The organism is Streptococcus anginosus (assembly GCF_001697145.1).
In the GTDB taxonomy this organism is placed as follows: domain Bacteria; phylum Bacillota; class Bacilli; order Lactobacillales; family Streptococcaceae; genus Streptococcus; species Streptococcus hominis.
Genome location: NZ_CP012719.1, coordinates 570,858 through 1,493,603, shown reverse-complemented (window position 1 = coordinate 1,493,603; position 922,746 = coordinate 570,858). Strand labels below are relative to the sequence as shown.

At 38.0% G+C, this 922,746-nt stretch carries 834 protein-coding genes, 6 tRNA genes, 1 other RNA gene, 30 pseudogenes, 1 CRISPR repeat array, 3 riboswitches and 4 other annotated features (2 of these 879 running past the window's edge); of the genes and pseudogenes, 477 read left to right on the top strand and 394 right to left on the bottom strand.

Annotated elements, in window-relative coordinates:
* The 4 genes from gndA to SanJ4206_RS07210 all read left to right on the top strand — a co-directional run.
* Nucleotides 1-1,295 carry the 3' portion of an NADP-dependent phosphogluconate dehydrogenase gene (gndA, locus tag SanJ4206_RS07225; RefSeq protein ID WP_003029930.1) on the top strand. The gene continues 130 nt to the left of window position 1, outside the view, so the window shows 1,295 of its 1,425 coding nt (coding positions 131-1,425); its start codon lies off the left edge, out of view; the stop codon is at nt 1,293-1,295.
* An 8-nt stretch (nt 1,296-1,303) separates the two neighbouring features.
* Nucleotides 1,304-1,993, top strand: a complete 690-nt coding sequence (locus SanJ4206_RS07220; protein WP_003029931.1) for a response regulator transcription factor — start codon at nt 1,304-1,306, stop codon at nt 1,991-1,993.
* Between the two features lie 210 nt (nt 1,994-2,203).
* On the top strand, nt 2,204-4,393 hold the full coding sequence (locus SanJ4206_RS07215; RefSeq protein ID WP_003029932.1) for a PTS transporter subunit IIBC: 2,190 nt from the start codon (nt 2,204-2,206) through the stop codon (nt 4,391-4,393).
* A 16-nt stretch (nt 4,394-4,409) separates the two neighbouring features.
* On the top strand, nt 4,410-5,225 hold the full coding sequence (locus SanJ4206_RS07210) for an endonuclease/exonuclease/phosphatase family protein (protein ID WP_003029933.1): 816 nt from the start codon (nt 4,410-4,412) through the stop codon (nt 5,223-5,225).
* 46 nt (nt 5,226-5,271) lie between these two features.
* On the opposite strand, the gene SanJ4206_RS07205 is transcribed toward SanJ4206_RS07210, so the two are convergent.
* Complete coding sequence (locus SanJ4206_RS07205; protein ID WP_022525076.1) at nt 5,272-5,883, bottom strand: hypothetical protein; 612 nt, start codon at nt 5,881-5,883, stop codon at nt 5,272-5,274.
* A 166-nt stretch (nt 5,884-6,049) separates the two neighbouring features.
* On the opposite strand from SanJ4206_RS07205, the gene nrdR reads away from it, so the two are divergent.
* The 14 genes from nrdR to SanJ4206_RS07130 all read left to right on the top strand — a co-directional run bounded on the left by nrdR (nt 6,050) and on the right by SanJ4206_RS07130 (nt 20,858).
* Nucleotides 6,050-6,523: a transcriptional regulator NrdR gene (gene nrdR, locus SanJ4206_RS07200; RefSeq protein ID WP_003029936.1), complete on the top strand. Its 474-nt coding sequence runs from the start codon at nt 6,050-6,052 to the stop codon at nt 6,521-6,523.
* Complete coding sequence (locus SanJ4206_RS07195) at nt 6,524-7,672, top strand: hypothetical protein (RefSeq protein WP_003029938.1); 1,149 nt, start codon at nt 6,524-6,526, stop codon at nt 7,670-7,672.
* On the top strand, nt 7,673-8,572 hold the full coding sequence (dnaI, locus tag SanJ4206_RS07190) for a primosomal protein DnaI (protein ID WP_003029939.1): 900 nt from the start codon (nt 7,673-7,675) through the stop codon (nt 8,570-8,572). It begins immediately after the preceding gene.
* On the top strand, nt 8,569-9,282 hold the full coding sequence (locus tag SanJ4206_RS07185; protein WP_022525075.1) for a nitroreductase family protein: 714 nt from the start codon (nt 8,569-8,571) through the stop codon (nt 9,280-9,282). Before dnaI ends, SanJ4206_RS07185 begins: the two co-directional genes overlap by 4 nt.
* A 338-nt stretch (nt 9,283-9,620) precedes the next feature.
* Nucleotides 9,621-10,931: a ribosome biogenesis GTPase Der gene (gene der, locus SanJ4206_RS07180; protein WP_003029941.1), complete on the top strand. Its 1,311-nt coding sequence runs from the start codon at nt 9,621-9,623 to the stop codon at nt 10,929-10,931.
* Between the two features lie 88 nt (nt 10,932-11,019).
* A complete protein-coding gene (locus SanJ4206_RS07175) occupies nt 11,020-11,358 on the top strand; it encodes a hypothetical protein (RefSeq protein ID WP_003029943.1) in 339 nt (112 codons plus the stop codon).
* 80 nt (nt 11,359-11,438) lie between these two features.
* Complete coding sequence (locus SanJ4206_RS07170; protein WP_003029944.1) at nt 11,439-14,549, top strand: DEAD/DEAH box helicase; 3,111 nt, start codon at nt 11,439-11,441, stop codon at nt 14,547-14,549.
* A 40-nt stretch (nt 14,550-14,589) separates the two neighbouring features.
* Complete coding sequence (locus SanJ4206_RS07165; RefSeq protein WP_003029945.1) at nt 14,590-15,234, top strand: hypothetical protein; 645 nt, start codon at nt 14,590-14,592, stop codon at nt 15,232-15,234.
* 81 nt (nt 15,235-15,315) lie between these two features.
* Nucleotides 15,316-16,647 carry a UDP-N-acetylmuramate--L-alanine ligase gene (gene murC / locus SanJ4206_RS07160; RefSeq protein WP_157622092.1) on the top strand — a complete coding sequence of 444 codons (1,332 nt, stop codon included), beginning with the start codon at nt 15,316-15,318 and terminating at the stop codon, nt 16,645-16,647.
* The gene (locus SanJ4206_RS07155) at nt 16,637-17,170 is read left to right on the top strand and encodes a GNAT family N-acetyltransferase (protein ID WP_003029947.1); all 534 of its coding nucleotides are present in this window, start codon (nt 16,637-16,639) and stop codon (nt 17,168-17,170) included. The genes murC and SanJ4206_RS07155 overlap by 11 nt, the downstream gene beginning before the upstream one ends.
* Nucleotides 17,167-17,676, top strand: a complete 510-nt coding sequence (locus SanJ4206_RS07150) for a GNAT family N-acetyltransferase (protein ID WP_003029948.1) — start codon at nt 17,167-17,169, stop codon at nt 17,674-17,676. Before SanJ4206_RS07155 ends, SanJ4206_RS07150 begins: the two co-directional genes overlap by 4 nt.
* A 98-nt stretch (nt 17,677-17,774) precedes the next feature.
* Nucleotides 17,775-19,379: an endolytic transglycosylase MltG gene (gene mltG / locus SanJ4206_RS07145; RefSeq protein WP_022525074.1), complete on the top strand. Its 1,605-nt coding sequence runs from the start codon at nt 17,775-17,777 to the stop codon at nt 19,377-19,379.
* Between the two features lie 452 nt (nt 19,380-19,831).
* The gene (gene greA / locus SanJ4206_RS07135; RefSeq protein ID WP_003029952.1) at nt 19,832-20,314 is read left to right on the top strand and encodes a transcription elongation factor GreA; all 483 of its coding nucleotides are present in this window, start codon (nt 19,832-19,834) and stop codon (nt 20,312-20,314) included.
* Nucleotides 20,315-20,393: 79 nt separating this feature from the next.
* Nucleotides 20,394-20,858: an 8-oxo-dGTP diphosphatase gene (locus SanJ4206_RS07130; RefSeq protein WP_003029953.1), complete on the top strand. Its 465-nt coding sequence runs from the start codon at nt 20,394-20,396 to the stop codon at nt 20,856-20,858.
* Nucleotides 20,859-20,931: 73 nt separating this feature from the next.
* Here the strand turns inward: SanJ4206_RS07130 and yidC are convergent, their stop codons facing one another.
* Together yidC and SanJ4206_RS07120 are read right to left on the bottom strand one after the other, a co-directional pair.
* Nucleotides 20,932-21,849 (bottom strand): membrane protein insertase YidC, encoded by a 918-nt coding sequence (gene yidC / locus SanJ4206_RS07125; protein ID WP_003029955.1) that lies wholly within the window; start codon nt 21,847-21,849, stop codon nt 20,932-20,934.
* A gap of 79 nt (nt 21,850-21,928) precedes the next feature.
* Complete coding sequence (locus SanJ4206_RS07120; protein ID WP_003029956.1) at nt 21,929-22,207, bottom strand: acylphosphatase; 279 nt, start codon at nt 22,205-22,207, stop codon at nt 21,929-21,931.
* 31 nt (nt 22,208-22,238) lie between these two features.
* Here SanJ4206_RS07120 and SanJ4206_RS07115 point away from each other — a divergent pair, with 31 nt between their 5' ends.
* The 15 genes from SanJ4206_RS07115 to SanJ4206_RS07045 all read left to right on the top strand — a co-directional run bounded on the left by SanJ4206_RS07115 (nt 22,239) and on the right by SanJ4206_RS07045 (nt 32,505).
* A complete protein-coding gene (locus tag SanJ4206_RS07115; RefSeq protein ID WP_003029958.1) occupies nt 22,239-22,979 on the top strand; it encodes a TrmH family RNA methyltransferase in 741 nt (246 codons plus the stop codon).
* Nucleotides 22,980-23,024: 45 nt separating this feature from the next.
* Entirely contained in the window at nt 23,025-23,516 is a 492-nt protein-coding gene (locus tag SanJ4206_RS07110; RefSeq protein WP_003029959.1) for an HDIG domain-containing metalloprotein, read from the top strand.
* 25 nt (nt 23,517-23,541) lie between these two features.
* Entirely contained in the window at nt 23,542-24,225 is a 684-nt protein-coding gene (locus tag SanJ4206_RS07105) for a Bax inhibitor-1/YccA family protein (RefSeq protein WP_003029961.1), read from the top strand.
* A 104-nt stretch (nt 24,226-24,329) separates the two neighbouring features.
* On the top strand, nt 24,330-25,580 hold the full coding sequence (locus tag SanJ4206_RS07100) for a diaminopimelate decarboxylase (RefSeq protein WP_022525073.1): 1,251 nt from the start codon (nt 24,330-24,332) through the stop codon (nt 25,578-25,580).
* Between the two features lie 54 nt (nt 25,581-25,634).
* Entirely contained in the window at nt 25,635-25,883 is a 249-nt protein-coding gene (locus SanJ4206_RS07095; RefSeq protein ID WP_003023631.1) for a YneF family protein, read from the top strand.
* A gap of 93 nt (nt 25,884-25,976) precedes the next feature.
* Nucleotides 25,977-26,771, top strand: a complete 795-nt coding sequence (gene racE, locus SanJ4206_RS07090) for a glutamate racemase (RefSeq protein WP_003029963.1) — start codon at nt 25,977-25,979, stop codon at nt 26,769-26,771.
* Nucleotides 26,768-27,754 (top strand): nucleoside-triphosphate diphosphatase, encoded by a 987-nt coding sequence (locus SanJ4206_RS07085; RefSeq protein ID WP_003029964.1) that lies wholly within the window; start codon nt 26,768-26,770, stop codon nt 27,752-27,754. The genes racE and SanJ4206_RS07085 overlap by 4 nt, the downstream gene beginning before the upstream one ends.
* A complete protein-coding gene (locus tag SanJ4206_RS07080) occupies nt 27,730-28,251 on the top strand; it encodes a metallophosphoesterase (RefSeq protein ID WP_003029965.1) in 522 nt (173 codons plus the stop codon). The genes SanJ4206_RS07085 and SanJ4206_RS07080 overlap by 25 nt, the downstream gene beginning before the upstream one ends.
* A complete protein-coding gene (gene cbpB, locus SanJ4206_RS07075) occupies nt 28,248-28,709 on the top strand; it encodes a cyclic-di-AMP-binding protein CbpB (protein WP_003023640.1) in 462 nt (153 codons plus the stop codon). Before SanJ4206_RS07080 ends, cbpB begins: the two co-directional genes overlap by 4 nt.
* Complete coding sequence (gene xerD / locus SanJ4206_RS07070; protein ID WP_003029966.1) at nt 28,706-29,437, top strand: site-specific tyrosine recombinase XerD; 732 nt, start codon at nt 28,706-28,708, stop codon at nt 29,435-29,437. Before cbpB ends, xerD begins: the two co-directional genes overlap by 4 nt.
* The gene (locus tag SanJ4206_RS07065) at nt 29,437-30,147 is read left to right on the top strand and encodes a segregation/condensation protein A (protein ID WP_157622090.1); all 711 of its coding nucleotides are present in this window, start codon (nt 29,437-29,439) and stop codon (nt 30,145-30,147) included. The genes xerD and SanJ4206_RS07065 overlap by 1 nt, the downstream gene beginning before the upstream one ends.
* Nucleotides 30,140-30,706 (top strand): SMC-Scp complex subunit ScpB, encoded by a 567-nt coding sequence (gene scpB, locus SanJ4206_RS07060; protein WP_003029968.1) that lies wholly within the window; start codon nt 30,140-30,142, stop codon nt 30,704-30,706. Before SanJ4206_RS07065 ends, scpB begins: the two co-directional genes overlap by 8 nt.
* Complete coding sequence (locus SanJ4206_RS07055; protein ID WP_003029970.1) at nt 30,693-31,418, top strand: pseudouridine synthase; 726 nt, start codon at nt 30,693-30,695, stop codon at nt 31,416-31,418. The genes scpB and SanJ4206_RS07055 overlap by 14 nt, the downstream gene beginning before the upstream one ends.
* Entirely contained in the window at nt 31,418-31,672 is a 255-nt protein-coding gene (gene yidD / locus SanJ4206_RS07050; protein WP_003041476.1) for a membrane protein insertion efficiency factor YidD, read from the top strand. Before SanJ4206_RS07055 ends, yidD begins: the two co-directional genes overlap by 1 nt.
* A 347-nt stretch (nt 31,673-32,019) precedes the next feature.
* Entirely contained in the window at nt 32,020-32,505 is a 486-nt protein-coding gene (locus SanJ4206_RS07045; protein ID WP_003029973.1) for an acyl-CoA thioesterase, read from the top strand.
* Nucleotides 32,506-32,869: 364 nt separating this feature from the next.
* Here the strand turns inward: SanJ4206_RS07045 and SanJ4206_RS07040 are convergent.
* The 3 genes and pseudogenes from SanJ4206_RS07040 to trkA form a co-directional block, all read right to left on the bottom strand.
* Nucleotides 32,870-34,105, bottom strand: a pseudogene (locus SanJ4206_RS07040) (aminoacyltransferase).
* A 383-nt stretch (nt 34,106-34,488) separates the two neighbouring features.
* Entirely contained in the window at nt 34,489-35,928 is a 1,440-nt protein-coding gene (locus tag SanJ4206_RS07035; RefSeq protein ID WP_022525067.1) for a TrkH family potassium uptake protein, read from the bottom strand.
* 3 nt (nt 35,929-35,931) lie between these two features.
* Nucleotides 35,932-37,281 carry a Trk system potassium transporter TrkA gene (trkA, locus tag SanJ4206_RS07030; RefSeq protein WP_003030226.1) on the bottom strand — a complete coding sequence of 450 codons (1,350 nt, stop codon included), beginning with the start codon at nt 37,279-37,281 and terminating at the stop codon, nt 35,932-35,934.
* A 362-nt stretch (nt 37,282-37,643) separates the two neighbouring features.
* On the opposite strand from trkA, the gene SanJ4206_RS07025 reads away from it, so the two are divergent.
* From SanJ4206_RS07025 to SanJ4206_RS06990, 8 genes are all read left to right on the top strand, one after another.
* The gene (locus tag SanJ4206_RS07025) at nt 37,644-38,156 is read left to right on the top strand and encodes a tRNA (cytidine(34)-2'-O)-methyltransferase (protein WP_003030225.1); all 513 of its coding nucleotides are present in this window, start codon (nt 37,644-37,646) and stop codon (nt 38,154-38,156) included.
* A 68-nt stretch (nt 38,157-38,224) separates the two neighbouring features.
* Nucleotides 38,225-38,449, top strand: a riboswitch (FMN riboswitch).
* A 148-nt stretch (nt 38,450-38,597) separates the two neighbouring features.
* Nucleotides 38,598-39,161, top strand: a complete 564-nt coding sequence (locus SanJ4206_RS07020; RefSeq protein WP_003030224.1) for an ECF transporter S component — start codon at nt 38,598-38,600, stop codon at nt 39,159-39,161.
* Nucleotides 39,151-39,801, top strand: coding sequence for a phosphatase PAP2 family protein (locus tag SanJ4206_RS07015; RefSeq protein WP_003030223.1), 651 nt, complete (start codon nt 39,151-39,153; stop codon nt 39,799-39,801). The genes SanJ4206_RS07020 and SanJ4206_RS07015 overlap by 11 nt, the downstream gene beginning before the upstream one ends.
* Nucleotides 39,802-39,831: 30 nt before the next feature.
* Entirely contained in the window at nt 39,832-40,158 is a 327-nt protein-coding gene (locus SanJ4206_RS07010; protein WP_157622088.1) for an MGMT family protein, read from the top strand.
* 41 nt (nt 40,159-40,199) lie between these two features.
* Nucleotides 40,200-41,144: a tRNA modification radical SAM protein MnmL/YtqA gene (gene mnmL, locus SanJ4206_RS07005; protein ID WP_157622086.1), complete on the top strand. Its 945-nt coding sequence runs from the start codon at nt 40,200-40,202 to the stop codon at nt 41,142-41,144.
* The gene (mnmM, locus tag SanJ4206_RS07000; protein ID WP_003023670.1) at nt 41,138-41,686 is read left to right on the top strand and encodes a tRNA 5-(aminomethyl)-2-thiouridylate-methyltransferase MnmM; all 549 of its coding nucleotides are present in this window, start codon (nt 41,138-41,140) and stop codon (nt 41,684-41,686) included. Before mnmL ends, mnmM begins: the two co-directional genes overlap by 7 nt.
* Before the next feature lie 12 nt (nt 41,687-41,698).
* Complete coding sequence (locus SanJ4206_RS06995) at nt 41,699-41,953, top strand: hypothetical protein (RefSeq protein WP_106384696.1); 255 nt, start codon at nt 41,699-41,701, stop codon at nt 41,951-41,953.
* An 11-nt stretch (nt 41,954-41,964) separates the two neighbouring features.
* The gene (locus SanJ4206_RS06990; protein ID WP_157622084.1) at nt 41,965-44,019 is read left to right on the top strand and encodes a cation:proton antiporter; all 2,055 of its coding nucleotides are present in this window, start codon (nt 41,965-41,967) and stop codon (nt 44,017-44,019) included.
* Between the two features lie 70 nt (nt 44,020-44,089).
* On the opposite strand, the gene SanJ4206_RS06985 is transcribed toward SanJ4206_RS06990, so the two are convergent.
* The 3 genes from SanJ4206_RS06985 to SanJ4206_RS06975 form a co-directional block, all read right to left on the bottom strand.
* Complete coding sequence (locus SanJ4206_RS06985) at nt 44,090-44,389, bottom strand: DUF1827 family protein (protein WP_003023675.1); 300 nt, start codon at nt 44,387-44,389, stop codon at nt 44,090-44,092.
* 63 nt (nt 44,390-44,452) lie between these two features.
* The gene (locus SanJ4206_RS06980) at nt 44,453-44,902 is read right to left on the bottom strand and encodes an NUDIX hydrolase (protein ID WP_003030217.1); all 450 of its coding nucleotides are present in this window, start codon (nt 44,900-44,902) and stop codon (nt 44,453-44,455) included.
* Nucleotides 44,903-44,977: 75 nt separating this feature from the next.
* Nucleotides 44,978-46,102 carry a PTS sugar transporter subunit IIC gene (locus SanJ4206_RS06975; protein ID WP_003030210.1) on the bottom strand — a complete coding sequence of 375 codons (1,125 nt, stop codon included), beginning with the start codon at nt 46,100-46,102 and terminating at the stop codon, nt 44,978-44,980.
* A 390-nt stretch (nt 46,103-46,492) separates the two neighbouring features.
* Between SanJ4206_RS06975 and SanJ4206_RS06970 the strand changes: the two genes are divergently transcribed.
* Complete coding sequence (locus SanJ4206_RS06970; protein ID WP_003030207.1) at nt 46,493-47,101, top strand: GyrI-like domain-containing protein; 609 nt, start codon at nt 46,493-46,495, stop codon at nt 47,099-47,101.
* Nucleotides 47,102-47,144: 43 nt separating this feature from the next.
* Here the strand turns inward: SanJ4206_RS06970 and SanJ4206_RS06965 are convergent, their stop codons facing one another.
* Nucleotides 47,145-49,427, bottom strand: a complete 2,283-nt coding sequence (locus SanJ4206_RS06965; RefSeq protein ID WP_037582766.1) for an ATP-dependent Clp protease ATP-binding subunit — start codon at nt 49,425-49,427, stop codon at nt 47,145-47,147.
* Nucleotides 49,428-49,665: 238 nt separating this feature from the next.
* Here SanJ4206_RS06965 and SanJ4206_RS06960 point away from each other — a divergent pair, with 238 nt between their 5' ends.
* The 4 genes from SanJ4206_RS06960 to SanJ4206_RS06945 all read left to right on the top strand — a co-directional run bounded on the left by SanJ4206_RS06960 (nt 49,666) and on the right by SanJ4206_RS06945 (nt 52,821).
* Nucleotides 49,666-49,896 carry a DUF1797 family protein gene (locus SanJ4206_RS06960; protein WP_003023686.1) on the top strand — a complete coding sequence of 77 codons (231 nt, stop codon included), beginning with the start codon at nt 49,666-49,668 and terminating at the stop codon, nt 49,894-49,896.
* Between the two features lie 164 nt (nt 49,897-50,060).
* Nucleotides 50,061-50,537, top strand: coding sequence for a FeoA family protein (locus SanJ4206_RS06955; RefSeq protein ID WP_003030197.1), 477 nt, complete (start codon nt 50,061-50,063; stop codon nt 50,535-50,537).
* A complete protein-coding gene (feoB, locus tag SanJ4206_RS06950; RefSeq protein WP_003030196.1) occupies nt 50,534-52,678 on the top strand; it encodes a ferrous iron transport protein B in 2,145 nt (714 codons plus the stop codon). Before SanJ4206_RS06955 ends, feoB (SanJ4206_RS06950) begins: the two co-directional genes overlap by 4 nt.
* Before the next feature lie 8 nt (nt 52,679-52,686).
* Entirely contained in the window at nt 52,687-52,821 is a 135-nt protein-coding gene (locus SanJ4206_RS06945; protein WP_157622082.1) for a FeoB-associated Cys-rich membrane protein, read from the top strand.
* Nucleotides 52,822-53,157: 336 nt separating this feature from the next.
* Here SanJ4206_RS06945 and SanJ4206_RS06940 read toward each other — a convergent pair whose 3' ends face one another.
* The 3 genes from SanJ4206_RS06940 to SanJ4206_RS06930 are packed head-to-tail and all read right to left on the bottom strand — an operon-like array spanning nt 53,158 to nt 56,521.
* Nucleotides 53,158-54,546, bottom strand: a complete 1,389-nt coding sequence (locus SanJ4206_RS06940) for an ABC transporter permease (RefSeq protein WP_003030193.1) — start codon at nt 54,544-54,546, stop codon at nt 53,158-53,160.
* Nucleotides 54,547-54,569: 23 nt separating this feature from the next.
* The gene (locus SanJ4206_RS06935; RefSeq protein WP_003030192.1) at nt 54,570-55,217 is read right to left on the bottom strand and encodes an ABC transporter ATP-binding protein; all 648 of its coding nucleotides are present in this window, start codon (nt 55,215-55,217) and stop codon (nt 54,570-54,572) included.
* An 11-nt stretch (nt 55,218-55,228) separates the two neighbouring features.
* A complete protein-coding gene (locus tag SanJ4206_RS06930; protein ID WP_003030190.1) occupies nt 55,229-56,521 on the bottom strand; it encodes an ABC transporter permease in 1,293 nt (430 codons plus the stop codon).
* Nucleotides 56,522-56,787: 266 nt separating this feature from the next.
* Between SanJ4206_RS06930 and SanJ4206_RS06925 the strand changes: the two genes are divergently transcribed.
* From SanJ4206_RS06925 to SanJ4206_RS06880, 11 genes and pseudogenes are all read left to right on the top strand, one after another.
* The gene (locus tag SanJ4206_RS06925; RefSeq protein WP_003030188.1) at nt 56,788-57,642 is read left to right on the top strand and encodes a bifunctional methylenetetrahydrofolate dehydrogenase/methenyltetrahydrofolate cyclohydrolase; all 855 of its coding nucleotides are present in this window, start codon (nt 56,788-56,790) and stop codon (nt 57,640-57,642) included.
* 311 nt (nt 57,643-57,953) lie between these two features.
* Nucleotides 57,954-58,811 (top strand): NAD(P)H-hydrate dehydratase, encoded by an 858-nt coding sequence (locus SanJ4206_RS06920; RefSeq protein ID WP_022525055.1) that lies wholly within the window; start codon nt 57,954-57,956, stop codon nt 58,809-58,811.
* Between the two features lie 310 nt (nt 58,812-59,121).
* Nucleotides 59,122-59,592, top strand: a complete 471-nt coding sequence (locus tag SanJ4206_RS09965) for a TraX family protein (RefSeq protein ID WP_003030183.1) — start codon at nt 59,122-59,124, stop codon at nt 59,590-59,592.
* Nucleotides 59,593-59,608: 16 nt separating this feature from the next.
* Nucleotides 59,609-59,926 carry a TraX family protein gene (locus tag SanJ4206_RS09960; protein ID WP_003030181.1) on the top strand — a complete coding sequence of 106 codons (318 nt, stop codon included), beginning with the start codon at nt 59,609-59,611 and terminating at the stop codon, nt 59,924-59,926.
* 127 nt (nt 59,927-60,053) lie between these two features.
* Nucleotides 60,054-61,394: an exodeoxyribonuclease VII large subunit gene (xseA, locus tag SanJ4206_RS06910; RefSeq protein ID WP_003030178.1), complete on the top strand. Its 1,341-nt coding sequence runs from the start codon at nt 60,054-60,056 to the stop codon at nt 61,392-61,394.
* Nucleotides 61,372-61,584 carry an exodeoxyribonuclease VII small subunit gene (locus tag SanJ4206_RS06905; RefSeq protein WP_003030175.1) on the top strand — a complete coding sequence of 71 codons (213 nt, stop codon included), beginning with the start codon at nt 61,372-61,374 and terminating at the stop codon, nt 61,582-61,584. The genes xseA and SanJ4206_RS06905 overlap by 23 nt, the downstream gene beginning before the upstream one ends.
* Nucleotides 61,581-62,483 carry a polyprenyl synthetase family protein gene (locus SanJ4206_RS06900; RefSeq protein ID WP_022525053.1) on the top strand — a complete coding sequence of 301 codons (903 nt, stop codon included), beginning with the start codon at nt 61,581-61,583 and terminating at the stop codon, nt 62,481-62,483. The genes SanJ4206_RS06905 and SanJ4206_RS06900 overlap by 4 nt, the downstream gene beginning before the upstream one ends.
* Complete coding sequence (locus SanJ4206_RS06895) at nt 62,449-63,264, top strand: TlyA family RNA methyltransferase (protein ID WP_003030170.1); 816 nt, start codon at nt 62,449-62,451, stop codon at nt 63,262-63,264. Before SanJ4206_RS06900 ends, SanJ4206_RS06895 begins: the two co-directional genes overlap by 35 nt.
* A complete protein-coding gene (locus SanJ4206_RS06890) occupies nt 63,257-63,688 on the top strand; it encodes an arginine repressor (RefSeq protein ID WP_003030168.1) in 432 nt (143 codons plus the stop codon). The genes SanJ4206_RS06895 and SanJ4206_RS06890 overlap by 8 nt, the downstream gene beginning before the upstream one ends.
* 7 nt (nt 63,689-63,695) lie before the next feature.
* Nucleotides 63,696-65,354, top strand: coding sequence for a DNA repair protein RecN (gene recN, locus SanJ4206_RS06885; protein WP_003030165.1), 1,659 nt, complete (start codon nt 63,696-63,698; stop codon nt 65,352-65,354).
* Between the two features lie 46 nt (nt 65,355-65,400).
* A pseudogene (locus tag SanJ4206_RS06880) lies at nt 65,401-66,131 on the top strand (metallophosphoesterase).
* A 62-nt stretch (nt 66,132-66,193) separates the two neighbouring features.
* Here SanJ4206_RS06880 and SanJ4206_RS06875 read toward each other — a convergent pair.
* The 3 genes and pseudogenes from SanJ4206_RS06875 to SanJ4206_RS06865 form a co-directional block, all read right to left on the bottom strand.
* A complete protein-coding gene (locus tag SanJ4206_RS06875; RefSeq protein WP_022525051.1) occupies nt 66,194-67,168 on the bottom strand; it encodes a siderophore ABC transporter substrate-binding protein in 975 nt (324 codons plus the stop codon).
* 23 nt (nt 67,169-67,191) lie between these two features.
* Nucleotides 67,192-67,944 (bottom strand): iron ABC transporter ATP-binding protein, encoded by a 753-nt coding sequence (locus tag SanJ4206_RS06870; protein ID WP_003030160.1) that lies wholly within the window; start codon nt 67,942-67,944, stop codon nt 67,192-67,194.
* Between the two features lies 1 nt (nt 67,945).
* A pseudogene (locus SanJ4206_RS06865) lies at nt 67,946-68,503 on the bottom strand (iron chelate uptake ABC transporter family permease subunit); the annotation flags it as partial.
* 95 nt (nt 68,504-68,598) lie between these two features.
* On the opposite strand from SanJ4206_RS06865, the pseudogene SanJ4206_RS06860 reads away from it, so the two are divergent.
* A pseudogene (locus SanJ4206_RS06860) lies at nt 68,599-69,534 on the top strand (IS30 family transposase).
* A gap of 18 nt (nt 69,535-69,552) precedes the next feature.
* Here SanJ4206_RS06860 and SanJ4206_RS06855 read toward each other — a convergent pair.
* Both SanJ4206_RS06855 and SanJ4206_RS06850 read right to left on the bottom strand, forming a co-directional pair.
* A pseudogene (locus SanJ4206_RS06855) lies at nt 69,553-69,969 on the bottom strand (iron chelate uptake ABC transporter family permease subunit); the annotation flags it as partial.
* On the bottom strand, nt 69,962-70,915 hold the full coding sequence (locus SanJ4206_RS06850) for an ABC transporter permease (protein ID WP_003030155.1): 954 nt from the start codon (nt 70,913-70,915) through the stop codon (nt 69,962-69,964). The gene SanJ4206_RS06850 and the pseudogene SanJ4206_RS06855, both read right to left, overlap by 8 nt.
* Before the next feature lie 230 nt (nt 70,916-71,145).
* Here SanJ4206_RS06850 and SanJ4206_RS06845 point away from each other — a divergent pair, with 230 nt between their 5' ends.
* The 10 genes from SanJ4206_RS06845 to SanJ4206_RS06800 all read left to right on the top strand — a co-directional run bounded on the left by SanJ4206_RS06845 (nt 71,146) and on the right by SanJ4206_RS06800 (nt 80,604).
* Nucleotides 71,146-71,979: a DegV family protein gene (locus SanJ4206_RS06845; protein WP_003030154.1), complete on the top strand. Its 834-nt coding sequence runs from the start codon at nt 71,146-71,148 to the stop codon at nt 71,977-71,979.
* Between the two features lie 128 nt (nt 71,980-72,107).
* A complete protein-coding gene (locus SanJ4206_RS06840; RefSeq protein ID WP_003023726.1) occupies nt 72,108-72,383 on the top strand; it encodes an HU family DNA-binding protein in 276 nt (91 codons plus the stop codon).
* Nucleotides 72,384-72,560: 177 nt separating this feature from the next.
* Nucleotides 72,561-73,022 (top strand): peroxide-responsive transcriptional repressor PerR, encoded by a 462-nt coding sequence (gene perR / locus SanJ4206_RS06835; RefSeq protein ID WP_003030152.1) that lies wholly within the window; start codon nt 72,561-72,563, stop codon nt 73,020-73,022.
* A gap of 140 nt (nt 73,023-73,162) precedes the next feature.
* Nucleotides 73,163-73,855 (top strand): phosphoglycerate mutase, encoded by a 693-nt coding sequence (locus SanJ4206_RS06830; protein WP_022525049.1) that lies wholly within the window; start codon nt 73,163-73,165, stop codon nt 73,853-73,855.
* Between the two features lie 155 nt (nt 73,856-74,010).
* Nucleotides 74,011-76,071, top strand: a complete 2,061-nt coding sequence (gene pbp2b, locus SanJ4206_RS06825) for a penicillin-binding protein PBP2B (RefSeq protein ID WP_003030150.1) — start codon at nt 74,011-74,013, stop codon at nt 76,069-76,071.
* Between the two features lie 10 nt (nt 76,072-76,081).
* Nucleotides 76,082-76,678 (top strand): recombination mediator RecR, encoded by a 597-nt coding sequence (recR, locus tag SanJ4206_RS06820; RefSeq protein WP_003030149.1) that lies wholly within the window; start codon nt 76,082-76,084, stop codon nt 76,676-76,678.
* 132 nt (nt 76,679-76,810) lie between these two features.
* Nucleotides 76,811-77,857 (top strand): D-alanine--D-alanine ligase, encoded by a 1,047-nt coding sequence (locus SanJ4206_RS06815; RefSeq protein WP_003030147.1) that lies wholly within the window; start codon nt 76,811-76,813, stop codon nt 77,855-77,857.
* Between the two features lie 132 nt (nt 77,858-77,989).
* Nucleotides 77,990-79,360: a UDP-N-acetylmuramoyl-tripeptide--D-alanyl-D-alanine ligase gene (locus SanJ4206_RS06810; protein WP_003030074.1), complete on the top strand. Its 1,371-nt coding sequence runs from the start codon at nt 77,990-77,992 to the stop codon at nt 79,358-79,360.
* A 38-nt stretch (nt 79,361-79,398) separates the two neighbouring features.
* A complete protein-coding gene (locus SanJ4206_RS06805; RefSeq protein ID WP_003030073.1) occupies nt 79,399-79,902 on the top strand; it encodes a DUF1697 domain-containing protein in 504 nt (167 codons plus the stop codon).
* A gap of 3 nt (nt 79,903-79,905) precedes the next feature.
* Nucleotides 79,906-80,604 (top strand): YwaF family protein, encoded by a 699-nt coding sequence (locus SanJ4206_RS06800; protein ID WP_003030072.1) that lies wholly within the window; start codon nt 79,906-79,908, stop codon nt 80,602-80,604.
* A gap of 105 nt (nt 80,605-80,709) precedes the next feature.
* Here the strand turns inward: SanJ4206_RS06800 and SanJ4206_RS06795 are convergent, their stop codons facing one another.
* The 4 genes from SanJ4206_RS06795 to SanJ4206_RS06780 are packed head-to-tail and all read right to left on the bottom strand — an operon-like array spanning nt 80,710 to nt 82,903.
* Nucleotides 80,710-81,258 (bottom strand): DUF6036 family nucleotidyltransferase, encoded by a 549-nt coding sequence (locus tag SanJ4206_RS06795; protein ID WP_003030070.1) that lies wholly within the window; start codon nt 81,256-81,258, stop codon nt 80,710-80,712.
* Nucleotides 81,251-81,538, bottom strand: coding sequence for a hypothetical protein (locus SanJ4206_RS06790; RefSeq protein ID WP_003030069.1), 288 nt, complete (start codon nt 81,536-81,538; stop codon nt 81,251-81,253). Before SanJ4206_RS06790 ends, SanJ4206_RS06795 begins: the two co-directional genes overlap by 8 nt.
* A complete protein-coding gene (locus SanJ4206_RS06785; protein ID WP_003030068.1) occupies nt 81,538-81,996 on the bottom strand; it encodes a hypothetical protein in 459 nt (152 codons plus the stop codon). The genes SanJ4206_RS06790 and SanJ4206_RS06785 overlap by 1 nt, the downstream gene beginning before the upstream one ends.
* Nucleotides 81,986-82,903, bottom strand: a complete 918-nt coding sequence (locus SanJ4206_RS06780; RefSeq protein ID WP_003030066.1) for an IS1595 family transposase — start codon at nt 82,901-82,903, stop codon at nt 81,986-81,988. The genes SanJ4206_RS06785 and SanJ4206_RS06780 overlap by 11 nt, the downstream gene beginning before the upstream one ends.
* A 124-nt stretch (nt 82,904-83,027) precedes the next feature.
* Between SanJ4206_RS06780 and SanJ4206_RS06775 the strand changes: the two are divergent.
* From SanJ4206_RS06775 to SanJ4206_RS06750, 6 genes and pseudogenes are all read left to right on the top strand, one after another.
* Nucleotides 83,028-83,678: pseudogene (locus SanJ4206_RS06775) on the top strand (DUF3825 domain-containing protein).
* Between the two features lie 63 nt (nt 83,679-83,741).
* A complete protein-coding gene (locus SanJ4206_RS06770) occupies nt 83,742-84,371 on the top strand; it encodes a YwaF family protein (RefSeq protein WP_003030063.1) in 630 nt (209 codons plus the stop codon).
* A 123-nt stretch (nt 84,372-84,494) separates the two neighbouring features.
* Nucleotides 84,495-84,902 (top strand): helix-turn-helix domain-containing protein, encoded by a 408-nt coding sequence (locus SanJ4206_RS06765; protein ID WP_003030062.1) that lies wholly within the window; start codon nt 84,495-84,497, stop codon nt 84,900-84,902.
* An 11-nt stretch (nt 84,903-84,913) separates the two neighbouring features.
* Nucleotides 84,914-85,234 carry a hypothetical protein gene (locus SanJ4206_RS06760; RefSeq protein WP_003030061.1) on the top strand — a complete coding sequence of 107 codons (321 nt, stop codon included), beginning with the start codon at nt 84,914-84,916 and terminating at the stop codon, nt 85,232-85,234.
* A 248-nt stretch (nt 85,235-85,482) separates the two neighbouring features.
* Entirely contained in the window at nt 85,483-87,027 is a 1,545-nt protein-coding gene (locus SanJ4206_RS06755) for a peptide chain release factor 3 (protein ID WP_003030060.1), read from the top strand.
* Nucleotides 87,028-87,347: 320 nt separating this feature from the next.
* Complete coding sequence (locus SanJ4206_RS06750) at nt 87,348-88,256, top strand: magnesium transporter CorA family protein (protein ID WP_003030058.1); 909 nt, start codon at nt 87,348-87,350, stop codon at nt 88,254-88,256.
* Nucleotides 88,257-88,279: 23 nt separating this feature from the next.
* Here SanJ4206_RS06750 and SanJ4206_RS06745 read toward each other — a convergent pair whose 3' ends face one another.
* Nucleotides 88,280-88,678 carry a hypothetical protein gene (locus SanJ4206_RS06745; RefSeq protein WP_003030057.1) on the bottom strand — a complete coding sequence of 133 codons (399 nt, stop codon included), beginning with the start codon at nt 88,676-88,678 and terminating at the stop codon, nt 88,280-88,282.
* 279 nt (nt 88,679-88,957) lie between these two features.
* Between SanJ4206_RS06745 and SanJ4206_RS06740 the strand changes: the two genes are divergently transcribed.
* Nucleotides 88,958-90,514: a degradosome RNA helicase CshA gene (locus tag SanJ4206_RS06740; protein ID WP_022525047.1), complete on the top strand. Its 1,557-nt coding sequence runs from the start codon at nt 88,958-88,960 to the stop codon at nt 90,512-90,514.
* Between the two features lie 64 nt (nt 90,515-90,578).
* Here SanJ4206_RS06740 and lacD read toward each other — a convergent pair whose 3' ends face one another.
* Nucleotides 90,579-91,529: a tagatose-bisphosphate aldolase gene (lacD, locus tag SanJ4206_RS06735; RefSeq protein ID WP_003030055.1), complete on the bottom strand. Its 951-nt coding sequence runs from the start codon at nt 91,527-91,529 to the stop codon at nt 90,579-90,581.
* A gap of 170 nt (nt 91,530-91,699) precedes the next feature.
* Here lacD and SanJ4206_RS06730 point away from each other — a divergent pair, with 170 nt between their 5' ends.
* On the top strand, nt 91,700-92,446 hold the full coding sequence (locus tag SanJ4206_RS06730; RefSeq protein ID WP_003030054.1) for a DeoR/GlpR family DNA-binding transcription regulator: 747 nt from the start codon (nt 91,700-91,702) through the stop codon (nt 92,444-92,446).
* 135 nt (nt 92,447-92,581) lie between these two features.
* On the opposite strand, the gene lacB is transcribed toward SanJ4206_RS06730, so the two are convergent.
* Entirely contained in the window at nt 92,582-93,100 is a 519-nt protein-coding gene (gene lacB, locus SanJ4206_RS06725) for a galactose-6-phosphate isomerase subunit LacB (RefSeq protein WP_003030053.1), read from the bottom strand.
* A gap of 18 nt (nt 93,101-93,118) precedes the next feature.
* Nucleotides 93,119-93,550 carry a galactose-6-phosphate isomerase subunit LacA gene (gene lacA / locus SanJ4206_RS06720; RefSeq protein WP_003030052.1) on the bottom strand — a complete coding sequence of 144 codons (432 nt, stop codon included), beginning with the start codon at nt 93,548-93,550 and terminating at the stop codon, nt 93,119-93,121.
* Between the two features lie 165 nt (nt 93,551-93,715).
* Here lacA and SanJ4206_RS06715 point away from each other — a divergent pair, with 165 nt between their 5' ends.
* The 11 genes from SanJ4206_RS06715 (at nt 93,716) to SanJ4206_RS09955 (ending at nt 104,610) form a co-directional block, all read left to right on the top strand.
* On the top strand, nt 93,716-94,195 hold the full coding sequence (locus SanJ4206_RS06715) for a PTS sugar transporter subunit IIA (RefSeq protein ID WP_022525046.1): 480 nt from the start codon (nt 93,716-93,718) through the stop codon (nt 94,193-94,195).
* Between the two features lie 23 nt (nt 94,196-94,218).
* Nucleotides 94,219-94,524, top strand: coding sequence for a PTS sugar transporter subunit IIB (locus tag SanJ4206_RS06710; RefSeq protein WP_022525045.1), 306 nt, complete (start codon nt 94,219-94,221; stop codon nt 94,522-94,524).
* Between the two features lie 129 nt (nt 94,525-94,653).
* On the top strand, nt 94,654-96,129 hold the full coding sequence (locus tag SanJ4206_RS06705) for a PTS galactitol transporter subunit IIC (RefSeq protein ID WP_003030049.1): 1,476 nt from the start codon (nt 94,654-94,656) through the stop codon (nt 96,127-96,129).
* 78 nt (nt 96,130-96,207) lie between these two features.
* Nucleotides 96,208-97,140, top strand: coding sequence for a 1-phosphofructokinase family hexose kinase (locus SanJ4206_RS06700; RefSeq protein WP_022525044.1), 933 nt, complete (start codon nt 96,208-96,210; stop codon nt 97,138-97,140).
* Nucleotides 97,141-97,238: 98 nt separating this feature from the next.
* Nucleotides 97,239-97,772 (top strand): isoprenylcysteine carboxyl methyltransferase family protein, encoded by a 534-nt coding sequence (locus SanJ4206_RS06695; RefSeq protein WP_003030045.1) that lies wholly within the window; start codon nt 97,239-97,241, stop codon nt 97,770-97,772.
* A 253-nt stretch (nt 97,773-98,025) separates the two neighbouring features.
* A complete protein-coding gene (locus SanJ4206_RS06690; protein ID WP_022525043.1) occupies nt 98,026-98,862 on the top strand; it encodes a PRD domain-containing protein in 837 nt (278 codons plus the stop codon).
* Nucleotides 98,863-98,872: 10 nt separating this feature from the next.
* Complete coding sequence (gene lacG, locus SanJ4206_RS06685; RefSeq protein ID WP_003030043.1) at nt 98,873-100,273, top strand: 6-phospho-beta-galactosidase; 1,401 nt, start codon at nt 98,873-98,875, stop codon at nt 100,271-100,273.
* 12 nt (nt 100,274-100,285) lie between these two features.
* Entirely contained in the window at nt 100,286-100,609 is a 324-nt protein-coding gene (locus SanJ4206_RS06680) for a PTS sugar transporter subunit IIA (protein ID WP_003030041.1), read from the top strand.
* A 4-nt stretch (nt 100,610-100,613) separates the two neighbouring features.
* Entirely contained in the window at nt 100,614-102,269 is a 1,656-nt protein-coding gene (locus tag SanJ4206_RS06675) for a PTS lactose transporter subunit IIBC (protein ID WP_003030040.1), read from the top strand.
* Nucleotides 102,270-102,381: 112 nt separating this feature from the next.
* Nucleotides 102,382-104,328: a glycosyl hydrolase 53 family protein gene (locus SanJ4206_RS06670; RefSeq protein WP_022525042.1), complete on the top strand. Its 1,947-nt coding sequence runs from the start codon at nt 102,382-102,384 to the stop codon at nt 104,326-104,328.
* A 138-nt stretch (nt 104,329-104,466) separates the two neighbouring features.
* Nucleotides 104,467-104,610 carry an LPXTG cell wall anchor domain-containing protein gene (locus tag SanJ4206_RS09955; RefSeq protein WP_232203600.1) on the top strand — a complete coding sequence of 48 codons (144 nt, stop codon included), beginning with the start codon at nt 104,467-104,469 and terminating at the stop codon, nt 104,608-104,610.
* A gap of 34 nt (nt 104,611-104,644) precedes the next feature.
* Here SanJ4206_RS09955 and SanJ4206_RS06665 read toward each other — a convergent pair whose 3' ends face one another.
* The 3 genes from SanJ4206_RS06665 to SanJ4206_RS06655 form a co-directional block, all read right to left on the bottom strand.
* A complete protein-coding gene (locus SanJ4206_RS06665; protein ID WP_003030037.1) occupies nt 104,645-104,902 on the bottom strand; it encodes a GIY-YIG nuclease family protein in 258 nt (85 codons plus the stop codon).
* Nucleotides 104,892-105,638, bottom strand: a complete 747-nt coding sequence (locus SanJ4206_RS06660) for a tRNA1(Val) (adenine(37)-N6)-methyltransferase (protein WP_003030036.1) — start codon at nt 105,636-105,638, stop codon at nt 104,892-104,894. The genes SanJ4206_RS06665 and SanJ4206_RS06660 overlap by 11 nt, the downstream gene beginning before the upstream one ends.
* Before the next feature lie 105 nt (nt 105,639-105,743).
* Nucleotides 105,744-108,098: a cation-translocating P-type ATPase gene (locus SanJ4206_RS06655; protein WP_003030034.1), complete on the bottom strand. Its 2,355-nt coding sequence runs from the start codon at nt 108,096-108,098 to the stop codon at nt 105,744-105,746.
* A gap of 119 nt (nt 108,099-108,217) precedes the next feature.
* Between SanJ4206_RS06655 and SanJ4206_RS06650 the strand changes: the two genes are divergently transcribed.
* From SanJ4206_RS06650 to SanJ4206_RS06625, 6 genes are all read left to right on the top strand, one after another.
* Nucleotides 108,218-108,958 (top strand): lysophospholipid acyltransferase family protein, encoded by a 741-nt coding sequence (locus SanJ4206_RS06650; RefSeq protein ID WP_037582753.1) that lies wholly within the window; start codon nt 108,218-108,220, stop codon nt 108,956-108,958.
* Between the two features lie 47 nt (nt 108,959-109,005).
* Nucleotides 109,006-109,647 (top strand): DJ-1/PfpI family protein, encoded by a 642-nt coding sequence (locus SanJ4206_RS06645; protein ID WP_003030032.1) that lies wholly within the window; start codon nt 109,006-109,008, stop codon nt 109,645-109,647.
* Between the two features lie 192 nt (nt 109,648-109,839).
* On the top strand, nt 109,840-111,927 hold the full coding sequence (locus tag SanJ4206_RS06640) for a C69 family dipeptidase (protein WP_003030031.1): 2,088 nt from the start codon (nt 109,840-109,842) through the stop codon (nt 111,925-111,927).
* Between the two features lie 188 nt (nt 111,928-112,115).
* A complete protein-coding gene (locus tag SanJ4206_RS06635) occupies nt 112,116-112,343 on the top strand; it encodes a helix-turn-helix transcriptional regulator (protein WP_022525041.1) in 228 nt (75 codons plus the stop codon).
* Nucleotides 112,333-113,034 carry a DUF3169 family protein gene (locus SanJ4206_RS06630; protein WP_003030028.1) on the top strand — a complete coding sequence of 234 codons (702 nt, stop codon included), beginning with the start codon at nt 112,333-112,335 and terminating at the stop codon, nt 113,032-113,034. The genes SanJ4206_RS06635 and SanJ4206_RS06630 overlap by 11 nt, the downstream gene beginning before the upstream one ends.
* A 323-nt stretch (nt 113,035-113,357) precedes the next feature.
* Nucleotides 113,358-114,059 carry a CPBP family intramembrane glutamic endopeptidase gene (locus tag SanJ4206_RS06625; RefSeq protein ID WP_003030027.1) on the top strand — a complete coding sequence of 234 codons (702 nt, stop codon included), beginning with the start codon at nt 113,358-113,360 and terminating at the stop codon, nt 114,057-114,059.
* A gap of 114 nt (nt 114,060-114,173) precedes the next feature.
* Here SanJ4206_RS06625 and nrdF read toward each other — a convergent pair whose 3' ends face one another.
* The 3 genes from nrdF to nrdH form a co-directional block, all read right to left on the bottom strand.
* The gene (gene nrdF, locus SanJ4206_RS06620) at nt 114,174-115,133 is read right to left on the bottom strand and encodes a class 1b ribonucleoside-diphosphate reductase subunit beta (protein ID WP_003030026.1); all 960 of its coding nucleotides are present in this window, start codon (nt 115,131-115,133) and stop codon (nt 114,174-114,176) included.
* A 116-nt stretch (nt 115,134-115,249) separates the two neighbouring features.
* On the bottom strand, nt 115,250-117,409 hold the full coding sequence (nrdE, locus tag SanJ4206_RS06615; protein ID WP_003030025.1) for a class 1b ribonucleoside-diphosphate reductase subunit alpha: 2,160 nt from the start codon (nt 117,407-117,409) through the stop codon (nt 115,250-115,252).
* A gap of 255 nt (nt 117,410-117,664) precedes the next feature.
* Nucleotides 117,665-117,883: a glutaredoxin-like protein NrdH gene (gene nrdH, locus SanJ4206_RS06610; RefSeq protein ID WP_003023812.1), complete on the bottom strand. Its 219-nt coding sequence runs from the start codon at nt 117,881-117,883 to the stop codon at nt 117,665-117,667.
* 397 nt (nt 117,884-118,280) lie between these two features.
* Between nrdH and SanJ4206_RS06605 the strand changes: the two genes are divergently transcribed.
* From SanJ4206_RS06605 to SanJ4206_RS06540, 13 genes and pseudogenes are all read left to right on the top strand, one after another.
* Entirely contained in the window at nt 118,281-118,544 is a 264-nt protein-coding gene (locus tag SanJ4206_RS06605; protein ID WP_003023815.1) for a phosphocarrier protein HPr, read from the top strand.
* Between the two features lies 1 nt (nt 118,545).
* Nucleotides 118,546-120,279 (top strand): phosphoenolpyruvate--protein phosphotransferase, encoded by a 1,734-nt coding sequence (gene ptsP / locus SanJ4206_RS06600; RefSeq protein WP_003030024.1) that lies wholly within the window; start codon nt 118,546-118,548, stop codon nt 120,277-120,279.
* A gap of 151 nt (nt 120,280-120,430) precedes the next feature.
* On the top strand, nt 120,431-122,230 hold the full coding sequence (gene uvrC, locus SanJ4206_RS06595) for an excinuclease ABC subunit UvrC (RefSeq protein WP_022525040.1): 1,800 nt from the start codon (nt 120,431-120,433) through the stop codon (nt 122,228-122,230).
* Nucleotides 122,231-122,336: 106 nt separating this feature from the next.
* Nucleotides 122,337-122,942 carry a nitroreductase family protein gene (locus tag SanJ4206_RS06590; RefSeq protein WP_157622078.1) on the top strand — a complete coding sequence of 202 codons (606 nt, stop codon included), beginning with the start codon at nt 122,337-122,339 and terminating at the stop codon, nt 122,940-122,942.
* Between the two features lie 19 nt (nt 122,943-122,961).
* Complete coding sequence (pepV, locus tag SanJ4206_RS06585) at nt 122,962-124,362, top strand: dipeptidase PepV (RefSeq protein WP_022525039.1); 1,401 nt, start codon at nt 122,962-122,964, stop codon at nt 124,360-124,362.
* 55 nt (nt 124,363-124,417) lie between these two features.
* The gene (locus SanJ4206_RS06580; RefSeq protein ID WP_003030019.1) at nt 124,418-125,275 is read left to right on the top strand and encodes an SDR family oxidoreductase; all 858 of its coding nucleotides are present in this window, start codon (nt 124,418-124,420) and stop codon (nt 125,273-125,275) included.
* Between the two features lie 9 nt (nt 125,276-125,284).
* Nucleotides 125,285-125,866 (top strand): uracil-DNA glycosylase family protein, encoded by a 582-nt coding sequence (locus SanJ4206_RS06575; protein ID WP_003030018.1) that lies wholly within the window; start codon nt 125,285-125,287, stop codon nt 125,864-125,866.
* 241 nt (nt 125,867-126,107) lie between these two features.
* Nucleotides 126,108-126,560, top strand: coding sequence for a MarR family transcriptional regulator (locus tag SanJ4206_RS06570; protein ID WP_003030016.1), 453 nt, complete (start codon nt 126,108-126,110; stop codon nt 126,558-126,560).
* On the top strand, nt 126,557-128,089 hold the full coding sequence (locus SanJ4206_RS06565) for an ABC transporter permease/substrate-binding protein (RefSeq protein WP_003030015.1): 1,533 nt from the start codon (nt 126,557-126,559) through the stop codon (nt 128,087-128,089). Before SanJ4206_RS06570 ends, SanJ4206_RS06565 begins: the two co-directional genes overlap by 4 nt.
* Nucleotides 128,086-128,805 carry an ATP-binding cassette domain-containing protein gene (locus SanJ4206_RS06560; RefSeq protein ID WP_003030014.1) on the top strand — a complete coding sequence of 240 codons (720 nt, stop codon included), beginning with the start codon at nt 128,086-128,088 and terminating at the stop codon, nt 128,803-128,805. Before SanJ4206_RS06565 ends, SanJ4206_RS06560 begins: the two co-directional genes overlap by 4 nt.
* Nucleotides 128,806-128,816: 11 nt before the next feature.
* A pseudogene (locus SanJ4206_RS06550) lies at nt 128,817-129,783 on the top strand (zinc-binding dehydrogenase).
* A 105-nt stretch (nt 129,784-129,888) separates the two neighbouring features.
* The gene (ldcB, locus tag SanJ4206_RS06545; protein WP_003041563.1) at nt 129,889-130,587 is read left to right on the top strand and encodes an LD-carboxypeptidase LdcB/DacB; all 699 of its coding nucleotides are present in this window, start codon (nt 129,889-129,891) and stop codon (nt 130,585-130,587) included.
* 25 nt (nt 130,588-130,612) lie between these two features.
* A complete protein-coding gene (locus SanJ4206_RS06540; protein ID WP_003030010.1) occupies nt 130,613-130,903 on the top strand; it encodes an AraC family ligand binding domain-containing protein in 291 nt (96 codons plus the stop codon).
* Between the two features lie 132 nt (nt 130,904-131,035).
* On the opposite strand, the gene SanJ4206_RS06535 is transcribed toward SanJ4206_RS06540, so the two are convergent.
* On the bottom strand, nt 131,036-131,281 hold the full coding sequence (locus SanJ4206_RS06535; RefSeq protein WP_003041527.1) for a type B 50S ribosomal protein L31: 246 nt from the start codon (nt 131,279-131,281) through the stop codon (nt 131,036-131,038).
* A 103-nt stretch (nt 131,282-131,384) separates the two neighbouring features.
* Nucleotides 131,385-132,323, bottom strand: a complete 939-nt coding sequence (locus SanJ4206_RS06530; RefSeq protein WP_003030008.1) for a DHH family phosphoesterase — start codon at nt 132,321-132,323, stop codon at nt 131,385-131,387.
* A 151-nt stretch (nt 132,324-132,474) separates the two neighbouring features.
* On the opposite strand from SanJ4206_RS06530, the gene SanJ4206_RS06525 reads away from it, so the two are divergent.
* The 8 genes from SanJ4206_RS06525 to thrS all read left to right on the top strand — a co-directional run bounded on the left by SanJ4206_RS06525 (nt 132,475) and on the right by thrS (nt 145,767).
* On the top strand, nt 132,475-132,918 hold the full coding sequence (locus tag SanJ4206_RS06525; RefSeq protein WP_003030007.1) for a flavodoxin: 444 nt from the start codon (nt 132,475-132,477) through the stop codon (nt 132,916-132,918).
* Nucleotides 132,919-133,050: 132 nt separating this feature from the next.
* On the top strand, nt 133,051-134,436 hold the full coding sequence (gene sufB, locus SanJ4206_RS06520; protein WP_003030005.1) for a Fe-S cluster assembly protein SufB: 1,386 nt from the start codon (nt 133,051-133,053) through the stop codon (nt 134,434-134,436).
* Nucleotides 134,437-135,149: 713 nt separating this feature from the next.
* On the top strand, nt 135,150-139,187 hold the full coding sequence (cas9, locus tag SanJ4206_RS06515; protein WP_003030002.1) for a type II CRISPR RNA-guided endonuclease Cas9: 4,038 nt from the start codon (nt 135,150-135,152) through the stop codon (nt 139,185-139,187).
* Entirely contained in the window at nt 139,184-140,053 is an 870-nt protein-coding gene (cas1, locus tag SanJ4206_RS06510) for a type II CRISPR-associated endonuclease Cas1 (RefSeq protein ID WP_176601971.1), read from the top strand. Before cas9 ends, cas1 begins: the two co-directional genes overlap by 4 nt.
* Entirely contained in the window at nt 140,050-140,394 is a 345-nt protein-coding gene (gene cas2 / locus SanJ4206_RS06505; RefSeq protein ID WP_003030000.1) for a CRISPR-associated endonuclease Cas2, read from the top strand. The genes cas1 and cas2 overlap by 4 nt, the downstream gene beginning before the upstream one ends.
* Entirely contained in the window at nt 140,384-141,046 is a 663-nt protein-coding gene (gene csn2 / locus SanJ4206_RS06500) for a type II-A CRISPR-associated protein Csn2 (protein WP_003029999.1), read from the top strand. Before cas2 ends, csn2 begins: the two co-directional genes overlap by 11 nt.
* 91 nt (nt 141,047-141,137) lie before the next feature.
* Nucleotides 141,138-142,890: a CRISPR direct-repeat array (repeat unit 37 nt; unit sequence GTTTTAGAGCTGTGCTGTTTCGAATGGTTCCAAAACA).
* Nucleotides 142,891-143,180: 290 nt separating this feature from the next.
* Nucleotides 143,181-143,822, top strand: a complete 642-nt coding sequence (locus tag SanJ4206_RS06495) for a nucleoside/nucleotide kinase family protein (protein ID WP_003032482.1) — start codon at nt 143,181-143,183, stop codon at nt 143,820-143,822.
* Complete coding sequence (gene thrS, locus SanJ4206_RS06490; RefSeq protein ID WP_003028965.1) at nt 143,815-145,767, top strand: threonine--tRNA ligase; 1,953 nt, start codon at nt 143,815-143,817, stop codon at nt 145,765-145,767. Before SanJ4206_RS06495 ends, thrS begins: the two co-directional genes overlap by 8 nt.
* Before the next feature lie 164 nt (nt 145,768-145,931).
* On the opposite strand, the gene SanJ4206_RS06485 is transcribed toward thrS, so the two are convergent.
* A complete protein-coding gene (locus SanJ4206_RS06485; RefSeq protein WP_003028967.1) occupies nt 145,932-146,483 on the bottom strand; it encodes a TetR/AcrR family transcriptional regulator in 552 nt (183 codons plus the stop codon).
* Between the two features lie 133 nt (nt 146,484-146,616).
* Here SanJ4206_RS06485 and SanJ4206_RS06480 point away from each other — a divergent pair, with 133 nt between their 5' ends.
* The 4 genes from SanJ4206_RS06480 (at nt 146,617) to SanJ4206_RS06465 (ending at nt 152,141) form a co-directional block, all read left to right on the top strand.
* Nucleotides 146,617-147,318 (top strand): ABC transporter ATP-binding protein, encoded by a 702-nt coding sequence (locus SanJ4206_RS06480; RefSeq protein ID WP_022525036.1) that lies wholly within the window; start codon nt 146,617-146,619, stop codon nt 147,316-147,318.
* Between the two features lie 14 nt (nt 147,319-147,332).
* Nucleotides 147,333-150,698, top strand: coding sequence for an FtsX-like permease family protein (locus SanJ4206_RS06475; protein ID WP_022525035.1), 3,366 nt, complete (start codon nt 147,333-147,335; stop codon nt 150,696-150,698).
* Between the two features lie 91 nt (nt 150,699-150,789).
* Nucleotides 150,790-151,626 (top strand): metallophosphoesterase family protein, encoded by an 837-nt coding sequence (locus SanJ4206_RS06470; RefSeq protein ID WP_003028972.1) that lies wholly within the window; start codon nt 150,790-150,792, stop codon nt 151,624-151,626.
* A gap of 65 nt (nt 151,627-151,691) precedes the next feature.
* Nucleotides 151,692-152,141 (top strand): Rrf2 family transcriptional regulator, encoded by a 450-nt coding sequence (locus SanJ4206_RS06465; protein ID WP_003028975.1) that lies wholly within the window; start codon nt 151,692-151,694, stop codon nt 152,139-152,141.
* 93 nt (nt 152,142-152,234) lie between these two features.
* Here the strand turns inward: SanJ4206_RS06465 and SanJ4206_RS06455 are convergent, their stop codons facing one another.
* Nucleotides 152,235-153,011 (bottom strand): glycyl-radical enzyme activating protein, encoded by a 777-nt coding sequence (locus SanJ4206_RS06455; protein ID WP_022525034.1) that lies wholly within the window; start codon nt 153,009-153,011, stop codon nt 152,235-152,237.
* A 132-nt stretch (nt 153,012-153,143) separates the two neighbouring features.
* On the opposite strand from SanJ4206_RS06455, the gene SanJ4206_RS06450 reads away from it, so the two are divergent.
* The 13 genes and pseudogenes from SanJ4206_RS06450 to SanJ4206_RS06390 form a co-directional block, all read left to right on the top strand.
* Nucleotides 153,144-153,887: a DeoR/GlpR family DNA-binding transcription regulator gene (locus SanJ4206_RS06450; RefSeq protein ID WP_003028982.1), complete on the top strand. Its 744-nt coding sequence runs from the start codon at nt 153,144-153,146 to the stop codon at nt 153,885-153,887.
* Nucleotides 153,888-153,905: 18 nt separating this feature from the next.
* A complete protein-coding gene (locus SanJ4206_RS06445; RefSeq protein WP_003028983.1) occupies nt 153,906-154,868 on the top strand; it encodes a sugar-binding transcriptional regulator in 963 nt (320 codons plus the stop codon).
* Between the two features lie 245 nt (nt 154,869-155,113).
* Nucleotides 155,114-155,437: a PTS lactose/cellobiose transporter subunit IIA gene (locus tag SanJ4206_RS06440; protein WP_003023891.1), complete on the top strand. Its 324-nt coding sequence runs from the start codon at nt 155,114-155,116 to the stop codon at nt 155,435-155,437.
* A 20-nt stretch (nt 155,438-155,457) separates the two neighbouring features.
* Nucleotides 155,458-155,778, top strand: a complete 321-nt coding sequence (locus SanJ4206_RS06435) for a PTS sugar transporter subunit IIB (protein WP_003028985.1) — start codon at nt 155,458-155,460, stop codon at nt 155,776-155,778.
* A gap of 2 nt (nt 155,779-155,780) precedes the next feature.
* The gene (locus SanJ4206_RS06430; protein WP_003028988.1) at nt 155,781-157,082 is read left to right on the top strand and encodes a PTS sugar transporter subunit IIC; all 1,302 of its coding nucleotides are present in this window, start codon (nt 155,781-155,783) and stop codon (nt 157,080-157,082) included.
* 167 nt (nt 157,083-157,249) lie between these two features.
* A complete protein-coding gene (locus tag SanJ4206_RS06425; RefSeq protein ID WP_003028990.1) occupies nt 157,250-159,691 on the top strand; it encodes a glycyl radical protein in 2,442 nt (813 codons plus the stop codon).
* A 14-nt stretch (nt 159,692-159,705) separates the two neighbouring features.
* The gene (locus tag SanJ4206_RS06420; protein ID WP_003028992.1) at nt 159,706-160,374 is read left to right on the top strand and encodes a fructose-6-phosphate aldolase; all 669 of its coding nucleotides are present in this window, start codon (nt 159,706-159,708) and stop codon (nt 160,372-160,374) included.
* Between the two features lie 30 nt (nt 160,375-160,404).
* Nucleotides 160,405-161,493 (top strand): glycerol dehydrogenase, encoded by a 1,089-nt coding sequence (locus SanJ4206_RS06415; protein ID WP_003028994.1) that lies wholly within the window; start codon nt 160,405-160,407, stop codon nt 161,491-161,493.
* A gap of 154 nt (nt 161,494-161,647) precedes the next feature.
* The gene (locus SanJ4206_RS06410) at nt 161,648-162,214 is read left to right on the top strand and encodes a GrpB family protein (RefSeq protein ID WP_037582655.1); all 567 of its coding nucleotides are present in this window, start codon (nt 161,648-161,650) and stop codon (nt 162,212-162,214) included.
* Between the two features lie 135 nt (nt 162,215-162,349).
* Nucleotides 162,350-162,629 (top strand): annotated as a pseudogene (locus SanJ4206_RS06405) (CD1845 family protein).
* A 31-nt stretch (nt 162,630-162,660) separates the two neighbouring features.
* The gene (locus SanJ4206_RS06400; protein ID WP_003028998.1) at nt 162,661-162,975 is read left to right on the top strand and encodes a TfoX/Sxy family protein; all 315 of its coding nucleotides are present in this window, start codon (nt 162,661-162,663) and stop codon (nt 162,973-162,975) included.
* Nucleotides 162,976-163,031: 56 nt separating this feature from the next.
* On the top strand, nt 163,032-163,460 hold the full coding sequence (locus SanJ4206_RS06395; protein WP_022525031.1) for a VOC family protein: 429 nt from the start codon (nt 163,032-163,034) through the stop codon (nt 163,458-163,460).
* Between the two features lie 14 nt (nt 163,461-163,474).
* Nucleotides 163,475-163,695: pseudogene (locus tag SanJ4206_RS06390) on the top strand (TfoX/Sxy family protein); the annotation flags it as partial.
* A 124-nt stretch (nt 163,696-163,819) separates the two neighbouring features.
* On the opposite strand, the gene lysS reads toward SanJ4206_RS06390, so the two are convergent.
* From lysS to SanJ4206_RS06365, 5 genes are all read right to left on the bottom strand, one after another.
* Nucleotides 163,820-165,307 (bottom strand): lysine--tRNA ligase, encoded by a 1,488-nt coding sequence (gene lysS, locus SanJ4206_RS06385; RefSeq protein WP_022525030.1) that lies wholly within the window; start codon nt 165,305-165,307, stop codon nt 163,820-163,822.
* An 83-nt stretch (nt 165,308-165,390) separates the two neighbouring features.
* Nucleotides 165,391-166,032, bottom strand: coding sequence for a histidine phosphatase family protein (locus SanJ4206_RS06380; RefSeq protein WP_003029002.1), 642 nt, complete (start codon nt 166,030-166,032; stop codon nt 165,391-165,393).
* A 12-nt stretch (nt 166,033-166,044) separates the two neighbouring features.
* Nucleotides 166,045-166,527, bottom strand: coding sequence for an aminoacyl-tRNA deacylase (locus SanJ4206_RS06375; protein WP_003029003.1), 483 nt, complete (start codon nt 166,525-166,527; stop codon nt 166,045-166,047).
* Nucleotides 166,527-167,369: a DUF368 domain-containing protein gene (locus SanJ4206_RS06370; protein ID WP_003029004.1), complete on the bottom strand. Its 843-nt coding sequence runs from the start codon at nt 167,367-167,369 to the stop codon at nt 166,527-166,529. The genes SanJ4206_RS06375 and SanJ4206_RS06370 overlap by 1 nt, the downstream gene beginning before the upstream one ends.
* A 126-nt stretch (nt 167,370-167,495) precedes the next feature.
* Nucleotides 167,496-168,332, bottom strand: a complete 837-nt coding sequence (locus tag SanJ4206_RS06365; RefSeq protein WP_003029006.1) for a glycoside hydrolase family 25 protein — start codon at nt 168,330-168,332, stop codon at nt 167,496-167,498.
* Nucleotides 168,333-168,612: 280 nt separating this feature from the next.
* On the opposite strand from SanJ4206_RS06365, the gene ftsW reads away from it, so the two are divergent.
* The 8 genes from ftsW (at nt 168,613) to SanJ4206_RS06325 (ending at nt 181,515) form a co-directional block, all read left to right on the top strand.
* Entirely contained in the window at nt 168,613-169,845 is a 1,233-nt protein-coding gene (gene ftsW / locus SanJ4206_RS06360; protein ID WP_003029008.1) for a cell division peptidoglycan polymerase FtsW, read from the top strand.
* A gap of 38 nt (nt 169,846-169,883) precedes the next feature.
* The gene (gene ppc, locus SanJ4206_RS06355; RefSeq protein WP_003029009.1) at nt 169,884-172,583 is read left to right on the top strand and encodes a phosphoenolpyruvate carboxylase; all 2,700 of its coding nucleotides are present in this window, start codon (nt 169,884-169,886) and stop codon (nt 172,581-172,583) included.
* A gap of 58 nt (nt 172,584-172,641) precedes the next feature.
* A complete protein-coding gene (locus tag SanJ4206_RS06350; RefSeq protein ID WP_003029010.1) occupies nt 172,642-173,166 on the top strand; it encodes a hypothetical protein in 525 nt (174 codons plus the stop codon).
* A 146-nt stretch (nt 173,167-173,312) separates the two neighbouring features.
* Nucleotides 173,313-173,783 carry an RNA polymerase sigma factor gene (locus SanJ4206_RS06345; protein ID WP_003029012.1) on the top strand — a complete coding sequence of 157 codons (471 nt, stop codon included), beginning with the start codon at nt 173,313-173,315 and terminating at the stop codon, nt 173,781-173,783.
* On the top strand, nt 173,770-174,834 hold the full coding sequence (locus SanJ4206_RS06340; protein WP_003029014.1) for an anti sigma factor C-terminal domain-containing protein: 1,065 nt from the start codon (nt 173,770-173,772) through the stop codon (nt 174,832-174,834). The genes SanJ4206_RS06345 and SanJ4206_RS06340 overlap by 14 nt, the downstream gene beginning before the upstream one ends.
* A gap of 123 nt (nt 174,835-174,957) precedes the next feature.
* Nucleotides 174,958-176,154 (top strand): elongation factor Tu, encoded by a 1,197-nt coding sequence (tuf, locus tag SanJ4206_RS06335; RefSeq protein ID WP_003023932.1) that lies wholly within the window; start codon nt 174,958-174,960, stop codon nt 176,152-176,154.
* A gap of 156 nt (nt 176,155-176,310) precedes the next feature.
* Nucleotides 176,311-177,069 (top strand): triose-phosphate isomerase, encoded by a 759-nt coding sequence (gene tpiA / locus SanJ4206_RS06330; RefSeq protein WP_003023935.1) that lies wholly within the window; start codon nt 176,311-176,313, stop codon nt 177,067-177,069.
* Nucleotides 177,070-177,135: 66 nt separating this feature from the next.
* Nucleotides 177,136-181,515, top strand: a complete 4,380-nt coding sequence (locus SanJ4206_RS06325; RefSeq protein WP_022525027.1) for a GBS Bsp-like repeat-containing protein — start codon at nt 177,136-177,138, stop codon at nt 181,513-181,515.
* A gap of 201 nt (nt 181,516-181,716) precedes the next feature.
* On the opposite strand, the gene mnmE is transcribed toward SanJ4206_RS06325, so the two are convergent.
* Nucleotides 181,717-183,090 (bottom strand): tRNA uridine-5-carboxymethylaminomethyl(34) synthesis GTPase MnmE, encoded by a 1,374-nt coding sequence (gene mnmE, locus SanJ4206_RS06320; protein WP_143876646.1) that lies wholly within the window; start codon nt 183,088-183,090, stop codon nt 181,717-181,719.
* A gap of 355 nt (nt 183,091-183,445) precedes the next feature.
* Between mnmE and rpiA the strand changes: the two genes are divergently transcribed.
* From rpiA to SanJ4206_RS06300, 4 genes are all read left to right on the top strand, one after another.
* Nucleotides 183,446-184,135 carry a ribose-5-phosphate isomerase RpiA gene (gene rpiA, locus SanJ4206_RS06315; protein ID WP_003029018.1) on the top strand — a complete coding sequence of 230 codons (690 nt, stop codon included), beginning with the start codon at nt 183,446-183,448 and terminating at the stop codon, nt 184,133-184,135.
* Between the two features lie 182 nt (nt 184,136-184,317).
* Nucleotides 184,318-185,127 (top strand): purine-nucleoside phosphorylase, encoded by an 810-nt coding sequence (locus SanJ4206_RS06310; protein ID WP_022525026.1) that lies wholly within the window; start codon nt 184,318-184,320, stop codon nt 185,125-185,127.
* 182 nt (nt 185,128-185,309) lie between these two features.
* Nucleotides 185,310-186,020 (top strand): purine-nucleoside phosphorylase, encoded by a 711-nt coding sequence (gene deoD / locus SanJ4206_RS06305; protein WP_022525024.1) that lies wholly within the window; start codon nt 185,310-185,312, stop codon nt 186,018-186,020.
* Nucleotides 186,020-186,775, top strand: coding sequence for a hypothetical protein (locus SanJ4206_RS06300; protein WP_003029021.1), 756 nt, complete (start codon nt 186,020-186,022; stop codon nt 186,773-186,775). The genes deoD and SanJ4206_RS06300 overlap by 1 nt, the downstream gene beginning before the upstream one ends.
* Nucleotides 186,776-186,922: 147 nt before the next feature.
* Here the strand turns inward: SanJ4206_RS06300 and SanJ4206_RS06295 are convergent, their stop codons facing one another.
* Nucleotides 186,923-189,091, bottom strand: a complete 2,169-nt coding sequence (locus SanJ4206_RS06295; protein WP_373109747.1) for an LTA synthase family protein — start codon at nt 189,089-189,091, stop codon at nt 186,923-186,925.
* 248 nt (nt 189,092-189,339) lie between these two features.
* Here SanJ4206_RS06295 and SanJ4206_RS06290 point away from each other — a divergent pair, with 248 nt between their 5' ends.
* The 46 genes and pseudogenes from SanJ4206_RS06290 to SanJ4206_RS06065 all read left to right on the top strand — a co-directional run bounded on the left by SanJ4206_RS06290 (nt 189,340) and on the right by SanJ4206_RS06065 (nt 239,970).
* Nucleotides 189,340-190,503 (top strand): class I SAM-dependent rRNA methyltransferase, encoded by a 1,164-nt coding sequence (locus SanJ4206_RS06290; protein ID WP_003029023.1) that lies wholly within the window; start codon nt 189,340-189,342, stop codon nt 190,501-190,503.
* Nucleotides 190,500-191,177 (top strand): type I 3-dehydroquinate dehydratase, encoded by a 678-nt coding sequence (aroD, locus tag SanJ4206_RS06285; RefSeq protein ID WP_003029024.1) that lies wholly within the window; start codon nt 190,500-190,502, stop codon nt 191,175-191,177. Before SanJ4206_RS06290 ends, aroD begins: the two co-directional genes overlap by 4 nt.
* The gene (locus tag SanJ4206_RS06280) at nt 191,167-192,021 is read left to right on the top strand and encodes a shikimate dehydrogenase (protein ID WP_003029025.1); all 855 of its coding nucleotides are present in this window, start codon (nt 191,167-191,169) and stop codon (nt 192,019-192,021) included. The genes aroD and SanJ4206_RS06280 overlap by 11 nt, the downstream gene beginning before the upstream one ends.
* Nucleotides 192,022-192,031: 10 nt before the next feature.
* The gene (gene aroB / locus SanJ4206_RS06275) at nt 192,032-193,099 is read left to right on the top strand and encodes a 3-dehydroquinate synthase (protein ID WP_003029026.1); all 1,068 of its coding nucleotides are present in this window, start codon (nt 192,032-192,034) and stop codon (nt 193,097-193,099) included.
* Between the two features lie 33 nt (nt 193,100-193,132).
* Nucleotides 193,133-194,299: a chorismate synthase gene (aroC, locus tag SanJ4206_RS06270; protein WP_003029027.1), complete on the top strand. Its 1,167-nt coding sequence runs from the start codon at nt 193,133-193,135 to the stop codon at nt 194,297-194,299.
* Nucleotides 194,299-195,135, top strand: coding sequence for a sulfite exporter TauE/SafE family protein (locus SanJ4206_RS06265; protein ID WP_003029028.1), 837 nt, complete (start codon nt 194,299-194,301; stop codon nt 195,133-195,135). The genes aroC and SanJ4206_RS06265 overlap by 1 nt, the downstream gene beginning before the upstream one ends.
* Nucleotides 195,132-195,512 (top strand): DUF1634 domain-containing protein, encoded by a 381-nt coding sequence (locus SanJ4206_RS06260; RefSeq protein ID WP_003029029.1) that lies wholly within the window; start codon nt 195,132-195,134, stop codon nt 195,510-195,512. The genes SanJ4206_RS06265 and SanJ4206_RS06260 overlap by 4 nt, the downstream gene beginning before the upstream one ends.
* A 9-nt stretch (nt 195,513-195,521) precedes the next feature.
* Complete coding sequence (locus tag SanJ4206_RS06255) at nt 195,522-196,628, top strand: prephenate dehydrogenase (RefSeq protein ID WP_003029031.1); 1,107 nt, start codon at nt 195,522-195,524, stop codon at nt 196,626-196,628.
* Nucleotides 196,629-196,639: 11 nt separating this feature from the next.
* Nucleotides 196,640-196,978: a YlbF/YmcA family competence regulator gene (locus SanJ4206_RS06250; RefSeq protein WP_003029032.1), complete on the top strand. Its 339-nt coding sequence runs from the start codon at nt 196,640-196,642 to the stop codon at nt 196,976-196,978.
* Between the two features lie 214 nt (nt 196,979-197,192).
* Nucleotides 197,193-198,107 carry an L-lactate dehydrogenase gene (locus SanJ4206_RS06245; RefSeq protein ID WP_003030966.1) on the top strand — a complete coding sequence of 305 codons (915 nt, stop codon included), beginning with the start codon at nt 197,193-197,195 and terminating at the stop codon, nt 198,105-198,107.
* A gap of 118 nt (nt 198,108-198,225) precedes the next feature.
* The gene (aroA, locus tag SanJ4206_RS06240; protein ID WP_157622076.1) at nt 198,226-199,509 is read left to right on the top strand and encodes a 3-phosphoshikimate 1-carboxyvinyltransferase; all 1,284 of its coding nucleotides are present in this window, start codon (nt 198,226-198,228) and stop codon (nt 199,507-199,509) included.
* Nucleotides 199,502-199,978, top strand: a complete 477-nt coding sequence (locus SanJ4206_RS06235; protein WP_003029038.1) for a shikimate kinase — start codon at nt 199,502-199,504, stop codon at nt 199,976-199,978. The genes aroA and SanJ4206_RS06235 overlap by 8 nt, the downstream gene beginning before the upstream one ends.
* Nucleotides 199,975-200,808, top strand: a complete 834-nt coding sequence (pheA, locus tag SanJ4206_RS06230; protein WP_003029040.1) for a prephenate dehydratase — start codon at nt 199,975-199,977, stop codon at nt 200,806-200,808. The genes SanJ4206_RS06235 and pheA overlap by 4 nt, the downstream gene beginning before the upstream one ends.
* Before the next feature lie 12 nt (nt 200,809-200,820).
* On the top strand, nt 200,821-202,158 hold the full coding sequence (locus tag SanJ4206_RS06225; protein WP_003029042.1) for an LCP family protein: 1,338 nt from the start codon (nt 200,821-200,823) through the stop codon (nt 202,156-202,158).
* Nucleotides 202,159-202,233: 75 nt separating this feature from the next.
* Nucleotides 202,234-203,595, top strand: a complete 1,362-nt coding sequence (rlmD, locus tag SanJ4206_RS06220) for a 23S rRNA (uracil(1939)-C(5))-methyltransferase RlmD (RefSeq protein ID WP_003029043.1) — start codon at nt 202,234-202,236, stop codon at nt 203,593-203,595.
* Complete coding sequence (locus SanJ4206_RS06215) at nt 203,592-203,753, top strand: hypothetical protein (protein ID WP_001843395.1); 162 nt, start codon at nt 203,592-203,594, stop codon at nt 203,751-203,753. Before rlmD ends, SanJ4206_RS06215 begins: the two co-directional genes overlap by 4 nt.
* Before the next feature lie 3 nt (nt 203,754-203,756).
* Nucleotides 203,757-204,038, top strand: a complete 282-nt coding sequence (locus tag SanJ4206_RS06210; RefSeq protein WP_025172472.1) for a CD1845 family protein — start codon at nt 203,757-203,759, stop codon at nt 204,036-204,038.
* An 87-nt stretch (nt 204,039-204,125) separates the two neighbouring features.
* A complete protein-coding gene (locus tag SanJ4206_RS06205; RefSeq protein WP_037582660.1) occupies nt 204,126-204,905 on the top strand; it encodes a replication initiator protein A in 780 nt (259 codons plus the stop codon).
* A complete protein-coding gene (locus tag SanJ4206_RS06200) occupies nt 204,902-205,753 on the top strand; it encodes an ATP-binding protein (RefSeq protein ID WP_003029046.1) in 852 nt (283 codons plus the stop codon). The genes SanJ4206_RS06205 and SanJ4206_RS06200 overlap by 4 nt, the downstream gene beginning before the upstream one ends.
* Nucleotides 205,750-206,235 carry a PcfB family protein gene (locus SanJ4206_RS06195; protein ID WP_003029048.1) on the top strand — a complete coding sequence of 162 codons (486 nt, stop codon included), beginning with the start codon at nt 205,750-205,752 and terminating at the stop codon, nt 206,233-206,235. Before SanJ4206_RS06200 ends, SanJ4206_RS06195 begins: the two co-directional genes overlap by 4 nt.
* A pseudogene (locus SanJ4206_RS06190) lies at nt 206,232-206,561 on the top strand (VirD4-like conjugal transfer protein, CD1115 family); the annotation flags it as partial. The gene SanJ4206_RS06195 and the pseudogene SanJ4206_RS06190, both read left to right, overlap by 4 nt.
* 59 nt (nt 206,562-206,620) lie before the next feature.
* The gene (locus SanJ4206_RS06185) at nt 206,621-208,459 is read left to right on the top strand and encodes a recombinase family protein (protein WP_157622074.1); all 1,839 of its coding nucleotides are present in this window, start codon (nt 206,621-206,623) and stop codon (nt 208,457-208,459) included.
* Between the two features lie 80 nt (nt 208,460-208,539).
* Nucleotides 208,540-208,731 (top strand): hypothetical protein, encoded by a 192-nt coding sequence (locus tag SanJ4206_RS06180; protein ID WP_157622072.1) that lies wholly within the window; start codon nt 208,540-208,542, stop codon nt 208,729-208,731.
* Nucleotides 208,732-208,827: 96 nt separating this feature from the next.
* Nucleotides 208,828-209,256, top strand: coding sequence for a VOC family protein (locus SanJ4206_RS06175; protein WP_003031522.1), 429 nt, complete (start codon nt 208,828-208,830; stop codon nt 209,254-209,256).
* Between the two features lie 20 nt (nt 209,257-209,276).
* Nucleotides 209,277-209,596, top strand: a pseudogene (locus SanJ4206_RS06170) (TfoX/Sxy family protein).
* A 62-nt stretch (nt 209,597-209,658) separates the two neighbouring features.
* On the top strand, nt 209,659-210,030 hold the full coding sequence (locus SanJ4206_RS06165; protein ID WP_003030991.1) for an EXLDI protein: 372 nt from the start codon (nt 209,659-209,661) through the stop codon (nt 210,028-210,030).
* Nucleotides 210,031-210,198: 168 nt separating this feature from the next.
* A complete protein-coding gene (locus SanJ4206_RS06160) occupies nt 210,199-210,519 on the top strand; it encodes a DUF3847 domain-containing protein (RefSeq protein WP_157622070.1) in 321 nt (106 codons plus the stop codon).
* A 241-nt stretch (nt 210,520-210,760) separates the two neighbouring features.
* The gene (mobQ, locus tag SanJ4206_RS06155; protein WP_157622069.1) at nt 210,761-212,221 is read left to right on the top strand and encodes a MobQ family relaxase; all 1,461 of its coding nucleotides are present in this window, start codon (nt 210,761-210,763) and stop codon (nt 212,219-212,221) included.
* A gap of 61 nt (nt 212,222-212,282) precedes the next feature.
* Nucleotides 212,283-212,702, top strand: a complete 420-nt coding sequence (locus SanJ4206_RS06150; protein WP_044958353.1) for a nuclear transport factor 2 family protein — start codon at nt 212,283-212,285, stop codon at nt 212,700-212,702.
* Between the two features lie 12 nt (nt 212,703-212,714).
* A complete protein-coding gene (locus SanJ4206_RS06145) occupies nt 212,715-213,332 on the top strand; it encodes an SAP domain-containing protein (RefSeq protein WP_003030821.1) in 618 nt (205 codons plus the stop codon).
* Nucleotides 213,333-213,475: 143 nt separating this feature from the next.
* A pseudogene (locus tag SanJ4206_RS06140) lies at nt 213,476-214,942 on the top strand (VirD4-like conjugal transfer protein, CD1115 family); the annotation flags it as partial.
* Between the two features lie 167 nt (nt 214,943-215,109).
* Nucleotides 215,110-215,421, top strand: coding sequence for a hypothetical protein (locus tag SanJ4206_RS06135; RefSeq protein ID WP_003029062.1), 312 nt, complete (start codon nt 215,110-215,112; stop codon nt 215,419-215,421).
* Nucleotides 215,422-215,424: 3 nt separating this feature from the next.
* Nucleotides 215,425-215,640 carry a Maff2 family mobile element protein gene (locus SanJ4206_RS06130; RefSeq protein WP_000394208.1) on the top strand — a complete coding sequence of 72 codons (216 nt, stop codon included), beginning with the start codon at nt 215,425-215,427 and terminating at the stop codon, nt 215,638-215,640.
* A 19-nt stretch (nt 215,641-215,659) separates the two neighbouring features.
* The gene (locus SanJ4206_RS06125) at nt 215,660-216,523 is read left to right on the top strand and encodes a VirB6/TrbL-like conjugal transfer protein, CD1112 family (protein WP_003029064.1); all 864 of its coding nucleotides are present in this window, start codon (nt 215,660-215,662) and stop codon (nt 216,521-216,523) included.
* A 17-nt stretch (nt 216,524-216,540) separates the two neighbouring features.
* Nucleotides 216,541-216,804 carry a hypothetical protein gene (locus SanJ4206_RS06120; protein ID WP_003029066.1) on the top strand — a complete coding sequence of 88 codons (264 nt, stop codon included), beginning with the start codon at nt 216,541-216,543 and terminating at the stop codon, nt 216,802-216,804.
* 3 nt (nt 216,805-216,807) lie between these two features.
* A complete protein-coding gene (locus SanJ4206_RS06115) occupies nt 216,808-217,197 on the top strand; it encodes a PrgI family protein (protein WP_003029067.1) in 390 nt (129 codons plus the stop codon).
* Complete coding sequence (locus tag SanJ4206_RS06110) at nt 217,109-219,538, top strand: VirB4-like conjugal transfer ATPase, CD1110 family (RefSeq protein ID WP_003029068.1); 2,430 nt, start codon at nt 217,109-217,111, stop codon at nt 219,536-219,538. The genes SanJ4206_RS06115 and SanJ4206_RS06110 overlap by 89 nt, the downstream gene beginning before the upstream one ends.
* Before the next feature lie 4 nt (nt 219,539-219,542).
* Nucleotides 219,543-221,675: a CHAP domain-containing protein gene (locus tag SanJ4206_RS06105; protein WP_003029070.1), complete on the top strand. Its 2,133-nt coding sequence runs from the start codon at nt 219,543-219,545 to the stop codon at nt 221,673-221,675.
* A gap of 12 nt (nt 221,676-221,687) precedes the next feature.
* Nucleotides 221,688-221,921, top strand: coding sequence for a hypothetical protein (locus tag SanJ4206_RS06100; protein WP_003029072.1), 234 nt, complete (start codon nt 221,688-221,690; stop codon nt 221,919-221,921).
* The gene (locus SanJ4206_RS06095) at nt 221,902-223,428 is read left to right on the top strand and encodes a CD1107 family mobile element protein (protein ID WP_003029073.1); all 1,527 of its coding nucleotides are present in this window, start codon (nt 221,902-221,904) and stop codon (nt 223,426-223,428) included. Before SanJ4206_RS06100 ends, SanJ4206_RS06095 begins: the two co-directional genes overlap by 20 nt.
* A 97-nt stretch (nt 223,429-223,525) precedes the next feature.
* The gene (locus tag SanJ4206_RS06090) at nt 223,526-225,232 is read left to right on the top strand and encodes a DNA topoisomerase 3 (protein ID WP_003029074.1); all 1,707 of its coding nucleotides are present in this window, start codon (nt 223,526-223,528) and stop codon (nt 225,230-225,232) included.
* Between the two features lie 81 nt (nt 225,233-225,313).
* Nucleotides 225,314-226,855, top strand: a complete 1,542-nt coding sequence (locus SanJ4206_RS06085; protein ID WP_037582662.1) for an AlbA family DNA-binding domain-containing protein — start codon at nt 225,314-225,316, stop codon at nt 226,853-226,855.
* Nucleotides 226,856-226,932: 77 nt separating this feature from the next.
* Nucleotides 226,933-235,680, top strand: a complete 8,748-nt coding sequence (locus SanJ4206_RS06080) for a helicase-related protein (RefSeq protein WP_037582664.1) — start codon at nt 226,933-226,935, stop codon at nt 235,678-235,680.
* A gap of 44 nt (nt 235,681-235,724) precedes the next feature.
* Nucleotides 235,725-236,384 carry a hypothetical protein gene (locus tag SanJ4206_RS06075; protein WP_003029077.1) on the top strand — a complete coding sequence of 220 codons (660 nt, stop codon included), beginning with the start codon at nt 235,725-235,727 and terminating at the stop codon, nt 236,382-236,384.
* A gap of 152 nt (nt 236,385-236,536) precedes the next feature.
* Nucleotides 236,537-237,634, top strand: a complete 1,098-nt coding sequence (locus tag SanJ4206_RS06070) for an AAA family ATPase (protein WP_003029078.1) — start codon at nt 236,537-236,539, stop codon at nt 237,632-237,634.
* 2 nt (nt 237,635-237,636) lie between these two features.
* A complete protein-coding gene (locus SanJ4206_RS06065) occupies nt 237,637-239,970 on the top strand; it encodes a S8 family peptidase (protein WP_003029079.1) in 2,334 nt (777 codons plus the stop codon).
* 21 nt (nt 239,971-239,991) lie between these two features.
* On the opposite strand, the gene SanJ4206_RS06060 is transcribed toward SanJ4206_RS06065, so the two are convergent.
* From SanJ4206_RS06060 to SanJ4206_RS06050, 3 genes are all read right to left on the bottom strand, one after another.
* Nucleotides 239,992-241,323 carry a relaxase/mobilization nuclease domain-containing protein gene (locus SanJ4206_RS06060; RefSeq protein ID WP_003029080.1) on the bottom strand — a complete coding sequence of 444 codons (1,332 nt, stop codon included), beginning with the start codon at nt 241,321-241,323 and terminating at the stop codon, nt 239,992-239,994.
* Between the two features lie 5 nt (nt 241,324-241,328).
* Entirely contained in the window at nt 241,329-241,679 is a 351-nt protein-coding gene (locus SanJ4206_RS06055; protein WP_003029081.1) for a plasmid mobilization protein, read from the bottom strand.
* A gap of 196 nt (nt 241,680-241,875) precedes the next feature.
* The gene (locus SanJ4206_RS06050) at nt 241,876-242,847 is read right to left on the bottom strand and encodes a helix-turn-helix transcriptional regulator (RefSeq protein ID WP_003029083.1); all 972 of its coding nucleotides are present in this window, start codon (nt 242,845-242,847) and stop codon (nt 241,876-241,878) included.
* A 212-nt stretch (nt 242,848-243,059) separates the two neighbouring features.
* On the opposite strand from SanJ4206_RS06050, the gene SanJ4206_RS06045 reads away from it, so the two are divergent.
* The 37 genes and pseudogenes from SanJ4206_RS06045 to SanJ4206_RS05865 all read left to right on the top strand — a co-directional run bounded on the left by SanJ4206_RS06045 (nt 243,060) and on the right by SanJ4206_RS05865 (nt 290,592).
* Nucleotides 243,060-244,826 carry an ABC transporter ATP-binding protein gene (locus SanJ4206_RS06045; protein ID WP_003029084.1) on the top strand — a complete coding sequence of 589 codons (1,767 nt, stop codon included), beginning with the start codon at nt 243,060-243,062 and terminating at the stop codon, nt 244,824-244,826.
* Nucleotides 244,819-246,567, top strand: coding sequence for an ABC transporter ATP-binding protein (locus tag SanJ4206_RS06040; protein WP_003029086.1), 1,749 nt, complete (start codon nt 244,819-244,821; stop codon nt 246,565-246,567). Before SanJ4206_RS06045 ends, SanJ4206_RS06040 begins: the two co-directional genes overlap by 8 nt.
* Entirely contained in the window at nt 246,554-246,778 is a 225-nt protein-coding gene (locus SanJ4206_RS06035; RefSeq protein WP_022525015.1) for a FeoA family protein, read from the top strand. Before SanJ4206_RS06040 ends, SanJ4206_RS06035 begins: the two co-directional genes overlap by 14 nt.
* Nucleotides 246,779-246,780: 2 nt before the next feature.
* A complete protein-coding gene (feoB, locus tag SanJ4206_RS06030) occupies nt 246,781-248,802 on the top strand; it encodes a ferrous iron transport protein B (RefSeq protein WP_003029090.1) in 2,022 nt (673 codons plus the stop codon).
* Nucleotides 248,803-248,815: 13 nt separating this feature from the next.
* Entirely contained in the window at nt 248,816-249,049 is a 234-nt protein-coding gene (locus tag SanJ4206_RS06025) for a hypothetical protein (protein WP_003029091.1), read from the top strand.
* Nucleotides 249,050-249,281: 232 nt separating this feature from the next.
* Nucleotides 249,282-249,692, top strand: a complete 411-nt coding sequence (locus SanJ4206_RS06020; RefSeq protein WP_022525014.1) for a sigma-70 RNA polymerase sigma factor region 4 domain-containing protein — start codon at nt 249,282-249,284, stop codon at nt 249,690-249,692.
* 668 nt (nt 249,693-250,360) lie between these two features.
* Nucleotides 250,361-252,160, top strand: coding sequence for a recombinase family protein (locus SanJ4206_RS06010; protein WP_003029095.1), 1,800 nt, complete (start codon nt 250,361-250,363; stop codon nt 252,158-252,160).
* 329 nt (nt 252,161-252,489) lie between these two features.
* Nucleotides 252,490-254,103, top strand: a complete 1,614-nt coding sequence (locus SanJ4206_RS06005; RefSeq protein WP_003029099.1) for a restriction endonuclease subunit S — start codon at nt 252,490-252,492, stop codon at nt 254,101-254,103.
* A gap of 12 nt (nt 254,104-254,115) precedes the next feature.
* Nucleotides 254,116-254,895: pseudogene (locus tag SanJ4206_RS09950) on the top strand (ADP-ribosylglycohydrolase family protein); the annotation flags it as partial.
* Nucleotides 254,896-254,904: 9 nt separating this feature from the next.
* Nucleotides 254,905-255,762 carry a type I restriction-modification system subunit M gene (locus SanJ4206_RS09945; protein ID WP_335743665.1) on the top strand — a complete coding sequence of 286 codons (858 nt, stop codon included), beginning with the start codon at nt 254,905-254,907 and terminating at the stop codon, nt 255,760-255,762.
* 59 nt (nt 255,763-255,821) lie between these two features.
* Complete coding sequence (locus SanJ4206_RS05995; RefSeq protein WP_157622068.1) at nt 255,822-256,670, top strand: KilA-N domain-containing protein; 849 nt, start codon at nt 255,822-255,824, stop codon at nt 256,668-256,670.
* Between the two features lie 11 nt (nt 256,671-256,681).
* Nucleotides 256,682-256,963 carry a CD1845 family protein gene (locus SanJ4206_RS05990; protein ID WP_157622067.1) on the top strand — a complete coding sequence of 94 codons (282 nt, stop codon included), beginning with the start codon at nt 256,682-256,684 and terminating at the stop codon, nt 256,961-256,963.
* 73 nt (nt 256,964-257,036) lie between these two features.
* Complete coding sequence (locus SanJ4206_RS05985) at nt 257,037-258,074, top strand: DUF6017 domain-containing protein (protein ID WP_157622066.1); 1,038 nt, start codon at nt 257,037-257,039, stop codon at nt 258,072-258,074.
* The gene (locus SanJ4206_RS05980; RefSeq protein WP_157622065.1) at nt 258,074-258,559 is read left to right on the top strand and encodes a PcfB family protein; all 486 of its coding nucleotides are present in this window, start codon (nt 258,074-258,076) and stop codon (nt 258,557-258,559) included. The genes SanJ4206_RS05985 and SanJ4206_RS05980 overlap by 1 nt, the downstream gene beginning before the upstream one ends.
* Nucleotides 258,556-260,337 (top strand): VirD4-like conjugal transfer protein, CD1115 family, encoded by a 1,782-nt coding sequence (locus SanJ4206_RS05975; protein ID WP_157622064.1) that lies wholly within the window; start codon nt 258,556-258,558, stop codon nt 260,335-260,337. Before SanJ4206_RS05980 ends, SanJ4206_RS05975 begins: the two co-directional genes overlap by 4 nt.
* Before the next feature lie 80 nt (nt 260,338-260,417).
* Nucleotides 260,418-260,861 (top strand): hypothetical protein, encoded by a 444-nt coding sequence (locus SanJ4206_RS05970; protein WP_003029110.1) that lies wholly within the window; start codon nt 260,418-260,420, stop codon nt 260,859-260,861.
* 358 nt (nt 260,862-261,219) lie between these two features.
* Complete coding sequence (locus tag SanJ4206_RS05965) at nt 261,220-261,531, top strand: single-stranded DNA-binding protein (protein ID WP_157622063.1); 312 nt, start codon at nt 261,220-261,222, stop codon at nt 261,529-261,531.
* 3 nt (nt 261,532-261,534) lie between these two features.
* The gene (locus SanJ4206_RS05960) at nt 261,535-261,750 is read left to right on the top strand and encodes a Maff2 family mobile element protein (RefSeq protein ID WP_000345446.1); all 216 of its coding nucleotides are present in this window, start codon (nt 261,535-261,537) and stop codon (nt 261,748-261,750) included.
* 12 nt (nt 261,751-261,762) lie between these two features.
* Nucleotides 261,763-262,626, top strand: a complete 864-nt coding sequence (locus SanJ4206_RS05955) for a VirB6/TrbL-like conjugal transfer protein, CD1112 family (protein ID WP_000466903.1) — start codon at nt 261,763-261,765, stop codon at nt 262,624-262,626.
* A gap of 12 nt (nt 262,627-262,638) precedes the next feature.
* A complete protein-coding gene (locus SanJ4206_RS05950) occupies nt 262,639-262,905 on the top strand; it encodes a hypothetical protein (RefSeq protein WP_000573637.1) in 267 nt (88 codons plus the stop codon).
* Between the two features lie 3 nt (nt 262,906-262,908).
* Nucleotides 262,909-263,307, top strand: a complete 399-nt coding sequence (locus SanJ4206_RS05945; RefSeq protein WP_000542590.1) for a PrgI family protein — start codon at nt 262,909-262,911, stop codon at nt 263,305-263,307.
* On the top strand, nt 263,210-265,642 hold the full coding sequence (locus tag SanJ4206_RS05940) for a VirB4-like conjugal transfer ATPase, CD1110 family (protein WP_157622062.1): 2,433 nt from the start codon (nt 263,210-263,212) through the stop codon (nt 265,640-265,642). Before SanJ4206_RS05945 ends, SanJ4206_RS05940 begins: the two co-directional genes overlap by 98 nt.
* Nucleotides 265,643-265,648: 6 nt before the next feature.
* Nucleotides 265,649-267,730, top strand: a pseudogene (locus SanJ4206_RS05935) (CHAP domain-containing protein).
* Between the two features lie 15 nt (nt 267,731-267,745).
* Entirely contained in the window at nt 267,746-267,976 is a 231-nt protein-coding gene (locus tag SanJ4206_RS05930) for a conjugal transfer protein (protein WP_157622129.1), read from the top strand.
* Nucleotides 267,954-269,549 (top strand): CD1107 family mobile element protein, encoded by a 1,596-nt coding sequence (locus SanJ4206_RS05925; protein WP_157622061.1) that lies wholly within the window; start codon nt 267,954-267,956, stop codon nt 269,547-269,549. The genes SanJ4206_RS05930 and SanJ4206_RS05925 overlap by 23 nt, the downstream gene beginning before the upstream one ends.
* A gap of 98 nt (nt 269,550-269,647) precedes the next feature.
* Entirely contained in the window at nt 269,648-270,247 is a 600-nt protein-coding gene (locus tag SanJ4206_RS05920; protein ID WP_157622060.1) for a DUF6088 family protein, read from the top strand.
* A 2-nt stretch (nt 270,248-270,249) separates the two neighbouring features.
* Complete coding sequence (locus tag SanJ4206_RS05915) at nt 270,250-271,251, top strand: nucleotidyl transferase AbiEii/AbiGii toxin family protein (protein WP_157622059.1); 1,002 nt, start codon at nt 270,250-270,252, stop codon at nt 271,249-271,251.
* An 82-nt stretch (nt 271,252-271,333) separates the two neighbouring features.
* Entirely contained in the window at nt 271,334-273,040 is a 1,707-nt protein-coding gene (locus tag SanJ4206_RS05910; protein WP_157622058.1) for a DNA topoisomerase 3, read from the top strand.
* A 55-nt stretch (nt 273,041-273,095) separates the two neighbouring features.
* On the top strand, nt 273,096-274,043 hold the full coding sequence (locus SanJ4206_RS05905) for a DNA cytosine methyltransferase (RefSeq protein WP_222702862.1): 948 nt from the start codon (nt 273,096-273,098) through the stop codon (nt 274,041-274,043).
* Nucleotides 274,044-275,294: 1,251 nt separating this feature from the next.
* Nucleotides 275,295-282,404: pseudogene (locus SanJ4206_RS05900) on the top strand (helicase-related protein); the annotation flags it as partial.
* A gap of 49 nt (nt 282,405-282,453) precedes the next feature.
* Nucleotides 282,454-283,113, top strand: coding sequence for a DNA-binding protein (locus tag SanJ4206_RS05895; protein ID WP_157622055.1), 660 nt, complete (start codon nt 282,454-282,456; stop codon nt 283,111-283,113).
* A gap of 132 nt (nt 283,114-283,245) precedes the next feature.
* Nucleotides 283,246-283,464, top strand: a complete 219-nt coding sequence (locus SanJ4206_RS05890) for a helix-turn-helix domain-containing protein (protein WP_157622054.1) — start codon at nt 283,246-283,248, stop codon at nt 283,462-283,464.
* Nucleotides 283,465-285,408, top strand: coding sequence for a DNA methyltransferase (locus SanJ4206_RS05885; protein WP_157622053.1), 1,944 nt, complete (start codon nt 283,465-283,467; stop codon nt 285,406-285,408). It begins immediately after the preceding gene.
* Between the two features lie 2 nt (nt 285,409-285,410).
* Nucleotides 285,411-288,011: a DEAD/DEAH box helicase family protein gene (locus SanJ4206_RS05880; RefSeq protein ID WP_157622052.1), complete on the top strand. Its 2,601-nt coding sequence runs from the start codon at nt 285,411-285,413 to the stop codon at nt 288,009-288,011.
* Nucleotides 288,012-288,055: 44 nt separating this feature from the next.
* On the top strand, nt 288,056-289,162 hold the full coding sequence (locus tag SanJ4206_RS05875) for a nucleotidyltransferase domain-containing protein (protein ID WP_157622051.1): 1,107 nt from the start codon (nt 288,056-288,058) through the stop codon (nt 289,160-289,162).
* A 1-nt stretch (nt 289,163) separates the two neighbouring features.
* Nucleotides 289,164-289,829, top strand: a complete 666-nt coding sequence (locus SanJ4206_RS05870; protein ID WP_157622050.1) for a hypothetical protein — start codon at nt 289,164-289,166, stop codon at nt 289,827-289,829.
* Entirely contained in the window at nt 289,804-290,592 is a 789-nt protein-coding gene (locus SanJ4206_RS05865; protein WP_157622049.1) for a hypothetical protein, read from the top strand. The genes SanJ4206_RS05870 and SanJ4206_RS05865 overlap by 26 nt, the downstream gene beginning before the upstream one ends.
* Before the next feature lie 3 nt (nt 290,593-290,595).
* Here SanJ4206_RS05865 and SanJ4206_RS05860 read toward each other — a convergent pair whose 3' ends face one another.
* Both SanJ4206_RS05860 and SanJ4206_RS05855 read right to left on the bottom strand, forming a co-directional pair.
* A complete protein-coding gene (locus SanJ4206_RS05860; RefSeq protein ID WP_157622048.1) occupies nt 290,596-291,927 on the bottom strand; it encodes a relaxase/mobilization nuclease domain-containing protein in 1,332 nt (443 codons plus the stop codon).
* Entirely contained in the window at nt 291,928-292,287 is a 360-nt protein-coding gene (locus tag SanJ4206_RS05855; RefSeq protein ID WP_157622047.1) for a plasmid mobilization protein, read from the bottom strand.
* Between the two features lie 303 nt (nt 292,288-292,590).
* Between SanJ4206_RS05855 and SanJ4206_RS05850 the strand changes: the two genes are divergently transcribed.
* From SanJ4206_RS05850 to SanJ4206_RS05755, 21 genes are all read left to right on the top strand, one after another.
* Nucleotides 292,591-293,496 carry a helix-turn-helix transcriptional regulator gene (locus SanJ4206_RS05850; protein ID WP_000794809.1) on the top strand — a complete coding sequence of 302 codons (906 nt, stop codon included), beginning with the start codon at nt 292,591-292,593 and terminating at the stop codon, nt 293,494-293,496.
* A gap of 53 nt (nt 293,497-293,549) precedes the next feature.
* Entirely contained in the window at nt 293,550-294,164 is a 615-nt protein-coding gene (locus tag SanJ4206_RS05845; RefSeq protein WP_157622046.1) for a GyrI-like domain-containing protein, read from the top strand.
* A gap of 11 nt (nt 294,165-294,175) precedes the next feature.
* On the top strand, nt 294,176-294,718 hold the full coding sequence (locus SanJ4206_RS05840; RefSeq protein ID WP_157622045.1) for a ClbS/DfsB family four-helix bundle protein: 543 nt from the start codon (nt 294,176-294,178) through the stop codon (nt 294,716-294,718).
* Between the two features lie 20 nt (nt 294,719-294,738).
* A complete protein-coding gene (locus SanJ4206_RS05835) occupies nt 294,739-295,614 on the top strand; it encodes an SPL family radical SAM protein (protein WP_000545649.1) in 876 nt (291 codons plus the stop codon).
* A 239-nt stretch (nt 295,615-295,853) separates the two neighbouring features.
* A complete protein-coding gene (locus SanJ4206_RS05830; protein ID WP_222702860.1) occupies nt 295,854-296,267 on the top strand; it encodes an RNA polymerase sigma factor in 414 nt (137 codons plus the stop codon).
* A gap of 103 nt (nt 296,268-296,370) precedes the next feature.
* Nucleotides 296,371-298,125, top strand: a complete 1,755-nt coding sequence (locus SanJ4206_RS05825) for a DUF262 domain-containing protein (RefSeq protein ID WP_157622043.1) — start codon at nt 296,371-296,373, stop codon at nt 298,123-298,125.
* A 498-nt stretch (nt 298,126-298,623) separates the two neighbouring features.
* A complete protein-coding gene (locus SanJ4206_RS09850) occupies nt 298,624-298,779 on the top strand; it encodes a hypothetical protein (protein WP_001035198.1) in 156 nt (51 codons plus the stop codon).
* A 98-nt stretch (nt 298,780-298,877) separates the two neighbouring features.
* Nucleotides 298,878-300,542, top strand: coding sequence for a recombinase family protein (locus tag SanJ4206_RS05820; protein WP_157622042.1), 1,665 nt, complete (start codon nt 298,878-298,880; stop codon nt 300,540-300,542).
* A complete protein-coding gene (locus SanJ4206_RS05815) occupies nt 300,542-302,209 on the top strand; it encodes a recombinase family protein (RefSeq protein ID WP_157622127.1) in 1,668 nt (555 codons plus the stop codon). Before SanJ4206_RS05820 ends, SanJ4206_RS05815 begins: the two co-directional genes overlap by 1 nt.
* Nucleotides 302,202-303,695, top strand: coding sequence for a recombinase family protein (locus tag SanJ4206_RS05810; RefSeq protein WP_157622041.1), 1,494 nt, complete (start codon nt 302,202-302,204; stop codon nt 303,693-303,695). Before SanJ4206_RS05815 ends, SanJ4206_RS05810 begins: the two co-directional genes overlap by 8 nt.
* 95 nt (nt 303,696-303,790) lie before the next feature.
* Complete coding sequence (locus SanJ4206_RS05805; protein WP_050783106.1) at nt 303,791-304,663, top strand: HsdM family class I SAM-dependent methyltransferase; 873 nt, start codon at nt 303,791-303,793, stop codon at nt 304,661-304,663.
* Nucleotides 304,653-306,143, top strand: coding sequence for a type I restriction-modification system subunit M (locus SanJ4206_RS05800; protein ID WP_003029179.1), 1,491 nt, complete (start codon nt 304,653-304,655; stop codon nt 306,141-306,143). Before SanJ4206_RS05805 ends, SanJ4206_RS05800 begins: the two co-directional genes overlap by 11 nt.
* Nucleotides 306,130-306,708 carry a restriction endonuclease subunit S gene (locus SanJ4206_RS05795; RefSeq protein WP_022525012.1) on the top strand — a complete coding sequence of 193 codons (579 nt, stop codon included), beginning with the start codon at nt 306,130-306,132 and terminating at the stop codon, nt 306,706-306,708. Before SanJ4206_RS05800 ends, SanJ4206_RS05795 begins: the two co-directional genes overlap by 14 nt.
* Complete coding sequence (locus SanJ4206_RS05790) at nt 306,708-307,811, top strand: restriction endonuclease subunit S (RefSeq protein ID WP_022525011.1); 1,104 nt, start codon at nt 306,708-306,710, stop codon at nt 307,809-307,811. Before SanJ4206_RS05795 ends, SanJ4206_RS05790 begins: the two co-directional genes overlap by 1 nt.
* Before the next feature lie 3 nt (nt 307,812-307,814).
* On the top strand, nt 307,815-310,730 hold the full coding sequence (locus SanJ4206_RS05785; protein ID WP_003029186.1) for a type I restriction endonuclease subunit R: 2,916 nt from the start codon (nt 307,815-307,817) through the stop codon (nt 310,728-310,730).
* Between the two features lie 55 nt (nt 310,731-310,785).
* The gene (gene xerA / locus SanJ4206_RS05780; RefSeq protein WP_022525010.1) at nt 310,786-311,754 is read left to right on the top strand and encodes a site-specific tyrosine recombinase/integron integrase; all 969 of its coding nucleotides are present in this window, start codon (nt 310,786-310,788) and stop codon (nt 311,752-311,754) included.
* 14 nt (nt 311,755-311,768) lie between these two features.
* A complete protein-coding gene (locus SanJ4206_RS05775; RefSeq protein ID WP_084214271.1) occupies nt 311,769-312,239 on the top strand; it encodes a restriction endonuclease subunit S in 471 nt (156 codons plus the stop codon).
* Nucleotides 312,240-312,267: 28 nt separating this feature from the next.
* Nucleotides 312,268-312,813, top strand: a complete 546-nt coding sequence (locus SanJ4206_RS05770; protein ID WP_051415233.1) for a restriction endonuclease subunit S — start codon at nt 312,268-312,270, stop codon at nt 312,811-312,813.
* A 64-nt stretch (nt 312,814-312,877) separates the two neighbouring features.
* On the top strand, nt 312,878-313,033 hold the full coding sequence (locus SanJ4206_RS09845) for a hypothetical protein (protein ID WP_003029192.1): 156 nt from the start codon (nt 312,878-312,880) through the stop codon (nt 313,031-313,033).
* Between the two features lie 32 nt (nt 313,034-313,065).
* Nucleotides 313,066-314,454: a hypothetical protein gene (locus SanJ4206_RS09940; protein WP_237334561.1), complete on the top strand. Its 1,389-nt coding sequence runs from the start codon at nt 313,066-313,068 to the stop codon at nt 314,452-314,454.
* A 382-nt stretch (nt 314,455-314,836) separates the two neighbouring features.
* Entirely contained in the window at nt 314,837-316,528 is a 1,692-nt protein-coding gene (locus SanJ4206_RS05755) for a phospho-sugar mutase (RefSeq protein ID WP_157622039.1), read from the top strand.
* Between the two features lie 53 nt (nt 316,529-316,581).
* Here SanJ4206_RS05755 and SanJ4206_RS05750 read toward each other — a convergent pair whose 3' ends face one another.
* Nucleotides 316,582-317,550 carry an NAD(P)/FAD-dependent oxidoreductase gene (locus SanJ4206_RS05750; protein ID WP_003029201.1) on the bottom strand — a complete coding sequence of 323 codons (969 nt, stop codon included), beginning with the start codon at nt 317,548-317,550 and terminating at the stop codon, nt 316,582-316,584.
* Nucleotides 317,551-317,676: 126 nt separating this feature from the next.
* Between SanJ4206_RS05750 and SanJ4206_RS05745 the strand changes: the two genes are divergently transcribed.
* The 13 genes from SanJ4206_RS05745 (at nt 317,677) to SanJ4206_RS05685 (ending at nt 334,487) form a co-directional block, all read left to right on the top strand.
* Nucleotides 317,677-320,220, top strand: coding sequence for a M1 family metallopeptidase (locus SanJ4206_RS05745; RefSeq protein ID WP_022525007.1), 2,544 nt, complete (start codon nt 317,677-317,679; stop codon nt 320,218-320,220).
* A 156-nt stretch (nt 320,221-320,376) separates the two neighbouring features.
* On the top strand, nt 320,377-321,120 hold the full coding sequence (locus SanJ4206_RS05740; protein WP_037593189.1) for a DeoR/GlpR family DNA-binding transcription regulator: 744 nt from the start codon (nt 320,377-320,379) through the stop codon (nt 321,118-321,120).
* Nucleotides 321,117-322,028, top strand: coding sequence for a 1-phosphofructokinase (gene pfkB, locus SanJ4206_RS05735; protein WP_003029208.1), 912 nt, complete (start codon nt 321,117-321,119; stop codon nt 322,026-322,028). Before SanJ4206_RS05740 ends, pfkB begins: the two co-directional genes overlap by 4 nt.
* On the top strand, nt 322,025-323,974 hold the full coding sequence (locus tag SanJ4206_RS05730) for a PTS fructose transporter subunit IIABC (RefSeq protein ID WP_003029212.1): 1,950 nt from the start codon (nt 322,025-322,027) through the stop codon (nt 323,972-323,974). The genes pfkB and SanJ4206_RS05730 overlap by 4 nt, the downstream gene beginning before the upstream one ends.
* A 163-nt stretch (nt 323,975-324,137) precedes the next feature.
* Entirely contained in the window at nt 324,138-324,512 is a 375-nt protein-coding gene (locus SanJ4206_RS05725) for a DUF1149 family protein (RefSeq protein ID WP_003024043.1), read from the top strand.
* A 3-nt stretch (nt 324,513-324,515) separates the two neighbouring features.
* The gene (locus SanJ4206_RS05720) at nt 324,516-325,364 is read left to right on the top strand and encodes a DegV family protein (protein ID WP_003029214.1); all 849 of its coding nucleotides are present in this window, start codon (nt 324,516-324,518) and stop codon (nt 325,362-325,364) included.
* A 10-nt stretch (nt 325,365-325,374) separates the two neighbouring features.
* Nucleotides 325,375-326,142, top strand: a complete 768-nt coding sequence (gene dapB / locus SanJ4206_RS05715) for a 4-hydroxy-tetrahydrodipicolinate reductase (protein WP_003029216.1) — start codon at nt 325,375-325,377, stop codon at nt 326,140-326,142.
* Nucleotides 326,139-327,338 (top strand): CCA tRNA nucleotidyltransferase, encoded by a 1,200-nt coding sequence (locus SanJ4206_RS05710; protein ID WP_003029218.1) that lies wholly within the window; start codon nt 326,139-326,141, stop codon nt 327,336-327,338. The genes dapB and SanJ4206_RS05710 overlap by 4 nt, the downstream gene beginning before the upstream one ends.
* Nucleotides 327,335-329,200 carry an ABC-F family ATP-binding cassette domain-containing protein gene (locus SanJ4206_RS05705; protein ID WP_003029222.1) on the top strand — a complete coding sequence of 622 codons (1,866 nt, stop codon included), beginning with the start codon at nt 327,335-327,337 and terminating at the stop codon, nt 329,198-329,200. Before SanJ4206_RS05710 ends, SanJ4206_RS05705 begins: the two co-directional genes overlap by 4 nt.
* Before the next feature lie 305 nt (nt 329,201-329,505).
* The gene (gene pheS, locus SanJ4206_RS05700; RefSeq protein ID WP_003029223.1) at nt 329,506-330,552 is read left to right on the top strand and encodes a phenylalanine--tRNA ligase subunit alpha; all 1,047 of its coding nucleotides are present in this window, start codon (nt 329,506-329,508) and stop codon (nt 330,550-330,552) included.
* A 5-nt stretch (nt 330,553-330,557) separates the two neighbouring features.
* Entirely contained in the window at nt 330,558-331,085 is a 528-nt protein-coding gene (locus tag SanJ4206_RS05695; RefSeq protein WP_003029225.1) for a GNAT family N-acetyltransferase, read from the top strand.
* A gap of 123 nt (nt 331,086-331,208) precedes the next feature.
* Nucleotides 331,209-333,614, top strand: a complete 2,406-nt coding sequence (pheT, locus tag SanJ4206_RS05690) for a phenylalanine--tRNA ligase subunit beta (RefSeq protein ID WP_157622038.1) — start codon at nt 331,209-331,211, stop codon at nt 333,612-333,614.
* A gap of 90 nt (nt 333,615-333,704) precedes the next feature.
* On the top strand, nt 333,705-334,487 hold the full coding sequence (locus SanJ4206_RS05685) for a nucleotidyltransferase domain-containing protein (RefSeq protein WP_003024059.1): 783 nt from the start codon (nt 333,705-333,707) through the stop codon (nt 334,485-334,487).
* Nucleotides 334,488-334,690: 203 nt separating this feature from the next.
* Here the strand turns inward: SanJ4206_RS05685 and SanJ4206_RS05680 are convergent, their stop codons facing one another.
* The 3 genes from SanJ4206_RS05680 to gorA form a co-directional block, all read right to left on the bottom strand.
* Entirely contained in the window at nt 334,691-335,164 is a 474-nt protein-coding gene (locus tag SanJ4206_RS05680; RefSeq protein WP_003029230.1) for a GNAT family N-acetyltransferase, read from the bottom strand.
* 154 nt (nt 335,165-335,318) lie between these two features.
* Nucleotides 335,319-335,855, bottom strand: coding sequence for a biotin transporter BioY (locus SanJ4206_RS05675; protein ID WP_003029232.1), 537 nt, complete (start codon nt 335,853-335,855; stop codon nt 335,319-335,321).
* 696 nt (nt 335,856-336,551) lie between these two features.
* Nucleotides 336,552-337,901: a glutathione-disulfide reductase gene (gene gorA, locus SanJ4206_RS05670; protein WP_003029237.1), complete on the bottom strand. Its 1,350-nt coding sequence runs from the start codon at nt 337,899-337,901 to the stop codon at nt 336,552-336,554.
* Nucleotides 337,902-338,160: 259 nt separating this feature from the next.
* Between gorA and SanJ4206_RS05665 the strand changes: the two genes are divergently transcribed.
* From SanJ4206_RS05665 to SanJ4206_RS05655, 3 genes are read left to right on the top strand one after another with little or no spacing between them, the layout of a single operon-like run.
* The gene (locus tag SanJ4206_RS05665) at nt 338,161-339,315 is read left to right on the top strand and encodes an efflux RND transporter periplasmic adaptor subunit (RefSeq protein WP_003029240.1); all 1,155 of its coding nucleotides are present in this window, start codon (nt 338,161-338,163) and stop codon (nt 339,313-339,315) included.
* The gene (locus SanJ4206_RS05660; RefSeq protein ID WP_003029243.1) at nt 339,299-339,991 is read left to right on the top strand and encodes an ABC transporter ATP-binding protein; all 693 of its coding nucleotides are present in this window, start codon (nt 339,299-339,301) and stop codon (nt 339,989-339,991) included. Before SanJ4206_RS05665 ends, SanJ4206_RS05660 begins: the two co-directional genes overlap by 17 nt.
* Nucleotides 339,991-341,268, top strand: coding sequence for an ABC transporter permease (locus SanJ4206_RS05655; protein ID WP_018543525.1), 1,278 nt, complete (start codon nt 339,991-339,993; stop codon nt 341,266-341,268). Before SanJ4206_RS05660 ends, SanJ4206_RS05655 begins: the two co-directional genes overlap by 1 nt.
* 106 nt (nt 341,269-341,374) lie before the next feature.
* On the opposite strand, the gene SanJ4206_RS05650 is transcribed toward SanJ4206_RS05655, so the two are convergent.
* Nucleotides 341,375-341,545 (bottom strand): DUF3042 family protein, encoded by a 171-nt coding sequence (locus SanJ4206_RS05650; protein ID WP_003024081.1) that lies wholly within the window; start codon nt 341,543-341,545, stop codon nt 341,375-341,377.
* 77 nt (nt 341,546-341,622) lie between these two features.
* Here SanJ4206_RS05650 and miaA point away from each other — a divergent pair, with 77 nt between their 5' ends.
* From miaA to recJ, 9 genes are all read left to right on the top strand, one after another.
* Nucleotides 341,623-342,507 (top strand): tRNA (adenosine(37)-N6)-dimethylallyltransferase MiaA, encoded by an 885-nt coding sequence (gene miaA, locus SanJ4206_RS05645; protein WP_003029248.1) that lies wholly within the window; start codon nt 341,623-341,625, stop codon nt 342,505-342,507.
* Nucleotides 342,500-343,738 carry a GTPase HflX gene (gene hflX, locus SanJ4206_RS05640; protein WP_003029250.1) on the top strand — a complete coding sequence of 413 codons (1,239 nt, stop codon included), beginning with the start codon at nt 342,500-342,502 and terminating at the stop codon, nt 343,736-343,738. Before miaA ends, hflX begins: the two co-directional genes overlap by 8 nt.
* The gene (locus tag SanJ4206_RS05635; RefSeq protein ID WP_003029252.1) at nt 343,731-344,360 is read left to right on the top strand and encodes a hypothetical protein; all 630 of its coding nucleotides are present in this window, start codon (nt 343,731-343,733) and stop codon (nt 344,358-344,360) included. The genes hflX and SanJ4206_RS05635 overlap by 8 nt, the downstream gene beginning before the upstream one ends.
* Before the next feature lie 10 nt (nt 344,361-344,370).
* On the top strand, nt 344,371-345,300 hold the full coding sequence (gene rnz, locus SanJ4206_RS05630) for a ribonuclease Z (protein WP_003029253.1): 930 nt from the start codon (nt 344,371-344,373) through the stop codon (nt 345,298-345,300).
* A 35-nt stretch (nt 345,301-345,335) separates the two neighbouring features.
* The gene (locus SanJ4206_RS05625; RefSeq protein ID WP_003029255.1) at nt 345,336-345,944 is read left to right on the top strand and encodes a histidine phosphatase family protein; all 609 of its coding nucleotides are present in this window, start codon (nt 345,336-345,338) and stop codon (nt 345,942-345,944) included.
* A 9-nt stretch (nt 345,945-345,953) separates the two neighbouring features.
* Nucleotides 345,954-346,709, top strand: a complete 756-nt coding sequence (locus SanJ4206_RS05620) for an SDR family NAD(P)-dependent oxidoreductase (RefSeq protein WP_003029258.1) — start codon at nt 345,954-345,956, stop codon at nt 346,707-346,709.
* A 9-nt stretch (nt 346,710-346,718) separates the two neighbouring features.
* Nucleotides 346,719-347,456, top strand: a complete 738-nt coding sequence (locus SanJ4206_RS05615) for a class I SAM-dependent methyltransferase (RefSeq protein ID WP_003029260.1) — start codon at nt 346,719-346,721, stop codon at nt 347,454-347,456.
* Complete coding sequence (locus SanJ4206_RS05610) at nt 347,434-347,850, top strand: GNAT family N-acetyltransferase (protein WP_003029263.1); 417 nt, start codon at nt 347,434-347,436, stop codon at nt 347,848-347,850. Before SanJ4206_RS05615 ends, SanJ4206_RS05610 begins: the two co-directional genes overlap by 23 nt.
* Before the next feature lie 95 nt (nt 347,851-347,945).
* Complete coding sequence (recJ, locus tag SanJ4206_RS05605; protein ID WP_003029265.1) at nt 347,946-350,180, top strand: single-stranded-DNA-specific exonuclease RecJ; 2,235 nt, start codon at nt 347,946-347,948, stop codon at nt 350,178-350,180.
* Between the two features lie 136 nt (nt 350,181-350,316).
* Here recJ and SanJ4206_RS05600 read toward each other — a convergent pair whose 3' ends face one another.
* The 3 genes from SanJ4206_RS05600 to SanJ4206_RS05590 are packed head-to-tail and all read right to left on the bottom strand — an operon-like array spanning nt 350,317 to nt 352,196.
* The gene (locus SanJ4206_RS05600) at nt 350,317-351,114 is read right to left on the bottom strand and encodes a hypothetical protein (RefSeq protein WP_003029266.1); all 798 of its coding nucleotides are present in this window, start codon (nt 351,112-351,114) and stop codon (nt 350,317-350,319) included.
* A 17-nt stretch (nt 351,115-351,131) separates the two neighbouring features.
* On the bottom strand, nt 351,132-351,827 hold the full coding sequence (locus SanJ4206_RS05595) for an ABC transporter ATP-binding protein (RefSeq protein ID WP_003029268.1): 696 nt from the start codon (nt 351,825-351,827) through the stop codon (nt 351,132-351,134).
* A 3-nt stretch (nt 351,828-351,830) separates the two neighbouring features.
* Complete coding sequence (locus SanJ4206_RS05590) at nt 351,831-352,196, bottom strand: GntR family transcriptional regulator (RefSeq protein ID WP_003029270.1); 366 nt, start codon at nt 352,194-352,196, stop codon at nt 351,831-351,833.
* A gap of 155 nt (nt 352,197-352,351) precedes the next feature.
* Here SanJ4206_RS05590 and SanJ4206_RS05585 point away from each other — a divergent pair, with 155 nt between their 5' ends.
* The 7 genes from SanJ4206_RS05585 (at nt 352,352) to SanJ4206_RS05555 (ending at nt 361,086) form a co-directional block, all read left to right on the top strand.
* Entirely contained in the window at nt 352,352-355,453 is a 3,102-nt protein-coding gene (locus SanJ4206_RS05585) for a DNA polymerase III subunit alpha (RefSeq protein ID WP_003029272.1), read from the top strand.
* Between the two features lie 82 nt (nt 355,454-355,535).
* A complete protein-coding gene (pfkA, locus tag SanJ4206_RS05580; protein ID WP_003042339.1) occupies nt 355,536-356,546 on the top strand; it encodes a 6-phosphofructokinase in 1,011 nt (336 codons plus the stop codon).
* A 58-nt stretch (nt 356,547-356,604) separates the two neighbouring features.
* On the top strand, nt 356,605-358,107 hold the full coding sequence (gene pyk / locus SanJ4206_RS05575) for a pyruvate kinase (protein ID WP_003024114.1): 1,503 nt from the start codon (nt 356,605-356,607) through the stop codon (nt 358,105-358,107).
* 155 nt (nt 358,108-358,262) lie between these two features.
* Nucleotides 358,263-358,820: a signal peptidase I gene (gene lepB, locus SanJ4206_RS05570; protein ID WP_037582678.1), complete on the top strand. Its 558-nt coding sequence runs from the start codon at nt 358,263-358,265 to the stop codon at nt 358,818-358,820.
* Nucleotides 358,821-358,962: 142 nt separating this feature from the next.
* A complete protein-coding gene (locus SanJ4206_RS05565; protein ID WP_003042803.1) occupies nt 358,963-359,604 on the top strand; it encodes an amino acid ABC transporter permease in 642 nt (213 codons plus the stop codon).
* 9 nt (nt 359,605-359,613) lie between these two features.
* The gene (locus SanJ4206_RS05560) at nt 359,614-360,243 is read left to right on the top strand and encodes an amino acid ABC transporter ATP-binding protein (protein ID WP_003029281.1); all 630 of its coding nucleotides are present in this window, start codon (nt 359,614-359,616) and stop codon (nt 360,241-360,243) included.
* A gap of 9 nt (nt 360,244-360,252) precedes the next feature.
* Nucleotides 360,253-361,086 (top strand): amino acid ABC transporter substrate-binding protein, encoded by an 834-nt coding sequence (locus SanJ4206_RS05555; RefSeq protein ID WP_003029282.1) that lies wholly within the window; start codon nt 360,253-360,255, stop codon nt 361,084-361,086.
* A 260-nt stretch (nt 361,087-361,346) separates the two neighbouring features.
* On the opposite strand, the gene SanJ4206_RS05550 is transcribed toward SanJ4206_RS05555, so the two are convergent.
* Nucleotides 361,347-362,549, bottom strand: coding sequence for a cation diffusion facilitator family transporter (locus SanJ4206_RS05550; RefSeq protein WP_022525000.1), 1,203 nt, complete (start codon nt 362,547-362,549; stop codon nt 361,347-361,349).
* A gap of 153 nt (nt 362,550-362,702) precedes the next feature.
* On the opposite strand from SanJ4206_RS05550, the gene pcrA reads away from it, so the two are divergent.
* The 20 genes and pseudogenes from pcrA (at nt 362,703) to radC (ending at nt 382,579) form a co-directional block, all read left to right on the top strand.
* On the top strand, nt 362,703-364,985 hold the full coding sequence (gene pcrA / locus SanJ4206_RS05545; RefSeq protein WP_022524999.1) for a DNA helicase PcrA: 2,283 nt from the start codon (nt 362,703-362,705) through the stop codon (nt 364,983-364,985).
* A gap of 19 nt (nt 364,986-365,004) precedes the next feature.
* Nucleotides 365,005-365,403, top strand: coding sequence for an NUDIX domain-containing protein (locus SanJ4206_RS05540; RefSeq protein WP_003029288.1), 399 nt, complete (start codon nt 365,005-365,007; stop codon nt 365,401-365,403).
* Between the two features lie 24 nt (nt 365,404-365,427).
* Complete coding sequence (locus SanJ4206_RS05535) at nt 365,428-366,327, top strand: helix-turn-helix transcriptional regulator (protein ID WP_022524998.1); 900 nt, start codon at nt 365,428-365,430, stop codon at nt 366,325-366,327.
* Between the two features lie 465 nt (nt 366,328-366,792).
* Nucleotides 366,793-368,562, top strand: a complete 1,770-nt coding sequence (locus SanJ4206_RS05530; RefSeq protein ID WP_003029294.1) for an ABC transporter ATP-binding protein — start codon at nt 366,793-366,795, stop codon at nt 368,560-368,562.
* The gene (locus SanJ4206_RS05525; RefSeq protein ID WP_003029296.1) at nt 368,555-370,294 is read left to right on the top strand and encodes an ABC transporter ATP-binding protein; all 1,740 of its coding nucleotides are present in this window, start codon (nt 368,555-368,557) and stop codon (nt 370,292-370,294) included. The genes SanJ4206_RS05530 and SanJ4206_RS05525 overlap by 8 nt, the downstream gene beginning before the upstream one ends.
* Nucleotides 370,295-370,418: 124 nt before the next feature.
* The gene (locus SanJ4206_RS05520) at nt 370,419-371,693 is read left to right on the top strand and encodes a DUF2130 domain-containing protein (protein ID WP_003029298.1); all 1,275 of its coding nucleotides are present in this window, start codon (nt 370,419-370,421) and stop codon (nt 371,691-371,693) included.
* A 9-nt stretch (nt 371,694-371,702) separates the two neighbouring features.
* Nucleotides 371,703-371,850, top strand: a pseudogene (locus SanJ4206_RS10045) (GNAT family N-acetyltransferase); the annotation flags it as partial.
* Nucleotides 371,851-371,893: 43 nt separating this feature from the next.
* A complete protein-coding gene (truB, locus tag SanJ4206_RS05515) occupies nt 371,894-372,772 on the top strand; it encodes a tRNA pseudouridine(55) synthase TruB (RefSeq protein ID WP_003029303.1) in 879 nt (292 codons plus the stop codon).
* A 25-nt stretch (nt 372,773-372,797) separates the two neighbouring features.
* Nucleotides 372,798-373,730, top strand: coding sequence for a bifunctional riboflavin kinase/FAD synthetase (locus SanJ4206_RS05510; protein ID WP_003029305.1), 933 nt, complete (start codon nt 372,798-372,800; stop codon nt 373,728-373,730).
* A 120-nt stretch (nt 373,731-373,850) separates the two neighbouring features.
* Entirely contained in the window at nt 373,851-374,252 is a 402-nt protein-coding gene (locus SanJ4206_RS05505; protein ID WP_003029306.1) for a Spx/MgsR family RNA polymerase-binding regulatory protein, read from the top strand.
* 1 nt (nt 374,253) lies between these two features.
* Nucleotides 374,254-374,538, top strand: coding sequence for a UPF0223 family protein (locus SanJ4206_RS05500; protein WP_003029307.1), 285 nt, complete (start codon nt 374,254-374,256; stop codon nt 374,536-374,538).
* Nucleotides 374,522-375,295 carry an inositol monophosphatase family protein gene (locus SanJ4206_RS05495; protein WP_003069515.1) on the top strand — a complete coding sequence of 258 codons (774 nt, stop codon included), beginning with the start codon at nt 374,522-374,524 and terminating at the stop codon, nt 375,293-375,295. Before SanJ4206_RS05500 ends, SanJ4206_RS05495 begins: the two co-directional genes overlap by 17 nt.
* Complete coding sequence (locus SanJ4206_RS05490; RefSeq protein WP_157622037.1) at nt 375,296-376,600, top strand: RsmF rRNA methyltransferase first C-terminal domain-containing protein; 1,305 nt, start codon at nt 375,296-375,298, stop codon at nt 376,598-376,600.
* Nucleotides 376,601-376,705: 105 nt separating this feature from the next.
* Nucleotides 376,706-377,572: a phosphate ABC transporter substrate-binding protein PstS family protein gene (locus SanJ4206_RS05485; RefSeq protein WP_003029312.1), complete on the top strand. Its 867-nt coding sequence runs from the start codon at nt 376,706-376,708 to the stop codon at nt 377,570-377,572.
* 21 nt (nt 377,573-377,593) lie between these two features.
* The gene (gene pstC / locus SanJ4206_RS05480) at nt 377,594-378,505 is read left to right on the top strand and encodes a phosphate ABC transporter permease subunit PstC (RefSeq protein WP_003024154.1); all 912 of its coding nucleotides are present in this window, start codon (nt 377,594-377,596) and stop codon (nt 378,503-378,505) included.
* Entirely contained in the window at nt 378,495-379,379 is an 885-nt protein-coding gene (pstA, locus tag SanJ4206_RS05475) for a phosphate ABC transporter permease PstA (protein WP_003024156.1), read from the top strand. Before pstC ends, pstA begins: the two co-directional genes overlap by 11 nt.
* 11 nt (nt 379,380-379,390) lie before the next feature.
* Nucleotides 379,391-380,194, top strand: coding sequence for a phosphate ABC transporter ATP-binding protein PstB (gene pstB / locus SanJ4206_RS05470; RefSeq protein WP_157622036.1), 804 nt, complete (start codon nt 379,391-379,393; stop codon nt 380,192-380,194).
* A 42-nt stretch (nt 380,195-380,236) separates the two neighbouring features.
* Complete coding sequence (pstB, locus tag SanJ4206_RS05465) at nt 380,237-380,995, top strand: phosphate ABC transporter ATP-binding protein PstB (protein WP_003029320.1); 759 nt, start codon at nt 380,237-380,239, stop codon at nt 380,993-380,995.
* Between the two features lie 163 nt (nt 380,996-381,158).
* Nucleotides 381,159-381,812, top strand: a complete 654-nt coding sequence (gene phoU / locus SanJ4206_RS05460) for a phosphate signaling complex protein PhoU (RefSeq protein ID WP_003029323.1) — start codon at nt 381,159-381,161, stop codon at nt 381,810-381,812.
* An 86-nt stretch (nt 381,813-381,898) separates the two neighbouring features.
* Entirely contained in the window at nt 381,899-382,579 is a 681-nt protein-coding gene (gene radC / locus SanJ4206_RS05455; protein WP_003024167.1) for a RadC family protein, read from the top strand.
* Here the strand turns inward: radC and SanJ4206_RS05450 are convergent.
* The 6 genes from SanJ4206_RS05450 to SanJ4206_RS05425 form a co-directional block, all read right to left on the bottom strand.
* Complete coding sequence (locus SanJ4206_RS05450; protein WP_003029325.1) at nt 382,576-383,268, bottom strand: gamma-glutamyl-gamma-aminobutyrate hydrolase family protein; 693 nt, start codon at nt 383,266-383,268, stop codon at nt 382,576-382,578. The two genes, radC and SanJ4206_RS05450, sit on opposite strands and share 4 nt — an antisense overlap.
* A 27-nt stretch (nt 383,269-383,295) precedes the next feature.
* Nucleotides 383,296-383,940 carry a redox-sensing transcriptional repressor Rex gene (locus tag SanJ4206_RS05445; RefSeq protein ID WP_003029327.1) on the bottom strand — a complete coding sequence of 215 codons (645 nt, stop codon included), beginning with the start codon at nt 383,938-383,940 and terminating at the stop codon, nt 383,296-383,298.
* A gap of 172 nt (nt 383,941-384,112) precedes the next feature.
* On the bottom strand, nt 384,113-384,460 hold the full coding sequence (locus SanJ4206_RS05440) for a DUF1831 domain-containing protein (protein WP_003029329.1): 348 nt from the start codon (nt 384,458-384,460) through the stop codon (nt 384,113-384,115).
* Nucleotides 384,461-384,465: 5 nt separating this feature from the next.
* A complete protein-coding gene (locus tag SanJ4206_RS05435) occupies nt 384,466-385,581 on the bottom strand; it encodes a cysteine desulfurase family protein (RefSeq protein WP_022524994.1) in 1,116 nt (371 codons plus the stop codon).
* Between the two features lie 9 nt (nt 385,582-385,590).
* Nucleotides 385,591-386,550 (bottom strand): ribose-phosphate diphosphokinase, encoded by a 960-nt coding sequence (locus SanJ4206_RS05430; RefSeq protein WP_100069430.1) that lies wholly within the window; start codon nt 386,548-386,550, stop codon nt 385,591-385,593.
* 83 nt (nt 386,551-386,633) lie between these two features.
* Nucleotides 386,634-387,194 carry a CYTH domain-containing protein gene (locus SanJ4206_RS05425; RefSeq protein ID WP_003029335.1) on the bottom strand — a complete coding sequence of 187 codons (561 nt, stop codon included), beginning with the start codon at nt 387,192-387,194 and terminating at the stop codon, nt 386,634-386,636.
* Between the two features lie 95 nt (nt 387,195-387,289).
* On the opposite strand from SanJ4206_RS05425, the gene yjbM reads away from it, so the two are divergent.
* The 5 genes from yjbM to mutY all read left to right on the top strand — a co-directional run bounded on the left by yjbM (nt 387,290) and on the right by mutY (nt 391,874).
* Nucleotides 387,290-387,961 (top strand): GTP diphosphokinase, encoded by a 672-nt coding sequence (gene yjbM, locus SanJ4206_RS05420; protein WP_003029337.1) that lies wholly within the window; start codon nt 387,290-387,292, stop codon nt 387,959-387,961.
* Nucleotides 387,945-388,763, top strand: a complete 819-nt coding sequence (locus SanJ4206_RS05415) for an NAD kinase (RefSeq protein ID WP_003029339.1) — start codon at nt 387,945-387,947, stop codon at nt 388,761-388,763. The genes yjbM and SanJ4206_RS05415 overlap by 17 nt, the downstream gene beginning before the upstream one ends.
* Nucleotides 388,760-389,650, top strand: coding sequence for an RluA family pseudouridine synthase (locus SanJ4206_RS05410; RefSeq protein ID WP_003029341.1), 891 nt, complete (start codon nt 388,760-388,762; stop codon nt 389,648-389,650). The genes SanJ4206_RS05415 and SanJ4206_RS05410 overlap by 4 nt, the downstream gene beginning before the upstream one ends.
* Nucleotides 389,651-389,660: 10 nt before the next feature.
* Nucleotides 389,661-390,638 (top strand): phosphate acetyltransferase, encoded by a 978-nt coding sequence (gene pta, locus SanJ4206_RS05405; RefSeq protein WP_003029342.1) that lies wholly within the window; start codon nt 389,661-389,663, stop codon nt 390,636-390,638.
* A gap of 66 nt (nt 390,639-390,704) precedes the next feature.
* Nucleotides 390,705-391,874 (top strand): A/G-specific adenine glycosylase, encoded by a 1,170-nt coding sequence (gene mutY / locus SanJ4206_RS05400; RefSeq protein WP_157622035.1) that lies wholly within the window; start codon nt 390,705-390,707, stop codon nt 391,872-391,874.
* A 114-nt stretch (nt 391,875-391,988) separates the two neighbouring features.
* On the opposite strand, the gene SanJ4206_RS05395 is transcribed toward mutY, so the two are convergent.
* The 5 genes from SanJ4206_RS05395 to SanJ4206_RS05375 all read right to left on the bottom strand — a co-directional run bounded on the left by SanJ4206_RS05395 (nt 391,989) and on the right by SanJ4206_RS05375 (nt 396,416).
* Nucleotides 391,989-392,336 (bottom strand): DUF6568 family protein, encoded by a 348-nt coding sequence (locus SanJ4206_RS05395; protein WP_022526146.1) that lies wholly within the window; start codon nt 392,334-392,336, stop codon nt 391,989-391,991.
* Nucleotides 392,337-392,729: 393 nt separating this feature from the next.
* Nucleotides 392,730-394,448, bottom strand: a complete 1,719-nt coding sequence (locus SanJ4206_RS05390; RefSeq protein ID WP_157622034.1) for a phospho-sugar mutase — start codon at nt 394,446-394,448, stop codon at nt 392,730-392,732.
* A gap of 180 nt (nt 394,449-394,628) precedes the next feature.
* Nucleotides 394,629-395,192 carry an ECF transporter S component gene (locus SanJ4206_RS05385; protein ID WP_070867502.1) on the bottom strand — a complete coding sequence of 188 codons (564 nt, stop codon included), beginning with the start codon at nt 395,190-395,192 and terminating at the stop codon, nt 394,629-394,631.
* The gene (gene coaC / locus SanJ4206_RS05380) at nt 395,176-395,727 is read right to left on the bottom strand and encodes a phosphopantothenoylcysteine decarboxylase (RefSeq protein WP_070867503.1); all 552 of its coding nucleotides are present in this window, start codon (nt 395,725-395,727) and stop codon (nt 395,176-395,178) included. The genes SanJ4206_RS05385 and coaC overlap by 17 nt, the downstream gene beginning before the upstream one ends.
* Entirely contained in the window at nt 395,724-396,416 is a 693-nt protein-coding gene (locus SanJ4206_RS05375; protein WP_070867504.1) for a phosphopantothenate--cysteine ligase, read from the bottom strand. The genes coaC and SanJ4206_RS05375 overlap by 4 nt, the downstream gene beginning before the upstream one ends.
* A gap of 137 nt (nt 396,417-396,553) precedes the next feature.
* On the opposite strand from SanJ4206_RS05375, the gene SanJ4206_RS05370 reads away from it, so the two are divergent.
* The 3 genes from SanJ4206_RS05370 (at nt 396,554) to SanJ4206_RS05360 (ending at nt 399,525) form a co-directional block, all read left to right on the top strand.
* Entirely contained in the window at nt 396,554-398,224 is a 1,671-nt protein-coding gene (locus SanJ4206_RS05370) for a formate--tetrahydrofolate ligase (protein WP_157622033.1), read from the top strand.
* A gap of 103 nt (nt 398,225-398,327) precedes the next feature.
* Complete coding sequence (locus tag SanJ4206_RS05365) at nt 398,328-398,870, top strand: GNAT family N-acetyltransferase (RefSeq protein WP_003029359.1); 543 nt, start codon at nt 398,328-398,330, stop codon at nt 398,868-398,870.
* A gap of 1 nt (nt 398,871) precedes the next feature.
* Nucleotides 398,872-399,525, top strand: a complete 654-nt coding sequence (locus SanJ4206_RS05360; protein WP_022524991.1) for a DNA alkylation repair protein — start codon at nt 398,872-398,874, stop codon at nt 399,523-399,525.
* A gap of 194 nt (nt 399,526-399,719) precedes the next feature.
* Here SanJ4206_RS05360 and SanJ4206_RS05355 read toward each other — a convergent pair whose 3' ends face one another.
* The gene (locus SanJ4206_RS05355; protein ID WP_003029367.1) at nt 399,720-400,412 is read right to left on the bottom strand and encodes a YoaK family protein; all 693 of its coding nucleotides are present in this window, start codon (nt 400,410-400,412) and stop codon (nt 399,720-399,722) included.
* A 347-nt stretch (nt 400,413-400,759) separates the two neighbouring features.
* Here SanJ4206_RS05355 and SanJ4206_RS05350 point away from each other — a divergent pair, with 347 nt between their 5' ends.
* From SanJ4206_RS05350 to rplL, 6 genes are all read left to right on the top strand, one after another.
* Complete coding sequence (locus SanJ4206_RS05350; RefSeq protein WP_003029369.1) at nt 400,760-401,836, top strand: aspartate-semialdehyde dehydrogenase; 1,077 nt, start codon at nt 400,760-400,762, stop codon at nt 401,834-401,836.
* A gap of 54 nt (nt 401,837-401,890) precedes the next feature.
* Nucleotides 401,891-402,772, top strand: a complete 882-nt coding sequence (dapA, locus tag SanJ4206_RS05345) for a 4-hydroxy-tetrahydrodipicolinate synthase (RefSeq protein WP_003029370.1) — start codon at nt 401,891-401,893, stop codon at nt 402,770-402,772.
* 1,077 nt (nt 402,773-403,849) lie between these two features.
* Nucleotides 403,850-404,776 (top strand): hypothetical protein, encoded by a 927-nt coding sequence (locus SanJ4206_RS05335; RefSeq protein ID WP_003029377.1) that lies wholly within the window; start codon nt 403,850-403,852, stop codon nt 404,774-404,776.
* A gap of 87 nt (nt 404,777-404,863) precedes the next feature.
* Nucleotides 404,864-405,706: an AraC family transcriptional regulator gene (locus tag SanJ4206_RS05330; protein WP_003029379.1), complete on the top strand. Its 843-nt coding sequence runs from the start codon at nt 404,864-404,866 to the stop codon at nt 405,704-405,706.
* A 155-nt stretch (nt 405,707-405,861) separates the two neighbouring features.
* Nucleotides 405,862-405,996, top strand: a sequence feature (ribosomal protein L10 leader region).
* 38 nt (nt 405,997-406,034) lie between these two features.
* Entirely contained in the window at nt 406,035-406,535 is a 501-nt protein-coding gene (rplJ, locus tag SanJ4206_RS05325) for a 50S ribosomal protein L10 (protein WP_003029380.1), read from the top strand.
* 70 nt (nt 406,536-406,605) lie between these two features.
* Complete coding sequence (gene rplL, locus SanJ4206_RS05320) at nt 406,606-406,974, top strand: 50S ribosomal protein L7/L12 (RefSeq protein WP_003024225.1); 369 nt, start codon at nt 406,606-406,608, stop codon at nt 406,972-406,974.
* Between the two features lie 186 nt (nt 406,975-407,160).
* Here the strand turns inward: rplL and SanJ4206_RS05315 are convergent, their stop codons facing one another.
* Nucleotides 407,161-408,417, bottom strand: coding sequence for an ISL3 family transposase (locus tag SanJ4206_RS05315; RefSeq protein ID WP_157622032.1), 1,257 nt, complete (start codon nt 408,415-408,417; stop codon nt 407,161-407,163).
* Between the two features lie 261 nt (nt 408,418-408,678).
* Between SanJ4206_RS05315 and SanJ4206_RS10125 the strand changes: the two are divergent.
* The 8 genes and pseudogenes from SanJ4206_RS10125 to SanJ4206_RS05275 all read left to right on the top strand — a co-directional run.
* Nucleotides 408,679-408,807: pseudogene (locus SanJ4206_RS10125) on the top strand (DUF5962 family protein); the annotation flags it as partial.
* A gap of 165 nt (nt 408,808-408,972) precedes the next feature.
* The gene (rimM, locus tag SanJ4206_RS05305) at nt 408,973-409,491 is read left to right on the top strand and encodes a ribosome maturation factor RimM (protein WP_022524844.1); all 519 of its coding nucleotides are present in this window, start codon (nt 408,973-408,975) and stop codon (nt 409,489-409,491) included.
* On the top strand, nt 409,481-410,206 hold the full coding sequence (trmD, locus tag SanJ4206_RS05300) for a tRNA (guanosine(37)-N1)-methyltransferase TrmD (RefSeq protein WP_022524843.1): 726 nt from the start codon (nt 409,481-409,483) through the stop codon (nt 410,204-410,206). Before rimM ends, trmD begins: the two co-directional genes overlap by 11 nt.
* A 143-nt stretch (nt 410,207-410,349) precedes the next feature.
* Entirely contained in the window at nt 410,350-411,273 is a 924-nt protein-coding gene (locus SanJ4206_RS05295) for a metal ABC transporter solute-binding protein, Zn/Mn family (RefSeq protein ID WP_003027927.1), read from the top strand.
* Between the two features lie 8 nt (nt 411,274-411,281).
* Nucleotides 411,282-413,900 carry a pneumococcal-type histidine triad protein gene (locus tag SanJ4206_RS05290; protein ID WP_022524842.1) on the top strand — a complete coding sequence of 873 codons (2,619 nt, stop codon included), beginning with the start codon at nt 411,282-411,284 and terminating at the stop codon, nt 413,898-413,900.
* Between the two features lie 519 nt (nt 413,901-414,419).
* Complete coding sequence (locus SanJ4206_RS05285) at nt 414,420-414,917, top strand: GAF domain-containing protein (RefSeq protein ID WP_022524841.1); 498 nt, start codon at nt 414,420-414,422, stop codon at nt 414,915-414,917.
* On the top strand, nt 414,917-416,581 hold the full coding sequence (gene dnaX, locus SanJ4206_RS05280; protein ID WP_003027924.1) for a DNA polymerase III subunit gamma/tau: 1,665 nt from the start codon (nt 414,917-414,919) through the stop codon (nt 416,579-416,581). The genes SanJ4206_RS05285 and dnaX overlap by 1 nt, the downstream gene beginning before the upstream one ends.
* A 38-nt stretch (nt 416,582-416,619) precedes the next feature.
* Nucleotides 416,620-416,814, top strand: coding sequence for a DUF3272 family protein (locus SanJ4206_RS05275; protein WP_003024260.1), 195 nt, complete (start codon nt 416,620-416,622; stop codon nt 416,812-416,814).
* A 145-nt stretch (nt 416,815-416,959) separates the two neighbouring features.
* Here SanJ4206_RS05275 and birA read toward each other — a convergent pair whose 3' ends face one another.
* Nucleotides 416,960-417,895, bottom strand: coding sequence for a bifunctional biotin--[acetyl-CoA-carboxylase] ligase/biotin operon repressor BirA (gene birA / locus SanJ4206_RS05270; protein ID WP_003027921.1), 936 nt, complete (start codon nt 417,893-417,895; stop codon nt 416,960-416,962).
* A gap of 2 nt (nt 417,896-417,897) precedes the next feature.
* Nucleotides 417,898-418,899, bottom strand: a complete 1,002-nt coding sequence (locus SanJ4206_RS05265) for a LacI family DNA-binding transcriptional regulator (RefSeq protein WP_157622031.1) — start codon at nt 418,897-418,899, stop codon at nt 417,898-417,900.
* Nucleotides 418,900-419,136: 237 nt separating this feature from the next.
* Here SanJ4206_RS05265 and SanJ4206_RS05260 point away from each other — a divergent pair, with 237 nt between their 5' ends.
* From SanJ4206_RS05260 to SanJ4206_RS05235, 6 genes are all read left to right on the top strand, one after another.
* The gene (locus SanJ4206_RS05260; RefSeq protein WP_003027918.1) at nt 419,137-420,315 is read left to right on the top strand and encodes a galactokinase; all 1,179 of its coding nucleotides are present in this window, start codon (nt 419,137-419,139) and stop codon (nt 420,313-420,315) included.
* A 72-nt stretch (nt 420,316-420,387) separates the two neighbouring features.
* Nucleotides 420,388-421,869 carry a UDP-glucose--hexose-1-phosphate uridylyltransferase gene (galT, locus tag SanJ4206_RS05255; RefSeq protein ID WP_003027917.1) on the top strand — a complete coding sequence of 494 codons (1,482 nt, stop codon included), beginning with the start codon at nt 420,388-420,390 and terminating at the stop codon, nt 421,867-421,869.
* Nucleotides 421,870-421,918: 49 nt separating this feature from the next.
* Nucleotides 421,919-422,173, top strand: coding sequence for an NAD-dependent epimerase/dehydratase family protein (locus SanJ4206_RS05250; protein ID WP_371319431.1), 255 nt, complete (start codon nt 421,919-421,921; stop codon nt 422,171-422,173).
* 143 nt (nt 422,174-422,316) lie between these two features.
* On the top strand, nt 422,317-422,451 hold the full coding sequence (locus SanJ4206_RS05245; protein ID WP_003024272.1) for a DUF4044 domain-containing protein: 135 nt from the start codon (nt 422,317-422,319) through the stop codon (nt 422,449-422,451).
* Between the two features lie 57 nt (nt 422,452-422,508).
* Nucleotides 422,509-423,819 (top strand): GTPase ObgE, encoded by a 1,311-nt coding sequence (gene obgE / locus SanJ4206_RS05240; protein WP_003027915.1) that lies wholly within the window; start codon nt 422,509-422,511, stop codon nt 423,817-423,819.
* Nucleotides 423,820-423,833: 14 nt separating this feature from the next.
* A complete protein-coding gene (locus SanJ4206_RS05235; RefSeq protein WP_003024275.1) occupies nt 423,834-423,995 on the top strand; it encodes a hypothetical protein in 162 nt (53 codons plus the stop codon).
* A gap of 32 nt (nt 423,996-424,027) precedes the next feature.
* Here the strand turns inward: SanJ4206_RS05235 and SanJ4206_RS05230 are convergent, their stop codons facing one another.
* On the bottom strand, nt 424,028-424,978 hold the full coding sequence (locus SanJ4206_RS05230; RefSeq protein WP_003027914.1) for a polysaccharide deacetylase family protein: 951 nt from the start codon (nt 424,976-424,978) through the stop codon (nt 424,028-424,030).
* Between the two features lie 178 nt (nt 424,979-425,156).
* Between SanJ4206_RS05230 and SanJ4206_RS05225 the strand changes: the two genes are divergently transcribed.
* The 6 genes and pseudogenes from SanJ4206_RS05225 to SanJ4206_RS05200 all read left to right on the top strand — a co-directional run bounded on the left by SanJ4206_RS05225 (nt 425,157) and on the right by SanJ4206_RS05200 (nt 431,936).
* A complete protein-coding gene (locus SanJ4206_RS05225; protein WP_003027912.1) occupies nt 425,157-426,443 on the top strand; it encodes a homoserine dehydrogenase in 1,287 nt (428 codons plus the stop codon).
* Between the two features lies 1 nt (nt 426,444).
* Nucleotides 426,445-427,311, top strand: coding sequence for a homoserine kinase (gene thrB / locus SanJ4206_RS05220; protein ID WP_003027911.1), 867 nt, complete (start codon nt 426,445-426,447; stop codon nt 427,309-427,311).
* A gap of 345 nt (nt 427,312-427,656) precedes the next feature.
* Entirely contained in the window at nt 427,657-428,586 is a 930-nt protein-coding gene (locus SanJ4206_RS05215; protein WP_003027909.1) for a hypothetical protein, read from the top strand.
* A gap of 140 nt (nt 428,587-428,726) precedes the next feature.
* Nucleotides 428,727-430,054, top strand: a pseudogene (locus SanJ4206_RS05210) (PTS sugar transporter subunit IIC).
* Complete coding sequence (locus tag SanJ4206_RS05205) at nt 430,047-430,889, top strand: alpha/beta hydrolase (protein WP_003027907.1); 843 nt, start codon at nt 430,047-430,049, stop codon at nt 430,887-430,889. Before SanJ4206_RS05210 ends, SanJ4206_RS05205 begins: the two are co-directional and overlap by 8 nt.
* A 199-nt stretch (nt 430,890-431,088) precedes the next feature.
* Nucleotides 431,089-431,936, top strand: a pseudogene (locus SanJ4206_RS05200) (aldo/keto reductase).
* Between the two features lie 774 nt (nt 431,937-432,710).
* Here SanJ4206_RS05200 and SanJ4206_RS09930 read toward each other — a convergent pair.
* Nucleotides 432,711-433,106, bottom strand: coding sequence for a helix-turn-helix domain-containing protein (locus SanJ4206_RS09930; RefSeq protein ID WP_003027902.1), 396 nt, complete (start codon nt 433,104-433,106; stop codon nt 432,711-432,713).
* Between the two features lie 315 nt (nt 433,107-433,421).
* On the opposite strand from SanJ4206_RS09930, the gene SanJ4206_RS05185 reads away from it, so the two are divergent.
* The 3 genes from SanJ4206_RS05185 (at nt 433,422) to SanJ4206_RS05175 (ending at nt 434,989) form a co-directional block, all read left to right on the top strand.
* Nucleotides 433,422-434,381 (top strand): ROK family glucokinase, encoded by a 960-nt coding sequence (locus SanJ4206_RS05185; RefSeq protein WP_003027901.1) that lies wholly within the window; start codon nt 433,422-433,424, stop codon nt 434,379-434,381.
* A gap of 149 nt (nt 434,382-434,530) precedes the next feature.
* A complete protein-coding gene (gene rplS / locus SanJ4206_RS05180; RefSeq protein ID WP_003024326.1) occupies nt 434,531-434,878 on the top strand; it encodes a 50S ribosomal protein L19 in 348 nt (115 codons plus the stop codon).
* A gap of 39 nt (nt 434,879-434,917) precedes the next feature.
* Nucleotides 434,918-434,989 (top strand) — tRNA-Arg (locus tag SanJ4206_RS05175).
* A 73-nt stretch (nt 434,990-435,062) separates the two neighbouring features.
* Here the strand turns inward: SanJ4206_RS05175 and SanJ4206_RS05170 are convergent.
* The 8 genes from SanJ4206_RS05170 to SanJ4206_RS05135 all read right to left on the bottom strand — a co-directional run bounded on the left by SanJ4206_RS05170 (nt 435,063) and on the right by SanJ4206_RS05135 (nt 441,993).
* Nucleotides 435,063-436,205, bottom strand: a complete 1,143-nt coding sequence (locus SanJ4206_RS05170; RefSeq protein WP_022524837.1) for a site-specific integrase — start codon at nt 436,203-436,205, stop codon at nt 435,063-435,065.
* 53 nt (nt 436,206-436,258) lie between these two features.
* Nucleotides 436,259-436,600 (bottom strand): DUF771 domain-containing protein, encoded by a 342-nt coding sequence (locus SanJ4206_RS05165; protein ID WP_003028025.1) that lies wholly within the window; start codon nt 436,598-436,600, stop codon nt 436,259-436,261.
* Between the two features lie 6 nt (nt 436,601-436,606).
* Nucleotides 436,607-437,218, bottom strand: a complete 612-nt coding sequence (locus SanJ4206_RS05160; protein ID WP_003029561.1) for a replication protein — start codon at nt 437,216-437,218, stop codon at nt 436,607-436,609.
* 241 nt (nt 437,219-437,459) lie between these two features.
* Complete coding sequence (locus SanJ4206_RS05155) at nt 437,460-438,041, bottom strand: hypothetical protein (protein WP_003029562.1); 582 nt, start codon at nt 438,039-438,041, stop codon at nt 437,460-437,462.
* Nucleotides 438,042-438,058: 17 nt separating this feature from the next.
* Nucleotides 438,059-439,213, bottom strand: coding sequence for a helicase HerA domain-containing protein (locus SanJ4206_RS05150; protein ID WP_003029564.1), 1,155 nt, complete (start codon nt 439,211-439,213; stop codon nt 438,059-438,061).
* The gene (locus SanJ4206_RS05145) at nt 439,210-439,527 is read right to left on the bottom strand and encodes a hypothetical protein (RefSeq protein WP_373852501.1); all 318 of its coding nucleotides are present in this window, start codon (nt 439,525-439,527) and stop codon (nt 439,210-439,212) included. The genes SanJ4206_RS05150 and SanJ4206_RS05145 overlap by 4 nt, the downstream gene beginning before the upstream one ends.
* 666 nt (nt 439,528-440,193) lie before the next feature.
* Nucleotides 440,194-441,486, bottom strand: a complete 1,293-nt coding sequence (locus tag SanJ4206_RS05140; protein ID WP_003029570.1) for a DUF6161 domain-containing protein — start codon at nt 441,484-441,486, stop codon at nt 440,194-440,196.
* Between the two features lie 177 nt (nt 441,487-441,663).
* The gene (locus SanJ4206_RS05135; RefSeq protein ID WP_022524836.1) at nt 441,664-441,993 is read right to left on the bottom strand and encodes a helix-turn-helix domain-containing protein; all 330 of its coding nucleotides are present in this window, start codon (nt 441,991-441,993) and stop codon (nt 441,664-441,666) included.
* 261 nt (nt 441,994-442,254) lie between these two features.
* Here SanJ4206_RS05135 and SanJ4206_RS05130 point away from each other — a divergent pair, with 261 nt between their 5' ends.
* The gene (locus SanJ4206_RS05130) at nt 442,255-445,323 is read left to right on the top strand and encodes an SEC10/PgrA surface exclusion domain-containing protein (RefSeq protein WP_003029577.1); all 3,069 of its coding nucleotides are present in this window, start codon (nt 442,255-442,257) and stop codon (nt 445,321-445,323) included.
* A 6-nt stretch (nt 445,324-445,329) separates the two neighbouring features.
* Complete coding sequence (locus SanJ4206_RS05125; protein WP_003029580.1) at nt 445,330-446,178, top strand: hypothetical protein; 849 nt, start codon at nt 445,330-445,332, stop codon at nt 446,176-446,178.
* A gap of 107 nt (nt 446,179-446,285) precedes the next feature.
* On the opposite strand, the gene SanJ4206_RS05120 is transcribed toward SanJ4206_RS05125, so the two are convergent.
* Together SanJ4206_RS05120 and SanJ4206_RS05115 are read right to left on the bottom strand one after the other, a co-directional pair.
* The gene (locus SanJ4206_RS05120; RefSeq protein ID WP_003024343.1) at nt 446,286-446,582 is read right to left on the bottom strand and encodes a type II toxin-antitoxin system RelE family toxin; all 297 of its coding nucleotides are present in this window, start codon (nt 446,580-446,582) and stop codon (nt 446,286-446,288) included.
* A complete protein-coding gene (locus SanJ4206_RS05115; protein WP_003029583.1) occupies nt 446,579-446,827 on the bottom strand; it encodes a type II toxin-antitoxin system RelB/DinJ family antitoxin in 249 nt (82 codons plus the stop codon). The genes SanJ4206_RS05120 and SanJ4206_RS05115 overlap by 4 nt, the downstream gene beginning before the upstream one ends.
* A 627-nt stretch (nt 446,828-447,454) precedes the next feature.
* On the opposite strand from SanJ4206_RS05115, the gene SanJ4206_RS05110 reads away from it, so the two are divergent.
* The 4 genes from SanJ4206_RS05110 to SanJ4206_RS05095 all read left to right on the top strand — a co-directional run bounded on the left by SanJ4206_RS05110 (nt 447,455) and on the right by SanJ4206_RS05095 (nt 451,109).
* On the top strand, nt 447,455-447,985 hold the full coding sequence (locus SanJ4206_RS05110; RefSeq protein ID WP_003029588.1) for an alpha/beta hydrolase: 531 nt from the start codon (nt 447,455-447,457) through the stop codon (nt 447,983-447,985).
* A gap of 385 nt (nt 447,986-448,370) precedes the next feature.
* Nucleotides 448,371-448,826: a hypothetical protein gene (locus SanJ4206_RS05105; protein WP_003029592.1), complete on the top strand. Its 456-nt coding sequence runs from the start codon at nt 448,371-448,373 to the stop codon at nt 448,824-448,826.
* Nucleotides 448,827-449,098: 272 nt separating this feature from the next.
* Complete coding sequence (locus tag SanJ4206_RS05100; RefSeq protein ID WP_003024352.1) at nt 449,099-449,773, top strand: response regulator transcription factor; 675 nt, start codon at nt 449,099-449,101, stop codon at nt 449,771-449,773.
* Nucleotides 449,763-451,109: a sensor histidine kinase gene (locus SanJ4206_RS05095; RefSeq protein WP_003024354.1), complete on the top strand. Its 1,347-nt coding sequence runs from the start codon at nt 449,763-449,765 to the stop codon at nt 451,107-451,109. Before SanJ4206_RS05100 ends, SanJ4206_RS05095 begins: the two co-directional genes overlap by 11 nt.
* A 506-nt stretch (nt 451,110-451,615) precedes the next feature.
* Here SanJ4206_RS05095 and SanJ4206_RS05090 read toward each other — a convergent pair.
* On the bottom strand, nt 451,616-453,064 hold the full coding sequence (locus tag SanJ4206_RS05090) for an alpha-amylase (RefSeq protein ID WP_003029597.1): 1,449 nt from the start codon (nt 453,062-453,064) through the stop codon (nt 451,616-451,618).
* A 176-nt stretch (nt 453,065-453,240) separates the two neighbouring features.
* Between SanJ4206_RS05090 and SanJ4206_RS05085 the strand changes: the two genes are divergently transcribed.
* A complete protein-coding gene (locus tag SanJ4206_RS05085; RefSeq protein WP_003029598.1) occupies nt 453,241-454,854 on the top strand; it encodes a M20/M25/M40 family metallo-hydrolase in 1,614 nt (537 codons plus the stop codon).
* Nucleotides 454,855-454,901: 47 nt separating this feature from the next.
* Here the strand turns inward: SanJ4206_RS05085 and SanJ4206_RS05080 are convergent, their stop codons facing one another.
* The 3 genes from SanJ4206_RS05080 to coaA all read right to left on the bottom strand — a co-directional run bounded on the left by SanJ4206_RS05080 (nt 454,902) and on the right by coaA (nt 456,701).
* Nucleotides 454,902-455,411 (bottom strand): DNA topology modulation protein, encoded by a 510-nt coding sequence (locus tag SanJ4206_RS05080; RefSeq protein WP_003029599.1) that lies wholly within the window; start codon nt 455,409-455,411, stop codon nt 454,902-454,904.
* 64 nt (nt 455,412-455,475) lie between these two features.
* Nucleotides 455,476-455,727, bottom strand: a complete 252-nt coding sequence (gene rpsT / locus SanJ4206_RS05075; RefSeq protein WP_020999623.1) for a 30S ribosomal protein S20 — start codon at nt 455,725-455,727, stop codon at nt 455,476-455,478.
* Nucleotides 455,728-455,780: 53 nt separating this feature from the next.
* Nucleotides 455,781-456,701, bottom strand: a complete 921-nt coding sequence (gene coaA, locus SanJ4206_RS05070; RefSeq protein WP_003029600.1) for a type I pantothenate kinase — start codon at nt 456,699-456,701, stop codon at nt 455,781-455,783.
* 95 nt (nt 456,702-456,796) lie between these two features.
* Here coaA and SanJ4206_RS05065 point away from each other — a divergent pair, with 95 nt between their 5' ends.
* The 8 genes from SanJ4206_RS05065 (at nt 456,797) to SanJ4206_RS05030 (ending at nt 464,536) form a co-directional block, all read left to right on the top strand.
* Nucleotides 456,797-457,390 carry a class I SAM-dependent methyltransferase gene (locus tag SanJ4206_RS05065; protein ID WP_003029601.1) on the top strand — a complete coding sequence of 198 codons (594 nt, stop codon included), beginning with the start codon at nt 456,797-456,799 and terminating at the stop codon, nt 457,388-457,390.
* A complete protein-coding gene (locus SanJ4206_RS05060; protein WP_003029604.1) occupies nt 457,387-458,664 on the top strand; it encodes a pyrimidine-nucleoside phosphorylase in 1,278 nt (425 codons plus the stop codon). Before SanJ4206_RS05065 ends, SanJ4206_RS05060 begins: the two co-directional genes overlap by 4 nt.
* An 18-nt stretch (nt 458,665-458,682) precedes the next feature.
* The gene (deoC, locus tag SanJ4206_RS05055) at nt 458,683-459,345 is read left to right on the top strand and encodes a deoxyribose-phosphate aldolase (protein ID WP_003029607.1); all 663 of its coding nucleotides are present in this window, start codon (nt 458,683-458,685) and stop codon (nt 459,343-459,345) included.
* Entirely contained in the window at nt 459,332-459,721 is a 390-nt protein-coding gene (locus SanJ4206_RS05050; RefSeq protein ID WP_003029609.1) for a cytidine deaminase, read from the top strand. Before deoC ends, SanJ4206_RS05050 begins: the two co-directional genes overlap by 14 nt.
* 72 nt (nt 459,722-459,793) lie before the next feature.
* On the top strand, nt 459,794-460,849 hold the full coding sequence (locus SanJ4206_RS05045; protein WP_003024369.1) for a BMP family lipoprotein: 1,056 nt from the start codon (nt 459,794-459,796) through the stop codon (nt 460,847-460,849).
* A 136-nt stretch (nt 460,850-460,985) separates the two neighbouring features.
* Complete coding sequence (locus SanJ4206_RS05040; protein ID WP_003024370.1) at nt 460,986-462,521, top strand: ABC transporter ATP-binding protein; 1,536 nt, start codon at nt 460,986-460,988, stop codon at nt 462,519-462,521.
* Nucleotides 462,514-463,578 (top strand): ABC transporter permease, encoded by a 1,065-nt coding sequence (locus tag SanJ4206_RS05035; protein ID WP_003029612.1) that lies wholly within the window; start codon nt 462,514-462,516, stop codon nt 463,576-463,578. Before SanJ4206_RS05040 ends, SanJ4206_RS05035 begins: the two co-directional genes overlap by 8 nt.
* Before the next feature lies 1 nt (nt 463,579).
* Nucleotides 463,580-464,536 carry an ABC transporter permease gene (locus SanJ4206_RS05030; RefSeq protein WP_003024372.1) on the top strand — a complete coding sequence of 319 codons (957 nt, stop codon included), beginning with the start codon at nt 463,580-463,582 and terminating at the stop codon, nt 464,534-464,536.
* 109 nt (nt 464,537-464,645) lie between these two features.
* On the opposite strand, the gene trhA is transcribed toward SanJ4206_RS05030, so the two are convergent.
* Both trhA and SanJ4206_RS05020 read right to left on the bottom strand, forming a co-directional pair.
* The gene (trhA, locus tag SanJ4206_RS05025; RefSeq protein ID WP_003029617.1) at nt 464,646-465,293 is read right to left on the bottom strand and encodes a PAQR family membrane homeostasis protein TrhA; all 648 of its coding nucleotides are present in this window, start codon (nt 465,291-465,293) and stop codon (nt 464,646-464,648) included.
* A complete protein-coding gene (locus SanJ4206_RS05020; protein ID WP_022525140.1) occupies nt 465,277-465,735 on the bottom strand; it encodes a DUF1836 domain-containing protein in 459 nt (152 codons plus the stop codon). Before SanJ4206_RS05020 ends, trhA begins: the two co-directional genes overlap by 17 nt.
* 113 nt (nt 465,736-465,848) lie before the next feature.
* On the opposite strand from SanJ4206_RS05020, the gene yaaA reads away from it, so the two are divergent.
* Nucleotides 465,849-466,574 carry a peroxide stress protein YaaA gene (yaaA, locus tag SanJ4206_RS05015; RefSeq protein WP_003029621.1) on the top strand — a complete coding sequence of 242 codons (726 nt, stop codon included), beginning with the start codon at nt 465,849-465,851 and terminating at the stop codon, nt 466,572-466,574.
* Nucleotides 466,575-466,621: 47 nt separating this feature from the next.
* Here yaaA and SanJ4206_RS05010 read toward each other — a convergent pair whose 3' ends face one another.
* Together SanJ4206_RS05010 and SanJ4206_RS05005 are read right to left on the bottom strand one after the other, a co-directional pair.
* A complete protein-coding gene (locus tag SanJ4206_RS05010) occupies nt 466,622-467,173 on the bottom strand; it encodes an NADPH-dependent FMN reductase (RefSeq protein WP_003029622.1) in 552 nt (183 codons plus the stop codon).
* A 66-nt stretch (nt 467,174-467,239) separates the two neighbouring features.
* A complete protein-coding gene (locus SanJ4206_RS05005; RefSeq protein ID WP_003029623.1) occupies nt 467,240-467,686 on the bottom strand; it encodes a MarR family winged helix-turn-helix transcriptional regulator in 447 nt (148 codons plus the stop codon).
* A gap of 84 nt (nt 467,687-467,770) precedes the next feature.
* Between SanJ4206_RS05005 and SanJ4206_RS05000 the strand changes: the two genes are divergently transcribed.
* The 6 genes and pseudogenes from SanJ4206_RS05000 to SanJ4206_RS04975 all read left to right on the top strand — a co-directional run bounded on the left by SanJ4206_RS05000 (nt 467,771) and on the right by SanJ4206_RS04975 (nt 473,484).
* On the top strand, nt 467,771-468,259 hold the full coding sequence (locus SanJ4206_RS05000; protein WP_003029624.1) for a cell wall elongation regulator TseB-like domain-containing protein: 489 nt from the start codon (nt 467,771-467,773) through the stop codon (nt 468,257-468,259).
* Complete coding sequence (locus tag SanJ4206_RS04995; protein ID WP_003029625.1) at nt 468,256-469,434, top strand: pyridoxal phosphate-dependent aminotransferase; 1,179 nt, start codon at nt 468,256-468,258, stop codon at nt 469,432-469,434. The genes SanJ4206_RS05000 and SanJ4206_RS04995 overlap by 4 nt, the downstream gene beginning before the upstream one ends.
* Before the next feature lie 48 nt (nt 469,435-469,482).
* Nucleotides 469,483-469,616 (top strand): annotated as a pseudogene (locus SanJ4206_RS04990) (VOC family protein); the annotation flags it as partial.
* A gap of 43 nt (nt 469,617-469,659) precedes the next feature.
* On the top strand, nt 469,660-470,982 hold the full coding sequence (gene asnS / locus SanJ4206_RS04985) for an asparagine--tRNA ligase (protein ID WP_003029627.1): 1,323 nt from the start codon (nt 469,660-469,662) through the stop codon (nt 470,980-470,982).
* A gap of 320 nt (nt 470,983-471,302) precedes the next feature.
* Complete coding sequence (locus SanJ4206_RS04980) at nt 471,303-472,496, top strand: MFS transporter (RefSeq protein WP_003029628.1); 1,194 nt, start codon at nt 471,303-471,305, stop codon at nt 472,494-472,496.
* A 238-nt stretch (nt 472,497-472,734) separates the two neighbouring features.
* Entirely contained in the window at nt 472,735-473,484 is a 750-nt protein-coding gene (locus SanJ4206_RS04975; RefSeq protein ID WP_003029630.1) for a PHP domain-containing protein, read from the top strand.
* An 85-nt stretch (nt 473,485-473,569) separates the two neighbouring features.
* Here the strand turns inward: SanJ4206_RS04975 and SanJ4206_RS04970 are convergent, their stop codons facing one another.
* Both SanJ4206_RS04970 and SanJ4206_RS04965 read right to left on the bottom strand, forming a co-directional pair.
* The gene (locus SanJ4206_RS04970; RefSeq protein WP_022525138.1) at nt 473,570-473,893 is read right to left on the bottom strand and encodes a nuclear transport factor 2 family protein; all 324 of its coding nucleotides are present in this window, start codon (nt 473,891-473,893) and stop codon (nt 473,570-473,572) included.
* A gap of 11 nt (nt 473,894-473,904) precedes the next feature.
* Nucleotides 473,905-474,357 (bottom strand): DUF1694 domain-containing protein, encoded by a 453-nt coding sequence (locus SanJ4206_RS04965; RefSeq protein WP_003029633.1) that lies wholly within the window; start codon nt 474,355-474,357, stop codon nt 473,905-473,907.
* 175 nt (nt 474,358-474,532) lie between these two features.
* Between SanJ4206_RS04965 and eno the strand changes: the two genes are divergently transcribed.
* The 4 genes from eno (at nt 474,533) to SanJ4206_RS04945 (ending at nt 478,215) form a co-directional block, all read left to right on the top strand.
* A complete protein-coding gene (eno, locus tag SanJ4206_RS04960) occupies nt 474,533-475,837 on the top strand; it encodes a surface-displayed alpha-enolase (RefSeq protein WP_003029634.1) in 1,305 nt (434 codons plus the stop codon).
* A gap of 78 nt (nt 475,838-475,915) precedes the next feature.
* Entirely contained in the window at nt 475,916-476,656 is a 741-nt protein-coding gene (locus tag SanJ4206_RS04955; protein WP_003029635.1) for an NAD-dependent protein deacylase, read from the top strand.
* 160 nt (nt 476,657-476,816) lie between these two features.
* Nucleotides 476,817-477,491 carry a SatD family protein gene (locus SanJ4206_RS04950; protein WP_003029638.1) on the top strand — a complete coding sequence of 225 codons (675 nt, stop codon included), beginning with the start codon at nt 476,817-476,819 and terminating at the stop codon, nt 477,489-477,491.
* Nucleotides 477,484-478,215 carry a DUF3307 domain-containing protein gene (locus tag SanJ4206_RS04945; RefSeq protein ID WP_003029639.1) on the top strand — a complete coding sequence of 244 codons (732 nt, stop codon included), beginning with the start codon at nt 477,484-477,486 and terminating at the stop codon, nt 478,213-478,215. Before SanJ4206_RS04950 ends, SanJ4206_RS04945 begins: the two co-directional genes overlap by 8 nt.
* A 42-nt stretch (nt 478,216-478,257) precedes the next feature.
* Here the strand turns inward: SanJ4206_RS04945 and SanJ4206_RS04940 are convergent, their stop codons facing one another.
* Nucleotides 478,258-479,103, bottom strand: coding sequence for a DegV family protein (locus SanJ4206_RS04940; RefSeq protein ID WP_003029640.1), 846 nt, complete (start codon nt 479,101-479,103; stop codon nt 478,258-478,260).
* Between the two features lie 133 nt (nt 479,104-479,236).
* Between SanJ4206_RS04940 and SanJ4206_RS04935 the strand changes: the two genes are divergently transcribed.
* From SanJ4206_RS04935 to nt5e, 4 genes and pseudogenes are all read left to right on the top strand, one after another.
* Complete coding sequence (locus SanJ4206_RS04935; protein WP_003029641.1) at nt 479,237-479,821, top strand: TetR/AcrR family transcriptional regulator; 585 nt, start codon at nt 479,237-479,239, stop codon at nt 479,819-479,821.
* A 16-nt stretch (nt 479,822-479,837) separates the two neighbouring features.
* A complete protein-coding gene (locus SanJ4206_RS04930) occupies nt 479,838-480,305 on the top strand; it encodes a deoxycytidylate deaminase (RefSeq protein WP_022525137.1) in 468 nt (155 codons plus the stop codon).
* A 53-nt stretch (nt 480,306-480,358) separates the two neighbouring features.
* Nucleotides 480,359-480,739, top strand: a pseudogene (locus SanJ4206_RS04925) (tetratricopeptide repeat protein); the annotation flags it as partial.
* 165 nt (nt 480,740-480,904) lie between these two features.
* Nucleotides 480,905-483,058, top strand: coding sequence for a cell surface ecto-5'-nucleotidase Nt5e (gene nt5e / locus SanJ4206_RS04920; protein WP_003029644.1), 2,154 nt, complete (start codon nt 480,905-480,907; stop codon nt 483,056-483,058).
* A 37-nt stretch (nt 483,059-483,095) separates the two neighbouring features.
* On the opposite strand, the gene plsY is transcribed toward nt5e, so the two are convergent.
* On the bottom strand, nt 483,096-483,743 hold the full coding sequence (gene plsY, locus SanJ4206_RS04915; protein ID WP_003029646.1) for a glycerol-3-phosphate 1-O-acyltransferase PlsY: 648 nt from the start codon (nt 483,741-483,743) through the stop codon (nt 483,096-483,098).
* A 182-nt stretch (nt 483,744-483,925) separates the two neighbouring features.
* Here plsY and parE point away from each other — a divergent pair, with 182 nt between their 5' ends.
* The 12 genes from parE (at nt 483,926) to SanJ4206_RS04855 (ending at nt 495,266) form a co-directional block, all read left to right on the top strand.
* Nucleotides 483,926-485,875: a DNA topoisomerase IV subunit B gene (gene parE, locus SanJ4206_RS04910; RefSeq protein WP_003029648.1), complete on the top strand. Its 1,950-nt coding sequence runs from the start codon at nt 483,926-483,928 to the stop codon at nt 485,873-485,875.
* A gap of 16 nt (nt 485,876-485,891) precedes the next feature.
* Nucleotides 485,892-487,001: a hypothetical protein gene (locus SanJ4206_RS04905; RefSeq protein ID WP_022525134.1), complete on the top strand. Its 1,110-nt coding sequence runs from the start codon at nt 485,892-485,894 to the stop codon at nt 486,999-487,001.
* Between the two features lie 294 nt (nt 487,002-487,295).
* On the top strand, nt 487,296-488,030 hold the full coding sequence (locus tag SanJ4206_RS04900) for a DUF6261 family protein (RefSeq protein WP_003029650.1): 735 nt from the start codon (nt 487,296-487,298) through the stop codon (nt 488,028-488,030).
* 19 nt (nt 488,031-488,049) lie between these two features.
* Nucleotides 488,050-488,871 carry an aminoglycoside 6-adenylyltransferase gene (locus SanJ4206_RS04895; RefSeq protein WP_003029651.1) on the top strand — a complete coding sequence of 274 codons (822 nt, stop codon included), beginning with the start codon at nt 488,050-488,052 and terminating at the stop codon, nt 488,869-488,871.
* Between the two features lie 212 nt (nt 488,872-489,083).
* The gene (parC, locus tag SanJ4206_RS04890) at nt 489,084-491,540 is read left to right on the top strand and encodes a DNA topoisomerase IV subunit A (protein WP_003029652.1); all 2,457 of its coding nucleotides are present in this window, start codon (nt 489,084-489,086) and stop codon (nt 491,538-491,540) included.
* A gap of 122 nt (nt 491,541-491,662) precedes the next feature.
* On the top strand, nt 491,663-492,700 hold the full coding sequence (locus tag SanJ4206_RS04885; RefSeq protein WP_080554329.1) for a branched-chain amino acid aminotransferase: 1,038 nt from the start codon (nt 491,663-491,665) through the stop codon (nt 492,698-492,700).
* Nucleotides 492,701-492,803: 103 nt separating this feature from the next.
* Nucleotides 492,804-493,034, top strand: a complete 231-nt coding sequence (locus tag SanJ4206_RS04880) for a DUF2969 domain-containing protein (protein ID WP_022525132.1) — start codon at nt 492,804-492,806, stop codon at nt 493,032-493,034.
* A 52-nt stretch (nt 493,035-493,086) separates the two neighbouring features.
* A tRNA-Tyr gene (locus SanJ4206_RS04875) sits at nt 493,087-493,167 on the top strand.
* A gap of 42 nt (nt 493,168-493,209) precedes the next feature.
* A tRNA-Gln gene (locus SanJ4206_RS04870) sits at nt 493,210-493,281 on the top strand.
* A 161-nt stretch (nt 493,282-493,442) separates the two neighbouring features.
* Nucleotides 493,443-494,642, top strand: a complete 1,200-nt coding sequence (gene rpsA / locus SanJ4206_RS04865; RefSeq protein WP_003029657.1) for a 30S ribosomal protein S1 — start codon at nt 493,443-493,445, stop codon at nt 494,640-494,642.
* Between the two features lie 82 nt (nt 494,643-494,724).
* A tRNA-Arg gene (locus SanJ4206_RS04860) sits at nt 494,725-494,796 on the top strand.
* Nucleotides 494,797-494,861: 65 nt separating this feature from the next.
* A complete protein-coding gene (locus SanJ4206_RS04855) occupies nt 494,862-495,266 on the top strand; it encodes an NUDIX hydrolase (RefSeq protein ID WP_022525130.1) in 405 nt (134 codons plus the stop codon).
* Between the two features lie 130 nt (nt 495,267-495,396).
* On the opposite strand, the gene SanJ4206_RS04850 is transcribed toward SanJ4206_RS04855, so the two are convergent.
* Nucleotides 495,397-496,380, bottom strand: coding sequence for an L-lactate dehydrogenase (locus SanJ4206_RS04850; RefSeq protein WP_003024429.1), 984 nt, complete (start codon nt 496,378-496,380; stop codon nt 495,397-495,399).
* A 199-nt stretch (nt 496,381-496,579) separates the two neighbouring features.
* On the opposite strand from SanJ4206_RS04850, the gene gyrA reads away from it, so the two are divergent.
* Together gyrA and SanJ4206_RS04840 are read left to right on the top strand one after the other, a co-directional pair.
* Entirely contained in the window at nt 496,580-499,027 is a 2,448-nt protein-coding gene (gene gyrA / locus SanJ4206_RS04845) for a DNA gyrase subunit A (protein WP_003029660.1), read from the top strand.
* A gap of 20 nt (nt 499,028-499,047) precedes the next feature.
* Nucleotides 499,048-499,791 (top strand): class A sortase, encoded by a 744-nt coding sequence (locus SanJ4206_RS04840; protein WP_003029662.1) that lies wholly within the window; start codon nt 499,048-499,050, stop codon nt 499,789-499,791.
* Between the two features lie 202 nt (nt 499,792-499,993).
* Here the strand turns inward: SanJ4206_RS04840 and SanJ4206_RS04835 are convergent, their stop codons facing one another.
* Entirely contained in the window at nt 499,994-501,310 is a 1,317-nt protein-coding gene (locus SanJ4206_RS04835) for an FAD-containing oxidoreductase (protein ID WP_003029664.1), read from the bottom strand.
* A gap of 360 nt (nt 501,311-501,670) precedes the next feature.
* Here SanJ4206_RS04835 and fadE point away from each other — a divergent pair, with 360 nt between their 5' ends.
* The 25 genes from fadE (at nt 501,671) to SanJ4206_RS04710 (ending at nt 527,766) form a co-directional block, all read left to right on the top strand.
* Nucleotides 501,671-502,879, top strand: a complete 1,209-nt coding sequence (gene fadE, locus SanJ4206_RS04830) for an acyl-CoA dehydrogenase FadE (protein WP_003029666.1) — start codon at nt 501,671-501,673, stop codon at nt 502,877-502,879.
* A 96-nt stretch (nt 502,880-502,975) separates the two neighbouring features.
* Nucleotides 502,976-503,824, top strand: a complete 849-nt coding sequence (locus SanJ4206_RS04825; protein WP_022525129.1) for a 3-hydroxybutyryl-CoA dehydrogenase — start codon at nt 502,976-502,978, stop codon at nt 503,822-503,824.
* Nucleotides 503,825-503,839: 15 nt separating this feature from the next.
* A complete protein-coding gene (locus tag SanJ4206_RS04820; RefSeq protein ID WP_003029669.1) occupies nt 503,840-505,018 on the top strand; it encodes an acetyl-CoA C-acetyltransferase in 1,179 nt (392 codons plus the stop codon).
* Between the two features lie 299 nt (nt 505,019-505,317).
* Nucleotides 505,318-506,097 (top strand): enoyl-CoA hydratase/isomerase family protein, encoded by a 780-nt coding sequence (locus SanJ4206_RS04815; protein WP_003029670.1) that lies wholly within the window; start codon nt 505,318-505,320, stop codon nt 506,095-506,097.
* 18 nt (nt 506,098-506,115) lie between these two features.
* Nucleotides 506,116-506,838, top strand: coding sequence for a CoA transferase subunit A (locus SanJ4206_RS04810; protein WP_003024444.1), 723 nt, complete (start codon nt 506,116-506,118; stop codon nt 506,836-506,838).
* Nucleotide 506,839: 1 nt separating this feature from the next.
* The gene (locus SanJ4206_RS04805) at nt 506,840-507,493 is read left to right on the top strand and encodes a 3-oxoacid CoA-transferase subunit B (RefSeq protein ID WP_003029671.1); all 654 of its coding nucleotides are present in this window, start codon (nt 506,840-506,842) and stop codon (nt 507,491-507,493) included.
* Between the two features lie 188 nt (nt 507,494-507,681).
* Nucleotides 507,682-508,596: a LysR family transcriptional regulator gene (locus tag SanJ4206_RS04800; protein ID WP_022525128.1), complete on the top strand. Its 915-nt coding sequence runs from the start codon at nt 507,682-507,684 to the stop codon at nt 508,594-508,596.
* Between the two features lie 15 nt (nt 508,597-508,611).
* The gene (locus tag SanJ4206_RS04795) at nt 508,612-509,724 is read left to right on the top strand and encodes an acyl-CoA dehydrogenase family protein (RefSeq protein WP_003029673.1); all 1,113 of its coding nucleotides are present in this window, start codon (nt 508,612-508,614) and stop codon (nt 509,722-509,724) included.
* Between the two features lie 3 nt (nt 509,725-509,727).
* Nucleotides 509,728-510,645 (top strand): MBL fold metallo-hydrolase, encoded by a 918-nt coding sequence (locus SanJ4206_RS04790; RefSeq protein ID WP_003029674.1) that lies wholly within the window; start codon nt 509,728-509,730, stop codon nt 510,643-510,645.
* 119 nt (nt 510,646-510,764) lie between these two features.
* Nucleotides 510,765-511,616, top strand: coding sequence for a ribosome biogenesis GTPase YlqF (ylqF, locus tag SanJ4206_RS04785; RefSeq protein WP_003029675.1), 852 nt, complete (start codon nt 510,765-510,767; stop codon nt 511,614-511,616).
* Nucleotides 511,603-512,385, top strand: a complete 783-nt coding sequence (locus SanJ4206_RS04780; protein ID WP_003029676.1) for a ribonuclease HII — start codon at nt 511,603-511,605, stop codon at nt 512,383-512,385. The genes ylqF and SanJ4206_RS04780 overlap by 14 nt, the downstream gene beginning before the upstream one ends.
* Nucleotides 512,382-513,209, top strand: a complete 828-nt coding sequence (locus SanJ4206_RS04775; RefSeq protein WP_003029677.1) for a PRD domain-containing protein — start codon at nt 512,382-512,384, stop codon at nt 513,207-513,209. The genes SanJ4206_RS04780 and SanJ4206_RS04775 overlap by 4 nt, the downstream gene beginning before the upstream one ends.
* A complete protein-coding gene (locus tag SanJ4206_RS04770; RefSeq protein ID WP_003029678.1) occupies nt 513,199-513,654 on the top strand; it encodes a sugar O-acetyltransferase in 456 nt (151 codons plus the stop codon). The genes SanJ4206_RS04775 and SanJ4206_RS04770 overlap by 11 nt, the downstream gene beginning before the upstream one ends.
* A gap of 82 nt (nt 513,655-513,736) precedes the next feature.
* Entirely contained in the window at nt 513,737-514,579 is an 843-nt protein-coding gene (gene dprA, locus SanJ4206_RS04765; protein ID WP_003042009.1) for a DNA-processing protein DprA, read from the top strand.
* Nucleotides 514,580-514,664: 85 nt separating this feature from the next.
* Nucleotides 514,665-516,758, top strand: coding sequence for a type I DNA topoisomerase (gene topA / locus SanJ4206_RS04760; protein WP_003029680.1), 2,094 nt, complete (start codon nt 514,665-514,667; stop codon nt 516,756-516,758).
* Nucleotides 516,759-516,821: 63 nt separating this feature from the next.
* Nucleotides 516,822-517,319: a hypothetical protein gene (locus SanJ4206_RS04755; RefSeq protein ID WP_003029682.1), complete on the top strand. Its 498-nt coding sequence runs from the start codon at nt 516,822-516,824 to the stop codon at nt 517,317-517,319.
* Between the two features lie 174 nt (nt 517,320-517,493).
* Nucleotides 517,494-518,828: a methylenetetrahydrofolate--tRNA-(uracil(54)-C(5))-methyltransferase (FADH(2)-oxidizing) TrmFO gene (gene trmFO / locus SanJ4206_RS04750; RefSeq protein WP_003042069.1), complete on the top strand. Its 1,335-nt coding sequence runs from the start codon at nt 517,494-517,496 to the stop codon at nt 518,826-518,828.
* A 132-nt stretch (nt 518,829-518,960) separates the two neighbouring features.
* Nucleotides 518,961-519,785 (top strand): alpha/beta hydrolase, encoded by an 825-nt coding sequence (locus tag SanJ4206_RS04745; RefSeq protein ID WP_003029685.1) that lies wholly within the window; start codon nt 518,961-518,963, stop codon nt 519,783-519,785.
* A gap of 34 nt (nt 519,786-519,819) precedes the next feature.
* Complete coding sequence (locus tag SanJ4206_RS04740) at nt 519,820-520,560, top strand: esterase family protein (RefSeq protein WP_003029686.1); 741 nt, start codon at nt 519,820-519,822, stop codon at nt 520,558-520,560.
* A gap of 19 nt (nt 520,561-520,579) precedes the next feature.
* Nucleotides 520,580-521,740, top strand: a complete 1,161-nt coding sequence (locus SanJ4206_RS04735; protein WP_003029688.1) for an ATP-grasp domain-containing protein — start codon at nt 520,580-520,582, stop codon at nt 521,738-521,740.
* 161 nt (nt 521,741-521,901) lie between these two features.
* Nucleotides 521,902-522,870, top strand: a complete 969-nt coding sequence (locus SanJ4206_RS04730) for a thiamine pyrophosphate-dependent dehydrogenase E1 component subunit alpha (RefSeq protein WP_003029689.1) — start codon at nt 521,902-521,904, stop codon at nt 522,868-522,870.
* A 19-nt stretch (nt 522,871-522,889) separates the two neighbouring features.
* Nucleotides 522,890-523,882: an alpha-ketoacid dehydrogenase subunit beta gene (locus SanJ4206_RS04725; protein ID WP_003029690.1), complete on the top strand. Its 993-nt coding sequence runs from the start codon at nt 522,890-522,892 to the stop codon at nt 523,880-523,882.
* A 107-nt stretch (nt 523,883-523,989) separates the two neighbouring features.
* Nucleotides 523,990-525,033 (top strand): dihydrolipoamide acetyltransferase, encoded by a 1,044-nt coding sequence (locus SanJ4206_RS04720; protein WP_003029692.1) that lies wholly within the window; start codon nt 523,990-523,992, stop codon nt 525,031-525,033.
* Nucleotides 525,034-525,064: 31 nt separating this feature from the next.
* Nucleotides 525,065-526,768 carry a dihydrolipoyl dehydrogenase gene (lpdA, locus tag SanJ4206_RS04715; protein WP_003029694.1) on the top strand — a complete coding sequence of 568 codons (1,704 nt, stop codon included), beginning with the start codon at nt 525,065-525,067 and terminating at the stop codon, nt 526,766-526,768.
* Between the two features lie 8 nt (nt 526,769-526,776).
* Nucleotides 526,777-527,766 (top strand): lipoate--protein ligase, encoded by a 990-nt coding sequence (locus SanJ4206_RS04710; RefSeq protein WP_003029695.1) that lies wholly within the window; start codon nt 526,777-526,779, stop codon nt 527,764-527,766.
* A gap of 95 nt (nt 527,767-527,861) precedes the next feature.
* Here SanJ4206_RS04710 and xerS read toward each other — a convergent pair whose 3' ends face one another.
* The 4 genes from xerS to SanJ4206_RS04690 form a co-directional block, all read right to left on the bottom strand.
* Nucleotides 527,862-528,932: a tyrosine recombinase XerS gene (xerS, locus tag SanJ4206_RS04705; RefSeq protein ID WP_022525126.1), complete on the bottom strand. Its 1,071-nt coding sequence runs from the start codon at nt 528,930-528,932 to the stop codon at nt 527,862-527,864.
* A 185-nt stretch (nt 528,933-529,117) separates the two neighbouring features.
* Nucleotides 529,118-530,668 (bottom strand): signal recognition particle protein, encoded by a 1,551-nt coding sequence (gene ffh / locus SanJ4206_RS04700; protein ID WP_022525125.1) that lies wholly within the window; start codon nt 530,666-530,668, stop codon nt 529,118-529,120.
* Nucleotides 530,669-530,739: 71 nt separating this feature from the next.
* The gene (locus tag SanJ4206_RS04695; protein ID WP_003024506.1) at nt 530,740-531,072 is read right to left on the bottom strand and encodes a putative DNA-binding protein; all 333 of its coding nucleotides are present in this window, start codon (nt 531,070-531,072) and stop codon (nt 530,740-530,742) included.
* A 115-nt stretch (nt 531,073-531,187) separates the two neighbouring features.
* Complete coding sequence (locus SanJ4206_RS04690; RefSeq protein WP_003029701.1) at nt 531,188-531,886, bottom strand: GntR family transcriptional regulator; 699 nt, start codon at nt 531,884-531,886, stop codon at nt 531,188-531,190.
* Nucleotides 531,887-532,027: 141 nt separating this feature from the next.
* Between SanJ4206_RS04690 and guaA the strand changes: the two genes are divergently transcribed.
* Entirely contained in the window at nt 532,028-533,587 is a 1,560-nt protein-coding gene (guaA, locus tag SanJ4206_RS04685; RefSeq protein WP_003029705.1) for a glutamine-hydrolyzing GMP synthase, read from the top strand.
* Nucleotides 533,588-533,642: 55 nt separating this feature from the next.
* Here the strand turns inward: guaA and SanJ4206_RS04680 are convergent, their stop codons facing one another.
* From SanJ4206_RS04680 to SanJ4206_RS04635, 10 genes are all read right to left on the bottom strand, one after another.
* A complete protein-coding gene (locus SanJ4206_RS04680) occupies nt 533,643-534,488 on the bottom strand; it encodes an alpha/beta hydrolase (RefSeq protein ID WP_003029707.1) in 846 nt (281 codons plus the stop codon).
* A gap of 189 nt (nt 534,489-534,677) precedes the next feature.
* The gene (locus tag SanJ4206_RS04675) at nt 534,678-535,625 is read right to left on the bottom strand and encodes a 2-keto-3-deoxygluconate permease (protein WP_080554330.1); all 948 of its coding nucleotides are present in this window, start codon (nt 535,623-535,625) and stop codon (nt 534,678-534,680) included.
* Between the two features lie 78 nt (nt 535,626-535,703).
* On the bottom strand, nt 535,704-536,456 hold the full coding sequence (locus SanJ4206_RS04670; protein ID WP_003029712.1) for an SDR family NAD(P)-dependent oxidoreductase: 753 nt from the start codon (nt 536,454-536,456) through the stop codon (nt 535,704-535,706).
* Nucleotides 536,457-536,638: 182 nt separating this feature from the next.
* Nucleotides 536,639-537,241, bottom strand: a complete 603-nt coding sequence (locus tag SanJ4206_RS04665) for a lysozyme family protein (RefSeq protein WP_003029715.1) — start codon at nt 537,239-537,241, stop codon at nt 536,639-536,641.
* Complete coding sequence (locus tag SanJ4206_RS04660) at nt 537,241-538,215, bottom strand: nucleoid-associated protein (RefSeq protein WP_003042638.1); 975 nt, start codon at nt 538,213-538,215, stop codon at nt 537,241-537,243. The genes SanJ4206_RS04665 and SanJ4206_RS04660 overlap by 1 nt, the downstream gene beginning before the upstream one ends.
* A gap of 1 nt (nt 538,216) precedes the next feature.
* A complete protein-coding gene (gene glyA / locus SanJ4206_RS04655; protein ID WP_022525124.1) occupies nt 538,217-539,473 on the bottom strand; it encodes a serine hydroxymethyltransferase in 1,257 nt (418 codons plus the stop codon).
* A gap of 49 nt (nt 539,474-539,522) precedes the next feature.
* Nucleotides 539,523-540,113: an L-threonylcarbamoyladenylate synthase gene (locus SanJ4206_RS04650; RefSeq protein WP_003029723.1), complete on the bottom strand. Its 591-nt coding sequence runs from the start codon at nt 540,111-540,113 to the stop codon at nt 539,523-539,525.
* The gene (gene prmC / locus SanJ4206_RS04645) at nt 540,106-540,936 is read right to left on the bottom strand and encodes a peptide chain release factor N(5)-glutamine methyltransferase (RefSeq protein ID WP_003029726.1); all 831 of its coding nucleotides are present in this window, start codon (nt 540,934-540,936) and stop codon (nt 540,106-540,108) included. Before prmC ends, SanJ4206_RS04650 begins: the two co-directional genes overlap by 8 nt.
* The gene (prfA, locus tag SanJ4206_RS04640) at nt 540,936-542,015 is read right to left on the bottom strand and encodes a peptide chain release factor 1 (protein WP_003029728.1); all 1,080 of its coding nucleotides are present in this window, start codon (nt 542,013-542,015) and stop codon (nt 540,936-540,938) included. The genes prmC and prfA overlap by 1 nt, the downstream gene beginning before the upstream one ends.
* Before the next feature lie 18 nt (nt 542,016-542,033).
* The gene (locus SanJ4206_RS04635) at nt 542,034-542,618 is read right to left on the bottom strand and encodes a thymidine kinase (RefSeq protein WP_003029730.1); all 585 of its coding nucleotides are present in this window, start codon (nt 542,616-542,618) and stop codon (nt 542,034-542,036) included.
* A 103-nt stretch (nt 542,619-542,721) separates the two neighbouring features.
* Here SanJ4206_RS04635 and SanJ4206_RS04630 point away from each other — a divergent pair, with 103 nt between their 5' ends.
* Nucleotides 542,722-542,922, top strand: a complete 201-nt coding sequence (locus SanJ4206_RS04630; protein WP_224785091.1) for a 4-oxalocrotonate tautomerase — start codon at nt 542,722-542,724, stop codon at nt 542,920-542,922.
* 73 nt (nt 542,923-542,995) lie between these two features.
* On the opposite strand, the gene SanJ4206_RS04625 is transcribed toward SanJ4206_RS04630, so the two are convergent.
* The 6 genes from SanJ4206_RS04625 to nox form a co-directional block, all read right to left on the bottom strand.
* Entirely contained in the window at nt 542,996-544,339 is a 1,344-nt protein-coding gene (locus tag SanJ4206_RS04625; protein WP_003029735.1) for an MATE family efflux transporter, read from the bottom strand.
* 99 nt (nt 544,340-544,438) lie between these two features.
* Nucleotides 544,439-545,704, bottom strand: a complete 1,266-nt coding sequence (locus SanJ4206_RS04620; RefSeq protein WP_003029738.1) for a nucleobase:cation symporter-2 family protein — start codon at nt 545,702-545,704, stop codon at nt 544,439-544,441.
* Nucleotides 545,704-546,285, bottom strand: a complete 582-nt coding sequence (locus SanJ4206_RS04615; protein WP_003029741.1) for a xanthine phosphoribosyltransferase — start codon at nt 546,283-546,285, stop codon at nt 545,704-545,706. Before SanJ4206_RS04615 ends, SanJ4206_RS04620 begins: the two co-directional genes overlap by 1 nt.
* 100 nt (nt 546,286-546,385) lie before the next feature.
* Nucleotides 546,386-546,481: riboswitch (purine riboswitch) on the bottom strand.
* The gene (gene guaC / locus SanJ4206_RS04610; protein ID WP_003029743.1) at nt 546,477-547,460 is read right to left on the bottom strand and encodes a GMP reductase; all 984 of its coding nucleotides are present in this window, start codon (nt 547,458-547,460) and stop codon (nt 546,477-546,479) included. Its footprint overlaps the riboswitch before it by 5 nt.
* A gap of 194 nt (nt 547,461-547,654) precedes the next feature.
* Nucleotides 547,655-549,211 (bottom strand): ClC family H(+)/Cl(-) exchange transporter, encoded by a 1,557-nt coding sequence (locus SanJ4206_RS04605; protein ID WP_003029745.1) that lies wholly within the window; start codon nt 549,209-549,211, stop codon nt 547,655-547,657.
* 150 nt (nt 549,212-549,361) lie between these two features.
* Entirely contained in the window at nt 549,362-550,735 is a 1,374-nt protein-coding gene (gene nox / locus SanJ4206_RS04600; RefSeq protein WP_003029747.1) for a H2O-forming NADH oxidase, read from the bottom strand.
* Between the two features lie 284 nt (nt 550,736-551,019).
* On the opposite strand from nox, the gene SanJ4206_RS04595 reads away from it, so the two are divergent.
* The 6 genes from SanJ4206_RS04595 to SanJ4206_RS04570 all read left to right on the top strand — a co-directional run bounded on the left by SanJ4206_RS04595 (nt 551,020) and on the right by SanJ4206_RS04570 (nt 556,528).
* Nucleotides 551,020-551,949 (top strand): FAD:protein FMN transferase, encoded by a 930-nt coding sequence (locus SanJ4206_RS04595; RefSeq protein ID WP_197017584.1) that lies wholly within the window; start codon nt 551,020-551,022, stop codon nt 551,947-551,949.
* Nucleotides 551,950-551,968: 19 nt separating this feature from the next.
* Complete coding sequence (locus SanJ4206_RS04590) at nt 551,969-552,577, top strand: NADPH-dependent FMN reductase (RefSeq protein ID WP_022525121.1); 609 nt, start codon at nt 551,969-551,971, stop codon at nt 552,575-552,577.
* Between the two features lie 19 nt (nt 552,578-552,596).
* Nucleotides 552,597-553,841 carry an NAD(P)H-dependent oxidoreductase gene (locus SanJ4206_RS04585; RefSeq protein ID WP_003029756.1) on the top strand — a complete coding sequence of 415 codons (1,245 nt, stop codon included), beginning with the start codon at nt 552,597-552,599 and terminating at the stop codon, nt 553,839-553,841.
* Nucleotides 553,842-553,990: 149 nt separating this feature from the next.
* Nucleotides 553,991-554,974, top strand: a complete 984-nt coding sequence (locus tag SanJ4206_RS04580; RefSeq protein WP_022525120.1) for an ABC transporter ATP-binding protein — start codon at nt 553,991-553,993, stop codon at nt 554,972-554,974.
* Nucleotides 554,967-555,746 carry an ABC transporter permease gene (locus SanJ4206_RS04575; RefSeq protein ID WP_003029761.1) on the top strand — a complete coding sequence of 260 codons (780 nt, stop codon included), beginning with the start codon at nt 554,967-554,969 and terminating at the stop codon, nt 555,744-555,746. Before SanJ4206_RS04580 ends, SanJ4206_RS04575 begins: the two co-directional genes overlap by 8 nt.
* Before the next feature lie 2 nt (nt 555,747-555,748).
* Nucleotides 555,749-556,528 carry an ABC transporter permease gene (locus SanJ4206_RS04570; RefSeq protein ID WP_003029764.1) on the top strand — a complete coding sequence of 260 codons (780 nt, stop codon included), beginning with the start codon at nt 555,749-555,751 and terminating at the stop codon, nt 556,526-556,528.
* Between the two features lie 27 nt (nt 556,529-556,555).
* Here SanJ4206_RS04570 and SanJ4206_RS04565 read toward each other — a convergent pair whose 3' ends face one another.
* The 9 genes from SanJ4206_RS04565 to dnaG form a co-directional block, all read right to left on the bottom strand.
* On the bottom strand, nt 556,556-558,265 hold the full coding sequence (locus tag SanJ4206_RS04565) for a cache domain-containing sensor histidine kinase (RefSeq protein WP_003029766.1): 1,710 nt from the start codon (nt 558,263-558,265) through the stop codon (nt 556,556-556,558).
* Complete coding sequence (locus tag SanJ4206_RS04560; RefSeq protein WP_022525119.1) at nt 558,262-558,996, bottom strand: response regulator transcription factor; 735 nt, start codon at nt 558,994-558,996, stop codon at nt 558,262-558,264. The genes SanJ4206_RS04565 and SanJ4206_RS04560 overlap by 4 nt, the downstream gene beginning before the upstream one ends.
* Nucleotides 558,997-559,053: 57 nt before the next feature.
* The gene (msrB, locus tag SanJ4206_RS04555) at nt 559,054-560,172 is read right to left on the bottom strand and encodes a peptide-methionine (R)-S-oxide reductase MsrB (protein ID WP_037582730.1); all 1,119 of its coding nucleotides are present in this window, start codon (nt 560,170-560,172) and stop codon (nt 559,054-559,056) included.
* A gap of 12 nt (nt 560,173-560,184) precedes the next feature.
* Nucleotides 560,185-560,748, bottom strand: coding sequence for a redoxin domain-containing protein (locus SanJ4206_RS04550; RefSeq protein ID WP_022525118.1), 564 nt, complete (start codon nt 560,746-560,748; stop codon nt 560,185-560,187).
* A 13-nt stretch (nt 560,749-560,761) separates the two neighbouring features.
* On the bottom strand, nt 560,762-561,472 hold the full coding sequence (ccdA2, locus tag SanJ4206_RS04545; protein ID WP_003029773.1) for a thiol-disulfide oxidoreductase-associated membrane protein CcdA2: 711 nt from the start codon (nt 561,470-561,472) through the stop codon (nt 560,762-560,764).
* A gap of 137 nt (nt 561,473-561,609) precedes the next feature.
* Nucleotides 561,610-562,938, bottom strand: a complete 1,329-nt coding sequence (gene brnQ / locus SanJ4206_RS04540) for a branched-chain amino acid transport system II carrier protein (protein WP_003029774.1) — start codon at nt 562,936-562,938, stop codon at nt 561,610-561,612.
* 154 nt (nt 562,939-563,092) lie between these two features.
* The gene (locus tag SanJ4206_RS04535) at nt 563,093-563,422 is read right to left on the bottom strand and encodes a metal-sulfur cluster assembly factor (RefSeq protein ID WP_003029776.1); all 330 of its coding nucleotides are present in this window, start codon (nt 563,420-563,422) and stop codon (nt 563,093-563,095) included.
* Nucleotides 563,423-563,440: 18 nt separating this feature from the next.
* Nucleotides 563,441-564,553, bottom strand: a complete 1,113-nt coding sequence (gene rpoD / locus SanJ4206_RS04530) for an RNA polymerase sigma factor RpoD (RefSeq protein ID WP_003024631.1) — start codon at nt 564,551-564,553, stop codon at nt 563,441-563,443.
* A gap of 2 nt (nt 564,554-564,555) precedes the next feature.
* Complete coding sequence (gene dnaG / locus SanJ4206_RS04525) at nt 564,556-566,331, bottom strand: DNA primase (protein ID WP_022525117.1); 1,776 nt, start codon at nt 566,329-566,331, stop codon at nt 564,556-564,558.
* A 154-nt stretch (nt 566,332-566,485) separates the two neighbouring features.
* On the opposite strand from dnaG, the gene mscL reads away from it, so the two are divergent.
* A complete protein-coding gene (mscL, locus tag SanJ4206_RS04520; protein ID WP_003029780.1) occupies nt 566,486-566,863 on the top strand; it encodes a large conductance mechanosensitive channel protein MscL in 378 nt (125 codons plus the stop codon).
* Nucleotides 566,864-567,104: 241 nt separating this feature from the next.
* Here the strand turns inward: mscL and rpsU are convergent, their stop codons facing one another.
* From rpsU to SanJ4206_RS04505, 3 genes are all read right to left on the bottom strand, one after another.
* The gene (gene rpsU, locus SanJ4206_RS04515) at nt 567,105-567,281 is read right to left on the bottom strand and encodes a 30S ribosomal protein S21 (protein WP_000048054.1); all 177 of its coding nucleotides are present in this window, start codon (nt 567,279-567,281) and stop codon (nt 567,105-567,107) included.
* A gap of 194 nt (nt 567,282-567,475) precedes the next feature.
* The gene (locus SanJ4206_RS04510; protein ID WP_003024641.1) at nt 567,476-567,814 is read right to left on the bottom strand and encodes an ATP cone domain-containing protein; all 339 of its coding nucleotides are present in this window, start codon (nt 567,812-567,814) and stop codon (nt 567,476-567,478) included.
* A gap of 250 nt (nt 567,815-568,064) precedes the next feature.
* On the bottom strand, nt 568,065-570,380 hold the full coding sequence (locus SanJ4206_RS04505) for a CAP domain-containing protein (RefSeq protein ID WP_003029788.1): 2,316 nt from the start codon (nt 570,378-570,380) through the stop codon (nt 568,065-568,067).
* Between the two features lie 221 nt (nt 570,381-570,601).
* On the opposite strand from SanJ4206_RS04505, the gene SanJ4206_RS04500 reads away from it, so the two are divergent.
* Nucleotides 570,602-571,888: an aminotransferase-like domain-containing protein gene (locus tag SanJ4206_RS04500; protein WP_003029791.1), complete on the top strand. Its 1,287-nt coding sequence runs from the start codon at nt 570,602-570,604 to the stop codon at nt 571,886-571,888.
* Between the two features lie 33 nt (nt 571,889-571,921).
* Here the strand turns inward: SanJ4206_RS04500 and SanJ4206_RS04495 are convergent, their stop codons facing one another.
* The 5 genes from SanJ4206_RS04495 to SanJ4206_RS04475 form a co-directional block, all read right to left on the bottom strand.
* The gene (locus SanJ4206_RS04495; protein WP_003029793.1) at nt 571,922-573,664 is read right to left on the bottom strand and encodes an ABC transporter ATP-binding protein; all 1,743 of its coding nucleotides are present in this window, start codon (nt 573,662-573,664) and stop codon (nt 571,922-571,924) included.
* A gap of 2 nt (nt 573,665-573,666) precedes the next feature.
* Nucleotides 573,667-575,406: an ABC transporter ATP-binding protein gene (locus SanJ4206_RS04490; protein WP_022525116.1), complete on the bottom strand. Its 1,740-nt coding sequence runs from the start codon at nt 575,404-575,406 to the stop codon at nt 573,667-573,669.
* Between the two features lie 95 nt (nt 575,407-575,501).
* The gene (locus SanJ4206_RS04485; protein WP_003029799.1) at nt 575,502-576,173 is read right to left on the bottom strand and encodes an MmcQ/YjbR family DNA-binding protein; all 672 of its coding nucleotides are present in this window, start codon (nt 576,171-576,173) and stop codon (nt 575,502-575,504) included.
* 12 nt (nt 576,174-576,185) lie between these two features.
* Entirely contained in the window at nt 576,186-576,818 is a 633-nt protein-coding gene (locus tag SanJ4206_RS04480; RefSeq protein WP_003029801.1) for a copper homeostasis protein CutC, read from the bottom strand.
* A gap of 51 nt (nt 576,819-576,869) precedes the next feature.
* Nucleotides 576,870-577,736, bottom strand: a complete 867-nt coding sequence (locus tag SanJ4206_RS04475; protein WP_003029802.1) for a GNAT family N-acetyltransferase — start codon at nt 577,734-577,736, stop codon at nt 576,870-576,872.
* A 143-nt stretch (nt 577,737-577,879) separates the two neighbouring features.
* Between SanJ4206_RS04475 and SanJ4206_RS04470 the strand changes: the two genes are divergently transcribed.
* Both SanJ4206_RS04470 and SanJ4206_RS04465 read left to right on the top strand, forming a co-directional pair.
* Nucleotides 577,880-578,404: an ECF transporter S component gene (locus tag SanJ4206_RS04470; protein ID WP_003029805.1), complete on the top strand. Its 525-nt coding sequence runs from the start codon at nt 577,880-577,882 to the stop codon at nt 578,402-578,404.
* Nucleotides 578,405-578,442: 38 nt separating this feature from the next.
* On the top strand, nt 578,443-578,952 hold the full coding sequence (locus SanJ4206_RS04465; RefSeq protein WP_003029808.1) for a transcription repressor NadR: 510 nt from the start codon (nt 578,443-578,445) through the stop codon (nt 578,950-578,952).
* A 58-nt stretch (nt 578,953-579,010) separates the two neighbouring features.
* Here SanJ4206_RS04465 and kphA read toward each other — a convergent pair whose 3' ends face one another.
* The 5 genes from kphA to ligA form a co-directional block, all read right to left on the bottom strand.
* The gene (kphA, locus tag SanJ4206_RS04460; protein WP_003001620.1) at nt 579,011-579,250 is read right to left on the bottom strand and encodes an RNA-binding protein KphA; all 240 of its coding nucleotides are present in this window, start codon (nt 579,248-579,250) and stop codon (nt 579,011-579,013) included.
* Between the two features lie 18 nt (nt 579,251-579,268).
* Complete coding sequence (rpsP, locus tag SanJ4206_RS04455; RefSeq protein WP_003024685.1) at nt 579,269-579,541, bottom strand: 30S ribosomal protein S16; 273 nt, start codon at nt 579,539-579,541, stop codon at nt 579,269-579,271.
* Between the two features lie 118 nt (nt 579,542-579,659).
* A complete protein-coding gene (pulA, locus tag SanJ4206_RS04450; protein ID WP_022525115.1) occupies nt 579,660-581,960 on the bottom strand; it encodes a type I pullulanase in 2,301 nt (766 codons plus the stop codon).
* Between the two features lie 13 nt (nt 581,961-581,973).
* Nucleotides 581,974-582,933, bottom strand: a complete 960-nt coding sequence (locus tag SanJ4206_RS04445; protein ID WP_003029816.1) for a diacylglycerol kinase family lipid kinase — start codon at nt 582,931-582,933, stop codon at nt 581,974-581,976.
* 8 nt (nt 582,934-582,941) lie between these two features.
* Entirely contained in the window at nt 582,942-584,900 is a 1,959-nt protein-coding gene (gene ligA, locus SanJ4206_RS04440; RefSeq protein ID WP_003029818.1) for an NAD-dependent DNA ligase LigA, read from the bottom strand.
* A 304-nt stretch (nt 584,901-585,204) separates the two neighbouring features.
* Here ligA and SanJ4206_RS04435 point away from each other — a divergent pair, with 304 nt between their 5' ends.
* On the top strand, nt 585,205-586,152 hold the full coding sequence (locus tag SanJ4206_RS04435) for a 2-dehydropantoate 2-reductase (protein WP_003029820.1): 948 nt from the start codon (nt 585,205-585,207) through the stop codon (nt 586,150-586,152).
* A 24-nt stretch (nt 586,153-586,176) separates the two neighbouring features.
* Nucleotides 586,177-587,226, top strand: coding sequence for a PTS sugar transporter subunit IIC (locus SanJ4206_RS04430; protein ID WP_003029822.1), 1,050 nt, complete (start codon nt 586,177-586,179; stop codon nt 587,224-587,226).
* A 55-nt stretch (nt 587,227-587,281) separates the two neighbouring features.
* Here SanJ4206_RS04430 and SanJ4206_RS04425 read toward each other — a convergent pair whose 3' ends face one another.
* Nucleotides 587,282-587,791: a QueT transporter family protein gene (locus SanJ4206_RS04425; protein ID WP_003029825.1), complete on the bottom strand. Its 510-nt coding sequence runs from the start codon at nt 587,789-587,791 to the stop codon at nt 587,282-587,284.
* Nucleotides 587,789-587,897, bottom strand: a riboswitch (PreQ1 riboswitch). Its footprint overlaps the gene before it by 3 nt.
* Nucleotides 587,898-587,925: 28 nt before the next feature.
* Between SanJ4206_RS04425 and SanJ4206_RS04420 the strand changes: the two genes are divergently transcribed.
* Entirely contained in the window at nt 587,926-588,369 is a 444-nt protein-coding gene (locus SanJ4206_RS04420; RefSeq protein ID WP_003029828.1) for a GtrA family protein, read from the top strand.
* A 64-nt stretch (nt 588,370-588,433) separates the two neighbouring features.
* On the opposite strand, the gene SanJ4206_RS04415 is transcribed toward SanJ4206_RS04420, so the two are convergent.
* The 12 genes from SanJ4206_RS04415 to SanJ4206_RS04360 form a co-directional block, all read right to left on the bottom strand.
* On the bottom strand, nt 588,434-589,141 hold the full coding sequence (locus tag SanJ4206_RS04415; RefSeq protein ID WP_003042871.1) for a B3/B4 domain-containing protein: 708 nt from the start codon (nt 589,139-589,141) through the stop codon (nt 588,434-588,436).
* A 10-nt stretch (nt 589,142-589,151) separates the two neighbouring features.
* Nucleotides 589,152-589,601 (bottom strand): MarR family winged helix-turn-helix transcriptional regulator, encoded by a 450-nt coding sequence (locus tag SanJ4206_RS04410; protein WP_003029833.1) that lies wholly within the window; start codon nt 589,599-589,601, stop codon nt 589,152-589,154.
* Nucleotides 589,602-589,672: 71 nt separating this feature from the next.
* Entirely contained in the window at nt 589,673-590,581 is a 909-nt protein-coding gene (locus SanJ4206_RS04405) for a YihY/virulence factor BrkB family protein (RefSeq protein WP_022525425.1), read from the bottom strand.
* Between the two features lie 50 nt (nt 590,582-590,631).
* Nucleotides 590,632-591,489, bottom strand: coding sequence for a methionyl aminopeptidase (locus tag SanJ4206_RS04400; RefSeq protein WP_003029837.1), 858 nt, complete (start codon nt 591,487-591,489; stop codon nt 590,632-590,634).
* Between the two features lie 24 nt (nt 591,490-591,513).
* Complete coding sequence (gene spxR / locus SanJ4206_RS04395) at nt 591,514-592,791, bottom strand: CBS-HotDog domain-containing transcription factor SpxR (RefSeq protein ID WP_037582722.1); 1,278 nt, start codon at nt 592,789-592,791, stop codon at nt 591,514-591,516.
* Entirely contained in the window at nt 592,784-593,335 is a 552-nt protein-coding gene (locus tag SanJ4206_RS04390) for a GNAT family N-acetyltransferase (RefSeq protein WP_003029841.1), read from the bottom strand. The genes spxR and SanJ4206_RS04390 overlap by 8 nt, the downstream gene beginning before the upstream one ends.
* A gap of 78 nt (nt 593,336-593,413) precedes the next feature.
* Nucleotides 593,414-594,673, bottom strand: a complete 1,260-nt coding sequence (locus SanJ4206_RS04385; RefSeq protein ID WP_003029843.1) for a UDP-N-acetylglucosamine 1-carboxyvinyltransferase — start codon at nt 594,671-594,673, stop codon at nt 593,414-593,416.
* A gap of 357 nt (nt 594,674-595,030) precedes the next feature.
* Nucleotides 595,031-596,224, bottom strand: a complete 1,194-nt coding sequence (gene metK / locus SanJ4206_RS04380) for a methionine adenosyltransferase (RefSeq protein WP_022525427.1) — start codon at nt 596,222-596,224, stop codon at nt 595,031-595,033.
* 266 nt (nt 596,225-596,490) lie between these two features.
* Nucleotides 596,491-597,768, bottom strand: a complete 1,278-nt coding sequence (locus tag SanJ4206_RS04375; RefSeq protein WP_003029848.1) for a dihydroorotase — start codon at nt 597,766-597,768, stop codon at nt 596,491-596,493.
* A gap of 12 nt (nt 597,769-597,780) precedes the next feature.
* The gene (locus SanJ4206_RS04370; protein WP_003029850.1) at nt 597,781-598,251 is read right to left on the bottom strand and encodes an NUDIX hydrolase; all 471 of its coding nucleotides are present in this window, start codon (nt 598,249-598,251) and stop codon (nt 597,781-597,783) included.
* Nucleotides 598,252-598,287: 36 nt separating this feature from the next.
* Nucleotides 598,288-598,941 (bottom strand): uracil-DNA glycosylase, encoded by a 654-nt coding sequence (locus SanJ4206_RS04365; RefSeq protein ID WP_003029851.1) that lies wholly within the window; start codon nt 598,939-598,941, stop codon nt 598,288-598,290.
* 21 nt (nt 598,942-598,962) lie between these two features.
* Nucleotides 598,963-599,949, bottom strand: a complete 987-nt coding sequence (locus tag SanJ4206_RS04360) for a Gfo/Idh/MocA family protein (RefSeq protein ID WP_022525428.1) — start codon at nt 599,947-599,949, stop codon at nt 598,963-598,965.
* A gap of 242 nt (nt 599,950-600,191) precedes the next feature.
* Between SanJ4206_RS04360 and SanJ4206_RS09840 the strand changes: the two genes are divergently transcribed.
* On the top strand, nt 600,192-600,350 hold the full coding sequence (locus SanJ4206_RS09840; RefSeq protein WP_003042740.1) for a hypothetical protein: 159 nt from the start codon (nt 600,192-600,194) through the stop codon (nt 600,348-600,350).
* Nucleotides 600,351-600,492: 142 nt separating this feature from the next.
* Here SanJ4206_RS09840 and SanJ4206_RS04355 read toward each other — a convergent pair whose 3' ends face one another.
* The 22 genes and pseudogenes from SanJ4206_RS04355 to SanJ4206_RS04245 form a co-directional block, all read right to left on the bottom strand.
* Nucleotides 600,493-601,191 carry a DUF805 domain-containing protein gene (locus SanJ4206_RS04355; RefSeq protein WP_003029857.1) on the bottom strand — a complete coding sequence of 233 codons (699 nt, stop codon included), beginning with the start codon at nt 601,189-601,191 and terminating at the stop codon, nt 600,493-600,495.
* 80 nt (nt 601,192-601,271) lie between these two features.
* Nucleotides 601,272-603,500, bottom strand: a complete 2,229-nt coding sequence (locus tag SanJ4206_RS04350; RefSeq protein WP_003029858.1) for a DNA internalization-related competence protein ComEC/Rec2 — start codon at nt 603,498-603,500, stop codon at nt 601,272-601,274.
* A complete protein-coding gene (locus SanJ4206_RS04345) occupies nt 603,484-604,188 on the bottom strand; it encodes a helix-hairpin-helix domain-containing protein (protein ID WP_003029859.1) in 705 nt (234 codons plus the stop codon). Before SanJ4206_RS04345 ends, SanJ4206_RS04350 begins: the two co-directional genes overlap by 17 nt.
* Before the next feature lie 181 nt (nt 604,189-604,369).
* Complete coding sequence (gene smpB / locus SanJ4206_RS04340) at nt 604,370-604,837, bottom strand: SsrA-binding protein SmpB (RefSeq protein ID WP_003029860.1); 468 nt, start codon at nt 604,835-604,837, stop codon at nt 604,370-604,372.
* Nucleotides 604,800-607,133 (bottom strand): ribonuclease R, encoded by a 2,334-nt coding sequence (rnr, locus tag SanJ4206_RS04335; protein ID WP_003029862.1) that lies wholly within the window; start codon nt 607,131-607,133, stop codon nt 604,800-604,802. The genes smpB and rnr overlap by 38 nt, the downstream gene beginning before the upstream one ends.
* 91 nt (nt 607,134-607,224) lie before the next feature.
* Nucleotides 607,225-607,458, bottom strand: coding sequence for a preprotein translocase subunit SecG (gene secG / locus SanJ4206_RS04330; RefSeq protein ID WP_003024744.1), 234 nt, complete (start codon nt 607,456-607,458; stop codon nt 607,225-607,227).
* Nucleotides 607,459-607,497: 39 nt separating this feature from the next.
* On the bottom strand, nt 607,498-607,647 hold the full coding sequence (gene rpmG, locus SanJ4206_RS04325) for a 50S ribosomal protein L33 (RefSeq protein ID WP_003024746.1): 150 nt from the start codon (nt 607,645-607,647) through the stop codon (nt 607,498-607,500).
* On the bottom strand, nt 607,631-608,836 hold the full coding sequence (locus tag SanJ4206_RS04320) for a multidrug efflux MFS transporter (protein ID WP_003029864.1): 1,206 nt from the start codon (nt 608,834-608,836) through the stop codon (nt 607,631-607,633). Before SanJ4206_RS04320 ends, rpmG begins: the two co-directional genes overlap by 17 nt.
* 16 nt (nt 608,837-608,852) lie before the next feature.
* A complete protein-coding gene (gene coaE, locus SanJ4206_RS04315) occupies nt 608,853-609,446 on the bottom strand; it encodes a dephospho-CoA kinase (RefSeq protein WP_003029865.1) in 594 nt (197 codons plus the stop codon).
* A gap of 3 nt (nt 609,447-609,449) precedes the next feature.
* A complete protein-coding gene (gene mutM / locus SanJ4206_RS04310) occupies nt 609,450-610,274 on the bottom strand; it encodes a DNA-formamidopyrimidine glycosylase (protein WP_003029866.1) in 825 nt (274 codons plus the stop codon).
* A gap of 7 nt (nt 610,275-610,281) precedes the next feature.
* The gene (locus SanJ4206_RS04305) at nt 610,282-610,725 is read right to left on the bottom strand and encodes a GNAT family N-acetyltransferase (protein WP_022525432.1); all 444 of its coding nucleotides are present in this window, start codon (nt 610,723-610,725) and stop codon (nt 610,282-610,284) included.
* An 8-nt stretch (nt 610,726-610,733) separates the two neighbouring features.
* The gene (locus tag SanJ4206_RS04300; protein ID WP_003029868.1) at nt 610,734-611,258 is read right to left on the bottom strand and encodes a mycothiol transferase; all 525 of its coding nucleotides are present in this window, start codon (nt 611,256-611,258) and stop codon (nt 610,734-610,736) included.
* 53 nt (nt 611,259-611,311) lie between these two features.
* The gene (locus SanJ4206_RS04295; RefSeq protein WP_003029869.1) at nt 611,312-611,782 is read right to left on the bottom strand and encodes an NUDIX hydrolase; all 471 of its coding nucleotides are present in this window, start codon (nt 611,780-611,782) and stop codon (nt 611,312-611,314) included.
* Nucleotides 611,783-611,784: 2 nt separating this feature from the next.
* A pseudogene (locus SanJ4206_RS10060) lies at nt 611,785-612,476 on the bottom strand (alpha/beta fold hydrolase).
* A gap of 96 nt (nt 612,477-612,572) precedes the next feature.
* On the bottom strand, nt 612,573-613,472 hold the full coding sequence (gene era / locus SanJ4206_RS04285) for a GTPase Era (protein ID WP_003029872.1): 900 nt from the start codon (nt 613,470-613,472) through the stop codon (nt 612,573-612,575).
* A 67-nt stretch (nt 613,473-613,539) separates the two neighbouring features.
* Nucleotides 613,540-613,944: a diacylglycerol kinase family protein gene (locus SanJ4206_RS04280; RefSeq protein ID WP_003029873.1), complete on the bottom strand. Its 405-nt coding sequence runs from the start codon at nt 613,942-613,944 to the stop codon at nt 613,540-613,542.
* Nucleotides 613,925-614,422 carry an rRNA maturation RNase YbeY gene (ybeY, locus tag SanJ4206_RS04275; RefSeq protein ID WP_003024775.1) on the bottom strand — a complete coding sequence of 166 codons (498 nt, stop codon included), beginning with the start codon at nt 614,420-614,422 and terminating at the stop codon, nt 613,925-613,927. The genes SanJ4206_RS04280 and ybeY overlap by 20 nt, the downstream gene beginning before the upstream one ends.
* Before the next feature lie 118 nt (nt 614,423-614,540).
* A complete protein-coding gene (locus SanJ4206_RS04270) occupies nt 614,541-616,277 on the bottom strand; it encodes an ABC transporter ATP-binding protein (protein ID WP_003029875.1) in 1,737 nt (578 codons plus the stop codon).
* Entirely contained in the window at nt 616,274-618,004 is a 1,731-nt protein-coding gene (locus SanJ4206_RS04265) for an ABC transporter ATP-binding protein (RefSeq protein WP_003029876.1), read from the bottom strand. The genes SanJ4206_RS04270 and SanJ4206_RS04265 overlap by 4 nt, the downstream gene beginning before the upstream one ends.
* A gap of 284 nt (nt 618,005-618,288) precedes the next feature.
* Nucleotides 618,289-618,997, bottom strand: a pseudogene (locus SanJ4206_RS09925) (FAD-dependent oxidoreductase); the annotation flags it as partial.
* Between the two features lie 41 nt (nt 618,998-619,038).
* A tRNA-Thr gene (locus SanJ4206_RS04250) sits at nt 619,039-619,111 on the bottom strand.
* A 144-nt stretch (nt 619,112-619,255) separates the two neighbouring features.
* Nucleotides 619,256-619,825, bottom strand: coding sequence for a GNAT family N-acetyltransferase (locus tag SanJ4206_RS04245; RefSeq protein WP_157622030.1), 570 nt, complete (start codon nt 619,823-619,825; stop codon nt 619,256-619,258).
* A 130-nt stretch (nt 619,826-619,955) separates the two neighbouring features.
* Between SanJ4206_RS04245 and ald the strand changes: the two genes are divergently transcribed.
* Entirely contained in the window at nt 619,956-621,071 is a 1,116-nt protein-coding gene (ald, locus tag SanJ4206_RS04240) for an alanine dehydrogenase (protein ID WP_022525435.1), read from the top strand.
* A gap of 698 nt (nt 621,072-621,769) precedes the next feature.
* Here ald and SanJ4206_RS04235 read toward each other — a convergent pair.
* The 11 genes from SanJ4206_RS04235 to SanJ4206_RS04180 all read right to left on the bottom strand — a co-directional run bounded on the left by SanJ4206_RS04235 (nt 621,770) and on the right by SanJ4206_RS04180 (nt 635,639).
* Entirely contained in the window at nt 621,770-627,496 is a 5,727-nt protein-coding gene (locus SanJ4206_RS04235; protein ID WP_157622029.1) for a Cna B-type domain-containing protein, read from the bottom strand.
* Nucleotides 627,497-628,015: 519 nt separating this feature from the next.
* Nucleotides 628,016-628,342, bottom strand: a complete 327-nt coding sequence (locus SanJ4206_RS04230; protein ID WP_003028022.1) for a TfoX/Sxy family protein — start codon at nt 628,340-628,342, stop codon at nt 628,016-628,018.
* A gap of 2 nt (nt 628,343-628,344) precedes the next feature.
* A complete protein-coding gene (locus SanJ4206_RS04225) occupies nt 628,345-628,845 on the bottom strand; it encodes a GNAT family N-acetyltransferase (protein ID WP_022525340.1) in 501 nt (166 codons plus the stop codon).
* A 131-nt stretch (nt 628,846-628,976) separates the two neighbouring features.
* Nucleotides 628,977-630,041: a PhoH family protein gene (locus SanJ4206_RS04220; protein ID WP_003042311.1), complete on the bottom strand. Its 1,065-nt coding sequence runs from the start codon at nt 630,039-630,041 to the stop codon at nt 628,977-628,979.
* Nucleotides 630,042-630,117: 76 nt separating this feature from the next.
* A complete protein-coding gene (locus tag SanJ4206_RS04215; RefSeq protein WP_003028019.1) occupies nt 630,118-630,333 on the bottom strand; it encodes a YozE family protein in 216 nt (71 codons plus the stop codon).
* Nucleotides 630,330-631,859, bottom strand: coding sequence for a glycosyltransferase family protein (locus SanJ4206_RS04210; protein WP_157622028.1), 1,530 nt, complete (start codon nt 631,857-631,859; stop codon nt 630,330-630,332). The genes SanJ4206_RS04215 and SanJ4206_RS04210 overlap by 4 nt, the downstream gene beginning before the upstream one ends.
* Nucleotides 631,860-632,034: 175 nt before the next feature.
* Nucleotides 632,035-632,664 carry an orotate phosphoribosyltransferase gene (gene pyrE / locus SanJ4206_RS04200; RefSeq protein ID WP_022525342.1) on the bottom strand — a complete coding sequence of 210 codons (630 nt, stop codon included), beginning with the start codon at nt 632,662-632,664 and terminating at the stop codon, nt 632,035-632,037.
* A gap of 10 nt (nt 632,665-632,674) precedes the next feature.
* The gene (locus SanJ4206_RS04195) at nt 632,675-633,001 is read right to left on the bottom strand and encodes an inorganic diphosphatase (RefSeq protein ID WP_003028014.1); all 327 of its coding nucleotides are present in this window, start codon (nt 632,999-633,001) and stop codon (nt 632,675-632,677) included.
* Nucleotides 632,994-633,689 (bottom strand): orotidine-5'-phosphate decarboxylase, encoded by a 696-nt coding sequence (pyrF, locus tag SanJ4206_RS04190; protein ID WP_003028012.1) that lies wholly within the window; start codon nt 633,687-633,689, stop codon nt 632,994-632,996. Before pyrF ends, SanJ4206_RS04195 begins: the two co-directional genes overlap by 8 nt.
* A gap of 192 nt (nt 633,690-633,881) precedes the next feature.
* Nucleotides 633,882-634,823 carry a dihydroorotate dehydrogenase gene (locus SanJ4206_RS04185; protein ID WP_003028011.1) on the bottom strand — a complete coding sequence of 314 codons (942 nt, stop codon included), beginning with the start codon at nt 634,821-634,823 and terminating at the stop codon, nt 633,882-633,884.
* 9 nt (nt 634,824-634,832) lie between these two features.
* Nucleotides 634,833-635,639: a dihydroorotate dehydrogenase electron transfer subunit gene (locus SanJ4206_RS04180; protein ID WP_157622027.1), complete on the bottom strand. Its 807-nt coding sequence runs from the start codon at nt 635,637-635,639 to the stop codon at nt 634,833-634,835.
* A gap of 194 nt (nt 635,640-635,833) precedes the next feature.
* Between SanJ4206_RS04180 and SanJ4206_RS04175 the strand changes: the two genes are divergently transcribed.
* Complete coding sequence (locus SanJ4206_RS04175; protein ID WP_003028007.1) at nt 635,834-636,742, top strand: LysR family transcriptional regulator; 909 nt, start codon at nt 635,834-635,836, stop codon at nt 636,740-636,742.
* A 357-nt stretch (nt 636,743-637,099) separates the two neighbouring features.
* Here the strand turns inward: SanJ4206_RS04175 and SanJ4206_RS04170 are convergent, their stop codons facing one another.
* From SanJ4206_RS04170 to SanJ4206_RS04055, 24 genes are all read right to left on the bottom strand, one after another.
* Nucleotides 637,100-637,540, bottom strand: a complete 441-nt coding sequence (locus SanJ4206_RS04170; RefSeq protein WP_003028006.1) for a cupin domain-containing protein — start codon at nt 637,538-637,540, stop codon at nt 637,100-637,102.
* 24 nt (nt 637,541-637,564) lie between these two features.
* A complete protein-coding gene (locus SanJ4206_RS04165) occupies nt 637,565-638,308 on the bottom strand; it encodes a carboxymuconolactone decarboxylase family protein (RefSeq protein WP_003028005.1) in 744 nt (247 codons plus the stop codon).
* An 85-nt stretch (nt 638,309-638,393) separates the two neighbouring features.
* Nucleotides 638,394-639,272 (bottom strand): LysR family transcriptional regulator, encoded by an 879-nt coding sequence (locus tag SanJ4206_RS04160; RefSeq protein WP_003028004.1) that lies wholly within the window; start codon nt 639,270-639,272, stop codon nt 638,394-638,396.
* 94 nt (nt 639,273-639,366) lie between these two features.
* Entirely contained in the window at nt 639,367-640,605 is a 1,239-nt protein-coding gene (locus tag SanJ4206_RS04155; protein ID WP_003028003.1) for an MFS transporter, read from the bottom strand.
* A 262-nt stretch (nt 640,606-640,867) separates the two neighbouring features.
* On the bottom strand, nt 640,868-644,047 hold the full coding sequence (carB, locus tag SanJ4206_RS04150; RefSeq protein WP_003028002.1) for a carbamoyl-phosphate synthase large subunit: 3,180 nt from the start codon (nt 644,045-644,047) through the stop codon (nt 640,868-640,870).
* Between the two features lie 27 nt (nt 644,048-644,074).
* Nucleotides 644,075-645,163, bottom strand: a complete 1,089-nt coding sequence (locus SanJ4206_RS04145; protein WP_003028001.1) for a carbamoyl phosphate synthase small subunit — start codon at nt 645,161-645,163, stop codon at nt 644,075-644,077.
* A 38-nt stretch (nt 645,164-645,201) separates the two neighbouring features.
* Nucleotides 645,202-646,125, bottom strand: a complete 924-nt coding sequence (locus SanJ4206_RS04140) for an aspartate carbamoyltransferase catalytic subunit (protein WP_003028000.1) — start codon at nt 646,123-646,125, stop codon at nt 645,202-645,204.
* Nucleotides 646,126-646,183: 58 nt separating this feature from the next.
* Complete coding sequence (locus tag SanJ4206_RS04135) at nt 646,184-647,452, bottom strand: uracil-xanthine permease family protein (protein WP_003024843.1); 1,269 nt, start codon at nt 647,450-647,452, stop codon at nt 646,184-646,186.
* A 4-nt stretch (nt 647,453-647,456) separates the two neighbouring features.
* Nucleotides 647,457-647,978 (bottom strand): bifunctional pyr operon transcriptional regulator/uracil phosphoribosyltransferase PyrR, encoded by a 522-nt coding sequence (gene pyrR, locus SanJ4206_RS04130; RefSeq protein WP_003027998.1) that lies wholly within the window; start codon nt 647,976-647,978, stop codon nt 647,457-647,459.
* A gap of 281 nt (nt 647,979-648,259) precedes the next feature.
* Nucleotides 648,260-649,171: a DNA-binding protein WhiA gene (gene whiA, locus SanJ4206_RS04125; RefSeq protein ID WP_003027997.1), complete on the bottom strand. Its 912-nt coding sequence runs from the start codon at nt 649,169-649,171 to the stop codon at nt 648,260-648,262.
* Nucleotides 649,168-650,145, bottom strand: coding sequence for a YvcK family protein (locus SanJ4206_RS04120; RefSeq protein WP_003027996.1), 978 nt, complete (start codon nt 650,143-650,145; stop codon nt 649,168-649,170). Before SanJ4206_RS04120 ends, whiA begins: the two co-directional genes overlap by 4 nt.
* Nucleotides 650,142-651,032, bottom strand: coding sequence for an RNase adapter RapZ (gene rapZ, locus SanJ4206_RS04115; RefSeq protein ID WP_003024854.1), 891 nt, complete (start codon nt 651,030-651,032; stop codon nt 650,142-650,144). The genes SanJ4206_RS04120 and rapZ overlap by 4 nt, the downstream gene beginning before the upstream one ends.
* 151 nt (nt 651,033-651,183) lie before the next feature.
* Nucleotides 651,184-651,606: a nucleoside-diphosphate kinase gene (gene ndk / locus SanJ4206_RS04110; RefSeq protein ID WP_003024857.1), complete on the bottom strand. Its 423-nt coding sequence runs from the start codon at nt 651,604-651,606 to the stop codon at nt 651,184-651,186.
* Nucleotides 651,607-651,684: 78 nt separating this feature from the next.
* Nucleotides 651,685-652,635, bottom strand: coding sequence for a CPBP family intramembrane glutamic endopeptidase (locus SanJ4206_RS04105; RefSeq protein WP_003027995.1), 951 nt, complete (start codon nt 652,633-652,635; stop codon nt 651,685-651,687).
* Complete coding sequence (locus SanJ4206_RS04100) at nt 652,635-653,273, bottom strand: TIGR01906 family membrane protein (RefSeq protein ID WP_003027994.1); 639 nt, start codon at nt 653,271-653,273, stop codon at nt 652,635-652,637. The genes SanJ4206_RS04105 and SanJ4206_RS04100 overlap by 1 nt, the downstream gene beginning before the upstream one ends.
* Nucleotides 653,263-654,036, bottom strand: a complete 774-nt coding sequence (locus tag SanJ4206_RS04095) for a TIGR01457 family HAD-type hydrolase (protein WP_003027993.1) — start codon at nt 654,034-654,036, stop codon at nt 653,263-653,265. Before SanJ4206_RS04095 ends, SanJ4206_RS04100 begins: the two co-directional genes overlap by 11 nt.
* 22 nt (nt 654,037-654,058) lie before the next feature.
* The gene (locus tag SanJ4206_RS04090) at nt 654,059-654,790 is read right to left on the bottom strand and encodes an acyl-[acyl-carrier-protein] thioesterase (protein ID WP_003027992.1); all 732 of its coding nucleotides are present in this window, start codon (nt 654,788-654,790) and stop codon (nt 654,059-654,061) included.
* A 3-nt stretch (nt 654,791-654,793) separates the two neighbouring features.
* Nucleotides 654,794-655,924, bottom strand: coding sequence for a radical SAM family heme chaperone HemW (gene hemW / locus SanJ4206_RS04085; RefSeq protein WP_003027991.1), 1,131 nt, complete (start codon nt 655,922-655,924; stop codon nt 654,794-654,796).
* A 125-nt stretch (nt 655,925-656,049) separates the two neighbouring features.
* A complete protein-coding gene (locus SanJ4206_RS04080; protein WP_003027990.1) occupies nt 656,050-657,690 on the bottom strand; it encodes a hypothetical protein in 1,641 nt (546 codons plus the stop codon).
* Nucleotides 657,680-658,423 (bottom strand): ABC transporter ATP-binding protein, encoded by a 744-nt coding sequence (locus SanJ4206_RS04075; RefSeq protein ID WP_003027989.1) that lies wholly within the window; start codon nt 658,421-658,423, stop codon nt 657,680-657,682. The genes SanJ4206_RS04080 and SanJ4206_RS04075 overlap by 11 nt, the downstream gene beginning before the upstream one ends.
* 129 nt (nt 658,424-658,552) lie before the next feature.
* Nucleotides 658,553-659,098, bottom strand: a complete 546-nt coding sequence (locus SanJ4206_RS04070) for a DUF1697 domain-containing protein (protein ID WP_003027988.1) — start codon at nt 659,096-659,098, stop codon at nt 658,553-658,555.
* Between the two features lie 25 nt (nt 659,099-659,123).
* Nucleotides 659,124-659,687, bottom strand: a complete 564-nt coding sequence (locus SanJ4206_RS04065) for a hypothetical protein (protein ID WP_003027987.1) — start codon at nt 659,685-659,687, stop codon at nt 659,124-659,126.
* Nucleotides 659,688-659,703: 16 nt separating this feature from the next.
* On the bottom strand, nt 659,704-661,692 hold the full coding sequence (uvrB, locus tag SanJ4206_RS04060) for an excinuclease ABC subunit UvrB (protein WP_003027986.1): 1,989 nt from the start codon (nt 661,690-661,692) through the stop codon (nt 659,704-659,706).
* Between the two features lie 90 nt (nt 661,693-661,782).
* Complete coding sequence (locus tag SanJ4206_RS04055) at nt 661,783-662,742, bottom strand: CPBP family intramembrane glutamic endopeptidase (protein WP_003027985.1); 960 nt, start codon at nt 662,740-662,742, stop codon at nt 661,783-661,785.
* 163 nt (nt 662,743-662,905) lie between these two features.
* On the opposite strand from SanJ4206_RS04055, the gene SanJ4206_RS04050 reads away from it, so the two are divergent.
* The 3 genes from SanJ4206_RS04050 to SanJ4206_RS04040 all read left to right on the top strand — a co-directional run bounded on the left by SanJ4206_RS04050 (nt 662,906) and on the right by SanJ4206_RS04040 (nt 667,888).
* The gene (locus SanJ4206_RS04050; protein ID WP_003027984.1) at nt 662,906-665,089 is read left to right on the top strand and encodes an ABC transporter substrate-binding protein/permease; all 2,184 of its coding nucleotides are present in this window, start codon (nt 662,906-662,908) and stop codon (nt 665,087-665,089) included.
* A complete protein-coding gene (locus SanJ4206_RS04045) occupies nt 665,089-665,829 on the top strand; it encodes an amino acid ABC transporter ATP-binding protein (RefSeq protein WP_003024883.1) in 741 nt (246 codons plus the stop codon). Before SanJ4206_RS04050 ends, SanJ4206_RS04045 begins: the two co-directional genes overlap by 1 nt.
* Before the next feature lie 523 nt (nt 665,830-666,352).
* On the top strand, nt 666,353-667,888 hold the full coding sequence (locus SanJ4206_RS04040; protein WP_003027982.1) for an ATP-binding cassette domain-containing protein: 1,536 nt from the start codon (nt 666,353-666,355) through the stop codon (nt 667,886-667,888).
* 20 nt (nt 667,889-667,908) lie between these two features.
* Here the strand turns inward: SanJ4206_RS04040 and SanJ4206_RS04035 are convergent, their stop codons facing one another.
* From SanJ4206_RS04035 to SanJ4206_RS03940, 20 genes and pseudogenes are all read right to left on the bottom strand, one after another.
* Nucleotides 667,909-669,657 (bottom strand): ABC transporter ATP-binding protein, encoded by a 1,749-nt coding sequence (locus SanJ4206_RS04035; RefSeq protein WP_003027981.1) that lies wholly within the window; start codon nt 669,655-669,657, stop codon nt 667,909-667,911.
* Nucleotides 669,638-671,383, bottom strand: a complete 1,746-nt coding sequence (locus tag SanJ4206_RS04030) for an ABC transporter ATP-binding protein (protein ID WP_022525343.1) — start codon at nt 671,381-671,383, stop codon at nt 669,638-669,640. Before SanJ4206_RS04030 ends, SanJ4206_RS04035 begins: the two co-directional genes overlap by 20 nt.
* 172 nt (nt 671,384-671,555) lie before the next feature.
* Complete coding sequence (locus tag SanJ4206_RS04025; protein WP_003027979.1) at nt 671,556-672,263, bottom strand: glucosaminidase domain-containing protein; 708 nt, start codon at nt 672,261-672,263, stop codon at nt 671,556-671,558.
* A 122-nt stretch (nt 672,264-672,385) separates the two neighbouring features.
* On the bottom strand, nt 672,386-672,973 hold the full coding sequence (gene yihA / locus SanJ4206_RS04020) for a ribosome biogenesis GTP-binding protein YihA/YsxC (protein WP_003027978.1): 588 nt from the start codon (nt 672,971-672,973) through the stop codon (nt 672,386-672,388).
* Between the two features lie 11 nt (nt 672,974-672,984).
* Nucleotides 672,985-674,217 carry an ATP-dependent Clp protease ATP-binding subunit ClpX gene (gene clpX / locus SanJ4206_RS04015; protein ID WP_003027977.1) on the bottom strand — a complete coding sequence of 411 codons (1,233 nt, stop codon included), beginning with the start codon at nt 674,215-674,217 and terminating at the stop codon, nt 672,985-672,987.
* A 38-nt stretch (nt 674,218-674,255) separates the two neighbouring features.
* Nucleotides 674,256-674,429, bottom strand: coding sequence for a hypothetical protein (locus SanJ4206_RS04010; RefSeq protein WP_003024903.1), 174 nt, complete (start codon nt 674,427-674,429; stop codon nt 674,256-674,258).
* Nucleotides 674,429-674,941, bottom strand: a complete 513-nt coding sequence (locus SanJ4206_RS04005) for a dihydrofolate reductase (RefSeq protein ID WP_003027976.1) — start codon at nt 674,939-674,941, stop codon at nt 674,429-674,431. Before SanJ4206_RS04005 ends, SanJ4206_RS04010 begins: the two co-directional genes overlap by 1 nt.
* Nucleotides 674,942-675,125: 184 nt before the next feature.
* Nucleotides 675,126-675,965 (bottom strand): thymidylate synthase, encoded by an 840-nt coding sequence (locus tag SanJ4206_RS04000; RefSeq protein WP_003027975.1) that lies wholly within the window; start codon nt 675,963-675,965, stop codon nt 675,126-675,128.
* 87 nt (nt 675,966-676,052) lie between these two features.
* A complete protein-coding gene (locus SanJ4206_RS03995; RefSeq protein ID WP_003027974.1) occupies nt 676,053-677,270 on the bottom strand; it encodes a chloride channel protein in 1,218 nt (405 codons plus the stop codon).
* Between the two features lie 14 nt (nt 677,271-677,284).
* A complete protein-coding gene (locus tag SanJ4206_RS03990) occupies nt 677,285-677,551 on the bottom strand; it encodes a chorismate mutase (RefSeq protein WP_003027973.1) in 267 nt (88 codons plus the stop codon).
* 444 nt (nt 677,552-677,995) lie between these two features.
* Nucleotides 677,996-679,230 (bottom strand): annotated as a pseudogene (locus SanJ4206_RS03985) (aminoacyltransferase).
* 161 nt (nt 679,231-679,391) lie between these two features.
* Nucleotides 679,392-680,335: pseudogene (locus SanJ4206_RS03980) on the bottom strand (IS30 family transposase).
* 303 nt (nt 680,336-680,638) lie between these two features.
* Nucleotides 680,639-681,274 carry a Pr6Pr family membrane protein gene (locus SanJ4206_RS03975; RefSeq protein ID WP_022525347.1) on the bottom strand — a complete coding sequence of 212 codons (636 nt, stop codon included), beginning with the start codon at nt 681,272-681,274 and terminating at the stop codon, nt 680,639-680,641.
* Between the two features lie 8 nt (nt 681,275-681,282).
* Entirely contained in the window at nt 681,283-681,621 is a 339-nt protein-coding gene (locus SanJ4206_RS03970) for a zinc ribbon domain-containing protein YjdM (RefSeq protein WP_003027463.1), read from the bottom strand.
* Nucleotides 681,622-681,820: 199 nt separating this feature from the next.
* Nucleotides 681,821-682,615 (bottom strand): pyrroline-5-carboxylate reductase, encoded by a 795-nt coding sequence (gene proC / locus SanJ4206_RS03965; RefSeq protein WP_037607627.1) that lies wholly within the window; start codon nt 682,613-682,615, stop codon nt 681,821-681,823.
* A gap of 4 nt (nt 682,616-682,619) precedes the next feature.
* Nucleotides 682,620-683,882, bottom strand: coding sequence for a glutamate-5-semialdehyde dehydrogenase (locus tag SanJ4206_RS03960; protein WP_003027472.1), 1,263 nt, complete (start codon nt 683,880-683,882; stop codon nt 682,620-682,622).
* Between the two features lie 13 nt (nt 683,883-683,895).
* The gene (gene proB, locus SanJ4206_RS03955) at nt 683,896-685,005 is read right to left on the bottom strand and encodes a glutamate 5-kinase (RefSeq protein WP_003027476.1); all 1,110 of its coding nucleotides are present in this window, start codon (nt 685,003-685,005) and stop codon (nt 683,896-683,898) included.
* Between the two features lie 86 nt (nt 685,006-685,091).
* On the bottom strand, nt 685,092-685,988 hold the full coding sequence (locus SanJ4206_RS03950) for an RluA family pseudouridine synthase (protein WP_003027479.1): 897 nt from the start codon (nt 685,986-685,988) through the stop codon (nt 685,092-685,094).
* Entirely contained in the window at nt 685,978-686,439 is a 462-nt protein-coding gene (gene lspA, locus SanJ4206_RS03945; protein ID WP_003027481.1) for a signal peptidase II, read from the bottom strand. Before lspA ends, SanJ4206_RS03950 begins: the two co-directional genes overlap by 11 nt.
* The gene (locus SanJ4206_RS03940; protein ID WP_022525349.1) at nt 686,436-687,344 is read right to left on the bottom strand and encodes a LysR family transcriptional regulator; all 909 of its coding nucleotides are present in this window, start codon (nt 687,342-687,344) and stop codon (nt 686,436-686,438) included. Before SanJ4206_RS03940 ends, lspA begins: the two co-directional genes overlap by 4 nt.
* Before the next feature lie 227 nt (nt 687,345-687,571).
* Between SanJ4206_RS03940 and SanJ4206_RS03935 the strand changes: the two genes are divergently transcribed.
* Nucleotides 687,572-687,829, top strand: a complete 258-nt coding sequence (locus SanJ4206_RS03935; RefSeq protein WP_003024959.1) for a metal-sensitive transcriptional regulator — start codon at nt 687,572-687,574, stop codon at nt 687,827-687,829.
* Between the two features lie 370 nt (nt 687,830-688,199).
* A complete protein-coding gene (locus SanJ4206_RS03930; protein ID WP_003027485.1) occupies nt 688,200-688,688 on the top strand; it encodes a prolyl-tRNA synthetase associated domain-containing protein in 489 nt (162 codons plus the stop codon).
* 48 nt (nt 688,689-688,736) lie between these two features.
* Here the strand turns inward: SanJ4206_RS03930 and SanJ4206_RS03925 are convergent, their stop codons facing one another.
* The 12 genes from SanJ4206_RS03925 to SanJ4206_RS03870 form a co-directional block, all read right to left on the bottom strand.
* Nucleotides 688,737-689,033 (bottom strand): rhodanese-like domain-containing protein, encoded by a 297-nt coding sequence (locus SanJ4206_RS03925; protein WP_003027488.1) that lies wholly within the window; start codon nt 689,031-689,033, stop codon nt 688,737-688,739.
* Nucleotides 689,023-690,678, bottom strand: coding sequence for an FAD-dependent oxidoreductase (locus SanJ4206_RS03920; RefSeq protein WP_003027491.1), 1,656 nt, complete (start codon nt 690,676-690,678; stop codon nt 689,023-689,025). Before SanJ4206_RS03920 ends, SanJ4206_RS03925 begins: the two co-directional genes overlap by 11 nt.
* A 22-nt stretch (nt 690,679-690,700) precedes the next feature.
* Nucleotides 690,701-691,006 carry a rhodanese-like domain-containing protein gene (locus SanJ4206_RS03915; protein WP_003024970.1) on the bottom strand — a complete coding sequence of 102 codons (306 nt, stop codon included), beginning with the start codon at nt 691,004-691,006 and terminating at the stop codon, nt 690,701-690,703.
* 191 nt (nt 691,007-691,197) lie between these two features.
* Nucleotides 691,198-698,277 carry a mucin-binding protein gene (locus SanJ4206_RS03910; RefSeq protein ID WP_231466422.1) on the bottom strand — a complete coding sequence of 2,360 codons (7,080 nt, stop codon included), beginning with the start codon at nt 698,275-698,277 and terminating at the stop codon, nt 691,198-691,200.
* Between the two features lie 374 nt (nt 698,278-698,651).
* On the bottom strand, nt 698,652-698,945 hold the full coding sequence (gene rpmA / locus SanJ4206_RS03905; protein ID WP_003032879.1) for a 50S ribosomal protein L27: 294 nt from the start codon (nt 698,943-698,945) through the stop codon (nt 698,652-698,654).
* A 17-nt stretch (nt 698,946-698,962) separates the two neighbouring features.
* On the bottom strand, nt 698,963-699,307 hold the full coding sequence (locus SanJ4206_RS03900) for a ribosomal-processing cysteine protease Prp (protein WP_022525083.1): 345 nt from the start codon (nt 699,305-699,307) through the stop codon (nt 698,963-698,965).
* A 16-nt stretch (nt 699,308-699,323) separates the two neighbouring features.
* Nucleotides 699,324-699,638, bottom strand: coding sequence for a 50S ribosomal protein L21 (gene rplU, locus SanJ4206_RS03895; RefSeq protein WP_003035040.1), 315 nt, complete (start codon nt 699,636-699,638; stop codon nt 699,324-699,326).
* A 34-nt stretch (nt 699,639-699,672) separates the two neighbouring features.
* Nucleotides 699,673-699,744, bottom strand: a sequence feature (ribosomal protein L21 leader region).
* Nucleotides 699,745-699,852: 108 nt separating this feature from the next.
* The gene (gene thiI / locus SanJ4206_RS03890) at nt 699,853-701,067 is read right to left on the bottom strand and encodes a tRNA uracil 4-sulfurtransferase ThiI (RefSeq protein ID WP_022525084.1); all 1,215 of its coding nucleotides are present in this window, start codon (nt 701,065-701,067) and stop codon (nt 699,853-699,855) included.
* A 3-nt stretch (nt 701,068-701,070) separates the two neighbouring features.
* Entirely contained in the window at nt 701,071-702,213 is a 1,143-nt protein-coding gene (locus tag SanJ4206_RS03885; protein ID WP_037593306.1) for a cysteine desulfurase family protein, read from the bottom strand.
* A 112-nt stretch (nt 702,214-702,325) separates the two neighbouring features.
* Entirely contained in the window at nt 702,326-704,245 is a 1,920-nt protein-coding gene (locus SanJ4206_RS03880) for a fructose-bisphosphatase class III (RefSeq protein WP_022525086.1), read from the bottom strand.
* Between the two features lie 42 nt (nt 704,246-704,287).
* Complete coding sequence (locus SanJ4206_RS03875; protein WP_003027505.1) at nt 704,288-705,106, bottom strand: pyruvate, water dikinase regulatory protein; 819 nt, start codon at nt 705,104-705,106, stop codon at nt 704,288-704,290.
* Nucleotides 705,107-705,119: 13 nt separating this feature from the next.
* Nucleotides 705,120-705,749, bottom strand: a complete 630-nt coding sequence (locus SanJ4206_RS03870; protein WP_003027508.1) for a CBS domain-containing protein — start codon at nt 705,747-705,749, stop codon at nt 705,120-705,122.
* Between the two features lie 176 nt (nt 705,750-705,925).
* On the opposite strand from SanJ4206_RS03870, the gene ppdK reads away from it, so the two are divergent.
* Complete coding sequence (ppdK, locus tag SanJ4206_RS03865) at nt 705,926-708,535, top strand: pyruvate, phosphate dikinase (protein WP_003027512.1); 2,610 nt, start codon at nt 705,926-705,928, stop codon at nt 708,533-708,535.
* A 198-nt stretch (nt 708,536-708,733) separates the two neighbouring features.
* Nucleotides 708,734-709,162: a DUF6556 family protein gene (locus SanJ4206_RS03860; protein ID WP_003027515.1), complete on the top strand. Its 429-nt coding sequence runs from the start codon at nt 708,734-708,736 to the stop codon at nt 709,160-709,162.
* A 251-nt stretch (nt 709,163-709,413) separates the two neighbouring features.
* Here SanJ4206_RS03860 and SanJ4206_RS03855 read toward each other — a convergent pair whose 3' ends face one another.
* The 7 genes from SanJ4206_RS03855 to lepA form a co-directional block, all read right to left on the bottom strand.
* Nucleotides 709,414-710,484 (bottom strand): ABC transporter substrate-binding protein, encoded by a 1,071-nt coding sequence (locus SanJ4206_RS03855; protein ID WP_003027517.1) that lies wholly within the window; start codon nt 710,482-710,484, stop codon nt 709,414-709,416.
* Complete coding sequence (locus SanJ4206_RS03850) at nt 710,481-711,254, bottom strand: ABC transporter permease (RefSeq protein ID WP_003027519.1); 774 nt, start codon at nt 711,252-711,254, stop codon at nt 710,481-710,483. The genes SanJ4206_RS03855 and SanJ4206_RS03850 overlap by 4 nt, the downstream gene beginning before the upstream one ends.
* A complete protein-coding gene (locus SanJ4206_RS03845) occupies nt 711,251-712,057 on the bottom strand; it encodes an ABC transporter permease (protein ID WP_003027522.1) in 807 nt (268 codons plus the stop codon). The genes SanJ4206_RS03850 and SanJ4206_RS03845 overlap by 4 nt, the downstream gene beginning before the upstream one ends.
* Complete coding sequence (locus SanJ4206_RS03840; RefSeq protein WP_003027525.1) at nt 712,038-713,195, bottom strand: ABC transporter ATP-binding protein; 1,158 nt, start codon at nt 713,193-713,195, stop codon at nt 712,038-712,040. The genes SanJ4206_RS03845 and SanJ4206_RS03840 overlap by 20 nt, the downstream gene beginning before the upstream one ends.
* A gap of 97 nt (nt 713,196-713,292) precedes the next feature.
* The gene (gene murB / locus SanJ4206_RS03835; RefSeq protein ID WP_003025014.1) at nt 713,293-714,195 is read right to left on the bottom strand and encodes a UDP-N-acetylmuramate dehydrogenase; all 903 of its coding nucleotides are present in this window, start codon (nt 714,193-714,195) and stop codon (nt 713,293-713,295) included.
* Between the two features lie 194 nt (nt 714,196-714,389).
* Nucleotides 714,390-715,034 (bottom strand): hypothetical protein, encoded by a 645-nt coding sequence (locus tag SanJ4206_RS03830; RefSeq protein ID WP_003027527.1) that lies wholly within the window; start codon nt 715,032-715,034, stop codon nt 714,390-714,392.
* Nucleotides 715,035-715,142: 108 nt separating this feature from the next.
* Nucleotides 715,143-716,966 carry a translation elongation factor 4 gene (gene lepA, locus SanJ4206_RS03825; RefSeq protein WP_022525087.1) on the bottom strand — a complete coding sequence of 608 codons (1,824 nt, stop codon included), beginning with the start codon at nt 716,964-716,966 and terminating at the stop codon, nt 715,143-715,145.
* A 136-nt stretch (nt 716,967-717,102) separates the two neighbouring features.
* Here lepA and SanJ4206_RS03820 point away from each other — a divergent pair, with 136 nt between their 5' ends.
* Together SanJ4206_RS03820 and pepT are read left to right on the top strand one after the other, a co-directional pair.
* Nucleotides 717,103-717,918: a Cof-type HAD-IIB family hydrolase gene (locus SanJ4206_RS03820; RefSeq protein ID WP_003027532.1), complete on the top strand. Its 816-nt coding sequence runs from the start codon at nt 717,103-717,105 to the stop codon at nt 717,916-717,918.
* A 133-nt stretch (nt 717,919-718,051) separates the two neighbouring features.
* Nucleotides 718,052-719,275 (top strand): peptidase T, encoded by a 1,224-nt coding sequence (gene pepT, locus SanJ4206_RS03815; RefSeq protein ID WP_022525088.1) that lies wholly within the window; start codon nt 718,052-718,054, stop codon nt 719,273-719,275.
* A 59-nt stretch (nt 719,276-719,334) separates the two neighbouring features.
* On the opposite strand, the gene SanJ4206_RS03810 is transcribed toward pepT, so the two are convergent.
* Together SanJ4206_RS03810 and udk are read right to left on the bottom strand one after the other, a co-directional pair.
* Nucleotides 719,335-720,015, bottom strand: a complete 681-nt coding sequence (locus tag SanJ4206_RS03810) for a YoaK family protein (RefSeq protein ID WP_003027537.1) — start codon at nt 720,013-720,015, stop codon at nt 719,335-719,337.
* Between the two features lie 42 nt (nt 720,016-720,057).
* Complete coding sequence (gene udk / locus SanJ4206_RS03805) at nt 720,058-720,690, bottom strand: uridine kinase (RefSeq protein ID WP_003025034.1); 633 nt, start codon at nt 720,688-720,690, stop codon at nt 720,058-720,060.
* Nucleotides 720,691-720,794: 104 nt separating this feature from the next.
* On the opposite strand from udk, the gene SanJ4206_RS03800 reads away from it, so the two are divergent.
* Together SanJ4206_RS03800 and SanJ4206_RS03795 are read left to right on the top strand one after the other, a co-directional pair.
* Nucleotides 720,795-721,784, top strand: a complete 990-nt coding sequence (locus SanJ4206_RS03800; RefSeq protein WP_003025036.1) for a Gfo/Idh/MocA family protein — start codon at nt 720,795-720,797, stop codon at nt 721,782-721,784.
* Entirely contained in the window at nt 721,768-722,856 is a 1,089-nt protein-coding gene (locus SanJ4206_RS03795) for a DEAD/DEAH box helicase (RefSeq protein ID WP_003027540.1), read from the top strand. Before SanJ4206_RS03800 ends, SanJ4206_RS03795 begins: the two co-directional genes overlap by 17 nt.
* Before the next feature lie 52 nt (nt 722,857-722,908).
* Here SanJ4206_RS03795 and SanJ4206_RS03790 read toward each other — a convergent pair whose 3' ends face one another.
* The 7 genes from SanJ4206_RS03790 to SanJ4206_RS03760 all read right to left on the bottom strand — a co-directional run bounded on the left by SanJ4206_RS03790 (nt 722,909) and on the right by SanJ4206_RS03760 (nt 727,519).
* Nucleotides 722,909-724,273, bottom strand: coding sequence for a polysaccharide deacetylase family protein (locus tag SanJ4206_RS03790; RefSeq protein WP_003027544.1), 1,365 nt, complete (start codon nt 724,271-724,273; stop codon nt 722,909-722,911).
* A 101-nt stretch (nt 724,274-724,374) separates the two neighbouring features.
* On the bottom strand, nt 724,375-724,761 hold the full coding sequence (gene gloA / locus SanJ4206_RS03785) for a lactoylglutathione lyase (RefSeq protein ID WP_003027547.1): 387 nt from the start codon (nt 724,759-724,761) through the stop codon (nt 724,375-724,377).
* A gap of 279 nt (nt 724,762-725,040) precedes the next feature.
* Entirely contained in the window at nt 725,041-725,400 is a 360-nt protein-coding gene (rplT, locus tag SanJ4206_RS03780; RefSeq protein WP_003027551.1) for a 50S ribosomal protein L20, read from the bottom strand.
* 46 nt (nt 725,401-725,446) lie between these two features.
* On the bottom strand, nt 725,447-725,647 hold the full coding sequence (rpmI, locus tag SanJ4206_RS03775) for a 50S ribosomal protein L35 (RefSeq protein WP_003025048.1): 201 nt from the start codon (nt 725,645-725,647) through the stop codon (nt 725,447-725,449).
* A 33-nt stretch (nt 725,648-725,680) separates the two neighbouring features.
* Nucleotides 725,681-726,211, bottom strand: a complete 531-nt coding sequence (infC, locus tag SanJ4206_RS03770; protein WP_003025051.1) for a translation initiation factor IF-3 — start codon at nt 726,209-726,211, stop codon at nt 725,681-725,683.
* A 15-nt stretch (nt 726,212-726,226) separates the two neighbouring features.
* Nucleotides 726,227-726,356: a sequence feature (ribosomal protein L20 leader region), on the bottom strand.
* Nucleotides 726,357-726,382: 26 nt separating this feature from the next.
* Nucleotides 726,383-727,060 carry a (d)CMP kinase gene (gene cmk, locus SanJ4206_RS03765; RefSeq protein ID WP_003027556.1) on the bottom strand — a complete coding sequence of 226 codons (678 nt, stop codon included), beginning with the start codon at nt 727,058-727,060 and terminating at the stop codon, nt 726,383-726,385.
* Between the two features lie 9 nt (nt 727,061-727,069).
* Nucleotides 727,070-727,519 (bottom strand): SAG1386/EF1546 family surface-associated protein, encoded by a 450-nt coding sequence (locus tag SanJ4206_RS03760; RefSeq protein ID WP_003027559.1) that lies wholly within the window; start codon nt 727,517-727,519, stop codon nt 727,070-727,072.
* 45 nt (nt 727,520-727,564) lie between these two features.
* Between SanJ4206_RS03760 and SanJ4206_RS03755 the strand changes: the two genes are divergently transcribed.
* Entirely contained in the window at nt 727,565-727,762 is a 198-nt protein-coding gene (locus tag SanJ4206_RS03755) for a ferredoxin (RefSeq protein ID WP_003040052.1), read from the top strand.
* Here the strand turns inward: SanJ4206_RS03755 and SanJ4206_RS03750 are convergent.
* The 6 genes from SanJ4206_RS03750 to cdaA all read right to left on the bottom strand — a co-directional run bounded on the left by SanJ4206_RS03750 (nt 727,749) and on the right by cdaA (nt 733,283).
* Nucleotides 727,749-728,243: an EbsA family protein gene (locus tag SanJ4206_RS03750; protein ID WP_022525091.1), complete on the bottom strand. Its 495-nt coding sequence runs from the start codon at nt 728,241-728,243 to the stop codon at nt 727,749-727,751. The two genes, SanJ4206_RS03755 and SanJ4206_RS03750, sit on opposite strands and share 14 nt — an antisense overlap.
* Nucleotides 728,244-728,458: 215 nt before the next feature.
* Entirely contained in the window at nt 728,459-729,571 is a 1,113-nt protein-coding gene (locus SanJ4206_RS03745) for a glycerate kinase (RefSeq protein ID WP_003027567.1), read from the bottom strand.
* A gap of 3 nt (nt 729,572-729,574) precedes the next feature.
* Nucleotides 729,575-730,225, bottom strand: a complete 651-nt coding sequence (gene serB / locus SanJ4206_RS03740) for a phosphoserine phosphatase SerB (protein ID WP_003027570.1) — start codon at nt 730,223-730,225, stop codon at nt 729,575-729,577.
* Nucleotides 730,226-730,333: 108 nt separating this feature from the next.
* Nucleotides 730,334-731,686, bottom strand: a complete 1,353-nt coding sequence (gene glmM / locus SanJ4206_RS03735; protein WP_003027572.1) for a phosphoglucosamine mutase — start codon at nt 731,684-731,686, stop codon at nt 730,334-730,336.
* Nucleotides 731,687-731,710: 24 nt separating this feature from the next.
* Nucleotides 731,711-732,439: a CdaR family protein gene (locus SanJ4206_RS03730; RefSeq protein WP_003027575.1), complete on the bottom strand. Its 729-nt coding sequence runs from the start codon at nt 732,437-732,439 to the stop codon at nt 731,711-731,713.
* Nucleotides 732,426-733,283, bottom strand: coding sequence for a diadenylate cyclase CdaA (gene cdaA, locus SanJ4206_RS03725; RefSeq protein WP_003027578.1), 858 nt, complete (start codon nt 733,281-733,283; stop codon nt 732,426-732,428). Before cdaA ends, SanJ4206_RS03730 begins: the two co-directional genes overlap by 14 nt.
* Before the next feature lie 107 nt (nt 733,284-733,390).
* Between cdaA and murT the strand changes: the two genes are divergently transcribed.
* From murT to SanJ4206_RS03710, 3 genes are read left to right on the top strand one after another with little or no spacing between them, the layout of a single operon-like run.
* Nucleotides 733,391-734,734 (top strand): lipid II isoglutaminyl synthase subunit MurT, encoded by a 1,344-nt coding sequence (gene murT, locus SanJ4206_RS03720; protein WP_003027579.1) that lies wholly within the window; start codon nt 733,391-733,393, stop codon nt 734,732-734,734.
* Complete coding sequence (gene gatD / locus SanJ4206_RS03715; RefSeq protein WP_003027581.1) at nt 734,734-735,519, top strand: lipid II isoglutaminyl synthase subunit GatD; 786 nt, start codon at nt 734,734-734,736, stop codon at nt 735,517-735,519. The genes murT and gatD overlap by 1 nt, the downstream gene beginning before the upstream one ends.
* 28 nt (nt 735,520-735,547) lie before the next feature.
* Complete coding sequence (locus SanJ4206_RS03710; protein ID WP_022525093.1) at nt 735,548-735,796, top strand: LapA family protein; 249 nt, start codon at nt 735,548-735,550, stop codon at nt 735,794-735,796.
* Nucleotides 735,797-736,172: 376 nt separating this feature from the next.
* Here SanJ4206_RS03710 and SanJ4206_RS03705 read toward each other — a convergent pair whose 3' ends face one another.
* From SanJ4206_RS03705 to SanJ4206_RS03675, 7 genes are all read right to left on the bottom strand, one after another.
* Entirely contained in the window at nt 736,173-738,071 is a 1,899-nt protein-coding gene (locus SanJ4206_RS03705) for an ABC-F family ATP-binding cassette domain-containing protein (RefSeq protein ID WP_003027585.1), read from the bottom strand.
* A gap of 74 nt (nt 738,072-738,145) precedes the next feature.
* Nucleotides 738,146-738,511, bottom strand: a complete 366-nt coding sequence (locus SanJ4206_RS03700; RefSeq protein WP_003027587.1) for a hypothetical protein — start codon at nt 738,509-738,511, stop codon at nt 738,146-738,148.
* A gap of 1 nt (nt 738,512) precedes the next feature.
* Complete coding sequence (locus SanJ4206_RS03695) at nt 738,513-739,217, bottom strand: matrixin family metalloprotease (protein WP_003034985.1); 705 nt, start codon at nt 739,215-739,217, stop codon at nt 738,513-738,515.
* Between the two features lie 144 nt (nt 739,218-739,361).
* Nucleotides 739,362-740,153 carry an alpha/beta hydrolase gene (locus SanJ4206_RS03690; protein WP_003027591.1) on the bottom strand — a complete coding sequence of 264 codons (792 nt, stop codon included), beginning with the start codon at nt 740,151-740,153 and terminating at the stop codon, nt 739,362-739,364.
* A gap of 97 nt (nt 740,154-740,250) precedes the next feature.
* On the bottom strand, nt 740,251-741,912 hold the full coding sequence (locus SanJ4206_RS03685; RefSeq protein ID WP_003027593.1) for a ribonuclease J: 1,662 nt from the start codon (nt 741,910-741,912) through the stop codon (nt 740,251-740,253).
* 698 nt (nt 741,913-742,610) lie between these two features.
* Nucleotides 742,611-743,897, bottom strand: a complete 1,287-nt coding sequence (locus SanJ4206_RS03680; protein ID WP_003027597.1) for a peptidase U32 family protein — start codon at nt 743,895-743,897, stop codon at nt 742,611-742,613.
* Between the two features lie 130 nt (nt 743,898-744,027).
* The gene (locus tag SanJ4206_RS03675) at nt 744,028-744,957 is read right to left on the bottom strand and encodes a peptidase U32 family protein (protein ID WP_003027600.1); all 930 of its coding nucleotides are present in this window, start codon (nt 744,955-744,957) and stop codon (nt 744,028-744,030) included.
* A 138-nt stretch (nt 744,958-745,095) separates the two neighbouring features.
* Here SanJ4206_RS03675 and SanJ4206_RS03670 point away from each other — a divergent pair, with 138 nt between their 5' ends.
* Nucleotides 745,096-745,389: a DUF3270 domain-containing protein gene (locus tag SanJ4206_RS03670; protein WP_003027603.1), complete on the top strand. Its 294-nt coding sequence runs from the start codon at nt 745,096-745,098 to the stop codon at nt 745,387-745,389.
* Nucleotides 745,390-745,486: 97 nt separating this feature from the next.
* On the opposite strand, the gene SanJ4206_RS03665 is transcribed toward SanJ4206_RS03670, so the two are convergent.
* The 12 genes and pseudogenes from SanJ4206_RS03665 to SanJ4206_RS03610 form a co-directional block, all read right to left on the bottom strand.
* Entirely contained in the window at nt 745,487-745,954 is a 468-nt protein-coding gene (locus tag SanJ4206_RS03665) for a YtxH domain-containing protein (protein WP_003027606.1), read from the bottom strand.
* Nucleotides 745,955-745,969: 15 nt separating this feature from the next.
* Nucleotides 745,970-746,353 (bottom strand): DUF948 domain-containing protein, encoded by a 384-nt coding sequence (locus tag SanJ4206_RS03660; RefSeq protein ID WP_003027608.1) that lies wholly within the window; start codon nt 746,351-746,353, stop codon nt 745,970-745,972.
* An 18-nt stretch (nt 746,354-746,371) separates the two neighbouring features.
* A complete protein-coding gene (lgt, locus tag SanJ4206_RS03655; RefSeq protein ID WP_003027610.1) occupies nt 746,372-747,145 on the bottom strand; it encodes a prolipoprotein diacylglyceryl transferase in 774 nt (257 codons plus the stop codon).
* A complete protein-coding gene (hprK, locus tag SanJ4206_RS03650; RefSeq protein ID WP_003027614.1) occupies nt 747,138-748,070 on the bottom strand; it encodes an HPr(Ser) kinase/phosphatase in 933 nt (310 codons plus the stop codon). The genes lgt and hprK overlap by 8 nt, the downstream gene beginning before the upstream one ends.
* A gap of 106 nt (nt 748,071-748,176) precedes the next feature.
* Nucleotides 748,177-748,698, bottom strand: coding sequence for an NUDIX hydrolase (locus tag SanJ4206_RS03645; protein ID WP_003027623.1), 522 nt, complete (start codon nt 748,696-748,698; stop codon nt 748,177-748,179).
* 50 nt (nt 748,699-748,748) lie between these two features.
* Nucleotides 748,749-749,021, bottom strand: coding sequence for a PspC domain-containing protein (locus SanJ4206_RS03640; RefSeq protein WP_037582545.1), 273 nt, complete (start codon nt 749,019-749,021; stop codon nt 748,749-748,751).
* A gap of 104 nt (nt 749,022-749,125) precedes the next feature.
* Complete coding sequence (locus SanJ4206_RS03635) at nt 749,126-749,575, bottom strand: SprT family protein (protein ID WP_003027629.1); 450 nt, start codon at nt 749,573-749,575, stop codon at nt 749,126-749,128.
* Nucleotides 749,562-751,691 (bottom strand): Tex family protein, encoded by a 2,130-nt coding sequence (locus SanJ4206_RS03630; protein WP_003027632.1) that lies wholly within the window; start codon nt 751,689-751,691, stop codon nt 749,562-749,564. Before SanJ4206_RS03630 ends, SanJ4206_RS03635 begins: the two co-directional genes overlap by 14 nt.
* Nucleotides 751,692-751,890: 199 nt before the next feature.
* Nucleotides 751,891-752,067, bottom strand: a pseudogene (locus SanJ4206_RS09920) (DpnII family type II restriction endonuclease); the annotation flags it as partial.
* Between the two features lie 10 nt (nt 752,068-752,077).
* Nucleotides 752,078-752,512 (bottom strand): DpnD/PcfM family protein, encoded by a 435-nt coding sequence (locus SanJ4206_RS03620; RefSeq protein WP_003027635.1) that lies wholly within the window; start codon nt 752,510-752,512, stop codon nt 752,078-752,080.
* 2 nt (nt 752,513-752,514) lie between these two features.
* The gene (locus SanJ4206_RS03615) at nt 752,515-753,285 is read right to left on the bottom strand and encodes a DpnI domain-containing protein (RefSeq protein WP_003027638.1); all 771 of its coding nucleotides are present in this window, start codon (nt 753,283-753,285) and stop codon (nt 752,515-752,517) included.
* Between the two features lie 73 nt (nt 753,286-753,358).
* Nucleotides 753,359-753,496 (bottom strand): annotated as a pseudogene (locus tag SanJ4206_RS03610) (DNA methyltransferase); the annotation flags it as partial.
* Between the two features lie 142 nt (nt 753,497-753,638).
* On the opposite strand from SanJ4206_RS03610, the gene SanJ4206_RS03605 reads away from it, so the two are divergent.
* The 5 genes from SanJ4206_RS03605 (at nt 753,639) to zwf (ending at nt 758,507) form a co-directional block, all read left to right on the top strand.
* Complete coding sequence (locus tag SanJ4206_RS03605; RefSeq protein WP_003027644.1) at nt 753,639-753,779, top strand: SPJ_0845 family protein; 141 nt, start codon at nt 753,639-753,641, stop codon at nt 753,777-753,779.
* On the top strand, nt 753,776-754,681 hold the full coding sequence (locus tag SanJ4206_RS03600) for a permease (RefSeq protein WP_003027646.1): 906 nt from the start codon (nt 753,776-753,778) through the stop codon (nt 754,679-754,681). Before SanJ4206_RS03605 ends, SanJ4206_RS03600 begins: the two co-directional genes overlap by 4 nt.
* Entirely contained in the window at nt 754,678-755,493 is an 816-nt protein-coding gene (locus tag SanJ4206_RS03595) for a TIGR03943 family putative permease subunit (RefSeq protein ID WP_003027649.1), read from the top strand. Before SanJ4206_RS03600 ends, SanJ4206_RS03595 begins: the two co-directional genes overlap by 4 nt.
* 114 nt (nt 755,494-755,607) lie before the next feature.
* Nucleotides 755,608-756,972 carry an MFS transporter gene (locus SanJ4206_RS03590; RefSeq protein ID WP_003027652.1) on the top strand — a complete coding sequence of 455 codons (1,365 nt, stop codon included), beginning with the start codon at nt 755,608-755,610 and terminating at the stop codon, nt 756,970-756,972.
* A 47-nt stretch (nt 756,973-757,019) separates the two neighbouring features.
* On the top strand, nt 757,020-758,507 hold the full coding sequence (zwf, locus tag SanJ4206_RS03585; protein WP_003027655.1) for a glucose-6-phosphate dehydrogenase: 1,488 nt from the start codon (nt 757,020-757,022) through the stop codon (nt 758,505-758,507).
* Between the two features lie 52 nt (nt 758,508-758,559).
* On the opposite strand, the gene ftsY is transcribed toward zwf, so the two are convergent.
* From ftsY to ccpA, 13 genes and pseudogenes are all read right to left on the bottom strand, one after another.
* Complete coding sequence (ftsY, locus tag SanJ4206_RS03580; protein WP_003027657.1) at nt 758,560-760,032, bottom strand: signal recognition particle-docking protein FtsY; 1,473 nt, start codon at nt 760,030-760,032, stop codon at nt 758,560-758,562.
* A gap of 12 nt (nt 760,033-760,044) precedes the next feature.
* Nucleotides 760,045-760,857, bottom strand: coding sequence for a Cof-type HAD-IIB family hydrolase (locus SanJ4206_RS03575; RefSeq protein ID WP_003027660.1), 813 nt, complete (start codon nt 760,855-760,857; stop codon nt 760,045-760,047).
* Complete coding sequence (locus tag SanJ4206_RS03570; protein ID WP_003027662.1) at nt 760,857-761,651, bottom strand: Cof-type HAD-IIB family hydrolase; 795 nt, start codon at nt 761,649-761,651, stop codon at nt 760,857-760,859. Before SanJ4206_RS03570 ends, SanJ4206_RS03575 begins: the two co-directional genes overlap by 1 nt.
* Before the next feature lies 1 nt (nt 761,652).
* Complete coding sequence (gene smc / locus SanJ4206_RS03565; RefSeq protein ID WP_022525095.1) at nt 761,653-765,186, bottom strand: chromosome segregation protein SMC; 3,534 nt, start codon at nt 765,184-765,186, stop codon at nt 761,653-761,655.
* On the bottom strand, nt 765,177-765,875 hold the full coding sequence (rnc, locus tag SanJ4206_RS03560) for a ribonuclease III (protein ID WP_003027666.1): 699 nt from the start codon (nt 765,873-765,875) through the stop codon (nt 765,177-765,179). Before rnc ends, smc begins: the two co-directional genes overlap by 10 nt.
* Nucleotides 765,876-766,248: 373 nt before the next feature.
* A pseudogene (locus SanJ4206_RS03555) lies at nt 766,249-766,607 on the bottom strand (YbaN family protein).
* 8 nt (nt 766,608-766,615) lie between these two features.
* Complete coding sequence (locus tag SanJ4206_RS03550; protein WP_003027672.1) at nt 766,616-767,419, bottom strand: MBL fold metallo-hydrolase; 804 nt, start codon at nt 767,417-767,419, stop codon at nt 766,616-766,618.
* 2 nt (nt 767,420-767,421) lie between these two features.
* Nucleotides 767,422-768,774 carry a cell wall metabolism sensor histidine kinase VicK gene (gene vicK / locus SanJ4206_RS03545; RefSeq protein WP_003027674.1) on the bottom strand — a complete coding sequence of 451 codons (1,353 nt, stop codon included), beginning with the start codon at nt 768,772-768,774 and terminating at the stop codon, nt 767,422-767,424.
* On the bottom strand, nt 768,767-769,468 hold the full coding sequence (yycF, locus tag SanJ4206_RS03540) for a response regulator YycF (protein WP_003027677.1): 702 nt from the start codon (nt 769,466-769,468) through the stop codon (nt 768,767-768,769). The genes vicK and yycF overlap by 8 nt, the downstream gene beginning before the upstream one ends.
* Nucleotides 769,469-769,752: 284 nt before the next feature.
* Entirely contained in the window at nt 769,753-770,094 is a 342-nt protein-coding gene (locus tag SanJ4206_RS03535; RefSeq protein WP_003027678.1) for a hypothetical protein, read from the bottom strand.
* 26 nt (nt 770,095-770,120) lie between these two features.
* Nucleotides 770,121-771,434, bottom strand: coding sequence for a glycosyltransferase family 4 protein (locus SanJ4206_RS03530; protein WP_022525097.1), 1,314 nt, complete (start codon nt 771,432-771,434; stop codon nt 770,121-770,123).
* A gap of 1 nt (nt 771,435) precedes the next feature.
* Nucleotides 771,436-772,434, bottom strand: coding sequence for an LTA glycolipid anchor biosynthesis glycosyltransferase, IagA/BgsA family (locus tag SanJ4206_RS03525; protein WP_022525098.1), 999 nt, complete (start codon nt 772,432-772,434; stop codon nt 771,436-771,438).
* Between the two features lie 179 nt (nt 772,435-772,613).
* Nucleotides 772,614-773,618, bottom strand: coding sequence for a catabolite control protein A (gene ccpA, locus SanJ4206_RS03520; RefSeq protein ID WP_003027685.1), 1,005 nt, complete (start codon nt 773,616-773,618; stop codon nt 772,614-772,616).
* 263 nt (nt 773,619-773,881) lie between these two features.
* Between ccpA and SanJ4206_RS03515 the strand changes: the two genes are divergently transcribed.
* Nucleotides 773,882-774,964, top strand: a complete 1,083-nt coding sequence (locus SanJ4206_RS03515) for a M24 family metallopeptidase (RefSeq protein ID WP_003027688.1) — start codon at nt 773,882-773,884, stop codon at nt 774,962-774,964.
* A 366-nt stretch (nt 774,965-775,330) separates the two neighbouring features.
* Here SanJ4206_RS03515 and SanJ4206_RS03510 read toward each other — a convergent pair whose 3' ends face one another.
* From SanJ4206_RS03510 to ssrA, 36 genes and pseudogenes are all read right to left on the bottom strand, one after another.
* Nucleotides 775,331-777,796 (bottom strand): LTA synthase family protein, encoded by a 2,466-nt coding sequence (locus tag SanJ4206_RS03510; protein ID WP_022525099.1) that lies wholly within the window; start codon nt 777,794-777,796, stop codon nt 775,331-775,333.
* Nucleotides 777,796-779,463, bottom strand: a complete 1,668-nt coding sequence (locus SanJ4206_RS03505; RefSeq protein WP_003027691.1) for a rhamnan synthesis F family protein — start codon at nt 779,461-779,463, stop codon at nt 777,796-777,798. The genes SanJ4206_RS03510 and SanJ4206_RS03505 overlap by 1 nt, the downstream gene beginning before the upstream one ends.
* A 14-nt stretch (nt 779,464-779,477) precedes the next feature.
* Nucleotides 779,478-780,680, bottom strand: coding sequence for an ABC transporter ATP-binding protein (locus tag SanJ4206_RS03500; RefSeq protein WP_003027694.1), 1,203 nt, complete (start codon nt 780,678-780,680; stop codon nt 779,478-779,480).
* A complete protein-coding gene (locus SanJ4206_RS03495; protein WP_003068657.1) occupies nt 780,680-781,486 on the bottom strand; it encodes an ABC transporter permease in 807 nt (268 codons plus the stop codon). The genes SanJ4206_RS03500 and SanJ4206_RS03495 overlap by 1 nt, the downstream gene beginning before the upstream one ends.
* A gap of 2 nt (nt 781,487-781,488) precedes the next feature.
* A complete protein-coding gene (locus SanJ4206_RS03490) occupies nt 781,489-782,424 on the bottom strand; it encodes a glycosyltransferase family 2 protein (RefSeq protein ID WP_003027697.1) in 936 nt (311 codons plus the stop codon).
* On the bottom strand, nt 782,421-783,569 hold the full coding sequence (gene cps2T, locus SanJ4206_RS03485; protein ID WP_003027698.1) for a beta 1-4 rhamnosyltransferase Cps2T: 1,149 nt from the start codon (nt 783,567-783,569) through the stop codon (nt 782,421-782,423). Before cps2T ends, SanJ4206_RS03490 begins: the two co-directional genes overlap by 4 nt.
* Before the next feature lie 185 nt (nt 783,570-783,754).
* Nucleotides 783,755-785,002 (bottom strand): glycosyltransferase family 4 protein, encoded by a 1,248-nt coding sequence (locus SanJ4206_RS03480; RefSeq protein ID WP_003027699.1) that lies wholly within the window; start codon nt 785,000-785,002, stop codon nt 783,755-783,757.
* A 3-nt stretch (nt 785,003-785,005) separates the two neighbouring features.
* Nucleotides 785,006-786,313 (bottom strand): DUF2142 domain-containing protein, encoded by a 1,308-nt coding sequence (locus SanJ4206_RS03475; RefSeq protein ID WP_003027700.1) that lies wholly within the window; start codon nt 786,311-786,313, stop codon nt 785,006-785,008.
* Complete coding sequence (locus SanJ4206_RS03470) at nt 786,285-789,272, bottom strand: rhamnan synthesis F family protein (RefSeq protein WP_003027701.1); 2,988 nt, start codon at nt 789,270-789,272, stop codon at nt 786,285-786,287. Before SanJ4206_RS03470 ends, SanJ4206_RS03475 begins: the two co-directional genes overlap by 29 nt.
* Nucleotides 789,273-789,295: 23 nt before the next feature.
* Nucleotides 789,296-790,078 (bottom strand): glycosyltransferase family 2 protein, encoded by a 783-nt coding sequence (locus tag SanJ4206_RS03465; protein ID WP_003027702.1) that lies wholly within the window; start codon nt 790,076-790,078, stop codon nt 789,296-789,298.
* Entirely contained in the window at nt 790,068-790,427 is a 360-nt protein-coding gene (locus tag SanJ4206_RS03460) for a DUF2304 domain-containing protein (protein WP_003027703.1), read from the bottom strand. The genes SanJ4206_RS03465 and SanJ4206_RS03460 overlap by 11 nt, the downstream gene beginning before the upstream one ends.
* Nucleotides 790,427-791,143, bottom strand: a complete 717-nt coding sequence (locus SanJ4206_RS03455) for a glycosyltransferase family 2 protein (protein ID WP_022525104.1) — start codon at nt 791,141-791,143, stop codon at nt 790,427-790,429. The genes SanJ4206_RS03460 and SanJ4206_RS03455 overlap by 1 nt, the downstream gene beginning before the upstream one ends.
* Nucleotides 791,144-792,112 (bottom strand): glycosyltransferase family 2 protein, encoded by a 969-nt coding sequence (locus SanJ4206_RS03450; RefSeq protein ID WP_003027705.1) that lies wholly within the window; start codon nt 792,110-792,112, stop codon nt 791,144-791,146.
* A gap of 25 nt (nt 792,113-792,137) precedes the next feature.
* Nucleotides 792,138-793,079, bottom strand: coding sequence for a glycosyltransferase family 2 protein (locus tag SanJ4206_RS03445; RefSeq protein ID WP_003027706.1), 942 nt, complete (start codon nt 793,077-793,079; stop codon nt 792,138-792,140).
* A 5-nt stretch (nt 793,080-793,084) separates the two neighbouring features.
* Nucleotides 793,085-794,335, bottom strand: coding sequence for an oligosaccharide flippase family protein (locus tag SanJ4206_RS03440; protein WP_003027707.1), 1,251 nt, complete (start codon nt 794,333-794,335; stop codon nt 793,085-793,087).
* A gap of 88 nt (nt 794,336-794,423) precedes the next feature.
* Nucleotides 794,424-795,275 carry a dTDP-4-dehydrorhamnose reductase gene (gene rfbD / locus SanJ4206_RS03435; protein ID WP_003027708.1) on the bottom strand — a complete coding sequence of 284 codons (852 nt, stop codon included), beginning with the start codon at nt 795,273-795,275 and terminating at the stop codon, nt 794,424-794,426.
* Nucleotides 795,276-795,395: 120 nt separating this feature from the next.
* Complete coding sequence (locus SanJ4206_RS03430) at nt 795,396-796,604, bottom strand: hypothetical protein (protein ID WP_022525105.1); 1,209 nt, start codon at nt 796,602-796,604, stop codon at nt 795,396-795,398.
* Nucleotides 796,605-796,737: 133 nt separating this feature from the next.
* Nucleotides 796,738-798,222, bottom strand: a complete 1,485-nt coding sequence (locus SanJ4206_RS03425; protein ID WP_003027710.1) for a glucosyltransferase domain-containing protein — start codon at nt 798,220-798,222, stop codon at nt 796,738-796,740.
* Entirely contained in the window at nt 798,219-799,145 is a 927-nt protein-coding gene (locus SanJ4206_RS03420) for a glycosyltransferase family 2 protein (protein ID WP_003027711.1), read from the bottom strand. The genes SanJ4206_RS03425 and SanJ4206_RS03420 overlap by 4 nt, the downstream gene beginning before the upstream one ends.
* 129 nt (nt 799,146-799,274) lie before the next feature.
* The gene (locus SanJ4206_RS03415; protein ID WP_157622026.1) at nt 799,275-799,865 is read right to left on the bottom strand and encodes a class I SAM-dependent methyltransferase; all 591 of its coding nucleotides are present in this window, start codon (nt 799,863-799,865) and stop codon (nt 799,275-799,277) included.
* Nucleotides 799,866-800,184: 319 nt separating this feature from the next.
* Nucleotides 800,185-801,204, bottom strand: a complete 1,020-nt coding sequence (galE, locus tag SanJ4206_RS03410; protein ID WP_157622025.1) for a UDP-glucose 4-epimerase GalE — start codon at nt 801,202-801,204, stop codon at nt 800,185-800,187.
* 33 nt (nt 801,205-801,237) lie between these two features.
* Entirely contained in the window at nt 801,238-802,284 is a 1,047-nt protein-coding gene (rfbB, locus tag SanJ4206_RS03405) for a dTDP-glucose 4,6-dehydratase (protein WP_003039992.1), read from the bottom strand.
* 30 nt (nt 802,285-802,314) lie between these two features.
* Nucleotides 802,315-802,908 carry a dTDP-4-dehydrorhamnose 3,5-epimerase family protein gene (locus SanJ4206_RS03400; RefSeq protein ID WP_003027715.1) on the bottom strand — a complete coding sequence of 198 codons (594 nt, stop codon included), beginning with the start codon at nt 802,906-802,908 and terminating at the stop codon, nt 802,315-802,317.
* 3 nt (nt 802,909-802,911) lie between these two features.
* Nucleotides 802,912-803,781, bottom strand: a complete 870-nt coding sequence (gene rfbA, locus SanJ4206_RS03395; RefSeq protein WP_003027717.1) for a glucose-1-phosphate thymidylyltransferase RfbA — start codon at nt 803,779-803,781, stop codon at nt 802,912-802,914.
* Between the two features lie 200 nt (nt 803,782-803,981).
* Nucleotides 803,982-804,808 (bottom strand): annotated as a pseudogene (locus SanJ4206_RS03390) (ZIP family metal transporter).
* Between the two features lie 18 nt (nt 804,809-804,826).
* A complete protein-coding gene (locus SanJ4206_RS03385) occupies nt 804,827-805,303 on the bottom strand; it encodes an 8-oxo-dGTP diphosphatase (protein ID WP_003027719.1) in 477 nt (158 codons plus the stop codon).
* The gene (locus SanJ4206_RS03380) at nt 805,304-806,401 is read right to left on the bottom strand and encodes an NAD(P)/FAD-dependent oxidoreductase (protein WP_003027720.1); all 1,098 of its coding nucleotides are present in this window, start codon (nt 806,399-806,401) and stop codon (nt 805,304-805,306) included.
* Nucleotides 806,402-806,413: 12 nt separating this feature from the next.
* Complete coding sequence (locus tag SanJ4206_RS03375) at nt 806,414-807,211, bottom strand: Nif3-like dinuclear metal center hexameric protein (protein ID WP_022525108.1); 798 nt, start codon at nt 807,209-807,211, stop codon at nt 806,414-806,416.
* Nucleotides 807,198-807,887, bottom strand: a complete 690-nt coding sequence (locus SanJ4206_RS03370) for a tRNA (adenine(22)-N(1))-methyltransferase (protein ID WP_003027722.1) — start codon at nt 807,885-807,887, stop codon at nt 807,198-807,200. The genes SanJ4206_RS03375 and SanJ4206_RS03370 overlap by 14 nt, the downstream gene beginning before the upstream one ends.
* 93 nt (nt 807,888-807,980) lie before the next feature.
* Nucleotides 807,981-808,655, bottom strand: a complete 675-nt coding sequence (locus SanJ4206_RS03365) for a DnaD domain-containing protein (protein WP_003027723.1) — start codon at nt 808,653-808,655, stop codon at nt 807,981-807,983.
* Nucleotides 808,656-808,663: 8 nt separating this feature from the next.
* On the bottom strand, nt 808,664-809,608 hold the full coding sequence (gene metA / locus SanJ4206_RS03360; RefSeq protein WP_003027724.1) for a homoserine O-acetyltransferase MetA: 945 nt from the start codon (nt 809,606-809,608) through the stop codon (nt 808,664-808,666).
* A 99-nt stretch (nt 809,609-809,707) separates the two neighbouring features.
* Nucleotides 809,708-810,220 (bottom strand): adenine phosphoribosyltransferase, encoded by a 513-nt coding sequence (locus SanJ4206_RS03355; protein WP_003025236.1) that lies wholly within the window; start codon nt 810,218-810,220, stop codon nt 809,708-809,710.
* Between the two features lie 117 nt (nt 810,221-810,337).
* Nucleotides 810,338-811,033: an LrgB family protein gene (locus SanJ4206_RS03350; RefSeq protein WP_003027725.1), complete on the bottom strand. Its 696-nt coding sequence runs from the start codon at nt 811,031-811,033 to the stop codon at nt 810,338-810,340.
* Nucleotides 811,026-811,406 (bottom strand): CidA/LrgA family protein, encoded by a 381-nt coding sequence (locus tag SanJ4206_RS03345; protein ID WP_022525109.1) that lies wholly within the window; start codon nt 811,404-811,406, stop codon nt 811,026-811,028. Before SanJ4206_RS03345 ends, SanJ4206_RS03350 begins: the two co-directional genes overlap by 8 nt.
* Before the next feature lie 147 nt (nt 811,407-811,553).
* A tRNA-Ser gene (locus SanJ4206_RS03340) sits at nt 811,554-811,641 on the bottom strand.
* An 8-nt stretch (nt 811,642-811,649) separates the two neighbouring features.
* Nucleotides 811,650-811,999, bottom strand: a transfer-messenger RNA (tmRNA) gene (gene ssrA / locus SanJ4206_RS03335).
* Nucleotides 812,000-812,135: 136 nt separating this feature from the next.
* On the opposite strand from ssrA, the gene SanJ4206_RS03330 reads away from it, so the two are divergent.
* A complete protein-coding gene (locus SanJ4206_RS03330; protein ID WP_003027727.1) occupies nt 812,136-813,137 on the top strand; it encodes a YdcF family protein in 1,002 nt (333 codons plus the stop codon).
* A 701-nt stretch (nt 813,138-813,838) separates the two neighbouring features.
* Here the strand turns inward: SanJ4206_RS03330 and SanJ4206_RS03325 are convergent.
* The 19 genes from SanJ4206_RS03325 to glgB form a co-directional block, all read right to left on the bottom strand.
* Nucleotides 813,839-815,611: an ABC transporter ATP-binding protein gene (locus SanJ4206_RS03325; RefSeq protein WP_003028080.1), complete on the bottom strand. Its 1,773-nt coding sequence runs from the start codon at nt 815,609-815,611 to the stop codon at nt 813,839-813,841.
* Nucleotides 815,612-815,625: 14 nt separating this feature from the next.
* Nucleotides 815,626-817,365, bottom strand: coding sequence for an ABC transporter ATP-binding protein (locus SanJ4206_RS03320; RefSeq protein WP_003028078.1), 1,740 nt, complete (start codon nt 817,363-817,365; stop codon nt 815,626-815,628).
* A gap of 289 nt (nt 817,366-817,654) precedes the next feature.
* Nucleotides 817,655-818,500 (bottom strand): DNA/RNA non-specific endonuclease, encoded by an 846-nt coding sequence (locus tag SanJ4206_RS03315; protein ID WP_003028076.1) that lies wholly within the window; start codon nt 818,498-818,500, stop codon nt 817,655-817,657.
* Nucleotides 818,501-818,598: 98 nt separating this feature from the next.
* Nucleotides 818,599-818,775: a DNA-directed RNA polymerase subunit beta gene (locus tag SanJ4206_RS03310; RefSeq protein WP_003028073.1), complete on the bottom strand. Its 177-nt coding sequence runs from the start codon at nt 818,773-818,775 to the stop codon at nt 818,599-818,601.
* Nucleotides 818,768-820,048, bottom strand: a complete 1,281-nt coding sequence (gene murA, locus SanJ4206_RS03305; RefSeq protein ID WP_003028071.1) for a UDP-N-acetylglucosamine 1-carboxyvinyltransferase — start codon at nt 820,046-820,048, stop codon at nt 818,768-818,770. Before murA ends, SanJ4206_RS03310 begins: the two co-directional genes overlap by 8 nt.
* Before the next feature lie 38 nt (nt 820,049-820,086).
* The gene (locus tag SanJ4206_RS03300) at nt 820,087-820,317 is read right to left on the bottom strand and encodes a DUF1146 family protein (protein WP_018543445.1); all 231 of its coding nucleotides are present in this window, start codon (nt 820,315-820,317) and stop codon (nt 820,087-820,089) included.
* Nucleotides 820,318-820,425: 108 nt separating this feature from the next.
* A complete protein-coding gene (locus SanJ4206_RS03295; RefSeq protein ID WP_003028068.1) occupies nt 820,426-820,845 on the bottom strand; it encodes a F0F1 ATP synthase subunit epsilon in 420 nt (139 codons plus the stop codon).
* A gap of 10 nt (nt 820,846-820,855) precedes the next feature.
* The gene (gene atpD, locus SanJ4206_RS03290; protein ID WP_003025268.1) at nt 820,856-822,262 is read right to left on the bottom strand and encodes a F0F1 ATP synthase subunit beta; all 1,407 of its coding nucleotides are present in this window, start codon (nt 822,260-822,262) and stop codon (nt 820,856-820,858) included.
* A gap of 34 nt (nt 822,263-822,296) precedes the next feature.
* Nucleotides 822,297-823,175: a F0F1 ATP synthase subunit gamma gene (locus SanJ4206_RS03285; protein ID WP_003028065.1), complete on the bottom strand. Its 879-nt coding sequence runs from the start codon at nt 823,173-823,175 to the stop codon at nt 822,297-822,299.
* 15 nt (nt 823,176-823,190) lie between these two features.
* Nucleotides 823,191-824,696 (bottom strand): F0F1 ATP synthase subunit alpha, encoded by a 1,506-nt coding sequence (gene atpA, locus SanJ4206_RS03280; RefSeq protein WP_003028061.1) that lies wholly within the window; start codon nt 824,694-824,696, stop codon nt 823,191-823,193.
* Between the two features lie 15 nt (nt 824,697-824,711).
* Nucleotides 824,712-825,248 (bottom strand): F0F1 ATP synthase subunit delta, encoded by a 537-nt coding sequence (locus SanJ4206_RS03275; protein ID WP_003028060.1) that lies wholly within the window; start codon nt 825,246-825,248, stop codon nt 824,712-824,714.
* Nucleotides 825,248-825,742 (bottom strand): F0F1 ATP synthase subunit B, encoded by a 495-nt coding sequence (atpF, locus tag SanJ4206_RS03270; protein WP_003028058.1) that lies wholly within the window; start codon nt 825,740-825,742, stop codon nt 825,248-825,250. The genes SanJ4206_RS03275 and atpF overlap by 1 nt, the downstream gene beginning before the upstream one ends.
* Nucleotides 825,743-825,756: 14 nt before the next feature.
* Nucleotides 825,757-826,470 (bottom strand): F0F1 ATP synthase subunit A, encoded by a 714-nt coding sequence (gene atpB, locus SanJ4206_RS03265; RefSeq protein WP_003028057.1) that lies wholly within the window; start codon nt 826,468-826,470, stop codon nt 825,757-825,759.
* A 39-nt stretch (nt 826,471-826,509) separates the two neighbouring features.
* Complete coding sequence (locus SanJ4206_RS03260) at nt 826,510-826,710, bottom strand: F0F1 ATP synthase subunit C (protein ID WP_003025282.1); 201 nt, start codon at nt 826,708-826,710, stop codon at nt 826,510-826,512.
* Between the two features lie 331 nt (nt 826,711-827,041).
* Nucleotides 827,042-829,438 (bottom strand): glycogen/starch/alpha-glucan phosphorylase, encoded by a 2,397-nt coding sequence (locus SanJ4206_RS03255; RefSeq protein WP_003028055.1) that lies wholly within the window; start codon nt 829,436-829,438, stop codon nt 827,042-827,044.
* 24 nt (nt 829,439-829,462) lie between these two features.
* Nucleotides 829,463-830,893 carry a glycogen synthase GlgA gene (glgA, locus tag SanJ4206_RS03250; protein ID WP_003028054.1) on the bottom strand — a complete coding sequence of 477 codons (1,431 nt, stop codon included), beginning with the start codon at nt 830,891-830,893 and terminating at the stop codon, nt 829,463-829,465.
* Nucleotides 830,890-832,029, bottom strand: coding sequence for a glucose-1-phosphate adenylyltransferase subunit GlgD (glgD, locus tag SanJ4206_RS03245; protein ID WP_003028053.1), 1,140 nt, complete (start codon nt 832,027-832,029; stop codon nt 830,890-830,892). The genes glgA and glgD overlap by 4 nt, the downstream gene beginning before the upstream one ends.
* On the bottom strand, nt 832,019-833,161 hold the full coding sequence (locus tag SanJ4206_RS03240; protein WP_003028052.1) for a glucose-1-phosphate adenylyltransferase: 1,143 nt from the start codon (nt 833,159-833,161) through the stop codon (nt 832,019-832,021). Before SanJ4206_RS03240 ends, glgD begins: the two co-directional genes overlap by 11 nt.
* A 3-nt stretch (nt 833,162-833,164) precedes the next feature.
* Complete coding sequence (gene glgB / locus SanJ4206_RS03235; RefSeq protein ID WP_003028051.1) at nt 833,165-835,075, bottom strand: 1,4-alpha-glucan branching protein GlgB; 1,911 nt, start codon at nt 835,073-835,075, stop codon at nt 833,165-833,167.
* 555 nt (nt 835,076-835,630) lie between these two features.
* Between glgB and SanJ4206_RS03230 the strand changes: the two genes are divergently transcribed.
* From SanJ4206_RS03230 to SanJ4206_RS03145, 18 genes are all read left to right on the top strand, one after another.
* Nucleotides 835,631-835,945, top strand: a complete 315-nt coding sequence (locus SanJ4206_RS03230; RefSeq protein WP_037593289.1) for a YdcP family protein — start codon at nt 835,631-835,633, stop codon at nt 835,943-835,945.
* A gap of 16 nt (nt 835,946-835,961) precedes the next feature.
* A complete protein-coding gene (locus SanJ4206_RS03225; RefSeq protein WP_006906982.1) occupies nt 835,962-836,342 on the top strand; it encodes a YdcP family protein in 381 nt (126 codons plus the stop codon).
* Nucleotides 836,343-836,377: 35 nt separating this feature from the next.
* On the top strand, nt 836,378-837,754 hold the full coding sequence (locus SanJ4206_RS03220) for an FtsK/SpoIIIE domain-containing protein (RefSeq protein WP_022525061.1): 1,377 nt from the start codon (nt 836,378-836,380) through the stop codon (nt 837,752-837,754).
* Between the two features lie 210 nt (nt 837,755-837,964).
* A complete protein-coding gene (mobT, locus tag SanJ4206_RS03215) occupies nt 837,965-839,146 on the top strand; it encodes a MobT family relaxase (RefSeq protein WP_418346449.1) in 1,182 nt (393 codons plus the stop codon).
* A gap of 38 nt (nt 839,147-839,184) precedes the next feature.
* Complete coding sequence (locus tag SanJ4206_RS03210) at nt 839,185-839,406, top strand: hypothetical protein (protein ID WP_006906978.1); 222 nt, start codon at nt 839,185-839,187, stop codon at nt 839,404-839,406.
* Nucleotides 839,407-839,421: 15 nt separating this feature from the next.
* Nucleotides 839,422-839,919, top strand: coding sequence for an antirestriction protein ArdA (locus SanJ4206_RS03205; protein ID WP_006906977.1), 498 nt, complete (start codon nt 839,422-839,424; stop codon nt 839,917-839,919).
* An 84-nt stretch (nt 839,920-840,003) separates the two neighbouring features.
* Nucleotides 840,004-840,396, top strand: coding sequence for a conjugal transfer protein (locus SanJ4206_RS03200; RefSeq protein ID WP_006906976.1), 393 nt, complete (start codon nt 840,004-840,006; stop codon nt 840,394-840,396).
* Nucleotides 840,380-842,827 carry a conjugal transfer ATPase TcpF gene (gene tcpF / locus SanJ4206_RS03195; RefSeq protein WP_006906975.1) on the top strand — a complete coding sequence of 816 codons (2,448 nt, stop codon included), beginning with the start codon at nt 840,380-840,382 and terminating at the stop codon, nt 842,825-842,827. Before SanJ4206_RS03200 ends, tcpF begins: the two co-directional genes overlap by 17 nt.
* Nucleotides 842,828-842,829: 2 nt before the next feature.
* Nucleotides 842,830-844,905, top strand: a complete 2,076-nt coding sequence (locus tag SanJ4206_RS03190) for an FUSC family protein (protein WP_022525063.1) — start codon at nt 842,830-842,832, stop codon at nt 844,903-844,905.
* Entirely contained in the window at nt 844,902-845,903 is a 1,002-nt protein-coding gene (locus SanJ4206_RS03185; protein WP_006906973.1) for a bifunctional lytic transglycosylase/C40 family peptidase, read from the top strand. The genes SanJ4206_RS03190 and SanJ4206_RS03185 overlap by 4 nt, the downstream gene beginning before the upstream one ends.
* A gap of 14 nt (nt 845,904-845,917) precedes the next feature.
* Nucleotides 845,918-846,829, top strand: a complete 912-nt coding sequence (locus tag SanJ4206_RS03180) for a conjugal transfer protein (RefSeq protein WP_006906972.1) — start codon at nt 845,918-845,920, stop codon at nt 846,827-846,829.
* Nucleotides 846,830-846,948: 119 nt separating this feature from the next.
* Nucleotides 846,949-847,587: a TetR/AcrR family transcriptional regulator gene (locus SanJ4206_RS03175; RefSeq protein ID WP_006906971.1), complete on the top strand. Its 639-nt coding sequence runs from the start codon at nt 846,949-846,951 to the stop codon at nt 847,585-847,587.
* Nucleotides 847,588-847,621: 34 nt separating this feature from the next.
* Nucleotides 847,622-848,656, top strand: a complete 1,035-nt coding sequence (locus SanJ4206_RS03170; RefSeq protein WP_006906970.1) for an alpha/beta fold hydrolase — start codon at nt 847,622-847,624, stop codon at nt 848,654-848,656.
* On the top strand, nt 848,653-848,850 hold the full coding sequence (locus tag SanJ4206_RS03165; protein WP_472547619.1) for a cysteine-rich KTR domain-containing protein: 198 nt from the start codon (nt 848,653-848,655) through the stop codon (nt 848,848-848,850). Before SanJ4206_RS03170 ends, SanJ4206_RS03165 begins: the two co-directional genes overlap by 4 nt.
* A gap of 338 nt (nt 848,851-849,188) precedes the next feature.
* Nucleotides 849,189-849,611: an RNA polymerase sigma factor gene (locus SanJ4206_RS03160; RefSeq protein ID WP_006906969.1), complete on the top strand. Its 423-nt coding sequence runs from the start codon at nt 849,189-849,191 to the stop codon at nt 849,609-849,611.
* Nucleotides 849,608-849,838 (top strand): helix-turn-helix domain-containing protein, encoded by a 231-nt coding sequence (locus SanJ4206_RS03155; protein WP_006906968.1) that lies wholly within the window; start codon nt 849,608-849,610, stop codon nt 849,836-849,838. Before SanJ4206_RS03160 ends, SanJ4206_RS03155 begins: the two co-directional genes overlap by 4 nt.
* Nucleotides 849,839-850,292: 454 nt before the next feature.
* Nucleotides 850,293-850,496, top strand: a complete 204-nt coding sequence (locus SanJ4206_RS03150) for an excisionase (RefSeq protein WP_006906967.1) — start codon at nt 850,293-850,295, stop codon at nt 850,494-850,496.
* Between the two features lie 82 nt (nt 850,497-850,578).
* Nucleotides 850,579-851,796 carry a site-specific integrase gene (locus tag SanJ4206_RS03145; protein WP_006906966.1) on the top strand — a complete coding sequence of 406 codons (1,218 nt, stop codon included), beginning with the start codon at nt 850,579-850,581 and terminating at the stop codon, nt 851,794-851,796.
* A gap of 475 nt (nt 851,797-852,271) precedes the next feature.
* On the opposite strand, the gene addA is transcribed toward SanJ4206_RS03145, so the two are convergent.
* The 5 genes from addA to SanJ4206_RS03120 all read right to left on the bottom strand — a co-directional run bounded on the left by addA (nt 852,272) and on the right by SanJ4206_RS03120 (nt 861,860).
* Nucleotides 852,272-855,952, bottom strand: coding sequence for a helicase-exonuclease AddAB subunit AddA (addA, locus tag SanJ4206_RS03140; protein ID WP_022525448.1), 3,681 nt, complete (start codon nt 855,950-855,952; stop codon nt 852,272-852,274).
* On the bottom strand, nt 855,949-859,221 hold the full coding sequence (gene rexB / locus SanJ4206_RS03135) for an ATP-dependent nuclease subunit B (RefSeq protein WP_022525449.1): 3,273 nt from the start codon (nt 859,219-859,221) through the stop codon (nt 855,949-855,951). The genes addA and rexB overlap by 4 nt, the downstream gene beginning before the upstream one ends.
* A gap of 120 nt (nt 859,222-859,341) precedes the next feature.
* A complete protein-coding gene (locus tag SanJ4206_RS03130) occupies nt 859,342-860,556 on the bottom strand; it encodes an ABC transporter permease (protein WP_003028048.1) in 1,215 nt (404 codons plus the stop codon).
* Nucleotides 860,553-861,446, bottom strand: coding sequence for an ABC transporter ATP-binding protein (locus SanJ4206_RS03125; protein ID WP_003028047.1), 894 nt, complete (start codon nt 861,444-861,446; stop codon nt 860,553-860,555). Before SanJ4206_RS03125 ends, SanJ4206_RS03130 begins: the two co-directional genes overlap by 4 nt.
* A gap of 201 nt (nt 861,447-861,647) precedes the next feature.
* Complete coding sequence (locus SanJ4206_RS03120; protein ID WP_003028046.1) at nt 861,648-861,860, bottom strand: YdbC family protein; 213 nt, start codon at nt 861,858-861,860, stop codon at nt 861,648-861,650.
* A gap of 87 nt (nt 861,861-861,947) precedes the next feature.
* Between SanJ4206_RS03120 and SanJ4206_RS03115 the strand changes: the two genes are divergently transcribed.
* Nucleotides 861,948-862,289, top strand: a complete 342-nt coding sequence (locus SanJ4206_RS03115; RefSeq protein WP_003028044.1) for a hypothetical protein — start codon at nt 861,948-861,950, stop codon at nt 862,287-862,289.
* 15 nt (nt 862,290-862,304) lie between these two features.
* Here SanJ4206_RS03115 and SanJ4206_RS03110 read toward each other — a convergent pair whose 3' ends face one another.
* Genes SanJ4206_RS03110 through trpX form a run of 3 tightly spaced genes read right to left on the bottom strand, consistent with a single transcriptional unit; the run spans nt 862,305 to nt 864,963 of the window.
* Nucleotides 862,305-863,063: an ABC transporter ATP-binding protein gene (locus tag SanJ4206_RS03110; RefSeq protein WP_003028043.1), complete on the bottom strand. Its 759-nt coding sequence runs from the start codon at nt 863,061-863,063 to the stop codon at nt 862,305-862,307.
* A complete protein-coding gene (locus SanJ4206_RS03105) occupies nt 863,060-863,926 on the bottom strand; it encodes an ABC transporter permease (RefSeq protein ID WP_003028041.1) in 867 nt (288 codons plus the stop codon). The genes SanJ4206_RS03110 and SanJ4206_RS03105 overlap by 4 nt, the downstream gene beginning before the upstream one ends.
* Nucleotides 863,927-863,958: 32 nt before the next feature.
* Nucleotides 863,959-864,963, bottom strand: a complete 1,005-nt coding sequence (gene trpX, locus SanJ4206_RS03100) for a tryptophan ABC transporter substrate-binding protein (protein ID WP_003028040.1) — start codon at nt 864,961-864,963, stop codon at nt 863,959-863,961.
* A gap of 131 nt (nt 864,964-865,094) precedes the next feature.
* Nucleotides 865,095-865,331 (bottom strand) — a binding site (T-box leader).
* Nucleotides 865,332-865,449: 118 nt separating this feature from the next.
* Between trpX and fbp62 the strand changes: the two genes are divergently transcribed.
* Nucleotides 865,450-867,099: an Rqc2 family fibronectin-binding protein Fbp62 gene (gene fbp62 / locus SanJ4206_RS03095; protein ID WP_022525450.1), complete on the top strand. Its 1,650-nt coding sequence runs from the start codon at nt 865,450-865,452 to the stop codon at nt 867,097-867,099.
* A gap of 541 nt (nt 867,100-867,640) precedes the next feature.
* On the opposite strand, the gene budA is transcribed toward fbp62, so the two are convergent.
* The 6 genes from budA to SanJ4206_RS03065 all read right to left on the bottom strand — a co-directional run bounded on the left by budA (nt 867,641) and on the right by SanJ4206_RS03065 (nt 874,773).
* Nucleotides 867,641-868,360: an acetolactate decarboxylase gene (gene budA / locus SanJ4206_RS03090; RefSeq protein WP_003028037.1), complete on the bottom strand. Its 720-nt coding sequence runs from the start codon at nt 868,358-868,360 to the stop codon at nt 867,641-867,643.
* 92 nt (nt 868,361-868,452) lie between these two features.
* On the bottom strand, nt 868,453-870,117 hold the full coding sequence (gene alsS, locus SanJ4206_RS03085) for an acetolactate synthase AlsS (RefSeq protein WP_003028036.1): 1,665 nt from the start codon (nt 870,115-870,117) through the stop codon (nt 868,453-868,455).
* Nucleotides 870,118-870,199: 82 nt separating this feature from the next.
* Nucleotides 870,200-871,429, bottom strand: coding sequence for a tetratricopeptide repeat protein (locus SanJ4206_RS03080; RefSeq protein ID WP_037582577.1), 1,230 nt, complete (start codon nt 871,427-871,429; stop codon nt 870,200-870,202).
* Nucleotides 871,416-872,594 (bottom strand): AI-2E family transporter, encoded by a 1,179-nt coding sequence (locus SanJ4206_RS03075; protein WP_003028033.1) that lies wholly within the window; start codon nt 872,592-872,594, stop codon nt 871,416-871,418. The genes SanJ4206_RS03080 and SanJ4206_RS03075 overlap by 14 nt, the downstream gene beginning before the upstream one ends.
* A gap of 149 nt (nt 872,595-872,743) precedes the next feature.
* Nucleotides 872,744-874,120, bottom strand: coding sequence for a sensor histidine kinase (locus SanJ4206_RS03070; RefSeq protein ID WP_003028032.1), 1,377 nt, complete (start codon nt 874,118-874,120; stop codon nt 872,744-872,746).
* Nucleotides 874,117-874,773, bottom strand: a complete 657-nt coding sequence (locus tag SanJ4206_RS03065) for a response regulator transcription factor (protein ID WP_003028031.1) — start codon at nt 874,771-874,773, stop codon at nt 874,117-874,119. Before SanJ4206_RS03065 ends, SanJ4206_RS03070 begins: the two co-directional genes overlap by 4 nt.
* A 352-nt stretch (nt 874,774-875,125) precedes the next feature.
* On the opposite strand from SanJ4206_RS03065, the gene SanJ4206_RS03055 reads away from it, so the two are divergent.
* The gene (locus tag SanJ4206_RS03055) at nt 875,126-876,139 is read left to right on the top strand and encodes a lactonase family protein (protein ID WP_022525451.1); all 1,014 of its coding nucleotides are present in this window, start codon (nt 875,126-875,128) and stop codon (nt 876,137-876,139) included.
* A gap of 223 nt (nt 876,140-876,362) precedes the next feature.
* Here the strand turns inward: SanJ4206_RS03055 and SanJ4206_RS03050 are convergent.
* From SanJ4206_RS03050 to SanJ4206_RS03015, 8 genes are all read right to left on the bottom strand, one after another.
* Nucleotides 876,363-877,702 (bottom strand): IS3 family transposase gene (locus SanJ4206_RS03050; RefSeq protein WP_115233514.1). Its coding sequence is split into 2 segments (ribosomal slippage): nt 876,363-877,270 and nt 877,270-877,702, totalling 1,341 coding nucleotides; the frame shifts between segments, so codons are not numbered across the junction.
* 86 nt (nt 877,703-877,788) lie between these two features.
* Entirely contained in the window at nt 877,789-879,513 is a 1,725-nt protein-coding gene (gene ezrA, locus SanJ4206_RS03045) for a septation ring formation regulator EzrA (protein WP_003028089.1), read from the bottom strand.
* 87 nt (nt 879,514-879,600) lie between these two features.
* Entirely contained in the window at nt 879,601-881,547 is a 1,947-nt protein-coding gene (gene gyrB, locus SanJ4206_RS03040) for a DNA topoisomerase (ATP-hydrolyzing) subunit B (protein WP_003025329.1), read from the bottom strand.
* Nucleotides 881,548-881,559: 12 nt separating this feature from the next.
* A complete protein-coding gene (locus SanJ4206_RS03035) occupies nt 881,560-882,123 on the bottom strand; it encodes an HAD-IA family hydrolase (protein ID WP_003039960.1) in 564 nt (187 codons plus the stop codon).
* Between the two features lie 128 nt (nt 882,124-882,251).
* On the bottom strand, nt 882,252-882,800 hold the full coding sequence (locus SanJ4206_RS03030) for a DJ-1 family glyoxalase III (protein ID WP_003028095.1): 549 nt from the start codon (nt 882,798-882,800) through the stop codon (nt 882,252-882,254).
* Between the two features lie 12 nt (nt 882,801-882,812).
* Nucleotides 882,813-884,045 (bottom strand): FtsW/RodA/SpoVE family cell cycle protein, encoded by a 1,233-nt coding sequence (locus tag SanJ4206_RS03025; RefSeq protein WP_022525357.1) that lies wholly within the window; start codon nt 884,043-884,045, stop codon nt 882,813-882,815.
* 47 nt (nt 884,046-884,092) lie between these two features.
* Nucleotides 884,093-885,073 carry a YeiH family protein gene (locus SanJ4206_RS03020; protein ID WP_022525358.1) on the bottom strand — a complete coding sequence of 327 codons (981 nt, stop codon included), beginning with the start codon at nt 885,071-885,073 and terminating at the stop codon, nt 884,093-884,095.
* 120 nt (nt 885,074-885,193) lie between these two features.
* On the bottom strand, nt 885,194-887,653 hold the full coding sequence (locus SanJ4206_RS03015; RefSeq protein WP_003028102.1) for a bifunctional DnaQ family exonuclease/ATP-dependent helicase: 2,460 nt from the start codon (nt 887,651-887,653) through the stop codon (nt 885,194-885,196).
* A gap of 136 nt (nt 887,654-887,789) precedes the next feature.
* Here SanJ4206_RS03015 and SanJ4206_RS03010 point away from each other — a divergent pair, with 136 nt between their 5' ends.
* Nucleotides 887,790-888,425, top strand: a complete 636-nt coding sequence (locus SanJ4206_RS03010) for an MBL fold metallo-hydrolase (protein ID WP_022525359.1) — start codon at nt 887,790-887,792, stop codon at nt 888,423-888,425.
* Nucleotides 888,426-888,517: 92 nt separating this feature from the next.
* Here the strand turns inward: SanJ4206_RS03010 and ftsX are convergent, their stop codons facing one another.
* From ftsX to SanJ4206_RS02990, 4 genes are all read right to left on the bottom strand, one after another.
* Nucleotides 888,518-889,444, bottom strand: a complete 927-nt coding sequence (gene ftsX / locus SanJ4206_RS03005) for a permease-like cell division protein FtsX (RefSeq protein ID WP_022525360.1) — start codon at nt 889,442-889,444, stop codon at nt 888,518-888,520.
* The gene (gene ftsE, locus SanJ4206_RS03000; RefSeq protein ID WP_003025346.1) at nt 889,437-890,129 is read right to left on the bottom strand and encodes a cell division ATP-binding protein FtsE; all 693 of its coding nucleotides are present in this window, start codon (nt 890,127-890,129) and stop codon (nt 889,437-889,439) included. Before ftsE ends, ftsX begins: the two co-directional genes overlap by 8 nt.
* A 104-nt stretch (nt 890,130-890,233) precedes the next feature.
* Nucleotides 890,234-891,329 (bottom strand): peptide chain release factor 2 gene (gene prfB / locus SanJ4206_RS02995; RefSeq protein ID WP_100069422.1). Its coding sequence is split into 2 segments (ribosomal slippage): nt 890,234-891,256 and nt 891,258-891,329, totalling 1,095 coding nucleotides; the frame shifts between segments, so codons are not numbered across the junction.
* A 204-nt stretch (nt 891,330-891,533) separates the two neighbouring features.
* On the bottom strand, nt 891,534-892,337 hold the full coding sequence (locus tag SanJ4206_RS02990) for a Cof-type HAD-IIB family hydrolase (protein WP_003028113.1): 804 nt from the start codon (nt 892,335-892,337) through the stop codon (nt 891,534-891,536).
* A gap of 111 nt (nt 892,338-892,448) precedes the next feature.
* On the opposite strand from SanJ4206_RS02990, the gene SanJ4206_RS02985 reads away from it, so the two are divergent.
* The gene (locus SanJ4206_RS02985; protein WP_022525361.1) at nt 892,449-893,306 is read left to right on the top strand and encodes a metallophosphoesterase; all 858 of its coding nucleotides are present in this window, start codon (nt 892,449-892,451) and stop codon (nt 893,304-893,306) included.
* Here SanJ4206_RS02985 and SanJ4206_RS02980 read toward each other — a convergent pair.
* Complete coding sequence (locus SanJ4206_RS02980) at nt 893,303-894,103, bottom strand: DUF2785 domain-containing protein (RefSeq protein WP_003028117.1); 801 nt, start codon at nt 894,101-894,103, stop codon at nt 893,303-893,305. The genes SanJ4206_RS02985 and SanJ4206_RS02980 overlap by 4 nt on opposite strands.
* A gap of 151 nt (nt 894,104-894,254) precedes the next feature.
* Nucleotides 894,255-894,428: pseudogene (locus tag SanJ4206_RS09915) on the bottom strand (winged helix-turn-helix transcriptional regulator); the annotation flags it as partial.
* A 196-nt stretch (nt 894,429-894,624) separates the two neighbouring features.
* On the opposite strand from SanJ4206_RS09915, the gene SanJ4206_RS02970 reads away from it, so the two are divergent.
* Nucleotides 894,625-894,915, top strand: a complete 291-nt coding sequence (locus tag SanJ4206_RS02970; protein ID WP_003028122.1) for a hypothetical protein — start codon at nt 894,625-894,627, stop codon at nt 894,913-894,915.
* Nucleotides 894,916-894,999: 84 nt separating this feature from the next.
* Here SanJ4206_RS02970 and SanJ4206_RS02965 read toward each other — a convergent pair whose 3' ends face one another.
* On the bottom strand, nt 895,000-897,693 hold the full coding sequence (locus SanJ4206_RS02965; protein WP_022525362.1) for a cation-translocating P-type ATPase: 2,694 nt from the start codon (nt 897,691-897,693) through the stop codon (nt 895,000-895,002).
* Between the two features lie 371 nt (nt 897,694-898,064).
* A complete protein-coding gene (locus SanJ4206_RS02960) occupies nt 898,065-898,451 on the bottom strand; it encodes a YwiB family protein (protein ID WP_003028126.1) in 387 nt (128 codons plus the stop codon).
* 208 nt (nt 898,452-898,659) lie between these two features.
* Between SanJ4206_RS02960 and SanJ4206_RS02955 the strand changes: the two genes are divergently transcribed.
* The 5 genes from SanJ4206_RS02955 to SanJ4206_RS02935 all read left to right on the top strand — a co-directional run bounded on the left by SanJ4206_RS02955 (nt 898,660) and on the right by SanJ4206_RS02935 (nt 903,713).
* The gene (locus SanJ4206_RS02955) at nt 898,660-899,979 is read left to right on the top strand and encodes an HD domain-containing protein (protein WP_037582583.1); all 1,320 of its coding nucleotides are present in this window, start codon (nt 898,660-898,662) and stop codon (nt 899,977-899,979) included.
* Entirely contained in the window at nt 899,969-900,778 is an 810-nt protein-coding gene (gene yidA / locus SanJ4206_RS02950) for a sugar-phosphatase (protein ID WP_003028131.1), read from the top strand. Before SanJ4206_RS02955 ends, yidA begins: the two co-directional genes overlap by 11 nt.
* Nucleotides 900,778-901,992, top strand: a complete 1,215-nt coding sequence (locus SanJ4206_RS02945) for an aminoacyltransferase (protein ID WP_003028134.1) — start codon at nt 900,778-900,780, stop codon at nt 901,990-901,992. The genes yidA and SanJ4206_RS02945 overlap by 1 nt, the downstream gene beginning before the upstream one ends.
* Before the next feature lie 12 nt (nt 901,993-902,004).
* Nucleotides 902,005-903,243, top strand: a complete 1,239-nt coding sequence (locus SanJ4206_RS02940; protein WP_003028136.1) for an aminoacyltransferase — start codon at nt 902,005-902,007, stop codon at nt 903,241-903,243.
* Nucleotides 903,244-903,308: 65 nt separating this feature from the next.
* On the top strand, nt 903,309-903,713 hold the full coding sequence (locus SanJ4206_RS02935; protein WP_037582584.1) for an ABC transporter ATP-binding protein: 405 nt from the start codon (nt 903,309-903,311) through the stop codon (nt 903,711-903,713).
* A 91-nt stretch (nt 903,714-903,804) separates the two neighbouring features.
* Here SanJ4206_RS02935 and SanJ4206_RS02930 read toward each other — a convergent pair whose 3' ends face one another.
* The 12 genes from SanJ4206_RS02930 to SanJ4206_RS02875 all read right to left on the bottom strand — a co-directional run bounded on the left by SanJ4206_RS02930 (nt 903,805) and on the right by SanJ4206_RS02875 (nt 919,540).
* Complete coding sequence (locus SanJ4206_RS02930; protein ID WP_022525364.1) at nt 903,805-904,983, bottom strand: TPM domain-containing protein; 1,179 nt, start codon at nt 904,981-904,983, stop codon at nt 903,805-903,807.
* Between the two features lie 17 nt (nt 904,984-905,000).
* Entirely contained in the window at nt 905,001-906,086 is a 1,086-nt protein-coding gene (locus SanJ4206_RS02925; RefSeq protein WP_003028141.1) for a TFIIB-type zinc ribbon-containing protein, read from the bottom strand.
* Nucleotides 906,087-906,135: 49 nt separating this feature from the next.
* Nucleotides 906,136-907,470 carry an SPFH domain-containing protein gene (locus SanJ4206_RS02920; RefSeq protein ID WP_022525365.1) on the bottom strand — a complete coding sequence of 445 codons (1,335 nt, stop codon included), beginning with the start codon at nt 907,468-907,470 and terminating at the stop codon, nt 906,136-906,138.
* Nucleotides 907,471-907,912: 442 nt separating this feature from the next.
* Nucleotides 907,913-910,531 carry an alanine--tRNA ligase gene (gene alaS / locus SanJ4206_RS02915; RefSeq protein ID WP_003028145.1) on the bottom strand — a complete coding sequence of 873 codons (2,619 nt, stop codon included), beginning with the start codon at nt 910,529-910,531 and terminating at the stop codon, nt 907,913-907,915.
* A gap of 54 nt (nt 910,532-910,585) precedes the next feature.
* Entirely contained in the window at nt 910,586-911,068 is a 483-nt protein-coding gene (locus SanJ4206_RS02910; RefSeq protein WP_003028148.1) for an LURP-one-related/scramblase family protein, read from the bottom strand.
* Nucleotides 911,069-911,292: 224 nt separating this feature from the next.
* Nucleotides 911,293-912,231 (bottom strand): peptidylprolyl isomerase PrsA, encoded by a 939-nt coding sequence (gene prsA / locus SanJ4206_RS02905; protein ID WP_003028152.1) that lies wholly within the window; start codon nt 912,229-912,231, stop codon nt 911,293-911,295.
* A gap of 106 nt (nt 912,232-912,337) precedes the next feature.
* Nucleotides 912,338-913,021 (bottom strand): O-methyltransferase, encoded by a 684-nt coding sequence (locus tag SanJ4206_RS02900; RefSeq protein WP_003028154.1) that lies wholly within the window; start codon nt 913,019-913,021, stop codon nt 912,338-912,340.
* A gap of 1 nt (nt 913,022) precedes the next feature.
* Entirely contained in the window at nt 913,023-914,825 is a 1,803-nt protein-coding gene (pepF, locus tag SanJ4206_RS02895) for an oligoendopeptidase F (protein ID WP_003028156.1), read from the bottom strand.
* Nucleotides 914,777-915,808: a competence protein CoiA gene (locus SanJ4206_RS02890; RefSeq protein WP_003028159.1), complete on the bottom strand. Its 1,032-nt coding sequence runs from the start codon at nt 915,806-915,808 to the stop codon at nt 914,777-914,779. The genes pepF and SanJ4206_RS02890 overlap by 49 nt, the downstream gene beginning before the upstream one ends.
* A 284-nt stretch (nt 915,809-916,092) precedes the next feature.
* Nucleotides 916,093-917,262: an MFS transporter gene (locus SanJ4206_RS02885; RefSeq protein ID WP_106382586.1), complete on the bottom strand. Its 1,170-nt coding sequence runs from the start codon at nt 917,260-917,262 to the stop codon at nt 916,093-916,095.
* 78 nt (nt 917,263-917,340) lie between these two features.
* Nucleotides 917,341-918,717, bottom strand: a complete 1,377-nt coding sequence (locus tag SanJ4206_RS02880; protein ID WP_022525369.1) for a DUF1958 domain-containing protein — start codon at nt 918,715-918,717, stop codon at nt 917,341-917,343.
* A gap of 115 nt (nt 918,718-918,832) precedes the next feature.
* Nucleotides 918,833-919,540, bottom strand: coding sequence for a glucosamine-6-phosphate deaminase (locus tag SanJ4206_RS02875; RefSeq protein ID WP_003028166.1), 708 nt, complete (start codon nt 919,538-919,540; stop codon nt 918,833-918,835).
* Between the two features lie 306 nt (nt 919,541-919,846).
* Between SanJ4206_RS02875 and queA the strand changes: the two genes are divergently transcribed.
* Both queA and SanJ4206_RS02865 read left to right on the top strand, forming a co-directional pair.
* Nucleotides 919,847-920,875: a tRNA preQ1(34) S-adenosylmethionine ribosyltransferase-isomerase QueA gene (gene queA, locus SanJ4206_RS02870; protein ID WP_003028171.1), complete on the top strand. Its 1,029-nt coding sequence runs from the start codon at nt 919,847-919,849 to the stop codon at nt 920,873-920,875.
* A gap of 10 nt (nt 920,876-920,885) precedes the next feature.
* Nucleotides 920,886-921,359 carry an arginine repressor gene (locus SanJ4206_RS02865; protein ID WP_003028172.1) on the top strand — a complete coding sequence of 158 codons (474 nt, stop codon included), beginning with the start codon at nt 920,886-920,888 and terminating at the stop codon, nt 921,357-921,359.
* Nucleotides 921,360-921,573: 214 nt separating this feature from the next.
* On the opposite strand, the gene SanJ4206_RS02860 is transcribed toward SanJ4206_RS02865, so the two are convergent.
* Nucleotides 921,574-922,746: the 3' portion of a C69 family dipeptidase gene (locus SanJ4206_RS02860; protein WP_003028174.1), read on the bottom strand. Its footprint extends 537 nt past the window's final position; only the last 1,173 of its 1,710 coding nucleotides appear in the window; its start codon lies beyond the right edge, outside the window; it ends in the stop codon at nt 921,574-921,576.

The window sequence follows — 922,746 nt, the reverse complement described above, 5'->3', positions numbered from 1 at the left end:
CATCTCATCCTGAAAAAAACTTTGTTCCAAGTTACGATGTGGAAAGTTTTGTGAATTCTATTGAAAAACCACGTCGGATCATGCTCATGGTTAAAGCTGGGCCAGGGACAGACGCAACGATTCAAGCATTATTACCGTTCCTGGATAAGGGAGATATCTTGATTGACGGTGGAAATACGTTCTATAAAGATACTATTCGTCGTTCAGAAGAATTGGCAAATTCTGGAATCAATTTTATCGGGACAGGAGTATCTGGTGGTGAAAAAGGTGCGCTTGAAGGTCCATCTATCATGCCTGGTGGACAAAAAGAAGCCTATGAATTGGTAGCAGATGTATTGGAAGAAATTTCAGCGAAAGCGCCAGAGGATGGGGCACCATGTGTAACTTATATCGGACCAAATGGTGCAGGTCATTATGTAAAAATGGTCCACAATGGGATTGAGTATGGCGATATGCAACTGATTGCAGAAAGTTATGATTTAATGCAGCACTTGCTTGGATTTTCAGCAGCAGAAATGGCTGAAATCTTTACTGAATGGAATAAGGGTGAGTTGGATAGCTATCTGATTGAAATCACTGCTGATATTTTGACACGTAAAGATGATGAAGGACAAGATGGACCAATCGTTGATTACATTTTGGATGCAGCTGGAAATAAAGGAACGGGTAAATGGACGAGCCAATCAGCTCTTGATTTTGGTGTTCCACTTCCACTTATTACGGAGTCTGTTTTTGCACGTTATATTTCTGCTTATAAAGAAGAACGTGTTCAAGCTAGCAAAGTTCTTCCAAAACCTACTGCTATTAAATTTGATGGGGATAAGGCTGAATTAATTGAAAAAATTCGCCAAGCTCTATACTTCTCGAAAATCATGTCTTATGCACAAGGTTTTTCACAATTGCGTGTTGCATCTAAAGAGCAGGCTTGGAATCTTCCATTTGGTCAAATTGCTTCTATTTGGCGTGCTGGATGTATCATCCGTGCTCGTTTCTTACAAAAAATTACAGATGCATACGGACGTAATCCAGATCTTGCAAACTTATTGCTTGACGAATACTTTATGGACGTCACTGCCAAATACCAACAAGCTGTTCGTGATGTAGTAGCTTTGGCTGTTCAAGCAGGTGTGCCGGTACCAACGTTCTCTAGTGCAATTGCTTACTTTGATAGCTATCGTGCAGAAAACTTGCCAGCCAATTTAATTCAAGCGCAACGCGATTACTTTGGTGCGCATACGTATGAACGTAAGGACAAAGAAGGAATTTACCACTATTCTTGGTATGATGAAAAATAGGATAGGCTATGGCGAAGCGGATTTTATTAGTTGAGAAAGAAAAAAAGTTAGCACAATTTATTGGCTTAGAACTACAAAAAGAAGGTTATCGAGTTGATCTTTTTGAAACAGGAAAAGATGCTTTAGCGTCTGCGCGAGCGAATCAATACGATTTATTCCTGTTGAATTTTATGCTTGACGATATGACAGGAACAGAATTTGCTGCACAATTAAGTGTGATAAAGCCTGCTTCGGTCATCATTGTATTGGATCATCGTGACAATATTCTACAATATACTGAGGAAATCCAACGCTTTGCTGTTGCTTACATGGTAGAACCATTCATTGTGACGGACTTAGTTGAAAAAATTTCTGCCATTTTTCGTGGACGTGATTTTATTGATCAGCATTGTAGTCAGATGAAAGTTCCAACATCTTATCGGAATCTTCGGATTGATGTGCAAAATCATACAGTTTATCGAGGTGAAGAAGTGATTGCTTTGACTCGACGAGAATATGATTTATTAGCAACATTGATGGGAAGCCATCAAGCTTTAAGCCGTGAACAGCTGTTAGAGCGCGTGTGGAAATATGAAGGAGCTGTTGAAACAAATGTTGTTGATGTTTATATTCGCTATCTTCGTAGTAAAATTGATATAGTGGGGCAAAAAAGTTATATAAAAACCGTGCGTGGTGTTGGTTATGCTATGCAAGAATAACTCTGAGGTGCAGGAAATATCGTTTTTCTGCACTTTTCTAATGGGCGTATTTCCCTAGTCTATTACAATTTGCAAGCAAGAAATAGGAAAAATTTTTAAAATATTATATAAAAACGCTTTACAAAATAAAAATATATGATATAATTAAAGGGTCAAATAAATGCAAACGTTTTCGTAAAACGTTTGTGGAATTTTTATAAGGAGATATGAATGATGAAAGAGACATTCAAAAACATATTCAGTTTCGAATTTTGGCAAAAATTCGGAAAAGCTCTGATGGTCGTTATCGCAGTAATGCCTGCGGCTGGTTTGATGATCAGTATTGGTAAGTCCATTCCAATGATCAATCCAAATGTAGCTGCTCTTGTTACAACAGGCGGTATTCTTGAGCAAATTGGTTGGGGAGTTATCGGAAACCTTCACATTTTGTTTGCATTAGCTATTGGAGGTAGCTGGGCAAAAGAACGTGCTGGTGGTGCATTTGCGGCCGGACTTTCATTTATTTTAATTAACCGTATTACAGGGGTCTTTTTTGGAGTAACTTCAGACCTTCTTACAAAACAAGGAGCTACTGTAAAAACTGTCTTTGGTGGAACCATTAAGGTGGCTGATTATTTTGTAAATGTACTTGAAGCTCCTGCCCTTAATATGGGGGTGTTTGTTGGTATCATTGCCGGTTTTGTTGGAGCAACTGCTTACAACAAATATTATAATTACCGTAAATTACCAGATGCGCTTTCATTCTTTAATGGTAAACGGTTTGTGCCATTCGTTGTTATTTTGCGTTCTACAATTGTGGCTTTGATTCTTGCAGTATTTTGGCCAGTTGTTCAAACTGGAATCAACAATTTTGGTATTTGGATTGCTAACTCTCAAAAGACAGCTCCAATTCTCGCACCATTCTTGTTTGGTACTTTAGAACGTCTTCTTTTACCATTTGGACTTCACCATATGTTGACAATTCCAATCAACTATACTCAATTAGGTGGGACATATGAAGTGTTGACAGGGGCTGCTAAAGGAACGACTGTATTTGGTCAAGATCCATTATGGTTGGCTTGGGTAACAGACCTTGTTAATTTAAAAGGTTCACACGCTGATCAATATCAACATCTTCTAAATAGTATTACTCCAGCTCGTTTTAAAGTTGGGCAAATGATTGGTTCATTTGGTATTTTGATGGGGGTTGCCTTTGCAATTTATCGAAATGTAGATGATGATAAGAAACATAAATACAAAGGGATGATGATTGCAACAGGACTTGCAACTTTCTTAACAGGTGTTACAGAACCAATTGAATACATGTTTATGTTTGTTGCAACACCTCTTTATTTGGTGTATGCTGTTGTGCAAGGGTTAGCCTTTGCTATGGCAGATATTGTTCACTTGCGTATGCACTCATTTGGTTCGATTGAATTCTTGACTCGTACCCCACTTGCAATCAACGCTGGTTTGGGTATGGATATCATTAACTTTATTTGGGTAACAGTTCTCTTTGCAGTTGGAATGTACTTTATTGCCAACTTCATGATTAAGAAATTTAACTACGCAACTCCAGGACGTAATGGTAACTATGAAACAGCTGATGGGGAAGATAGTGATTCATCTGCTCAAGCTGGTGGCAAAGTAGCAGAAGCATCCCAAGCTGTAAATATCATTAACCTTCTTGGCGGACGCGCAAACATCGTTGATGTAGATGCTTGTATGACACGTCTCCGTGTAACTGTCAAAGATGCTGAAAAAGTTGGTACAGAAGAACAATGGAAAGCTGAAGGAGCAATGGGCTTGGTGATGAAAGGCCAAGGCGTTCAAGCGATTTATGGTCCGAAAGCGGATGTTCTTAAATCTGATATTCAAGACTTACTTGACTCAGGTGAAGTGATTCCTGAAACTCTTCCGAGTCAAATGACAGCTTCACAAGCTGCGGAAGTGAGCTACAAAGGTGTAACAGAAGAAGTTGAAACGGTTGCTGACGGTGAAGTCATTGCTATCTCTGATGTGAAAGATCCTGTCTTCTCACAAAAAATGATGGGTGACGGATTTGCAGTTGAACCTGAAAATGGGAATATCTACTCACCAGTAGCAGGTACTGTTACAAGCATTTTCCCTACAAAACACGCTCTTGGTCTCTTGACTGATAATGGTCTTGAAGTGCTTGTTCATATCGGACTTGATACAGTCAGTCTTGAAGGTAAACCATTTGAAGTACATGTTGCAGAAGGACAAAAAGTTGCAGCAGGTGATCTTCTTGTGACAGCTGATTTAGAAGCTATCAAAGCGGCAGGTCGTGAAACTTCAACAGTTGTTGTCTTCACAAATGCACAAGCTATTAAATCTGTAACGGTTGAAACATTCGGCAAAGTAGCAGCGAAAACGGTTGTTGCTAAAGTAGAATTGTAAATAGAAAAGAGAAATCATGGCAAAATTCCTGACTTTAAATACTCATAGTTGGATGGAAGATGAGCAAGAAAAAAAGCTAGATCAACTAGCTGAGCGGATTCTTCAAGAAAAATATGATGTCATTTGCCTGCAGGAAGTCAATCAAGAAATGGAGTCTGAACAGGTTGTTCAGGCTCCATTTTATCATGCGGTAGATGGTGCTATTGCGATTCATAAAGACCACTTTGCACATTGTCTTGTGGAGAGATTGGTAGAGAAAGGTCTTATTTATCATTGGTCTTGGGCTTATAATCATATTGGTTTTGATCGGTTTCATGAGGGAGTTGCTATTTTATCCTTAAATCCATTGAAACCAAGGGAGTTATTGGTTTCAGATGCCAACGATCCAACGGATTATCACACTAGAAAAGTACTTTTGGCGGAAACAGAAGTTGATGGACGGCTTGTAACGGTGGCTTCCTGTCATCTTTCCTGGTGGAATAAAGGCTTCCAAGAAGAGTGGGCACAGATAGAAGAAGAATTGTTACAATGCAACATGCCTTTGGTATTGATGGGAGATTTTAACAATCCTGTCGGTTATGAAGGCTATCAGCACATTTTAAGAAGTCCACTTGCTTTGCAAGATAGTCATGCTGTTGCTGCTACAGTCGTTGGTACAGCAACGGTTGAAGGCGATATTGCTGGCTGGGCTGGAAATAAGGAAGCTCTAAAAATTGATTATATCTTTACAAGTAAAGATTTCAACATTGAAAAATCTGCTGTTGTTTTTGACGGCAAAGCAACACCTGTTGTTAGTGACCATTTTGGGTTAGAAGCAGAAGTTGCATTTTAACAATCAAAAACGGGAAGTTTTATCTTGAACTTCCCGTTTTTGATTGTCATTCTTTAGAGGTGTGGTGTTTTCCAGCATTGATAGCGTCGGCCTCGGTCATGGTGACTACTCTGTCAAACCGTGTATTGCGTGGCATATTATCTAAGTTGTACCAATAAACATCAGCAGTTCCATTACGAGCTACATAAACGGTTCGTTCCTGCTGTTGAGCTTCTTTTGCTGCAGCAGCCTCTTGTTGTTGCTGCGCTTGAGCGGCAGCTGCTTCTTCTTGTTTTCGTTTTTCTTCTGCTTGTCTAGCTATTTCTTGTTCTTTTGCTGTTTTTTCTGCAGCCTCTTTTTCTTGCTTAGCTTTTTCCGCTTCCTTTTTCTTCTTTTCCTCTGCGGCTTTCTCTTTCTTTGTCTGTTCCTCTTTTTTACCTAGAGCAATATATTGCTCGTTTTCTTTTTTGTAGGAGTCAAACTCATTTTTTAATGTTTTGTAGTCTTTCGCGGCTTCTTCATTGCTTTTTGTTAATTTTTGAATCTGTACCTTATATTCTTTCTCGTCCTTCTGCTGGTTTCCCATGGCAGAAAACGATCCCAATAAAAGAACGACTAGCGTTAGAATAGCGATATTCTTTTTGTCTTTAAAAAAGGCAACAGAAAAAAATCTTTTCATCATAATTCTCCTTAAAATGATAACGTTTACAATTTATTATATAAAATTTCTCGAGAGAAGTAAATAGGATAACGGATTATTATATGTTTTCGTGAGGAAGGTCCTATCTTTTGTTATTTCTTAAAACATGGTATAATGAAGTATTAAGAATTCAGGAGGGAAGCAGATGCGTTGTCCTAAGTGTGGTGGTAGTAAATCAAGTGTTATTGACAGTCGGCAAGCAGAAGATGGTAATACAATTCGTCGTCGTCGTGAGTGTGATGAATGTCAGTATCGCTTTACGACTTATGAACGTGTAGAAGAACGGACGCTCGTTGTCGTTAAAAAAGATGGCACGCGGGAACAATTTTCAAGAGACAAGATCTTTAATGGAATCATTCGTTCGGCGCAAAAACGTCCTGTTTCTAGTGATGAGATTGAGGAAATTGTCAGCAGAATTGAGCAAAAAGTGCGCAGCAGCAATGAAAACGAGATCGCAAGCGAGTATATCGGTGGTTTAGTAATGGAAGAGTTAGCGGATTTAGATGAAATTACTTATGTTCGTTTTGCTAGTGTTTATCGTAGCTTTAAAGATGTGAGCGAGCTGGAAAACCTCTTGAAACAGATTACAAAAACAGCGAAAAAGAAAAAGGAACAATAGATGAAACCGAATGATCAATTTTCTTTTGTGAAGAATAATCTGATTAGCCAGGACAGCACCAATTTGATTCGTCTGTATTTGCCAATTTTAGGGCTTGAAGCGACCTCTATCTATCAGTATTTGCTTGCTTTTTGGGACAACGGGAAATCATCTTACACCTTTGGGCACATTTTGAATCATCTCAATCTGGGGATGAATGCCTTGCAAAAAAGTTTAGAAATGTTGTCTGCTATGCAGTTAGTAGAGCTTTATCATACGGAGAATCATTTTCAGGTCTATTTGCAGCCCACATTAGCGTCTGGTGAATTTTTAAGCAATCCTGTTTATAGACGCCTGCTAGAAAAGAAGATTGGTGAAGCTGCAGTAGAAGCTTTGTTGCCTAGTCACCCAAGTGGTGAGAAGCAAGATGTGAAGCTGTCAGAGATTTTTCAAGTGGAAGATGCAAAGGTAGAGCCGCAATCAAAACAGAATCATTTTGACTTGGATTACTTTAAACAATTGATGGCGCGAGAAAACTTGCGTTTTGAAAACGAAAAAGAAGATTTGCTGGTACTCTTTGCTATTTCAGAGCAACAAAATTGGACTTGGTATGAGACCTACTTGTTGGCTAAGGAGACGGCTGTCGGTCATGTGGTTTCAACCAAGCGAATGAAGCAAAAATTAAATCAGAAGCCTGCTGCAAGCGGATTTTCTAACGCTGAACAAACGATTATTCGAGAGGCTAAGAGTAAGTCAGCCATGCAGTTTTTAGCAGAAATCAAAAAAACTAAGCATGCGACAATCACACGAGGAGAACGTCAGTGTTTGCAAGAATTGGCAAATTTGGGACTGTTAGATGAAGTGATTAATGTGATTTTGCTGTTGACTTTTAACAAAGTGGATTCGGCTAATCTCAATGAAAAATACGCTTTGAAAGTAGCAAATGATTTTTCATATCAAGAAGTGACATCAGCAGAAGAGGCAGTTTTGCGAATTCGTGAGCGAAATCAACAACCAAGCAAAAAAGCAAATCAAACGGCTACTTCAAAGAGCAATGTTCCCGACTGGAGCAATCCTGACTATAAGAATGAAACAAGTGCTGAAAAGCAGGCTGAGCTAGAGGAGCAAAAGAGAAAACTTTTAGCGAAATTAGACCAAGGAGGTGACTAGATGGAGAGTGTTGGACAAACGATGGCGCATAGGAAACAAGCTCGTCAATTTAACTATGAAGAGTTGGTGAAGCAAATCGTAGCCGATCCAGATGTAGTGGCTTTTATCCAGTCTGAGCGATTAACACCTGCTGAAATCAAACGAAGCATTTCTAAGTTTAATCAGTATATTTCTGAACGCAATCGATTCTTACTGGGAGATGAAGCGTATATTGCTAAGGGCTATAAGCCAATCTTGGTGAAAAATGAGGGTTATGCGGATGTTTCTTATGAAGAAACTCCAGAATTAGTTGAAGCGCAGAAACAGGCAACCATCAATGCACGTTTAAACTTGATTAGTCTTCCTGCTAGTCTCAAGGAAGCTAGTTTGGCAAAAGTGGATTTGGACGATGTTGGTCGTTACAAGGCTTTTGAGTTGCTGACGAATTTTGTGGCAGATTATCCAAACTACAAAAAAGCGATTTACCTTTATGGTGATTTTGGCGTAGGGAAAAGTTACATGATGGCGGCTTTGGCACATGATTTGTCGGAAAAACGTAGTGTTTCTACGACCTTGCTTCATTATCCTAGTTTTGTTTTGGATGTAAAGAATGCTATTTCTTCCGGTCTAGTTAAGGAAAAGATTGATGAAGTAAAAGTAGCGCAAGTATTGATTTTGGATGATATTGGTGCGGAGCAATCAAGTCCGTGGATGCGAGATGAGATTTTGCAGGTTATTTTGCAGCACCGGATGCAGGAAAATTTGCCAACTTTCTTTACATCGAATTTTAATTTTGCGGATTTGGAACGGCATTTTGCGACATCCAAAAACGGAGATGAAACTTGGCAGGCTCGTCGAGTCATGGAAAGAATAAAATTTTTAGCAGAGGAAGTTCGTCTGGAAGGAGAAAATCGCCGATGAATGAAACGATTGATTTGATGAAAAAACATACTTCTGTTCGTCGTTTTACAGAGGAGCAGATTTCAGATGAGGATTTGAAAGCGATTATTGATGCTGGTCGAGCAGCCTCCAGCTGGAAGAATTTCCAGTCTTATTCGATTATCGTTGTTCGTAGTCAGGAAAAGAAAGCAGCCTTGTTTGATTTGGTGCCTCAGGAGGCTATTCGTCAGTCGTCCGTTTTTCTTCTTTTTATCGGAGACCTCAATCGAGCTGAGAAAGGTGTGGGACTTCACACAAATGCCTTTTACCCACAAGGAGTGGAGAATCTTCTGATTAGTTCTGTTGACGTTAGTCTGGTCGCGCAGAATACTCTTTTGGCAGCTGAAAGTCTGGGATATGGCGGGGTCATCATTGGCTTGATTCGCTATGCTTCTAGGGAAATAGCAGAGCTGTTTAATTTACCAGATTATACGTATCCTATTTTTGGAATGGCTTTGGGAAAGCCAGCTCAGCACCATGCTGTTAAACCACGCCTGCCGTATGAAACAGTCGTTTTTGAGGAAGATTATCAAGAACAGGATGCGTCTGTTATTCAGGCTTATGATCAGATTCAGGCAGACTATGCTGGAGATCGAGCAACTGATACATGGAGCGAGCGGTTGACGAATCAATTTGCTCAAAAGCCCAATCCTGCTAGCCAGAATCTATTACAAGATAAGAAATTATTATAAAGTAAAGGAAGTGAGACCAAAAACAGGCATTTCGAAGCAATTCGATTTTGTTGTTTCACCCCGCACAGATCGAAAGGTTTGGGGAATCTTTCGAAGTTGGAAATAGTCAAGTGAAACTTGACGTCAAAAGAGTTGTAAAAGCTGATTTATCAGCACATTAGCCCCCACTTAGCAGTGATTGATTGGCACTAAGGTGCTAATCAATTGTGCATGGGAAATTCTAAATTGACTAAAGTCAACAGAGTTTCTCCAAATCGCTGCGTCCTGTAATTATAACTACATAAACAAGTGAAGCTGAGCATTTTGTCCCAGCTTCTTGGAATAGAAAGAGGAACACTATGGCTTTACCAACCATTGCCATTGTCGGCCGTCCTAATGTCGGCAAATCAACATTTTTTAATCGGATTGCTGGGGAGCGGATTTCGATTGTTGAGGATGTTGAAGGAGTAACCAGAGACCGTATTTATGCAACGGCTGAGTGGCTGAATCGCAAGTTTAGCATGATTGATACGGGCGGGATTGATGACGTAGATGCGCCTTTTATGGAACAAATCAAGCACCAAGCAGAGATTGCTATGGATGAGGCTGATATCATCGTTTTTGTGGTGTCTGGAAAAGAAGGTATTACAGATGCGGATGAATATGTGGCTCGTATGCTCTACAAGACCCACAAGCCGATTATTCTAGCGGTTAATAAAGTAGATAACCCAGAGATGCGTAGTGAAATTTTTGATTTTTATGCTCTTGGCTTGGGTGACCCTTATCCTGTTTCTTCCGTTCATGGGATTGGCACGGGGGATATTTTAGATGCCATTGTTGAAAATCTCCCTAATGAAGAAGCCGTTGAAAATCCAGACATGATTAAATTCAGCCTTATTGGTCGTCCCAATGTCGGCAAGTCTAGCCTAATCAATGCGATTCTGGGAGAAGACCGTGTGATTGCTAGTCCTGTGGCTGGTACTACTCGTGATGCGATTGATACGGTCTTTACGGACAATGAGGGACAAGAATTTACCATGATTGATACAGCAGGTATGCGCAAGTCAGGCAAGGTCTATGAAAATACAGAGAAGTATTCTGTTATGCGAGCTATGCGAGCCATTGACCGTTCCGATGTAGTACTCATGGTGCTCAATGCTGAAGAGGGGATTCGCGAGTATGATAAGCGGATTGCTGGTTTTGCTCATGAAGCAGGTAAAGGAATTATTATCGTTGTTAACAAGTGGGATACGCTGGAAAAGGATAACAAGACCATGCAAAATTGGGAAGCCGATATTCGCGACCAATTTCAGTATCTCTCTTATGCACCGATTGTCTTTGTATCAGCTCTGACTAAGCAACGTTTGCATCAATTACCAGACATGATTAAGAGAATTAGTCAAAGCCAAAATACCCGCATACCGTCTGCAGTACTCAATGATGTCATCATGGATGCCATTGCGATTAATCCGACACCGACCGACAAAGGCAAACGGCTGAAAATCTTCTATGCGACACAAGTTGCGACCAAACCGCCAACCTTTGTTATTTTCGTCAATGAAGAAGAGCTCATGCACTTTTCTTATATGCGTTTCCTAGAAAATCAAATCCGCAAGGCTTTCGTATTTGAAGGGACACCAATTCATCTCATTGCCAGAAAGCGGAAGTAGGGCGGAGCTAGCTAAATAAGGCTGAACATAAAAATAGTAGAAGTGGTACAGTACAAGATAATCTAATGTACTTATGTGAGAAAGAAATATGAATTGGATAAATATTGCTAAAGTGGTGCTCATTGGAATGGCAAGTGCAGCTTATGTGAATATTCACTATGATGATAGAAAGTACAAACCGTTTGGTTTTCGCTATTGGTTATCACTTTTTAGTCTGATAGTTGTAGGAATTGCACATCTTTTCTTGGCTGCTATAACATTGGGCGTCATTTGGCTTATGATAACAAAATTCTCTATACTTTTACTGGGAATTTGGCTCCTTTTAGTATTCTTAGTAATAGGAAATACAATATTGCTAGTCGGTTTTATGAAAGTGTTGATTGCACGCACTAAGCACTATAAAAAGCTCAACAAGGATATTTTCTAAAAGAAAGCGAGGCGAACCTTGCTTTTTTTCTTTATACTGAAAATATGGTATAATGAATAGATAAAATAAAGGTGGTACTTATGGCAAAATTGATTCCTGGAAAGATTCGGACAGAAGGAATTGCTCTTTACGAAGCAGGGAAAATTGAAATTCTCAAAGTGAAAGATCAGATGATTTACAGCCGAGTGGAAAATCACAATCTGCGATATAGCTTGGATGATGAAGCCATTTTTTGCGCCTGTGATTTTTTTCAAAAAAAGAAATACTGTGCTCATCTAGCAGGCTTAGAATATTTTCTAAAAAATGATCCTGAAGGGAAAGTCGTTTTGGCAAATCTAGAAGAGGAGCAGACAACTTCAGAAGAAACTCAAACGAAGGTCTCATTTGGCAGTCTCTTCTTGGATAAAATCCTCCAGACAGAAGATGTAGCCGTTCGCTATGAACTGTCTGCTGTCGGGCAAGAAGATGACTATACAGGACAATTTTTGTGGACCTTGCGTATCAGTCGTTTACCAGATGAGCGCTCCTATGTTATCCGGGATATTCGTGCTTTTTTAAAGATTGTTGAAAAAGGCGATTATTATCAAATCGGCAAGCACTATTATGAAAAAATGCAATTAGCCGCTTTCGATGAAGCTAGCCAAGAGGTGATTCAGTTTTTACGAGGACTTGTTTCTTATCAGCAAGATCAAGATGCTTCTTTTATCTTGCCAAATGCAGCTAGACATCTTTATTTTCCGTCTAGTCTGTTTGAAGAAGGCGTAAATCGACTCATGAATTTGCCGCATTTCCGCTTAGAATACAGTCTTTATGACTATGACAAAGTTTTTTTTCAAGATTTGCATGCTGAAGTAGGCATCTATGATTTTACAGTAGAGGAAAATTCGGATTATTTTGAGCTCATCATTACAGAGCAAAATTATAAAATCTTATATGGTGGTGACTTTATTTTTTATGGAGATCATTTTTATCAACTGACGGAGCAACAAAAGCGGATGATTCAGGTGATTCGAGAATTACCTGTGGATGCCGATCGCAAAAAACGCCTTCAATTTGATACAAGCGATCAAGCCAAACTGGCTTCAGGACTATTAGAATTTGGTAAAGTCGGTTCTATTCAAGCACCAGAAAGTTTGGTGATTCATACTTTTACTCCGCTGTTTGATTTCGAATTATTGGATACTCAGGAAATTCGTCTCAAAATCCAGTTTGACTATGGAAATTGTGTTGTGGATACTCGTCTTGAGTTGGAAGAATTGCCATTTGCCAGCGATTTCCAGTTAGAACAAAAGGTTTTTCAACAAGCTCTGTCTGCTGGTTTTGAAGCAGATTTCACAAGCACCCGTCCGCCATTGCAACCACAAGAAATCTACTCCTTTTTCACAGTGGCTCTGCCTCATTTTAGACGCTTGGGAAAGGTATCTGTGGCAGAAAACCTGACAGCCTTGTACCAAGTGGAAAGACCAGCAGTTTCTGTTCAGACAAATGGTGGCTTGTTGGATATCGGGTTTGACTTTACAAGTATTGACCAGACAGAAGTGGACGATGCGTTAGAAGCTCTTTTTTCGGCTAATGATTATTTCATTAGTCGCTCTGGTAAGGTGCTCGTTTTTGATGAAGAAACAAAAAGAGTCAGAAAAACCTTACAGGATTTACGAGCTAAAAAAGGAAAAGACGGCATTTTCCAAACGCAGAAGATTGCTGCTTATCAGCTATCTGAATTGTTTAAAGACCAAGAAAAAGTTAGTTTTTCAGAGGAGTTTCGCCATTTAGCCTTTGATTTGACGCATCCAGAGGAGTTTGCGCTACCTACATTAAAAGTGGAAGCAACTTTGCGTGATTACCAAGAAACGGGTGTCAAATGGATGTCTATGCTTCATCGTTACGGATTTGGTGGTATTTTAGCAGATGATATGGGGTTGGGAAAAACCCTTCAAACCATTGCCTTTTTAAGTAGTCAGCTAAAAAAAGAGATCAATGTTTTGATTTTGGCTCCGTCTAGTTTGATTTACAATTGGCTGGATGAGTTTGCGAAATTTGCACCAGAAATGGATGTAGCGGTCATTTATGGATTAAAACCAGTCAGAGATAACTTGATTGCAGAAGGTCATCAGGTGATGATTACAAGTTATGCTTCCTTCCGTCAAGATGTTGAAGAATATAGTCAATTGAACTTCGATTATCTCTTTTTAGATGAAGCGCAGGTCATGAAAAATGCACAGACCAAGATTGCTCATCATTTACGAAATTTTGAGGTCAAAAATACCTTTGCTCTTTCTGGAACGCCGATTGAAAATAATCTCGGCGAATTATGGTCTATTTTTCAAATTGTTTTGCCAGGATTATTACCTAGCAAAAAGAACTTTTTGAAATTGCCTGCAGAAACTGTCGCTCGTTTTATCAAACCATTTGTCATGCGGCGAAAGAAAGAAGATGTCTTGCAAGAATTGCCAGATCTTATCGAAGTGTCTTATCGCAATGAGTTAGCAGATAGTCAAAAGGCTATCTACCTAGCGCAGCTAAAACAAATGCGGGAGCGCGTGCTGACTTCTACAGAGGAAGAACTCAATCGCAGCAAAATGGAAATCTTATCTGGCTTGATGCGTTTACGACAAATCTGTGATACACCAGCGCTCTTTATGGAAGATTATCATGGCGAGAGTGGCAAACTAGAAAGCTTGATGGAACTATTAGAGCAGATTCAGACAGGAAGCCACCGTGTGCTCATTTTTTCTCAATTCCGAGGCATGCTCGATATTATCGAAAAAGAATTGAAAAAGATGAAAATAGAGACGTTTAAAATTACAGGCTCCACGCCAGCAAAAGAACGTCAAGAGATGACAAATGCTTTCAACAATGGGGAAGGAGACGCCTTTCTAATCTCCCTAAAAGCTGGCGGTGTTGGCTTAAACCTGACAGGTGCAGATACCGTTATTCTAGTTGACCTTTGGTGGAATCCAGCAGTAGAGTCTCAGGCAATTGGCCGAGCTCACCGTATGGGACAAGAAAGAAATGTAGAAGTCTACCGCCTGATTACGCGAGGCACGATTGAAGAAAAAATTCAAGAATTGCAAGAAAGCAAGCGCCATCTCGTGTCAACTATCCTAGACGGAACGGAGTCGCGCAGCAGCCTAACCGTTGCTGAAATACGAGAAATTCTAGGAATTTCTCCAGAAACACTTGAAAAATAGCATCAATAGTTTATAATGAAGTGTTGAAAGGAATGTGCTCATGAAAGAAAAAACTTTTCCGTTGATTTCTGACGATGAAGTCATGCTATCAGAAATGCCGCGTATGAACCTTTATGATGAAAGCGATCTTATCAGCAATATTAATGGTGACTATGTCGATAAAAATTATTTAGAATGGGAACCAATTGTAAAGAAAATTGCAGACAGTCAAGTAAAAGAAGGACAGGCAAAGTCTTACCAAGCGACTTCAGTTGTTCAATCTGTCAAAGCCAAAAAGTCTGCTTCAAAAAGTTATGCAGAATTGGCTAGAGAAGAAGCCAGAGCGGATTTGAAAAAGAAACGTTCGGCAGCTTATTTGACATCGGATTTTACTGCTAAAAAGCGCTCCTATCCTGCCGTTATGAATGGTAACACAGCTATTTCACATCAACCAACAGCATTTTTCCAAAAGGAAAATGGTAGTGAACTGGCAAAATACAGTCGGAATTTGAAACAGGATCAATATATTTTAGCAGATATCAGGACGGAGCCTTCTGTACATCAACCAAATGAATTGCCCAAAAAAGCTAAAAATAATTATGACTTTTTAAAGACAAGTCAAATTTACAATAAAAAAGAATTGCAAAGCCAAAGAGAGCGTCGGATAGCGCAAGAACTAAATTTAACACGGCTGGAAGAAAAATAATCGAACGTTGACAAGAGCCAAATATTTTTGTGTGAACTTGGTTTCACTAAATTTAACGCTCTTAGCATTTAAGGAGAAATTATGACAAAAACCTATCATTTTATCGGGATTAAAGGCTCTGGGATGAGTGCCTTAGCATTGATGCTACATCAAATGGGACATCACGTTCAGGGAAGCGATGTGGAGAAATATTATTTTACACAACGTGGCTTAGAACAAGCAGGGATTAAAATCCTACCTTTTGATGAAAAAAATCTTCAAGCAGATGTAGAAGTCATTGCGGGAAATGCTTTCCGTCCGGATAATAATATTGAAATTGCCTATGCCGATGCAAATGGAATTACTTATAAGCGCTACCATGAATTCCTTGGAACCTTCATGCGCGATTTTGTCAGCATGGGAGTGGCAGGTGCACACGGAAAGACATCAACGACGGGTATGTTAGCACACGTTTTGTCAAACATTACGGATACCAGTTATCTGATTGGTGACGGGACGGGGCGCGGCTCTGCAAATGCGAAATACTTTGCATTTGAAGCAGATGAATATGAACGTCATTTCATGCCTTATCATCCTGAATATTCAATTATCACGAATATTGACTTCGACCACCCAGATTATTTCACCAGCTTAGAAGATGTTTTCAATGCTTTTAATGATTATGCTAAGCAAGTTAGCAAAGGGTTATTTGTTTACGGTGAAGACAAAGAATTGCGCCGAGTCACAGCTAACGCTCCTATTTATTACTATGGCTTTAAGGAAGGCAATGACTTTATCGCTCATGACTTACTCCGTTCTACGACAGGCTCTAGCTTTAAAGTCTCTTTCCATGGCGAAGAATTAGGAGAATTTAAGATTCCTAGCTTTGGTCGTCATAATATTATGAATGCAACAGCAGTCATTGGTTTGTTATACACCGCTGGATTTGATTTGAATTTAGTTCGGGAGCATTTAGTCACTTTTGGTGGTGTGAAACGTCGCTTCACTGAAAAAATGGTCAATGGAACGACAATTATTGATGACTTTGCTCATCACCCTACTGAAATCATTGCAACTTTAGATGCAGCTCGCCAGAAATATCCAAGTAAAGAAATTGTTGCGATTTTCCAACCACATACTTTTACTAGAACCATTGCACTTTTGGACGAATTTGCCGAAGCCTTGAATCTAGCGGATGCAGTGTATTTAGCACAGATTTATGGTTCTGCACGCGAAGTGGATCATGGAGATGTCAAAGTAGAAGATTTGGCTGAAAAAATTATCAAAAAGGCAGAAATTATTACTGTTGACAATGTTTCGCCATTGTTAGAACACCCAAATGCTGTTTATGTTTTCATGGGAGCTGGGGATATTCAGACTTATGAATATTCTTTTGAACGTTTGCTATCTAATTTGACAAGCAATGTCCAGTAATCTAATACCACAAGTCACACAAGTTACCCTTCGAGAAGCTGCTTCGGAAGATTGGGAGACAATCGTTGCGATTGAGGAGGCGAATTTCTCCACAGAAGCAGCTGGTGCAGAAACGCTCCAAAAATGGATTGAACAGGGTCAAACGAACTTTTTAATAGCAGAATTAAATGAGAAAATAGCTGGCTACATTGTAGGGTCAGCCGTTTTTTCACGTCATTTGACAAATGAAATGATAGATAATTCGTCAAAACAGCAGCAAGATTCTGATTTTATGACGATTCAGCGCTTGTCCATTCATCCAGAGTTTAAAGGTCAAGGGCTGGGAACTTTGCTTTTAGCTGCTTGCAAAGAAATAGCTGTCGCACGAAATCAGAAAGGTCTTCAGCTGGTTTGTTCAGATGAGTTGATTTCTTACTACGAAATGAATGCTTTCATAAACGAAGGAATTTCTGAAAGGGCAGATAGCCATGCTATTTTATATGAACTTGTTTGGGAAAATCCATATTTTAAGGAGGAACAATGAAGATTAGACAGGCAAATTTAGCAGATTTGGATGCTATTACAACTATTGAATGGGAAAATTTTGGACCAGAAGAAGCTCTGAGTAGAGATATTTTAGAAGCCCATATCCAAAAACTAACAACCAGTTTCTTAGTCGCTGAACGAGACGGTCAGATTTTAGGCTACCTTGAAGGACCTGTTCGTCCTGAGCGCCATTTAGTAGACCAATCCTTTACTTCTGAGGTAGAAGATTATAGTCATTTGACAGACCATTATATTTCGTTGACCAGTTTATCTATTGCTAAAAATGCTCAAAATATGGGGTTAGGTCGAAGTTTGTTAAATGCAATGAAGGATATTGCTGTTCGCGACCAGCGTTTGGGGATCAACTTAACCTGTCATGATTATTTGGTCGCTTACTATGAAAAACATGGTTTTATCAATGAGGGTGTATCCCAATCTACCTATGCAGGTGAAGTTTGGTATGATATGCTTTGGAAAACTCCCAATAGTGGAGAAAAGAATTGATTATTCTGTAGAATGCTTGAAAGAAAGGCATTCTCTTATTGCTTTTATTTACCTTTTAAGATATAATAGTAGGGATATTGAACAAGGAGGTCAACTATTTGGCTGAAGATTCACAAGAAAAAGAAGGGCTGAGTTTTAAAGAGCAGATTCTGCGCGACTTGGCAAAAGCAAAGGGAACTGAACAACCAAAACCTGTAGAAGAATCTAATAACTTGCAGGAAAAGTTAGGTTTGGGTCAATTTGTGCTTCCTTCTGCACAGGAAGAGGAGGAAACAACTGCTTCTGAAACGGATATACCAAAAGTTCAAAAAGAAGAAAGTGGCGAACCAGAGCTAGCTCCTTTAGAAAGTCCCCTTCCAACCGTTGAACAAATAGAAGCCGAAACGGCAGCTAGGGAAGAGAAAGAGTTTAATACTCATACAACGAAAGTTCCTGTTTCTTATCCAACCAATCAAGCGGTTGAAGAAAGTAAAGCTCCGGAAGAATTGGTTCAACCTGCAGTTTACGGAACAGAGCAAGACACAAAGAAACTTTCTCGTTCAAATCGGACTGCTCAAACGATTAACACGAAGAAGCGTCAAAACAAAATTGCCGGAAAAATCGTCAAAACGGTCTTAATTTTGCTACTTTTAGGGATTGGTTTAACTGGTTTCTTTGCTTATCGCTATGTTACATCAGCTTTACAACCAGTTGATGCGAAAAATACAAAGTATGTGACGGTTAAGATTCCGACTGGATCGAGCACCAAAGCAATTGGAACGGTCTTGGAAAAAGCTGGTTTGATCAAAAATGCTCAGATTTTTAGCTATTATGCTAAGTTTAATAACTATGCAGATTTTCAATCGGGTTATTATAATCTGCAAAAGAGCATGAGTTTGGATACGATTGCTAAAAAGCTACAGCAAGGTGGAACGGACACTCCGCAGGATCCCTCAATGGAAAAATTAACCATTCCCGAAGGATATACGATTGACCAAATTGCAAAAACGATTGCGAAGTTGAAGAAAAGTAAATTGTCTTCGGATACGTTCTTAAAGAAAGTGCAAGATGATAATTTTATCACTCAGGAAGTTGCAAAATATCCAAATTTATTAGGCAATTTAGCTAAAAAAGAGAGCGGTGTTAAGTATCGCTTAGAAGGCTATCTTTTCCCTGCTACTTACAATGTGACCGACAGCATAACTGCTGAAACGCTCATTGACCAAATGTTAGCAGCAATGGATAACACCATGTCGCAATATTATGATGTTTTAGCCTCAAAGAACTTGACTGTGCACGATGTTTTGACAATTGCGTCCTTGGTTGAAAAAGAGGGTTCAAGAGATCAAGATCGAAAGAACATTGCAAGTGTCTTTTACAATCGTTTAAATCAAAACATGCCGTTGCAAAGTAATATTGCAATTTTGTATGCTCAAGGGAAGCTTGGTCAAAAGACAACCTTAGCAGAAGACGCTGCGATTGATACTAATATTGATTCGCCTTATAATGTTTATAAAAATACCGGTTTAATGCCTGGTCCTGTAGACAATCCTAGTCTTTCTGCTATTGAAGCGACTGTTAATCCAGCTAAAACGGATTATCTTTACTTTGTAGCTAATACAGAAACAGGAAATGTTTATTTCGCAAATACCTATGAAGAACATGAAAAAAATGTTCAAGAACATGTTAATAGTAAATTGACACAATCAAGTAGTTCAAGTTAAAAAAGCGGGACAAAATCGTAACTTTTAAAACTTGATTTTGTTCTACTTCTGAGCAATGATGTATAAGTCTAAAAAGATTGCTACAAGTGTATTTTAGACTAGATGAAGAATGCACCTTGCAAAGCAAGCGAATATTAAAAAGAAGCTGGGACGAAAGTTTCCAGCTTCAAAGTATAAAGTATATAGTTATAATAAACCCACGACGCAGCTACTGATTGCTCAAAGCATTGCTTTGAGGTGGCGGATAGAACTTGTAAAGCAAATCTCAAAGCTGTTTGCTTTTCAAGTTCGGAAGAACACTTTTGACAAAAAATTTGTTTTCTTTATCCACCACCTCAACAGTCTTCCAGACTGTTGAGCAACCCTGCGGGGGTGAGACTAGGAACTAAAATTTTCAAGATGAGTTCTGTCCCACTCCCTCTTTATTTTAAAAATAGAAAGAAGAAAAAATAATGGCAGAAAAAACTTATCCCATGACCCTTGAAGAAAAGGAAAAACTTGAAAAAGAATTAGAAGAATTAAAATTAGTTCGCCGTCCAGAAGTGGTAGAACGTATTAAAATTGCTCGCTCTTATGGAGACTTATCAGAAAACAGTGAGTATGAAGCAGCCAAAGATGAGCAGGCTTTTGTTGAAGGCCAAATCTCAAGTCTGGAAACCAAGATTCGCTATGCTGAAATTGTAAATAGCGATGCAGTGGCGCAAGATGAAGTCGCTATTGGTAAGACTGTTACAATTCAAGAAGTTGGCGAAACGGACGAAGAAGTCTATATGATTGTTGGTGCAGCAGGAGCAGATGCTTTTGCAGGAAAAGTTTCTAATGAAAGTCCTATTGGACAAGCTCTAATTGGCAAGAAAACAGGCGATACAGCTACAGTTGAAACACCTGTTGGCAGTTATGATGTAAAAATCCTAAAAGTCGAAAAAACGGCATAATTAAAAATGAGTAAGATGAGCCCCCGTGATTGTAATAGTACCACGGGGGTTGTCTCTGCAAAACATAGAGGAGAGAAATATGGCTCGTAAGTCTCAAGTAATTTTAACCAATATGTGTCTGATTGAAGATAATCAAAATCGCATTGTCATGCAGATTCGTGATCCCAAGATGTATTCTTGGTCAGGAGCAGCCTTACCCGGCGGACATATAGAAGAAAAGGAGAGCCTCCACCAAGCAGTTGTGCGTGAAATTTATGAAGAAACGGGACTAACAATCCATCATCCTAGACTGGTTGGTATGAAACATTGGTACACGGCAGAAGGAATTCGTTATCTGGTTTTTCTTTATCGCACAAATGAATTTTCAGGACATCTCCGTTCATCAGAAGAAGGTGAAGTTAGGTGGGTGGCGCGTGAAGAGTTGGACACTCTCGAATTGGCTTATGATTTAAAAAATTTGCTACGTATTTTTGATGACAAATCGTTGTCAGAATTGTTTTATAGTGAACGTTTAGAAAATGATTTTGTTCGCGAATTTTGGTAAGTTTATTTTTGAATGAGAACATTTAAATTGAACGGCAAGCAAAAAGCTGGAATGATTGTTCCAGCTTTTTTGCTTATCTTGAACGTTGTTTTCCAGCGTTACGATTTTTCTTTTTATTTTGTTTTCTATTTTCAATAACGGCCTGTGCTTGAGGTGTCACATCTTTTTTACGACCAGAATTTTTAATGGCTTTAGGTGGATTATTTTTGTATTCTTCAGCTACGCGTTTTCTGAGCTGAGGACGGATGTAATGATTGATAATCAATTGTTGGATAATCATGATGAAACCACCGACTACCCAATAAAGTGTGACACCTGCTGGAGCTGTGAACGAGAAGATGACAATCATGAGCGGGCTCATGTACATCATTTTCTTCATTTGCTCTTTTTGAACTTCGTCAATACCGACAAGGGTCAAAGCAGATTGAATAAAATACAAAACTCCGACGATAACAGTAAGGAGAACGCTGGCTTTTCCGAGTGGAATTCCTAGGAATACACTCTTAGCCACTCCTTCAGTGTATTGAGCAGAGAAATAAAGGGCAGAGAAAAATGGTAATTGAATCAGGAGAGGAAGGCATCCGATACCTCCGAGCATATTGACACCATTTTCTTTTTGAGCAGTCATGAGTGCTTGCTGAGCAGCCAGTTTTTCTTCTTGTGTTTCCGCATTCTTCATGCGTTCTTGGATCGGCTCAAAAATAGGCTTCAAGTAATTCATCTTTTCAGACTGGTAAGTTGATTTCCAAGACTGATAGAGTCCAAGTGGAAGGATAATCAAGCGCACAATCAAGGTGACGATGATAATAGCGACACCAAAACCAAGTCCCATATTATTAGCAAAATACTGAATGGCAAGGCTCATTGGTCTTCCGATAATATCCCAGACAAATCCAGCAGGCTTGCCATCTTTGACTTGCACACAGCCTGAGAGTAGAAGAAGTATAGACAGCCCTAAACCTGAGAATAAAATACGATTTAATTTTTTCACGTGTTTGTTTCCTTTTTCTAAAAAATAATACCTTTCTATTCTACTGTTTTTTTCCTAAATATACAATAGTTCTTGGGACCTAATTTGCAATTTTAAAATCTGAATAGGAATCAAAATTAGCCATTGTGACATCTAAATAGCTGACTTTTGAAAATGGCGTTGGTCCTTTGCGGATTTCTTGGATAAATTTTGCCATGAGGGCAGAATTCTCCGCTTGTGCTAAGATCTCTACAGTTCCGTCTTCATTATTCCAGACACGTCCAGTGATGCCACCGATTTCTGTGGCAAGTGTGTAAACACCCCAACGAAAGCCAACTCCTTGCACGCGACCTTGTGCAATCATTCTTACTTTTTGCATGTGAACCTCCTTTTTGTGATATAATAGTTCTATGAATATTATAACCTCAAAAGCTAATAATGTGGTAAAAAATACCAAGAAATTACTTCAAAAAAAGTATCGGAAAGACTCATACTTAATTGAGGGCTGGCATTTATTTGAAGAAGCAGTCCAAGCACAGGCTGAGTTTCGGAATATCTTTGTTTTAGAAATTTTTTTTGATAAAGTGAAAGATTTTTCTCAAGTTCATGTGGTAACGGCAGATATTTTAGCAGATTTGGCTGATTCCAAAACACCGCAGGGCATTGTGGCAGAGATTGCTTTTGAAAAACAATCTGCTCCTTCATTTCTCAAAGGGAAATATCTCTTTTTAGAAGATGTGCAGGATCCCGGAAATGTAGGAACGATTATCCGAACGGCTGATGCAGCTGGTTATGATGGAGTGTTTATTTCGCAGCATTCGGCAGATATTTACAATCTTAAAACCCTACGCTCCATGCAGGGCAGTCATTTTCATTTGCCTGTTTATCGAGTAAAAACAGCAGATTTTCTTGAGCTTGCTAAACAAGTACAATTACCGATATTAGCAACGACGCTTTCAAAAGATTCGATGGATTATCGAGAGTTAGCACCACTGTCGGATTTTGCTCTTGTGTTGGGAAATGAAGGACAGGGTATTAGTCATGAAATGGCAGAAGCAGCTGATAACCTCATTCATATTTCGATGAAAGGACGAGCTGAGAGTTTAAATGTCGCCGTGGCAGCAGGCATTCTCATCTTCGCTTTAAGCTAAAATTTAGAAATGTATTTATAATTAGAAGCACATGGAGGTGGTTCTATGCTTTATAAAGAAGATAAAGAGTATATGGAGCATGTTGGACAATTGATTGCTCAACCACGCGTCCAGAAATTAAAAACCATAACACACCATATTTATTCCAATCGTTTGGAACATTCGATTCATGTTAGTTATACGAGCTATAAAATTGCTAAAAAATTAGGTTGGGATGCAAAAAGTACCGCGCGTGGTGGTCTTCTGCACGATATGTTTTACTATGATTGGCGGGAAACGAAATTTAATAAAAGCCATGCTTGGGTACACCCTCGTTTAGCAGTACGAAATGCACGGAAAGTAACCAATTTAAATAAAGTAGAAGAAGACATCATTATCAAACACATGTGGGGAGCAACATTGGCGCCGCCACGGTATAAAGAAGGCTATATTGTCACTATGGTGGATAAATACTGGGCAATCAAGGAAGCCATGGCGCCAGTTCGGAAAAGAATGGCTAAAAGAAGACTTTTCCATCGAAAAATGTTAAAATCGTAACATATCATAATAAAGGAGAGAGCTTATGAACAATACAGTTATTCAAGAAAATAGTGGTATCAATAGTTTTTACGCTAAAGTTTATTCATTAGTCGGTATGGGGATTGGCATTTCTGCCCTTGTCTCGGCTTTGATGTTAACAATATTTCAAGATGTGATTTATTCAGTAATAATGGCGAATAGTTGGATTTTTTACTTAGCTATTTTTGCTGAGTTGGTTCTTGTCTGGGTAGCTTCAGGAATGTCTGCCAAAAACAATCCAGCTGCATTGCCAACTTTTCTAGTTTATTCGGCTTTAAATGGTTTTACGATTAGTTTAGTGTTGGCTCTTTACACACAAGCAACAGTTTTAGCAGCCTTCGTTACTTCTTCAGCGATGTTTTTTGCGATGGCATTGATTGGGAAATTTACCAAAAAAGATCTTTCTGGTCTGGGCAGAGCCTTTATTGCAGGTCTGATTGGAGTTATCATCGCTAGTTTGGTGAATATTTTCCTTAGAAGTTCTGGACTAGATTTCATCATTAGCATTATTAGTGTGATTATCTTTTCTGGATTGATTGCTTGGGATAATCAAAGAATCCGCTATGTCTATGAGCAATCAGGAGGAAATGTAGCGGCTGGTTGGGCAGTTTCACTCGCCTTAAGCCTTTATCTTGATTTTATCAATCTGTTCCTCAGCATTCTTCGCATTTTTGGAAGAGATAATTAAAAGTAAGAATTAGAAGTTGGAATAGTTCCAGCTTCTTTTTTATGGCTGTGGATTCTTCTTTTATGATATAATAAAGCAAATGAAAAGAAAGTATGAGACTTGCTATGAAAGAACCATTTCTTAGTCGCGAAAAGTTAGCTGAAATCACAACTCAATTTCCAACTCCATTTCATTTATATGATGAGAAAGGAATTCGTGAGACAGCTCGTGCGCTTCAGAAAGCCTTTTCTTGGAATCAAGGATTTAAAGAGTATTTTGCAGTGAAAGCAACTCCGAATCCGACTATTTTGAAAATCTTGAAAGAAGAAGGTTGTGGAGTAGATTGCGCCAGCTATGTAGAACTTTTGATGAGCCAAAAAGTAGGCTTTTCAGGAAATGACATGATGTTTTCGTCCAATGATACACCCGCAGAAGAAATACAATTTGCGCGTGAATTGGGAGCTACTATCAATCTTGATGCTTATGAAGATGTTGCATTTTTACAGGAAGTGGCGAGCATTCCAGAAATCATTTCTTGCCGCTATAACCCAGGCGGTGTATTTGAATTGGGAACAGATATTATGGATTCTCCAGAAGAAGCCAAATTCGGGATGACTAAAGAACAACTCATCCAAGCATTTAAAGATTTAAAAAAGTTGGGCGTTAAAAAATTTGGGATTCATGCCTTATTGGCTTCTAACACTGTTACGAATCATTATTATCCTGAATTAGCCCGTCAGCTATTTGAATTAGCCGTTGAGATTGTGGCTGAGACCAATGTGGACTTGGATTTTATCAATCTTTCAGGCGGAGTAGGCGTTCCTTACCGTCCAGAAGAAAAAGCAAATGACATTTTAGCGATTGGGCAAGGAGTTCGCCGAGTTTATGAGGAAATTTTAACACCTGCAGGTTTAGGAAAGGTTAAAATTTTTACGGAACTGGGACGTTTTATGCTGGCCCCTCATGGATTATTGGTGACGAAAGTATTGCATAAAAAGAAGACTTACCGCACTTACATTGGTGTAGATGCTTCGGCAGTGAATCTGCTGCGCCCGGCTATGTATGGCGCTTATCACCATATTACAAATATGGATCATCCAGATGGACCGACAGAAATAGTGGATGTGGTCGGCAGTCTTTGCGAAAACAATGATAAATTTGCCATTCAGCGCGAACTTCCGATTACCAATATTGGAGATACTTTGGTGATTCACGATACAGGAGCACATGGTTTTTCAATGGGCTATCAGTATAACGCTAAACTTCGTTCAGCTGAGATTTTGCTAGAAGAAGACGGTGGTGTACGAATGATTCGGCGTGCTGAAATACCGGAGGATTACTTCGCAACTTTGTATGGCTTTGATTTTGAAAAATAGACAATTTTTGATATAATAAGAAGATGTAAAAAGGGAAAAGAGGATTACATATTTATGAATTTACTATTAGCTATTTTGTTGATTATTCTGGCTTTCTTTGGTGGTATGCTCGCTGGAATGTACCTTGTCCGCAAACAAATTGAAAAAGAATTTGCAGACAATCCACGTTTGAATATTGATGCGGTTCGTACAATGCTATCTGCAAATGGACAAAAGCCAAATGAAGCAAAGGTACAACAAGTGTATCGTCAAATTAAAAATCAACAAAAAGCAGCACTTGAAAATGCTAAAAAGAAAAAATAAGCTGTTAAAACAGTATAAAATTTGATTTTTAAAGAGATAAACGAATGGGGATTTGGGACTTGCACCCAGTCCCTTCTTTAGAAAGAAGAACTTATGGATAATCGACCAATTGGTTTTTTAGACTCAGGCGTGGGCGGTTTGACAGTTGTTCGCGAGCTGATGCGGCAGCTTCCACATGAGGAAGTGATTTATATCGGTGATTCTGCGCGTGCGCCTTATGGTCCTCGACCTGCAGAGCAGATTCGTGAGTATACATGGCAATTAGTGCAATTTCTCTTAACTAAAAATGTCAAAATGATTGTTCTTGCCTGTAATACAGCTACTGCTGTGGTTTGGGAAGAAATCAAAGAAAAATTGGATATTCCAGTTTTGGGAGTGATTTTACCAGGAGCTAGCGCAGCAATTAAAGCTTCTCAACATGGGACGATTGGCATTATTGGAACGCCAATGACGATTCAATCAGATATTTATCGTCAGAAAATCGAGCGTCTCTTACCAGAAGTGGAGGTGACAAGTCTTTCTTGTCCCAAGTTTGTACCACTGGTAGAGTCTAACGAGCTGTCGTCTAGCATTACGAAAAAAGTGGTCTATGAGAGCTTGATGCCGTTAAAAGGCAAGGTAGATACTTTAGTGCTAGGCTGTACGCATTATCCTTTGCTAAAACCAATCATTCAAAATGTAATGGGACCAGCAGTGAAACTGATTGATAGTGGAGCAGAGTGTGTGCGGGACATTTCTGTCTTGCTTAATTATTTTGAAATCAATCACAGCAGAGAAGGAGAACTTCCTCAACACCGCTTTTTTACCACAGCAAATGCAAAAAGTTTTGCTGAAATTGCAGAAACGTGGTTAAACAAAGAAATAAATGTGGAGCATGTGACCTTATGAGTAGCAAAATTTATGAGTATAAAGATACCCAAGATTGGTATGTTGGAGAATGGTCCTCTCGTGGCGGAACTTTCCATTTTAAGGATGTTGATTCGGAAGAACTCAGTCGCATGGAAGAAGAGCTCCGTCAATTAGTAGTTGAAGAGCAGTCTTTTTCTGTTGCAGTGATTCAATATAACTCCATGATGTCGTTTGTTCAATTTGTCTTGCAAATGATTAACGAGAACCAAGATTCACAGTTTCAGGCACAATTTCATAAAGGTGCTATTCTGATTACGGAAAAGGGACAGTTAGTTTTAGTGCATTTGCCTAAAAATGGGGTTCAGCTGAATGATTTCTTTTCTCAGAAAGATTTGTCAGGTTTGACAGTCGGAGATACAATCTTAGTCGCTACTCGCAATGAAGGAAAAACTGCTGAATTTCGTAAAATATTTGAAAAATTAGGCTACAAAATTGAAAACCTGAATGACTACCCTGATTTGCCAGAGGTAGCAGAGACAGGAATGACTTTTGAAGAAAATGCTCGTTTGAAAGCGGAAACCATTTCTAAATTGACTGGCAAAATGGTATTGGCGGATGATTCAGGCTTAAAAGTGGATGCACTAGGCGGTCTGCCTGGAGTTTGGTCTGCTCGCTTTGCGGGAAATGATGCAACAGACTTAGAGAACAATGCAAAATTGCTGCATGAATTAACAATGGTTTTCGACTTGAAAGACCGTTCTGCACAGTTTCATACCACTCTGGTAGTGGCAAGTCCTGACAAAGAAAGTCTGGTCGTAGAGGCTGATTGGTCGGGCTATATCAATTTTGAGCCGAAAGGCGAAAATGGATTTGGCTATGATCCTTTATTTTTAGTAGGCGAAACAGGTAAAACATCTGCTGAATTAACAATGGAAGAAAAAAACGCTCAATCACATCGAGCTCAAGCAGTTCAAAAATTAGTGGAGGTATTTCCAGCATGGAAAAACAAACAATCATCGTAATGAGTGATTCTCATGGCAATCGTGCTATTGTGGAAGAGATAAAACATCGTTATCTTGGGAAAGTAGATGCTATTTTTCATAACGGTGATTCTGAGTTGCCTAGTGATGATGAAGTGTGGCAAGGAATTTACGTTGTGGCTGGGAACATGGATTTCTATGGTGGTTATCCAGACCGTTTAGTGACGGACTTAAACGGAACGATTATCGCACAAACTCATGGTCACCTTCAACAGATTAATTTTGGTTTTCAAAAATTGGACCTCTGGGCACAAGAGGTAAATGCAGATATTTGTTTGTATGGGCATTTGCATATTCCAGATGCGTGGATGGAAGGAAAAACACTCTTTTTAAATCCCGGCTCTATCAGTCAACCGCGCGGTGTCATCAATGAGCGACTGTATGCTAAAGTTGAAATTACAGATGATATGTTTAAAGTAGACTATTACACGCGTAGCCATGAACTTTATTCTCGCCTATCAAAGGAGTTTGCTCGATGATTGCTAAGGAATTTGAAGATTTTCTCTTACAGCAAGAAGATACTTTTTTAACACCGGCAGAAAACTTAGCTGTTTTGATTGATACTCACAATGCTGATCATGCTATTTTGTTGTTGAGTCAGATGACCTACTCACGAGTACCCGTGGTGACAGATCAAAAGAAGTTTGTTGGAACTATTTCGCTGACAGATATCTTGTCTTACCAAATGCAGCATGAAATTCCTGATGAGGAATTTATGACAACGGATATTGTTCACATGGCAAAAAAAGATGACCTGACAGTTGGTCCAGATTTTACATTGACAGAAGTGTTGCATAAGTTAGTAGACGAGTCCTTCTTGCCAGTCGTTGATCAGGACAATACATTTCAAGGAATTATTACACGCAAATCTATCTTAAAAGCGGTCAATGCCCTTTTGCATAGTTTTGCGAATGAATACGAGATTCATCCAAAATGAAAGAAGAAATAACAACCTTTTTAGAAGGAAAAAATTTATCTGAGAATTCAAAAACAGCTTATTTTTATGATTTAGAGCAATTCATAGATGTGACCCATGCAAAAATTACAGAGACCAATCTGCGGATTTACCAAGCTTCTATTGCTGACTTCAAACCATCTGTTCAGAAACGAAAACTATCTGCTATCAATCAATTTTTGCATTATTTATACAAGCAACGGTTGATTTCAGACTTTTATCGTTTGGAGTTGCCAAAAGTTGGTATTCCGAAAGAACACGATGCGGAAATTTTGGATTTGTCTGATTTTTATGCAGATACAAATCAATACAACGGTCGCTTGATTGCGCTTCTCATTTTAGAAATGGGGCTTTTACCAAGCGAAATTTTACAGTTGAAAGTAGCAGATGTCAATCTGGATTTTCAGATTATTCGCATTGAGAAAGCAGGTCAAAAGCGCATTGTGCCCATTCCAGACCAGTTGATTGGAGAACTGGAAACAACTCTGGAAGGAACTTATTTGTTAGAAAAGAATGGGAAAAGCTATTCGCGCCAATGGGGCTTTCGTCAATTAGAAGCTTTTTTGATTGAAAAAAATCAAGCTACTTTATCAGCTCAGAGTTTGCGAGAGCAATATATTTTACGTCAGCGAGAGCAAGGTGTTGAATTGTATGAAATTGCGCGCAATTTAGGCTTGAAAACAATGATGACATTAGAAAAATACAGATAATGGACATAAAAATTAAAGATTTTGAAGGCCCATTGGACTTATTGCTTCATTTGGTGTCAAGATATCAAATGGATATCTATGATGTGCCGATTACAGAGGTCATTGAGCAATATTTGGTTTATGTGGCGACTCTTCAAGCAATGAAGTTAGAAGTGACGGGAGAATACATGGTTATGGCAAGTCAGCTCATGTTGATTAAAAGCCGAAAACTCTTGCCAAAAGTAGCTGATAGCTTAGAAGCTGAAGAAGATTTGGAGCAAGATTTGCTTTCTCAAATTGAGGAATATCGGAAATTCAAATTGTTAGGTGAGAAAATGGCGGAGCAACATGAAGAACGAGCTCTTTATTATTCTAAACCTAAAATTGAATTGGTGTATGAAGATGCAACATTGCTCCATGATAAGACAACGATTGATTTGTTTTTGGCTTTTTCTAAATTGATGACGCAAAAAAGAGAAGAATTTGCTCAAAGTCATACAACGATTGTTAAAGATGAATATAAAATCGAAGACATGATGGATGTGATACGAGAGCGTTGTTATTCTCAAGAAAAAATTGCTCTACAAGCCATTTTTTCAGAAACAAAAGATATGAATGAAGTGATTACCTTATTTTTAGCGACATTGGAACTAGTAAAAGTCCAAGAAATCCAAGTAATGCAAGAAGAAAATTTTGGGAATATTTATCTAATAGGAAAAAGAAATGAGTAAGTTAGCAGAGATTGAAGCCCTGCTCTTTGTAGCGGGCGAAGACGGCTTGCGGGTCCGTCAAATAGCAGAGCTCCTCTCTATACCTCCGACAGGTGTGACACAGAGCTTGGAGAAATTGGCAGAAAAGTATCAAAAAGATGAAGATTCGAGTCTTGCCTTGTTAGAGACGTCGAATACTTATAAAATTGTTACCAAGCAAGATTTCGCTGAACTCTTGCGGGAATATTCAAAAGCACCAATCAATCAAAGTTTATCAAGGGCTGCCTTGGAAACCTTATCTATTATTGCTTATAAGCAGCCCATTACGAGAGTGGAAGTGGATGAGATTCGTGGAGTCAATTCTAGTGGTGCGATTTCAAAGTTGCAGATATTTGACTTGATTCGTGAAAATGGAAAAAAAGAAGTGCTAGGGCGCCCAAATCTTTATGTGACAACGGATTATTTTTTGGATTATATGGGAATCAATAGCTTAGAAGAATTGCCAATAGTAGAAGAAACAGAGTTAATAGCAGAAGAAAGTCAGCTATTTACCGAAAGGATAGAGGATGAGAATCAATAAATATATTGCCCATTCTGGGATTGCAAGCCGTAGAAAGGCAGAAGAGTTGATAAAACAAGGGCTTGTCACTGTGAATGGACAAGTTGTTCGTGAGTTGGCAACGACGATCAAGTCAGGTGATCGTGTTGAGGTTAGTGGTCAGCCGATTTACAATGAAGAAAAAGTGTATTATCTCTTAAACAAGCCTCGCGGTGTCATTTCTAGCGTGACAGATGACAAAGGTCGTCCAACGGTGGTTGATTTGTTGCCAAATGTCACAGAGAGAATCTATCCAGTTGGTCGACTTGATTGGGATACGTCGGGTGCTTTGATTTTGACAAATGATGGCGATTTTACAGATGAGATGATTCATCCTAGAAATGAAATTGATAAGGTCTATGTAGCTCGTGTCAAGGGGGTGGCTGATAAAGAAGTTCTCCGTCCCTTGACAAAAGGTGTGGAAGTTGACGGCAAAAAAACCAAACCAGCGGTTTATGAAATTCTGAAAGTAGACCCAGTTAAGAATCGTTCGGTTGTCCAGTTGACCATTCATGAAGGACGAAATCATCAAGTGAAAAAGATGTTTGAAGCGGTTGGTTTGCAAGTAGATAAACTTTCTCGTACGCAATTCGGTCATTTGAATTTAACGGGACTTCGTCCGGGTGAAGCTCGCCGTCTCAATAAAAAAGAGGTCAGCCAGTTACATAACCTAGCTGTGACGAAGAAAAAATGATGAAAAAAATTTTTATCGCACCAGTGCGTTTTTATCAAAAGTTCATCTCGCCAGCCTTTCCACCTTCTTGTCGCTATCAGCCGACTTGTTCAAATTATATGATTCAAGCGATTGAAAAGCACGGTGCTAAAGGTGTCTTAATGGGAACAGCACGTATTTTGCGTTGTCATCCTTGGGCAGAAGGAGGAGATGATCCTGTGCCGGATGTATTTAGCTTGAAGCGTAACTATGCAGAAGACAAAGCAAGAGGTTGAGATGCCTCCTCTATAAAAGGGGCAACCAGAGATTCTTTATAAAATACTATAACTTAATAGTACAAATAAGAAAAACGAACAATTTTGACATTCTAACTAACAGAAAATCAAAATTGCTCGTTTTTTGTATTTCTCGCGGGCCTTTTGTTGCCGGTTCATCTCATACTCAATGAAAATTGAAAAGTTTTAAAGGCATTCGCTGTGTGAAATCTAACTATCTTTTCTATAAAGTCAGCTTAGACGAACGATTAAAATATCTTGAATCTACTTCGTGTTTACTCTTCATTTAAAGACTGATATAATAATCATAAAAGCGCTTATAAATTTAATTTTAAAAAGGAGAACAAATGGTTTTGGAAACAAGAAATATTGCTATTCAAGATACTTATGGTGAGCGATTCCAGCATTGTTGGGGATGTGGTTCTAAGAATGAGTCAGGCTTGCATTTAAAAACTTATCCTAGTTTAAATGGGACTAGTTGTATTAGCAAGATAACACCAGCTCAACAGTATACCGGTGGTGTTCCAGTTAATCTATTTGGCGGTATGATTGCCATGATTTTTGACTGTCATGGTACCGCTTCAGCAGCCTGGTTTGCTCATCAAAATAAGGGCTTAGATTTGACAGAAGAAACGGTCATTGGACGATTTATCACAGCTCGCTTGGAAATAGATTATAAAAGTCCAACGCCCATTGATGAGGAAATTACGGTCATCTCTCGACTTGAAGAACTAGGCCAAAGAAAAGCCATTGTGGCAATGGAGATGACAGTAGCGGGTCAGGTGCGTGCCAAAGCTAGAATGGTAGCAGTCGCAGTGAAAGATAACATGTAGTATGTTTCGAAGATGAGACTATATACTAAATTGTTGTTTCATTTAGTTCCTATACGGTAAACCTTAAAATAGTGCAAAAATGCTTTCTCTATAATATAATCAGAGTGAAAAATTATGGAATGTTAGTTTGTCTCTAACATTCTTTTTGTGTTTAAATAGAATCATCATAGCTTATCTGATAAGAAGTAGATAGTACACTAATCTCAGTGGAGAATGAGTAAGGGTTATTGTTGCTTTTTGCGATAAACATAATAAACTACTAATCACAAATATCTCACTAGGATTACACACCTAATGAAGACTTTATATTGGCTCACATAGTCTTTTAAGCAAGTGTAGCAAAATCATGGAATTTATTTAGGTTTCATCTATTTAAAATTTTTTTAATTATTTGAATAGTTTTATGTTTAAACGGGGAAGGATAATATCTAAAAGTTCCCATTTGTCTAAGGATATAACCATTGAAATTTTGTTTAAAACGAAGTACACTGTCAGAACCATCAAAATGACCAGTAATACCTAAAAGGTTGTAACAGGGAATACCTCGCTTGATTGATTCTCGCATTACATAATCTTGTAGAAGAGCAGGTGCGTAGAATTTGTTAAATTCAGGATAGGATCCAGAAAAGAGATAGGCCGTTTCTTGGGGAGTGTATATAAAAAGACTGCCAGCTAATATTGTACTTTCGTCTCCATGCTTTTTTAATAGTTGGTATGCTTCGTTTTTTCGTATTTCAAACGTTTCAAATTGACTAGATAGTTCTCGAATTTGATTCAACTTTTTTTCAGGAGAGTGATTGTTTTTTTCTAGATAAGCTTGTAGTTGTTTTATTTTTTTTGGATAATTCATTCTGATTAATTTGTAAATGCTCCAGATAATTTTTGAAATTTATGCTCGCTATAATAAATTCTGCATTGCTTCCAAAGCTATCATAAAATTTTTCATAATAATCTAAAGTCTTATCATCATAGTTGCGACGCTCAGAAGTTGATGAAGCAATCTGCTTAAATTTATAAAGCTCATTACGTTTAAGTTTATGCAGTTCTATACCAAATGTTTTAGCCTTTTTGACTAATGATTTTCTTTGTTTAGTAAAAGATTTTAACAACGTTTCTTCTGTTAAGTCATTTAGGTCTTTTACAAAATGCCAATCACCTTCACCTCCAGGATAGTCCTTTTGTAAGCCATCAAATTGGTAATTCAGGTTGGTGAGCATAGATACAAGTTCCTTCTTTTCTGTACTAATAGACTCACCTTTACTATTGAAGACTTGATAAATATCATAAGGTTTTACAACAAGCTCCATAGCCTTTAACTTTCTTGCATAGATTTTTAATTCTTCAAAAAATTTAGGTAAGAACTCATAATTAGTAACAACAGGTCCAGAGTTGATTTCTAGGTATAGACCACCTGCCATTTTTGCACTAAATAATAAGGCTGATACTTGTAATTGATTGTTAGTAAAGAAGCCAATGAACTCAACATTATACCCTCTTTTTTCAATAGAATAGACATTTCTACGGATTGAATAAAGGATTTCCATTTTGCCTTTTGATAATGTTGTTTAAATATTTCTTTAGTAATTATTTCTACAGGCATTGTTCTGTACTCCTTGAGCTTTTGTAGTTTAATAAACAAAGCTGGTGAAGCTACAGAATAAAATTATTTCTTATTTGAAAACGTTTTTATTTTGAACTATTTTATCACCTAGAATTTAACCCTGTCAAAATATTTGCTCTTGAATTTTAACATTGTGAGACTGTTAACTTACAAAATCTTGTATTTATAAAAGAATATACAAACGAAATCCGTAGGAAATTCAGGTTTCTTACGGATTTTATTTATGACTTATCTGATAAAAGAAAATAAAAAATTAGCAAAGAAGCATTTCCACTAAAAAATAAAAGACAAACCTACCAAAATGGTGATTTGTCTACAGTCTGAGATGTTAGTTCTATGACCAGTGAGTTTCAGGTGATATGCTATCGTTTTGACCATGTCTGTGGCATAAAGAGCAGGATCATTGGGTAAATTTCTAAACGCCCTGCAATCATGGCAAGAGAGAGTAAGAGTTTGGAAATAGGACCAAAGATTGCAAAGCTATCAGTTGTTCCTAACATTGGTCCAATGTTGTTGAAACAGCTAAGAACAGCACTGACGACTGTCATCAAGTTATTATTGTCTAAACTGACGATAAAAATGAGAAAGATGATAATCATCGTATACAGAACAAGATATTTTAAGATTTTATGCTGGGTGTCTTTGTCAATGACACTATGATTGACGTGCAGAGTCAATACCCGCTTTGGTGATAGGGTGGACAATACTTGATTTTTAGCAATGCGAACCAGCATTAAGCAACGAACCACCTTTAAACCGCCGGCGGTTGAACCAGCGGACCCTCCTATGCACATGAGAATGAGAAGGATGAATTGAGAAAAGAGTGGCCAAGATGTAATGTCACCAAGCCCAAAACCGGTAGTGGTGATAATGTTAGATACTTGAAAAAGAGAAACTTCTAAGGTCTGGGAAAGATTTTGATAAATATGGAAAACATTGAGACAGATGAATATAGTTGCAGATGTTACAATAATGAGATAAGTTCGCAATTCTTCATCGCCAAAGAATGCTTTAAATTTCCTCAATAGTAAAAAGTAATAGAGATTGAAATTCACTCCAAAGATAAGTACTCCAAAACTGACTAGATACGTAATGAGAGAGCTGTTATAGTGAGCAATACCATCATTGTAAACTGCGAAACCTCCTGTTCCCGCTGTTCCCATGGCAATGATAAAACTATCAAATAAAGGCATTCCTGCCAGATAATAAATCACTACAAAAATAGCAAAAAGTGCTAAATACAGCAAATAGAGAATTTGTGCAGTGTCCTTTAATTTAGAGACAACTTTCCCAAAAACAGGACCAGGGACTTCTGCTCGCATTACTTCCAAATGACCATTTTTATTATTTTCCATAATAGCAAGAGCAAAGACGAGTACTCCCATACCTCCGATTAAGTGGGTAAAACTACGCCAAAAGAGTAAGGAATGTGACAAAACAGAGACGTCTGGTAAGATAGAAGCTCCAGTTGTTGTAAAGCCTGAACTGATCTCAAAGAAAGCGTCGATGAGATGAGGAATTTGTCCTGAAAAAACAAAAGGAAGCGCCCCAAAGAAGGACCAAAGTATCCAGCATAAGGCGACAATCAGGACCCCTTCTTTGGCATAAATGTGATGATTTTTAGGTTTAAAAGAGATACCTAAAAATCCGACTGCTAAGAGAATACCAATTGTGGTGCAAATTGAGAGCAGGTTTTGATTGGGTTCATGATAGATAAACGCTACAATGAGTGGAATTAGCAGTAACCCTGCTTCAATGATTAACAATTTTGAGAGGAGGAAACGAATCATACTTCTATTCATGGCTTACCTCTCTAACAAATCATATATTTGTGTGATATTTTGGATCAGAGTTGTGACGATGATTTGGTCACCGATTTGAATGTGGTCTTCCCCCATTGGGAAAATAGGTTTTCCATTTCGGATAATGGCAGCAATCAAGACACCTTTTTTCAGTTTGAGGCTGGAAAGTGGTCTTCCAGTCATTTTATTTTCTTCCTTTATTTGAAATTGCAGAGTTTCAAGTTGTCCATTGGCAAGGTGGTGCATGGCCTGTAAATCAGAATATTGAGCATTCATACGTCCGCGGACAAAGTGCATAATCGTGTCAACAGCAATTCTCTTTGGTGTTACAATGCTTGAAAATTCCTGACTATCAATGATTTCAAGCAAGCTAGTCCGATTGACTTTCGTGATATTTTTTTGCACACCCACGCTTTCAAGGAACATAGATGAAATGATATTTTCCTCATCGACACCAGTCAAAGTGGCAACAGCGTCATAGTGCTGCGCACTTTCTTCCAGAAGAATATCTTTTGCAGTACCGTCACCTTGAACGATATGTAAATGTGGAAATTCTTGACTAAACCATTCAGCATGCTTTGGATTGATTTCAATCACTTTTAGTTTGATTTTGCTATTTTTTAAAATATTAAGTAGATAGTAGGCGATTTTTCCTGCACCAATGAGCATCAAACTTTTAATGACTTTGGGTCGCACGAAATTATGGAAAAGAATGACTTCCACCCGGTTTCCGGTGACATAGATAATATCATTCTGCAAAATGGTAATTTCACCGTCTGGAATGAGTAATTGTCCATTGCGGTTAATGGCACAAATCAAGACATTGCCAAATTTTTTGCGAAATTGAGACATGGTCATCTGACAAAGGTCACTATTTTGCTTAACTTTAAATTCCATTAAGCTGACGCGTCCATTGGCAAATCGCTCAACAGAGAGCGCATTTGGAAATTCAATGATATTTGCAATATAGCGTGCTGCTAGTAATTCAGGATTGACTATGAGAGAGAAACCAAGGATATTTTTTTCTTTAAAATAAGAATTAGAATACTCTGGATTGCGCACTCGGACAATCGTTTCTTTTGCTCCCATTCTTTTTGCCAACACAGCTGATACCATATTGACTTCGTCATGCTCTGTCATGGCAATGAAAATATCGCAATGCTCTACATCAGCTTGCTCTAAAATTTTAAAATTGGCACCGTTACCAACAATGCCCATAATATCATAACGCTTGGTGATGCGATTCAGTACGGCTTCGTTTTGCTCAATGAGAATCACATCGTGTTTTTCAGCCACAAGTGAACGACAAAGTGCAGAGCCTACTTTACCGCCACCAACGACAATAATTTTCATGTTATACCTCCCAAGTATCCCCCTCTATCATACCCTTTTTTTGCAAAAATTTCATCGTTTTGAAGAAAGAAAAAGAGATATTTTATTCAGAAGAGTCTAGTAATTGAAAATAAAAAGATAAAACTTGAAAATTCGTCATATAAATCTAGAAAATATAAAAAAATAAAGCTTTTTTTGTTGACATGTGCTAAGAAAGTGATATACTAAGAAAGTACCCTCATTGATTTACCTCAAACCTGTTGTGATGTAAGTTAATGAGCCTTAAACCACGCTGTCTGCTGAGCTTGACTCCGGGCAGTGTGGCTATTTTTTTGCTTGGTAGCAATCACAGTTCACTAAGATAGATGAGAAGGCTATAACATATGACAACATTTCAAAATCACATTGTTCTTTTTGAACCACAAATTCCTCAAAATACAGGAAATATCGCACGGACTTGTGCGGCGACTAATTCGCCTCTTCATATCATTTTACCAATGGGATTTCCGATTGATGACCGTAAGATGAAACGAGCTGGCTTGGATTATTGGGATAAGCTGGACATTACTTATTATGACAATTTAGAAGAATTCATGAGTAAAATGGACGGACAATTGTATTTGATTTCTAAGTTTGCGGAGAAGGTTTATGCGGAAGAAAATTTTGCAACTGCTGGAAATCACTATTTCATGTTTGGGCGTGAGGATAAGGGATTGCCAGAAGATTTTATGCGTGCTCATTCTGAAAAAGCCCTGCGGATTCCGATGAACGATGAGCATGTCAGAAGTCTGAATTTGTCAAATACAGTTTGTATGATGGTGTATGAAGCCCTGCGCCAGCAAGATTTTACAGGATTAGATCTAGTACATCACTATGCACATGACAAATTAAAATAGGATTTCTTAAAAGAATGGACGACATCGGATAAAATGCTTGCTCTAGCAGGCTTTTTTTGTTATGATTAAAGGGTCTTCAGGGCAGGGTGAAATTCCCGACCGGCGGTAATTTACAGCCGTTGACAATCTTTTGTTTTTATATAGCGTTGGAGTTTCATGGTATATCTTTGTAGTGCCACTTCATTTAAAAACAAAATTTTTGCCAACTGGATAGCTGTTTTAAGTCCGCGAGCGTAAGCTGATGTGGTGTAATTCCACAACCGACAGTACAGTCTGGATGGGAGAAGACGAAAGGCAATGAAGAAGGTCTAAAATTACAGCTTTTAAATTTTATTTAAGGAGATTTTCTTATACTATTTCAAAGGTTCCGTTGATTTGGAGAAATCGTTCTTCAGCAAGCCTTCCAGCTTCTCTAATTTTTATAAATTGGAGGAACCTGTTATGACACATACACGCAAAATGGCTGTTGTTGCCATTCTTTCAGCAATTTCATTTTTGCTGATGTTCTTTGATTTCCCGATTTTACCGGGGACTAGCTTTTTAAAGCTGGATTTCAGTATTTTACCAATCCTACTGGGATTAGTGGTGCTGGATTTAGGTGGTGCTTTGAGTATTTTATTGGTTCGTTCAGCGCTCAAACTGCTGCTGAATAATCAAGGTGTCAATACTTATATTGGCTTGCCGATGAATATCATTGCGGTTGCTGTTTTCGTAATTGCTTTTGCTTTGATTTGGAAAAAAGAGCAGACAACCGTTCGTTTTCTAATCGCTTCTGTGGTGGGGACGCTCGGATTGACCTTGGCAATGCTGATTCTCAACTATGCCTATGCTATTCCACTCTATGCAACATTTGCTAATTTTGATATTTCAAAGATTCTGGGCGTAGCAAACTATCTATTTGCAATGGTCATTCCATTTAATCTATTAGAAGGTGTGGTTTTTGCAGTTGCCTTCTGGCTCATTCATTTGCTTTTAAAACCGATTTTAATCAAATATGAAAAATAAACAAACTTTTTTAACCAAGGGCTCTTTTGCCCTTTTGCTTTTTGTAATTCTAGGATACGTTGTTAAGTTTCATTCAGGTCAATTAAAAGGAATTGATAGTCTACTTCAAACGACTTTGCGTGGCAATTTGCCACATGCATTGACCGTGTTTTTTTCTAGCTTGACCAGTCTGATCAATACTCCTGTTATTGTAACTTGGGTTGCTCTTTTACTTGGGATTTTCCTTTATAAAAAATGGTGGAGTGAGGCTTTGCTGTTGGGAGGCAATCTGGTGTTAACAGGATTGTTGGTCAAGTTATTAAAGGGCGTTTATCAACGTCCACGTCCTGTACTTCAACATTTAGTGGTAGAAAGTGGTTTTTCTTTTCCAAGCGGACATGCCTTGGCTTCGACTTTAATCTTTGGTACTTTGTTGATTATTGTTAGCCAACGAGTGCAAACCGTACAGACAAAACGTTTATTGCAAGGTTTATTGATTACGATGATTCTTCTCATTGCAATGTCACGTGTTTATCTGGGTGTGCATCATCCGACAGATGTTTTAGGAAGCCCTTTATTAGGAGTGGGGATTTTATATATTGAATTTCCATACTATGATAAAGTGCGCTTCCAATGGCGTTTTGCAGGAAAGCAAAAATAGATTATTAGCAGACAGTTTAGAGGAGGCAGGGTGGTAAAAGTTTTAGATAAACGTCTGATTCTTCAAATTTTGTCAATAGTTGAGCAGATTCCTGTAGGAGAAGTGGCTACCTATGGACAAATTGCACATTTGATAGGGCGAGAAAGAAATGCTCGTTTGGTAGGTCGCGTCCTGTCTCAGGCTGGACTTTATGGGAAGTATCCTTGCCATCGTGTGGTTAATTCCGCAGGATGCTTAGCGCCAGCGTGGGAGGAGCAGAGACATCTCCTTTGGGCCGAAGGAGTGACTTTTAAAACGAATGGCTGTGTGGATTTGAAAAAGCACCAATGGAAGCCAACGGACATTAGTAAAGTGTAAATGGAACTCCGAACGCGAGTTCTGTTTTATTTTGTGGTACAATGAAAGTTATGAAACCATATAATTCGTTAAATGCTTATTATCGAAAACTATTTGGAGAGAAGACCTTTAAAGTTCCGATTGATGCTGGCTTTGATTGCCCTAATCGAGACGGAACGGTAGCTCATGGTGGCTGTACTTTTTGTACGGTATCTGGGTCAGGTGATGCCATTGTAGCACCAGAAGCACCGATTCGTGAGCAATTTTACAAGGAAATTGATTTTATGCATCGAAAGTGGCCTGAAGTCAAGAAATATCTAGTTTATTTTCAAAATTTCACCAATACCCATGATAAGGTGGAGGTCATTCGTGAGCGATATGAGCAAGCCATCAATGAGCCAGGAGTTGTAGGTATTAACATTGGAACCAGACCAGACTGCCTGCCTGATGAGACGATTGCTTATCTAGCAGAATTATCTGAACGCATGCATGTGACGGTAGAGCTGGGCTTGCAGACGACTTATGAAGCTACTTCGCAATTGATTAACCGCGCACATTCCTATGAATTATATGTTGAAACGGTTCAACGGCTGCGGAAATTTCCAAAAATCGAGATAGTTTCTCACTTAATCAATGGTTTGCCTGGTGAAAGCCATGAGATGATGATAGAAAATGTTCGCCGCTGTGTGACAGACAATGATATTCAGGGGATTAAATTACATCTTTTGCATTTAATGACCAACACACGCATGCAACGAGATTATCATGAAGGACGCTTGCAGCTGCTTAGCCAAGATGAGTATGTTTCTATTGTCTGTGATCAATTAGAAATAATCCCTAAACATATCGTCATTCATCGAATTACAGGGGATGCGCCACGAGATATGTTAATTGGCCCTATGTGGAGCCTCAACAAATGGGAAGTTCTCAATGCGATTGAACAGGAAATGAACCGTCGCGGCAGCGTTCAAGGGTGTAAAGCAAAGGAGCAACGATTTATATGTTAAGACCATTACAAATGGCACATGCTTTTTTAGAGGAAGTAGTGACTGATGAAGACATCGTCGTTGATGCCACTATGGGCAATGGGCACGACACGCTTTTCTTGGCACGATTGGCTAAAAAAGTGTATGCTTTTGATATTCAAGAGCAAGCCGTTGAGCAAACTACCAAGCGCTTGGCAGAAGCTAAATTGGACAATGTTGAATTGCTTCTAACAGGTCACGAAAATGTGGATCAATATGTTGCAAGTATTAAAGCAGCTATTTTTAATCTAGGCTATCTTCCGTCGGCAGATAAAACAGTGATTACGCAGCCACATACAACTATTCAGGCTTTGGAAAAATTATGTCAGCGCTTAGTAACTGGCGGTCGGATTGCAATCATGATTTATTATGGACATACAGGTGGCGATGTGGAGCGAGATGCAGTTTTAGATTTTGTCAGTCAATTGCCGCAGCAGGAATTTACTGTCGCCCTTTATAAAACAATCAACCAAATCAATCAGCCCCCCTTTTTAGTGATGATTGAGAAATTAAAAATGACCTAAGTAGGGAGAAAAATGGATAAGCAATATCTACATGAAAAATTGAACTGCTTGCGCAGTCAATATCTAGATTCAACCAATGGAGAAATCTTAGCAAAGCAAGTAAATGATGCGCAGATGAGCAAAAAAATGCTTCGGATTAAGAAAAAATTAGTCAATCTTGAAATGGAGCGCTGTCAAAAAATGATTGAGCATCGCGATTTATCGAAAATAGATCAAAAAATCTCCGAGCAGAAGATGCTTTTTGAAAAATGCTGTAAACAAAAATAAAGAAGGAAAATGTGGACTTACTCCTTTATATTATTATCTTTTTATCTGTTCTGATTGTTTCAAATGCCACCAACAAGCTATTTCCAAGCTTGCCGACGCCACTCATACAAATTTTATTAGGGATTGGCTTGGGATTTTTCATTCCAGTTGGGACGTTTCATTTAGAGACAGAGCTGTTTCTAGCTTTAATCATTGGACCGCTACTGTTTCGAGAAGCAGAAGAAAGCGATATTACCAGTATTCTTAAGCATTGGAAGATTGTTATTTATCTGATTTTTCCAGTTATTTTTCTATCAACTTTGAGTCTTGGTTTTTTATCGCATTGGCTATGGGTGTACCTTCCTCTTGCAGCGTGTATCGCGGTTGGAGCCGCCTTGGGTCCGACTGATTTAGTGGCTTTTGCGTCCTTATCTGAGCGCTTTACCTTTCCAAAACGTGTAGAAAATATTTTGAAAGGGGAGGGCTTGCTAAATGATGCGAGCGGGTTGGTTGCCTTTCAATTTGCCCTGACGGCTTGGACAACAGGGAAATTTTCAGCTCAGGAAGCCAGCACCTCACTTATCCTTTCAATCATTGGCGGTTTTATTGTGGGTGGTCTAACTGCTTTTTTAAATCGTCAGTTGCAAAAGCTGCTGTATACGGTGCGAGCCTCAGACACAGCAGGAGAGTTGTTGTTAGAATTAAGTTTACCGTTGCTGACATTCTTTTTAGCCGAAGAACTCCATGTATCAGGGATTATTGCAGTTGTCGTGGCAGGGATTTTTAAGGCTAGTCGTTTTAAAAGGATTACTTTATTAGAGGCTCAAGTTGATACCGTGACAGATACGATTTGGCAAACTGTCACATTTATGCTGAATGGATCGGTCTTTGTCATTTTAGGAATTGAGTTGGAAACGATAGCTGAACCCATTTTGAAAAGCCCAGTTTATGATAATCTCTGGCTCCTTCTGACGATTCTTTTGCTGACGATTGTGCTATTTGTCATTCGTTTTGTCATGATTTATGGCTTTTATTTCTGGAGAAGCCTATGTTTGAAAAAGAAAATGTCGAAATATTGGAGAGATATTGCTCTGTTAACTTTTTCAGGCGTAAAAGGAACCGTATCCATTGCAACCATTCTCTTGATTCCAACAGCTTTAGAGCAGGAATATCCTCTTTTGCTTTTCTTGGTGGCTGGAGTTACATTGCTTAGTTTTTTGACAGGACTGGTAGTGTTGCCTCGTTTATCAGAAAATAAGGAAGAATCATCAGACTACCTCATGCATATTGCTATTTTAAATGACGTTGTCCAAGAATTAGAAGAAGATTTGAAGCATACCAAAGTCAAAGCTCCGCTTTATGCGGCTATTGATAATTATCATGGACGAATCGAGCATCTTATTCTGGAGCAGGAAGGCAAATCTGTTCAAAAAGATTTGACAGATTTACAATTGCTGATGCTGAGTATTGAAAGTGACGGTTTGGAACAAGCCTACGAAGAAAGAAAAATGAGTAACCGTGCCTATTCCATTTACCAACGTTATTTATGGAATATGGAGCAAAGAATCAACCGCAATCTTGCTTCGCGCTTCACTTATTTTTTGATTAGCTTTTTCAGAATGACTCGCTTATTGCTACATGAGATTGTTACGTTTGGCTCTACTTTCCGTAATTGGCTCAATCAAGATAGAGCAAAGCCTAGTAAGGCTGAAAGAGAAGAGATTGCCGAACTGTATCTAGCCAATACAGAAGTGATTATCGGCAGTTTAGAAAATCTGAAGGGCGTTTATAATACTGCGCTTATCAATTTCTTGCAAGATTCGCGTATCCGTGAGACAGCAATTATTGAAAGCGGTGCTTTTATTGAGCGGGTTATCACGCGTATCAAACCGAATAATATCAAGGAAATGCTGCGAGGTTATTATTTGGAGCGGAAGATTATTTTTGAATATGAACACGAAAAGCTGATTTCAGCTAGTTATGCAAAATTTCTCCGTCAAAATGTCAATAATTTAGAAAATTATTCTCTCAAAGAAACCGCCAATACATTACCATACGACATGATGAACTATGTCAGACAGAAATAAAACGGGAGTGGATTGAGCACTTAGTTGCGAATTCACTCTTTTTTAAACAAAAAAATAAGCCTTGACAGGCTTATTTAGTTGGGATGGATATTTCAATGAGGTTTGTTGAATAGAGTGTCTTAATTCGAGAAGCATCAATCGATTTTGTATCAATTTTTCGTTTCAAAAAAAATTCTCGAATTTTTTCAACTTCTTGTTCGCGAATGGCGCGGTGTTTATTTGAAATCAGAATTTCATAATGAAAAGGTGCTTGCGTAAAGACGACGTCTGTATTTCCAGCGGAAAAAGTCTCAACTAGTGTAGCATCTGTACTTTCTAATTGACTTTGTACAAGGCGTGCATGGCTGTTTGTCGTGTTAATAAGCTTCATCTGACTTCCTCCTATATTCTATTCCTATTATAGCACTTTTTCATAAGAAATGTGAACAATTTCTCATACTTTATGATTCTTTTTCCACATTTCAATTCCCCATTTATGACTGCCACGTTTTAATTTGGAAATAGCTTCTTCGATTGGAAACCAGACGAGCTGATTAAAATCTTCTAAAGGTGCCTGCGATTGCTCATACTGGCTTACTTCATAAATGTAAGCAGGGTTATAAAAATAGGTATCGCGGTGGCGAGAATAAAAATATTCATCTGCTTGTCCGTAATATTGACCGATTTGAGCAGTAAAACCAAGCTCTTCAATCAGTTCACGTTTTAAGGCAGTCAAGCGATCCTCATCTTGCTCAATCTCGCCTCCGGGCAAGAACCAAGCGCCGTTGGGGGCTTGCACTAAAATTATCTTTTCTTGCTTTTCATCTGGAATAACTGCATAAACGCCATAGCGATTCACATATTGAACGTCTTCTTGCTTTTCTCCAAAAGTTGCGACTGTCATATCGTTTCCACTCTTTCTTATATGCTACTAATATCATAATGCAGAAATCAAGTGCTGTCAAGGCTTTCAAGCATTTTAAGGTTCAAATTTGAAAATATCTGCTGTATATAAATTGAGTACTTTTTCAAAGAGAAGACGGAAAAGAATGGCAACGATTGTTGGGATGACAAGCCAAGCTAAGATTGCCAGTCCCATGGGAAGTCCGCCTGTAACAGAAGCGAAGAGTCCAGTCAGACCAACTAATCCAAAACCTGCTGATGCAGGCGTCCCGATAATGGTGAAGAGGGGAACCAATAGTCCAGTTACAACAGAAGTTGCAATGATAGGAACATAAGAGATTGGATGTTCAAAGACATTGGTCATCATCATTTTCATTGAACCAAGGGCGACAGCAGCAGTTACACCAGGTTTATTGACGAAGAATGAATGAACAACAAGTACGATACAAGTTGTTCCGACCCCCATAGCAGAAGCACCGGCAGCGAGTCCATTTAGTCCAATGGCAAGACCGATTGCAACAGTTGAGATTGGAGCCACGATTAAGATAGCAAAAGTAACACAGATGAGAACACTCATTAAGTAAGGCTGAAGATCCGTAAAGTAGATGATTCCTTGCCCAATTAAGCTAGAAATCATTTTGACATAAGGAAGTGTAAATAGCCCCACAGTCGCAAGAAGCGATCCAACGATTGGCAGAAGAACGAAATTAAAGGATTCAAATTTTCCTTCTAGCCAGAGCAATACGAGAACGCTAAGGGCACAAATTAGCATGACATTGATAATGTCCCCTGTACCGGTCGTGTAGAATCCAGTAACCATTTTGTTTGCAGTTGCGGTAATTTCAGCAGGGGCTTTTTGCTTTTGAACATATCCTAATAACTCCGTTGCTCCAGCTAGTTTGCTAGAAGCACCAGAACTAACAAAAGCAATGGCTGTCAGAAGCGCAGCTTTCATTCCTTTGAAATTAAATTCCAAGGCAACCAGCGTTCCAATTACGGCAGATAAAGTGGCTTGGAAAAGAACGTTAGCCACATTCCAAGTTGCAAAGAAAGTATTATTTTTGAAAAAGTCTAAAGAGAAAATAATGGCAAAGATACAGTTAGGCAGCAAGGCTACGATAACACCAATTGCGGTTCCGTTTAGAACTTTATGCAAAAATGATTTAGGGGTAAGTGATACGGTTGTGTTTTCTTTTGTCATAAAAAACTCCTTTATTTTTGAAAAATAAAATCCGCCCTATCCCAAATGAGAATAAGGCGGAGTCATGTAAAAACGGAGATGATTATCCCATTTTAAAACGGTAGCTACGCCTTGATAAAATACTATAAATAATGATAATAATAGCTATCATCAACATAACGTAACTCCTTTTTTATTTTTCTTGTTGTCTATTATAACATCTTATTCCAAAAAAACAATAGAAAAATTGAAATTTTCTGATTATTTTGAAAAAACAGAATATCTATTATAAAAAATATGGGAAAACAGAAGAAAAATCTTCAAATAAATTTTACTTTTATATAAAAGTTGACATCAAGCGACAAGTTTCTTTTGTTATACTCATGATAGAAAAATGAAAGGAGCAAACAAATGAAATATGAATGGAGAAAATTAGATAAAAAACTTTATCAAGTTCCAAAAAATTCTGTGGTCATTGAACACCCTGTGCAGTCATTTATCATGTTAAATGGTCAAGGAAATCCAAATAAAGCTGACTTTTCAGAAAGGGTTTCTGCTCTTTATTCCCTCGCTTATGCGATTAAAATGGAGTATAAAAAAACTGCTCATCATCAGGAATTTACTGATTTTACCGTTTACCCTTTGGAAGGGATTTGGCAGCAAACAGAATCAGAGAAGACTTTGGTAAAAGACGACTTAGTTTATACGATTATGATTGCCCAGCCAGAGTTTATTACAAATGAAATAGTTGAAACAGCTCTCGTAAAAGTAAAAGTGAAAAAACCAAATCCGTTTTATAATGAGATTCGCTTTGAACGAATAAGCGAAGGAAGCAGCGTTGCAATGCTTCATGTAGGACCATTTGACGATGAGCCACAGACCTTCGCGAAAATGGATGCTTTCTGTCAAGAAAATGGGTTAAAACGCTGTACAGCATATCATCGTGAAATTTATTTGAACAATAAAAATCGCACCGCTCCAGAGAGACTAAAGACAATTTTGAGATACAGTGTTCAGTAACTAAAAAGTCACTCCCTAGACTTCTAAGGAGTGAATTTCATGTTTAATTAGCATTGTCATCTGCTGCTGGTGTTTGGATTTCTTTGTTGGCTTCATTTTCAGCTTTTTTAGTTGATTTGATGACAATTTTACCGTTGCTTGTCATGACAGCCTTGAGTTCTTTTTCACTTGGGTGTTCAAGGTAGTAATCAGTAATGGCGTCTTCGATGTGATCTTGGATTGTCCGACGGAGCGGACGAGCTCCCATTTTCGGATCGTAACCCAAATTAACTAATTTTTCTTTGACTTTGTCTGTCACGTCGAGGTGAATGTCATTTGTTGCAAGCCGTTCATTGACATCTTCAAGCATCAAGTCTACGATTTTTAGGAGATTTTCCTTATCAAGGGACTTGAATTCGATAATACCGTCAAAGCGGTTCATAAATTCTGGACTGAAGAAGTTGCCTAATTCACCGAGAACAGAGTTAGTCCGTCCTTCACGCGCTGCTCCAAAGCCAACATTTGCTTCGACTTTGCCAGTACCAGCGTTTGAAGTCATAATGATAATCGTATCTTTAAAGCTAACTGTGCGCCCTTGTCCGTCTGTCAGACGTCCGTCGTCAAGAACTTGCAGGAACATGTGCATGACATCTGGGTGCGCTTTTTCTACTTCGTCAAGTAAAATGAGAGAGTAAGGATTGCGGCGTACGCGCTCTGTCAATTGTCCGGCTTCTTCGTAGCCAACATAGCCTGGAGGTGCTCCAACGAGTTTGGCTACGCTGTGTTTTTCCATATATTCACTCATATCAAAGCGAATCATGCTGTCAGCTGAACCAAAGAGCTCAATCGCTAATTGTTTAGAAAGTTCTGTTTTACCGACACCGGTTGGTCCGACAAAGAGGAAGGAACCAATTGGTCGATTAGGAGAGCCAAGCCCGACACGATTACGGCGAATGGCTTTGGCAATTTTATCAACGGCATCATCTTGACCGATGACATGAGCTTTCAAATCATCAGCTAGACTAATCAGTTGCGATTGTTCCTTTTCTTTTAGATCACCAACTGGGATATTTGTTTTTTGCTCAATGATATGCTCAATGGTTTTTTCACTGATAATAGGTGTATCTTGGTCTGCCATTTTATTTTGCTGCATTTCTTTGTATTTGGCAATTTGGTCACGGAAATAGGCAGCTTTTTCAAAATCTTCATCACGAGTAGCTTGTGCCTTGAGATTTTCAGCTTCTACCAAGCGTTGATCAATAACTTTGGGATCAACAAAATTAAGTGTCAGATTCATTTTAGAACCTGCTTCGTCTAGCAAGTCAATAGCCTTATCTGGCAAGAAACGATCTTGGATATAACGATTGGATAAGACAGCTGCCGCTTCAATGGCATCATCTGTATATTTAACGTGATGATAGTCTTCGTATTTTTTTTGAATGCCTTTTAAAATAGTAATGGTTTCTTCAACCGTTGGTTCATCCACTTTTACTGGCTGCATCCGGCGTTCCAGTGCTGCATCTTTTTCGATAATGCGATACTCATTGAGAGTTGTGGCACCAACTAATTGAAGCTCACCGCGAGCAAGAGCGGGTTTTAAGATGTTGCCAGCATCCATATTGCCATCTCCAGCTGCACCAGCTCCAACGATTTCATGGATTTCATCAATGAATAAAATCACATCCTGACGAGAACGGATTTCTTCCATGAGTTTTTGCATTCGTTCTTCAAATTGACCACGGATACCAGTTCCTTGCACTAGGCTGACTACATCTAAACGGATGACTTCTTTTCCTTGGAGTTTGTGTGGAACATCACCGTCCACAATCTTCTGGGCCAAGCCTTCTACAACAGCTGTTTTACCGACACCGGGCTCTCCTATGAGGACAGGGTTGTTCTTCGTCCGACGGTTGAGAATTTCAATGACGCGGACGATTTCCTCATCACGACCGATGACAGGGTCAATTTCACCGCGCCGAGCAAATTCGGTTACATTGATACCAAATTCTTCTAGGAGGCCTTTAGGCTGTTGCGGAGTTTGCTGGCGTGCACCCCCACCTTGATTGGAACCGTAACCTCCATTGCCGTAACTACCTCCAGATTGAGTAGGAGGGGTCTGCGGTTCTTGATGATTTTGAAAATTCCCTAGATTGCTAAAGAAATCATCAAAAGGGTCTAAATTATTTTGATTGTTCATATTGGTCATGCCACGAAATAAGGCATTATTTGGATCTGTTTTCATGATTTGATAACAATTTTGACAGAGGTCAACTTGGTGTTGTTTTCCATTCACATTCGTGTAAAGGTGAATGGTTGATTCATTTATTTTACAGTTTTGACAAAGCATGTGCTACCTCTTTCTTTTAAAATTTGTTTGACTGATACCAATTGGTCAATAATAGTCAAACTTCTTAGTCTTATTATATCAGTATTCTAAAACATTGCAAGAATAAAGTGTTAAAAGACAGATTTTTGTACTGAAGCGTTTCATTTTGTGTTAAATTTATCAAAAACAGGGCTTTTACTGGTATTTCATCTTTCATTTGTGGTAAAATAGTAACGTATAAATGAATAGGAGAAGGAAAATGGAATCACATTTAGTAAGAATTATCAATCGTTTAGATGCTATGACAAAAGATGGCGGCAATTTGAAACGTAATTTTGAACGTGACGGGGTTGTTGTAGCAGAAGTAGCTTATAGCTATGATGAAGAAAATGGCTCAGTATTCACTCTTCGCGATGTTGCAGCGCGTGAAACCTATACTTTTGATAGCATTGATTTGATTGCTATGGAAATTTATGAATTGTTGTATTAATTTGCTAGTCTCTAATAAGATATCCTCTAGGCACCTGCTTAGGGGTATTTATTTTGCAATAATTTTTGCCTATCTACCTTAGAATTGTCAGAAATTCTTAGAAAAAAGTGGTATACTAATGGTGATAGTAAGCATATTTCTTGACAAACAGAAAAGGAGATAGTATGGATTTATCTCGGATAACATTATTAACAGAATATGAAATTGTCGGAATCGATCTGGAGGAAGCGAGCGTCCGTCATTTAGCAGATTTAGGGATTAAGATAGGCAGTTTTATTCAAATCATTTCAAAAACAAATGATACAGCCATTCTCTTAGTTCGAGCTGCTAGGATTGCTTTGGACAAATCTATTTTGGAAAAGTTGGACGTTGTTCTGAAAGATAGCAATCGCTCAGCTCTTCCTTTATCTGAGTTAGCTGTTGGAGATGTGGCGTATATAGAAGCAATTCATGCAGAGGGTGCTTTAAAACGGAGGCTGATGGACATGGGATTGACGAAAAATACAAAAGTTCAGTTGCAGAAGGTTGCACCATTAGGTGATCCACTAGAAATTAAGTTGAGAGGCTACGATTTGACATTGAGAAAGTCAGAAGCGAGTCTGGTTAGTGTTGTGAAAGGTGAAAAGGAAGCAAAAGGATGAAAGAATTAGCGCTTGCGGGAAATCCGAATAGTGGAAAGACTAGTTTATTTAACATTCTAACCGGTAGTAGCCAGCATGTGGGAAATTGGCCTGGGGTAACGGTTGAAAAGAAAAGTGGGTTATTTCGCAAAAATAAAGAAATCATTATCCAAGACCTACCGGGAATTTACTCCTTGTCTCCTTATACATCAGAGGAAATGGTCAGTAGAAATTATCTTTTAAGCGGTAATGCAGACGGGATCTTGGATGTAGTTGACGCAACCAATTTGGAACGAAATCTGTATTTGAGTTTGCAATTGATTGAGACGGGGATTCCGGTTGTGCTGGCTTTAAATATGAGCGATGTCGTTGAAAAACAAGGAAAATGGATTGATACAGAAAAATTAAGTTACCAACTGGGTGTGCCGGTCGTAGCGACTAGTGCTTTGAAAAAGACAGGGATTGACCAAGTCATGCAGCAGGCCATGCGAGTGATGAACCAGGCAGAGGAGGAAGTTTATCCAGCTTACGACAATCATTTTGAAGCGGCTTTGTCAGAAATTATCCGTATTTTGGGGAATGCAGTACCTCAAAAACAAGCTCGTTTTTATGCCATTAAGCTTTTTGAACGTGATAAAGAATTATCTGAACAGCTGGCATTGTCTGATTTTCAAAAAACAGAGATTGAAGATGCGATTCGGATTACGGAAGAAATCTACACAGAAGACGCAGAGAGTATTGTTGTTAATGCGCGCTATGAGTTTATTGAATCGGCAGTCAAAATGGCGCTGCAAGCCGATGTTACTAAATTAAGTTTGTCGGATAAGATTGACCGTATTGTGACCAATCGTTATTTAGCCTTGCCGATTTTTGCGCTTGTTATGTGGTTGGTGTATTTCCTCTCTATTCAAACGATTGGAACGATGGGAACGGATTGGACAAACGATGTTCTCTTTGGAGAATGGATTCCAAATGGTGTTAAATCATTGCTAGAGCAATTAGCTGTAGCTGACTGGCTTCAATCTTTAATCATTGATGGGATTATCGCAGGCTGCGGAGCTGTGCTAGGCTTTGTGCCTCAGATTTTTGTCTTGTTTGTCTGCTTGGGCATCTTGGAAGACATCGGCTATATGAGCCGGATTGCTTTCGTCATGGATCGTCTATTTAGACGGTTTGGATTGTCTGGAAAATCCTTTATCCCCATGTTGATTTCGACGGGGTGTGGCGTTCCTGGTGTCATGGCGAGTAGAACCATTGAAAATGAACGTGACCGTAGAATTACCATTATGACAACAACCTTTATGCCTTGTTCTGCCAAGTTGCCGATTATTTCCTTGATTGCGGGAGCTTTCTTCCCCAGCAATCCTTGGATTGCACCAAGTGCTTATTTTGTCGGAATGGGAGCCATTGTTTTATCGGGAATTGCTCTGAAAAAGACAACGAGTCTCGGTGGAGCAGTAGCGCCCTTTATCATGGAGTTGCCGAGTTACCACCTGCCACAAGTCAAAACGGTTTTGCGCTATGCAGGGCAGAAGGCTTTGAGCTTCATTAAGCGTGCTGGAACGATTATTTTTGTGACCAATATTTTCATTTGGTTTGCTAGTTCCTATAACTTTGGCTTGCAGGCGGTTGAGACGGAAGATAGTATCTTAGCGGCATTAGGAAAGGGGCTAGCTTGGATCTTTAGCCCTCTTGGCTTTGGAAATTGGCGAGCAACGGTTGCGGCTATTACCGGCTTATTAGCTAAAGAGACGGTGATTTCGACTTTTGGAATCTTGTATAAAGTGACAGACGCGACAGAGACTACCAAAGAGTTGTGGACCAATCTTCAACAGCATTATACGGCACTTTCCGCTTACTCATTCCTTGTCTTTAATCTGCTCTGTGCTCCTTGTTTTGCAGCGATTGGTGCGATTCATCGGGAAATGGGCAATGCAAAGTGGACGTGGATTGCCATATCTTTCCAAACGCTATTGGCTTATAATGTTAGTCTTGTGATTTATCAGTTTGGTCAAGCGTTGCTATATGGAAAAGGAATATCTTTTGGGACTATTTTTGCTTTATTCGTTGTAGCAGTTGGTCTCTATTTCATCTTTAGAAAACCACGGAAAGAAAAAATAGAAGTTATCACTTTAGATAGTCTGACACATCAAACAGTATAGGAGAAACTATGTCAACGATTATTGTATTTGTTATTATTTTATTTCTAGCAGGTGCAGCTATGCACCATATCATTAAGGGAAAAGGAAGTTGTAGCAATTGCGACTGCCAATGTGAAATCAAAGAAAAAATGAGACATAAATAATATACCTGAGTGATTGGGTAAATTAAATCAATATAGTTTCATCTCATCCGCCGAGCTGACGGAGCCAATCAAAACAGTTTCATCCTGTCTGCCGGGTTGATGGAGCAAACCAAAAGTAGTTCATCTCGTCCGCCGGGTCGACGTGGTAAACTAAAAGTTATTTATCTTTTCGACTGGGTCGACAGAGCCAACCAATCCAAAGCGGTTCATTTTATCGACCAAGTCGACAAAGAGAACCTCACGTCATTTCATCCGATAGTCAGTCCAGCTGTCTATAAAATAAATCGGTCCGTCAACTTAGCTGACGGACCGATTTTGTCTGAACTCATTGATCTCTTATTTGCTGTTATCTCCCATTAGCAAGTCTTTTGGTTGCTTACTAAGGAGCGTGATTGAAGCAATGAGGACGGAAACAATGATAATGGCAAGTCCAAAGATGACCACCTTGGTCATATCATCAGGAGATACATGTACATTGAGGCTAGTGAGGGTCTTGTTAAAGCCATCCACTTCAGCCCCGCCTCCAAGATTGGCGCTCTTACCTTCTCGAGCTAGTTTTTCAGCAATACCACTGGTAACTTGTTTTAAAATGCTATTTCCCATCACCTTGCTGACAGCACTACCTGCAAAGTAAGCACCAATGAAGCTAAATATACTTACAAAGAGAACTTCTGTGATAAATTGGAAGAAAATCTTTGTTTTGCTAATTCCCATTGAAAGCATGATTCCCATTTCTTTTCTACGACCATTGATCCATAAGAACAAGACTAGCGTAAGAACAATCGCTCCAAAGATTAGAGTTCCGATTAAGAGGTTTCCAGTAACGCCGTAAATACCGTTAATAGAAGATTGAAGTGCTGGGAAGTTGCTTGTGCTCTTAACAAGGGTGTAGGCTTCCCAATCAATAGATGATATTTCTTTTACTTTCGCCATAACTTTATCAATATCTTGGCTACCGTTTACAAAGAAAGTAGCATCTTGATAAATAGCGTTTTTATCTGTTGAACCTTGTAAAGTTTTAGTCGTTTCTAAGTCTGTGATAAAGGTATTTTCATACAATTCTTGAGGACTAGAAACGCCTCCTTTATTTTTCCCGTCAAAAATTCCGATAACTGTCACTTTAGTAGTTTTATTAGCTTTGCGAATGTTATCATAGTCATAAGTATTCGATTTTATATTAATCGTATCGCCGACTTTAAGTTTGTTCTTTTCTGCAAAATCTTTATGAATTAAAGCAACATTTTTGTCATTTTTGTTGATATGTCTACCTTCAACTAGTTTGAAGGTTTCTGCGGTAAATTTATCATCCTTCGATGAATCGTTGATACCTGTTGCCATAATGGCACGACCGAATTTTTGTTTTCTATCTTCGCTTTCAAAGTCGGTTTCTCCAGATTCAACCAATTGGTGATCAATTAAGTCAGCGACAACATTCATTCGTTTGATGTAGCCAGAGATACCTTTAACTTTTTCCACAGCTTCGATATCTTCGCCTTTAAGATTTCCTGCTCCGCGAGGGGTACCTTGGTTCACTTCGCGGTTAATCTGCATTGAGAAACTGCTAGTGATATTTTTGAAAGTCTCTTTTGAAGCGGCGTCTGTTGCATTTTTAACAGCAATACTGCCAAGTGTTAAAGTAGAGATGGCTAACAGGATTAAAAAGATAATCAGTGTTTTTATTTTTTTGCGCCATACATAGGCAAGAGCGTTCTTTATCGTTAACATATAATTTCTTCTCCTTGGAGGTCTTATTTATAATTCTTAGTGACTTCGACTAAGTTCTTATTGCTTAACTCTAAGACGACGTCTGCTTTATTAGCTAACTCTTTGCTGTGTGTCACCACAATCACACATTTATTTTTTTGTTTAGCTGATTTAATTAGGACTTCAATGATGTCCATGGCAGTACCTTCATCTAAGTTCCCAGTTGGTTCATCTGCTAAGATAATTGGTGCTGTAGATGCAAGAGCGCGTGCAATAGCAACCCGTTGCTGCTGACCGCCTGATAATCGTAATACGTTACGATGGATTTCTTTTTCGTTGAGTCCAAGTTGTAGTAAGCTATCTTTATTTGCTTGAGAATTCACGAGTCGAACATTCTCCATCGGAGTTAAGTAATCGATTAAATTATAATTTTGGAAAACCAGGGAGATTTGTTTCCGTCTGTGATGGTTATAGCCTTTTTGAGCGATGTCTTGATCTTCAAAGAGGATTTTTCCTTTTGTAGGAGTATCAAGTCCTGCAAGAAGGGAAAGTAAGGTTGATTTTCCTGCACCAGATTTCCCTATAATAGCATAAAATTTTCCTTCTTCAAATGAAGCTGTGATTTGATTCAATACATTTTCTTGTAGGCTATTGTATTGGTAACTAACTGAATCCATTTTTAAAATTGTCATGTTTTGTCTCCTTAACTTATATCGGTTAAAATATCTTTTGGTTTTTTATGTAGGATAATAGAAGATGAACCTACTACTGCAAGTAAAATAATGATGAGCAGTATTCCATAAGTCATCAGAATAGTAGAGGTATGTAAGTGCGGAACGATATTTTCAAAAATAGCAGATGAGCTATCTTGTTGTTGACCGCCTTTTATAAACCCTTTGAATACCATAGTGGAAATATAAGAGCCACTAATAGAAGCTAGTGCCATACTAAATACTGATATGATAACCAGTTCCAGTATGAATTGAGAGATAATCATCGCTTTTGAAATACCGAGAGATAATAGTACTCCGATTTCATAAATTCGTTCTCTCAACCAGAACATGAGAATCAAGGAAAGAACGATGATACTTCCAATAATGATACTGAAAGTTAAAACATTAATAATCTGTTTGAAACTGGTAACAGAAGAAGAAACTGCTTCAAAAGCCTTAGAATTTTTAACAAGATCAGTTTGCTTCCAATCAATTTTTGACTTTTTGACTGTATTGATGACTTTATCAATTTGATTTGGATTTGATACGAAATAAACGGCTGCAGATAATTTATAATCAGCTGGTTTGTAGTCCTGTAAGTATTGGCTCGATTCATAGTCCATATAGACAGTATTTTCTGTCGCATCTGAGCTTAAACCTGTTTGTTTCTCTTCTTTTTTTCCAGAGAAGATACCAGCAATTTCAAACTCTACTTCATGGAGTTGTTTAGCATCCTCATCCTTTAAGGAAGCTCCCTTTAGTTTTAGTTTATCTCCAACCTTTAAATGATTCTTTTTAGCTAATTTTTCATGGATGAGAATCTTGGATTTATCGCCTTTACGAATTGGCTTTCCTTGTTCAAGTTTGAAAACACCACTTGCAAAGGTTGTTTCTAGAGTAGAATCACTTGTTCCTAATGCAGCAACCAGATTGTTGAGGACAGGGTTTTGATTGTCTCTTGTGACACCTTGTTTTTTCTTGACAACAGTTTTATCTGTCAAACTTGCTAAAGCATCGTATTTGAAGTTGAATTTTGAAATTTCTTTATTCTCAAGTAATTTTTCTGCTGTTTTTAGTGAAAGTGGTCGTTCAAGTGTTTTGCTAGTTATTGTAAAGCCAGTATTTGATGCGTCATAGATTTTCTTTTCGATATTATTAGTCGTTCCCATAATAGAAAAGCTACTAGTTAAGGCAGTTGAAATGAGAGTAAGTATCAGAAATACAAGAAGAGTTTTAACTCTTTTTCTACTGATGTAATTCAAAGCCTGCTTGGCTATTTGCATAATTTTCTTCCCTTCTATATATTTTAAACTAAATCGGTACCGTGTTCTATGTTAAAGCAGTTACCTTAAAATAGTTTTAAGGTTTAAGGTAATTTTAAGTTTTTTGGCTCCTTTTTTTCTGTTTTTTGTGTAAATTTTCATAAAATGGTAGAAAAAGGGGGAAAGACAAGGTTGGTTTCGCTCTATAACTTTCTATAAAAAAGTCTATAGGGCAAATGAATGAATTTCTGCTATAATAGAATGAAGAAAATAGAAATGAGAGTTATATGGCAAAAATAATTGACGGAAAAGCTTTGGCAGAAAAATTACAAGCACAATTAGCGGAGAAAGTTCGTAAACTAAAAGACCAAACAGGCTTGGTACCTGGACTTGTAGTGATTTTAGTGGGCCATAACCCAGCTAGTCAAATCTATGTGAGAAATAAAGAGCGGTCAGCTTTGGCTGCAGGACTGCGAAGTGAAGTGGTGCGTCTGCCAGAAACAACAACCCAAGAAGAGCTGCTGATTTTGATTGAAAAGTACAATCAAGATCCAGATTGGCATGGGATTTTAGTTCAATTGCCGCTGCCAAAGCATATTGATGAAGAGGCGGTACTGTTAGCAATTGACCCTGATAAAGATGTGGATGGCTTTCACCCAATGAATATGGGACGCCTTTGGAGTGGTCATCCTGTCATGATTCCCTCCACACCTGCTGGCATTATGGAAATGTTTCATGAGTACGGTGTAGAATTAGAAGGTAAACGTGCTGTTGTCATTGGACGGAGTAACATTGTCGGAAAGCCTATGGCACAGCTTTTACTTGCTAAAAATGCAACAGTAACTCTGACGCATTCACGAACACATCATTTATCAGAGATCACAAAAAAAGCTGATATTTTGGTTGTCGCCATTGGTCGTGGTCACTTTGTGACTAAAGATTTTGTCAAAGAAGGCGCGGTCGTGATTGATGTTGGCATGAACCGTGATGAAAATGGTAAATTGATTGGTGATGTGAAATTTGATGAAGTATCTGAAATCGCGAGTCTCATCACTCCTGTACCAAGAGGGGTTGGTCCGATGACCATTACTATGCTCATGGAGCAAACTTATCGAGCTTGCAAGCGGAGTTTGAAAAGATAAGAATGTCATGGGAGTGGGACAGACAGCCATGATTACTACGAATTCCCCCACAGAAAGAGTGTAATCGTGAAAATTACGTATAAAAAATTGGTATTTCGTAAGAAATCAAATTTGTTGTCCCCCCTGCAAGGTTGAGTAGGTTTGTAAAAGCTGATAGCATCAACGTAATAAAGGCCACTCAACTACTGCGTATTGAGTTTTATTTTAGAAAGTAAACGAGTCTGAGACAAAAATGTCCTAGACATGTCTTTTTACCTTTATATAGAATAGAAGTAGACAAAGAGAATAGCAGTATGCAAAAGGAGAAAATAATGGAAATGGTCAATTGTACATTATTGGAAAAGGTCGTTCAGCCACGTGCGCTCAATAGTCACAAGGGAGATTACGGTCGTTTGTTGTTGATTGGCGGGACGTATCCTTTTGGTGGAGCGATTATCATGGCAGCTTTAGCGGCAGTTCATAGCGGAGCTGGTCTAGTGACGGTTGCGACGGATAGGGAAAATATCGCAGCTCTCCATGCTCATTTACCAGAAGCAATGGCTTTTGATGTACAAGATAAAAAGCTATTGACCGAGCAAGTCCAAAAAGCAGATGTAGTATTGATTGGACCAGGTTTAGCTGAAAGTAAACTTGAAAAAGCCACTTTGCGGTTGATAGTGGAACTGGTCAGTGAACATCAAGTCTTCATCATGGACGGTGGGGCTATTTCCCTCTTTAGCCAAGAAACTCTACCATTTTCGAAAGCGCAGATGATTTTTACCCCGCATCAAAAAGAGTGGGAGCGGTTGAGCGGACTAAAGATAGCTGAGCAAACGGTTGAAAAAAGCCAAGAAGCTGTTAATTCCTTTCCTGTTGGAACTATCGTTGTTCAAAAGAAGCACGGAACGATTATTTTCCAAAGTGGAAATGCAGATTATTTCCAACTGAACATAGGCGGCCCTTATCAAGCAACGGGTGGCATGGGAGATACTCTTGCAGGCATGATTGCAGGCTTTGTAGGGCAGTTCAATAGTAGTTCTTTACTGGAACGTGTAACTGCCGCAGTCTATCTGCATTCAGCCATTGCTGAGGAGTTAAGTAAAGAAAACTATGTAGTCTTGCCAACAGAAATCAGCAAAGAAATCCCTAAGTGGATGAAGAAGCTAGCTAAAAATGAAAATATGTTATAATGAAAAAGTCTGCAGAAGCATTTAAAAATTAGAAAATTTAGCTCTTCTTGTCTGCTTATTGGAGTAATGAATTTGATATTTAGCTCATGAGGCTTAACTACAAGTTGAAAGGAAGAATAATCTTTTTCAATATCCACTATCTTATGAAAAACCATTGTATTTAATGAGGTTGAGATTTCTTATCTTGACTTTATTTTTTTGCCTTACAAAAATGTCACTTTTCTTTCTGAAAATGTAAGTTTATGTAATGGAAAGAACGGGAAATTTTCGATAAGATAATGCTTGTTGAAAAAAATGAAATAGAGATTTTATGATGTTACAATCTTTAAAGAAAGTGTCAAATGCAACGAACTTGAAATTTTTAGCTATTTGTCTTATGTTTTTAGATCATATCCACGAAATGTTTAGTGCTTCTGGTGCTCCGATATGGCTAACAATGCTAGGACGCGTAGTTTTTCCTCTTTTTATGTTTCTGGCAGCTGATAGTTTTTATTATACGCATAATCGAAAAGCTTATTTGAAACGGTTGCTCTTTATGACATGGTTTATGATTATTGGGAACATGATTGTCAGTCACTTTTTCACTAATGGTAAAGTTTGGCTGGCGAATAATGCTTTTGGCGCCTTTTTCCTAGCAGGCATATCTATCTGTGCTTGGGATTTGATGGTTGAAGGGGTGAAGGAAAAGAAAGTTCGTCCATTTTGGAAAGGGCTAGGGCTTTTTTTTGCCGATTCTTCTGGCTCTGCCGGTCTTGTTTTTATCGAGTTATCTAACGAGTGAGAATGTACCATCTCTTATGGTTCAGATTATTTCCTTTTTTATCATGGCTATTCCGAACATTCTCGTGGTTGAAGGAGGGTATATCATGGTTTACCCTGGTCTTCTCTTTTATATTTTCCGCAGACACTGCATAGCACAAATGGTGATATTAGCACTAGTCTCTTTATTTGTGCATCTGACAGATCCAATGTCTGTACAATGGATGATGGTTTTTGCGATTGTTCCAATGTATTTTTACAATGGTGAAAAGGGGCGTGGTATGAAGTTGTTTTTCTACATTTTTTATCCTGTGCATATCTATCTTTTGTATATTTTGGCAAGTTTGTTGGGCTAGGCTCTGCTTAAGATATGGGAAACTAGTCTTTCCTTTTTCGTTGAGGGCTGGAAATGATTTTTTATAGATTGTTTGGTATAATAAAAATTATGAATAAAGAAGCATTACAGGAAATGAAAGGAGAGGAATGTCTGAGTATTTATCCGTGTCAACCTTGACCAAATACTTAAAATTAAAGTTTGATAAAGATCCTTATTTAGAACGAGTTTATCTGACGGGGCAAGTTTCTAATTTTCGTAGGCGACCTAATCACCAATATTTCTCTCTCAAAGATGAAAAAGCAGTCATTCAGGCAACAATTTGGGGTGGTGTTTATAAGAAGTTAGGTTTTGACTTGGAAGAGGGTATGAAGATTAATGTCATCGGTCGTGTTCAACTCTATGAACCAAGTGGATCTTATTCTATTATCATTGAAAAAGCGGAGCCAGACGGTATCGGAGCTTTGGCAATTCAGTTTGAGCAGCTCAAGAAAAAGCTAGGCGAGGAAGGGCTTTTTGAGGAGCGCTTTAAGCAAGCTTTACCGCAATTTCCAAAGAAAATTGGAGTAGTGACCAGTCCTAGTGGTGCAGTGATTCGCGATATTATAACGACTGTCAGCCGTCGTTTTTCGGGAGTTGAGATAATTCTTTATCCGACGAAGGTGCAAGGCGAAGGAGCGTCTGCTGAAGTAGCTGAAAATATTCGTCGTGCTAATGAGCGAAATGATTTAGATGTCCTTATTATCGGTCGAGGTGGTGGCTCAATTGAAGATCTCTGGGCGTTTAATGAGGAAGTGGTTGTCCGTGCAATTTTTGAATCTCACATTCCGATTATTTCGAGTGTAGGGCATGAAACGGATACGACCTTGGCAGATTTTGTTGCGGATAGACGGGCTGCAACGCCGACAGCGGCTGCGGAATTAGCAACACCTGTAACAAAGTTGGATCTCCTAGCACACTTGCAGCAGCAACAAAATCGGTTAGCAGCCGCCATGTCTAATCGTCTTACTTACAATCGTGAGCGACTAGCTAAGCTGAGTCAGTCTGTCATTTTTCGACAACCAGAACGACTATATGATAGCTACCTGCAAAAATTAGATCAACTAAATTTACGGCTCAAGCAAAAAATTCGCGAATATTATAACGAGGAAGTGCAACGAGTAAGGCTTTTACAACATCGTTTGGAGGCTCTAGCTCCCTTAAGGCAGGTTCAGATTTGTCAAGAGCGTGTAGCTCAGTTGGAACGGCTTCTGCGCAGCAATATGGCAGTCGTTTATGATCATAAAGTGGCTGAAGTCAAGCGTCTGTCTGATGCTTTGCTCATGCTGGATACTAGCCGAATTGTGGCTCGGGGTTATGCTATTGTCAAAAAAGATGAACAGGTGTTAGAATCTATTGAGAAAGTCAATAAAAAAGATCAATTAACCATTTTGATGCGAGATGGTCAAATAGAAGTTGAGGTAAAAGATGTCGAAAGAAAAGAAATTTGAAGAAAATTTAGCAGATTTAGAAGTTATTGTACAGAAGTTAGAGAACGGAGACGTGGCTTTGGAAGAAGCAATTTCTGAGTTTCAAAAGGGGATGCAACTTTCAAAAGAATTGCAAAAAACACTAGATCAGGCAGAAAAAACGCTAGTAAAAGTTATGCAGGCTGATGGCACAGAAACGGAAATGGAATGAAACAAGACGAAAAATTAGCTAGAATTGGGCAAGCTATTGAGACTTTTTATGCCCAAAAAGCAGTATCTGCTGATTTGATAGAAGCAATCCTCTATTCTGTTAATGCAGGCGGTAAGCGAATTCGTCCTCTTTTGCTTTTGGAATTATTAGAAGGTCTAGGAATGGAACTGACAGAAGCACATTTCCAAGTGGCAGCAGCGCTTGAAATGATTCATACAGGTAGCTTGATTCATGATGATTTGCCGGCTATGGACGATGATGATTATCGTCGTGGTCGCTTGACCAGCCACAAGAAATTTGGCGAAGCAATGGCTATTTTAGCAGGAGATTCTCTCTTTTTAGATTCTTATGCCTTGATCGCAGAAGCGGCACTACCTAGTCAAATCAAGGTAAACTTAATCGCAGAATTGTCGTTAGCGGCTGGAACTTTTGGTATGGTCGGAGGTCAAGTCCTTGATATGCAGGGCGAAGGAAAGGACATCAGTTTAGCAGAGCTACAGACCATTCATGCCAATAAAACTGGTAAACTCCTGACCTATCCTTTTATTGCTGCGGGTTTGATTGCTGAAGTAGGAGAATCACAGCAGGAAAAATTGAAAGCAATAGGTCAGCTGCTGGGACTAGCTTTTCAGGTGCGAGATGATATTTTAGATATCACAGCAAACTTTGAAGACTTGGGCAAGACACCGCAGAAAGATGTGGCAGCAGAGAAAGCCACCTATCCAGCTATTTTGGGTTTGAATGGAGCAAAGAGATTCTTTGAAGAACAGCTAGAGGAAACAGAGCATTTATTGGCAGAAGTAGAAACAGAGCTTGCTTTTTCAGGCGTGGCTATCAGAAAGATAATAGAAAGTTTAAAACTCAATGACGAAAGAAAGAGTAGATGTTCTAGCTTATAAGCAAGGGCTTTTTGAAACAAGAGAACAGGCCAAGCGCGGTGTGATGGCGGGCTTAGTCGTTGCTGTTGTGAATGGTGAGCGTTTCGATAAACCTGGCGAGAAAGTTGATGAGACTATTGAGTTGAAGCTCAAAGGCGAAAAGCTCAAATATGTTAGCCGTGGTGGCTTAAAATTAGAAAAGGCTTTGCAGGTTTTTGAGATTTCAGTTGAAAATCAGGTTACGTTGGACATTGGGGCATCAACGGGTGGGTTTACGGACGTCATGCTGCAAAATGGAGCAAGGCAAGTCTATGCAGTAGATGTCGGCACCAATCAACTGGCATGGAAACTCCGGCAAGATGAACGCGTCATCAGCATGGAGCAGTTTAATTTTCGTTATGCCAAGGCAGCTGATTTTGAGGAGACACCTAGCTTTGCCTCCATTGATGTCAGTTTTATCTCGCTTGGTCTCATTTTGCCAGCTCTGTATAAGATTTTGGCTGAAAATGGAAAAGTTGTGGCTCTCATCAAACCTCAGTTTGAAGCAGGAAGAGAGCAGATTGGCAAAAATGGGATTGTGAAAGATAAAAAAGTGCATCAAGCAGTTTTAGAAAAAGTAACGGACTTTATGGTTGAAGCCGGATTTTCTGTCCAAGGTCTGGATTTCTCCCCTATTCAAGGCGGGCATGGGAATGTGGAATTTTTAGCCTATTTAGAAAAAAGTTCTCACCCAGAAAATCTAGTAAAAACAATGATTACAACGGTCGTAGAGACAGCACATAAGGAATTTAAAGATGAATAAAAAGGAAAGATTAGAAAAAATTAGACATTTTGTGTCGGACTATGAAGTTGGAACACAAGAAGCAATTGTAGAATATTTGAAGAAATCAGGAATTACAGCAACACAGGCAACTGTTTCGCGTGATATTAAAGAATTGGGCATTGTCAAAATTCCGCTGAAAAATAACACTTATATTTATGAACTACCGAAATCAGCTAGTACGAGTTTGAAGTTAGCAGACAATAATATCTTAAAGTTTGAGCTATTGGGAAATATGATCAATCTCAATCTTGTTCCTGGAAGCACAGCTTTTGTGAAGCGACAAATTGTAGAAGATTTCTCTAATGACATTTTTAGTATTTTAGCCGATGATGACACGATTCTCCTTATTTTCCGTAGTGAAGAAATGGCTCATCAGGTATTGGAACAAATCAGGAATTGGTAGATAGCCTATGTTACTTGAAATTTCCATTAAAAATTTTGCAATTATTGAAGAGATTTCCCTCAATTTTGAGCAAGGCATGACTGTTTTGACAGGTGAAACAGGGGCCGGAAAGTCTATTATCATTGATGCTATGAACATGATGCTAGGAAGCCGCGCGACAACAGATGTGATTCGTCACGGTGCATCAAAAACAGAGATTGAAGGGCTTTTTGCAATTGAGCAGAGTAAGGCTTTGGTTGAAATTTTTGAGCAGCAAGGACTTGATATGACAGAGGAGCTGATTATTCGGCGGGAAATTTTTCAAAATGGACGTAGTGTCAGTCGTATTAATGGTCAAATGGTTAATTTGTCTGTCTTGCGAGCCGTTGGACAGCATTTGGTGGATATTCACGGTCAGCACGACCAAGAAGAACTCATGCGACCGCAGCTGCATATTGCCATGTTGGACGAGTTTGGAGATGACGCATTTTTCAAGCTCAAAGCGGATTATCAACAGATTTTTGACCAGTATCGTCAGTTGCGCAAGCAGGTCTTGACGATTCAAAAGAATCAAGAAGAAAATAAAGCGCGGATTGACATGCTGGAATATCAGATTGCAGAGATTGAAGCAGCTAATTTAAAAGCAGGTGAAGATTTAGCTTTAAATCAAGAACGTGATAAGTTGCTCAATCATAAGCAGATTGCGGACACTTTGACCAATGCTTATGCCATGCTGGATGATGAAGAATTTTCTAGTTTAGCAAATGTTCGATCTGCCATGAATGACATGGAAGCTATTGAAGACTACGACGCCACTTACAAAGAAATTGCGACCAACCTTTCTGAATCTTACTATGTGTTGGAAGATGTGACAAAGCGTTTGGAGGATATTCTAGAAGACTTGGATTTTGATGGTGGCCGTCTCTTAGAAGTAGAAAATCGCCTAGATTTAATCTATAGTATTACTCGCAAATACGGCGGTCAAGTAGATGATGTCCTAGCTTATTTTGAGCAGATTTCTAACGAATATGCTCTACTTACTGGGAAAAATCTTTCATCAGATGATTTGGACAAAGAGCTGAAAAAGCTGGAAAAAGACTTGGTTTCTCTAGCAAGCAGTCTTAGTCAGGCTCGGCACGAATTAGCCCAGCAGTTAGAAGCAGAGATTCAGCAAGAACTGCAAGACCTCTATATGGAAAAGGCGAATTTTCGAGTTCAATTTACCAAAGGAAAATTTAGTCGTGAAGGAAATGAACACGTTGAATTTTATATTTCGACCAATCCCGGTGAAGATTACAAACCGCTCGTTAAGGTTGCTTCAGGAGGTGAATTGTCTCGTTTGATGTTGGCAATCAAATCTGCTTTTTCTCGTAAGGAAGGCAAGACTAGCATTGTCTTTGATGAAGTGGACACAGGCGTATCGGGACGTGTTGCACAAGCTATTGCTCAAAAGATTCATAAAATTGGCTCAAACGGACAAGTCCTCGCAATTTCGCACTTGCCACAAGTGATTGCCATTGCGGATTATCAATTTTTCATTGAGAAAATATCTGATGAACATTCGACTGTTTCAATTGTTCGCTTGTTATCAGATGAGGAGCGTGTCGAAGAAATTGCCAAAATGTTGGCGGGTGAAAATGTTACCCAAGCAGCCCTCACGCAGGCTAGAGAGCTCTTGAAAAAATGAAACACCTTTTGGCTTGTGCTAAATGAGTTGTTATCAGGAGGTAATCATGACAAATTATTTTGTAATTGGTGACGTACATGGAAAAGCAAAAATGCTAAAAGAATTACTCAAAAAATGGGATGGAGAAAGCCAACTCATCTTTTTAGGGGATTTGATTGACCGTGGGGAAGATAGCCGCGCTGTTTTGGAGCGTGTGAAAGAACTTGTTGAAAAGCAAGGAGCGATTTGTATTTCTGGGAATCACGAATACATGTTTTTAACTTGGTTGGACAATCCTGAGAGCGGCTATGCTCATTATCGTCGCAATGGCGGAGATACAACAATCAATTCCATTTTGGGGCGACCTTTAGATACTCCTGTTGATGGAGTTGAAGACGCAAAGCGCGTGTCGGAAGAGGCGCCAGACCTCGTGTCTTTTATTCGTCAGATGCCTTTCTTTGTTGAAACAGATAACTATATTTTTGTACACGCTGGAGTTGACTTAACTTTAAAAGATTGGCATGAAACAAGCGATTATCAAAAAGTTTGGATACGTGAGCCCTTTCATCAAGGTCTCAATCAAACAGGGAAAATAATTGTATTTGGGCATACTCCGACTTTTTATCTTTTTTCTGAGATGCCTGGGACAAGTCGCCTTTGGCAAACGCAGGATCAAAAAATTGGTATGGATGGCGGAGCTGTCTATGGCGGTGTTCTCCACGGAGTTTTATTTGGAAATGAGGGAATTTTAGAACATCATTTCATCACAATGATGGTTTCGCGGTAGAAGATGATTAGAAGTTGGGGACAATAAAAGAGCTGAAGGAAATCCATTTAAGGTTTTCTTCAGCTCTTTTATATTATTTCCCAGCTACATTTTTTACATCTTCAATCATCAATTTTGTTGATTCGAGTCCGCCTCCGCTGAGGTACCAAAGGTCAGATGTCAAGTTTACAATAGTTTTATTTTTAGCTGCATTTGTTTCTTGGATCAGTGAGTTATTCAGTAAGTCTTTATTGGCCGAATTGTCCCCACCGATAGCAAGAGTGCGGTTCAGAACAAAGATAATGTCTGGATTGATTTGTTTGATACTTTCAAAGCTGACTTCTTGTCCATGTCTTGATTCCTTAATTTTAGCATCTGTTGGTTTGAACTTCAAAGTGCTGTAAAGAAAAGAAAAACGTGATTTAGCTCCGAAAACGGACATTGCGCCTTCATTCAACATGAGTGTTAAGGATTTTTTGCTTGACTTTTCATTTGCACTTGCAACACTTTGAATTTCTTTATCTAATGTAGCTAATTCACTTTTAGCTTTTTTTGTTCCGTCTTCTCCAAAGATACTTGCTAAAGAAAGGATGTTTTTCTTGGTAGAACCCCAGTAGTCTTTGTTGTCTGTTTGGAATAATACAGTAGGGGCAATTTCCTTGAGTTTCTTGACATATTGAGCTGTACGACCAGAAGCAATAATCAAGTCTGGTTTTAAAGCTGCGATAGCTTCCATATCTGGTTCTTTCATGTTACCTACATTTTTAATGCTACTTGGTAAATTTTTTAAGTAAGTAGGAAGAGTTTTCTTTGGCATACCGACAATGCTGCTTTCTTTACCTAAAGCACGAATGGTATCAGCTGCACCTAAATCTAGTGTTACAATTTTTTTAGGGTTGGTAGGGACTTTCACATCTCCATTTGCTGTTTTGATAGTGACTTCACTAGAAGCAGATGAAGAGTTTGTCGTTTTTGAATTGGACTGTTTATTGTCGCTGCAAGCAGCGAGTAGCACAACTGCAACAGCTGCGAAGAGAGATAGAAGTAGTGTTTTTGTATTCTTTTTCATTAAAATTCCTCCAAAATTAATATTTATAGGTAAATACAAACTTTTTTACCATTGATTTCCCCAAGGGTAATGTCCATTTCATACAATGGATCTAAAATTTCTTTTCTCATGACCTGATTGGTTGTACCTTGATAAAAGACTTTTCCGTCTTTAAAGGCGACAATTTCATCAACATACTGACTGGCAATATTGATGTCATGAATGACAATGATAATCGTTTTTCCTAAGTCATCAACGAGAGAACGCAAGATTTTCATCATAGAAATACTTTGCTTAATATCTAGATTGTTTAGTGGCTCGTCCAAAAGGATAAAATCAGTGTCTTGAGTGAGCACCATAGCGATAAAAACGCGCTGCAATTGACCTCCGGAGAGTGTATCAATAAAACGGTTTCTTAAATCAAGAATGTCCAGATATTCAAGTGCTTGCTCTACTTTTTTGAAATCTTCTTTTGTCAAACGATCCTGACTATAAGGAAAGCGACCGAAAGAAACCAATTCTTCAACCGTTAATTTAGATTGGTAATTGATTTTTTGTTTTAAAATGGTTAATTCTTTGGCGAGCTCTTTTGAGTTCCACGCTTCAATTTCTTTTCCCTTGATACTGAGAAACCCCTGATCTTTCTTGAGCAAACGGCTCATAATAGAAAGCAGCGTTGATTTTCCAGCACCATTTGGTCCAATAAAGGCGGTGAATTTGCTCGGTGAAATATTCAGTTGAATATCTTCTAAGATTGCTTGATTTCCAAATGATTTGCCAACATTTTTTAATTGCATTCTAGCGTTTTGCCTCCTTAGCTAAAAGATAAAAGAAGAATAGCCCTCCGACAAGCTCAATGACCATGCTGACATTGATTTGGAGCTGAAAGACGCGCTCTACCAGCATTTGCCCAGTGGTCAGAGAAAGAAAACCGAGTAAAATTGCTACTGAGAACAACCATTTGTGTTGGTATTCTTTGATTAACAGATAGGCTAAATTGGACATCATAAAGCCGAAGAACATCATAGGTCCAACGAGAGCAATTGTCGTTGAAGTCAGCAAAACAATTGCCCATAGTATCTTTTTTTGCTCTTTTTCAACTTCTACACCTAAAATAGTCGCTGTCTTTTTATCCAAATGAAAAACATTCAAAATAGCGTTCTTCTTTAACAAATACAAACCTGCTAGTCCAATGATGATTGTAGCGACAGATAGAATATCCATATTCATTCGTTGAAAGGAAGGAAAAAGTTTTGTCTGCAGTTTATCATATTCGTTAGGATCCATTAGCACTTGCAAGAATGTACTAGCGCTTCTAAAGAGCGTCCCTAGTGCCATACAAATCAATAAAATAAATGATAATTTGTAAAATCTAGTGCCACAAAAAAACTCATATTGTTTCTTTTGTGTAATCTGTAATTACCCACACAAACAGAACCTGATTAAAAACTTTGAGCTACTTCCATCTTACCATAACTGACCGAATAATGATAGAAACCTACTTGGAATTATTTTTGAAACCTTGCCAAATTTCAAGTAAACTTGTCTTCTATTAGTCTACCATTTCAAGAGAGTTAAGACGATGCCAAAATGGTTATTCCGCAACCTCAGCACAGGAACAGTACGATCACAGGGCTAAGCAAAAAGGTCGGAAGTCTTGTTTGACACCAAAGTTGAAAAAGGAAATTGAGAACGGTTTAAAATCCTCCTGGTCGCCTGAACAGATTTGTGGCCGCTATCAGCTTGAACAAAAGCCAATGGTAGCTTTTAAAACCATCTATAACTGGCTCTATGCTGGTTTGATTGATCTGGATTTGAGCGTCCTTCGTCGTAAAGGAAAAACTCGACAACCCAAAGAAACACGTGGAAGATTTAGGATTGGTACGCCAATTTCCAAACGTCCTAAAGAGGTCCGTAATCGTGAAACTTTTGGGCACTGGGAGCTTGATACTGTGGTGTCTTCCAGAGGCAAAAGCAAGGGGTGTTTAGCGACCTTTCTAGAGCGAAAAACTCGTTTTTACTTAGCTTTCAAGATACCAGATAGAACAGCCAAAGCCATGTTTTCAGCCATCGAAAAACTTTGTAGGCTATTTCCAAAAGAGGCTCTTAAAACCTTCACTTCAGACAGGGGAAAAGAGTTTGCCTGCTATCCTCTGGTAGAGAATTTAGGAATTTCCTTTTTCTTTGCGGATGCCTATTCATCCTGGCAGAGAGGAAGCAATGAAAACGCAAATGGCTTACTAAGAGAATATTTCCCAAAGAAAACAGATTTAGCCACTATCTCTGATGAGGATTTGAACAAGGCTTTATATGATATCAATCACCGACCACGAAAATGTTTAGGTTACAGAACTTCTTGTGAAGCTCTAGAGGATGAGTTCGAATAAATGTTGCACTTATTCTTGCAATTTATAAAATACAAATCCTTGCTGGAGTAGCTTTTTTAATGCAGGTTGCAGGCAGAAAAAGAAGCCGCACTGTATGAGTAAGACTAAGATAAACTCAAGCAAAGGATGACTGGTATTGCCGATGAATTTGCTAGCAAAGAAAAGATAAATCGTCTGCATAAAGACATAGAGAGATTCTATTCCAAGAATGCTTGGTGTTAAAAAACGATTTTCTGTGATTGTTTGAAAGCTGATTGTAGCAAGACTTCCAGCTATGGCGACTAAGAGATAGGCTAGTAACTTTTGCAAGCGCAATTTCATAATAAAACCTGTTAAAGGATAGTCCATTGGCATGAGATATAACAAGCCACTCAAGCTAGCTACCAAAAGCAATAAAAGTAAGCGATTTCTTGTTTGACTCTTCATTTTATTCATGAGCAGCACCTCGCCACAAAAGATACACGAACGCCAAACTACCCAAAATTCCTAAAATCAAGCTGACGGAGACTTCGTAAGGACGAATGACTAGACGCGCTACAATATCACAGGCTAAGATGAGACAGGCACCAGTTAATGCGGTCAGTCCCTTAATGCGCGTGATATGGTCACCATAAAATTTCCGAATGATGTTTGGAACAATGACTCCGATAAATGGAAGAGAGCCGACTGTAATCATCGTCACACTTGTTGTCAATGCAATGAGAAACAACGTCATTCCCTCCATTTGGTAAAAGGAAATGCCTAGATTATGACTGGCGTCTTCCCCTAGATTCATAATGGTAAACGTGGCTGATAGTTTCCATACCGCAATCAAGATGATTAAACTTAAAAACAACCATTCATATTGATGTTTCTGAATCATGGAAAAAGAGCCTTGTGTCCATGAAGTCATGCTTTGGACAAGATCAAAACGATAAGCAATGATTTCTCCAGCTGCGCTAATCACCCCACTATAAATAATTCCGACAAGCGGTAACAACCATTTTTCTTTAAATGAGAATTTTCTGATAAATCTAATAAAAATAATTGTAAAAAAAATAGCAGATACAAAAGCAAATAGCATTTTTTGCGCTAATGTGGCTGACGGAAAGAAAAATAAACTGAGCAACATACCAAATTTCGCAGCCTCGACCGTTCCAACTGTACTAGGAGCAGCAAAATGATTTTGTGTAACAGTCTGCATAAGAAGCCCGGCAATGCTCATACTAGAGCCTGCTAGGAGAATACTAATTGTCCTTGGCAAGCGTGACTCCCAAAATAGCAGACCGGTCTGCTTATCTCCATATAGCAGTTGCCACCACGAAAAGTGGCTAGAACCAACTGTAATTGAAATCATAACCAGAGCAAGACAAAGAATTCCTAAAAATTTTGTCTGTTTCATTTATCAACCCTTTCTTAAAAGCAATTGCTTCAGCAAGATACATCACTAGGCTAACAAAAAAATAAAAGACTGTCAATTATTTTCTGAAAATTTAATAATTATGCCTATTTAGAAAAGTAAGAGGTTCTTACACATCTTTTACATATTTTATCCAGAAAAATTATTCCACAAAAAGTTATTTTTTTGATATAATAAATTAAATAGATAAAATTTATAAAAGTAGGAAAACCATGACAAAAATCAAAATTGTAACGGATTCATCTATTACGATTGAACCGCAAGTTGTAGAGGATTTAGAGATTACAATCGTCCCTTTGTCTGTAATGGTAGACGGTGTTGTTTATTCAGACGCTGACTTAAAAGAAGGAGAATTTCTTCATCTGATGCAGTCAAGTAAAAATCTACCGAAGACCAGTCAACCACCAGTTGGTGTTTTTGCAGAAATCTTTGAAACACTCGGAGAAACTGCCGATAAAATCATATCTATTCATATGTCGCATGCTTTATCTGGAACGGTCGAAGCTGCACGTCAAGGTGCAACCTTGGCAAATGTGGATGTAACAGTGATTGATAGCTCCTTTACGGATCAAGCATTGAAGTTTCAAGTGGTTGAAGCTGCAAAACTAGCAAAAGAAGGTGCAGACTTTGATGCTATTTTAGCAAAAATCGAAGAAGTGCGCGAAAAAACAGAATTGTATATTGGTGTTTCAACGCTTGAAAATCTTGTAAAAGGCGGTCGTATTAGTCGTGTGACTGGTCTTCTCAGTTCGCTGCTTAATATCCGAGTGGTTATGCAAATGAAAAACCACGAATTACAACCGATTGTTAAGGGGCGTGGTGTAAAAACCTTTAAAAAATGGGTCAATGATTTAGCTGAAGGCTTAAAAGATAAAAAAGTGGCTGAGATTGGAATCTCGTATGCAGGGACTGCTGAGTTGGCAAATGAGATGAAACAGGTGTTGCAACAATTTGTGACAGCTCCGATTCCTGTTTTAGAAACGGGTTCTATTATCCAAACACATACTGGGGAAAATGCTTGGGCAGTTCTTGTTCGCTATGAATAAGTTGGATATTTTTGGAAAGATAGAAAAAAGTTCGTTTTGTGCTTGACCTAATAGTAATTTTTAGATATGATAATACTTGTTAGAGTTAGTAACTGCTAACTCATAAAATTTTTTGGAGGATTTGTTAAATGGCTAACAAACAAGATTTGATTGCAAAAGTAGCAGAAGCTACAGAATTGACTAAGAAAGATTCAGCAGCAGCAGTTGACGCTGTATTTGCAGCAGTGACTGAATACCTTGCAGCTGGTGAAAAAGTTCAATTGATTGGTTTTGGTAACTTTGAAGTTCGTGAACGTGCAGCTCGTAAAGGTCGCAACCCACAAACTGGTGCAGAAATCACAATTGCAGCTTCTAAAGTACCAGCATTTAAAGCAGGTAAAGCTCTTAAAGACGCTGTTAAATAATGCAATTTTAAAAAGCCTATTGTATCAACGTTTCGGCGTTGAGCAATAGGTTTTTTTCTTGTAAAAGGGCAGATAAGGAGACTAACTTTATCATTTGCATTTATTTGCAATCATTCTAAATACGCATTTTTCTATTTTCGTGATATAATAAAGGAAAAAATCATGAGCAGGTAGGAAATGAAGTCACATCCTTATTTAGAACTCACGGATCAAGGTGATTATGAAAACGTTATTCAACGATTGAAAACAAAGGGAGTCCGTATTACAGAGACTAGAAAGGCAGTCATTGCCTATATGATTCGGACACATGAACACCCAAGTGCGGAAGCAATTTATCATGATTTACTTCCTGACTTTCCTAATATGAGTTTAGCAACAGTTTATAATAATCTCAAAGTTTTGGTGGAAGAGGGCTTTGTAGAAGAAATTAAGATTAGCCATGATAAAACGACTTATTTTGATTTTATGGGGCACGAACATCTGAATGTTGTTTGTGAAAAATGTGGTCGAATTGCAGACTTTGAAGATGTAGATATACCTGATTTGAAGCGCGAAGCTGAAGAACAAACAGGTTATAAAATTACAAAGACACAAGTCTTGATGTACGGAATTTGTCCTGAGTGCTCGAAAAATAGTTAAGGAATTGATGTATACGCTTGAATAAAGTAAATTATCAAAAATCAAATATTCTCCCATTGATACTGGATTTTTTTGAAAAAATTTTGTAAAATATAGTAGTGACTGTGAGACAGTTTTCAAAAATCAAAGGAGAATTTCTAATGGTAAAATTAGTTTTTGCTCGCCACGGTGAGTCTGAATGGAACAAAGCAAACCTCTTTACAGGTTGGGCTGATGTTGATTTGTCTGAAAAGGGAACGCAACAAGCTATTGATGCTGGTAAATTGATTAAAGAAGCTGGTATTGAGTTTGACCAAGCATACACATCTGTTTTGACACGTGCTATTAAAACAACAAATCTTGCTCTTGAAGCGGCAGATCAACTTTGGGTACCAGTTGAAAAATCGTGGCGCTTGAATGAACGTCATTATGGCGGTTTGACAGGTCAAAATAAAGCTGAAGCAGCTGAAAAATGGGGTGACGAACAAGTTCATATTTGGCGTCGTTCCTATGATGTATTGCCACCAGCTATGGCAAAAGATGATCAATATTCAGCACATACTGACCGTCGCTATGCAAATCTTGATGACTCAGTTATTCCAGATGCAGAAAACTTGAAAGTAACCTTGGAACGTGCTCTTCCATTCTGGGAAGATAAAATCGCTCCAGCTTTGAAAGACGGTAAAAATGTATTCGTAGGTGCACATGGTAATTCTATCCGTGCCCTTGTAAAACATATCAAACAATTATCAGATGATGAAATCATGAATGTGGAAATTCCTAATTTCCCACCGCTTGTATTTGAATTTGATGAAAAATTGAATCTTGTCAACGAATACTATCTTGGGAAATAAGCCCAATAAAATATTGTAAGCTCTGCGCAAGCAGGGCTTTTTAAAGTGTTGCGAGTTTTTTCTTTCTAGTTTGTGTTTTTTCTCAGTGTTTTCCATTTTCCACGACTTCATTTAGGTGGATTTATGGTACAATAAAAGATAGCATTTTGACTAGAATGAGAGATACCATGTCTAAGAAAAAAAGAACATTTAATAACCATTCAATCCCACGACGCTTGAATTTATTATTTGGAATTGTGATTTTACTGTTTATGAGTTTGATTGTGCGTTTGGGCTATATGCAGGTTGTCCATAGAGATTTTTATACAAAAAAATTAGCGACAGCTAGCAAGACTAAAGTGACGACCAGTTCGGTTCGTGGTCAGATTTATGATGCGAGTGGGAAACCGTTGGTTGAGAATACAACCAAGCAAGTCGTCTCTTTCACACGTAGCAACAAAATGACGGCTGCAGAGATTAAAGAAATTGCTCAAAAATTGCTTCCATTGGTTTCTATTTCCAACGCAGATGTTACTGAGCGTCAACAAGTAGATTATTATTTGGCAGACAGCGAGGTTTATAAGAAGGTCGTTAATCAGCTGCCTAAAAATAAAAAATATGGTACAGATGGAAATCGTTTGGCAGAGTCTAAGATTTATAATAATGCCGTTAAGAGTGTTGATGTAGCAAAGTTAAACTACTCAGATGAAGATAAAAAAGCTATTTATTTGTTCAGTCAGATGAATGCTATTTCTAATTTTGAAACGGGAAATATTCGTACGGATAATTTATCAGCTGATCAGATTGCGACAATCGCCTCTAGCTCGAAAGAACTGTCTGGTATCAGTATTACCACCAGCTGGGACAGGAAAGTGTTGGATACTTCTTTGGCTTCTATCATCGGAAGTGTTTCAAGTGAAAAGGCAGGGCTACCCGCAGAAGAAGTGGATACTTATTTGAAAAAAGGATATTCCCTTAATGATCGTGTTGGGACGAGTTATTTGGAAAAACAATATGAGTCTACACTTCAAGGAAAACGCGCAGTCAAAGAAATCAATCTTGATAAAAATGGAAATATGGAAAGCGTGAAAAATATTTCCAATGGTAGTAAGGGAAATAATCTAAAATTAACAACAGATTTAGCTTTTCAGAACGGTGTAGAAGACATTTTGAGAAAGTATTTTAGTGCGGAATTAGCGAGTGGAAATGCGACATATTCTGAAGGGGTCTATGCTGTTGCGATGAATCCTAAAACAGGTGCTATTTTAGCCATGGCTGGTCTGAAGCACGATACCAATACAGGAGAACTAACAACAGACTCTCTTGGAACGATTATGAACAACTTTGTACCGGGTTCTGTGGTGAAAGGAGCTACTTTAACAGCTGGCTGGGAATCTGGAGCCATCACAGGAAATCAAGTCATGACGGATCAACCAATTTCTTTTGGAGGCTCCTCTGCCATCACTTCTTGGTTCACGCAATATGGGGCTCGTCAAATTACGGCTTTAGAGGCACTAGAATATTCATCCAATACTTATATGGTTCAACTAGCTTTAAATATGATGGGAACGCCTTATACGCCCAATATGGCGATTGATTTGACGAATTTGGATTCCTCTATGGACAAATTGCGTAAAGCTTTTGCTCAATATGGTTTGGGAGCATCTACAGGAATTGATTTACCAAGTGAATCAGAAGGTTACACACCTAAGAAATATACGTTTGCGAACTACTTAACCAATGCTTTTGGGCAGTTTGATAACTATACTCCAATGCAGCTGGCGCAATATGCTGCAACGGTAGCTAATGGCGGTACCCGTATTGCACCACACTTAGTAGAAGGAATTTATGACAACAATGAGACGGGTGGTCTTGGAAAGCTGATTGAATCCAAGTTGACCAAAGAGCTGAATAAAGTTGATATTTCAAAAGAGAATATGGATTTGATTCGACAAGGTTTTTATCAAGTAGTTCATGGTACAAGCGGATTTACTACAGGGCGTACTTTGTCACAAGGTGAAGCAGTGCCGATTAGCGCCAAAACAGGGACAGCAGAAACCTTTGCGGGTGGAAAGGAAGCCATTAATACGAATGTAGTGGCTTATGCGCCAAGTAACAACCCGCAAATTGCAGTGGCAGTTGTGTTCCCGCATAATACAAACTTATCGTCAACCGTTAGTCATAGTATAACTCGTGATATTATTAACTTGTATCAACAACAACATCCAATGAATTAGAAAGGATACTATGCTTTATCCAACACCGATTGCAAAATTGATTGATAGCTTTTCTAAATTACCAGGAATTGGTATAAAAACAGCAACGCGTTTGGCGTTTTATACGATTGGTATGAGTGATGATGATGTCAATGAATTTGCTAAAAATTTGCTTGCAGCAAAACGTGAGCTGACCTATTGTTCTATTTGTGGTAATCTAACAGATGATGATCCTTGTGCTATCTGCACCGATGAGACACGTGATCAATCTACTATTTTGGTTGTAGAAGATAGTCGAGATGTATCTGCTATGGAAAATATCCAAGAATACCATGGTTTATACCATGTTTTGCAAGGATTGATTTCTCCTATGAATGGTGTCGGACCAGACGACATCAATCTGAAAAGTCTCATTACGCGGTTGATGGATAGTGAGGTAACAGAGGTAATTGTGGCAACCAATGCGACAGCAGATGGTGAAGCGACTTCCATGTATATCTCGCGGGTGTTAAAACCAGCTGGTATCAAGGTCACGCGCCTGGCTCGTGGATTAGCAGTTGGTTCTGATATTGAATATGCAGACGAAGTGACGCTGCTTCGGGCTATTGAGAATCGCACAGAATTGTAAAAAAGAAAATAGAGCTTTCCTTTAAAAGAAAATGGAAGCTCTTTTTCTATTCAAAAACAATCTAAAATATGATATACTAAAAAGCGATTAAATTTGTAGATTTCTTTTAAGATAAGAAGGTTAGGTATAAAAATGGCAAAACAACAAATTATTCTCCTTTACGGTGGTCGCAGTGCGGAAAGAAAGGTCTCTGTCTTATCAGCGGAGAGTGTCATGCGTGCGATTGACTATGATAAATTCTTTGTGAAGACTTATTTCATCACACAAGCAGGTGATTTCATCAAGACGCAAGAATTTTCAAGCAAACCTACCGACGATGAAAAATTAATGACCAACGATACTGTTGTTGCAAGTCAAAAGATTAAACCAAGTGATATTTACGAAGAAGGGGCAGTTGTGTTCCCGGTTCTGCATGGTCCAATGGGAGAAGACGGGTCTATCCAAGGATTTCTTGAAGTGTTGAAAATGCCTTATGTGGGTTGCAATATTCTTTCTTCTAGTGTGGCTATGGATAAAATCACGACTAAACGTGTATTAGCTTCTGCCGGCATTCCGCAAGTTCCCTATGTAGCAGTGATTGAAGGGGAAAACATAGACGAAAAGATTGCAGCAGTAGAAGCCAATCTAACTTATCCAGTTTTTACCAAACCGTCCAATATGGGTTCTAGCGTCGGCATTTCTAAGTCTGAAAATCAAGATGAACTGCGTTCTGCTCTTAAGTTAGCTTTCAAATACGATAGTCGTGTCTTGATTGAGCAAGGTGTCAATGCGCGTGAAATTGAAGTTGGTTTACTTGGGAACGAAGAAGCCCAAAGCAGTTTACCAGGTGAGGTAGTGAAAGATGTTGCTTTCTATGATTACGAAGCTAAATACATTGACAATAAAATCACTATGGATATTCCTGCAAAACTATCAGAAGATGTCATTGCCACTATGCGTCAATATGCTGAAAAAGCATTTCATGCTATCGGCGGTGTTGGTTTATCTCGTTGCGATTTCTTTTATACTGATAAGGGCGAGATTCTCCTTAATGAGCTAAATACGATGCCAGGTTTCACTCAATGGTCGATGTATCCGCTGCTTTGGGAAAATATGGGCATTTCTTATACGGATTTGATTGAGAAATTAGTCCTTTTAGCCCAAGAAACGTTTACAAAACATGAAAAACATTTGTTGTGAGACAAGATTGAAAGAACCGAAAGGTTCTTTTTTCTATTGTTTTAGTATGTCTTTAGCTAGTATGTGTAAAAGTAGGTTATTCTGTGGTATAATGAGAGAGTTAGAGAAATTTAAGACATATAGGTGAGAAAAATGCAATTAACGTTCTATGAAGTAGCTTCTGTATTGAAAGCCAAAAATGATGTTCATCAATTTCCGAATTGTACATTTAGAAATGTAGAATTTGACAGCCGATTGATTGAAGAAGGGGATTTATTTTTGCCTCTTAAAGGAGCACGTGACGGGCATGACTTTATTGCGACAGCATTTGAAAATGGTGCTGTGGCAACCTTGTCAGAAAAAGAATTGGACGACTATCCTTCTATTTTAGTTGATGATGTATTGGCAGCGTTGCAGCGTTTGGCACAGTATTATCTGGAAAAAATGAAGGTAGATGTCTTTGCGGTCACAGGTTCTAACGGTAAGACGACGACCAAAGATATGCTGGCTCACCTCTTGTCAACAACTTATAAAACCTATAAAACGCAAGGAAACTACAATAATGAAATTGGTCTTCCTTATACGGTTTTACACATGCCAGATGACACCGAAAAATTGGTTTTGGAAATGGGACAAGATCACATGGGGGATATTCACCTTCTGTCCACAATTGCTCAGCCAAAAGTAGGTATTGTGACGCTGATTGGCGAAGCGCATTTAGAATTCTTTAAAAGTCGTCATGAAATTGCAAAAGGAAAAATGCAAATTGCCAACGGCATGAAAGAGGGGGGGCTTTTAATCGTTCCAGCGGACAAGATTATCAATGATTTTCTACCGAGCCAGCAAAATGTAGTCCGTTTTGGTCCAGACGAAGATATTTTCCTAACGAAATTAGAAGAACGAAAAGATAGTTTGACTTTTGAAACCAATTTCTTAGATAACGCCATTGACCTTCCAGTAACTGGGAAATACAATGCAACAAATGCCATGATTGCAGCTTATGTGGCATTGAAAGAAGGAGTAACACAAGATAAGATCCAAAAAGCATTTGCAACGCTTGAATTAACACGAAATCGCACCGAGTGGAAGAAAGCTAAAAATGGTGCGGATATCCTTTCAGATGTTTACAATGCCAATCCAACCGCTATGCGATTGATTTTAGAGACATTTTCAACGATTCCGTTTAATGAAAAAGGTCGGAAACTGGCAGTTTTAGCTGATATGAAAGAATTGGGGGCTGATTCTAAACAAATGCACGGTGCCATGATAACCAGCCTAAATCCAGAAATTCTCTCAGAAATTTTCCTTTATGGAGAGGACATGGCTGCTCTATTTGCCTATGCTAAGGAAATTTTCCCGCCTGGAAAAGCCCATTATTTTGTAAAAAATGCTGAAAAAGATCAATTTTCTGACTTAGTAAAAGCTGTTAAAGAAGCACTCAAACCAACGGACCAATTGCTGATAAAAGGAAGTAACTCTATGAACTTAGCTAGTTTAGTGGAGGAATTGGAGAATGAAGGGTAACAAATAAAGTACAGTATCTTGCCCTCCTTCGTGGTGTGATGCCAACAGGACCAAATCGGATCCCTAAGATGAGTGATTTGGTTCAAATGTTGGAACAATCTGGTTTAGATAATGTTTCAAGTTATATTCAATCAGGCAATGTGATTTGCGAAACAAGCCTACCAGCTGAAGAATTAGCACAACACATGCATCAGGTGATATTGGAAAGCATTGGTGCAAATTTATCCATTATCGTAAAAGAAAAGTCTGATTTAGAAAATGCTATTTTAGGAAATCCCTTTTCTGAGGAGTTGGATTCGTCACGGATTCATCTCGTTTTTACAAACAATCACATTCCAACGGAGCAATTGGCAGAACTACAAGCAATGAACTTTACAGACGAAATATTTGCAGTTGGAGAAGCTTGCCTTTATATGTATTTACCAAGAGATGCCAGAAAAAAGAAGTTAAATAATAATTTTCTTGAAAAGAAGTTAGGTATTGTCGCTACAACAAGAAAGCTAAGTGTTATCAAAGAATTAAGTAATAGGATGGATGAGTAGGAGATGAATCTACAAGAATTTTTTACAAGTCATAAAACGGAGGCCCCTCAATTAACTCCATTTTGGTATGGAATGATGTTTTTAGGAATCATTTATGTCATGTATAGTGCTGTAAAATATCATAAAAACAGGCGCTATCAGAACTTTTTGAAAGCTGTACAAGGTTTACAAATTTTAGTGCTTTATGGCTGGTATATTGTGACCTTGTCACCAATTTCTGAATCACTTCCTTTTTATCATTGCAGATTGGCGATGTTTGCTGTTTTGCTACTGCCTGATTCTTCAACCTATAAACAGTATTTTGCGCTTTTAGGAGTATTTGGACCTATTTGTGCATTGGTATATCCTTTATTTGACCCATTTGCTTTTCCTCACATCACTTTAGTCTCCTATTTGATTGGTCACTATGCTCTTTTGGGAAATTCTCTCACATATTTGCTGAATCATTATGATAGTGAGCAGTTGAATTTACGGCGAATTGTAGAGATTAGCTTTAGTATGAATCTTTTATTGATATTTGTAAATCTGGTGAGTGGCGGAAATTATGGTTTTTTGAAAGTACCACCTTTAGTTGGAAATCATGGAATGATTGCTAATTATATTTTTGTTTCATTGACCTTGATTTTAGCAATTTTCGTGGTTTCTTTGATTTTTAAACAAATTAGACAAGAACAAGAAGAAACAGTAAGACAGGAAAATTAAGCTGTGCTGAATAATTTTTGGGAACTATATACCAGTTTACACTAGGTACAACATATAGTATTCAAGACTATCAAAAAAAGGCGACTTCCAAACGGAAATCGTCTTTTAATAATGTCTAAACTCTTCAGAGTATTCTCTCATATACTCTGCCAACCACTCCATACCATAGGCGATTTCAAAGACTTCTAAAACCATCGAAATATCGGGTTGAAATCCATATTCTTTTAGTTTAGTGATAACATCTTTTATAGAACGAATTTTCACTAGTTTAATAATTTCCCCAGCATCCTGCCTATCTCTATCTCGTCCGCTGTCTAGTTTCATTCCGAGAATGTAAGATAGTGGTGGTACAAGAATAGTTAGATTTGAATAGCTAAATGCCTTCTCACAGATAGACCGTGGCGGTAGTTTATTCATATTTGCAACATTGTTGTTCAGCCATAACTCATCAGGTTCATTTACTCCGAAATCATTACCAACTTTCTCAATAATGCTTCTGATTTTGGCATCTTCTTGATAAAAGGCATCGACATCTTGTGTCCCTCGGAGATTGTAATACTCCAGAACAAACCCACCAACACAGATAATTTCTAGGTCAATATTTTCCTTGGCTAGTTCTGTATTGAGGGCTTCAAATAAAACTTTCTTATCCATAATTCCCCTCTCTAAACAGCTTTAGAATATCTTTGGGCTGACTTTTACGGTTTGCTTGCAAGACATGCTTTCTAGTATGAGTGCCTTCTGTCAAAGCATCCTGAAGAGTTATTTTTTGGAAAGGAGTTAGACTAGGATTTTTCAATAGTTGTTCCACATCCTCATCAGTCAGTTTTGTTTCGTCATCTTGAATAACTTTGTAGAGGTAACGAAACCATAAGTCGCCGTCACTTCCAGCATGTTCGCTGGCTCTTACCATATAATCATACCATGTTATCATTATTGTTCCCCCTTGTTATCTCTAGGGTTATAGTGCATGGCTATCCAGAGTTTCTTATCAAAATCAGATAGTTCTTTTTTCTTTGGATAAACACAGTCACTCAAATCAGGGAATTTCAGACGATACTTTTTCTTGAAAAAGTTCTGAAATTCCTCTTTGCTTTCGGCGACATCAATCAAAGCTTCCAGCTCCGCTATGTGTCTAGCAATTGCTTTTCTATCCACTTTTTTGATGCTTTCTTTCAACGCATCATAAACACAAGTTTTCGTTAGCTGAGCATAAAAAGAGCGATGGTTAGTAACAAAATCAAAACTATACTTTTTATCCCAGAATTTTGTATACTTGTCATAAAATCTATCAGAAAGACTAACTTGATAGCCAATCAGCTTGCTATCAACTCTTCGTGCGATAGACCTTTCTAACTCAAAATGTAAATCGCTTAGTGTATTAGTAGCCATAAATCAGCTCCCTATATTTAGTACGGACACAGACATTTGAAAGTAAAAGATTAAAACGCTGACTATCCGAATAATCACGAGTGTTATAACGGAAAACAAACTCATCTACATAGTCCTGAAGATATTTTTTAGACCATGAGTGATAAATCCCTAATACGCCACGTTTCAATACAGCCCAAAAGCCTTCAATCGTGTTAGTATAGACATCGCTTTGTACATACTCACGAGCACCGTGATTTACAAAGTCATGTTGATACATCTTAGCCACTTTATTATAACCTAGCCATTCGTCCGTGTAAAGTTGTGCAGTCTCTTTGACATATTTGACGATTTGCTCAGTCAATGTTTTCGTTTTTGTATCTGGCACATGATGAGTGTTGACTTTCCCTTGGTGTTGTACCATACCAACTACTGCGGATTTGTCCTTCAGCAAACGTCCTTGTGCATTTTTGACTTTCTTTGAGTTATGACGGTTCTTGTTTTTACCGCCAATATAGGTTTCATCAACTTCTACAACATCATCAAGGCTATTGTTATTTTCAGTACCAAAACATTTGCGAATACGTTCTAACATAAACCATGCCGTTTTTTGAGTAACACCAATATCTTTTGATAGTTGCACTGAAGAAATCCCTTTTTTGTGGGAGGTTACAAGCCAAATCGCCATGAACCATTTACGCAGTTCAATTTTGGTATTGTCAAAAAGAGTGCCAGTCTTGATATTGAAGTATTTGCCAGTATTTTTACAACGGTATTTATTTCCTTTGCACTTATAAACCTTTGAAGTAGCATCAAAAGGGCTGATAATCACATCGCCCCAAATCATATTTTCTAAATGGTCTATGCATGACTGTTCATCAGGAAAAGCTGATTGTAAATCAAATAGTGACTTAAATTCAAACTTCATTACTGGTACTCCTTACTTCTTGATTGTATTATACCGAAAACAGGAATGTTTGTCAATAAAAATGTAAAGTTCTACTACACGAAATCTAAAAATTTTGATATAGATATAATAGAGATATATTAAAATGAAGGAAGTAAACTATATGAAAGCACTTAAAGATTATTTGGCTAAAGATAAAAATTCGGACGAAATGATTTGGAATTTTGCATTTTTAGGAAGACCAGAAAGTTTAAACTCCAAACTTCAAGAATTAAGCGAGTTAGCAGAAAGCGAGAACTGGACTTCAGCTAATTCAATTAAAGAGAACAATATCTTATACAGTTATGTGATACATACATTTAGTAGAGCATTTGAATTAGGAGAGGAATATGTTGTTGTAAATAAGGATGAATCTTATGCTTCTTTTAATACAGGATTGTTAACAGAAAATGGAGAGGATATTATATGTCTTTTTAACACTTTTGATAGTAGCGAAGAGTATTATTAGCATTTATACGGTTTTAGAAAAGTTTCTGATTGGGATTTTTTGAACCATTTTGAAGTAACCCCAAAAGTTCCTCATTTTTTTAGTAATCCTGCTGATATTTATTTTGACCCCAATAGAGAGTTGATTAAAAATTTAGACCATATATTAGATGACAATATGGATAGATTTGAAACCGAGTTGCAAAATAAAGGAAAAGCATATATACATGCACTGTTAAATAATGCACTTGACTTGACAATTGGGAATAATATTTATTACCGAAATTTCTACATATTCTGTTTGGTGTAAACTGGTATATAGTTCCCTAATTTTTTAACAACTCAAAAGACAGCACCACCTCCCATTTCTGCTATGGGCTATGTGACGATGATAGGAATTCTCTTGTTCCTCATTTACATTTCAGTTCACTATGCGCAAAACCCATTGTATCAAAAAACTTTTAAATATTTACAAGCTTTTCAATTAGTTATACTTTATTCTTGGTATTTTGGTTTCCATATTTCATTTGTAAATAATCTGCCTTTTTATCATTGCCGCTTAGCCATGTTTGCCATGTTGCTGCTGCCAGATAAATGCCGAAGCAAGCAGTATTTTGCACTTTTAGGTGTCAGCGGGGCGATTTTTGCCATTGGTTATCCAGTTTTTGACCCCTATGATTTTCCGCATATCACCAGCTTTTCTTTTCTTCTGGGGCATTACTGTCTCTTGGTTAATTCGCTGGTTTATCTTATCAACCACTATGACAAGCAGCTGTTGAAGAAGTATGAGATTGTGGGCTACACATTTGCTTTGGATTTGTTTTTAGTTGGTGTCAATGCCATAACTGGTGGAAATTATGGATTGATGACTCATCCCCCGCTTATAAAAGGAGACCGAATCTGGGTGAACTACGTACTTGTCTCACTGGTTCTGGCTACCACTTTGCTCCTTTTTGATGAATATTTTAAAAGGCGATGGAAAAAGCAATCAAAATTAGTTTAAAGCTTTAAGTATTACATCTTCTGTCAAGTTTATTTGGCAGGATTTTTTCTAAATGTAAAAAAATTTTGCTAGATTTTATAAACGAAAATAGTAAAATAAAGGTAGAAAGATAGGAGAGGGATAATGGAAATTGGGAAAAAATTAAAAGAAGCACGTCAGATGAGTGGTTTGACACAAGAAAATGTCGCAGAAAAATTAAATGTATCTAGACAAACCATCTCAAATTGGGAAACAGAAAAATTTTATCCGGATATTTTGTATGTTTTGCAGTTAAGTGATTTGTATCAGGTTAGTTTGGATGAATTGCTGAAAGGATATGAGCGCATGATTCAGCACTTAGAGGATTCGACAAACGTTGTAAAGAGCAACAAAAAGATTTTGCTGGCCTTTATATGTAATATTTGTTTACTGTTTCTTTTCTTTATTTTTATCACTCCAATCTCTAATAGTTATCTACTGACCTTGTTGGCAGTGGCGCTGGTAACCGGGACAAGTGGGTATATTCTGGTGCAGATTATTCGTAAAATATAGGAGGTTCTACCATGACTTGGTATCTATTGACCTTGATTGGTTTGCTCATCGTAGCAAATGGGCTGTTTGTGTATCAATTGTTTAAACTAGTTGAATTAGACGCTGTGGTTCGCGGGATGAAACATCCTAAATTCTGGGGATTCTTGGCAACTGGCGGTCGAGGGGGAGAAGGATTGATTTTGTACTTATTAAAACGAAACAAGGCTATTTTTTCCATGACATCAGAAGAAAAAGAAGAACTTCAAATGAGGAAACAACGGATTATCTATTTACTGGTTTTAATCATGATATTAGTAATTTTTCTCTTTGCTAGTGTGATTGTGAGATTCTAAAATATAGTTTCTTATATTAAGAAACAGAAAATCGCTCGAACTGAACCGCACCCCAAAAGTTAGACAGAAAAAATCTAACTTTTGGGGTGCAGTTCAAACAGAGCGATTTTTTATATGTTCTAAGCAATTGAAAAAATCCTTTAAATCCGCTATAATAGGTAAGTTGAAACAAGTTAGGAGCAGTCCAATGTAATAAGAATTTTCATAGAAATCGAAAGAAAAAGTATAAAAAAGAAAAAGAGGATATAATGACGATTCAAGATGAAATAAAAAAACGCCGAACTTTTGCAATTATCTCTCACCCAGATGCCGGTAAAACAACTATCACAGAGCAATTGCTCTATTTTGGGGGTGAGATTCGTGAAGCGGGTACGGTCAAGGGTAAGAAGACCGGGAACTTTGCAAAATCTGACTGGATGGATATTGAGAAGCAGCGGGGGATTTCAGTGACCTCTTCTGTCATGCAGTTTGACTATGCCGGAAAACGGGTCAATATTCTTGATACACCTGGGCACGAAGATTTTTCAGAAGATACCTACCGCACCCTCATGGCCGTGGATGCCGCAGTCATGGTGGTGGACTCTGCCAAAGGGATTGAGGCTCAGACTAAAAAGCTCTTTGAAGTTGTCAAACACCGCAATATCCCAGTCTTTACGTTTATCAATAAACTGGACCGCGACGGGCGTGAACCCCTTGATTTGCTGGAAGAATTAGAAGAAGTACTTGGCATTGCCAGCTATCCGATGAATTGGCCAATTGGGATGGGGAAATCCTTTGAAGGTCTCTATGATTTGCACAATCAGCGACTGGAGCTTTATAAGGGTGATGAGCGCTTTGCCAGCATCGAAGAGGGAGAAAAAATATTTGGCAACAACCCATTTTATGCTCAGGTTTTAGAGGATATTGAACTCCTACGGGAAGCGGGAAATGAATTTTCACAGGAAGCTATTTTTAATGGGGAATTAACCCCTGTCTTCTTTGGTTCAGCCCTGACCAACTTTGGAGTGCAGACTTTTCTTGACACTTTCTTGGAGTTTGCACCAGAACCTCACGGACACAAAACCACAGACAATCAGGAAATCAGCCCGCTGGATAAGGATTTTTCAGGATTTGTCTTTAAAATCCAAGCCAATATGGATCCAAGACACCGTGACCGCATCGCTTTTGTCCGCATCGTATCGGGTGAATTTGAGCGCGGCATGAGTGTGAATCTGACCCGTATCAAAAAAGTTGTCAAACTCTCAAATGTCACCCAGTTTATGGCTGAGTCACGTGAAAATGTAGAAAATGCGGTGGCTGGAGATATCATTGGGGTTTACGATACCGGCACTTACCAAGTTGGCGATACCTTGACTGTCGGTAAAAACAAATTTGAGTTTGAACCGCTTCCAACTTTTACCCCAGAAATTTTCATGAAGGTTGCAGCTAAAAATGTCATGAAGCAGAAGTCCTTCCATAAGGGAATCGAGCAGCTAGTTCAGGAAGGAGCCATCCAGCTCTACACCAACTACCAGACTGGTGAGTACATGTTGGGAGCTGTCGGCCAGCTTCAGTTTGAAGTCTTCAAGCACCGCATGGAAAATGAATACAATGCCGAAGTAGTCATGACACCCATGGGTAAAAAGACTGTCCGCTGGATTTCACCAGATGATCTGGACGAGCGTATGTCCTCCAGCCGCAATATTTTAGCCAAGGACCGCTTTGACCAGCCTGTCTTTCTCTTTGAAAATGACTTTGCCTTGCGCTGGTTTGCCGATAAATATCCAGATGTCAAGTTGGAAGAGAAGATGTGAGAGCGTTAAAAATCCGACAGAAAATTAGGAAATCTGACGAAGAAGCGATTGCTTCTAGGAGGATTTATCTATTTTCCGAGGATTTAGTTTGAACTCAGTTAAAGAAAATGTGAGACTTGCACGGCATATGAGCAAAGTTTGAAAATTACGCTATTATTCGAGCTTTCTCATAATAATTTTTGAAACAGAACTGGGTTTTAAGTGAGTTTGTTTGTTAGAATCTTAAGCGTTTAGATAGATAAAGAAGTGTAATAACGATTGGTGAAGAATTGAGCATCTTTTTCAATTCTTTATATTAAAAGTCAATAAAGGAGAAAAGGGTGTTTATTGAAAAAGAATTAAAAGATGGAATGTCTTGGATAAACTTAGATGCAGATATTTTAAGTCAACATCCAGATTCTTATAAGGAATACAATATTGATGAAGAAACCATTGAGTATGCACTGGATAAAAATGAACGCGCCCACATGGACTACAATCGTGAAACAGGAACAGTCGTTTTTATTTTCAACGTATTAAACTTAAAAAGGGATAAGGATTATTATGAAACTATTCCTATGACCTTTATTGTACAGAAAGATAAACTCTTAACAGTTAGCAATAAAGCAAATACTTATGTTGTAGATATGATGAAAAATTATGTCGAACACCATGAGCCTGTAACAGTTTATAAATTTCTATTTGCTAGTTTAGAATTAGTGTGTAATTCTTATTATCCTGTAATTGAAAAAATGGATGAAACAAAGGATAACATCAATAGTCTATTGCACAAAACAACCACTAAGAAAAATCTCTTTGCTTTAGCAGACTTAGAAACTTCCATAGTCTACTTGGTAGCAGCTGCAAAGCAAAATCGTATGCTGTTAGAGCACATTAAAGGACATGCACTTTATCGTCATTTAGATGAAATTGAAAAAGAGCAGTTTGACGATGTCATGATTGAAGCTCGCCAATTAGTAGCAATGACAGACTTGATTTCTCAAGTTCTCAGTCAATTGTCAGGTTCTTACAACAATATTTTGAACAACAATCTGAATGATAATTTGACTGTTTTAACAATCATTTCAGTCCTCCTAGCAGTCCTAGCAGTTATCACGGGATTCTTTGGTATGAATGTGCCACTTCCGTTGTCTAATGATAAAAATGCTTGGATTTATATAGTTATTATCAGTCTTATTCTTTGGATTGTATTGACCAAAGCTTTGAAATGGTTGGCTAATAAAAAATAAAAATGATGTAGCCTTACCCCAATTTAGGACCTAGCTTCATCACTTTTATTTCTTTTTTTGCTTTCCAAATACCAGCCCAGCAGCCGGAGCAGAACCAAAAAATAGTTTTCCAGCCAGCCTAGAAGGTTGGCATTATTAGGCAGTTGTAGGTAGCCTAGCAGATAGTTGGTTCCAAAACCTAGCCCGCCAAGAATTAGTGCTAAGAGTACTAGACGCAGATAAAACCAGTCATATTTAATGAGAACACCAATCAGCAGAGGCAGAAGGGCTAAGTTCCAAAAGTCGATTTCTCGCTGCCAGTAGACGGAAAGACCGTAAGCTGAGTCAGAACCTAAAAGTTGGGGTTGGAAAATTTGAATAACAGCAGCCCCTAGCATGGCTACAATCAGTAGGATAAAGGCAAAGCGTAAAAACTTATTCATAGTGACTCTTTTTTATTTTTTTTTCATTATAAAAGAAAATAGTACATTTTCAAGTTAAATCTTATATCAAAAAAGAAAGTTAGCAGAAATCCTATCTTTTTATCATTCTTTGTGTTATACTAGATAAGTTACAAAATAGTCAGCTTTCTCAGTTGCTTTTGGCAAGTAATTAAGATAAAGTCTTTTCTATTGGAATACTGGTATCAAATTTACTGAATGAGAAAGCAAAATATGTTTTATAAGGTAGCTTCGCACTACCTTTTTAGAAAGAAGAAAAAATTGAAATTTAATGAATTACATTTGTCTGCTGAATTGTTAGCAGAAATTGAAAAAGCAGGCTTTGTTGAAGCCAGTCCAATCCAAGAACAAACAATCCCGCTTGCTATGGCAGGGAAAGATGTGATTGGACAAGCTCAGACTGGTACAGGAAAGACAGCTGCTTTTGGTTTTCCAACTCTCGAAAAAATTAACACAGAAAATCCTGTTGTTCAGGCTTTAGTCATTGCACCAACTCGTGAATTGGCTGTTCAAAGTCAAGAGGAACTCTTCCGCTTTGGTCGAAGCAAAGGAGTGAAAGTTCGCTCGGTTTATGGTGGATCTAGCATTGAAAAGCAAATCAAGGCTCTCCGTTCAGGCGCGCACATTGTCGTTGGAACTCCAGGACGTTTATTAGACCTCATTAAGCGCAAAGCACTGAAACTCAATCATGTAGAAACGCTAATTTTAGACGAAGCGGATGAAATGCTCAATATGGGTTTCTTAGAAGACATTGAAGCAATCATCTCACGCGTGCCGGAAGAGCGTCAGACCCTTCTCTTTTCAGCTACTATGCCAGATGCTATCAAGCGGATTGGCGTGAAGTTTATGAAAGAGCCAACACATGTCAAAATTGCAGCAAAAGAATTGACAACAGAACTGGTGGATCAATATTATATCCGTGTAAAAGAAAATGAAAAATTTGATACCATGACACGTCTCATGGATGTGGAACAACCAGAACTTTCTATCGTTTTTGGGCGTACCAAACGCCGAGTTGATGAATTGACTCGTGGACTTAAAATCCGTGGTTTCCGCACAGAGGGGATTCATGGCGATTTAGACCAAGGAAAACGTCTCCGTGTTCTTCGTGACTTCAAAAATGGTAATTTAGATATTCTTGTTGCAACGGACGTCGCAGCACGTGGATTGGACATTTCTGGTGTCACACATGTTTACAATTACGATATTCCACAAGATCCCGAAAGTTATGTGCATCGTATCGGACGGACAGGTCGTGCTGGGAAATCTGGTCAATCCATTACATTTGTTGCACCAAATGAAATGGGGTATCTTCAAGTCATTGAAAGCTTAACTAAAAAACGGATGAAAGGTATGAAGCCAGCAACGGCAGAAGAAGCCTTTCAAGCTAAGAAAAAAGTTGCACTCAAAAAGATTGAGCGAGATTTTGCAGATGAAAGTATTCGCAACCAATTTGAAAAGTTTGGCAAAGACGCTCGCAAGCTGGCAGCTGAATTTACACCGGAGGAATTGGCTTTATATATATTGACCTTAACCGTACAAGATCCAGACACTCTACCAGAAGTAGAAATTGCGCGTGAAAAGCCATTACCATTTAAGTATGTTTCGGGAGCTAATAAAGGCAATCGTAACAGCAAAAATGGGCGTCGTAGTAATGATCGTCGTGACCGTACTAATGGGCGTGACAATTACAAAAAGGGTGGTCGCCACGATCGCTTTGACAAAGAAAAGCGTTACCGCAAAGACCACAAAAAACCTCGTAATACTTCAAGTGAGAAGAAAACAGGATTTGTCATCCGTAATAAAGGTGATAAGTAATTATACAATAATAAAAAGGCGAATAGAAGTTCGTCTTTTTATGTTTTTATAAGGAGATACAAAGTTATTTAAATACAATAGGCGTAGCAGTCTCTTGGAGAACTGCATCTAATTCAACGATATTTTGTTTACCTATTGTTTCAAGCCATTTAATTGTAGCAGCTTCGCCACCTTCTTGATAGGCTTTGGTAGCACCAGCCCAAGTTGCACGACCGCAAAGGACACCGTTGAAAGTTGAGCCGGATTCCTTAGCAAAGCGAAGTGTATCTTGGAAAAGCTGTGCGGATACTCCAGCAGATAAGAAAATAAATGGAAGAGAAGTGGCATCACTTTGTTCTTTGTAGAAGGCAGCAGCTTCTTCTTTGGTGTAAAGAACTTCATTTTCTGCGAATCCTTCAACATATTTCATATTGACTGGAACTTCAACTTTGAGAACATCTACACCAAATCGTTCTTGTGAGTAAAGCTTCATTGCTTCAATGACTTTGCGAGGTTTGAGTTTAGCATATTCTTTTTCATCCGTCACCTTGGCATCGTAAGAAACTAACTCAAGGAAAAAAGGTATGTCTTCTGCTTTGCATTCAGAAGCTATTCGCTCAATAAAGGCTTCTTTGACGTCATTGACTGCTCTATCTTCGTCAATATCTATATAGAGTAAGACTTTCACAGCATCAGCACCGTTTGCTTTGAGACGTTGGACGGAGACATTTTCGACGAGGTCAGGATAGCGACCGGGAACAGTTTTGTCATAACCTGTTTTTTCATAGGCAACTAATAATCCAGCGTTTTTATCACGAGCTTCCGCCGCTTTCCAACCTAACTCTGGATCAAGAAGGATAGAAGAAGCGTATTTTGTTAAGTATTTCGAAACTAGCACTTTAAAGGTTTCCAATTGCTCAACTGGAGTGTCTTCACCAAGCATACGACGCAAAGCCCCTCGTTGGTCAATAGCCAAAGCGCCGATAATTCTGTTTTTATCACATAAACGTTTTAATTTTTCTTGTTTTGTTGTCATCTTTAGGCTCCTTTTGTTTTGTATAGTTTAATTATAGAACACAAATAAAACAAAGTCAAACAATATTTTACAAAAATCAAAAAAATATTGTTTTTAATTTTTCAAAATGAATAAATTGTTGTATAATATATTTGAGGAATAAAATTATATAAAACTAGAAAGGAGACAAAATGAAAGAAGGACGGCATAGAGTGATTCTCCAAGAATTGGATCAGCAAGGAGTGGTTTCTGTCAAGAAATTAAAAGAGTTACTAGATGTAACGGATATGACGATACGTCGTGATTTGATTGACTTGGAAAAGCAAGGTTTGTTGACTCGTGTTCATGGAGGAGCTCATAAAAAAGTAAAAAATGGCTTGAACGAAGCCTCCCATACTGAAAAAACAATGTTAAATATTGAAGAAAAACGAACAATTGCTCAAAAATGTGCCAATTTGATTTTTTCTGGTGATACAGTTTTTATCGGTTCGGGAACAACGACGGATTTTATCGGAGATTATTTGGCTGATAAAAGTGTGAGTATTGTGACAAATTCGCTTCCTATTTTTGAAAAATTAAAAGATAATCCCAATTGTGACATTATTCTGATTGGCGGTCGTTATCGGGTGAAAACACAAACGTTTGTCGGACAATTTGCTAATAAATTATTGAAAGAAATCAAAGTTTCTAAAGCATTTATTGGCGTCAATGGAATTGACGGTCATAATGTCACGACTGCCAATGAAGAAGAAGGAAATGGCAATGCCATTATCTTGAACAATGCGATTGAAAAGTACATTGTGGCAGATAATAGCAAATTTGACAGCTATTCTTTCTATTGTTTCTATCAGTTGGATGGTTTGGATGCAGTAATTACAGATGATCATATCTCACCAAAGGTCAAGGAAAAGTATAAATCATATACAAATGTTTTATAGTTAATATTTTTATCACCTGTTCATATAGGAGCAGGTGATTTTTGTTTTGTATCTTTCGTGCGGTATTGATACATCCTATTAAAAAACAGGTCTCGTCCATATTAGACTGAGCCTGATTTTCTGAGTATTGAGCTTTTAGTCGTGGTATTCACCGCGAGCCCATTTAGCATTTTCTTCATCGAAAATATGGTCATTTTTAGCGATTTCAGGGCTAACTTCAATGCTATTATCGATTTTTTCAATCAATTGTTTGTTGGCTTCTGTTGGTTCATACTCTGTTTCAAGAAAGACATCAACGATATTGTGAATAAGATTTTGACCAAGAATACGTCCACCAAAAGCGATGATATTTGCATTGAGTTCTTTCTTTGCATAGCGTGCGGTTAGAACGTCACCAACAAGAGCTACACGAGTACCGGGAACTTTGTCAGCAGAAGCAGAAATACCGACTCCTGTACCGCAAAGGGCAATTCCAAGATCAGCTTTTCCTGAAACAACATTTTCTGCAATCAGACGACCAAAGATTGGGTAATGAGTCCGGTGAAAGTCATAGGTTCCGACATCAATGACTTCATGACCGAGGTCTTTTAAATGTTCAGAAATTTTCATTTTTGTATCTGTTACGATATGGTCACAGCCGAGAGCGATTTTCATAATTTTTCCTCCTACCCTTTAACATAATTTATTAAGCATATCAATGCGAACTTGGTGACGCCCAGCATCATAGTCAGCTTTTAAATAAGCTTCTGCACAGGCATTTGCCAATTCTTCACCGAGAATAGCTGCACCGAGAGTGATAATGCGTGTAGAATTGTGGCGAATGGTCATCATGGCAGAATGCTCATCTGAAACAGCAGCACAAATGATCCCACGGTGTTTATTCGCAACCATATAAGAACCAACTGCAAAACGGTCAAACAAAATACCACGGGCAGTATCATCTTTTCGTAATTCTTCAACAAGAGCGTCTGTCGAGTCGACAAAATCAGCAGCACCTTCTTGTTCGTTGAGATCTTTAATGTCATAACCAAGTTGGAGTAAATGAGTTTTTACTTTATTTTTTAACTCAAAACCATCACGGTCTGTACCTAGTATAACTTTCATTGTTATACCTCCTTTTTTTATTTCACAACAACATCATAACATCTCACACAAATATTGTCAAACAAAAAATAACATAAAAAAACAAAATAAACTATTGACACCGTTTACATATAATGATATACTTTGTGCATAAACAAAATAAAACAAAATAGAAAGGGGAATATGATGGAACTTTATCAGTTATTCGATAAAGATTTAGTCTTTTGTCTGCAAGCCGACAGTCAGGAAGACCTTTTTAATCAAGTTGCTGACCTTCTTGAAGATAGACACATTGTAACGTCTTCTTATAAGAATGCCTTAATTGAACGAGAGAAGTCCTTTCCTACGGGGCTGGACATGGAATTTTTAGGGAAAGATTTGCCGAATGTAGCAATTCCGCATACGGATATTGTTCATAATTTAGCAGAAAAAGTGGTTGTAGTCCGCTTGGATCAGCCGGTGACTTTTCATAATATGATTGTTCCGTCAAATGAAGTACAAGTATCGCTTTTGTTCTTCATTATCAATAATTCTAATGCCAGTCAAACGAATATCTTGGCTCAATTGATGGACTTCTTTACTGCTGACGGCAACCTAGAGTCCTTATCCAAGTTGGATGAGGAAGATAAACTATTTCATTATATATCGGAAACAATAAATCATTAAAAATAAAAATGGAGGATTTTACAATGATTAAAATTTTAGCAGCCTGTGGAGCAGGGGTAAACTCAAGCCACCAAATCAAAAACGCTCTTGAAGAAGAATTTTCAAATCGCGGCTATGATGTTCAATGCGATGCGGTAATGGTCAAAGATGTGAATGAAGACTTGATAAAAGGTTATGATATTTTCACCCCAATAGCAGCCACGGATTTGGGATTTGAACCGGGGATTCCTGTTATTGAAGCAGGACCAATTTTATTCCGTATTCCAGCCATGAGTGCACCAGTATATGACAATATTGAAGCAGCTATTAAGGAACATGGACTTAGTTAAAGTAATTCATTGGAAAAAATAAAAAAATGAAAAATTGAAACGCTAGATAAAAACAATTTTTATCTACTGAAATAGTTATTTCACTTTTCGTTCACTATCATTCAAAAAATAAAATCGGGAGGATTTTTTATGAATGTCATTATTGACTTAGCCAATCGCTTCTTTAAACCCATTTTAGATATGGGGGCACCAATTATCATGTTGATAGTCTTAACGGTGCTTGCTTTATGCTTTGGAGTGAAGTTTTCCAAAGCTTTAGAAGGCGGTATTAAACTTGCCATAGCTCTTACGGGGATTGGTGCTATTATCGGTATGTTAAATGGCGCTTTCTCGGCTTCACTTGCGAAATTCGTTGAAAACACAGGAATTCAACTTAATATTACAGACGTTGGTTGGGCACCATTGGCGACGATTACATGGGGTTCTGCTTGGACGCTTTACTTCTTACTCATTATGCTCATCGTTAATGTCGTGATGTTAATTACGAAAAAAACGGATACCTTAGATGTTGATATTTTTGATATTTGGCATTTATCAATTACAGGTCTATTGATTAAGTGGTATGCGGATAATAATGGTGTTAGCCAAGGTGTGTCGCTCTTTGTAGCAACGCTTGCAGTCGTACTTGTCGGAGTAATGAAAATTATTAACTCTGACTTAATGAAACCAACATTTGATGACTTGCTTAATGCGCCTAGCTCCTCGCCAATGACCTCTACTCACATGAACTACATGATGAATCCAGTTATCATGGTTTTGGATAAGATTTTTGATAAATTCTTCCCTTGGTTGGATAAATATGACTTTGACGCTGCAAAATTGAATAAGAAAATTGGTTTCTGGGGCTCTAAATTCTTTATTGGATTTATCCTTGGGATTGTGATAGGGATTATGGGAACGCCACATCCAGTATCTGGCATTGCCGAAGCAGCAAAATGGTCACTTGTTATCAAAGGTTGGTTGTCTCTTGGTTTGACAGCTGGTGTCTGCTTGGAATTGTTCTCACTTATTGGTTCTTGGTTCATCGCGGCAGTAGAACCTCTTTCACAAGGAATTACAAATGTTGCAACAAAACGTCTTCAAGGACGTAAATTCAATATTGGACTTGACTGGCCATTTATCGCAGGTCGTGCAGAAATCTGGGCATGTGCCAATGTTTTAGCACCAATTATGCTGGTAGAAGCAGTTCTTCTTTCCAAAGTCGGAAATGGTATTTTGCCACTTGCTGGTATTATTGCAATGGGGGTTACTCCAGCGCTTCTGGTTGTTACACGTGGTAAACTCATTCGGATGATTGTATTTGGAACTCTATTGCTTCCGCTCTTCCTTCTATCTGGAACACTTATTGCGCCATTTGTTACGGACTTAGCGAAAGGCGTAGATGCATTTCCTAAAGGGGTAGCTAGCACACAATTGATTACCCACTCTACTCTTGAAGGTCCAATTGAAAAATTACTTGGTTGGACAATCGGAAATGCTACAACAGGCGCTATCAAAGCTATCTTTGGTGTTATTGTCTTTCTAGTGTTCTATATTGGTATCTTTGCTTGGTATAGAAAACAAATGATTAAGCGAAATGAAGAATACGCTACAAATGCAAAATAGAATAATAAGATAACAATAAGCTGGACTATTCCTTTTGAAATAGTCTGGCTTTTGATTGAAAAAAAGAAAGGAAGAAATATGATTCATTTAGTTTGTCCAAATCCAGCTTTGGATCGGACAGTTTTACTTAGTCAGTTTAAAGAAGATGTGGTCAACCGACCAAGGCAAGTGCATGAAAATGCTGGCGGAAAGAGTTTTAATGTGGCTTATGTCCTGAATTACGAGAAGGGCGAAGAGCAAGGAAATTTTTGCATTCATACAATGTTAGGTGGCAAAATGGGCGAATATATTCAACAATTAAATGAGGAAGATGGTATTCCGCTTGTTGTGACAGAGGTTGATAAAAATACGCGTACTTGTACAATTATGATTGATACAGAATTAGGAAAGACCTATCTTGTGTATGAAGCTGGATTTGAGCTGAATAAGGATTTATTAGAACAATTCACCACAAATCTTATAAAGCACATTCAACCTGGCGATAGCGTTGTGTTTTCTGGCTCTTTGATGAAAGGGATGCCAGATGATTATATTGCACAAATTGGTCGTCTTTTACCAGAAGATGTGAATTTAGTAGTAGATACAAGTGGTGCAGCACTAAAAGCAGCTTTCACAGCACAGCCTGACATTGTAAAAATTAACGATGAAGAATTGGCAGAATTAACAGGATGTCCAGTTGAAACTGCAGAAGAAGCAGCAAAACTTCTCAAAGAATATACTAAAATTCCTTATTTCATTGTGACAATGGGAGGAAAAGGAGTCGTAGCACGCCTGCAGGATGATATTTTCCAACTGACGTTTCCAGCAATTCATGTCAAAAATCCTATTGCATCAGGCGACTTTTTCCTTGGAAGTCTCTGCCATGCTTTAGAAAGTAGGGGGAGAGTTGATAGAGAAACTGTCATTCGTGCCTGTGCTTATGCAACAGCTAACTGCCTGCAATGGACTCCAAAAGTAGACCTAGCCGATGTAAAACGAATTGTAGACGAAATCGAACTAACAACTTTGTAATTTCTTTCTACAGTTTATATGATATTTTTTGAATGTATTGACTTAGAAAATCCCCTCTTTATATAATAAAATAGATTATTTTATTATAAGGAGGTCGTATGACTTTATCAGGACTTATTATTTTAGCGGTATTTGTATTTCGGTTGGTATTTCTAAAAATATCGATGAAGAATGAGAAAGCGATATTGGCAAATGGTGGGCGCGAATATGGCGTGCAAAATACCAAGTATATCACTATTCTTCACATTTTATTTTACCTTTCTTGCTTTGCTGAAGCTACGATACGTCAGGTTCGGTTTGACGCGCTTAGTGCTATAGGATTTGGACTGTTGCTATTTTCAATGTTTATGCTCTATGTTGTGACACAGCTCTTAGGTGAAATTTGGACTGTAAAATTGATGCTGGTTAAGAATCATAAATTTGTTGATCACTGGCTTTTCCGCTATGTGAAACATCCCAATTATTTCTTGAACATCGTTCCAGAGTTGATTGGTTTAGCATTACTTTGTCATGCACTAATTTCATTTTGTATTCTATTTCCTCTATATGCGGTAGTTTTGTATAATCGCATCAAGGAAGAAGAGAAATTACTCAAAGAAGTCATTATCCCAAATGGTATTGCACAGAAGTAAGCTATTTTTTAAAGTATAGAATGAAAGATTTTAAATTTACACAAATTATCCATTTTGTATAATTTTTTAAAAACAAAGTAAGAAAGGGTTTACAAAAGTTTGAAAATGTGTTAAACTCTATTCATAAAGTAAAATAAAACATGGATTGTAACTAAGAAATTAGGCGAGACCATAAATGACCCAAGTAAAAAATCTTGGTTTGTTTATGGTTTTTTTATGTTTTACAAAAAGATTGTTAGGAAGGAGGACACGAATGTTTCGAATTGTCCAGCCACTAAATAATAATGTTGCGGTGGTCAAAAATGAAAGTGGTGAACAGGCTGTTGTCATGGGGCTCGGTATCATTTTTAAAAAGAAAAAAGGGGATTTGTTGGCAGAAGAACGAGTAGAAAAAGTCTTTCAACTGAAAAGTGAAGAATCGCGCGAAAACTTTTCTGCTTTGTTAAAAGATGTTCCCTTGGACTTTATCACGACTAGTTATGAAATTATTGATTATGGTATTCAACAGTTCCAATTTCCAGTTCAAGAGTACATCTATGTAACCTTGACAGATCATATTTATTGTAGTTATCAAGCGCTGCAAAGAAATACTTATAAAAGTAATCACTTGCCGGATATGTCGGAGCAATATCCGACGGAGTACAAAATTGCTGAGCACGCTTTGGTGATTTTAAAAGAAAAATTGGATGTGGATTTTCCAAAAGATGAGATTGGGCGGTTGGCCTTACAGTTTATCAATGCGAAAGGCGAAGATGTCGTGATTAGTAAAGATGAACAAACACTGATCCGACAAATGATTGCTTTGGTGCAAGAGGAACTTTTAAAACATGGTATTAAGCGGACAAAAAAGAATAGTAATTTTTACGACCGTTTGATGATTCATTTGACATACTTTATTGAGCGTTTGGATCAGGATGACAGTGATTTAAAAGTCTCCATGAAGAATTTAGAAGAACATATCAAAAAGGATTATCCAGAAGCCTATCAAATTGGCGAAGATATTTATGAAGTCATTCGTCAGCATTTGGGTGGAGGACTTCATCCAAATGAAAAGGTATATTTGGTGATTCATATTCAAAGATTATTGTAAAGGAGAAGACATGTTTCAATTACCAGAAGATTTTATTTTTGGCGGTGCGACTGCTGCTTATCAAGTAGAAGGAGCTACAAAAGAAGGTGGAAAAGGTCCGGTCGCTTGGGATGAATTTTTAGAAAAACAAGGACGATTTTTGGCAGATCCAGCTAGTGATTTCTATCATCAATATTCAAAAGATATTGAGTTGTGTGAGAAGTTTGGCGTCAATGGCTTGCGCTTGTCTATTGCTTGGAGCCGTATTTTTCCAGAGGGACATGGCAAGGTCAACCAAGAAGGAGTAGAGTTTTATCATCGTGTATTTGCTGAATGTGCGAAACACCATGTCCTGCCATTTGTTACACTGCATCACTTTGATACTCCGAAAGTTTTGTTTGATCAAGGTGATTTTCTTAATCGAGATACAATTGAAGCGTTTGTGGAATATGCTGAATTTTGTTTTCAAGAATTTCCAGAGGTTCATCATTGGAGCACTTTTAACGAAATTTATCCTGTTGCGACCAATCAATACTTGCTCGGTGTCTTTCCTCCGGGGATTCAGTATGATTTGAGTAAGGTGATTCAATGTCTTCACAATATGATGTATGCGCATGCGCGTGTAGTAAATCTTTTCAAGGAGAAAGGTTACCTTGGTGAAATTGGAGTGGTGCATTCTTTGGAAACAAAATACCCAGCAACAGACAGCAAAGGAGATAAGCATGCAGCTTTTCTGGATGATGCGCTTTCTATTCGTTTCTTGCTAGATGCTACTTATCTGGGATATTATTCTGAGGAAACAATGGAAGCTCTTAAGGAAATTTGCGCTGCTAACAACGCTAGTTATGAATTCCTTGAGAGCGATTTTGAAGAAATGAAAAAAGCTAGTCATCGAAATGATTATCTTGGAATCAATCATTATCAATGTCATTTTGTTAAGGCTTATCAGGGCGAATCAACCATTCATCATAATGGAACGGGTGATAAAGGCACTTCGGTTTATAAAGTGAAAGGCATTGGAGAACGGATTTACAAGGAAGGGATTGAACGAACAGACTGGGATTGGATTATTTACCCAGAAGGTTTGTATGACCTTTTATTGAGAATTAAGAAAGACTACCCACATTATCAAAAGATTTATATCACTGAAAATGGAATGGGCTATAAAGACGAGTTTGACAATGGCATCATTATGGACAAGCCGCGGATTGATTATTTGAAAGTGTATTTGCAATCTTTAAGCAAAGCTATTGATGCTGGTGTTATGGTAAAAGGGTATTTTCTTTGGTCTTTAATGGATGTTTTCTCGTGGTCAAATGGCTACAATAAACGCTATGGCTTGTTTTACGTTGATTTTGAAACTCAAAAGCGTTACCCTAAGGAATCCGCTTATTGGTACAAGCATGTTAGCGAAACAAAAATTGTGATTTAAGGGGGAGATGAAATGAATAAAAACGAATTACAAATGTTGGGATTTGAAATCGTAGCTTATTCGGGAGATGCACGTAGTTGTTTACTGAATTTGCTGAAAGAGGTTCGTCAAGGGAATTTTACAAATGTAGATGCTGCTTTAAAAGAAGCAGATGAAAATTTAAATTTAGCCCACAATTCACAAACGCAGATTTTAGCACAAGAGGCAGCTGGGGAAGATTTAGATTTAGGATTTATCTTTATTCACGGTCAAGATCATTTGATGACGACATTATTGTTAAAAGAATTGATCGTAGATTTTATTGAATTATATAAAAATCAATACAAGGAGGACTAATTCCATGAACGGAATTATCAAACAAATTGAGAAAGGAAAACCTTTCTTTGAAAAAATATCACGCAATATTTATCTTGGCGCTATTCGTGACGGCTTTTTAGCCGCCATGCCTGCCATTTTATTTTCAAGTATTTTTATCTTGCTAGCAGCAATTCCAGAAATTTTTGGATTTAAGTTGCCAAATGATGTTTCCACCTGGCTTTGGAAAGTATATGGCTATTCTATGGGGGTAGTAGCTATTCTCGTGTCCGCTACGACTGCTCGTTGTTTGTCAGAATCAATGAACCGCAATATGCCGACCAACAAGACTATCAATTCGGTTTCTGTTATGTTGGCTTCCATTGTGAGCTTCCTCCTTTTAAGTGTGGATCAAATTGAAAACGGTTTAGCCAATGGCTACATGGGAACAAAAGGGATTTTAGCGGCTTTTGTAGCAGCTTTTATCACGGTGAATGTTTATAAATTCTGTGTATTGAAAGACATTACTATTAAGATGCCAAAAGAAGTCCCTGGAACAATTTCTCAAACTTTCCGTGACGTCTTTCCATTTTCATTTGCAGTATTTGCTGCTGTTTTGATTGATACAATCGTGCGTTATTTCTTTGGGCATTCGTTTGCAGAAGCCGTTATCACACTTCTCCAACCTTTATTTACCGCAGCTGATGGCTATTTAGGAATTTCGATTATTTGGGGAGCAATGGCACTCTTCTGGTTTGTTGGTGTGCATGGTCCTTCAATTGTAGAACCAGCTATTGTCGCGATTATTTATGCAAATGTGGAAACGAATTTACAGTTGGTAAAAGCAGGTCACCATGCTTCAAACGTGTTGACAGTTGGACTTGGAAACTTCGTTGGCACAATGGGTGGTACAGGTGCAACATTGGTTGTTCCATTCCTCTTCATGCTCTTTGCAAAATCTAAGCAATTAAAAGCTGTCGGGAAAGCTTCCTTTGTTCCAGTTTGCTTTGCAGTCAATGAACCATTGCTGTTTGCAACGCCTATTATTTTAAATCCCTATTTCTTTATTCCATTTTTAATCACTCCAATGATCAATGTTTGTGCTTTCAAGTTCTTTGTTGATGTGTTAGGTATGAATAGCTTTATGTATGTCCTTCCTTGGGCAACGCCAGCACCGATTGGCTTGATTTTAGGTACGGGTGCAGGAATCTTATCTATTGTCTTGATGCTGCTGTTGATTGTAGTTGATTCTCTCATCTACCTTCCATTTATTAAAGCGTACGATGATTCATTAGTAGAAGAAGAAGCGAAAAAGGTAGAAGTGATTGAGCTTGAAGAAGCAGCAGAAGCTGAAATAGACGATCAAATTCAAGCGGTTGCAGATGGAAAGCATCATAATATTTTGGTTCTATGTGCCGGTGCAGGGACAAGCGCCATGCTAGCAAATGCACTAACAGAAGGCGCAGCAGAGTTAGGCATAGACCTCAGTTCAACAGCTGGTGCTTATGGTTCGCACTACGATATTATGAAAGATTTTGACATGGTTGTGCTAGCTCCACAAGTCAATTCTTACTATGAAGATATTAAGAAAGATACGGATAAATTGGGCATCAAACTTGTTGCGACAAAAGGTGCTGAATATATCAAATTGACACGTGATCCTAAAGGCGCTGTGCAATTCGTTCTTTCGCATTTTGAATAACTAGCCTTCTTATAAAATGTTCGTTTAAAAACTGATAAAACCTATTTCTTGTTTTATCAGTTTTTTAAAGCGAACACTAAAATATTAAACTAAGTAGAAATAGGAAAACTGTATGAAAATAGGATTAAGATTGTCGCTTGTTTTTGCTGCTAGTCTTTGTTTGCTTGGAGGAGTCATTCCTATTAAAGCTAATGAAAATACTAAAATACGTGTTGATAAAGTAGAAAATTTATCATCTGATTTTATCATGGGGACGGATATTTCAACAGTAATTGCTCAAGAACAAAGTGGTGTAGAGTACAAAGATGAAAATGGGAATGTCAAAGATATCTTTGATATTTTGAAAGAAAATGGTGTAAATTACATTCGCGTCAGAGTATGGAATAATCCTTATGATCATAACGGACATGGTTATGGCGCTGGAAATAGCGATATAGAAAAGGCGATTGAGATTGGAAAACGAGCTACAGCACATGGTATGCGGCTACTAGTGGACTTTCATTATTCAGATTTTTGGGCTGATCCAGGACGTCAAGTTCCACCAAAAGATTGGACAAATATGAATGTGTCTGAAAAATCAGAGGCTTTATATCAATACACCAAAGCTAGTCTTGAAAAAATAAAAGCAGCTGGTGTAAATGTAGGAATGGTTCAAGTTGGTAATGAAACAACGAGTAGTGGGATAGCAGGTGAAGCAGGAGAGGAACGCTATCAGTTGTTTGCAGCAGGCGCCAAAGCAGTGCGAGAAGTGGATGCAACTATATTGATAGCTTTTCATTTTACTAACCCAGATAAAACGGAAACGATACTGAATTACGCAAAAGGTTTATCAGATCACCATATTGATTATGATGTGTTTGCTACTAGTTATTATAGTTTTTGGCATGGTAATTTAGATAATCTGACTTCAGTTTTAAAGACAGTGACCGAAAAGTATGGGAAAAAGACACTTGTAGCAGAGACTTCTTATGCCTATACATTAGAAGATGGAGATGGTCAACAAAATGTTATCCGAACACAAAATCAAATGCTGGTAGGTGGCTATCCTGCCTCTATTCAAGGGCAATCGCATGCCTTACGAGATGTCATTGATGCAGCCAATAAAGCAAGTGCATTAGGCATCTTTTATTGGGAACCAGCTTGGACACCGGTTAGTTCCAAAGGAAAAGAAGTAAATACACCTATTTGGGAAAAATACGGTTCGGGCTGGGCTTCTAGTGCCGTCATTGGGTATGATCCAAATGTTAATCAGGAAAATTACGGTGGCTCTGAATGGGATAATCAAGCATTGTTTGATTTTACAGGAAAAGCTTTGCCATCACTTGCGACATTTAAATATGTTTATACTGGGTTGAATACAAATCTAGAATATGATAAGAATGAAGAAACAGAGCTGCAAGAGAGTTTGTTATCAAATTCTAGCTTTGAGGAAGAAGATCTTTCAGATTATACTTTTAACGATTTTATCAAGCGTAGACAAGACACGCCTAAAACAGGCAAGTATGCCATGAATTTCTACAATGGCACAAGCGATTATACAACTGGCGTTGAAAGAAAGGTAACACTTCCAGCAGGAACTTATCAATTTTCTGCTCAAATTCAAGGTGGTGATACGAATGGCTCTGAAGATATTTATGCTTTTGCTCGTGCTGAGGCAGTAAATGTTCAAAGTGAAAAAATCAAACTAGCTGGTTGGTCAAATTGGCAGATAGCTAAATTGAGCTTTACATTAACAAAAGAGACAGAGGTGACACTGGGAGTATTTGTGAAAGCAAATAAAGGTTCATGGGGAACAATTGACGATTTGCTTTTAACCAAAGAAGGAGTAGATAAGATAAAGTTGGGAACCACTCTTTCTTCGGCAAAAGAAAAATTAGCGGAAACTATGCATTATACAAAGGATTCACTTGCGAACTTAAAAGAACAAGTAGAAGAAGCACAAGTTATTTTACAAAAAGATGATGCGACACAAGCAGAGATTGATGCAGAATGTGAAGCATTACAGACTGCTATTCAAGCCCTTGTACCACTAGAAAATCAATCTTCATCTAATGTTTAGCATGAAGATGATAAAAAAACAAAGGAAAATTCTAATAACAAAGATCAAAAAGGAGAAAACTCCCATGCTGGGTTGACAGATTCTGATTCGTCTAATAAAAATGGAAAGTCTTCTCAAACGAATAGGAACAAGGATACTTTGCCTACTACAAGTGACAAAAAATTAGCTAAAACCAAAGAATTATTACCAAGTACAGGGACTAGCATGTCATATTTAGCTGGTATCGGTGTTGTTTTTCTGAGTGTCTTTATTGCTGTCATTTCTAAGAAAAATAACCAATAAATCATTGCAAAAAAGTAGAAAGACCTCCCGCTTTCTACTTTTTCTTATCTGCAATATATTCTAATTTTTGTTGTCGTGTTTTTCTTTTAAAGAGGGCTTCGGCTGACATGGCAGAAGGTTTGTCGGGAAATTCTTCTTGATATAAAAGAGTAACGGGTAATCGTGTACGCGTGTATTTGGCGCCTTTTCCAGTATTATGCGTATAAAGTCGTTTTTTGACATCGGTCGTGTACCCTGTGTAGAGAGAGCCATCGGCGCATTCCAGAACGTACATGTAGGCTTTAGTTTCCATAGTAAATCTCATGAATTTCTGGAGTGTAGCTGCCATCTTCATTATGAATGAAAAGCGGTGGCAGGATTTTTAACCCGTCACGGGAACCATCTTTGATAGCTTCAATGAGGAGCATATTGGCTTCGCGATTTGCTTTTGGGTAAACAAACTGAATACGTTTTGGAGCTAGATTATGCGCTATCATGGTGTCAATAATATCAAGGAATCGTTCAGGACGATGCACCATTGCTAAACGTCCGTTGGACTTTAAAACTCGTTGGGAGATTCGACAGATTTCTTCCAGATTGGTCGCAATTTCATGACGTGCAAGCAGATAATGTCGGCTTGCATTGAGATTAGAATGTTCATCCACTTTAAAATAGGGTGGATTGCATAAAATCATGTCCACTTTACTACCGTCAATATAGTGGGTGAGATATTTCAAATCATCCTGAATGACCTGCATTTGGTGGGTTAGACCATTTAGCTCAATAGAGCGCTCTGCCATATCTGCCAGTCTCTCTTGAATTTCAACCGCTATGATTTGAGCCTTGGTTCGGGTGCTTGCAAAAAGTCCAACAGCACCATTTCCAGCACAAAGATCCACGATAAGACCGCGCTTAGGTAAGTTTGGGAAACGGGAGAGGAGTACACTATCTACTGAGTAGCTAAAGACCTCTCGATTTTGAATAATTTTGACGTCAGTAGAAAAGAGCTGATTGACTCGCTCACCGTCTTTTAAAAGAATTTCTGCCATATACCCTTATTATATCATGATGTAGAGGAAAAGAAGTAACAAAAATAAGCAGTAAGACAAAAATGTACGGTTTTTCTTACTGCCTGTAGGTATTATTCTTAAGATTTATAAACTTTGCTCCCGTTTGTTCTGTATGTGTGTCACGACAATAAAAGTAATTGTAAAGAGAATCATCAGAATAATGTAGATAGGGAAGCTATTGCTGGTTAGAGTAGCGATTTCAATGTATTTTTGTAGAAGAATGGCTGTTCCAAAGAAGCCTACGAGGGACCAGAGGATCAGCAGAATCCGCCAGAGATTAAGTGGCAGGCAGGCACGAACAACAGATAGAAAGCCGATAGAGCCTAATAAATAATAAAGTAAAGTTGAGATTTCCACTTGTGACCAGCCATGCAGTCCACCAAAAATATTGACAAATAAAACGCTAAAGACGACCATTAGCCCGCTAGGTAGTGCCTTGAAAATTGCTTTTTTAAGGAAATCTTGTTCAACAGGTTTGATATTTCGCTCAAAGGTGAGGACAAAGGGCGGCAAACCTTCAACAAATTGGTCAATCAAGGTGATTTGAATGGGGATAAATGGAAAGACTAAGAGCCATTCTGCTCGTCCCAACAGAATACTAGAAATACAAATGATTGTCAAAATGAACGAATAGGTTGTTTTAATGAGGAAAATCGGTGCAATGCGGGCGATGTTATTAACGACGCGGCGTCCTTCAAAGAGAATTTCAGGAACATCGTTAAAGTCAGAATTGAGCAAAACGAGATTGGCAACTTGTCGTGTTGCAGGATCCCCTTCAGCCATGGCAATGGAACAGTCTGCTTCCCGTAAGGCTAGAATATCATTGACTCCGTCACCAGTCATTGCTGTGGTATGCCCTGCTTTTTTCAGGGTTTGAATGATAAGTTTCTTTTGATGAGGAGAAACGCGGCCAAAAATAGCAGTCGTTTCTATCAGATCAATCAACTCTTGATCCGTTACTTTTGAGCAATCAACATAACTTTGGTAGTTTGAAAAACCTGCCTTTGCAGCAATGTTTGATACAGTAATTGGATTGTCACCTGATATGATTTTTAAGCCAACTTCTTGTGAGCGTAAGTATTCCAAGGTATCAGCTGCCCCGTCACGAATCGGATCTGTAATTTCTAAAATAGCAATAGGTTGAACATTATTAGGTAAGTGAATGTGTTTATGGTCAATGCGTTCAGGACTAATGGCTAAAGCGAGTACGCGCGAACCACGCTGTTGGGCTGCTTGGGCAATCTCAATCTCTTTGTTAAAGAGCATTTCAGGCGCACCGAGAAAGACAGTACCTAAGTCCGACATTTCCATAGCTCCCCATTTACGGTCACTAGAAAATGGAATAGTGTTACTCGTTTGGTAATTAGAAGGACTTGTAAATTGTTTACGGATTGCTTGAGCAGTCGGATTGTTGTCGTCACTTGCAGCGATATAAGCGCTAAGAATTTCAGAGATTGCTTGTTCTGATAAATCTTCTGTGAGCGGGCTGACTGTTTCGACGTGCATTTTTCCTTGTGTAATGGTGCCTGTCTTATCAAGACAGAGCATATCAACACGAGCCAACGTTTCAACGGAGTACATTTCCTGTACGAGGACTTTTCGCAAGCCCAGCTTGATGACTGCTGTTAAAAGCGAGGTAATTGTTAAAAGTGCAATTCCTTTTGGCAACATTCCCAGAAGAGCTGTCGAAGTATTGACAACCGAATCTTTGACAGGCAAGTGTTTTACCAAAAGTGCTTCTAGAAAGAGTGCAATTCCAAAAGGAATAATGATTTTCCCTGTGAAACCTGCAATCTTGTCCATGGATTTCATGATGCGAGAATTGATTGGTTTAACGGTTTTAGCCTCTAGCATGAGCTTAGAGGCGTAATTGTCAGCTCCAACATGAGTAATTTCAGCTATTACATGACCACTGACAAGAAAACTTCCTGAGAGCAGTTGATCCCCAATCTCCTTTTGGACGAGGTCGCTTTCTCCTGTCAGCATAGCTTCGTTTACTTCTGCAAAACCGTCTAAAACAGTTGCATCGCTTGGAATTTGCTCACCTGCGTTCAAACGAATCATATCACCTAGAACCAATTCTTCTGGATTAATAGATGTGGTTTGCCCATTACGGATAACACTAATCTTTTCTTTATTTAAGAGATTGAGCTTATCAACCATGTGCTTGGCGCGCAACTCTGTGACAATACCAGAGAAAGCATTGAAGCAGATAACGACAAAGAAGACCAGATTGCTCCAGGCTTGTACAATAACGAGTGCTACGGCAATGGCAAAGTTTAACGCATTAAATAGCGTAAAAACATTACGCTTGATGATTTGCCAAGTGCTGATACTTGTATTGACTGTAAAATCATTGGTGAGTCCTTGTGAAATTTTTTCTTGGACTTGCTGGTGGGTTAATCCCGTAAATTCTTTCATGTTCATGAGGTTAATCATACCATTTTTTTAGTAAAATTTCTAATAGAATCCATTCAGCTGTAACAGTTTTAAAGCAAAAAAAGTTTGCGAGTAGGCATTGGATAAGGTATAATGAAAAGGATAAGAAGGGAGAGCCTATGTTTTATAGATATTTAAGAAGATTGGTGATGTTGATTTTATGGGCTTTAAATGGTAATGCTCACTACCACCATTTGGAGAACATTCCAGATCAAGAGGAAAATTATATTTTAGTGGCTCCACACCGTACTTGGTGGGATCCTGTTTACATGGCTTTTGCGACAAGACCCAAGCAATTTATCTTTATGGCAAAGAAAGAACTGTTCACAAATCGCGTTTTCGGCTGGTGGATTCGCATGTGTGGCGCATTTCCAATTGACCGTGAAAATCCAGGAGCATCTGCTATTAAATACCCCGTCAAGATGTTGAAATCAAGCAATCGGTCTTTGATTATGTTTCCAAGTGGAAGCCGACATTCGACAGATGTGAAAGGTGGCGTTGCACTGATTGCTAAAATGGCAAAGGTGCGCATTCTTCCAGTTGTTTATGTAGGACCGATGAGTCTGAAAGGTTTAGCAAAAGGCGAACGTGTAGACATGGATTTTGGACAACCTATTGATATTTCAGATATCAAAAAGATGAATGACGAGGGTGTGGAAGAAGTCGCCCGTCGTATTCAGACAGAATTTAATCGCTTAGATGCCGAAGTAGCTGCACTTCAAGTGAAAAAAAATCCAAATATATTATTGCTACTCCTCCGTTTGATCGCTCTGTTACTGTCAATTGTTGTTGGCTTACTAACATTTGCTTTCAGTTTCATCGCAAGTTTCGTTTGGGATCCTGATAAACATAGGAAATAAAAATCTTGTAAAAGAAGCATGTCGCACCTTTTCTAGAAGGAGCATCTATGAAAATAGCAGTTTTGTTGTATCCAGCATGTTCATTGCAGGAAATCACAACTTTGACATCAACACTTTGTCTTTCTTTTGGACAATCTTTGGATTATCTTGCTTCAGAAAAGAAAGTCTATACGAGTGAAGAAGGTTTGCAAGTTATTCCAGATTTTACTTTTGCAGAAGTACAAAATATAAAGTATGATTGTATCATATTGCCAGGCACACTAGAGCCATTTGTTAGCCTTTATGATTCCAGACTAATCTCTTTTTTGGAGAGGGTAGACACAAAGCGGACGATAGTAGCGGCTATTTCCTCATCGCCTATGTTTTTAGGAAAAGCTGGTTTGTTGAGAAGCCGGTATTACACAGGTGGTCTGTATATGGAGTTGGTAGAGTATTTTTCTTTTTTGGAAAAAGAAAATTTTCTCCATCAGCCTGTTGTAAAAGATAAGAATGTTATTATAGCCATTGGGTTTGCTTATGTAGAATTTTCTCAGACCGTTTTGGATGCTTTAGGATTAGAAGTGCCGAGCGATTTCTTTTTGAGAAAAAATTCCTACACTCCCGAAGAGTTAACGTATTATTTAGAGACAGCTGATTATCGAGAAATACTGCAAGAAATTTTACGATATGAACAAAAATTCCAGAAATGATTTTCTGGTTTTTTTACTATGAATTTTGAGATAAAAAGAACCTAAACACACAAAACATACATGAAAGCGCTTGCTAAAATAGATTTAAAATAGTATACTAAATTTAAGGTATACGGTTTAAAAAGGTGATAAGAGTGATGCTCACTCTTAAAAGTTGATGTATTCAACATGCAATCATAAAAGGAGAAATATATGAAAAAATTGATTTTTCGCTTAACAATTCTGTTATCTGCTCTTATGCTCTTTCCTTTTCAAGCAGTAGAAGCCTGTACAGGTTTCATTGTCGGGAAGAACTTGACGGCAGACGGCTCTACTTTGTATGGCCGTACAGAGGATTTGGAGCCTAATCATAACAAAGTCTTTAAAGTTCATCCAGCCAAGGACAATCAAGCGGGAGAAAAGCTGATTGATGAAGCCAATGGCTTTGAATGGCAATTACCCGCACATAGCTATAAATATACTTCTGTTTCGGATGTTACACCAAAAGAAGGTATTTTTGATGAAGTAGGCTTCAATGAGCATGGAGTTTCCATTTCTGCTACAGTATCAGCTAAGGCGAATAAAGCTATCCAGAAAGTTGATCCTTATGTGGAAAAAGGTTTAGCAGAATCCATTATGACAACGGTTGTCTTGCCACATGTCAAAACAGCTCGTGAAGGTGTGGAGCTCATCGCAGAAATTGTCAGAAAGCAAGGAGCTGCCGAAGGGAACATTGTGACAATTGCAGATAAGACAGGTGTCTGGTACATGGAAATCTTGTCTGGTCATCAATATGTTGCCATTAAATATCCAGATGATAAATACAGTATTTTCCCTAATACCTTCTTCTTAGGAAGTGTTGATTTTAATGACAAGGAAAATGTCATTGCTTCAGAAAATGTGGAAAAAGTAGCGCGTGATGCTAATTCTTATAAGGAAATCGATGGTAAATTCCATATTTCCCAATCTTACAATCCGCCAATGGCAGAAGCTGATCGTTCACGGGCTTGGGCTGGTATTAAGGCTTTGAACCCAGACGCACCAGTCAATTATGATGATAAATATTTTGATTTGTTGCAATCTAGCAATAAAAAAATCAGCGTTGCAGATGTGATGCGGATGCAGCGGAACCGTTTTGAAGGAACGCCATTTAAGCCCCTTGATCAAATGGAATTGGACGGGAAAGGCATTCCTCAACGTGGAAAAGTAGATCCAGTCTACAAATATCCTCTTGGCAATCCAAATGTAATGGAAGCTCATATTTTCCAATTGAAAGATAATATCCCTGCTAGCATGGGTGGTGGCACAATGTGGCTTTCTGTCGGTAGTCCTCGATTTGCACCATACTTGCCATACTATGGAAATATCAACAATACTTATGCTGCTTATCAAGTTGATACAACGAAATATGACAAAGATTCTTGGTACTGGGTTGCGTCACACATTTACGATATGGCAGCCAAACATCAAAAATTATTTGGCAATAGCATTCAAGAAAAATGGAAAGCTTTGGAAGCACGATTGATTGAAGAACAAGCCAAATTAGATGAACAATACGCAGCTGCAGGTGGAGCTTCGTCAGAAGAAGTGACTGCGTCTAGTATGGCGTGTGCAGAGGAAGTCTTTAAAGAAATGAAAGCTCTAGAAGCTGAAATGGAAGAAAAGATTAAAAATGAGCAAACGCCACCAAGCTCTAGCTCAGAACCATCTTCAAGTACAAGTGAGTCATCTTCCACTTCGTCTACATCTCAATCTCAATCTTCGTCAAGTACAAATGAAACGTCTACATCTAGTTCATCGGATACTGAAAAACCTAAACCAAGCGAAACTTCTGATACCTTAGTGGATACAGCCACGGGTGTTCGCTTGCAAAATGTAGATTTAGTGAAAGCTAATCTCAAATTAGCAGTTAAAAAGACGATTGAAGAAAACACAGACAGCTATGACATTACCTTGACCAATCCAAAAGGCGAAACAGTATCACAAGTTAGCTCAACATTAGTGACAGTGCCAGTGAAGCAAGGTGCTACGGTGGAATCTGTTTATGCTATGAAAGACGGAAAACAAGCAGAAAAATTTGATTTTGTTCTTAACAAAGACCAAACGATTAGCTTTAAAACAACACACTTCTCTACTTACAAAGTAAATTACAAAGTTGTCAAAGAAGCACCAAAACAAAATAAACGTGGCTTCCTTCCGTCAACTGGTGAAAAAGTAACCTTCCTTGGTTTAGTAGGAATTGTCATTTTAGGAGTTGTCATCTTCATCTTAGCAAAACGTTCAAAAAAGAATAATGACTAGTTGAAGCAAGAAAATCAACATCATGTTGAAGAATTCCCTCAAAGTTGGATACAAACTAACTTTGGGGGATTTTTATATGAATTGGATAAATTCCTACATCAAATTGGCAATGATAATGTTGTTTTTGACAATAATAGTTGTCAAAATGACGTGGATGAGTTACAATAGAGATGAAAGGAGAGGAGCATATGAAGCTGGAAAATCGATTAAAAGAACTTAGAGCGCGAGATAGGTTAAATCAAACAGAGTTGGCTAAAAAAGCAGGAGTTTCTCGACAAACCGTCAGTTTGATTGAGCGGGGAGAGTATGCTCCGTCTATCATCATTGCCTTGAAGATTGCACATATTTTTGGTGAAAACGTAGAAAATGTATTTTATCTAAAGGAGAATAGCGATGACAAAATAGATGAAAATTAATGGTTTACTAGTAGTGAGTGTTTTGCTAGGAATTTTTGTAGCAAGTAGTTGGCTCGGAAATTTCCATTTTCCAATCTTTTTAAATAGCATACTTTGGGGTTGGATTATTCGTGTGCTCAATCTGCTTTTATTCTGCATGACGATTTATTTACTACAGTCTAGTCGAACGATTCAAAAGCAGTCAACAAATGGAGATGAATTAAATGAACAACTTGATCAGAAGATGTTCAAAAATCTGGAATATGGTACTATTTTATTAGACGTTGTGACAATCTTGACGATTTTTGATATACTAACATCATTTAATGTATTCATTACTAAAAATAGTGTTTTGATTACAGGCAGTTTATTTCCTTATGTAGCACTTGCTTTTATTCTATATGGACAATATTGTCTCCAAAAGACAATTGAGCAGGTTTGCCATTTTAAATTGCCAATCGTTACATGTTCCGAAGATGTTTTAGCCTTGATGAAGACCTATGATGAAGCAGAAAGAGAAGCGCATTATGAGCAGAGCTTTAAGATTCTTTTTCAATTGAATCAATTCATTTTGCCAGCGCTTTACATCCTCCTGTTCACTATTTCGCTTCTATTACGTGAAGTTCAATACCTTCCTATTGCAATCGTGGTTTTTATCCACCTCTACATCAATGTAGTAAATATTTCTATGATAAAGAAATACTTTAAATAAGGCTGGTCAAAAAGTATCTCTGCCTCTATCTCATTTAGTGATAAGTGAATGACATGGTAGGTGATTGAGAGTGGGACAGAAATCAGTAGTTTCGTAGAAACTTGATTTCATCGTCCCACCTCCGCACGGTTGAGTAGGACTGTAAGAGTTGATTTATCAACGTATTAGAGTCCACTCAACCACTGCGTTTTAATAAACAAAGGAAGCCGAGCACTTTTGTCTCAGCTTCAACCTTGCGGGAGTGGGACTACGAACTTAAATTTTTCAAGATAAGTTCTGTCCCAATCTTATGAAATATAACTAGTTATACGAGGAGAATTTTAATGAAAAAAATAGCCCATATTGGACTTGGAATTGTAAAATTATTGGGACTAATTGTGTTAGTCATGGCTATCAATGGCATTCCTATGTTGTTTCTAGCTAGAGGGCAAGATTTGCCCGTGTATATAGAAATTTTACTGGTGTTAGCCTACCTTGTGCTCATGTTTTTTGCTATCCGCACTTTATGGAGGAGATACCAGACACATGTCTCAGAGGATATCAAAGTCCTGTCATTTTCTTGGGGAGATTTTGGGAAAGCATTGTTGTTCTTTTTAGCGGCAAGAGTAGTAGCGGTTTTAGGAACTTATCTAAACATCTTTTTAACAGGGCAAAGTACGACCAGTAACGATAGTGCTTTACAAAATCTAGGAAAAATTATGTCTGTTAATCATATCTTTTTTGCTCTGTTATATGTAGTAACTGTTGCAATAATAGCTCCGGTGATTGAAGAATTAGTATTCCGTGGTTTTGCGACAATCTTTTTCTTTGAGAAAGATCAAAAAATATCAGCAGCCATCATAACATCTGTCATTTTTGCACTTCCTCATATTTCAAAATGGACAGAGTTTCCACTTTATTTTGCCATGGGATTAGTGCTTTATGCTGCCTTTGCACGTCGAGGAAATCTGAAAGATTCAATAGCTGTGCATATTTTAAACAACACACCAGCAGCTCTCGTTATGCTGTTTGCGATGTTTCGATAGCGATGTAAAAATAGTACAATCATTTACAATAATATAATAAAAACACGAACGATTTTAGTTTCAGCTACTTGCTAGTCTTGCTTCATTCGTGTTTTTGTGTTATCAGATGTTATTTTATAACCCGTAATTGTAATCATCATCTTGCATGGCTTCAACTTCACCAAGAAGATAACCGTTTCCGACTTGAGAAAAGAAGTCGTGGTTAGAAGTTCCGGTTGAAATACCATTCATGACAATCGGATTGACGTCATCAGCTGTGTCAGGGAAAAGTGAGTCTTGACCAAGATTCATGAGAGCTTTATTAGCATTATAACGAAGGAAAGTTTTGACTTCTTCTGTCCAGCCGACACCGTCATATAAGGTTTCTGTGTAGCCTTCTTCGTTTTCATAGAGGGTGTAGAGCAGGTCGTACATCCACTCTCGGAAAGTTTCTTGTTCTTCTTCTGGCAATTCGTTAAAGCCTAATTGGAATTTATAACCGATATACGTTCCGTGGACAGATTCATCACGGATAATCAATTTGATGATTTCAGCGACATTGGCTAATTTGTTATTCCCAAGATAGTAGAGCGGAGTAAAGAAACCAGAGTAGAAGAGGAAGGTTTCCAGAAAGACACTGGCAACCTTCTTTTCAAGAGCATTTCCATTGAGGTAAATCTCATTGATAATTTCAGCTTTCTTTTGCAAATAAGGGTTTGTATTCGTCCATTCAAAAATTTCGTCAATTTCTGATTTCGTGTTAAGGGTTGAGAAAATAGATGAATACGATTTGGCATGAACAGACTCCATGAATTGGATGTTATTCAACACAGCCTCTTCATGAGGCGTACGAATATCCCCTCGGATAGCTTCAACGCCTGATTGGGATTGCATCGTATCCAATAATGTTAATCCGCCGAAGACCTTACCAACAAGGTCTTTTTCTTCAGGTGATAATTTTCTCCAGTCATCCAAATCGTTGGAGAGGGGGATTCGCGTATCGAGCCAGAATTGCTCGGTCAGCTTTTCCCAAGTGGACTTGTCAATGACATCTTCAATGGCATTCCAGTTTATGGCTTTGTAATAGATTTTCATGTTGATTACTTTCTTTTATTCCAATTGATTCTTATTGTTTGCAGATAGTTTAATATCCTGAAAGGCTTATATAGCGGTTGTTGTACTAGCATAAACAAGAGAAATTTTAGTCCTCCTTAAATCACGCAGCTTTCACACTGGTTGGCTCCAACTTCGCCGCCGTCATCTGTAAAGGTACGGACATAATAGATTGATTTGATGCCCTTGTTAAAGGCATAGTTGCGCAGGATAGACAGGTCGCGTGTCGTTTGTTTGCATTCGGTTTTCCATTCGTAGAGTCCTTGTGGAATGTCGCTGCGCATAAAGAGGGTCAGAGATAACCCTTGATCTACGTGCTCAGTAGCTGCTGCATAAACGTCAATGACTTTACGCATATCCATGTCGTAAGCGCTAGTATAGTAAGGAATCGTCTCAGTTGACAGTCCTGCTGCTGGGTAGTAGATTTTTCCGATTTTCTTTTCTTGGCGTTCTTCAATGCGTTGTGTAATTGGGTGGATAGAAGCAGAGACATCATTGATATAGCTGATAGAGCCATTCGGCGCAACAGCTAAGCGATTTTGGTGATAAAGACCGTCAGCCTTAACCTTATCGCGTAACTCTGCCCAGTCTTCTGCAGACGGGATAAAGATGCCTGTGAAGAGTTCTTTGACACGGTCAGACTGAGGTACAAATTCACCCGTCAGGTATTTGTCAAAGTAAGTACCGTTGGCATAATCAGATTTTTCAAAGTTGTGGAAAGTCATGCCACGCTCACGAGCAATATTGTTGGATTCAACAAGTGTCCAATAATTCATGAGCATAAAGTAAATGCTGGTAAACTCAACTGATTCAGCTGAACCATATTCAATCAACTGTTGAGCCAGATAACTGTGCAAGCCCATAGCACCTAGCCCAAAAGTGTGAGCTAAGCTGTTGCCGTGGTCAATAGTCGGAACAGCTTTGATGTGAGAACTGTCTGTAACAAATGTCAGCGCACGTGTCATGGTACGGATAGACTTACCAAAATCTGGCGAAGTCATCATATTAACCACATTGGTAGAGCCGAGATTGCAAGAAACATCTGTTCCTAAACGAACGAATTCTTGAGCGTCATTCAAGAGACTTGGTTCTTGGACTTGCAGGATTTCGGAGCAGAGATTGCTCATGATAATCTTGCCGTCTACTGGATTCGCACGATTAGCAGTATCGATATTAACTACATAAGGATAGCCAGATTCCTGCTGCAACTTGGAAATTTCAGTTTCTAAATCACGAGCTTTAATCTTCGTTTTACTAATCTTAGGATTGGCAACCAATTCGTTATATTTTTCGGTAATGTCAATGTAGGCAAATGGAACGCCATATTCCCGTTCAATAGAATAAGGGCTAAAAAGGTACATTTCTTCATTCTTACGAGCTAATTCGTAAAATTTATCTGGAATGACAACTCCTAAAGAAAGGGTTTTTACCCGTACTTTTTCATCGGCATTCTCTTTCTTAGTTGAAAGAAAAGCAATAATATCTGGGTGAAAGACATTAAGATAAACAACACCGGCTCCCTGACGTTGACCTAATTGATTAGAGTACGAAAAACTGTCTTCAAAGAGCTTCATAACTGGTACTACACCAGAAGCAGCCCCTTCATAACCTTTGATAGGGGCACCCGCTTCCCGCAGGTTACTGAGGGAAATTCCAACGCCACCGCCAATCCGAGATAATTGCAGAGCTGAATTGATAGAACGACCGATTGAATTCATATCATCAGTGACTTGAATCAAGAAACAAGAAACTAATTCACCACGCCTAGCACGTCCGGCATTCAAGAAACTTGGAGTTGCTGGTTGATACCGTTGATGAATGATTTCATTGGCAATATCTTTGGCAATTGCTTCATCACCGTCGGCAAAATAGAGCGCATTGAAAAGAACGCGGTCTTCCATGCTTTCAAGGTAATATTCACCGTCATTTGTTTTGAGAGCATATTGATTATAGAATTTATAAGCTGCCATGAAAGATTTAAAATGAAAATCTTGTTCATGAATGAAGCTGGCTAGCTCTTCGATGTATTCAGGTGAATAAAGCTGGATGAATTCTTTTTCTAAATAGTTTTCTTGAATTAAATAGTGAATTTTTTTTGTGATAGAAGAGAATTTTTTTGTATTTGGTTCAACATTTTCTTTAAAGAATGCTTCCAAGGCTTCCTTATCTTTGTGAAGCAGAATCTGTCCGTTGATTGGACGGTTGATTTCATTATTGAGACGGAAATACGTCACATCTTCTAATTGTTTGAGTCCCATAGTGTTCCTTTTCTAAATGTTAGGTTTGATATTTGGCAAAAGAAAGAGGGGTGGGCAAGAACTAAAAATTGCAAATTTTAGTTCGTAGTCTCACCCCACAAAGTTACTCAACAGTTTTGAAAAGTGTTGAGGTGGTGAACGAAGAAAACAAAGTTTTCATCAAAGGTACTCTTCCGAGTATAAAAAGTGAACGGAGAAGGTCTTGTCTAGTTATCGCAGTTTTAACCATTTCTCCCATTATGTACATGTCATAAATTATGATAATTTTTTCAATTTACCTGGTTGAAAACCGGAAAATGCTTCCGTTGGAGTCTGAACGACTGGAGCAGCATTAAAGCCTAAGCTTTTCACATGATCGATGTATTCAGGCTGTTCGTCCAAATTGATTTCACGATATTCTACATGGTTAGTGTCTAAGAAGCGTTTTGTCATTTTGCATTGAACGCAATTATTTTTTGAATAAATAGTTACCATAATGAACTCCTAATTTCTTTAAATTCAGTATGGAATTAGTATATCCAAAGCAGGGAATTTTGTCAACTATTATGTTCTAAATATTGTGTTTTGTTTTGGGGTTTAAAATACCATGATACTAGATATAGTGTTTTCTTGGAAAAAGAAAAAGATAGAATGAACTCCTGTTTTGGGCTTCGTTAGCCTAAGCTTTCCTTAGGGAACAATGGATTAAAAATGTGTCAATCAATTGGATAGTGAAAATCTCGTTTTAATGAAATTTCAGTAATTCTCATAAAAAAGACTTGCTGAATACACATAAAATTCTTGAAAAAATTTTACAAAGATGTTATAATCTAGAATTGTAAGGGTTATCACATGAGACCCCAAAAAGATTACATTAAAGGAGAGTCAAACTATGGCTTCTAAAGATTTCCACATTGTGGCAGAAACAGGTATTCACGCACGTCCAGCAACTTTGTTAGTTCAAACTGCTAGCAAATTTGCTTCAGATATTACTCTTGAATACAAAGGTAAATCAGTAAACCTTAAATCAATCATGGGTGTTATGAGCCTTGGTGTTGGTCAAGGGGCTGATGTAACAATTACTGCAGAAGGTGCAGACGCTGATGATGCAATTGTAGCAATCGCAGAAACAATGACAAAAGAAGGATTGGCTTAACATGACAGAAATGCTAAAAGGAATTGCAGCATCTGACGGTGTTGCTGTTGCTAAGGCATATCTACTCGTTCAACCGGATTTATCATTTGAGACTGCTTCAGTCGAAGATACAAATGCAGAAGAGGCTCGTTTGGATGTAGCTCTTGAAGCTTCACAGAACGAGCTTTCTGTTATCCGTGAGAAAGCAGTAGAAAGCCTTGGAGAAGAAGCAGCTCAAGTATTTGATGCTCATTTAATGGTACTTTCTGACCCAGAAATGATTGGTCAGATTAAAGAAACAATTCGTGCAAAAAAAGTGAATGCTGAAGCAGGTCTGAAAGAAGTAACAGACATGTTCATCACTCTCTTTGAAAATATGGAAGATAATCCATACATGCAAGAACGTGCAGCAGATATTCGCGACGTGACCAAACGTGTGTTGGCTCACTTGCTTGGTGTACGCTTGCCAAACCCTGCTATGATTAATGAAGAAGTAGTTGTGATTGCCCATGACTTGACTCCTTCTGATACCGCTCAATTAGATAAAAACTTTGTTAAAGCTTTTGTAACCAATATTGGTGGACGTACAAGTCACTCAGCTATTATGGCTCGTACTCTTGAAATTGCTGCGGTTCTTGGAACAAATAACATTACCGAATTAGTAAAAGACGGTGATATAGTTGCCGTGAATGGAATTACTGGTGAGGTTATTATCAATCCAACAGAAGAACAAGTTGCAACCTTTAAAGCAGCGGGTGAAGCCTATGCAAAGCAAAAAGCTGAATGGGATTTGCTGAAAGATGCTGAAACAGTAACAGCTGACGGAAAACATTTTGAACTGGCTGCAAATATCGGTACACCTAAAGATGTCGAAGGTGTGAATGCAAATGGTGCAGAAGCTGTCGGGCTTTACCGTACTGAGTTTCTTTATATGGATTCGCAAGATTTCCCAACAGAAGATGAGCAGTATGAAGCTTATAAAGCTGTACTTGAAGGGATGAATGGCAAACCAGTTGTTGTCCGTACAATGGACATTGGTGGAGACAAAGAACTTCCTTACTTTGATTTGCCAAAAGAAATGAATCCGTTCCTTGGATTCCGTGCTCTTCGTATTTCTATTTCTGAAACAGGAAATGCAATGTTCCGCACACAATTACGTGCACTTTTGCGTGCATCTGTGCATGGACAATTGCGTATCATGTTCCCAATGGTTGCTTTGTTGACTGAATTCCGTGCTGCAAAAGGCATTTTGGAAGAAGAAAAAGCTAAATTGCTTGCAGAGGGTGTGGCAGTTGCGGACAATATTCAAGTTGGTATCATGATTGAAATTCCAGCGGCAGCAATGCTTGCTGACCAATTTGCAAAAGAAGTTGACTTCTTCTCAATTGGTACCAATGACTTGATTCAATACACAATGGCTGCTGACCGTATGAATGAACAAGTTTCTTACTTGTACCAACCATACAACCCTTCTATCCTTCGCTTAGTGGATCGAGTGGTCAAAGCTGCTCACGCTGAAGGTAAGTGGGCTGGTATGTGTGGTGAAATGGCAGGCGATCAAACTGCTGTTCCGCTTCTAGTTGGTATCGGTCTGGATGAGTTCTCAATGAGTGCAACATCTGTTCTTCGTACACGTAGCTTGATGAAGAAATTGGATACGAAGAAGATGCAAGAACTCGCTCAACGTGCTCTTACAGAATGTGCAACGATGGAAGAAGTTCTTGAACTTGAAAAAGAATATCTTGATTTTGAATAATATCGAAACGAAGACCATTGTCAATTAAGACAATTGGAATCTCAGTTATTGAAAGAGGGCGTTGTTGTCCTCTTTCTTTATATTGCAAATCATTTAGGCTTTCTGTGTTCCTTTTTACTTCCTTTTGCTCATTTTTGCTATAATGATAATTATGAATAACTTGATTAAATCAAAATTAGAATTGCTGCCAACCAGTCCAGGTTGCTATATTCACAAAGATAAAAATGGTACCATTATTTACGTAGGTAAGGCTAAGAATTTGCGCAATCGGGTGCGCTCTTATTTTCGTGGGAGCCATGATACTAAGACCGAAGCGCTGGTATCTGAGATTGAGGATTTTGAGTTTATTGTCACGGAGTCTAACATTGAAGCTTTGCTACTTGAAATCAATCTCATCAAGGAAAATCAGCCTAAGTACAACATCATGCTCAAGGATGATAAGTCCTACCCTTTTATCAAAATTACCAATGAGACATATCCGCGTCTAATTATTACGCGTCAGGTCAAAAAGGATGGGGGTCTCTACTTTGGTCCTTATCCTGATGTAGGTGCTGCCAATGAAATTAAGCGCCTGCTGGATCGAATTTTCCCTTTTCGCAAATGCACTAATCCGCCTGAGAAGGTTTGTTTCTACTACCACATCGGGCAGTGCCGAGCTCACACTATCTGCCATAATGAACCACATTTTTTTCAAGATATGGCTCAAGAAGTATCAGACTTTCTCAAAGGGCATGATGATAAGATTATTGATGAGCTGAAAAGGAAAATGACCAGTGCTGCTGATAAAATGGAGTTTGAAAAAGCGGCTGAGTACCGCGACTTGCTTCAAAGCATTGCGACGCTTCGCACTAAACAACGAGTCATGGCGAAGGATTTGCAGAATCGGGATGTCTTTGGTTATTATGTAGACAAAGGCTGGATGTGTGTGCAGGTGTTCTTTGTCCGTCAAGGAAAACTCATTGAGCGAGACGTGAATATGTTTCCTTACTACAATGATCCCGATGAGGATTTTCTGACCTATATTGGTCAATTTTATCAGGAAAAATCTCATCTGATTCCCAATGAAATTTTGATTCCATCTGATATTGATGACGTAGCTGTTCAGGCTGTGGTAGATACGAAGATTCTCAAACCTCAGCGAGGAGAGAAGAAACAGCTGGTTAATTTGGCTATTAAAAATGCGCAAGTTAGTTTGCAGCAGAAGTTTGATTTGTTGGAGAAATCTGTTGAAAAAACGCAAGGAGCTATTGAAAATCTAGGTCAGTTGCTCAATATTCCCACCCCAGTTCGGATTGAGTCCTTTGATAATTCCAATATTATGGGAACCAGTCCTGTTTCAGCTATGGTGGTCTTTATCAATGGGAAACCCAGCAAAAAGGATTATCGCAAGTATAAGATTAAGACAGTTGTCGGTCCTGATGACTATGCTAGTATGCGAGAAGTGATTAAGCGTCGCTATAGCCGAGTCATGCGCGATGGTTTAATACCGCCTGATCTTATTGTCATTGACGGTGGTCGGGGTCAAGTCAACATTGCTAAAGACGTCATTCAACATCAATTAGGGTTAGATATTCCTATCGCTGGTTTGCAAAAGAACGACAAGCACCAGACTCATGAATTGCTCTTTGGCGATCCTTTGAAAGTGGTCGAATTGTCTCGCAATTCGCAGGAATTTTTCCTCCTGCAACGCATTCAAGATGAGGTGCACCGCTTTGCCATTACCTTCCACCGCCAGCTTCGCTCAAAAAACTCCTTTTCTTCGCAATTGGATGGTATTGAGGGGCTAGGACCCAAGCGCAAGCAAAATTTGATGCGACATTTTAAATCCTTGACCAACATCAAGAAAGCCAGCGTGGATGAAATTGTCGAAGTGGGTGTGCCGCGAAAAGTGGCAGAGGCCGTGCAGGAGAAATTGAGCAAATCTACAGATAAAAAGATAACCAACTCCTAGATTTTAGGGAAGCAAGTTCATCAGACTATTTCTCGTGAAAAACCTCTGCAAGCTCTTCCAATTTATGGTAAAATGAAATTAGTATAATAAGAAAAGGAAAGTCCCTATGAAATTTCTTGAATTAAATAAAAAGCTTCATGCAACGAAGCATTTCAATGATAAAGCAGTTGATCCGAAAGATGTGCGGACGGCGATTGAAATTGCAACTTTAGCGCCAAGTGCTCACAATAGCCAGCCTTGGAAATTTGTAGTTGTGCGTGAGAAAAATGCAGAATTGGCTGAGATTGCTTTCGGTGCAAACAAAGACCAAATCACAGAAGCACCTGTGACGATTGCTCTTTTTACAGATACAGACTTAGTTAAACGAGCTCGGAAAATTGCTCGTGTAGCTGGGGTCAATAATATGTCCGACGAATTGTTGCAATATTATATGCAAAATTTACCGGTTGAGTATAGTCATTATTCTGAGCAGCAAAAAAGCGATTATTTGGCTTTAAATGCTGGTTTGGTGGCAATGAATCTTGTTTTGGCTTTGACCGACCAAGGAATTGGTTCCAATATTATCCTTGGATTTGATAAGTCAAAAGCTAATCAAGTGCTAGATATTGACGAACGCTTCCGTCCAGAACTTTTAATTACCGTTGGTTATACAGATGACAAACTGGAGCCAAGCTATCGTTTGCCAGTGGACGAGATTATTGAAAAACGTTGATAGAAAGGAATCTGATTTTATGACGATTGATTTTAAAGCAGAAGTTGAGAAACGTCGCGATGCTCTGCTGGCTGACTTGTTTAGCCTTTTGGAAATTAACTCCGAGCGAGATGACATGAAAGCAGATAAAGAACATCCTTTTGGGCCTGGACCTGTTAAGGCTTTGGAAAAATTCTTAGAACTAGCTGCGCGTGATGGCTATCCAACGAAGAATGTGGACAATTATGCAGGGCAGTTTGAATATGGCGAAGGAAAAGAAGTGCTTGGAATTTTTGCGCACATGGATGTTGTGCCGGCTGGAAGCGGCTGGGATACGGATCCCTATACGCCAACTATCAAGGACGGTAAATTATTTGCGCGTGGTGCGAGCGATGACAAAGGACCGACGATGGCTTGCTATTATGGACTGAAGATTATCAAAGAATTAGGTTTGCCGACATCTAAGAAGGTTCGTTTTGTAGTTGGTACAGATGAAGAATCCGGCTGGGCTGATATGGACTATTATTTCAAGCATGTTGGTCTGCCAGAGCCCGATTTTGGCTTTTCACCAGACGCAGAATTTCCAATTATCAATGGTGAAAAAGGAAATATCACCGAATATCTTCATTTTGCAGGGGAAAATAGCGGAGCTGCGCGCTTGCATAGCTTTACTGGCGGACTTCGTGAAAATATGGTTCCTGAATCTGCAACAGCAGTGGTATCAGGAAATGTGCCAAATCTTGTAGATAAATTGGATGAATTTGCAAAGGAACACGAACTTCGATTTGAATACCAAGAATTACCGAGTGGACAAATAACAGTTACGATTGTTGGGAAATCCGCCCACGGAGCTTCTCCACAATCTGGTGTCAATGGCGCGACTTATTTGGCGAAATTCTTGACCCAGTTTGACTTTGCAGGTTCTGCTAAGGATTATCTTGAAGTGGCTGGGAACATTCTTTTAGAAGACCATGCAGGAAAAGCTCTGAAAGTAGATTATGTAGATGAAAAAATGGGTGCTCTTTCTATGAATGCAGGAGTCTTCCGCTTTGATGAGGCAAGTGATGACAACACCATTGCCCTTAATTTCCGCTATCCACTAGGAACCAATCCAGAAGTAATCAAATCTAAATTGGAAAACTTGCCTGTAGAGAAAGTGACATTGTCCGAGCACGAGCATGTTCCTCACTATGTTCCAATGGAAGATCCACTTGTGACAACGCTTTTGGACGTGTATGAAAAACAAACAGGTCTGAAAGGTTATGAGCAAATCATTGGTGGAGGAACGTTTGGTCGTCTCTTGAAACGCGGTGTTGCTTATGGTGCTATGTTCCCAGGCTATACAGATACCATGCACCAAGCAAATGAATTTATAGATGTAGAAGATCTTTTTCGTGCAGCAGCTATTTATGCTGAGGCAATCTATGAATTGATTAAATAAAGGACGTAAACTCAGCTAGAAATAGTTGAGTTTCTTTCAAAGAAAGAGGACCATTATGATTTATACAATTACAAGTGCGACAGGTCAATTGGGGCAAAAGGTCGTTGCTGAAGCACAGAAACAGTTAGACACTAATGAAATTCGGTTATCTGTTCGGAGTCCCCAAAAAGCGAGTCAATATGTAGCAGCAGGGATTGATGTCAGAGCAGCTGATTATTTAGATGTAGATTCTATGGTCGAGGCTTGGCGTGGAACGGATGTTTTGATTTACATTCCAAGTATTTCTCATCCAAGCATTGTGCGTGTACCCGAGTTTGAAAATTCAGTTATTGCGGCAGAAAGAACTGGAGTTAAGCACTTTATCTTTGTTGGATTTTTCGCCGATCAAGTTAATAGCCCTTTTCACATGGCGGCTTTCTTTGCTTATGCCAATACTCGTCTAGCATCAGCTGGATTTTCTTACAGCATTATCAAAAATGCTATGTATGCTGATCCATTGGTACCCTATTTACCTGAGTTAATAGAGCGCAAGGCGGTCATCTATCCAATGGAAAATGCCAAAATGAGCTTTATTTCGCGAGAAGATAGTGCAGAAGCTATCGTCAAACTGGCTATGTCGCCTGTCCTACAGGGAAAGACGTATGTTTTGACTCAAGAACGCAATTACACAATGTTGGAGCTGGCTAATCTTTTGTCCGAGGTTTCTGGTCACGAGATTAGCTACCAGCCGGTGACAGTTGAGGAATTTGCTGTCCTTTATGACCAACCAAAAGGTTTCGGTGTTGTGCTGGCTTCTCTTTACCAAGCTGGAAGCCGAGGCTGTTTGGACATTGTGACAGATGATTTTCGGACAATCACAGGACGGCAAGCAACTGATTTGAAAAGCTACATGATGAAAAATTATCAAAAATAGAGGCAAGAAATGGAAACGCTAGAAGATATTAAGAAAGCTATTATGGCTGATTCACAAAATCAAGCATATACCGAGCGAGGAATTGAGCCACTTTTTGCAGCGCCTAAAACGGCACGTATTAACATTGTCGGTCAAGCGCCGGGCATCAAAGCGCAGGAAACACGCTTGTACTGGAATGATAAGAGTGGAGATCGCTTACGTGAATGGATGGGTGTCGATTATGATACTTTTTATCATTCAGGTTATTTTGCTGCGATTCCAATGGACTTTTATTTCCCAGGTCATGGAAAATCAGGCGATTTACCGCCTCGCAAGGGCTTTGCTGAAAAATGGCATCAGCCGATTTTAGAATTGCTGCCAGATCTTGAATTGACGATTCTTATTGGTCAATATGCTCAGAAATATTATCTTCATCAAAAAGGAACTGTAAAACTAACTGATACGGTAAAACATTATCAAGACTACTTGCCAGAATTTTTCCCGCTTGTCCACCCCTCACCACGAAATCAAATTTGGATGGCTAAGAATCCTTGGTTTGCAGAAACCGTAATTCCTGATTTAAGGGAACGGGTACAAAAGATTATTTCATAGTGTGGAACAAAAGTTAATCATTTAAAAGTTTTTGATTTTGTTGCTCCACAGTGGTTCATTAGTACGGAAGCGCCTAATGAATTTCTCCAAACCGCTGCGCTTTGCAAGCATAACGCATAAATAATAGAAGCTAGGCACTTTTGCCCCAGCTTCTTTTTTTAAACAAAATCTTTGACAAAAAATGTTCTATACAGTAGAATAAACGTAAACTTCTATATCGTATATTTTAGAAAGAAGGAAAATGAGTAAAAAAGTAATCAATGGTGGGTTTTACATCGGGAAAATTCATCGTTTGTCCAATCGACTGATGAACCACATTTTGTTAGAACGAGGAATTCAAGCCTTTAATGGAGAGCAAGGACGCATTTTACATGCGCTTTGGCAAAAAGATTATCAGAGTCAAACCGAATTATCGGAGAAGACTGGCTTGACGTTGAATACTCTTACGAAAATGATTGACCGAATGATTAGCATGAACCTTGTGGAGCGGTGCTATCATGAAAAAGATAAGCGAAAAAAGATGATTTGTTTGACGGGCTATGCCAAAGGTCTGCAAGATGAGTATAATGCGATTTCTAAGGAAATAATTGAAATCTTTTACAGCGGATTTTCTGACCTAGAAATTGATGAATTTGAGACTTATTTGGAGCGTATCGTGGCAAATTTAACCAAGCCAAGAAAGGATAAAGCATGAACGAGTTCATTAAATTAGTGACCAATCAATGGCAGTTTCTATTTAGTATGGTGTGGGATCATGTCTGGATATCGGGCTTGTCTATCTTACTTGCTTTAATTTTGGGAGTTGGACTTGGAATTTTCATCAGTTTCAAAAAAAGCTGGGCTGGTGTCGTTATCGGAATAGTGAATATTCTTTATACAATTCCCTCTATTGCCCTTTTAGGGATTTTGATTTCAATTACAGGAATTGGTAACAAAACAGCAATTGTAGCTTTAACCTTGTATGCACTTTTACCTATGGTACGGAGCACTTATACAGGTATTACAGGTGTTGATCCGCTTCTCGTTGAAGCAGCAGAAGGAATGGGTTCTACTCGCAAGCAGATTTTAACCAAGGTTCAGTTGCCACTTGCCTTTCCGGTCATGATGTCTGGTTTTCGCAATATGGTGACGATGACCATTGCGCTAGCTGGGATTGCCTCTTTCGTCGGTGCTGGCGGTCTGGGGGTTGCAATCTACCGTGGGATTACCACTAATAATCAAACCTTGACCTTGGTCGGAAGTATTTTAGTAGCTTTGTTGGCATTGGTCTTTGATTTTCTCCTTTCTTTGGTTGAAAAATCAATCTTACGTCATAAAAAAGTATCTAAAAAATGGTTAGCTGTTTTCAGCTCTATAGTTCTTTTGATGGCAGGAATCATCGCATTTTTGCAAATGAATCCAATGGGTGGAACGGTCAAGATTGCGACCAAGCCACAGACAGAAAACTATATCTTAGGAGAAATGCAAAAACAAGTCATTGAAGAATACACCAATCTGAAGGTCAAAATGACTAAAGGTGTCGGTGGTGGGACTGCCAATATCCATCCAGCGATGGTTAAAGGTGAATTTGATATTTATGCCGAATACACCGGTACGATCTGGGAAGTTATTCTCAAAAAGTCAGGTTCTTATGATGAAAGTCAATTTAAGACGCTTGAAAGTCAATACCGCAAGAAATATCAACTTGCATGGGTAAATACATTTGGCTTTAATAACACATATGGCTTAGCCGTTCGCAAGGATGTAGCAGAAAAATACAATATTAAAACCTTTAGCGATCTTGCTAAAGTTAGTCCTAATTTAACTTTTGGTGCAGAGTATGATTTCTTTGGTCGTGAAGACGGTTTTGCACGTTTACAATCTACCTATGGTATGAAGTTCAAATCTCAAGTGGATATGGATAGCGGACTGAAATATCAGGCTATTAAATCTGGAAAAGTTGATGCGATTGATATTTTTACCACAGATGGACAGCTTTATGGTGCCAATCTAGTGGTTTTGAAAGATGATAAAAAAATCTATCCTTCTTATCAGGCAGGGACAGTTGTTCGAGAAGCTACTCTAAAAAAATACCAACAATTGAAAAAAGCATTGGCAAAATTAGATGGTATTTTAACAGATAGTAAAATGGCAGAACTAAACCACAAAGTAGAAAATGACAAAGAAGAGCCGGCTAAAGTCGCTCATGACTATCTTGTAGAGAAAGGAATTTTGAAAAAATGATTGAATACAAAGAAATTAGCAAATCTTATGGAAATCAAGACATTATCAAAAATCTAAATCTAAAGATTGAAGACGGCACTTTTCTGACAGTTGTGGGGACTTCTGGCTCAGGCAAAACGACATTGTTAAAGATGATAAATGGTTTGGTCAAGCCGAATCAAGGGCAAATCCTTATCAATGGTCAAGATGTGCAGGACACGGATTTGATTGAATTGCGACGAAACATCGGTTATTCGATTCAAGGAAATGGGCTTTTTCCGCATTTGACAGTTGCTGAGAATATCGCTTATGTCTTGAATTTGCAAAAGAAAAATCAAGTGGAAATAGAGAAAGTTGTAGATGAAAAGTTAGCCATGCTTGGTTTGGATACTCAGCTAAAAAATCGCTATCCAGCAGCTCTTTCGGGCGGACAGGCGCAACGAGTGGGGATTGCCCGTGCACTCGCTGCGACGCCTGATATTTTGCTAATGGATGAGCCTTTTGGAGCAGTGGATGCTATTACGCGCTATCAGTTACAGCGTGAATTAAAATCACTGCATGAAGAAACCGGCATTACAGTTGTGTTTATCACACACGATATAACAGAAGCCTTGAAACTAGGCACGAAAATCCTCGTTTTAGATAAGGGAGAAATCCAGCAATATGGCACGCCACAGGAAATAAAAATGCAGCCTGCAAATGACTTTGTACGAAAACTACTAGAATTAGCAAGCTAAAGAGAAGTTCTATGAATCAAAAAATGAAATCCATGGTGATTTATGAGCCTGGTGGTCCAGAAAAATTTGTTCTAGAAGAATGAGAATTCCCGAATGTAAAAGAAGGCTGGACTCTAGTCAAGATTAAAGGTTTTGGGATCAATCATTCAGAAATTTTCACTCGGAAAGGTCTATCTCCAGATGTTCAATTTCCTCGAATTTTGGGGATTGAGTGTGTAGGACAAGTGGTTGAAACGACAAGGAGAGATTTACAAATTGGATAAAAAATTGTCTCTATCATGGGGTGAAATGGGACGTGCCCTTGACGGTTCTTATGCTGAATATGCTCTACTTCCAAATGAGCAGATTTATCCCGTAGATAGCCAATTACCTTGGTCTGAGTTAGCAGCAGTACCAGAGACCTATTATACCGCTTTTGGCTCCTTCAAAAATCTGCAGATAAAAGAAGGAGATTCAATCTTAGTCCGAGCTGCGACAAGTGGTGTTGGATTAGCTTTCTTAAAATTGGTAAAGGCGCAATTCCCACAGAATCGTGTAGTTGGCGCAGTTCGTTCTCTCGCTAAAAAAGATTTGCTTCAATATCGAGGTTTTGATGAAATTATTTTAGATGAAAAAGGAGTTTTGCAAACTGAGGAAAAGTTTGATAAAATCCTTGAATTAGTCGGTCCGGCTACTCTAAAAAATTCATTTGACCATATTCAAAGTGCAGGAATTATCTGTAACACTGGTCAATTAGGTGGCAAATGGTATGTAGAGGAGTTTGACCCAATCGTAGAAATAAAAAATAATAGTTTTTTGACGAGTTTTCATTCAGGCAATGTGAGCCAGCAGCTTATTGATGAACTTTTTAGCTATATTGATGCTTACCAGAAAAATGTATCTTCTCAACGAATCTTTTCGTTAGAGCAAATCCCAGCAGCCCATTCTTATATCGAAAGTCAAGCGGGATTTGGGAAAGTGGTCGTCTTAAATGATTAACTAGAAAAAATGAAAAGTGTGCAAATGCATGCTTTTTTGAATTGACATACAGTATATCTACGCCTATAATGAAAATTAGAAAATTCTATAAATGAGGCGATACAGATGAAAAAAAGGATTGGGATTTTATTAGTAGCGAGTTTGTTTCTTTTGACAGCTTGTGGGGAAAAGAAAACGAATGTGGAAACGAAACAAGAAGGAAAAGCAACGTCTGCAAAAGTTGCGTCCTCTGAGCAAGTAAAGAAAAAAGCAAAAGTTCATTATAATGGTTCTTACTATAGTGTAAAAGGAAAATACGATGAAATTGTCATCGCAAATAAACATTATCCATTATCTTCAGATTACAATCCCGGTGAAAATCCTACTGCTAAAGCAAAATTGCTGGAGTTGATTGCTACTATGCAGCGCGAAGGCTATCCTATCAGTCATCAATATAGCGGTTTCCGTAGTTATCAAACGCAGGTTACTCTTTATCAAAATTATGTCAATCAAGACGGGAAAGAAGCAGCAGATCGTTATTCTGCCCGACCTGGTTATAGCGAACACCAAACGGGCTTGGCATTTGACTTGATTGGTACAGACGGAAATCTAGTAACAGAAGCAAAGGCGAGCCAGTGGCTTTTGAAACATGCAGCTGAGTATGGATTTGTCGTGCGCTATCTAAATGGTAAAGAAGACAAAACTGGATATATGCCAGAGCAATGGCATCTTCGTTATGTTGGGAAAGAAGCAAAAGAGATTGCGGATTCAGGACTATCTTTAGAAGAGTATTTCGGCTTTTCCGGGGGAGATTATAAGGATTAAAGTTGAACACAAGGAGACAATACACATGAAAATTTACACAATGAACCCTACTATTGATGTCGTGGAAACACCTGTTGAAGAAACTAGCCGCATCATCCGTCACCTTCACTTAGGAGAAGGAAAAATAATTCCTGAACATAAGGCTGATGCTTTGGTGACTGTTGTCTGTCTAGAAGGAAAGGTTGATTTTACATCATCTGGTCAAACAGTTCAACTTGTTCCCGGAAGTTTTTTAACCATGGAACCAAATGAACTTCATAGTTTATATGGTGTAAAAGATAGCCATGTATTGGTTATTCAACAATTAAAATACTGAATGTGAAAAAAGGTAAAAACTTGGAAGTCATACTGTCGTAGATTCCAAGTTTTTTTGATTATATAAAAAAAACCCTTTCCCAAAATTGGAAAAGGCTTATTATCAACATTCTTTGTAATGTAAATATGATCTTTATTTGAGACCGTATTTTTTGTTGAAACGATCCACACGTCCATCTGCTTGAGTGAATTTTTGACGTCCAGTGTAGAATGGATGTGAGTCTGATGAAATTTCCACACGGATCAAAGGATAAGTGTTTCCATCTTCCCATTCAATAGTTTCGCTAGAATACTTAGTAGAACCACTAAGGAATTTGTAGCCAGTTGAAGTATCCATAAAGACAACAGGACGGTATTCAGGATGAATATCTTTTCTCATTTTTAAAAATTTCCTTTCTGCCATGGTCTCTCTGCGAGCCATAGATTCGTTACTTTGATAGTTTACCAAATTCTAGCGGATTTGACAAGTCTTTTCTACCAAATTATTTCCTTTTTGCCAATTCTTTCAATTCTTGATAAACTTCTTCGATTTCTTCTTTGGAGTAAGCATTGGCACCACTGGCAAGAGGATGACCGCCTCCGTCGTGTTTTTTAGCTACTTCATTAATCGGGATAAATTTACTCCTTAGCCGAACGCGGTAATTTCCATTTTCTTGCTCAACAAAAATTCCCCATAATTCAACGCTGTCAATACGCCCTGGAGCTGAAACGATAGCAGAAGTATCAGCATCTGTTAAATGATTGGCTTTGAGAAGTTCCTGAGTTAAAATGACACGAGCTGCACCATTTTCATCGACTTCTAAATGGTCATAAACATAGCCTAGAAGTTTAGCGATTTGATAGCTGAAAGAGTCCATTTTTCGAGCCAAAGCAGCAAAATCAAAGGGATACTCGCGAAGTTTACTGGCGACAGCCATTGTGCGGGCAGTTGTGGCAGGATATAGGAAACGTCCTGTATCACCGACAATTCCAGCATAAAGCAATTTAGCAGAATAATCATCTAGTTTCAGTTTATTTTCCAATGCAAAGAGAGCAATTAACTCACTAGCACTACTAGAGCTAGTATCCACCAAAGAAATGTCCCCGTAAATGTCATCATTTGGATGATGATCAATTTTGATGAGAAAATCCCCTTTGTTGTACCGTTCATCATCAATCCGAGCAGTATTTGCCGTATCACAAACAATAACTAAAGCATGTTTGTAATCATCGTCTGAAACATCATCCATTTTAGCCAGCCAAGCAAGAGTAGGTTCAGTCTTTCCTGCTACTTTAATCTTTTTCTCAGGGAAATTGACTTGAAGTAATTTTTTCAAACCGACTTGACTTCCTAAGGCATCAGGATCAGGTCGCATGTGACGATGAATGATAATCGTATCGTATTCTTTAATTTTATGTAAAATTTGCTTAAAAATGTCCATGTTATAACCTCCGCTCTACCTTTTATTCATTGTATCATAAGATGATTATTTTAAAAAGTAAAAGGGAAAAGTAGGGAACTTTAAGAGATTTGAAGTGCAACAATTTGTTCAATGTGTTATAATAAACTGATAGAATTTTTGGGAGGAAATTATGGCTTTAGCAAAAATTGTATTTGCGAGTATGACAGGAAATACAGAAGAAATCGCAGATATTGTAGCTGATAAATTAAAAGAACTTGGTTTAGAAGTAGATATTGATGAATGCACAACGGTTGATGCAGAGGAATTTCTAGAAGCAGATATCGCAATCGTTGCTTCTTACACATACGGTGACGGCGAGTTGCCTGATGAAATTGTTGATTTTTATGAAGATTTAGCTAGTCTTGACTTGACTGGAAAGATTTATGGTGTTGTCGGGTCAGGTGATACATTCTATGATGAGTTTTGTAAGGCAGTAGATGACTTTGATCGCGCTTTTGCAGCGACAGGTGCTGAAAAAGGTGCTGAAAATGTCAAAGTCGATCTATCAGCAGAAGATGAAGATATTGAAAATCTGGAGAAATTCGCTGAAGCATTAGCCGAAAAAGTACGGTAATCATGTAAGAAGGCTGGGAACTTTTCCTAGCCTTTTTAGCTTAATTTATTCGATTTTAGGCATATATTCTGACATTTCTAATATAGAATAGTATAATAAGAGAAGAGAAATTGTATCAATGGGAGGAATGAGATGACGAAAGAACGAGATTATGCTTTTGGTTTTCATGACGATGTGAAGCCTTTGTTCTCGACTGGTAAGGGTCTGACAGAAGAGGTTGTTCGTGAAATTTCTGAAATTAAAAATGAGCCGCAATGGATGTTGGATTATCGCTTGCGTTCTTTAGAATTGTTCCATAAATTGCCCATGCCTGATTTTGGACCAGATTTATCCGGCATACGATTTGATGATATTGTCTATTATCAAAAATTAAGTGGGGATCGGGCTAGAAACTGGGATGAAGTGCCAGATGAAATAAAGAAAACCTTTGAGCGTCTGGGTATTCCTGAAGCGGAACGTCAATTTTTGTCAGGAGCAGTTGCTCAGTATGAATCTGAAGTAGTCTATCACAACATGAAAGAAGAATTTGCCAAGCAAGGCATTATCTTTACCGATACCGACACGGCAGTACAAGAATATCCGGATTTGGTGAAAAAATACTTTGGCACAGTCATTTCTAATGCAGAGCACAAGTTTTCTGCTTTGAACAGTGCTGTTTGGTCAGGTGGCACATTTATCTATGTTCCTAAAAATGTTCAATGTCAGGTGCCAGTTCAGACCTATTTCCGTATCAATGGAGAGAATGCCGGTCAGTTTGAACGCTCGCTCATTATCGTAGAAGAGGGTGGCTCTATTCAATACATTGAGGGCTGCACAGCGCCGACTTATACGACCAATAGTCTTCATGCTGCAAATGTGGAAATTATTGTCAAAAAAGATGCTTTTTTCCGCTATACAACCATTCAAAACTGGTCAGACAATGTTTATAATCTGGTAACAGAGCGTGGAACGGTTGAAGAAGGCGGTACTTTGGAATGGATTGACGGAAATCTGGGCAGCAAGGTCAATATGAAATACCCTTGCAGCATTTTGAATGGACGCAATGCAAGAACTTCTGTTCTTTCTATGTCCTTTGCTAATTATGGTCAGCATTTAGATGCAGGCTGTAAAGTCTATCACAATGCGCCGAAGACTTCTAGCACATTGATTTCCAAGTCTGTTGCTAAAGACGGTGGTAAGACGGATTACCGCGGTCAAGTCCGTTTTGGCAAGAACAGTGCTGGTTCAAAGTCTCACATTGAGTGCGATACGATTCTCATGGATGGTGAATCCAGCTCGGATACCATTCCATTTAATGAAATTCACAATTCGAATGTTGCACTGGAACACGAAGCTAAGGTTTCTAAGGTTTCGGAGGATCAGCTTTATTACCTCATGAGCCGTGGTATTAGCGAAGAAGAAGCAACTGCCATGATTATCAATGGCTTTATGGAACCGATCACCAAAGAACTTCCAATGGAATACGCAGTGGAGCTCAACCAACTCATTAACATGAGTATGGAAGGCTCAGTAGGATAAAAGTAAAAACAGTCGTGAGGCTGTTTTTTGTTGAAACAAGAGAAAGAAAAAAGCACCGAATCGGTGCCACTTTTTCAAGTTGGATACGGACAAAGCCTTATTTTAACTTGCTGTGTTGTTTCGAATGGTTCCAACAATGATAGTATACAATATTTTTCTTTAAATGTAAACGTTTTTCTGATAAAATATTAATATACTGAGGAAATTATATTGTTATATGAGAAAACTTAGTGTGAACGATCTGTTTAAAATATATAGTTCTGTGGAAATCTAAGAAATTTGGTGTAGTTTTGGAAGCATTCGAAACAACACAACTCTAAAACTAAGATACAACTTTCTATTAATTCTATCACATTTTTATAGAAATTCATCATTATTTTTGTTGAAAATTTAAAAATATGTGATATAATCAAATTATAAATTATAAAAGTTGTATCTTAAGGAGTTGATTTTAAAGAAAATTAGATTAAAAAAGGACGAACTTGTTATTATAACGGAATTGTTAAAACTTATGAAGGTTCTTGTTGATATAGTTAAGGTTTTCGTTTCATAATTTTATAAGTAGCTTCTAAAGATTTTTATTTTTTGATAAATAACCTTTTCAGCAACTGTGATAAATAAACATTTTAATTTTAGTAACTTAGTTTTAGAGGCTCACGCTCTCAATAATTGCTTTTATATAAAAAATCAATCTTTACATCAGGAGGAAAAAGATGGATCAAAAATATTCTATTGGCCTCGATATCGGCACAAATAGTGTTGGATGGGCTGTTGTTACGGATGACTACAAGGTTCCTGCTAAAAAGATGAAAGTCTTAGGAAATACTGATAAACAATCTATCAAGAAAAATTTATTAGGTGCTCTTTTATTTGATAGTGGCGAAACCGCAGAGGCGACACGCTTGAAACGGACAGCAAGACGTCGATACACACGCCGTAGAAATCGTCTACGCTATTTGCAAGAAATTTTTGCTGAGGAAATGAACAAGGTAGATGAAAACTTCTTTCAACGCTTGGATGATTCTTTTCTTGTAGATGAGGATAAAAGAGGGGAACGTCATCCAATTTTTGGAAATATTGCAGCAGAAGTGAAATATCATGATGATTTTCCAACAATATATCACTTGAGAAAGCACCTAGCCGATATATCCCAAAAAGCTGATTTGCGCTTGGTTTATTTAGCTTTGGCGCATATGATTAAATTCCGTGGGCATTTTCTTATTGAAGGTCAGCTAAAAGCTGAAAACACAAATGTCCAAGCATTATTTAAGGATTTTGTAGAAGTATATGATAAGACAGTTGAAGAAAGTCACTTATCAGAAATGACAGTCGATGCATTGAGTATCTTAACAGAAAAAGTTAGCAAATCTCGTCGTTTAGAAAATCTTATTGCTCATTATCCAGCTGAGAAGAAAAATACTTTATTCGGGAATCTTATTGCTTTATCTTTGGGTTTACAACCCAACTTTAAAACCAATTTCCAATTATCTGAAGATGCTAAATTACAATTTTCTAAAGATACATATGAAGAAGATTTGGAAGGGTTGCTTGGGGAAATCGGAGATGAGTATGCGGACTTGTTTGCATCTGCTAAAAATCTTTATGATGCTATATTGCTGTCAGGGATTTTGACAGTAGATGATAACTCAACAAAAGCACCTTTGTCTGCTTCAATGGTTAAACGCTATGAGGAACATCAAAAAGATCTTAAAAAATTGAAAGATTTTATTAAAGTGAATGCTCCTGATCAGTATAATGCCATTTTCAAAGATAAAAACAAGAAAGGTTATGCGGGTTATATTGAAAACGGTGTCAAACAAGATGAGTTTTACAAATACTTAAAGGGAATTCTTTTACAAATTAATGGAAGTGGTGATTTTCTTGATAAAATTGATCGTGAAGATTTTTTGAGAAAGCAACGGACCTTTGATAATGGCTCCATTCCGCATCAGATTCACCTTCAAGAAATGCATGCTATTTTACGACGTCAGGAGGAACACTATCCATTCTTGAAAGAAAATCAGGATAAGATTGAAAAAATCTTAACGTTTAGAATTCCTTACTACGTTGGTCCTTTGGCACGAAAAGGCAGTCGCTTTGCTTGGGCAGAATATAAGGCGGATGAAAAAATTACGCCATGGAATTTTGATGATATTCTTGATAAAGAAAAATCAGCAGAAAAATTCATCACACGCATGACTTTAAATGATTTGTATTTACCTGAAGAAAAAGTCTTACCCAAACACAGTCTTCTATACGAAACCTTTACCGTTTACAACGAGTTGACCAAAGTTAAGTATGTTAATGAACAGGGTGAAGCTAAATTCTTTGATGCAAATATGAAGCAAGAGATTTTTGATCATGTTTTTAAAGAAAATCGGAAAGTTACGAAAGATAAACTTTTAAATTATTTGAATAAAGAGTTTGAAGAATTTAGAATTGTTAACTTAACTGGACTGGATAAGGAAAATAAAGCCTTTAATTCCAGTCTTGGAACCTATCATGATTTGCGTAAGATTTTAGATAAATCATTCTTAGATGATAAAGCAAATGAAAAGACAATTGAGGATATTATTCAAACGCTAACTTTATTTGAAGATAGAGAAATGATTCGTCAGCGTCTTCAAAAGTATAGTGATATCTTTACTAAGGCTCAATTGAAAAAATTGGAACGCCGTCATTACACTGGTTGGGGACGCTTGTCATACAAGTTGATCAATGGTATCCGAAATAAAGAGAATAAGAAAACAATATTAGACTATCTAATCGATGATGGTTACGCTAATCGTAATTTTATGCAGTTGATTAATGATGATGCTCTTTCTTTTAAAGAAGAAATTGCTAGGGCACAAATCATTGGTGATGTTGATGATATTGCAAATGTAGTGCATGACTTACCTGGAAGTCCTGCTATCAAGAAAGGGATTTTACAAAGTGTCAAAATCGTTGATGAATTAGTCAAAGTAATGGGGCATAACCCTGCTAATATTATCATAGAGATGGCGCGTGAAAATCAGATGACAGATAAGGGGCGTAGAAATTCACAGCAACGTCTTAAATTATTACAAGATTCATTGAAGAATTTGGACAATCCTGTAAATATTAAGAATGTGGAAAATCAGCAACTTCAAAATGATCGATTATTCTTGTACTATATCCAAAATGGCAAAGATATGTATACAGGAGAAACTTTAGATATTAACAATCTAAGTCAATATGATATAGATCACATTATTCCGCAAGCCTTTATTAAGGATAATTCACTTGATAACCGTGTGCTGACTCGTTCTGACAAAAACAGAGGTAAATCTGATGATGTACCAAGTATAGAAGTTGTTCATGAAATGAAGTCATTTTGGAGCAAACTTCTTTCAGTAAAACTGATTACACAACGCAAATTTGATAATTTAACCAAGGCAGAACGAGGTGGTTTGACTGAAGAGGATAAAGCAGGATTTATCAAGCGACAATTAGTTGAAACAAGACAAATCACAAAACATGTTGCACAAATTTTAGATGAGCGGTTTAATACAGAATTTGACGGGAATAAAAGACGTATTCGCAATGTAAAAATTATTACCTTGAAGTCTAATCTTGTATCAAATTTCCGTAAAGAATTTGAACTCTATAAAGTTCGTGAAATAAATGATTATCACCACGCTCATGATGCATATCTGAATGCCGTTGTTGGAAATGCTTTATTGCTCAAATACCCTCAGCTTGAACCAGAATTTGTTTATGGTGAATACCCTAAATACAATAGTTACCGTTCAAGAAAATCTGCTACTGAAAAATTTCTTTTTTATTCAAATATTCTTCGTTTCTTTAAAAAAGAAGACATCCAAACTAATGAGGATGGGGAGATTGCATGGAATAAAGAAAAACATATTAAAATCCTAAGAAAAGTCTTATCATACCCGCAAGTAAATATTGTGAAGAAGACAGAAGAGCAGACAGGAGGTTTTTCTAAAGAATCCATTCTTCCTAAGGGTGAATCTGATAAATTGATTCCGAGAAAGACAAAGAATAGTTATTGGAATCCGAAAAAATATGGTGGCTTTGACAGTCCGGTTGTGGCTTATTCTATTCTGGTATTTGCTGATGTGGAAAAAGGGAAATCAAAGAAGCTGAGGAAAGTCCAAGATATGGTAGGGATTACCATAATGGAAAAGAAGCGATTTGAGAAGCATCCAGTTGATTTTCTTGAACAAAGAGGTTATCGAAATGTTCGGTTGGAAAAAATTATAAAATTACCGAAATACAGTCTTTTTGAATTAGAAAATAAACGCAGAAGGTTGCTAGCTAGCGCAAGAGAGCTTCAAAAAGGAAATGAGTTAGTGATTCCTCAGCGCTTTACAACTTTACTTTACCATTCTTATCAAATTGAAAAAAATTATGAACCTGAACACAGAGAATATGTTGAGAAACATAAAGATGAATTCAAGGAGCTTCTTGAATATATATCAGTATTCTCAAGAAAGTATGTGTTGGCGGATAACAACTTAACAAAAATCGAGATGCTTTTTTCTAAAAATAAAGATGCAGAAGTATCAAGTTTGGCTAAATCTTTTATCAGTTTATTGACATTTACAGCATTTGGGGCGCCAGCAGCTTTTAACTTTTTTGGTGAGAACATTGATCGTAAAAGGTATACTTCCGTTACAGAATGTTTAAATGCTACCCTCATCCACCAATCAATTACGGGTCTTTATGAAACACGGATTGACTTGAGCAAGTTAGGAGAAGATTGATGGGATGGAGAACAGTTGTTGTAAATACACATTCAAAACTTTCCTACAAGAATAATCACTTGATCTTCAAGGATGCCTCTCGGACAGAGTTGATTCATCTGTCCGAGGTGGATATCTTGTTGTTGGAGACAACTGATATTGTGCTGTCAACCATGCTGATTAAGCGGCTGGTTGATGAGAATATTTTAGTTATTTTTTGTGATGATAAGCGTTTGCCGACAGCCATGCTGATGCCCTACTATGCGCGTCACGATTCCAGTTTGCAGCTAAGTAATCAGATCACTTGGTCAGAAGATGTTAAGGCAGAAGTCTGGACGACAATCATTGCACAGAAGATTCTAAATCAAGCGATGTATCTTGGAGATTGTGGTTTCTTTGAAAAATCACAGTCTGTCATTGATTTGTATAATAGGTTGGAGCTGTTTGATCCTAGTAACCGCGAAGGACATGCAGCTCGGATTTACTTTAATACATTATTTGGAAATGATTTTTCAAGGGAACAAGATAATGATATTAATGCTGCTCTTGATTACGGCTACACCTTGATACTAAGTATATTTGCTCGGGAAGTAGTAGTTTGTGGATGTATGACTCAGTTTGGGCTGAAGCATGCCAATCAGTTTAACCAATTTAATCTGGCAAGTGATATAATGGAGCCGTTTCGTCCAATTATTGACAGAATTGTTTATGAAAACAGGAACGATGACTTTGTGAAAATTAAGAGAGAGTTGTTTACTATTTTTTCTGATACTTTTCTCTATAATGGAAAAGAAATGTATTTATCTAACATCATCAGTGATTACACCAAAAAAGTGATAAAGACATTGAATCAAATGGGGAAAGGAGTTCCTGAATTTAGGATATGAGTTATCGATATATGCGAATGATTTTAATGTTTGATATGCCGGTTGAGACTGCAGAGGAGCGTAAAGCTTATCGAAAATTTAGGAAATTCTTGATGAATGAAGGGTTCATCATGCATCAGTTTTCGGTATACAGTAAATTGCTTTTGAATAATTCTGCCAATAATGCCATGCTTGAGCGGTTAAAAGTTAATAATCCTAAGAAGGGAAGTATCACCCTTTTAACGGTAACAGAAAAGCAATTTTCTCGCATGATCTACTTGAATGGAGAAAGGGATACCAGTATTGCCAATTCAGATGCAAGGTTGGTATTTCTAGGAGAGGATTTTACAGATGAAAATTAATTTTCCGATTCTGGACGAACCGATTGAAATTAAACAGGCTACTTTCCTTATTTTAGAGGAACAGCTGATATTTTCCGATGTTGTCAAACACCTATATCACTATTCGGAAGAAGATGAGCTAAAATTATTTGATAACAAGATGAAATCCTTGAAAGAATCCGAGTTATTGCTTATTACAGATATTTTAGGCTACAATATTAACTCACCGGCAATGTTAAAACTGATTCGTGCGGATTTGGAAAAACAGTTGAATGAAAAGCCCGAAGTGAAATCTATGTTAGAAAAATTAGTTGCAACTATTACAGAACTAATTGCTTTTGAATGTTTAGAAAACGAGCTGGATTTAGAGTATGATGAAATAACAATTTTGGAATTGATTGATGCTTTAGGTGTAAAAATTGAAACACTAAGTGACACTGTTTTTGAGAAAAGTTTAGAGATTGTTCAGGTGTTTAAATATCTTTCTAAAAAGAAACTGCTTGTCTTTGTGAATATGTCATGTTATCTGTCTGAACATGAACTAGCTAAATTGGTAGAATATATTCAACTTCATAATATAAATGTACTGTTTGTTGAACCAAGAAAAGTATACGACTTCCCTCAATATGTAGTGGATGAGGACTATTTCTTATCTTGTGAGAATATGGTATAATATTAACAAATATAAGGAATCGTTCGAGCTGAAGTCTAGCTGGGACGAATGGCGCGATTACGAAATTTCGAGACAAAAATTGGTCCACGAGGTTTTAGAGCTGTGCTGTTTCGAATGGTTCCAAAACTTTTCATGACAGAAAGAATGATAAAGTTATGTTTTAGAGCTGTGCTGTTTCGAATGGTTCCAAAACATATTTTACGGCAAAAACGCAAAAAAGTAAGTTTTAGAGCTGTGCTGTTTCGAATGGTTCCAAAACACGCAGCATAATCACCATGTGCAATTGTTGGTTTTAGAGCTGTGCTGTTTCGAATGGTTCCAAAACTTGTTATCCCAAGAACCTATCTGGGTAGTGGTTTTAGAGCTGTGCTGTTTCGAATGGTTCCAAAACAACGTGCTATTATAGTATCATCAAGAAAACGTTTTAGAGCTGTGCTGTTTCGAATGGTTCCAAAACCAGTTTCCATGTATTCCTGGACAGGATTGTGTTTTAGAGCTGTGCTGTTTCGAATGGTTCCAAAACTGGCGCGTGAAGAAGAAAGTAAAAAGGGCAGTTTTAGAGCTGTGCTGTTTCGAATGGTTCCAAAACTGGCAAGCATTCGAAATCATAGATTAGCGAGTTTTAGAGCTGTGCTGTTTCGAATGGTTCCAAAACAAGATAAAGAACTAAAAAAAGCTATGAATTGTTTTAGAGCTGTGCTGTTTCGAATGGTTCCAAAACAGGTAGTGGAGATAAGTTTACTGTATCTAAGTTTTAGAGCTGTGCTGTTTCGAATGGTTCCAAAACATGATAAAAAACGTAGTCGATTTAAAGATTGTTTTAGAGCTGTGCTGTTTCGAATGGTTCCAAAACAAGATAAAGAACTAAAAAAAGCTATGAATTGTTTTAGAGCTGTGCTGTTTCGAATGGTTCCAAAACTATCCAGATGGTACGACTGTAGAATTTAGCGTTTTAGAGCTGTGCTGTTTCGAATGGTTCCAAAACTGCCCTTTTATTTTTAAAGAGGAGTTCTTAGTTTTAGAGCTGTGCTGTTTCGAATGGTTCCAAAACTCCGCGCTGTTCTAAGAATCGAATTTGTTTGTTTTAGAGCTGTGCTGTTTCGAATGGTTCCAAAACTTAGCCTGATTGAGCTTTTCCTCACCTTTAGTTTTAGAGCTGTGCTGTTTCGAATGGTTCCAAAACTATAATAGTGTTGTGAAATTTATAACTAAAGTTTTAGAGCTGTGCTGTTTCGAATGGTTCCAAAACTGATTTCCAAAGAGCAAATTGCTCACGATTGTTTTAGAGCTGTGCTGTTTCAAATGGTTCCAAAACATTGTGACACCGAAAGCAAATGCCGTCTATGTTTTAGAGCTGTGCTGTTTCGAATGGTTCCAAAACATCTTATTTGCTAGATTCCATTTACTACCTGTTTTAGAGCTGTGCTGTTTCGAATGGTTCCAAAACCACAAGGTAGCTTAAAACGTAGGCATTGGTGTTTTAGAGCTGTGCTGTTTCGAATGGTTCCAAAACATGAAATGTATTATGAATTTTATTGAGCATGTTTTAGAGCTGTGCTGTTTCGAATGGTTCCAAAACGACTGCGATTGAGATGCTTGTTCTAGCTGTGTTTTAGAGCTGTGCTGTTTCGAATGGTTCCAAAACAATACTCGGTTTGCGCGTGGGGAATACATAGTTTTAGAGCTGTGCTGTTTCGAATGGTTCCAAAACACAAGCGATTGAATCGATTCTCTTAATTTAGTTTTAGAGCTGTGCTGTTTCGAATGGTTCCAGAACAGCCGGCCAACTTTACAAATACAGTTAATGGTTTTAGAGCTGTGCTGTTTCGAATGGATCCAAAACACAATACATTTTAATCATAGGGCTTGCAAATTTTTCCAATCGTGTTATAATACTTTTTAGAGACATATCACCTACAGGAAATCTTTCAGAGAGCGTGTGGAGCTGGGAATCACGCAGAGGATGTAGCTGGGACTACTCGATTTATTTTTATGCAAACATAAAACGGTGGCTACGTTAGAGCCAATCAGAGGTGTCAACAAACTTTTTTGTTGTACATGAATGAAGGTGGAACCACGTTGCGACGTCCTTTTAGGATTGCCGCTTTTTATTTTGTCGGAAGGAGGAAGAGTTATGCTCTATATGATTGGTGGATCGCCTTGCAGTGGGAAGTCAACAATTGCCTCCCTTCTTACTCAGCAGTATGGGCTGCTTCATATCAAGTTAGATGATTTGACAGACCAGATGATGGATCAAGCAAGAGCGAACGCAAAGCCGATTTCCCTTCTGAGACAGGACAGAAGTCCGGATCAAATCTGGCTGAGACATCCAGAGGAGATGGCAGGTGAAGAATGGTGTTTTTATGAGGAGATTTTTCCTTATGTGACATCTTACTTGCTAAATAATCAAGATAAACCACTCTTACTGGAGGGAGCAGGGCTTCTGCCTCACCTGGTAAAAAGTCTTGAAGAACCAGCGGTTTCCTATCTATGCTTGACTCCGACAGCTGATTTTCAGACAAAGCATTATCGGCAGAGAGAATGGGTTCCCTATGTTTTAGAGGACACATCCAATCCTGAGCAAGCTTTTGAAAACTGGATGCAGCGGGACATTCTTTTTGCCCAAATGGTGCGGAAGGAAGCAAAAAAATTAGGCTATCCTAGCCTCATGACAGACGGCAGTCGATCGGAAAAGGAGACCGCTGAAGAGATTGCTCGGCTCTTAAAATTGCCCAATACAAATAAAATAGATATTAAAGGAGAAAACTATGATTAAGATTACTTTCCCAGATGGCGCTGTTCGTGAATATGAATCAGGCAGCACGACTTTTGACATTGCCCAATCTATCAGCAATTCCTTGGCAAAGAAAGCCTTGGCTGGTAAATTCAACGGCAAACTCATAGATACCACTCGCCCTATCACAGAAGATGGTAGCATCGAAATTGTCACACCTGACCATGAAGACGCCCTGCCTATCTTGCGTCACTCTGCTGCTCACCTCTTTGCCCAAGCTGCTCGTCGTCTTTTCCCAGACATTCACTTGGGAGTTGGTCCAGCTATTCAGGACGGATTTTACTATGATACGGACAATGCTGCTGGTCAGATTTCCAACGAAGATTTGCCTCGTATCGAAGAAGAAATGAAGAAGATTGTCAAGGAGAATTTCCCGTCAATTCGCGAAGAAGTGACAAAAGATCAGGCACGAGAAATTTTCAAGAATGATCCTTACAAGTTGGAATTGATTGAGGAGCACTCAGAAGACGAAGGAGGGCTTACAATCTACCGTCAAGGAGAATATGTGGATCTCTGTCGTGGACCTCATGTACCGTCAACTGGGCGTATTCAAATTTTCCATTTGTTAAATGTAGCGGGTGCATACTGGCGTGGAAATAGCGACAATGCTATGATGCAACGGATCTATGGAACAGCTTGGTTTGATAAGAAAGACCTAAAAAACTATCTCCAAATGCGTGAAGAAGCGAAAGAACGTGACCACCGTAAGCTCGGTAAAGAGTTGGATCTTTTCATGATTTCTCCTGAAGTTGGACAAGGACTTCCATTCTGGCTTCCAGATGGTGCGACTATTCGTCGTATCGTAGAGCGCTATATTACAGACCGCGAAGTCAATGACGGCTACCAACACGTGTATACGCCACCGCTTGCTAGTGTGGATTTATACAAAACTTCTGGTCACTGGGAACATTACCAAGAAGATATGTTCCCGCCAATGGATATGGGAGACGGTGAACAATTTGTTCTTCGTCCGATGAATTGCCCGCATCATATTGAGGTCTATAAAAACCATGTGCATTCTTATCGTGAGCTGCCAATTCGCATTGCAGAACTTGGTATGATGCACCGTTTTGAAAAATCAGGTGCGCTCTCAGGACTCCAACGTGTTCGTGAAATGACGCTGAATGATTCTCACTTATTTGTCATGCCAGAACAAATTCAAGAAGAATTTAAACATGTGCTGGATTTGATGATTGACGTTTACAAAGACTTCAACATTACAGATTATCGTTTCCGTCTGTCTTATCGTGACCCGAATGACAAGCATAAATATTTTGATAATGATGAAATGTGGGAAAATGCTCAACGCATGCTAAAAGGAGCAATGGATGATTTAGGTTTGGACTATTTTGAGGCAGAAGGCGAAGCTGCTTTCTACGGTCCTAAGTTGGATGTCCAAGTAAAAACAGCTCTTGGAAATGAAGAAACTCTTTCCACTATTCAATTGGACTTCTTGCTACCAGAACGTTTTGATCTTCATTATATCGGAGCAGACGGTGAAGAGCATCGTCCAGTCATGATTCACCGTGGTATCGTGTCTACTATGGAGCGCTTTATTGCTTACTTGATTGAAACTTACAAAGGTGCTTTCCCAACTTGGCTTGCTCCTCATCAAGTGACAGTCATTCCGATTTCTAATGAAGCACATGCTGACTATGCTTGGAAAGTGGCGAAAGAACTGCGCAATCGTGGTGTCCGCGTGGATGTTGATGAACGCAATGAAAAAATGCAATACAAGATTCGTCAAAGTCAAACCCATAAAGTTCCTTACCAATTGATTGTAGGGGACAAGGAACAAGCAGACGGTACGGTGAATGTTCGTCGTTACGGAAGTAAACAAACACATACAGAAACAGTTGCAGAATTTGTAAATCATATTTTGGCAGATATTGTTAGAAAATCACGCCTAGATGATAGAGAACAATGATGACATGATTGCATATAAAAATATGCACCAGAGAATTATAACATGTATTCTGTCATTTCACTTTACAATCTTTCAATTTCTGAGCTTAAGCTAAAAAAGATATAAATCAAAAACTCTATTTCTAAAAGGGATTTTCCCGATTAGAAATAGAGTTTTTTAGTTTATCATTGCCAAGCATCGTAATCAAAGGTTTGTAAAATCGTATTCGTCATTTCTTCAGGTGTTTCTTTAACTCCACTTGAAATCCAGAGTGAGATAATGCCCTCTACGCTAGATAAAAAGACTTCCAGCGCATATTTTTTAGAAATGGTGAAATTTTCTTTTAAAAAGTATTCGGTTTGAAGTCTGTGTTGCTCGTTAGTTAAAATGCTAAGCATGAATTCACGGATTGTTTCACGGAAATTGAGGTAATGGCTTTGAGAAACAGCATAAATCAGGTCATAATTTTGTTGGAGATAGCTTAGATTGGTAATGAGTAGGTCACGCGTGTTTGTCGTTTCTTCAAAATTTTTGCGCAATTGAGCGATGATTTCTTCTTTTAGCGTTTCAATCAAATCGTATTTATCAAGATAGTGAAGATAAAAAGTTCCACGATTGATACCTACCCGTTGGCAGAGTTTACTAACGGAAATTGTTTCAAATTTTTCTTCTAACAAGAGTTGAATGAGAGCTTCTCTGATGTGTTGTTTGGTTGCTGTTTGCCGATTTTGCATCATAATACTCCTTAAATGAACACTCTGTTGATGATTGATGATTGCCTTTATGTTGAGTCTATTTTATAATAAAGATAGGAACAAATCAACAGCTTGTTTATTTAATTGGACATGGAAACTGAAAGAGGAAAAGGCGATGGCTTATATTGAAATGAAGCATAGTTACAAACGGTATCAAATGGGAGACACAGAAATCATTGCTAACAATGACACTTCTTTTGACATCGAAAAAGGAGAATTAGTCATCATTCTTGGAGCTTCTGGCGCTGGAAAATCGACGATTCTGAATATTCTTGGCGGAATGGACAGCAATGATGAGGGAGATGTGTTGATTGACGGGCAAAATATAGCGCATTACAACGCTCACCAACTGACGGACTATCGGAGAAATGACGTTGGCTTCGTCTTTCAATTTTATAATTTAGTTCCCAATCTGACGGCGTTAGAAAATGTTGAGCTGGCTTCGGAAATTGTTCAAGATGCACAGGATGCAGCAGAGGCGTTAGCAGCAGTTGGGCTAGGAAATCGACTGCATAATTTTCCTGCTCAATTATCTGGCGGCGAGCAGCAACGGGTTTCCATTGCGCGTGCCGTGGCAAAAAATCCTAAAATTTTGCTTTGTGATGAACCAACAGGTGCGCTAGATTATAAAACAGGTAAGCAAGTGCTGCAAATTCTTCAAGATATGTCACGCAAACAGGGAGCAACAGTGATTATCGTGACTCACAATGGTGCGTTAGCTCCGATTGCAGACCGCGTGATTCGTATGCATGATGCACGGATTCAGTCCGTCACTTTGAATGAACATCCTCAAGATATTGCAAGTCTAGAGTATTAGTGAGGAGTGGTGATATGAAAAAATCCATTCTAAATAAAGACATCTGGCTCTCTTTTCGTCAGTCCAAAGGACGCTTTCTGTCCATTATGTTTTTGATGATGTTAGGTTCTTTTGCGCTAGTAGGACTGAAAGCAGCCAGTCCAGACATTGAAAATTCAGCCAATCGTTATCTTTCACAGATGAAAATGATGGATTTGGCAGTGATATCAGACTATGGCATTAGCAAAGCTGATCAAAAAGAACTGAATACAATTTCAAACGCACAGGTAGAATATGGTTATTTCACAGATACAGTGATTGGGGATAGCTCAACTTCTGTTCGAGTTTTTTCTCAGACAAATAAAATTTCTAAGTTCAAGCTTGTCTCAGGTCATTTTCCAAGCAAGGAAAATCAAGTGGCTTTGGCTAGTTTTTATCAAGGAAAATACAAGATTCGTGATAGCATTACTTTAAACGAGGAAGGAACCAATAATTATGCTTTGAGGCAACATACCTTTACGGTGACAGGGTTCGTCAATTCAAGTGAATTGGCATCAACCATTTCTCTTGGCAATTCTAACTCAGGGAGTGGTACCTTGTCTGCTTATGCAGTAGTGACGCCAAAAACGTTTCAAAGTTCAGTCTATACAGTTGCTCGTTTGAGGTATGATGATTTAAAAACACTCAATTCTTTTGGAGATTCCTATCGGAAAAAGATAAAGCAACATGAAAATGAGTTAGAAAAGCTACTGGCTGATAATGGAAAAAATCGTTTATCAGAGATAAAAAATCAAGCGCAGACAAAAATTGCGGACGGAGAAGCAAACATTCGAACTTCTCAACAAGCATTGACAGATGCCAGACAGAAACTAACGGTTGCGCAGGATCAAATTGATCAAAAAAGAGCAGATTTAGAGCTTGCTCAAGGTCAAATAGTTGAAAAAGAAAGCTTGCTTGCGCAAGTAGCCACTCAAATAGCACAGGCTGAACAAACTTTAGCAAACTCGAAAGAAAAATTAGATACAGCCGCCGCTCAACTGTCTTCAGGTTGGGCACAATTGAACCAAACGAAAACCCAATTAGATCAGGCAGCTAGTCAATTGTCTGCTACAAAAGAAAATCTAGCAAACAGTCAAGCTACATTGGCTGCAACGCAGGCAGAATTGGAAAAAGGTCAAACGCAACTTGCAGCTGCAAAAGCTGATTTGCAGGTAAAGATAGCTGCGTTGCAAGCGCAAGGAATTGATCCAGCAACAGTGCCAGAAATTGTGGCAGCACAAACTAAACTAGCACAAGAAGAAACGAAATTAAATTTTGCGCGTGCAGAACTGGAGAAAAAGCAGGCTGAATTTCAAACTGGACTGACGCAGTATCAAAACCAAGAAGCGCTTTATCAAGCAGGACTTGCCCAATACCAATCTGCGGCTGAGGCATTGAATGCGAAACAAGCTGAATATGACGCAGGCTTGGCTCAATATCAAAGTGGTCAGGCAACCTTAAGAAATAAACAAGTCGAATACCAAGCAGGTCAAGCCCAATTGGCGCAAGCAAAACAACAAATCGCAGATGGTCAGACGCAATTGAACCAAGTTCAGGCAACATTGAACGATAAAAAAACTGAATACGAAAAGCAAAAGAAAGATGCTGAAACAAAAATAAAAAATGGGCAAGCAGACATTCAAAAGGCAAAAGATGAAGTAGCTGGCTTGTCTGTACCAACCTACCGCGTGTATACACGTCGGACATTTCCAGGAGCTGACGAGTACACAACAACGGGGAATCGTGCTTATGGAATCTCAGCTGTAGGGAATGCTTTCCCGATTGTACTATATCTGGTAGCTGCCCTTGTAACGGTAACGACAATGACACGTTTTGTCAGCGAAGAACGCACAAATGCAGGTGTTTTAAAAGCTTTGGGTTATCGGAACCAAGATGTCGTTAAGAAATTTGTCATCTATGGCTTGGTTTCAAGCTTGCTAGGTACAGTAATAGGAAGTTTGTTAGGTACTTATTTCTTACCCTACATCTTAGGGAAAACGATTTTTAAAACCTCCACTTATCCAGCATTGCGGTTAGACTTTTATTGGGGAATTAGTCTCATTGCTTTCGTGTGCTCGGTCTTGTGTGGTGTTGTACCAGCCCTTTATATTGCTCACAAAGAGTTGAAAGAAAAACCATCTCAATTATTGTTGCCTAAGGCACCTACCAAAGGCTCAAAAATCTTGCTAGAGCGGATTGACTTCATTTGGCATCGACTCAGCTTTACGCAAAAAGTGACAGCTCGAAATATCTTTCGTTACAAGCAAAGAATGTTGATGACCATTTTTGGTGTGGCAGGCTCCGTCGCTCTCTTATTTGCCGGTCTGGGGATGTCTTCTTCCATGGAAGGTATAGGAAATCGGCAGTATGGAGAAATTATCAAATATGATGCTGTTATTTCGCAAAAACATCATCTCAAATCAGATGAGCAAGCAGCAATCAATCATTTATTAGCAGATAAAAAAATAGCTAAAAAGCACGGTATTTATCAAGAAACATTTACCAAAAAAATTAAAGGAGCAAAAGATGAACAATCTCTCGCGTTATTTGTGACAACAGGAAAGGATTTTTATCATTTCATAGAGTTATATGATAGTCAAAGCAAAGCGAGCTTGAACTTGTCTTCGCATGGAGCAGTCATTTCTCAGAAATTAGCAACCATTATGCATGTCTCTGTTGGAGATACTTTTGAGGTGACATCTGACGAGGGGAAACGCTATAAAATCAAAGTTTCTGGTATTGCTGAAATGTACGCAGGGCATTTTATCTTTATGAATCAGGACTATTATCAAACGGTATTTGCTCGTAAGTTCCAAGAAAATGCTTATCTGATAAAATTGAAAGATTCTTCTAGTAAAAATGTACAAGATACCGCAGCAGCCTTCATGAAATTAACAGGTGTGCGAGCAGTCGTACAAAATACAGGCATTTTGGAACAAATTGATGTCATTGTCAAATCTCTTGGCTTTGTAATGCAGATTTTAACCTTTGCCTCTATTTTACTAGCCATTGTGATTCTTTATAACTTGATGAATATCAATGTTGCAGAGCGGATTCGAGAATTATCAACGATTAAAGTATTGGGGTTTCATAATAAAGAAGTCACGCTTTATATTTATCGAGAGACCATTCTTTTGTCTGTTATTGGTATTATTGTAGGCTTGTTTTTGGGGAATATCTTACATCGCTCCCTTTTAGAGACGATTGCTCCAGATGCCTTTCTTCTCAATCCGACCGTATCGGTGTTTGTATATCTTGTGCCAGTCTTTTCTATCATCATGATTTTGATTGTCTTAGGCTTTATGGTCAATGCAATATTGAGACGCATTGACATGTTAGAAGCATTGAAATCAGTAGATTGATGAGGCAGTAAAACTTTCACTCAAACTTGGGAGTGGAAGTTTTTTCTTGGTTTGTTATAATATTTTTATAAAGGACAGACGAAACGATACAATGAAACGAAAAATTGCTTTATTATCAGATATTCACGGGAATACGACAGCTTTAGAAGCTGTATTAGCAGATGCCAAAAAGGAACAGGTGACCGATTACTGGTTTTTGGGAGATTTGTTGGCACCGGGAACAGGACGAAGGAAGATCCTTGACTTAATGGCTGCTTTGCCAATCAGTCTCCAAGTGCGGGGAAATTGGGAAGATAGCATTTGGAATGCCCTTCATGGGAAATTAGACATTAGTCGCCCTAGTCATCTCTATATGATTTGTTTGTGCCAGTATCTTTTGGAAGAAGTCACGCCTGAAGAACTGAACCGACTGCATGAATTGCCTTTGCAGCTTTTGACAAAAGTTGGCGATTTAGAAATCGCTGTGACTCATCATTTGCCAGATAAAAATTGGGGCCGAGAGTTGATTCACATTGGTCAACAGGAGAACTTTGATCGCCTGTTTGAAGGAAATCATTGTGCAATTGCCATTTATGGTCATATTCATCAACAATTTCTTCGTTATGCGACGGGTGGACAGATGATTATCAATCCAGGCTCTATCGGTCAGCCTTTCTTTCTAGATGCTTGTTTGCGAAAGGATCTGCGAGCTCAGTATGCTATTTTAAAAATTGATGAACAAGGCTTAGCAGATGTTGACTTTAGGCGAGTCGCTTATGACGTAAACAAAGAATTGGAACTGGCGAGAACAATGAAGTTGCCTTATTATGAAGTGTATTACGAAAGTCTGGTCAATGGAATTCATCATACGCATAACCATGATTTACTTCGGGCAATTAGTGAGCGAGAAGATTATGTTGCACATCTCAAGGAGTTTTTCGAGAAGTAACACTTGAGGTTACAACATAAATAAAGTATACTAGTAATAGAATCAGAAAATGAAAGGAGTTTTACATGCAAATTTCGAGTCGTTTTACCATTGCTACGCACATGTTGACTGTTATAGCACTAGAATGTCAAGAACATAAGGTAACTAGTGATTTTTTAGCTGATAGCGTTGGAGTAAATCCTGTCATTATTCGCAAGACATTATCACAGTTGAAAAGCGCAGGATTGATTTCCGTTGCGCGTGGAACGGGCGGAGCTGTCATTATGAAAGATTTAAAAGACATTACCCTCTTGGATGTCTATCAAGCAGTAGAATGCCTAGGCAAATCTGGACAACTCTTTAGCTTTCATGAGCATCCTAATCCATCTTGTCCCATTGGCAGAAATATTCATTTAGTTTTAGATGATAAATTAGCAGAAATTCAAGCAGCAATGGAAAAAGAATTGAGTAAAACCAGTCTTGCAGATGTCGTTGCATCCGCCCAAGAAGAGATACAAAAACAATCCGTTTCGTGAGAAATGGATTGTTCAGACTGAAGACAAACTTGCTTTTGTGGTTTGTCTTTTTTGATGTTCCTAATCTTTGCAGTTTTGGGAGAAAAAGAGGAGCTAAAAATAACAGTTGATTTCATAATCAAGAAAAACTTGCTGATAATCATAGAGGTCTTCCGGATGTAGAGCTTGCACATTTTCCATTTCATAAGAACGTTTTAGTAATTTATACTTATTTTCACCGAATTGATGAAAAGGTAAGAGTTGTACTTGGTCAATAGATAATTTTTTAAATAAAATAGCAAATCGTTCGGCATCTTCTAGAGAGTCATTAAAGCTAGGGATAACAGGAATACGCAGGACAATGGTTTTTTGTTGCGAAAAAGCATAATGAATATTTTTGATAATTAGTTCATTTTTGACCCCTGTGACTTTGCGGTGATTGATGGTGTTGTAATGTTTTAAGTCAGTATAGATAAAATCTACATACTGGAGCAAATCAACGAATTTGTTATGATCTACAAAGGCTGTCGTTTCAATCGCTGTATGGATACCTTTTTCTTTGGCAGCTTTAAGGATTGCTTTGGCAAATTCAAACTGAGCAAAAATTTCTCCGCCAGACAAGGTCAGGCCTCCACCTGATTCTTCATAAAATTCTCTATCTTTGAGAACTTCTTTGATAATCTCTTCAACGCTTTTTTCCTCTCCCATGGTGATAGTCTTTTTGCTAGAAGCGTCTAACATGGGCTCAGGTTTAAATTTCTGAGATTCTGGATTGGCACACCAAGGACAGCGTAAGGGACAGCCTTTTAGAAAAACAGTTGTCCGAATTCCTGGTCCGTCGTGAATACTAAAATGTTGAATATTAAAGATGATTCCTTTTTCTGCACTCATGATGTACACTCTTTTCTTGCTTATTTTCTTTTATTATATCAAACAAACGAAAGAAAAACAATTACGAATGAAACTATTTTTTATTTTATTTATTCCTTAAATTCTGTTAAAATAAAGAATGAGGTGAATAAAATGGAACGTTTAGATGAAATCGTTAAGCTCGTTTCGGAGTTTGAAAAAATTGATGTTAATACTTTATCTGATAAATTAAAAGTCTCTAAAGTAACGATTCGGAAAGATTTGGATAAGCTGGAAATGAAAGGCTTGCTTCATCGGGAGCACGGTTATGCGGTCTTAAATAGTGGTGATGACTTGAATGTCCGGCTTTCTTTTCATTATGATACCAAGCGAAAGATAGCACAAGAAGCGGCAAAAATTGTTGCAGACAATGAAACGATTATCATTGAATCTGGTTCAACTTGTGCTCTGTTAGCTGAAGAAATCTGTCGTACTAAGAAGAATGTGAAAATTATTACAAATTCTTATTTTATCGCAGACTATGTGAGAAAAGTAGATTCTTGCAAGATTATCTTGCTAGGCGGTGAATTTCAGAACGATTCGCAAGTTACGGTCGGTCCTTTGCTTAAGGAAATGATTCAATTTTTCCATGTAGAACATGCTTTTGTAGGGACTGATGGCTATGATGAAGAGCTTGGTTTTACAGGTAAGGATTTAATGCGTAGCGAAGTGGTGCAATATATGTCAGAAGCATCTGACAAAATGATTGTGTTAACAGATTCGAGTAAATTTGACAAAAGAGGGACTGTCAAGCGTTTTGGTTTGAAACAGGTTTCGCAGGTGGTAACGGATCAAGCTATTCCGACAGCCGCGGTTCAACGCCTAAAAGCAGCCAATATAAAATTGACTCTAGTCTGATAAGTAGAGGGAGATAAGATGAAAAGTGAAAGAAAAAGGCTATTAGCTAAGATTGCTTATCTTTATTATGTAGAGGAGAAAAGTCAGGCAGAAATTGCAGCAGAGACAGGGATTTATCGGACAACTGTGAGTCGTATGCTGGCTGAAGCTAAAAAGGAAGGCATTGTCAAAATCGAGATTGAAGCCTTTGATACTCGTTTGTTTCATTTAGAAAATGTAGTGAAAGAGAAGTATGGGTTAAAAGGACTTGAAATCGTAGCAAATCAAGTGGATGATTCACCTTCTGATTTGGAGCAGCGGTTAGCTCAATCAGCGGCAGGAATGCTTCGGGGGATGATTGATGACAATGCTAAAGTTGGATTTTCATGGGGAAAGAGTCTTAGTCTCTTGGTAGAACACTCGGGCAGTCGGCACTTGAATAATGTGCATTTTTTTCCATTGGCTGGCGGACCTAGCCATATTCATGCTCGTTATCATGTTAATACCCTCATTTACAGTATGGCTAATAAATACCATGGGGATTGTCGCTTTATGAATGCGACGATTATACAGGAAGACGAGATCTTAGCAAAAGGAATTTTGTCTTCTAAATATTTTGAGGACTTAAAAAGAAGTTGGCAAGAACTAGATGTGGTTGTTGTTGGTATTGGCGGACAAGTGGATGAAAAGAATCGGCAGTGGTTGGATATGCTGACGGCTGAAGATTTTCGTACAGTGGAAAATGAAGGAGCTGTCGGAGAAATTTGTTGCCGCTTTTTTGATGAAAATGGTGAGTTGGTTGATGAACAGTTGCAAAATCGAACAATTGCTATTTCTTTAGATTATTTAAAAACAGTTCCTCACAGTCTGGCTTTTGCCTATGGTCGTCAAAAAGCTGCCGCTATTTTGGCGGTTTTACGTGCTGGGTATGTCAACCATTTAGTTACAGATGAAGCAACTATTTTAAAAGTGTTGGAATTGGATAATAGTGCAGTTAATTAGTAGTTTATAAAAGTTCTCCTTTTCCTCGTTATTTCATCTTCAAAAGGTCAAGAATAATGATTCTGACCTTTTTTATTTCACTTGATAAGCACAAATGTGCGATAAATATAAAAAAAGAGAATTTGTTCAGTGATATATTGACGGAATAAGAGAAAGATGATAAATTTGAGTTACAAACAAAAATAAAACGCTTTCAAATAAAAGAAAGATATATTTTGTAAATAAAAATAGGAGTAACGTTAAATATGGAAGTGATTGTAGCTGATCAAATCATTATGGGGTTAATCTTGCATGCTGGGGATGCCAAACAGCATATTTACCAAGCTTTATCATTAGCAAAAAATGGTGAGTTTGAAAAGTGTAATGAGTATCTAGAATTGGCAGATCAGGCATTATTAGAAGCTCATAATCTTCAAACGGAGTTTTTGGCACAGGAAGCGGGGGGAACAAAGACAGAAATTACAGCTTTGTTTGTCCACTCTCAGGATCATTTGATGACCAGCATTACAGAAATTAATCTTATCAAGGAAATCATTGACTTGAGAAAAGAATTACAAGTGAAAAAATAAATCATCAGGAGGATGAAGATATGATTAAAATTGGGTTGTTTTGTGCAGCAGGTTTTTCAACAGGAATGTTGGTCAATAATATGAAAATAGCTGCGAAAGAAACTGGTTTAGAGGTTGAGATTGATGCTTATTCTCAGGCCAAGTTAGCAGATTATGCACCAAACTTGGATGTTGCTTTGTTAGGACCACAAGTAGCTTATACTTTGGATAAGTCAGCTGCCATTTGCGAAGAGAACCATATTCCAATTGCGGTCATTCCAATGGCGGATTATGGCATGCTAGATGGTAAAAAAGTATTGAATCTCGCTTTGGGGCTTTTGGAACAAAAACAAGGAGCTTAGTTATGGCTAAAATAGATACTCAAAAAATTATTGCGCCGATTATGAAATTTGTCAATATGCGCGGTATTATTGCCTTAAAGGATGGTATGTTGGCAATTCTGCCCTTGACAGTTGTTGGAAGTATCTTTCTGATTGTAGGACAGTTACCATTTGAAGGACTCAATCAGGCAATTGCAGGTATTTTTGGGAAAAATTGGACTGAGCCATTTATGCAGGTTTACTCAGGAACTTTTGCGATTATGGGTTTGATTTCCTGTTTCTCCATAGGATATTCTTATGCTAAAAATAGTGGTGTAGAGCCTCTGCCAGCAGGGGTGTTGTCCGTGTCCTCGTTCTTCATTCTTTTAAAATCTTCTTATGTACCGACAAAAGGTGAACCTATTGCAGATGCTATTACTAAAGTTTGGTTTGGTGGTCAGGGGATTATTGGAGCTATTATTATTGGTTTGGTTGTCGGTAGTATCTATACCATGTTTATTCAAAAGCATATTGTTATTAAGATGCCAGAGCAAGTTCCGCAAGCGATTGCTAAGCAATTTGAGGCTATGATTCCAGCTTTTGTGATATTCTTCCTTTCCATGGTAGTCTATATTCTTGCTAAAATGCTAACAAAAGGTGGCACTTTTATTGAAATGATTTATGGTGTGATTCAAGTGCCATTACAAGGATTGACTGGTTCCCTTTACGGTGCAATTGGTATTGCCTTTTTCATCTCCTTCTTATGGTGGTTCGGTGTGCATGGGCAATCTGTTGTCAATGGTGTAGTGACTGCTCTATTGCTTTCAAATCTGGATGCTAATAAAGCCTTGCTTGCTGCTGGAAAGTTATCTGTTGGAAAAGGTGCTCACATTGTCACTCAGCAATTCTTGGATAGTTTCCTTATTTTGTCTGGTTCTGGTATTACTTTTGGTTTGGTGGTAGCCATGCTCTTTGCAGCTAAGTCTAAACAATACAAAGCACTAGGAAAAGTTGCTGCTTTTCCAGCAATCTTTAATGTCAATGAACCAGTTGTGTTTGGGTTTCCAATTGTTATGAATCCCGTTATGTTCTTGCCTTTTATTCTTGTACCTGTTTTAGCGGCTGTAATTGTTTATGGCTCTATAGCAATTGGCTTTATGCAGCCATTTTCAGGGGTGACCTTGCCATGGAGTACACCAGCTATTATTTCTGGTTTCTTAGTGGCAGGATGGCAAGGTGCTCTCATCCAAGTTGTCATTTTAGCTATGTCCACTCTCATCTATTTCCCATTCTTTAAATTCCAAGACAATCTTGCTTACAGTAATGAACTGAAAGCGGAAGGATAAACTACATTGTATCACTGTAAAGAAATTATTTTAACGTTGATTGAGCACAAATGTGCAAAAAATCTTTAATTTGATAATTGATTATAAATGATTGAATTTTTGCATCTTGCATGCTACAATAGTTACGAAAGAAATAAAAATAATTTCATAAGAAAGGTTGTGCTGTGATGACTAATGTAAAAGAAATAGAAAAAACGACGATACAAACGAGTTATTTTGGTAGCTTAACGGACCGAATGAACAAGTATCGGGAAGATGTGCTGGACAAGAAACCTTATATTGATGCTGAACGTGCTGTTCTTGCAACAAGAGCTTATCAAGAGCATAAAGAAAAGCCAAATGTTCTGAAGCGTGCTTATATGCTTAAGGAAATTTTGGAAAATATGACGCTTTATATTGAAGATGAGACCATGATTGTTGGAAATCAGGCTTCATCTAATAAAGATGCACCTATTTTCCCAGAGTATACTTTAGAATTTGTACTCAATGAATTAGATCTTTTTGAAAAACGCGACGGTGATGTTTTCTATATTACAGAGGAAACCAAAGAACAAATCCGGAGCATCGCTCCCTTCTGGGAAAACAATAACCTCCGTGCTAGAGCTGGGGCTTTACTTCCAGAAGAAGTTCAGGTTTATATGGAAACTGGCTTCTTTGGCATGGAAGGAAAGATGAACTCTGGTGATGCTCACTTGGCAGTCAACTATCAAAAATTGCTTCAATATGGTTTGAAAGGTTTTGAAGAAAAAGCTCGGGCAGCTAAGGAGGCCTTGGATTTGACAGATCCGGCTAGTATTGATAAATATCATTTCTATGATTCAATTTTCATTGTAGTGGATGCTGTGAAAGCTTATGCGGATCGTTTTGTCAAATTAGCTCAAGATATGGCAGAGTCTGCAAGCCCAGAGCGCCGTCAGGAATTATTGGAAATTGCTCGAATTTGCTCCAAAGTGCCTTACGAACCAGCGGAAACGTTTGCTGAAGCTATTCAGTCTGTCTGGTTTATCCAGTGTATTTTACAGATTGAGTCTAATGGTCACTCCCTCTCTTATGGGCGCTTTGACCAATACATGTATCCTTATGTTAAGTCGGACTTGGAAGCTGGTCGCGAGACGGAAGAAAGCATTGTCGAACGCTTAACCAATCTTTGGATTAAGACGATTACGATCAATAAAGTACGCAGTCAGGCTCATACTTTCTCATCTGCTGGTAGTCCTTTGTATCAAAATGTGACAATTGGTGGACAAACACGTGATAAGAAAGATGCTGTAAATCCCCTTTCATATCTGGTTTTGAGATCTGTTGCACAGACGCATTTGCCACAGCCAAACTTAACAGTTCGCTACCATGCTGGTCTAGATGCTCGTTTTATGAACGAATGCATAGAAGTTATGAAACTAGGTTTTGGAATGCCTGCTTTCAATAATGACGAGATTATTATTCCATCCTTTATTGCCAAAGGCGTTTTGGAAGAAGATGCATACGACTACAGTGCTATCGGCTGTGTGGAGACAGCTGTGCCAGGTAAATGGGGTTATCGTTGCACGGGAATGAGCTATATGAATTTTCCGAAAGTGCTCTTAATCACCATGAATGACGGGATTGATCCGGCATCTGGCAAGCGTTTTGCACCAAGTTTTGGACATTTCAAAGATATGAAGAGCTTTGCTGAGCTGCAAACGGCTTGGGACAAGACTTTGCGTCACTTGACTCGTATGAGTGTCATCGTGGAAAACGCGATTGACCTTTCTCTAGAAAGAGAAGTACCAGATATTCTCTGCTCAGCTTTGACAGACGATTGTATCGGTCGTGGAAAGCATTTGAAAGAAGGCGGAGCTGTCTATGACTATATTTCCGGTTTGCAAGTTGGAATTGCCAATCTATCAGACTCACTAGCAGCAATCAAGAAGCTAGTCTTTGAAGAAGGCAAACTGACTCCAGCTGAACTCTGGCATGCGCTTGAAACGAACTATGCAGGTGAGCGCGGCAAGGAAATTCAAGAGATGTTGATTCATGATGCACCGAAATATGGTAATGATGATGATTACGCTGATAAGCTGGTGACTGATGCTTATGATATTTATGTGGATGAAATTGCTAAATATCCAAATACCCGTTATGGACGCGGTCCAATTGGCGGTATCCGCTATTCAGGAACATCTTCTATTTCAGCCAATGTTGGTCAAGGTCGCGGTACTTTGGCGACACCAGATGGCCGCAATGCAGGAACACCGCTCGCTGAAGGCTGTTCTCCATCTCACAATATGGACAAGAATGGTCCGACTTCTGTATTGAAATCTGTTTCTAAATTGCCGACAGATGAAATCGTTGGGGGGGTTCTGCTCAATCAAAAAGTGAATCCTCAGACCTTGTCTAAGGAAGAAGATAAAATTAAATTGATTGCTTTACTTCGTACGTTCTTTAACCGTTTGCACGGTTATCATATTCAATACAATGTTGTTTCTAGAGAAACCTTGATTGATGCGCAAAAACATCCTGAAAAACACCGTGATTTGATTGTGCGTGTTGCAGGATATTCGGCATTCTTCAATGTACTCTCCAAAGCGACTCAGGATGATATTATCGGACGTACAGAACATACATTATAGAAGAGGATTTATATATGGAATTCATGCTTGATACTTTAAATATAGAAGAAATCAGGAAATGGTCGCAGATTTTACCATTAGCTGGTGTCACTTCTAATCCAACGATTGCTAAGAAAGAAGGGGAGATTGATTTCTTTGAAAGGATAAAGACGGTCAGAGAAATGATTGGTCCTGTCCCCTCTATCCACGTTCAAGTCGTTGCTAAAGATTACGAAGGAATTATCAAAGACGCCGAAAAAATTCGAATAAATTGCGGTGAAAATATTTATATAAAAGTCCCTGTGACAGAAGCTGGTCTGGCTGCAATAAAGACTTTAAAAGAAGATGGTTATAAGATTACAGCTACGGCTATTTATACAACATTTCAAGGTTTGTTAGCCATTCAAGCTGGTGCGGATTATTTAGCACCTTACTATAATCGAATGGAAAATTTGAACATTGATTCAGATGTAGTTATTGGCCAATTGGCAGATGCGATTGCAGTAGAAGGTTCATCTAGTAAAATCTTAGCAGCTTCCTTTAAGAATGTAGGTCAAGTCAATCAAGCATTTGCAAATGGTGCTCAAGCTATCACAGCAGGCGCAGATGTGTTTGAATCAGCTTTTGCCATGCCATCTATCTCCAAGGCAGTAGATGATTTTGCAGCAGATTGGTCATTCATTCATGGTCAAAAGTACATCTAATCTCCATTTTTGCGTAGGAAGAGGTATTTTATGAGAACTTTTGCAAGCCCTTCTCGCTATATTCAAGGTGAAGATGCCTTATTTGAAAATGCAAAACAGATTTTGAACTTAGGAAACCATCCAGTTTTGCTTTGTGACAACACTGTTTATCAAATTGTAGGAAAGAAGTTCCAATCCTGTCTTACTCGCTATGGACTTCATGTATTGCATGTCAGTTTTAATGGTGAAGCTTCGGATAATGAAATCAATCGGGTAGCTACTTTAGCTGAAAAAGATGGAGCAGATCTAGTGATTGGTCTTGGTGGTGGAAAAACAATTGACAGTGCTAAGGCAATTGCAGATTTATTGGGAAATCCCGTCGTGATTGCACCGACTATTGCCTCGACAGATGCACCAACATCAGCTCTTTCAGTAATTTATACCGAGGAAGGAGCATTTGAAAAATATATTTTTTACACCAAGAACCCAGATCTTGTTCTAGTAGATTCAAAGGTCATTGCTCAAGCTCCAAAGCGCTTGTTAGCTTCTGGAATTGCAGATGGTTTAGCGACTTGGGTTGAAGCGCGTGCGGTTATGCAGGCAAATGGAGAGACCATGCTGGGACAAAGACAGACTTTAGCAGGCGCAGCTATTGCTCAAAAATGTGAAGAAACTCTTTTTGCAGATGGTTTACAAGCACTGGCTGCTTGTGAGGCGCAGGTGGTAACACTAGCTCTTGAGCATATCATTGAGGCTAATACGCTTCTCAGCGGTGTTGGTTTTGAAAGTGGTGGATTGGCTGCTGCTCATGCCATTCACAATGGATTTACAGCTCTGACTGGTGATATTCATCATCTGACTCATGGAGAAAAAGTAGCTTATGGAACGCTAACACAGCTCTTTCTTGAAAAACGTCCAAAAGAGGAGTTGGAAAAATATATTCGTTTCTATCAGAAAATTGGTATGCCTACGACTTTGGCAGAAATGCATTTAGAAAATGCCAGCTATGATGATTTGCTCAAGGTTGGTAAGCAAGCTACTATTGAAGGTGAAACCATTCATCAGATGCCGTTTAAGATTTCAGCATCTGATATTGCAGGTGCTATCCTAGCAGTCGATCGTTATGTAAACTCCTTATAAAAATAAAAAGAAACAAGTCCGATTAGATTGGACTTGTTTTTTCGTGTAGTGATAGCTAAAAGTTTTAATCAGAAATAATAAACGCCTGATGCACATTGAAAATGTTATAATGATAATAAATGTGAGAAATAAATGCAAACTAGTGGAGGACAGATTGAGTAAAAAATTAGAAGACATGAGTTTAGAAGAATTATGGCAGTTGTTTCCCATATTTCTTGTAAAACATAATAAAGAATGGGCGGATTGGTATGATGAGGAAGCAACTGCTATTTTGTCCCTGATACCAGCTAAATATATGGTAAGAATATCACATATTGGTAGTACCACTATTCAAAATATATGGGCAAAGAATATAGTAGATATATTACTTGAGGTTCGATTAGCCGAAGAACTAGAAATAGTGAAAAATATTCTTGTTGAAAATAATTGGTTATGCATGAGTCAAAGTACACGACGAATCTCATTAAATAAAGGATACACGGAGCAAGGTTTTGCAGAAAAAGTCTTTCATCTTCACATTAGAGTTGTCGGAGATAATGATGAACTATATTTCAGAGATTACTTACGTGAGAATCATAATGTAGCGAAAGAATATGAACATTTAAAGCTGAACTTATGGAAGAAATTTGAACATGATAGAGACGGATATACTGATGCAAAGCGTAAGTTTGTTAAACGATACACTAAGGTTGCAAAAGAAAAATTTATAGGAAGATATTAAAATAGACACGAGCGCTGTGATGGTGCTTTTTTCCTTACTTGAAATGTGGTAAAATGAATGTAACTAAAATATGAAAAGAGTATAAAATGGCGAAAAAATCAAACGCAAATATTGAATTTGAAAAAGAGGTAGTGTATGCGATTTATATTGAAAATTATCTTATTCCCGATTAGTCTTATCTTATCAATTTTGACAACTTTTCTGACATTCTTGCTTGGCATAGGAACGGTGTTGTTGTATATCGTTATGATGTTGCATATTTGGAGCATTAGCTTCTTTCAATCAAGGAGAAGTCGGAATAGGCATATCAGGATTGATTATCGGCTTCCTATTTAGTCCTTACAGGCTTCCGATGATAGGAGAAACAGTGATAGCGTTTATCAAATTGATAAATGATAAGATTAGGGCGATATAGATAGATTGGAATTTGGAGGGGGATAATCAAGGTGAATGAAATTAATGAATATGTTCGCGATAGTTTTTCTAAATCCGGTGATATTGTCATAAAATCTATGATGGGCGGATACCTTGTATATTTTAATGGTAAGCTGATAGGTGACATTTGCAATAATGAACTGTTTTTAAAGAGAACGCCGACATCGGACAGACTGCTTGCAGATTCCGAACTGCGTTATCCGTATGAAGGTTCAAAAACCTTGATGCATGTATTTGATAGTTTTGATGATAAGGCTCTAATTCTGGAACTTCTGGATGGTATGTATGCTGAACTTCCGGAAAAGAAACCTGCGAAAGCCAGATGAGAAAGACAAATCTTAATTTATTAGATGAAAGTTAATTAGAAATTATGGAGGTAGTAATGAATAAGATTACTTGTATTTGTTTAGGTGTTAGCGATATGGAAAAGTCAATAAAGTTTTACAGAGATGGTTTAGGATATAAGACTGACTGTAAAGAAAATAATCCGCCAGTATGTTTTTTCAATACTCCAGGAACAAAATTTGAACTATTTCCTTTAGAACAATTGGCAAAAGATATTGATGAAAATAACCCACCAAAGAGAAATGGATTTTCTGGAATTACATTAGCGTACAATGTTGAACAAAAAGAAGATGTTGATAGTGTAATTGAATTAGTACAAAATGCTGGTGGAAGAATTGTAAAAGAACCACAAGACACCTTTTGGGGTGGATATCACGCCTATTTTTCTGATTTAGATGGATATTACTGGGAAGTTGCTTGGGGACCAAATTTTAAGTTTGACAAAAATGGACTATTGAAATTTTAGTAATTAAAGGAGATATAAAAAAGGTATCAAGTAAAGAATACTTAGACTTTATTTTAGAACAAGTATCTGAATTAGATAATATTAGTTATAGATCTATGATGGGAGAATTTATTATCTATTATAATGGAAAAATTATTGGCGGAATACATGATGATAGATTACTTGTTAAACCTGTGCAGATATGCCAAATGTAGTGTATGACTTGCCGTATGATGGAGCAAAAGAAATGATTCTTGATTATAGTAGAATTTTGAACGAAAAAATTCAATTATGATAGAGTTAAAAAATGACCTTGTTCCTCTTGAACGAGGGGGCAAGGTCATTTTTGTTATCTCAGTATTCATTTGATAAGAAATTGTTTACTTCATCGTAGGGAACAACAATACATCACGGATAGAAGTGACATCTGTCAACAGCATAATCAAGCGGTCAATTCCAATTCCGAGACCTCCAGTTGGTGGCATGCCGTATTCAAGAGCTTCTACGTAATCGTAGTCGATACCAGTTGCTTCATCATCTCCGAGTTCCTTGGCTTTAGCTTGCGCTTCAAAACGCGCTAATTGGTCGATTGGGTCGTTCAACTCGGTAAAGGCGTTGGCAAATTCACGTCCAACGATAAAGAGTTCAAAGCGGTCTGTAAAGCGTGGGTCATCCGCATTTTTCTTAGCTAGTGGAGATACTTCTACCGGATGACCATAGATAAATGTAGGCTGAATTAAGGTATCTTCAACGAAGTCTTCAAAGAAAGCATTGATAATGTGACCAACCGTAAAGTGTTTTTCAACTGTTACATGATGTTCTTTAGCCAGCGCAGTCGCTTCTTCGAGAGTCATATCTTTCCAGAAATCAATACCAGTTTGTTCTTTAATGGCTTCTAGCATGTGTTTACGTGCAAATTTGCGACCGATAAAGATTTCAGTACCTTGATAAGGGACACTTTCAGCATCTGTGACAGCTTTCGCCGCACTTTGGATAATTCCTTCCGTCAAGTCCATGATATCTTCAAAGTCTGCGTAAGCCTGATAAGCCTCGATTGTAGTGAACTCAGGATTATGAGTAGCGTCCATACCTTCATTACGGAAAATGCGTCCCATTTCATAAACACGTTCCATACCACCAACAATTAGACGTTTTAAGTGCAATTCAGTCGCGATACGAAGTACCATGTCAATATTTTGTGCATTGTGATGGGTGATAAAGGGACGAGCAGCAGCACCACCAGCTTCGTTATGTAGCACAGGCGTTTCAACTTCAAGGAATCCTTGATTGTCAAGATAGCGACGGATTTCAGAAACGATGCGGCTACGAGTCACGAAGCGTTCAAAGCTTTCCCGATTGGAAATCAAATCCAAATAACGCTTACGATAAATCGTTTCAACGTCTGTTAGTCCATGGAATTTTTCTGGTAATGGACGAAGTGCTTTAGAGAGGTGTGTAATGTGAGTTGCTTTAATCGAAAGCTCTCCCATATCTGTACGCATAACCTCACCTTCAATACCAAGGAAGTCGCCAATATCTGCTTTTTTGAAAATTTGATAATTCTCTTCGCCGACAGTATCTTTTCTGACATAGATTTGAATTTGACCTTCACGGTCTTGGATATGAGCAAAACCGACTTTTCCTTTACCACGCTTGGTCATAAGGCGGCCAGCAATTGTAGCAGTTTCAGCTAATTCGTGCAGTTCTTCTTTTGTTTTATCATTATATTTTTCTTTTAATTGGGCAGAATCTGCAGTACGTTCAAAACGTTTACCAAATGGGTCAATACCTTGTTCTGCTAAAGCAGCCATTTTTTCACGACGAATCAGCTGCTGGTCATTTAATTCTTCAATATGTTCAGTAGTCATATTCTTCCTCCTAAAGTTTACCTTCCTCATTCTATCATAAATAAGGCAGAAATTCACCTATAAATAAAGAAAAAACCGTGATTTTATACGCTCACGGTTTCAATTGTTTTTAAGTGGTCAACATTGTTCCAATCAAGAAGTGTAAAATGTTCAAAATCTTGTGTTTCAAGAATGGTGACACTTCCATTTGTAAGACCGCCCTGCTGACGAAGTTGAGCAAAGTCATACCCTAATAACAAACGTAAAGAAGCAGTTAAATTCGCTCCATGACCAACAAAAAGAAGATTTTCATAAGATTGTTCTTTTTGTGATTTAATGAAGTCTATTGTACGTCGTGTAGTATTGTAGACTGATTCTGCACCAAAAATAGAGTTGTTAAATTTCGCCAGATTATGACGGAAAGCTTCCATTTGATGAGGATAGATGGCGGTAATTGTGGAGATTTTCTGTCCTTCTAGGGAGCCAAGTTGCCATTCGCGTAGCTCTGTATGTGGTTCAACAACTGATGAATATTGATTTTCACTACAGATGATCTGTGCAGTTGCCATTGCGCGTGGTAAATCACTTGAAAAAATCTTGTCAAATTTAATGTGAGCCATGTGTTTTCCAAGCAAGTGCAATTCTTCAATAGAAGTCTCAAGCAGCGGTGAATCACCATTAGCTCCTTGAAAGCGCCCTTCTAAATTCCATTGAGTTTTTCCGTGTCGAACGAAGTAGAGTTTCATACAGTTCCCTTTCTATTTTGAATCCTCTTTTATGTCTGCAAAGGTTGCCTCGACAAAATTTGCTAATTCCTTTGCGTTTATTTCAATACTGTGTCCTAATTCTCCAGCTGAGACAATAATAGTCTCGCGTGTTAAAGCTGAATTGTCAATGTAAATAGGAAAGTGGTGTTTTTGCCGAATGCCGACAGGATTATTTGCGCCATGGATATAACCCGTTGTTTTTTCCAACTCCTTTTGCGGAATCATGCTGACTTTTTTGTTGCCAGATATTTTAGCTAGTTTTTTTTCTGCAAGGTGTTCTGTTATGGGCACAATTCCAATGACTGTTCCTGTTTTATCACCTGTTAGAGCTAATGTTTTATAAATTTGTGAGCGCTCTATTTCTTCAGGTAATTGTCCTTCTAAAGCATTAATTTGGAGGCCTTTGTGAGGAACTTTTGCTTTTGTTAAAATTTGCTCTACAAGAGTTTTCTTAATTTTTGTTTTTTTAGCCATTATTTATACTTTTCCTCCAATTGGCTCATCCAAGCGCCCAGCCAAGTTCCCAAACCAAAGAAGAAGGCAGCAGTAACTAAAGTGATGATAGAAGTATTAGCATAATGAATACTTTCGCTATTTCCAGGGTTTGGTACCAAGATGAGAACAGTGCTAGACAAGACAATACCAATGATAAAATGGTACACTTGAGAATGATAATTTTCCAAAGCATAGTGCATAGACTTGGAAAAAATCACAAGAGCGAGTAGACCGCCGATTCCAATTGGTAAAAAAGTTCCTAAAATATCTAAAGATTTGAAACCGATCAGCATAGGAGAATACAGTCCCAAAATTAAAAGTAAATTTGAAGGACTTAATCCTGGAACGAGAATTCCCAGTGCGATAAGGGCACCAGCTAAAATAAAAGTCAAGAAATTTGCTGGCAATGTTCCGACTAAACTATTGAGGAAATAAAGGCAAACCCCAGAAATGAAAAAAGTGGCTACGAACCAAATGACATCGGTTCGATCGCGATCAGATTCTCTGACAGATTCGTTTAGCAAACTTGGAATCGTACCAATAATTGCACCTGCAAATCCCCATAAAACAATGATTTTATAATGCTCTAGTAAATATTCAACTGGCAGGGAAAATAGTGCAATTCCTAAAACCGTTCCAATGCCAACAGGTAAAAAATAAAGCATATTATCCCGAAAATTTTCCCTTATATGCGCTAAAAAATAAATCATCCGCTCGTAAATTCCCAAAATAGCAGCTAAAACTCCACCAGATACCCCGGGGAGAATAAATCCTAGCGCGATGATAATTCCCTTTAAAATTCTTATCAACCAAGAAATCATCCATTACTCCCTAAACTTTTCTATGCTAGTTATTATATCATATTTAGAAACAAGAAAGTAGTGATAAATGGACGAGAAGAAAAGAAAAACTCTGCAAAGTTTTCGATTCAAACTATTACAGAGTTATTATTGTCCATTACCAAATAACTTTTTAAATGTTTTTGTCTGATTTTTTAAAGGAGATAGCTGATTGAGATCGACATCATGTGCAAAACCACTAATTGAGCCTTGTGATGTGTATTGATGTAAATCATATTTCAAGTCTGTCTTAGGGGCAGCGTTGTAATAACCGTCATTATAGCCGTAAGTTGGAATCCAAATAGCTGTGAATTTCTTAGTCGAGATACTGTGTTCTTCAAGGAAATAGGTTCCGACATAAATCCCAATGTTCTTAGCACCCAATGATGCTAACTTAGCGCGAAAAGCTTCAACACCAGCATTCATGTCATCCATAGTTTTTTCTTCAACATCTAGCCAGTAGTAGGTAGGTTTGTATTTTGAAGCAGCTTTATAAAAATTTTCGGCAGCTTTTTGCATTTCTTTCTTGTTGCTACCAGCCACATAAGCATAGACAGCGACAGGAATATTTCGTTTTTGAAATTCTTCTATGTGGCGTTGATAGGATTTATCAATTCCGTTTAAGTGTGTAGCTGCATTTTCTTTTTTTGCTTGTGCTCCGCTATGCACGCGTATAATGGCGCCAGAAACATTTTTCGCTAGTACGTCATAGTTAATATCGCTTGGCAATTGCCAGCCGGACAAGTCAATGATTGGTTTATAGGGTTTGTCTGCTTCATCGGAATCTGAAGTATCAGTTGACTGAGAAGTAGCTGATGTTTGTGTAATAGCGTCCTTTTGCTGTTTAGTTTCCTTGCTCTCTGAATAATGCTTCGCTCCTAAAATAATCGCAATGAAGCTAACAAAGAAAACAAAGACAACAAGCGGTTTAATCCTCTTTCTCATATAATTTCATTTTAACGTAAAGTCAGATAAAAAGCAAAATAAACTAGTAGAAAATAAGTATTTGTCATCAAATTGAAATATTAAAGAAAGCGGTTTATTGGACATAATGGTGAAGAATGCTTATGAATCCTTTTCATAGACTCAGCTTATTGTTCTTTTTTTAGTTAAAGTTTAGCCTAGATACTGCAAGGATTTAAAAAATACCGTTCGTTAAATACTTTTTTTTTACCTTGGAAAATGGTATAATGTTCGGTGAAAATTTAATAATATTAGGTGAACTATGAAAATTGATAAACGCCACCTGCTGAATTATTCCATTTTGATTCCTTATTTGATTTTATCTATTTTGGGATTGATAGTTGTTTATTCGACATCAAGTGCCACTTTAGTACAGGTAGGAGCAAATTCGCTCAGATCTGTTTTAAATCAAGGAATTTTCTGGGTAATCAGCTTACTTGCCATTGCTTTAATTTACAAAATAAAGTTAGATTTCTTAAAAGACAATCGACTGATTGTCATTGTTATTTTTGTGGAAATCTTGCTTTTAATTTTATCTCGCTTCCTTGGTGCCCGAATCAATGGTGCACATGGTTGGTTGCGATTTGGTCCGATTAGTCTCCAGCCGGCTGAGTATTTAAAAATTATTCTGATTTGGTTTTTAGCACAGCGGTTTTCTCATCAGCAAGATGAAATTGCAATGTATGACTATCAGGCTTTAACACGAAATCAACTAATTCCACGTGCACTGAACGATTGGCGAATTCTGGTCGTGGTGCTCATTGGGATTGTGGCAGCGCTGCCTGACTTGGGGAATGCGACCATTCTTTTGCTGACGACCTTAATCATGGTAACGGTTAGTGGGATTGTTTATCGCTGGTTTTCAACTCTTCTTGGGATATTGGTCACTCTTTCCACAGCGGTTTTAGCAGGCATCTGGTTGATTGGTGTGGAAAAAGTTGCTCAGGTTCCTGTGTTTGGCTATGTAGCAAAACGATTTAGTGCCTTTTTTAATCCCTTTAAAGATTTATCAGGTGCAGGTCACCAGCTAGCTAATTCCTATTATGCCATGAGTAATGGCGGTTGGTTTGGCTTAGGATTAGGAAATTCTATCGAAAAACGTGGTTATTTGCCAGAAGCACAGACAGACTTCGTCTTTTCCATTGTTATTGAAGAATTTGGATTTATCGGTGCCAGCTTGATTTTAGCCCTCTTATTTTTCCTTATTTTGCGGATTATTCTTGTGGGAATTCGAGCGAAAGATCCATTTAATTCTATGATGGCTCTTGGTGTCGGTGGAATGCTACTGACACAGACGTTTGTCAATATTGGAGGAATTTCCGGTTTGATTCCTTCGACGGGTGTCACCTTCCCTTTCTTATCACAAGGTGGAAATAGTTTGTTGGTATTATCCGTAGCGATTGCTTTTGTGTTAAACATTGATGCCAATGAAAAACGAGAAAGTTTGTATAGAGAAATCGAAGAAACCAATCACGGTTTAAGAATTATTCGCTAACGTTAGATTGAGCAAAAGCTTATTGAAAGGTGTAGATTATGTCACTTCAAAAATTAGAAAATTACAACAATAAAGAAGTTATCAAAGAAGAAGTTACGATTCTGACGGACTTATTAGAAGAAGTTACAAAAAATATGCTGAGTCCTGAAACCTTTGAAAAAATCATTGCTTTAAAAGAATTAGCAGCAGTTGGAAATTATGAAGGGTTAAATGAGATTGTTCAAAGTCTATCGAACAAGGAAATGTCCTATATTTCTCGTTATTTTTCAATCCTGCCTCTTTTAATCAATATTTCAGAAGATGTGGATTTGGCTTTTGAGATTAACTATCAAAATAATGTGGGTCAAGATTATCTTGGGAAATTATCCACAACGATTGATTTGGTTGCTGAAAAGGAAAACGCTGCTGAAATTTTGGAGCATTTGAATGTGGTCCCTGTTTTAACAGCTCATCCAACTCAAGTGCAACGAACGACTATGCTGGATTTGACCAATCATATTCACGTTTTGTTGCGTAAATACCGCGATGTGCGAATGGGCTTGCTCAATGAGCAAAAATGGCACAATAATCTTCGTCGGTATATCGAAATTATCATGCGGACAGATATGATTCGTGAGAAGAAATTAAAAGTGACCAATGAAATCACCAATGTGATGGAATACTACAATAGCTCTTTCTTGCAGGCGGTGACTAATTTAACAGAAGAATACAAGCGCCTAGCCAAAAAACATGGAATTGACTTAAAAAATCCAACCCCTATTACAATGGGAATGTGGATTGGTGGCGACCGAGATGGAAATCCTTATGTTACAGCTGAAACATTGAAAAAATCCGCTTTGACCCAATGTGAAGTGATTATGAACTATTACGATACGAAAGTTGCTAATTTGTACCGTGAATTTTCTTTGTCAACAGGTATCGTAAAAGTTAGTGAAGCGGTGCAGGAAATGGCTTATCTGTCAGAAGATAATTCCATTTACCGCGAAAAAGAATTATATCGTCGAGCCTTCTACTATATTCGAACAAAACTGAAAAATACAAAGACTTACTTTATTAGCCAAATCAAAACAGAGCCACATTACCACAAAATTGAAGAATTTAAACATGATTTACTAGCTATCAAGCAGTCTCTTCTTGAAAATAAAGGCGAAGCAATGATTTCTGGTGAGTTTACTGAGTTGCTTCAAGCAGTGGAAGTATTCGGTTTTTATCTTGCTTCCATTGATATGCGACAAGATTCTAGTGTTCATGAAGCCTGCGTTGCGGAGTTATTAGCGAGCGCAGGAATTGTGGAGCATTATAGCGAGCTTTCTGAAGACGAAAAATGTCACGTTCTGCTAAATGAACTTCTCTATGATCCGCGGATTCTTTCTGCTACACATGCTAAAAAATCTGCCCTTTTGCAAAAAGAATTAGAGATTTTTCAAACGGCTCGTGAGTTGAAAGATAAGCTAGGAGATGCTATCATTAAGCAAACCATTATTTCTCATGCTACGAGCGTGTCTGACCTTTTAGAGTTGGCTGTTATGCACAAGGAAGTTGGTCTCATTGATAAAGAATTTGCGCGTGTACAGATTGTGCCACTCTTTGAAACCATTGAAGACTTGGATAATTCCTATGACACGATGAAGAAATACTTATCTCTTCCAATTGCCCAGAAATGGATTGCCTCTAATAACAATTATCAAGAAATCATGCTGGGCTATTCGGACAGCAATAAAGACGGTGGCTACTTATCATCCTGCTGGACTCTTTATAAAGCTCAACAGCAACTGACCGCTATCGGAGATGAATTTGGTGTGAAAATCACCTTCTTCCACGGTCGTGGTGGAACGGTTGGTCGTGGTGGCGGACCTACTTATGAAGCCATTACCTCTCAGCCTCTCCGCAGTATCAATGATCGGATTCGCCTGACAGAGCAAGGAGAAGTCATTGGCAATAAATACGGAAATAAAGACGCAGCGTATTACAATTTAGAAATGCTAGTGTCGGCAACGATTAACCGTATGATTACTAAGAAAAAAAGTGATACCAACACGTCTAATCGCTACGAGCGCATTATGGATCAGATAGTGGAACGAAGCTATCAAATTTATCGTGATTTGGTTTTTGGCAATGAGCATTTTTATGATTATTTCTTTGAATCAAGCCCGATCAAAGCTATTTCCAGCTTTAATATTGGTTCGCGACCGGCTGCGCGTAAAACCATTACTGAAATCGGTGGCTTGCGTGCCATTCCGTGGGTCTTTTCATGGTCACAAAGTCGGGTGATGTTCCCTGGTTGGTATGGTGTTGGATCCAGCTTTAAAGAATTTATTGATGAAAATCCAGAAGAAAATCTAGCTTTTTTGAGAAAGATGTATAAAAATTGGCCTTTCTTCCAATCACTTCTGTCCAATGTAGACATGGTGTTATCAAAGTCGAATATGAATATCGCCTTTGAATATGCTCAATTGTGTGAAGATAAAGAAGTACAAGAAATTTATTATACAATTTTGGATGAGTGGCAATTAACCAAGAATGTTATTCTTGCCATTGAAGATTATGACGACCTGTTAGAAGAAAATCCCTACTTGCGAGACAGTTTAGACTACCGCATGCGTTACTTTAACATTTTGAATTATATTCAGCTAGAACTCATCAAGCGTCAACGCCGTGGAGAATTATCCTCGGATGAAGAACGATTGATTCATATCACAATCAACGGAATTGCGACAGGACTGAGAAACTCAGGCTGATGTAGAATGAAAGTGTAAGATGATAACGAATGCTTGTGTGTAAGAAGGTTTAGTTGTGATGAGTAAAAGAAAGATTTTTAATGGTATTGTTACAGTAGGCTTTATATTATTTGCTAGTATCAGTGTTTTTACTGACATGAGCAACTTAATAAGCTTCATAGGATTGGCAGGTTTGCTGATTATACTTATTTTAGGCAATATTTATTATCGACACCTTAATGAAAAAAATAATAACGCTCGAAAATATATGCAGATAAGAAAAATCAGTATTTGGTTCTTTTATATTTTTCTGCTTTGTTTATTGATAGTAATCGGTGTAATGCTTACTTTTGGTAACAGCATTTCGCTTGCTACTCAAAAATTATTGGCTTCTCTACTATGTGTTTTCATATTTTGCATGTTAGTAGCAGGTTATTTATATGAGTATTATCGGTTTCAAAATTCTAAAGTATTTTCAGAAGCTAGAAGGCTTGGTATAGCAATAAATCCCAAGCACCCAGTTGGACGTGCCATTTATGTTGCTGCTTTCATTGTAATTGCTGTTATTTTTTCTTTAATAGTATTTTTGGGATCAACACATTAATTTATATGTCTTGGCAAGAGTAAAAAGTGTAAAAATCGGATTATTTCCGATTTTTTTATATCTTTGTAACCGAAAACGCTTCCAATTCGTTATACTAGTGAAGGAAGGGGGATGAGAATATCAAATTAGATGATTATGAAAAAGTCTTGATTGCCTTTGCGAAAGAAATCGTCTATTATCTGCAAGGCTCAGGCGTTCCAAAAGAGCAAGCAGAAGATGTTGTTCAAGATGTTTTTATCAAAATGCTAGAGTCTGATTTTGTCATCCCTGCTGAAAAAATGCGAGCTTGGATGTATCGTGTGTCTATTCGCCGCTATATTGACAAATACCGGCGTGATAAGCATTATATGGAAATCCTGCGACGAGATTTTTTTACAAAGGAAAATCAATTGATTGTTGAAGGAGCAGATTATGACTTTCTCATGGAGGAAGTAGAAAAGTTGCCAACACAGGATAAAATCATGTTGGATCTTTATTATTTTCAAGGGTTTTCAACAGGAGAAATAGCAGAAGTACTCCATTATTCTAAGAGCAAAGTCAAAGTTCAGCTCATGCGCAGTCGAAAGAAACTTCGACAGATTTTGGAAAAGAAAGGATATCATCATGGAAACATTTGAAATTGTTGCAAAGAAAAACAAAAAGAGAAATATCAAGCGGATTATCCTCTGGTCAACAACAGTAGTGGTAGTATTTTTTGGAATATATATTGCTGCTCGTATGATTACAGGAAAGCTCATCAGCGACCAAGCTTGGAAGGTGGTCAATGAGGTACAACTAGTTGAAAGCGTCGCCTTTCCTAATATTGAAACGTATACATGGTCTGCTAATGGTGGGGATATGTTTCACGGTGGTATTAAAGGTAGACAAGCCAAAGATATTTATGGGATTCCACTAGACTATGGTGAATACAAGACAGATTTTGGAATTTTTAATATCGATCGAGGAACTCTTTTTCATGCAAATTCTGGAAGATATACAGAATCCGGGGCAACTATTCAAATAGAAAACAATCAAAAAGTGCCACAATTCTACAATAAAAAAGCTAAAGAAGAGAAAGGAGAACCTGTCCATGAACCAACCCAAGAACTTCCTTATATCAAAGAAATGAAAAATCAACTGGTAGAAGTGGCTCTGACCTTTGATAAACCATATAGTTTAAAAGAAATTCGGGCAATGATACCTAAGAACCTCAAGACCAATTGGTATTGGATTGGTACAAATTCAACAAGCGATCCAAGCTGGTGGCAACCAAGCAATCTATATGGTACGAGTCCAGATTATCTAACGCAAAAAGAATATGTTCACAAAAAGGAAGCAGAAGAAGCTATTAAAAACCTCAAAGAAGGAGAGAAACTGAGTGACAGACTTTCCGAAATGAAGGATGTAGATGGATTCTTGACTAATTTGAAGAAATATATTAAAAGTAGATTTGGAAAAAGTAGCTACAATAATGTAACTCCGTCAGATGACATTAAAACCTACTTGAAAAAATTTGGTAAGCTAGACTTGTCTAAGAAAGAAGACCTAGACAAATTAGAGTTCTCAGGCGTTATCCTAACAGGAAAATCTGAAAATTTTGCACAGCTGGAAGGTAAGGAGTGGATTTATGCATCAAGCATTGGAGCTTCTATACCAAATCAACCATACTACAAGTTGGACAAAGAATAAATTGATAAAAAAGGCGTAAAATGCTTGCAATTTGAAGAAAATTTGATAAAATAGTAAGGAAAGTTAGACTGTATTGCCTACTGTCTATCTATAAAATATATTTTATTGGAGGCTTTTACTCAAATGGCAAAAGAAAAATACGATCGTAGTAAACCACACGTTAACATCGGTACAATCGGACACGTTGACCATGGTAAAACTACCCTAACTGCAGCTATCACGACTGTACTTGCACGTCGTCTTCCAAGTTCAGTTAACCAACCAAAAGATTATTCATCTATTGATGCTGCTCCAGAAGAACGCGAACGCGGAATCACTATCAACACTGCACACGTTGAATACGAAACTGCTAAACGTCACTATGCTCACATCGACGCTCCAGGGCACGCGGACTACGTTAAAAACATGATCACTGGTGCTGCTCAAATGGACGGAGCTATCCTTGTAGTAGCTTCAACTGACGGACCAATGCCTCAAACTCGTGAACACATCCTTCTTTCACGCCAAGTAGGTGTTAAATACCTTATCGTCTTCATGAACAAAGTTGACTTGGTTGACGATGAAGAATTGCTTGAATTGGTTGAAATGGAAATCCGTGACCTTCTTTCAGAATACGATTTCCCAGGTGATGAAATCCCAGTTATCCAAGGTTCAGCTCTTAAAGCTCTTGAAGGTGATGAAAAATATGAAGACATCATCATGGAATTGATGGATACTGTTGATGAATACATTCCAGAACCAGAACGTGACACTGACAAACCATTGCTTCTTCCAGTCGAAGATGTATTCTCAATTACTGGACGTGGTACTGTTGCTTCAGGACGTATCGACCGTGGTACTGTTAAAGTCAACGACGAAGTTGAAATCGTTGGTATCCGTGACGAAATTCAAAAAGCAGTTGTTACTGGTGTTGAAATGTTCCGTAAACAATTGGACGAAGGTCTTGCTGGAGATAACGTAGGGGTTCTTCTTCGTGGTATCCAACGTGACGAAATCGAACGTGGACAAGTTCTTGCTAAACCAGGTTCAATTCATCCACACACTAAATTCAAAGGTGAAGTTTACATCCTTACTAAAGAAGAAGGTGGACGTCATACTCCATTCTTCAACAACTACCGTCCTCAATTCTACTTCCGTACTACAGACGTTACAGGTTCAATCGAACTTCCTGCAGGTACTGAAATGGTAATGCCTGGTGATAACGTAACAATCGACGTTGAATTGATCCACCCAATTGCCGTAGAACAAGGAACTACATTCTCTATCCGTGAAGGTGGACGTACTGTAGGTTCAGGTATGGTTACAGAAATCGAAGCTTAATTCAATTAAGTTCCCAGATGAACAATTAAAGTCAGACAAATGAGCTCCGCTGTTGCGGGGCTTTCTTTTTTATGATTTCATTCGACTCAGTCTTTATTTCTCTATTAAATTATGGTAAAATAATAGATGTAAATAAAAAAAGAAGAGGTATGTGAAATGTCACGTAAACCATTTATTGCTGGTAACTGGAAAATGAATAAAAATCCAGAAGAAGCTAAAGCTTTTGTAGAAGCAGTTGCAAGTAAACTTCCTTCATCTGATCTTGTTGAAGCAGGTATCGCAGCTCCTGCGCTTGATTTGACGACAGTTCTTGCTGCAGCAAAAGGTTCAAATCTTAAAGTTGCTGCACAAAATACTTATTTTGAAGATGCTGGTGCATTTACTGGTGAAAATAGTCCCAAAGTTCTTTCTGAAATGGGTCTTGATTATGTTGTAATTGGTCACTCTGAACGTCGTGACTATTTCCATGAAACAGACGAAGATATCAACAAGAAAGCTCATGCTATCTTCCGCAACGGTCTTCTTCCAATCATCTGCTGTGGTGAATCTCTTGAAACTTACGAAGCTGGTAAAGCAGTGGAATTTGTAGGTGCTCAAGTATCTGCAGCCCTTAAAGGATTGACAGCAGAACAAGTGTCTTCTCTTGTCATTGCTTATGAACCAATCTGGGCTATCGGTACTGGTAAATCAGCTACTCAAGACGATGCTCAAAAAATGTGTAAAGCAGTTCGTGATGTTGTAGCAGCTGACTTTGGTCAAGAAGTGGCTGACAAAGTACGTGTACAATACGGCGGCTCAGTAAAACCGAACAATGTAGCTGAATACATGGCATGTCCAGATGTTGACGGTGCCCTTGTTGGTGGAGCATCACTTGAAGCAGAAAGTTTCCTTGCATTGTTGGACTTTGTAAAATAATTTCTTAAAAGAAATAGTTAGCTTGCCATATTTTATGGCAGGCTTATTTTAAAATGGAGAAATAAAATGAAAAAGAAAAGTTTATTTTATTTAGCAAGCACAGCTATTTTAATTGCAGCTAGTTCACAGCAAATTTTTGCTGATGAATCTGTAAAAACTTCTACGCTAGAGCCGACAGTAGAAGTCAATAAACAAGAAGCTCATTCTTCAGTTGAACTCCAAACAAAAGAAGTAACTCAAACTGCTCCAATAAATCAAACAACTTCATCTTCTTCATCTAAAAATGAAGCAACTGCTTCATCAACCGCTTCAACTGAAGCTAAAGTTTCAGAAGAACAAAATGTTGTAAAAGAAAATTCGACAACTACAACTGAGACTAAAAAAGACAACAAGTCAACTTTTTTTGCTGCACAGAATAATCAAGCAACAGCTAGAAGTAATCCTGATGCACAAGTGAAAAAATCAACTTTTGTGGATGTCAGCAGTCATAATGGACATATCAGCAAAGAGGATTATCAACATTTAGCTGAAAAAGGGGTAAATGGGGTTGTTGTCAAATTAACAGAAGGAACGAGTTATAAAAATCCTTATGCGGCTTCTCAAACACAGAATGCACAAGCGGCAGGTATGCAAGTGTCGGCTTATGCTTTTTCTCATTATACTAATGAAGCAGAAGCAAGAGCAGAAGCGCGCTATTTTGCAGAGGAAGCAAGGCGATTGAACCTTCCTTCCTCAACTGTTATGGTAAATGATATTGAAGATTCTGATATGCGTCCGAATATCAATGCAACTACTCAAGCTTGGGCAGATGAAATGCGGCGTATGGGTTTTTCAAATTTGATGTACTATACAAGTGCAAGTTGGCTTGATCGAAATAATCTCAGAACGAAAGGACCAATCCAAACAGAGCAATTTGGCTTGGAAAATTTCTGGGTAGCGCAATATCCAACTTCAAAATTAAGTGCAGATGATGCGAAAATACTGAAATATAATAGTGAAGCGGGTGCTTGGCAGTTTACTTCGCAAGCTGAACTACTATCTGGTCGTCATGTATTTGATCAAAGCGTGGATTATACTGGACGATTTACGAATAAGGCAACTCCAAGCAACCGTGCTGCAAATCAGCCAATAAAGGGAAAAATCACGGTTCAAAACAAGAATCCTAACACAGGAACCTTTGATGTGATTGTGTCAGATGTTTCTGCTCCTTATGGCGTTCGTGAAGTGAAAGTACCGACTTGGTCTAATGTCAATGGTCAAGATGACATTATTTGGTATACAGCTTCTAAACAGACTGATGGAACCTATAAAGTAACAGTAAGGGCAGTAGATCACAAATTTTCTACAGGACTCTATCATATTCACCTTTATTACATCCAAAATAATGGGAAATTGGTTGGCGTAGGTGGAACAACTACCGAGCTTTCATTAGGACGACCTCAAGGAAAGGTGACCATTGCTAATAATAATCCTGACACAGGAACATTTGATGTCCTTATTTCCAATGTTTCTAGTCCTTATGGCGTTCGTGAAGTGAAAGTTCCAATTTGGTCCAGCATCGGTGGTCAAGATGATATTATCTGGTATACTGCTAAGAAGCAAGCCAATGGAACCTATAAAGTAACAGTTAAAGCGACTGATCATAAAAAATCAACTGGAGAGTATAATATTCATGTATATTATATCCAAGAAAATAATCAGTTGGTAGGAGTAACAGGGACAACGACAACAGTTTCGATTGCGCATCCTAAAGGTACTTTGACTATCACAAATAACAATCCAGACGCAGGAACTTTTGATGTGATTGTCTCAGGCGTTTCCAGTCCAGATGGTGTTCGTGAAGTGAAATTACCGACCTGGTCTCATGTGGATGGTCAAGACGACATTATCTGGTATACCGCTAAAAAACAAGCTGATGGGACTTATAAGACAACTGTCAAGGTAAGTGATCACAAATATTCAACAGGTCTATATAATGTTCATCTATATTATATCCAAGGCAATGGCAAAATCGTTGGAGTAGCTGGAACACAAGTAAATGTTTCTTTAGCGAGAGCAAAAGGGAATCTTACCATTCAAAATAATAATCCAGACACAGGAACCTTTGATGTGATTGTTTCAGGTGTTTCTAGCCCTTACGGTGTTCGTGAAGTGAAATTACCGACCTGGTCTAATGTCAATGGTCAGGACGATATTATCTGGTACACTGCCACTAGACAGGCCAATGGAACTTACAAAACAACTATCAAAGCGAGTGACCATAAAAGAAGTACAGGCTTATACCACATTCATCTGTATTATATCCAAGACAATGGTAAAATCGTTGGAGTAGGTGGAACAACTACCGAAGTTTCAATTGCACGTCCAAAAGGTACATTAACGATTCAAAATAAAGATGCGAATAAAGGAACTTTTGAAGTGATTGTCTCCAATGTTTCTAATCCAGATGGTGTTCGTGAAGTGAAATTACCGACCTGGTCTAATGTCAATGGTCAGGACGATATTATTTGGTATACAGCTGCTAGACAATCTGATGGAACTTATAAAGTAACGGTCAAGGCAAGTAATCACAAAAACTCGGTTGGTGAGTATAATATCCATCTTTACTATGTTCAAAATGATGGCCAATTAGTTGGTGTGACTGGAACGAAAACCAATGTTTCTATTGCTAAACCACAAGGGAAAATTACTATTGCCAATAATAATCCTGATACAGGAACCTTTGATGTGATTGTATCAGAAGTTTCCAATCCAGCTGGTGGAGTGAAGATAGTCAGTGTGCCAGTTTGGTCTAGTGTCAATGGTCAGGATGATATTATTTGGTACACTGCTACAAAGCAAGTCAATGGAACCTATAAGGTAACGGTTAAAGCTAGTGATCATAAATATTCAACAGGCATATACAATGTTCATCTTTATTATGTACAAGATGATGGTAAATTAGTAGGTGTAGCAGGGACACAAACAGTTGTTTCTTTAGCTAAGCCACAAGGACAAATTACCATTCAAAACAATAATCCTGATACTGGGACATTTGATGTTATCGTGTCCAATGTTTCTAATCCTTACGGTGTACGCGAAGTCAAGTTGCCAATTTGGTCTAGTGTGAATGGACAGGATGATATTATCTGGTATACGGCAGCTAAGCAAGCCAATGGAACTTATAAAGTAACGGTCAAGGCAAGTAATCACAAAAACTCGGTTGGTGAGTATAATATCCATCTTTACTATGTTCAAAATGATGGCCAATTAGTTGGTGTGACTGGAACGAAAACCAATGTTTCTATTGCTAAACCACAAGGGAAAATTACTATTGCCAATAATAATCCTGATACAGGAACCTTTGATGTGATTGTATCAGAAGTTTCCAATCCAGCTGGTGGAGTGAAGACAGTCAGTGTGCCAATTTGGTCTAGTGTCAATGGTCAGGATGATATTATTTGGTACACTGCTACAAAGCAAGTCAATGGAACCTATAAAGTCACAGTCAAAGCCAGTGATCATAAATATTCAACCGGTTTATATTATGTTCATTTATACTATGTTCAAAATAATGGAACATTGATTGGAGTAGGTGGTACATCAACCAATGTCACAATTTCTCCAGATAAGCTGAAACCAACTGGAAAAATCACTATTCAAAACAATAATCCCAACACAGGAACTTTTGAAGTTGTCGTATCCAATGTTTTCAGTCCCAATGGTGTGCGTGAAGTGAAACTACCAACTTGGTCTAGTGTCAATGGACAAGATGATGTTAGTTGGTACACAGCCACAAAACAAGCTGATGGAACTTATAAATTATTTGTCAATGCTAGTAATCATAAAAACTCCACTGGTGAATACAATGTCCATCTATATTATGTTCAAAATGATGGTCAATTAGTTGGTGTGGGGGGGATTAAACTTCAAGTTAACAAAAGAGTCTATGAAACGCCATATTATTCTCAACGTGATGGTCGTTGGGCAGGACGAACTTATGGAGGCTACACATTTGCTGCAACGGGTTGCGTGCCAACAACGGTCGCTATGGCAATTTCTGGTATTACAGGACAGACTGTTTTACCAACAACTGTGGCAGATTATCTCTATCATTCTACAAATGAATTCAATAAGAGAAGCTACGGCACAACGAGCCATGGTATTGTATTAGCAGCTCGACATTGGGGCTTGAAAACAGATGTTTTAGGTTCAACCGCAGCTGTGCGAGAAGCGCTTGCTATGGGACACCATGTGCTTGGTGCAGTAGGAACCAGTGTATTTGCAAATTATCCTGTTACGCATGAGCTAGTCATGAGAGGCTATAACAACGGAATAACTTACGTAATGGATCCGTATAATGCTAATAATAATGGCTATTATTCAGTAGATTATTTATTTAGAGTACGGAGTTTGGATCCAACTGACAATACAGAAGGTTCTCCATTCATGACAATCAGAGCATAATATTGTGTCTGCTCTATGAGAATGAAGTTTCTGCCATTTTATCGGTTTAGTAATGAAAGGTTGAAACTACGAACTAAAAATTTTAAATGTTTAGTTCTGTCTTATTCTCTTTTTGATGAAAAGTAAGAAGCTCTATGATTTCTAAGGTTATTCCTATAGAAATCATAGAGCTTACTTGTTTTTGTTCGAATTTGTTTACTATTATTTTCCCAAACAAAATTGGCTGAAAAGTTGGCTAATGAGTTCATCAGGAGCGGCGTCACCTGTTATTTCACCAAGGATTTCCCATGTTCGGGTGAGATCCACTTGGACTAAGTCAACAGGCATTCCTAAATCCAGTCCCTCATTGACAGCGTGGAGACTTTCAACAGCTTTTTCAATTAGAGAAATATGACGAGCGTTAGAGAGATAAGTAGCGTCTTGCTCTACAATGCCTGCATTTTCAAAGAAAAGTTGGTTGATTCGTTCTTCGATTTTATCAATATTTTGATTTTGGAGAACAGAAATCTTGATAAAGTCATCGGGAAGCTGGTCAACTTCAATCTTTTCTTCTAAGTCGGTTTTATTGAGCAGCAAGATACGATTGGTGTCTTGACTGATTTCTAACAGTTTGCGGTCTTGTTCTGTCAATGGCTCGCTTGCATTTAGCACAAGAAGCACAAGGTCAGCGTCTTGGAGCGCTTTTTTAGAACGTTCTACTCCGATTTGTTCGACAATATCATCTGTATCACGAATACCCGCAGTATCAATCAACTTAAGTGGCACTCCGTTGATGTTGACATATTCTTCGATGACATCGCGAGTGGTTCCAGCAATGTCCGTTACAATAGCCTTATCTTCACGGAGCAAGTTGTTAAGGAGACTAGATTTTCCGACATTAGGGCGACCAATAATAGCAGTCGAAATTCCTTCGCGTAGAATCTTACCGCGACGAGCTGTTTTTAAAAGTTGAGTCAGCAGTTTTTCAAATTCAGCAGTTTTTTCACGCAACAGTTTGGTAGTCATTTCCTCAACGTCATCATATTCTGGATAGTCAATATTGACCTCGACTTGAGCCAGTGTGTTAAGAATTTCCTGACGTGTATTGTTGATGAGGTCGGACAGAGAACCGTCCAGTTGCTTGACGGCGATATTCATGGCTTTGTCCGTTTTTGCCCGAATAATGTCCATGATAGCCTCTGCTTGCGTCAAATCCACACGTCCATTGAGAAAGGCGCGCTTAGTAAATTCACCAGGTTCTGCCATTCTGGCACCTTCGCGAATAGCTAATTGGAGGATTTCGTTGGTCACAGCAATCCCTCCGTGGGTGTTAATCTCAATCACGTCTTCACGTGTGAAGGTTTTCGGAGAACGCATAGCTCCAATCATAACTTCATCTAAAATTTCGTTTTTTTCTGGGTCAATAATATGCCCATAATTTAGTGTGTGACTGGCAACCGTACTTAAATCTTTTCCTTTGAAGATTTTTTGAGCAATGGCAAAGCTATTCGTCCCGCTCAGTCTAACAATGCCGATAGCCCCTTCACCAAGAGGAGTGGAAATGGCAGCAATCGTATCAAATTCTTTGGTTATCATCAATTTAATCCTTATAATGTGTTTATGCAATCTATATTCATTGTAACGCAAAACAAGGTTAGTCGCAAGGTTTTTACATGCTATTTTTGTTCAAATAAGTTCATCATCTCTCTTTAATACAATAAAATAAATTTTAAGAAAGGTTCAATCATCATTCGGTTAATCGTTTGATATATCAAATTATGGCGGAGAAAATTTGGAATTTTTGGTGTCTTATAATCAAGAAAAATAGAATATTCGGATTTTAGAATGTTTGTAAAAAAGGGATCATTTAAAAAGAAAGTGGTTTCATTTTTGGGGTGCTAAAGTTGGCAAATCATGGTATACTAGAAGCAGATTGAATAAAGGAGCAAAAATGGAAAACCTCAAAAAAATGGCAGGAATCAAAGCTGCAGAATATGTGAAAGACGGTATGGTAGTTGGTTTAGGAACGGGTTCGACTGCCTATTATTTTGTGGAAGAAGTTGGACGGCGTATCAAGGAAGAAGGACTGAAAATAACAGCAGTTACAACTTCAAGCACAACGAGTGAACAAGCTCGGCGTTTAGATATTCCTTTGAAATCAATTGATGAAGTAGATGAAGTAGACGTGACCGTTGACGGAGCTGATGAGGTGGATACTGACTTCAACGGTATCAAAGGCGGTGGCGGCGCTCTGCTTATGGAAAAAGTTGTCGCAACTCCAACCAAAACCTACATTTGGGTAGTTGATGAAAGTAAAATGGTTGGTAAACTAGGTGCTTTCAAATTACCGGTAGAAGTCGTACAATACGGAGCAGAACAGCTTTTCCGTCGTTTTGAACATGCAGGCTATAAACCGTCATTTCGTGAAAAAAATGGGAAGCGCTATGTCACGGATATGCAGAATTTCATTATTGATCTTGATTTAGGCGTGATTGAAAATCCAGTCGAATTTGGGCAAAAGCTAGATCATGTAGTCGGTGTGGTAGAACATGGACTCTTTAATCAAATGGTGGATATGGTCATTGTTGCTGGAGGAAATGGTGTGCAAATTTTAAAATCAACCAAATCAAAAGGAGAATAGAATTTTATGTCACATGTTATTATATTTATGTCATTGTCATGGATTCAGTCCGAATTAGTATTGCACTAAATTCTGTTCAAAAAGAACAAGAAAGATTAGAATATGCTCTTGAGAGTGGAACAGAATTGTGCCATTCAGCATTTTTCAAGTGAAAATTAAAAAAGATAAAAAAGGATAAAGATATGAATTTAATGGATAAAATTAACGAAACAGCACAGTTTTTAAAAGATAAAGGAATTACTGCACCAGAATTTGGTTTGATTCTCGGTTCTGGTTTGGGAGAATTAGCTGGTGAGATTGAAAATGCTGTCAGCATTGACTATGCAGGCATTCCTAATTGGGGTCGCTCAACGGTGGTTGGGCATGCTGGAAAATTGGTTTATGGCGACTTAGCAGGTCGGAAAGTACTGGCTTTGCAAGGACGTTTTCATTTTTACGAAGGAAATCCAATGGAAGTAGTGACTTTCCCAGTCCGTGTAATGAAAGCGCTAGGCTGTGAAGGTGTCATTGTTACCAATGCCGCTGGAGGGATTGGATATGGTCCAGGGACGTTAATGGCTATTTCAGACCATATCAATCTGACGGGGCAAAATCCTTTGATTGGAGCGAATTTGGATGAATTTGGTCCACGCTTCCCAGATATGTCTGATGCTTATACAAAAGCTTACCGTGAAAAAGCCCACACCGTAGCAGAAAAATTAGGCATTGAATTGAAAGAAGGAGTTTATCTGGGTGTGACGGGACCAACGTATGAAACACCAGCAGAAATCCGTGCTTTCCAAACATTAGGCGCAAGTGCTGTTGGTATGTCAACTGTTCCGGAAGCAATTGTGGCAGCTCACTCAGGCTTGAAAGTATTGGGAATTTCAGCTATTACAAACTTTGCAGCTGGTTTTCAAAGCGAGCTAAACCACGAAGAAGTCGTAGAAGTGACAGAACGTATCAAGGAAAACTTTAAAGGACTTGTAAAAGCAATCCTTGCAGAACTATAAAAAACATAAATGTAAAAAGAGTCGAAGATTGAGCTTACAATCACATCTCTTTCTGAACTCAACTAAAAACGAAAGGAATAAAACCCACACGCAATCCTTTCTGAGATGAATAAGCTCCTAAGAAAAGTTTTTTAGCGCTTGTACTTTTCAGTTTGGTTTTTGACGGGCTTGGTATCTTACTTATGTCAATCCATATTGCAGCAAAACAAGGCGAAATTGCCGATAAAATTTTACTACCTGGAGATCCACTCCGTGCCAAATTCATTGCCGAAAACTACTTAGAGGACGCTATATGCTTCAATGAAGTTCGCAACATGTTTGGCTATACAGGAACTTATAAGGGGCATCGTGTTAGTGTTATGGGAACTGGAATGGGAATTCCGTCTATTTCTATCTATGCACATGAGTTGATTGTTAACTACGGCGTGAAACGTTTAATTCGTGTAGGAACGGCTGGTTCGTTGAATAAAGACGTTCATGTACGTGAATTGGTATTAGCGCAAGCAGCAGCGACAAATTCAAATATCATTCGTAATGATTGGCCTCAATATGACTTTCCGCAAATTGCAAGTTTTCGTCTTTTAGATAAGGCTTATCACCTTGCCAAGAATTTTGGTATGACAACGCATGTTGGAAGTGTCTTATCATCAGATGTTTTCTACTCAAACTACGGTGAAAAAAATATTGAACTTGGTAAAATGGGAGTTTTGGCTGTGGAAATGGAAGCGGCAGCTCTTTACTATCTAGCTGCTCAATATAATGTCGAAGCTCTTGGCATTATGACTATTTCAGATAGCTTGGTGAATCCAGACGAAGATACAACAGCAGAAGAACGACAAACGACTTTCACAGATATGATGAAAGTCGGCTTAGAAACACTTATTTCAGAGTGATGCTTGGAAATTTAGATATAAAAGAAGAAATAGTGTATGCTATTTCTCGCTATGATTATGCTCATGCCTATAAATTGGCTCAAAGACTGAACGATGCAGAATCAAAGCTAGTTGAACTTTTGTATATCATGGCAGAGCGGAGAGAGTTAAATATTCGCCCTGCTATGGAATATCAGTTGAAAATTAGAAATGATTTTCAACTTTTTTGTCATGAGTCTGAGGAAGATGAGCAATTAGCAAATTATCTCTATGATTTAGAAGCAAAACTGAAGAATGAACAAGTGATTGATTTTATTCGTGCTGTTAGTCCAGCTATTTATCGGATTTTTATGCGTTTAATCAAGCTGGAAATTCCTGATATTGAATCCTACATTCATAATTCCAGAGAAGCGAGTTACGATCGTTGGAATTTTGAAAAGATGAAAAATACAGATCATCCTATTTTGAGTACTTTTCATGCTGAAAGTCCAGTTCATTCTTCTAGTCTGGCTAGCTTGATTTTACTGTTGGATTTACCAGAGCAAGTTAAAATCATGGTCAAAGAACTACGAAAGTTGGAGAAATCTGTCCGAAATCCCTTGGCGCACTTGATTAAGCATTTTGATGAAGAAGAATTGCATTCCACTACAGGTTTTTCTTCTCAATTTTTTATGGAAATATTGATTTTGTTGGCAAAAGCAACAGGTATTACTTATGACGAGGAGCAATTTTTCTTTGATCAAGTCAATCGAGTCATCAAAACATTGATAGATTGAGTGCTTTCTTTCATTATAAAATGGCTCTATAATTTCTGTAGTGGGTAAAACCACCGCAGAGGTTATGGGCTCTTTGTCAACTGTAGTGGGTTGACAAAGAGCCTATAAAATCCCATACAGTTCATTTTACTTGTATGGGATTTTTGGTTATTTAGAAGAAGAGCTGGATTCTTCTGTTGATGAGGAAGAACCGCTACTTGTTGATTCAAATTGTTCAGGGTGAAGAGCACGATAGCTTGGGGAATTAAACAGATCAACAGTTGAATTACCACCTCGTTTGCTATAAAGACTTGTAGATTCATCACCTTTTTTCTTTTCAATAGATAATAATGATTTAAGTGAGTTGGTATAAGAATAGTCCTTAGGATTCACTTTCCCTAAATCATTTCCAGTATAGAAGCGAAGCAAGTCTCCGGTTTGAATCAGGTCACTCATTTTCAACTGCTCATTAGTTGTGTTGCGGATTTTTTCCAATTCTGCCTTAGTTGTTTCATCTGGATTGGTAATTTCTTCTCCTGTTTCTGTGTAGTAAGTACGTCCACTATAGCTAGTATACTTAGGAGTTACGAAATAGTTTGATGAACGGAAGGCAACGGTTTGCTGATGTTTTGGAGAGAGTAAATCTTGACCAACTTGTAAGTATTGTTTAGAGTCAATACCGAGCAAATGTTCCAGAGTAGGTAAAAGGTCAACTTGCCCGCCATAGGTATTAATGACTTTTCCTTTTGTCATACCAGGAATAACAACCATATAAGGAACTCTTTGGAGCATGGCATTGTCGTAGCTAGACCAAGTTTCAGAGTTTTTGCCTAGTAGTGGTGCCAGCGAAGGATTCCGTGAATTAGAGATACCGTAGTGATCACCATAAAGAACGATGATTGAATTCTCATAAAGACCAGACGCTTTTAAGTAGTCAAAGAATGATTTAACGGCAGAATCTAGATAATTGGCCGTTGCAAAATAACCATTGATTGTTTCATCCTTAGTCGAAGCAAGTGGGAAACCAGTCTCATCTCCAATCAAGCTAGTTGTATAGGGATAGTGATTAGAAACGGTGATATATTTTGCATAAAATGGTTGTTGCAAATGTTCAAGATATTTAATAGAATCTTTGAACATAATCTTATCATTCAAGCCATATTGGAATGAATTTGTTTTGTCTTGCTTAGAGAAGTAAGAAGAATCGAAGAAATAGTTATATCCCCATTGTTTGTAGGTGGTATTTCGATTCCAGAAACTACCAGCATTTCCGTGGAAAACGGCACTAGAATTATATCCATTTTTTGAGAGAATATACGGAGCAGCTTGCTGCGTGTTTGTTCCACCATAGTTTACCATAAAGGACCCCTGATTGAGACCAAATAAACCAGTTTCTAGCATGGTTTCTGCATCAGATGTTTTTCCGGCTTTTACTTGATTAAAGATATTAGAAAAAGCAAAAGTTGAGTTGGAATGATATAGTGAGTTGAGGAAAGGTGTTACTTCGTATTCTTTGCCATCAGACTTTAATTTATAATCAATCAGGAATTGTTGGAAACTTTCTAAATGAAGATAGATGACATTTCTACCTTTAGCAATTCCGTAATACTCTTTATTTGGCTCGGCATAGTGTGACTTGACGTATTCTTCAACTGGTTTCAAATCTTCAGCACTTGCTTTGGAGCGTTCTTTGTTGGCGCTATATGTCTGATTAGCACTATAGCCAAGAAAGGCTGGCAAGCCTAAAGCGCGGACAACATAATAATTAGAGAAGCCGCGTGTCAATAACTCTGGACGGTCAACTTCTGCTAAAAAGAGATTGGCTGAAAAAAGCATACTGGACAGAGCAGTAATTGCAAAGCTAGCTCGCTTGTTGAATGGCCGATCGTCTAAACGGATCCATTTTTTATAAAAAAGAAAACCTAAGATTGGAAAATCAATGATGTAAATCAAATCTCCAGGGCGGAATAATTCAAGCGCAGCCTCTCCTAGACCAGCCGAGACACTACTTGAAGCGAGCATGGTATTGACAGTAACAAAATCACTAAACTCACGATAATAGATAGAGTTTGAAATGAGCCAGACAAATAATAAAATGTAAAGCGCAACTGCTAGAATATAGAAAACTTTGGTGCGCTTAATATAAAGTGCCAGTCCAATCAACAGCAATCCCAATGGAAGGGGATTGAGAATCGCGAGAAAGACTTGATAGGCACCCTGAATATCAAGATTAAAGTCAACAGAATAAGCCCACATGGTTTTCAGCCAATAAAGGGTCAGTAAGGTCAAGACAAAACCTAGTCTTGTACTCATGAAGTTGAGTATCTTCCTAGTCATAGTTTTCACAAATATATACTTCCTTGTCTTATTTCCTAAAATTTTCACTACTAAGTATAACATATTTTTGATTTAAGTTGGTAATTTAAAATGTTGCATTTTCTTTTGCTAGATAAAAAACAGAGAAAGGATTTTTATCCATTGAGAATAAATAGAATTTTTACGTATGAACACATTTTTTGCAATCATTTTGTAATAAGTAGTACATTTTTTTGAGAAAATTCATAACATTTGATATAATAGAGCTTATGAAACAGCTTACGATTCCTTCTTATACTGAAGAAAACATAAAAAAAGGACGATTTGTTTTAGAAAAACAAGATTTTCCTTCACTTTCTTTTCATCATCAAGTCGTAGAATTGGTAAACGCAAAAGGAAATTTTGTAGGCATCGGATACTTATCGGAGCAAAACAAAGGGATTGGGTGGTTTATTTCACATAAGAAAGTAACTTTAGATGTCTTGTTTTTCTGTCAGTTATTTCAGTGTGCGAAAGAAAAGCGACAAGTTTATCAACAATCAAAAGAGACAACAGCTTACCGCCTTTTTAATCAAGAAGGAGATGGTTTTGGTGGGTTGACAATAGATTTGTATCAAGAATATGCTGTTTTTTCTTTGTATAATCTCTTTGTTTACGAGATTAAAGATACTATTGTTCAAGCATTTCAGCAGGTTTTTCCAGAAGTTACAGGAGCGTATGAGAAAATTCGTTTCAAGGGTTTGAATGTTGAATCTGCTCATTTATACGGGCAAGAAGCGCCAGCATTTTTCCCAATTTTGGAAAATGGCGTTCGTTATAAAGTATTTCTAAATGATGGATTGATGACAGGAATTTTCCTTGATCAGCATGAGGTGCGTGGTAGCTTGGCAGACGGTCTAGCAGCTGGTAAGTCGCTGTTAAATATGTTTTCCTACACGGCAGCTTTTTCGGTTGCGGCAGCGATGGGAGGAGCCAGTCAGACAACCTCCGTTGATTTGGCAAAACGAAGTCGTGAGCTATCTGAAGCCCATTTTAGAGAGAATAATCTTGACTTAAGCAACCATACATTTTTTGTGATGGATGTATTTGACTACTTTAGATATGCTAAGAGACATGGTTTGACTTATGATGTAATTGTGTTAGATCCGCCGAGTTTTGCAAGAAATAAAAAACAAACTTTTTCTGTGGCGAAGGATTATCATAAGTTAATTGCTCAGTCTTTAGAAATTTTAAATCCCCAAGGGATTATCATTGCTAGTACAAATGCTGCGAATGTTTCACGTACTAAGTTTAAAAAAGAAATTGAAAAAGGTTTTGCAGGAATAAAGCACCGTTATTTGAAAGAATACGGTTTACCAGCAGATTTTACTTATAATAAAAAAGATGAAAGAAGTAATTACCTCAAGGTATTTACCATTAAGGTGAACAAATGAAATTAGTCGTATCAGTGATGCCGAAAAATTTAGAGGAAGCGCAGAATATTGATAGCTCGCGTTATGATGACGCGGACATTATTGAATGGCGTGCTGATTTTTTAGCAAAAGATGATATTTTGACCGTTGCACCTGCTATTTTTGAAAAATTTGCTGGTCGTGAATTGATTTTCACTTTGAGAACAATTGGCGAAGGTGGAAATATTGAATTGACGGATGATGAATATATTTCTACCATTAAGGAAATCTCAACGATTTATCAGCCAGACTATATTGATTTTGAATATTTTTCTCACAAAAATAGATTTGAGGAAATGTTGGATTTTCCAAATCTTGTTTTGAGCTATCATAATTTTGAAGAAACGCCTGAAAACATGATGGAAATTTTATCTGAATTGACCAGTTTGACACCAAAAGTGGTGAAAGTTTCTGTTATGGCACGTAGCGAGCAAGATGTGTTGGACTTGATGAACTATACGCGTGGTTTTAAAACCTTAAATCCAGATCAGGATTTTGTAACGATTTCCATGGGTCAAATTGGAAAGATTTCGCGGATAACAGCAGATTTAACAGGCTCGAGTTGGTCATTTGCAAGCTTGGATGAATCCAGTGCGCCAGGTCAAATTTCTCTTACTAATATGAAGCAAATTCAGGAGATTTTGAATGAAAATTGACGGCTATACTCGTTTAGTGGCAGTTGTCGCCAACCCAATCAAACACAGTATTTCTCCTTTTATCCATAATGCAGCGTTTGAGCAAACGGGCGTTAATGGAGTTTATGTGGCTTGGGAAATCTCACAGGATGACTTGAAAGCAACTGTTGAAAATATTCGTCGTTACGATATGTTTGGAATCAATTTGTCTATGCCTTATAAACAGGCTGTGATTCCTTTTTTAGATGAGCTCACGCCGGCTGCGCAGATGATTGGGGCGGTGAACACTGTCGTGAATCAAAATGGAAAATTGATTGGTTATAACACAGATGGCAAGGGATTTTTTATGAGCTTGCCTTCTTTTGTCATTAAAGGCAAAAAAATGGTCATGCTTGGAGCTGGTGGAGCTGCGACAGCGATTATTGTGCAGGCAGCTCTAGATGGTGCTGAGGAGATTTTTGTGTTTACGCGCCAGTCCTCTTTTGAACGCGTTTCACAGAAAATGAAGGAAATTCAGCAGAAGACTGCAACGAAGATTTGGGTATTGCCTTTAGAAAATCAAGAATTATTGCAAGAAAAAATTAACGTTTCTGCTTTATTGGTCAACGGGACCAGTTTAGGCATGGACGGTAAGGCTTTACCAATACCAAGCAGTATTCGTTTACCACATTCACTTCTTGTGGCAGATGTAATTTACCAGCCGTTTGAAACCCCATTTTTAAAATGGGCAAAAGGACAAGAAGTTGAAGTAGTGAATGGCTTGGGAATGTTGTTGTATCAGGCGGCAGAAGCATTCAAATTGTGGACAGGAAAAAAAATGCCAACTAAAGAAATTTGGCAGGCATTGGAAAAAAAGTACAAATAAGGGGTTGCCTATGAAATTAAATGTGAATATTCCCAATCATCCTTACGATATTGTCATTGAAAAAGGTACTTTAGCCAAAGCTGGAGAATGGCTGGCAAGTTTATGGTCAGCTCAAAAGATCGTTGTTATCACAGATAATCATGTGGCAAGTCTGTATGCTGAAACGGTTAAATGTAGCTTAGAAGCTGCTGGTTTTGAAGTGTTTGTATTTGATTTTCTGGAAGGTGAAGCTAGTAAAAATTTAACAACAGTCAATAAAGTTTATGAATTTCTCGCTAAAGTAGGGATGACTCGCAGTGATGGTATTGTTGCCTTGGGTGGCGGTGTGGTCGGTGATTTGGCTGGCTTTGCCGCTTCAACTTATATGCGAGGTATTCATTTTGTACAGATACCGACGAGTTTGACAGCTCAGGTAGATTCTTCGATTGGTGGAAAAACAGGAGTCAATACGCCGTGGGCTAAGAACATGGTGGGTACTTTTACTCAGCCGGACGGGGTTCTGATTGACCCAGATGTTTTAAAAACTTTAGGACAACGTGAATTGATTGAAGGCATGGGAGAGGTCATCAAGTATGGTTTGATTGAGGATGTGGAGCTGTGGCAGGAACTGTCTGACATGGATGGTAGTCCAAAATCCATTTTGGAGCACGCAGAAAGTATCATCTATCATTCTTGCAATGTCAAACGAAAGCTAGTAGTGGAAGACGAACTTGACAATGGTGTGCGCCTTTATCTAAATTTTGGACATACGATTGGTCATGCAGTGGAGGCGACTGCTGGTTATGGCAAAGTCATGCACGGAGAAGCTGTGGCTATTGGAATGGTTCAGGTAGCGCGTGTAGCAGAAAAAAAGGGGCTGATGCCTAAAGGAATTACCACAGATATTGAGCAGATGTGTCGCAAATTTGGGCTTCCAGTTGATTATCAACCTTGGCGACAAGAAGAACTCTATCATGCCTTACTTCATGATAAGAAAGCTCGGGGCAAGACAATCAAATTAGTCATTGTTCCAGAATTAGGCAGGACTGCCATTCATCAGATTCCTTTAGAAGAGATGAAAGATTATTTAGAAAAGTAAGTGCTAAATAGCAACAACAGATGAGGTAATTAAATGAGATATTTAACTGCTGGGGAGTCACATGGACCGCGTTTGACAGCTATCATTGAAGGAATGCCAGCTGGGCTTCCTTTGACAGCTGACTATATCAATGCAGAGTTGAAACGCCGTCAGGGCGGATATGGTCGTGGAGCTCGTATGAAAATAGAGAGTGACAAAGTGGAAATTACTTCTGGTGTTCGGCATGGGCGAACCATAGGGGGACCGATTACACTCAATGTGACCAATCTAGATCATCAAAAATGGTTGGACATCATGAATGTAGCAGATGTGGAGGACAAGAAAAAAGAGCTGCGCAAGATTACTAAACCTCGTCCGGGTCATGCAGATTTGGTCGGAGGTATGAAATATCGTTTTGATGATCTGCGTAATTCATTGGAGCGCTCTTCTGCGCGTGAAACGACCATGCGGGTGGCGGTGGGAGCAGTTGCTAAGCGTCTCTTAGAAGAAATCGGAGTTGAGGTGGCTAGTCATATCGTAACTTTCGGTGGCATTGACATTGAGATACCTGAAAATCTGACCATTTCTGAAATCAAGAAACGCGCTCGTCGGTCAGAAGTTTCGATTGTCAATTCAGAGCAAGAAGAAGAAATCAAAGCCTATATTGATCAGATAAAGAAAGATGGCGACACGATTGGTGGAATTGTTGAAACCATTGTCGGTGGTGTGCCAGCTGGGCTTGGTTCCTATGTTCAATGGGATAGAAAACTAGATGCTAAAATTGCTCAAGGAGTGGTTTCTATCAATGCATTTAAAGGTGTGGAATTTGGAGTTGGTTTTGAAGCAGGGCGGCTTAAGGGCAGTCAGGTGATGGATGAAATAATCTGGTCTAAAGAGGACGGCTTTACTCGTCGTACTAACAATCTAGGTGGTTTCGAGGGCGGTATGACCAACGGAGAACCTATTGTAGTGCGTGGAGTGATGAAGCCGATTCCAACTCTCTACAAGCCACTTATGAGCGTTGATATTGAGATACATGAGCCTTATAAGGCAACGGTGGAGCGAAGCGATCCGACAGCTCTTCCAGCTGCTGGTGTTGTTATGGAAGCTGTTGTTGCAACAGTGCTTGCAACTGAGGTTTTGGAGAAATTCTCTTCGGATAATCTGGAAGAATTAAAAGAAGCCGTTCAACAATACCGCAATTATGTGAAAGGATTTTAATGCTCACCTATATTTTTACAATGACTTTGGTCGGAATTTTTGCAGGAATTTTGGGAGCTTTGCTAGGACTTGGAGGTGGAATTGTTATTACGCCTGTGCTGACTCTTTTATTTGGGGTGGACATCAAGTATGCAGTCGGAGCTTCTATTATTGCGGTTTTAGCAACTAGTTCAGGTTCTGCGATTGCCTATCTCAAAGATGACATGCTCAATCTGCGCATTGCCATGTTTTTGGAAATTTTCACAACTTTAGGAGCTTTTGTAGGCGCAATGTTATCAGTAATAACAGATTCACAAGTCCTTTTCTTACTTTATGGCGCTCTCATGCTCTTTCAAGCATTTAATATGTACCAGAAGATTCATGACAAAAAGGACAATCAGAGTGTGAGTCACAATGATGCTATCGCAGAGAAATTAAATCTCGGTGGTGAATATTTTGACAAAGGTCTCAATAAAACAATCAAGTACCAAGTGACCAATGTCCCTGGTGGCTCTGTTGTCATGTTTTTTGCTGGTGTTATGTCGGCGCTTTTAGGAATTGGTGCGGGTGCTTTCAAAGTATTGGCCATGGATACTGTTATGAAAATGCCCTTAAAAGCTAGTTCAGCGACTTCTAACTTTATGATGGGAGTGACAGGAACGGCTTCAGCTATCTTTTATCTTTTTGTAGGGCAAATCAATCCGGTATTGGTTACGCCAATCGCCTTAGGTGTTTTAGCAGGTTCTTTCATCGGAAGCCGCATCATGCCTTATGTGCCTGTAAAAGTATTGCGCTGGATTTTTCTAGTCGCTTTATTAGCTTTGGGTGTGCAGATGTTTATACGAGGTATGCAATGACAGATAAAATGCAAGAAGAAAAAGAGCAGCTAGATTTGGTCATGGGAAAAATTCTTCGCATAGGGATTTTTCTCTCCATCCTTTTTATGTTTATTGGCTTGGTTCTTTACCTTTTTAGTGGTCAGCAGGTCATTTCTTTAAAAAATTTGGAACAGTTTAATCCAGTTGCCTATGTAAAGAGTCATTCCATTTTTGATGCAGTGACGTTTATGTTGCTGGGGGCTTTTATGCTTATTTTGACACCGATTTTTCGAGTGATTTCAACATTTATCATTTTTGTCAAAACAAAAGATAAAATGTATACGATTTTCACAGCGATTGTTATGGTTATTATTTTAGTGTCGATTGTTCTGGGATTTATCGTTGAGCCAAAGTAAGGAGTAAGCATGGTAAAGAAAGTTATTTATATTGCGGGTCTTGGTTTGATTGGTTCATCAATTGCACTTGGAATTCGACGTGATCATCCAGACTATACTATATTAGGTTACAATCGTGGAGAAGAATCCCGAAAAATTGCCCTTGAAAAAGGCATGGTAGATCAAGTGACCAATCAGTTTGCTGAATTTGCTCCTCTGGCAGATGTGATTATTCTTGCTGTCCCTATCAAGCAAACCATTGAGTTTATCAGGCAATTAGCAACTCTAGATTTGAAAAAAGGTGTGATTATCTCAGATGCAGGCTCTACCAAAGCTGAAATTGTAGCTGCTGCTGAAGAAGCTCTAAAGGAAAAAACTATTCGATTTGTAGGTGCTCATCCGATGGCTGGTAGTCATAAGTCAGGTGCTAGTGCAGCAGATATAAATCTCTTTGAAAACGCCTATTATATTTTTACTCCGTCTCATTTGACGAAAGAAGGCACGATAGCAGAAATGAAGAATCTCTTATCTGGTCTGCATGCTCGCTTTATCGAGATTGATGCCAAAGAGCATGACCGGGTCACCAGCCAGATTAGTCATTTTCCGCATATCCTCGCTTCTAGTCTTATGGATCAAGCCGCTGCCTATATTCAACAGCACGAAATGACGCAGCATTTCGCTGCTGGGGGATTTCGTGATATGACACGGATTGCAGAAAGTGAACCGAGCATGTGGACTTCGATTTTATTGACAAATCCAGATGCTATTTTAGAGAGGATAGAGGATTTTAAGAAGCGATTGGATACTATTTCACTTGCTATTCAGAATAAAAATGAAGATGTGATTTGGAATTTCTTTCAGCATGGTCGTCAAGTGCGAAAAGCTATGGAAATTCATAAACGAGCAGGTGTGGATAGCTTTTATGACATTTTCATCAATGTTCCCGATGAAGAAGATGCTGTTTTAGGAGTGTTGGAACTTCTAAGGGGAACATCCATTGTCAATATTCACATTAACGAAGAAAATCGCGAAGATATTAACGGAATTTTGCAAATTACCTTTAAAAATCGCGAAGATTTGGAAAAATCTGCTAAAATAATAAGAGAAAAGACACACTATCAAGTCTTTTTAGATTAAGGAGGAAAACTATGTCAAATATTTATGATTTAGCGAATGAATTAAGCCGTACTCTACGTGACCTTCCTGAGTACAAAGCCGTTGTCGAAAGCAAAAAAGCAGTAGATGCTGATAGTGAAGCAAAGAACCTTTTAAAGGACTATCTAGCTTTCCAACAAGAACTGCAAGCTATGGCGCAATCAGGTCAAATGCCAACGCAAGAAGTGCAAGACAAGATGAAGTCGTTTGGGGATAAGATTCAAGGCAATCCTGCCCTGACTGAATTTTTCAATAAACAACAACAATTGTCTATTTATTTGGCTGATATTGAACGCATCATTTTTGATCCAGTTCAAGAATTGTTGAAATAAGGTTATGATTCAAGCTGATTCAAGATTTTGGTCAGCTTTTTATGTGCATGAAATCCATAGGAGAAGAAAGGATGCAATAAATACGAGAGAATTTTCTGAATATTTCCACTAAATACTTGTATTTTACTAATTTTTGAGTATAATGAAATGTATCAACTAGACAGATTTTCAGTTTAATGGTGAAGCTGAACGGTGTATTGTATGGAGGTGCTTTATGTCACGCAAAATTGCGATTATTGGTATGGGAAATGTTGGTGCCGCAGTCGCGCATGGTCTGATTGCGCAAGGAGCCTTTGATGATTATGTGTTGATTGATAAAAATGAAGCAAAAGTCAAAGCAGATGCACTTGACTTTCAGGACGCCGCAGCCAATTTGAATCATCACGCAAATATTATTGTTAATGATTATCAGGCGTTGGCAGATGCGGATGTGGTGGTGTCGGCACTGGGCAATATCAAATTACAAGATAACCCCAACGCCGATCGATTTGCGGAATTACCCTTTACATCTAAGGAAGTTCCTTTTGTCGCTGAACAATTGAAAAAAGTTGGATTTACAGGGATTATCATTGTTATTAGTAATCCAGTAGATGTCATTACTAGTCTTTATCAACACTATACTGGTCTGCCTAAAGAGCGTGTTATTGGAACGGGAACGCTACTGGACACAGCTCGTATGAAACGTGCAGTTGGTGTTCGCTTTGGTGTTGACCCTCGAAGCGTTTATGGCTACAATCTTGGAGAACATGGGAATTCTCAATTTACAGCTTGGAGCCAAGTACGGATAAAAGGGCAACCGATTTCTACATTTGCTTCAGTCGAGAAGTTGGATGAGATTGCTCTAGAAGCCCTTAAAGGAGGGCATACCGTCTTTTATGGCAAAAAGTACACATCTTATGGCATTGCGAGCGCAGCTATCCGTTTAGCAGTAGCTCTTGTATCAGATTCACATGAAGAATTGCCGGTGTCAAATTATTATCAGCCATTAGACACCTACCTGAGTTATCCAGCGATTGTAGGACGTGAGGGAATTGTTGAGCAAGTCAAACTTAGTTTAACGGAAAAAGAGGAAGAAAAATTAGCGTATTCTGCACAATTCATCAAGCAAAAATTTGCAGAAAGTTTATAATTTTAAGAGGGTGAGGAAAAGTTGAATTCAACGAAATGAAGCTTTTTCCCCGCTCTCTTTTGTTTCCCTTCTCTTTTTATGGTACAATATGTAAAAAGAATCAGGTATGAGGTTTTCTATGCAGTTACGAACAAATGCAAAGGGATTAGCTGGGTGCGTTCGTGTGCCGGGTGATAAGTCTATTAGTCATCGATCGATTATGTTTGGTAGTTTGGCCAAAGGAGTGACAACGGTTCACGATATTTTGCGTGGTGAAGACGTCTTATCAACCATGCAAGTTTTTCGTGATTTAGGTGTTCAAATTGAAGATGACGGCAATGTAGTAACGATTCATGGAGTGGGTTTTGCTGGTCTTCAAGCGCCGACAAACAAACTGAATATGGGAAATTCTGGAACCTCCATTCGCTTGATTTCAGGTGTATTAGCTGGGCAAGATTTTGCGGTGGAAATGTTTGGCGATGATAGTTTATCTAAACGTCCTATGGATCGCATAACGATTCCTCTTCGTCAAATGGGGGTGCAAATCGCTGGACGAACTAATCGTGATTTGCCACCGCTCACCATTCATGGGAATAAGAACTTACAGCCCATTCATTATACCTTGCCTGTGACATCTGCTCAGGTTAAATCTGCTTTGATATTTGCGGCTTTACAAGCTCAGGGCGAGTCTGTCATTGTGGAAAAAGAAATGACCCGCAATCATACAGAAGATATGATTAAACAATTTGGCGGTCAGATTTCTGTCAATGGAAAGGAAATCCGCATTCAAGGTGGACAAGAGTTTACTGGACAGAACGTGTTGGTACCAGGAGATATTTCTAGTGCGGCTTTCTGGATAGTAGCAGGACTTATCATTCCCAATTCTAAGATTATTTTGGAAAATGTTGGTATCAATGAAACACGGACTGGCATTTTGGATGTTGTCAAGGCTATGGGTGGAAATATAAACTTGTCCAATATAGACAGAGTTGCTAAGTCTGCTACTATAACGATAGAGACATCTGAATTAATCGGCACAGAAATTGGCGGAGAAATTATCCCACGTTTAATTGATGAATTGCCAATCATTGCACTTCTTGCCACGCAAGCTAAGGGGCAAACGGTGATTCGTGATGCAGAGGAACTAAAAGTAAAAGAAACAGACCGTATCCAAGTTGTGGCAGATGCACTAAATAGCATGGGGGCTGATATTACTCCGACAGAAGACGGCATGATTATCAAAGGGAAAACGTCTCTTCACGGTGCTAAAGTTCATACATTTGGCGACCACCGAATTGGCATGATGACGGCTATTGCAGCCCTTTTGGTAAACGACGGTCAAGTCGAGTTGGAGCGCGCCGAAGCTATCAATACGAGTTATCCGAATTTCTTTCATGATTTGGAGGATTTACTTCATGCCTAAAATTTTGATTGGTTTCATGGGGGCTGGGAAAACAACGGTTGCTAGCTTGCTAGATGAGAATTTTATTGATATGGATGAGCTTTTGTCAGAGAGACTGGAAATGCCGATTAAAGAATATTTTGAGCAGTATGGCGAAGCAGCTTTTCGGCAAAAAGAAAGTGAATTATTAAGAGAATTGCTACAGTCAGAACAAGTCATCTCAACCGGTGGTGGCATCATCAGCAATGCTCAAAATCGCGAGTTGTTAAAGCAGAACGCTGAAAATATTTATTTAAAAACAGATTTTGAAACGCTTTACCAGCGTCTTGAAGAAGATCAAGCTCACCAGCGCCCACTTTATTTGAACAATAGTAAAGCTGATTTGAAAAATCTTTTCGATCAACGTCAGGCTTGGTATGAAGAAGTGGCTACAAAAATTATTGATGTGACTACTTTGACGCCGAAACAAATCGTGGAGGTGTTGCAATGAAAGTTGGATTTTTAGGTCCGAAAGGTTCTTTTTCTCATCATGTGGCGCAAGAAGCATTTCCAACAGATACATTGGTGGCTTTTGAAAATATCACGGAAGTTGTCAAAGCCTACGAGACAGGTGAAGTGGATTATTCTGTAGTGCCAGTTGAAAATTCAATTGAAGGAAGCGTTCATGAAACATTGGACTACCTTTTTCATCAAGCAGCCATTCATGCTGTGGCAGAAATCGTCCAGCCAATCAAACAACAATTATTGGCAACGGCAGCTGATAAGCCAGTAGAAAAAATCTTTTCTCATCCGCAGGCAATTGCGCAGGGGAAAAAATATGTTCGCCAGCATTATCCACAAGCTAAAATCGAAATAACAGCTAGCACAGCTTATGCGGCTCGTTTTGTGGCTCAGCATCCAGAAGAAAATTATGCAGCCATTGCTCCTAAAACTGCAGCTAGTGAATATAATTTGCAGATTATTGCAGAAGATATTCAAGAAATGGACGAGAATTTCACCCGTTTTTGGTTGCTGGGACAGTCGATTCCGACTTTGTCATTATATCCTAAGGAAAAGAAAATAACGCTTGCTTTGACTTTGCCAGACAATTTGCCCGGTGCTTTATACAAAGCTCTTGCAACTTTTGCTTGGCGGGGAATTGACTTGACAAAGATTGAAAGCCGCCCGTTGAAGACCGCTTTGGGAGAATATTTTTTTATTGTGGACATCAATAATGAAAAAGAGGATTTAGTGTCATTTGCGATGAAAGAGTTAGAAGCGATTGGCATTACTTATAAAATTTTAGGAAATTATACCGTTTATACTATTTCAGAACAGTAGATTGGAGCAATCATGGGTAAAAAATCAGATAATCTCAGCCACCATGAGCAGTTGAGACTGGACTATCTTTACAAAAATATCCATTATTTAAATGAACGCGAGAAAAAAGAATATCAATATCTTCTGAGAAAGCAAGAAGGAGACCAAAGAGTAGAGTTAGCTCGTGAATCGAGAGGGACCTTTTCTGACCAACAAGTACCTGAGAATTTTGGTTACACCGAGCAGGGACTCCCTCAATATCCAGAGAGAAGTCGCCGTAATAAACGAGCTAAATCAGAGCACATACCAACTAATGCGGCTGAAAGTGTTGTAGAAAATATACCCAAGCCTAAAAAGGAAAAACGGCATAGAAAAATACGTGTGAAGCGGATTCTAGCTTGGCTTGCTTTAATTTTTGTTCTCATTATAGGGGGTATGCTTTTTATGTTTATAAAGGGGCTAAATACCTCTAAAAGTAATCCAAACGCAAAGGCCGCTCAAACGGAAGTCTTTCACGGCAAGGACACAAAAGACGGTGTGAATATACTTATTTTGGGTACAGATGGACGAATTGGTCAATCTTCTTCTGAAACGCGGACAGATTCGATTATGGTCTTAAATGTTGGTGGAAAAAATAAAAAAATGAAACTCGTCAGTTTCATGAGAGATACGCTCGTGCATATTGATGGAGTCAGCCAAGGTTCTGGTTATGATCAAAAGTTAAATGTAGCATATGCCATTGGAGAGCAAAATAATAATCAAGGCGCTGAATTAGTACGTCAAGTGCTGAAAGACAATTTTGATATTGACATTAAGTATTATGCCTTGGTTGACTTTTCGACCTTTGCGACAGCTATCGATACCCTTTTCCCAAATGGTGTTGAAATGAATGCGAATTTTTCAACTATCAATGGTGAAAAAGTGAGTGAAGTACAGGTGCCGGACGACCTCAATATGAAAGACGGCGTGGTTCCAGAGCAGACGATTAAGGTTGGCAAACAGCGAATGGACGGTCGCACGCTTTTGAATTATGCGCGTTTCCGTAAAGATGATGAAGGAGATTTCGGCCGAACACGTCGCCAACAAGAGGTGATGAGCGCGATTATTCAGCAAGTAAAAGACCCAACGAAGCTCTTTACAGGCTCTGAAGCGCTTGGCAAAGTATTTGCTTTAACTTCGACCAACGTTCCGTATAGTTTTTTACTAACGCACGGCTTGTCTTCTCTTACCAATGCTCGTAATGGTGTTGAAAAGGTGACCATTCCTGAAAATGGAGATTGGATAGATGCTTATGATATGTATGGCGGTCAAGGACTGTTAGTTGATTTTGAAGCCTATAAAGCAAAATTAGCACAATTAGGACTCAGATAAATGATATAATAGAAAGTGATGATGCGGTCGCTTTCTTTTTTTGGGAAATGGCAGAGCTGATAGAAAGAGAAATATATGTTAAAAAAGAATGATGTGATAGAAGTTGAAATTGTGGATTTGAGCCATGACGGTGCAGGAGTGGCTAAGGCAGAGGGGTTGGTTTTCTTTGTAGAGAATGCTCTGCCTACGGAACGTATCCGTATGCGCATACTGAAAGTCAATAAAAAAATTGGTTTTGGCAAGGTAGAAGTCTATCTGACGAAATCCCCTTATCGAAACGAAGATGTTGATGTGGCTTATCTGAGGACAGGTATTGCTGACCTTGGGCATCTAAAATATAGTGAGCAATTGAAATTTAAAACCAAGAAAGTTAGAGATAATCTTTACAAGATTGCTGAAATTGCAGATATCGAAGTAGCACCAACCCTTGGTATGGATCACCCTCTACATTATCGAAACAAAGCGCAGGTTCCTGTTCGCCGTGTCAATGGACAGCTAGAAACGGGATTTTTCCGAAAAAATTCGCATGATTTAATGCCAATTGAGGATTTTTATATTCAGGATTCAGTTATTGACCAAGTCGTTTTGGCAGTGCGGGATTTGCTGCGTCGTTTTGACCTGAAACCTTACGATGAGAAAGAGCAATCTGGTCTGATTCGTAATATTGTGGTTCGTCGTGGACATTACTCTGGTGAAATCATGGTTATTTTAGTGACAACTCGTCCGAAGATTTTCCGTGTAAATCAGTTAATTGAACAGTTAGTTGTGCGATTTCCGAATATTAAATCTATCATGCAGAATATTAACGACCAGTCAGGTAATGCGATTTTTGGGAAGGAATTTCATGTACTGTATGGACAAGATTATATTACTGACCGCATGCTGGATAATGACTTTCAAATTGCTGCCCCAGCATTTTACCAAGTCAATACAGAGATGGCAGAGAAACTGTATCAAACGGCGATTGATTTCGCTGAGTTGAGTACAGAGGATATTGTAGTGGATGCCTATTCGGGAATTGGCACCATTGGATTGTCAGTTGCGAAACACGTCAAAGAAGTCTATGGCGTAGAGGTTATCCCTCAAGCAGTTGAAAATAGCAAAAAGAATGCTGAGCTAAACAGTATTAGCAATGCCCATTATGTTTGTGATTCAGCAGAAAATGCTATCAAAAAATGGCTAAATCAAGGTATAAAACCTAGTGTCATCATGGTTGATCCGCCACGTAAAGGTTTGACTGAAAGTTTTATCAAATCAAGTGTCAGCATGAATCCAAAGAAAATCATCTATATATCTTGTAATGTAGCCACTATGGCGCGTGACATCAAGCTCTATCAAGAACTAGGCTATAAACTCACAAAAGTTCAGCCTGTGGATTTATTTCCAATGACACATCATGTGGAGTGCATAGCGTTGATACAAAGAGTGAAATCGTGAAAATCCTGCATTTTAAGCAGTTTTATAAGCATTATGTATTTGTAGAAGACGGAGAGGGAGGACGAAAAAAAGTCCTAAAAAATTATATTGATGTGAATGTTTGCATTGATATGGTGTGTGGAGATACAAAGAATGCTTTAGAAAGTGAGGACTACTAAATGATGAGATGGATAATAAAAATAATCTTGTTTCCAATTAGCTTGGTGTTAAGTATCCTCACAGCATTTCTGACATTTCTACTTGGTATCGGAACAGCCCTACTATATTTGTTGATGATGTTTTGCATATTTGGAGCAATTGCCTCTTTTATGCAAAAAGAAGTTGCCATCGGAATCGAAGCATTGATTATTGGATTCTTAGTTAGTCCATACGGAATACCAATGGTTGGAGCAGCAGTTATAGCTTTTTTACAAGGTATCAATGAAGCAATAAAATCAATCTAAAAATTTCATAAAAATGGTTACCAAAGGCGATAGAGAAAAAAACTATCGTCTTTTTCTTTGCTAATTTTTAAGGAGGGAGGTGAAGCGATGGACTTTGACTATTTCTATAACAGAGAAGCGGAAAGATTTAACTTCTTAAAAGTACCGGAGATATTAGTTGATGGAGAAGAATTTCGGGGCTTATCAGCAGAAGCAATTATCCTTTATTCCATGCTTCTGAAACGCACAGGAATGTCTTTTAAGAATAACTGGATAGACAAGGAAGGCAGAGTATTTATCTATTTTACTGTTGAAGAAATTATGAGAAGAAGAAATATCTCAAAGCCGACAGCTATAAAAACATTAGATGAACTCGATATGAAAAAAGGAATCGGACTGATTGAAAGAGTAAGGCTTGGGCTTGGTAAGCCGAACATCATATATGTTAAAGACTTTATGAGCATATTAGCGGTAAAAGAAAATGACTTTCAGAAGTCAAAAAACTTAACTTCAGAAGTAAAAGATTTTAACCTCAGAAGTAAAGAAAATGAACTTCAGGAAGTTCAAAATCTTGACTCTAACTATATAGAGAATAATAAGAGTAAGTACAGTAAGAGAGAATATAGTTTTGGTGAAAACGGGCTTGGAACATTTCAAAATGTATTTTTAACAGCAGAAGATATATCCGATTTACAAATCATAATGAACTCACAGCTTGATAATTACATTGAGAGATTATCTGCATATATCAAAAGCACCGGAAAGACCTATAAAGACCATAAAGCGACAATCCTTTCTTGGTTTTATAAAGATCAGGGAAGAAGTAAAGAAGTGAAAACATCAAATATCCCGACATGGGAAGAATATGATAAAGGAGAACACCTATGATGAAAGAATTAGAAAAAGTAATGATAGAAGATGTAGAGTATTCTTACGATCCTGAAAAAGAATATATCAAGGATGGACACGCATTTTGTAAAGTTTGCCATGAAAGAAAAGACGGAAAAGTGATGGAGTTCTTTGATAACAAGATGATATTTAAGATTTCTTGCAAATGCGATAGAGATAGAGAGGCAAGAGAAAAAGAAAGACAAAAGCAGATGGAGATTGAACGATTAAAGAGTAGCTGCTTTAACTCGATTATTCAGTGGTCATACACATTTGAAAATTATCAGGGAGAAGAAAATCAAAGCCTTATCATTGCAAAGAACTTTGTAAAAGACTATGAGGAAATGAAAAAAGAAAATATCGGACTTCTTTTTTATGGCTCAGTAGGTAGCGGAAAGACCTATCTTGCCTGCTCCATTGCAAATAGCCTTATTGAACAGTATCAAATAGGCGTTAAAATAAGAAATTTTGCACAGATTATCAATGAGCTACAAAAGGGAGGATTTGATTTTGACAAGAACGCATATATTGAATCCCTTGTAAATACTTCCGTTCTTATCTTGGATGACTTAGGAATAGAAAGAGATACAAGCTATGCCAAAGAGCAAGTATATAACATCGTGAATAACAGGTACTTAAAACAGAAACCGACTATCTTTACCACTAATCTTTCCTATGACACAATCCAAAATTGTAAGGATAGCGTAGAGTATCAAAGAATCTACTCAAGAATCATAGAGATGTGTATTCCTGTTATGGTTGTAGGAGAAGATTTTAGAAAGGTTATTCAAAAGGACAAACTGAATCGGAATAAGGACAGACTGCTGAATGGAGGTGAGAGAAGTTGATCAATGAAGAAATAGCAAGAAAAACGCTGAATATGGAAGTTAGAGCTGCTAAAGTAACAGGAAAGCTAATTCTGAACTTATTAAAGAAATTGATGAAAGAAGCAGAAAAACTTGGAGGACTTGAAAAACTGGTTAATGCTAACGGAAATGAAGTAAAGCTCAAAGATATGGTTAAAAAGGGACAGCTTGAAGAAATTCCGGTAGAAGAAGCGGAGCTGAAAGAACTGAAAAAGGAACTTAATCGGTATGGGGTAAAGTTTTCAGTAATGAAAGATAAGGAAAGCGGAAAATACTCTGTATTCTTTCAGGCAAAAGACATGAAAGTAATGGATAAAGCCTTTAAACATGCTCTTTCGGAATCGGAAAAGAAAACGGAAAGGAAAGAATCTATCCACAAGAATATTGAAAAGTTCAAGGAGATGGCAAAGAACTCTATTTCTAAAGATAAAGTCAAGAATAAACAAAAGGAGCAGAGCCTATGATAGATAAGATACTAAAAGACATCAAAGGCTTATTCAAAGTGCAAGATAAGGCAAAGTTTCTAAAGCAGAACATTCCCTATCTTGCATTTTTCTATGTGGGCAATATCTTTTCTCACCATGTAAGAGCTTATACAGGTGGCGATGTGATAGATAAAATCTTTCAAGGAATATTGGAGCTTAATACCATGAGCTTTATTCCGAGTATTCATCCAACTGATATTTTAATGGGTGTGGGAGTGGCAGTTTTAATTAAATTTATCGTCTATACCAAAGGCAAAAATGCAAAAAAATTTAGACAAGGTAAAGAGTATGGCTCAGCTCGATGGGTTGCATAATATTAACTGAACAGGAGTGATATATAGACACGAGAAAAGGAGGATATTGCATGATAGAATATCATAATAAAATCACAGCACTATACTCCCGCCTTTCAGTTGGTGATGAAGATAGAGACGGTGGCGAGAGTAATAGTATTGTCAATCAAAAAGCATTTTTAGAAAGATATGCAAGAGGTAAAAAGCTGATAAACATTCGCCATTATATCGACGATGATGAAAGCGGTAGGTTCTTTGACCGTTCAGCTTATACACAGATGATAAGCGATGTAGAGCAAGGCAAAATCGGAATTGTAATCATGAAAGATATGACGAGATGGGGAAGAGATTATCTTCAAGTCGGTAATGCAATGGAGATATTTAGAAGAAACAATGTACGCTTTATCGCCATCAATAACGGTATAGACAGTATTGACCAAAACACATTGGAATTTGCCCCCTTTATCAACATCATGTCAGAGTGGTATGCAAGAGACATCAGCAAGAAAGTAAAAACAGGAATTAAAACCAAAGGAGCAAACGGAAAGCCTGTCGCAACAGAAGCTCCATACGGCTATATAAAAGACCCTGAGAACAAAGATTATTGGATAGTAGATAAAGAAGCTGCCGAAGTTGTAAAACTCATTTTTAGGCTATTTATGGAGGGGAAAAACAGAAATCAGATAGCCGTTTATCTGAAAGAAAAAGAAATACTAACCCCAACCTTTTATATGAAACGACAAGACAGAGGAACAGCCAAAAGCAAACCTCTCAATGAAGAAAATCGCTATAACTGGAACAAAGCAACCATAACACGCATACTGAAAAGACAAGAGTATTGTGGCGATGTAGTCAACTTCAAGACTGAAAAGCATTACAGAGATAAGAGAAACCATTATGTAGATAAAAGCAAATGGCAAATAACAGAAAATGTTCATGAGCCGATAATAGATAGAACTACCTTTGAAAATGTAGAGCGTATGTTAAAAAACGCACCTGTCAAAAGACCAAACGGAGATGGAGAAATTCACGCACTATCAGGACTGATGTACTGTAAGGATTGCGGAACAAAAATGCACATTCGCACCATACACAAAAACAAAAAAGTACAGCATGTAACCTATTGCAGTGAATATGCCAAAGGAAAAGCAAAGCACCCTAAATGCAATTCCCCACATCGCATTGATGTAGATGAAGTTATGGAAAATATTGCAGAAGTCTTACGAAAGATAGCACAGTATTCTTTGGAAAATAAGACAGAGTTTGAAAAACTTGTAAAAGAGAGCTTGTATAAAGAGCAGACCGAAGAAGTCAAGAGAAATCAAAAGCGTATGCCACAAATCACAGACCGAATGGAGCAGATAGAAAGAGTGATGAATAAGCTCTATGAAGATAATGCACTTGGAAATATGGATACAGAACGCTATGAGCAGTTATCAAGAAAGTATGCAGAAGAATACTATACTTTAAAAGCAGAAAAAGAAGAAATCAAAGAACGCTTATCCGAATGTGAAAATGCAAGCCAAAGGGCAAAGAAATTTATCAGACTTGCAGAAAGTTATTCCAACTTTGAAGAACTTACTCCTACCATTATCAATGAGTTTATCAGTAAAATCGTTGTGCATGAAAGAGATGTAAAAAGAGCAAAATATGTTGTCCAAAGAATAGAGGTTTATTTTAACTATATCGGAAAATTTGAAAATGAACTTACAAAACAGATAGAGCCGACAAAAGAAGAAATACTACAAATGAGGGAAGAAATAGAAGAAGCAAAGAAAGAAAAAGCAAGGGCATATCGTAGGGCATATTACAAAGAATACAGAGCAAACAATCTTGAAAAGTGCCGAGAGTACGAGAAATTAAAAGCAAGAGAATACAGAGCAAAAAAGAAGTTACAAGCAACAACCTAAAACCAAATATCAATCAATCGCAAAAGAGGTTTCCTAATCACAGGAAATCTTTTTTTGTGCAAGTCGAAAGGAGGAACTAAATGGCAGAAAATACGAACACTCAAGTAAACGAAACACACGAAGAAGAACAAGAAGAATCCCAAAAGCCTGATGGCGTTTTAACAAAAAATATAAATGGAAAGACCTTTGTAACAGAGATATATTTTGATAAAAAGAGTAAAGAGACATTTCAAGATAAGCTGTTCAAAGTAATATATTCAAAGGGCAAATAGTAGTGAGTAGGGAAATCTGGCAGTAGAAAAAATGCCTAAAAAATGCTATAATATCAATAACTATTAAGAGAGAAATAACGAATTAAAGAGGTAACAATGAACAAAATTACTTGTATTTGTTTAGGTGTTAAAGATATGGAAAAGTCAATCAAGTTTTATAGAGATGGTTTAGGATATAAGACTGATTGCAAAGAAAATAATCCGGCGGTATGTTTTTTTGATACTCCGGGAACAAAGTTCGAACTATTTCCTTTGGAACAATTAGCAAAAGACATTGATGAAAATAATCCGCCAAAAGGAAATGGATTTTTCGGAATTACATTAGCTTACAATGTTGAACATAAAGAAGATGTTAATAGTGTAATTGACTTAGTACGCAATATTGGTGGAACCATTGTAAAAGAACCGCAAGATACTTTTTGGGGTGGATATCACGCATATTTTTCGGATTTAGATGGATATTATTGGGAAGTTGCATGGGGTCCAAATTTCAAGTTTGATGAAAATGGACTATTGAAATTTTAGTAATTAAGGGAGATAGAAAAATGGCTTCAAGTAAAAATATTTAGATTTCATTTTAGAACAACTATCCGAGTTGGAAGAAATAACATATAGATTAATGATGGGCGAATATATTGTTTATTATCGCGGAAAAATTGTTGGTGGAATTTATGATGATAGGTTTTTAGTGAAGCCTGTTAAATCTGCAATAGCATATATGCCAAATGCAAAGTATGAGTTACCATATGATGGAGCAAAGGAAATGCTATTGGTAGATGATGTTGACAACAAAGAATATTTAACAGGGTTATTCAATTCTATGTATAAAGAATTACCGGCAATAAAAACTAAAAAGAAAAAATGAACGGTAAATCAAAGCGGTATAATATTTTTCTGTATAGGCAACAAGTTTAAGGAGGAAAGATTATGGATTATAAAGAAATAAAGCTTAATGTTTCAAATAATAAAATTAAAGAATATAAGCAATTTGAGGGCTTAAAATTATATTCTGATATTTTTAAATCTGAAGATGAAAAGGTATTGATTAACAAAAGAATATATGTTACAAAAAAACAGAATTATGTTTATTACGAAAGAACAGATGTAAATTGGAATTATTGGTCAAGCGAAAGAAATTATAATTCAACATTTAATCCGGAGAATGATAGTAAACACAACATTATATTTGAAGTTTCATCAGAATTAAGCGATTTTATTAAATATTTGGGAGAAGAAATAATTCGGAAGATTGAATTGAAACAGCACAATGGAGAAATTGTTGAGATATTAGATATTTGATTGTGTTATGAAGAATGAAGCATTGACTGAAAATATAATATCTACTCAAGCACGTAAAATTCCTATTTTTAGTAATATCAATTAAATAAAAAATAGTATAAAAACAGTAAATCAAAAAAGGTTTACTGTTTTTCTTTACTCAAAATTAGAAAGGGAGGAAACGAGAAAATGAAAAACATTGAAGAAAAAATCTTAATGGCAGATGAAGAAATCAAGCAGTTACAAAACAAAAGGAAAAAGCTCATCAGTCAGCAGAAACAGGAAGAACGAAAAAAGAGAGATAAAAGGATATATGAAAAAGGGGCAGTCTTTGAAAGTATATTTACAGAAAGCAAGAACTTAACCAAAGATGAATTTTATCAGCTAATCACATCTCTAATTCGTAAAGAAGAAGCCAATATCAAAATAAAAAAAATCATAGAAAGCAGAGAAGAAACAGAAACTCAAAACATAAAAAAAGAAGATGAAGAAACGGACATAGAAGAATAGTCCCTTGTTTACAAGGGCGCACATATACACCTTAACAGGTGTGTGCGTTCTCCGAAGGCTCTTGGCAGAGGGCATATCAGCTAACGCTGATACAGGGGAGCTACACTCCCCTACGGAAATAAATTTCCTACCCCTTGTGTACTTCCCAAAAGAAATCGGATAAAAAGCTATCCGATTTTTTTAGGAAGTCTTATCTATCGCCACATCAAAGTATCAGAAAAACGAAAGGAGGTTTTCTCTTATGGCGATATATCATCTTTGCATAAAGATTATTTCAAGAGGCAAAGGCAAAAGTGCAGTAGCAGCTTCCGCCTATCGAAGTGGCGAAAAGATAAAAAATGAATATGACGGTATAATCCATGATTTTACAAGAAAAGGTGGAATAGCTCATACAGAAATTCTTTTACCACAAAATGCACCACAGGGATTTTTAGAGAGAGGAACATTATGGAACAGTGTAGAGAAAATAGAAAAAAGTAAAAACTCACAACTTGCAAGAGAAATTGAAGTTGCCTTACCCAAAGAATTAGACAGAGAAAAACAAATAAATCTTGTACGAGAATATGTAAAAGAAAACTTTGTAAAAGTCGGTATGTGTGCTGATATTGCCCTACACGATAAAAATGATGGGAACCCACATTGCCACATCCTACTAACCATGCGACCACTAAATGAAGATACAACATGGGGAGCAAAATCAAAAAAAGAATATATCCTTGATGAAAATGGCGAGAAAGTAAAACTTAAAAATGGTAATTACAAGACAAGAAAGATAAATACAACCGATTGGAACGAGCAAGACAAAGCAGAAGAGTGGCGAAAGGCATGGGCAGACATTACAAACAAATATCTTGAAGAAAACAGCATACAGGAAAAAGTAGACCATCGTTCTTATCAAAGACAAGGCATAGAACAAATACCGACCATTCATTTAGGAGTATCAGCAACCCAAATGGAAAAGAAAGGTATAGCTACAGACAGAGGAAATATCAATAGAGAAATCAAACATCAAAATATGATTTTAAGAGAAATTTCAAGAAGAATAAAAGCATTGCTTAATTGGATAAGAGGAATAGGCAAAGAAGAAAAAACAGAAAACGAAAATACAAAGTCCACCCTCCCACCCAAAGAAAATTTACAATCAATCTTTGAAAATCTTATCCATAAAAATGCAGATAAGAATAATGCAGACTTAGAGAAATATATTGAGAGTTGTCAATTACTAAAAGAGAAAAACATCAATTCATTATCTGAACTGAAAGAAAGCATTACCGATTTACGAGATAAGAATTATAAGACCACAAGAGCTTTAAAAGACACTGAAAAGAAGATTGATGAAAAAACACAACTCATAGACCAATCAGAAAAATATTTGAAGTACAAGGACACCTACAAAGCCTATACCAAAACCAAGAAAAGCAAACAGGAAGATTTTTATAACGAGCATACGGCAGAGATTCTTTTATTTGAAAGTGCCAAGAAATATCTGAAAAAGCATTTAGGTGAAAGTAAGACCTTGAATATATCCAAATGGAAATCAGAAGTTGCCAATTTGAAAAAAGAGAAAATGAGCCTTTACAATCAGATATTAGAGATACGAGAAGAAGTAGGACAGGCAGAAAAAGTTAAGACCTGTATAGAGCAGTTACAGGAACAAAAAAAGCAACTATCACAGGTAAAGAGGAATGAGTTAGACCTATAAAATCAATCGGAAAAATGGTATAATTATAAATAGTTATTTGATTTTGGAGGAGCTTAAATTTATGAATGAAAGAGAGAAAATCATTCGTTTATGGTTTGATATGTGGCTTACACAACAAGACTTAGGGATAGATGAAATTTTTTCTGATGATGTAATTTATATTGAGAGTTGGTGTCCTAAGTATGAAAACCGTCAAACAGTAAAGCACTGGTTTAATGAGTGGAATACAAGAGGGATAGTGCTTGCGTGGGATATAAAGCAATTTTTTCATAAGGATAATCAAACTATTGTAGAATGGCACTTCAAAAATAAAATGAATGAGGGGAAAGTTGAAGAATTTGACGGTATTTCTTTGATTGTTTGGACAGCCGATAATAAGATAAAAGCATTAAAAGAGTTTGGCTGTAATTGCAATAACTACAATCCTTATAAAGAGAGTGAAACACCCTTATTTAGAGATGAAAAAGCAAATTGGTTTTGAGGAGATAAAATATTGATAGAAAGTAGACCTGAGTTTGATAAAATTACATCGTTTGATGAATTTAGTAAATACTATTGGTATCGTGAAGAACTTTCACAGATATGCAAGTCATTAGGATTAGAATATAGAGGTATAAAACAAGAACTCAATTATATTATTGAGCAGTACTTTAAGGGCAATTTGATTAAAAAATCATCAATAAAAAATGAAAAGAAACAAGTAGAAACTATTACCTTAGATACGCCATTACTTGAATGTGGGTTCTCCTTTAACACACAATTTAGAGAATATTTTTCAATTTTAACAGATGTTTCACCATTTAAATTTACTGCTGATATGGCTACTGCTTGGAGAAAAATAAAAAGAGAAAATGATTTGAGTTTTACAATTCAAGATATGCTGAAAGTTTATTATGGAAAATCGGATTATGCCAAGTATGATAATTCGGTTTGTCAATGGAATCAATTTTTAAAGGATTTCTGTGCAGATGAAAATAGTTGCAACTATTCAAATAAATTAAAAGTAGCTTCCATTCTTTGGAAAGAAGTAAGAAATTCAAGAAATGAAAAAATTTATTCAAAGAATCTTTTGACTGAATATGCTCATAAAATAAAAGAGTATTGCAAGTAGGATATTTTCAGCTTGATAAACTAACAATTTAATAAAAACTAACACATGAACAGTAAATCAAAAAAGGTTTACTGTTTTTCTCTGCCCAAAAGAAAAAAGCCTTATAGAAAAAGCATCCATATATATAAAAAGGTACTTGACAAAACGCTTCCTGGGGAACGACAAAAGATATTCAGCCTTATGTAGATGAGAAGTTTCAAAATAATATCTTGCTTACTCAAACCGAACGATTAACCATGAATGGCAGACCGGCAAATCCAAAGTATGCAAGAAATAAAAATGTTTTGGTTATAGGTGGTTCTGGTTCAGGAAAGACAAGATTTTATGTAAAGCCAAATCTAATGCAAATGCACTCATCATATTGTGTAACAGATCCTAAAGGAACGATAGTCATTGAATGTGGTAAGATGCTTGAAGATAACGGTTATGAGATAAAAATCTTAAATACCATCAACTTCAAAAAGAGCATGAAGTACAATCCATTCGCCTACCTTAGAAGTGAAAAAGATATACTCAAATTAGTGCAGACAATCATTGCAAACACAAAGGGTGAGGGTGAAAAAGCAGGTGAGGATTTTTGGGTCAAAGCCGAAAAACTCTACTATACAGCTCTTATTGGATATATCTTCTATGAAGCTCCAAGAGAAGAAAAGAACTTTGCAACACTCCTTGATATGATAGATGCTTCAGAAGTTAGAGAAGATGATGAAACATACATGAATCCTATTGATAGATTATTTGAAGCATTGGAAAAGAAAGAACCTACGCACTTTGCAGTTAAGCAATATAAGAAATACAAACTTGCTGCGGGAAAAACGGCGAAGTCTATTCTTATTTCTTGTGGAGCAAGACTTGCCCCTTTTGATATTCAGGAGCTTAGGGACTTGATGAAAGAAGATGAGCTTGAGCTTGATACACTGGGAGATAGAAAGATAGCACTCTTTGTTATTATCTCTGATACAGATGATACCTTTAACTTTGTAGTGTCTATTATGTACTCACAGCTATTTAACCTACTTTGTGATAAGGCAGATGATGAGTACGGAGGAAGATTACCTGTTCATGTAAGGTGCTTGCTTGATGAGTTTGCAAATATAGGCTTAATTCCCAAATTTGAGAAATTGATTGCGACAATCCGTTCAAGAGAAATTTCAGCAAGTATTATCTTGCAGGCACAATCTCAGCTAAAAGCAATTTACAAGGATAATGCAGATACGATTGTAGGTAACTGTGATAGTACCTTGTTTCTTGGTGGTAAGGAAAAGACAACACTTAAAGAACTATCTGAAACACTGGGGAAAGAAACCATCGACCTATATAATACATCGGAAACAAGATCTAATGCCAATAGTTACGGACTCAATTACCAAAAGACAGGAAAAGAGTTGATGAGCCAAGACGAGATAACAGTCATGGATGGTAGTAAATGTATTTTTCAGCTTCGAGGTGTCAGACCATTTTTGTCAGACAAATTCGATATTACAAAGCACAAGAATTACAAACTTTTGGAGGACTATGACAAGAAGAATTTGTTTGATATTGAAAGCTATATGAAGCGAAAAGGGAAAGCAAAATTAAATAGAGAAACTCTTATTACAAGAGTGCAGTAAGTCTAAAGAACATAGATTTGCTGCTTTTTTATTACCTAAAATCAGGAGGCAAGATGGTAAGGATAAGAAGTCCCACTAAGGAAACAATTAAATAGTTTGAGCGTTAGCGATTGGAAAAGAAAAAACTCCAGTCGCTTTTTTATTGAAAAGAAAAGGAGAGATTTTTAATGAAGCAAGAAATGATTAACATCAACGCCAATTTATTGGCAGAACCAACTTTTTCGAGTTTTGACAAAGATGGAGAAGCTGTTGAGGTTGTAAACTTCACGCTTGTAAAAAAGTATGGAAAAGGCAAGGAATATATCAATTGTGCAGCCTACGGTGAAAAGGTAGAAACAGCAAAAGCCTTTGAAAAAGGCGATTTAATCCATATCTTTGGATACTTTAAGAAGCGTGAAAAAGATGGAAAGACTTACAAAAATTTTGTTGTGAAGTCATATAACAAGATTGAAAAGAAAGAAGAAAACGAGGAGGAATAAATCATGGAATTTTTTACACAGGCGGTAAATGTATTAAAGATTTTAGTTATGGCAGTAGGTGCAGGACTTGGAGCGTGGGGCGTTATTAACCTGATGGAAGGTTATGGTAATGACAATCCGGGTGCAAAATCTCAGGGTATTAAGCAGCTTATGGCAGGTGGTGGCATTGTCCTTATCGGATTAAAGCTCATTCCACTTCTTGCCAATGTACTCAAGTAAGAAGAAAAGGAGAAGCTAAATGTTTGGGATATTCGACAAGATAGAGGAGTTTTTCAAAGACCTTCTACTGGGCGGGATCCAAGCAAATCTTGAGTCCATGTTTCTTGACATCAACGATAAAGTTGGTGCGATTGCAACGGATGTGGGAAAGACACCGATGGGGTGGAACGGACAGGTTTTCAGTTTTATTAAAAGCATTAACGATTCCGTTATTATCCCCATAGCAGGACTAATCATAACGGCAGTCCTTTGTATCGAGCTTATCAATATGGTTATGCAAAAGAACAATATGCACGATACGGATACCTTTGAATTTTTCAAGTACATCATAAAGATGTGGATTGCCGTATGGTTAGTGTCTCATGCTTTTCAGTTTTCTATGGCAGTCTTTGATGTGGCACAGCACATGGTAAATAAAGCGGCAGGGGTTATCAATACCTCTGCCGTTATCTCCGGAGATCAGATAGTAAAAATGGTAGAAGGATTAAAAGATAAAGGTCTTGGAGAGCTTGTAATGATACTCTTTGAAACTTCGCTCATAAAGATAGCTATACAGGGAATCTCCATTGTGATTATGCTTGTGGTTTACGGAAGAATGTTTGAGATATATGTTTACTCATCCGTTTCAGCCATTCCATTTGCAACTATGGGAAACAAAGAGTGGGGACAGATTGGAACAAACTATATCAAAGGCTTATTTGCCATAGGACTACAAGGACTCTTTTTAATGGTTTGTCTTGGAATATACGCAGTATTAGTTAAGACAATACAGATAACAGATATACACACAAGTACTTTTACGATACTTGGATATGCGGTTTTGCTGGGGTTAATGATGCTAAAGAGCGGAACACTGGCCAAAAGCGTATTAAATGCACACTAAAAGAAAGGAAAGATAGTATGAATAAAAGAAAAACAGTATTTATAGCAGTAGTAATTGGAACAGGTATTATGGCGGTGATGGATAGAATCAGGCTTCACAGTAAGATAAATGACTTGGAAGAAAGAACAAAAGACATCGGTCGCTGCCATAATGATTTTTGTCTAATGCAGGAAAGATATAACAGAAGTACAGATGAACAGATTGCAAGTATTCAGGAAGAAATCGGCTCCGTATATGAGCATATAGAGGAGCTTTCAAAGGGTAAAGAAGATGGGAGGTAAGTTATGGCGTATGTACCTATCCCAAAAGACTTAAAGAAGGTAAAAACAAAGGTGGCATTTAACCTAACAAAAAGACAACTGATAGGTTTTACGATTGCAGGACTTATTGGAATACCAATCTATTTATTTATGCGAAAGGTCGTTCCAAATGATATAGCAGTCATTTTTCTCATTGTGTCCACTCTCCCTATATTTTTCATCACTCTTTTTGAAAAGGACGGACTTAGCTTTGAGAAATATTTTAAGTATATTTACCTTCATAAATTTTATCAGCCACAGAAAAGAGTGAGAAAGGAGGTTTACCTTGAAAGACAAAAGAAAGATTCAGCAGCTAAAGTTAGAACAAAATCAAAAGGATTTAAGAAGTCAAAAACAGGACTTAAAGCAAAATAAGGGGAAGTCCAAAAAAGATAAGGGCGGATTACTTGACCTTATCTTTAGGAAAGAGCCGAAAAGATACACAGTTGAAGATACCATTCCCTACCTTAGATTATTAAAAAGCGGGATATGTCAGATTGATGAAAAGCATTTCAATAAGAGTATCGCCTTTGAGGATATAAATTATCAGCTTGCTTTAGAAGAAGATCGAGATTTGATTTTCAATCAGTTTGCAAACTTTCTTAATTCCTTTGATCCAAGTGTCAGCATAGAGTTTTCATATATCAATCAGCTTGGTAGAAACGAAGAAATGAAGTCGGCAATTCAAATCCCGGATAAAAAGGACGGGTTTGACGATATACGTCTTGAGTTTCGAGAAATGCTGAAAAGTCAGATTGTAAAGGGAAATAACGGACTGAAAAAATCAAAGTATGTAACCTTTACGGTGGAAGCTGATAATTTAGAGCAGGCAATATCAAAACTTGAAAGACTGGAGATAGATATATTATCGAGTCTTAAAAGTATGGGAGTAAGAGCAGAAAGCCTTAACGGAGAGGAAAGACTAAAGATACTTCATGATGTTTTAAATCCGAATAAGACCTTTGAATTTTCATATAAGGACTTAAAGAAAAGGGAAAGTACAAAGACATATATCGCTCCAGATGAATTTGACTTTACACCGTCAAGGTATTTTAAGTTTGGAAAGTTTATCGGAGCAGCAAGCCATTTTCAAATCCTTGCAAGTGAGCTTTCAGACCGTATGCTTGCCGAGTTTTTGGATATAGATGATAACATCAATATTTCTTTTCATATCAAGGCAATCGAACAGTCAGAAGCCATCAAGATGGTCAAAAGAAAAAATACCGACATTGACAAGATGAAGATTGAGGAAAATAAAAAGGCGGTAAGGTCAGGGTATGATATGGACATTCTTCCAAGTGATTTAATAACCTATGGAGAAGATGTAAAAAGCCTCTTAAAAGATCTTCAGACAAGAGATGAGAGAATGTTTGTTGTAACCATTATCTTTATGAACTTTGCAAGGACAATTCAAAAGCTGGATAATACTATTTCTCAAATCAGCTCTATTGCCAATAAGCATAATTGCAAGTTAAAAAGACTTGATCACTCACAGGAACAGGGCTTAATCAGCGTACTTCCACTTGGGGTAAATAAGATTGAAATTGACAGAGGACTAACCTCGTCATCTACGGCAGTATTTATGCCTTTTACCACAGAGGAGCTTTTCATAAACTCATCGAACAGTTTGTATTATGGACTAAATGCTTTAAGTCATAACCTGATTATGGCAGATAGAAAAAAACTGAAAAACCCGAACGGTTTAATTCTCGGAACTCCGGGAAGTGGTAAATCCTTTAGTGCAAAAAGAGAAATGGCAAATGCCATCCTTACAACCGATGATGATGTGATTATCTGCGATCCGGAAGGCGAGTACGGAAACCTTGTGCGTCAGTTTAAGGGAGAAGTCATAAAGGTCAGCAGTAAGTCAAAAGACTACCTCAATCCTTTAGATATAAACATGAACTATGGTGATGGAGATGCACCGCTGAAAGATAAAGCAAACTTCATCATGTCAATGCTTGAATTAGTCGTTGGCGGTAGTGGTCTTACAGCAGAAGAGAAGTCGGTTATAGATAGATGCCTACCTAAGATTTATGAAAAGTATTTTGAAAATCCAAAGCCTTGTAATATGCCGATTCTTCAAAACCTGTATGATATGTTAAAAAATCAGGAAGAAAAAGTCGGTAAAAAACTGGCAACGGAAATGGAGATTTATGTAACAGGCTCTCTTAATGTATTTAACCATCAGTCCAATGTGGACTTAAATAAGCAGCTTCTGTGTTTTGATATTAAGGAGTTAGGCTCGCAGCTTAAAAAAATCGGAATGCTTGTTATTCAGGATCAGGTATGGAACAAAGTATCGCAAAACAGAGGAAATAAGGCTACAAGGTACTATATCGACGAGTTTCACTTGCTTTTAAAAGACGAGCAGACAGCTTCCTATTCCGTAGAAATTTGGAAAAGATTTCGTAAGTGGGGAGGAATTCCGACAGGCATCACGCAAAATGTCAAAGACCTACTGATGAGTAAGGAAATTGAAAATATCTTTGATAATACGGACTTTGTTTTAATGCTTAATCAAGCAAGCGGCGATAGAGAAATTTTAGCAAGGAAACTTAAAATCTCACAGCCACAGCTAAAATATGTAACCAATTCCAATGCAGGAGAAGGACTTTTGTTCTTTGGAAATACCATTGTTCCTTTCCTTGATAAATTCCCGAAAGACACAATCCTTTATCAGAAGATGACAACCAAGCCTGAAGAAGTGAGGTAGGCTTATGGGAAAGAAACTGAAAAAGGACTTTAAGGAAAGGCAAAGGGCAAGGATAGAAAAGGAAACATTGCAAAGTAATAGCAGCATAGAGCATGAAGAAAGTAAGCTAAAGCATAACGATGATTACAGAGGAAAAATTGTCCATGAAAAAGACCGATTTCAAGATAAGGTTCATGATAAAACAAGCAAAATGACCTCTGACAGTGAACCGGTTCAAGGGACTTCCAAAAGAAATGCAAGGTATAGAAGTCCTGAAACAGGAAATGTAAGTCAGGAAGAAATCGGAAAAGCTGATTATGGTACTGAGTTTAATGACGGAAAAATCTATGATTCTTTGGGAAAAGACCTTGATAATGACGGGATCATAGATAGATATGACAATGACTTTAGGGACAGCGACTATTTTGAGTCAACCTATGATGTTGAAGATAATCTGCAACATAAAGCGAAAGATATAAATGGCTTTTCAAAAAGCCAAAAGGTTCAAAAGAAAAATTATAAGAGAAAAAACTATTCCGATAAGCTCTATACCAGAAAAAAAGATAAAGAAGCTAAAAAGGAAAAAGCTGACAATAAAAAAAGCGGAAAAGAAGCCATCCTTGATAGAGAAAAGAAAAACAGACTTTCTAAAGAACAGGAAAGAATTTTCAGGGACAAGGCTTCTAAAGTATCCGCTTTATCAGGACTTGCCAAAGGAAGTGAAACCGTAAGAGATTACTTATCCCATGGAAGCGATGAAAATCAAGGGGTAGAGGCAGGAGAAAAAACAGCCGATACAAGCTCAAAGCTCATTCATGGCATTAAGAATTACTCGGATAAGAAAAAAGACAAAAAAGGATATGACCTTACAAATAAGGACTATAAAATCAGAAAGCGAAAATCCAAATTGGAGTTTCGAGATGCCAAAGAGGAGCTGAAAAAGACAGAGGAGTATCAAAAAGCAAATAACTTTAAGCGATTTCAAAAGCGAAAGCAGATGAAAGAATCCATTAAAAGGCAGAATAAGTCAAGGCTTAGAGATCGCATTAAGGAAGGGCTTATAGGAAGTCTTAAAAGTTCAAAGGAAGTTATATTAAGAAAAGCGAAGGGACTTATGATTATTTTCATAGGTCTTATTATTTTGGGAACTTTCTTCATTAACTTTGCAGGTACAGGAATGACAGGCTTTATGAACTCTACAAGTACGGTTCTTACAACAAGTTATTTATCAAAGCCTAATGTTCTAAGTGAAATCAATGAGAATTTTTCAGGGATGGAAAAGGAGCTGCAAAACGAGGTTGATAATGTCAAAGAAAATTATCCCGGATATGACGAGTACATCCTAAATAACACAGAGTACATCGGTCATAATGTCCATGAGCTTTTATCCTACATTACATCAAGGTGCGGAGAAGTAAAGACTGTATCAGAAGTAAGCTCTTTATTAGATGAGCTTTTTAAGTCCATGTATGACCTTGAGTATAAGGAAGAAATTGAAATCAGATACAGGACAGTTACAGAAACCTATACCGATGAAGATGGAAACGAATATACCGAAAGCCATGAAGAACCTTACGAGTACAAGAAGCTCATTGTAACCCTTCATAAAAGGGAAATGGACAGTATCATCAGAGAAATCTTTGCAAACTATCCTGATAACTTGAAACACTATGAAGCCTTGTTCCTTGCTCAAGGCAATATGGGAGAAGCCTTTGGCAATAGCGATCTGATTGCTTCAAATGGAGGTATCGGAGGTGGAAAAGAGTATGAGGCTTCTACGGAAGTTCAAAAGAAGATTGTAAATGCTGCATATATTACGCCATCTCCGGGTGCAGGCTGGTGTGCTATGTGGGTATCGCAGGTCTATCAAAATGCAGGACTTGGATATATCGGAGGAAATGCCTGTGATATGTACCGAAACTACACCTTTACATCAGATAAATCAAAACTCAAGGTAGGAATGCTTGTTGCAGTTGAAAGCAGTAGTAGCGGAAGTACAGCAGGACTTACCTATGGTCATGTGGGAATTTATATAGGCGATGGCAAGGTGATAGATAATATCGGTCGAATCAGAGTAACAACTTTAGATGATTGGATAGCAACTTTCTGCAAGCACCATCCAGTAGGATATGGCTTCCCACCAAATGTAAAAAGATAAGGAGGATACAATTTGAAAAAAGAACTGACAGCAGTAAAAAACAGAATAAAGAAATTAAAAGATAAAAAGACTCTGATTGATGAAGAATTGGAGCCTTTGTTCATTCGTGAGGAAGAACTTGAAAACGAAGAAATTATTGCCATTTGCAGAAAGAACAATATTACAATTTCTGATCTTATGGCAAAAGTAAACAGAGAAAAAGCAGAAATGAAAAAGGAGAACGGAAATGGAAAAAATGAAGAATAAAAAGGCTGCGGGAGTAGCTCTTGGAGCAGTGCTTTTGATTGTGGGAGTAGTAATCTCTTTATTTGCAGGTAGCAAGATTGTATTTGCACAGGGAGGTTTGCTTCCGACACTTGTAAGTCCGATAGAAGTCGTTGCTCAAACGGAAGTAGAGGTTAATGTTAAGTATATTTTTGAGGACGAAAAAGTCTTTAAGGAAGAAAAGATTAAGGCAGAAAAAGGACAGTTTCTTGATAGTGGAGATCTTCCAATGCTGTCTGATGATATGAAATTTATTGATGAATTTCTATTTTATGAAGTTAAAGGGGATGGGAAAGATGAAATCATCCGTAAAGTAGCAAAGGTTGAGGTTAAAGATAAAGAAACACAGACAGAAGAAAAGCCGAAAACCGAACAAAGTACGCAGACAGAACTTAGCAAAGATGACATTTCCAGAATGGAAAAGGAGTCTAAAGAACTTCAGGAAAAACTTGATAAGCTAAATCAGGAGATTAAGGACAAGGATAAATTAAGCGATAAGCAAAAGGAGAAAATCAAAGACCTTGAGGAAAAAATAGATAAGCTGAAGGAAAAACTTGAGAAGGGCAAAGACGATAAGGACTTATCGGCGGATATGAAAAAGGAGATAGACAAGCTAACTGAGAAAATTAAGGAGCTTGAGAAAAAGACGAATGAAGTTGGCAAGGCTACGGTTACGCATAATCCTACTGTAACACCAATCAGCCCTATCTCCGGAATGAAAACAGGAACAGGAAACTTTCCTCAAACATCGGTAAGTGATACGGGGAAAGGCTCATTATCACAGGATAATACAGGAAAGATTACAAAGTCCACAAATGTTGGCAAGACAGACGAGAAAGAAAAGGAAGTTCGTTATCCCAATAAGCTGACACCGAAACAGCCCGCCAATAACAGTAGTCAGGATTCCTCTATGGATGGTTCGAGTAAGAATGTAAATACCAATAAGGGAGTTGCTTCAGCACCATCAAAGGCAAGAGGAACTGTTACGGGAAATAAGGATAATGCGAACAATGATTATCCAATTCACCATAATGACAGCAAAGATAATAAAGAAACAGATAAATATTCAGCGGATGCAAGACAGTTTGTTACCTTTACAACTAAAAACGGTAAGACTTTTCATCTAATCATTAACCATGATGAGGATAGCGAGAATGTCATGCTCCTAACAGAAGTATCTGAAGATGATCTTCTTAATATGGTTGAGAAAAAAGAAGCTCCAAAACAGGAAATCACAAAGGAAGAACCACAAAAAGAAGAACCTAAACCAGTGAAAAAAGAAGAAAGCAGCAATATGGGAACTTACTTAATTCTCATTCTTGTAGTAGCAGGAGCATTAGGTGTCGGATATTATTTTAAGGTCATTAAGAAAAAGGAAGATAAGGAGCTTGAAGGCTTTGAGGAGGAAGATGATGATTTCTTTTCAGAAGCGGAAGAAAGTGAAAAGGAAGTAGATGAAGTTGAAACAGAAGATAATGAGTTAGAGTAAACTTGCACCTAAAACTATACAATATTTGGTGCAAGACACAGGGCGAGAGAGTAAAATCTTTCGCCCTTTTATATTGAAAACAGGAGGAAAAATATAGATGAAACTTGTAATTGATGAAAAGCCAAGTGTTGCAATTTCTATTGCAAAAGTGATCGGAGCAACAAAGAAGAAAGACGGATATTATGAAGGAAACGGATATAGGGTAAGCTGGTGTGTTGGACATTTAATTCAAATGGCAAATCCGGAAAGCTATGACGAAAAGTATGCCAAGTGGAATATGGCGGATTTACCGATTATCCCAAAAGAATATAAGTATGAGATTGCAAAGTTCACAAAAAAACAATTTACGATTCTTAAAAAGCTGATGAATGATAAGGACATAGACATCGTGATAAATGCTTGCGATGCAGGGCGTGAAGGAGAAGCAATCTTCAGGCTTGTCTACAATCAGGCAAATTGTAAAAAGAAGATGAAACGCCTTTGGATTTCATCAATGGAGGATAGTGCAATTAAAGATGGTTTTGATAACCTAAAAGACGGAAGTTTTTACGATAATCTTTTTGAATCTGCACAAGCAAGGGCAATAGCGGATTGGCTTGTGGGAATGAATTTAAGTAGGCTATACTCGTGCCTATATAAGCAAAATTATAGTGTAGGAAGAGTTCAGACACCTACCCTTGCAATGATTGTAAAAAGAGATGATGATATAGCAAATTTCAAGAAAGAAAAATATTTTACAGTAGAGCTTGATTTAGACGGCTTTTCTCTTTCTACCGATAGAATTGATGATAAGGCAGTTGCAGAGCAGCTTATCAATCTATTAGGTAATTCCATAGAAATTACCGATGTCATTCAGAAAGAAAAGGTAACAAAATCTGAACTTCCTTTTGACCTTACAACGCTTCAAAGAGAGTGCAATAAGTATTTTGGATATAGTGCCAAGCAAACACTTGATTATGCTCAAAGTCTGTATGAGAAAAAACTGATTACCTATCCGAGAACAGACAGCAGATGCTTAACGGAAGATATGATTACAAGTACCATCAATCATATCTTAGGAAAGAATGACTTTGATACGGGGCGTATTAAGACGGTATTTAACTCTAAAAAGGTTACAGATCATCATGCGATTATCCCGACAATCAGTTCCTTAAAAGAAGATGTTTCAGAACTTCCTTTAAGTGAAGCTAAAGTTTACTTCCTTATATCTGATAAATTTCACGCAAGCGTAGGTTATCCGTTAGTAGAAAATACGACAAAGATTGTAGCTAAGTTTGATGGATTTGAATTTACAAGCAGTGGCAAGGTGATTGTAGATGAAGGCTTTACCAAATACCTAAACGAATATGTAAAAAAGAAAAATGAAGATACAGTGCTTCCGGATGTAAAGATTGGTGATAGTCTTGATATTAAAGATAAAGAGATAAAAGAAAAATACACATCATCGCCTAAACATTTTACGGAAGATCTTCTCCTAAAGGCTATGGAGCTTGCAGGAAATGACGCATTGGAAAAAGGTGTAGAAGTAGAAAGAAAAGGACTTGGAACACCTGCAACAAGAGCAGGAATCATTGAAAATTTAATCTTCAAAGGATTTATTGAAAGAGATAAGAAAAACCTTATTGCCACACACAAAGGAATCAGCCTTGTAACGATTGTAGCAGATACTTTTAAATCAGCAGAAACAACCGCAAAGTGGGAAATGGAATTATCGGATATTGCACAGGGGCAATCTTCAAAGGAAAATTTTTTAGAAGCGATTGAAAATGAGATAAGAGGTGTTGTTTCAACTTATCGTGGATAAAATTGACATTTCCTGTGGGTAGAAAAAAAGGGCATAAAATGTTATAATATAATGATAAAATTTTTGAAAAGAGGAGGTATTATGCAGCTTTTAGATATAAAGAGAATGGCTCATAACATTCTTGAAAACCAAAATATAGAAAGCAGTTTTATTGAATATAAAAAGTCGGCAAATTTTAAAGATAAAATTCTAAAAACTGCCTGTGCCTTTGCCAATAATTATATGAACAATGAGATTGGTTTGCTGTTTGTCGGTATAGAGGAAGTAGATGATAAAGAAACTGGTGATAAGGCAATTCCCAAAAGACCGATTGAAGGGATAGCAGAATCAAAACTTGAAGGCATTGAAAATGAATTAAAATCACTTCTTTCCAACATTCATCCTAAAATCACCTATCATATTATTTCAGATACGATTGATGATAAGTTTTATATCGTTGTTGCTGTTGAAAGCACTTCAGGTGGACCATTTCAGACAAGCGAAAAGGCGGAAAAAGACAAAAATATTAGATTAAAGGCAGGAAGATATATCAGAGTTGGGAGAGATTCAAGACTTCCTAACCCGACGGAAGAATTTGAGTTATTAAAGAAATTTGCAGGCTTTTCTTTCAGTTCAAATCTCAATGATACAGCTACCATAGATGACTTAAGCTATGAGTATATGAAAGAGTATCTTATTCAAACGGGAGCTAAAAAAGATATTAGAGAGATGTCCAAACTTGATATGGCAAAGAGTATGGGACTTGTAAGTGAAAGTGGATATGGAGGTTATAGAGCCAAGAATTTTGCTGTGCTTATGTTTGCAGAAACACCAAATAAATTTATTCCAAATGCCCATGTTGAAGTTATAAGAGAAATTGACGGAACGGATAAAATGGAATCGAAAAGATTTGATGGGCCTGTTTGGATACAAGCAAAACAAGTCAGCAAGTATTTTGAAGATAATATCATGGCTTCATATACAATAAGGGAAGCTGATAAAATTGAGCATAAGATTATCTTTAACTATCCGCTCACAGCATTTGAGGAGCTTGCTACAAATGCTATCTTACACAAGGAGTATGATACGCCTGAGTATGTAGGGATCTATATATACAAAGACAGAATTTCTTTTGTGAATCATAACAGACCACTTCCGCCGGTAACAATCGAAGCACTTAATAGAGATAGAAGTTTTGATAGAAGGCAATATCTTAACAAAGAGCTGAAAGATATGTTCTTTTCCCTTAACTTAATAGAGTCTTACGGTTCAGGCATTAGGCGTGCGAAAGATGCACTATTAGAAAATGGTTCTCCTGAGCTTAAGTTCTATCCGGATAATGAGGAAGATGACTATACCAATGCAGTTATGGGTGTGAATGAAGAGTTTTTGAAAGGTTTTAATGGTAGCACTACCAAAGAAACTACCAAAGAAACTACCAAAGAAAAAGGTGGCATTCAAGAACAAATAGTTAAACTTATGGAGGGCAATCCTAATATTACTGCTGAACAAATCGCTGAAGAAATACAAGATATTACAGCAGATGGAGTACGCTATCATATAAGAAACCTAAAAGCTCATGGAATCATAAAAAGAGAAGGTTCTACGAAAGCTGGTAAATGGGTAGTGATAAAACAGAAGTAAACAAACACACAGAATTGAAAGGTGATTAGAGTGAAATCTAACCGCCTTTTTTGTTTGTAAAAAAGAAGGAGGTAAATATGCGAATAAATGATTTTCATAACATTTTGGAGCTAATAAAACAAGATATTCTGCAGAGTGAAGCAGAGTATCTGAAGCTCTTAAAGGTTGTCGGAAACAATCAGAAATATGATTTTAGAAGTCAGTTAAGTATTTATGATAAAAATCCTAAAGCGACAGCTTGTGCCAAGTTTGACTACTGGAGAGAACGCTTTAACAGAACGGTTATGCGTGGACAAAAAGGTATTCCCATTTTAGAGGACTACGGCACATACAAAAAGGTGGACTATATCTTTGATATTAGTCAGACAGTTTCCAAAAACAGAGATGTTAATGAGGTAAATCTTTGGAGATTTGATAAAGAAGCTCATAGAGATGTATTAAAAGAAATGATAAAAGCTGAGGGCTATGAAGAAAGCGAAAGCACCTTAGAAAATATCTTTTCTTTAAACAGGCTTTACGGAGATGAAAAAATAGATAATCTTATGAATGAACTTAGAATAGGCGATGAAGATAGGATTTCCTTTACTAAATTTGTGAGGGATTCGATAAGCTATGCAGTAGCTTCAAGATTTAAGTTAGACTATCCTATGGATAAGGAGCTGTTAGAGGAAAACTTTGCAATGCTTGACAGCATTTCTCTTATGAGTCTAGGAGAAACGGTGTCCGATATTAGCGGAACAGTCATTGATGCAACCATTCAAAAAAGTAAAGAGTTAGAGCTTCAAAAAGAAGTTTTAAGAGGTAAAGAAGCAGGATATAATAAAATAAAAGAAGAATTAGAGGAGGTAGAAGAAAATGTACTTCGACGAGATGCTCAGGAAAGAATTAGTGAAAACGAGCGAATTTTCCGAAATGGAGAGTACGGACGAGATAATAGAGAAAATCAAAGAGAATACACTGAATCAGTTAGAGGAAGAGATGGACTTTATGAGGGAATATCCGAATCCGACATACGCAGTGATGAGGCTAGATTATCTTTCAAACAGCGAGGAGCAGAACCACTTCGAGATGTTAGTGGATCTATACAAGGAGAAGAAGCTAACAAAACACCTGATGGATACTCAGAAACAGGCAATAGAGTTTATGAGAGCAGAGAAGCCGAAACTGATGATGGCTTGGAAGATAGAGGACGAGAGCCATCCGCAGTACAAAGCGATGATTTCAGCACTCAAAGAAATGATAATCAAGGAAGTAGTGGAGATTTAAAAGACAATACGGATAGAGAGATAAGAGAAGCTGACAAGGCTTCTTTTTCTTTGCCTGAAAATTCCTACGGACAGATTAAACTTCCAATACCTCTTACTCAAAATGATATTGACAGTATTCTTGTAAACGGTGGAAACCATGAGGGCGAAAGACTTCCTGTTATCGCAGAGTTTTCTAAAGGAAAAAGTAATGAAGAATTGGGAGAATACCTCAAAGATACCTTTAGAGGAGGAAACGGATTTTACATTGATGAAAGAGAAGTATCTTCCTGGTATTCGGATAAAGGTATTCATTTAGCTTATGGAACATCAGCAAGAGAGGATAATACACAAATTTTAAGCTGGCGTGATGCAGCAAGTAGGATAAATGAACTTCTTGACAGAGGTGAGTTTGCTACAAATGTAGAACTTTTAGAGGCACAGGACTATGAAAGGGATAGAATTTCAGAATCCTTATGGTATCTAACGCACGATTTAAGCGAAGAAGGAAAAGCACAAGGCTATTTTGACTTTATAGAAAGAGGTGGTGGCTTTCCGAAAGAAACAAGACAGTTATCGGAAGCTCTTAAAAATCCTGACTATCTAAAGAATGTTATTTCCGAGTACAGTCGCTTTTTAAAAGGTTATAAAGAAAACAGAGATGTACTAAGATTTCATTATCACAAGGTAGATAGCCTTTATCAGAAATTGCAGGAGCTTGAACTCCCAAGAAAGGAATATACCTCTAACCTTACCGAATTTCCAAAGATACATGGCTTTATTACAGAAGATGAAGTTATTGCTACGATTTCAAGAGGAAGTGGAGTATCTCAAGGAAAAGAGCGAATCACTAAGTTTTTCAAAGAAAATCATACGCTTCAGGAAAAAGCGAATTTCTTAAAAGATGAGTATGGAATCGGAGGTCATTCTCATGCTGTTTCAGGAGCAAAGGGAAGTGATGAATGGCACGATGCAAAGGGACTTAAATTACAGAAAAATGATTGTAATGATGTGTTTCTTACTTGGACAAGTGTTGCAAAGCATATCGATGAACTGCTTTCTAAAAATCTCTATATTGAAGAAATGGAAATAGGAAGTAAGGCAGAGATAGAAGAACCACAATATTATTCCAAAGATGATCCTGAAAACTTAATGACAGATGAAATGCTTGAAAGAGTACCGGAGCTTTACGCACAGGAGGATGTAGCTTTAGCGGATAAACAGGTTCATGCAGCATATATTATTCCATTTAGAAGTAACTGGACTTGGTATATGACGGAATATGATATAGAAAGTGGTGATGCCTTTGGACTTGTACTTGGGATTGAACCTGAATGGGGATATTTTAATCTTGAAGAGCTAAAGGAACTAAATGCCCAAAGACTTGTTTTAGAGGATTTTCCAAAGACCTTTAGAGAACTTAAAGACAGTGAACTTAAAAAGCAGATGGATGAGCAGGAGCTTCATCATGTCTTTAACGGAGAACTTCGCTTTGAGGAGAATATTACAGAGCTTGAAGCACCTGAAGAAGTAGAAGAAAGCATACAATCAGAACCTTTTCAGGCTTCCTTATTTGACTATCTAAAGGAAAAAGAAGAAGTAGAACCTAACGAAAAAGAGGATAGCCTTTCAGGTGAGTTTGCAGTTAAAGAAGGCGATACCGTCTATTTTAATCATGAGGAGTACAAAGTAAGGGAGATTTCTAAAAATCAAATTATAGGAAGAAATGATTTGTGGCTTGATCCTGTAAGACAAGGTAATCATCAAATTCCGATTGTAGCCTTTACAGATGATGAGGATTTATTAAGACAAATAAGCCTTGAAAGACCTGACTTTATCATCGGTGATGAAGTGAAATACAAGGATAAAGACTATACCATCACAAGATTTGATGACATGGGAAATAACCTAAAGACAGTAACGGTCAAGGATAATACAGAGTATCTTGGAGGTATGATTACAGGCTCCGATGTAATTCCTTATTACAAAGAAAGTGAGCTTGATAAAACCTTTGAAAATATTACCAATGCAAAGCCCGAAAAGACTTTTGAGGAAATAGAAATAAAGAAAAATGAAGCTCATAATTTCAAGATTACAGAAGAAACTCTTCCTCAAAAGATATCTCCAAGCGAGAGATTAAACAATAACCTAGAAGCAATTTCTATGCTTAACAGAGTGGAAAGTGGAGAAAGAGAGCTTGATATTATAGCTCAGGAAGTTTTAGCAAAATATGTCGGCTGGGGTGGACTTGCTGAAGTCTTTGACGAAAGTAAGGATGGGCAGTGGAAAGAGGCAAGAGCCTTCTTAAAGGGAAATCTATCGTCATCAGAATACGAAGCTGCAAGAGAATCAACCCTAACGAGCTTTTACACACCGAAAACGGTCATTGACGGAATATATAAGACACTTTCCGGTATGGGATTTAAACAGGGAAATATCCTTGAGCCGTCAATGGGTATAGGGAACTTTATCGGTAATGTACCTGATGAAATGAGTAAGTCAAAGTTTTATGGCGTAGAGCTTGACTCAGTAAGCGGTCGTATTGGAAAACTCTTATACCCTGAAAGTGAAGTACAGGTAAAGGGACTGGAAGAAACGGGATTCTCCAATAACTTCTTTGATGTAGCAATCGGAAATGTCCCATTTGGAGAGTACAAGGTAAATGACAGAGAATATAACCGCAATAACTTTCTTATTCACGATTATTTCTTTGCCAAGTCCATTGATAAAGTGAGAAATGGCGGCGTTATCGCCTTTATTACATCTTCAGGAACAATGGATAAAAAAGACGAAAGTGTAAGAAGGTATCTTGCAGCAAGAGCCGAATTTTTAGGGGCAATTAGACTTCCAAATGATACCTTTAAGGGTGTTGCCGGAACTGAGGTAACAAGCGATATTATTTTCCTAAAGAAAAGAGATAGCGTACTTGAGCGAGAGGAAGATTGGATACATCTTGCGGAAGATGAAAACGGGCTTGTATATAACAAATATTTTGTCGATCATCCTGAGCAAGTGCTTGGTTCTATGCGTGAAGTAAGTGGTCGATTTGGGAAAACTCTAACTTGTGAGCCGATGGCCTTTTTAGGGCAAGAGAACAATATGGCTTCGTTAAAGGATCGTATCGAGATTGCGGGAGAAAGAATTTCAAAAGATGCCAAGTATGAAGAAATAGAGCTTTTGGATGATGAAATAACCTCTATCCCTGCAACCGATGATGTAAAAAACTTCTCGTATACCTTGATTGATGATGAAGTCTATTATAGAGAAAACTCACTCTTTATCAAAAAGGAAGTAACCGATAAAAACAAAGAAAAAATCAAGGATTACATTGAGTTGAACGCTGCCTTAAAAGATGTGATTTACAAGCAGAAAGAAGATTTTAGAGAAGAAGAAATCAAGGCTTCACAGGAAAAACTAAATGAAGTATATGATAACTTTTCAAAGAAACATGGCTTTGTAAATAACCTAAGTAATACCAGAGCCTTGAAAGAGGATAGCAACTTCCCTTTGGTATCGTCCATTGAAATCCTTGATGAAGAAGAAAACTTCAAGGCAAAGGGAGATATTTTCTCCAAAAGAACCATTACAAAAGCCAAAGTCATAGACCATGTGGATACTTCTTTAGAAGCTCTTGTTTTATCGGTATCTGAAAAAGGTTATGTGGACTTTGACTATATGGGAAGTCTTACCGGAAAAGACAGACTGACTTTGATTGAGGAGCTTCGAGGGGAAATCTACTTAAATATCAGAGAGGAACAAAACTTTTACAGACCGCTTTCCTTTAACCCCGAGGATGGCGATTTACCTTTTGCCTGTGCCAATGGCAGCAATTCCTATAAATATGGCTATGTAACAAAGGATGAATATTTAAGTGGGAATATCAGGGATAAGATTGCCATAGTAGACAGCTACTTATCAAAGCTCAGACAAACGGAAAGAGAACTCCCTCATCTTGGTTTTGCCGAGAATGGAAAAGAAAAAGAGCTGATAAGCTATGAAATGAACCGTTTGGAATACCAAAAAGCAGAGCTTACCAAAGTTCTTCCAAAGGAGCTTGAAGCAAGTGAAATTAATGTGCGTCTTGGTGCAACTTGGATACCGATTAAAGATATTGAGAAATTCATCTTTGAAACGCTAAAAACTCCGGGGTATGCAAGATGGGATATTAAGGTTAAATTTTCAAACCTTACAAGCGAATGGAATGTAGAAGGAAAAAGCAGGGACAGGGGAAATGACCTTGCAGAAATGACCTTTGGTACATCAAGGGTAAATGCCTATAAGTTGATTGAAGATGCCTTAAACCTGAAAGAAACAAAGGTATTTGACCAGATTGTAAATCCGGACGGCTCTAAAACTTCTGTCTTAAATAAAAAAGAAACCATGCTTGCAGGACAAAAGCAGGAGCTATTAAAAGAAGAATTTAAGAACTGGATATTTAACGATCAGGAAAGAAGAAATCGTCTTGTAAAACTGTATAATGAGCGTTTTAACTCAATTCGAAACAGAGAATATGACGGAAGTAATCTTTCTTTTGAGGGAATGAATACAAAGATTGATTTAAGACCTCATCAAAGAAACGCCATAGCAAGAAGCCTTTATGGAGGAAACACCCTGCTTGCCCATGTTGTAGGCAGTGGAAAGACCTTTGAAATGGTGGCTTCCGCAATGGAAAGTAAAAGGCTTGGAATGTGCAGTAAGTCCTTGTTTGTTGTTCCAAATCACTTAACAGGGCAAATCGGTCGTGAGTTTATGCAGCTATATCCATCGGCTAACATTATGGTGGCTGATAAAAAAGACTTTGAGCCGAAAAACAGAAAGAGATTTATCGGAAAGATTGCAACAGGGGAATATGATGCGGTTGTAATCGGGCATACGCAGTTTGAAAAAATCCCGATGAGTAAGGAATATCAGGAAAAGCACATCCAAGATCAGATTGATGAAATTGTAAACTATGTAGAAGAATACAAGCATGACAGAAATCAGAATTTCACCGTAAAACAGCTTGAAAAGACAAAGAAAAAACTGGAAACAAGGCTTGAAAAATTAAATGATGATTTTAAGAAAGACGATGTGATTACCTTTGAGGAATTAGGAGTTGATAAGCTCTTTGTTGACGAGGCACATGGTTTTAAGAACCTTTATCTCTATACCAAAATGAGAAATGTTGCAGGTATCGGGCAGTCAGAAGCCTTTAAGTCCTCTGATATGTTCATGAAATGCCGTTACATGGATGAAATGACAGGTGGGAAAGGCGTGGTCTTTGCCACAGGAACGCCTGTATCAAACTCCATGACCGAGCTTTATACCATGCAGCGTTATCTTCAGTATGAGAGCTTAAAGAAAAACAACTTGGAGCATTTTGATTCTTGGGCTTCTACCTTTGGAGAAACACAAAGCTCATTTGAATTATCTCCTGAAGGAACAGGATATAGGGTAAAAACGAGATTTTCAAAGTTCTATAACTTGCCTGAACTAATGAGCATGTTTAAGGAAGTTGCTGATATTCAGACTGCGGATATGCTTAATCTTCCTACGCCTGAAGCTAACTACGAGGTTATTAAAACAGAGCCAAGTGAGGAACAAAAGGAAATCCTAAAGAGTCTTGCTGAAAGAGCAGATGATGTAAGAAATAGGGTTGTAGAGCCTGACGAAGATAATATGCTTAAGATTACCAATGACGGTAAGAAACTTGCCTTAGATCAGCGTCTAATCAATCCCCTGCTTCCGGATAATCCTGATAGCAAGGTCAATGTATGCGTGAAAAATGTATTTGCTATTTGGGATAAGACAAAAGATAACAGGTCAACACAGCTACTTTTTTCTGATATGTCCACTCCAAAAGGAGATGGAGAATTTAACATCTATGATGATATTAGAGAAAAACTTGTAGCAATGGGAATACCGAAAGAAGAGATTGCTTTTATCCATGAAGCGAATTCCGATAAGCAAAAAGATGAACTCTTTGCGAAAGTAAGAAAAGGAGAAATCCGTATTTTAATGGGTTCAACACAGAAGATGGGAGCCGGAACGAATGTGCAAAATAAGCTGATTGCTTTGCATGACCTCGATGTGCCTTGGCGTCCCGCTGACTTAGAGCAAAGAGCAGGGAGAATTGTAAGACAGGGGAACGAAAATGAGAAAGTAAATATTTATCGCTATGTTACAGAAAACACATTTGATGCCTATTTATGGCAGACGATAGAAAACAAACAGAAATTCATTTCTCAGATTATGACAAGTAAGACTCCTGTTCGTGTGGCAGAAGATGTGGACGAAAGCTCCCTTAACTATGCAGAAATTAAAGCTCTTGCCACAGGTGATCCGAAGATTAAAGAGAAGATGGATTTGGATAATGAGGTTACGAAACTAAAAATGCTTGAAGCAAACTATAAGTCTAACCGTTACAGATTAGAGGATAAGGTGGCGAAAAATTATCCTGAAGAAATCGCAAGAACGGAAAAGCTCATAGAAGCTGTTAAGAAAGATATAGCAAGTGTAGAACCTAAAGCGGAAGGTGAGGAAAAGTTTACTTCCATTACAATTGCGGGAGAAAAGATTATCGATAAGAAATTAGCCGGAGAAAGACTGCTTGAAGCTATTTCAAAGGTTAAAATCAATGAAAGCAAGGTGATAGGCAAGTATAGAAATATGGATTTAGAGGTAAGCTATAATTTCTTTACCAATGAGCATAACTTTAGCCTAAACGGTGCTGCAAAGCATTCAGGAGAGCTTGGAACAAGTGCGGACGGTAATATTACAAGACTGGATAATGCTCTTGAGAAAATGCCCGAAAAACTGAAAAGATTAGAGGAAAAGCTCGTCAGTACAAAAGAACAGCTTGAAAATGCCAAAGAGGAATTAAAAAAGCCTTTTGAAAAAGCTGATGAGTTGAAAAGTAAGGTATTAAGACTTGCAGAACTGAATAAGCTGCTCGATATGGGAGAAGTGGAAGAAAAGAGAAATGATAATCCGCTTATAGAAGATGTAAAAAGGGCAATCATTGATTTCTGTAACAGAGAGTACGAAGAAAATCACAGCTATGATGAATTTAATACCTTGTATCCTGACTTAAAGCATATCGGGATCGCCTATACCAATACACCGGATGAAAGACATGGTATTCAGTATGAACTGAACTTAGAGGAGAAAACTTGGACGCAGTACATTGATGATACTCCTATCAAAACAGAGAGCTTTGACTATGAGAATAAAGGAGAGAATGAGGCTCTAAGGAACATGAAAAATGAAATAGAAATGTCCTCTTTTAGTGATTTAGTTTATATTGATTCCGAAGATTTAAGAGCAGCAACGGGACTTGATATTGATGATGAAGGCAACTTCTATGATCCGCTTTCCAAAGACCTCGATAATGACGGTATTCCTGACAGATATGACAATGACTTTAAGGACAGTGATTATTTTGAGTCAACTTATGATGTGGAGGACAATCTTCATAGTAAAGAAGAAATCACACAAAAATCAGAGGATAAGCCATCTATTTTAGGACAGATAAAAGCTTATCAAAATGAAAGTAAAACAGAAGAAAAGCAAAAAACAAAAGAACAGGAAATTTTAAGATAAGGGAGCGAACAGCTCCCTTTTACCATGAAAGGAGATATAAAAACATGGATTACAAAACAATAAGGGATAGGATTGAAGATATGGTAAATGATAATCACAAGGACTTTGTTAAGGCGGTTATCAGCATGGAAAAAGGAATTAACGATGAAGGTGCTTTGGATAAGCTCTATGACGCTTATATGGACAATGACACCGTTAATTTGCTGCATGAAGAATTCGACTATATGATTGAGGATTTAAGGGAGCAGGGGCAGATAAAAGACCTGCCTTATGTTCAGGAAGAAAAGAATAATCTTATCAATATTGTCGGAAATATTGTTGGAGAGGTCGATGTAGTAGAAAGGGAAAACAAGAATGGAGAAGTCTTTAAGGTGGCGAATTTCTCCGTAGTATCCAAAGATGATGAAGGAAACAAGGTATATCATAATTGCTCAGCTTATGGAGAAAAAAGTGATATTCCAAAGGACTTTAAGCAGGGAGATTTTGTTAAGCTCTTTGGACAAAACAGAACATCCGTTGATGATAACGGCAAGGAGCATAGCAATATCAGGATACTTTCTTCAAAACTGTTAAAGGCAAAGGAACAGATGAAAGGACAGGAAGAAAAGAAAGAATCTGTACTTGGAACTATTAAGAAATATCAGGCTGAAGATAAGGAAAAGCCGAAAGAAAAGAAAGAGGCAAGCAAAGAAGCTGAGAGATAAAATTGCGGTCGGTGTGGTCTTAGGACTGCACCGGCTCTTTTGTTTTGATAACAATAATTGAAAAATAATAACAAAAAATATAATTTTGATAACAGAAATATTGAAAAATGATACGGATTGATGTATAATGAAGAAAATAGGAGGTGCATGGAATGTATACTGAAATTTCCAAAATAATTGAAGGTGCGTTATCCGGAGACAAGGAAAAGGTCTTTAATTATTCTAAGATATTGGCTAAAAATTTAGAAAATGATGGTGATTTAGCATTATCACGAAAAATAAAAAATTTATTATCAAAAAAAAGAGGAGGAATATTGTCCTTAGATTCATTATCATCTAAGCCTGTTGATGGTGAAAGCAGAATGGACATGGTAGATATTTGCTATCCGATTATTGAGAGAGACAAATTAATTTTGAATAATGAAATTGATAACAAAATCAGGGAGTTTATAAAAGGTTATGAAAACAGAGATAAATTATTAAAAGCTGGAATAGATGAACCTTGTACATTGCTTCTCTATGGTCCACCGGGATGTGGTAAAACCTCAATGGCACAATATATATCTATGGAGACTGAACTTCCATTAGTAACTGCAAGGCTGGATGGAATGATTTCATCTTTGTTGGGAAGTACAGCAAAAAATATTAGGAAAATATTTGATTTTGCTTCAAGGCAAGAATGTATCTTATTTTTAGATGAATTTGATGTAATAGCTAAAATAAGAGATGATAAAAATGAGACGGGTGAATTAAAAAGAGTTGTAAATAGCCTTATTCAAAATATAGATGTTTTTAGCAAAGATAGTATTATAATTGCAGCTACAAATCATCATGAGTTACTTGATCCAGCTATTTGGCGTAGATTTAATAGAGTTTTGAGCGTTAGTAGACCAACAGAACATGAAATTAATAGTTTGATACATATATGTATTGATAATTCGAAATTTAAATTTGATATTTCAGATAAGAAAATTGAGAATTTGGCAATTTCATTAATAGGATTAAGTCATTCTGATATTAACACTATAATGAACAATTCTATGAGAAGTTCCGTAATAAATGAAAAAAATGAGATTACTACATTTGATATTTTAAGAGAGGCGTTTTTGTTTAAAAATCATTCAATAACAAATGACGACGAGTTCCTTGAATTTTTAATTCAAGGAGGCATGACTCATAGAGAGTTACAAAGTTGTGGATTTCCACTGAGAAGAATACAGATGATTTCTAAAAAAGTAAGGGGTGAATAAGAATGAAAGAGAAATTGCCGATTAAATTTTTTGCTAAACGAGAAGAGGACAAACAAAGAGTGGAAGGTATGAGTAAAAAAGAACTTCCTAAGTTCGTTCTAAGTGGCAACGAGTTGAATGAAAAATCTTTTGAATTGACTCGAATGATTTCTGATGCTTTAGAAGAAGATTGGGAAGACAGAAATATACCAGTTATAATAGAAGCAAAATTAAATAAAGATGCACATGCTAAAAGCCATAGAAAGAAAATCGAGAATATATTTTTTACTAATAAGAATAATGTTATTGGAGTTTCAGATGAAAATACTTTAATTGTTCGTGTGGATTCTCAAAAAGATGGAGCTAAAATTGAAGAAAAAATAACCGATGTTAAAAATAATGCATATGGTATTTCGGGTATTGATAATATCATTAAATATAAGCCCACTGTATATAAAACTGAAGGCGTCTCTAACTATAAGGTGAAACTTTTTAACTTCAATGAGTTTTCTACTAACACGAGTCATAAAGCAAAATTTGAGATGCTTTTGAGAAATGAACATGTAGAATTCGTAAAAACAAATTATACGAAATCACTAATAATATATAAACTATGCAATATCTCAAATTTGCAAGTGGATAAACTCGTAAATAGCACATTGTTTGACTTAGCAGAAGAATTTGTTCCTATGCCATATGTATCAATTAATTTAGATGTTTTGAATAAAAAAGATGAAATAAAAATAAAAGAATATGATGTTGATAAAAGAAGTGAGATTGTCGGTGTGTTAGATAATGGAATATGTGGGATAGCCCCGTTAAAGTCATGGATTTATGGAAATAGAAATTCCCCATATCCAAATGAATTAATATCGGAAAGTCATGGAACATTTGTTGCGGGTGTTATTACATATGGGGATGAGCTTCAAGGAGAAGAAGTTGTCGGGGCTAAAAATATAAGAGTCTTTGACGCTGCGATTTTTCCAGATACTCAAAAGGAAAGTATAGAAGAAGATGAATTAATAGAAAATATTAGAGAGGTTATAAAAAATAACCATAAAGAAATAAAAATATGGAATTTATCAATAAGTATTGTTCGAGAAATATCTGAACAAAAATTTAGCGATTTTGCTATTGCATTGGATGATATTCAAGACGAATATAATGTCCTAATATGTAAATCAGCTGGAAATTGTACTAATTTTGCTAGAGGAGGTGCTGTTGGTAAATTACACGAAGGAGCTGATTCTATTAGATCATTGGTGGTTGGATCTATTGCAGATAAAAAGGAGTATGGTTGGATATCTGAGCCATATAACTTATCGCCATTTTCGAGAAGAGGACCAGGACCGGCATATATAATAAAGCCTGATATTGTTCATTTAGGCGGTAATGCTGGAGTTAATTCACGCGGAGAGATTATTCAAGGGGGAGTAAAATCATTTTCTAAAAATGGAGAGATCGCAGAACAAGCAGGTACTAGCTTTTCTACCCCTAGAGTAGCTGCTTTAGCTGCGGGTTTATTAAATGAAATGGATGAAGAATTTGACCCTTTGTTATTGAAAAGCTTAATAATTCATTCAGCTAATTATCCTAATAATACTGAAATACCAGAATTTGAAAGAACTAAATATCTTGGTTTTGGATTACCTGATACCGTCCATAACATATTATATAATACTCCAAATGAAACAACTTTAATACTGCGTGATGTTCTGCCGAAAGGAAGATTTATAGATATTAAAGATTTTCCTATGCCAGAATGCTTGGTAAAGGACGGGTTCTTTAATTTTCAGGCTATTGTAACGCTTGTGTATGATCCTATTTTAGATCCAACTCAAGGGTTCGAATATTGTCAATCGAATATAGATGTGAAGTTTGGTTCTTATGATGAAAAGGTGCCTAGGGATACAAGCAAAAATTGTATATTAAATCCGATTGGAAGGAGTGGGGCTCAAAATATATTGGTAGGTTCATTATATAGCAAGGTCAAAATGAGAGAATCATCGAAAGAGTTTGCGTTAAAAGAAAGAATGTTAATTCAGTATGGAGACAAATACTATCCAGTAAAAAAATATGCAGTGGATACATCTGAGTTGACAGATGGGAACAAATTGAAATATACAACTGCCGATAAAAAATGGTATTTAACAATAGATAACACTTATAGAAGTAGTATTGAAGATAGGGCAGCTATCGAAAATAGGGAATTAAGTCAAGAATTTTGTTTAATCATCACAATTAAAGATCCAACTAATACTTGTAATGTTTATAATGGTATTACACAAAAACTTGATGAATATAATTTTTGGCACAATAATATCAAAATATCAGAAAATATCAATATTAATTTATAAAAAAGTGAGGTAAGAAATTAATTATCTCTCCATCTCCTTACCCATGTAAATTCCGTAGTTTTTTCGTATTTGATAAAGCTCGTCCATAGTAGATTTTGTAGAAGAATACTCTTGCATAAGGGTATTCTTTTTTTCTTGCAATTTATCAAGTTTATCTAAAATATCCTTTGAATCAGGCAGCTTTGAATAGGATTTTTTAAGTTTTGCAAGATCTGTTTCGTAGTGTGTGATTTCAGCCTTATGCTCCTCAAAAAATGCCTTATCAGAAGGATTTGCTTTATATTCCTTGTAGTAGGCTCTATATTTTTTAACAGTATGAACTTGTTCCATTGTATTAGAAAGTAGCTGCATATCCTTGTCAATTTCTTTGATTTTATCTTGTAAGTTCTGTCTTTCTTCAGCACTTTTCTTGATGTATTCATCAAGCTGCTTAACGGAGTTAATGCCATGTTCTCTGATGAAAACAACTGACTCAGCCATTGTATTTAAGTTATGTTTTGTTGCCCAATATTCATAGCCTTTGCTCTTTTTCACTTTGGCATTGGTATTCACATTGATGACATTTCCGATTCGTTTTTTGACAGCAGGATCCTTAATAGCACTCCTTTCTGTAATACGCTCTTTTAATCTTTCTTCGGTATAATCTTCACCAATTGTTTTAGCTCTTGTAAATCTCTGCTTATCTTTTGGCTTAAAAGCTATATGTTTTCCATGCTTTATTTCATAACCAAGTTCCGCCATTTTCTTTAGAAATTCTTCCCAATCTTTAGACTGTTTTATCAAACAATCAATGTCAAATTGAAGTCTGCTTTTCCAAGAAGTACCTTTCTTAGATTGTTCATTTTCATACCATGACTTACCATTTGTTTTGTACTTTCTCTTATAGCTCTCGTAGAATTCATCAATCACAGAAAGGTTATTATCCTTGCATAGCTTATCGCTTTGATACCTGAGTTGATGATAGCTTTTCTTGTTGGACTGATAGCACTTTCCACTAACCATATTTACATTATTGAAGATGATATGATTGTGGATATGCCCTTTATCTATGTGGGTAGATAAGACATATTCGTATTCATCCTTTAATATCTTTTTACATAGTTCAAGACCGATCTGATGTGCCATTTCAGGACTTGTTTCTCCCGGCAAAAAGGATTGAATTAGGTGTCTGGCAAGGACAGTTCCGTTTGTTCCGGCATCATTTCGGGTTCTTAAAAACTGGGTATGAGCAGTTTCCTGATGGCATTTATGAGTTGTTACTAAGATTTGCTCATCTGTTTTTTCTCCATTAACAATATACGAAATGGCAAGATTAAGGGTTGATTTTATAGGATGTATTTTTGTGATAGCCATAAAATTTAATCACCTCCGGAAGTTCTGTTAAGAAGTAGAGAATGTATCTGCCACAGTTCTTTTGAGAAATATTCAATCTGCTTTTTCATATCGTTTATATCGTCTTTATAGATTATGCCGGTGGAATTTACACGCTTTGCAATCTGATTGATGTTGCTTGTAGCATTGGAAAGTAGTCCCTGTAAATCTCTAAACGGTTCTAAATCCACTTGATATATTTCCTTTTCTAAAACGCACTTGCGGATGAAATGGCTCATATTTTTACTTTTGGCAAGTTTTCTTTTCTCTTCAAAAATAGCCTTTTCTTCTTCTGTCAATTTAATTTCAAGTCGTTCATTTCGCATTCTATTTGCCATAGGTAAATCCTCCTTTGAATGTATTTCGGGGTCTTAGGGTACACCCTAACAAGTTAAAAATTGATAAAAAAAGAAGCAGATCCCAGAGGGCTGCTTCATCAATTTTTTCGTAAGTGTCCGTACACTTACTGTGCTTGCTACAAAAGAATGAATTAGATAGCAAGCGTTAAGCAAGTTATTTATTTGTAATTTAAATTTAGTTAAGCATACTTCTATATTTGCTTGGTGTAATACCATAAGTTGATTTGAAAATTTTAGCAAAATGTCCCGTATGTGAGTAGCCAACTTTTTCGGATATTTCAGATATGCTATGTTCCGAATTTTTCAGAAGCAATAATGCCTTATTTAATCTCAATTCTTTTAAATATTCATACGGAGGTACACCATAGTACTTGCGGAAAGCTAATTGAAATCGTGCAGGACTCATTAAAGCGATTTTAGAAAGTTCAATACCGTCAATATGGACGGACAAGTCTTTTTTCATTGTCGATACTACCTTTTTAAGATTTTGCTTGTCTTTTTTAGTTAGAACAACAGAAATATTTTTTTCTTTTTTTCCCAAGTTCGAAATGATGATGGACAGTAATTCCATAACTTTACTTTCTAAGTACAGAGGAAGAACTTTTCCTTCGGCTTGAGATTCTCTTATTTGTTGAAATATAAAATTCAGCTGAGGAGAATTTTGAGTTTTAAGTAAATAGGAGTTAAGAATTTTTGCCTTTTCATATTCAAAATCATCATATTTTAATTTAAGAAAGGTATCAAAATATTCTTTAGTGAGAATGATTTTTGTAAATTTAACAGGCTTATTTGCTTCACAGTGAGTATAAGTTTTTTTTTCAGTATTTAAATAGCAGTATATCCCTTTCTCCACATTGTTTAATTTTCTGCCTCCAATTTTAAAGGAACTGCTTTCTGTTTCAAATTGGCTAATTTCTAAATATTTTTCGGATACTTCGGTTACTTTTTCTATTGTTTCATTTGGAGTAAAATCGGCAATTAAAATCAGAATCATACTACTGTCAAACTTCAGTATTCGAAAAGTTCCTTTACCATGATGTGAGTCCATTTGAAACATTTGATTGTTTTCACTCGATAATGTTGGAATAGGGATAAAAGGGGCGTTATCAACTAAATGTGTTAAATAATCAATAACTGTTTTTTCCATTAGAGAACACCTCCTAAATATCATAATTTTATTTAATTATATCACAAAATTATAAAATATCAAACAGGAAAACCTAATAACATATTGAAAATAAAGGGAAAAATGATGATATCAAAATTCAAACCTAAATTTTAAATTATAAAAAAATAGCTTTATAATAAAATCGGTTAGTTAGATTAGGCTAACGATAAAGAAAGGAGATGCAATAGCTGATGGAAAAAAAGAAAACAGGAATATCATATGTATTCCAATTAACGAAAGATGAGAGACGAAAACTACATTTAGGCATGTTTTTATCTGTTATTTCAGCAGCTTTATCATTAGTACCATATTTTATTGTGTATAAAATATTGCTAATGATATTTCAGAACAACATTTCGTATAAAGAAATTTTAATTTGGGCAGGTATAGGAATAGTGAGTGCAATTTTGCAAGCGATACTAATGTCTTCTGCGGGCATTTTATCCCATACCGCAGCATTTAATACGATACACAAGATTAAGTTAAAAGTCGTAAATCATATTTCAAAATTTAATTTGGGCTTTTTCCAAGAACATGCTCCCGGAGAAATCAAAACATTATTATTTGATGATGTAGATAGGGTTGAAAACTTTTTAGCTCATAGCACTTTAGAGTTAGCACAGGTTGCAGTAGTTCCGGTTATCATGTTTATTTTTATGTTGAAATTAAATTGGATGATGGCACTTGTTATGTTAATCCCTATGGTTTTGGGATTGGGGATTCCGATGATGTTGATGAAAAATTATCCTGATATGTCAATGGAACTATCAAAAGATATTGCCGACTTAAATGCCTCAGCAAATGAATTTATAAAAGCGATGCCAGTGATTAAAATGTATCATTTAACCGCAGAAAAATTTGAGCAATATAAAAATTCGTTGAATGCTTATATTTCTTGTTGGAAAAAGATGTGCATGAGTTCTTGTTATCCTCTATCTATAACTTTAGTAGTGTTAGATTCAGCAATTTTATTTACACTGCCATTTGGAGGATATTTCTTCTTAAAAAATTCGTTATCAGCAACTTCATATCTGTCATTTGTAATGCTTACGATGTGTTTTTATGTTTCATTCTTAAATATGGTAACAATTTTTATGCAGTCTATGGAGCTTGGAAGTGGGTTGGATAACATAAAAAAAATAATGGATATGGATGAATTGAAAGATGGAACAAAAGTAATAAATAGAAATGTTCCTCTTGAGATAGATTTTGAAGATGTTACTTTCAGTTATGGTGATGAAGAAACAAAAAATAGGGCATTAGCACATATTAACTTGTCATTAAAGCCGAATACTATAAATGCTTTTGTCGGTTCTTCTGGAGCGGGTAAAACAACAGCAGCACAGTTGATTGGCAGGTATTGGGATGTAACAAGTGGTGTGATTAAAATCAATGATACGCCTATCAATGAATTGAAAATAGAAAATTTGATGGATATTACATCTTTTGTTTTTCAAGATGTATTTCTTTTAGAAGATACTCTTTATGAAAATATTCGTATGGGTGCAAATGCAGATGAAAATAAGATTATTGAAGCCGCAAAAGCAGCGCAAATTCATGAATTTATTATGAGTTTACCAAATGGCTATCAGACAAGAATCGGAGATCAAGGTGTGAAATTGTCAGGCGGTCAGCAACAAAGAATATCAATTGCCAGAGCGATACTTAAAGATTCGCCAATTATTATTTTCGATGAAGCTACTTCATATTCAGACATAGAAAACGAGTATCATATCCAGTTGGCACTACAGAATTTATTGAAAAATAAAACGATTATTATGATTGCACATCGTTTGCATACCATTAAAAATGCAGATCAAATTGTGGTATTTAATGATGGGAAAATCGCAGAGATAGGAACTCATAAAACTCTTTTAGAAAGAAAGGGTGTTTATGAAAGTATGTGGAACACATATACAAAGGATTATTTTGGAAAGGAGGCTGGTGCAGATGCTTAAAATCATTCGTACACTTCTAAAGGATAAAAAGAAAAAGTTATATTTACCGATTTTTCTTATGGTCATTGATTCGATAGGAAGTATTGTTTTGTATCTAATGCTTTATTTTACTGTTGTAAATATACTGCAAAATACATTAACTAAAAGTTTAATCATAGAATACACTGCAATATGTTTTATAAGCATGATTGTAAGAATACTTATTTATAGACACGCATACTATTTGAGCTTTTCAAGAGGAGCTGAAATGTGTGGGGATATGCGTTTGGACTTAGCAAATCATTATAGAAGTTTAAGCCTTGGTCATTTTCAAAAAAATAGTAGTGGTTATTTATTATCTACACTTACAAAAGATTTAAGTAGTTTTGAGTTGATTATAACGCACACTTTGCCATCGGTTATTAAAACGGCAGTTACGGCGTTAATGATTTTATTAGGCACATTTTTTATCAATCCCAAACTTGCGTTATTAGAGTGTGCGGTATTACTGATTGCATATCCTATGTTGGTGTGGGGCAATAAGCTGATAGAAAAATATGGAGCAAGAAAAAGAGCCTTAAATTCCAAGATGATTTCTATTATTTTAGAGTACATCCAAGGAATGAAGGCATTTAAGTCAGCTAATATGACAAGTAGCCATTTTGAAAGAATGATGGATACTCTCGAAAATGTTAGACAGACAAGTGTAAAGGCAGAAAAGAAAATGGCTTTGCCTACAAGCATGTATTTTATTATAGTAAATTTTTTGCTCCCTATTGTTCTAATGATTGGAGGATATTTACTCATAGGTGGTCAAGTAGAATCTAAACAATTTGTTGCATTTATGCTGATGAGTTTAGCATTATCTGCACTTTTAATTGCGTTTGAACATTCGTATGGATTGTTAAAGGATTTGAAATTGGCTGCGAACAATCTTGAAAAAGCTTATGATACAAAACCATTGCCTTATGATGAAAATGAAGTTGAATTAAAAAAATTTGATGTTCAATTTAAGAATGTAAATTTCTCTTATGACGGAAATAAAACGATTTTGAATAATATTTCTTTTGAAGCAAAAGAAGGAACTTCAACGGCGTTAATTGGTCCTTCCGGTGGAGGAAAAACTACAATTGTCAATCTTATTGCGAGATTTTGGGATGTTAATAGTGGAGAAATCTTAATAGGCGGTAAAAACATAAAATCTATAAAACCTGATCTTCTTCTTAAATATGTTAGTCAAGTTTTTCAAGATAATGTACTGCTTACTGATAGTGTCTATAACAATATTAAGGTTGGAAACCCTAATGCAACAAAAGAAGAAGTTTATAAAGCAGCAAAATTAGCTCGTTGCCACGAATTTATTTTGAAGATGAAAGATGGATATGAAACAGAAATCAAAGATGGCGGAAGTACATTGTCGGGCGGTGAACGACAAAGAATTGCTATTGCAAGGGCTATTTTAAAAGATGCACCAATTCTTTTGTTAGATGAATCTACTGCTTCTCTTGATCCTGATAACGAAGCAAAAATAAATAATGCTTTAGAAAATCTAATGAAAGAAAAGACAGTTTTTGTTATTGCTCATAGGCTAAATACCATTAAAAATGCCAGCCAAATCATTCTTATAAATGATGGAAAGATTGAAGAGAAAGGTAACCATAATGAACTTTATGCGAAAAAAGGTCATTATTACGAAATGGTTAATACTCAGGAAAGAGCAAAAAAGTGGATGGTAAAGGAGAATGGTTATGGAGAAGCTTAGTGGTTTGAAAGAAAATGTTAAAGGAAAAGTTATTGAAATTAAAGGGGATGCTCATTTTCAAAGTAGGATTATATCCATTGGAGTAACAGTGGGAAGTGATATTGAAGTAATTCAAAATCATAAAAAGCAGCCTATTCTCATTTATTGTAGAGATACACTGATTGCTGTCAATAAGTCAGAGGCAGATAAGATAATGATGGAGGTACTTTAGACATGAAAAAAGTAACAATTGCTCTGCTTGGGCAGCCTAATTCAGGCAAATCAACTTTGTTCAACGGATTAACAGGTGCAAATCAACATGTTGGTAATTGGCCGGGAAAGACCGTTGAGAAAAAAGAAGGTGAATTTTCATATAAAGGGATTGATTACAAAATTGTAGACCTTCCCGGTGCATATGGATTGTCAGCAAATTCTGAGGAAGAAGTAATAACGAGAGAATATATAGCAAGTGGGGAAGCAGATTTAATTGCTGTCATAGTTGATGCCTCGCAGTTAAATCGTAGCCTTTTTATGCTATCTGATTACATCGGAATAAATATTCCGGTCGTATTGATTATGAACATGATGGATGTTGCTAAAAGTCAAGGAAAAACTATTGATGTGAAAGGATTTCAAAAATCATTAGGCATACCAGTAGTTTCTATTGTTGCAGCAGATAAAAAAGAATATAGCAATTTATACGACTTTTTGGAACATACAGACCGAGTTAAGATTTTGAATGATGAGAGTTTGGATAAAAAGTATGAGAGTGCTATTGGAGAAAAATACCAAGCACTAAAAGAATACATTTCCAATGATGGAATAGGGGTGTTCTCAAAATCGTGGATTGCTCAAAAATTAGTTGAGAAGGATACAAAAGTTATTGAATTAGTAAAAGGTAATGTGAAGGCAGCAAAATTTCAAAAAATAGATACGATATTAAAAGATTTAAATAATGGAAATCTATTGACGGGTAATTGCAAATTTGAATGGATAGATAAACTTATTAGTGCCAATGTTATTCAGGAAAAAAGATTGTTTAAGAGAAGCAAATTTGATTGCGTAGCTACAAGCAAGGTTTGGGGAAAACCGATGGCTATTGGAATTATTATTTTGGGATTGATTGGCTCCATGCTTATTGGGGGGCCTCTAATGGGCTTATTTGGATTTGTGATACCTAAAATATCTGCATTATTAGCAAAAGGTCTTTTGGCTGTAGGTGTATCAAATTGGTTAATATCTCTATTATGTGGAGCGGTAATGACTGCGATTACTTTCGCATTGCAGATGGCAAGTTATGTATTAGGAATTAGCTTAGTGTTTGGTTTTTTAGAAGATGTAGGATATATGGCGAGAGTTTCCTATGTTTTTGATAATACAATGTCGAAACTTGGGTTGCAGGGTAAAGCAATAATGCCATTCTTGTTGAGTTTTGGATGCAATATTGGTGGAATTACAGGAACAAGGATTATTGATTCATGGGGACAGAGAGTTATGACCATTGCATTGTCGTGGGTAATTCCTTGTGGTTCGACATGGGGAGTTATAGGTCTTGTTACGGGAACATTTTTTGGGAAGCAAGCTATATTCGTGATTTTGAGCTTATTTGCAGTAGCGTTTTTACACTTGTTAATCACATATAGGATTTTCAGAAAATCACTCTATGAAGGGAATGAAAATTTTGGAATGATTATGGAATTGCCGCCGTATCATAAACCACATTGGAAAAATTTATTTTCTTCTGTATTTAACAAGATGGGAAATGTCCTAAAAAGAGCCTTGAGTATCATCATAATTATCTCTATCGTATTTTGGATCCTTGCTTATACTCCTGATGGGAATATAGCTAACAGTATCATATACAAAATAGGAACATTCATAGAACCTGTAACAAAGTTATTTGGTTTGCCATGGCAATTATTTATGGCATTCGTTGCTTCCGCAATGGGAAAAGAATCTGCATTGGGAGTAATGGCATCCTTATTCACTTCTTCAGGTATATGGCATGCAGTTGAAGTAAAAGGGACAATAGATACTGCAATCTTAAGTAATAACATGTTATCAGTAATTTCAAAACCGGAAGCATTAGCATTTTCATTTGCATTTTTCTTCAACATGCCTTGTTTGATGGCACTTGCGGCTACTGCACAAGAAACTCATTCAAAAAAATGGACAATAAAAATTGCTTTGTACTATATAGTATCTGCACTAATTATATCTTCTGTTGCGTATCATATAGGAATGCTTATTTATTAGGGAGTGATAATTTATGCTTATACAACTATTAGAGTTATTAAAAAATAAAAGAACCTATACCTTACAGGAACTTGCTGAACTTACAGGAGAAGATTTGGATGGCATAAAAATGAAAATCGAATATCTCGAAAATAATGGATATTTGATAAAAGTTAAAAAATCTGAAACAGAAAAATGCACAGGTAATTGTTTAGGGTGTTCACATTGTGTTGTTAATCACGATGATATTTGGATTGTGAAGGAATGAATTGAATGGAGGGGAAATATGAAATCATATATATGCTCATTTGTGAAAATGAATATCCCTTTTTCTCGTTGAATTTGTAGCAATATGTTGTTCTATATACTCTCCAATACAATTAAAAATATTTAACAGGAAGTTAAACTTCTTCCGTTTTCGAGGACTTCTTATGCCTATGTGCAGGAGTCCTCCTTTTTTGTCTTAAAACGCAGACAAAAAAGAAATGGAGGAAACATATATGCCAAAAGAATATTACCTTTATGTCAACGGACAAAAGGTCAAAGTCAGTGAGCAGATATACAAAGTCTACTGGCGGGAAAGAGAACACGAGAAGTATTTAGAGCAGGTGGACAAGAAAAACCACTTGTTCTTTTTTTCATCATTGGATCATGACGGACATTTTGTTGATAGCATTATTGATGAAAGTGTTGATGTAGAAAAGATTGTTGAAACACAAATGATGATTGAAGCACTCAGAAATGCTATATCAAGGCTCAATGCAGAAGAAAGAGATATTGTTGAACGCTTATATTTCAATGATGAAACGGTTCGTTCAGTGGCAAAGCTCAAAAGTATTACTCATCCGGCTTTAATCAAAAGAAGAAACAAAATTCTTGAAAAGCTAAAAAAATTCATCGAAGAACTTTAGAACTTCGGTAACCAAAGGGGTCAAATTTTCCTTATGTAAAGTGAAGGGGAGTTTGACTTCCTTTACTTTCTTGAATAAGAGATAGCCTGCTTATGGCAAATAGGAAAATGTAAAGAAAATTATCCCTTTCAAATATTGCTCTTTGACAACTGAATAGACCAAGGTAGGACTTTATCTACTTGTGGAGAATTATGACTTACGCCATGACCTTTCTGCTGAAAGCAATTTTGGTTTTATGAATACTGGGTTAGCCAAGGATACAAGAAAGTGAGCGATAAATAAGAATACATAAAAAACAGAGGTGGCAATCTGTTCGATGATACAAGTAGTGATAATGATACTTCAATAGTTTAAGCTGCCTCGTCTGGAAGAAGGGGCGGAGGTGAGATTCCTATGTAGCAGCCAATGCACCTACCAATGTCATAAAACTTAAAAATGAATTTTAACGAGGAGGGTTTAGAATGAATAACGAATTACTAAAATATAGCCTCCAATTATCTATGCTATCTATCTTGCTTTCCAAACATTTACTAAATGACATTGAATACAGGAAGATAAAATTAAAATTGATGAAAAAGTACAACATTTCAACAGAATTGTATTTATAATGTTTTGCGAGTGTGGTATAATAGAACTGCATAGAAAGATACAAAAAGGAGGCGGATGCAGTGAAGAAAGATGTAAAAGTTATTAAAGGTGATACCACACTGAAAAGAACTGCATCAGGCTGTGTTGAACGCTCAATAAAGAGAGTGGCAGCTTATTGCAGAGTTAGTACGGATACCGAAGATCAGATTAACAGCTACAATTCTCAGGTAGAACATTACACAGAATTTATACAGAAGAATAACGAGTGGACTCTTGCCGGAATATATGCTGACGAAGCGATAACAGGAACACAGGTTGATCGAAGAATTGATTTTCAAAGGTTGATAAATGACTGTATGAATGGCGATATAGATATGATAATTACAAAGTCTATATCAAGATTTGCAAGAAATACATTAGACACCTTAAAGTATGTAAGAAAGCTGAAAGAGTTTAATGTTGCAGTCTTTTTTGAAGAGGAAAATATAAACACCTTAACAATGGATGGGGAGTTGCTTCTAACAATTTTAAGTTCAGTTGCTCAACAGGAAGTAGAGAACATTTCAGCCAATGTCAAAAAAGGTTTGAGAATGAAGATGGAAAGAGGAGAAATGGTCGGCTTTCAAGGATGTTTAGGCTATGACTATGATCCAGAAACTAAAAGCATTTCTATCAATGAAAAAGAAGCTGAGATTGTAAGATATATTTTCAGAAGATACATTGAAGGTGTTGGTGGTATGGTAATCTCCAGAGAACTGGAAGAACAAGGATATTTATCGCCAAGAGGAAATAAAAGATGGACTGAAACAACTGTTTTAGGAATTATAAAAAACGAAAAATATAAAGGGGATCTTATGATGGGAAAGACCTATACGGTTGATCCTATTTCAAAGAGAAGATTGGACAATTATGGAGAACAGGATAAGTTTTATATAGAAAACCATCACGAGCCAATCATTTCGGAAGAAGATTTTGAAAAAGCTCAAGGTATTAGATTAAGAAGGTCAAAAAACAGAAATACTGTTGCCAACAATGGTGGTAAAAGAGAAAAGTATTCAAGAAAATATGCTTTTAGCAGTATGCTTGAATGTGGATTTTGCGGTCATAATCTTTCAAGAAGAAATTGGCATTCGAGTTCAGAATATACAAAAGTTATATGGCAGTGTGTCAATGCCACTAAAAACGGAAAGAAGTATTGTCCGCATAGTAAAGGGATTGAAGAAGAAGCCATAAAAAAAGCATTCATGGAAAGCTATCGTCAGGTATGCCACAATAATGTGGAAATTACCAATGAATTCCTTAAAACTGTGGAAGAGGAATTGAAAGACAACAGTTTAGCTAAAGACCTGAAGAAGATAACAAATCAACTTGATAAGATACTAAAGAAAGAAAAGGATCTTGTTGAGTTAAGGCTGAATGATTCAATCAGCATGGATATATATCAGGACAAGTATAATGAAATAGCTATTAGTAAAGAGAAACTACTTGCAGAAAAGAGGACTTTAGAGGTAACACTTACCGATGAAAAAGCATTGAAGAAAAGGCTTGAGGGATTTAAAAAATTACTTGAGTCCAATAAATACCTTGAGGAATTTGATAGAGCTGTATTTGAAAGTATAGTAGATAAAATCATCATTGGGGGAACTAATGATGAAGGAGAAATTGATCCTGCAATGATTACTATCATATATAAGACCGGGAAAAAGGATTCTCAGGACGGAAGATTATTTAAGAGCAGAAGAAAAAATGCTAAGGAAGTTAATGAGGAAACTGACAATAAATTGTATCCTCAATCAAGCGACGAGGTTAGTAATTTGTGTTCCTATCCTATGGACAACACACGTGGAGACGGTAGTCTTGATGTCAAAGGTGAACCCTAAGAAGTAAAAATAATGTAGTAAATAAAAGGCTTTTCAGAGAACTATCGTTAAAGAGTACGATTGGCTGCTGGAAAGCCTTTCTTTTTATGCTCGGAAATGGCTGTGTGGGAACTGGTCCATAAGACAAGGTTGACATTAGGAGATAGATAACAAGAAAAAAATGAACCCTGGGGTTCACCCTATAACGATTGTATATAAGGTGATAAAGATAAAAATCAATGATTTGAAAACTTTGGTATACAAATACCAAAATACATTGACAACAAACTTGCATGGTGATATAGTATCGTTAGAAGGTTTAGAATATCTAACAGCAGGAGGAGCTGCTCATGAAAAAGAATGATAAAAGAATCGATAGAGTGTATTCCTTCTTTAATGCTATAAGAGGGAATAATACGCCGAATGAATATCAAAGTGTTTTAGCTGTATTGAAAAAAGTAATGGTCCTTCAGGACTGTGCTCAAAACGAAATGGATTATGACGAATTGTATCAATTAATGGAAAGTGTTGCTACTGATTTTGAGATTCCTAATCCATTTCCAGAGAAAGAAAGATTTGTTGATATCTATAGAACTTTACAGGGATTCGATGAACTTAGTTGGACTGACATTTTAGAATATGGGGATGACAGATCAAAGTTTAGAGTTCCTGAGTCAGTTGTTGATGAAATGGAAAAGAATTTCATCGATGGTTTTCAAGAAGTTCTCATTGCAGAAGCGGAGAAGTTTTCACCATTTTTAGAAAGGCTTGTTGAAACACATTATGATTCTCATTTTACTTTGACAACAATGGATGCGTTTTATTACAAAGTCTTAAATGAGATGTTTGACGACAATGACATGGTTGATATCAAGCAGATAAATATATATCAGTATGAATTTACATCTGAAAAATTTGATTTGATTTTATCTGTTCCGGTGTTTGGTGTCAGAGATAAAGCTGATGAAAGTTCTGAGTTTATTTGCAGAGAGTATGACATGATTGCTGCCGAGAACTTAGCTCTTCATTTAAAAAGCGAGGGTATCTTGTCAATTGTGTTACCGGCTAAAATTACATTTGCTGGAGGAACAGTAAAAGAGTTAAGAGAGTTCTTGCAATCAATGTATTGCCTAAAAGAGATATCTGATTTGCCATCAGGGATTTTCGATAATACAGGAGTAAAGACATTCCTTCTTATTATTACAACTGGAAGAACAGATGAAGTTACCATCAAGAGATTTGTTTTTGAGGATGAAAATGCACGTAAAACAGGTAATAAAAAACTTGTAGTTCAAGATGACACTTTTGTACTCGAAGATGAGCTGACAGATATGGGAGATTGGAACGTTGATAGAATATTTGAAGCTCAAGACGAAGATTGGATAAAATTCCAGGAGTCAAATGTGAAAAAACAGGAGCTTGGAACGGTTGCTTCTATTTTTAGAGGAAAAGCAATCAATCGAAAAGATCCTAACGGAAGTATTGGTGTTGTTAATATTTCTAATATTGGTGAGTATGAAATTGATTATTCCTCTTTGGATCATTTAGATGAAGAGGATCGAAAGATTACAAACTATATTCTCCAGACAGGTGACCTTTTAATACCTGCAAGAGGAACAGCTATAAGAATAGCTATATTTGAGGAGCAGACATATCCATGTATTGCTTCATCGAATGTAATAGTTATTAGAGCTACAGACGAAAGCTTATCCACAATTTATTTAAAGCTATTCTTTGATAGTCCGCTAGGAAGAAAGATGTTAGTTACTAGACAGCAGGGTACTGCAGTAATGAATATCAGCTATAAGGAATTAAATAATATAGAAATTCCACTTCCTTCTATTGAAGAACAAAAATCAATAGCCGAGGAATATACAAAAGAACTTGAAGCATATAAGAAAGCCATCCAAGAGGCAGAAAATAGATGGAGTTCAACGTTATCAAGACTTCAAGCAAGAATTTAAGGAGGTCGTTAGATGTTAGGAGCGATTATCGGAGATATCGTCGGGTCTCGTTTTGAATGGAATAATCACAGAAGTAAAGATTTTGAGTTTTTAACTTATAAGTGTTTTCTTACCGATGACAGTATCATGAGTCTAGCAATTGCGCAGGCGATATTGGTAAGTAAAAAAGACCATAGTGATTTATCGAAAAATGCGGTTGAATGTATGCAGAACATTGGTAGAAATTATCCCGACTGCGGATATGGTGGAAGCTTTTATGGATGGATTTTTTCTGATGATCCTAAGCCATATAACAGCTATGGAAATGGAGCTGCAATGCGAGTAAGTGCAGCTGGTTTTGCTGCTAATAGTATTGAGGAAGCTAAGAAACTGTCAAGATTAGTGACAGAAGTTAGTCATAATCATCCAGAAGGAATTAAAGGTGCTGAAGCGACCGCTGTTGCGATTTTTATGGCCAAGACGGGAAGCAATATCTTTGAAATAAGAGATTACATTGATAAGAATTATTATCCAATGAACTTCACTTTGGATGAAATTCGCGATACATATCAGTTTAATGAAACCTGTCAGGAAACAGTACCACTAGCTTTACAGGCCTTCTTCGAGTCTACTGGATTTGAAGATGCAATTAGAAATGCAATATCTATTGGTGGAGACAGTGATACGGTTGCAGCCATCTGTGGTGGAGTTGCAGAAGCATATTATGGCATTCCGACAGATATAAGAAAGCATGCATTGACATTCTTAGATCAGAAGCTTATGCAGCTATTGATACTATTTGAAAACAAATATCCTCCGGTGATGGAGAAAATGCACGATGATATGAGCGTTAGAATAAAACGTTCTGAAGATAAAAAAGTTAAGACTGGAGGTCGAGAATCTATGATTCAATCAGCGACAGAGACAGCGGATCAAGAATTGAAAGATTCTATCCCTGAAAACGAAGAGACAACAAGTCAGAAGCTATTTGCTCATCTGTATGAAGCTTGTAATATTTTGAGAGGTCCAATTAACCAAGATGAGTTTAAGGACTATGTAACACCGATCTTGTTCTTTAAAAGAATAAGCGATGTTTATGATGAAGAAACTCAGGAAGCATTAGAACTTTCAGGTGGCGACGAGGAATTTGCTGCATTTGATGAAAATCACAGCTTTGTAATTCCAGAAGGTTGTCACTGGAAAGATTTAAGAAATGCAAGTCAGGATGTGGGTAAGATTATCGTCAAAGCTATGAATGGTATTGAACGAGCTAATCCAGGAACTCTTAGCGGAGTGTTCTCAAGTTTTGATGATGTTACTTGGACCGACAAAACAAAGCTTACAGATGAAAGATTAAAAGATTTGATCGAACACATGTCTAGTCTGAAGGTCGGAAATAAAAACTATAGCGCAGATGTAATGGGTGATGCATATGAATACCTCATCAAGAAGTTTGCTGACCTATCTAAGAAAAATGCTGGTGAATATTACACACCAAGAACGATTGTAAAATTGATGGTTATGCTGATGGATCCTAAGCCAGGAGACACTGTATACGATCCGGCTTGTGGGTTTCGTGTCATAATAATGACACAGGCAAATAGTCAAGTAAATACAAGGGTTTTAGAGCTTCTACCAAAGTTTAAAATCAAAAAAATGAATCGTTGGTGTGCTGTTTAGAGCAGTTATTACGAAAATAAATGTTGTAAACAGTACATCAGCATAAAGGAGGAACTCACATGTCTAAGGCAAAAAAAGACACGATTGAAGCAAAAGGTTTTGCTATTCAAATTTATACTGAAGACTTTCAAAACGACTATATAAGTCTAACGGATATTGCTAGATATAAAAGCGATGAACCAAGTGATGTAATTAAAAATTGGATGAGAAGAAAAGATACAATTGAATTTCTTGGTTTATGGGAAAGCTTAAACAACATGAATTTCAATTCGGTCGAATTCGACCGAATTAAATCGGAAGCTGGATATAATTCCTTTACACTGTCCCCTAAGAAATGGGTAGAAAAAACAGACGCAATCGGAATTATCTCAAAAGGCGGAAGATATGGTGGTGCATTTGCACATACAGATATTGCTTTTGAATTTGCTTCATGGATTTCTGCTGAATTTAAGATGTATGTAATTCAGGATTACAAAAGACTTAAGTCAGATGAAAACTCTAAGTTATCATTAGGTTGGAATCTTAATCGAGAAATTTCCAAGATTAACTACAAAATTCATACAGACGCAATCAAAGAATATCTCTTAAAAGATCTTACCAACGAACAGTTGTCTTACAAGTATGCAAGTGAAGCAGATATGCTCAATGTAGCCTTGTTTAACAAGAGAGCTAAACAGTGGCGTGAAGAAAATCCTGAGTTAAAGGGTAATATGAGAGACTATGCAAGTCTGAATGAATTACTTGTTCTTGCAAATATGGAAAGCTATAATGCAATTCTTATTGGTAAAGGTATGGATCAAAAAGAAAGAATGATAGAACTTAGAAAGCTTGCCAGAACTCAGCTGATGTCAATTGAAAAGTTGAACAATACAGGTATTAAGAGTTTAGAGGATAAATCAAAGAAATAGAGAGGTCTGTTATGAGATGGGCATTGAAAATTATCTTATTTCCAATAATATTGATCTTGTCGATACTAATTGCTTTTCTAAAATTTATTATAAAAGTTAGTGGAATGATTTTAGGTATAATATCTTTCCTAGTATTTATTGGAGCAGTAGCTTGCTTCATACAGAAAGATATGGTAACTGGAATAGTAGCATTACTTCTAGCATTCTTAATAAGTCCTTATGGACTACCTAAAATTGCACTGTGTATTACAGCATACCTTGAAGTAGCGAAAGATACATTAAAGGAAATATAAGAGATCTAAGACGATGGAATATAAATCTATCGTCTTTTTCTATTCCTAAATTTAAGAGAAAGGAGGCGATGAAATGAGTATGTATTTATTTGATGAACAACCTATACTGGCAAATAAAGCATTAGCCAGAGAATTAGGCTTAAATGAAGCTCTTGTGCTTCAACAAATAAATTACTGGATTGAGATAAATAAGAAGTCTGGTAACAATTATCATGATGGCAAGTATTGGACATATAACTCAATACGAGCATGGCAAGAAAAAGATTTTGATTATTTAAGTGTTGATACAGTAAAGAGAACTTTTTCTAAGCTTGAAAAAGCGGGCTATCTTTTAGTTGGAAACTATAATAAAGATCCTAGAGATAAAACGAAGTGGTACACAATAAATGACAAGAAATTAGAAGAACTTTATCTTGAACTAAATCAAAGAAAACAAGAGAAAGAAAGAGAAATATTAGAACAAGTAAGTAAAAGTGCAATGCCTAATGCATTAGGGCAAAATGCACCAATGGAAGATGGCAAAATCAACCAATGCAATGAGGCATTTAGCACCGATGCATTTGATGAAAATCTACCAGTGCATTATGGCAACTTGCATGAACCATTACCAGAGATTACTACAAATAATACATCAAAGATTACTTCATATATTTCTACAGAGAATTCCTCCCACCTACCCATCTGTGAAAGAGATCTGTTTTATTCAAGGGACGGAATGGAGGAAGGATGTAAAAAAATAAAATCATATAAATCTTGTTTAGAAGAATTAAGAGAAAGTACAGGATATAACGAACACATGAGGCTAGGTAATAAGATTATTGCTAAAACCTTTGATGAAATAATTAAAGTTTTAGCTGATGTTATGGTATTAAATGCAGAAGATACAGTAACAATAAATCAAACGAAATTACCAGCATATGTTGTTCAAGAGAGATTTAGAGAAATAGATTCTTCGCATATGGAGTATCTTGTAAATGCTTTATCAGAGAATGAATCAAAAATAAGAAATATAAGAGCATTTATTTTAACGGCAGCATATAATGCACCAAGAAATATGGATGCCTATTATACAGCACTTGTTAGTTATGATATGAGGGAAGGTGGTTACTGATGATAAATGAAGAAATTTCTAATAGAGTAGTTAATATTGAAATTAATGTCTTAAAGGCAACATATCAAGAAATCTTAAGCCAGGTAAAGAAGCTACAACAGAGATCAAAACAACATGGTGGCTTAGATAAACTTATAAAGGCTGAGGGAAATGAAGTCAAACTTAAAGATATGGTTAAGAAAGAGCAGCTTGAAGAAATCAATGTTAAAGATGGTGAATTAAAAGAATTAAAAAAAGAATTGAATAAATATGGCGTTAAATTCTCAGTGATGAAAGATAAGGAAACAGGTACACATTCAGTATTCTTCCAAGCAAAAGATACAAAAGTTATGAATAAAGCTTTTCAAAATGTGCTTTCAAATATTGAGAAGAAAGAGAAAAATAAGGAGTCAATTCACAAGAATATAGAGAAATTTAAGGAGATGGCAAAGAACACCATTTCTAAAGATAAAGTCAAGAATAAGCAAAAGGAGCAGAGCCTATGATAGATAAGATACTAAAGGACATCAAAGGCTTATTTAAGGTGCAAGATAAGGAAAAGTTTCTAAAACAGAACATTCCCTATCTTGCATTTTTCTATGTTGGCAATATCTTTTCTCACCATGTAAGAGCCTATACTGGTGGCGATGTGATAGACAAAATCTTCCAAGGAATATTGGAGCTTAATACTATGAGCTTTATTCCGAGTATTCATGGGGCTGATATTTTAATGGGCGTAGGAGTGGCAGCTATAATTAAATTTATTGTCTATACCAAAGGCAAAAATGCAAAAAAGTTCAGACAGGGGAAAGAGTATGGATCAGCACGATGGGGAACGAGAAAAGATATAGAGCCGTATGTGGATGAAAAGTTTCAAAACAATATCTTGCTGACACAAACCGAGCGATTAACAATGAATGGCAGACCGGCAAATCCAAAGTATGCAAGAAACAAAAATGTACTTGTTATTGGCGGTTCAGGCTCAGGTAAGACGAGATTTTATGTAAAACCGAACCTAATGCAAATGCACTCTTCATATTGCGTAACAGATCCTAAGGGAACGATAGTCGTTGAATGTGGCAAGATGCTTGAAGATAATGGTTATGAGATAAAAATTTTAAATACCATCAACTTCAAAAAGAGCATGAAGTACAATCCATTCGCCTACCTTAGAAGTGAAAAAGATATACTCAAATTAGTGCAGACAATCATTGCAAACACTAAGGGTGAAGGGGAAAAAGCAGGTGAGGATTTTTGGGTCAAAGCCGAAAAACTCTACTATACAGCTCTTATTGGATATATCTTCTATGAAGCTCCAAGAGAAGAAAAGAACTTTGCGACACTACTGGATATGATAGATGCTTCAGAAGTCAGAGAAGATGATGAAACATATATGAATCCTATTGATAGACTATTTGAAGCTTTGGAAAAGAAAGAGCCTACACATTTTGCAGTTAAGCAATATAAAAAGTACAAACTTGCTGCTGGAAAAACAGCAAAGTCTATTCTTATTTCATGTGGTGCAAGACTTGCACCTTTTGATATTCAAGAGCTTAGGGACTTGATGAAAGAAGATGAACTTGAACTTGATACACTTGGAGATAGAAAGACAGCATTGTTTGTCATTATTTCAGATACAGATGATACTTTTAACTTTGTGGTGTCTATTATGTACTCACAGCTATTTAACTTACTTTGTGATAAGGCAGATGACGAATATGGAGGAAGATTACCTGTCCATGTAAGGTGTTTGCTTGATGAGTTTGCAAATATCGGCTTAATTCCAAAATTTGAGAAATTGATTGCAACAATCCGAAGTAGAGAGATTTCAGCGAGTATTATCTTGCAAGCACAATCTCAGCTAAAGGCAATCTACAAGGATAATGCAGATACGATTGTAGGTAACTGTGATAGCACCTTGTTTCTTGGCGGAAAGGAAAAGACAACACTTAAAGAACTGTCTGAAACACTGGGTAAAGAGACCATAGACTTATATAACACTTCTGAAACAAGATCTAATGCCAATAGCTATGGACTGAATTACCAAAAGACAGGGAAAGAATTGATGAGCCAAGATGAGATAACGGTTATGGATGGAAGTAAATGTATTTTTCAGCTTCGTGGTGTAAGACCGTTTTTATCAGATAAATTTGATATTACAAAGCATAAGAATTACAAGTTACTTGAAGATTTTAATAAGAAAAATGCCTTTGATATTGAGGAATATATCAAGAGAAAAGGTAAAGTTAAGCTTAATAGAAATACAGTAATTACAAGATTGTAATATTTTCTGTTATAGCTTTATGTGGCATGGGTATATGTAGTATAATAAGATAAATTTGAATTTATGGAAGTGATTAGTGTATGAAGAAAGCAGTATTTATCTTGATGTTGATTCTGTTCATAGTAATCGATGTATATACCTTGTGGCTTATGTCACCTGATTTTTTGTTTCCAAAAAGAAGCATATATGTTACAAATCAAGATGACTATATAGTAGAAAGTGTAAAAGAATATTTTCACATTGAATATGATGTTAGTAAGATTGTTTATCAGCAAGGCTTTCCAGATGGCTATTCTTTGGATATATATGACGCAGTTGGAGAGAAACACGAAGAATTTGATGACACATTTAATGTTGCCGAAAGTGATAAAATACAACAATATTTTTTGAATTTAAAGCCAGATACACCCAAATATTTGATGCTATTCACGGCAGAACTTATAATTGAGTTCTTTGCAATTGCAGTGGTTATTATTGCTAATATAAGAAAGAATCGAAGAAAATACTTGGAAAATTGTTCATAAGTTTTGGGGTAACACGGATTAATAAGGTTGACAGTAATTTGTCAATTTCCAGTTTGTCGAACGGAATATAAAGTATTAAAGACGATAGAAAGAAAAAATCTATCGTCTTTTTTCATGCCTATTTTCAATTTATATTGCGATCAATAAATAGGAAAAACTCGCAAGAGTTGCTAACTAGTATTTCAAATGCCTCTCACTAATATATACATGACAAAATGCTAATTCCCTTAAATATGTTACAGAAAGTAAAGGAGAAAAGATGATCAGGATAAGAAGCCCTACCTAAAAGACAACTAAATATACAAATACTTAGCGATTGGAATTAACTTTTCAGTCGCTTTTTTAATTGGAGGAAAAAATGGAAAAAGAAATGATTAATATCAATGCCAATCTGTTAAAAAAACCTATTTTTGGAACTTTTACAAGAGGTGATGAAGAGGTTCAAGTTGTAAATTTTGCTCTTTCGAAAGGATATGGAAAAGGTAGAGAGTATATCAACTGTGCAGCCTATGGCAATAAATCTGAAGTGGCTAAGGAATTTTCAGAAGGTGATTTCATTCATGTATATGGCTACTTCAACAAACGAACTAAAAATGGAAAGACATATAAGAATTTTGTAGTTATGTCTATGAACAAAATTGAAAAGAAAGAAGAAAACGAGGAGGAATAAATAATGGATTTTTTCGTACAAGCAGTTAATGTATTAAAGATTTTGGTAATGGCAGTAGGTGCTGGTCTTGGAGCATGGGGTGTTATCAACCTTATGGAGGGATATGGTAATGATAACCCTGGAGCAAAATCTCAGGGCATTAAGCAGCTAATGGCTGGTGGAGGCATCGTTCTAATCGGATTAAAACTAATCCCATTACTTTCAAATGTATTGAAGTAAGGAGAGTAGCTTATGTTTGGTATTTTCGATAAGATAGAGGAATTTTTTAAAGAGCTTCTTCTCGGAGGTATCCAAGCAAATCTTGAGTCAATGTTTATCGACATTAATGATAAAGTCGGAGCAGTAGCAACCGATATAGGCAAGACACCAATGGGATGGAACTCAGAGGTATTTAACTTTATTAAGAGTATCAATGATAGTGTCATTATTCCAATTGCAGGTTTAATCATTACGGCAGTCTTATGTATTGAGCTGATAAATATGGTTATGCAAAAGAATAATATGCACGATACAGATACCTTTGAGTTTTTTAAATACATGATAAAGATGTGGATAGCGGTATGGCTAGTATCTCATGCCTTTACATTCTCAATGGCAGTCTTTGATGTTGCACAACACCTTGTAAATCAGGCGGCAGGAGTAATCAATACTTCTGCTACCGTTTCAGGTGATCAAATTGTTCAGATGGTTGAGGGATTAAAAGACAAAGGACTTGGAGAACTGGTGATGATACTCTTTGAAACCTCGCTTGTTAAAGTTGCAATACAGGTTATGTCGGTAGTCATAATGCTAGTTGTCTATGGCAGAATGTTTGAGATATATGTTTACTGTTCAGTTTCAGCAATTCCATTTGCCACTATGGGGAATAAGGAGTGGGGACAAATTGGAACAAACTATATCAAAGGTCTATTTGCTATTGGGCTTCAAGGCTTATTCTTGATTATATGCTTGGGTATTTACGCAGTTTTAGTAAAGACGATAAAGATAACGGACATTCATGCAAGTACCTTTATGATATTAGGCTATGCATTACTTCTTGGTCTAATGATGCTAAAGAGTGGAACGCTTGCAAAGAGTGTATTAAACGCACATTAAGGAGGATTTTTAATGATAGAAGTAAAGAAAAAGTTGTTTCCTGTTTCAATTATTGCAGTAGGAATTGGAGCATTTGCTATCTCGATTTTTAATAGGAACAAATTAAAGAATTTAGAAGATGAAGTAAAAAGTACAAGAGATGATGTGAAATCTATTCTTTGTTATCAAGAGCAGAAAAATGCATTCATTGAGTCAGAATTAGAAGAGATGAGAAATGAAGTTGCTTCATGCTATGAACATTTTGAAGCATTTTCAAAGGAAAAAGAAGATGGGAGGTAAGCTATGGGCTATGTACCAATTCCCAAAGATTTAAAAAAGGTAAAAACAAAGGTAGCCTTTAACCTTACAAGAAGACAATTAATTGGATTTACACTTGCTGGACTGGTTGGTATACCAGTCTATTTATTTATGAGAAAGTTTATGCCTAATGATATAGCGATACTGTTTTTAATTGTATCAACTCTTCCAATCTTCTTTGTAACACTATTTGAAAAAGATGGACTTACCTTTGAGAAATATTTTAAGCACATATATCTACACAAGTTTTATCAACCACAGAAGCGAGTGAGAAAGGAGGTTTACCTTGAACAAGAAAAGAAAAATACAGCAAATTCAGTTAGAAAAAAATCAAAAGGTATTAAAGGAAAACAAAAGAAACCTGAAAAAAGAAAAGCTGACTAAGCAGAAGAAAAAAGCTTCTCTAATCGACTTAATATTTAAGAAAGAGCCTAAGAGATATACTGTTGAAGACACAATACCTTATCTGAGAATGCTAAAAAGTGGAATATGCCAGCTTGATGAAAAGCACTATAATAAGTGTATTGCATTTCAGGATATAAACTATCAGCTTGCCTTAGCAGAAGATAAGGATTTGATTTTCAATCAATTTGCGAATGTCTTAAACTCTTTTGATCCAAGTGTAGATATTGAGTTTTCATATATCAATCAGCTTGGAAGAAATAATGAATTAAAAGCTGCTATTCAGATACCTGATAAAAATGATGGTTATGATGATATTCGATTAGAGTTTCGTGAGATGTTAAAAAGTCAGCTTGCAAAGGGAAATAATGGTTTAAAGAAATCGAAGTATATCACCTTTGGAGTTGAAGCGGATAGTTTGGAGCAAGCGACTGCAAAACTTGAGCGACTTGAGATTGATATATTATCAAATCTAAAGAGTATGGGAGTTCGTGCTGAGGGCTTAACTGGAGAAGAAAGATTAAAGGTATTGCATGATATTTTAAATCCAGATAAGCTCTTTTCTTTTTCCTATAAAGACTTAAAACCAAGAGAAAGTACAAAGACTATTATTGCACCAGATTCTTTTAATTTTGTACCAAGTAAGTATTTTAAGTTTGGAAAATATATTGGAGCTGTTAGTCATCTTCAAATACTTGCAAGCGAGCTATCGGATAGAATGCTTGCAGAATTTTTAGATATAGATGATAACATCAATATTTCTTTTCATATCAAGGCAGTTGAACAGACAGAAGCGATTAAGATGGTGAAAAGAAAAAATACAGATATTGATAAGATGAAGATTGAGGAAAATAAAAAGGCAGTTAGAAGTGGCTATGACATGGACATATTGCCAAGTGATTTAATTACCTATGGTGATAATATCAAGATGCTTTTAAAAGACCTTCAGACAAGAGATGAGCGTATGTTTATCGTAACGATTGTCTTTATGAATTTTGCAAGGACAGTACAAAAGCTAGATACGACTATTTCTCAGATTTCATCTATTGCAAGTAAGCATAATTGTAAGATTAAACGCTTAGATCATAGTCAAGAACAAGGTTTTATCAGTGTATTACCTCTTGGCGTAAATAAGATTGAAATAGATAGAGGGTTAACCTCATCATCTACAGCAGTCTTTTTACCATTTACAACAGAGGAGCTTTTCATAAACTCATCAAATAGCTTGTACTATGGATTAAATGCCTTAAGCCATAATCTTATTATGGCTGATAGAAAAATGCTTAAAAATCCAAATGGCTTAATTTTAGGTACGCCTGGTTCTGGTAAGTCATTTTCTGCAAAGCGTGAAATGGCAAATGCTATTCTTACAACCGATGATGATGTCATTATCTGTGATCCAGAGGGTGAATATGGCAATCTTGTTAAACAGTTTAAGGGAGAAGTCATAAAGGTTAGTGCAAAGAGTAAAGACTATCTTAATCCCCTAGATATAAATATGAATTATGGAGATGGTGATGCACCACTTAAGGATAAGGCAAATTTTATTATGTCTATGCTTGAACTTGTGGTTGGTGGTAGTGGACTTACAGCAGAAGAAAAGTCTGTTATAGATAGGTGTTTACCTAGAATTTATGAAAAGTATTTTGAAAATCCAATTCCAGAGAATATGCCTATACTTCAAGACCTTTACAATATGTTAAGAGGGCAAGAAGAAAAGGTGGGAAAGAAACTTGCAACAGAAATGGAAATCTATGTTTCAGGAAGTCTTAATGTCTTCAATCATCAGTCAAATGTAGATTTAAATAAACAGCTTATTTGCTTTGATATTAAAGAACTTGGAACGCAGCTTAAGAAGATAGGTATGCTTGTTATTCAAGACCAGGTTTGGAATAAGGTTTCTCAAAATAGAAATACTGGCAAAAGTACAAGGTATTACATTGACGAGTTTCACTTGCTTTTAAAGGATGAACAGACTTCACAGTATTCGGTGGAAATCTGGAAGAGATTTAGAAAATGGGGAGGTATTCCAACAGGAATTACACAAAATGTCAAAGATCTACTTGCAAGTAAAGAAATTGAAAATATTTTCGACAATACGGATTTTATTCTAATGCTTAATCAAGCAACAGGTGATAGAGATTGGCTTGTTGTAAAGCTTAAAATTTCAAAGGATCAGGAAAAATTTGTTACCAATTCAAGAGCTGGTGAAGGTCTGATTTTCTTTGGAAACACCATTGTCCCATTTGTAGATAATTTCCCTAAAGACACAATCCTATATCAAAAGATGACTACAAAACCTGAAGAAGTGAGGTAGCATCTTATGAGTAAAAAAAGAAAGCGAGATTTGAATGAAAAATTAAAGGCAAGAGAAGAGAGAACTATCACAAAAACTGAAACAGATGATGTCTTGGATTACAAAAGAAAAACTGGAGATGATTACAGGGATAAGGTAGTTAAAGAAGAAAACAGATTTCAAGAAAAAATCCATGATAAGATAAGTAAAAGAGCTGATATTACTAGTGAAATAGAAACAAGTAACAAGAGCAAAAATGCTATAAAAAGAAATATTCGAAGTAACAGTTTTCAAGCCGAAGTAGCCAAGTCAGATTATCAAACAGAGGTTAAAGAAAATCGTATCTATGATCCTTTAGCAAAAGACCAAGATGGTGATGGTGTTATTGATAGATATGATAATGACTTTAGAGTTAGCGATGTATCTTATGAGCCTTTAGGTAATAAAAAATCCAAACTTCATGAAAAGCAGAAGAAATCACTTAAAAGAAAGAACTATTCTGATAAGCTCTTTACAAGAAAAGGTGCAGATAAGAAAAAAGAAGATAATATTAACGCTTCTAACACTGGTAAAGAAGTCATCAAAGATAGGGAAAAGAAGAATCAGCTTTATAAAAGGTATAACAAGGAAACCTTAGTCGGTGGAAGTGTGATTGGAGCTGCAAAACTTGGTGAGGTTACAAGTGTTTATCTATCATCTGGTAGTGATGAAAATGCATCTGTTGAAGCTGCTGAAAAAGGCTTATGAAGTTCCTCTAAACTTATTCATGGTGTAAAAAATTATTCGGACAAGAGAAAAAGTAAGAAGCTATATGATTTAGAAAAGAGCGATAGGAAAATCCAAAGTAGAAAATCTAAGCTTCAGTTTAGAAAAAGCATGGACGAGGTTAAGAAGATCGACCAATATAAAAAAGCAAATGCTTATAAAAAGTTTCAAAAGAAGAAACAGATGAAGTCAGCCATCTATAAACAAAATAAGACAAGAATTAGAGATAGAGTTAAAAAGACACTGATGGATACATTTAAGGTATCTAAAGACTTCATCATAAGAAAAGCAAAAGTGGTAGCAATCATAATGGCCGCCATAATTATTTTTGGAACTTTTGTATTTAACTTTGCAAGCATGACAATGGGTGGATTTGCTAACTCTACAAGTAGTGTTTTAACAACATCATATTTATCAAGACCAAATGTTTTAACTGAGATTAACCAAAGCTTTTCAAACAAGGAGAATGACTTATATAGCGAGCTTGAAAATGTAGAAAAGAATAATCCCGGATACGATGAATATATCGTAAGAAAAAATGGAGATATTGGTCATAATGTTCATGAGCTTTTATCCTACATCACTTCAAGATGTGGTGAAGTAAAGAGTTTGTCTGAAGTTAGTAATATTTTAGATGACTTGTTTAAGACTATGTACCATGTCGATTATAAAGAGGAAATAGAGATAAGGTATAAGACTGTAACTGGAACTTACACTGATGAAGAGGGGAACGAATATACCGAGAGCCATGAAGAACCTTATGAGTATAGAAAGCTCATTGTTACTTTAAGTAAAAGAGAAATGGATAGCGTGGTTCGAGAAGTCTTCGTTAAGTATCCAGACAATTTAAAGCATTATGAAGCACTATTCCTTGCACAGGGGAATATGGGCGAAATGTTTGGCAACACGAATCTCATTACTGCAAATGGTGGCATAGGTGGAGGAAAAGAATACGAAGCATCGTCTGATGTTCAAAAGAAAATTGTAAATGCAGCATATATTACTCCATCACCTGGAGCAGGTTGGTGTGCAATGTGGGTTTCTCAGGTTTATCAAAATGCAGGTCTTGGATATATCGGAGGTAATGCTAATGATATGTACCGAAACCATACATTTACTTCTGATAGATCAAAGTTAAAAGTAGGAATGCTTGTAGCAGTTGAAAGTAGCAGTAGTGGTGGACAAGCCGGACTTACTTATGGTCATGTCGGAATTTATATTGGTGATGGTAAGGTAATGGATAATATCGGAGTAGTTAGGGTAACAACCTTAGATGATTGGATTGCAACATTCTGTAAACACCATCCAGTAGGATTTGGATTTCCACCAAACGTACAAAGATAGAAGGGAGTGGAAAATGTGAATAGGGAACTGAATACTGTTAATAAAAAAATTCAAAAGTTATTAGATAAGAAGGCTCAGATCGATAAAGATTTAGAGCCTTTATTTATTCGTAAAGATGAACTATTAGACCAGGAGTATGTAGTGATTTGTAGAGATAACAATATCACTCTTGAAGAATTAGTGAAGATGTTCAAAGAGAAAAAAGAAAAGGAGAAATATAGTAATGAAAAGCAAATTGAAGAATAAGAAAGTATTGGCCGCACTTATTGGAGCAGCGTTACTTTTGGTTTCAATTATAGGTGTGATGACTGTAAATAAGCAGATTGTATTTGCAAAAGATGGAACTGTACTTTCAATGCTTAATCCGATTGAAGCTCTTGCAGAAACGGAAGAGAAATTTGAAGTAAAGATTAAATATGTATTTTCAGACGAGAAAGTATTTAAAGAGGAAATTATAAAAGCGGATAAAGGACAAATCCTTGATAGTGGTGATTTGCCAATGTTACCTGACGATATGAAATTCATTGATGATTTTCTTTATTATGAAGTCAAAGGTGATGGAAAAGATGAGATTATCCGTAAGATTGAAAAGATTGTAAAAGATAAAGCAACTCAGACTGAAAATGAGAAAGATAAAGAAAAGAAGCTTGAGGAAGTAAAACAGGATAAAGCCACTCAAACAGAAGAACCTAAGAAAGATTCATCAGCTCAAACTGATATTACTAAAAATGATTTAGATAAGATGGATAAGGAGTCTAAAGAATTAAAAGAAAAGGTAGATAATCTTAGTAAGGAACTTAAGGATAAAGATAAGCTAAGTGATAAGCAAAAAGATAAAATCAAAAATCTTGAAGATGAAATTGAGTCTTTGGAAAAGAAAATCAAAAAGGACAAGGACTCTGTTGATTCATCGAAAGAAAATATTGAGCTTAAAAAATCTATTGAAGAGTTAGAAAAGAAGACTAAGGAACTACAGGAAAAGCTCAATTCCATAAATAAGATAGGGACTAATTCTAATTCAACTATCTCAAATCCAGTACCAAAAAATAATGAACCTTTTAGCAAATTTATTCCAAGCACACCTATAAATACAGGAAAAGGTAGCGATGCTTCTGGTAATACTTCAACACCGACATCTAAGACTGAAAATAAGGTAGAAACTAAGTCAGATAAAAAAGAGGAGAAACAGGAAATCCGTTATCCGAATAAGCTAACACCTAAACAGACTTCAAGTAATGGAGATACGTCTTCTATTGATGGAACAAGTAAGCATGTAAATACCAATAAAGGAGTAGAGTCAGCACCATCAAAGGCAAGAGGATCTGTTATAGAGAATAAGGATAATGCAAACAAAGATTATCCAATTCACCACAACGATGGTAAAGATAATAAGTCTACGGATATGTATTCAGCAGACGCAAGACAGTTTGTAACTTTTACAACTAAAAATGGAAAGACTTTTCATCTAATCATTAATCATGATGAAGAAAGCGAGAACGTAATGCTTTTAACAGAAGTTTCAGAAGATGATTTGTTAAATATGGTTGAAAAGAAAGAAACACAAAAGGAGATTGTAAAGGAAGATCCAATAAAAGAAGAGCCTAAACCAGTGAAAAAAGAAGAGAGTAGCAATATAGGAACATATTTAATTCTAATTCTTGTAGTTGCTGGAGCATTAGGTGCTGGTTATTACTTTAAGGTTGTTAAAAAGAAAGAGAATGAAGAACTTGAAGCATTAGAAGATGATGACGATGATTTTTTCTCAGAAGCTGATGAAAGTGAAGAAGATATAGATGAATTAGAAGAAAATGAAAACTAATCATATTATCTCCACTTTAAAATGCCACTGAAATGTGAAGATGGACTTTTTGCACCAAATATTATACAATATTTGGTGCAAAGGAGGTGGCATATTGCATGACTTATAAAGACCAAATTATGGATAGAATAGATAATTTAAGCTCAAAGGAAGTTTTTATAGCAAATGATTTTTTTGATATTGCTGGATATGAAACGATTCGTAGCACATTGAATCGCCTTGTAGAAGATGAAGAGATAAGTCGCATTATGAATGGTATTTATTATAAACCAAAATTTATTGAATTGATTGGAGAATACGAAGCTCCATCGGTTAATGAAGTTGCTAATGCCATTGCTAGAAAATATAATTGGACGATTGCACCGTCAGGAAATACGGCACTTAATTTATTAGGATTATCTACTCAAGTTCCTGCTAAATGGACATATATATCTGATGGTAGGTATGTTGATTTTAAGTTTGGGAATATAACCATTGAATTTAAACGTAGAAATAATGGAGATATTTCAAAGATGTCAACACTTACAGCGATGGTTATACAGGCGGTTAAGGCAATTGGAAAAGATAAAATTACAGATGAGCAGATTGATTATTTAAGAGAAAAGTTATCTGATAAAGAAAAAGAGGCTTTGATGGAACATGGAAAAACTACAAGTGTTTGGGTATATCAAGTTCTCAAGAGAATATGTGAGGAATAAATATGTTTGAGTATAAAAGAATTACAAAAGAGGAATTAGAACAAGTCATAAGAAACGCTTCGCAAAAAATAGGTGTAAGCGAAGTGATTCTTGAAAAAGATTATTGGGTATGCTTTGTGCTTAATTATCTTTTTTCTAAATGTAAATGGAAAGATGCTTTTACTTTTAAAGGAGGAACTAGTCTTTCAAAATGTTTTAATTTAATTCAGAGATTTTCTGAAGATATTGACTTAATATTGGATTGGAGAGTTATTGGATATAACTTTGACGAACCATGGGAAGATCGTTCGAATACAAAACAAGATAAATTTAATAAAGAATCTAATCAAAAGACCGAAGAATTTTTAAAGAATGAGTTTTTACCTCAAATGAATGAAGACTTAAAGAAACTATTAAATGATGAATTTAAGATAGGTGTAGATGAAAGAGATGAGCAAACCATTCTGTTTGAGTATCCGAAAGTATTTCGTTCTTCCTATTTAACACAGGCAGTAAGGTTAGAAATAGGAACTCTTGCAGCATGGACACCTTCGGAAGTGGTTGCTATAGTACCAGACTTAAAGAAAATTTATCCAGTGCTTTTTGAGGGTGATTTTATAGAAGTCAGGACAGTTCTTCCAGAACGAACATTTTGGGAAAAAGTAACTATTCTTCACCATGAGGCGAATAGACCAAAAGATCTTCCAATGCCTAAACGATATGCAAGACATTATTACGATTTGTTTTGTATTGCAAACTCAAAATATAAGGATAGAGCTTTTCAGAGTTTAGACCTTCTTGAAAAGGTGGTATTTTTTAAACAGAAATTTTATCCGAGAAAATGGGCGAAGTATGAAGAAGCGAATTCAAAAAATATAAGACTTATACCAAATACTTATAGATTGAAAGAAATTGAAGAAGATTATAAAAATATGAGAGAAATGTTTTTTGGGGATTATCCAAGCTTTGATGAAGTTATGAGTCAAATAATGGAACTTGAGAAAGAAATACACAAAATTAAATAAAGCACCAAAAACAATACAATATTTGGTGCAGATGGGACGAGGGATATATTCTTTCGTCCTTATTTTTTGAAAGGATGATAATATGGATTTAGTTATTGCAGAAAAACCGAGTGTAGCTATATCAATTGCAAAGGTAATAGGAGCTACAAAAAAGAAAGATGGATACTATGAGGGAAATGGATATAGGGTATCTTGGTGCGTGGGTCATCTAATTCAGATGGCAAATCCTGATAGCTATGATGAAAAGTATGCTAAGTGGAATATGGAGGATTTACCGATTGTTCCAAGTGAGTATAAGTATGAGGTTTCAAAATCTACTAAGAAACAATTTAGTGTCTTGAAGAGACTATTGAATGATAAAGAAGTAGAGAATGTAATAAATGCTTGTGATGCTGGTCGTGAAGGAGAAAGCATTTTTAGACTTGTCTATAATCAAGCAAATTGTAAAAAGAAGATGAAACGACTTTGGATTTCATCAATGGAAGATAGTGCAATTAAAGATGGTTTCAATAACTTAAAAGATGGAAGTTACTACGATGATTTATTTGAATCCGCCAAGGCAAGAGCGATTGCAGATTGGCTAGTTGGGATGAATATTAGTAGGCTTTATTCTTGCCTGTATAAGCAAAATTATAGTGTGGGAAGAGTACAAACACCTACACTTGCAATGATTGTAAATAGGGATGATGAAATCAGTAATTTCAAGAAAGAAAAATATTATACAGTTGAGCTTTCTTTAGATAAATTTTCACTTTCTACAGACAGAATTGATGACAAGACTACCACAGAGCAGCTTATCAATTTAGTAGGTAATTCCATAGAAATTACTGATGTCTTGCAAAAAGAAAAGATAACAAAGCCTGAGTTACCATTTGACCTCACAACACTTCAAAGGGAATGTAACAAGTATTTTGGATATAGTGCGAAACAGACACTTGATTATGCTCAAAGTCTTTATGAGAAGAGACTTATCACATACCCAAGAACTGACAGCAGATGCCTGACTGAAGATATGATTACAAGCGTAATTAACAATATATTAGGCAAGAATGACTTTGATACTGAAAGAATTAAGATAGTGTTTAACTCCAAAAAAGTTACGGATCACCATGCGATTATACCGACAATCAGCTCATTAAAAGAAGATATTTCAACTCTTCCAGAAAGTGAAGCAAAGGTATATAGACTTATATTAAATAAACTTCACGCAAGTGTTGGATACCATTTAGTAGAAAATACTACAAAAATTGTTGCTGAGTTTGATGGCTTTGAATTTACAAGTAGTGGCAAAGTGATAATTGATGAGGGATTCACTAAGTATCTAAAAGAATATAAAACGAAGAAAACAGAAGATATACTACTCCCAGATATAAAGGTTGTAGATGTATTTGAAATAAAAAATAAAGAAATAAAAGAGAAATATACAACACCACCTAAACATTTTACGGAAGATACACTTTTAAAGGCTATGGAAGTAGCGGGTAATGACACCTTAGAAAAAGGCATTGAGGTAGAAAGAAAAGGACTTGGTACACCGGCAACTCGTGCAGGTATTATTGAAAACTTGATTTTCAAAGGTTTTATCGAAAGAGATAAAAAGAATCTAATTGCAACCAATAAAGGAATTAGTTTGGTGACTATTGTTTCAGATACTTTTAAATCGGCAGAAACTACTGCTGAATGGGAAATGAAACTATCTGATATTGCTAATGGAAAGGCGAATAAGGATGATTTCTTAAAATGTATTGAGAATGAAATAAGAGAAACAGTAGGGATATATCGTAAATAATTTTTAGGGGAATGAGAGCTGATCTTGTTCCCTTATTTTATTGGAGGTGATTAAAATAGATGAGCTAAATGTATTAGAACTGTTTGGTGGTATAGGTGCCATTAGAAAAGCTTTAATAAGGCAAAAAATATCTCATAAGACAGTGGATTATGTAGAGATAGATAAGAATTGTGTTAAAAGTTATAATGCACTTTATGGCGAAGAATTTGAGCCTAAGAGTATAGTAGATTATTATCCACCAGATGAAAAAATAGATTTATTAATGCATGGTAGTCCATGTCAAGATTTTAGTCGAAGTGGCTTAAAGAAAGGTGGCACAAAAGGTAGCGGTACAAGAAGTAGTCTTCTTTTTGAAACAATACGAATAATAGAAGAAATGAATATAAAGCCCAAGGTTGTGCTTTGGGAAAATGTAAAGGGAGTTCTCGATAGAAATTTGAGAGCTTCCTTTTTTCATTACCTAAAAGAAATGGAAAGGCTTGGTTATGAGAATAAGTATGAAATTTTAAATGCTATGGACTTTGGAATACCACAAAAAAGAGAGCGTATCTTTGTTGTAAGTATCTTAGGTGAAAACTACTTTAATTTTTCTTCTTTAGAAAAGATAGAGGCGAAGGATATATCTAAGTTTTTAGAAGAAGATGTCTCTAATCTTTATGAAGTAAAGCAAGAATCAATGCTTTCTCATATTAGAGGAGATCCTACAAATAATCATTTCAAGGGCAGATTAAAAGTTATTGATAAGTTTGCCTACACCATTTCAACAAAACAAGTACGCATTCCCAATTCAGGAATTATTGATATAGGAAACAGTAAGTATAGGTATTTAACAGAACGAGAATGCTTTAGGCTAATGGGTTTTGATGATGAAGACTTTAATAAACTCAAAGCTATATATCCAGGAAGAAAAGGTAAATTATCGTCAATACTGTATAAACAAGCTGGAAATAGCATTGTCGTAAATGTGCTAGAAGCAATATTAAAAGAAATTTTGAAGAACTAGGAGGTAAAGATGAGAACGAATGATTTTTACAACATAATTGAGCTTGTAAAAAGAGATGTTTTAGATAGTGAAAGAGAATATCTGAAGCTCTTAAAAGTCATTGGAAATAACCAAAGATACGACTTTTTAAGTCAACTTAGTATCTGTGATAAAAATCCCAATGCAACTGCTTGTGCAAGCTTTGATATGTGGAGGGAAAGATTTAATCGAACTGTTATGAGAGGGCAAAAAGGGATACCTATTCTAAATGACAGTAATGCTTTTCAAAAAGTAGGATATATCTTTGATATTAGTCAGACTGTATCAATGGATAAAAATGTTAATGAAGTGGAACTATGGTCTTTTGATAGAGAAAAGCATGAAAATGCATTAAAGGATATGATTGAACTACAAGGATATGACTCAAGTGAAAGCCTATTGGAGAATCTATATTCCCTTAGCAGAATATACGCGGATGAAAGCATATATGAGCTTGCGAATAATCTGAGGATTGCTGATGAAGATAGAAACTCATTTGTAAACTTTATGAGAAATTCTATTAGCTTTGCAATTTCAAATAGATTTAACCTGGATTATCCTATTCCAATGGATAACTTACAAGAAAATTTCAAGTACTTAGATAGAATTTCTTTAATGAGTGTTGGTAACTGTATTTCCAATGCTTGTAGCAATATTATTGAAGCTGCAATGGTAAGAACAAGAAATTTATCTGTCAATCAAGACCTGACAAAGAGTATAGGTGCCGATTATAATAAGCTTAACGAAAATAATAATGAATTAGGAGGTATGGAGAATGCTATTCGATCAAATGACGAAAGAGATGATAATGACAGAAACCGAATTTTCAGGGATGGAAAATACGGACGAGATAATTTCGATAATCAAAGAGAAGACTTTGAACAATCTGGAGGAAGAGAAGAAATTCATGAAAGAATTTCCGAATCCAATTTACGCAGTGATGAGATTGGACTTTCTAACAGAGAGCAGCGAGGAGAAACACTATCAAATGCTAATAGACCTTTACAAAGAGAAGAGCCTAGTGAAACACTTGATGGAAGTTCAAAAGAGAGCCATCGACTTTATGAGGAAGGAAAAGCCGAAGATGATGGAAGCATGGAAAATAGAGAGCGAAACGAATCCAGAATACAAGGCAATGATTTCGGCCTTGAAAGAGATGACAATCAAGGAAATAGTGGAAGCTTAGAAAATAGCATTGAAAAAACAAACGAGGAAGCAGAAAATGCTTCCTTTTTCTATTCTAAAGAAGATCCATACAATTTAATGACTGATGAAATGCTTGAGCGTGTTCCAAAACTTTATGATCAAGAACATACTAATCTAGGAGATACTCAGGTTCATGCAGCATACATCATTCCATTTAGAAGCAATTGGACATGGTATATGACGGAATATGATAGGGAAACAGGCGATGCATTTGGTCTTGTTTTAGGAATTGAACCAGAGTGGGGATATTTTAATATTCATGAGCTTGAAGAACTAAATGCTCAAAGACTTATTTTAGAAGATTTTCCAAAGACTTTTAGAGAGCTTAAAGACAGAGAATTAAAAAAGCAGATGGATGAACATGAGCTTCAAATGGTCTTTAATGGGGAACTCAGTTTTGAAGATCAAGTAATTCCTAAAGAAGCTAGCAATCAAGTAATAGATAAATTTGAAGAAGAATTAAGCCCTAATTTTGCTGAAGAAGTTGCCTCTATTATGGAAGAATACGAAGTCCCAAGAGATGTTGCAATTAGCAGACTTGCCAATAGTAAATTAGAAGAAGCTCTTCAAGGAACAAACATTGGGATTGATGATTTTAATTTTGAACAATTAGAACAGATTATGAGTGCCATAAAGGAGTACGATTTTTATGGAAATGAAATTACTGAGATTGCAGATCCTAAACTTCCTGTATGGAAGATGGAACATTTAAAATGGCTTATTGATGATTGGAACAAAGGCTTGGACGGTGTTACATCAGAAAAGATAAAGTATCTGAAAGAGTTAGACATTGAACTTGCTAAATTTAATGTGCTTAAAGGTTATCTAATGAATGATGAAGTAAGCATAAGTCAGATTGAAGAATTTAAGGATAACATTGACTTTGTTACGATGAGCGAGTTTGTTGATAGCCTTAAATACTACGCATATAACAATCAGAATGAGAAAGTAGCAGTTAAAGTTGGTAATGAATTTATACTTGCAAGTAAAAAAGATAGCTTAGATATTAGCCTTGAAGATACTGGAATAAAAGTAGAAGTTGATGGAGTAGAATATTCACTTAATCGAGGAGTAGATTTTAAGGAAAGCACAAAGGTTGATACTTTGATTGATAGCGGGAAATATGAAGCATATAAGATTGCTGATTATGTTGTGGAAGCTACTCAAGTTGAAGTAAAACAAGAGACACTTTTTGATTACATTAATCCAGAAGAAGATAAAGAAAAATCATTAGATTTATCTATTGGAAAAACTGTCTACATGGATCATGAGGCATATAAAATTGATGATGAAGTGAGCTTTAATGAGATTCTAAAAAAGAATGACTTAAGACTTGCTCCTCTAAGAAATGGCAATCATATGATGCCTATAGTAAGTTTTGCAGATGATAAAGAGTTATTAGAAAAGATTAGCTTTGATAGACCTAAACTACTTGTTGGAGACGAAGTTCACTATAAAGATAAAGACTACACTATAACTCGCTTTGACGAGATGGGTGGTGGTCTTAAGACTGTTACAATAAAGGATAATGTTGAGTATCTTGGGGGAATGATTACGGGTTCAGAAGTTATTCCTTATAGATTAGAAAGTGATTTAGTAAAACTTTTTGGACTTGAGGAAAATAAACAAGAGAAAGTATCAAACTTTAGAATTACAGAAGATATTTTCCCTGATAAACTTACTCCAAGTGAAAGGTTAAATAATAATCTTGAAGCCATTTCAATGCTTAACAGAGTGGAAAGTGGAGAACGAGAGCTTGATATTACAGCACAGGAAGTTTTAGCAAAATATGTAGGCTGGGGTGGACTTGCGGATGTATTTGATGAAAGTAAGGAAGGACAGTGGAAAGAGGCAAGAGCCTTCTTAAAAGAAAATTTATCACTATCAGAATATGAAGCTGCAAGAGAATCTACCCTAACGAGCTTTTACACACCGAAAGCAGTCATTGACGGAATATATAAGACACTTTCAGGTATGGGATTTAAACAAGGAAACATCCTTGAACCTTCAATGGGTATCGGGAACTTTATCGGTAATCTTCCAGATGAAATGAATAAATCAAAGTTTTATGGGGTTGAGCTTGATTCTGTTAGTGGTAGAATTGCAAAACTTCTTTATCCTGAAAGTGATGTGCAAGTTAAAGGCTTTGAAGAGACCAGTTTTTCAAACAACTTCTTTGATGTGGCAATCGGTAATGTTCCGTTTGGCGAATTTAAGGTTAATGATAGGGAATACAATCGTAATAACTTTCTAATTCATGACTATTTCTTTGCTAAATCTATTGATAAGGTGAGAAATGGTGGTGTTATAGCATTCGTCACATCATCTGGAACTATGGATAAGAAAGACGAAAGTATCCGTAAATATATAAATGCAAGAGCAGAATTTTTAGGTGCAATAAGACTTCCTAACGATACCTTTAAGGGTGTTGCCGGCACAGAAGTAACATCAGACATTATATTCCTTAAGAAAAGAGATAGTGTACTTGAGCGTGATGATGACTGGGTGCATTTATCGGAAGATGAAAATGGTCTTGTATATAATAAATATTTTGTAGACCATCCAGAACAAGTTCTTGGAAACATGAGAGAAGTAAGCGGAAGATTTGGAAAAACTCTTACTTGTGAGCCAATAGCATTTTTACCTTATGAAATAAATATGTCTTCTTTAAAAGATCGTATCGAAGCTGCAGGTGAAAGAATATCAAAAGATGCGAAGTATGAAGAGATAGAGCTACTAGATGATGAAGTAACCTCAATACCCGCAACCGATGATGTAAAAAACTTTTCCTACACAATCATAGATGATGAGGTATATTACAGGGAAAATTCACTTTTTATTAAGAAAGAAGTATCAGACAAAAACAAGGAAAAGATCAAGGATTATCTCGAATTAAATGACGCACTAAAGAATGTAATATACAAGCAAAAAGAAGAATTTAGTGAAGCTGAAATCAAAGAATCTCAGGATAAATTAAACGCAGTTTATGATAGTTTTTCTAAGAAGCATGGTTTTGTAAATAATTTAAGTAACACAAGAGCCTTAAGAGAAGATAGTAATTTCCCTTTGGTATCTTCTATTGAGATACTGGATGAAGAAGAAAACTTTAAGGCAAAAGGCGATATTTTTTCTAAGCGAACTATCACAAAAGCGAAAGTTATTGACCATGTAGATACTTCACTTGAAGCATTGGTACTATCTATTTCACAAAAAGGTTATGTAGATTTCGATTACATGACAAATCTAACGGAAAAGGATAGAAATACTCTTATAGAAGAACTTAGAGGAGAAATCTTTCTAAATATCAGGGAAGAGAATGTTAGTTTTAATCAGAAGCTTTCTTTTGACTTGGAAGATGGTGATTTGCCATTTGCTTGTAGTGATGAAACTAACTCCTTTAAGTATACCTATGTAACGAAAGATGAATACTTAAGTGGAAATATTAGAGAAAAAATAGGTATTGTAGATAGCTATATCAATAGGTTGCGACAAGCAGAACGAATGCTTCCAGAAGAAAGTGAAAACGAAAGAAAAACACTTGTAAACGAACTAAGCAGACTGGAATATCAAAAAGCAGAACTTCAAAGAGTAATGCCAAAAGAACTTGAAGCCAGTGAAATCAATGTAAGGCTTGGTGCAACATGGATTCCACCTAAAGATATTGAAAGATTCATATTTGAAACATTAAAGACTCCAGGATATGCAAGATGGGATATTAAAGTCAAATTTTCACATTTAACCAGTGAATGGAATGTTGAAGGTAAGAGCAAAGACAGGGGAAATGACCTTGCAGAAATGACTTATGGTACAAGCAGAGTAAGTGCCTATAAGCTTATTGAAGACGCTCTAAACCTAAAAGAAACAAAGGTGTTTGACCAAATCCTAAATCCAGATGGTTCAAAGACTTCGGTGCTAAATAAGAAAGAAACCATGCTTGCAGGACAGAAACAAGAGCTTATAAAAGAAGAATTTAAGAACTGGATATTTAGTGATCAGGATAGAAGAAGTAGACTAGTAAAAGCCTATAATGAAAAATTTAATTCTATTCGTAATCGAGAATATGACGGATCAAATTTAAGCTTTGATGGAATGAGTACAGATATTTCGCTTCGTTCACATCAAAAGAATGCAATTGCAAGAATACTTTATGGAGGTAACAGCTTACTTGCTCATGTGGTAGGAGCCGGCAAGACTTTTGAAATGGTAGCAAGTTCTATGGAAGCAAAGAAACTAGGAATGTGTACTAAGTCCTTATTTGTAGTGCCAAATCATCTTACAGGGCAAATTGGTCGTGAGTTTATGCAGCTATATCCATCAGCAAATATCATGGTGGCAGATAAAAAAGACTTTGAACCAAAGAATCGAAAGAGATTTATAGGGAAAATTGCCACAGGTGAATATGATGCAGTTATTATTGGGCATAGTCAATTTGAAAAGATTCCAATGTCTAAGGAATATCAACAAAAGCACATTCAAGACCAGATTGATGAGATTATCAATTATGTAGAAGAGTACAAGCATGATAGAAATCAAAATTTTACAGTAAAAGAGCTTCAAAAAACCAGAAAGAAATTAGAAACAAGGCTTGAAAAGTTAAATGATGATTTCAAAAAGGATGATGTTATTACTTTCGAAGAGCTTGGCGTAGATAAGCTGATTGTTGATGAGGCACATAACTATAAGAACCTATATCTTTATACAAAAATGAGAAATGTTGCAGGTATTGGGCAATCAGAGGCTTTTAAGTCATCAGATATGTTTATTAAATGCCGATACATGGATGAAATGACTGCTGGCAAAGGAATTGTATTTGCGACTGGCACACCAGTATCAAATTCAATGACAGAGCTTTATACTATGCAAAGATATTTACAGTACGACACTCTGAAAAAGAATGGACTAGAGCATTTTGATTCATGGGCGTCAACTTTTGGAGAAACACAATCTGCTTTTGAATTATCTCCAGAGGGAACAGGTTACCGAGTTAAGACTCGTTTTTCTAAGTTTTATAACCTACCTGAGCTTATGAGTATGTTTAAGGAAGTGGCCGATATTCAAACCGCAGATATGCTCAATCTTCCTGTTCCAGAAGCTCATTTTAAAGTCATTAAAACTGAACCAAGTGAAGAGCAAAAAGAAATACTAAAGAGCTTGTCTGAAAGGGCTGATAAGGTGCGTAATAAGTCCGTAGAGCCTGAAGAAGATAATATGCTTAGGATTACTAATGATGGTAAGAAACTTGCCTTAGATCAGCGTTTAATCAATCCATTACTACCAGATGATGAAAATTCAAAAGTTAATGTATGTGTTAAAAATGTATTTTCTATTTGGGATAAGACAAAAGAAGAAAAATCAACACAACTTCTATTTTCAGATATGTCTACACCAAAAGGTGATGGTAGTTTTAATATCTATGATGATATTAGAGATAAACTTGTAGATTTAGGAATACCAAAGAAAGAAATTGCTTTTATCCATGAAGCCAATACTGATAAACAAAAAGATGAACTCTTTGCAAAGGTAAGAAAAGGAGAAATTCGTATTTTAATGGGTTCTACTCAGAAAATGGGTGCTGGTACAAATGTGCAAAATAAACTAATTGCAATGCACGATTTAGATGTACCATGGAGACCGGCAGACCTTGAGCAGCGTGCGGGCAGAATTGTTCGTCAGGGAAATGAAAATAAAGAAGTAAATATCTATCGTTACATTACCGAGAACACCTTTGATGCCTACCTTTGGCAGACCATTGAGAACAAGCAAAAGTTCATTTCTCAGATAATGACAAGTAAGACTCCTGTCAGAGTGGCGGAAGATGTGGACGAAAGCTCCCTTAACTATGCAGAAATTAAAGCACTTGCTACAGGTGATCCAAAGATAAAAGAAAAGATGGATTTAGATAATGAAGTTACAAAACTTAAAATGCTTGAAGCAAACTACAAGTCCAATCGATATAGATTAGAGGATAAGGTTGCAAAGACATATCCTGAAGAAATAGCAAGGACTGAAAATCTAATTGAAGCAGTGAAAAAGGATATAGAAAATGTTGAGACACAAGGAAGTGGTGAAAATAAATTCACCTCTATCACGATTAATGGCGAGATAATTCGAGATAAAAAGATAGCTGGAGAAAAGCTCTTAGAAGCGATTAAAGGTGTAAAAATTAATGAAAGTAAGGTCATAGGACAGTACCGAAATATGGACTTAGAGGTAAGCTATAATTTCTTCACCAATGAACATAATTTTACTTTAAGAGGTGCTACAAACCATTCAGGAGAGCTTGGTACAAGTGCAGATGGTAATATTACAAGACTAGATAATGCTATTGATAAAATGCCAGAAAGGTTAAATCGTCTTGAAGAAAAACTCATTAGCACAAAGGAACAACTGGAAAATGCAAAAGAAGAATTAACAAAGCCTTTTGAAAAAGCAGATGAGCTAAAGACAAAAGTATTAAGACTTGCAGAATTAAACAAGCTACTTGATATGGGAGAAGTAGAAGAAAAAGAAAATCCTAATCCATTACTTGAAGATGTAAAAAGGGCTATTGTAGATTTTTGTAAAAGGGAATATGAAGATGATAGTTATACCTATGAAAATTTTAATAATCTATTTCCTGACCTTGCTCATATTGGAATCGCTTATACGACTACACCAGATGAAAAGCATGAAATTCAATATGAAATTAGCTTAGAAGACTTTACAGCTACTCAATATATCAATGGAGAACCAGTTACAAAGATTGATTATCTCAAAGACCTTGGAAGTGAAGAAAAGGCATTGGAATTTCTAAAACAAGAAATGGAATATGGAGACTTTGGAGAATTTGTATCTATTGATGATAATGACCTTAAAAAAGCATTAGGTCTTGAAAGAGATGACGATGGTAATATCTATGATCCGCTTGCAGAAGATTTGGACAATGATGGTGTGTCAGATAGATACGATAATGACTTTAGAGACAGTGATTACTTTGAAACTACTTATGATGTAGAGGATAATATTCACACAAGGGCAGAAAGCAAAGAAAAGGTATCTGAAAAACCATCTATTTTAGGGCAAATTAAGTCATATCAGTCACAAGAAAAACAAGCAGAAACACGAGAAAATAAATCAAAAGAACACGATGAACGTTAAGGGGCTTACAAGCTCCTTTTCATTTTTAGTAGAAAAATGGAGGTATATTATGAACTACAAAGAAATGAGAAATACACTAGAACAAATGGCAAACGAAAATCACGAAGATTTTGCAAAGGCACTAATTAGTTTTGAAAAAGGAATCAATGATAAAGATGCCTTGGACAAGTTATACCAGGAGTATATGGATAATGACAGTATGAGCCTACTTAATGATGAGTTTGATTATTTGATTGATGAACTTAGAGAAAATGGACAGATTAAAGAAAGTGCAGCAATCGAAAAAGAAGATAATAATCTGGTGAACATTGTTGGGAATGTCGTAGGTGAGATTGAAACAATTGAAAGAGAAAATAAAAATGGAGAAGCCTTTAAAGTAGTTAATTTTTCGGTTGTGTCAAAAGATGATGAGGGAAATAAGACTTATACAAATTGTTCGGCTTATGGAGATAAGGGAGATATACCAAAGAATTTTAAGCAAGGTGACTTTGTAAAGATTTTTGGTCAGGTAAGAACATCCATTGACGATAATGGAAAGGAACATACTAATGTTAGAATACTATCGTCTAAGCTTTTAAAAGCAAAGGAACAGATGAAGAAGCAAGAAGAAAAGAAAGAATCGGTACTTGGAGCAATAAAGAAATATAAGGCTGAAGAAAAAGCAAAACCTGTAGAAAAGAAAGAATCTCTAAAGGAAACTGAGAGATAAGATATGTCGGTGTAGTCTTCGGGCTGCACCGATTATTTTTTTGTATCCGATTCGACTTTTGCAACTATATGTAGTATGTGTTATAATATAGTGTATAAAAAATCCATTTTTATGGAATAAGGAGAAATAAAAATGAAATTTAACTACAATGGTCTTTGGAAGACACTGATAGATAAGAACATGAAGAAAAAAGATTTGATTGATAGAACAGGTATATCACCGACAACAATATCAAAGATGGTTAGAGGAGAAGCTGTTTCGTTATCTGTAATAGGAAAAATTTGCAAAGAGCTTGGAACAGATATTGGATACCTGATTTGTATTGATAAAGACATTGAGGAGGATAAATAAATGGACAAGAACATTTTTGAAATAGTAGAGGAAGTTTTAAAAACAAGAGAAAAATATGTTTCGGAAGATGATAAACTTTTGAAAGCTATTGTATATAGTGATGTTATGACGATGAATAATGAGCTACTGTCATTGTTACTTTCCAACGAACAAATTAAAGAAAGATTTTTTGAGAAAGTTGATGGTACTCTTGTTTTCGATAAGCAAAAATTTGCTTGGTTTATTGAGTCAAAAGAATTTTTGCCAGATTCTTATACTAGGTATACTAATAAAATTGGATTAACACATAATGGAGACTTTATTTCAAAATTAAATGATGTTGTTTTAGATTTTCCGTATAAAGACTGTGTTTTAGAGGGTGGTCAAGATAAAGATGATCAAAAGAGAAAAGAAATATTTTATAACGAAACCATTGCAAGCGATGAAATAACAAAAATGCTTGCTCCCAAAGTATTTACTAATGCAAAAAGATACACAAAAGATGGAATAGAAGAAAATATTGCTTTTGATGAGAATGATAATCTTATTATCAAGGGTAATAATTTGATTGTTTTATCCAGTTTGCTTAAACGATACGAAGGAAAAGTTAAGTGTATTTATATTGATCCGCCATATAATACAGGATCTGATGGTTTTGGCTATAATGATTCATTCTCATATTCTACATGGCTAACGTTTATGAAAAATAGACTTGAATTAGCTCAAAGATTATTATCAAAAGATGGTTTAATCTTTATTTCTATAGATTCTTCGAGACAAAATGCCAATGGTATTGTAGGAACATCAGCTATGCCATATCTAAATATTTTAATGGATGAATTGTTTGGAAGAGAAAATTTTATTGGTCATTTGCACTGGAAAAAGAAAAAACAACCTTCATTTTTATCTAGGATAGCTGGAGTTATGGAGTCTGTTTTGGTATATGCAAAAGAACAGAAAAATATAGGAAAATTACAGATGGGAGTACAAAGTGATTCTACTAAACGTATTGATAATGCTTCAAATAAAGCAGTATCAATGAAGATTAAAGCAGGAATAAGATATATGGGAGATAAAAATTCAGTAATAAAAAAAGGTATTTATCAAAATAAAACAATGTCAACTGAATTTTTACAAGATGTTTATATTAAAAATGGTAGAGTAACAAATGATTTTGAAGCAATTGCTAAATATAGAAATTCACAAGAAGAAATTACTAAATTTTGCGACTTAGATTTATTTTATATTACTGCAAATAATTCCTTTAGAAGATATAAAACAAAAGAAGAGGAAAAATCAGGCAAGACTATAACTGATTTATTACTTGATTGGGGGCAAAATCAAGATGCGACAGAAGAGTTAAGAAAATTATTCAACATAACAAATGATGATAAAGCTTTTGACAATCCAAAGCCAGAACTACTTATATCAAATATTATCAATGTTTCATCAGAGGTAGGAGACTTAGTTATGGACTTCAATTTAGGTTCAGGAACAACTTGTGCGGTTGCTCACAAGATGGGACGCAGATATATTGGTGTAGAGCAAATGGATTATATTCAAGACATTACTGTTGAACGAATGAAAAAAGTAATTGATGGAGAGCAAGGCGGTATTTCCAAAGATGTCAACTGGCAAGGCGGAGGTAATTTCGTATACTGTGAGCTTCTGGAAAATGCAAACACACTCATATACAATATTCAATCCACAACGGAAGATAGTATTTTGGAAGTCAAAAATGCTATTTTTTCAGACGAGCGTATTATTCCGTACATTACCAGAGATGAACTTAATAAAGTTGAATCAGATTTTGAAAGTTTATCATTTGAAGAAAAGAAACAAGCTTTGATTGCCTTAGTTGATAAGAATAAGCTGTACGTGAATTATACAGATATGAATGATCAAACTTTTAATGTTACTGAGGAAGATAAGAGATTTACAAAGTCATTCTATGAGGAGGTATAGACATGGAAAGATTGTTTTTGCATGAAGAAATTTCTGCCTATAAAACATTTGCAGATCCTATTGAAATACCTGAAATTATCTCAAAGGGTTTATCTCCCAAAATAGTATTAAGAGAATATCAAGAAGAGGCTTTTAGAAATTTTATTATCAATTTTAATAAAAGCAAGAACAAACAGATTCATAATCTGTTTCATATGGCAACAGGTAGCGGTAAGACTGTTATTATGGCAGGTCTTATACTTTATCTATATACAAAGGGATATAGAAAATTTCTTTTCTTTGTTAATCAAACGAATGTATTAGAAAAGACTATTGAAAATTTTATAAACCCTTTATCTAACAAGTATTTGTTCAATGAAACGCTCGAATATTTAGGGAACAACATAAATATTAAAAGAGTTAATAATTTTAGTGGTGGTAACATAGATGATATAGAGATTATTTTTACCACCACTCAGAAACTTCATATGGACTTGTTTGAAGCAAAGGAAAACTCAATAACCTATGATGATTTTGAAAATAATAAGATTGTATTTATTTCTGATGAAAGTCATCATATTAATTCGCTGACTAAAAAACCAACAAAAGATGAAGCTGAAGCTACTAAAAGCTGGGAGTATTCGGTTACAAATGCTTTGTATAGGAACAGAGACAGCATGATGCTGGAATTTACTGCTACTTGCGATTTGAAGGATGCAAATGTTGTGGCTAAATACAAAGATAAGATTGTTTTTAATTATCCTTTAATTTCATTTAGAGAGAGTGGATATACCAAAGATTTTCAAAATTTTGCAACGGATACGGATTTATGGACTCGAAGCCTGATGGCTCTTATTATGAGCGAATACAGGCGTTTTCTATTCGCTGATTTGAAGCTGAATATTAAGCCGGTTATCATGTTAAAATCACAAAAAATAACAGAGTCAGAAAAATTTTATACTGAGTTTTTTTCAAAAATCAAAGAACTTACAACATATGAAATAGCTAATCTTGAATTGGTTGGGATAAACGAACTTACAGAAGCTATTCAGTATTTTAAAGATAAAGACTCTACATTAGAAATTTTAGAACATTCTATAAAGAGTACTTTTACAGAGGAAACATCAATTATTATGAATGGAGCTTCTGATAACAATAAAGAAAAACAATTATTGGTAAACTCATTGGAGGATTGGGATAATCCGATAAGAGTGATTTTTGCAGTAGATATGTTGAATGAAGGATGGGATGTTTTAAATTTATTTGATATTGTTCGTTTATATGATACTAGACAATCGAGTGGAAAAGCGGGAAAAATAGGTTCGTACACTATTAAAGAAGCACAACTTATTGGGCGAGGAGCAAGATATTGTCCATTTGTTATAGATGATGAGGAATATAAGTTTAAGAGAAAGTATGACGGAGATATTGCTAATAAAAACCGTATTTTAGAGACGATGTATTTCCATAGTAAAAACGACTCAAAGTATATTTCCGAACTTAAGCAAGCACTTGTTGAAACGGGGCTACAAGCACCTGATCCGATTACTTTAGAATATAAGTTGAAAGATGAATTTAAGGATAGCGATTTTTATCGTAAGAGCTTTGTGTATTCAAATAGGAGATTGCCAAAAAGTAGAGATGAAATAAATGCTATAGAGCCGAGTATGCAGACGAAAACATATCATTACGTAGCCTTGTCTGGTAGAGGTAATATTATAAATTTGATTGGGGATAATAATGTATCGTCAAATTCTATCAAAACAAATGTAAAAAGTATCAAATTTAAAGATATAGATATGAATGTTTTGCTTGGAGCAAGTGAATGTTTTGAAGAATTAAGATTTGATATTTTAAAAATGAAATACCCGACTTTAAAATCTAAAAAGGAATTTTTGACTTCTGATAATTTTTTAGGGAATTCAAAAGTCGAGGTTACTTATCCTCATGATGAATTGAGAGGAAGAGATCTATTTTTGGCTGTAAAACATGCATTTAGTAAAGTAGCTTCTCATATTATGTCCTTAAAACCAGAATATGTAGGCTCAAGGGAATTTAGCCCTAAAATGTTAAAAGATGTGCTTAAAGACAAGAAAATATTTATTGAAAAGATTGATGCGAATGGTGGAAAGGGCGACTCACAGAATAATTGTACTAACGATAACTACAAATTAGATTTAAGAAATGAAAATTGGTATGTATTTAATGACAATTACGGAACGAGTGAGGAAAAATTATTTATTAAGTATTTTAAGTCTACAATCGAACCTAAATTACAGGCGAAAGGCTTAGAGTATTATGTTGTTAGAAATGAAAGAATCCCTGAATTAGCAATATATTCCTTTGCTGCAGGTGAAAGATTTGAGCCTGATTTCTTACTTTTTGTTAGAAAGAAAGAGATGGAAGGGAGCATAATATATCAAGGATATGTAGAGCCAAAAGGTAGTCATCTACTAGAAGAAGATGCTTGGAAAGAACAGTTCTCGTTACAAATAGAAGATGAGCATACGATTGGTGGTTTATTTACAGATGGTTATAAAATCATAGGCTTACCTTTCTTTAATCAAGAAAATAGAATGGCAGAATTTGAAGCGGCTGTAGATACTTGGATTAATAGACTATAGCCTAATAATTGTAAAATATTTAACTAGGAGGAAAAATAGAGAGTATGTTAAACAGAGATAAATTTATATTAAATTCATTGAACGATTTGGATTTAACTCCAACAATGGAAAAAAATGCGAGAGACAAATATGCAGCGTTATCTAAGTATTTAGATGAGCATGGATTAAAATCGGATTTTCATCCTCAAGGTTCATTTTTGATAGGGACAACAATTCGTCCTTACCGTGATGGGAAAGATCAAGATTATGACTTGGATATATTGGCAATATTGAAAAGAAAAAAGGAAGATACAGATGCAAAAAGTGTAAAAAATGATGTTGGCAATTGTATAAAAGAAAGTGGAATTTATTCCGATAAGTTGGAAAAAGAAGATAGAAACTGCTGGACTTTAAAGTATGCAGAAGTATCAGATGGTGTTGGGTTTTCTTTAGATATTGTTCCATCTGTTGACGAAGATATTTTGATTAAGAATGATATTATCGACTCAGGGGTTTCGTATTCTAATGCAGAAAAAACTGTTGCCATAACGAATAAAGAAGTCTCTGAATATAATTGGTTAACAAGTAATCCTATTGGTTTTGGAGATTGGTTTTTGGGAATTAGTAATCAGCATTTAACTAACGATATGAAATCAAAGCAGTACAATAATTTACCATACGATATACGAATGGTGTTTGCTAGTGCAGAAAAAATACCAACTTATTACTATAGGTCAAATTTGCAAAGAGCTGTTCAATTTATCAAGAGGCATAGAGATATTTATTACGACAGAATCAAATTAAGAAATGATAAACCATCGTCAATTCTAATATCAGCTTTAGTCGCAGACAGTGTAAAAGACAAGTGGATTTTATCGGTTTCGGAAATAGTAAATGCCTTTATAGTAGGGGTTTTAAACAGAAGCATTTCAATAATGCAAGATGATAAAATCTTAAATCCAGTTGATTTGAGAGAAAATCTTATTGAACGATATACGGATAGCAAATTGAACAATATGAATAAATGGATTGCTGAGTTAAATAATTTCATGAACATTGATGATGATAGAAAATTTAAGCAAAATATTCATAATGATATTAATACAAGAGTATTTGCAGAGTCATTTGAAACACCAACAATAATTACCCCTACAAAACCGTGGAAGAAATAATATGAGTTATGAATTAAGTTATGAAGTAAAGGAGTTATTGGATAGTCAATCTAACTTGGATGTAGAAGAAAATGATGCAGAATATATAATCCAAGGACTATACAAATACTCATTGGATTATGATGATTGTATTCTTCAAGGGGAAAGAAACATAAAACTTACAGTGCAAAAGAATTTCCCTAATAGTATTCCAAAATTTTATGTTTTTGATTATCCAGAACAAATAGAGCATATTTACGAAGATGGAAATGTTTGTTTAGCAACAATAGGAGAAATGATTTACTTTCTACATGAAAATCCTTCTTTGAAGGCTTTTATTAATAAATTTGTAAATTCTTTTATATACACTTTAGATTGGTTTGATAAATATAAGACCTATCCGTTTGGAGATAGAAAACATGGATATAAGGGATTGTTGGATTATTATTTGAATGATTTAAATTTGACTAAAGAACAATATAAGGCGATGGTATTTATAATTTATAATGATATGTACAGGGGACATATGCCGTGCATTTGTGGATCCGGGAAAAGACTTAGATCTTGTCATGGCAAATATATGTTGCCTATTATAACGAATGATTTGTATAAGAAAGAGTTTCTATATGAAGCAAGTATGATATTAACGGAGGATGGAAAAAATGACAGCAGAAAATCCTCAAAATAAAAATTTTGCTATTTCTAAAAATTTTGCCATAGCTCAAGATGTTTTTGGTGCAATAGCTTTTATATTAGCTGTTATCCAAGGAATAACAGCGGTTATTCCTGCTAAAAGTTTCCTTGTAATAGCAGGTGTAATTTTAGTGTTAGAATATGTATCGGCATATTATAAAAGTTCTTTTTTTGATAAAGGACATCGTATCAGAGAAATGGGACTTATTGATAATAGTTTTAAGGAGAAAAGAATTCCAAACTATAATAGTGAACCTTATTATAATAATTCTATTATATTAAGAGATGAAATAAAGTTATTGGCAAATATACATGAAAATTCTTTGTTTACCTCTAATATAGCGGGGAAAATGTCATTTCCATATTATTTGTTTTCAGCAATTACATTCTTATTTTTTACATTTAAACTATTTATTAGTGGTATGGATGATTACTCATCGCTTTTACTGGGCTTTATAGTATCTAGCAGTTTGTTTGATAGAGCCATTAAACTGAATTCTTTGAAAAACATATCTGAAGAAGTGTATGAGAAAGCAAATGAAATATGTAATGTATATGAAAAGTCTATGGCTGAACCGAGTGTGTTTTTGCCCAAAATAATTGATGTACTTTTACTCTATGAAAATGCAGTATTCGAAACAAAAATAATTCTATCTGAAAGAATATTTAACCAATTAAATACATCGTTGAGTAAAGAATGGTTGGACATTAGGGATAATTATTCAATATACAAAAATCAAGCAGAGATGAAGAAATAGCACCTATCTCTCCATCTCCTTACCCATATATTTCTCATAATTTTTTCTGATTTGATACAGATCTTTCATATCAGACTTTGATGAAGAATACTCTTGCATTAGGGTATTCTTTTTTTCATGCAATGAATCAAGCTCTTTCAAAATATCCTTCGAATTTGGAAGTTTTGAGTAAGATTTTTTTAGGCCTGAAAGGGCATTTTCATAGAGTGTTATTTCTGATTTATGTTCTTCAAAAAAAGCCGTATCAGATGGATCTTTCTTATATTCTAAATAGATTTGACGATACAATTTTACAGTATGAACTTGTTCCATAATATTTGATAGAGTTGAAATTTTGTTATCAACAATTTTGATTTGATCCTGTAAATCTTGTCTTTTTAATGCACTCTCTTTAATGTATTCATCAAGCTGGGAGATAGACTTAAATCCTTTTTCACGCATCAAAAGTACAGTGTCGGCTGCAGTTTTTAAATTATGTTTTGTAGCCCAATACTCATAGCCTTTGCTTGATTTTATCTTTTCATTATTTGAAATATCTATAATATTGCCTACACGTTTTTTAACAGTATAGGTTCTTTGATTAGTATTATCTAAGATACGCTCTTTTAATCTATCTTCAGTATAATCTTCTCCAATAGTCTTAGCTCTTGTAAATCGTTCTTTGTCCTTGTGCTTAAATGCAATGTGTTTTCCATATTTGATCTCGTAATTAAGGGCAGCCATTCTCTTTATAAAATCATCCCAATCTTTGGATTGTTTAATAGCTCTATCTATATCAAATTGAAGTCTACTTTTCCAAGAAGTACCTTTCTTAAATTGGTCATTTTCATACCATGACTTACCATTAGTTTTATATTTCTTCCTATAAGTTTCGTAGAACTCATCAATAATAGATAGATTGTTTTCTTTGCATAGTTTATCACTTTGATACCTAATTTGATGATAGCTTCTCTTGTTGGATTGATAGCACTTGCCTGTAACCATATTTACATTATTGAAGATGATATGGTTATGGATATGACCTTTATCTATATGGGTTGTAAGTACGAACTCGTACTGATCCTTAAGTATTCTCTTACAAAGTTCCATTCCGATTTGATGTGCTATTTCTGGAGTAGCTTCACCAGGCATAAATGACTGAATAAGGTGTCTTGCAAGTACTGTTCCATTAACTTTATTATCTTCTCTAGTCTTCATAAAAGCAGTATGGGCGGTAGAAGCAAAGCACTTATTTGTGCTTACCAATAATTTTTCGTCTGTCTTTTCTTCATTTGTTATATAGACAATAGCAAGGTTAAGTGTTGATTTTATTGGATGTATTTTTGTGATTGCCATTTAAACCTCATCTCCTTTGTTAGTAGTTTTATTAAGTAGTAGGGAATGTATTTGCCATATTTCTTTTGATAGATGTTCAATGTGGGATTGTATATCTTTGATGTCATCGCTATAGATAACACCAGTAGAATTAACTCGTTTAGCAATTTGGTTTACACTACTTGCATACCTAAAAAGCAATCCTTGTATTTCTCTAAATGGTTGTAAATCGACAACATAAATATCTGATTCAGAGACTACTTTTCTTAGAAAATGGTTCATGGTCTTACACTTTGCCATCTTCATTTTCTTTTCAAAAAGTACTTTTTCTTCTTCTGTTAAGTTTATTTTCAGCTGAATATTTCTAATTCTATTTGCCATATTTGTTACTTCCTTTCATAAAATCTGGGGTCTTAGGGTACGCCCTAACAAGTTAAAAATTGATAAAAAAAGAAGCAACTCCACGAGTGGCTGCTTCATCGATTTTTCGTAAGTGGGTACACACTTACTGTGCTTGCTACATAAGAATGATTTGTAAAACAAGTGTTAAGCGAGATATGAGTTTGTGTCTTAATTATACCAAGTATTGAAGTTAATGTCAGCGTTTTATCTAAAACTCATTTATAACATGACAAAGAATGTCATATTTATGGTATAATAGTAACTACTAGGAGTGGTTAAATAATGAAAAACAATAGATTGTTTAAAATTTTGTATTATGTACTGGAAAAAGGAAAAGTAACGGCAAATGAACTTGCGGAAAAATATGAAGTGTCAATAAGGACAATTTATAGAGATATTGATGTCCTTAGCAGTGCCGGAATTCCCATCTATGCCACCCAAGGGAAAGGTGGTGGAATAGAAATAGCGGATGATTTTGTGTTGAAAAAATCATTTCTTTCTGAGAACGAGCAAGAACAAATTTTGATTGCCTTAAAAGGTTTGGAACTGACAAATAAAGAGTACGAAAATGAACTTTTAACAAAATTAACTGCTTTATTTAAAACTAAAAATACCAACTGGATAGAAGTCGATTTTACAAATTGGCAACGAAGCAAATCTTATGATGAATTATTTAAAGATATAAAATCAGCAATCATCAATAAAAATATTGTTAGTTTTACATATTTTTCCAGCAATAAAAAAGAAACTAGCAGAGAAGTAAAGCCAATCAGACTCCTTTTTAAAGGATGGGATTGGTATGTGTATGCATTTTGTTTGTCCAGAAATGATTTTAGATATTTTAAGCTGTCACGCATAAAAGAATTTGAAATTTTATCAAATACCTTTGAAGATGATTTTGATAATATCGTCTTAAAAAAAGAAATGGAGTATGAGGAAACTGTATTTGTTAAAGTAAAATTTGATAGAAAAATGGCTTTTAGAGTATATGATGAAGTATCCAGTGCTATTGAAGAAGATGAAGATGGAAATTTATATGCTACAGTAGAACTTCCCAATAATTACAATTTATATAACTATATATTCTCTTATGGAGATGCGGCAGAGGTGTTAGAACCGAAAGAAATTCGAGATAAAATAAAAAACATAATAAACTTTATGGATAAAAAATATAAATATGACATATGATGTCAAGTTAACTTTTGTATAATATATTTATCAGTACAAAGGAGAATTTTGCTATGAAATATGAATGGAAAAAAGAGGAAAAATATTTATATGGAGCGAAGCAAAAAGCGGAAATAATAGATGTTCCTAATCAGAAGTTCATTATGATAAATGGAGAAGGCAACCCCGATTTAACTGATTTTTCAGATAGAGTTTCGGCATTGTTTACATTAGCATATGGTATAAAAATGTTATTTAAAAAGACGAATATAGATGAAAATAATTCTTCTTACAAAGACTTTGCTGTATTTCCACTCGAAGGCATCTGGAGAAAAAACTCTGGAGAACAATTTGATAAAAATAAATTGAAATATGCAATTATGATTAAACAGCCAGATTTTACTACAAGAGATATTTTTGATTTAGCTATTAAGAATGTTAGAGAGAAAAAACCGAATAAATTATATGATGAAATCATTTTTGATAATGTAGAAGTTGGCAAAGCAGTACAGATTTTACATATTGGAAGTTTTGACACAGAACCATATTCATTTGAAAAACTAGAAAGTTTTATGGAAAAACATGGTCTTTTAAGAAAATTTGATTATCATACAGAAATCTATTTGAGCAACAAGAATAGAACATCAGAAGAAAACTTAAAAACCATATTGAGATATAGCGTAAAGTAGGAGGAAATATTATGCCAAGACCAAGAACAAAAGAAGATTTAATGATTGCAGCGAAAGAAAACTATGATAAGTTGAACGTGTTAATTGCTAAGCTGTCTGACGAAGAATTAAATACACCTTTTGACTTTTCAAGTGATGAAAAAAAGAAAGAGGCTCATTGGAAAAGAGATAAAAATCTAAGAGATATTTTGATCCATTTATCTGAATGGCACCAGCTTCTTTTGAATTGGGTAGATACAAATTTAAAGGGAGTGGCAAAACCTTTTATTCCAGCTCCATATAATTGGAAAACTTATGGAGATATGAATGTTGAGTTTTGGAAAAAACATCAAAACACTTCTCTTGAAGATGCAAAAGAAATGTTTCATAAATCCCATAAAGATATTTTAGAATTAGCTGAAAGATTTACAAATAAAGAACTGTTTTCAAAAGATGTCTATAAGTGGGTAGGAGGAAGTGTACTCGGTTCGTACTTTGTAAGCACTACTTCAAGCCACTATGATTGGGCGATGAAGAAATTAAAAGCACATCAAAAAAATTGTAATAAAAAATAAGCAGATATGGAGATGATAGAATGCATTTTATGAAGGTAAAAGGAATATTATCTTCAAAAAATGGAATGAATTTATTCAGAGGTTGTACACATGGTTGTATTTATTGTGACTCAAGGAGTAAATGCTATCAGATAAACCATAGATTTGAAGATGTAGAAGTTAAAGAAAATGCCCTACAACTTTTAGAAGATTCTTTAAGAAGAAAACGCAAAAAATGTATGATTGGATTAGGTTCTATGACAGATCCATACATTAAAGAAGAGCTTAGATTAAATTATACAAGGCAGGCACTTGAGGTAGTGAACAAATATGGATTCGGCATAACGCTTATAACAAAATCATCAAATGTGTTAAGGGATTTAGATTTATTGAAAGAAATAAACGCCAAGACTAAGTGTGTTGTTCAAATGACACTTACTACTTATGATGAAAAGCTATGTAAATTGCTTGAACCAAATGTTTCTACAACAAAGGAAAGATTTGAAACCTTACTTGCTTTAAGAGATGAAGGGATACCTACAATTGTATGGTTAAGTCCAATTTTACCTTTTATCAATGACACTGAAGAGAATCTAATGGGCATTTTAAATTATTGCAAGGAAGCAGAAGTAAAGGGGATAATTTGCTTTGGTATAGGTCTCACTTTAAGAGAAGGGAATAGAGAGTATTTCTATTGTGCATTAGATGAAAAATTCCCCAAGGTTAAAGATAAATATATTAAAACATTTGGAAATAGCTATATTGCTAACAGCAAGAATAATTCTAAATTAATGAAGATCTTTCATGACTTTTGTGAAAAAGAGAAAATAATGCATGACAATGATATTATTTTTGGCTACTTGAAAGAATTTGAAGAAAGAGAGATAAGTAGACAACTTAGTATATTTGATTTTTAGAAAATAGAAATAATACAAAAGGTTAAGGAGGACTTTTAAAGATGGTGTCACAAAGAACTAAATACGATACATATCTTAATATAAGCCCTTTTTTATATTTTCAATTTAGTAAATCATAAGGATTACCATGTAAATAATTTAATATTTTTCATCCATTATGGAGGATTCGGTATGCATAAATGCCGAAGTCCTCCTTTTTTGTTTTAAACAAGAAAACAAAGAAATGGAGGAAAATAAAAATGCGAAAAAATTATTTCTTGTTTGTGAATGGAAAAAAAGTGGAGGTTAGTGAAGAGATTTATAAAGTCTACTGGCAAGAAAAAAATCATGAAAAATATTTGAAGCAGGTGGATAGAAAAAATCACCTGCTTTTTTTCTCGTCTTTTGATCATGATGGACATTTTGAGGATAGTATAGTTGATGAGGGTTTTGATGTAGATAAGGTCGTTCAGACACAGATGATGATTGAGGCAGTGCGAGATGCACTGTCAAAATTGAATGATGAAGAAAGAGAAATCATTGATAGACTTTATTTCAATGACGAAACCATTCGTTCAGTAGCTGAAACTAAAAAAATATCTCATCCAGCTCTCATAAAGAGAAGAAATAAGATATTAGAAAAGCTAAGAGAATTGCTTAAAGACTTTAAATAGTGTTTAAAATAAGCAGGCAGAGTAAAATATGCCTGCTTTTAAAGTGGAAAATCATACCGAAAAATGGTATAATTAATATATATTTTTTGGGGGAGAAAATAAGATGAGCAGTGGTTTTCAATCTCCAATTACAATAAAAGATGCAATAGATAACATCCATAATAGACAATTTTTATTACCAGCAATTCAAAGAAAATTTACTTGGTCGAGTAATCAGATTGAGATGCTATTTGATAGTATTATGCATGGGTATCCTATTAATTCTTTTATGTTTTGGAAGATAACAGATAACGAAATAAAAAGTGGCTATAAATTCTATGAGTTTATAACTAGATACAGAGAATTTTTTTCGGAAAATAATAGAGATATTGATACAAAGGGAGTTCCTAATTTTGATGCAGTTATAGATGGGCAACAAAGATTAACAAGCTTATACATTGGCTTAAGAGGTAGTTATGCATATAAAATGCCTAGAAAATGGTGGAAAGATACAGAAGAATGCATTCCTACTAGAGAATTATATTTAAATTTAATTGCACCTATAAATCAAGAATATGATAATCAAAAGGAATTTGATTTTAGGTTTCTGTCAAAATTAGATTTAGAGAAATTTGATAAAGATAGAGATACATATTTTTGGTTTAGAGTCGGTGAAGTGTTAGACCTAGATACTATAAATAAAGTTTATAAGTATCTAAATGATAATAAACTAATGGATAATAATTATGCTTCCGATACATTAGTTCAATTATTTCAAGTTATTCATAAAGACAAGTTAATAAATTATTATCTACAAGAAGAACAAGAACCTGATAAAGTGCTTGAAATTTTTATTAGGACTAATAGTGGAGGGACACCATTATCTTTTTCAGATTTACTTATGTCTATTGCGTCTGCTAATTGGAAAGAGATAGATGCTCGTAAGGAAATAGAAAAATTAGTAGAGGAAGTTTATATAATTGGGCGTCCTGGTTTTATTATTGATAAAGATTTTGTTTTAAAAACTTGTTTAGTACTATTTATAGATGACATAAAGTTTAAATTAAAAAATTTCACACATGAAAATGTTAATGAATTTGAAAATAATTGGAGTAGAGTAAGAAAAAGCATAATTGCAGCATTTTCTTTATTCGAATCTTTAGGATTTAATGACAAAACTTTTAGAGCAAAAAATGCAGCAATTCCAGTAATATATTATATCTACTATAACAATCTAGAAACAACTATTTCTAGTCCTATCTACAAGAATAAAGAAAATAAAGATAGAATAGCAAAATGGTTAATACTTACGTTTATTAAGTCGGTATTCGGTGGACAAACTGATACCGTTCTAAAGAAAATGAGGGATGTTTTGAAAGCGAATTTAGGAAAGGACTTTCCGGATAAAGAGCTAATGGATGCTTTTAAAAATGATCCGGCAAGAAATTATAGTTTTGATGACGAATTTATAGATGGTTTATTAGAAGCAGAGAAAGATTCTAATAATGCATATTACATATTGCATTTAATGTATTCAAATTTGGATTTTTCAAACCAAGATTTTCATCAAGATCATTTACACCCGTCAACCATTTTCACTGACGAGAAAAAGTTTAATAATTTCATTCCATATGAAGTACAAGATTTTGCTAAGAAAAGAGAAAACTGGAATGGAGTTGCTAATTTGCAATTATTAAACGGAAGGCAAAACGAATCTAAGAATGCTAAGTCTCTTAAAGAATGGGTTAATGCGGAAAACAAGACACATGATGATTTATTTTTATCTGATGGAATTAGTTTGGAAATAAAAGATTTTAAGGATTTTATTATTGATAGAAAAACAAATATAAAAAAATATATTAAGAGTATTATTGGATAGTTAAATTAGCAGATCTTAATGGTCTGCTTTTTTTTTAAATTTCATAAATCTGGTTACCAAGAGGGATAAATTTTCACTATTAAAGTGTAGGGGGAAATTTATCCTTTTTGCTTTTGAGGTAGAAGAGAAAATCTATTCCGTTATTAAGCAAAGAATCCTACATAGCAGAAAGCTAATTGATCTTTGACAACTGAATAGACCAAGGTGGGACGTTATCCATTTGTGGAGAATTATGACCTACGCCAAGACTTTTCTGCTGATAGAGTTGGTTTAAATGAATACTGGTAAGTGCCAAGGATAAAAGAAAAAGAGCGATAAATAGGAATACATAAAGGATAGGTGTGGCAATCTATCTCTGTGATGCGAATGGTGATAATGATACTTCAATAGTTTAAGCCGGCTCGTCTTAATAAGGGGCGGTGGTGAGATTCCAATGTAGCAGCCAATGCACCTACCAATGTCATAAAACTTATTACAAAAAATAGTGAGGTTAAGACTATGAATAAGAAAAAAGAAGTTAAAAAAGATAAGGATAAGAAGCAAATAGCAGATGATTATTCTAAGAAAATAACCTACTCTACGAGCGAAAGTGAAAAGCTTGATTTACTTGATATTGTTGAGATGTATCTATGTAAATCTTGTGTCAGAATTTGAGGGGCTGACAAAGAGAAATAGGGTGCGGTAAAATATAGGTGGTAGAAGTAATCTTCCGAAATGACTATTTGCCAAAATATCATTTTAGGAGGATTGTTATGAGAAATACTGCGTGTATGTATCTTCGTCTTTCAAGAGAAGATGGAGATAGTAATGAAAGCAACTCTATTTCAAATCAAAGACAAATAATCAAATCTTACGCTAAAGAAAAGAACATAGATCTATCTTATGAATATGTAGATGATGGATATAGTGGTTCTAATTTTGAGCGTCCAGATTTTAAGAATATGATTGATGATCTGAATAAAGGAAAGTTTTCTATCATTATGGTAAAAGACTTATCTCGTTTCGGCAGAGATTATATTGAGTCTGGAAAGTATCTGCAAAAGATATTTCCTGAAAAAGGTATTCGCTTTATATCTGTAAATGATAACTATGATAGTGATAATGCGGATGTTAGCGATACACATTTAATACTTCCTATTAGAAATTTTATCAACGATAGTTATTGTCGAGACATTTCTATGAAGGTGAAGTCATCAAAACAAGTGAAAAGGAAGAATGGCGAGTTTATTGGATCATTTGCTCCTTTTGGCTATAAGAAAGATGATAAAAATAAACATCAGCTTGTAGTTGATACAGAAGTAGCTCATATTATTGAGCGAATATTTAATATGAAAATAGAGGGTTATTCCTCAAAGGCTATTGCCGACTTTCTAAACAGTATTGGAACAGTTACACCATCAAAGCATAAGGAAAATAATGGTGATAACTTCAATACTGGTTTTGTTGTGAAAAAAGCAAAATGGGATGCTAAGATGGTAAACCGTATTATTTCAAATAAGGTTTATATTGGTGTCCTGGAACAAGGAAAAACTGCAAAGTTAAATTATAAATCAAAACATGAAGTAGATGTTTCAAAAGAAGATTGGATTGCAATAGAAAATGCTCATGAAAGCATAGTATCAAAATCTATCTTTGCACTCGCAAATAAAATGCTACTTCGTGATGTGAAACAGTCCAAAGATAAGCCGTATATATTATCAGGGATGCTTTATTGTAAAGATTGTGGAAGTCCTATGGTTAGGCGAAAAGTAAGAGATAAGGTTTTCTATATTTGTTCTGAATATAACAATACTGGAGAGTGTTCAAGACACAGTATAAAAGAAGGCTATGTTACTCATGCAACCATTCATGCATTAAATGAATACCTATCTAAGTACAATGAACTGCTTAAAAAAGTTAGCGAAATAGATGTTTCAAAGTTTACATTAAAGGTTGATTTTGAGTCATTAAATGCAGAAAAAAGGAAGTATGAAAGACTTAGACAATCTCTTTATATGGATTTAGAAGAAGAACTTATAACGACTGAGGAATTTGAACGATTTAGAAAAAATTATCTTATCAAGATTAGAGAAATTGAGAAACAAATTATTACAAAGCAAAATATCGTAGATGAACTGAAAATGAAGATAAACGATAAAGGTAGTTTCGTTTCTGAGATAGTTCCTAATCTTGGAAGTGATGAACTGAATCGATTGTCTTTAGTGTCTTTTATAGATCGTATTGAGATTGGAGAGGATAATGCAATTAACTTTGTATTCAACAATATTGAAACAGTGAATCTGCTTCAAGCGATTGTGAATAGTGATAAGGTTGAAGCTAAGAACACACATAAGGCAAGATTAATATCAATGGGCAAGTTATTTGGTGAGCATTTAGAAAGAGCTGAACCTAAGCTTGCAGTTGGAGGTGTATGTTAATGGCAAGGACTTCCAAAAGATATATAAGAAAAAACGAAGAACAAGTACAAAAGGTATTTTATAAAGCGGGAGTATATACAAGATTATCCAGTGAAAGAAAAGAAGAATGGCGTGAGAAATCATCGTCTATCGAAACACAGGTGCTTTGTTGCAAAGAGTATGCTTTAAAGGAAAATATCAAAGTCGTAAATATCTACAAAGACTATGAATATAGTGGAACAAACTTTGAAAGACCACAGTTTCAGGAGATGATGCAAGATATTCGTGAAAGAAGAATTAATTGTATTATTATAAGAGACTTATCAAGACTTGGAAGAGAATATCTTGAGATGGGAAGACTTATAGACAAGGTATTTCCATTCTTAGGAGTAAGGTTTATTTCTGTTAATGATAAGGTTGATACCGTTAAGGATTTAGATTCTAAGAAATCATTTGAAGTAACTCTTAAGAATATCATCAACGATATGTATGCTAAAGATATTTCGGTAAAGATAAAGACAAGTAAGCATAATAGGGCAAGAAATGGATACTTTATTGGTTCTGTTCCACCTTATGGATATAAGGTAGTGAAATTAAAAGAGGGACAAAAGTTAGAAGTTGATGAGAATGTTAGGTTCATTGTTGAAGAAATGTTCCGATTGACACTTGAGGGGAAAAGCCAATATGAGGTTGCAAAGCACTTTAATACAAAGGGCTATGCGACAGGAATGGTTTATTACAAAACAGGTAGAATTTATAGACAAGATGGCGATCCACAGTGGAATAAAGGTACTATTTCGAAAATGCTTACTAATAGAGCTTATATAGGAACTTTAGTGCAAGGTGTTAAGCAACAAAATCTTGCAAAAGGAATGAAGCAACAATATGTAGATAAAAGTCAGCATATTATTTATGAAAATGCTCATGAACCAATCATTTCAAAAGAAAATTTTGAAATGATACAAGATGGAAGAAAAGAACGCTTAAAAAATCATGCTTTTGGAGCAGAACAACATAACTTTAAACGAGATTATGAAAATAGATATAAAGGCTTAGTCTTTAATAATGCAACAGGCAAAGAACTTTATCGAAGAACAAGAATTTATGGGATAAACCATGATAGGCTTAACTACTCTTTTCAAAATGATACTTGTACAGGCAAGATAGATAACGAAGTAAGAGTATTTATTATAGAAAGAGAACTTGATCAAGCAATGTCTGAAAAGGTGGCAGAGTTTATTACTAAGGCTACGAGTAAGGCAAAGCTAATAGAAAGAGTGTCTGCAAGGTTTTCTGAAAGCATAGATAAGCTAAACAAAGATATTTCAAAGCTTAAAATTAAGACAGAGAAGGAAGAATTCCTAATTCAAAAAGTTTATGAAGAATATAGCTTAGGCAAGGTTGATAGGGAAGTATATAGTCTTAAAAGAGAGATTGCTCTTAGCCATATTGCAACAATCAATAATGAAGTTATTTCGGTTGAAAAAATTGTAAAAGACCTTGAAAGGGATAAGAAAACATCTATTAAGTGGATTAAGGATGTGTTTTCGGCAAAAAAGGTTGAAAAATTACCAGCTGATTTAATTCATAGCTTAGTGGAAAAGATAATTGTCTATGGTAATCATAACTTTGAAATAATCTTTAAATTTAATATGGATAGTTTGATGGGAGGTGTGGAAGATGAGTAAAATTGCACTCTATATCAGATTATCTGTAGAAGATCAGATGAAGAAAGATGAGAGCGAAAGTATTATAAATCAAAGGTATTTCCTGAATGATTTTCTTGATAGAAATGACGAATTTAAAAGCTTCAAAAGAGAAGAATATGTTGACGATGGATACACAGGAACAAATGAGAAAAGACCATCTTTTCAAAGAATGCTTGAGGAAGTTAAGAGTGGTAAAATCAATGCCATTATTGTAAAAGACTTATCAAGGTTTATGAGAGATTACATTTCACTTGGTGATTATCTAGAGAATATATTTCCGTTTCTTGGTATTAGATTTATTGCTATTAATGATGGCTATGACAGTGATAAGGAAAAAGGAAATGGGACAGATCTTGATATTCAGTTTAAAGGGCTGTTATATGACTTCTATACAAAGGATATTTCGCAGAAAGTAAAGACCGTTACAACGGAACTAAAGAAGCAAGGAAAGTTTCTTGCTTGGAGTCCACCATTTGGTTATATGAAAGATCCGGATAATAAGCACAACATTATTCTTGATGAAAAGACAGCTTGGATTGTGAGGAAGGTATATGATTTAGCACTTACAGGACTTGCATCGAGAAAGATTGCAGCAGTTATGAATGAAGAGAATATACCAACACCAAACGAGCGTAAAAAAGAACTTACCAATATGGATTATGAATATAACATAGTATCATCAGATACAAGAGATGCACCAACATGGACAAATGGTACAGTGGTAGATATTTTATCCAATGAAAATTACACAGGCACTTATGTCTTCAATATGCAAGAAAAATCGGTATTAAATCCCAGTAGTTTTAAATTTAATCCTAAAGAAGAATGGGGTAGAGTTTATGACCACCACGAAGCTATCATTTCAAGAGAAGAATTTGATAAGGTTCAAGAAATTAAAGAAAAAAATAGCTTTCTAAAAGGGAAAAATACTGACTATCCATGGAGAAAGCATTCTCCATTACAAGGATTTGCAAGATGTCCTACTTGTAACCATATTCTGGGACTTACTCAATCAAAATTTAAGCGACCAGATGGAAGTATGAGAATACATAAGTATTTTCATTGTAGGATCTGCAAGTGCAATAATGTAGAACATAAAAATTCAAGAGTAGATAAGTTAGAGAAGCAGGTGTTTACACTTATTAAAGAGAAATATGGCGAAGCAGAAGTAAAGCCCAAAGAAAAAATAAGCATTAAAAATATAGAGAAAAAGATAGAAAAGCTTCAGGCGAAGAAGATGGCTGATTTTGAAAAATATAAGCTTGGTAAAATGACGAAAGTTAAGTTTGTAGAAAGAAAAAGCCAGATAGATAAGGAAATCGAGAAACTTGAAGAAAAGATAAAACTATCTTCTAATGAAACAGAAGTAGTAACAGATAATGAACTTACACGGGAACTTATGGAAAAGTATGTTGAGTCAGTTATCTGTGAAGGTAGTATAGTTCAAAAAATCATATGGAAATAGACACAAGAGGGAGTGAGAAATCACTCTCTTTTTGCTGTCTAAAAATAGACAATAAATTTTGTGTCAGTCGCTTGACACGAGAGGGTACTGGCGGTATGCTGATTGAGGCAATTCGTCACATTGGCGATAAGCAAATGACTTACGGAAGAATCTATGGTCAGGAGAATAATCTGTCTACATCAGCAATTGCAAGAATGAACTTGTTCTTACATGGTGCTAGCGACTTTAAGGTTGCACAGGGTGATACTTTGAGAACACCAAAGTTTATTGAACATGGACAGCTTCAGAAATTTAATTGTGTTCTTGCAAATCCGCCATTTGGTCAGGAGAAGTGGGGAGCTGATAGCTTTGAATCAGATAAGTATGGCCGTAATATGTGGGGCTGTCCTTCAGATTCTAATGCAGATTTTGCATGGCTTCAGCACATGATTAAATCCATGAAACCGATGGACGGTAAAGTTGCAGTTGTTCTTCCACAGGGAGTTTTATTCCACAACGGCAAAGAAGGAGATATCCGTGAACAGCTTATCAAGAGTGATTTGATAGAAGCAGTAGTGGCTCTTGCAGGTGGTGTGTTCTATGGAACTGGCGTATCTGCTTGTATTCTGTTCTTGAATAATCATAAGAGACCAGAACATAAAGGTAAGGTTTGCCTGATTGATGCGACAAATATCTATACTCCAAAACGCGCACAAAACTTAATGGAAGAGAATGATATCAATGAAGTGTTCAAGCTTTATCAGGAGTATAAAGATGTCATTGAAAAATGTAAGATTGTATCTATTGCTGATTTAGATGCAGCAGGAAATACGCTTGCAGTAAATACTTATATTGAAAAGAAAAAACAAGAGGTTGTTGCTCCTGAAATAGTGAGAGCACAATATTTCGAAGCATTGGAAAATGTTAAGAAAGCAGAAGTAAAGATGAAAGCATTGTTGATTGAAGGAGGTTATGTCGATGAGCAGTAAGATTACAATTGATGAATTAGAAAAATACCTCTGGGGTTCAGCAGTACTTCTTCGTACACATGTTGATGCTGGAGCGTACAAACAATACATTTTCCCTCTTTTATTTTTCAAACGTCTTAGTGATGTTTATGACGAGGAATGTGAGAAGGTAAGAGCTGAGTTTGGAGAAGAGGCACTTGATTGGGAAGAAAACCATCAGTTCCAAATTCCAGACGGAGCACATTGGAATGATGTAAGAAATGTATCGCAGGATGTTGGTAAGGCAATTATTGAAGCTTTCCATAAGATTGAAGCGGCAAATCCTGAGAAGCTTCATGGTATTTTTGGTGACGCATCCTGGACTAATAAGAACCGCTTGCCAGACAGACTTTTGAAAGACATGTTGGAACATTTCAGCACTAAAACATTATCTATAGCAAATTGTCCTGCTGACGAATTAGGTCAGGGATATGAATATCTTATCAAACAGTTTGCAGATGATAGCGGTCATACAGCACAGGAATTTTATACAAACAGAACTGTAGTTAATTTAATGATAGAAATGCTTAAACCACAGCCGAGTGAGTCAATTTATGATCCTACATGTGGAAGCGCAGGTATGTTAATTTCTGCGGTTGCGTATTTGAAACAACAAGGACTTGAATGGAGAAATCTTTCTATCTACGGACAAGAAATTGTAACTCTTACATCAGCGATTGCAAGAATGAATCTTCTTCTTCATGGTGTACAGGACTTCAATATTGTAAATGCGGATACATTAAAAACACCGGCGTTTACTGATCATGCAAAATTACAACAGTTTGATTTGATTTTAGCAAATCCTCCTTACTCTATAAGCCAGTGGGATAGAACAGCTTTTGAGTCAGATAAGTACGGACGTAACTTTTTAGGAACACCACCGCAGGGGCGTGCTGATTATGCATTTTTCCAGCATATATTAAAGAGCCTTGATGAAAAGACGGGACGATGTGCGATACTGTTTCCTCACGGTGTTTTATTCAGAAATGAAGAAAAAGACATGAGAGAGAAGCTGGTTAAGTCTGATCTTGTAGAATGTGTAATTGGTTTAGGGCCTAATCTTTTCTACAACTCTCCAATGGAGGCATGTATTATCATTTGCAGGACTAGAAAAGCTGTAAATCGTGAAGGACAAGTATTATTTATTAATGCACTAAATGAAGTTACACGAAAGAATGCTCAGAGTTACCTTGAAGATAAGCATATTGAAAAGATTGCTAAAGCATACGACAAATATGAGTCGGATGGTGATATCGCTAAAGTGGTTACTATAAAGGATATAGCAAAGAATGATTACTCTCTTAGTATTCCTTTGTATATTCAGACAAGTAGCGAGGAACAAGAAGATGATAGAACTATCCAAGAATGTTATTCAGACTGGAAAGAAGCAGCTGAAATGGCATCAAGACATTTTGAATCAATAAATAAAATGATCGGAGGTGATGGTAATGGCGACAGTTAAGCTTGGAGATATTGCAATTGAGGCTAAATCATCAAATAAAGGTGATAAAACCGGAATAAGAATAGTTGGACTAGAGCATCTTACTCCATCAAATGTTACGTTATCATCCTGGAGTGACGACACAGAGAATTCGTTTACGAAGGAGTTTTCAAAGGGCGATGTTTTATTTGGTAGAAGACGTGCTTATTTGAAGAAGGCAGCAGTAGCACCATTTGATGGAATTTGCTCAGGAGATATTACTGTTATAAGAGCAATAGAGGACAAGGTTGATCCTGATCTTTTGCCATTTATCATTCAGAATGATTTCCTTTTTGATTTTGCTGTAGGAAAATCAGCTGGGTCTTTATCACCTCGTGTAAAATGGACACATTTAAAAGAATTTGCTATAGAGCTTCCATCAATGCCAGAACAAAGCAAATTAGCTGAAACATTATGGTCAATCAATGAAACTAAGAATGCGTATGAAGATTTAATAAACAAGACTGATGAATTAGTGAAATCGCAATTTATCGGGCATAGAAGCACTGAAAATATGCGCATTTTCGATGTGAGGAGGTGTGCATAATGGGAACTTTTAAGTTCGATGGAATCGCATTTAATAGTACTGAAAAGAAGAAGCCTGTTGATGAGGATAAGCACACATATCTAGGTTTAGAACATTTGGATTCAGACAGTATTTACATCACAAGGTACGGAGCTGATGTTGCACCTAAGGGTGACAAGCTAATCATGAAAAAGGGAGATGTGCTTTTTGGAAAAAGAAGAGCATATCAGAAGAAAGTTGCAATAGCTCCGTTTGATGGAATATTCTCTGCACATGGTATGGTGCTAAGACCAAAGGAAGATGTAATCGACAAAGATTTCTTCCCAATGTTTATAAAATCAGATTATTTCTTAGATGCAGCGATTAAGATTTCTGTTGGATCTTTATCTCCAACCATAAATTGGAGAGATCTAAAAGAACTGAAATTTGAGTTACCATCTTTGGAAGAACAGCGTAAATTGGCGGAGGTCTTATGGGCTATTTACGACATGAAGGATAAGTATAAAAAGCTTATTTTAGCCACTGATGAGCTCGTTAAGTCGCAATTTATCGAGATGTTCACAGATGTCAAAAAAGGCATACTAAGTGATATGGCTACCATCATCATGGGGCAGTCACCTGATGGGAAAACGTATAATGATACTGGTGATGGAATGGCATTTTATCAGGGCAAAACGGAGTTTGGGGATTTATATATTCGTGAAGCTACTACATGGACTACCGCTCCTTCAAGAATTGCAATAGCGAATGATGTACTGATGTCTGTAAGAGCCCCTGTTGGTAGTACAAATATAGCAACTGAGGAATGCTGTATTGGACGAGGTTTGGCGGCAATCAGACCCATAGAAGAAAAAACCACAACTATGTTTATTATCTATGCAATGAGGGTTATTGAAGATACCATAGCAAATATGGGTGTGGGGTCAACCTTCAAAGCAATTAACAAAGACCAAGTTCATAAATTACCAATTCCGTTAGCGAACATTGAACTTCAAAACCAATTTGTTGAACTCGCTGAGCAGAGCGATAAATCAAAATTTGCACTACAAGAAGCAATTAAGGATCTGGATGCCTTAAGTAAGAAAATTATAGCTGAGAATTTAATTCCAGCTGGGAAGGAGTAAACTATGTCACAGTTTAATGAAGATAATACTGTTGAGCAACTTTTTATAGAGACTCTCAAGAAGAATGGTTGGAAATATATCCCGGCAGAACAGCTTGATAGAGAACCTTCTGATGTGATGGTAGAGTCCATGGTAAAGAATGCTTTAATAAGATTAAATCCTGAAATTGAAGAGGAACCATCCAGAGCTGATGAAGTTATTTATAAACTTCGTGCTATGTTGCAGCCTTTTCCGGCAGATAATTTGGTTGCTCAAAATGAAGGTTTTAAGAAAAAGGTTTTTGAAGAAAATTCATATTCTTTTGGTAAGGATGGAAAACCGACACCAATAAAGCTTTTTGGAACTCTTACAAAAGCGGAACTTGATAAAAACGAGTACGTTGTTACTAACCAGTGGGTATATCCTACTATTGAGAATGGCAAACGCTTTGATATAGTGCTTCTTATCAATGGATTGCCCGTTGCGATCGGTGAACTTAAAACACCAGTAAGAAATGCAATTTCATGGCTTGATGGTGCTCAGGATATTTCTGACTATGAAAAATCGGTGCCAGAAATGTTTGTACCTAATGTGTTCAACTTTGCGTCAGAAGGAAAATGCTATAGATATGGTTCGATAAATATGCCGCTTACTAAGTGGGGACCTTGGCATACTCCGGATCATAAAGTAGAAGGTAGTCTTGCTGATGTAAAAATTAGTGTTGCAGATATGATTACCCCTGAGAAAGTGATGGATATCATGCAATTCTTCACAGTATTTTCTACGGATAAGAAACATCGTAAGATTAAAGTTATTTGTAGATATCAGCAGTATGAAGCAGCAAATTTAATTATTGATCGTGTCAAAGTAGGATATCCAAAGCAGGGATTGATTTGGCATTTTCAGGGCTCTGGTAAGTCATTACTTATGGTGTTTGCTGCTCAGAAACTTAGAATGATGCCCGAACTTCAAAATCCTACAGTTGTTATTGTTGATGACCGTATTGATTTGGAAACGCAGATTACGGGCGATTTTAACGCAGCAGATATTCCAAACCTACAGTCTTTATCAACGAAAGAAGATTTGATGAACTTCTTTGAACAGGATATGCGTAAGATTGCGATTACTACAATTTATCGATTTGGTGATGTTGAAAAAGCTCTTAACATGAGAGATAACATCATTCTTATGGTCGATGAGGCACATAGAACACAAGAAGGTGACTACGGTGAAAAGATGCGTCTAGCTTTACCTAATGCATTCTTCTTTGGTTTAACTGGTACTCCAATTAATAGACTCGATAAGAATACATTTAAAACATTCGGTGCTATTGAAGATAAGAGTGGTTACATGAGTAAGTATTCATTCTCAGATTCCATCAGAGATAATGCCACACTACCACTTAACTTTGAACCAGTTCCGATTGATTTACATGTTGATAAAGAAAAGCTTGATCAGGCATTTGATGAAATGACGGATGGTTTATCTGACGAGGATAAAGGCGAACTTTCTAAAAATGTTACGATGAAAGCCATCATGTATGACCGTAAGCGTATCAAAAAGGTTGTAGAACATATTGTTAACCATTATAAGACAAAGATTGAGCCAAACGGATATAAAGCTCAGATTGTTGTTTATGATCGTGAATGCTGTTTGATGTATAAGGAAGAATTGAATAAGTTGGTTCCTCCAGAAGCATCCACAATTGTCATGACTACAGGTGATGATAAAGCTGGCCGTTACAAACAATATAAGAGAAGCCGTGATGAAGAAGCGAAGGTACTTGATCAGTTTAGAGAACCAAGCAATCCATTAAAGTTTGTAATTGTAACTAACAAGCTTTTGACTGGATTTGATGCTCCAATTTTACAGGTCATGTATTTAGATAAGCCTATGAAGGACCATAACTTACTTCAGGCAATCTGCAGAGTAAATCGTACTTATGATGAAGGTAAAACTAACGGTTTGATCGTTGATTATATAGGTATCTTTGATAATGTCGCCAAAGCATTGAACTTCGATGAAGCAGGCATGAAAAAGGTTGTTACAAACATTGAAGAAGTTAAGAAGCAAGTTCCTGCAATTATGAGAAAATGTCTCAGCTATTTTATGGGAGTAGACAGAACTGTAGAAGGCTGGGAAGGATTGTTGGCCGCACAGGAATGCCTGCCAAATAACAAAATCAAAGATGAGTTTGCAGCAGATTATAGAGTTTTAAATCGTGCATGGAACGCACTATCACCTGATCCGTTCCTTGAACCATTTAAATACGATTATGTATGGCTTAGTAAGGTATACGAATCAGTGAAACCGACTGATAACAGAGGACAGCTTGTATGGGCGGCCCTTGGAGCGAAAACACTTGAACTTGTTTATCAGCATATTGAAGTCGGAGAGGTTCATGATGATGTTGATATTCTTACATTGGATGCTGCGTTAATCGATGAGTTTATCGAGAAGCAAAAGGATATCAAGAAAACTACAATGAAGGTTGAAATCGATCTTGTTGCAAAAATTCAAAAGCATAGCCGAAATCCTAAGTTCCAGAAGCTTGGTGAAAAATTGGAAGAGCTTAGAGAAAAGCATGAGCAAGGATTGGTTACTAGCATTGAGTTCCTAAAATTGCTGTTAGAGCTTGCTAAAGAAGCAGTACGTGCAGAAAAAGAAGTTGTCCCTGAAGAAGAAATCGACAGAGGAAAAGCTGCTCTTACAGAATTATTTAACGGACTTCGTAACGATAAGACACCTGTCATTGTAGAAAGAATAGTTTCAGACATCGATGATATCGTAAAAATCGTTAGATTCGATGGATGGCAGAATACAACAACTGGAAAGAATGAAGTTAAGAAGGCCCTAAGAAGTGTTGTTTGGATTAAATACAAAATAAAGGATAAGGACGTGTTTGACAAAGCGTACAGCTATATTGAACAGTACTATTAATATCCGCATTTAATATTAGTGGGGTAGTGATGTCGGTAACGAGGAGATTACCGATATGACAAATGAACTAATAAACAAGATAAAACAAAAAATGCAAGCGTATTTGGGAGAAGAGCAGATGAGACAGTTGCATGAGGTTTTATGTGACTGTCTTTCTTCTTCTGAAGAAAAATCTGAAAGTAAGACTGTTGATTTGATACAGCTATTTCTTGCAGCAAAAAGAGTGGAAGGATGCTCTAACAAAACAGTACATTATTATGAATCAACTATTAGAAATGCTGTGGAAAAGATAGATAAAGATGTAGTGAAAATAACAACTGATGATTTGAGAATGTTTCTAGATGGATATCAGGAAGAAAACAATATCAGTAAAGTTACAGTTGATAATATACGAAGAATTCTGTCCAGTTTCTTTGCTTGGCTTGAAGATGAGGATTATATCGTCAAGAGCCCGGTTAGAAGGATTCATAAGGTTAAGACCTGTAAAACTGTAAAGGAGACTTATACAGACGAAGCTTTAGAAATAATGAGAGACGAATGTGATGGATTGCGAGATCTAGCTATGATTGATCTTCTTGCATCTACTGGAATGAGAGTTGGAGAGCTTGTGAAGCTTAACTGTGATGATATTGACTTTGAAAATAGGGAATGTGTTGTTCTAGGAAAAGGTAATAAGCAGAGAAGAGTATACTTCGATGCAAGAACCAAGTTACATCTACAAAAGTATTTGAATAGCAGAGAGGATTCTAATGAAGCGTTATTCGTATCACTACAGAAACCTTACAATCGTTTGCTTATTAGTGGTGTTGAGATCAGACTTCGAAATCTAGGAGAAAAACTGAACTTGCATAAGGTGCATCCACATAAATTCCGTAGAACATTGGCAACTACTGCTATTGATAAAGGAATGCCAATAGAACAAGTGCAACAGCTTTTAGGGCATCAGAGTATTGATACGACATTGCAGTATGCAATGGTTAACCAAAATAACGTGAAGCAGTCACATAGGAAATTTATAGGGTAAACTAATCGCAATTTATCGAGTGGTTTGGCAATGAAAAAAATACCGCTGAATTAGGCGAATGCGCATTCATTGAAAAAGGTAAAATAATTACACGTGATAATGTGGTGGAAGGAGATGTACCTGTTGTTGCAGCTGGGATTGAACCGAGTTGTTATCATAACGAATCAAATAGAATGGCAGGAATAATTACAGTAAGTGCTTCGGGGGCTAATGCTGGGTATGTGAATTATTGGAATATGCCTATTTTTGCATCGGATTGCAATACTGTTCTTACAAAAGATACAAATAAGCTAGATGAAGTATTTTTGTATCATAGACTTAGGACGATGCAGGAAGAAATATTTTTAATGCAAAGAGGGTCTGGACAACCGCATGTTTACGCGAAAGATTTAGAACACATTATTGTTCCAGTGCCTAATATGGATGCTCAGATAAGATTTTCTGCATTTGCAGAACAGAGCGATAAATCAAAATTTTACGGGTAAATCGCAATTTATCGAGATGTTCGGTGATATGTTAACTGACCAATCAGTATACAAGGTTGTACCACTTGCTTCTGTATTTGATAAGCCGCAAGGAGGAGAATGGGGAAAAGATGATCCTGATAATACTGGTGTTCCTGTCTTAAGGACAACTAATTTTACGGATGAGGGAATTATTGATTTCACGGATGTAGCAACGAGGATTATTCCTCTTGATAAAGTTGAGAAAAAGTCTTTATCAAAAGGGGACATTCTTATTGAAAAATCTGGTGGATCAAGCGATAAACCTGTTGGTAGAGTGGTTTATTTTGAGAGTGATGACAACACTTATCTGAATAATAACTTTACTGCAAAATTACACCTAAATGGAATATTTGATTTGAATCCATTCTATGTATTTAAGCTTATGTTTGTAAATTATTGGATGGGAGGTACAAAGATCCATGAAGGCAAAACAACAGGCATTCATAATATCAGATTGAATGACTATTTAGAAAAAACATATATTCCGCTTGCTCCAAGAAGTATTCAAGACGAGTATGTGGAGTTTGCAGAACAGAGCGATAAATCAAAATAAGAGGAGGAAGGAAGATTGCAAAAATTTAGCAGCTTCGAGAAGTATCTCGAACATAAGTATTACAATGAAAGAAAAAGTAGATTTTTTGTTTGATGCATATAATAAAATGTATGCTGAAAAACAAGAGTTAGAAAGGCAGATAAATTGTTTAGTTAAACTCTTGAATGCTATAAATTGTCCAGCATCTGTAATCAATAAGGCCTTGAATGAGGAGACATAAATATGATTTCGTATAGAGAAAAAGAGATGATAATGGTCATGAAATTTATGGCTGATCATTCTAGTGATTTTGCAGAACAGTTTATGGATACTCATAAGAAGATGACTGGTAGCGAAGCGGTTGTCGAATCAATTAATATACTTCCTGAGATATCGAATTATGCCTCTTTAGTAGAGTATGTTAACAGCCAAGGGTATGATACGATTTTAAGAATGGAAGATTTGTTATCTGAGGAGGAGCTGGCTCAACTTGAGAAAGAATACGATGATATTGAAAGTGAGTTCAAAAGTCAAACAGGTTTGAATAAAACTGATGCTCTTTTTATTCTTATTGCAGTAGTATTACAAATGATTCGTCAATTCTTACAACCCTCTGTTAATTTTGATGCGTTCAAAAATAAGAAGGATAGACCGTCACACAATACCACAGCTAATGAGGCTAAGAAATCTGTATATGATAAAGACAAAGCAAGTACTATGAAGAATAAGGCGGAGAGCGACAAAACAAAGGGCTCAAGATATTATCATGCCTCAGTTCAAGAAATAGCAGATATAAATCATGTTCCATACGATGTGGTGAGTGGTACAAAAAAATTTAATGTGAAGCTGAGCGGAACGAATCATAGAGCCAAGACATTAGGACATGATCCTTGGTTGGGTTATTTATTTGGAACTTGTAATATTTTAACAAATACTATGTCACTTGGAAAAGACAATGCATTTCGTACATTACATGTAGGAAAGGATACATCGGATAAGCCAGCTGCTATAGCTGAGGCAAATCTGATAAAGATGTTTGAATATACGGTAAAAAGATATAAAGAATCAAAGGCAACAATAGGTCTAGCATTTATTAAGCAAGCCTACCATATTAAATCTGACGAGTATTCGAAAGAAGGATTAAGCTTACCATTTTTGCAGTTGTTGGTAGATTCGGATATTATCAAGGAATTATGTGAATCAGGAATAGACTATGCGAAATTGAATTTTTTGGGGTCAGTCGGAGTTCAGACAGTATTAGCAGAGATGATTAATTACATAATTTCTGTTGCTCATAGAATTACGATTATTTGCGAAGAAAATAAAAAGAATAACGAAACGATAACTAAAGATCAGTTACTTCAATCACTAAAGAAAAATGTAACTTTACATGAAGTGAGAACAAGAAAGGTTATTATGATTTCTGAAAGCATAGCGTCTTCGGTAAATGCAATCGTAATTGGTAGTATTGAATTGTTTGCTGTATATACAGAGAATGAAAAGTTGGCGAAAGATGCAATTAAAAAATTAGATATTGGAGGGTATATATCAACAGTTTTTCATTTGTTTACCGATATTAGATTTATTACAAAAATAAAAAAAGATTTTATTGCAAAAGCTATTGAAGAAAATTATCAAGACAAATTAGCACAAGCTAAGTAGTTTCCAATATGTCTCCTGTAATATTGCTACCATGACATCAAGCTTTAGCTGGCACCAGACTATGAGTTTGAGAAAGTTTATTCTGCAGTCTTGTTTTTACATGCGCATTACGTTAAGTCTGTTGATCTATTATCTAAGCTAGATGTTGCTTATCAGGATATTCTTGTATTAGATGAGAATGATATTCAATTTATTGATTAAAATCTACCTAATCAACAATCATCCACTGAGAGATAAAATCTATGAAGTTTACATATAAGTAACTGTTTTAAATAAAAAACTGCAAGCGTTTTAAAGAAAAATCGGAAAAAGGATTGATAAAAACGAAAAGGTAGTATAGAATGGAATTATTGAGAAATAATATATTAAAAGGAGTCGTTATATGAACTACAAAGAAGTTTATGAACAATGGCTAAACAATGATTTTTTCGATGAAGAAACAAAAGCTGATTTGCTGTCTATTCAGGATGATGAAGCTGAGATCGAAGATCGATTCTACAAGGGTCTTGAGTTTGGGACAGCTGGTCTTCGTGGGAAATTGGGTGCTGGTACCAACCGCATGAATAAATACATGGTAGGAAAAGCAGCCCAAGCATTAGCTGAAACCTTGAAAGACCATGGTGAAGAAGCGATTAAAAGAGGCGTTGCAATCAGTTATGATGTCAGATATAAATCAAAAGAATTTGCTGAATTGACTTGCTCTATCATGGCTGCTCATGGAATTAAAACCTATATTTACAATGGCATTCATCCTACACCAATGTGCTCGTATGCAATTAGAAAATTGCACTGTAAAGCAGGAGTCATGGTAACGGCTAGTCATAATCCACAAGAATACAATGGCTATAAAGCGTATTGGGAAGAAGGTTCACAGATTTTAGATGACATTGCAGGACAAATTGCAGGTCATATGGATGAAATTGTGAATTTTGAAGACATCAAGTCCATTCCTTTTGAAGAAGCCTTGGAAAGCGGTCTTGCAAATTATATTGATCCATCTGTTGAAGAAGATTACTACCAAGAAGTTCTCAATTTAACGATCAACGAAGATGTTGATAAATCTATCAAAGTTGGCTATACGCCTTTGAATGGTACAGGAAATATTCCTGTCAGAGAAATTCTGAGGAGAAGAGGATTTGAAAATATTTTCGTCGTAAAAGAACAAGAATTTCCTGATCCAGATTTTACAACAGTTGGTTATCCAAATCCAGAATTTCCAAAAGCATTTGCTTACTCTGAAAAGCTTGGAAAAGAAAATAATTGTGACATTTTGATTGCCAATGACCCAGATTGTGACCGTGTTGCTCTGGAAGTAAGAGATGCGAATGGCGATTATATCTTTTTAAACGGAAATAAGATCGGTGCTTTGCTTGCTTATTACATCTTCTCTCAACGTTATGCCCTCAACAATTTGCCGGAAAATCCTGTCATGGTGAAATCTATCGTTACAGGTGATTTATCTAGAGCAATTGCAAAGAAATATGGCATTGAAACAGTTGAGACTTTAACTGGATTTAAAAATATCTGTGGAAAAGCCAATGAATATGAACGCACCAAAGAAAAAACTTATGTGTTCGGTTATGAAGAAAGTATTGGCTTCTGCTATGGAACTTTTGTCAGAGACAAAGATGCTGTCAGTGCTTCTATGATGATTGTAGAAATGGCTGCTTACTTTAAAAAACAAGGTAAGACTTTGTTAGATGTTTTAAATGATATCTATGCAGAGTTTGGCTTCTATAATGAAAGACAGGTTTCGCTTGAGCTAGAAGGTGTAGAAGGTCAAGAGCGAATTGGTCGCATGATGGAAGAATTTAGAGAACATCCGTTGACAACAGTCGGAGTAATGGAACTTGAAAAAGTGATTGACTTTAAAGATGGCTATCTTGATTTTCCAAAACAAAACTGCTTGAAATATTACTTTAAAGATGGTTCATGGTATGCACTCAGACCGTCAGGTACAGAACCTAAAATCAAACTATACATCTATTCAATTGGTAAAGACGAAAAGGAAAGTGTTGAAAAACTCGATCTCATTGAAAGGGCTTGCCGAGAAAAAATGGATAGTGTAAAATAAGTACATATAAAAAACTTGAAGCGCTCTTTTGAGAACTTCAAGTTTTTTGCTTTTTAAAGACTGGTCGAATGTTTTGGCTGTATTTTTTGGTCGGGATAAATATAGTTCATAGCATTGTTGATAGCTGTAGGAGCTTCGCCTAGTCCTGTGGCTATCAAATCAATCTTTCCGTCGTAACTACAGCAATCTCCAGCAGCATAGATACCTGCGACAGAAGTTTCTTGTTTGCTATTGACGATAATCTTGTGGCGATTGAGTTCTAGTCCCCATTTTTTCAAGTTTCCAACAGATGATTTGAAGCCATAATTGACAAAAAGCTGATCAAGCGGCAAGAGCTCTGTTTCATTGCTTTTCACTTTAGTAATCTCAAGATGAGTGAGTTTGTTTCCATCGCCTATAAGTTGACTTGGGACAAATGGTGTTTTAATCGTGACAGTAGAAGCTTTTAGCTCATTGACACTGTGTTCTAAAGCACGGAAATTATCCCTGCGGTGAATGATGCTGGTCGGTGCAATCTTATCAAAAGCCAATGCCCAATCAACAGCAGAGTCACCACCACCTAGAACAACAATATTTTGCCCAGCGTATTGATTGATATTTGACACGTGATAGTGAATGTTTTCAAATTGGTCTACATTTTCTAGTTCCAGCGGACGTGGTTTAAAAGCACCACCTCCCATAGCAATCAAAATGGCTTTTGAGATGTGTTTTCCTTTGCTAGTTGTTAAGGTAAATAATTCATCGTTTTTTTCAATATCTAATACAGTCTCATTGAGATGTATGCTTGTTTCAAATGTTTTTACTTGATCAATCAAACGCTCAATCAATTCTTCACCTGTTAGATTGATAAAACCAGGAACATCCAGAATTTTCTTTTCAGGATAGAGAATGGCTGGCTGTCCACCGAGCTGAGGCAGCGAATCAATCAAATTTACTTTTGCTTGACGCATGTGTGCATAAAAAGCAGCAAAAAGACCCACAGGTCCCCCACCAACAATCGTAATATCAAAAATTTCAGACATGATTTCTCCTTAAAATAGTAACGTATTTCTATTTTATCACAAAATGAGGAAAACGATAGAGAAATTGTGTTAGGACACGTGAATTATGTTACAATAGTTACAGATTATATTATTAAGGAGACATACATGCAAGCAGTTGCACATTTTATTGAAACATTTGTTCCAAATCACTATACGATTTTTTTAGATTTGAATCGGGAGCAAAAAACATTCACAGGTAAGGTCAGCATTAGCGGAGAAGCAAAGGGAGAAAAAATTTCTCTTCATCAAAAGGATTTGACAATTCAGTCCGTTGAAGTAGCTGGCGAAGCTTGTCCTTTCTCTGTAGATAATGAAAATGAAGCAGTTTACGTTGAGCTTGGTCAAGCAGGAGTTGTTGAAGTAACGCTGACTTATACGGGTAAAATTACAGACAATATGACAGGGATTTATCCGTCTTACTATACTGTCAATGGAGTCAAAAAAGAAGTTCTTTCTACTCAATTTGAAAGTCATTTTGCACGTGAAGCCTTTCCAAGTGTAGATGAGCCAGAAGCAAAAGCTACGTTTGACCTTTCTTTGAAATTTGACCAAGAAGTAGGAGAAGTCGCACTTTCAAACATGCCAGAAGTCGATGTAGAAAATCGAAAAGCAACTGGCATCTGGAAGTTTGCAACGACTCCTCGCATGTCGTCTTATCTTTTGGCGTTCGCGGCGGGTGATTTGCAGGGCGTTACAGCAAAAACGAAGAATGGTACCTTGGTCGGCGTGTACTCTACCAAAGCTCACCCTGCTTCAAATTTGGAATTTGCCTTAGATATTGCAGTTCGCTCTATTGATTTTTATGAAGAATACTACGGGGTAAAATATCCGATTCCTCAATCTCTGCATGTAGCTTTGCCAGACTTTTCTGCAGGAGCTATGGAAAATTGGGGCTTGGTCACTTATCGTGAAGTTTATCTTTTAGTAGATGAAAACTCAACTGTTACAAGCCGTCAGCAAGTAGCTCTTGTGATTGCTCACGAATTGGCGCACCAATGGTTTGGTAACTTGGTTACAATGAAGTGGTGGGATGACCTTTGGCTCAATGAAAGTTTTGCCAATATGATGGAATATGTCTGTGTGAATGCCATTGAGCCAACATGGAACATTTTTGAGGATTTCCAAACAGGTGGTGTCCCTCTGGCTCTAAAACGGGATGCGACTGACGGTGTTCAATCTGTCCATGTGGAAGTAAAACACCCAGATGAAATCAATACCTTGTTTGACCCAGCAATTGTCTATGCCAAAGGAAGTCGTCTTATGCACATGCTTCGTCGTTGGCTAGGAGATGAGGCTTTTGCAAAAGGCTTGAATGCTTATTTTGCCAAACACCAATACAGTAATACGATTGGTCGCGACTTGTGGAATGCTCTCGGTGCAGCTTCAGGGCGTGATGTGGCAGCCTTCATGGATTCGTGGCTAGAACAACCAGGCTATCCTGTTTTGACAGCGATTGTGGAAAATGACACTCTCAAAATTTCTCAAAAACAATTCTTTATTGGAGAAAAAGAAGAAAAAGGTCGTCTATGGGTTGTACCGTTGAATAGTAATTGGACTGGTATCCCAGATACCCTAGAAACAGAAACGCTTGAAATTCCAAATTATACAGCTCTTGCAGCTCAAAATGAAGGAGCACTTCGTTTTAATACAGAAAATACAGCGCATTACATTACTGATTATCAAGGCGAATTGCTAGACAATATTTTGGCAACTATTACAGACTTAGATAATACAAGTAAGTTGCAAGTGGTGCAAGAACGTCGTTTGTTGGCTGAAGCTGGTTTCGTTTCATTTGCAGATTTGATTCCAGTGGTTGAAAGATTAACTAATGAAACATCTTATCTTGTGGTATCTGCAGTGAAGTCTGTGCTAACTAGTTTGAAGATTTTTGTGGATGAAGGGACAGAAACAGAGGCAGCCTTTAAGAAGTTACTTATCAAACTGAATCAAGCTAACTTTGACCGACTTGGTTTTAAAGCTAAAGCAGGTGAAACAGATGAAGATGAATTGGTTCGTCAAATTGTTGTAGCGAATATGATTGCGGCTGATGATGAAAAAGCGAGTCAAAAAGCGAGTCAAATTTTTGAAGCTTATCACGATAGTTTGGAAAAACTTCCTGCAGCCACTCGCTTGCAAATTTTGATTAACCAAATCAAACACCATGAGACAAAGGAATTGACCGATAAATATCTATCAACCTATATCACAACGGTTGACGGTAACTTCCAACGTCAATTGGCTTCTGCTCTATCTTATACGAAGAACGAAGCAACTCTAGCGCATCTTTTAGAAGAATGGAAGAATAAAGATGTTGTGAAACCACAGGACTTAGCAATGAGTTGGTATTTTACTTTCTTACAACACGATTTCACACAAGGAACAATCTGGACTTGGGCACGTGATAATTGGGAATGGATTAAGTCTGCTCTTGGTGGAGATATGAGTTTTGATAAATTTGTCATTTATCCAGCAAGTGCTTTCAAGACGCATGAACGTTTAGCAGAATACAAAGCTTTCTTTGAACCGCAATTATCAGATCTAGCTATTAGCCGTAATATTAGTATGGGAATCAAAGAAATTGCTGCCCGTATTGATTTGATTGACAAAGAAAAAGCAGCTGTTGAAGCAGCGATCCAAGCTACTGTATAACAACTAAATGAAAAGAAAGGTTGAATGAAAGTTCAGCCTTTTTGTAATGTTCGTTACTGTTTTAGTAAAAGAATGATAGTTTTTGAAAGAAAATGCTTGACTTTGAAAGAAAAAGGTGTATAATAAATTGTAAACGATTGCAGAGAGGGTGGTATTATTTTAAAATCAGAGCGCAAACAGGCGATCTTAGAGGAGCTCAATCGTCATCAGGTTGTTTCACTGGACAACTTGGTTCGTTTGTTAAATACTTCTGAATCAACGGTTCGTAGAGATTTAGACGAATTGGAAGATGAAAGAAAGCTGCGCCGGATTCACGGTGGAGCAGAAAGCATTCATTTCCTTCAAGAGGAAGAAAGCAATCAAGAAAAATCTATCAAAAACGTTCAAGATAAATTACGAATTGCTCAAAAAGCGGCGGAATTGATACAAGAACAGGATGTTATTTTTATTGATGCTGGAACGACAAATGAATTGTTAATCAATGAGCTTTCAAGCAAACATATGACGGTTGTAACCAACTCCATTCACCATGCTACAAAGTTAGTTGAGAAAAACATTCCAACGGTTATTATCGGAGGAGTTGTCAAAAGCTCAACAGATGCTAGTATCGGGGGGGTTGCTTTGAACCAAATCGGTCAGTTGAATTTCAATAAAGCTTTTATTGGTATGAATGGAATTGATGAAAATTTCTATACAACACCTGATATGGAAGAAGGAGCAGTCAAACGAGCGATTCTTGAAAACGCCAAGCAGACCTACATCTTAGCTGATGCTTCAAAAATCGGTCATTCCTCTTTCGTGAAAGTCGCCCCTATCAAACGTGCTAGCATTATTACGAGTGCATGTGCCAATGAGCAATTGGAAAAGATAAAAGAAAAAACGGAGGTTATTGAAGTATGATTTATACTGTTACGCTTAACCCTTCTATTGACTATATTGTCCGTTTGGATAAGGTCAATGTTGGAAGCGTGAATCGTATGGAAAGCGATGATAAATTTGCTGGTGGCAAAGGCATCAATGTCAGTCGTGTGCTCAAACGTTTGGGAATTGATAACACAGCGACTGGCTTTATAGGTGGTTTTACTGGAAAATTTATTACTGATACCTTGGAAAATGAAGCGATTGCGACTAATTTTGTTCAAGTGTTAGAGGATACGCGCATTAATGTGAAAATTAAAGCAGATGCTGAAACAGAAATCAATGGAACGGGTCCGACTGTCTCACCAGAGCAATTGACAGCATTGAAAGATGTCCTATCAGGGCTTTCAGAGAAAGATACAGTTGTCTTTGCAGGGTCAAGCAATAAAAATTTAGGCAATGTTGTCTACAAAGAGCTGATTAGCCTGACGAGACAAACTGGAGCACAAGTCGTTTGTGATTTCGAGGGACAAACACTTATTGATTCACTAGAGTTTCAGCCATTATTGGTAAAACCAAACAATCACGAGTTAGGTGATATTTTCGGAGTGAAGCTGGAAAATTTGGATGAGATTGAGAAATACGCTCGTGAAATTCTAGCTAAAGGTGCGCAACATGTTATTATTTCTATGGCAGGCGACGGTGCGCTTTTGGTAACAAAGGACGGAGCTTATTTTGCAAAACCAATCAAGGGAATCGTAAAAAATTCTGTCGGAGCTGGTGACTCAATGGTTGCAGGCTTTACTGGCGAATTTGTCCGTTCAGGAAATGCTGTTGAAGCCTTCAAATGGGGAGTAGCTTGCGGAACGGCAACGACTTTCTCTGATGACTTAGCGACAGCTGATTTCATTAACGAAACATATGAAAAAGTAGAGGTAGAAAAAATATGAAAATTCAGGATTTACTGAGAAAAGATGTGATGTTGCTTGATTTACAAGCAACTGAAAAAACAGCTGCTATTGATGAAATGGTTCACAGTTTAGTTGACCACGGTTATGTAACGGATTTTGAAACATTCAAAGAAGGAATCTTGGCTCGTGAAGCTTTAACGTCAACAGGCTTGGGCGACGGGATTGCCATGCCACACAGTAAAAATGCCGCAGTCAAAGAAGCAACAGTGCTCTTTGCTAAGTCAAACAAAGGTGTGGATTATGAAAGTTTAGACGGGCAACCGACAGATTTATTCTTCATGATTGCTGCACCAGAAGGAGCGAATGATACTCACTTGGCTGCACTTGCAGAATTGTCCCAACACCTGATGAAAGATGGATTTGCAGATAAACTTCGTCAAGTGACTTCACCAGACGAAGTGATTGCGTTATTTGATCAAGCGTCTGATAAAGCAGCAGAGCCCGCAACGGTAGCACCAGCAACCAAAGATGGTGATTTTCTTGTTGCGGTAACAGCATGTACAACAGGAATTGCACATACTTATATGGCGCAAGAAGCTCTTCAAAAGGTAGCTGCTGAAATGGGCGTTGGCATCAAGGTTGAAACCAACGGTGCTAGTGGTATCGGAAATAAACTGACAGCAGAAGATATTCAAAAAGCAAAAGCGGTTATTATTGCGGCTGATAAAGCTGTGGAAATGGATCGATTTGATGGCAAGCCATTGATTAACCGCCCAGTTGCTGACGGTATTCGTAAGACAGAAGAGTTGATTAACTTAGCACTATCAGGAAAAGCAGAAGTGTATCATGCAGCCAATAAAAAAGCTGCCTCCTCTTCAACAAATGCAGCAGGTGGATTCTACAAACACTTGATGAGTGGTGTTAGCCAAATGCTTCCATTCGTTATCGGTGGTGGTATCATGATTGCGGTGGCATTCTTGATTGACCAAGCAATGGGAGTGCCAAAAGATCAATTAGCAAATCTCGGTACTTATCATGAGTTGGCAGCAATGTTTAAGAATATTGGTGGTTTGGCCTTTGGCTTTATGCTTCCTGTACTGGCTGGTTATATCGCTTATTCTATCGCTGAAAAGCCAGGTTTAGCACCAGGTTTTGTAGCAGGTAGTATGGCTTCAGCAGGTCTTGCTTTTGGTAAAATTCCATTTGCAGCAGGCGGGAAAGCAACTCTTGCACTTGCTGGTGTACCTTCTGGTTTCCTTGGAGCTCTAGTGGGTGGTTTCCTTGCAGGTTACGTTGTAAACTTCCTTAAAAAAGCCTTGAGTGGTCTTCCAAAATCACTTGAGGGTATCAAGTCCATTCTACTTTATCCACTTTTAGGTACATTGCTAACTGGTTTCTTGATGCTGTTGGTAAATATTCCAATGGCCGCTATCAATACTGGCTTGAATAGTTTCCTAGAAGGCTTATCTGGTAGTTCAGCTGTCCTCCTTGGACTCGTTGTAGGTGGTATGATGGCTATTGATATGGGTGGTCCTTTCAACAAAGCGGCTTATATCTTTGGTACAGGAACTCTTGCTGCAACTGTTTCAACAGGTGGTTCAGTTGTAATGGCAGCAGTTATGGCTGGTGGTATGGTTCCACCTCTTGCAGTCTTTGTCGCAACCCTTCTATTCAAAGACAAATTCACCGAAGAAGAACGCAATTCAGGTTTGACAAACATTGTTATGGGTCTCTCATTCATCACGGAAGGTGCTATTCCATTTGGTGCTGCTGACCCTGCCCGTGCCATTCCAAGCTTTATGGTTGGTTCAGCTTTAGCAGGCGCACTTGTTGGCATGGCTGGTATTAAACTCATGGCACCGCACGGAGGTATCTTCGTTATTGCACTTACTTCAAATGCCCTTCTCTATATCATCTTCATCTTGATTGGCGCAATTGTAAGTGGTGTGTTATTCGGAGCGCTTCGCAAACCATTGAATAAATAATGATGAGTTTCATCGTTCTAGGAGTTGGAAAAAAATTTCTCCAGCTCCTTTTTTTAATCTAAAAGAAAGTATTGAAAGGAGATGATTTTCATACTGATTAAAATAGTCAGGCGCTGGAAAATATGTTATAATTTTAATAACGCATATTTTGAGGAGAAATGAAATGGAATTACAACGCGAAAAAGAATTTGTCAGTCAATATCACTATGACGCACGTAATTTAGAGTGGGAAAAAGAAAACGGAACGCCAGAAACGAAAGTGGATGTCAATTTTCAATTATTAAATCAAGATCAAGAAGGACAAGTGACTTCTATCGTTGTAATTGTGAGTTTTATGATTGTCTTTGATGCTTTTGTAATTAGTGGAACAATCTCACAAGTCAATCATATTATGGGACAAATTGTCAATGAGCCAAGTGAATTTGAGCAGGACGAAGTAGAACAACTTGCTCGTCCAAGTTTGTCCGTCTTAAATCGTTTGACCTATGAAGTAACAGAAATCGCCTTGGATTTACCAGGTATCAATTTGGAGTTTTAATGCATGAAATTAGCCGTAATTACTGATTCGTCAGCATATTTGGATAGCAAAGTCATCGAAAATGAGCATTTATTTATCCTAGATATTCCCGTTAGTATAGACGGGGTTGAGTATATTGAAGGAAAAAATCTTTCTGCTAGTGAATTTTATCGAAAAATGGCAGCTTCTAGTGAATTGCCAAAAACGAGCCAACCGAGTATTGCTAGCTTAGTAAATATCCTTTCTTTAGTAGAAGGACAAGGTTATACTCATGTCATTGGTTTGTTTTTATCGAGTGGAATTTCTGGTTTTTATCAAAATATCCAGTATTTGAAAGATGAATTTCCAAGTTTGGAAATTGCTTTTCCGGATTCAAAAATCACAAGTGCGCCACTTGGAATGATGGTGGAGCATATTTTGAACTGGGCTGAACAAGGGTTAGCGTTTGAGCAAATTCTGAGCAATCTTGACGTTCAAATCAAGGGAATTGGCGCTTTTATCATGGTAGATGACTTAAATCATTTGGTAAAGGGCGGCCGTTTGTCGAACGGCGCTGCAATTCTGGGAAACTTGCTCAGTATCAAACCAATTCTTTACTTTAATGACGAGGGCGTCATCGAGGTTTATGAAAAGATTCGTACCGAGAAAAAAGCTACGAAACGCCTGATTGAGATTGTCAAAGAGCAAACTGCACAAGGAAATTACCAAGTGATGATTATTCATGGAAATGCACTGGAAAAAGCAGAACATTTACATCAATTATTGTTAGAAGCTGGTGTTTCCGGAGAGGTTCCGATTGCGACATTTGGTAGTGTGATTGGAACTCACCTGGGTGCTGGAAGTATTGCCTTAGCTTATATTCCGATTATTTAAGGAGAATTCCATGAGTATAAAGGTCATTATTGCTGGTTTCAAAGGAAAAATGGGACAAGCTGCTTATAACATGGTGACAGAAGATCCTGTATTAGAGCTCGTTGGATTGCTTGACCCACTTACTCCAGAAAAAGAAGTAGCTGGTGTTCCCGTTTTTAATCAGAAAGAAGATTTGAGTGGTGTAGAAGCGGATGTGTGGGTTGATTTTACAACTCCTAAGGTGGCGTATGAAAATACTCGTTTTGCATTAGAGCATGGTTTTGCACCTGTGGTTGGAACGACTGGATTTACATCGGATGAAATCAAAGAGTTAGTTGAGTTTTCTCGGCAAAAAGAGCTAGGAGGCTTGATTGCTCCTAATTTTGCTGTAGGAGCGGTTCTTTTGATGCAATTTGCAACGCAAGCAGCTAAATATTTTCCAGATGTAGAAATCATTGAATTACATCATGATCAGAAAAAGGATGCGCCGAGTGGCACAGCGATTAAAACAGCTGAATTGATCAGCAAGGTTCGCCCCAAGAAGCATCAAGGTGCAATGGACGAAAAAGAGTTATTACAAGGAGCGCGTGGTGCAGAAATAGACGGCATGCGTATTCATTCGGTTCGTTTACCAGGCTTGGTGGCGCATCAAGAAGTCATCTTTGGCGGTCAAGGTGAAGGACTGACACTTCGTCATGATTCGTACGATCGTAAGTCTTTCATGACGGGGGTGAATTTAGGTATTAAGGAAGTGGTCAAGAAAAAAGAGCTTGTCTACGGATTGGAATATTTATTATGAGATTAGAAAATCTGCCTTCTGAATTTCAGGAGGCTTTACCAGTATTAAAGAAGATTAAGAATGCCGGCTTTGAAGCGTATTTTGTCGGTGGTTCAGTCCGCGATGCTTTATTGAATCGACCGATTCATGATGTGGATATTGCAAGTTCTAGTTATCCAGAAGAAACCAAACGTATTTTTGAGCGAACGATTGATGTCGGAATTGAGCATGGGACAGTTTTAGTCTTAGAGGACAATCATGAATATGAAGTGACGACTTTTCGGACAGAGGATATCTATGTAGACTATCGCAGACCTAGCCATGTCACGTTTGTTCGTTCTCTAAAAGAAGATTTAAAACGGCGCGATTTCACGATCAATGCTTTGGCTTTGGATGAAGCAGGGAATGTGATTGATTTATTTGAAGGGTTGGATGATCTGAAACAGCAGATCTTACGTGCTGTAGGAACACCTTCGGAACGCTTCAACGAAGACGCCTTGCGCATTATGCGAGGATTTCGTTTTCAGGCATCCTTAGGCTTTTCATTAGATACAGACACATTTCAGGCTATGAAAATGTGTGCGCCACTATTAAAAAAAATTTCTGTGGAGCGAACTTTCATTGAATTTGACAAACTACTGACAGCGTCTTATTGGCGTAAAGGATTGAAAAGTCTGCTTGCCAGTGGTGCAACGGACTATTTACCTGACATGCGCAGCAGCCAATCACAATTGAAAACAATGTTTGATATTAAAGTAGATTTTCAATTTACGAGTTCAGAGCAAGCCTGGGCTACTCTTTTAATGGCTCTTCAAGTAAATAATGTTAAAAAATTCCTCAAACATTGGAAAACTTCAAATGAATTTCAAAAGCGCGTAGAGCAAATTGTCACGATTTATAATATCCGCCAAAGGCATTTTCTGGATAAGGAAGAATGCTATCGTTTTGAACTGGACCTGATGATACAAGCAGAAGAAATTCGTCAAGCACAGGGATTAGCGGTTGATTTTGAAAAAATTCATTCTACTTATGATTCACTAACGATTCATGATAAACATGAAATTGTCGTCAATGGTGGTCTGTTAATCAAAGAATTTGGCTTTAAGCCGGGGCCTGCTTTAGGACAGCTCTTGACTGAGATTGAGACAGCTATTGTGAATGGTGTCTTGGACAACCGTCTGGAGGCTATTTTAGCTTTTGTAGAGGAGAGAAGATGAGTGACTTTATTGTTGAAAAGTTGACTAAAACGGTGGGAGATAAGACTGTTTTTAAAAATATTTCCTTTATTATTCATGGTTTGGATCGGGTTGGCTTGATTGGGGTCAATGGAACTGGAAAAACGACTCTTTTGAATGTCCTGTCTGGAAAATCTGGATTTGACGGGGATGTCAATCCTTTTTCTGCTAAATCGGGCTATAAGATTGGCTACTTAACCCAAGAACCGCACTTTGATGACGACAAAACGGTACTAGATACGGTTTTATCTAGCAATCTGCGAGAAATGCAGCTCATTCGTGAGTATGAGCTATTGCTGTCTAACTATGATGAAAGCAATCAATCTCGTTTAGAGAAAATTATTGCTGAAATGGATGCTCTTCAAGCTTGGGAAATTGAAAGTCAAGTTAAGACTGTTTTGTCGAAGCTAGGTTTGAACGACTTATCTGCTAAGGTCGGCGACCTGTCGGGGGGGTTACGACGGCGCGTGCAATTGGCGCAAGTCTTGTTAGGAGACGATGACTTATTGCTCCTTGATGAGCCGACAAACCATTTGGATATTGATAGTATCGAATGGCTGACGAATTTTTTGAAGAATTCCAAAAAAACGGTTCTTTTCATTACCCATGACCGCTATTTTCTAGATCATGTTTCGACGCGGATTTTTGAATTGGACAGCGGAGATTTGCTTGAATATCAAGGAAATTATCAAGATTATGTCCGTTTGAAGGCAGAACAAGACGAGCGAGATGCTGCCCTTCTCCATAAAAAGCAGCAACTTTATAAGCAGGAATTGTCCTGGATGCGTCGCCAGCCACAGGCCAGAGCAACCAAGCAGCAAGCTCGAATCAATCGTTTTCAAGATTTGAAAAAGGATTTATCTGATCAAGCGATTCAGACAGACTTAGAAATGAATTTCGAGACCAGTCGGATTGGGAAGAAAGTGATTGAATTTAAAGATGTGGACTTTGCTTATGGTGACAAGAAGATTCTTTCTCATTTCAATTTGTTAGTTCAAAATAAAGATCGGATTGGGATTGTGGGGGATAATGGTGTTGGAAAATCTACCTTGCTCAATCTAATTGCTGGGAAATTAGCACCTCAATCTGGTCAATTGATCATTGGTGAGACGGTTCGTGTGGCTTATTTCTCACAGCAAATTGAAGGATTGGACGAATCCAAACGCGTTATTAATTTCTTGCAGGAAGTCGCAGAAGAAGTTAAGACATCTGCGGGGACGACATCTATTGCTGAGCTGTTGGAACAATTTCTCTTTCCTCGCTCCACTCATGGAACTTTGATTGAAAAATTGTCCGGAGGAGAGAAAAAGCGGCTCTATCTTCTCAAGTTATTGTTGGAAAAGCCGAATGTTTTGCTGTTGGATGAGCCGACTAATGACTTAGATATTGCGACATTAACGGTGCTGGAAAATTTTTTGCAAAGCTTTGCCGGCCCAGTTATTACTGTTAGTCACGATCGGTATTTCCTTGATAAAGTAGCAGATAAGATTTTAGCCTTTGAAGAGGGAACTATCAGAGAATATTTCGGTAATTATACTGATTATCTGGATGAAAAGGCATTTGAGCTAGAGAGCTCTGCTATTTCCCAAAAGTCGGAAAAGGAAAAAGTAACTAAAGTGCGAGAGGAAAAGAAGCGCTTAAGTTACTTTGAAAAACAGGAATGGGAATCTATTGAGGGAGATATAGAGAAGCTTGAGGAGAAAATTGCAGCTATTGAGGGGGAAATGCAGGAATATGCTTCGGACTTCGGTCGGCTCGCTGAACTCCAAAAAGAGTTGGATGCTAAAAATGATTTGCTTTTGGAGAAATATGAGCGCTACGAATACTTGAGTGAGTTAGTATAGAATTGACTACTGCCTGTAATGTGTGTCAAGTGTGATTGCATTTTTAAACAAGGTCTATTTACAAGTCCTATAAAATTTGGTATAATATCAACTAATTAAATAAGATTCCGCAAGACTAGTAGCTTAGGGGAAGTTTGACAGGGAGAAGAGCCAGAGACTGAGAGCTCTTTAGATGAAAACTAGGTGAATTCACTTGCAATAGGATTGAGAATTAAGGTCTGGGAAACCAGATAAAAACGGATGGTACCGCGTGTCAACGCTCCGCTTATGGAGTTTGGCATGCGGTTTTTATATTTGGAGGAATTATGTCAACCATTGAAGAACAATTAAATAAGCTTAGAGAAGAAACGCTGGCGTCGTTGAAAAAAATCTCGACTGAAAATGAAAAAGAAATGCAAAATCTACGAGTTTCTGTTCTTGGGAAAAAAGGCTCTTTAACAGAGATTTTAAAAGGAATGAAAGACGTCTCTGCCGATATGCGTCCGATTATCGGGAAGCATGTCAATGAAGCACGAGATATTTTGACCGCTGCTTTTGAAGAATCTGCAAAGCTACTAGAAGAGCAAAAAGTTGCTAATCAGTTGGCGAGGGAGTCAGTAGATGTCACCCTTCCTGGTCGGAAAATTCCTGCTGGGAATCGTCATGTTCTTAGCCAAACAAGTGAAGAAATTGAAGATATTTTTATCGGTATGGGCTATCAAGTCGTAGATGGTTTTGAAGTTGAAACAGACTATTACAACTTTGAGCGGATGAATTTGCCAAAAGACCACCCAGCGCGTGACATGCAGGATACTTTCTACATTACAGAAGAAATTTTGCTGCGTACTCACACCAGCCCAGTTCAAGCTCGTGCTATGGACGCTCATGATTTTTCTAAAGGTCCTCTGAAAATGATCTCGCCAGGGCGTGTGTTCCGACGGGATACGGACGATGCGACGCATTCTCACCAGTTCCACCAAATCGAAGGTTTGGTTGTCGGGAAAAATATTTCTATGGCAGACCTTCAAGGAACATTGCAGCTCATTGTGCAAAAAATGTTTGGAGAAGACCGCAGTATTCGTCTGCGTCCGTCTTATTTCCCATTTACAGAGCCGTCTGTTGAGGTGGATGTTTCTTGCTTTAAATGCGGTGGGCAAGGATGCAATGTTTGCAAAAAGACTGGCTGGATTGAAATTATGGGAGCTGGAATGGTGCACCCTCGTGTCCTTGAAATGAGTGGCATTGATGCTGATGTTTATTCTGGCTTTGCTTTTGGACTGGGTCAAGAACGGGTGGCTATGCTGCGCTACGGTATCAATGATATTCGTGGCTTCTATCAAGGTGATGTTCGTTTTTCAGAACAATTTAAATAAATGCTATGTTAGTAAAAGTAAAAGAAGGACAGGTTGAAGTTCTACGAGAACTGGAAGTGCAAACTTATCAAGAAACTTTCGGCCCTTATATCAAAGTGAAAGATATGCAAGATTATTTTACTCATGAACTCTCCCTTGAGCAGATTCAGAAGGATTTGGCGCAAGTAGAGTCGGAGACTTATTTTGCACTAGATGAGAAAGAAAAGATTGTTGGCTTTCTCAAATTTAACTGGGGGCAAGCACAGACTGAGCCAGTAGAATCAGAACACTCAATGGAGAATGCTTTTGAGGTTCATCGGATTTATGTTTTGAAACCTTATCAAGGACAGGGCTTTGGCAAGGAAATGTTTAATTTTGCCATGCAAGAAGCTACTAAACGAAAGTTTTCGTGGATTTGGCTAGGTGTTTGGGAAAAGAATTTCAAAGCGCAAAACTTTTACTTTAAATATGGTTTTGAACGTTTTAGTGAGCATGAGTATGCGACTGGTGAAACGGTTGATATTGACTGGCTCATTCGGAAAGAATTAAATTAAGCGAAAAAGCACTTGGCTTGGGCACTTGTCCCAGCTTCAAAAAGAAAGGAAGTAATATGAGGCAAAATTTTTGAGCAGAAACAATAGTTCTCAAAGATTTCTATGCACTCATATAGATGAATTATGCTAGTAAGTTATAAATGGTTAAAAGAACTAGTTGATGTTGATGTGCTAAGTGAAGAATTAGCTGAAAAAATGTCAACGACAGGGATTGAAGTAGAAGGGGTCAGCTCTCCTGCTGAGGGATTGTCAAAAATTGTAGTTGGTGAAGTGATTAGCTGTGAAGATGTAGCTGAAACACATCTCCATGTCTGTCAAGTGAATGTTGGAGAAGAAGCGCTTCGACAAATCGTTTGCGGTGCTCCAAATATACGAGCAGGAATCAAGGTTATGGTAGCTCTTCCAGGAGCTCGCATTGCGGATAATTACAAAATTAAAAAAGGAAAAATTCGTGGGTTAGAATCCCTTGGAATGATTTGTTCCCTTGGAGAATTAGGCATTTCGGACTCGGTTGTTCCAAAAGAATTTTCCGACGGTATTCAAATTTTGCCAGAAGAAGCTGTACCGGGGGATTCCGTTTTTCCTTATCTTGACTTGGATGATGAAATTATTGAGCTTTCTATCACGCCGAACCGTGCAGATGCGCTTTCAATGCGTGGAGTAGCGTATGAGGTAGCGGCTATCTACGACAAGTCGGTTCATTTTAAAGATTTTCCGTTGTTGGAAACACAAGAGCAAGCTGGAGAACAACTTTCTGTTGCGATTGAAACGGACAAGGCTCCTTTTTATGCAGCACGTATTTTGGAAAATGTAACCATTGCTCCAAGTCCGCAATGGCTTCAAAATCTGCTTATGAATGCAGGGATTCGTCCTATCAACAATGTAGTAGATGTGACAAATTATATTCTACTTTACTTTGGACAACCAATGCACGCCTTTGATTTAGATACTTTTGAGGGCAATCAAATTGTGGTGCGCGAAGCGCGTGCGGGTGAAAAATTAGTAACTCTTGATGATGAAGAGCGCGAATTAGAAACGAGCGATCTTGTGATTGCGGTAGCAGATAAGCCAGTCGCTCTTGCTGGTGTCATGGGTGGAGCTGCAACGGAAATTTCTTCTCAATCAAGGCGTGTAGTGCTTGAAGCAGCAGTTTTTGACGGAACTTCCATTCGTAAGACGAGCGGACGTCTCAATCTTCGTTCAGAATCATCCTCTCGCTTTGAAAAAGGAATTAACCTAGCGACAGTAACAGAAGCTCTAGATGCTGCGGCTAGCATGATTGCAGATCTTGCAGGTGCAACGGTACAAGCCGGTATCGTCTCAGCGGGTCAATTAGACACATCAGATGTTGAAGTTGTTTCAACATTATCAGATGTCAATCGTGTACTTGGAACGGAATTAACCTATATAGATATTGAAGATGTTTTCCGTCGCCTTGGTTTTGGTCTTACTGGCGATGCAGAGAAATTCACAGTCAGCGTACCACGTCGCCGTTGGGATATTCACATTGAAGCAGACCTTTATGAGGAAATTGCGCGTATCTATGGTTATGATAAATTACCAGCAACTCTTCCAAAAGGTGACGGAACAGCTGGTCAATTGACAGAAACCCAAAAACTTCGTCGCAAAGTTCGTACAGTTGCAGAAGGTGCTGGTTTGATAGAAGTTATCACCTATGCTTTGACTACTCCTGAAAAAGCTGTGCAATTTAGCACTAATCCAAGTAACTTGACAGAGCTGATGTGGCCGATGACAGTAGATCGCAGCGTTCTTCGTCAAAATATGGTAGCTGGCATTTTGGATACTGTTGCCTATAATGTAGCACGTAAAAATAAGGACTTGGCTCTGTATGAAATCGGAAAAGTCTTCGAGCAAACGGGGAATCCACAGGAAGAATTGCCAACTGAAATCAACAGCTTTGCCTTTGCTTTGACAGGTTTGGTTACTGAAAAGGATTTTCAAACTCCAGCTGTACCAGTTGATTTCTTTTATGCAAAAGGAATTTTGGAAGCACTTTTTGACCGTCTGGGTCTAAAAGTAGAGTACACAGCGACACAAGCATTAGCTGGTATGCACCCAGGTCGTACAGCGACTATTTCACTAGACGGACAAGTCGTTGGTTTTGTCGGTCAAGTTCATCCAGTAACTGCTAAGGATTATAATATCCCAGAAACGTATGTAGCAGAAATCAACTTGACAGCGATTGAACAAGTAATGCAACCAGCAAAACCATTTGTAGAAATTACCAAATTCCCAGCTGTAACACGTGATATAGCACTGCTTCTGAAAGCAGAAATCAGTCACAAAGAAGTCGTTGAAGCTATTGAGGCTGCTGGTGTGAAACGCTTGACAGATATCAAATTATTTGACGTCTTCTCAGGTGAAAAACTGGGACTCGGCATGAAATCAATGGCTTACACCTTAACTTTCCAAAATCCAGAGGATACTCTGGAAGATGAGGAAGTAGCTCGTTATATGGAAAAAATCCAAAAGTCTCTTGAAGTAACGATTGGTGCAGAAGTGCGGTAAGACATGAAAAGCTCCTAAATTGAAGTTTAGGAGTTTTTTCTTGTAGTAATATAATGTATAATAAGGAAAAGTTTTATATCGGAGGAGAAAATGACAGTTTTTACACAACTTTGGAAAGCATTTTCCAATTTACCAGAAGTGATAGCGATTGCCTTAGGCGGATCTCGTAGCGGAGAAACTTATGATGAGACTTCGGACTATGATTTATATATTTACTGCACGAGCATTCCAGATGAAGACAGTCGGAAGTTGATTTTGACCCAATATTGTTCTTATATGGAAATAAGCAATCAATTTTGGGAATTGGAAGACGACTGTACCTTAAATAATGGCATTGATATTGATATTCTTTATCGGAATATTCGTGATTTTGCGCGAGATATTGAAAATGTTGTCGAAAAGCACCAAGCAGGAAATGGCTACACCACTTGCTTTTGGCACAATTTAAAAACCTGCAAGATTCTTTATGATGCTAATGGAGAGTTCGGAAAATTGAAAAAACGGTTTGACATTCCTTTTCCTCAAAAATTAAAAGACAATATCATTTCACGAAATTTTAGTTTGTTAACCGGACATTTGCCGTCCTACGATATGCAGATTTTAAAAGCAGCAAAACGAAAAGACTTTGTCAGTGTCAATCATCGTGTAGCAGCCTTTTTAGAATCCTATTTTGACATCATTTTTGCAGTTAATGAATTGACCCACCCCGGCGAGAAGAGAATGATATCATATGCAGCAGCGCATGCGAACCTTCTTCCTAATCAATTTGAGCAATCTTTAAATACTTTACTAATGAGCATTACTGCTAGCCCTGAAATTCTTGAAAAACAATTAAAAGATATGATTGCAAATTTAGCAGAAATTTTATCATAAAATCGGCTGGAATTGAGTATAAAAAAACGGCTTAAACCGTTTTTTGTATTTAGTAGATTTTTCTTGAAATCATTATAAAAAGCTCCTTTAGTAGTTTCTTCTGCAGAAAGAGTCAAAAATATTTTGGGCAGTCTTATTGTTTGGTTGTGGCTAGTCATGTTTTTCGTATTGCAGTTGTTTTCTCTCTTACTCATGCACTTTTCCTATTTCTTTAAAATTTTTTCCATGATTGTTTGTTGGGGCTTTAGATCTAAACGTTCATAAAAGCGCAAGGCAGCGACATTATCATTCCATACATCAAGGGTTAAGTTGTAACAGCCAATTTTTTGGGCAAATTCTTCTGCAAAATGGCAGAGTTGCTCACCAATTTTTTGACCACGAGCACTTTCATCAACGCAAAGGTCTTCAATGAAAAGTGTTTTGATAGGTGTCAATACGAGACTGTGTGGTTCTTTAATGATGCAAAAGAGGTGACCCAAGATTTTACCTTCTTCATTTTCATAGACAAAGATTGGTGTATGTTCTTGAGACATCAGTGTTTTCAATTGTTCATCGTTGAATTTGCAACCACTCTCTTTGAAAATGTCTGGTCGGACGTTGTGATGAACAAGCAAGACTTGCTCTAAGAGATTATTGAGTGCTGGAATATCGCTTGGGACTGCTTTTCTAATAGGCATGGTGAGCTCCTTTTGGTGACCGTCGATTATTTTTTTTAAAATATAATAGGACTGTTGGTCATTTTTGTCAAGAATAAAATGAAAAAATCTTTTTGAGCAATGTAAAAAGAACCCACAACACGTGAGTTCTAATAATGGGAGTGAGACAACTTTATCAATTTTTAAAGTAGGGATGATCTTTTAAGCTTTTAAAAATAGGTCTACTGATAAAACTAATTGCAATCAGTTTTATGAGATCTGGTAAAATGAAGGGGATGACTCCGACTGTAATAGCTTTATCAAGTTGAAAACCTGCTAGAAACATTAAACCAAGTACACCACCAACAAAAACCAAAGCATCTCCGAGTAGATTTGATAAGAATATCGTCAAAAAGCTACTATTTTTGGAAGTTAGACTAGCTGTTACTAGGGCGTAGAACAAATAAAACCAGAGATAACCTGCATTTGGACCAACAAGTGCCTGAAATCCACCGTTTCCTCCTGCAAAGACAGGCAGACCGATAGCGCCTAAGAGAAGATAAAGAGCGACTGCTAATAGAGCTTCTTTTCGATGAAAAATAGTAGCCACTAAGCCAATTGCCATATTTTGCAGAGCAAAAGGTACCGGACCGATAGGAATGGTAATTTGAGCAAAAACGGCTATCAAAGCTGCGCCAATTGCTGGCAAAATAAGTGTAAATGATTTTTTCATAATTGTAACCCTTTGTTTTGTAATATGGTAACTATTATAAAATAAATAAGAAAAATGTCAAGGGTTAAATAAAAAGGTGAAAGACTGAATTTACCTTTTTGTCAAAATGGTTACTTTTTCCGCGATATTGCTTTCCTTTTATGTTTACTGCGAAGGAATAATATCAAAAATGCAATTAGTCCAAAGACATTTAAGAAAATAAGTAGGATGGTTATCAGAATTGTTTTTATCTTTCGCATAAAAGCACCTCCTCGTAAAATAGCTTTGAGATTATCATAACAAAATTTACATCTTTATCAACTAAAAAATCACAGGAAAAAGGAGAGGCTGGGCAAAAATTGTCCCAGTTTCTATTAGATTTAGTAATAAACGAATAACGTAGAATAACGTAGCTTCAACAATTCAGTGAATTGTTGAAGGCGGGAAATCAGCCTTGCACAGCAAGCCACTATGATTGGGCTCTTCATTCACTGTTCAAGCTCGGAAGAGCACCTAATCACCCTTGCGGGGGTGGGACTACGAACTAAAAATCGAAAACTTTTAGTTCTGTCCCACTCCCTAGCAGATAAAATGAAAGAATAAGTTATGGAATGAGAAGAAGTTATCGTGTAAACTAAAATAGTCAGAGACGTTGGCAGCCATTCTGACTATTGAGATAAAGTTGGAAAAATTCGGGGAGTAAGACATTTATGATGCTCAACGCATGGTGACAAACTCTTCTGATCCAGTAGGATGGATGGCAACGGTCGCATCAAAATCTGCTTTGGTCGCTCCCATTTTAATAGCAACTGCAAACCCTTGAATCATTTCATCAACACCGTAGCCAATTCCGTGAAGCCCAATGACTTTCTCTTCTGTTCCTGTTGTAATCAGTTTGAACTTAGCTTGTTGTCTGTGTTGGGTGACAGCTGAATACATGGAAGCAAAGTTAGAAGTGTAAATATGGATGTTTTCTGCTCCATATTGTTGGATTGCCTGCTCTTCGGTCAAGCCAACGGTTCCAATCGCTGGATGAGAGAAGACAACAGTTGGAATGTTAGAATAATCCATTTTAGCTTCAGTTTTTCCATTAAATAAGCGCTCGGCTAAGGTACGACCTGCTTTGATAGCAACAGGGGTTAATTCTTTTTCGCCTGTAACATCTCCTAGAGCATAAATCCCCGGTGTTGCTGTATTTTGAAATTCGTCAACTGCTATAAAGCCAGGAGAATTTAGGGTAATACCAGCCGCCTCTAAATTCAACCCTTTGGTGTTTGCAGTTCGCCCAGTTGCCCAGATGACGTGTTGAGCGGTGTGGCTCGTTCCGTCCTCAAAGGTAATGCGAATCGCTCCGTTTTCAAGTTTTTCAAGCTTTTCTGGTATTTTGTGAGTATGTAGAGTAGGACCTGATTTCTTCATTTCTTCCACAAGACCATCAATGATATAAGAATCAAAGTTGCGGAGAGGACGATCTCGACGAACGAAAAGGTCTGTTTTTACACCCAGAGCATGAAGGAGTCCGGCTAGTTCAACTGCGATATAGCCGGCACCGAGAATGGCAACGGATTGAGGGAGTTCTTCCCATGCAAAAACATCGTCAGAGGTTTCGCCGAATTCTGCTCCAGATACTGCTGGAATATGAGGGTGAGCACCAGTTGCGATGACAATGTGCTTGGCTTGGATAAGCTCGCCGTTGACTTCAACCGTATGACGGTCTATGAATTTAGCGCGACCTTCAATCAGCTCGACGCCATTTCGATTGAAACTATTATTGTAAGAATTGCGGGCACGATCAATATAGGCTTCGCGATTTTTCCGAAGCATCTTAAAGTCAAACTGCTGATTATCCGAAGTAAAACCATAGTCTGGTCCGTAATCTTGAATGGCTTCAGCGATTTGGGCACCATACCACATGATTTTTTTAGGAACACAGCCGACGTTGACACAGGTGCCTCCTAATTTCTTTTCTTCAATAACGGCAGCTTTTGCACCGTGTTCTCCAGCACGATTCATGGTTGCAATTCCTCCGCTACCGCCCCCAATAGCAATGATGTCAAATGTTCTCATACGAGTCTCCTTTTATCTATAGTATGAAATCATTGTAACGTTTTTGGAAAATGATTGCAAAAATCTGCTACAAAAATTGATAAAAGGCTTGATTATTCAATTGTATTATTGTATTATATATTTAATACAATATGAAATAACTAGAAAGAAGGTAGATGGATGTTAAAAGAGTAAAGGATTTCTTATAGATGTTATTTTATTTTTAATCGTATGTGTTATAATATAAAAAATAGACCGTTTTCATCAGGAGGAGAAAGAGATGAAAAAATTGAAAAAGTGGCAGTTGTACAGCTTGATTGGTGTAACTGTAGTTGTCGTTTTAGGAGCGATAGGTACCATGTTATTGTTTAATGGTAATAGTACTGCTGATAAAGATAAAGAAGAAACGATTCAAGTGCAGAAAGCAAAAGAAGGGTCAGTTGCTTCATCTGCTTTGCTGTCAGGAAATGTTGCGGCTAACAATGAGCAATATGTCTACTATGACGGGACAAAGGGCGATTTGGATAATGTTCTTGTAAATGTTGGAGATCAAGTTACAGCCGGACAAGCCTTAGTTCAATACAAGAGTGTTGAAGCACAAGCTACATATGATACTGCTGTTCGTGCTTTAAACAAGATTGATCGCCAAATTTATGATTTGAAAACGTATGGAACAACTGTTGATGTGACGGGTGATGAAGCGGCAGATAATAAAACAACTGCGTCTGCACAACGTTCGGTGGATTCTCAATTAAACGATTTGCAGGACAGTCGCGCAGATGCTGTGGACAATGTCAATAAAGCACAGGCATTACTAGATGCAACGACTGTCACCAGTACAAATAATGGGACTGTAGTAGAAGTCAATCGTGATGTTTCTAAGTCTACGACAGGTACTAATCAAACACTCGTTCATATTGTCAATAACGGCAACCTTCAAGTGAAGGGCGAATTATCAGAGTATAATCTGGCAAATCTTTCAGTCGGGCAAGAAGTGACGATTACGTCCAAGGTCTATCCAGATAAGAAATGGACTGGGAAAATCAGCTATATCTCAAATTATCCAAAAGACAGTCAAAATGCAGCGGCAGCTGGTGCAGGCACTGTAAATTCAGGAGCAAAATACCCTTATACAGTAGATATTACAAGCGAAATTGGTGATTTGAAGCAAGGATTTTCCGTCAATGTTGAAGTAAAAAACAATACAAGAGGGATTTTAGTGCCGGTCAGCAGTGTTGTTTCTGAAAATAATAAAAACTATGTTTGGACATTAGAAAAAGGAACTGCAAAAAAAGTGCAAGTAACACTGGGAAATGCAGATGCTAAAAATCAAGAAATCTCATCTGGTTTGACAAAAGATAGTAAAGTTATCACCAATCCAACAGATAGCTTGAAAGACGGTCAAGAGGTGAAATCGTATGAAGAAACTCATTGATTTAAAAAATGTTAGCAAAAGTTATCGCAATGGAGATCAGGAGCTTCAAGTTTTGAAAGATGTTCATTTAGAAGTTGAAGAAGGTGAATTTGTTGCGATTATGGGGCCTTCTGGCTCAGGAAAGTCAACCTTGATGAATATCATTGGTATGTTGGATCGCCCAACGAGTGGTGAATATTACTTGGAAGGTGAAGAAGTTGCCAAGCTCAGTGAGAAAAAGCTAGCCAAAGTGCGTAATCAGCAGATTGGCTTCGTTTTCCAACAATTCTTCCTCTTGTCAAAATTAAATGCTCTTCAAAATGTAGAACTTCCTTTGATTTATGCAGGGGTTTCTCAATCCAAACGGAAAGCTTTAGCAGAGCAATATCTTAAAAAAGTTGAGTTGGAAAAGCGGATGCACCATTTGCCGTCAGAACTTTCTGGTGGTCAAAAGCAGCGGGTGGCTATTGCGCGTGCCTTGGTCAATCATCCCTCCATTATCTTAGCAGATGAGCCGACGGGAGCCTTGGATACCAAGACGGGTGAGCAAATTATGGAATTGCTGACGGAGCTAAATCGTGAAGGAAAAACCATTATCATGGTCACTCATGAGCCTGAGATTGCAGCCTTTGCAAAACGACAAATCGTTATTCGAGACGGTGTCATCTCATCAGACAGTAAGAAAGGAGAAGCATGATGCAGAATTGGAAATTTGCAATCAACTCCATTATGGGGCATAAAATGCGCTCTTTCTTAACGATGTTGGGCATTATCATTGGTGTTATGTCTGTTGTTGTTATTGTGGCTCTAGGAAGTGGTATGTCCAATGCCTTCACAGATGTTCTAGGTGGTGCCCAGCAAGATGTTTCCTTATTTTACTCACACAAGAGAAGTAAAAACGGTGACGGTGTTATGACGTATCAAGAGATGCGTGATGATGCCGAAAGTGGAAATGGTGATGAGACAGTTTCGACAGAAGAAGAGCCTCAAATCCAAGAAGTTTGGGTCAAGCAAGCGGTTAATGATATTAGCGGAATTGACAATTATTATGTTACAAATAACACAACCGCTACAGTAAATTATGGTAAGAAGAAGGCGGATAATATTCCTATAACGGGTATCAATTCCACTTACTTTACGGTAAAGAAATACCAAATCGTTGCAGGACGTACATTGAAATCAAATGATTATCAAACATTTGCAAGAGTTGTATTACTGGATACGAAACTAGCTGATATTCTTTTTGGAGGTGCAGATAAGGCGCTCAATCAGATTGTCCAGCTGGGATCTAATAATTACCGTGTGATTGGGGTTTATAAAGATCCGAATGAAACGCGAAATCGCTTAGCCAATATGAACAACGGAAATTTACTAATGGCTAACACTCAGTTGGCAGCTGAATACAATGTTGCTGAGATTATGAATGTCGTGGTACATGTAAAAAAATTAGATGATGTGTTGAAAGACGGAAGTGCAGCTGCGCGCTTGATGACAAAATTGTCCGGTGTGAGAGAAGGCGAGTACCAGATGTTTGATCAAGCCAGTCAATTGGCTGCTATCCAAAGTCAGGTTGCCATTGTGCAAGTGGTTTTTGGAGCGATTGCCGGGATAGCACTTCTCGTTGGTGGTATCGGTGTTATGAATATTATGCTTGTATCAGTGACAGAACGAACCCGTGAAATCGGTCTTCGAAAAGCCCTTGGAGCAACCCGTGGCAATATCTTGATGCAATTTGTCATTGAGTCAATGGTGTTGACAGCGATTGGCGGTTTGATTGGGCTTGCTTTAGCAGCTCTTATCGTGGCATCTATCGGTCATAGTTTGGATGCATTTTTCGGAGCTCCACCTACTATTACGACTGTGTCTGCTGTCGGAAGTGTGCTTTTTTCTGCAACTATCGGAATTGTTTTCGGTATTTTGCCAGCTAATAAGGCTTCTAAATTGGATCCAATCGAATCCTTGCGTTATGAATAAAAAACTGACCGTTGCAGTATGAGAAAAAACGTGTAAAAAAACTCCAACAGATACTCATTTTTCTAGTGAGTTATCTATTGGAGTTTTTATATGAAATGAATGGTTTTTAGTGTGATACACGTTTGCGAGCTGCTTTTTTACGGTTTTCTTCGATGAAAGCTGCTTTCTTTTCTTCAGGTTCAATCACTTTTTTCTTGAATGTATAAACTGCACCTGCAACAGCAGCAACAGTACCAGCTACGCCAGTTACAACACCTTTAACAAATCCTTTAGCCATGAGATTTCTCCTTTTCTGAACTTTATTTATGTTATAATATATAGTAACGAAAAATTAAATTTTTTTCAAGGGAAAAGATGAAAACCAAGATAATTGTAATTGTAGGACCAACTGCTGTCGGAAAAACAGCTCTCAGTATAGACCTCGCAAAACGTTTCAATGGTGAGATTATTAGCGGTGATAGTCAGCAAGTGTATAGAAAACTGAACATCGGAACGGCTAAAGTCACTCCAGGTGAGCAGGAGGGGATTCCTCATTATTTGATAGATGTTCGGGAAGTGACCGAGTCTTATTCAGCCTTTGACTTTGTAAAAGAAGCCGAGGCTGCTGTTGAGATGATTGTAGCAAAAGGGAAACTGCCGATTATTGCAGGCGGAACGGGGCTTTACATTCAAAGTTTGCTGGAGGGCTATCATCTGGGCGGTTTAGCTTCTCATGAAGAGATTTTAGCTTATCGAGCCGAACTAGATACCTTGGCTGATGAGGAATTATTTGGCAAAATAGCAGAGCTGGGATTGGAAATTCCCCAGATTAACCGCAGGCGGGCTATGCGAGCGCTGGAAATTGCTCATTTGGGGAATGAACTTGAAAACAAACAGCCTGACTATGAAGCCCTGCTGATTTGTCTGGACGATGACCGAGAAGTTCTCTATGAGCGTATCAATCAGCGAGTGGATCTAATGCTAAAGGCTGGACTTTTAGAAGAGGCGAAGTGGCTTTATGACAACTATCCACATGTCCAAGCCAGCAAAGGAATTGGCTACAAGGAACTTTTCCCCTACTTTGCTGGGGAGTTGACCTTAGAGGAAGCTATCAATAAACTTAAACAAAATACTCGCCGCTTTGCTAAACGTCAGCTAACTTGGTTCAGAAATCGCATGAATGCTACTTTTTATCAGGTTTCAGAGCCGAATGTCAAAGAGCGGATTATGCAGGATATAGAGGAATTTTTGAATGATTGAAACAGAAAAACAGCAGGAACGAGTGATCCTCATCGGAGTAGAATTGCAGGGAATAGAAAATTTCTCCATGTCTATGGAAGAATTAGCCAGTTTAGCCAAGACTGCTGGTGCTCAGGTGGTTTCCTCTTACACTCAGAAACGAGAGAAGTATGATAGCAAGACTTTTGTTGGTGCTGGAAAATTAGAAGAAATCAAGCGTATGGTAGAAGCAGATGAGATTTCCACCGTCATTGTCAATAATCGTCTGACACCTCGCCAGAATATCAATTTGGAAGAAATTCTAGGGGTTAAGGTTATTGATCGCATGCAATTAATTTTGGATATTTTTGCTATGCGGGCTAGAAGCCACGAAGGAAAACTTCAAGTTCATTTGGCTCAGCTCAAATATCTCTTGCCTCGCTTGGTCGGACAGGGGATCATGCTCAGCCGTCAGGCTGGGGGAATTGGTTCCCGCGGTCCTGGTGAAAGTCAGTTGGAACTCAATCGTCGTAGTGTTCGCAATCAGATCCACGATATCGAGCGCCAACTCAAAATTGTAGAGAAAAACCGCGCAACTGTACGGGAAAAACGTTTGGATTCTAGTGTTTTTAAAATCGGTCTGATTGGTTACACTAATGCTGGAAAGTCTACCATTATGAATGCCTTGACCAACAAGAGTCAATATGAGGCGGACGAACTTTTTGCTACTTTGGATGCGACAACTAAAAGCGTCAATCTGACAGGCAGATTCAATGTAACATTGACGGATACGGTCGGATTTATTCAAGACTTACCAACCGAGTTAATATCTAGCTTCAAATCCACTTTGGAAGAGAGTAAAAATGTGGACCTTTTAGTTCATGTGATTGACGCTAGCAACCCTAACCACGAAGAACATGAAAAAACGGTCTTGGCTATTATGAAGGACTTGGATATGCTAGACATTCCTCGCTTGACCCTCTATAATAAAGCAGACAAAGCAGAGAACTTTACTCCAACCTTAACTCCCTATGTCCTGATTTCGGCGAAAAATGAAAATAGCAGAACAGTTTTGCAGAATGCTCTGTTGAATAAGATGAGAGAACTTTTTGTCCCTTTTCGTATCAGGGTTAGTCCTAGCAAGGCTTATAAGTTACATGAATTGGAAAGTCTGGCAATCATTGATAAGAGAGAGTATCTGGAAGAAAGTGAAATGATTTCTGGCTATATAGCAGAAAAAAATAAATGGAGACTAGAAGAATTTTATGACTGATTATATCAATTTAGCACTTAAATATGGCGGTTTTACGAGCTTAGACCGTGTTTACCTAGAAAAGGTTTTGGACAGGTTGTCTGATTCGCAAAAAATGACTTTTATCACGCCACCGCCTAGCGTTATCAATGCGTATTTTTCGGAACTCTATCAAAAAAAGAGTCCGGAAGCTGCAATGGATTATTTTTTAGAATTAAGTAAAGAATTAGCCCTTTTTAATGACCACCCTAGTTTTGATGAGGAAAAACCTTTTATCCGTCTGAATCTTTCAGGTAAGTCTTATGGTTTCTGCTTTGAAAACGAAGATGGGATTGGTTTGATTTTTCCAGAATGTCCAGAGGTAATTCAGTCTGATCTGCTTTTTGAAATTGCTCAGATTTTTCCCCACTATCTGGTTTATGAAGAGGAAAATGTCATTCGGATGATGCCAGCAATTCCTGAAGAAGTAGTCCAAAAGCAGCCGCTCTCTGCTCTGACAGATCTTTATAAGCTAGCAGATGGTCGCCTGAAACTGGAAGGGTACAATCAGGAAGAGCTAATCCAGTTGGCTCAAGACTATTCTGGTCAGCTTTACTATCGCTCGCAGAATCGCTCTGCTATGATTTATATTAAGGAAAAATAGAGAGAATAATATGCAACTACAATTTTTAGGTACAGGAGCAGGTCAGCCGTCTAAGGCTCGCAATGTATCCAGTCTGGTTTTGAAATTATTGGATGAAATCAATGAAATCTGGATGTTTGATTGCGGTGAAGGAACCCAGAATCGTATTTTAGAGACAACAATTCGTCCCAGAAAGATTAGAAAAATTTTTATCACTCATCTGCATGGGGATCATATTTTTGGTCTGCCGGGTTTTCTCTCCAGTCGAGCATTTCAAGCCAATGAAGAGCAAACTGATATTGAAATCTATGGACCAGTTGGCATCAAAAGTTTTGTCATGACAAGTCTGCGTGTGTCAGGGTCTCGTCTGCCTTATCGGATTCATTTTCATGAGTTTGACGAAAAAAGCTTAGGGAAAATTTTGGAAACTGACAAATTTACAGTTTATGCCGAGAAGCTAGACCACAGTATTTTTTGTGTGGGTTATCGCATTATGCAGAAAGACTTAGAGGGAACCTTGGATGCAGAGAAGTTAAAAGCTGCGGGGCTTCCTTTTGGGCCTCTCTTTGGTAAGGTAAAAAATGGAGAGGATGTAGTGCTAGAAGACGGAACAAAGATTATAGCAGCGGATTACATTTCAGCTCCACGACCTGGGAAAATCATCACTATTCTAGGAGATACGCGTAAAACGAATGCTAGCGTGCGACTGGCTGTCAATGCAGATGTTTTGGTGCACGAGTCCACTTATGGCAAAGGAGATGAGAAAATCGCTCGCAATCACGGTCACTCTACCAATATGCAAGCAGCAGAAATTGCTAGAGAAGCTGGTGTCAAGCGCCTCCTTCTCAATCATATTAGCGCACGCTTTCTATCAAAAGATATAGGTCAAATGCGCAGAGATGCCAGTTCCGTTTTTAAAAATGTTCACTTAGTCAAGGATTTAGAAGAAGTTGAACTATAAAATTTTAGCGAGAATCAGCTAGAGGAAAGAAATTCATGAATCTATTATTTGTCAGACATGGGAAAGATTCTGATCAACACAGAGGTGGCTGGAGTCAGCTCGATTTGCTTCCTGAGGGAAAAAGGGAAGCAGAAGAGTTGGCGGATTACTTAGTCCGATACAAAGAAGACTACCATTTTACAAAAATGATTACGAGTGATTTAAAAAGAGCCGAAACAACTGCAACAATTTTAGCAGAGACACTTCAACTGCCATTGAAGAAAGAAAGCGCCTTACGAGAAACGAATAATGGCGATTTGGCAGGAATGTTAAATAGCGAGGCTGATCAAAAATTTCCTCGTCTTTATTTTAGAAGTCTTGCAATGGACGAACATTATCCAAATGGAGAAAGTCCGAGAGAATTTTATCAACGGATAAAAACTTGGTTTCAACGCTTCTTGCAGGAAAATGATGATTCAGATGAGACACAAATTGTAGTCACACATGGTGGAGTGATCAACATTATCTATCATTTAGTGAACCAAATAGAATGGACGAATAAAAGCAATCTATTTCACGTCAAACATTGCAGCATTAGTCTATTGAATACAAAAACGCTTGTTTTTGAGGTTGAAAACCAAACGGATTTTTTAGAAGAAAAATAAGGAGAACACATGCGAACAATCGTTATTACAGGGGCTAGTGGCGGTGTGGCTCAGGAAATGGTGAAGCTGTTGCCAAATGACCAGCTGATTTTAGTGGGACGCAGTCGGGAAAAATTAACAAAACTTTATTCAAATCATGCGCATTGTGAATTCGTTGAGTTGGATATTACGGATTACAAAGCTTTAGAAGCTTTTACTGAAGAAATTTACCAGAAGTATGCTCAGGTGGATGTTCTAGTCAACAATGCTGGTTACGGGATTTTTGAGGAATTTGACAAGATTAGCAACGAAGATATTCATGCCATGTTTGAGGTCAATACGTTTGCTCTTATGAATCTGTCTCGTCTTTTCGGAGAGCAGATGAAGCAAGCGGGTCATGGGCATATTGTCAATCTTGTTAGTACAGCTGGGTTGATTGCCAGTGCCAAATCCAGTCTTTACTCGGCTACCAAGTTTGCTGGAATTGGCTTTTCTAATGCTTTGCGCTTAGAGCTCATGCCTTACAATGTCTATGTGACCACCGTTAATCCGGGACCAATTAAGACGGCTTTCTTTGACAAAGCTGACCCTGACGGTAGTTATGTTAAGGCAGTTGATAAGTATATTTTAGAAGCGGATGTCGTTGCTAAGCAAATTGTGGACAATTTTGGAAAGAAGAAACGGGAGCTGACGATGCCTTTCGCTCTGAAAGCAGCCCACAAACTTTATACGCTTTTTCCAAATATTGGTGATAAACTAGCTAGTAAAATGTTTAATTATAAGTAGGAGAATTTTATGGATGTGACAGCTTACAAAGAATTTTTAAACCAACCTTGGGGTAAGCTTTATTATGATATTCTCTTTGCTCAGCTAGCACATATAAAGAATAAGGAAGTACTGGATTTCGGTAGTGGTTTTGGCTTGGTAGCAGATTTTTTAGCACAAAATAATCAGGTAACAGCCATAGAGCCAAATGACGAGATGATTGCAGAGCGGAAGCAGAATTTTCATTATCATCAACTGCAAGGAAGTTTGGGAATGTTGAAGGAAATTCCAAGTGCTCGTTTTGACCTTATCGTTTGCCACAATGTTCTGGAGTATGTGGATGAGCCAGCTCTTTACCTAGCTGAATTTAGCAGATTGCTGAAAAAGGGTGGACAGATTTCTCTTGTCAAGCACAATGAAGTGGGGCGAATCATGCAGACGGTTGTGTTTGCAAATGATACAAATTTAGCATTGGATTTATTATCAGGTAAATCCTATCAATCACATACAATGGGGCAAGCAACCTATTATGAAATAGCAGACTTATTACAAAAAGCTGACACTGAACTGACTGTTCAGGACTATCAAGGAATCCGAATTTTCTATGGCTTGCAAGACAATGCAGTGAAGACTGCTAATGACTGGCGGGAAAAGATGCTGGAGGTAGAGCTTGTAGTTTGCCAACAGTCTCCTTATCGAGATATTGCGGCTTTTCAGCATATTTGGCTACAAAAAGGAGGCAAGAATGATTCGTTATTTTGCAAATAGACAAATTGCAATTGAAGACTTACTTCCACTTTATCAATCTGTTAGCTGGACCAACTATACAGAACGGTCAGATATGTTAGAACAAGCATTTCAGCACTCACTATTTACTGTATCAGCCTATGATGGAGAACAGCTAGTTGGTCTCCTTCGAGCAGTCGGAGACGGATTTTCTAGTGTTTTCATTCAGGATTTGTTAGTTTTACCATCTTATCAGCGCCAGGGTATCGGTCGAGAATTGGTTCGACAAACGCTGGAGACGTTTGCAGATGTTTACCAGATTCAGCTAGCAACAGAGCAATCAGATAAAAATTTAGCTTTTTATCACTCTTTAGGATTTCGAGAATTGTCAGATTTGAATTGTACGGGTTTGATTTATAGAGGTAAAAGCTATTAGATAAATGCTTGTGTATAAAATTGGAGGTTTGGGCTAGTGAAAGCTAGTCTTTTCGTGTTATAATAGATGTTATATTGCAACAGAAAGATAAAAGCATGATTACATCAAAATATGATTGGCAGATTGCCACAAATTTTTCAGATGAGGGTTTTATTAAAAAAGCTAAAAAACTTGGCTTGGAGGCTTCGGTAGCTAATCTGGTTTACCAGAGAGGAATCCAGACAGAAGAAGCACTGCGAGATTTTCTAGAGCCTAGTTTGGACCAGCTGCATGATCCTTATGAATTGCATGATATGGATAAGGCAGTGACGCGCATTCGTCAAGCGATTGAAAATTATGAGCAGATCTTGATTTATGGCGATTATGATGCGGATGGCATGACTTCGGCTTCTATTGTTAAAGAAGCACTAGAACAACTTGGAGCAGAGTGTCAGGTCTATTTGCCCAATCGATTTACAGACGGTTATGGTCCTAATGCGAGTGTTTACAAGTATTTTATTGAAAATCAGGGAGTTTCACTCATCGTTACAGTGGATAATGGAGTTGCAGGACATGAAGCAATCGAACTAGCTCAGTCTATGGGAGTGGATGTGATTGTGACGGATCACCATTCTATGCCAGAGGTACTTCCTGATGCTTATGCAATTATTCACCCAGAACATCCGGAAGCTGATTATCCTTTTCAGCATTTAGCTGGTTGCGGTGTAGCTTTTAAGTTAGCGACTGCTCTTTTAGAGGAAGTACAAGTAGAGTTGCTAGATCTAGTCGCTATTGGAACTATCGCAGATATGGTCAGCCTAACGGATGAAAATCGCATTTTAGTTAAATATGGCTTATCTATTTTGAAAAATACCCAGCGCATCGGTTTGCAGGAACTTTTCAAAATAGCAGGCATACAGTCTGACGAGCTGAACGAAGAAACAGTTGGTTTCCAGATAGCCCCTAGGCTCAATGCTCTAGGTCGACTTGATGATCCAAATCCTGCTATTGAACTTCTGACGGGTTTTGATGAAGAAGAAGCGCGTGATATTGCCCTGATGATTAACCAGAAAAATGAAGAGCGCAAGGAGATTGTTCAGAAGATCTATGATGAAGCAAAAACCATGGTTGATCCCAATAAACCTGTTCAGGTTCTAGCCGGCAAAGGTTGGAATCCAGGCGTCTTGGGAATTGTGGCAGGTCGGCTTTTGGAAGAATTACACCAGCCAGTCATTGTCTTGAATATTGAAAATGATTTGGCAAAAGGCAGCGCCCGCAGCATTGAAGCAGTTGATATTTTTGAAGCGTTAGACCCTCATCGAGATTTATTTGTGGCTTTTGGTGGGCATGCAGGGGCAGCTGGTATGACTCTAGAGGCCAGCAAGTTAGAAGCACTCAGTCAGGTTTTGGTAGCATATATTGAAGATAATCAAGTGGATTTGTCCACTAAGAATGAGCTCTTTTTGGATGAGGAATTATCTTTGCCAGATTTGACACTAGAGACCCTCAAAAACTTTGAAAAGTTAGCTCCTTTTGGCATGGACAATAAAAAGCCTGTTTTTTATTTGAAAGATTTTAAGGTTGAAAATGCCCGCACTATGGGGGCGGGAAATACTCACCTTAAGCTGAAAGTTTCTCAGGCTGACGCAGTTTTTGAGGTAGTGGCTTTTGGTCTGGGTGATCTTGCGACAGAATTTTCCCAAACTAAAAATTTAGAGCTGGCGGTTACTCTGTCGGTCAATAAATGGAATGGTCAGACTAGTCTGCAACTTATGTTGGTAGACGCTCGAGTCAACGGAATTCAGCTCTTTAATATTCGAGGTAAAAATGCTCCTTTGCCTGAAAATGTGCCCGTCCTGCGTTTTTCAGAAGAAATGCCTAATTTGGAAAAGAGCAGAGCAATTGTCGTGTATGACTTGCCTGAACGCCTAAATCAGCTCAAAGCAATCATTCAGCAAGGACATTTTGAAGCAATTTACTTTAAAAATGAGATTGCTCAGCCTTATTATCTGACAGGTTTCGGAACGAGAGACCAGTTTGCAAAACTCTATAAAACAATTTATCAGTTTCCAGAGTTTGACATTCGTTATAAGCTCAAAGAATTAGCAGCTTATCTCAAGATTGACTCCATCCTACTCATCAAAATGATTCAGATATTTGAAGAGCTGAACTTTGTGACAATTCAAGATGGAGTGATGCAGGTAAACAAAAAAGCAGAAAAAAAGGCTATTGAAAACAGCCATATTTATCAAGAACTGAAGAAAACAGTCAAAGAGCAGGAGCTTATGGCTCTAGGAACGGTGCAGGAAATTTATGATTATCTGATAGAAAAAGATGAATTTTCAAACTAAATTTTAGATGAACTATTTATTTGTCTCGCACCAAAGGCTGCGAGACGGACTGAAAGTCGCATAATAAAAAAGTCATGAGTAAGATGGATCTCATGACTTTATTGTTTATATAAGTATTGCTATTAGCTTGTGTTACCTACTGCAAATTCACTTTATTTTTGAGGATATAATACGTTCCGGCATAGTAGATAAGCCCTAAAAGAAGATAGGCTATGACTCCGCTCAAACTACCTAAAGAAGTTGAAAGTGATGGGAAGGCTGAAACATATAGATTAGCAGCGATAATCAGAGCAAATTGAATTCCAAAATAGGCTAGAAAGGCTATAGCGGCGCGGTGGTCTTGGAAAAGTTGACCGATAGAGATAGAAAGATAAATCAATAGGATATTTGGAATGAGAACTACAAGATAGTATCCAAATGATTTCAATAGTTCACTAGCAAATTCCCAAAAATGCTTGCCGAGTAATTGCACAAATGTTCCCATTTCAAACTGTGTATGAGAAGCTATTCCTACGATAAGAACAATGATTCCAAAGCTAAGAAATAATGCAAGTGTGCTAAGAATCGTCCATATAACAGCACCGAGCAATTTTGAGAGAATAATTTGGTGTTCATTAACTGGTAAGGTGAGCGTTAGATATCCTTCTCTTTCATAAACACTATTTTTAAAACGACGAATAATCAGAAAGAGTGTTGAAATTGCAAGTGCCACAAGGAGGCCTGAGAAAATCAGCATTGTAAAACCGAAGAAAGTACTTGTCATACTCCCTGCTTCATTAGTAGAAGACTGCAAACGGTCGAAAAAGTTCCTTCCATTTGCCAACTGTCTAAGCCAAAGTCCGATGCTAGCGGATAAAAACAGTACGATTCCGTATAAACCTAAATACCACTTGTTCACATTTTTAAATTCGTATTTTAATAAATTCCAAAACATAGTCAATCCCCTTTGTTCTAAGCCTTAAATTCTTGGCGGAAGAGCTGGTCAATAGATTCACCAGACTCATAGCGAATATCATCTACATTCCCTTGTCGAACAATCTTGCCATTCTCAATAAAGATGATTTCATCTAGGATTGGTTCAATATCTGAAATCAAATGTGTTGAAATGAGAACAGAAGCGCTAGGTGAGTAATTGTTGATAATCGTCTTTAGAATGTAGTCTCGCGCTGCTGGGTCAACCCCTCCAATAGGTTCATCCAGAACATACAGTTTGGCTTGGCGGCTCATGACTAAAATCAGCTGAACTTTTTCCTTGTTTCCTTTAGACAATTTTTTGAATGCCAGATTTTCGTCAATATGAAGATCTTGCAAGAGTGCCTGTGCACGCTCTATTTCAAAGTCTGCATAGAAAGATTGAAAATACTGCAAAGCATCTTTGACTTTCATATTTTCATTTAGGTAAGTCGTATCTGGTAAATAAGATACGATTTTCTTGGTTTCTGAAGACGGTTGAAGTCCATTGATGAGGATTTTTCCGTCATTGGGTTGAAGCAGTCCATTGATTAGTTTTATCATGGTTGTTTTTCCAGAGCCATTTGGACCAAGTAAGCCGATAATTTTTCCGGCTTCAATTTCAAAATTGATGTGTTCTAAAGCGGGTGTGCTGCCGTATGATTTTGAGACATTTTCAAATGCAAGTAATACCATTTCCTAAACTCCTTTTATATAATCTGCAATGATAGTTGGTAGTTCTTCTTTGTGATAGCCAAAGCGAGTCATATTGTTTACAAAATTTTTCACTTCCTCCTCAGAAAGTTTTTGTCTTGCTTGTAAAATCAAGTCGCGATTATCTGTGACGAAACGTCCTGATGTTCGTTGAGAATAGACAAATCCTTCTTTTTCCAAGTCAGATAAAGCACGCTGGATTGTATTGGGATTGACCCCCGCTTCAGCAGCCAATTCTCTGACGGCAGGTAGCTTTTCGCCAGCTTGCAGTTGATTGGAGATGATTTGTAATTTTATCCTGTCCATGATTTGTAAATAAATGGGCAGATTATTATCAAAAGTCCAACTCATGATTTCTCCTTTCTTCTGTATCTTTGTACTAATTAAATAATACAGTGTTTTTTAAAAAATAGCAAGCCTTTAGAAAAAACTTCTATTATTTTTTCTTTAGCAAGCAAGCCAGAAATTTAGTATAATAGAAAAAAGAAGAATCAAAGGAGGATGCCGTGGTTGCTCAATTAGATACCAAAACTGTTTATACATTTATGGATAGTTTGATTTCTATAAAAAAATATGTAGAAACAGCTAAAAATTTAGGCTATCAAACTCTAGGGATAATGGACATTGACAATCTCTATGGAGTTTATCATTTCATGGAAACGGCGATCGAGCAAGGAATTCAGCCGCTTTTAGGCGTGGAAATGACCTTGGATTACGCTGGACTTCCTCTTAATCTTCGCTTTCTAGCTCTTGATAGTCAAGGGTATCGCAATTTAATGAAACTTTCTACTTTAAAAATGATAAGAAAAAGCAAGTGGGAAGAATTTCAGCATTTATTGGAAGGAATAGCGGTTATTGTGCCTGTGTTTGAGGGCATTGAAGCCTTAGACTTGGGAAGAGAGTTTTATATTGGCGTATTTCCTGACACTCCTAAGCAGGCGTTTCCTCATGCAACCTTGCCTTTGCAGACAGTTCGCTATTTTGATACAGGGGATTTAGAAACCTTGCAAATGTTATGTGCCATTCGTGAAAATAGTAGCTTGCGGGAAGTTGGAAATTTGCCAAATCACGACTACCTCTTATCACCTGAGCAATTCACACAATCCTTTCAAGAAAATTATCCAGAAAGTCTGGATAATTTAAAGCAGCTAGTTGCAGGTATTCATTACGAAATCAATACAGAGTTGAAATTACCACGTTTTAATCCAGAACGACCAGCAATAGAAGAATTACAAGAACGAGCAGAAGCAGGGCTAGAGAAAAAAAGGCTGAATAGTCTGGTTTATAAAGAGCGATTGCAGCAAGAGCTGTCTGTCATCCACCAAATGGGTTTTGACGACTACTTTTTGATTGTCTGGGATTTATTGCGCTTTGGTCGCAGTCAGGGATATTATATGGGCATGGGACGTGGTTCTGCCGTTGGAAGCCTAGTTGCCTATGCGCTAGAGATTACAGGGATTGATCCTGTCGAAAAGAACCTCCTTTTTGAGCGTTTTTTAAATGTGGAACGTTATACTATGCCCGATATTGATATTGACATTCCTGATGTCTATCGTCCAGAATTTATCCGCTATGTCCGCGATCGTTATGGAACCATGCATGCAGCTCAAATCGTGACCTATTCGACCTTTGGAGCTAAGCAAGCGATTCGTGATGTTTTTAAACGCTACGGTGTTCCAGAGTATGAATTGACCAATATTACCCGTAAAATCAGTTTCCGTGATAATCTGACATCTGCTTATGAAAAAAATATGTCTTTCCGTCAGATTATCAATAGTAAGCTGGAATATCAAAAAGCTTTTGAAATTGCGAAAAGAATTGAAGGAAATCCTCGTCAAACCTCTATCCATGCAGCAGGTGTCGTGATGAGTGACAATGACCTGACAGATCACATTCCACTTAAATATGGGGAAGATATGTATATCACGCAATACGATGCGCATGGTGTTGAGAGTAACGGTCTGCTCAAGATGGATTTCCTTGGCTTGCGCAATCTAACCTTTGTCCAACGAATGAAAGAAGCAGCTTTGGAGAAATACGGTGTCGCTATTGATATTGCAAAGATTAACTTAGAAGACACAGCAACCTTGCAGCTCTTTTCTGCTGGCAGAACCAAAGGGATTTTTCAATTTGAGCAAGCAGGCGCCATTAACCTTTTGAAACGAGTGCAGCCAACTCAATTTGAAGAAGTGGTTGCAACAACCTCACTCAATCGTCCAGGAGCTAGTGACTATATAGATAATTTTGTCAGAAGAAAGCATGGACAAGAAAAAGTAGAAATACTGGACTCAAGTTTGGAAGACATCTTGGCGCCAACTTACGGCATTATGCTTTATCAAGAGCAAGTAATGCAAGTAGCGCAACGGTTTGGGGGCTTTTCACTCGGAAAAGCTGACATTTTACGTCGTGCTATGGGTAAGAAAAATGTTGTTGAAATGCATAAAATGGAAGCAGAGTTTGTCACAGGAGCTCTCGAACTTGGGCATTCTGAAACTAAAGCAAAAGAAGTATTTGCAGTTATGGAAAAGTTTGCAGGTTATGGCTTCAACCGTAGTCACGCTTATGCCTATTCTGCACTTGCTTTTCAGTTGGCTTATTTTAAGGCACATTATCCTGATATTTTCTTTGATATTATGCTGAATTATTCAAGCAGTGATTACATCACAGATGCGCTAGAATTCGACTTCCAAGTTGCTTCTTTAAATATCAACAATATTCCTTATAGAGATAAGTTTCAAGACAAGCAGATTTATTTAGGGTTAAAAAATATCAAAGGTTTACCACGTGATGTTGCTTATTGGATTATTGAAAACCGCCCATTTACAAATGTTGAAGATTTTATTTTGAAGTTGCCAACGCAATATCATAAGGTTCAGTTGATAACCCCTTTGGTACAAGTCGGTTTGTTTGATGTATTTGAAAAGAATCGCCAAAAAATCCTACAAAATCTTCCGAACTTATTTGTCTTTGCAGATGAGCTGGGCAGTCTTTTTGCAGATACAAATTATAGCTGGACAGAAGCAGAGGATTATACAGAAGCAGAAAAATTTGAGTTAGAAAAAGAAATTATCGGTATCGGTTTGAGCGAGCATCCCTTGGTAAAACTTGCAAAATCTGCTACTCAAGCCTTTACCCCTATTCAAGACTTGGTTGAAAACAATCATGCAACGATTTTAGTAGAGATTTTGTCCATTCGTGTTATCCGTACCAAAACGGGTGAAAATATGGCCTTCTTACAAGTGAGTGATGCTAAAAGAAAAATGGAGGTAACAGTCTTTCCAGATGCTTTTAAACAGTTCAGCAAAGGTTTGCATGAAAAAGGTTTCTATTATCTGACTGGTCGGGTTCAAAAACGCGAGGAGCGTTTGCAGTTAATTTTAAATGATTTGCAGGAAGCTATCACCGAACGTTTTTGGATACAAGTAGAAGATCATGAAAGCGATGCAGCAATATCTGCTATTTTACGACAATTTCGAGGAGATATTCCGGTTGTTCTTCGATATGAAAATGAAAGAAAAACAGTAGCAATTACTCAATATCGTGTTCAAAAATCAGAGAAATTACAAGAAGAATTGAAAAAAATAACCATGAAAACGATTTATCAATAAAAAATTAGGAAAAAAGAAGAATTTTGGTTTTGATTGTGGTATAATCAAGGGTGAATGTAAAAAGAAAAAGGAGCACAAACGAATGAAACGTATTGCTGTTTTGACTAGTGGTGGTGATGCCCCTGGTATGAATGCTGCTATCCGTGCAGTTGTTCGTAAAGCAATTTCAGAAGGAATGGAAGTTTACGGTATCTATGACGGTTATGCCGGTATGGTTGCTGGTGAGATCTATCCACTTGATGCTGCATCAGTTGGAGATATTATTTCACGTGGTGGTACTTTCCTTCACTCAGCTCGTTATCCAGAATTTGCCCAATTAGAAGGACAATTAAAAGGGATTGAGCAACTTAAAAAACATGGTATTGAAGGAGTCGTAGTTATCGGTGGTGACGGTTCTTACCATGGTGCTATGCGTTTGACAGAACATGGTTTCCCAGCTGTCGGACTTCCTGGTACGATTGACAATGATATTGTTGGTACAGACTTCACAATCGGCTTTGATACTGCTGTAACAACTGCAATGGACGCCATTGATAAGATTCGTGACACATCATCTAGTCACCGTCGTACTTTTGTTGTTGAAGTAATGGGACGCAATGCTGGAGACATCGCTCTCTGGGCTGGTATTGCCACAGGAGCTGATGAAATCATCGTTCCCGAAGAAGGCTTCAAGATTGAAGATATCGTCGCTAGCATTAAACGTGGCTATGAAGAAGGTAAGAAACATAACATTATCGTTCTGGCAGAAGGTGTCATGTCGGCGAATGAGTTTGGCAAGAAATTGAAAGAAGCTGGTGATGTGAGTGACCTCCGTGTGACCGAACTTGGACATATTCAACGTGGTGGCTCACCAACTGCACGTGACCGTGTTCTTGCTTCACGTATGGGTGCTCATGCTGTTAGCCTTCTTAAAAAGGGCATTGGTGGTGTTGCAGTTGGTATTCGCAACGAACAAATGGTTGAAAATCCAATCCTCGGTACAGCAGAAGAAGGTGCTTTGTTTAGTTTAACTGAAGACGGCAAGATTATTGTTAATAATCCACACAAAGCTGATCTTGATCTCGCTAAATTAAACCGTAGCATTTCAATGTAATTTTAATTTGTTATCCTGGTCATAAAGACCATTAAATAAAAAGGAGTTTTCATATATCATGAATAAACGTGTAAAAATCGTTGCAACTTTAGGTCCTGCGGTAGAAATCCGTGGTGGTAAAAGATTCGGTGAAGACGGATATTGGGGCGAAAAACTTGACGTTGAAGCTTCAGCGCAAAATATCGCTAAATTGATCGAAGCTGGAGCTAACACTTTCCGTTTCAACTTCTCACATGGTGACCACGCAGAGCAAGGTGACCGTATGGCTACTGTTCATCGTGCTGAAGAAATTGCTGGTCAAAAAGTTGGTTACCTTCTTGACACTAAAGGTCCTGAAATCCGTACAGAATTATTTGAAGGCGATGCTAAAGAATATTCTTACAAAACAGGTGAAAAAATCCGTGTTGCAACTAAACAAGGTATCAAATCAACTCGCGAAGTTATTGCTTTGAACGTAGCAGGTGCACTTGATATCTATGACGATGTTGAAGTTGGAAAACAAGTTCTTGTTGATGACGGTAAACTTGGTCTTCGCGTTATTGCAAAAGATCCTGCTACACGTGAATTTGAAGTAGAAGTTGAAAACGACGGTATTATCGCTAAACAAAAAGGTGTTAATATTCCAAATACAAAAATTCCTTTCCCAGCACTTGCTGAACGTGACAATGACGATATTCGTTTTGGTCTTGAACAAGGAATCAACTTTATCGCTATTTCATTCGTACGTACTGCAAAAGACGTCAACGAAGTTCGCGCAATCTGTGAAGAAACTGGTAATGGACATGTGAAATTGTTCGCTAAAATCGAAAACCAACAAGGTATCGAAAACTTGGATGAAATCCTTGAAGTAGCGGACGGTATCATGATTGCTCGTGGTGATATGGGTATTGAAGTACCATTTGAAATGGTTCCAGTTTACCAAAAAATGATTATCACAAAAGTCAATGCAGCTGGTAAAATTGCGATCACAGCAACAAACATGCTTGAAACAATGACTGAAAAACCACGTGCGACTCGTTCAGAAGTATCAGACGTATTTAACGCTGTTATTGATGGAACAGATGCGACAATGCTTTCAGGTGAATCTGCAAATGGTAAATACCCACTTGAATCTGTAACAACAATGGCTACAATTGATAAAAACGCTCAAACTCTATTGAACGAGTATGGACGCTTGTCATCAGTTGACTACGCACGTAGTTCTAAAACAGAAGTTGTGGCTTCAGCTGTTAAAGATGCTACAAACTCAATGGACATCAAATTGGTCGTAACAATGACTGAATCAGGAAATACAGCTCGTTTGATTTCTAAGTATCGTCCAGATGCTGATATCTTGGCAATTACATTCGATGAATTGACACAACGTTCATTGATGTTGAACTGGGGTGTTATTCCAGTAGTAACTGAAAAACCTGCATCTACTGATGATATGTTTGAAGTTGCTGAAAAAGTTGCTCTTGAAAGTGGTCTTGTAGAATCTGGCGACAATATTGTGATTGTAGCTGGTGTGCCAGTCGGAACTGGTGGAACAAACACAATGCGTATCCGTACAGTACGGTAATCTATCTCATTCAGAAAAAACTAGTCTATCAATCCAACGATTATCTGATTGATAGGCTTTTTAGTTGCAAATGGGAGCAGAGATAACAGTTGACTTTCCTACCTTTGTTTATTTTCTGAAAACATGATATAATGAGTAGAAGAAGAGGAGAGACTATGGTTAAAAGAGATTTAATTAGGAATGTTATTTTTTTATCTATTGTTGTGGTAATCATTGCTTGTTTGCGAATTTTTATTTTTACACCATACAGGATTACTGTAAAAGATGCGAATCATTTTTTACAAGATAAAGATGTTGTTGTTGCCAATAAAAATGAAGAAATCAAAAGAGATGATTTTGTCTTGTACGAGGTGAAGGGAAAAGAGCATGTCGGACGTGTCATTGGTCTAGGAAATGACTCCGTTGTTTATATGGATGATGTTCTTTACTTAAATAATAAAATCAAGTCAGAAGATTATTTAACGAAGGCTAAGGAAGAATACTTAGCAAAAGCTACTAGTACAGGTTATTTCACTCATGATTTCACCATTCAGACATTAACTAAATCGAATGAAAATAAAATTCCAGCGCAGTCATATCTGATTCTGAATGATAATCGGCAAGATATGGAAGATAGTCGGAAGTTTGGCTTGATTACAGAGAAACAAATTAAAGGAGTTATCTCATTTAGAGTACTCCCGCTTAATCAATTTGGATTTATTAAAACAAAGTAGTTCAACTATTTTGTTTTTTTATTCTTTGAAAAATGAAGTTTTTGCGATATTTAGTAAAAATTTATGGATATATTTGCAAAAAGATGTTGAAAATATAAAAATTTTTGATATAATGATAAATATTTATTTAGGAGGTGTACGCATGAACTATATTTTTGAAGTTTTGCCAAGCTTATTGAATGGCGCATTGGTGACTTTACAAGTATTTGTTTTAGTCTTAGTTTTATCCATACCACTTGGAATTGTGATTTCCTTTTTAATGCAAGTCCACTTTAAACTGCTTCATTGGCTTATAAATATTTATATTTGGATTATGCGCGGTACACCTCTCTTGCTACAACTGATTTTTATTTATTATGTTTTGCCAAGCATTGGTGTGCGTTTGGATCGGCTTCCAGCGGCTATCATAGCATTCACGCTAAATTATGCTGCTTATTTCGCCGAAATTTTCCGTGGTGGGATTTTATCTATTCCAGCAGGGCAATATGAGGCGGCTAAGGTTTTGAAGTTTACACCATTTCAAACGATACGGTTTATTATTTTACCGCAAGTTGTCAAAGTGGTGCTTCCGAGTGTCTTTAATGAAGTGATGACGTTGGTAAAAGATACATCCCTTGTTTATGCGCTTGGTGTTTCCGACTTAATCTTGGCTAGTCGGACTGCAGCCAATCGTGATGCGAGTTTAGCACCGATGTTTATAGCAGGGGCTATTTACCTTGTCTTGATTGGTCTTGTGACGATTGTATCGAAGCAAGTTGAAAAGAGATATAGTTACTATAAGTAGGAGGCGCTTATGTTAGAATTAAAGAATATTAGCAAACGTTTTGGCGAAAAGCAAATTATTTCCGACTTGAATTTAAAGGTGCCAGAAAAGCAAATCCTTGCCATTGTAGGACCGTCTGGCGGCGGGAAAACGACATTATTGCGGATGTTAGCTGGCTTGGAAACAATTGATTCGGGTGACATTATTTATAATGGAGAAGAGCTGCCCTTGGATGAACTTGAAAAACGTAATTTATTGGGATTTGTGTTTCAAGATTTTCAGCTATTTCCACATTTAACGGTTCTTGAGAATTTAACTTTATCACCCATTAAAACAAAAAATGTCGCAAAAGAGGATGCAGAAAAGAAAGCAATTAGCTTATTGAACCGATTGGGGTTAGCAGAACATGTAAATGCTTATCCTTATTCTTTATCAGGTGGTCAAAAACAACGTGTAGCATTAGCTCGTGCGATGATGATTGACCCAGAAATTATCGGTTATGATGAGCCAACTTCCGCATTGGATCCGGAATTGCGTCTTGAAGTTGAAAAGTTGATTCTTCAGAATCGTGAGCTAGGAATGACGCAAATTGTAGTGACCCATGATTTGCAGTTTGCGGAAAATATCGCAGATACGATTCTTAAAGTTCAGCCTAAATAGGAGGAGAATATGAAGATAAAACGTTATGTTCTTGCGATCTGTGGTTTGATTCTTTTTTTGCTCCTTACAGCTTGTAGCAATGTTAGCAACCCTAAAGTAGATAATTGGTCAAAATACCAACAAAAAAAGAGCATTACTATTGGTTTTGACAATACATTTGTTCCTATGGGATTTGAGCAAAAAAATGGTCAATATGTTGGTTTTGATATTGATTTGGCAAATGCTGTCTTTAAAGAATATGGGATAAAAGTGAATTGGCAGCCGATTGATTGGGACATGAAAGAAACTGAGCTCACAAATGGAACGATTGATCTTATCTGGAATGGGTATTCGGCAACTGATGAGCGACGAAAGAAAGTACAGTTCACCATTCCTTATATGAAAAATGAACAAGTACTGGTTACTAAAAAATCATCGAACATTGCAAAAACAGCTGACATGAAGGATAAAATTCTTGGTGCTCAGACGGGTTCTTCGGGTTACGATGAGTTTGAAGCTCATCCGGAGCTTTTGAAGAATCTAGTTAAAAATCACAAAGCTGCTCAATATCAAAGTTTTACAGAGGCGTTGATTGATTTGCAAAATAGCCGGATTGATGGATTGTTGATTGACCGAGTTTATGCCAATTATTATTTAAAAGAAGAGGGGATTTTGCAGGATTATTATGTTTTCCCAGCCGGATTTGATAGTGAATCATTTGCAGTTGGCGCTAGAAAAACGGATAAGCAGCTCGTTGAAAATATAAACCAAGCATTTAAAAAATTATATCAAACAGGTCAATTTCAAAAAATAGCAGACAAGTGGTTTGGTGAGGATATTGTGGCAGATGAAGTCAAAAAATGAGAGAACATCTGATTGTTGCCCCAATCACCCACAGAAGAAGTAAAGACAAAACCCAAAGTTTTCGCTAGGAGTATCATCTTAGTGAGGGCTTGGGGTTTGATGATTTATTGATTGTGAGAAATGAGGGCCAAATTAGTTTGCTTTACTGATAAATTCCTAAAAATTATAGGCTGAGAATACTTTTATCTCAGCCTTATTTTTATAGCAAAATTCCTTATTAGCCTTGTGGGAGCGAGATAAGAAAGTCGGTTTCTATGGCATTACGACTGTTGTTCGCTCTCGTTTTTTCGTGTTTCCTGATGGAAAATATTCTGCCATGTTTCGTGACGACGCCAAAGGCTGGTATGAATAATCCCGTCTTCTTCGTAGCAAATTAGTTTGGTTTTTTGGCTGATAGAAGTTAATTGGAAATTTCTGATAGGAGATTGTTTTCCTTTTTCGATTTGAAATTCCTCTTTGTTCATTTGGCAGCCATCCTGAGAAATGTACACAAATTCAGGTGCTAGTAAATCCTCTAATTGGCTTCCCTGATCAACCAATTGCTCTCTCATAAAGAGCTTTCGATAAACATTGTCCAATATTTCATCTTCGGGGATAGGAGCAGGCTCAATGTGGATGTCAATATCAAAGACACCAAAGCGCTCTTTGAGCATATTTTCAACCTGATCGGCAATTTCGTGGCTTTCATAGACAGACAAGTCGGGATTCATTTCTAAAATGAGGTCAAGATAGATGTTGCTACCGTAGGTTCGCCCTCTTTGAGATTTAACACGGGAAATTTTAGGAATTTCTAAAATGGCTTCTTTGTATTCTTTTAAAAGATTTTCATCAAAGCCGTCTGATAGACTAAAAGAAGATTCCATGAAAATTTCATAAGCCGTTTTAAGGATGAAAAAGGTAATGACGATAGCGACCAGTTTATCTACAATCGGGAAATTGAAGGCGCTTGCGATGATTGCAATGGTTGTACCAAGCGAAGTAATAGCATCAGATAAATTGTCTTTGGCAGCTGCGTCGAGTGCTTTAGACTGAGCTTTTTTTGCTAAGGCTTTATTGTAAAAATACACTCCTGTCATGACCAAAGCGGAAATAATCCCGACGATGGCGCCTAAGGGATCGATAGTCGTTTCTTGGTTAGAGATGATTTTTTGAACGGTATCAATTAAAACATCAAATCCGACAAAAAACATGATAAGAGAAGTGATAAGGCTAGCTAAATCTTCAATTTTCCAGTGACCAAATTTGTGGTCCGTGTCAGCTGGCTTGCGTGCCATACGAAGTCCTATTAAAACGGCAATATTAGCAACAATATCTGAAACATTATTAAAACCATCGGCTGTCAAACTAGAGGATTGTAAGACAGATCCGGCAATGATTTTAGCAATGGATAAAACGATATAGGCTAGAATGGCTAAGATAGCACCACGCTCTGCGAGTTTAAGATTTTTTGCTGGATTATTCATGCTTTTTTCCTTTCAGAATGTTTATTATAACGCTTTTTAAATGATTTTTCAAACTTTTATGAGGAAGAACTAAAGCAAAGATTTTCTTTTCTAGTTTAGCTTATGAGTGATTTTTGTTATAATAGAATCACTGACTTTGAAAGAGGAAAAAAGATGAATCCCTTATTAACTGGTATGAATGACCGTCAGGCGGAGGCAGTTCAAACAACGGAAGGACCTTTACTGATTATGGCAGGAGCTGGGTCTGGGAAAACCCGTGTTTTAACTCACCGTATTGCTTATTTGATTGATGAAAAGTTAGTCAATCCTTGGAATATCTTAGCGATTACCTTTACCAATAAAGCAGCTCGTGAGATGAAGGAGCGTGCTTACACTCTCAATCCAGCAACAGAGGATTGCTTGATTGCGACTTTTCACTCAATGTGCGTGCGGATTTTGCGTCGGGAAGCTGACCATATCGGCTATAACCGCAATTTTACGATTGTCGATCCTGGCGAGCAGCGAACTTTGATGAAACGAATACTTAAAACGCTCAATTTAGATCCTAAAAAGTGGAATGAACGAGCTATTTTAGGGACGATTTCCAATGCGAAAAATGATTTGATTGATGAAGTGGCCTATGCAGCTTTAGCAGGAGACATGTACACAGAGATTGTAGCGAAATGCTATGAAATGTATCAAAAGGAACTCCGCCAGTCGGAGGCGATGGATTTTGATGACTTAATCATGCTGACCTTGCGGCTTTTTGATAAAAATCCAGATATGTTGACTTATTACCAGCAGCGCTATCAATACATCCATGTGGACGAGTATCAAGATACGAACCACGCTCAGTACCAACTGGTCAAACTGTTGGCTTCACGTTTTAAAAATATTTGTGTGGTAGGAGATGCCGACCAGTCTATTTATGGCTGGCGAGGTGCTGATATGCAGAATATCTTGGACTTTGAAAAGGATTATCCTGAAGCTAAAGTTGTTCTTCTGGAGGAAAATTATCGCTCAACTAAGACCATTCTGCAAGCTGCTAATGATGTTATCAAAAACAACCGCAACCGCCGTCCAAAGAATCTCTGGACACAAAATGCTGATGGTGAAAATATTGTTTATTATCGGGCTAATGATGAGCAAGACGAAGCTCTCTTTGTAGCTAAAACCATTGATGAGCTATCTAGCACATCTGACTATGTCTATCGGGATTTTGCTATTCTTTATCGAACCAACGCCCAATCTCGGAATATTGAGGAAGCTCTTCTAAAAGCTAATATTCCTTACACCATGGTGGGGGGGACTAAGTTTTATAGTCGTAAGGAAATTCGAGATGTCATCAGCTATCTCAATCTCATCGCTAATACTAGCGACAACATCAGTTTTGAGCGTGTTGTGAATGAGCCTAAACGGGGTGTCGGACCGGGTACAGTGGAGAAAATTCGTAATTTTGCAGCTGGTCAAGAGATGTCTCTTTTGGATGCTTCTTCACAGATTATGCTCTCACCTGTTAAGGGGAAAGCTGCTCAGGCTGTTTTTGACTTTGCCAATCTCATTTTGAATCTGCGCGAGCAATTGGACGAGTTGACCGTGACAGAAGTGGTAGAGCTGGTGCTTGAAAAGACTGGTTACACCGAGCAATTAGCAGCTCAAGCTACGCTGGAAAGTCAGGCTCGGATTGAAAATATCGAAGAATTTCTTTCTGTTACTAAGAATTTTGACGAAAATCCAGAAAATGATACTGAGGAAACTGGTTTGGACAGACTTAGCCGTTTTCTCAATGATTTGGCTTTGATTGCGGATACAGATGATGGTGATCAGGAAAGCTCAGAAGTGACACTTATGACGCTACATGCTGCCAAGGGATTAGAGTTTCCAGTGGTTTTCATTATCGGTATGGAAGAAAATGTCTTCCCACTTAGTCGCGCGGCTGAAGATGAAGATGAGCTAGAGGAAGAGCGCCGATTAGCCTATGTCGGAATTACTCGTGCTGAAAAAGTCTTGTTCCTAACCAATGCAAACTCGCGCCTGCTATACGGAAAAACCAATTACAATCGTCCAACTCGTTTTCTCAATGAAATTAACTCAAGCTTGCTAGATTATCAAGGCTTGGCTCGACCTGCTAATACATCCTTTAAAGCTTCCTATGTGAATGGCAAAGCTGTTCAGTTTGGTCAAGGAATGAGTCTCGCTCAAGCATTGCAGGAACGCAAGCGGCAAGCTGCACCGAGCAGCATTTCCTCGAGCCAGTTGCCATTTGGTAAGAATGTAGCTGCTAATCAGCCGACTATTGATTGGGCTATCGGTGATATTGCTCACCATAAAAAATGGGGGGACGGAACGGTATTGGAAGTGTCAGGCAGTGGCAGTAGCCAAGAATTGAAAATCAATTTCCCAGAGGTTGGATTAAAGAAACTGTTGGCAAGTGTTGCACCAATTGAGAAAAAGTGAAATCTAAGGGACTACTGCGATGAAATATTCCATTGAAGCCTGGATTTATAACCCGATTGCTAAGGAAATTTTGCTCTTAAAAGTTAAAATTGAACAACGTTCTTTCTGGCAACCGATTACTGGTGGTATTGAAAGTGATGAAAGTCCTGAAATAGCTTGTATTCGTGAGATTTTTGAAGAAGCGGGACTGGAAATCGAGCTAACAGAACTGTTGCAAATCGGTCATCACACAGTTGTTATTGATGAAGACTTGACCATTTTTAAAACACTTTTTCTTGTGGAAACAAAGCAAAAAGATATTCATATTTCTGATGAGCACATTGATTTTATGTGGACAGAAGTTAAAAATGTGCCTGATATATTGTACTGGCAGAGCAATCAAGAGACTTTTCAAAAGATTTTAGAGAAATTGAGATAAGGTATTCATGGAAAGGCACGGTCTATGATAGAGAGTAGATTATTTAGAATAGTGTATGTTCTTTTAGAAAGAGATAACGTTACAGCGAAGGAGCTGGCAGAACAATTTGAAGTATCTGTTAGAACGATTTATCGAGATGTTGACCGACTTAGCAGTGCGGGCATTCCAATCTACACCATGCAAGGCAGAGACGGAGGCATTCGACTGACGGAGGATTTTGTACTAAATAGTTCTTTGCTTAATCAATCAGAAAAAGAGCAACTGTTGGTTGCCTTACAAGGATTAGAGGTTACGGGTCTTCTGCATGAAAACGAGCTTTTGACCAAACTATCGACTTTATTTCAATTGAACCAACCAAACTGGATAGAAGTAGATTTTACTAGCTGGTCCAACGGCAAGAAATATGAAGAGCTGTTTCAGAATTTGAAAAATGCAATCATCAGTAAGCAAGTGATTTCTTTTTCGTATGTTAGCAACAAAGAAGAGTGCACCCAGCGTCAAGTAAAACCAGTTCGCCTGCTTTTTAAAGGACAATCATGGTATCTTCATGCATTTTGCTTAGTACGAAATGATTTTCGTTATTTTAAACTTTCTCGCATAAGCCAGCTAAAGCTTTTACCACAACATTTTGCAGATAACTTTGACAATGTGAGCTTGGAAAAAGAAGCGCGATCAGAAGAGGCCGTACGAGTCAAGCTGAAATTTAATAAAAAAGCTGCTTTCAGAGTATATGATGAACTGGATTGTCCAGTCAAAGAAGATGAGCAAGGAAATTTGTATGTAGATATAGAAATTCCAAATGATTATAGTCTGTACTGCTATATTCTCTCTTTTGGAGACAATGTGGAAGTGCTAGAGCCAACAAAGATTCGTGAGCAAATAACAGAAATGATTGAACGTATGGCACAAAAATATAAAAACTGATAGCAGTGTCTATTTTTTCAAGCTACAATGAAGTTGGGGCAAAAGTGCTCAGCTTCCTTTGTTTATATAGTCAAAATTATAAGACGCAGTAGTTTGGAGAAGCTCTATTGACTTTCGTCAATGTAGAGTTTCCCATGCACAATTGATTGGCACTAAAGTGCCTAATCAATCACTACTGAGTGGACTCAAATATGTTGATAAATCAAGTTTTACAACCCTTTTGACGTTAAGCTTCATTCCAACCTAGAAAGGTTCCCCAAACCTTTCGAGCTATGCGGAGGTGGGACGATGAAATCAAGTTTCTACGAAACTACTGATTTCTGTCTCGCTCTTTTATTTTTGTTTGACATTAGAATTGTCAGAATTTATAATATGAGTATAAATTAAATCATAGCATTGTTAGCCTATCATGAATTGTTTGACTAGGGTTCTTTATTCGTTTTCTAGGAGAAAGAAGGGATTTGTATGAAGAAAAAGTCGGTTGTATCTTGGATACTGGAATTTGTCTCTCTTCACAAATTTTATTTTATTGTTAGTCTTGTTTTTGCCTTTTTATCTGTTTTGTGTGGATTTTTGCCTTATTTTTTTGTAGGAAATATCATCAATCAGCTCTTACAAGGCAATCGAGATTGGAATTTTTATGTTCTTCAGTCCATTTGGATAGGACTGGCATGGATAGCACATTGGGGATTTCACGGGATTTCGACGCTCTTGTCTCATACAGCAACCTTTAAGATTTTAGCAGAAATGCGCTATCGTCTGACAGAGAAATTGGCCAAATTGCCTCTGGGAACGGTTTTAAGTCAATCTTCTGGAACTTACAAAAATATCATTGTTGAGCGAGTGGATGCCACAGAAGTAACTTTGGCACACTTAATTCCTGAGTTTACATCCGGGCTATTTGGTCCCTTTATTATCTTAATTGCCATGTTAGTGATTGATTGGCGCCTAACCATGCTTTCGCTTCTGACAATCCCGATTGTTATCTTAGCTTATGGGAATATGCTACGCAAGAGCGAAGGTGATTTTGAAAATACAGTTGAGAAAACGAAGAAACTCAACGATACAGCAGTAGAATACATCAATGGGATTGAAGTCATCAAGGTTTTTGGAAAAGAGAAATTTTCTTACGATAAATTTGTCAAGGCTGCCAAAGAAGGAGCTGATTGCTTTATTGAATGGATGCGCAAGTGCGTAGTTGAAATGGGCATTGTTACAGCTTTCTTACCGTCCGGTTTGCTTTTCTTACTCCCTTTTGGAACTCTCTTTTACCTTCAAGGTAGCCTAACAGCTAGTAACTTTATTTTACTAATCATTCTGTCTCTTAGCCTTTTGACGCCGTTTATTTTAGTGGCTTCCTATATGGATGATTTACGGAAAATTGCGACAATCTTTGGTGAAGTGATTGCTATTTTGGAAAAACCTGATTTACCTCGTCCGACAGAATTAACGGACATTCCAAAGGGAACAGAACTTCAAATGATAGATGTTAGTTTTGGTTATTCAGATGAGGAAGAAGCATTGCATAGTATTTCCTTAACGATTGAGCCTGATACAGTAACTGCTCTTGTCGGCCCTTCTGGCTCAGGGAAATCTACGATTGCTAAACTTCTAGCTTCTTTCTGGGATGTCAATTCTGGTAGTATTACCTTTGGTGGCGTGGACATTCAAAACCTACCTCTTGATTATTACAGTCGTCAGATTGCCTATGTCACACAGGATAATTACCTTTTTGATGAAACGATTATGGAAAATATTCGTATGGGTAATTCCGCTGCTTCGGATGAAGAAGTGATTGACATTGCTCGCAAGTGCGGCTGCTATGATTTTATTAGTAATTTAGAAAATGGTTTTGAGACCCGTGTTGGAACTGGTGGTAATCATTTATCTGGTGGAGAACGACAACGGATTGCAATTGCACGAGCTATGCTGAAAGACGCACCGGTTATTATTTTGGATGAGGCAACGGCTTATACCGATCCTGAAAATGAAGCTCTCATTCAGTCTAGTTTAGCTCGTTTGATAGAAGGTCGTACGCTTCTGGTCATTGCTCACCGTCTTTCAACGATTGCAAGTGCAGATCAGATTGTCGTAGTTAATGACGGACGTATTGAGGCAAAAGGAAAACATGCAGATTTGCAGAAGACTTGTCCGCTTTATGCTTCTATGTGGCAAGCTCATATAGCAGTAAAAGATAGCGATAAAATGACGGAAGGAGGATTGGCAGATGCTTAGTACATTGAAAAAATTCTTTGATTTTTGTACAGAAGAAGATCGCAAGAAATTCTACACTTCTGTTTGTTTAGGGGTTCTAAAAGCTTTCATTATTGCTTTTCGGATTCCAGCTATTGGGTTGGTTGTTATGGCTATCATTAACAATGATGTTTCTATGCAGACTGTATGGCTCTCTCTCGGAATTATGCTCTTGTCTGTTATTCTTAACATTTGGATTAGCTTGAAAATTACAATGTTGCAGACAGAAGCGGGCTATCATACATGTACTCATAAGCGGATTGAAATTGCTGAACACATGCGCTACCTGCCAATGGGGTATTTTAATCAAAATAGTCTGGGACAAATCACCAGCGTTACAACCAATACACTTGAAAGTCTAGCAGATGTTGCTACTCGGGTTGTCATGGTGACGCTGGAAGGATTCCTAACAGCAGGAACTATTACGGTTTTTGTATTTATCTACGATTGGAAAATTGGTTTGATTTTGTTGGCAGGCTTGATACTGTTTCTCTTGCCAAATGGATTGATGCGTTGGCAAGCTGGAAATGTGTCAGAAGCTAAACAACAAGCTGATACAGATTTGGTAGCAGTTGTGCTAGAATACAGTCAAGGGATTGCGGAAGTAAAGAACTATAATATTGTTCAATCATCGGCTAAAAAACTATCGCGTGCTATTGAGAATAAAAGGCATTTAGATACAAAGCTGACTTGGGTTACCTCGCCTTATATCGCTCTGCAAGGGATGATTACCAAGCTGACTGGAACGATTATGGGGCTGTTCTCCATTTATTTTTACCTGCAAGGAAGTATGAGTCTTTTGATTTGTATCATGATGCTCATTAGTGCTTTTATGATTTACGAAAGTCTGGACGGAGTTGGTAGTTTTTCTTCTCTTCTTCGCATTGTTGATTTATCGGTTGATATGGTCAATAAAGTTTTGTCGATTAAACCAATGGATATTAGCGGAAAAGATTTGCAGTCAAAAACCAGCAATATCAAGCTGGATCATGTCAGTTTCTCCTATGAGAGTAAGAAAATTATTGATGATGTATCGTTGGATATTCCAGAAAAGACAACGACAGCTCTGGTAGGGCCTTCTGGTTCTGGAAAGACAACTCTTTGCAATCTCATTGCCCGTTTCTGGGATGTAGAGAGTGGCAGCATCAGCTTAGATGGTCATGATGTAAAAGAATACAGCTATGACAGCCTTATTCGTAATTTCAGCTTTGTTTTTCAAACGGTTTATCTGTTTGAAGATACCATTGAAAATAACATTAAATTTGGAAAACCAGATGCCAGTCATGAAGAAGTTGTAGCTGCTGCGAAAAAAGCTGCTTGTCATGACTTTATCCTGTCTTTGCCAGAGGGTTATCAGACCAAGATTGGTGAAGGCGGAGCCAGTCTCTCAGGCGGGGAGCGGCAGCGGATTTCCATTGCTCGTGCCATTATCAAGGAAGCTCCAATTATTATTTTGGACGAAGCAACTGCTAATGTCGACCCAGAAAACGAAGAAGCCCTCATGCAGGCCATTCAAGCTCTGACTCGCGATAAGACCATTATCATGATTGCCCATCGGCTAAAAACAGTAGAGCATGCCGATCAAATTATTGTTCTTAATCAAGGTCGTATAGTTGAGCAAGGCAAGCACCAAGAATTGCTTGCCAAACGAGGTTTATATAGCCGATTTATTCAGGAAAGACGCAGTGCTGCCAGCTGGCGGATACAGGCTTAATTTACAAACAAAAAGATTGTTGTTCATGTGCAACGGTCTTTTTATATTTAAGCTGTTAATTTAAAATAACCATAAGAAATGGTATAATAAGATGTTATAGAGAACAATCAATGAAGAGGTATCCATGAACGAAATCAAATGCCCCAACTGCGGGGAAGTTTTTACAGTTAATGATAGCCAGTACAGTGAGCTTTTGTCGCAGGTTCGAACTGCAGAGTTTGACAAGGAGATTCATGCTCAGATTGAGCAGGCGTTAGCTCTGGAAAAACAAAAGGCACAGAATGAGCAACAGCAGGTCTTAAGTCAGAAAGAGTCTGAAATTCAAGAGCTCAAGGCAACTATTTCCAATTTTGAATCACAAAAGGAGTTGATCAAAAAGGATACGGAGCAGGCTCTGTCTGAAAAACTCATCAATAAAGACAAGGAGTTGCTGGGCTTGCGATCGCAACTGGATCGTATGAAGCTGGAACACCAAAATGAGCTGCAAGCTTCGTTGACAAATATTGAAAAAGAACGCGACCAAATCCAAAATCAGCTTTTATTGCAAGAGAAAGAAAATGAATTATCCCTTGCATCTGTTAAACAAAATTACGAAGCTCAGCTAAAGGCTGCCAATGAGCAAGTAGAATTTTACAAGAATTTTAAAGCGCAGCAATCTACTAAAGCGATTGGAGAGAGTTTAGAGCATTACGCTGAAAGCGAATTTAACAAGGTTCGCAGTTTTGCCTTTCCAAATGCTTACTTTGAGAAAGATAATCAGGTTTCTGCACGAGGCTCCAAAGGGGATTTCATTTTTCGTGAGGAAGATGAAAACGGAGTAGAAATCATTTCTATTATGTTTGAGATGAAAAATGAAGCGGACGGTACTGAGAAGAAGCATAAAAACGCTGATTTTTACAAAGAATTGGACAAGGATCGCAGGGAAAAGAAATGTGAGTATGCTGTTTTGGTAAGTATGCTGGAAGCAGATAATGATTATTTCAATACTGGCATTGTTGATGTCAGCCACGAGTATGAAAAAATGTATGTGGTTCGTCCTCAATTTTTTATCCAGCTCATTGGACTTTTACGAAATGCTGCGCTCAATTCTCTTAAATACAAGCAGGAGCTGGCTCTGGTTCGGGAGCAAAATATTGACATTACCCACTTTGAAGATGATTTAGAAACCTTTAAAGTAGCGTTTGCGAAGAACTACAATTCAGCTTCTAAGAATTTTAACAAGGCAATCGAAGAAATTGACAAAGCCATTAAGCGAATGGAAGCAGTCAAACAGGCACTTCAGACATCAGACAATCAACTGCGCCTCGCCAACAACAAACTGTATGACGTCTCCGTCAAGAAATTGACCCGCAAAAATCCAACTATGAAAGCTAAGTTTGAGGCGTTGAAGAACGACTAGGAGGAAACGATGCAGGTACGACAAGCAATCTTGAAAGACATAGAAGTCTTGCTCCCCCTCTATGAAGATTTAGGCTATCCGACGACTGCTTCAAGTCTGACTAGATGTTTAGATACAGCTTCATTATGGCTCTTGTGGTGCTGAAAGAAACAAGGAATTTAATCAACTACTAATAGAATTTTTAGCAGAATAAGGAATCAATGAACGGAATTATCAATTTAAAAAAAGAAGCGGGAATGACCTCGCATGATGCGGTTTTTAAACTGCGTAAAATTTTAGGAATGAAAAAAATCGGTCATGGTGGGACTTTAGACCCAGATGTGGTGGGTGTATTGCCCATTGCAGTCGGGAAGGCCACGCGATTGGTAGAATTTATGCAAGACGAAGGTAAAGTGTATGAAGGAGAGGTCACTTTAGGTTTTTCGACAACGACAGAGGATGCCAGTGGAGAACAGGTGGCTTTCAGTCCTGTGACAGAAGCGCTAGATGAAAAATTAGTGGATCAAGTCATTGCCAGTATGGTTGGAGAACAGACCCAAGTGCCACCTATGTACTCGGCTATCAAGGTCAATGGACGAAAACTCTATGAGTATGCTCGAGCTGGGGAGGTAGTAGAGCGACCAAAGCGTCAGGTAATAATTTACAACTTTGAGCGGACAGGAGCTATTGTCTATGAAAGTAACTTGGCACGTTTTCCTTTTCGAGTTAAATGCAGCAAGGGAACCTATGTGCGAACATTGGCAGTTGATTTAGGAGCGAAGTTGGGTTATGATTCCCATATGTCTAAACTGACTCGCACTGCTGCGGCTGGTATGGATTTGGAAGAAGCTTTGACTTTAGCAGAAATTGACGAGAAGGTGAACAAAGGAGATTTTTCATTTTTGCAACCCATTGAATTCGGCATAGGAGATTTACCTAAGGTAAACCTTACGGAAGAGCAGGTTGAAGAAGTACGATTTGGACGCTTTATTCATATAGATACCAAGGCAGGACAGGTGGCTGGTTTTTATCAAGGGAAATTACAAGTTATTTTAGAAAAGCGCGACAAAGAATATAAACCTAGAAAAGTATTTCTTTAAAATTTTGTGATAAAATAGTTAAGTGATGAAAACGATTAGAATAAAAAATGAAAAAGACATTCAGCAAATTGAACACACAGTATTAGTGCTAGGGTATTTTGACGGACTGCATAAAGGACATCAAGCCTTGTTTGCTGAAGCGAGAAAAATGGCAGCAGAGAAGCATCTGAAGATTGCAGTGCTGACATTTCCAGAATCTCCCAAATTAGCTTTTGTACGCTACCAGCCTTCATTGATGCTTCATTTGACTAGTCCAGAAGATCGCTTGCAGCAAATGGAAAATCTTGGTGTAGACTACCTTTATTTGATTGATTTTACCAGTCAGTTTGCTCGTAATACTGCGGAACAATTTTTTGAAAAATACATCTCGCGTTTGAAAGCAAAAGTTGTCATTGCGGGATTTGATTACCATTTTGGTTCAGATCGACGCAGTGCAGAAGATTTGAAAAAACTATTTGACGGACAAGTTATCGTAGTTCCTTCTGTAAATTTCAATGGAGAAAAAGTTAGTTCAACTCGTATTCGAGAAACAGTACTAGCAGGAAATGTCGCCGAAAGCAATCAATTGCTAGGCTACTCCTTATCCACTAGAGGAATTGTCGTTCATGGCAATGCAAGAGGACGAACGATTGGCTATCCAACGGCAAATCTTGCTCCGCTAGATCGGGTTATTTTACCAGCCGATGGTGTCTATGTGGTTGATGTAGAACACAACGGAAAGGTGTATCGCGGGATGGCTAGCGTCGGCAAAAATGTCACTTTTGAAGGAGATGAACTTCGTTTTGAAGCCAATATTTTTGAGTTTTCACAAGATATTTATGGTGATACTATTCGTATTTTTTGGTTAGACAAAATTCGAGATATGGTAAAATTCGATAATGTGGACGAGCTAGTCAAGCAATTGCAAGTTGATAAGGAAATCGCAAGATATTGGACTTCTAAAAATGAAAACCACTAAATCATGTAGTAAGCTTCTTATTTTTCCTAAAAAATAGGAGAAAATTTGTAAAAATACCTAGTAATCTTACATAAAATTTAGTATAATGATAACAGTTACAAATAATAAGAAGAGAAATGCATGGTTACACTATTTTTATCACCGAGTTGTACAAGTTGTCGCAAGGCGCGTGCATGGTTATCCAATCATGAAGTTCCTTTTGAGGAGCACAATATCATGACGAGCCCTTTATCTACACCCGAATTACAACATATTCTTTCTCTGACGGAGAATGGAACAGACGACATTATTTCAACTCGTTCAAAAATTTTTCAAAAATTAAATTTGGATGTTGAAAATTTATCAATTTCTGAATTGCTTCGTTTAATTGAGGAAAATCCAAGCCTTTTGCGTCGCCCGATTATTCTGGAAGACAAGCGAATGCAAATTGGATTTAACGAAGATGAAATCCGTGCGTTTTTGCCTCGCGGATATCGAAAACAGGAATTGCGCGATGCAACTCTAAGAGCTGAGATTGAATAATATGAATAAAAACTATCGTTACCCACTAGACATATCGTGGAGCACTGAAGAGCTTGCTTCAGTGCTTTCTTTTTTGAATGATGTTGAGCAGGCTTATGAAGAAAAAATAACAGCAGAAGAAATACTATCATCTTACAAACTCTTCAAAAAAATTGTTCCAAGCAAAGCTGAAGAAAAGCGGATTGGACGTGAATTTGAAATAGCAAGTGGCTATTCCTTATATCGAGCTGTTCAAGCTGCAAAACAAAAGGAGAAAGGAATGTTTTCTCTTGGAAAAGAAATTTAATTTTGCCAAACAAATTGTTCTGAATGTAGCTTCTTACATCAAAGAGCATTTGGATGATCAATTAGAAATCGAAACCAAATCCAGTCCGTCTGATTTGGTAACTCAAATGGACAAGGAAGTTCAGGATAATTTAGTAACCTGGATTTTAGAAGCTTATCCTACGGATCACATTTTAGCTGAGGAAAATGGACTGCGTCATTCTATTTCGGATGGCAATGTTTGGGTCATTGATCCTATTGATGGTACAAATAATTTTGTCGCACAAAAAGCTGATTTTGCTGTTGTATTGGCTTATTTTGAAAATGGGATTGGTCAATTTGGTGTCATTTATGATGTGATAGGAGACAAGTTGTACCATGGTGGTGGTCAATTTGATGTCTATTGCAATGAGCAGAAATTGCCTTCTTACCAAGATCGTCCCTTGAATCAATTTTTAATGGCATCAAACGCTGGTATTTTTGAGCGCAACGATTGGGGAATTGCTGACTTGGCGAAAGAAACCTTAGGAGTTCGAGTGTATGGAAGTGCTGCGATTAGTTTTAGCAAGGTTTTGTCAGGTCAACTTTTGACTTATATTTCCTATATTTGCCCTTGGGATTATGCTGCAGCTTCCATTATGGGAGATAAATTAGGATATACGACAGTGACACTTGATGGTAAGCAGCCTGATTTTGAAAGTCATCAGGGGATTATGATGATTCCAATGATGAAATTGGACGAAATTAAAAAATACATATATCGAAAGCGAGAGGATTAGATGCATTTTCCAAAAGGATTTAAAGAAAAATACTACAATCTTTTGGGAGAGGAGGCTCCCTCTTTTTTTCTAACTTTTGATGAGGAGCCGGTTTCCGCTTTTCGAGTAAATCCACTAAAAGCACATCAAAAACATTTTCTAAATCCTATCTCCAACACGAACTGGGGTTATTATGGCAAGATTTCTGGAAAATCAATAGAGCATGTTACAGGCTTGGTGTATTCTCAAGAACCTGCTGCGCAAATGGTTGCTCAAATTGCAGCACCGCGTCAAGATATGAAAGTGCTTGATTTGGCTGCAGCGCCGGGTGGGAAATCCACTCATTTGTTGTCATACTTGAATAATACAGGTGTGCTTGTTTCCAATGAAATCAATTCAAAGCGTTCGAAGGTTTTAGTAGAAAATATTGAGCGTTTTGGAGCGAGAAATGTAGTGGTGACGAATGAGTCAGCTGGCAGATTAAGCCAGATCTTTCAGGGCTATTTTGATATGATTGTCTTAGATGCACCATGTTCTGGTGAAGGAATGTTTAGAAAGCAGCCAGAAGCAACGGAGTATTGGAGCGAGACTTATCCTGCTCAATGTGCACAGCTTCAACGTGAGATACTAGCGGATGCTTTGAAAATGTTGACAACTGGTGGTGAACTGATTTACTCTACTTGCACTTGGGCACCAGAAGAAAACGAGGAAATCGTTGACTGGCTGTTAGAAAACTATTCCCTTGAATTGGTTGAAATTTCAAAAATCAATGGTATGGTGGCTGGTATTCACTTTTCGGAAACTGCACGCATGTATCCTCATCGTTTTAAGGGTGAAGGACAATTTGTTGCAAAATTTCGTTTTTATGGTGAGCAGTCAGCTAAAAAAATAAAAGCCAAAAAGAGCAATCTGACATCGGAGCAGAAGACGTTGTGGCAGGAATTTCAAAAACAACATTTGGCTTTAGAGTTAAATGGCGATTTACAGACTTTTGGAGATCATTTATATCTATTGCCACTAGGTCTTCCAGATCTATCGAAACTCAAAATTGCCAGAAATGGCTTGCACCTAGGTGTTTTTAAGAAAAAACGATTTGAACCGAGTTTTGCTTTGGGACTGGCTTTAAAACCAAGTGAAGTAAAGCACATAATTGAAATTGATGAAGAGCAGTTTAAAAAGTACGTTGCTGGGGAGACAGTCAATCTCAATCAGAACACTGCAAATGGTTGGTATCAAGTTGTTGTCCAAGGTAATGGTTTAGGGTTTGCAAAAGTGACTGGAAATATTCTGAAAAATTATTTTCCAAAAGGCCTGAGATTTCAATAAAGAATCTTTCCAAATATCTAAAGATATGTTATAGTGAGATTAGATGTGAAAAGATTAGGGAAATCTTAGAATGAAAATGCTTTCACATCTGAAAAGGAGTTTCATGTGATTAAACACAAAAAAATACTTTGGGCAGTCACTCTCGTGATTTGCAGCATCGGTCTTTCAGCTTGTTCTTCCTGGATTAACCGCGGTGAGGCGATAACAGCAGTTGGCTCAACAGCTCTACAACCGTTGGTTGAAGCAGTCGTGGACAAATACACCGAAGAAAATCCGAAAAAAATTGTCAATGTGCAAGGTGGAGGATCGGGAACAGGATTATCACAAGTCCAATCTGGTGCAGTAGATATTGGAAATAGCGATTTATTTGCAGAAGAAAAAGACGGAATCAAGGCTAAAACTTTGGTGGATCACCAAGTTGCTGTAGCGGGTACTGCGATTATTGCAAATAAAGGAATTAAAGTAAACAACTTAACCACAGAGCAGCTACGTAAAATTTTTACCGGAGAATACACCAATTGGAAGCAAGTTGGTGGTCAAGATTTGGAAATTACCATCATCAACCGTGCCGTTGGTTCTGGTAGTCGAGCAGTTTTTGATAGTGTTATTATGAATGGCAAAGAAGCTAAGCAAGCGCAAGAGCAAGATTCTAACGGAATGGTCAAAACGATTGTTTCGCAAACTCCAGGTGCCATTTCTTATTTAGCTTTTTCTTATGTTGATACTAGTGTGAAAAGATTAAACTTGAATGGTTATAAGCCAACGAAGAAGAATGTGACGACGAACAACTGGCCTATTTGGTCTTATGAGCACATGTATACTAAGGGAGAACCTAACAAATTAGCTAAAAAATTTCTAGAGTACATGATGACAGCAGAAGTCCAAAATAATATTGTTGGTAAAATGGGCTACATTCCTATTAACGATATGAAGGTTACTCGTAGTCTTGACGGAACTATCAGCTCAAAGTAAAAGAAAGAATTTAGGAATAACATGAACGAAGTAGCAAAAAAAATGCTGACAAAGTCAAAAAACTCTCGTTTAGAAACATTTGGAAAAACCATTACTTTTCTTTGCATGAGTTTAATTGTTTTTGTCGTCGCAATGATTTTATTATTTGTAGCGGAGAAAGGACTTTCGACTTTCTTTGTTAATAAAGTAAACATCTTCAGTTTTCTTTTTGGAACAAGGTGGAATCCATCCGGTAAGGAATTCGGTGCTTTACCAATGATTCTGGGCTCTTTCCTCGTAACTCTCCTATCAGCTTTATTGGCAACACCATTTGCAATTGGAGCAGCTGTTTTTATGACGGAGGTTTCCCCTAAAGGCTCAAAAATTCTGCAACCAGCTATTGAACTTCTAGTCGGAATTCCATCAGTTGTGTATGGATTTATTGGATTACAGGTAGTTGTTCCCTTTGTTCGCAGTATCTTTGGTGGAACAGGTTTTGGAATCTTGTCAGGGATTTTTGTTCTCTTTGTCATGATTTTACCAACGGTGACCTTTATGACAACAGATAGCCTGCGTGCTGTACCGCGGCATTATCGAGAAGCTAGTATGGCAATGGGAGCGACTCGTTGGCAAACGATTTGGCGTGTGACGCTAAAAGCAGCTCGCTCAGGTATTTTTACAGCTATTGTCTTTGGAATGGCTCGTGCCTTTGGTGAAGCTTTGGCGATTCAAATGGTTGTCGGAAATTCAGCGGTTATCCCAACTTCTCTGACAACACCTGCTGCAACCTTGACCTCTATTTTAACAATGGGAATTGGAAATACCGTTATGGGAACCGTTAATAACAATGTCTTGTGGTCGCTTGCTCTGGTTCTGCTTTTGATGAGTTTAGCCTTCAATACTGTGATTAAATTGATTACAAAGGAAAGAGGTAAGAAGAACTATGCACGCTAAAAAGATGGATAAATTAGCAACAGGCGTCCTCTATACCATTGCAGGAATCATTGTTGCTATTCTTGCTTCCTTGATTTTGTACATTTTAGTAAGGGGCTTACCTCATGTTTCGTGGAAATTCTTGACGGGACAATCGTCTTCATACCAAGCGGGCGGCGGAATTGGAATTCAGCTCTATAATTCATTGTTTCTGTTAGTTATCACCTTGATTATTTCCATTCCTCTATCAATGGGAGCAGGGATTTACTTATCTGAGTATGCAAAAAAAGGTCCGGTAACAGATTTTGTCAGAACCTGTATTGAAATTTTATCCTCCTTGCCCTCTGTTGTTGTGGGTCTCTTTGGATATTTGATTTTTGTTATTCAATTTCAATATGGTTTCTCAATCATTTCTGGTGCTTTGGCTTTGACTGTATTTAATCTGCCACAGATGACACGTAGTGTGGAGGACAGCTTACAGCATGTGCATCATACACAGCGCGAAGCTGGGCTTGCACTTGGCATCTCTCGCTGGGAAACGATCGTCCATGTCGTCGTTCCAGAAGCGTTACCAAGTATTGTGACGGGGATTGTATTAGCTTCTGGACGTATTTTTGGGGAAGCTGCTGCGCTTATCTATACAGCAGGTCAGTCTGCCCCAGCACTTGACTGGTCAAATTGGAATATTTTCAGTGTAACTAGCCCAATTTCTGTTTTCCGTCAGGCTGAAACTTTGGCTGTTCACATTTGGAAAGTCAATAGTGAAGGAACGATTCCTGATGCAGTAGAAGTGTCAGCTGGATCAGCAGCAGTACTTCTTATCTTTATTTTAATCTTTAACCTTGGAGCTCGTAAGCTCGGAAGTTACCTGCATAAGAAATTAACATCTGCTTAAAAGGAGAAGAAATGACAGAATATAACTGGAATGAAAAACATATCGTTACTTTTCCTGAGAAAGAGGTTGTTTTATCAACGAAGAATTTGCATGTTTACTATGGTAAAAACGAATCCATTAAAGGGGTTGATATGCAGTTCAAGAAAAATAAGATTACAGCTCTTATCGGGCCTTCAGGTTCTGGTAAGTCAACCTATCTTCGCAGCTTGAATCGAATGAATGATACGATTGACATCGCTAAGGTTACTGGTGAGATCTGGTATGAAGGAATTGATATTAACCGTCCAGATATCAATGTCTATGAAATGCGGAAACATATCGGAATGGTCTTTCAAAGACCAAATCCTTTTGCCAAATCTGTTTACCGCAACATCACCTTTGCGCATGAACGTGCCGGTGTTAAGGATAAGAAAATCTTAGATGAAATTGTAGAAACATCTCTAAAACAAGCGGCTCTGTGGGAACAAGTAAAGGATGACCTTCATAAATCTGCTTTGATGTTATCAGGCGGTCAGCAGCAACGTCTCTGCATTGCCAGAGCCATTTCCGTGAAGCCAGAAATACTTCTAATGGATGAACCTGCTTCTGCGCTTGATCCAATTGCAACCGCGCAGTTAGAAGAAACGATGTTAGAGTTGAAGAAGAACTATACGATTATCATCGTGACCCACAGCATGCAGCAGGCGGCACGTGCTAGTGACTATACCGGTTTCTTCTATCTTGGTGATTTAATTGAATATGATGAAACAGCCAATGTTTTCCAAAATGCTAAGTTGCAGTCTACGAATGACTATGTTTCTGGTCATTTTGGCTAAGAAAATTGCTGATTAATTAGAATTTATTAAAGGACTATCAGAATGACAGAACCTATTTTACAAATCAAGGACTTGTCGGTTTATTATAATAAAAAGAAAGCTCTCAATAGTGTATCATTAGATATACTACCGCAGGAGATTACCGCTTTGATTGGTCCTTCTGGATCAGGAAAATCAACCCTTTTAAAGGCAATCAATCGCATGGGAGATTTAAATCCAGAGGTGACAACGACAGGCACTGTAATTTATAATGGGCACAATATTTACAGCCCACGGACAGATACGGTGGAGCTTCGCAAAGAAATTGGAATGGTTTTTCAACAGCCCAATCCATTTCCAATGACGATTTATGAAAATGTTGTTTATGGTTTGCGGATCAATGGTGTTAAGGACAAAGAAGTGTTAGATGAAGTTGTTGAAACTTCACTAAAGGGAGCATCCATTTGGGATGAAGTAAAAGATCGTTTACATGACTCAGCGATTGGCTTGTCAGGCGGTCAGCAACAACGTGTTTGTGTGGCTCGCGTTTTAGCAACGAGTCCGAAAATCATTCTTTTAGATGAGCCAACGTCGGCACTTGATCCCATTTCTGCAGGAAAAATTGAAGAAACACTTCATGGGCTGAAAGATCAATATACAATGTTACTTGTGACCCGCTCAATGCAACAGGCTAGTCGTATTTCAGACAAGACTGCTTTCTTCCTAAATGGCGATTTGATTGAGTTTAATGCCACGAAAGAGATGTTCCTCAGTCCGATTCATAAGGAAACGGAAGATTATATCACAGGCAAGTTTGGTTAGAGATTGTAATTGGTCACTACAATATTATGGCTATTCCAATGTTTTGGCGACTACTGATTCTCTATATATTTATATATAAAATGCACATATACTTGTAGACAAGAATTATGTAAAAAGATGGATTTTCGTATAAAATTCTTTAGATCTTAGGAAAGGAAAATTTATGCTTAGAGTACAATTTGAAGAAGACTTAGCAAAACTCCATAACCAATTTTATGCAATGGGAAATGAAGTTTTGTCACAGATTAATCGCACAGTTCGTGCATTTGTGACCCACGACCGCGAATTAGCAAAAGAAGTAATCGAAAAAGACGCAGAAGTGAATGAATATGAAGTAAAGTTGGAGAAAAAATCTCTGGAAATCATTGCTTTGCAGCAGCCTGTTTCGCAAGACTTACGAACCGTTATTACAGTTTTGAAGGCTAGTAGTGATGTGGAAAGAATGGGCGACCACGCTGTTTCCATTGCACAGGCAACGATTCGCATGAAGGGAGAAGTTCGCATCCAGTCTGTTGAGGAAGAAATCAGCAAAATGGGACGCGATGTCAAAAATTTTGTGGAAGCAGCACTTGATCTTTACCTTAATGGCGATGTGGACAAGGCTTACGAAATAGCAGCTATGGATGAGAAAATCAATCAGTATTTTGATGATATTCGTGATTTAGCTACACAAGAAATTAAGGCAAATCCAGATTTGATTGTTACAGGTCGTGATTACTTCCAAGTTATTTCGTACTTAGAACGCATTGGTGATTACGCTAAAAATATCTGTGAATGGGTTGTTTACTTTGAAACAGGTAAAATTGTTGAAATGTAAATACTAACTTAAAAAATTTGAGAATCATTTCTCAGATTTTTTATTTTCCTCTTCTTTTTCCGAATAAGGATATGAGGAGGTTTTTTATGTATAGTATTTCATTTCAGGAAGATTCTTTGTTGCCAAGGGAACGTTTAGTCGCAGAAGGTGCAGAACAATTGAGCAATCAAGAATTGTTATCCATTCTTATCCGCACAGGCAATAAAAAAGAAACTGTTTTTCAAGTTTCTCAACGAATTTTATCAACTATTTCTAGTTTGAATGATTTGCGCAATATGACGCTACAAGAATTGCAATCAATCTCTGGAATTGGTCGTATCAAAGCTATTGAATTGCAAGCCATGATTGAATTAGGCCAGCGAGTCAGTAAGGCAGAATTGATTACGCAAGAGCAAATTTTAGGTAGTCAAAAGTTAGCGAAAAAAATGCAACAAGAATTGGGGCATAAAAAACAGGAGCACCTTGTAGCTTTATATCTGAATACTCAAAACAAAATCATTCATCAGCAGACGATTTTTATTGGTAGTGTGTCACGCAGTATTGCAGAACCACGAGAAATTCTGCATTATGCTGTGAAACACATGGCGACATCCATTATTTTGGTGCACAATCATCCATCAGGAGCTGTACTGCCAAGCAAAAATGACGATGAAGTGACCAAACATGTAAAAGAAGCGTGTGAGCTAATGGGCTTCATCTTACTGGATCATCTCATCGTCGCAGAGAAAGATTATTATAGTTATCGCGAAGAAACAGACTTGATTTAAAGTCTATTGACAACATAGTCAAACAGCATTCGATCTTTAGGACGTGTTTCAAATAAGAATTCTGGATGCCACTGGACTCCCAGATAAGCGATTTCATCAGTTGTTGTAATGGCTTCAATGGTGTTGTCTTTCGGATCACGGGCAATGACTTCGACATTTTCTGCTAAATCTTTGATACTCTGATGATGGAAAGAGTTGATATGAGATACTTCGCCGTAAATTTTTTCCAAAACAGAATCGGATTTAGTGACTAGTTTTTGAGTAGTATATTCAGCAGAACTGTCTTGCCAATGGTGCTCAATATCTTGATAAAGAGTTCCGCCCATTGCAACATTAAACAATTGCGTACCGCGGCAAACGGTAAAAATTGGTTTTTGTTGTTGGATAGCTTCATGGATTAAGGCTAATTCAAACAAATCACGTTCCAAATAGTAATCATCACTGTCAATTGTTTTTTCTTCGCCATAGAATTGTGGTGATACATTTTGCCCACCCGTTAGGATAAGTTTGTCAATCATCTGGATGTAGCGCCGTGCCATATCTGCATCTCCGATTGGCAATATGATGGGAGTTCCACCAACTTCTTTTACGCCCTCTACAAATCCCTTAGCAGCATAACTCATGATGGCAAATTCATCTTCAGGGTTTGGTCTTTCATTTCCAGTAATGCCGATAATAGGTCTCTTCATAAATAAATGTTTGCTCTTTCTAATTACTTAATGCTCTTTTTTCATAAAATAAAGGAGTGTTTGTAGCTCACTTGTCAAATCAACATATTGAACGACAACATCTTTTGGAACGGTTAAGTGAACAGGAGAAAAACTGAGAATACCTTTTACACCAGCTTCCACAAGAACAGTTGCAACTTCTTGCGCTTTTGCACTAGGAACTGTTAAAATAGCTGTTTTAACATCCACACCTTTTAATTTGTTATTGATTTGTGAAATGCCATAAATAGGAATCCCGTCATTTGTAGTAGTCCCAACTTCAGGATGATCATCTGTATCAAATGCCATAACAATCTTCATTTTGTTCCGTTCGTGGAAACGGTAGTGGAGCAAAGCATGTCCCATGTTACCGATACCAACTAACATCACATTGGTAATGGAATTGTCATGAAGTAAGTCAGCAAAAAAATTCATGAGTTTTTTTACATCGTAACCATATCCACGACGACCTAATTCGCCAAAATAAGAAAAATCTCGACGGACAGTTGCAGAATCAATCCCGATCGCATCTGCGATTTGTTTTGAATTGGCTTTGTCAATTTTTTCGGAATTAAATCGTTTGAAAATCCGATAATACAGAGAGAGCCTTTTAGCAGTTGCGCGTGGAATGGTTGTATTATTTTCAGATTTCACAAAATCACATCCTTTCAAAGACTATTTTATAGAAAGTTTGTGAAAAAATCAACTTATTTGATAAAAATAGAAAAGGAGTAGGACAAAATCAAGAAAATCAAAGATTTTTGGCTTGTTTCCTACTCTTTATTGTTTTACTGATGATTTAAAAATGAGTTTTTAAGCTATTTGTTTATTGTTCTTGTTTAGTGAAAATACCACGTTCTACCAAGCTATCCATTAAGAAATAAAACTTTTCTTGAATGATGTGATTATCTTCTGATTTAAAAATATTCACTAATCTAAGGCCAGATTTGTCTGTGATATTGATTTTCACACCTGAAAGGTCTTTATTGATAATGATTTTCAACAAAAAGCCGTCTCCACTATTGGGAACATTTTCTAATAAGCGTGTTAATTCGTAATTTCCGACTTTTGTTTCGGCAAATGTGTTATCACGCAAAGTAAATTTTTTTACATTTTCTCCAAGAGAGTAACTGTAGGGGCAGTCTTTTAAGTGAATAGTGGTCTGAAAAGCCATCTATTTTATCCTCCTAAAATTTCTTTTAATGTTGTAGTAAATTGTCGAACTTCTTCTGAAGTATTTTGCTCCGAGAAACTAATGCGAATAGATTCCCTTAAGCGTTCTGAATCGCTACCATAAAAAGCTTTAAGCACATGACTTGGCTCAACCGTTCCGGCCGTACAAGCAGAGCCAGTTGAGATAGAGATTCCAGCCAAGTCTAAACGCATGAGCAATAAATCGTTAGCCTGATTTAGAAAGCCAAGATTTACAACATAGGGAAGTGTGTGTGAATCATTATTTATATAGTAATGGATTCCGTCAAGTTCAGAGAGAAGTTGCTGTTTCAAACTTTCAACATGTTCCATGTTTTCTTGGTAGCAATTGTGGCTCTCTTTTAGAGCCGCAACCATACCGGCAATAGCCGCTAAATTCTCAGTTCCTGCACGCCTTTTATCCTCTTGATCTCCACCATGTAAAAATTTGTCAAATTTTACATGATTGAAGTACAAGAAGCCGATGCCTTTTGGACCATGAAATTTATGAGCTGATGCGCTCATAAAGTCAATTCCTAGCTCGTCAGGATAGACAGGTAATTTACCTATAACTTGCACAGCATCCACATGATAAGCAGCGGGATGATGTTTTACAACGTCAGCAATTTCTTTGACTGGAAGCATATAGCCTGTTTCATTATTGGCATACATGGTTGAGACAAGTATTGTATCTTCTCGAAGGGATTCTTTTATCTGTTGAGCCGTAATCTCTCCATTTTTAGGTTGGATATAAGTAGCTTCAAAGCCAAATTTATCCACCAAGTATTCAATTGTTTCAAGAACCGAATGATGCTCAATAGCAGTAGTAATAATGTGTTTTCCTTGATCTTGATGGGCTAAGGCATATCCTTTTATGGCTGTATTGTTACTTTCTGTCCCACCAGATGTAAAGATGATATGTTGACTATTAGTATGAAGCAGTTCAGCAAGCTCTTGTCGGACTTCGCGAAGAATTTTGCTAGCAGCTCTTCCGTGACTATGAATGCTAGATGGATTGCCGAAGGTATTTTCCATAACCTGTGTCATAGCAGTAATAGCAGCTTTTGACATGGGAGTTGTTGCTGCATTATCGAAATAAATCAAGATTTCTCCTTATTTCTTTTTATTGTAAGCAAAAAGAGGACTAACTGGTTTTCTTTTATGAATACGAACGATTGCATCTCCGATTAGCTCACTTGCAGTAATGTATTGAACATTTTTCGGAGTTTTTTCTTTGGTTGCAACTGAGTCGGTTACTAGAATTTCTTTGATTGGGGCATTGTCTAACTTTTCAGCAGCTCCCTCAACAAATAAACCATGGCTAGAAACTGCATAAATCTCTGTTGCACCTTCACGTTCAACGATTTTTGAAGCTTCCGCAAAGGTACGTCCGGTATTTAAAATATCATCAATGAGAATAGCTTTTTTGCCAGCAACATCTCCGATAATATATCCTTCGTTACGATGAGAATCGTCTTGTGCATAGTCAATAATCGCAATCGGAGCACCTAAATGCTCTGCTAAGCTTCTAGCACGTTTAACACCAGAATTTTTTGGACTAACCACAACAACATCTTCACCAGATAAGCCCTTTTCACAGTAATGTTTGGCGAAGAGAGGGACAGTGTAAAGGTTATCAACAGGAATATCAAAGAAACCTTGAACTTGAACGGCATGCAAATCAAGGGTCAGAACACGATCAACTCCTGCCTTTACCAACATATTTGCTACCAGTTTTGCCGTAATTGGTTCACGAGGAGCAGCTGTACGGTCTTGACGAGCATAGCCAAAATATGGCATAACGACATTAACAGAATTAGCGCTGGCACGATTGCAAGCATCCACCATGATGAGAAGTTCCATTAAATGATTATTGACAGGGAAACTCGTTGACTGAATGATAAATACATCGAAACCACGTACACTTTCCTCAATGTTAACTTGAATTTCTCCATCTGAGAATTGACGTGAGGATAATTTTCCAAGGGGAACACCAGCAGCTTTAGCAATTTTTTCGGCTATATCGTGATTGGAATTTAGTGCAAATAACTTCATCTGTGTTTTATCCGTCAGTATATCCATCATAACTTATTAAGACTCCTTTTGATTTCTACACTCCATTTTATCAAAAAATAAGTAAAATTTCAGCTTTTTATTCATAAGTTTTGAGCAAATCTTGCAACTTTAGGTTTTGCATATTTATAATGGATATGATGAGCCTGTAAAAAGTGGTCGAATTGTTTTTTTCCAATTTTAGCATCTGTTACTTCGAGTTCCAATTCGTAATCTATTGTATTAAAGAAATGGTTTTCGTCAAGTGCCATTAAGCCAATAGTGGTTTCTTTTTCATAGCGAATAGTTGTTAAGTTCCCCAGCACCTTTAGTTCATCGAGATTGATAGCAGCGTGAGTCAGCAGTATGCGTATTTCTCCTTCAGGTAGCATACATGTATTGATGAGTGTGTGACACTCTTCTAAAGTGAGAGATTGGTTGTATTCCATATTACCGACCTGTTGTGGAATTTTCAAAGTTAATTCGGCACGATTTTCAAAAGCACGGACGCGTAGTGCCATTTTTGCATCTCGGATTGAAAAGTCGGCTGTGTCAATATAGTAGTTTGTCTGTTTGGTAGCTGTTATATCTGAAAACAGCGGTAACAGCTGTTGGTACTCATTTTTTGTCAGAAGTGTTTTGTATTCAATTTCCAGGTGATTCATTTCCCAATCCTTTTCTTTTGTTTGAAAGCGATTTATGTTATAATAAGTATTGTGTTTATTTTATAAAAAAATAAGTAAAATGACAAGGTGATAGTATGGAAGTAGAATGGGAAGAGTTCTTGGATCCTTATATTCAAGCGGTTGGTGAGTTGAAAATCAAACTGCGCGGGATTCGCAAACAATACCGAAAACAAAAGCAGCATTCTCCGATTGAATTTGTAACGGGGCGTGTAAAACCAATAGAAAGCATCAAAGAAAAAATGGTTTTGCGTGGAATCAGAGAGGAAAATTTAGCACAAGATATGCAGGATATAGCAGGTTTGCGCGTGATGGTCCAATTTGTGGATGATGTAGAAGAAGTTTTGGATGTTTTGCGAAAACGTCATGATATGCGGATTATTCAAGAGAGAGACTATATTAAAAATCGTAAAGCTAGTGGTTATCGCAGTTACCATGTTATTATTGAATACCCCGTTGATACCATCAATGGGAGCAAAACGATTTTAGCAGAAATTCAAATTCGTACTCTGTCCATGAATTTTTGGGCAACAATTGAACATTCGCTGAATTATAAATACAAAGGTGAGTTTCCAGATGAAATTAAGAAACGTTTGGAAATTACAGCAAAAATCGCCTATCAATTAGACGAAGAAATGGGAAAAATTCGTGATGATATTCAAGAGGCACAAGCTTTATTTGACCCAATTAGTCGCAAATTGAATGATGGCGTAGGAAATAGTGACGATACAGATGAAGAATACAGGTAAAAGAATAGGGATTATCAGTAATCGCAGACGGCAAAGTCAGGAAATTTGTCGCCAATTGAAACAGAAACTAAAACAAAATCACTTTATTTTGAATGATAATAATCCTGATATTGTCATTTCAATTGGTGGCGACGGGATGCTTTTGTCAGCATTTCACAATTATGAAGATCAGCTAGACAAAGTTCGCTTTGTTGGCGTTCACACAGGACATTTGGGCTTTTATACAGATTATCGAGATTTTGAGTTGGACAAACTAATCGATAATTTAAAATTAGACACAGGCGCAAAGGTGTCTTATCCGATTTTGAATGTGAAAATTTTCCACGGAAATAATGAGATTTGTATAAAACGTGCGTTGAACGAGGCGACGGTCAAGCGTTCTGGACGAACAATGGTCGCTGATATCATTATCAATCAAGTGCATTTTGAGCGCTTTCGTGGTGACGGCATTTCAGTATCAACTCCGACAGGAAGCACAGCTTACAATAAATCGTTGGGTGGAGCTGTTCTGCACCCAACCATCGAAGCTCTTCAGATTGCAGAAGTTGCAAGCTTGAACAATCGTGTGTTTCGGACCTTGGGCTCCTCAATTATTGTCCCTAAGAAAGATAAAATTGAAATTGTGCCGACTTGGAATGACCGACATGCGATTTCGATTGACAATCAAAATTTTATGATAAACAATATTTCTAAAATTGAATTTCAAATTGATCAACATAAGATTAACTTTCTTGCTACACCGAGTCATACGAGCTTCTGGAATCGTGTCAAAGATGCCTTTATTGGCGAGGTGGAGGAATGAGGTTTGAATTTATCGCAGATGAGCATGTGAAAGTCAAAACATTTCTAAAAAAACATGAAATTTCCAAAAGTTTGCTTGCAAAAATAAAGTTTTCTGGTGGGGATATTCAGGTAAACGGCAAAAAGCAAAATGCCATTTATTTGTTAGATATTGGCGACAAAGTTGCCGTCGATATTCCTGCAGAAGAAGGTTTTGGCAGTTTGCAAGCTGTAGAGAAAGATTTAGAAATTGTCTACGAAGATGAACATTTTCTGATTTTGAACAAGCCGGCAGGCGTAGCCAGTATTCCTAGCGTGAATCATTCCAATACAATGGCTAATTTTGTGAAGGCTTATTACATTGCGAATCATTATGAAAATCAGCAGATTCATATTGTGACTCGTTTAGACCGTGATACGAGTGGTCTGATGTTGTTTGCAAAGCACGGTTATGCTCATGCAAGATTGGACAAGCAGTTGCAAAAGAAAGTCATTGAGAAGCATTATTATGCTTTGGTCAAGGGTTCGGCACCGTTAAAGCCAGAAGGAGATATTATTGCTCCCATAGCGCGTGAAGGTAGTAGTATCATTACTCGCTGTGTAGCAAAAAATGGAAAATATGCTCATACGAGTTATAAAGTTTTAGCGCAGTATGATGACATTTATCTCGTGGATATTCATCTTCATACAGGACGAACACACCAGATTAGGGTTCATTTTTCTTATATTGGTTTTCCGCTCTTGGGAGATGATTTATATGGTGGGAGCATGACTGACGGAATAACGCGGCAAGCGCTTCATTGTCATTCATTGCGTTTTTACAATCCATTCCATGAGGAAGTTGTGAATAAATCAAGTCCTCTTCCGGAAGATTTTCAAACAGTCATTCAAAAATTAAGCAATAAGTAAGGAGTAAAACATGAAAATTTTTGAAACAATTCGTGAAACATTGCAAGACAAAGAAGTGAAGATTGTCTTACCAGAAGGTGAAGAACCACGTATTCTTCAAGCTACTAAACGTTTGGTAAAGGAAACAAGTATCACACCTGTTTTATTGGGAAATCCTGAAAAAATTCGTATTTACCTTGAAATTGAAGGTGTGACAGAAGGTTATGAAGTCATTGACCCTCAAAATTGTTCATGCTTTGAAGAAATGGTTGCAGCTTTTGTAGAACGCCGTAAAGGAAAAATCACAGAAGACGAAGCGCGTAAATTATTGAAAGAGGACGTCAATTATTTTGGTGTCATGCTTGTTTATCTTGGTAAAGTACAAGGTATGGTTTCTGGTGCGATTCATTCTACAGCAAGCACGGTTCGCCCAGCTCTTCAAATTATCAAAACACTTCCTTGGGTTTCTCGCACATCTGGTGCCTTTCTCATGGTTCGCGGTGATGAACGCTATGTTTTCAGTGATTGTGCAATCAATATTGATCCAGATGCTAAAACATTAGCAGAAATTGCTATTAACTCTGCCTTGACCGCGCAAATCTTTGACATTGACCCTAAAGTGGCGATGCTGAGCTATTCAACTAAAGGTTCTGGATTTGGTGAAAAGGTTGATAAAGTCGTCGAAGCAACGAAACTTGCGCAAGAAATGCGACCAGATTTGGCTATTGACGGAGAATTACAATTTGATGCAGCTTTTGTGCCTAAAACGGCAGAGTTAAAAGCTCCTGGAAGCAATGTAGCTGGTCAAGCGACTGTCTTTGTATTTCCTGGTATTGAAGCTGGAAATATCAGTTATAAAATGGCAGAGCGCCTCGGTGGCTTTTCAGCAGTCGGTCCTATTTTGCAAGGATTGAACCACCCAGTAAACGACCTTTCCCGTGGATGCAATGCTGATGATGTTTATAAATTAACATTGATTACTGCCAGCCAAGCAGTTGGTCATTATTAGAAAGCCAAGACAGAATCCAGAATTCAAGTTCTGGGTTCTCTTTTTATTTTGTGTTATACTAAAGCTATGTTAGATTTGAAAAAATATGGGATTGAGATGTGGGAGGATGAAAAGATTATCTCTTTTCGCCAAAAATTATTAGCTTGGTATGATGAAAATAAGCGCGATTTACCTTGGCGGAGAAGCAGCAATCCTTATCATATCTGGATTTCAGAAATTATGCTTCAGCAAACACGGGTAGATACGGTTATTCCTTACTATGAGCGCTTTTTAGCTTGGTTTCCGACAATCAAAGATTTAGCAGTGGCTTCAGAAGAACGTTTGCTTAAAGCTTGGGAGGGGCTAGGTTACTACTCGCGAGTACGTAATATGCAACAGGCTGCTCAGCAGATTATGACAGATTTTAGTGGCGAGTTTCCTCACACTTACGAGGAGATTTCTAGTCTGAAAGGAATTGGTCCTTATACAGCAGGAGCTATTGCAAGTATTGCTTTTGGCTTGCCTGAGCCAGCGGTTGATGGGAATGTTATGCGGGTCCTGAGCCGTTTATTTGAAGTTAATTTGGATATTGGTGTCCCTGCTAACCGAAAGGTTTTTCAAGCGATGATGGAAATTCTGATTGACCCCCAAAGATCGGGAGATTTCAACCAAGCTTTGATGGATTTAGGCTCAGATATTGAAGCACCTATCAACCCTAGACCTGATGACAGTCCAGTAAGGGAATTTAGCGCTGCTTACTTAAATGGAACAATGGATAGATACCCTATCAAAGCTCCTAAGAAAAAACCAGTTCCAGTTTATTTATATGGTTTGATTATCCAAGATACTCAAGGACGGTTTCTTTTGGAAAAAAATGAGACTAGCGGCCTTTTGGCCGGATTTTGGCACTTTCCTTTGATTGAAGTGGAAGAATTTCCGGACGGTGAACAGTTATCCCTTTTTGAAGTGGCAGAAAATCAAGTTGCATTTGAATTATCTCCGCAAGAAAGCTTTGAGCAGGATTATGATGTGGTAGTGAATTGGCAGGAGCAAGCTTTTCCGACAATTCAACATGTGTTCAGTCATCGCAAGTGGCAGATTCGTTTGCTTTACGGTCAGGTAGTAAATGCTACGGAAATGCCTAAACAGGAACAAGTTTTATGGTTGCATCCTGATGAATTTGACAACTATCCATTTGCTAAACCTCAGCAGAAGATGTGGCAAGCCTTTCAGGAAGGCAAATTAAAAGGAAATTAAATGTTAAGAGGCAAGGATAATGTGCTCCCTGCCTCGCTTTGTGATTGTAAAAGCCACTGCCTAGTTGGTTTATAATATGCTGTGAAGTTGGAAATTTTAATTCCAGCTTCATTTTTATAAGTTAGCGAATGACTTGATTTCCTCAGCCGTCATAGAAGAGTCACAACGGACAGCTACTTGGCCATTCTCTATGTGTAGGAAACCTGGTACAGTTGGGATTCCGTATTCGGAACGGAAAGCTTGGAGCTCTTCCAGTTCACTAGGTTCCTCACTATTGATAAAGAAAATATGTGCTTGGGTTTCAGCGACAAAACTAGCTAGCGTAGTGGCGAATTTACGACAGTAAGGGCATGTTTTACGCCCAATGAAAAAAGTTGCGTTTTCTTTATTTGCAATGGCTTGTCGGGCACGTTCAACAGTCGTGACTTCTAAATCTTTGATATCTTGTGTAAATTTATCCATAAAATAACCTCATTTCTTTTGTTCATTCTAGTATGCCACAAATAGGAAAATAATGCAGAGATTCGAAATGAAATGTAAAACATTGAAAGAGAGGTGAAACAGGACTAGAAATTGAAAATTTTAATTGTCGTGCTCTTGTTTCAAGACTCCGATATAAAATGTTTCCTAGCTATTTTGTATAGTCTCCCCTATAATGTTGAGCAAATGTTAAAAAGCGAAAAGACCTTGAGACCTGCTTCGAAAGATCTGTCTGCTATCTTAAAAAGTAGCATCTGAGCAATTATCTGTTATTTGTTACAAGACAATTTCGAGTCTGAGACACTCTTGTCCCAGACTCGAAGTTTGAATATTGTAGAAGTTAGACTGAGAAATCAAAACCTTCTTACTCTTTGCTTATTTTACAAAATCATTGATTTCTGCTTCAATTTTTGCAATTTTTGCTTGAGCGTCTTGGCTAGAATTTCCGACAACAGCAATGTAGAATTTGATTTTTGGTTCAGTTCCTGAAGGACGTACAGCAATCCATGAACCATCAGTAAGTGTGTATTTTAATACATCGCTTGGTGGAGTTGTTAATTTCGTTACATTGTCGTCAGAATCGGTAGCGGTTTGTGCTTTGAAATCTTCTGTGACTGTAATAGCAGTAGCGTTGAATTCTTTCGGTGCATTGTCACGGAACTTGCTCATAATAGCTTTGATTTGTTCAGCGCCATCAACACCAGACAAAGTAACTGAAATCGTCTTTTCAGCATAATAACCATATTCTTTGTAGATTTCTTCAATTCCGTCTGCAAGAGTCAAGCCGCGAGAACGATAATAGGCTGCCAATTCTGCAACAACTAATACAGCTTGGATAGCATCTTTGTCACGCACAAATGGTTTAATCAAGTAGCCAAAGCTTTCTTCAAAGCCCATCATGTAAGTGTGATTGTGTTTTTCTTCAAATTCTTGAATCTTTTCAGCGATAAATTTGAAACCAGTTAAGACATTAAACATGGTAGCGCCGTAGCTTTCAGCAATCTTGGTCACAAGATCGGTAGACACAATGGATTTGCAAAGTGCTGCATTGGCAGGAAGTGTTCCAGCAGTCTTGTGCGCTTCAAGGATATACTTAGCCATAATCGCACCGATTTGATTTCCTGAAAGATTGCGGTAGCTGCCGTCTTTTTGGAGAACTTCAACACCAACACGGTCAGCATCTGGGTCTGTTGCGACAAGGACGTCCGCACCAACTTTGTGTCCCAATTCTTCAGCGAGAGAGAAAGCCGCCTGGTTTTCTGGATTTGGTGATTTGACAGTGGAGAAGTCTGGATCTGGCACGCATTGAGCTTCAACAACCTGAACAGAATCAAAACCAGCTTGGGCAAATGCTCGACGCGCTAACATTTCACCTGTACCGTGAAGCGGAGTGTAGACGATTTTCATGTCTTTTCCATATTCATCAATCAATTGTTGATTGATATTCACGTCTTTTACTTCTTTAAGGTATTCAGTATCAACGTTTTCACCGATGATTTCAATCAATCCAGATGCTTTTTCGGCTTCAACATCAGCAACTTCAATGGCAAATGGATTTTCGATGGCACGAATATAAGCTGTTAGAGCATCAGCATCATGAGGCGGCATTTGACCACCATCTTCGCCATAAACTTTATAGCCATTAAATGGAGCAGGGTTGTGGCTGGCTGTAATCATAATCCCGGCAAAAGCTTTTAAGTGACGAACTGCAAATGACAGTTCTGGTGTTGGACGGAGACTTTCAAATACATAAGATTTAATGCCATGTTTTGCTAAAACAGCAGCAGATTCAAAGGCGAATTCTGGAGAGAAGTGACGAGAGTCATAAGCGATAGCGACACCGCGTTTTTTGAAATCTTCACCTTTTTCATCAATCAAACGTGCTAAACCTTCAGTTGCCTGACGAACGACATAAATATTGATACGATTCGTACCTGCACCAATCAAGCCACGCATACCAGCAGTACCAAATTCGAGATTGGTATAAAAAGCATCTTCTTTTGTCTTTTCATCCATCGAAGCCAATTCTTTACGAAGGTAATCTGGAAGTTCTGCAAAATCAAGCCATTTTTTGAAATTATCTTGGTAAGTCATTACGAAATCTCCTTTTATAAAAATTGGAAAGTTTATGAAACATTTGAAAAAAAGCAACTAACTTCGTTTTCTTAGTAGAATGATGAAAATTATATTTTTCTCAGAATTTTAAACTTTCTTTTATTGTTTAACCGTTTTCATTATAGCATTTTTTCATAAAAAAATCACGTTTTCACGTGATTATTTTTTAACTTTTTCAAGAGCTGGAATAATGGTAACCGTCAGAAGCGCAGAAATAATCATTTCAGCAATGGAATTGGTTGAAATAACAGAAGCAAGCAGTAGTTGAATGTTTCCATTATAAACTTTAGAGAATAGTAGGAAGATTCCTCCTAAAACAAAAATAGTATTTGTCAACGAACCAACCGTCCCAGCTAAAATAAGTCCAGTCTTATTTTTAAGATATTTATAAACAAAATAAGGTGTGACTCCGATTAAAATTCGCGGAACAAGAGCAATGATGAGCGAATAAATATTGCCATTAGGGACAAATGGACTAAATAGATAACTTGTTGGCAAGAGGACAATTGTATTTGTAACTAGACTAATAATTCCCATTAAAGCACCTAAAAGTGCACCAACTTTTGGTCCATAAAGGATACTAGCAATAATAACAGGAATATGAACAATCGTTGGTTTGATCGGGACGGGAAAAAGGTTAAATATTACCGAACTTAATAGATGAATAACGAGCATAATAGCAAAAAAGATAGCAATTTGAGCAATATTAGATTGTTTTTTCATAAATCAATTCCTTTACTTTTTTTATAATTGTTTCTACAGAAGCAAGAGCACCGATTCCGTGGTCACCACAGGCTAGGACGGTTTCTCTAGGCTGAATAATGTGCCAGCCGTATTTTTCTAGTTTAGATAGATTTTCTTGAGTGATTGGATTTTCATACATTTTTGTATTCATAGCAGGAGCTAGCACTTTTTTGGCTGTTATAGGCAAAGCAAGTGCAGTGCTGGTTATCATATTGTCCGCAAAGCCATTGGCTAATTTAGCGATTGTATTGGCAGAAGCAGGTGCAACCAAGAAAAGATCTGTTTGCTTGGCAATTTCAATATGATTGACCTTGTTTGGCGCAGGCTCGTCCATGACATCTGTATGTACTAAATTTTTCGACAATACCTGCAAAGTCAAGGGGGGAATGAAATTTGTAGCTGCTTGAGACATCAGAACAGTCACCTTTTGATTGTCTTTTGTCAATTGACTGGTCAAGTCAGCAGCTTTATAGGCGGCAATGCTTCCTGTGACGGCTAAAGTAATATGTTTCATAAATTGTCCTTTGTGTGAATGTGTGTTACGAGTTGTTGAGCGATTTCCTCTTTTGTGTTGGCTTCTATGACAGAATTTTCTTTGACTAAGTAAGCATGATGTTGATTATTGGAAATATCATACAAGTCATTTGCCACAATTATTTCTGCTTTGTTTTTTATGAGACTAGCACGAGCAACTGTCAGTAATTCTTTCTTAGAAACATCAACTAAGAGTTTAAAGCCAATTAGACGGATATTAGGATTCCATTTTTTTACTTGGCTGATAATTTTCGGTGTTTGTTTGAGAAAGAGCACTTGGTATTCATCTTTTGATGAAATCTTGCCTTGATCATTGGTCTTGTTTAAAAACTCTGTTAAATCCTGTGAAGCAGTGATTTGTTCAAAACCTGTCATGTAAATAGGCGTGTAGTCAGAAACGGCCATTGAATGAATTAAAACACCATGAGTTTTGACTAAAGGCTGCATCGTTTCCAGCAAATCTTGTACATTTTCAATGATTTGAATGGTTAAATTCGGATGAGCAGCAGGCTTGACAGCACTCTGTGTAGTGACTAATGTAACTTGATCGCCTTGTGCTAAAAAACTCTCCGCAATAAGAGCACCAAGCTTTCCTGTTGAGTGATTCGTAATAGAACGAACTTGATCGATTTTTTCGCTCGTTCCGCCAGAAGTAATCAATAGTTTCATAACTAAATTTTACACAAAAAAAGTTAATTCGTAAATAGAAAAGACTTTTCCGAACGTTTTTGAGAATTTTAGCTTTGAAAGTGTTTGTTTTCTTTATTTTTTGGTATAATAATCCTATCAAAACTGGAGGATTCCAAATGAAAACGGATATAGAAATTGCTCAGAGTGTTGACTTGCAGCCGATTGCTGATGTAGTGAAGAAAGTTGGAATTGATTATGACGATTTGGAGCTTTACGGTAAATACAAGGCTAAATTGTCTTTTAATAAGATTCAGGAATTACAAAAGAAGCCAGTTGGTAAGTTGATTCTGGTAACAGCCATCAATCCAACACCGGCCGGCGAAGGAAAATCAACTATTACTATTGGCTTGGCAGATGCTCTCAGCAAAATTGGAAAGAAAACCATGATTGCGATTCGTGAACCGTCTCTTGGACCAGTTATGGGAATCAAAGGCGGAGCCGCTGGAGGTGGTTATGCACAGGTTCTACCAATGGAAGACATCAATTTGCATTTCACAGGAGATATGCATGCGATTACCACTGCCAACAATGCCCTTTCTGCTTTGATTGATAATCATTTACATCAAGGAAATGCTCTAGGAATTGACCAACGTCGCATTATCTGGAAGCGCGTGGTAGATCTGAATGACCGTGCTTTGCGGCATGTGACCGTCGGTCTGGGCAGTCCGGTTAATGGAATTCCGCGGGAAGATGGTTTTGATATTACGGTTGCATCTGAAATCATGGCTATTCTCTGTTTAGCGACAAGTATTGAAGACTTGAAAGAACGTCTAGCTAATATCGTTATTGGTTATCGTTATGATCGGACGCCTGTTTATGTTCGAGATTTGGAAGTAGAAGGGGCTCTTGCTCTCATCTTGAAAGACGCTATAAAGCCCAATCTAGTACAGACTATTTATGGAACTCCTGCATTTGTTCACGGCGGACCGTTTGCCAATATCGCCCATGGCTGTAATTCTGTTCTGGCGACAACAACAGCTCTGCATTTGGCGGACTACACAGTGACTGAAGCTGGTTTTGGTGCGGATCTAGGGGCTGAGAAATTCCTAGATATCAAAACGCCAAATCTGACGACTGCTCCAGATGTAGTGGTTATTGTTGCAACTCTTAGAGCACTGAAAATGAACGGTGGTGTTGCTAAAGAAGAGCTGACAACTGAGAATGTTGAAGCGGTTAAAGCAGGTTTTGCCAACCTCAAACGCCATGTGGGAAATATCCGTAAATTTGGTGTTCCGGTTGTGGTGGCTATCAATGAATTTGTCTCTGATACTGAGGCTGAAATTGCCGTTCTCAAGGAACTTTGCACGGAGATTGATGTCCCTGTGGAATTGGCTAGTGTCTGGGCAGACGGAGCTGACGGTGGTCTAGCTCTTGCTGAAACTGTGGTTAAAACGATTGAAGAGACTCCTGCTCACTACAGCCGACTCTATGACAACAATTTGTCTATCGAAGAAAAAATCGAGAAAATTGTCAAGGAAATCTATCGTGGAACAAAAGTCAATTTTGAAAAGAAAGCCAAAACTCAAATTTCTCAAATTGTCAAGAATGGCTGGGATAAGCTGCCAATCTGTATGGCCAAGACCCAATACAGCTTTTCAGATAATCCAGCCCTGCTTGGAGCACCAGAAGATTTTGAAATCACTATCCGTGAAGTCGTTCCAAAACTAGGCGCAGGCTTTATTGTAGCCTTGACTGGTGATGTTATGACCATGCCCGGTCTGCCAAAACGCCCAGCAGCCCTCAATATGGACGTAGCAGCAGACGGAACTGCTATTGGACTATTTTAAAACGAAAAAGGTTCGAGAGAGCCTTTTCTTTTTGAATTTGGTAAAATATACATGGTGATATACTTCATTTTTATGAAAATAATAAGAAGAAAGGAAGGTTCGGATGAACATCAGATTAGCAAATAAAAACGACGCCACTGCTCTTGTAGCTATTTACGCGCCTTATGTGGAGAAAACAGCCATTACTTTTGAGTATGATATTCCGTCGGTAGAGGAATTTTCTGATCGGATTGAGAAGACCTTGGAAAGGTATCCTTATCTGGTGGCAGAAGAAGATGGAGCAATTCTAGGTTATGCTTATGCTTCGACTTATTATGGTCGAGAGGCATACAACTGGGCTGTTGAACTGTCGGTCTATGTAGCTGATGAGAATCGCGGTAGAGGGATTGGGAAGCAGCTTTATGACAAATTGGAAGAAATTCTTGAACAGCAAGGTTTTGTCCACTTTCTAGCTTGTATTGCTCTTCCGAATGACGCTAGTATTTCTTTCCATAAAAAACGTGGTTACCAGCAAGTAGCGCATTTCCCAAAAATCGGCTATAAATTTGGCTGCTGGCATGATACAGTTTGGTTGCAGAAGAGTTTAGATAAACCAGCAAGACCAATTAAATTATTCAAAGATATGAATGTTGAAAGTGAATGGTAATATGAAAGTAGAAGATATTTTCCAAGGATTAAAAGAAGTAGCAAACCCTGAAGATGCTATTCACATGAAAGCATACATGAAAGACCAGTTCGAGTTTTTAGGGGTCAAAACACCTGTTAGACGAAAGCTTTCCAAGGTATTTTTTAAGAAAAATAGCAGCCTTGCAATTGATTGGAAATTTATCCATCAGGCTTGGGACAATCCCTATCGTGAAATGCAATATGTGGTGCTGGATTATTTGCAACTGAAACAAAAAGCTTTGACACCAAGCGATTTGCCAAAGATAAAGAAATTAGCACAAACAAAGCCATGGTGGGACACAATTGACTTTTTGTGTCGCTCGGTAGGCTATATTAGTTTGCATTATCCTGAGACAAAGAAAATAGTATTAGATTGGAGCAGGGATAAAGATTTCTGGTTGCGCCGAATTGCTATCGAGCATCAATTGCTTCAAAAAGAAGAAACGGATGTCCAGCTGCTGGAGCAAATCCTGATTAATAATCTTAATCAAACCGAGTTTTTCATCAATAAGGCCATCGGCTGGGCTCTGCGAGACTACTCTAAAACCAATCCCGACTGGGTGCTGGAGTTTATCGAAAAATACAAGGATAAACTGAGCAAACTCAGCATTAAAGAAGGAAGCAAGTATTTGTGAGATTGATAGATGAGGAAGTTTTTCCATCAGTAGTTAAAAACTGATGAAGAGGATTGATAAATGAAATATCGCAGGCAAGTATTGAGGAACTAGCAAAAACCGAACCAATTCTCTTTGTGAGCATTACCCAAGAGGATTGGTTCGGTTTTTTGTCTTACTTAGTTCCTAGTTTGCTTTTCGATTTTCATTGAGTGTTAGATATTTTTTTGCTCTAAGTGATGTATATGATTGTATCTGGTATAATGAATGATAATAATCGTCAAAATAGTGGTGACTGTCCAGATAGCATATTGGTGAATGAAGCGTGTGAGAAAACCAGTAAAAACAGCACCGCCGATGAAACTAGCGACAATCATAGAGTAATTAGCCGCTTGCCTTCTAATAATATGTCTACGGTCTTTAAAACGAATATACTCATACCAAGCAGTGACCATTCTCCGATAGTTTCCTGAAGTCATCATAATCATATAGGGATAAGACTCAATTTTTGAGCCTGTATAAGTTAGCATGACCATTCCGGTAGAGGTTGCAAGCAATATCACCCAGATAAAATAATGAGAATGAAAGAAAGGAAAGAGGAAAGTCGTGAGAGTCAATGGTAAGACCCCCCAAGTACGCCAATGTGAACTTTGCGCCCGTTCCTTAAGTAGAATACCGAAGACAAAGCCACAGGTAAAAAAGATAAGCGAAAGGATACGGTAAGCAGTCTTTACGGTTGGTCCATCCCAATCGGCTACGATTAAAAGAATATTCCCTGTTTGGGTTGCGATTAGCGTACTAAATTGCATATGCGAGAAAACATCAAGGCAGCCACCTACAGCACCAAGTAAGAGGGCCATTATTCTCGTATCCTGAGGCATAAGGACAGGCTGTTTTGTTGTATCCATAACTTTTTATCCTCCTAAAATTATTTTACTCTTTTAAGACACCAATTTCAAATATTGATAAGTTAGAAAATCTCTCATAAAAAATAGTTTGACTTTTAGGATTTTCTATAGTAGAATGCTAGATATGCGATGAGTCGATAAGTGGCGCAAGCCACATATTGAGCATGGGAGGTCATATACGCAGGAGCGGACCTTGATGAGTTGTGTGAACCTGCTCATCACACGAAAGTGCCCTCAATCCCTACTTTTTAGTGGGGATTTTTTTCTTATAAGTCTTTTCAATTCTTTAGAAAAGTAGTATAATACCAGCAATACACAAATTTTTTGAAAATTCAGAGAGGTATGTTATGGGATATACAGTTGCTGTGGTTGGTGCTACAGGTGCCGTTGGAGCTCAAATGATTAAAATGCTGGAAGAATCAAGTCTTCCAATTGAGAAAGTACGCTACTTGGCTTCAGCTCGTTCTGCTGGGAAAGTTTTGAAATTCAAAGACCAAGACATCACAATTGAAGAAACAACGGAAACTGCCTTTGAAGGTGTAGATATCGCTCTCTTTTCAGCAGGTGGCTCAACGTCTGCCAAGTATGCTCCTTACGCTGTTAAGGCAGGAGCTGTTGTCGTTGACAATACCTCTCATTTTCGTCAGAATCCTGATGTGCCTCTGGTGGTACCGGAAGTGAATGCTCATGCACTTGATGCTCATAACGGAATTATTGCCTGCCCAAACTGTTCAACTATCCAGATGATGGTGGCGCTGGAGCCGATTCGTCAGAAATGGGGCTTAGAGCGCATTATCGTATCGACCTATCAGGCCGTGTCTGGTGCTGGTATGGGAGCTATTCTTGAGACTCAGCGTGAACTGCGTGAGGTCTTAAATGACGGAGTCAATCCGCGTGATGTCAAGGCTGAGATTTTGCCTTCTGGCGGCGACAAGAAGCACTATCCGATTGCTTTTAATGCTCTTCCCCAAATCGATGTCTTTACGGACAATGACTACACCTACGAAGAAATGAAGATGACCAATGAAACCAAGAAGATCATGGAAGATGACACGATTGCGGTTTCTGCTACTTGTGTTCGTATCCCTGTTCTTTCAGCGCACTCAGAGTCTGTCTACATCGAGACAAAAGAAGTAGCACCCATCGCAGAGGTCAAAGCAGCTATTGCGAACTTCCCAGGAGCAGTATTAGAGGATGATGTTGCTCATCAAGTCTACCCTCAAGCTGTCAATGCTGTCGGAAAACGCGAGACATTCGTGGGACGAATTCGCAAGGATTTGGACGCTGAAAAAGGCATCCATATGTGGGTGGTTTCAGACAATCTGCTTAAAGGTGCTGCTTGGAATTCTGTTCAAATCGCTGAGACTTTGCATGAACGTGGCTTGGTGCATCCAACAGCAGAGGTCATTTTCGAATTGAAGTAAAATGTGAGATAATATTCGTATAGTTGTATTTTGCAAGCTAGGAGGACGAGGTTTATGTCTATAGAAGATTTAAAAAAAGCAAGAATCATAACAGCACTTGTAACACCGTTTAAAGAGGATGGTAGCATTAACTTTGAGGCTCTTCCTAAGCTGATTGAACACCTTCTAGCGCATCATACAGAAGGATTGATTATCGCAGGAACGACAGGCGAAAGCCCAACTCTGACGCATGAAGAGGAGCTGGAATTATTTGCAGTAGTTCAAAAGATTGTAAAAGGGCGAGTTCCGCTGATAGCCGGAATTGGTACAAATGATACTCGAGATTCAGTTGAATTCGCGCGTGAAGTTGACAAATTTGGTGGTTTTGCTGCCGGACTTGCAGTGACTCCTTATTATAACAAACCGACTCAAGAAGGTCTATATCAGCATTATAAAGCGATTGCGGAGGTTTCAAATCTGCCAATTATTGTTTATAATGTTCCAAGCCGAACGGTTGCTGGTTTGACAGTAGAAACTTCCTTGCGCTTGGCGCAGTTGCCAAATATTATTGCTATCAAAGACTGTACGGGTATAGATACTCTTACTCATTTGGTTGAAAACGCGCCACAGGACTTTCTAATTTATACTGGGGAAGACGGACAAGCTTTTCATGCAAAGGCAATCGGAGCACAGGGGGTTATATCTGTTGCGGCTCATACCAATGGTGATGATTTTTATGAAATGTTTTCGGCCTTAGATGAGGGCAATCTGAAAAAAGCTGCACAGATTCAACGTCAGCTGTTACCAAAAATAGAAGCTCTCTTTTCTGTGACTAGCCCAGCACCACTTAAAGCTGTGCTAAATTCTCAAGGGTTTGAAGTCGGACCACTCCGCCTCCCATTGGTTGCTTGTACAGAGCAAGAAAAAGCCGTTATTCTTTCATTTTTTGAAGATTGAAGGAAGCATTTTAGGTTTGTAAAATGTTGGGAACATTTACGATGAACTAGTGAATTTTTTATTACGTAGGACTTTAGCATTTAAATCTGCAAGAAGAAATGTTTGAAAAGACAAAACTAAGCTGAATGGAAAGACTGATATTACTAGATTGTCATATTTTCTGTTATGATAAGATAAGAGTGGGATATTTAGTATAATAGAAATGGATAAATTGAAAGTTGATGAGAAGTTGGAGCATATGAAGAAAAGAAAATTGAGAATCAGTTCCATTGAAATTATGGCGATTTTAGGATTATTAATTTGGCTACTCACAATATTTTTAAGAAAATATTATTCAATTAATTCAGTTGTTCCTATATTTTATGTCACACCCTAGTTTTGGAGGAGCATGGATTGGAACAGCTATGCTAAAACAACCTTTTAGTCCAACATTCAGTGTAAATAAAGTCTCAACTATTGAATTTTCTAAAAAGACACTTATGTATATATGTATAGTGGTTGTACTGATGTCTTTTATTAATGAGTTATTACCATTGGGTAATACTAGTGTAGTATTTGACGTATACGATGCGCTTGCTACTGTACTAGCGGAAATCATAGCTTTTAACATACCTGTCATTCTAAAAGAAAAGACTTTAATAGATTACCGTTGATTTTGGGAAGATTAAAAAACCAGTGTCGAACTGAACAAGGAATAAAAACACATTAGACGGTAGAATGAAACATTCTATCGTCTTTTCGTATTAGTTCTTACCATTTTCTCTTTTTCCGACAATTTAATAAATCTACGAATCAAAAGGGATAGCTTTTCACTCCAATTATAAAAAATGATCAAAAAGTCTTGTAATTTTTTTCTTATGTTACGATTGTTAATAGTTAGAAAAAATTGTAAAATTAGTGCAGTAAAAGCTTAGCCTTTGATGTTTTTAGACAATAGTTTCATTTTTTAATAGCTTTTTTGATTTACAATAAAACATGTGAAATTTCTTTCTTCTACGCAAACCTATAAATTCCGTACAAATTTGATGGGGGGATAAATCTTCCTATCGTTTATACTATAGGCAAGGAGGTAGGAAGATGAATTTATACTTTGGTGATATTCCGATTTGTTATTCTCATTCGACGGCTATGGCCTTACAGGCTGCGGGCTATGATTTTCGCTCGGACTACCTAGAAGCGATCATGGTCATGGGTAATGGAGCTACCCTTGTGAAAAAAGACGACAGACATCCTTTGGTTTTCTTTGATAATGGCATGCCAGATGAGTCCATTAGTCATTGTTTACAAATTCTTGGATTTGACTATGAGGAGTTTTTCTGTGATTCTTCAGAGCCAGTCAATGTGATAGAACTAAAAGAAAAACTCAAGACATATCTAGACCATGGATCTGTTATTGTAGGTCCTTTGGATATGGGATATCTGACTTATAATCTCAATCATAGCCATCTACGAGGTGTGGATCATTTTGTTTCAGTTTATGACATAGATGAGCATTGGATTTATTTCCATGATCCGGCAGGCTATCCTTATGTGAAAATGGATTTTCGTGATTTTTGTAAAGCGTGGAAAGCAGAAGCGATTGACTATAAAAGAGGAGCTTATTCCATGTGGGGAAATTTGCAAAGAAATAAGCTTCCAACAAGTCAGGAGATTTATCACAGTGTCTCTATTATCATGAAACAACGATATGAAAATGGTGAGGTTGGTATAATTGAGGACTATGCTAAAACTATTCGAGCAAACGGCTTAAATGCGGAACAAAAACAACTTCATCAATTTTTTTCATTTCGTTTGGCAGCCGTTAGAAGTCTTTACTTGAGTCAATTTTTGAAAGATTATGATCCTGTAAAAGCAGACTTGAAGGAAAAAATTGCTATGCTTTTTAGCCAAGCCTATCTGGACAGCAGGCAGGAAGCCTATAATTCTTTAGCAGATACCCTGATGGAGATTGCCCAATTGGATGTACAGTTTAGGGATTTGTGCCTTCAATGTATCAAGGGATAAAACTCTGAAAGATTATTGTACTAAAGGTAAAGAAGTTAGAGATTTTGGTATCTTTACATAGGATAGAAAAATGAATAGAGGTAAAATATGCAGATAATTCAATTTTTTAATGAAACAATTAACTACATTGAAAGTGTGCTGGATAGCGAAATAGATGAAGATAAAATTACCCATTTATCCACTTATTCTTATCCTATGTTTAGCAGACTCTTTTCTATATTAACAGATACAACATTGTCAGAGTATATTAGAAGTCGAAGGTTGACAGAAGCGGCTGTTTTACTGAGAGATACCAATATTAAAGTTATTGATATAGCGATGAAGTATGGATATGAATCATCTGATTCATTTGGGACTGCATTCAAAAAATTTCATGGATTTACACCTTCAGAGGTGAGAAATGGAAAACCATTCAAAATAGTTTCACGAGTGCAGCTAGCACTAAGTGTAAGAGGAGGAAGAAGTATGAACATCACAATTCAAAAGAAAAATTCATTTACAGTTGCAGGTAGGAATGAACAAAATATCAATTCATCATTATGTCCGAGTGTTTGGAATAAACTATATGGAGAATATCGTCATGATGAATTAGCAAGATTGGGAGAAGGTCAAAGTGTCGGTGTTTGTTACAATGTAGAACAACCAAGTACTATTAATTACATAGCAGGGTATATCGTTACAGATGTAGATAAAGCAAAAAGTATGGGCTTAGATGTTTTGAAAGTTGAAGAAGCAGAATATGCCATTGTAGAGTTAACAGGAAGTGTTCCGGAATGTATTCATAATGGTTGGAAATATGCAATGGAAGTATTTTTTCCAGAACATGGTTATGTTCATTCAGGAAAACCTGACTTTGAATATTATTATGAAGGGGATATGGATAGCAAAGACTACAAAATGGAACTTTGGATTCCAATTGTAAAAGCATAATAAATATAAGATAGTTAGAGCAGATCTTTATGGTCTGCTTTTTTATTTTTCCAATAATTTAATAAATCTGCTAACTAAAAAGAATAGATTTTCGTTCTAATTATAAAAATTATTAAAAACTCTTGCAATCTTTTTTTTCTTATGTTACAATAATCATTGGTTTGAAAAAACTGCCTAAGACAGTAGGGGAGCTCGACTCATAAAGATCCTACCGAGGACAAAACGGATCATGTAAAAGAAACGTATTGTACTTTCGTGTCTAGGTTTGGGCACGTTTTTCTTTTGGAAAAATTTCCCAAGCAAAATAATTACGGAGGTGAAACACTAAATGAGTGAAGCAAGTATTGCTAAAAAAGCGGAACTAGTTGATGTAGTTGCTGAAAAAATGAAAGCAGCTGCAAGTATCGTTGTTGTGGATGCTCGTGGTCTTACAGTTGAACAAGACACAGTTCTTCGTCGTAATCTTCGTGGAAGCGAAGTTGAGTATAAAGTTATTAAAAACTCAATTTTACGTCGTGCAGCTGAAAAAGCTGGACTTGAAGGTCTTGCTGATGCATTTGTTGGACCATCTGCTGTTGCATTTTCAAATGAAGATGTTGTAGCACCAGCAAAAATCATCAATGATTTTACTAAAGAAGCTGATGCACTTGAAATTAAAGGTGGAGCTATTGAAGGTGCTGTTGCATCTAAAGAAGAAATCGTTGCTCTTGCAACTCTTCCAAATCGCGAAGGACTTCTATCTATGCTACTATCTGTACTTCAAGCGCCAGTTCGCAACGTTGCTCTTGCAGTCAAAGCGGTTGCAGACAACAAAGAAGAAGCGGCTTAATGTTAAGTTGCGCGTAGCCTATGCTACAAACTAATTTTAAACTAATGAAATATATTTGGAGGAAATAACAATGGCATTGAACATTGAAAATATTATTGCTGAAATTAAAGAAGCTTCAATCCTTGAATTGAACGACCTTGTAAAAGCTATCGAAGAAGAATTTGGTGTAACTGCAGCTGCTCCTGTAGCTGTAGCTGCTGCTGGTGCTGGTGAAGCTGCCGCTGCGAAAGATTCATTTGATGTTGAATTGACTGCAGCAGGCGACAAGAAAGTCGGCGTTATCAAAGCTGTTCGTGAAATTACAGGTCTTGGTCTTAAAGAAGCTAAAGAATTGGTTGACGGAGCACCAACTGTTGTTAAAGAAGGTGTTGCAACTGCAGAAGCAGAAGAAATCAAAACTAAATTGGAAGAAGCTGGAGCTTCAGTTACTCTTAAATAAGAAGCACATAGCAATTTGAGAGCGGAATCCCGATTTATCAGTCTTTGATTGCGATAAGCAAATGAAAAAAACAGGTTAAATCATTTGATTCCCTGCTAAAAATCCCTGTCAAAATTTGTTTGGCAGGGATTTTTGTTTTTTTAAAGAATTATTGGCTCTTTGTCAACTGTAGTGGGTTGATGTCAGCTAACATCGCGAGAGGACGAGATTCGTTCTCTCTCTTTTGATGTTCAAAGCGATGAGAACGCGTTTCTTAAAGTTGTCAAAGTTCCTGAATCCAAAAGCGTTGCGCTTGATGACCTTGATGAGATTGTTAGTCGCTTCCAGCTTGGCGTTGGAGTAGGGCAGTTCCAAGGCATTGAGAATCTTGCCTCTGTCCTTCAGAAAAGTTCGAAAAACTGTCTGAAAAATCGGGTGAACATCCGAAATAACCTCCTCAATTAGGTCAAAGAAATGATTAGTTTGCTTTTCCTGAAAGTGAAAGAGCAGAAGCTGATAAAGCTCATAGTGTTGTCGGAGTTGGTCCGAATAGCTGAGCAGCTGATGGAGAATCTCTTGATTGGTTAAATGCGCCCGAAAGGTTGGCCGATAAAAACGCTTATGGCTGAGCTTGCGGCTGTCCTGTTGGAGGAGTTTCCAATAGCGTTTGAGGGCTCGGTATTCCTGAGATTTTCGGTCGAATTGGTTCATGATTTGGATGCGGATACGGTTCATAGCTCGGCTGAGGTGCTGGATAATGTGGAAACGATCGAGAACAATTTGGGCATACGGGAAAAGCTGCTTGGCCAGCTGATAGTAAGGACTGAACATGTCCATGGTCATCACTTTAACCCTCATACGAACCTGTCTAGGATAGCGTAGAAAATGGTTTCGAATGACCGCTTGGGTTCTGCCGTCCAGGATGGCTAGGACCTCATTGGTATTAAAATCCTGAGCGATAAAGCTCATCTTTCCTTTCTTGAAGCTATACTCATCCCAGCTCATGATTTCTGGCAGTTTCTGCCAGTTCATTTCAAATTTGAATTCCTTGAGCTTGCGAATGACGGTTGAAGTTGAGATCGAGAGCCTGTGGGCAATATCAGTCATGGCTTGCTTCTCAACCAATAATTGAGCGATTTTTTGTTTGACTGCAGCGGCAATCTGGTGATTTTTCTGGACGAGGGAGGTTTCAGCGACGGCCATTTTCCTGCATCCTTTACAGCGAAAGCGCCGCTTTTTGAGTCGGATAAGAGTTTTGTATCCCGCTGTTTCCAGATAAGGAATTTTAGAAGGTTTCTGAAAGTCGTATTTGGCCATCTGTCCCTTGCAGGCAGGGCATGGAGGGGCATCATAGTCAAGGTGGGCCAGGATTTCTTTGTGAGTACCGGCATCAAAAAGATTGTCTATTTTGATATTTTTGTCTTCAATTCCAAGAAGTTTTGTGATAAAATCGAGTTGTTCCATATGAGTCTTTCTAATGAGTAGTTTCGTCGCTTTTCATTATAGGTCATATGGGACTTTTTGTATACACAAAAATAGCTCCATAATCTCTGCGGTGGTGTTACCCACTACAGAAATTATAGAGTCAAATTATTTATCTCAAGTGAGAACTGTTTTCATAATTCTCGCTTTTTTGTATTTAAGGAGGAAGCATGCAGAAGGAAATACAATTGTCATGTTACATCGTGATTTCCTATCTAGTCCGACAAATGGGGATACTAAACTTATAAGGAACTCAAAGAACATTACGAGGAAGCGACTGGGGGACTCTTCTCGAAGAGAGAAATCACTAGTCAACTAGAAATCGCCCTCCAAGAGCACCGTAAAGTGGACCTTGAAGGCCATGAAATAGAAAGTATAGGAAAACTCCCCTTATAGTTTTAGTGAATTTTTGTTTTTTCATTGTCCACTATAAGGGGAGTATATCACATCACGGCGTGGGTGGGGTTATTTGTTTTCTTGAGAATTCCCTTTATTCATGATAAAATAAATAGGAGAATGCTAGTACTTGGAGAGAAAATGAACTATTATAATGTTGGAAAAATTGTAAATACGCAAGGTTTGCAGGGTGAAATGCGTGTACTATCGGTGACGGATTTTGCAGAGGAGCGTTTCAAAAAAGGAAGTATTTTAGCTCTTTTTGACAAGAAGGAACATTTTGTCATGAATGTGGAAATTGCTAGTCATCGTAAGATGAAAAATTTTGATATTATCAAATTCAAAGGAATGTATCATATCAATGACATTGAGAAATATCGTGATTTTACTTTGAAAGTGGCTGAAGAAGATTTATCGGATTTAGATGAGGGCGAATTTTATTATCATGAAATTATTGGCTTAAATGTTTATGAACAGGATATTTTGATTGGAACTATTAAAGAAATTTTGCAGCCGGGTGCCAATGATGTCTGGGTGGTAAAGCGTAAAGGTAAGCGCGATTTACTCTTGCCTTATATTCCACCTGTTGTGCTGAATATTGATCTTGAAAATAATCGAGTAGATGTGGAAATTCCGGAAGGGCTGGATGATGAAGATTGATATTTTAACATTATTTCCGGAGATGTTTGCCCCGCTGGAGCATTCAATAGTTGGTAAGGCACGTGAAAAAGGATTGCTAGAGATTAACTATCATAATTTTCGAGAAAATGCAGAGAAATCGAGACACGTTGATGACGAGCCTTATGGAGGCGGTCAAGGAATGTTGCTTAGAGCGCAACCGATTTTTGATGCTTATGATGCGATTGAGAAAAAACAGCCACGGGTTATTTTGTTAGATCCCGCTGGTCGAACGTTTGATCAAGCCTATGCGGAAGAGCTTTCCCAAGAAGAAGAATTGATTTTTATTTGTGGACATTATGAAGGTTATGATGAGCGGATTAAAAGTTTGGTGACAGACGAGGTCTCTCTTGGAGATTATGTTTTGACCGGTGGAGAGTTGGCTGCTATGACGATGATCGATGCGACGGTACGGCTGATTCCTGAAGTTCTTGGTAAGGAAGTTAGTCATACTGATGACAGTTTTTCATCAGGTCTTTTAGAATATCCTCAATATACGCGCCCTTATGATTTTCGTGGAATGGTTGTGCCAGATATTTTGATGAGCGGTCATCATGAAAATATTCGAAAATGGCGTCTGTATGAGAGTTTGAAAAAGACTTATGAACGTCGTCCAGATTTGCTAGAAAAATATGAGTTCACAGCAGAAGAAGTTGAAATGCTGGAAGAGATTCGTAAAGAAAAAAGCGATTGGTAAGACTAAAAGTTTTCTAATGTGGTTTAGGAAGCTTTTTTATTATTGTTAAAAAAACAGATAAAAAATTCTTGACAGCTAAATTCTATCATGGTATCATATTAACCAGTTAATAAACTGGTTAAGCACTAGTTAAGGAGTGATATATGAAATTAAGGAAATATTTATTTTCTATTTTTGTGGCGGGACTGGTTTTGCTTTTGACAGCGTGCGGTGCAGGTAGCAAAAAGCAGAGCAAGGGAATGAAAATTGTAACAAGTTTTTACCCGATTTATGCCATGGTTAAAGAAGTGTCTGGGGATTTGAATGATGTTCGGATGATTCAGTCAAGCACGGGAATTCATTCTTTTGAGCCATCGGCGAATGATGTAGCTGCTATCTATGATGCGGATGTCTTTGTTTACCATTCTCATACACTAGAGTCATGGGCAGGAAAATTGGATCCAAATCTAAAAAAATCCAAAGTGAAAGTGCTTGAAGCTTCAGAAGGGATGAAGCTGGAGCGTGTGCCGGGATTAGAAGATGTAGCTGCTGGTGAGGGAGTGGATGAAAAGACTCTTTACGATCCACATACATGGTTAGACCCAGAAAAAGTGGCAGAAGAAGCGCAAATTATCGCTGATAAACTTTCGAAGATTGATGGTAAAAATAAAGAAACCTATCAAAAAAACGCGAAAGAGCTGGCAGGTAAGGCAAAAGAATTGACTAAAAAATATCAACCGATTTTCAAAGCTGCGAAACAAAAAACATTTGTGACGCAGCATACGGCCTTTTCTTATTTGGCAAAGCGATTTGGATTGACTCAGTTGGGGATTGCTGGGATTTCACCAGAGCAAGAGCCTAGTCCGCGTCAATTGACAGAAATTGAAGAATTTGTCAAAACTTATAAAGTCAAAACCATTTTTGTGGAAAGCAATGCTTCATCAAAAGTTGCTAAAACCTTGGTCAAATCTACAGGCGTTAAACTAAAACAATTAAATCCTTTGGAAGCTGATCCGCAAAATAATCATACTTATCTTGAAAATCTAGAAGCCAATCTAGCGACATTGGCAAAAGAATTGAAAAAATGAGGAGAATCATGAAGAAAAAATATCTTATCGGTTCTGTTGCAGTTGTTGTCCTAAGTTTATGTAGCTATGAGCTGGGGCGTCATCAGACAGTATCTAGCAAGGAAAATAACCGTGTTGCTTATGTAAATGGAAAATCTAAAGCAAACAAGGGCAAGCAAGCAGAGAATTTGTCGCCTGATGAAGTGAGTGCGAAAGAAGGGATCAATGCAGAGCAGATTGTTGTCAAAATTACAGACCAAGGTTACGTAACTTCTCACGGTGATCATTATCATTATTATAATGGGAAAGTCCCTTATGATGCGATTATCAGTGAAGAGCTGATTATGCGGGATCCAAACTATACCTTGCAGCAGTCTGATATTGTCAACGAAGTAAAAGACGGCTACATTATTAAGGTGAATGGGAAATATTATCTTTACTTGAAAGATCCAAATCATACCAGTAATGTTCGTACAAAAGAAGAAATTGCTCGCCAAAGGGCAGAGTATAGCGGAAAAGGCCATAAGGGAGCGAAAAGTAGTGATGTAACAACAGCTGTCAAAGAAGCTCGTGCGCAAGGTCGTTATACGACGGATGACGGCTATGTTTTCAATCCGACAGATGTGATAGAAGATACTGGAGATGGCTTCATCGTACCGCATGGTAATCATTTCCATTATATTCCAAAGAAAGATTTGTCTCCTAGTGAGTTAGCTGCTGCTCAGAGCTATTGGGATAACAAACACAAATCTGGCGGTACGACATCAACTCCGAGTCCAAGTCCAACGCCATCAAGACCATCAAATGGCGGAACTACACTACCTTCTATCCATTACCAACCATCAACGCCGGGAACACAGACCCATCAGGGCAATAATCATCATGCGCAGCCATCACAACCAAGTCATCAGAATACTCCATCTGCTCATCAAGAAATCATCAATCTGTTAAAACAACTGTACTTGATGCCGTTAAACCAACGTCATGTGGAATCTGATGGTTTGGTATTTGACCCGGCACAGATTACTAAAAAATCTTCTAGTGGGGTGGCAGTGCCACATGGTAATCATTATCATTTCATTTACTATAGTCAAATGTCGCCACTAGAAGAAAAAATTTCGCGGATGATTGTTCCTGGTACGGACTATTCAGAAGCGAAAAAGCTAGCTGGTCAAAGTAATCAACAGCCAAACCCAAGTAAACCGAACCAAGATACGGGCAAGGACCAAACACAGCCAAACAAACCTAATGATGGCAAGCAAACTGAGCCAAGCAAAGAGCCTGAAAAGCCAAAAGAAGGACCATCTGAGACAGAAGTGATGGATGAACAGATTCAAACCTTTATCAATAAGGTTGAAAGTTTGATGAGTAAGGTGACAAATGCTAGTCAAAAGGCAAACTTTGAAGAGCAACTCGCTGGTATCAAATCTGGCTTCACTCTTGGAACAGAAGAAAAAGCAACAGTGCTTCAAAAGGTGAAAGATTTGTTGTCTGAAATCGTCAAGGCGGTTGATCCGAAAACACAAGCGGGACTGACAAAGAAAAATGCTGAAATCGTTGCTGCTTTCAAGAAAGTCTTAACACCAATTCGTCAAACGCTTGAAAGCAAAGGGGATAAAGCACAACTGGCAACGGTTGAAGACCTCATGCAACAGGCTGCAAATCCGAATGTGGATAAGCTTGCCTTATTGGATAAGGTTTTGAAATTGTCAAGTGAGGTACAGCACCCTGACCGCGCAGGTAAAGCAAATTCTCAAATTGCTTATACGGCTGATGAAGTTGCGCTAGCTAAAGCTGCAGGTCGTTATGCGACATCAGATGGTTATATCTTTGATCCGCATGATGTGATTAAGGATGAGGGAGATGGCTACACTGCGCCACACATGACACACAGCCATTATATTCCTAAGAAAGATTTGTCAGAATCTGAGCGTAAGGCGACGGAAGAGTATCTGAAAACAAAAACTCCGAATGAAAAGAAAGAAGACAAGCCTAAAACTGATCCAAAGCAACCTCAAAAAGAAAGTGCGCAATCAATCTATGAACGCGTGACACCGGCTAAAAAGGTACCTGTTGAGGCAATGCCATATCATACAGCTTATGTCGTTGATTATAAAAATGGTCAATTGATTATTCCGCATTATGACCATTATCATAATATCTCTCTTTCTTGGTTTGATCAAGGACTTTACAAAGCACCTGACGGCTACAGCATGGAAGATTTCCTTGCGACCGTGAAATATTACGTCACTCATCCAGAAGACCGTCCGCATTCTGACAATGGTTTTGGTAATTCTAGTCAGCATGGTAAGAAAAATCAATCAGATAACGGAAAGAACTATGCACCAAATGAAGAGCCAGAAGATAAGAAAGACGACTCTGCAAGTAAAGAGGTAGATGATGAAAAGGAAAATTCAGAAGGGACTGAAAAACCAACAGTTAATGCTGAAGAAGCTGAAAAGGCACGCGCAGCAAGCTATGGATTGTCTCTGCAAGATTTTCGAGCAAAAATGATTAACATTGCTTTTAAATATGGTTTGAGCTTAGAAAACTTTACCTATCATCCTGAAAACAAGACAGTCAGCTATACTGATTCGACAGGAACTGTCAAGTCTATCAATGTACTCACAGGAGAATTGGTTTCTTAATAATGCACCCCTCAAGAGTTGGAAATTGACTTTCCAGCTCTTTTGTTATTCTATGTTTATAGAGGGAGATTTTATCTTGTCCGCCTGGCGGACAAGATAAATTAAAAGAGATTCACACCGTCCGCCGGGCGGATAAGACAAACCAAAATGATTTCACTTCGTCCGCCGGGCGGATAAGATAAACTAAAAGAGATTCACACCGTCCGCCGAGCGGACAAGACAAACCAAAAGGAATTCATTCTGTCCGCCGAGCGGATAGAACAAACCAAAACTAATTTATCCTGTCCGAGGGTCGGATTGCTTCAACCAAAAGAGATTCACTCCGTCCGAGGGTCAGATTACTTCAACCAAAAGAGATTCACTCCATCCGAGGGTCGGATTGTCTCAATTAAAACTAATTCACTTCGCCCGACCCTCGGACGCCCCTTTATAAACTGACAAATCTACCATTTTTGAGGAATGACTTGCCCACTTGCGAAAAAACAGTCACGAGGCTGTTTTTTTGATATAATAGAAAGTATGAATCAATCAGAAAAAATTTCAAATTATCAATTACTTTTAGCGCAGCTTGAAGCATTACTTGAGGGCGAAAGCAATGCGTTGGCGAATCTCTCTAACAGCTCTGCTCTGCTAAACCAAGCCTTGCCTCATTCTGTCTTTACTGGCTTTTATCTTTATGACGGAAACGAGTTGGTGTTAGGTCCTTTTCAAGGGGGCGTTTCCTGCGTGCACATTGCTTTAGGAAAAGGGGTCTGCGGTGAAGCAGCAGCCAAACGGCAGACGATGATTGTAGAAGATGTGACCCAACATGGCAATTACATTTCCTGTGATAGCAGAGCTCGCAGCGAGATTGTAGTACCAATGGTCAAAAATGACCGCTTAGTAGGAGTGCTGGATTTGGATTCTCATCTGGTAGCGGATTATGATGAGATTGACCGAGAATATTTGGAAAATTTTGTGGCTCTCTTACTAGAGAAAACAAGTTGGAATTTTGAAATGTTTGGAGACAAAGCCTAATGTATCAAGCTTTATATCGAAAATATAGAAGCCAAACCTTCGGTCAGCTAGTTGGGCAAGAGGTTGTGGCGACAACCTTGCGGCAAGCGGTTGAGCAAGATAAAATCAGTCATGCTTATCTCTTTTCAGGTCCCAGAGGGACAGGAAAGACCAGCGTAGCCAAGATTTTTGCTAAGGCAATGAATTGCCCCAACCAAAAGGATGGAGAGCCTTGCAATGACTGTTATATTTGCCAAGCCATTACCGAAGGAAGCCTAGAAGATGTCATTGAGATTGACGCGGCTTCTAATAATGGTGTGGATGAAATCCGAGATATTCGTGACAAATCTACTTATGCTCCCAGTCTAGCGAAGCACAAGGTTTATATCATTGATGAGGTTCACATGCTCTCAACAGGCGCTTTTAATGCGCTTCTTAAGACTTTGGAAGAGCCGACAGAGAATGTTGTCTTTATTTTAGCAACGACAGAGCTGCATAAAATACCAGCAACCATTCTCTCGCGTGTTCAGCGCTTTGAGTTCAAGTCGATTAAGACCAAAGATATTGTAGAGCACATTGAGTGGATTTTGCAGCAAGAAAATATTGACTTTGAAAATGAAGCGGTGCAGATTATTGCAAGACGAGCAGAAGGCGGTATGCGAGATGCCCTATCTATCTTGGACCAAGCCCTCAGCTTGACTCAAGACAATCAGCTGACAACGGCTATTTCTGAAGAAATCACGGGTTCTATCAGTTTAGGAGCATTAGACGCGTATGTAGCAGCTGTATTAGCGCATGATACGTCAGTGGCATTAAAAAATCTTGATGTCATATTCGACAGCGGCAAAAATATGGCTCGCTTTGTCACAGACCTGCTGCAATATTTCAGAGATTTGCTCATCGTTAAAACGGGTGGAGAAAATACGCATACGAGTGAAAGCTTTTTAGAAAACCTCAAGACTCCGCAGGAAAGATTGTTTGAGTTGATTGAGATTGCAACGAAGAGCCTTGCGGAAATCAAGAACAGCTTGCAACCCAAGATTTATACAGAAATGATGACCATTCGACTGGCTGAAGGGCAAGATAAAGCAGAATTACCCTCCAATATAGCAGGCGAGATAGAAATGCTCAAAGAGGAAATCAACCAGCTTAAGAATCAATTGGCAAGTTTGCAGTCAAGTTCCGCACCTAGTAAGCCAGTACAGGCAACACGCTCAGCCAAAACAAGCAAGGGTTATCGAGTAGACCGCCATAAAGTGAATGCCATTCTGCAAGAAGCAGTTGAAAATCCTAGCCTGGCTCGCAGTAATTTAACCAAGTTGCAGAATGCTTGGGGAGAAATTATTGAAAGTTTAGCCGGAGCAGATAAGGCACTTTTAGTCGGCTCACAACCCGTCGCAGCTAACGAAAACCACGCTATTCTGGCATTTGAGTCAAGCTTTAATGCAGAACAAACCATGAAACGGGAAAATCTCAACACCATGTTTGGAAATCTCTTGAGCAATGCGGCTGGATTTTCACCAGACATCTTGGCGGTTTCTATGACGGATTGGACAGAGATTCGGGCTGAATTTTCGGCTAAAGCGCGTGGAGAAAATGCACCACAAGCTGAAGAAAAAGAGAATACGGTCATTCCAGAAGGATTTGATTTCTTAGCGGAAAAAATTACCGTTCAAGAGGACTGAATTTAGATTTTTCTGCTGTTTCGTGCTATAATAGAATCATGACAAGACAACAATTTCTTACAACAGCTTTTTTCACAGCAATTGAAACGTATTTTTTTAACGAAGCAATGATGTCAGGACACTATTTATTTGCCGTTTTCTGGGCGCTTCTAGTGATTCGCAATTTACAGGTGAGCTATGTCATGGGTAAAATAGTGGACGAAATTGACAAACATATCAAACGTAAAAAATAAAAAGAAAGGTTGAGGCAAAATTCCTTGACCTTTTTTCTTCTGTTTGATTTAAAAAATCTGCACATGGTAGAATAAAAGGAATTGATTTTGTGCTGAAAAAGAAGGAGACAAGTTGATGTTTACTCAATTTATCCCCTTCTTTTATTTACCAACTTGTTAAAGAAACTTCACCACTATTTAGCCACATTTCTCGACCGGTATCTAATTGAACCAACAGCTGACCGCTATCTGATATTTCCTTGGCAACTCCTTTGTATTCTTTGTCATTCTGGCAAAAAGTGACCGTCCGACCTAAGACAAGGGAATGTTGTTTGTAAAGGTAAATCAGCTCGTCTGGCTCACATTCATAGAAATCTTTCCAAATCTCAGCAATGAGTTCATTGCGTGTGATAGGTTGCTTTTCGTGGAAGAGAGAGCCAGCCTTATTTTTTAACTCTTTCGGAAAATCAGAGATTGCGAAATTGATGCCCACTCCAATAATCACATCAGTGACTAAGCCCGTCTCGACAGAAGTAATAGCTTCGGTTAAGATGCCAGCTATTTTCTTGCTCTTGTAGTAAATGTCATTGACCCATTTAATATCCATTTCCATTAAAGTGAGGTCTTTAATGGCTTTGTAAATGGCTCCGGCAGTCAGGATAGTATAGGCGGGAATTTGCTGAAAAGAGAGATTGGGTTTCAAGTGAAGAGACATATAAATCCCGCCTTTTTCTGGAGCAAAATAATTTCTGCCAAAGCGTCCACGACCAGCTGTCTGAGAAGAAGCCAAATAGAGGGTGTTGGCAGGATTGCCAGCTTCAACTCCTGCTTTGGCATCAAGTTGAGTGGATTTGCAGTTTGGATTGAAGGAAACTTGAATAGGAGCAGTTTCTTCTATTTTCTCAGCAATCAATAAATCACCTGAAAGGAGCTTATAGCCTTTATTTTTAACGGATTCAATGTGAACGCCTTCTTTTTCCAAATGTTGAATAGCTTTCCAGATAGAAGTGCGTGAAATTCCTAACTCCTGTGCTAATTTTTCACCGCTGATATAGTCAGATTCTCGACTTAAAATGTCGAATAAAATTTCGTATGTTTTCATTTCTATAAGCTGCTCTTTCTAAGGGTCAGTTTGGTGGCAAGTGTTACCATACGTGGAATGGTCGAGCCAGGATGTTGAAATTCCTCGTGCAGCAGTTGCAAGCCTTGTCGCCCCATTTCTTCTGTAAAGACAGTAACCGTGCTGAGTGGTGGATAGACGTACTTGGCGATAGATGTATCATTAAAAGCAATCAAACTAACACGATCTGGCACAGGAATATCTGCTTCTTGCAGTGCTCGAAGTGCACCCACAGCTAAAGCATCACTTGCTATGAAAAATGCAGTTGGAAGTTGTTCACCTAAATTTTCAATCAATTCTTTCATCATGGAATAACCTGATTCAGATGAAAAGTTTCCTATTTTGACGTATTTTTCCTGATAAAGTTGTTTTTCAGTTAGAAAATTTTTAAAGGTTACTAAGCGTGGATCAGATAGGATAGTGGTTTTGTCAGAAGTCTGTTCTTGCCCCACTAGCAGTCCAATTTGTCGGTGTCCATTTTCTAAAAAGTGGCTCAGAACAACTGTAACAGAATTTTCAAAGTCTGTCGTGACGCAGCTATGACCATAGGAAAGCGTATTGCTATCAATAAAAACAAGCTGCTCTGTGTGGAGTTCCAGCTCCCTTATCTTTTGAGGGCTGAATTTTCCAATCGCAACGATACCGTCAACTTGAACGAGCTGTTCTAATTCTTCATTATTGAAAAAACGCATAATATCATAGCCCAATTCTTGGGCCTTTTTCTCTACCCCAAGACGAATGGCATAGTAGTAGAGGTCGTCTAGTTCCTCCTCTTCTGTGTACCATTCTACAATCGCAATTCTGCGGTTTTGGGAATTTCGCTTGCTTCCTCTTTTTGTTTTTTTATATTCTAATTTCTCTGCAATATCAAATATCTTTTGGCGTGTCTCATCACTCACAGACATGGATTGGTCATGATTTAAAACGCGTGATACAGTTGCCGGAGAGACACCAGCACTTTTTGCAATATCTTTAATCGTTGCCATGATTGTTTCCTAATTTCTTTAAAGAATATGTCTATTATATCTTAAAAATTAGTAAAATACAAAAATATTTAGTAAATTTTTTAAAGTTTAGTATGAAAGATTGACGAGTATTATTTTTTACAACTTGATTGATAAAATTTTGGTAAAATTTTACTAAAATACTTGAAGTTTTACTAATGATGTTTTATAATAAAGATAATAAAACGGTTACAATACCAAATAAAAAGGAGACTTTTTATGTCAACGACTCTTTCTATTCAACAATTACGTTCAGATTTTGCAACAGTTTTTGGAACAGAAGCAGATCATACATTCTTTTCACCGGGACGCATTAACCTGATTGGTGAGCATACAGACTACAATGGTGGTCACGTTTTTCCTGCGGCTATTTCGCTCGGAACTTACGGAGCGGCGCGCAAGCGTGACGATAATTTACTTCGTTTTTACTCAGCAAATTTTGAAGACAAAGGGATTATTGAGGTGCCGCTAGAAGATCTTCGTTTTGAAAAAGCGCATAATTGGACGAATTATCCAAAAGGTGTGCTTCATTTCTTGCAAAAGGCGGGGTATGTCATTAACAAAGGAATGGACATCTATGTTTTTGGAAATATCCCAAATGGTTCGGGTCTCTCTTCATCGGCTTCTTTAGAGCTACTGACAGGAATTATTGCAGAGAAACTGTTTGATTTAAAATTAGAACGTTTGGATTTAGTAAAAATTGGTAAACAAACAGAAAATGAATTTATCGGTGTTAATTCTGGTATCATGGATCAATTTGCCATTGGCATGGGGGCGGATCAACGGGCAATTTACTTAGATACGAACACGCTCGAATACGAGTTAGTGCCGCTTGATCTTAAAGACAATGTGGTTGTCATCATGAATACAAACAAGCGTCGTGAACTAGCAGACTCCAAATACAATGAACGCCGTGCAGAGTGTGAAAAAGCAGTAGAGGAATTAAAGCAAAAACTCTCTATTGCAACCTTGGGTGAATTAAATGAGTGGGATTTTGATGAATACAGCTACTTAATTCAAGATGAAAATCGACTCAAACGCGCTCGTCACGCTGTGTTGGAAAATCAACGGACACTTCAAGCTCAAGCTGCATTGCAAGCTGGCGATTTGGGAAAATTCGGTCGCTTAATGAATGCATCTCATGTCTCACTTGAACATGATTATGAAGTCACAGGATTAGAGTTGGATACCTTGGCTCATACTGCATGGGAGCAAGAAGGAGTGCTGGGCGCTCGCATGACAGGAGCAGGATTTGGCGGTTGTGCCATTGCTTTGGTTCGTAAAGACGCAGTGGAAGCTTTTCAAAAAAATGTTGGTCAAAAATATGAAGAAGTCGTAGGTTATGCACCGAGCTTCTATATTGCTGAAATTGCTGGTGGCAGTCGCGTATTGGATTAAGCGAGCGTTTTACATAATAGTAATAAGGGCTGACGAGGATTTCAGCCCTTTCTATAAAAGAAAGGAAAATCAATGGCACGAAATTTACTGAATGCCTTTGTAACGGAGGTCATAGCAAATAGCTCTTTTACAGAAATCGACCGGATTTATCTAGCAAATCGCGTCATGAGTCTGGTTGGAGAAGAAGCTGCAAAGCAAGAGACAGCAGCAACCAGCTTAATTGATCTCAAAGATGATTTACTAGAAGTTGCTTTAGCAGTTGGAAAAATCGGCTCAACTCTTGCAGAACAGGATATTCTTGGGGCAGAGTTGATGAATTTAGTCACGCCAGCACCCAGTCAGCTCAATCAGCAATTTTGGCAGACTTATGAACAAGATCCCAAGCGGGCTATTGCTGATTTTTATGAGCTTAGTAAGCGTAATGATTATATCAAGGTCAAAGCTATTTCTAAAAACATTGCCTATCAAACACCGACTGAATATGGTGATTTGGAGATTACGATCAATCTTTCTAAGCCGGAAAAAGATCCCAAGGAAATTGCAGCAGCTAAGAAAGCCAAGACGAGCCACTATCCAGCTTGCCAGCTTTGTTTTGAAAATGAAGGATATCAAGGGCGACTAGATCATCCAGCGCGAGTGAATCATCGAATTATCCGCTTTGATTTAGCCGGACGAGAATGGGGCTTTCAGTATTCGCCCTATGCATATTTTAATGAGCATTGTATCTTTTTAGATAGCAAGCATACTCCTATGGCTATCAGTCGTGCTACTTTTGAACGTCTTTTGGACATTGTAGAGACTTTTCCGGGTTATTTTGCAGGCTCCAATGCGGATCTTCCTATCGTAGGAGGCTCCATTCTCACTCACGACCATTATCAAGGTGGACGACATACTTTTCCTATGGAAAAGGCAGAGCTTGACAAAACTTTCATCTTTGCAGGTTTTGAAAATGTAGAAGCCGGTATTGTCAATTGGCCTATGTCGGTTTTAAGGTTGCAATCAACTGATAAATCCACATTGATAGATTTGGCGGATAAAATTTTACAGAAATGGTGCAGTTACTCCGATCCGACTGTTCAGATTGTAGCTGAGTCAAATGGTGAATCGCACCATACCATTACTCCAATCGCACGCCAAAAAAATGGCAAGTTTGAGTTAGATTTGGTTCTTCGGGACAATCAAACGTCAAAAGAGCATCCAGATGGTATTTATCATCCTCATAAAGATGTTCAGCATATCAAGAAAGAAAACATTGGTTTGATTGAGGTCATGGGCTTAGCGATTCTCCCACCTCGTTTGAAAAATGAGTTAAAAGAAGTTGAAGAATTTCTTTTGGGGCAAATAAAAGAAGTGGCTCCTTATCATCAAGCGTGGGCTGAGCAGTTAAAAGATAGCCATTCAGATATAACAGCAGAATCAGTCCAGACAATCGTGCGTGCTTCGGTTGGTCAGATTTTCAAACGTGTCTTGGAAGATGCAGGTGTTTACAAGCGCACAAAAGAAGGTCAAATCGCCTTTATGCGTTTCGTTGAATCAGTTGGTCTTAAGAAATAGCGCCCTTTTTATGATATAATCTAAAAAATAGGAAGGAATGGTTATGGCAATTTTAGTATTAGGAGGAGCTGGTTATATCGGCTCACACATGGTTGATCGATTGGTTGAAGCCGGACGAAAGGTGACAGGACACCCCATTCCACTTGAAAGCGCAGGTCGTCTAGGGGATTCGGATACACTTGTTGCATCGTCTGACAAGGCACGTCAGGTCTTTGGTTGGCAACCGAAATTTGACAATATTGAGATGATTATCGAAACAGCTTGGAAATGGCATTCGACACATCCAAACGGTTACGCTGATTGACATTGAAATCCAGCAGGAAGCCTGTTGGATTTTTACTTTTTAGTAATTTTCAGTTGTAATCTTTTTATTTCAGCTATCATTTGAAAAACTCTCACCTTCATGTTACAATTAAGAGAACAAATTAAATATATAGAGGTAATATCGTGGCTTTTGGTGATAATGGACAACGTAAAAAAACAGGATTTGAAAAATTGACTTTGATTGTCGTTGTTATCATGTTATTGGTAACAGTCGGAGCAATCTTTGCAAGTGCACTTGGTGCTTTGAGTAATTTCTAATCCTCAAACGCTTGAAAGAGCGTTTTTTTAGAGTGGAAAACGAGAAAAGAGAAAAATATGAGTATGTTTTTAGATACAGCTAAGATTAAAGTCAAGGCTGGTAATGGCGGTGATGGCATGGTAGCTTTCCGCCGTGAAAAGTATGTCCCAAATGGCGGACCTTGGGGCGGTGACGGTGGTCGTGGCGGCAATGTTGTTTTTGTCGTAGATGAAGGACTTCGTACCCTGATGGATTTTCGTTACAATCGTCATTTTAAGGCTCAATCTGGTGAGAAGGGAATGACTAAGGGAATGCACGGTCGTGGAGCAGAAGACCTCATAGTTCATGTACCACAAGGAACAACTGTTCGTGATGCTGAAACAGGGAAAATTCTGATAGACTTGATTGAAAATGGGCAAAAGTTCGTCGTAGCTCACGGCGGTCGTGGAGGTCGTGGTAATATTCGCTTTGCGACGCCTAAAAATCCAGCTCCAGAAATTTCTGAAAATGGTGAACCGGGACAAGAACGAGAACTTCAGTTGGAGCTGAAAATTTTGGCAGATGTTGGTTTGGTCGGATTTCCGTCTGTTGGGAAATCCACTCTTTTAAGTGTTATCACTTCTGCTAAGCCGAAAATTGGCGCTTATCATTTCACGACCATTGTGCCTAATCTTGGAATGGTTCGGACGCAGTCCGGTGAATCCTTTGCTGTGGCAGACCTACCTGGCTTGATTGAAGGAGCTAGCCAAGGTGTAGGACTTGGAACACAATTCCTTCGCCATATTGAGCGAACTCGTGTCATCTTGCATGTCATTGATATGTCAGCTAGCGAAGGACGTGATCCTTACGAAGATTATCTTGCTATCAATAAGGAATTGGAATCCTACAATCTTCGCTTAATGGAACGTCCACAGATTATTGTTGCTAATAAAATGGACATGCCTGAAAGTGCAGAGAATCTAAAAGTCTTTAAAGAAAAATTAGCAGCAAATTATGATGAATTTGATGAACTGCCACAGATTTTTCCAATTTCAAGTCTGACAAAACAAGGCTTGTCAACGCTTTTGGATGCAACTGCAGAATTGCTAGATAAAACGCCCGAATTTCTGCTTTACGATGAGTCAGAAATGGAAGAAGAAGCCTACTATGGCTTTGATGAAGATGCTCCAGCATTTGAAATCTCACGCGATGATGACGCTGCCTGGGTTTTATCTGGTGATAAGTTGGAAAAACTCTTTACCATGACGAACTTTGACCGTGAGGAAGCTGTCATGAAATTTGCACGGCAATTACGTGGTATGGGGGTAGACGAAGCCTTGCGGGCGCGTGGTGCTAAGGATGGTGACTTAGTTCGCATCGGCAAGTTTGAATTTGAATTTGTAGACTAAAAAGGAGTGATATCATGGGTGATAAACCAATATCCTTTCGCGATGAAAATGGCAATTTCGTTTCTGCAGCTGACGTTTGGAATGAAAAAAAGCTTGAAAAACTTTTTAACAAACTCAATCCCAACCGAAAGCTTCGCTTGGAACGTGAGAAATTAGCACAAAAGAAAAAAGAATAGGACTTGCTCGTTTTTGAGCTAAGTCCTATTTTTCAGTTTGTAGCAATTTCATTTAATAAATCTTGTGCAGTTGTTGTTGGGTTGACACGGATACGATTGAGGGTTAAAAGTCCGTCATTAAGAGAAGCTAGTCCATTGTTGGTTGTCAATCCCATTTTATAGCCGAGGCTTTCAGCAATCTGTGTCGTCGTTGCACTATAACGTCCCGAAGGATAGGCAACCGTCGTTGTATTTTGTGATAGGTTGTTATCTAGATATTGCTTAGAAGTTTGCAATTCTGTCGTTTGTGTTTCAGTACTGGCAAGGGATAAATCTGGATGATTAACGGTATGATCTTCAAAAGACATTCCCTTTTGCTTCATTTCCTTGATTTGCTCAAGTGTCAGCATATCCTCGCGCCCATTTTCGACAAAGCCAGTAATGACATTATTAGTTGCCCGCATTTGGTATTTTTGAAGAAGCGGGAAAGCATTGGTGTAGAAATCTCTCAAGCTATCATCAAAGGTCAACCATACGACTTTTTTATTTTCTGGAAGAACATTTTCGGTTAAGACTTTATAGGCTTCTTCTGGTGTGAGAGTATAATATCCAGCGTCTTTCAGAGCTTTCAAATGACTTTCAAACGTTTCTGGCGAAACAATCAAACCAGCATTTGCTGCTTCAGAAGGATCCATATTATGAATCGCATGGTACATCAAAATAGGAAACTTAACTGGTTGATCTTGCTTTATCCATTTCACTTTGCTTACTTTTTCACTAGATCCAGATGTTTCTTTAGAAGTTGCTTGAGAAGTAGAAGATTTCTTTACTGTTGAAATGGCAGTTCTTGTATGGTTATTAGCCAGATTTATTCCAGAACGTCTCCACATGAATGTCCCTGCAATCACCAGAACAACCAATAAGATGAAGCTTATAATAGCACGCCGTTGTCTCCTCTTACGAATACGATTTCGTACAGAACGATTACCAGAATGTTTTCCCATTATGTGGAACTCCTTTTACTTTTAAATCACTATGTTTATTTTACCATATTTCTGACTAACCGTTCACAATTTTTTAAAATAGATTTCTATTATTTTTATAAAAATCCTGAAGTCTGCTTACTAGAAAAAAACAAGTTTATTTGCTATAATAAAAAGCATAAAATCTCAAGGAGTAGTCATGTCTATTAAAATTGCTTTACTTGGTTTTGGGACAGTTGCTAGTGGTGTTCCATTTTTATTGAAAGAAAATAGTGAAAAGATTGTGCAAGCAGCTCATTCAGAAATTGAAATTGCGAAAGTATTGGTAAAAGATGATGCTGAAAAAGAGCGTTTGTTAGCAGCGGGAAATCATTTTAATTTTGTCACGACGATTGATGAAATTGTAAATGATAATGAAGTAACGATTGTCGTTGAATTGATGGGGCGTATTGAACCTGCAAAAACTTTCATCACTCAAGCGCTAGAGGCAGGTAAGCATGTTGTCACTGCAAATAAAGACTTGCTGGCAGTTCATGGCGCTGAGTTGCTTGAGATTGCTGCAAAACATAAAGTAGCTCTTTACTATGAAGCGGCAGTAGCGGGAGGAATTCCGATTTTACGCACGCTTGTTAATTCCCTAGCTTCTGATAAAATTACACGTATTCTCGGTGTGGTCAATGGGACATCCAACTTCATGATGACCAAAATGGTAGAAGAGGGCTGGTCTTATGAGGCAGCACTTTCTGAAGCACAACGACTTGGATTTGCAGAAAGCGACCCAACCAATGATGTGGACGGAATTGATGCTGCTTATAAAATGGTTATTTTAAGTCAATTTGCCTTTGGAATGACGGTTAAATTTGAAGATGTCGCCCATCAAGGCATTCGCAATATTACACCAGAAGATGTAGCAGTTGCGCAGCAATTAGGCTATGTTGTCAAATTAGTTGGTTCCATTGAGGAAACGGAATCAGGTCTCGCTGCAGAAGTCACACCGACCTTTTTACCAAAATCTCATCCTCTTGCTAGTGTGAATGGCGTGATGAATGCAGTCTTTGTGGAATCTATAGGTATTGGTGAGTCGATGTATTACGGTCCAGGTGCTGGACAAAAACCCACTGCAACAAGCGTTGTCGCAGATATTATTCGGATTGTTCGACGGATAAACGAAGGAACCGTTGGAAAAGCCTTTAATGAGTTCCGGCGTGAATTAGTTCTGGCTAAACCAGAAGATCGTAAGAGCCTGTACTACTTTTCGATATTAGCACCTGATGCGAAAGGACAAGTTTTACGCTTAGCAGAAATTTTTAATGCTGAAAATATCTCCTTTAAACAAATTCTGCAACAAGGAACAGATGGAAATACCGCACGTGTTGTGATTATTACCCATGCTGTCAACAAAACGCAGCTAGAAAATGTCATTCGAAAATTGCAGGCAACTTCTGATTTTAAATTATTGAACACCTTCAAAGTATTAGGAGAATAAAATGAAAATTATTGTACCTGCAACGAGTGCGAATATTGGTCCGGGATTTGATTCGGTTGGTGTAGCTGTCAGTAAATATCTAACCATTGAAGTTCTGGGAGAAAGCGACCATTGGATGATTGAGCATGATTTGGAGCGGCGTATTCCTTCTAACGAACGGAATTTATTGATTAAAGTGGCGCGCAGAATTGCTCCAGCTATTCAACCTCATCATTTAAAAATGACAAGTGATATCCCTTTAGCGCGTGGTCTGGGTTCTTCTAGTTCCGTTATTGTTGCAGGGATTGAACTTGCAAATCAATTGGCAAATTTGCAGTTGTCAAATGCTGAAAAATTGAATTTTGCGACGAAAATTGAGGGACATCCAGATAATGTAGCACCTGCTATTTATGGTAATTTGACGATTTCTAGTTATTTAAACGAGAACGTTTCAACTGTAGTGACGGAATTTCCAGAAGTAAGCTTTATTGCCTATGTTCCAAATTATGAATTGCGTACTAAAGACAGCCGTAGCGTTCTTCCAAAAGGTTTATCTTATCGTGAAGCTGTCACTGCAAGCTCTGTAGCGAATGTGGCTATTGCCGCTTTAATGAAGGGCGATATGGTAACAGCGGGGCGTGCTATTGAGTCCGACCGTTTTCATGAGCGTTTTCGCCAAGGTTTGATTAAGGAATTTCCAAAAATCAAGATGTTGGCAAAGAAAAACGGTGCGTATGCGACTTATCTATCAGGAGCAGGACCTACTGTGATGGTTCTAGCGCCAAAAGAGCAGTCGAATATGATAAAAGAGAAAATAGAAGAGCAACAATTTAAAGGACAAGTTTTTGAACTTCAGGTTGATTGCCAAGGCGTCCGAGTAGAAAATTGAGAAGAGAGTGAAGAGGGTGGAACAGAACTAATGAAACGAAAATTTAGTTCGTAATCCTACTTTCGTAAGGTTGCTCAATAGTCTGAGCAACTATTGTGAGGGCAGACAAGGAAAACGAAGTTTTCGCCCAAAGTGGCTCTTCTGAGCTTGAAAAGTGAACCGCTTGGAAAGCTCGAACTGCCACCTCAAGGCAGTACTTTGAGCAATCAGTCGCTGCGATAGTGTACTTTTTAGGTTGGGAATTTTTGTCCTAACCTCTTTTAATATTTTTACAAAAAATCTCCTCTTGTCTATTTATTCAAATGTATGCTATAATAAATAAAGAATATATAAAGGAGCACGGTTATGAATAAACTTGATTTGCAGGCGCTTGCGGATGAGTTAGGGTTGCAATTTGATGAGACTTCATCTGTTATTTTTGGTCAAAAAGATGGTTATACTTTCTATATTGAACAAATGAATCAAAAAAATCAATACCGTATTTGTTGTTCGGTAAAAAATGGCGAAGCGTTGCCTTCTTTGGAAGAATTTAAAGAGTTGACGAAATTTTCTAAGGCATTGAAAACCTATCAAGTTAATTTGTATAAATCAAGCTTTGATATTAAAGTAGGTATGACCAAAGGAAAAACACGTGAACATATTCGTCAAGGATTACAAGACATTATCGTGTTCTTGAAAGAAAAAAATCTTACGAATGTTTGTGAGCAGACCGGAAAAGCAGGGAAAGTAGATCTTTATCAAGTCGGAGGGAACCTTTTACTGCTTTCACCAGAAGCATTTCAAGAATTAAGCTCAAACTTGTCAATTGAAAACCAAGTTTATGACCACCAAAAGGAAAGTATCTTAGCAGGGACGGTAGGAGCCTTTCTAGGGAGCTTGATAGGGGGAATTGTTACCTTGGTGATTGCTCAACTTGGATATGTAGCTGTTGTTGCAGGGATTGTCATGGGAGTTTGTACGATTAAAGGATATGAATTGTTAGGTAAAAAGTTATCTAAAGTTGGGATTGCAATCAGTGTCGTGTTTATGTTTGTGATGATGTTGGTTGCGCACCAATTTGATTATGCAATTCAGCTTGCAAAAGCAGAAGGAGTGGATATTTTTACAGCCTTTACTTATCTAACAGAGTATATTTTTAATGGCAATGAAGTGCATATCTCTTATTGGACAAATCTTGGTTTGCTATTATTATTCACAGGTGCCGGTGCTGTGGGAACGATTATTAGCGTTTTGTCTGCACAGTCACAAAAATATGTTACAAGAAAATTAGGGTAAAAGAATTCAAAGGTTTAGATTTTTATCTGAGCCTTTTTAGATCTGATCAAAAACATTAAAGAATAGCTATTCAAAACATTTAGCATTTAATTTTAAAGAAGCTAATTGAATCGTCATCTCAACAATGCTACAATCAAGCTATGATATTCAATAAATTAACCAGAAAAAGTAGTATAGATCAATACTTAATAAAAAAATGATTGCCTTTCGGAAAATGAGTTTCATTAAAATTACACAAGAAACATTGGTATCGCTCTTTCCGTTTTTCTTGCTGACGACGATAACAATGGTTTTATCTGAATCCATTTTTGGTATAAATGGCTATATCAACAATCTTTTTGCGATTCGGCATTGGTTTCCTCATTTTTCAACTATTAGCTTAGTTACGACAAATTTCACCTATCTAATAGGAGGATTGGCAGGACCATTAGCAACTTATTTTAGTGCAAAGTACACAGCTGGTTATTATGGTCGTAGTACGGGGACCGCTGGGATTACAGCCTTTATTTTTAGCTTATTAGTCAATTCACGCGAATTATTTTCGGTGGTTTTAAATGACGGCGCTTTGACGAGAATCAATCTTCCTGTCAATATCAATCTAATTGTTGCAATATTGATTGGTTATGTGGTGGGACAAATTTTTCGATTTTCAAGTCCGAATGATGATCACATTGTAGATGAGCATTTTATTTATTACCCTAAAACGTTGCGCCCTATCTTCTGCTCGTTTGCTCTGGCTGTCTTGGTTAGTTTTCTCATTAATCTGGGCAATCGATACAATGTTTTCTCAACAATTGCAAATTTTTTGTCAGGCTTAATTGTCAATCGAAACAATATCTTTGTCATTGAAATGAATACTGCCTTACGGACTTTTAGCGCTTGGATTGGAAATAGTAATCCATTTAATGACCTGTCGTTTGTCAATGACTCCTCTGCCTTGGATAATCTCAATTATGCTTTGAAACATCATACTACGACAGGGGTACCTTATCTCTTTTCAACGACCAATCTGTATGATGCTTATGGAACGTTTTCAGGTCTGGGCGGAGTTTTAGCTCTTCTCGTAGCTATTCTCTGGAAATCTCGAAGTGGCAAAGACCGAGATGTGAGTTTGAAAAGTATTTTTCCTTCACTTTTTAACCATGGTGTAGCCTTTATGGTTGGGATTCCTATATTTTTCAATTTTCTATTTTTAATCCCTTTTATCCTCGTACCAATGCTGAATGTCTTTGTAGCTAGTATTTTTCTATATTTTAGAATAATACCTCCGGCTGTCTATCCAGTTCCTAGCGGAGCGCCAAGTGTACTCTATGCTTTTATTGGGACAGGCGGAAGTTTGCGAGCATTAGCAGTAGGAATTTTTATTTTTATTATCGATGTTCTCATTTATATCCCCTTTGTGAGATTTAATGACCGGATTCATGAGGAACTCAGACAAATGGATCGGAAAGGAGGCGAACATGACTAAAAAGGTAAAAATAGTGCTACTAATTGTTCTAATTTTTTTGATAGGACTAGCAATTCCCTCTTATAGTTGGACGAGAAAAAACATTGATCAAATTGCTAAATTTTATAATGCTCGGATGTCGCCAATCATTATGATACCAGGTAGTTCTGCTACGGAGAGCCGCTTTGACGGCTTGGTTCAAAAGCTCAATCAAAGACGTCGTGGCGTGAAGCATAGCTTGCTCAAAGTTAAGGCCTGGAATGACGGACGAATTACATATAATGGCTCTATCGCAGCGAATGATAACGAGCCAATCATTGTAATTGGTTTTGAAAATAATAAAGATGGCTATAGTAACATCAAAAAACAGGCCAAAATGGTTGACGCTGCCTTTGAAAATCTCCAAGGAAAATACAATTTCAATAATTTTAAAGGCTTGGGTCACTCGAATGGTGGTTTAATTTACACAGCTTTTATTGAAAATTACCTCGGCAGCTATGATGTGGAATTGAAGAAGTTGATGACAATCGGAACGCCTTATAACTTTACTGAAACCAATATCAACAACAAAACTGAGATGTTAGCTGATTTCATCAAAAATCGCGAAAATATTCCGACTACTTTAGCTATGTATTCTGTTGCAGGAACCATTACTTATGATTCGGATGAATTGGTTCCTGATACAAGTGTAAGTGCTGGTAAGTATATCTATCAAGGACAAGCGGCGCACTATACTGAAACCACAGTCACAGGTGCGGATGCCCAGCACTCGGACTTGCCAACCAATGATGAGGTTGTCTCCTTAGTTCAAGAGCGCCTTGTAGATAGACAAAACCAGCGAAATCAAAGAAATTGAGAAGGAGTAGAACAGAAGACTAGGGCTGCTGACACAATCATGGACATCTATCCTAATCTCCTCTTTTTTGTTGTTATAAATTATGAATTGGACGATAATTGCTATTCATTTTTTGCATACTACTCTGCAATTTTGCTATTGTACTTTTTCTGAAAAGAGCGTTATACTTATGATAAAAATTGCGAAAAGAGGAAGTCACATGCAAAATATAACCTTAAACAACGGTATCGAAATTCCAATTTTAGGTTTTGGAGTGTACCAAATTGCTCCCAAAGATACCAAGAGTGCTGTGCTAAATGCTATCAAGGCAGGTTATCGTCATTTTGATACTGCTAAGCCTATGCCAATGAAAAGGAAGTAGGCGAGGCGATTCGAGAGTCTGGGATTGACCGCAAAGAGTTTTTCATCACTAGTAAAGTCTGGCTATCCAACTATGGCTACGACAAGGCTTATGCCTCGGTTTTAGAATCTCTTGACAGAATGGAGTTAGATTATCTGGATCTTATGTTGCTCCACCAACCTTTTGGTGACTATTATGGTGCCTACCGTGCTTTGGAAAAACTTTACAAAGAAGGAAAACTTCGAGCGATTGGTGTGTCTAATTTCTATCCAGATCGTCTCAGCGACATTGTAGCTTTCAATGAGATTACACCACAAGTCAATCAAGTGGAAACTCACCCACTGAATCAACAGATATTCGCACAAGAAAATATGATAAAAAATAAGGTGCAAATTGAATCTTGAGCTACTTTTGCAGAAGGTCGTGGTGACATTTTCAACAATCCAATTCTCAAAAATATTGCTGATAAACATGGTAAATCCACTGCACAAGTCATGGTTCGCTGGCAAGTTCAACGGGGAATTGTTTGCTTGACTAAGTCTTCACGTTTTGAGCGAATGAAGGAAAATATTGATGTTTTTGACTTTGAACTCAGTGCAGAGAATATGGTGAAGACTGCAAGCATGGACACCCAAACCAGCCTTTTCTTTAATCATCAAGAAGCCAGCACAATAGATCTCTTTTTAGGATTTCTGGGGAGAAAATGAAAACAGGATTTTCGTTTGAAAAAGATTATTATATATGTAAGTAAGTAATCTGATGTAAAGAATGCTTTATTATAATTTTTGAAAGGTTATCTAAAGTTAACTCCAAAATTTAGTCTATTTGTTCTTGCTAGCTATTTTATCTTACCAATTATTGCATTGTTATTTCCAAACAAATATGTTAAATTAATCGTATTTGTGATATTTCTATTAGAAAATATTTTGGTGATAGGTCTGTATATAAAGGGCAAGTATTTTAACTAATCATCTTATTTTACAATACAATAGTAACAATAGTACCAAGAAAAAGCCTAACTTTTTATTTTGATTGAGTTGGGCTTTTTCATCTTATTCAGTTTTAATACTAGAACAGTATTTAGTTGTTTAATAATCTTATTTTATAGTGAATATATCATGTTTTTTCATAAACATAGATCATTTAGTTTTCACCAACTCCTGTAAAATAGCTTTATTCTTCTTCAAAACGGAAATGTAGAAAGTCTTGGTAGCTTCTTTGCCCGAGATAGGAATCTGGATACGTTGGCTATTCACAGTGGATTCTTCAGTGTTTTGTTGAGTAATATTGGTAGAAAAAGTTGGTAATTCAGAAGCATTTACCAAATCAACAAAGGCTACCCAATCTTTTTGAACAATAAACTTTGTTTGCGTCAGTTGATTGACTAATGGCTGCCAAATGCCTAGATCCGATCCGCAGCAGCATAGTCAAATTAGCCAATTCTGCAAGTTTTATCTCTTTTCGTGTGGCATACGGGTGAGTCAAGGGAACGGATAAGTAAAGTTGCTCCATGAAAAGCCCCATGGAAAGAATATGCTCTTTTTGATAGGATAGTCTGTTACAATGAAGTGAACGTTTTCGTCATCCAGAGCTTTTTCCAATTCGTCATTCGTCTTTTGCTCAATTTGAATGTGTTGTTCCAAGCCCTTTTCTTTTATACGACTTTCCAGTTCAAAGATGGCTCCCGGCGCATTAACACCACCAAAAATAGTACTTTCTTTTAATGCAAAATGTTGTACATCATCGAGAAATTTTTGTTTTTGTTTCAGAAATTTTTTGGTTAGTTTAACTGTTTGATGACCGGTTTCCGTGAAACTTAATTTATTTTTTCTTCGCTCAAAAAGAGTAACTCCCAATTCATCTTCCAGCATTTGCATATTTCGAGTTAAGGATAGCTGAGAGATGAGTAGGACTTCGGCTGCCTTAGACAAGGTAAAACAATGAGTTGCTCCAAGTGTTGTAAATTCAGCATGATGTCTCCTTTTTGATCAATGAATTGGACAGTTTTAACTATAGGTAAAATGAATACTAATATTATCTATCGTTATTGTGCAATTTTTTATTTGTCTTGTAAAATGAAAGCAGAGAGTAGCACAAGTCATTCAAAACTATTCAAGTTCTATGCAAACCTTTTCAATTCGTAAAAAATCTGATATAATAAGAATGAAAAAAAGTTATTAGAGGAGAGTAGCATGTCTAAAAAAATTATTGGGATTGACCTAGGTGGTACATCTGTGAAGTTTGCGATTCTGACCCAAGAAGGAGAAGTTCAAGAAAAATGGTCTATTAAGACAAATATTTTAGATGAAGGCAGTCATATTGTTGATGATATGATTGAATCGATCAACCATCGCTTGAAATTATTAAACCTTTCAGCTGAAGATTTCATTGGAATTGGTATGGGTTCTCCTGGTGTCGTGGATCGTGAAAAAGGAACTGTTATCGGAGCTTACAACTTAAACTGGAAAACCCTTCAACCCGTAAAAGAAAAAATTGAAAAAGCGACTGGCATTCCTTTCTTTATTGATAATGATGCGAATGTAGCTGCGCTTGGCGAACGTTGGAAAGGTGCTGGTGAAAACCAACCAGATGTCGTCTTTATGACACTTGGGACAGGTGTCGGTGGTGGCATTGTTGCGGAAGGAAAACTACTGCATGGTGTAGCTGGAGCAGCCGGAGAATTGGGACATATCACAGTTGATTTTGACCAGCCGATTCTCTGTACTTGTGGCAAAAAAGGTTGCCTAGAAACTGTAGCTTCTGCAACGGGAATTGTCAATTTAACGCGTCGCTACGCTGATGAATATGCTGGTGATGCAGAGCTGAAAAAATTGATTGATAACGGTGAAGACGTTAATGCAAAAATTGTCTTTGATTTGGCTAAAGCTGGTGATGAACTAGCCCTCATTGTTTATCGCAATTTTGCACGTTATCTTGGTATAGCTTGTGCGAATATCGGATCTATCTTAAATCCGTCAACAATTGTCATTGGTGGTGGCGTCTCTGCAGCAGGTGAATTTTTGCTAGACGGTGTTCGTAAGGTCTATGAAGAAAATTCTTTCCCTCAAGTGCGTACATCAACAAAACTTGCACTTGCAACGCTTGGAAATGATGCAGGCGTCATTGGAGCAGCTTCATTGGTTCTTCAATAATTCGCTAAAATGGAAGAATAATCCGAATAAGGCATTTACAATTATTATAGAATTTGTTATAATATTAGTTAGTGCGCAATGGAAGCACTAGAAAACGACTAATCCGCTGTGGTCTTGAACTGCAAGATTAGTAAGATAGGAGAAGAAAAATGAATCCATTAATCCAAAGTTTGACTGAAGGTCAACTTCGTACTGATATTCCTGCATTCCGTCCTGGTGACACTGTTCGTGTTCATGCGAAAGTTGTCGAAGGAAATCGCGAACGTATCCAAATTTTCGAAGGTGTGGTTATCGCTCGTAAAGGTGCTGGTATTTCAGAAAACTATACTGTTCGTAAAATCTCTAACGGTGTAGGTGTTGAACGTATCTTCCCACTTCACACACCACGTGTTGAAAAGATTGAAGTAGTGCGTTACGGTAAAGTACGTCGTGCGAAATTGTATTACCTTCGTGCATTGCAAGGTAAAGCAGCGCGTATCAAAGAAATTCGCCGTTAATGTAGAATTAACTCTGTCACTTGGCAGAGTTTTTCTCTAGTCCCCTTAGTTCAATGGATATAACAACTCCCTCCTAAGGAGTAGTTGCTGGTTCGATTCCGGCAGGGGACATATTTCAAAGGCTTCAAACGTTGATAAATCAGCGTTTCTTTTATTTTTGTTCAAAATTTGTTCAAAATAGTTTTTACTGGCTTAAACCGTGGAAAAAGTCACGGATTTTATTGTCTTCACGGATAGCTTTTTCTTTGATTAAATGCCCGTAAGTCTCACTGATTTGCTGAATATCTTTATGTCCCATATTCTTGGCGATTGCCCAGATGTCTATATCCATTGCCAGAAGTGTGCTTGCGTAAGTATGTCTTAAACCTGTACTAGTCATATTTGAAGGAGTAATAGACAATTCAGATAGTATCTTCTTTAATTGTTTATTGACTGCTGAATTTGTAGGTAGTCCAGATTGTTTATCGAAGAATAAACATTTGTCTGGATTAGAAACTTGATGGCTTCTTAAAACATACCTTTGTTCAGCCTTTAGCTTTTGTAAAATAGAGACTGTAGTATCATCAATCGGAACGTCACGGATAGAAGTTTCTGTTTTAGCTTTTGTCCAGCGTTTTCTTGTGCGATCATAGCGTCTATATGTTTTAACGGTCTTATTTTCAATATTGATACAATCCCAAGTTAAGCCAAGAACTTCTCCAAACCGCATACCTGTTTTCAGTTGGATATATAAGAGATATGGAATGACGGATTCTTGATAATCGAGGAGATATTCTAGATACTGACAAAGTTTTTTATAATCTTCTAAGCTATGGATATATCTTTCATTCTTAGACTTTGGTGATTCTCTGCCAGATAGCACAACTCCTTCTGTGAATAAATCTATACTGAGTTTATCTTGCCTAGCAAAAATAAGGACACTTCGTATCTCTGCATTTAGGCGGCTGACATTATCACGACAATTTGTCTCAGCGTATTTATTGATAAATGCTTGATATTGGCTTGATGTGATGGATACAGCGGGTGAGTCTCCAAAGTATTTTTGAATAAACTTTCCACGCAAGCGATGCTTGTTTTGTGTAGATTCCATTTTATTGAGTGGGATGATTTTTAAATGGTACCATTTTTCCCACAATTGAAAGAGACTGATGTTTTTATCAATGACCTTTCCTTGATGTAATTTAATTTCTTGGGTCAAACCTTCAATTTCAGCTTCTTTTTTGGTTTTAAATCCTGATTTTGATGTAATATAGTTTCCTTTTTTGTCAGTGATACGATAAGACCACTTCCCTTTTTTTCCTCCGCGTTGCGTAATGTATAGTGACATGATTACCTCTTTTCTAAGAAATCGATAACCAAGGTTTTATCTTGGTTATCTTATCATAATTCAAAAATTTTTGCAAAATGATCCTCGAAAAATTCTTTGGTTTTGCTTGCTAGAAAGTAATAGCGTCCGCCTTGACTATCTGGGTATTTCACAAATCCATTGCTATTTTTATAAATGTCAATTTGCTTACGAATTTCAGGCTTATAAAGCACGTTTTCGAGCAGCCATGGACGAGAGACGGAAAGAAGTTCTAAAACCTCAGAGAGCGTTAGATAACGCCCTTTTGAGGAGGTTTTTTTGAGTTCTTCATACTCGGAACTGTCAACGATAATTTTATCGGGTGGTAGTTGTATCGTAATATTTTTTAAGTCAATTTGTAGGGTGGTTGGTTTCATAGGCAGTTAGTCTGTATCCATTTCTTGGTCAATGATGGTCACGTCTTTGATGTGTTTACTCGCACGATAGCGTTTTGATTCTATAAATTTTGTAAAAAAGTAGGTACGGTTCATAATCAATGTGAGCAGGCGAGGGTCATTGTGTCTTGCATAGATTACTAGGTCTTGAAATTCGGTAAAATTGTAATCATTAATAAGGTCAATGACTTCATTGATAAAGCGCCCAGATTGTTGCTCAACGAGGAACTGATCGAGGTCAAACCCTGCACCGCTTTCAATGTCTTCAGCGTTATAAGGTGTTTTGTCTGGGTTTTGTGCATGGGTGAAATAGTCAAGCATCCCCTTTGGAGATAAGACAATTTGCACCTTTTTAGGAGTGTTTAGATTTTCGGCAAGAAGTTCTGATACTTGCGTATAGCTCTTCAAAGAATCAAAGAAGAGAGCTCCGTGTTTGTGGGCTTTTAATAGTTCACCCGTTTTTTTGTCCACATCTTGGTCATGCCACGGGCTCAAAATATAAGGGACTTGCATTTCTTCTAAAATGTCAAGATAGTTTTCGGGCGCACTTTCTTTGTAGAGAAGAAAAGCCCATTTGTTAGAACGTTTTGTTAGAGGCATAATATATCAACCTTTCTAATGATTTGATTATTGATTATTGAACTCATGGGGGTCGTAGTAACCCCCATGAGTTCCTATCACAATTTCCCGCTGATAGCGGGAACCGCCCTTCTAGCTCGGCGGCTGCGCTAGGAACAGTTACCAAGATAGAAAAGACTACGCTATTTCTATCCTGCTTCCTGTTTGAAATGGGGTGCTTTTCTGCGGCTCTTTGTCTGTTCCGACAAAGCCGCAGAAGCACCTATTTAGTGCGAGTGCCAATGGCTTGATAAACGCGGTAGCTTTCAAGCGTGAAGTCGTTAAAGCTATAGGTTGGGTCTAGTTCTGCTAGCTGACTTTTAATATCGGGCAATAACTCTTTGACCATTTTCATAGCTTTATGATTGACAGGTAACTTTATAGAAGTGATGATTTTATCTTCTTCACATTCGACTGTTAAAGACCATAAAGAACGATTGGCAAGACGCTTATCAGCAACGCTGTAAGGAATCTTATCTTGTCCGATATTCAGAGACTTTTCAGAGGTAGTATATGCAAATCTTCGGATTTTATTTGTGTAATAAAGAGATTTCCACATATTGAGTTTTTGATTTGACAACCATTTTATCGCTGTTATCCCAACAAGTAATAGGAACAGTCTCAATGCGAGAGCTAGTAGTTTGGCAGAAAGAAAAGTAAAGATATTTGTAATTATCAAAGGTGTTTGAAAAACAACTAAGCATAATTTGAGGAGAAGTCCGCCTCCGCCTGTTAGAAGTAGAGCGAAACTTAAAAGATAAAAAGTATTATAGAAATTAAAATTTTTAAAATAATATTTAAACATAATATAAATGTACCTCGTTAATACGTTGGCGTCAGTAGTGGCATAATGTGATTGTTGTGCTGATCATCTGTAAACTTGATGATACCCGTCCCGATGCCAGCTGGGACAACAATATGGTCAATATTTGCATGAGGCAATAAGAACTGCGTTGTGTTCGTGTTGATGTCGCCTAATATAATGGCGCAATTGATTTGTTCTCGAACGGCTGTATTTCCACCAAAGGCAGTTGCGTCAAAGCGTTGAGAGATGAGAATCAAGCTGACTTGTGTCTCACGCCCTAAAAGGGCAATCGTTCCAAGTAATTGAGAGAAAGTATCTCTTGCTTGCTTCGAGCTACCTTGCACTAAAGCAAGGAGTTCATCAATCACAACGTAAATCTTTGAAAATCGTGTAGTAGGATTGATGAGCAATTTTTGTTGCCGCTCATAAATCTTGTTTATCACTCGTCCTAGAAGTTCGTTGACTTCTGTAATAAAGCTATTGAGATTAGAGCCAAAGGTAGGGGATAAAACTTCTAAGTTTAGCTCTCTTCCTAGTTTGTAAATTTGAGACAATTTTGGATCAACGAGCAAGAGATGAGTAGCAGAATCAGCGTTTAAGCATCTAATTAAATATTCAGTGAATTTTGATTTTCCTGACCCTGATGAGCCGCTAACGGCTAGATGAACAATGTTGTCCATATTGAGACTGACCTTGTTTTTCATGATTGGAATGCGGTTGCTAGTTACTTCTGTAGCAATAAACTGGTCAATATTTTCAATCATTAGACGCTTTGGAATCCCATCTATCCAAGGGAAAAAGAGGGCTCGTGCGAGATTGGGCTCTTCGGGGTCATAAGGAACAAAGTAAGCACTGGTTTGCGGTAACAAAGTTTTGTAAGGGTATAAAATTCCTGAACAAATCGCATAGATTTTCATATAAAGCTGATTGTCAAGGGAGTAGGAAACGGGCAGATTTGGCAGATAGAGAAAGCCGCGGTCATTGCCAGCCAGACGAATCATAAACGAATTTGTATAGCTCGTCTCACCGTTGACATCGAGGGCATTGTTTAGGTTTCGTTGAATAAAAGTGCATAACTCATGCGGGTCACGGAAGGCCCCACTAGATGCGGTTTGGTCTAGTGGGTTTCGTGACGGTTGAGCTTGCTTCTGATGTTGCATGCTGAAACTCATGATTTCACCTCATGTACTTCATCAGCACGGAAGTAGATATTGTAACGAACTTCGCAGGCTTCTAAGTTGTCAAAGTTGACGGCAGATAAGTAGCTTGGCAGCGCAATCTTTTTAGCGAATTTCACCGTAAAAGGTGGCAGCCCTTCTTGCGTGAACCAAGCGCGATAAGCTACAATCTCATCTGTACGATGATTATTTTCAAAACGATATTGCGGTTCTAGCTCTGTACTCAAGAGATAAATATCTTTGTTTGAATCAAGTGTATGATTAGCGAGTTCTGAACTATAACCAGATTGAGTGATTTTCCTCATAATAAGAAAATCTTCCTTTCTATTGAGTGCTTAGGACAGAATGTCCTTCTAAAGGACTAGCTCCCCTTTCCTTTGACGCTAAAAAAAATATAAAAAAACGTCTTCATCTATCATGATAAGACGAGGAAAGGAGAGCATAGTAAGTGGACTGTTGGCATGCCATGTAGCTCGGTTTAACGTCATGAGCTGGACGCAGGAGGGACATAAACTATTTGTAATGAATTTGTAACTTGACAAGTTGGTGAAATCATCTTATAATTCCCTTTAGGGAAATACGATGTAGGGTGACGATAGAATCTATATATAATTTTTTTTTAACAAAGATATTGTTTTTGTATCTATGATGAATCAGAACTTATTAAAACTTTTACTCTCCATTCATTGATTTAGCGCAAGCTTTGTTGGGCGACTTGAGCCCAACAAAAAAAGTATGGGTACTCTACCCATACTAAATTCAATATCTCTGTTTTTATTAGTTGAAAAATCATTTTGTCTCATACTTGAAAGATGGGCACCCTGCCCTCATAAACTTATATATTATAGTTTTTGTAAATAAAAATTGCCGCCAAAAATGACGGTATGACATTTAGCAGTCTAAAATAATCTGAGTTCATACACCTTATAAACACTAAAAGACAGTTAAAATAGCTGTCTTTTTTTATTTTCAACTTATTTTATGCTTTTAGAAAGTAGAGCTATTAGTGCTTCGGATTCACTAGAGTTATCAGTTTTTACAAGACCAGTTTCTGTTTTGCTAAATAAAGCATTAAAAATTATCAGGCGTTCTTCTTTATCTACCTCTTTACCATCATAAACTAGCGCTTGATAAAATCTTGTTAATGCTTCTTTTTGCTCATATTCCATAGCCATATGCTGACTTGAAATAATAATCTTAATAACAACCCGAACGAGATATATCAAAAAAGAAACTAGTGCAACATAAATAAATGATTGCGAAATGAATGGAATATTTTTTATCGTCCCCTGTAAATAATCATGTATGTTAACCACTAAACTCCCTGCAGAGCATATCAACGCGACAATAAAAACCCCAAGACCACCCATCCACCACCAAGTTTTAATTTTATAATTCTTTGAACGTTCTTTCCATAACTTTTCAGGCGATTCAAGTTGTAATTTTTTCTCGTAGGTATCTTCTAAAATCTTTATAGCTGTTTCTTTTTTATCTCTCCATTGTTCAAGATTATTTTTAAATTCATCTACTTCACGAGAATGTTCAATGAAAATCTCTCTAATTTTTTCATCATTTTTCTCAACCAAGTTAGCTGTTTGCTTGAAATGCTCTTCTGTTTCTTTAGCGAGATTATCTACAGATTCTGAAACAGGTTGGACAAGTTTATTCTGAATCTCCTTAACAGAAATTTTGAGTTTAGGCATCTCTCTATTGAGTACAAACAAAGCTGGTAAATTTCTTTCTGATTCTGTAGACGAAAGATAATATCCAATATTATTTTTGTTCTTTTCAATCTGAATATAATTTCTTATTGCATCTAGCAAGTAATCTGTAGCCCAGCTGTTTAAGTAAAAATCTATAAACAATCTTATACTTGCTATGTCTTTATCTTTATTGATTGGACTATCAATATCTATTCGATAAGTTCTAATTTCTGTTGAAACTTCGCTTGAATAATAAGAACTAAAATAATTATACATAAAATTATTTACGTCTTGATTGTCAAATTCTTCCTTATTCTTGAGAAAATCTTTTAATTGTTCAAACTTCGTCTTCCAATTAGTCCATTTCTCAAAAATAGGAGTAGCCATATCATTATCTTTATTTTTTCGCTCCCAATATTTATAATTGGATTGAATTATAACTTCTAGCTCAGAAAAGGTCATCTCGGGTTGATCATAATCTAGATTACAACTATCATTTTTAATCTCAAATCGGAAATATTCATCCATAAAATTAGAAATTTGTGCATTAGTCTGTCTGGTCATTCAATCTCCTTGTCTGTTGTGATTTTATTGATATTATTTCTCAAAGAGACACTTATATATAGGATTGTTATGTCATACTCTATATACTCTTTGTATAATGATTGTAACATTATACAAACTAGTATATTTACACATGTGACTCTCTCTAGAAATGACGGTTTCTTTATTATTCAAAACTCAACTCTCTAATAATACGGTAATGGCATCAATCACTTTCTTTTGTTTTTCTTGTGGGAGTGATTTCAGATGTTGGACTAATTGGGTTAAATCATCTTCTTTCTCCTTGTCTGTTACTGCCATATCAAAAAAGGTTTCAATATCAACTTCTAGGGCTTGCATCACCCTTTCAAGAGTGTTGATTTTGACATTTGGGGCAAGATGCTCTAGTTTATAAACGTAATTTGTGCCTAAATCCGCTCGTTCTTCCAGTTGTTCTTGGGTCATTCCTCTTTCTAATCTTAAAAGGCGGATTCTTTTCCCAATGTAATCTCGTAATAATTCTTTCATATCGTACCTCTTTTTCTCCATGATACCGATTTTTAGGGAGAAAGATAACTTCTCAAAAGGTTGATTAATAACTTTACAAGATTGGTTTTAGGTGCTATAATCAATCTGTGACAACTTTTTAAGGTTGGATAGGGGAACGTTTTTCTCAAAAATTTTTCAAAAATCATGCTAAATACTTGACAAAAACGCTTGTTATACTACATATAACAAGGCTTGACTTTGTAGTCAAGCCTTCCTAAAAGTTAAAAAACAGGAGGAACTATGGGAAACAAGGTTATTAAAGGTACAGCAACAGGGGCTATAGCACTAGCTGCGTTTGGTGTAGCTAATGGGGCAACTGTACAAGCGGACGAAGTGGTCAAATCGTCAACGGAGATCTCTTCAGATGTAACAGCACCCAAGGCACATAATATTAAAGTCTTAGACGGTGTTCTATTGACGAAGGATAGCGCTGTGGTCACCACCACCCCAACAGAGAAGACGGTTGAGGAAGCGCATGGGATTAAGCAACAAGCCGATCAAGCGGTGACCGACCAAGCCGGGAAAGTAGCTGAAAGTGCTCAAATTGAAGCGAACAGCCAAAAGGCTGTTGAAGATGCTACCGCAAAAGTAGCCGAAGCGGAAAAGAATAAGGCTGCCGCTACACCAGATGCGATTGCCCAAGCGGAAAAAGGCGTAACCGATACGCAAAAAGAAATTGCACAAAATCAAAAAGCAAGTGATACTGCAGCCAATGCGACACAAACGGCAACTGATGCGGCGACTGCCCAAAAAGCACAGGTGGACAAGAGCCAAAAAGCGGTAGAAGATGGACAAAAAGCCGTTGAGAATGCCCAAAAAGGTGTCGATACCGCCAAAGCAGCGCTCGACGGCACCGGCGAACAAAAAGCCCTCGATGAACAAAAAGCGGCCAACAAAGGCTTAGAAGATGCCAAAAAGGCAGAAAGCGATGCCACTCAAAAATTGGTAGACGCTAAAAAGGCAGATACCGACCGTCATGCCCAAATCGAGGACTTGAACAACCAAGCAGCCACTCAAAGCAAAACGGCAACCGACACGGCAACCGATGCGGCTGCGAAAAAGACAGCGGATAGCGCAGCTAAAGCGGACGTTAACACCGCTAAAAAGGCAGTAGAAACGGCTCAGGCAGCCCTCGATGGAACCGGCGCCCAAAAGGTCTTGGATGAACAAAAAGCTGCTGAGAAGGCTCTTTCTGACGCCAAAACCAAAGAAATGGAAGCCGCTCAAAAATTGGACGAAGCCAAGAAAGCAGATGCTGACCGGGATGCCAAAATCAAAGACTTAACCGCAAAAGAAACGGAACAAACGGCAGCCAAAACCGATGCCGAAAATGCCCTTGCGGAAGCCAAGAAAAATGCGGAAGCCAAGAAAGCAGTCAAAGAAGCAGCCGAAGCCAAACGTGATGCCTTGCAGAAAGAATTGGATGCTAAGAAAAAGTTGTCTAAAATACCGAAATTCACACCAGAAATGATTGCAGCTTATAAGAAGTTTGTAGATTCTGGTAGAAGTCAAGAAGCAAAAGATGAATTTTTCGATTCTATGGACGCATGGTTTGAGCAACAAGCTGGATTATATGAAGCACCTGTAGTACCAACAGATCCATCAACTTTCGATCCAGCACATCCAACACGTGATCAAGTTCGTGCCCTATCACAATACTATGCGCATGTTTTAACAGAAATGCGTCGTCAAATCTGGGGTCCAAATGCGAAATCATATACCACAGAAGATGCCATTACATCTGTAATGAAAATTGCTAAAGCATATGCAAAAGAAAACAAACCATTGTCATCTGGTCACAGTCGTGATGCATTAAATGAAGGTAGTGCAGCAGGTGGAACAAACTGGACATCTGAAAATATCGGATTTATTGGTTCTGGTACCACAACCATGACGGAAATGTATCGCTACATTTTTGAATCAATTTTGGGTACCTTTAGAACCGATTACAATCACAATTATGGTCACATTGTCAATATGTTGACAGAATCCGATAATGACCAACACGTTGTAGGAGTTGCAACCAGTGTAACACCAAATGGTGCTGCGCGAGAACACTCTGTTTCATTTGCAACAAATGATAATGCCCTACCAGACCCATATGACACTACGCAATTAGAAAAAGACTTGGCACAAGCCGAAAGCGACTTCCAAATGGCACTCACAGCTTTCAATGAAGCAAATGGAGTTCTGACTGCTAAACAAGCGGCTTTTGATGCAGCTAGTCAAGCACTCGCTGCTACTCAAGCTGAATTGGCTACTGTACGCAACCAAGCGCTCCAAACACCTAGCGCTAAAATGGCACACCGTGCGGCAGTTGCAACACGTACTAGCGCAGAAACCCGCAAAGCGAGTGCAGACAAAGCGGTTGCCAACCTCAACGCATCGATTCAAGAAAAACAAGCTGCATTGCAAAAAGCACAAGGTATCTTAGCTGCCAAAGAAGAAGCGGCTCAAAAGGCTGCTACCGCCCTTCGTGAAGCAGAAAGCAAAGCAGTGGAAGCGCAACAGATGCTCAATGCCACCAAAGCCAAATTGGCAGCACTTACCGGGGTGAAAGACGCTACACCAGCGGCTAGTGAAGCATTGGAAAAAGCAACGACCGCTCGCAAGGATGCCCAAGCTCGTAAAGATGCGGCAGACAAAGCGGTTGCCAACCTCAAAGCATCTATCAAAGAAAAACAAGCGGCACTTCGTACCGCAGAACAAGCCTTGACGGCAGCTGAAAACAACTTGGCTGTGTTGAAAGCAAGTAAAACAAATGAAGATGCCAAATTGGTCGCTGCTGAACAAGCGGTGGCAGCTGCGAAGAACATGGAAGCTAAATTGGCTGCGGAACGTGCAGTGTTGGAAGGCAAGTTGAAAGACCAACAAAACTTGCTTGCCATGTATAAGAATGCGGATAAGTTGCTTGGTGAAGCAATGAAAGAGCAACTGGTAGCAAGTGCGAAGCATAAGGAAGCTGTTGCGAGAACGTTAGAAGCGCGTAGCAAGCTGGCGGAGCTGTTGAAAGACCAAAAGGATGCGAATAGCCAGTATGAGGCGGTGAAGAAGGCGTATGAGGAGTGGGTTGCTTCTAAGAAAGCAGCAGAAGAAAAAGCACAAGCTCTTTCAATGCGTCAAGCTGCCAAACCAATGACCACAAGCAAAAAGATTCGCCCAACCATTCACTCAAGCTATATTTATAGCCGAGCTGACAAACAACTCCCACAAACTGGAGAAAAAAGTTCATGGCTGGCATTGATAGGTATGGGAATCTTAGCAAGTCTTAGTTTTGGTGTACGTAGAAAACGTGGAAGAAGAGGATAAGGAAATATGACAGAAGAAAAGTTAGCCATTAGTGATTTTAATAGAGAAGAATTGCTTGATATTTTGACTTTGCTTTATGTACAAGGGGATAAAATTGTAACTCTTAACAATAAAATGCAAAATACAATTAAAGCAAACCGTCAACTGAGACTACAGCAAGCAACTAAAAGAAAAAAGAACAGAATAGCCAATATAATTGGAATTGTTTTTGCTGTAGCATTTTTTGCCAGTTCAGAGAGCAATTTCTTTATTACTATACTACAGCTCCCAATAGGATATGTAATAGGGCAGGTTACTGCGAAAATATTCATGTTTCTAACTGAAAAGATGAATGAAAAGATAAGTGAAATCACTAAACATGAAAAACGATCTCTTTTTTTCCCAAAAATTACAATTAATTATGGTTTAACACGTAAACAAGCTGAGAAAGTGTCAGAAGAAGCAACTCTTGAAGCAACAAATACAACGCAGTATCAATCGTATAATCAAGAAAAACAAGATTTAGAAAATGATCCAACCTTCTCATATTTCATTTCTCTTATTCCTGATAATTTTTGTAAACTAGAAGACTTTGCAGGAATGATTGTTCTTTTAAAAGATTACCGTGCAATGAATTTTCAAGAAGCAGCTAATCTATGGCGTACAGAACAACATCAACAACAAATGTTACAACAACAAAAACAATTAGAGAGACAATTGCATCAAAATTATGATCAAGTCATGGCAGAGGTTCGCGAATCTGCGAATCGCTTACGGCAAGACATGCAAAATGCTCGAAATGAATCTTCAAAAGTCAATAGAAACCTTGAAGCTATTAGACGTAATGGGGTAGGTATTAAATCAAGATTGATATAGTATGTAAAATGAAACTGACTTAGAATTATTTCACATGAGGGAAAAAGTCAATATAAAAGCTCTGGTATCTAAAAATACTAGAGCTTTTATAGTATAATAAAAATAAATTAAGGCAGAATTCTTTTTTCAGCAATCTTATAGATTTCAGAATCACTCCGTTTGCCAATCGCAATGACCTCTATAATCTCAATTCCGTTGCTTGTTTCTCTAAAGATAACTCTTAAACCTAATTTTCTATGTTTTAATTTGCGATAGCCTGCTAACTTACCATGGAGAGCTTCACCGACTTTAGGACCATTTTGTTCTAGTTTGAGTAAAGATTTTCTAACATGAATGATTTGACTGTTATCTAATTTAGCTAAATCATTTTGAGCATCTGGAGTTAATTCAACTTGGTAGGTCATTCCCAATCGTCCTCAATTTCATCTAAGCCGTCTCTCCAATTTTTCCCAAAAATTTCATCAACAGTCAAATTTTTACGAATACTAATTTCAAAAGGTATTTTTTGCTCGGTTAAAATTTTTCTGAAATAGATATTGATAGCCGTTGTGTAGTCTAGTCCCATTTCTGATAAAATTTTTCCTACATTTTCTTTTAGGTCAGAATCAATATTCAAATTTAATCTTGACTTATTTTTTGTGAGAGCCATTTTTGCACCTCCTTTTATATCATAAGTATATTATACACCTAATGTCTTCATCTGTCAATTTGACATAAAAAAACTCCTTGAAGTGTTATTCATAGAGTTTCTTTATATGACATCTAAAAGCTGATATTAACCAATGTTAATGGTGAGTTTTTGATTCAGTGCAAAAGCAATCTTACTCATGTTGAGAATTGATAGTTTACAAAGTTTGTTCAAAATCTGTTCAAAAAATTGTTTTTTTATATTCTAAAGCAAGTGATAAAACCTTGATTTCATGCGATTTCTGTTTTTTATTTTAACTTAATTTAACGTAATTTTACTGGCAGGGGACATAATGTGTCCTCAAAAGTCCTTATTGTTGAAGGGCTTTTGTGTTTTTTGAGTTCAATATTTGCTTGTTATTCTCAATAAAATATAAAAGTAAACTTTGTTTTGGAAACATCTGACTGAAAGGATAAGAATATGAAGGCTTATTTTATTGGAGGACTAGGCTGCAATTGCTATTATCCCCAGGACTTTTTTAATGCACTGTCTTTTCCAGTTACTTATCTAGATATTTATGATTCTAGGTTGGAAGAGCAACTGATTTCATTACAGGCGTTGAAAGATTGGTTTATGGCATAAGTTGATATGGATGACGATATTCTGTTAATAGCCCATTCTTTGGGAGCAGATTTAGCAGTTTATCTAACAAGTGTCTATGATAAAATTACGCATCTCGTCTTATTAGATGGTGGATACATTAATATGGATAAAATTTGCCCTTTGAATGTAGAAATTGAAGATTCTCTGAATTATCTTCAAACGAGTGTTTATGAAAGCCTAAAGAAAGCTGTTATAACTGAAAAACAAAGCTCTGCTGTATGGTCAGAAGATTTGGAGAGGGCGGCAAAAGAAAGTTTTGTTTTTGATAAAGTTCAAAAACATTGGCATTTAAGCTTATCTAAAAAGTTAATGACTCATTTATTGACAATAAGACGGCAAGCTTTTAGAAATTTGTCCTTTTTGAAAAATAAAAATGCAATTTTGTTCATTCCAGAAATAAATAAGGAAACGCCAATTTGGAAAAAGAGGGCTATACAGACCATCCCGAACTTTCTAAACCTCATAGAAATGACTAGCTGTAGTCATTCATTGTATATGGAAAAACCGAAAGAATAGCAGCATTACTTGAAGATAAAATGGAAAATAGGTCACTCTTTTGAGAAAAGAGACTATGCTCTTTGCCTTTTCTAGGACAAGTTTTATGAGATAATCTTCTAAACTAAATTGGAATATTCTGATTTAGTTTTTTCTTTTTATATTTTGTGTATCATTTTACTATTTTCTCTCTTTATTTTTAGTTTCTTTTAAGAAAAAATTCAGTCACTTTTAAGAAAAAGTAGATATGATAGTTCCATTCAAAAGAAAGGACGTGATGAGATGAAAAACTCAAAGTTAAATTTGTTTGTCTGATAAATTTTGGCATCAAAGAAGTTATTGTGGCAATACTCTTTGGAATGCAATCTCTGATCGCTTAAAAATAGAAAGAAGGAATTTGACAAAAATGAAACAAGAGAACACAAGTAAGAAAGAGAAGATGATCATGGTTGAAAAAAGTACCAAATGGTGGATGACTGTTGTAGCGAGCGGATCACTCGCTGTTGGTCTTCTCGGTGGGTTAGGCATTGGCTCTTTAGCAACAAATGCACTCAATCAGCAGGCAAAAGTACAGACAAGCACAACAACTCAGGCACAGAATAACCAGCAACAGGGGAACCAAAATCAAGGTGGTCCAGGAATGCCTCCAGGTGGACAACAAAACGGAAATAACCAAGGTGGTCCAAATGGAATGCCACCCCAACAAAATGGCAACCAAAGTGACAATAGTAATAGCCAAAATGGCTCAGGAAACAGTAATAACTCAAAGAAAAAAGCTCCATCAAATGCTGACGGTTCAACCAAATCAGATAAGAATAGTAGCACGACAGAAAATAATGATTCAAATACAACAAATTCTTAATATTTCAGAGGAAGTCATGATATAATAGAATTAAAACGTTAGTAGATTGATTTTCAAAAAGGTGAAGTGAGAAGAAGTCTTTACTTGTACTTGGTTCACGATTAAAGGAGTGGGCAGAACTAAACATTCAAAATGTTTAGTTCGTGATCTTATCCCCTCAAGCCTCAAAGTGCTGTTTTGAGCAATCTGCTACTGCATCGTTAGTTTAGTGCATAACGAATTTTGAAACTAGGAACTTTTGTTCCAGACTTGTATTTTAGAAGGAAAAGCGTATGATTAAGATTCTATTAGTAGAAGATGACCTCGGTTTATCTAATTCAGTATTTGACTTTTTGGATGATTTTGCAGATGTCATGCAAGTTTTTGATGGTGAGGAAGGATTGTATGAGGCTGAGAGTGGCGTATACGACCTTATCTTGCTTGATTTGATGTTGCCAGAAAAAGACGGCTTCCAAGTGTTGAAAGAATTGCGTGAAAAAGGTGTCACAACTCCTGTGCTAATCATGACAGCCAAAGAAAGTTTGAATGATAAAGGACATGGTTTTGAACTGGGTGCTGATGATTATTTGACCAAACCATTTTATTTGGAAGAATTAAAAATGCGGATTCAAGCTCTGTTGAAGCGTTCTGGCAAGTTTAATGAAAACACCCTTTCTTATGGCGATGTCACTGTTAATTTATCAACTAACACAACACTTGTAGACGGAAATGAAGTAGAATTGCTCGGAAAAGAATTTGACTTGCTGGTGTATTTCTTGCAAAATCAAAATGTCATTTTGCCTAAGACACAGATTTTCGATCGCTTGTGGGGATTTGATAGTGATACAACGATTTCAGTTGTAGAAGTTTATGTCTCAAAAATCCGGAAAAAATTGAAAGGGACGACCTTTGCGAACAATCTTCAAACGCTTCGTAGTGTCGGATATATTTTAAAAGATGCTGAATAAACTAAAAAAAACATGGTATGCGGATGATTTTTCTTATTTCATTCGCAATTTTGGTATTTTTACTCTCATTTTCTCAGCCATGACTTTGATTATCATTCAGGTGATGCGCTCAAGCCTTTATACAACGGTTGATAATAACTTGAAAAGTCTCAGTCAGGATTCTGCTTCTGTCATCAATTTGGCACTCGCTCGGAGAGTGGGGATGGAACAGAAGTCAGACAACGGAGAGCCTAAAACCGATACGGGTGACAAAGAGCTTACTGATAAACCAAATGTCAGTGCCAATACGGAAGTTATTTTATTTGATAAGAATTATAAGCCAATCATTACAAGCAATAATTTTCTGGGACTTAATAAACTTTCCTTTAATAGCAAGCAATTGGATCGCATTCGGCAAGTCCAGGTTAAAAGCAATTATGGTCGACAAGAAACCTATCGGATGATTTTATTTGAAGTGAAAATCCCAAATTTGGAAACCAATGTCAAATATGCAGCGGTCTTTATCAATATCAGTCAGTTGGAACAAACTAGTCAAAATCATGAGCAGCTGATTGTAGTTGTGATGATTAGTTTCTGGGGAATTTCCTTGATTGCCAGTGTCTATCTGGCTCGGGTTAGTGTTAAACCTTTGTTGGAGAGTATTCAAAAGCAAAAGAGCTTTGTTGAAAATGCCAGTCATGAGTTGCGCACGCCTCTAGCTGTTTTACAAAATCGTTTGGAGACTTTGTTTAGAAAACCAGAAGCCACCATTATGGAATCGAGTGAAAGCATCGCTTCTAGTTTAGATGAAGTGCGAAACATGAAAATGTTGACAACGAACTTACTTAATTTAGCACGGCGTGACGACGGGATTAAACCAGAAATTGGCGATGTCGAGCCAAATTTCTTTAATACGACCTTTACCAACTATGAAATGGTTGCCGCAGAAAATGGGAAAACTTTCCGATTTGACAATAGGATTCACCGCATGATTAAAACAGACAAGACCTTGCTGAAGCAATTAATGACGATTCTGTTTGACAATGCTCTGAAATATACAGATGAAGACGGTGTGATTGAATTGACAATCTCTGCAAATGATCGAAATTTGTTTTTAAAGGTTTCAGATAATGGTCCGGGGATTAGTACGGCAGATAAGAAAAAGATTTTTGATCGTTTTTATCGGGTTGATAAAGCACGGACTCGGCAGACAGGTGGTTTTGGTCTAGGCTTGTCGCTTGCAAAGCAAATCACAGAAGCTCTTAAAGGAACTATTACGGTGAAAGATAATAAGCCGAAAGGAACTATTTTTGAGGTGAAGATTGCCATTAGAACGGATAATAGAAAGAAAAAATAAGTCAGGAATAACTTGTATCCATAGGGGGAAGGTTGTTTCGGAAGATGAGAAAAACACGAACAAAGTCAGGATTAGTAGTTGGCTATCTTGATCTGTTCGTGTTTTTATCTTGTTTAAAAGCAGAGTTGAATGGTTGAGGCTGGGATGTCAACGTTGCTTTCGTCAGCCGAGCGGACGAGTTGCCTGAGTTTTAGTTTATGCTGTCAGCCGAGCGGACGAGTTGTCTAACTTTTAGTTTATGCTGTCGGCCGAGCGGACGAGTTGTCTAACTTTTAGTTTATGCTGTCAGCCGAGCGGACGAGTTGTCTAACTTTTAGTTTATGCTGTCAGCCTGGCGGACGAGTTGTCTGACTTTTAGTTTATGTCGTCAGCCTGGCGGATGAGCTGCCTGAGTTTTAGTTTATGCTGTCAGCCGAGCGGACAGGACTCCCAACTTTCCGTTTGCTTCATCGCCCTAATCGACAGAGAGAATGAATTTTGGTTTCAATCTTGCTGTGTTCTTTATTTTATTGCACAGACCAGACACTAACTGACTTTTCTGCAACTGGGAAATCTGCCCAGCCGTCTTTTTTGATTGTCACGCTTTCTGAGCAATTTCCCAAGTAATCTTTGAACGCCTTACCAGCCCAATTTTCACCAACATACATGCGTTTTGCATTTGCTTGGTCGTTACTTATGATAACAGCAATTGGTTGTTCGTTGTCCTTTCCTGAACGAGTCCAAGCGATACAATGCTCGTCATCAAAATAATCAGTCTGTTCTCCATAGGCTAAGTTGAGCCGAATGTCTAACAGTTTATCTAGGACTTCTTGGAAACTTTGTTGAGCGAACTTGCCGTTGATGCCATAGTAATCTCCGTAGAACACACAAGGAAGCCCAGCTTCACGAAGCAAAATAAGCGCATAAGCAGCAGGTTTAAACCATTCTTCAACAGTTGATTCTAGCGCTTGTCCACGTTGTGTGTCGTGATTATCGACAAAAGTAACAGCCGATTTAGGGTGGTTTTTGACAAGCGTTTGTTCAAAAATATTTCGCAAATCATAGTCCGCCCCAGCACGGCTAGCATCAAATAAGTTGTGGTGCAGTTTGACATCTACGAGATCAAAACGATAGTCAATACTTCCTAAATAATCGTTATTTGCAGTTTCATCACCATTCCAAAACTCTCCGAAGACATAGAAATCTTCTCCATACTTCGCCATAATGTCGCGGATAAAATTTCCCATAAAGAAAGAGTCAATATGCTTAATAGCGTCCAATCTAAAGCCATGAATGCCGGTCGTTTCGATAAACCAATCTGCCCAATCATAAAGGTTTTGAATGACTTCTGGGTGCTTAAAATCAAGGTCAGCGTACATAAGATAGTCGAAATTTCCATTTTCATTGTCTACTAAGTCATCATCAGCCCAACCTTTGTTGTCCCCTTGAATGAGGTAAATCCCTGATTTATTTCGCTTAGCGTCATAATCCGTTCCTGTAAAGTGGTACCAATGCCATTCAAAATCATTGTATTTTTTATGGCGACCAGGGAATGTGAACTTGGTCCAGCCTTTTATTTCAAAAGGTTCAGAGAGGGCGACTGTACGATCATTTGGGTCAACTTCAATAACAGTAAATCTCTCTTTGTAATCTGCTGCCGCCTTGTGATTTAAAACGATATCTGCAATGGGCTCAATCCCATTTTCTTTGAGTGCTGAGATAGCCTTCAAATAGTCTTTCTTAAAGCCATACTTTGTCCGAACGGTTCCTTTTTGGTCAAATTCGCCCAAGTCAAATAAGTCATAAATGCCGTAGCCGACATCATTAGAACTAGTTGCTTTGAAAGCAGGTGGCATCCAAACCTTGCGAATGCCTTTAGAAGCTAGATGTGGAGCGTCTGTAGCCAAACGATTCCAATGTTGCCCGTCATTTGGTAGATACCATTCAAAATATTGCATTAATGTTTGATTTTTCATACGAGATACCTCTTTCTTGTCTTGTTGGCTATTATTTTAGCAAAATAATCTCCACAACGCAAACGTTTGCGTAAATTTTATAGAGTCAAAGGATGAAAAAAAGATTGAAACGATGATTGTTGAGGTATATAATAAGGCTAGTGAGCTATTTTTATAAAAAGTTGAAGGAGCCATTGATGAAAAATAGGATTCAAGATATTTTTGACAAGAGCATGGCGATTGAGAGTTTCACGCATACGAGTTCAGAAAGAAATATTGAAAATTTTCTCAATCAATATATTGGCAGTTTGCCGTATTTTCAAGAGCATTCAGATTACTTTGGCACCTATCAGATTCCGGATGATATTTATCGGCGTAATGTTAATTGGGCTTTGGTAAAACGTCATCGTGCAGATACAGTAATTTTGTTTCATCACCATGATACGGTGGATATTGAGGATTTTGGAAATTTAAAGGAATTTGCTTTTGATAATGTTGCTTTGAAAAAGGCTTTAGCGAGTGCTTCACTAGGTCAAGATGTACTAGAAGATATCGGTTCTAACGAATGGCAGTTTGGTCGTGGGTCATGTGATATGAAAGCTGCATTGGCTTTGCAATTGGGAGTAGTAACAGAATATGCGAGCAAAGCAGAAGGGAAAGTGAATCTTCTTTATTTATCAGTTGGAGATGAGGAATCTTATTCTCAGGGAATGCGTGCCGCTGTAGGTTTGCTTGCTAATCTGAAAAAGAAATTTCATCTGAATTATATCTTGGCGATTGATTCAGAACCATTTGAAAGTCCTTCAGCTCAAGAAAAAGTATTGCATGTTGGAACAGTTGGGAAAATGATGCCTGTCGTGGTTACGCAGGGTATTCTTTCCCACATGAAAGAGCCTCTCAAAGGTATCAATGCCGTCTCGCTTCTAGCAAAAGTAGTGGAAAAAATTGATCTCAATCCCCTTTTGTCGGATTCGATTTATGGAGAGCAGGCTCCTTTGCCTTCGTGGTCTTACATGCGTGATTTGAAGGAAAATTATGATGTGTCAACCGTTCTCAGAGCAGCAGGCTATTTTAGTGTTCTTTATTTAGATAAAAGTCCAAAAGAGCTGATGACGACGATTCAACAACTCTGCCAAGAAGCCATTGATGAGTTTTATGAGCGTTATCAGGCTTTGCAGGTAACTTATAAAGAGGATAAAAAAGTCACAAAACCTCATGTATTGACTTATGAAGAGTTAATCCAGTTATGTCAAAAGAAGGCTGGATTTGAAGAATTTATGCAAAAGGTAAACCAATCTTCTCATGAAGCATTTCAAGCGGGTTCAAGCTATCAAGAAATAACCATTGCAACTGTTCAAAAGGTGTTAGATTTCTATGATAAAAAGGAAGCATTTGTTGTGCTGGCTATTGCGCCGCCTTATTATCCTTCTATGAATTGTCGACATCTGAAAAATAGCGTGGTTGATATTGAAAAACTCATTGCATTTTATAGGGATTACTTGGTTGAACAAGGAGCTAGTCGTTTAAAAGTCGAAGAATTCTTTATGGGAATCTGTGACATTAGTTACTGTGCTTTAGAAAAATCTGTTAAAGAGTATCAGAAAATTATCGAGAGTATGGCTGTTCCTGAACATTTATATTCGATTAATTTTGAAAAAATTCAGGACATCAATGTTCCTGGCATCAATCTAGGACCCTGGGGAAAAGATTTACATCAGTTGACGGAACGCGTCTATGAAAAGGATATGTTGGAGACGATTCCTCAATTTCTGTTATATTTGCTAGAACATATTGACAGTATTAAAAAATAAAAAACAAGAGCTATCTTCTTAACTAAATTGAATATAGCTCTTGTTTTTTATGAAAATTGCTCTAAAAAGTTATCTAGTTCTTTTTGGTTATGAAGAACTATAAATTTGTAGGGATACATTTTTTGAAGTTTCTTATATCGTTTCCGAATGTTAGCAGTTCGTCCGTCATGTAAGATCCAGCGGATAAATTCCCAGTCAAACTTTTCAGGACAGCCTTGTGCCATGCTGTCTCTGACCTCACCTCTGTTCTTGGAATAACGCTTTACAGCCCGTAAAAGACAATCCCAAGGCGAGAAATTTAAAAAAATAATTTGGTCTGCTTGCTCCATTCTCTCTTCATAGCAGCAGGAGCTGTAGTTTCCGTCTATTACCCAGCTTTTTCTGGCTTCTAAAAAATCCCTAACTTGCTCTTGCATCCAGCTTCGATCGCTCATTACCCAATTGGGTAGAAATTGTAGCGTGTCCAAATGAAGCAGTGAGATGTCATAATGTTTTGCTAAATATTTAGCAAGTGTAGACTTTCCAGAGCCGGAGTAGCCGATAATTGCGATTTTCATATAGAGCCTTTCTTACCGATGCAACAAAAAAAGCTCCACTGAGCTCTTTTTTACGTTATGCAGATTATTTTGCAAGTTTGCTAGCAAGGCGTGCTTTGTCGCGGCTCGCTTTGTTTTTGTGGATCAAACCTTTAGTTTCTGCTTTATCGATAGCTGAGCTTGCAGCACGGAAAAGTTCTTCAGAAGGGTTTGCTTCAAATGCTTTAATTGCAGAACGCATAGCTGATTTTTGAGCTGAGTTTTTTTCGTTTTGTTTAACGTTTAATTCAGCGCGTTTGATAGCTGATTTAATATTTGCCAATGTTTTCACCTCCAATGATATACTAACTATCTAATTATATATGAAAAGTTGAGATTTGACAAGCTTTTTTATTTTTTTAAGTAAATTTCATCAATCTCATGATTTTCTGTTTTATGAAGAATAATTTCAGCTCGGTTGCGTGTGGGTTCGATATAATCCTGTAAATTGACAAGATTAATAGATTTCCAGACATTTTGAGCAAATTCCATAACTTTGTTTTCTGGCTGAGAAGTGAAAGGATGATAATAGTTATTTGGTTCTTCTTTTGCTAAAGTGAGCAATTTTTTAAAGCGGTCCAGATACCAAGTTTCGATATTTTCAACTTCTGCATCCACGTAAATCGAAAAATCAAAGAAATCCGTCATATAGAGGCGTTCATTTTGTGGATTTTGAAAAACATTGATACCTTCAACGATGACAAAATCTGCGGCTGTAACATACTGTTTTTCGTCTGGAACAATATCATAAATTTCATGAGAATAAACAGGAATTTGATAATCCTTTCCATTTTTGATATTGTCCAAAAAGTCAAGCAAGAGCCCCATATTATAGCTTTCTGGAAAGCCTTTGCGCTTGAGAAGATTTTGATCCTGCAAGTGAGCATTTGGATAAAGAAATCCGTCCGTCGTCACCAATTCAACAGTAGCATTTGAAAATGTTCTAGATAAAAGGATTTGCAAGAGCCGACTGGTAGTAGATTTTCCAACAGCAACGCTGCCAGAGACACCGATAATAAACGGTTGGCGTTTGATAGCTTTCTGTAAAAAAATCCCTTTTGAAAATGCTAAATCTTCTTTTGAGCGCTTATAAATTTGGATGAGATTGGTCAAGGGAAGATAAACATCTGTTACATCTTGAAGGCTAATCTTATCATTGAAACTTTTGATGGAATTTAGCTCTTTTTGTGTTAAAGGTGGAGTTGTTTTGCGATGTAAGTTTTGCCAAGTTTTTCGACTAATTTTTTCAAAATGGATAAATTCGTTATTCATAGAGGACTCCTATTAATATGACCATTAGTATATCATAATTTTAAACAAATTGTAAACGGTTTACAAATAAAAGGTCTTTATGTTAAAATAGTTTTATGACTAAAATGTATTTCGCAGAAAATCCAGATGCAGAACATGATATTCACGAACTGAACGTTCAACTTCTGGGGCAAAATATGACTTTCTTGACTGATGCCGGCGTCTTTAGTAAGAAAATGATTGATTATGGAAGTCAAACGCTTTTAAAGTGTCTTGATTTTCATAAGCAAGAAAGCGTATTAGATGTTGGTTGTGGCTATGGAACATTAGGACTTACTTTAATCAAGGCTAAAGAAGTCAAGGCGACCCTTGTTGATATAAATCAGCGTGCTCTTGATTTAGCTCGCCAAAATGCTGATCGTAATCAAGTTCTAGCTACGATTTTTCAATCTAATATTTATCAAAATGTAGAAGGGAGATTTCATCATATTATCAGCAATCCACCAATTCGAGCTGGTAAACAGGTCGTTCATGAGGTGATTGCAGGAAGCTATGCGCACTTACTAGACGGGGGCGACTTGACGATTGTGATTCAAAAAAAACAAGGGGCACCAAGTGCAAAAGCTAAGATGGAAGAGGTTTTTGGAAACTGCGAAATTCTAAAAAAAGATAAGGGATATTATATCCTTAGAAGTAGGAAGGAAATATGAGAGCAGTTGATGTGATTCAGAAAAAGCGGGACGGCTTAGAATTAACCAGCGATGAAATCAAGTGGTTAATTGAAGGATATGTTGCCGGAACTGTGCCAGATTATCAAATGTCAGCTTTTGCAATGGCAGTATATTTTAAAGGCATGAGCACTCGCGAGATTTCTGATTTGACGATGACTATGGTAGGGACAGGTCAGCAAATTGATTTGTCAGCTATATCTGGCGTTAAGGTTGATAAGCATTCAACCGGAGGCGTAGGAGACAAGGTAACGCTTGTACTGGTGCCTTTGGTAGCTAGTTTTGGAATCCCTGTTGCTAAAATGAGCGGTCGTGGACTCGGTCACACAGGGGGAACGCTTGATAAATTAGAATCCATTAAAGGATTTCAAATTGAGCGCAGCCAAGAAGAATTTATTAAGCAAGTACAGGATATTGGACTATCCGTCATTGGTCAGTCAAATCAGTTGGTGAAGGCAGACAAGTTGTTGTACGCTTTGCGTGATGTGACGGCGACAGTTGATACCATTCCTTTAATTGCAAGTTCTGTTATGAGCAAGAAAATTGCAGCTGGTGCGGATAGCATTTTGTTAGACGTGACAGTTGGGGAAGGCGCATTTATGAAAAATCTAGAAGATGCGCGTGCTCTAGCTCGTACAATGGTTGATTTAGGAAAGGCGGTTGGGCGTAGGACGACAGCAGTTATTACTGATATGAGCCAACCTCTGGGAACTAGCATTGGTAATCGTTTGGAAATCCTTGAAGCTTTGGATATCCTGCAAGGAAAAGGACGAGAAGATGTAACAGAATTTATTTGTGAATTAGGTCAAATCATGCTCAGCTTAGCAAATGTTGAAAAAACTGTAAAAGAAGTGCGGGAACATCTATTTGATGGATCGGCACTGCAAAAATTTGAAGCCATGGTTGTTGCACAAGGTGGCGATTTAGAAGATTTGTACCGCCCTTCATCAGCAAAATACGTTGTAGAAGTGACTGCAGATGAAGCGGGTTATATTTCTGAATTACCAGCGATGGAGTTTGGTTTATTTGCTATGCGGCTGGGTGCAGGTCGAGCTGTGAAATCTGATGCATTAGACTTTGAAACAGGAATTGTTTTTGAAAAGAAAGTCGGAGAATCAATCAAAATTGGTGAAATTGTCGCAAAAGTTTATGCAAATGAAAAAATTTCACAAGAACTAGTTACAGAATTCAAAAAAAATGTTAAAATAAGTAATGAGTCAAAAAAAGTTCAAGAGATTATTGAAGTAATCGCTTAACTTACAGGAGAACCGAAAATGAAGTTAAATAAATACATCGATCATACGCTTTTGAAACCAGATGCTCAACAAGAGCAAATTGAAAAATTGATTGAAGAAGCAAGAGAATATGATTTTGCAAGTGTTTGTGTTAATCCAACATGGGTCAGTTTTGCAACAGAAGGATTACGAGATACAGATGTTAAGGTTTGTACGGTTATTGGTTTCCCTTTGGGTGCAAATACACCTGCTGTAAAAGCTTTTGAGGCAAAAGATGCCATTAAGAACGGAGCAGACGAAGTGGATATGGTGATCAACATTGGTGCTTTGAAATCTCAAAATCTGGTGTTGGTAGAAGAAGATATTGCTGCTGTTGTGGAAGCAAGCGGTGACACACTTGTAAAAGTAATTATCGAAACTTGTTTGTTAACTGATGAAGAAAAAGTTGTAGCGTGTCAGTTAGCCCAAAAAGCTGGTGCAGACTTTGTAAAAACTTCAACTGGATTTTCAACTGGAGGCGCTACTGTTCATGATGTGGCGTTGATGAGAAAAGTAGTTGGTCCGGATATGGGGGTCAAAGCTTCAGGAGGCGCTCGCTCATACGAAGATGCAGTCGCATTTATTGAAGCAGGCGCAACGCGTATTGGAGCTTCTTCTGGTGTAGCCATTATGAAAGGAGAAAAAGCTAGTGGCGACTACTGAGTTGATTGATCTAGCTATTGAGACAAGTAAAAAGGCCTACGTTCCTTATTCTCATTTTCCAATCGGTGCTGTACTAGTAGCAAAAAATGGTCAGATTTTTACAGGTGTGAACATTGAAAATGCTAGTTTTGGTTTGACAAATTGCGGGGAACGCACAGCTATTTTTAAAGCGGTTTCTGAAGGTGTCACAGACTTTGAGGAGTTAATCGTCTACGGTGAAACCGAACAGCCTGTTTCTCCATGTGGAGCTTGTCGACAAGTAATGGCAGAATTTTTTTCTAAGGATTTAAAGGTAACGCTTGTTGCCAAAGATAAATCGACGGTCGTGATGACGGTCAAGGAATTACTTCCATATTCTTTTACTAACTTAAACTAGTTAGTAAAAAAGGTCATTTGACCATAGTTAATCTTGCAACGTTGTTGCACATCTTATTTAGGAGGTTCAGAGATGAACAAGAAACAATGGCTAGGCCTTGGTCTAGTAGCTGTCGCAGCAATTGGACTTGCTGCATGTGGTAATCGTGCATCTAAATCAGATAATAAAGATGCAAAGACGGATTTGAAAGCTGCAATTGTTACAGATACAGGTGGTGTAGATGATAAATCATTTAACCAATCTGCTTGGGAAGGTTTGCAAGCTTGGGGTAAAGAAAATGGATTGACAAAAGACCATGGCTTTACTTACTTCCAATCTACAAACGAATCTGAATACGCTACAAACCTTGAGCAAGCTGCTTCTAGCAATTACAAATTAGTATTTGGTATTGGATTTGCTCTTCGTAATGCAGTAGAATCTGCTGCAAAGGATCACTCTGATATTAACTATGTTATTATTGATGATGAAATTAAAGGTCAAAAGAATGTAGCTTCTGCACTCTTTGCAGATAACGAAGCTGCTTACCTTGCTGGTGTGGCTGCAGCCAAAACAACTAAAACAAAAATGATTGGTTTTGTTGGTGGTATCAAAGGTGCTGTATTAACTCGTTTTGAAAAAGGTTTTGAAGCAGGTGTGAAATCTGTTGATCCTTCTATTAAGATTGATGTGAAATACGCTGAAAGCTTTGGAGATGCTTCTAAAGGGAAGACAATTGCAGCAGCTCAATATGCAGCTGGTGCAGACGTTGTTTATCAAGTAGCCGGTGGTACTGGTGCTGGTGTATTCAACGAAGCAAAATCTATCAACGAAACTAGAAATGAATCTGACAAAGTTTGGGTTATCGGTGTTGACCGCGACCAAAACGATGAAGGTAAATACAAATCTAAAGACGGCAAAGAATCTAACTTTGTTTTGGCATCTAGCTTGAAAAAAGTTGGTGGTACTGTAAAAGATATTGCTAACAAAACAGCAAAAGATAAATTCCCAGGAGGAAAAACTACAACTTACGGTCTGAAAGACGGTGGGGTAGATTTGACAACTAAGAACTTATCAGATGATGCTAAAAAAGCTGTTGAAGATGCAAAAGCAAAAATCCTTGACGGAAGTATTAAAGTTCCTACAGAATAAATAATAACCTGATACTCAAGAAGCGACCTTCGTGGGTCGCTTTTTTGAGATTGAGACAGCTTTTGTCTCAGTAAAGCTGGCTAATCTTCTAGTGAGTTTTACTGAAATAAAATAATTTCTGAAAGGAATCAATCATATGGCACATGAGAATGTCATTGAAATGCACGAAATAACCAAGATTTTTGGTGAATTTGTCGCAAATGATAAAATCAACTTAAATCTAAGACGCGGTGAAATTCATGCACTTTTAGGAGAAAACGGAGCGGGCAAGTCCACTCTGATGAATATGTTGGCTGGCTTGCTTGAGCCAACAAGTGGTGAGATTACTGTGAATGGAAAATCAGTGACAATTGATTCTCCATCGAAATCAGCATCTTTAGGAATTGGAATGGTTCACCAGCATTTCATGCTGGTAGAGGCTTTTACGGTTGCTGAAAATATCATTTTGGGTAGTGAAACGACCAAAAATGGTGTTTTAGATATTCGAAAGGCAATCAAAGACATCAAGGAACTATCCGAAAAATATGGTTTAGCTGTGGATCCGACTGCAAAAGTTGAAGATATTTCAGTAGGTGCGCAACAACGTGTTGAAATCTTGAAAACATTGTATCGTGGCGCAGATATCTTGATTTTTGACGAACCAACAGCAGTATTAACTCCTTCAGAAATTGAAGAACTAGAACATATCATGAAAAATCTAGTTAAGGAAGGAAAATCCATCATTTTGATTACGCACAAATTGGATGAAATCCGTGCTGTTTCTGATCGTGTCACTGTCATCCGTCGCGGTAAGAGTATTCAAACCGTTGAGATTGGTGGCGCAACGAATAAAGATCTTGCTGAAATGATGGTGGGACGTTCGGTATCCTTTACAACGGAAAAAGAAGCTTCAAATCCAAAAGAAGTTGTTCTATCTATTAAGGATTTGGTTGTGAATGAGAATCGTGGTGTGCCTGCTGTTAAAAATTTATCTTTGGATGTACGAGCTGGTGAAATTGTTGGGATTGCCGGGATTGATGGCAATGGACAAAGTGAGCTAGTTCAAGCAATCACAGGTCTTCGGAAGGTGAAATCAGGTAGCATTACCATTAAGGGGAAAGAAGTCGTTGGCTTATCTCCGCGGAAAATTACCGAAATGCAAGTTAGTCATGTGCCGGAAGACCGTCATCGTGATGGCTTGGTTTTAGATATGATGTTGTCTGAGAATATGGCTCTGCAAACTTATTACAAGGAGCCATTAAGCAAAAATGGAATTTTGAATTACAATAATATCACTTCTTATGCACGAAAGTTAATGGATGAATTTGATGTTCGGGCTGCAAGTGAAAGTGTTCCAGCATCTGCTCTTTCAGGAGGAAATCAACAAAAAGCCATTATTGCTCGTGAAATAGACCGCAATCCTGACCTTTTAATCGTTAGTCAGCCAACTCGTGGATTAGATGTCGGAGCGATTGAATACATTCATAAACGTTTGATTGAAGAACGTGATAAGGGTAAAGCAGTACTTGTTGTCAGCTTTGAATTAGATGAAATCCTGAATGTTTCAGACCGTATCGCTGTTATCCATGATGGTAAGATTCAAGGTATTGTTACCCCAGCAGAAACAAATAAACAAGAGTTGGGTATCTTGATGGCTGGTGGTGAAATTAAGAAGGGAGATTCAAATGACTAAGAAAACACAGCAAATTGCGGTGCCTTTGATTTCCGTTGTTCTTGGAATTTTACTCGGTGCCATTATCATGTGGATTTTTGGCTATGATGCTATCTGGGGTTATGAAGAGCTGTTCAAAGCTGCTTTTGGTACTATCCGTAGTATTGGTGAAATTTTCCGTGCAATGGGTCCACTTATTTTAATTGCTCTTGGGTTTGCAGTAGCAAGTCGGGCTGGATTCTTTAATGTCGGCTTGCCAGGGCAAGCTTTAGCTGGTTGGATTTTGAGTGGCTGGTTTGCACTTTCATTTCCTAATCTTCCTCGTCCAATTATGATTCTTGCTACAGTTGTCATTGCAGCAGTAGCTGGTGGGATTATCGGTGCTATTCCTGGTATTCTTCGTGCTTATTTGGGAACGAGTGAAGTTATCGTTACGATTATGATGAACTACATCGTTCTTTATGTTGGAAATGCAATGATTCATAGTTTCCCAAAAAGTGTTATGCAAAGTATTGACTCAAGTGTTAAAGTTGGAGCTAATGCAACCTATCAAACAGAATGGCTACGAGCGTTGACAAACAATTCACGGATGAATATCGGAATCTTCTTTGCGGTCATTGCAGTTGTCCTTATCTGGTTTATGCTGAAAAAAACAACGCTTGGATTTGAAATCCGTTCTGTCGGGCTAAATCCAAATGCGAGTGAATATGCAGGGATGTCTGCTAAAAGAACAATTATCCTTTCAATGATTATCTCAGGTGCTCTTGCCGGTGTCGGAGGTGTTGTTGAAGGACTTGGAACTTTCCAAAATGTCTATGTACAAGGAAGTTCCCTAGCTGTCGGTTTTAATGGTATGGCCGTTAGCTTGCTGGCAAATAATTCACCAATTGGTATTCTCTTTGCAGCATTCTTATTTGCCGTGCTTCAAGTCGGAGCTCCAGGTATGAACACCGCAACGATTCCAGCGGAATTGGTCAATATTGTAACAGCATCAATTATTTTCTTTGTAAGTATTCATTACATCATTGAACACTTTATCGAACCAAGAAAACAAGCAAAAGTAAAGGGAGGAAAATAAGATGAATTTTGTAACAATGTTAAGTCTGTTAGTTTCCTCTATGCTGATTTATGCGGCACCTTTAATCTTTACTAGTATCGGTGGTGCCTTCTCAGAGCATGCTGGGATTGTCAATGTCGGACTTGAAGGTATTATGGTTATGGGAGCTTTCTCAGGAGTTGTCTTTAACCTTACTTTTGTGAATACCTTTGGAAGTTTAACTCCTTGGTTAGCACTTTTAGTCGGTGGTATTGTGGGACTAATTTTCTCACTCATTCATGCTGTAGCGACTATCAATTTCCGTGCGGACCACGTTGTCAGTGGTACAGTGCTCAATTTGATGGCACCTGCGTTAGCGATTTTCTTGGTAAAAGCTTTCTATAATAAAGGGCAAACAGATAATATTCAAGTATCATTTGGTAAATTTAATTTTCCTCTATTATCAGATATTCCAGTCATTGGAGATATCTTCTTTAAACATACCAGCTTAATGGGGTATATTGCAGTTGCATTTGCTTTCCTAGCATGGTTCATTATGTTTAAGACGAAATTTGGGCTTCGTTTGCGCTCCGTAGGGGAACACCCACAAGCGGCAGACACCCTCGGTATCAATGTTTATCTCATGCGTTATTACGGTGTGATGATTTCAGGTTTTCTTGGCGGTGTTGGTGGAGCGATTTATGCACAATCTATTTCCGTAAATTTCGCTGCTACAACCATTATCGGACCAGGATTCATCTCACTGGCTGCTATGATTTTTGGTAAATGGAATCCAATTGGCGCTATGCTTTCAAGTTTATTCTTTGGACTATCTCAAAGTTTGGCCGTTATCGGAAGTCAATTACCATTCCTATCACATGTACCAGCTGTGTACCTACAAATTGCACCTTATGTATTGACTATTGTTGTGTTGGCAGCATTCTTCGGAAAAGCTGTTGCACCAAAAGCAGACGGTGTCAATTATATTAAATCAAAATAAACTATTGCAAAAAGCCAAGTTACTTTTCAAAGTAGCCTGGCTTTTTTGATAAAAAAACAATCATTCTGCTAAGAAGAGCGACTTAGAGAATGATTGTTTTTAAAATGTTTTACATAAAATAGACAATAGCAAGATATTGAAGTGCAGAAGCAGCTAGGATAAAGAGGTGCCAAATCATGTGGAAATATGGTTTTTTCTTAGCATAAAATCCTGCACCAATAGTATAACAGAGTCCTCCAGCTAACATCAATCCCCAGAAAATAGGTCCCGTTTGACCAATGATTTGCGGAATGATCAGAATCACTAACCAGCCCATAATAAGATAAAGTGCCAAGCTAAATTTTTCATTAACTTTTTTAGCAAATATTTTATACAAAATACCAAAAATGGTCGTTCCCCATTGAATTGTGATAATAAGATAACCCAACCAATTGTTCATAAGAGATAGTACGACTGGCGTATAACTTCCCGCAATAGCAATGTAAATCATTGAATGATCGATGATCCGTAGAATATACTTATGCGTAGAACCATAGCTCATTGAATGGTAAATCGTTGAAGAAAGAAACATCAGAAATAAACTGATGACAAAAATTGAAACTCCGACAGCTGCAAGCATACCATGTTCTTCATAGCTGTAAATGGCTGAGATAGGAAGCAGTACTAACATAACCACAGCCCCAACAGCGTGAGTGACAGCATTGGCAATTTCTTCCCCGAAGCTGAGTTGTTTGCTGAGTTTAAGCGTTTGATTCATTTGTTTTACCTCTTTCTAAGGCTAGAGCTAATTTTTTTGTTTGATGAAATAATTTCACCGTTTGGCAAGCTGCTTCAATAGCAGGTGCGACTGTGTCAGCTTTTTCTTCTTGCATGCAATTAACGAATTCATTATAAAGAGTGGCCGAATCTTTTCCGTCTACCAGAAGTTGAATCGTCTTGATAATATCTGGTATTGGAAAGACAGGTTTTAACGTCGTCAGTACAATCAGACGAGCAATCTGTACACGATTGTATTTTTTCTTAATTGGCTTTGGAATGTGGGCGTGTTTCACATAATTATTGACCATAGCAGCTGTTAAAGGCTTATCTGTACTATGAAATGCTTGTTCGTTGACACCATTCACATAGAGGAGAACCTGGTCAAGATAAAGATCTAACTCTGGTAGTTCTTCCCAAGTTGGGAATTTTGTGATTTCCAAAATATCCACCTCTTTCTTATCTAGTCTTAATAACTAGATTATATGATAACAAATGTCTAATGTCAAGAGAAAAATCATTTGTTCTGCAAAATAACTTTTGATACAATAAGATTATGAAAATTTTAATTCCAACTGCAAAGGAAATGAATCTTAGCCTTAAACCTCATGGCAAGTGTTTTCTTTCAGAGCAAACAAAAACAATTGTAGCTAGTCTGTCACAGTATTCTATTGAAGAATTAGCGCATTTCTATTATATTGACCTGGAACGAGCAGAAGAGGAGTATGTTCATTTTCAACAATTAAAAAATGGGCAAGCCTTGACTTACCCAGCACTACATTTATTTGATGGTCTTATGTATCGAAACATCAAAAGAAGTGATTTAACGGAGAAAAAGTCGAGGTATGTAGACAAGCATTTGTTCATCACTTCTAGTCTATATGGTGTTATGCCAGCTATGGCGTTGATTTCACCTCATCGATTGGATTTTTCAGTGAAATGTACTATTTCTGGCAAAAGCCTAAAAAATTATTGGCGCAACGATTATGATGCAGCTATTTCAGACGAGGAAATGATTTTGTCTCTGTTATCAAGTGAGTTTGAGACGGTGTTTTCCAAATCTGTGCGCGATAAGATGCTTCGGTTTAAATTTTTAGAAGACAGAGAAGGAAGTTTGAAAGTTCACTCAACTATTTCTAAAAAAGCTCGTGGTCAATTTTTAACAGCTTTAATTGAAAGCCAAGTAAGAAGCAAAGAAGAAATCAAACAATTGCAATTTGCAGGCTTTGCTTTCCGAGAGGATTTGTCTACGATAAATACCTATGTCTTTGTTAAGGAGTAAAATAAAAATGGAATGATGTAAAAGTGTCATTCCATTTTTTGCTTATTTTAGTCAATAGCAGCTAATAATGCTTCAGCTTGAGCTGCGAGTTCAGCTTGTTTTTCTTCGGAAACTGTCAGTTGACCAGTTCCCCAGGCTTCTGGGTTTACAGCAACACCAGTAAATGGTTCAACAACTTTCATGCGAATAAATGGAAGAAGGCTGCGATAATGTTTGAAAACTTCATCTGGAGAAGTTCCATTAGCTACTGAGGAAACTGTTACAAGTTTTTCATTAAGAGCAGAAGGCCCTGATGGGTCTGAAAGGTCAAGTGCACGTGATAGCCAATCTAAGAGATTTTTAACAACTCCTGGAATTGCCCAGTTATAGGTTGGTGAGAAGAGCCAGATAGCATCAGCAGCGAGAATTTCTTCACGAGCTTTGGCAACAGCCGCAGGAGCTGGGCTTTCAATATCTTGGTTGAAAAATGGAACATCTTTGAAATCAAGATAAGAAACTTCAGCTTTGTCAGCAAGAATGTTTTCAGCCTGAGAAGCTAACTGATGGTTGAATGAGCCTTGGCGAAGAGACCCGACGATAAATAGTACTTTTTTAGACATATAAGTCACTCTCCTTTTCTTTTGTACCCTTTTATGTTACAACGAATATCACTAGTTAGCAAGAAATTAGCTCAAATTTTTAAATTTCTTTAAAATCCGAATCAAATCTTCTTTATCTTGCTCTGTTAAAATCCTTAATCCTTGCTGGATATTTTGAATATGCTCTGGAAGAACCGCTTCAATTTTACTACGTCCTTCCGGTGTCAATCCGACTAAAAAAGAACGTCGATCAGATGGGTCACAGGTACGAAAAATCCAACCGTCCCGTATCATATTTTTGATGACAACGGTCATATTTCCAGATGTCGCAAGCATTTTATCAATTAAGTCTTGAATGCGTAAGTTCCCTTTGCTATAAAGGGTTTCTAAGACTGAAAATTGAGTTGGAGTCAATTTGTGTTGCTTTGCCGCTTGATTTTCAAAAGGTCGAATCGTGCGAATAGCTTTATTTAAAACAATCATTGTTTTTAAATCAAGACGATTTTCTTGAAAAAGTTTTGTTAGTTTGTCCATATCTGTATTTTATCAATAAGTAGTAATAAAATCAAATTTTAGAAAAAGATAGAAAAAAGTCCTTATTTATAGTATAATGGACGAGTGAAAAATAGAAGAAAAAATGATAGAAATTTCATTATTTGGCAATATATTATCGGAAGTGTGATAGTTTTGGCCGTTCTCACTTTTTCTTTCCTTTACATTTTAAATCTATCTATGGATCCTTACCAATCAGCTAAGGTAACGGCTAGTAGAATTGCTCGTCAATATGCGGATTTGGATAAAGTGGATCGCTTTGCTATTTATAACGGTGAAAAAAGTTATTATAGTCTTTTGGGGAAAAATCGTAAAAAGACGCAGCTTGCTGTTCTAATAGAAGCAGATAGTGATAAAATCTATACTTATGAGTTGTCCAAAGGGATTAGTCAAGAAAAAGCAAAACAAATCGCTAAAGAGAGTGGTGCCAAACAAATTGATAAAGTGACATTTGGCTATGTAAAAGAGCAACCAATCTGGGAAGTCAAGTCTGGAACAATTTATTATAATGTTGGATTTGAAACAGGAACATTGCTCAGCAAGGAGGGGCTATGATATTATCAAATCGTGTTTTAAATATGGAAGAAAGTGTAACTTTAGCAGCAGCAGCGCGCGCAAAAGCTTTAAAAGCACAAGGTCGTGATATCCTTTCGCTGACTTTGGGAGAGCCAGATTTTCCAACTCCGAAGAATATTCAAGATGCTGCTATCTCTGCAATAAAAGACGGTAGAGCTAGCTTTTATACGGTTACCAGTGGTCTGCCTGAATTAAAGGAAGCAATTGTAGCATATTTTGCAAAATACTATGGTTATACGATTAAACCAAATCAAGTGACCGTTGCAACGGGTGCAAAGTTCTCCCTTTATACCTTTTTTATGAGTGTCATCAATCCAGGTGATGAAGCGATTATTCCGGCACCGTGCTGGGTTAGTTATGGCGACCAGATTAAGATGGCAGAAGGGTTACCAGTTTTTGTTCAAACGACAGAAGCAAATCATTTCAAAGTGACCGTTGAGCAATTAGAGGCTGCTCGGACAGAGAAAACGAAAGTTTTGGTGCTCAATTCTCCTTCTAATCCAACGGGAATGATTTATACTGCTGAAGAGTTATTAGCGATAGGTAATTGGGCTGTAGAGCATGATATTCTCATTTTGGCAGATGATATTTATGGCCGCTTGGTTTACAATGGAAATGAATTTACACCGATTTCAAGCTTATCTGAAGCTATTCGCAAGCAGACAATTGTTATCAATGGTGTATCTAAGTCGTATTCGATGACTGGTTGGAGGCTGGGTTATGCTGTTGGAGAACCAAAAATCATTGCAGCGATGAGTAAAGTGGCTGGACAAACGACTTCTAATCCAACCGCTGCTTCCCAATATGCGGCGATTGAAGCTCTAAAGGGTCCTCAAGATACTGTTGAAATCATGCGTCAGGCTTTTGAAGAACGTCTCAATACCATTTATCCTTTGCTTGCAGAAGTTCCTGGCTTTGAAGTGGTGAAACCACAAGGAGCGTTTTACCTCTTTCCAAATGTTAAAAAAGCAATGGAGCTGAAAGGCTATTCAGATGTGACAGAGTTTACAACAGCTATTCTAGAAGAAGTAGGTGTCGCTCTTGTAACGGGTGCTGGCTTTGGTGCGCCAGAGAATGTTCGCCTGAGCTATGCGACGGATATGGATGCCTTGAAAGAGGCCGTCCATCGTATCAAGGCGTTTATGGAGGGTTAAAAAATGATCGATCATTTTACCCTTAAGGTAAAGAATTTAGAAATTTCTAAAGCTTTCTATCAAGCAGCTTTGGCTGCTGGAGGAAAGGATAATGGTGCACCTGGCGAACGTAAAAATACTATGCGGCTTTTGTGATAGACCCAGACGGGAACAACATTGAGGCTGTTTATCATAAAAAATAAAATAGAAAAGAGAAAAAACGTGTTAACAAAATATACTTCAATTATGGATGTTAAAAATCATGTCGGAGAAGAAGTGACGATTGGTGCTTGGGTTGCCAATAAATCAGGAAAAGGAAAGATTGCTTTTCTGCAATTGCGCGATGGGACAGCTTTTTTTCAAGCTGTGGCTTTCAAGCCAAATTTCCTTGAAAAATTTGGTGAAGAGGAGGGTTTGAATAAATTTAATATCATCAAACACTTGAACCAAGAAACAGCTGTTTTGGTAAAAGGAATCGTCAAAGAAGATGAGCGCTCAAAATTTGGATATGAATTAGACGTGACGGATATTGAAATCGTTGGAGAGTCTAATGATTATCCTATCACACCAAAAGAGCACGGAACAGACTTTTTGATGGATCATCGTCACTTATGGCTGCGTTCACGCAAGCAAATGGCAATTATGCAGATTCGCAACGCGATTATCTATGCTTCCTATGAATTTTTTGACCGCAATGGCTTTATCAAATTTGATAGTCCGATTTTATCGGGAAATGCAGCAGAAGATTCCACAGAGCTTTTTGAAACAGATTATTTTGGAACTCCTGCCTTTCTAAGTCAATCTGGGCAACTTTACTTAGAAGCAGGTGCTATGGCACTTGGTCGTGTATTTGACTTTGGCCCTGTTTTCCGTGCCGAAAAATCTAAAACACGTCGTCATTTGACAGAATTCTGGATGATGGATGCAGAATATCCATTTGTTACTCATGATGAGTCGCTTAATCTTCAAGAGGCTTATGTGAAGGCTTTGATTCAAGGAGTTTTGGATCGTGCACCACATGCGCTTGAAGTGTTGGAACGTGATATTGAACTTCTTAAAAAATACGTAGCAGAACCCTTCAAACGTATTTCTTACGATGAAGTAATTGACCTCTTACAAGAACACGAAAATGATGAAGATGCAGAGTATGAGCATATCGAACGAGGTGATGATTTCGGCTCACCTCACGAAACTTGGATTTCAAACTATTTTGGTGTGCCAACGTTCGTTGTGAACTACCCTGCTAGCTTTAAGGCTTTCTACATGAAACCTGTTCCTGGTAACGAAGAACGTGTGCTTTGTGCAGACCTTTTAGCACCAGAGGGTTATGGAGAAATCATTGGTGGATCAGCTCGTGAAGAAAGCTATGAAAAATTATTAGCGAAGATTGAAGAAAATGGTCTGAACTCTGATGACTATGCTTTCTATCTAGATCTTCGTAAATATGGTTCAGTTCCTCATGCTGGATTTGGACTTGGTTTGGAACGTATGGTGACATTTGTTGCAGGAACGAAACACATCCGTGAAGCCATTCCATTCCCACGTATGCTCCACAGAATTGAACCTTAGGAAATGTGAGAGTGGGATAGAAATCAATCATTCGAAGAATTTGATTTTTCAGCAAGTCCTAGTTTCTAGTTGCTGACCTAAAACAGTCCACTGGACTGTTTTACTTCCACCTCTGTATAAGTTGGTTAGGATAGCCGTTATCACCGGTATAACAAGGGATAAGGATATCCAACCAACCACTGCGTTTTGCAAGCCAAACTATAAAATGCATGAGGTTGGGAGCTTATGTCCCAACCTCTTTAAAATTGAAATATTATGAAAAATGAATAAGTTAGAAAACTGAACGGGAAGTTCGGTTTCTTCTTAGTAAAGGAAAAAGTATGTTTAGGAGAAGTTACAAAAGAAATATTCCTCTTATGGCAGGAGTGGAATTCTTAGGATTTTTAGGTATTACGAGTTTTTGGATTTTATTCCTCAGTCAAAATGGTATGTCTTTACTGCAAATTGGGCTATTAGAGAGTATTTTTCATGCAACAGGCATTGTTTTTGAAATTCCGTCAGGCATGTTGGCAGATCGATTTTCTTATAAGACCAATCTGTACGTAAGCCGCTTGACTAGCATTTTATCATCTATTTTAATGTTGACAGGGCGAGGGAATTTTTGGATATATGCAATGGCAATGATAATCAATGCTTTGTCTTATAACTTTGATTCAGGAACGAGCTCTGCACTGTTATATGACTCTGCTGTAGAAGCTGGTTTAAAAGACCGTTATTTGAAAATATCAAGTTTGATGTCAGGTGTTTCTGAGGCAGCAATCTCTTTAGGAACGGTACTAGCGGGGTTATTTGTACATGGATATTTGTATATTCCCTATTATATCATGATTGCGGTCTCTATTATTGTTTTAATTCTGATTTGGTTGATAAAAGAACCGACAATGAAAAAGAAAAATGACGAAGTGTTAACGATGAAAAAAATTATCTTGATTGTGAGAGAAGAGATGAAAAATAATCCCAGTCTTTTTACATGGATGATGATTTTTCAATTTGTTGGAACAATAATGTGCATGTTTTACTTTTACTATCAAAAACAATTACCAGACTTGGCAGGATGGCAGATTTCAACAGTTATGTTGATTGGTAGCGTCTTAAATATTTTGGCAGTTTCTCTTGCCAGTAAGATTGGGAAAACATGGCATTCTTTTCGGATTTTTCCAGTAGTTGTCAGTTTAACAGGAGCAGCTTATGTACTGTCATTTTTGGGAACACCATTTATGTATATACTTGTTTATTTGACGACAAATGCTCTGTATGCCATGTACCAACCGATTTTTTACAATGATTTGCAACAGTATTTACCAAGTTCAGCCAGAGCGACCATGTTAAGTGTTGCTTCAATGATGTTCAGTTTAAGCATGATTATCATTTTTCCGATTGTTGGTTGGCTGATTGACAGTTTTGGCTTTGATCAGACTTTTATTGGATTAGGGCTAGTTCTTATCTTGCTAACGCCGCTTTTAGTGATTGTTTTTCAAATGATTCGTAAACAATTGAAATCAATCAAAAATTAGTCCATTATTTAATATCTACAGAAGTGATTTATATCTAATTTTTAATGAATACAATCAGTTGTTGCTGCTTATGATAAAAACAGCAAATATAAGGAAAATTATATACTTATTTTTTACACAACTACAAAATATAATTATCAAATTTAGGAAAATCTTGTTTAAGAATACAATATATTATAGTTAGTATAAACTGCTATATAATTCCTTAGTGTTATAGGATGATAGGAGGAAAAATATTATGCGTGATAATCATCTTCATACTTACTTTTCTTACGATTCAGATGCTGATTTCAGAGATTATTTGGAACATTACGATGGTGAAATCGTGACGACTGAACATTTGGATTTATCTAATCCCTATCCGTATGATGCAGGCTCTCCTCACGATGATATTCCTGATTATGAGTCTTATTCTAGAAAAATAGCTGCTCTCAATCGGAAATATGGAAATCGAATCAAAAAAGGAATTGAGATTGGCTATTACAGACCACGAAAGAAAGATATTTTAGCTTTTTTGGAGAATAAAGATTATGATTTGAAACTTTTATCTGTTCATCATAATGGGAAATTCGATTATTTAGAAAAGCCTGTTTTGCAATTTGATAAAATGAAGTTTATTCCAACGTATCTAAAAGAAATGGAAGAAGCTATTGAGAGTATTCCAGCCCATGTTTTGGCACATTTCGACTATGGTTTTCGCAAGTTTAATGTGACGGTGGAAGAATTGAAAAACTTTGAAGCTCAACTTCGTACCCTCTTTCAAAAAATGATAGATTACAGCTTAGCTTTTGAACTGAATTGCAAGTCAATGTATCTCTATGACCATGAAGATATTTATATTTATGCCCTGTCTTTGGTGAAAGAATTGGGCGGAACAAAGTATTCTGTTGGCTCTGATGCTCATACGTTAGAACATTTTCGCTTGAATTTCGACCGAATCCAGCAAATCCTAACAGAATTTGACATAGACGAAGGAATGTTGCTATAAAAAAAGGGGTAGAACAAAAAGTTCTTAACCTCCCATTATATTTGTTTTAGATTACAAGGTGTAGTAGTTGTCGGACATGGAAACATCATAATAAATATTCATATTCTCTGACAATTAAACCATTTTCAAACTCAAAAATATCACAGGATAGTTGACCAAAATCATTTTGGAGAATGGTGACAATCCGATTTTCATTAGTTGAAAAAGTATGCAAGCAGGAAAATTGAACGTTGCTATGATGATAGGCTTGCTGAATCTTCAGAAGATAATCGTCTATTCCATGAATGGTTGAAACTTCTTGTCCATGCAATTCCCAGGTAATATCAGAATGTAAAAAACTTTGGTACGTTTCCCAGTCTCTTTGATTTTCTGCTTGAAAGAATAAGGTTAGTTTTTCTAAATTTGGCATCAATCGCCCCTTTAATGAAACAACTTTTTCCAAAGAGAAGGACTCTTTTCTACTTTTTGAGATGAATCTGCTTGGAAAAATTCAGAAAATTGGTTAGCAATTTCTTTTTCATCTATTTCTACTGGATGATCACTATGAATGACTAAACCAAATGGAGAATTCTTGCAGTTACTAGACACGATTGTCGCTTTGCAACCCAGATCTTTTGCTATTTTTAAGTAAAAAATTTGATATTGACTATTAACCTCAGGTGATATTTTCACAGTCACAGGCTGATAGTCCGAGCTAATTTTTTGTAAAATCTCTTTAAAGCGGTCGTGTATAGGAGTGCTATTAGCTTCATCAATACTACATTCTGCAATGACCCGCTCTTCAAATGTTTCTAAAAATTTTCTTTGCTCATCAGGATTTAATTTTAATCCCCCTTGAGATTTTTCCATTATTGCTTTATTTATATCTGTCATAAAGTTAGTATAACATACTTTTTTTGAAATTTATCCAAGAAACATTCGGAAACATAAAACGCTTACATAGAAAATTATCGTAAATTTCATAGAAAGGCACGATTTTTCCTTGAAAAAAACTGATTTTTAAGGTATGATAGGAATGTAAATAAAATAACTCAAAGGAGAGTAAAAAATGTCAATTATTACTGATGTTTACGCTCGCGAAGTCCTAGACTCACGCGGTAACCCAACACTTGAAGTAGAAGTTTATACTGAATCAGGTGCTTTCGGACGTGGTATGGTTCCATCTGGAGCTTCTACTGGTGAACACGAAGCAGTTGAACTTCGTGATGGTGACAAATCTCGTTACGGCGGTCTTGGTACACAAAAAGCTGTTGACAACGTAAACAATATCATTGCTGAAGCAGTTATTGGTTATGACGTTCGCGATCAACAAGCTATTGACCGTGCAATGATTGCACTTGACGGTACTCCAAATAAAGGTAAATTGGGTGCAAACGCAATTCTTGGTGTATCTATTGCTGTAGCACGTGCTGCTGCTGATTACCTTGAAATCCCACTTTACAGCTACCTTGGTGGATTCAATACTAAAGTTCTTCCAACTCCAATGATGAACATCGTCAACGGTGGTTCTCACTCAGATGCTCCAATTGCTTTCCAAGAATTTATGATTGTTCCTGCTGGTGCACCTACATTCAAAGAAGCTCTTCGTTGGGGCGCTGAAATTTTCCATGCTCTTAAGAAAATCCTTAAATCTCGTGGTCTTGAAACAGCTGTTGGTGACGAAGGTGGATTTGCTCCCCGTTTTGATGGAACTGAAGATGGTGTAGAAACTATCCTTGCTGCTATCGAAGCTGCTGGTTATGTTCCTGGTAAAGATGTATTCCTTGGTTTTGACTGTGCATCATCAGAATTCTACGACAAAGAACGTAAAGTTTATGATTACACTAAATTCGAAGGTGAAGGAGCTGCAGTTCGTACAGCTGACGAACAAATCGAATACCTTGAACAATTAGTTGATAAATACCCAATCATCACTATCGAAGATGGTATGGATGAAAATGACTGGGAAGGTTGGAAGAAACTTACTGAACGCCTTGGTAAGAAAGTACAACTTGTTGGTGATGACTTCTTCGTAACAAACACTTCTTATCTTGAAAGAGGTATTAACGAAGGATGTGCTAACTCAATCCTTATTAAAGTTAACCAAATCGGTACTCTTACTGAAACATTCGACGCTATTGAAATGGCGAAAGAAGCTGGTTACACTGCCGTTGTATCACACCGTTCAGGTGAAACTGAAGATTCAACAATCGCTGATATCGCAGTTGCAACTAACGCAGGACAAATTAAGACTGGTTCATTGTCACGTACAGACCGTATTGCTAAATACAACCAATTACTTCGCATCGAAGATCAACTTGGTGAAGTAGCTGAATACCGTGGTTTGAAATCTTTCTATAACTTGTCAAAATAATTCAGTTATAATACGAATCGGCTAGTTCTGCTAGCCGATTTTTTCTTTAATAATGTTGGTAACTTTTAGGAGGGCGATATGGACAAGATTGAAGAACTGGCACAGAACATTCAAAGTAGCCAAAATATTGTATTTTTTGGTGGTGCGGGTGTTTCAACTGAATCTGGTATTCCGGATTTTCGAAGTTCTAATGGGATTTACAATATTGAGTTAAACCAGCATTTTACAGCAGAGCAATTAGTTTCGCATACGATGTTTGAACGTTATCCAGAACAGTTTTTTGACTTTTACAAGAAATATCTTATTTATCCTAATGCTAAGCCAAATGTGGCCCATAAATATTTAGCTTATCTAGAAAAGCTAGGGAAATTAAAAGCAATTGTTACACAGAATATTGATAGTTTACACGAGATGGCAGGAAGCAAGAATGTATTAAAAATTCATGGTAGTGTGGACCGAAATTTTTGTACCAATTGTCATCGTTTTTATGACTTAGAGGATTTTTTGAAATTGCCTGGAATCATTCCTTATTGCGAGACTTGTGGTTGTGTAGTTAAGCCAGATGTGACTCTTTATGAGGAACCGTTAAATATGGAAGTTTTTTCTCAAGCTATTCAGGCTATCAGTCAAGCTGACCTACTTATCATTGGCGGAACATCGCTAGTTGTTTATCCAGCCGCTAATTTGGTTCATTATTTTCAAGGACGGCACTTAGTTGTAATCAATAAAAACAATATAATACAAGATAGTCAAGCTGACTTAGTTATCAAGGGCAAGATTGGAGAAGTGCTGGGTAAGGTATGGAAAGTAAAAGGATAGTCATTATCAGATCAAATGATGGTTTCAATCATGTGCTTAGCTGTATTTTTTAGAGATAGTCGATTAGAAAATTTCCATTATGACGGAAATTTTAGAAAATGTCCTTTATAATGGAAATTTTTAAAAATTTCCATTATAATAGACAAAAAGAGGTGAGAAGATGATGTACATTGCTCTTATTGGAGACATTATTGAATCAAAAAAAATACAAGATCGAGCGCAGGCACAACAGCAATTGTTGCAATTGATGAAAGAGTTGAATCAGCAATATCAGAAATATTTAGTTTCTCCCTTTACGGTCACAGCTGGCGATGAATTTCAAGCTTTGTTTTTACCAAATTCGGATATGTTTCAAATCATGGAGCAACTTTCTATGTTATTTGCTCCTTATGAAATTCGATTTGGGATTGGTGCTGGAGATATGATTACAGAAATTAACAAAGAACAAAGCATTGGTTCTGACGGTCCGGCGTATTGGCTGGCAAGAGAAGCGATTAACTATGTTCATGACAAAAATGACTATGGCATCAATCACATTTCAGTTTCTTTGGCAGATGAGAAAGCCACCCAGACAATCAATGCTATTTTAGCTGCGTGCTCTTTTATTCAGTCCAAGTGGACAGATATCCAATATGAAGTCCTCAAACAATTACTAGCTGAAAATATATACGATGAAACATTTTCGCATAAAGAAATGGCAAAACTACTTGGTATCACTCCGAGTGCTTTCAACAAACGTATCAAGGCGAGTGGGTTAAAAATTTATCTCAGAAATAAACGAGTTGCGATGAACTTGATGTTAAATGCGATAGCGAAGGAGGCGAAACATGTCTAATTTGTGGGGATTTTCGGACTATTTTGTCCAACATCCAATCTTGTTGTTAGTCTTATTGGCGCATGTTTTAGCTGATTTCCAATGGCAAAGTCAAAAAATGGCAGATTTAAAATGTCGAAAGTTGCCTTATTTATTGTTGCATTTAGCCATTGTTTTTCTGCCGTTGCTGATTTTGAGTATCTTTTTCCCAAAAAATATTATTTACTTTGCTGCTGTTTGGATTAGTCATGTAGTTATTGATTTCTTGAAATACAGGCTCAACACGTTTATAGAAATAAAGAGACTCACAAAGCAAGTTTTCATCATTGACCAAGTCCTTCATTTGATTTGTATTTTTCTATTTTATGCTTTATTGGCCAATAAAATCAATCCACAATGGCTGAAAAATGGAGCGTCAGTTGCTCAAACCCTTCTTTTCTTAGCAATCGTTGGCAAGCCTGTTAATATTTTATTTAAGCTTTTCTTCAGTAGGTATCAGTCAAAGGGAGATAACCAAGACACTATAGCAGGTGCAGGGGCGATGATTGGGATTTTAGAGCGTTTTATTATGGCTTTGTCTCTTATATTTGGGCAGTTTGCTTCCGTTGGCTTAGTCTTTACTGCTAAGTCAATCGCACGATATAATAAGATTTCAGAAAGTCAGTCCTTTGCAGAATACTATCTTATAGGCTCACTTTTTAGCATGATTAGTGTGCTAGTTGTTTTTGGTTTGCTATATTTGTAATAAAAAAACTGTAGTTTAGTGATTGACTACAGTTTCGTTATATTATTGAATTTCATAGCCCATGAGGAGACCATTTTCTTCAGCATAAAAGCTACAAAGCCCAGAAGTCGGGATGACTTCAATAACAGCTTGTGGGAATTTTTCACGAACCATTTCGGAAAATTGCTGGCAAAACTTGGGATTATTTCGATGAGCAATAATGATTTGTCCACCGGCATAGCCTGCCTTGATGAGTTCATCAAAAGCTGCGATTAGTGATTTTTTAGCACCACGCGCCTTTTGAAGCAACTCCAACTTGCCGTCTTGACTGGCTTCGCCTACCATACGAATATTCAGTAATCCTACAACGGCTCCAAGCAACTTGCTCAGTCGTCCATTTTTGACTAGATTGTCAACTTTTGCAAGAACGAAAAGTAACTTCGTCTTTGCTTGATAGGCTGTAATTTCTGTTACAACCTCTTCATAACTTAGCCCTTGACCGATGAGAAGATTAAGCTTTTTGATAATCAAATCATTTTCACCGCCAGCAGAAAGAGTATCAATAATATGGATATTCACGTTAGGATGTTCTTCAAGATAGAGTTTTTTAGCCACTTGTGCGCTATTATGGCTTCCTGATAAGGTTCCTGTAATAGTGACCACAAAAATATTTGAAGCTCCATCAAAAGCTTTCATATAATCATCTGGACTAGGACAGGCAGACTTTGAAGCCGAAGAAGTGGCATACATTTTTTCCATCATATCATCAATATTGAGCTGAGCATTATCTATAAAGATTTCATCGCCTACTTGAATGGTCAAAGGAACACTTTCAAACAAGGTGTCAACAGCAAGGTTTTCTATAGTTCTATAATCACAGCCTGAATCAGCTACAATTTTCCAAGTCATTGCATTCTCCTTTAGTTGAGTAGTAAACTAGTTAGACATTGACAAAACTTTTGTCTTTTTTTACAATTATATCATGAAACTTCTGCTTTAGAAAGCCTTTACAGTCGGTTGTTACACGTAGAAAGAAAATGTTATGTCGGAACGTAAAATATCGAAAAAATCTTTAGAAAATCTGAAAATATCAAATCAAGAATCTAACCGAATTACAAAAGAATCATTGGAAATTTCTTTGTTGCAATTATTGGAACAGAAAGAGTTGACCAAAATTACCATTTCTGAATTAGTAGAGAGGGCAGGCGTTTCACGTGCAGCTTTTTATCGAAATTATGATTCAAAAGAAGAAATTTTACAAGAGATTTTCCAACGAACAGTACAAAAGATTACTGATAAATTGGAACGATTCAATATGAGAACGGAGCTCTATCAAGTGTGGTTGTTTTTGTTTAAAGAAGTCAAAAAAGAGGCACGAATCCTTAGTTTAGCAGTCGATTACAATTTAGAAAAAATGTTGACAAGTGCTGTGTTTGATTTCTTGGAAAAACAAAATAGCTCTAGAAAAGAGGCTTCGACTTACATGAATTCCTTTTGGAGTTCGGCGGTGGTTTCTGTCTTAATCAAATGGACAAAAGACGGCATGAGGGTTCCGGCAGAAAAGATTGCATCGCTCGGACTTCCGCTTTTTCCACATCGAAAAAATGATAAACTGAGTGATAAATAAAAAAGAAGGTGACAACATGGTTACAAAAAGATTGGCTTGGGACGAATATTTTGCAGCACAAGCGCTCTTGATTGCAAATCGCTCAACCTGCAAACGAGCAAGCGTTGGTGCGGTTATTGTAAAGGATAATAAAGTTATTTCAACAGGATATAATGGTTCCGTTTCAGGAACGGAGCACTGCATCGATCATGAATGCCTGATAGTCGACGGGCATTGTGTGAGGACTTTACATGCAGAAGTAAATGCGATTTTGCAAGGTGCAGAGCGCGGGATCCCGAAAGGATTTACTGTTTATGTCACGCATTTCCCTTGCCTCAACTGTACGAAACAGCTTTTACAAGTTGGTTGCAAGCGAGTGGTTTATATCAATCAATACCGTATGGATGATTATGCTCGTTATTTATATAGCGACAAGAAAGTTGAGCTAGTACATCTGCCAATCGAAAAAGTGAAAGAGGCAATCTCGGAGACTGATTTAATATAACTTTTAAAGTGTGACTTTTGTTTTCTATGAATAAAAGGAAAGAAAATATGACAGAAGAACAACTTCAAAAAGCTTATGACTTGATAATGACAGAAGCTGCAATTATTGCAAAGCATTTCCCTGATGATGTCTTAAAGACATCAGTCAATTTGTACGAACAGGGGTATTTACAATTCAAATTTGGAAATATTCATCTTGCAGAAGAACTTTTACAAGAAACATTAAATTTAGCATTGCAGACAGATGACTTTGTCAATCATGCTTGTGCTTATCGTGGCTTGGCTGAGGTAATGCTAGCTAAGGGAGATATAAAAATGGCTAAATCTGATGCTCAAAAAGCACTGGTGTGTTTTGAAAAAGCGGGTGATACCGTGGGAGTGGCAGGGCTGAAGAACTTAATGGCACAGATAAACTCACAAGGTAGAAGTTTGTAAATAATGTTTGTGAAATAAGATATTCTAATGTAAAAGTTAGAGTATTTTTCTTTTTAGAACAATTTTAGCGAACGATAAGATAAAGCTTGTTCAATAAGGTTTTATTTTACCAGAAAATCTTGTATACTTGTATAATAGAATCAAAAAAATAAAAGAGGATTGATTATGAAAAAGAACAAATTCATTATCCCCATTTTGTCAACATTGCTAATTGCTCCAGCAATTTTAGCACATCAGGTTTCTGCTGATGCTGTAGATCCAGCTACTTCAACAGCACATGTAGAGCAAGTAGAAGCTCCTAAAGAAAATCAGTCGGTTGCACCTACGACCGCTCAAGGAGATTCAGCAGTTTCGCCTGCTACTGAAGCTTCCACAGAGAAAGTAACAGAAAAGAGCGAGAACAAACAAGTTGAAACTTCTGTAACTCCAGCAGATTCTACAACTCCGGCAAATCAAGCTGTTGCTGCACCTACAACTCAATCTGAAAAAGATACAGTTATTCTTCATACAAATGATGTACACGGTCGTATTGTGGAAGAAAAAGGAGTCATTGGAGATGCTAAATTAGCAGCTGTCATTGAGCAAGAACGTGCAAAGACTAATCAAACAACACTCGTTGTGGATGCAGGCGACGCTTTTCAAGGGCTTCCGATTTCCAATAGCTCAAAAGGAGAAGAGCGCGCGAATATTTTAAATAAGATTGGCTATGACGCAATGGCGGTCGGAAATCATGAATTTGACTTTGGTTTGGATGAGGTGAAAAAATACAAAGAAATTTTGAAATTCCCTCTTCTTAGTGCCAATACTTATGTCAATGGAGCACGTCTTTTTGAAGCTTCTACGATTGTTGATAAAGACAAGAATGTTGTGGGAGATGAATTTGTGGTTATTGGGGTGACAACGCCAGAAACTGCAACAAAAACACACCCACGCAATGTTCAGGGGGTTACGTTTACAGATCCAATTTCAGAAGTCAATAAAGTCATTGAAGAAGTGGAATCTCGTGCGAAAGCAGAAGGTAAAACTTACAAACATTATGTTGTTTTAGCGCATTTGGGTGTAGATACGACGACACCAGTTGAATGGCGCGGTTCTACCTTGGCAGAAGCATTATCAAAAAATCCTTTGCTAAAAGGAAAACGTGTGACAGTGATTGACGGGCATTCACATACTGTAGAATCAGTAACCTACGGCGACAATGTTACTTATAATCAAACAGGTAGTTACTTGCATAATATTGGAAAAGTAACATACAAATCTGGTCAACTTCTAGGAAATCCTCAACAAATCTCAGCTGATTCAGTAAAAGGCGTTACTCCAGATCCAGCTATTCAGCAATTGGTCAACAAAATCAAAGAGAAATACGACCAAGAAAACGCAAAAGTGGTCGTTGCTAATAGCCCAGTTGAGTTAAATGGTAATCGAGAAAATGTCCGTGTGCGGGAAACCAATCTTGGAAATGTCGTAGCAGATGCGCTCTATGAGTACGGGCAAACAGGATTCAGTCATAAGACAGACCTTGCTGTAACTAACGGCGGCGGACTTCGTGAAACAATTGCGAAAGGAAAACCAATCACCAAAGGAGATATCATTGCTGTTTTACCATTTGGTAATACCATTACTCAAATAAAAGTGACTGGGCAAAACATCGCAGACATGTTTGCTAAGTCTTTAGGTTCTATTTTACAAGAAAAAGACGGCAAACCAGTCCTAGATGAAAATGGTCAACCGTTACTTGAACCAAGCGGTGGTTTCCTGCAAGTTTCTGGAGCAAAAGTTTATTATGACACAACCTTGCCAGCTGATAAGCGTATTCTTGGCATTGAAATCAAAAATCCTGAAACAGGAAAATATGAAAAATTAAACCTTAAGAAAATCTACTATCTGACAACTAATGATTTCTTGGCTGCAGGTGGTGACGGTTATAGTATGTTGGGCGGAGCTCGCGAAGAAGGTCCTTCAATGGACGTTGCTTTTGCAGACTATTTGGCAAAAACAGACTTAACAGCTTATGCGGTTGTCAATCCTAATTCACGGACTATTTCAATCTCGACTGCACAATACAAGAAACTTCAAAATCAAGCTGCTAATCAAGTGAAGCCAAATGAAACTGGACAAAAAGAACTTGTGCCAGCGGTTCAAACAAATACACATCAAAGAACGGCAACGATTCCAGTCAATGTACACAAACAATTTGTGCCTTCAGGCCAAAAGAGCTTGCCAGAAACAGGTACAACAGATACTACCTTTATCAGTTTACTTGGCTTTGTCGTTGGACTTTTAGGATTATCTAGATTTAAAAAAGCTCACAAAGAATAAAATAAAAGGAAGCTAAGATTTTTTATCCTAGCTTCTTTTATTTCTGTTTAGGTTGTTGTTTTGTGATATTCAATCCGAAGGGAATGAGATTTTCTTGCTTCGTCCGAATCCGCTGAATATTATCTTTGTGTCGAACGATAATGATGAGCGCTAATGCCAGCACAATCACGGTAAAAAGCACATCGTAACGTGGCAAAAGAAAACTAAATAACGGGAAAATTAAGACTCCCAGAATAGCAGAGGCAGCAGCTGTCACACTTGAAAAAGAAATCATACTAGTCAAATACAAGCAGCTGAAAAAGATGACAGCTAAATAAGTGAAGAAAGTCGGTGAAAAGCCCAGAATGACACCTGCACTGGTTGCCACGGCTTTACCGCCCTTAAATTCTGCGAAAATGGGGAAGGTATGCCCAAGCACGGCTAAAAGTCCAAAAACAAGAGGAGAAATACCGTTGATATGAAGAAAAAATGGCAATAGTGTCGCAAACGTTCCTTTAAAAAAGTCGAAAATAAAGGTGATGATGCCTGCTTTTTTCCCAAGGACACGAAAGGTATTGGTCGTCCCTGTATTTCCGCTACCGTATTCGCGGAGATTTTTCTTGTAAAATGCTTGTCCAATCCAAAGCCCGGCAGGGATTGAACCAATCAAATAAGCTACTATCAATGTAAAAACTATCTTTATCATGTTTTTATTATACCATGAATTTTGATTTTGATAGTTGAACGACCAGAAATATTTTACAAAATTTGTCTAGGCTGAAAAAATGGTGGTGAGAAGCAGAAAGAATACACTATTTTCTTAAAATCTTTGCAAAATTTACTAAAAACTTGTAAGATAGAAAGGATGAATGATTCAGGAGGCTCCTTGTGGCAAAAAAGGAAATCAATATTAACAATTACAATGATGATGCCATTCAAGTATTAGAAGGGTTGGACGCGGTTCGGAAGCGTCCTGGTATGTATATCGGATCAACAGATGCAACTGGGCTTCACCATTTGGTCTGGGAAATTGTTGACAATGCAGTCGATGAGGCTCTGTCTGGCTTTGGCGACAAGATTGACGTGACCATTCACAAAGACGGGAGTTTGACAGTAGCAGACCACGGTCGGGGAATGCCAGTCGGTATGCACGCTATGGGAATCCCAACTGTTGAGGTTATTTTTACGGTACTGCATGCAGGCGGAAAATTCGGTCAGGGCGGTTACAAGACATCGGGAGGCTTACACGGGGTTGGCTCTTCAGTTGTCAATGCACTGTCTAGCTGGCTGGAAGTTGAAATCACACGTGACGGTACAATTTATAAACAACGTTTTGAAAATGGTGGAAAGCCAGCAACAACTTTGAAGAAAATTGGGACAGCAGCTAAGTCCAAATCTGGTACGAAAGTGACCTTTATGCCTGACGACACGATTTTTTCAACGACAGATTTCAAATATAATACTATTTCGGAGCGGCTCAATGAATCAGCCTTTCTCTTGAAAAATGTTCACCTTTCTCTGACAGATGAGCGAACGGGCGAGTCTGTTGATTTTCATTATGAAAATGGGGTGCAAGATTTTGTTAGCTATCTGAATGAAGATAAGGAAACATTGACACCAGTTCTTTATTTTGAAGGAGAAGAGGGCGGTTTTCAAGTGGAAGTGGCTCTCCAGTACAACGACGGTTATTCAGACAATATCCTTTCTTTTGTCAATAACGTCCGCACCAAGGACGGCGGAACGCACGAGACGGGGCTTAAATCAGCTATTACCAAGGTCATGAATGACTATGCAAGAAAGACTGGTTTGCTGAAAGAAAAGGATAAAAATCTGGAAGGCTCTGACTACCGTGAGGGTTTGGCGGCTGTTCTTTCTATCTTAGTGCCAGAAGAGCATTTGCAGTTTGAAGGGCAGACCAAGGACAAGCTAGGCAGTCCGCTTGCTCGTCCTGCGGTGGATTCGATTGTGTCAGACAAGTTGACTTTCTTCCTCTTGGAAAATGGGGAATTGGCGTCTAATCTCATTCGTAAGGCGATTAAGGCGAGAGATGCGCGCGAGGCAGCCCGCAAGGCGAGAGATGAAAGCCGAAGTGGCAAGAAAAACAAGAAAGACAAGGGGCTTTTATCTGGAAAGCTAACGCCAGCTCAATCCAAAAATCCAGCTAAAAACGAACTCTATCTGGTCGAAGGCGATTCAGCGGGTGGCTCTGCCAAGCAAGGACGCGACCGCAAGTTTCAGGCGATTCTGCCCCTGCGCGGTAAGGTCATCAATACCGCCAAGGCTAAAATGGCAGACATTCTCAAAAACGAAGAAATCAACACCATGATTTACACCATTGGTGCAGGTGTCGGATCGGACTTCTCCCTCGAAGATGCCAACTACGACAAGATTATCATCATGACCGATGCCGATACGGACGGTGCCCATATCCAGACGCTCTTGCTGACCTTCTTTTACCGCTACATGCGCCCACTCGTAGAAGCGGGGCATGTCTATATCGCCCTGCCTCCGCTTTATAAAATGTCCAAAGGCAAAGGCAAGAACGAGGTTGTCGAGTATGCTTGGACGGACGGTGAGCTAGAAGACCTGCGCAAGAAATTTGGCAAAGGTGCCATGCTGCAGCGTTACAAAGGGCTTGGAGAAATGAACGCCGACCAGCTCTGGGAAACCACCATGAACCCTGAAAACCGCACCCTCATTCGCGTTACCATTGACGACTTGGCTCGTGCCGAGCGCCGCGTCAATGTCCTCATGGGCGACAAAGTCCCACCACGCCGCAAATGGATTGAAGACAACGTCAAGTTTACGCTGGAGGAGAGTGGAGAAGTTATTTTTTAGGAGATATAGAAAAAGTATGTTTATAGCAGTACAACAAAATGTTCAGCAAAGTGGTTTTCAGCTATCCCAACAGTGGTGGTGGCTAATCTTAAGTCTGATAGTAACTGTGATTGTGGGGCCAATTATAGTACATCGTTCTAAAAACAGATTTGATAATGAGAAAAAGATAGAGATAGTTGGAAATAGTATTTCAAACATAAATAACAGAAGTGGAGTTCCCGAACAAGCAACTTCTGAATCACCAATATATTCAAATTTCTTATTAAACACTCTAGCTGTAGAAAATAAAAGAAGTGTTACTCAATCAGTAACAGAAATTGAATTATATAATATAAAGAAGGAAAATAATGATTTTCCTGATATTCAATATGATGGTGGTTTTTATGATAGAAATCAAAAATTTGTGCTTCTAGCATATAATAATGGAACCAAAGAGTCGTTTGTAGAGCAATGCACTGTTAAGTTTATTAGGTGTGAGAAAGACACTTTTAAGGAAGTTTATGAAACAGAGAAAGTTCTACAAGAATCTCTAATTTTAAAACCAGGAGATATTAGGAGCTTAATTATATGTTCATTTGATGAATTCGTTTCTGAATTTGAACAGAATAGCAAATTATATCTTCTTAAAGTATCAGTATTCAATAACAAGGGAAAAGAAATTCCTAATCTGATGTTAGCAGTAGCTTATGATAGCAGAGAAAAGAGATTCCGTATTGTGGCACGAGGCTCTGCTGGTTCTAGTATAGGTGAAGTTCCATTAATTAATCTAATTGAAGATACTATTCAAAAATCCGTTACTTGCTCTCAAAAATTAACTGCGGGAGCTAATGATGTTAATTTTTACATTTTGGTTGATAGAAGTTGTAGTTTGAAATATGATGTTGCTATCAAAAGTGGCGAAAAAATAATAAAAGGTAAAGAAAAATACTCTTTAGATATTCGAATTCCTGTGTATAAACAAGAAAAGGGAGGATTTTATGGAGACTTTTATATATTTTTACAAGATCAAAAAATTGAATTAAATCAAGATGTTGATTATAACAAAGATCTAATCAAATCTTTAAAGAGCGATTTGATTTATGATAAATATTACGCAGCTAGGACTTTTGCGAATGTAAAAATCTAGTTTGAATTAAAAAGATTATCTATATCTGAGATGATGTTCTCAAGTATAATAATAAACTCTCACTGTCCAAGTTTCGGACAAGCTCGCTAGAGCAAAAGTAAAGTCGTTCAACTTTCGGACAAGCGACTTTTTAGTAAATACCGATTGTTCTTTTTTCGGACAATAGTTTTTAGAACAAAAGACGAACGTTCCAATTTCGGACGAACGGTTTTTGAGTAAAAAGCCTTTTCCGAAACTGAATAATGTAAAAATGACATGAAATAGATTAGAATTTAAAAGAATTAGGAGAAAATAATGAAATTGACATACGGAATCACTACATTGGACACGAAAACTCTGGATAAAAGTGAATTTTCCCAGCTTATGACCGAGTCGAAAGAGGCGATTGCTGCTTTTAACAAGGCGCACAAGGTTGAAAGTATTTATACGAGTAAGCTGGAAGAGATGAGCCAGCATTTGGCTAAGTTTCAGGAGGGGCTTCATCAGATGAAAGCTAGTCGCTTGGTGACTAGTTTAGACCAAGCCGACCACGAGCGAGACGATGCTTTGGGGACGCTGACTGCTTTGGTGCGGGCATTTTCACGGGTCAAGGAGACGGCGACCAAAGAAGCCTACGACACCTTGGCAGGCTTGCTGAAAAATTACGCAGGGATTGCGGCTGCCAACTATGAAAAAGAGACAGAGGGCATCAACCACCTGCTCCAAGAGCTGAAGAAATCGACTTATCAAACGGCGCTGGCAAAACTGCACTTGGAAGCTCATGTGGAAAGCTTGATGACTGCGCAAAAGCGGTTTGAGGAAGCCTATAAGGAGCGCTTGAACGAGTTGAAAGGCAAAGTGCCTAGCCAAAGCAAGCAACTCCGCATTCAACTACAAGAAATCTACGATTTCCTGCTGGATTTCACTGCTATTATGACCTATGCCTACCCAGAAAGAAGCCACTATGCAGATCTTCGCGATCACCTCAATACCATTCGCAGCCGCTACAAAAAACGCAAAGCGGTTAAGAAAGTGAAAGAAGAGATCTAGCAAAAAGGTAGGTACTTCCATGAGAACTGAAAGTGAAATGTTGGATTTGATTTTACAAACCGCAAAAGTGCTAAAAGTCGATGCTGTTGCCATGTCCGGCTCGCGGACAAATCCAGATGCTCCCAAGGACGAGTTTCAAGACTATGATGTGGTCTACATTGTGGATAATTTGGATAGACTGGTAGCTGACCTTGCTTGGTTGGAGCAGTTTGGCGAGCGCATTATTGAGCAGCATAATGTACTTGCGCATCGCCGGCTCTACTTGATGCTCTTTGAAGATGGTAATCGGATAGATTTGACCCTTTGCCCTAAGGAGCATATCAAAGAATGGGTGGATAGCGAAGCAGACTTTATGGTGTTGGACGACCCACAGGGACTTTTTCAACCCTATACCCCCACTCCCAAACGCTATTGGACAAAACCAGCAAGTGCGGATGATTTTGCAAAATCGTGCAATGAATTCTGGTGGGTTTCAGCCTACGTTGTCAAAGGCATTCAGAGACAACAATTTGTGTATGCAGCAGATCATCTCTATGGTATCTGTCAGAAAGAATTGCTCAAGCTTCTAGCTTGGCAAGTGGCAGCGAACAAGGGAGTGATTGATGTCGGCAAGAACTATAAGTATCTGTTTCAGTATTTGCCCGCGGAGAAGGAAGAAGAATTTGCCACTTTGCTTGATTTTTCCAACAAAGAAAGCCTCATCCAGTCTTTACTGTCTACGCAGCAATTTTTCCACAGAGAAGCTCAGGCTTTCTCTCTCAAGACTGGTTTTCCTTATGATAAAGAAACTGCAGAAAAAATGATTCAGTACACTAAAGAAAAACTGAATCTAAGAAAGTGATAATCCACTTTGCTCATTCATAAGAGATGCCTCTTACATCAGGAAGCATTAAAAAAGAAAATTACAGAAAGGATAGTTTGGTTGTATAGCAACTGAACACGGGACTAAGACTTAGGAAAAAAGATAAATCGATTGGAGTTCATCGAACCCTGCATCGATTTCCTATTTTTCTACAGAAATTTTCGGCAAGCCGAAACGTCCCTTTGTATCTTATGAGTAACATTCAAAATATGTCCTTGGAGGACATCATGGGAGAGCGTTTTGGGCGCTACTCCAAATACATCATTCAAGAGCGGGCCTTGCCCGACATTCGTGACGGACTCAAGCCCGTGCAGCGTCGGATTCTTTATTCGATGAATAAAGACGGCAACACTTTTGACAAGGGTTATCGTAAGTCTGCCAAGTCTGTCGGAAACATTATGGGGAATTTTCACCCGCATGGTGACAGCTCCATTTACGACGCTATGGTTCGCATGTCTCAGGATTGGAAGAACCGCGAGATTTTAGTGGAAATGCACGGAAATAATGGTTCTATGGACGGTGATCCACCAGCCGCTATGCGGTACACTGAGGCTCGCTTGTCTGAGATTGCAGGCTACTTACTGCAAGACATCGAAAAGGACACCGTACCTTTTGCTTGGAACTTTGACGATACGGAGAAAGAACCAACCGTATTGCCTGCTGCTTTTCCAAATCTTTTGGTAAATGGGGCGACGGGGATTTCTGCTGGGTATGCGACGGACATTCCGCCTCACAATCTGGCTGAAGTCATTGATGCGGTGGTGTATATGATTGACCACCCCAAAGCCAAGGTTGACAAACTCATGGAGTTTCTGCCGGGCCCTGACTTTCCAACGGGAGCCATTGTGCAAGGGCGAGATGAGATTAAGAAAGCTTATGAAACTGGGAAAGGTCGCGTTGTCGTGCGTTCTCGGACGGAGATTGAAAAGCTCAAAGGCGGCAAAGAGCAGATCGTTGTCACCGAGATTCCTTATGAGATTAACAAGGCTGTTCTGGTCAAGAAAATTGATGATGTTCGGGTCAATAACAAGGTAGCTGGTATTGCAGAAGTGCGGGATGAGTCTGACCGTGACGGGCTTCGTATTGCTATTGAGCTGAAAAAGGATGCCAATACCGAGCTGATTCTCAACTATCTTTTCAAGTACACTGATTTGCAAGTTAATTACAATTTCAACATGGTGGCAATCGACAACTTCACGCCTCGTTTGGTGGGAATTGTGCCGATTCTGACTAGTTACATTGCCCACCGAAAAGAGATTATTCTGGCGCGCAGCCGATTTGACAAGGCAAAAGCAGAGAAGCGCCTGCATATCGTAGAAGGCTTGATTCGAGTGATTTCTATCTTGGATGAAGTGATTGCGCTCATTCGTGCATCGGAAAATAAAGCTGATGCCAAGGAAAATCTCAAAGTCAGTTATGATTTCACCGAGGAGCAGGCAGAGGCCATTGTTACTCTCCAACTTTATCGCTTGACCAATACAGATGTGGTGATTCTGGAGGAAGAGCAGGCGGAATTACGCGAAAAAATTGCCATGCTCTCAGCTATTATCGGTGATGAGCGAACTATGTATAACCTCATGAAGCGCGAACTCCGTGAGGTCAAAAAGAAATTTGGCAATCCTCGTCTTAGTGAATTGCAAGATACAGCTAACGCCATTGAGATTGACACGGCTAGTCTGATTGTGGAAGAAGAAACCTATGTCAGCGTCACTCGTGGTGGCTATCTCAAGCGCACCAGTCCACGTTCTTTCAATTCATCAACGGTTGACGAGGTCGGCAAGCGAGATGATGACCGTCTGATTTTTATTAGCTCGGCGAAAACCACTCAGCACCTTTTGATTTTTACCAATCTTGGAAATGTCATCTATCGACCAGTTCATGAATTGGCAGACATTCGCTGGAAAGAAATCGGGGAACACCTCAGCCAGACTATTACCAATTTTGAGACCAACGAAGAAGTCATCTACACTGAGTTAGTAGATAATTTTGACGAAGGCACTTATTTTGCGGTAACAAAACTAGGGCAAATCAAGCGTGTAGAGCGAAAACAATTCAGTCCTTGGCGCACCTATAAGTCCAAGTCTGTTAAATTTGCTAAATTAAAAAATGAAGACGACCAAATTATCACACTTTCTCCAATCAAGCTAGACGATGTTATGCTAGTGACCCAGAACGGCTATGCCTTGCGGTTCAATATCGAAGAAGTACCAGTTGTGGGCGCTAAGGCAGCAGGTGTCAAAGCTATCAATCTCAAAAAAGATGATGTCTTAGCAGCAGCTTTTATTGTCAATACTGATTCATTTTATATCTTGACCCAGCGCGGAGCACTCAAGCGAATGGCAGTTGCAGATATTCCTGTGACGAGCCGAGCAAATCGTGGCTTGCAAGTGTTGCGCGATCTGAAGTCCAAGCCACATCGTGTTTTCCAAGCAGGTCCTGTTTTTGGAGAGCAGCCTGCGGAACTAGATCTCTTTAGTTCGGACAATCCAACGGCAGAAGAGGAGCAGATTCTCTCAATTATTTCTAACAAAGGAACTACTTACCAAGTGAATCTAGCTGACCTCGGTTTGTCTGAAAGAACCAGCAACGGAAGTTTCATCTCAGATACTATTTCAGATGAAGAAGTGTTCTCTGCGAATCTTAAATAATTGAAAATCAGTCCAAGCGGCTGATTTTTTATTGTCTTTATAAATTGAAATTAAAAAATTTTCAGAATTTTGCAAAAAACTATTGAAAATATCTAAAAATAGTGTAAAATAAAAATCATAAAATTAAAAAGGAGAATGTTATGTCAGTAAATCTTGATTGGAAAAATCTTGGTTTTTCCTATATGAAATTGCCTTATCGTTATCTTGCCTATTATAAAAATGGTCAGTGGGAAAAAGGAGGATTGACTGAAGATGCAACTCTGCACATGTCTGAATCATCTCCTTGCCTTCATTACGGTCAACAAGCCTTTGAGGGAATGAAAGCTTATCGCACGAAAGACGGCGGCGTACAGCTATTTCGTCCAGATCAAAATGCAAAACGTCTGCAACGCACCTCAGACCGTCTCTTGATGCCACAAGTTCCGACTGATATGTTTGTAGATGCTGTGAAGCAAGTGGTTCGTGCCAATGAAGAATACGTTCCACCGTATGGAACAGGAGGAACCCTTTATATTCGTCCGCTATTGTTAGGTGTTGGTGACATCATCGGTGTTAAACCAGCAGATGAATACATTTTCACCGTGTTTGCCATGCCTGTTGGAAATTACTTTAAAGGAGGCTTGACTCCGACAAACTTTATCGTTTCCGATAAGTACGACCGCGCTGCTCCTTATGGAACAGGCGCTGCTAAAGTCGGCGGTAACTACGCAGCAAGCTTACTTCCAGGGCAAATGGCTCACGAAAAGAAATTTTCTGATGTCATTTATCTAGACCCTGCCACTCATACGAAGATTGAAGAAGTGGGGTCTGCAAACTTCTTTGGAATTACCAAAGACAATGAATTTTTAACACCATATAGCCCATCTATCCTGCCTTCTATCACAAAATATTCTCTGCTATACCTAGCAGAACATCGTTTGGGCTTGAAAGCTATCGAAGGAGATGTACCAATTGATGATTTGGATCGTTTTGCTGAAGCAGGGGCTTGCGGTACAGCAGCGGTCATCTCTCCAATTGGTGGTATTCAGCACGGTGACGATTTCCATGTCTTTTACAGTGAAACAGAAGTTGGACCTGTCACTCGAAAACTTTATGATGAATTAACCGGTATTCAATTTGGTGATGTTGAAGCACCAGAAGGCTGGATTGTCAAAGTTTAGAAATTTTTGAAGCTATCTCTCTGCTGAGGTAGCTTTAAATTTCGCATATTGCTTGCTAGTTTTTCTATTTTTTTGTAAAATAGAGACTTGAAAGAGGTATATGATGAGTAAAAAAGACAAAAAGATTGAAATCCAATTAGCAGATAGCCAAGTAAAAGTAGGGTCTGATCAATACGAAGGTTATGTTTTATCTATTGGTAAAAAAGTCATTGGTCAAATTGCTGAGTTTGATGGACAATTTGCTATCATAAAAAATGAAAATGTTGATAGTTTTTATAAAAAACTTGAAAATGCCGTGGAAAAATTGATTGAAACCTATAATTTGGGTAAATAAATGCTTGTGTTTTCTTTTCATCAATGGTATAATGAATACTGTTGATTATACAGGAGAGGTAGCGAAGAGGCTAAACGCGGCGGACTGTAAATCCGCTCCTTCGGGTTCGGGGGTTCGAATCCCTCCCTCTCCATGAGCGTACTTAGCGTTTAAAGGATTTTGTCCGCGTTCATTTTGGGGTATAGCCAAGCGGTAAGGCAAGGGACTTTGACTCCCTCATGCGTTGGTTCGAATCCAGCTACCCCAGTTCTTAGGTAATATATCAGATAAATGGTAAAATATCTTAGGGTATTTTATTTCTTTATAGGGTGGGAAACGTTAAAGATAGTTCATGTCATTGCGGTGCTTAGGAAAAATATTATAAGTATGTCAAGCAAGAAATGCTTGATTGTTGGAGGATTTTTTTAGATGAATGAATTTGAAGATTTGCTAAATAGTGTTAGCCAAGTTGAGCCAGGCGATGTCGTTACTGCTGAAGTATTGACTGTTGATGCGAACCAAGCTAATGTTGCAATCGCTGGAACTGGTGTGGAAGGTGTGTTAACCCTTCGTGAATTGACAAACGATCGTGAAGCTGACATTAACGACCTTGTAAAACCAGGTGAAACACTTGAATTGCTTGTTCTTCGTCAAGTAGTTGGTAAAGATACTGATACAGTTACTTACCTTGTATCTAAAAAACGTTTAGAAGCTCGCAAGGCATGGGACAAGTTGGTTGGACGTGAAGAAGAAGTTGTTACTGTAAAAGGTACTCGTGCAGTTAAAGGTGGTCTTTCAGTAGAATTTGAAGGACTTCGTGGATTTATTCCTGCTTCAATGCTAGATACTCGTTTCGTTCGTAATACTGAACGTTTTGTAGGTCAAGAATTTGAAGCAAAAATTAAAGAAGTGGATCCAAAAGAAAATCGTTTCATTCTTTCACGCCGTGAAGTAGTAGAAGAAAAAGCTGCAGCAGCACGTGCTGAAGTGTTTGGTAAATTGGCTGTTGGTGACATCGTGACTGGTAAAGTTGCACGTATCACAAGCTTTGGTGCCTTTATTGACCTTGGTGGTGTTGACGGACTTGTTCACTTAACTGAATTGTCACACGAACGCAACGTTTCACCAAAATCTGTTGTATCAGTTGGCGATGAAATTGAAGTAAAAGTTCTTGATTTGAACGAAGAAGAAGGACGCGTATCACTTTCTCTTAAAGCTACAACACCTGGACCATGGGACGGTGTTGAACAAAAATTAGCTGCTGGTGATGTGATTGAAGGCACAGTTAAACGTTTGACAGATTTCGGTGCTTTTGTTGAAGTATTGCCAGGTATTGACGGACTTGTCCATATTTCACAAATTTCACATAAACGTGTTGAAAATCCGAAAGATGTGCTTAAAGTTGGTCAAGAAGTAACTGTGAAAGTTCTTGATGTAAATGCTGATGCAGAACGTGTATCACTTTCTATCAAAGCTCTTGAAGAACGTCCAGTACAAGAAGATGATCAAAAAGAAAAACGTCAATCACGTCCTCGTCGTCAAAAACGTCAAGAAAAACGTGACTTTGAGCTTCCAGAAACTCAAACTGGATTTTCAATGGCTGACTTGTTTGGTGATATTGAATTATAATCAAATAAAAGGATTGGAATTTATCATTTCAGTCCTTTTTTACTTGTTATTTTTATAAAATTTTTATATAATAAAATAGTTGCCACCCTTAGTGTAATGGATATCACGTAAGATTCCGGTTCTTGAGATGGGAGTTCGATTCTCTCAGGGTGGATTGTGTTTATTACTTGAAAGTCTTGTTTTATGCAAGATTTTTTATTTTTACAAAGGAGATTGCGAATGCCTATAAAATTGATTGCTCATGTTCTAATTGAAAAAGATGGAAAATATTTGCTTATTAAACGAAGTAAAATAAAACGTGGTTCTCCAAACATGTATCCAGAATATTGGGATATTCCAGGAGGTAGTGTGGAAGAAGACGAATTGCCGCGAGAAGGTGCTGTACGAGAAGCGATGGAAGAAGTCAACCAAAAAGTACAATTAAGTTCGATTCTTCATGAGGATAGCTGTTATGATGATACAAAGGGCATCGTTTTTACGCGTCTAGTGTATAAGGCAAAATTGCTGGAATATAGAGAGATTAAACTTGATTTGGAAGAGCATACAGCATTTCGCTGGATTCGGGTGCTGTCAGATATGAAAGGTGAGAAGACTGTTCCTTATTTAAAAGATATATTGAAATAAATTGATAAGGTGAGATTATATAAAATAATGGATACGATAAAGTCATGATGCCGTGCAAATCAACTTTATCGTATCCATTTTAGATATGAAAAAACTCCTTGATAAAACAAGGAGTAAGAAAGGAAATTCTTTAGTTTTTAGCTGCTGAAGCAAATTCTTCTTTGGAGAAGGCATCATTGATGATGTCTTTTAATTGTTTAGCAGAAGCTTGCATTTTTTGTTTTTCAGCATCATTCAACGGGATATTTACTGGACGTACGATACCATGTGCGCCGACAATAGCTGGTTGTCCAATGTAGCAGTCTGTAACGCCAGGATATTGGCCTTCTTGGAATACTGAAAGTGGAAGAACTGAATTTTCGTCATCAAGGATAGCTTTTGTGATACGAGCTAAGGCAACTGCGATACCATAGAAAGTCGCACCTTTTTTATTGATGATTGAGTATGCAGCATCACGGACACCTTCAAACAGGTCAACTAATTCAGCAGCATTGAAGTTTTCTACGTCTTGAAGATAATTTTCAAGGTTGACACCTGCAACGTTGGCATGTGACCAAACAGCGAATTCTGAATCACCATGTTCTCCCATGATGTAAGCATGGACAGAACGAGCATCTACATCTAATTTTTCAGCAAGTGCTTGACGGAAACGTGCTGAGTCAAGAGAAGTACCTGAACCAATGACACGTTCTTTAGGGAATCCAGAGAATTTCCAAGTTGAGTAAGTCAAAATGTCAACAGGGTTAGCAGCTACGAGGAAGATACCGTTGAATCCTGAAGCAACAATTTTAGTAACAACATCTTTGTTGATACGAAGGTTTTTTTCAACCAATTGAAGACGAGTTTCACCTGGTTTTTGTGGTGCACCAGCAGTCAAAACGACAAGATCTGCATCGTGTGCATCAGCATATTCTGCTGAATAAATTTTCTTAGGTGAAGTGAAAGCCAAGGCATGGCTGAGGTCTTCAGCATCCCCTTCTGTTTTTTCTTTGAAAATATCAACAATACCAAGTTCTTGGGCGATTCCTTGGTTGACAAGAGCAAATGCGTAAGAAGAACCTACAGCACCGTCACCAACAAGGATGACTTTTTTATGTTGTTTAGTAAGAGTCATTTTGCTAAACATCTCCTTTATTTTATTGGGGAACGTTTTCCCTTTACACATCTATTCTATCACTTTTGTAACATTTTGTCACGAATATAATACATATCATCTTATGTAAACGTTTTTACAACAAAGGGTGTTTACTGAAAAAAATCCCAATTTATGTTATAATGATATGGTCATATAAATTGAAGAGAGGCATTTTTTAATGCAGGATAATAATTTAGTAAATGTGAATTTAACGAGCGAAATGAAGACGAGTTTCATTGATTACGCCATGAGTGTCATTGTTGCTCGAGCGCTTCCTGATGTTCGTGATGGCTTAAAGCCTGTTCACCGAAGAATATTGTATGGAATGAATGAGCTGGGAGTAACTCCTGACAAACCACATAAGAAATCTGCTCGTATCACGGGTGATGTCATGGGTAAATACCACCCACATGGAGATTCTTCTATCTATGAAGCAATGGTGCGGATGGCGCAATGGTGGTCTTACCGTCACATGTTAGTAGATGGTCACGGAAACTTTGGTTCTATGGACGGAGACGGTCCTGCGGCACAACGGTATACAGAAGCTCGGATGAGCAAAATATCGCTTGAAATGTTACGTGATATTAACAAAAATACAGTTGATTTTGCAGATAACTATGATAGCAGTGAGCGTGAGCCATTAGTTTTACCGTCACGTTTTCCTAATTTGCTGGTCAATGGGGCGACAGGTATTGCTGTGGGAATGGCAACAAACATTCCTCCTCACAATCTTTGTGAGACCATTGATGCTGTAAAATTAGTCATGGATAATCCAGATGTGACCACACGTGACCTTATGGAAGTGTTGCCTGGTCCAGACTTCCCGACAGGCGCTTTGGTTATGGGGAAATCAGGCATTCATCGCGCTTATGAAACTGGGAAGGGTTCCATTGTTTTACGTGCTCGGACAGAAATCGAAGAAACTAAATCTGGTCGTGAACGAATTGTCGTCACTGAATTTCCGTATATGGTCAATAAAACCAAAGTTCATGAGCATATTGTGCGACTGGTTCAAGAAAAACGTATTGACGGGATTACAGCGGTTCGTGACGAATCTAACCGTGAAGGGGTTCGTTTTATCATTGATGTGAAGCGGGATGCAAGTGCGCATGTTATTTTGAACAATTTATTTAAATTAACGCAAATGCAGACGAATTTTAGTTTCAATATGCTGGCGATCCAAAATGGAGTGCCAAAGATTCTGTCTTTACGCGAGATTTTGCTTGCTTATATTGAACACCAAAAAGAAGTGGTGACACGTCGGACGGTTTTTGATAAGGAAAAGGCGGAAGCTCGTGCACATATTTTAGCTGGTTTGCTGATTGCACTTGATCACATTGATGAAGTGATTCGCATCATCCGAAACAGTGAGACAGATGCAGAAGCGCAAGCAGAGTTGATGGCACGCTATGAATTATCCGAACGTCAAAGTCAGGCGATTCTGGATATGCGTCTTCGCCGTTTAACGGGATTGGAACGGGATAAGATTCAATCTGAATATGACGACTTGATGAAATTGATAGCAGATTTAGCAGATATTTTAGCTAAACCAGAACGAGTTGTTGCGATTATCAAGGAAGAATTAGAAGAGATTAAACGTAAGTTTTCTGACGAACGTCGTACAGAACTAATGGTTGGTGAAGTACTGTCTTTGGAAGATGAAGATCTCATCGAAGAAGCAGATGTTTTGATTACACTTTCCAATAAAGGCTATATCAAACGGTTGAACCAAGATGAATTCACTGCGCAAAGACGTGGTGGTCGTGGTATTCAAGGAACAGGTGTAAAGGATGACGATTTTGTCCGTGAATTAGTTTCTACCAGCACACATGATCGCTTACTCTTCTTTACCAATAAAGGTCGCGTTTATCGCTTGAAAGGTTATGAAATTCCTGAATACGGCCGTACAGCAAAAGGTTTGCCGATTGTTAATTTGTTGAAATTAGACGAAGGTGAAACAATTCAGACGATTATCAATGTTCAAGCCGAGCATGATGATCATTCCTACCTTTTCTTCACAACGCGCTATGGTGTTGTGAAGCGGACAAGCGTAACAGAGTTTGCTAATATTCGTCAAAATGGTCTGAAAGCTTTGAATTTAAAAGATGAGGATGAACTCATCAATGTCTTTTTGACAAATGGTCACGCAGATATCATTATCGGAACCAAAATGGGATATGCTGTACGATTTAACGAAAATCAAGTTCGAAATATGGGACGAGCTGCGACTGGTGTGCGTGGAGTGAATTTGCGTACAAATGATTATGTTGTGGGCGCCAGCGTTATTTCGGATAATCAAGAAGTATTAGTCATCACTGAAAAGGGATATGGCAAGCGCACGTTAGCCAGTGAATACGCTACGAAAGGTCGTGGTGGAAAAGGAATGAAAACGGCTAATATTACTGAGAAAAATGGTCCATTAGCGGGACTTATGGCTGTGAATGGTGATGAAGATTTAATGGTTATCACAAATACAGGGGTTATTATTCGGACAAATGTTGCCAATATTTCTCAAACAGGGCGCGCAACTTTGGGTGTTAAAGTAATGCGACTAGATAAGGGAGCGCAGATTGTTACTTTTACAAGCGTTGCAGCAGAGAATGAAAAAGAAGTGAATGAAGAATAAACTAAATAAAAGGAAATGTTATGTCATCAACAAGAAAAAAACATAATAAAAGAAAAAATATTCTGATTAATATTATTGCGACATTGTTAATCATTGTTGCACTTGCACTTATTTTCAACTCTTCTATTCGGAATATGATCATGGTTTGGCATACCAATCGATATCAAGTGAGCAATGTTTCAAAAGATAAAATCACTCAAAATAAAAAAGCCAAAACTAGCTTTAATTTCGATAAAGTTAAATCGCTGTCTACCGAAGATGTGATTAATGCGCAATGGAAAGCACAGCAATTACCAGTTATTGGTGGAATTGCTATTCCAGAACTTTCAATGAATTTGCCAATTTTTAAAGGCTTGGACAATGTGGGGCTTTATTATGGTGCAGGTACGATGAAAGAAACGCAGCAAATGGGGAAAGGAAATTATGCATTGGCTAGTCACCATGTATTTGGGATTACAGGTGCAAGCAATATGCTCTTTTCTCCTTTAGATCGTGCTAAAGCCGGAATGAAAATTTATCTGACAGATAAGGAAAAAATTTATACTTATTCCATTACTTCAGTTGAGAATGTGGCACCTGATAGAGTAGATGTGATTAATGACCGCGAAGGTGTCAATGAAGTGACTTTGGTGACTTGTGAAGATGCTGCGGCTACGTCACGAACGATTGTTAAAGGAACGCTAGAAGGAGAAACTTCTTATAAAGACGCGCCAAAAGAAATTTTAAATGCATTTAGTAAAACGTATAATCAAATGCAGCTATAATAAAAACGAGGTTGGGACGATAATATCTCAGCCTCGTTTTTATGATGGAAATAAATAGTCACGCGATACTTGAGCAAGCTTTGTAAGAGTGAGAGAACGGGCTAAAAATTTTTAGTTCTCAGCCCTATCCCACTTTGCTTTTTTGTCAAATGAAATCAAAGTGGTTTATGACAACATGTTTGTCGAAGTGCAGAAGTCGTGACTAAATCGCAAACAAATCATTAAGATTTTCAGCCAAAGTTGGATGAGTAAAGATTTGTTTTGTGAAATAAGTATAAGGAATCTTATTGTCCATAGCTACAGTTAGAATGTTAATGATTTCTTGAGCACCTTTCGAGAAGATAGTAGCCCCTAAAATTTCCTTAGTTTCTGTATTAACAACAGCTTTAAACGCTCCCCTAAGATCTGCATTAACATGTCCACGTGGCATGGCTGCAACTGGAATTTCTTTGGTAGCATAGGGCAGGCCTTGTTCTTTAGCTTGGGCTTCTGTCAAACCAATTTGTGCAAGTGGGGGAGTGATAAACATGGTAGTCGGTACATATTTGCGATTTTCAAGTGTGTAGGAGCCATCACCGGCTAAGTAATTGAAAACGACACGAAAATCATCTAGCGAAACATAAGTAAATTGTAGTCCACCGTTGACATCACCAACAGCAAAGACACCAGAAACAGCTGTTTGGCAATGCTTATCCACTTGGATAGCACCGCGGTCTGTAACTTGGATGTCTGTATTTTCAAGTTTTAATGGTTCGATATTTGGTTTACGACCGGTAGCATAAAGCAAAGCGTCAAAGCGAAATATTTCGTTTTTAGCAATGACAAGCACCTCTTCACCGTCATTTTTCACTTCTTGAGTGTAAATATTTTGAAGAATTTCAATACCGTCTTCCGTCATATATTGTTTAGCCAAAGTGGCAATTGAGGGCTCTACACGTGGCAAAAAAGTATCAGCAGCGTCAAGGACAGTAACCTTGCTTCCTAGCTTATTGAAAAGTCCGGCAAATTCAAGACCGATATTTCCACCACCGAGAATACCAAGACGTTTAGGTAATGTAGAAAGATTTTGAATGCCTGTTGAGTCATAAACATTTTTTGTTGTAGTAAGTCCTGGAATTGGTAGAATGTTAGAGATAGCGCCCGTATTGATGACAATATTTTCAGCTGTTATCTCTTGCTTTTCGTCGCCTGCTACAATTTCAATTACCTTATTGGATAGAAAATGAGCTTCTGCATCAATAATATCCACTCCAGCACTACTAATGGCTGCGTAATTTTTCCCATTAAGTCGGCTAATAACCGCGTTTTTCTCAGCCATTACTTCTTCAAATGATAGTCCTTTTTCTGCGGCGACTAATAAGGTTTTGGTTGGAATACAAGCGATATTGATACAAGTACCACCGTACATAGCTTTGCTACGTTCAATTAAAGCAACCTTTTTTCCTTGGGTTGCCATTTTTGCTGCTAATGTTTTACCAGCTTTACCAAAACCAATAACAATTAAATCGTATGTTAACATGATTTTTCCTCCGTTTTTATAAGCATTGTAACATATTCATTTTGCAAATGCTCGCATTTTGCCCTGGAGGATTGGTAAATGATTGAGGAAAAGAATTTCTTTTAAATTAGATAAAATATTTTTATAAATTCAATCATTTTACAAATAAATTTTTAGATTTTGCAAAAATTTTATTTGTAAAACCTTGCCTTTATCTTTTGAAAAGTCAGTAAAATCAATATGTATAATAGAAACTTATGGGACGATTAATTTTTCTTAAGTAGACACAAGACCGTATCTGATATAAAATGTAAGCGTCAACAAATACTGAGCCTTGAAATGAAAGCGCTCTTATAACATTATTATAAAGGAGTCCATACTATGGCAACCAAAGAAGAAATTTTACGTGAATTATATCCTGAAGATCTTTTCCATTATGCAGATGGTTTGACATTAGGAGAAGCAGAAGTCTTGCAAGAAACTCGTCGTTTGATTGAAAAGCATCTTCGCCCTGTGATCAATGAACATTGGGAAAAACCTGATTTTCCATTTGAACAATTTTACGCAGTTGCCAAAGGCGCTCAAATTATGAACAATCCTAAATTGTTTGAGGGACGTGAAGGCAGCTACAAACCATCAGAACTTTATATCGCATTCCTTTACTTGGAATTGGCTCGCTTTGATACATCAATGGCTACATTCTATACTGTGCATGGTGGACTTTGCTATAACACAATTTTACTCGGTGGTGATGAACGCCAACAAAAGGAATTTCTTCCTAAATTAGCAGCATTTGATTGGCAAGGATGTTTTGCTTTGACAGAACCACTTTCTGGTTCAGACATTGCAGGTGGACTTGCAACAACTGCTGAACGTGTAGGAGACAAGTGGATTATTAACGGTGAAAAACGTTGGATTGGTGGTTCAGATACAGCTGATGTTATTCCAGTATTTGCTCGTGACGTTGCAGATGGCAAAATTAAATGCTTTATCGTTCGCAAAGGAGCTCCTGGTTACGATGTAGAAGTTATTCAACATAAAATTGCACTTCGTTGTGTTCGAAATGGTCATATCACAATGACAAATGTTGAAGTTCCAGACTCAGACCGTTTGGTAAACATCAATGGTTTTGAAGATGTAGCTCGTATTCTTACATTTACTCGCGCAGATGTTGCTCATATTGCCATGGGTATAACTTGCGGTTCGTTTGTTGCAGCATTGAAATATACTACAAACCGTCAACAATTTAAACGTCCAGTTGCTAAATTCCAAATCATTCAAGAAAAATTGGCTAGAATGCAAGCGAACGCTGTGGCAGCTATTGCTTACTCAGTTCGTCTTGCTGAAATGCAAGAAGCTGGCAATGAATTAATGTTAAATTCTGCCCTTGCTAAAATGCATAATTCACTCGTTATGCGCGAAACTGTTGCCCTTGCTCGTGAAGTAGGCGGAGGGGATGGAATTACTCTTGAAACCGATGTTGCACGTTTCTTTGCAGACGCTGAGGCTGTTTACACTTATGAAGGTTCTCATGAAGTCAACGCTTTGATTGTTGGTCGTGAAATTACTGGCTTAGGTGCATTTGTATAATGACAAAGCAGGAACGGTTGAAGAGTATTCATCATTCAATCGTTCCTATTCTTTCATTTTAAACTTTATAATGTTAATATTAGATAGGAGAGAAAATTGAATATTTCAAAAGTGATGATCATTGGATCAGGTCAGATGGGAAGCGGTATTGCACAAGTCTTTGCCCAATCAGGCTTTACGGTGTATTTGAATGATATTAAAGACGAATTTGTTGAAAGAGGGATTGGAAATATCACCAAGCAATTAACACGTTCTGTAGAGAAAGGGCGTCTGTCAGAAGCTGATAAAAATAGTATTTTGAGTAAGTTGATTCCCTCAACCTCATACGAAGATGCAAAAAATGTTCAGTTAGTTATTGAAGCAGCTACTGAAAACCGAGACATTAAGTTGAGTATTTTTAAACAATTAGATGAATTAACAACACCAGAAACAATTTTAGCGTCCAATACATCATCTTTGTCAATTACTGACATTGCAGCAGCAACAGTGCATCAAGAACGAGTTATTGGTATGCATTTCTTTAATCCTGCTCCTGTCATGAAATTGGTCGAAGTGATCAAAGCACTTCAAACATCAGAAGAAGTAGTCAAAACTGTTCGTGAATTGACTGAAAAAATCGGTAAAACAGCAGTTGATGTTAGAGATTCTTATGGTTTTGTTGTAAATCGAGTGTTGATTCCGATGATTAATGAAGCGATTTTCATTCTTGGAGAAGGAGTAGCATCAGCTGAAGAAATTGATGAAGCGATGAAGCTAGGAGCTAATCATCCGATTGGTCCTTTGGCTTTAGCAGATTTAATTGGTTTGGATGTTTGCTTGGCTATTATGGGAGTGTTGAATAATGGATTTGGTGATCCGAAATATCGTCCTGCTCCATTGTTGAAAAAAATGGTTGAAGCTAATAAACTTGGTCGTAAGACCAAGGAAGGTTTCTTTAAATACTAAGGTAAGGAGCAAGAAATGAAAGAAGCAGTTATTGTATCAGCAGTTCGTACACCATTAGGTTCTTTTGGTGGAAGTTTGAAAAATATTTCAGCTGTTGATTTGGGAAGTTTGGTTATCAAAAGCGCGCTGGAACGAGCAAATTTGAAGGCTGAACAAGTTGATGAAGTGATTATGGGAAATGTTTTAGGGGCAGGACTTGGTCAAAACGTGGCACGTCAAATGAGTGTCAATGCAGGTATCCCTGTAACTTCTCCAGCATTCACAGTCAATAAAGTATGTGGTTCAGGGCTTAAAACTGTTCAGTTGGCTGCACAAGCTATCCTTTGTGGAGATGCTGATATCATCGTAGCGGGTGGTGCTGAAAATATGAGCCAAGCACCATATGTGCTGCAAAATCAACGTTGGGGCTCTCGTATGGGAGACTCTAAAGTTGTTGATACTATGTTGCGCGACGGTCTGACTGACGCCTTTAATGATTTCCACATGGGAATCACAGCTGAAAATGTTGCTGCACAGTATGATATTTCTCGTGAAGTTCAAGATGCTTTTGCTGTGCAATCTCAACAACGTGCTGTGGCAGCTATTGAAGCTGGACGTTTCAAAGAAGAAATTGTTCCAGTGGTTATTCCACAAAGAAAAGGTGAGCCAATTATTTTTGATACGGATGAATTTCCAAGAAAAGATGCCTCGTTAGAAGGTTTGGCTAAATTGCGTCCTGTCTTTAAAGAAGGTGGAACTGTCACAGCTGGTAATGCTTCTGGTATCAATGACGGAGCAGCAGCAGTTGTTGTCATGAGTTCAGAAAAAGCAAAAGAATTAGGCATCCCCGTTTTAGCAACTATTAAATCATATGCTAGTGCGGGCTTAGATCCAAAAATCATGGGTTGTGGGCCAATTTATGCCTCTCGTAAAGCACTTGAAAAAGGTGGTTTTACAGTTGAAGACCTTGATTTGATTGAATCCAATGAAGCCTTTGCAGCTCAAGCGTGTGCTGTTGGAAAAGAGTTGAATTTTGACCCAGAAAAAGTAAACGTCAATGGCGGAGCCATTGCACTTGGTCATCCAATTGGAGCATCAGGCTGCCGTATTCTGGTTACTTTGTTGCATGAAATGGAAAAACGCGATGCTAAACGTGGTCTTGCAACTCTTTGTATCGGAGGAGGAATGGGCACAGCAGTCATTGTAGAACGTTAAAAATAATTACCTACTAAATTTAATTTACCATTTGATTTTTTTACTCTGTCAAACAAATTCTATCTAAGACGTTTATCTTAAATGATTCTTAGTAGAATTTGTTTTTTTATTTTGAAAATCAAAAAGTCTTAGTATTTTTTATAACTCTATAAGTTAAACTTATAGAGTTATAAATTAAGATTAAGTAGACGAGAGTAGAAAAATGAGATATCATAGCATTGTAAGCTCTTACATTTTGGGTTCAAGTATTTGTTGACATTATACTTAATAATTCAAATTTTATAAGTAGGAGCATTAAAATGAGTAAAACTGTTTTACTAGAAGTAAAAAACAGCATCGGCTACATTACGATCAATCGTCCTGAAGCATTAAATGCTTTGAGTTCTCAAGTATTAACTGATCTGAATGATGTTCTTGATCAAGTTGAACAAAGTGAAGAAATCCGTGTTGTGATTGTAACAGGGGCAGGAGAAAAGGCATTTGTAGCTGGAGCTGATATTAAAGAAATGGACGTGATGTCGCCAATTCAAGCTTTTGAATATATGACATTTGCAAACAATACTTTTACTCGACTTTCTGACTTACGTCAACCAACAATTGCAGTGCTCAATGGGTATGCACTTGGCGGAGGAATGGAATTAGCACTTTCGACAGATATCCGTATTGGATTTGAAAAGACAGTTGTTGGCTTTCCAGAAGTTGGCTTGGGCATTATTCCGGGATTCGCTGGTACTCAACGTATGTCTCGTTTGATTGGAACAAGCCGTACGAAAGAATTGATTTTCACTGCTCGTACAGTGAAAGGTCAAGAAGCCTACGAACTGGGAATTCTTAACAAGTTGGTTTCAGCTGAAGAACTGTTAACTTCAGCTGAAGAAATGGCTGCTGCAATTATGAAAAATGCACCGTTAGCAGTAGAGAAAGCTAAACATGTTATTCAGGTTGGTTCTGAACTTCCACTTAAAAATGCTATCAGGCTCGAAACTGAAGCAGAAGCATTATTATTCTCTACAGAGGACAAAGTAGAAGGGATGCGTGCTTTTGTAGAAAAGCGCAAGCCTGTTTTCAATCGTAAGTAAATAAGTGGAGATATTGGTATGCAAATTGTAACATTATCAGAAGCAATTTCTAACATTAAATCTGAAGATATTGTAGGTATCTCAGGTTTTCTTGGAGTGGGTGAGCCGTTTGAACTCATTGAAGAATTGGTTCGACAAAATCAACAGAACTTAACAATAGTATCTGTTGTTACCTCACAACCGGGTAAAGAGATTGGCGTTGGTCGCTTGTGTGAAAATCACCAAGTTAAAAAATATATCGCAGCTCATGTGGGAACTTCCGCTGCCGTACAACATGAATATTTTAGTGGCGATATGGAAGTTGAATTCACACCAATGGGAACCGTGGTTGAACGACTTCATGCTGCGGGTGCTGGTTTGGGAGCTGTTTTGACTCCGACTGGCGTTGGGACTATTTTGGAAAAAGATTATGAAAAAGTAGCTCGCAACGGCAGAGAATATCTTGTTTATGACCCTTTGAAAATTGATGTTGCTTTGATTAAGGCTACCAAGTCAGATAAATATGGCAATTTATACATTGATGGGACAACTAAAAATATTTCATTGCAGCTGGCTCTTGCAGCAGATACAGTGATTGTTGAAGCTAATGAAATTGTTGAAGTTGGGGAAATTGATCCTAACGATGTATATATTCCCGGAATTCTTGTAGACTATGTTGTTAAAAGCTTGACTTCTAAAGAACATCATAAAATGATGGGCGACCTCTGGATAGAGACTAAAAAATTGGCAGGGGTAAATTAATATGAAATCAAAAGAAATTATTGCAAGACGTGTAGCTCTTGAATTTAAAGATGGAGATGTCATCAACCTTGGTTTTGGGATTCCGAACGCTTCTGCTGATTACATTCCTGAAGGCGTGAATGTTATCCTTCAAGCAGAAAATGGTGCTCTTCGTTTTGGTGAGACACCAACAAAAGAAAACTACAATGCGAATCTGGCCAACTCTGGTGGAGCCCCCATTACTCTTTTACCGGGAGCATCTTTATTTGACCTTCAAACGTCGTTTGCCATTATTCGTGGAGGCCACGTTGACGCTACAGTTTTAGGAGCGTTAGAAGTCAGCCAAGATGGCAGTATTGCAAATTGGATTATCCCAGACAAGTTTGCTCCAGGAATGGGGGGAGCTATGGATCTTCTAGTTGGTGCCAAAAGGGTTATCGCGGCCATTCAACATACTACCGTTGACGGCAAATCAAAACTGCTGAAAGAATGCACACTGCCCTTATCAGCTAAAGAAGTTTTGGATTTGGTCATTACAGAATTAGCAGTATTTGGTTTTCAAGATGGGAAATTCCTTTTGAAAGAATTAGCTCCCGGTGTCTCTTTGGAAGAAGTTCTTGAAAAGACAGAGGGCGAAGTAATCGTATCAGATGACTTAAAAACAATGTCTATCTAGTTAAATTATCAAGCAAATATAGCTACTGTTTGCCATAAAGTGTGTTACTATATGCTTATAACGAACTTTATTGATGATAAGTTTTTAATCAACCTATTAGCAACTGATCATCTATATTAAAAAGATCAGTTGCTATTTTATTCCTGACAAATTATATTACAAATATTGAAAGATAGGAGACGATGAACATGGATATTATTCAAATGACTTACTTTATCAATATCGTCGAATGCGGATGTAATCTTTCGATTGCTGCTAAAAAAATTCATATTAGTCAATCTGCTTTGAGTCAATTTGTCACAAATTTTGAAGCGACTGAAGGACTGCAGCTTTTTAATCGTAGAAATGGAAGATTAGAAAGTCTGACAGAAGCTGGTGGGAAAATTTATCGTTTTGCTACGGAAATTGTCAATCGTCATGAAGAAATGCAATCCATGATTCATATGGAAGCGCAAAAACAAAAAGGAACTATTAATTTAGGCATTCCTTCTCTGATTTTGCGTGTTTATTTTGCTAGTGCTCTTCCTAAATTTTTCAAGGATAATCCGCACATTAATATTCAAGTCGTAGAGGGAGGCAGTAAGGATTTACGCCAAAAATTTCTTGAAGGTGATTTAAATTTTGTTTTATTGATTGAGCCGACTAATTTAGATGCTAAAAAGTACGAGCAATATATTATACAAGCCGATGAATATGCAGCTTATATGGATAAAAATCATCCTTTAGCAGATAAAGAATTTCTTGAATGGAAAGACATCGCTGCTTATGATTTAGCAACATTTAATAAATCATTTACTACTTATGAATTAGTAGCTGAAAAATTAAAAAATAAAAAGATAGAGACAAATTTTACATATTTATCATCAGCATGGGATTTTTTAACAGAGTCTACGTATAAGAATGATATGATTGCTATTTTACCTCGTCCAGTAGAATATTTTGTGGATAAAAATAAGTTTAAAGCTGTTCGTTTTAAAGATCCGATTCCATTTAATATCTGGTTCTGTAGGTCGTATAAAGCAAATTATAATGAAGTTGAAGCATACGTTTATGAAGAACTTTTGAAAGGTTACTATCAGCCTATTTCGAGCCTTGATACCTAACAAAGGAGCAAATCGATGTCAAAAATTAGCACTATAGCAGCTATGATTGATTCATATACGAATACAGCAATCAAAAACTATGTAAAATCACATGATGAATCAACTTATTTTCCAAAGGAAATATGGGATGAGTTGACGAACGAAATGGATATATTTTTGCCCATTTTATCTGAAGAGAATCACACTTTAAGTTCTGATTTCATCACATTTATCCGAAAAATTGCTAATGAATTTGCTGCTCTTTCAGCTATTTTATTAACACAAGGTTGCTATGGAATTTATTCTATTTTGAATTTTGGGACAGCAGAGCAAAAGGAATTATATCTTGAAAAGTTACTAAAAGGTCAGTACATGGCTGGATTAGGATTTTGCGAGTATAAGCATCTAAAGGGGCTAGAAGATCTTGAAACGTATGCAACAAAGACTGAGCAGGGATGGTGTCTCTCAGGGAAAAAGGCGATGATTTCCAATAGTAGCGTTGCAGATATACTACTGGTTTTGGCAAAAGTAAAAGAACAAGGTAAGGTGGAGAAGTACGGACTCTTTATTGTTGATCCAAAAGATTCGGATGTGCTAATTGGTGAACAGATTGAAAAACCGGGCTTGATAGGTCTTCCTTTGAGTTCAGTCACGCTGAAAAATGTCTTGCTCCCGGAAAACGCCTTATTGGGAGACGAATTAGCCGGGGATGTCCAATTTGCTAACATCATTAAAAATATGCAACTTGGCTTAAGTGCTATTGCATTAGGTGTTGCTGAGGGGGCTTTCAATAAAGGTATTGAATTTGCAAAGGTGAAGAGAGGATTTGGAAAGCGTTTGATTGATGTGGAAATTCATCAAAATAAATTTGCTGATTTATATAATAAATTATGCTCTGCAGAAGCTTATTTTGCATCTTATCCTAGTCAAATTGAAGAAGATACAAAATTTGTTTCTCGAATAAAACTGTACACGACGAAAGTTGCCATTGAGATATCCGATGAAATCCTTCGACTAATTGGTCCTTTACAAAAATTCGACAAGGTTAATATCAAACGTTATTTAAAGGATGCAGAAACTATTGAAAACTATGGAAGATCTGGAAATTCTATCAGAAGAGAAATTGCCGAAAGGTGGCTAAAGGAGTAAGAAATGACAGAACTCACTCTACAAGAGTATCAATTTAGAGACATGAAATTAACTTGGTTACGTGGAGTTGATAAAATGACAGATGCAGGCACTTTATTTGGTCCTGTACCAAAAGTTGTTTGGTCACGCTATTATCCAACAACTGAAGAAAACATGATGGTTGAATTAACCGATCCAATATTGATTCAATACAAAAATAAAAATTATTTAATTGATGCAAGTTTTAACACTGCGAAACTATCTGATAAACAAAGACGAAATTTAGGGATTTTATCTGAAAGCAGAATTGAAGAGAGCTTGGAACTTTTAGGTTTGACTCCTGAAGATATTTCTTATGTGTTAATGACTCACATGCATCACGATCACTCTGGTGGATTGACAAAATTAAATGAAAATCATCAGTTGGTTTCAACTTTTCCCAATGCTAAGATTTTTGTAAATGATATTGAATGGTACGAGATGATGAACCCAAATAATCGGACTAAAGGGACTTATCTCAGAGAAAATTGGGAACCTATTCAACATCAAGTTGAGACATTTACGGAATACTTGAATGTCATACCAGAAATTCAAATGGTTCATACTGGTGGTCATAGCAATGGTCATAGTATCATTTTGCTGAAACAAGGAAATGAAACCATGATTCATATGGCAGACTTGCTCTTAACTCACGCGCATCGCAAGCCTGTATGGGTCGCTGCTGTAGATGATTACCCCATGCGTTCCATTATTGCAAAAGAAAAATGGCTCAAGGAAGCATTTGAAAATCATTATAAATTTTTCTTTTACCACGATCAATTTTTTGCTGTTGTGGAATTTGACCATGAAGGAAAAGAAATTGTTGATTATGTGAAACGGATTCGCGAACCAAGACTTCCGTTTACCGATAAGCAGGATAGAAAGCCTGTTTTGTATCATTAAGATTCAAAAATTGCCTTTTGTTTTTGAAAGGTGATTTTTTGTTGCATGATTTATCAATGCGGATTAGCTAAAATTCTGGTATAATGAAGATGTTAAACTAGTGTAAGAAAGAGGTTTTCATGGCTACTATTCAATGGTTTCCGGGACACATGTCCAAGGCTCGGAGACAAGTACAAGAAAATATCAAATTTGTGGATTTTGTGACAATTTTAGTAGACGCGCGTTTACCATTGTCCAGTCAAAATCCCATGCTGACTAAAATCGTGGGAGAGAAGCCTAAGCTCCTCATTTTGAATAAAGCAGATTTGGCTGACCCGACTTTGACGAAGGAGTGGAGAAATTATTTTGAAAAGCAAGGCGTCAAGGCTTTGCCAATCAATTCTAAGGAGCAATCAACTGTAAAAAAAGTCACGGAAGCAGCTCAGTCTTTGATGAAAGAGAAAATCGCTCGGCAAAAAGAGCGCGGAATCCAAATTGAAACATTGCGAACCATGATTATCGGGATTCCTAATGCCGGAAAATCCACACTGATGAATCGTTTAGCCGGAAAAAAAATTGCTGTGACTGGAAATAAACCAGGTGTTACCAAAGGGCAGCAGTGGCTCAAGTCGAATAAGGACTTGGAAATTTTAGATACTCCAGGGATTCTCTGGCCTAAGTTTGAAGATGAAAAAGTTGCTTTGAAACTCGCTTTAACAGGAGCGATTAAAGACGATTTGCTTCCAATGGATGAGGTTACTATTTTTGGAATCAATTATTTCAAAGAACATTATCCAAAGGAGCTTCAAGAACGGTTCAAGCAAATGAACTTGGAAGAAGAAGCACCTGAAATCATTATGGATATGACACAAAAATTAGGATTTCGAGATGACTATGACCGCTTTTATCGTCTTTTCATAAAAGATATTCGCGATGGCAAGTTAGGACGTTATACTTTGGATACTTTAGGTGAGATACATGGCGACAATTAAAGAGATTCAAGAAATCTTATCTGAAATAACAGACATAGAGAGTCCTGCTTTTGAGCAATTTCGAGATGATAGTCGGGCTGGTGTCCACAAGCTCATTATGAAGCGTAAAAAACAAATCCAAGCTGAATTGGACGAAGACTGTCGTTTGGAGCAAATGCTACGATATGAAAAGGAGCTTTATGCTACTGGTTGCCAATATATCGCTGGGATTGATGAGGTTGGTCGTGGTCCCTTAGCAGGTCCTGTTGTGGCAGCAGCAGTTATTTTACCTAAAAACTGTAAAATCAAAGGTCTCAACGATAGCAAGAAAATTCCCAAGAAAAAGCACGAAGAAATCTATCAAGAAGTGCTAAAACAAGCCGTTGCAGTTGGTATTGGTGTCAAGGATAATCAAGTGATTGATAAGGTGAATATCTATGAAGCGACGAAATTAGCCATGTTAGAGGCTGTGGGAAATCTTGAAATCTCTCCGCAACATCTCTTGATTGATGCCATGCAGTTAGATGTTCAAGTTTCGCAAACGTCTATCATCAAAGGAGATGCTAATTCACTGTCTATTGCGGCCGCTTCGATCGTAGCCAAGGTGACGAGAGATCGCATGATGACTGATTATGAGCTAACTTATCCAGGTTATGACTTTACACACAATGTTGGTTATGGAACCCAGCATCATTTAGATGGATTGAAACGAAAAGGAATCACTCCTATTCATCGCAAAACTTTTGAACCAATTAAATCCATGCTTGAAGAAGTCGAGGACAAGGGATGATTATTTCTAAAGTTTTAAATAATAATGTGGTCATTTCTGAAGAAAATCACCAAGAAGTAGTGTTGATGGGATGCGGACTGGCTTTTGGATGTAAAGCAGGAGAGGATGTTCGGGATAATCTGATTGAGAAAAAGTATGTTTTGTCAGAAAACAAGCGTGAATTATTGTTGGAATTACCTGCTGACATCATAGAAATGGCTGATAAAATTATCACTTACGCACATGCAAAAATAAATAAAAAATTGCAAGATGGTGCCTTTTTAGCAATGGCTGACCACCTGTATGGTGTGGTTTTACGTGTCCAAGATCATTTCTTTATGAAAAATTTCCTCATGTGGGATATTAAGCGATTTTTCCCTGACGAATTTGAAGTTGGCAAGTATGCCAATCAATTGTTGGGTGACTATTTAGGACAAGATTTACCTTTGGATGAAGCAGGCTTTATGGCTTTGACCATTGTCAATGCTGAATTAGATAATGGCAATGTAGCCGCTCAAGATTTGACACAGCTAATGGAAGAAATCATGACAATCGTCAAATACAGCTTAGAGATCTCATTAGATGACGAGGATATTTATGTTCAGCGCTTTATTACGCATCTGAAATTTTTTTGCGAACGTGTTTTAACGGACACCGGACATCAGGAGTTAGACGACAATGACATGTTTGATTTACTGAAAATTAAGTATCCGTCAGCTTATGAAACGACAACAAAGATTACCCAATATCTTAAGCAAACGCGCAATTATCAGACGTCTGATGACGAACAAATGTATCTAACCATTCACTTATCAAGAATGAAAAGGAAAGTCAATGAAAACTGAATATGAAAAAATGATTGCGGGAGAATTATACAATCCGCAAGATTCCGAATTACGAAAATTGGTAACACGTTCTCGTCAATTTCAATACGCATTTAATGCAGAACAGGACGGTAAAAAAAGAAGTAAACTCGTAAAAGAATGGTTCGGTTCAACTGGTGAGAACATTTCGATGAAACCAAACTTTGTCTGCGATTATGGTATCAACATTCACTTAGGAGAAAATTTTTATTCTAATTGGAACATGACCATGCTTGATGTTTGTCCGATTACTATTGGGAAAAATGCATTGTTTGGGGCAGGTGGCGGCGTAACGATTTTGCCTGGAGTAACATTGGGAGACAATGTCGTCGTTGGAGCAGGCTCGGTTGTTACCAAATCTTATGGTGATAATGTTGTTTTAGCAGGAAACCCAGCTCGGATTATTAAAGAATTAGATAAAATGTAAAAAACGAGAATTTCTCGTTTTTTCATTTCTTTTACGAATAGTATCTTTGAAAGATATTAATGAAAGTAAAAGGAATGATAAAATGGATAATTTTGATATTTATAAATTAAAAAAAGCCGGCTTGACCAACCAACAGGTCATCAATGTTCTTTCGTATGCTGAAATACAAGACAAAGAATTATCGGTAAAAGATATGGCAGTTGTTTCGGAATGCCGCAATCCTGCTCTTTTCATTGAAAAATATCTGCAGCTAGATGATGATTTATTATGTCAAGAATTTGAAAAATTTCCGTCTTTTTCTATCTTGGATGATGTGTATCCTTGGGATTTGAGCGAAATTTACAATCCACCCGTTCTACTTTTCTATAAAGGAAACTTGGATTTGTTAAAATTACCGAAAGTAGCTGTTGTGGGAAGCCGCAATAGTAGCCGAACAGGCAGTCAATCTGTTCAAAAAATTGTTAAAGAGCTAAACAATGAGCTAGTTATCGTAAGCGGCTTAGCGCGCGGAATTGATACATCAGCTCACATGGCAGCGTTGCAAAATGGCGGTCGAACGATTGCCGTTATTGGAACCGGTTTAGATGTTTTTTATCCAAGAGCAAATAAAAAACTTCAATCTTATTTGGGAGAACATCACCTTGTGCTTAGTGAATATGGTCCCGAATCAGAGCCATTGAAATTTCATTTTCCAGAGCGGAATCGCATTATTGCAGGTTTGTGTAGAGGCGTTATTGTAGCTGAAGCCAAAATGCGCTCAGGAAGTCTAATTACTTGTGAGCGCGCAATGGAAGAAGGACGAGATGTGTTTGCTATTCCAGGGTCAATTTTAGACGGCAGAAGTGATGGCTGTCATCATTTGATTCAAGAGGGTGCAAAGTGCGTCACAACAGGCGCTGACGTACTTTCTGAATTCCAATTTTAAAACAAGTTCTCCTATAAGAGAATGTTACTAGTTGACATCTTAAAAAAAATAGTTTAAACTCTATGAGGTTTATTACTTTTAGAAGGTGTTTACATTGGTAACAAAAACAAAGAAAAAAACAGCAATGAAAAAAAATCTGGTGATTGTAGAGTCGCCAGCTAAAGCAAAAACAATCGAAAAATATTTAGGGCGGAACTACAAGGTTTTAGCCAGCGTTGGACATATTCGCGATTTGAAAAAGTCTACCATGTCCATCGATTTTGAAAACAACTATGAGCCAGAATATATCAATATTCGCGGAAAAGGGCCTCTTATCAATGATTTGAAAAAAGAAGCTAAAAAAGCGAAACAAGTCTATCTTGCAAGTGACCCGGACCGTGAAGGAGAAGCCATTTCTTGGCATTTGGCACATATTCTAAATTTGGACGAGACAGATAAAAACCGTGTTGTTTTCAACGAAATCACGAAAGATGCAGTTAAAAATGCTTTTAAAGAACCGCGCCAGATTGACATGGATTTGGTAGATGCTCAACAAGCGCGTCGTGTCCTTGACCGTATTGTGGGGTACTCTATCTCTCCAATTCTCTGGAAAAAAGTCAAAAAGGGATTGTCAGCTGGACGTGTGCAATCTGTTGCCTTGAAGCTCATCATTGACCGTGAAAATGAAATCAATGCTTTTAAGCCAGAAGAGTATTGGACGATTGACGGAACTTTCAAAAAAGGACCTCGTCAATTTCAAGCAAGCTTTTACGGCATGAATGGCAAGAAAATGAAGCTTGCTACCAACGATGATGTAAAAAACGTTCTTTCTCATATCGAAGGTGATGAATTTACTGTCGAAAGCGTTGAGAAAAAGGAACGCAAGCGCAATGCTCCGCTACCTTATACCACATCATCTATGCAGCAGGACGCTGCCAATAAAATTAATTTCCGAACTCGTAAGACGATGATGGTTGCTCAGCAGCTCTACGAAGGAATTAATATCGGATCTGGTGTGCAAGGTTTGATTACCTATATGCGTACAGACTCCACTCGTATTAGTCCGGTAGCTCAAAACGAAGCTGCAACCTTCATTACAGATCGTTTTGGTGAGAAATATTCTAAACACGGCAGTAGAGTCCGAAATGCTTCTGGTGCACAAGACGCCCATGAAGCGATTCGTCCGTCAAGTGTGTTTAACACACCTGAAAATATCGCGAAATATCTAGATAAAGATCAATTAAAGCTATACACGCTGATTTGGAATCGTTTTGTAGCTAGTCAAATGACTGCAGCAGTATTTGACACTATGAGTGTGAAATTGGAGCAAAACGGTGTTCAATTTGCTGCAAATGGTAGTCAAGTTAAATTTGACGGTTATCTAGCTATTTACAACGATTCTGATAAGAATAAAATGTTGCCTGATATGGAAAAGGGTGACATAGTGAAACGGGTCAATACCAATCCTGAACAGCATTTCACACAACCACCTGCTCGTTATTCTGAAGCGACCTTGATTAAGACATTGGAAGAAAATGGTGTCGGTCGTCCGTCAACTTATGCACCAACAATTGAAACTATTCAAAAACGCTACTATGTCAAATTAGTTTCTAAGCGCTTTGAGCCAACTGAACTGGGAGAAATCGTGAACTCTCTGATTGTTGAATTTTTCCCAGATATTGTCAATGTGAAATTTACCGCTGATATGGAAGCTAAGCTAGATGATGTCGAAGTAGGAAAAGAGCAATGGCAAAAGGTCATTGATGAATTTTATAAGCCGTTTGAAAAAGAAGTCGCAAAAGCAGAAACTGAAATGGAAAAAATTCAAATCAAAGATGAACCTGCTGGATTTGACTGTGAAGTCTGTGGAAGTCCTATGGTTATCAAATTGGGCCGCTATGGTAAATTCTATGCATGTAGCAATTTTCCTGACTGTCGTCATACTCAAGCGATTGTCAAAGAAATCGGTGTAGAGTGTCCTAAGTGTCACAAAGGGCAAATCATTGAGCGTAAAACCAAACGCAATCGCCTTTTCTATGGCTGCAATCGCTACCCAGATTGTGACTTTACTTCTTGGGATAAACCAGTCGGTCGCTCTTGTCCGAAATGTGGTCAGTATCTTGTAGAAAAGAAGGTTCGCGGTGGTGGCAAACAAGTTGTCTGCAGTAATGGTGACTATGAAGAAGAAAAAGTAAAATGAATTAAAGATGTTTACATAATTTACTTTATGTAAACTTTCTTTACATATAGCAAAGGGAACTGTATGAAAGAGAAATTTGATGAATTTTTAAAAATTACAAGAGAGTTGAACAAAATCGAAATCACTCCTCTTCTTATGGGCTCATTAGGACTTGAACAGGTAACTGGTCGAGATTGGCAAGTGCGAGATATTGATATTCATGTGCCGGGAGACCCAAGAGGTTGGGGGGCTCCTGATGAGGAGCGAATTTATGATTTTGAAAAGATTGAAATGATTATGAACCGATTGGGTTATCACTTAGTAGATCTGCACGAGCATGAATTTCAAAAGGACGATTTATCAGTCGAATTCGGTGGGATGAATACTTTGGAAGACTTTGCTGGGATTCCTTTAGATGAATTAGAGAAACATCAAACGGCAGGAGCAATTTATTTTTTGCCAAATGCGGAGCAGTATCTCAAGATTTATCAGGCTTCTTCGCAAGATTCTTATCGAAATGAACAAAATAATGATAAAGATTTTGCTAAAATTGCCTATTTAGAAAACTTTTTAAATCAATAGATAGAAGAAGTGTTCTTTGATTAAGAACTGTCAGTTGATAAAACTGTTTTTATCTAGTGACTAGCATAATCATTGTAGAAAGTCTCGCTCGTCAGTAGGGGCTTTTTCTGTTATAATGGTAAAGAATAATTAGAAAGATTTGTGGGAGTTTACTCCCGAAGAGGTATTGGTCTATTGTCTCAATCTTATATTAATGTTATTGGAGCTGGTCTTGCAGGTAGCGAGGCAGCTTATCAAATTGCTAAACGCGGTATTCCTGTTAAGCTGTATGAAATGCGAGGAGTGAAATCTACTCCGCAACATAAGACTAGTGATTTTGCAGAGCTAGTCTGCTCGAATTCTCTACGGGGGGATTCGCTAACGAATGCAGTTGGTTTGTTAAAAGAAGAAATGCGCCGTTTGGATTCCATCATTATGCGAGCAGCAGAAGCTACGCGTGTTCCTGCTGGAGGAGCATTAGCAGTTGACCGTGACGGCTTTTCACAAATGGTGACTGATGAGGTGACAAACCACCCTTTAATCGAAGTTATTCGTGAGGAAATCACCAAAATTCCTGATGATACGATTACTGTTATTGCGACGGGACCTTTGACAAGTGATACACTCGCTGAAAAGATTCACGAGCTAAATGGTGGAGCTGGATTTTACTTTTATGATGCAGCAGCACCGATTGTAGATGTCAATACAATTGACATGGAGAAAGTTTACCTCAAATCTCGCTATGACAAGGGAGAGGCTGCTTATCTCAATGCTCCTATGACTAAGAGTGAGTTTATGGCTTTTCATGACGCTTTGGTAAATGCCGAGGAAGCACCGTTAAATAGCTTTGAAAAAGAAAAATACTTTGAAGGCTGTATGCCGATTGAGGTGATGGCAAAAAGAGGAATAAAAACCATGCTCTACGGTCCTATGAAGCCAGTTGGTTTGGAATACCCAGATGACTATAAAGGACCTCGTGACGGTGAATTTAAGACACCCTATGCAGTCGTTCAGCTTCGTCAAGACAATGCAGCTGGAAGCCTTTATAATATTGTTGGTTTCCAAACACACCTAAAATGGGGTGAACAGAAGCGCGTTTTTCGGATGATTCCGGGATTGGAAAATGCAGAATTTGTCCGCTATGGAGTTATGCACCGCAATTCTTACATGGATTCACCAAATCTCCTGACACAGACGTTCCAGTCTAAAAAACAAGAGAATATCTTTTTTGCAGGTCAGATGACCGGTGTAGAAGGGTATGTAGAATCTGCCGCGTCCGGGCTGGTAGCCGGTATCAATGCAGCTAGACTTTTCAATGGAGAAGAAGCCCTGGTCTTTCCAGAAGCAACTGCTATTGGAAGCTTACCTCATTATATCACGCGTGCTGATAGCAAGCATTTCCAGCCAATGAATGTCAATTTTGGAATTATCAAGGAGTTGGACGGTCCACGCATTCGAGACAAAAAAGAACGCTATGAAAAAATAGCAGAACGAGCGCTACAAGCTATCGAAAATTATCAAAATCTCTAGTTTTCTTTTGGAAAGGATAGAAATAATGATAATTTGTTATAAAAGTATTAAAAAAGTTAGGAAATTCCTAACTTTTTTAATACTTTTATGATATAATAGATAAAAATTTTGAAAATAGAAAGTTTTCTGATAATGAATCAATCCTATTTTTACCTTGAAGTAAGAGAACATGCATTAGAAGTGCCTTATAGCAAACAAAAGCGCCGTGTTCGAGTGCTACTCCCTAGAAATTATGAGCAAGATACTCAGAAATACTATCCTGTAGTTTATTTTCATGACGGTCAAAATGTCCTTTATAGCAAAGAGTCTTTTAGTGGTCATTCTTGGAAAATCATTCCAACGATTAAGAGAAATCCCGACATTGAAAAAATGATTGTGGTGGCGATTGACAATGACGGTTTTAATCGAATGAATGAGTATTCTGCATGGAAATATCAAGAATCAACTATTCCAGGTATGCAATTTGGCGGCAAGGGGACAGAGTATGCGGAGTTTGTCATGGAAGTTGTTAAACCCTTTGTTGACGAGCATTATCGTACCAAATCAGACCGAGCGCACACGGCTATGGTTGGTTCTTCTTTAGGCGGAAACATTACGCAGTTTATGGGAATTGAATACCAAGAGCAAATTGGCTGCTTGGGTGTTTTCTCATCTGCAAACTGGCTGCATCAGGAAGCGTTCAATCGTTATATAGAACGCCATAACTTATTAGCAGATCAGCGGATTTATATTTATGTCGGAACGGAAGAAGCCGATGATACGGATAAAACCTTGATGGCTGGTAATATCAAGCAAGCTTATATTGATTCGTCAGTAACCTACTTCCGTCAGTTAATAGCGGGCGGTTTGGATTTGGAAAATCTGTTGTTTCATATCCAAGCTGGGGCAGAACACAATGAAATGGCTTGGGCTGAGCATTTACCTGATTGCCTTCGCTTCTTTAGCGAAAAATGGTAAATAAATTAATTAAGAATATGAGGAGAGAATTTATATGCATGTTGAGTTTTTAAGTCATTGGAGCGGTCATTTAAACCGTGAAATGTATGTGAATCGTTATGGGCACGCTGGAATGCCTGTAGTCGTTTTTGCTTCGTCTGGTGGCAGTCACAATGAATATGCAGATTTTGGTATGATTGAGGCTTGTTCATGGTTTATCGAAACAGGAAAAATTCAATTTTTCACTTTGAGTAGTGTAGATAGTGAAAGCTGGTTGGCTGATTGGAAAGCTCCTCACGACCGCGCAGAAATGCACCGAGCTTATGAGCACTATGTCATTGAGGAAGCTATTCCTTTTATCAAGCATAAAACAGGTTGGTTTGATCCGATGATGACAACAGGTTGCTCTATGGGAGCCTATCATGCTGTTAATTTCTTTCTCCAGCACCCCGATGTCTTCAATAAAGTCATTGCACTGAGCGGGGTTTACGATGCTCGCTTCTTTGTTGGTGATTGTTTGGATGATGAAGCAATTTATCAAAATTCACCAGCAGATTATATTTGGAATCAAAACGATGGCTGGTTTATTGACCACTATCGCAATGCTGATATCATTGTCTGTACAGGACTTGGTGCATGGGAGCAGGATGGACTACCTTCTTTCTACACCTTAAAAGAAGCCTTCGAGCATAAGAACATTCCTGCATGGTTTGCTGAATGGGGATATGATGTTTCGCATGACTGGATTTGGTGGCGCAAGCAAATGCCGTATTTTCTAAGTCAATTAAATCTATGATTAGAAAGGAAACAATATTATGAATTATATCGTTATTTCACCTTATTATCCACAAAATTTTCAACAATTTACCGTTGAACTTGCTAACAAAGGAATTACTGTTTTAGGGATTGGGCAAGAGCCTTATGATCAATTAGATCAACCTTTGAAAAATGCTTTAACAGAATATTTTCGTGTGGAAAATCTAGAAAATCTCGATGAAGTTAAACGTGCTGTAGCTTTCCTTTTTTACAAGCACGGACCAATTGACCGCATTGAGTCACACAATGAATATTGGTTGGATCAAGACGCAAAATTGCGTGAACAATTTAATGTTGTAGGACCAAAACCAAAAGACTTGAAAAAGACAAAATTTAAGTCCGAAATGAAGAAGCTCTTTAAAAAAGCTGGTGTTCCTGTCGTTCCTGGTCAAATTGTAAAAACCTTGCAGGCAGTTGACATGGCTGTCAGTAAAATTGGACTTCCATTGATTGCGAAGCCAGATAATGGAGTTGGCGCAGCCGGAACTTATAAATTGGAAACCACTGAAGATGTTGAACAATTTAAACAAGAGTGGGATAAGCAAACCGTTTATTTCTTTGAAAAATTCGTTGATTCTGGACAAATTTGCACGTTTGACGGATTACTCGATTCAAACGGAAATATTGTGTTTTCAACGACTTTTGACTATGCTTATACCCCTTTAGACTTAGTTTTGAATCATTATGAAAACTCATATTATATTATAAAAGATATGGATCCAAAATTACGTCAATATGGGGAAGCTATTATTAAAGCGTTTGGCATGAAAGAACGTTTCTTCCATATTGAATTATTCCGTGACGGAGATGATTATATTGCCATAGAATACAATAATCGTCCAGCAGGTGCTTTTACGATTGATTTGTATAACTTTGCTCACTCCATTGACCTTTATCGTGGATATGCAGATATTGTGAATGGGGACCCCTTCCCACAACCTCAAGTCGAAGCACAATATGGCTTGGTTACTTCACGCCGTTCAACATCAAATTATGTGTATTCAGAAGAAGAATTGCGTACAAAGTACGGCGATAAATTAAAAGCAGTCAAAATCATGCCAAAGGCATTTGCAGACTTACAAGGAGATGTTCATTATATTTTGACAACATCAAGTCGTTCGGAAATCGATCAAATGATAGAGGATTTTGGAAAAAAGTAGAAATACCCATTTGTGAAATTTTTATTTAGTCAATTCAAATCAGCTTGCCAGCAAGGTTAGCTGATTTTTCTTTGTGAAATTGTTCAAGCATAAATTTTGACAGTATTTTTTAGTTTGGATAGAATGAAATTATAGAATTACACTCATAGAAAGGCTTGACTATGTCAACTTTAGATAAAAATCTTTTACTAGAGATGTTTCGTAAGATGGAAGAGATCCGTCGGATGGACTTAAAAATTGCTCAACTCGTAAAAAAGGGGAAAGTGCCAGGCATGACTCACTTTTCTGTCGGAGAAGAAGCAGCTAGCGTTGGAGCTATGCTGGCCCTCAATCCTGATGATTTGATTACTTCTAACCACCGTGGTCATGGTCAGGCGATTGCCAAAGGAATTGACTTGAACGGCATGATGGCAGAAATCATGGGCAAATACAACGGCACCTGCAAAGGAAAAGGTGGCTCCATGCACATTGCTGATTTGGATGCTGGAAACTTAGGAGCAAATGGTATCGTTGGCGGAGGCATGGGGATTGCGGTAGGTGCCGCCCTTACTCAGCAAATGCATCATACGGGAAAGATTGTTGTCTGTTTCTTTGGTGACGGAGCAACGAACGAAGGTGTTTTTCATGAAGCGGTTAATATGGCTTCTATTTGGAAGTTACCAGTGATTTTTTATTGTATCAATAATGGCTATGGTATTTCTGCGGATATTAAGAAAATGACCAATATAGAGCACATTCACGAGCGGAGTGCCGCTTATGGTATTCCTGGCATGTTTATCCCAGACGGGAACAACGTCATTGAGGTCTATGAGGGTTTTCAAAAGGCTGTTAAACATGTTCGAAGTGGTAAGGGACCTGTCTTGATTGAAAGTGTCACTTATCGCTGGTTGGGGCATTCTTCATCTGACCCTGGTAAATATCGAACACGTGAAGAAGTTGAGGAGTGGAAGAAAAAAGACCCAATTGAAAATCTTCGTAAATATTTACTCGCAAATCAGATTGCAAGTAATGAAGAGTTAGAAGCTATCCAAGCAGAGGTTAAAGAAGCAGTGGAAGCATCTGTAAAATTTGCAGAGGAAAGTCCATTTCCACCGCTTGAATCAGCTTTTGAAGATATTTACGCGGACTAAGAGAGGAGATTGAACAATAATGGAAACAAAAACAATGTCCTTCCGTGACACCATTATCCTTGCCATGTCTGAGGAAATGCGTCTTGATGAAAATGTGTTGTTAATGGGAGAAGATGTCGGAATTTTCGGAGGAGATTTTGGAACATCCGTAGGAATGTTAGAAGAATTCGGTCCAGAACGAGTACGTGATTGTCCAATTTCTGAAGCAGCTATTTCAGGAGCTGCAGCAGGAGCGGCCATGACTGGGCTACGCCCAATTGTAGATATGACTTTTATGGATTTTTCTGTCATTGCCATGGATGCAATTGTCAACCAAGCCGCTAAGACTCGTTATATGTTTGGTGGCAAAGGTCAAGTTCCGATGACAATTCGCTGCGCAGCTGGAAATGGTGTCGGATCAGCTGCTCAACACTCACAATCTTTGGAATCTTGGTTCACACACATTCCGGGTTTAAAGGTTGTCGCACCTGGAACTCCTGCAGATATGAAGGGGTTGCTAAAATCTTCTATCCGCGACAACAATCCTGTTATTATTCTTGAGTACAAGTCAGAATTCAACCAAAAAGGCGAAGTTCCGCTTGATCCTGATTATACAATCCCTCTCGGTGTTGGTGACATCAAAAAAGAGGGGACGGATGTGACAGTTGTGACCTATGGAAAAATGCTCCGCAGGGTTATGCAAGCAGCTGAAGAATTGACAGAAGAAGGCATTTCGGTAGAAGTGGTGGATCCACGTACTTTGGTGCCTCTGGACAAGGATATCATTATCAACTCAGTCAAGAAAACAGGAAAAGTCGTTCTGGTTAATGATGCCCACAAAACTAGTGGTTATATCGGTGAAATTTCTGCTATCATTTCCGAATCAGAAGCATTTGACTATTTGGATGCACCAATTCGCCGCTGTGCTGGTGAAGATGTACCCATGCCTTACGCCCAGAATCTTGAAAACGCCATGATTCCGACAGTTGAAAGTATCAAAGATGCTATTCGTAAGACTTACAATAAAGAATAAAACTGAAATTGATATTGATTACAATATTTCACATAACTAAAATTATGTAAAAACAAAAATAGCTCAAGATTAAAGAACAATCAATAAAAAAAGAAATAGGAGAAGCTATGACTGATGATAAGTTAAGAGCGACCCCTGCTGCTAGAAAATTAGCAGATGACTTGGGTATCAATCTCTATGACGTATCTGGTACTGGCGCAAAGGGACGAGTTCATAAAGAAGATATCGAAAGTTATCGAGAATTCAATATTGTGAAAATTACGCCCCTTGCAAAACGTATTGCAGAAGAAAATAATATCGCTTGGCAGGAAATCCAAGGGACAGGTATTCGCGGCAAGATTATGAAGAAGGACGTTCTGACTTTGCTTCCTGAAAATGTTGACTCAGACAGCATCAAGTCACCTGCTCAGATTGAGAAAGCGGAAGAAATACCTGACAACATCACTCCTTATGGAGAAATTGAACGCCTTCCAATGACGCCAATGCGGAAGGTCATTGCAAAACGAATGGTGGATTCTTATCTGACAGCGCCAACTTTTACTCTCAACTATGATGTAGATATGACAGAACTGTTGGCGCTACGCAAAAAGGTTTTAGAGCCAATCATGGAAGCGACAGGAAAGAAAATCACGGTCACGGATTTACTTTCTATGGCTGTTGTCAAAACTTTGATGAAGCACCCTTATCTCAATTCGTCTCTGACAGAAGATGGGCAAATCATTATCATGCACAATTATGTCAATCTGGCTATGGCTGTTGGTATGGACAACGGGCTTATGACACCGGTGGTTTACAATGCCGAAAAAATGAGTCTGTCTGAGTTAGTCGTTGCCTTCAAGGATGTGATTGGTCGGACTTTAGACGGGAAATTAGCGCCAAGTGAATTGCAAAACTCAACTTTTACGATTAGCAATCTAGGAATGTTTGGTGTTCAATCTTTCGGACCAATTATCAATCAGCCCAATTCTGCGATTTTGGGAGTTAGCTCAACCATTGAAAAACCAGTCGTAGTAAACGAAGAAATTGTGATTCGACCAATCATGAGTCTTGGATTAACCATTGACCACCGAGTCGTGGACGGCATGGCAGGTGCTAAATTCATGAAAGACCTGAAAGCACTAATTGAAGACCCGATTTCAATGTTGGTATAAGAGAAAGTTTAAATGAGAGGAAAATAAAAATATGGCCTTAGAAGTAATTATGCCAAAAGCCGGCGTTGATATGACAGAAGGACAGATTGTTCAATGGAATAAAAAAGTTGGCGAATTTGTAAAAGAAGGAGAAATCCTTCTGGAAATCATGACAGATAAAGTCAGTATGGAATTAGAAGCAGAAGAAGACGGCTATCTAATTGCTATCTTGAAAGGGGATGGCGAGACTGTTCCTGTAACGGAAGTTATCGGTTATCTGGGCGAAGAAGGAGAAAATATTCCGACTGCTGTGGCTGCTTCAGATGCTAGTTCAACACCAACTGCAGCCCCAACTTCTAACGACGATAATAAGAGTGATGACGCTTATGATATTGTGGTTATTGGTGGCGGACCAGCTGGCTATGTAGCAGCGATTAAAGCAGCTCAATTAGGAGGCAAGATTGCTCTTGTTGAAAAATCTGAACTAGGTGGAACTTGCCTCAATCGTGGCTGTATTCCAACCAAGACCTATCTTCACAATGCGGAAATTATTGAAAGCCTGGACCATGCAGCAAACCGTGGTATTATCATTGAAAATCCAAACTTTACTGTCAATATGGATAAAGTCCTGGAAACCAAAAACAAGGTTGTCAATACACTTGTCGGAGGCGTTGCAGGTCTGCTTCGCAGCTACGGTGTTGATGTTCACAAAGGAATTGGTACCATTACCAAAGATAAGAATGTCTTGGTGAATGGTGCTGAACTTCTTGAGACCAAGAAGATTATCTTAGCTGGTGGATCAAAAGTCAGCAAGATTAACGTTCCAGGTATGGAATCACCACTTGTTATGACTAGCGATGATATCCTGGATATGAAGGAAGTTCCAGAAAGTTTAGTAATCATTGGTGGTGGCGTTGTTGGTATTGAGCTAGGACAGGCTTTCATGACCTTTGGCTCCAAAGTAACGGTCATTGAGATGATGAATCGGATTGTTCCAGCTATGGATGCAGAAGTCTCTAAGAACCTTCGGCTCATTCTTGAACGCAAGGGCATGACCATTTTGACAGAGACCAAGTTGGAAGAAATTGTCGAAGAAAATGGCAAGCTCCACATCAAAGTTTCAGGAAAGGAAGATATCATAGCTGATAAAGCTTTGCTTTCTATCGGACGCGTGCCTGATTTGGAGGGAATTGGCGAGGTTGACTTTGAACTAGACCGCGGTCGTATCAAGGTCAATGAATATATGGAAACTTCTGTTTCAGGAATTTACGCGCCCGGAGACATTAACGGTACCAAGATGTTGGCGCATGCAGCTTTTCGTATGGGGGAAGTAGCTGCAGAGAATGCTCTCAAAGGCAATCACGTAGTTGCTAAATTAAATCTAACTCCAGCAGCTATTTACACTTTGCCAGAAGTTGCGGCAGTCGGTCTGACTGAAGAACAAGCTCGCGAAAAATACGATATAGCTATCGGCAAATTCAACTTCGCAGCAAACGGACGAGCAATTGCATCTGATGCTGCTCAAGGATTTGTCAAAGTGATTGCTGATAAGAAATACGGAGAAGTTCTCGGTGTTCACATTATCGGCCCTGCAGCAGCTGAGTTAATCAATGAAGCTTCTACTATCATTGAAATGGAAATCACGGTAGAAGAAATGCTCAAAACCATTCACGGTCATCCGACATTTTCAGAAGTTATGTACGAAGCATTTGCAGACGTACTCGGCATGGCAATTCATGCTCCTAAGAAAAGATAAGAGGCACTATGAAATACATTATCAATAATAGTTACGATACAGCTTTCAACATTGCTCTTGAGGAGTATGCCTTCAAGCATCTCCTTGATGAAGATATGATTTTCTTGCTTTGGATTAATAAACCCTCTATCATTGTCGGACGTCATCAGAATACCATTGAAGAAATCAATCGTGACTATGTCCGAGAGCATGGCATTGAGGTTGTTCGTCGTATCAGTGGAGGCGGAGCTGTCTATCATGACTATAACAATCTCAACTACACCATCATTTCCAAAGAAACTGAGAACAAAGCCTTTGATTTTAAGAGCTTCTCTATTCCGGTCATCAAGACTTTGGAAGAATTAGGTGTAAAAGCAGAATTTACAGGGCGCAACGATTTGGAAATTGACGGAAAAAAATTCTGTGGCAATGCTCAGGCTTATATCAATGGTCGAATCATGCATCACGGTTGCTTGCTGTTTGACGTAGAGTTATCTGTCTTGGTGAATGCCTTAAAAGTTTCCAAAGATAAGTTTGAGTCCAAAGGAGTCAAATCTGTTCGCGCTCGTGTAACCAATATCGTTGATGAATTGCCTGAAAAGATTACCGTCGAGCAATTTCGTGATCTCCTGCTAGACTATATGAAGAAAGAATATCCAGAAATGACAGAATATGTCTTCTCCGATGATGAACTAGATGAAATCAACCATATCAAGGAAACTAAATTTGCTACTTGGGATTGGAATTATGGCAAATCGCCAGAGTACAATGTTCATCGTGGTACCAAGTTTACTAGTGGTAAGGTCGAAATCTTTGCCAATGTTGTTGAGTCGAAGATTGAAAATATTAAAATTTACGGCGACTTCTTTGGTATCGAGGACGTAGTAGCAGTAGAAAAAGCTTTGAAAGGCGTCAAGTATGAGCGCGAGGACGTTTTAAAAGCTCTTGAAAACCTGGATATTGCTCGCTATTTCGCTGGAATTAGCCAAGAAGAAATTGCAGAAGCGATTGTGGGATAAAAAAACAACTGACTCTCTTACATTATTAATTAGAGTCAGTTGTTTTTGGTTTATTTTCAAGGAGAATATTTTACATAAGTTTAAATATGTAAAAATCATAAATTATCCAATGCATTTTTTTGTTCGTCATTAACAATATGGGTGTAGAGGTCTGTAACTTGAGTACTGGCATGTCCTAGCTGATGACTGACCAAAACTTGAGATTTAGTAGCATCATAAAGTCGAGTAGCCAGCGTATGGCGGAGTTTGTGAGGTGTCACTCGAACTTTGAAATCTTCAGAATACTTAGCAACCATCTTTTCTACACTAGAAGCATCAATCCGGTTAGGAGCACCTCTATATTCTGTCAAAAATAGGGCAGTGTCTGATTTTTCAGCTTTATAACGTTTAGAGCGAACCTCCAGGTACCTTTCCAAATAAGCTTTGGCAAAAGCTGCAACATTGACAGAATCTCTTTTCCCGCCCTTACGAGTAACTTCAATGACCATCATTTTGAGATTTAGGTCTTTCAAATCAAGATTTACTGCCTCGGATAGACGAACACCAGATGCAAGAAGCAGTGCTATGATTGCCAAATCTCGCTCTTTATTTTTGTCAAAAGAGGAGAGAGCCCGATTTGATAAATTTTTAGGGTATTCATCATCAATATAATTCAAAAATTGTTCAGTTTCTTCGCCCAAAAAGAGTTTTTGTTTGATGTTTTCAGCGCGCGCAGCTAAAGTCTCTCTCTTTTTCTTAGTAGACACTTTTTTCATGACATTACGATAGAAATAAGGTTCCCCATTCTCATTTTCCACCTCTTCAGTTAAATATTTATAAAGGCTAGAGAGAGCAGAAAGAGTGCGATTAATAGTGGTTTGAGATACTCCGTTTTGCGTGGTATTAGCGTTAAGCAATGGACGCTCCCGTAAGTAAAGAATAAACGCTTCCATGTCTTTTTTAGTCATATTTTCCAATACTAACAGAGGAATTTCTGCAATCTGTGACCCATCAGCAATTCCAGAGTCTAAAATCCAATGAAAAAAACGATTATATTCTTTGAGGTATTCATATAAGGTTGTAAAACTGTATGGAACAGTCAATTTAGACTGATAGTATTCCAAAATGTACCAAGGCATGATAGCTTTTAGTTTTTCAATTCTTTCTAACAGTATTTCACGTTTCATTAAGATATTCTCCATCATTTTCTATAATAGAAGTATAGCACACTCCTGTATTTTTTTCAAGAAAATTATAGTTTTTCGGAAAGATGTTAGAGAAAGTTTTATACAATATCTCCTATTCAATGATTGCAATTATACAAAAAAACAAGCCGTTCCTTTAAATTAAGCGACTTGTTTTTTGCGTTTGTTTATTTCCGCTTTTTCTTGGCCTTTTTCATTTTATTTGCCATGCGTTTCATGGCTTGTTTGGTTGCAAATTCACCAATTTTTCCTTTAAGTCCGCCACCAAACATCTGGCTCATGTCAGGATTTCCAGCACCTCCTAGAGCAGACATGTCCATATTTTGAAGGGCTGACATATCCATACCGTTCATATTTGGCATATTTTTTGGTAAATTGTTAGGATTGAGTCCCATTTGCTTCATCATTTTATTCATATCACCAGACATGACACCTTGCATGACTTGTTTCGCTTGGTTAAAGTCTTTGATAAATTTGTTGACTTCGACAAAGCTATTACCAGATCCTGCAGCAATCCGACGGCGACGACTTGGATTAAGGAGGTCGGGATTTTCCCGTTCGGTAGGTGTCATAGATGAAACAATGGCACGTTTGCGGGCGATTTCGTTTTCATCTACCTTAAAATTCTTCATAGCAGGATTGTTAGCCATGCCAGGAATCATCTTTAACAAATCTTCCATTGGTCCCATATTTTGTACTTGATCCAGCTGGTCAATGAAATCGTTGAAATCAAAGGTGTTTTCTCGCATTTTTTCAGCCATCTCAAGCGATTTTTGCTCATCATACTCCTGAGAAGCTTTTTCAATCAAGGTCAACATATCTCCCATGCCCAAAATACGGCTAGACATCCGATCTGGGTGGAAAGTTTCAATATCGGTAATCTTTTCACCAGTACCAGTGAACTTGATTGGTTTACCAGTAATTTGACGGACAGATAAAGCTGCACCGCCACGTGTATCGCCATCAATCTTAGTCAGAATAACCCCAGTCACTTCCAACTGAGCGTTGAATTCGCGAGCTACATTGGCGGCTTCTTGACCAATCATAGCATCTACAACCAAGAGGATTTCATTTGGTTGAGCCAGTGCTTTGACATCGCGCAGCTCATTCATGAGCTTTTCATCGATTTGCAGGCGACCAGCTGTATCAATCAGCACATAGTCATTGTGATTAGCCTTGGCTTGCTCCAGACCTTGACGAACAATCTCTACTGCTGGTACTTCTGTGCCTAGTGAAAAGACTGGTACATCGATTTGCTGACCGAGAGTTGTAAGCTGGTCAATGGCCGCCGGACGATAAATATCAGCAGCTATCATTAAAGGACGAGCGCCTTCTTCCTTCTTGAGTTTATTAGCCAACTTTCCGGCAAACGTAGTCTTACCAGCACCTTGAAGACCGACCATCATGATAATAGTCGGGATTTTTGGAGATTTGATAATTTCTGCCGTATCAGAGCCTAATACAGCGGTCAATTCTTCATCAACAATCTTGATGATTTGTTGAGCAGGATTTAGTGTATCAATGACTTCGTGTCCGACAGCGCGCTCACGAACTTTCTTGATAAAGTCTTTAACAACTGGCAAAGCTACATCGGCTTCCAAGAGTGCCAAACGAATCTCTTTGGTCGCTTCTTGAACATCACTCTCTGAAATTTTGCCCTTGCGACGCAGATTTTTAAAAACGTTCTGTAAACGTTCAGTTAAACTTTCAAATGCCATAAATTTTATTTCTCCTAGTTAATTTCTATGTATTGGTTATTGATTTTTGGTATTTTTGAGTCGACAATTCACTATTCTCGATTGTCAATACTGGATAAAATCGAAATTTGCTCTTGTAAATAGGTGTCATCTGCATACTTTTCCATTATTTGATCAAAAATCTGACTTCTGACGATATAATCTGAATACATGTGCAGTTTCATTTCGTAGTCTTCGAGAATCTTTTCTGTTCGTTTGATATTGTCATAAACAGCCTGACGACTAACTTGAAATTCTTCAGCAATCTCAGCTAGACTATAATCATCTGCATAATAAAGCTCAATATAATTCATTTGCTTATCTGTTAAAAGTGCTGCATAAAACTCAAAAAGAGCATTCATTCGATTGGTTTTTTCAATTTCCATAAAAAATATTATATCAAAAAATACAGATAAACTCTACTAGCGAAGAGTTTTACTCACTAAAAAACACTCTTAAATCAGCAAGGGTATTTACGTATATAAAATTATGTAAAACAAATCAATTGTTTTCCAAATAAAATTCAAACCGTTCTCCCACATATTGACTTTTAACATATTCAAAAGCGGTACCGTTGTCAAAATAAGAAATCTGTGTCAAACCAAGAATGGCATGTCCTCTAGGGATTTCTAGATAATGTGCAATCTTTTCTTTGGCAAGACGAGCATAAATGGTCTGTTGAGATTTTCCGATTTTATAGTCGTGCTCTTGCAAGGTTTGGAAAAAATGCTTCGTAATTTCTTCTTTATTAAAGTTTTTGATGAATTTCTCTGGAATGGAAGCGACTTCATAAACTACGGGAATATTATCTGCATACCGTACCCGCTCCATTCGGACAACATTTTCCGTCTTTTCAATTCCTAATTTTTCGACCTCTTCTTTACTTGGCAGTGTTCGACGGTAAGAAATCAGTTGGCTTGAAGGTGTCTTGCCTTGGGATTTGATGATTTCTGTAAAGCTGGTTGTGCCGCGCATCTTTTCTTGAACTCGCGTACTGGCTACAAATGTACCACTTCCCATACGACGTTCCAGCACTCCTTCTTCTACTAAAAGAGTGATTGCCTGACGAAGTGTCATGCGACTAACTTCAAATTGTTCAGCTAAATCGCGCTCGCTTGGCAGACGTTGCCCGATTTTCCAAATTTCCTCGTCAATTTCTTTTTTTATTTGATCGTGAATTTTAATATAGGCTGGAAGCATAGTAACCCCTTTCAAGAATGGTTTCCTCTCTTCATTGTATTATCAATTGAAATAAAAGTCAATCGCTACTTAATGTTATTGGAAAAAGTCTCTATTTTGTGTTAGAATAAACAAAGAAGTTTCATTTGAGAAAGGAAAGAAATGGCAACTACAACTGAATTGCAAGATATTGAAAGAATCATTGTATTGGATTATGGCAGCCAATATAATCAGCTCATCTCACGCCGTATTCGGGAGATTGGTGTTTTTTCTGAGCTAAAAAGCAATAAAATCACAGCCGCTGAAGTTCGTGAGATAAATCCGGTCGGAATTATCCTGTCTGGTGGACCAAATTCTGTCTATGAAGAAGGCTCATTTGATCTTGACCCTGAAATTTTAGAATTGGGTATTCCAATTCTAGGAATTTGTTATGGAATGCAGCTTTTGACTCACAAATTAGGTGGGAAAGTTGTACCTGCTGGAAATGCCGGAAACCGTGAGTATGGGCAATCAGAGCTTATTCATACTGATTCACAGCTTTTTGCAAGCACTCCTGAAAAACAAATCGTTCTTATGAGTCACGGAGATGCTGTTACCGAAATTCCTCAAGGATTCGTACGAACTGGAACTTCTGCTGATTGTCCATTTGCAGCTATTGAGCAACCTGAAAAGCAGATTTATGGCATTCAATTTCACCCTGAAGTACGTCATTCTGTTTATGGGTATGACATTCTACGCAATTTTGCTTTGAATATTTGTGGCGCCAAAGGCAACTGGTCAATGGATAACTTTATTGAAATGCAAATCAAGCGAATTCGAGAAACAGTTGGCGATAAACGTGTTCTTCTTGGGCTCTCAGGCGGCGTTGATTCATCAGTTGTTGGCGTTCTCCTTCAAAAAGCTATCGGAGACCAGCTTATCTGTATCTTTGTAGATCATGGATTGCTCCGTAAGGGCGAAGCAGATCAAGTCATGGATTCTCTTGGCGGGAAATTCGGTCTTAATATCATCAAAGCAGACGCTGCTAAACGTTTCCTTGATAAATTAGCTGGTGTTTCTGATCCAGAGCAAAAGCGTAAAATCATCGGCAATGAATTTGTCTATGTCTTTGATGATGAAGCCAGCAAACTGAAAGATGTAAAATTCCTCGCACAAGGAACACTTTATACTGATGTGATTGAGTCTGGTACTGATACTGCCCAAACAATCAAATCGCACCATAACGTCGGTGGACTTCCCGAAGACATGCAGTTCAAACTGATTGAACCACTCAATACACTTTATAAAGACGAAGTTCGTGCACTTGGTACAGAACTTGGTATGCCGGATGAAATCGTTTGGCGTCAGCCATTCCCAGGTCCAGGACTTGCTATTCGCATTATGGGTGAAATTACAGAAGAAAAACTCACAACTGTACGTGAATCCGACGCCATTCTCCGTGAAGAAATCGTGAAAGCTGGACTCGATCGTGATATCTGGCAATACTTCACTGTAAATACTGGTGTTCGTTCAGTAGGTGTTATGGGTGATGGTCGAACTTATGATTATACCATTGCTATTCGTGCTATTACTTCTATTGATGGAATGACAGCAGATTTTGCTAAAGTCCCTTGGGAAGTACTACAAAAAATCTCTGTTCGTATCGTCAATGAAGTAGATCACGTCAACCGCATTGTCTACGATATCACCAGCAAACCACCAGCAACGGTTGAGTGGGAATAAAAACAAAAAAGCCAAACCTCAAGAAATAAGAAGTTTGGCTTTTAAATTTATCAGCTTATTTTCCCCACAAAAATTGAATTAGTATTTTATCTACTTCTGGATTTTCATGTAATTGGCTATGTTGTGCTAATTTACCTATGATTTTCTTTTCTTGATAAGATTTTGCATTATCGGCAACCAAGTATTTCAAGCTGCGAGATGAAGCATTTAAAACGGAACCATCTGAGCCATTTTTGTAATCACCGTAGATATTCAAAACGTCAATTTGATTTTGTGGAAAAACTTCACGTAATGGCAATAATCTTTGGAAAGTTTGTGTGACTTGATTTGGTTTCCCTGTCGTTTTATCTACTTTTACATCAGCTGGTAAGCCCATAGCTTCTAAACCGGCAGCAAAATTCGCAATATTCACTTGTTTTTGCAGCTGTGGCAAGTTCTCATCTTGAGCATGTTCTAAAAGATAATACAAAATCGACATATTCCCTAAAGAATGACCTACCATATTCATTTTTGTAAAGCCATACTTTTCCTGTAGCTTGCTGACGACAGCTTTTGCATATCGTCCAACATCAATAGGATTGCGATTGTCTTCGTAATTCACTTCTACGATTGGATTGATAGCGCCTTTGGGAATGTCTCCCCTCAACGTAACTGCACCATTTCTATCAACATTTGCTCGAATAACTGTTTTTGTTACTCCTGCTTTTTTTGCTGCATTCGTCATGTGTCGCTCAGCATTGGCACTACTTCCATAACCATGAAAGAATAGGGTTGGAGTAGTTGATTGCACATACTTCTGTCTGTCTAATTTCCCTTCAGCATTGACACGGTAAAATAAAAAAGTAGAAATAGCAATCAAAATTGTTAAAATTCCTGTAATTAGGGCTATTTTCTTCATCATGTTTAGCTTTTCTTTCTGTGAGATATATTTTTAAGTATAACATGTAACAATATAAATGACAATTGATTTGTTTGAAATGACGTTTTGGATTTAAGGCGATTTGTTGAATAGTAAAAAAGGAAAGTCCCAAAAACTCCCCTTTAGTAAACTATTAAACGTTATCATCAAACAACAAGTGAACTTTTAAAATCAATTCATTGTTTTCGCTTGTTTTGTAGTATCTACACGTTTAGCTACCCAAGCTGTCAAAATTGGTGTTAAAATCGCTGTTACAATAACGGATGCTGTTATTTGGGTGGTAGCTGTAGCTTCAACAGCTTTAAAGGAAGCATCTACAGCCGATAAAGCTGCTGGAGTAGCTATGGCACTAGCTGCTGTACTTGAAATAGCTGCACCAGCAATTCCTGATCCACCTGTAGCTTTATCTGCAAAAATAGCAAAGAAGCCTCCAACTAAGGTTGTAATGATTCCGAGTATAATACCTGGTAAACCACCTTGAATAATTTGCATAAAGCTCATGTTGGCTCCTAAACAGAATCCAACAATGATAATAATTGCTGTCACACCATTTGATAGAACTTTTTTCATATATGGAAAAGCATTTCCTAATGCAATCCCTAAAACAAGTGGTAAAATAGTTCCTACTAAACTCCAAATAGAAATGTTAGCAAGACCAGCACTACTGAGAGCTGCCATTGTCACCATCGGTCCAACACTTAAGGTAGTAATACCAACAGCACCTGCATCAATTTCATTTCCGTAAACTTCTACAATTCCAGCATACATAGCGTTATTAGCGACAGACATAGCTCCAATAATCGCCAAAGCACTTAAACCTAAAAAATTATCATTGAAGACTTTTGCTACCAACAGACCTAAAACAACTGAAACGACAATCTTAGATGTGATAATAGCCGCTCCACGCCCAACAGCTTTTGGAGTGTTCTTTAACGAGATTGTTCCTCCTATAAAGAATAGAAAAGCTCCAACGAGCGGACCAGCTCCCTGAACTATAGCGGTTGTAAAACCTCCAATTTTCAACACTTGAGGGAAAAATGTATTTATCACACAGCCGATAAACATGGGAACAATAATTGTATCACCAGGAATCTTAATTTTCTTATTAAAAATTTTCATAATCATATTTCCTCTATATATTCAAGCCTTGTTTTTATTTAACAAGGCTTGAATGCCATACATCTTTTCGATAAAAAATTAGCCATCCAGCGTGATACCGCCATCACAATCACCGATTTCTCCAGACACGAAGCTGGCTAAGTCACTAGCAAAGAAAAGAATCATTTGAGCAATTTCAACAGGTTCTGCACGACGTCCAAGTGGAATCATGTTGATGACACGCTGACTCTTTTCAGGGTCTTCTGACAATACAGTAGTCATATCCGTTCGTGTAAAAGAAGGACAAACCGCATTACATGCAATACCATATTTGCCTCCTTCTTTTGCTACTGCTTTTGTAAGACCGTTCAAACCAGCTTTAGAAGACGCATAAGCAGCTGTTCCAAGCAAACCACCGCCTAATTTTGCAGCTACTGAGGAAACATTAACAATTCTTCCCCCCTTTTGTTCAATAAAATGTGGGAAAATAGTACTAATAGTTGAAAAACAACCAGATAGGTTAATACGAATGGTGCGTTCCCATTCATCGTAAGTTAATTGTTCAAATGGTTTCGCACTAATAACACCAGCACAATTGACTAAGATATCAATTTTACCAGCTGTTGCGATTATTTTGTTCATTGCTTCTACAATAGATTCATGATTTCCTAAATCCATATAAGTAAAGCTCGTGTGTTCTGCTCCAAATTCGGCAATCACTCGTTCAGCTGCTCCTTGATTGATGTCGGCAATAATGACATTACCACCACCTTCAACAATACCGCGAACTACTTCTTTGCCAATTCCGTTTGCACCACCGGTAACAATTGCTGTTTTACCTGAAAAATTCATATTTTCAAATCCTTCCGTTTTGATTATTATAGAATTCTACGTGATTATTATAGCACTCTCGTTTTAAAAATAAAAGTAGAAATATGAAATATTTTAAATATTTAGAAAAAACAATCTTTTTGCTGTTTTCTATTACTAATCTAAAAAGGTTAGAAAACAAAGCTCTCTAACCTTTTGATTTATTAAAACCAATTCATCACTTTCATGATGTGCATATTCATCTGAACTTGTCGGGAGTAATAATAATTCCCACCATTGATATAGAGCTTAGAGCCATGAAGGAGGGCGATGGGATGGTAATAAGGATAGGTTTTGCCGGTCACATTTCCTAAACTTGGTGCAACAACATTTTTAGAGTATTTTTTTGCCAAACCAAGGGTATTTTCGCCACCGTGTTTTGCAATGTAGTCAATATAGGAGCGACCAAAGTTATAGGCTTGTACAGCGGTCCAAACGTCTACTTTCTTTTCTTGAGCTACATTTAGATTCGTGGATAGGGTCTGAACGCCTTGACGAATGCTTTCTTTATTATCTAAAATAGAGTTTTTCTGACCCGTCGCACTTTCACTAGATTGCATGACATCAGAAACTTTTCCCTTTGTTTCAGTATAAATCATAGCAAGGACTAGTTCCTCATTGGCTGCAGTATCTTGCTCGTCTAGCACTTCTCTCACTAAGCTACGGTAGGTCATCACTTGCTTGACATCATGATGAACTTGAACAAGCTTGTAACCAACAAAGATTAAAAGAATGAGAAGGATCAATTTTCTAAGAATTTTAAACATTATTTACTTTGAATATCTTCTATGTTTTTGATGAGAATGGAATAGGTTCCATTCTCGTTTTGTATGAATTCTACGGATTCCGCATCTTGATAGATGTTATTGGGGACAATAAGCTCAATTCCATTTGAAAGAGAGAGCTTTTGGTTTTCAAATTTTTTCTTCTGACGACTACTATCAATTTCATCAAATTTAACAGTTTCTGGAATTGTTTCCTTAACCTGATCAATAAAAGTCAAACGAGCTGTCAGATTGTTATCAAACAAGTCATCTGCTAATTTTTCCGGTGATAATTCATCATTTTCTTCTAAATTTTTGAAAATAGACGATTTAACCTTGGATTGAAATTGAAAATCATCCTGATTAAAACTTTCTGCAACTTTTTGAGCCGTTTTTTCTAAGGCTTTGATAGATTTTTTAGGAGAAATTTTAGGATTGACTTGTAACAGATTATCAGAAAAATAATTGAGAAAAGCACCATTGTATTTAATCCGTTTTTCAATCAAATGGTATTTACGTGATTGAAGATTGATAACCAAGGCTTCATCGGCACCTGTACCAAATCCCGGCAAATTGTTCTGGGTAATCTTGATAGGATTGTCTACTTCTCCACCCAAGTGAGTGAGTGTTTCTCGCAGAGCAATCCGCAAAAAAGCAAAATGCTCCACGCCTTCCTTATCAAATTGAACAAAAATCAAATCATTGGTTTTCTGATTTTCGCTCACCGAAAACTCCTCTTTCCAGAGATTGGCAATACTGACAGAGGTTTCTAAAAGGTCTTTTGTAATATGTGATAAAAAGACACTATCTTCGGTAAAAATACCTGTTTTGGCCTCATCTGAATAGACACGTTCAATCTTCTTGCGAAGATATTCTTCGATCTTAGGAGTAATATTGAGATATTTATCTGCTAAAAGAAGGTCGGTGTCTGATGGACTAAATTGATGAATAATAGCTTTTTTTACGTAAATGTCCATTTCAGTCCTCATATAGTGGAAAGGCATCGGTCAATTCTTTAACTTCTGCACGGACTTGCTCTAAAACAGCTTCGTTGTTTGCATTCTCTAAAGTCTTGATGATCAATTCTGCTACTTTAGTACTTTCAGCTACCCCAAAGCCACGAGCTGCAATAGCTGCAGTTCCAATACGAATGCCACTTGTTTTAAATGGAGATAAGGTTTCATAAGGGATAGAGTTTTTATTAAGAGTAATATGAACATCATCCAAAAGGTTTTGAGCGACTTTCCCATTTTCAACGACTTTGGTCACATCCACAAGGAAAAGATGATTCTCCGTACCGCCTGAAATGACACGGAAATTACCATGTTGTTGGAATACTTGAACCATTGCCTTAGCGTTATCCAAAATCTGCTGAGCATAAACTTTGAAATCTGAATCCAATACTTCTTTGAAAGCAGCTGCTTTAGCTGCTACGACATGCTCTAGCGGTCCTCCTTGAATTCCTGGGAAGATTGCGGAATTGATCTTTTTCGCCAACTCTTCATCATTGGTCAAAATTAAGCCACCACGAGGTCCTCGAAGGGTTTTATGAGTAGTAGTTGTCGTAATATGTGCATACGGTACTGGACTTGGATGCAAACCAGCGGCAACTAAACCGGCAATATGAGCCATGTCTACCATGAGTTTGGCTCCGACACTATCTGCAATTTCACGGAATTTAGCAAAATCAATAATATGTGAATAGGCAGAAGCACCTGCAACAATCAATTTAGGTTTGACTTCTTTAGCCTGCGCCAAAATAGCATCAAAATCTAAAAGTTCAGTTTCAGGATCGACATTATAAGGTACAAAGTTGTAGGTTTTTCCAGAGAAGCTAACAGCTGCGCCATGTGTCAAATGTCCGCCTGCTGCAAGATCCATTCCCATTACTGTGTCGCCTGGCTCAATTAAGGCCATATAAGCCGCACAATTCGCCTGACTGCCTGAGTGGGGTTGAACATTAGCAAATTTTGCTCCAAAGATTTCTTTAGCACGTTCAATCGCTAAAGTTTCAATCACATCCACAACGTCCGTACCACCATAATAGCGACGGCCTGGATAACCTTCGGCATATTTATTGGTTAAAATAGAACCTTGTGCTGCCATAACAGCTTTTGAAACAACATTTTCTGAAGCAATCAATTCAATATTGTTTTGCTGACGTTTTTCTTCTGCAGCAATGGCTTCCCAAAGCTCAGCGTCATATTCTTTATAGTCTTTATGGTCAAAAAACATAAGAGTCTCCCTTCTCTTAAAGCGGGGCTAAAACCTATTTAGTCAAGGTTTAGAAGTGAATTTCTGGAATTTTAGCGAGAATTTCTTCGCAAGTGACAGCACCTTGGCGTAGAATATATGCTGTTTCACCAGATAAATCCAAAATAGTTGAATCCTGTCCTGTTAGAAAAGCATCATCTTCTATACCAAGAACTTCGTAATTGAAATCGGTCATAATTTGCTGGAAGTTTACTCCGCTACTCTTTCCAGATAAATTTGCGGACGGACCAATGAGAGGTCCAAATTTTCTAATCAAGTCCAATGTTTTAGGATGACTAGGGACACGAAAACCAATTGTTTTCATACCTGAATTTACCCAAACTGGGACTTGTTCATTAGCTTGTAAAATAATGGTCAAAGGACCTGGTAGAAAGGCTTGATAAAGTTTTTTTAAATACTGAGGCTGATGTTTGGAAAATTGATAAATTTCTTCTAAACTTGAAACATTTAAATTCAAAGCCTTTTCGCGAGGTCTGCCTTTTAAGTCATAGACATGACTGACAGCCTGTTCATCCAGTGCCTTACAAAATAAACCATATACAGTCTCCGTTGGCAGCACGACTGCTCCTCCGCTGCTCAGCATTTCTTCAATTTTATCCATTATCTACCACTACCATTCTATCTTTTCCGAATTGATCTTGCAAGACGCGAATTCTCATTTTTGGAAATGCAGACTGAAATAGTTCTTTTACATGTTCCCCTTGTTTGTAGCCAATTTCGAGATAGATTTTACCTTTTTCTGTCAAATGTTTTTGGGCGTTCTCAGCAATTTTTCGATACACAGCATACCCGTCTTCTTCAGCAAAAAGAGCAAGATGAGGTTCTGAAGCAAGGACATTTAGTCCTACTTCTTCTCTGTCCGTTTCTGAAATATAGGGCGGATTGGATACAATAATATCATACTTTCCTGTAATTGCCTGAAAACAATCAGACTGAACAAAATCAATCGCTACATCAATTGCTTCTGCATTTTCTTGCGCCAAATCCAGAGCATCTTGGGAAATGTCGGAAGCCGTGACCTGCCAATTCGAACGCTCGGTAGCCAAAGAGAGAGCAATTGCTCCGCTTCCAGTGCCGATATCCAAAACCTTTATATTGGTATTAGGATTTTCAGACAAGATAAGGTTGACCAATTCCTCGGTTTCTGGTCGGGGAATCAGCACTCGTTCATCTACTTTGAACGAGTGTCCATGAAATTCTGCGTTCCCAATAATGTATTGGGCAGGTCTATGAACTAATAATTGAGATTGAATCTTTTTCAGTAATTCTATATCATCTGCTGTTGCTTCTGCCTGCATTTTCAACACAAATTGGGTAAAAGATAAGTTTTTCGAAATTCGAAAAGTAAAGGAGAGACTTTCAGCTTCTTCGCCAATTGCTTCAAGCTGTTTTTTCATTTCAGCAAGAATTTGAGCTAATTTCATTATTTATTCAATTCTTCTAGTTTTTGTGTTTGGTCATACAATACCAAGGCATCCACGATTTCATCTAATTTCCCAGCTAAAATCGTATCTAGCTTTTGCAGCGTTAAACCGATACGGTGATCTGTCACACGATTTTGTGGGAAATTATAGGTACGAATTCGCTCTGAGCGATCTCCAGTACCAATAGTTGATTTTCGCTCAGCATCTTGCTCGTCTTGCGCAATTTGCGCAAAATGATCCGCTACACGCGCACGGATGATCTTCATAGCTTTGTCACGATTTTTTTGCTGGGTTCGTTCTTCCTGCATTTCAACCTTGATATTTGTCGGCAAGTGAACAATCCGAACGGCTGTTGCAACTTTGTTGACATTCTGACCGCCAGCACCAGAAGCGTGATAAATGTCAATCCGAAGATCTTTTGGATCAATATCGTATTCCACTTCTTCAACTTCAGGCATGACTAAGACTGTGGCTGTCGAAGTGTGAACTCGTCCTTGACTTTCTGTTACTGGGACACGTTGTACGCGATGAGCACCTGATTCGTATTTTAATTTGGAATACACGGATTGACCAGAAACCATCGCTACTACTTCTTTGAAGCCACCGACTCCATTCATAGAAGCTTCCATAACCTCGAATTTCCAACCTTGCGATTCAGCGTATTTTTGATACATTGTCAGAAGATCACCGGCAAAGAGCGAGGCTTCATCACCTCCTGCTGCACCACGGATTTCTAAGATGATGTTTTTATCATCATTTGGATCTTTTGGTAAGAGAAGAATTTTCAATTTTTCCTCGTATTCTTCTTTTTCAGCTTTTGCATCTTTGAGCTCTTGCTTTGCCATTTCTTCCAAATCAGCATCGCCAGAAGCGTCTTTGATCATTTCCTCGGCATCTGTGATGTTTTGGAGCACCCTTTTATATTCACGATAAGTTGCTACCGTATCGCGTGTACTTGCTTCTTCTTTGGACAATTCCATAAAACGCTTGGTGTCACTAACAACATCTGGGTCACTCAGAAGTTCCCCCAGCTCTTCGTAACGATCTTCAACGGCTTGTAGTTGTTCATAAATATTCATCGTTTGCTACACCTCTCCTTAACTCTTCATTTCGTCAATTTCTGGCTGAAAATAATGCTTCCGACAGACAGGAATATATGTTTCATTCCCACCGATTTGAATCTGCTCCCCTTCATAGACCGGCTTACCATTCGTTGTTCTTAATACCATGGTTGCTTTTTTGGAGCAAAATTGACAAATCGTTTTAATCTCATCAATTTTATCTGCTAGAAGCAGGAGATATTTGGAGCCTTCAAATAACTCATTGCGAAAATCATTTTTCAAACCAAAAGCCATAACTGGTACATTTAATTCATCAACTACTCTTGCCAAATCATAGACATGATGACGAGAAAGAAACTGAGCTTCATCAATCAATACGCAATAAGGCTTTTCAGGCATTTCTTGAATAAAGCGGAAAATATCAGTATCTTCTGCTATTGCAACTGCTTTTCGCTTCATGCCAATACGACTAGAAACAACGCCGAAACCGTCACGTGTATCAAGTGCGCTCGTCATGATAACAACACCTTTGCCCTGTTCTTCATAGTTGTGTGCTACTTTTAAAATTTCGATTGTTTTGCCCGAGTTCATCGTGCCATATTTATAATACAACTGAGCCATTTTCTTTAATTCGTTTCAAATTCTCCAATTTTTAATACTTCTTATTTTACCATATTCTGACACGCTTTAAAACCTAATTTATGATAAAATAAAAATATCAAAGATAAAAAGGAGAAACACTATGCCATTTGTCAGAATTGATTTATTTGAAGGACGCACGTTAGAACAAAAGAAAGCTCTTGCAAAAGAAGTTACTGCCGCTGTCGTAAAAAATACTGGCGCGCCACAATCTGCTGTTCATGTCATCATAAACGACATGCCAGAAGGGACTTATTTCCCACAAGGTGAAATGCGTACAAAATAACAAAAAAGAATCTTGGATAAAAATCTGAGATTCTTTTTTTAATTCAGAATGATAAATGATGTAGATGCAACATTTAAGCTAATTTCTTTTTTTGAATATGATTAAGACGAAGTTGGTATAAAATGCCACTAACAACCAGACTAGAAATTAAACCAATCCAATAAGCAAAGGGACCTAAATTTGTCATGTAATCCAATAGTAATCCAACTGGTAACGACACACCCCAATAGCCAATCAAGCCCAAATAAAATGGAACTTTTGTATCCTTGTATCCGCGTAAAATCCCTTGAAGTGGTGCTGCAAAAGTATCTGCTAATTGAAAAAATAAACTGTAAGTTAAGAAAATAGACGTCAAACGTATAAATTCTTTGTTGGTTCCATACAGTGAAGCGACTTGATAACGGAAAAGATATAAAAATGTCAGCGTGAAAACAGCGAACCCAAGTGCAGTCAATCTTCCCAAAACACAATATTTTCTGACATAGTCTAGGCGCTTTGCGCCAATTTCGTAAGAAACGATAATCGCCATAGCATTAGAAATGCTCATAGGAAAAGCATACATAAGATTGGAAAAGCTGATAGCCGATTGGTGACTGGCAATGATTAACGAAGAAAACTTAGCCATGAGCAAACCTACGACTGAAAATATCACAACTTCTGCAAAGACAGTCCCACCAATAGGAAAACCGAGACGAATCCCTTCCTGCAATCCTTCTTTGTCCAAAGGTCGAATTTTCCATAATTGATATTTTTTAATTCTAGGATGTCTTTTGGCAACTACTACCGAAAGGATTAACAGCACCCAGTAAGCCAACGAAGTCCCCAGCCCCGCTCCTGCTCCGCCCATTTCTGGGAAACCAAATGCCCCATAAATTAAAATGTAATTAAAGCTGGCATTCAATGGTAGTAAGAGCAACATAAGGTACATGGATAATCTTGTCAATCCTAATGCGTCTAATAAAGAGCGTACAACACTAAATAAAAGCAAAGGGATAATACCAAATGCCAAATACCAGAGATAATGTATAGAGACTTCTGCTACTAGTGGTTCTAAGCCAATATTGGACAAAACAAGCGGTGCACCTAAAAAAACGAGTCCAAACAAGAGAAGAGACAAAACGAGAGATAAATAAATAAACTGATAAAAATCAGAAGCGATTTTTTCTTCTTGTTTTCGTCCCAGATGGTGTCCAATAATCGGAACCAAGGCTGAGACAATACCAGTCAAAAAAGTAAAAAACGGACTCCATAAGCTAGTCGCCATTGACACTCCCGCTAAATGCAAAGTATGGTATTGCCCTGTCATGGTTGTGTCCACAAAAGAGGCCGAAAAATTAGCCAGTTGATAAATCAAAATTGGCAAAAAAATCGAGATAAATAGGGTCATTCGTTCTTTTAAATTGCGAGCTTGGTACATAAAATCTCCTCAAATTATTCCTTCTCTCTTAACTATACTATAAGCACTCAGAATAGTCAAAAAAGCTAGGAGGAAATCCTCCCAGCCTCTTTTCAAACTCTATTTCTTCTCACGATTTAAAATAAGATTCAATACAATCGCAATGACACTTGCCGTGACAATTCCGTTTGAGAAAAACATTTGCAAGCCAGTTGGCAAACTGTTAAAAAGATTACTTCCATTTAAGCCAACTCCAGCGGAAATAGATACAGCAGCAATCAAGAAATGGTGTTCATTGTGTTCAAAATCAACTCGTGCTAGCATTTGCATTCCCTGAACAGAAACAAAACCAAACATGACAAGCATGGCACCACCGAGTACAGGACTTGGAATAATTTGTGCCAAAGCTCCGAATTTTGGTAATAATCCTAACAAGACTAAGAATCCTGCTGCATAATAGATTGGTAGACGTGTTTTAATTCCAGAAAGTTTGACTAAACCAACATTTTGTGAAAATCCTGTATAAGGGAAAGTGTTAAAAATACCGCCAAGAAGTACTGCAAGTCCTTCTGCACGATAACCATTTCGCAGACGAATGCTATCTAACTTTTCGTTTGTAATATCTGAAAGTGCAAAATAAACACCTGTTGATTCTACCAAAGAAACTGTTGCAATAATACACATCATGATGATGGATGAAAGTTCAAACTTAGGTATTCCAAAATAAAACGGTGTTGGAACATGTACAAGAGGGGCTTGAGTTACTGGCGCAAAATCTACTAAGCCCATAAAGCTAGCAATAATCGTTCCAATAATTAAGCCAATCAGAATGGAAATGGATTTAAGAAAGCCTTTCGCAAAGATATTTACTAACAGTATAATTAAAATCGTAACAGCAGCTAACAGCAAACTTTGTGCAGTGGGCTTTTCACTATTATTTCCCATATTGCCAATCGCAACAGGAATAAGTGTCAAACCAATGGTTGTAATGACTGAGCCCGTCACAATCGGTGGGAAGAAATTAGCAATTTTAGAAAAAATTCCTGCAATCAAAAGAACGTAGATACCGGAAACGATGAGCGCTCCAAACATAGCTCCACTTCCATGTTTTTGACCAATCATAATCAGAGGTGCAACCGATTGGAAAGCAACGCCAAGTACGACTGGAAGGCCAATTCCGAAATATTTATTGAGTTGCAATTGCAAAAATGTTGCCACACCACACATAAAAATATCTGTAGAGATGAGATAGGTCAGCTGTTGGCTCGAATAACCTAGCGCACCAGCAATCATAATGGGTACAAGGATTGACCCAGAGTACATTGCCAATAAGTGCTGCAAACCTAAGACAGCCGCCTGTGAGTGTTTTTCTTCTTTCAGTTCCATTATGCATCAGCCTCCATAAATACAACTTTTCCATTTTCAAATTTTTGAATACGAGCCAAAGAAACGACTTTTCGCTTATCTTCTTCTAGTAACTTTCTTCCTTCTTGGAATGATTTTTCAATCACAATGCCAATCGCTTCCACATGGGCACCTGATTGTTCAATGATATCAACTAGCCCCTTAGCTGCTTGCCCATTTGCTAGGAAATCATCGACAATAAGCACTTTATCGTGACGATTTAAAAATTTCCCTACAATCGATACCGTACTTGTCACTTGTTTGGTAAAAGAATAAACCTCGGTCGTTAAAATTCCTTCCGTCATAGTGATGTTTTTTGACTTTTTCGCAAAAATCATTGGAACGCCCAATGCTTCTGCTGTATAAATAGCAGGTGCGATGCCAGATGCTTCAATTGTCACAACTTTTGTAATACCAGCCGAGCGAAAATAGGTTGCAAACACTTTACCAATTTCTTTCATCAAGTTGAAATCGACTTGGTGAGTCAGAAATGAATCCACTTTTAAAATATTTTCTCCTAAAACATTTCCGTCTTTTAGGATGCGTTCTTCTAATAATTTCATAAAATCTCCTTTTAGAAATAACAAAAGACTTGCCAAAAGCAAGCCTAAAACAATTGGTTAACCAACTGAATACAAAATTCCTTCCTAAAAAATATAGCAGGAAAGTTGAAGACTTACTTATTGTTAGACATTAGGTGCCTTGTAGAAACATTACGCCAAATTCGTAATATAAATAAGTAATTATTTTATTGTTAATGAGCGTCACCATTCCAAATGGAATTTTTCACAATGACGTAATCTACGTGCTTAAGACCAGCTAAATCTCTTCCGCCGGCATAGGAAATAGCACTTTGCAAGTCCTGCTCCATTTCAACTAAAGTGTCAGCTAAATGTCCTTTAACTGGTAAAAGAATTTTCTTTCCTTCCACATTCTTATAAGCACCCTTTTGGTACTCTGAAGCTGAACCATAATACTCTTTAAATTGTTCACCATCTACTTCGACCGTTTGACCTGGGCTTTCGATATGACCTGCAAATAGGGAACCAATCATCACCATAGTAGCACCAAAGCGAATGGATTTGGCAATGTCGCCGTGCGTACGAATGCCACCGTCCGCAATAATCGGTTTGCGTGCAGCTTTTGCACACCAACGAAGAGCAGCTAATTGCCAACCTCCTGTACCAAAGCCAGTTTTTACTTTTGTGATACAAACTTTTCCTGGTCCAATGCCAACTTTTGTTGCATCTGCTCCAGCGTTTTCCAGCTCACGAACAGCTTCTGGTGTCCCGACATTTCCTGCAATCACGAAAGTATCAGGGAGTTCTTTTTTGATGTGCTGAATCATATCAATCACACTATCTGAATGTCCATGCGCAATATCAATCGTGATATATTCTGGTGCATCTTCTTTCAACTGGCTAACGAAATTATATTCATAATCTTTCACACCAACCGAAATGGAAGCAATCAGTCCTTGCTCATGCATGCGCTTGATGAAAGGAATACGGTCAGATTCGTCAAAACGGTGCATGATGTAGAAATAGCCACTTTTCGCCAATTTTTCTGCTACATCTTCATCCAGAATTGTTTGCATATTAGCTGGAACAACAGGAAGTTTGAAGGTGTGATTTCCAAAAGTAACTGTCGTATCAGCTTCTGACCGACTTTTGAGGATACATTTATTAGGAATCAATTGAATGTCTTCATAATCAAAAATAGGAAATTCGTTCAGCATGTCACTCTCCTTAAATAGTAAATTGTATGCAAAAATGACCTACCTATGCTTTCACATCGCTACGTCTTTCCTGACGTTTCCTTTAGTATTATAACATAAGGTACAGAAATTACAATATAATGACGTATAATATTTTTTATCGTTCGGAAATTATAGATTGTTCTTTTAGGTTCTAAAAAAGAGGTTTCCCTCTTTTACAATAGCAAATCTTTAATGCGTCCAATATCTGATTTTTTCAAGACTACATAAATCATATCTCCTAGATACAGGCGCGTGCTACCATTCACTGTTTGATTTCTTCCGTTGTGACGTTGCATGGTAATTAGAATATCTTTTGGTAATTCCAATTCATGAACTTGCTTGCCGGCTATTTTCTCAGAAACAGGAATTTCGATAAGCGTTGTCTCACTATCATCTGCCATGCTATCTGGAAGCAATCGCTCTAGCATAGCCTCATACACAGGTGCTCCACCCAGTAAATCCATTACAACGTATGCCACTAAAGTCACTAGACCAAGAGGCATGAGGTTTCGTATATCACCAACCATCTCAGTCACCAAAATGATGCCAGTTAGCGGAGCCTTTGAAATGGCACCAAAGTAGCCACTCATACCTAAAATAATAAAAATGGGAAATTGCTCTTGAGTTGCAAAGCCTAATCGCACACAAACGACACCAACAATTGCTCCCAAAAGAGAGCCGAGAGCTAAAATGGGTAGAAAAATACCACCAGGAAGCCCACTACCATAACTAATCATACTCCAGATAAAGCGAATAACAAAAAACATCACTAATGTTAATAGCAGATAGTGTTGACTGGTTAAAGAGAGAACCAGTTGATTGCCACCGCCTAAAAGCTGTGGAAGGAAATATCCTACTGGTAAAATGAAAATAAAGGCTATAATAGGATAATATTGCGGAGAAAGATGCAACATTTCACCAATCATATCATAAATACGAGGCATGGCTAGAACAACTTTTTCATATAAAAATCCTGAAAAACCAAGAAAGATTCCTAACAACAAATAAAGCCAGTATTGCCCTAGCCCCATCAGAGGAATATTATCTGGCATATTTAATACAGGGGTCATTCCAAAAATCATAAGCGAAACAAAATTCGCTGTTAAACTTGCCGCCAAAGACGAGACCCAAAAGAAACGCGAAAAATGATGATAGACTTCCTCAATAACAAACAGTAAACCCGCAATCGGAGCATTAAAAGCTGCTGCCAATCCTGCTGCCGCTCCACTAGCAATCAAAGAACGCTCTTCCACAGGGCTTAAATGAAGATGTTTGGCGATTCCCTTTCCACCCATTGCTCCAAGTTGAATACTGGGTCCCTCACGTCCTAGCATCAAGCCGCTTGCAATGGCTAAAACACCAAGAATGTACTTTTTCCAAAGGACACTCCACCAAGATAAAGTCATCAGCCCTTTCAGCTCTGCTTCTACTTGCGGAATTCCAGAACCTTTAATATCCTTTTCCGAGAGCGTTAACTTTGCACTTATCCAAATCACGCAAGCATAAAATAACAAAATAAAAGCAAACCAAATCATACTATCATGACCTTGCTGATAGAAATATTGAATGATATGAAATCCCTTTTCAATCAAAAAACGAAAAGAACCAACAATTGCACCCACGATAATCCCGACTAAAATTCCTCTTGAAACTTGCAGAATAATCGAACTAGATGTAAATGCAAATTCTTTCTTGGTATTTGATATTCCTTTTTCTGTCTGAACAGACATCGTTGCCTCCCAAATATGTTCTCTCTCTATTTTAGCATAATTTTTCTATTTTTATTATTGCTTGCAGAATTTGTTTTAGAGAATGAAATTCTAAATAAAAAATCAAACCAGCCTCATACGAAACTGGTTTGTAAACTCAATATCTTATCTTTATTTTTCAGCCGTCAATGCTGCCATTGTAATGTAGTTATAAGGTTTATTAAAGTGTGGCAGGAAGAAAATATCTGTCAAAGCTAGTTTATCAATGGTCACTTTTTCTTGGATTGCAAGTGAGAAGAGATGAATGCCCATTGAAATATCTTCGTGTGAAGCCATTTGTGCTCCAAGGATGACACGTGTATCTTTATCAAATACGATACGAATGGCTACTTCATGGTTATCGTGTTTGATAAATTCTGGCTTTTGAAGGTCGTTAAAGCCAGTTTCAACCGCATTGTAGCCAGCAGATTTTGCTTTTTCCAAGGTCAAGCCAGTTGAAACCATTTTAAGGTCGTAGATGTTGATACCGTTTGAGCCTTGCACACCAATACCTTCTAATTCATGACCGGTTGCATTGTAAGCTCCAACGATACCTGAACGGACAGCGTTTGAAGCAAGTGCAATGTAGCTCATTTCATCAAGGGCGTTGTCATAAATCGTCGCACAGTCACCAACTGCGTAAACTCCTGGAATGCTTGTTTCTTGTTTTTTATCAACAAGGAAGGCACCATTACGGAAAAGTTCAATCTTGCCAGCGCCAAGGGCAGTGTTTGGTCGGAAGCCAACAGCCATAATGACCATATCTACGTCAAACGTTTCTTTATCTGTTACAATACGTTCAACTTTGCCTTCGCCTTCAACTGCTTGCACAGTTTGACCGTAGGCAAGTTTAATGCCGTGATCTGCTAAGTTTTTACTCATCAAGTCAGATAATTCACGATCGTAGTAACCAGCAAGGCAAGTATCTGCCACATCAATTAAGATTACTTCTTTTCCAAGGCGTTCAAAAGCTTCTGCGAGTTCAACACCAATGTAGCCGGCTCCAACAACAGCAACGCGATTGATTCCTTTATTGTTTTTCAGCTTTTCAATGACTTCTGCGGAATTTTGATACAATTTTACAAACTGAACGTTTTCCAGAGTCGCTTTAAATTCGCGATTCCCTTCAACAATTTCAACACCTTTAATCGGCGGAATGATTGGTTGTGAACCAGTCGCAAAAATCAATTTGTCATAAGATTCAAGATGTTCTTGACCGTTTACAAGTGCGGTCACTTCTTTTTTATCATAATCAACTGATAAAACAGGGCTTCCCATGTAAACTTTAGCACCTTTTGCTTCAAGTTTTTCCTTATCTGAATAGAACAATCCTTCTGGACCATCAATTTGCTTACCAATCCAAAGCGCCATTCCGCATCCTAAAAAAGAAATGTTTGAATTTTGGTCAAACACAACAACTTCGTTTTCATTTCCGAAGTTGTCTAACATCGTATTGATACAAGCTGTACCAGCATGGTTGGCACCGATAACAACAATTTTACTCATAGAGCAATTCCTACCTTAATTTTTAATTTACTAAAACATTATAACATTACGTGTTAGCGTTTACAATATATTTGCTCATAAAACTGAAAAATATTACATTTTCTATCAATTTAAGAGAACTTTTCATGAATGCTTTCATTTCTAATCTCAATGTAGTTTTTATCTCATCTTGTAGACAGACAGCTTTGTTGAAATTGTCAGAAAATTATAAAAAAGTTTGTGAAAACGTTATCTATCTGTTATAATAGGTATGTATTTTTTATTTGTAGAAAGGATGTGATATGGTGGACTTCAGCTCTCGTTCCATTCACTTAATGGGAACGACGATTACGATTTCAATTCTGCATCCGCAAGTAGGTTTGCTACTTGACGAAGTTATTCAGCTGCTTTTTCTGTATGAGAAACGCTTTAGTGCAAATGATGATGCTTCGGAGTTGATGAAAATCAACCATCAAGCTGGAAAACGATGGGTTCAGGTGCATCCTGATTTGTTTGAGCTAATTGAGCTAGGAAAACAGCATAGTTTAGCTCAAAATAGTCACTTAAATATTACTATCGGACCACTTGTACAAACATGGCGAATTGGTTTTTCAGACGCTAAAGTGCCTCAGCCGGAAGAAATCAAATATTGCCTTTCTTTAATAGAACCTACTTTTATTAAACTCGATTCTACTTCTTCTAGTGTTTTTTTGGCAAAAGAAGGAATGAAAATTGATCTTGGAGCACTTGCAAAAGGCTATATTGCTGATAAAGTGATGGAGTTCTTAAAAAATAAAGGCGTGACTTCTGCTCTCATCAATCTAGGCGGGAATGTATTAACACTAGGAATCAACCAAGTTTCCAAGCGTCCTTGGCGGATTGGGATTCAGCATCCAAAATTAACACGCGGAAATAACCTCGCCATTCTTCCTATCGTGAATCAATCCGTTGTGACTTCAGGAATTTATGAGCGAACCCTTGAAAAACAAGGACATTCCTATCACCATATTCTTGATAGCAAGACAGGCTATCCTGTGGAGACAAATGTCGCTAGTTTAACGATTGTGTCTAATCGCTCTGTAGATGGTGAAATTTGGACAACACGATTATTTGGTGAAAGCCCATCGTCTATTCTAGAACAAGTTGAAAAAGAAGAACAGATTGAAGCGTTAGGGATTACAAAAGATGGTCAATTATTCTATTCTTCTGGTTTAAAGCCAGAACTGCTATTTTAATATCGGAAAGGAAATAATTATGTTAAAACTCATCGGTTTAGTTGGTACAAATTCAAAACGTTCCACCAATCGCCAACTATTACAATATATGCAAAAACATTTTGCGGATAAAGCAGAAATTGAACTGGTGGAAATCAAAGACATTCCCATTTTCAATAAACCCGCAGACAAAAAACTTCCAGCTATTGTAACGGAAATTGCTGAAAAAATAGAAGCCGCTGACGGGGTCATTATAGGAACGCCCGAGTACGACCACTCTATCCCAGCTTCACTCATGAGTGCTCTGGCTTGGTTATCTTACGGTATTTATCCAATGCTCAATAAACCCGTGATGATTACAGGCGCTTCCTTTGGGACCTTGGGTTCGTCTCGTGCACAGTTACAGCTTCGCCAGATTTTGGATGCCCCTGAGTTAAAAGCTTCCGTCATGCCCGGATCTGAGTTTTTGCTGTCACACTCTCTGCAAGCATTTGATAAAGATGGCAATCTCATCGACCTTGAAACCATTCAAAAATTAGATGCACTCTTTGATGATTTCCGTCTTTTTGTGAAAATTACCGAGAAACTATCCAGCGCGCAGGAATTATTGCACAAAGAAGCTGAAAACTTCGACTGGGAAAACTTGTAAGTAAAGGAGAAATGATGCAATGAAATTTGTAGGAATTGTAGGCTCAAATGCAGAGCAATCGTATAATCGTGAATTACTGGAATTTATCAGAAGGCATTTTAAACTAAAATTTGAATTGGAAGTCTTGGAAATCGATGAAGTTCCGATGTTTAATCAAGACGAAAAATGGGACGAATCTTTCCAGCTTCGCCTCCTATACAACAAAATTACCCGTGCAGACGGAGTCATTATCGCAACACCTGAGCACAACCATACCATTACCGCCGCTCTGAAAAGCGTGCTTGAGTGGCTGTCATTTGAAGTTCATCCATTTGAAAACAAGCCTGTCATGATTGTGGGCGCTTCTTACTACGATCAAGGAACTTCACGCGCACAGGTCCATTTACGCAAAATTCTTGACGCACCAGGTGTCAATGCTTATACTCTTCCCGGAAATGAATTTCTGCTTGGAAAAGCCAAAGAAGCCTTTGACGATGAGGGAAATATTACCAACGAAGGAACCGTCAAATTCCTTGAAACCTGCTTGGATAATTTTATGAAATATGTAGAGGTCGTTTCAAAATTGAAAAAACCAAAACCAATTGAACCAGAAAATTTAGATGTTACCAAACCTATCGCAACAACGATTCAAGGCATTGACCCAGATGATCCTGAATGGGTTGAAAAAGCCGCTGCCATGGTGGGCGCTGTCTCAGGAGATACCTATGTAAAACTAGACCACGGTATTTTAACGGTGGATCAGATCAATATGTTCTTGAAATCCATGCCTTTTGAACTGACTTACGCCGATGACAACAACCAATTTCTCTACTACAACAATGCACATCAAGACCCTGATACCATGCTGGCAAAACGTGTACCATCTCAGTCAGGAAACCGCCTATCAACGGTTCACAATTCACTTCCGGCTGGCAGAATGAAAAATGTAGAGTGGGTGGTCGGAACCTTGCGTAACGGCAATCAAGAATATGTCCGCACCCTGATTCCAAATCCGCATTCACCAGTTTTAAATACACACAATTATCAGGCCATGTACTATCCAGACGGCTCTTACGCTGGTATCAATGAAATTGTCTTTAATTTCAGACCATGGCTGGAATGGTACTTGGAAACAACTGGTCAGCAGCTAGTTGGCGGAAGCGGTCCATTCGCTCCTGCAGGAGGACAGGCTAAAGCTGATGCAACTTCCGGTGCTTCGGATACAGGTAGTCACAGCGAGAGCACGAGTGAGGCAGATGCTACTTCTGCTGCTTCCAGTCATTGATCTAAAGAAATCAAAGAAAAGGTTGAGCAATTTTGTCTCATCCTTTTTTCTGTGTAAAAGATCATTCCATAAAATTCACTTGCACAGATTTCGTGAACTTGTTATAATAATGAATATACGCAAACGTTTTCTGCCACAAGGAGATAATGATGATTGAAGCAAATCAATTATATAAGACATATAGTATTGTCGAGAAAGAATTAGGTCTTAAGGGTTCTATCAAAGCCTTTTTTCACCCCAAGAAAAAACAAATTCACGCTGTACAGAATATTTCATTAACGGTTCAAAAAGGTGAAATTATTGGTTATATTGGTTCGAATGGAAGCGGAAAATCCACGACTATAAAAATGCTGACAGGTGTTCTTTATCCAGATCGAGGTAGTGTTAAAATTAATGGACTTACCCCACAGAAACATCGTACAGCAGTCAATAAGCAAATTGGCGTTTTGTTCGGACAAAAATCACATTTACGTTGGGATATTCCTGTGCTGGAATCTTTTATTTTGCATGCGAAAATCTATGACGTTCCTGATAAAGTTTTTGAGGAACGCTTGGAGCAATTAATTGACCTGTTGCAGCTAGGAGATTTTATTCACCAGCCTGTTCGTAATCTTTCGCTCGGGCAACGAGTTCGCTGCGAATTTGCTGCTATTTTCATTCATCAGCCTGCCGTTGTTTTCTTAGATGAGCCTACAATTGGTCTTGATGCCAGCGTAAAAGAAACAATCCGCTCCTTCATTCGCTTTATGAATAAAGAACACCAGACAACTTTCCTCATTACGTCTCATGATATGCAAGATATTGAATCACTCTGTGGACGAATTTTTATCATTGATAAGGGCAAAAAGGTTTATGATGGAAGTCTGACGAAATTAAGAGAAAAGTTTTCAACAGTTAAAACCATTTCTTTCAAAACGCAAACGCCAATAGAAGAGCTATTCCAAATCAATGGTTTTCGTTTTGAGAAAATTGACTCTTATCATTTCAATATTCATTATCAGACAGATATTTATACTAATGCCCAAGTTATTAATCAGATTTTTGATCATTATTCAATCGAAGACCTAGCTATCAAAGAATTGACAATTGAAAATATCGTCAAACAAATTTATGAGGAGGGGCTTGATGAGTAAATATATCCATATCACACGATTAGCTCTTATTACGCAACTTCAATATAAATCTTTTTTTGTTGCAACCCTGATTCGTACTTTCATACAAGTTCTTGTCTCTATTTTTGTTTGGAAAACCATTTTTTTCACTCAATCTCACGTTAATGGTTATACTTTAGAAACGTTCACTACCTATATTATCTTCGCAAATCTACTAGGAAATCTAAATAGTTTTAGTATTGGACGGGATCTATCTCTGATGATTGTAGATGGGAATATTACTGGCGAGCTACTTTATCCTTACTCTTTAATTACTTCGCTCTTTTTCCAAGACTTTGCTGTCAAAATTGTTGAAATTGTTAAATTCATTCCAATTTTACTGATGATTCCTTTCATTCAAGGGCAGCTCTATCTTCCAAATTGGCAAACAGGCTTGCTTTTCCTATTTTCCAGTTTATTAGGAATATTTATTGTCCTCTTGCTAGATTTAGGGTTTAGCTTAACAGCCTTTTTCACGACGAATACATGGGGAATTTTGATTCTCAGAAATGGGCTTTTTTCACTTGCGTCTGGATCGCTTTTGCCACTGAGTTTTTATCCAGAATATATCGCAAATATTTTGAAACTGTTACCTTACAGCTTTGCTGTTAATTTTCCAGTCAATATCCTTTTGAAAAGACCTGTTAATACTGAACTCTTCTGGATTCAGTTGGCTTGGATTCCGATACTTTCAGCTTTTATTGCTCTACTTTGGTACCAAGCTAAACGTCGTTTAGTCATTTTAGGAGGTTGAAGATGAAATACATCAGCATTTATTTTTATAATCTCAAAGCTTACTTGATTGCTAGTATGTCTTATAGGATGGACTTCTTTATTGGACTTATTTCTTCTTTGATTGAACAGATCGTTTATTTAATCTTTTTAAATGTATTATTTGCAAATATCAAGGAAATTGCCGGATTCAACTATGGACAAATGCTATTTATTTATGGAATGGCAACTATCGGACGTTCAGTTCACCTGATTTTCTTTGACAATCTTTGGATGTTTGGAAGCCGCTATATTCGCAAAGGTGAGTTTGAACGCCTGCTTATCATGCCCATCAATCCTCTTTTTCAGCTAATTTGTGAACGCGTGCAGCTACAAGGCTTTGGCACAACACTGATGGGAGCTATTGCAACTTATCAATCCTATCATTTACTCGGACTGCATTGGAACATTTTTCATCTACTTCTCTTTGTCTTTATCTGTATTTGTATTGGTTTACTCTATGCCGCTATTCAATTAGGACCTACTGCTCTTGCTTTTTGGATTGTCGAATCTTTCCCTATCACAATGGGGATTTTCTCCCTCAATCAAATGGCACAATACCCTATCAAAATTTACCCAACCTTTATCCAATTGATACTAATTTTTGTATTTCCTTATGCTTTTACTTCTTTTTTTCCAGCTCTTTATTTTTTAAATCTAAGCTGGATTGGTTTGCTACTTCCTTTAGTCCTACTTGTTATTTTTACTATCAACTACGCTCTATTCAAATACGGCATGAAAAAATTCTCCAGTGTTGGGAATTAAATATTAAAAACCAACTGAAATCTTTCATCAGTTGGTTTTATTTGCCTTTGGAAAATAGAGACGAATCTCCGTATAAGTATTTTCTTCAGATTTAATTTCCATGTGATAGGATTTACCAAATTGTAATTGCAAACGCTGATTAACATTCTTCAAACCGACACCACCCAAGCGAACGAGTGTAGCATTTGTAGTTTCGCTGGCGACAAAGCCACGACCATTGTCATAAATTGAAACGATGAGCTGCGTGTCATTTTCAGAAACGCTAACTCGAATCATCCCTTGACGATTCATTTCTTTGATACCATGGTAAATGGCGTTCTCAACCAAAGGCTGCAAAATCAACTTCGGAATTTTGTAGTCATCATATTGCTTCAACTCTTTAATCTCATATTGTGATTTCTCACCATAGCGCTGTTTTTGAATAAAGAGATACTGACGCACGTGGTCAATTTCATCTTTAAGAGAAATTTGTTCATGTCCTTGGTTCAAAGCTAAACGGAAATACTTAGCTAGTGATTTTGTGACTTCTACCACACGCTTGCTGTCATTAAATTCTGCCATCCATACAATTGTATCTAACGTATTGTAAAGAAAATGCGGGTTGATTTGGCTGGAAAGCGCCTGCAATTCATATCTTCTGACATTTTGTTCCTCTTCTTTGACTGCAATCATCAATTGATCAATCCGGTCTAACATAATATTAAATTGTCTTGCCAAATCAACTAATTCAGGAGAGCCGGTTTCATTAGCCCTCAAATCTGAATGCCCGCTTCCAACCTTTAAAATGGTTGCTTGTAAATCTCGCAAAGGCTTAATCCAAAGCCGAAGCACAAACCAAATCCCTATTAGACAAACACCCAAAGCAAACAACCCTGTTCCAATAAAAGACCACAAAATCTGTGTTTGAACTGCATGCAATTGTTCCATTGAAGAAACCCCAATCAATGTCCAACCACTATTTGGAATTTGATATTGAGATACATAAGCTTGTTTTGATTTGACATATCCATTTTTTACAGAAAGATAAGGCGCCATCGCTTTCATTTCAACGTGAGAAGAATAAACTGCTTTTTTAGGATGATAGACAAAGTCATGATTGGCATCGACGATAAAGGTAAATCCTTCTTTTCCTAACTGTAGTTGATCTAAATAAGCTTCTAACGTCTTGTATCCAATATCTAAGCGAACAACCCCCAAATTTTTACCGTCTTTATCTACAACTTCCTGCATGATTGAAATCACCCATTTTTCACCAATTGTATGGCTGACGGTTCTTCGTGCTGGTGTCAAAATCGGCATAGCACCTTTATGGATAGCATCCTGATACCATTTTTCTTTCATCATATCAGCGGATGTCTTCATGGTTAATTCAGGATCTGTTGATATGAGATTTCCGTCTTTTGTTACCAAAATAGCAGATACCAAATCCAAATCTGTTTTTAAAATCGTTGCGAATAATTGCCGAAGTTGTTCAGCGTTTTCTTGGCTTGGTGTTTGTGCGTATGTCTTTATTTTCTCATTTTCAGCCAAACTACTCGTTGTCTGTTTAACTTTTTGTAAATAAGAAGTGATAAACTGACCACTTTGCTGAATGGTCTTGCGTGTATTTTGCTCAGTTGTCTGGCGAATAGCAACCGAACTAGTCTGATAATAAATCCCACCGACAATTCCCAAAAGAGCTAATATCATGATAAAAACATAAATCACTAACTGAATCAGAAGCGAATAACGTTTCATTTCCCTTCTCCTCGTTTAAATTGCCGCGGTGTCACTCCAACGACTTGTTTGAAGCGTTGAGAAAAATAGTTCATATCTTCAAAGCCGACCTGCTCTGCAATTTCATAAACCTTCAAGTCAGTTGTCAAAAGCAGTAATTTTGCTTTCTTCATCCGTTCTTGAATTAAGTAATCCTGAAATGGCAAGCCCAGCTCTTTTTTGATGAGAACACTCAAATAAGACGGACTAAACCCTAACTGAAAAGCAAGTGATTTAAGAGACAATTCTGTATCGGTCAAACGATCATGAATTGCTTGTTCTAAATCAGAAAATTCTGCTTGCTCAACCAGTTCATGAACTTGCTGCTGCTTTCGCTCCTTGTCCAATTTCTCTTTGACTTTTAACAACATCGTTTCCACATCTTCCCGCGAAAACGGCTTTAGTAAATAATCATCAGCACCTAATTTTACTGCTGACAAAGCGTAGTCAAAGTCATCATAACCCGTTAAAAAGATAATATGAACAGAAGGATATTGTTCTTTGACCAATTGAGCTAGTTTAATCCCGCTTATATGTGGCATATTGATATCTGTCAAGACAATATCGGGCTGTGCAAGCTGTATCTTTTCCCAAGCATCCAAGCCATTTTCGGCCTCATCCATGACTTCCATATCAAATGTTTCAAAATCTACTAAAGACGAAATACCTTGCCGAACAAGGTATTCATCTTCTACAATCATAATTGAATACACTAGCGCACCCCTATTATTTATTAAACTCATTATAGCAAATTTCTGTGAAAATTGCTGTTACACATAGTCTAATAAATATCCATAACCTTTACTTTCCATTTGGTCTTTCGGAATGAAACGAATGGCTAAACTGTTAATACAGTAGCGAAGTCCGCCCTTATCTTTTGGTCCGTCCGTAAAGACATGACCCAGATGAGAATTTCCAACGCGACTTCGCACTTCTGTCCGTGTCATATTAAAGCTCTTATCTTCTTTATAAGTCGCTACATCTGGACTGATTGGACGTGTGAAGCTAGGCCAACCACAACCAGACTCAAATTTATCTTTGGAAGAGAAAAGTGGCTCACCTGTTACAACATCTACATAAATACCTGCATCAAACTTATCCCAATAGCGATTAGAAAAAGCACGCTCTGTATCATTTTTTTGTGTTACAGCATATTCTTCATCGGATAGTTTCTTTTTAATCTCTGCATCACTAGGCTTTTTATATTTGGAAGCATCAATAACTGGATAAGAAGCCTGCTTAACATTGATATGGCAATAGCCATTTGGATTTTTCTTTAAATAATCTTGGTGGTACTCTTCAGCCTTAATAAAATGTTTTAATGGTTGTCTTTCAACCGCCAACGGCTCTTTAAATTTTTCTTTCTGCTCGTCAAAGACTTTGTTAATTGTTTCTACATCAGCCTGATCTTTATAATACACACCTGTACGATATTGCACTCCACAATCATTGCCTTGTTTATTTTTGCTGGTTGGATCGATAATTCTAAAGTAATGCAGCAAGATTTCTCTTAAAGAAATTTTATTGGCATCATAGGTCACATGAACCGTTTCAGCATGTTTAGTTTGTGAGATTAGTTCATAGTTCGTTGTCTCGCTATTTCCGTTCGCATAGCCAGAGACTGCATCAACCACCCCATCTACTCGTGAGAAATATTCTTCTACCCCCCAGAAGCAACCTCCTGCCAAATAGATATGCTTTAAATTTGCATTTTTCAAGTCCGCTTTCTTTTGCTTGACCGGTTCAGCCTGACTAACAGCTGCTTCTTTAATCTGATTAATAGCAGACTGATTTTTAAGGGTTGGTATCATGCGACTTCCCAGCACAAATAAACCTAAAACCAGTAGGACTGCTCCACCCAATAATAACCATTTCATTTTATGATCCATCATCCTCCCCTCCTATTTAATGCTTTTAAGAGTTGATTCAATTTCTGCTTTTTTAATAAGTCCAGGACGAGTTTTTACCAATTTCCCATCACTTCCAATAAATGCAGCTGTCGGATAGGAACGAACACCATATTGCTCCAATAATTTACCACTAGGATCTAGTAAAACAGGTAAATGTTTATATTCTAGTTTCTCATACCATTTTTTAAAGTCTGCTTCAGACTTTTCACCGACATGCCCCGGTGAAACAACCGTCAAAACTACATAATCTTTCCCAGCATTTTTAGCTAACTCATCAGTATCTTTCAATGTAGACAAGCAGATAGAGCACCAAGATGCCCAAAATTTGAGATAAACTTTCTTTCCTTTGAAATCTGACGATTTATAAGTTTTCCCGTCAACCCCTTTTAGTTCAAAATCAGGAGCAGCTTCGCCTTGATTCAACTTTGTAGCTGTCGTTTTATTTGTAAATTGTCCGTATCCAGATTTAGTTCCACTAGCTGATTTTTGATTTCCACAGGCGCCCAACAAAGCAACACAAACAAGACCTGTGATGACTAACATTGTTTTTTTCATGAGATTCCTCCTTTTATCCACCAAATATTGAAGCTAGAACATTAAGATTTCCCAGCATAAGTAAAATTCCCATCAGGATGATAAGTAACCCGCCAATTTTCTTTAGTAGTCTCATATAAGGTTTTATTTTCCCAAAATGGCGTAAAACAATAGAAGAGGCAAGTGCCAAAATGAGAAATGGGATAGCAAGACCAAGGGTATAAACTAACATGAGGAAGCCACCTTGTACTGCTCCATTACCACCAGAAGCTGCAATTGCGAGAACAGAACTCAAAACAGGACCTACACAAGGTGTCCAACCAAAGCTAAAGGTCACACCTAGCAAGAAAGCATTGTAAAAATCATTTCTATTTTTATCTTTTTTTAATTGAACACTTTTCTGTCGTTGTAGTAGCTTAAAATTGATCAGTTCCATTTGATGAACACCGAGAAAAACAACAATTGCTCCTAATACATAGCGGAACCACTCTGTATAGAGAACTTTTCCCAAAAAGCCAGCGCCATATCCAAGAATTAAAAAGACTACTGATAATCCTGCAATGAAAAATAGTGTTTTTACAATTCCATACCAAGCAATCTTCTTTCCAAAAATAATGATTATTCTTGGTTCATCTGTATCCAATAAAATACCAACATATACAGGAAGCAATGGCAATATACAAGGCGAGAAAAATGATAAAATTCCCGCTAGAAATACAGAAATCAAAAACACAATAGATATCATTATCTTTTCCTCCTCATTTTCTTTCTAGGAAAAGTATACACTGGTTCACTATCTAAAAATAGAGGATACGATTTGTAAAAACTTGAATTTGATATGGTCATAAAAAAACTATCACTTTTCGTGATAGATATTTTTAATTATTCCATTTCAAATGTGTCACTCTTTTGTTTATTTGGCAAAAACAAAGACAACATAATCCCGACAATCGTTGGTACCAGCCAAGGAATTGAAGCTTGCGCAAATGGCAAAGCATTGATTAAATTGCTCACACTAGTCAATTTAAATTGCGAGCCAATGATATTCGCAAAGGCAATAATTGTTACAACTGCGACCGTTAGCTGCATTCCAATCTTAGATAAGGCAACAAACTTATTGACAATCACAATCATTACAATCGCAATAGTAATCGGGTACAAAATTTGTAAGACAGGAACTGAATACTGAATGATCGCTCCCAAACCAAGATTTGCAATTGCAAATCCAATTAATGTAAAGACTGTTGCATAAGTTTTGTAGCTGATTTTAGGAAAGGTTTTATTGAAAAATTCTGATGTTGAAACAATCAAACCAACCGTAGTCGTAAAGCAGGTCACTGTTACCATGGCTGCAAGGAAAATCTGTGCTGTCGGACCAAAAATAGCTTGTGTAGCTTGAGATAAGACATAAACTCCTTTATTGGCATCAGAAGCCATTACATCAGCCGGAATTGGGAAATGATTTCCAAGAAATCCCAATCCGATATAAAGCGCACTAAATCCCAATGCAACAACAATTCCAACAATCCAAATCGTTGAGATATATTCTTTTTTATTAGCAAAGCCGAGTTGGTTCAATGTTTGCACAGCGATAACGCTAAAAGCAACAGAGGCAAGTGCATCAAGCGTATTATACCCTTCAAGAAAGCCAGTTCCAAAAGCTGCTTTTGCGTATTCCGTGCTAGCAGCTTGCGGTGTAGCTGCTCCATATTTTATCGCCCCTAAAATGACTAGAATGACAATCAAAATGGCAAACACAGGAGTCAAAATCCGACCAATCCGATCCAAAATTTTGGAAGGATTTAATGAAATCAAGTAAGCAGCCACAAAATACAAGATTGTAAAAATAATAAGTCCTAATCCAGTCATATTACTCGAAAGCAATGGTGCGATCCCAACTTCATAAGAAGTCGTTGCCGTCCGAGGAATGGCAAAAAATGGACCAATCGCTAGATACAGAACCACCAAGTAACTGGTCGCAAACCAAGGAGAAACCTTTTTAGAAATTTCGTAAACATAGCCTTTGGGATTTAAAGTACCGATAATCAATGTTAAAATAGCAATTCCAACTCCTGAAAGTACGAATCCTGCAATCGCTGACCAGAAGTGTTCGCCAGACAAAGCTCCTAAAGTTGGCGGAAAGATTAAATTCCCTGCGCCGAAAAATATTCCAAACAAGAGTAATCCTGTCAGTGCTCCTTTTTTAATCATCTTCTCTCCCTTTTCTAAAATTCAGTATGTTCAACCATTATAACAGATTCTTACAATACTTCAAGTGATATAAAGTATAAAGTTAAAATATTGCACAAATTCTGAATGTTTGAGCAAAACAAAAGCAGCATAATCAAGTCATGCTGCTATATTCTTATTTAATCCCTAGAGCAATACGAGCGTAGCGACTCATTTTATCAACAGTCCAGGCAGGATACCACACCAATCTCACTTCCACTTTGCTCACTTCGGGCACATCTGTCATTGCATCATGAATCTGATCAGTTAATAAGTCAGCCAGTGGACAGCCCATTGTTGTTAAAGTCATATCAATTTGTGTCTCACCATTTTCACCATTGAACCGAATTTCATAAATCAAACCAAGATTTACAATATCAATTCCTAATTCAGGGTCAATAACTTGTTCCAAACTTTCCAAGATACGATTTTTAATATCATCAATTTGTTCATTTGTGTATGCCATGGTGCCTCCTTTTGTCTACTAATCCTCAATAAAGTCACGAAGTGGCTTGCTACGACTTGGATGACGCAATTTGCGTAGGGCTTTGGCCTCAATTTGTCGAATCCGTTCACGAGTTACGTTAAAGACTTTTCCAACATCTTCCAGCGTACGCATTTTCCCATCATCTAGACCGAAACGCAGACGTAGTACATTTTCTTCACGGTCTGTTAATGTGTCAAGAACCTCGTCTAATTGCTCACGCAGAACGATACGTGTTGTATAATCAACTGGATTTTCAATCACTTCATCCTCAATGAAATCGCCAAGATGACTATCATCTTCTTCTCCAATTGGTGTTTCAAGAGAGACCGGCTCTTGAGCAATCTTCAAAATTTCACGAACTTTGTCTGGTGTCATATCCATGCGCTCCGCAATTTGCTCTGGCGTTGGATCTTGCCCCAATTCTTGCAAAAGATTTCGTTGTTCCCGCACTAATTTATTGATTGTCTCAACCATGTGAACCGGAATCCGAATCGTACGAGCTTGGTCAGCAATCGCACGAGTAATTGCTTGACGAATCCACCAAGTGGCATAGGTCGAAAATTTGAAACCTTTGGTATAGTCAAACTTGTCAACGGCTTTCATCAATCCCATATTGCCTTCTTGAATCAAGTCAAGAAACTGCATGCCGCGTCCAACATAGCGCTTAGCAATAGAGACAACCAACCGCAAATTAGCTTCTGCCAAACGTTGTTTCGCTTCTAAGTCGCCTTGCTCCACAAGAACAGCTAATTCTTGCTCTTCTTCATTGGTCAATAACGGAACAACACCAATTTCCTTTAAATACATACGGACAGGGTCGTTCACTTTAGCAGAATTGCTACCAAGCAACTCCTCATCTGTTAATTCAGCTTCTTCTTCCTCTGTATTTAAAACCCGTTCACTTGGGTTGCCCTCTTTATCCGTAATAGCAATCCCTGCGTCCTGAATCCGTTGAAGAAGATCTTCAATGCCATCAGCTTCCAAAGTAAATGGAATGACTAGCCGATCATTGATTTCATCATCGGTTGCTGTACCAGTTTTTTTATGGTTGCGAATAAATTCTGCAACTTGAACATCAAAAGTTGTTACTTCTTTTTGTTTTGTAGCCATTCCTACTCCATTCTCCTTTTTTGAGCAATAAATCGCTCTAGCTCTTCTAATGCCGTATCTGCATCCCCACTATGAGATGCTTCACGGACTTTTTTACCAATCAATTGATTTTCTTTGCGAAGCAATTCCTTATCTCGCGTTTGCTCCACTTCAATCAGTTCCTGCTCAGAAACTTCCTCTGGTAGATTTTCTTCTAAGACCCGATACCAAGCTTGCTGTACCGAATCATTTTGCTCAGACAAATCTTGTGGCGTTACCTCGCCATTTGTTTTTAAAATATCGTACAAAGTCTGCAATTCTACTGTTACGAAATGAAAATCTTTCCTCAAACGATAATCATTTAAAATTACAGGATTATCAATCATCCGCTGCAGAAGATGACTCTCTGCCTTAATTAGCCGTGATACTTGCCGTGTTACCGGAATGTCAAGTCTTGACACCTGTTGATGCGATTGCTGTTGTTGCTCTCTTCTATTTACTAAACGATGATTATTAACAGCTTGCTCCACCTGCTGGTAGTCAAAATCAGGTAACAATTCAGCTAACATATAAATATAGGAATTTTGTGCAGTGATTGATTGAACCTGTGCAATCAGCGGAGACATTTGTTCAACAAATTCAATTTGAGCTTGCAAGTTTTCGATATTATCTGGCTTCAGATAGTTCAAAAGAAACTCTATATCACTAATTCGTGTTTTAGTCAGTAAATTTTGTAAATCATCAGCAGAATTTTTTTTGATAAATTCATCCGGATCCATATTATCAGGAATCCTGACAATTTCAACTGATAAATTATGCAATTCATTCAGAGCTTTTGCTGTCGCTGCTTGTCCTGCTTTGTCACCATCGTACGTTAAAATAATTTTCTTTGCGAACTTACGAAGATGCTCCACATGCTCATGCGTCAATGCTGTCCCCATAGATGCTACAGCATTTTCAATTCCAGCACGATAAGCGGCTATAACATCCATAAAGCCTTCCATTAAGTAAATTTCGTGACTTTTCTTGATAGTCGCTTTGGCCTTGTCCAGATGATACAACTCATAGCTTTTATTGAAAATCGGTGTACTGCGACTATTTTTATACTTCGCGACTTTCTGATCTATATCGCTTGCTTGCCAAATACGACCTGAAAAAGCAATGACTTGTCCTCTATCATTTGTCAATGGAAACATAATCCGATTTTGAAAGGCGTCATAAACCAGATTATTATCAGCTAAGTTGAACAAACCAGAATTCATAATGACTTGCTCGTCAAATTTCCCACTAACACTTTTATAAAGATAGTTATTTTCATTGGGCGCTAAACCAATTTGAAAATGCTTGATAACTTCATCTGTTAAGCCACGTTCATAAAGATAAGAACGTGCTTCTTCTCCTATCTTTGTTGTCATCAATACTGCATGGTAAAACCTTGCAGCTTCTGCATGAATATCATAAAGTGCTTGATGAGGATGTGTATGTGTTAACAGCTCTTTTCTACTATGCTCTATTTCTAATGGAAACCCTGCACGATCGGCAACAATTTGTACAGCGTCCATAAAAGAAACACCACGATAATCTTCAATAAATTTAAAGACATCACCTGACTTTCCACAGCCAAAACAGTGATAAAATTGTTTTTCTTCTACTACATTGAATGATGGAGTTTTTTCCCCATGAAAAGGACAAAGCCCCAGATAATTCCTTCCGGCCTTTGTTAGAGCAACGACTTCTCCTATGATTTCGACGATATTGACGCTATTTTTAATATCAGAAATGATTTCTTTATCAATCAATAGACAACACCCCCAATTTATCATAGAATAACAACTTACATTTTATAATAAATTTATCAAAAAGTAAAATATTCACTATATTTTTTAGACATTTTATTGACTTTCCCCTTTTTTTGGATATAATATAGTTTAGTATTTTGAAAGGAAAAAGAAAATGTTAAAGGACCTTAAAGAGTTTTTGCTTCGCGGCAATGTAATTGATTTGGCAGTCGGTGTTATCATTGCCAATGCTTTTGGAGCTATTGTGACTTCGCTTATTGGAGATGTTATTACTCCACTCTTTCTCAATCCAGCTTTAAAAGCTGCTGGTGTAGAACAAATTGCTGGTTTAAAATGGAATGGGATTGCATATGGTAGTTTCTTAAGCGCTGTTATCAATTTCCTCGTCATCGGAACAGTTCTCTTCTTCATCGTCAAGTCTGTTGAAAAAGCGCAAAGTCTTACTAGAAAAGAAGACACTGCTGAAGAAGCTGCAGGACCAACTGAATTAGAAGTTCTTCAAGAAATCAAAGCATTGCTCGAAAGCAAATAATTATGAAAAAAATTCACTGATGAAAATCAGTGTTTTTGTTTACTCTCACGGTTTCTTGATATTCTGTTTGCCTTAACCTACCCCTCTAGCTGCTACTTCTATTAATCTTGCGGTGGAGTTTTGAGATGACAGATAACGTCCATACGGTAAAATTGCTAAAGCTATTGATTTTTATTGAGTACGAATTCGATTTTATCTAAATGGAAACAAAAAACAGACCGAAGTCTGTCATTTTGCTCAATTAGAATTTTTTACGTTTACGAGCTGCTTCTGATTTACGTTTCCGTTTTACAGAAGGTTTTTCATAGAATTCACGTTTGCGTGTTTCTTGAAGAGTACCAGCTTTAGTAACCGCACGTTTGAAACGACGAAGAGCATCGTCAAGGGATTCATTTTTACGTACTACTGTTTTTGACATTTTTTTCACTCCCTTCAAGCTTAAAATCTTTTAAATTTTATCATATTAAAATACACTTGTCAAGTCCCAGAAATTAAGGGAATGTGTAAACTTTTCTAGAACAAGCATTATTATTAACTTAAAAGGAAGTTGATTTTTAGCAAATTTTTCAAAAAATCTGCCAACCACTTCATTCTGTAATCTAGGCTACAAATTTATCGAATTTGTTCAAAATGCAAATGAACTGCGATATGATCGCCATAACCGTTCCGGTCTAAATCACGTTGCAAGCGGTAGGAAATATAATGTTCGGCAATAGTGATATAACCAGCACCTAGCAGGCGATTTTCTACCATAGATTGGATCATACTGATAGTAGCTCGTTCAACACCAGCTTCCTCCAAATCCAACACTACTTTTTTAGTTACAAGCGCTAGATTTTGACGCAGATCGTCTGTCAAGACATAAACCGTTTGTGCTGCTTTCAAAATAGCTTGATAAATTTTATCTGGATTAAAATCAGTAACTTCTCCATTACGTTTGATGACTTGCATAGAAAACTCCTTTAGTTTTATTCGTTTCATTAAGAGAATACAGTTTATTATACTATTTTTGTGCTGATTCTCAAAATGATAGATACTTTAAATATCTATCAGGCAGAAGTTACATTTTATTTAAATTCTATTTTATTATCATTTCTTCACTGTTGATTTTAATTATCTCAATCAAAAAGACAAACACTCAAAAACAGAGTTGTTTGTCTTTGGGAAGAAAGATTAGATTTTTTCTAAAATCTTCAATTATTTAATCTTCGTTATTTCTTTTACGACGGCGAGCACTAGCTAGAGTTCCCAAACCAAGTAGCAAACCTAATGCAGCAACCTGATCTGCTTTAGTACCTGTAGCAGGCAGAACTTTTTGACCAGTATTTTGTTGTCTAACTAACAATGGTTTTGGTTGGTAAGTTCTAGATAAGTGTAATTTTTGTACTTCTCCATCTGTTTCTTTTTGAGCTTTCGGAGGAAGTTGACTTTTCAATTGCTCATAGTTTTCTTGTAACTTGGTATAAATTGAACGAGAAATCTCTAGTTTTGCTTCTTCATCTTTTAACGTTTTAACCTTAGAGGCATAGTCAGCTTGTGCAGCTTGAAGAGCCTTTTGAGCTGCTTCAAGTGCTTGTGGTGCATTTTGTAATTTTTCCAAGTTATCTTGTGCTTCTTTTAGTTTGGCTTGACTAGTTCGCAAAGCATCTTTTGTCTTGGCAACATTTAATTCTGCTGTAATTAAGACTTTCTTGAGTTCTGCTAATTTATTTTTAGCACTATCTAGCACTTTTTGAGCTTTTTCTAAAGCTACTTGTTTTGGTGCTAACTTGGACGCAATAGCTACAGTAGCGCGCTCCAAAGCTGCTTGTTTTACCGCAACATTTTGCTTTGCTTTTTTCAAAGCTGCTTCAGCTGTAATCACTCCAGCATTTGCAGTAGCAAGGGTAGCTGAACGATTCGCAGCCAACTTTTGAAGCTCTGCTAATTTTGCCTTTTGAATATTTAAAGTAGATACATAACCCGTTCTTTGAGCTCGCAACACGCCTAATTGTTTTTTCGCTGCTGTTGCTTGTGCATTTGCAGCTTTTGCAGTACCAGCAAAATTACGGATTGCTTGCTCATACGCGTCTGCGCTAAGAAGAGTGCCATTATTAACACGCGCATTAAAATTATGATCGTTATAGAATCCAACTTCAGACGTTCCATATATATTGCTGTATTGATTTGGAACTTGATCATATGCAGCTGAAATGGTATTAAAGTTTTTATCCATCATTTGAAGATAGTGACCAACTCTATAGAAGAAAGCAAGTTGACCACGATTACGTAAGGTGGTATAAATTTGATTGGAATCAATGTCTCGCTCATTGGTTGTTAAGCCATACTTAGCTGCCTCAGCCATATAGATAGATTTTTCCTTATGCCAGAAGTCAACGGCTCCTTTTGGAGTAAAACTAATCGCCACATTTTCATTTCTCAAATATTTACCCATATGCCAATCTGCTCTTTCAAAATAAAGAGTTTGGACTTGGCTGGCTGGATTTTTGTAAGGATCAATCAATAATTCTTTTAATCCAGCTTGTCTACGATAAGCATTGATCGCTCTAACTAACTCAATTGCTTTTAAATTATTTTCTAAAGTTGCTGGGCTTGTTGCGTCAGAACCAACTGTAATACCGTCTTCACGTTTAGCTCTTTCATAAGTTGTTAGAGCTTCAGCAGCTGCATTACGAATCGCTTGGTTGGCTCCATTTGTTTTAGCGTGTTGTAAAAATTCACCGTAGGTTGCTTTGCTTAAATCAACGTTTCTTCTATTAGCAGCTGACTGTTCGGCACGAGCTACTTCACTGGCTTTTTGATCAATAGCTGCTTGATTTTCTGCAACTTTTTGCTCACTTTGCTTGACTTGTTCAGTTGCTGATTTGATTTCTTTAGGAAGATTAGCAACTTCTTCCTTCACTTTAGCAAGATTATTTTGCTTTTCTGCTAAATCTTTTTCTGCTTGTTTTTCTGAATCTTGTGCTTGGTTGAGCTCTTGCTGCTCATTTGCAACCGGAGCTTTTGCTGTATCTAATTCACGTTGTGCTACATCAACAAGTGATTGTTGCCCTGCAACAACATTTTCTTGATTTTTAACAGCTTCTTTTGCCTTTGTTTCAGACTGTTCTGCTTCTTGAACCTTATTTTCCTCTGTTGTAACCGCCTTCTCTGATGTCGCCACTTCTTCTTTTGCGGTTTCAATAACTTCTGGAGTTGCTTCTTTCTTTTCTGCTTCAGCATTTGCAACAGCTTTTTCGCTATCTGCTACCGCGTCCTTTGAAGTATTTACATCCCCTTTAACTTGCTCTACAACTTTTTGCTGAGCATCTGTCTGAACCTTTGCAGCATCGGCTTGCATCTTTGCTGATTGAACATCTGTTTCTGTAACTGGTTTGGTGATTTTTTCAGATGTCTTTGGCTCAGTAGATTGTGTTTTTACTTCTTCGGCATTTACTTGATGTGATAAACTGCCTGAAATAATAGTGGTTGCAGCTAAACCGGTCGCAACTACCGATTTTTTAATTTTTCTCTCCATTAGACGGCCTCCTAATATACTTGCTACTTTTCATTATAAACCATTTCAGCCTAAATTACAATTCCGCTAATGTATTACTCAGATAACTATTAGATTACAATTCTTTTACATCAATTATTGGTAGGGAGAAATCTATGGGGGAATCCTACACAATACAACTTATCATTTCCTGATTGTAAAAGATTTCAAAATACGTTACAATAGAGAAAAAATTCTTCTGTATGGGGACAGTTAAGATGATAAAACCTAAGTATCAATGTATCATAGATCAGATTAGCCAAGATATTAAAAGTGGGAAATTGTCCAAGGGACAAAAGATTCCTTCTGTCCGTCAGCTGGCAGACGACTATCGCTGTAGCAAAGACACAGCCCAGAAGGCACTGATAGAGTTGAAATATCAGAAGTATATCTATGCAGTTCCTAAAAGTGGCTACTATGTGCTGGAAAATAGTCTGGAAGACCAGCAGGACATAGAATTAACCGTCAGAGATGACCACTACCAAATTTATGAAGACTTTCGACTTTGTCTTAATGAAACGCTGATTGGACGAGAGAATTATCTTTTTAACTACTATTCTCAGCAAGAAGGGCTGGAAGACTTACGACAATCTGTCCAGCAGCTGCTTCTGGATTCAGCTATCTACACCTCTGCTGACAGGCTCGTTCTGACATCTGGTACCCAGCAAGCTCTTTATATTCTTTCGCAAATTGCCTTTCCAAATAAAAAATATGAAATTCTAGTTGAGCAGCCGACCTATCATCGGATAAATGATTTGCTAACTGCGCAACAACTTCCTTATCAAACAATTGAGCGAACTCCAGAAGGGATTGATTTAGAAGAATTGGAGCGGATTTTTCAATCTGGTCGTATCAAATTCTTCTATACTATCCCGCGTTTTCATTATCCCTTGGGGCATTCTTACAGTCGAAAGGAGAAGGAAGAAATCATTCGTCTCGCTCGGCTTTATGATGTTTATATCATAGAAGATGATTATTTGGCTGACTTTGACAGCAAACGCGAACTGACCTTTCATTACTTGGACGACAGCCAGCATGTCATCTATATCAAGTCATTTTCTACTAGTCTCTTCCCCGCCCTTCGGATAACAGCTCTGCTATTTCCTCCAGCTATTCAATCTACTTTTATTACCTACAAAAAAGCAGTAGATTACGACAGCAATCTCATCATGCAGAAAGCTCTATCCCTTTATATTGACAATCTCATGTTTGAAAAAAATCGTCTTTCTCTGCTCAATCAACAAGAAAAAGAATTGACGAGAGCTAGAAAACTTTTAAGCCAAAATCAGCTCAAACTTTCCTACTTTCTCAATAGAGATGGTATCTTACTAGATCTACGTGGACTTAAATCTATCAGTTCCCTCAAACATAGCAATCTGCCATTGGATTTTTTTGAAGCAAGCTATATACAGGATTGTCCTTATCAATATGCAAAAATTAAATACGGGGATCTAGAAAAAACCTTAGAACACTTAAATGAATATTTATAAAAAGGAGCCGAAACTCATTTTCTCTTTAACATATCACTCTTCTTTCATCATTCCAGCCTGCAACTGATACATTTTATAATAGGTTCCCTTAAGCGCTAGAAGCTCTTCATGTGTGCCAGATTCGACAATACGCCCCTGCTCCATGACATAAATGCAGTTAGCGTCCTGAATGGTAGACAGCCGGTGAGCAATGGCAATCGTTGTTCGTCCTTGGCGCATTTTTTTCAGCGAAGTCTGGATAAGTTCTTCGGTCTCTGAGTCGATATTAGCGGTTGCCTCGTCCAAAATCAAGATTTTAGGCTTGGTAGCGATTGTTCGAGCAAAAGCTAGCAATTGCCTTTGTCCACTTGAAAAAGTCGCACCTCGCTCAGTTACGGAACTGTCATAACCTGCAGGAAGCTGATTAATAAAATCGTGAGCATCCACAAACTTCGCAGCTTCTACAATATCCTCTCGACTCATATTTTCTTGATACATTTGGATATTAGAAGCAATGGTACCGTGATAGAGGAAAGGATCTTGAAGAACTAAACCAATATTCCGGCGCAGTTCAGCTTGGCTGTAATTCTTAATATTTTTATCATCAATTAAAATTTCTCCTCTTTCAAATTCATAAAATCGCAGAAAAAGATTGATGATTGAAGACTTGCCTGAGCCAGTCGAACCGACAAAGGCGATTGTTTCCCCCTGCTTGACTGAAAATGAAATATTTTTCAGAACATCACGCTTGCCGTCGTATGAAAAGGAAACATGACGAAATTCAATATTCCCAGCTGTAATTTCCAATGGAAGATTAGCTTGATTGGGCTCATAGTCTCTACGGTCTATGATTGCAAAAACACGGTCTGCAGCCACCATAGATGTCTGCAAAACAGAGTAATTTTGCATCAAATCAATCAGAGGATTGAAAAGTTGATTGACATATTGGATAAAAGCATACATGACACCTGCTGTCACTCCTGCAACCTGCCAAGTAAAGCCAAAGTAGGCTAAAATAACCGCATAAGCTAAAATTTTCAGCAAAGACATAGCTGGACGCAGAAAAAGGCTATTGATATTGAGATAGCGAACTGTATACTCCAAATGCTCGCCGTTAATCGTTTCAAATTCATTTATCAGGCGTTTTTCCTGACCAAACGCCTGAATAATTCGCATCCCCTCAATACTTTCAGAAAGTTTGACATTCAAATCGCTCAGTTTGCTTCGGACGAGTTTGAGGAGACGATTAGATAAGCGTTGATAAAGTAAAATGGAGCCCAGCATGACTGGTAAAAAGAGTACAATAAGTCCTGTCAAGCGCCAATTCAAGGTGCACATCGTCACTACTGTTACAACAAGAATAAAAATGGAACTTATAAAGCTTGAGAAGATGCTACTAAACATATCTGCTACCGCTTGTGTATCATTCGTCAAACGGGAGACAATCGCTCCTGCAGCCGTTTGATCAAAATAAGCCATACGTAACCGCTCAATATTTTCAAAACTCTCCTGACGCAGATCGCGAACAATGCTATATGCCACACGGGCAAAAGAATACTGTCCTAAGAAAGTAAATAGCACCCTCAACAGAAAGAGAGCATAATAGAGAATCAGAATATAAAATCCCGCCATAATCTGATGACGACTGATAAAATGGTCAATGAAATACCGAGCCAAAAGTGGCAAAGCTGTCGTTACCAAAGTTGTTGCAAAGATAAAAGTAAGTGCCAAAATGCTCACCCATTTATAACGCCACATATAAGTCAGAAGGCGATGAAAAGTTGCTTGTTTTTTCATAATCACTCCTCCTTCAGACTTTCTGCCAATTGCTGATTATGATAAGTGCGCGCATACCAACCGTTTTGAGCCAGCAATTCTTGGTGTGTGCCTCGCTCTTTAATGCTCCCATTTTCCATAACTAAGATCAAATCTGCATGAACAACTGCTGACAGTCGGTGAGCAGTAATAATAGTTGTTTTACCATCTCTTTCTCCCTTAAGGTTTTCTAAAATCAAATGCTCCGTTTTAGCATCAACAGCAGACAAAGAATCATCCAAGATTAAAATATCTGGTTTCAGAACGAGCGCACGACTCATCGCTAAACGTTGCTTTTGGCCTCCTGAAAGTGACACTCCACGTTCACCAACAATCGTTTGAAAGCCTTCTGGCATGGCAATAATATCCTCATAAAGACCACAAAGTTTACTAGCTTGAATCACTTCGTCATCTGACAAGTCTGGATTTGCAAAACGAATATTGTCCGCAATCGACATTGCAAAAAGAATCTGTTCTTGCGGCACGTAACCAATCAAACTCCGCAAATCATTTAAGCTATAATCTCGAATATCATGATCATTCAGATAAATAGCACCTTCTTGAATATCCCGTTCTCGCATGAGCAGGCGTAATAGTGTTGTTTTGCCAGAACCTGTTTGTCCAACAATTCCTAGCGTCTGCCCTTTTTCTAATGCAAAATGAATATTGGATAAAGTGGCTGCTTTCTCATAAGAAAAATGCTGAATATCATAGACCAAACGACCATTTTGTATAGGGAAAACGGGATTTTTGGTCTCTTTGACATCAGATTTTTCTGCCAATAGTCGCTCAATCCGTTCATAAGAAACCATTCCTCTTTGGCTGATGTTGAAGAGATAGCCCATCGCCTGCAAAGGCCATACCAGCATATCTAGATAAGTAATAAATGTCACTAACTCTCCAACTGTAAATTGTCCTCTAGAGATGAACATTCCCCCAAAAATCAAGGTTAATGCATAAGATAAGCCGATGAAAATCAGAACCATAGGGTCGAAGAGGGAATTATATTTAGCAGCTAAAATATTCTTCTCATAGACATCCTGATTTGTCCTAGCAAAAGAGTGACTTTCTGCTTTTTGATAGCCAAAAGATTTCGTTACTTTAATCCCTGAAATGCTTTCCTGTACCTTGTTATTCAAGTCAGAAAAGGCCTCCTGAGCCGCTTTAAAGCTCTCATGATTTTTTCGTCCAATTAAACTGGTTCCCCAGGAAAGAAATGGCAATGGCAGAATAGCAATCAAAGTCAAGCGCCAGTCTAAAACAAAAAACATGGTCAGCAGAGTTACCAGTGCTGTGATAGAGGCATCTACCGCCGACATGACACCCCCACCTGCCACACTTACAACTGCATTAATGTCATTCGTTGCATGCGCCATCAAATCTCCTGTTCGATATTTTTGGTAAAAAGATGGTGCCATTTGGGTAAAGTGCTCAAAGAGTTGAGAACGTAAAAGTCGTCCCAAATGATTTGCTGTGCCAAAGATATATAGCCGCCAAAGATAACGCAGACCATACATAATAAAGGCCGAAGCAACCAAAAGTGAAAGATTTAAAAGTAATTGCTCTGATGTTAGATTTCGACTAGCAATACAGTCAATGACCACACCAATTACTCTAGGAGGAATTAAATTAAAAACACTAACCAAAGACAAGGCTAGAATTCCGATAATATAACGTTTTTTCTCCAGTTTGAAAAACCAGCCCAATTTTCTGATAAGATTCATATTTTCTCCTCTGCTATTACTAATTACCATTATACATTATTTTGTTGCATTATCTGTAAAAATAAAACGCAGCTAGCGCAACCTAACTGTGTTCCTCATTTCTTTTGGGTCAATTCAAAACTCTTATCTAAAAGGGAAAAAAGTTCTGTATCCGTCAAAGTATCATCCAAGGGCAGGCTCAGCCAATATTTTTTATTCATGTGAAAGGCTGGGTAAATCCCTGCTTTTTTAAGTAAATTAGCTACTTGATTGTTTTTGACATTCAGCACTTCTATTGGACCAGTTTTGCCATTTTCAAACTTCGACCAGTCTATCGTCATAAAAATGCCATACCATTTTTTAGTATCCTGATGTCGAAAAACACCAGCATGAAGATTGCTATTTTTTGAAGAATTCTCCCAGAGATATTCCAGTCGTCCGCCATAGGTCTTCGCTACGTACTCCTGCAAGCGGCTACTCTGTTCATAAAGAAAACCAATTTCTTCAAAACAATTAGCTCGAATCGTCAAAAAAATCTCCTGACAGGCTTCACGGACTTGACCGACAAACTCACCCGTCATAGTCTCTATTTTGACTTGCACGTATTCATCACCAGTCTCTTGATCAAACACTTGATAGTCCAGCTTCTCACCCTGCAATTTTAGCTGTAACAGAAAATCACCATTCATTATTTCCTGAGAATAAACAAACTCTTCTCCTCTTTTTTCAAAACCAAAAGCTTGTAATTTTTCTGGATTTGCTTGGTATTTCTCAAATAAGTCTAGCATGATCTTCACTTTCTAAAATACAATCTTGGTGCCATGAAGTTGATTGACCCCAAGCTTTGCAACAATTTCATCACGATTATCAACCGTAATACCGCCTCCTGGTAAAATATCAATCCGACCAGCTGCATGATTTATCAATTCATATAACCAAGAAAAATGCTCTTGAATCGGCTCTTCTGCCAGTCCACCGTGAGTTAGAATCCGTTTCACGCTATGTTCCATTAGCCAGTCCATTTCACTAAATTGATGTTCTCTTGGAATGGCGTCAAAAGCCATGTGAAAGACGATTTCCAGCCCTTGCGAGGCTTTTAATAATTTTTCCATTTTTGGATAATCAATTTTATTAGCAGTTGTCAAAACACCAAAAACAAGTCCGTGTGTCCCAGCGCTGCGCGCCATTTGAATGTCTTCTAGCATGATTTCCATTTCCAAGTCATTGTATACAAAGTCTCCCCCGCGTGGACGAATCATCGTCATAACGGTCACATTGTAAGGTTTTGCTAGCTCAACAGCCGCTTTTATGACACCGTAACTAGGCGTTGTTCCGCCAACTGCTAGATTATCGCAAAGTTCAATTCGTCGAGCACCAGCCTGCATGGCTTTTCCCAAATTAGTCACATTTTCTGCACAAAATTCATAAATCATTTTTGACCTCTTCTATGTGAAAGTGTTTTCTTGTTTATTATAATATAATCACTATTTATTCTTCAAAATCTTTCGCGACCGCTGGCACCAATCCAACCATTTTTTCCTATAATCCGACTCAGGCAAGATACGATTTTCTAAATCTTTTATCGTTAAAATTCCTTTTTCTTCACAAGTTTGAAGACAATAGTAATAGAAATCCCAATTCAAATCGTCCTCTTCTGCATAAACTGGAATCTCTTCAAAACCAGATTGATAGGCTATAAATGCTCTGCTGTGGCCATCAGTGAAAAAGATTTTACCTTTCAATCGCTTAATTGGTAAAGGATTTAAGGCGTTTATGTCCTTTGTATCGAACCATATCTGTACCTGCTCTAATTTCTTTTCAGAAAGATAAAATTGACTTGGTTGAATAGCTGACAAAGGAAGCATCAAATCCAAAGCATAGCGATGCCCATTTTCAGTCTTTTCCAAAGGATAAAATCCTACTGACTCAAACATCTTCTTAGAAGCTTCATTGTCATCATAGATTTCTTGAACATACAAGCGCTTATAGCCCAACTTGCGTCCGCGTTCAACCAATGCCTGAACAACTGTCCTCCCGATTCCCTGACCACGATAAGCTGAGTCTCCAATCACAATCGGCATGTCCTCTTGCCAAAAACTCACATCACCAATCGGCTGCCAACCTGCATTTGTCAAAACTTCAATAAAATACACTTCTCCATGACGAGTAAGATAGTCATACATTTTCTTGATTCGTTGAAGTGTGTAAGGCTCTCGACCACCATCAATCAAACGGATTACCTCAGGGTCTTGATACCAAGAAAAGGCAAGATGAGCTTGTCCATCATACTTTCGCAAACGTAAGGAAGAATCAATGAAAATATACTCCGGTTGTTTCTTTACATCTATCATAATATTCTCCTACTACTGACATTCTAACAGAAATTAGACGGATTGTTTAGAAATTCTGTCCTATTCTATCAAAATTTTCTCTTGACATTATCTGCAAAAACAGTATACTATACTTATGTATATACAGTTAAAAGGAGGAAATTATGAAACCTAAAACAAAAAATCAATTTATAACTCTTACAGCTCTCTTGACTGCACTAGCTATTGTTATTCCAATGGTTATGCCTGCAAAAATTATTATTCCACCTGCTTCTTATACTTTAGCAAGCCACGTTCCTATTTTCTTAGCCATGTTTATCTCGCCGTTAATGACTTTGATTGTTATTTTAGGTTCTACTTTTGGTTTTTTAGTAGCTGGTTATCCCATTGTTATCGTTCTTCGCGCCCTGTCACACCTATTCTTCGGCTTGGTAGGCGCTCTTTATCTTAAAAAATATCCTAAAGCTTTAGATAAACCAATCCAGACTTGGATTCTTAATATTGTCCTTGCTTTTATTCATGCGATTGCTGAAGTCCTTGCTTGCCTCATCTTTTACGCCTCAACTTCTTTTCCAGCAAATATGTTTTATCTTCTTTTCATACTCGTAGGAGTTGGAACTATCATTCATAGTATCGTTGATTTTATCATTGCACAATTTATCTATAAAGCTCTACAAAAAATCCGCTAAATCTTGAATATTTAACAGATTTATTCTACAATGAATTTATGATAAAACAAAGAAGAACAGATTTATTACAGCTTTTAAAAACTGCGGAAACTCCCTTAAATGGACAAATTTTAGCAGAGAAATTCCATGTTACTCGACAAATCATTGTACAAGACATTGCCGTTTTACGAGCAGATGGCGCCCCTATTATTAGTACAAATCGAGGCTATATTTACAAAACGAATGATACTGCTAAATATTATCACCAGCTTTTTAAAGTTAAGCATACGATTGAAGATATTGAAGTGGAATTACTGGCAATTGTAGATAACGGTGGACGAGTTCAAAATATTATGGTAGAGCATCCCGTTTATGGGGAAATTCAAACCTATCTGAAATTAACTTGTCGCAGAGATGTTCAGCATTTCATCCAACAAATTCACGAGACCAATTTCCGCGGTTTATCTGAATTGACAGACGGTGTCCATTATCATCTAGTAGAAGCTGATTCGCAACAAGATTTAGACTATGTCGAAAAAGCATTAGAAGAAATGGGATTTTTAATATAAAATTCAAACATGCTTTCTATATAGATTGCAAAAAAATAGAGCCTGAATGGCTCCATTTTTATTTCTCATCAATAACAATTCTGACTTTTTTATCTTCGGTTGGGACAGAATAAACAATCGTTCTTATCGCAGAGATCGTGCGACCTTTACGACCGATTACACGTCCAACATCACTAGGGTCAAGATCTAAGTGATATTCCAAAAATTCTGGTGTATCTTCAATCTTGATAGTTAAAGCATCTGGTTGTGAAATCAAAGGTTTCACTATCGCAATAATAAGATTTTCAATCGTGTCCATAGTCAACCTGCACTTTTATTATTTAGAGTATTTAGAATCGTGGAATTTCTTCATCACACCAGCTTTTGAAAGAATGTTACGAACAGTATCAGAAGGTTGAGCACCTTTTGACAACCAGTCAAGAATACGATCTTCTTTTAAAGTTACTTGGTTTTCAGCAACAAGTGGATTGTAAGTTCCAACTGTTTCGATAAAACGTCCGTCACGTGGTGAACGTGAGTCTGCTACATTGATACGATAGAAAGGTTTTTTCTTAGAACCCATACGAGTTAAACGGATTTTAACTGCCATTTTAAAAATTTCTCTTTTCTCTTTTTTATTTTTAGGAATAGCAGAACTATTCCCAACACACTCTATCTTATCACAAGAAAGAAAAGGTGTCAAGAAAAAATCTTGACATCTTTTGATATTACCATTCTACGACTTCAAAGACTGTAGCTGTCAGATCTTCAACAAAAGAATCGCTAACTTGACGACTATTTCCAGCTACAAGTTTCAAATTTCCAATATCTTCAATATTGTATCTATCACCACTTGCATTAAAAATTACGAGGTAATAATTATCATCTTTCACTTCAAAAATGACAATTCCACTTCCGGAATGCGCCGAATGTACAAAGGCATGCTGGTAAATGTCATCATAATGCTGGTAAGAAAATTCTTTTGTTGTCGTTTTTAAATGAATCATCTGTTTGATGTAGTTGATACTTTCTTGATGATGAGCTAATAAATCCCAGTCTACTTGATTGACAGCGTCGGGAGCGTTATAACTGTTCATAGCACGCTTATAATCTGCCTGAATGGCATTCCCATTTGCTCCAGTTGCCACTAGTTTGCTACGTGAAAATTCCTGTCCCAGCTCCATAAAACTCATACCTTGCAAGAGGAGATTCATCGCAGTCGCTAATTCAATCCGCTTAGTACGAGTCAATTCATCATCATTTGGATGAAGTTCGGCTAACAAATCGTGCAAATTGTAATTATCATGTGCTTCTACATAATTAACGACTTGTTTTGGCTCTAGATAGGTTCCTAACTCACTGCTTCCCAGAATTGCCTTGGCAACAATTGACTCTGTCGCTTGACCACTTACAAAGCCGGCTTTTAAGCCGCCGTAGACTTCTGCTCCTTTGATAGCATCACGTTCAGTATCGTTGAAAAATCCGATATTTGGCAATTCAAAGGCATTGTCTTTTTTTGCTTTGTCAAGCGGAAGCAATCCTGTCCCCATATCCCAACCTTCACCGTATGTGAGAATTCTCGAGTCAATTTCATCTAACGCTTCCCGAATTTGACGCATCGTTTCAATATCATGAATGCCCATTAAATCAAAACGAAAACCATCAATATTATACTCTTTTACCCAATAAAGGATAGAATCAATCATGTATTTACGAAACATTTCATGCTCGCTGGCTGTCTCGCTCCCTACACCTGTTCCGTTTTGGAAAGAGCCGTCTGAATTCATTCGATAGTAATAATCAGGCACTGCTTGTTGAAACGGTGAATCATGAGTTGAATAAATATGGTTATACACAACATCTATCACTACGGAAATGCCCGCATCATGATAGGCTTGAATCATCGTTTTTAAATCCCGCATTCCTTGAGACGGGTTTGCTGGATCTGTTGAAAAACTCGTTTCAGGAGCATTGTAATTTTGAGGGTCATAGCCCCAATTATACATTACATTTCCATCTTGGTCATACTCTTTGTGTCGATCAGAGATGGGCTGCAATTGTACGACATTGACACCTAATGATTGAATATAATCAAATCCTGTCGCTTGACCTGTTCTATTTTTTGTTCCTTTTTGACAAGCCCCTAAAAAGGTTCCTCGGTGTTTTTTAGACACGCCAGAACTGTTAGACTTCGTCAAATCTCGTACATGCATCTCATAAATAACAGCTTGACAAGGATTCTCTAGACGCCAAATTGCTCGTTGCCCTTGTTTCACTTGGAAATGTTTTGGATTTCGCTCCGCAGGCGATAAAATGACAGAACGCTTTCCATCTTCCGTTACGGCTTCCGCATACGGATCGCGTGTTACTGTTTTGTGATGTTCAAACTCTAGCTGGTACTGATAGGCTTTATTTGCCAAGTCATCCGAAATCACCCGAGACCAGACTCCGATTGTATTTTTAGCATGATCTTTGGAAAAGTCTTTTCCTCTTTGTAAGTCGTAGACCCTCCAGATTTTCGCTTTGTTAGTGCTATTCTTATAGACTACTAACTGAACTTTTTTTGCAGTCGGTGCCCAGAGTTTGAATTCTGCTTGCTCACCATTATACTGGCATCCCAACCAACCTTGATACCCCCAATGCTGGTCAAAATGTTTGCTGTCCAATGCCATATCAAAGGCGTGAGGATCACACTTTGCGTAATACGGACTAGTCATAGCAGCCTGCCTAGAATAATAAACTTGACTGTCTCCTTCGATAATCCAAACCTCAGTCACTAAATGAGGCGGTAACAACTGAATGGAATAGTCAACCGACTGGTGAGACCAATCAGTTGTTTTTACAATGACATGGACATTACTCAAAGCTTGTTCGCTTGTATAGGACAAGGTTCCTTGAATCCCAAAATCATCATATTGGAAAAAAGCACTCTCTTCTCCCCATTTATTCATTTGCCATTTCCACATATTATAGGCTGCATAATTTCCTAATTGATTATGGTAATGGATTAAGACACGATAGTTTAACATCACATTCTCCTGATTATTCTTTATTCTCCAATGACAAAGCACTATCGCTAATCTCATCAATATTTGCAAAAAATTCTAAATGGTTATGAAGAACTTCCAATTCAACAGGAGTATCTCCACCATATTCGCCATCCAGATTTAACATGAATGGGGCTTTTTTGTCTAAAACTTCTAACTTTAACTTACTTGTTTTTAAATATTCTACATTCACATCTGTCACATGTTGACCACCATTGATTGCTTGAATCATCAACGCCAGCATATCAAACAACCGAGCAGTTTTCACCAAAATTAAGGTAAAATTACCATCATCTAGCACTGTATCTGGCGCTAATTTTTCAAAGCCACCGATTGAATTTGTCAAGGCAACAAAGATTAAAGAAACTTTACCTTCAAACACACCGTGGTCATGTTCAATGTGTACCTTGCGTAATTTAGATTTTGGCAGCATTTCTGCTCCTTTTGCGACATAGGCAAGGTAGCCTAGACGTGACTTGACTTCACTTGGAACACTATAGGTCAATTCTGTCAAAGTCCCTGCCGCAGCGATATTGATAAAATATTTTTTCCCATAAGCCTGACCAATATCCATTTTTATGGTTTGATTTTTTTCAATGATACGAGCTGCTGCCACTGGATCTCCCATTGGAATTTTGAGAGCGCGTGCATAATCATTGGTCGTACCAGTTGGAATAAAGGCTAACTTAGGTCGATTTTCCAACGGTGCTACCCCATTGACCACTTCATTGATTGTCCCATCTCCACCAGCCGCCACAATTAAATCAAATCCTGCTTTAGCTGCTCTCTCTGCTTCATTTTGAGCTGATAAAGGAGCAGGCGTCGTCTGATAGGCACTTGTTTCATAGCCTACATCTTCTAAAACGTCTAAAACTTCTGCGATATTTTTTTTAATAATTTCCTGACCAGAGGTCGGATTATAAATCAATCGTGCTCTTTTTCTAGCTGTTTCCATACAAACCTCTACAAGTTCTCAAGCCAAGCTTCATCACGAATGTCAATTCCTAACTCTTGAGCTTTTGTTAATTTACTTCCTGCATCTGCTCCGGCAACGACTAGACTTGTTTTCTTAGAGACCGAGCTCGTCACCTTTGCACCTAAACTTTCTAATTTCTTTTTCGCCTCTGAACGATTGAGACGCTCCAATTTTCCTGTTAAAACAACGGTCAATCCAGAAAGCACTGCATCTGCTGCCACTTTTTCGCCAAGGTAAGTGAAATTTAACCCCGCTTCTTTTAATTCCGACAATAAAATATGAGTTCCTTCTTGTGCGAAATAGCTAGAAAGACTCTCAGCAATCACCATTCCTAGACTATCCAGTGCAGCAATTTCTTCTTTTTCTGCTTTTGCTAATTGTTCCAAATCATGAAAATGCTTTAGCAAAATCTGACTGGCTTTACTCCCAACATGGCGAATGCCCAAGCCAAATAATAATTTCTCAGCAGAATTTTCCTTGGAAGCCTGAATAGCAGTATACAACTTATTAGCTGATTTTTCCTTAAAATTTTCCAATTGCAGCAAATCTTCAACAGTCAAGCGATAAATGCCAGCCACATCATTTACCAACTGCTGATCAAATAACTTTTCTACAACAGCAGGACCAAGACCAGTGATATTCATGGCATCGCGACTAGCAAAATGAATCAAGCCTTCTTTGATTTGCGCAGGACAACGTGGATTGATACAGCGTAAAGCAACCTCATCTTCAAAGTGAATCAACTCGCTGTTGCAACTTGGACAATTCTTTGGAATCTCCAATTTCTCTTCTGACTGGCGCTTACTTTCAACCACTTGCAAAACAGCTGGAATGATGTCACCTGCTTTGTAAACGATGACCGTATCGCCTTTGCGAATGTCCTTTTCAGCAATGTAATCCACATTGTGCAAAGTGGCTCGGCTGACCGTTGTCCCCGCTAATTGCACAGGCGTCAAGTTGGCGGTTGGCGTAACAACTCCAGTCCGTCCAACTGTCCAGTCAACTGATAAAAGCTGCGCTTCTTTTTCTTCAGCTGGAAATTTGTAAGCAATCGCCCATTTTGGTGCTTTTACAGTAAAACCGAGTTCTTCCTGCATAACCAAATCATTTACCTTGATTACAACACCGTCAATATCATACGGTAACTGGTCGCGTTCTTGAGCGATTTGTCCAATAAACTGCCACACTTCATCCATCGAATGTGCCAAAATATGCCGCTCATTCACACTGAAGCCATTTTTAGATAACTGATTTAAAACAGCTTCTTGGCTCGTCGCACTTGTCGGACTGGCTTCTTGATAGAGAAAGGTTGCAAGATTACGTTTGGCCACAATTGCAGTATCTAACTGACGTAACGTTCCTGCTGCAGCATTTCTTGGATTTGCAAATTCCGGCTCCCCGTTTTCTTGCCGCAATCGGTTCACCCTATCAAAGGAGCTACGTGGCATATAACATTCACCACGAACTGTCAGATTCACAGCGGTTGGCAAGACTAATGGAATATCTTTGACTCTTTTTAAATTTTCTGTGATATTTTCTCCGACAGAGCCATCTCCTCGAGTGGCTCCTGCAACTAAAATCCCCTTTTCATACATAAGAGAAATGGAGAGACCGTCAATTTTTAACTCGCACAGATAACTCACCTTTGGAAAATCTTTGCGAATCCGTACATCAAATGCCTCTAACTCTTCACGTGAAAAAGCATCCTGCAAACTATAGAGCGGATACTGATGTTGGTATTTTTCAAACCCTTCTAAAACCTTACCACCCACGCGATGAGTTGGGCTATCGGCCTGAACGAGCTCTGGGTATTGCTGTTCTAAATCTAACAATTCATGATATAACCTATCATATTCACTATCCGATACGGTTGGATTATCCGTTGTATAATATTCATGCGCATATTGATTTAGTAGTTTCACCAGTTCTAACATTCTGTCTTTCATATTTCTATTTTATCATAATTCATGCGTTTCTACAGCATTCTTACTAATATTCTTAACAAAAAAATTAGACACATAAAATGAAATAGCATAAAAACTAGAATGTCTAAATTTTATAAGCATTCGTAAAATAAGATGTCCTAGAGATTTTATAAATAATTTAATAGAATTTTGCCCTTATAACTTTATAGATATCTTAATAATTCAAAATTTAATTGAAAAAAAGATATAAAAGAAGTAAAATATATATAGTTCATTTTCTTTTAATAAAGAAATAATCCAAACAATATAGAGGAGGAATCTTATTGTGAATATTACAATTGCAGGTGCAGGTGCAATGGGCAGCCGGTTTGGTCTCATGTTGCATCAAGCGGGTCATAAGGTCATTTTAGTAGACGGTTGGGCAGACCATGTAAAAGCTATCCAAAAAGATGGCTTGCAGGCTAATTTTAATGGCGAGGAGCTTGTTGCAAAATTGCCAATTTATCTTCAAAACGAAGTAGAACCAACTTTGTCCAGTGATTTAATCATTTTATTTACTAAAGCAATGCAGTTAGAAACAATGCTAACAGACATTCAGCCATTGATAAAAGAGCACACAAATGTTCTTTGTTTATTGAATGGAATTGGACATGAAGAAATCATTGAAAAATATGTTCCAAAAGAGCATATCATGATCGGAAATACTATGTGGACAGCAGGTATGGAAGGACCAGGTCGAGTGAAGTTATTCGGAAACGGAACTGTTGCACTGAAGAATCTAGTTTCAGATTCAAAAGCTAAACAAGCAGCTGAACACATTATAGAAATCTTAAATTCTGCTGGATTGAACGCACAGTATTCTGAAAATATCTTGCACGCCATTTATAAAAAAGCCTGTGTAAACGGGACAATGAATGGTTTATGCACTATTTTACTTTCTAATATGGCAGATTTCGGTGACACCACTCCCGCCCATACAATTGTTGAGCGCATTGTCAGCGAATTTGCGGCGGTTGCAAAATATGAAAATGTAGATTTGAATGTTGAAGAAACTGTAGATTACATCGAAAAAAATTGCTACAATCGAGATACAATCGGATTACATCACCCATCAATGTATCAAGATTTGAACGAGCATAATCGTCTGACAGAAATTGATTATATCAACGGAGCTGTCGTTCGAAAAGGTCAAAAGTATGGTGTACAAACCCCATATTGCTCCTTCTTGACAGAATTGGTTCACTGCAAAGAACAAATATTAGGCGCTAAATAGTGTGGAAACAGAAAGGGAAATTAGATGGAAACACAAGCACAAGAAAAGATGACGGCAAAAATTTTTGTCAATAAAGTATTGTCGGGAACGGCATTAGGAGTTATTATTGGTTTAATTCCAAACGCTGTTTTATCAGCTATTTTAAAATATTTCAGCACCGTGCCAATTGCACAGACCATTATTCATATCGCTGTTATCTTCCAATTAGCTACACCATTGATTATCGGTGGGTTAATCGCTTTGCAATTTGGATTTAAACCCATGCAGATGATGGTCACTGCAGGAGCTGCTTTTGTAGCTTCAGGTGTCGTCACTTTCAATACTGAACTTGGAAAATATGTCGGAGCTGGCACAGGAGACCTAATTAACACCATGTTAACAGCAGCTATCGCAGTTGGCATGCTTATGTTAATCAAAGATCGATTTGGTTCAACAGCTGTGGTAGCTATGCCGATTGTCGTCGGGGTAGGTGCAGCCTTGATTGGCTTACTGCTCTTGCCATTTGTTAAACAAATTACAACTGGCATTGGAGTGGTTATCAATGAATTTACACACTTACAACCGCTATTGATGTCTATTTTAATTTGTTGTTCATTTGCCTTTATTATCATTTCTCCAATCTCAACCGTTGCCATTGGTTTAGCCATTCAATTAAATGGAATTTCAGCCGGAGCTTCAGCAATGGGCGTGGCAGCTACAGCCGTTGCTTTAGTTGTTCACTCTTGGAAAGTGAATAATTCAGGGGTGACTTTAGCTATTGCTTTGGGAGCTATGAAATTGATGATGCCAAACGTCTTTAAATATCCAATTATTTTAGTTCCGTGTTTGACAACAGCCGTTATATCCGCTATCCCGGTAGCTCTTTTCTCAGTCAGTGGAACAGCTCAGTCAGCAGGTTTTGGCCTCGTAGGTTTGGTTGGACCATTAGCCTCTATTGATGCAGGATTAAATATAGCTTTAGCAGTTGTTGTATGGCTCATTGTTCCAATCCTTGCAGCCCTTGCAAGTAAAATTGTTTTTGAAAAAATCTTGAAACTATATGACTCTTCTGTTGTATTTAAATTCCAAGACTAATAAAAAATCTGTCGAATCTTCGACAGATTTTTTATTAGTCTGCTATTCAAAGCATTTATTTCCCCAAGTCAATCCGTTTATTCAGCTTATCCATTAAGATTCCACCAATAATGAGTGAAGCAAACTCTCCTACCGCTGTCGTAAACCAAGTCAAGAAAAACGGTGCTTTAGCGACAAGATACAATTCAGCTGCAATGGTCACCATAGAAAGTGAAAAGAAAATCGCAAAATAAAAGAAAGCTTTATTAATCAGTCCATTAAACAAGTATTCATTCATGTATTTTCTAAAGAAATACACACCTAAGCTCAAAAAGACCAAAGTTGAGCCACCACCGACAAAGACATCGATGATTCCAAAGCTAAATAAATTTGCAATCATACAACCCAGGGTGACTCCGATGATGTACTTAGGTCTATAAAAAGCCATAAAGTTCATCATTTCAGAAATCCGAAATTGGTAGGCACCATAGCTAATAGCATTCAAGGGCGGTGTCATTGTTAGTGCGACATAAATCGCAGCAACAAGAGCAATCTGAGCCATATCACGAACAGTAATTTTTTCCATGTTTTCTCCTTTAGCGGTCAAACCGCGTGTAATATGCTTGGCGAAAGGGAACTAAGCACCAAGGGCTGCATTGACAAAACGAATACAGCTTTTCAAGTATAGCATATTTTTTTCAAATATGATAGACTAAATCTATGAAAAATTATATAAAACGCTTTTTCGATAACGAAATCTTATCCTATTTGTTTTTTGGTGTTGCTACAACTGCTGTTGCAGTTCTTACACGTATGCTTTGTTATGCTTTCACGAGTAATGAATTACTTTCTACAGCGATAGGCAATATCGCTGGAATCCTTTTTGCTTTTGCGACAAATGACACGATTGTTTTTAAGCAAGAAAGAAGGGGCTGGGGCGCTCGTTTTGTCAAATTTGCTCTTGCGCGACTTTCTACTTTTCTGCTGGACATGGGACTCACATTCATTTTTGTCACAACATTTCCTAACATTATCGGTCAATTTGTCCACAATGACATTAAAACGGTCAACACTATTGAAACATTGTTTGCTCAAATCGTTATTATTGTGCTTAATTATGTTTTTAGCAAAATCTTTGTATTTAAAAATAAATCAACGAATTAAAAAGACAAACCTACCTCAATGGTGGTTTGTCTTAAATCCAAAGGAGCCTTAAGGCTCTTTTTTCTTAAATTTCTACACTTGGATTGTCAATTGTCAGATGAGTAATTTCTCCTTTGACTCCAAAATAATCTTCTACCAAATGTTGCAATTCCTGCATAGCTGCTTGCGCGCGTTTGGCTTGGTCTTCATTGATAGCCTCGATGACTAGTACTGCGTCCGTTGTGCCTTCAGTCAGCATTGTCCGTTGCGCTTCCCGCCAGTTAAAGCAGCGACAAACCGCTCCTTCATTATCATAATAGATAATCTCTTCTGGAAGAGCTGGTGCATCCGTCTCTGCACCAAGTGGAAAGAAAGCTTCGCCTCCTTGCGCTTTTCCAAGATGCAACCCTCCTTGAATCTTAGCAATATCTTCACCACCACAAGGAACGGCATAGGAAAGTGATACACTATTATAAATATCCACCAATGGATTGATTGGATTGAACTCACGACCTTGACTTACCCTTTTTAAAAGAGCTTCAATGGAAGAACGCGCACCTTTTTTAGTTTTAAACTTACTAAAAGCACCACGCCATTCTTGAATCACGTCATTTTGCGTAAAGGTTTCATCTACGATAAAATCTTCTGCACGCTTGCTTCCCTTGTCTAACAAAGATTTAAAATAAGGGTTTTTGCTTTCGTCAACGCTATTATCCAAACCTTTAACAACCATAATGCTAATTTGCGCTTGAGGAAATAATTCCCAAAATTCATTTTCAACTGTGACTTTCATTTTACACCTCTCAATAATTTCTTTTTTGTCCTTTTTTAACCAATTCCCAATCATCAGTAATATTCTGTCGCACCTTTGCTAACATATCTTCTAACATTTGGGCGTCTTCTTTTGAAAATCCTGTCAAAGCCTGCTGCTCAGAATAAGTGTGCTCTGCTAAGATAAACGGGTAAAGTTTTTTTCCTGTATCCGTCGCAAAAAGCTCTTTATTTTTTAAATTTCCAGCTGCACTTCTTCTTTCAATCAAACCTTTACTCTCTAATTTTTTGACAGAGCGAGCAACGGTTGACCGATCAACTTTCAGCAAATCCGAAAGTTCTTCTTGAATAATACCGGGATTTTCTACGATACGAACCAAATAAAGATACTGCCCTTTGGCCAAATCAACATGGCGAAATTCAATATTCGCCATTGAATCCAACGCTCGGGCGATGATACCAATCTCTCGCAAAATCGTCATATTGCCTCCTTAAGCAATATTATATCACATTTTATTGCAAATGCAATAAAATAACCACAAAAAAAGAAGTTTCATTTGAACTTCTCTTTATTTTTTATAAGTCTTGTTGTCAGTTGTTTGTGTCTCGTTTCAAATTCTTTTTCGTGACATCCTTGGTAACTTGCATTTAAGATTGCCCCAATAATCATAATTTGGGCAATGAAGGTAAACCAAATCATGACGACGACAACAAAAATGGAACTAAAAAATCGAACATCCATTAAATGATTTACATAAGTGTCCAAATAAACGGAAAATAAATTTAACAATACCCCAATCGTAAAAACTACAAAAATCGTTCCTGGCAGAACATAGCGGATTTTCCTGATTTTTACATTGGGTAAAAAGTAATAAAGCATCAGTAAAGAAAGAAACAGCAAGGTGTAAATAGTCGGCTGGGTCATTCTTTGCAAACTGGCATATAATTGACCGTCAAACTCCCAAAAGCTATGAAGCAAGCGAAGCGACATTCTCCCAAACATTGTCAGTAAAAGAGACAAAGCAAAGAGAAATTGCAACCCCAAGCTAATGACTAAACTAAATAATCTATGTGATATCAGACCTCTATCTTTTGCAACACCATAAGCTTTATTAAATGCTTTTTGTAAAAATGACATTGATTGTGAAAATGCCCATAGAGCCGAAAGGATAGAAAAACTCAACAAGCCAGAAGAAGGCTGAGTTAGCAAATTTCGGGTTACCTTTGCAACGACTTCATACAGCGATTCAGGTAGAACATCTTCCATTGCTTCCAAAAATTCTGCTATCGGAATTTGAAAATAAGGCAATATATTCACAACAATCAATAGCAACGGAAAAATCGAAATCAGCAAATAATAAGCCACTGCAATGCTTGTCAAATCAATCTCTGATGCTTGATAAAATTTAAAAAAGGATTGTAAAAACGGGTTCTGTCCAATCTTAGAAACAAACTTTTTCATCTCGTCTCCTACTAGAATACAGAGCAAAAAGCCCCTTTCCATTCTTATTTTTAATAAGTTCCTTCTTCTCCTTGACTGGTCAAGATAACAGGACCATCTTTGGTAATCACAAATTGATGTTCGTATTGACAAGAAAGTCCACCGTCCAGCGTTTTGTGAGCCCAACCCGTCTCAAAATCTGTGTCAATCTCCCAAGTACCTGTTGAAATCATCGGCTCAATTGTCAAAACCATGCCTTCACGAAGACGCAATCCGCGTCCAGCGCGTCCGTAATGAGGCACCATTGGCTCTTCGTGCATAGTTGGTCCAACACCGTGTCCTACCAAGTCACGAACAACACCATAGCCATGACTTTCCGCATACTCTTGAATCGCTGCACCAATGTCACCAATCCGATTGCCAACTTGAGCAGCTTCAATTCCACGATAAAGGCATTCTTTTGTCACGTCCATCAGTTGGTGCACTTCTTCACTCGCTTGACCAACTGCATAAGCCCAACAAGAATCTGCAACACCTCCACGGAAATTTTCTGTATAGTGTTTCATTTGTTCCACGTTGTTGAAATCGAGTTTAGAAACATCTAACTCAGCTTTATCAACTAAGCCAACGACCATATCTACTTTGATTAAGTCACCTTCAACTAATTTTTGGTGGCGTGGAAAAGCATGTGCCACTTCATCATTCAATGAGCAGCAAGTGGCATAAGGGTAGTCCATGATGCTCCCTTCTACACCAATTTGAAGCGGAAGAGCATTATCTTCCTTACATCGTCTGCGGACATACTCTTCAATTTCCCACATGTCAATACCTGGCTTAATCAAATCCCTTAAACCGATATGAATACTGGCGAGAAATGCACCGCTTTTTTCCATTAAATCAATTTCACGTTGTGATTTTAAAGTTATCATTCTTTCTCCTTAATATCTGAGGTATTAATTTATTTTTACTGTAATTGTTGCTTTTGCAACCAGTTGAAGTTTTAGGTAAATATCGTAATCCAAAATAGCAGAATGCCGTGTTTGTCGGACAATTCTTGGTCGCAGCGTCAAAGTTTCATCAATCTGAACAGCTTGCAAGAAATAAATCATCATCTGCTCAATAATAATATTTTTCTTGCCAGATGTCATGTATTGATGTGTTGCTGTCGTTAAAATCTCTGTTAGAATCCCGTTAGATAAAACACCGTTACTTTCTAACATAAAAGGTTCCACAACAAAAGAAAATTCATTGTTGATATGACGAAGTTTTTGAGAGACTTGGTCACTAAAAGTCGGTAGGCTGGAGATTTGTTCCCGACTCATTTTTTCCATGACATCACGACGCGTAATGACTCCAAGAAGAGTTTGATTGCTCCGAATGACTGGCACCATTTCAAAATCTTCTGTAATCATGCGCTGGCTAACATTGGCAATGCTGGTGTTTAAAGTAACGGCATAGATATTTTTTGTCATAACTTTGTCCAAAATAGTGTGAGGAGACTTGTCACCAGTATCACGCATAGTCACCACGCCAACGACCATATTATGCTGATTAACAACAGGAAAACGACTGCTACGGTTTTTCCGAACCAAATCCATAAAATCACGAACGGTATCTGTATCTTTTAAGAAACCATACTCATGACTACCACGATAAACCTGTTCCACGGTTAAAATATCTGTTTTGATCTGCATGTTGGACAGAGCACGATTGATAATCGTTGCAACTGTAAAGGTATCATGTTGGGATCTTAGAACAGGAATGCTTAAGCGGTTCGCCAATTTTAAGACATCATGATTCACATCCAAACCACCTGTCACTAAAACAGCATTTTCATGCTTCAAAGCCAATAACTGAATACGGGTGCGGTCTCCAATAATCAAGAGACCTCCTTCTGTTAAGTAACGTAAGAGATTCTTCTCGGTCATTGCCCCGATTGAGAATTTACTGAATTCCTTTTCAAGTCCGTCTTGACCAGCTAATACTTCTGATCTCGTAATTTCAGCAATTTCTTTAAATGTTAAGTGCTCCAGCTCGACTTTGGGAGATTTCACGCGAATCGTGCCGCTACGAGGACGTGTTTCTACCAATCCACGATTTTCGGCTTCTTTAATCGCACGATAAGCAGTCCCCTCGCTTACTCCTAAATAATTGGAAATACTGCGTACGCTAACACGCTTTCCTACTGGTAATTCTTCCAAATAAGCGATAATTTCTTGATGTTTACTCATGAAAGTCTCCTTTTTCATAGCAAAACTCTAAATAATCCCGCATTTTACGTGTATAACGGTCGCTCCCCTTGAACTGCCGCCTACAAGAAAAGCCTGTCTTCTCGGCAACTCTTTGGCTAGCTTTGTTTTCCAGATGAGTTACAATATAAAGTCGCTTCAAATCAAACTGTGTAAATGCCAAATAAACAATATTTTTGACGCACTCAGTCATCAGACCATGTCCCCAATAATCATGCCGAAGAAAATAACCAAGCTCTGCTTCACCCTTGATTTCGTCTATCTTTTCAAATTTAACAGAACCAATCATTTGCCCAGAATCTTTATCACAGATCGCCCAAATTCCAAGAGGATATTTCATGAAATAATTAGCCAATACATGTTGACTTTCTTGCAAATTAGCCTGTGCAGGAAAAATGAAATGTAGATTTTCAGGATTGGAAGCAATTTTATAAAAATCTTCACTATCCATAAAGGAAAAGGGACGCAATACTAAATGCTCTGTTTCTATAAAGGCAAATTCTGCCAATTTTGTCCACAAATTCATATCTTACCTCTAAAGATAAGACCCAGTTGGTACGCCAACTGGGCTATTTCACCTCATCATGTCAACGCTGTTTCGAATCTATCCTTCGACAAGCTGAATGTCTGCTCCTAAACTCGTCAACTTTTCAATAATATTTGAATAACCTCGTAAAATAAATTCTACATTTGTAATTTCGGTTTTTCCATGAGCTAGCAAGCCTGCAATTACAAGAGCTGCTCCTGCCCGCAAATCAGTCGCTTTGACCGCTTCACCTTGCAATTGATTAGGCCCTTCATAAACAATATGATTGGTACTCGTTGAAATCTTTCCTGCCATTTTTGCTAACTCAGGGACATGATTTACTCGCTTTTCATAAATCGTATCAATAATTAAGCCACGTCCTTCAGCAGTTAACAAAAGTGGCGTAATAGGCTGTTGCAAGTCTGTAGCAAAGCCTGGATAAGGAGCCGTCTTAATGTTGATTGCTTTCAAATTATGCTGCTTTTCGACATACACGCTATCTTCAGAAACGGTCATGCGGACTCCCATTTCTTCTAATTTCGCAATAAAGCCTTCTAAGTGTTCATAAAGGACATTGTTGATTTGCACGCCTTCACCAATTGCAGCAGCCATTGAGATATAAGTTCCTGCTTCAATTCGATCTGGAATAACTTGGTGACGAGTTCCATGGAGCTGATCAACACCTTCAATGATAATAATGTCAGTACCGGCTCCTCGAATGTGTGCCCCCATATTATTCAAAAGTGTCGCTACATCAATGATCTCAGGCTCACGAGCCGCATTTTCAATAACGGTGCGCCCTTTTGCTTTTACTGCTGCAAGCATGGTGTTAATGGTCGCTCCGACACTTACTGTATCCATGTAAATACTAGCTCCATGAAGCCGCTCGCCACCTGTCGAAAGGTTCATGGAATTTCCCTCATAGGTCATGGTAGCCCCCATAGCTTCAAAAGCTTTGATATGCAAATCAATCGGTCGAGGTCCCAAATCACAGCCACCAGGCAAGCCAACTGTTGCTTCGCCATAGCGTCCAAGCAAACTGCCATAAAAGTAATAAGAAGCACGCAAGCTATTGATTTTACCATAAGGCATGGGCACATTTTTTATACCACGAGGATCAATTCTTAGCGTATCATCTTGGCGCTCAACAGTAGCTCCCATAGCTTCCATAATGTCAATCAAACTCACAACATCGGAAATATCTGGCACACAGTCCAATGTCACGATTTCATCAGATAAAATTGTCGCCGGAATTAAAGCGACTACGCTATTTTTAGCACCGCTAATAGTCACCTCTCCTTTTAAGGGGCGACCGCCATTAATTACAATTTTTTTCATTTTTAGCTCTTTCAAGGAATTTATAATCAAATATACTGCACTTTATTATAACACAGTTTCTGTGAAAATCCTATCCTTTTAAAGAAATCTCTTTTAACTTGTTATTCTTGTTATATAACGATTACAAAACTCTTTTATTTTGGTGGCATTCTAAAAAGAGCGGGACAAAAATCAATTTTGTCCCGCTCCTCAAAATGATGACTAGATCCAACAATCTAGGGAACTGCTGGAGTTTGCAGATAACACTAATATAATCGGCACAAATAAATACGTTTTAAGTCAGATTGCAACTGTGGCTGATTGTAAAATGCCTCATAAAAAATTTATAAACAAGAGACTTGTATCCTAACTTCTTCTTTATTTTGCAACAACTGCTTTCAAAGCATCTACTTTATCAAGTTTTTCCCACGGCAGGTCAATATCTGTACGTCCCATGTGCCCATAGGCAGCAGTCTGACGGTAAATTGGTCGTTTCAAATCAAGCATTTGAATAATACCCGCTGGACGAAGATCAAAGATTTGTCGAACTGCTTCTTGAATCTTGCTTTCTGAAACTGTACCTGTGCCAAAAGTATCAATGCGGACTGATACTGGATGTGCGACTCCGATAGCATAGGCTAGCTGAACTTCTGTTTTCTTAGCTAATCCTGCTGCAACAATATTCTTGGCAATATAACGCGCTGCATAAGAAGCGGAACGATCGACTTTTGTGGCGTCTTTTCCAGAGAAAGCCCCACCTCCGTGGCGTGCATAACCGCCATATGTATCAACGATAATTTTACGTCCAGTTAAACCAGAATCTCCTTGAGGTCCGCCAATAACAAAGCGACCAGTCGGATTGATGAAAAACTTACTTTTTTCATCTAAATACTCTGCTGGAACCACTTCTTTAATGACCTTTTCAATCACATCTTGATGAATCTGCTCATTGCTTACTTCTGGGTCATGTTGAGTGGAAATAACAACAGTATCCACACGTATAGGTTTGTCGTTTGCATCGTATTCAACCGTTACTTGAGATTTTGCATCCGGACGAAGATAGGAAATTTCTCCAGATTTGCGAAGCTCTGCTAAACGACGGACTAATTTGTGACTGAGAGAAATAGGCAACGGCATTAGTTCAGGTGTTTCATCTACAGCAAAACCAAACATCAGCCCCTGATCACCGGCACCAATCAAATCAAGCGGATCTTGTTCAGCATTTCCACGAATTTCAAGGGCTTCATTTACCCCTTGAGCAATATCTGGTGATTGCTCAACAAGCGACGGATGCACCCCCACCGTTTCTGCTGAAAAACCATATTCAGCTTTTGTATAACCAATCTCTGCAATTGTATCGCGAACTATGCGGTTAATATCCACATAAGCATTTGTGGATATTTCCCCAAAAACATGGACAGAGCCTGTATAGACAGCTGTCTCAGCAGCCACATGAGCCTCTGGATCCTGCTCCAAGATAGCATCTAAAATAGCATCTGAAATTTGGTCTGCAATCTTATCTGGATGTCCTTCAGATACAGATTCAGACGTGAAAAGTTTACGTTCTGACATATTCATGTCCCCCTTTTAATGAAATATTCCCTCCTAAAAATTCTATTATTGCTAGGAAGTTACTTGAAAATCTGTAAACAGACTTACGTTAAAAAGTTACAAAGCACTAGTCTCTATGGTTAATATTTAACCTTTAACTACCTTTTCGGGACTATTTTAACTTCTCTATTGTATCATTTTTTATCCTAATAAACAGAAAATTTTCTAAAAATTATAAGAAATTTAAAATACAATAAGGTTGAAAAACACTTCCAACCTTATGCTTGTTATGATGATTTGCTTCCATAGACAATTTGCCCATCACAGATCGTATAGTGAACAACGCCTTTTAATTTTTCGCCGATAAATGGTGAATTAGCTGCTTTTGAGGCAAAATCTTCTGTTATCATGCGTTCAGCATTTGTATCGAAAATTGTGAGATCGGCTGGACCATTCTCAGCAAGATAACCCGCTTCAAAATCATAGAGTTGCGCTGGGTTAATTGTCATTTTTTCCAGTAACTGCATGAGTGTCAAATGACCTGCTTCCACCAAATAAGTCAAACCAAGCGAAAGTGACGTTTCTAGACCTGTCATACCAGACGGTGCTTTGGTGATGTCTTTTGCATTCTTTTCATCAGCGTGATGAGGTGCATGGTCTGTCGCAATGACTGAAATAACTCCAGACTTAAGTCCTTCAATGACAGCTAAACGATCTGATTCCAAACGAAGTGGCGGGTTCATTTTGGCATTGCTACCTTTTAACAACAATAGCTCTTCTGTCTTAGAAAAATGCTGGGGCGCTGCTTCTGCTGTTACGTAAGTGCCCAATCGCTGAGCGAATTCCACGACTTTCACACTTTCTGCTTTTGATAAATGCTGGATATGAATATGGGTATTGGTTGCATGAGCAATCATCACGTCACGCGCAATCATACTATATTCAGCGACCCCAGTCGCACCGCAAAATCCAAAATGTTCTTTGGCAATCTGCTCATTAAACCCAAGAATACCATTGAGTTCTGGATCCTCTTCGTGAAGGCAGATAAATGTACCATTTTTGTCAGCTTCTTCCAAAGCTTCGCGTACCACTTTTGTACTTTTTAATGGAATTCCGTCATCTGAAAAACCAATAGCTCCCGCTTCCAAAAGCGCTTTGAAATCTGTCAAATGCTGTCCATCAAAATTCTTTGTAATGGTCGCGACAGACTTAATATGAATGTTTTCACGATGGGCAGATTCTAATACTTCTTTCAACGTCTCTACTGTTGAAATCGTTGGAGTGGTATTTGCCATCATGACAACCGTTGTAAATCCACCCGCTGCCGCAGCTAAAGCACCCGTATGAATGTCTTCTTTATGCGTCTGACCAGGTTCACGAAAATGAACATGAATATCAATCAGCCCTGGCGCCACCACCAATCCAGTCGCATCAATCACCTGAGCATTTTCTGCCTTCAAATCCTGACCAATTTGAAGAATTTTTTTATCCTGAACTAGGACATCGCAAACCTTATCAAAACCAGATTTTGGATCCATAACGCGACCATTTTTAATTAACAACATGCACTTTTCTCCTTATTCTCCATAAAAATCAACATGACTCTCCACTAATTTATCCCCTTTATAGGAAAATTTAGCCGAGAAGAATGGTTTATCTTCTAAAATCCAAGATAGAAACGTATAATCTCCTTCCCAAGTTGACTTGGATAAGATTTCTTCATAAGGTACCCATTCCAAAGTACCTTCATCGCAGTCAATCAGTTCTCCCTCAAATTCTGTCGCTTTAAATACGTACGTGTACCAATCATTATCAGGTGTAAAATCTGGAAACGTGATAATACCTTTTAATACTGGCTTATTGACTCGCAAGCCTGTTTCTTCTAAGATTTCTCTTACAGCACACTCCTGCGGCGTTTCACCTTTCTCTAACTTACCCCCAACACCAATCCACTTACCAGCATGGACATCATTAGGCTTTTTATTTCGATGTAGCAATAAAAATTCTTTGCCGTTGTCAATGTAGCAAATCGTTGCTAATTTAACCATTTTTATCCTTTCAAAAATACCACTATATAAAACTACTTACAATAACCAATTTATCGGTTCTATCCCTTGAGACGTTAGAAAGGCATTTGTTTTAGAAAAAGGTTTGCTACCAAAAAATCCACGATGAGCTGAGAGAGGGCTTGGATGAGGAGATTCTAAAATGAGATGTCTAGGATTAGTGATCAAGGCTTTTTTCTTGCGTGCATAAGAGCCCCAGAGTATAAAGACAACAGGTGTATCTTTTTCATTGACAACCTTAATCACAGCATCCGTAAACGGTTCCCAGATTTGACCGGCATGTCCATTTGCTTGCCCAGCAGGAACGGTCAAACTGGCATTCAGCAGCAAGACTCCTTGCCGTGCCCAAGGTGTCAAATCATGAGATTCTTTGATGCCAATGTCATCTGCTAACTCTTTCAAAATATTTTGAAGAGAAGGCGGTGCTGGAATATCATCTGGTACTGAAAAGCTCAGCCCCTGCGCTTGACGCGGACCATGATAGGGATCTTGCCCCAAAATCACTACTTTTACATCTGCTAAATCCGTCGTCTGAATCGCATTAAAAACTTTTTCACGCGGTGGATAGATTGTACCTGATGAATAAACTTGATTTAAAAAGTAATTGATTTTACCAAAATAGCCGTCAGGCAACTGCTGCTTAATCAAACTATGCCAAGCTGAATGTCCCATTGTTTCTCCTGTTCTGTATCGTTATTTTTCTTCCTCTGGATAAGCCATGCCCCACTCTTTTCGCAAATCCGTCATGATTTTCATGACATCACAGCTGTAATCCAAATGCATCTCATTTTTGTCACCAGCTACTGCTGCTTCCATATCAAGAACTTCATACATTAAAGCTTCGCTCGTCTTTCCTGTTTCAATGATTTCTTGATGCCCGTCTTCAGTATAAGTAATAACCGCCTTTTGCCCTCTAGGATATTCATACATTTCAATGTAGCCCTTATCATAAGCAATTGTTCCACGCTTGGGCTGTTTAGCATGAAGACTCAAGGTCAAAGTCGCCATTTCTCCTTGGGCATTCGTTAGAAGAATCCCTGCTTGCTCGTCAACGCCTGTTGGTGCAAATTTTACTTGCGAAAGGACTTGATGAGGGCTAGATGTCATAAACCACCGAACAAATGACAAGGCATACACGCCAATATCTAACAGTGCACCGCCTGCAAGCTGACGATTAAAGAAACGATTGGTCATATCGTATTCTTTGTAACTACCAAAGTTCATTTGAATCATTTTTAAATCACCCAATTGACCACTAGAAATGATGTTGTTCAATTGTCGATAGATTGGCATGTGGTAAATCGTCATCGCTTCTGCCAAAACGACGTGTTCTTGCTCGGCTAATAAAACCGCTTCTTCCAATTCTTCTGAATTGAGCGTAATGGACTTCTCGCATAGAACATGTTTTCCGTTTTTTAATGCTTTTCGTAAAAAATCAATATGCGTATTATGTGGCGTGGAAATGTAAATAATATCCACATTTTCGTCCTTAAATACGTCATCAATCTGATCATAAACTTTTTCAATACCGTATTTTTGTGCAAAGTCCAAGCCTTTCTGATGTGTTCGGTTAGCAACAGAATAGAGCTTTCCACCTAGCTGCTGCAAAGCCTGTGCCAATTCATTAGCAATCACACCTGTACCTAAAGTTGCCCAATTATAGCGTACCTTATTTTCCATGGTCATTCTCCTAGCTACATAATTATCTTTATCATACCAAATTTTCCTTCATTTAGCTGACTTTTTGTGTAGAAATCAATTGCTTTAGTGAAAGAAAAGTAGTACTTCTTTTCAACGTTTAAACCAATCTTTTTTTACATTCAAAAGAAATCTAACATAACTCTCTACAGGCGACATACATTATCTCAAATAATATAAAAAGATTCACCTGTGTTATAATGAAGACAGAAAGGAAGTTTATTATGTGGTCTTGGTTTATTGTATTTTTACTTTTGATTATTGCTTTATTTTACTTTTCAAATATCATAATAAAAACTATTATCGGATTTGGATTATTTATTTTTGCGATTGCTATCATTTGCCTTATCATTGATTTTCACAATGATCCAAATAAAGACTAAAAATTGGCTTGAATAGGTCATTTTTCTAATGGGATAAATGAGATATAAGATTGGCTTATTCAGGAGTAAATCCTAAAAATGTTATTAAAAAAATCGTCATTTCTAAAAAACACCCCAATACATTTATTGGAGCATTTCTAGTTTAGTTATCTTCAGAGAAAGCTGAATCCAATTCTTTCTCATCTGATTGAACAACTTGTTCTGGAGTTTCAGTGGTAATCGCAGATTCTTGTTGAGGTTGAGTTGGTGTTGTTTCAGGTTCAACTGCTTGTTCTTGAACTGGTTCTTGTGGTTGAGTAAATTGTTGTGCTTGAACAGGTTGTTGCTGAGGTTTTGCTTGTTGTGCTGTAAATTGTCCTTGGTAAACCATAGGTTGTACTTTAGTTGGCATACAAAGTAGGACAATTAGAGCGATAGAACATGGTAACATAGCAACGGCAGCCAAAATATTTAAAATTGGAACCCACATCAAAAGTATAGGACCTGCATATAAAAAGATAAATGCCCAATGATAGCCAGCATCCCGCAAACGACGCACAATAATCGCCAAATTTGGGATTAAAGTTGCTATCCCAAATAAACTCAATAAAACAAAGACGAAAAGTGTAGAACCTAATCCAGCTATAAAGACGCTTGGATCAAAACCACTCCCTCCTTCATAGTAAGCTGCTTGTTGAATAGCACTGAAAATCGCTGTCATAATCGCTCCAAAAGCTATTATCACAAATGGAAGGGTAATTAAAGCATTGCATAAAACAGACCACCAATAGTCAGATCTAGTTGATTTTCCTTCAAAATCAGCATAGTGAGTCCAAAATTTTTTATAAGCGGTAAACATCATAAATCTCCTAATTTTTAAATTTTTAATAGAATACCATACTTTTCCTAATAAATCAACGGAAATTAATTTTTAGAGAACAATTACTTGACCATCTCTAATCGCCAGTTTGTCCACCCTGAAAATTTAACTGCCCCTTGTTCATCTGTCCGATAGACTTTAGCAGGCAATTGTGCAAATCGCTCTATTGTATCTTGGCTTGGTTGCTTAGATTGATTATTTTTCCCGACAGAAATGAGCGCAACCGTTGGTTCTATTTGTTGCAAAAATTTTGAACTTGATGAGTCCTTGGCTCCATGCTGTCCGACTTTCAAAACATCTGTTTTCAACTTTGGATAATGCTGCATTAACTTTGCTTCGCCCTCTTCTTTCAAGTCGCTCGCAAATAAAAATCTTGTACGGAAAAACTGACCATATAAAACGATCGAATGGTCGTTCTTGCTAGCACCCGAAAGAACTTGCAAATGATGATCAAAAATAGGAAGTTTGTCGCCTTGTTTTACAACATGAATGAATGTGTTTATTTTCCTTAATTTCTCTAGAAAATCTGCATTGCTTAGACTACTTCTAGAAATATAAATTTTCTTTATTGCAAATTTTTTAGCAACTTCTAATACATCTCCTGCATAATCTGGATTAGGATTTGTTAAGACTAAAGCATCAATCGTATCTATGCCACGACTTTTTAAGTAAGGAATCAAAGTTTTCTCTGCATTTGAGCTAGTCGCTCGTTTTTGCCAAGCTTCTTTTGTTCTAATTTCCTCACGTCCACCAACATCAATCAATACATTTCGTCCTTTCCAGTCTCTCAGAAAAATACTATCTCCCTGCCCAACATCAACCATTGTGATCTCATTTTGCAAAGGAAATTTATTTATGAAAAAGAGTAATGAAAGAAGCAGACTAAGAAATATTACCCATTTTTTATTTTTTCTAATATCATACAAAATAGCCAGTACAAGTAGCATAACAATCAGCAAAAGCGGACTGGGTTGCCCAAAAACGATTGGTCTGCCAAAGACACTTGCTATCCAACGAATGCTATTTTCTAACCCTTCAAATAGAAAATTGACCTGAGTTAGCTTTATCAAAGGCGAAGAAAGAAAAATCAACGTCAAGCCTGGCAGCATCATTGTATCGAAAATCAGTGAAAAAACAAATGTCAACAAAATAGACCAAGGTTGAAATTCACCAAAATAAAAGATTAGAATCGGTAAAACACCAAGCGAAATGACACTGCTCTCTACAACAATCTTTCGCCAAGAAGTCAGACTTTCAAAATCTATCACACTAATAACAAAAGCATAGGCGCAAGAGAGAACTCCTCCTGCCGTTAAAAGAAAGGAAGGCATAATCAAGGACAATATCATCATCGTTAAAGCAAAATTATCTAACTTAGTGATACCATGTTGCGACAGTAATTTCTGAACTAAGCTCCGTACAACGGATACTGAAAATCCAGTCATTCCCGCATAGAAGAAAGAAAATGGATATTGACATTTATGGACCATTTCCTGTGTAAGACCCAGCCTTAACAGCAACTTACGAAAACCCTCCATAAAAAAACCAACTTGCATGCCAGACAGCGCAAATAAATGAATAATCCCCAAGCTAGAGTAAAGATTGTTCATTTCATCGAAGTCTGTATCCAAGGCACCAAATAAGAGTCCTGTCATGTAATTACTCATCGGATTTGGAAAATGCTTCTTGATAAATACCAGTGCTCTTCTTCGCCAGCTAGAAAGCCACTCAAAAGTGTGCAAGCTGATTCTATCTTGGCTCGATAAAATGGTATCCACTTTTAAAATTCGATAAATCCCTTGCGTTTTTAAATAGGATTGGTAATCAAAACCAGCAAAATTACGCTTCTTCTCAGGGATTTCAAATTCCCCTTCAACGGTCAATATAGCCAGACTAGAGAGATTTTGAAAAGCCAACTGTTCTTCCTTTGATTTCAATTTGTAGTAAACTTGATAAGTCTGCCCATTTGTTTTACCACGGAAAGAAAGTGAATCTCCATTTACCTTAATCGTGTCAGGTAGAACTGCTACTTGTCTTACGGGAGAGGGTGCTACTTTCGTCTTCTGCTCTACCATTTCCCTACGAACAAAGAAAAAACCAGCAAAACAAGAGAGGATCATGAAGGTCATGAAATATTCTTTCGGTGAATAAAAGCGAAAAAGACGAATCACTAGAAAGATAAAACCAAGACAAGCTAACCAACTACTTTGGTAGATTGCAAAATATAACCAGACAAGCAAAAAAGCTATGTAAATTGGCTTAATCGGAAATCTTTTAATCCACTGTGACATATTCTTTCAATTTTTCTAGTGTTTTGGCACCAACTCCTGATACATTTTTCAGGTCATCAACTGAACTGAATTTCCCGTTTGCCTCACGATAATCTAAAATATCTTGCGCACGTTTTTGACCGATGCCAGAAATGGTCTGCAACTCAGATAAATCAGCTGTATTTAGATTGACCTTATTCCCTTTTTGCGATGCGACTTTACTAGTTCCTGACGTTGAAGATTGTCCTGTTCCGCTTGCAACACTTGTCGCATTCTCGCCAACAGTTGCCACATAAACAACAGCTTCATCTGTTAGTTTTTGCGCCAAATTGATAGACTTGCTGTCAGCGTCTGTCGTTAAACCACCCGCTTTTTGAATTGCATCATTGATACGGCTAGTCTTTTTCAGTTGATAAATACCTGGATTTTTGACTGCACCCTTGACATCTACGGTTAAAAATTCTGATTCTTCACTTGAACTCGTTTGAGTCTCTGCTTTTTCTTTCTGTGAGTTTTTCTTCGTTCTAGTTGAAATTTCTTTTGATTCTGCCTCCGAACTCGTAACTGTTTCCTGTGCGAGCTCTGCTACATTTGATTGTCTACTAGATTGACCATTTATCATAAAAAATCCTGCTATTATCAAACCAATCAAACTTAAACCAATCAAAATTTTATACTCTTTCATCTTCTCAATGATTGTCTCTAACATCTTTCCTCCTCAGTTGAATGAAAATTTGCTTTATCTATTTATTCGTAAAACAAATAAAAAAGTTGAAAAAATTTCTCAGTCCTTGCCATGTTAGAAAAGGGTTTTTGAGAAAGATTGACCAATCAACTACCTCGAACTACTAAAAAATCGGAAACAACTTCCGATTTTTATATCTTGTACATTATCGCACATTATAAGCCTTCATCGTCCGAGCAATGTCTCTATTTTGCTCACGACGTTTAATGGATTCACGCTTGTCATAGTCGTGTTTCCCTTTAGCCAATCCTAAAAGTAACTTGGCATAACCGTCCTTAAGATAAACTTTAAGGGGAACCAAAGTCATTCCAGTTCCTTTGGTTTCCTGCTCTAATTTCTGGATTTGTTTTTTATGCAATAGCAATTTTCTCCTACGTTCAGGATCTTGATTCCAGATATTGCCCTCCTCATAGGGAGCGATGTGAACATTACTGAGCCAGACCTCTCCGTTTTTGACTTGAGCAAAGCCGTCTTTCAGGTTAATTCGTGCAGCCCGCACACTTTTGATTTCAGTTCCGGTCAGAACCATGCCCGTTTCAATCGTATCAACAATCGTATAGTCGTGTCGTGCTTTTTTATTTTGCGCTACGACCTTTCCTTCTCCCTTTGCCATTCTTGCTTCCTTTCTTTACCACTTCTTTATAAAAGGGTCTCTTGCCCTTGTTTTTCTTTAATTTCTTATCCCTAGGAACTTTTCCTTTCGGAGATTTGTCTCTTCGTCCTCTGTTATCTTGATGCGACTGTTGACGCCTATCACGATTGGATTGCTTTCTTTTTTCAATCACGTCATATTCACTAGGTAGGTATTCAAAGTCAATCTCTCCCGTAGCCTTATCAGCCCGAACTAGCTTAATGTGAATCTGTTGACCGACACGGAAAACAACACCTGACTTTTCGCCCTGCAAAGTTAGATTGCGTTCATTGTAGTGAAAAAATTCTGGCAAGTTGGTTACATGAATCAAGCCTTCAACTGTATTGGGGAGTTCAACAAAAAGACCAAATTTAACAACACTAGACACGATACCGTCAAATTCTTCTCCGACAAACTCTTCCATAAACTCAGCCTTTTTCATAGCTTCTACTTCTCGCTCTGCTTCAATAGCTCGCCGTTCCCTGCCGGAAGACTGACTGGCAATATCTGGAATGACTTGCTCAAAATGCTCTGCTATTTCCTTAGAACAGCCATAATCACGCACCATGCGATGAACCAAAAGGTCTGGATAACGGCGAATCGGACTAGTAAAGTGCGTATAAAACTCGGCAGCTAGGCCATAATGACCGTGGTTGTGTTCTGAGTAACGAGCCTGCTGCATGGAGCGCAAAAGCATCATAGACAGCACTTCTTCATAAGGCTGACCGTGGACTGCTTTCATAATATCCTGAAGGGCAGATTGGCTCATAGAATTAGCAGTTCCGTAAACCCGAACGCCAAAAGTAGAAGCATAATCAATAAACTTCTGCACTCTCTCAGCTTTAGGTTCTTCATGAATACGATAGATAAAGGGCAGGTTTAACGTAGCAAAATGCTCTGCTACTGTTTCATTGGCGACTAGCATAAAGGACTCAATCATACGCTCCGCAAGTCCACGCTGCCGCAAAACAATATCTACTGGACGCCCAGTCTTATTGACCAAAATTTTAGCTTCTTTCGTATCAAAATTAAGGGCTCCTCGCTTGAAACGCATCGTTTCTAAGATAGCATGAAGCTCTGCCATTTGCTCTATACTTGGCACAATCGCTTTAAAAGCTGCTCGTTTTTTCTCGTCTCCCGCAATCATGTCATTCACATCGCTATAAGTCATACGAAAAGTAGTTTTAATGATTGTTTGTGTAATGGTATGCTTGACAACTCGACCTTTTTGATCAATCTCCATAATAGCTGATTGCGTCAGCCGATCTACATTAGGATTGAGTGAACAGATACCGTTTGATAGGCGTTCAGGCAGCATAGGTACTACTCGATCCGTCACATAAACAGATGTCGCTCGATTGAGCGCTTCCTTATCTAATTCAGAACCTTCTTGAACATAGTAAGAAACATCTGCAATATGAACTCCCAGTTCAAAATGTCCATTTTTCAGCTTCTTGATATGAACTGCATCGTCCAAATCTTTCGCATCCGCCCCGTCAATGGTAAAGGTAATTTCATTACGTAGATCTAAACGTCCTTCAAAATCCTTTTCAGACAGCGTCTCTGGAATCGTTGATGCTTCCTTCAAAACTCTTTCTGGAAACTCAGACACAATGTCCATGGACTCCAAAACTTCCAGAACATCAATCCCCGGATCGTCCTTATGACCGACCACATCTAAAACAGTAGCTACAAAAAAGTCATGCTTTTTAGTCGGGTACTTATCAATCTCTACTTTTAAAATCTCTGTCCCATCCAAAACCAAAGCTGGTTTCTTGATATAAATAGGTTGAGATATTTTCTGATTTTTTGACCGAATATAACCAGCATACTTAGGCTTTTCTTCATCCAAGATGAGCTGACCCACTGCTGTTTTTAAGCTGTGTTCCAAAACATCAATAACCTTCGCTTCAGCAGATGTTCCCTTGCTACGATCTGCAACCTTAGTGATTGCAACTTCTACCGTATCACCATCAATCGCATAGTTGACATCATTGCGACCAATAAAAAGATCATCCTCTTCTTCATTTAAGGTAACAAAACCAAAGCCATTTTTATGGGCGTGAAAGGTCCCTTTCAAAGTAAGCATTTGCTTTTCTTTGTGAAGCTGGATTTTGCCTGCATTGCTAAAGCTCAACTGACGTTTTCGCTCCATTTCAGAAATCGTTTTAACTAGGTTTCTAAAGTCTTTTGCCTTTTCTTTCCCTAATCCCTGCGCCAGTTCATCTATGCTAGCTTCTTTTTTCTCTCTTAAATAGCTTAAAATTTCTTCTTTCATTCTTTCCTTTTCTCTTATGTTTTCTAAACTTTAAGTTGCCTTTTCTCATCTACTACAGAAAAAATAGGCAAAGACAAAGTCAGAGCCCATTTTATTTACTAGATAAGATTGTCAGCATTAGTGCAATCAACAACCAAAAGAAAACCATCACTCCCGTCAAACGCTGCATAACTGCTTCAAAGCCTCTTGCTTTTGGTCGTTCAAACAAATCTCCTGCACTTGCGTCAAATACATTACTTGATTGATTTTTTGTAGGTTGCATAAAAATTGCGATTAAAATAAATACTGATAAAATCAATAAAATGGTTAATAATAAATTATACATATCAAACTCCTTAAAATCTCATCTATTTTATCATAAAATTTATTTTGATTCAAGATGTAGGGTCACTTTTCTCTCTTTAGGGCAATACTTTAAGACTTCAACTTTCTCTGGATGAGTCTTCATATTTTTGCTTGTTAAATAATTCTGACTGCCACAACTTGAACATTTTAAATTAATCTTTACTCGCACTGACTTCCTTCACTCCTAAATATTTTCTAAAACTAAATAATAAAAAGAAAAAATTCAATAATGCTAAGCCTGCTGTACTATAGAAAACCCAATGATAGCCAAAATGTACAGAAATCATTGAGCCCATTAGAGGACCAATAACACCTCCAATATAGAAGAATGTTTGATTGTAACTAAAAATTCTGGAAATACCTTCTTTGGGAGTGATTTTATTTAGCAGAGAGCTAACTCCAGGCAAAAGCGCCCCCGTTCCCAGACCAAACAGGAAACGATAAATTCCCAATTCAAGCGGCGTACCAGCCCTCGCACAGAAAATATAAATTACAAAACTATATAAGAGAGCCAGCAAGAGCAAACGGTGATTTCCCATTTTATCTCCTAGTTTTCCCAGCCAACTAGAAGAAAATATACTTGAAACTCCCATAGCTGAAACGATTGCACCAGATACTAGCAGCAGATTTTCTTTTTGCCCTAAAGAGCGAATATAAAGTGTCAAAATAGGGGAAATGGACTGGCCAATCATCTGAATCACCATGCTAGTAATGAACAAACTAAAAAGGATTGATTTTTGAGGAATTCGTTGAAATAGTTGCCTGGTCGAAACTTCTTTTTCCTTAGAGACAGGATGAAAATCTTCTTTTATCCCAAAAATGGTCCACAAAGTAACAACAAACAAGAAAAATCCAACCAAAAGGAAGACATTTCTCATTCCCAAACTCTGAGCAATCATTCCTCCTAAAAGAGGTCCCATCAGCGTTCCCGCTACGACACCTGTTGACAATGTTCCCAAAGCATATCCAGAGTGCTTTTTAGGCGCTTGACTAGCAATCAATGCCGTGCTATTTGGTACATAACCAGAAAACACCCCATTTAACAGTCTCAATACAATGAGCCAAAATACATTTGGCACAAACGCCAAGCCTCCCATGGTAAAAGTCATTGCAAAAGCAGCTCGAATCATCATGGGCTTGCGGCCATATTTATCAGCTAAACTTCCCCATACAGGAGATAAAAGAGCGGCTGTCAAAGCTGTGCTCGAAACCGCCAAACCTGAATAAAATTCAACCATGGAGCCTCTAGCACCTAATTCTTCCACATACAAAGACATAAAGGGAACAACTAGTGACAGGCTGGCACCTATAAAAAAGTTCCCCAGCCAAGCAATCCATAAATTCCGTTTCCAATTCACTTGATTCTTAATAAAATCATCTTCTTTCTTTGTCTAAAAATGCCTGCACCTGCTTTAAAGTAGCCGAAAGCGCACCATTATTGTCAATCACAATCTCAGCTCTTTGTCTTTTTTCTGCCAAAGAAAGTTGGGCTGCTATGCGTTGTTGAGCCTCTTCTTGACTAAGATTATTTCGAGTCATTAAACGTTCTAATTGAGTATCTTTACTCACATCTACTAGCCAAACTTGGTCAAACCAATCTTCATACTCCTGTTCAAATAAGAGTGGAATATCCATAAAGAAAAGCTCTTCTGTTGCTGCCAATTGCTCACGTTTTAAAGCTAATTCTTCTCGAATAATATTATTTTGTAAGCGACTGGACTTCTCTAGTAAATTGGGACGACTAAAGAGAAGAGCTCCTAGCTTTTTTCGATCCAATTGACCGTCTGCCAATAAAATTTCTGTTCCAAATTCTGACAACAGAACTTGATAAAGTCGACCTCCCGGTTTCTGCAATTCATGAACCACCTGATCCGCATCAATGACCTGATAGCCCTTTTGCCTGAGACAATTTGTGACTGTCGATTTGCCAGAAGCAATACCGCCTGTAATTCCGATTATTTTTGCCATGTCCTACCTCATTTTTTGACAATGTGGACAAAGGTGAGTTCCACGACCAGCTAGTTTGATTTTTTCAATTTCGTGACCGCATCTAGTACAAGGTTGGCCTGTTTTTCCATAGACTTGCAGGAAATCCTGCATGGTTCCGTCTTCTCCCAAAGCATTACGGTAGGTGCGAATGGTTGAACCGCCTTTTTCAATACCTAACTGCAAGACTGCAATAATCTGCTTGCGTAATTCCTCTGCTTCTCCAGCAGTCAAACTTTGAGCTGCTCTTGCCGGATGAATCTGCGCCCGCCATAATACTTCATCTACATAGATATTGCCAAGACCAGCTACTAAAGTTTGATCCAACAGGTAAGGTTTAATCAATTTCTTAGATTTTTTCAGAGCGGTTTCAAATGGCAGTAAATGAAAATCTGATTCAGTCGGTTCTGGTCCTAGCTTTCGCTCAGTAAAATAGGATGTTATTTGTTCTTTTCTCAACAACTCCATCGTGCCAAATTTCCGAACATCCTGATAAACGAGGCTGCTGCCATCTGTAAAATGAAAAATTACATGAGAATGCTTCGTCAACTGGACCTCTTCAGGATAGAAAAGATACTTTCCTTCCATGCGCAAATGCGAAATCAGCACCCAATTCGTCAAATAAAAAATCAGATACTTGCCCCGACGCCCAACAGCATCAATGCTTTGCCCCGGTAATTCTAAGACAAAAGGATCTGCCCCCGTTCCAATCATCTTGGCATAACGGACATCTACCTTTTCAATCTCTTTTCCTTTAACCAGCCGCTCTAAACCACGGCGTACCGTTTCTACTTCTGGTAATTCGGGCATAAAATCTTTATCCTTTCTTATCCAAATGTAACATATAATGAACAGTTCGACTTATTTCTTCAAATCCCGCACCCTTGTGAAAAGCTTGACTGACTGCATTGTCCATATCACAATCTGCAGCTAGCTGGTACACTCCTTTTTCTGTCGCCCACGACTGTGCAAACTCTAGAAGTTGATGAGCGATGCCATTTCTTTGAAAAGCAGGTGCTACCGCTATGCCTTCAATATATGCGATAGGAAGTTGCTCTGCTCCTTCCACATACTCCGAACGCATAGATAAGCTGATCCAAGCAACGGCTTCTCCTTCTATGTAGTACAAAAATTCATTAGGAAATTTTCCTTCAGAAAATGCTGCTAGTAATTTCTTTTTCTCTGTTTTCCAAACTAAATGAGCAAAGTAAGCCCAATCAGCTAGATGAGATTTTTCGACCGCTCGAACTTCCCCTACCATTACCTTTTTCAATCTTCTCTTCCTAGCAGGCGGCGAGCATAGATTGCCTGACCTGAATGCATAGCAGCATCGTCGATGATCGATACTAAACGATTCCCACGCTTAACTGCTGGAGTCCAATTCTCATCAATAACATCTTCCAAACTGTCTTCATTCACCTCTGATAAATAAGCAATTGTTGCCGCAACCGCATCAGACAGATAGCCTTTGAGCAACTCAATATCTGTCACCACAACTTTATGCGCTTCTTGAGGAGTATGGTGCCAATCTTCCGTATCATCTAGCAAATCCAAGGCAAACTTTTTCTTCCAACCTTTAGAGAACCAGACTGGCTCGGTCTTAGCTAAATCAGCAATCTGAAAATCCAGCTCCCGCGCCGTATGCCAAGTCAACCAAGTCACAGACTTAATGGATGGAACTGTATCCGCAACCGGAAAAGCATTCGCTTCTTCCACAGATAAATTAGTCAGCACCGACAAAAAACGCTCCTCGGCTCGTTCCACATTTTCCACTAAAAGATTTACAAATTCCATTGCCCTACCTCCTTAAAAAATAAATTAATCACGGATTATATGTCAATCTCAACTCAATGTCCCATCGCAAAGTTGTCATCAAAATACTCAGCTAACATCAGGCGATGCTTACTACTCACAGATTCTAAATTCTCAATTTCTTCCTTAGAAAAGAAACGCAGGCGTAGAGTTTCCTCATTGTGAAAATCTGCAATATTCACTGGTGAAACCGCCGCCAGCTCATAGATGAAGACAACCGTCTGCACCGCATCACCATTCGGATAAACTTCCTCGAAATTACTATAAACATTGAGAAAACAAGTAGCTTCTACTTCAATGCCAGTTTCTTCAAAAAATTCACGCTTAGCAGTATCAAGAGTGGATTCGCCAAGCTCCATTGCACCGCCTGGAATAGCCCATGTTTTCTTATCCCCGCGTAGTTGCAACAGCACGCATCCCTTGTCATCTGCTAAAATACCACCAGCAAAGGTCAGGATAACCTTGTCATGCCCAACTTTTGAGCGAATGTAGGAAATGTAGTCCATATTTAGAAACCTTTCAATTTATATGGAAATGCTCCGTCTTAAAAAAGTAGCGGAGTAATTGTATATGCGTGTCAATATCACTAAACAACCAAGTATGCCCTTTATTTGGATAATAGGCACAATTACTCAGTCTGTTTTTTCTTACCAATTCTTTATGAGATTCATGAATTGACTTCGATTCTTTACCGCCCGAAACAGAGAAAACAGGATTGTCGAAATTTGCAGTAATCCTCAGCAGATTTGCCTGTAACATTGCTCGGCGAAAAGACTTAGCAGAAGCCCTTTGCAAATCCATTATGAACTAACGATAGCTCTCTTCAGGTACACCATCTTTCTGCATCATTTTTGCCATAAGGTTGCCCATTAGCTTAGTGTTTTTTAATAACGACATGATGTAAACACCGGCAATGACTTTGCGGTAGCCTTTTATAGGGTGGTGACAGGCACCGTCAACAATCGCTATATCAAATAAATCAGCATGTTTTTCCAACAATTTAAGAACGAGACTGCCTCCCAACGATAGTCCAACAAGGTGCGGCTTGCCGTGAGCCCTGTTTTTGATGATATCAGCAATCATTTCTGTAACATCATTAAAATTTGTCCGCCCAATGTCGCGGCTAGAACCATGTCCAGACAAATCAACAGCTATACAGTGAAAATCATTTTTTAACTCAGCGATATGATGTGCCCACATCTAACTGCTAGAACCAGACGCATACAAAAGGACAATACTTTTATCATTTTGGTGACCTTTTTCTGCGACAAATAATGACCTGATCTTCCTCAGCCTCTAATACTCCTTTTTGTTATATCCAAAATCTGCCAAGTCTATCTTTTTGTCTCGCCAGTTTTTCTTGACTTTAACCCAAGTTTCAAGAAAGACTTTATCACCCAGCATGAGTTCAATGTCGCGGCGTGCCAAAGAGCCGATTTTCTTAAGCATAGAGCCGCCTTTGCCGATGATAATGCCCTTTTGACTGTCTCTTTCCACCATAATGGTAGCACGGATATGCACTTTATCAGTCTCCTCATCCCGCTTCATACTGTCAATGACTACCGCCACCGAATGCGGAATTTCTTCACGTGTCAGCAATAAAACCTTTTCCCGAATCATCTCAGAAACCAAAAAACGCTCAGGGTGGTCGGTAATCTGGTCAGCTGGGAAATATTGGAAACCTTCCTCTAAGTTTTCACTTAAAATATCAACTAGATGCGAAACATTATTGCCTTGAAGAGCAGAAATTGGCACAACTTCCTTAAAGTCCATCTGCTTGCGGTAATCATCAATCTGACTCAGCAGCTGATTAGGATGCACCTTGTCAATCTTATTGACCACCAAGATGACAGGAACCTTAGCTGCTTTTAAACGCTCCATAATCATATCATCACCCTTACCGCGGTTTTCATCGGCAGAAACCATAAAAAGAACTGTATCCACTTCACGCAACGTGCTGTAAGCGGATTCCACCATAAAGTCGCCCAAGGCAGTCTTTGGCTTATGAATCCCTGGCGTATCAATAAAGACAATCTGCTCCTGATCTGTCGTGTAAATTCCCATAATCTTGTTACGAGTCGTCTGAGCCTTATCACTCATGATAGCAATCTTTTGCCCCATAACATGATTTAAAAAAGTAGACTTTCCAACATTTGGACGTCCTAAAATAGCAACAAATCCTGATTTAAAGGTCATTTTTCACCTCGTTTATTCCTTATTAGTCTAATATAAGAAAATCGGAAAGGATTCTCCGATTTTCATGTTAAAAAAGTAAATTCCAAATTTTCGGAACGAAAATAATCAATCCTGTTATAACCGCAAAACCCGAAACAACCAAAACAGCTCCTGCTGCCATATCCTTGGCATTTTTAGCTCGCATGGAAAAGTGATAATCACTAGCTAAATCCACCACATTTTCAATAGCAGAGTTCATAATCTCAAAAGAAATGACTAGAAAAATACTCAAAAAGAGAAAGAGCCACTCTATCGCAGATACCCGAAAAAGCAATCCTGCAAGCACGACCGCAACTGCTGAAACAGCATGATTGCGCATATTGCGCTCTTCTTTGATTGCTGTAAAAATCCCTGTCAGAGCAAATTCTAAACTCGAAATCACATCTCGATTTTTCCATTTGCGTTTATTTGTATTATTGTCTTGTAAGTCCATAAGCAGTCAAAATTTCTTCCTGTAAGCCAAACATTTCCGCCTCTTCTTCCGGCGTATAGTGATCGTATCCATTGATATGCAGAAAACCATGTACTGCAAGAAACCCCATCTCTCGCTCAAAACTGTGACCATATTCTTCTGCTTGTTCACGCGCCTTATCTATGGAAATAAAGAGCTCTCCGATATAGGCATCAAAATCCTCTAACATTTCCGCCAGCTCAGGATTTTCTAGTAAATCCTCCTCGTCAATGGCAATGTCCAGCTCAGGCTTGTACTCCAAGCTGATAACATCTGTCGGACGATCTGTATTTCGATATTCCAAATTCAGCTCATGGCTGCGCTCGTTGGTAACAAATGTCACTGCCATTTCTTTTTCTTCTTTGCCAATCTTTTTAGCAGCAAATTCCAGTATATCATGTGTTTGCTTGATGATTTCTTCTGAAACTTGCCCTGTCTCGTCGACCATTTCTATATACATATTACACCTACTTTATTAGTATCACTTCATTATACCATATTTCAGATAGGGGTGCCTGATTTATTAATCATTTACTATTTCGTTCTGCTCTTTACTTCACATTTTTTTCTTTCAAAACTTATACTTGTTGCTGGAGACGGCTCATTTGAGCATAAATGCCATTTTGTTTTACCAATGTATCATGTTGCCCTCGCTCCACAATCTTTCCTTCAGAAATAACCAAAATTTGGTCTGCATCCTGAATGGTGGACAAACGGTGAGCAATGATAAAAGTTGTCCTCCCCTCCTTTACCACAGCCATTGCTTTTTGAATCATTTCTTCGGTTTCTGTATCAATATGGGAAGTTGCTTCGTCCAATATTAAAATTTTGGGATTAGCGTAGAGAGTTCGTGCAAATGAAATCAATTGCCGTTCACCGCTCGAAAATGCTGTTCCTTTATCCTTTACAGGTTCATCAATTCCTTTTTTACAACGAGCCAGCAAGTCCCCTGCACCGACCTTTTCTAAAGCTTCCAGAACTTTTTCACGATTGATGCCTGAATGACTCATAGCTACATTGCTTGCTAGCGTTCCCGTGAATAGATAAGGATCTTGCAAGACAATTCCCATGTGACTACGAAGACTTTCCCGAGAATATTGTTTGATGTCTTGTTGATCAATATATATTTTCCCTTTTTGAGGATCGTAGAAACGATAAAGTAGGTTCATGATAGAAGATTTTCCAGAGCCGGTATGTCCCACCAAAGCAATCGTCTCCCCTTGCTTTGCCTTAAAGCTAATATCATGCAGAATAGTCTTTCCTTTCTCATACGCAAAGCTCACATGTTCAAACACAACCTCACCTTTATTGACTGTTAACTGCGTTTTCTCATCCGCTTCCTGAGGTTGATCTAGCAATTCTAAAACTCGTTTTCCTGTTTCCAATGATCGTTGTACATTCGGAAAAAGCCGAACCAGAAAACCCATCATCTCAAATAAATCAATAATATAATTTAGATAGACAAACAGTACACCTGCGGTAATAACGCTATGACCGCCTAAAAATTGCTGACCAACTATTGTCAAAATGACAGCAAGCACTGTATTTTTTAAAAATTCCGTTAATGGCCAAGACGAAAGAGCACTTACCCATACAATTTGTTTATCTGCTTGGCTCATTTTTCGGGCAGTTGCATCAAATTCTGAAAGAACTATTTTTTCCTGATGATATAGCTGTATCAGACTAGCTCCATGCATCAATTCATTCACTTGATTATTGATGTCACTCCGTGAATCATAAAAGTCTTTCATCGGCTTGTCCGTTAGTTTTTTATAAAATACTTGTATCCCATAAAAAGCAGGAAGCAATAGCAAAAGTACCGAGGCAGCAAGCGGACTAAGGTAAAACAATAAAGCGTAGGTAAAAACAATCCGAAGAACTTGAATCAAAACACTAACTAAACTAGCATAAAATTGTCTTCGTAAGGTTTCCGTATCATTTACAATTCTGGTTGCAATCTTACCTGCCGGCTTATCATCAAAGTAAGAAATCGGCAAATTTTGCATCACCTGATAAGCTTCATTCCTCAGATGTTCTGCTACTTTGTTTCCACAATGCGCTAAAAGGCGATCACCTAAGTAAGTCAGTATGCTCCCCAAAACTACAACAATTATGTATAATCCAGCTAATTGCAAAAGCTGAATCTGACGCTCTTTTCCGCTTCCAATCTGTGTAAGTGGTCCGTCTATCATATTTCTCAAAAAGAGAGGGGACAGTTGACTAGTCACTGTTGCTAAGACAGCAATTCCAACTGCAAGAAAGAATGCAATTCGAACAACTTTTAGTTCTTTTAATAAACGGCTAATGATACTCATTCGCTCCCTCCTTTCTGATGTTGCTGCCGCTGATATTGTTCGGCATACCAGCCTCCTTTATTTAGCAACTGGTTCGGAGTCCCTTCTTCAACAATTTGTCCATCTTCTAAGACAAGAGCCCAGTCTGCCTGCTGGATAGCTGACAAACGGTGCGTCACAATGATTGTTGTCTGATTCGCTCGCATATCCTGAAGATTTTGGATAATTCGACGCTCTGTTTGAGCGTCAACTGCTGACAAAGAATCATCCAAAATGAGGACTTCTGGTTGTCTAATAAAGGCGCGTGCTAAAGAAATTCTTTGTTTTTGACCGCCAGATATTGACACTCCCCTCTCACCAATAAGAGTTTCCAGCCCGTCTGGCATTCGTTTTAAATCTTCTGAAAATGCCGCTGTTTCAATAGATTGCTCAATATCACTTAGTGTCGCATTTCTTTTGCCAAAGGCAATATTGTCTTTGACGGATTTTGAAAACAAAATATGCTCCTGAGGGACATAACCAATCATCGCTTCAATCGATTGACGTGAATAGTGACTGACAGATTTTCCATTTATCTGAAATACACCTTGTCCAACAGGATATTGCTGAAGAAGCTGACGAACTAAGGTCGTTTTACCAGAGCCAGTTTTTCCAACAATACCATACGTTTTTCCTGCTTCGATTTGCCAAGCTATGTTACGCAAACTGGGGGTTTCTGCTTGTGGGTAAGTAAAATAATAATCCTGAAAACGAATAGAGATAAGATGTTTTAACTCCTCTTTGCCACTCATTTCCATATCATCTGTCGTTTCAATCAATTCTGTGACCTTTTTAAAAGACGTTTTCCCTGTTTGGTAGACCAAAATAAAATCCGACAGCATCCAAAAAGGTTCAATCAGGCTAATCATATACAATTGAAGAGCAATCACTTGCCCAATTGTTAACTGTCCCGTTTTTATAAAAGCAGCGCCAATAAGAAGCACAATAACCGTTGATAAAGCGATAAAGACAGAGGAGAGCGGTGCGTAAAGATATTGAATGCTGGCAATTTGATCACCGACCTTAGATAAAGCTTTCGTGCGCAATTGGAACTGTTCTTTCTGGGTTGCTTTCTTGCTATAAGCACGCGCAACTCGGACTCCCTCTATTGTTTCCAACACCTCATCATTCAAAGATGCCACTGCTTCACGATTAATTTCGACTAGTTTATCTTGTTTTTTTCCAAGAAAATAAATCCATATCATCAATATCATAAGCGGAAGCATAGCCAGTAAGCTAATTTCCCATGAGATAAAAAACATGGTCGGAATGACAAAGGCAATCATGCCTCCAGCATATAAGAGAATGACAATCCCATAGCCAGCCATCTCCATCATTCCCTCAACATCCGTTGAAAAACGCGTTAGAATATCGCCAGAACGAAATTTTTCGTAGAAAGGCGTTCTCATAGCTACCAATTTCTCAAAAGCTCTTCTTTGCATGAGAAATTTATAATCAATGGACGATTGAAATATCTTCAAATGCCAATAGTAAGCCGAAAGATAGTTACAAATCGTCACCAGAGCTAACAAACCAACGTCTCTAATTAAATTCTGCTGTGTCAAACTATGATGCGACAGATGATCTACTAAACGCTGAATCACCTGTGTTGGAATCAGCGTGGTAAAATCATACAATAGCAAAACCAGAGCAATGGATAAATATAACCATTTATGCTCTTTTATATATCCAAATAAACTTTTAATCATCCTAATCCTTTCCGAAACGCACAAAAAAGCCCAAGACAGAATAGACCTGTCCTGAGCTTACTTGTTTTATTTATTTTTTCATCAAAAATAAATTACAGTGCTGTGCTAGAAAGGAGTTCTGTCGTATGATATACCTGAGTACTGTTTTGTTTTACATTATTCATGATACATTCTCCTTTCTACTTTTAATTAGTTAATACTTTAACATTAAAAGAAATGCTTGTCAAGAATATTTACAAAAAATCCTCCCAAAACTGAATGAATTTTCTGCCTTAAAATCAAGATTAGCAATTCTTTGTAATAGCAATTTCGGCTGCGATACGTCCAAAAGTTAAAATATCAGTAAGAGAATTGCCACCTAAACGGTTTCCGGCATGCAGTCCGCCAGCTACTTCTCCAGCTACATAGAGACCTCGGATAACTTGTCCTTGTTTATTGATAACATGCATTTCCGTATCAATCTTAAGACCACCCATAGTATGGTGCACGGCTGGTTTCCGAGGAGTAGCATAAAACGGCGCCTTTTCAACCTTAAGGTCGAAAGCTCCCTTTTCAAATTCAGGATCATAGCCTGCATCAACATAAATATTATAAGCTGTGATCGTCTTGGTAAAGACCTGTGGATCCATTTGTTGCTGTTAAGCCAACTCTTTCAAACTATCTGATCGGTAAATCATTCCATGTGCTACCAGTGCATCAATCTTTTCTTGACTAGCTGTTTCTTTCATATTATCGTCTACAATCAGATAGAAAAAACCACCATTGTCAATTGCTGCCTGAACTCATTTATCCCGACTACCGTACTCATCTACAAAACGTTTTCCTTAAGTATTGACCATGATGAAGTTAGCCGGAGGCGCCTGTAATCGGGTCAGATACCAGCATTATTTGATAAAAGTCCAAGCCGACTAGGTCTGTACCAACGCTTTGACCTAAGAGAATACCATCACCTATAATAGCTGGTGAATTTGATGTCTTAATATCGTCACCAATGCAAAAAAGCCCATTAAAATTGGGCTTTTTCCTGTTCATCATGCTAATTGCCGGGATCGAACCGGCGACCTCATCCTTACCATGGATGCGCTCTGCCAACTGAGCTAAATCAGCAGTACCCATCTACTATATCATGCAGACAGATTCTTGTCAATAGATTTGAAAAATGTTTTCATCATAAGAGAAAGAACTTTTTGTTAGAACGTCCCAAAAAGAACCTAATCACCATTAAAATTTCCTATAAATATCACGTTCACATCAATATTTTTTAAAATAATCTTCCTTTGTCAAACGATAATAAGCTCTCTGAGAAATTCGACCTTCTTTATGTAAATCCAAGGCAGCATACGGATCTATGTGAGAAAAGTTCATACCAGCCTTTTCCATAACTCGTCCTGAAGCTGGATTTTTCACATCATGGAGAGCCACCAACATATTCATATTCAAACTTTCAAAAGCCAGCTGGATTATTTCTTTCAAAGCTTCCGTTGCCAAGCCCTGATTCCAGTAATTCTTATGAATCACATAGCCGATAGCCGCCTTTCTGAGGACCGGATCTAGCTTGTGTAGGTCAATGCTGCCAATCAGTTTACCACTTTCCTTCAGCTCAATCCCCCAATTTCCAAGTGGTCGACCCATAAACAAACGAGCAATAATATTTTTAGTTTCTTCCAAATCTTTATTAGGTAAAAAAGTATAGCGAGTATTTTCTTCATCAGAAGAATATTCAAACATAGCCTCAGCGTCATCTAAGGTCACAGGTCGTAGGAGCAGGCGCTCTGTTTCCAAAGTTCGGTTTTCAGCTAGCTTTAGATAAATACTTTCCATTTTGCACGAACCTCCTATGTTGCCTCATAGCATAACATAAATACTCACTGAAATCAATGTTTCTAATTTTGCCTTGATTTTTAAAACGTTTTCATATACAATAAAAACATCTCAAAAAAGGAGTAAATCTATGTTAATCGGTATTCCAAAAGAAATTAAAAACAATGAGAATCGTGTTGCTTTAACACCAGCTGGCGTTCACAGTCTCGTCCAAAAAGGTCATCAGGTTTTGGTTGAAACCAAAGCTGGTCTTGGTTCTGGATTTACAGACGCTGACTACAAAGCACAGGGAGCGACAATTGTTACAACTGCAGCCGAAGCTTGGACAGCTGATCTAGTTGTCAAAGTCAAAGAACCCTTAGCTGCTGAATACGGCTTCTTACGTGATGACCTCTTGCTTTTCACCTATCTGCACATGGCTGCTGCGCCTGAATTAGCCGATGCGATGATTGGGGGCAATACAACAGGGATTGCTTACGAAACCGTTCGTGACCAAGAGGGGCATCTCCCCTTGCTTGTGCCCATGAGTGAAGTGGCAGGACGTATGGCTGTACAGATTGGAGCTCACTTTCTAACCAAACAAGAAGGTGGTTCTGGTGTACTACTTGGCGGTGTTCCAGGTGTTCCTAAAGGAAAAGTCACTATCATTGGAGGGGGCGTTGTTGGAACACACGCAGCTCGCATCGCTTTAGGACTGGGAGCGCAGGTCACTATTCTTGATATCAGCGCTAAGCGTCTATCTGAACTCGAAGACCTTTTTGGCCACCAAATCCAGACCCTTATGTCTAATTCTTTCAATATTGCCGAAAGTGTCAAAGAGGCCGATGTAGTGATTGGAGCAGTATTAATCCCTGGTGCCAAAGCTCCCAAGCTCGTTACTGATGAAATGGTCAGTAAAATGCGACCTGGATCTGTTATTGTGGATGTAGCCGTTGACCAAGGTGGAGTTGTTGCAACTGCTGATCGTGTAACAACTCACGATGAACCTGTCTATGAAAAACATGGCGTGCTTCATTATGCAGTTGCCAATATCCCGGGTGCTGTTGCCCGTACATCAACTCTTGCCCTGACAAATGTAACACTTCCTTACATTGAAGCTTTGGCTGACAAAGGTTTTGAGCAAGCTATTGCAGATGATTTGGGTCTACAACAAGGAGTTACTACTTATAAAGGTTATCTCACTAGCCGACCTGTTGCAGAAGGGCTTAATCGTGACTACACAGATATCAATAATTTATTAGTATAAATTTCGAAAAGGATGGCTTCGCCAAGTCCTATCAACCACCTCAAAGTAATGCTTTGTATAATCACCTACCATTGCTTTTATTATAAGAACAATTTGAGTCTGAGAAAAATAGTGTCTTAGACTCTTTTTATATAAAAATTGAGTCTGTATAATAAAAAACTCTTGGTGTCAATCCCCATCTAAAATGGACAGATAAAAAAGTAACTGTTAAAAGGTATGACTCCTGATATTCCTTAGGAGTCATACCTTTTAATCTTTCTTATGGTCTATCATTATTATACCAGTCTAACTTTTGATTTGGTTGAGCAGTTCCTCTTTGTCTAACGGTGGATGTAACCACAAGGACTCACTTTTGAAGTGTGAGAGGAAATTTTCACACAAAGCATTATTATAACAATCTCCCTTACCTTCCCATACAACTCCTTAAACTCCATTGCCTTCTCCTTCCTTGTTCTTACCTCTTTAGAGTATCATGAACGAAGAAGCTTTGGACTGCTAATCGCTATTCTTTCTTTTATTGGCTCCCTTCTGACCCTCTTGGTAGCCTCCCTGTCGCTTCAGAGTGAAAACAAGCAAAAAGAGAGAACTTCGTCCCTCTCTCGATCTTAGATCTAGTCACCCACTACAGTTGACAATGAGCCTGAAAAAGCCCACTAGATTTATCTAGTGGACTTTACTCGATCTATCTGATGATAGAATTACGCCTTCTTCTTTAACAAGTAAGCAACTCCACTTAAGGTGAACAGACCTGCAAGTAATGCAAAGAATGAATTTTGACTACCTGTTGAAGGGAGAATTTTCTTCTTCGACTTCTCTGGTGTACTTGGTGGGGTTTGTGGAATTTGTGGCTTCTCTGGTGTATGACGATTCGTGATATTCATACCATCTACCTTCGGTGTGTAACCTTCTGGTACCGAAACTTCTTCCACCGTATAAGTGATTTCCTTACCTGCTTCATATTTGGCAAGTTTTTCAAAGCTATATTTCCATCCAGTTGCTTCGCCTGCTGTCACTACTTTGCCCGTATCTTTGCCATTTGCAAGCAATCTTACTTGAATCTCTTTTGGACGAAGACCGTCTTTGTCATTATCATCGTCCCAAGTCTTTTGACCGCTGACTGAAGTCACCTCTGGAGTGTGGCTATTGACCAAATTCATTCCATTCACTTTAGATTGATAACCTTTTGGTACATCTACTTCCTCAACAGAGTAAACAATTTCTTTGCCATCCTTGTAACGATCCAAACCTTCAAAGCTGTATTTCCATCCAGTTGCTGCACTCGCTGTCGCCATTTTGCCAGTATCTTTGCCATCTGCCAATAAACGAACTTTGATTTCAGTAGGACGAATATTATCTTGGTTATTGGCGTCATTCCAAGTCTTTTGACCCGTTAAGTTTACCTTTTCTGGTGTACGCTTGTTGGTAATTGTGTATTTGCCATCTTGAGATTTTTCAACTATTGGCTTTTCGTAAGATTCTACGGCAACTTCTTTGACATCATATTTGATTTCTTTACCGTTTTCATACTTCGGTAATGGTTTTGACTCAAAGGCCCAACCTTTTTCTTCTGAAGTTTCAATTTCATCAACGATTGTGCCGCCTTTCAGAATTTGAACCTTGACTGTTTTGGTTCGCTTGCCGTCTTGGTTGTTAGCATCTTCCCAGACTTTCTTACCAGAAATGACGATTGTTTCTGGTTCATGGGTGTTTGTGATTTCTTGACCCTTGATAGATGTTTCATATCCTGCTACAGCATCTTCCTTGACAGAATAGACAATTTCTTGACCTGCTTCGTATTTTGGAAGATTAGTAAAGGTATGTTTCCAAACATTGCCATTCGCTGGGTCTGCTTCAGCGACTTTGATATCATATTTCTCAACTTCGGTAGTCACACCACCAATTGTCTTCATCAAGTGAACCGTGATATGGTCTGGACGTTTACCATCTTGGTTATTATTGTCATTCCAAGTTTTCGTCACTTGATAATCAATCATTTTTGGTGTGTATTTGTTGGTAATATTGAAATCATTGATTTCGCTAGTATATTCAGAAACGACTTCTTCGGTCAGGCTATATTTAATAACCTTGCCTGCTTTGAATTTAGGAAGTTTTGTAAAGACTGTAGACCACGTTCCGTCAGCTGCCGCTTTCACTTCTTTGGAAGCTACTTTTTCACCATCTGCCAAGAGATTAACCGTAATATATTTCGGACGTTTACCATCTTGGTTATTAGCGTCATCCCAGTTCTTTGTGGCTTTAATATCAATTGTTTCTGGTGTGTATTTATTAGTAATAGTAAAGCCTGTCTTAGCATCTCCGCTGATTTCACTTGTATAACCAGCTACTGAACTCACTTCAACTACTTTGTAATCAATCGGAGCTCCGCCTTTATCTGCATCTAAATCCGTGAAGTTACCTGCCCAGCCATTGGCTTCTGATAGTTCAAGGGTTTTATCTGTATCTTGACCGTCTGCCAAGAGTTTAACAGTAATCTTAGTTGGACGTTTGCCATCTTGGTTATCGGCATCATCCCAGATTTTTTTCACTGGAATTTGCATTTTAGCTGGTGTGTATTTGTTCGTGAAGACAAGATCTTTCGCTTCTTTCGAAACCGTTGCTTTTAATTCAGTAGCACTGATTTTTTCAACCTTGACTTCTACTTCTCGAACAGTCTTATCATAAGTTACCCCAGTTTCTGTTCCTTCAACTTCTGAGATAGTATACTTATGCGTTCCTACTTGGTTTTCATCATAAGTCAATTCGTCAAAAGCAAAGTTTCCGTCCACATCATTAGTAACAGTTTGAACGACGCTGCCATCTGTCTTTTTCAGGGCAAAGTTATATTTACCTGCTTCCAGTGTTTTACCTTCTAGCACTTTCTTACCAGCAATTTTTACTTTGGTTGCTGGTGCTGGTGTGTATTTGTTAGTGAAGACAAGATCTTTCGCTTCTTTCGAAACCGTTGCTTTTAATTCAGTAGCACTAATTTTTTCAACCTTGACTTCTACTTCTCGAACAGTCTTATCATAAGTTACCCCAGTTTCTGTTCCTTCAACTTCTGAGATAGTATACTTATGAGTTCCCACTTGGCTCTCATCATATGAGATTGGTGAGAAGGTCACTGTTCCATCTGCAGCGTTTGTCACTGTTTCGACAACAGTTCCGTCTGCTTTCTTCAAGACAAAGCTGTATTTACCTGCTTCAAGAGCTTTACCTTCAAGAACTTTCTTAGCTCCGAGAGTAATGGATGTGTCACCTGCTGGGGTGTATTTGTTAGTGAAGACAAGATCTTTCGCTTCTTTCGAAACCGTTGCTTTTAATTCAGTAGCACTAATTTTTTCAACCTTGACTTCTACTTCTCGAACAGTCTTATCATAAGTTACCCCAGTTTCTGTTCCTTCAACTTCTGAGATAGTATACTTATGCGTTCCTACTTGGTTTTCATCGTAAGTCAATTCGTCAAAAGCAAAGTTTCCGTCCACATCATTAGTAACAGTTTGAACGACGCTGCCATCTGTCTTTTTCAGGGCAAAGTTATATTTGCCTGCTTCCAGTGTTTTACCTTCTAGCACTTTCTTACCAGCAATTTTTACTTTGGTTGCCGGTGCTGGTGTGTATTTGTTGGTGAATGGCTTTTCATCGTCATAGACAACAGTTGATTCAAGGGTGCCTTTACCGTTATCAGTCACTGTAATCGTAGCAGTGATAGTCTTGGTATCATAAGTTACCCCAGGAATATTTCCTACTTTTTCAGCAATCTTATAAGTATAGATTCCAGCAGTAGCAAATGTTAATTCTGAGAACTTAACATTTCCTTCTTTGTCATTCTTAACAGTTTCTTTAACATTGCCATCTTTATCGGTCAAAGTGAACTCGAACTCATTAGCTTTCAACTCACGACCTGTAAGTGTTTTCTTCACTCCAAGACGCATCTTTGCTTTTTCAGCTTTATAAGTATTTACGAATTTCTGAATTCCACCATTATCAATGACAGAAATGGCTCCAGGAGGAAGCAATGAGTCAGAACTTGCGAAATTCGCAAAAGGAGCCATTAAAGCAGAAATCTGGTTATAAAGAGGTGTTGCAACAAGTTTACCTTGTCCAGGATCATACACAGAAACGGTGACGTGAACACTTCTTGAATCGTGAGTCACACCGTTAATCGTTTGACCAGCATGAGCTTCAACAATAGTGAATTTGTACTGTCCTTCCTTGTCGAAAGGAATATCCTTGAAGACAACATGACCATTGGCATCATTTTTAGCGCGTTGAACTTCGGTTCCTTTCTCATCTTTCAAGATGAATTCAAATTCATCTGCTTGAAGAGGAGTCGGACGATTACCAGTCAATTCTTTATCAACGAAGATATCAGTTTTAGTTGGTAATAATTTATATGTATTTGTGACAGTCGTAGCATCTGTTTGATTGGCTGTGTAGCCGCCTACGGTAGTGACTGGTTTTTCCTGAGCATCTACTTCTTTAACACTATAAGTGTACTTCGTAGCATTTGCATCTGTCGCAGGAAGATTGGTCCATTCAACAGTTCCATCTGTCTTTGGAACTTCTTTCTTCTCAGCATCAGCTACAGCTTCCTCAGTTCCACCTTCTAATGTACGATACAGTTTGAAATAGAATTTTGGACGGGCATCAGCCTTACCACCAGACCATACTTTCTTAGCAGTCACATTTGTCTGTGGAGGAAGATAAGTATTGGTGATTTTGGTCATCTCGTCATTGTAAGAGACAACGTAGTTGTGGCTACCTATTTCGACTTTTTCATTTCCTTCCAAAGGCAAAGCTGTCTCATCTTGAAGTTCGCGAACAGAGTAGACTAACTCTGTGGTTCCATCTACATCATACTTAGGTAGTTGATTTTTCCACTCGTAAGTATAAACACCATTGGACTCAGTTACCTCAGGAGTATAGTTCCCTGAGACAGGTTTTGAATCTGCAACAGTTTGTCCTTTCTTGTGGACATACAAGCCAAGTTTGACTTCTTTGTAGTCAGTTTTCTTTCCGCCTACCCAAGTCTTGGTTGCTTTAAAATCAACTGTCACACGTTTATTAGAGATGTTGAGCGGAACACCTTTTCCTTCTTTCAATTCTACTTCAAACTCTTGACTATTAACAATGTAACCCGACTTCGTTTTCTTTTCTTTGACAATATACTTCCCATCATTGAGAGCCTTTGAAAGAGCAATACCGTTTTCATCCGTTACCACTGTATCAACTACTTTATTAGTCGCTTTATCAATAATGTCAAATTTAACATCTTTCAACTTAACATCTGCATCAGCTTCATCGAATTTAGTAATTTTGATCTTTCCAGCAATATCAGCAGTAACAGTTGCACCTACAGATTTAACCGTCTTTAAATTAAACGTTGCTTCTGTTTTGGTTCCAGTACTACCTCCGTATTTTTCCCAAATAAGTTGTGGTTGGTTATCAATCAAGTACTGCGCTGAGTTACTTATCGTTGAAGTATCTGCTGGTGAGGACGTATCATACGTTAAGAAAAAGCTCTTTGTTCCCATATTGGTCGGCATGAGCAACTCAAATCCTCGTTTCCCATTGACAAAGGTCAACAAAGCCTTTTTATCTGAGTCAGCCTTGTATGCCTCCGGATCGGTTGTGATTTCGTATTTATCACCTATATGTTTAAGAGCAGATGAATTCGTATTCGTCGTCTCAAATTCTGCTTCATACATATAGAAAGTATCTTCCACATAGTTAGCGAAGGCTCCCTTTGAAACATCATCCGTAATTTTTACCACATGTCCAGTCATATCTTTCTTAGCGCGATTAATTTTCATTTGAAAATGTGCCCTCGCCTTATTGTTATCGTTATAACCGTACTTTGTAATAGTTTCTCCAATCACTTCAGTCTGTTGATATTTATTCACTTTATACGTGATGGTCTGTTTTTTACCATCTGGTAAAACATAGGTAACCGTTTTCCCCTCTTTTTTGAGCGTTTCAGTTGCTTCTGCAACAAAGTCCCCACGGATATTTTGCTTGTCCTTCACCTTGTCATTGAAGGTAAATACTAGCCGATGTTTGGCACTTTCTACCTTCACAGTCCCCATCTTTGTATTTGAGTTTTTATCGATGAGATCCAGACTACCATCCGTCAAACTCAAGTTATTTGGAGCTTTTACGATAAAGTAATCACCATCCTTGATTTCATTAGCTGCCACATTGGGAAATGAGAATTTACCTGAATATTTCAATTTCATCGAAGTATCATTTGAACCATGAATTCCTTCAGTCTCGCTTCCTGTAGATGCGATAGTAATCTTCAAGTCCTCGATTTTAGCCTTATCGGTAACGTTGGCAGCAGAAACCCGCTGGACGTTCCAGAAACCTATAACAGTAAAGACCGCGAATAAAGATAAAAAGAAAATTATCCACTTCTTTGTCTTCATAATTAATTTCTCCTTTTTCTAATTTTTTATAAGTTAATAGCATAATATCAATATTGTACTACAATTACTATTATACTTCAAATCAGTTAAAATAAACATATCTTTTAAGGAAGTTTTCTTGACAGATTGTCACCCTTTGATTTATTTTTATTATGATAAGAATAAAGTAATTAAGACTATTTCACGAAACAAAACAATAAAAGTGCTATAAAATTCATACAACGAGTAAGTCCACTGGAGATTATGAACTTTCTGAAAGGCCAAAACAATACTAACATCGTTCTTGAACTCCCATACCCCAACGCTAAGCTAGAGACTAGCAACAACCTCTTCAAAGTCATCAAGCGAAATGTTTTTAGCTTTTGAAACTTTGATAAGATAAAAAATGCATTTCCACGTTTTATCCACTGGGGTAATCTTCCACCACCTATCATTTAAATTCGGAGCTATATCTGGTAAATTGGTTTCCTTTTTTAGCCATAACAAAAAAGCCCTTAGCAGGCTTCTTTGTTGCTTTGTTCACATTTGCTTTTTCTTTTTAGGTTTAGGTAGCGGCAGTTGATCATACATAGCTAAAATCAGATCTTCTAGAAACACCTTATTATCAAGGTCTTCCACTAGAATCATTTCTTTGGCACCTTCGTATGGAAACTCAAACGAAGGTTGGTCAATCTTATCTAAGACTGCTTGCACAGGTTTAACTAAAAGGCGATTATCATAAATACCACCAATAATCTTACCACGGAAGTAAAGAATATACTCTCCCATCATAGAACGGTAAGCCACATCATCTAATCCCGATAATTGCTCCAAAACAAATTCCAAATAGTTTTTACTTGATGCCATTTCTAACCTCTTAAGCTCTGTTCAACGATAACACCCGTATAGAGTTCTTGCTTGACCTCACTTCCAATTGGTTTGAAGCCCTGCTTTTTCCAAAAATGCTGAGATTGTGGATTTCCCTTGATATAAGCCAAACGTGCTTTTCGAAAGTTTTTAGCAAAATAGGTTAGCGCTTCTGTCACAATCTGGCTGCCAATACCTTTCCCCTGATAGGCTTGATCAACCATAAACAAACCAATAAAAACTGTCTCCTCATCAGGATAGGCATAGACAAAATCCATAACAGCTACAAGGTTAGAGCTATCCCAAAAGCCAACATAAAACTTATCAGCCTTAGCTTTACCTTCAGGTAGACGAGCCATGTCTTCTTTTACACTTTCCAAATTTGGCGCTGGTGGACAATGCTGAAAATACAGAGGATTGCTTTCATATAAAGATAAAATACTTGGAATATCCTTTTCAGTTAGTATTCTACAGCTGTAATGCTTAGATAGTTGGTCAATCATCTTTTCAAATTTCCTACTTTCTTGTGCCCTGTGATTATGACATAGGACAATGCATTGATAGTCATCAGTCACGTAATAGATTCTTTTGCAAGCGTACTTCCCCCAAATTAGTCGTGTACAACTTGTCCAGATTAGTCAAGAGATAGCCCTTCATCATCTTCCGACTCCTTGACTGGCTCGCCGACGATTTCGTGGCTAGCTAAACTTGAATTCTCTTCTTTAGAAAAATGATGATGCGCCATTTCAGTAGAATGTTCATAAGCTTGGATAATCTCTGCAACCACAGGATGACGCACAACATCTTTTGCAGATAAATACACAAAATCAATCTGCTTGATATGTTTCAATTTCTCTGTCGCATCAATGAGGCCTGATTTACTGTTCTTCGGCAAGTCAATCTGACTAATATCTCCATTGACAATCATCTTGGAATTAAAACCAAGTCGGGTCAAAAACATCTTCATCTGCATAATGGTCGTATTTTGCGCTTCATCTAAGATGACAAAGGCATCATCCAATGTTCGTCCACGCATATAAGCTAAAGGGGCTATCTCAATGATTTCTCGCTCCATAAGGCGCGTAGTCTGTTCTTTCCCAAGAATTTGGAAGAGTGCATCGTAAACGGGTCTCAGATAAGGATCTACTTTTTCTTTTAGATCTCCTGGCAAGAAACCAAGACTTTCCCCTGCTTCAACCGCCGGGCGAGTCAAAATAATCCGCTTGACCTGACCGCGTTTGAGAGCTGTCACCGCCAAGGTCACCGCAAGAAAGGTCTTCCCTGTCCCTGCTGGTCCAATCCCAAAGACAACATCATGATTCTTAATGCTATCGACATACACTTTCTGCCCTAGGGTCTTGACACGAATGGGCTTGCCATAAGAATCTTTGATAATTTCTTCCTCATACAGAGCCACAAACTTATCAATTTCACCATTTTTAACCATGGTAATAGCCGTCACTACATCTGGCGTCCCAATCGTCATCCCGCGATTCACCAAAACTAGCAGAGCTTGAAGCACCTGGCGAGTCTCCTCACAAGCTGCTTCGCTACCGATAATCTGGACAACCTCCGTCCTTGCATGAATGGTTACCTGTAACTCCTGTTCCATTAAACGCAAGTGACGTTCATTGGAACCAAAAAGATGAAAAGCATCATCCGGATGCTGTAAGGTAATTTCTACTGAATGTTCTTGCAAATAAAGAACCTCTTTCTTCACATTATTTACTATTATTATAGCAAAGTAACTCGGAAAATTCTATCATTTCTCTGAACTAATGAGCCTGATATTCTTCCCAAATCGCATCAAAATCGCTAAGATTAAAGGAAAAGTCAGCATGCTCTTCTAAATAGCGGCTAACTTCATCAAAATCATCCGTATGCTTAGGAAAAGTCGGTTCATGAAAAACTAAATCGGCGAGTATTGCCTTGGGCGCTTTGCTTTTGGGATTACGCTCCGTCATCAACCAAGTGTAAAACGATTTTCTCATTCTATCTTTTCTCCTTTCTTACTTTTTAACCAATCTGGTAAATATTCAGTCAAACCTAATGCAGACAATATGATGATTTGGGGTAAAAATTGAATCAAATACCGCGTCTTTCCACCTTCAAAAATGAGCAAAAACAACAAACCTCCAAAAACTGCAAGACTGATACAATTCAATTTATCATTTGCACGATATTTCCACAAGGCAAAAACAAGTCCCAGACTCACCACAATCCAAACAACTTGCTTCACAATCTCATAATACCGATACTCACTCTTATCCACACTCAGAAAATAGGTTCTGATAAACTGCGCCACAGGATTCTGTTTTGTATAAGGATAAAGAGGGGAAATATAGGGCGTTTTCTCATATTCCACATCTCGATACAACCAGCCTAGAGTTCCCTCTGAAACAGCTAATGAATGCTTATAGTAAAGATGACTGAGAAATCCTAAAAACGAATATTCTTTTAAACGCCGCTTGATTTCTTTTTTGACATTTTCTTGCTTGAACATTCCATTATTGTACCGATCTCGCTCATCAACATCAATATATTGAAGCAAGCCCTCTTTCACGTCTTCTTGATCATGTCCAATAAAAGTCAACCCTAAGTCGATAAAGAGCAGAGGACTTTTTGCCAATCCTTTCCCTTGTATCAATGTCACTTCTGTTTGATGCGCTTTGAGATAGCTTCCACCAAGGGAAACCATACTAAATGATAAAAGAAAGGTGAAAAAGATTAGGATAAATTTCTTCCATTCCTTTTTGAAAAACAGCAACATAAATCCTGCCATAACGACAATCAACGCAGTTGGTCGAATCAGAACTGCAAGACCACTTATCAAGCCCAATCCGATTGTCTTTATGAAGAGTACCCTTTTATCCTGCCATTGAAGCCCAAATAAATCAAAAAGTAAGAATATTTGTAAAGCGATGAGCGGAAGAGGCCATATATCCGTGTACATCGAATAAAAATAAGGTGAAAAACCAACTAGCAAGACATACAAACTAAATGTCATATCAGCAGCAGACTTGCTCACATGTTTTTTCATTCCCTTGTACAAAATGAGAGCCGTTATATCGGCATAAAATATATTTAACCCTTGCAAAATCCATAAAGCTGAACTTCCAAAGATATTATAAAAAAAGCGCTCATACAAAAAGAGAAACAGATTATTCGGATTGCGTGTCAAATAGCTGGAAATAGAAGATTCTTTTAAGTACTTAAAAGCGCCGTTAAAAACAACTGCTGCATCTCGCCGAATCAACAATTGAGCAGACAAAAGCATTGCTAACTGAAATATAATCACCGCTATCATAATAGCAACTTTGTGCTTCATCAGGTAGTGGTAGCATTTTTTAAAATTTTCTAGATAACGATAAGCCAGAAACGCTAGTATCGTCACTCCAATCAAAGCCAGACTAGAAATTGTCCCTAGATGAATAATCGCAGTAAAAAACCAATGCAAGCCCACAATTAACATGATTTTTTGCAAGATTCCAAAGAAAAAAGAGTACGTTTTTAGCATAGGGATATTATAACAAAATCTAAAGTGTTTCGCTATTTAAAAAAACAACAATCGTCAGATTGCTGCTTAACGTCTAATTACTTGCTACGTCCGTTTTCTTCATTAAATTCATCTGGATGTGCCCAAACTTCTGCCTGAGGATACTTCCTACTTAGTTCTATTAGATTCATCTTTCTTATCCCTGCCAATTTTCTTGATCATGCTTAAATTTCTCAAGTAGTGCCAATCCTTCTGCTGAAACATAGCCTTCTTGTTCTGCCAGATTAATCAATTCAGTATAGTTAGATAAGGTTACTAATTTCACACCTGCATCTGAAAAATTCTTTTCTGCCCGAGGTAATTCGTAAGTGAAAATAGCCACTACTCCAATGACGTCTGCACCTTCTCGCTTCGCTGCTGCAACGGCATCCAAAACGGAACCACCAGTTGAAATTAAATCCTCAACCACGACCATTTTTTGACCTGATTTTACCCGACCTTCAATCTGATTTCCAGCACCGTGGTCTTTTGGTTTGCTACGGATATAGGCAAACGGTAAGTTCATCTTATCTGCAATAATTGCACCGTGAGGAATACCTGCTGTCGCTGTTCCAGCAATGACTTCTACTTCTGGAAATTCAGTCTTGATTTTCTCTACAAAACCATTTTCAATCAAGGTCCGCGTTTCTGGATAGGCTAAGGTCACACGATTGTCCGTATAAATTGGAGACTTGATACCGCTTGCCCAAGTGAAAGGTTCTTCCGGTTTCAAGTAAACAGCCTCAATTTTCAGTAAGTCACAGGCAATATCTTTTGCTAAAGTCATGATTTCTCCTTTACAATAATTCAATAGTGGAAACAAAAAATTGTTCCAAAAAATATGTCTTTTCTTTAATATCTTCTATGGTAATATTCTCATTTGTAGAGGTCAGTACCCACTTATCCTCCACATCATCTTGACGGTGAATAACAGCAATCAATTCTCCTTCAAAAGATTTCAAAGGTTCTCGTATTTTTTCTGAAATGATATAAACATCTTGTTCTTCGCCGTCTCCAGCAAATAAATCCGGAATATAACCATAGTTGATAGGATAACGATTTCCAAAACTATCTTGATAACCGATGGGTCTATCAATGATTGCTCGATAAATTTTTCTAACCATTCACCCATTCCGCCTTTATAGATCGGTAAGCAGCTACTGGATCAGTTGCTCGTGTGATTGGACGCCCAACCACAATGTAATCACTACCAATTTGATGAGCTTCTTGCGGCGTCATAACCCGTTTTTGATCCCCGATTTCAGAACCAGCTGGTCGAATACCTGGAGTGACGCACAGAAAATCTTCTGATGTTGCGGCTTTAATCAGCTTAACCTCCTGAGCCGAACAAACAACTCCGTCCAGTCCAGCTTCCTTAGCTTTGCAGGCATAGTTGACAACAGATTCTGAAACAGTTGTTTGGATATTTTGGCAATCTCTCATATCTTCCTCACTGGTAGAAGTCAGCTGGGTCACTGCTACGAGCTTTGCCTGATCACCTAAAACCTTCTTGGCTTCTCGCATCATTTCCACGCCACCTGCCGCATGAACCGTCACCATATCAATCCCAAAGGTTCTCAAAACTGACATGGCAGAGCGCACTGTATTTGGAATGTCGTGCAATTTCAAATCTAGGAAAATGCTGTGTCCCAAACCTTTCAGATAATGCACAATTTCCGGACCAATGGCATAGAAAAATTCCATACCGATTTTGACATAGAGCTTTTCGTCTTCTGGAAAATGCTCCAAAAACTCCTTGACATCATCAAATGACGGAAAATCAAGGGCAATAATAGGACGTTCTTCACGCATGGGGGATAATCTCCTTATTTTTACTGGTAATAATCATAAAGAAAAACCTTGCCTGAGAGCAAGGTTACACGAAAATCAGCATTGTATTGCCATTTTAAACCGTATGTACCTTGAAGCCTCTCTGGACTTCTTTAAAGGTTTTATTTCAATTATTTTATAATTTACTTTATCTCTTGTCAAGTAAAATATCAATTAAGCAAGCAAATTTTCCTTGACTTCTGCTCGCAGACTTTCCAAACTTTCAATGCCATACTTATCCATAACTTTAGGTAGGTTCTCAATGATAATAGGACAAGCATGAGGGTCTGTGAAATTTGCCGTACCAACACCAATAGCTGATGCTCCCGCAATAAACATTTCAATGGCTGCTTCTGCTGAATCTACTCCACCCATACCAATGATTGGCAAACTGCTGGATTGGGCTACCTGACGAATTAACTTCAAGGCAACGGGAAAAACAGCAGGACCTGACATACCGCCCGTTCCATTTGCGAGAATCGATTTTCTACTTTTCAAATCAAATCGCATACCAACTAAGGTGTTAATCATGGTAAATCCTGTTGCTCCTGCAGCTTCTACAGCTTTAGAAATTTCGGTAATGTCTGCTACACTTGGCGTTAATTTGACATATACCGGCACACTAGAAGCTTCAACTGCTGCTTTCGTGGCATTGTAAGCCAAATCTGGCACCTGCCCAATCAATAATCCTCCATTGCCATGATCCACATTAGGACAGGAAATATTGAGTTCAATTGCTTTAACGTTTGGTGCTTGAGAAATTTTTCCTGCGACAAAAGCATATTCTTCATTGGAAAATCCAGCAACATTAGCAATAATCGGCAGATTAGGATAATGTTGATTCAGCCAAGGAAGCTTTTCTGCTAACACCACATCTACACCAGGATTTTGCAAACCAATAGCATTGAGCATACCAGCTGGTGTTTCCGCCACACGCGGTGTCGGATTGCCAAAACGAGGATTCTGCGTGCTTGCTTTAATCATGATTGAGCCAAGCACATCCAGATCATAATATTTGGCATATTCCTGACCAAAACCAAAACAACCCGAAGCTGGAATAATTGGATTTTTCAGTTCCAATCCCGGAAGAGAAACTGCTAAACGATTTTTCGACATGTTCACCTCCTACACCAAAACTGTACCAGTCTCAAAAACTGGACCGTCTTCACAGACACGCTTATTGACTGATTGATCCTCACCAATCACATGAAGTACGCAAGCATAGCAAGCCCCCATTCCACAAGCCATTCGTGACTCCATAGAAATGTAAGCTCGCGGATGACTACGAAATGTTTCATCAACATATTTGAGCATGCCGGGAGCTCCGCAAGCATAAACCGCTGTAAAACTTTCTGGCAATTCATTCACAACAGAAGAAACGTAGCCTTTGCGACCATAAGAACCGTCATCTGTTGTTACGATGACACGACCGTATTTTTTCATCTCTTCTTCCAAAATAACGGTGGCTTTTGTTGCAAATCCAAGAACTGAAGTGACCTTGACCCCTTTGATATGTAATTCTTTTGCTACTTGCAGCAAGGGCGGAACACCAATACCGCCTCCTATGATTAAGGCTGTATCTTCAATGCCCAAACCAGATAAATCAAACCCATTTCCTTGAGGACCCATGACATCCAACTGAAAACCTTTTTGCAGCTGAGAGAAAATCTCCGTGCCCGCTCCTTCTATCCTGTAAATAATCCGACAGATTTTCTGTTCTCTGTCAATCTCTGAAATTGAAATAGGTCGCCGTAGAAGCTTCGTATCATCTGGGACTCGAATATGTAGAAACTGCCCAGCCTTCATCTGGCTAACCATTTCCCCTTGTAAATCCATAGCAAAAATTCGCGGAGCAATTTCCTCTTGATGCACAATGTTCATCTTCTCCAACATGATTTTTCCAAATCTTTTCTTACACGAACTACTTACCATTTCTACCTCATTTCTTTACCAAAAAAGACCTCGCATACACACGCAAGGTCTCACGAAAATAGAGAGCAGACTTGTTCCCACTCTTCCTTCACCTGAAACCTTGGAAGCCTCGCTGGACTTTCTTAAAGGTTAAATTTAACATATTTTACAACTTAACAAGGGTTTTGTCAATGCTAATGTGATAAAATAGGCTTATGAGAATTCAGCAATTACATTATATTATCAAAATCGTCGAAACTGGCAGTATGAACGAAGCTGCCAAACAGTTGTTTATCACCCAGCCCAGCCTGTCCAATGCCGTCCGTGACCTGGAAAATGAGATGGGCATCGAGATTTTCATCCGCAACCCCAAGGGCATTACCCTGACCAAGGACGGGATGGAATTCCTCTCCTATGCTCGTCAGGTGGTGGAGCAAACCCAGCTGCTGGAAGAACGTTATAAAAATCCCGTTGCTAACCGAGAACTTTTCAGCGTTTCCTCCCAACACTACGCCTTTGTAGTCAATGCTTTCGTATCTCTGCTCAAAAAGAGTGACATGGAAAAGTACGAGCTCTTCCTGCGGGAAACCCGAACTTGGGAAATCATTGATGACGTCAAAAATTTCCGTAGTGAAATTGGTGTTCTGTTTCTCAACAGCTATAACCGCGATGTCCTCTCCAAAATGCTAGATGACAATCACTTGCTTGCCACTCATCTCTTTACCGCACAGCCCCATATCTTTGTCAGCAAGAGCAATCCTCTAGCAAAGAAAAAACTGGTTCAACTAGCTGATCTAGAAGATTTTCCTTATCTGAGCTATGACCAAGGAACTCACAACTCTTTCTACTTTTCAGAAGAAATCCTATCCCAAGAACACCATAAAAAATCCATCGTTGTCAGTGACCGAGCAACCCTTTTCAATCTTTTGATTGGTCTTGACGGTTACACTATCGCAACTGGTATTCTCAACAGCAACCTCAACGGTGACAATATTGTTTCCATTCCGCTAGATATTGATGACCCTATTGAGCTGGTTTATATTAAACATGAAAAAGCTAGCTTGTCTAAAATGGGTGATAAATTCATTGAATACTTGTTAGAAGAAGTTCAATTTGATAAGTAAACCATAATCATCTTATGTGTGATAAACAACGAAATTTTTATGCTATATTTTCTCCCATCGCTTTACAATAAGCTTGAACACCTTTATTGTATCGCGTTGGGAGTTTTTTCTAGCATTTTCATTTTTATGTGTAGCGAGAAACTGTTATCCTATCATTTAAAATAGAATAAAATTACGCAATTAAAAACAGCATAAACTTTCTTACGATAGGTTTGTGCTGTTTTCTTTAATACATAGGTCTGTCGCCGTCTGTTCCTGACTTTGAAATACCTAGACTAGCATAGTTGTATAAAGACGGTTCTTTTATGATACAAACAATCAAATCCGCAATACTTGCTCTTGAGATGATTGTTTCTTCTAATCTTTTAATTGATTATATTCCTCGTCTGAAACAGCTTCACACCATTCGTTTGACAAATCTTCCCCAGGAACACCAAACGCTATATGGCTGAACCAAGAATCTTTTTTCGCACCGTGCCAGTGCTTTACATTCGCAGGGATAATCACTACAGAACCTTCAGATAAGCTGACTGCTTCTTTACCTTCTTCTTGATACCAACCTTCACCAGCCGTACAAATCAGAATTTGTCCACCGCCCTTGCTAGCGTGGTGAATATGCCAATTATTTCGACAACCAGGCTCAAAAGTGACATTATGAAGGGCGATTACACCATCTTTTGTTGCACCGAGGGAATTTAAATACGATTGACCGATAAAGTATTGAGCATAAGCATCATTTGATGCACCAAGTCCGAAATGATTTGCCTTATCAAAGGCTTCTTTTGTTTGATATTTCATTTTTCTACTTCCTTTGTGATAAATTTACTGTTGTGCATTTACAACTTCGTTGATACAACTAAGTGCATTTAGAGTACGCGGATAACCGATATAAGGGATACAAGCAGAGATGACTGCAATTAACAACGTTTTGTCATTTCCTAAGCGAAGATTGGCTGCAATGTGCCCTTTTAGCTGCGGTTCACAGCCCCCTTGAGAATAAAGGTAGCAAAATGTCAGCAATTCACGCTCAGCATAATCAAGGCTAGAGCGAGTATAGTAATCACCGAAACAATTATCGACTAACCATTTGTTGATATGGCGTACATCCGACTCTCCCTTTGTCGCAAAACCTTTCATCTGCTCGCCAAAAATTGCAATCTGAGCTTCCTCACCAGCTTCTAAACGAGTTTGATTTTTCGTATTTCTTTGACTAGCCAAAGGAAGAGAAATTCCTTGATTGGTAAAAATCGTATTCGTCGGTGCGAAAAAGGCATAAACACGACTAAGACCTAGATAAGCAATCGCTTGATATAACAATTCTTTGACTTCCACGGCTTTCACCCCATTATCCAAAGCAACGGGAAGAATCTCTTTATAAGCTTCAAGCCCTTGACTGCCAACTAAAACAGCTAAAGTGGCTAGGTAATATCTTCTTTCATCTAATGAGAAGGGGAGGTCTTTCGGCACTTCCTGAAAAGCGAATTGTTTAAAGAGTGCAACAAATTCTGGATCCGTTTCAGATAAGCCTAGCAAATCCGGAAAAGAGACTTTATTATCAATATCCATGACATTTCCTCGCTACATTTCTTATTGTACCGCTTTGCTTTTGACAAATCAATTTGAATTGCAAGAAAAATCAGATAAGAAAAACTTATCTGAAATGACATTTAGCAATTTCTAAAAAATCTTCTGTGTAAGGATGAGCACGCTCCAAATGATAAAAAAGAAAATAGTCTCGCTCTATCGGTTGCTGATTCTGCAAAAGAGGAAATTCGTGATAAAGGTTTGAAGTTGCTTTAGTAGTCATTTTTTCAAATGGAAAATAAGCAGTAGAAACCATGAGTTGCAATGCTTCTTCTAGAGAATAAGCAAAATTAAATTCCGACTGAAAGCCAAGATTGTCTCGATAATAATCAGATTCTATCTTTTCCTGGCCTTTCACGGCTAATAACAAAGCTGAATAAGCCTGCAAGTCTTTCATCTGAACAGAATTTGATTGTGACAAGGGATGAGTATGTCCAACTCTGACATAAAGAGGGAAAGAAGTTAAGCAAATATTCGCATAATTGCCAGAAAATGCTTTTCGCTGGTCGCTAATGGTCATATCCAACTTTTGCTGGCGCAGTGCTGTGCCAATCTCTTCGTGACTTCCTACCGTGATTTCCAACTGAACACTTGGAAAACGCTCTTTGAATTCAGCTAAAATCTGGGGCAGTACGCTCTCTGTCATCCCCCACAATAGGCCTATCCGCATGGAAACTGGCTGTGTCCCTGTCAAAACTTGTGTATCAGCTACCAAGACATTATAATCTTCTAGCAACCGTTGACTTTTTTGATAAAAAAATTTCCCAGCTCTCGTTAAATGAAATCCGCGATTTTTTCGTTCAAAAAGGGTCACACCAAGCTCCTCTTCCAGCGACTTCATCTGTTGGGACATGGCTGATTGCGAAATAAAATTTTCTTCTGCTGCTTCTGTAAAACTCCCTGTACGAACAATATCCTGAAAATACGATAGCTGTTTAAAATTCATCCCATTTTCTCCTATACTTGCCTGATTTCATTATATCATGAAATACAAAAAGCCTGTCATTCAAATGAACAGACTTTCATTAAAACTTGATACATTACGCTTCTTTTGCAACTAATTCTTCTCCTAATTGTGAGTAACGTTCTGCTTTTAAGTTCCTAATCGTCCACAAGGCAGCAAAGCTAATCAAATAAAGACTTGCTAGGAAAATCATGACCATTGAGACACTTGAAACATCTAAAATTTTCCCAATAATCACAGATGAAAAGCCTCCAATTGCTCGCCCGACATTTAAGATGACATTATTAGCTGTGGAGCGAATGTGAGCTGGATACAATCTCGTAATCATCGCGCCATAACCCGCAAACATACCATTTACAAAGAAACCGACAATCGCACCGCCGACAATCATGGCTGGCATTGAATTGGCAAATTGGAAGAGGTAAACACACATAGAAGAAGCTAAAAGAAAGATTGAATAAACAAATCTTGGTCCCCATTTATCGAGGATTTGACCGAAGATGAGCATTCCCAGACACATTCCCAAAATCGTTGAGACCATCCAAAGTGAGGAATCTTTTACAGAAATATGCAGGCTTGTTTGGATAATGGTTGGAAGCCAGTTCATCATCCCAAAATACCCAGCAATTTGTACCGTCGTCATAACCATCAGTGCTACCGTCTGAGCTGTTAAAGCTGGTGTTTTAAACAATTCGCTCATTTTAACAGACTGGCGTTCTTTTGCCGTTGATTTCACATTGCCATTATCTCGAATATGATCATCGTCAATTGCTAACATCATCCACAAAACCAAAGCAATAGGGGCAAGTCCAAAGAGGAAAAGACCTTTCCATCCAAGTGCCGGTGCCAACCAACCTGCTAAAAGCGCTGAAGTAATAGAACCGATTTGCCCTGCAATTCCATTCAGAGATGAAATGCGCCCCATTTTTCCAACAGGGACAATCCCTGCCATAATCGCAATGGCAACTCCATACTCGCCGCCAACGCCTATCCCAGCAATGAAACGCATGAGATAGAGATAATAAATATTTTGTGTAAAGTAAATCAGTCCTGTCGCCAAGGAAAAGATAACAATCGTCCATTTAAAGACTTTGAACTTGTGATAGCGATCAGCCAATAAGCCAAAAAGCAAACCTCCAACCAACATTCCCAGATTGGTAATTGTTGCAATCCAGCCTCCTTGCGCTCCAGTAACACCTAATTCTGAAATAATAGATGACATCGAAAAAGCTAAGAACATGACGTTTAAGTCATCCGTTCCTGATGCAACAATCGCAGCAACTAATGCTCGCTTATTATTTTTGTCTAAAGACATGCACATTCTCCTTAATCGTAGCTCACAGACTACATTTATTAATTGAATACAGCCTTAAAAATCAAAAAGCTCAGGAAATCCTGAGCCAAAAGTTTACAGTAAAATAGTAGATTAGCGCACTAATCCATTTTAACGATTACTTTTATGCCTCACGGGACATGATTAAAGTTGTATTTAATTGTATTAAGTATAAGATAGATAAATAGATTTGTCAAGAGATTTTAAAAAAAGAACTTAATATCATGACAAAAAGAATACTGCTCTAAATTGCTTCTGTCATAAAGCTACGACTTTCTAAGACCTTTAGTATGGCATCAGCTGTATCAAGTGCTGTAAATAGCGGAACTCCATGCTCAATGGCTGATTGACGGATAGCCTGACCGTGCTTATCAGCCGTTCGCTTCGTTCCGACTGTATTGATAATCGCCTGAACCTTGCCTTTGCGAACAAAGGCAGGAATGTCATTGTTATCGGCTGTACCAATTTTTTCAACCAATTGTGTCGAAACACCATTTTCTTTAAAGAATTTCGCTGTGCCCTGTGTTGCTAAAATACTATATCCAATCGCTGCAAAACGCTTCGCTAATGCGAGGGCTTCTTCCTTATTTTCATCCGCAATCGTAAAGACAACATTGCCAAAGTTTGGAAGATGTAGATCAGAGGCTTCAAAAGCCTTGTATAAAGCTTTTTCAAGAGTTGCATCTGTTCCCATAACCTCACCTGTCGATTTCATTTCAGGACCAAGAAGGCTATCTACCTTGGCCAACTTGGTGAAGGAAAAGACCGGTGCTTTAACATGTACATTTTGACTTTCTGGATAAAGACCATCTTCATACCCTAGCTCCGCTAAAGTTTGACCTAAAATTAGCCTAGTTGCCACCTGTGCCATAGGGATATCCGTCACTTTAGACAAGAATGGCACCGTCCGGCTAGCACGAGGATTGACCTCAATGACATAAACCTTCTCATCTTTGATGACAAACTGAATGTTCATCATACCGATACAGTGAAGTCCGATAGCCAATTTCTTAGTATAATCGGCGATAGTCCGCTGAACTTGAGCAGATAAGGTTTGCGGAGGATAAACAGCCATAGAATCACCTGAGTGAACTCCAGCCCGTTCAATATGTTCCATAATCCCTGGAATTAAGACCTGATGTCCGTCTGAAATAGCATCTACCTCACATTCCTTGCCAACAATGTAAGAGTCTACCAACACCGGATGATCGGGACTAGCCTTGACAGCAGTCCGCATATAGGAGCGAAGGTCTGCTTCGTTCTCTACAATCTCCATAGCACGACCGCCCAGAACATAAGAAGGACGCACCAAGACTGGGAAGCCAATCTTGCTGGCTGCTACCACCGCTTCTTCTTCATTCGTCGCTGTCTGACCTGGTGGCTGCGGAATATTCAAATCCTTAAGAGCCTGTTCAAACAAATCACGATCTTCTGCACGGTCAAGATCAGCTACCTGAGTACCTAAAATTTTCACACCAGCTTTTGACAATGGCTCAGCTAGATTGATAGCGGTTTGTCCACCAAACTGAACGATAACTCCCTTAGGTTTTTCCAATTCAATGACATTCATGACATCTTCAAAAGTCAAGGGTTCAAAGTAAAGTTTATCAGAAATGGAGAAGTCTGTTGAGACGGTTTCCGGATTACTATTCATAATAATAGCTTCATAGCCAGTTGCTTGAATAGCCTTGACCGAGTGCACGGTCGCATAGTCAAATTCTACTCCTTGACCAATCCGAATAGGTCCAGAGCCTAGCACCAGAACAGATTCTTTGTCTGACTTGATTGATTCATTTTCCAAAGCATAAGTAGAATAAAAATATGGTGTGCTTGATTCAAACTCAGCTGCACAGGTGTCAACCATTTTATAGACTGGAAGAATCCGCTCTTCTTTACGAAATTGACGTATTTCTTCTGCTGTCATTTCCCAAAGCCGAGCTAACTTAGTATCTGCAAAGCCGTTTTGCTTAGCCTGTCTAAGCAGATTTGCATCTCCAACATGAGTCATTAACTCCTGCTCTAATTCATGAATGTGAAGCAATTTATCCAGAAAGAACAAATCAATCTTGGTTAGTTTTGCAATTTCTTCGATATCATAGCCACGGCGAATGGCTTCAGATATATAGAAAAGACGATCATCCTGAGCTTTGACGACTTTTTCTAGTAAATCATCATCTGCCACTTGATTTAGTTCTGGCATTTCATTATGATCAACACCAATTTCCAGAGAACGACAGGCTTTAAGAAGACTTTCCTCAATGTTACGCCCAATAGCCATGACCTCACCGGTAGCTTTCATCTGCGTTCCCAGATGACGTTCTCCATGTTCAAATTTATCAAAAGGAAAACGTGGAATTTTAGCTACAACATAATCCAGAGCCGGTTCAAACATGGCATAAGTTGTGCCTGTGACCGGATTAATAACTTCATCTAGTGTCAAGCCAATGGCGATTTTTGCAGCCAATTTAGCAATAGGATAACCCGTTGCTTTAGAAGCTAAGGCAGATGAACGAGACACGCGCGGATTGACTTCAATGACATAGTAATTAAAGCTATGTGGATCCAATGCCAACTGCACATTACAGCCTCCTTCGATTTTTAGAGCACGGATAATTTTCAAGCTAGCATCCCGCAACATTTGATTTTCATAATCCGAAATAGTTTGCGTTGGCGCAAAGACAATGGAATCACCTGTGTGTACACCGACTGGATCAAAGTTTTCCATATTGCAGACCACCAAAGCATTGTCAGCTGCATCGCGCATAACTTCGTACTCAATTTCTTTGAAACCAGCAATAGAGCGCTCAATCAAACACTGAGTCACCGGAGATAATTTCAGACCATTTTCAGCAATCTCTCGCAATTCTTCCTCATTGGCACACATTCCGCCGCCAGTTCCCCCTAAAGTAAAGGCTGGGCGAACAATGACTGGGTAGCCTATTTTCGCTGCAAAGTCTACCGCTTCTTCGACTGTATTTACAATTTCGGATTCTGGAATAGGCTGTTCCAACTCTTCCATGAGCTGCTTAAACAAATCACGATCCTCAGCTTGATCAATAGCCGACAGCTTAGTTCCTAAAAGTTCGACACCTAGCTCATCCAAGATACCTTTTTTGGATAATTCCATTGCCATATTGAGTCCTGTTTGCCCACCCAATGTCGGCAGAAGTGCATCTGGTCGCTCTTTCCGTAAGATTCTAGTGACAAATTCCAGCGTGATTGGTTCAATATAAACCTTGTCAGCAATTTCCTTGTCTGTCATAATCGTTGCAGGATTGGAATTAACTAAAACGACTGTGTAGCCTTCTTCTTTCAAAGACAAGCAAGCCTGCGTTCCTGCATAATCAAACTCAGCAGCCTGTCCAATGACAATGGGACCAGAGCCAATCACCATAATTTTCTGAATATCTGTACGTTTTGGCATGTTTTTCTCCTATTCCTAATCCATTGATTACAATGAACTATGCTGTTGTTTAAAAGCATCAATCATTTCCATAAACTCATCAAAGAGATAACTGGCATCATGTGGTCCTGGTGCAGCATCAGGATGAAACTGCACTGAAAAAGCAGGGAAAAACCGATGTCGCACACCTTCAATAGACTTGTCATTGATTTCCTCATGCGTAATCAGCAACTCGCTCGGAAAATTTTCCCGACTAACAGCATAACCATGATTTTGGCTGGTAAAATCAATTCGCCCTGTCGCAATCTCTCTGACAGCATGATTAAAACCACGGTGACCGAATTTCATTTTATAAGTCTGAGCTCCATTTGCCTTACTAAAAAGTTGATGTCCCATGCAGATACCAAAAAGAGGAATTTTACCTTGAATCCCTCGAATCATGTCTAGCACTTGCGGTACATCATCTGGATTACCTGGACCGTTGGATAACATGACACCGTCAGGGTGAAGGTGAAGAATATCTGCTGCACTTGTATCATAGGGAACAACTGTCACATTACAATTGCGTGCCGCTAATTCACGAAGAATCGAATGTTTCAATCCAAAATCAACTAACACAATACTAGGACCTGAACTTGGTGCTGGATACGGTGTCTTTGTTGAAACTTGTTTGATATTATCGGTCGGCAAAACGGTCGCCTTCAACTGATCTTGCAGATGCACCATTTGGTCGCCTACATTGGCTATTGTTGCTTTCATCGTTCCATGCTGCCGAATGATTTTCGTCAATGCTCGCGTATCAATACCAGCAATTCCTGGAATTTTCTTGACCTTTAGAAATTCATCTAGCGTCATCTGATTGCGCCAATTGCTCGCTCGGCGTGCCCACTCATAAACGACCACTCCCTTGCAAGTGGGAGTGATCGATTCATAGTCGTCGCGGTTGATTCCATAATTTCCGATTAACGGATAAGTGAAAGTCAAGATTTGCCCATTGTAAGACTGATCCGTAATGGATTCTTGGTAGCCAGTCATACCTGTATTAAAGACGATTTCTCCAGTCACATCTATATCAGCCCCGAATGCCTCTCCTTCAAATACTGTACCATCTTCCAGAATTAACAAGCGTTTTTCCATTTTCCCCTCCGTTTGTTCTTACAGCAATACCTTAGTGTCTATTGCTCTTTTCGTCCATTTAAAACAGACTCAATAATTGCCATACGGACAAATACACCATTTGTCATTTGCTCTACAATCCGCGATTTTGGAGCTTCTACCAGATGATCTGCAATTTCAACATCGCGATTGACTGGAGCTGGATGCATGATGATGGCTGTATCCTTCAGTCTGTCATATCGTTCCTGAGTTAAGCCGTGCAATCTATGATAATTTTCTTTTGAAAAGAGTGAATCGTCATCATGACGCTCGTGCTGCACGCGCAAAAGCATTAAGACATCCACTTGGTCAACGACTTCATCAAGTGTGACAAATTGCCCATAATCTGCAAATTCTTCACTTCTCCATACCTCTGGACCTGCAAAATAAAGTTCTGCACCCAGACGCTTCAAGATTTGCATATTTGACTTCGCCACTCGTGAATGATCTAAGTCGCCTGCAATCGCAATCTTCAAGCCATCAAAATGCCCAAACTCTTGATAAATGGTCATCAAATCTAGCAAACTTTGACTCGGATGTTGTCCAGAGCCATCACCACCATTCACAATTGAAGTTGTAATCGTTGGACTTTCGACTAATTCCTTGTAATAGTCCACTTCTGGATGACGAATGACACAGACATCCACTCCGAGCGCTGACATGGTTAAAATCGTATCATATAAGGTCTCTCCTTTGTTGATAGAGCTGGTCTTTGAATCAAAATCTAACAGGTCACAACCTAGCTTTAATTCCGCTACTTCAAAGGCTTTATGTGTTCGCGTAGAGGGCTCAAAGAAAAGATTAGCGATAATATGCTGTTCATCATAATGAGCTTTTGCTCCATTTTTAAATTCAATGCCACGTTTGATTAAACTTAAGACTTCCTCATTGGTAAGAGTTTCCATAGAGACAACATTTTTAAGAGCGATTTGATTAGATGACATGGTGTATTTCTCCTTTTATTAGATACGGCGTTTCTTTCAATAAAGTTAAGAATTCAAACTAATTTTTAGGTTCTGGCAAGATAAGATAGAGCACAATTCCAAGAACCGTTGACAAGGCAACCCCTGAAATTTGCAGACCTGAAAGTTGAAGCGTTAAGCCGCCAATCCCAGCGACTAAAATTACACTGGCAATTAACAGATTTTTCTTATTATCAAAGTCTGTTTGTTTTTCAATTAAAATTTTCAAACCACTAGAAGCGATGACTCCAAAGAGCGCAATAGAAATACCGCCTAGAACTGGAGTTGGAATGGACTGTAAGAGTGCCGATACTTTTCCGACAAAACTCATCACAATCGCAAGTACTGCTGCACCTGCAATAACATAGACGCTATAGATTTTATTGAGAGCCATCACACCGATATTTTCACCGTAACTCGTTACTGGTGGCGCACCGAAAATCCCAGCGATAACTTGTGCAAGACCATCTCCGGCAAGAGTTTTATCCAATCCTGGGTCTTTAAAGAAATCTTTTCCAGTCAAGCTATTCAATACCATAACATGACCAAAGTGCTCCGTCATAGTTACAAAGGCAATTGGCGCCATTGTTAAAATCGCACTTGGATAAAATTTTACATTATAGTCTAAGAAAGGAAGATGCATAGGCGGGACATGGAACCATGAAGCTTGAGAAACTTTTGCAAAGGAAATAATTTCTTCTCCTGTTACCGCTCCAAGAATGAGCGCGAAGACATATCCGACAATCAAGCCCAACAGCACCGGAATAATTCCAACAATCTTTTTACCATAGATATTAAAGAGGATGACTGCAAAGAGAGTGACAATTCCAATGATGAAATAAGTTAAATTGTATTTACCATCTTTTAACATGACATCGTTTACCGCTGTGCTGGCCAGACTTAGTCCAATAACCATAATGATTGGTCCTACAACAACTGGCGGCAAAATCTTATCAATCCAAGCATTCCCAGCGAACTTCACAATAAGAGCTACAATGAAGTAAACCAAACCACCTGTAATGGCACCTTGAGCGACTGCTGCGATACCGTCTGTTTTCATCAACATTTGCATAGCTGCAATATAAGCGAAACTAGACCCCATATAAGCTGGCACTTTGTACTTGGTAACTGTTAAGTGTGCCAAGGTTCCTAGACCGCTTGAAAACAAGGCAACTGCTGGGTCAATTCCAACCAGAATTGGAACAAGAACCGTTGCTCCAAACATGGCAAACAAATGCTGAAAGGACAATCCTACAAGCAAACCAGGTTTTGGCATATCGTGTACATCATATTTCACATCTTGACTCATTTTCTTATAACTCCTCCGCAATCAAGACACGGTCTTGACCATCCTGTTCTATCATTTCCACAATAATTTCTTCTGTTCGACTAGTTGGAATGTTTTTGCCCACATAATCTGCTCGAATCGGCAATTCACGGTGTCCGCGGTCTACTAAAACAGCCAAGCTCACGCGTGATGGACGTCCCAAGCTAACTAGATTATCAATAGCAGCACGAATGGTGCGTCCTGTATAGAGGACATCATCTACCAAGATGACTTCGCGGTCTGTAATATCAACAGGAACATGTGTTGTATCTTCTTCCACTTTAAAGTCATCACGGAATGGTTTAGTATCCAACTCACCGATAGGTACATTGATCTTTTCAAGCTGTGCCAACCGCTCCTGAATCCGCTGTGCAATGTAAACACCCCGTGTTTTTATACCAATCAAGACAATCTTGTCTAGCTCTTTGTTGCGCTCAATGATTTCATAAGTGATCCGTGTAATGGCACGTTTCATTGTCAAACCATCGACAACTTCTTTTGTTTTCATGGAAAACCTCCTGCATAAAAAAGATAAAAGAAAAAGTCTCCTTCACAAGGAGACTTCAGAAAATCTAGGTAAGCATAGAGAAACTGCTAACAGCCTCACTGTGCTACACCATCTTATACTTTGACTCCTTGTCTGCCTCACGGGACAGATTTAAAGGATTATTTAATTTTTATAACTATATCACACTTTTTGAAAATCTTCAAGAGAAAACCGTAAAGTTTTAATGGAAATTTTCAAATTGATTCCGCCTATAATATATAAGTCACATTTCTTTGCATTTTCTACAACTTATTTGCGATTTTATTGATTTTCCTCAAGCGATGATTGACACCACTTTTCGTCAAAGGCTTACTAAGACTTTCTGCCAACTGCTGGATAGAATAATCCGGATGATTGACACGCAGATAAGCTACCTCTTGCAAATCAACTGGCAAACTTTCTAAACCAACTGTATCAATAATCTTGCCAATATTGTGAATGGTCCTCATACTAGCCGTCACCGTTCGAGCAATATTCGCCGTTTCCGCATTATTCGTCCGATTCAGATCATTTCTAGCCTCTCGCAAGACCTTGACCGACTCAAACTCAGTCATTGCTTTCATAGCCCCAATCACAATCAAAAAATCCATAATGTCCTCAGCTCGCTGCAGATAGGTTACTGAGCCTTTTTTGCGCTCAATTGTCTTGGCATCCAATAAAAACTTTCGCATCAAAGCTGCTAAATCTTCCGCATGGTCAGAATAGACCGATAAGATTTCCAGTTGATATTTCCCAGAATCTGGATCACGCATACTGCCCGTGGATAAAAATGCTCCTCGTAAATACGATCGGCTCGCTTCATCATCTGATAAAATAGCTTGGCCAATGCCTGCTTCAATCCCAAAAAAGGAGTCTGCCAAGTGTAAATCGGCTAAAATTTGTTCCACACCTTCGTCTAAAAAAACAGTATAAACACGGTTTTTCCGAAGATTCGCTTTTTGATGATGACGAATATCCGATTTGACTTGATAAAAAGCTGCCAACAATTCATAAATGTGACGAGCGATTTTTGCATTTTCTGTCGTAACAGATAATGTTAAGCCTTGACTAGAAATTCCTAAGCTGCCTGACATCTTAATGATAGCCGATAATTCCATTTTATCTTTTTTGCCTAGACCAAGCAGTTCTTCTTTCACTTTAATGGTAAAACTCATTTGCGCACCTGTATAATCTGCATAAGTTCATCAACGACTGATTCACCATCATGAAAAGCTCCGCCATTTTCCAAGCGAAGAAAATTAGACGAAATGACACGAGGTACTTGCTCTTTCAAACCTTTAAAATCATGCTCAACCTGCACCAAATACTCATCAAATTTATTAGAATTCATATACTCTTGAGGAACTTGCTCAATGTTTACTAAAACCGTGTCAATAAATGCTTTCCCAAGATGACGATGCAAAACAGCCACGTGGTCACTATCTGTGAAATGCTCGGTTTCACCACGCTGCGTCATAATATTACAAACATAAGCAATCTCTGCTTGGGTTTCCAAGAGCGCTTGTCCAATTTCTTCAATCATCATATTGGGTAAGATAGAGGTAAACAATGACCCTGGTCCCAAAACAACCATATCACTTTTTAAAATCGTCTCTACCACTTTGCGACTAGCCACCGGCTTCTGGTCATTATAGGTATTGGTCACATAAACCCGCTCAATCATACCTTGGTGTTCTGCGAGATGACTTTCTCCAGCGACCTCACTTCCGTCTGTAAAAACAGCATGAAGCGTTAAAGGTGTATCACAAGACGGATAAATTTTGCCAGTTGTATGGAAAAACTTAGTCAGTAGCTGCATAGCATTGTAAGTCGACCCCTGCATTTCTGAAATACCTGCAATAATCAAGTTTCCAAGTGGATGTCCCGCTAAAGCACCGTCTTCATCTGCAAAGCGATATTGAAAAACTTTCTCATAAAAGCGCGGCATGTCCGATAAAGCTACCAAAACATTTCGCAAATCACCAGGTGGTGTCAATTGTTGAATGTTTTTTCGCAATTCCCCCGAACTTCCTCCGTCATCAGCGACCGTCACAATAGCAGCAATGTCTACATCTTTCTTACGTAAACTGTCCAAAATGACCGAAATTCCGGTTCCACCACCAATAACAGCAATCTTCGGTCTCCTCATGAACGATTCACCGTTTCCTTTCTGCGGTCTTTGTCTCGATGTGATGAATGAACGGTCCATTCGCTTGCCAAATCATCTGCTAGACGTTGTGCAAAAGCCACACTTCTGTGTTGACCGCCTGTACAACCAACCGCAATTGTTAAAACAGATTTCCCCTCTTTTTTATAGCCGGGTAAAATCGGTTTGATAAGAGCCACTAAGTGCTGATAAAATTCTTCTGACTCCGTATGATTCATCACATAATCATAAACTGGTTTATCAAGTCCTGTTTGATTGCGAAGTTCTGGTTGGTAATATGGATTTGGTAAAAAACGTACATCAAAAACAAGGTCGGCATCTAGCGGAATACCATATTTAAAGCCAAAACTCACCACTTCAATGCGAAACGATTGGAGTTTCGTTGGATCTGAAAAATGTTCAGAAATGGTTTTACGCAACCCGCGCGGTGTTAATTCGGTCGTGTCTACTACATTTTGACTCATATTTTTCAGCGGTGCAAGTAATTCCCGCTCCAACTTAATCCCGTCTAAAATACGACCGTCTGCTGCTAAGGGGTGGCTACGCCGCGTTTCCTTGTAACGTGCAACTAATTCTGTATCTGCCGCATCTAAAAACAAAATCTTAAAATCAAGTCCAGCGTTACTTTCAATCTCATCTAGAACTTTCTGAATCTCAGAAAAGAAGGAACGACTACGCATATCTACAACCATAGCAATCTTGTCGTTGTCTTGCGTTGTTTCGATTAACTGCAAAAATTTAGGAACCAGCGTGGGGGGCATATTATCAATCGTAAAATAGCCCAAATCTTCAAAAGACTGGATGGCTACGGTCTTTCCCGCTCCACTCATCCCCGTTACAATTACTAAATGAATTTGTTTGTCTGACATATCTCCTCCTTGATAAAACAATTAATTTTCAGTATATTAAAACATTTCCAATTCCTTTTTATTATAACACACCCAGTACAATTCGGATAGTAAAAAAGAGAGAACAAAAGCAATGGCTATCTGTACTCTCTCGAATTTATACTACTATGTTTTAATGATTACCAAACCAAAGCGCAATTTCCCGTTTGGCAGACTCTTCAGAATCTGAACCATGAACAACATTTCGAATCGTTTCACCAGCTTCAGCTGCTTGTGCAAAATCTCCGCGAATAGTTCCCGGTAGAGCTTCTTCCGGACGAGTAGCGCCCATCATGTGACGCCAACCTGAAATCACTTGGCTTCCCGATAAAACACCGATAATCACAGGCCCGCTTGTCATATAATCACGGATTGAAGGATAAAAATCTTTCGTTAATAGGGCTTCATAATGCTGATCAATTAACTCATTTGAAACATTGGTTCTCATTTCCAAACGTTCGATTTTGTAACCACGTTGTTCTACGCGCTTCAGTACTTCTCCAACCAAGCCACGTTTTACGCCGTCTGGTTTTATAATAAAAAATGTTTGTTCCATGATTGACACGCTCCTCTTTTGTTACCTTTATTTTATCATAAATGAAAGAAAGTTGAAAGTCCTTTCAAAAATCTTCTTTCACAAATGACTTATTAAGGTCAAAGATGTTAAAAACATGAAGATTGCAAAAATCCAGAACCAAACAGAACGAAAAGCTTGCCTATAGGTCCCTGGAAATGAACGATTTTCTTGTACATACATTTTTATGTCTACTTTGTTTTTAAACAGGAAAATTACTGCAACACTTGCACCGACTAGCAGGATAAATAAGTGTAAGAGACCACCTATATCGTCCGACAAAAACGAATACAAATAAGTTAAACCATCTCCGATGACCAAGTTATTAAAAACGTGGAAAACCATTGCCCAGAGAATTGAATACTCCAAGGTCACATAAGAGAAGACAATTCCAACAAAAGCTGCAAAAAAGAACTGCGGGATATTCCCATGAAATAAACCAAATATGAGGGAAGACATCAGAATCGCAAAGACTTTTCCATATTTTTCAAATGTTCGTAAGCCCGCCCCGCGAAAAATCAACTCTTCTGAAACAGGACCGAAAAAACCTGCATACAAAAACATCGTTACACTATCTGAGCCTGCGGAAGCTGATTCAATGGCTCTAAATAAGCTAAATCCGAAGATATTCAATACTGCTTCGAATATTTGATTAAAGAGTACAAAACCTAATTGACCCAGAAGTAAGAATGATAAAACTATTCCAAACGTTTTGGGAGTCATGACCCTTTTCTGCGTTCGTAAATCAGACTTAAATAATTTTCCGTCCCGATACAACCAAAAGATAAATACTCCTGCACAGACAGCAATTAGATAATAACTACCATCGCGTGACATAAAGCTTTCCGTTGCTTTTTGGATTTTCTCAAGGTTTCCGGGATAACGAATCGCTTGAAACAAGGTTACAATCGTTTGATAAATCAAGCTAATCATTGTCATGACGAAGACATAAAGCAGACACAAAGCAGAAAATAAACTAACATCTTTTCGTACTTGCTGATTGACTAGCATCAGTTTCCCTCCTTCTTCAAATAGCTTTTTCGACTCCACAGGTATAGCCCCACAGCAAAACCTTCATAAAGAACAAAAAACAAAAGAAAGGCGTGGAGGAAAAATTCTTCTGGTAATATCCAAATGACAGGATCTTTAGCAGGGTCAAATAACCAAGTATTATCCCCAACAAATAAAATATGATGAAAGAGAGTAAAAAACGCATCAAAGCCAATCCCCAGCGCCACACCAGCAATTACAATAGGCAACCAAATAATAGCTAAAATCGCTTTGGAAAAGACAGATAGGTATCTTTTTTTTATAATGTTTTTTGCAAACAAACAAACCGCTGGTAAGGTTGCTAGAAAAGCGACTTGCGCCAGATGAAAAAGATATTTCACGACTTGAAAATGGTGCAGACCTGCTGCTGATGAGCGAAAATCAGGCATGGAGAGCTTTTGCTGAAATGGATTGGTTAGGTAATTCATCAAAATATTGAAATTGTGCTGAATGGTTGCAGATTTGAGGTAAACTTGATTTTCTAAATGCAACCAAGAAATTTCCAAAGGATAAAACAGCCAAGTCAGATAAATGGTCAACAAAATGGCTGTTGCTAAAAAGCAGAGCATACTCAGCCAAAAGGTCAGTTTAGTGCGCATCAAAATCCCACTCCGCTAGGCTAGAAAGTACATAATCTGGTTGGATTGGCAAGCCTGGCACTTCTTCTGGTTTCGTAAAGCCAGTTGTCACCAGAAGCGTAGGGATACCATTGTCAATCCCAGCCCGAATGTCCGTCAGGTAATTATCCCCAACCATTATCACTTCCTCGCGTGGTAGTCCTAGATGCTCAACCGCCTTTTCCATGATAATTGCATTTGGCTTCCCGATATAAACAGGTTTCACACGAGTTGCTACTTCAATGAGAGTAATAATCGATCCTGCTCCAGGCATGAGACCGCGCTCTGTTGGAATATTAAGATCCGGATTAGTTCCTACGAAATGAGCTCCCTTTTGAATAGCTAAAGTAGCAATTGACAATTTTTCATAGTCCACTTCCCAGTCCAATCCAACAACTACATAATCTGGGTTATCAGTATCTTCGACATAGCCAGCTTCTGCAATGGCTTGCTTAAGTCCGACATCACCGATAACATAGACTTTCTTGCCTAGATTTTTATCATTTAAGTAGTCAACCGTTGCTAAAGTCGCTGTATAAATCGTTTCAATCGGCGTTTCAACATTGAATTGTTCTGCTAGCATTGTTTGAACAGTCTCAGGAGTACGTGTTGTATTGTTCGTCACAAATAAATATGGAATATTACGCCGCTGCAATTCATGGACAAAAGCTTCTCCCGCTGGGATTCGGTCTTTTCCTTTATAAATCGTTCCGTCTAAATCAATTAAATATCCTTTGTAGGTCATACTTCTCTTTCTATTGTTTCTCTTATGAAATTTCTTGCCAAGTTACCATAGCTTGTGCATTGGTATCACCATCGCTGGAAATCTGATGATTGCTCTCTAATCCATTCAAATCATAACTAGAGGTAATCTGTCCGCCAGGTCGTACTTCCTTAACATACTTGAGGTGAACTTTTTTGGGAACGTGTTTCATGAGAAAATCAGCTCCCATAACTTCAAAAATCCAGTCCAAATACTTGCTGTTGTTGACATGACCATTCATGTCTAAATCATAAAACCGAACATGATAATCTTTACTGGTCGAATCTTTCAGTTCTGGATATTTTGGACCACGAATCAACTTTTTAGAAAATTCTGCTTCATAAGGTGCGACAATCTTTGGCTCTACAGCATGCACTTTTCGACTGTCTCTGTCCATAAGAACAAAGGTAGCCATCATTTCAATCACGGCAACATCATTTTCATCAAAAACGGTAAAACGACGATAACAAAAGAGACGATTATAGGAAAGCGCTTCTGTTTCAATCGTCATTTCTTCACCAAATTTAGGCAGCCGTACCACATCGATATCATAGTCAGTAATAATCCAGACCAGATTGTATTTCTCCAGCATATCCTTGTCACTAATCCCCAAATCAATGGACTGCAAACCTGATACCTGTAAGGACAGCAAAATGACATCAGGCAACTTGATATGACCATTCATATCCGCCATGTCAAACGGAATTTTCATTTTCATTTGATAAGTTAAACCCATAATTTACTCCAATATAAATTTCTCTGCGACCGTATCACCCAAAAATAGACCCTTTTTAGTCATACGAACGATTTCTTTGTCAGGTACTAAGAGTCCTTGCTCAGTCAATTCTGTTACAACTTGACCATACTGCCGATCAAAAGAAACACCAAATTTTTCTTCAAAACGCTTTTTAGAAACACCTGACTTTTTGCGCAAGCCCAGAAACATTTCTTCTTCCATCATCTCTTGCTTGCTAAGGTGTTCCTCACTCACACGGGCATTACCTTTTTCGACCGCCTCTAAATAATGACGAATCGGACCATGATTTTTGTAGCGAACCCCATTGACATAGCCAGATGCTCCGGCTCCAATACCAAAATATTCCGCATTGTCCCAGTACATGAGATTGTGTTGACTCTCAAAACCTGGCTTAGAAAAGTTAGAAATCTCATAGTGTTCAAACCCAGCTTTTTCCAACTCCTCAATGATATACTCAAACATCTCTGCTTCCAAGTCCTCCTTCGGTAAAGGCAGCTTTCCACGCCGCATCCGGTTCATAAAAACCGTGTGATTTTCTAGAATTAAGCTATAAAGACTCATGTGAGGGATGTCTAGTGCAATGGCCTTGGCCACATTTTCCCGCACGTTGTCCATGGTCTGCTTGGGTAGTGCATAGATCAAATCAATCGAGATATTGTCAAAACCAGCCAACTTCAGATTGGCGATGTTTTCATAAATATCTTTTTCTAAATGACTTCGGCCAATTTGCTTGAGCATGCGATCGTCAAAAGTCTGAACACCCAAAGACACTCGGTTAACAGCCGAATCTTTTAAAACAGCAATCTTATCCGGATCCAAATCTCCTGGATTAGCTTCAATAGTCAGTTCTTCTAACAATGACAAATCCAGCTTTTTCGTCAGCTCTGCCAATAAAAACTCCAGCTGCTGCGCTGAAAGAGCTGTCGGTGTCCCACCACCGATATAAAGCGTCTGTAAATGCTTTATATCATAAGAAGTATATTCTTGAAGCAAGTGCTCTAAGTAGGCGTCAACTGGCTGATTTTTGATAAAGACCTTAGAGAAATCACAATAATAACAAATTTGAGTACAAAACGGAATGTGTACATAGGCAGAAGTTGGTTTGGTATACATAGCATTTATTATAGCATAAATTTAGTATATAGATGTTTCAAAGCACACACTAAAATACATAGATCTCTTATCAATATATTCTTGCTAAGCAATAAAAACATAGTAAATATTCAAAAATTTTCAGCTTAATTTTCTACTTCAGTTTGAACTTTTTTCAAATAATAATTTGTCAGTAAAAATGCCATCATTGCAAGAGCAATCAGAAAAGTACCTGCTAACAAATAGCCCACTAAATCTGGTGATACAAGAATGAAATAAGCGCTTATTGCAATAATGATTATGTAAATAATCATAGCAACAATTCCTAAAATCATCTTTAGTGAATTATTTTCACGATTAAATAATTCCGTCACATTTGACCAATTGGTCACTTGTAGGCGTTTATCACGATGATATCCCCATGCACTCCATGCTAAGCAGGTCAATGTCCAAGCTATAATCATCAAGACAATAGCAACTGGTTGCACGCCGACAACAAAGGAAAAAATTGTCAATAAAATGAATGGTAAAATGGATTGAATGACAAATAAATTCCAAAACTTAAGTTTAAGATAACGTGCCATATCAAAAGGTAATACTTTCAAATAATCATAATTTTCACGTTCAAGTGAAATGCCAATTCCTGTTAAATTTGCTCCACCTGTATTTAAACTTGCTACAAATGTTGCTATTAACATCAATGGAAAAGCAAATCTTGTTGTCAAATAAGGAGAAATCATTTCACGATACTGCATAAAACTAGCCATTAACGGAATTAAAATAAAATAAGGTAACACACTAGGCATCAAAAGAGTTTGTAATAAGACGGAGCCATCACTGATTAGGTTTAATTGATAGCGCAACACAAACTGCGGAAAGTTCCTAAGTCCATTCATCTTGAAAATTTTCGTTCGTTTTTGTCTATTGACCGTTGCTGTTGTGGTCATTGCAGCTTCATAAAATTCTGGTAAAACCTTTCGCTTAACAATTATAAATAATATAACAGCTACGACTATCCATGTTCCCATTCCAAGCAACGAATTCAAAGCAAAAGGTTGCATACTGAAAGCATGAAAAATAGTCATTGGCGGAAAATAAGCAGGTTGATCTTGCAATATTGCGTTTTTAACGTTAGAGTTATTTTGCAAATTCACCAATAAAATCGCACCAAAAGCCATTATTGTAGCAAGAGCCAGTAAAATATTAGAGGCAAGCTTTTTATATTTCCTAAAAATAGTTGTTTTCGTAATAAAATGAACACCAACCAAAAGAAGGAAAATAAGTGTCGAAAACAGTACTCCTAACGAAATAAGCAGAATAGGGATTGCAAGCCAGATTGGTTGACCTGATTGCATTTGCAAACTAATAAAGTAAATAACAATCGGAAACACTCCCATTAAAGTAGTTAAAAGAACAGAAAATCCTTTCCCAACCATAATTTCGCTCTCACTAAAGGCATAAGGTCGGTAAGCTTGCAAGTCTTTACTTTCATAAAAAACATTGTAAAAGGAAAGAAATCCCTGTGCAAAGATGAATAAATAAAAGACGCTGACAAAATTCGAAAACAGCCCTGGATTCTGAGCAAGTGGTAAAAAAGCCCCTTGTACACCAAATATACAAGCATACAAAATTCCAGCATAGAGATAGTTCATCACTAGATTTCTAGCAACATTTCCTTTTTTATTTGGATTTTTTTGCTGTTTTTTACGATAACTAGAAAGCCTAGTTGATTGTGTCGTATAAATGATATTTGCATGAATGAGGGAGCGAATCGCTTTAAGACGCATCAGGACTCACCTCTTCTCTACGACCTGCCAAACTGAGGTAAATACTTTCTAAGGATTTTTCAGGATGTTGACCTTTCAATTCCTCAATCGTACCATAAAACAACAATTCTCCCTTTTTGAGAATGGCAATACGGTCACACAATTGCTCTGCCACTTCTAAAACATGGGTTGAGAACAAAACAGTATTTCCTTTATCTGCATGCTCTCGCATCATTTGTTTAAGGTCAAAAGCCGCCTGAGGATCCAAACCAGTTAAAGGCTCATCCAACACCCAGATATCTGGATCAGACAAAAGAGCACCAATGACAAATACTTTTTGCCGCATTCCATGCGAAAACGATTCAATGACTTCATAGCGATGAGCTGTAAAATCAAATAATTCTAGTAGCTCCGTTAAACGTTTCTCATAATCTGAAGGACTCATATCATAAGAAGTTCCAACCAATTCCCAGAATTCATTTGCTGTCAGGCGTAAGAATAAATCCGGCGAATCCGCCACATAACCGATTTTCTTCTTGATTTCCAACCGATTAGCTGCTAACTCCTTGCCATCCACAAAAATCTGACCATGCGTTGGAGTAATTACACTAACCAATGATTTAATCGTTGTTGATTTTCCCGCACCATTGTGTCCAATTAAACCTACAATTTCTCCACTCTGAAGCGTTAAATTCAGATGATTCAACGCTATCTTGTCATCGTACACTTTTGTAACATCCTTAAATTCAATCATAAATTCTCCTATCTACTGAATGTTTTCAGCATGATGAAAATAAAAGTAAAAACTCTTTTTCTTTATTCAAACATATATATTCATTAACAATTTATCATTAGTTTTCCAAAAAAACAAAATAATGCCTCTTTAACTAGTATCTGCCAACTCCAAAATTTTCTGAAAGGTTTTCCCATTGCGAATAGTCAAAGACTTGTAAAAGCTAGATTTGAGTAGCTTCTTGTAGTAGTTGGACTTGAGATAGTCAGCCTGATCGCTATTTCTGTAAAAGAAGGCTGTCTGACCGAAATGCAGCAGCTCCTTGTCATTTGCCCAGCTGCCAGCCAGCTCTTGAACACTCTCCCTGTCTGTCTCCGACAGATAAAAGAGAACATCTCGCCGAAAGGCTGTTTCATCCTGCCACCAAGTAGGCAGATTGGCTGTTTCTTTTTGAAGCATGGCAGAGCTGACAAGGACAAAAGGCAGAGGAAAATCGTAAGACCGACTGAAATAAGCCGTCAAAATCTCCCGAATCCTCTCCTCCTGCTCCTCGCTATCAAAGAAAAGATTGCCACTATTGATGTAGGAAACAGGATTTTCAAAACCCAACCTAGCCAAATCCTTCTTCAAATCAGCCATAACGACCTTGTTTTTCCCGCCAACATTGATGCCGCGGAGTAAAAGTGCATAACGCATGTGTGCTCCTTTCAGCAATTAAATTTCACATCATAAAGTTCTTATCTAGCCCTAACTCATCTATTAACTTGTTTGTCGCTTCAGAAATCCTCTTTTCTTGCGAGTCGAAATCATTCAACTTCATTATAAACCAATATTTCGGACTAATGACAGCTGAAGTAACATCATATTTAATTTGTGTAGCAAGTAGTACATAGATAGCCATCATCCGATATTCATTTTGAGTAATTCTTTTAACCGCAGCCTCATAGTTTTCTTTTTGCATTAACGATACTATCTTTATAGACTCTTTTGAACCGTATGAGTAGATTGTATTAATTATCTCTTTAAAGATTTTCAAATTTTCTTCTTGTTTCTTTTCTTTGAGTTTAGCGTTTTTTAAAGAATTGATTTCAATCATTTCATCAAAAAGCGCTAAAACTTTATAAGGAATTTTGGACATGTTCTCCAGTGCTAATGTATCTCTATTACGCTTAAGTTCATTCTGGAAACTCTGCTTCATTGAAAAATAAGTTACAATAAAACCAACAATTGAAATAACACTAGAAATCATTACACTGATAACTGTTATTAAAGAAGCTTCACTCATTCTTCTATTTATCCTTTCAATCCATCGCCTTTATCTCTAAAATCATATCCCGAATCTGTGCCGCCAGTTCGAAGTCCAGAAGTCCGGCAGCTTCTTGCATTTGTCCCTCTAGTTTCTTAATCATATCTTTACGTTCCTGCTTGTTAAGACTTTCAATATCTACCACTTCTCCCTTGTCTGGTAGAGCAGATTTTGTCACACTGATTAGGTCACGGATTTCTTTCTGGATTGTTTGCGGTACAATACCATGTTCTTCGTTATAAGCCATTTGAATCTGACGACGGCGGGCAGTTTCATCCATAGCTTTTTGCATGGAATCTGTGATTGTGTCAGCATACATGATGACGTGGCCTTCACTATTACGGGCAGCCCGACCAATGGTTTGGATCAAACCACGCTCATTACGTAAGAAACCTTCCTTGTCTGCATCAAGAATGGCAACCAGACTAACCTCTGGCACATCAATTCCCTCACGCAACAGGTTAATTCCGACTAAAACATCAAAGACACCTAACCGCAGGTCGCGGATAATTTCTGTCCGCTCTAAGGTCTTGATATCTGAGTGCATGTATTTGACCTTAACTCCCATTTCTTTAAAGTAATCCGTCAGATCTTCTGCCATCTTTTTAGTCAACGTTGTGATAAAGGTCCGCTCATTCTTTTCAACACGCGCATTGATTTCGCCTAAAAGATCATCTATTTGACCCATAGTCGGACGCACTTCGACTTCTGGATCCAGCAGACCAGTTGGTCGAATAATCTGCTCAATCACTGTATCCGTCTGCTCCCGCTCATAGTCGCCCGGTGTCGCAGATACATAGACAATCTGGTGCACATGACTTTCAAATTCTTCCCGACGCAGCGGGCGGTTATCCAAGGCAGAAGGCAAGCGAAATCCATAATTAACCAACATTTCCTTCCGTGAGCGGTCACCATTATACATACCCTTGATTTGCCCCATCGTCATATGACTTTCGTCCACCATGATTAAAAAATCATCAGGGAAGAAATCTAGTAAAGTGTAAGGTGGCTCACCTTCGCTCCGTCCGTCCATATGGCGAGAATAATTCTCTACGCCATTCGTGTAGCCCATTTCGCGCAGCATTTCAATATCATAGTCAGTTCTTTGTTTCAGCCGCTGAGCTTCTAAAAGTTTCCCTTCCTTTTCAAAAAAGGCTAGTTGTTCTTCTAATTCCGCTTGAATCTTGCCAATAGCAATCTCCATATTTTCGTCATTTGTCATAAAGTGAGTAGCTGGGAAAATTGCTAAATGATCCACTTCACCCAAAACTTGTCCCGTCAACGCTTCTACTTCTCGAATACGGTCAATTTCATCACCAAAAAACTCTACTCGAAAAGCATGCTCATCACGAGAAGCCGGAAAAATTTCTACTACATCACCACGCACCCGGAATTTCCCCCGCTGAAAATCAATATCATTACGCTCAAACTGGATATCCACCAAATCATTGAGAAGTTTATCCCGTGAAATCTCTAAACCCGGCCGCAGACTGACAACGCTATCGGAGTATTCCTTAGGCGAACCCAAACCATAAATGCAGCTGACTGACGCCACTACAATCACATCGTTGCGTTCCAAGAGAGCCGAAGTTGCTGAGTGACGAAGCTTGTCAATCTCATCATTGACAGAGCTGTCCTTCTCAATATAGGTATCACTGGAAGGCACATAGGCTTCCGGTTGATAGTAATCATAGTAAGACACAAAGTATTCGACCGCATTGTCAGGGAAAAATTCCTTAAATTCCCCATAAAGCTGACCTGCCAGAGTTTTATTATGAGCGATGACTAAGGTCGGTTTATTAACCTTTTGAATAACCTGACTCATAGTATAGGTCTTCCCAGTTCCTGTCGCTCCCATGAGAATCTGAGCTTTCTCACCACCCTCTATATTATCCACTAATTGCTCAATCGCCTGTGGTTGATCTCCTGAGGGCTCATACTTAGAAACCAGTTTAAATTTATTGTCCGTAATTCTATTTATCATTATTCTTTTCCTCTATACAATCTTCTCTTATTTTATCATATTTCTAAAAATATCACTGACTTAGGATAATAAGAAGCCCACCTAGTAAAACTAAGTGAGATTTGATTTTCTAAATTGTAATGCTGCTGGTAATTTATCTTCTTTTTTAAGAGACCAATACAGATAGAAAATGCTGAGAATTAACACCAGACTGGTGAAAATAGATCCTTCTGCTCCAAAAGCCCCACCCGAAAGCCAATCTACGTTGGATTTCGTATTGTAAGCAAAGACGGAAGTTTCTGCTCCCTGACCACTGACCTGAATACCATAAATGTTACCTTGAACAAAATTCCAAGCACCGTGAATACCAGCCAGCCCCCACATATTGTCAGTTTTTAGCATGTAAAAACAAGCAAAAGCACCATCGAGAATAATATTGACAATCGAAAGAAGCGTCACACCAGGATTTAGTAAATGGAGAGCACCAAATAGGCTAGCAGAGATTAAAATACCGACCAAAATATTTGACTTGGCAGTAACTGTCGGAAATAGCCAACCACGCGTCACCAGTTCTTCTGTTCCTCCTTGTAACATCCAAAACGGAATCAGGGCGATGATAAAGAGAAATGGCTCCAAACTAAGATGGTTGAGTTCTAACCTACCTACACCTGTCATCAAAAGTAAGACAACTATGAGAGAAAACTGTGCCGCTCCAATCAAAAAACCTTTTCCTAATTCTTTAAACCAATTTTCCTTAAAAAAACCAAGACTTGAAAAAGGTCTTTTTTCAACGCATTTCACCCAAAGAAAGAGAGCCAAAGAAATAAAGAAAAAGAGGAAGAGTTGAATGAAAATCATATAATGCGATATCAGTTCTTGTATCATTACAAAGCCTGCCCCAGAATGAACAAGGCCAAACACAAGACCCAGCAGTATCGAAATTGGAACCAATGCAAGCCCGCCGACAATTTCACCTCCATAAACAAAAACAATCGAGAGAATAACTGCCAACCAAATAGGTGGAATGTAACGGGACTGTTTCACATTATCAAGCATACGAGATTGAAACATAAAATCTCCTTTCCTTTTTTTGATTATTATATCATATTTATTTTACGCAAATCAAAAAAGAAATTTTCGTCTATGTTATAAAATCTAACATAAAAATACAAAATATTTGTATTTTAAAGATATTTTTGGTATAATTTAAAAATATTCTTTAAAGGAGAGACTCATGAAGAAAAAAATTATAGCTTTTTTGTTAGCTTTACTACCACTCTTTGCTGTAACAAGCATTCATGCCGATACAATCAAAGTGGTATCTGATACAGCTTACGCACCTTTTGAATTTAAAGATTCCGATCAAACTTATAAAGGTATTGACGTAGATATCATCAATAAAGTTGCTGAACTAAAAGGTTGGGACATCAATATGACTTTCCCTGGCTTTGACGCAGCCGTTAACGCTGTTCAGTCTGGTCAAGCAGATGCTATCATGGCTGGCATGACAAAGACCAAAGATCGCGAAAAAGTCTTCACTATGTCTGATACTTATTATGATACAAAAGTTGTCATTGCAACGACTAAAGCCAATACAATCAGCAGTTATTCCCAATTAAAAGGGAAAACTGTTGGGGTTAAAAACGGAACTGCCTCTCAACGCTTTCTAGAAAAAATCAAAAACAAATACAAATTTACTATCAAAACATTTGACACAACTGATTTGACTTACAACAGCTTGAATTCTGGTTCGATTGATGCCATGATGGACGACCAACCAGTCATTGAGTATGCTATTAAACAAGGTCAAAATTTAAAAATCTCTATAAAAGGAGAAGCTGTTGGTAGTTTTGCTTTTGGTGTCAAAAAGGGAAGCAAGTATGAATATCTGATAACAGAATTTAACGAAGCACTTGCTCAAATGAAAAAAGATGGTTCTCTTGACAAAATCATCACAAAATGGACAAGTTCTACAACTACGAAAACAACTAGTTCTACTCCAGAAACCACTACTCCTGCTGGTCAAAAAGCTACTCCTGTAAAATCAACATATACCATTGCGAGTGACTCTTCCTTTGCACCATTCGTCTTCCAAGACAGCAACAATAAATATACTGGGATTGACATGGATTTGATAAAAGCCATTGCCAAAGACCAAGGTTTCACAATTGAAATCACAAATCCCGGATTTGATGCCGCTTTAAATGCTGTACAATCTGGACAAGCTGATGGAATGATTGCAGGAATGTCTGTGACAGATGCTCGTAAAGAGACCTTTGATTTCTCAGAACCATATTATACTGCAAATGCAATCCTTGCTGTTAAAGAATCTAGCACAATTGCTTCATATAAAGACTTGAAAGGCAAAACAGTCGGCGTAAAAAATGGTACTGCTTCGCAAACCTTCTTAACAGAAAATCAAAACAAGTATGGCTATAAAATCAAGACATTCGCTGACGCTTCTTCTATGTATGACAGTTTAAACTCTGGCTCTGTGGACGCCGTTATGGACGATGAACCTGTTGTCAAATATTCCATTAGTCAAGGTCAAAAACTAAAAACTCCAATCAAGGGAACCCCTATCGGAGATACTGCTTTTGCAGTGAAAAAAGGTAGTAATCCTGAATTGATCCAAATGTTTAACAATGGTTTGGCAAATATTAAAAAGAACGGTCAATATCAAAAAATTCTTGATAAATATTTGAAAAAGACCAGCTCTGCTTCTAGCTCTTCAGACAGTACAGTTGATGAAACAACCATTTGGGGGCTTCTCCAAAACAACTATAAACAATTGTTAAGCGGACTTGGTATCACCATTGCTCTTGCGCTTCTGTCATTTGCTATTGCTATGGTCATCGGCATCATCTTTGGAATGTTTAGCGTGAGTCCCGTCAAAGCCCTCCGCGTCATCTCAGAAATCTTCGTGGATGTCATCCGTGGAATCCCACTTATGATTCTCGCAGCCTTTATCTTCTGGGGCATTCCAAATCTCATTGAATCAATGACAGGGCATCAAAGTCCGATTAACGATTTTGTAGCTGGTACAATTGCTCTTTCTCTCAATGCAGGTGCTTATATTGCAGAAATTGTCCGTGGTGGGATTCAAGCTGTTCCAGCTGGACAAATGGAAGCCAGTCGAAGTCTTGGTATTTCTTACTCAAAAACCATGAGAAAGATTATTTTGCCACAAGCAACAAAAATCATGTTACCAAACTTCGTCAATCAGTTTGTTATTGCTTTGAAAGATACTACAATCGTTTCTGCTATCGGTCTTGTTGAACTTTTCCAAACAGGTAAAATCATCATTGCTCGTAACTATCAAAGCTTCAAAATGTATGCTATCCTAGCAGTCTTTTACTTGATTATCATCACTCTTTTAACGAGACTTGCAAAACGCTTAGAAAAGAGGATTAAATAATGGCTAAATTAAAAATTGATGTCAATGATTTGCATAAATACTATGGGGAAAATGAAGTCCTAAAAGGAATCACAACAAAATTCTATGAAGGAGATGTGGTCTGCATCATCGGCCCCTCTGGCTCTGGAAAATCAACTTTTCTACGTAGCCTAAACCTGCTTGAAGAAGTTACAAGCGGCTCTATTACCGTGGACGGTTTCGACCTAACTGACAAAAAAACAGATGTCGACTTGGTTCGTGAAAATATCGGCATGGTTTTCCAACACTTCAATCTCTTCCCTCACATGACAGTTTTGGAAAATATCACCTTTGCTCCTGTCGAGCATAAACGGATGACACAAGCTGAAGCAGATAAACTTGGTATGGAATTATTAGAAAAAGTCGGTCTCTCTGATAAAGCTGATGCCATGCCAGACAGTCTCTCAGGTGGACAAAAACAACGTGTGGCGATTGCACGTGGACTTGCTATGAATCCTGATATTATGCTCTTTGACGAACCTACTTCCGCTCTTGACCCCGAAATGGTCGGAGATGTTCTCAATGTTATGAAAGAATTGGCCAAGCAAGGCATGACCATGATTATCGTGACTCATGAAATGGGATTTGCTCGTCAAGTAGCCAACCGTGTCATCTTTACAGCTGACGGAGAATTCTTAGAAGACGGCAAACCCGATCAAATTTTTGATAATCCACAGCACCCACGTCTCAAAGACTTCTTGGACAAAGTCTTGAATGTGTAATACTACTTTAGAGGCTGGGACAAAAGTCCGACCTCAAATATAAAAAGCGAACAAAACTAGTTTTCTGGTAATCAGAATTCTGCTTTATTCGCTTTTCGCATTTAATTATAGATTAGAAGGGCTTAATAATTAAGATTTTTAAAAATTAAACTCTTTTTGTCCCAAACTCTTTTTTACATTTATATTCAATTTATTGTTGGTGACAAACTTTTTTCTCGATACTCTTTTGACATTTAACGCCTTTTTTGCTACACTAAAATCAGTAAAATTCGGAGGTAAGGAGTTTATGTACAAGAAATCTATTGCTTAAAGGAAACTTTATCTAGTGGATTTTTTGTTATGCTCTTGCCTATTTTTCATAAAAGAAAATTTTTTCAAACTTCTCAATGATAAATATAGTCGTTGCAAACTACTCTGTTTTGCAATGTTTGTTGGCAATCCAAAAACAAGAACAGCTCTACTAGATAAATAGGGCTGTTTTTCTTAGCTCTAAAATGACAATGAACATCAAAAGGAGACTTGTATGCTACAAATTCGACATTTAACTATTACCCATTTAAAAGATTTGAAAGACTTAGTTAGCGATTTATCACTTACTGTCAATGCAGGCGATAAAGCCGGCATTATCGGAGAAGAAGGAAATGGAAAATCGACCCTTCTAAAACTACTTATGGATGAAAGATTTGTTTCAGATTATATTAGCTATACCGGAGAGATTCAGAAAAGCTATAGTCATTATGCTTATTTGCCGCAAACTTTGCCTGAAAATGAAAGAAGGCTCTCCCTCAACGATTACTTCTTTGGCGATTTGAACGTAGACTTAGATTACAGCAAACTTTACCGCTTTGCTCAAGAATTACATTTTGATAGCGAACGTTTTACTAGTCAGCAAACAATAGCCACTTTATCCGGTGGTGAAACATTAAAAGTGCAGCTTTTAAAAATCCTCTCTACAAATTGGGACATTCTCTTTTTAGATGAACCTTCTAATGATTTAGACATCGATACTATGATTTGGCTGGAGAATTTTTTGCAAAATACACCTCAAACAGTCATGTTTGTTTCACATGATGAAAGTCTTTTAAGTCATGCAGCAACAAAAATCGTGCATTTGGAATTGGTTAAGAAAAAGCAAAAAGCTCGGACGACCGTACAGAATCTTGATTATGAAAATTACAGCCAGCAAAGACAGATCGCATTTGAAAAGCAAACTAAAGATGCAAAAAAAGAACGAGAAGAATATCAAAAAACAATGGAAAAACATCGCCGTGTCAAACAAAGTGTGGAGCACGTGCTGCGCAACACTCATGATAGCACGGCTGGGAGATTAGTGGCTAAAAAAATGAAAAATGTCCTCTCGCAAGGCAAACGATTTGAGAGAGAAGCGTCTGAACCGACAGAATTGCCAATACAGGCAGATGCTATCAATCTGAAATTTCCTGCTATCACTCCTCTGCCATCTACAAAAAGAGTAGTCACTCTCGAGCAAATGTGTTTGAAGGTAGGAGAGCGCACTTTAGCCCAAAATATAAATTTTGAACTCTTAGGGCAGGAAAAGATTGGGATTATTGGTAAAAATGGTGTCGGTAAATCTACTTTTCTCAAAGAACTGCGACATCTACTGAAAGAAAAGAGAGGCATTACACTAGGATATATGCCTCAAAACTATCCTGATAGTTTAAACGAAGTCGATTCTCCAATAGATTTTCTAACATCCACAAGAGAGGGTATTGAGCGAGAAAAAATCCTCACCCACCTAGCCAGTCTGCAATTCACGCGCAATGAAGTGCAACATTCTATTTCCCAGCTATCTGGTGGACAAAAAGCTAAATTACCGCTTCTAAAAATGGTATTAGATCAAGCAAATGTCTTGTTGCTAGATGAGCCGACACGCAACTTTTCTCCCACTTCTCAGCCACAAGTACGAAAACTTTTTACAGACTATAACGGCGCTATCATTACCGTTTCACATGACCGCACCTTTCTCAAAGAAGTTTGTCAGAAAATCTATCGCTTGACTGAGACAGGAATAGAGCCAGTCCGCAAAGAACAGCTATAAGTTTGTTCTCCTAGTCGATCTTAAACAGCCAAGTTCCCTTGAGCTGTCTGCATTTGGTAATAAACGCCTTGTGCTCGCATCAGCTCTTGATGACTGCCATGTTCCACAATATCTCCGTCAACCAACACTAAAATGATATCTGCATTCTGAATGGTAGACAAGCGATGAGCAATGATAAAACTGGTTCGCCCTACCATGAGCTTATTAAAAGCCTCTTGAATGAGTACTTCAGTCCGCGTATCAATAGAGGAGGTTGCTTCATCCAAAATCAGGATTTTAGGAACCGCTAGAAAAACACGCGCAATGGTCAATAACTGCCGTTGTCCTTGTGACAAAGAATCTCCTGCATCTGCTAGATAAGTATCATAGCCATGTGGCAATTGCTGAATAAAGAAATGAGCATTAGCAGCTTTAGCTGCTGCAATTACTTCTTCTCGGCTAGCCTCTGGTCGCCCAAAAGCAATATTTTCATGAATTGTCCCCGTCTTCAGCCATGTTTCTTGTAAAACCATACCAAACTGCTGGCGAAATGAAACTCTGGTGTAATCTGTAATATCTCTGTCGTCTAACTTAATCTTACCCGCATCTACATTATAAAAACGCATGAGGAGATTGATTAAAGTCGATTTTCCAGCACCAGTTGGCCCGACAATAGCAACTTTGCTTCCTGCTGGAACGGTCATGTTTAAATCGTGAATCAAGGGTTTATCTTTTTCATAACCAAAACGGACGTGCTCAAAATGAACCGCACCCTGTACTGCTTCACTCGTGAGTTCTTCTTTTCCAGTTTCTACAACTTCTTTTTCATCTAAAATCATGTACAGGCGCTCTGCACAAGCAAGGGCACTTTGTAATTCAGCCATAACAGACGAAATATCGTTGAATGGTTTGGTGTATTGGTTGACATAATTTAAGAATGTCACTAATTGTCCAACTGTGAAACTAGAGCCATTAATGATACGAACCGCACCAAATCCAACAACAATGGCATAAATAAGAGCATTCACGAAGCGCGTCGCTGGATTGACAGTAGAGGAATAAAAGATAGCATCCTGAGAATAGTCCGCATAGCTCTCATTGCCCTTTGTAAAATCCGTAATGAATTGCTCTTGGGCATTGAAACTGTGAATCAAACTTTCTTGAGAGAAACTTTCTTCAATGAGCTGCGTCTGCAGCCCTCGAGCTGTTGTTTGTTTTTGAAACAGCTTGTAACTTTTACGGGCAATAAAACGCGCAATCAGCATAGATAAGGGAGTTAAAAGCAAGACTAACATCATCATGAAAAAGTCAATCTTTGCCATTGTCACAATCGTTACAAGAATAGTCAACACGCCTACAAAAAACTGATTGAAGACCATGAGCAGACTATTATTTAACTGCTCCACGTCCGTCGTCAAGCGACTCACTAAATCACCACTCCCTTGACGATCAAGATAAGCCAAGGGAAGTCGATGAATTTTTTGAATGACTGCATCCCGAAGTTTCTGACTATAACTATAAATCAACTGATTATAGATTAAAGGATTGAGCCATTGAATCGCTGTATTGGCAACAATCACCATACCCATTTTCGAGAGAATTGGAAGCAAATGCTGACTTGCATCAGGAAGTAGAACACTATCAACTGCATTCCCAATCAAAATCGGCAAATAAATGGTCAAAGCAACCTGAACAATCGTTCCAATTGTAGCTAGTAGAAAAAGCCAGCGTTGCTGCAATAAATCACTTGCAAGGCGTTTCAGACCACTTTTAGAATACCTCGTTTTCATGCTCTTCCTCCTTACTATGTTGTGAGAGATGAATTTCTCGATAAATAGCGCTCGTTTGAAGCAAATCTTCATGTTTGCCAAGAGCGACCTGCCGACCCTTGTCCAAGACAAGTATCTGATCAGCTGCACGCAAGCTATTGGTTCGCTGTGAAATTAAAATCAAACTTGTGTTCTTTAACTGCTCTTTAATCGCTTGCAATAGTTTAGCTTCTGTTAAATAATCAAGCGCCGAAGTGGAATCATCCAGCACCAGAAAAGGTGCTTTTTGTAAAATAGCGCGCGCAATCGTCAACCGTTGGCGTTGACCACCGGAAAAATTCCGACCAAAAGCTTCTACTACTGCATCTAGCTGACCTTCTTTTTCCTGTACAAAGTCACTAGCCTGCGCAATATCAAGAGCCCACCAAAGTTGTTCATCCGTCACCTTGTATTCCAAACCCAGCAATAAATTTGAGCGAATCGTACCGCGGAACAATTCTGCTTTTTGTGGCACCAAACTCATCCAAGTGCGCCACTCTTCAAGGTTTCTAGGGCTTCGACCATTTTTGAAAATAGCCAACTGACCAGTATCAATCGTATACAAATGCGCTAAGAGCTGCACCAAGGTTGATTTTCCTGAGCCTGTTCCACCAATCACTCCCAAAGTCTGACCAGATAGTACGTCAAACGAAATATTTTCCAAAGCTGGACTAGCAGCTTGTGGATAGGTAAAGGTAACATTTTCGGCAGAAATAGATTGAGTGCCAACAGAATGCCGTATTGGCAGCTCTGCTAACACATCTTCCTCTTCCTGTTCAAAGACCTCTTGGATTCGTCCAGCGCTGATGTAACTTTGGTTCAAAGAAGTGACAAGCATTGCCAGTTTCAACAACTCTATCAAGATTTGCAAAAGGTAATTGACTAAAGCGACTAATTTCCCTTGCGTCAGCAAATCCTGTCCAATAACTAGATTCCCATGCCAAATAACCATGACTAACGTGCTATTTACCACTAAAAAAGTCAACGGGCTAATCAAACTAGACCAAACTCCTGTTTTTATCTGCCAGGTCTTATAAATTTCATTGGTATCTCTAAACTCATGAATTTCTTTATTTGTTTGCCCAAAGGCACGGATAACACGCATACCTTGCAGTTGCTGGCGTGTCATATTGACAATTTTATCTGTAATCTGGCGAATTTTAGCGTAAAGCGGATTCACCAAGCGTGACATAACATAGATAATGCCCGTTAGGATGACGACCATGAGTAAAAACCAAACTGTAATACTTGGACTAATCAAAAATGCCATGATTATTGAGCCAAAAACAATAATCGGCGCGCGCAAAAAAAGACGAAGAAATTGATTGATACCGGTCTGAATTTGATAAGTATCACTTGTTAAACGAGTGACCAGACTAGATGTCGTCAAGCTATCTCGACTAACTTTTGGCAAACGCATAATCTTTTGATATAAATCTTTGGTTAATTGACGTGTAAAACCTACCGCTGCTTTTGAGGAATAATATTGAGCAATAATCGCCACAACAACACCAAACGATGCAAGGACAACCAATAAAAAGACCATGGCATAAAGATGCGCACTATCTTTTTTAGGGATTGTTTGGTCCACAATTGTTGCAATCAAAATTGGCACCAATAGTTCAAAACTAGCTTCTAATAATTTAAAAAGTGGCCCCAACAAGGATTCCTTGATATAACCTTTAAAATATTTCAATAAATCTTTCATGAAATCTCTTTTCCTACACAAAACTAGTTCTATTTTATCATAATCTAGCCTTCTCTGTGATTTGTTAGCGGATACAATTATTTTTATAGGAGAATTTTTGTTAGATGAATTCCAGATAAAAAGGAGAAGAACGATGTCGCTCTCTCCTACTAAATTTCTTTCAAATAAAATATTATTGATGACGATTTGCCCAAGCAACATCCAAATCTAACACTTCTTGTGTTGTGTATTGTTGGCGATAAGGATTGTAGACTTTGTTAGTTGTTGCAACATTGGTTGCTTGCACATTTGGTACATCGTATTGTGTCAAATTATATTGTTGAATCAAATTATTCAACTTAACATTATAGCTTGTATCCGTTGCATAGACACCTGTTAAAGCAGCAGTCGCATTCATATAGCTAGTCGTATTACTCTTCCAAGCATAAGTGTAGCGGCTATGTTTTAAAATCGCCACATAGTCTTGTAAAGATTCAACATAACTTGGATAGGATCTAAATTCTGCATTGACATTATAACTATTTCCTTGTCCATCATCTTCTAGTGTAGGCATTGTGGCTGACTGACCAGCATACTGTCCTTTGATGCCAAATAAATTATGATGAGGAGCGGCTGACAAAGCGGAACGTCCAGAATTGCTTTCCAGAATGGCTTGTGCAATCATAACCGAAGCATACAAATCATTCTCTTGTCCCAATTGACGAGCAGTCTCACCAATTTGTGAAATAAACACTTCTGTTTGGGTCAACGGACGTTGGTAAGTCTCGTCATTGGCACTAGCTGGGTGAACTTGCTTGGACAAAACTGCACTAACCAATAAAGCAGCGGTCACCAAAGCTAGAACTGTTAAAATTCCTTTTTTCAATTTTTTCTTTCTCATAGCTTATTTCTCCAGTATAATATATTTTGATTATAACATAAAATTCCCAGTTCTTAGTTACAATTTAGTGACAGATTCATTATAAAAAACCGAGAAAATGATTCTCAGTTTTTCTTCAATTCCTAAATTTTTTCCAAAATCGCATCCCAAGCTGCATCTAAACCATCTTTATTAACAGATGAAAAAATAATAAAATCATCATTTTTATCAAAATCTAACTTTTTCTTAATGACTGATTCATACTTGTTCCATTTGCCGCGTGGAACTTTGTCAGCTTTCGTGGCTACGACAATGACTGGTATTTCATAATATTTGAGAAATTCGTACATTTGTACGTCGTCTGTACTTGGCTCATGGCGAACGTCCACTAGACTGACAACTGCTCTAAGATTTTCCCTGCTCGTCAGATATTCCTCGATCATCTTGCCCCACTTCGCTCGTTCTGTTTTAGAAACTTTAGCATAACCATAGCCTGGGACATCCACAAAGCGGAGCTTATCATCAATGTTGAAAAAATTAAGCAGTTGCGTTTTTCCTGGTTTACCAGAAGTTCGAGCTAAATTTTTTCGATTTAACAATGTATTGATAAAGGAAGATTTTCCAACATTGGATCGTCCTGCAAGGGCAATTTCAGGAATCTCGTCTTGCGGATAATGAGATTTGTTGGCTGCACTTAGCAAAATTTCTGCATTGTGTGTGTTAATTTCCATTGCACACCTCTTTATGCTGTTTCTAAAATCGGCTTATCCGTTCCGTCAACTGCTTCCTTGGTAATCCGTACCAGCTTCACATTTTCTTGACTTGGAACTTCAAACATGACATCCATCATAGTTTCCTCGATAATCGAACGTAATCCACGCGCACCTGTCTTGCGTTCAATGGCCTTGTTAGCGATTTCCTGAAGAGCATCATCATCAAACTCCAATTTGACATCATCATAAGAAAGAAGAGTCTGATATTGCTTCACTAAAGCATTCTTTGGTTCGCGAAGGATTCGCACCAAATCATCAACTGTTAAAGGCTCAAGCGCTGCAAATACAGGCAAACGACCAATCAATTCAGGAATCAAGCCAAATTTTTGAATATCTTCAGAGATGATTTCTTGCATATAAGAACCAGTTTCATCAATGGCTTTGTTGTTTTGACCAAAACCGATAATTTTTTCGCCTAGACGTTGTTTGACAATTTCTTCAATACCGTCAAATGCACCACCAACGATAAAGAGAATATTTTTCGTATCTACTTGAATCATCTCTTGTTGAGGATGCTTGCGGCCGCCTTGCGGAGGTACGCTAGCTACAGTTCCTTCAATAATCTTGAGGAGTGCTTGCTGAACACCTTCACCAGACACATCACGAGTAATAGAGACATTTTCGCTTTTCTTCGCAATTTTGTCAATCTCATCTACATAGATGATACCACGTTCAGCACGCTCAATATTGAAATCTGCTGCTTGCAAGAGTTTCAAGAGAATATTTTCAACATCTTCTCCGACATACCCAGCTTCTGTCAAAGCTGTCGCATCTGCAATCGCAAAAGGAACATTCAGACTTTTTGCTAAAGTTTGAGCGAGGAAGGTCTTGCCAGAACCAGTTGGACCAATCATAAGGATATTGGATTTCTGCAATTCGACATCTTCCTCATCTTCACGATTATCATGAAAATTGATGCGTTTATAGTGATTGTAGACAGCCACAGCCAAAGCACGCTTAGCACGGTCTTGTCCAATCACATAGTGATTCAAAATATTGAGTAGTTCTTGTGGTTTTGGCACTTCTGACAAGTCTGCTAGCACTTCTTCTGCTAGTTCCTCTCTGATGATTTCTTGTGCTAATTCCACACATTCATTACAAATAAAGGCATTATTTCCTGCGATGATCTTTTGCACTTCTTCTTGGCTTTTACCACAAAAAGAACAATAAACCATCATTTCGTTTGTACGATTTGTAGGCATTTTTCACTCCAATTCTATTCGTTGTTTATTCTTTTTTCTCATTTAAATAAGGTCATATAAAAAGCATGAATACTATTCACCAAATTTGTAAAAGCATTCAGCCAAAAGAGTACTGACAATCCATACCGTTTTTTACGAAAAGCTTGCGTTGCCGCCATAACACAAACGACACATAAAAGAGCCGTAAAAAATCCGAAAATACTACGTTCCATTACGACTCCTTTCTCTGAAAGGTTGTGACAGTAAAGTCATACTCATTCTTTTCATCTTTGGCATGAAACTGATGAGACAGATCCTGAAATTTCGTCATATCAAAATCTTTTGGGAAATAAGTATCACCTTGTAAACGAGCATGAATACGGGTAATAACTAATTCATCTATTAAGGGCTCGAACGCAGAAAAAATCTGACCACCGCCAATAATATAAAGAGTTTTTTCCTGAGTCTCATACCATTTCATAACAGAATCAACATCATGAAACACCAGAACTCGCTCATTCTCTGCTTGATATGATTTGTCTCTCGTCAAAATAATTGTCGTGCGATTGGGCAATACTCTGCGGTTCATCCCATCAAATGTCACTCGCCCCATTAAAATAGCCTGCCCAGTTGTCATTTCTTTAAAATGCTTGAGATCAGCTGGTAAATGCCAGGGCAATGTGTTGTTTCGCCCAATCAAGCCATTCTCATCTTGCGCCCAAATAGCTACAATTTTCTTTATCATTTCCTCATCCTTTGAATTGATATTTCTATTTTATCAAATTTCACAAAAAAAGGCTGACTTTAACTATCAAATCAACACTAATTTATATTGCACAAGAAATCCATTCTTTTATGATGTCTGGTGAAAATAGTTAGATACAGCCCTTTATTTTTTAGATTTTGAAAATCTGAAAATTACTTCATTCTCAAATCGCTAAATCAAATTTCAACTGCGGCTTAACAGGATCATAATCAACTAATTCAAAATATTCTGCTTTAATGTCAAAAAAGTTGGTTCCGTCTGGAACATTTAAAACCAAGCGTGGCGTACAGTTAGTTGGTTCACGTCGAAGTAATTCTTTAGCCTGTTCAAATTGATTATCATAAATGTGCAAATTATTGACAAAATAAAAGAATTTACCAACTTTCCAGCCAAAATGCTTAGCAATCATCATTTGCAATGCTACATACTGCATGGCATTGATGTGATGAGCTACTAGCATATCATTTGAGCGTTGTGTCAGAGTTGCATCCAGATAAATGTCACCGTCTACACGGCGTACATCAAACATGGTCTGAAAAGCACACGGTAGTAGACCTTCTGTTTCTTCAAATGCTTCATAATCCCAAAGCGAGATAATATTTCGTCGATTCCAAGGATTGATTTCTAGCTGTTTCAAGATTTTATTGATAATATCATGTTTCTTAACAACAGCGCCATAGCGCAAGCCAATCGTGCGAGTATCTCCTACTTCCCAATCATTCCAATAATGAACATTGTACTTTTCTTCTAAAATATCTAAGCTATTGGATTGGTCTTGGTAAATCCAGAGCACCTCTTTGATAGCTGACTTAATAGCAATCGGCCGAAGCGTTGTAATAGGAAATTCTCCCTTGCTCAAGTCGTATTCAGCAAAAGAACCTGTAATATACTTAGAGTTAGCCACTTTCCCGTTTTTATAACGAGGGCGTGCATTTTCAGAAAAAACACCTTCATGTAAAATTTTTCGAATATTTTCTTTAAAAATAGTATCTGCTTTTGTCATGATTTACCTTTTCTAATATTGCTTTTTCTAGTATAACACAAAATAAAAATCTCCTACAAGTTAAAACCTCGCAGGAGAAAACATGCTTCAATATCGAATTTTTTGAGCTCCATAAATCGAATGCTGACGATGTAGAGAAAATGCCACCACACACACTATGAAAAAATAGGGGAAATTAGTAAAGCCAAATACTTCACAACCAATTAAAATCGGGCCTAAGAAAGTAGAGGTTGCACTTCCAAAAACAGCAGCATAACCTAGTGCAGCAACCAAACCAACTGGAAGTCCAAATAGACCTGCTAGCAACACACCTAAGCTTGTACCAATTGCAAAAAGCGGTGTCACTTCTCCACCTTGAAAGCCAGCTGCCAAAGTCAAAACTGTTAGAAGTAACTTGAAGAGCCAATCATATACATAGACGGGCTGACCAGCAAAACTAGCTGCAATCAAATTTGTTCCAAGCCCTGAGTAGCGACCTTTATCTAACAGCAGAAAGACGATACTTAAAAATATTCCCATAACGACAATTCGTTTGTAGGGATTTGGAAAAGTAATTGCTGCTTTCTTTTTGCTCCATGAGAGAGCATAAGCAAATACATTGCCGCAAAGTCCAAAAAGAACTCCAAGAAACACTAATTTGATAAGAAGCGTCGGTGACAATACCAGATGCACAGAAATTGGCTGTACAAACTTCTCAAGCCCTAACGCATGCGATGTCCAAGAAGCAACGAAAGAAGCAATCATTGCAGAATACAGAGCCGTCAGTTGCATGGTTCCTACAACCAAGACTTCCATTGCAAACAAAATTGCCGCCAGCGGTGTTTGAAACAGTCCAGCAAAACCAGCAGCCATTCCTGTGACTAAAAAGATTTTTGAAGTGTTGGGGATAGAAAATTTCTTGCCAAACCAATGAGAAACTGTTGCTCCTAATTGTACTGCTACTCCTTCTCGACCAGCTGAGCCACCAAAAAGGTGCGTCATCCAAGTTGTCAATATAACCAAAGGGATCAGGCGCTTTGGGATATGATTCTCTACACCATGTCCTACATCAAAAATCAAGGTCATCCCTTTACTACTTTTTCCGCCGTATTTTTGATAAAGAAATACAATCGCTAATCCTGCTAAAGCCAAAAAAGGAATCAAGTAAAAAGGATGCATTGACCGAACTTCGCTTAAAAATATGAGAGTTCGTCCAAATATCGTATCAGTAACTCCGATCACTAATCCTATCAGAATGGACAATATGGTAATAGCTACCACTCGCTTTCCACTATTGATCAGCTCTATGTCACGTGCATTTTTCATTTGAATTTCCTTTGTTATTTGATGTGTTGGTCTTGATAAGCACGCGAATGTTTCAAAATATCAGAAAAAGTCTGAACAATGCTTTCTTCGTACTGTTTTTCATGTACACTATTTGCAACTTTCTCTAAAATTACTTGTTCTCGCTGAGTGTCTAATACAGCTTTTCCAGTCTGACGTTTATAGAGAGCAACTTGACTCACCAAAGCCATTCTTTTTTCTAGTAAGGCAATCAAATCTGCATCTATTTGATCAATTTCTTTTCTAATTTCTACTAAATCCATGATTTCCTCCTAATTGCTTTCTATCTTAACAAAATTTTTCACAATATGCTAGTAATCGTCAGATTTTGAATCTCAAGCCCTAATTTTCTCAATTTTAGCAGAAAAATAACACTCAAATTGAGACAAGTTCAAATAAACCCTATTCTTTCAGCTCTAAAACGAAAAGTTAATGTGAGAGTCGTTTTTATACAGATAAAGATCTATTGGGATTACAAGTGCTATAACTTCATAGGAAAGTGTGGGGGCAAATTTGACACAAGATTGTTTCTTATGATGAATAATTGACTAAAATATAATAAAAAGTTGATGTAAAGCCAAAAAAACAGAAGTACACATTAGTAGAACTTCTGATTTTTAATTTGAGAACCTTTCTATATATTATATTCTCAGTTTGCATTTTTATGAGAGTGATGATGATAGAATTATGAGAATATATCTCAGGTTTTACCTATTTAAAATTTTTTTAATTATTTGAATAGTTTTATGTTTAAACGGGGAAGGATAATATCTAAAAGTTCCCATTTTTCTTAGGACATAACCATTGAAATTTTGTTTAAAACGAAGTACACTGTCAGAACCATCAAAATGACCAGTAATACCCAAAAGGTTGTAACAGGGAATACCTCGCTTGATTGATTCTCGCATTACATAATCTTGCAAAAGAGCGGGTGCGTAGAATTTGTTAAATTCAGGATAGGATCCAGAAAAGAGATAGACCGTTTCTTTGGGAGTGTATACAAAAAGACTGCCAGCTAATATTGTACTTTCGTCTTCATGCTTTTTGAATAGTTGGTATGCTTCGTTTTTTCGTATTTCAAACGTTTCGAATTGACTAGATAGTTCTCGAATTTGATTCAGTTTTTTTTCAGAGGAATGGTTGTTTTCTTCAAGATAATCTTGTAGTAATTTAATCTTTTTAGATAATTCATTCTGATTAATTTGTAAATGCTCCAAATAATTTTTGAAATTTATGCTAGCTATGATAAATTCTGCATTGTTTCCAAAGCTATCATAAAATTTTTCATAATAATCTAAAGTCTTATCATTATAGTTGCGACGTTCAGAAGTTGATGAAGTAATCTGCTTAAATTTATAAAGCTCATTACGTTTAAGTTTATGCAGTTCTATACCAAATGTTTTAGCTTTTTTACTAATGATTTTCTTTGTTTAGTAAAAGATTTTAACAACGTTTCTTCTGTTAAGTCATTTAGGTCTTTTACAAAATGCCAATCACCTTCACCTCCAGGATAGTCCTTTTGTAAGCCATCAAATTGGTAATTCAGGTTGGTGAGCATAGATACAAGTTCCTTCTTTTCTGTACTAATAGGCTCACCTTTACTATTGAAGACTTGATAAATATCATAAGGTTTTACAACCAGCTTCATAGCCTTTAACTTTCTTGCATAGATTTTTAATTCTTCATAACATTTAGGCAAGAACTCATAATTAGTAACAACAGGTCCAGAGTTGATTTCTAGGTATAGACCACCTGCCATTTTTGCACTAAATAATAATGCTGATACTTGTAATTGATTGTTAGTAAAGAAACCAATAAACTCAACATTATACCCTCTTTTTTTCAATAGATCAGACATTTCTACTGATTGGATAAAAGATTTTCGTTTCGCTTTTTGATAATGTTGTTTAAATACTTCTTTAGTAATTATTTCTAAAGGCATTGTTCTGTACTCCTTGAGCTTTTGTAGTTTAATAGACAGAGCTGGTGAAGCTACAGAATAAAAATTATTTCCTATTTGACATCGCTTTTATTTTTAATTATCTTGTCATTATGAATTTAATGATGTCAAAATATTTGCTTTTAAATTCCTAAATTGTCAAATTAAGTTAGACTTTTCAAGTAACTCAGAAAAACTTGGTATGGTGTTTGATAATTCAAAGACTTCCTAGGAATTCTATTTTTTTATCAGCTATAGCTGATAAATAATTTTGAGGAATATTTGTAAAATCCATTTGTTTCGGTAGTCCATTTCGTCTTAATAAGCCATTAGAATGTTCATTGAGGCCTCGTTGCCCAGGACATCCTGGGTCCGCAAAGAAAATATCAATGTCATGTGCATTCGAAATAGATTTCCAATTAGAAAATTCTTTCCCACAATCAAAAGTGATCGACTTAAAGAGATGGCTGGGGACTTGAGATAACCATTGATTGATGGAAGTCTCAATATCACTTGCTTTCCGTCCATTGGTTTTCAGTGTGATGATGGCTTTTGAGCAGCGTTCTACTAAGGTAATGACTGCACTTTTGTGTTTTTCTCCCACAATTGTATCCCCTTCTAGATGACCGAATTCCGTCTTAAAATTAGGATAACTGTCTGCTCTCTCACGTAAATCTCTGCGAAACGCTTGTTTTCCTCGTTTTTCGCTATGACCATTTGGTTTTCTTTTGCCTTTCCAAGGGAGATCTTCTTTCTTTAAAATACCACGGTCTGCTAGTCGATAGAGGGTTCTCATAGAACAAGAAACCCTATCTGGATAAGTTCCTTTAATGACATCAAGGCTCCAATTTTCTTCTAAATGAGTCTGGATAAAATCTTTTTCTGATTGCGTCAGACTTGTTTTATTCCTGCCCCAACGTTTCTTATTGACTTTATAACGGTTGTAGTAATCATATGCAGAGTGCCCCTCTTTCAGATAGTTGATGACAGTGTAGATTGTCTGTTTTGATCTGCCAAGTGAAGTCACAATATCTGAAACTTTTATGTTTTCTTGATAGTAAGCCTCTATCATTACAAGCTCGTTTGTGGTAAGATGAGTATAGGTCATTTATGTTAGTTCCTTTCAGACAAATGTGGTGTTTATCTGAGCCTAACATAGATGGCTTTTTCTGTCTAGCTTAATTTTACAAATTGGGTTTTAATTATCTTGTCATTATGAATTTAATGATGTCAAAATATTTGCTTTTAAATTTAAAAATTATGAAACTTTTTATTTACTAAAATCTTGTATTTATTATAGATATCATATTTTTAGCTTAGTTTCAAGCAATTTATCTTTCGGAAAGAAAAAAGTCTGAAGAAAATTATTCAAAAAGAATGGTTTTCTTCAAACAGAATCTATTTTCAAGTATTAAGAAGACAATTTCCTACGCGAGGATAGGGACATAACCCCATAAAATAAGAAACCTGCTAACAAATAGCCGATAAAAATTTTAAGTGACCATTGCAACACATACGGCCAACCGTATTTTGGAATATTTAAGAAGAAATAAGCAAAAGGACTATCTTTTGCACCTGGAATAGACCATTTGATAATTAGGCCATTAAATAGAGCAAAAGCCAAATAAATCAAAGGCACACTCGTCCAAGCAATCGGGTCAAACCAACGATATTGTGAGCGTTTATCAAACAACAAGGTATCTGCTAAAAACCATAGTGGCACAATGTAATGACAAAGGAAATTTTCAAGTCGATAAAAATCAGTTGCAAGCGGTGCCAACATAAAATGATAAATGACGCATGTAATCATAATACACATGGTCACTCCGCCTTTTAGCCGAAACAGCGACTGCGTTTGCCAGCGTTGTTCAGAACGTGCCATTAGATAGAGCAAATAGGCCGTAAAAGCTGTAACAATCATGTTAGATAAAACTGTGTAGTACATCAGCATTCCTAAGCCACCATGCTTTGTGATTTCAAGGTAGACTCCTGTAAACCCTAACATAAACAATATCATGCGGCTATAAAAAATCACATTTCGCTTCATCATCAACCTCAAATTTTCTTGACAAACTCTGATTTGAGCTTCATCGCACCAAAACCATCAATCTTGCAGTCAATATTGTGGTCTCCTTCTACAATCCGAATATTTTTCACGCGCGTCCCTTGTTTCAAATCCTTTGGAGCACCTTTGACCTTTAAATCTTTGATGAGAGTGACGGTATCTCCGTCCGCAAGCTGATTCCCATTTGCATCAATTGCTCTGATGCGATTATCTTCTTCAACGATTTCTGCTGGATTCCATTCAAATGCACATTCAGGGCAAACTAACAGCAAACCGTCTTCGTAAACATATTCTGAGTTGCATTTTGGACAATTTGGTAATTGATTCATATTCTCTCCTCACTAATCACCAAGCATCTTGCCTAGAATTTATCATGTTTTTACATTTTACTATAAAATAGAAAATTTGACAAATTAAAGAAAATGACTAATTGTTAAAAGATACATTTCACCATATCAAACTTGAAGTAACATTCTAATTAATGGTTCATTCTTAAATTGCTGTAAAGACGTAGTATCATAAGTTTATTCATTTCCCCAGTTCCTGAGTGCGTTTATAAGATGCAGCAACGGCTTTGATAATGTTTCCTCTGAAAGCATCTGCTTCAAGACTCGCTACTCCCGCAATCGTTGAGCCTGCTGGGCTACAAACCTGATCTTTGAGAACCGCAGGATGTTGGCCACTTTCTTTGACTAATACCGCTGAACCTAAAAGGGTTTGATTCGCTAATTGCAAAGCCAAATCTCGTGGTAAGCCAGTTTGTACCCCTGCATCAGCCAGTGCTTCCAAAAAGAGATAAACAAACGCAGGACCACATCCAGCCACAGCAGTTGCCGCATCTAACTGCTGCTCCTTTAAATGAACCAACAAACCGGCAGGATCCAATAGTTCACACAACAAGTGTTCATCCTGCTCTGTTGCTTCATCTGATAAAGCATAGCTGATAACACCAGCACCAACTGCAACAGGCGTATTGGGCATTATCCGGATTAACCGATGTTGTGTAGGAACGAGAGCTTCTAACTGCTGCAAGGTCAAGCCGGCAGCCATAGAAATGAGTAAAACAGAGCTGCGCTTTTCCAAAATAACATGGTATTCTTGTAACAAATCCGCAAATTGAGTGGGTTTAACACCTAAGAAAATCACATCTGCTTGCTCAAAGATGACTTCGTTCGTGACAGGTTCGCCACCCACTTCATTCGCAATCTGCTTTGCTTTTTCTGAGCTTCGATTTGCGAGCAGGATTTGATGTTTTTTTTGCCTAGCCACTACACGTGCTAAACCGCCACCCATATTTCCTAAGCCGATAAATCCAATTTTCATGTTTTTACTCCCTAATTTGTCCTGAACCTTGCACAACATATTTATAACTCGTTAATTCTTTTAAGCCCATCGGACCGCGTGCGTGTAATTTCTGAGTAGAAATCCCCATTTCACAGCCTAAACCAAATTCTCCACCGTCTGTGAAACGTGTGGAGGCATTGACATAGACTGCTGCACTATCAACCTGCTCTGTAAAAATCGCTGCGCTGGTGGCATTGTTGGTAATAATGGCATCTGAATGATGTGTGCTGTGTTGCTCAATATGTGTGATAGCTTCTTCCAAAGAATCCACTACCTTTACAGCCATGATGTAATCTGAAAATTCGCTATCAAAGTCGCTAGGCTCTGCTATTTCCCCTGAGATGAAAGAGCGAGCTGTTTCATTCAATCGAAGTTGAACAGGTACTACCCCACGCGCTTTACGAACAGTTACTAAGCGTTCTTCTAATGTTGAGAGAAACTGGGAAGCAATTTCTTTATGAACCAAACAAACCTCCATTGCATTGCAGACCGAAGGACGACTGGTTTTGGCATTGTTGATAATCTCTAGTGCCATTTCTTGGTCAGCGTCCTTATCAACATAGATATGAACAAGCCCCGTACCAGTCTCAATCACAGGAACGGTCGCATTTTCAACAACCGCTTGAATCAGCCCCGCGCCCCCACGAGGAATTAGCAAGTCCAAATAGCCTTTTGCCTTCATCAAGATTTGAGCACTTTCACGACTGGTATCTGACACCAACTGCAAGCAATCATCTGAAATTGCGGTCTGACGAAGTGCCGCCTTTAGCGCGGAAACAATGGCAGCTGCTGTTTTGTGTGCCTCTTTTCCACTACGAAGGATAACTGCATTCCCGCTCTTAATGGCTAATGCGGCTGCATCAGATGTCACATTTGGACGACTTTCATAGATAATTCCAATCACTCCAAGAGCTACCCGCTTCTTAGTGATTTCTAGTCCATTTTCCAAATGAGAGACTTCTAAGATGTCTCCAACGGGATCTGGCAACGCAATCACTTGACGAATACCAGTTGCCATGTCTTTGATGCGATTGGCATCTAAATACAGACGATCCAACATGACCTCAGAAATATGACCTCTTGCTGCTGTCATATCTTCCGCATTGGCTATTAAAATTGCGTCCGTAGCTGCTTCTAAATAATCAGCCATCAAAGATAGAGCTTTATTTTTCTCAGTTGTTGAAGCTGTGTTAATTGATTTTTTTGCTTGCTTGATTTTCTCTAGTAAGCCTTGTGTACTATTCATATCCTACTTCCTCTTAAAATTCTGACAATAATAATTCCAATTCAGGCGTTAGTGAAATCCAATGGTCTCGGTGAATTACCACTCCCTTTGGTTTATTGGCTTTCAGCATATCTTGCAAAGCTGACTGCCCAAAACGAACACGTCCTTTTCCTAAAATGCGCTCTGTGTCCTTTTCATAGACGGTCACAATATCATCATAAGAAAAGTGTCCTGACATTTTTGAAATTCCTGAAACAAGTAAGCTCTTGCCTTGCTCACTCAATGCTGTGCTTGCTCCTCTATCCACCCAGATAGAACCTTGACTGGTAGCGTAAAAAGCCAACCATTGTTTTTGCGTTTTCATATTTTTGGCTGAAGCAGTAAAAAATGTGCCATTTCCCTGACTTTCTGCAGCTTCGATGAGGGGTTGATCTTTCAAAGAAGAGCAAATGTAAACAGGAACCCCTGCCATAGTGGCAATCGTTGCTGCTTTCAGCTTGGTCAGCATACCACCTGTTCCATTAGAAGAGCCTGCTCCACCTGCCATTTCAAGCAAATCTGTCGTAATCTCCTCTACCAAATCAAGGCGCTTGGCATCAGGATGATTGACTGGATTTGCCGTATAAAGCCCGTCAACATCCGTTAATAAAATTAACAAATCTGCTTGTACCATAGACGCAACTTGAGCGCTCAACGTATCATTGTCACCGACTTTCAATTCAGCAATGGAAACCGTATCATTTTCATTGATAATCGGAATGGCTCCTCGGTTGAGCAAGACAGAAATCGCCTGATGTGCATTTTTATAGCGTCGTTTATCCGCAAAATCATCTTGTGTTAGTAAAATTTGAGCCGAGACAATCTTTTTCAATAGCAGATTCGTCGTGTATTCTTCTAGCAACAAGCCCTGACCTACCGCTGCGGACGCTTGCTTGTCTGCAATTTTTGTCGGGCGTTTCTTAAAGCCCAAAGATGAGAAACCCGCTGCTATAGCTCCTGATGAGACTAAAATCACTTCGTGCCCTGCTTCATGTAGCATGGCTAACTGCTGAGTAATCACTCTCACTTTCGCTCTCGATAAACTTCCATCCTCATTTGTTAAAGAACTGGTACCGACTTTACATACAATTCGTCTATATTTCATAACCCTCTCCAAAGCTGATATATTGCATTATTATACCAAAATTTCGAGCAAAATAAAAAAGAAATGAAGCAGAAAGAGATATTCTCTCACTCCATTCCTTTTCTCAATTTCTCTAGTGTTTCTTGGAAAATAGCTGGCGCTTCTGCTGTAAATTCCATGACTTCTCCCGTCTTAGGATGAGTAAATCCAAGTGTTCTGGCATGTAAGAATTGTCCATGCCCTTTTAGCGTTTTACGCGGTCCGTACACTTCGTCTCCTGCTACTGGATGACCAATATAAGCCATGTGCACACGGATTTGGTGGGTACGACCTGTTTCCAACTGCAATTCTACCAGCGTATAATTGCCAAAACGCTCTAAAACGTGAAAACGTGTCACAGCTGGCTTTCCCTTTGCCGTGACAGCTTGTTTTTTTCTATCTTTTTCGCTGCGTCCAATCGGTGCTTCAATAACGCCTCTGTCATTCGGCAGATTGCCATGCACAATCGCCCAATATTTCCGCAGGGATTTTTTATCTTTTAACTCCTCAGCAAGCTTGATATGCGCATCATCGTTCTTGGCAATCATCAGCAATCCTGATGTATCCTTATCAATCCGATGGACAATTCCAGGGCGCAAAACACCATTAATACCGGACAAATCCTTGATATGGTACATCAGCGCATTGACCAGTGTTCCACTCGTATGCCCTGCACTTGGATGCACCACCATACCTTGAGCCTTGTTCACCACTGCGACATCTTCATCCTGATAAACAATATCTAGCGGCAGATTTTCTGCTACATACTCCAGTGCTTCTGGTTCGGGCAATTCATAAGTAATCACATCACCTGCCTTGACGGCATACTTGGCTTTCTTGACTTGCCCGTTGACTAAGATTTGTCCATTTTTGATTTGCTCATTGGCATGGCTGCGGGATAATGATGTCAAATCAGCAACCGCCTTGTCCAACCGTACACCGCCAATCTCTACTTTAACTTGCATTGTCCTCTTCCTTTAACATCATCACTATCAGTACAAGCACGCCAATCGTCAGATAACTATCCGCAACATTAAAAATTGCAAAATTGATAAAATCAAGCTGAAACATATCCACGACAAAGCCTTGGCGCATACGGTCAATAAAATTACCAATTCCCCCTGCAATAATCAAGCTCAAACCAGACAACAGCCAGGCAGAACCTTTAATGTGTTTGCTCAAATACCAAATAGCAGCTCCAATCACCACTAAAGTAATTACCGCAAACAACCATTGCTGGTTTTCCAGAATTGAAAATGCCGCACCTGTATTTCGCAAATAAGTCAAACTCAAAATCTTTGGAATGAAGGGCTTTACTTCGCCTAATTGAATGTTTTTGACAATTTCAAACTTGACCCATTGATCCAGCGCAATCAAGGCTACAATCACAATTGGCACCATCACTTTTCGTTTCATTTTTTTCCTCTTTTTGCAAAATATTCTTCCATCACAGCAACAAAAGCTGCACCGACCGGCGAAAGCTCTACTTCTTCGCGTTTGACATAAACCATACGGTTTTCCAAATTGTCTTTTAACCGAATCACCGTAATGCCGTTTACGCTATTGCTATCCAAAAATCCAGAGCCTGTCGCATAAGCATCTGTCCGCTCTAAAATACCATTTAAAGTGGCACGGTCCGTCACATTAAACATCTGAGAACTGGCACTAGTATCCACAAAATTCTCTGAGTAATAAAGATATTCGTCCTTTTCCTGTGTAAAACGAACTGTCGGCAGATCTGCTAAATCTTCCATAGTAAGCTCCTCTTTCCCAGCTAAGGGGTGATCTGCCCGTAGATAGATATGCGTCTGAAAAGGAATCAAATCTACCACTTCCAGCCCCAATTTATCAATCCGCTGCATCATTCCCTTGGTATTTTGATTGTTCAGATAGATAATGCCAATCTCGCTGTGTCCTTGTGCAACTTCGTTTAAAATCTGCACCGTTGTAGATTCAAAAATTCGGAAATTCTTACCTTTTGGATAGCGTTTAGCAAATTCTGTTATCAGAGGCGGCAAGAAATCATAATGCTGGCTGGCAATGGAAAATTCTGCTTTTTCTTCCTCTGGATTGGCATACTGATTTTGAAAGACATCAAATCCTTTAACCAATTCTTGAGCTTTTTCGTAAAATTCCATCCCTCGACGTGTCAGAAATGTACCGCTACTCGTTCTGCGAAATACTTTAAAACCCAGTTCTTTTTCTAATTCTCGAACCGCAATGGATAAACTAGGCTGGCTGACATACATTTTCTCAGCGGCTTCACGAAAGGTGCCACTATTGGCAATGGCTACAACATAGCGCAGTTGTTGAATATTCATCCTTTTATCCTCTTTCAAGTGTTTTATCATTATACCATAAATCAAGGCATAACTAAACCTTCATACACCCATGAAATCCAGTTACTAGCAGCTTTCTGCTCAAATAGAAACTCCATTGTAAGTGACACTCTATTTCTTTCATTATACCATGAAAAGGGCGGAGCGAGAACTTTGACAAAGAGGTCTATTCAAGATATAATGTAAAAAAATAAACTGAGGACAAGGACATGGCAAATTCAAAGCTTATTACGCGGCTGAAACGCTCCGAAGGACAACTGCGCGGCATTCAAAAAATGATAGAGGAAGAGCGCGACTGTGCGGACATTATCACCCAATTAACCGCTGTTCGCTCTAGTGTCGAGCGGGTCATTGAGTTGATGATTACTGAAAATCTCACTGAATGTCTCAATCACCCTTTGGACGACCCCGAAGCACAAAAAGAGCGACTAGAGAAAGCCGTCCAATACCTTATCAAGCGAAAATAACCTCAGCAGGCGACGAAAACTGCTGAGGTTTGTTTATTTACGGTACACAATATAAGGGATGATTCCAACTATCACTTTTTTAGAAAAATAGAACTGCACAATGGGCAAAAGTAGTTCTTAAAGGAGTGTGTCCGCCCGGCGGACGAAGTGAACCTGTTTCTAGGCAAGTCGTCAGCCCGGCGGACAGAGCAAACTTGTTTCTAGGCAAGCTGTCAGCCCGGCGGACGGAGTGAATTACTTTTAGGACAGATTATCGACCCGGTCGACGGAGTGGACTGCTTTTAGGGGCAGGTTGCCAACCATTGAAAGAAAAAAACATCTCAATATGATATAATAAAGATAATAAAACAAATCAAAGGAGGCAAGTAAAATGGACTTATACACAAAAGTAGAAGAAACCTTAAACAAGTTAAACATTCCATTTGAAATCGTGGAACACGAACCGGCCCTTACGACCGAGCAAGCAGACAGCTTTATCGAAGGCATTGAAGGTGTCCGCACCAAAACGATGTTTCTCACTAACAAGAAGAAAACTGCCTACTACTTGCTCATCATGGACGACAAAAAGCGCTTGGACATGGACTTGTTTAAAGAACTGGTAAAAGCCAATAGAATCCGTATGGCATCCTCTGACAGCCTATTTGAAAAAATGATGTTGCCAGCAGGCGTCGTCTCTCCATTTGGATTGTTAAACAATGCCGATAAAGACATTCAAGTCTATTTTGACAAAGAAATCATGTCAGAAAAACGCATGAGTTTTCACCCCAATACCAATGAGAAAACACTCTTTTTAAACACGACAGACCTACTCAAATTCCTAGAAGCCATTGGTTACGAAGCTCATATTATTGAATTGTAATACGAATAAACCCGATTAAGATAGCACTTAATCGGGATTTCTTTTACTTTACTCTACCTCTCCGGGCCAGATATTCATACCCCCAGCCACATTGGTTACATCAAATCCTTGCGCACTTAAAAACTGACACGCAGCCGCAGAACGTGCGCCAGATTGGCAGATGACATAGTATTTCTCCTGCTGGCTGAGTTGTTTGTAGCCCGTCTCAAAAGTGCTTAATGGCAAATTTTTTGCCGTCGGCACGTGTCCCATTTGAAACTCATAATCTTCTCGCACATCAAGAATGGATAAGGTTTCTGTCTGATATTTTTTATAAAATTCAGGCATGCTGATGCTAGTTTCCATATTCTACCCCCTCTGGTTTTACCATTTTGTACAAGGCAAAGGCGCCGTCTAGATTTTGAACAGAAAATCCTGCTTGTTTGAGAATGCGCTCGGCAATATAGCTACGAAGTCCACTATGACAGCTCACGATATAATCCTGCGACTTGTCTAACTCTCCTAAACGCTCACGCAATTCATTTAAAGGAATGTGAACCGTATCCACTTTCAAATGACCTTGTTGAAGCTCACTGGCCGTCCGCACATCTAGGAACTTCTTACCAGCAGCTAGTTCATCTTCCAATTCATACCACTGGATATTGTCGCTCAAACCTTCTACTAAGTTTAAGGCTGCATATCCCAGCATATTGACCGGATCTTTAGCAGAGCCAAACGGTGGTGCATAGGTAAATTCCAACTCTGGCAAATCAAAAATGGTTAGATTACCTTTAATAGCCGTTGCCAAAATATCAATCCGCTTATCAACGCCTTTTTTCCCAACACCTTGTGCACCATAAATTTTGCCACTTGTTGGCTCAAAGAGGAGTTTCAAGGTCACATCAGTCGCACCCGGATAGTAGCCAGCATGATCCTTACCACTGACATGAATAACTTGATAAGGCAGGCCATTCATACGAAGAATGCGCTCGCTCAACCCTGTTGAAGCTGCCGTCATGTCAAATGCCCGAACAATAGCTGTACCAATGCTGCCTTTATTCTTTCGAGCTACTCCAGCAATCACATCCGCCACTTGACGACCTTGACGATTAGCAGGCGAAGCCAATGAAATCAGTGCATCTTCTCCTGTAACTTCTTGCTTGACAACAATCGCATCGCCGACTGCATAAATATCAGGTTGACTGGTTTCATAACGCTCATTGACTAAGATACCGCCACGCAATCCCAGCTCAATACCTGCTACCTGTGCTAAAGCATTCTCTGGTTGCACCCCGACAGATAAAATGGTCACATCAGAAACAATTTTTTGCCCATTCTCCAGTACAATGACCTTTCCCTTGTCCTCAAACCGCGTAGCAGACTGAGAAGTAACTACTTGAATGCCGTTTTTCAACAATTCAGCCTGAACAAAAGCAGCCATTTCTTCATCAAGCGGTGGCAAAACATGCGGTGCTTTCTCAACAATTGTCACATTCAAACCACGCTTACGAAGATTTTCTGCCATTTCAAGTCCAATGAATCCAGCCCCAATCACCACAGCTTCTTTTGGTTCTTTCTCCAAAGCTAACATAATCTCATCTAGGTCAGGAACATTACGTAAAGTATAGGTATTTTCAGCTGTTTCCAAACCTTCAATTGGAGGCACAAAAGGCTTTGCCCCCGGCGATAAAATCAACTTATCATAACTCTCTGTAAATTCCTTTCCGTCATGCCGAACCGTCACTATATGTTGATCTGGTGAGATAGCCGTCACTTCATGGAAAGGTCGCACATCTAAACGAAAGCGTGCCTTTAAACTCTCAGGCGTTTGCACTAACAAGTCTTCCCGCTCAGCAATTTCTCCAGAAACATAGTAAGGCAGACCACAGTTCGCAAAGGAAACGAATGGCCCCTTTTCAAAAATAATAATCTCAGCGTCTTCTTTTAGCCGTCTTAAACGCGTCGCTGCAGACATTCCACCTGCAACTCCACCAACAATGATAATTTTCATTCAACTTCCTCCTTTATCACTTTTAAACAACTTTTCCAGTCCAAGCACTCATACCGCCTTGAACATTGACAACATCGTAGCCTTTTTTCTTTAGCTTTTTGGCTGCCATTTTGCTCCGCACACCGGAATGGCAAATGACATACAGTGTTTCATTTGTTGCTGGCGTGTATCTTGCGATTTCATTGAGTGGGACATTCTTCGCGCCTTTGATATGACCACGCCGATATTCAGACGGTGTTCGTACATCTAGCAGTTGAATCTTCTCTTTTAATTTTTGTTCCAATTCACTTGTAGAAATACTATCTATTTTCGTAAATAAGTGAAACATAAGCACCTCCGTTTATACCCTTATGGGGTATATTAAACCATGAAGCTTTTCTTTTGTCAAGAATCTTGTTTCAATATTTTTATAAAAAAAGAAGCCCCACAAATCAACCACATTAGGTTGCTTGTGAAGCTTATCCTTTCTATCGAATGATTCAACCTTTAGATCACTTTTATATGTTTACAAAAGATTCATCAATCTTCTTTTTTTCGACGACCAATATAACCGAAAGCTGATAAAAGTAAACTTACGCCCGTCAGCGTTGCAAGCGTTGGACCAACTTGAGAATCACCTGTGCTTGGCAAGATTTCTGTTTTCGTTGGAGTTGCTTTTGTAGGAGTCGTTGGTACAACTGTCGGAGTAGTTGGCTTGTCCGGCGTTGACGGAACTACTGGAGGAGTTGGTTTATCTGGAGTTACTGGGATCGCAGTATAATAAACATCCTTAACCATATCCTCTTGAGTGACTGTTTCTGCCGAAACAGTTGCCACATCTACTGTGTAGCCTGGAATGACTGGAGATGGAACAGCGTCATAGGTTGCCTTGTCAGCTACCCAATCCGTAGTCTTCACAACATCTCCCGTTACCTTATCTTTCGTCACCGTCCGTGTCCAAGTTACTGTTTGCACATTATCGGCTGGCGTCTGGCTACCTGCTCCATGATAACGAACCGTCAAGCTCACTTTCTTGCTTTCTTGACTTTCTGCTGTGCCATGTTTCAAGTGAACTTCAAATTTTTGATAAGTTTCATTATAAATTACACCCGTACTTGGATAATTATCTGAAACAAGCTCATAGCCTTGACTTGTATAATGAGAGATCGTGTCCGCTGTTCTGTAAGAATCCGTTGTATTATAATCACCAGTTAATTCTTTCGTTTCAAGAGTTGCACCCGTTGTATCATCAATATAGCGAACTTGGGCCCTTTCTTGATTAGCTTTATAAACAACTGTTTCAACGATATCCTCACTATCACCTGTGATACCATCAACAGCTGCAACAATTGGTTTATCAGCTGTATAACCTGTAATCATTGGGGAAGTGACCGCTGCGAAAGTTCCTGTAACGGGTGACCAAGAGCCTTTAGTGGAAAGTTTTGTCACCTCATCCGTTTTCACTTCTCGAGTAAAACTCAATGAAGTACCATAACTTGATCTTGCTTCGCTACCGTTTTGATAAACATAATGAATCGTTTCCTTGATAGTTTTAATCTCACTAGATGTTGTTACTTTATGTTTTAAATGAACCACCACATTTTGGTCCACGCTGCTATCTTTATCAAACTGAGCTGGAAGATCGTCCTTAGAAACCAATTCATAACCCTTATCAGTATAACCTTTGACAATTCGATCGTACTTCGTTTGTGCGTCAGTTGGTAGGTTTGTACCTGAATGACCTGTCGTCAATTCTACTTGGTTTTCTAAAGTCGTACCGGTTGTGTCATCAATAACTGTATAAGTCACTTTTTGAGTTTGAATACCATAATGAACATCTTTAACAATATCTTCTTGCGTGACTTTTTCTTGCGGAACTGTTGCCACATCAACCGTGTATCCAGAAATTACTGGCGATGGAACAGCATTATAATTTGCTTTATCTGCTGTCCAATCTGTGGTTTTCACAACATCGCCCGTCACCTTGTCTTTCGTCACTATCCGTGTCCAAGTTGCCGTTTGCACATTGTTGGCTGGTGTTTGGCTACCAGCTCCATGATAGCGAACCGTCAAGCTCACTTTCTTGCTTTCTTTGTTATCTGTTGTACTATGTTTCAGACGAATGACAACGTTTTGATCTTTCGTGCTATCCTTGTCAAACTTGGCTGGTAAATCATCTTTAGAGATTAACTCATAGCCTTTATCTGTATATCCTTTGACAATTTGTTCATACTTCGTTTTAGCAGTTGTTGGAAGGGCAGAATCCGAATCACCAGTCGTTAATTCTACTTGGTTTTCCAAAGTTTTTTGTGTCGTTTCATCAATGACTGTATAAGTGACTTTTTGCTTATCAGCTGTATATGTGACTTTTACAACCACATCTTTACTATCACCTATGATACCATCAACAGCTTCAACAACTGGTTTGTCAGCTGTGTAACCTGCAATTATTGGAGAAGTGACTGCCACAAAAGTACTTGTACTTGGAGACCATGCACCTTTTGTAACAGCTTTTGTTACTTCATCAGTCCTCACTTCTCTAGCAAAGTCTAGTGTAGCTTTATGACTTTCTGCTGCTTGGCTACCATCCTTATAAACATAATGAATTGTTTCAGTAACAGTTGTATTTTCCGTAGATGCTGTCACTTTATGTTTCAAGTGAACAACGACATTTTGGTCTACGCTACTATCTGTGTCAAACTGAGTAGGAAGATTGTCCTTAGATACCAATTCATAACCTTTAGCAAGATAATCATCAACGGCTTTATCATACTTCGTCTGCGCATCATCAGGAAGATTTGCACCAGAATCACCTGTTGTCAACTCTACCTTGTTCTTTAAAGTAGTGTGGGTTGTATCATCAATAATAGTGTAAGTGACTTTTTGCTTGTCGGCCTTGTATTTAACCGTAACCTTGATGTCAGTCTGATCAGCAGTTACGTGTTCTGCGTCAACTTTAGCCTTATCTGGTGTGTAGCCATCAACAGTTGGAGAAACTACCTCTGGGAAGGTTCCGACAGACGGAGTCCAAGCACCTTGCGTAGTCGTTTTAGTCACTTCATCTGTTTTCATTTCTCTAGAGAAAGTCAAGGTCGTTTTCTTCTCTGGAGCTGCTGGTGTATTGTCATCCTCGTAGAGGTAGTTAATAGTTTGCGTTACAATCTTGGTTTCTGTAGAAGTTGACACTTTATGTTTCAAGCGAATCACCACGTTTTGGTCCACGCTGCTGTCGGTGTCAAATTGGGCTGGCAATTCATCCTTAGAAGCCACTTCGTAACCTTGTGTTAAGTAGCCTGCGACTACGGTGTCGTATTTCGTTTGTGCTGCGGCCGGAAGAGCTGCACCTGACTCGCCTGTTGTCAATTCAACCTGATTTTCCAGAGTCTGACCTGTTGTCTCATCTACGACTGTGTAAGTAACCTTTTGGTTTTGAGCAGTATAATGCACATCCTTAACAATATTCTCTTGAGTAACTGCTTCAGACGGCACTGTCTCGACATCCACGCTATAACCAGGAATCACTGGTGATGGCACAGCATCATAGTTTACTTTGTCGCTTGTCCAAGGTGTTGTTGAAACCTCTGTGCCTGTGATTTTATCTTTTGTTACTGTACGAGTCCAAGTCGCTGTTTGCACCTTATCTTCTGGTGTTTGTTCCCCAGCACCGTGGTAACGAACAGTCAGGTTCACAGCCTTGCTTTCTTGGATATCAGTGGTACCATGCTTCAAGTGAACAACTACATTTTGATCATAACTACTATCAAGGTCAAACTTAGCTGGAAGCTGCTCTTTTGACACCAATTCATAGCCTTGAGCTAGATAAGCATTCACGATTAAATCATATTTTTCTCGGGCACTGTCTGGAAGAGGAGTATCAGAGCCTCCGCTGGTAAGTACTTCCTTATCTTTCAGCGTTTTTTGGGCAGTGTCGTCAATGATGGTATAGGTTACTTTTTGCTTATCTGCTTTATAGGTAACCGTTTCTTCAATATCTGCGCTATCTCCCGTAATCTGTTCAACGGCTGCTACAGTTGCCTTATCTGGTGTATAACCATCAATCTTTGGAGAAACTACCTCTGGGAAGGTTCCGGTAGACAGGATCCAAGGACCCTTATAGACAATCTTATTAGTCACCAGATCCTTGTTGTTAATCCGATAGAACTTCAAAGTCTGAACCTTCGTATCCGCTGCCTCTGTGTTATCTTCATAAACATACTTGATGGTCTCTGTGACTGTCTTTGTTTCTTGAACTGCAGCTCCCTTATGACGTAGATGAACTTCAAAGGTTTGAAGATTTTCATTATAGGTTACACCAGTTGCTGGATAACCATCTGAAACGAGTCCATAATTTCGATCAGTATATTTCTTAATAGTGGCAGCTGTTCTATATGGATCAGTCTGTCCATAAAGTCCATTCAGAGCCTTCGTTTCAAGCGTTTCACCTGTTGTGTCATCGATATAAGTTACCTTTGCACTAGCTGGATTAGCTTTGTAAACAACCGTCTTTTCGATATTTGGACTATCAGAAGTAATGTTGTCAACTGCTGGAACCTCCGCTAAATCTGGAGTGTACCCTTTGATTGCTGGTGATGTTACGGCCGCAAAACTTGTTCCATTTTCCGCTGTCCAATCACCAGTTGTTATATTTGTAACGAGGTCAGTTGTTGCTGTTCTAGTGAATTTTAAAGTGCTAGTGTGATCTGGAGCCGCTGTTGCACCGCCATCATAAATATAATGGATGGTTTCCTTAACCGTCTTTTCTTCTGCTACTGAGGTTGTTTTATGACGCAGACGAATAGTGACGTTTTGATCAACCGTATCATTGGTGTCAAATTGATTCGGTAGCGCTTCCTGAGAAACCAACTCATAGTTTTGAGCTAGATAACCTGCTACGACAGCATCGTAAGTCGTTTGCGCTTGCCCTGACACAGCTCCATTGGAGACACCTTTTTCCAACAAAACTTTATCTTCCAGCGTCTGACCTTTCGTCTCATCAATCACCGTATAGGTCAGTTTCTGTTCATTCGCCTTGTACACGACCTTACGTTCCACATCACTGCTGGTAGCACTGATGTTCGCAACTGCATCAACAGTTGGAAGATCCGCTGTGTACCCTGCAAGCACAGGAGAAGTTACCGCTGGGAAGGTAGCTGTTGATGGAGACCAAGTGCCCTCATTGACAATATCATTGGTTACCAGATCCTTGGTGTTGGTCCGATTAAAGTCTAGGTTTTGAACTTTAGGAGTAGCTGCTTCGCTGCCATTCTCATAGACATATTGAATCGTTTCTTTGACAGTTTTAGTTTCAACTTCTGGAGCTGTCTTGTGACGTAAGTGAACCTCAAAGGTTTGAAGATTTTCATTATAGGTTACACCAGTTGCTGGATAATTATCTGAAACAAGTTCATAGTTTTTATCTGTGTACTTTTTGATTGTTTCAGCTGTTTTATATGGATCAGTAGTATTATATGCACCAGTCAGTTCTTTTGTTTCAAGAACTTTTTCTCCTTTAGCATCGTCGTCAATGTATTTGACTTTGGCATAGGATTGTTTGGGTGAGTACACATAGTAAAAGTTTTGATCCTCATTGATGAATGGAATCGGCTTGGCTTCTTTTAATTGTGAGCCGTACGCATTGATTACTGTATCAGCAGTTACAAGACTATAACCCGCAATTGTTTTTGGAGCAGCTTGATAATCAGGTGTTTGGGGGGCCATTGCTCCTGCTGGATAGCCATACTTAAAGTCTCGAGTTTCTAACTCCTTACCATTTGTGTCAACATAGTGTATGGTGATCTTCTTTTGACCGACAGCACGCGCAATGGATGGAGTTGTTTTCGCAGAAAGCTTTTCCTCTTTTATCTTTTTTATAGTACCATTGTCATCAACACTATAACTAAAACTCTTAGACCCTTCACCTAGAGCATTTTCAATTGATGAATCCGCAAAAGTAATCCGAGTTGAATGACCTGTACCTTGAATAACGTTAGCATTTTTTAAAATACTACTAACTTTTCTGTTAACCTCTTCTGTTCTATTAATTTCTTGATACTTATCGCCCATTTGAGCATAGTCGTCAGTTGGCCAAATATCATGATAGGTAGTAGCACCATTTCCTGTCATTTTTCCTAAATTAATAGCAACTGTGTAGGTCCCATCTCCATTATCAATAACAACCGAAGAGTTTTTACCTGCTTGTTTTAATGCTTTAACAATCTCTTCATCAGTTGAATTTGCTGGCAGTTCAACTAATTTGTTATCTGGGTCTGAATTGATGCTAATAGAAGTTGAAGTATCTCCTTTAACAAGATATTTTCCATCCTCACTAATTGCTAAAGTAGAAGTATATCTTTTAAGGTCTGGTTTGATACTAACAATTTTTGACCCATTACTTGGTTTTATACGATGGACAGAAATGATATCACCATTTGGAATTCCTGTTTGTCCAGAGTTGGTACCATCGCTTGACAATAAATTATTATAATAATTTGCATCGCCAGTTGAAGTGCCTATTTTTATTGAATTTGCTCTATCGCTACTTGCACTATTATAAACAGCAAAATTCGCCTGTGCTTTCTCAAATGTTCTTGGTGTTGGTTTAAAAGTAAACTTATTGCCATTTATTTCTAAAATAATATTTTCATAACTTGATTTTGCTGTAAATTTCCCAATAGTCGCTGCCTTTTGAGTAATGGATACTGTCTTTTCCGTATTTCGAGGCATATCTTGGAAGCTTTGGTCTAAGGTAATTTCATAGGCAAGATTATTGGGATCTGAGTGCACAAATTTAATTGTTCCAACACCCTCGATACGCTCTGCCGTTCCAGAACCAAGATTTGCATAGTAAGCACCGTAGGCATTATTTTCCAATTTAACTGGAATACGGAGAACATCTCCTTTTTTCAAGGTTCCATCTTGTGTGATTTTAAAGTCCATTTGAACCTTGTCAAGGGAAACTTCTTGAGCAGGTAAGGGTTCTGTATCCCCTGGATTCATGACTGTTCCGCCTTTTGTCGTAACTGTTACGGAAAAGTCTGAAATATGTGAAGAAGCTTCCTTCACACTTCGGCGAGTACGCACCGCACCTGCCGAACGAAAGGCAGAATAAGACTGCGCATTAGTTGACTGTTCGATTGGCTTAGGCTCGGCAGAAGCTGAATTTCCTTTTGCAACTGCTGCAGAGGTTGAAGTATCCGCAGATACCTTGTTTGTGCTTTCTGCCACTGAGCTGGTTGTCGGAACTGATACTTTCTCGTCTGGCTGCCCAGTAGTTTGTGCTGGAGTTTCAACTTTTTCTACTGCTGTTGCTCCTGAAGCTGAAGCGGCATTCTCTGACACTGTCGCAGGTGCTGGGGAACTATTATTTTCAGCGCCTGCTGAAGTTCCTTCTGATACTGGCACTTCAGTTGTTGAAACTGAAGTGCTTGGAGTTGATACCTCCGAAGCCAAGCCTGCTGCCGCAGTTGTGTCAGTCGAAGCTGGAGCCGTAACATTCTCTGTTGACACAGCGTTCACACTACTGTTCTCATCCGCTTGAACAGTCGGCGCCCCAATAGCTAGCCCATATATAGCCAGACTGGCTATTGCAATCGAAACAAGCCCAACATTTTTCTTTCTCAAAGAAAATTTATCACGTTTTCCATTATAAAGTTTAAAACTTTTCAATTAGTATATTCCTTTCATGGTAAAATATCTATATAATTTTTATCTGATGGGTAAAGTTGAGAATAAAAACCTATTACCCATTCCTAAAAAATTGAATAAAGCTACTTTATATATTATACTTTGATAATTGGAATAATTCAACTAATATGATACTAAAATACATGAAAAACACATGTAAAATGTACTTAAAATAAAGATAGCTGCAAAGTTGTTCACAGCTATCTTATAATGAGATGAAGATTGTTCGTTTTATCTACATTTCTTTTGTTGTTTTCAAATTATCATTTCCAAAAGAAAGACCCGTACCATGAGGTAGGGACTTTTAATTCTTATTTCGCAATTGGGTAAACAGAAACTTGTTTTTTATCGCGACCTTTGCGTTCAAAGCGTACAACGCCTTCCACTTTCGCAAACAAAGTGTCATCTCCACCGCGTCCAACATTGACACCTGGATAGATGTGAGTACCGCGTTGACGATAAAGAATTGATCCACCAGTTACAGTTTGTCCGTCAGCCGCTTTAGCTCCAAGACGTTTTGCTTGTGAATCGCGTCCGTTAGATGTAGAACCTCCACCTTTTTTGTGAGCGAAAAGTTGCAGGTTCGCAAGATTCATTTTCAACATAATGTTTTTCCTCCGTGTTAGTTTTCTGTGATAACTCTTGTCTGGACGAACTCAGCTGAGTCCTCCGATAGGTTTGCCATACCCAAGAAGAATGATTCAAAGAAAAGTTGAGTCATTTCTCTTTGGTGAGATGGAATATCCGTAGGAATCTCTACCCGTAAGAATCCACCTTCTTTTTCGTTTAATTCTAAGATTGGTTCATAGCCTGCGAATTTCTCAATCGAATTGATGAAATTTATGGCAAGCGTAGAAACCGACGCACACACGACATCAAAGCCGTATTCGCCACTTTCGGCGTGTCCAGTAATTTCTGCACTCCTCAGCTCACCATCCTCGGCTCGTTCAAAGACTGCTTGTATCATGTGCTCTCCTTAAAAATTAAGCGTTGATTGCATTGATGACAACCTTAGTATATGGTTGACGGTGACCTTGTTTACGATGGCTACCTTTTTTAGGTTTGTACTTGTAAGTAACAACCTTCTTTTGTTTTCCTTGTTTTTCAACAGTTCCAACAACAGTAGCTCCAGAAACAAGCGGAGTTCCGACAACAGTGTTTTCACCACCAACAAGAACAACTTCGTCAAATGTTACATCTTGACCAGCTTCAACGTCTAATTTTTCAACGTAAATTGCTTGACCAACTTCAACTTTAACTTGTTTGCCGCCAGTTTTAATGATTGCGTATGTGCTCATTATGCACCTCCTATGAATTTTACGGGTTTCCCCTAATTTTGTGAAGACTCGCCTAGCATCGTGGGACGAACCACTTATGACGATGTTCGAGCGGTTGCACAGGCTGTGCATAGTCAACTCTATAAGTATAGCATTTCTGGAATAGTTTGACAAGTATTTTTTATCAAAAAGTAGCTATCTGATGAATTGTTAAGCAACAGCAAAACAATTTTCGCTACAACAATCCCTCAATCATCTCATCCACTTCGTCTGTTTCTGCTTCTGGTGTGATTTCAGTAATGATGATACCAGCAACAGCACGTTCCACTAATCCTTCCACATCCATACGTGTTTCGTATTGCTCTGCATTTTTTATCTTTGGATTGGTTTTCGGACGATCTGGAGCAAAAATGGTACAGCAATCTTCAAAGGGCTGAATTGAGATATTAAAGGTATCAATCTTTTCAGCAATGTCAATGATTTCCAGCTTATCCATGGTCACTACTGGGCGAATAATGGGAGTGTTAGTGACAGCATTAATCGCTTGCATACTCTCTAGCGTTTGGCTAGCAACTTGACCAAGGCTTTCTCCATTGATGATAACAAGTCCCTCGCGTTCTTCACGAATGCGATCTGTAATGCGCATCATAAAACGACGAGTTAGGGTCATCAGATAAGCTTCTGGTGCTTTAGCTTTGATTTCTTCTTGGATTTCTGTAAATGGCACTTCAATAAATTGAATATTGCCACCAAATTTGGTTAATTTGCGCGTCAAATCCTGCGCCTTTTTGAGGGCACCGGGACTTGTATAAGGCGGACTAGCAAAGTGCACCGCTTCAATATCCACTCCACGTTTTAGAGCTAGATAGCCTGCAACGGGTGAATCAATCCCGCCTGACAACATCAGCATACCTTTTCCAGATGTTCCGACAGGAAGACCGCCTACTCCACGAATCGTTTCATAGGACAGATAGGCTGCTTCTTCGCGGATTTCTACTTGCAGTGTAATATCTGGCGCTTTCATCTTGACTTGAACATGTGGAATCGCATCAAAGACCGCATTCCCCAAGGTCTGGTTCAATTCACGACTATCCAATTCAAAATTGTGGTCACTGCGTTTGCTGGCAATCTTAAAAGTCATCCCCTCTTTGTAAATTTCTTTCATAATTGTCTGCACCGCTTCAACCAAAGCAGGAACTGATTTTTCAATCTTATAAGACGGAGAGAAATTTTGAATCCCAAAAATTTGTTTAAGCGATTCTGCAACAGGTTGATAGTCCGTTCCGTGAAGATAGACATGTGCACGATCTCGGTCTGCTTTCACATGCACATCTGGGTAAACAGAGAGGACTGCTTGCATATTGCGTTTCAATTTGTTAATAAAACGCATGCGATTTTTTCCTTTGGTTGAAAGCTCGCCGTAACGAACCATAATTTCTGAATATTGCATTGTTTACCTTACTTTTCTAGTTTTTTCATAAATGAGTTTAAACGTTGTCAGGAATTGCTCAATCTGACTCATGTCATTATCGGCATCCAGACTAATTCGCACAGCCGTTTGAGCTAGGGATTTTTCAACACTCATAGCTATTAAGGTTCCAGCTGGTTTGCCAGCTTTAGAGGAACAAGCACTCGTAGTAGATATATAAATGTCATACTCTTCAAAAGCATGAACCACTACTTCACCTCGTACACCTTTAATTCCCAAAGTCAAGATATGGGGTGCAAACTCTTCTATTCCTGAAAAGATCGTCACATCAGGATACTTAGCTAGCTCTTCTAGGATAATCTCTTTCATTTTTGCGGTTCGTGTGGTGAAGGCTTCCAAATTTTCCATAGACATGCGCAAGGCTTTTGCGGTTGCTGCAATACCCGCCAAATTTTCAGTCGTAGAACGCTTGTCTGATTCTTGACCGCCGCCATTCAACAGCGGACTGATTTTCTTACCAGACTTGATATAGACAAAACCAACACCCCGTAAACCATGAAATTTATGACTAGAAAATGTCGCAAAGTCCACGCGCTCAGTTAAATAATCTTCTGTTGAAATCTTAGCTATTGCCTGCACTGCATCCACATGAAAAGAAATAGTTGGCTTGTCCGCTAAGAGTTCTGAAATAGCTACAATTGGTTGAACAGAGCCGATTTCATTGTTGACCGCCATGACTGAAATTAAAGTTGTATCCGGTCGGATAAGGGTAGCTAATTTTTCAACATCTACAAAACCTTTTTTATCAACAGGCGCAAAATCCACTTCAAAACCTTGCTGCATCAGCCAGAGAGCGGATTCTTTCACTGCTGGATGCTCAATAGCAGATACAATGATATGCTTACCATAGTGCGCTTTTTCAAAAGCCACACCCTTGATAACCCAATTATCACCTTCCGTCCCTCCAGACGTAAAGAAAATCTCTTGAGAGGATTTACCGAGAAGCTCCGCAATTTGCTTGCGAGATGCATCTAACAAGCGGGTCGCCTGATTGCCCAAACTGTGGAGACTAGAAGGATTTCCCCAAATTTTAGAAGCAACTTCTGTATAGGTAGCCAAAGCCTCTGGGTAAGGCTTGGTCGTTGCTGAATTGTCTAAATAAATCATCTTAAATCTCTCCATTTCAATACTCCTATTGTAACACGAAAAAGAAATGGGGACAACAGCAAGACTTGAAATGAAAAGACCCTCCAAGTTTTGACTTGAAGAGCCATGAAGGTTAATCATAAAATTCATGCAAGAGAGCGAATAGTTCCTGTTGTTGTTCCATGAGGCTTTGACCGATTGTCGTTGATTTTATCAAAGTTCGCTCACGGACATGCTCAATCACTCTCTTCAAGGATGAGAGATCTACAGCCTTCTCAATCATTTTTTGCACATTTTGAAAAGGTTGGTGTGTGACAATTTGAAAACCATATGAATTATTGAGCAAGGAATAGCCAGCAATTCCCGTTTTCTTTTGATAGGCTTCACACAAACCACCGTCAATAACGAACAGCATTCCTTCACCTCGAATTGGAGATTCGCCTTTCAACGTTTTTACAGGTGTATGCCCATTTACAATCCTAGAATCTTCAGAAAAGAGACCGAATTCTTCCAAAATCAACTTGCAAATCTTAGCAGAATTCCGATAGGAGAAATAGGGATTTTCCTTTTCAACGTGCGTTTCCTTATCCTCAATAAAATAACGCTCCAAGGTGGTCATCTTATCCTTGCCAAACAAGGGAGACAGTTTTCCATTCCAACAATACCAGATAAGATCCGTTGAGAAATCGTCTTGAATCTTTGGATTTTTAGAACTTTCTCGAATGTGATATTCAAAAAAGTCGAGCAATTCTTTGCCAGCATAGCGAATTTCATTGATCTGTAAAGGTTGAAAATCTCCAGATTCTTCCAAAGGAATGCAGCCATGAAAAAGGAGGTGATTATTATAAATCTTATACATCGAACCCTTGTTCATCAAAAAAGAAATGTGACGTTTGATTTGAATTGAATGCTGAAAAGAATCTAGCAAAGTAGCAACCACTTCCTCTTCCTCGTCTGTCAGCTGATCTGGCTCTTGAGGATTGATTGTTTGGAAGCAAGTATTAGCTAAAAAATGCTTCTTTTCTCCAACTAGAATACTCTCTTCCCAATAATCAATCTTATCAAGCGTCAAGTTTTGAGCCATATCAAACTCCGGCCGCCTTTTAATCAGTTGATTTTCCAATTTAAACTGAATGATTGCTAGTGCTTGGTGAACCTTTTCCAATTGGAGAATTTCTTTAGGAGAATAGCTGTCGCTTCGTTTTCCTAAGTTGGGCTTAAATTTCGCATTTTCCGAATAAGTCTTTTCGGCAAAAAGAACGATCGGTCTTAGATTGAGACCATAAGCTCTCTCAATATCGTAAAGATAGCCATATCTAGCAGCTATTCGCAAGAGAATAAGCAAACATTCTTTCGAGCCAAAGAAAGCCCCCATCCAGATAATATCGTGATTGCCCCATTGAATATCCACAGAATGATAAGCCATGATTTCATTCATTACTTTATCTGCGGCTGCCCCGCGGTCAAAAATATCGCCAACTATATGAAGATGATCAATGATTAACTGCCGAATGACCTTTGCTAATGCCGAAATAAACTGACTTGCCTCGCCTAAATCAATCAAATAGTTCTGAATCGTTTCAAAATAAATATTGCTATCCGGCAAATTTCGATCTGTATAGAGCAATTCTTCAATCACATAAGCATATTGTGGTGGCAAAGCTTTTCTCACTTTGGAACGAGTGTATTTTGCTGCCACAAAAGTTAGCAAAGTCAACAAGTTTTGAATAATTTCTCCATACCAACTCTTGTCTTTCAAAGGATAAAGAAAACCATCGCTCAAAACTTCCTGGGGATAAGCAATCAGCAAGGTCAGCTTGTCTTTTTCCGCTTTTGATAATTCCTCTCCAAAGCAGTCGTTGATTTTTTCATTCAGATTCCCCGCACAGGTCCTTAGGATATAGTCAAAAGCCTCAAACTCACCGTGAATATCGCTAAGATACAATTCTGTCCCTTTTGGCAAATTTAAAATAGCTTCCAGATTGATTAACTCTGTAATGACCTTTTGCTTGGAATCAAACTCTTTTAATAAAATTCGTTTGTATTGCTCCATTCGTTCACCTCGTTTAAATACAGCACCTTAGGGCTTTAATTCTTATTTTGAAGCCAGAGATTTTAAATGTTCTTCAATAATGCAAGCCGTCTCTTCAATAGATTTATCTGTCATATTGATAACATGAGCCTGATATTTTTGGAAAACTTTTTTAGAATAGTCCAATTCTTCATAAATTTTTTCAATATCTGTATAGCTTGTAGCTTGTGTCAAACCGAGCGCATCCAGACGGTTACTTCTCACTTTTGCCAATTTATCTGGGTCACACACCAAGCCTATCATTCTTCTTCTATCTACTTTATCCAAGACTTGCGGTAGCGGAACCTCTGGAATCAAGGGAAGATTGGATACTTTGTAGCCTTTATTAGCTAAATAGATGCTGAGCGGAGTCTTGGAAGTTCGAGAAACTCCCAGAATCACAAGGTCTGACTCCAAAAATCCTTGCGGGTTCTTGCCGTCATCATATTTAACAGCAAATTCAATAGCAGAGATTTTATTGAAATATTCCGTGTCCAAACGGTGTAAGACTCCCGGAACTTCAATCGGCTGAGTACCTGTTTTTTCCTTGATGATTTCAAAGAACGGATTCATCAAATCCAGATAAGACAAATGATTGACTCTGCTAAATTCCCTCGCAGTTGCTGCTAAATGACTGTCTACTAAGGTACTGATCACAACTGCGTCATCCTTGATAGCGTCCTGCAAAATATCCAACAATTCAGATTCCTTATTGATAAAAGGAAACCGATAGCTATTATTAAAAATCAAATCTGGGTATTGAGCCATGACGGCTGATAGTAATTTTTGGGATGTTCCTCCCAAAGAATCAGAAATGGCGTAAATGGTAATCTCTTGTTTCATGAAAACTCCTTTTTTATCTATTCACTTCTGCATTTCTAGCTTCTTGGATAATAAAGTCCAACAAAGCTGACTTCGTAATTGTTCCGATAATATGACCTTCATTTTGCTCCTCCACAACAGGCAAGGAATCAATGGCAAAATCCTGCAAAAGTGCCGCAGCTTCAAGGATATTCAAATCTTTATGGCAGGTTTTTATATGCGGCATTCTGGTCATGCAAACAGCTACTGGTGTCACATCAATATTGGCATTGAGGGCAGCCCTTAACAAATCCTTTCGCGATAAAATACCTAGTAGCTGCTTTTTTTCATCTATCACATAGAGAACATCTGCATCATACATAAATAAAGTAATAATGGCATCTTGAATAAACGAATCGTGCGTCACCAATACTGGTGAGGTCATGACATCTTCAACTTTCTTCTGAAAAGTATCAAAGAAAAAGAGCGTTTCCAAATCCGAACCAGCATAAGTGTAGCCAACTTTCGGACTTGCTTTTAAAATCCCCACTAAGGTTAGAAAGGATAAATCTGAGCGCAAAGTTGCCCTAGACACATCTAGCAGTTCTGAGATTTTTTCACCGCTAACCGGTTGATCTTTCTTTACAATCTCAACGATCTCTTTTTGTCGTTTTGTTAATTTCAACTTTTACTCCTTTTCCAATATCAATTTTAAATCATTATTATGTGTCATATTATAACAAATAAAACTCGTTTGTCAACGATTTATGATTGGCTTTTTCAGTTGACAAACATATATGACGTATATTACAATGTATTTGTCTTTTATTATGACACATATTTAATAAATTGGAGGCAAAAATGGATAAATGGATTTATTCTTTTGAAGAAGGACGCGCTGAAGACAAGGCGCTACTAGGTGGTAAGGGTGCCAATTTGGCAGAAATGACCCATTTGGGGCTACCTGTACCTGAGGGATTTACGATTACAACTCAAAGTTGTCTACGTTATTTAGAAACTCCTTCCTTTTTCGAATCTATTTTAAAAGAGGAAGTTTTGAAAGCGATTACTAAGCTAGAAACCAAAACGAATAAATTTTTCATGGGGAATGAACCCTCACTACTACTGGTTTCTGTCCGTAGCGGAGCTAAAATTTCTATGCCTGGTATGATGGACACGATTCTCAATCTTGGACTAAATGACTTGCGTGTTCAGACTTTAGCAGATGCGACAAATGCCAATTTCGCTTACAATTGTTATCGGCGTTTATTGCAGATGTTTGCTGATGTCGTTTACGGCATCCCCAAAGAAGAATTCGACCAATGTTTAGAAAAAACCGAAAAACAATTGAATAAGAAGGTCAATGACTTTTCAAAAGAAGAACACCAATCACTTATTCAACAATATAAAGAAGTCTATCAGGAACACTATCAAAATTTCCCACAAAGCCCTAAAGAGCAACTTTACGCTGCTATCAAAGCGGTATTCAAATCATGGAACAATCCACGCGCTAAAGTCTACCGTGAACTAAACCACATTCCACATGATTTAGGTACGGCTGTCAATGTCCAGAGTATGGTATTTGGCAATAGCGACCAAAAAAGCGGCACAGGCGTTGTTTTCACCAGAAATCCTGCCACTGGTGAACATCATCTATTTGGGGAATTTTTGCTCAATGCTCAAGGAGAAGATGTCGTTGCCGGTATTCGGACTCCAGAGCCGATTGACTCTCTTAAACGGATCTTACCGCAAGCCTATGAAGATTTCTGCAACTACGCCAAGGTTCTTGAAAAACACTACAAAGATATGCAAGATATTGAATTTACTATTGAAAAAGAAAAACTTTATATCCTGCAAACTCGAAACGGAAAAAGGACGGCTAAAGCAAGCTTAAAAATTGCTTTGGATTTAGTGAATGAAAAAATGATTTCAAAGCAAGAAGCTCTCCTACGAGTCAGTCCTTCTGCCATTACCCAACTGATTCACCCTGTTTTTGAAGAAAAAGCTTTAACATCAGCTCATCACTTAACTCAGGGGCTTCCCGCTAGTCCAGGTGCCGCAACAGGAGAAATTGTCTTTACTGCCGAGCGCGCCAAAGAATTTCATGCACTTGGAAAGAAAGTGATTTTAGTTCGCCAAGAAACTTCTCCCGAAGACATTGAAGGAATGGTAGTTAGTCAAGCAATCGTGACCAGTCACGGTGGCATGACTTCTCATGCAGCCGTTGTAGCTCGTGGCATGGGCACTTGTTGTGTCGCAGGATGCGGAGAATTATCTATCAATGAAGACGGAAAAACACTTGTATGCGGTAAGGTAACCTTAAAAGAGGGAGACATCCTTTCTGTAGACGGCACTTCCGGCAAACTCTACATTGGAAGCATTCCAACCACTATGATTGATAATAATGACGAATTACAACTGTTCCTTTCTTGGGCAGATGAGATTGCACAGCTAACCGTTCGAGCGAATGCTGAAACCATTCAAGATTTGAAAACAGCTGTTCAATTTGGAGCCAAAGGCATTGGTCTTGCTCGTACAGAGCATATGTTCTTTGGTGAGGAACGGATTTTAGAAATGCGCAGATTGATTTTATCAACGAATGAAATCGAAACTAAGTTTGCTTTAATGACACTTTTGGCATTTCAAGAAGAAGATTTCTATCAGATGTATCAAACCATTCAAGATAAACCGATGATTGTCCGCTTGCTAGATCCGCCTATGCACGAATTTTTACCAAAAACACAACAGGAAATTGAGCAATTAGCTGGGAAATTGCAAGTACCTCTTGATACACTAATGCGGAAAATCACTTCTCTGCAAGAAACGAACCCAATGCTGGGACATCGTGGTTGCCGCTTAGGAATTACACAGCCTGAAATTTATAAAATGCAGGTAGAAGCCATTTTTAATAGCGCTATAAGACTAGCAAAAGAAGGCATGATCATTAAGCCAGAAATCATGATTCCTTTAATCTCAGAAAAGGCGGAGTTGGTTTCAATCAAAACATCTCTTTGTCAGCATATTGAGAAGATTTTCAAGAAACATCACATGCAGTCATTCCCTTATGAAATCGGTACAATGATTGAGCTGCCACGCGCTTGTTTCATCGCAGATCAGTTAGCCGAGGAAGCAGACTTCTTTAGTTTTGGTACCAATGATTTGACGCAAATGACCTATGGTTTTTCTCGTGATGATATTGGAAAATTTATCCAGCATTACAAAGAGGGAGAAATCATGTCATTTGATCCATTCCAAACCATTGACCGAGCTGGAGTGGGCGAGCTCATGAAAATAGCTATTTCAAAAGCTCATCAAGTAAAGCCAGAACTTCCAATTGGTATTTGCGGTGAAGTCGGAGGAGATCCTGCTTCTATTCCTTTCTTTCAAGAGATTGGCATTACTTATGTTTCTTGCTCACCTTATCGCGTTCCTGCTGCACGATTAGCTGTTGCGCAAGCACATCTTTCCTAGTTCCTTCCTTATAAGTGAATCAGCTCTTTCTATCTGCTAACAGGACAGACAAGGATGGAGCTGATTTTTTGTAAAAGGTAATTTTTTCAATCAATTTTCGATTGCTTTACATGAAATTTTCAACATTTTAAATTTTTTTAAGACAATTTTAAATAAAGAGGGTATAATGAAGATGAGAAAGGAGATTATCAACTCACAATGGAAAATTATTCTCGAAAAAACAAAACTTCAACTACTAAAGAAGAAAAAGCGCCTACTCGTCACCATATCAAAAAAGGGCTGTCAGCTTTTCAAAAGACCCTTGCTACGATTGGGAGTATTCTTGGGATTATCACCGCAACAATCACAATCCTGACTTTCATGAATAACAATAAATCTGATAACAAAACAAAAACCAGTCAGACAACACAAACAACTATTATCAAAGAAATTCAGAAAGAAACAACAACAGACGGGGCTCAATCTAGCAACACGACTGCTACTAGTCAAGGCGAAACAGAAACAAGTAGCGCTAGTTCTGACACCACGCAGTCTAGCAATACATCAAACGATATTAGCTCTAGTCAGACAAGTAGCAAAACGACTGACAACGACACAAATACAACTACTTCAAGCTCTAGTAATTAAAAAAACGGAAGTGAGACAACCAATCAGATCAATGTCTGGGAGTTGCTCAACTTCCGCTTTTTTATATTTAATTTCATACTCTCAATGAAAATCAAAAAGTTTGAATGAGATTCACTGCGTGAACCTTGTCCTACGACTTCAACTGGCTTCCAGAAGGTTTTTGATGGAAACCTTGCTTCCTTTATCCGCAGTCTTTAATAGTTCCTCGAGCTGTTAAAGTTTACGAAGTTCGAAACAATTTTCACGGATCATTATTTCCGATACATTTTCACTTGAAGATACAAGTCATTATAAATTCCTAGCCATTTTGAGCCGAGCTGTTGATAGACTTCTAAGTGCTTCATTGTTTCTTCATCTGGGTAAAAAGCTTTGTCCTCTTGGATTTCTTTTGGCAGCATCGCCTTAGCAGGCATGTTAGGCGTTGAGTAGCCAACATACAAAGCATTTTTATAGGCATTTTCAGGTCTTAACATAAAGTTAATAAATTGATAAGCAGCTTTTTTATTTTTGACTGTTTTAGGAATGACAATATTGTCAAACCAAAGATTGCTGGCTTCTGTTGGAACAACATAGCGAAGTTTGTCGTTTTTCTCTAACATTTGCCGTGCTTCTCCTGAAAAACTAACACCAATCGCCGCATTGTTTTGAATCATATAGCCTTTCATCTCGTCTGCTACAATGGCTTTGATATTCGGCGTTAATGTATAAAGCTTATCAACTGCTTCTTGTAATTGCTTAGTATTTTTAGAATTGAGGCTATAACCTAAAGCATTTAGCCCGACACCCATTACCTCGCGAGCTCCATCAATCATCATAATAGAGTTTTTATATTCAGGTCGCCACAGGTCACTCCAATGCTTAGGTGCTGTTTTAACTAATTCTGTGTTGTAGACAATGCCTAGCGTTCCCCAAAAGTAAGGAATAGAGTATTGATTTTGGGGATCAAATGATTGATTTAAAAATCGTTTTCCAATATTTTCTAGCCCTTTAATTTTTGAATGATCCAATTTTTCAAGCAAGTGTTCCGACATCATTTTAGAAATCATGTATTCACTAGGAATTGCAATATCGTAAGTTGTCCCGCCCTGCTTAATCTTAGTGTACATGGATTCGTTGGAATCAAAGGTTTCATATTGGACTTGGACACCGGTTTCTCTGGTGAACTTCATCAGCAACTCTGGATCAATGTAGTCTCCCCAATTGTAGATGACCAATTTGTCACCATTCCCGCTTTTTGTCCGACTTTCAATATGATAGCTTACTCCCCAAAGGACAAGGATAATGGCAACAATGCCCATTAAAAATGAATAGAGCTTTTTCATGCTGCATCCTCCTTCTCACGAGAAATAAAGTAATAGCCAATCACCAAAAGAATACTAAACAGAAATACCAAAGCAGAGAGAGCATTGATTTCTAAGGAAATTCCTTGCCGAGCCCGCGAGTAAATCTCAACCGATAAGGTTGAAAAACCATTTCCAGTCACAAAGAAGGTCACTGCAAAATCGTCCAAGGAATAGGTGAACGCCATAAAATACCCTGCAATAATCGCTGGTGTCAAATAGGGCAACATGATTTCTTTTAACATCTGAACTTGGCTTGCTCCTAAATCATAGGCCGCCTTAATCATGTCGTCATTCATCTCTTTTAGCCGTGGCAATATCATCAAAACTACAATAGGAATTGAAAAAGCAATATGACTCGCCAAAACGGATAGAAAACCTAATTGAAATTTGATAGTTGTAAAAAGAATTAAGAAACTTGCCCCAATCATGACATCTGGCGCCACCATGAGGATATTATTAACCGATAAAAAGGCATCTTGGTATTTCTTTTTGGCTTGATAAATATAAATGGCACCAAACGTTCCGATTGCTGTGGCAATCAAAGAAGACAAAAAAGCCAGAAAAAAGGTTTGTGCCAAAATTAGCATCAAGCGAGTATCACTAAACATATTTTGAAAATGCGTCAGACTAAAGCCTGTAAACTTGCTCATATCATCGCCAGCATTAAACGCATAGCCAATCAAATAAAAAATCGGCAAATAAAGAATTAAGAAGACGACTGTTAAATAAATACTAGCAGTTTTTTTCATCGTTCTCCCCTTTCTTTCGTTGCCCACATGATAACGAGCATGGCTACAATCAAGACAACACCAATGGTTGAGCCCATTCCCCAATTTTGTGTAGTCAGAAAATGCTGCTCAATGGCTGTACCTAGCGTAATAACACGATTGCCACCGATCAAACGCGTCAGCATAAAAAGACTGAGACTGGGAATAAAGACAGACTGCACACCACTTCTCACGCCATTCATAGATAAGGGAAAAACGACACGACGGAAGGTTTCCCAACGATTGGCACCAAGATCATAGCTGGCATTGATCAGATTTTGATCCATATCCTCTAAAACATTAAAAATCGGCAATATCATAAAGGGCAGCTCAATATAGCTGGCTACAAAAATAAAAGAGAAATCTGTAAACAGGATTTGTTGAGCACCTATCCCAATAAAACTTAAAAATTGATTGACAGATCCATTTTGTCCGAAAATCCCAATAAAAGCATAAGCTTTGAGAAGCAGATTGACCCATGTCGGCAAAATAATGAGCATCAACCAAAGCTGTCTATGCTTTAATTGTGTCAACAAAAACGCAGTAGGGTAACTAATTACCAAGGTAACAACTGTGATAATTCCTGCATATAAAACAGAGTTCAAACTCATTTTAAGATAAGTCAGATTTTGCGAAGCGAAGTAAGTTTTATAGTTTTCAAGGGTGAAATGACCTTCGATATTGAAAAACGACTGCCAAACAATCATGGCAACAGGTGCCAATACAAATAATAAAATCCAAAGAATATAAGGAGCAACAAAAAGATTAGAGGTTGTTTTCTTCATCGCGCTCCTCCTCAATGGCATTGATTAAGCCAGCTTCTTGCTCTTCCATTTCCACATATTCTTCAATTCGAGCATCGAACTCTTCCTCTGTTTCATTAAGCCGCATGATATGAATGTCTTCTGGTTCAAAGTCCAGCCCAATCTCTTCTCCGACAATGGCCTTGCGAGTCGAATGAATCATCCACTCATTGCCCAATTCATCATAAGCGATAATCTCATAATGCACGCCACGGAAAAGCTGCGTATCAACCTTAACTTGCAGTTTTCCTTCTTCCGGAAGTGTAATCCGCAAATCTTCTGGACGAATGACGACTTCCACCTGCTCATTAGGACGCATTCCTCCGTCAACGGCTTCAAATCGTTTGCAATTAAATTCAACCAGATAGTCTTCAATCATCTTTCCTGGAAGAATATTGGATTCGCCGATAAAGGTCGCTACAAAGTGATTGATAGGTTCATCATATATATCAACAGGTGTCCCTGACTGCACAATCTCCCCGTCATTCATCACAAAAATCCAGTCGCTCATGGCCAGTGCTTCTTCTTGGTCATGGGTGACAAAGACAAAAGTAATCCCTAGACGCTGCTGCAATTCACGTAATTCATACTGCATGTCTGTTCGCAACTTCAAATCCAGTGCAGATAAAGGCTCATCCAGCAAAACAACCCGCGGTTCATTGACAATAGCACGCGCAATAGCCACTCGTTGGCGTTGTCCACCGGACAATTTACGAATAGAGCGTTTCTCAAAACCATCCAAACGCACCATTTTCAGGACTTCTGCAACCCGTCGCTCTATTTCTTGTTTTTCAACTTTACGCAAACGCAACGGAAATGCCACATTTTCAAAAACAGTCATGTGCGGAAAAAGGGCATAGGACTGAAACACCGTATGCACATCACGTTTGTTGGTCGGAATATCGTTGATTCGGACGCCGTCAAGAAAAACATCACCGCTGGACGCATCCAACAAGCCAGCGATGATATTTAGAATGGTTGATTTTCCTGATCCTGATGCACCCAGAAGTGTGTAAAATTTGCCTTCTTCTAGCTCAAAGTTGATGTCCTTTAAGACGACTGTATTATTATCTTCAAAAACCTTTGATACGTTTTTAAATTCAATGATTGGTTTGTTCAATTGCCATAAATTCCTTCTTTTTCATAGATTGACAGATTAAAGTCTTGTCCTGACTGATTTTTTTAGAGAATAATATGAATGTTGCCGCTAGAGACACTCATTTCTCGCCAATAATGCGGACTTCTCTTTCCAAAGTCACACCTGAATGAGCTTTCACTGTCTCAATCACATGTGCAATCAAATTTTCATAATCTGCTGCAGTTCCATTATCAACATTGACCATAAAACCTGCATGCTTTGTAGAAACTTCTACCCCACCAATGCGATGCCCTTTTAAATTTGCTTCACTAATCAATTGCCCTGCGAAATGCCCTACCGGACGTTTAAAAACAGAGCCACAAGAAGGATACTCTAATGGCTGCTTCAATTGACGAAGGTGGGTCAAACGTTCCATTTCTTGACGAATCACACGGTGCATTCCTGGCGCTAAGGCAAACTTAGCAGAAATCACCACATCACCTGTCTGTTGAACGTAGGAACGGCGATAACCAAATTTCATGTCTTGAGCACTAATATTTTTGATTTCTCCATCCCGTGTCAACACTTTACAAGAAAGTAAAATATGCGAAATTTCACCACCATAAGCACCAGCATTCATAAAGACAGCTCCACCAATGCTCCCTGGAATCCCGCAAGCAAATTCAAAACCTGTTAGGCTATGATGAAGTGCAATATGAGTCGTTTCGATGAGATTAGCACCCGCTTCTGCTTCAATGGTGTAGCCATCCACTGCCACTCCGTTTAATTTGTCAAACATAATGACAAAACCACGAATACCACCATCACGAACGATGATATTGCTAGCATTCCCTAGTACCATCCAAGGAATCTGCTCCCGATTAGCAAATTTCACCACTCGTGCCAATTCATAGCGATTTCGCGGGAAAACCAAATAATCAGCAGCTCCACCTACTTTGGTATAAGTGTATTGTTTCAAAGGTTCATCAAAACGGATATCAATTCCGTTTAATTCTGATTTTAACATTTCTAAAGTTGACATTTTTTCTCTCTCTTAAACAAAATTCAATCTATTATACCAAATTTAGCAAATATTTACGATAAATTGAAGAAAATATTCTTTCAAAAAAGACCCAAATCATGGCTGAAGCCTTTATTATAGCTTTCCCAAACTATTTAAAAAGTGGATTGAAATCGCGATGTTTGTAAAATCACAATTTGAACTCCACTTTACTTTTAAATTTTTGTTTTTTCTTTACTCAAGCTCCATGTATTTTCGATATAATTAATGAACCTTATGAGTGTTGCTCGATCGCCCTCGAATGCAATGAGATAAACTTTCTCGTCTTTTTTGAAAATCCAACTAATCAAGTATTGACCTGATTTCATTATAACATTAACTTGATAAGCTTCGTTACCTGCAACCGTGCTTTTTGAACCCCAAATTTTCTTTACGTCTGCATTGTTTTGCCAATTGTAGTAAATGCGATTAGCAATCGTTTGTGCTGTAAATTCTTCTCCTTCTTTGATGTTGGCTTTTTCTTTCGTATAGGCATTCATGGTCACAATATTATAGGCAGAACCATCTGTATATTGAATACTATCGCCACCATTTACATCAGTAAACTTCACCCACTTTTTAGGAATATCAATATAACCGTAATCATCCGAACCAACACGTTGCATTTCTTCCATCTTCACATCTTTTTTCGTAGCATTTGATGAACTTGAGCTACTGCTTTCTTTTGCAGAGACTCTACTTAACGAAGATGACTGTTGTGATGATTTTGGTTTATTCCCTCCGCTTGAACTACATGCTTCTAGTATAAAGATAAGGAGTACCACTAAAAATAAAATCAGCCAGCTCTTTTTCTTCTTCATAACCAATCCCTCCTATCTTTTTATTTTAGCATATTTATTTAGAGTTCACAATTATTTCACGACACAAGAAAAGAGAGCATTCCACTCTCTTTATAACTTTTGTACATATCACTCATCATCCATGCTGAGGACGCTGAGGAACGCTTCTTGTGGCACTTCAACAGATCCGATGGCCTTCATCCGCTTCTTACCAGCCTTTTGTTTTTCCAAGAGCTTACGTTTACGGGAAACATCTCCACCATAACATTTGGCAAGTACATTTTTCCGTAGAGCTTTGATGTCTGTCCGTGCCACAATTTTCTGACCAATTGCTGCCTGAATCGGCACTTCAAATTGCTGACGCGGAATAATTTTCTTTAATTTTTCAACAATCAATTTTCCGCGTTCATAGGCAAATTCCTTGTGAACAATGAAGCTAAGAGCGTCTACTTTGTCGCCATTAAGGAGAATATCCATTTTAACGAGACTTGATTTGCGGTATTCTGAGATTTCATAGTCAAAGCTAGCATAGCCACGAGTTGAGGATTTTAGTTTGTCAAAGAAGTCAAAGACAATTTCTGCCAACGGGATTTGGTAGATGACATTGACTCGATTTTCATCGATATAGTCCATGGTCACAAAGTCACCGCGTTTACGCTGAGCCAATTCCATGACTGCTCCGACAAATTCCTGCGGCACCATAATCTGTGCTTTGACATAAGGCTCTTCAATGGAATCAATCTTGGTCGGTTCTGGAAATTCGCTCGGATTGGAAACATCAAGGGCTTCGCCGTCTGTCATATTAACCTTGTAGATAACCGACGGTGCCGTCATAATCAAGTCAATATTAAACTCTCTCTCCAAACGTTCCTGAATCACATCCATGTGGAGCAAACCGAGGAAACCACAACGGAAGCCAAAACCTAGTGCCTGAGACGTTTCGGGTTCAAATTGTAGACTGGCATCATTAAGCTGAAGTTTTTCCAAAGCTTCCCGCAAATCATTATATTTATTGGATTCAATCGGGTAAAGACCAGCAAAAACCATTGGGTTCATTTGCTTGTAGCCATGAAGTGGTTCATCTGCTGGATTATTCGCCAAGGTTACTGTATCGCCAACCCGAGTATCCTGAACAGTCTTGATAGAAGCTGCGATATAGCCAACGTCACCAGTCGCTAGGAAATCTCGTCCAACGGCTTTTGGAGTGAAAATACCGACTTCGGTCACATCAAAAGTCTTGCCATTGCTCATCAGCTGGATGGTATCACCTGGCTTCACAACTCCGTCCATCACACGCACTTGCAAGATAACCCCACGATAAGCATCATAAACTGAGTCAAAAATAAGAGCCTTGAGTGGTGCAGTCACATCTCCTGTCGGTGCAGGAACTTTCTCCACAATTTGCTCTAAGATTTCTTCAATCCCGATACCAGCTTTAGCCGAAGCCAACACAGCTTCACTTGCGTCCAAACCAATGACATCTTCAATCTCAGTCCGCACCCGCTCTGGGTCAGCAGCTGGAAGGTCAATTTTATTGATAACCGGCAAAATTTCTAAATCATTATCCAAGGCGAGATAGACATTGGCTAAAGTTTGTGCTTCAATGCCTTGTGCTGCATCAACCACCAAAACAGCCCCTTCACAAGCTGCCAAAGAACGAGAGACTTCATAGGTAAAATCCACGTGTCCTGGTGTGTCAATCAAGTGAAAAATGTAAGTTTCACCGTTCTTGGCAGTATAGTTGAGTTCAATCGCATTGAGCTTAATGGTAATGCCCCGCTCCCGCTCCAAATCCATGCTATCTAAAAGCTGAGCCTGCATTTCTCTGCTGGAAACCGTCTCCGTTGCTTCCAAAATTCTGTCTGCCAAAGTCGACTTACCGTGGTCAATGTGAGCAATAATAGAGAAGTTCCGAATCTTCTCCTGCCGTTTTTTTAATTCATCTAAGTTCATTTTTCTCATCCTTTTCGGGTATTCTATTTATTATAACATAAGGCAGGTGACTTTTACCAGTCTTGAAAAAGCGTTCCATATCCCGTTTCATTTGTGCTATAATAAAAGCAAATACATTTACAGAAATGAGGGTGCTATGATTAAATTAATCGCATTAGATATGGATGGCACACTTTTAAATAGCCAAAAAGAAATTCCCCAAGCACATATTGATGCTATTCATGAGGCAGTTGAAAACGGAGTAAAGCTCGTTCTTTGTACAGGTCGTCCCTTGGTCGGAGTAAAACCTTACTATGAACAATTAGGGCTGAGTGGAGAAAACGAATATGTCATCATCAATAACGGCTGCTCTACTCATCAAACCAAGGATTGGAATCTTGTTGCTTGGAAAGAGTTGAGTGTGGAAAACATTCTTTACTTGGATAAAATTGCCAAGCAAACTCCTGCCCAATTGACTCTTTTCGATGAAGAACGTTATTTAGTAGTAGACGAAAAGCCAAGTGAGCTAGTCACTTATGACGCTAGCCTTGTTTTTACAACCCCCACAGAAATCAGCCTCAAAGAAGCTATCAGCGGCAAGAATATCATGTTTCAAGCTATGTTTTTAGCACAGCCTGATGAATTAGACACCTTTGAAAAGCAATTTGCAAGCCAGATTTGCCAGCATTTCAGCGGTGTTCGTTCCCAACCAGTCATTTACGAAGCTATGCCCAAAGGCACTACTAAAGCGACTGCTCTTAGGGAATTAGCTCAACACTTAGAGATTAAACCTCAAGAAATTATGGCACTTGGTGATGCCAACAACGACATTGAAATGATCCAATTTGCAGGTCTTGGCGTGGCTATGGGTAATTCTAGCGACTATGTTAAAAAACTAGCCAATTATGTGACAGATACCAATGATGAAAACGGTGTTGCCACAGCTATTGAAAAACTCATTTTGAGTAACTAATAGGATGAATCATGAGCTTCTTTTCAAGTTCATGATTTTTATTGAAACATATTGTCATTCTTTCACTATTTGTAGATAGCCTTCCCTCCCAAAATATGATACACTAGTTACATCTATGCAAAAAGGAGAACTTATGAACTACCCTACTCTTTTAGAACGTTTTTTGACTTATGTAAAAGTAAATACGCGTTCAGATGAACATTCTACGACGACACCAAGCACACAAAGCCAAGTAGATTTTGCCAATAACATCCTCATTCCTGAAATGAAACGCGTTGGTTTGGAAAATGTATATTATTTACCAAATGGCTACGCTATCGGCACTCTTCCTGCAAATGACCCAAGTCTCACGCGCAAAATTGGTCTCATTTCCCACATGGACACAGCAGATTTCAATGCAGAAGGTGTCAATCCGCAAATCATTAAAAATTATGATGGCGGTGTAATTCCGCTAGGACAATCTGGTTTTAACCTTGACCCTGCTGATTTTGATAGTCTGAAAAAATATAAGGGACAAACCTTGATTACAACTGATGGAACAACCCTTCTCGGCTCTGATGATAAATCAGGTATTGCTGAAATTATGACAGCGATTGAGTATCTGACAACTCATCCTGACATCAAGCACTGCGAAATTCGAGTTGGCTTTGGTCCAGATGAAGAAATCGGTGTTGGAGCTGATAAGTTTGATGCAGTAGATTTCGATGTAGATTTTGCTTATACGATTGACGGTGGACCTCTCGGAGAACTTCAATTTGAAACTTTCTCTGCAGCTAGTGCAGAAATTATTTTCCAAGGACGCAATGTCCACCCAGGCACTGCCAAAGGACAAATGATTAACGCTCTGCAATTAGCCATTGACTTTCATAATCAATTGCCAGATGGTGCTCGCCCAGAGCTGACAGATGGCTACGAGGGCTTCTATCACCTTATGAATGTAGAAGGAACTGTCGAAGAAGCAAAAGCAAGTTATATCATTCGTGACTTCGACACAGCAACTTTTGAGCAACGCAAAGAACTGATGCGCTCTATTGCCGCTAAAATGAATGCAACGCTTGGCGGTGAACGCGTTCAGCTAGAGCTTAAAGATCAGTACTACAATATGCGCCAAGTCATTGAAAAAGACATGACACCTATCAATATTGCAAAGGCTGTTATGGAAAAATTGGACATCCAGCCAATTATCGAACCTATTCGTGGCGGAACAGACGGCTCAAAGATTTCCTTTATGGGCATTCCTACACCAAATATCTTTGCCGGCGGTGAAAATATGCATGGGCGCTTTGAATATGTCAGTCTGCAAACAATGGAACGCGCTGTTGATACCATTATTGGTATCGTTTCTTACAAAGACTAACATTCCATAACTCTATCAAAAAACTGCAACCCTCATCAAAGCTGAGTTGCAGTTTTAATTTATCTTCTGCGAATGTATTGCACCATTCTAAAAGTTAAAAATGCTAGTAAAATAATAGCTACGAGCCAAATTGTTTTCAACAAATAAAATTGTATCAAATAAGTGGAAACAATCGCTCCTGTCACAAAACTTCCTAATAAAGCAACGAAGAAAATACCTTCCGCTAAGCAAGTTTTTTCTTTTGTCCGCACATAAGTACCAAAAGCAACCATTGTTTTTTTGATATTGCCCGTCATAAAGGAATTATTGTAGACAATACCGTCCACTTCACCAAAAGCTGTTGCCACCATCCCCATACAAAAACCAATCGGTGGAACAATGAAAAGGTTGGACACGGTTACTGGTAGAAATCCTGTAAGCCCACAAACCAAAATCAGTGGAAGAATGCTGGATAAGCGCCATAAAGAATTTTCAAAGTTATTTTTGAAAATAGTTAGCACAAAAATGCCTAGCATAAAAGCCAGCATCGTTGCTAACTTCACTTCTATTTCTCCTGTCTCATGATGAATCAATTCAACTGACAAGAAAACAACGTTTCCTGTTTGGCCCGCAACCAATGTCCCGCCTCTTTCAATAAATGTATAAGCATCAATAAATCCCGCACAAAAAGTCAGCAGACAGGCAAAAAATTTCGATCGCGAATGAAACTCTCTTTTTCTTTTTACACTATTTATCATCATCACCTAAAAAGTCTAGCACTCCCTCACTAGACTTCCTTTCTATTACTCTCTTGCTTCCTGCAAGATTTTTTCAATCTTCGTTGTAATCAAATCAATCGCTACTGTATTAGAAGCTCCTTCTGGAATAATCACATCCGCATAGCGCTTCGTAGGCTCAATAAATTGATGATACATAGGTTTTACCACACCTAGATATTGCTCAATGACACTGTCTAAACTACGTCCACGCTCATCCATATCTCGCTTAATCCGACGAATGATTCGAACATCATCATCTGTATCAACAAAAATCTTAATGTCCATTAAATCACGTAAGCGTTTGTCCTCTAAAACCAGAATTCCTTCTACAATAAAGACATCCTGTGGGTCTTGACGATACGTTTTATCACTGCGTGTATGAGCTGTATAGTCATACGTCGGAATATCTACTGGACGTCCTGCCAACAATTCCTTGATTTGCTCAATCATCAAATCTGTATCAAAAGCAAAAGGATGGTCATAATTGGTCTTGATTCGCTCTTCAAACGTCAAATGTGACTGATCCTTATAATAAGAATCATGCTCAATCATAGAAATCTTTTCATTTGGAAAATTTGACAGAATGGCTCTTGAAACACTCGTCTTACCACCACCAGAACCACCTGTTACGCCAATAATAATCGGTCTATTTTGCATTATTCACTCCATTTTTTATCATCTTATCTATTTTACAACAAATCATGATATAATGAAAGAGGTAAATTAAAATAAATGACAAGACAAAAAATAAGGAGAAAACGATGTTAAAACTCGGAACGATTGGAACAGGAGACATTGTTCACCAATTTGTCAAGGCTGCTCATTCGACAAAGGACTATCAACTGACTGTGGTATATTCACGGACGATACATGCTGCTCAAACATTTGCCAGTCATTATGAAAATGTAGATTGCTACACAGATATGGCTGATTTTTTAACTAGTGATATAGACATTATTTATATTGCAAGCCCCAACTCTCTGCATTTCCCACAAGTAAAAGCTGCCGTTTTAGCAGGCAAACATGTGATTGTGGAAAAGCCTGCTGTCTCACGCCCAGAAGAATGGGCTGAATTGGTAGCATTAGCTCAAGAACAACATGTGTACATTTTTGAAGCGGCTCGAAACTATCATGAGCAATCATTTGACGTCATTTCAGAGTTTCTCAAAAACAAAACCATTCTTGGAGCGCATTTCACCTATGCGAAGTATTCTTCCAAAATGCCAGCTCTGTTAGCTGGACAAAAGCCAAACGTCTTTTCGGCGAAATTTTCAGGCGGTGCTCTAATGGACTTAGGCATTTATCCTGTCTATGCAGCCATACGACTTTTTGGAGCACCAGAAAATGCCTATTATACCGCTCAGCAGTTACCAAATACTGTTGATCTAAATGGAGTAGGAAGTTTAATCTATCCAGAATTTCAAGTGACTATCCAAACCGGAAAAAATATCAATAGCTTTTTCCCTGCTGAAATTTACACAACAGACGGTACACTAACCTTGAATTCAATCGAATTCATCACTTCTGCTGTTTTCCAAAATCTAAACAAGGAGAAAACAACTCTTGAAATTGCGTGCTCTTCTCACACCATGGCTGAAGAAGCCAAACAATTCGCTAAAGCATTAAGTGGTGAAATAAAACAAGAAACCTACCAAAACTGGCTAGACGCTGCTGCTGCCGTGCATAAAACTCTGTTTAGCATGCGACAAGATGCTGGTATTAGATTTGAGGCTGATGATGATAACAACTAAATTTCCCAAAAGTTGGCAAGACCAACTCACTAAACTTGGCTTTGAGCATTTAACTCCCATTCAAGAACAACTCTTTTCTCCCATTACGGAAGGAGAGAATCTCCTTGGGATAAGCCCTACCGGAACTGGAAAAACACTTGCCTATCTTTTCCCAACTCTTCTAAAACTAAAACCTAAGAAATCCCAGCAATTACTTATCTTGGCTCCCAATACTGAGCTAGCTGGACAGATTTTTGACGTCACCAAAACATGGGCTGAACTACTTGGCTTAACAGCTCAGCTCTTTCTATCTGGCTCCAGCCAAAAACGACAAATTGAACGGTTAAAAAAAGGCCCTGAAATTCTCATCGGGACGCCAGGACGCATTTTTGAATTGATTAAACTAAAAAAAATCAAAATGATGACTGTCGATACGATCATTCTGGATGAATTTGATCAACTGCTTAGCGATTCGCAATATCATTTTGTGCAGCAGATCCTTCACTATGTACCACGTGAACATCAATTGATTTACATGAGTGCGACTGCTAAGTTTGACCAAGACAAGCTTGCTGAAAATACTCTCCAAATCAAACTGGAAGATCAACATCTTGACAATATTCGACATTTTTATATGCAAGTTAAACAGCGCGACAAAGTTGAATATTTGCGAAAGCTCGCTCATGTCTCAGAATTTCGCGCCCTTGTCTTTTTCAATGCCCTCTCAGACTTAGGAAATGCTGAGGAAAAACTACAATATCGTCACATTCAAGCTGTGTCTCTGGCAAGTGATGTCAATGTCAAATTCCGCAAAGTCATCTTGGAGCAATTTAAAAACGACGAACTCACACTCTTACTTGCTACTGACTTGGTAGCTAGAGGAATTGACATTGATTCTCTCGAATGTGTCATCAACTATGACCTGCCTCGCGATTTTGAAACCTATACCCACCGCGCCGGACGGACTGGTCGTATGGGCAAAGAGGGCTATGTCATTACATTCATCAGCCACCCAGAAGAATTAAAAACACTAAAAAAATATGCCCACGTTCAAGAAATTATCTTAAAAAATCGTGAACTCTATGTGAAATAAAAAGAGTATAGAAAAAGGATAGGAAGCAATCATTTCTATCCTTTTTTTCTATCTAATTTACACCGTAATACAGCCGATGTCCTTCCAATTGATGATTCAGAAGTTCACTAACTGTAACCAAAGTGTACCCATTCTTTTGCAAATATTCAATTACACTCGGCAAAGCATTAATGGTGGTTTGATGAATATCATGCATTAAAATGATTGATCCTGGATAAGTCTGCTTTTTCACTTGCTCCATGATAGACCCAGTATTGCGATTTTTCCAATCCAAGCTATCCACATTCCACATAATGAAAGACATATCAACAGCATTTCGGAGTGTATTGTTGATAGCTCCATAGGGCGGACGCATCATTTTTGGACTCTCTCCGATAACAGCCCGAAGTGCTGCTTGTGTATCCTCAATCTGTTTTTTTGCTTGCTCAAGAGCAAGAGTTGGTAATTGTGGATGACTCCAACTATGATTGCCAATCTCATGCCCCTCATCATGAACACGTTTGACAAGTTGCTCATTTCCAGCTATATTTTTCCCCAACATGAAAAAAGTTCCTTTGACATGGTATTTGGCTAAAATATCCAAAGCCTGCGGTGTCGTTGCTGCATTGGGACCATCGTCAAACGTCAAAGCTACTAATTTTTGCTGTTTTTTTGCTTGATAGGACTGATATGCGGCCAAATCCTCTCCCTTTAAATAATGCTCATCAATTACCTCATATAAGGCTGGTAAGGCGATTTCCACCTTTGAAACTCGCTCATTGTTTTTATAAAATAGATTGAGTTTTCCTTTTTCATAACTGAATGTCCATTGGGAGATATCTCTTGTTTGAAATGCTTGTAGAATCTTCTGTCCTTCTGTTTTATGAAGAGCGGTGATTTTCTGCTGCATTTCTTCTAGCAATAACTTTTTGGCTTGCTCAACATTTTTAAAAAGTCGATTTAAGCTAAACAATTTGTTGTCAGACGACATGTAAAGCGAGTCCAAAACCTCTTCTCTAGCCTTTCCAACTTTCGTAGTTAACACTGGATAAGAGATTCGCTTGATGTCAACTTGCTTTACTCCAGAAAAATTTGTCTCTGTAAAATGACTCACATAAAAAATAAGGTTATCGTATTGCGATACTTGACTTTGTTTATCTGAAAATTTCTGAATATCGGCATTGATTTTCTCTTTAATAACACCAATATCTTGCTTGCTCTCTGTTAATGGATAGTAAGACGTAATGAGCTGACTTCCTACACGTCCTGTCTGCTTTCGTACTGAACCATAATGATATTTTGTATCTGTCCTTTTCAGAACTTGTGAAATTTGTCGATTTAATTTTCTTTCTTGTAGCAATTTTCTAATCCGAAAACTCCCAAAAATAATAATCATTAAAAAAGCGACATTTAGGACAATGAGAAGTATTTTTTTCACTACACTACCTTTCTACCTCGTCTCTTTCGTTTAAAAAAGACTTTACCTACTAAAAAAGGCTAAAATAATTTCAAGCCTTTCATTTTCAATTATTTACAAACTTATAAAGTTTTTTCTTGAATCACTTCAACTTTATAACCATCCGGATCCTTAATAAAGTAATAATTCGGCTTTGTTCCAGGAAGTCCATTTGGCTGTGTAACCTCATATCCTTTAGCAGTGTGTTCAGCGTGAAGCTGCAACAAATCAGGCGTACTCAAAGCCACATGAGCAAATCCATCGCCAATCACATAAGGTCCGTGTCCATAATTATAAGTTAATTCCAACTCATAATCATCACCTTCAAGTCCCAAATAAACAATTGTAAATTGATGTTCTGGGAAGTCCTTGCGCCGTAATTCTTTAAATTCAAATGCATCTGCATAAAATGCAATAGATTTTTCTAGATCTTCCACTCGCAAGCACGTATGCAACATTTTAGAAGCCATAGCATCCTCCTTTGCTTTTTTCCATTATATCCTAAATCACGAATTTTCTCCAGCTTCAGCTATGAAGAAAAAATAAGGAGTGGGATCGAACTAAACAAAAATTTAGTCCCATCCCGCTCCTATAAAGTTGCTGAGTTAAAAAACAAATAGCCCTGAGATTTGTTTCGCACATTCTATCTTGCAATCTCAAGGCTCTCCTTTGAACAATCAATCATTGCGTCGTTGATCTATGACACAGTATAATTTAAGGCTGGAAACATTCTCCCAGCCTATTTTTCATTATTTACCTAATTTTGCTTTAGCTGCATCTGCAAGAGCTGTGAAAGCTGCTACATCGTTGACAGCTAGGTCCGCAAGCATTTTACGATTGACTTCAATTTCAGCCAATTTCAAACCATGCATCAATTGTGAATATGACAAACCATTCATACGAGCTGCCGCATTGATACGTGTAATCCACAATTTGCGGAAATCACGTTTCTTTTGACGACGGTCACGGTATGCATAGTAGTAAGAATTCATTACTTGTTCTTTTGCTGTACGGAACAAGATATGTTTTGCACCATAGTAACCTTTAGCTAATTTTAAAATACGTTTACGACGTTTGCGTGATACAACGCCACCTTTAACACGTGCCATTTATATTTCCTCCAATATTTCCTAGAATAATCTGCTACAAAATCTCTTATTTAAGACCTGTCAGCATTGCTTTGATACGTTTGAAATCTCCTGAATGCACCATTGCTGCTTTACGAAGATGACGACGTTGTTTTTTTGTTTTTCCGTGGAAACGGTGAGAAGTGTAAGCACGGAAACGTTTCAAGCCACCAGAACCTGTACGTTTGAAACGTTTAGCTGATGCGCGGTGTGTTTTTTGTTTTGGCATGATATTTTTCTCCTTTTTCTAACTTCTGACAGATTACTTTTTGTCAGGGATTGGTGCTAATTGCATGAACATTTGACGTCCATCCATTTTAGCTCTCTGCTCAATAATCGCAATGTCTTGCGTTGCTTGAGCAAAGTCGGCTAATACTTTAGCTCCGATTTCTTTGTGAGTAATCATCCGCCCTTTAAAGCGAATAGAAACCTTCACTTTATTTCCTTTTTCAAGGAACTTGCGTGCGTTGCGAAGTTTTGTATCAAAGTCACCTTTATCAATCGTTGGACTGAGACGAACTTCTTTCACAGTAACAACACTTTGTTTTTTGCGCTGTTCTTTTTGTTTTTTCTGATACTCAAATTTGAACTTTCCGTAGTCCATAATTTTCGCAACAGGTGGTTTAGCTTGTGGTTGAATCAGAACAAGGTCCACATTTGCATCGTCGGCAATTGCTTGCGCTTCGCTAAGTGGTTTAATGCCTAATTGTTCACCATCAAGACCGATCAAACGAACTTCACGCACACGAATTTCATCATTGATGAATAAGTCTTGTTTTGCTATGGTTTTCACCTCTTTTTTATTTTTAGAGAAAAACAAGAGCGGACTTGCTAACGCAAGCCCGCACTACATGATAGTATTTCATTTCTGAAACTTAATCCGTAGAGCCAGACAACGTTAGTCGCAAGGCGAGAAGTTCTCACTTCTGCTTTTCTCAACTTTTATATGATACCAAGTTTTGGATTATTTGTCAAGGATTTTTTTAGCTTTTTCTTCGATAAAAGCCACAACTTCAGCAATTCCAACACCCGTTGTATCAAAATGAATGGCGTCTGCTGCTGGTTTTAAAGGAGAAACCGCTCGGTGACTGTCTTTATAGTCCCGCTCTGCAATTTCTTTTTTCAGAGTTTCTAAGTTCGTCGGAATGCCTTTTTCACGATTTTCTTTATAACGGCGCTCAGCTCTTTCCTCAACTGAGGCTACGAGGAAAATTTTTAATTCTGCATGAGGCAATACAACCGTTCCAATATCACGGCCGTCCATAACGATACCGCCTTGAGCAGCAATTTCTCGCTGTAAATCCACCAACTTTTCTCGTACTTCTGGAATTGCAGACACCCAAGAGACATTGTTGGTCACTTCGTTTTCACGAATCGGATGCGTCACATCTACATCTCCAACAAAAACAAGCTGCTCCCCATTTTTATCACGCCCAAAACTAACTGGATAAGTGTCTAATAATGCGACAATTTCAGACCACTTTTCTGCCGATAAATCATTCTTTAAAGCTAAGTAAGTCGCCGCACGATACATAGCGCCTGTATCCAAGTAAGTGTAGTCGAAATCTTTCGCAATAATCTTGGCAACTGTTGACTTTCCGCTTGAAGCTGGACCATCAATGGCGATTTGAATTTGTTTCATTCTATACTCCTATCGAATTTTCACCACATCACCCGGATTGGCATACCAAGCACCTGTCGTCATGTGAGAAGGATTTAAACGCTCCAATTCAGCAATCGAAATCCCTCCACGCGCAGCAATAGCCGCCTCACCTTCTCCAGCTTGAACAGTAAGCGTTCCTTCAGATGATTGCGTTTGACTGCTATCACTTGTTGCCTTAGAAGACTCTGGAACGCTGGAACTTTCACTTGGTTTGCTGGTAGCCTTAGTATTATAAAAGCCCTCTGTTGCTGCTTTTTTGCTGCTTCCGCCAGTTGATAAATAAATCATCATACCTACAATTGTAATCACTATGATGAAAAAAATAACCGCTAAAATTGTCAACACACGATTGGCCACTACATCGCTCGTTTTTTTACTTCTCGTCAATTCTTTTTCTCCCTTGTCGTAAATATCTTCTTCCCATGGTTCCTTTGCCATGACTTCCTCCTTGTATTTTTTCCAAATTCCGATTACAATATGAATATGAAAGTTACACTCATTCCTGAACGGTGCATTGCTTGCGGGCTTTGCCAAACTTATTCTAACTTATTTGATTACCACGACAATGGCATTGTCAAATTTTATCAAGATGATGAATTGCTAGAAAAGGAAGTTCCTGAAACAGCTGATGTTATCGAAGCCATCAAAAACTGTCCTACAAAAGCTCTTAAGAAAGAGTAGTTTTTTTAGGATGAGCATAATAGGTTTCAAAATAGTCTACGTGGGTTAAGTTGTCCATTAGTTCAACTTCCCCTTTAAAATGGTCATTCAAAGCCAAAGCATTTACAAAATACTTCTTAGGCCACTTACGCATACAAAACGTACGGCCTTTTTCTTTGCCATCAAATAAAAGAGTAATAGAAGTTTTTGTCACTTCCACTTTACGAATTGTTGAAATTTCAATCTTTGAAGGTGTGAATGGATTTGCCGTAGTAATTCTCAAAATCCCGTCATCGTATATAGTGAAATATCTATGTACGCCAATCCCTAACAAAACCATAAAGAGAAAGAAAGAGAAAAGAACTAAAAACGGAACTTCTGAACTCTCAAATAAAAATGCAAAACCTATAAAAATCGGAATGACCGATAAAGACCAATAAATGATTAGAAGAGAAAGATCTGGCTGCCAATGATAACGCAATTGACCAAAAATCTTTATCATATCTACACCTCCTCTTATATAGTTTATCATAAAAAAAAGAAAAATGGGAGTGAGATTAGACAACAAAAGAAAAAATTAAGGAAGTGAAAGAATACTAGCTCTAATCCCTTATTAAATTAGTCGAAAATGGCAGATGTGATAGAGATAATCGCCTCAACGAAAATGCAAATAGCTCAAATTCCACTTTCTCAAGATTCAGCCGATAGAGTTAAATCTTATATTTTCATTTTTAATAGATTTCCAATATTTTGAGCTGTTCGGATGAGATTTTCTTCTGCCTTGGCTAGAGTAATAGCTAGAGGTTCGACTTGAGAAATGATTGGGAAAGCAGCTTGAATGTTTTCTGCCGGAAAATCAGGTAAGTCATCGCTTAAACTACCACAAATAGCAATCACAGGAATATTACTAGGCGTTCTTTTGGCTACTCCAATCGGAGCTTTACCTGCCAGACTTTGTTGATCCATTCGTCCTTCACCCACGATGACTAAATCAGCCTTTTTGACACGATTATCAAAATCAAGCAAGTTAAGACAAGTATCAATTCCTGAAACAATTTTTCCATGCGCAAATGTCACCAGACCAGCCGCCATACCTCCTCCAGCACCTGCACCAGCTAGTGAAAAAATTGCTGGATTAGCCTGTTTATAAAATGTTGCCATTGCCTGATCCACTTGAGAAAATAGCAGAGCGGGCAAACCTTTTTGCCCTCCAAAGACGTACGTGGCGCCATTTTCACCACAGAGAGGATTTGTGACATCTGTCAAAATCTGAATGTCCAGATTTTCCAAAATTGCAGGAACATTATCAGCTGAAATGCGAGCCACACGACCTAAAGACGCACCTTTTGCTTGAAGCAAATGATTGTCTTTATCAAAAAATTCATAACCCAGCCCAGCTGCCATTCCAATTCCACCATCATTGGTAGCAGAGCCCCCTACGCCAATATAAATTTGCCGCACACCTTCCTTGGCTAGATACAAAATTAACTCTCCCAGTCCTCTGGTATCAAGGGTCAGAGGATTTCTTTTTTCTGGTGAAATAGAGGCTAAACCAACCAAATCAGCCATTTCAAAGAGAGCTATATCTCCTTTGCGAGCATATTTCATCGAAATAGGTTCTCCGAAAGGCCCGGTTACGATGTGAGTATAAGTGTCTAACTGCAAGGCTGCGATCAAAGCCGTCATCGTTCCTTCACCACCATCTCCAATGGGTAGCAAGTCAAATGTCGCTTCAGGGAGTGCCTTGGAAAATCCTGCTTTTATAGCCTCTGCAACACTTTGGGCTGATAAACTTTCTTTAAAAGAATCTGGTGCAATTAAAATATGCATGGCTTAGTCCTCACTTTCTATCTCTTCCAAAAGTTTTATGACCTGATACAAGTCCGTTTGATTGATTTGATACGGCGCTTGTTCTCTCACAAGAGGCTTGGCGTTAAAAGCAATCCCGATTCCTGCCGTCAATATCATTGGGAGGTCATTGGCACCGTCTCCTACAGCAATGGTTTGAGCAAGAGTCAAATTGTTTTCCTCCGCCCATTGTCTTAGCATTGCTTTTTTGACTTCTTTTGTGACAATTGTTCCTAAAACTCTGCCGGTTAGCTTACCGTCTTTCACTTCTAAACGATTAGCTTTTACGTAATCTACATTCAATTTCGCGGCTAATTCGTCTACCATTTCATGAAATCCGCCTGATACAACGCCAACCTTGTATCCACACCGGTGCATGTCTTCTATCAACTCTTGAGCACCTTTGGTAAAATGAATTTTCTTAGAGACTCGTTTAAAAATTGTTTCAGGAAGTCCTTTGAGCAAGGCCACGCGTTCTATCAGAGCTGTCTCAAAATCATATTCCCCTTGCATAGCCCGTTCTGTAATGGCTGCGACTTGCTCACCAACTCCTGCTGCTGCACCTAGCAAATCAATTCCTTCTTCTCTAATCAAGGTACTGTCAACATCCAGTACCAATAGCCCTCTTGTTTTCACATCATCACCTCATATATTGCTTGTATTATATAAAAAATTGATTGACAAAACAAGTTGCAATAGAAAGAAAAAAGCCTCGTTTGCTGTACAAACAAGAGCTTCTTTACTTTATTCAATACCAATTTCAGTACGTACAATATCTGCAATTGTATCAACGTAATAGTCTACTTCTTCGTGGCTTGGTGCTTCTGCCATGACCCGTAAAAGTGGTTCTGTCCCACTTGGACGAACAAGAATGCGACCATTGCCAGCCATTTCCGCTTCCATTTTTTCAATCACCGCTTTAATGGCAGGCACTTCCATGGCCTTGTCCTTCATGCTGTTTTCAACACGGATATTGACCAATTTTTGTGGATAAATCGTTACTTCCGACGCTAATTCAGACAAAGGTTTACCTGTTTCTTTCATTACTTTTGTCAATTGAACAGCGGTCAGCTGACCGTCACCCGTCGTATTATAATCCATGATAATCACGTGACCGGATTGCTCACCGCCCAGATTGTAACCAGATTTGCGCATTTCTTCTACAACATAGCGGTCACCAACAGCTGTAATCACCTTGTTAATGCCTTCGCGATCCAAAGCCTTATGGAAACCAAGGTTTGACATAACGGTTGTTACGATTGTATTTTGAGCAAGCAAACCTTTTTCAGAGAGGTATTTCCCGATGATATACATAACTTTATCACCATCGACAATCTCACCATTCTCATCAACTGCAATCAAGCGATCGCTATCTCCGTCAAATGCTAGACCAAGTGCTGATCCTGATTCACGGACTGTTTCTTGCAATTTTTCAGGATGTGTAGAGCCAACATTCAAGTTGATATTTAACCCATCTGGATTTTCTCCAATGACTGTCAATCTAGCTCCCAAATCCGCAAATACTTGACGAGCACTTGTTGAAGCAGCACCATTTGCTGTATCAAGAGCAACTTTCATTCCGTCTAAATCAAGACCAGTGGACACGAGATATTGTTGATATTTGCGCAATCCTTCTGGATAGTCCATAAGAGTTCCTAACCCTTCCGCACTTGGACGCGGTAAATCGTCTTCTTTAGCATCAAGTAGAGCTTCAATTTCTAATTCACGCTCATCGTCCAATTTATAGCCGTCGCCACCAAAGAATTTAATACCGTTGTCAAGCGCTGGATTGTGGCTAGCTGAAATCATGACACCAGCACTTGCTTTCTCAGATTTCACCAGATAAGCAACGCCTGGTGTGGCAATAACTCCGAGCTTATAAACACGAATCCCAACAGACAGAAGTCCAGCTACTAAAGCACTTTCCAGCATTTCTCCTGAAATACGTGTATCACGTCCTACAAAGACGCGGGGTACATCTTTCTCATGCTGGCTCAATACATAGCCACCAAATCGACCTAATTTAAACGCTAATTCTGGCGTTAATTCCACATTTGCTTCTCCACGAACTCCGTCCGTTCCGAAATATTTTCCCATTTTTTTAAAATCCTTTCAATACTTTTATTTGGATGAGCTCGTCGAACTTGAGGACGAACTTGATGATTTAACAGTAATTTTTATGGTTGTCTCATAAGGAGTAATCACACTTGGCAAAACTGTACCATTTGCATCAACTGCCTGTAGTGGGGCATTTCCTGAATAGTTAGCGGATATTTTTTCACTAGTTGGCACTACCGCTTCTACATGATCGACCTTAGCCAGCGTATCTTCGTCACTTGTAACAGTTACCTTATTGTCACCAACCGTCACGCGATCAACCATCAACCCATCTGCTAACTGGGCTGAACTGATAGTTGTTTTCACTTCAACTGTCTTACTTGCTTTCTTGCCAACTTTCACCGTAATCTTAGCCGGTGTGACAGTCGCAGTTAAACCACTAGGCAAATTTTTAATTGCTAAAGGTACCTCTCTTGTTCCTTCCGTAGCTTTTGTCAAATCCGCCACAACCTTGAATTTTCGTGTACTTTCTTGCATTTCACTGGCAAGGGTTACACGATTAGAGCCTGTTAACACTACTGATACTTCGGACGCAAACCCACTAATAAAATACTTTTCACTATTGTATTTAATATCAATTGGTACACTAGGCAAGGTGTTGGTATAGGTTTCAGAAGTTGTTTGTCTAGCATTTGAATTATTTTGGTAATTTGTCGTGGTGGCGTAAATAAATAAAATACCCGCAAAAAAGATTGAAGAAATGATGTACCAAATCTGTTTACGATTTTTCATGTTTCCAACCTCCTAGCACACGATTTCTAAATGGTGATTTTGGTGGTTCATCTGAAATCAGTACTTTCCGCAATTCTGCTTCAAATTCCTCTAATGTCAAATTATGCTTGAAAACTCCATTATGTGTGATAGAGATACCTCCAGTTTCCTCCGATACTACAAAAGTAAGGGCATCGGATACTTCTGACAGACCGATTGCCGCGCGGTGACGTGTCCCAAATTCCTTAGAAATCCCTGTGTTTTCTGTGAGCGGAAGATAAGCGCAAGAAACGGCTATTTTATTGTCTCTTACAATGACAGCACCGTCATGTAGCGGTGTATTGGGAATGAAGATATTGATTAACAACTCACCAGATACATCAGCGTCCAACGGAATCCCTGTTGCAATGTATTCTTGCAAGGTTCTGCTACCTTGGATAGCAACGAGAGCTCCAATTTTCCGCGGACTCATATAATCTACTGCTTTGACAAATGCCTGCACCATTCTTTCTTCTGAGCTAATCGGTGCTGTCGAAAACAAATCGGTAGCACGCCCCAGCCTCTCCAGACCAGTACGAATCTCAGGTGTAAAAATCACAACCGCCGCAATGACCCCATAGGTGATAACTTGGTTAATCAACCAAGAAACCGTTGTTAAACCAATGGCATTGGCAAGAATCTGAGCCAACACAAACATTAAAACCCCTCGAACGAGAATCATAATTTTAGTGCCAGCGATTGCTTTTGTAAAATAAAATAAAATCCAAGCAACCAGTGCAATATCTATAATATTGGTAACAATACTCCAAGGGCTAGAAAATAAACTAGACCAATATTGGAGATTGGACAATTGCTGAAAATTCATTTTCAGTGTCCTCTCTTTCTCAACCTAAAAACGTTCTTGATTATTATATCACTTTTCAAAATATTTTTCTGTAACCTTCTTTAATTTTTTATGATAAAATATTTCTTATGAAGATAAATACATTATTTGGCAAACTTGTAGGAAAATCCTCCCATTTTGTGTTAAGCAAATTGGGACGCGGATCAACCTTGCCCGGAAAGCTTGCTCTGAAATTTGACAACGACATTTTGAACACACTAGCGCGTGACTACAAAGTGGTGGTAATCACAGGAACCAACGGTAAAACTCTGACTACTGCTCTTACAGTTGGAATTCTCAAAGAGGCTTTTGGCGAAGTTGTGACCAATCCCAGCGGAGCCAATATGATTAGCGGGATTGCGACGACTTTTTTGACCGCTAAAAAAGGAAAATCCGGCAAGAATATCGCCGTACTAGAAATCGATGAAGCTAGTCTCTCACGCATTTGCGACTACATTAAACCGAGCCTCTTCGTCTTTACCAATATTTTCCGCGACCAAATGGATCGTTACGGGGAGATTTACACGACCTACCAAATGATTTTGGATGCTGCTCAAAAAGTTCCTACGGCAACCGTCTTGCTAAATGGAGACAGTCCGCTGTTTAACTCTGTTACTCTCAAAAATCCGGTCCAATATTATGGTTTTGATACCGAAAAAGGAGAACCACAGCTAGCTCATTACAATACGGAGGGTATTCTCTGTCCTAAATGTCAGCACATTTTAAAATACAAGCTTAATACCTATGCCAATCTAGGCGATTATATTTGTGAGCACTGTGGCTTTAGGCACCCTGAATTAGACTACAAACTGACTGAGTTGACCAGCCTTCATCACAACAGTTCAGAATTTGTCATTGACGGACAAAGCTATCACATCAATATCGGTGGTCTGTATAATATCTACAATGCTTTAGCTGCCGTTTCCGTTGCTCAGTTCTTTGGAGTTGACCCAACCACTATCAAGACTGGTTTTGACAAGAGCAGAGCCGTTTTCGGACGTCAGGAAACTTTCAAGATTGGAGACAAAGAGTGTACGCTGGTTCTCATTAAAAACCCTGTCGGAGCCACGCAAGCTCTGGAGATGATCAAGCTCGCTCCTTACCCATTTAGCTTGTCCGTTTTGCTCAACGCTAACTATGCGGACGGTATTGACACGAGCTGGATCTGGGACGCGGATTTCGAGCAGGTTTTAAACATGGATATCCCACATATGATTGCTGGCGGGGTTCGTCATTCTGAGATTGCCCGCCGCTTACGAGTGACTGGCTATGACGCTGAACAAATCAGTGAAGTAGCTGATTTAAGCCAAGTCTTTGAAGAAATTAAAAACCAAGAAACCAAGCATGCCTATATCCTAGCTACTTATACCGCCATGCTAGAATTCCGTGAATTGCTTGCTTCTCATCAAGTCGTCAGAAAGGAGATGAACTAATGGTTTATACATCACTAACTTCTCCTGAAAATCGGGATTATACTTATGATTTAAAGATTGCTCATCTCTATGGCAATCTCATGAATACCTACGGTGACAATGGCAATATTCTCATGCTCAAATATGTAGCTGAAAAGCTAGGCGCTCGCGTTCAGATTGATATTGTCTCACTTGAAGATGAGTTTGACAAAGATTACTATGATTTGGCGTTTTTTGGCGGAGGGCAAGACTACGAGCAGACCATTGTGGCACGAGATCTGCCTGCAAAAAAAGATAGCTTGGAAGAATTTATCAATCATGACGGCGTGGTGCTAGCTATTTGTGGTGGCTTTCAGCTTCTAGGTCAATACTATATCGAAGCTTCTGGTCGGCGGATTGAGGGACTTGGAATTATGAGACACTATACTCTCAATCAAAAAAATAACCGCTACATCGGCGACATCAAGATTTATAACGATGAATTTGACGAAACCTATTATGGTTTTGAAAATCACCAAGGACGGACATTCCTATCTGAAGACGAAAAACCGCTTGGCAGAATTATTTATGGGAATGGAAACAACAAGAAGGATCAAAGCGAAGGCGTGCACTACAAGAATGTCTTTGGCTCTTATTTCCACGGTCCTATCCTATCCCGCAATGCCAATCTAGCTTACCGCCTAGTGACAACTGCTCTGAAGAATAAATATGGTCAAGATATTCCCCTCGCCAACTACGAGGACATTCTAGCTCAAGAAGTCCCAGAAGAATACGGAGACGTCAAGAGCAAGGCAGAGTTTGAATAGGGATATGAAACACAAAAGGAGACCAATGATGAAAGAAAGAATGTACTACATTTTACTGCTACTTGCAATCCTCCTAATCGCTGGACTGTCTTTTGCTAATATGCAAAGCGTCACCGTTAGCTTTATTCTCTTTCGTTTTAAAATTCCACTGATTCTCTTAATTTTACTCTCTGTCTTACTTGGAGCCATTACTACTATCCTCATCAGTATGCCGAAAAATTTCTCTCTCAAAAATGAATTAGCCAAAGCCAAAAAAGAACTCAAAACAAAAAACTAGGTTGGAATCCAACCTAGTTTTTTGAAGATATTCTTAAAAAGTTCGGATTTTACTTTCGGACACGTCTTTTTTTGTCAAAATCTTCTTGTCCGCAAATCGGACGACATTATTTTTTCAAAAAAGCTTTGTCCGAAACAAGAATGTTCAGAATTTGCTCCAAAAATCTCTTTCCGAAAACTGGACAAAGCTATTTTCCTCTAAAACTTCTCGTCCGCATGTGGAAAATGGCAAATTACTTAAAAGTTACCCCGTCCTTCATGAAGGACGAGGTTTTTTGCTCAAAAAACTCTCATCCCCATTTGGAATGTTCGGGATTTACTCTCAGGGAAGAATTTCTCCGCTTCAGATGAACTTTCTTGACTTAAAAATAGCTCGCTCACACCTGTTCTGCCACTTCTTCCCACTCTGTCATGGCTGCTTCCTGCTGTTCGGTCAGCTGGTCTAGCTTTTGCTGAAGCTCCATGAGTTCGCTCGCGTCATTGGTCTCTTGCATAGCTGTAGTCAACTCGGTCGTTTGCATCTCCAGCTCTTCGATTTCAGCTTCTAACTGCTCCAAACGGCGAGCTAATTTCCGAGCTTCTTTCTGTGTTTCTTTCTGGAGTTGGTAGTTGGTGACTGACTGAGGCTGAGCGGGCTCTACCGCAGTAGCTTTCTCCTCTCTCAAAGCTTCCAGCTCTGCTTTTTTCTCCAGATAATAGTCATAATCGCCAAGATAAAGAGTAGAGCCAGCATCAGAAAGCTCGATAATCTGCGTGGCAACTCGGTTGATAAAATAGCGGTCGTGGCTGACAAAGAGCAGAGTGCCGTCAAAGTCAATCAGCGCATTTTCCAGCACTTCCTTGCTGTCAATATCCAAGTGGTTGGTCGGCTCGTCCAGAATGAGGAAGTTGTTGTTTTCCATTGACAGCTTGGCTAAGAGCAGCCGCGCCCGCTCTCCACCTGATAGCATGCCGACCGATTTCTTGACATCATCACCTGAAAAGAGGAAAGCACCCAGACGATTGCGGATTTCCACTTCTGGTGTTAGTTTAAAATCATTCCAAAGCTCGTCCAAGACTGAATTGCTCGGTGTCAATCGGCTTTGGGTCTGGTCATAGTATCCCAGCTCCACATTTGCTCCCAGATGCTCCTGACCACGGATAAAAGGAATTTGTCCCACAATGGACTTGATAAGAGTTGTTTTGCCAATACCATTTGGTCCGACAATAGCTACTGCGTTAAATTTACGAATATCCAGATTGATAGGCTCGGCCAACACTTGATGATCATAACCGATAGCCGCATCTTCCAGCGTCAGAACGACATTTCCAGAAGGTTTAGCTGAGCGAAAGGTCATATTAGCAGAACGGTTGCCTCTGTCTGGCTTGTCAAGACGCTCCATTTTTTCCAGCTGTTTGCGTCTGGATTGAGCGCGTTTGGTTGTAGATGCCCGAACCAGATTGCGATTGACAAAATCCTCCAAAGCAGCAATTTCCTTCTGCTGCTTTTCATAATTCTTGGCCTCTGTCAAGAGCTTCTGCTCCTTTTGCTGAACAAAACTAGAGTAATTTCCCACATAGCGATCCAACGAATGCTGGGTCAAGTCCAGCGTCACAGTGGCTACCTTGTCTAGGAAATAACGATCGTGACTGACGATGATGAGAGCTCCACTGTAGTTGCTCAAGTAGTTCTCTAGCCAAGCAATCGTCTCTATATCCAAGTGGTTAGTAGGCTCATCCAGTACCAATAAATCTGGCTTTTCCAACAGCATTTTCGCTAGAGCCAGCCGAGTATTCTGCCCGCCCGAAAGCTCTTCTATCTTCATCTGCCACATGGACTCATCAAACTTGAAACCATTGAGAATGGCACGAATATCTGCTTCATAGGTAAATCCGCCTGCCTGACGGAAATCCTCTGACAAGCGGTCATAGTCTGTCATCAGTTTTTCCAGATCCGTCCCAGTTAAATCCCCCATAGACAGCTCCATCTGTCGCAATCGTTGCTCCTGCTGACGTAAATCATCAAAGACATGCAGCATTTCGTCGTAAATAGTATTGGCAGACTCAAAGCGACTATCCTGCGCCAAATAAGACAGGGATATATCCCGCCTTTTATTGACTTCCCCATCACTTGGGGCTTCTTCACCGACTAAAATCTTCAAAAGAGTGGACTTACCAGCTCCATTTTTCCCTACTAAGGCAATTCTATCTCGTTCATCCACTTGCAGGTTGATATTATCAAAAAGAACCTCCCCTGCAAAAGAACGTTCAATCTTATTTGCTTGTAAAATAATCATAAACCTATTATAGCAGATTCCTATCCCAACTGCTATCTTAGAAAACAAAAATACGGTTCATTTCGACCGCATTTTCATTTAAAACTACTTAAAATCTCTTGATTTTGCATCACAAGGTAAATACCTAATAGAATAATCAAAGCAAAAAGCCCTAATTTGATGATTCCTTTTACAAAACGAATGACCCAAAGAATTATCATCGAACCAATCAACCACATCACAGCTGAATGATTGAAAAATCCTTGAATAGCTTGACTATTTTGACCAAAGAAATTCTGAATGGACACAGGAACATGTTCCTGCCATGCAGCTGTCACACCGATATGATTGGCAATATCAGAACCACTTTGCCATAGCCATGCAAAAATACTAGAATTAAAGACAAACAAGAAAACTTGCTCTGGGAAACGTCTAATGATTTTAAAGATATTTCTTATCATTTTATGCTTGATACAACTCCTTTACTGCTTGAACATCTACTGCTTGAATCCCGTAAAACGAGCCAGAAGATTGCATGACGGATTTTTCTTCATTATGCTCCAATCCAATCGCATGTCCCAGTTCGTGTTCTGCTGTGTTTACGATTCGCTCATAAGAGTAGCCATATTGACTATTCAATAGATAGTAACGATTTAGTCGAACCGTTACATTTGTGAAGCGTTTCGTCAATAAATTAGTTTGTGATTCTGCCTCACCTGCCGCACTCACCGTACCATCATTCATCTCTGTCGCCACAATATTGGCTTGATTTTTATCATTTACAATCTGAAAAGTAAAAGCACCTGTTTGATTCCAAGCACGAATGGCTTCTTGATAAGCTGAGCGAAATGTCTCATCTTGTGTATCTATATAAACCGTAGCGCTTGCTGTGTCCCATCGGACACCAGACGCTTGATGAACATGATTGTCCGATAGCTGTTTGGTCAGGTCTTTCACATTTTGCCCGACGCCTAGCTGACTATCCTGTCCACTTACATATCGATAAATTTGACTGACATCTTGCTGAAGTGTTGTCGAAAAACTGCTTTTAGAAGGACTCATGATATACAAGATTCCCACTAAAAAGAGTGCTGTTAATGCAAGACTATAAACTAAACGCCATATCAAGCGCAACAGCGCCGAAAATATTCGAAATATAAACCTCATACTTCCCTCCTAATCTCAAATGTAAAGAGTAAGTATAATGAGATTCGCTTAAAAATTTCTTAACATAGAGAACTGTAAAAGAAAGAATAAAATATTGACAAAAAAATGTAAATTGCTGTCAAAAAAGTCATCTCTCAAGCAACTTTAGGATAAGCGCTCCTCCACTTCAAAATCAATCGGCAGCCATTTCAGAAATTCTTCTAGTTGATTTTCCCAATAATACCACTCATGCTTTCCCGGATTATGATGATAGGTGATATCTAAGCCACATTCGCGCAATTGTTTAACAGCTACTTCATTTGCTTGATAAAGAAAATCCTGCTCCCCACACCAAGCGTAAAATTTAGTCTTTTTATCTGACTTCTTTGCCATTGTCGTCAAAAAATGCTGCTTGACATCAGCTGCTTTCAAATCACCAAACACACCTTGCCAATAGTTGAGCGTCCCACCTGGAAGTTCTTCTATGTCCACATCATCTAGACCGAGCCCAATAGCGCCTGAAAATGACCCTGCATAAGAGAATCGATCTGTCGTCAAGGCTATTTTATAAGCCCCATAACCTCCCATTGACAGACCTGCAATAAATGTTTTCTCCCGTTTCCGACTCATATTGGGAAAGAAACGCTGCATAACCTCAGGCAATTCTTTTGCTATAGCATCATAATAATTCAATCCATAAGCAGTGTTGGTGTACCAAGCAAGATCTGTCGTTGGCATGACCACGATTAAATTTGTATGGCGCAATAAACGCTCAATATTGGTCCGTTTTCGCCACGAATTTTCATTGCCTCCCATGCCGTGCAAAAGGTAAAGAACGGGAATATCCATATCTGCTATCTGACTGGGGGCTACTGCATCCGCATCAGGATAGATGACATTGACACGACGCTCCATTTCTAGTACTGCTGAATGATATTCTATTTCAAAAAATGCCATTTTTTCTCCTTTTAATATAAATGTAAGAAAGGGGTTGGAACAAACGTCCTGACCCCACGATTTTTGTAACTATATAAAATGTGCTAATTTAACCTACTTAACGCACTTCCATTACAACAGGTAAAATTGCCGGACGACGTTTGGTCTGCTCAAAGAGATATTTCGCAAGATTGTCACGCACCGAGCCTTTCAACTCACTCCAGTCAAAATTATCTTTTGCAAGGTAATCTTCAACTGTTTTATTGATTAAGTCAGCACTCTCACGCAAAATATCACGGCTTTTCTTGACATAAACAAATCCACGTGTATGAACCTTGGCTTTGGAAATAATCTTCTTGTCACGACGGTTTACTGTAATGGCTACGATAAAGATACCGTCTTCAGACAGAACTTTGCGATCACGCAGAACGATATTGCCAACATCACCAATCGCATTTCCGTCAATCATGACATCACCAGAAGATACCGCACCAGCAGGTACAAAATCACCCTTTTCATATTCCATAATGCTACCACGCTTTGGAATAAAAATGTTCTCCGGCAACATACCAATTGCCATGGCAGCTTTAGCATGTGCTGCCAATTCACGATATTCTCCTTGAATTGGGAACAAGAATTTTGGCTGCAAGAGGTTTAACATCAATTGCAAATCGCGCTCATTTCCATGTCCAGACACTCGCAAATCTTGCGTAATTAGTTTGACAACACCACCTGCTTGGTAGATCATGTTTTCTACACGTGCCACCAAGGCTTCTTTTGCGATAGACGGTGTTGTAACAATATAAACCAAATCACCTTCTTTGATTTCTACATAACGGTGACGACCAATAGACATCTTGCGCAAGCCATTGATTGGCTCACCCATACGCCCAGTTTCCAAAATAATCAACTCATGATCTTCAAACTTGGACATTTCTTTTGGTTTGATTAGCAAACGTTCGTCCACAAGTGATAATTTCTTCAAGCGAATAGCTGTACGAACGATATTTTCAATGTCAAATCCAGTCAACACAACACGACGACCTGTCCTAGCAGCAGCTTCAAAGACTTGTTGAATCCGAGAAAGATTGCTTGCAACCGCCGCAACAATCACGCGTCCTTCCCAGTCTCCAATTGTATCGCTAATTTCCTTTGCAACTTCGCTCTCACTTGCCACTTGAATACTACTATCTGCATTTGCAGAATCACTAAGAAGAGCTAGAACACCTTCACGACCAATTTCCGCCAAGCGAGCAAAATCTGTTGCATAAGACTGACTAGCCGTTTGGTCAAACTTAAAATCACCCGTATAAACAATATTTCCTTCAGACGTTTTTAAGACAATCCCTAGACTCTCTGGAATGGAGTGCGTTGTTTTAAAGAAAGATACAATGGTACCTCCAAAGTCAATCTCTGTATCTTCATCAATCACATGAAAATCATTGAATTTTTTAACCGTATCATTTCCTTTGACAAATAGCTTAGCCAGTTCAATTGTTAATTCCGATCCAAACACAGGTACCTTTGTTTCCGCCAACAAATAAGGCAGGGCACCAATCGCATCTGCATGTCCGTGTGTCAAAAAGACCCCTGCAATGCGGTCCTTATTTTCAAATAAATAGTCCATATTTGGAATGACAAAGTCCACACCAAGCTGTTCATTTTCCGGATACTTTAGTCCGACATCAAGGATAAAAATAGATTCATCCACTTCAGCGATGTAAAGATTTTTTCCATTTTCACGTACACCGCCCAAAGCAATCAATTTAATATTGCTCATTGATTCTCCTTTTCATATTTTTCTTACTAACGGCCCTTGGCTTCCCAAGTCGAATTACAGTTTTGCAAGTATTTTGCATATTTTATTTATTATACTACTTTTCATGATTTTTTTCAAAGAGGAGAGCATACAAAAAAGCTCCTAGTTACTGTATTTCTACAGAAAGCTAGGAGCCGTCTCTATTTGCTAATAAGTGATAGATAGACTTTCAGAAAATAACTTTCTGAAAAGAGATTCTTATGATGATTCCATCGTTATTTTATTAAAGAATGATTTTCTTGTCCACAATATATCAAAAACAAGTTTATTCATCTAAAACAATAGTGGTTTTTTACCAAAGCGTGAAAATCATTAAAAAGCTTTTATCGACTACATCAAATAATATTCTTCTTTATTCTTTCACTGCGTTCTCGATACGCGATGCAGTTCTACAAACCACTACATGCTATCTTCAGAAATATTATCAAATACCTCCAATTAAGAAAAACAATTAGCAAATAGAAACTAATACATCATAAACGATTTAAAATATGAACGTTCTGATACCCATTGGAATCAGTCCTTTCTTATCTTTCTTTAATTATATTGTACACCTTCTTTTTCGAAAAAGCAAGCGTTTACATTAAGATTTTTAAAATATTTTTTACAAATGAAAAGAGGTAGAATTAACCATTCAAACCTCTTCTCAATGTGGATTTTTATGCCCGTACTGTGACACTTGTGCCGTCTTCTTTATAAAGATTTATCAAACCTTCTTTACGACTGCGTACCATATCACCTGGATAAACCGGATGTGGCAAGGAAATCGTCAACAGTTCCATCGGATTTGGAGCCCGATCAATTTTATTTCCATCTGAATCATGTAAATCTGTAATGACTGCGTTAAAATGACGGAAACCAGGGCCATAAAATTCAACTGGGTCGCCCTCATTGATGACATTTCGTTGTCGAATAGTCGCTGTTTGCGTATCAGGGTCATAAGCCACCACTTCTGCCACAAATTTATATTGCGGAATTTTGCGGCGTGCTCCAAAAAGCTGCTCATTTTCAGTTGGTGTATAATAATAAAATCCTGTCGCCAATTCACGCTGCGCAACTTTCCACATTTCATCTACTAAATCTTGCTTGATTGCTTCAAACTTCTCAGGGCTTTCAAGATAAGCATCTACTGCCGCCTTGTAACAATTTGAAACAGTAGATACGTAGTGAATAGACTTCATGCGTCCTTCAATTTTCAAGCTGTCTACTCCATTTTCAATCATATCTGGAATATGGTCAATCATGGACATATCCACAGCCGACATAGAAAATTCTTCTGGAATTTCGCCTTTTAAGCTCTTGCGCTCTTGTCCAAAGGGCATATCGTAGAGGTCATATTTCCAGCGGCAAGACTGAGAGCACCCCCCACGATTGGCATCCCGCATACTCATGTGATTAGATAAAGTACAGCGCCCTGAGTAAGAAATGCACATAGCCCCATGAACAAAGGCTTCAATCTCAACATCAGTATGTTTGCGGATTTCTGCCAATTCTTCCATGGAAACCTCACGTGCCAAAACGACACGTGTCAACCCCAAATCCTTCCAAAATTCCAATGTTTCATAGTTTGTTGCGCTAGCTTGTGTTGACAAGTGTACTTCCAAACCTGGCGCTTCTGTACAAGCAATGGCAATCAATGCTGGGTCAGATACGATAACGGCAGAAATGCCAATATCTCGCAGAGTGCGGAACCATTCCCCAGCTCCTTCTTCATTGCCTTCGTGGGTTACCATGTTCGCAGCCACATAGACTTTTGCGCCATGTTCACGAGCAAATTGAACACCCTCTTCCATTTCTTCAAACGTAAAATTTCCAGCACGACTGCGCAAACCATAAGCTTGTCCGCCAATGTAAACAGCATCCGCTCCATAGCGAATGGCGACTTTTAATTTTTCCAAGGTTCCAGCAGGCGCCAGAACTTCTGGTCTTTTCAAAGTTTTTGTCATATTCTCGCTCTTTTCTAAATTCTAATACTTAGCCTTTTTATTTTATAGCAAAAAAGGTTTGAAAGCAAGCTAAAGGAAACAGATTGTGAAAGTTAAACAAGCAGTTGCAACTCGCAACTACCTGCGTCCCTTATTTCACCTGGTCTGGATCATATTCATAAAATCCAGTATCCAAGAAACGATTCTTTGGATGCAATTGATGAACCTGCTCATCCAAAAGGAAAGCCTGATCATGTGTAAATTGATTGGTCTCAATCAGCTCACGCGCTTGCACAAAGAGTTTGACAATTTCAACAAAATTGTGTCCTGGCGTGTAAATACCTTCTAATTTCCAATGTGTAAAGCCATGTTCTACCAATTCTTCAAGTTTCGTCATCATATCCAAGTCATTATTTGCAAAAATATGCGTCCCATGATTGTCCTCAAAAATAGAATAATGGCTATCTGGGTCACTCGGCTCTGCAAGAAATAAATCACGCTCACGGCTCTTTTCGTCATCAATATGAGTAAAATTATAATAATTTTGCAAAAGTGGACGCTTAGAATGATGAATCACACTCGCACCATAAACCAAGATCTCAACAGGAATTTCTAAAATATCTTGCATTTTAAAAAGTTCAGCAGATGGGATTTCACGCGCTAGAACTGCCTCAGAAACGCCAGCTTTTTGCCCCCAGAAGTTCACTTGACGACTGCTGGCAACCATAGTTGAAGCATCATAAATCGTCTTAAACGGATAACCATCACGTTTTAACACATAAAAAACTCCAGCATCTCCTACAGTAATATAATCCGCCTGAATATCCACTAAAAAATCAAGAAATGGCTTGATTTTATTCATCATTTCCTGATGCATCAAAGCATTAACAGCAATTGTCAACTTTTTGCCTACCTCATGTACAAGGGCTGCAATCTGTCGCAATTCGTCATAAGAAAAAGTACGGGGTAATCGAAGACCATACTCTTTTTCACCTACATAAATGCGATCCACACCTGCTTCTAAAAGCTCTTTTACTTGTTCAACGCTCTCAGCTGTCGCTGTAATGATAATCTTTTTCATAGCAAAATTATAACATATTTTTGATTTCTCTTCTATTTTTTAATTTGAAAAGCATTTTTAGCCTTTTTGTAACTGTTATGTAATATTTATCTAATTAAAATCATGATAAAATAAGAGAGTACTGTAAGGAGAGAGAACATGACCGCAAGAAAATATCAGTCCTATCAAGAGGACTACACCTATCCAGAATTAGAACAAGAACAATATCCGCTTTATCAAGATTACATTCCTGAAGCAAAAACGAATCCAAACCTGAAAGAATTACTATTTTTCGTGAATATTGCTACATTTTGTATCTTGACAGCTTTATTTAGCTTTTTATTCCTGTCTATTAAAGTAAACACTTTCTTAGCTTTTGCTTTAGCAATTGGTGTTAGTTTAGTCTGCATTAAAATGCAGCAAGCATTTATTCGTCGGAAAAGAAATAAATAGTTTTGAAATTAAAGTGCCTATTTGCAAGGCACTGTTTTTGTTGTGATTCGTTGTGATGTAAAATCGATTTAGTTAAAAAGTTAAAAAAATTGAGGTGCTAGTCCTCAATTTTTTTGTCTTCATTTTCCGATTCTTGGTTTTCTGTCAAATCAATGACAATATCCTCCGATGTGGTTTCTTTATCAACTGGTTCTTGCTCAGTTTTTTTGAAATCTTCTGGAGAGATACCTTCTGGTGTCACTTTTTCTTTCCATTCTTGCATTTTCTCTTGTGAAAAGTCAACTACTTGTTTCGTTGCTTCTTTCACAGAGTCAAGAACAGTTTCGCCTGTGATTTCTCCGCTTTCAACCTTTTCTTTGGCTTGGTTGACTGCTTCTACAGCTTGGTTAGAGAATTGATTGGCTTTTTGTACTACTTGATCTTTAAAATCATCTGGATTTTCTTTGACGTCATTCATAAAATCAGAAACCTTAGCAGTCACTTCTTTTCCTTTTTTACTTGTGAGAAATACCGCTGCAGCCGCACCAGAGATTGTTCCTAAAAGGATAGATGAAAATTTACCCATAATAAACCTTCTTTCTTATTTTTTAAATAGTTTAGTAACCATACGTAAAGCCGATAAAGTTGCACCAGCTTTGACACTATTTTTTCCTGCTGCAGCAGCTTTTTTGCTCAAATGACGAGCAGAATCATTCAAATCCGAAACGGACTCAGATAAATCTGCAACTGCAGTGAAAAGCGGGTCAATGGTTGTCATTTTTCCATTAATATCATCTGCTAAAACATTCACTTTCGTTAACAATTCATTGGTTTGATAAAGTGTCACATTGACATCTGTCGTCAATACCTGAATTGTTTTTTCTGTTTCATCAACGACATTTGAGATTTTCCTAACCAAAAAAATCGTATAAACAATCAAAGCAATCAAAGCGAGGGCAACTAGACTATAAGCAATTTCAAGCATTTTTCTTCTCCTAACTTTTTAATAATAAGGGGTATCTTTTTTTCTGCGTTGGTAAATGACGAGAATGATTCCTGCAACCACTAGAACAGCAGACAACCATTGTGACACACGCAAGCCCGCAAACATGAGACTATCTGTTCGCATACCTTCAATCACCATGCGACCTATTCCATACCAAATAAGATAAAATCCAGTCATTTCCCCACGTTTGAGGAAATTTTTCTTTCTTCTCGCAACCATCACTAAAGCAAATCCTAACAAATTCCAAACCGACTCATAAAGAAAAGTTGGTTGTCGGTAATGACCATCAATGTACATTTGGTTGCGCATAAAACTTGGTAAGTAATTTAGACTTTTAACAACCGCTCCGTAAGCCTCTTGATTGAAGAAATTTCCCCAGCGCCCAAGACTTTGGGCAATCATCACTCCTGGAACGGCAATATCTAAAAAGTCTAGCGTATTGATAAGCTTTCTCTGTGAGAAAAAATACAAGACAATCGCTCCAGTGATTAAACCGCCATAGATAGCAATTCCTCCGTGCCAAATGGCAAAAATCTCAGCAGGATTTTTAGCATAATAGCCCCAATCAAAAATAACATAATAAATGCGAGCTCCAACGATTGCTAAGGGAAATGCAACAAGGATAAAATCAAGAATGTCATCTGGAATGATTTTCTTTCGCGGCGCTTCACGCATAGCCAGATAAACAGCTAAAACTAAACCTGTTACAATACAAATCGCATACCAGCGAATACTTAGAGGTCCTATTTTAAATGCAATTGGATTAATCATGAGACACCTCATTTTCACTAATGAGATTGGTCAAGCGTTCCTCAAAAGTCTTCGTGGCATCAAAGCCCATTTCTTTTGCACGGTAATTCATTGCTGCTGCTTCAATCACTACCGAAATGTTGCGACCCGTTTTCACAGGAATACGAATCCTTGGAATGGACACACCTGATACTTCAAACTCTTCACCATTATTTCCCAAACGGTCAAATGTTTTATTGACATCATAATTTTCCAGATAAACAGCCAATTGAACCTGTGATGAATCCTTGACAGCACTAGCTCCATAAAGGCTCATGACATCAATAATCCCAACACCGCGTATTTCAAGTAAATGGCGCAAAATTTCCGCTGGCTCGCCCCAGAGAGTCATTTCATCTTTTGCGTAGATATCTACGCGGTCATCCGCAACTAAACGATGTCCCCGTTTCACCAGTTCTAAACCAGTTTCGCTTTTTCCGATTCCACTATCTCCTTGAATCAAGACACCCATTCCGTAAATATCCATTAAAACCCCATGAATACTGGTTCGCTCAGCCAAACGCGAATCCAAATAACTTGAAATCTCACCGGATAAACGACTCGTTGGGGTGTGACTGCTGAGAACAACAATTTCATTTTCCTTTGCAGCCTTTAACATCTCATCGGGAATTTTCAAATCACGCGCCACAATCATAACAGTGTCTCGTTCAAACATTTTCCGTAAAACCTGATAGCGATTATGTGACGTCATCTTCATCAAGTAAGACCATTCTTTCATGCCCATTAGTTGGATACGCTCTGGTGTGTAATAGTCAAAATAACCTGTCATTTCAAGTCCTGGACGGGAAATATCAGAGGTCGTAATTTCTCTTTCCAACATTTTCTCGTCGCCATAAACCACATTTAATCTGACTTTTTTTAATAGATCTTTGATCTTTACAGTCATATTCTTCCCCTTTGATAGTTTCTTTTTCTATTATAGCAAATTTTCAGATTAAAGGAGAGTTTCATCCTTGTTTTTAAAGAAAATGGATAAACATACATAGCATTTACTACTTCTCTGACTGGAGCATTCTTTCTACAATTTGTTTTTGATCTTGAAATAAAGGATAACGATTCATAAAATATCGGAGTTCACTAGGTTTCAGCCAGATGTGACTATCCGTTTCACCCTCTTGATATTTCACGTCTTTCTCTGTGACAATTGCCTCATAAAAATCAAAATGACAGTGTTCTTTAGGTGAAGTCGTCTGCTCAATTAGTTGTATTTCTCTAGGAATCAGCCCAGTTTCTTCCTGCAATTCACGACAAGCCGCGGTCATGCTATCTTCACCAGCCAACACACTTCCTCCTGCACCAAACTCATAATAATTAGGATGAATTTCTTTTTTTGGACTGCGGTGCATCAGGAGAAATTCCCCATCTATATGACGAACAAAGACATTGACACAAAGGTGATACTGACCTTCCGCAATTGGTTGCCCTCTCTTTAGAAAATCTCCTTGTCGCTCTCTTTGCTCATTATAAGTATCCCAATATTCCATTTCTTCTACTCCTAAAATAAAAGAGTCCATTGTCCGAACTCCTTTTTAGCATATATAACCAAGCGCTTGCTCCATCACACTCACCAAAACCAGCCGTCTTCTTCTTTGATTGCTTCTGCTTCTTTGCGCTTACGAGGTCCTGTCCCATACATTTCTTCTTCTACGTCTTCCTTGTAAGGCATCACAGATAATAAGATGATGTAGATGATAATCCCTAAACCCAAATTAGAAATGGTAAATAAAACGAATAAAAAGCGAACAAGCCCTACATCTAGGCCAAATTTATCAGATAAACCTGCTAACACTCCCGATACAGCTCTATTTCGACGTAATTTATAAAATGTTGTTTTCATAATCAGTAAGCCTCTTTCATTGATACTGAATCTAGTGTAGCACATTTCAGTCATCATGCCATCCGTCCTTAGGCGGATTTCTGATTGTTTCGCGAAAATAGTCATTAAGACTGCAACTGTCTGACAAAAATGAGTTTCCCTTGGCAGCGTCCGCAGCAATACCGCTCAGTATTGATTCGTCTTTTTCTATGATATTGTGCACGACAATGCAAGCATTGATAAACAAGCGTTTTTGCAGTTGATTGGCTTGATAAAGTAGGCGCATAGCGCAAACCGTCCACGGCTTTCAATAATTGCTTGAAATCTCGATCCTTATGCCGATAGCCCTTCTTTTCAAAGTAAAGATGATAGTGACACAACTCGTGCCGCACAATTTTTCGGAAGGTTTCTAAACCAAACTGTTCATAGATTCTAGGATTAAAATCAAGATGACCATCCTTTGGAAAAAAGCGTCCACCTGTTGAGTGAAGACGCTTATTCCAAGAAGCCGTATGTCGAAATTCTTTGTCAAAATCTTCCAAAGAGACTTGTCTGACATAGTTAGTTAGATTCACGCGGTGCCACCAAGGAAAGATTGACCTTTTCTCTTTCTATATCCAATTTGTCTACCCACACGGTTACCAAGTCACCAACAGAAACTACTTGACTCGGATGTTTGACATAGCTGTTACTGAGCTTAGAAATATGAATCAAGCCGTCCTCATGAATGCCAATATCCACAAAAGCACCAAAATCAACGACATTGCGAACAACGCCTTCTAACTTTTGCCCAATTTGTAAGTCCTTTATATCAAGGACATCTTGACGCAGAACCGGTGCATCAAATGAATCACGCATATCACGACCTGGCTTGAGCAAGTCTGCAATGATATCCTTAAGAGTAGCTTCTCCCAAGTCCAAATCTGCAGCAACTTTTTTGACATCTAAAGACTGCAATTTTTCCTGAGCGGCTTGATCCAAGTCCGTAATTGCAAGCATTTGGAACAATTTCTCAACAGCTGGATAACTCTCTGGGTGAACACCTGTATTATCCAAAACATTATCACTTTCGGGAATCCGTAGGAACCCTGCCGCCTGTTCAAATGCTTTAGTACCCAGACGAGGAACTTTTTTAATAGCATCGCGCGAGCGAATCATGCCTTCTTCTTCACGATATTTGACAATATTTTCAGAAATAGTTTTGTTTAACCCTGCCACATGCGATAGAAGAGATGGACTTGCGGTATTGATATTAACGCCGACTTGGTTAACAACGGTATCTACGACGAAATCCAAGCTTTCAGATAATTTCTTCTGGCTAACATCATGTTGGTATTGACCGACACCGATTGATTTTGGGTCAATTTTAACTAGCTCTGCAAGAGGGTCTTGCAGTCGACGTGCGATAGAGATAGCCGAACGTTTTTCGACCGTCAAGTCTGGAAATTCGTGTCGCGCCAACTCGCTAGCAGAATAAACAGATGCGCCACTTTCATTGACAATAACATAGCTGACGTTTGGATGAGTCTTTAGCACCTCCGCAACAAACGCTTCGCTTTCGCGACTAGCTGTTCCATTTCCAATAGCAATGATTTCAACACCAAATTGGTCAATCAAGTTTGACAAATCTTGCTTAGAAGCTTCAATTTGTGCTGCTTTTGCCGGTGGTACAGGATAGATGACCTGCGTTGTCAGCATTTTCCCAGTCGCATCTACGACTGCTAATTTTGCTCCTGTCCGAAAAGCTGGGTCAAATCCTAGTACCACGCGTCCCTTGAGCGGTGCAATCAAGAGTAGATTTCGCAGATTATCTGAAAAAAGCTGAATCGCACCGTCTTCTGCAGTCTCGGTCAATTCTGCCCTAATCCGACGTTCCATAGCTGGAATGATTTTCTTTTTCACTGCTTGCTGGATTGCTTCATGAATGTAGTCATTTTTGAGCTTAAAGCGCACTTCAAAAAATCGGATAATTTTATCTACATTGTGCTCAAAGCCAACTTTGAGCACACCTAACTTTTCACCACGATTAAGTGCTAAAGTGCGATACCCCTGCATATCCGCGATTTTTTCGGAAAAGTCATAATAGATTTGAAACACTTGCTTTTCGTCCAAATCGGCGTCTTTCAAAGTTGAAATAATGCTTGAATTTGTCAGCATTTCATGATAGGTCCAAGCACGCAGCTGCACATCTTCTGAAATGGCTTCCACTAAAATATCTACAGCTCCAGCTAGAGCTATTTCTGCTGTCGGAAATGTTTCGCTAGTTAAGGCAGTTGCTTCCTCTTGAAGATTGGCAGCATTTTGTAATACGAGTCGTGCCAAAGGAAAAAGTCCTGCTTCACGTGCAATCGTGGCTTTTGTCCGACGCTTTTCTTTATAAGGAAGATAGAGTTCCTCCACATCAGCTAATTTTTCAGCTGCTTCAATAGCTGCACGTAGTTTTTCCGTCAGTTTTCCTTGCTCTTCAATCTTCGCGAGCACCGTTGCCTTGCGCTCTCTGAGGTTCGTCAGACTTTTATCCAGATCAAGAATAGCCTTAATCTCTACCTCATCCAAATTCCCTGTCATTTCTTTCCGATAACGAGCGATAAATGGGATTGTGTTGCCTTCTGCTGTCAGTTCCAATACTTTTTCAATTTGCTTCTGACTAATCTTTAAACTTTGCGATAGTTCGACAATATTTGTTTCCATAAAGAATATTATACCATACCTTATCCAGCAGTCCAAATACAATTGTCTCTCTGGCTACTCTCTTCTTTCGCCATTATTTTATTCATTTGATAAATTACAAGAATAAGTGCAATTTATCATTCTAAATAGTAAAAGAGTCCTCAAGCAGGACTCTAAAAACACTGATAAAGATGAATTATTCCTCAGATTATGTACTCAATCATTGTAACAACTCAGTTAAATACCCTCGCTTCATCATCTCCAGATTAAATACATTTGGAATATGTGCAAAAGCTTCCGCAAGAGGTAAGTGTGCCGTTTTCCAGCCCTATCCATCTGTTACCCAGACAAAGTTCACATCATCTGTTGAACTTTCAACAAACTGGCTTAGTTCTGTGAGACTCCATCTAATTTGTACGATTACTCAATAATTCTTGTATAAGTAATAAACGGTGTTCAATAGAGTCCAACCATTCTGGATGATAATCATATTCAAATAAATCTTGATCAAAAAATTCTAGGTTTTCACTCATCCATCGAATACAGTCGGGATCTGACAAAGTATAAATCATAACGGAGAGAGATTCGGCGTCTTCTTCATTGTCCCAATTAGGCCAAAATAATTTTACAAATTCATATACTTCGGATGGCGCTACTTTGTCCTTTGAACTATTTACGTTTACCATATCTAAAGTTACATACTCTGTTGATAGATAATCATTGGTATCTAGGATAATTTCTTCATTTCGATACAATTGATCAACTTGATTTATCCCCTCTTCAACGGTTGAAGCGTCAATTGTTACAATTTTTGACAAAGTTTCTATTATCTCAATATTCATCCTTACCTATCCAACTTTCTATACTGACCTCGTCCAATAAATTCAATGATATTTTTATCTCTCAGCACTTGTAACTGCTGCCTAATTTTGTCTTTAACAAAGTGATTATTTGGATATTGTTCCTGCAACTCTTTTTCAAATGCATATACATCACTCAAAGTAAAGTTTTTCTTCGGGATTCTATCAATACAATTCAGAATATCTAATGTCCACCCTCGTGCATCTTTCGTCTTATTTCGTAAAAAAAGTGTTTTTTGAAAATTTTCTTGTACTTGTCTCTGTTTTGCAATCTGTCCATCTCTGACTAAAAATATTTTTCCAATCTCTGGAACGTGCGAAATATCAATATTGCAGCCTATCCAACCTGCTCTTTGAGCACTGGATGACAAGGGTTTTCTTTTAATAATAATTTTAGGTGTAAAAAAATGTTTCGGAATTAAAATAAAATTTATTACCGTCATTTCTTTAGAATAGTTCAAAAAGAAAAAGTTAGGGTTATTCTCACTTTCCAGACGACGAATCATCGTATCATAAGCACCGTCGTTAATAATTGTGGAAAAATTAGTTTGCTTACTTTTCAGCTCAAATTCTTCTCTACAATTAGCACAAAAGAAATCTGCAACAGGACGATTATTTTCAAAATGTGATAAGTAAATCTGCCCACAATTGGGACAATAAGCATTTTCCGCAACCCATGATTCTGTTATCACCCTTGCAATTTGAGATTTACTCTTATAACTCTCTGCAAGATGAGTGGGTAACTCTAGTTTCATATATAGTTCCTCTGTATTTTCATTTATGCATCAGATCTTCGTAATTCGCTAAAATTCTTTTTGACGAAGGAGTTACAAAAGGCTCAAAATAACGCTTATACTTTTCAGGCATATAGCTCCTCAATACACTTAAAAGTTGTCGCTTTCCGCTCGTCCATTTGGTAAATGGTTGAAGATTATAGTATTTTAATTTTATGTTGTCTGAAGACATGATCCTTCCTTTACACACATAGTCTATTTATTATACCACATTCATCTCCTTCTTTCACAAGCTAATTCCTATTCTGCTGACTTTATTTCACCATAATTTTCAAAATGATAGTATAATAGTTAAAAAGGAAAAGGAGGCTGTTATGGCTATTAAATTTACGCGTTCAGATGATTTGGACAAAATGTTTGAAGAATTTGCAACGTTACCTAAAATCGAAAAGGTAGAATTTCCTGATGAAAAAGAAAAAAAGACCAAGAAAGAGCAAAAGGCTAAAAAGTCATGAGCTTTTTTAATCAACTGCCACCTAGTGTGCTACAAGCTGGTGCGATTTTCCTCTCCATTATTATCGAAGCACTACCTTTTGTGCTGATTGGGAGCATTATTTCAGGTTTTATAGAGGTTTATATCACACCAGACAAAGTTTATCGCTATCTGCCTAAAAATAAATGGGGTAGGATTTTCTTTGGTACTTTTATTGGCTTTATTTTCCCTTCTTGCGAATGTGGAATTGTGCCTATTATCAATCGTTTTTTGGAAAAGAAAGTACCAAGTTACACAGCTGTTCCTTTTATGGTGACAGCACCTGTTATCAATCCTATTGTCCTTTTTGCGACCTATTCTGCCTTTGGGAATTCCTTTAAAATGGCTTTGCTCAGAGCCCTTGGCTCTATTGTTGTGGCAATCATCTTAGGAATTTTCTTTGGCTTTCTCAATACTGCAACTATTCAAAAAGAGAATCGAGTTATTCAGCATGAACACGACTTCTCTCATTTAAGTCAGCCAAAGAAAGTATTTCAAGTGTTTGTACAGTCTATTGACGAATTTTTTGATACAGGTCGTTACTTAGTCTTTGGTTGTCTCTTTGCCAGTCTAGTGCAAGTCTACGTGCCTACACGCATTCTGACTTCCATTAGTGCAACACCGCTTATGGCGATTTTGCTATTGATGCTGCTTGCATTTCTTCTCTCACTTTGCAGTGAAGCAGACGCCTTTATCGGCAGTTCGCTCATTTCTAGTTTTGGCTTAGCGCCAGTCCTGGCTTTTCTCGTCATTGGACCAATGCTAGATGTGAAAAATATCCTCATGATGAAAAATTACCTCAAAGGACGATTCATCTGGCAATTCATTGGAATTGTTAGTTTAGTTGTTGTCATTTACTCTTGGCTTGTGGGGGTGGTGCTATGATTCGTTTTCTAATTTTAGCTGGTTACTTTGAAATCACCATGTATTTGCAACTTTCCGGCAAGCTCAATCAATACATCAACATGCATTTTTCTTATTTGGCATATATTTCCATGGTACTTTCTTTCGTGTTAGCTATTGTGCAGCTCATCGTCTGGATGAAAAAAATGAAAGTGCACAGCCATTTGACGAGTCGTTCTGCAAAATTTGCTAGTATTGCTTTTCTTGTTGTACCACTTGTCGTTGCTCTCTTATTTCCAACGGTCAATTTGGACTCTACAACCGTTTCTGCTAAGGGCTACCATTTCCCGCTGGCTGACGGTAGTTCTAAGAACATTCAGGCTGATGAAGGCACTACCAATCAGTACCTAAAACCTGATACCAGTACCTATTTTACTAAAAGTGCTTACGAGAAAGAAATGCGGACAGCTGCAAAAAAATATCTGAAAAAAGACGTCATTTCCGTTACGACTGAAAATTATATGGAAATCATGGAAGTCCTCTATGATTATCCAGATGAATTTGCGGGAAAACGGCTAGAATTTACTGGGTTTGTCTATAATGACCCAAGCGATAAAAACAGCCAGTTTCTTTTCCGCTTTGGTATTATTCATTGTATTGCCGATTCGGGAGTCTATGGACTTCTGACAACTGGTAATACGGAGCATTTTGAAAATAATACCTGGATAAGAGCAAGCGGGAAAATTACGATTCGCTATCATAAACAACTAGGACAAAGTTTGCCAACGCTTGAAGTGGATAGTTTCAAGAAAGTTGAAAAGCCTAGCAATCCTTATGTCTATCGTGTCTTTTAACCTACATTGAATAAATAAAAGAAGACCTGAGAAGTATTTCTCTAGGTCTCCTATTATGCTCTTTTGTGAGCAATTATGATAAAATAAGAGAAATTTGTATTTTTAGGAGGTACTATGTCACATCAAAATCAACCTGTTTCAAGGAAAACCTTGCTATCTATTTTCGCCACTGCTCTAATTACTTTTGCTGGAATTCTTTCTGAAACCAGTATGAATGTCACTTTTCCACATCTTATGAAAGTTTTTCATACAGACCTTGGCACATTGCAATGGATTACGACAGGTTATCTGCTGGCTGTCGCCATCACAATTACACTCGGAGCTACGCTAGCACACAACTGGTCTGAACGGAGAATTCTCTTCACCAGCCTAGCTATTTTTACGTTAGGAAATGGTGTTGCAATGCTTGTGCCTAATTTTGCCTTACTCATGTTAGGACGCATTTTGCAAGGTTCAGCAACTGGAATTGCTACCCCCCTTATGTTTAATCTTATCGTAGATCGTATTCCGCGTAGCCAAATTGGTTTTTACATGGGATTGTCTGGACTTGTTATAAGCCTAGCTCCTGCGATTGGTCCCACCTATGGCGGCTTGATGATTGGTTCATTCGATTGGCACATGATTTACACATTCATCATGCCGGTTCCGATTATCTCCTTCATTTTAGGATTTTTCTTTTTAGAAAATACCCCCAATAGAAAGGAACGTCCCTTTGAATGGGTTTCTTTCTTGCTCCTTGCACTCGCACTTACTTTTTCTATTATGGCGATTTCTAGTTTAGAAGCAGGCAGCTTTAATTGGAGCTTTGTTATCATCTTTTTATTATCACTTATCCTTTTCATTTGGAGAAGTCTAACCGTTGAACATCCTTTTTTAGATATTCGTATTTTGAAAAATCCAGTTATTTTACTAGGGATTATTCCTTTCTTTCTCTACCAATTTTCAAATTTATCAGCCAATTTTCTGATTCCTAATTTCTTGGTTTTAGTGAAACACGAGGCTACTTCTGCTGCTGGCTTTGCACTGCTACCTGGAACAATGTTAGGAGCTTTTTCGGCACCTTTCTTGGGAAAATTATATGACACCAAGGGACCCAAATTTTCTCTATATGGTGGGAATCTCCTCTTTTTCTTAGCCGTTTCCGTTTTTGCATTCTTTACAAAAGCCTTAACATTACCGCTCATCATCCTTTTTTATATTTTCTTTACGATTGGGCGCAATCTGGCTTTCAACAACACGATGGCCTTATCTGTTTCACAAATTAGTCGTGAAAAGTCACCAGACGCCACTGCTCTCTTTCAAATGGCTCAAACATTTGCTGGAGCTTTAGGAACGGCGATTGCTGCTATCATGGTCAATCAAGCTCCTGATACTACGACAGGTGTGCATCTTGTCTTTCTTCTTCTATTTGTCCTTGTTATCCTTATTTTTTATCTTTTTTACTCTTTATTTCTAGCTATCAAAAATCAGAAATTTTAATCAATTTATGGTAAAATAAATAAAATATTAGAAAATGGGTGTTCAAAATGTCTTCAAAAGTGATTATTACAATTTTTGGTGCCAGTGGAGATTTGGCAAAAAGAAAACTCTATCCCTCCCTTTTTAGATTGTATAAATCTGGCAATCTGTCCAAGCATTTTGCCGTTATCGGCACAGCTCGCAGACCTTGGAGCAAGGAATATTTTGAATCTGTCGTGGTCGAGTCTATCACAGACCTCGCAGATAGCCCTGAGCAAGCGCAAGAATTTGCTAGCCATTTCTATTATCAAAGTCACGACGTCCAAGATACTGAGCATTATATTGAATTAAGGAAACTACAAAACAGCCTTGACGAGCAATATCAAGCAGAACATAACAAACTTTTCTTCCTGTCCATGGCTCCTCAGTTTTTCGGAACCATTGCTAAACACCTCAAATCCGAGCAAATTGTAGACGGGAAAGGATTTGAACGCTTAATTGTAGAAAAACCGTTTGGCACAGACCTTGCCTCTGCTAGCAAACTGAACGACAATTTGTTGGCAACATTTGACGAAGAGCAGATTTTCCGGATTGACCACTATCTTGGCAAAGAAATGATTCAAAGTATTTTTGCCATTCGCTTTGCCAATCTTCTTTTTGAAAATGTCTGGAATCACGATTATATTGACAATGTGCAAATTACTTTTGCTGAAAAGTTAGGTGTGGAGGAACGTGGTGGTTATTACGACCATTCAGGTGCACTGCGCGATATGGTGCAAAATCACACACTTCAACTCCTGTCTTTGCTTGCTATGGATAAACCCAAAACTTTCACCAAAGATGATATTCGGGCTGAAAAAATTAAGGTTTTTAAGCACTTGCATAAACCTACTGACAATGATCTGAAAAAACTCTTCATTCGTGGTCAATATACTTCTGGTAAAGTAGACGGGAAAAAGTATATTTCCTATCGCAGCGAACCAAATGTTGACCCAGAATCTACTACAGAAACTTTTGCTTCTGGTGCATTTTTTGTAGATAGTGAGCGTTTCCGTGGTGTTCCATTTTTCTTTCGTACTGGAAAGCGTCTTACTGCTAAAGGAACTCATGTCAACATTGTTTTTAAGCAAGTGGAATCCATTTTTGGCTCCTCGCTCCAACCAAATGTGTTGACCATCTACATTCAGCCAACTGAAGGTTTTTCTCTTAGCATGAACGGCAAAGAAGTGGGCGAGCAATTTAACTTAGCTCCATTGACACTTGATTATCGTACAGATGCAACAGCTTCTGGTGCGTCACCAGAACCCTATGAGAAGCTCATCTACGATGTGCTAAACAATGACTCAACCAATTTTAGCCACTGGGACGAAGTTCGCTCTAGTTGGGAATTGATTGACCGTATTGAAACCTTGTGGGCAAATAACGAAGTTCCCCTTCATCATTACAAATCAGGCACTATGGGACCCGAAGCCAGCTTTGAATTACTCAATCAATTTGAAGCTGATTGGAATTGGCGTCCAGACGAAGCCTATCGCAAAGAAGGACGATTGGGGTAAAGTAAATATATACAAAAGACTTGCAAAATGAATGAATTGCAAGTCTTTTTTCTTATACCAAGCCCTCTAAGAGCCCTTTCATAAAGTTTTCAGAGTTAAATACTCCAATATCGTCAATTTTTTCTCCGAATCCAATCAGTTTAACTGGAATATCCAGCTCTTGACGGATTGCAAGAACGACACCACCACGCGCTGTTCCATCAATTTTTGTCAAGACAATTCCTGTTACTGGCGTAATTTTTGAAAATTCCTTAGCTTGAACAAGGGCATTTTGACCGGTTGAGGCATCTAGTGCCAAGAACGTTTCATGCGGCGCAGCTGGATCTACCCGTTTGATAATCCGTCCAATTTTTTCTAATTCTGCCATTAGATTATCTTTGTTTTGCAAGCGTCCGGCTGTATCAATCATGAGAATATCCACATTTTCAGCCTTTGCACGCTCCATACCGTCATAAACAACGCTAGCTGGGTCACTCTTTTCTGGACCTGTCACAACAGGAACATCTACTCGACGTCCCCATTCCACCAACTGAGCAACAGCTCCTGCCCTAAAAGTATCTGCTGCAACTAACATGACTGTCTTACCAGCCTGCTTATATTTATAAGCTAATTTTCCTATCGAAGTGGTTTTCCCAACTCCGTTTACACCAACAAAAAGCATGACTGTCAAACCGTCTTGTAAATTGATTTTTTCGTTAAATTGGCCATCTTTCTCATAGATGTCTACTAACTTTTCAATGATGACCCGACGAAGGACATCTGGCTTTTTGGCATTTTCAAGGAGAGCTTCTTGGTGTAAGGCTTCTGTCAGATTAGAAGCGACTTGCACTCCCACGTCACTCGTAATCAAGAGTTCTTCTAACTCTTCAAAAAACTCTTCATCTACCGAGCGAAAATTTGCAAAGAAGGCATTAAGCCGCGCTCCAAATCCTGTCCGTGTCTTTTTAAGACTACGGTCATACTTTTCCTGAACCGTTTCTTTTTGAATAGATGAACTTGCTTCAACTGGTTCGCTAATAGTCTTCTCTACCGTAGTTGACCCTGCGTTCGCTTTGTTCAGCTGCCTCATATTTTCTTGTTCTGCCTGCTGTCTTCTAGCTTCTGCTAAACGTGCCTGTAAATCTGTGGCAGCTGGATGAGTCGTATGTTGCGAAAAGGCTGCTGTCTCGTCAGGTTGTGGAGTTCCCATTTCATTCTGTAATGTATGATTTTCTGGAGCTTGGAAATCATTTTCAGCAAACTCTAGACTTGATCCTGTAGTAGCCGTTTCCGGCTCCATTTCTTCTACTTTTTCTTGAATGGTTTCAAGACGTACTTCATCCTCAGCAAGACGTTCTTTCAGCTCTGTTTGGAATGTTTGTTCATCTAGATTCTCAGATTGCGTATTCTCTACAGGAGCTGTTTCTACTTTTTCTAGATTCTTTCCTTGATCATCCTCTGATACTGTTTCTACAGCTTCTTCAGGAATACTTTCAACTGGTTTTTCTTCTTTTTGGCGACCAAAAAGGCGATCAAATAAGCCCATTCAATTCCTCCTTTATTTCAGTGCATATTTTTCTATAGCCCAAGCAACAGCATCTTCATCATTGGTCATCGGCATCACCACATTGGCAACTTCTTTGACTGCTGCTACTGCATTTTGCATAGCTACACCAAGTCCTGCCCATTTTATCATAGACAGGTCATTTGCTTCATCTCCGCAAGTCATGACTTGACTTTGTTCAATTCCTAAATGAGCAATCAATTTTTCTAAGCCATTTGCTTTATGGACATTCTTCGGAGACCATTCTAACAGCATATCGCGCGACTTAAAAATTTCATATTTGTCAAATAAATCGGACGAAAGTTGAGCAATACCACGATCAAGCGGATCTGGTGCATAAGCTGTTACACATTTATTATAAGTCTGTTGGCTAGATAAGTCTGCAAATGAAACCGACTCAAATGTTAAAGCAGGATTGCAAGTTTGATAAAGCGATTCATGGTCTGACTGGATTTGGTAGACAGTTCCTTCGCAAATCGCATCTAGTGGCAAGCCTAACTTTTCTGTTTCCTCAAAAATACGAGCCACATCGTCATAAGCAAAGACTGTTTTATCAAGAATTTTACCTGTATTGCGTTGCACTAAACCACCATTAAAAGTAATGGTGTATTCGTCCTCTTGATTGGCTACACCTAGTTCGTTTAAGAAAAGCTCCATTGCCTTTAGAGGGCGACCAGTCGTCAAAACAATCTTGATTCCCTGCTCTTGAGCCGCTTTAAGCGCTGCTAAATTTCGAGCAGAAATTTTTTTCTCAGAAGTTAGTAAAGTCCCATCTAAATCTAAGGCAATCAATTTTATATCTGCCATTATAAGCCCTCCATATACGTCATAACTGAATGCGCCGCATGATGCCCAATGACCTCTTTGGCTACTTCTAAAATCTCTGGACGAGCATTTTCAGGGGCAATGGGATAACCTGCTACTTGCATCATGTGTAGATCATTCAAATTGTCACCAAATGTCATAACTTGATCCATCTCAAGATTTAATTTTTTCGCCAATTCGACAATAGCAACACCCTTGTCCACATAGTCTAGGACAATATCAATTGACTTATAGCCTGTTGTCATAGCTTTAACACCAGGGACGTGCTCATTGACCCAAGACTCACCTGCAGCTACTGTTTCTTCAGAAAAATTGGTTGTAAATTTGAAAATTTCATCTGTAATATCCTCCAAGCGAGCTACTTTTTGGATATTTTCATTATAATGCGCACTAAAAGCTAAATAAGCTGGATCAACTGTTTCCAAAACATAACAGCCTTTTTTACCTGTTAGAAGCAATTCACTGGTATTGATGAAAGGAGATGTCTTCAATTTCTCAAAAGCTGACAGATAAAAATCTTTGGACATGGTTGCTTCATAGAGATCTTCTCCATGAAATTCTACCAGACTGCCATTTTCAGCAATAAAAATTATCTCATCTCGCACATCCTCAAATAGCTTTTCTAATGACAGCAAACCACGCCCACTGGCTACTGCAAAATAGATGCCTTTTTCTTTAAAACGGAGCAACAACTGCTTCAATCGAACCATATCAAACTGCCCTTTGTCATCTAAAAAGGTGCCGTCCATATCTGTCGCAACTAATTTTATATTCATTTTACATACTTTCTAAATCTTTTAATTTTACGGAGACAATCTTTGACACACCGGACTCTTGCATGGTTACTCCATAGATAGAGTCTGCTGCGGACATCGTTCCTTTACGGTGTGTTACCACGATAAACTGGCTGTCCTTGTCAAAGCGATTGAGATAGTCTCCGAAACGTTTGACATTAGCCTCGTCAAGTGCAGCTTCCACCTCGTCCAAAATGACAAATGGTATCGTCTTGACACGGATAATGGAGAAGAGTAACGCTAAGGCTGATAGAGCCTTTTCTCCTCCACTCATCAGATTGAGTGATTGGATTTTTTTGCCGGGCGGTTGAACCGAAATTTCTACCCCCGCAGTCAGCAGGTCGCCTTCGGTCAAAATCAAGTCCGCTGAACCACCGCCAAACATCTGTCTGAAAGTCACTTTGAAGCTCTCACGAATAGCTTCAAAGGTTGTTTTGAAGCGGTCTTTTACTTCGTCATTCATTTCTTCGATGGTTTCCAAAAGTAGATTTTTCGCAGAAAGTACGTCATCTCTTTGAGTATTGAGGAAATGCAGCCGTTGACTGACTTCTTCAAATTGCTCTACCGCATCAAGATTGACTGGTCCTAAAGCCCGAATAGCCTTTTCTAAGTCCTTGACCTTAATTTCAGAAACCGCAAGATTTTCTAGTGGACGAGCCTGTTTACTAGCTTCATCAAAAGATATTTGATAGTCATCTGTCAAATTCGTCAAAAGGCGTCGAAGGACATCTGCAATCTTATCTTTTTCAGCTTCTGCCTTGGCTTGACTGCGAATCAAATCCTCATTTTTCTGACGGGCTTGTTCCAGATGACTGGTAAGATCTTCTGCTTGCCCTTCCAAATCGTCCAGTTCAAACTGATACCGAATATTGGCTTGGTTCAAAGCTGTCTTTTCCTGTATAGCCTGTGTTAATTGCTCTTCTAAAACAGCAATATCCACTTTTGAAGCTGTCTCTTCCTTTTGCTCCATTAGAAATTGTAAAGTTGAAATCTCTTTGCCCAATTCAGATTTTTCATTGGACAAACGTGTGAGATCCGTCTGAACGTAACGCTGATGCCCCGTCAGCTCGGTACGGACCAATCGAAGCTCAGATAAGTGGGCTGTTAGCTTGTCTAAACGTGCCTGAACAGCATCTTTATCTGACTTAATCTGCTCAATCTCTGCTTCTGTTTCGGTTTTCTCTTGCTCAATTTCTGCAAGGCGATTAACCAATCGTTCCTTTTGCTCCGCCATATCAGGAAGAACTTCACGAGATAGCTCTCTTTCTTGCAGCGCTAAGAGCTCGGATAAGTCTTCAACCTGTTTATGTGTTTGCTCATAAGCCATTTGAGCCTTTTGCTCTGCTAATCGAGCTTCCTCACCACTTGCTTTTATTTCTTCTAACAGACTGTTGGCTTGGCTTAGCTGTGTGTGCAAATCCTCCACTTGCTTTTCTTGCTCGGCTAATGTTACATTCTTCTCAGAAAGTTCCTTTTGCAAAGCATCCAACTCCGGCTTGATGAAAATTGTATTGTTATTTCGATTAGCGCCACCTGCATAAGAACCGCCTGTCCGTAATTCTGTTCCATCCAGCGTGACAATTCGTACTTGATACCGAACTTTGCGAGCAGCTGCTCGCGCATTTTCTACCGTATCAAAAATGGCTGTTGTACCTAGCAAATTTTGGAAAATATGCTCTAAACTCTTATCATAGCGCACCAAAGACGAAGCCAAACCAAGAAAACCATTACTCTTTTCAATGCTTCCTTGATGATGATCTGGTAAATGCCGCGCTTTAATCGTTGTCAGTGGCAGAAAAGTTGCCCGTCCTGTTCGATTGCGTTTCAGAAATTCAATTGCTCGTGTCGCAGCTTGTTCGTCCTCTACTATAATATGCTGGCTACTTGCTCCAAGTGCAATTTCAAGTGCTGTCTGATAATGCGAATCAAAGCTCAATTTTTCACTAACAGCACCGATAATACCGCCCAGACGCTCTGCTTCTTGAAGAACACTTTTCACCCCAGCATAGAAATGACTGTGATTTTTCAGAATAGCTTCTAAACTACCAACACGCGCCTTTTTATTTTTTACATCATCCATTAAATCAAACATTGCCGTTTGGTTTTGCTGATAATTTGTTTTTACAGCTTGAACTTGCTTTAGCTGTGCTTGATAATCTGTCAGTAACTGCTGAACCGACTGCCGAGCTGTTTCTAAATCTTCCAGTTGACTTTGCTCGTTGATTTGAAGATTCTTTAAATTTTCTTTTAACTTAGCAAATTCTGCTTGTTTGCTTTCAGATAATTGTAACTCGTTGGCTAAGCGACTTTCCAAAGCAGTTAAGTCATTGGACAAGTCCGCTTCTTCTTGCATCAATTGGACAAATTCAGCACGTAACTTTTCAATCATCTGGTCAGGATCATCCGAAAATGCCTCAATTTCAGCTTCTAATTTATGAATCGCTTGTTGATTTTGTTCCAATTTTACAGCAAAATCTGTCAACTGCTCATCTTTTCCCTGCCATTCTGTTTGAACCGCCTCTAATTTTTCTGTCAATCCTTGCAGGCGTTCCTCATTTTCCTTCCGACTGTTGGCAGCTTGACTAGATTCTAATTTGGAAACTTCGATTTGGCGTTCTAAGTCACTGATGAGGCGTGTTAATTCAAGCAAACTCGCTTGGTCATCTGCCATTTGTTTCTGCAAATCATGGCGTTTTTCTTTCAGAAGAGCATTTTCTTGCTCTAGCTGGTCACGTTTGCTGTAATAAGCAGACAAAGATTGCTGAATCCCCACAAGCCGTTCTTCAGTATCATTCAGCTGTGTTTTATTTCCCTTTATTTGAGCAATCAATACATCTAAATAAAGAGCACGGCGTTCCTCATCCAATTTCAAAAACTGCTTAGCAGTCGTAGCTTGCTTTTCAAGAGGCTTCACTTGACTATCGAGCTCATAAATAATATCTTCCAGCCGATCTAGATTATCTTGTGTTTGACTGAGCTTGCTTTCAGTCTCCTTGCGCCGCGTCTTGTATTTCAGTACGCCAGCCGCTTCTTCAAAAATGGCACGGCGCTCCTCTGGCTTGCTATTGAAAATTTCTTCCACCTTTCCTTGAGAAATAATGGAAAAACTATCTCGCCCAAGCCCTGTATCCATAAACAAATCATGAATATCTCGCAAACGTACCTTCTTGCCATCTATTTTATACTCGCTATCCCCGCTGCGATAAATATGACGCTCCACACGAATCTCATCTGCAGCTTGCTGGATAAAACGGTCTTTATTATCCAAAACGACAATAACAGAAGCATAATTCAGTGGTTTGCGAGTCTCAGTTCCCGCAAAAATGACATCTGGCATTTTCCCGCCACGGAGACTTTTAACACTGGACTCCCCCAGTGCCCAACGCAGGCTTTCAGTAATGTTACTCTTTCCTGAGCCATTTGGTCCAACGACTGCTGTCACTCCCTGATCAAATATTACCTTGGTCTTATCTGCAAAAGATTTGAAACCTTGAATTTCAATTTCTTTTAAATACATGAATGACTTTCCTTTTCAAATGCATTTTTAGCAGCTTCCTGCTCTGCTAATTTTTTCGAACGTCCTTGCCCTTGTCCAACCGTTCTGCCATCAACAGATACCGCTACAGCAAATTCTTTGGCATGAGCTGGACCGGACTCAGAGGTGACTTGATAGACAATCTCAACATCACCATTGACTTGGAGCAGTTCTTGTAGCTTGGTCTTGTAATCAATCACCTGCTCAAAGTCTCCAACTTCTACCTTTGGAATCATGACTTGATACAGGAAGTTTTTGACTGCTTCCACTCCCTTATCTAGCAACAAAGCTCCTAAAAAGGCTTCAAATAAATCTCCAAGAATGGTATCCCGATTACGCCCACCTGATTTTTCTTCGCCACGACCCAATTTAATAAATTGATCAAACTGACAATCTCGACTAAAACCAGCCAAACTCTCTTCACGTACAATGGTTGAGCGAAGTTTTGACAAGTCCCCTTCTGGTTTTTTCGGATATTTTTTATACAGATATTCCGAAATCAATAATTGCAGAACAGCGTCTCCTAAAAATTCCAAGCGCTCATTGTGTGAAATGTTTAAGAGGCGGTGCTCATTGGCATAGCTAGTGTGTGTAAAAGCTGTCTCCAGCAACTTTTCATCTTGGAAGACAATTCCAAATTGCTGACTCAAAACTTTATGTAAATCTCTCATTTTTTCTCCTTTCAAGAAGAACTTTTTCTTTTAATACTCAAAAAACTTAACAATCACCTCCAGCTGTCTCCCAGACAATTGGAACTAGAAAGCAAGCGGCGGGTGGGGCAAAAACTCTACTTGAGCTTTTGAGGTCGCAGGTGTAATCAACGAAGTCAGTAACAAAGAGTACAGCAAGGTTGACAAATGTTTCGCTTTCCTTCTCTGCCACCTCTCACAGTCATCCGGACTGTAAAATCCGACGAAGTTTGAAGAGATCTTCACAGAGTATAAAAAGAAAACAAATTCTCTATTATTATATCAAAAAAATCCTTGATACTCCAACGATATCAAGAATTTGATAGGAAAAGTTCACCAGAGATGAAATGAATTTTCATTCTTTATCTGGAATGACTTTGAATAAATAATACGTCATAAAAAGGGTTAAGGCAGCTAAAGCAAACTTCACCCAGATAAGAGGTGCAAAGAAGATAGAAATTCCCGTTAGAATATAAATGGAAATAAGAATTTTTCTTTTACGCTCCCGAGCAATAGCATCTGTTTCGCGAAAGTCCACCACATAGATTTGATACAACTTAGTATGGTATAGCCATTTTTCAAATCGTTTGGAAGAGCGTGAAAAGCATGCAATCGCCAACAGCAAAAAGGGGGTGTCGGTAATAGCGGTAAAGCAACTCCCAAAAGGGCTAATCCTACTGAAATAAAACCAATCATTAAGTAAAAAATTCGCATTCTTTCTCCTAAATATTTGTTAAGGGTGTCGCCGTATCTGGCGATGTATCACAAATATGAAAATCATGCTCAACCGCCAAATCAGCTTGTGCTAATTGATTGATCATTGTGATATGAGCCAATTCTTTGGTATTATTTTCTTTGCTAAGATGCCCTAGATAGATTTTCTTAGTGCGATAACCCAACGTACGAATCATGGTTTCTGCCCCGTCATCATTCGACAAATGTCCTTGGTCAGATAAAATCCGCTGCTTCAGGCTCCAAGGATAAGCTCCGCTACGAAGGATTTCAATATCATGGTTGGACTCAATCAAATACCCGTCTGCATTTTCAATAATCCCCGCCATACGATCGCTAACATAGCCAGTATCCGTTAGTAGAACAAAACTTTTATCGTCTTTCATCAGTCGGTAAAATTGCGGTGCAACCGCATCATGACTAACACCAAAACTTTCAATGTCAATATCGCCAAATGTCTTGGTTTTTCCCATTTCAAAAATGTGCTTCTGACTAACATCAATCTTCCCAAGCGCTACTTCCATAGCATTCCATGTTTCTTGATTGGCATAAATGTCTAAATGATATTTCCGTGCTAAAACGCCCACACCATGGATATGATCCTTATGCTCATGCGTTACCAAAATGGCATCCAAATCCTCTGGTTTACGGTCAATTTCACTCAATAAGCTGGTAATTTTCTTCCCAGACAAGCCCGCATCAATCAACAACTTCTTCTTTGGAGTTTCTAAATAAAAACAGTTACCGGTAGAACCTGACGCTAAAATACTATACTTAAATCCTTTCTCGCTCATGGCTATCCTTCTAATTCATCTTCTTCCCAATCATCATCTTTGACAGCTTCTTTGTCATATGGCAGAACGATTGTAAACGTTGAGCCTTTGCCATACTCGCTCTTTGCCCAGATAAATCCGTGATGTTGCTTAATAATTTCCTTAGCAATAGCTAAACCTAATCCGGATCCACCTTGTGCACGACTTCTTGCTTTGTCTACACGATAGAAGCGGTCAAAAATTTTCGGTAAATCTTTTTTAGGAATTCCTAAGCCTTCATCTGAAATCGACAAAATCATTTGGGTATCCGTCGTTTTCATACTGACCGTAATTTTACCACCGTCAGGAGAATATTTAATGGCATTGTTGATAATATTATCAATCACCTGTGTCATCTTATCTGTATCAATTTCGACCCAAATAGAGTTAATAGGATAATCTCGAATAATTTCGTACTTCTTATCATCATTCTGACTTCTGATTTTATCAAAACGATTCAAAATAAAGGTGATAAAAGCTGTAAAATTCGTCAATTCAATATCCAAATGACTGGTTGCATTGTCAATACGTGACAAACTCAGCAAGTCTGAAACCATTCGCATCATCCGATTGGTTTCATCTAACGAAACCTTAATAAAATCTGGTGCAACTGGCTCAGACAAAGCGCCCTCATCTAATGCTTCCAGATAAGACTTGACACTGGTCAAGGGAGTACGCAATTCATGACTGACATTAGAAACAAATAGTCTCCGCTCACGTTCCTCTTTTTCCTGCTCCGTTGTATCATGCAGCACTGCAACCAGCCCTGAAATAAAGCCTGATTCTCGCCGAATCAAGGCAAATCGAACACGTAAACTTAAAAACTCTCCATTTTCATCCTGCGAATCAATGGTCAGCTCTGGAACTTTCGTAATCAAGTCTCGTAAGTCATATTCGTCTTCGATATCCAGCAGTTTTAAGATATTCATCTTTCGTGCTTCGGATTCTTTAACCCCCAACTGCTTGGTCGCCATATCATTGATCATGATAATCTGCCCACGACGATTGGTCGCAAGAACGCCGTCCGTCATATAGGATAAAATACTCGACAGGCGCTTAGTTTCTTGCTCTAAATTTTCATGCGTTAGACGGATTACCTCAGATAAATCATTGATACTATTAGTAATATCCGTAATTTCTGGGCCACCTTGCATATCTAAAACTTCTGAATAATCTCCTGCAATTAAGTCTTTCACTTTTTGATTCAATTGGCGAATACGAACATTATCACGTCGGTTTTCCAAGGAAAGCAAGGTAATCACCAAAATAAATCCTAAAATGAGTAAGACAAATACAAAATCTTTTGATACAACAAATTGTCTAATATTATCAATCATTGTTTCTCATGTAATATCCAACGCCGCGCCGTGTTAAAATATACTCTGGTCGGCTAGGAATATCCTCAATCTTTTCTCTCAAACGGCGAATTGTCACATCGACCGTCCGTACATCTCCAAAATAATCATAACCCCACACCGTTTCTAGCAGATGTTCACGCGTCATCACTTGCCCGATATGCGTTGCCAAATGGTGGAGCAATTCAAACTCACGGTGTGTTAAATCTAATTCTTCGCCATGCTTTTTCACGACAAAAGCATCGGTCAAAATCTGCAGATCTCCAATCACAATTTCTTTTGGTTCAGCTTCTGCTTCTTGATTTTCAATTGTCAAATCTGTCCGCCGCAAAATGGCTTTGACACGCGCCTGCAATTCACGATTAGAGAAAGGCTTTGTCATATAGTCATCTGCACCAATCTCAAGACCAATAACTTTGTCAAATTCACTGTCTTTGGCAGAAAGAACGATGATTGGCACATTACTCGTTTTCCGAATCGTTCGCGCCACCTCTAAGCCGTCCATTTCGGGCAACATCAAGTCCAAAATCAAAATATCTGGACGTTCTGCTTCAAACATCTCTAACGCTTCGCGACCGTCGAAGGCTGTCACTACCTCATAACCTTCTTTTACCATGTTAAATTTTATGATATCTGAGATTGGTTTTTCATCATCTACAACTAATATTTTTTTCATCTTATTCACCTTTTTCTATCTTTATTATTATACCAAAATTTCCTTAAAATTTACCAATTCAACTCATAACACATCATTTCTTTACTTTACAAATTTAAAACAAATATGTTAAAAATATGACAACATAGACAGTCTTTCATATCAAAAAATAGTCCAGACAAAAGCGTCTTAGACCATTCATTGAATTTTTAGGAAAAACTATGAAACGCAATACACCTGTCTTAACTTTTCACTGCTACTGTAGTAATTTCCTAAAGAAGCAAATGCTCTGAACTGCTAGATGTTCATTTACTTGTCTTTCTCCAGCGAAATATCCCATAACCTAAAAGCGTCCCCACCAATAAACAGATAAAATAGGCTGCATGATACAGTAAAATCCATTCACCAAAGGTCAGAATCATCACAAAGAACATGAGTGTCGCTAAAAGTAAAAAACGGCGAGAAAAACCATTTAGTCCAGCATAGACAACTGCTACAAGGAATGTTGCCAGCGGTGAATATATCAAAACATTATTCACCACCAAGCCCTTTCGTAACAATTCGTCCATTGGTATCATTTGGACAATTCCATAAAATAACGAATAGAAAAAGAGTAGTACAGCTAAAAAAGGAAGATCGCGTTTCATTTTCCCACCTCACTAGTCTAGGAGTTTTATTTTAGGTATTTCTGTATATTTTTGATTTGTCGTTTAGACGCTTTAAACATTCGTGCTGAACCATTTACAGGAAGAGCAATCGCTTTTTTAGGAAGATAGATAACCGATTTCGCTAATCGCTTACTAACAGACTCTTCCGGATGCAAATCATTGTTGAAATCTTTTGAAATGGTTAAATCCAAATAAAATTCATAGACACGACGGCCGAAGTTTTCAGCAGAGATTTCGTATAATTTTGCAGCGAGACTTTTCTCATCCAAATCCGGTGTTGCAATAACAGCTTCCAAAATCGCTCCTGCCAAATCACGTTCTTCATAATAAAGCGTTCCAAACATCTTGTCATTGATAACGTTGTCCAGATAAGGATTTCCGTGAGCAATAATAGGAGTGCCACTCGCTAGGCTTTCTAAATATGTCAAGCCCTGTGTCTCACTCGTTGAAGCAGAAATAAAGAAATCCGCTGCTTTATAATACAATGCTGTTTCACTTGGTGCAATCATTCCTGTGAAAATCACTGCATCTGTAATGTTCAACCGTTTGGCTTGTGATTTTAAGTCAGACAAATAAGGACCGTCTCCCGCCACTACCAACTTCACATCTGGATTTTCTTCCAAAACAGCTGGCAGAGCAGCTAAAACTGCCTGAATGTTTTTTTCATAAGAAATGCGTGATAGGCTAAGCAACATGGTTTCTTGATTTGAAATGCCTAATTTTTCTCGTAAATCAGCAATATTCTCAGCAGTAATTTCTGGACGTTCAAATTTGGCCAACTCAATTCCAGTCGGAATAACCCGTTTTTCTACTTTTACTTTGTATTTCATGAGTAAATCATAGACAATCTCGCTCGGACAAATCACACCGTCCAAATCACTCATAAATCCACGAACAATGTATTTGACCATACTAGGACGAATGACCATACCTTTAGCAATATAACGTACATAATCTTCATACTGTGTATGATAGGTATGAACAACTGGAATCCGCAGCTCTTTCGCAATCCAAACACCCAACAAACCCAAAGAAAATTCAGTCTGGGTATGAATAATATCCAATTGATATTGGCGAGCAATCTCTAAAGCCGTTGAAAAACCGCGATAAGCAATTCGCCGATCTTTAAAGGCAAAAAACGGCACGCTGGGAATCCGAATAATCTGCCAATCCTCATAACGATTGACATCCTTATCTGTCGTTGTAAAAATAAAAACGGTATGTCCTAGCTTTTCTAATTCTGTTTTTAAAGTGCGAATACTAGTTGCCACCCCTGAAACCTGAGGGAAATACGTATCCGTAAAAAGACCAATTCGCATGCTACATCTCCAATACTTCTCGATAAGCATCCACAAGCTTATAAGCCACATCATCAATTGAACGACTCTGCGCTACCTTATAGCCAGCTTCCCGCTTATCCACCTTTCCATCCAAAATCTTTTGAATAGAATCTACAAACTCATCTACATTGTGTCCCAATTCAGCTGATTGTTCATCAATCCAACCTTCATATACAGGAATATCACGTAAAACGACATGTTGATGACTAGCCAACGCCTCTAGCACCACAATCCCTTCTGTTTCTTCATAACTGGGGAAAAAGAAGAGACTGCTACCGCTCATAGCTCCTTCAAAAACAGCACCTTTAAAATAACCCGGAAATTCAACATTTTTAGGATGATTAAAAAGTACAAGATTTCTGATTTTCCGTGGAATGATCCACTTGTTAATGCTGCCCAGCCAGATAAAGCGTACATCTGGCATCCTGCGTGCTACTTCTACAAAGTCTTCTATTCCCTTGCGTCTGAAATAAAGTCCCGCACAAACAACCACCTTATCTCCTTCTTGGATATGAAAATGTTTTCTAAATACTTCTTCTTTATGTGGATCTTTTTTATATTTCTGAAGGTCAATCCCATTAGAAACCACCACAATTGGTGTTGTCACGCCATAGCCCTGAATCAACTTTTTGGAATACTCAGACGGTGTAATGATAAAATCCGCCATTTGGTACATGTGAGCTAAATATTTTCCAAAGGCTTCCGCAAAAAAGTTTGACCCGATAAAGGAATTGCGAAAATCTTCTTTAGTCGAATGCCCATGCATAATCACTTTTTTCCCTTGTTTTTTTGCTTTGTGCAAAAGTCGCAAACTTCTAGGCCCATAAGTATTGATATGAACCACATCATAATCTCCTGAAGAATCGGTCGTGTAGGGAATTCCAGCCAAATCTAGAGCTTTCATCTGATGTTGCAAAGCTCGTCCAATGCCTGATTTTTCCAAAACCGCTTTACCTTCTAAATACAGTAATACTTTCATGTCTTCTATTATACCCAAAAGATAGAAAAAATAAAACCACAAAGGTATAGAGCCTCTTGAAAACAAAAAAGTCTGAGACACTAGTATCTCAGACATAAACTACTCTCATAATAAACGAGTAGCAAAATGATTGGACAACAAACTTAAAATTGAAAATTTCAAGTTCTGTCTAACTCTACTTACTTTCTTGTTGAACGGCGCTCAATAAGACCATGAGCTAATACTACTTCGCGTTCTTCCAGCTCTTCCTTGTGCATAATCTTAGTCAGCATGCGCATACTAATCGCACCAAGGTCATACAAAGGCTGACCAATAGTTGTCAAATTTGGACGAGTAAAGCGTGCTACCTGCGAATCATCGCTAGTGATGATTTCAAAATCTTCTGGTATATTTACATCCTTGTCAGATAAACCATTTAACAGCCCAGCCGCCAGCTCATCACCAGTCACAAAAGCTGCTGTAGCTTTAGAAGCAATGACCCGTTCTGCTAATTGATAACCATCATCATAGCTATATTTTGACTCAAAAACCAATCCTTCACTATAAGTAAGTTTAGCTTTCTTCAAAGCTTCTTTGTATCCAGCTAAACGAATCTTACCATTGATATCATCCACCAAAGGTCCGCTTACAAAAGCAATTTTTTGATTATTTTTTGTAAGACGTTCAACTGCATCTATAGTTGCTTGTTTGTAATCAATATTAACACTTGGCAATTGATGCTCGACATCAACTGTACCTGCAAGCACAACTGGCGTCCGTGAACGAGAAAACTCAGAACGAATTTTTTCTGTCAAATGATAGCCCATAAAGATAATACCGTCCACTTGTTTTGAGAACAGTGTATTGACAACAGAAACTTCTTTGTCATCATCTTCATCACTATTGGCTAAGACAATATTATATTTGTACATCTCTGCGATATCATCAATTCCTTTTGCAAGCGTTGCAAAATAACTGCTTGTGATATTTGGAATGACAACTCCAACAGTCGTCGTCTTTTTGCTAGCAAGACCACGCGCTACCGCATTTGGGCGGTAATCCAAGCGGTCAATCACTTCCAAGACTTTTTTTCTTGTATTTTCCTTTACATTTTTATTTCCATTTACCACACGGCTAACGGTTGCCATTGAAACTCCCGCTTCACGCGCGACATCATAAATGGTTACTGTATCGTCTGTGTTCATGCTTCTTCCTTTCTATATTGAAAATATCGTTTTCACATTCCTACCAAACTCATTTTATCACTTATTGGAAACACTTTCAAGCATTTTGATAACTTTTTGAAAAATCTTGTTTTTTAGGCAAATTTTTAGCAATTTTACCAATGATTTTACAAGAAAAATGTACCCAATCTGTAAAATTTCTGAAGTGAAAAAAAGTTCTTACTGTCCTCTTGATTTTTACCTATTTTTTTGCAAAAATAGAGGGGTAGAAAGAAGGTACTAGAATGACCAAAATAAATCAAATTATTTCTTATCTGGAAACAGAAAAAGCAGATGTTGCCGTGGTTTCTGATCCTGTTACAATCAATTATTTAACAGGATTTTATAGCGACCCTCACGAACGTCAGATGTTTCTTTTTATTTTCACAAATCATGAACCACTACTCTTTGTGCCTGCTCTTGAAGTAGAACGTGCTAGTGTAATTGTTGATTTCAAGGTTCTAGGTTATGTTGACTCTGAGAATCCTTGGAAAAAAATCAAAGCAGCCTTGCCAGCGGACAGCTCCCGCAAAACTGCTGTTGAATTTGATAACTTGATTTTGACCAAATACAATGGATTGCGGACCGTTTTTGAACAAGCTGAATTTACAAACTTAACCCCATGTATCAATCGTATGCGCCTCATCAAATCGGCCGATGAAATCAAGAAAATGTTTGTCGCAGGAGAATACGCAGATAAAGCTGTTAAGATTGGTTTTGATACTATCTCTCTCGATAAAACAGAAACAGATATTATTGCTCAAATTGACTTTGGTATCAAACAACTCGGATATGAGATGAGCTTTGAAACTATGGTTTTAACAGGTGATAATGCTGCTAATCCGCATGGCATTCCTGGTGCAAACAAAGTCGAAAACAATGCCCTGCTTCTATTTGACCTTGGCTGTATGGTCAATGGTTATGCCAGCGATATGACACGGACAGTTGCTGTTGGAAAACCAGATCAGTTTAAAAAAGACATTTACAATCTAACGCTTGAAGCTCAACGGGCAGCTCTTGACTTCATCAAACCCGGAGTAACAGCTCATGAAGTAGACCGCGCAGCACGCGAAGTCATCGAAAAAGCCGGTTATGGTGAATACTTCAATCATCGTCTGGGGCATGGTATCGGCATGAGTGTTCACGAATTTCCATCTATCATGGAAGGAAATGATATGGTTATCGAAGAAGGTATGTGCTTCTCTGTTGAGCCTGGTATCTATATTCCTGGAAAAGTTGGCGTTCGTATTGAAGACTGCGGGCATGTCACAAAAGAAGGCTTTGAAGTCTTTACAAGTACAAGTAAAGATCTGCTCTATTTTGATTAAAAACTAAAAAAAGCTAACATAGTTGAGTTAAGGACTGAAGCCTGTATTGGATTTAGTCCTTTTTATTTTGAACTCTAACTTTGTTGTAATCATCGAATTAACTAATTAACTCGTTTAGTAATTAAATCTGTTTTCAAATCTATAAAGCATCTTAACTTTTAACATACCAAAGAAAATTTTATTGTTCTTGATGCCAATTTCTTTTCATGTCATAAAAAAATGAAGAATTCTTTTCGACAAAAAGTAATGACAGAATCAATTTTACATATTGTTATATTCTATTCATAACTCATTTCATAAGAAAAAACTCCATAGTTGAATTTTTAGCCAACTATAGAGATTTGTAGAGCTACTTATTATAGCTTTTTACTCACTATGTACTTTAAAAAAATCTTTTGACAAATAGCCTTTACCCGCCACCATATCATATTGAACAAGCTTCAGATCTTCTGCAATTTGCTGCCCTTCTGCATCCAAATCTTTTTTATCAACACTTGCCTTATGCAAAACTTCTGTTAATAAAGCATAATAAGGTGATACTTTTGAATTGGTTTGTTCTAACAATAGAGCTGTGAAGTCACTTGAATTTACCATCGGATAGTCCAATTTAGGTGTTTCATAATTACTCCACACAAAATAGTCTGTTAAATATTGACTCTCTGGATTATTTTTGAAAGCTGACTGTGGATAAAGCCCTGGTAAATGATCTCCATAAAAAACAACTGTAATTTTTTTATTTATTTTTGAAAGTTGATCAAGAAAATCCTTTGTGGCTACATCTGTATGATGTAACATCCTCACATAGTTTGATAAAGTTTGGTTATCTGCATCCGAAAAACCTATATACTTGGCAGATATAGTAATAGGATTCGGTTCTGTCCAAGGCATATGGTTTTGCATCGTCATAACCGAAAAGAATTGACTTTGATTTTCCTTCAAATTATTTAAAATCTGGTTATATGTTGTTTTATCACTATAATTTCCACCAATCTGATCACCTTTTAGCCCCTTAGTCCCATAATGAATAAATTTATTAAACCCTAAGTCATTGTAGATAATATTTCTGGAATAATTGCTTGGTGAAGCTAAGTGAATAACGGTACGGTTCTTACGGCTATAAAAATCACTAATTGATGGAAACTTGTTCATTCCCGGCACTACTTCTGTGTAGATGACTGAAATAGAAGGAGAAAGATTATAGAAAGGAAGCCCCGTTAATGTCTGAAATTCCATATTGGCAGTACCACCACCATATCCATCTGATTTCATTAAACCACTTGTTGATTTGTTTTTGACTTCTTGAATATTTGGAATTGGATTTTCTGACATAGTAACCCCTTCTACACGGGCAGGATCAGAAAAGCTTTCACTCAAAATATAAATAACCGTTTGATTTTCAATTGTTTCCGTTCTGGATTGATTGTAGTTAGCCGCGATACGTTTATATTTATTTTCTAAATTCTTAATGGTTTCCTTGGAATATTTTTTCGGTTGAGTCATAGTCGTATCTGACATCTGTGAAAACCACACAAAAGATACAGAGCGCATCTGTGAATTGACAGTGTTTCCAAACCAAGTTAAATCATGATAATTATTTAAAATGGACATTACTGGAATATTATCAGTAATTTTCCCATCCTTTTTAGAAGAGAACACTTGTAAAATACCAAAGAAAAAGACGGCTGGTAATACAAGCAAAATTATTCGATATTTTATATTTGGAACTGTTTTGTTTGGTAGAATCTTTTTTCTCAAAAACCAATAAAGAGAGGCTATTAGTAAAAAAATGAACAAAATATAAATAATATAATTTCCACCAATAAAATCAAGCAATGTTTTTGGATTTCGCAACCAAACGATATCACTTGGCAAAATGGGTTCTTGACGATATTGAAATTTTAAAGCACTAGCAATGGAACTTCCTATTCCCACTACTAAAATTAGTATAGTTGGTAAGAGGAAACTATTAAAAACTGCATATAGGCAAATGAAAGTTATAAAAAAGATACTAATTTGAAAGAGACTAGCCCCTGCAAATAAACGTAAATCTAAAACTGATATATCTGCTCGAATACTATTTTGGATTGTGTAGTTGAATACTACAGCAAATATTGCACTAAATAAAGTAGCAACCGAAAAACTATTTTTATTCTCACTAAGATCTTTCATTCCTTGGACTACTAAAAGACTTAATACAGAGCCAAACACAAATATTAAAAATACTAGACTAGTGAGAGAAAATACGAACAGTTCATTGATTTGGAGCTTTTTTTCATAAAATCTGCTCAAAAATTCTGTTTTTGTTAATACACTTAAAAATTTATTATCAGAAAACACAAGGGATAATAACAATTGTGATAAAAGCAGATTCTCCATTCCACTTGAATTATTTTTATCAATGTGTAATCCTTTAAACAAAGATAGGTTATCCAACTTTGGAATTGTTTTATAAAGAACAACCATGATAGATATCACTAATAAAACTGGTAAAAAATATAGTTGTAAAAAATGATTTTGAAAAATTTTTTCAAATTTAAATGAAGGATTATTGACATTTCTAGTCACCTCAAGTAAATAAGAAAAAATAGTGTATAAACCATATATAATAACATACCATGTTGTAAGCTTTTTATATGATAAGTTAGAAATTAGGAAACTGATACCAAATAAGAAAAAGGTAGATAATAGAATCTCAATCCATAAAAAAGGATAAGTAGTTAAATCAGCATGACTATTCAATGCCATACTAAGATTAACAATGGACACATCAAGCATTAAAAAGCTAATTAGAATAAAACTAATTTGCTCATAATTTTTTCGTAAAAATTTCATCATACTTCCTTACCAAAGAAACTTGCAAGTCGTTTTGTAAAACTTTTTTTGTGTATTAACTGTTCTTGCTGTTTCATTAACTGATAATCCAATCTTTGCAAGTCTAAAAGAGATGGAAAAGACTGTGATAAAAGGATAATTTGAAAATCATAATTCTTGTCCCAAGCTACATAAACAAGTAAATTTTCTAAAATAGTTGATTGCTCTTGAAGAGAATAGCTACTGAAGGTTTTGAAACTAGCTTTAAATAGGGATTCTACAGCCTCATACTTAAACCACATCCACCCACCGTAAACTCTTGTCAGAGTTACTGCATCAGTAAACTTAAAAGATTTTCGACAGGACAATAATTTCCATAGTTTTTCCATCTCCTCTTTAAGAGGTTTCTGATAAAACAAACCATTTCTAACCACACTCGGGAGATCAGGTATAATAAGCCCTAAATTAGAACAATGTTCCAAAGCATTGATACTATAGTTCATATTCTCAATCATCATATTAAACAAATCATCCCGCATCCATTGATCTAGACCAGCTACTTCGGGAATCAAAGTATGAGTAGACAAATGTCCAATATATTTGTATGTTTTTAATCTTTCCGCTTGAGCAAACATAGCTAATAATGGATGTTGCTCTTGAGTCAACCGTATCTGATTCTTAATAGAAGAGTCTTTTAAATAAGAATTCAAATACTCAAATATTTTTATATCAGACGTTGTCATCAAATACTCAATTTGAGGAAATTGAACAACTATTTTATTCATCCACTGTTCAAATATTGATAAATTTGTAACATGAATATGCAATACAATATCTTTATGTGCCGAAGTAACTTCATTGTGCTGAGCAAGAATTTTTCCTTGTAAAAGATAGGGAGCATCTGGGGAAAAATATTCAAACATATGCATTTTAATCAAAGAGATGGGATAAGACGACTCTCTTTTAATTATCTCCAAAAGAGAACTAGCTAAAAAGGGATTGCCATCAATAGCTTTTACTTTTAAAAAAGGAACTTTTTTTTCAAGAATAGTTTGTGGCTTATAATAGGAAAAATCAGGATGCAACAACTCTCCTACTTCTTCTTTACAAGTATCATAAAAAGCTTGATAGTTAAAACCTTTCTTTTGAAAATAAGCTGTAAACTGCGTTTCATATTGATTTATAACACTTTGAACATCTGTAAAATCTTTTATTTGCGACCAAAATTTTTGGAAAACTTCTGATTTTAACATGGATTGTTTAAACGATACAAAATAACTTTGTAAGTGCTCTTTAAAATATTTTGTCTTTCGGAAATTCGTCATTCCCCAGAAATCAACTATCTGATTTGCTTCCATATCTTCATATATTTTTTGCAAATCCCATAGGGGACCAAAACAAGTATCATTCATAATGGTAAGAGAATCATAGCCTTGTATTTTGTCAAAGCCAATGAACTGCATCCCATCACGCCAAGCTGCAAAATCAAATCCGGTATTGTCTCGCTCAATCACGATATCAATATTTAATTCTTTTTGCAACTTAGTCTTGTCATCTTTTTCTAAAGGGCTATTTGAAATAAAGACAACCGTAGAAAATAACGGTTTTATCTGTTTTAATTGGTAAAATACATGACCACTCACTTGATGTAGTTTGTTAAAATGAGTATACAGTAGTATTCGCTCCATAGAATCACCTTATTCTATTGTGAAATTATCCAACTTCCATTCCGCTGAATCAAGCCAGTCGCAGAGTCTTTTGCTGAAATGTCATCATCAGAAATATCGTTACGATTGATAAGGATAATGGGAGTATTCTTTGAATTGGCAAAAGCAAGGATTTGATCATGATGGTCTCGGACTGATACTTGTAATTTAAGCTTGATATCATTTACTTCAGCAAGTGAACAAGCATATACAAATCTCTTCTCGCCTTCTCCATTTGTCATATCATCAAAAGAATTATCATTGTAAATCCAAATACTGCGGTCAATATCAGTCAAAGAAAAAGCGATATAAGTCGGAATATCTTGTTTTACCTGATACGAAATTTCAAATTTGATTTCTTGATTCGGAGTTATTTGTGCAGGAGTCAAGAGTTCAACCTTTAAATCAGAGATAGCCTCATGCTCTGCAGTAAAGTCGTCATTTAAGGCTTTTTTCTGGCTGGCATTATCAAGACTATACTGGTTTGCAACATCATCCGGTGCACCGACCACTTTGATTAGCCCGTCTTCAATCAAAACTGCTTTATTGCAATATTTTTTCACTGCATTCATGTCATGGGTTACTAGGATAGTGGTTTTTCCGGATTTTTTGCGTTCCATAAAATAATCATTGCACTTGCGTTGAAAAGCTTCATCACCCACTGCTAACACTTCATCAAGAATGAGAATATCTCCCTGAGCTTTAATAGCAACCGAAAAAGCTAAACGGACTTGCATTCCGCTAGAATAATTCTTCAGTTTCTGATTCATGAATTCTTCAAGTTCTGCAAATTCAACAATATCATCATACATAGTGTCTATCTCTTCGGTAGAAAATCCAAGCATGGCACCATTCATATAGACATTTTCTCTACCTGTTAGCTCAGGATTGAAACCAACTCCTAGCTCAATAAAGGAAACTAGCTTTCCATCAATAGTCACCGTTCCCTTCTCAGGAACATAAATCTCTGAAATAATTTTCAAAAGCGTCGACTTACCAGAACCATTTCGACCAACAATCCCAAAGAAATCACCCTTTTCAACTTCAAAGGAAATATCTTTTAACACATGTTGCTCTTTATAACCCTTGATTCCTTTAAAACAATTGACCAAACTAGTCCTTAAACTTTGAGTTGCTTCTGTTGGCAAACGAAAAAATTTACTAACATGATCAATTTTTACTGCAATATTATTCGACATTATAAAATCTCCGCAAACCTCTTAGCATTTTTATTAAAAATATATAGACCAAAGACAAAAATTAAAACTGGTAACACATAAGGAAACGCTGCAATCCAAGGGGTGTTAATCAAATCCCAACCTCTCATACTTCCAGAATAAACCACAAAATGTCGCAAATCCTGAATAATCTGTGCCAAAGGATTGAGCATCATCAATTTAGCGATAGTTACTTGTCCACGCTGAAGAATAAATGTTAAAGAGTAAATAATAGGCGTTGCGTACATACCAGCCTGCAATACAACTTCCCAAATCGGACCAATATCTCGATATTTAACAAATAGAGTAGACAACGCCAAAGAAACTCCTGTAGCCATTAAAATCAATTCCACAAACAAAGGAATAATAATCAACCAACCTGCATTTATAGAAACTCCATTAATCAAAGCAAATACAAAGACTACTAAAATATTTATTGCATAGTTGATAGCTGCACCGGCAATGGCTGAAAAAACGATAATTGATTTAGAGAAATTTAATTTTCTCAGCAAATCTCCACGTGAAACAATCGATAGCATTCCCATATTGGTAGCTTCTGTAAAGAAACTCCAAGTTACCATCCCTAGCAACAATCCTACTGCATAATGGGGAGTTCCATCGTCAAATTTCAAAAATCGAACAAATACTAAATACATAATTGTAAATAGCATAAAAGGTTTCAAAATGGACCATAAATGCCCAATCAAACTTCCTTGATACCGTAATTTAAAATCCGTTTTAATCATCTCGCGTAAGAGAATCATATTTTTTCGACTAAATAAGTCCATCATTACTCCTTATAAGCAAATTTTGTGAGAATCAAAGTGGTGAAGACAAAAGTATGGAAGGTGCGATTTTTTCGGAAACCATATTTCCATAGACGCTTATATCGTTCTGTCAAAGGTACTTCCATAATCGTTACAAAATTTTCTACAATTTCTTTATCAGCAGGGCTCAATGGTAACCCCAACAAGTTTTTTGCTTGTTTTTGACTCGCTTGGATGAGATTCCAATACTTGGCAAAAAGGATATGCGGGCGAATCCAGTTTTTCATTCTTTTTCTAAGTGTGCGTGCTCCCAAGACATTACTAGAGTGTTGGCGATACAACTCTCCCTGCTTATCAATATAAACCAGCTTGCCAAAAGCTGTAGCTAGTAGAGCTAGATACCAGTCGTGCATGAGTAAGTCATACTCCTCCTGCCCATTCCATAAGTCAGCCAGAGCTTGATTAATCATCGAAACGCCGCCAGTCACAGTATTTTCTGTTAATTCTTGGAGCAATTCTGTATTTGCATGATCCGATTGTGTTTGAATCATACTTTCATGAACAACATTGAGTTCTTGATCTACTACTTTTAAATCCATATAAACAAGTAAAGGTAGCGTATTATCATATTTTTCTGCTTCTTTCAGCTGCAGCTCTATTTTTTCAGGTAGCCAAACGTCATCCTGATCGCTAAATAGATAGAAATCTGACGTTTGATATTTCAAAAGATGAAAGAAACTTTTAATAACCCCAACATTCTCGACACTATCGGGATTCACAAAACGAATGCGATTATCTTTTTGACAAAAATCTTGAATAATCTCACGTGTCCTGTCTTTAGAACCGTCATCTCGAATCAATAGTTGCCAGTCTGTATAAGTCTGATTCAAGATGCTCTCAATCTGCTCTACTAAAAATCGCTCACCATTGTAGGTGGACATGAGAATCGTCACTTTCATGATAAAAATAATTCCTCGTATTCACCCACAATTTTTTCCCAGGTGTAGTTTTCTTTCATATTTTCTTTGGCAGCTTGCCCTAATTGGGAGAAATCGACTTTCATATCTACTTGGTCAATCAATTCTACTAAAGATGCATCTGCTTTCTGCCAATAGAAAGCCGTTCCCTTTGCAACTTGACGATTAAAATCGACATCTAAAACCAAGTTCAAATCCGTTTGCGCCAACGCCTCCAGCAAGCCAGGATTAGTCCCTCCGACTTCGTGACCATGAATATAAGCAAAGGCTTGATTGCGAATGTACTTCAATAATTCCTGATCATAAACCGTTCCAACAAACTTAATCCGCTTATCTTGGTCAAAACCTGTTTTATTTCGCAACTCGTCAAAATAAACATTCCCTTGATAATTGCAGACAATCAGTAAATCTCGTTGCGTCTGTGACTTCATAAACTCACGAATGATAATTTCATAGTTATTTTCTGGAACAAAACGCCCAACAATCAAATAATAATTTTTTTCTTTACTCTGCCATTGGTTAAAAAAATCACGCACTTTTGTAGTCTGATCTGTCAAAGAAGATAAATTTAAATCTGTTCCATAAGCGATAAAAGTCGTTTTAGACCAAGGATAGATCTTGTTGATGTACATTTCAATTCCTTGATTATCTGAAATTACCAAATCTGCATGTTTAGTCATCAACTTTTCAGAATACTTGAGATAAGCTTGAACTGGTTTTGCCCACTTTGCACGCTTCCATTCCAGACCATCTGGATTGATGTAAAATATACCACCGGCATGGTGAATTTTTCGAGAAAAAGGTGCAATAAAAGCTCCGATTGTATTTCCTAAAATATAAAAAACCGGTTGAACTATTTCTTGCTCTTTCACTAACTTCAAAGCGTAGTTGATTGCCATCATATCATAGGCAATAACACGAGCTGGACCAAATTTTGGTGCTTGAATCGTAAAACAATCTACGCCTTTGTAGTCAAAATGATGATAGGCTTCTTTATCTGACAAGCAAGCCACATGATACTGAATCTGTGATGAAACCTGGTGTCCAACCAAATTTTCTACAAAAGTTTCAAATCCACCATATTTTGCAGGAAGACCACGACTTCCAATAATGAATACATGCTGCATGATTTTCCTCACTTCAAGATTTTACAATTCATACTATTATACCACTTTATGAACAGTTTGTGTAATACAATAAATAAAAAGGCGGTTAAAACAGCCAATAGTCTGAACTATAATACTGATTTATCCGCCTTTTTCTGATGCGATACAAAAAACTCAAACAGAATGATTTTATCATCCTGGCTCCTCTACTCTTTTAGGATTGAACATAATTTTTTCTTTAATTTTTTCAAAAAAGAACTTGTAGGATAGGCAGAAACAGATGACTCAAATAAAAATTTTAGGTGATACAAGGAATTTCCATCAGTAAATGTCAGGTTTTCAATCCGGTCCAATATCTCATGATAAACTTCCTGAACAGTATAAAGGCTGCGAATCTTTTCTAGATTAGCTAAAGAATTTTCTTTTAACTGTTCAAATGAAGCCAAAGCTTCTTTGATTCGCTCAGTGAGAATTTCCACATTTCCCGATGGATATAATTGTCCTTCTTCAAAAATTTCATAAGCCGACAAATGCCCCAAATTATCTGAGATAATGGCTGGAATTCCGTTCATGATAGCTTCAATATAAACCAAACCAAAAGTTTCCATAGCTGAAGTGAAGACAGCAAGATCTGCTACTGTCACTTCTTCCCAAGGCTGGTCTCTATGACCTAAAAAATGAATATTTTTAAGGTTTTTTTCTGCTATATAAGCCTCGCATTTTTTCTTATATTCTTCATCCCAAGCACCAATAAAAATCAACTCTGGACTAGGATGAGGTAACTTACTATAAGCTTTAATCAATTCTAATTGGTTTTTCCGTTCAGTTAAGCGACCAACAGACACAATGCGACGTTTTGCTGCGTCTTTTCCCTTAATTCCAGTAGAAACAATTTGTGTAAAAGGCGCAAAAGATAAGACACCCTGCTTGGGTAGCAATTCTTTCAGCTGCTTTTGTAGAGCGCCTCTTACAGCAAAAATTTCCTGTGAGTAATCAGTTATGAAAGTTAATTTTTCTTTATAATAGCCAAACTCTCCATTAGGAAATTCATGAATCAGCCAAAAATGTGGAATATTCTCACAGGCTGCTGCAACTGCTCCTTGAAACATATTAACTGTATTCGTAATGACTAATTCAATTTGTTTGTCTGTAATGATTTTCCTAAGTGCAGCAATATTTTCCTGATAGGATATAACTCTTTCGTTATGAGTTCCTGGTAAACCACCTGGTGCATCTTCCCACCACCACTTAACAGATGGCAAAGCTAGTGTTTCGATACCTTTTTTAGCAAGTTTTGCTATATAATCCTGCTGAACTGACACATGGTAGTCGGGAATAGCGTTGATGACGGTATGGCCCGTTTGCACTAGATATTCCATCAAATGAACAATTGATATTTCTGCACCATTGTCTAGTGTTCCCGTTGGGGAAATAAATAATATAGTTTTTTTCATAGCTTATCCTAATAAATTCCAATAAAATGGTACCATTAAATACAGAGAAATCAGGAAGTTGACAATCAAGGTACCAACCATTAGTCTATTAACTTTTTCTTCTTTTATCTCCAATACACCAAGATTTGCGACTGTTGGTAGTAGCAAAATGAGAAAAGGCGTGAAATAGCGGCCTTGAGCCCCTACTGACACTGGTGCATTTTTACCAAGGACAATCGGTGTCCACTGTAAATACATAATAGAGATAACAGCAATAACCTGCACTACAAAAAGATAACAAGATATAACAGTGTAGCTCCGACTCATAAAATCCTTTTGGGATTGCAAGAAAATGATGACCAGTACTGCAACATCAATAAAAATTAACCAGAGAGGTAATTGGATGGTGAAATTTCCCAAGAACCCAAATATTCCAATCGTCAAAATTGTATTCAAATCACCATTTAGACGCTGTTTAAAGAGAGTATTAAGCAAAACCCGACCGTAATGCATTAATCCGCCTTGATTGCGAAAAGCCAGATGAAGTGCTAAGAAAAATGCAATAAATCCCAATATATAGAAAACATAGCGATAACGACCCACAAAATTTTTTGTTGCTAAAAAACTTCTATTTAGAGCTGATAAAAAACCTTCAAATTCAAAATCAATAAACGGCAATAGTCCCAGCAAAAGTAAATTATTAGGCTTAGTTATAAAGAGTCCAATTGAAATAAAGAACAATTCAAGCAAATTCTTATTTGTAAATTTCTTTTTATAAGCAATATTAGTGAAAAAGCCAATTACCAGCATAATCTCTAAGTAGTTCATCACATCATAAGACAGTGAAGCAGCTTGCTGAACCATAATAGGCAAAAGGGAAATAAAAAGCAGAGCTTTCTTACCATATTTAAAATACTTAATAAGAAAGTAAATTCCTATAATGTAAGCCAAAGCATTAAAAAGACGTCCCATCATGACAATTACACCAACAGAGGGATAAAGGAAACTTCCAAGAGTCATTCCAATTAACTGAGGAAGAAAAGAGAGGGATTTTAGATTGAATCTAAAAGAAAATGTTTCTTTTGATAAAGCAATTTTTTTAGTAAATAATTGTTTGTAGTCCTTAGGAGAAACATCTGGTGTAGCAGGAATCTTCTCCATCCATTTATAAGTTTCGGATGTGGGCTTATGAAAAACTTCCCAAGTCATCCGAGCATGATTACTTTCATCAGGTACACGATTGATTGGCTGGACAATCATAAACGTCAGGATAAAAATACTTGCTAATATCAAGAAGATTGTTTCAACTTTTATTGTTTTTATTCTTTTCAAAATATGTCACCATTTCATCTTTGTTATCTAAACTGCAATTTTCTAAAACAAAATGATAGGCATTTTCTGCCAATCTCTGCCGCAGTTCAGCTGAAAAAATCAAGCTGTCCAGCTTCTCTTTCCATTCATCCTCTTTGGCTAAAAGCCCCGTCTGACCATCTATCACCATATCTGCAAAAGCACCTATATCACTAGCAATTGTAGGAACTTTAACCATTGCTGCTTCTAACCATTTGATCTCAGATTTAGCACGGTTGAAAATTGAATCTACCAGAGGTGCCAAATTAATGTCTACCTGACTAATCAACTGTGGTAAAGTCTTCCAATCAACATAATCATGAACAATAATCTGTTGCTCATAAACTTTCATATCTGTCGGAATATCTAGATGTCCTACAATATGAAGTTCGATAAACGGATACGCTTCTAGCAGCTTTTTAAGAGCCGGCTTTATCAATTCAAAGTTCTCGTTATGACTAATTGACCCTGAGAAATAGCCAATCTTAACTTGTTGGCTTTGCTGATTGTAATCCTTGATAAAACATGAGCTAACTTCCATCAATTCACTCGAAGCTAAATTTCTATTTAACAAAACTGTATCCTGATACTTGAGTAATTCTTCTTTCAGTTGATTAGTTGAAGTAATGGCTCCATCACAAGCAGCTAACATCTTTCCATAGTTTCTGACCCCAGCATCATAGTTGCTTTTATCCTTTTCGGACAAGCCTTGTGTATAGCTCAGCTGATCCGTATAAATTGTATCAAATACTAAGTCATCAATATCAAAATATACTGGTTTGTTTTCGCTCTTAGCCAAATCGCATAGAAGTTGCAATTGGATAGACCAAGGAGCGCGATAAATAATGATATGACTAGCATATTGAGCTTGCGAAACCTGAAACTCAGAGGCATTTACTACCTTAACAGCAAAACCGTTTTTTCTAAGCTGTTCAGCCTTATTCAAAACACGATAGCGGGTACATTGCGGAATAATATTCTCCACTCCGTCAATAATTAAGATATATTGATCACGTGGTATATCTTTGAATTTTTGAATAATGTTTTCAAGAATACGGATAGGATAATCCGTATTCTCTTGAATATAGTCTAACAAATCCGGTATTTCAGATTCTCTTTCCAATCCTTGCCATAAAAATTGCTGGTCATCGTAGTTGCGCAAAGCAGTGTATTTAATTAGTGGACTGCCTGCTTCTAACATTCTCAAGGGATGAATATACATAGCAGAATCTCTATTTTCATGAACTAGCGCATCATAACGATAGCCTAAGTCTGCAAAATACTTTGTAAAAATAGTTTCATGTTTACCAATGGCTTCATCACGTGAGTCTGTATCTGTCAGCTGTTCCCAGTAGTCATAGAAAGCATTTGAATGTAATAACAGCGGCTCGATAACAAGAAAATACGACTGCAAATGTTCAGGAATATATCCGTACTTATTAAATCCTGTAATATCTTCTTGAGTTTCTCCGTAAGAAATTCCCCAGAAATCAAGCTCTTTTTTAGCCATAACTTGAAATACTTCTATAAAATCCCTCGTTGGACCAATATTGGTATCATTCACTAACATTAACTGAGAATATTGTTGCAACTTATCCTTTCCAAGAGCCAAAATTCCCTCACGAAAAGCTGCTGTATCATAGCCAATATTATCTCTTGTTAACACTTGACCATATTTCTCTAAAATTTTTATATCTTCTGCAAGCAACTCACCATTCACTACAATTAAAGTCTCATCAGCTAAAACCGCTAATTTCTCCAAAAAGAGGATTTTATATTGCTGTAAACGTCTTTCAGATTCAAAAATAACATAAATGAGCACTTTTTTTCCATTTACATTTGCGATCTGCTTACGTTGAGAATTGCGCAATAGTTGATAATAATATGTCTTAGGAGATTTTGCCTTTCTTTTCAGTCGAATTAGCTGTTGTTTTATCAGACTAAAAACACCTTTTATGTTTCTAGGGTTCCGAATAATCTGCCCCATATATTTTAGAGGTGTAATCATTGCATTTCCTAAACGATAGGAAATAGAACGGCGAATTTCAAACTGCTCTTCAATCGCTTCATCTCTCTGATATTTAATCTTTTTCACATTTATTTTCAAAGTTTTGATAGTTTCTTTTGAAGTGCTTAATTCTCCTTTTAATTCAGAAACATAGTCAGCTACCTTGGCAGTATGCTGGATTAAATCATCTAGCCGTCCTTCTAGAATAAAGATGTTATCACTCAGAGCCTGATAAACTTCCTGAGGTATTTTATCTAGATATTTTTTTAAAACATAAAGATAAACATCAAAATGGTACTTGGTAGAATTTCTCTGAGATATAGAGTTTTCAAGAACACGATAATTTAATTTCGTATCCTGAACATAGATTGGAACTGCTTGCTTATTGATAATCAAATTAAGCAAAAAATCATAATCCTCTAGCTTCTTATAGTTGAGCTCCACATCATAAACTATACCTTGAGCTACTTCTGTTCGAACTAAGGAACAACTATCAATATAGCTTCTCTCTAAAAAAGAAGATAAATCAAATGGATGACTTTTTAAATAAATTTTGTGTCTATCTGGGTCATATAAATTACTATATGCAATATCTGCTTTTTCCGAACAAAGTTTCTGATAAAGTTTTTCAATATAATTCTCATCTAGAAAATTATCGCTATCCACAAAGAGGAAAAATGTCCCCTGAATCAGGGATAGCCCTTTATTACGTGTTTTAACTACCCCCATATTCTCATGGCTTTTAAATTGTGTTGGAAAAGGAGAATCTCTCAGAGTTTCTTGGATAATCTGAGCAGACTTATCTGTAGAGCCATCATTTAAAACAAAAAGTTCAATATTTCTGTAGCTCTGCTTAAAAATACTGCGCAAGCATTGCTCAATATAGTCTTCATGGTTGTAGCATGTCACAACGACAGATATTAAATCTTTCATACACTTTCCTTATCATATCAAGTCTAGTCATTAGAATTAGAATCTTGACTTTTTATATAGGCACGATTAATCAGCTTGGCTATCCATTTAGGCCAAAAGAGCTGATACATATATAAATCTTCTTTGGTTCGAGTATTGTCTGAAATGGTTTTGGTCGTCTCTGACTCCTCATGAATCCGGTGACACATAAGTTTTTCAGAGATAAAAGCAAATCGTCCCTTATATTCACTAATCTTATACCAGGCATACCAATCTAGACTGACCCGCATCTTTTCATCAAAGCGAAACTCCTTGATCCGAGCCAGATTATAGGTAACAGCTGGGCATGAGATAGGATTTCCTAAAGCTAATACTCGATTTCTCCAAAAATGGCTAGCTGGCATTATATTCAATACTTTGAGCATAAATGTCTTGATTTTTAGATTTTTATTAGCTAAAACTTTGACACCATTTTTTTCTTCAAAGTAATCTGTATAAGCAATTAAAACATCTTTAGATTGCTCTATTTTTTGCAGCACAGCTTCTAGGTAAGTTGGCTCATAATAGTCATCTTGATGAGCAATGGTCGCAAACTGCGTATCAACAAAAGAGAGGGCATTATTCCAATCTTTGCCAATCCCTCCACCCTCTTTAGTATAAAAAGGAATCTCGTATGTTTGGCAAAGTTGCCTGATTGAATCAAGAGGGGTCGAACTATAGCAAATAATCTTCGATCTTATTGTCTGAGCCCTCAAAGATAAAATACAAGCTTCTAAAAACTCACTTTCTCCATAAGCACAAATGACCCAAGTATGGTTATTTTTCATCTTTTTCGCTTTCTAATTCAGAAATTTTTTGCTTTGTAATTGATAATTCTTGCACCAACTGCTTGATTTGCTCCTTTTGTTTAGAAATAGCAATTGTATGAAAAAATACGATAATCAACAAGAAAAAAACTGCCAGAGAAAGCAAAAAATTTGAGGTCAATTCAAAACCTAAAAGTTGAGCAAAATAAACTGGAATGAAATCAAAAATTGAAATAATAATCAATACAAAACCAATCACAATCCACATAAAGGCTTGCTCAAACAATATGTTATTCCTATTGATATTTCTAAACACAAAATATAAAAATAAAACAGAAGCAACCAGCATAGCAATAGACAAAATAGACATTATTCACTCTCTTTCATAAAAGCAGCAATCAAAATAGATGAACAAACTTCAATCATATACCGAATTGATTTGATAGGCGTTATGGAAGAAACTCCACCAGAACGCTCAAACATATTTGCCGGAGCTTCTACTACTCTATATTTTCGTTTCAAAATATGGACAATTGATTCTGGCTCAGGATATTTGGCAGGATAACGAGTAGCAAATTGTCGGATAATCTTTTTATTAGCTAAGCGGTAGCCAGAAGTGGTGTCTAAGATACGTTTGCCAGTCGTTAGTCTGATAAAAACGGATATAATAGTAATACCGAAACGACGCATAAAAGTGGTCTGAAATTCGGAAGCTTTATCTCCAATAAAGCGCGAACCAACAACTAGGTCTGCCTGACCTTGGCGGATAGGCTCCAGTAGCGAAGCTAGTGAAGCAATATCATGCTGACCATCACCATCAAACTGAACTGCGACATCATAATTATTTTCAAACGCATATTTGTAGCCTGTTTGAACAGCTCCACCAATCCCCAGATTCATGACTAAATGAACTGCGTTCAGATGATTGCTCTCTAAGATTTTTTTAGTGGCATCTGTTGAACCGTCATTGATGACTACATAATTTAATTCAAAATCAACTTTTTTTCGATACTCTATAATGCTTAAAACTGTATTTAAAATGCTCTCTTCCTCGTTATAAGCAGGAATAATCATTAAGACTTTCAACTATTGTTCCTTTCCCTTACAATATATTTTTGCAAATATTGGTACTAATCTTAAATGTTCTAAGATCTCAAACATCAATATTGATATAGTAGTTTGAAACCTTTCGCCAGTTATTTCTTTAGAAAGTGGATTTAAATTGGTAACTAAATTTTCTTTATTTAGCCAATTTTTTATTTGATTATATTGAATCACAAACTCTTTACTGGAGGCATTTTTCCCTGAAAATAATAAATACCAAATATAGTAACGTTTTATGAAATATTTCGTATAGTCTGAATCTCCAGATACTTCTTTAACTTTATTCAAAAAATAAATAATGTCAATTTTAAAATTAAATCCTTTTTGTGATGTATTTGAAATACTAGATTCATTGAAAAACCAATTATATCCATTATAATCAATAATTTTTATCTTATCGGTTTTATTATAGGCTTTTATACTAAAAATAACATCTTCCCCAATTGGATAGTCAAAAAATTCAATATTATTTTCTCTTAGAAAAGAGGTCCTATAAATACGAGCCCAAGGAGCAACTATAATATACTTAGACCACTCTGAATCTGATAAGTTCTGACTAAAAAGAATTTTTTTGTTTTGATTAATACGCTTATAGCCCCCAAGAACAATATCCTTTTTTTCTTGGTGAATAACATTATAAAAATGTTCTATATAATCCTCATTAACAAAATCATCATTATCTATAAAAATGATATATTCACCTTTAGCTAATAAAATCCCTTGATTTCTTGTTTTAGCAACCCCTTCATTTTCCTTATCAATAACTTTTATAAAACTATACTGAGATGAGTAACTTTGTAAAACTTTTAGGGATTCGTCAGTAGAACCATCATTTAAAAGAATGATTTCAAAATTTTTGAACGTCTGTTTTAATAAAGAAGCCAAACATTGCTTAATGCCATCTTGTGCATTATATACCGGAATAACAACTGAAACTGCTGGATTGGACATTTTTTTCTTTCTAATATATTGAAATTTATTTATAAAATTTTAGAAGATAAGCAAATATTTTCGTAGAGAAATTGATTCCAAAAATTCTAGTAAATTGTCCTGTAAGCATGAATGGCTTATTATTTATATTTTTAGAATATCTCAGTAAGTATTTATAATTTCTTAACAAATTATATATTTCTCCATTTGAAAGATAACGCTCTACATAAGGAATAATCGATATATAAGAAATTGAAAAATAGATGTTTATCGCATCTTGCTTTTCCTTAGACAAACTTGAATAATCATCAAGTCCACGAGAAATCCCCTTCAATGTGTCTAAAACATTTTTTTCTTTAATACTATTTGTTAAACTGCCTAATCGATTCTGACGATACATATATTGAGTACTTGACAAAACAGAGAAATTGGAAATCAACTTCAATATTTGTGAACAATAAAGACTATCTTCAGAAACCAAATCTTCTGGAAACACTAACCCGTTTTTAATAAGTTCTTTAGAGATGCATTTATTCCAATTAGGTCCATTAAACACTCCAGCATTAACTGCTTTTACTAAATCATTCTCATCTGATACAGGAAAGGATTTAATTCGACCATTATCATAATAACTAAAACCAAAAATCACTACTTCAGAAACTTTCATTTCAATTTCAACAGCCAACTGATGTAAAAAGTCAGTATCACTCCAAAAATCATCTCCATCTAAGAATAAGATGTAATCTCCAGTTGAATTTTTTATCCCGTTATTACGTGCTTTTGAAGCACCACCATTCGTTTGGTGAATCACAGATACTTTATTAGACTTTAATAAGAATTTATCTGCAATTTTCCCTGTATTGTCTGTAGAGCCATCATTCACAATGATAAGCTCATAATTTTCGTATGATTGATTCAATACACTTTGTACACAATTATCCAAATAATTTGCAATATTATAGGCAGGAATAATAATAGAAAATTTCATATTTTTTATTTGTTCTTTCTAAAAAAAGTATATGGATTTACTGTAAAATAGATTATCAAAGATACACTTAACCAAGCAAGCATTGAAATTAAGAAAGAAAGGGAAGCTCCAAAAACTTCAAATTTTAATACTAATGGTTCTGTAATAAATATAGATACAAGGTAGCCTACCATAAATGAGATTACCAGATAATGTTGCTTTCTAAATACTGTCAAAATATTATCACAAACTGTTGAAAAAGTACTTGTAACTCCTCCAAGTAATAATACTAAAAAACTACTATAGTACTGTTCTAAATTAGTTCCATATACAATATTTATCAAAGGAATCGCAACTATTGCACCGCTAATACAAATTAGCACACTCGTTATCCATAAAATTTTAAATAAATTATTTTTATAGGTTATGAAGTACTTGAATTTATTTTCTTCTTTGAATACTGCAAGCTGGGTAATCATAGGTCTCAAAAACACAATCATCAAGTTCATTGCAAATATTGGAGTAAATAAAATACTAAAATCCCTTTGAACACCCGATTCTATTATTCCTTTATTAAAAATAACATTTAAAGCATATTTGGGCTGATTATAGATAGAAACCAATAAAAATGCATTTATAAACAACGGAAAACAATCTTTTAAAATATTAAAAATATCGTTTATTCTTACATTAGAAAAATCAATTACATGGAATAATTTAGATTTTGGAACATCAAACAATGCAATAAATAGGAAAGAAACCACTGTCTGAATAATCACAGATAAAAGCAAGTTTCTTGAAAATAACAAACTTAGAGCAAAAGCTAATGTAGAAATTGTATTTCGTAAGAACAACGATTGCCCTGCAATATCTAGCCTCTCCTTTTGTTGAAATAGACCTTGAAATACATCAGAAAGTGCTTCACTTACTCGAAAAAAAGAGACCCAAAAAATAATCCAAAAGTTTGAATAAGTGGATGAATTTAAGATTAAGTAACTAACTAAAATTACTATCATGAAAAAATTTGAAATTAATCTTGTTACCAGATAAGCATCAAAAGAATATTTTTCTTTTATATCAGTTGCTTGAAAATCTCTAACCTGAAAGCTTGCAATAATAACAAACAAATTAGCTATTGCATACGCAAAGCTATATAAATCAGCAGACACACTAGATAAAACACGTGTTACTATAAATAATAACACTACAGACACCGCGGCAGATGACATACTTCCTAATATGTTCCAGAAAAAAATCTTTTTAGCTCTTGTTTCCAAACCAAATATTACTCCCTTGCAATAATCTCAATCTAATTAATTATACCATAATTTCTATCAAAAGAAGCAACCTTTCGGCTGCTTTACCTTATTCCTTCCCTTGTTTATAAAATTCCTTGAGGGCATCTTGCCAAGTTGGGATGACAAAGCCGGTTGCCTTAGCTTTAGCTAGACTCATGGTAGAATTGAGTGGTCGCTTCGCTTTCGCTGGAAACTTACTAGAGTCCACTGGCAAAACTTCGACATCTGTATCTTTTAAGATTTCCACTGCAAAATCATACCAAGTCGTATCTTCTGTGGCATCATTTGACAAATGATAATAGCCAAATTCTTTTTGATTTTCTGCTAAGTACGTCATAAATTCAGCCAACGTACGCGTCCAAGTCGGACGACCGTGTTGATCATTGACAACAGTCAGAGTTTTATGTGTTTTCGCTAAATTTTGCATAGTGAAAACAAAGTTCTTTCCATAATTTCCAAAGACCCAAGCTGTGCGGATAATGTAGAAACGGCTAGAATATTTCTCAACCAATTCCTCTCCCATGCGCTTCGTGCGACCATATTCTGTCTGAGGGTCTGGTTGATCGTCTACCTCCCATTCCTGCCCAACTGGCTTATCTCCAGCAAAAACATAGTCTGTAGAAATGTAAACAAGTGTTGCACCATGCTTTTCTGCTGCTTTAGCAACATTTTCAGTTCCTGTGACATTGATTGCATAATCCAGTTCTTTACCTTCATCTTCTGCTGCGTCCACAGCTGTATAGGCAGCACAGTGGTAGACAAGACTTGGCTTCACTTCTGCAAAAACCTTCTCAACCATTTCGGCATTTGTAATATCCATTTCTGCCACGTCAACTGCCACATACTCTTCGTTGCGTTCATCTAAAAGATAACGAAGTTCTGTTCCAAGCTGTCCATTAGCTCCTGTAATTAAAATCATTTGAAATTCCTTTCTGAATAATAAACATTCAATAAATTCATTATATCAAAAAAAGCAGAAAAAATCTGCTTTAACATACTTATCCGTCTATCTTCTTATGTAGATTGACACTTCATACCTTTATACTTTTTCTCTGTCTACATGCTGAATATACATGGCATATACCAACTTACAAGTAATGATAAATAAACTAATCATAAGAGGCAAAAATGTTCTTGTATTTGAAGCATATAAGGTTGGTGATAATGATATGAGCATACGACTTGCAAAACCTATCACAAATAAATAGATAAGCCAAATTCTTTCTTTCATTTCTGGAATAACCAACCACATTGAATAAAGAATCATTAATAACAAAAGTCCATAAAAACCAATCGCACTTAAATAGGTGATGTTAAAAGAAAAGGTTCCAGATTCTCTAGCTACTTTACTGATGCTCGATAAAGTTCCAAATAAATTATTAAATCCAATTTTTTGTGAAAAAATATTAAACAAAACAAAGCCACTCAGAGAGATTGCTATGATATTTTTCTTTTGAACCTCACAAATAAGCAATACTACCAAAAATAAGATAACAAATGGAAAGGAGACAGATAACATCTTATCGCCTGTTTCGAGAAAACCTAAGCCTATTTTCTGAAAAATATTTAAATTTGAAAAATTAGGAAACCAAGTGGCAACTTCCTTACCAAACCTAACTCCATTTCCTGATGACAATTTTGCAGATAAAATTCCTAAAATAGAGAGCAAGAAATAAGCGCCATTGCTTATTTTGTCTTTTTTAGAAGTAATTAGTTCAAAACCAAGCCACAAAAAAGCGTATACTGCTAGCTGTTCTTGCATTACTGCAAAAGCAAAAAATATAAAACAAGGTATTTTTATCCAATTTTTGGGGGAATCTTTTTGCAAAAGTGAAAAAATCAGAAATGAAGCAGGAAATATATAATTCACGTAAGTCGGGATGGAACCTGCACTTAAAAATTCAGTTGCTGGAAAGAAAATAAAAATAAGCAAAGCGGGAAGCCAAGGTAATTGAGGAGCTAATCTTATAGACGCTATCAACAACAGAATGGTTGCTCCAAAAGCCGCAAAAATAATGAATTTTTCATGAACAGAAAAAAAGAGTGTCGCAGATTCAATCAATAATCTACTACTCCAAGTGAAATATCGATCCAACCCAAACAGTAGATAATTAAATTTAAACTCCTTAGCATACTTCAAAAAAGCAATTTGATCGCCTACAGGAGCAATCTTGTTATTAATATAAAACTGAATTGCATATATAAATGAAGATAAAAATAAAATCAAACTAGTCTTTTTTTCTTTCACAACGTCTCCTATTTTAATAAAGTAATAATAGTGAAAAATAGTAATATTTGTTTTTTCTTTAAACACATAAACCTATTGCGTTCTTTCCATGCGACACATGCTAAAAATATTAATATTAGCTGTCCTAAAATTATTATTTCATAATAACAAACAATTTATTATTTTGAAGATAAATATTATAAATTTTTGTTTCTTCAAGCTGTGTATATTCCCCATTTGTAAAATCTATAGTTGAAATATCAACAAGCTTAAAATCAACATTTAGGTTAGTTATACTATTAAATCTCATAGTCATATCCCAAGAAACATTAGTATTCGGCATAATCAAACTATTCAAAATTGGATAAACAGACGAACTGTTGTTAAAAATAGGTGAATTAGAAAGGAATCTATTCACATAAATTACATTTGTATAAGAGTTCACATACTTATTCAACGATGACCCTAGCATAATACTTTGTAATTTGAACATCTCATTCTGCTGCTTTAAACTACTTGTGTAAACAAAAGAAAATGACAAGAAATAAAATACTAATAATCCTGATATGAATGATTTCAAACCTAGCAAAAATTTGCTTTCCTTAAAAAACTCAAGACCAACAACCAAAATAATAGCAAGGAAAATTCCCATACCGTACTCATATCTTGGTCTCAATAAATAATAAGGAACAGGAAAAATTAAGTACGTTCCATAACTAAAGATACTTCCTAATATTAACCAAATAATTATATAAGTTAAAGTTGAAAATAATCTTGTTTTAGCGAAACGGATTATACTGATAATTAATAGAACAATAGCTAATGCAGCTAAAATAATCCAAATGGTAGAACTCTGCAAAAAAATATTTTCCAGATATCCCTTAGCATTCATAATGAATACCTTAAAAATCTCCAAGAGGCTTGGAATTTTAGCTTGATCAGCAAAAATAGGAGGCTTAATTAGAATTTGAAAACGATATAAGACAATTCCGATTGAATAAGAAACTATAGAAATAAATACTTTAAAAAGTTCTTCTCTGAACCGTCTTCCTTGTGTTAACTCTAAAAACAACATTGTCAAGGTTAGTATGATATAAATACCGGAAGAAGCTTGATAAGAGTTGCACATTAAAAATATACCAATAATAGATGAAGTAGCAAATAATTTCTTATTATCCCAAAAAACAAAAGGAGTGACTGAGAACAAAATGCTTAGAGACATAAATGGATTGTCAAATCTAAAACTTAGTGGTTCTAGAAACCAAGGATTAATTCCTATAATTGTAGAAACAAAGGCAGTAGTAAGGCTCATTTTGTTTTTCGGGAACAGAACAAATACTAAAATCAGACTAGCAAGAGCCAAGATAAAAGCAGATATGACATGAGTGGTTAGACCTGAATCTGTTAATCGCCATCCTCCACTTATAAAATGGGCAAAGTACTCACTTACATATCTTGAATAGTGTTCAGAAAAGCCAGAATATCCTTGCAATTGCCTTCCTATATCATCAATATAGGGAAACTCTGCTAAACCAATATTCATATTAACAACTAAATAAATGATAAAAATAAAAATAGCAGAAATTTTATTTAACTGAATATAATTTTTAAAATCAGACAAATATCTCCTAAAAATCATTCACTCTTCTCCTTAATCACATAAACTGGTCGCTTCTTTGTTTCCATAAAAATTTTGCCAACATATTTTCCTAAAATACCAATAGTCAATAATTGGAATCCTCCTAAAAAGAGAATAATAGACACCATCGAAGGCCAACCAGACGTTGGGTCTCCAAAAATTAGTGTTCGTACAATCACAATTAACATCAAAACAAATGCTACTATACAAGCCAAAATACCTGCTAAAAAAGCAATAGTCAAAGGAGCGTCTGAAAAATTAATGATTCCTTCTAAAGAATAATTGAATAACTGCCAAAAATTCCAGCTCGTCTGACCTGCCACACGTTCGACATTTTTATATTCTAAATACTCTGTCTCAAAACCAACCCATGCAAATATCCCTTTAGAAAAACGATTGTACTCAGAAACTTCTAAAATGGCATCTACCATTTGCCTGCGCATGAGACGGAAATCACGCGCACCGTCCACCATTTCAACTTGACTAATTTTATTGATTAATTTATAAAACATCCTAGCAAAAAAACTACGGATCAGAGGTTCCCCATCACGCGTTGTCCGTCGTGTCCCTACACAATCCAAATCTGGATTCTTCTCCAGCATAGATTTCATTGTGAGTAAAAGTCCCGGAGGATCTTGCAAATCCGCATCCATGACAGTCACTAAATCACCAGTTGCATGTTTGAGACCTGCATACAGAGCTGCTTCTTTTCCAAAATTTCTCGAAAAAGAAAGATAGTGAACATTTTTATCTGCTTGATTTAAGTCGCGTAGAACTTGTAAAGTTCTATCTTTTGAACCATCATTGACAAAGATGTATTCAAAATTATCATCTGTTTGTGATTTAATTTTTTCTATTTCCGCATAAAATAGTGGAATCGTCTCTTCTTCATAATAACAAGGAATAATTACTGATATTGTCATTCTTCTCCCTTTCTGTTAGAAATAGCTCTAATTCACAATAATCCCATTATACTATATCCACGCGCCATTTTCTACTATTTCCATAAAATAATCAAGAAATCTACTATAAAGACAAACCAAAATCACTCGTCATGCAAACAAGTGATTTTGTGCTAATGTCAAGAAAAGCTCGGCATAATTTCCTAAAAAGAGTTCCTCTGCACTATAAATTATCTGAGATTTGACGGATGAGAAGCCACTTTGAGACAGTTTTCCTTCCAAATCAGCAAGATGAAAGCCATGATGATTTACGTCTGTTTTAACAAAATCTGCAATAAAAAGCTGTCCGTCCTCTACAAGATGATTTCTAAACATTGCTAGAGTCTTCTCAACATTTGGCATATGATGAAGAACACGACTAACCACGATGATGTCAAATAATTGATTTAATGGGTTTGTCAACAAATCCTGCTGCAACAAATAAACATTATCAATGGCTTGCTTTTCCACTTTTAGGCGAGCTTGATCAAGCATTTTATCTGAAATATCAACAAGCGTGACTGACTTGGATTGAGCTGCCAATGGCAGAGTCACCAAGCCTGTACCACCGCCAAAATCCAAAATGCGCTTGTCAGAAAAATCTACTATTTGTTTTTCCACTTCCTGGCGAATGAGATCGGCAATAAATCTATTTTTGAGAGAATCGAATGATTCTGCCTTATGATTAAAATGATGTTCCATATTTTTAGTTTAACAGAAAGTAAATCATTCTTCCAGAAAAATGCTTAACTGGTTTTCTACTTTTTTAGTAAGCTTACTTTCAAGTCATTACGCAAAAACCTCAGAACAGTGAATTCTGGTCAACTTCCACAAGGCTGATTAGGTACTTCTTACGAGTTTGACTAGGAAACAAAATTAACCTTACCTCGCAAGCATTATTCGCAACTTCAACGCAATGTTTTGAACAATCAACTACTGTGCATCAAGCTTATTTCTATTTAAAAAGCGAGGCTGAGAAACTACTATCCCAGCCTCGTCTACTATTTGACATATTTTTTATTTAGTCATCAAATCCATTTGGGTGTTTGCTTTGCCAATGCCAAGCGTCTTGGCACATGCGTGTAATATCAAATTGTGCTTCCCAGCCTAATTCCTCTTTTGCTTTTGTAGAGTCGGCATAGCAAGTTGCAATGTCACCAGGGCGGCGGTCAACAATCTTGTAAGGAATTGGTTTTCCGACTGCTTTTTCCATATTTTGGATAATTTCTAAAACAGAGTATCCTTTACCGGTACCAAGGTTATAGATATTTAGACCAGCAGTTCCTTCAATTTTTTGCAGAGCAGCCACATGTCCTTTTGCTAAATCTACCACGTGAATATAGTCACGAACACCGGTACCGTCAACTGTTGGATAGTCATTGCCAAATACTTGCACTTCTTTTAATTTTCCAACAGCAACCTGCGTCACATATGGCAAGAGATTATTTGGAATGCCATTTGGATTTTCACCCAAATCACCACTTTCATGAGCACCAATTGGATTAAAATACCGAAGCAAGACAACATTCCAGTTTGCATCAGCTTTGTAAATATCCGTCAGCATTTCTTCAATCATCAGTTTTGTACGTCCGTAAGGATTGGTGACTAACAGAGGAAAATCTTCTAAAATTGGAACGGTATGAGGATCGCCATAGACAGTTGCAGAAGAGCTGAAAATGATATTTTTGCAATTGACTTCTTCCATGACGCGTAGCAATGTCAACGTTCCTGTAATGTTGTTTTCGTAATAAGTCAGCGGAATTTGTGTTGATTCACCAACTGCCTTCAACGCCGCAAAATGAATCACACCTGTTGGTTGTTCTGTTTTAAAGATTTCAAGTAAGGCTTTCTTATCACGAATGTCCACTTGATAAAATGGAATTTTTTGACCAACAATTCGTTCTACAACTTCTACACTTTTTTTGCTGCTGTTCACTAAATTATCAACAATAACAACTTCGTGTCCAGCATTGACTAACTCAATAACGGTATGCGTTCCGATAAATCCGGCTCCACCTGTTACTAAAATTTTATGTTTCATGATTCTCCTTTAAAGACAAAGCTTCAATAGTGATTATTTTAATACTTTTTGTGTCTTAGCATAGTTGGCTTCGACAGCTTCCTTTTCAGCTTTCCACCAATCTTGGTGATCCGTGTACCACTTGATTGTTTCTTTCAATCCAGCCTCAAAGTTGGTAAATTCTGGTTTCCAGCCTAGTTCATTACGCAACTTGCTAGCGTCAATAGCATAGCGTAGGTCGTGACCCGCACGGTCTGTTACATGGTCGTAAGCGTCAGCTGGTTGTCCCATTTCTTTGAGAATGAGCTCTAGCACTTCTTTGTTGTTCTTTTCGCCGTCTGCACCGATTAGGTAGGTTTCACCGATTTTCCCTTTTGTAAGAATGGTCCAAACCCCTGATGAATGGTCATTGGTATGAATCCAGTCACGAACATTCTTTCCTTCCCCATAAAGTTTTGGACGAATGCCTGAAAGGATATTGGTAATCTGACGCGGAATGAATTTTTCGATGTGTTGATATGGTCCGTAGTTGTTTGAACAGTTAGAAATGGTGGCCTTAACACCGAAAGAGCGCACCCAAGCCTTGACAATCAAATCAGAAGCTGCTTTAGTTGAAGAATAAGGTGAGCTTGGATTGTATTTGGTTTCTGGGGTGAATTTTTCGCCCGGTCCTTCACCATGCCCCGGAAGATCTTCACGAAGAGGAAGGTCACCATAAACTTCGTCAGTAGATACATGGTGGAAACGAAGATCGTATTTACGAGCCGCTTCAAGAAGCGTATAAGTTCCGACAAAGTTCGTATCAATAAACGGACGTGGGTCATTAAGTGAGTTGTCATTATGGCTTTCTGCCGCATAGTGAACAATAGCATCTGCATTCTTAGCCACTTGGTCAACAATCGCTGCATCAGCAATATCTCCAACGACCAACTCCACGCGGTCGCCTAGAATTTCTTCAATGTTGGCACGGTTACCAGCATAAGTCAGTTTATCCAGAACGGTAATATGCACATCTGGAAAGTTATTGTACACATAATGGACAAAGTTAGAGCCGATAAAACCAGCACCACCTGTCACTACAATATTTTTATATTCAGTCATGAAAAGATTTTCTCCTATTTTCTGAGGGTATTATAACATATCTTTGGTCAAAGGTTTAACATCCTTAAGCATTGGATGATTCTTATCTGCTTCAGATACTTCTGCTTGGTCAAGATTTTCCCATTCAATGCCAAGAGCGGGGTCAGCATAGTTGACAAAGGCATACTTAGGTTTCAATTCCAATGCCCAGTAGTCATTGACCAAATAGCTATAAGAAACCGTATCTGACAATACTTGAAAGCCATTTGCTACACCGCGAGGAACGAAAATCCCTTTGCTGGCATCAATGACCGTTTGGTAGGTATTTCCGAATGTTTCCCCTTCACGCAAATCAACCCAAGAACCGAGAACTTTTCCGCCATCTGCGACAGAAATGTACTTATCCCAAGGTTCTGCATGAAGACCACGGAGCACATTTTTGCGGGAAAAGCTGACATTGTTTTGGAGCTTACCTTCAGCAAAAAAGCTTTCTGGAAAACCAAGGGGTACCATTTTTTCTTTTTGAAAGTTTTCCTTGAACCAGCCACGATTGTCCCCATGAACTGGAATATCAAATTCCAGCATGCCAGGAATCGCTTCAATTTTACGGGCTGCTAATTTTTTTTCAAAAAATTGTTCAGACATGTCTTATTCTTCTCCAATCAAACGTAATAAGTAGTGACCGTATTCGTTCTTTTTAAGCGATTGTGCCAAATCATGCACTTGTTCTTTAGTGATATATCCCATACGGTAGGCAATTTCTTCTAAGTTTGCTACTTGAACATTTTGCATACGTTGGACGGTTTCGATGTATTGAGCAGCTTCTAATAAGCTCTCGTGTGTACCGGTGTCCAACCAAGCAAAACCACGTCCCATAAGCTCAACAGACAAATCGCCGCGGTCTAAGTAAGCCTTATTGACATCAGTGATTTCCAGCTCTCCACGTGGACTAGGCTTGATATTTTTAGCAATTTCTACTACGTCATTGTCATAGAAATAAAGTCCTGTAACTGCATAGTTAGAACGTGGCTGTTCTGGTTTTTCTTCGATAGAGATTGCATTCATATTTTCATCAAATTCAACCACACCGAAACGCTCTGGGTCTTTTACTTGATAACCAAAGACAGTCGCTCCGTTTTCCTTAGAAGCAGCTTTTTGCAGCATTTTACTAAGGCCTGGACCATGATAAATATTATCACCTAAAATCAAAGCCACATGGTCATCTCCGATAAAGTCAGCACCGATAATAAAGGCTTGCGCCAAGCCATCTGGACTTGGTTGCTCAGCATAAGAAAGCTTGATACCAAACTCCGAGCCATCGCCCAACAAATCCTCAAAGCGAGGGAGATCTGTCGGTGTTGAGATAATCAAGATGTCCTTGATACCAGCCAGCATGAGGGTTGATAGCGGATAATAAATCATGGGTTTATCATAAACCGGCATGAGTTGTTTAGATGCAGCTCTAGTCAAAGGATACAAACGTGTACCAGAGCCGCCTGCAAGAATAATACCTTTCATAATGAGTTTCCTCTCTTAATGTATTCTCTTTATTTTACCATTTTTGAAAGCGGATGTCATCCTTCAAGAAAGAGAGCATTTTCATTCAAGGCCTTTCACACTTAATGAAAATCAAAAACGAAACCAAAAATCTGCCAAGATAGAACTGTTGTTATCTAGGCAACTGATAAAATAGACACCTAATTTTAAAAAAGTATCTGCTATCCTAAAGCCACATCCAATACCATCATCAACACAAAGCCCACCATGAGACCTAAAGTCGCAACATCTGTATTGCCATTTGTCTGAGAATCTGGTATCAGCTCCTCCACGACGACGAAAATCATAGCTCCTGCCGCAAAAGACAGGGCATAGGGCAAAATAGCCGTCATTACCATAACTGCATAAGCGCCAAGGACCGCTCCGATAGGCTCAACAATAGCTGACATCGAGCCCCAGTAAAAAGCCTTAAGACGCGATTCCCCGTCTGTCCGTATAGGAATGGACAAGGCTGCCCCTTCCGGCACATTTTGGAGACCAATTCCCAAAACCAGACCTACGGCTCCGATAAAGACTTCTGGACTGGAATTGCTGGATAAGGCACCAAAGGCCACTCCTACTGCCAAGCCTTCTGGAAAATTGTGTATGGTAATAGCCAGAAAAAGCAGGGCCGTTTTGGACAGTTTATTCCGGCTGTGCTCCGGCAGACTTTCTGCCTCAGATACATCCTTCTTGCTAAGGTGTAAATGGGGAACTACCGCATCAATAAAGCGCAAGAAGAAACCACCCAACAGAAAACCAAGGGCGGCTGGCATCCAAGACCAGACTTCATAGTTACTTTTTGCATACTCAATTGAAGGCTGCAAGAGCGACCAAAATGAAGCTGCAATCATGACACCAGCTGCAAATCCCATCATAATATCCAGCAGCTTACGACTGACTGTTTTAAAAAAAAGACAACCGCAGAGCCCACAATGGTACAGCCCCATGTAAAGAGTCCCGCCAAAAAAGCCTGCAGCACCACAGGCTGCTCCTGCAACCAGTTCATAACAACTTCACCTCCTCATTATCTTTCATCATACAATATCGTCTTGGTTTCTTTGATACAATGGTTCTCTTCATCCCAATAGTGAATCCGCTCAAAGGAGCCTTTGCGCCAGTACAAAGGAAGCCTATCTCTGATGTCGTCCTGCATATCGAGATAATCCAGTTCATCAATTGACCACCATTTTGGCTGACCTTCCCGTGATTTTGTTAGTAGTTCTCCTTCAAAATTCTCACAGAGAAAATCATAATAGACATAACGCTCTGCTTTTGTCGGATTGGTAAAACCTGAAATGCCTTTAAGCTGTAATTTCAAAGCCGTCAATCCTGTTTCCTCTTTCAACTCTCGCACAGCTGCTTCAAAAAAAGATTCTGGAAACTCAACTTTCCCACCTGGCTGAATCCACCCTTTAAAATCATCATGCTGTCGATTGAGCAAAAGAACTTGATTCCCTTTTTTCACACAAACATTGACCCAATTTAAAATTTTTTCTGTCATCTATTTCTCTTTTTTAATATATCTTTCAATAGGATAATCCGTTGGATTTAAACTACCACTTTTTCCCTGAACCATCTGAGCTAAATGATATCCGATGAGTGGCCCTGTCGTCAAACCAGAAGAACCTAAGCCACCGGCTGCAAGTACCTGCGGAAGATTTGGCACCTGACCAAAGAAAGGAGAAAAATCACTTGTATAGCCTCGAATTCCGACCCGCTCGCTCACCACTTTTGCCTGAGACAAGCTAGGAAAATAGTAAAGAGCTTCTTGTTCCATTTTATCCAGCAAACCTTGATCTACTCCTAGACCATAGCCCATTTCATTTTCGTGAGTAGCTCCCATACTGATTTTGCCATTTTGAAAAGGAATAATATCTAGCTCTCCTTCTGGCATAACAACTGGATAATCATCTGTCACCAGAGCAGTCTGATAATCTCGTAGCTGACCTTTTTGTGGACGAATATCCACTTGATAACCTAATGGGCTCAAAAGCTCAGGCAACCAAGCTCCTGTTGCTAATATAACTTGGTCAAAATAGCAACTATCAACCCAGAAAGCATCATCTCGAATGTCCAAACTTACTTTCTTTTGGAGTACTTCTGCACCGCTAGCCACAAGCAAAGTCTGAGTCAATAATGAGCCTTCCACGCGTGCTCCTCCAGAAGCATAGAGCAGACGGTCAAACCCTTGAAGCCTCGGAAAATACTCTGCCGCTTCCGCTCGTGAAAGCAGCCGCAAGTCGCCAATGAGCGGTGACTCTTTTCGCCGTTGGTCTGCCAAGTCATAGAGTATTTCCAAACTTTCCTCCTTTTTCTTCAGCACAAATACACCAGTCTGCTGATAAAAATCCGTTGCAAAACCGTCCTTCTGTAAATCAGCCACCAAATCCAGATAAAAATCTGCTCCCAGTCGCGCCATACGATACCATATTTTATTGCGCCGCTTAGAAAACCACGGGCTGATAATACCAGCCGCTGCCTTGGTTGCCTGACCTATTCCATGGTCAAAAACTGTTACCTGATAAGCAGGATTTTTTGATAGATAATAGGCAACAGTTGATCCGACAATCCCTGCTCCAATAATCGCTACTTTTTTCATACAGTCCCCTACTTAGATATATTTAAAAGGATTTGTAGAAACCTGACTGGCTAAAAATTCAACTTCCCAACTCTCTTCTACTTTCCAGTCTTGAAATTTTTCAACTAATTTTTCTACAAAGAGCACTTCTATATGGTGACCCGGATCCAAAGCTAGAAGTCCCTCGCTCAGCATATCCTGTGCTGTATGGTAGTAAATATCACCTGTAATATAAAGCTGAGCGCCCTGTGCTAAAGCCTCCTTGTAAAAGGACTGACCACTGCCACCACAGATTGCCACTTTCTCAATCATTCGCTCCAGATCCACAGCCGAATAAGTCACCAAACGCAGACTATCCAGACCAAAAGTTTCCTTAACCTTGCCTGCAAAGTCTCCAAAAGTCTGAGGTGCAATCTTGCCAATACGACCAATGCCGTGTCCAGGAACCGTTTCGCTAAGATAATCCGTATCAGTGATTTCTAGTAGATCACAGAACCAGTCATTGAGACCGTCATCCACAATATCAATATTGGTATGGCTGACATAGACTGCAATATCGTGCTTAATCAGATCGATGTAAATCTGATTCTGAGGTCGGTCTGCCACTAAATCCTTAATAGGCCGAAAGATCGGTGCGTGTTTAACCAAAATCAAATCTACATCTTTTTCAATCGCCTCTGCAACTGTCTGCTCGCGGATATCCAAAGCTATCAGTACTCGCTTAACTTCCTTATTCAGAGTTCCAATTTGCAGTCCGCAGACATCTCCCGTCATGGACAGATCCTTAGGACAGTATGCTTCATAACGGTTAATAACATCACTTGCCAGCATGCAGTACCTCCTTGATTTGCTTGATTTTTTGGGACATAGCAGAGCGTTCCGTTAGATTTTTCTCAGGGATTTTAGCCAGAGCTTTTTCCAGCTTGTCTACTTCTCGCTGCCATTTATCTAGAAAAACAGCTGATTGCTCCCTCATTAGATAAGGTCCGAAGCGTTCTTGTTTAGCATTCAACACTTGATGCCCCTGTTCAGCTATCATTATCTCGTAAAATTTCCCATTTTCTTCCACAATAGCTTCTTCTGTAATTTGAAAATTATGACCACACAACCACCTGCGAAGTTCATCTTCCCGATTGTTAGGCTGAAGAATCAGGCGCTTAACAGATGCTAATTTTGCACTGTCATTGTCTAAAATATCTGCTATCAATCCTCCTCCCATTCCTGCAATAACGATAACATCAATCTGATCTTCTGCATCAAAAGCTGCCAAACCATTTGCCAAACGAACAGAAATTTTATCGGACATCTGGTTATCGGCTACATTCGTCACCGCAGACTGATAAGGTCCCTCAACAACTTCACCAGCAATGGCTGAGGAAATGCTACCCTGCTGAATTAGATAAATCGGTAAATAAGCGTGGTCACTTCCTACATCCAAGATTTTGGCATCCTGTGGTACAAAACCAGCTACTTTTCTCAAACGTTTTGAGATATTCTTTACTTGCATGATAACTCATTTCTAAAATAATCGTTTCACTTAGTATATCATTTTTAAGGAACTAAAAAAAGAGTCTATTCCAAGGGAATAAACTCCGACATCTTAATCTCGCCACAAATCCATAGCCTTCAAAAAATCATCTGAGACAGTGATATTTTGCGGATTTGCCGCTTCACGTTCTTCTCGCTTCGCTTCTACCTGTGCTACTGTTGTAATGCCTTCACGGCGCCAATTCCGCAAAATAGCTTGGATGTATTTCCAGTTTGCCTTTCCATTAAAAACAGCTTCACGAAGAGCAGCAGTAACAAGTTCAGGACTGGTCTTGTCATCTTGAATCGTTTTTGTCAAATCCTCGATTTCAAATGGTGTCAAGAGACGACCTAATTCTTGCTGGAAAGTCTCGACCAAGTCTTTTAAAACATTTTGAGAAACAGTTTGCGCAACGCTTGAGCGACTTTCTACAATTTCATCTAATCGTTCAAGCGCTGGTAGCGCATCAAAAACTGCCTCAATTTCACCATTGAGGGCAATCGTTTTATACTGCAACAATCCTTTTTCTGTCAAATTTGACATAGAGCGATTGACCTCTGCAACGGATTTCCCGATACTTTCTGCAATCTGAACAGGAGAAATCTCTTCTAGCGACGTTGTATTTTGCAAATAGAAAAATTGCCAGACCAAAAAGTCATCACTATTATCAAATATCTCATGAAAATGAAAAAGAAGCTCAGTTGGCAATACTAAATTGCCCGTCTTATACGCTGATAAATAAGTCATAACACCTCTTATAAATAAGCAAACAAGGAAGCGTCATTTGCTGCATTTGCCCAGTCAAATGGCGTTTCTTGATAAACAGCATAATTAATCCAATTGTTGAAAAACAGCGCCGCAGCCAGATTCCATCGTAAACAGGGAACTGAAGTAACGTCATCATTTTTGAAATAATTTTCTGGAATATGCGGATTCAGCCCTTCGTCTACATCACGCAAATATTCTTTTGCCAAGGTCTCGCGGTCATATTCCAAATGACCAAAGCTATACACTTCGCGAAGATCACGACTTGCCACAACGGAGACACCAACCTCTTCTCCACAAGCTAAAATTTCCAAATTACTCTTGTTTAAAATATCCTCTTTGCGAACTTCTGTATAACGCGAATGAGGAGCTGCGTATTCATCATCAAAACCACGAAACAACAAATTTGGTTTTTCTGGTGTGGATTGACTATAAATACCGGACAACTTGCGCTTCATCTGGTGTTTGGCAATGCCATAACGAGCATAAAGAGCTGCTTGCGCTCCCCAACAAATATGCAACGTTGAGTAAACATGCGATTTGGACCAGTTAATAACTTGTCGAAATTCTTCCCAATAATCTACTGCTTCAAAAGGCAAATGCTCGACTGGCGCTCCAGTGACAATCAAACCGTCAAAATAACGACCCTTGATCTCATCAAAAGTCTTATAAAAGGTCTCCATATAGTCCGCATGTGTCGTTTTGAAGGTATGAGAAGTCATATAAAGAAATTCAATCCGAAGTTGCAATGGCGTATTTGCTAAATGACGCAACAACTGCGTTTCTGTTACTGTTTTTTGCGGCATTAAATTCAAAATCAAGATATTCAGAGGACGAATATCTTGGTGTTCTGCACGCTCATCATCCATGACAAAGATATTCTCAGATCTTAAAATGTCAACAGCTGGTAATTTCTTATCAATTTTAATAGGCATGAAAATATCTCCTTTTGCTTTCTGCTTTTATTATACTGAAAGGAGATATAGTTTTCAATTATACTTTTTCTACAACAAGATATAGCTTTTACTTATACCTTAATAATGCATGAGAACTTTGTAATCGTAGTTACCAATAGCTTCGCGTCCCTTCAATTCATCCAATTCAATAAGGAAAGCGCAACCTGCAACGATACCACCTAAACGTTCAACCATTTCAATTGTTGCTTTAACCGTTCCTCCTGTTGCAAGAAGGTCATCAACAATCAGTACACGCTGTCCAGGTTTGATAGAGTCAGCGTGCATTGTTAAGGTATCTACACCATACTCTTTTTCATAACTAGCTGAGATAACCTCACGAGGCAATTTCCCAGGCTTACGTACTGGAGCAAAACCAACTCCAAGCTCATAAGCTACCGGACATCCAACAATAAATCCACGCGCTTCTGGACCGACAATCATATCAATTTTCTTGTCCGTAGCATATTGGACAATTTCACGAATAGCATAGCTATAGGCATTTCCATCTGCCATCAATGGGCTAATGTCACGAAATAAAATCCCTTCTTGCGGGTAATTTTCAATGGTTGCAATATAATCTTTTAAATCCATAACTGTCTTTCTATCAAAAAGTTTTTACTCTCTATTATATCATGTTTTTTAAGAAATGGGGCAGAAAACATACTTGCTTTCAAAAAATAGTCACAGCACAGTCATTCTCGTTTTTTGCTATTTTAAAATAATACTTGCAACAATTGGACTGACAATCACATACATAATCCCTGTCACGCCAATAGCTAGACCAGCCATAGCACCTGCAACTTGTCCGTATTTAAAGGCTGTCCCTGTCCCAACAGCATGTCCCGTTCCTCCAAGAGCTAAGCCTACTGCAACAGGATCTTTGATTTTTAAAATCCTTAAAACAGTCGGTCCTATCACACTTGTCAAAATTCCCGTTGCTACTACGACCACCAACGTCACCGTCGTCAGCCCTTGCATTTTATCTGTAATTCCAACCGCCATAGCTGTTGTTACTGATTTGGGAAAGAGTGAAATTGCTAAGAAAAAATCCATTCCAAAAGCCTTGGCGACCAAGGCCGTAAAACTAGTGTTCACTACCACTGCTACAAAAGTACCAATCAAAATGCTTCTGGCATGGTGTTTCATGAGATGAAATGTTTTATACAAAGGAATTCCCAGTGCAACCGTTGACGGCACAATGAGATTATTCAAATACGTTCCACCTATGTAGTAATGTTTATAAGAAATTCCTGTCAATTTTAAAAATACAATGACAAATATGGTGGCTAGAAGCAAAGGTGTTGTCAAAGGATGCGGAAATCTGCGAAAAATCAACATTCCTACCAGATAAGCAAAGATCGATAAAGCCAAACCAAATAAAGGATTGCCCCACAAATTAGACATTTCTTGTTTCTCCTTCTCCGTAATCTCCTTCAAAGCGATTTTTGATAAAATGAACAACCACGGCAATGACAATCACATTGATTACAATCGCTCCAACAATAATCAAAACAATCGGCAGCAGATAAGGCGCAATGACATGAAATTTATCCATAATTCCGACTGCTGGCGGCAAAAATAAAATGGTCATATTGGCTAATAAAAAATTTCCCACCATACTCACATGCCGCAATCTGAAAATTTTAAATTGCAAAGCCAAAAAAAGAAGAATAAGCCCAATAATACTCCCCGGAATAGGCAAATGAAAAAGATAGGAAATCCCTTCTCCTATCAAAGAAATTGAAAAAATAATCATCAATTGTACGTATAATTTCACGAGAAACCTCCAAACTTTCTAGTTACAGTCTACTACTTTTCAGAAAAATTTCAATATTTTTCAAAAAATAAATGAGTGAATCCGTTCTCTTCACTCATTTTATCTTCTAGTAAAAAAAACGCCACTAACGAGCGTTTTGTAACAAAACGGAAGACATGGGATTCGAACCCACGCACGCTTTCACACGCCTACTGCGTTTCCAACACAGCCTCTTAAGCCTCTTGAGTAATCTTCCATATTTAACAATGGAGCCGGTGGGAATTGAACCCACGTCCAAACACCTGCCAACACATTTGTCTACAACCATAGGTTATGTATTGGATTTAACTTCGCTTTGACACATAACTCAAGCCCAAGCCAAGCGAGTCTATCAGTCTCTTATCAAGCCCCTAGACAAGGCTTAATCGTATCTCGCTATTATTAAGACCGGTCATCGAACACGAGCGATCCGAATCTGGTCACGCTGGCTGTTTTTTAGGCAGCTAAAGCGTAAGAATTATTATTTTTTGCAGTTATATTTAACTGGCGCTTTACATCCGCTCGATGAGTCGCAAAATGTGCCTCATAATGCCTGTCGAATCCGTAACGACCCCAAGACATAAAAATATTATACCATATTTTTTAATAATATTTCAATTTTTAAGTCCATTGTTTTTTAAATCTACTTTTTTACAGGAACTTTTATGCTATACTAAAAAGGAATCTGTTTGAAAGGATTGTTATCACATTATGGTATTGCATCTTATTTGGCTTCTTCCTACTCTTCTTTTTCTTGTCTTGTTTTATATAGAGCCAAGGCGACTCTTCAATGCGTATTTGCTTAGTATCGTTTTAATTTTATTCGCCGCTATCGTTTCTGGTTTGTTTGTGATTCATATGGAACAACTTGTCAATAGAAATCTGGCAATGCTTTCTTTGCTCATCTTAGCACTTTTCATTCCTTTGAGTGTTATAATTTCAACCATTTATCTCATTTTTAATGGCAGACAGATGATGACCTTTGAAGGCAGGCGTTTAGCAAACCTTCTCTCCCTCTTTTATGGACTCGCTATTGCTCTTTCCCTAGCGCTTACTTTTTTCTTTCCTCATTTTATCTTTCTTCATAAAATCCTATCTCTTACAAATGGACTTCTAATTTATGGTAGCTATCTTTATGTGACCTATATCCTTTACGGTTTTGTTTATAATGTATTGCCCGTCATAAAACATCCAGACTACATCATCATCTTAGGGTCTGGTTTGATAGGAGACAAGGTTCCACCTCTTCTCGCTCAACGACTCGAAAAGGGGAAGACGATGTATGAAAAATTTCATAACCATCCCAAAATTGTCGTTTCTGGAGGACAAGGTGTCGATGAACCAATAACCGAAGCAGAAGCAATGGCGCAATATTTAAGGCAAGTAGGTATTCCACAAGAAGATATTATAATTGAACGGCAGTCAACCAATACCTTAGAAAATTTGCGTTTTAGCAAAGCAATTTTGGATGAGACACGTGAGAAAAATTATCGTTGTCTAGTTGTCACCAATTCTTTCCACTCCTTGCGAGCGGGTATTTACATGCGAAAGATTGGTTTGAAAGGACGTAGTATAGGTTCCCGAACAGCACCTTATTTTCTACCATCATCTTGGATACGTGAAACGCTTGGACTGATCGTGCTTTATTGGAAATGGCACGCTATTTTTCTTGGATTGTATTTCATTGTTTGGCTTACTAACCTCTTTCGATAAGGCGTAATTTTACTTAACGGAATGAACAATTCGTAGAAAACGATTGAAGCTGTCGACCGAGGCGACAAAGTAAACTGAAACTGGTTCAGACCGTCGACCAGGACGACGAAGTAAACTGAAACTCATTCGCCTCGTCCGCTCGGCTGACACTATAAACCCAAACTCATTCACTTCGTCCGCCCAGCTGACACAATAAACCAAAACTAATCCACCCCATCCGCTCGGCTGACAGTATAAATCAAAACTAATCCACCCCATCCGCTCGGCTGACAATATAAATCAAAACTAATCCACCCCATCCGCTCGGCTGACACTATAAACCAAAACTCATTCACTTCGTCCGCCCAGCTGACACAATAAACCAAAACTAATCCACCCCATCCGCTCGGCTGACAGTATAAATCAAAACTAATCCACCCCATCCGCTCGGCTGACAATATAAATCAAAACTAATCCACCCCATCCGCTCGGCTGACACTATAAACCAAAACTAGTTCACTTCGTCCGCCGGGCGGACGGAAGAAATATGATGCAATTTTGAAGATTTAGCAAAAAATAGTTGTGAGACAGAGCAATTGCATTTTAGCTTTGTGCCGCTAAGGATAGAAAAACACGAACTCGTCCAGATTAGCTAACTGCTAGTCAAGACAGGGTTCGTGCTTTTATTGTTTCGTTGGAGTTTTGTTTTGCTCCTTTATTCGTTAGGCTTCTTTCTTGGCAAACTGACTTGTATATAAGTCGTAATAGAAACCTTTATCAGCTAAAAGCGATTCGTGAGTTCCTTGCTCAATGATTTGTCCATCTTTGAGAACCAAAATCTTATCTGCCTCTTGAATCGTCGATAAGCGGTGAGCAATGACAAAGCTTGTCCGTCCTTGCATGAGGTTCTTCATCGCCTTTTGAATCAAAAGCTCTAAGCGCGTATCAACCGACGAGGTTGCTTCATCCAAAATTAAGATTTTGGGATTTGCCAATAGTGCTCGCGCAATGGTCAGCAATTGTTTTTGTCCTAGCGAAATATTGCTGGATTCCTGATTCATTTCCATATTATAGCCACCTGGAAGCGTCCGAATGAAATGATCGACATTAGCTGCTTTGGCGGCTTCCACAATCTCTTCATCTGTCGCATTCAGATTTCCAAAGCGCAAGTTTTCTTTGACTGTTCCTTCATAAAGCCAAGCGTCTTGCAAGACCATACCAAATTGTTTGCGGTAATCTTGGCGCGATAAGTTGCGAATATCGTGACCATCCACAGAAATTGAACCTGCTGTTACATCGTAAAAGCGCATGAGTAGATTGATGAGGGTGGTCTTTCCGGCACCTGTTGGACCGACAATCGCCACCATTTCGCCCGGCTTAACCTCTAAGTTGAAGTCTCGAATGAGCGGTTTGTTTTCCACGTATTGAAAGTCAACATGCTTGAAGCTGACCTGACCTGTCAAATCATGTTCCAGCCGCTCTTTCGCATCTGTTACTTCGTCTGGTTCATCCAAGACTTGGAAAACACGATCCAGCGAAGACTTAGCACTCTGCAATTGCCCAGCTAGTTGCGTTAAGTTTTGGATTGGTTGGTTTACTTGCCACACATATTGTACGAATGCTTGCATGTTCCCAATTGTTAATTGTCCAGAAATGACTTGCAAACCACCAACAACTGCTACAAGCAGATAAGTCAAATCTGAAATTGCGTTCAAAATTGGCATCATCAAGCCAGAAATAAAACTAGCTTTGAATCCGACTTCTTGGAGGTTTTGCGTGATTTCTCGAAAATCGTTTGAAGATGTTTCTTCACGGCCATAGAGTTTCAGCACATTAAAACCAGTTAGATTTTCTTGAACAAATCCATTCATGACACCTAGCGTATCTGCTTGCTTTTTAAAATACGGTTGTGATTTTTTCAAAATAAAGTTTGCCCCCAAATAGGTCAACGGAATGCTAGCAATCACTATCAAAGCCAGTTGAAAATTAAGATACAAGACCATTCCGATAACTAAGGTAATGGTCAAAACCGCATTTACAACTTGTAAGAATGATTGTTGAAGCGCATTTGAGACAGTTTCTACATCACTGGTAAAACGTCCTAGCAAATCTCCAAATTGATGTTTATCAAAATAAGAAACCGGAATTTGATTGATTTTATGACTGAGTTCATTGCGCATATCGCGTACCGTATTTTGCACCGCATTGGTCATAAAATAATTTGAATAATATGCTCCAATTTCATAGAATAAGCCACGCAAGAGGTAGAGCGCCATTATCCAAAAGACATACGTGGTATTAATGCTTGCGCCTTCCACTCCTTTTGCCATATCCAATACATTTCGTGTCACTTCCGTAATCGCTAATCCGATAATAAATGGTTCTAACACACTCATCACAATACTCACCACCTTCAAAAAGATAGCAAGGATAACGGAAGCTTTATAAACTTTTAAGTAACTCCACAAACGAATAAAACTATGTTGTTTTTTCATTTTCTCTTTCCCTCCTATTCTTCTTCTGTTAGTGATTGACTATTGAGCTGAGAATTGGCAATTTCGCGATAGATGTCGTTATCTTGCATCAATTCTTCATGCGTTCCGCGCCCGACAATTTCTCCCTTATCCAGAACAATAATCTGATCTGCATCCATAATGGTTCCCACACGTTGTGCTACAATCAATACAGTAGCATTTTGCGTAACTTCTTTGAGTCGACTTCGAAGAATGGCATCGGTCTTATAGTCCAAAGCGGAAAACGAATCATCAAAAATATAAATATCTGGCTCTTTTACGACTGCCCGCGCAATGGAGAGACGTTGCTTTTGACCACCAGAGAGATTGCTCCCTCCTTCTGCCAAATGCGTTTCAAAACGCTCTTCCTTGCTTTCGATAAAGTCTCTCGCTTGTGCTACATCTGCTGCTTGCACCAATTCCTCACGACTAGCATTTTCTTTCCCATAGCGAAGGTTTTCTGCGATTGTGCCGGTAAAGAGCAGAGCTTTTTGTGGAATGAAACCTATCTTCTGCCGAAGCGCTTTTAGGTTATAAGAACGCACGTCCACTCCGTCTACTAAAATCTTTCCAAGTGTCACGTCATAGAAACGCGGAATCAATTGCACCAATGAAGACTTTCCTGAACCAGTTGATCCGATAAAAGCAATCGTTTCACCAGGTTTCGCTTTGAACGAAATATCATGTAGCACTGGGCTTTCAGTCTCACCAGGATAAGCAAAAGTAACATTGTCAAACTCTAAATAACCGTGACTGTCTGTCTCCGTAACACCGTCTTCGTTTGGATTGATCGAAATCGGCATTTCCATTACTTCTTTCAAGCGTTCACTTGAAACAGCTGTACGAGGATACATCGTAAACAAGCTAGATAGCAACAAGAAAGACAGCAATGCATGAAAACTGTATTCGATAAAAGCAACTAAATCGCCAATTTGCAAGTCTCCTGTACCAAGTGGTTTTAAAGCAAACCAGACAATAGCAACAATCATGGCAATGATGATTTGAACAAAGAGCGGTTCTGTCAAACCAGTTAATTTAAATAAGCGATTGGAATTATCCGCATAAATTTCATTTTGTGAAGCAAAACGCTCTTCTTGAAATTCTTCTCGAGCAAAAGCACGAATAACGCGCAGCCCCATTAAATTCTCACGTGCGTATTGATTGATTTTATCTAACGTTTTTTGTTGTTTTTCTGATAAAGGACGAGTCTTGACTGCTATATACCAAACGACAATGCCGAGAAAAGGAACGGAAATTGCGACAATCCAAGCTAAAGAGGGGCTGGTGACAAAAATCATCATCACACTGGAAATCATCATCATAGGCGTGACGACACCCATTTTTAAGGATTGCTCTGCAAATTGCATGAGAACAAAGGCATCACTGGTAATCCGTGTCACCAAAGACGAAACGCCAATTTGCTCATATTCATGATGCGAATACTCTTGCAATTTGTCGTAGATGTCATTACGCATATCACGCACCATACTCGTTGTCAACTTACCAGCTGCATAAGAAAGCACGATCCGCCCCAAAATTCCCAACAAAATCACAATAAGCATCACAATCGCCCAATAATACAAACGATTGCTGTCTCCTCGATTAATCCCTTCGTCAATCATTCGTGCCAAAACAGTCGGCAAACCGAGATTCACCACGACAAAGAAGACAGCACCAAAGAAATCCAACATCAACCATTTGGGATATTTTTTCAAATAAGACCAAATATACTTCATGTTTCTCCTTTCTCCTCATAAAACAAATCCACAATAAAAAAGCACCAACGTACTTTTTAGACAAAATGGGAGTGGGACAGAACTTATCTTGAAAAATTTAAGTTCGTGGTCCCACCCCCGCGAGGGTGATTAGGTGCTCTTTCGAGCTTGAAAAGCGAATAAAGAGTCCAATCACCTACTGCGTCATTCGCTTATCACTAAATTAGATAGAGGCTGAGATACTTTTTGTCCGACCTCATGTAACAATAGTATAACAAAAATATGATATAAATGCAACGCTAGCAATAATCTAGTTGGTAACGGTCACTTCTCCTGTTTGATAATTTAGCCGAAGTCCTGTCTGTACGTTGGGAACAAAAACATTCATTTCCAAGCTACTATCGCTTGATTTAGCTTCAATATGCGAACCAACTGGCACTAAATCCTGTTCATTGGCATAAATCAAAGTCACTCGATACCGAACTCGTTTATTTTTGTCTAGTGCCTTGCGAACCTTTGTTTCATAGAAATTTTGACCCGTAGAATGACTAGTATTTGCTTGATTAGCCCAAGCTGTTTGCACAGCTATATTTTTCGGGTTACTGGTCGAAGCATCAAACCCTTTCAAGTTACCAATCAAAGCATAACCCAACAAATGTCCTCGGTCAACTGCATGGTTGTATTCACCTGATAAATGCTTGACTTGATGCCAACCAGCAGGCGTCCAAGTCGTGGAGCGATTTCCTGTTTCTTCACGACTTCTATATTGGCGAGTTGTTTTGGATAAAAGAGCATTTGCAACCGTCGGAACGGTCTGACCTCGGACGAGTTTAGTCTTATTATCCGCATAAGGAACGCTTGCAACTTTAGCATCCAATGTTGTTTTATTTTCATTGATTGTGAAGGCTCCTGCCCCATTCCATTCAATCTTTCCTTTGAGTTGCCGTTTAACGGACTCTGTCAAAACACTCTGTGCTAATTCTTGACTGGGTGCTGCATGATTCGTTCGAATACTTCGATTAATAGCAGTGCTGTCAGAAGGCTTCGTACTACCATGATGATTGCTAAAAGAATAACCTCCCAGCGCAAGAACCAGTGCTATAACCAAACCAGCTACACTTTGTGCTACTTTCTGATTGGATTTCTTTCTCGCCATTTCTCCCCCTTTTAAATAAATAGGAAGCGGGACTCAAAGCCAATTTCTACGAAATCACGACCTCTGTCTCACTCCCTTTTTCCTATCAATATTATTGTCTATTGTCCTGTGAATTTGCTGATAATCTCCTGCCACTTATCTGGCGATAAAATAGCCCATGGATTTTTTCCACCATAACCAACAACTAAACCGAGTGCAAACAAAATCAAACCCAACAATAAGACTATCAGAACAATTCCGACTTGTTTTCCAACATATTTCAAATCATTATTCATCGTCTTCTTCCTTCACTCGCTTAATAGAAGCACCTAAGTTAGCCAACTTTTTATGGAACTGATAATATCCTCTGTCCAAATGAGTTAGTTGTCCTACTTTTGTTTCACCTTCTGCAACCAAGCCTGTTAAAATCAGCGCGGCACTCGCACGCAAGTCTGTTGACATCACCTCTGCCCCTTGCAAGGCTTGACCACCAACGATACGAGCTGTGTCCCGCATAATTTCTGAATGTAAACCCATCCGACGCATTTCTTCCAGATGTTGAAAACGATTCTCAAAAACAGTCTCAATCATGGTAGACTCACCCTTGGCAACCGTCATCAAAGCTGTAAATTGCGCCTGCATATCTGTCGGGAAACCTGGATGCGGAAGAGTCTTCACATTGACCGCTTTTAACTTGGATAAATCCGAACAAATCCGAATTCCTTCGTCCTCTTCGGTAACAGACACACCCATTTCCATCAGTTTCGCAATGAGGGGACGATTATGCTCCCAGATAGCATCTTGCACAAGAACATTGCCACCTGTCATAGCAGCTGCTACCATAAAAGTTCCAGCTTCGATACGATCTTGCACCACGCTATGACTTGTCCCAGACAATTCCTTAACCCCAGTAATGGTTAATGTTTCCGTACCTGCTCCACGGACTTTAGCCCCCATTTTGTTTAACAAAACAGCTAAATCCACAATTTCAGGCTCCCGAGCTGCATTTTCAATAACGGTCACACCGTCTGCTAACGTTGCTGCCATCATAATGTTTTGTGTCGCCCCTACACTTGGAAAGTCCATATAGATATGAGCTCCATGCAATTGGTCAGCTTTTGCTTCGATAAATCCAGCCGTCTGCTTAATTTCTGCTCCCATTGCCTCTAAACCTTTCAAATGAAGGTCAATAGGACGGCTTCCAATCGTACAGCCACCCGGCATGGAAACTTTTGCGTGACCATTACGCGCCAAAATAGGTCCTAATACAACAATTGAAGCACGCATTTTACTCACATATTTATAAGGCGCTTCTTCACTCAACGGCTGTGTAGCATCCACCGTAATCCGGTTTTCTTCTTGCTCAAAAGTCACTTTTGTATTCAATCCACGAACCACATTGTTCATCGTAAACACATCTGATAGAACCGGAACATTGGTTAGAGTTGTTTTCCCTGTCGTCGCTAGAATAGTTGCTGCAAGCAAAGGCAAAACAGCATTTTTGGCACCTTCAATTTTAACCGAACCAACTAATGGATTCGAACTGCCTTGTATAATAATTTTATCCATATTTTCTCCAAAACACTTATTTTATTACTTTTCTCATCTTATAAATTGCTATTAAACACATCACGTCCTAATGTATAGAGACTGAGGAAGAAAGAGCTGAGCAAAAAGCCTAATGCAATACTAAGCAATAAAATCAAAAAACGAATTCTAAAAGCATTGTCAGCATTCACTTTCAATAGTTTTTCCCAATTCACAACAGTAGAAAGTAAGTGAAATGAAAGAAAAATAAAGATCATATGGCTACTAAGCGTAAAAATTAACTGAATCATATTCCCATTATACCAAAAAAATAGATGAGAGCAAACTATCGGACACGAATCATGTACCGATAACAAAAAAGCCATTATAAAAAAGGCCAATTGGCCAATTGGCCTTTTTTATAATCTTGTTCCAACGTTAATTCGGTTAATGGCACGTTGAAGAGCGATTCTGGCACGACGTTCTTGGTCAATCAAATGCTTTTCATGTGCTTCTTCAATAGCACGTTCAGCACGTAATTTTGCTCTTTCAGCACGACTGATGTCAATATCGCGAGCACGTTCGGCAGAGTCTGCAACAATGGTGATTACATTATCAGCTACTTCGACAATTCCACCATTCACAGCAATCCAATTGACATGATCTTCATCATCAATCCGCTTCACTTTGACCTCATCGACAGCCAAAACAGCAATCATATTTTCATGATGCGGTAAAATCCCCATTTCTCCATCAAGAGTTTTAACGGAAACAAACGTTGCATGGTGGTCAAAAACTAGACCATCAGGTGTCACGATTTGTACTGTCATTTGAGCCATAGGTCACCTCTTAAAATCCCATTTTTTCAGCTTTAGCAACGACATCTTCGATAGAACCAACACCACGGAAGGCATCTTCAGGGAGATGATCATATTTTCCTTCAAGGATTTCCTTAAAGCCACGAACTGTATCAGCAACTGGTACATAAGAACCTGGTTGCCCAGTAAATTGTTCAGCAACATTAAAGTTTTGTGACAAGAAGAATTGAATCCGACGCGCACGCGCAACCAAAGTCTTTTCTTCGTCTGACAATTCATCCATACCAAGGATTGCAATAATATCTTGCAATTCATGGTAACGTTGAAGGACACGTTTCACTTCTGCTGCTACAGCATAGTGCTCTTCTCCGACAATTTCAGGAGCAAGTGCACGGGAGCTAGAAGCAAGTGGATCAACTGCTGGGTAAATCCCTAATTGCACCAATTTCCGTTCCAAGTTGGTTGTAGAATCCAAGTGAGCAAACGCTGTCGCTGGCGCAGGGTCAGTGTAGTCATCGGCTGGCACATAGATAGCTTGGATAGAGGTTACAGAACCTTTCTTGGTTGATGTAATCCGTTCTTGCAATTGTCCCATTTCTGTCGCAAGTGTTGGTTGGTAACCAACGGCTGAAGGCATGCGTCCAAGAAGGGCAGATACTTCAGAACCTGCTTGCGTGAAACGGAAGATATTGTCAATGAATAAAAGCACATCTTGACCTTCAACATCACGGAAATATTCGGCAATGGTCAAACCAGTCAAAGCCACACGCATACGTGCTCCAGGTGGTTCATTCATTTGACCGAAGACCATGGCTGTTTTTTCAATAACGCCAGATTCTTTCATTTCCCAGTAAAGGTCGTTCCCTTCACGCGTTCGTTCTCCAACACCAGTAAAGACAGAAATTCCACCGTGTTCTTGGGCAATGTTGTGAATCAATTCTTGAATCAGGACTGTCTTTCCAACACCGGCACCACCGAAAAGTCCGACTTTCCCACCTTTTAGATAAGGTGCAAGGAGGTCAATTACCTTAATTCCTGTTTCTAAGATTTCTGATGAAGTAGACAACTCATCAAAAGTTGGAGCTTTTTTGTGGATTGGTTGACGTTCTGCATCTTCACCAAAAGGAGCCTCCAAGTCAATGGTATCTCCTAAAACGTTAAAGACGCGACCGAGTGTTTCTTTCCCAACGGGGACAGAAATTGGACGACCAGTATCTAGGACTTCCATGCCACGAGTCAACCCGTCAGTTGATTCCATAGCAATGGTCCGAACCACTCCGTCACCAAGCTCAAGAGCTACTTCAAGGACGATTTTTGATTTTTTTTCGTCATTTTTATAGACTACAAGTGCATTATTTATCTCAGGTAATTTATCACCAGCTGCAAACGCAACATCAACGACTGGTCCGATAACCTGAGCAATTTTGCCTGAGCTCATTCTTTTCTCCTCTTTATATTTATTTTCTGTGACACTATTCTAGTGCACTTGCACCCGCCACAATTTCAGTAATTTCTTGCGTGATAGCTGCTTGTCTAGCACGATTATACTGAATGGTCAAATCATTGATAACTTTTTTCGCGTTATCTGTTGCTGTCTGCATCGCGGTCATTCCTGCCGCATTTTCTGCTGTTTTCGCATCAATAATTGCTCCGTAGATCATACTTTCAGCAAACTGAGGCAATAATTGATCCAAAATGACATCTCGGCTAGATTCCAATTCCAAATTCAAAACGTAGTCTTCATCTGCTTCATTTGGATCCAAATCCACGATTGGAAGCATTTGTTCAACACGCATTTGGCTGGTCAAACTATTGACGTGATGATTATAACAAACATACAATTCATCAAATAATTCGTTTTGATACATTTCAACCGTTTTGTTAATGATTTTACGAACTTCATCAAAGCTTGGTTGATCAGCTAAACCACGTAGTTCATAAATTGGTTGAATACCACGCGCACGAAAGAAGTCCGAGCCCATACCACCGATTGAAATGATGACGAAATCATCTTTATCATGGTATTCTGCAAAAAGTTCCATCATGGATTTGAGAATGGTCGCATTATAACCACCTACTAAGCCACGATCCGATGTAATAACGATATAGGCTGTTTTTTTCACCGGACGACTAATCAACATAGGGTGGTATTTGGAATTTTGCACTTCATGCCCATGAAGCAAATCTGTCAATAACTTTCTGACTTTAGAAGCATAGATTTGGAAATTCTTGGCCGCTTCTTCTGACTTTCCTAGCTTGGCAGCAGATACCATTTGCATAGCATTTGTGATTTGACTGGTGTTTTTTGTGGATGCAATTTTATTTTTTATATCATTTAATGAAACTGCCATCTGACACCTCTATTCTTACTTGAAGCTAGACTGATTGATAAATTCAGTAATTGCAGCATCTAAGACTGCTTCCTCTGGAAGGTCTTTTGTTGTACGAATGATTTCATAGAGGTCTTCATGATGAGCATCAAAGTAATCAAACAGTTCTGCTTGAAAACGAAGAATATCATCAACCGGTACACTATCCAAGAAACCATGTGTCAAGGCGTACAAAATAACGACTTGTTTTTCAACTGGTAATGGTTCATGAACAGGTTGTTTCAAGACTTCTACCGTCCGACGGCCACGATTCAATTTCGCTTGCGTTGCCGCATCCAAATCACTACCAAACTTGGTAAATGCTTCCAGTTCACGATAAGAAGCAAGGTCAATACGCAAGGTTCCGGCAACCTTCTTCATCGCTTTTATCTGTGCAGAACCACCTACACGTGATACAGATGAACCGGCATCAATAGCAGGTCGAACACCTCCATTAAAGAGACTGTCGCTTAAAAAGATTTGACCGTCTGTAATTGAAATTACATTGGTTGCGATATAAGCGGAGATGTCTCCTGCTTGCGTTTCGATAAACGGCAGCGCTGTAATAGAACCACCACCTAATTCATCCGAAACTTTGGCAGAACGTTCCAAAAGACGGCTATGAAGATAGAATACGTCTCCTGGGAAAGCTTCACGACCTGGTGGACGACGAAGCAAGAGTGACAGTTCACGATAAGCAACCGCTTGTTTTGATAAATCATCATAGACAATCAAAACGTGTTTGCCACTATACATAAATTCCTCTGCCATTGCTACACCTGCATAAGGTGCTAAAAACAGCAATGGTGAAGGTTGAGAAGCCGACGCTGTGACAACGATTGTGTAATCCAGCGCTCCATACTGACGAAGTGTTTCTACTTGCGTACGAACCGTTGATTCTTTCTGACCAATGGCAACATAGATACAAATCATATCTTGTCCCTTTTGGTTCAAAATCGCATCAATCGCAATACTTGTTTTACCAGTTTGACGGTCTCCGATAATCAATTCCCGTTGCCCACGACCAATTGGCACCAAAGCATCGATCGCTTTCAAACCTGTTTGAAGCGGTTCTGATACAGATTTCCGTTGCATAACTCCCGGAGCAGGTGTTTCAACTGGACGCGTCTTGTCTGTCTTAATCTCGCCAAGCCCATCAACCGGACGACCAAGCGGATCAACAACCCGACCAATCAAAGCATCTCCGACAGGCACTTCCATGATTTTACCAGTTCGGCGAATGGTATCCCCTTCGCGAATATCTGTGAAATCACCTAAGATGATAATCCCTACATCTGTTGATTCTAAGTTTTGTGCCATACCGTATGAGCCATTTTCAAAAATCAACAGCTCACCACTCATTGCATTGTCAAGACCATGAGCACGGGCGATTCCATCACCAATATATGTGACGACCCCTGTTTCTGTGACGTCAAAATTTGGCTGGAAATTTTCAATTTGTTGCTTAATTAAAGCGCTGATTTCTTGTGCGTTAATCGCCAAAATTCACACCACTTTCTATTTCAAATTTTCTTTTACTGTTTGTAATTGACGTTTAATACTTGCATCAATTGTCTTATTATTAGCTGTGATGATAAAGCCACCAATGAGGCTTGCATCCAGTTCTTCTTTTAAAGAACGGACCTGCAATCCAAATTTTCGCTCAATAATCGGAATAATTTTAGATTTTTGCTCCTCCGATAAACCTTGAACTGATTTGATTGTCACTTCAAATTCATTACTAATCTCTTCAAGCTGGTGAAGACTTTCTACTAAAATATCATAAAAAAGATCTTCACGATGATTATGAATAATAACTTCAATGAAATTGTCAATCAAGGATGAATCAGATCCTTGAAAATAGCGAAGGCTTCTTTCTTTTTCTGTATCATCAACACCAATATGTGACAAAAAAGCAGCTAAATGTGTATTGTCAAAAATGTCTTTGATTTGTTGAAGTTTTTCAAAAACATCTTTTTGCTGACCTTTTTCAATCACGAGTTGGACAAAAGGTGTGGTATATTTTTCAATTACCGCATATCTTTTTTTGTCCATTAAGCATCTCCTAGCTTGTCAATATAGCGGTCAATGAGCTCTTTGTGAGCTTCTTGATCCAATTTTTGACCTAAAATTTTGCTAGCAAGATTTACAGTCAAATCGGCTACATCACCTTTGATACTGTTCATGGCTTCTGCTTTGGTTTGAGCGATTTCTTGATTAGCCTTTTCTTTTAAACGTCCAGCTTCATCAGCTGCATCTGCCAAGATTCCTGCCTTGTTTTTCTCGGCAGTTTCCTTGGCATTTTCAATAATTGTTGTCGCTTCTTGACGACTACCTGCTAATTCTGTTTCTCTCTTTTGAGCCAAATCTTCTGCTTTTTGACGAGCAGATTCTGCGCCATCAATATCATCCGAAATCTTTTTGGCACGTTGCTCAAAAGTACTTGTAATATTATCCCAGGCAAATTTCTTAATTAAAACGATTAACAGAAGAAATGAGCCTGCTACAAGGATAAAATCCCCAATAAGACTACCTAAAGTAATATTCATCTCTTTTCTCCCTTCTATTCCTCACCATTAATTTTCTTACCTAGATACATAGATGTCAACATGGTAAATACATAGGCTTGAATACATGAAATAAAGACTGAAAAAGCTGTCCAAACAAGATTCAAGACAAATGCTATTGGATACCAAGCAGCAGCTTGTTGTGACAAAGTTAATAACAAGCCAGACAGAACTTCCCCTGCATAGATATTACCATAGATCCGCAAAGCCAAAGAAGCAAAATTGGTGAATTCTTCCAAAATATTCATCGGTGTCATTCCAGCAGGTGTCGCAAAAGCTTTGAGATACGCTTTCACCCCACGTCGGCGAATCCCTTCAATGTGACAAATCAAGGTAATCAAGAATGAAAATCCTAGGTCAAATGCAAGATTAGCTGTTGGAGATGTCCACAAGTTATATCCCTTGGTTGTCTGCACTTTTGCCATCAAGCCAAGGTTATTAGCTACTGCAACGAAAAGGAATAAGGAAAAGATAAATAGAGAGTAATTCTTCATATACTTATCGCCAATATTGCCCTTTGTAAAGCCAATGACAAAATCATAGAGGTATTCTAAGACGTTTTGCTTACCAGAAGGCTTCAGCGTCATTTTCCGACTAGCCCAATAGACGAAAGCAAATACGATAAGTACGGTTAGAAGAGACATAGCAAGTAGAGTCAAATCAAAGGTCACAGGACCTAAAGTGATAGTTGGATTTACACTTTCTTCCAACGAACTCCACCCCCTTTTCTAAAGGATAACTTTCTTTTCTTATTTAATGATGAATGACATCGCAAGTGTTACGAAGAAAGTACCTTCGATAAAGGCAATCCCCATGATCATAAGTGTTCTCAACTGACCAATGATTTCTGGCTGACGTGATGCTGATTTAAATAGATTTGCCATTAAAAACCCTTCAGCGAGTGAAACACCCATACAGGCAAGACATAATCCAAAAAATGTTAAATTCATGATGAATTCTCCTTTATGTTTAAAATTTACTTACTTAGTTTAGTCCTAAAAATTCTTTTTGTCAAATGTTTTTGTCTTTTGGAAACGTTTTATACGGATTTCTTTCAATTTCCAAAAAAGTAGGCTATCCTGCAACAATTGTGGTTGTAGAATAGTAGTAAAACGAACTTGATCCCACTATCAGTTTGTTGATGTAGAAATAGCTATTTCCAATTATCGAATTTTTTCCTATATATGTATATTATAGGTAATCTTTATCGATTAAATATAGACAAAAACTACAATTCACTTTTTCAACAAAGAGGCTGGATAAGTCCCAGCCCCTAGCTTATTACTTTTTTAGGTTCCAAATTTCTTTGGCGTATTGTTCAATCGTATCATCTGATGTGAATTTATCAGATGTTGCGATATTAATAAGGCTCATACGCGCCCATTTCCCTTTGTCACGATAGAGTTGATCAATCTTTTCTTGAGCCGCTACGTACGAAGCAAAATCTTCCAGAAGGAAGTATTCGTCATTGTGCGTAATCAAAGCTTCATAAATCTCAGAACCTTCATTTCGGACATTTGGAATAGTTCCGTCCACAAAGCTATCCACCACACGGCGAACCACAGGATTGCTTTCATAAACACCACGTGAGTAGTAATCATGACGGGCATAATGGTCATAGACTTCGTCTTTGTCCATACCGAAAATTACAATATTGTCATCTCCGACTTCATCTTTGATTTCAATATTGGCTCCATCAAGAGTTGCCAGAGTAATGGCACCTGTCATCATGAATTTCATATTAGATGTGCCGGAAGCCTCCTTAGAAGCAAGCGAGATTTGCTCTGACACATCTGCAGCAGGAATGATGAGTTCAGCCAAGCTGACCCGATAATTTTCAAGGAAAACAACCTTTAGCTTGCCTTGTAGACTCTCATCATTATTGACAAGATTTGCCACTTCGTTGATCAATTTGATAACAGATTTGGCAAAATGATAACCCGGCGCTGCCTTGGCACCAAAAATGAAGACACGTGGCACCATATCTTTATTAGGATTGTCTTTTAAATCCCAATATAGTTTAAGAATATGGAGCAAATTGAGCAATTGACGCTTATAAGCATGAAGCCGTTTCACTTGTACATCAAAGATAGCTTCCGTTGACACTTCCACTCCTGTAGATTCTTTGATGAAAACTGCTAAGCGCGCCTTGGCTTCTTGCTTGACATTATAAAATTCACTCAAAACTTGCCGATCATCTTTGTAGTCTAAAAGTCTGCGAAGTTCATGAATATCCGTCCGCCAGCCCTTACCAATTAAACGATCAATTTCATTTGACAATGGTTCATCTGCAATTTGCAACCAGCGACGTTGAATGATGCCATTCGTTTTATTATTGAATTTTTCAGGATAAATAGCATAAAAGTCACGCAACGTATCTTCTTTGAGCAACTCTGTGTGAAGTTTTGCCACTCCATTGACCGAATGCCCACCAATAATCGCAAGATGCGCCATGTGGACTTGATTATCTTTGACAATCCGAGTATTTTCAATCACTTGCGGATCAATACCGCGTGCAGCCATATCAGAAACATAGCGATTGTCAATTTCAAGAATGATTTGGTAAACACGAGGAAGAACATTTTTAAAGAGTTCCGCGTCCCATTTTTCCAAAGCTTCCGAAAGAATGGTGTGATTGGTATAACTCATCGTCTTCACTGTTGCATTCCAGGCGTCCGCCCATTCAAGACCGCAGTCATCAAGTAAAAGCCGCATAAATTCTGCTGGTGCAACCGCTGGATGGGTATCGTTGATATGGACCGATACCTTTTCAGGAATTTGCTCTAAAGGCAGGCCTTGTTTCCGATAAGATTTGATAATCGTCTGCAAACCCGCACTAGTCATGAAATATTCTTGAATCAAGCGCAGTTCTTTTCCTTCGTAACTTGAATCATCTGGATACAAAATAGCCGTAATATCTTGCACTTTGCGGCGTGCTTCAATCGTTGGATATTCTAGTTCATATTCTTCAGGAATTTCAACATCCCATAAACGAAGATTGTTGACAGTATCATTTTCAAAACCAATTTGTGGCACGTCGTAAGGTACTGCACGAAGAGTTTGTGAATTTTCATAAACAGGAACGATCCGACCTTCCTTGTTGGCTTGAAGATAGACATTCCCAAAAATTTTGACATCTACAACATCGTGATCTTTCCGCGTTTCCCAGACGTTTCCTAGACTACCAAACCAATTATCAGGCAACTCGACTTGGTAACCGTCCACAATTTTTTGTTTGAAAAGTCCGTAGCGATAGCGGATTCCATTACCAAATCCCGGATAGCCTGTAGTTGCAAGCGAATCCATAAAAGCTGCTGCAAGGCGACCAAGACCGCCATTCCCTAATGCCATATCGTGTTCAGCCCGTTTTACAGCTGTAAAATCAATACCTAATTCGTCAAAACCTTCTTTGACAACATCGAGGATTCCAAGATTTAGCAAATTAGTTTCCAGCATCCGCCCAGGTAGAAATTCAATCGAAAAGTAATAAGCAATTTTTTGCTTGTCTTCTACTAATTTGTTTCGTCGCTCCAACCACATAGGAGTGATGTATTTGCGAATTGTACGTGCTAAGGTTTGAAACAGTTCTGCCGGAGTGGCATCTTCTACTTTAATCAATTGTTCTTCATGCAAAATATCCTTAAAATCATGAAGAAACTGCTCTTTTGTTAGTTTCATTTCTTAACGGCAAACTCCTTTCTATCAATAAAGAGATTGGTACAAATGACTGTAAGCTTGGCTAGCTGTATCCCATGAAAAATCGCGTTCCATAGCCTGTCTTTGAAGGTTATACCATGTATCTTTATCATTGTGGTATACGTCAATAGCCATGTCAAATGTCCATTTCAGCCAGTAACCTGAGAAATTATTAAAGCTAAATCCAGTTCCTGTTCCTTCATAAGCATTGTAGGGTTGAACGGTGTCACGAAGACCACCAACTTCATGTACAAGTGGTAATGTTCCATAACGCATGGCCATCATTTGGGACAATCCACATGGCTCAAAGCGACTTGGCATTAAGAACATATCACAAGCTGCATAAATTTCTTGCGCTAATTTCACATCAAAAGTGATATTGGCAGATAATTTTTCTGGATAGGCTTGACCAAACCAAGCAAATGATTGCTCAAAAGATGGGTCTCCTGTTCCTAAAAGGATAATTTGTACATCATCTTGTAGTAAATTGTGTAATTGATCCACAACTAAATCAAAACCTTTTTGCCGAGTCAAACGTGATACAATCCCTACTAGAGGTACATCATCTCGCACAGGCAGACCAACTTTTTCTTGCAACGCACGCTTATTAGCAAGTTTGCCAGATAAATCATCTTTATTAAAATGATGATCCAGTAACGCATCTGTTTCTGGATTATAAATATCTGTATCGATTCCATTGACAATACCTGAGACTTTACCCGACTCCATCCGCAAAATTTGATCCAAACCGCAACCAAACTCTGGTGTCATAATTTCACGTGCATAACTTGGTGACACGGTTGTCACACGATCTGCATACAGTATCCCTGCTTTCATCCAGTTGAGGCAATCATTCCAACGCAAAGTACCATCTGCATAACGCTCATATCCTACTCCAAACAAATCCCAGAGCATCCCATCCGAAAATTGCCCTTGAAATTCTAAATTGTGAATGGTTAAAACAGTCCGAATACCATGATAAGCCTGAATCCAATGGTATTTTTCTTTCACCAAAAATGGAATCATCGCTGTATGATAATCATGCACATGGAGAACATCTGGAATAAAATCCACTCGCTCCATTAACTCAACAGCTGCCATTTGGAAATAGGCAAAGCGTTCGCCGTCATCAAAATCGCCATAAACATGTCCACGGAAGAAATAGTATTGATTGTCTATAAAGTAGAAGGTCACACCATTTAAAACGGTACGTTTCACGCCTACATATTGACCACGCCAACCGACCTTCACTTCAAAATGGAACAAGTCTTCCATTTGGTCGCCAAACTTTTTATCCACCATATCATAGTATGGAAGAATGACGCCCACTTCATGACCTGCCTTCACAAGAGATTTAGGGAGAGCGCCAATGACGTCTCCCAAACCTCCTGTTTTAGAAAAAGGTGCCCCTTCTGCTGCTACAAATAAAATTTTCATTGAATTCTATCCTCTGTTACTTTTTCACCTTTTTTAATGACAACTGGGTTATCAACTGTTCCTCGAATGGTCACATTCTCAGCAACCTCAACACCCTTATCTAAAATAGCATTTTCTACAACAGCATTTTCACCAATAAGGACACGTGGGAAGAGAATGCTGCTTTTAACACTACTTCCTTTGTTAACGCGGGTATTACGAGAAATGACAGAATCAATCACTTCTCCTTCCACGATACTACCAGAAGCGAATTGAGAATTTGAAACCTTAGAACCGACTGCATAATAAGTTGGCTCTTCATTTTTTACTTTAGTATAAATCTTTTGATTTGGGGAGAAAAGAGAATAGAATTTTTGCGAATCAAGCATATCAATATTGGCATTGAAGTACGAAGTGACAGAATGAATATTTGCTAAATAACCCGTATATTCATAAGCAAATGCTTTTTCCTGAGTAGCTAAATCACGTAAAACATAACGTAATTTTTGAGGAAATTCTTTTTGTGCTTCTATTTCTAACTTTTCAATCAGCCAAGGTGTATCCACAACAAAGATATCCGTTGACATGTTGTACAAATCCTGATCTTTTTTATCATCAAAAAGATGGTGATTTTTCACATGATCTGTTTCATCAATTTCCAAAACAGCGTTGACTTCGGAAATTTCTTCTTTTGGTAATTTTTTATAGACAACTGTAATCGGTTGATCAGTTGTACCATGTAAGTGGAAGACTTGGTTCAAGTCGATGTTCACCAAAACATCACAGTTCAATGCTACCGTTTGATCGCTGCCCGAACGTTTTAAATAGGTCAATAATTGCTCGTAGTATTCTTTACCAACAGTAGAACTTTCTACGCGCGTATTATAAATACCAAGATAGTAGTGACTCAAAAGAGTAGACAGCCCCCATTCACGTCCAGAACGGATATGGTCAAAGACAGAACTAATATTATCTTGTTGGAAAATGCAAAAGACGCTCCGAATCCCTGCATTTGCTAAGCTGGATAATGGAAAGTCAATCAACCGATATTTCCCACCAAAAGGCAAGCTGGCAACTGGACGATGACTTGTCAAAGTAGACATATCATGAAATCCAACTGTATTTCCTAAAATTGCTGAATATTTATCAATCTTCATCTGATGGTACCCCCACTTTCTCATTGTATCCGATAACTTGTACTTCGTCTGTTCCATCAATTTCTACACCATCAGAAATGATAGCTCCTTCACCGATAATAGCACGTTTGATTTTTGCTCCTTGACCAATGATAGCTCCACTCATAACAACAGAATCTTCTACAACTGCATCTTTACGCACCTGAGCTTCCGTAGAAAGAATCGAATGTTTAACCGTGCCATCTACCAAACAGCCGTCCACAACCAAAGAATCTTCAACATGAGCGTTCTCTCCAAGGAAGTTTGGTGGGGAAATCAAGTTCCGTGAGTAAATTTTCCATTGACGATCACGGCTATCTAAGGCATTATTGGGATCGATATATTCCATATTAGCTTCCCAGAGAGATTCAATCGTGCCGACATCCTTCCAGTATCCGTTGAATTCATAAGCGTAGACGCTCTCGCCAGACTCTAGATAATTTGGAATAACATTCTTACCGAAGTCAGACATATCTACATTGCTCTTTTCAGCAGCTACCAGCATAGTACGCAGGCGTTTCCAGTCAAAGATATAAATCCCCATAGAAGCCTTGGTAGACTTAGGTTCAGCTGGTTTTTCTTCAAACTCGACAATGCGGTTATTGGCATCTGTATTCATAATACCAAAACGACTTGCTTCTTTCAGAGGGACATCTAGAACAGCCACTGTTAAGCTGGCATTGTTATCTTTATGAGACTGAAGCATATCATCATAATCCATTTTGTAAATGTGATCACCAGACAAAATCAAGACATATTCAGGATTGATAGTATCAATATAATCAATGTTTTGATAAATCGCATGGCTCGTTCCTTCAAACCAACGATTTCCTTCACTTGCTGAGTAAGGCTGGAGAATGGATACTCCTGTATTAATGCCGTCAAGTCCCCAACTAGAGCCATTCCCAATATGACTATTCAAAGCTAATGGTTGATATTGAGTAATGACACCAACATTATGAATCCCTGAATTCGCACAATTGGACAAAGCAAAGTCAATGATACGGTAACGTCCACCAAATTGTACTGCTGGTTTGGCAATACTTTGAGTGAGTTTTCCAAGACGCGTTCCTTGCCCACCGGCAAGAATCAAAGCTAGCATTTCATTCTTCATTTGTTACTCCTTTTTGGACTTTTTACTTACATTTGCTGATTTCACACGACGTTTAATCTTCCAAATACTTGCCCCTAATGCTGGCAAAGTAAAGGTCAACGTCTGAGGATAATCCTTCCACAAGCCTTCTTGAGACTGAACCGTTTGATTGTGCTCTTTCCACACACCTCCCCATTCTTCTAATTCCGTATTCCAAATTTCTTCATATATGGCTGCTACCGGAACACCAATGGTAAAGTCTTTGCGCTCTACCGGAGCCATATTAAAGACGCAAACTAACATATCTCCCTTGTCATTTTTCCGAATAAAGGAAAGCACACTTTGATCTGTATTATCCGCATCAATAATCTCTAAACCGTCCCAACTCAAGTCATTTTCCCATAAAACACGATTTTCTTTATAAAGCTGATTGAGCTGAGAAGTGAAATGCTGCATCTTGGCATTCATATCATCAGCCAAATCACGCCATTCCAAAGATTCTTCGCATTTCCACTCTAAGAATTGTCCCCATTCACTACCCATGAAAAGAAGCTTCTTCCCTGGGTGACACATTTGATATGTATAGAGATTTCGCAGACCAGCAAATTGATTGTAGCGGTCTCCCCACATCTTATGCATGAGGCTCTTCTTACCATGCACCACTTCGTCATGAGAGAATGGCAGTAAGAAATTTTCAGAGAAAGCATACATAAAACTAAAGGTTACTAGATTAAAATCATACTTGCGGTAAATTGGGTCTTCTTCGTAGAAGCGCAGAATGTCATTCATCCAGCCCATGTTCCACTTGTAGTCAAATCCAAGACCACCCATTTCTGCCATACCTGTAATCTTTGTATCACTCGTGCTTTCCTCTGCAATCATCATGACATCTGGATGAGCCAGTTTGATAACCGTGTTCAAGCGTTGAAGGAAGTAATAGCCTTCGTAGTTGCGATTGCCCCCGTCAATATTTGGTTGCCATGGACCACTATCATAATCTAGGTAGAGCATGTTGCTAACAGCATCCACGCGGATTCCGTCTAAATGATAAAAGTCAATCCAAAACTTGATACTAGAAATCAAGAAAGACTGCACTTCATTCTTTCCTAAGTCAAAATTGAGAGCGCCCCAGCCGTAATTATGGGCACGGTCATGATCCTGATATTCAAACGTAGGTGTACCGTCATAATAAGCCAAGGCATCATCATTGATAGTAAAATGACCCGGCACCCAGTCAACAATAACTCCGATATTATTGACATGACATTCTTCAACAAAATCACGAAACTCTTCAGGCGTTCCATACGTGTGCTCAAGTGCAAAATATCCCATTAGCTGATAACCCCAGCTCAATCCAAGTGGATGCGCCATTAGTGGCATGAATTCCACATGAGTATAATTCATTTTAACCAAATAAGGAATCAGTTCATCTTTTAATTGAGCAAATGAATACGGGCTACCATCCTCATTTTTCTTCCAGGAACCTGCATGAGCTTCGTAAATATTCACTGGACGTGAGAAAAATCCCCAACGTTTTCTGCGAGCTAACCATAGACCATCTTTCCATTTCTTTTCTGGAATCGTCCGAATTACTGCACCTGTACCAGGACGTTTTTCAAAATAAACTGCCAGCGGATCAATTTTCAAAATTTCTTGCCCGCTACTTCGTTTGATGTTGTATTTGTAAATGTCTCCTTCCTTAGGTAAATCCGTAAACACTTCCCATACGCCACCTTCATTACGTGCCATAGGGATTTGATTTTCATACCAGTCGGTAAAGTCTCCAATCAGATGCACACTCTGAGCATTCGGTGCCCATACACGAAATGTATAGCCACTTTGCCCATCTACTTCATCTTGATGAGCCCCCAAATAGTGCTGCAAATGGAAATTTTCACCTGTGGTAAAAGTTCTCAATGCTTCTTGTCTATCCATTTTTTCACCTCGTTTTGTAAGCGTTTTCTATGATTCTATTTTACTATTTTTCCTATTGCTTTTCAAGTAAATTTCCATTATTATTACAAAAAATTCTCAAAACCGAACATTTCTTCAAATAATGCCCACTATTAGCAAAAATAACTAGATTTTGTTAAAATTTTAAACTTTTCATTCCATTCCTACTAAATAGTCGATAAAAGAGTAAACTTTTTTAAATGAAAAACATCATAAAATCCCAATTATCTGCATAAACACTGGAGACACTGCACCTTATCAAGGATAAAACCAATTAAATTACTACTGATTTACTACGTATGAATGAGCTTTGGTACGACGATTTTCCTTGAAAGGTGAAGATTTAATAGATACCTCCAGCACAAATTGAATATTCATAAAGGTAGACACTTCAACAATGAGGTGTCTATTTTTGTATTTAATTTGAAAGGTCGTGATAATGATGGAAAGAAAAACTTTGGAAAGGAAATGTCGTTCTCCTACGAAAGATACGCTGAAAACATAAAAATCAATAGATCACAGAAAGGACGAAAAAATATGGAACTAAAATTTGTTATTCCCAACATGGAAAAGACTTTTGGAAACTTAGAATTTGCCGGTGAGGATAAAGTCATACAAAGAAGAATCAACGGACAGCTTACGGTCTTATCAAGAAGCTACAACCTCTATTCCGATGTGCAGAGAGCAGACGATATTATCGTGATACTTCCGGCAGAAGCAGGCGAAAAGAACTTTGCCTTTGAGGAAAAAGTAAAACTCATCCATCCCCGTATCAGAGCAGAGGGATATAAAATCGGCACACGAGGATTTACCAATTACATTCTGGAAGCCGACGACATGATAAAGGCATAGAAAGCGAGGAAAAGAAATGAGATTAGCAAACGGTATCGTCTTAGAAAAGGAAGCGACATTTGGAGAGTTGAAATTCTCCGCACTTCGCCGTGAGGTACGCATTCAAAAGGAAGATGGCACGCTTTCGGAAGAAATTAAGGAGCGTACCTATGACCTCAAATCCAAAGGACAGGGACGAATGATTCAGGTGAGCATTCCTGCAAGCGTTCCGCTGAAAGAATTTGACTATAACGCACATGTAGAGCTTATCAATCCGGTAGCCGATACGGTAGCGACCGCAACCTTTCAGGGAGCAGAGGTGGACTGGTATATCAAGGCAGATGATATTGTGCCGGCGAAGGATTCAGGAAATTTCAAGAGGGAAGCTCCTAAAAAAGAACCCATATCTGAAAAGTAAGGTAAAGAACGCAAATCGAAAGGAGAAACAGGCACATGAAACAGTGGCTTCTTTCCGGTAAACGGATTCGACCAAGCGATAAGGATTTGGTCTTTCATACAGCCGTATCAATATTCCTGCCGGTTTTTATTCTTGTTGTTGCCCTGTTTCATGCAAAGACAATCTCAGAGATAAACTGGCAGGATTTTCATTTACCAAAAGCAGGTGAAATCAATGTTCCCTATCTTTCCATAAGCTGTATTAGCTCCGGTGTTATCTGCCTGCTGCTTGTTTTGGTGATTAAACGCTATCGCTATGACTGGATAAAACAGCTCTATCATCGTCAGAAATTAGCCAGAATGATACTGGAAAACAAATGGTATGAAGCAAAGCAGGTAAAATCAGAGGGGATTTTTAAAGATTCTTCCAGCCGGACAAGAGAAAAGATAAGCTACTTCCCGAAAGTCTATTACCGCATGAAAAACGGTCTGATTCAGATACGTGTAGAAATTACGCTGGGCAAGTATCAGGAACAGCTCCTGCATTTGGAGAAAAAGCTGGAGAGCGGCTTATATTGTGAGCTGACCGAAAAGGAGCTGAAAGATTCCTATGTGGAATATACCCTGCTTTATGACATGATTGCCAATCGTATTTCCATTGACGAGGTACAGGCAAAAAGCGGAAAGCTACGCCTTATGAAAAATATATGGTGGGAATATGACAAGCTCCCTCATATGTTAATTGCCGGTGGTACAGGCGGCGGTAAAACCTATTTTATCCTGACACTGATTGAAGCCCTGCTCCGTACAAATGCAAAGCTGTATATCCTTGACCCGAAAAATGCCGATCTTGCCGACTTAGGCTCTGTTATGAAAGAGGTGTATTTTCAAAAGGAAGATATCCTTTCCTGCATTGACAGATTCTATGAAGAAATGGTGAAGCGAAGCCTCGCCATGAAAGAAATGGAAAACTATAAAACAGGCGAAAATTATTCCTACTTGGGGCTTCCGGCTCATTTCCTGATTTTTGATGAATATGTCGCTTTTATGGAAATGCTGGGAACAAAGGAGAATACTGCCGTCTTAAATAAATTAAAGCAGATTGTCATGTTAGGTCGTCAGGCAGGATTTTTCCTAATATTAGCCTGTCAAAGACCGGACGCAAAATACCTTGGCGACGGAATCCGTGACCAGTTTCATTTCAGAGTAGCTTTAGGTCGTATGTCTGAAATGGGATACGGCATGATGTTTGGAAGTGATGTGCAAAAGGATTTCTTCTCAAAACAAATCAAAGGGCATGGCTATGTTGATGTGGGAACAAGCGTCATATCTGAATTTTATACGCCCCTTGTTCCCAAAGGACATGATTTTTTAGAGGAGATACGGAAACTCACAGACGGCAGGCAGGACGCACAAAAGGCGTGCGAAGCGTAAGCCTTGCCGTGCGGACGGTTTGCCGGTTGGTGTGGCGGCAGCCACGCCAACCATTCAACCCCCCGTATCTAACAGGGGGGTACAAATCGACAAAAAACAATTTATTTATCATCTCTTATTCTTTACAGGACAAGGGATTATAGAAATTACGGCAGGTGTCAAGTGAGCTTTCAAAGTTGACATCTGCCTTTTTAGACAGGAGGGATTTTACTGGAGAAAGAAAATCATATCGAAAAGATAAAAGAAACACGATTGGCTTATGGTATTTCACAGAGCCGTCTGGCAACCGGAGCAGGTATTACAAGGCAGTATTTAAGTGATATTGAAACAGGGAAAGTCATACCGTCAAAGGAACTGGAACATGTACTCTTTGAAACCTTGGAACGGTTCAATCCTAACTCTCCGCTTGAGCTTATTTTTGACTATGTAAGGATTCGCTTTCCGACAACAGATGTCAGATATGTGGTAGAACAAATCCTGCGATTAAAGCTGTTCTATTTTCTTCATGAGGATTACGGCTTCTACTCCTATTCGGAGCATTACGCTTTAGGAGATATATTTGTTCTCTGTTCATCGGAGCTTAGTAAGGGTGTGCTGGTAGAACTAAAGGGACGTGGGTGCAGACAGTTTGAAGCCTATCTTCTGGCACAGGAGCGAAGCTGGTATGAATTTTTCATGGACGCCTTATCGGCTGGCGGTGTGATGAAGCGACTGGATTTAGCCATCAATGACAGAACCGGCATTTTGAATATTCCCATGCTTACCGAAAAATGCAGGAATGAGGAATGTATCTCCGTCTTTCGCAGTTTCAAAAGCTACCGAAGCGGTGAACTGGTACGCAAAGATGAAAAGGAATGTATGGGAAATACTCTCTATATTGGTTCTCTTCAAAGCGAAGTTTACTTTTGCATTTATGAAAAGGACTATGAGCAGTACAGGAAGAATCATATTCCCATCCGTGAAGCGGAAGTGAAAAACCGCTTTGAAATCCGTCTGAAAAATGAGCGTGCCTATTATGCCGTTCGTGACCTGCTTATCTTTGACAATCCGGAGCAGACCGCCTTTAAGATTATCAACCGCTATATCCGTTTTGTAGACAGGGATGATAACAGACCTCGCTGTGACTGGAAATTGAATGATGAATGGGCTTGGTTTATCGGCAATCACCGTGACCGCTTAAAACTCACGACAAAACCGGAACCCTATACCTATGAGCGAACGCTAAACTGGCTGGCTCGTCAGGTCGCTCCTACCTTAAAGGTGGCACTAAAGCTGGACGAAATCAATCAGACACAGACGGTAAATACTCTGCTTGCACATGCAAAGCTGACGGACAAGCATAAGCAGATTCTCAAACAACAGTCAGCAAATATCAAAAATGTCATTGTATGACACAAATTCATTTTTAACAGAGAGGAGAATATTTTTCAATGAACTTTGGACAAAATCTTTATAACTGGTTTTTATCGAACGCACAATCACTGGTGCTTTTAGCTATTGTTGTGATTGGCTTATATCTTGGCTTTAAGCGTGAATTTTCCAAACTTATCGGCTTTCTTATCATTGCGATTATTGCAGTAGGACTGGTATTCAACGCAGCCGGTGTCAAGGACATTTTACTGGAGCTGTTCAATAAAATTATTGGAGCTTAGAGAGGAGGAAAATGAATGGACGATATGCAGGTATATATTGCCAACCTCGGCAAATATAACGAGGGGGAACTCGTGGGAGCTTGGTTTAAGCTCCCCGTAGATTTTGAAGAAGTCAAAGAAAAAATCGGCTTGAATGATGAGTATGAGGAATACGCCATTCATGATTACGAGCTGCCCTTTGACATTGACGAATACACCTCCCTTGCAGAACTGAACCATCTTTATGAGCTGGTATGTGATCTGCCCGAAGAATTACAGTCAGAGCTTTCCGCCTTGCTTACGCACTTTCCCAGCATTGAAGAATTAAGCGAACATCAGGACGATATTATTCTGCATTCCGGCTGTGATGATATGGCAGATGTGGCACGCTACTACATTGAGGAAACGGGTATGCTTGGTGAAGTTCCGGCAAGTCTGCAAAACTATATTGATTATGAATCCTTTGGGCGTGACTTAGAGCTTTCAGGAACTTTTATCCATGCAAGCCGTGGGATTTTTGAAATTATCTACTGATGTCTGATGACACAGACAGATTGGTTTGACTTAAGGGGATAGTCCAAAAACTATCCCTTTTTATGAAAGGATAAAGAAATAAAAATGAAAAAAATACGAAGCTATACCAATATCTGGTCGGTGGAAAAGGTGCTTTACTCTATCAATGACTTTAAGCTGCCTTTCCCTATCACCTTTACGCAAATGACATGGTTTGTGGTGTCTGTATTTGCAGTCATACTTCTTGGGAATCTTCCGCCACTGTCTTTTATTGATGGGGCATTCCTGAAATATTTTGGAATCCCGGTCGTCCTGACTTGGTTTATGAGCCAGAAAACATTCGACGGAAAAAAGCCTTACGGATTTTTGAAGTCGGTAATTTCCTTTTGGTTCAGACCGAAGCTGACTTATGCAGGCAAAACCATACATTTAAGAAAAAACAATATGCAGGAAGCAATTACAGCAGTCAGGAGTGAATACGATGAAATATCCCATTAAATATATTGAAAACAATCTGGTCTGGAACAATGACGGGGAATGCTTTGCCTACTATGAACTTCTTCCCTATAACTATTCTTTTCTAAGCCCTGAGCAAAAATTACAGGTGCATGATTCTTTCAGACAGCTTATCGCACAAAACCGTAACGGGAAAATTCATGCTCTGCAAATCAGTACGGAATCCAGCATACGTTCCATTCAGGAAAATTCCAAAAAGGGAATCGTCGGGAAATTAAAAGAAGTTGCCGAAAAAAGAATTGATGAGCAGACAGAGGCTTTGATTTCCATGATTGGAGAAAATCAGGTCGATTACCGCTTTTATATCGGCTTTAAGCTCCTTTTTGGCGAACAGGATGTATCCGTCAGGGAATTTACAAAAGAAGCCAAAAATGCGGCTTTGGATTTTATCTATGATGTCAACCATAAGCTGATGGGCGATTTTGTCAGCATGAGCAATGATGAGATTTTACGCTATTCAAAGATGGAAAAGCTGCTCTCGAACAAGATTTCAAGAAGATTTAAAATCCGACCATTAAATAAAGATGATTTCGGTTATCTCATTGAACACATCTATGGACAGACCGGCACAGCCTATGAAGATTATACCTACCATCTTTCAAAGAAAAAGACGGATGGAGAAACACTGGTAAAATACTATGACCTGATTAAGCCGACCCGTTGCCTGATTGAAGAAAAGCAGCGATATTTGAAACTGGAACAGGAAGATAGAACCGTGTACGTTGCTTACTTTACGATTAACAGCGTTGTCGGAGAACTGGATTTCCCATCAAGTGAAATTTTCTACTATCAGCAACAGCAATTCACGTTTCCGATTGATACATCCATGAATGTAGAAATTGTAGCCAATAAAAAGGCTTTGGGGACAGTCAGAAATAAGAAAAAGGAACTGAAAGATTTGGATAACCACGCTTGGCAGAATGACAATGAAACCAGCACCAATGTCGCCGACGCTTTAGAAAGTGTCAGTGAGCTGGAAAGCAGTTTAGACCAGAGCAAGGAATCCATGTATAAGCTCTCCTATGTAGTGCGTGTATCCGCTAATGATATGGATGAGCTGAAACGACGTTGTGATGAGGTGAAGGATTTTTACGATGATTTAAGCGTAAAGCTGGTGCGACCGTTTGGCGACATGTTGGGCTTGCAGGGAGAATTTCTGCCAGCCAGCAAACGCTATATGAATGACTATATCCAGTATGTGACTTCGGATTTTCTTGCCGGACTTGGCTTTGGGGCAACACAAATGCTTGGGGAAAAAGACGGAATCTATGTCGGTTACAATCTGGATACGGGAAGAAATGTTTATCTGAAACCGGCTCTTGCTTCACAGGGAGTAAAAGGCTCTGTGACGAATGCCTTGGCTTCCGCTTTTGTCGGCTCTCTTGGCGGTGGAAAATCCTTTGCCAATAATCTGATTGTCTATTATGCGGTGCTTTTCGGGGCACAGGCTCTTATTGTTGACCCGAAAGCGGAACGTGGAAGTTGGAAAGAAACCCTGCCTGAAATCGCTCATGAAATAAATATTGTCAATCTGACCTCTGAAAAGAAAAACATGGGATTACTTGACCCTTATGTAATTATGAAAAATCCAAAGGATTCAGAATCTCTTGCGATTGATATATTGACCTTTTTGACAGGGATTTCTTCCCGTGATTCCGACCGTTTCCCCGTCCTTAGAAAAGCCATTCGTGCCGTAACAAACAGTGAAGTAAGGGGCTTATTAAAGGTTATTGAAGAATTGAGAATTGAGGGAACGGATACCGCCACAAGCATTGCAGAGCATATTGAAAGTTTTACCGACTATGATTTTGCTCATCTTCTCTTTAGTGACGGTGAGGTAAAACAGTCCATCAGCTTGGAAAAACAGCTAAACATCATACAGGTTGCCGATTTGGTGCTTCCGGACAAGGAAACCGATTTTGAAGAATATACTACTATGGAACTGCTGTCTGTGGCAATGCTCATTGTTATCAGCACCTTTGCATTGGATTTTATCCATACGGACAGAAGCATTTTCAAGATTGTGGACTTGGACGAAGCATGGAGCTTTTTACAGGTGGCGCAGGGCAAGACCCTATCCATGAAATTAGTGCGTGCCGGTCGTGCCATGAATGCCGGTGTCTATTTCGTGACACAAAATACGGACGACCTCTTAGATGAAAAGCTCAAAAATAATCTGGGGCTGAAATTTGCTTTCCGCTCCACGGACATCAATGAGATAAAAAAGACTTTGGCGTTCTTTGGGGTTGACCCCGAAGATGAGTACAACCAAAAGCGTCTGCGTAACTTGGAAAACGGGCAGTGTCTAATCAGTGATTTATATGGGCGTGTCGGCGTGATACAGTTTCACCCTGTGTTTGAGGAACTGCTCCATGCCTTTGATACCAGACCGCCGGTAAGAATTGAGGTGTAAGCATGAAACAGCAAAATATAGCAAAAGTAGTCAAGCGAATTGGGAAAGTCATACTGATAGCAGGTGCGATTCTTATTGCCACCTTAGTATTTCTGTCTGTGGTCGGAACCGTAGTACACGCCGCAGGACTGGTTGACGATACGGTCAATACTGCCAATGAATACAGCAAATATCCGCTGTCAAACTACCAGCTTGATTTTTATGTCGATAATTCTTGGGACTGGCTGCCGTGGAACTGGACAGATGGCATTGGAAAGCAGGTCATGTATGGACTTTATGCGATTACCAATTTCATCTGGACAATCAGTCTGTATATCTCAAACGCCACAGGTTACTTGGTAAAAGAAGCGTATTCCTTGGATTTCATTTCTTCCACGGCGAATGCCATCGGAAAAAACATGCAGACCTTAGCCGGTGTTACTTCATACGGTCTGTCATCAGAGGGCTTTTATGTCGGTTTTCTTTTGATTTTTATTCTGGTACTCGGTATCTATGTCAGCTATACAGGACTTATCAAAAGAGAAACGACAAAGGCGGTTCATGCGATTGTCAATTTCGTACTGGTATTTATCCTGTCCGCTTCCTTCATTGCCTATGCGCCGGATTACATTGCGAAAATCAATGATTTTTCGTCGGACATCAGCAATGCCAGCTTATCGCTTGGCACAAAAATCACCTTGCCGGATTCCGAAGCCAAAGGAAAAGACAGTGTGGATTTAATCCGGGACAGCCTGTTTTCCATACAGGTGAAACAGCCCTGGCTGCTGCTCCAGTACGGAACAACCGACATAGACAGTCTTGGCACCGACCGTGTGGAAAATCTTTTGTCCACAAGTCCCGATTCCAATAACGGTGAAGACAGGGAAAACATCATCAAAGAGGAAATTGAGGATAAAGATAATGCCAATATGACCATCACAAAGACAATCAGCAGGTTAGGAACGGTATTTTTCCTGTTCTTCTTTAATATTGGTATTTCCATCTTTGTCTTTCTTCTGACCGGCATTATGATTTTCTCACAGATACTCTTTATCATCTATGCCATGTTCCTGCCGGTCAGCTTCCTGCTCAGCATGCTGCCGACCTTTGAGGGCATGAGCAAAAGAGCCATTACAAAACTCTTTAATACCATCCTGACCCGTGCAGGCATTACATTGATTATTACTGTTGCCTTTAGCATTTCCACCATGCTTTACAGTCTGTCTGCCGGTTATCCGTTCTTTATGGTTGCTTTCTTGCAGATCGTGACCTTTGCAGGCATTTATTTTAAGCTTGGTGACTTGATGAGCCTGTTTTCTCTGCAAAGCAATGATTCACAAGGTGTCGGAAGCCGTATGATGAGAAGACCCCGTATGCTTATGCACGCACAAATGCACCGCCTACAAAGAACATTAGGTCGTTCCATGACTGCTTATGGAGTAGGTTCTGCGATTGCCGGAAAAAGAAATCAGAAAAGAGATGGCTTAACACATTCTCCGAAAACACAAGCCGACCATAGCCGACCACAAAGTGAGCATTCGGCTTCACTGGGAGCAAAGCTCGGACAAGGTGTCGGAACGATAGCCGATACAAAAGACACGATAGCAGCATCTGTCAATCAATTCAGGGAACAGGTCACTGACCTGCCGACAAACGCAAGATATGCCGTCTTTCAAGGTAAAAACAAAATCAGAGAAAATATGAATGATTTTACCGGCGGTATCACTCAGGCAAGAACATACAGAGCAGACAGACGCAATCAGGAGCAGGAAGCAAGACGACAGACGATTGCGGAACGCCGTTTGAGGATGGAAATGGCAAAATCAGAGAACAGCGTAGCTTCATCTGTCCATGAAAGACCGATAATTAGGCAGGAACGAACGGCTCAGAAACAAGAACCACAAAAAACGATAAGAGAATTTCAATCAGCAAATATACAGGAATGGTCTGTCCAGAGAGCAAGCCGATTAAAAGAAAATTCAACACCGCTTAAAGCGAAAAGACAAGCTCCTGTTATTTCAAGAACACAGACTGTAAACACAAAAAGCAGACCGTTACAAACCGCCAGAATAAAAAAAGACCAAGGTAAGCCGTCATGAAATTAAAACATCTTCTCATCGGCTTTTCCTGTTTTTTCGTAGTTGTATTCTCGCTACTTTTGTTTATCACAATTTTATCTTCTGATGAACAGGATGGCGGATTTGGGAACAGTCAATTTGGCGGTGCGACCGTTTCCATGGAGGTTCTGGCACACAAGCCTATGGTAGAAAAATACGCCAAGGAATATGGTGTGAGTGAATATGTAAATGTATTGCTTGCCATCATGCAGGTGGAATCCGGCGGTACGGCAAAAGATGTCATGCAGTCTTCGGAATCGCTGGGGCTTCCTCCGAACTCATTGGATACGGAAAGCTCTATCAAACAGGGCGTAAAGTATTTCAGTGAGCTTCTGGCAGGCAGTAAGCGTCTGGAAGTAGATTTCGATTGTGTCATACAGTCCTATAACTATGGCGGTGGATTTTTAGATTATGTCGCCCGTCATGGCAAAAAATACAGCTTTGAACTGGCGCAGAGCTTTGCAAAGGAGCATTCCGGCGGTGTAAAGGTGGACTACCCCAACTCTATTGCCATCTCTATGAACGGGGGCTGGCGATACAGCTATGGAAATATGTTTTATGTAGCTCTGGTTAAACAGTATCTTGTGACATCGCAGTTTGATGATGAAACCGCACAGGCAATTATGAATGAAGCGCTTAAATATGAGGGCTGGAAATATGTATTTGGCGGTTCTTCTCCCACTACCTCTTTTGACTGTTCGGGACTGGTGCAGTGGTGCTATGGGAAAGCCGGTATCTCTTTGCCAAGAACCGCACAGGCACAGTATGACGCTACCCAACACATCTCTCTATCCGAAGCCAAGGCTGGAGATTTGATATTCTTCCATTCTACTTACAATTCCGGAACATACATTACCCATGTCGGAATCTATGTCGGCAATAACCGTATGTACCATGCAGGCGACCCGATCGGTTATACCGACTTGACAAGCTCCTACTGGCAGCAGCATTTGGCAGGAGCAGGACGAATCAAACGATAAGAAAGGAATAAAATATGAAATTCATCAATCATAACAACAATAAAAAACAGCTTCCAAAAGAGAAGAAACCCCGTATTCATAAGATAAATCCTCGAAGAAAGATAGTGATTGCCCTGTGGATACTCTTAGCAGTCAGCTTCAGCTTTGCGGTATTTAAGCATTTTACGGCAATAGATACCCATACCATTCATGAAACGAAGGTCATCGAAAAAGAATATATGGATACGCATAATATAGAAAATTTTGTAGAGAAATTTGCGAAAGTCTATTACACATGGGAGCAAAACAGCACCTCGATTGACAACCGAACCAAAGCACTGAAAAACTATCTGACAGAGGAGCTTCAAGCTCTTAATAACGACACGGTACGAAAGGATATACCGGTGTCCTCCTCGCTTCAAAACTTTCAGATATGGAGCGTCAAAAATACTGGGAATCACACCTTTGATATGACCTACAGTGTAGAACAGCTTATTACAGAGGGAGAAAGCAAGAAAAACGTGCAGTCTGCTTATTCTGTCAGTGTCTATGTGGACAGTGCCGGAAACATGGTCATCATTAAGAATCCGACCATTACAAGCATACCGTCAAAGTCTTCCTATCAGCCTAAGATAATAGAAAATGACGGCACGGTGGATTCTGTTACTGCAAATGAAATCAATGACTTTTTAACCACCTTCTTCAAGCTCTACCCGACTGCCACGCAAAAGGAACTGTCCTACTATGTGACAGATGGAATCCTAAAACCGGTTGGAAAAGAGTATGTTTTTCAGGAGCTGGTCAATCCGATTTATAATCGTAAAGAAAATCAGGTTACAGTGTCTTTATCGGTTAAATATCTTGACCCACAGACCAAAGCAACGCAGGTATCACAGTTCAGTCTGACACTTGAAAAGAATGATGGGAATTGGAAGATTGTGAAGTAATCTAATCAAAGAAAATATTACCATTTCACTCTTTACCATCCGAAATTGACCAATCAGTCAAAATATGATATACTCTAATCAAGAGTACTGACTGATTGGTCAATTTAGTGAGGTGTCTAATGGTTACTAAGAATTTTGAAAAAATTTCAGATGAAAAAAAGGAGCAAATAATAACCAAGGGAATTGAAATTTTCTCAAAGTTTTCCTTTGTAGAAGCACGGACTGATTTAATCACTCATGAAGCTGGTATTTCTAAAGGTTTATTATTTTATTATTTTGGCAATAAAAAGAATTTTTACTTATACCTGTTTAAACATACAGTCGACCTATTGACACAAGATTTAGAATACGAAGGAACTTATGATAATTTTTATGAAATAATTTTTTATATGATGGATATGAAATATAATTTAATCACAAAATATCCAAATGAAACAAAATTTTTAAATATGGTTTCAAAGGAAACACACAAAGAAGTTAGTAAAGATATTAGAAATATTTTAAGCATATATCATAAAAAATCAAAAGAAAAATCAAGTAAGATTATTTTAAGTGCTGTTAAAAAATTGAAACTAAGACAAGACATAGATACTCAAAAAATTATAGAGAGTTTAAGTTTGTATATTGATGCAATTGTAATGAAATATCTACATTTGTATCAAGACAAGCCAATGGAGTTATTTGATAATTTTCATGAATTTAAAAAAGATGTTAAAGAATATCTTGATTTAATGATTTACGGAATTGTTATCGAGTAAAACATTCAAGAATTATAGTTAGGAGGAATGTTGAATGAACTATAAAAATCCATACGAAAAATTGTCTGGAAAACTAAATAATCGAAAACTGGTAAATGCTGGTTTTTCAGAAAAAACTTATGATACAGGGAGCGTTAAGCTGAACTATGTGGTTGGTCCTAAAAATGGACCGAGTTTATTATTGATTCCTGCTCAAATGGGTATGTGGGAAAGTTATAAGAAAGTACTTTTGCCACTATCAAAAATTTTCCAAGTATATGCCATAGATGTGAGAGGTCATGGAAAGTCTTCTTGGACACCGGGGCATTATTCATGGAAAATTATTGGTGAGGACATAAAAATATTTATAGAAAATGTAATAAAACAAAAAGTTATTATTAGCGGAAATTCATCAGGTGGCATTATCGCTCTTTGGTGTGCTGCTAATATTCCTGAATATATTTCCGGAATTATTCTTGAGGACGCACCCATTTTTTCTGCTGAAATGCCACGATTTAAAGAACAAGATAAATTCGTATATAACGGGCTAAAGCACCTTGTTAATCAAATCGGAAATATACCAGATAGAGATTTAGCAAATTATTTTCAAAATATGGAAGTACCAGCTTCTGATAAGAGAATCAAAAGAATTCCAAATTGGTTTGTTAGTTGGTTATCACGAAAGATAAAGAAGTTTCAGGATAAATACCCTGATAGTCCGGTTGAAATTGGCTTCCCAGATAGCTTACGTTTGCTAATTAAATCATTGTCTATGTTTGACCCGGATTTTGCCAGAGCCTTTGTAGATGGCAGGTTTTATGATGGTATTGACCATGCAGAAGCTTTTGAAAAAACCAAATGCCCCGTACTGCTTATTCAAGCCGATTGGAAACGCTACGAAAATTACGGACTTATAGGAGCATTTGATGATGATGACGCTCATCATGCTATTTCCTTGGCTCCGCAAATAATATATAAAAAAGTTTCCGCTAATCATGTTATTCATACTTTCAAGCCAAAAGAGTATATTAAACTATTATCAGAATTTAGAGAAATTGTATCTGATAATTCTATATGTAATGGTGAGTGATGACGATGTTGCTAACAGAATGGTTGTTATGTCCTATATGTAAAAGTAAAACGAGGATAAAACTACGAAAAGATACCGAATTAAGGAATTTTCCTCTTTACTGTCCTAAGTGTAAATTAGAAACTTTAGTTAGTATAAAAGAGTTTAAAACCACAATCATTAAAGAGCCGGACGCAAAGACGCAGAGCCGATGATGTAAGATATAAAATCTTATGTTATCGGCTATTTTTATTAGGAGAATTATCATGAAAAATATATACTACAAGCCGATTTTATACGGCATTTGCTTACAAACATAAAACACAGTTATCTATACAAAAGAATCCTCCGTGGTTTTTCACTTCCACAAATAATATAAGCAACACTGCATGGACACATAAACAGAGAACGGTCTGTTTGTGTGTTTTTTATTTATCCGAAATTTTTTTGACTGGTAATGCAACAAATCCCCCTTTCACGTCGGGACTAAGAGTGAAAGGAGGTAAAGGAGCAAGGCTCACTTCCTTTCAATCCAGAGAAAGGGGGTGAGAACATGAAACCGTCATCTTTTCAGACAACGATAGAAAACCAGTTTGACTACATCTGCAAGCAGGCTATGGAAGATGAACGAAAGGACTATTTCAAACAGCTTTCCAGACTGGCAAAACATGAAGTGTCCTTTTCGGAAATCGGCGATTATCTTGTCAGTCAGTTTGCCACAACAGACAGCTATGTAACGGACTTTCAGATTTTTATGCTGAACGGCATATCCATCAGCATTGAAAATGACCTGCTAAGCGAAGCACTGCGGAACTTGCCGAGCAACAAGCGTGAGATTCTGCTTCTGTTCTATTTTATGAATATGAGCGATTCGGAGATTGCAGACATGTTGAAAGTAAACCGTTCCACTGTTTACCGGCACAGAACCGGCGGACTTGCCATGATGAAGAAGTTTATGGAGGAATTTGAAGAATGAAGAAGAATTATCCTCTTGTTCCCTTTCCTCTCATTGTCAAAGCTGCTGACGGCAATTCAGAAGCAATCAATCAGATTATCCGGCACTATCGGGGATATATGACAAAACGCTCCCTGCGTCTGATGAAAGACGAATACGGAAACCAAAGCATGGTTGTTGATGAGGTTTTGCGTGGACGAATGGAAACAAGGCTGATTACAAAGATTCTGTCATTTGAAATCAAGTGACACACGCTCTCTTTTCGTGGAAGCGTGATGACGTTTCCACGCTTCCCGATTGGAGAGGCTTGTTATTCTGCAAAAGCATATATTCCCATATGTGTTTTTGCAGGCGAATAAGCCCCTATGTTCTTTGAAAACTGAATAAAGCGGTCAGATACGTTGCGATAAGAAACGAGCTGATGGACTGGTACGCCATGACCTGTCAGAAATGACAGTGAGCGATTGATACCGGAACTCCATAAGTCATCATCAGCAAGATGATTGCCATGACTTTTTTATCGACATAATGATACTCCCGTACAGTCACAGTCCGAGCGTTGAAGCACAGAGAACCTGTGTGAGCCGTCGCAGGCAATGAGTACGGCTGCATGAGAACCATGCAGGGGTGAGATTCCCGTGAGCCTTGCCAAGGCTGTCTGACTGCTTGTAAAGCCAAAAATTTGAAAGGAGGATTGATGACATGAATCAGGCTTATGTTCCTATCTGGGAACGCTACACGCTGACGATTGAAGAAGCTGCTAAATATTTCCGTATCGGTGAAAATAAGCTGCGTCGTTTAGCAGAAGAAAACAAGAATGCAGGCTGGCTGATTATGAACGGGAACAGGATTCAGATCAAGCGAAAGCAATTTGAAAAAGTGATAGATACATTAGATGTCATATAGGGTATAAGGGTCTTGAATAGATATGGTATAATCGTATCAAGTCGTATCAAGGCTCTTTCCATACAGGAAAGGAGCAGATACCATGTCAGAAAAAAGACGTGACCGTAAAGGTCGGATTTTGAGGACTGGAGAGAGCCAGAGAAAAGACGGAAGATACTTATACAAATATATAGATTCATTCGGAGAAACACAGTTTATCTACTCATGGAAGCTGGTATCTACGGACAGAGTACCGGCAGGCAAGCGGGATTGTATCGCACTGCGTGAAAAAATTGCAGAGATACAAAAAGATGTTCAAGATGGGATTGATGTTATCGGCAAGAAGATGACACTTTGCCAGCTTTACGCCAAGCAAAATGCTCAGCGTCCTAATGTAAAAGCAAACACAAAGACCGGACGTAAATATCTGATGGAAATTTTGAAGAACGATAAGCTGGGCGCAAGAAGCATAGACAGCATTAAACCGTCTGACGCTAAGGAATGGGCTATTAGAATGAGTGAAAACGGATTTGCCTATTCCACCATCAATAACTATAAGCGGTCACTGCGAGCTTCCTTTTACATTGCGATACAGGATGATTATGTAAGAAAGAATCCATTTGATTTTCAGCTTAATACCGTTATTGATGATGATACCGTTCCTAAAACGATATTGACACTGGAACAGGAAGCAAGACTGCTTGATTTCGCAAAGTCTGATACGGTCTATCACAAGAATTATGACGAAATTCTGATACTGTTAAAAACCGGACTTCGTATTTCAGAGCTATGCGGTATGACTGTTACAGATTTGGATTTTGAAAATCATCTTATCTTGGTTAATCATCAGCTACTAAGAAACACTGAGCTTGGGTATTACATTGAAACACCTAAAACCAAAAGCAGTGAGCGGCAAGTACCAATGGTTGAAGTTACATGTCAGGCATTGAAAAGAGTATTGGCAGTGCAAAACCAAAACGAATGTGTTGAGATTGATGGATATAGCAACTTTCTTTTTCTCAACAGAAATGGCTATCCTAAAACGGCATGTGATTTTAACAGCATACTAAGAAACCTCATTAAAAAGTACAACAAATGCCATGAGGAAAAATTGCCACATATCACACCGCATACACTTAGGCATACATTCTGCACCAACTGTGCCAATGCCGGTATGAATCCCAAAGCCCTGCAATATATTATGGGACACGCAAACATAACCATGACACTGAACTATTATGCACATGCGACCTGTAATTCGGCTATGGAGGAAATGAAACGCTTGGAAAAAGAACAACAAGCAAGATGTTTAGTCCTTTAAAAGAAATGAATTTACTACCCTTTTACCACTTTTAACAATCAATTCATAACAAATTACACAAAGAAACGTGAAGTATCTTCCTAAAGAAAAAATGCCCGAAAACCTACATAACAAGGCTTTACGAGCATTTAAGAATATTCAAAATGATAATTGGAAATTTGTGATATGTTTATACTAAAATTTTCATAAAGGTCTAGACAACTTTACAAAAAAAGCCGCACAAAGCCGCCTTTTGATTTAGTTTATAAGATTAAATCGCAACAACAGGATATAATTTCAAATATCATTCCTCCATCGTCTGGTTACATACTAGTTTACCGTATTTTTCTGAAATTTTCAATAACTTTTTCTAAAAAACCAGCTAATTTGTGAACTTTTTTATTTTTTTACAACTCAAATATTCGGAAATAGAGGATTCTATTTTTGTAAAAAAGAATCGGGAGCATTCATCAGCCCAATTCTCTAAAAATCTTATCTAGTCTACTTTTACTACTTGAAGTTGAACTCCGCCTAGCAGCACTAGATATTTTTCTATTTTTTCAATACCATACGAACGACGAAGAGCTTCAGCATAAAGTGATAATTGTGCTTGGTAGCGCTCCACTAATTCACTTGGATTTGTATATTGATCTGTCTTATAATCAAAGAGAACGATACGATCATCCAGTAGGAGATAACCGTCCAAAATTCCACGGACTACAAAATTCTGTCCGCTCGCTTGATCTTGCTTTAACATAGCAAAAGGAGCTTCACGATAAACTTTATCCGCCTGCTTCAAGAGCAGTTGACCAAGCTCTGTCTCAAAGAAACTAGCTATCTTTTGCAAATCAATCTTCTTTTTGACAGTTTCTTCTGCCTGAACCTGAGCCAATATTTCCTTTAAAATAGCTATTGTAGGCAATTGATTTAAAGGAATACGCTGCATCAGTTCATGGACAGCACTACCGATTTGCGCTCCTGTAACAGGGGCTTTTTTAGCAAAGTCAGGTAGTTCAAAAGAAGTTTTTCCAATAAAATCTGGAGTTTTTTTCTCCATAATTTCAACGCCGTCTGTATCCATGACCGGTTCATAAAATTTCTTGATTTGGCTCGGTGTCCGAACACTTGGCAAATGGATGGCAGCTCGATACTGAGTATTTAGCCTGTCCACATTTTCCAAAATATCCAAAGCCCTGCGAATATCCTCAGACTGGCGATTGTGCGCTAAGTTCTCCTCGACAATCCGTTCCTTCAGCTTTAGCTGACCTATTTTCTCACTTGTTAAATCGCTATCCGTCACAAATCGGGTTGAAAAGGTTAAGTCATCATTCTTAAAGACGGTTTGCAAAGCCCAAATCCAGTCTTGAAAACTTGTCATAGTTCGCCTAATGGAGGCTGCTAAACGACCATTTTCAGGAGCAGGGAAGGTCTTTTTCTCCAAGCTTTCTTGACGACCTTTGCCAACCAGATATAGCTTTCTTTCTGCCCGCGTCATAGCAACATAGAGCAGACGCATTTGCTCAGAAATACTCGCCAAATGAATCTCACGCTCATTTTGCACATAAGGAAGAGTATCGATAGACAAACGAACATGATTAGGCGCCAACTTATCAGTTACATCTACCGCTACGTCCGCGACATACTTGATACCGACGCCATTTTGACGACTGAGAATCAAGGCAGAGCTGCTATCCTTACGATTGAAGGCTTTATCCGTATTAAGCAAAAATACATATTTAAATTCCAAACCTTTGCTCTTATGAACTGTCATCAAGCGGACTGCATGCTTCGGAGCCGCAACGACGACACTCGCCAAATCGTTCTGTGTTTCCAATATTTTGTCAATCATCCCAATAAAACGAGATAGACCTTTAAAACTCATCTTTTCGTAGTCATTTGCTCGCAAAGTAAGAGCGTAGAGATTCGCTTGACGCCCTGCGCCATTTGGTAGGGCTCCTACATAGTCATAATAAAAGCGGTCTTGATAGATTTTCCAAAGCAAATCATAGAGCGAATTTATTTTTGCAAATTCTCGCCAATCCAGCAGTATTTCTTGAAACTGCTGGATTTTCTTTAAAATAGGAGGTGTAATGAGTTCGGGATGTTGGCCGTGTCCACTCAAAGCGTTTTTCAATTTCTCATAGAGATTTTCCTGATGAACAACGTGATTAGCTTCAGTCACCTTTTTTTGCAAGGCCAAACGAGCCAATTCATCCTCAGTAAAGGTGAACATTGGTGACTTTAGAAGTGCCACCAAAGCGTAATCATTGAGAGGGTTGTTAATTGTACGCAAGGTGTCTAACATCACCATGACTTCAACAGACTGAAGGTAATTGTCCTCACCACCGTCTGAAACGACAGGAATACCATATTTAGCGAACTCAGCTAGAATCATATCGTTGCGTGTGCGTGAAGCTGTTAGCAAAGTAATATCCTCAAATTGGACATTTTCCTCATTGTGCAGACGGATAATTTCCTTAATGACCAGCGCTACTTCTCCTGCAGAAACAGAAGAAACATCCTTGTCATTCTCCTCATTATTCGTCTCAAGTGTTCCGTCATAAATGAGAAACTCCGTCTGATATTGTGGATTTGGCTCTTTCTTATCAGGATTTCCAGCTACCAGATAATGCGTCTCATTGTAATCAATTTCTCCCACTTCCTCATCCATGAGACGTTTGAAAACGTCATTCGTGGCTTCCAAGACTTCCACATGACTGCGGAAATTCTCTTTCAAAACAATCAATTTCCCTTGCTGGCTATCGTCTTGATACAACTTGAACTTATCGTTAAAAATCTGTGGATCAGCCTGACGAAAACGATAAATAGACTGCTTAATATCCCCCACCATAAAGCGATTATGTCCATTTGATAACAGTTCTAGCATACGTTCTTGCGTATGATTGGTGTCTTGATACTCATCCACCATAACTTCATGATATTTATTTCGATAAAAATGGCGCACATCAGGAAATTCTTCCAAAATCTGAATAGCAAAATGACTGACGTCTGCAAACTCAAACGCATTTTCTTCTTTTTTGCGGTTCAAATAACTTTCAACAAATGCTTTCATAAACCGTTGTAAGACAAGCAGGATTTCCTTTGCTTCTTCATGATAGGTCACTTGAAATTCAAAGCGATAAAATTGATCTGCCAAATCTCGTAAAACTTGAATTTTTTCTTTGCGCTTTTCATTATAGGTGTTGATGATTTCTTTTAATTCTTCTTTGCGTCCGCTGTTTGTCAAGGCTTTGCCATTGCTTGCGCGTGAAATCTCTACAATTCTATCAAGTGCTGTGACATAAGCTTCCTCAGAGGACTGTCCTTGTAAGCTTGCCAGACAATCAAGCACGCTCTGAACATTTTCAAGGTATTTTGCTTTTGGAAATTCCTTGGCTTCATTCGCCAAATGATAATGGAAAAAATCTTCTAGGTCATAAAGAGCTTCTTTTATTTGTGCTAAAAGTTGCGCTTTTTCTTCTTGGAAATCCGCACGCTCATAGCCTTTCAAAAAGTCTTTCCCCAACCATGCTATTGGACTACTGGTGGATTGCAAAAAAGCATAAATCTTATAAACCTGCTCTCGAAAACCGAGCAAATCTTTTCTTTGACCGGTAAAGTTTTTGACTAATTTTTTAAATAAAGCAGCCTGATCAGATTGATAGAATTCTTCAAAAACTTGCTCGAAAACTTCATTTTGCAGCAATAACTGCTCACTTGCGCTTTGTAAAATGCGAAAATTCGGCGCCAATTCTAGGAGATAACCATATTTATTTAGGACTTTTTGGGTGAAAGAGTCCATGGTACCAATGTCAGCATTCGGAATATCAGCTAATTGCTGTGCCAAATGCTGTTTGAGCTCCTCATCATCTGTTGCCTTCAAAGCCTTGGATAACTCTTTTTCCAAGCGCTCTTTTAGCTCACTTGCGGCTTTAACGGTAAAGGTCGAAATGAAGAGCTGGTCAATGCGAACTCCCCGCAAAATTTGGTCAACAATCCGCTGCACCATAACAAAGGTTTTTCCTGATCCTGCAGAAGCAGACACAAGAATATTTTGACCGGAGGAGTAAATGGCTTCGATTTGCTCTGGTGTACGTTTTTGAGCTTTGTCAGACTGAGCTTCTCGTTCCTGCAAAGTATAGATTTCTTCCTGACTCAAAAATGGAATCTGTCTCATTTTTCTAGCTCCTCCTTCATCTTTTCTATCCATGCTTGACGCTTCTTTTCACCTGTCGGGTGGCTATCTAACTTAACCAAATGGCGGGCGCTAGAGAGGTGAAGGTTAGCTTCAAATCCCGTAATGGACTTGTACTGCTCCACAAAAGGTGCAATACTTCTGCCATTTTCCGTATAAGGATTGATGTAAAAATGCCCTGCCAAGATCTGCTCAGCAGCACGGCGATACAAGAGTGCATTATAAGCCAACAATGTCTCCAGCTCCTCTTGACTCAACAGATTCACTTTCTTTTTATCGTACAAACCATTCAGCTGACGAGCCTGCTCAGACAAGAACAGACCTTTGTATTCTAGATTCTTCATTGCTTCTTTGACAGCGTCGCCTTGCGACTTCGTCTTGGCTAAAGGCACAAGTGGATTGGCCATCTGCAAATACATGGCACCAAAAGTCTGTACTTCATCATTCGCCCACTTTTCTTGCTTCAACGCCATTAGATATGTAGGCAATTGAGAATTTAGACCATTGAAGAATTTTTGAAAATCAAAATTTGTGTCACTTGATTTATAATCCACAATTCCCAGACTACCGTCACTTCTCAATCGGTCAATGCGGTCAACTTTCCCTCGAATTTGAAGATTGCGTCCGTCTGACAAGGTTAGAACATTTGTTTCTTCCTGTCCGAAAACAGCCTCTTCTTGAATGGTTTCGACTAAATCATTTCTCTCTAAAACCCGTCCTGTCGCACGCGCGGTGTCCAGCAAAACTTCGTGAGCAAATAATGCTTCTGCATTTTCTGTATAAAGAGCTTCAAATTCCGCTTCCTGACTCGCTTCTTGAATGGCTTTTTCTAGACGATGATCGAATGACTCACTAGACTGCTCTTGCATAACTTTTTCAAACACACGATGCAGAAAATTTCCATGACTGCGCGCATCTGGATGAATCGTCATTTCTTCCTGCAAAGCCAAGACGTACTTCAAAAAATAAGCATATTGATTGCGATAGAATTCTGTCAAAGCTGAAGTAGATAGCTGAAATGCTTGATGAGGCAGATAAAGAACTTGTAATGTCTGCGTTGACAAGGTTTCTGTTTCAAGACTTGACGTTACATTAGGAATCGAAATACCTTCGCTTTCCAATTTTTTGCGCAAAACCCGTACGACGACTGACCAAAAAGTTTGCTCTTTCTCCGTCAAAGAACGCTCCCGATCAATATCCCCTTGATTCAACTCAATAACCCTCGCCAACAGAGCCCGATAAGTTCCAATATCATCACTTGTTGCCTGCGGACGCTTCACTTCAATCGGCAGCTCAATTGGTCGTTCATGCAATTCTAACAAATATGGAGAAATGTTGTTCTCTATTTCATTGACAATCTGAGGAGTGGAGAGCACCAACCTCTCCGTTGCAGCATTCAAAAGCGACAAGGCGACAAAACGATTTTTCTGGAGATTTTCCTGAGCAGCAATCAGCAACTCCGAATGCTCATCAGTTGCTTCATTTAATCGTAATCGGTCTTCATCTGACAAGAGGCTCTTGTTTTGCGCAATTTTTGGAAAATAGTCTTGAGTCAAACCAACAGCATAGACAAAAGGACTTGACAAAGGCTCGATCAAATCATAAGACTGAACGGTCACAACGTCTACCGTTGCTGGAATAGTCCGATAATTGGATAACAGCATTCCTGACTGCACTAAAGTCAAAAAATCATCTAGCTTGACCTTGTTAGCTGAAAAGACACTAGCAAATTGTTCCAAAACATGACAAAAAGCCTTCCAGACTTCTTCTTGTCTTTCTTGGTCTTGCGGGTTCGTAAAATCTACTAAAGAAGCAAAATTCTGAGAAAAAGCAATCTCTGTCAAAAAGTGATGAAATTTCTGGAGCAGACCTGTCGCTGTTTGACTGCGAGATTTGAAAAATTCCAAGAGCGGAGTGACTATTTTTTTTCTTAATTGATTGATGTGAATCAAGTCAAATTTTTGATGCTGATTGTGAGTAAAATCTTTAGAAAATTTACTAATCCCTTTTACATCCGCAAAGCGAATATATTGCTCAAACAAATCCAGCTCTTCTTGCGTTAAACGACCATAAAGACCTGTCTTCACAAGATTGAGCAAATCCTCCGTCCGAAAATTATAGCGTTTCAAACGCACTAAAGATTCGATAAATTGCACCAAAGGGTGATGTGCCATAGACTCGCTTCGCCCCAGATAAAAGGGAATCTGATACTGATCAAAAATCGTCTTTAACTGCAAACGATAGGCTTCTACATCTCCCAAAAGAACGCGAATATCCTTGTAGCGAGCACCGTCATGAACTCGCTGGCGAATGCTCTTTGCCACATATTCCAGTTCTTCTTTTTGATTGACAGTCGACCAAATCTGTACATGCGAGCGGTCTTGCTCCGTCAATTCCAACTCAACATCTGAGAAATCATAGCGGCTTTCTAGCAGTTTTGAAATCTTTCCAAAAGCATCATCTGGCTGTATTGACGGTCTATATTCAGGTTTTACCTTATATTTATCTGCCAAATGGCGCAAGAAATCCACGCTAGCCTGATAGAGATTGCCCTCTCGAAAAGTCGCACGATAAGCTTTTTCACTTGCATAAGCACCAATGACGATTTCCACACCTTTACGATGTAGCAGCTCTACCAAATAAGCTTCCTCAGCAGAAAACCGTGTAAAACCGTCAATGACCAAAGCCAATCCTTGCAATTCTTTATCTACATCAGCTGCTATAATGTGATTGGCAAAGGCCATGATATTTGACTCAGAAGTAAATTCACTCTGATTCAGCTGATGCATAACAGCTTGTAAAATCTTGATTAAATCTGCTTTTTTCTCGTCTTCATCCAGATAGTCCAAGTCTGCAACAGTCATTTGAGCTTCTTGCAACTCATGATAAAGCTCAACCAATTGCTGAATAAACTGCGCATCCGTCCGAATGCCGCCGTACACCTGCAAATCATGCTCTTCCATTTCAGATAAGACCTTATAAAAGAGCATTCCCAAACCAATATCGTCTAATGGTCTGCCTTGCTGCACATCATTGAGGACAAAATAACGCGCCATCTGCGCAAAACGTGTCACCGTAATGGCAAATGAAGCACGGTTTTCTAAAAGACGCAAAACGGCTCTTTCCTTTTCAAATGAAAGAGAGTTGGGTGCAATATAAAACACGCGCTTGCCTGCTTGTGCTAAACGCTCTGCTTCTTCTGTTAGAATGTTTGTTAAGGGATTGCGAATATCCGTATAAAGTAATTTCATGAGCATCCTTTTTGTCAAAATATAGTCCTATTATATCATTTTTAAAGTTTTTCAACAGCGATTGACTACATACCTTTTCAAGAAAAAAATCCCCACAAGAATACTTGTGGAGAACGATTTTTAATGATAAGCTAAAGCTTTTTTGAAGCTCTTCCAAATGCCAATGTCATCTGTTTGTAAAATTAAACTGGAGTAAATCCGACCGATATAAACTGTCATTCCTAAGGTAAAGACAAAGGCAATGGCAAATGAAATCCAAGCTTCTAGCCCATTTGCATAACCGTTAATGGCACGGAAGGGCATAAAGAAGGTCGAAATAAACGGAATATAAGAACCAACTTTCAACAAGATCGTGTCACCAGCGTTTCCAAGAGCCGTCACTCCCAAAAATCCCAAAATAATCAGCATCACAACAGGCTGAACAGCTTTCCCAACGTCTTCAATCCTCGTTACCATTGAGCCTAAAAAGGCAGATAAAACCACAAACATAAAGACACTCAAGGTGATGAAAGCAATGGTATTAAAGGAAATTGCCTCTCCCAAATGCTTCATCAGATTTGGATTGGCATCTAAGAATTCTTTTACAAAAGAAATCTGGTCTGAAAAAGCAAGCAACAGCACAGCGCCGATTACATAAATACCCACATGGGTCAAGATAACTGCAAAAATTCCAGCCATTCGACCATAAAAATATTCAGATGCCTTGATACTGGAGAAAATAACCTCCATAATCTTCGTCCCTTTTTCGCTTGCAATTTCTTGAGCAGTGGAGCTTGTATAGACAAGGAGAATCATGTAAAGCATAAAACCAATTGCTGTTGCGACAATCGTTTGAGTGGCCTTCTTCGCTTCTTTCTTCTCATCAATCTTTTCTTTGAAATCAATAGCTCTTGAAAGTAGCTTCACTTGATTAGCTGATAAATTAGCTTGGCTAATATTTGCAACCTGTTGCAACTGCATCAGTTTCTGTGTAATTTCAATTTTTGTAGCACTACTCATGCTCGTATCTGCAAAATAAGTTGCCTTGATTTGCCCCTCTGCTTCTGATACTAGCAAATATCCACCAACATCGCCATCTTTTACAGCTTTCTTAGCTGTTGCTTCATCTTTATAATTGATATCCAGATTCTTAGTATCTTTCAAAACTTCCTTCACTTGAACATTGTTTGATACAACTGCGACCCGACTAGAATTACTGCTTGACATAGAAGAAAGGTAGCCAACACCTAAACTCAATCCTACAAAGATAAAAGGGGATATGACCATAAAGACAAAACTCCATGACTTGACATGACGAAGATAGGTTTCTTTGATAACAATTAAAGTCTGTTTCATACTTCCACCCCTGATTCTAACTTAAAGATTTCATCAATTGTTGGAGCTTGTTGGTCAAAAGTTTCAATATATTGTCCTTTAGTCAGCAAGTCAAACAATTCCTTACCAGCCGCTTCGTCATCTAAGACTAAACGCCATGTTCCTTGATTGGTTAGGCTGGCTTTCGTCACATGAGGAAGTGCTTCTAATTCCGTTTGAGACAGCGAGCTAGACACAAACAGACGTGTTTTGCCATATTGATTACGAACTTCCTGCACGCTGCCATCCAAAATGACTTTCCCATCACGAATCATGACAACATCATCACACAATTCTTCCACATTGGTCATCACATGGTCAGAGAAAATAATGGTTGCTCCTCGCTCTTTTTCCTCAATAATGACTTGTTTCAAAATCTCGGTATTGACAGGATCCAAACCACTAAATGGCTCGTCTAGGATAATCAAATTTGGCTCATGCAAAAGTGTGATAATCAACTGCACTTTTTGTTGATTCCCTTTGGACAAGCTCTTGATTTTATCAGTCACTTTTCCTTTGACTTGCAAGCGCTCCATCCACTGAGGCAATTTTTCTTTCACAACCGCATTTGGCACTCCCTTTAAATTTGCCAAATACCGCACTTGCTCATAAACGGTTAACTTAGGCATCAGACTTCGCTCTTCTGGCAAATAACCAATTTTCCGATAGGTCTCCTGAGAAATCGGTTGCTTATCAAATGTAATGTTTCCGCTGTATTCTAAAAAACGCAGAATACTGTGGAAAATCGTTGTTTTCCCAGCACCGTTCTTCCCAATCAGACCAAGGATTTGTCCTGATTCAGCTTTGAAATCAACACCAAATAGAACTTGTTTTTGCCCAAAACTTTTTTCTAAATTTTGAATTTCAAGCATCCTAAACCTCCTAAAATTCTAAGTTTACTATATGCATATATAGATTCTCTATATTTAATAGTATAATCTTTTGAAAGCGGATTTTCAAGTTTTTGTGTAAAATTTTCTTATTTTTTTTACAACAAAAAGAGAGTCATCAATAGCCGCCATTTATAGATTGACTGTCTCTCACTCTCTTACCTTGATTCTATTTGCGCTTTACTAAGCCTTAAAAGCATCCACTAATACTTGAAATTCTTCATTGGAGAGCGTAATCCCTTTCCCCATTTTTGTATGGTCAGGACTCCAACTACGGATATCGTATTTGGCTGGCGTACCATTGAAGCTCACACGATTCAGCTCTTTCGTCCAGCCTTTATCATTTTCTGATAACACCAATAACTTTTCTTCTATCTCAAATTTAAATTCTGACATTTTTATCTCCTTTTTCTTCTTTCTTGATTTATTCGTAAAAAATTTACTTTTTTAGCGAGTTTGTTATATAATATATTGTAACAAGTTATGGAGAATTTAGCTATGAAAAAATTTCTCGAAATGATTTTAGAGCGCGCAAGTGAATTTATCAATTACAAAAAGGATACACAAGAGATAGAGGAAGACAACGCCAATATTTTGCAGACGATTGAAACAGCTTTGCAAAAAAAATCAGGTGTGCATGTCATTTTTTCAGATAAAAGTTTTACTGGTGATATTGTCAAATATGACAAAGAGCGTCAGCAATTGATTGTTAAAAACTTCCAGAAAAGTATGTCAACGATTATTCGTATTTCAGATATTAAGCGGATTCGTCTGGTTCCAAATACTATCAGAGAAGCGCAAAAAAGAAATTCCAACCTCAGCTAGGAGATTGGAATTTTTTTATTCAAATAAGCTGTAATAATCCGCAATCGTCATTTTCGCTTTCTCTTCTTGATGTAAGTCTTGGATAATTTGTCCGTCTTTCATGACAATCAAGCGATTGCCATATTTGAGAGCATCTTCCATATGGTGGGTAATCATGAGAGCAGTCAGTTGATCACGATTTACAAATTCATCTGTCAGACTCATCAATGCCACACTGGTTTTGGGGTCAAGCGCTGCTGTATGTTCATCCAAAAGCAACAGCTCAGGGCGTTTGAGAGTCGCCATCAACAAACTCAAAGCCTGTCTTTGCCCACCCGAGAGAAATTCAATCGGCGTATCTAAGTGTTTTTCTAAACCATTGCCGATTTTGTCTATTGTCTCCTGAAATTCTTTGCGATAATGGCTCAGACAACGTGGCACCAGACGGCGTTTTTCACCACGAAATTTAGCAATCAATAGATTTTCTGCCACCGTCATGCGCGGAGCTGTTCCCATTTTTGGGTCTTGAAAAACGCGTGACAGATACTTAGCCCGTTTTTCTGGTGAATAATTGGTCACATTTTCACCTAGAATATAAATGCTGCCACTCGTCAATGGTAATGTTCCTGCAATGACATTGAAAAGCGTGGATTTCCCTGCCCCATTTCCGCCTAAAATCGTAATGAAGTCATGCTCAAAAATATCCAGTGAAACATCATTTAAAATAACTTTTTCTTCCTCAATACCTGTGTTGACAATTTTTGTCGCGTTTTTTAATTCTACAATTGCTGTCATTTGCTTAACTTGACTCCTTTAAAGAATTTATTTTTGAAAGTCGGAATCATGAGACAAATTGCCAAGATAACCGCACTATAAAGGCGAAGATAGCTGGTATTAAAGCCAAGCGCAATCACGCCCCAAATCAGGAATTGATAGAAAATAGAGCCGACAACAATCGTCAATAGGCGTTCTGCCAATGTCAGGCTGGTAAAAAGCACCTCTCCGATAATGAGACTGGCAAGCCCCACAACAATGACACCAATCCCGCGCGAGACATCCGCATAACCTTCCTGCTGGGCAATAAGGGCACCAGCTAGGGCAATGACACCATTAGACAGCACCAGACCCATTAACTCCATTCGTCCTGTGTGAATGCCAAAACTCCTTGCCATATCAGGATTATCACCCGTGGCAATATAAGCTTGACCCAATTTTGTATCTAGGAAAAAAAGCAATGCTACAATTACCAAACTGACAAAAATCAATCCTGTCAGAAGATTGTTTAATTCGCCAGAAAACGGTAGAAAGTCCTGAATTTGCTTCGTTCCAAGAAGTCCAAGATTAGCCCGCCCCATTAACATAAGCATAATCGAATGGCAGGAAGTCATGACTAAAATTCCCGAAAGGAGAGTAGGAATTTTCCCCTTAGTATAGAGAAGCCCCGTTACCATGCCTGCCAGACAGCCAGCCAGAATGGCAACAGCAGTTGCCAGAAAAGGATTGATTCCCTTACTAATCAGCGTAACTGCTACTGCTCCGCCCAATGGAAAAGAGCCCTCTGTTGTCATATCAGGGAAGTTTAAAATGCGGAAGGTCATAAAAATCCCCAAGCCTAAAATAGCCCAAACAAGTCCTTGTGAGACAATTGAAAGTATCATACTGTTGTCCTAACCTTTAAAATATACTAGCTTTACTCAATGACTTGTCCTGCTTTTTTCAGAACATCATCTGGAATTGTTATTCCTAGCTGAGCAGCCACTTTTTTGTTCACAACTGATTTGCCAGTAGCAAAGATTTCAACAGCTGTGTCTGCTGGTTTAGCGCCCTTCAAAATTTTCGCCGTCATTTTTCCAGTCGCCACTCCAAGATCTTTTTGATCGACAACCACTGAACCCAGACCACCTTCTTCTACCATAGCTGTCGCACTTGGATAGATTGGTTTTTTAGCCGTTTGATTGCTGGAAACGACTGTTGAAAAAGCTGAAGCAATGGTGTTGTCAATTGGAATCCAAATAGCATCTACCTTTCCTGTCATCACATTCATGGTTGAAGCAATCTCATTGGTAGAAGGTACAGCATAAGGAAGCACTTTATAGCCTGCTTTTTCAGCCAAAGCTGTAAATTCTTCTACCTGCGTTTTTGAATTGTCTTCACTGCTTGAATAAAGGACGCCGATTGTTTTCACATTCGGTGTTAATTGTTTGATGAGCTCCAATTGCTGTTGAGCTGGGTTGTGGTCAGACACACCTGTAATGTTGCCTCCCGGCTTTTTCAAATCCTTTAGTAAATTCGCCCCAACTGGATCGGTCACTGCTCCCATGACGATTGGCTTGTCTTTCGTTACACTAGCCAAACCTTGAGCAGCAGGCGTTGCGATTCCAATCAGCACGTCATTGCCATTGGCAACTAATTGCTTGCTCATCGTTGCCACTTTACTTTGGTCACCTTCTGCATTCATAAAGTCAATTTTGATCTTCTTACCTTTATAACCTTCTTGCGCCAATCCTTCTTGAATCCCTTTATAAATCAAATCAAGTGACGGATGACTGACATATTGCAGCACACCAACTTTTACTGTTTTGGTTGTATTGTTTGTCTTCGGTGCTTTCTCGCCATTTACACTAGAATAAATAATGCCTCCGACAACTAATACCACCAAAAGAGCAATCATTCCCATTAACCGTTTGTTTTTCATATCTGTTCTCCATTTCGTATTTTCTAATTTTTATTCAAGTAAAAGCCAGAGTCGCCATCGTTTCAACATATTTTTACCTCCATTAACGAGACTGAAACAATAAAAGAAAAACCCACACACAGTTCATCCTGTGTGAGGGCGTAAATCGCGGTGCCACCTCAATTATGGGAAAAATAATAGACTTATCCCACATCTCAATCTTGTCTAACAACAAGTTGCACTGTAAGGTGTGCTCACCGAATTTTTATCGTTTCAAATTCAACTTCTATCCATTAGCCCAATTTCATAAAACGCTGCTGCTTGTTTTCACCAACCACAAGCTCTCTGCCAACAACTATTTTATTACTTTTCTAATTTGATATTATTTTAGATGTTTCTGAAACAAATGTCAAGTGTTTTGTCAAACTTTTCTGACAATAATTTTCCAACCTTTTCTTGCTATTTTTTGTTATAATCTTCTTTAGTATCATTCAAGGAGAGAAAACCATGTCCTTTGACGGATTTTTTTTACACCACATGACAGAGGAATTGCGGCAACAGTTGCTATATGGTCGCATTCAAAAAATCAACCAACCTTTTGAGCAGGAATTAGTGCTGCAAATCCGCAGCAATCGGCAAAATCACAAATTGCTCTTGTCTGCTCACCCTGTTTTTAGTCGCATTCAACTAACCCGTACCGCCTTTGAAAATCCAGCAGTACCCACCACATTTATCATGGTTATGCGAAAATATCTACAAGGCGCTACAATTGAAAACATTTCACAAATCGAGAATGATCGAATTTTAGAAATTTCTGTCTCCAATAAAAATGAAATTGGAGATAGCGTGGCAGCAACTCTAGTCATCGAAATCATGGGTAAACACAGCAATATCATCTTAATGGACAAGGCAAGTAGTAATATCATTGAGGCCATTAAGCATGTTGGCTTCTCGCAGAATAGTTACCGCACGATTCTGCCGGGCTCGACCTATGTCGCTCCACCTCAAACAGGCAGTCGCAATCCGTTTACGATTTCTGACGAAAAGTTATTTGAAATTCTCCAGACAGAGGATTTATCAGCTCGTTCTTTACAAAAGCTGTTCCAAGGCTTGGGGCGCGATACAGCGACCGAGCTCAGTCAGCGCTTAACGAGTGAGAAACTAAAAACCTTCCGTGCTTTCTTTGCCAGTCCCACACAAGCTCATCTGACAACCAAATCCTTTGCCCCCATTCTTTTTGTGGACAGTCAGAAAGAATTTCCGAGCTTATCGCAGCTACTAGACGATTTCTATCAAGACAAGGCGGAACGCGATCGCGTTAATCAGCAAGCCAGTGAACTGATTCATCGAGTAGAGAATGAATTAGAAAAAAACCGCAAGAAATTAAAAAAACAAGAGCAGGAATTAGTCGCGACTGAAAATGCTGAAGAATTTCGCCAAAAAGGAGAACTCCTCACTACTTTTTTGCACCAAGTTCCAAACAATCAAGACCAAGTAGAACTGGACAATTACTACACAAGCGAAAAAATTACTATTGTGTTGGATAAAGCTTTGACCCCTAACCAAAATGCTCAGCGCTATTTTAAGAAATACCAAAAGCTGAAAGAAGCAGTCAAGCATTTAACGGGACTGATTGAAGAAACTAAAGAAACCATTCAATATTTGGAGAGCGTAGAAACAGCTTTGTCGCAAGCTAATCTCACAGAAATTACAGAAATCCGAGAAGAATTGATTCAGACAGGCTTTATTCGTCGACGTCAGCGTGAAAAAATCCAAAAACGGAAGAAACCTGAGAAATATTTGGCAACTGACGGTAAGACGATTATTTTGGTCGGTCGAAACAACTTACAAAATGATGAGTTGACCTTTAAAATGGCTAAAAAAGAGGACCTTTGGTTTCATGCCAAGGATATTCCCGGCAGTCACGTCGTTATCACGGACAACCTACATCCAAGTGATGATGTCAAGACAGATGCTGCGGAATTGGCGGCATACTTTTCTAAGGCGAGATTGTCCAATCTCGTTCAGGTGGATATGATTGAAGTCAAAAAACTTAACAAGCCAACAGGTGGTAAACCTGGTTTTGTAACCTACACAGGGCAAAAGACCCTACGCGTTACTCCTGATGAAGTCAAAATTAAATCCATGAAGATGTAAGGTGTCTACTAACTGGCACCTTTTTCTGACTATTTTTTATATGTCCGACCCTCGGATGAAATGAATTTCTTTTCAGGTAAGCTGTCCGACCCTCGGACGGAATGAATCTCTTTTCAGGCAAGCTGTCCGACCCTCGGACAGAGTGAATCTCTTTTCAGGCAAGCTGTCCGACCCTCAGACGGAATAAATCTCTTTTCAAGCAAGCTGTCCGACCCTCGGACAGAGTAAATCAGTTCTCAAGCAGGTCGTCAATGTGAATGACAGCTCAAACCAATTCTCGTTCACTTCTTCGACCGGGGCGACAGCTTAAACTAGTTCTCATTCACTCCGTCGACCGAGACGACAGCTTAATCCAGTTCTCGTTCACTTTGTCGACCGAGGCGACGAACTTGTTCTCATTATAAGGGACTGAAAAAACTTCTTAGAACAGTAAAAGGCTTAAAATCAGTGCTTTTAACAACACGATTTTAAGCCTTTTTGGCATCATTCTTTTGAATTTTGAATGGAATTTGAGCTTTTCTCTAACTTTGTCCACCGCCTTTTATTCCGATTTCTCAATATCTTTTTTTAGCTCTGCTACATTCAATTTTGCAGAGAGAAAATCTTGGTCTTGAACCGGAAAACGCTGCTCCAAAGCCGCAATCGTCCCAATTTCAACCTCTCCATTTTTCATGACAAAATCCATGACATGTCCACCGAATTGGTGGTCATCAGATAGAAAATGAAGATGATAACCAGCTACGCTAACGCCGTGAAACAGCTCCGGCGTCCAAAAGCCAACAATCGTTCCTGAAACGTGTTCTGCATGGTACTCAGGCTGATGAGCAGCAATTTCTACGAACTTCTTCCCCGAAGAGGATTTTGGAGCCATGCGTACATGCATGCTGCTAAATTCACCATGAATCTTAATTGAGCGAAAAAGATTTTCCCCGACATAGCTAGCTTCTATGCGCTTCTTCAACGCTTCATCGCTCAGCTCAACATCCTGACGAAAACACGCTTCTGCTCTGTGAAAAGCCACTGCAGCATAAGGAACCGTCCTATCTGTTGAAACTTCTATCACTTCAGGACTTGCTCCTATCCCCTTGGCTTGATAGGCCTTGCCGTCAAGCACAATCAGCTCTCCGTCAATAGAGTCTAAAGTACCAATCCCTAAATCGCCATGTTGAAGCAATTCTTCAATCGTCATCGTCCCCTTGTAAAGCCCCGCCATCAAAGCCCCCAAAGTATTGTAGTGAAATAATGTTACAAGCTTTTCCATTTCTCCTCCTAGGCAATTTTTACTATCTTTCCTTGAAAAAACAGTGGAAAAACGAACCCTTTTAAAATTTCGAGTTCTTTCCCACTTCTCCTTTAATAAAACTCATCTGGTAAAATCGTTTCTCCTAGTGTACTGCTGCCCTTGTAATCCACTGGTACATCAATGATAACCGGTCCACTTTCCTTTAGGGCTTTTTGCAGCAGCTGTGTCAATTCTGCTGGAGAGGTTGCTCGGAATCCTTTCGCACCAAAACTCTCTGCATATTTAACGAAATCAACAGCTCCAAAGTCCACTCCAGATGAACGTCCATATTTCATTTCTTCTTGGAATTCTACCATATTATAATGACCGTCATTCCAAATAAGATGAACTATTGGCAATTGCAGTCGAACCGCTGTCTCTAGCTCCTGAGCCGAAAAGAGGAAGCCACCGTCGCCAGACACAGAAATGATCTTTGTGTTGGGACGAACCAAGGCTGCTGAGATTGCCCAGGGTAATGCCACTCCTAACGTTTGCATCCCATTTGAAAAAAGCAGATGCCTTGGTTCATAGCTCTTGAAATAACGTGCCATCCAAATATAATGCGTACCCACATCTACTGTAACTGTCATATCATCTGTCGTATTTTCCTGCAAGACTTCGACGATATCCAGCGGGTGTAGTCGTCCTGTTTCAGTTTGGCTGCGGTCAAATTTCACATCACCGTCCATTTTATCTCGCAAAACTTGCAGATATTCCCGCGACCCTTCTGGTAATTGATAACCGTTGATCGCGGGCAGCAATAAATCCAAAGTATTTGCAATATCTCCAATCAGCTCACGCTCCGGTTGGAAGTAAGTATCAATCTCTGCTGGCTCTACATCAATCACGATGACGCGGGCAGAAATTTCCGCATTCCAGTTGCGTGCTTCATACTCAATCGGATCATAGCCGATAGCGATGACTAGATCAGATTTTTTCAAGAGCATATCACCTGGTTGATTACGAAACAGTCCGACACGTCCAAAGAACGTAGCTTCTTCCAATTCACGAGACACAATCCCAGCCCCTTGGAATGTTTCCACAACAGGCAACTGTACTTGCTCCAACAACTGACGAATAGAAGCTGTCACTTTAGCACTTGAAGCGCCATTTCCCAAGAGCAGAACCGGCAACACAGCGTTTTTAATCGCTTGCGCTAGGTAGTTGATGTCAGCCACTGAGCTAGAACCCAACTGCGGATCCGTCAGCGGTTTAATTGCTTTTACTTGCACCTGACTATCCACCACATCCTGCGGAATAGAAATGAAACTTGCCCCCGGCATTCCTGACTTGGCATGACGATAAGCATTGGCAATAATTTCTGAAAGAGTATTGCCATCTTGCACTTCGACAGAATACTTGGTAATCGGCTTAAACAGCGCAGCATTATCCATGGACTGATGTGCACGTTTGAGAAGATCAGCTCGTTTGACCTGACCGGCTAAAGCTAGTACAGGATCCCCTTCTGCGGTCGCAGTAACCAATCCCGTTGCTAAGTTTGAAGCACCTGGTCCACTGGTTGCAATCACGACACCTGGCTCTCCTGTAATCCGCCCAATTCCTTGCGCCATAAAAGCAGCATTTTGTTCATGACGAGCCACGATCAGTTGTGGACCTTTGTCCTCTAAGGTATCAAACACACGGTCAATCTTTGCACCCGGAATCCCAAACACATAATCCACTTTATGATTAATTAAACTATCTACAATTAGATCAGCACCAAATTTTTCAGTCATTTTCTTCGTCCTTCCTGAATATCACGCTCATCATTATATCATAATTCCCATGCGTCTTATAGGATTGTGCTTGTTACTCTTTTTACAAACTATCGTACAATTCCTGCATCTCCATATCATCTGGAACCAAGTGAAGATAATACTCTGCTTGGTGTTTTGCTTCTTCAAAATCCCCCATTTCACGAAGTAGATAAATATACTGCTCTAAAAATTCTGGATTTTCCTTTAAATCCGAGAGCAACAGACGATAGCGCTCCAAAGCTGCTGTTGTCTGTTCCAAAGCCTGATAGGCACGCGCAATATTCCACTTAGTCAGTACATTGTCTATGTCTTGCTCCTCAAATTTCAAAACTTCATCAAAACGCTCTTGCTCTAAGTAAAGATTAGACAAACGCAATGCAATTTCTTCCAAGTCTTCCGCATTATCTTTTGCTTTCAAAAGATAATCTTCTGCCTTTTGCTCATCATGAAGTTCATAAGAAAGCTGCGAAGCTAGCAACAAAAGACGTGTATCAAATGGATTTTTCGACAATCCCTGCTGCGTGAGGCGCAATGCATCTTCTGTCTGATGTTCTGCATGAAGCGACAAAGCATAACCATACTCATAACCTTCAAATTCCGGCGAAATCGCATCAATTTGCTTAAAGTATAGATTAGCTTTTTGATATTCTTTCTGGTCATATAAAATAGTCGCTAATTCAAAGGCTACAGCATCATCGTATTCAATCTCTAAAGCTTTTTCTAAAAACTCAATCGCTACTTCAAATTTCCCCAAACTTGCATAGGAAACGCCAATCCGCTGATAAGTAGAAACACCCGTCTGCTCATAAATCAGGCGATTGTCTAAACTAGCATACTCTTTAATAGCCTGATTCAAGTTTCCCAATTCAAAATCTATTTCAGCCAAGCCAAAAGTCACTAACGGCTCGTCAGACAATTGCTTTGCCTCGGCTAATTTTTCTCTTGCAACGTCCGGCAACCCTTCCATTTGGTACAAATCGGCTTTGACCAAGAGTGCTGTCACATACCAGTCACTATCAGAAGTAATTTCTTCCAGATAGGCAAAGGCCTCTTCCACTTGTCCATCTTCACTAGCAATCTGTGCTAAACTAATATAGGATTCTGGATAGTGGGGAGCTAAGTTTTCATAAATTTGCTTAGCTTGAGGGAAAAAGCCGATACTTTCTAAGTAGTCGGCTAATTCAAGTAATTCTTCTTCTGTATCATTTGTTAGAGCTCTTTCAAAATATTTATTGGCATGTGCCAAATTCTGCTTTTGCAAAGAAGCAATCATTTTCTCACTGTTGTTCAATTTCTTCTCCTGTTTCATCTACTAATTCTTCTTCGTACAAACCGCTAACTTTTTTATACCATTTAAAAATAGCAGCAATCACAACTTTTGCAGACGCATAAACGGGAATTCCCAGCAAAACGCCCCAGATACCAAACATAGAACCAGCTGTCAAGAGGACAAAAAGAACATTGATCGGATGAATGTTCAATTGGCTACCGAGAATTAATGGCGACACAAATCGCCCTTCAATCGTTTGCTCTACAATAAAGACAACAATGACTTTCAAGAGCATAATTGGTCCAGCAATCAAACCTAAGACAAGAGCCGGTAACATCGCGAGAAAACTTCCTAAGTAGGGAACCAAATTTAAAATCCCTGCAGTTACTCCAAGCGTCACTGCATAACGAAGTCCTATTATCTTAAAGAAAAGGATAAACATAATCGCTACAATGATAGCAACAGTCACCTGACCACGAACATAATTAGCAAGCTGTGTATTGACGTCTGTCAAAATTTGCCCAACAGGTTCACGAAACTTAGTTGGCATGAATTTTGTCAAATAAGATTTCAAATTTTTCCCATCTCGTAAAAGGTAAAAAAGGATAAAAGGCATGATAATAATGGCTACAATCACTTGCGAAGCTGTACTAATTAATGTACTAACCCAGTTCACAGCTTTAGATGAGAAATTACTCGCCCAAGCTGTCACTTGATCTGAAAAATTATTCGCAATTTCTTCCAATTGAGGTTTGACATCATCAGAAATACGATTTTCCAAAAAATCTTGAATAATTTTATTTGATTTTTTCAAATTGGCTGGTAAATTCTTGACAAAGCTGACTATCTGATGCTGCAAACTTGGAATTGCCACAGCCAATCCCCAAATCAAAAGCAATGCAATCAAAATAAAAACAATCGTAATCGCAACTAAACGATTGACTTTATGTTTTTCCATCCAATCCACAATCGGATTTAATAAATAATACAAAAGTCCTGCTAAAATAACTGGCAGCATAATAACCCCAATAAATTCTAAAACAGGAATGAAAATGAAACTAATTTTGTTTAATACAAAAATATTCAACCCCAACAATAAGGTCACCAAAAAAACAGTAATTGCTTTATTGTCTAAAAACCACCGAAAAAACCATGATAGGCTGAAATCCTTCTTTTTGTGTTCCATACAGACATCCTTTTCTTTATTTATCTCATTGTAGCATTTTTCACTAAAAAATTCTTGAAGAAAGGGTAGTCCTTTATGAATTTCCTTCTTACGCTCGAGTCAAACACAAAAAGCGGTCATCCATTCAATTCATGAACGGATTCCCACTTTTAACTTTCTTTATCTGAGAAAAAAATTGTAAACCGCATTCGTTTGTCATCAACAGCTTCAAAGAGATAGTGCAAATGATGATTTTCCAAAATCTGTTGCACGATAAAGAGTCCCAGACCTGTTCCACCATCTTTGCGGTTACGACTGTAATCCGGACGATAAAATGGCTGAAATATTTGCTGGATTTGCTGTTCATCCAACACATGTTCCGCATCATTTTCAATGATTAACCGATTGTCTTTAATCATTAAAAGAATCTCTCCACCGGCTAATGTATAATGGAAAGCATTATCTAGTAAATTTTTAATAGCTTTCAGCAAATAAGTCTTGTTGCCATGCACTTGAAGCTCTTCTAACTGTACAGTAAATTGATAGCCTTTCACATCAGCTAACATCTTATAGCTGCTCAAGTTTTCCTCCAAGAGCTGATTAAGTGAAAATTCTTCCTCTTCCGCTTCTATCCGCATTTCAATTTTAGAAATTGCCAAGATAGACTGTACAAGTTTTGATTGCTCTTCCAAAATTTCACGACATTTATGTAGGTATTTATCTTTATCTTTGAAGTCACCAACACCATAAATCATACCATCCACAATTCCCATCATGCTGGTAATCGGCGTTTTCAGCTCATGAGAAGTCATCCGTAGAAATTCTGCTTTCTCCCGTTCACTTTCAGCAACCTTCTCATTTTCCAATCGCAGCGCTTCAATACTTGTCAAAAGATTATTATACAGACTGTTAATATCTTGAGCGAGTGTGGAAATTTCATCCCGCCCTTTGACAGGACAAGCCACATCTGGAGAAAGAGTTGCCATTTTTCGCGTGCTCTCTGAAATATCTGTAATGCGTTTGGTTGCAAATCGACTATAAAGAAAAGCCACTATACCACCTAACGTTAACGAAAAGAATAAGATATAAGGATAAAGACTTAACAACACGTAAGTAGCATCCGATATTGGTTGGAGCGAATATTCCCCACGTAAGGTCAATGTGGTCCCTTCTGCCGTTCTTATCTTCTTGCTCATACTTTTAGTTTGATTATTCAAACTCATGTCAGAAGGTAAAATTGTTAATTGGAATTCTCCCTTTTCATTAGCTAAATCAATATGTGGATAAATAAGTTTTCCTTTCGCATCTAATATACTAAACCAGACGCGTGTATTCTTTCGATTGTAGTCACTTAAAAGCTTTCCTATATCATCTGACGGTTTTCCTTGAACTTGCTGAGCAATCTGAAAGAACTCACTTTTAGCTTCTCGATGCTTGACTTGCTCATAATAAACAGGCATCACAAAATAGAGTGTTGTTAAAACCGTTGTCACGACAATAAAAATTATTGTTCCTGTCAAAAGAAAATGCTTTTTAGCAATTCTCACTCTTCTTCTCCTCCAAGTTGATAACCCATACCAGTAATCGTTTTAAGAGGTATTCCAGGAATTTTTTTCCGAATATTTTTTACATGGTTATCCAAAACACGACTATCCAGTTCGCTATAACCCCAAATTGTATTCATTAATTGATCCCGCGTCACCAAATGATTTTTTCTTTTAGCTAAAGCTTGGATAATTTCATATTCTTTTTTAGTAGGAGACATTTTCTCTTCTTGCCAATAAACTGTACAATCGTCAATTGAAACACGTAAGTCTCCAATGACAATCTCTGATTCTGTCACAGTACTCCGGAAAATATTTTCAATGCGTTTCATCAAAATAAGTGGCGAAAATGGTTTGGTAACATAATCACTGATAAGGTGATTAAAGCTGACCAGCTGAGTATATTCATCATCTAGTGCAGTTAACATCATAACTGGTACCTGCGACGTCTTTCGGATTTCCTTCAACACATCCAGACCGCTCATAGAGGGCAACATAACGTCCAAAATGATGAGGTCAAACGATTTTTCCTCAAATTCACGTAGGGCTTCTGCCCCGTCAAAAACTGGTGTCACCTCATAATGATTTTCTTTCAAAAATTCACAAATCACTTGATTAATCGTAGTGTCATCTTCTACTACTAAAATCTTATGCATTTCTTACTCCTTAAAATATAGATATAAAATTAAATGACTGCTAATCAATGTAAAGATTACTTTTATTATACAACAAAATAGTGAACTTACAAAGATTGAACCGTGATGCAGGATAAAAACTTTCTTCCCAAAAAACTAAACATTTTTCAGAAGTCAAACAGACAACCTTGATTGTTAGCGCCACCACCCGCAAATCTATTTTCATTGTATCAAAGTCATCTGTTCCCATCCTATCTCGAATCTATTTTTTATCTATTTTTTCATCATAAAACTGACAGCGGCTTTCATTTGTGAAAACCATTTCATCTATTTTTGTGTTATAATAAAAGTATCAAATATTTCGAGGTGAATGATGACACAAACAGTTTATTTTGGAACTTATACACGTCGTAGCTCAGAAGGAATTTACAAAGCTGATTTTGATACTAGCACAGGAGAACTGGCAAATTTAACACTTATTGCAAAAGAGCCAAATCCTACTTATTTAGCTTTTGACAAGCAACAGAACCTGTATTCTGTCGGAACTGAACACGGTGAGGGAGGCATTGCAGCCTTTAATAAAGCGGGACAGTTACTCAATCACGTTGTGGCCGAAGGTGCTCCTCTATGCTATGTGAGTGTAGATGAAGCAAGAAGCCTTGTCTACGGGGCAAACTACCATAAAGGACAAGTATTAGTTTATAGACGACAAGAAAATGGTAGCCTTAAATTAGTTGATTCTGATGTTCATATCGGCTACGGTCCTCATGAAAACCAAGCTGCTGCTCATGTGCATTTTGCAGATTTAACACCCGATAAGTATCTGGTTACGTGTGATTTAGGAACTGATGAAGTTGTGACATATGAAATTAGTGATTATGGACACCTAAATCGATTAGAAACTTATCATGCGACATCTGGCGCTGGTCCACGTCATATTGTGTTCCACCCTCACTACAAAATTGCTTATCTTATTTGTGAATTAAACTCTACTATTGAAGTTTTAATTTACGATGGAGATGGTCAATTTGAACGCCTGCAAACCATCTCCACTTTACCAGAAGACTTTTCAGAATTTAATGGAACAGCTGCTATTCGCCTATCTGCTGACGGTCGCTTCCTTTATGGCTCCAACCGCGGACATAATTCAATCGCTGTTTACAAAGTAGCAGGAGATGGAACACTTGAACTTGTAGAATTCGTACCAACTAATGGAAAAAATCCACGTGATTTTAATATTACACCAGATCAACAGTATATTATCGCAGCCCATCAAGACTCAGACAATGCGACTGTCTTCAAACGTGACCCAGAAACAGGAAAATTAACAGAATTATCACATGATTTCTTTGTTCCAGAAGGTGTTTGTGTTGCTTTTACTCATTAATCTCTTCTTAAGAGACTAATCCCAATCGCCTATGGTTGGGATTTTTTGTTGTCTTATATGTCATCTTCCCAGATTCTATTCGTTTGCAAGTAATTGTATTAGGGAGCACGACCGTCTTGCTTTAGTCGCCAATTTTATACCGAACATCACGATACTGACGAAAAGAACATAATAAAAAGAGGCAAGGGAATGTGTACTGACCCCGAAAAGTTAGACAATTAATTTATCCAAAGGATTTAGTTCTGTATTGCACAGGGCTAAGTCCTTTTAGTTTTACCTTAATCCGTTTGTTGTTGTAATAATCAATATAGTCTACAATAGCTTGTTCCAATTGCTCAAGTGAGTGAAACGTCTTCTCATAACCATAAAACATCTCAGACTTAAGAATACCAAAGAAGGACTCCATCATACCGTTATCTGGACTGTTTCCTTTACGTGACATGGACGGTTGGATTCCTTTATCCTCTAAAAAACGATGATAATACTGATGTTGATACTGCCATCCTTGATCACTATGAAGAATGGTATTCTCGTAATGTTCCTCTGTGAAGGCTTGTTCTAGCATATCTTTCACTTGTATCAAATTCGGTGACGTAGAAAGATTATAGGCGATATTAAAGCCATCTAAGATTGGCGATAAGTAGAGCTTTTGACTGCTTGCTGGAATGGCAAACTCTGTCACATCTGTGTAGCACTTTTTCATTGGTTTGGATGCTTCAAACTGGCGTTGAATAAGGTTATCTGCTTTCTTGCCAACTTCTCCTTGATAGGAAGAATACTTACGTTTACGACGAATTCGAGCACTTAAACCAAGAGCCTTCATCAGACGTTGGACCTTTTTATGGTTCACTACAAAACCACGATTCCTTAATTCGAGTGTTATTCGGCGATAACCATAATTTCCTTTATGCTCAGTAAAAATAGCTTGAATTTCAGCTTTAATATCATGATTTTTATCGCTTTTATCTAGTTGCTTTAGCTGGTAATAATAGGTTGAACGAGCTAGCTTAATAATCTTTAGAAGAATCTCTAAGGCAAACTCTGTCACTAATCCTTGAACAATTTCTGCTTTTCTTCTTGATCCTTTTCGTCCCTCAATCGGAGTTCTCTCAACTTTTTTAGAATGGCATTCTCCGCTCTTAAATAGTCTAATTCTTCCTGAAGTCGCTCTAGCTCTGTCATCTCTTCGGGTTTCTTCTTTGGTTTACGTCCCATTTTAGGCGGTCTCCCTCTTGTTTTCTCAACAATAATATACCCGTTTTTCTTATATTGTGCTATCCAATTAGGCAACATTCCAACACTTGGAAGAGCATAATCTAGAGAGACCCTTATTTGTGAACGACCTTCAAGTAGAACTTCATCAATGATCTCTTGTTTTAGTTCAGGTGAATAGTAACAATTCTTTCCTTTTTTGACGATTTCCATTCCATAACGATCAATCAATTTAATCATGTACTGAAGATTGGTAATTTTTATCCCAAATATATTTGAAAGCTCTTTGAAGCTGCGCCCTTGTTTTCTAAGTTCATAGATCTGAACTTTATCTTTATAAGTTAATTTCATAATAAAAACACCCCAAAAGTTAGATTTTTTTCTGTCTAACTTTTGGGGTCCAGTTCAATGAAACCTTGTCTCTTTATTGTTTTAATTTAAAATCGGATATTTTCTCGCGTTTTTTCATACGATGTAACAAAACGATTGGTTACACCAGGTTCTACTACATCCAATGCTTGCGAGATCTCCTCAAACGATGCTTGATAATCAAAGTCATTTTCAAAAATCTCTAGTGCACGGTTGAAGGCAGTTTGAACTCCTTCATCAAATGAACGATAGCGATTTGAATATTGTAACAACTGCTCTGTCAAAGTGGCATTTTCAACAATCCGGTAAGTCTCATTTTCCAGTTCATTCATATCATTTGTCAAAATCTCTAACATACGATTTACTGATTCAATATTGACACGATACTGTTCCAATTCTGCTACTAAAGCTTCTGTGTTATCACTTGCAGTAAAGAAAGTGGTCAGGAAGCTCCGTGGAATACCCGGCAAATTGCGTTTTTCCATATAACGCTTAATCGTATGCAATTTGTTGATATAAATGTTAACTTTTTGTCGAGCATTGGCATCATCTTTTTCAATTTTAGCCAATTTTTCACTCAACACTAACTGCTCATCTTCAATTTCTTTCACACGTTTTTGAATGGTTTCAAGATTTTCTTGAAGAACAGAATAAGCTTGTTTTCTTTCTGAAGAATCTTCAATCGCTTCTAAAACAACATCATCTAAGCTAGAAAGTTCACTTTGAAGTCGACGAACATGATTCGTATCGCTTTCTGTCAAGAGATACAATTTTGAAAGGCGGGCAATCTCTGTCAAAAGATTTTGATTGTTTTCTTTTGTATGACCTAAATAACCTGGTAAACTATTAACTAATTTGACAACTACTTTATGTGACTTGATTTCACGATTAAACATGTCATATAAAGCATCCATTTCTTCTTGGATTTGCGTATTTTCATATTGTGCATTGTCCAATTCTAAACTGGCAATGTTTTCACTGTTGCGTTTCAAACTAGTATGCAGCTGTTGGAAGCGAGATTCAATATCAGTTTCAATAAAATGATAACCAGATTCTAGCAATTTGCGATGACCAGACTCCAAATCTTCCAACTGTTCTGGTAACTTTTGATCTAATTCTGATACAAGCTCTGGGATTTTTTCAACAATATGCGTTAAAGCAAGGATGTGATCTTCTGTTTTATCCAAAATTTCCGCTGCTTCAACAGGATCGCCTGATGAGTTTAAAGTTACAAATTGAGAGAATTCAGATTGAATTTTTTCTAATTGCTTTTCGATCTCAGGAAGCGCTGAGCCATAACTTTCTGTATCATTTGCCACAGACACTTGCAACTTTTCAAATAAATCCAAAGCATGCAAGACACGACCGCTATTTTTAGACTCTTGCTTTTCTAATTCAGCAAGTGCATTGCGAATAGCAGTAATATCTTCTTCAATCAAGTCAATTTGGCTCTCAATTTTATCAATACCATGCTTTGCTTTTAGAAACCGAAACGAATTATTGTAACCTTCCGTTTCAAAGAGGTTATTTTCGATGTCTGCAAAAGAATTTAAAGAAAGGTCAACCCATTTTTGATTCCATTCACGAAAAGCCACTTGACTTTGTCCAATCAAATGCATGTTTTTAACCGCTTCGACTTCATCGTTTACAGGAAGATTATAAAGTTCTTCTTTGCGATCTTCTAACTTAGCAAGCAAGGCATCATTTCTTTTTCTTAATAAGACAGCAGTTATGTAAGCAACAATCAAGAGAACTGCTATCACTATAATTAGTACGATTAGTCCGTTAGACATGTAAAACTCCTTCAAAATATTACTTGAAAATAATCATGATTATTATATCATAATTTTCTTGGTAAATGTGAATTTTTTCAGATTTTTTTAAACGTCCAATGTACTATATACGGCGTTCTCTTCGATAAATTCACGACGAGGTTCTACACGGTCACCCATTAGCATATCAAAAATCTTGTCCGCTTCTGCTGCATCATCGACTGAGACACGCGCCATTAAGCGATGTTCTGGGTTCATCGTTGTTTCCCAAAGTTGGTGGTCGTCCATTTCTCCCAAGCCTTTGTAACGTTGAATACTTGGTTTAGAACGCCCTTCAGAATAACGCTCCAATGCCAACTGTAGCTCTTCTTCTTGATTGGCTCCGGGCTGGATGTATTCTTTCACTTCACTGCCGACTTTCACACCATAAATAGGCGGTTGAGCAATATAGACATAACCTGCTTCCAAAACAGGCTTCATATAACGATAAATCAACGTCAAAAGAAGGGTTCGGATATGCGCACCATCAACATCGGCATCGGTCATAATGACTAATTTTTGATAACGAGCTTTGCTCACATCAAAATCCGCTCCAAAGCCTGTTCCCATTGCGGTAAAGAGACTACGAATTTCTTCATTGGCTAAAATTTTATCCATGCTAGCTTTTTCAACATTTAAAATCTTACCGCGAATTGGCAAAATAGCCTGAAACTCCCGATTTCGACCAGACTTGGCTGAACCACCAGCTGAATCTCCTTCCACGATAAACAATTCTGTTTCGTGTGGATCATTAGAGGAGCAATCTGCCAATTTACCTGGTAAGTTTGAAATTTCAAGACCTGATTTCTTGCGAGTCACTTCACGTGCACGCTTGGCTGCAATCCGAGCCTTGGACGCCAAAATTCCCTTTTCTACTATCTTCTTAGCAACCGCAGGATTTTCCAAAAGGAAATCTGAGAAAGCTTCGCTAAAGAGACGATTAGTAATTTTAACAACTTCACTATTTCCAAGTTTCGTCTTTGTTTGTCCTTCAAACTGTGGGTTAGGATGTTTTACAGAGATAACAGCTGTTAATCCTTCACGGACATCTTCACCAGTCAGGTTGTCTTCATTTTCTTTCAGAAGCTTATTTTTCTTGGCATAGTCATTGATGACACGTGTGAGCGCTGTACGAAAACCTTGTTCATGCGTCCCACCTTCATGAGTGTGGATATTATTTGCAAAACTCATGACAGTTTCGTGATAGCCTGTTGTATACTGCATAGCTACTTCAACAGTAATATCATCCATTTCTCCGTCTGTATAAATCGGATTTTCAAAGATAACATCTTTATTTTCATTGATATACTGGACGTAGCTAGCAATCCCACCCTCATAATGGTAATCTTTTGTTTGCTCCAAACCTTCCCGTTTATCGGTAATAGAAATTCGCAGGCCACGATTCAAAAATGCTAGTTCTTGCACCCGTTTATTTAATTTTTCAAAATCAAATTCAACCGTTTCTGTGAAGATTTCTGGGTCTGGTGTAAAATGAACAGTTGTTCCTGTGCGATCAGTCTCGCCGATAATCTCCAGATCCGCTACGACGTGCCCGCGACGGTATTCTTGAAAATGAATCTGACCGTTCTTGTAAACCCGAACATCAAGTTGAGTAGAAAGAGCATTAACCACGGAAGATCCGACACCATGCAATCCTCCAGATACCTTGTACCCGCCACCGCCGAATTTTCCTCCAGCATGAAGAATGGTAAAGACAGTTTCTACCGCAGGACGACCTGTTTTTTCTTGAATATCTACAGGGATTCCACGACCGTCATCAACAACGGTAATCGAATTGTCTTTCTCAATAAATACTTGAATATGTGTTGCAAAACCAGCTAGCGCCTCATCAATTGAGTTATCTACAATTTCCCAAACAAGATGATGCAGTCCTTCTTTTGAAGTTGAGCCAATATACATCCCTGGACGCATTCGGACAGCTTCCAAACCTTCTAAAACCTGAATTTGACTGGCATCATAATCTTGTGCTTGCAGTTCTTTATTTTCTTCTGACATACGATTCCTTTTCTATATTTTTATAAATTTCTTGAGATTTTCCATATCATCAAAGAGATAAGTTGCAAAGCCAGCTGATTGACCCGCTTCTGTGTCAATTGAACGATCTCCGATGACTAACCCATTCTCAATCTGATACTTATCTTTTAAATAAAGCATTGACTCAGGATTTGGCTTTCTCTTAAAACCACGATTAGAAGTCACCACTTCTGTAAAGTAGCCTGAAATCCCTGTTTTATCAAGAATCTCTAAAACCTGATCATTCCGATGAGAAATCAGAAAATTACGCCCTCCTTGTGCAACGATATTCTTGAGCAAATCTGCAGCACCTTCAAATAATACTGGATGAGCTAACTCTCTTGCTTCATTCACTTTATAAGTTTGTAAAAATGCAGGAATGTTGGGCGCAAATTGAGCAACTGCATAGGGAGTGGAAATCTTCAGCGCTTTATAAACATCATCATGATTAGCTTGAATCCCAAAACCAGCTAACGTTTCTACAAATGCAGCCGTTGACGTCTCGTAATTATTGAGGAGAGTCCCTCCTAAATCCCAAATATAATCTTGATAATCCATACTTTTTATTATAACATATTTTTGTAAAAAATTGCTGTTAAAACAGATAGGAAAGCCTATTTTAGACATGAATTTTCATAAAAAAACTTACTTGGATCATTCCAAATAAGTTTTAGTATCATAGACAATCAATCACCGTAAACATCATTGTAAAGCATCGCCGTTGCAAGCTGCTCACTGTCTCCGCCTAACTGATGAACCAACTCATAAGCAAAAGCTAGAGCAGTTGCAGGTCCTCGGCTAGTAATCACTTTCCCGTCAACAACGACGGTTTGCTTGATATAAATGCCAGAATCAATATCTGACTCGATACCATCGTAACAGGTAAACTGTTTGTCCTTTAAAATACCTGCACGATTGAGTGCAATCGGTGCTGCGCAAATGGCAGCTATCCACTTGCCTTCTTCCTGCATCTTTTGTAGAGCTGACATCAAACGATCATCATCTCGCAAATTTGTCGCACCAGGCATTCCTCCCGGCAGTACCACTAAGTCATAATCCTCTAACTTTCCAGCCCAAACCTTATCTGCTTGAACTGAAATACCATGAGAACCTGTTACCGCTTTTTCAAATCCAATCATGTCACATAGGATTCCTGCACGGCGAAGAACATCCACAACCGTCAATGCTTCAATTTCTTCAAAGCCATTGGCTAACATAACAGCTACTTTTGTCATTTTTCTTCTCCTTTATTTTAATCGTTTTAAAACCACTTTTTTACGTCTTTGAGGATAGCGTATCTTTTTTTCATCTGTGAGATTATTTTGATAACTCATTGAAAGTAAGAGCCCGACCCCGATTAAATTACTAATAATGGAAGATCCACCTTGAGAAATGAATGGAAGCGGAATCCCTGTCAAAGGCAAAATCCCTGTTACTGCTCCGATATTTTCAAAAATATGAAAGAGCAGCATCATGATGAAACCGGTTGAAATATATGTATAAAATTGATTATTTGATTTCAGCGTAATTTTTAGCATGCGATAAATCAAGAGCAGATACAAGGCAATCACAACCGTTGCACCGACAAAACCAAAATCCTCTGCAATGACAGTAAAAATCATATCACTTTCACGTACAGGCACCAATAGATTGGATACATTAAACCCTTGTCCCCAGAGACCACCGCTACCAATTGCTATTTGACCTTGTGCCTGTTGATAAGTGGTTGTTTGGGCATAGTCAAATGGGTTCAGCCAAGCCAAAATTCGATTAATCTGATAAGTTGGCATCCCAATTTGGTGCAAAAAAGCTCGCCCGTCTTTTGAAATGAAGATAAGTAAAAAGCCACCGCCTACAATCAGAACGGTCAAAACAACTGGTACAATGATTTTCCAAGACACACCTGATAAGAGGACAATTCCTGAAAAGATTGCAATAAAAACTAAAGCTGTCCCTAGGTCACTCTGCAATGCCAACAAAATCAGGACAGGCAAGGTATAAAGTGCTAATTCAAAAATCAGAAAAAAGTCTAATTGAATTGTTCGCTCTCTATCTTTATGGCGCTGTAAAAAATTGACAACAACTCGTGACAACATCAGAATATAAGAAATTTTCATAAATTCAGATGGTTGAAACAAGGTCACATGTCCTATAGTCACCCAGTTTTTTGCTCCTGTTGAAGCGACTAATTCTGAACTATAAAAAATAAGTGGTAGCACCATCAATGCCAATCCGAACACATATAAGTATGGCGTGATTTGCCAAAGAAATTTTGTATTGAATAGCATGATAACCAGACTGATAACTGTCCCTAGAGCAATCCAGGCAATCTGCTGCCCTACAATTGGCCAAACATTTTTTGGATAATCATGACTAACAGCGATATAAATGGCTACAACACCAATAAAAAGCAAACAAAATACCGGTAATATTAAACTATAGTCCACTCGTGAATCAATCGAGCGTTTTTGATAAGGCATATCTCCTCCAACATACGTAATAAATGTCAGTCACTTTTAAAGCACTTTTATGAGAAAAAGTATTGAATAATTAAGCTAGATACAGCAACTGCAAACCAAGCAAATGCTCCTGTCAACAACGGCGCTGCGCCTGCTTTTCTAAATTGCCCAAAGGATACTCTTGCACCAATTCCAGCAAGAGCCATTGCCATGAGCCACTGTGACAAGAACTTCGTTGCAGGAACGAGCAAACTTGGAAAAATCCCAACACTAGTAACAATAGACGCCACAACAAACCACAGAATAAACCACGGGAAAATTTTCTTTAAATCAACTTTTTGATGACTGTTTTGTGAGCGTATATATCGGACTCCTGCAAAGATGAGACAGGCTGGTACAATCATCAAAGCACGACTTAGTTTGACAATCGTTGCCAAATCTCCCGCCGACTGACTGTAAGTGTATCCTGCTGCTACAACAGATGATGTATCATTGATAGCTGTTCCTGCCCAAGTTCCAAATGTCGCATCATTCATATGCATGAGATGTCCCAAAAAAGGGAAAATAAAGACCGCTAAAATGTTAAAAAAGAAAATTGTAGAAATAGATAAAGCAATCTCTTCATCTTTTGCTTCTAAAATCGGTGAAGCTGCTGCAATGGCAGAACCACCACAAATAGCAGTCCCGAACCCAATCAAAGTGGTTAAAACTTTACCCATCCCCAACAAACGACCTACCACATAAGCTGAAAGAAAGGCGATGAGAATCGTTAAAATACTAATCTTTAATGAGGAAATACCCGTAGCAGAGACACGACCAATGGACATGCTGAACCCCAGCAAAATAATGGAATATTGCAGTAATTTCTTACCTGAATAAGCTAAACCAGCATGATAAGTCTTTTTTATATGAAAAAGATTATTGGCTAAAATTCCCAAAAGAATGGCAAAAACGCTGGAGCCAATCAAGGGAAAGAAATTTCCCAAGACGGTTGCTACTGCCGCTAATACAAAAGCAAAACCAATCCCTGGAAGATATTTTTGATACATATTGAACCTTCTTTCTTTGTGTTTCTATTATAACAAAATTTAAAACTAGCAGCAGAGAAAATCAGTATTTTTAACAAAAAAACTCAGTTTACTTTGAACTGAGTCATTCATAAATTGAAGTTACATCGTTTCCTTCTTCAAAAATTGCTCCATCTCTTTTGGAATTTGTTTCATACTTGTGATGGATAGTGGAGCAACTTTTTCCAGAGCTGTTTGAATTTGGCGTCCATATCGTTTGGTTAAAATGCGATTGTCTAAAATAACGACTGCTGATTGCTGCTCTTGGTGTCGAATTGTACGTCCTAAAGCCTGTTTTATCCGTAAAATCGCAACAGGTAAGCTATAATCATAAAAAGGATTCTTACCTTCTTGCCGCAATTTGCGATTGAGCTTCTGCGTAAAGAAATCACTCGGATTATCAAAAGGGATTCGCGTAATAACTTCAATCATTTGTTTCTGACTAGAAAAATCTGTCCCTTCCCAAAAGCTACCCGCTCCTAGTAAAATACTACTTTCCCCTCTATCAAAACGTCGTTTAATATTAGCGGCTTCACCATTCTTATACTGGGCTAAGTGTGGCAAGCGCAAACGTTCCGAAACAGCTAACAACAACGCTTTCGATGTGAATAAAACGAGAAGTGGAACTTCCTGAGTAGCTAATTTATGAACCCATTTGACAATCAATTCTGCATAAGTGTCCACATCCAAGTCTACAACATTTGGAAAATCCTTATCCAACCATATTTTCTGCTGATATTTCTGCTTTTGTGGTAACTGATAAAATGGTGCATTTTCAAAACCAAGTAAATGCGCTAAATGCACTTTTTTACTGATTTCAAGCGTGGCTGAAACGAATAAGACTTGAACTTCTTCAGGCAGCAAAGCTCGAAAATCTAGCACTTCTAGGCAAGCGGCTTCCAACATCGTCACTCGATAGTCATCAAATCGCTCTTCTTTTAACCAGAACTGGTCGTATTTTGTGGCAAAAATAGTGCGTAAATCAGCAAGAGTGCTTTGATCTAACTCTGATAAATCTTGTCGAAGTTTGGAACAAGTTTCTTTCGTTAGCTCATTCTTCTTGTAACATTGGAATTGTTCCATCGCATGAGTCAATTCAAATTGAATGTCCTCTATTAACCGACGTTGCAAAATGGTATCTGTTGTTTCAAGTTCTGATTGAATTTGTTGCAAGCATTTTGTCATATTGAGGGATTTTCGAGAGAGATTTTCCAAAGCTAAAAACAACTTCTGAGCTTCATCCACAATCAAAAGCCGATTCTCCACAATGGATTTATCATCTTCTAACCGCGTCAAAAAATAAGCATGATTGGTCACTAATACACGACTGCGTTTGGACTTTTCTTGACCTTTTTGCCAAAAATCTGCACCATAAAAGAGGGATTTTTTGCTCAACTTTCCATCATGAAGCACCTGTTGAAAATAGGTCTGATAGCGATGCCGTTGACCAATTTCATCCAAATCACCAGATTCTGTTTCTGTGAGCCAAACTAAAAGCAACATCTTGCAACGATTGACCAAACGATTGTCATCTACCCGCTGCAAACTGTCATAAAAGAAGTCAAGCTTCAAATAATTGGCAGGACTTTTCAAGCTATGAACAGAAAGATGAAAGATTTCTTCTAACTTTTGTCCTTCATTTGCCACAATCTGGTCCTGCAACACTTTCGTAGGAACTGTTACCAGAATTTGCTTGCTCGTTTGAGCCAAAGCAGGAAGCAAGTAACCATAGGTCTTGCCTAAACCTGTCTGAGCTTGTAAAAAACTTGGTTGCTGACTTTTCAAAGCCTGTTCCACATCATGTGCAAACTCATCTTGTTCTTTTCGCTCCTCTAAATCCAGCAAATTGATGTTGTGAGTGAAATTTTTAGACAATTTCCTCGCTTTTTGGATTTTTTTACTTTTTCGAAGAAAAATTCCCTGCCACTTCATCAAATCACGGCAAGTTATGTCCGACATTTGGTTAAAAGCATCTTCTATCGCTAAGCGTGATTCGTAAATCAAACTATCCGAAAATTTCAACAAATACTCTACCAATTCTTTTGGAAGTTTTTGAATTTTTTCTTGTATTTTTAAAAATAATGTAGCCGTTGCTGAGGCATCCGCAAGTGCTGTATGCGCATGTTTCAAAGGAATATCTAACTGCTCACATAATATTCCTAGATTGTATTTTTCAAACGTTGGGAAAAAGACTTGTGCAAGCTCTACCGTATCTACCCTCGGAGTCACCAATTCAAATCCTTCCCAAAAGAGAGCTTCTGCTAATAAATTAGCATCAAATTTCACATTATGCGCCACAAAAATGGCATCTTCAATCAACTCATAAATCTCACGAGCCACTTGAGAAAAGTCTGGCGCCTTTCTCAATCGCTTATCTGTCAATCCTGTCAATTGGCGAATATGAGGATCTAACTTTTCATGAGGATTCACATCGGTTTCATAAGTTTTGACAATCTGACCATTTTCAATCAGCACAATCCCGACTTGAATAATCTTAGCGTTGCTGCTGGCACTCGTCGCCTCTAAATCCACCACAGCATATTTTCTTTTTTCTTGTGTCATATTAGAAAAATTATACCATAAATCCAACTATTTCGTATCACGTTTTATGCCTTATTTTCCCTTGATAAATAGCTTGATATTTCTTTTATGTCATTTTTCGTATTTTTTGCTAAACTATGAAGTGAAAGGAGTTCTCATGATAACAATTCATAAAACTTTAAACGCTCAAGCATATGAAAATACTTATTATTTAGAAAATGAGCATCACCTCATCATAGTTGATCCGGGTAGTGACTGGGATAAAATTGCAGCAAAAATCCAAGAAATCAATAAGCCAATTACAGCTATTTTGCTGACCCATACTCATTACGATCATATTATGAGTGTTGATTTAGTTCGTCAATATTTTGGACATCCACCTGTCTATGTCGCTGAAAGTGAAGCAACTTGGCTTTACACTCCGGAGTATAATCTATCTGGACTAGCTCGCCACCAAGATATTGATAACATCATTCTCCAGCCTGCCGATGTCTTTTTTGACTATCATAGTCCTTACAGTCTAGATGATTTTTATTTTTACGCCGTACCAACACCAGGACATTCAATCGGTGGTGTTTCAATCATCTTTCCTAACGAGCACTTTATTTTAACTGGCGATGCTTTATTCTGCGAATCAATTGGTCGAACGGACCTCTATACTGGAAATATAGAACAACTCATTTCTAGCATCAAAAACGAGTTGCTGACCTTGCCTGATTATGATGTTTACCCTGGTCATGGTCCTCAAACCACCATTGTCCATGAAAAAATGTTTAATCCATTTTTGCATTAAAAAAGCCCTAAATGAACTGCATCTCAAAAGTTAGATTTTTCTGTCTAACTTTCAGGTCAGGGTTCAATAGGGTTTTTATTATCACTTCTTTTTTAAATTTTCAAGAATCGTCTCATTGAGAGAACCGAGCCAAATGCTCCGATGATAATTCCTACTACAAAAAGGAAGGAAATCATCAATGGAATAAAGGTTTTTGGTACAATCATTGAAAGATTTTGACTAGCAAGAGATGGATTAAATGACTTGTAGGCCATTTCGTAAATAAAATAGACCAAGCCAGCTGGAACAACTGCTCCAAGCAAGCCAATCCAAGCTCCTTCTAACAAGAACGGACCTCGAATGTAACTGTTTTTTGCTCCCACCAGACGCATGATTTGAATTTCACGACTGCGCGAAATAATCGTAATCCGAATAGTATTTGAAATCAAGAAAACAGCAATAAAGACTAAGAGGAGCGCTCCTACAATTCCCCACGTACGGATAAAATTAGCTAACGCAAAAATACGTTTTGTATTGGCTCCACCGTACTCTACTTCAGAGACCCCTTCCACTTTCTTCGCATTGTTTGCTACAGAGGTAACGTATTTGGGGTCAGTTGTATCGACAATATAAGCGTCATGCAGGGGATTGGCATCTCCTTCAAAGAGTTTCCAATCTTTACCCATGACTTCTGTTAGTTTCTTTAATTGTTCTTGCTTGCTAGAAAATGTTACTGATTTCACATTTGACATTTTGTTGAGGGAATCATATACCTTATGGTAGTCCTCATTTTTGACTGTTTGACCTTCTTTTGTAATGGTCTCTTCATTGTCCGCTGTATCTGGTCGCATATAGACCATAACCCGCACATTATTTTCAATATCTGTTGCTAGCTTCGCCGTGTTTAAAATGACTGACACAAAGATTGCGACTAACCCTAGTGTAATCATCACGGAGCTGACTGCAGCAACTGTCATCCAACCATTTCGCTTCAAACTTTTGAGCGATTCAAGCAGGTGACTTAAAAATCTACTATTCATCGTATCCGTATTCTCCTTTTGCTTCATCACGCACCACACGACCATTTTCGATGGCAATAACGCGGTGACGCAAAGTATTTACAATTTGGCTATTGTGGGTCGCCATTAGAACAGTCGTCCCTTGCAGGTTAATTCGTTCCAGTAGATTCATGATTTCCCACGAATTATCTGGGTCCAAATTTCCTGTCGGCTCATCGGCAATCAAAACTTTAGGATTGTTCACAATCGCACGAGCAATGGCAATTCGCTGCTGCTCCCCTCCTGAGAGTTCATTTGGAAATGAACGGACTTTGTGTTTTAAACCAACCAAATCCAACACTTCCATAACGCGCTTTTTGATATTCCGACGGCGTTCTCCAATAACTTCCATAGCGTAGGCGATATTTTCATAGACTGTCTTTTTGGGTAGCAACTTATAGTCTTGGAAAACGACGCCAACATTACGACGCAACATTGGAATATCGCGTTTTTTAATTTTAGCAAGATTAAAGCCAGCAACTTGCAGACTTCCCTTATCAACTTTCACTTCACGATACAATAATCGAATAAAAGTTGATTTCCCTGCTCCAGAAGGACCTACAATATAGGTGAATTCTCCTGGCTCTACTTCAATGGACACACCACGCAGGGCTGTTGTCCCGTTGTCATACTTTTTGACAACATCTCTCATTTCAATAATTGACATTTATTGTTAAGAGTTCCTTTCGTAAGATAGTTGAGGGAGTGGGAGAGGAAACTATGATTGCATTGCAATTACAATTGTCTGCACCACTCTCGTAAATTTAATGTTTAGTTTAACCGCCATTTCAAGTAGGCATCGATGAAGCCATCAATATCTCCGTCCATGACTTTGTCGACCTGTGCGACTTCAAAGCCTGTCCGATGATCTTTGACCATCGTGTAAGGAGTAAAGACATAAGAGCGGATTTGACTTCCCCAAGAAATTTCTTTTTTGTCTCCCTTTAAGGAATCCACTTCAGCTGCTTTCTTTTCTTGCTCCATTTGGTAGAGTTTCGCTTGAAGCAATTTCATTGCCCGATCACGGTTTCCATATTGTGTGCGGTCAACAGTGGATTGTGTCACAATTCCCGTTGGTATGTGGGTTAAACGAACACCAGTTGAAACTTTGTTGACATTTTGTCCGCCGGCACCACCGGAACGGAAAGTATCCATCTTGATGTCTTCGTCTCGCACCTCAATTTCAATCGTGTCATCCAACTCCGGCATGACTTCCACTGAAGTAAAAGAAGTGTGACGACGTTTAGCTGAGTCAAATGGCGAAATGCGTACCAATCGATGAACTCCCATTTCAGACTTCAACAAACCATAGGCATGAGGACCCTCAAAAGACAAGGTAACAGACTTAATCCCCGCTTCATCTCCCGCTTGATAGTCCAATACTTCAACCTTGAAACCATGAGCATTGCCAAAGCGTGTATACATCCGCAGCAACATATCCCCCCAGTCTTGAGCTTCTGTTCCACCAGAGCCTGGATGAATTTCAAGGATAGCATTGTTATTATCATAAGGTTCCGACAAGAGGAGTGTCATTTCATAGCTGGTCATTTTTGTTTCCAACTCTGCTAATTTTTCTTCCAACTCTTCCTGTACAGAATCATCCTCCGCTAAAAAATCAAGCAAAATCTCTGATTCGTCAAATAAATCAGCCATTTGCTGAAAGTTATCATAGGTTTGCTTGAGTTCGTTTAATTCTTGAGATGTTTTTTGCGCCGCAATATTATCATCCCAAAAATCAGGTTCTGTCATCTTATTTTCTAAGATTGCAATTTCTTCTTCCAGGCCTTCTAAGTCAAAGAGACCCCCTGAAAGAAGCTAATTTTTCACGATTTGCGTCAATTTTTTGACGAATTTCTGAAATATCCATACTTACCTCTTTTCACATATCATTTTATTATATCACAAGTCAGTATTTTTTTCTAATTTCTGACAGAGTCCAATAATAGTTATTGTATAAAATTTCTAATTCTGAATCAAGAAATTTCGTTCTTTGTTACATGATTGTTAGATAGGTTGCCGTCTGGCTAAAAATATTAAGAGGTTAGATACGTCAAAATGACATTCATGATAGTCACCTCTTTACAACCTTTCGCTCTAGAATTTCTAAAACGCCTGATTCTTGATCGCTTGGTGCTTGATACATTGCTGTTTTCTTGACCTTTTCAGGAGCATTTGCCATCGCATAGCTGTGACCTACATAAGCTAGCATTTCTAGGTCATTTCCACCGTCGCCAAAAGCCATCATCTCCTGTGGTGAAATATCAAAATGCTGATTAAGGAATTCAAGAGCAGAGCCTTTATGAACACCTCTTTGAATAATATTAATTGAACCGTGTCCGCTTGAAACTGCCTGAACGAGTTGACCAGTAGCTTGATTCAACTTTTCAAGAAGTTGGTTTGTTTTTTCTTCTGGCACCAATAAGGCTAATTTGACAAAATCATCTTCTGGCAAATCCTGAAAATTAGAAATTTCTTTCAATGCATGGTAATAAATTGCAATTTCTTCTTTGTACTGTTTGGGTGCTGACTTGAGCAAATAAGCAGAATGAAGTCCGCAAAGAGTTGTTGCATTTTCTAAGTCTTCTGACACAAGCACATCTAAAACTTTTTCAATCTCTGTTCTAGCAATTTTTGCTTCTCGTAATAGCTTATCACCCTCAAAAATTAGTGCTCCATTTTCTGAAACAATGATCAACTCCTCCTGATATTTTGGAAAAAATGAAGCCAGTTGGGCATACTGATTGCCTGAAATGACGACCACTTTTATGTCTTTGTCTTGCAATGCTCGATAAATTTTCTCAAAGCGCTCCACATCATAGGTATTGTCAGAGCGAAGAAATGTACCGTCTATGTCAAATGCTACTAATTTTATCATCTGCAGACCTCCACTTACTTCTATTTTACACCAAAAGACTTAAACTTTCCTATGATTTTTGGCGAAAAATTTATTTTTTTCATTATCCCTCAAATATGCTACACTAGGAGCATGACAAATTTAGCATTTATGAGCGATCTTCATTTGGATTCAAACCAATTTACCGATGAAGACATCACCATTTTGATTGATTTACTAAAAAAGAAAAAAGTTGACCACATTCACTTTGCAGGGGATCTATCTAATGACTTTGAGCATATTAGTTTACCTTTTTTACAAAAACTCAAAAAATCCTTCTCCGTTTCTTACAATTTAGGCAATCATGACATGCTAGGAATGACAGAAGACGACATTCAACAGCACAATTTCAATGTACAATCATTTGGACAGACTCAGTTTATTAGCCTAGCAGGTTGGTATGACTATGGCTTCGTTCCCGAAAAAACACCTGAAGAACACAAACGAACTAAGCAATTTTTCTGGTTTGATAGACGATTGAACCGCAACACTGATGACCCTATACTCACTCAACAGACCCTAGAACAACTTGAGAGAATTTTGACTTCTCTGAATGGTCCTATTATCCTAGCTATGCATTTTGTTCCTCACAAAGATTTTCTTTACAATCACCCTTATTTTCAGCGCTTTAATGCTTTTCTGGGCAGTCAAGCCTTTCATAATCTCTTTGTCAAATATGGTGTGAAAGATGTTGTCTTTGGTCATCTTCACCACCGCCACTCCGCTCGAATGATTGACGGTGTCTGCTATCATACAAGACCTCTTGGTTACATCCGCAAATGGCAGTTGACCCAACAATTCTTCGAGGATTATCCTCAATACAAAATATCTCAAATGTACCGTCTCCACAAACGCTATAATGCAGTAAAAGACTTATCTCTTTTCCAATCATATAAGAAAAAGCACCTCCAAAAAGAACTAGAAGATGCCCTTATCATTTTTGATATTTAGTACGAAAACAACTGAATAGCTTCTCTTAGCTCGTCTGAGAGAGCTTTTTCTTTGTCTAACTGAAGATAAACTTCTAACAAGCACGAACGAGCATTAGAAAATTGCAAAAAGTCTGTTGAGTTTTCTAGTGGAAAGTCAAGTGAAGTTAACCAAGCTGCAACTCTGGTTTGTGAGAGTCTATCATTTAAAACAGCCTGATAGATGACTCGTGCCAAACGCCAGTCCTCATCACTGATAAAACGCCAATTCACTCTTTTAAAAATCTTTTCTAATACTTGTAGAACTTCATTTACTCGTGTTATAGGAAAATCTGGGTGACAAATAATCTCAACTAAAAGATCTGCACCATGAGCAAAGGCATGCACCCAACCATATTCTTCAGAATAGCCAGTCCTATCATTTTCATACAGCAAATAAGACATTCCTTGTTCAAATAGAGCCATTCTTTGCTGACTAGAAAGTCTTTTAAAATAAAGTGAATTTTTCTTAGCATCCGCATTTAGCAAATTAGCTAATAATAAAGCCGTAAAAGATCGAGTCAGAGTCGCTTGACCAACCTCTTCTTTTTTATACAAGAGTCCTTGTCGTTTTAGAGCCTCAATCGCTACAAAATCAAACTGTTCCTTTGTAAATAGTTGTTCTTGTATGGCTCTAGCTAGAGTAACGAAAATCAACTCATCTCGTATTTTATAATCAGGATGACCGATATAATCTAACATCCAAAGAATTTCTTCCCTTTCATAACGCACTTGATTATCAAGTAACTTCTGCTGTAAACTATCTTTTTTTCTTACCATTTTATTCCTCGGCTAAGATGAAGAACTCACCATCCTGTTTAGGAAACTGTCCACAAATACTATTATTAATATCATCAGGCGCTAAATACTTTTTTGACCATTGACATATCATTTCAAAAATTGGTATCACAGGCTCTGCTTTTTCTGTCAACTAATAAGTAACGCGCATAGGAATTTTATTATATTGTCGTCTTTCCACCATATTATTTTGCATTAATTCTTTCAAAGTTCTAGAGAGAACAGTATCTGTAATATCTAGCATTTCTGCTTTTAGTTCATTATAGCGCAATGAACCTTTGATAAAAAGAATACAAATAATGCGCGAATTCCATTTTCCTCAAAAGATATCTAACCCATACTCTAATGGACAGCGGAGTTTTCTTTCGATTTTTCGTTGATACATATCTGCCTCCTTACAAAATAGTTAGTTACTCACTAATTTGGTAACGTATTGCATTTAAAATAGCACTATTTTATAATAAATTCAAATAAAAGGAAAGGAGACAAGGAGACTTAATACTATGTCTCAAGTTAAAGCACATTTACAAATCACTCTAGATATTTCGGATGAAAACCGTCCCGCCGCAGCGAAAGTTTATAATGACTATCGCAAACCATTTCTAGATACTATCGAAGGGGCTGTGAGCAAGAACTTACTTATTCGCACAGAAGATGTGCAAGTTTTACATGGTTTTGACTCTGTTGAGCACGCTCAAAAATATCTACAAAGTGATATGTTCAAAAATGATGTTTTTGTTGGACTTCAACCACTTTGGAAACAAGATCCAGATGTCCGTATTTATAGCTTATAATAAGTACTCAAAATTGTCGTATTCACGGCAATTTTTTATTATACTTTGACAATAAAAAAGCCACCCGAAGATGACTTTTCTGTCTTAAATGGCATTTTTATCCATTCCTAATTTACGTTGAACAAATTTGACAATTTCCACAATGATAATCATGGAGAAACTTCCAATGAGAACGGCTGCCCATTGTGAAAAGTCTAATTTTGTTACATGGAAAATTCCTTCTAGTGGCTCAACCAAAATGGTAGAAGCCAATAAAATGAATGAAACAAGAATAGACCAGTTGAAAGTTTTAGATTTGAATGGCCCAACTGTTAGAAGTGATTGATAAACAGATTTTACATTAAAGGCATGGAAAAGCTGGATTAGTCCAAGCGTTGCAAAAGACATGGTCAATGCATCCGCATGAATGGCTCTCATGTTACCAACATGGACAGGATTCATCAAAGCATAAGCATAAACACCGAGTACCAAAGCACCTTGCAAAAGCCCTTGATAAATAATCGAACTCATGATGCCACCTGAGAAGAAGCTAGACTTACGACCACGCGGTTTATGAGTCATCACACCTGGCTCAGCAGGTTCAACCCCCAGAGCAATAGCTGGGAAAGTATCTGTCACAAGGTTAATCCAGAGAAGATGAACCGGCTGCAGCACATCCCAGCCCAAAAGAGTTGCAAGGAAAATCGTCAACACTTCTGCTGTATTGGCTGAAAGCAAATATTGAATGGTCTTTTGAATGTTAGAGAAGACTTTACGTCCTTCCTCAACAGCCACGATAATCGTTGCAAAATTATCGTCAGCCAGAATCATGTCAGAAGCACCTTTCGACACTTCTGTACCTGTAATCCCCATTCCGATACCGATATCGGCTGTCTTCAAGGCTGGTGCATCATTTACACCGTCACCTGTCATAGCAACCACCTTACCTTGACGTTGCCAAGCTTTGACAATTCGCACCTTATGCTCAGGAGATACACGCGCATAGACAGAATATTGACCAACAACTTTTTCAAACTCTTCGTCTGACAATTCGTTAAGCTCAGCACCAGTCATGACATGGTCTTTACTATCATCATTGATAATTCCAAGGCGTTTAGCAATAGCCTCCGCTGTGTCTTGGTGGTCACCTGTAATCATAATTGGACGAATACCTGCTTCTTTAGCCACTCGAACAGCTTCAGCAGCTTCTGGGCGTTCAGGGTCAATCATTCCAATCATACCTGTGAATATTAAATCATTTTCAAGATTTTCAGACGTTAAGTTTTCTGGAATGTCATCAATAATTTTATAGGCACCAGCTAAAACACGCAAAGCCTGATGGGCCATACCTGAGTTATTTTCCTTAATTAACTGAGTCGTTGCCTCATCAATCGGCGCAATATCGCCTGCCTTGTCACGAGCCACACAACGTTTTAAAAGTTGATCTGGCGCACCTTTTACAGCAACCAAGAATTTACCATCTGGCAAAGGATGAATGGTTGACATAAGCTTACGATCAGAATCAAATGGCAATTCTGCGACACGAGGATATTTCTCTAAGAAAGCTTTAACATCATACCCTTTATCAAGTGCATACTGAACAAAGGCTGTTTCTGTTGGGTCACCAATGAGTTTCCCGTCTTGGTCAATTTTAGTATCATTAGCAAGTACAACGGAACGTAGCAACGGTAAGTCGAGTCCAAGGTCAATATCTTGTTTTGCTTCATGCAAACTGCCGTCATAAAAGACTTTTTCAACCGTCATCTTGTTCATGGTCAAGGTCCCCGTCTTATCAGAAGCAATAATTTCAGTCGAACCAAGCGTCTCAACTGCAGGAAGCTTTCTAACAATGGAATTTCTCTTCGCCAAAACTTGTGTGCCAAGTGCCAATACAATGGTCACAATAGCAGGAAGTCCTTCTGGAATTGCTGCCACAGCAAGTGCGACTGATGTCATCAATTCGCCCAGCGGGTCTTTTCCTTGAACGAATACGCCGACCACAAAAGTGATTGCTGCAATGATTAAAATCGCATAGGTCAGCACTTTTGAAAGACCATTTAGATTTTGCTTGAGTGGGGTATCTGTTTCATCAGCATTTTGGAGCATACCAGCAATATGACCGACTTCTGTAAACATACCTGTATTGACAACGACACCCATTCCACGTCCATATGTAACGTTTGAATTTTGGAAAGCCATATTGATGCGGTCGCCAATACCTGCATCAGCAGCTACATCAACAGTCAAATGTTTTTCAACTGGAACGGATTCACCAGTCAGAGCTGCTTCTTCGATTTTTAAAGAATTTGCTTCTAAAAGACGCATGTCGGCAGGAACCACATCCCCTGCTTCAAGCATAACGATGTCGCCAAGAACTAGCTCTTTTGAGTCTATTTCTGTCACATGTCCGTCACGCAGCACGCGCGCAGCAGGACTAGACATGGATTTGAGCGCTTCAATCGCTTCTTCTGCCTTTCCTTCTTGGTAAACTCCAAAAATAGCGTTAATGATGACAACGGCTAAAATAATAATGGCATCCGCAATATCTTCACCACCTGAAGTCACAACCGAAAGAATAGCCGCAATCAGCAAAATAAGAATCATCAAATCCTTAAATTGCTCAACGAATTTCATCAGAAGGGATTTTTTCTCTCCCTCATCCAGTTCATTGCGTCCGTATTCATCTAAACGCTTAGCGGCTTCATTGCTTGATAAACCTTGTTCAGAAGTTTCTAAATTTTTTAAAACTTCCTCCGAACCTTGCGTATAAAACGCTTGGCGTTTTTGTTCTTTTGACAAACTATTTCCTCCTTTGATCCCTTTTTGACAAACAAAAAGAGACCTGTTTATTGCAACAAGTCTCGCTGTTTCATACAAGGCCGGAAATTGCTTTCGTATTGACGACCTTGTAACGGATATCCCGCTAGCTACTCCCTTGAGTGTTTTTATTATACCAAATTCTTCAATTTTTTCAAGCAAAAAAAAGTTCAATTTTTATCTATTTTTTTACCAAACAAATAATAAGACGAGATGAATAAAATAATGGCTATGATGATTGTCCCTGCTAGGTCAAAGAGCCTATCGCCTCTCGTTAGAAAAAACCAAATAAATCTGCTGATAATGAAAATAGCCGTCATCACTCAACTAGGAAGGTTTCTTTTCATATCTTTCTATCTCCACGAAATTTCCATTTGATAATCCGCAAAAGTTCGCTCGCCGTCAGGCGTTCTCAATTGATAATGAAGCTCAAGTGTCTGCTTTTTCAAATCAACTTGGTAATAACTTGTTTTCGTGATAAATTGCTGCATGCCTATTGGTGTCGGAATCCCAACCAAAGCTTCTCCCCCTTTGATAAATCGCATCAAGGATTTAGGAGTAGAGAAGCGTGTCATGACCAGTTCTTCATCATGAAACTTCAGCACAACCTTCTCTCCTTCTTCATTTTTAAACAATAAATAATGATAAGCGCCTTTTTGAGTCCAATCTACATCGTAACTTTGGTCAATTTGCTCTACTTGCTCATCTATTTGAATTCGATTTTGGATTCTAATTTTCACTCTTCAAATTTCCTCGTCTTCCTATTTCTTTTTTCATTTTAGCAGAAAATCAAAAATATTTCTTCCATTTTTTCTTATACTTTTATTTTGCTATAGCTCTGAATGGGAAAATTTTTGAATTAAAACAGCAAGTTTGAATCGCTATTTTAAGAGTTTATAGACTACTTTGTTATTTGGACTGCTAGACGAGATGTGGTATAATAGAGCCATGATTGAAAAAGTATTTCGTGATCCCGTCCACAATTACATTCATGTGGATCACCAAGTCATCTATGATTTAATAAACACCAAAGAATTTCAACGACTGCGCCGCATTAAACAGTTAGGAACTTCCGGCTATACTTTTCACGGAGGCGAGCACAGCCGTTTTTCACATTGTCTTGGAGCCTACGAAATTTCCAGACGCATCACAAAGATATTTGACGAAAAATATCCAGAGGTTTGGGATCGTCATGAAAGCTTACTTGTCATGGCAACAGCGCTCTTGCACGATGTAGGTCACGGTGCTTATTCACATACTTTCGAGCGTCTCTTTGATACTGACCACGAGGAAATTACACGCCAGATTATCACAAACCCTGAAACAGAGATTAACCAAGTTCTCATTCAAGTTTCGCCTGATTTTCCGGAAAAAGTAGCCAGCATTATCAATCACACCTATCCAAACAAACAGGTGGTGCAGCTCATTTCCAGTCAGATTGATGTCGATCGCATGGACTATCTCTTGCGAGACTCCTACTACACAGGCGCTTCTTATGGGCAATTTGATTTAACACGGATTTTGCGCGTTATTTGTCCTGTTGAAAATGGCATCGCTTTCAAACGCAATGGTATGCATGCCGTGGAAGACTATGTCGTCAGTCGCTACCAGATGTATATGCAGGTTTATTTTCACCCTGCTAGTCGGGCAATGGAAGTGCTCTTGCAAAACTTGCTCAAGCGAGCAAAATTTCTCTATGAAAAGCAGAAAGACTATTTTGCACTCTCTTCTCCCAACCTCATTCCTTTCTTTGAAAAAAGAGTGACTTTAAAAGATTATCTTGCTTTGGATGACGGCGTGATGAATACTTATTTCCAGATCTGGATGACAAGCCCTGATACGATTTTATCTGACTTGGCACAGCGTTTCATCAACCGCAAAGTCTTTAAATCCATTATTTTTTCAAAAGAAAACGAGAAATATCTGAATGTTATGCGGGATTTGGTTGCAGAAGTTGGCTTTGACCCTGACTACTACACCGCTATTCACCGCAATTTTGATCTGCCTTATGATTTTTATCGTCCAGATGTCGAAAAACCACGCACTCAGATTGAAATTATCCAAAAGGATGGTAGCCTCGCTGAGTTATCCACTTTATCCCCTATCGTCGAAACATTAGCAGGTACAAGGCATGGCGACAACCGTTTCTATTTTCCAAAAGAAATGCTAAAAGAAGCTGGACTTTTTAGTGAAAATAGTAAGACTTTCTTGTCGTATATCAAAAACGATCAATTTATTTATGGAGAATCACACGAACATGAACATTAAACTAATTGCCGTTGACATTGACGGAACTTTATTAAACAACAAAAGAGAAGTCACACCAGAAGTTTTTTCTGCTGTACAAGATGCCAAAGCTGCTGGAGTAAAGATTGTCATTGCAACCGGACGTCCCATTCCAGGAGTGAGAAATTTGCTCGAAGAATTACATCTAAATGAGCCAGGTAATTATGTCATTACCTTCAATGGCGGGCTGGTTCAAGATACAGTCACTGGGGAAGAATACATCAAAGAACCTTTGTCCTATGAAGATTATCTGGATATCGAATGCCTCAGTCGCAAGCTAGGGGTTCACATGCACGCTATCACTAAGGACGGTATTTATACTGCTAATCGTAACATTGGAAAATACACCGTTTATGAAGCTGGGCTGGTCAATATGCCAGTCTACTACCGCACTCCAGAAGAAATGGTAGATAAAGAAATTGTCAAAATCATGTATATTGACGAACCAGAAATTTTGGATCAAGTAATCGCTAAACTTCCAAAAAAATTGTACGACAAGTACACACTCGTGAAATCTGCACCTTTTTACTTAGAAATTGTCAAAAAAACTGTCAACAAAGGGGCAGCGGTCATGCATCTAGCAGAAAAATTAGGATTGACAAAAGAAGAGACCATGGCGATTGGTGATGAAGAAAATGACCGTGCGATGCTAGAAGTCGTGGGAAATCCTGTTGTAATGGAAAATGGGACTGACGAGTTGAAGAAAATTGCCAAGTATATTACCAAATCAAACGATGAATCCGGTGTTGCATACGCTATTAGAGAGTGGGTTTTAAACTAATGTACACTTATAAAATCGGAATATCTGCTCAAGAACACGATGATTTTGTTAAGGCAAGTTCTCAAACCAATTTGCTTCAAAGCGCTTCTTGGGCAAAGGTCAAAGATAATTGGGACAATGAACGAATTGGTTTTTACAAGAATGACCAATTAGTGGCTTCTGCTAGCATTCTCATCAAGCCTTTGCCACTCGGCATGACTATGCTTTATATTCCTCGCGGTCCTATTATGGATTATCATGATCAGGAATTACTGCAATTTGTCCTGAATTCCTTGAAACAATTTGCTAAAACTAAAAAAGCTCTTTTTATCAAGTTTGATCCGAGTCTTTTCCTCGTGCAGGCTCAAATTGGAGAAGACAGAAAAGAACAGCAAGAAACACTTGACGTGATTCAAAATCTCCAGAAAGCTGGAGCGATTTGGGTGGGACGGACAGAATCACTTGACGAAACGATTCAACCGCGTTTTCAAGCAAATATTTACAAGGACAATTTCAGCGAAGAACTTTTATCGAAGAGCACACGTCAAGCCATTCGCACCGCACGCAACAAAGGTATTCAAGTCCAATTTGGTGGCAAAGAGCTTTTGGATGATTTCTCTGCTTTGATGAAAAAAACAGAGAATCGGAAAAGCATTCATCTACGCGGGCAGGATTACTATCAAAAACTGCTGGATACTTACCCTGAGCATTCCTATATCACACTTGCAAGCATTGACTTAAACGAGCGTCTGGAAAGTCTCCAAGATCAAAAAGTTAAGGCTGAAAAAGAAGCCAGCAAGTTCACTGAAAAAACCAAGCCCGGTAAAATTGAAAATAACAAGCAAGAACAAAAACGACTGCAAGAAGAAATGGACTTCTTAGTAGAAAAAATGACTCAAGGAGCCATGACAGTGCCTCTATCTGGAACTTTGGTTCTCGAATATGGAACTACCTCTGAAAATATCTATGCTGGGATGGACGAAGAATACCGCCGCTACCAACCAGCTCTCCTCACTTGGTACGAAACCGCTAAACACGCTTTTGAACGCGGAGCTAATTGGCAAAATATGGGCGGTGTTGAAAATGATTTAGACGGCGGGCTTTACCACTTCAAATCTAAATTCAACCCGACTATTGAAGAGTTTGTCGGAGAGTTTAACTTGCCAACCAATCCACTCTATCATCTCTCTAACCTTGCTTATACTTTGAGAAAGAAACTCCGCAGCAAACACTAAGAAAGGAATCGTATGACATTCAGACAACTTAGTCAAGAAGAATTTGTAAACCATAGCGCGTCTTGCAATCAACGTTCTTTTATGCAAACAGTAGAAATGGAAAAGCTCTTAGAGAAACGCGGTTTTACTTGCCAATATGTCGGTCACACAAATGAATACGGTGAAGTAACCATTTCAGCTGTGCTCTACAGTATGCCCATGACAGGCGGACTTCACATGGAAATCAATTGCGGTCCTGTTTCAACAAATCCTCACGACCTGCAAGCTTTTTACCGTGAACTCAAGACCTACGCCAAAGAAAATGGTGCTTTAGAGCTAATTGTCAAACCTTATGAAACTTATCAAACATTTGACAGTAATGGACAGCCTACTTCGCTCGAAAAAACAGAATTGATAAAAGATTTGACAGACTTAGGTTATGAATTTGATGGCTTGCAGACAGGTTATCCAGGTGGCGAACCTGATTGGCACTATGTCAAAGATCTGGCAGGTCTTACCGAAAAAGACCTCATCAAATCCTTCAGCAAAAATGGCAAATCAACCGTCAAAAAAGCGAATACTTTCGGCATTCAACTAAAAAAACTGAAGAGAGACGAATTAAATATTTTCAAGGAAATCACTTCTGCCACCTCCGAACGTCGTGAATATAGCGATAAATCATTAGATTATTATCAAGATTTCTATGATGCTTTTGGCAATCAAGCGGACTTCATGATTGCAACGCTTAATTTTCAAGATTATTTGCAACATCTGCAACATGATCAAGAAAAACTAAAACAAAAAATTCAAAAATTAAAAGCGGATTTAGAAAAAAATCCTCAGTCAGAGAAAAAACACAATCAACTGCGTGAATTCTCTAGCCAATTTGAAAGTTTTGAAACACGCAAAGCCGAAGCGCAAGAATTGATAGATAAATATGGAACAGAAGACCAAGTTCTTGCAGGCAGCCTCTTTATCTATACATCACAGGAAGCGACTTACCTCTTTAGTGGTTCCTATCCTGAATTTAACAAATTCTACGCCCCAGCACTTCTCCAAGAATATGTCATGAAAGAAGCTCTCAAGCGAAACATTCCTTTTTACAATTTTCTTGGCATTACAGGAATTTTCGACGGGTCTGACGGCGTTCTCCGTTTCAAACAAAACTTCAATGGCTACATTGTTCGCAAAATGGGTACCTTCCGCTATTATCCACAACCACTTAAATTTAAAATTCTCAGTTTGATTAAAAAATTCCTACGGCGCGCTTAAAAACTCTCAAACGGCTTTTTGAGAGTTTTTAAAGTATTCATATGTTTTATAAGGATTTATCAGATATGCTGAAACGATTTATTTCAAAAAAACTACTGACGATTTACCTTCTGTTTATCGTGCTGACATGGATTGAGTCAGTTTTAAACCCAACGCTCGTTCGGATGATTATTGATAGTTTTCAATCGAAAAATTTAAAAATTCTCTGGCAAATCTTGATGTTGGGAATTCTTGGAAATATGCTGATTGTCTTAGGTTTGGCAGGCAAACGCTATTTCTATGCAAAAATCATTGCAGACTTCAATACAAATATAAAAGGAAAGATGTTTGCGGCTTTTCTTTATGACAATCAACTGTCAGATAAAGACATTCTTTCCGATTTAGAAAATGATGTAAAGCAAATTGATAGCTTTTACCATTCCTCGTTGAATTCCCCTAGAAATAAAATTATTGTGGACAACATCGTTTGAAAATTTTAAAATTCGCCCCGTTGTAAAATAAAGTGTAATAAAAAGGCCAGCATAACTATCCTGACCTTTTTAAACTTCCACTATTATCCATCTAAAAACTTCCGCCACTACCCCCGTGACTTCTGTCTGAGGAAGATGTATGTGTACTACTACCCCCAGAATCACTGGAGCTGCTAGGCTCCGGTTTTGCTTTCTTATCTACATTTGAGTAGAGGAAGAATTCTTGAGCATTGGTAATCTGGAGACTATTTTTCTTGATGTAATCAGCGGCTCCGGTTTTATAATAAACAGATTTGAGCTGACCTTTCATTCCTGTTACGATGAGAAAGGCGAGACCAAAGCCGATAGCCAATGCTCCTGGAATCCAGTACCAACTTAAGGGCTCCTTAGGGAGATTTTTTACATCATAAGGCTGTCCTTTTCGTGCTTGAGTGAGGAAATCATCACACTGCTCAGCGTAGGTTGTAAAAGCAGCATTGTAGTCACCATCTTTTAAATCAGGTAAGAACTGCTTTGACAGGTAGTCTAAGCCAGCATCTGTAAAAGCAGTAATGCCGTATCCTGTCGTTGAAATATGCCACTTCCGATCTTCCATGCTGACTACGAAAAGCACCCCATCGTGATTTTTTCCTTGACCGTAGCCATTGTAGTCGAAGTAGTCATCTGCGAAGTCTTGGGCGCTCTTTCCTTCCAGACTCTTGACGGTCACAACAACGACATCACATTTTTGGCGTTTGCTAATATCTTTGAGCTTTGCTAACAGGGCTTTTTCTTGCTTTGGCTTCAGCAAATCAGCATCATCTACAAGTAATTTATTAGCTGATGTATCTAGCAATTTGACTACCTTATTGAGATAATATCGAACACCACTATAGTTGTTTTTCCCACTATCAAAAGCTTGCCAAAGTATGTCATCACTCTTTGCGCCTAGCTTTTCTTTAGCGTTTCCAGCATAATATAGGATCCATTCATTTTTTTCTTTATCAACAGCAAGGAGAATACCTTCAGCTGTGCCTGCAGATTCTTGATAAACCTTTTCAGCATAGGCCAAAATACCACCTTCACCTACTGATTTTGCTGCCAAAAAGTAAACTTTAAAATGATATTGTTCTTCAATAGCTTTAGCCGCTTTGTTAATCTCTGTTATTTCCTTGCTTGAAAAGGCTGAGACTTCATCACGAATATAGCTGGTTTCTTCTGCACAGACAGTCCCAATCATGAGAAAGGAGAGAAGAAGAGTTGTCAGTAAAATTATGAATTTCTTCAACATAATCTTATCCTCCCTTCTTACAGTAAGTGAATCATCCATACAGCCGCATAACTAACTAAACTTGCCGCCACGGCCAGTCCAATTAGCCAACGTCTATAAGCTTGCTTGTCTAAGGGCAAATCTCCGACGAATTTACCAGTCTGACCATTCATCGCAAAGACAAACTTTTTGCCCTTCCAAGTCGTATTTAAGAGCCAAACTGGATAGAGAACATACTTAGTTGAACCATTTATCAAGCGAATATTCGAAGATTCTGGGGTAACGGTAGAAAACCCCGTAACTGTATCTTCAAAGGCTTCCTCCGTGCTTTGCTTGACACGGCTGTTAGCATGAGTAATGCTCTCCTCGGCTCCGACATCATATTTATCTGCTAGGTATCCTGCTAGGTAAGCTGTCTGAAAATCAACAGCTTCTGAAAAATCAAAGGGTTCAATGGATTCCATTAATTGATCATCCAATTTACTTGAACCGTCTACCGGGATATGTTCAAACGCTAACTGACCGGAACGAATAACTGAAAAATAGCTTGTTTCGGTATAGTCATACTCACTATCACTCCATGTTCTAATCCTGCTTGCTTTATAATGAACATCCGCATCTGCTTCTGTGTCAAAAAGCCAGAACGGAACATAAACCCCCTTTACTTCATCAATATGATTTTGGTCTTTAAAAACTTTTGGCAAGAGGCGTTTCCCCATGAGATGCTTGTTCAGATTCGCCTTTGCTGCCTTTTTATCTAATTTGAATGGAATCACATAATCTGGCTTTAAATCACCAGCAAAGCGTCCCATCATAACAACAGGATTATCGCAGAATGGACACGAAGTGGCTGCTGTTGACTCGTCAGCAACAATTTCACCACCACAAGATTTACAGACATAAACTGATAGCTGATCAATCTCGCCCGTATCCCATTCACCACCAGCCTGCGTACTCCAGGTCATATTTTCATCAGTCTGGGTTTTTAATTGTTCATCCAATTCCTTCAAACTTGACATATCCAATTCGGAATCACAATAAGGGCACTTCATTTTCTGGATTGAACTATTAAATTCAAGAGCACCACCACAATTTGGACATTTATATTCTTGTAAATCAGCCATGATGACCTCCTTTCTACTGTCATCGAGCTATGAGATAGTTAGAAAAGTTTTAAACAAGGTCATTTTCATCAAATACATTGCCACATTCTGGGCAGAATTTAGGTGGATTATAAGCATCTTCTGGTTGCCAGCCACAATTGCTACAACGATATTGACGGCGGGTTTCTGGTTTCGGTTGACCACAGTTTGAACAGAATTTACCATTATTGACAGTCCCACAAGTACAAGTCCAGCTGTCACTCACAGGTTTTGGTGAACCACATTCAGGACAGAATTTACCTGAAGCTTCATGTCCATTTGGACAAGTCCATTTATCCGTAGTAGTTTGGGTTTGAGAGGCTGCACTCGCTGTTTGCGTTTGCTGACTAGCGGCCTGCTCTTGTCCCATCGCAAAAAGATTTTGAGCATTCATACCACCTGCGCCCGCTGCCATTCCTACTCCCATAAAGCCAGTCATTGCACCACCTGGATTTTCAGCCGCCGCTTTCATAGCATCTGCTTGCGCACCGACTAAGGTAGCCGCTGCCATGGTTGGATCCTTCATAATAGCCACACGTTGAGCCTGCTTAATCATTTCAGCATCTTCGTCTGGAAGAGTTACTGAACCAAGAGCTACACTAATGACTTTCAAGCCACGCAGTTCTCCCCATTTGCTAGAGAGCGCTTCATTCATGGCATTTTCGAGTTCTGTATTATGGCTAACAATTTGATTTGGTCGCAATTCTAAATCAGATAATGCAGCGAATGCTGGTTGAAGAGCACTGATAAATTCTGTTTTCAGTTGTGATTCTAACTCTTCACGCAAATATTCTTTTTCCACATTGCCACAGACATTGGTATAGAAAAGAAGTGGGTCTGCAATCTTATAAGAATAAACACCAGAGCAACGGACAGAAACATCTACATCTAAGCCGATTTTTGAATCCACCACACGAAATGGAATTGGGTTTGGTGTGCCAAACTTATTATCAATCAGCTCTTTTGTATTGAAATAGTAAACACGTTGATCTTTGCCTGTATCACCACCATAAGTGAAACGTTTTCCAATTTGTTTAAAAGTTTCCTTAATGGAATTGCCTAAATTACCTGTAAAAATACTAGGCTCGCTAGACGTGTCATAAGTGAATTGACCAGGCTCGGCACAGACTTCAACAATTTTTCCCTGCTCGACAATCATCATACACTGACCGTCTGCAACAGCAATTCCAGAACCATTCGAAATAATGTTGTCGTTACCTTTCGTGTTGGATGAACGTCCAGATACTTGCTTTTGTCCTTTGACCACCATGACAGACTTGTCCATGGCATCACAGTAAAAGAATTCTTTCCATTGATCAGCCAATACGCCGCCTACGGCACCAATTCCTGCTTTAATGAGTCCCATAAGAATCTCCTTTCTCTCTTTAAAAAACATGTTTCCGCTACCTTAAACTGTACTACTAAACGACATCATCTCCTTTGTCATAAATTTGTGAATTTTTACAAAAAATCATACGCTAACTAGCAATATCTGTCTTTTTATCGCAACACGATTAGCTGTATGAAAGCGTTTTATCTTCAAAACCATTTTACCATATTTTTATAAAATTGTAACTATCAAAAATATAAGTGAATCGTAAGGAAATTGGAATAACTATCTTTTTCAGTCAAAAAATCTTTATAAAACACCACAACCTAACAGTACAAATAAAAAAACGAATAATTCCGATGTTCTGACTAACAGAATATCGAAACTGTTCGTTTTTTTATGCAACTCTCTTAGATTTTATTTTTTGAAATCCTTGTAGAGCCAAGCACAGATCTATCTCGCTTAAAGTAATATGACATTATAATTTTTCAGGAACAGCTGCAAGTAATTCTTGAATAGCTGCTTGGTTGCTTCCTCCAGCCATAGCCATATCTGGTTTACCACCACCACGACCATTTACGATTGGAGCAAGTTCCTTGATTAAATTGCCAGCGTGAATATCTTTTGTTTTGCTAGCTACAAGGACATTGACTTTCTCGCTAATAGCTGCCACAAGGACAAGAACATCTGAATAGTCTTTTTGTTTCCAAGTATCGGCAAACGTACGAAGGGCTCCAGCATCGGATACAGAAACTTGACTGGCAATAAAGCTACATCCGTTAACTTCGTGAACGTTCTTGAAAATTTCACCTGAAGCAGCGGCTGCTGCTTTTTCTTTCAGTTCAGCATTTTCTTTTTGCAATTGACGAAGTTGTTCTTGCAAAGCTTCAACTTTACGAGAAACTTCTTTCATTTGTGGAACTTTCAATGTCGTTGCAATAGCTTTCAAAGCATCTTCTTCCTCACGGTAAGCTTCAAATGCTTCTTTGCTTGTCACAGCGAGGATACGACGAGTCCCTGAGCCAATTCCTTCTTCCTTGACAATCTTGAAAAGACCAATTTCAGAAGTATTCTTCATGTGAGTACCACCACACAGCTCAATAGAATAATCTCCAATTGTCACCACACGAACTTCTTTGCCGTATTTTTCACCGAAGAGAGCCATTGCTCCCATTTCTTTAGCCGTATCAATGTCTGTTTCAATCGTTTTGATGTCAATGGCTTCCCAGATTTTTTCATTGACTTCTTGCTCAATGCGACGTAGTTCTTCTGCTGTAACTGCTTGGAAATGAGTGAAGTCAAAGCGAAGAAATTCTACTTCATTAAGAGAGCCTGCTTGCGTTGCGTGTTTACCTAAAACATTGTGAAGAGCCGCATGAAGTAAGTGTGTCGCTGTGTGATTTTTCATAACACGGTGACGACGATTGTGGTCAATTTCAAGCTTATATTCTTGGTTTAGCGTGAGTGGTGCTACCACTTCTACCGTATGGAGCGGTTGTCCATTTGGGGCTTTTTGAACATCTACAACTTGGGCAATGAGTTGACCTTCAGAGTCAAAAATGTGTCCATGGTCTGCCACTTGTCCCCCCATTTCAGCATAAAATGGTGTCTCTGAAAAAACAAGGTAAGCCTTCCCAGTTGAAACTTCTTCAACTTCTTCGTCAGCTGCCACAATCGCAACCAACTTCGCAGATAAAGCCTCTTTTTCATAGTTAAAGTGGCTTTCAGCTGTAATGTTTTGCAAGGTTTCATTTTGCATGCCCATAGATCCACCTTTAACAACACTAGCCCGTGCGCGTTCTTGCTGCTCTTTCATAGCAGTTTCAAAACCTTCACGGTCTACTGTCATACCTGCTTCTTCAGCGATTTCTTGGGTCAATTCTACTGGGAAACCATAGGTATCGTACAGTTTAAAGACATCCGTTCCTGAAATAACAGACTGTCCTTTTGCCTTTAACTCTTCTACAATGCTTTGTGCAAAGTGTTGACCTGAATGAAGCGTACGAGCAAAGGACTCTTCTTCACTTTTGATGATTTTTTCGATAAAATCTTGCTTTTCAAGCACTTCTGGATAATAGCTTTCCATAATTTTTCCAACAGTTGGAACAAGTTTATAAAGGAAAGGATCATTGATTCCTAATTTTTGACCATGCATCGAAGCACGACGGAGCAAGCGGCGCAAAACATAGCCACGTCCTTCATTTCCTGGAAGAGCACCATCCCCAATAGCAAATGACAACGAACGGATATGGTCTGCAATGACCTTGAAGCTCATATTATCTCCGTCTGGATTATAATTCTTACCGGATAATTTTTCTACTTCGCGGATAATTGGCATAAAGAGGTCTGTTTCAAAATTTGTTTTTGCCCCTTGGATAACCGCCACCAAACGCTCTAAACCTGCACCTGTATCAATATTTTTGTGAGGTAGCTCCTTATATTCACTCCGTGGGATAGATGGATCTGCATTGAATTGGGACAAAACAATATTCCAAATTTCAATATAACGATCATTTTCAATATCTTCTGCAAGCAAACGAAGCCCTTGATGTTCAGGGTCAAATGCTTCCCCGCGGTCAAAGAAGATTTCTGTATCTGGTCCAGAAGGTCCTGCCCCAATTTCCCAGAAATTGTCTTCAATTGGAATCAAATGGCTTGGATCGACACCAACTGAAATCCAACGATTATAAGAATCATGATCATCTGGATAGTAAGTCATGTAGAGCTTGTCTTTTGGAAAATCAAACCAATCAGGACTAGTCAAGAGCTCAAAAGCCCATTCAATCGCTTCATCACGGAAATAATCACCAATAGAAAAATTTCCTAACATTTCAAACATGGTATGGTGCCGCGCTGTTTTTCCGACATTTTCAATATCGTTCGTCCGAATCGCTTTCTGCGCATTGGTAATCCGTGGATTTTCTGGAATAATAGTCCCATCAAAATACTTCTTTAACGTTGCAACCCCAGAATTAATCCACAGCAAGGTCGGGTCATTGACTGGTACTAGACTAACAGACGGTTCGACAGCATGACCTTTTGAAGCCCAAAAATCTAGCCACATTTGGCGTACTTGAGCACTTGATAATTGTTTCATTTTCTTCTCCTTAAAACATTTCTCTAACTGATTTTTCTATTGCCCATGTGAGTTTTAAGAACTACTTTCAAGAGCTTCTACATAGTCAATAGCCACACACAATGAAATCACTAAATCCGCATAGGCATCTTCATAAACTACAACTTGATAAGTGGACATCAGGTGCAAGAGTTCTTTTGAAATCTCTGCAATCACTTGTCCCTGCGCATCCAGCAGACGAAATTCTAAATCCCAGATATTCCCCTCGATGCGCAGACCTAAGTTGTCAAATTCATATTTATCTCGTAAAAAAGTAAGCTTTTTACGGATATAAAAACTCGAACCATTGCGCAATTGAATTTCAAATTGAGGTAAGAAGGTTAGCACAGTCTTTTGAATTTGGCTGACTACTTCACCCTTGTCATCATAAATCGTAAAGGTTTTGGGAATTTTTAAAAAGCTCCCCTCCACTTGATACTCAATGTTTCCACGATCGTCTTTGATGTCAAACTTCTCACCACCAAAGCGAAATTTTTGTTTTACAAGATAGGTCTTCATGACATTCCTCACAAAAAGACAAGTCCACTAGACGAAGGGCGAAAAACCGCGGTACCACCTTCATTCAATGAACTTGTCATTCTCATTATGTATGCAATTTTTTTCTTTGAGTAGCATGATTTTTGTTCTTACATGGCTTGCAGCACCGCCAATTCTCTGGGCTAAGAGGTCAAAAATCAATTCTCAATAGTCCTATTATACTCACTTATGAGCTTTTCGTCAACTTATTTTGATGAAGATGACGAACTAGATGTTGATTTGCTATCTGACTTGACATATTGTGAGAATAGACTTTGGAAAGCTTGATCTTTCACTTTAATATTGGCTGCTTGTAATTCTTTGGCAACAATTTTTTGGATAAAGGTTCGATCATTTTGCTTTTGTGTCAAGATAACATTTTTCAGTTGTTTCTTGTAGTCTTTCCAATTCGCTGATTTTTCAGACTTACTATTTAGTCTCACAATGTAATAACTTGAAGAATAGGTTGATGATTTAACGGTGATAACATCAGAAATACCATTTGCTTCAAGAGCAAAAGCAGCCTTTTTAACAGCATCTGGAACATCTGTTGAAGCCGAGTCAAACTTCACTTCGCCACCCTTATCTTTTGTCTTCTTATCTGTAGAATTTTCTTTGGCAATTTGTCCGAAATCAGCACCTTCGGCTTTTGCTTTTGCCAATACTTCTTTTGCCTTGTCTTGGTTATCTACTTTGATGATTTGAGCAGTCACTTCTGGTGTATAAGATTCGTATGCTTTTTTATAATTTGCATCTGTCAATTCTTTTTCAGCTGCTTTTTTGACAGCATATTCGACCAATTTATTGGTTCTGATTTGTTCACGATAAGTATCTTCCGTCAATCCTGCTCTTGCCAATACTTGTTGGAAAGCAGTTCCGTAAGTGCTCTTACTCTTATTGAACGTTTCATTGACTTCTTTTTCTGTAACATGTTTACCATAACTCTTTTCAAAAACTTCCTGAATGGTCATATTGAGAAGTACTTGTTGAGCGGCTGCATTATTTTTCACTTTGTTATAGAAATCATTGACAGTGATTGTATTTCCTTTCATTGTGATAATATCTTTACCACCAGCTTGCGAGCACGCCGCTAATGTTACAACTGACAAAAGCGTAATGGCTCCTGCTAGAATTTTTTTCTTCATTATGAAAACTCCTTTTTTTAATTCACTTTCTTATTGTACCATAAAATAGATTTAATATCTTAAATTTTCCTAAAAACTTTGAAAGTTTAGGAAAATATTAAGAATCTCATTCTTTTCTAATCATCAGAATACCGTCGCCAAGTGGTAGCAAGGTTGTAGTCAAGTCAGGTTGATCTAGTGTTTTATCAAATAATTGGTGCAAGCCTCGATAAATCGTTCGTTGACCTCTACGCACTTCCTTAATGTCTTTCACTATATCACCACCCTGAAAAACATCATCTATGATGATAATCCCTCCTGAAGCGAGGCGCTTCAGAACTTCCGGCAGAAAGACAACGTATTTGGACTTAGCAGAGTCCATAAAGACAAAGTCATAGCAATCTTTCAAACTAGGAAGAATATCCATTGCGTCACCTTCTAGCAATGTAATTTGCTTGCGCTTATCAAACTTAGCAAAGTTCGCTTTAGCAAAAGCAATCATTTCTGGATTGCGATCAATCGTTGTAATTTGAGCCTGCGGTGCATGTTCTGCCATTAAAAGAGCTGAAAAGCCAATGGCTGTTCCAATTTCCAAAATCTTTTCTGGCTGTAAAGTTTCTAATAGAAAACGAAAATAGGCAACTGTTTCATGAGGAATAATGGGAATATTTTCTGCATGAGCAAAAGTTTCGAGCTCTTTTAAAGAGCCCGAAACTTGTTTTTGCCGTGTCCGCATAAAATCGACGATTTTTTTTTTGACAACGGGACGACGCATATTGTGATTAGCATTTTTACTATAGGATTCGACCATTTTATGCCAATCCTAACTTTTCTACGAGTGCTTCAAATTCATCAAGACGACGCTCAAAGACTGCAAAGGCAGCATTGAGATAGTCTTCTTTTTCCATATCTACACCAGCTTTTTTAATGACATTTAGCGGATAATCAGAATTTCCTGCTTTCAAGTAGTTGAGATACTTCTCTTTATCTTCTTGCGTTCCGTTAACAATCTTATCAGCTAAGGCAGAAGCAGCTGAGAAACCGGTTGAGTATTGGAAAACATAGTAATCATAGTAGAAATGCGGAATCCGTGCCCATTCGTATTGAATTTGTGGGTTGTCCTCTTTCGTCAAACCATAATATTTTTCATTCAAATCTGCGTACAAATCATTCAAAAATTCACTCGTCAAGACTTGACCTTCTTGGTCAGCTTTGTGAATGGCATGTTCAAACTCGGCAAATTGAGTTTGGCGGAAAACAGTTCCACGGAAACCGTCCAAGAAATGATTCAGAATCGCAAAGCGGGTTTGATCGTCATCTACTTCTTCCAATAATTTCTCCGTAAGGATATTTTCGTTGGTCGTAGAAGCAATCTCAGCTAAGAAAATAGAATAATCTCCGTAAACGTACGGCTGATTTTCACGAGTGTAGCTGGAATGCATGCTGTGACCAGTTTCATGAACCAGCGTAAAAAGATTGTCCAACGTATCTTGCCAGTTGAGCAACATAAAAGCATTGGTATCGTAAGAACCACCAGAATAAGCCCCAGAGCGCTTGCCTTGGTTTTCATAAACATCAATCCAACGATCTGAAAAGGCTTCTTTTACTCGACTTAGATAATCTTCTCCAAGGATAGCTAAGACTTCTTCTGCTTTCGTCAAGGCTTCCTCATAAGTAAATTTGTAATCTGCTTCTGACAATGGTGTATAGAGGTCGTACATTTTCAAATCAGAAAGACCTAAAATCTTTGCACGTAGCGCAATATAGCGATGTAAGAGTGGCAAATGTTTGTTGACCGCAGACACTAAGCTATCATAAACACTTTCTGGAATAAAGTTAGCAGACAAGGCAGCTTCACGCGCAGAAGAAAAATTACGAACTTTGGCATTGTAATTATGAACTTTAACATTCGTTTGGAGTGTCTTAGCATAAGTGTGTTGGTATTGCTCATAGACGCTGTAAAGCGCTTCATAAGCTTCCTTGCGGACTGTACGATTTTTCGACTCCACTAGACTGATGTAATTTCCGTGCGTCAATTGCACTTCATTTCCTTCTTCGTCGTGTACGGTTGGAAAGACAATATCGGCATTGTCCAAGATTCCAAAAGTATCACCCGCAGCACTGAAGATTTCACCAGCACCTGCCAACAATTCTTCCTCACGCTGAGAAAGGATATGAGGTTTCTTTTGCAGTAGTTTATCAAAGAAGTGCTGATAGATTTGCAATTCAGGCTTTTCAGCTAAGAAAGTCTGATATTGCTCGTCTGTGATTGCCATAAATTCTGGTTCATAGAAAGCAAATGCCTGTCCGAATTCACTATAAATAGCCATACCCTTGGCTTGGTATTCTTGGTATTTTGCCACGCGCGTATCTTGGTCATTTTTCATGTGAGCATAGGAATAGAGCTTTTCTATGCGACGCATTAAGTCCAATTGGATTTCTGTTGTTTTTAAAAGGCTATCAGCCGAATCCAAAAGATGACCTGCTAAGCTGCTGGCTTCTTTTAATTCTTTTGAAACTTGACTTAACTCTGCCTCAAAAGCTTCATCTGTTGGGAAAATCGTTGTTAGGTCCCAAGTGTATTTTTCTTCAATTTCATTTCTTTGTTTTGCCATAAAATTTCCTCCGTCCTTCCTATTCTATCATAAATATTGCCAAAAATCTTTGCATAAAAAGCTGGGGGATAGAGAATTTGGAGATTTTTATTTTTTTCTTTTTCATAATAAGCTGAAAATTGCTGGTAATAAGGTGTGAGATCTTGAAAAATCTGGCAGAAAGAGCTGGAACGAACAGGTTGAACCTGCGGATAAAAGTCATTAGCTGTTTTGGTTAATAAATTATCACCCGCTTGGTACAATTCTGCTTGCCATTTCATCCATTTGGGCTGCTGATAATAGAGCTGCTGACGCACATAACGGCAAATATTTTTATCTTCTTTTGCCAGAAAACTCGTCATCTCCTGCTTGCAAAATGGCTGACGAAAGATGTCTAAAAGATTTCCTTTGCCAAAAGCAAAATTTTTTTCCTTATACTGAACCTTGCCATGCAAATCTTCATGAATCAAGTATTTAAGCCTCAAAAGCTGTTGCTGTTCATCTACTTCCCACAGATGAAAGCCCATATTTTGACTAAAATAGAGAAAATCCTTTTGTAAATTGGTCAAGGCATTTTTCAGCCAAAGTTTCTTTCCCAAGAGCCAAAGAACGCGATAGCCATACTGACGATAACTGTCCGTACGCTCTTTTAAGCGTTTTTGACTAAGCGAACTGCATTGAACTTCAAGTGCAATTTGTTTTTCAACTAACAAATCTGCGATTTGCTGCAATTCTGGTAAATAAGCTTCCACTTGAATCGCATGATTGGACTTTCTAGCCCAAGTAAACAAAGCAGCTTTCAGATTTAGGTGTTCTACACTTTCATTTTCCGTAGAAAAATGGCAGTTTTTCAAGGAAATATGAGCAAAATGCGGTCGCATCACCTTGCCATTCTTAAATCGTACCGCTTCCTGACAAGCCGGGCAGAGAAACCTATCCAACGGATTTACCGTATCTTCCACAGCATTTAGCATTTTTCCGTTTTCCTGACAAGCCATTAACATAGATTATTTTCCCCTTTTACTTAAATTATTCGTAAAAAAAGAGTAAAACAGAACTAAAATTTGATAATTTTTAATTCTGTCTCACTCTACAGCTTGAGAGACTATTGAGATAGTGAATGACAAAACGATGTTTTCGTCAAAAGTGCTCTTTTGAGCTTAAAAAGCAAACAACGTTAAGACTCGCCTCATGAGCCTTATCCGGAAACTAATTCGTCATTGCTTTATTATACAATATGCTATGAAACTGAAGGTTTTCGTCCCAGCTTTTTTATTCTTCTCTTGTCTTAGCCGAATAAGTTTTGATTCTTTCGCTCTGGAATTTTTAAAAACGCCACAAGAATAATAACAGCAATCATCACACCAGCTAAGAAAAAGCTCATCATTTCATAGCCAGACTGGTCTATCAAATCGCCTGCAATATTTTGGATAAGAATGGTTCCCAAATTTCGGGCTGTTTGAACAAGGGCAATGACTGTCACCAGATATTTCTCATCTACTACGTTAGCAACAATCTTCAAAGTCACCATAATCAGCAACATGCCTGTGGCGTGCTTAGACATCAAAGTCAAGAGAATCTTGGAGGTAAGCCCCAAATCCAACCCATAAATTACATACTGTAAAAGCAAAATTCCCAAAGGAATGTAGAGCAATTTTTTAATTGGAATCTTATCCATAAAAAGATAAGAAAAGAAAATCAACGGCGACTCACAAATCACAGAAATAGCTACCACAGTTGTTGCCATATTGACACTTAAACCGCTGTGCTCTAACATAGAAGGAATATAAGTATGCCCTGTATTTCCCACTCCAGAATAGAGCGCTACAATAACGAGGTAAAACAAATATGTTTTATTTTTAAAAATCTGTCCAATATAGGAATCATTTTTCGTTTGTTTAGTCTTTTTGCGAGGTTGATCGTGTTTCGGATCAATCCCTAGCACTCCAAGAATGCTCACACACATCATGCCGATAAACACGATGAAAATCGCTTGAGGAGAGATGAATTTATAAATCAATCCTGCCAATTGCGAACCCATTGCATAACCAAAAGTCCCCCAGATACGGATTTTCCCATAAGTATAAGGACTTTGAGCCGCCAGCACATCCATAACAGGATTGACACCATTTACCAACATTAAAACAGCACTATACCAAATTGTCAACAGCAAGAGATTATTGGCTTGCATGAAACAAATTGCTCCCACAATAATCAGAAGGAAACTATAAATGGTTACTTTTTTAATGCCAATCGCGTCATTCAAAACACCCATAATAGGCTGCACAATCATTGAAGAAAAGAACGAGACGGAAACAACCAGCGAAACCTGACTAGCTGAATAGCCTTTATCCAACATATAAACTGAAATTAAAGTCGAAAAAAGCGAATACGATAAAAAATAAAAATCATACATCAAAAAATAAGCAAAATAGCTATTTTGAAATTTCCTAAACATGATTTTCCTTCCCCTTAAAAAAGGTGACAAAACTCGACTGGATCAACCAATCGAGCTTTCTATTCTACAAATGAGTAATTAACGTTTCTGACGACGAGATAATTGTGTATCGTTAGTCGTACGCTGTTTTCTTCTTTGCTTACGTTTCGTTGCTTCAAAAACGACAATGAGCAAAAGAATAAGCAACGGAACTGCGACCAGAATGTGATAATCTAAAAAGAGTTGCTTCAAACTTTTTCCGCTAGATTTTGCTGTTGTAGTTTTTACAGTTGATTTAGCTGTACTGTTTTTAATTGCTGTATTTTTTACTTCTGTGACATTATCTCCGTTTGAAATAAGCGAAGAAAGTTGCTCCAAACCATTATCATTTTTCAATACGTCATTTTCCACAACTGCTTTTGCTGCTGTGCCTTTTTTCACTGTTGCATAGAAATCTTTTGACAGGTTATATCTTTTTCCATTGATTGTTTGTTCTCCAGCCTTGAAAAATTTTTTGTACTCATAATCAGCATAAGCTTTCTCAATCAAGGCATTGCCAAATGGATGGCGGTAATATTCTCCGTCTTGGTCAGACCAATTCCCAACTCCCATGATAACACTAATCAAGCGTTGTTCTCCACGCTTAATTGTTGCTATGTAATTAAAAGCCCCTTGTGGACTTGATCCTGTCTTTAAGCCATCAACCCCCTTTATAGCATATCTTGCACCAGGAAGTGAGTAATTATAGGTTTCAAAGGTTTCTTCATACGGCGTTCCCTTTTTTACCGTTACGACTGGTTTATTGGTGTAATTTAAAATATTTGGATAATTCTTGACGAAATGGTACCCTAAAATGGCTAAATCGCGCGCCGTTGTCTGATTGGCAGCATTATTATCATAACGTTGTGGCGTGTATAAGCCTTTAAAAGAAACCGCTGCAGCTCCACTGGCATTAAACCATTTTGTATTGGTCATGCCCAACTCTTTTGCTTTGGCATTCATCATGTCCAAAAATGTATCTGGATCATTGTTTGATAGATAATTCGCCAACATAACTGTCGTTGCATTTGAAGATGGAACAGCTGTCATCGTAATCAATTCAGAGACAGTATAATCTACTCCCGCCACAATTTTATTGTTGGAAATTTCGTAAATTTTGGCAATTGCTTCATCACGTGGTGTTGCTTTGATAACTGTATTTTCGCTCAACTTTCCTTGCTGAATTGCTTCAAAAACTAAATACAAGGTCATCAATTTGCTCATACTGGCAGGATCACGAACTTCATCAATATTGTCTTGCCAAAGGATATTTCCCGTATTAGCATCTACTATCAAGGATGATTTCGGACGATTGATTGGATTGACCTTCTCGTTTGGATACATTTTTTGCGCCATATCAACTAACTCGTCCGCATGAATAGTGGTTGTTCCCACACACAACACAAAAAAACAAAAAATAGCTAACAACTTTTTCACTAGAATCCTCCTGAGTTCTCACTTATCTTCTAGTATAGCATATTTTTCCTGTAAGATAAGGAAATTTTTTTAAATAATAAAAAACCTACCTAAAAATTAGATAGGAAATAGATTCTTATTTTTTTAAAATGCTTAAGGCTTCTTTATCTGCGATAACAACCACATCTTCATGTTTTTGAAGAGCACTTCCAGGCAATTCTTCTGTAATCGGTCCTTCTACTGTTCCTGCAATCGCTTTAGCTTTTGAAGCACCATAAGCAAATAAAATAATAGATTTTGCATCGAGAATATTCCGAATCCCCATTGAGTAAGCTTGCGTCGGTACATCTTCTATTTTATCAAAGAAACGAGCATTGGCTTCAATAGTTGATTGCTCCAAATCCACTACATGAACAGTACTATCAAAGCTCGTTCCCGGCTCATTAAAACCAATATGTCCATTTGTACCAATTCCCAAAATTTGCAAATCAACAGGATGTTCTGTCAAGATTTGGTTGTAACGTTTCACTTCTGCTTCCGCGTCTTCAGCAACACCATTTGGTAAAAAGCTTTCTTTAAAAGGCTTTTGATTAAATAAATGTTCTTGCATAAAATAACGATAAGACTGAGGATTTTCCCCACTTAATCCTATGTACTCGTCTAGATTCACACTGGTTAAACCTGACAAATCAAGGTCACTTTCAACAATTTGCTCATAAAAACTCAAAGGACTGCTTCCTGTTGCCAAACCTATCGTTTTTGCTCCTTCAGCTAATTTTTCTTTTAACAATTCAAAGGCTACTCTGCCACCGGCTGCTTGATTTTCTACTTGAATAATTCTCATCGTTGAGCTCCTTTTCTTTACTTAATCATATTATATGGTATAGACCAATTTTTGTCAAGAGAATTTGTTTCTTTTTAAAAAATCCACGCTTGTTTGCAAGAAAAATCGTGTTATAATAGAAGAATGTTAGTCTATTTATTCTGTTTATTTTTGTTAGGAGTTGCTTTTGTCATAACTGCACTCCTTCTCAAAACCAAGCGAATGTGGCATTATACCTTACTGATTTTAGGTATTTTACTCATGTGCCTGCCACTTGTTGCTTCTTGTTATTCATTATGGATTTTATTTACAGCTTAAGGAGAATGTATGAATACTGCTGATTTTGACTTTCATTTACCAGAAGAGTTAATCGCACAAACACCTTTAGAAAAGCGAGATGCTTCTCGCCTTTTAGTAGTCAATCACGAAACTGGTCAAATGGAAGATACTCACTTTGATGCCATTATCGACCAATTAAATCCCGGAGATGCTTTGGTTATGAATGATACGCGCGTCTTACCAGCACGCCTTCATGGTGAAAAACCTGAAACAGGCGGACATGTTGAATTACTACTGTTGAAAAACATCGCAGGGGATGATTGGGAAGTGCTAGCGAAGCCAGCCAAGCGCTTAAAAGTCGGAGCTGCTATTTCTTTTGGCGATGGACGATTGACTGCAACTGTCTTAGAAGAATTAGAACACGGTGGACGAACTGTACGTTTCCATTACCAAGGGATTTTCTTGGAAGTGCTTGAAAGTCTGGGCGAAATGCCATTACCGCCTTATATTCATGAAAAGCTAAAAGACCGTGAGCGCTATCAGACTGTTTATGCTAAAGAAAATGGCTCAGCTGCTGCTCCTACTGCCGGGCTTCATTTTACCAAAGAGCTGCTGGCTCAGATTGAAGCCAAAGGTGTGAAATTAGTCTATCTGACGCTTCATGTCGGGCTAGGAACCTTTCGTCCTGTCTCTGTAGATAATGTAGACGAACACGAGATGCACTCAGAATTCTATACATTGTCTGAAGAGGCAGCTAACACGCTTCGACAAGTTAAAGCTAGTGGACATCGTGTCGTTGCAGTTGGAACAACTTCTATCCGTACACTGGAGACAATCGGTTCAAAATTTAATGGGGAAATCAAAGCTGACTCCGGCTGGACCAACATTTTTATCAAACCAGGTTACGATTGGAAAGTCGTAGACGCTTTCTCTACCAATTTCCATCTGCCCAAGTCAACTCTCGTCATGCTCGTTTCAGCCTTTGCAGGTCGAGAATTAGTGCTCTCTGCTTATCAGCATGCCATTGATGAAAAATACCGCTTTTTCAGCTTTGGAGATGCTATGTTTATAAAATAATAGGTGAAATATGAATAAAATTGAAAGCCGTCATCGACTCATTCGCTCGCTTGTCCTAGAGAAAAAAATTCACACACAACAAGAATTACAAGATTTGCTTTCAGCAAATGGCGTTACAGTGACGCAATCCACACTTTCTCGAGACATTAAAGCTTTGAACTTAGTAAAAGTACACGAAGCAGATATTTCTTATTACATTATCAACAGCATGGCGCCTTCACGCTGGGAAAAGCGCTTGCGCCTTTACATGGAAGATGCTTTGATTATGCTGCGACCCGTTCAAAATCAAGTTGTTATGAAAACGCTCCCTGGTTTGGCACAATCATTCGGCTCTATCTTAGACGCTTTGGAATTTTCTGAGATTGTTGCAACCGTCTGTGGTGATGATGTCTGCTTGATTATCTGTGAGGACAATCAAAAAGCGCAAGACTGTTTTAACAAATTAAAACAATTTGCACCCCCGTTCTTCTTTAGTAAAGATTAAAAAGCTAAGGCTGGAATTTTGTGGTTCTATAATTTCTGTAGTGGGTGAACTCTGCTTCAGAGATTATAGAGTTATTCTTTTGGCTTTCGGAGCTTTGACAACTTTAAGAAACGCATTCTCATCACCTTAAACATCAAAAGAGAGAGAACGAATCTCGTCCTCTCGCGATGTTAGCTGACATCAACCCACTACAGTTGACAAAGAGCCATGCTTTTTAATCTTCTTTTTTCATATTTAATCGTTTGAAAGCGATAAATCCAGGAATAATCACAACTAATGCTATGATTAGCATGAAACCAAGTTGATTGGAATCAGTCTTCTTCGATTCTGATTTTGTTGTTCCAGCATCTTTTTTATTTTTTTCATATTTTGCCAGTAGGTTTGCTTTGTTATAACCAGTGTAAACAAGATCAGCATCTTTGCCTTTTTTCTCTTTAATTTTTTCTTCCATTTCCTTTTCAACGGATTTGATTTCTTTAAAGATTTTTTCAGAGCGTTCAAGAGCTTCTTTTGTCACTTCAGGTCCAGCAGCTTTAGCTTGTTCAGCTGTATATGCCTCATATTTTGCATCCCTTTCAGCCTGGTCTTTAACCCACTGATCTTCCATTGTTTTCCATTTTTCTTGGATGCTAGTGCCAAAGATTTCCGGATACTTCATCACCATTTGGTCAATATGCCAAACAGACCAATACCAAGATTTACCATCATATTTATCTGATCGTGGTTTAAAGGCTTCATAGGTATCTTCAACGTTACCATAGAATGGCACATACGGTGTATTTCGACTTTGGGCAAGACCTAACCAAACAATACCCCCAAATTCACTTGGAAGCTTAGATGTAATTTGATAAATATGAGCATCAATAACATTTTCGTTACCTAGGGCATATTTGTAAACATTTTCGTCTTTTTTCTTGCCAACTTCTACCAAATCATCTGCCTTAAATTGAGGCAGGTGTTCAAAACGATTCCGTTGTTCCCCAATGACATCCTGAACAGTATATTTTTTACTTGGATTACTTGGAGTACGAAGTAAATCATAGGTTTCATCTTTATAAGTAACTGGAGAATTTGGATCCATCCATTTGATACCAGCAAAAGTCCGAGAACGGTTACGTTCTGCATATTCATCAGGTCCATAAGATTTAGCAATATGGAATTTACCGTCTTTATCCGTCTTATAATGGTCTGCTTTTTTCGCTACTTCCTCCACCCCTTTAGAGGCAATGACGTTTTCCCTATCATTAAAATCAACATTGCCAAGATAATAAGTATTCGCGAAAACAGCATATTTGTCTTCTGGGAATTTAATAGCAACATATTGATGACCAGATAGTATCTCCATATACCAGAGCTCTTTTTGGTCAGCAACCATGATGATATTGCC

Coding starts and splice junctions, on each gene's coding strand:
- cas2 (WP_003030000.1), top strand. CDS start 140,050: ATGAGTTATCGATATATGCGAATGATTTTAATGTTTGATATGCCGGTT.
- SanJ4206_RS05160 (WP_003029561.1), bottom strand. CDS start 437,218: ATGCCTCTAACAAAACGTTCTAACAAATGGGCTTTTCTTCTCTACAAA.
- hemW (WP_003027991.1), bottom strand. CDS start 655,924: ATGTATACCAAACCAACTTCTGCCTATGTACACATTCCGTTTTGTACT.
- SanJ4206_RS03915 (WP_003024970.1), bottom strand. CDS start 691,006: ATGTTTCACTTATTTACGAAAATAGATAGTATTTCTACAAGTGAATTG.
- galT (WP_003027917.1), top strand. CDS start 420,388: ATGGCACGAAATTTACTGAATGCCTTTGTAACGGAGGTCATAGCAAAT.
- SanJ4206_RS04270 (WP_003029875.1), bottom strand. CDS start 616,277: ATGAGTATCATTAGCCGTTTATTAAAAGAACTAAAAGTTGTTCGAATT.
- SanJ4206_RS03570 (WP_003027662.1), bottom strand. CDS start 761,651: ATGAATATAAAATTAGTTGCGACAGATATGGACGGCACCTTTTTAGAT.
- SanJ4206_RS04980 (WP_003029628.1), top strand. CDS start 471,303: ATGTTTAGGAGAAGTTACAAAAGAAATATTCCTCTTATGGCAGGAGTG.
- lepB (WP_037582678.1), top strand. CDS start 358,263: ATGGTTAAAAGAGATTTAATTAGGAATGTTATTTTTTTATCTATTGTT.
- SanJ4206_RS04010 (WP_003024903.1), bottom strand. CDS start 674,429: ATGGAACGTAGTATTTTCGGATTTTTTACGGCTCTTTTATGTGTCGTT.
- tpiA (WP_003023935.1), top strand. CDS start 176,311: ATGTCACGTAAACCATTTATTGCTGGTAACTGGAAAATGAATAAAAAT.
- SanJ4206_RS03925 (WP_003027488.1), bottom strand. CDS start 689,033: ATGGAAACTAGCATCAGCATGCCTGAATTTTATAAAAAATATCAGACA.
- SanJ4206_RS05910 (WP_157622058.1), top strand. CDS start 271,334: ATGGATTTAGTTATTGCAGAAAAACCGAGTGTAGCTATATCAATTGCA.
- SanJ4206_RS06310 (WP_022525026.1), top strand. CDS start 184,318: ATGAATTTAATGGATAAAATTAACGAAACAGCACAGTTTTTAAAAGAT.
- mnmM (WP_003023670.1), top strand. CDS start 41,138: ATGTTAAGACCATTACAAATGGCACATGCTTTTTTAGAGGAAGTAGTG.
- SanJ4206_RS07115 (WP_003029958.1), top strand. CDS start 22,239: ATGAATATTATAACCTCAAAAGCTAATAATGTGGTAAAAAATACCAAG.
- zwf (WP_003027655.1), top strand. CDS start 757,020: ATGTCTTCAAAAGTGATTATTACAATTTTTGGTGCCAGTGGAGATTTG.
- SanJ4206_RS03675 (WP_003027600.1), bottom strand. CDS start 744,957: ATGAAAAAGATTATCATTACAGCGACAGCTGAGAGCGTTGAACAAGTA.
- feoB (WP_003029090.1), top strand. CDS start 246,781: ATGAAAAAAGTAACAATTGCTCTGCTTGGGCAGCCTAATTCAGGCAAA.
- SanJ4206_RS05660 (WP_003029243.1), top strand. CDS start 339,299: ATGAAGAAACTCATTGATTTAAAAAATGTTAGCAAAAGTTATCGCAAT.
- SanJ4206_RS04605 (WP_003029745.1), bottom strand. CDS start 549,211: ATGTCTGTTCAGACAGAAAAAGGAATATCAAATACCAAGAAAGAATTT.
- thiI (WP_022525084.1), bottom strand. CDS start 701,067: ATGCAATATTCAGAAATTATGGTTCGTTACGGCGAGCTTTCAACCAAA.
- rnc (WP_003027666.1), bottom strand. CDS start 765,875: ATGAGAGATTTACATAAAGTTTTGAGTCAGCAATTTGGAATTGTCTTC.
- SanJ4206_RS04090 (WP_003027992.1), bottom strand. CDS start 654,790: ATGGGTTTAACTTATCAAATGAAAATGAAAATTCCGTTTGACATGGCG.
- trhA (WP_003029617.1), bottom strand. CDS start 465,293: ATGAATCAAACGCTTAAACTCAGCAAACAACTCAGCTTCGGGGAAGAA.
- SanJ4206_RS02940 (WP_003028136.1), top strand. CDS start 902,005: ATGACATTCAGACAACTTAGTCAAGAAGAATTTGTAAACCATAGCGCG.
- SanJ4206_RS03220 (WP_022525061.1), top strand. CDS start 836,378: ATGAAACAGTGGCTTCTTTCCGGTAAACGGATTCGACCAAGCGATAAG.
- SanJ4206_RS03875 (WP_003027505.1), bottom strand. CDS start 705,106: ATGAAACAAGAGATTACCATTTACGCCATTTCTGATTCTTTGGGAGGA.
- SanJ4206_RS05615 (WP_003029260.1), top strand. CDS start 346,719: ATGGATGTGACAGCTTACAAAGAATTTTTAAACCAACCTTGGGGTAAG.
- yaaA (WP_003029621.1), top strand. CDS start 465,849: ATGAAAATTTTAATTCCAACTGCAAAGGAAATGAATCTTAGCCTTAAA.
- SanJ4206_RS03950 (WP_003027479.1), bottom strand. CDS start 685,988: ATGCAAGTTAAAGTAGAGATTGGCGGTGTACGGTTGGACAAGGCGGTT.
- secG (WP_003024744.1), bottom strand. CDS start 607,458: ATGTATAATTTATTATTAACCATTTTATTGATTTTATCAGTATTTATT.
- SanJ4206_RS05825 (WP_157622043.1), top strand. CDS start 296,371: ATGAGCAGTGGTTTTCAATCTCCAATTACAATAAAAGATGCAATAGAT.
- SanJ4206_RS03275 (WP_003028060.1), bottom strand. CDS start 825,248: ATGGACAAAAAAAGATATGCGGTAATTGAAAAATATACCACACCTTTT.
- SanJ4206_RS03575 (WP_003027660.1), bottom strand. CDS start 760,857: ATGGCAGATATAAAATTGATTGCCTTAGATTTAGATGGGACTTTACTA.
- SanJ4206_RS05555 (WP_003029282.1), top strand. CDS start 360,253: ATGAAGATAAAACGTTATGTTCTTGCGATCTGTGGTTTGATTCTTTTT.
- SanJ4206_RS04580 (WP_022525120.1), top strand. CDS start 553,991: ATGATTGAAGCAAATCAATTATATAAGACATATAGTATTGTCGAGAAA.
- SanJ4206_RS06060 (WP_003029080.1), bottom strand. CDS start 241,323: ATGGCTATCACAAAAATACATCCTATAAAATCAACCCTTAATCTTGCC.
- SanJ4206_RS04940 (WP_003029640.1), bottom strand. CDS start 479,103: ATGACTTGGAAAATTGTAGCTGATTCAGGCTGTGATTATAGAACTATA.
- SanJ4206_RS09960 (WP_003030181.1), top strand. CDS start 59,609: ATGGTTCAGATTATTTCCTTTTTTATCATGGCTATTCCGAACATTCTC.
- SanJ4206_RS06300 (WP_003029021.1), top strand. CDS start 186,020: ATGCTTGGAAATTTAGATATAAAAGAAGAAATAGTGTATGCTATTTCT.
- uvrC (WP_022525040.1), top strand. CDS start 120,431: ATGAATAACTTGATTAAATCAAAATTAGAATTGCTGCCAACCAGTCCA.
- glgD (WP_003028053.1), bottom strand. CDS start 832,029: ATGAAGATTGATAAATATTCAGCAATTTTAGGAAATACAGTTGGATTT.
- SanJ4206_RS03830 (WP_003027527.1), bottom strand. CDS start 715,034: ATGAAGAAGAAAAAGAGCTGGCTGATTTTATTTTTAGTGGTACTCCTT.
- SanJ4206_RS05330 (WP_003029379.1), top strand. CDS start 404,864: ATGCAGATAATTCAATTTTTTAATGAAACAATTAACTACATTGAAAGT.
- proB (WP_003027476.1), bottom strand. CDS start 685,005: ATGAAATATAGACGAATTGTATGTAAAGTCGGTACCAGTTCTTTAACA.
- SanJ4206_RS03640 (WP_037582545.1), bottom strand. CDS start 749,021: ATGAAAACAACATTTTATAAATTACGTCGAAATAGAGCTGTATCGGGA.
- SanJ4206_RS03155 (WP_006906968.1), top strand. CDS start 849,608: ATGAAGAAGAATTATCCTCTTGTTCCCTTTCCTCTCATTGTCAAAGCT.
- SanJ4206_RS05750 (WP_003029201.1), bottom strand. CDS start 317,550: ATGTCTGAAATTTTTGATATTACGATTGTTGGTGGGGGACCTGTGGGT.
- SanJ4206_RS05185 (WP_003027901.1), top strand. CDS start 433,422: ATGTCTAAAAAAATTATTGGGATTGACCTAGGTGGTACATCTGTGAAG.
- SanJ4206_RS04570 (WP_003029764.1), top strand. CDS start 555,749: ATGAAATACATCAGCATTTATTTTTATAATCTCAAAGCTTACTTGATT.
- SanJ4206_RS06050 (WP_003029083.1), bottom strand. CDS start 242,847: ATGGAAAAAACAGTTATTGATTATTTAACACATTTAGTTGATAACGCC.
- SanJ4206_RS04405 (WP_022525425.1), bottom strand. CDS start 590,581: ATGAAAAAGTTTGTTTCTAAGATTGGACAGAACCCGTTTTTACAATCC.
- SanJ4206_RS05265 (WP_157622031.1), bottom strand. CDS start 418,899: ATGGCAACGATTAAAGATATTGCAAAAAGTGCTGGTGTCTCTCCGGCA.
- SanJ4206_RS05925 (WP_157622061.1), top strand. CDS start 267,954: ATGAAAAGCAAATTGAAGAATAAGAAAGTATTGGCCGCACTTATTGGA.
- nt5e (WP_003029644.1), top strand. CDS start 480,905: ATGAAAAAGAACAAATTCATTATCCCCATTTTGTCAACATTGCTAATT.
- dnaI (WP_003029939.1), top strand. CDS start 7,673: ATGGAGAGTGTTGGACAAACGATGGCGCATAGGAAACAAGCTCGTCAA.
- SanJ4206_RS07170 (WP_003029944.1), top strand. CDS start 11,439: ATGGCAAAATTGATTCCTGGAAAGATTCGGACAGAAGGAATTGCTCTT.
- SanJ4206_RS05275 (WP_003024260.1), top strand. CDS start 416,620: ATGACAAGACAACAATTTCTTACAACAGCTTTTTTCACAGCAATTGAA.
- SanJ4206_RS04025 (WP_003027979.1), bottom strand. CDS start 672,263: ATGAGAAAGAAAAAATTGAAAAAAGGAATTTTAACAGTTCTAGCTTTG.
- SanJ4206_RS04445 (WP_003029816.1), bottom strand. CDS start 582,933: ATGGAAACAGCTAGAAAAAGAGCACGATTGATTTATAATCCGACCTCT.
- SanJ4206_RS06205 (WP_037582660.1), top strand. CDS start 204,126: ATGGACTTTGACTATTTCTATAACAGAGAAGCGGAAAGATTTAACTTC.
- SanJ4206_RS06325 (WP_022525027.1), top strand. CDS start 177,136: ATGAAAAAGAAAAGTTTATTTTATTTAGCAAGCACAGCTATTTTAATT.
- xseA (WP_003030178.1), top strand. CDS start 60,054: ATGTCTGAGTATTTATCCGTGTCAACCTTGACCAAATACTTAAAATTA.
- SanJ4206_RS06295 (WP_373109747.1), bottom strand. CDS start 189,091: ATGACTAGGAAGATACTCAACTTCATGAGTACAAGACTAGGTTTTGTC.
- SanJ4206_RS05130 (WP_003029577.1), top strand. CDS start 442,255: ATGGGAAACAAGGTTATTAAAGGTACAGCAACAGGGGCTATAGCACTA.
- ylqF (WP_003029675.1), top strand. CDS start 510,765: ATGGCTACTATTCAATGGTTTCCGGGACACATGTCCAAGGCTCGGAGA.
- cdaA (WP_003027578.1), bottom strand. CDS start 733,283: ATGAATTTTCAGCAATTGTCCAATCTCCAATATTGGTCTAGTTTATTT.
- SanJ4206_RS05675 (WP_003029232.1), bottom strand. CDS start 335,855: ATGAAAAAATCATTTACACTTATTTTGCCAGCAATTGGCGCAGCTTTG.
- SanJ4206_RS04905 (WP_022525134.1), top strand. CDS start 485,892: ATGTTTATAGCAGTACAACAAAATGTTCAGCAAAGTGGTTTTCAGCTA.
- SanJ4206_RS05835 (WP_000545649.1), top strand. CDS start 294,739: ATGCATTTTATGAAGGTAAAAGGAATATTATCTTCAAAAAATGGAATG.
- cps2T (WP_003027698.1), bottom strand. CDS start 783,569: ATGCAGCATGTATTCATTATTGGAAGTCGTGGTCTTCCTGCAAAATAT.
- SanJ4206_RS04370 (WP_003029850.1), bottom strand. CDS start 598,251: ATGGTTAAATTAGCAACGATTTGCTACATTGACAACGGCAAAGAATTT.
- tuf (WP_003023932.1), top strand. CDS start 174,958: ATGGCAAAAGAAAAATACGATCGTAGTAAACCACACGTTAACATCGGT.
- SanJ4206_RS04095 (WP_003027993.1), bottom strand. CDS start 654,036: ATGACCTACAAAGGATATTTAATTGATTTAGACGGAACGATTTATAAA.
- SanJ4206_RS07150 (WP_003029948.1), top strand. CDS start 17,167: ATGAAGATTAGACAGGCAAATTTAGCAGATTTGGATGCTATTACAACT.
- SanJ4206_RS04105 (WP_003027995.1), bottom strand. CDS start 652,635: ATGCTAGTCAATCAGCAAGTACGAAAAGATGTTAGTTTATTTTCTGCT.
- lysS (WP_022525030.1), bottom strand. CDS start 165,307: ATGACTACTGAACATATTGAAGAATTAAATGACCAGCAGCTGATTCGT.
- SanJ4206_RS04305 (WP_022525432.1), bottom strand. CDS start 610,725: ATGGTAGGGGAAGTTCGAGCGGTCGAAAAATCTCATCTAGCTGATTGG.
- SanJ4206_RS04660 (WP_003042638.1), bottom strand. CDS start 538,215: ATGGACATTTACGTAAAAAAAGCTATTATTCATCAATTTAGTCCATCA.
- SanJ4206_RS04945 (WP_003029639.1), top strand. CDS start 477,484: ATGTCTAATTTGTGGGGATTTTCGGACTATTTTGTCCAACATCCAATC.
- SanJ4206_RS04935 (WP_003029641.1), top strand. CDS start 479,237: ATGTCGGAACGTAAAATATCGAAAAAATCTTTAGAAAATCTGAAAATA.
- SanJ4206_RS03310 (WP_003028073.1), bottom strand. CDS start 818,775: ATGAATAATGATTTGAAATATGTTGGAAAACAAGTCGGAATTGTTCTG.
- SanJ4206_RS03800 (WP_003025036.1), top strand. CDS start 720,795: ATGTTAAAACTCGGAACGATTGGAACAGGAGACATTGTTCACCAATTT.
- SanJ4206_RS03615 (WP_003027638.1), bottom strand. CDS start 753,285: ATGAAACTAGAGTTACCCACTCATCTTGCAGAGAGTTATAAGAGTAAA.
- lepA (WP_022525087.1), bottom strand. CDS start 716,966: ATGAACTTAGATGAATTAAAAAAACGGCAGGAGAAGATTCGGAACTTC.
- rfbA (WP_003027717.1), bottom strand. CDS start 803,781: ATGAAAGGTATTATTCTTGCAGGCGGCTCTGGTACACGTTTGTATCCT.
- clpX (WP_003027977.1), bottom strand. CDS start 674,217: ATGCCTACAAATCGTACAAACGAAATGATGGTTTATTGTTCTTTTTGT.
- SanJ4206_RS04480 (WP_003029801.1), bottom strand. CDS start 576,818: ATGATTTATGAATTTTGTGCAGAAAATGTGACTAATTTGGGAAAAGCC.
- SanJ4206_RS03295 (WP_003028068.1), bottom strand. CDS start 820,845: ATGGCTCAAATGACAGTACAAATCGTGACACCTGATGGTCTAGTTTTT.
- nrdH (WP_003023812.1), bottom strand. CDS start 117,883: ATGGTAACTATTTATTCAAAAAATAATTGCGTTCAATGCAAAATGACA.
- SanJ4206_RS05795 (WP_022525012.1), top strand. CDS start 306,130: ATGGCGACAGTTAAGCTTGGAGATATTGCAATTGAGGCTAAATCATCA.
- SanJ4206_RS05730 (WP_003029212.1), top strand. CDS start 322,025: ATGAAAATTCAGGATTTACTGAGAAAAGATGTGATGTTGCTTGATTTA.
- udk (WP_003025034.1), bottom strand. CDS start 720,690: ATGCAAAATAGACCGATTATTATTGGCGTAACAGGTGGTTCTGGTGGT.
- carB (WP_003028002.1), bottom strand. CDS start 644,047: ATGCCAAAACGTACAGATATTCAGAAAATTATGGTGATTGGCTCTGGT.
- SanJ4206_RS02980 (WP_003028117.1), bottom strand. CDS start 894,103: ATGGTAAGAAAAAAAGATAGTTTACAGCAGAAGTTACTTGATAATCAA.
- SanJ4206_RS07205 (WP_022525076.1), bottom strand. CDS start 5,883: ATGAAAAGATTTTTTTCTGTTGCCTTTTTTAAAGACAAAAAGAATATC.
- SanJ4206_RS05035 (WP_003029612.1), top strand. CDS start 462,514: ATGACTAAGAAAACACAGCAAATTGCGGTGCCTTTGATTTCCGTTGTT.
- SanJ4206_RS05950 (WP_000573637.1), top strand. CDS start 262,639: ATGATAGAAGTAAAGAAAAAGTTGTTTCCTGTTTCAATTATTGCAGTA.
- SanJ4206_RS04680 (WP_003029707.1), bottom strand. CDS start 534,488: ATGATGAAGAAAATAGCCCTAATTACAGGAATTTTAACAATTTTGATT.
- coaC (WP_070867503.1), bottom strand. CDS start 395,727: ATGAAACATATTACTTTAGCCGTCACAGGAAGCATTGCCGCCTATAAA.
- ftsY (WP_003027657.1), bottom strand. CDS start 760,032: ATGGGCTTATTTGATCGCCTTTTTGGTCGCCAAAAAGAAGAAAAACCA.
- SanJ4206_RS05115 (WP_003029583.1), bottom strand. CDS start 446,827: ATGGCTCTCACAAAAAATAAGTCAAGATTAAATTTGAATATTGATTCT.
- SanJ4206_RS03550 (WP_003027672.1), bottom strand. CDS start 767,419: ATGAGCGAGAAAGGATTTAAGTATAGTATTTTAGCGTCAGGTTCTACC.
- SanJ4206_RS04345 (WP_003029859.1), bottom strand. CDS start 604,188: ATGTTAGAGACAATCATTGAGAAGATGAAAGAGTATAAAATTTTGATT.
- SanJ4206_RS05725 (WP_003024043.1), top strand. CDS start 324,138: ATGGAATTACAACGCGAAAAAGAATTTGTCAGTCAATATCACTATGAC.
- SanJ4206_RS02900 (WP_003028154.1), bottom strand. CDS start 913,021: ATGGTCGAATCCTATAGTAAAAATGCTAATCACAATATGCGTCGTCCC.
- rplS (WP_003024326.1), top strand. CDS start 434,531: ATGAATCCATTAATCCAAAGTTTGACTGAAGGTCAACTTCGTACTGAT.
- murB (WP_003025014.1), bottom strand. CDS start 714,195: ATGTCAACTTTAGAAATGTTAAAATCAGAATTAAACGGAATTGATATC.
- dnaX (WP_003027924.1), top strand. CDS start 414,917: ATGTATCAAGCTTTATATCGAAAATATAGAAGCCAAACCTTCGGTCAG.
- SanJ4206_RS05120 (WP_003024343.1), bottom strand. CDS start 446,582: ATGACCTACCAAGTTGAATTAACTCCAGATGCTCAAAATGATTTAGCT.
- ftsX (WP_022525360.1), bottom strand. CDS start 889,444: ATGAATAGTAGATTTTTAAGTCACCTGCTTGAATCGCTCAAAAGTTTG.
- recR (WP_003030149.1), top strand. CDS start 76,082: ATGCTTTATCCAACACCGATTGCAAAATTGATTGATAGCTTTTCTAAA.
- SanJ4206_RS03030 (WP_003028095.1), bottom strand. CDS start 882,800: ATGACAAAAGTAGCTGTTATGTTAGCCAATGGCTTTGAAGAAATTGAA.
- SanJ4206_RS04635 (WP_003029730.1), bottom strand. CDS start 542,618: ATGGCTCAGTTGTATTATAAATATGGCACGATGAACTCGGGCAAAACA.
- SanJ4206_RS03975 (WP_022525347.1), bottom strand. CDS start 681,274: ATGAAGCGAAATGTGATTTTTTATAGCCGCATGATATTGTTTATGTTA.
- SanJ4206_RS04485 (WP_003029799.1), bottom strand. CDS start 576,173: ATGCTAGACTTATTTGAGAAATACCAAGCAAATCCAGAAAAATTACAA.
- SanJ4206_RS07185 (WP_022525075.1), top strand. CDS start 8,569: ATGAATGAAACGATTGATTTGATGAAAAAACATACTTCTGTTCGTCGT.
- SanJ4206_RS06440 (WP_003023891.1), top strand. CDS start 155,114: ATGGAAGTGATTGTAGCTGATCAAATCATTATGGGGTTAATCTTGCAT.
- SanJ4206_RS06665 (WP_003030037.1), bottom strand. CDS start 104,902: ATGGAAACTAAAGCCTACATGTACGTTCTGGAATGCGCCGATGGCTCT.
- SanJ4206_RS04295 (WP_003029869.1), bottom strand. CDS start 611,782: ATGGACTACATTTCCTACATTCGCTCAAAAGTTGGGCATGACAAGGTT.
- glyA (WP_022525124.1), bottom strand. CDS start 539,473: ATGTTTTTTGACCATAAAGACTATAAAGAATATGACGCTGAGCTTTGG.
- SanJ4206_RS05370 (WP_157622033.1), top strand. CDS start 396,554: ATGAAAACGGATATAGAAATTGCTCAGAGTGTTGACTTGCAGCCGATT.
- SanJ4206_RS04155 (WP_003028003.1), bottom strand. CDS start 640,605: ATGTCTTTAGACAAAAATAATAAGCGAGCATTAGTTGCTGCGATTGTT.
- SanJ4206_RS05810 (WP_157622041.1), top strand. CDS start 302,202: ATGAGTAAAATTGCACTCTATATCAGATTATCTGTAGAAGATCAGATG.
- recN (WP_003030165.1), top strand. CDS start 63,696: ATGTTACTTGAAATTTCCATTAAAAATTTTGCAATTATTGAAGAGATT.
- metK (WP_022525427.1), bottom strand. CDS start 596,224: ATGTCAGAACGTAAACTTTTCACGTCTGAATCTGTATCTGAAGGACAT.
- SanJ4206_RS05945 (WP_000542590.1), top strand. CDS start 262,909: ATGGGCTATGTACCAATTCCCAAAGATTTAAAAAAGGTAAAAACAAAG.
- racE (WP_003029963.1), top strand. CDS start 25,977: ATGGATAATCGACCAATTGGTTTTTTAGACTCAGGCGTGGGCGGTTTG.
- SanJ4206_RS05820 (WP_157622042.1), top strand. CDS start 298,878: ATGAGAAATACTGCGTGTATGTATCTTCGTCTTTCAAGAGAAGATGGA.
- SanJ4206_RS06150 (WP_044958353.1), top strand. CDS start 212,283: ATGAATGAAAGAGAGAAAATCATTCGTTTATGGTTTGATATGTGGCTT.
- SanJ4206_RS03330 (WP_003027727.1), top strand. CDS start 812,136: ATGGTATTGCATCTTATTTGGCTTCTTCCTACTCTTCTTTTTCTTGTC.
- SanJ4206_RS03170 (WP_006906970.1), top strand. CDS start 847,622: ATGAACTATAAAAATCCATACGAAAAATTGTCTGGAAAACTAAATAAT.
- guaA (WP_003029705.1), top strand. CDS start 532,028: ATGGCAACTACAACTGAATTGCAAGATATTGAAAGAATCATTGTATTG.
- feoB (WP_003030196.1), top strand. CDS start 50,534: ATGAAAGAATTAGCGCTTGCGGGAAATCCGAATAGTGGAAAGACTAGT.
- SanJ4206_RS03450 (WP_003027705.1), bottom strand. CDS start 792,112: ATGTCCAATCCAGCAGTTTCAGTTGTTATTCCGGTATATAATGCACAA.
- SanJ4206_RS04160 (WP_003028004.1), bottom strand. CDS start 639,272: ATGAATTTTAAACAGCTATCGTATTTTCAGGATATTGTTCGTACAGGG.
- recJ (WP_003029265.1), top strand. CDS start 347,946: ATGATTACATCAAAATATGATTGGCAGATTGCCACAAATTTTTCAGAT.
- SanJ4206_RS05045 (WP_003024369.1), top strand. CDS start 459,794: ATGAACAAGAAACAATGGCTAGGCCTTGGTCTAGTAGCTGTCGCAGCA.
- SanJ4206_RS03175 (WP_006906971.1), top strand. CDS start 846,949: ATGGTTACTAAGAATTTTGAAAAAATTTCAGATGAAAAAAAGGAGCAA.
- uvrB (WP_003027986.1), bottom strand. CDS start 661,692: ATGATAAATAGAATTACGGACAATAAATTTAAACTGGTTTCTAAGTAT.
- SanJ4206_RS06105 (WP_003029070.1), top strand. CDS start 219,543: ATGGGAAAGAAACTGAAAAAGGACTTTAAGGAAAGGCAAAGGGCAAGG.
- SanJ4206_RS02865 (WP_003028172.1), top strand. CDS start 920,886: ATGAATAAAATTGAAAGCCGTCATCGACTCATTCGCTCGCTTGTCCTA.
- SanJ4206_RS03015 (WP_003028102.1), bottom strand. CDS start 887,653: ATGACACAAGAAAAAAGAAAATATGCTGTGGTGGATTTAGAGGCGACG.
- guaC (WP_003029743.1), bottom strand. CDS start 547,460: ATGCTGAACGAATTTCCTATTTTTGATTATGAAGACATTCAATTGATT.
- SanJ4206_RS02910 (WP_003028148.1), bottom strand. CDS start 911,068: ATGAAGACCTATCTTGTAAAACAAAAATTTCGCTTTGGTGGTGAGAAG.
- SanJ4206_RS03750 (WP_022525091.1), bottom strand. CDS start 728,243: ATGATAAAGATTTTTGGTCAATTGCGTTATCATTGGCAGCCAGATCTT.
- mnmE (WP_143876646.1), bottom strand. CDS start 183,090: ATGATAACCAAAGAATTTGATACGATTGCTGCCATTTCCACTCCTCTT.
- SanJ4206_RS06485 (WP_003028967.1), bottom strand. CDS start 146,483: ATGATGCAAAATCGGCAAACAGCAACCAAACAACACATCAGAGAAGCT.
- SanJ4206_RS06795 (WP_003030070.1), bottom strand. CDS start 81,258: ATGGATAAGAAAGTTTTATTTGAAGCCCTCAATACAGAACTAGCCAAG.
- rpmA (WP_003032879.1), bottom strand. CDS start 698,945: ATGTTGAAAATGAATCTTGCGAACCTGCAACTTTTCGCTCACAAAAAA.
- SanJ4206_RS04780 (WP_003029676.1), top strand. CDS start 511,603: ATGGCGACAATTAAAGAGATTCAAGAAATCTTATCTGAAATAACAGAC.
- SanJ4206_RS05410 (WP_003029341.1), top strand. CDS start 388,760: ATGAGGTTTGAATTTATCGCAGATGAGCATGTGAAAGTCAAAACATTT.
- SanJ4206_RS03365 (WP_003027723.1), bottom strand. CDS start 808,655: ATGACTTATTTATCAGCGTATAAGACGGGCAATTTAGTATTGCCAACT.
- SanJ4206_RS05165 (WP_003028025.1), bottom strand. CDS start 436,600: ATGAAACCAACCACCCTACAAATTGACTTAAAAAATATTACGATACAA.
- rpoD (WP_003024631.1), bottom strand. CDS start 564,553: ATGGCTACAAAACAAAAAGAAGTAACAACTTTTGATGTTCAAGTTGCA.
- SanJ4206_RS05295 (WP_003027927.1), top strand. CDS start 410,350: ATGAAATTAAGGAAATATTTATTTTCTATTTTTGTGGCGGGACTGGTT.
- SanJ4206_RS03680 (WP_003027597.1), bottom strand. CDS start 743,897: ATGACAAAAACTTTGAAAAGACCAGAAGTTCTGGCGCCTGCTGGAACC.
- SanJ4206_RS09940 (WP_237334561.1), top strand. CDS start 313,066: ATGGTCATGAAATTTATGGCTGATCATTCTAGTGATTTTGCAGAACAG.
- csn2 (WP_003029999.1), top strand. CDS start 140,384: ATGAAAATTAATTTTCCGATTCTGGACGAACCGATTGAAATTAAACAG.
- proC (WP_037607627.1), bottom strand. CDS start 682,615: ATGAAAATTGGATTTATCGGCTTAGGAAATATGGGTGGCGGTTTAGCA.
- pyk (WP_003024114.1), top strand. CDS start 356,605: ATGAATAAACGTGTAAAAATCGTTGCAACTTTAGGTCCTGCGGTAGAA.
- SanJ4206_RS03420 (WP_003027711.1), bottom strand. CDS start 799,145: ATGACAATATCAGTAATTATTCCTTGTTATTATGAAGAAGAGACGATT.
- SanJ4206_RS03745 (WP_003027567.1), bottom strand. CDS start 729,571: ATGCATATTTTAATTGCACCAGATTCTTTTAAAGAAAGTTTATCAGCC.
- SanJ4206_RS03465 (WP_003027702.1), bottom strand. CDS start 790,078: ATGAAAAATAACCATACTTGGGTCATTTGTGCTTATGGAGAAAGTGAG.
- SanJ4206_RS04075 (WP_003027989.1), bottom strand. CDS start 658,423: ATGATTGAATTTAAGGATGTTACAAAAGTGTACGATGACAAGATAGCG.
- whiA (WP_003027997.1), bottom strand. CDS start 649,171: ATGAGTTTTACCATTAAAGTGAAAGAAGAACTGCTTGGTCTAGGCAAA.
- SanJ4206_RS04225 (WP_022525340.1), bottom strand. CDS start 628,845: ATGATTGACCAACTATCTAAGCATTACAGCTGTAGAATACTAACTGAA.
- SanJ4206_RS05600 (WP_003029266.1), bottom strand. CDS start 351,114: ATGTTTTGGAATTTATTAAAATACGAATTTAAAAATGTGAACAAGTGG.
- SanJ4206_RS06370 (WP_003029004.1), bottom strand. CDS start 167,369: ATGATTTCTTGGTTGATAAGAATTTTAAAGGGAATTATCATCGCGCTA.
- SanJ4206_RS04475 (WP_003029802.1), bottom strand. CDS start 577,736: ATGATAGATGTAAAGAAACAACCGGAGTATATTTTCATTGATTCTTCC.
- nox (WP_003029747.1), bottom strand. CDS start 550,735: ATGAGTAAAATTGTTGTTATCGGTGCCAACCATGCTGGTACAGCTTGT.
- SanJ4206_RS07020 (WP_003030224.1), top strand. CDS start 38,598: ATGACACATACACGCAAAATGGCTGTTGTTGCCATTCTTTCAGCAATT.
- pheS (WP_003029223.1), top strand. CDS start 329,506: ATGTCAACCATTGAAGAACAATTAAATAAGCTTAGAGAAGAAACGCTG.
- SanJ4206_RS03810 (WP_003027537.1), bottom strand. CDS start 720,015: ATGATGATAAATAGTGTAAAAAGAAAAAGAGAGTTTCATTCGCGATCG.
- SanJ4206_RS04050 (WP_003027984.1), top strand. CDS start 662,906: ATGAAGAAAAAAATTATAGCTTTTTTGTTAGCTTTACTACCACTCTTT.
- SanJ4206_RS03320 (WP_003028078.1), bottom strand. CDS start 817,365: ATGAAGTATATTTGGTCTTATTTGAAAAAATATCCCAAATGGTTGATG.
- SanJ4206_RS06375 (WP_003029003.1), bottom strand. CDS start 166,527: ATGGCTAAAAAAACAAAAATTAAGAAAACTCTTGTAGAGCAAATTTTA.
- SanJ4206_RS04995 (WP_003029625.1), top strand. CDS start 468,256: ATGATATTATCAAATCGTGTTTTAAATATGGAAGAAAGTGTAACTTTA.
- SanJ4206_RS03445 (WP_003027706.1), bottom strand. CDS start 793,079: ATGAAATTTTCTATTATTATTCCTGCCTATAATATTGCAAATTATTTG.
- SanJ4206_RS06495 (WP_003032482.1), top strand. CDS start 143,181: ATGCTCTATATGATTGGTGGATCGCCTTGCAGTGGGAAGTCAACAATT.
- lacA (WP_003030052.1), bottom strand. CDS start 93,550: ATGAAAGTTATACTAGGTACAGACCGTGATGGTTTTGAGTTAAAAAAT.
- addA (WP_022525448.1), bottom strand. CDS start 855,952: ATGAGACAGATTCCATTTTTGAGTCAGGAAGAAATCTATACTTTGCAG.
- SanJ4206_RS05110 (WP_003029588.1), top strand. CDS start 447,455: ATGGATGACGATATTCTGTTAATAGCCCATTCTTTGGGAGCAGATTTA.
- SanJ4206_RS05955 (WP_000466903.1), top strand. CDS start 261,763: ATGTTTGGTATTTTCGATAAGATAGAGGAATTTTTTAAAGAGCTTCTT.
- pyrE (WP_022525342.1), bottom strand. CDS start 632,664: ATGACTTTAGCAAAAGATATTGCCTGTGACTTACTGAAAATTGAGGCT.
- SanJ4206_RS03230 (WP_037593289.1), top strand. CDS start 835,631: ATGGAACTAAAATTTGTTATTCCCAACATGGAAAAGACTTTTGGAAAC.
- SanJ4206_RS05655 (WP_018543525.1), top strand. CDS start 339,991: ATGCAGAATTGGAAATTTGCAATCAACTCCATTATGGGGCATAAAATG.
- SanJ4206_RS04390 (WP_003029841.1), bottom strand. CDS start 593,335: ATGAATTTGTGGACAAAATTGGCAGAATTTGCCTTTATAGAAACAGAG.
- SanJ4206_RS06455 (WP_022525034.1), bottom strand. CDS start 153,011: ATGAGTGCAGAAAAAGGAATCATCTTTAATATTCAACATTTTAGTATT.
- ppc (WP_003029009.1), top strand. CDS start 169,884: ATGTCACTTCAAAAATTAGAAAATTACAACAATAAAGAAGTTATCAAA.
- SanJ4206_RS04735 (WP_003029688.1), top strand. CDS start 520,580: ATGAATTATATCGTTATTTCACCTTATTATCCACAAAATTTTCAACAA.
- SanJ4206_RS06970 (WP_003030207.1), top strand. CDS start 46,493: ATGAAATATGAATGGAGAAAATTAGATAAAAAACTTTATCAAGTTCCA.
- dapA (WP_003029370.1), top strand. CDS start 401,891: ATGTCTATAGAAGATTTAAAAAAAGCAAGAATCATAACAGCACTTGTA.
- SanJ4206_RS06850 (WP_003030155.1), bottom strand. CDS start 70,915: ATGAAACAGACAAAATTTTTAGGAATTCTTTGTCTTGCTCTGGTTATG.
- SanJ4206_RS06965 (WP_037582766.1), bottom strand. CDS start 49,427: ATGCTTTGTCAAAACTGTAAAATAAATGAATCAACCATTCACCTTTAC.
- coaE (WP_003029865.1), bottom strand. CDS start 609,446: ATGGCAAAAATAATCGGAATTACAGGCGGTATTGCTTCTGGCAAATCG.
- dprA (WP_003042009.1), top strand. CDS start 513,737: ATGGATAATTTTGATATTTATAAATTAAAAAAAGCCGGCTTGACCAAC.
- SanJ4206_RS04740 (WP_003029686.1), top strand. CDS start 519,820: ATGCATGTTGAGTTTTTAAGTCATTGGAGCGGTCATTTAAACCGTGAA.
- SanJ4206_RS04585 (WP_003029756.1), top strand. CDS start 552,597: ATGAAATTTGTAGGAATTGTAGGCTCAAATGCAGAGCAATCGTATAAT.
- fadE (WP_003029666.1), top strand. CDS start 501,671: ATGGCAACCAAAGAAGAAATTTTACGTGAATTATATCCTGAAGATCTT.
- alaS (WP_003028145.1), bottom strand. CDS start 910,531: ATGAAACAATTATCAAGTGCTCAAGTACGCCAAATGTGGCTAGATTTT.
- SanJ4206_RS07095 (WP_003023631.1), top strand. CDS start 25,635: ATGAATTTACTATTAGCTATTTTGTTGATTATTCTGGCTTTCTTTGGT.
- dapB (WP_003029216.1), top strand. CDS start 325,375: ATGAGTATAAAGGTCATTATTGCTGGTTTCAAAGGAAAAATGGGACAA.
- SanJ4206_RS05880 (WP_157622052.1), top strand. CDS start 285,411: ATGGAAAGATTGTTTTTGCATGAAGAAATTTCTGCCTATAAAACATTT.
- SanJ4206_RS04590 (WP_022525121.1), top strand. CDS start 551,969: ATGTTAAAACTCATCGGTTTAGTTGGTACAAATTCAAAACGTTCCACC.
- SanJ4206_RS05560 (WP_003029281.1), top strand. CDS start 359,614: ATGTTAGAATTAAAGAATATTAGCAAACGTTTTGGCGAAAAGCAAATT.
- yidD (WP_003041476.1), top strand. CDS start 31,418: ATGAAAAAAATTTTTATCGCACCAGTGCGTTTTTATCAAAAGTTCATC.
- SanJ4206_RS06045 (WP_003029084.1), top strand. CDS start 243,060: ATGGAAAAAAAGAAAACAGGAATATCATATGTATTCCAATTAACGAAA.
- SanJ4206_RS04710 (WP_003029695.1), top strand. CDS start 526,777: ATGAAATACATTATCAATAATAGTTACGATACAGCTTTCAACATTGCT.
- SanJ4206_RS06525 (WP_003030007.1), top strand. CDS start 132,475: ATGGCTTTAGCAAAAATTGTATTTGCGAGTATGACAGGAAATACAGAA.
- SanJ4206_RS06730 (WP_003030054.1), top strand. CDS start 91,700: ATGAAAGAAGGACGGCATAGAGTGATTCTCCAAGAATTGGATCAGCAA.
- SanJ4206_RS06565 (WP_003030015.1), top strand. CDS start 126,557: ATGAACGAGTTCATTAAATTAGTGACCAATCAATGGCAGTTTCTATTT.
- lacB (WP_003030053.1), bottom strand. CDS start 93,100: ATGAAAATCGCTCTCGGCTGTGACCATATCGTAACAGATACAAAAATG.
- phoU (WP_003029323.1), top strand. CDS start 381,159: ATGCTTAGAGTACAATTTGAAGAAGACTTAGCAAAACTCCATAACCAA.
- rfbB (WP_003039992.1), bottom strand. CDS start 802,284: ATGACTGAATATAAAAATATTGTAGTGACAGGTGGTGCTGGTTTTATC.
- SanJ4206_RS05375 (WP_070867504.1), bottom strand. CDS start 396,416: ATGAAACTATTGATTACTTCTGGCGGAACGAGCGAAAAAATCGATCAA.
- SanJ4206_RS03670 (WP_003027603.1), top strand. CDS start 745,096: ATGACCGCAAGAAAATATCAGTCCTATCAAGAGGACTACACCTATCCA.
- SanJ4206_RS07165 (WP_003029945.1), top strand. CDS start 14,590: ATGAAAGAAAAAACTTTTCCGTTGATTTCTGACGATGAAGTCATGCTA.
- SanJ4206_RS06570 (WP_003030016.1), top strand. CDS start 126,108: ATGAGTAAAAAAGTAATCAATGGTGGGTTTTACATCGGGAAAATTCAT.
- tcpF (WP_006906975.1), top strand. CDS start 840,380: ATGAAATATCCCATTAAATATATTGAAAACAATCTGGTCTGGAACAAT.
- SanJ4206_RS05415 (WP_003029339.1), top strand. CDS start 387,945: ATGAAGAATACAGGTAAAAGAATAGGGATTATCAGTAATCGCAGACGG.
- birA (WP_003027921.1), bottom strand. CDS start 417,895: ATGAAAACATACGAAATTTTATTCGACATTTTAAGTCGAGAATCTGAC.
- SanJ4206_RS03630 (WP_003027632.1), bottom strand. CDS start 751,691: ATGGAAACAAATATTGTCGAACTATCGCAAAGTTTAAAGATTAGTCAG.
- sufB (WP_003030005.1), top strand. CDS start 133,051: ATGACGAAAGAACGAGATTATGCTTTTGGTTTTCATGACGATGTGAAG.
- SanJ4206_RS06940 (WP_003030193.1), bottom strand. CDS start 54,546: ATGTTAACGATAAAGAACGCTCTTGCCTATGTATGGCGCAAAAAAATA.
- SanJ4206_RS07175 (WP_003029943.1), top strand. CDS start 11,020: ATGAATTGGATAAATATTGCTAAAGTGGTGCTCATTGGAATGGCAAGT.
- SanJ4206_RS04665 (WP_003029715.1), bottom strand. CDS start 537,241: ATGTTTAAAATTCTTAGAAAATTGATCCTTCTCATTCTTTTAATCTTT.
- SanJ4206_RS06870 (WP_003030160.1), bottom strand. CDS start 67,944: ATGCAATTAAAAAATGTTGGCAAATCATTTGGAAATCAAGCAATCTTA.
- SanJ4206_RS06095 (WP_003029073.1), top strand. CDS start 221,902: ATGGAAAAAATGAAGAATAAAAAGGCTGCGGGAGTAGCTCTTGGAGCA.
- SanJ4206_RS04725 (WP_003029690.1), top strand. CDS start 522,890: ATGGAAACAAAAACAATGTCCTTCCGTGACACCATTATCCTTGCCATG.
- SanJ4206_RS03845 (WP_003027522.1), bottom strand. CDS start 712,057: ATGAAGAAAACAACCTCTAATCTTTTTGTTGCTCCTTATATTCTTTGG.
- SanJ4206_RS06695 (WP_003030045.1), top strand. CDS start 97,239: ATGACTTTATCAGGACTTATTATTTTAGCGGTATTTGTATTTCGGTTG.
- gatD (WP_003027581.1), top strand. CDS start 734,734: ATGGTTTATACATCACTAACTTCTCCTGAAAATCGGGATTATACTTAT.
- SanJ4206_RS03200 (WP_006906976.1), top strand. CDS start 840,004: ATGAAAAAAATACGAAGCTATACCAATATCTGGTCGGTGGAAAAGGTG.
- SanJ4206_RS04755 (WP_003029682.1), top strand. CDS start 516,822: ATGAAAGAGAAATTTGATGAATTTTTAAAAATTACAAGAGAGTTGAAC.
- SanJ4206_RS03795 (WP_003027540.1), top strand. CDS start 721,768: ATGATGATAACAACTAAATTTCCCAAAAGTTGGCAAGACCAACTCACT.
- mscL (WP_003029780.1), top strand. CDS start 566,486: ATGTTAAAGGACCTTAAAGAGTTTTTGCTTCGCGGCAATGTAATTGAT.
- SanJ4206_RS05205 (WP_003027907.1), top strand. CDS start 430,047: ATGACTAAAAAGGTAAAAATAGTGCTACTAATTGTTCTAATTTTTTTG.
- SanJ4206_RS05885 (WP_157622053.1), top strand. CDS start 283,465: ATGGACAAGAACATTTTTGAAATAGTAGAGGAAGTTTTAAAAACAAGA.
- SanJ4206_RS04300 (WP_003029868.1), bottom strand. CDS start 611,258: ATGGAATTTGTAAATCTTTTAGTGGAAAATGTGGAACGAGCCGAGGAG.
- SanJ4206_RS04510 (WP_003024641.1), bottom strand. CDS start 567,814: ATGCAAGTCATCAAACGTAATGGAGAAGTTACTGATTTTAATCCAGAT.
- SanJ4206_RS02990 (WP_003028113.1), bottom strand. CDS start 892,337: ATGATAAAATTAGTAGCATTTGACATAGACGGTACATTTCTTCGCTCT.
- SanJ4206_RS02890 (WP_003028159.1), bottom strand. CDS start 915,808: ATGTTAATGGCTTGTCAGGAAAACGGAAAAATGCTAAATGCTGTGGAA.
- SanJ4206_RS06165 (WP_003030991.1), top strand. CDS start 209,659: ATGGATTATAAAGAAATAAAGCTTAATGTTTCAAATAATAAAATTAAA.
- SanJ4206_RS05290 (WP_022524842.1), top strand. CDS start 411,282: ATGAAGAAAAAATATCTTATCGGTTCTGTTGCAGTTGTTGTCCTAAGT.
- SanJ4206_RS04930 (WP_022525137.1), top strand. CDS start 479,838: ATGGTTACAAAAAGATTGGCTTGGGACGAATATTTTGCAGCACAAGCG.
- SanJ4206_RS09965 (WP_003030183.1), top strand. CDS start 59,122: ATGATGTTACAATCTTTAAAGAAAGTGTCAAATGCAACGAACTTGAAA.
- SanJ4206_RS04355 (WP_003029857.1), bottom strand. CDS start 601,191: ATGATGTTTACCGCTTATAAAAAATTTTGGACTCACTATGCTGATTTT.
- SanJ4206_RS04035 (WP_003027981.1), bottom strand. CDS start 669,657: ATGAAAACGAGGTATTCTAAAAGTGGTCTGAAACGCCTTGCAAGTGAT.
- SanJ4206_RS03960 (WP_003027472.1), bottom strand. CDS start 683,882: ATGAATAGTACACAAGGCTTACTAGAGAAAATCAAGCAAGCAAAAAAA.
- SanJ4206_RS07210 (WP_003029933.1), top strand. CDS start 4,410: ATGGCAAAATTCCTGACTTTAAATACTCATAGTTGGATGGAAGATGAG.
- SanJ4206_RS02970 (WP_003028122.1), top strand. CDS start 894,625: ATGTCTCAAGTTAAAGCACATTTACAAATCACTCTAGATATTTCGGAT.
- SanJ4206_RS05100 (WP_003024352.1), top strand. CDS start 449,099: ATGATTAAGATTCTATTAGTAGAAGATGACCTCGGTTTATCTAATTCA.
- rexB (WP_022525449.1), bottom strand. CDS start 859,221: ATGAAATTACTTTATACGGATATTCGCAATCCCTTAACAAACATTCTA.
- SanJ4206_RS06710 (WP_022525045.1), top strand. CDS start 94,219: ATGATTAAAATTTTAGCAGCCTGTGGAGCAGGGGTAAACTCAAGCCAC.
- SanJ4206_RS04375 (WP_003029848.1), bottom strand. CDS start 597,768: ATGTTGTTAATTAAAAATGGTCGCGTTATGGATCCAAAATCTGGTTTT.
- SanJ4206_RS06755 (WP_003030060.1), top strand. CDS start 85,483: ATGACGATTCAAGATGAAATAAAAAAACGCCGAACTTTTGCAATTATC.
- SanJ4206_RS07195 (WP_003029938.1), top strand. CDS start 6,524: ATGAAACCGAATGATCAATTTTCTTTTGTGAAGAATAATCTGATTAGC.
- SanJ4206_RS06645 (WP_003030032.1), top strand. CDS start 109,006: ATGAAAATAGCAGTTTTGTTGTATCCAGCATGTTCATTGCAGGAAATC.
- SanJ4206_RS05840 (WP_157622045.1), top strand. CDS start 294,176: ATGCCAAGACCAAGAACAAAAGAAGATTTAATGATTGCAGCGAAAGAA.
- SanJ4206_RS05990 (WP_157622067.1), top strand. CDS start 256,682: ATGAGATGGGCATTGAAAATTATCTTATTTCCAATAATATTGATCTTG.
- ldcB (WP_003041563.1), top strand. CDS start 129,889: ATGAAAAAAAGGATTGGGATTTTATTAGTAGCGAGTTTGTTTCTTTTG.
- SanJ4206_RS05870 (WP_157622050.1), top strand. CDS start 289,164: ATGAGTTATGAATTAAGTTATGAAGTAAAGGAGTTATTGGATAGTCAA.
- SanJ4206_RS04465 (WP_003029808.1), top strand. CDS start 578,443: ATGATAAAACAAAGAAGAACAGATTTATTACAGCTTTTAAAAACTGCG.
- SanJ4206_RS03595 (WP_003027649.1), top strand. CDS start 754,678: ATGATTCGTTTTCTAATTTTAGCTGGTTACTTTGAAATCACCATGTAT.
- SanJ4206_RS04550 (WP_022525118.1), bottom strand. CDS start 560,748: ATGAAAAAAACAATGTTAGTCATCACAGGTCTTGTTTGTGTTGCTTTG.
- SanJ4206_RS06920 (WP_022525055.1), top strand. CDS start 57,954: ATGGAAATGGTCAATTGTACATTATTGGAAAAGGTCGTTCAGCCACGT.
- SanJ4206_RS05540 (WP_003029288.1), top strand. CDS start 365,005: ATGAAATATTCCATTGAAGCCTGGATTTATAACCCGATTGCTAAGGAA.
- xerA (WP_022525010.1), top strand. CDS start 310,786: ATGACAAATGAACTAATAAACAAGATAAAACAAAAAATGCAAGCGTAT.
- SanJ4206_RS07105 (WP_003029961.1), top strand. CDS start 23,542: ATGAACAATACAGTTATTCAAGAAAATAGTGGTATCAATAGTTTTTAC.
- SanJ4206_RS02930 (WP_022525364.1), bottom strand. CDS start 904,983: ATGTTGAAGAAATTCATAATTTTACTGACAACTCTTCTTCTCTCCTTT.
- SanJ4206_RS06160 (WP_157622070.1), top strand. CDS start 210,199: ATGAAAAACATTGAAGAAAAAATCTTAATGGCAGATGAAGAAATCAAG.
- rimM (WP_022524844.1), top strand. CDS start 408,973: ATGAACTATTATAATGTTGGAAAAATTGTAAATACGCAAGGTTTGCAG.
- SanJ4206_RS06530 (WP_003030008.1), bottom strand. CDS start 132,323: ATGGACATTTTTAAGCAAATTTTACATAAAATTAAAGAATACGATACG.
- SanJ4206_RS04265 (WP_003029876.1), bottom strand. CDS start 618,004: ATGATTAAAAGTTTATTTGGATATATAAAAGAGCATAAATGGTTATAT.
- pstA (WP_003024156.1), top strand. CDS start 378,495: ATGCACGCTAAAAAGATGGATAAATTAGCAACAGGCGTCCTCTATACC.
- SanJ4206_RS06070 (WP_003029078.1), top strand. CDS start 236,537: ATGTATACTGAAATTTCCAAAATAATTGAAGGTGCGTTATCCGGAGAC.
- SanJ4206_RS05790 (WP_022525011.1), top strand. CDS start 306,708: ATGGGAACTTTTAAGTTCGATGGAATCGCATTTAATAGTACTGAAAAG.
- vicK (WP_003027674.1), bottom strand. CDS start 768,774: ATGATTGATAATATTAGACAATTTGTTGTATCAAAAGATTTTGTATTT.
- SanJ4206_RS03120 (WP_003028046.1), bottom strand. CDS start 861,860: ATGTCAGAATTTAAATTTGAGATAGAAGAAAAGTTATTGGTGTTATCA.
- SanJ4206_RS05620 (WP_003029258.1), top strand. CDS start 345,954: ATGCGAACAATCGTTATTACAGGGGCTAGTGGCGGTGTGGCTCAGGAA.
- SanJ4206_RS05865 (WP_157622049.1), top strand. CDS start 289,804: ATGACAGCAGAAAATCCTCAAAATAAAAATTTTGCTATTTCTAAAAAT.
- era (WP_003029872.1), bottom strand. CDS start 613,472: ATGACCTTTAAATCAGGATTTGTTGCTATTTTAGGACGTCCAAATGTT.
- SanJ4206_RS06445 (WP_003028983.1), top strand. CDS start 153,906: ATGAAAAGTGAAAGAAAAAGGCTATTAGCTAAGATTGCTTATCTTTAT.
- SanJ4206_RS04280 (WP_003029873.1), bottom strand. CDS start 613,944: ATGGACTTACAAGACAATAATACAAATAAACGCAAATGGAAAAATCGA.
- SanJ4206_RS04900 (WP_003029650.1), top strand. CDS start 487,296: ATGAAATTGACATACGGAATCACTACATTGGACACGAAAACTCTGGAT.
- SanJ4206_RS06975 (WP_003030210.1), bottom strand. CDS start 46,102: ATGACAAAAGAAAACACAACCGTATCACTTACCCCTAAATCATTTTTG.
- aroB (WP_003029026.1), top strand. CDS start 192,032: ATGAAATTAAATGTGAATATTCCCAATCATCCTTACGATATTGTCATT.
- SanJ4206_RS04175 (WP_003028007.1), top strand. CDS start 635,834: ATGAGAATTCAGCAATTACATTATATTATCAAAATCGTCGAAACTGGC.
- yycF (WP_003027677.1), bottom strand. CDS start 769,468: ATGAAAAAAATATTAGTTGTAGATGATGAAAAACCAATCTCAGATATC.
- rpmI (WP_003025048.1), bottom strand. CDS start 725,647: ATGCCAAAACAAAAAACACACCGCGCATCAGCTAAACGTTTCAAACGT.
- SanJ4206_RS05140 (WP_003029570.1), bottom strand. CDS start 441,486: ATGACCAGACAGACTAATGCACAAATTTCTAATTTTATGGATGAATAT.
- SanJ4206_RS05450 (WP_003029325.1), bottom strand. CDS start 383,268: ATGAAGAGACCTATTATCGGCATTACTGGAAATGAAAGACCAAACCCT.
- SanJ4206_RS06890 (WP_003030168.1), top strand. CDS start 63,257: ATGAATAAAAAGGAAAGATTAGAAAAAATTAGACATTTTGTGTCGGAC.
- SanJ4206_RS03325 (WP_003028080.1), bottom strand. CDS start 815,611: ATGAAAAAACAACATAGTTTTATTCGTTTGTGGAGTTACTTAAAAGTT.
- murA (WP_003028071.1), bottom strand. CDS start 820,048: ATGGATAAAATTATTATACAAGGCAGTTCGAATCCATTAGTTGGTTCG.
- SanJ4206_RS06420 (WP_003028992.1), top strand. CDS start 159,706: ATGGAATTCATGCTTGATACTTTAAATATAGAAGAAATCAGGAAATGG.
- rpsU (WP_000048054.1), bottom strand. CDS start 567,281: ATGTCAAAAACAGTAGTACGTAAAAATGAATCCCTTGACGATGCTCTT.
- SanJ4206_RS05365 (WP_003029359.1), top strand. CDS start 398,328: ATGAACATCAGATTAGCAAATAAAAACGACGCCACTGCTCTTGTAGCT.
- SanJ4206_RS05695 (WP_003029225.1), top strand. CDS start 330,558: ATGTTAGTAAAAGTAAAAGAAGGACAGGTTGAAGTTCTACGAGAACTG.
- SanJ4206_RS03505 (WP_003027691.1), bottom strand. CDS start 779,463: ATGGAGCGAATACTACTGTATACTCATTTTAACAAACTACATCAAGTG.
- nrdF (WP_003030026.1), bottom strand. CDS start 115,133: ATGAAAATCTATTACAAAGCCATAAACTGGAATGCCATTGAAGATGTC.
- SanJ4206_RS03210 (WP_006906978.1), top strand. CDS start 839,185: ATGAACTTTGGACAAAATCTTTATAACTGGTTTTTATCGAACGCACAA.
- SanJ4206_RS04430 (WP_003029822.1), top strand. CDS start 586,177: ATGGAAACACAAGCACAAGAAAAGATGACGGCAAAAATTTTTGTCAAT.
- SanJ4206_RS04195 (WP_003028014.1), bottom strand. CDS start 633,001: ATGGTTAGAAAAATTTATCGAGCAATCATTGATAGACCCATCGGTTAT.
- SanJ4206_RS05260 (WP_003027918.1), top strand. CDS start 419,137: ATGTCAACGACTCTTTCTATTCAACAATTACGTTCAGATTTTGCAACA.
- SanJ4206_RS03885 (WP_037593306.1), bottom strand. CDS start 702,213: ATGATTTATTTAGACAATTCAGCAACGACCAAGCCTTACCCAGAGGCT.
- SanJ4206_RS06560 (WP_003030014.1), top strand. CDS start 128,086: ATGATTGAATACAAAGAAATTAGCAAATCTTATGGAAATCAAGACATT.
- SanJ4206_RS05785 (WP_003029186.1), top strand. CDS start 307,815: ATGTCACAGTTTAATGAAGATAATACTGTTGAGCAACTTTTTATAGAG.
- SanJ4206_RS03600 (WP_003027646.1), top strand. CDS start 753,776: ATGAGCTTTTTTAATCAACTGCCACCTAGTGTGCTACAAGCTGGTGCG.
- SanJ4206_RS03500 (WP_003027694.1), bottom strand. CDS start 780,680: ATGTCGAATAATATTGCAGTAAAAATTGATCATGTTAGTAAATTTTTT.
- SanJ4206_RS05550 (WP_022525000.1), bottom strand. CDS start 362,549: ATGAATAATCCAGCAAAAAATCTTAAACTCGCAGAGCGTGGTGCTATC.
- SanJ4206_RS05135 (WP_022524836.1), bottom strand. CDS start 441,993: ATGAAAGAATTATTACGAGATTACATTGGGAAAAGAATCCGCCTTTTA.
- SanJ4206_RS02920 (WP_022525365.1), bottom strand. CDS start 907,470: ATGGGACTCATTAAAGCAGGAATTGGTGCCGTAGGCGGCGTATTGGCT.
- rapZ (WP_003024854.1), bottom strand. CDS start 651,032: ATGTCAGACAAACAAATTCATTTAGTAATTGTAACGGGGATGAGTGGA.
- SanJ4206_RS05890 (WP_157622054.1), top strand. CDS start 283,246: ATGAAATTTAACTACAATGGTCTTTGGAAGACACTGATAGATAAGAAC.
- SanJ4206_RS06250 (WP_003029032.1), top strand. CDS start 196,640: ATGTCAAATATTTATGATTTAGCGAATGAATTAAGCCGTACTCTACGT.
- SanJ4206_RS06845 (WP_003030154.1), top strand. CDS start 71,146: ATGACAAAAATCAAAATTGTAACGGATTCATCTATTACGATTGAACCG.
- spxR (WP_037582722.1), bottom strand. CDS start 592,791: ATGAGTAAACATCAAGAAATTATCGCTTATTTGGAAGAATTACCAGTA.
- SanJ4206_RS04810 (WP_003024444.1), top strand. CDS start 506,116: ATGCAAATTGTAACATTATCAGAAGCAATTTCTAACATTAAATCTGAA.
- SanJ4206_RS03385 (WP_003027719.1), bottom strand. CDS start 805,303: ATGACAGAAAAAATTTTAAATTGGGTCAATGTTTGTGTGAAAAAAGGG.
- SanJ4206_RS03860 (WP_003027515.1), top strand. CDS start 708,734: ATGGAAAATTATTCTCGAAAAAACAAAACTTCAACTACTAAAGAAGAA.
- SanJ4206_RS06670 (WP_022525042.1), top strand. CDS start 102,382: ATGAAAATAGGATTAAGATTGTCGCTTGTTTTTGCTGCTAGTCTTTGT.
- ftsW (WP_003029008.1), top strand. CDS start 168,613: ATGAAAATTGATAAACGCCACCTGCTGAATTATTCCATTTTGATTCCT.
- SanJ4206_RS06765 (WP_003030062.1), top strand. CDS start 84,495: ATGGAAATTGGGAAAAAATTAAAAGAAGCACGTCAGATGAGTGGTTTG.
- SanJ4206_RS05095 (WP_003024354.1), top strand. CDS start 449,763: ATGCTGAATAAACTAAAAAAAACATGGTATGCGGATGATTTTTCTTAT.
- SanJ4206_RS05390 (WP_157622034.1), bottom strand. CDS start 394,448: ATGACTTACCAAGATAATTTCAAAAAATGGCTTGATTTTGCAGAACTT.
- SanJ4206_RS05650 (WP_003024081.1), bottom strand. CDS start 341,545: ATGGCTAAAGGATTTGTTAAAGGTGTTGTAACTGGCGTAGCTGGTACT.
- SanJ4206_RS04790 (WP_003029674.1), top strand. CDS start 509,728: ATGACAGAACTCACTCTACAAGAGTATCAATTTAGAGACATGAAATTA.
- nrdR (WP_003029936.1), top strand. CDS start 6,050: ATGCGTTGTCCTAAGTGTGGTGGTAGTAAATCAAGTGTTATTGACAGT.
- SanJ4206_RS05970 (WP_003029110.1), top strand. CDS start 260,418: ATGAAGAAAGCAGTATTTATCTTGATGTTGATTCTGTTCATAGTAATC.
- SanJ4206_RS03425 (WP_003027710.1), bottom strand. CDS start 798,222: ATGATTTTTAGGAGATATTTGTCTGATTTTAAAAATTATATTCAGTTA.
- SanJ4206_RS05995 (WP_157622068.1), top strand. CDS start 255,822: ATGTCTAAGGCAAAAAAAGACACGATTGAAGCAAAAGGTTTTGCTATT.
- SanJ4206_RS04230 (WP_003028022.1), bottom strand. CDS start 628,342: ATGGCATCAAGTAAAAACTATTTGGAATTTGTTTTGGAGCAATTATCG.
- pfkA (WP_003042339.1), top strand. CDS start 355,536: ATGAAACGTATTGCTGTTTTGACTAGTGGTGGTGATGCCCCTGGTATG.
- SanJ4206_RS06290 (WP_003029023.1), top strand. CDS start 189,340: ATGAAACAGCTTACGATTCCTTCTTATACTGAAGAAAACATAAAAAAA.
- plsY (WP_003029646.1), bottom strand. CDS start 483,743: ATGATAAAGATAGTTTTTACATTGATAGTAGCTTATTTGATTGGTTCA.
- SanJ4206_RS02925 (WP_003028141.1), bottom strand. CDS start 906,086: ATGGCTGATTTACAAGAATATAAATGTCCAAATTGTGGTGGTGCTCTT.
- SanJ4206_RS06185 (WP_157622074.1), top strand. CDS start 206,621: ATGATAGAATATCATAATAAAATCACAGCACTATACTCCCGCCTTTCA.
- SanJ4206_RS03705 (WP_003027585.1), bottom strand. CDS start 738,071: ATGATTATTTTACAAGCAAATAAGATTGAACGTTCTTTTGCAGGGGAG.
- budA (WP_003028037.1), bottom strand. CDS start 868,360: ATGGAAAAGCTTGTAACATTATTTCACTACAATACTTTGGGGGCTTTG.
- SanJ4206_RS04210 (WP_157622028.1), bottom strand. CDS start 631,859: ATGCTAAAAACGTACTCTTTTTTCTTTGGAATCTTGCAAAAAATCATG.
- SanJ4206_RS05335 (WP_003029377.1), top strand. CDS start 403,850: ATGAATTTATACTTTGGTGATATTCCGATTTGTTATTCTCATTCGACG.
- cbpB (WP_003023640.1), top strand. CDS start 28,248: ATGATTGCTAAGGAATTTGAAGATTTTCTCTTACAGCAAGAAGATACT.
- aroC (WP_003029027.1), top strand. CDS start 193,133: ATGAGATATTTAACTGCTGGGGAGTCACATGGACCGCGTTTGACAGCT.
- gyrB (WP_003025329.1), bottom strand. CDS start 881,547: ATGTCAGAAGAAAATAAAGAACTGCAAGCACAAGATTATGATGCCAGT.
- SanJ4206_RS05395 (WP_022526146.1), bottom strand. CDS start 392,336: ATGGATAAATTTACACAAGATATCAAAGATTTAGAAGTCACGACTGTT.
- SanJ4206_RS04500 (WP_003029791.1), top strand. CDS start 570,602: ATGGGGACAGTTAAGATGATAAAACCTAAGTATCAATGTATCATAGAT.
- SanJ4206_RS06995 (WP_106384696.1), top strand. CDS start 41,699: ATGGATAAGCAATATCTACATGAAAAATTGAACTGCTTGCGCAGTCAA.
- SanJ4206_RS09930 (WP_003027902.1), bottom strand. CDS start 433,106: ATGCAAATGCTGGAAGATGAATTGGGAGTTACTCTTTTTGAGCGAAGA.
- SanJ4206_RS06785 (WP_003030068.1), bottom strand. CDS start 81,996: ATGGCTACTAATACACTAAGCGATTTACATTTTGAGTTAGAAAGGTCT.
- SanJ4206_RS03370 (WP_003027722.1), bottom strand. CDS start 807,887: ATGCAAGTAAAGAATATCTCAAAACGTTTGAGAAAAGTAGCTGGTTTT.
- SanJ4206_RS06225 (WP_003029042.1), top strand. CDS start 200,821: ATGGGTAAAAAATCAGATAATCTCAGCCACCATGAGCAGTTGAGACTG.
- SanJ4206_RS03190 (WP_022525063.1), top strand. CDS start 842,830: ATGAAACAGCAAAATATAGCAAAAGTAGTCAAGCGAATTGGGAAAGTC.
- SanJ4206_RS05980 (WP_157622065.1), top strand. CDS start 258,074: ATGATAAATGAAGAAATTTCTAATAGAGTAGTTAATATTGAAATTAAT.
- ndk (WP_003024857.1), bottom strand. CDS start 651,606: ATGGAACAAACATTTTTTATTATAAAACCAGACGGCGTAAAACGTGGC.
- mutY (WP_157622035.1), top strand. CDS start 390,705: ATGTTAGATTTGAAAAAATATGGGATTGAGATGTGGGAGGATGAAAAG.
- trpX (WP_003028040.1), bottom strand. CDS start 864,963: ATGAAAAACAAACGGTTAATGGGAATGATTGCTCTTTTGGTGGTATTA.
- cmk (WP_003027556.1), bottom strand. CDS start 727,060: ATGAAACAAATTCAAATCGCCATTGATGGTCCAGCTTCAAGCGGAAAG.
- SanJ4206_RS06475 (WP_022525035.1), top strand. CDS start 147,333: ATGAAAAAATCCATTCTAAATAAAGACATCTGGCTCTCTTTTCGTCAG.
- SanJ4206_RS06025 (WP_003029091.1), top strand. CDS start 248,816: ATGCTTATACAACTATTAGAGTTATTAAAAAATAAAAGAACCTATACC.
- SanJ4206_RS04800 (WP_022525128.1), top strand. CDS start 507,682: ATGGATATTATTCAAATGACTTACTTTATCAATATCGTCGAATGCGGA.
- SanJ4206_RS05060 (WP_003029604.1), top strand. CDS start 457,387: ATGAGAGCAGTTGATGTGATTCAGAAAAAGCGGGACGGCTTAGAATTA.
- SanJ4206_RS05710 (WP_003029218.1), top strand. CDS start 326,139: ATGAGATTAGAAAATCTGCCTTCTGAATTTCAGGAGGCTTTACCAGTA.
- pfkB (WP_003029208.1), top strand. CDS start 321,117: ATGATTTATACTGTTACGCTTAACCCTTCTATTGACTATATTGTCCGT.
- glgB (WP_003028051.1), bottom strand. CDS start 835,075: ATGGATAGACAAGAAGCATTGAGAACTTTTACCACAGGTGAAAATTTC.
- SanJ4206_RS06200 (WP_003029046.1), top strand. CDS start 204,902: ATGATGAAAGAATTAGAAAAAGTAATGATAGAAGATGTAGAGTATTCT.
- SanJ4206_RS06435 (WP_003028985.1), top strand. CDS start 155,458: ATGATTAAAATTGGGTTGTTTTGTGCAGCAGGTTTTTCAACAGGAATG.
- SanJ4206_RS04140 (WP_003028000.1), bottom strand. CDS start 646,125: ATGTCATCTAATCAAATCGCTCTTAAAAATGTTGTCTCTATGGAAACT.
- SanJ4206_RS05805 (WP_050783106.1), top strand. CDS start 303,791: ATGCTGATTGAGGCAATTCGTCACATTGGCGATAAGCAAATGACTTAC.
- SanJ4206_RS03075 (WP_003028033.1), bottom strand. CDS start 872,594: ATGGAACACAAAAAGAAGGATTTCAGCCTATCATGGTTTTTTCGGTGG.
- mobQ (WP_157622069.1), top strand. CDS start 210,761: ATGGCGATATATCATCTTTGCATAAAGATTATTTCAAGAGGCAAAGGC.
- ccpA (WP_003027685.1), bottom strand. CDS start 773,618: ATGAACACAGACGATACAGTAACCATTTATGATGTCGCGCGTGAAGCG.
- SanJ4206_RS03130 (WP_003028048.1), bottom strand. CDS start 860,556: ATGAAACAGACTTTAATTGTTATCAAAGAAACCTATCTTCGTCATGTC.
- SanJ4206_RS04135 (WP_003024843.1), bottom strand. CDS start 647,452: ATGAGTCAAGATGTGAAATATGATGTACACGATATGCCAAAACCTGGT.
- SanJ4206_RS05845 (WP_157622046.1), top strand. CDS start 293,550: ATGAAATATGAATGGAAAAAAGAGGAAAAATATTTATATGGAGCGAAG.
- glgA (WP_003028054.1), bottom strand. CDS start 830,893: ATGAAAATTTTATTTGTAGCAGCAGAAGGGGCACCTTTTTCTAAAACA.
- SanJ4206_RS05510 (WP_003029305.1), top strand. CDS start 372,798: ATGAAAACGATTAGAATAAAAAATGAAAAAGACATTCAGCAAATTGAA.
- SanJ4206_RS04675 (WP_080554330.1), bottom strand. CDS start 535,625: ATGAAAATTTTTAATAAGAAAATTAAGATTCCTGGTGATACAATTATT.
- SanJ4206_RS06770 (WP_003030063.1), top strand. CDS start 83,742: ATGGGCTATGTGACGATGATAGGAATTCTCTTGTTCCTCATTTACATT.
- SanJ4206_RS04730 (WP_003029689.1), top strand. CDS start 521,902: ATGTCAACTTTAGATAAAAATCTTTTACTAGAGATGTTTCGTAAGATG.
- rpiA (WP_003029018.1), top strand. CDS start 183,446: ATGGAAAACCTCAAAAAAATGGCAGGAATCAAAGCTGCAGAATATGTG.
- SanJ4206_RS06075 (WP_003029077.1), top strand. CDS start 235,725: ATGGATTACAAAACAATAAGGGATAGGATTGAAGATATGGTAAATGAT.
- SanJ4206_RS06935 (WP_003030192.1), bottom strand. CDS start 55,217: ATGACAATTTTAAAAATGGATTCAGTTAGTTACCAATACAATAGCCTA.
- ffh (WP_022525125.1), bottom strand. CDS start 530,668: ATGGCATTTGAAAGTTTAACTGAACGTTTACAGAACGTTTTTAAAAAT.
- SanJ4206_RS03620 (WP_003027635.1), bottom strand. CDS start 752,512: ATGAATATTGAGATAATAGAAACTTTGTCAAAAATTGTAACAATTGAC.
- SanJ4206_RS05965 (WP_157622063.1), top strand. CDS start 261,220: ATGGAAAAAGAAATGATTAATATCAATGCCAATCTGTTAAAAAAACCT.
- SanJ4206_RS03855 (WP_003027517.1), bottom strand. CDS start 710,484: ATGAAAAAGCTCTATTCATTTTTAATGGGCATTGTTGCCATTATCCTT.
- SanJ4206_RS06895 (WP_003030170.1), top strand. CDS start 62,449: ATGACGAAAGAAAGAGTAGATGTTCTAGCTTATAAGCAAGGGCTTTTT.
- SanJ4206_RS06005 (WP_003029099.1), top strand. CDS start 252,490: ATGAAAAAGAATGATAAAAGAATCGATAGAGTGTATTCCTTCTTTAAT.
- SanJ4206_RS04775 (WP_003029677.1), top strand. CDS start 512,382: ATGATTATTTCTAAAGTTTTAAATAATAATGTGGTCATTTCTGAAGAA.
- SanJ4206_RS03970 (WP_003027463.1), bottom strand. CDS start 681,621: ATGAATCAATTACCAAATTGTCCAAAATGCAACTCAGAATATGTTTAC.
- murC (WP_157622092.1), top strand. CDS start 15,316: ATGACAAAAACCTATCATTTTATCGGGATTAAAGGCTCTGGGATGAGT.
- msrB (WP_037582730.1), bottom strand. CDS start 560,172: ATGGATCATAAAATGAAATGGTTATTATTGGGTGGAGCAGTCCTACTG.
- SanJ4206_RS06700 (WP_022525044.1), top strand. CDS start 96,208: ATGATTCATTTAGTTTGTCCAAATCCAGCTTTGGATCGGACAGTTTTA.
- SanJ4206_RS04970 (WP_022525138.1), bottom strand. CDS start 473,893: ATGCCAAATTTAGAAAAACTAACCTTATTCTTTCAAGCAGAAAATCAA.
- rfbD (WP_003027708.1), bottom strand. CDS start 795,275: ATGATTTTAATTACAGGAGCTAATGGACAGCTTGGAACAGAACTTCGT.
- SanJ4206_RS06120 (WP_003029066.1), top strand. CDS start 216,541: ATGAATAAAAGAAAAACAGTATTTATAGCAGTAGTAATTGGAACAGGT.
- SanJ4206_RS07155 (WP_003029947.1), top strand. CDS start 16,637: ATGTCCAGTAATCTAATACCACAAGTCACACAAGTTACCCTTCGAGAA.
- thrS (WP_003028965.1), top strand. CDS start 143,815: ATGATTAAGATTACTTTCCCAGATGGCGCTGTTCGTGAATATGAATCA.
- SanJ4206_RS02935 (WP_037582584.1), top strand. CDS start 903,309: ATGCTGAAACGATTTATTTCAAAAAAACTACTGACGATTTACCTTCTG.
- SanJ4206_RS04950 (WP_003029638.1), top strand. CDS start 476,817: ATGATGTACATTGCTCTTATTGGAGACATTATTGAATCAAAAAAAATA.
- rpsA (WP_003029657.1), top strand. CDS start 493,443: ATGAATGAATTTGAAGATTTGCTAAATAGTGTTAGCCAAGTTGAGCCA.
- SanJ4206_RS07055 (WP_003029970.1), top strand. CDS start 30,693: ATGAGAATCAATAAATATATTGCCCATTCTGGGATTGCAAGCCGTAGA.
- SanJ4206_RS05225 (WP_003027912.1), top strand. CDS start 425,157: ATGTCTATTAAAATTGCTTTACTTGGTTTTGGGACAGTTGCTAGTGGT.
- SanJ4206_RS04955 (WP_003029635.1), top strand. CDS start 475,916: ATGGACAAGATTGAAGAACTGGCACAGAACATTCAAAGTAGCCAAAAT.
- parC (WP_003029652.1), top strand. CDS start 489,084: ATGAGTAACATTCAAAATATGTCCTTGGAGGACATCATGGGAGAGCGT.
- SanJ4206_RS05150 (WP_003029564.1), bottom strand. CDS start 439,213: ATGAGTTTCAGCATGCAACATCAGAAGCAAGCTCAACCGTCACGAAAC.
- gorA (WP_003029237.1), bottom strand. CDS start 337,901: ATGAGAACATTTGACATCATTGCTATTGGGGGCGGTAGCGGAGGAATT.
- SanJ4206_RS04805 (WP_003029671.1), top strand. CDS start 506,840: ATGAAATCAAAAGAAATTATTGCAAGACGTGTAGCTCTTGAATTTAAA.
- SanJ4206_RS05875 (WP_157622051.1), top strand. CDS start 288,056: ATGTTAAACAGAGATAAATTTATATTAAATTCATTGAACGATTTGGAT.
- eno (WP_003029634.1), top strand. CDS start 474,533: ATGTCAATTATTACTGATGTTTACGCTCGCGAAGTCCTAGACTCACGC.
- SanJ4206_RS03700 (WP_003027587.1), bottom strand. CDS start 738,511: ATGATAAGAAATATCTTTAAAATCATTAGACGTTTCCCAGAGCAAGTT.
- SanJ4206_RS04840 (WP_003029662.1), top strand. CDS start 499,048: ATGTCATCAACAAGAAAAAAACATAATAAAAGAAAAAATATTCTGATT.
- SanJ4206_RS04235 (WP_157622029.1), bottom strand. CDS start 627,496: ATGAAGACAAAGAAGTGGATAATTTTCTTTTTATCTTTATTCGCGGTC.
- ezrA (WP_003028089.1), bottom strand. CDS start 879,513: ATGTCTAACGGACTAATCGTACTAATTATAGTGATAGCAGTTCTCTTG.
- smc (WP_022525095.1), bottom strand. CDS start 765,186: ATGTATTTAAAAGAAATTGAAATTCAAGGTTTCAAATCTTTTGCAGAT.
- SanJ4206_RS05500 (WP_003029307.1), top strand. CDS start 374,254: ATGAATAAAAACTATCGTTACCCACTAGACATATCGTGGAGCACTGAA.
- deoC (WP_003029607.1), top strand. CDS start 458,683: ATGAAGTTAAATAAATACATCGATCATACGCTTTTGAAACCAGATGCT.
- SanJ4206_RS06065 (WP_003029079.1), top strand. CDS start 237,637: ATGAAAGAGAAATTGCCGATTAAATTTTTTGCTAAACGAGAAGAGGAC.
- SanJ4206_RS06760 (WP_003030061.1), top strand. CDS start 84,914: ATGACTTGGTATCTATTGACCTTGATTGGTTTGCTCATCGTAGCAAAT.
- SanJ4206_RS05065 (WP_003029601.1), top strand. CDS start 456,797: ATGACTAAAATGTATTTCGCAGAAAATCCAGATGCAGAACATGATATT.
- SanJ4206_RS04880 (WP_022525132.1), top strand. CDS start 492,804: ATGAGTAAAAAAGACAAAAAGATTGAAATCCAATTAGCAGATAGCCAA.
- SanJ4206_RS03010 (WP_022525359.1), top strand. CDS start 887,790: ATGATAACAATTCATAAAACTTTAAACGCTCAAGCATATGAAAATACT.
- SanJ4206_RS06085 (WP_037582662.1), top strand. CDS start 225,314: ATGCAGCTTTTAGATATAAAGAGAATGGCTCATAACATTCTTGAAAAC.
- SanJ4206_RS05535 (WP_022524998.1), top strand. CDS start 365,428: ATGATAGAGAGTAGATTATTTAGAATAGTGTATGTTCTTTTAGAAAGA.
- SanJ4206_RS03110 (WP_003028043.1), bottom strand. CDS start 863,063: ATGACAGCAATTGTAGAATTAAAAAACGCGACAAAAATTGTCAACACA.
- SanJ4206_RS03285 (WP_003028065.1), bottom strand. CDS start 823,175: ATGGCAGTTTCATTAAATGATATAAAAAATAAAATTGCATCCACAAAA.
- SanJ4206_RS02875 (WP_003028166.1), bottom strand. CDS start 919,540: ATGAGAATTATTCAAGTAGAAAATCAAGCAGCCGGTGGCAGAGTAGCC.
- SanJ4206_RS05285 (WP_022524841.1), top strand. CDS start 414,420: ATGAATCAATCAGAAAAAATTTCAAATTATCAATTACTTTTAGCGCAG.
- SanJ4206_RS04415 (WP_003042871.1), bottom strand. CDS start 589,141: ATGAAAGTCACAGTTGAAAATGAATTTTGGGAATTATTTCCTCAAGCG.
- SanJ4206_RS03490 (WP_003027697.1), bottom strand. CDS start 782,424: ATGAAAGTGACGATTCTCATGTCCACCTACAATGGTGAGCGATTTTTA.
- SanJ4206_RS06350 (WP_003029010.1), top strand. CDS start 172,642: ATGAGTAAAAGAAAGATTTTTAATGGTATTGTTACAGTAGGCTTTATA.
- radC (WP_003024167.1), top strand. CDS start 381,899: ATGTATAGTATTTCATTTCAGGAAGATTCTTTGTTGCCAAGGGAACGT.
- SanJ4206_RS03515 (WP_003027688.1), top strand. CDS start 773,882: ATGACCAAAATAAATCAAATTATTTCTTATCTGGAAACAGAAAAAGCA.
- pta (WP_003029342.1), top strand. CDS start 389,661: ATGAAAATTTTTGAAACAATTCGTGAAACATTGCAAGACAAAGAAGTG.
- SanJ4206_RS06540 (WP_003030010.1), top strand. CDS start 130,613: ATGAAAATTTACACAATGAACCCTACTATTGATGTCGTGGAAACACCT.
- SanJ4206_RS03180 (WP_006906972.1), top strand. CDS start 845,918: ATGAAATTCATCAATCATAACAACAATAAAAAACAGCTTCCAAAAGAG.
- murT (WP_003027579.1), top strand. CDS start 733,391: ATGAAGATAAATACATTATTTGGCAAACTTGTAGGAAAATCCTCCCAT.
- SanJ4206_RS04575 (WP_003029761.1), top strand. CDS start 554,967: ATGAGTAAATATATCCATATCACACGATTAGCTCTTATTACGCAACTT.
- SanJ4206_RS06905 (WP_003030175.1), top strand. CDS start 61,372: ATGTCGAAAGAAAAGAAATTTGAAGAAAATTTAGCAGATTTAGAAGTT.
- SanJ4206_RS04170 (WP_003028006.1), bottom strand. CDS start 637,540: ATGAAATATCAAACAAAAGAAGCCTTTGATAAGGCAAATCATTTCGGA.
- SanJ4206_RS04420 (WP_003029828.1), top strand. CDS start 587,926: ATGAAAAATTATATAAAACGCTTTTTCGATAACGAAATCTTATCCTAT.
- SanJ4206_RS05860 (WP_157622048.1), bottom strand. CDS start 291,927: ATGGCAATCACAAAAATACATCCAATAAAATCAACACTTAACCTTGCT.
- SanJ4206_RS04620 (WP_003029738.1), bottom strand. CDS start 545,704: ATGGAACTGAAAGAAGAAAAACACTCACAGGCGGCTGTCTTAGGTTTG.
- SanJ4206_RS04005 (WP_003027976.1), bottom strand. CDS start 674,941: ATGATAAAGAAAATTGTAGCTATTTGGGCGCAAGATGAGAATGGCTTG.
- SanJ4206_RS03900 (WP_022525083.1), bottom strand. CDS start 699,307: ATGATACAAGCAGTCTTTGAACGAGCCGAGGATGGTGAGCTGAGGAGT.
- SanJ4206_RS03460 (WP_003027703.1), bottom strand. CDS start 790,427: ATGTCTATTTTGTCTATTGCTATGCTGGTTGCTTCTGTTTTATTTTTA.
- SanJ4206_RS06630 (WP_003030028.1), top strand. CDS start 112,333: ATGAAAATTAATGGTTTACTAGTAGTGAGTGTTTTGCTAGGAATTTTT.
- SanJ4206_RS04425 (WP_003029825.1), bottom strand. CDS start 587,791: ATGGAAAAAATTACTGTTCGTGATATGGCTCAGATTGCTCTTGTTGCT.
- SanJ4206_RS06660 (WP_003030036.1), bottom strand. CDS start 105,638: ATGGCAGAAATTCTTTTAAAAGACGGTGAGCGAGTCAATCAGCTCTTT.
- gloA (WP_003027547.1), bottom strand. CDS start 724,761: ATGGCTTCTAAAATGTTGCATACGTGCTTGCGAGTGGAAGATCTAGAA.
- SanJ4206_RS03940 (WP_022525349.1), bottom strand. CDS start 687,344: ATGAATATTCAACAACTGCGCTATGTTGTAGCCATTGCCAATAGTGGC.
- rlmD (WP_003029043.1), top strand. CDS start 202,234: ATGTTAAAAAAGAATGATGTGATAGAAGTTGAAATTGTGGATTTGAGC.
- asnS (WP_003029627.1), top strand. CDS start 469,660: ATGGATGTTAAAAATCATGTCGGAGAAGAAGTGACGATTGGTGCTTGG.
- SanJ4206_RS06480 (WP_022525036.1), top strand. CDS start 146,617: ATGGCTTATATTGAAATGAAGCATAGTTACAAACGGTATCAAATGGGA.
- SanJ4206_RS04055 (WP_003027985.1), bottom strand. CDS start 662,742: ATGTTTCAATCTCGTATGCTTGATAATGTGAAACAGTCCCGTTACATT.
- SanJ4206_RS02955 (WP_037582583.1), top strand. CDS start 898,660: ATGATTGAAAAAGTATTTCGTGATCCCGTCCACAATTACATTCATGTG.
- SanJ4206_RS06815 (WP_003030147.1), top strand. CDS start 76,811: ATGGCAAAACAACAAATTATTCTCCTTTACGGTGGTCGCAGTGCGGAA.
- SanJ4206_RS05425 (WP_003029335.1), bottom strand. CDS start 387,194: ATGAATCACCTGGAAATTGAATACAAAACACTTCTGACAAAAAATGAG.
- SanJ4206_RS05815 (WP_157622127.1), top strand. CDS start 300,542: ATGGCAAGGACTTCCAAAAGATATATAAGAAAAAACGAAGAACAAGTA.
- obgE (WP_003027915.1), top strand. CDS start 422,509: ATGAGTATGTTTTTAGATACAGCTAAGATTAAAGTCAAGGCTGGTAAT.
- pheT (WP_157622038.1), top strand. CDS start 331,209: ATGCTAGTAAGTTATAAATGGTTAAAAGAACTAGTTGATGTTGATGTG.
- SanJ4206_RS04145 (WP_003028001.1), bottom strand. CDS start 645,163: ATGGAAAAACGCTTGTTAATTCTGGAAGATGGTACAGTATTTGAAGGA.
- SanJ4206_RS03695 (WP_003034985.1), bottom strand. CDS start 739,217: ATGAGGTTTATATTTCGAATATTTTCGGCGCTGTTGCGCTTGATATGG.
- truB (WP_003029303.1), top strand. CDS start 371,894: ATGAACGGAATTATCAATTTAAAAAAAGAAGCGGGAATGACCTCGCAT.
- SanJ4206_RS05030 (WP_003024372.1), top strand. CDS start 463,580: ATGAATTTTGTAACAATGTTAAGTCTGTTAGTTTCCTCTATGCTGATT.
- SanJ4206_RS07085 (WP_003029964.1), top strand. CDS start 26,768: ATGAGTAGCAAAATTTATGAGTATAAAGATACCCAAGATTGGTATGTT.
- SanJ4206_RS04215 (WP_003028019.1), bottom strand. CDS start 630,333: ATGAGAAAATCGTTTTACACTTGGTTGATGACGGAGCGTAATCCCAAA.
- SanJ4206_RS04120 (WP_003027996.1), bottom strand. CDS start 650,145: ATGAGGAGACCGAAGATTGCTGTTATTGGTGGTGGAACCGGAATTTCG.
- ybeY (WP_003024775.1), bottom strand. CDS start 614,422: ATGTATATAGAAATGGTCGACGAGACAGGGCAAGTTTCAGAAGAAATC.
- SanJ4206_RS03025 (WP_022525357.1), bottom strand. CDS start 884,045: ATGCCTTATCAAAAACGCTCGATTGATTCACGAGTGGACTATAGTTTA.
- deoD (WP_022525024.1), top strand. CDS start 185,310: ATGTCAATCCATATTGCAGCAAAACAAGGCGAAATTGCCGATAAAATT.
- SanJ4206_RS04100 (WP_003027994.1), bottom strand. CDS start 653,273: ATGCGCACTAAACTGACCTTTTGGCTGAGTATGCTCTGCTTTTTAGCA.
- SanJ4206_RS06465 (WP_003028975.1), top strand. CDS start 151,692: ATGCAAATTTCGAGTCGTTTTACCATTGCTACGCACATGTTGACTGTT.
- SanJ4206_RS04360 (WP_022525428.1), bottom strand. CDS start 599,949: ATGGAAAATAAGGTACGCTATAATTGGGCAACTTTAGGTACAGGTGTG.
- SanJ4206_RS06900 (WP_022525053.1), top strand. CDS start 61,581: ATGAAACAAGACGAAAAATTAGCTAGAATTGGGCAAGCTATTGAGACT.
- SanJ4206_RS04040 (WP_003027982.1), top strand. CDS start 666,353: ATGCTACAAATTCGACATTTAACTATTACCCATTTAAAAGATTTGAAA.
- SanJ4206_RS04690 (WP_003029701.1), bottom strand. CDS start 531,886: ATGCTTCCAGCCTATATTAAAATTCACGATCAAATAAAAAAAGAAATT.
- SanJ4206_RS03665 (WP_003027606.1), bottom strand. CDS start 745,954: ATGGGTAAATTTTCATCTATCCTTTTAGGAACAATCTCTGGTGCGGCT.
- alsS (WP_003028036.1), bottom strand. CDS start 870,117: ATGACTGAAAAATTTGGTGCTGATCTAATTGTAGATAGTTTAATTAAT.
- SanJ4206_RS05090 (WP_003029597.1), bottom strand. CDS start 453,064: ATGAAAAATCAAACATTAATGCAATATTTTGAATGGTATCTACCAAAT.
- SanJ4206_RS03355 (WP_003025236.1), bottom strand. CDS start 810,220: ATGGATTTAAAAGATTATATTGCAACCATTGAAAATTACCCGCAAGAA.
- SanJ4206_RS05355 (WP_003029367.1), bottom strand. CDS start 400,412: ATGGATACAACAAAACAGCCTGTCCTTATGCCTCAGGATACGAGAATA.
- SanJ4206_RS05530 (WP_003029294.1), top strand. CDS start 366,793: ATGAAGAAAAAGTCGGTTGTATCTTGGATACTGGAATTTGTCTCTCTT.
- hflX (WP_003029250.1), top strand. CDS start 342,500: ATGATTGAAACAGAAAAACAGCAGGAACGAGTGATCCTCATCGGAGTA.
- trmD (WP_022524843.1), top strand. CDS start 409,481: ATGAAGATTGATATTTTAACATTATTTCCGGAGATGTTTGCCCCGCTG.
- SanJ4206_RS04815 (WP_003029670.1), top strand. CDS start 505,318: ATGAGTAAAACTGTTTTACTAGAAGTAAAAAACAGCATCGGCTACATT.
- SanJ4206_RS03990 (WP_003027973.1), bottom strand. CDS start 677,551: ATGGATTTAGTAGAAATTAGAAAAGAAATTGATCAAATAGATGCAGAT.
- SanJ4206_RS06985 (WP_003023675.1), bottom strand. CDS start 44,389: ATGAAGCTTATTAACACGACAAACAGCCATGCACGCCTTGTACAAAGT.
- SanJ4206_RS05005 (WP_003029623.1), bottom strand. CDS start 467,686: ATGGACAAACTAACAAAACTTTTTCAAGAAAATCGTCTTGATTTAAAA.
- SanJ4206_RS04895 (WP_003029651.1), top strand. CDS start 488,050: ATGAGAACTGAAAGTGAAATGTTGGATTTGATTTTACAAACCGCAAAA.
- SanJ4206_RS05770 (WP_051415233.1), top strand. CDS start 312,268: ATGTTAACTGACCAATCAGTATACAAGGTTGTACCACTTGCTTCTGTA.
- SanJ4206_RS07130 (WP_003029953.1), top strand. CDS start 20,394: ATGGCTCGTAAGTCTCAAGTAATTTTAACCAATATGTGTCTGATTGAA.
- SanJ4206_RS06635 (WP_022525041.1), top strand. CDS start 112,116: ATGAAGCTGGAAAATCGATTAAAAGAACTTAGAGCGCGAGATAGGTTA.
- SanJ4206_RS06125 (WP_003029064.1), top strand. CDS start 215,660: ATGTTTGGGATATTCGACAAGATAGAGGAGTTTTTCAAAGACCTTCTA.
- fbp62 (WP_022525450.1), top strand. CDS start 865,450: ATGTCCTTTGACGGATTTTTTTTACACCACATGACAGAGGAATTGCGG.
- SanJ4206_RS03880 (WP_022525086.1), bottom strand. CDS start 704,245: ATGGAGCAATACAAACGAATTTTATTAAAAGAGTTTGATTCCAAGCAA.
- SanJ4206_RS05350 (WP_003029369.1), top strand. CDS start 400,760: ATGGGATATACAGTTGCTGTGGTTGGTGCTACAGGTGCCGTTGGAGCT.
- SanJ4206_RS04030 (WP_022525343.1), bottom strand. CDS start 671,383: ATGAAAGATTTATTGAAATATTTTAAAGGTTATATCAAGGAATCCTTG.
- SanJ4206_RS03510 (WP_022525099.1), bottom strand. CDS start 777,796: ATGAAATTTTTACGAAAAAATTATGAGCAAATTAGTTTTATTCTAATT.
- SanJ4206_RS03590 (WP_003027652.1), top strand. CDS start 755,608: ATGTCACATCAAAATCAACCTGTTTCAAGGAAAACCTTGCTATCTATT.
- SanJ4206_RS09850 (WP_001035198.1), top strand. CDS start 298,624: ATGAATAAGAAAAAAGAAGTTAAAAAAGATAAGGATAAGAAGCAAATA.
- SanJ4206_RS04495 (WP_003029793.1), bottom strand. CDS start 573,664: ATGAAAAAACAAGCAACTTTTCATCGCCTTCTGACTTATATGTGGCGT.
- SanJ4206_RS05155 (WP_003029562.1), bottom strand. CDS start 438,041: ATGTTTAAATATTATTTTAAAAATTTTAATTTCTATAATACTTTTTAT.
- perR (WP_003030152.1), top strand. CDS start 72,561: ATGAAGTCACATCCTTATTTAGAACTCACGGATCAAGGTGATTATGAA.
- brnQ (WP_003029774.1), bottom strand. CDS start 562,938: ATGATTAAAAAAGGAGCACTGACAGGATTACTCTTGTTTGGAATATTT.
- ald (WP_022525435.1), top strand. CDS start 619,956: ATGTTAATCGGTATTCCAAAAGAAATTAAAAACAATGAGAATCGTGTT.
- SanJ4206_RS05680 (WP_003029230.1), bottom strand. CDS start 335,164: ATGCCTATTAGAAAAGCAGTCCCAAGCGATATTCCAGCACTCAATAAT.
- mnmL (WP_157622086.1), top strand. CDS start 40,200: ATGAAAGTTATGAAACCATATAATTCGTTAAATGCTTATTATCGAAAA.
- rplU (WP_003035040.1), bottom strand. CDS start 699,638: ATGAGCACATACGCAATCATTAAAACTGGCGGCAAACAAGTTAAAGTT.
- SanJ4206_RS03710 (WP_022525093.1), top strand. CDS start 735,548: ATGAAAGAAAGAATGTACTACATTTTACTGCTACTTGCAATCCTCCTA.
- SanJ4206_RS05520 (WP_003029298.1), top strand. CDS start 370,419: ATGAACGAAATCAAATGCCCCAACTGCGGGGAAGTTTTTACAGTTAAT.
- SanJ4206_RS06470 (WP_003028972.1), top strand. CDS start 150,790: ATGAAACGAAAAATTGCTTTATTATCAGATATTCACGGGAATACGACA.
- pcrA (WP_022524999.1), top strand. CDS start 362,703: ATGAATCCCTTATTAACTGGTATGAATGACCGTCAGGCGGAGGCAGTT.
- SanJ4206_RS06450 (WP_003028982.1), top strand. CDS start 153,144: ATGGAACGTTTAGATGAAATCGTTAAGCTCGTTTCGGAGTTTGAAAAA.
- SanJ4206_RS06430 (WP_003028988.1), top strand. CDS start 155,781: ATGGCTAAAATAGATACTCAAAAAATTATTGCGCCGATTATGAAATTT.
- der (WP_003029941.1), top strand. CDS start 9,621: ATGGCTTTACCAACCATTGCCATTGTCGGCCGTCCTAATGTCGGCAAA.
- SanJ4206_RS03205 (WP_006906977.1), top strand. CDS start 839,422: ATGGACGATATGCAGGTATATATTGCCAACCTCGGCAAATATAACGAG.
- queA (WP_003028171.1), top strand. CDS start 919,847: ATGAATACTGCTGATTTTGACTTTCATTTACCAGAAGAGTTAATCGCA.
- SanJ4206_RS06800 (WP_003030072.1), top strand. CDS start 79,906: ATGAATCTACAAGAATTTTTTACAAGTCATAAAACGGAGGCCCCTCAA.
- SanJ4206_RS06925 (WP_003030188.1), top strand. CDS start 56,788: ATGGCAAAAATAATTGACGGAAAAGCTTTGGCAGAAAAATTACAAGCA.
- SanJ4206_RS05170 (WP_022524837.1), bottom strand. CDS start 436,205: ATGTCACTATACATTACGCAACGCGGAGGAAAAAAAGGGAAGTGGTCT.
- xerD (WP_003029966.1), top strand. CDS start 28,706: ATGAAAGAAGAAATAACAACCTTTTTAGAAGGAAAAAATTTATCTGAG.
- SanJ4206_RS06590 (WP_157622078.1), top strand. CDS start 122,337: ATGAAATTTCTTGAATTAAATAAAAAGCTTCATGCAACGAAGCATTTC.
- pepF (WP_003028156.1), bottom strand. CDS start 914,825: ATGGCAAAACAAAGAAATGAAATTGAAGAAAAATACACTTGGGACCTA.
- SanJ4206_RS04065 (WP_003027987.1), bottom strand. CDS start 659,687: ATGAGTGAAGCTTCTTTAATAACAGTTATCAGTGTAATGATTTCTAGT.
- SanJ4206_RS05595 (WP_003029268.1), bottom strand. CDS start 351,827: ATGGTATTACTTGCATTTGAAAATGTCTCAAAATCATACGGCAGCACA.
- SanJ4206_RS06235 (WP_003029038.1), top strand. CDS start 199,502: ATGCCTAAAATTTTGATTGGTTTCATGGGGGCTGGGAAAACAACGGTT.
- SanJ4206_RS04745 (WP_003029685.1), top strand. CDS start 518,961: ATGAATCAATCCTATTTTTACCTTGAAGTAAGAGAACATGCATTAGAA.
- SanJ4206_RS03145 (WP_006906966.1), top strand. CDS start 850,579: ATGTCAGAAAAAAGACGTGACCGTAAAGGTCGGATTTTGAGGACTGGA.
- rplT (WP_003027551.1), bottom strand. CDS start 725,400: ATGGCACGTGTTAAAGGTGGCGTTGTATCACGCAAACGTCGTAAACGT.
- SanJ4206_RS07035 (WP_022525067.1), bottom strand. CDS start 35,928: ATGAATAGAAGTATGATTCGTTTCCTCCTCTCAAAATTGTTAATCATT.
- SanJ4206_RS04180 (WP_157622027.1), bottom strand. CDS start 635,639: ATGGTAAGTAGTTCGTGTAAGAAAAGATTTGGAAAAATCATGTTGGAG.
- SanJ4206_RS04080 (WP_003027990.1), bottom strand. CDS start 657,690: ATGCGTCTTAAAGCGATTCGCTCCCTCATTCATGCAAATATCATTTAT.
- SanJ4206_RS04835 (WP_003029664.1), bottom strand. CDS start 501,310: ATGTTAACATACGATTTAATTGTTATTGGTTTTGGTAAAGCTGGTAAA.
- SanJ4206_RS06675 (WP_003030040.1), top strand. CDS start 100,614: ATGAACGGAATTATCAAACAAATTGAGAAAGGAAAACCTTTCTTTGAA.
- SanJ4206_RS02945 (WP_003028134.1), top strand. CDS start 900,778: ATGTACACTTATAAAATCGGAATATCTGCTCAAGAACACGATGATTTT.
- nrdE (WP_003030025.1), bottom strand. CDS start 117,409: ATGGGACTCAAACAATTAGAAGATGTGACGTATTTCCGTCTCAATAAT.
- SanJ4206_RS07110 (WP_003029959.1), top strand. CDS start 23,025: ATGCTTTATAAAGAAGATAAAGAGTATATGGAGCATGTTGGACAATTG.
- SanJ4206_RS05895 (WP_157622055.1), top strand. CDS start 282,454: ATGAACTACAAAGAAATGAGAAATACACTAGAACAAATGGCAAACGAA.
- SanJ4206_RS06210 (WP_025172472.1), top strand. CDS start 203,757: ATGAGATGGATAATAAAAATAATCTTGTTTCCAATTAGCTTGGTGTTA.
- SanJ4206_RS06395 (WP_022525031.1), top strand. CDS start 163,032: ATGAATAAGATTACTTGTATTTGTTTAGGTGTTAGCGATATGGAAAAG.
- SanJ4206_RS03935 (WP_003024959.1), top strand. CDS start 687,572: ATGGCAAATTCAAAGCTTATTACGCGGCTGAAACGCTCCGAAGGACAA.
- SanJ4206_RS06715 (WP_022525046.1), top strand. CDS start 93,716: ATGGAACTTTATCAGTTATTCGATAAAGATTTAGTCTTTTGTCTGCAA.
- SanJ4206_RS04470 (WP_003029805.1), top strand. CDS start 577,880: ATGAAACCTAAAACAAAAAATCAATTTATAACTCTTACAGCTCTCTTG.
- SanJ4206_RS03115 (WP_003028044.1), top strand. CDS start 861,948: ATGGAGAATTTAGCTATGAAAAAATTTCTCGAAATGATTTTAGAGCGC.
- SanJ4206_RS06175 (WP_003031522.1), top strand. CDS start 208,828: ATGAACAAAATTACTTGTATTTGTTTAGGTGTTAAAGATATGGAAAAG.
- aroD (WP_003029024.1), top strand. CDS start 190,500: ATGAAATTAGTCGTATCAGTGATGCCGAAAAATTTAGAGGAAGCGCAG.
- pstC (WP_003024154.1), top strand. CDS start 377,594: ATGAACGAAGTAGCAAAAAAAATGCTGACAAAGTCAAAAAACTCTCGT.
- SanJ4206_RS04000 (WP_003027975.1), bottom strand. CDS start 675,965: ATGACAAAAGCAGATACTATTTTTAAAGAAAATATTCGAAAAATTTTA.
- SanJ4206_RS06040 (WP_003029086.1), top strand. CDS start 244,819: ATGCTTAAAATCATTCGTACACTTCTAAAGGATAAAAAGAAAAAGTTA.
- SanJ4206_RS05685 (WP_003024059.1), top strand. CDS start 333,705: ATGACAGTTTTTACACAACTTTGGAAAGCATTTTCCAATTTACCAGAA.
- SanJ4206_RS04650 (WP_003029723.1), bottom strand. CDS start 540,113: ATGGATAAAATTGAAGAAATGCTGAGCAGCGGAGGAGCAGTCGTGCTG.
- SanJ4206_RS03020 (WP_022525358.1), bottom strand. CDS start 885,073: ATGTATCAAAAATATCTTCCAGGGATTGGTTTTGCTTTTGTATTAGCG.
- SanJ4206_RS06265 (WP_003029028.1), top strand. CDS start 194,299: ATGCTCACCTATATTTTTACAATGACTTTGGTCGGAATTTTTGCAGGA.
- SanJ4206_RS06640 (WP_003030031.1), top strand. CDS start 109,840: ATGAAAAAATTGATTTTTCGCTTAACAATTCTGTTATCTGCTCTTATG.
- SanJ4206_RS03525 (WP_022525098.1), bottom strand. CDS start 772,434: ATGAAAGTATTACTGTATTTAGAAGGTAAAGCGGTTTTGGAAAAATCA.
- SanJ4206_RS06415 (WP_003028994.1), top strand. CDS start 160,405: ATGAGAACTTTTGCAAGCCCTTCTCGCTATATTCAAGGTGAAGATGCC.
- SanJ4206_RS07100 (WP_022525073.1), top strand. CDS start 24,330: ATGAAAGAACCATTTCTTAGTCGCGAAAAGTTAGCTGAAATCACAACT.
- SanJ4206_RS04615 (WP_003029741.1), bottom strand. CDS start 546,285: ATGAAATTATTAGAAGAACGCATCCTAAAAGACGGAAATGTTTTAGGA.
- SanJ4206_RS05800 (WP_003029179.1), top strand. CDS start 304,653: ATGAGCAGTAAGATTACAATTGATGAATTAGAAAAATACCTCTGGGGT.
- SanJ4206_RS04855 (WP_022525130.1), top strand. CDS start 494,862: ATGCCTATAAAATTGATTGCTCATGTTCTAATTGAAAAAGATGGAAAA.
- SanJ4206_RS05755 (WP_157622039.1), top strand. CDS start 314,837: ATGAACTACAAAGAAGTTTATGAACAATGGCTAAACAATGATTTTTTC.
- SanJ4206_RS05920 (WP_157622060.1), top strand. CDS start 269,648: ATGACTTATAAAGACCAAATTATGGATAGAATAGATAATTTAAGCTCA.
- rnz (WP_003029253.1), top strand. CDS start 344,371: ATGCAACTACAATTTTTAGGTACAGGAGCAGGTCAGCCGTCTAAGGCT.
- SanJ4206_RS07215 (WP_003029932.1), top strand. CDS start 2,204: ATGATGAAAGAGACATTCAAAAACATATTCAGTTTCGAATTTTGGCAA.
- SanJ4206_RS05635 (WP_003029252.1), top strand. CDS start 343,731: ATGACTGATTATATCAATTTAGCACTTAAATATGGCGGTTTTACGAGC.
- SanJ4206_RS03480 (WP_003027699.1), bottom strand. CDS start 785,002: ATGAAAAAAACTATATTATTTATTTCCCCAACGGGAACACTAGACAAT.
- SanJ4206_RS04185 (WP_003028011.1), bottom strand. CDS start 634,823: ATGTCGAAAAATCGTTTAGCAGTTTCTCTTCCGGGATTGGAACTGAAA.
- ccdA2 (WP_003029773.1), bottom strand. CDS start 561,472: ATGATATCTATTGTGTTTTTGATTTCTGTATTTCTAGCGGGAATTTTA.
- SanJ4206_RS03930 (WP_003027485.1), top strand. CDS start 688,200: ATGGACTTATACACAAAAGTAGAAGAAACCTTAAACAAGTTAAACATT.
- SanJ4206_RS03255 (WP_003028055.1), bottom strand. CDS start 829,438: ATGAAACTAACAAAAGAGCAGTTTCTTCATGATTTTAAGGATATTTTG.
- SanJ4206_RS04165 (WP_003028005.1), bottom strand. CDS start 638,308: ATGGATATTGATAATAAAGTCTCTTTTCCGGATTTGCTAGGCTTATCT.
- miaA (WP_003029248.1), top strand. CDS start 341,623: ATGAAAACCAAGATAATTGTAATTGTAGGACCAACTGCTGTCGGAAAA.
- SanJ4206_RS06280 (WP_003029025.1), top strand. CDS start 191,167: ATGAAAATTGACGGCTATACTCGTTTAGTGGCAGTTGTCGCCAACCCA.
- ftsE (WP_003025346.1), bottom strand. CDS start 890,129: ATGTCAATTATTGAAATGAGAGATGTTGTCAAAAAGTATGACAACGGG.
- SanJ4206_RS05080 (WP_003029599.1), bottom strand. CDS start 455,411: ATGAAAATCGCAATTATCGGCTACTCCGGCTCTGGAAAGTCTACACTT.
- SanJ4206_RS04670 (WP_003029712.1), bottom strand. CDS start 536,456: ATGAATTTTTCAGGTAAAACAGCAATTGTTACCGGTGGTGCAAACGGA.
- SanJ4206_RS06365 (WP_003029006.1), bottom strand. CDS start 168,332: ATGAGAAAGAGGATTAAACCGCTTGTTGTCTTTGTTTTCTTTGTTAGC.
- SanJ4206_RS05830 (WP_222702860.1), top strand. CDS start 295,854: ATGCGAAAAAATTATTTCTTGTTTGTGAATGGAAAAAAAGTGGAGGTT.
- SanJ4206_RS04385 (WP_003029843.1), bottom strand. CDS start 594,673: ATGAAAAAAATTGTAATTAATGGCGGTCGCCCCTTAAAAGGAGAGGTG.
- galE (WP_157622025.1), bottom strand. CDS start 801,204: ATGAAACATAAAATTTTAGTAACAGGTGGAGCCGGATTTATCGGAACG.
- lacG (WP_003030043.1), top strand. CDS start 98,873: ATGTTTCAATTACCAGAAGATTTTATTTTTGGCGGTGCGACTGCTGCT.
- SanJ4206_RS04490 (WP_022525116.1), bottom strand. CDS start 575,406: ATGAATCTTATCAGAAAATTGGGCTGGTTTTTCAAACTGGAGAAAAAA.
- SanJ4206_RS06035 (WP_022525015.1), top strand. CDS start 246,554: ATGGAGAAGCTTAGTGGTTTGAAAGAAAATGTTAAAGGAAAAGTTATT.
- smpB (WP_003029860.1), bottom strand. CDS start 604,837: ATGGCAAAGGGAGAAGGAAAGGTCGTAGCGCAAAATAAAAAAGCACGA.
- SanJ4206_RS04410 (WP_003029833.1), bottom strand. CDS start 589,601: ATGACGATTTTGCGAGAGATTGGTATCATCGCCCGAGCGTTGGATTCA.
- SanJ4206_RS03820 (WP_003027532.1), top strand. CDS start 717,103: ATGATTAAATTAATCGCATTAGATATGGATGGCACACTTTTAAATAGC.
- SanJ4206_RS06680 (WP_003030041.1), top strand. CDS start 100,286: ATGAATAAAAACGAATTACAAATGTTGGGATTTGAAATCGTAGCTTAT.
- SanJ4206_RS03415 (WP_157622026.1), bottom strand. CDS start 799,865: ATGGAACATCATTTTAATCATAAGGCAGAATCATTCGATTCTCTCAAA.
- SanJ4206_RS03530 (WP_022525097.1), bottom strand. CDS start 771,434: ATGCGAATTGGTCTTTTTACGGATACGTATTTCCCTCAGGTTTCAGGG.
- SanJ4206_RS06840 (WP_003023726.1), top strand. CDS start 72,108: ATGGCTAACAAACAAGATTTGATTGCAAAAGTAGCAGAAGCTACAGAA.
- SanJ4206_RS06260 (WP_003029029.1), top strand. CDS start 195,132: ATGACAGATAAAATGCAAGAAGAAAAAGAGCAGCTAGATTTGGTCATG.
- SanJ4206_RS06705 (WP_003030049.1), top strand. CDS start 94,654: ATGAATGTCATTATTGACTTAGCCAATCGCTTCTTTAAACCCATTTTA.
- SanJ4206_RS05085 (WP_003029598.1), top strand. CDS start 453,241: ATGAAAAATAGGATTCAAGATATTTTTGACAAGAGCATGGCGATTGAG.
- SanJ4206_RS03300 (WP_018543445.1), bottom strand. CDS start 820,317: ATGATTCAGTTAATTTTTACGCTTAGTAGCCATATGATCTTTATTTTT.
- SanJ4206_RS05565 (WP_003042803.1), top strand. CDS start 358,963: ATGAACTATATTTTTGAAGTTTTGCCAAGCTTATTGAATGGCGCATTG.
- SanJ4206_RS06945 (WP_157622082.1), top strand. CDS start 52,687: ATGTCAACGATTATTGTATTTGTTATTATTTTATTTCTAGCAGGTGCA.
- SanJ4206_RS06055 (WP_003029081.1), bottom strand. CDS start 241,679: ATGGCAAATAGAATGCGAAATGAACGACTTGAAATTAAATTGACAGAA.
- pepT (WP_022525088.1), top strand. CDS start 718,052: ATGAACTACCCTACTCTTTTAGAACGTTTTTTGACTTATGTAAAAGTA.
- SanJ4206_RS04505 (WP_003029788.1), bottom strand. CDS start 570,380: ATGGAGAGAAAAATTAAAAAATCGGTAGTTGCGACCGGTTTAGCTGCA.
- SanJ4206_RS03240 (WP_003028052.1), bottom strand. CDS start 833,161: ATGAAGAATGAAATGCTAGCTTTGATTCTTGCCGGTGGGCAAGGAACG.
- lspA (WP_003027481.1), bottom strand. CDS start 686,439: ATGAAACGAAAAGTGATGGTGCCAATTGTGATTGTAGCCTTGATTGCG.
- SanJ4206_RS05850 (WP_000794809.1), top strand. CDS start 292,591: ATGAAAAACAATAGATTGTTTAAAATTTTGTATTATGTACTGGAAAAA.
- yihA (WP_003027978.1), bottom strand. CDS start 672,973: ATGGAAATTAACACACACAATGCAGAAATTTTGCTAAGTGCAGCCAAC.
- SanJ4206_RS03850 (WP_003027519.1), bottom strand. CDS start 711,254: ATGAAAAAAACTGCTAGTATTTATTTAACAGTCGTCTTCTTAATTCTT.
- SanJ4206_RS06810 (WP_003030074.1), top strand. CDS start 77,990: ATGCAATTAACGTTCTATGAAGTAGCTTCTGTATTGAAAGCCAAAAAT.
- SanJ4206_RS05745 (WP_022525007.1), top strand. CDS start 317,677: ATGCAAGCAGTTGCACATTTTATTGAAACATTTGTTCCAAATCACTAT.
- SanJ4206_RS07025 (WP_003030225.1), top strand. CDS start 37,644: ATGACAACATTTCAAAATCACATTGTTCTTTTTGAACCACAAATTCCT.
- SanJ4206_RS03160 (WP_006906969.1), top strand. CDS start 849,189: ATGAAACCGTCATCTTTTCAGACAACGATAGAAAACCAGTTTGACTAC.
- SanJ4206_RS09845 (WP_003029192.1), top strand. CDS start 312,878: ATGAAAGAAAAAGTAGATTTTTTGTTTGATGCATATAATAAAATGTAT.
- SanJ4206_RS06745 (WP_003030057.1), bottom strand. CDS start 88,678: ATGAATAAGTTTTTACGCTTTGCCTTTATCCTACTGATTGTAGCCATG.
- SanJ4206_RS04975 (WP_003029630.1), top strand. CDS start 472,735: ATGCGTGATAATCATCTTCATACTTACTTTTCTTACGATTCAGATGCT.
- cas9 (WP_003030002.1), top strand. CDS start 135,150: ATGGATCAAAAATATTCTATTGGCCTCGATATCGGCACAAATAGTGTT.
- SanJ4206_RS03730 (WP_003027575.1), bottom strand. CDS start 732,439: ATGAAAAATCGTAAACAGATTTGGTACATCATTTCTTCAATCTTTTTT.
- SanJ4206_RS03225 (WP_006906982.1), top strand. CDS start 835,962: ATGAGATTAGCAAACGGTATCGTCTTAGAAAAGGAAGCGACATTTGGA.
- SanJ4206_RS05975 (WP_157622064.1), top strand. CDS start 258,556: ATGATAGATAAGATACTAAAGGACATCAAAGGCTTATTTAAGGTGCAA.
- SanJ4206_RS03055 (WP_022525451.1), top strand. CDS start 875,126: ATGACACAAACAGTTTATTTTGGAACTTATACACGTCGTAGCTCAGAA.
- prsA (WP_003028152.1), bottom strand. CDS start 912,231: ATGAAGAAAAAAATTCTAGCAGGAGCCATTACGCTTTTGTCAGTTGTA.
- SanJ4206_RS07015 (WP_003030223.1), top strand. CDS start 39,151: ATGAAAAATAAACAAACTTTTTTAACCAAGGGCTCTTTTGCCCTTTTG.
- rnr (WP_003029862.1), bottom strand. CDS start 607,133: ATGAAAGAAGAAATTTTAAGCTATTTAAGAGAGAAAAAAGAAGCTAGC.
- lgt (WP_003027610.1), bottom strand. CDS start 747,145: ATGATTAATCCAATTGCATTTAAAATAGGACCTCTAAGTATTCGCTGG.
- SanJ4206_RS02985 (WP_022525361.1), top strand. CDS start 892,449: ATGACAAATTTAGCATTTATGAGCGATCTTCATTTGGATTCAAACCAA.
- scpB (WP_003029968.1), top strand. CDS start 30,140: ATGAGTAAGTTAGCAGAGATTGAAGCCCTGCTCTTTGTAGCGGGCGAA.
- SanJ4206_RS05525 (WP_003029296.1), top strand. CDS start 368,555: ATGCTTAGTACATTGAAAAAATTCTTTGATTTTTGTACAGAAGAAGAT.
- SanJ4206_RS07080 (WP_003029965.1), top strand. CDS start 27,730: ATGGAAAAACAAACAATCATCGTAATGAGTGATTCTCATGGCAATCGT.
- SanJ4206_RS07065 (WP_157622090.1), top strand. CDS start 29,437: ATGGACATAAAAATTAAAGATTTTGAAGGCCCATTGGACTTATTGCTT.
- SanJ4206_RS05490 (WP_157622037.1), top strand. CDS start 375,296: ATGCATTTTCCAAAAGGATTTAAAGAAAAATACTACAATCTTTTGGGA.
- SanJ4206_RS05105 (WP_003029592.1), top strand. CDS start 448,371: ATGAAACAAGAGAACACAAGTAAGAAAGAGAAGATGATCATGGTTGAA.
- SanJ4206_RS05590 (WP_003029270.1), bottom strand. CDS start 352,196: ATGAGTTGGACTTTTGATAATAATCTGCCCATTTATTTACAAATCATG.
- SanJ4206_RS05385 (WP_070867502.1), bottom strand. CDS start 395,192: ATGAAAAAACAATCTAATATTGCTCAAATTGCTATCTTTTTTGCTATT.
- xerS (WP_022525126.1), bottom strand. CDS start 528,932: ATGAAACGTGAAATACTGTTAGAAAGAATTGAAAAACTAAAAGCTATC.
- SanJ4206_RS05235 (WP_003024275.1), top strand. CDS start 423,834: ATGGGTGATAAACCAATATCCTTTCGCGATGAAAATGGCAATTTCGTT.
- SanJ4206_RS03690 (WP_003027591.1), bottom strand. CDS start 740,153: ATGGCATTTTTTGAAATAGAATATCATTCAGCAGTACTAGAAATGGAG.
- SanJ4206_RS06790 (WP_003030069.1), bottom strand. CDS start 81,538: ATGATAACATGGTATGATTATATGGTAAGAGCCAGCGAACATGCTGGA.
- SanJ4206_RS06655 (WP_003030034.1), bottom strand. CDS start 108,098: ATGATTAACCTCATGAACATGAAAGAATTTACGGGATTAACCCACCAG.
- SanJ4206_RS05985 (WP_157622066.1), top strand. CDS start 257,037: ATGAGTATGTATTTATTTGATGAACAACCTATACTGGCAAATAAAGCA.
- SanJ4206_RS03105 (WP_003028041.1), bottom strand. CDS start 863,926: ATGATACTTTCAATTGTCTCACAAGGACTTGTTTGGGCTATTTTAGGC.
- ligA (WP_003029818.1), bottom strand. CDS start 584,900: ATGAAAGACAGAATGTTAGAACTGGTGAAACTACTAAATCAATATGCG.
- SanJ4206_RS04535 (WP_003029776.1), bottom strand. CDS start 563,422: ATGGCATACACAAATGAACAAATTGATGATATTAAAAATCGTATCTTG.
- SanJ4206_RS03185 (WP_006906973.1), top strand. CDS start 844,902: ATGAAATTAAAACATCTTCTCATCGGCTTTTCCTGTTTTTTCGTAGTT.
- SanJ4206_RS06805 (WP_003030073.1), top strand. CDS start 79,399: ATGCCAACAGGACCAAATCGGATCCCTAAGATGAGTGATTTGGTTCAA.
- SanJ4206_RS04850 (WP_003024429.1), bottom strand. CDS start 496,380: ATGACTCTTACTAAACAACATAAAAAAGTCATCCTTGTTGGTGACGGT.
- SanJ4206_RS04365 (WP_003029851.1), bottom strand. CDS start 598,941: ATGGGACATTCAGCTTGGCATAGTTTGATTAAGCAGCAGTTGCCTGAC.
- SanJ4206_RS05705 (WP_003029222.1), top strand. CDS start 327,335: ATGAGTGACTTTATTGTTGAAAAGTTGACTAAAACGGTGGGAGATAAG.
- pstB (WP_157622036.1), top strand. CDS start 379,391: ATGACAGAATATAACTGGAATGAAAAACATATCGTTACTTTTCCTGAG.
- SanJ4206_RS05915 (WP_157622059.1), top strand. CDS start 270,250: ATGTTTGAGTATAAAAGAATTACAAAAGAGGAATTAGAACAAGTCATA.
- SanJ4206_RS03920 (WP_003027491.1), bottom strand. CDS start 690,678: ATGAAAATTATCATTGTTGGTGGAGTTGCAGGTGGAATGTCTGCAGCG.
- SanJ4206_RS09945 (WP_335743665.1), top strand. CDS start 254,905: ATGGAGAAAATGCACGATGATATGAGCGTTAGAATAAAACGTTCTGAA.
- pulA (WP_022525115.1), bottom strand. CDS start 581,960: ATGTTAAACTATCGTGTCTTAATCCATTACCATAATCAATTAGGAAAT.
- SanJ4206_RS09840 (WP_003042740.1), top strand. CDS start 600,192: ATGTGGTCTTGGTTTATTGTATTTTTACTTTTGATTATTGCTTTATTT.
- SanJ4206_RS06080 (WP_037582664.1), top strand. CDS start 226,933: ATGCGAATAAATGATTTTCATAACATTTTGGAGCTAATAAAACAAGAT.
- SanJ4206_RS03375 (WP_022525108.1), bottom strand. CDS start 807,211: ATGCTGGCAAGTGATGTTATTAACCGTTATGAAGCATACTGTCCTAAG.
- SanJ4206_RS04045 (WP_003024883.1), top strand. CDS start 665,089: ATGGCTAAATTAAAAATTGATGTCAATGATTTGCATAAATACTATGGG.
- SanJ4206_RS04795 (WP_003029673.1), top strand. CDS start 508,612: ATGTCAAAAATTAGCACTATAGCAGCTATGATTGATTCATATACGAAT.
- SanJ4206_RS06255 (WP_003029031.1), top strand. CDS start 195,522: ATGGTAAAGAAAGTTATTTATATTGCGGGTCTTGGTTTGATTGGTTCA.
- SanJ4206_RS06580 (WP_003030019.1), top strand. CDS start 124,418: ATGATTTATACAATTACAAGTGCGACAGGTCAATTGGGGCAAAAGGTC.
- SanJ4206_RS06380 (WP_003029002.1), bottom strand. CDS start 166,032: ATGAAACTCTACTTCGTTCGACACGGAAAAACTCAATGGAATTTAGAA.
- SanJ4206_RS03150 (WP_006906967.1), top strand. CDS start 850,293: ATGAATCAGGCTTATGTTCCTATCTGGGAACGCTACACGCTGACGATT.
- atpD (WP_003025268.1), bottom strand. CDS start 822,262: ATGAGCTCAGGCAAAATTGCTCAGGTTATCGGACCAGTCGTTGATGTT.
- rplL (WP_003024225.1), top strand. CDS start 406,606: ATGGCATTGAACATTGAAAATATTATTGCTGAAATTAAAGAAGCTTCA.
- rpsP (WP_003024685.1), bottom strand. CDS start 579,541: ATGGCAGTTAAAATCCGTTTAACTCGTATGGGTTCTAAGAAAAAACCT.
- SanJ4206_RS05625 (WP_003029255.1), top strand. CDS start 345,336: ATGAATCTATTATTTGTCAGACATGGGAAAGATTCTGATCAACACAGA.
- yidA (WP_003028131.1), top strand. CDS start 899,969: ATGAACATTAAACTAATTGCCGTTGACATTGACGGAACTTTATTAAAC.
- mutM (WP_003029866.1), bottom strand. CDS start 610,274: ATGCCCGAATTACCAGAAGTAGAAACGGTACGCCGTGGTTTAGAGCGG.
- SanJ4206_RS03065 (WP_003028031.1), bottom strand. CDS start 874,773: ATGCATAAGATTTTAGTAGTAGAAGATGACACTACGATTAATCAAGTG.
- SanJ4206_RS04695 (WP_003024506.1), bottom strand. CDS start 531,072: ATGGAAATTGAAAAAACCAATCGAATGAATGCTCTTTTTGAGTTTTAT.
- SanJ4206_RS03495 (WP_003068657.1), bottom strand. CDS start 781,486: ATGGACTTATTTAGTCGAAAAAATATGATTCTCTTACGCGAGATGATT.
- SanJ4206_RS04965 (WP_003029633.1), bottom strand. CDS start 474,357: ATGACAGATATAAATAAAGCAATAATGGAAAAATCTCAAGGGGGATTA.
- ppdK (WP_003027512.1), top strand. CDS start 705,926: ATGGATAAATGGATTTATTCTTTTGAAGAAGGACGCGCTGAAGACAAG.
- SanJ4206_RS05125 (WP_003029580.1), top strand. CDS start 445,330: ATGACAGAAGAAAAGTTAGCCATTAGTGATTTTAATAGAGAAGAATTG.
- SanJ4206_RS05315 (WP_157622032.1), bottom strand. CDS start 408,417: ATGGAACAACTCGATTTTATCACAAAACTTCTTGGAATTGAAGACAAA.
- SanJ4206_RS05010 (WP_003029622.1), bottom strand. CDS start 467,173: ATGTCTAAAAAAGTACTATTTATCGTCGGGTCTCTTCGCCAAGGCTCA.
- hprK (WP_003027614.1), bottom strand. CDS start 748,070: ATGACTGTAAAGATCAAAGATCTATTAAAAAAAGTCAGATTAAATGTG.
- SanJ4206_RS07045 (WP_003029973.1), top strand. CDS start 32,020: ATGGTTTTGGAAACAAGAAATATTGCTATTCAAGATACTTATGGTGAG.
- lpdA (WP_003029694.1), top strand. CDS start 525,065: ATGGCCTTAGAAGTAATTATGCCAAAAGCCGGCGTTGATATGACAGAA.
- lacD (WP_003030055.1), bottom strand. CDS start 91,529: ATGACAACAAAACAAGAAAAATTAAAACGTTTATGTGATAAAAACAGA.
- SanJ4206_RS03685 (WP_003027593.1), bottom strand. CDS start 741,912: ATGAGCAATATTAAATTGATTGCTTTGGGCGGTGTACGTGAAAATGGA.
- SanJ4206_RS06340 (WP_003029014.1), top strand. CDS start 173,770: ATGGAAACATTTGAAATTGTTGCAAAGAAAAACAAAAAGAGAAATATC.
- SanJ4206_RS06245 (WP_003030966.1), top strand. CDS start 197,193: ATGTCACGCAAAATTGCGATTATTGGTATGGGAAATGTTGGTGCCGCA.
- SanJ4206_RS06180 (WP_157622072.1), top strand. CDS start 208,540: ATGGCAGAAAATACGAACACTCAAGTAAACGAAACACACGAAGAAGAA.
- SanJ4206_RS03535 (WP_003027678.1), bottom strand. CDS start 770,094: ATGAAACGCGATCTTCCTTTTTTAGCTGTACTACTCTTTTTCTATTCG.
- SanJ4206_RS05215 (WP_003027909.1), top strand. CDS start 427,657: ATGAATAAACTTGATTTGCAGGCGCTTGCGGATGAGTTAGGGTTGCAA.
- SanJ4206_RS05230 (WP_003027914.1), bottom strand. CDS start 424,978: ATGGGAAAACATTCTGGTAATCGTTCTGTACGAAATCGTATTCGTAAG.
- SanJ4206_RS04245 (WP_157622030.1), bottom strand. CDS start 619,825: ATGGAAAGTATTTATCTAAAGCTAGCTGAAAACCGAACTTTGGAAACA.
- pepV (WP_022525039.1), top strand. CDS start 122,962: ATGACGATTGATTTTAAAGCAGAAGTTGAGAAACGTCGCGATGCTCTG.
- SanJ4206_RS03660 (WP_003027608.1), bottom strand. CDS start 746,353: ATGCTTGAAATTGCTTATAGTCTAGTTGCCCTCGCTTTGATTGCTTTG.
- SanJ4206_RS04720 (WP_003029692.1), top strand. CDS start 523,990: ATGACTGATGATAAGTTAAGAGCGACCCCTGCTGCTAGAAAATTAGCA.
- SanJ4206_RS06830 (WP_022525049.1), top strand. CDS start 73,163: ATGGTAAAATTAGTTTTTGCTCGCCACGGTGAGTCTGAATGGAACAAA.
- SanJ4206_RS06980 (WP_003030217.1), bottom strand. CDS start 44,902: ATGACAGTCGCAACTTTTGGAGAAAAGCAAGAAGACGTTCAATATGTG.
- yjbM (WP_003029337.1), top strand. CDS start 387,290: ATGGAAGTAGAATGGGAAGAGTTCTTGGATCCTTATATTCAAGCGGTT.
- SanJ4206_RS04820 (WP_003029669.1), top strand. CDS start 503,840: ATGAAAGAAGCAGTTATTGTATCAGCAGTTCGTACACCATTAGGTTCT.
- glmM (WP_003027572.1), bottom strand. CDS start 731,686: ATGGGAAAATATTTCGGAACGGACGGAGTTCGTGGAGAAGCAAATGTG.
- SanJ4206_RS05440 (WP_003029329.1), bottom strand. CDS start 384,460: ATGGCTTTTCAGACCACTATTCACTTAAAAGACTGCCCCTACAGTTAC.
- SanJ4206_RS06930 (WP_003030190.1), bottom strand. CDS start 56,521: ATGCAAATAGCCAAGCAGGCTTTGAATTACATCAGTAGAAAAAGAGTT.
- ptsP (WP_003030024.1), top strand. CDS start 118,546: ATGACAGAAATGCTAAAAGGAATTGCAGCATCTGACGGTGTTGCTGTT.
- SanJ4206_RS03125 (WP_003028047.1), bottom strand. CDS start 861,446: ATGCTTGAAATTCAAAATTTAGAAAAAAGTTTTGGGCAAAAACAAGTT.
- SanJ4206_RS04400 (WP_003029837.1), bottom strand. CDS start 591,489: ATGATAACTTTAAAATCACAACGTGAAATTGATTTAATGGAAAAAAGC.
- SanJ4206_RS06625 (WP_003030027.1), top strand. CDS start 113,358: ATGAAAAAAATAGCCCATATTGGACTTGGAATTGTAAAATTATTGGGA.
- SanJ4206_RS04625 (WP_003029735.1), bottom strand. CDS start 544,339: ATGTACCAAGCTCGCAATTTAAAAGAACGAATGACCCTATTTATCTCG.
- SanJ4206_RS06130 (WP_000394208.1), top strand. CDS start 215,425: ATGGAATTTTTTACACAGGCGGTAAATGTATTAAAGATTTTAGTTATG.
- SanJ4206_RS06650 (WP_037582753.1), top strand. CDS start 108,218: ATGTTTTATAGATATTTAAGAAGATTGGTGATGTTGATTTTATGGGCT.
- SanJ4206_RS06020 (WP_022525014.1), top strand. CDS start 249,282: ATGCCAAAAGAATATTACCTTTATGTCAACGGACAAAAGGTCAAAGTC.
- SanJ4206_RS06875 (WP_022525051.1), bottom strand. CDS start 67,168: ATGAAAAAGAATACAAAAACACTACTTCTATCTCTCTTCGCAGCTGTT.
- rplJ (WP_003029380.1), top strand. CDS start 406,035: ATGAGTGAAGCAAGTATTGCTAAAAAAGCGGAACTAGTTGATGTAGTT.
- SanJ4206_RS04350 (WP_003029858.1), bottom strand. CDS start 603,500: ATGTCACAGTGGATTAAAAGATTTCCGATTAAGCCAATTTACATAGCT.
- SanJ4206_RS05360 (WP_022524991.1), top strand. CDS start 398,872: ATGAAAGTAGAAGATATTTTCCAAGGATTAAAAGAAGTAGCAAACCCT.
- SanJ4206_RS03380 (WP_003027720.1), bottom strand. CDS start 806,401: ATGAAAAAAGTAGCGATTATTGGAGCAGGGATTGTCGGATCAACTGTT.
- SanJ4206_RS06535 (WP_003041527.1), bottom strand. CDS start 131,281: ATGAGAAAAGATATTCATCCTGAATACCGTCCTGTTGTCTTTATGGAT.
- atpF (WP_003028058.1), bottom strand. CDS start 825,742: ATGAATATTACTTTAGGTAGTCTTATTGGGGATTTTATCCTTGTAGCA.
- SanJ4206_RS06135 (WP_003029062.1), top strand. CDS start 215,110: ATGAAGCAAGAAATGATTAACATCAACGCCAATTTATTGGCAGAACCA.
- pheA (WP_003029040.1), top strand. CDS start 199,975: ATGAAAGTTGGATTTTTAGGTCCGAAAGGTTCTTTTTCTCATCATGTG.
- SanJ4206_RS05720 (WP_003029214.1), top strand. CDS start 324,516: ATGAAATTAGCCGTAATTACTGATTCGTCAGCATATTTGGATAGCAAA.
- pyrF (WP_003028012.1), bottom strand. CDS start 633,689: ATGCGTGAAGAACGTCCTATTATTGCCCTTGATTTTCCGTCATTTGAT.
- SanJ4206_RS05855 (WP_157622047.1), bottom strand. CDS start 292,287: ATGGCAAATAGAATTAGAAATATTCAGCTGAAAATAAACTTAACAGAA.
- coaA (WP_003029600.1), bottom strand. CDS start 456,701: ATGAATAACGAATTTATCCATTTTGAAAAAATTAGTCGAAAAACTTGG.
- kphA (WP_003001620.1), bottom strand. CDS start 579,250: ATGGACACGATTGAAAATCTTATTATTGCGATAGTGAAACCTTTGATT.
- SanJ4206_RS06955 (WP_003030197.1), top strand. CDS start 50,061: ATGGATTTATCTCGGATAACATTATTAACAGAATATGAAATTGTCGGA.
- SanJ4206_RS07120 (WP_003029956.1), bottom strand. CDS start 22,207: ATGCAAAAAGTAAGAATGATTGCACAAGGTCGCGTGCAAGGAGTTGGC.
- SanJ4206_RS03315 (WP_003028076.1), bottom strand. CDS start 818,500: ATGGCGAGAAAGAAATCCAATCAGAAAGTAGCACAAAGTGTAGCTGGT.
- aroA (WP_157622076.1), top strand. CDS start 198,226: ATGCAGTTACGAACAAATGCAAAGGGATTAGCTGGGTGCGTTCGTGTG.
- prmC (WP_003029726.1), bottom strand. CDS start 540,936: ATGAAATTAGCTCAAATTCTTGCTGAAATGAAAAAACAGCTTGAAGCA.
- SanJ4206_RS06425 (WP_003028990.1), top strand. CDS start 157,250: ATGACTAATGTAAAAGAAATAGAAAAAACGACGATACAAACGAGTTAT.
- SanJ4206_RS03350 (WP_003027725.1), bottom strand. CDS start 811,033: ATGTCTAATTTGTGGGGCAATCCTTTATTTGGTTTGGCTTTATCGATC.
- greA (WP_003029952.1), top strand. CDS start 19,832: ATGGCAGAAAAAACTTATCCCATGACCCTTGAAGAAAAGGAAAAACTT.
- gyrA (WP_003029660.1), top strand. CDS start 496,580: ATGCAGGATAATAATTTAGTAAATGTGAATTTAACGAGCGAAATGAAG.
- pyrR (WP_003027998.1), bottom strand. CDS start 647,978: ATGAAAACAAAAGAAGTTGTCGATGGTTTGACAATGAAACGTGCCATT.
- SanJ4206_RS06960 (WP_003023686.1), top strand. CDS start 49,666: ATGGAATCACATTTAGTAAGAATTATCAATCGTTTAGATGCTATGACA.
- SanJ4206_RS03995 (WP_003027974.1), bottom strand. CDS start 677,270: ATGAAAAATGCACGTGACATAGAGCTGATCAATAGTGGAAAGCGAGTG.
- SanJ4206_RS06690 (WP_022525043.1), top strand. CDS start 98,026: ATGTTTCGAATTGTCCAGCCACTAAATAATAATGTTGCGGTGGTCAAA.
- prfA (WP_003029728.1), bottom strand. CDS start 542,015: ATGAATATTTATGAACAACTACAAGCCGTTGAAGATCGTTACGAAGAG.
- SanJ4206_RS03470 (WP_003027701.1), bottom strand. CDS start 789,272: ATGAAAGATTTAATATCTGTCGTTGTGACATGCTACAACCATGAAGAC.
- SanJ4206_RS03400 (WP_003027715.1), bottom strand. CDS start 802,908: ATGTCTGAACAATTTTTTGAAAAAAAATTAGCAGCCCGTAAAATTGAA.
- SanJ4206_RS03645 (WP_003027623.1), bottom strand. CDS start 748,698: ATGGACTCTTTTATTTTAGGAGTAGAAGAAATGGAATATTGGGATACT.
- SanJ4206_RS06090 (WP_003029074.1), top strand. CDS start 223,526: ATGAAACTTGTAATTGATGAAAAGCCAAGTGTTGCAATTTCTATTGCA.
- SanJ4206_RS05505 (WP_003029306.1), top strand. CDS start 373,851: ATGGTTACACTATTTTTATCACCGAGTTGTACAAGTTGTCGCAAGGCG.
- SanJ4206_RS06115 (WP_003029067.1), top strand. CDS start 216,808: ATGGCGTATGTACCTATCCCAAAAGACTTAAAGAAGGTAAAAACAAAG.
- SanJ4206_RS05040 (WP_003024370.1), top strand. CDS start 460,986: ATGGCACATGAGAATGTCATTGAAATGCACGAAATAACCAAGATTTTT.
- thrB (WP_003027911.1), top strand. CDS start 426,445: ATGAAAATTATTGTACCTGCAACGAGTGCGAATATTGGTCCGGGATTT.
- SanJ4206_RS07220 (WP_003029931.1), top strand. CDS start 1,304: ATGGCGAAGCGGATTTTATTAGTTGAGAAAGAAAAAAAGTTAGCACAA.
- SanJ4206_RS06780 (WP_003030066.1), bottom strand. CDS start 82,903: ATGAAGTTTGAATTTAAGTCACTATTTGATTTACAATCAGCTTTTCCT.
- SanJ4206_RS03260 (WP_003025282.1), bottom strand. CDS start 826,710: ATGAATTTAACATTTTTTGGATTATGTCTTGCCTGTATGGGTGTTTCA.
- SanJ4206_RS03755 (WP_003040052.1), top strand. CDS start 727,565: ATGAAAGTTACACTCATTCCTGAACGGTGCATTGCTTGCGGGCTTTGC.
- metA (WP_003027724.1), bottom strand. CDS start 809,608: ATGCCTATTAAAATTGATAAGAAATTACCAGCTGTTGACATTTTAAGA.
- pbp2b (WP_003030150.1), top strand. CDS start 74,011: ATGAGAGATACCATGTCTAAGAAAAAAAGAACATTTAATAACCATTCA.
- pstB (WP_003029320.1), top strand. CDS start 380,237: ATGACAGAACCTATTTTACAAATCAAGGACTTGTCGGTTTATTATAAT.
- SanJ4206_RS05665 (WP_003029240.1), top strand. CDS start 338,161: ATGAAAAAATTGAAAAAGTGGCAGTTGTACAGCTTGATTGGTGTAACT.
- SanJ4206_RS06605 (WP_003023815.1), top strand. CDS start 118,281: ATGGCTTCTAAAGATTTCCACATTGTGGCAGAAACAGGTATTCACGCA.
- SanJ4206_RS04770 (WP_003029678.1), top strand. CDS start 513,199: ATGAAAACTGAATATGAAAAAATGATTGCGGGAGAATTATACAATCCG.
- SanJ4206_RS05610 (WP_003029263.1), top strand. CDS start 347,434: ATGATTCGTTATTTTGCAAATAGACAAATTGCAATTGAAGACTTACTT.
- trkA (WP_003030226.1), bottom strand. CDS start 37,281: ATGAAAATTATTGTCGTTGGTGGCGGTAAAGTAGGCTCTGCACTTTGT.
- SanJ4206_RS04565 (WP_003029766.1), bottom strand. CDS start 558,265: ATGAAACGTTATTCGCTTCTGATTCAGTTAGTGATTTATGTTTTTATC.
- SanJ4206_RS03605 (WP_003027644.1), top strand. CDS start 753,639: ATGGCTATTAAATTTACGCGTTCAGATGATTTGGACAAAATGTTTGAA.
- SanJ4206_RS06575 (WP_003030018.1), top strand. CDS start 125,285: ATGGAAACGCTAGAAGATATTAAGAAAGCTATTATGGCTGATTCACAA.
- SanJ4206_RS02885 (WP_106382586.1), bottom strand. CDS start 917,262: ATGTTTAGGAAATTTCAAAATAGCTATTTTGCTTATTTTTTGATGTAT.
- SanJ4206_RS03760 (WP_003027559.1), bottom strand. CDS start 727,519: ATGGCAAAGGAACCATGGGAAGAAGATATTTACGACAAGGGAGAAAAA.
- SanJ4206_RS05960 (WP_000345446.1), top strand. CDS start 261,535: ATGGATTTTTTCGTACAAGCAGTTAATGTATTAAAGATTTTGGTAATG.
- SanJ4206_RS04070 (WP_003027988.1), bottom strand. CDS start 659,098: ATGCGTTATGCACTTTTACTCCGCGGCATCAATGTTGGCGGGAAAAAC.
- SanJ4206_RS03035 (WP_003039960.1), bottom strand. CDS start 882,123: ATGGATTATCAAGATTATATTTGGGATTTAGGAGGGACTCTCCTCAAT.